The following is a 922746-nucleotide window of genomic DNA, read 5'->3' on the forward strand; positions in this document are numbered from 1 at the left end:
CACACGTTCGAATCGTGTCGCGATCACAAAAGCCAAAGCACTTACTAAAAATTAGTAAGTGCTTTTTATTTTATTAAGGTAATATAATGCTAAAAATAGTTGATGACTATTTTTGTACCACTCTATTTTTGTAATGAATTTATATTCCCATTGTTGAATCTGACTATTCTCTTTCTCTATCAAATGCTTTAATAATTTCTTTTACTAGTTTGTGTCGCACTACATCTTCTTCGGTTAATCGTAGTGTAGCAATACCATCTACATCTTTAAGAATTCGTATGGTCTTTTCTAAACCAGAATGCTGACTTTTAGGTAAGTCGATTTGTGTTAAATCGCCAGTAATAATACATTTTGCAGAAGGACCAATTCTCGTCAAAAACATTTTTAATTGTAGCAGTGTAGCATTTTGTGCTTCATCTAAAATCATAAAAGCGTTGTCTAAAGTTCTACCACGCATAAATGCTAATGGAGCTACTTCAATTACTCTATTGGTCATGTAGTAAGCTAATTTTTCTGGCGGAATCATATCATCTAAAGCATCGTATAGTGGTCGCAAATATGGATCTACCTTTTCTTTTAGATCGCCAGGCAAAAAACCCAAACTTTCACCAGCTTCTACTGCAGGTCTTGTTAAGATAATTTTTTTTACCCATTTGTTTTTTAAAGCACGAACAGCCAAAGCAACAGCAGTATAAGTTTTTCCAGTTCCAGCTGGTCCAGTTGCAAATAAAATATCATTGCTATTGCATAAATCAACCATAGTTTGCTGATTTTTGGTTTTCGCCTTTACCAACAAACCACTATTGCCATGTACCAATACATTATCTTTAAACTGTGGAAAATGTGTATCATATGGATTTAATCCTTGTAAAATTTCTGTAAGATGTTGCTCAGATACTTTACCATATTGCTCCAAATAATGAATTAAATTATTGACTTTTACATTAAATTCTTCCAGTTCTTCTGGATTACCACTCGCTACAATTTTATTGCCACGAGCCATTATATTAACTTTATTAAAAGTTCTTTTTATCGTTTTTAGATGATTATTATTGAACCCAAAAAATTCTATTGGATCAACAGTTTCTAATTTAATAGTAAGTTCGCTCAATTATTTATATTTTTGTTTCTGAGATTGAAAATAATAGTTTTTTTTAAATGGCAATAATTTCGTTATTAACAGACTTTGGTAATGAGGATTTCTATGTTCCGGCTTTTAAAGGTGCGTTGTACTCTGCTTGTCCATCTGCAAAAATTGTAGATGTAAGTCATACTATTAAACCATACGATATTGTCAACGCAGCATTTTTTGCTAAACATGTGTATCAAACATTTCCTAAAGGTACTATTCATATCATTCGAGTTTATGAACAAGGTTTAACCAAACAAAAACTATTGGCAGCTAAATATCAAAACTATTATTTTATTGCACCAGACAATGGTTTGTTAACGCTTATTTTTGATGACAAACCAGACTTATTAGTAGAAGTAGATACTAAACAAGTACAGTTTAAAAATACAGATGAATACTATTGCAGAGTAGTCAAAGAAATTGTGTTTAACAATAATATTGGAGAAATTGGTAAAGCTACTTCAGATTATAAAGTAAAAAACAGCATGATGTCTGTTATACAAGCAGATAAAATTATTGGAACAGTAGTGTATATTGATAATTTTGGAAATGCGATTACCAATATTCATCAAACCGATTTTGATAGATTTATTGCTACCAATTCTACTTGGAGAATAAATTATAGAAAATATGATTATATAGATGAAATTGTTGAAGATTATACAGATGTAAATAAATCATATAATTTAGCACGATTTAATAATCATGGATATTTAGAATTATGCATACACTGTGGCAGTGCTGCACAACTACTCGGTTTGCAAATTGGAGATTCCATACAAATAGTTAATGAATGATAGTTAGAATAGTAAAATTGACATTTAAACCAGAAGAAGTAGAAACATTTAAGCAATATTTTCCTACAGTAATGCATACTATAAGAAATAGCGAAGGTTGTAATTTGCTACAAGCTTGGCACGATATAAATGATGAAACCATATTTTTTACTTATAGTTTGTGGAACTCAGAAGATGATTTAAACAATTATAGACATTCTGACTTTTTTGCTGGATTTTGGAAAACTGTAAAACCATGGTTCGCAGACAAAGCTCAAGCATGGAGTTTTGATAAAATTTTAGACTTACCTTAGTTTTTTAAGATATAGGAAGTTAAAAACCACTTTTAACTAATTATTTGATATAATACAACAGGCAATTGGGATTATGTTCTCTAATAATACCTATTTTATCAGCAAGAAATCTTTTATTCTAAAGTTTCGTAATAAATTTCTAATGTGCAATTTGAAATTATACTATCACTTCTACTTATCTTTATACCATGATAAAACCTAACTGTTCTGCATTACAACGAAACGAATTAATCACTACACTAAAATCTACTAACTACGATTTACTGGTTATTGGTGGTGGCATTACTGGTGCTGGTATTGCTCTCGATGCAGCTTTGCGTGGACTAAAAGTTGCGCTTATCGAAAAAAATGATTTTGCTTGGGGTACAAGTTCTCGTTCTACTAAATTAATTCATGGTGGATTGCGATACTTAAAACAGTTAGAAGTTGGTATTGTAATGGAAGTAGGCAAGGAAAGAGCTATTGTTTACGGAAATGCACCACATATTGTCGTTCCAGAAAAAATGTTGTTGCCAATTATTAAAAATGGTTCTTTGGGTAAACGAAGTACTAGTTTAGGTTTAATGGTTTACGATAGATTGGCTGGCGTAAAAAAAACAGAACGCAGATACATGCTCAACAAACAACAAACTATTGGTGCAGAACCATTATTAAATGATACCATTTTAAAAGGTGGTGGCATGTACTACGAGTACAGAAGCGATGATGCACGACTAACCATCGAGATTATTAAAACTGCTGTTGAAGAAGGTGCTTTGTGTTTAAATTATATTAAATGTATTGATTACTTATATGAAAATGAAAAGATAGTTGCTTGTAAAGCCAAAGATGTTTTTACTGGCGAAGAATTTATCATCAATACTAAAAAAGTAATTAATGCAACAGGACCTTGGGTAGATACACTTAGAAAGAAAGATAATTCGTTAAAAGGCAAACATTTGCAACTTACAAAAGGAGTACATATTGTTGTACCAAAAGAAAAATTACCTATTCATCAGTCGGTGTATTTTGATGTACAAGACGGACGAATGATTTTTGCTATTCCACGACAAAATATTGTGTACATTGGTACTACAGATACAGTTTATAATCAAGATATTAACGAACCATTTGCTACGAAAGAAGATGTAGAGTATATTATTAAGGCAACTAATTATATGTTTCCTACTATAAAATTAGCCGTAGATGATGTTATTTCTTCGTGGTCTGGTTTACGACCTTTAATTTATGAAGAAGGTAAATCTGCTTCAGAGTTATCTCGAAAAGATGAAATTTTTATATCAGATTCTGGACTGATTTCTATTGCTGGTGGAAAATTGACTGGTTATAGAAAAATGGCTCAAAGAGTAGTCGATGTAGTGTGTAAAGATTTAGCTAAAGTAGAAAATAGAACATTCAAAGCATGTAGTACTAAAAATCAACAACTCAGTGGAGGCAATCTAAATGGCTTGTCAATAAAAGATTTTGCTACGCAGTTACACAAAGATTATAATCAATTTTCTACTGATGAAATAGAAACATTAATACATAAATATGGTTGTAATACAAATATTATTTTAGACCATGCTATAAAAAGTCAACAGGAATTATTATTGGCAGAAGCATGGTATTGTATTAATTATGAATTATCTTTTAATATTAATGATTTTTATATTAGAAGAACGGGACGACTTTATTTTGAGCGACCAACCATCGAAGAAAATTTAGAAAAAGTACACGAATACTTCACCAATACACTACAAACGAATCATACAATAGCAGAAAAAGCTAAAGAAGAATTCACGAAAGCATACAACTTAGTATTGGCTTTTAAGAATTAATTGTATTTTTAAACTATGATTTTGAAAGAACGCATCGCATCATTTCAACAAAATAATCAACTTATTCCTTTTGGTGTTTATGATGATTTAATTACTAATGTTGACACTAGTTTTTGGGACAAACAAGGTTTATTACTTAAAAAACGAAGAACAGAAAGAAAAGCGTGGACTTTTTTAGGTTATACATCCGAAGATTTATTTGCTGGCTTTGCTATAGCAGATGCAGGTTTAACAACTATTGCTTTTGCTTATTTCTATATTCCAAGCGAAAATTTGTTTGTAGAAGATAAAATCAACATTCCGTTTAGCTTTTCAGATGATTTCAATCCAACGCTAACAGATGATTGGAAAGTGAAAGATTATAGTATGCAAACACATCGTCAAATATTAACGGCTATTAGTAATAATAGTAAATTTAATATAGAATTTAAAATAAATTTAAATGATAATGGCGTTAGTGTAATGGCACCATCTAAAGACCGACCTTTTAATTTTACTTATAAAAATTTGGCTTTACCAACGCAAGTAAAAATCAATCATCAAGGAAAAGTATATCATAGTGAAGGCAATTTTGGTGGCATTGATTTTACCAAAGGATATCCACCACGAAGTACAAAATGGAATTGGCTGTCTATGATTGGTACTACCGAAAGTGGAAAATCAATTGCAGTAAATTTAGTCAATCACTTTAATGATAATTTAGAAAATATTATGTGGTTAAATGACGAACGCATTATTTTAAGCGATGCTTCCTTTCAAAATTCAAAACCATTAGACAAAAATCCTTGGCAAATTAAAACTGATGATGGCATTTTAGATATTTCATTTACACCATTTGGAGCAAGAAAAGAAGACATTAATTTCGTTATGATGAAGAGTTGGTTCATACAACCTTACGGAAAATTTTCAGGAACAATTCAATTTAACAACAATAAAGAAGCGTTTACGGCGTTTGGTGTAGTAGAAGATCATATAGCTTTGTGGTAATGAGTACAGAAAAAAATTATTTATCTCGATTAAAAGATATTACAACTTTTGTTTTAGATGTTGATGGTGTGTTGACTGATGGATCGTTGTTAGCTACAGAACAAGGAGAGTTGCTACGGACATTTAATGCTAAAGATGGTTTTGCTTTATTTACAGCACTGCAACAAAAATTTAATATTTGTATTATTACAGGAGGAAATTCTAAAGCTGTTTATGAAAGATTCAAACAATTAGGAATTAAACATATATACTATAAAATACACAACAAAAAAGAAGTATTAGAAAATTATATGTTAGAAACAAATACTACTGTAAATCAATTACTATATGTAGCAGATGATATTCCAGATATTCCAGCTATGAAAATGTGTGCAATAAAATGTTGTCCGAAAGATGCAGTTCCAGAAGTACAACAAATAGCAGATTATATTGCTACAAAAAATGGTGGTGATGGTTGCGTTCGAGAAATTATAGAAATGGTGTTAAAAGTTCAAGATAAATGGTTTAAATTCTAATCAATGATGTATTATTTAAAATTAGTCAGACCAATAAACTTACTCATGATTGTTATAATTATGGTATTGTTTTATATTTGTTTTATAGATGCTTCTATCTATAAGTTCTATTATTTTACACCAAATTTATCAGTAGTAGAATATAGTATTTTAACAGTAATTACGCTTCTCGTGGCAGCTGGTGGTTATATCATCAACGATTTATTTGATGTAGAAATAGACGAAATGAACAAACCAAATAAAGTAATTATCAATAAACAAATCAATGAAATAAGTGCTTATAATTTATACAAAGCATTGTCAATTTTAGCTGTACTATTAGTAATAGTATTATTAATATTAACTAAAAATATAAAATTAGCTACTATTCCAATTCTAATAATGGCAGCACTAAATTTCTATGCACAATACTTTAAAAAAATGGGTTTCTTAGGCAATATTGTCATAGCAATAAGTGCAGCAATGGTTATTTTATTGCCAGCTTTATACGAAGCAGATGTTACATTTTATTCTGATAATCAAAATGATATTACAGCAGGAATTTTTCTAGCAGGATTATTCTATGCATTATTTGCCTTTATTACTACAATCATTAGAGAAATTGTAAAAGATATAGAAGACGAAAAAGGCGATGCTTATTTTGAAGCAAAAACACTTCCAGTAAAGTTTGGTATTGTTAAAACTAAAATTATAATTAATATATTTATACTTATTTTACTGTTATTGTTACTAAGTTTTGCATTATTTTTTCCAGCGATACATGTAGATGGTATTCAGTTTTACATAATCATCTTTTTAATAGTGCCATTATTGCTGATTAATATATTGCTGTGGTTATTTAAAACTATTAAACAGTATAATATATTAAGCAACTTAATTAAATTATATATGTTAGGTGGTGTTTTAACTATGTTGTATTTTATTGGAGGAACTGGTCCAGTGTTGTTCATACAGTACATCAACTTTATGAAGCGAATATTATGACTTTAATTTACTTAGCTTCACAATCACCAAGAAGATTAAAAATATTACAAGAAGCGAACTTTATAGTAGAAGTAATTTCGGTTGATGTAGCAGAAATTTATCCAAGTAGTTTATCAGTGTATGAAGTCGCATCATATTTGGCTGAATTAAAAATGGATGCTGCATTAAAACAATATCCAAATCTAAAAAATCAAACTATTATTACAGCAGATACAGTTGTTATTTATAATAATACAATTCTTGGAAAACCTAAAGATTTAGAAGAAGCTAGGCAAATGTTAATGACATTAAATGGACAGCAACATGAAGTTATGACTGGTGTTGCTATTTATCATAATAATAAAGTTAATGTTTTAAAAGACATTACTAAAGTATATTTTAAACAATTATCTAACAATGAAATTGATGCTTACATTGCCAACTACGAAGTTTTAGACAAAGCAGGAAGTTATAACATAGAAGAATATCAAGCTATAGCGAAAATTGAAGGCAGTTATACCAATGTTGTAGGTTTGCCAATAGAAATTATTAAGAAGTTACTTAATGGTTAAGTTCATGTTTTTTATAAACTTTTTATATCAATGAGTTGTAGTATAACTATAAACAATATAAAATGTTATTTCATCAATATTTAGAGCTTACCGAGAATATAGTTAATAAAATAGTTACTACAGAACCTTACAACGATGAAGCTATTTATAATTATGTAAAGCTGAATGCATCTAGAATGAATCGTTGGTTAAAAACTTTTACACCTTCTGAGAATATTAAGAAAAAAATCGAATCTATTAATCAGCATCAAGAATGGATAATAATTACCGAACCTTGGTGTGGAGATGCTGCTCATATTGTTCCAATTATTTTCAAATTGAGTGAGTTGAATACAAATATTCACTTAAATATAAATCTTCGAGATGGAAACGACTCATTAATAGATAACTATTTGACGAATGGAAGCAAAGCAATGCCTAAATTAGTAATTAGAAATCAAACAGGAGAGGATTTAGCCGTTTGGGGACCAAGACCACAAGAAGCACAACAATTATTCTTAGATTTAAAAGCACAAGAAGTACCAGTAGAAGATGTAAAAATTGCTTTACAAAAATGGTATAATCAAGATAAAGCAATTAGTATTTGCAACGAAATAGTAGCACTTTTAAATCTATAAGTAATTTTATATATTTTTACCACAGATTCTTGACCTGTCTGCGATAGGCAGGTAAATTTCTTCGTTATATATATTACGAGATTTTCAAGTCTCACAAAACAATACACGAAAAATCTTACTACTAAAATAACTGTCATTCTGTCATTTTTAGTTTAATTATTGTATCTTTGCACTCTACTTTTACTAAGTTTATGGAAGATTTGAAAGAAATATTACAACAAAAAAAAATAGATGAAAATGCTCAAGGCACTGCTTTACAAATGAGTATGCCTATCAATCATCAAAATAACAATAAGTATTTCTATATAGAAAGCTATGGTTGTCAAATGAATTTCAGCGACAGCGAAATCGTAGCATCTATTTTATCTAAAGAAGGTTTTGGTTTAACCAACGATATTTTTCAAGCAGATATTATTTTTATCAATACTTGTTCCATTAGAGAAAAAGCAGAGCAAACAGTACGCAATCGACTCAAAAATTTCAACGATTTAAAAGAACAAAAACCTGATTTACTCATTGGTGTTTTAGGTTGTATGGCAGAACGATTGAAAAATAAATTTTTAGAAGAAGAACATTTGGTAGATATTGTAGTAGGTCCAGATGCTTATCGTAGTTTGCCAATTTTAGTAAAATCTGCCGAAGAAGGCAACAAAGCAGTTAATGTATTATTGAGTAGAGAAGAAACTTACGCCGATATTTCGCCAGTTCGTTTAGATAAAAATGGTGTCTCTGGATTTATTTCTATTATGCGTGGTTGCGATAATATGTGTTCGTTTTGTGTAGTTCCATTTACGCGTGGAAGAGAACGAAGCAGAAATCCACAAACCATTGTACAAGAAGCAAAAGATTTATTCAACAAAGGTTATAAAGAAGTTACTTTACTTGGACAAAATGTAGATTCTTATAAATGGAAAGGCGAAGATTTTATCGACGATAAAGATGCACCAACGCTTACTAATTTTGCTCAATTACTAGAAATGGTTGCTTTGGTAAATGAAGATTTAAGAGTTCGTTTTTCTACATCACATCCAAAAGATATTACAGATGAAGTTTTATATACGATGGCAAAATATGAGAACATCTGTAATTATATTCACTTGCCTGTGCAATCTGGAAATACTGAAGTGCTAGAAAGAATGAACAGAACTTATACGCGTGATTGGTATTTAGATAGAGTAAATGCTATAAAACGAATTATTCCGGATTGTGGTATTTCTTCTGATGTCATTGCTGGATTTTGTGGCGAAACCGAAGCACAACATCAAGATACGCTATCTATTATGGAAATAGTACAGTACGATATGAGTTATATGTTCTTTTATTCTGAACGACCAGGAACATTGGCTGCTAGAAAATACGAAGACGATGTTCCTTTAGACATCAAAAAAAGAAGACTAAGTGAAATTGTAGAGATACAAAATAAACTTTCGCTGTTAAAAAATGAACAAGACATAGGCAAAGTGTTTAAAGTATTGGTAGAAAAGACATCTAAGAAAAGTGAAGACGAATTGTGTGGAAGAAACTCACAAAATAAAATGATCGTTTTTCCAAAGGCAAATGCAAAAGTAGGCGACTATGTAAATGTGTTAGTAGAAACTTGCACCAAAGCAACACTCATTGGAAAAATAGTTTAAATTAAAAAATATAAATGGATTTACACTCAGTAAAACAACGATTTGGAATTATAGGCAACTCTGTACTACTCAATAGAGCTTTAGAAACAGCTATCAAAGTAGCACCAACCAATTTGTCAGTATTAATTACAGGCGAAAGTGGTGTTGGTAAAGAAGTCTTTTCGCAAATCATACATCAATTATCTGCTAGAAAACACAATAAATTTATAGCAGTAAACTGTGGTGCAATTCCAGAAGGTACTATCGACTCAGAGTTGTTTGGTCATGAAAAAGGGGCATTCACTGGTGCTACTGATAAACGAAAAGGTTATTTTGAAACGGTAAACGGCGGTACTATTTTCTTAGATGAAATAGGAGAGATGCCTATCGGAACACAAGCTCGTTTACTAAGATTATTAGAATCTGGCGAGTTCATTAAAGTAGGTTCATCAGTTCCACAAAAAACCGATGTTCGTGTGCTTGCAGCTACCAATGTCAATTTACCACAACTCATTGAGCAAGGAAAGTTTAGAGAAGACTTGTATTATCGACTTAATACAGTACCTATTCATGTTCCTGCATTAAGAGAAAGAAAAGAAGACATTCCATTACTCTTTAGAAAATTTACCATAGATTTCACCGAAAGATATAAAAGTCAGTCTATACAACTTACCGATGATGCTAAAGCCATGCTGATGAATTATCGATTTCCTGGAAACATTAGAGAATTAAAAAACATAGCAGAGCAAGTATCTGTTTTAGCAAAAGGCAAACTAGTAGATGCCAAAGAGCTAGAAAAGTTTTTGCCAAAGCAAAGCACTAGCAATTTACCAATGCTAGCGAAATCAAACGAAAGTAGTAATTTTTCAGATAGAGAAATATTATATAAAATGATATTTGAAATGAAAAATGATTTAAACGAACTTAAAAAGTTTGTTTGGGAAATGAGTCAAGGTAATGTTGAATTAGGTGATATTGATTTTTCTGATGTAGCTGATGGAAAACTGTTGAGTACTAATGAATCAAATACAGAGTACAAAACACCAATTGCAATAAAAGCTAACGGACATGCTGAAGTTGCAGAAAAAAATCCACGAATTATTTATAACGACGAACCGATTTATACTGAAGCATCTATTGCCGAAAACTTATCTATTGCAGATATGGAAAAACAACTCATTATCAAAGCATTAGAAAAACACAATGGTAAGCGAAAAGATGCTGCTTTAGATTTAGGTATCTCAGAAAGAACACTATATAGAAAAATTAAAGAATACGATTTAGAAATGTAATATGCTAATAAAACAATTTAAAATAGTAATTTTTCTACTAATGACACTAAGCATAATGTCATGTAAAATTTATCGTTTTACAGATGCAAGTGTCGACCCAAACTTAAAAACATTCAGTATTAATCCAACAGATAATATTGCTATGTTGCAAAATCCAAATGCAGCAGCCAACTTTACAGATAAACTCAAAGACAAATTTTCTAGAGAAACCAAATTAATATTAACTAATGATGCTAACTCAGATTTAGAATTTACTTGTACTATTATAGAGTACAATGTTAGTCCAATTGCAGTAACCAACACAGAGACACTAGCACAAAACCGACTGAATATTGGTGTTAAAGTAGTTTGCGTAAACAGAAAAGACGACAAAGGTTCGTATACGCAATCGTTTAGAGATGGCGAAAATTACGATGCCAATGCAGACTTATCATCAGTAGAGAACAATTTATCTAATATTATTTTTGATAGATTAGTACAACAAATTTTTAATAAATCTTTTTCTAATTGGTAATGGAGGATAAGCTACAACATATTATTCAACAACCAGAACTTTTACAAACTGTTCCACTACAACAATTAGAACAATGGATAGAAGCTTATCCAAGTATTGCTTGGTTTAAGATAGAAAAATACAGACGAAATCAGCAAGAAGAAGACTTAGCCAATACAGCAACTTATATCAACAAAAGACAGATTTTATATCAAATATTAAATGATAAAACTACTAGTAGTAATACTTTAAGTAAAAATGCAGAAAATATTGATTGTCAAATTAAAGAAACTGAAACTAACGAAGAAAGCGACCGTCATATTGAGCGAAGTATGAGCGAAATATCTCAAACAAGCAATGATGAATTAGAAACAAACAATGACACACTTCGTCATACTGAGCGAGACACGAGCGAAGTATCTCAAATTACTAATGATGAAATTGTTGAAGATAAAAAACAAGAAACACATCATAATATTGCAGACGATATTCTAGCAACCATAGCAAAACTTAAAAATCAAGAAGAAACAGAAAAAGACCAATCTCGTCATATTGAGCAAAGCGAAATATCTCAGATTATAACAGAAGAAGTTGAAACTAACGAAGAAAGCGACCGTCATATTGAGCGAAGTATGAGCGAAATATCTCAAACAAGCAATGATGAATTAGAAACAAACAATGACACACTTCGTCATACTGAGCGAGACACGAGCGAAGTATCTCAAATTACTAATGATGAAATTGTTGAAGATAAAAAACAAGAAAAACATCATAACATTGCAGACGATATTCTAGCGACCATAGCAAAACTCAAAAATCAAGAAGAAACAGAAGAAGACCAATCTCGTCATATTGAGCAAAGCGAAATATCTCAGATTATAACAGAAGAAGTTGAAACTAACGAAGAAAACAATCTTATTGAGCAAAGCGAAATATCTTACACAAACGATGACGAATTAGAAACCGAACAAAACGAAATAACACAAGCAACTACTAGTTTATTAATCGACGAAGTTTCTACTAGAACTATTCAAATACAACTAGACAACATCAACACACTACCAATAATTAAGTTCCAAGACACAGTAATTGCATCAATACAATCAATAGCGATCAACAATAATAGCGATAAAAAACCAGTAATAACCATAAACAGCATTGATGTAGAAGTATTGCCAACAATAGTGTTTAAAATGCACAAAATAAAATTGCCTAATCCAGTTCAAATTGGTGCTATTGACAATACTGAAGTAGATACTACGATTGAAGCAGATACACTATCAACAATTGAAGCAGATATAGCAACATTAGAAAACGCATTTACTGATGAATCTAACCATCATATTAAACAAAGTAGCAACAAAATATCCAATAATGGAGAATTAGAAACTATTAATGATGAAAATAATCAAAGCGAAATAGTTAAAGAAACAAGTGATACAGCAGAAATAATATTAGCAACAACCAATAATTTAGATGAAATAAAAATCACTGAAGAAGAAAATAATATAGCAGATGCTGACGATGTAATAGAAACTGATAATACAACTGAAGAAGAAGAGCAAGAAGCAGTAACAATTGACGACAATAATTTAACAGAGTTAGAATTTATAGAAGATAATGAAAAGACAGTTGCCATTAACGAACAAGAAGAACATAACTTTGTAGATTGGTTAGCTATTTTAGAAGGCGGAATACAAATTCAAACATTAAAAGAACAAGAACGCAGTTGGAGTATAGAACATCAGCATGTATTTGAAAACGAGTTTATGATTGAACACAAACAAGAAATTCAACAAACTGTTTTTGAAGAAGGCGAGTTCGACACTAAAGAAGAATTAGATGAGCAAGTAACACAACTAGCAGATAGTAGCATTAGTTTTAAACAAGAAATGATGACCGAAACTTTAGCGAAAATCTACGAAAAGCAAGGCAAGTATGAACAAGCAATAAATATTTATAACAATTTGTTATTGAAATTTCCAGAAAAAAGTAGTTACTTTGCATCTCAAATTGAAAAAATTCAAAATTTAAAATAACATGTTTACATTCATAAGTATATTAATAGTGTTGGTTTGCATCTTTATAGTATTTATTGTACTAATACAAGATCCAAAAAGTGGTGGAATGGGAAGTGCTTTTGGTGGAGGAAGTGCAGGCAACAGTATTATTGGAGCTCAAAAAGCAGGTGATATTTTAGAAAAATCTACTTGGGGAAGTGCCATTATATTATTTGTATTATGTATTGCAAGTGTTATTTTCTTACCAAAAGTAACCAACCAACAAGTAGAAAAAACACAAACAGAACAAGCAGCAGCAAGTGCACCAGTAGCAGCACCACAACAACCTGCAAGTCCAAGTGCAGCACCAACTACACCAGCAGCACCAGCACAGTAAGTTTTTTAGCATACTAAGTTTTATTAGATAAATATATCTAAAAGTGGTTTATTTGATTTATTTAAATATATTTTATGAGCAAATACTTTCCCAAAAGGCGAAATCGTCATCGCAATCAACATTGGATTCAAAGGAGACAAAAATGAGTCAGTACAAAAAATTTCCTTACATGAAATACAACACAAAACTTAGGCGTTTATTAATGGCAAACTTTTAGGTTGACAAGTTAAATCTTAGGATTTACATAATTTTATGTATTATTTTAAATAAAACGCTTGATTTAGGTATGTTATTTTATAAATATGAAATCTATAATAATTATAAAAAAAAATGCTTTTAATAAGTATTTTGTATATTTATGCAATAAAATATTTATAAACAATGAAGCATTTTTTTACTTTATTTTTGATATTAGTTAGTTCTGTGTTATTTGGTCAAACACTAGAATGTTATCCGAATATACTTCAAGAGAAACCTTATGATGTATTATATAAAGATATAGAAACAGGAATTTATATATCTAATTATGATGGTAATACACAAGTAAATGAATTGACTTATGATGGCTTAGGTGTGAGTAATGCAACTTTATCTATAGATGGAAATGGTGTTGTCCTAGTAAAATTTACAAGTTTGCCTAATTGGGACTTAATAGATTTTAATATTAATATTTGTATTATAGATGGGAGTAATGAAGAACAATGTTGTAATGAATCTATGCAATTATATTTAATTCCACCTTCCGTAATTGCTTCAGATGATAATATAAATTTTGGTAATATAGTATCTAACAATAGTTATTTTGTTGAAGTCAGTTTAAATGATAATTTCTTTTCGGAATATCCTGAAAATAGCATCATTAATGTGCCAACAAAATTTGGAAGTAGTGAAAAACAATGTCAATATTATTATGTTTTGCAAAGAGATGTAAATAACTATAATACTTTAGAAACAGAACATGCTAACATTTATATTTCAGATGATATTAATAATTCATTTGAATTAAGTAATAATATAAATTATATTCCTAAGAATATAAATACAAGTAGTTATACTGATACAATAACTTACTATGTTTGTCCTTGTAGCTATTATCATGGTAGTTATGATTTAACACATTGTGATAATTATAATAATTTAACTGATTTTCCAACCTTATGTGATTCCGCTAAAATATATATTAATGTATCGTCTATTACATCTGCACCAGTAATCACTTATGTAGGACCATACCAAACACCACCAGTACCACCTAATACTTCTACACCTTATTATTTAGGAGGTTATTTTGAATATGATGATACACTATATACTATCACTTCTGCAACTTCTAGTGTAGGTATGTTAGAGATAGATGCTGACGGTCACTCTATTTATGCCAATTTTATAGGTAGCACTTCACCATTTGGTAATTGGCAAGATGATATTGAAATTTGTTTGCAAAACAACCTTACTTCAGCAATAACTTGCGAAACCTTTGGTCCATTCTCTTGGTCAACTACTACGCCATATGTTGATGCTATTAATCCAATTTCTGTTTTTGGAGGCACTTTACAATCAGGACAAAGTTATTTTGTAAATTCATTTGATTATCCAATGCTCCATAATGTAGAAGATGATGAATTTACATATGATCATAAAATTAGATTTGAAAGAGTATATTCTATCAGTCAAAATCAACAAATTCAAAAAAGTATTAATTTAATAGAAATATTACCTTTGCCTTTATATACTAATAAGATTGAGTATAAGGTATATACGCCTATAGATATCTCCAACTACAAAGATACTTTAATTTATGTAGCTTGTCCTTGTACAAGAAATCCAGCTGATTATAATGATATTTTATGTTTAGATGAATTTGAACTACAAAACAATCCAGTTCGTCCTTTATGTGATAGCAGTATTATTGTAATACAATTTAATACAGTTTATGGTGTGCAAGCAGATACTATCAACCAAATTACTGGTCGTGTTTATTTTGATGTTAATACTAATAATCAACCAGACAATGGAGATGTATTCATTGATAATATAAAATTACAATTAGCTAAAAATAATACTACAAGTATTATTGCTACTTCAGACTCAGGCAAATTTCATTTTTATGCAGATACTGGAACTTATACACTACAACCTATTACTAACTTTAGTAATTTTAGTACTACACCAACTAATTATAACATTTCGTATAATAATTACGGAAATAGTGATACTTTCAATTTTAAAGTAAATCCAACCGCTTTAGTAAATGATGCATCTGTTACTTTAATTAATAATTTCAGAACACGACCTAATAATGCTAATAGTTATACTGCTATTGTTCAAAATGAAAGTGCTGCTTCGTATAATGGTGTGCTAAAAGTGTTATTGTCAGAAAATGTAGCATATCAATCTTCAAGTCCAAGTCCAACTAATATTATTAATGATACTTTGTTTTTTACTATTACGAACTTGCCAATGTATAATCAACAAAGAATTACCATTAATTTTATAGGAGATATTGCATTACAAAACGGACAGGTAATTAAGAGTATAGCCAATATCAATAATAATCAAACAGATGTTACGCCAAGCAATAATGAAACAAGTTTATTAGAAACTATTGCGACATCTTATGATCCAAACGAAAAAGTAGTCGATAATACTATTATTCATCCACAATTAATTGGCAATAGCGAATACAGTTTGTTATACACTATACATTTTCAAAACATAGGTAATGATACAGCTTTTAATATTGTAATTTATGATACATTAGATAATAATTTGAATTGGAATACTATTCAACCAATTACTGCTTCACACAATTATTCGTTTGAACAAAACAATGGTAAATATATACAATTTAAGTTTAATAATATATATATGGTAGATAGCAATACAAATGAAACACTTAGTCATGGTTTTGTGTCTTATACCATTCAACCAAAATCGTCGTTGCAAATAGCAGATTATATTCAAAACAAGGCATCAATAGTGTTTGATTATAATGCACCAATTATTACCAATACTACAATGAGTGTAGTCATGAACACTACAACCAATAACGATACTGCAATCTGTGAAGGACAATCACTAACACTTACAGCACAAGGAGCAAGTAATTATTTATGGAATAACAGTCAAACAGGAAGTAATATTACTGTTTCTCCAAGTACTACTACAAATTATATTGTAACAGGTTCGGTACAAGGCATTACACAAAACGATACCGTAAATGTTACTGTTAAACCATTACCCAATGCATCTTTTACAGAAAATGTAAATAATAATTCAGTTTCAGTTACAGCAAATAATGGCAACGATTTGTATAGTTGGAATTTTGGTGATGGTACAACTTCTACAGAGCAAAATCCAACACATCAATATACAGGAAACGGACAGTACACCATCACACTCAATACTTCATTAGATGGTTGTGAAAACACCAGCACTAAGCAAATCAATATTACAATAACTGCTATTAAAAATAATATATCATTTGTAGAAGATGCAAAAGTATTTGTCAATAATAATCAACAAATAGAATTGAATTTATTATCTAATAAGTATGCCGACTTTAATATTAGTCTATATGATATTAGTGGAAAAATATTAAATACTAGAAATTACAATAAAGTAAATAGTATTAACCAAAAGATAGATGTAGCAACTTTATCAAAAGGCATTTACTTTATGAATATACAATCTGGCAAAGAATTAATGTCGTATAAAATAGTATTAAATTGAAATATATATTATGAAATTTATTATCCTTTTTTTATTATTATATTTTGTGCAGTTTGCTTTCTCCAATGAACCTAATTGTCAACTAACTTTAAAAAAAGATACACTACAAATTAATTCAGCCGCTTACCAAAAATTAAAACTTAAAAGCAAACGACAATTGATAAGTGGTGGTGTTATTACAGGAACACTTTTACTAACTGGAGTAACTACTATGATTTATGGTGGAGTTTTAATAAATAAAAACAAAGAGGAAAATCCAATTGGTAGTATTGGTTTAGCTGGATTTTTTAGTATAGGAATGTTTGAATCTATTGCTGGTGTAACTGTTGGCATTCCATTAATTATCTCAGGAAAAGTAAAGCAAAATAAAATTGAAAAACAAGCTACTAAATACTAAATATTTTACTTATCATTGTACTATGATTAAAACAAACAAATTTTGGTGGTGGACAAGCTGAATCTTTTTCGGTACAGTATAAATCTATCATCAATATAGTATATTTGTCCCGATTTTTTGTCGGGACATTTTTTTTAATGCAAAACAAAGTAAAATGTACACTATAACTACGCAATATAAAAAAACAATAGCCGATATGCTTACACCAGTAAGTATTTATCTGCGATTAAGAGCCAAATTTAAAAATAGTATTTTATTAGAAAGTTCCGACTATCATGGTGATGAACACAATTATTCCTATATCTGTTTTCATCCAATTGCAGGATTTAAAGTAGAAAATAATAATCTTATTTCGTATATTAATAATCAGGAACAAATACAAAACATAACACCAAATAGCTTATCTAATCAAATCAACGACTATTTAAAACAATTTTTATATAATAATATAAATGAAAAATGTATTAGTAATGGATTGTTTGGTTATATGTCTTACGATGCTGTTCAATATTTTGAAGATATTCAATTCATTAATAAAAATCAACTTATACCAGATATGCAATATCATTTTTATCAATATATTATTGCATTCAACCATTTTAATCAAGAATTATTTATTATAAAAAATTCAATCGAAGGAATACAAAATCACTATGCTTCATTGGAAGAAATTGAAAGCATGATTAAGTACAGTCCATTACATCTCGATTATTTTAATGTAGATACTAATAAAACTTCTAATATTACTGATGAAGATTACCTAAACATGGTACAAAAAGGAAAGGAGAGTTGCTACAGAGGTGATGTCTTTCAAATTGTTTTATCTCGTCAGTTTCAATATCAATATCAAGGTGATGATTTTAATATATATCGTGCATTAAGAAGTATCAATCCATCGCCTTATTGTTTTTATTTTGATTACGATAATTTTCGATTAATGGGAGCTTCTCCAGAAGCACAACTTATCATTCAAAATAACAAAGTAACCATTCATCCAATTGCAGGAACTTTCAGAAGAACAGGAAATGATGTTCAAGATGCAGAGCTTGCTAAGAAACTAGCAGATGATCCAAAAGAAAATGCTGAACATATTATGTTGGTAGATTTAGCACGAAACGATTTATCTCGTAGCGGAAAAAATACAAGCGTAGAAGTTTATAAAGAAGTACAATATTATTCACATGTCATCCATTTAGTGTCTAAAGTTAGTAGCAATATTACAGAGCAAACCAATAAAATTAAAATGATTGGAGATACTTTTCCAGCAGGCACTTTGTCTGGTTCTCCAAAATATAAAGCCATGCAACTTATCGACCAATATGAAAATAGAGCAAGAACTTTTTATGGTGGAGCTATTGGTCATTTACAATTTAATGGTGATTTTAATCACGCGATTATGATTAGAACTTTGATGAGCAAAGACAATACATTGACACTACAAGCAGGTGCTGGTGTGGTAGCAGACTCAAAACCTGAGAGCGAATTACAAGAAGTAGAAAACAAATTAGCAGCACTTAACAAAGCTATCTTGTATGCAACAGAAATTTAATTGTTAGTGTTGTTGATATCTTGTACAAAATTTCAGAAACGAAATAGCATTATCTAAAATTCTTATTCTGAATAATAAATGTCTTTTGTCGAGAAATCATATTAAATAATGAATTCTATGAATATTGCTATTCTTCAATCTAAAACAACATGCCAGCTATGGCTGCGGTTAAGAAACAAGCTATAGAACCACCAATTAATGCTTTTACACCAAGCTCTGCTAAGTCGGCTCTTCTGTTTGGAGCCAAAGCACCAATACCACCAATTTGTATACCAATCGAAGCAATATTAGAAAATCCACATAACGCATAAGTCGCTATAATTACAGACTTTGGATTATTGAACAAACCTTCTGCTTTTAATGTTCCTAATGAAGAATATGCTACAAACTCGTTGATAATAGTTTTTTCGCCAAGTAATCTTCCTACGGTAACTATATCATGACTTGGCGTACCTAATACCCAAGCAATTGGAGCAAATAGTAATCCAAATATATATTCTAAACTCAATGATGGATACTTGCCAGCAGTTGCCATATTAATCATTTCATTTAATGAATAATATTTTTTAAGATGTAAGCTTCCAGCAAATCCTAAAAATACATTTACTAAATAGATGAATGCAATAAATACCAATAGCATAGCACCAACATTAACTGCTAGTCGTAAACCATCGCCAGTACCAATAGAAATTGCTTCTAGTGCATTAATGCCATTTTTTTGGTCAGAAATATGCAACTCTTGTTCCAATCTACCGTATTCAGTTTCTGGAAATAATATTTTAGATGCTACAATAGCAGCAGGTGCAGACATGATCGAAGCACTTAGCAAATGTGTAGCAAAGATTACTTGTTCAGCTTTGCTAGAACCACCTAAAAATCCAATGTAGGCAGCTAAAACACCACCAGCAATAGTTGCCATTCCACCAGTCATCAAACACAATAATTCCGATTTTGTCATATTGGCGATGTAAGGTTTTACTAATAGTGGCGATTCTGTTTGTCCCATAAAAATATTTCCAGCAGCAGACAGTGATTCTGGACCAGACAGTCGCATAGTTTTTTTCATCACCCAAGCAAAAGCATAGACTACTTTTTGTAAGATGCCTAAGTAGTACAATAAAGAAGATAAGGCAGAAAAGAATATAATTGTTGGTAATATTCTAAAAGCAAAATTAATAACAGGCGATTCAATTTGTCCGTTTACAAAAGAACGCAATAAGAAATCAGTTCCTGCATTGGTGCAATTAATGATTTGTGTAAAACCATTAGCAAAAAATTCAAAGAATACTCTTACATATTCTACTTTTATTACTAACAAACCAAATATAATTTGTAATGCAATACCAGTAGCTACTAATTTCCAGTCAATTGCTTTTCTGTTATTGCTAAATCCAACTAAAATAACTAGTAGAATAATAATGCCCAAAATACCTCTAAAAATGCTGTGTAAATCCATTCAATAATTTTAAAAGATGAAAAATAGTAAAATAATGTGTATTGATTTAGTTTATACAATTAAAGTATTCCACATTATTTTGGTGCTCTTATTAATAAGATAATTGCGACTATAGAAAAAATGATATTAGGAATCCATGCACCAATTAATGGATCGAGATTGCCTTTAGTAGCAAACACTGATGAAAATTGTTGTATAATGATATAAGCACCACTTATTAGTAAGCCAAGTACTAAATAAATGCCCATTCCATTTCGTACTTTGTGTGTAGTCATAGCAACACCAATTACAGTCAAAATGATAACACTAAAAGGAATTGCTGTTCTTCTATATTTTTCAAGTTCAAAAAAAGAAACATCTTCTGCACCTTTTTTAACTTGGTCGTCTATAAATTCAGAAAGTTTGTCGGTAGTCATTGTTTCTGTATCGTAGACTTCTAGTATAAAATCTTCTGCTTGAATAGGTAAGTACATCGTAGTATCTACACCAGTCGTTAAGCTGTCTTTTGGCGAATCGTATTTTCTAATTTTATAGTGTTTGATTTTCCATTTATTACTAATAGAATCGTATTGACAATTTTGTGCTTCTAACCGATATTTAACCGTATTGCTGTCAATTACTTCTAGTGTAATGTTACTTGCATTATTGGTATTTTCTGTATAGAATTGAGCATAAAAAAAAGTGTCATTGCTTAGTTGAAAATGATAATTCTGCCTATAAGTTTTATCATCTTTTTTGGTAGAATAGGTTTCTTCAAATTGAATTCTAGCTGCATTTTGTTTAGGTAAGATGTTGTGATTGTAGTATCCAAAGAAAAGAGCTAAAGCACAAGCAGTAAATAAATAAGGCAACAATAATCTATAAAAACTAATACCACCGTTTAGTATACATATGACTTCGGTATTGGCTGTTAATCGTGAAGTAAAATAAATAACAGAAATAAATACAAATAAAGGTGCAAGAAGCAATCCAATCCAAGGAATAAAATTAAAGTAATAATCAAAAATAACTGCTTTAAAAGGAGCTTGGTTGCTAATTAAGTTGTCTATTTTCTCAGTGATGTCTATTACAACTGCAATCAATGTCAATAAAAATATAGCAAAGAAAAAAGTTACTAAAAATTGTTTAATGATATATTTGTCTAATACTTTAAACATGTATTTAATAATTTTTTATCAATTTATAATTGATGCTAATAGAGTCATTAGGAAATTTAGTCACTAAATATCTTCTGATTGAACTTTCCATTTCTTTAGGAATCATATCGTCAGTAACAATAAATAGTGGAATATGAGTTTTTGATGCATCTACGAAATTCATATCAATAATACCAAATGCTTTAACTTTAGGTTCAATAGCATGAAGCTCAGTTAATATATCTTTTTCTTCTTGATTTTGATTATGAATAGCCGCTTGTAAATTCTGATAAGCCACTAAACTATCTTGTAGTGCAACAATTTTTTGTTGATCGGCAGTTTCCTTTTCAGAACTTTGGGCAATATATTCCTTAGCAGATTTGAATTTAATACTAGGATTTTTTAAACCATAAAACTCCGAATTTTCTATTATAATTTTTTGAACATTACTATCAATATCAGACAAAGTAAATACTTCAATTTCGTTTTTAGTATAAGAACTATTGTACTTTAGTACAGGAATGTTTTTATTTTCAATTTCATCTGCAACATAGTTTTTAGTGTTTTCGGTAAACTTGGTTTTTTGTACTAGTGTATATCCCATGTAAATACTTGGAATAATTGTAAGTAGTATTATTAAATAAAATATAGTATTAATTCTTTTTTTACTAATTCCTTCAGCATAAACAAAATTAGGTACTCTAAAAATAACTTTAGATACCATAAATGTAGCAAAGGCAATCATTACACAATTAATAATAAATAAGTAAGTAGCACCAGCAAAGCAAGAAAAATTAAAATTGGCAATTCCAAATCCAGCTACACAGAGTGGAGGCATTAATGCAGTAGCAATGGCAACACCTGGAATAATATTACTTTTTTCTTTTCTAGTAAAAGCAACAATACCTGCTACACCACCAAAAAAAGCAATTAAAACATCGTAAGCAGTTGGAAAAGTTCGACCAGTTATTTCACTTCCCATTTCTTTAAACGGACTTATCCAAAAATAAATGCTAGCAGTAACTACACTTATTATTACAAAAGTGAGGAAGTTTTTCGCTGCTTGTTTAAACATCTCTAGGTTGAAAGTTGCTAGTGCATAACCAATACCAATAATTGGTCCCATTAATGGCGAAATTAACATAGCACCAATAATTACAGCAGTAGAATTCATATTTAAACCAACAGAAGCAATTAAAATAGCGGCAATTAAAGCCCAAAGGTTAGTGCCTTTAAACTCGCTGGCTTGTTTAATATTACTAACAATAAGTGTTTCATTCAATTGGTCTATACGCAAATCGAAATACGATTTTAAGATAGATTTAATTGGATTTATGCTCATCTATAGATAAATTTTGTCTAAAAATAAGCTTTATTCTGAATAATTAATTTAATAAGATGGCATTATTGACCAAGATATAGTAATTTTGAACTATATATGATTAAACACATACCAAATTCGTTGACCATTTTTAATTTATTATGTGGTATTACTGCTATCATCTTTTGTTTATATGGAGATTATAATAAAGTACCAATTTTAATGGCTTTAGCATTATTAGCCGATTTTTTAGATGGTTTTGTTGCACGAGCATTAAAAGTAAAATCTGATATTGGAGCACAATTAGATTCATTAGCTGATATGGTAACCTTTGGTGTGTTACCAGCTATTATGATATATACTATGTTATCGTATAAATCTATTTTGCCACCAATGGAAACAACAGCCAATATATTACAGTATGAGTTGCCTTTAAATATTACAACACCATACGCTTTTATTGCTTTGGTTTATGCTATGGCTGCTTGTTGGCGATTGGCAAAGTTTAATATTGATACTAGACAAACAGAAAATTTTATTGGCGTAGCAACACCAGCAGCAGCAATATTTGTATTAGGACTGTATATGTCATTCAACACTGTTTATGTAAACCATTTAGATTGGTTTTATCATCACAAAGGTATGCTAGATGGATTTATTTATCATTTGCCATTAACAATCGTTTTTAAATCATCTGTGATAATTGTATATACATTACTGATTTCTTTTTTAATGGTGAGTGAAATTCCATTTTTTAGTTTAAAAGGAAATCCGTTTAAAAATAAGTGGTTTCTAGCAGTTATCGTATTGAGTTTACCAATGCCATTTTTATTAGGTTGGATGTCTTTATCAAAAATAATTGGTATTTATATTTTTATTAATATCATTAAATTTTTTGTAGACAGAAATAAAGTAAAAAAAGAAATATAGTTTAATGTCTAATTTAGTAATAAAAGTTTTTATATGAAATAGTGTACTTATTATAGTTCTGTTTTAATAATATTTTTCTAGTTTAATCTTTGTAATCATTTTATATAAAGAAACTCCAATATACACTTTTATAACTAACTAGAAATAGGTATATTCGTGCAAAATAAAACCTATGTCTAGAAAATTGTATTTACTCTTATGCTTATTTTTAATTGTTGGCATTGCTCAAGCAGAACAAAAATATTTGGTTTCGTACGAGTTGGTAAAACAACACACCAAATCTAGTATCGATTCTATTTGGAAGGCACATAAAATTCCAAAATTGGTATTGCCAATAAACAATGATGTAGATATTTATGAAGTCATTTATTTAGTTCCTTGGATTGATAGCACAATGAGAAAAGCTTCTGCTATAGTTTATGTTCCTAGAAATGTAAAAAAAACAAATTCATTTCCTATTATGATGTATGGTCATGGAACGGAAATTCATAAAGACAGAACCATTTCTGATGATAATGCACAGCAAGGTATTTGTTTAGGTTTTGCAACAGATGGTTACATTGCACTACATCCAGATTATTATGGATTGGGAAAAGGTGAAGGAAAACACTTGTATCAACATGCTTGGTCAGAAGCAATGTCATTTATATATTTATTATATGCATTTGATGAAATGAAAGATGTAATCAATATACAATACGATGGTCAGTTGTTTTTAACTGGATATTCGCAAGGTGGACATTCGTCTTTTGCAGCTCAAAAATATTTAGAAGCATTAAACGATCCAAGATTTCAGGTAACGGCAACTTCGCCAATGTCTGGTGCCTATAATATGGTAGGTGAGCAAGAAAAATATATGTTTCAAGAGTATCCAAGACCATTTTATTTGCCTTTTTTGTTGGTTTCGTACCAAGAAGCATACCATGTTTTAGATATAGATAATATATATGATATTTTTCGTTCTCCATTAGATACTTTGTTGCCAAAATTCTTTGAGAATAATAAAAATTTGTCCTATGGTGAGTTAGATAAAGCACTACCTAAAATTCCAAAAGATATTGTAAAACAAAAATATATAGATGAATATTTAAATAATCCGAATTTTGAATTTAAACAACGGCTTAAAGAAAATAGTTTAGACAAAAATTGGGTAGCGAAAGCACCAACGCAATTGTGTTTTTGCAAAGGCGATAGGGAAGTGCATTACACCAATTCTATCGATGTGTATAATGAAATGACAAAAAAAGGGAAGGAAGATATTGTACTTCAAAACTTAAGTGATCATTTAGACCATAATACTTGTGCGGCCTTTTCTGTTTTAGCTACAAAATATTATTTCGATAGATTTAAAGATAAAGGCAAAAATCCAAAGATGAAGTCATTGCCAAAGTTTAAGCAGTTTCTTATGAATTTTGTTAAGAAAAAAGAAGAAAAGAAATACTTAGAAGAAGGCAAAGATGATGCTAGGTTTTAAATCACAGGTACAAAATAAAGTAAAAAAACCTGAGTTATGGATTAAATTCTGCATAATTAACTGATAATCAATCGTCATTGCGAAATTTTGAGAGGAACGAACAAAATTGTGGCAATCTCAAACTATGAACTGCTATAAAGTAGATTACCTGTCTGCCGACAGGTAGACTTCGCTACTTTCATTCGCTCGTAAAGACGCTCTTTTTCTAATAATTGCTAGTTTATTCAAACTATTCTAATCCATAACTCAGGTTAAAAAATAGTCTTTTTGTAACGGTGTTCTTCGTCCTTCCGTAATTTTGAGAACGAAAAATATACAGAATCTATTCTTCTATTAAATATTTTTCTAGAATGACGCCCAAATGAACAATGAGTTTTAGTTAATAATTTCTTCTAGTAATTGCTTGGCAAAGTATGGTGCTAGTGAAACACCTTTAGTACCAAATCCGTTTAAAATATATAAATTTGGAATTGATTCGTGTTTGCCTACAAATGGTCGTCTGTCTTTTGTGGTAGGACGAATGCCTGCTTTTTCTTCTACAATAGTATATTCACATTGAATAAGTTTATGCAATTTTTGTAGCAATTCTGTTTTTCCATTTTCGGTCATACTTTCACTTAAATCATTCCAAACAAAAGTAGTGCCTACATTGTATAAATCATTTCCTAGTGGTACTATAAATATATTTTTATTAATTATTTTATTTAACTGTAATGCTGGTGCATAAATAGTAAAATATTCACCTTTTGCACTTGAAAATGGATAGTCTTTAAAAGCGTTAGTCATTTTTGCTTTATATCCTTGGCAGTTAATAATATATTTATATTTTATATCATTATAAACATAACAACTTTCATTGGCTAACCACTGTGCTTTATTTTCATCAAATGTAGCTTGACTTAATTTTTGTTGTGCTAATAATGTTTTTCTAAAATGTGCTGTGAGCTTTGCAACATCTATCCAAAATGATTGTTGAATAATGCCAGCACCAAATGGTGTTTTTATATTTTGATGCACTGTTTCCACCACATCACCCATGTAATTTTGATAATCAACATCTACTTTTCTTTGATGCCAAAGTTCAATATCATCACTAGAAGAAAATATTTTATAAATATCTTTTTGTTGAACGAAATCGAGTTGATATTTTGTAGCTATTGTTTGATATGTGTCAAAAGCAAATGGCAATAAGTCGTCTATCATCCAAGTTTTAACTAATTTTCTACCAGTAATTGGATTGACAATTCCTATTGCAATATTAGAAGATGCATTTGGATTGTACTCATCTATAATATGATAAGTTATATCGTTTTGTTCTGCATAATAGCTCAACATCGTTCCTGCTAAACCTTGTCCAATAATTAGTAAATCAGTCATGTTACAAAATTACGCATTCGCAATTTATTTTGAAGAATTTCCTACAGATAACACAGGTATTTGTAAAAAAGTAAGTGAAAATAGTGATTAATTGCTTATAATTTAAGATTATTCAACTTTCGTTACTCAAAATTTTGAATGACAATTTTATTATCAATTACTATTGAATAAATTAAATGATTTTAAAATAAATATTACTTTAACAAATCATCTATAGATTGATAGATGTGCTGCATTGGAAATTGCTTAAATGTTGTTTGCATGAGCAACTTTATTTCATCATTATACAAATTGCCTAAACTTCCTTCTAATGTATGATTTAGTTTTTTTGGTTTTTTATAAGAACCATTTTCTACTTGTTTTCCAACAGCAACATAAGCATCTCTAAAACTCATGCCTTCGTTTACCAATTCGTTCACACTATCTACCGTAAATAAAAATGTATACTTAGTATCTTTTAAAATGTTGTCTTCAATTTTTATGTGGTTGAGCATCACTTGTGTCATTTGTAAACACGATTTTAAAGTAGTAAAACTATATATAAAATCTTCTTTTATAATTTGTAAATCTCTATGATAGCCAGAAGGTAAATTGTTTAAAATCAATGTAAACTGATTAGGTAAACTTTGTAGTTTATTGCATTTAGCACGAATGAGTTCCCAAACATCTGGATTTTTTTTGTGTGGCATAATGCTAGAACCAGTAGTCAATTCATCAGGAAAATTAATAAATCCAAAATTCTGATTCATATACAAACAACAATCCATTGCCATTTTACTAAGTGTTGCAGCAATGTTTGACAAAGCAATAGCACAAGTTTTTTCTAGTTTTCCTCTGTTCATTTGTGCGTAAACTACATTATAATTTAAACTTTCAAATCCAAGCAATTCTGTAGTACGATTTCTATTTAGTGGAAACGAACTACCATAGCCAGCACCAGAACCTAATGGATTTTTATTGGCTACTTTAAATGCAGTGTATAACATTTGCATATCATCAACTAAGCTTTCTGCATAGGCAGCAAACCACAAGCCAAAACTTGATGGCATTGCTAATTGTAAATGCGTATAACCTGGCAACAATTTGTCTTTGTGTGTATTGCTCAACTCAATTAACTGATTGAATAAGCTATAACATTCCAAGCTTATTTCTAGTAATTCATTTCGTGCAAAGAGTTTTAAATCTAATAGTATTTGGTCATTTCTTGAACGACCACTATGAATTTTTTTACCAATCTCGCCCAATTGTTCTGTTAATCTAAATTCTACTTCGCTGTGTATATCTTCAATACCATCACCAATAGTAAAATTATCTTTTAGTGTTTGTTTATATATTTTTTTTAATGCTTCATGCAATGCTTCTTTTTCATCAGTAGTTAGTAAGCCAACTTCGCTCAACATTTGCGTATGAGCCAATGAACCTAAAACATCAAATGATGCTAATACTACATCTAACTCTTTGTCTTGTCCAACAGTAAATGCTTCTACCAAACTGCTTAGTGCATTTTCATCTTGATTGTCTTTTTGCCACAACTTACTCATATATTTATTTATAATGTTGGATATTTTAAATTTAGATTTTTAAGTGTTTCTAACACTTTTTTTGCAATTAAATATTCTTTGTACCAATTTTTATCAGCAGGAATAATATGCCAAGGAGCTGCTTCGCTACATTTTTCAAATACAGTTTCGTAAGCATCAATATACTGTGTTCTAAATTCTCGTTCTGTCCAATCACCATCATTGTGTTTCCACATTTTCTTTGGATTTTCCTTTCGCTCTGTCAGTCGCTCTAGCTGATTTTCGCTAGAAGTATGCAAGTAAAACTTTAGTACAGTGGTATTTGTATCTTCTAATAATTGTTCAAAATGATTAATATGTTTATATCTATTTTGAATCGTAGCATCATCTACCCAATGATGCACTTTTTGTATCAAAACATCTTCGTAATGCGAACGATTAAAAATACCGATTTTTCCTTTTGCAGGAACTTGCTGATGTACACGCCATAAAAAATCGTGTGCCATTTCTATTGGTGTTGGCTTTTTAAATCCAGCAATTTGCAAACCTAGTGGATTTAATTTTCCAAATACATTTTTACTTACACCATCTTTTCCAGAAGCATCTAATCCTTGTAAAATAACTAGAATGGCTTTGCTACTATCTGCAATTAAAATGTCTTGTAAGTCTTCAATTTCGTTGATGATATCTTTTGTGGTTGCTTGAGTTTGCGATTTATCAATAGAATCGTTTGGCGAAGTGGCTATATTTTGTAGTATAATTTTAGACATATTTTTTTAACTAATTTTTGTCATTCTGTAATTTTTAAGTATGAGAAATATACGGAATCTATTATAAAAAGATATTAGATTCCAAACAAATTTCTTCGTTCCGAAGTTTCGGAATACTGCCAATTTTTTTGGAATGACGAACAAACCTATAAATTATTTCATTGCATTTTTTAAGATACCTAATAAACCTCTTGTAAGTGTAGATGTTGCTGTTCTAAGTACTTGTCTGCCTGTGGTACTATTTAATACTTTACCAATGGTAGATTGCTCTGCTTTTTTACTAGTTGTTTTTCGTTCTTTTACTACTTCTTTTTTAGCTTCGTCTTTTTCAGCATCTAACATTTTTTTGCTTAGCATTTCATAAGCACTTTCTCTATCAATTACTTGATTATATTTATTATACAAATTTGAATTTTTAATGAGCGTATTTAGTTCGCTATCACTCAATACATCCATTCTAGATTGTGGTGGTGCCATTAATGTATGTACCAATGGTGTAGGAATACCTTTTTCGTTTAATACCGTAACTAGTGCTTCACCAATTCCCATTTCTGTAATAATGTTTTCTACTTCGTAATTTTCGGTATATGGATAATTTTCTGCTACGAGTTTAATTGCTTTTCTATCTTTTGCAGTAAATGCTCTTAGAGCATGTTGAATTTTCATACCTAACTGTCCTAATACATCGTTGGGAATATCATTAGGATTTTGTGTGCAGAAAAATACGCCTACGCCTTTAGAACGAATTAATTTTACAATGGTTTCTATCTGTTCGTTTAATGCTTTAGATGCTTCTTGAAAAACCAAATGAGCTTCATCAATAAAAATGACTAGATCTGGTTTTTCTTGGTCGCCTTTTTCAGGAAACTTCTCATAAATTTCTGCTAGTAAACTCAACATAAAAGTAGAGAACAATTTAGGTTTGTCTTGAATATCAGTTAATCGAATTACATTAATGTAACCATAACCATTGCTGTCTTTTCGTAGCAAATCATTTACATCAAAAGAAGTTTCGCCAAAGAAAATATTAGCACCTTGTTGTTCTAACTCTACTACTTTTCTAAGTATTGTTCCAAATGTAGCTGGACTAACAGCACCGTATTCTTTTTCTAATTCCTCTTTTCCTTCTGTAGATGCAAATTGTAGTACTTTTTTAAAGTCTTCTAAATCTAATAAAGGTAAATGTGCATCATCGCAATACTTAAACAATGTAGCAATAACGCCTTGTTGTGTGTCGTTCAAATCTAAAATTTTAGAAATTAGAATTGGACCAAATTCTGCAACAGTAGCTCTTAGTCGCACGCCATCTTGCTGCGAAATAGAAAAGACTTCCGTAGGATATTTAGTCGCTTTCCAATCGATACCAATGGCATTTTTTCTTTCTTCAATTTTTGGATTAGATGTACCTTCAGCAGCAATACCAGAAAAATCGCCTTTAATATCCATCATCAAAACCGAAATACCATTCTCTGATAATTTTTCAGAAAATAATTGCACCGATTTTGTTTTTCCAGTACCTGTAGCACCAGCAATAAGTCCGTGTCTATTTAACGATTTTAAAGGCACTTTAATTGGTGTATTGGCAACTGATTGCTTGTCTAACATAGCACCACCTAATACAAAACTATTTCCTTTAAAAGTATATCCTTGATTAATTTCTTCTTTAAATGAATCGATATTCGCCATCTTTTTTTTCGTAAAAATACAAAATTTACTTTTATGCGTTTTTCTATTTACATTTGAGATAATGAGAAATTTGATTTTTATAACTATTAGTATTTGTTTTGGAACTTTATTGGCTGGAAATGAAGAGCAAATTGGTTTAACTAAAGACTTTAATGCTTATTTTAATGTAATTGATAAGATTGAAAGTGTTGATGAGTATTTGTATCCAGAGTTGTTTAATGTGTTTCCTAAAGCTACGATACAAATGGCAATTAAAGATATTTACGATGATACGACTGTAAAAACAACATTTTTAGATAGTAAAATTACTAGTATTGAAAAAGTAATTTCGTATGATGGTGCAAAGTATGCTAAATTAAATTATAGTTATTTACTTAAACTTACTTTTTTAGAAGCTGACTTTGAAGATGAGAATGGAACGATTACCAATATTTATAAAAGTAAATATGGAAAAGAAAATGTAGTTTATGATGCAACTACAAAAACTTATTCTATTTTATTAAATAATACTATGGTTGCTATTTGGAAACCAGATTACAATCATTGGAAATTTGTAGAAGCGAAACCAGAAACAAAAGAAGTGTTTAAATTAATATTTCCTGAAAATATAATTAAAAAATTGAAGTTGTAAATGACTTAGATGAATTTATAAATCATAGTACTTTTATTTTGTTTTATTGTACTGAATATTATCAATAGTAAGTTTACTTATAATTTCTAACATAATTTCTGATGTGCCACCACCAATTGTTCCAAGCCGAGAATCTCTAAAAAATCGTGCTAGTGGATAATCTTCCATAAAACCATAACCACCAAATTTTTGCAAGCAATGATAGGCAATTTTATCACTCAATTCAGTTGCTAAATATTTTGCCATCGATGCTTCTTTAACGCAATATTTCTTTTCGTTATACTGTTTACAAACAAAATAAGTATAGGTTTTTACACTTTCTAATTCGCTCATTAGCTTCGCCATATCATGTCGTAGTACTTGAAACTTATTAATTGGTTTGCCAAATGCTTTTCGTTCGCTCATGTATTGTAGTGTTTGTTGAATAGCTAACTCAGAAGAAGCAATGGCACCCAAAGCTAACATGAGTCGCTCTAACTCAAATCGTTGCATAATATAATAAAAACCATGATTGAGTTTGCCTAACAAATTTTCTTTAGGTACTATAACTTGGTCAAATGCAATCTCTGCTGTGTCAGATGCTTTCCAACCTAACTTTTTTAATTGATTAGTACTAATTCCTTTAGTGTTTGTATCAACAACTAGCATAGAAATTCCGCCAGCACCAGCATCAATATTAGTTTTACAAGCAACAATGTAGTAGTCTGCACTAATACCATTGGTAATAAAACATTTAGAACCATTAATTTCAAAGTGCTCATCATTTTCTTTTGCAGTTGTTTTAATGTTAGCAACATCACTTCCAGCAAAAGGTTCGGTAATTGCTAAAGCACCATGTAAGTTTCCTGCAATACCTTCTTTCAAATATTTATTTTTGATATAATCACTTCCTTCATGTTTTAAATGTGATAGTGTTAAGTATGGATGTGCTGAAATACTAGCACCAAAACCACCAGAATTACATTTACTTACTTCTTCTATAAATATTACATCGTACCAGAAATCGAGATTAGAACCACCATAATTTTCTTCTTGAGTTAAACCAAAATAACCCATTTCACCAAATTCTTTCCAAATATATTCAGGTAGCATTCCATCGTTTTCCCATTGGTCGATATTAGGAACAACTGTTTTATCTAAAAAAGCTCTAAGTGTTTGACGAAATAATTTGTGTTCTTCATTAAAAAATAAATCAGTTATGTTGTTCATTGGTATTTTTTTCTAAAAATACGCATTTATTTATTGTGTTGTCTGGAGTTTCCTCTAGACAAGAAAAACTGTTGAAAAGAATTATAAAATGTCGGAAGGAAACTTCCAACATCACAAATTATTTTAATTTATTAGATATATATTCATCAATAGTACTAAAAACAAAATCAGGAAATAAGTCCATAAACTTTTTGTTTTTCAAACCACCTTGTAATGGTCTTTGTGCTGGTGGATTTAATTCATTTGTTGTCATAGGCAATAAATCGTATTGTGCAGTAGGAAAGTAGCTTAAAATGCGTAATGCCAACTGTACTCTGTTCATATAATCGGTACTTGAAATATTATAAATTCCATAATGTTTATTGTCTAATAACAAGTACATCGCTTTAGCAATATCGTGTGCATTAATTGGCGTAGCAAATTGGTCGGTTGGTAATTTTAAAGTCAATTTTTGTTGATTAATGGCTTGGTCAAAAATTCTGGCTACAAAATTTTTACCACGAATTTCATCACCATAAACATTAGTAATTCGTAGTACAATAGTATTAACAGTTGAATTTAAAACTAATTCTTCTGCTTCTAATTTATGACTACCATAAATACTAATTGGATTTGGTTTTGCTTGTTCATCGTAAGGTCCATCATGTCCATCAAAAATATAATCGGTAGAAATAAAAACTAAAGTTGCATTTAATTGCTCAGCTAAATCGACAATATTTTTTGTAGCAGTAACTGTTTTCTCATAGCTTTCAACTTCATTTTGTTCACAATAATCAACATGTGTTAATGCACCACAATGTATAATTACATCAGGTTTAAAATCGTATATATTAAAATTATTTTCATTATTGATATCAAGTGTATTGAAAGCGACAGTATAAGGTGTTTCATAACTAAAATGTGTTCCTATAACATTTTCCTTTTTTTCTTTAAAGTAATGATAGCAATTTCCACCAACTAATCCAGATGCTCCAATTATAAAAATATTCATTATATATTAAAATTTAACTGACTAAATAATTTCTTTTGTTTGATGTAATAATCTACTACGATACTACTATTATATATTCCATGTTTATTTGGTTGTGCTACTGCATTTTGTTGTTGTATTTTCTGAAATGCAATTTTCTTATTATTCAAATCATCAATCATATCATTATAATCTGCTAGTGCTTTTTTTATAGCTTTGCTTTCATCTTTATTGGTAAGCAAACTTTTTAACCAAGCAATTTTATCTAAACGATTTCGCATTTTATAGATTCCAGACAATTCTATTCCACTTAAATTTTTTCGTAGCAAAGCTCTATTGTTTCTAAAATTCAAATATGTTTTTTTAGGATTAGATTTGTGCAAAGTTCCACCTCCAACATGAAAAACAGTACTGTTAGCACAATAGCCAATTTTATAACCTAAATTTTTTAGTCGCCAACACAAATCAATTTCTTCCATGTGTGCAAAAAAATCGCCATCAAAACCACCTACCAAATGAAATGCATCTGCTTTAATAAACAAGCAAGCACCACTTGCCCAAAAAATTTCTGAATTTTGATTGTACTGTCCATTTTCGACTTCACAAGTATTAAAAATTCTTCCTCTACAAAACGGATAACCATATTTATCGATAAAACCACCAGCAGCACCAGCATATTCAAACTCTTTTTTATTGTGATACGCCAGTAATTTTGGTTGAGCAGCTACCATTAAATCATCTTGCTCTATATAATCAATTACTGGTGAAATCCAATTTGCAGTTACTTCAACATCGGAATTTAATAATATGTAATAATCACTTTTAATTTGTTGTAATGCACGATTATAACCTTCTGCAAATCCATAATTTTTATCTAAAACAATGAGTTCAATTTGATTAGCAAAATTTTCTTGTAAGTATTGAGTACTATCATCAGTAGAAGCATTATCTGCTACAATGATTTTGCAATTAGCTAACTTAGAGTGCTGTATTACAGAAGGCAAAAATTGTTGCAAGTGCTGTTTCCCATTATAATTTAAAATAACTATGGCAATATTTTTGTTCATTATTGGCTTGAAATTAGTGTATTTTTTTAATTTAACCTATAGTTATAATTGATTAACTTTTGTCTTGACACAAAAGTTACAAAAAGTCAAGACTACAATAAATTCTTAACGCTCGAACTACATAAAAAAGCTAAAAATCTTGAAACTCGCTCTGCTCAAACAGCAATATTTTCTTTACGCTTTTTTATTTGTTCTCTCTAAATTTATTGTAGGTCAAATTGTAAAATAGAATATTCTTAGTATTGAATGAGATTTTTAGCTTATTTTGTGTGAAGATATCATGAAAAAAATACTTTGGATAATGACTGCTACCATGTTGTTGAGTGCTTGTAACTCAGCACAAAAACGATTTAATTTGGCAAAGAAAAGTGCTAATGAGTTGCTACAAAACATGAATCAACCGAGTGCATTAAGTTACTTTGAAACGCCTTATTTTAATAAAGAGCAAATGCAAATTATTATAGGAACTATTATGCAGAACTGCGATTGGAATAATAGAGCAACACATAGTTATACTGAAAAATTAATTGAAGATAAAGAAGATGGCAATGTTGCTATATTTATATATCAATATTATATGGATTGTGATAGTATTCAAATTAATATGTCGTATAATTTATTGAACAAAACACCACAATTAATTAGTTTTGAAATTATTGATTTGAATAGCAATCACTAAAAATAGTTGATTTAATTTGTTGTTTTAAAACTACTTTTTAACAAAAATATGACTATGTATTCTTGTATTTATTTATATATTTGATAAATAGTAAAACAAATTTAAAATGGAATATAAGGTTATAGTAGCAATATCTATAATATTACTATTTGGTACTTCCTGTGTTAGAAGCCAATCCTCTGATTATATAGAAAACACTAAAGATTTATTAAGATTAGTAGATAGAAATAAATATAACATTGCATATAGTCTGTTTAGTGCCGAAAACAAAGAAGATAAAGAAAATTTATATAATGAATTTAATAATATAAGAAAAAGTATAAAAAAATATGGATATCCTAATGAATATGAGGTGATAGAGCAGGACATGTTTATTGTTATTGAGTCTTTTTTAAAGATGTCTGATGACTATGTATATAAATTGAATGTCTATTTTATAAATTCAAATTATGTTTCAGATGGAAAAATAAATTTTTTAACACTTGAGAAGCTAAAGAATGATAAAACGCAGATAAAAACAAAAACATTTCCAGCACAATAATGTTTTTATACAATGTATTAATATGTAAATAAATTATTGATTTGAATAACAATCACTAAAAATAGTTGATTTAATTTGTTGCCATTCATCTTTTAAAATACTATAATAGACTGTATTTCTTCTATAACCATCGTACATTAAAGTATGACTTCTTAAAGTGCCTTCTTCTGTTGCACCTAGTTTCAAAATAGCTTTTCTCGATTGCAGATTTCTTTCATCGGTTTTTAATTCTACTCTTTCAAATTGTAGTGTTTCAAAAGCAAAACACAACAATAGAAATTTTACATTTTTATTAATAGCAGTTCCTTGTGCTGTTTTTGCCAACCAAGTAAAACCAATTTCTAATCGCTTGTCTTTGTTAGATACATTACAAATACTAGTAGTTCCAACTACTTTATTATTTATTTTATCTAAAATAATAAATGGATATCGTATTGCTTTGTTATAATTTAAAAATGCATCAGATAAATAATTGTCTATAGAAGTTTCATCATTAAAAATAATAGGTGAGTACTTTGTAATATTGGGATTTTGTAAGGCAATTTCCTTTAATAAATTTTTATTGATTGCTGTTAATGGAAGTAGCTCTACTATATTATTATTAAAAGTATAAGTATTATTAAATTCAAAATTCATGTTTAATATTTAATTCCAGCTCTTTTCCATCGTCTATGACTCCATAACCAAAGCTGTGGTTTGTTAATAATATCGCTTTCTAAAAATCGTACGAATTGTTCTACAATGTCTTCTTTATTAGCTACTGGTTGATTTGGTATAGCAATTGTTTTTAAATCGACTTCGTAATATCCTTTGTCAATTTTATGAATAGACGCATACAATACAATAGCATTTTGCTTGTGAGCAATATTGGCATATGCTTGATGAAATGGTGTTTTGATGCCTAAAAAATTAGTCCAATAAGCTTTGTCTGTATCAACAGGAGTTTGATCAGCAAGTATGGCAATTAAATTATTTTGTTGACAAACCTCAATAATTTTTTTAATGTCTGAATTTAGAATAGTATGCAAACCTAGTCGCTCTCTAATTTTTTTCATTTCATTATCAAAAGTAATGTTATTGCTAGGAGCATATAGTGCATAAGCTTTTTTATTGGTAGCATTTGCTGCTAAATAACTTGCCCATTCCCAATTACCAAAATGACCTAACAATACAAATAAAGGTACTTGCTCATTCCTTAAATCAAATAACAATTGTTTGGCTTGATGAGTTAAACTAATTCTTTTATCAATACTGTTTTTGGATATACTTATATATTTTATTATTTCTACAACAATGCACGATAAATGATGGTAGTATTTTCTTCTAATTTTATTGACTTCTAATGATGATTTGTAAGGAAGTGCATAAGCCAAATTGGTATTGATGACCGTTTGTCTATAATGTAAAATGTGTTGTACAAAAAACTGGATTACGCTTGCCAAAATATACAAAATAGATAATGGCAAATAGGAGAGTAGTTTAAGCCATGTAAAAAGTATCTTGGTAATTATTTTTTTCACTGCTATAAAAATACAGATATTTTAGGTGTTGCAAGTATCAATAATATTAAATGTATTTAAATCAAACAAGTCTATTTTTCCTTACCAATTCATTATTAAAACATGAATAGTTGCTATTTAGATTCAATATCAATAACTTTGCACGCTTGAGGTAATCTTTTTGTACTTAATAAAGTTAATTAAATGAAATATTTTTCTAATTTATTGGTATTGGTAGTATTAATATCAATGATAGCTTGTAAAAGAAAAGCAAGTCAACCACCAGCTATGGTACCAAATTTACCTGCGGTTGCTGTAGATCAAAGAACCGTAGAAAGCTTTTATATTTATCCTGCTGATATTGAAGGAAAAAACAACAATGCAGTTAGAGCAAAAATATCAGGTTACATTAAAAAAGTTTTGGTAGATGAAGGCGATGTCGTTAAAAAAGGGCAGCTACTCTTTCAACTAGAAACCAATGTTCAAAATCAAAGTGCTAGTGCTGGCAAAGCTCAAATTGAAGCAGCTAATGCTAATATTAAAGCAGCAGAAGCTCAAGTTCAAGCAGCTCAGGTAGAAGTAGATAGACTAATTCCACTAGTACAAAAAAATATCATTAGCAATGTTCAGTTAGAAACAGCTAAAGCTAAGTTGGCTCAAGCACAAGGACAATTATCTCAAGCTAAGGCAGCGTACCAAGTAGCTCAAGCTAGTTATAAAGGTACTGTTGCCAATATCAACTTTGCCAATATCACTAGTCCAATTAATGGTATTGTAGGAAAAATTAATTTTAGAGAAGGTGCTTTGGTAAGTCCACAAGATCAAATGCCATTAACGAATATCTCTCAATCTGGCGATGTATATGCTTATTTTACTTTGAATGAAAAGCAATTCATTTACTTCTTTCAAAATTATCCAGGAAAAACTATTGATGATAAACTTAAAAATTTGGGTGATGTAAGCTTACAACTAGCAGACAATAGTATTTATCCAATTAAAGGAAAGATTGAAACATCTACAGGACAAATTGATCCTAATACAGGAACAATACAGTTTAGAGCAAGTTTTAAAAACAATGGCTTACTAAGCAATGGTAGTACTGCTAAAATTATGATTCCAAGAATATTTAAAGATGTTTTGGTTATTCCAGAATCAGCTACTTACGAACAACAAGGTTTTGTATATACTTATAAATTGCAAGGAGATAGTGTAGTCAATGTTATTGTAACGCTTTCAGATAGAGTAAACAACTTAGCAATTATTGAAAGTGGTTTATCTTTAAATGATACAGTGATAGCTTCTGGAGTGGCTAGCTTAAGAAATGGCATGAAAGTAAAACCTAATTTGGTAAATATAGATTCCATTACCAATATTAAAGTAGTAGAATAATGATTAAAACTTTTATCAATAGACCTGTACTTTCTTCCGTAATATCTATAGTAGTCGTGTTGCTAGGTATTATTGGAATTAATAGCTTACCAATTACACAATATCCTGATATTGCTCCGCCAACTATTATGATTAGTGCTAATTATAATGGTGCAGATGCTCAAACTGTATTAGAAAGTGTTATTATTCCAATAGAAGAACAAGTGAATGGTGTAGAAGGAATGACTTATATTACTTCTACAGCAGACAATAGTGGTGGTGCTAGTATTACAGTTTATTTTGAACAAGGTGTAGATCCAGATATTGCTGCGGTAAATGTGCAAAACAGAGTAGCAAGAGCAACACCTTTATTGCCAGCAGATGTTACGCGTTCTGGTGTAGTAACATCAAAACAACAAACGAGTGCGTTGATGTACATGTCGTTTTATTCTAAAAATAAAGCTTACGATGATGTTTTTATTCAAAACTATATCAATATTAATGTAATTCCAGGTATAAAAAGAATTAACGGTGTTGGTGGTGCTAGTGTTTTTGGTGCTAAAGATTATGCTATGCGTATTTGGTTAGATCCACAAAAACTGGCAGGATTCAATTTAGTACCGAATGATGTAATTAGAGCAATTAATGAACAAAGTGCACAAGTAGCACCAGGACAGCTTGGACAAAATAATGGAGAAGCATTTCAATATGTAATAAAATATAGTGGAAAATACAATGAAGTACAACAGTATAAAGATATCGTTATTAAAGCATCACAAGGTGGACAAATACTACGATTATCTGATGTGGCTGATATTGAGTTGTCTGCATTTTCTTATTCGTCAAAAGGTGAAACTAATGGTATGCCTACACTTTCATTAGGTGTTTTTCAAACAGCAGGTTCTAATGCACAAACCATTATCAAAAATATAGAAGCTTATTTGGCAGATGCTAAAAAATCTTTTCCTGATGGAATAGAATATACTATTAACTATAATACCAACGAGTTTTTATCTGCGTCTATGGAAAAAGTGTTAGAAACTTTATTCGAAGCATTTATACTTGTATTTATAGTCGTATTTATTTTCTTGCAAGATTTTCGTTCTACACTTATTCCTGCAATAGCTGTTCCAGTCTCTATCATAGGTACCTTTTTCTTTTTAAATGCCTTTGGTTTTTCTATCAACTTACTAACACTTTTCGCTATGATTTTAGCTATTGGTATTGTGGTAGATGATGCCATTGTAGTTGTAGAAGCAGTACATGCCAAAATGGAAACTACACACGAAAAAGACATAAAAAAAATTACTACAGATGCTATGAGTGGCATTACTACAGCTATTATTTCTATTACATTGGTAATGGCAGCAGTATTTATTCCTGTAACTTTTACACCAGGACCTTCTGGCGTTTTCTATAAGCAATTTGGTATCACATTGGCAGTATCTATTATTATTTCGGCAGTTAATGCATTAACGCTAAGTCCAATGTTATGTGCTTTATTTTTAAAACCACATAGCAACGAAGAAAAAAAGAAAAGTTTTGTACAACGATTTTATGATGCTTTTAATCGTTCTTTTAATAATATGACACAGCGATATGCTAAAGTTGTTGGCTTTATTATTGGTAGAAAATGGATTGCAGTACTTGTTTTAGTATTATCAGGCATAGGTATTTGGTATGCAAGTAATACCACGCCAACGGGTTTTGTACCAAACGAAGACAGAAAAATTATCTTTGCCAATATTGAACTACCTCCAGGAAGCTCTTTAGATAGAACTTTTGCAGTATTGAAATCGTTAAATGAAAAAATAAACACACTAGATGGTATAGAAAGAATGACTTATATTGCTGGTAGAAGTTTCTTTGGTGGAAATGGCAATAATGGCGGTTTAGCATTTATTAAATTAAAAGATTGGGAAGAAAGAACTGCTAAAGATTTATCTATAGAAGCCATTACAGGAAAAATGTTTGGCATAGCTGCTACCATTCCTGATGCCAAAATTGTATTTTTTGGTCCACCAAGTGTGCCAGGTTTTAGTATTAGTTCTGGATTTAACGCTGAACTACTAGATAAAACTGGTGGTAGCATTGCTAATTTAAACAATGTAAAAAATCAGTTTATTGGTGCTTTAATGCAAAGACCAGAAATACAATATGTTCAAAGTCCATTAAATACCAACTATCCACAATACGAGTTAGAAATTAATATGCCTTTAGCTAAATTAAAAGGTGTTTCTCCATCTGATATTTTTAGTGCATTAAACGGTTATATTGGTGGTCAGTATGTTGCCGATTTCATAAAATATGGTAAGCAATTTAGAGTAATGCTTCAAGCCAATGCCGAATCAAGAAATGATGAACAAAGTTTAAACGGAATTTCGGTTAGAAATGCACAAGGACAAATGATTCCTATTTCTCAATTTGTAGAGTTGAAGAAAGTATCTGGTCCTCAATCTATTTCTAGATTTAATTTATACAACTCAGCTTCCTTAAGTGGTGCACCAAACCAAGGATTTAGTTCTGGTGATGCCATTAAAGCTGTAGAAGAAGTAGCTGCTCAAACACTACCACAAGGTTTTGGCATCGACTATTCTGGTTTAACTAGAGAAGAAATGAGTGCTGGTTCTCAAACAACTATGATATTGTTAATCACTATTATTTTTGTGTTTTTGATTTTATCGGCTCAGTACGAAAGTTTTGTATTGCCATTTGCCATTATTTTCTCATTGCCATTAGGAATTATGGGAGCGTATATGTCGCAAAAAATTGCAGGATTAGAAATTAACATCTATTTCCAAATTGCATTAATTATGCTCATTGGTTTGCTTGCAAAAAATGCTATTCTAATTGTAGAGTTTGCTTTGCAAGAAAGACATAGAGGCAATTCTATTATAGATGCTGCTATATTAGGAGCTAAAGCAAGATTGCGACCAATATTAATGACCTCTTTTGCTTTTATTGTAGGATTAATGCCATTGGTCTTATCAAGCGGTGTTGGTGCTAATGGAAATCACTCGTTGGCAACTGGAGCAGCATTTGGTTTGCTCATAGGTACTATATTAGGTGTAATGATAATACCAGTATTGTTTGTCGTATTTCAATCCATACAAGAAAAAATTAAACCATTAACTATAGATAGTAAAAATTAAATTATGTCGAAAAAAATAGCATATATACTTATCCTATTATTACTGTCTTCTTGTAGCATCACTAAAAAATATTCAAGACCAAGTGTACCTACAATAGATAATTATAGAAATCATAGCACTCAAGATTCTGCTACTATTGCTAATATAAATTGGAGAACTTATTTTAATGATGCATTGCTAGTCAATCTTATAGATACTGCTTTTGCTAATAATTTTGATGTTCAAAGAGCAGAACAATCTTTAAAAATAGCCAATGCATTGTATAAACAAGCCAATGTACAGTTTTATCCAACAGTAAATTTAGGATTAAGTGGTAGTGTAAGCAAGCCATCGAATACTACTTTTCAAGGAAGAAATATTCCTGCAAGCCAAGCAGTTACAGATATTTCTATTGGACCATCATTCAATTGGGAATTAGATGTTTGGGGAAAATTGAGAAGTCAGAAAAAAGCAGCACAAGCAAGTTATAATCAAACCATATATCAACAACAATTTATACAGTCGGCAATGGTTAATGCTATTGCCAATTACTATTTTTTGCTACAATCGTTAGATGCTAAGATTGAAATATTAAACGCTACAATAAAAAATAGAGAAGAAGGAATTACTACTATCAAAGCATTGAAAGAAGCAGGTAGCGTAACAGAAGTTGCTGTAAAGCAAAATGAAGCATTGTTGTATAATGCACAAGCATTGCTAGAAGATGTAAAAAATCAAATTGCCATTACAGAAAACACACTAAGTGTTTTAATTGGAAAAGCACCAGAAGACATTAAAAGAAGTCCATTAAACACAGACATTATACCTAGTAAAGCGTGGCAAACAGGTTTCCCTACGCAATTACTAGCCAATAGAACAGATATTAATGCAGCAGAACAAATTCTAATCAATGCATTTGAAATGGTTAATTTTGCCAGAGCTAGTTTCTATCCAACTATTGGAATAAGTGGAAGTGGTGGATTAAACAGTATGAATTTTGCTAACTTATTTAATATTCATTCTTTATTTGCCAATATTGCAGGAAGCATTACCCAACCGCTATTTAATTTACGACGATTAAAAACGCAGAAAGAAGTGAATATTGCCAAACAAGAAATTGCTTTGATTGATTTTAAAGAGAAGATTATTACAGCATACTCAGAAGTAGCCAATGAAATCAGTACGCTAAACACCAATGCCAATAAATTAAAACTAAAAGAGCAGGAGAAAGAAGCATTATTCTTAGCTATAGACTATTCTGAGGAATTACAAAAACAAGGATTTGTAGATTATCTATCAGTACTAACAGCAAAAAATAATGAACTCAATGCAGAACTATCATTAATAGATATACAACTAGCCATACTTACAGCCAAAGCCAATTTATACAAAGCACTTGGTGGTGGTTGGCAATAAAAATAAATTGCTAATTTGGTATTTTTCGTATCAAAACAAACAAAGTAAAAATCATCATAGCAAGGAAGTATAACGCCGTCATATTGAGCGAAACGCAGTGTAGCGAAATATCTCCTTACAGGAAATTGCAACACTATATGAAGTTACTACAATGGTACTTGCAGGAGTCTACAACACTGTATGTAGATAACTACAGACTACCATGTAGCAACTGCAATACCATATGTAGATAACTACAGACCAACATGTAGCAACTGCAATACCATATGTAGATAACTACAGACCAACATGTAGCAACTACAACACTGTATGTAGATAACTACAGACCAACATGTAGCAACTACAATACCATATGTAGATGACTACAGACTACCATGTAGCAACTACAACACTATATGTAGATAACTACAGACCACCATGTAGCAGCTACAACACTATATGTAGATGACTACAGACTACCATGTAGCAGCTACAACACTATATGTAGATGACTACAGACTACCATGTAGCAGCTACAATACCATATGTAGATAACTACAGACTACCATGTAGCAGCTACAATACCATATGTAGATAACTACAGACCACCATGCAGCCACTACAATACTAAATGTAGCTAACTACAGATTATATTTTATTGCGTATTTTAAGTATTTTAATGAAAAATACGCAAATTATAAATTGCAAGGATATTCAGAATACGCAAAAACATATCTTTTATATAGTATTGAGAATAAAAACATTATAAACAAAAAATATTTTTAGCAAAAAAATATACGCAAGTTATTTTATTGCGTATATTTGAGTGATGTGCGAGATTATAAAACATGCTACTGTCAAAAACAAAGAAAGAAAATTGTATCTTTGGAAATTGAATTGTAACATTGAAATAAAATGAATCTAAATAATATTAAGAGTTTTACTGTTCTTGGTCTTTTTGGGACAAATGATGTAACAATACCATTTAAAGACGGTATCAAAATTTTAATTGGGGAAAATGGTCTTGGTAAAACTCAAGTATTAAATCTTTTTTATTACACACTTGAAAGAAATTTCTTTAGACTTGGAGAGTTTAATTTTGATAAAATACTCGTTGAATTAGAAAAGGAAACTATACAGATTTCAAAGAGTCAAATTGATGAATTGGTGAAGGAAGCATTTAGTGACCCATCCATTCAAGATTTTATTGAGGAATTTGGTTATTCGCATTTTGAATTTCTTAAAAATAAATATATTCAACTTAAGGGAAATCGATTTCAGTTTGAAAGAGAATTAGACACTAACTACAGTTATAGTAAGTATCGAAAGTATCCATTGCATAGAATTTTTAGGATATTTGATAAATTAGAATCAAACAATTCTAATATATTTAATCATCAAATAAAAAACTGTGAAAGCATAATTAATGATGCAATCAGAGGTTATGACATTATGTATTTCCCTACTTATAGAAGGGTTGAAGAAGATTTACATAGCTTAGGCTACGATGAAGATAATATTAACTTCGATGAAGACAAAACGTTAATCCAGTTTGGAATGGATGATGTTCAAAGACGATTTAATTTTATACAAAACACAATTGATAAGCAACTAAAGGAGGGATTAGCTCAGTTTACAAAAGACATTTTAAATGTTGTAATTGAAGATGAGCAACCTCGAAATAATCTATTTGACAAAATCAATGAAGAAGATATTGACATTATCCTTTCAAGGGTTGGAAATTTACTACCTCAAACTCAAAAAGACTCTGTGAAAAATATCATCATCAAAAAAGAGTATAAAAACCAATTACACGGCTATTTATTACAAAAATTGATTGACATATATGAAAAGCAAAAAGAATTAGATAACTCTGTAAAAGTATTTAGGGATGTTTGTAACAAGTATCTTATCAATAAAGAAGTCTTTTACGATGAAAGTGCTATTAAAATTTTTATAAAATCACATTTTACAGGAGATGAAATAAAACTTAGTAAACTATCCTCTGGTGAAAAGCAAATTGTTTCAATATTTTCCAAAGTATATCTCTCAGAAAAAGATAAGAGGTTTATAGTTTTATTTGATGAGCCCGAATTATCATTGAGTATGATTTGGCAAAAACAATTATTGCCTGATATTTTAGATTCTAAGAAATGTGACTTTTTGCTTGCTGTCACACATTCCCCTTTCATTTTCGATAATGAATTAGACCAATATGCTGTTGGATTAAGTGAATATGTTAGCGGCTCTGCTGAAACTTTTAAACACGGCGAATTAAACTAAGGTATTAAAGTAATGAGTTCATATATTCAACAATTAAGGCAGAGTAAGGATAAAGCTACAGTTGCATTCCAAGAATTTGCTCTTTCAACAAAAGCGTACAGTAACCATTTGTTTTGTTTCTTTGAAGGGAAAGATAATCCTTACTATGTTCCACGTATAAAAAGCTTTACAGAGACAATATTCCCTATTAATTGTGGTGGAAGAGATAAAGTCTTAAGAGTGTTTGAACTCATATCAAAGCAAGATGTGTACAACAAATACTCTAAAGCCTTCTTTATTGACAGAGATTTTAACAATCCTCTGCAAAACAATAGAGATATAATTTTTGAAACTCCTTGCTACTCTATAGAAAATTTGTATGTAAACATAAATGTATTCGAACAGATACTTATTCATGACTTTCAATTTTCAAGAAACGATACAAATTTTGAAGTATGCATTTCTTTGTTTAATGAAAGATTTAAAGAATTCAATTCTTCTGTAAGTCTTTTTAATTCATGGTATGCTTGTTTGATAGAAATTCGAAATCAATCAGGAAAACAAACTGGTGTTCAGCTAGATGAAAAATTACCTAAGGGATTAGTCAACATTTCATTACAGAATGTAGCTTCAAACTATGATTTCGCAAGCATTAAACAAATTTTTCCAGAATCTACAGATATTGACGAAGAAACTTTAAATAATAAAGTCAGAGAATTTAAAAACTGTGATTCAGAATTAATTTTCAGAGGGAAATATCAATTAGAATTTTTGATAGCACTGTTGCAGTTAATTATAAATGATTCAAAGTTCGAACAACATTATATAAAAAGTAAAATTAACTACTCATTTGATAGTGTACTTAATCACAAACGTGCATTAACTCTGTTTACAAACTACGCTTCAACACCCGAAAGTTTAAATAAATTTCTTCATGACATAACAACAAAAAACTAAAAAATAATCTCGCCCAACAAGGGTGACCGTTGCACAACTGGGTAAAAAATGCTAAAAACTATAAGTATACACTATTATATATACTTATTTATATAAATTATATTTTGGTTTTGGTATTTTTATGTGGTACTTTTAGTAGCTTACTGGTACACAAATGTTAAAAATTAAGCTTTTTATAGCATTTTTTAGCCCTTTTTTGGCTATTTCTATTGCTTTTATGGCTGTTTTTCTGGTTTGGCTTTTAAGAATAAATAAATTAAAAACAAAATAAACGATTTGGCTCTGAGCAAACTTGATACTTTATCTGTATCTTGTGTACCCTACTTGCCATATACTAATTGTTGACGGTCATGCCATCAGAACGCTCGAAACCAAAATTCAACTTGTGGGACAGACAAAAATTTTGTAAATTCATAGTGTGAAAAAACAAACTGAAATACAATTAGATTTTATTGTGGATAAGTTGACAAACTCTATCCAAAACACTATTTCGGGTGACAGTTTTTCAACCGAAATTTCAAGATTTACTATAAATGACTCTAAACAAACGACCAAAAAGAATGGTTGGAATTTTAATTGGAAATCTGAACTGAATAACGATATAAATGAAGTTTATAAATTGACAATTGTAGGAAATCCTGACATCATCCAAGGCGTTATGTGTATTCGCAAAGAAACCGATCATATTTTTATGAATTTGCTCGAAAATGCACCTTTTAATTTAGGACGAAATAAACTTTACGAGGGAGTAGCAGGAAATCTTGTAGCATATGCTTGTAAACTTTCATTCCAGTTTGGATTTGACGGGTTTGTTGGTTTTACGGCAAAAACAAAACTTATTCAACATTATGTTGATACATTGGGAGCATATCATTTTGGCGGACACAGAATGATAATTGAAACTCACGCTGCAAAATATTTAGTCGAAAAATATTTTAAAACTTAGAAATTATGGGGCATATAAAAGAACCAAAGGGCGTTGACTTTATTATCCAAAGCAAACCTTTAACAGACAAAGAAAGAGCAGAAATTAGCAAATATATTGCCGAGTATAAAGAGCGGAATAAAAAGAAATCGGCAACAAAAACGAGAACTAAACAACCTGCTTAACGAAAGGCACTAACCGCTAACATTGGTGACCGTTGCACAACTGGGTAAAAAATGCTAAAAACTATAAGTATACACTATTATATATACTTATTTATATAAATTATATTTTGGCTTTGGTATTTATGTGTGGTAATTTTAGTAGCTTACTGCTACACAAATGTTAAAGATTAAGCTTTTTATGGTGTTTTTTAGTGTATTTCCATTGCTTTTATGGCTGTTTTTCTAGTTTGGCTTTTAAAAATAAATAAATTAAAAACAAAATAAACGATTTGGCTCTGAGCAAACTTGGAAGATTATTGCTTTCTACTGCCTTACATGTCATACCCAAAGAGTTATCCATAATATTAACCAATCCTACCAAACAATTACAACTGTTGCTATACAACCACTAAATAGAGAAATCATTAAAACAGTTACATTACGGTTTTCAATACAAAAAGTCAATAAACATTATTATTACTTGTAGGAAAAACCTATTCACAGAATATTGTGTATATTGGAGGTAGCTTGTAATCTGAAAAAATGAAAATTAAGGAATTAGAAATATATTGCTTTAACTTATCAAAACAGATTGATTTTTACGCACAAAAACTAGGATTGGAATTGATAGAACAATCTAATTTACATGTAACATTTCAAGTTGGAAATTCAAGACTTAAATTTGTACAAAATGAAAAATTTCAGCCATATCATTTTGCCATAAATATTCCGTGCAATCAAGAAAATGAAGCTTTAAAATGGTTACAAGAGCGAGTAGAAATACTAAAAGATGGAAATAATGAAATTCAAGATTTCGACTTTTGGAATGCTAAAGCAATTTATTTTTACGATATCGACAAAAATATCGTAGAACTAATTGCTCGGAAAAATCTCCTTAATCAAAGCACCAAAATGTTTACTACAAATGCTTTATTGGAAATATCAGAAATTGGAGTTCCTGTAAATAACATAGAAAGTACTTATAACAATTTAAAAGAAATTGTTGGATTGAAAATATTTGATGGTGGATTTGAGAGGTTTTGTGCAATTGGCGATGAAAATGGTTTATTTATTGGTCTCAAAAATAGTTAAAACTATGCACTTTAGTGCATTTCGCTTTAGCTTCTAAAAATGTTTACTTTTGTAGTATGGAATACCAAAGAGTCAATGGTCATAGCGTATCACGGCTTACAGTACATATTGTATGGGCTACAAAATATAGATATGCAGTATTGGAAGGAGATATAAAAGTAAGGTGTAGAAGTCTTTTGATACAAATATGTGAAGCAGAAGATATTTTAATATTGAAAGGAGTGGTATCCAAAGATCATATTCATATGCATATAGAATATCGTCCATCACAATCAATAAGTAGCATGGTAAAATTATTGAAAGGACGCAGTTCACGAAAATTACAGATAGAGTTTCCAGAGTTAAAGAAGAGATATTGGGGGCGTCATTTTTGGGCAATAGGTTATGGTTGCTGGAGTACAGGTAATATAACAGATGAAATGGTAAATGAATACTTAGAACATCATAGGAATCCAAATACGAACTCAAATGATAATTTTATAATTGAATAGAGAAGTACTGTCCGAAATAGGACTTTCAGTCCGTAACAAAACTATGGACTTTTAGTCCATAGTGGTTTATTTGTATTAATAAACAGGTTAAAGATTGGTTTCCAACTAACGATAAAGCATATTCTTCAGAATTTACAATAGATTTTTCCGAAAAAGAGAAAAATTATAAAATCGAATTTAAAAATGGGAAATTAAATGACTGTACCAATTACTATGCATGATATAGCAATCAAAGAAGTACTAGTAAGGAGAGTGTACTATTTAATTAAATTAAAAAAATAATCATGCTAAAATGAATATTCCAAGAGTTAAAATTTGTTGTATCAGTAGTATAGAAGAAGCTAAAATGGCTATAGCTTGTGGTGCTGCTGCATTGGGTTTAGTTGGACATATGCCAAGTGGTCCAGGAGTAATAAAAGACGAGTTAATTGCCGAGATTGTTAAAATAGTTCCGCCACCTATTGCAACATTTTTATTAACAAGTGAAACAAATTCAAGAAACATTATCAATCATTATAAAAAAACAAATACTACTACCATTCAAATTGTAGATGAATTAGAAGAACGAGCATACGATTTGCTACGAAAAGAATTGCCTAATGTAAAACTGGTGCAAGTAATTCATGTTATTGATGAACATTCAGTAAAGGAAGCAATTGAAATATCTAAGTTTGTAGATGCCATATTATTAGATAGTGGCAATCCGAATTTATCGGTTAAAGAATTAGGAGGTACAGGCAGAACACACGACTGGGAACTCAGTACGCAAATTAGAAATTCAATTGCTATTCCAATTTTTCTTGCAGGCGGACTAAATAAAGACAATGTAAAAGAAGCCATTACAAAAGTACAACCATTTGGATTAGATTTGTGTAGTAGTGTACGCACCAATGGCAAACTCGACAATCAAAAGTTAACAGCATTCTTTAATGCAATCGAAGCAATAAAATAATTACTAATACTTTTACAACTGCTTTCAAATACTTGGAAAATAGTTTAATTGTCTCACTATTTTTAGTGATTTTTTAGTACTTCTTAACTATTTAGAAACATTTTAGCTCGTTTTTGCGTAGAAACCAATGAACTAAACTTTGTTATTTTATGAAACAACTTAAAATAAACACTAGAATTACATCTAGAGATAGCGTATCTGTAGATAAATATTTGAACGAAATTTCCAAACTTTCTTTACTTAATGAAGAGCAAGAAGTTGCTTTAGCAAAAAGAGTGAGGCAAGGTGATGCAAAAGCTTTAAATGATTTAATTAAAGCCAATTTGCGTTTTGTGGTTTCTGTTGCCAAACAATATCAAAGTCAAGGTTTGTCGTTAAACGATTTAATTAATGAAGGCAATATTGGGTTGATAAAAGCAGCCTCCAAATTTGATGAAACCAAAGGATTTAAATTTATTTCTTATGCTGTTTGGTGGATTCGTCAGTCAATTTTACAAGCATTAATAGAGCAACCAAGAGTAGTGCGTTTGCCAATGAACAAAGCTACTTTTTATAATAAAATTTTGGTAGCTTCTCAAGAGTTCGAGCAAAAAAACGAGCGAGAACCATCTAATATGGAATTAGCAGAAATTTTAAATGTAGATGCTACCGACTTAGCTTTCTTAAGAAGTACGCTAGCTTATCACTTGTCAATAGATTCGCCATTAGATAATAATAGTGATGAAGATAGTTCAACGACCAACTTAGATTTAATGCAAGATTATAATGTAGAAAATCCAGATGATGAATTAATGAAACAATCAATGCGTCATGAAATAGAAAATGCCTTGCATCAGCTTACAGATAGAGAAAGAGAAATTTTAGAACTCTATTTTGGTATCAACAATAACAAATTGGCATATAGCTTAGATGAAATTGGTAGCAAATTAAGCTTAACAAGAGAAAGAGTACGACAACTTAAAGACAAAGCACTTAGAAAAATTAAAAGACACGCTAAAAATAACAGCTTAAATGTTTATTTGTAGCAAAAGAAAACTTTTATAATCTAGTTGTGCATTTAGATACAAAAAAAAGTAAAAATCGTCATTCTCAACTTGATTGGGAATCTTTTTTACGATTTTTACGACAGATTCCAGATAAATTTCTCCGTTATACTACGAAATTTTCTGGAATGACGCCCAATGCACAACAGGTTTTTATACATACTGATTAAAAGCATCAATTAGTTTATCTGTCCAAGGAATAGATTGTTTGCCATTAGTAGCTACAATAATGCCTTCACCATGTGCTGCAATTTCATTATTTTTACTACAATTTTTTACCACATGATGTACTATTAAACTCGTATTACCTACTTTTTTTATAGCAACGCTTATTTCAATCTCATTAGGATATTTTACTTCTCTAACAAAATTGCATTCTAGTTTGGCTACTACAATTTTTATTTGCTCAGCAGCCAACAGTTTCCAAATACCGCTTTCATTAAAAAAGGTAATTCTGCCAGTTTCAAAATATCTAAAATATTGTACATTATTAATGTGATTAAAAGCATCCATTTCGCCCCAATAAACTTGCTGTTTTATAGGAAACGGAAATTGCAACTGGTCTAATTCTTGAATTTGCATGTGCGAAGATAAAAAAAATAGTCATTTGATTAATGATTACAAATACTCAAACAACTATTTTATAGAATCTAAAATTCTTCTTTATCCACATCTTTAGCTAAGTTTTCTATAGCTTCTTTATTGAGTAATATTTCTAGTGTGTCATCAGGCAAAGTATCGGTTGGCTCATTTATAATAGCTTTATCTTCTTTTTGATATTTTTTATATTTTCTTTCCTTATATTTTTCTTTGCGTTTTTCTAAGGCAGCTTTGCGTTTCGCTCTTTGCTCTGCTTGTTTTAACTTTTTCAACTCAAGCTGTGCTTCTAACTCTTTTTGTTTTTCTGCTCGTCTTAAAGCTTTGGCTTGTTTTTCTTCTTCGGTCATTGGTTCAACCATTTTCACTTGATGTGGTTTAACTTCAAATCTATCGTCAACAGGAACTTCAAATGTCCACCATAAAAATTGTATTAAACATGTACCAACACTACGCATTTGCACACTAAACGACAATAAATGATTGAGTGCTTGAAAAAAAGCAGAGATATTACTTAGATGAGTTGTAGTTTTAAAAATTTCGGTACTATTGCCTTTAATTTTTTTAGGATAATGGTAATTCATTCTTCCTATAACTAAATCAGAACTATTATATACATCAGTTTCTATAGATAAAATTTTTATAGGCAAAAAAAACGAATTAGTAATTCGTATATCTGTTTCAGTTTCAACTTGTGTTAAGCCAATTTTTTTAGTGCGTACTTCAATAATATCTACCATAGGTCTAGACTGTGCTTTTTTAATCACAATCTTGTGTATCCATCTTTTAATAAATCCAAACATATTGATTATCAATTATCTGTTAAAATAAAGCAAATTATTTTATAAATTCCTATGCATTAGTTAATTTCAAGATAAATTATAACTATGGAAACAATTATTGCAATTCCTGTTTTTGTATTATTACTTTTGTTGGAGTTTTTTTATATGCGAAAAAAACAGAAACATTATTATCGATTGAATGATGCCATTACTAATTTGAATATAGGTATTGGTCATGTTATTTCTAAAGTTGTAGTAGGTCTTTTGCTTATTGGCGTATATGATTTTGTGTATACACATCGAATAATTACCTTACCTAATAATATATTAACTATTTTATTTTGTTTAGTAGCTTACGATTTCTTTTTTTATTGGGCACACAGAATTGGTCATGAAATGAACTTTTTTTGGGGAGCTCATGGTGTACATCATCAAAGCGAAGATTATAATTTAAGCGTAGCATTAAGACAGTCTTGGTTACATGCATCTATTGCTTTTTTTATATTTTTGCCAATTCCATTTGTAGGTGTTTCGGCAGAAGTTTTTTTTCCAGTATTAGCAATTAATTCTTTTTATCAATTTTGGATACATACCGATGTTATTAATAGAATGCCAAAGTGGTTTGAAGCAATTTTTAATTCGCCTACGCATCACAGAGTGCATCATGGTAGAAATCCCAAATACATCGACAAAAATCATGCTGGTATGTTTATTATTTGGGATAAACTATTTGGAACATTTCAAGAAGAAGAAGAAAAACCAACTTATGGTATTACTAAACCTCTCAATTCTTGGAATCCGTTTTATGCAAATATAGAATACTATTTAAGTATGTTTAAAGCATCAAAACAAATGAAATGGAAAGATAAACTGAAATTTATTTTTGCAAAACCAGGTTGGCAACCAGATTATTTAGGTGGAGAAATTCCTGTGCCATCAATAGAAAATGAAACGATAAAGTATGATGTAAAACCAAGAACAAACGGAATAAACATATATGTTTTAGTGCAGTTTATTTTTATTATTATTGGATTGATGGCATATCTTTATTACTACGATACACTACCATTATTTCATAAAATATTTTGGTTTGCAATGGTTATGCTCTCTATTTTTTCAAGTAGTGCTATAATTGAACAAAAAAAATGGGCAAGGTATGTAGAGATTATTCGACTGATTATTATTGTTGTAGGATTAAATATCTTATATTTTTCTAATTATTATAATTGGGCAATAGTTACAGCTGTAATCTCTATTCCAATAACCATTTATTTCATAGTATGGTATCTATTAAATTTAAAAGACAAATACATTTTTGGATTTATGTCAAAACAAACAGCATAATGTGATTTTTTTGAAAAGATTCAGAATTTATTTTAAAATCTCTTTCTGAACTTGTTTCAGAATCTCTTTTTAAATTTATCATTGGAAAGATAGAATTGCTAAGTCTCTACAATAAATTCATACTATTTCATTTTCTGACACAACTCAATCAATACACCATTAGCACTTTTTGGATGTACAAAACAAACCAATTTATTCATTGCACCTTTATAAGGTTGTTCGCTTAGCAATTTAAAACCTTCTTCTTTTAAACGATGCATTTCCGCATAAATATCTTCCACTTCAAAACATACATGATGCATACCATCACCTTTTTGTAAAAACTTATGTATTGCACTCTTTTCAGATAAAGAACTAATTAATTCCACTTTGGTATCTTCTAATTCATAAAACAATACTTTTAAATGCTGTGCTTCCATGGTTTCTTCATGAAAAGGTTGTTTATTTAATAATTTATTATATAATTGTTCTGCAGTATTTAAATCATTCACAGCAATACCAATATGGTCTATTTTTTTCATTGTTGTAATCTATTTTTTACAAAGCTAAATATAATTACTAATTTTACTGATGATTTATCTAGATTATAACGCTACAACACCAGTCGACGAAAAGGTACTTCAAGCAATGTTACCTTATTTTACTACACATTTTGGCAATGCTGCTAGTGCAACTCATACATTTGGTTGGATTGCAAAAGATGTGGTAGAAACTGCACGCAACAATATTGCTCAACATTTAAATTGTAGCGAAAGCGAAATCATATTTACTTCTGGTGCTACCGAAAGTTTAAATTTAGCAATTAAAGGTATTTATGAAAGATATCAAACCAAAGGCAATCACATTATAACATGTAAAACAGAACACAATGCAGTACTCGATACTTGTAAATATTTAGAAACAAAAGGTGCTACTATTTCGTATTTATCTGTTGATGAAAATGGACTAATCAATCTTGATGAATTAGAAAAATGCATTACAGATAAAACAATATTAGTAGCTATAATGTTGGCAAATAACGAAACTGGAGTAATACAACCGATTCAAGACATTGCCAAAATTACACATCAAAAAAATACTATTTTATGTTGCGATGCTACACAAGCACTAGGTAAAATTCCAGTAGATGTACAACAACTAAATGTAGATGTAATGGCATTTTCTGGACATAAAATGTATGCACCAAAAGGCATTGGAGCTTTGTATATTAGAAGAAGAAATCCAAGAGTAACACTTACGCCTTTATTACATGGTGGAGGTCATGAAAAATCGTATCGTAGTGGTACGCTAAATGTTCCAGCAATTGTTGGCTTGTCAAAAGCAGTTGATATTATTTCGTTTGATAATCAGCTAGCTACAATGCGTAATGATTTAGAAAATAAGTTATTAGATAAATTTGGTGATAAAATAAAAATCAATGGAATTAATGCACCAAGACTTCCCAATACAAGCAATATATTGTTTCCAATAGATGCAGTAGATATCATCAAACAAATAAAAATGAAAGTAGCAGTATCAACTGGTTCTGCTTGTACATCAGCAGAAAACAAACCATCTCATGTATTAACTGCTATGCACTTAACAGAACAAGAAGCAAAAAAATGCATTCGATTTAGCTTTGGTAAATACAATACTATGGAAGATGTAGAACAAGTACTCACAATATTGAGCAATACAATCAATATTGATTAATAATTAAAATTATATATATTAATAAAAATATTTTACATTTCGAACATTCTCTAATTTTGAAGTATGAGAAATGTACCGAATCTATTTATTCGAAGAGAATACCTGAGGATCTGCCTCGGAGTGAAAGAGGAAAAGTATGAAAAACGGATGGTTTTTCATAACACTTTGAAAAAAGTGTAGCTTTGAGTTATGGATGACCACATTAAAAAACGGCATAACAAAACCTTACTTCTATATCATATTGTTTTCCCAGTGAAATATAGGAAATCTGTGATTACAAAAGAGTTTAGCAATGGCTTGAAGGAGATATGTCTTGATATATCGGAACGATATGAAATTAACTTTATAGAGATTGGCTATGAAGAGAACCATGTTCATTTTTAGTACAGAGAGTTCCTTTAATGTCGGTTAGCTAAATATGTATGAAGGTAAAAAGTATAACAGCAAAAGAAATATTCAGACGTTTACCTGAAGTAAAAACTAAATTGTGGGGAGGGAATTTTTGGACAAGTGGTTATTATACAAATACAGTTGGACAGTATGGAAATAAAGATGTTATAAAAAAGTATATTGAAAACAAAGGAAAAGAAAAGGAATACAAAAAAGTTTATGAAGATCAACTCACACTTTTTGGGACAGTATACCCAAACCAGAAAAACAGCCATAAAAGCAATAGAAATAAGCCAAAAAACACTAAAAAACACCATAAAAAGCTTAATCTTTAACATTTGTGTACCAGTAAGCTACTAAAAGTACCACACAAAAATATTATGCCTTATAAAATACTGTTTATCAAAAATTTAAATTTAAACGAATCTTAAAAGGTGATACAGCTACGCTGTATTTTATAAATTTTTCTATCCTTTCTATTAAGGTTGAAGTGCTACGCACTTATTAAGTTAATAAAATAATTTAATATAATAGATCCCGTATATTTTTCGTTTCTCAAAATTACAGAAAGACGAAAACACAGTTACTAAAAACCTACTTTTACTTTATCTTGTCCTTATAAATGCACAATAGATAGAATATAGTAAGCTTCTTATAAATTATTAAAGCAATGTGCCTTTTAGCAATAAAGTGGCTACTGTAAAATAGATGAGTAATCCTGTAACATCTACTATAGTTGCTACAAATGGAGCTGAACTTGTAGCTGGATCAAAACCAACTCTTTTTAGTACAAATGGCAACATTGAGCCAATAAATGTTCCAAGCAATACAATTCCTACTAATGTTATTCCTACTGTTAATCCAATTAAAACTGCATTATCACCATAAACTCCACTCATTTCATTCCATATAAAAACACGCATAAATCCTAATGCACCTAAAATTCCGCCTAACATTAAGCCCGACAAAAATTCTCGTTTCATTACATACCACCAATCTTCTAATTTAATTTCGGCAATGGCTAATGAACGAATAATTAGTGTTGCTGCTTGCGAACCAGAATTTCCTCCACTAGAAATAATTAAAGGAATAAAGGTAGCGAGAACGACTGCTTTTGCAATTTCATCTTCAAAAAAAGCCATTGCTGTTGCAGTTAATAATTCGCCCAAGAAAAGAATGACTAACCAACCTGCTCTTTTCTTTACCATTTCTAATAATGGTGTTTCTTCATAGGTTGTTTCTAAAGAATCCATACCACCAAATTTTTGCATGTCTTCGGTAGTTTCTTCTTCTTCAATATCCATGATATCATCGAATGTTATAATACCAACTAGCACTTGGTCGCCAGCTAAAACTGGTAGTGCTTGTCTATCATATTGTTTAAATGTTTGAACTACTTCTTCTATATCATCATTTACATTTACATATATGAATCGTTCGTCCATTAAATCTTTGACCATAGTATTTGGTTCAGCAAATAAAAAATGACCTATTCTAATATCATCAATTAGTCTGCCTTTGTTGTCTACCACATAAATCATGTTGACAGTTTCACTTTTCTTGCCAAATTTTCTAATATGGTCGAACACTTGTTGCACTGTCCAATCTTGTTTTACTGCAACATAGTAAGGAGTCATATATCTACCGACAGAATACTCTGGATAACCTAATAATTCGGTAGCAATTTTTCTTTCTTCATCCGACAATAAATTCATTGTCTTTCTTAAAACTTTGCTTGGCAACTCTTCTAGTAACTGAGTTCTGTCATCTGGCGACATTCGATTTAAGATGTCGGTCATTTTTGCCTGACCTAACAACTTTAACATTTCTACTTGCGTATTTAGATCGATGTCTTCGAAAGTTCTAGCAGCCATTTTTAATGGCAAGATTCTAAAAACGACTACTTGGTCTTCTACTTCTAGTGATTCGATAAATTCGGCAACTTCACTAGGATGCATAGCGGTTAGCTCTGTTCTAAGCTGAAACCATTGCTCCTCGTTTAGTAATTGCTCCAATTTATCAAACATGGTGCAAAGATAGGCAAATTTTGGTCTATTCGTTACTAGTCATGGCTAAAGAATCACTTCTTGTGTATTCAGTCGCTATAGTTTATCAGTGTTTCTATTACTAGTTTTATACTAGGATTTTATGTATCACATTATAATGCTGTAATGATACTCAAACTTAAGCTATTAATAGATACTAATCAATTGATATTTTAATATCTTTATTGAATGAAACAACAAGAATGGAAAAGTATTTATACCATGTATGAAACTTTAGAGGAATTGCCAGTGCATTTGCAAGCATTAATTTTAGCAGCACAAAAAGCACAGTTGGCAAGCTATGCACCTTATTCTAATTTTTATGTAGGTGCGGCAATTTTGTTAGACAACGGACAAATAATAGAAGGTAGCAATCAAGAAAATGCATCTTATCCAATTGGTTTGTGTGCAGAAAGAACAGTTTTAAGTGCAAAGGTTGCTGTAGCACCAAATCAAAAAATACAAACAATAGCTATTGTTGCTAAGTCAGATTTTATACAAGTAGAAAAGCCAGTTGCACCTTGTGGTATTTGCAGACAAACGCTTTTAGAAACAGAATTACAACAAGAACAAGCTATTCAAATAGTATTGTACGGAAATAATGGAACTTCTTTTGTATTTAATAGCGTAAAAGAAATTTTGCCATTACATTTCGACGCATCAGAAACATTTAAACTATAACAAATATGAAAAAAGTTACAGGAATTGGTGGCATTTTTTTTAAATGTAACGACTCAAAAGCAGTAAAAGATTGGTACAAAGAGCATTTAGGTTTTAATACAGACGACTATGGTGCTTCTTTTCAATTTATAGATGCAGATAAAAAGACCAAAGCAATTTTACAATGGAGCCCGTTTGCAAAAGATACTAAGTATTTCCAACCATCAGAAAAAGAATTTATGATTAACTACAGAGTAGAAAACATAGAAGCTTTAGTAGAAGAATTAAAAGCCAATGGCGTTACTGTTTTAGATGAAATTGCAAGCTATGACTATGGTAAATTTGTACATATCTTAGACTTAGAAAATAACAAAATAGAACTTTGGGAACCAATAGATGAAGTCTTATAATAAATGAGTTAAAATAATATACTATGAGAAATTTTTATTTACTACTAATAGTGATGTTTTTTATAACAGCATGTACACCTGATGATATTGCAACTCAAGTTGATAATAGAATTAAATCTTTAACTATAATTTCTGGTGTAGATTCAGTCAAATATGATTTTTTATACAATAACAACCAAGTAGTACAAGTATTAAAAAATAATAACTTATATGCAGATGTAAATTATGGAAATCTAAATGCTACAATTATTAAATACTATCCATATACCGACACATTTTTAGTAAGTTATACTATAAACAATTATATAAATACAATTATTGGCGAAAATAGAATAAAAAGCTTTTATAGAAACAATACAGAAGAACTTGATTCTATACGAAATATTGACAATAGTATTTCTTTATATCATAATAATATTTCATTAGAAAAAAATAATATTATATATTATAATCAATTATTACCGTACACTTGTGGTTTTTATAATACTTGTTATTCAGATTCAAGAGATACAATTTTGTATACAAACTATGCCATACAAACTAATCTTCCAGAGCAATTTATTAGTGTGCCAATAAGTGAAGGTATTAGTTTGTTTGAATTAAATCCTATTTATATTATGCAATTAAGTGGTATCTTATCGTATAAACCATGTAAGAACTTAAGAGCAGAATGGAAAACTCGATATTCTATTTTAATTACACAATCAACTCCAAACAGATTTCATTTTAAATATGAATACCTATATGATAATATTAATAGAGTAACTAAAATCAATATTTTTAATATTGCAAATAACGAAAATTATTTGTTTAAAACTTATTTGATTTCATATTTTTTATAAAAAGATAGGATTTCAGTTTTGATACATTATTTATACTGTTTAAAAATATTTTTCTCCATTTAGTAAACATTTTAGCTACTCTGTTGTTCTCTTTGTCGATGAAGCAATTATTTTTTCTAATAAGTCAATTTACTTTAATTAGTTTATTTGCACAAACAGGTGTTATTACTGGTACTATATACGATGAAATTAATAATGAACCATTAATTGGAGCTAATATTTTAATTCAAAATACCAATTATGGAGCCATTACAGATGTAGATGGAAACTATACCATCGAAAATTTACCTACTGGTTTGTATAATGTACAAGTAACTTATATAGGATATCAAACACAAACTCGTTTTGAAGTAGAAGTAACCAATGCAAAGCCAGTCATCATCAACTTTGCAATGGCAGAAGAAACTATGTTTTTAGATTCTATCGTAATTAAAGCTAATCCATTTGAAAAAAAATCAGAATCACCTTTGTCATTTGTAGAAATTGGTATTGATGAAATTCAAAGAAATCCAGGTGGAAATAGAGATATTTCTAGAGCCATACAAAACTTACCAGGCGTAGCAACTGGCGTAGGTTATAGAAACGATTTATTAGTAAGAGGTGGTGCTCCAAGCGAAAATAAATTTTTGTTAGATGATATAGAAATTCCTACAATAAATCACTTTGCAACTCAAGGAGCTTCTGGTGGCTCTAACGGAATTTTAAATGTAGATTTTATTAATAATGCAAGTTTTTATACTGGAGCATTTCCTGCCAATTATAGCAATGCCATGAGTTCTGTGCTTAAATTAACTCAAAAAGAAGGTAGAAAAGACAAGCTAGGCATGAACTTTACTTTAGGTGCTAGCGAAGCTGGAATTACACTAGAAGGTCCTTTAACCAAGAAAAAGAAAACTACTTTCTTACTAAATGGTCGCTATTCTTATTTACAAGGATTATTTAAGTTGATTGGTTTGCCATTTCTTCCATCTTATACTGATGTGCAAACTAAAGTAATGCATAAGTTCAACAATAAACACGACATTACATTTATAGGTGTTGGTGCTTTTGATAAATTGAGATTAAATAAAAACCTTACAGAAACAGCAGACCAACGATATTTACTTAGAACTTTACCACAACAAGAACAGTGGAATTATACTATTGGTGCTAGATATAGATACTATAAAGACAATAGCAATATGTTATTTGTTTTGAGCAGAAGTAGTTTTGGAAATCATATTTATAAATATAACAATAATATTGAAACTAATAATGAATTATATGATTTGAATGCTAAAGAAAGCGAAAATAAATTTAGATTTGAACATACTTATAGAGTCAATAGCTATAAAATTGCGTATGGATTAAATGCAGAATATAATTATTATAACACTACTACCAGTAATTTTGTATTAATAGATTCCAATTTAGTCGATATTAACTACAAGTCTAATTTAAACTTAGCAAAGTATGGTTTATTTGCTCAAGTAAGTAGAAGTTTTATAGATGATAAGTTGAGTTTATCTTTTGGCGTTCGTCTCGATGGATTATCGTACAATAAAAAAATGGCAAATCTGTTGAATCAAATTTCACCAAGATTTTCTTTAAGCTATGCTATATTACCACAACTCAGTTTTAATTTTAATACAGGAATTTATTATCAAACACCACAATACACAACACTTGGCTATAGAGATAACAACAATAATTTAGTCAATAAAAATCAATTAGAATATATTAGAAACTACCAAGTAGTAGCAGGTTTCTCTTCTTCCTTCACAAGTAATACCAAAGTATCTGTAGAAGCATTTTATAAGTATTATAATCAATATCCATACTTAATTGAAAAAGGCATTGCATTAGCTAATTTAGGTGGCAATTATGGTTGGGTAGGCGATGAGCCAACTACATCTACAGCAAAAGGAAAAACTTATGGTATAGAAGTTGCTGTTCAACAAAAACTGTGGAAAGGAATTTATGGTATTGCTTCTTACACTTGGTTTAGAAGTTTATTTACCGATAAAACACAAAGCTATCAGCCAAGTAGTTGGGACGCAAGACATGTTTTAAACATTACAACAGGTTATAAATTTAAACGCAATTGGGAAATTGGCATTAGATTTAATGTACAAGGTGCTTTGCCATACACACCATACGATACTACTAATTTGGCTTTAATAGATGTTTGGAATGCAAGTAATGGTTTGCCTTTTTATAATTATGATGAAATTAATGCTATGCGACTTAAAGTACAGCATTCATTAAATTTAAGAGTAGATAAAAAATGGTTCTTTCAAAAATGGAATTTTAATATATACTTAGATATACAAAATTTGTACGCTAGTAAATTTCCAAATCAACCAAATATAGATGTAGTACGAGATGCTAATGATACACCAATAGCCAATCCTAGCAATCCAAATAGTTATCAGTTGATATATTTAGAAAATAATAGTGGTAGTACTATTCCATCAATAGGATTAGTCATTGGATTTTAGTATATAGGTATATTCATATTTATTGGTCTCAAAAATAGTTAAAACTATGCACTTTAGTGCATTTCGCTTTAGCTTCTAAAAATGTTTACTTTTGTAGTATGGAATACCAAAGGGTCAATGGTCATAGCATATCACGGCTTACAGTACATATTGTTTGGGCTACAAAATATAGATATGCAGTATTGGAAGGAGATATAAAAGTAAGGTGTAGAAGTCTTTTGATGCAAATATGTGAAGCAGAAGATATTGTAATATTGAAAGGAGTAGTATCCAAAGATCATATTCATATGCATATAGAATATCGTCCATCACAATCAATAAGTAGCATGGTAAAATTATTGAAAGGACGCAGTTCACGAAAAATACAGATAGAGTTTCCAGAGTTAAAGAAGAGATATTGGGGTCGTCATTTTTGGGCAATAGGTTATGGTTGCTGGAGTACAGGTAATATAACAGATGAAATGGTAAATGAATATTTAGAACATCATAGGAATCCAAATACGAACTCAAATGATAATTTTATAATTGAATAGAGAAGTACTGTCCGAAATAGGACTTTCAGTCCGTAACAAAACTATGGACTTTTAGTCCATAGTGGTTTATTTGATTTTTATCATCAGTTAAAATCAATAAAATATTTATATTTGTACATGCAAAAACTGACTGTAGTAAAAATTGGTGGTAATGTAATAGATGACGAAACTCAATTACAACAGTTTTTACAAGTGTTTAGCACTATTCCAAATCCAAAAATACTAATTCATGGTGGAGGAAAGCTAGCTACTGCTATGGCAAAGCAACTCAATATTGCAAGTCAATTAGTAGATGGCAGAAGAATTACCGATGCAGCAACACTAAAAGTAGTAACTATGGTATATGCTGGATTAATCAATAAAAATATAGTAGCAACACTACAAGCACAACAAAATAATGCAATTGGATTAACTGGTGCTGATGCTAATCTAATACAAGCTCACAAAAGAGAAAATGCAAGTATTGATTATGGTTATGTTGGAGATATAGATATTGTTAATAGTAATTTTTTGAATGATTTATTGACTCAAAATATAGTTCCAGTAATTGCTCCAATTACGCATAATAAACAAGGACAGCTACTCAATACCAATGCAGATACCATTGCTTCTTCTATTGCAATTGCATTATCCAATCAATATCAAGTGAGTTTGTTTTATTGTTTTGAAAAAAAAGGATTGCTTTACGATGTAGCTAATGATGAAAGCATCATCTCAAATATTACTTTAAGTGAAATAGAGGAATTGATTGACAAACAGATTATTACAGATGGCATGATTCCCAAAGTAAAAAACATAGAAAAAGCTATCAACAATGGTGTGCAAAAAATTATTCTGTGTAATGCACACGATTTATTTTTAGTTAACGAGGATAATGCTATTTTTGGCACAACATTTTCAAAGGCATGAATGTAAACGAAGAACATATTATCAACCTACTCAAATCACTTATAGAAACACCTTCTTATAGTAAAGAAGAAAAAGTGGCTGCTAAAATCGTTAGAGACTTTCTAAAACAAAATAAAATTGCTTTTGAAACTTCTGAAAATAATACTTGGAGCAAAAACAAACACTTTGATGTATCTAAACCTACAATTCTACTAAACTCTCATATTGATACAGTAAAACCAGTAAGTACTTGGAAAAAAAATCCACATAAAGCGACTAGTACTAAAGAAAAATTGTATGGCTTAGGTAGTAATGATGCTGGTGCTGCTTTAGTTTGTTTGCTAGGTACATTTTTACATTTTTACGACAAAGAAGATTTAAAATACAATTTAATATTTGCAGCTACTGCCGAAGAAGAAATTTCTGGTGCTAATGGTGTTGCATTATTAGAAGAAGTAATAAAGTCGTGTAGCTTTGCCATAGTAGGTGAGCCAACAGAAATGAAAATGGCTGTAGCAGAAAAAGGTTTAATGGTAATTGATGCAGTAGTAAAAGGAAAATCTGGTCACGCTGCAAGAAATGAAGGCATTAATGCAATTTATAAAACAATGACTGATTTAGATTGGATTCAGAATTATCAATTTAAAAAGATAAATTCAGTATTAGGACCTATAAAAATGACGGTTACACAAATTAATGCAGGCACACAACACAATGTTATTCCAGATACTTGTAACTATGTAATTGATATTCGTTCAATTCCTGAGTATACACATGAGCAAATTTTAGAAATTTTAACTGGAAATTTAAAAGCAGAAATAAAACCTCGTTCTACTAGATTAAATCCATCAGCAATAGCAGAAGATCATCCAATTGCAGTTGCAGCAGATAAATTAGCCATAGAAAAATTTGGCTCTTCTACTTTGTCAGATCAAGCACTATTAAGTATTCCAAGTGTAAAAATTGGTCCAGGAAAATCAGAAAGATCACATACCGCTGATGAATATATTGAGTTTGCAGAAATCAAACAAGGATTAAAAATATACACTAAACTCTTAGAGCAATTACTTTAATTTTTTCCAACAATATATTGGATAATGATAGCCAATATCATCAATTACTTCAAATTGACTACCACAATTAGTGCAAGAAATGTAGTATTTGGTATAATATTCTTGCTCGTAAACTACTCTTTTGTCAATGGTAATTTTACCTTCGTTTTCTAAATTCGTAGGAAATCTATTTACGAAACCACCACCACTATCAAAGCTATCACAGTAACAACTCATGCTATTTACTTTCCACCAAACAAATTGCCAAAATTGCCAAATAAGTCTTTGGCTTTTTCTTGTAAATCGTTGAGGTCTATTTTTTGCATAATTTTCTGAAAATCGAAATTGCCATTTTCATCAGTTAATTCTTTTTGTAAATTATCAAATAAAGAATTTACCTGAAAGTCTTTTAGTTTGCTAGCAACATCTTCTGGCAATCCAACTTTAGTTTGTAAATCGTTAAATAAATTTTCTTTTAAATTATTTATTTTAGGATTATCTTTTATACTTTGAATGCCATTGCTAAGCAAATCGGTTACATTAGCAATGTTGCCTTTTAAAATATCATCTTTAAAGAAGTTTCTAAAATTATCAAACAAAACATTAACACTTTGCGTAGTTTGGTCGCTGTTCAATCCAAATTTATCTTGTACTTGCTGTTGTATAGTAGACTCTATATTCTTAAATAATTCCTCAATCATAAAAATCTTTTTAAATTCGTTATAAATTTAATACTTTAATTGCAATTAAAACAAGAATATGCAGATACAATTTTGTGGAGCAGCTAAAACAGTAACAGGTAGTTGTCATTTATTAACGCTAGATAATGGTAAAAAAATATTATTAGATTGTGGTTTATATCAAGGAAGTTCAATTGAAATGAGAGATTTTAATAGTATATGGTATTTTAATCCTGCGGAAATTGATACCATTATATTGTCTCATGCACACATCGATCATTCTGGCAGAATTCCAAAATTGGTAAAAGATGGTTTTAGAGGAAAAATTTACTGTACTTCTGCTACACGAGATTTATGTGCTATTATGTTGTTAGATAGTGCTTTTATTCAAGAAAGTGAAGCTAGACAGCAATCGAAAAGAGAACACAAAGAAATAAAACCATTGTATACAGAAGATGATGTGAAGCTAACCTTAAAACTATTTAGAACTGTAGAATATGATAAACATTTTTATATAGAAAATAATGTAAAAGTTTGTTTTAGAGATGCAGGTCATATTTTAGGAAGTGCTACAGTTACACTAGATATTGAAACTGAAAATAAAAATATAAGAATTGGTTTTACTGGAGATGTTGGACGATACGACAGACCTATTTTAAAAGATCCAACACCAATGCCAATTTGCGATTATCTTATTTCTGAGTCGACTTATGGTGGTGTAACACATGAAGAAAGTCCGGTAGAAAATGATAAGCTAGTAAAAATTATATATGAAACATGTATAGATAATAAAGGGAAATTAATTATTCCAGCTTTTAGTGTAGGAAGAACACAAGAAATTTTACATCGATTAGATCAATTAGAACACGATGGTATTTTGCCTAATATTCCAGTGTATGTAGATAGTCCGTTGGCAATAAATGCTACAGAAATTTTTAGAATACATCCAGAATGTATGGACGATGATATGCACAAATATATGTTGCACGATGATAATCCATTTGGTTGGAACAATATGAAATATGTAAAAAATAGCGAACGATCTAAAGCAATTAATCAGTCAGATGAAGCTTGTATTATCATAGCAGCATCAGGAATGGCAGAAGCTGGTAGAGTGAAGCATCATATATTTCATCAAATAGAGAATGCAAACAATACTATTTTAATAGTGGGTTATTGTGCCGAAAATACACTAGGAGCTAAGTTGGTGAAAAAGCCAGATGAAGTTAAAATTTTTGGTATATTAAAAAAGGTAAATGCTAGAATTGAAGTTTTAGGTAGTATGAGTGCACATGCAGATACACCAGAACTACTACGATTTTTTGAAAGTCAAAATAAAAGTAGCATGAAGCAATTTTTCTTAGTGCATGGCGAAGAAAAACGACAAGTACGATTGAAAAACATTTTAGAAGAACAAGGATATCACGATATTGTTATTCCAGAGCTAGGAGAGAGTTTTGTTATTGAGTAAATTACAGTCTTCCTTCTAAAAATCTATTAAATTATTTTTTATAGTATATTTTACTATATTTATGCCATGGTTCGTGTCTCACGAAACAAATATGAAGTAAAAATTTTCGTAATAAATTTCTAATGCTTAGGTATATTCAAGCAATTTTTCTTAGTGCATGGAGAAGAAAAAAGACAAGTACTTTCTTCTAAAAATCTATTAAATTATTTTTATAGCATATTTTACTATATTTATGCCATGGTTCGTGTCTCACGAAACAAATATGAAGTAAAAATTTTCGTAATAAATTTCTAATGCTTAGGTATATTCAAGCAATTTTCTTTATTACACGGCGAAGAAAAACAACAAGTACTTTCTTCTAAAAATCTATTAAATTATTTTTTATAGCATATTTTACTATATTTATGCCATGGTTCGTGTCTCACGAAACAAATATGAAGTAAAATTTTTCACAATAAGTTTCTAATACTTAGGTATATTCAAGCAATTTTCTTTATTACACGGAGAAGAAAAACAACAAGTACTTTCTTCTAAAAATCTATTAAATTATTCTTTATAGCATATTTTACTATATCCAGAGTTGTGCTAACACCTAGTTTATCAAAGATTTTGTATTTGTGAGTGTCTACTGTACTCGTAGATAGATTAAGCGTATTGGCAATTTCTTTGTACGACATACCTTCTGCAAACAGTCGTACTATTTCTAATTCTCTATCAGTAAGTATTTTGTCTTTATATAAATTCGGATTGATATCTTGTTCTGCTTTAATATTTTGTATTTGTGCTACAATATCACTAGAAAAATAAGATTGATGATTTAATACAGTTGCTATAGCAATCAGTAATTCATCGTTAGAAGAAGATTTGCTTACAAAACCATCGAAACCAATTTTAGTACATTGTGCAAGCGTATGATCATCAGTAGAAGAGGAGAGTCCTATAATTTTTATACTTAGATTGTCTTTTTTAATTTGTTTAGCAATATAAATACCAGAATCACCACCTAAACGAATATCTAATAATATAATATGTATTTCATTATTGTTTAATGCATCTTCTAAAGCCATCAAATCACTAACCATTGCTATAACTTTGTATTGGCTACCTAAAAGCAATGCTTTAATTCCTTGTGCTACAATTTTATGGTCTTCAACAATAATTACACTATACATATTACATATTGAAAATAATATAAAAATCGCTACCTTGTTTTATCTCACTGTTAAAACCAACATTAGCGTTCATTTTTTCTGCTAGCTCTTTACATAAAATCAAACCTAAACCAGTACCTTTTTCGCTAGAATTACCAACAGTGCTAGTATCTGCTTCTATATTAAAAATTTTTTGTTGGTCATTTTCACTAATACCAATTCCATTGTCTTTTACACCAACTTTAATTTTTTTATCATTTAAAATTTCAGAATATAATAAAATAGTACCATTGTTTGGTGTAAACTTTATAGCATTAGATATATAATTTCGTATAATAGTTTCAATTATATTATCATCTATATTGGCTTGTATGGTATTGTCAATAGTATTATTGATAGTAATGTTCTTTTCTGCTGCATTGTATTGAAGTGCATCAACTGCTTTTTGACTTATAGGTAAAATTGCTTGTTCTTGAAGATTAACTTTTATATTATTGGTTTGCGATAAAGACCATTTTAGCATATTTTGTAGTAGTTCAAATAGTTTGTTAGAGGAATCATTTATTGTAAGCAGAAATTCATTAATTTCTTCTTTAGATAAATTGAATATTTGTTTTTGTAATGCATTAGTGATATTTCTAAAAGCAGACAATGGATTTTTTAAATCGTGAGCTACTATAGAAAAGAGTTTGTCTTTTGTAGCATTAAGTGTTTTTAATTGTTGATTTTTTTCTTGTAGTATAGCATTGGTCTCTGTTTTAAATTGATTGCTTTTTCTAAGTACATTTACTAGATATAGAAGTAGTAAAGAAAGTAATGCAATAGCAATTAAAATAATCATATTGCGTTTTAACTTACTTTGTTTTAATAGGTTGTCTTTTTCTAATAAATTAATTTGTGTTTCTTTTTTTTCTGTTTCATAGTATTCATCTAAGTAATAAATGTCAGAAGCTAATGCAGCATTGGCAATAGAGTCTTCTATGGTTTTGTATCTTTTATAATACTCCAAACTTAATTTATAGTTTTCTTTGTCATTATTCAATAAATATAAATTGTATAGATTGTCTTTTAATCCATCATAATCTTCAAAAGCTTCTAATGCATTCTTACATTTTAATAAATATTGTTCAGCAGTAGAAAACTCTTTTTTAACTCTATAAATATTGCCTTTAATATCGTAGCAATAAGCTAAAGCAAAATCATCATTAATAGATCTAAAATAATTAATAGCCGAGTCAATATATTGATTCGCTAAATTTATTTGATTGGTTTCTGCTAAAAAGTTAGCATAACTAATATAAGTGTTATTTAATTTATAAGTAAAATCACTTTTTTTGTCTAAGGTCATACTTTTATCAAAGTATTTTTTTGCATTTGAATAATCTTTGCTTTCTAAATAATTTATAGACAAATTATTTAATAGACTACTTTTTATAGAAGGAATACTAGCAACAGCTAAACCTTTTTTAATATATTTATTAGAAGTTTCGTATTGTTTTAAATTAGCATAGTTAATACTTAAACTATTATAAAAATAAGGCAGCACTTCTGCATTTATACTGTCTTTATGTTGTTCGTAATATTTTATAGCATCTAATAAGTATTTGCTAGATAACTTATAGGCACTTAAATCAGAATAGGTTAAACCAAGATCACCTAAAATACTGGTAATTTTTAAATGGTCATTAATTGCATAAGCAATATCAAGTGCTCTATTAAAATATACTAAAGCAGAATCTTGTTTCTCTAACGATACAAAAGCGAGACCTTTAGTTCTAAGTGCTACACAATTTTGAAATGAATTTTGCTTTAATTTATTGATTTTAAAAATATTATTTATAATAATAATAGAAGAATCAGGATTATATTTCCAATACAGCTCTGCTAACTTTAATTGTGCATCAATTTTCTTATCTGTTGATTTACTTTGCCGAATAACTTTATTCAAGCTATCAATTGTAGTATTAGCATTTAATTGTGAACTAAATAAACAAAAAAGTAAAAACCATATGTAGTTTAACTTCAAAGATTTCAATATTCATAGTTTTGATATGATAAATTTACCTTTTTTTATTGAGTTAAAAAAATTATAGTGAAAAATCACTATGGTACAAAAAGAAGCATCATTATACCTTTACATTAACAAAAACAAAAACATTATGAAAACAATCACATTCATTTTAGTTAGCTTACTAGGTTTTGCTAGCTACGCACAAGACAACTTTGCTTTTTATCAAGCACAACACAACAACAGTTCGTATCAAAATCAAATGGTAACCATTTATGATATAGCTGATGCGTCGTTATTAAAATCTACTATTGATTTTAGTAATAAAGAACAATCGTACAAAAATTTTATCGCAAAGAATTACAACGAAACAAGTATTCAGTTTTATGTAAATACTTTAGACCAAAATGTAGGTATTGATATTAAAGGCAATCAACTAAACCATTACATTACTAAAATTATGGATGCTAATGGAGCTGTACTATCTCAATTACCAGCAACTGATAATTTAAATGCAAAGCTATGTACTAAAAATTGGGACAAAGGTACTTATCTCATTCAAATTGTAGATACTAACTATGAGGTACTAGCAACAGCAATGGTAGAAAAATAACAAGAGTTCTTTATGTATCAACCTTTTTTGAGAGGTATTATATAATGCCTCTCTTTTTTAAATTATATTATTTCTATAGATAAATTTTCATAGTTTTTGGTGAGTAGTCTTATTAATGTTCTAAAATATTTTTAGGACTGCTTTTTATAAAAATTAGCGAAAAAATACTATGGAATATTTATTTAAAAACAATCAACTTTAAATTATTAATCAATAAATAAAAACAAAAAAATCATGAAAAATATAATTAAAATTACGCTACTACTTTTTGCATGTACTTTACTACTAAATGCTTGTAAAAAAGAAAACATCATTTTTAAAAATGAGTTTATGCACACTTGGTATCTTCAAAAATATGAAGAAAATGGAGTAGACAAAACACAAGAGTTTGACTCAGTTTACCATAACTATACGCTAACATTTGATAATGTAAAAAACTATGCTACAGATGAATATGATGATATTTTTATAGAATCTTTTTATCATCACGGAACATTGTTCGTAGAATATTATGGCTTTTTTCAGTTCTTACGACCAGACAAACTAAAGCTACAATATAGTGGTAGTACATATAATACAAAAGCATTTACAATAGAATTTGTAAACAAAGGTAGCGACGAATTTATCATCAATGAGGTGAGTGGTATTACTACCAAACGCTATTCCTTTAGAAAATAAATATTCAAATATAAGATAATATAAAATATTTTTTACCGACATAAAGAAGCGTAAAAAGTAAAATTAGCGAAAAATTACTATGGTAAAGTCGTATAGCATTTATAAGCTTTATACTATTATAAATTTAAACAAAAAATTATGAAAACAATTTTAAAAACAAGTTTCTTTTTAGTGGTATTATTAATTACTACAACTATTGTAGCACAAACACCACAATCATTCTCTTATCAAACTGTAATAAGAGATAACACAGGTAATCCATTAGCTAATCAAAGTATAAGCTTAAAAATAAGTATACTAAAAGGAGAATCAAATGGAACTACTGTTTATTCAGAAACACATAATAAAACAACTAATGCTTTTGGGTTAGTCAATTTAAATATTGGAGATGGTAGTGTTGTAAGTGGCAACTTTGCTAACATTAATTGGGGAAACGACATCTATTTTGTTAAAACAGAATTAGATGCTACTGGTGGAAACAATTTTACAGTAATGGGCGTGCAACAGTTATTATCAGTTCCTTATGCATTACATGCCAAAACTGTAGCAATAGATAATGTAAACGATGCAGATGCCAATCCAACAAATGAATTACAAGATTTATCTTTCAATAATTCAACTGGAGTATTAAGTATTAGCAACGGAAATTCTGTTACATTACCAACAACTTCTGGTGGTGATAATTGGGGAACACAAACCGTACAACACAATACAACACTAAGTGGAAACGGAACAACAGCAAGTCCATTACAAGTGGTAGGCGATTTAACCGACGACCAAACACTTTCATTGAGTGGGAATAACTTATCTATTAGCGGAGGAAATTCAGTTAATTTAAATAGTATAGATAATCAAATACTTACATTAAGTGGCGATAATTTAACTATAAGTAATGGTAATACTGCAAATTTAAGTAGTATCGATAATCAAACGCTTTCGTATAATAGCGTATCTGGTCAGTTGAGTATTGTTAATGGAAATAGTGTTACCATTCCATCTTCTGCGGATAATTGGGGTAGTCAAACAGTACAACACAATACAACACTAAGTGGAAATGGAACAACAGCAAGTCCATTACAAGTGGTAGGCGATTTAACTGATGATCAAACACTTGCACTAAGTGGAAATACCTTAAGTATAAGTGACGGAAATAATGTAGATATGTCTGGTATATCATCTTTTATTTATAGACAAATAAATTTAGATCCAAGTTATCCTGAGTTAGATGATGTCAATCAAATTGTATACTTAAATGGTACTACAAGTACAGTAGCACTGCCTTCAGATCCAACAATAGGTAGAATTGTATATTTAACTTCCTCTGCTTCTGCAACTAAAATTTCATCGAACGGTAAAGCTTTACGAAAAGATGGAACTACTTATTTAGGAGATACTATTATTACTATGCAAAATTTAGCTAATGGAACTGGAATAATTGGTTTAATATATACAGGCAATCAATGGATGCTATTTTCTAATGAATCAAATGCTGGATTGAAAACTAAAGTTCAAGGTAAAGTAGATGCAACTGGTTTTGCAGGAGCATTCTATGTTTCTAAACCTGTTGTTGGTACTAAGGTCAGTACTGGCACTTATAGATTAAGTATAGATTCAGAAAATATGAATATATATAACTGCATGGTAACTACAAAAACAGAAGGAACAATTGCATCCGTTTCTAATAGTGCAGACTATATAACTATTTATATATATGATATATTTACAAATTTGAAAGTAGATTCTGAATTTAATTTTATCCTATATTAAACTAAAAAACATGAAAAATATACTATTTATAATCATATTTTTATTTACTATTAAAGCTTACACACAAGAAGTAATTGCTACAACTGGAAATCATTATAGCAATACCAATTATAGCATGAGTTTTACTATTGGCGAACCTATTATTACTACTTATACTACTAGTAATATTATAATGACACAAGGTTTTCATCAAACAAAATTGACAGATATTGCTAGTTTTATTAAAAACTTTTATAGTGATGCGACTATTAGTGTGTTTCCAAATCCAGCAGTAAACAGTGTACAAATTAATTTGAAGAGTGATAAACTAATTCAATACAAAACCAATGTATATGATATTAGTGGAAAATTAATTTACCAAACAGCATTATTAAATGCCACTCAACAACAAATAGAAGTTAGTCATTGGTCTGTTGGTACTTATATTATACAAGTAGTCGATGATAAAAACCAAGCACTAGCAACTGCAAAAATTATTAAACAATAAAATTATGAAAAATATATTTTTATTAGTTATGATTTTGTTGAGTACTCAATTTGTAATTCAAGCAGAAGAAAATCAAGTGTGCGAAAAACAAATGGCAACACTTTATAACGAACTGTCTGATATTGATGGCATAAGCAATATTTATGAAGAAAATAAAAGTGATTACGACTATTACGAGTTGCGAGATCAATACATTACTATTATAGATAATTGTAATTATGGCGACATATGTAAAAACGATAAACTTTTTGCCAGACACTTATTTTGGTCGCAACTCTATTTAGCTAATTTGGCATTAGAAGCAGAACGATTTGGTGAAGCTGAACAATTTATTACCAATACTTTAGATAATTATAGACTAATTAATAATGATATAGCATTAACTGAAGATGAAAAAAAAGAAATTTTTACTATACAAAATAATGCCATTGATTTACTTAAAATGTATAATACAAATGCAGATGTAAATTATATGATTAATACAATGTATATCAATGCAAAAAACTATACAGATAATAGCATTTTTACAGATGTTGGTTTGTCATGTGTCAATATGAAATTACCAACAAGCGTTCCTTTTTCTAAATTAATGAATATAAAATCAGTATTTAGTAATGATGATATGCTTTTATTAGATGATTATGCAATGTATATTATTAAAAATAAAATTTATGAATATACTTCTGTCGATTTATCTTATAAAGAAGTACTAGTATATACTTTGGTTTATAGTGCTTTTAATAAAATACAAAACAATTCATTAGATAGTGTTGCTCAATATATTCAACCATTAAACGAAATTTGTGTTGGTTTACCTTATATGTTTCCAGCAATCACTTCTGTTTACTTATTTCAAATCGAATATTATTTACAACAAAAAGATTATTTAAAAGCATATTCATTTTTAAGTCAAATTATATTGTATTTTAATTATTTCGATGCAGAAAAATACGAGTTAGATTTAATTAAAAACTACATTTTTAGCAATTACAATCTCTGTGTAGAAAAGCTCAACAGAAAGGATTTAATCACTAATAAATAAAATATTATGAAATACTTATGCTTACTATTTAGCTTGATTTGTATAAATACTTATGCAGAAGAAAATTCGTATAACGATTGCTTTGCAAAGATAGGTCTACTTCATGAAGAAGTGTTGTATAATTTAGCACACAACGATCCAGATTTTCCAGAATACTACAAAGGTGTTTATGCAAACCAAAATTATTTAAACTACGATTCACTATTAATACTTTACAATAAAACATATAAAACTTGCATATTTGTAGATGAAGTAAATTCAATTGCTGAATACAAAGATTATATGTTTCAACTACAAATAGATTTAGGAAATCTATCTATCATTAACAAAAACTATAAAAATGCATTATTAATTTTAGATAGAAATTTTGTTTTACTAGACCATTTAAATCAAGATGACCTATTTAATGAAGAAGCATTATTCGATTTTTTTGAATATTATATTAATTGTTTAACAGCAAAAGATACTAGTACTTATGTTGACCAATATGAAGTGCAAATACTTGAAAAACTAATACAGTATGTAGATAAAATTCAAATAGATAATAAAATAAAACTCAAAGCAGAAGTTTTAAATTTAATTTGTAGATATATATCACAAATAAAAACATTTAACCTTAATAAACTACATGATGTTAATAGTAATTATTCAAATTTTGAACTTACTTTTTTTAATAACTATGCACAATTTATTATAGATAATAATTTAATTGCTTACGATTACGACAATTATGACTACTACACAGCAATAGCTTTTCCATTCATTATAAATGCACAAAAAGCACTACAAAATAAAGATATAAAAACAGCAGAAAACTACATACACTATTTTGATAAATTGAGTATTGCAGGAAAATATTTAAGAATACCAATTAATTATATATATATTACTTATGCTGATTATTATATTCAACAACAAGATTATTTAAGTGCTTTTATTTATATAGGTACATTTGTAAAATATGCATATCTATTTAAAAATGCTGGAGATATTGCTACTTATAATTATCTAATAGACAATTATAATTTCTGTGCAGAAAAGCTCAACAGAAAAGATTTACTACTACAAAAATAGCGAAAAATCACTATGGTATATCCAATCAAAAACATTCAACTTTAAACTATTACAAAACAATTAAAACAAAAATTATGAAAACAATTATTAAAATCGCAATGTGTTTATCTTTCTTTCTTGTACTAAGCTGTACTAAAGATAACGAAGTAACACCAGAAGAAAACCAACCAATTCAACCAACAGAAACAACAACTTATACTATAAAACCATTTCAAAGTTTATGGACAGATAAACAAGAAATACAACAAGTTGCCAATATGCATGTTGCAGGTAGTTACGAAGCTGGTAATCTGTTGTACTTTACTACATCAGGTAAAATTACTCAATTAGGTGTTTTTGCTGGTGAAGCAGGTAAATTTAGAGTTACTCTTTGGGATGTAACTACGCAATCTGTTATTCGTTCTATACTTATAGATGCACCAACTGCTAACAATACTTATTATGCTAATATAGATGCAGTTGATGTTATAGCAAATAAACAGTATATTTTATCAACTAATAATAAAAACTTTGAAGATAATACTACAACTACACAACCTTACATTTATAAATTAGAAAACGGAGAACGAGTTTATGATCCAATCTATCCAATTACTTATGATAAAGTTACTTATATAAATGCAGTAGAAAAAGTTGGAGATGCTTTAAGTTATCCAACACCAAGTTCATTAGTTAATAATAAATTTATGGGTGTACCAGATTTAGTTTTTGTATATGAAGAATAACTAAGTAAACATTTTCCTCGCAGAGTCTCTCTTAGAGGACTCTGCGAAATCTGAAACAACTAAAAACAAAAAATCATGAAAACAATTAAAATACTAAGTTTGCTTTTTTCTACGATACTATTTGTACATCAAAGTTTTGCAGGAAACAAACTCAATGAAGACATCTTTCTAGGAACATTAAATCGTAATGAATTTAATAGCACTATTAATTTTATGATACTAGCCGATAGTAAATTAAATTTTGTAGTAGGAGATACTTTAGATTTATATCGCTTAAATATAACTTATAATGATAAATCAAGTCAAGAAGAAGTGGAAACCTGTTGGCAAAATAATATAGCTAATAAAAATCAAAGTAAAATAGCAAGAGTACGAATCACAGGTTTCAATCAAAATATAATTTTTATTACATTAATAAGAGATTATTTTTTAAATCTTAAGCCAACAAGCCATTATTTTAATTATCAAATACTATTTGAAAAACCTATTTTTTTCAATGCACAACAAGCAAAAGAAGTAAATCAAATGTATAATAATTTAAAAAAACCATTATTAAAAAAACCATAGAACTATGAAAAATACAATTTTAATCTTAGTAATTATTGCAACTATAGTAAGTTGCACAAAAGAAAACAATACAACAAACACTACACCATTACCAACACCACGCGATTTAAAAATTCGTTCTAACGATGTATTAGATACAGTCCGACAAATCTTTTACATTGATGTCCCAAACCAAATAGCAGAAACACAAGGTCTAATAGATGAATATGGTAGTTCTATGTTTTCTATGACAGCTATTTTTATAACAGCTCTACAACGCTATCAAACCAATAAAAGTATAGGCATTAAAGATGTAATAGCTTGTTGTCATACTACGCTACTCATTAATTCATCAAGTGCAGACAGCTACAATGGCTACGATTTAACTTCTGGCGGAAAAAGTACACTCAGCACACAAATTTCAAGCTATCCAAAAACACCATATATTTATATGAAAGGTGCAACACCAAGCAATAACTATACACCAACACTACCAATTACTATCGAAATGTATGCCGATCCAATAAATACAACAACTACATATGCTAAAATATTTATTTACACACAAGGAGCAGACTCACCACGACCATTACATTTAAAGAAAGAAAATGGCATTTGGAAAGTATCTAACTTTAGTAGCTTATTAACAGGTTATAGATAAATACATCATAGATAATATTGTCAAAGTTTTAAACTTTGACAATATTTTTATATGCTCTGTACATCAATGTTCTACAAAGTGGATATTGATGTTTCCCAACTAGAATAACACAAAAACTGCGTAGGTGTATGATTTTTCCTATAATTAAATAGTTTGTCTTTTAATGAATAATATTAAAAAATAATTATTGGCTAAAGAAGCGTAGGAAGAAAAAATGCGGCAGCTGAGCGTAGGCAATAAGCGTGGAGCGATCATTTTTTCTTGACTTTTTTGTTACTTTTTGTGTCAAGACAAAAAGTAAAATTAAAATCTATGCCTTGTTTCGTGTCTCACGAAACAATACTTTTGTGTCATGTCAAGTGTTTTCCACTTGACAACTTACTTAAATCAATATCTCACAAAGTGGATATTGATGTTAGCCAATACTAGAATAACACAAAAACTGCGTAGCAGTTTATAATTAATATTGAGTAATAGCATTGTAAACAAAGTCTAATATCTAATAATCTTGATTCTAGAAATCTTACAACAAAAAGTCTTATTACTCACTACTATTTACCTAAATACTACAAAAAAAACTGACCGTTTAATGATATCGGTCGGTGTCCTCACCGAAAGAAATATTATTTAACTATAGCCAAATCTATATAAAATATCATTCCTTCAAAAGAAGGAATCTATAAATTTATTCAATATTGGTTTTTTTATGTTATGACAAATTATTGAGATGCTACACCATATTTCGTGTCTCACGAAACAAATATTATAGTACTCTTGTATTAAATAAAATCTTAATATATTTATTTATTCGTTCTAAAATTGACCGTTCACTCAATATTTCGTCCGTTCACTCATTATTTTTGACTTTCTATATATAATCGTCTAAGTTGCAAAAGATATAAACGATTTATTATAATGAATCATTTTTAAATAATAGTGAATTTTCACTATGGTATAAAACGCTTCACTTATTGAACTTTATACCAAGCAAAATTATAAAACTATGAAAAACATTTTTACACTACTTTTTTTAATGGTAATGGCATATGTATTACCAAAAAATGCAAATGCACAAGCATTCATTACTACTTGGAAAACAGATAATGCAGGTTCGTCTTCTAGTACATCTATAACCATTCCAACTCTTGCTGGCGAAACATACAACTACGATGTAGACTGGAACAACGATGGTATTTTCGATGAATTTGGCTTAACAGGCGATGTTACACACGACTTTGGAGTTGCTGGTACTTACACCATTCGCATACAAGGTACTTTTCCACGCATCTATTTCAATAACACAGGAGATAGACAAAAAATACTAAGTATAGACCAATGGGGTAATATTGCTTGGACAAGCATGCATAGTGCTTTCCATGGTTGTACCAACCTAAATCTAACAGCCATTGATGCACCAGATTTGTCCAATGTAACTTCATTAGGTTATATGTTTAATAGTTGTACTAACTTTAATGCAAACATCAATCATTGGGATGTTAGTAACATAACAGATATGATAGCTATGTTTGATAGTGCTTATGTGTTCAATCAGCCATTAAATGATTGGAATGTAAGTAATGTTACCAATATGGCCGAAATGTTTTATTGGGCAGTATCGTTCAATCAGCCATTAAATAATTGGGATGTAAGTAATGTTACACAAATGGCAAAAATGTTTTATAATGCAAATAAATTTGATCAATCATTAAATAATTGGGATGTTAGTAGTGTAACGAATATGTCATATATGTTCTGTAATGCAAATAAATTTAATCAACCATTAAATAATTGGAATGTCAGTAATATAAAATATATGGCATATATGTTCGCATCTGCTTCAACTTTTAATCAACCGCTAAATAATTGGGATGTTTCTAATGTAGGCGTTATGGAAGGGATGTTTTATTATGCTATATCATTTAATCAACCATTAAATAATTGGGATGTGTCTAATGTAATACGAATGAATAGTATGTTTTCACATGCAACATCCTTTAATCAACCTTTATTTTTATGGAATGTAAGTAAAGTACAATATATAGACTATATGTTTTACTATGCATCTTCTTTTAACCAAAATTTAGGTAATTGGAATATTAAGAATACTATTTACAGTACTAATAAATTAAAATATATGCTATCTTACTCTGGTTTAGATTGTATCAATTATTCGGCAACTTTAATAGGTTGGAGTAACAATACTTCAACTCCAAATGGGCTACAACTTTCTGCTCAAAATCTACAATATGGTACAAATGCGCTTACTGCTAGGAATAAATTACTGGCAAAAGGTTGGACAATTATTGGAGACAGCCCAAGTGGCACAGGTTGTTCTTTACCATTCATTACTACATGGAAAACAGATAATACAGGTGTATCATCTAGTACTTCTATTACAATTCCAACCACAGGTACTGGCTACTACTATGATGTAGATTGGAACAATGATGGCATTTTTGACAATTTTGGTGTTACTGGTAGTATTACACACAATTATGGAGTAGCAGGTAGTTATCAAGTAGCTATTAGAGGAGATTTTCCTAGAATTTACTTTAACAATACAGGTGATAAGCAAAAAATACTAAGTATAGACCAATGGGGAGATATTCAATGGTCTTCTATGGAAAATGCTTTTTATGGTTGTAGAAATTTAAACTTTTCTTTAATACCAGCACCATATCTTGGTAATGTAACCTCATTAAAAAGTATGTTTTTTGCTTGTTTTAATCTTAATGCTAATCTTAATCATTGGAATACTAGTACTATTACAGATATGTCTAACTTATTTAATTTAGCCAATTCATTTAACCAACCATTAAACAATTGGAATGTCAGTAATGTAACCAATATGTCAAAAATGTTCGCGAGTATACCTTTGTTTAATCAACCACTAAATGATTGGGATGTAAGTAGCGTAACAGATATGTCTAGTATGTTTAATACAGTACAAGCATTCAACCAACCATTAAATAATTGGGATGTTAGTAATGTAACAAATATGAGATATATGTTTTTTAATGAAACTTCCTTTAACCAACCATTAGATAATTGGACAGTAAGTAGTGTAACAGATATGTATGGTATGTTTAATTCTGCATCATCATTCAACCAAAGCTTGGCTACTTGGTCATTAAATCCAATAGTAAATATGTCTATAATGCTTAATTATTCTGGCTTAGATGTTAGTAACTATGATGCTACGCTAATCGGTTGGGAAGCTCAAGGTATTTCAAACAGAACATTAGGTGCTACAAACTTAAATTATTGTAATGCAGCATTACAAAGAAGTAATTTAATTACTACTTATGGATGGACAATCACTGGAGATACTAAAATTTGTGGAGCATCTTTCATTACTACTTGGAAAACAGACAATGCAGGTTCGTCTTCTAGTACTTCAATAACTATTCCAACTTTTGTTGGCGAATCGTACAACTATGATGTAGACTGGAATAACGATGGTATTTTTGACGATTTTGGAGTTACTGGAGATATTACACACGACTATGGAGTGGCAGGTACTTATCAAGTAGCTATTAGAGGAGGCTTTCCAAGAATTTATTTTAATGCTACTGGCGATAGACTAAAAATATTAAGTGTAGACCAATGGGGAGATATTACTTGGTCTTCTATGGAAAGTGCTTTCAATAGTTGTAGCAATTTAAACATTACAGCTATAGATGCACCAGACTTAAGTGGAGCCACTTCGCTTAGAAGAATGTTTGCTGGTTGTTCTAGTCTAAATGCCAATATCAATCATTGGAATACTACTACTATTACAGATATGTCTTATCTATTTAATGGAGCCAATACATTTAATCAGCCATTAAATAATTGGAATGTTAGTAATGTAACTAATATGTATGCTATATTTTCTGGTGCAACCGCTTTTAATGGCAACATCACTTCTTGGGATGTAAGTAAAGTACAATTATTTACTTTAGCGTTTAATGCAGCTACAAACTTTAATCAAGATATTGCTGCTTGGAATACCGTAGCAGCAAATTCTTTTCAAAATATGTTTAGAAATGCAATAAATTTTAATCAAAATTTAGCCAATTGGACATTAAAACCAACAGTAAATATGTTACTAATGCTCGATAATGCTGGCTTAGATGTCAATAACTACGATGCTACACTTATTGGTTGGGAAGCTCAAGGCATTACTGGTAGAAATTTGGGTGCTTTAAACTTAAAATATTGTGCTGCAGCACTACAAAGAAATAATTTAATTACTACTTATGGTTGGACAATTACTGGAGATAGTAGAGATTGTGGTGATCCTTTTATTACTACTTGGAAAACAGACAATACAGGTATTTCTTCTAGTACTTCTATTACAATTCCAACTACAGGTACTGGCTACTACTACGATGTAGATTGGAACAACGATGGTATTTTCGATGAATTTGGTATTACTGGCGATGTTACGCACGATTTTGGTGTTGCTGGTACTTATACTATTCGCATACAAGGTGCTTTTCCTAGAATCTATTTCAACAATAGTGCTAGTTCAGATAAAGCAAAACTACTAGAAGTCAATCAATGGGGAGATGTTGTTTGGACAAGTATGAACGGTGCTTTCGCTGGCTGTACCAACTTAAGGGTTTTTGCTACAGATGCACCAGACTTATCTAGCGTTACAGATATGACTTCAATGTTTGCAAGATGTAGCTATATGAATGATAATATCAATCATTGGGATGTAAGCAATGTTACCAATATGACTTATTTATTCCTTTTTGCTTCACGATTTAACCAGCCATTAAATGATTGGAATGTAAGTAATGTAAATAATATGACAGGTGTTTTTCAATATGCATCAAAATTTAATCAAGACATAAGCGATTGGGAGGTAGATAATGTTATACGCTTTAGTTCTATGTTTAGGTATGCACCAGTGTTTAATCAACCACTAAATACATGGAATGTAAGTAATGGAATCTACTTTACAAATATGTTTAATGGAGCATATGCTTTTAATCAACCATTAAGTACATGGAATATAAGCAATACAACAAGTTTAAAAGAAATGTTTTACTATGCTACTAGCTTTAATCAAAATCTAAGTAATTGGAATATAGCAGGAGTTACAGATATGACAAATATGTTATCTTATTCAGCTTTAGATGTTGCTAATTACGATGTTACACTTATTGGTTGGGAAGCACAAACAGTTCAAAATAATGTTCCTTTAGGTGCTATTAATTTAAGATATTGTGCAGCAGAGATACAAAGAAGCAATTTAATCACTACAAATACATGGACAATTACTGGAGATGCTAGAGCTTGTGGTAATCCATTTGTCACTACATGGAAAACAGACAATGCAGGTACTTCATCTAGTACTTCTATTACAATTCCAACTACAGGAACAGGTTACTACTATGATGTAGATTGGAACAATGACGGTATTTTTGATGAATTTGGCTTAACTGGTGATGTAACTCATAATTTTGGTACAGCAGGTACTTACCAAATTGCTATCAGAGGTGATTTTCCTAGAATATATTTTAATAATGCTGGCGATAAAGATAAAATACTAAGTATAGACCAATGGGGAGACATTGAATGGACTTCAATGGAAAATGCTTTCCATGGTTGTACTAATTTAATATCTTCAGCTATAGATGCACCAGATTTAAGCATCTGTACCATTTTAGATGGAATGTTTGCTCGTTGTACTAATTTTAATGCTAGCATTAATCATTGGAATGTAATTACTATTACTGATATGTCGGCTATGTTTTATCTAGCATATGCTTTTAATCAACCATTAGATAATTGGAATGTAAGTAATGTAACAGATATGCATAGAATGTTTAGTGCCGCAATAGCATTTAATCAACCATTAAATAATTGGGATGTAAGTAATGTAATAGATATGTCATATATGTTTTACAATACAGATGTTTTTAATCAATCACTAAACAATTGGAATACAAGTAGCGTAATCAATATGTCATATATGTTTTCTTATTCTAATGTTTTTGATCAGCCACTAAATAATTGGAATACTAGTAGTGTAATAGATATGTCAGAGATGTTTCATAATGCAGATGCTTTTAATCAACTATTAAATAATTGGAATGTTAGTAGTGTTACTAATATGTCAGCTATGTTTTTTTCGGCAAACGCCTTTAATCAACCATTAAATACTTGGAATGTAAGTAGCGTAACTAATATGTCAGAGATGTTTATATACGCATCATCATTTAATCAACCATTAAATACTTGGAATGTAAGTAGCGTAACTAATATGTCATATATGTTTAATCATGCAACAGTATTCAATCAATCATTAGCTAACTGGAATATTACAGCTGTAACAGATATGACAGATATGTTGTCTTTCTCTGGTTTAGATGTGGATAATTACGATAATACACTAATTGCTTGGGAAGCTCAAACAGTACAAAACAATGTGCCTCTCGGTGCTACATATCTTAAATATTGTGCAGCAGATGTGCAAAGAAGCAACTTAATAAGCACTTATGGCTGGACAATTACTGGAGATAATAAAATTTGCGGTGAGCCATTCATCACTACATGGAAAACAGATAATGCAGGTGTTTCTTCTAGTACTTCTATTACCATACCTACAACAGGCACTGGTTACAATTACGATGTAGATTGGAACAACGATGGTATTTTTGATGAATTTAATATTACTGGCAATGTTACACACGACTTTGGCGTTGCTGGTACTTATACCATTCGCATACAAGGTGCTTTTCCTAGAATATATTTTCATGCTACTGGCGATAAAGACAAAATATTAAGCGTAAATAAATGGGGCGATATTCAATGGTCTTCTATGGAATATGCTTTTGGGGATTGTAGCAATTTAAATGTTATCGCAACAGATGCTCCAGATTTATCTAATGTAACTTCTCTTCATTCTATGTTTTCAAATTGCACTAATTTCGATGCTAATATTAATCATTGGGATGTTAGTAATGTAACCAATATGTCATATATGTTTTCAAGAGCAGATGCTTTTAATCAACCATTAAATAACTGGAATGTAAGTAGTGTAATTGATTTGTCAGGTATGTTTTATAATGCAATTGCATTTAATCAACCATTAAATAATTGGGATGTTAGTAGTGTAACAGATATGTCATATATATTTAATAATGCAACTCTATTTAATCAACCATTAAATAACTGGAATGTAAGTAATGTAACTAATATGTCATTTATGTTTAATAACGCGAGTGAATTCAATCAATCTTTAAATACATGGAATGTAAGTAATGTAACAGAGATGATTTGGATGTTAAATTATAGTGGCTTAGATATTCTCAATTACGATGCTACACTTATTGGCTGGGAAGCACAAACTGTACAAAATAATGTTTCATTAGGAGCTATTAATTTAAGATATTGTGCAGCAGATATACAAAGAAATAATTTAATTACTACAAATGGTTGGATAATTAATGGCGATGGCAAAGCTTGTGGGGAGCCATTTATTACCACTTGGAAAACAGATAATGCAGGTTCATCTTCTAATACATCTATTACAATTCCAGCTTCAAGTACTGGTTTCGGATACGATGTAGACTGGAACAATGATGGTGTTTTTGATGAATTGGGTATTGGAAGCAGTATTACTCATGATTTTGGTGTGGCTGGCACATATACTATTCGTATACGAGGTAACCTCTCAATGCTTTATTTTAATAATACGGATGATAAAGATAAAATTTTAAGTGTAGACCAATGGGGAGATATTGAGTGGACAAGTATGTATTTTGCATTTAATGGCTGTAGTAACTTAAATGTAACAGCAATAGATGCTCCAGATTTAAGTGGCGTAACTTCTTTAAGAGGTATGTTTTATAAATGTACAAGTTTAAATGCCAACATTAATCATTGGGATGTAAGTACTATTACTGATATGGCATCAATATTTTATGAAGCAACTGCATTTAACCAACCATTAAATAATTGGAATGTAAGCAATGTAACCGATATGTTAGCTATGTTTTATAATACAAGTTCCTTTAACCAAGATTTATCTTCGTGGAATGTAAGTAAGGTAACTAGTATGGCATATATGTTTAATGGAGCTAGTAGTCAGCAATTAAGAACTGCTAATAATAACACTTTACAGAATAATTTCTCAGCTTTAAATATAAGTTCGTGGGATGTAAGTAATGTTACAAACATGTTTGCTATGTTTAGAAATGCTACGGCTTTTAATGGAAATATTAGTACTTGGAATACGAGTAGCGTAACAGATATGGCTTTAATGTTTGAAAATGCAAGTTCATTTAACCAAAATTTAGGAACTTGGGATATCTCCAATGTTGCAGATATGACCAATATGTTAGACAACACCGCATTATCTTTAGCTAACTACGATAATATATTAATAGGATGGGAAGCACAAACAGTACAAAATAATGTTTCGCTTGGTGCTTTAAACTTAAATTATTGTGCTGGTGCTACTGCAAGACAAAATTTAATTGACAATAGCTCGTGGACAATTACCGGCGATAATTTAATGTGTGTGTTGCCAGTAGAGTTGCTTTCATTTACAGCAACAGAAAATAATAATGAAGTAATACTAAATTGGGAAACTGCTACAGAAATCAACAATAAAGGTTTTGAAATTGAGTACAGTACAGATGCTATTAATTGGATTACTATAGGTTTTGTAGAAGGACAAGGCAACGCTTCATTTAATACTTCTTATGATTTTACACATCAAACACCAGAAAATGGCAACAACTACTATCGCTTAAAACAAATAGATTTAGATGAAACATTTACTTATTCTGATATAGCAATAGTTAATATAGAAAACAATCATCATGTGGAGGAATTTAGTATTTATCCAAATCCAGTAATCAATATTTTAAATATTAAAGGAAAAGATAATTTTAATGCTACTATTATAAATGAAATTGGACAAATAATTAAGCAGTTTGCTAACATAAAACAAATAGATGTAAGCAATTTTGCCAAAGGCATGTATATTATTCAGTTTGATGATGCTAGTACAATTAAGTTTATTAAAAATTAATAACAATGAATAAAAAGTATTTAATAATAGCATTGTTTTTATTTCTTTTTGCTACTTTAAAAAGTCAAGAATTACCACAAATAAAATCAATTACAGTTTTGGCAGATAAAGCAATGTATCATACTCAAGGTTTTCAAGTGCAAATAATTTTTACTAAGTCATTAAGCACTTATATAACTGAATTCAATAATGCACCATTGCAAATAGAAGTATATCCAAAATATAGAAAAAAGAAAAATAAATTTGTGAGAATTGAAAATCCTAAATGGTTTGATGATTTACGAAACTCATTTAGTATCAGTAGAATTACTTCTGATACAGCAGTAATAGATTTCTCTTATATTAATTTTACACAATTTTCAAATAAAAATATAGACCTTCTATTTGATGTTGAACTCAAACAGTCTGATTATAAAAATCCATTAAATAATAAGTATTTTGTGTTAGATGCTAGTAATCAAATTGTAAACAGTGTGGCAATTCCAAAATTATATAATTTAAATTTATTAGTTAATGAATATAATGTTTCAAAAATTAATACCGATGTAAAAATTTTGGGTTATGGCAACAAAAAACCAGATTCCTATTTTATTATAAAATATCCTGCATTTCAAGAATTTAAATCAAAGGTTTTTAAAAATACACTTCAAGTAGAAAATACTGAATCTAGTAATGGTACACTTACATCAAACGATTCAATAAAAATTCTATTTTATGATAGAGATAAAATAACATTTGATGATTTTTTAGATAAATATGAGTTTTCTATAAATGAATTGCTGTTAAATAAATCTTCAGTTATAAATGTTAACTTAGATGCTATTAATAACTTGGAGATAACATACACTATAAAAGAAGCAACAAAAAAGTAAATGGAGAATAAAGTCGAAAAAAATAAGGTTTTAAAAGATACAGCAATACCATCATTATTTAGTATTGTTTTAGACTTAATATTTTTTGTACTAATACCGTTTATTGTAGTAGCAAGTATAGTGTTAATTATTAGTGGCTTTTATTTTACAGTAAAAGGCAATAATTATTTTAACGGTAAAAATCCAATTTTAGATTTTATATTCTTTTTACACATTATATTTTATTTGTTTATTTTAATTATATATCCAACCGTAAAAATTGCAGGCACTATAGATTACTATGGAGAAATTGATGAACAACCAACTACTCAAAAACTATTGTTTATTATTGGATTATTACTGCCTTTTGTAGCTGTTTTATTAATTAATTCCTTAGAAGAATTTAACTTTAAAATATTTGTTTTAGAAGTCTTTTTTATAGATGTAATAGGTTTAGTACTTGGAGCAGTAGCATCTTCTGTAATAAGTTATAAATCTTCAAATGCTAATGATGAAAGTAATTTTATTTTTTCTTATGGTTTGTTTTTTACAATTCCAACTATGATGATAGTATATATAAAAATAATATCATTAACTACATTTATGCCAAATATAGGTTTTATTTTATTAGCTATATTAGCCATTACAACTTATAATAATTATAAAATAATGAAAGTAGTATGTTTATGATGAAGATAAATATAATAATATTATTTAATATGCTTTTTTCTTTGTCGTGCAAGCAGAAAACTAGTATTCAAGATAAAGTTAAAACTAGTATTGTTGATACAATGCCAAACCAAACTAAAAAAAATGTATTAAAAGACACCAATGAAATTAAAAAATATTTTAAAATCTATGATGCAAATTTATTTCTTCTGCAAGATGTAAACTTCGATGGTATAAAAGATGCAATGACTATAGTTATAGATACTATTCTTAATGAAGATAACATAGTTACCAGTGTCGCCATTTTTGAAGGTAATAAAAACCAAACATTCAACCAACCAAAATTCTTTTATTCAGATGATGATAATCAAACCTTTTCAGTTAATAAAAAAGGTGTTATAGCAATAAGCTATCAAGCAATGCGTAACGATGTAACACTTAAAATAAGATATGATGCTAAGTACAATAACTACATGGTTATTGGAAAAGATATTTTATATTACCAAAGTGGAGATTGCGATTATAATAAGTATAGCATGAACTATTTAACAGGAAAAGCTATACATGAAGAAAGTTGTTGGGATGTTACAATTCAAAATCAAAAAGTAAATACAGATACAATAAATTTTAAACCAACGCTATATTCATTCGAAGATATTCCAAACTTTGACGACTTTTTATATGAAACACCTTTTTATAATTAAAAAATTAAATAAATTATGTATATATTCTTAGCAGTGTCTCTCGAAGAGGACGCTGCGTTTAATGATAACTATATTACACAAATATCAATTGTTTTCATTTGATGGAACTTTTAAAACAAATAAAAATGAAAAAAATACTATATATAACACTCATAATCTTAACTTCTTCTTGCACAGTACTCAATACGCTAAGTCAGAAAGAAGAAAAAATATTTTTGAAAGAAGCAGAACCAATTAAAATTTCTATAGACGAAGGCGAATTGCCAAACGAATATATGATAAGTTTTGATGATGGCTTAGCAGAAAACTTAAACGAATTTGTCTATACTGAAGAATTATACAAAGATGATGCTATTGCTATTGCTGCACTTTGGATGTTAGCAGTACGAGAGTATAATGTAGACAATAGTTGGTACTTATCATATTTTGCTACAATTTTAGATAATGATTTTTTTAACTATAACAAGGGTAGGAAAGGAGAATTAAAAGAAACAACTAAAACAAAACTCAATTCGTATTTAAAAAACACTAATTTTTCTAACTATAAACTATCATGTTGGCAAAAACAATACAGTTTAAATTTTTGTTTATGGATGGCAATAGTTGATGGAGTAAACACTGGCGAGTTTATTGTAAGAATACGAGACAAAAACTTCAAATACAAAACACTAGTACTCAACAATACAAAAAATGGATATAAAGTAATTGATTTTTTATAATATATAAATAACTACTAATCAATTGTCATTAACTTCTAACTAACTAAATCTTCTAAAAATGATTTGTCCATTTTTACAGTAGCTTTTAGTTGATATAAGATAGCGTACATACCAAAAAATGTTCGATGCAAATAAATAGCATCTCTATTACCACGAATGGCTTTTGGTTTTCTAAACTCTTTGTTCGTACTCAATTGTTCGCCTTCTCGATTCAGTTGATTGGTATATTCTTCTCGAGTTTGACACCTTTTCATAAAATATGACTGAGAACGCCTTATTTTATTGAGTTTTGTTTTTATTTTTTCAAATTTGTAGTGAGCCGATTTTTTTTTGGTTGCTTTTATAATTAGTTTATCCGCTCTATTTTTGCAGTATGTCATTTTTGCGGATAGAGAAAAAATCATCAGGCACGTATTTGCGTATCTTAGAAAGCTATCGAAATGATGAGGGCAAATCAAAGCACAAAATATTACACACACTTGGCAAAGTAGAAGATTATAAACCAGCCCAATTGCGAGCCATCGGTATCCAATTATTTGAGTTAGGTGGTGGCGAAGTAAAGGCATTGCTAACTGGCGATTTGTTAGAATTAGGCAGATACAATTATGGCTATCAATACCTCTACCAAAAAGTATTACAGCATTATGGTTTGCAAGATGTGTTTCGCAGAATAGCCTCAAAAAACAAACTACAATTTAATTTTTCGGATGCTGTTTTGTTGATGCTTTTAGAGCGATTACAAGATCCGTGTAGTAAACATCAAAATTATCTACATCAGTCGGAATATCTTAATTTGCCTACTGTTTCGCTACATCACTTGTATCGAACTTTAGATAAATTAGCCGACAATCAATCGCTCATTCAACAACAAATTTTCCAAACAGGCAGAGATTTATTTAATCAAAAATTGGATGTTGTATTTTATGATGTAACCACTTTGTATTTTGAAAGTGAAGTAGAACAACAAGGCAAACTTAGGCAAAAAGGATTTAGTAAAGATGGCAAAATAGGAAACACACAAATCTTGTTTTGTATGCTCATAGATACTGATAAAAATCCGATTGGTTATCAAATTTTTGAAGGCAATACCTACGAAGGACATACTTTTGAAAAAGCATTAATCGATTTAAAAAAACAATATCAAATAGAAAAAATAATTATGGTAGCAGATAGAGGTATGTTATCGAAACATAACATCGAAATTACCAAAAACAATGGCTACGAATTTATACTTGGCGAACGCATCAAAAGTTTACCTAAAACATTACAAACCGAGCTTACCGATTTAGCTTCTTTTACCAAACAATGGATATACCATGATACAACTGGCGAAGCCATTGTAATTACATATAAAACCGTAGAACACGATGGTAAAACAATCATCGTAACACACAGCCAAAAACGAGCAAAAAAAGACAAACAAGATAGAGAAGACAAAGAAGCTACAGCTAAAATACTATTAAAAAATACAGCTCTAATTACCAAAAAAGCAAGTAGGTTTTATATACAACAAAACCCAAAAGGCAGCTATGAACTGAATGAACAAAAACTAATAAACGATGCAAAGTACGATGGCATTTTGGCTATTAGCACCAACAACAAAACCCTTACAGCAACACAAGTATTAGAACAATACAAACAACTTTATAAAATAGAACACACCTTTAGAACCTTTAAAGCACACTTAGAAATAAGACCCATGTTTCATTGGACAGACAAACGAATTAAAGGACATATTTGTTTATGCTATATCGCTTATACACTATTAAACTACACACTACAAAGAACCAATAAAAGCGGACTAAAACTCACAGAGAATACGCTAAGAACTACGCTAAATAAAATGCAAGTAAGCTTGTTACAACACAATAAAGAGCAAATCTATGTACGTTCAAGACCAACAGAAAACGAAATTGCACTTCAAAGAGCAATAGGTTTAATGCCATTACAACCCATCATTCCAAAAGACAAACTAACACTATAAAATCCAATTTGTAGTGAGCCAATCCAATAACACTATTGTTGATAATCAATTAATTAACTCAATATCGTGTCAAACTTGAGAGTTGATGGAGTAAACACTGGCGAGTTTATTGTAAGAATACGAGACAAAAACTTCAAATACAAAACACTAGTACTCAACAATACAAAAAATGGATATAAAGTAATTGATTTTTTATAATATATAAATAACTACTAATCAATTGTCATTAACTTCTAACTAACTAAATCTTCTAAAAATGATTTGTCCATTTTTACAGTAGCTTTTAGTTGATATAAGATAGCGTACATACCAAAAAATGTTCGATGCAAATAAATAGCATCTCTATTACCACGAATGGCTTTTGGTTTTCTAAACTCTTTGTTCGTACTCAATTGTTCGCCTTCTCGATTCAGTTGATTGGTATATTCTTCATCACCAAAATAAAAAGTGTCATGTTTTAGTGGTTCAGTAATAATATTAATTAATTTTTTAGCTGTACTATAAAATAAATACATATCTTTGAGTTCTAAGAAAATAATAGATGTTATTTAATAGTTTTTCATTTGTTGGATTAGTATTAATCACAATGCTGATTTATTATATTCCTAAACTATCTAAATATCAAGTGAATATTCTTATTATATCAAGTTTGATTTTCTATTCATGGAATAATATTGCTCTTGTTACCTTATTGTTGTTTTCTGCAGGTATTAATATATTAAGTAGTTATTATATATTTTCAGAAAAAACTAAAAATAAAAAATTAGTTGCTTGGATTGGTGTTAGTTCAAATCTTCTTATTTTAGCTTTTTATAAGTATGCTGGATTAATATCTTTTACCTTTTTTAAGGATACCGATCTTAGTGATTTTCTTATTACAATTCCTTTGCCCATTGGCATTTCATTTTTTACATTTCAAGGAATTAGTTTAGTAGTAGATGTCTATAAAGGAATTAACTCTAATGAAGATAAGATTATTTCAGAATCATTATATCAGCATGCAAAGAATACACTTTTTTTTATTTCATTCTTTCCACAGTTAGTTGCTGGCCCGATAGTAAAAGCACATGAATTTTATCCTCAAATAAAAGAAAAGAAATTTAGTGCAATAAATTGGGAGAAGAGTTTTAAGGAAATAGTCTTGGGATATTTTCTTAAAGTCGTAGTAGCTGATAATTTAAAAGACTTTACTTTTTGGATTGAGTATCCTTATTTTCAAAATCAAGATAGCTATAGTTTAATAATGATGTTATTTGGATATTCTTGTCAAATTTATGCTGATTTTGCTGGATATTCGTTAATAGCTATAGGAATAGCAAGACTATTTGGTTATAACTTAAGTGACAACTTTAATTTTCCATATATTTCAACTTCTTTTAAAGAATTTTGGAAAAGGTGGCATATTTCTCTTTCTTCCTTTTTGCAAGAATATTTATATATTCCTTTAGGTGGAAATAAAAAAGGAAAAGCAAGGACATATATAAATCTAATGATGACAATGATTCTCGGAGGTCTTTGGCATGGTGCATCTTGGAGTTATGCTGTATGGGGGGCTTTTCATGGATTGGTTCTAGCAATTGAAAGGTTTTTCATGAAAGAAGAACAGATAGAAAGAAGCTTTATAGTAACTGGTATTAGAATGCTATTTGTATTTTTTATGGTATCACTTGCATGGTTACTATTTAAACTACCTGAATTTAGTCATGTAGTTGACTATATAAAATGTATATTTACAAATACATACAAAAGCCCTAATATTCAATTAATTTCTAATATATTTATTTTTTCATTGCCTGTTATTTTGCACCACTTGTTTTATTTGTATACTTTTTACTTTAATAGTAGATTAATTAAAAAATATCAATTTGTTTTTTACGGAATGTTATTGTTCCTAATAATAACAAATGCTGGAGTCCCTGGAAGTTTTATTTATTTTCAATTTTAATTGTATGATAAGAAAGACTATAATATTTACAATATTTCTTTTGCTCACTTGGAGTATCTTCCTTAGATATAATTCATTTAGTATATCTCAACATCAATGGCAAGCCAATATAGTGAATGCAGAAAAGTTTATTTACGATACAGACAGTTTTGATAATGTAATAGTTGGTTCTTCATTAGCTCAAAGACTTCAGATGGATAGCTTGCCTAACTTTTATAATCTTTCACTTAGCGGTCAATGTATATTTGATGGCTTAAATATTATAAAAAACAAAAACAAACTACCAAAAAATATTTACATAGAAATAAATGTCATCAATCGTGAAGAGAATAAAAACTTTAATGAGATAATATCTTCTCCTATACTAAATGTGCTTAAAAAGAATTTTTTGATTTTTAGAACTGACAAACATCCACTTTCTTATGTAGAAAATAGATTTTTCTATCCAGTCACAAATTTTATTTTAGATATATTACATTATGGTTTAAAAAATAGAATTAAATTATTTTTTGATTTAAAAAATAAAGAAAATATAGCTGATAACTCAGTTTTTTATAAAATGTTAAACCTACAAATAAATTATTATTCAGAAAAAACTGACACAATGAAGATGGATAAATTATTTAATAAGCTTAAAAATAATATTGAGTTTTTGGAATCCAAGGGTTCAAAAGTTATCTTTTTTGAAATGCCTGTAAATCCTAAACTAGTACAATTAACCAGAGCATGTTATTTGCGTAATAGAATAGCAAATGATTTTCCTAATAATTTATTTATTAAACTTCCAAGTAATATTAAACTTTATAAAACAAGCGATGGTGTACATTTAACACCTAATGAGGCAAAGATATATTCTGATTACTTAAAAGACAAGATAATTTCTTTATCTCTTGATAATTAAAAAAAAGAATATTTATATTTATCTAACTAAATCTTCTAAAAATGATTTGTCCATTTTTACAGTAGCTTTTAGTTGATATAAGATAGCGTACATACCAAAAAATGCTCGATGTAAATAAATAGCATCTCTATTACCACGAATAGCTTTTGGTTTTCTAAACTCTTTGTTAGTACTCAATTGTTCACCTTCTCGATTCAATTGATTGGTATATTCTTCATCACCAAAATAAAAAGTATCGTGCTTTAAAGGTTCAGTAATTATATCAATTAATTTCTTTGCTGTACTATAAAACAATTGCATATCTTCCTTGCTGTCATCAGCTCTAAGCATGTCTAATTTTATCAACTGTTCTTTAATTTTAGCTTCATCTTGTTGTAGATTTTCATCGGCTAAAGAAAAATAAGTTTTATAAAAATCTTCTGAAATACTTTTCATACAACCAAAATCAAGCACAACCAATTTGTAATCATTAGTTACTAAAAAATTTCCTGGATGTGGATCTGCATGAAATCGCTTTGCATGATGTATTTGTTGAAATACAAAATCTACCAAAGTTTGTCCAATTTTATTTTTAATAGCTTGACTAACATCAGAATTAATAAAATCTTGCAATGGCATTCCTTCAATCCAATCCATTGTCAATACTCTATCAGAAGATAATTCTTTATAGTAATTCGGAATCACTACATTGTCTAATGACTGACAAAGTGCAGCTACTTCCAAACCATTTTGCAACTCTAAATTGTAGTCGCACTCTTCTGTTAATCTTGCTTCAAACTCTTCTGCGTAATAATCTAAAAACGAAGTAGGCACACCAATTAGTCGAGCAGCCAAAGGTTTTACCATATTAATATCGTTGTGAATAGCATCAGCAACGCCAGGATATTGAATTTTTACAGCCAACTTTTTACCATCTTTATACGCTTCATGAACTTGACCAATAGAAGCAGCGTGTTTTGCAGTAGCATCAAATTCATCGTAAATAGCATTGGGTGCTTTGCCAAATTGCTTGATAAAAGTATTGGTAATTAATGGACCAGACAAAGCCATGGCATTGTTCTGTGCTTGTGCAAACTTTTCGGCATACTCTTTTGGTAACAAGCCAGTGTCCATGCTCATCATCTGAGCTACTTTTAAGGCACTTCCTTTTAGTTGATTGAGCAATTCAAAAATTTCGTCGGCATTTTTTTTGTCTAAATCTGCTTTATTGGTTTCTGAAACCATAGATTTTGCAGCATATTTTACATAGTTGCTACCAACTTTAACACCAGTTTTTAAAAATCTAGATGCTCTTTGCACTTTGGAAGTAGGAATTTTGTTTTGCTCTTTCATCTTTACTTATTGTTTAACTGAATCAAAAACTTTGCCAAATCAAAACCAGAGTCAAATGCATTTGGAGCAATAGAATCGTAAGCAAAATGTACTGCTTTTTCAATCATCACATCAGTATCTTCTTGTTGATTTGATGCATCTTTCGACCAAGTTTGTAGCACTACAATAAAACTCCACCATAACACTTCTATATACGATTTTTCTACGAAAGCTCTTTTTTGCACTTCGCCAGTGTGTAGTGCATCTTCTAATATTGGATGCATTACATCAACATAAGCCGTTTTTAATTGCTTTACATCATCATCTAAAAATATTAAAAATAAGTTTTTACTAAATATAGGTTTAAACTGTTCAGCATATTGATTGATTTGTTGAATAAAAGTAAAATAGAAAGCTAGTGTTTTTTCTCTAGAACTGTATTCAAAAAAAGCAACATCTTCGTGGCAAATAGCAATACTTTGTTCTGTTATTGTTTTAAAATTCATAGTGATTCAATTCGTTATCTAAAATTATTATAGAATATGCAATTATAGTTTACCAAAAGGTTTAATTTTGTTAGAAATAGTTAAGATGTTATTAATTGATGATTTGCGAAGCGTTTTTTTAGATTATTTACAAGCACAACAACTGCCTACAACACCAAATGAATTATATGAACCCAATACTTATTTTTTAAATATTGGTGGAAAAAGACTGCGACCGATTCTATTATTATTAGCCAATCAATTATACAAAGGAAATGTAAATGATGCATTACCAGCAGCTTTAGCCATAGAGTATTTTCATAATTTTACATTAATTCATGATGATGTAATGGATGATGCACCTTTGCGAAGAAATCAGCAAACAGTACATGAAAAATACAATATCAATACAGCAATTTTAAGTGGCGATGTTCTGTTGATTAAAGCTTACGAATTACTATCAAAAATAGATAATGAAAAATTAACTTTAGTATTTAAAATATTTAATCAAACAGCAATAGAAGTTTGTGAAGGTCAGCAATACGATATAAATTTTGAAACGCAAACTGTAGTAACTGAAGCAGATTATATTTATATGATTACATTAAAAACTTCAGTTTTAATTGCAGCAGCTATGCAAATTGGTGCTTTACTTGGAAATGCTACAACAGAAGATGCGAATTTATTATACGATTATGCATTGAACTTAGGTATTGCCTTTCAAATACAAGACGATATTTTAGATTGTTATGGTGATAATAAACAAGTTGGTAAACAAATTGGTGGCGACATCATTCAAAATAAAAAAACATTGTTAATGATTAAAGCATTAGCAGACAGTAGTATTAAAGATGATAGTGAATTATCTGATATTTTATTATCAAATACTATTAATAATGATGATAAAATAAATCAAGTATTGACTATTTTTGAATGCTACAACATCAAAGCGAAAGTAATAAAAACCAGAGACAGTTATATTGCAAAAGCCAAAACAAACTTAGCACAATTAAATTTAGACAATACTAACAAAGCTATTTTAGAAAGCTTAATCCATCATTTGGTATTGAGAGCGTATTGAAAAGTGCGTGCTGATAATTAACCTTTCTTAACACAGCTAATATTTTATTTATAATCACCTTTGTATATGGAAACTTTAAATAAAGTAGCTAAAATAACCTTGCTCTTTTGGTTAATGAAAATAGTAGCTACAACACTCGGAGAAACGCTTGGCGATTTTATTTCAATGACACTTAACTTAGGTTACGCCACTGGAATTGGTATAACACTTATATTTTTTATTATCGTATTAATAGCTCAATTAAATGTAAAAAAGTATATTCCATATATATATTGGTTAGTCATTATAGGTACAACTACACTTGGTACAGAAATATCAGATTTTATAGATCGAAGCTTACATTTAGGTTATGCTTATGGTAGTCTATTATTAACTATAGGTTTGGCTGTTACCTTATTACTGTGGTACAAAAAATTTAAAAATTTAGAAGTATATCCAATCATCAATAAACAAAAAGAAATATATTATTGGATAGCTATTTTGTTTTCTAATAGTTTAGGTACAGCTTTTGGTGATTTTTTAAGTGATAATATTGGATTGAGCTATCTTAATGGTGCAATAGTAACTGGAGTAATTATTCTTATCGTTATTTTATTACATTATTTTACCAAGCTAAATGAAATACTATTGTTTTGGATAGCATTTATTTTTACTAGACCATTTGGTGCAACTTTTGGCGATTTCCTAACAAAACCACACGCAAAAGGTGGACTAGACTTAGGTACATTAACAGCTTCATTAGTTGCTATTATTTTGATGGTAGTACTTATTTATTTTTCTAATAAAGAACATCAAAAGTCAATTAATAACACATAATTTTTAATTTAGATAAACATTATATCATAATAAATGAAAACATATCAGTTTTATGCAGTTATTTCCATGTTTTTTGCAGGAGTTACAGCTGTTATTGCTAAAGCTGGACTTAAAAATGTAAGTGCAGATACAGGTTTGGCTATTAGAACTTGTTTTGTGTTCTTATTTGTTTGGATAAATATTTTTGTATTCAATCCACTTAAAGATTTTTCCAACTTAACAACAAAAGATATTAGTTACTTAGGAATTTCTGCATTAACAACAACACTTTCTTGGATTTTTTACTACAGAGCAATAAAAATTGGAAATGTATCTGAAGTTGCTTTAATAGATAAAGCGAGTATTATTGTAACACTTATACTTTCTTTTTTATTTTTAAATGAACAGTTTACTTGGCGTATTGCATTAGGTGCTACATTAATGCTAAGTGGATTTTTAGTTTTAACAGTTAAATGATTAAGTTATTTTCAATTTTAACTAATTTATATTATAATAAAATTAGATTATTGATTCGTTGTGTAGCTCAAGTAATTTATTTAATAGATTTATAGAATAGTATCTATTTCTTTCTAGTAAAGTTTGAAAAATTGGTCTTAATTCTTTTATAATATTTTTGTCTTTAGCTGTTGATAGAATTCCTAAAGTACCTATGCATTATATATTAAAATTTTCTGCAATTTTTCTTGCTTTTTTATCATCAATGAGTAAAAAGTTAGCATTTAATTCTTTATATAGAATTATTGATTCAGATTCTCCATAGTCCATTATAAATGATAAATCATTAAATCCTTTAATTGAAACAATTCTCGATTCAAAAAAGAATTTTATTGTATTATAAAACTCAGTGCTTTTATCTAAAGTTATTTCTTCCCAAACTGCTTTTGAGATTTTTTTTCATCAAAAAGTTGATTTAATAAATCTAATTTATCAATTATTGCTAATGAAAAAATTGGTCCAGCATCTGCAATTAAAAGCCCATTTTTCATTATTTCAATTTTTCAATATCGTTTAAAACATCTTCTTCGTTTAAGTTTGAAATTGAAATTTTATTATTAGAAAGTTCTTTTTCAAACTCAAATCGAGACATTTCAGATAGTTGAGCAGCTTTTCCAATGGTTAACTTTTGCAAGTCATAAAGTTGTATTGCTAAAATTAGCTTAATGCGTTTTTTTAGTTCATTTTCAGACTCATTTAATGCTAAAAGAATATCATTTGGTAAGTCTAACGATATTTTTCGAGTTGTCATTTTGATATGCTTTTATCAAATTTAATACTTTTTCATGAAGTTTAGTTTGATTTATAATTTTCAATACAGTAAAATTAAACCTAATCAATCTACTTGTCTATAAAAATTCCAAATATCAATACATTCTTTTGCTGCTTTTACATCGTGAACTCTTAAAATAGAAGCACCATTTTGTAATGCCAACATATGTGCAGCAGTACTTGCATTTAATGCATCTTGTGGTTCAATAGCTAATAGTTTATACAACATACTTTTTCTAGAAATACCAACTAAAATCGGACAATTAAATACATTAAATTTAGTTATATGTTTTAGTAGTATATAATTTTGAGCTATCGTTTTGCCAAAACCAAATCCAACATCAAGTATAATATCTTTAATGCCTTTATTTCTTAACTCAATTATTTTGTTGTTAAAGAAATCCATAATATCCAACACTATATCATTATAATTAGGATTGTCTTGCATATTGCTTGGTGTATTTTGCATGTGCATAATAATATATGGTAATTTAGATTTTGCTACAACATCAATTAATTGTTCATCTATATTTCCAGCACTAATATCATTAATAATGTCAATACCTTCGTCAATTGCAACGCTTGCCACTTCGCTTCTATAAGTATCAATAGAAATAAAAATATTCGGAAATGCTTGTCTAATCTTTTTTAATGTAGGAATTACTCGATTAATTTCTGCTTCAACACTAATTTCTTGTGCATTCGGTCGAGAACTCATACCACCAATATCAATAATCGTAGCACCATCATTAACCATTTGTTCTACATGTTTTAAAATAATTGCATCATTATTATACTGTCCACCATCAAAAAAAGAATCTGGTGTAAGGTTTAAAATTCCCATAATAATTGGCGTTTCACTATACAATAACTTACCATTGGCGTTGATACAAATGTTGTTCATTAGAATATTTATCTTAAAATAAACTTATAAAAGTACAATTTCTTTATTTTTGTAGCAATGTCTAGCCAAATTGAAATAACAATTAAACAATACGATGCTGTTTTTGACGCTTGTAGAGCCGTGTTTATAAAAAAAACAAAAGATTATGGCACTTCGTGGCGAATGTTGAGAGCAAGGTCAATTACCGACCAATTATATATTAAAGCCAAACGCATTAGAACGATTGACGAAAAAGGTGAACAGAAAATTGGCGACAGTATGGAAGACGAGTTTTTAGCTTGTGTAAACTATGGTATTATTGCATTGATACAACTAGAAATTCAGAACGACAATAGCATTAGCTATGAATTAACAGAAACAGAAGCTTTAGTATATTACAATAAATACTATACAATTATAAAAGATTTAATGATTGCTAAAAATCACGATTATGGCGAAGCTTGGCGAGATATGCGTATTAGTTCCTTCACCGATTTAATTTTGAGTAAACTACATCGTATCAAACAGATAGAAGACAACCAAGGCAAAACCATAGCTTCCGAAGGAATTGATGCGAACTACATGGACATAGTCAACTACGCCATTTTTGCATTAATACAGATTGATAATTAGCTAATTACATAATTAATCAATTAGCTAATTAATAAATTCACTTATCTTTAGACTTAGTTTGCATATATGAAGAACCTTTTAAACATATTACAAGAAGAAAAAAATAGTAGATTAAAAGGTGGTATCTATCATCAAACACAAATTAAGTTGTCGTATAATACGAATAGAATTGAAGGAAGTCAGTTAACAGAAGAACAAACTAGATATATTTACGAAACGAATACTTTGTTTACAGAAGATGGCATTAACCATACTAATATAGATGACATATTAGAAACAGTTAATCACTTTGCTTGTTTCGATTATATGTTAGATATTGCTAGTGAACCATTATCAGAAGCACATATAAAACAATTTCATTTGTTGCTTAAAAATAACACTTCTGATGCTAAAAAAACTTGGTTTAATATTGGAGATTATAAAACAAAACCTAATATAGTTGGTGGAATTGAGACTTCAAAACCGAAAAATGTTGCTAATGATATGAAGCAGTTGCTAGAAACATATCATAATATTGAACCTATTAAGATAAATGATATTATAGATTTCCATTATCAATTCGAGAAAATCCATCCATTTCAAGACGGCAATGGCAGAGTTGGAAGATTGATACTATTTAAAGAATGTTTAACCAATGATATAGTACCATTTATTATAGAAGACGACCATAAGTTTTTCTATTATAGAGGATTAACAGAGTATCCAACAATAAAAGAATATTTAATAGATACTTGTCTTCCAGCACAAGATAATTATCAATTGATGATAGATTACTTTTTTTCTAAATAAGCTTAATTACTTTTTAATATGTATACCTTATAACCCTAAGTATTAAAATATTTTGTTATTTTGTTGCTGAAAAATAAACGATGATACAATTTATAATCAAAAAGTTTTTTTATGGCATCTTAGTTTTGCTAGGTGTCATCTTTGTCGTATTTGCCTTATTCAACATCTTACCTGTAGATCCTGCAAGACTAACACTTGGACAAAGAGCAGATGTTGAATCTGTAGAAGCTATTAATAAAGAGCTTGGTTTAGACAAACCATTTATGACTAAATTGGGTTTGTATTTAAACGACCTTTCGCCAATTTCTATCAATGAAAATACAGCAACAGCTAAAGAAAAATACCATTATACAAAATTGTTTGCTGTAGGAAAAGAGAATGCTTTAGTCATAAAAAAGCCATACTTAAGACGCTCTTATCAAAGTAAAGAACTAGTTAGTGAAAAAATAAAACGAGCATTACCTAAAACCATTTTGTTGGCTATTGCAGCAATGCTTATTGCTAGTTTAATTGGTGTTTTATTTGGTGTGTTAGCAGCTATCAAACAACATTCGTGGTTCGATACTATTGCTATGTCATTGTCTAATTTAGGTATTTCTGTACCGTCGTATTTCTCTGCTATAGTTTTAGGTTATATATTTGGAATTTTACTACATAATCTAACTGGTTTAGAACAAGTAGGCGATTTAACCACGATAGACGATTATGGAAATAATGTCATCGTACTAAAAAATTTAATCTTACCAGCTATTGCATTAGGTACTCGTCCAATAGGAATTATTTTTCAGTTAACGCGTTCTGCCATGCTCGATGTACTGTCGCAAGATTATATGCGTACTGCAAAAGCAAAAGGACTTTCTTTTAAAACCATTATGTTTAAACATGGATTACGCAATGCGATGAATCCAGTGGTAACTACTATTTCTGGTTGGTTTGCTTCTTTACTTGCAGGTGCATTTTTTGTAGAAGTTATTTTCGATATCAAAGGATTAGGATATACTGCAGTTAATTCTTTATTGAATTTTGATTTTCCAGTAACCATGGGTTGTGTATTATTTACAGCATTGGTATTTATTATTGTCAACTTTTTTGTAGATATTTTATACGGATTATTAGATCCTAGAATTAGAATTGGTAAAGCTTAAATTAATATAAATGCTTATTTTTTTAATAGGATTTATGGGCTGTGGTAAATCGTATATTGGTAGAAACATTGCTCCAATATTGAATTACAATAATATCGACATGGATAAAGCTATTGAAGCAGAAATGCAATTATCTATCAGTGAGATTTTTGCACAATATGGAGAACAATATTTTAGAACACTAGAACACAAATATATAGAATCGCTAGATATAAATGATAATTTAATTATTTCTACTGGTGGTGGTGCACCGTGTTTTAATAATAATATGGAATTGATGAATAGTAAAGGCATTACTGTTTACATTAATAGAAGTAAAGACAGAATTTTAGAACAATTGAAAAAAGGTATGCACAAACGACCTTTATTACAAGGTTTAACCGAAGCAGAGCTGTCTGATTTTTACGATAAGAAATTAGCCGAACGAATAGATTTTTACAACCAAGCACAAATATTTACTAGCGATGCATCAGTAGAAACCATAGCAGAACAACTGAAAAGCAAAATTGAAGAATACTTTAGATAGTAGTAGTAGTGTAGTTTAATTTTCTTCTAAATACTAAATACAATATTGATGCTATAAACAATCCGTAGCTAAAACCTACTAGAATATCGAATGGATAGTGTACGCCTACATAAATTTGTGCAAAGCCAACGAGTAATGCCCAATCTAAAATTAATGCTTTTATAAATATATTTTTACTAATATTCATATAGATTAATGCTGCTGATATTGCCATATGATTAGCAGCATGTGATGATGGAAAACTCCATTTTCCACCACAATGATTGAGTACTAAATTGACATATAACATTTCGTTATGACATGGTCGCAATCTATGAAAAAAAGGTTTTAATATATAATAATTTGTAAAGTCTGTTATAGCAAAACACAATGCTAAATAGGTAATAAAATAAATTGATTTTGATTTATGTTGTTTGATTAAACTGTAAAAAATAAAAAGATAAACAGGAACCCAAGTATATCTGTTTCTTATAATTGGCATTATTAAATCGAAGAAACTATTGCTACAACTACTGTTTATTAGTGTGAACAATTTTTTATCTAATAATTGCAATGTGTCTAGCATTACACCGCAATTTCAAATTCTAATCTATCAGTATACAATTGCCAAAATGCGTTGGCTATATTGGGTATATTCTCTTTATTGATATTGGTGATGTTGTTTACACACACAGTGCCTACAAATATATTTTTTTCTTTTAATGCATGATGTAAATTAATCACTATATTTCTAAGTGCCGCTTTACTTGCAGATAATGCACCATAATTTATATCAGGATTTAATGCTTCGCTTGCTCCAGTTACCAAAATAGTACCTTCGTTTAGTGCTTCAAAATCAGACATTACTTCGTGGTAAACTGTAAGCAAACCACTAGCATTTATTTTAAAATCTTTGGTTAAGCTGTCGTGTGTTTCGTCTAATATATTTACATTTTTTATTTTAGAAACATTATAGTGTAGTACACTAATGTCGCCTAATTTTTCATAAATGTCTTCAAAAGCATCTCTAACAGAAGCATCATCTGCAACATCGGCTAAAAATGGAAAAGCAATAATTTTATTTTTTTTCATATATTCTACCATAGCATCTAAATGTTTGTTGCTACGAGAAATGAGTGCAATTTTAAAACCTTTGCTACCAAATAATTCTGCAACTGCATAGCTTATCGCATCGCCTGCACCTAAAATTGCCATTACTTTATTATTATTAGTCATTGTTTAATTTTTTAGCAAGTAATATATATCTTGGTGATGTTTTAGCATTGAATTTGTTGAATTCATAGTCGCCAAATTCATCCACCAATGAAAAATGTGTATTGTTTAAAAACTGATGAAAATGATGTGGCATAAGTGCTTGTACTTCTTCTTTAAACAAATGTACTTCGTTTTCATCTTGTTCTATTTTAATGTGTTTAATGATTTTTCCGTCGTAAACTTCTCTACGAATAAAAAAATCAATACCATCAATTTTCTTTTCTTCTCTTTCTACTAAGTTGTTGATTACTAGTTCTGTATTCATGAAATCAATGAGAAAATAGCCACCTTCTTTTAATCCAAGATGAACACTTTCAAATACTTTTTCATTGTCTTTTAAGTTTTTAAAATATCCTAAGCTAGTAAATAAATTCAAGACATAGTCGTAATAATTTATTCTAAATGGCAAACGCATATCATGCACATAAAACTCTAAATTGTCTAGGTGATACATCTCGTTGGCAAAGTCAATACTATTTTCAGATAAATCAATTCCAGTAACATCAAATCCTTTTTCTGCCAAGTAGTGTGCATGCCTTCCTTTTCCACAAGCTAAATCTAAAATAGTACCATATTCTACATTGGCTTTTTGTATAAGATTATCAATAAATGCAGTTGCTTCACCTACATTTCTGTTTTTATATAAAATGTGATAAAATGGAGAATTAAACCAAACTTCGAACCAAGACTTTTGTTTTTCCATAAAACGATATTCAGCACTAAAATATAAAAATTAATCGTACGAAATGTATTTTTTCCAATGATTACTTCTTAAGTACCAAAGTGATAAAATAAATAGTCCGAACCAATAAATAATTTCGCTTAGCCAAGAAACTAGCATGCCACTTCTTTTGTAATAGATGAAATACAAACAAAAGCTGATGTAAAAAATAGACAATATAAATTCAAACAAAGCAGTAACCGTAGTTGCTCCTGTTCCAACAATACCTTGTGATAATACTAGTGTAAATGAAAAAATAAAAACACCTATGCTTAATACATATTTACTTTGATTGAATAAGTCAATTACAATTTGGTCGTTGGTAAAAAAATGTAAGTATTGATTGCTGAAAATTAAGAACATTAAATTGGCAACCATAGTTAATGATACGCTTAGTATAATTACTTTTTTAATACTGTTTAGAATATCGTTACTTTTTCCTTGACCTATTAAGTTGCTGACTACCGTACTTGCTGTTGCACCAAAACCCCAAACTGGAATTCCTATAAATATATAAATGCTTTTTAAAATACTAGAAGCAGCCAATTCATTTTGTCCGACTTTTTCTATACAAAGAAAAAATACTTGCCATGAACTAATGGCAATAATATTTTGTAGTACAATAGGCGAGGAGAGTTGTGTTATTCTTTTAAATAATTTTGTTTCTAATGCTTTAAATTGAAATGCTTCAAACTGCTTTTGGTATTTTTGATAGATGAAGTATAATATATAAATCATCATCATTACAAATTCTGCTACAATACTAGAAATTGCAGCACCTTTAATGCCTAATTTAGGAAACCCAAAATTTCCGAAAATAAATAAGTAACCAAAACCAATATTTACCAAAGCCATTATTACACTAGCATAAGTAATGATTTTTGTTTTAGCAATACCACTATAAAAAGCATTAAATCCGTAGCACATTAAAATAAAAGGAACACCAAATTTTCTAATTTGTAAGTAGTCTAATGATAAATCAACAATTTCAGTAGAATGCACTAGTTTTGGTATAATCCATTCTTCAGAAATATCTAATAAAATATAAATACTAAGTATGAGTAGTAAAGTTATTATTAGTAAATGGTCTATTGTTTTGCCAATTGCTTTTAAATTATTTTCGCCAGCTCTTTTAGCAATAATTACTTGGCAACCTCTAGTAAATCCAGTAGCTATAAAAGTAAGATTAAAGAAATATAATCCAGCTAAATTAGAAGCTCCTAAATTTGCAGTAGACACTCGTCCCATAAAAGCAGTATCAACCATTTGGTTAATGCTATGAGCAATGCTTCCTAGAATAATAGGATAGGCAATTTGCCAAATGGCTTTATACGAATTTTCTATCTGCATGAATTACATCTTCCACTGGTCGCCCCACAATCTGTTCGCACCATCAACATACAAAGTTTCGCCATTAATATAACTTGCCATTGGCGAAGATAAAAACAAAACTGCCCAAGCAACTTCTTGCATGGTTCCCATTCTTTTTTCAGGAATTACATTAGTAACACCAGCTAAAAATTGTGGTGGATATTGGTCTAATCCAGAGCTTTCAATAATTCCTGGTGCAACAGCATTTACTCTAAGATGAAATCTAGACCATTCTACTGCTAGTGTTTTAGTCAAATTATCAACGCCAGCTCTAGCAGCACCTGTATGTGCCATGCCTGGAAATCCTTTATAAATATTGGCAATAATGTTAACAATATTTCCAGATTGTTGTGGAATGAAAAATGTTTTAGCCATTACTTGTGTTACATTAAATGTACCTAATAAGTTGTTATTGACCACAGCTTTAAATCCGTTGAAAGAAATATTTTCGGCAGCAGATGGAAACTGTCCACCAGCATTATTGATTAAAATATCTAATTTATCAGTATGTGCTTTTATTTTATCTGCTAGTGCTTGTACTTGTTCAGGTTCTCTAATGTCTGCAATTAGTCCGTGAACATTACCAAGTTGACTCAACTCACTACATGCTTTATCTATTTTTTCTTGATTTCGAGAAGCAATGAAAACCGTAGCACCTAATTTTAAATATTCGGTTGCAATAGTATAGCCAATACCACTTCCGCCACCAGTAACTAAAATTGTTTTATCTTGGAATAGATTCTCTTGAAACATAATAGATTTTTTTCAAAAATAGGGAATTAAAATTTAGCGTTTAGCTTTTGATTTAATATTTGCTTTGCTGATGAGTAAAATGCCTAGAATTACTAAAATAGTTCCTAGTAATTGCTGTAGTGTAAATGGTTCTTTTAAAAAATAAGTTGCCATAAAAATAGTAAGTATTGGTCCTATACTTGCTATGATTGACATATTGTTTGAACCAATGATTTTAATACCTTCTGCCATTATAAATGTAGGTAATACGGTAGCAATAGTTGCTATAATAAAAGATAAAGCATATACTTGATATGGAAAATGAAATAAATCTAAACCATGAACAATACTGTAATGTATGATGACTATAATGCTAGAAAAAATTAAAGAGTAGGCAGTAAATGGAATGCTACCAATTTTTATAATGGTGTTTTCGCTTTTAGACAAGTAGAATGCATAAGAAATAGCTGCTAAAAAAACGAGTATTGCACCTTTTACAGTTGCTTGATTATCGGTATAGTATTTTAAGTCAGATTGAAAAGCAATGGCAACACCAATATAAGTAATAACTATTGCTACATATTGATAAGAGTAAGTTTTTCTTTTATATAATATTTTTCCGAATAATAAGACAATAGTTGGATAGATAAATAATATTAATCGTTCTAAGCTTGCTGAGATGAATTCTAAACCATAAAAATCTAAATAGCTAGCTAAGTAATAACCAAAGAAACCAGCAATTAAAATATCAGTATAGTCTTTTTTTGCAATACTGACTTTGTTTTTTCTGTTATACCAAAACAATATCACAATATAAAAAGGTAAAGAAAATAACATTCTTAAGCATAGAATTGTCAAGCCATCTACACCGTATGGAAAAATGAGTTTTGCAAAAATAGCTTTGGTAGAATATAGTGCAGCACCTAGTAATACTAGCACTATTCCTTTTAATTGTTGTTGCTCTTTTTGCATACAACAAAATTAGACTTCTGTACTATTTAATTAGCGATGTGTTTATTATTAAAACAAAAAATCCATCACTAAAAAATGATGGATTTCAATATATAATATAAGCAGTTTTGTGTCAATCGTTTTTTCTGCAAAAACAGAAATCTATTTCAAAGTAAACGATGATTTACCAATCATAACACCTTCTTGATATACTTCTGTAGCATATTTACCAGCAGAGAAATTATAATTTTGATTCCAGTATGAACAAACTTGTTTTGTATCGCCATCAAATTTTGGAGTAATTGAATAGGTATATGGAATAGATTTTCCTGTGTTTATATCTGTTAAAGTACCACTTCCTAAACTTGCAATTTGGATAGTAGAACCATCAGGACCCAAAAGTCTAACTTTTAATTCGGTAGCACCTTTTGGAGCAATTTTATTTTGTAATAAATCAAAACATACTTTTAATTTAGAAGCATCTTTCGCTTTTTTCACTTCTACTTCTTCACCTTTTTTATTGTTTTTTACTGGAGTTATAGAAAAATTAGCAGCAGTTAAAATTGATGCTTCATCAATTCTATTTTGCATTTGTTGTTTTAATTCTTCTATTTTAAGTTTTTCAGCAGAAATTTTATCTCTGTCTTCTTTAGTAGTCGTTAAATCATTATTTAAAGTAACATTATCGTCAAATAACTTTTGGTTTACTTGCATTAAAGAATCTAGTGTAGTTCTTAAATTTTCTTTTTCTTGCTGCAATTCTGCAATCAAAGCTTGAGCTTCTTTTAGTGCTTTACTGTCTTTATTTTTAGACATTGCAACTTGTGCTAATAAACTTTCAATTTTTTGTTTCTTAGCATACAATTCATTTTCTTTTACATTCAACAAGCTATCTAAGCCAGCATTTTCTGCTTTATAACTTTCAATATCAGCCAAAGCAGCATTAAATTTCATATCTAAATCATTCTTAGCAGCTTCAACTTCAGTTATTTTTTGTTCATTAACAACAATGGTATCATTAGATTTTTTTAACTTTAATACAGTGAAAATTAGTCCACCAAGTAATAGAGCTAGCAATAACAATAACAACTTGTTTATTCCACCTTTTTTTTCTTGTTCTTGAACTTGTTGTTCGTTATTATCCTGATAATCTGACATAATAAAAGAGTTTAATTAGTTGTACTACAAAAATATGACTTATATTGCGTTTTTTTGAAGAAATGAGGAGTATCTCATATTAATTTTTAATTTTATAAGAAAATTTTAACAGTAATGCTACAAGATATCAACATCAACAACTTATTAATCATAGATATTGAAACGGTGCCATTTGCAAAAAGCTTTGATGAATTGAATAATTACGAACAAGAACTATGGGAAGAAAAGAAAGGAAAGCATAGAAACGAAGATGAAAATAAGTCGGAATTTTATTTTAATAATGCAGGAATCCTAGCAGAGTTTGGAAAAATAGTTTGCATTTCTATTGCTACAATTACAAATGATGGTTTATTTAAACAAATTAAATGTAATTCATTTTATGGTGATGATGAAAAACAAGTACTCATTCAATTTCAAGCATATTTAGAAAAAGTGTTTGCACAAAATTCAAGAACTTTACTTTGTGGTCACAACATCAAAGAGTTTGATATACCATATATTTGCAGACGATTACTCATTAACGAAATGCAATTGAGCAGTCCTTTGTTAAACTTACAATCTAAAAAACCTTGGGAAGTTGCTTTAGTTGATACTATGGATCAGTGGAAATTTGGCGATTATAAAAATTACATTTCACTTAAATTGTTAGCTTACTTATTAAAAGTGCCATCGCCAAAAGACGATATTTCTGGTAAAGATGTAGGCAGAGTATATTGGCAGGAAAATGGTTTAGAACGCATTAAAAAATATTGCGAAAAAGATGTAGCTACAGTAGCACAAATTGTGTTAAAGTTAAAAGCCGACGACTTAATAGATGGAAATAATATTATTTTTTCCTAATTTGGCAGAATATAAGTCAACGATGAGTAAATTATTAGAAGTACAAAATTTAGTTACCGAGTTTAATACCGAAAATGGTAATGTTAAAGCAGTTAACGATGTTTCTTTTCATATCAATAAAAAGGAAGTAGTTGGTATAGTAGGTGAGTCAGGTTCTGGTAAATCAGTAACTTCTTTATCTATCATGCGATTGATTCCAAATCCACCAGGAAAAATTACAAACGGTTCTATCATTTATCACGAAGCTGATGATAAATCGGTTGATTTAACTAAAATTTCTGACGAAGAAATGCGTAAGTACAGAGGTAATGAAATATCTATGATTTTTCAAGAACCAATGACTTCTTTAAATCCAGTGTTTACTTGTGGCAATCAAGTGATGGAAGCCATTATACTACATCAAAAATGTTCAAAAAAAGAAGCAGAAGAAAAAACATTGCAACTATTTGAACAAGTAAAATTACCTAATCCAGCAAGAATTTTAAAAGCATATCCACATCAATTATCTGGTGGTCAAAAGCAAAGAGTAATGATTGCTATGGCAATGTCATGTCAACCAAAAATATTAATTGCAGATGAACCAACAACAGCTTTAGATGTTACCGTTCAAAAAACCATACTAGAATTAATTGGCGATTTGAGCGAAGAAACAGGCATGTCTACCATTTTTATTACACACGATTTAGGTGTAATTGCAGAAATAGCAGATAGAGTTATTGTAATGTACAAAGGTAAAATTGTAGAGCAAGGTTCGGTTTTAGAAATCTTTTCAAATCCACAACATCCATACACCAAAGGACTTTTAGCTTGTCGTCCACCATTAGGTAAAAGATTAAGAAAATTACCAGTTATTGCTGATTTCATGACAGTAGAACCAGATGGAACGCTAGTAGAAAAAGCAGCTAACATGGAAGAATTGATTGATGCTTTTGTAGTAACTGAAGCTCAAACCAAAGCACGATTGGAAGAATTACATCAAGGTAAAAAAATATTAGAAGTACAAAATTTGCAAACATGGTTTCCATCTAAAACGAATTTTTTTGGAAAAGCAACCGAGTATGTAAAAGCTGTAAATAATGTTTCTTTTGATGTTTACGAAGGTGAAACTTTAGGATTGGTTGGCGAATCTGGTTGTGGTAAAACAACTTTAGGTAGAACTATTTTGCGTTTGGTTGAACCAACAGCAGGAAAAGCTATTTTTGATGGTCAAGATATTTTTAATCTCGATAATAAATCGTTGAAAGCTTTACGCGAACACATGCAAATTATTTTTCAAGATCCATATTCTTCATTAAATCCAAGAATGACTATTGGCAATGCCATTATGGAACCAATGATTGTGCATAATAAATACAGCAACGACAAAGAACGAAAGGAAAAAGTAATAGAGTTACTAGAAAAAGTAAACTTACAAGCTGATCACTTTTTAAGATATCCTCACGAATTTTCTGGTGGTCAGCGACAAAGAATTTGTATAGCAAGAGCATTGGCATTAAATCCTAAATTTATTATTTGCGATGAGTCGGTTTCTGCATTAGATGTTTCCGTTCAAGCACAAGTATTAAATCTATTGATTGAGTTGAGAAAAGAGTTTAAATTTACTTATATATTTATTTCTCACGATTTATCTGTAGTGAAATTTATGAGCGATAGAATGGTAGTAATGAACAAAGGCGAAATTGAAGAAATGGGTGCAGCTGATGAAATCTATAACAATCCACAAAAAGAATACACTAAGAAACTAATTGCAGCCATTCCAAAAGGTAACTTAGCAGATATTAAAGCAAGATTTTCAACCATCTAATTTTTATCTAATGTATAGGTTAGTATAAAATTAAAAACTTTATTTTTATAAATTATGAAAGCAGATATTAAAAAAATATACGAAGCACATGTTGCTTTTGAATTAGCACAGTTTGAAGGAAAAACACTTCAAGAAAACATTAAAAATGAAGTAGAAGCTACTTGGTCTTGGTTTGAAAAAACAAAACTCAACGATATTTCTTCTGCTGATTATGTAATTAAATTTCTAGAAAGAAACTTAGAAGATAGAAAATTAACCAAACACCAAAAAGAATATTTGGTTGATTTAGGCATTGCTATTAGAGATTTAGCTGCGAAAAGTAAACATACTCTAAGTGATTTTATTGCAGAAGATACTTACCATGATATTGCAGATTTTATTATAGACCAAAAAGAAAGTAGAGATGAGATTATAAGTAGGATAGTGAAAAATCCTTTTTATGGAGAAATGTTAGCAGATAACCTATATGATGGGATTAAATCTTTTATGGAGCAAAGTAGTCCAACAAATGAAACTGTTGGTGGTTCTATTTTTAATTTAGGAAAAAGTTTAGTAGGTGCAGCACTTTCTGGTGTTTCAGATACTATCGATAAAAATATTAAAAAGTTTATTGCAACCAACTTGTCTAAATCAATTGCTCAAAGTGAAGAAAATTTAAAAGATAGATTGAGTGATGCAAAACTCAAATTATTAGCTAAAAATATATGGAATAAATTAGAAGACATCAAAGTAAAAGAATTAGCTAAAAAAGTAAAAGACAAACATGTAGAGAAAATTGTTGAAGGTGGCGAAAAAGTAGCTAAAGATTTAATTGCAGCAGAAGCAGTGAAAGAATTGACCGAGTTCATTATTAATCATTTCTTTGAATTTGATGGAGAAAAAACCATTGCTGATATTTTAAATGATAATGCTATTACTAAAAAAGTAATTTTAAAAGAAGCACAAGAGTCGGTTACGCCAATTGTAACACAAATGCAAAAAGATGGCTTTTTGAAAGAAAGAATTGAAGCAAGACTAAGCAAATTTTATACTACACTTTAATATGACAGCTTTTAAAAATAAAACAGTTTTTATTTCTGGAGGAACAAGAGGTATTGGTCATGCTATTGGATTGAAATTAGCACAAGCAGGAGCCAATATTGTAATTGCAGCTAAAACAGTTACACCACATCCAAAATTACCTGGTACTATTTTTACTGCTGCCGAAGATATGACACAAGCTGGTGGCAATGGTTTGGCAATTGAATGTGATATTAGAGACGAAGCAGCTGTTGATAGTGCTATTGCTAAAACAGTAGAAACTTTTGGTAGCATAGATATATTAATTAATAATGCATCTGCTATTAATTTATCGCCAACTACAGCACTAGATATGAAACGCTACGATTTAATGCAAGATATTAATACGCGTGGTACTTTTCTATGTTCTAAAAAGTGCATACCACATTTATTAAAATCAGAAAATCCACATATATTAATGCTATCACCACCATTAAGTAGTATTAATGAACGATGGTTTGCACCACATTTAGGTTATTCTATAGCCAAATTTGGTATGAGTTTATGTGTATTGGGATTAGCAGGTGAGTTTAAAAATAAAATTGCAGTTAATGCATTGTGGCCAAGAACAACAATTGCGACAGCAGCAGTACAAAATTTATTAGGTGGCGATACTATGGTAAAACATTCAAGAAAACCAGAAATATTAGCAGATGCTGCATATCATATATTACAAAAAGACAAAACTATTTCAGGTAACTTTTTTATTGATGACGAAGTTTTAGCCAATGAAGGTATTACCGACCTAAGCGAATACGCAGTAGACAATACAGTAGAACTCATGCCTGATTTTTTTGTGTAAAGATTTTGATGAGATTTGTAGTACTAGCACAGCAAACAGAAGAATACCATTAAAAATAAAAAGACAATGAATAAATTGTGTTCTTTAGTATATTTGTATCAACGTAATGTATCAGATATTACATTATCTCCACGTTGTGAATTGATTTAAAATTGTGTTCTTTAGTATATTTGTATCAACATAAATACTTTAAATGCAACAACTCCAGGTGTTGTGAATTGATTTAACACGAGCGAAGCGAACTGATGAACACTTATAAAAAATAAATAGACAATGAATAAATTGTGTTCTTTAGTATATTTGTATCAACAGCTCACCATATAGTATTAAATCAAAGTCAGTTGTGAATTGATTTAAAATTGTGTTCTTTAGTATATTTGTATCAACAAATAGTTTAAAATGATTAATTTATGAAATGTTGTGAATTGATTTAAAATTGTGTTCTTTAGTATATTTGTATCAACAAATAGTTTAAAATGATTAATTTATGAAATGTTGTGAATTGATTTAAAATTGTGTTCTTTAGTATATTTGTATCAACAAGTGCAAAACTCAGTGTTAGTGCCTTGATGTTGTGAATTGATTTAAAATTGTGTTCTTTAGTATATTTGTATCAACTCTGCTTCACCATTACCTCCAGTATAAGTTGTTGTGAATTGATTTAAAATTGTGTTCTTTAGTATATTTGTATCAACTAGATGACGGTGTGCTATACCAAGAAAACGGTTGTGAATTGATTTAAAATTGTGTTCTTTAGTATATTTGTATCAACTAGATGACGGTGTGCCATACCAAGAAAACGGTTGTGAATTGATTTAAAATTGTGTTCTTTAGTATATTTGTATCAACCGAAAGAGCAGGTTATAGCAATAGGCATATGTTGTGAATTGATTTAAAATTGTGTTCTTTAGTATATTTGTATCAACAAATTGCATTTGTTGCATTTGCTGTAATTGGTTGTGAATTGATTTAAAATTGTGTTCTTTAGTATATTTGTATCAACCTATTAGTAATTTCTATCATGGTGCCAATAGTTGTGAATTGATTTAAAATTGTGTTCTTTAGTATATTTGTATCAACACCTACCATGCGTTCAAATAAAGAGAAGTTGTTGTGAATTGATTTAAAATTGTGTTCTTTAGTATATTTGTATCAACCAGAAATAGTAGATATTTCACTATTAAAAGGTTGTGAATTGATTTAAAATTGTGTTCTTTAGTATATTTGTATCAACCTCCTCACATTCAACCAATTACTTATGTCTGTTGTGAATTGATTTAAAATTGTGTTCTTTAGTATATTTGTATCAACACTGTTGTTCTAATTGAATCCTTTGAAGTTGTTGTGAATTGATTTAAAATTGTGTTCTTTAGTATATTTGTATCAACAAGAAAATAGTGAATTTAAAACTGTAATGTGTTGTGAATTGATTTAAAATTGTGTTCTTTAGTATATTTGTATCAACTCCAAGTTTTAATTTGATGTATATTCATCTGTTGTGAATTGATTTAAAATTGTGTTCTTTAGTATATTTGTATCAACAACAAAAATTATTAGGTTCTTGGGAAGATGGTTGTGAATTGATTTAAAATTGTGTTCTTTAGTATATTTGTATCAACGAAAGAGTTTGAAGTACCAAAAGTTACTAAGTTGTGAATTGATTTAAAATTGTGTTCTTTAGTATATTTGTATCAACCTTTACATAAGATTTGGCATTGCCTTGAATGTTGTGAATTGATTTAAAATTGTGTTCTTTAGTATATTTGTATCAACAATCACGATGTCCTTGAATTTTCGCATTTGGTTGTGAATTGATTTAAAATTGTGTTCTTTAGTATATTTGTATCAACTGTAAAAATATCGCAATTTAACTCCTTTAGGTTGTGAATTGATTTAAAATTGTGTTCTTTAGTATATTTGTATCAACATTTTTTCAAAAACTTTCTTAGTAATGCTGGTTGTGAATTGATTTAAAATTGTGTTCTTTAGTATATTTGTATCAACATAACAATAAAAATTTTAACAATGGGAAATGTTGTGAATTGATTTAAAATTGTGTTCTTTAGTATATTTGTATCAACAACTTTTCTTAATTCTGCAACACTTGTAAGGTTGTGAATTGATTTAAAATTGTGTTCTTTAGTATATTTGTATCAACCCAGAACTTTTAAACACTTAAATTATGAGTGTTGTGAATTGATTTAAAATTGTGTTCTTTAGTATATTTGTATCAACAAAACTTTCCTCCAATATCATCGCCATATTGTTGTGAATTGATTTAAAATTGTGTTCTTTAGTATATTTGTATCAACATTTTAGCAGAATACCTAATAGAATGTATAGTTGTGAATTGATTTAAAATTGTGTTCTTTAGTATATTTGTATCAACATAATCAAAGAAATAAAAAATAAAAATCATGTTGTGAATTGATTTAAAATTGTGTTCTTTAGTATATTTGTATCAACAAGAAAAAAAGCTTTATAACGTCTTCTATGTTGTGAATTGATTTAAAATTGTGTTCTTTAGTATATTTGTATCAACATTATTGTATAATTAATTACAGTGGAAATGTTGTGAATTGATTTAAAATTGTGTTCTTTAGTATATTTGTATCAACGGTACTAAAGTTTTTAATTCAAGATTTTCAGTTGTGAATTGATTTAAAATTGTGTTCTTTAGTATATTTGTATCAACTATTTTGGGCAGATTATGAACTTGAAGGTAGTTGTGAATTGATTTAAAATTGTGTTCTTTAGTATATTTGTATCAACTAATGAAAACCCAAATACATAAAGCGACCAGTTGTGAATTGATTTAAAATTGTGTTCTTTAGTATATTTGTATCAACCGCCTTGTAAAACTCCCAAAGTGCTTTTTAGTTGTGAATTGATTTAAAATTGTGTTCTTTAGTATATTTGTATCAACGGTATTAGTGGGTTATCCGTTTCGCTCCCCGTTGTGAATTGATTTAAAATTGTGTTCTTTAGTATATTTGTATCAACACGACGGAGACCCTTACCTAATATCCGTTAGTTGTGAATTGATTTAAAATTGTGTTCTTTAGTATATTTGTATCAACGTAATTTTATACTCCACGAACTCGCAACGGGTTGTGAATTGATTTAAAATTGTGTTCTTTAGTATATTTGTATCAACACACGATAGAAAAGGGTTATTTATCGGGGGGTTGTGAATTGATTTAAAATTGTGTTCTTTAGTATATTTGTATCAACCAAGACGAAGCAGAATATATCTATCACGGTGTTGTGAATTGATTTAAAATTGTGTTCTTTAGTATATTTGTATCAACAATTATAGGTAGATATGCTTTTTATTCTTGGTTGTGAATTGATTTAAAATTGTGTTCTTTAGTATATTTGTATCAACAATGAGTTTTTAGACAAACAAGCATATTTAGTTGTGAATTGATTTAAAATTGTGTTCTTTAGTATATTTGTATCAACAAGTGGAGCAGGATCAGCGTATGTTTATGCGTTGTGAATTGATTTAAAATTGTGTTCTTTAGTATATTTGTATCAACTTGTTAGCCGTCCAGATAAATCAGATTTTAGTTGTGAATTGATTTAAAATTGTGTTCTTTAGTATATTTGTATCAACCATTTGAATATACTTCACCAATTGTTGACAGTTGTGAATTGATTTAAAATTGTGTTCTTTAGTATATTTGTATCAACGCAAATCGCTAAGATGCTTATATACATTGAGTTTTAACTGGTTGATACAACTAAAAAAATGCCACTTTACACTGCAAAATGTAGTAATAGGTGGCATTTTTTCTTTTCTAACACCTAAAATAACTCTAATTGCTGTGGTACTTTTGGCTTTTCTACTTCTTTTTTTCCGTAGTAAATTTCCATACTGCTAAACTGTTTGTCGGTAATGGTTAAAATACCAATATGTCCGTTTGGTGGCAAGTTCATCTTTACTCTATTAATATGCACTACTGCATTTTCTCTACTAGAACAATGTCGTATATAAGCAGAGAATTGAAACATACCAAAACCATCTGTTGTTAGTTGTTTTCTGAATTTGGTATATCTTTTTCTGTCCAACTTGGTTTCAGTTGGCAAGTCAAATAAAACGATTACCCACATAATTTGATAAGCATTATAATACATTAAACAATAATTTAATTGCAGTTTAAGTATAATTTCTTAAAATGTCAATAGGTATTATCTCTTGTTTTAGATTTTTTTAAAAAATAATAGTAATTGATAAAACTAAATTATACATTATACTAAGGTGATATCGAAAATAGACTAACATTATATATAGCTCCATTCTGAATTTATTCCGAATTTCGGAACAGAATCTACTAAAAACAGATTCCGAAACAAGTTTGGAAAATAGGTTTGCTTTATAAATTACTTTACCCAAGAAAAATCAAGAAAAAATGATCGCTCTATGCTACACGGCTACGCTTAGCCGCCGCATTTTTTCTTCCTACGCTTCTATAGCTAATGATGTTAAATTATTTATATATAATAGTATGTAACTATAATAAGTTTGGATAGATAATTTTTTTAGTACTTCCTTCAAAACATTGTGCTAATGATGCTGTGGTTCTTTGTAAACCAACCATGAGTGGACTTTTTTTATTGTCAATTATAATATCTAATGCTGGAATTTGTAGTAATTGTGCTTTCATTGAGGTAGTGAGTTCTTGTTCTTCTGGATATAAGTATAATAATTCTTTTACTAATTTATCTACAAAAGGTCGGTATGGTTCCATAATATCATCTGCTAAACAATAAGCATTGTATTTGTTGCTGTGAAATATTCCGAGTGTAGGTAATAAACCTGATGCTACCAAACCTCTTGCTACTGTTGCTCTTAAAATGGCATATCCATAGTTTAAAAAGTTGTTTGGATAGTCGCCAAATCGGTGTCTATAAAAGAATTCGTCTTCTTCGTTAAATAAATGCTTCCAATAATATTTGGCTGCTTTGGCTTCTTCGTTACTACTATCTCCACTTAGTACATTTTTGCTATACGCTATTAATTTTTGATTGGGAAGTTGATAAAGTGCTAATAGTGTAGCTTGATTTTTAATTTTTGCAATGACTGTTTGTTGCCACAATTGTTTTTTTAGTGGAATAGATGCTTCTATTTGATGATTGAATTTTTCGCTTTGTTGTGTGTGTCCATCTAAGTTGAGTTGTAAGCCAATTGGATGATGTTTGTCGTTACAAGTAATTAGTGCTACATTATTTTCTAGTAGCTTGTGTAGCACTGCATGAGTAATGGTGATTTGAAAGTTATCTAAAACTAAAACGCCTATATCTTCTATTGGAACTGAGTTTTCAGCATCGTCTTTTTTAATGATGAGTTGTTGCTCTTTTACACTAATGTAAGCTTTATTGCCTAGATATATGGTTCGTTTTATCATTTAGTTTTGTTTTTAAACTTTGTCAAAATTGGATGCTAGTATTCTCCAATTTGTATAATTTTTCCAAGATGATTTGTTCTTATTTTAATTATATTTTCTAATCCATTTAATCCACATCTAATCCATGTGATGTTTTTTAATGTATTATTATTTTCTACAGTTGTTTCTAAATGATGTCTGAAAAAATAATCCTTAATCGTAAATTTTTGCACTCTAAATAAGTGTTTACTTATTATTGCATTGTTTTTTTCGTCCATTAAATCAATTTCATGTGGATTAAAATCATCTGATGGAAATACAAACATTTCATTTTGTTTCATTGTAAATAAAAACTGCCAACCTATATCTTTGTTATATGTTTTATCTATAATTGGTAATTTTTGATTGGCTCTTTCTACAGCTTCAAAAAAAGAAATTACAGTTTCTTGTAAGTTTCCATCTGCATCTTTATAAATAGCTACATGATGGTTATTGCCTGTGCTTATAAAATCGTTTGGTATTGGTTGGTTATTATCATCAAGTAATAAATTTCCTTTATGATCTTTTTTATGATGTAAAGGCAATGCATTACTTATTCCTGAAATGGTTACTCTTTTAATTTGTATGTCTTTCTCTTTATTTAACCATATTGGATTATTTTCTAGATCTGCGAATGCTTTATCTGCTTTGCCATTAAACTCATCTAATCTTTTTTGTAGTATTTTTCTTATTTTTCCATCTACCACTTTTTCTATTTTTAAATCTTTGTTGATGTCTTTTCGTATAGTATAATTATCTTCTAAGTATTTTAGCTTTATAGTTTCTGGAAGCACTTTTTCTTTTTTATCATCAATGTAAATTGGATTTTTGCTCAGTGCATTTTTTCCTGTAAATGCTTTTTTGGCATCGTTATTATTTTCTTCTAATCTTTTTAATAATAAATTTTTGTATGTTTTATTACATGCTTTATTTATTTTATCTATATCAAAACTTGCATTTATTTTTTCTTCTTTTATAACTATTTTTTTACTTAATGCGTATACAGTTTCTTTATGTAACTGACCTCTTGGCGTTAATTGAGTTTTTTTATTAAATGCATACTTGCCTTTCTTTTTTGATTTGTTGATATTTCTTGTTACGACTTTGTTTTTTGCTTTAAATGATATTAATATACTTTCTATATGTTCTTTTGCTTCTTCTCTAAATTTTTCCATTGGTGGAATAAATAGTCGTTTATGGTTTCCGTTACTATCTATTAGTCTTTTTGTAATTTTATTTCTAATAGCAAATAATGGTTTGCTTTCTTCGTTAGCTGCATTTAAGTTGTTTATATATTGTATATGATTATGTGTTGTAAAGGCAACTGTTAGTGCATCCATTGCATGATGACGATGATCATTTCTTTTTGTCCAATCGGTAATCACTTCTTTTTGTTGATTGTCTTTGGTTTCAATAATATTAGTTAAGCCAACTGCTTTATATTTTGGTAAGTTTAATTCTTTCATTATATTAATTAAATCCCAATCTTCTCTTAATTTATCTGTAATTTTACCTGTAGTACTTACTACGGTTTTGCTTACTGTATTTAATAATTCTTTTGCTTTTTTTGCAATGTATTGTGTATCTCTTAAATCTCTATTTATAAAATCTGATGGAATTTCTGTTTCTGTCATTAATAGTTTATTATACTTTGCTTTAGAAATTACCTTTTTTTCTAAGAGCATTTTTAAAGTGTTTTTAAATTTTTCTACATTCTCTGGCAATACTCTAGTAATGTAATCGATAGCTGTTTGGTCTTTTTTATCTAAGTTGTTTTGTCTGAAAGCTAGTGTTTTGTTCGAAAAAGAATCGTCAAATAATTTTGCTTTTGGGATGATGTGTTCTATATCTATTTTTTTAGAAAATAAATCTTCTGCATTAATTTTAGTATCTGTATATAAATCTTTATAACCATTAGTTGCTAATTCTTCATATAATTTGTATCTTATTATATCATTTTTTGTAGGATTTTTTATATTGTATGGATTACTTTTTAGTATCTTTATTATTTCTTGATGTTTAATATTTGCTTCATTAATGTATGCTGTAAGTTCTTCTCTTTCTTTCGCAGAACTTTTTAGTTCTCGTGCTAATTCTATTCTAATTTCATCTGGATTTCCATAGTTTTCTATTACTTCATTTACCAAATTGATCATTTGGTTTAATATTTTTTCTACTACTGGATTTCTTAAACTGTTTTTCTTTAATAAGGGAATAGATGATTGAATTGCTTTGTTTTCAATATCCTCTTTTGTTTTTGAATTAGAATGATTATATCCAACTAATTCACATGCTTCAGAATATTCGTATCCTTCTTTTAATTTAGGTAAAATTTTATTAATAGCTTTATAAGATAAACTTCCATAATCATCTGAAAAATTAATGCTACAAAATAGATTAGTATATTGAATAGGAATGCCAAATTTAGTGTGAAGATTTTTCTTAAGTGCTACATCTGTATCTCCATAAATTAATTTATCTGCTGCTGAAATTTTATCATCATCTTGAGCTGAATACAATAAATGCCAGAATTGATAACTTGCTTGTTTGGTATCTGCTTCACTATCAAAAAATAAAATTTCTGGTTTAATACCTATGGTTGGCAAAATAGCTTTTAGTTCTTCATTTATTTCATCTGCTGATTTTTTATTCCAATCAAAACCATAACCTTCGTTTTCTACAATTACTTGAAAAACATTATAAAAAGATTTATTGGTGTTATTACCTTCTATTCCTTTTTTATAATTAGTTTCAAATTCTTTTGTATTAATATTTAAAAGTTTCAATACTTCTGCTTCGCTGAGTTTGCCTCGTAAATTTAATTCTTTAAATAATGTTTCTTTGTCTTCTTCACTCAATACATATTTTGTTTTTTCTGTTTTGTGTTTTATTATTACATTGTTTAGTATTTGCCATATTTTAAATTCTTGAAAAATAGGAGAGGACTTTGGAATTACTTTACTACCAACTATAATTTTTTTCTCTATGCCTTTATCTTTAATTGTAATTTCTTTTTGCTCAAACTCACACAAACTAATTAAACTTTTTTGTGATTTTAATTTTCGTTGGTAAAATATAATAATATCTCTTATGTCTTCTTTTAATTGATTAGTAAGTATTGAGTAATGTTTTGCTTGTGTTTCCCAAATCTGTTCAAACTCATCTAAGTAATCTTGTCTATAAAAAACTTTATTTTTTAATGATTGGTGTTTGTTTTTAGAGATACTATTATGTAAATACTGACCAACTGTTTGTTTGTTGAAGTATAATTCTTTACTTCTATCACTAATATTTCCTAAGTAACCACTGCTCGAACTAATTTCTTTATTAATTTCTTGCAATACTATAGCAATGATTTCTAAATCTAATTGAGTGCTTAATGCATCTGTTCTCCATTTATATTTTTCTAGTTTCTTTTGAGTTGCATTTCCTTTTTGTTGAATGCCTACTAAATTCCAATGTTCTTGTAATATTTTCCAAGTTTGTCCACTATTTTTATTTTTTAATTTTTCGTAAAGTTCATTAGTAAATAATTCTGTATAAAACTGCGATTGAAATTTCCAAATTTGATTAAATTCATGTATTAAATCTGAATTATAAAATGTTGGTATATATTTTTTTCCACTACTTAATAATTGATATACAAATTGACCAACAGTTAAGTTTTCATCGTACAGTTTTTTAGCAACAGCCATACCATCAATTAAACTTCCTTCATCTGTACTTTTTGCCTTTCTACTACTTTTATAACCTCTTTTTTTATTAATCATTAATAATACTCTTGCTAATTCATCCAATTCAATTTTTTCTGTAGCAGATTTTGCTCTTAATTTAAGTGTTTCATATGTAGTGTTTTTGCCATCTTCAATTAATACATCATCTTTATTAATTATTTTATTTTCTATTAATACCTTAATTAATTCTTGTCTTCTCAGTTTAAATCGTTGTAAATTTCTTCTTGCACTTCTTTTATTCGTTCTATCTGCATTTGTAGTAATAGATTTTCCTTTTTCAAAGTTAGTTTGTTCATCAATAGTTAAAGGAATAACTCGAACACCTAATTTTATAATGCTAGAAGTTTCATTGGCATTTTCTGCTTCTTTTACCAAAGCCCAGCCAATGCTATTGGTTCCCAAATCTAATCCTAATATAGTTTTCATGTTGTATTATTTTTAAGAAACTAATTTAAGAAACTATTTGCAAGTATTAAAATAATGTATTACATTTGTTATACAATTTTTAATCAATTCACAATAAGGATTATTCCGTTGTGAAAACATTTAAGGTGGGAAATTTTTCTCGCCTTTTTTATTTTAAGATTATCATTGTCAAAGTTCAAAATTTTGATATGGTTTACTTTTGTAGTAACGCAAACAAATAATGATCTATAAATTTACCATTCAACAATTCTCTTTGTCGTAGTGTACCTTCTAGTGTAAAACCAAGTCGTTTTGGTATGTTTTGACTCTTTGTATTTTCAGTAGCACAAGCAATTTCAATTCTGTTGAGTTGAAGTTCATTAAAACAGTAATTACACAATGCATCAACAGCTTTAGTCATAATGCCTTTGCCATGATATTCATTGTCTAACCAATAACCAATAGAAGTTAATTTATTTTGATGATCTATTTTATGCAAACCAATGAGTCCGACGATGCTATTATTATAATGAATGCATAAATCAAAACCATTGTTGTTCTCTAATCTATTAATACACGACAGAAAATAGTTTTGTACATCATCTATGGTGTTGGTGTGTTTTACCCAAGGCAACCATTCGCTAAGTGTAACTCTTGAGTTTTCAATAAGATTAAAAACAGCACTAGCATCTTGTAACTGGACACTTTTCAAAACTAAATTATCATTAATATGTATTTGAATATTGTTGATATATATTATTTGTTTTTAGTTAATATTTTTAAAAGTTTTTTAGGATCTTGTCTATTGTCCCAGAAAGCTGTAATAATAATCTTGTCATTATATACTTTATAATAAATGCTATAACTGCCTAATGAAGTTACTCTTAATTCATTATAATTTACAGATTTGTATAGAAAAGGTTTTTCTGCAATTAATTTTGTTCTATTAGCAACTAATTGAATTAGTTTTTTTGGATAAGTATTAGATTTATTTCTTTTCAACCAATATTCTAAAATGCCAACATATTGGATATCAGCTGTTTTAGTCCAAATTATAATGCGTTTAGCCATTCTAAGTTTCTTTTGTCCATGGCTTCTTGAGAAATAAGTTCATCATTTATAATATCTTGTTCACTCATTTCTAACATAGCTTTTTGAGCATCACTTAATTCAATAATTTCAGTTGTATTAGTATTTATAAGTTGATTAAGTGCTTCTAAAAAATCTTTATTATTAATTGTAAGAATTTTATCAATTAAATCGTTTTTTAAATTTTCGACAGAAGTCATTTTATCAGTTTTTATTATTTAAATATCGTAAATTTTACTTACTAAGTCAATAAAACTAAAGAAAATATACATCAATTTTCTTCTTTGGAAAGTATTTCTGCTTTAAAACTTTGCCATAAATCATCAAATGATTTGGTATCGTCACTTTGCCAATGCTTTAATAGTGTTTCAATTTTAGTTTTTCTTTCTGGTTGACTTTTTATAAATAACTCTTTTATTAATTCTATATCATGTTGGTTTGCTGTTTCGTTATAACTTTCTTTTAGGGTTAATTCTTTCTCTATATTTTGTTTAGATAGTTGAATTTCATATTGTTCTCTGTCATTTAATTTAGAATCGTAAACTGGTGATGATAAAAATAACTTACTGATGATTGGTATTAATTCAAATAAAGTTAATATAATAATTAATAAATAGTACTGTTGTCGCAATGCATTGGTTTTATCTTTTGCTAATAAAGATTGTAGTGCTTCGTGTCGTATTAAAAAGCCATTGGTGTTGATATTTTTTTCATAATCTGCAAATCGTTCGTTAATGTTGTTATTAATCTCTGCAAGCTCATTATTGATATTGTCTAACGCTGTTTTGTTAGATGATTTTAGTTGCTCTAATTCATTCGAAGCATCATTATAAGCTTGTTTTTTAGCTTTGGCAATGCCTGCAATTCCATAGTTTCCAGAACCACCAGTTCCGTCAATTTCTTTTAAGTATTCGCTGTTTTTACTTTCAACTTCTTCTGCTTTTGTACTGATTGAAGAATCGATACTGGCTTTGTTTTTTAGAATCTCTGCTTTTCTGGTTTCAAATAATTTTTCAATTTCTGTTTTCTTTTCCATTTTTTGTTGGTCTATCAACAATGGAATTTCTCTGTCAATATCACTACTATAAATGAGCATAACAATTGGTTGTGCTAAAAATGCACCTAAACAAATTGCCATTGCTATTCGTAAAATAATAGCTAAAATATTGTTTCGTACTTTATTAATAGAACTAATTAAAACTCGGTCGATAGCTAAGACAAATCCACCCATAAAAATCCCAAGCAATATATATAATATTGGATTATCTAAATTGGTACTCCAAAAGTATGTCCAAGCTAAAGTTGCGTACAGCCAAGTAAATGCAACTGCAACACCTATAATTTTGTACTTGTTACTGTCTGAAGTGCAATCTTTAATAATGTCTTTTACAGCAGTAGAAAACCACCACAAAATACTATCACTTTGATTTGATGTTGTATTTGTATTTTGATTGAGATTATTTGTTTTTTGTGTCATGTTATATAGATTTTTTGCGACTTCACTTTAATACTAAATGTGTTTTAGTATGAAGTGAAATTTATTTTATAATTTTTTATCTTTTATTAATTGAAAATATATAAACTATAATTTGATGGTTTATCGAAAGACTGAGAAGTGTATTTTTTAAAAGTTTATACATACTGTATATTGTACAATCAAAATTAATGCTAAGCTTTATATTGTGCTATAGATTATAGTTAATATTGTTTAAGAAGTAGTGTGGATTGCAATTTGAGTTACATTCCGAACTTGTTTCGGAATCTATTCGTTATTAAAAAGATTCTGAAATAAATTCAGAATGGAAAATGATGTACTAAAATTATAAAGTCGTACAATATTGTTATTGTATTCATTTATATTATCTAAGTATTCCATTTTCATGGATTGTGATTATTGATGAATAACAATTACCTTTCTTCTAATTGATTAATCTGACCATTGTTTTTTGGAATTAGTGAGCCACTGCTACTAGAATCTTTTGTAAATAACTCTTGTTTGTTTTCAAAGAGTTTTTCTTTGCTTTTTAATTCGTTCTTTTTAAACAACTCTTTTTTGGGTTGATTGAATGGATTGTCTTTTGGATTTTTTGGTATTAAATCCTTCTGACTTTCAAATAGTTTTTCTGATATAAAAATTTCTTGTCGTGTACTGTTGAGTTGTAAACCAGTAGTTGGATCATAAACACCATCTATACCTTTAAATGGTATATTATTAATGTCTTCTAAATTGAAATTAGCAATGGTATCGGTATAATTATTTGAATAATAAAAATATTTTTTAATAATATTTTTAACATAATTAAATGTTTCTGTTCCTCTACAGTAACCATATTGTACTACTGCATCGTTATAAAATTTAGGATTAGATTTATATAAAATGAAATATTCTACATTGCCATCCCATTTAGTTTCGTCAAAGCCATATTTTTTTGCTAGTCGTGCTGCATCTTTAACATGACCTGGACCAGCATTATAAGAAGCTAGAATAAATTTGATGCGTTGTGTAAAATCTGGAATATTTTGCCACATAGCTTTTAGTGTTTGCAAATATTTTGTTCCTGCTCTAATATTACTTTCTGCTTCATAGGCATTACCAGATAAACCCATAGATTGTGCTGTTTTTGGCATTAATTGCATTAGTCCTTTTGCTCCAGCCCATGATTTTGCATATGGATTAAATTTAGATTCTTGATAAATTAGTGCCGCCACTAAACGCCAATCCCATTGAATTGCATTAGCATACGCTTTTATAATGTCATCGTAAGCAGAAATTTGATTGGCTGCTAAATCTTTAGTATTTAAATATTCTAAATTATTTTTATTAGTATTGAAATATTTATTATAAATTTCTTTCTGTGTTGGACTATTCATAAATTTTGCTAGCCAATCGTTTACAGCAACTAATAATGCTGGCGATGATTTTCGTACTACAAAACTTAAGTCTTTGGCTTTTCCTAAAGTCAAGTCTATATTTAAATTATTATAGTAACTCTGATTGATAAGTGCTAGGTCTTTGTTAGCAATGGTAAATTCAATTTCGTTGTTGGCAACTGCACGAATTAAATCTTCGGTACTTCTATCATCAGTAATTAATCGTAAGTCTAATTGCAATCCTAAAGTATCTGCTATGCTTTTTATATTGTGATAATAGTCAGAATTATTTCTAATATAAATTATTTTATTGTTTAATTCTGTAATATTATCTATTTTTATGTGATTGCTAAATGAAGAGTCTGCTGAATTTATAATTTTAGCATCGTTGGTTTGTACAATAACTTGTTCTGTTTTTCTATACGGATTGGTTAGTAACAACTGTTTGTCCATAATTTCAGAAAAACCGTTTACTATAATATCACCTTTACCTTCAGCCAACATTTGTATTGCTTCATCATGATTTTTAGCAACTACCATTTGTAAATTAACACCAAGCTGTTTGGCTAATTGTTTCGCTAGTTCGTAATCGTAACCAATAAATTGACCTCTATAATCGAAATAAGAAATAGCATTAATTTCTGTAATGGCTTTTAAATAACCTCTTTCTTTTATTTGTTGTAAATCTATATTTTGTTGATAGTGAATAGTATTGGTATTCTTTTTTTGAAAGAAAATGAAAGCATACACTGCAACTAGTGCTATAAAAGAAATAGCACTTAGATATACTTTCTTTTTACTAAATTCTTCTAACATTTATTGTAGTTCAATAATATTTTCGTTGCTACAAACAATACTGTCGTTTTCATTTGGGAAAAGTGGACAAGTAGTAATTACTGATTTAAATTGATTGCCAATTAAACTTTTTTGGTTGCTTACATTTTTTATGTTTTTTTCAAATATATATTCTGATGTGAATGTTGAACCATTGAGCAAAGCACTAAAATCAAAAGGAATTGCTTGTAATTCTTCTGGTAGATTGTCTTTGCTTAACTGACCAACCACTTGGTCGCTAATTGAAGTTGGATAGTTTCTTTTAAAGATATTATTTTCAAGTGATACAAATGCAATTGGTTGTCCTTTTTCATTAAACAATAAATTTAAAGCATGATTTAAGTCTGAAATCTTATCAAACTGAAATTCAAATCCAAATAAATTATTAATAGAATCTACTACAGGTTTGATGTTGTGAATGCCTTGAATAGAATCTTCTAGTTGTTTAAATAACTGTTCTTGTTTTTCATCAATTACACTAAAGTTTTCATCAGATTTCATGTCAGCCATATCACCAAACATAGCAGTCATAGCATTAAACTCACTTAAATCTAACAAGAAACGATAAGTGCCAGAACCATCTTTGTTGACTTGAATTTGTTCTTTTAAATTCAAACAGGCACTAAACAAAAAGACACTTGCTATACCTAAACACCAAAATAATTTTTTCATAAGTATAATATTAACAAAATCATGCCAAAATAACACTAAAAGGAGAGAAGTAACGCTAAAAAGTACTAAAAAATATTATGAAGTATAGATAGTATTAGCATAAATTATGCATTATGCCAAATAGGTTTTCATTTTGTTTGTGAGGTTGCGTAGCTACGCAACACTTTACTGCTTAAAAGTTAGTACTAATAAAGTTGAAATACTACGCATTTCCTATTTAAAATTAGAAGTATGAAATACTTCAATCTGAGTAAATATGTGTGCAACTCATGGTATAAAAAGTAACTAATGTGTAATTGAGGATTAGTATAGGTAGGTTTAAAATCGTCAATTAATATAAAATGGTATTTCCTACTTATTTATTTACCTTTGTACTGATAAATTTTTTAAAGTGGATACTATTTACTTAGATAATGCTGCTACAACACCAATGCACGACGAAGTGTTACAGGCAATGTTACCTTATTTAAAACAAAATTTTGGAAATCCTTCTACTACATACAGTATTGGAAGAACAGCCAAAGCAGCTATAGAATCTGCTAGAAAAACACTCGCTCAGCTAATTAATGCACATCCATCAGAAATTATTTTTACTGCTGGTGGAACTGAAGCCAATAATTTAGCTATAAAAAGTGCAGTGGCACATTTAGGTATTGAAAGAATTATTACTTCTGTGATTGAACACAGTTGTGTTAAAAATACAGTACAGTATTTGCACGATTTTAATGGTATTGAGTTGATAAAATTACCTGTTGATGAGTTAGGAATTATCAATTTAGAAGCACTAGAAACTTTGCTACAAAACAGTTCTAAAAAAACATTAGTTACATTAATGCACGCTAATAATGAAATTGGTACTTTGTTGGATATAAAAAAAGTATCCGAATTATGTCAGCACTACCAAGCAGTTTTTCATTCAGATACGGTGCAAACATTTGGTCATTATCAGCTAGATGTACAAACTGTTCCTATAGATTTTTTGTCAGGTGCAGCACATAAGTTTCATGGACCTAAAGGTGTTGGTTTTTTATATAGAAAAAAAATAAATAAAATTGAACCACAAATTCATGGAGGCGGACAGGAGCGAGGCATGCGTTCTGGAACGGAAAATGTAAGTGGAATTGTTGGCTTAGCTAAAGCAGCAGAAATTGCCTATGCTCATTTAGAAAAAGAGATGCAACAAATTAAAGCATTGAAACAATATACCATTGAACAATTGAATGAAAAAATAAGTAATATTTCGTTTAATGGACCAACTGATGATAGAGCGTTGTATACTGTTTTGAATATTGCTTTGCCTAATAATGATAAAACAGCGATGATTATTTTTGCATTAGATATGGAAGGCATTTGTGTTTCTGGTGGAAGTGCTTGTAACAGTGGTGCTATAATGGGTTCGCCAGTAATTCAAGCATTAGGAAAACAAAATGATACGGTACCTATTCGTATCTCATTTTCAAAAAATACTACCAAAAAAGAAATAGATGTTTTTGTAGAAAAATTAGCAGCAATACTATAATAAATAGTACTTATTTATCTTTTATAAAAATTCGGTAAGTATCATTACCTAAGTTGTTGCTTTTATATTCTTTAAAGTTTAATGCACTAGGATTGTTTAAAAATGAATGCCAAGTAGAGTCATTTCTAAGTATTGGCTCTTGCTCCATTGTTTTAGAATAAATAATTAAATTATAAGGTTTATGAAATATATAGTCATAAAAATTATTATAATTATGATAATAATAAGAGTATTCTACAACTTTTGGTTCTTTGGCATTATCGATAAAAGCACTACTGTTTAATAAATCGGTAAACATAAAAATAGTGTCTTTTTCATTGGCAATATGTTGTAACTCTTTAATTAGTTTTACATTAATATTGTTTTTGCTTGAGTCAACTTGTACAAATGTATAGTCGCTAAGTTGTCTAAAAAAACTAATAATAATAATTGCAATTAATAAAATGTAGGAAGCATATTTGAATTTTAAAACAATGGCTTCAATCAATATGGCTGCAATAATAGTAATGAATAATAGTTGTAATACAATATAATGTTCTCTTGGCATCATTAACAAACAGGCAATTGTAGTAGGAATTAAAAATAAAATGATATATATAAGTTCTGTTTTGTTTTCCTGAAGAAATGATTTTATCCAAACTTTAAAATCTTTGTTTTTATAAATAGAAAAAACTATAGCAAGTATAACCAACACAGTACTGAGAATAAATTTCTTTCCCATTTTAATAAAAACAGGATTTATAATAGTGGCTAGTTTGCTAAGGAATTGTAAGGCATAAAAAGCAATGTTCACCAAGATATGTTTAAGCATTAATGGAAAATGGTGTGTAAATAATTTTAGTACACTTCCATTTGCATCTGCAAATGTTCTGTTGTAATAATAATCGTAAGCACTAAGAAAATTGAAATCATGTTGTATGCCTCGTAATTGTTCAGATAAATAATAATGTTGAACAATAGCCACATAACTTCTTTTTATAAGTACACCATTTGGCATCAATACATCTTCCGAAGGAAAACCGAGTGTAAGTAATACAAAACAAAAAAATATACTAGCAGAAATAAAGAGAAAACTATTTTGCTTTGACTTATTTTTTATTAAAAGATAAATACACCAAATAATTAATATATAGAATACAAGAAAAAATTCTGGTCGGCTATAAGCAATTATAAATGTACCAACTGTTAGTATAATTATTTTTTGAGTGGTGTTTTTTAAGTAAGTAGATGCAATTAAAAATAATAAAATTATAACTAATGTAAAATGAGAGATTTTTGGCCAGCATGTAATGTTAATTGCAGAGATAAGTAAACTAAGAGCTATAAATAAACTAGTTTGCCATGTGTATTTTAATCGTACTAAAAAAATGTACAAAAGAATGGGCAATAGAATGCTTAATACTTTAAAGTTTAAGTAGTAAATGAAAATCTTATCATTTGTAAAAAAAAGATATAATTTATAGTATAAAGCATATAGTGGACCAAAACTTAAATCTATTTTGTTAAAAAATTTGGTTGCAATGTCTAGATAAGTAGCTTCATCACCAAACAGAATATCCATATATTGTTCTAATGGTGCAATTAACTTAATTCCTAATAGGGTAATTAAAGCAATGCACAATAGGTGCAACCATTTGCTTTTAGTCCAATACATTTTGATGCTTTACTTTTAAGTCTATTTTGTCTCGCCAATCAATTACTTTGCTTTCAAAGAATTTATATAAGAGCGTAGCAAAGAAAAAAGTAAAAAACCAATAAGCAATGTAATGAAAGTATATTTCTAAAAATCTTGGTAATAATTTAGCTGCTACCGCCATGAATATTGGCAGAAATATCATCTGTACAAAATTTAAATTTAATAAATATATAGAATATGATATTATGCTTGTAAATGTAATAAATTTATAAAACCAGCCGTCTTTATGTTTAATGGTATACAAGTAAGGTATCATAAACATAGCCGCAATAGAAGATATAGACAAAGAAAGCACATCGGTATACCAACCAAAATGTAAGTTTAAGTATCCATTAGAACAACAGTATAAATAATAAGTATCGAAAGCAAATAGTAGAATAGCAATTATAAATAGTAATTTCTTCTTGTACTCCCAAATACTTTTTGCATAAAATTTAAAGTAAGCAATTAACACACCATACATGATACTATCTAATCTTGTAATTACTTGTTTTCTATAAGTTAAATCCCAACTTTCAAAATTATCAACTTGAGGAATATGACTATGTCTAATCCATCTAAATACTAATGATATTATTATTGTAGATATAGATAAAAATAAAATAGCCGTCTTAGGTTTTATTTTTTTAGTGGCTACCATTATAAATGATAAAAGAGGTATAAATAAATAAAACCATTCTTCTACTGGTAAACTCCATGAGTCTGGAAAAAACTTAGGATTTTCATACCATAAATTCTGACAGAAAAAATAATAGTTGATATACTTGAAAAAGTTTTCTTTAAATATTAATGTCCATAATATTAGCAAAAAGGTAAGTACTAAATAATAGTTTGGTAGTGTCCTCATCCACCGTCTAATCCAAAAATCTAAGATATTACGCCAACCAAGTTCTCCTTTTTCTAGCGTTTTAATTAAGATAGTGCCTACTAGAAATCCACTTAGAACAAAAAAAAGCGTTACGCCATCAAATGCAAAAAAAATGTATGCTTTATCATTGACAAAATTTTTTGCAATTAAAACACCATGTGCATAAATTAGATTTAGCATTGGTATACCACGCATTAAGTCTAAACCTAAAATTCTATTCTTATTGTACGAAATATTAAAAAATGGCATAAAACTAAAAGCAGTAAATATAATCAATTAATTAATTCTAAAAAGTATTCACTGCTTTTTTATCTATATGCTTCTGTGCCAAAGCAAAGTTTATATAGTTTATATTTTATGTTGCCAAGCTACTTATTTACGAAACTGGATAAATTAATAGCATAGTATTATCTGTTCTTTCTCTAAACATTACTCTAACAGCAATTCTATAAGTAACGCCTTTTAGTAGTCGCAGTTCTATCGTAGAACCATTTGGAGTACCACTATTGTCATCACCAGAAAGATATTCTACACCACTACCTACTTCTTGAAAAACTACCATTACGCTATCCATGTTGCCGTGTGTAGAAATTTGATATTTGGAACTATATTCTGGTTTGAAAATAAAGGTGCTTTGTTCGCCAGCTGGTGCTGTTACAAATGAAGGTTGGTATGCTTTAACATCTTGAAGTTCCTCTTCTTTTTTTCCTGGATAAGTTGCTTTCACCCATTCTTTATCATTTGTAGATAAATCCCAGTTAATTGCAATTCCTGTTCTATTTAATTCAGAAGGTTCTAAAATCAGTCCAGCATCAAAATGATAATGCATAATAGAGTATCTGTCCCAATTACTTCCTTTTACATTAGTAATTTTATTTAATATGTTTCTATCTACTTTATCTGTACTCCAACTATTTGTTGCTAAAAAGTAACTATATACTTTTTCTTTGTCCCAAACAATTCCTGCATTTGGATTTTGATGCTCGTGTTTTAACCCAAGCGTATGTCCAATTTCGTGAAGCGTAGCAGTATAAGCATAATCATCATTAAAATTACCACCAAGATTCATCGTTTTTTCATGAAAAGGTCGGTCTAAAATATCTCTACCTACAAACGACCACCAAGTTCCGTATGGATCATTAGCATCAAACGCAATTCTAATATGAGAAGTTTCTGCAATGTCAACTTCAGAAAAAGTTAAACCAATGCCTATATTTTTCCAGCGTTTAAAAGCTTTTCTTACAGTATCTTTTTGTAAGTCAGAACCGCCCATAAAGAAAAATTTCAAATCAGTTCCGTTTGCCCAATATTTATCATTGGCTAAAATAAATGAAGCTCTTTCTGCATTAACATCACTATCAAAAGTTCGTGGTTTGGTTTCTGGCATTCCACAATAGTTTACTTTTGTTATAGCATGTTGTTTTTTTGTTTTACTTGTTGCAGTTGATTTTTTAGTCGTTTTTTTGGTTTTTGTTGTTTTACTCATAATTTTTAGTTTTATTTAAATCAAATATAATAAAACTATTTTAAATATTCTACTTTTTAGCTAGTCCAATTATTTTTTGAGATATATGAGTATACAGTTTTTCATTATACATACCATTGCTGTTAAATAATATTGATTGATTGCTGTGAATATTAAATTCTTCTTGTAGTCGTTTTAAGTTATAGTCATGCTGAATTAACTCTGTTACTACTACATTGTCTTCAATTAAATTTGGTAAACTTATATATTTTACTTTTGCTAATCTTTTTCCGATTTGATAATGCCAAAAACCAGTTTTATACACTACAATATGATGAATACCAAATAAAGCCAACTCTAAGGAAACCGTTCCACTACAAGCAATAGCAAATTTACTTTGTTGCATTACTGTATAATTTTCATCAAAAATAATACTTACATTATTTGGTAATGTAGTTGGATATATATCTTTTAAACTACTTATTCCTGCTATAATAAATTGATATTGTTGATTCTGTGTAGCAAAATCTAACATAGTTGGCAATATGTAATGCAACTCTTGTTTTCTGCTTCCTGGAAAAAGTGCTATATATTTTTGTTGATTTTGATTCGTGTTTTGAGCTTTATATTGTGCTATAAAATAAGCACTTGGATTGCCATAATATTGAATTGCTAAATGCTTTGATTGAAAATAGTCTACCTCAAAAGGAAAAATACCAATATTTATAGCTACACATTGTTGTAGTATTTTAATTCTTTTTTCATTCCAAGACCATACTTTTGGTAAAATAAAATAAACTATTTTAATATTATTTTTTTTACACCATTTTGCTAATCGCAGATTAAATCCAGCATAATCAATCAATATTACTACATCTGCTTTTTGTTGTAGTATTGCTTGTTGTATAATTTTAAAATTTTGTTTGATGGTTTTCCAATGCTTGAATACTGCACCAAAGCCCATGAATGATAATTGATTTAGATTTCGTAGTGCTATAAAACCTTCGTTTTGCATTTTATCGCCACCAAAACCAAAACAGTAAGCGTTGCTATCTTGCTCTTGTATATATTTTATAATTTCAGCAGCATATGCATCAGCAGAAACTTCGCCAACTACAAAACAGTAATTCATATTATCCGAAAAATCGTACACCTAACATCAACAGACCATAGAGTATCGTTGCTATAAAAATTCCTATACAATAATTAAATCGTTTGGTAAAATTAAATATAAGAAATGTAGGCAAGTTAGCAAAAATACAAAACTTTATAATGGTTGGCATAAATGTTTTAGACATTGTACTATTTAAATAGGCATTCATGGTCATATCATCATACTTCATATAATATAAAGCAAAGTAGGCAATCAATGGTACAATTAATCCTATAAAAAATCCAAAAATAATTTCTTTATTCATTTAAATTCCATTTTTGATTTAAATAACTTATTCCTTGATGATTGGTTAAATCGTACTGCACAGGAACTATCGATACGAAATTGTTATCTAAAGCCCAAACATCTGTATCTTGTCCTTGGTCGTAATTAGAAAAAACACCAGTTAACCAAAAATACGATTTTCCACTTGGGTCTCTTCTTTCATCAAACGATTCTTCCCATTTTGCATTGGCTTGTCTACATACTTTCATGCCTTTAATTTCATCGACTGTTCCAATAGGAATATTTACATTTAATAAACAATTATTTGGTAAATCATTATTGAATACATTTCTAATTATTTTTTCTGCATATATTTTTGAAGCACTAAAATCAGCATCAAACGAGTAATCTAACAATGAAAAACCAATAGCAGGAATACCATCTATAGCTGCTTCCATAGCTGCTGACATTGTACCAGAATATATTACATTGATTGATGCATTAGATCCATGATTAATTCCTGAGATACATAAATCTGGTTTGCGATGCAATAATTTATCAATAGCTATTTTTACACAATCTACAGGAGTGCCAGAACATTGATAAGCAGGAATATCATCAAAAATATTTACTTTTTGTAATCGCAATGGGTCGTGAATCGTTATTGCGTGTCCCATTCCAGACTGCGGACTATCTGGTGCTACAACTAATACCTCTCCAAATTTTTGTGCTACTTCTACCAATGCTTTAATTCCTGGCGATATAATTCCATCATCATTGGTTACTAATATTATTGGCTTTTCCATTTGTATTAAGTTTTTTTGTAAAAAGAGCGTACTTCTTTTTTGTTCAATATTTTACTTTTGTCTTGATACAAAAGTAACAAAAAATCAAGACTGCAATAAATTCTTAACGCTCGAACTACATAAAAAAGCTAAAAATCTTGAAACTCACTTCGTTCAAACAACAATATTTTTTACGCTTTTTTATTGGTTCTTACTAAATTTATTGAAGGTCATTTACCATTAATATATTTACAGTGAAAAACATACGAGAAAAAAATACTATAAAATGGTTAATTTAGTGTGGTATGAACAAAATCTTAAAATATGTAATTGCTGTTGTGGTTGGTATTCTGTTGTATCAATCATTAAAAATATTTGATGGCAAAAAAGAACAAAGTCAAATTGATAGCACTATTGTAGTTGAAAAAATTGAGAAAGTTTTAAAAATGGTGACAATAGAAGGTAATTTTTCTGAGTTGCTAACTTATAGTGATTATGATTATATTGATTTTCCTGGATTTAGAAAAAAAGCAATTATAAAAGTAGATGCTAAAGTAATGGTAGGTTATGATTTAAATAATATAAAAATTACTACTGATGAAGCTACTAAAACTATAACGATTAGTAATTTACCAAAAGCACAAATTTTGTCTGTCGATCATAATTTATCTTACTACGATATGGACAATGGTTTGTTTAATAGCTTTGATGAAAAAGATTTAAGTGCATTGAACGCTAAAGCAAAAGCATTAATTGTAGAAAAAGCAAAGTCAAGCGATTTGTTACAACAAGCAGATGAACAAAGAAGAGAACTATTTAGTTTAATTTACTACTTAGCAAAAGATACTGGATATAAAGTAGTTGTAGAAGGCAAACCATTACAAGATTTATCTATCACCACAAAAACAGAATAAATGGAACCAGCAATATTAATTACAATTGGAATTATATTATTAATTATTGGATTAGTGAGTTGTGTATTGCCTCCATTGCCTGGACCACCAATTGCATATGGAGCTTTACTTATTGCTTATTTTGGCTTACACAAAGTAGAGGCAATTCCGCAATGGTTATTAATTACTTATGCTGTTTTAACTATTGTAATTGCCATATTAGACAATTTTATTCCAATTTGGGGAACACAAAAATTTGGTGGTACAAAAGCTGGTATCAGAGGAAGTTTTGTAGGTATATTAATAGGTATTTTCTTTGCTCCATTTGGTGGAATTTCTCTAATTATTTGTCCGTTTTTAGGTGCTATAATTGCCGAATTAATTGACGGACAAGATATGAATACTGCATTTAAATCTGGTGTTGGTTCTTTTATTGGATTTTTATTAACCAGTGGAATTAAAATAATATTAGTATTATTTATGTGTTTTCATTTTGTAAAAGCAGTCATATAATGAATTTTAATCAATTATTTATTGTTCGATTATGGAAAAGTTCTAAACTGCTTAGTATTCTAATTATTGTATTTTGTATTTTTCAATTGATATTTTCGTTGAAAAGAATACAAAGTTTTCCTTGGTTAACTTGGGATATGTATTCGAGAACACAACATATACCACAACAAATTACACAAAGAGAATTTTACATCAACGATAGTTTATTGAATATTGTAGCACTAAGTAATTGGCAAGAAGAAGTAGTGAAAAATTCGTATAGCTATTATAGTGCTATGAAGAAAAACAATTTCCAACCTATTTTCACAGAAGCATTTGATAGTAGAACTCGATTTTTGAATGACAAAACTAAATCTTGTGTTTATGAAAATTTATATAATATAAAAGCAGAAATAAAAGATTATCCAAATTGGCTCAAACGATATTTATCGAGTATCAAAAAAGAAAAGATACATACAATTACAGTTAAAGAACGAATATTTGTATTAGAAAATAATCATTATCAACCAAGCAATTTAACCACTACCATAGACGAATTTTAAAATGTCTTTTTTAAAAAACATAGCAATAAAAAACAAAAAACAGTACTTATATATATGGTGCGTATTTTTTCTTTTTATTTATGTGATAAGAATTTATCAAGGTAGATACATCACAGCACTATGTCAACCAGAAATAAAAGGCATTGGTTTGAGTTATACATTTTGGATAGCAAATTCATTTGGTATTTTAAAATTCATTATTAATCATAAAATATTATCATTACTTATAGATATAAGTATTCCGTTTTTAGCACTGTTTATATTAATCTATAGCAATAAGAAAATTTTTCCTATTATTTTATTTGTACTGTTTTTACTACAACATTTTTGTTTAGAAACTTATTCAGTTACACAAACTAAATCAACTGTTTTTATACTTTTAAGTTTATTTCCGCTAATAGTGAAAGAAAAAAACTTTCATCTAATGGTAGAGTTTGCTAAATACTTTTGTTGTTTTGTTTTGTGTATAGCTGCGTACTATAAAATTAAACACGGTGTCGCTTTTGACAGCAATCACTTTCAAAAAATATTGCAATTGCAACACATCGATTTAGCTTTATATCAAACATCAAGTATCAGATTATCGATAAGCAATTTCTTAGTAGAGTACAAAACAATTAGTTTTATATTGTTTTCACTATTAATTATTATTCAATATAGTTTTATAGTAGGATTTTTTACTAATAAATACAATAAACTATTATTTGTATTTTATTTACTATTTAATTTGTCTACTATAGTTTTAATGCGTATATACAATTTCGAAATGCTTATGTGTGCCACACTTTCTTTTTTATATCTACCACAAACAATTTTATCAAATAAATAACAAAATTTCATTTTTATAAGTTCTAGTATATCACTATATTTGGTGATATAAGAACTACACAAAAATAATGATATGCCAATTTTAGATTTTGAAAAATTTAAAGACAATTTCTCTATGTCTATTCATCGACCAAGAGTGTTTACACAACCTATTTTCATTGGATTACTTTTCTTCGGAATACTATTTGTATTCTATAAACTAAATCAATATATATCACCTTGGGAAAACTACAAACAAGCAGGTGGTAATGCAACCGATTTTTGTGAAATGAATCGTTTTGATCAACTTATTGTACAACCATCAAATACATGGTCTAATATTTTATTTATTATAGTTGCATTTATAATTATAAGCATTGCAAAAAACGATCACAAATATTTTGAACGCTCGTCCATCAATAATTTAGTAGCAAGATATCCTGGGTTTTCATTCTTATTAGGTTGCTCAACATTATATTTAGGTCTTGGTAGCTTTTTGTATCACGGAACACTAACGCATTTCTTTCAAAAAGTAGACCAAACAGGAATGTATTTTGTACTAATAAGTGCCATTGCGTATAATATGTTTAAAATCTTTCCAAAAATAAGATGGAAAAAAACACTACGAAGTTCTCATAAATTTATACTTGTCTGTGCTTTAGTATTAATGCTTGCATTTTATCTATATCTATGGAAAATGCCAATTAATATTGTATTTCCTATATTAGTATTATCTTATTTTGGTAGTAATTATTTTATATATAAAAAACTAAATCACTCAAAGCCAGTAACAGCATTTATCAAAGCATCTTTTTTTACATTACTACTCTCATTCTCACTATGGATATTAGACATCACTAGCGTTTTGTGTTCACCAACAAGCGTATTTCAAGGTCATGCACTTTGGCATATTTTAAATGCAATAGCCATATTTTTAATGTATTTATATGTACGCAGCGAAGAATATTTACCAGAAGAAGTTGCTACAGAGTAAACTTTGGCATAATTTTTAATATATTTGTAGTAGAAATTAACTTTTATGAAAAAGATTAGTATTTATTTGAGTACACTATTAATGGTGTTATTCTTTACCAACTGCGATTTAGCTAAAAAAATTGCTCAAGTTGATCAAAACTTAAAAAAAGCAACCAACCAATTACCAGCAAGAGCTTATCAAATAGATTATCCTAACAATCCAGATAGAATTAAGCCAACTAGTTATACTAATGCTCCTGCTTTAAAAGTAAACTATAATCCAAACGGCGTAAAATACAAAGATTTTGTCTTTCAAGATTTTAATATTACAACAGAGTACTATGCTAAAGATGTAATTACTCAGAAAGGTAAAAGCATGAACCTAATCATGGATATACTTACTCCTAAAGGAGATAATACAACCAATAGACCTTGTATTGTTTATCTTTTTGGTGGTGGATTCACCATGAAAGTAGATGATGGTATACAAGAAATGTGTAAAGGCATGGCACTAAAAGGTTATGTTGTCTGTGCTGTTGACTATAGAATTGGATTTAGTGGAGAATTGGATTTAATTCAATGTAAAACAACCAATACAGATGAATTTAATCTAGCTGTTTTAAGAGCAACACAAGATGCGAGAACTGCAATTAAATACATTAAGCAAAATGCAAGTCGTTTAGGTATTAATCCAAATTTAATTTTTGTTGGCGGACAAAGTGCTGGAGCTATTACAGCTTTAAATACTGCCTATTATGATGATTTTGAAGATAAAGATAATTTACTTAAAAATATAGGTGGTTCATTAAATGCAAATACAGGAGCAACAAATAAAACAGCAGCTAGTGTAAATACAGACATAGCAGGTGTTTTTACTTTAGCTGGATGCTTATTAAATCCTAATATAATTGATAATGCTAAAACACCATTGCTAATGATGTTTGGTAGTTGCGATGAATTACTACATGTTAATGTTGGAAAAGTGTACAAATGTGATAGTAAAGGAACTGGTGGATTAACGGGTTACGGACCTCAATATATATATAGTAAAATGGCAAGCAAAGTACCTACTTTTTGGATTAATATCAATAAAGGTGGTCATGGACCTGGTGGTTGGAACTATGATAATATGGTAGAGTGGACTTCTACTTTTACTTATGCTGTTATGAACAATCAATTTAAATCAGGTACAGCTACTGTTAACGCAGTAACTCCTGTTTGTAAATAAGTATAAAAAGATTTGCTTACATTTATAGTAAATGAAGCGAATTTGTTTACTATATTTCATATTGATATTTTGTCTAACAAAAAATACTTTTTCTCATAATTATAGTATTACTACCAAGAACAATAGGTCAATATACATTCCTTTTGAATTACATAATGGAATTATTGTAGTAAAACCTATAATTAATAATAAAACTTATAATTTTATATTTGATTCAGGAAGTAAGAATACTATTTTTGTTAAACCAAAATTAATAGACTCTACCGATTTAGTTTTTAAATCTAATTTATATATTTCTGGGCTAGGTGCTTATGATAGTATTCAAATGGTAAAAATTCATCAATGTAATTTGCAGCTAAATGGCTTGCAAAATGATAGCTTATCAGTATTGTCACTCACTGAAGATGTACTACAATTAGATGATTTTTTTGGTGTAGATATCGATGGTGTTTTTGGTGCAGAAATTTTTGCTAATTTTTATATGCACATCAACTATAAAAAAAAGTTGATAGAACTTCGCAATAAAAACTTTTCAGTGAATGAAAGCTATTACAAACAAAGTGTAGATATTAAAAATGATAAAGCTTATGTAGAAACTGTAATTATCAACGAAAACGGACAACCTTTTATTGTAAGATTATTATTAGATAGCGGAGCTAATATTCCTATTTTATTAAAAAATATATTTCCTAAAGATATTGGTATTAACTATAGTATTGATGCAGAGATTGGCGAAGGACTTTCTGGAGATATTTATGCTCAAATTGCTCGCTTGTCCTTATTACAGTTTGGCAACATACAATTTCATGATGTGGTGATTGGTTTTTATGAACACAATGCAACATACAATCCAAATATTATACATGGAAATATTGGCAATGATGTTTTATCTAGGTTAGATATTTACTACGCATATCCAGATAGTTGCATCTATTATAAAACGCATAAAGACACTTATAAACCATTTGATTTTTTCATAAATAATATATTTATAAATGAAAAAGACAACCGTTATTTTGTAAAAAGTATAGCCGAAGATTCTGCTCCATTTTTAGCAGGATTACAAAAAAATGATGAGATACTTAAAGTAAATAATATTCGTGTTGAAAATTTAAACAATATAGATGTATCTTCATTGCTCAACAGAAGTGTAGGAAAAAAAATAAAAGTAAAATACAAAAGAAACAATATTATTAATCAATGTAAATACATCATTAAACCTATAATATAAAATAATGCAAGCAATATATTTAGTAAAAAACGGAACACCAGAAAAAGCATTTGAGTTCAGAACTATAGAAAAGAAAGCACCAGCTAACGACGAAGTTGCTATTAGTGTAAAAGCATCTGGTATTAATTTTGCAGATGTAAGTGCAAGATTAGGTAACTATCAAGACTGTCCACCTTTGCCAACAATAATTGGTTACGAAGTAGTTGGTGTTGTAGATGCTGTAGGAAAAGATTGTACTCAGTTTAAAGTCGGCGATCATGTTTTGGCTTTCACAAGGTTTGGTGGTTATAGTCAGTATGTCTATCAAAAAGAAGAAGCTGTAGCAAAAATTTCTAGTACCATGGATATTGGAAAAGCACTTGCCTTAGCAACACAATATTCTACAGCTTATTTTTCTGCTTGTGTGGCTACTAATATTTTACCAAACGACAATGTTTTAATTCATGCAGGTGCTGGTGGCGTTGGTACTGCTTTAATTCAATTAGCAAAACTAAAACAAGCAAAGGTATTTGCTACTGCAGGAAGTGCTGCAAAATTGCAATATATGAAAGAACAAGGTGCAGATGTGGTTGTTAATTATAGAGAAGAAGATTTTAGCAAAGTCATTACAGAAAAAATGGACTTAGCTTTTGATAGTATAGGTGCTGAAAATTTTAGAAAGTCGTTCAAAATGCTCAATGCTGGTGGAAGACTAGTTGGCTATGGTGCAGCAGCTTTTACTGATGCAAAAAATGTAATTACCAAAGGAAAAATGGCATTAGAATTTGGTATTTATCATCCTGCCGAATTATTAATGGCTTGTAAATCTATTATTGGCGTGAATATGTTACGCATTGCCGACAATAAACCAACTACACTACAATATTGTATGCAGTCTGTTATTCAGTTGTTAGAAGAAGGAAAAATAAATCCACAAGTAGGAAAACTCTATGATGCAAAAGATATTTATCAAGCACATAGCGACATGGAAAACAGAAAAACTACAGGAAAAATTGGCATTGTTTGGTAATTTCTTTTATGATGGATACGAAATGACTTTTAGTAAAATTAGAGAGAATCGTCATTGCAAATTTTTTGAGGAACGAAAAAAATGTGGCAATCTCAGTATAAATAATTTTATTAACGCACCTAACAGGTGTTTTCACCTGTTAGCAATTAGAATATTTTAAATGAATAATAAATTTAAATATACTGAACTAATACAATCATATGCTACAGAACTTGGCTTTGATAGCGTAGGATTTGCTAAAGCAGATTTCTTAGAAACAGAAGCTCAACACTTAGAAACTTGGCTCAACAATAATTATCATGGAAAAATGTATTACATGGCTAATCACTTTGATAAACGATTAGATCCAAGATTATTACTAGACGATTGCAAAACAGTTGTAGTATTAACTTATAATTATTATCCAAATAAAATTCAAAATGAAAATACTTATCAAATAGCAAAATATGCTTATGGTGATGACTATCATAAAATAGTAAAAGATAAATTATATCTTATTTACGAAAGAATACAAGAGCAAATAGGAGCAGTAAATGCTAGAGTATTTGTAGACTCTGCACCAATTTTAGAAAGAGTTTGGGCAAATAAAAGTGGTTTAGGTTGGCAAGGCAAACACACTTTATTGATCAATAAAAAACGAGGTTCATTCTTTTTTATAGCTATTATGTTATTGGATATTGAGTTAAACTATAATGAAACTATTGCTACAAACCATTGTGGTACTTGTACAAAATGTATTGATGCTTGTCCAACAGAAGCTATTTTACCAAATAATATTTTAGATGCTAGTAAATGCATTTCCTATCTGACTATAGAATTAAAAGATGAAATAATACCTGTTGAATTTAAAAATAAAATGAATAATTATATTTTTGGTTGCGACATATGTCAAGATGTTTGTCCTTGGAACCGTTTTTCAAAATCACACCAAGAAATAGCATTTGAACCATTCGAAACTTGGCTTAACTTTACTAAAAATGACTGGAAAACACTTACTGAAGATGCTTTTAAACAGCTATTCAAACATTCACCAATTAAAAGAAGTAAGTATTTAGGTTTAAAACGAAACATTGATTTTCTTAAGTAATACTTATTCAATTCAAAATAAAAAAAAGTGAGCTTTTTAAGACTCACTTCCAGTTAATTAGTTAGTTGGTATAAAAACGAGTTATGCGTAAACCTTAGATTTTCTAAAATGTTTTACTAACAAATAATAAAAAGCAGGTCTTTTTTTCATTCTTTCAGATTTCATTTGCTCGCAAACTGCTGTTAAACCTTCTTCAGTTTTTGCAGTATCTGCAAGTTCTAATTTTTTAATTAAAAAGTTTTTCTTGATTCTTTCTAATTCAGTTGCTTGACCACAAGCTACCAATGCAGCATCTTGTTTGTACAAAGATGGACCTAATCCTTTTGCGATTTTTTCTAGCAGTGCTCTATCAACTTTAACACCTAATTTCTCAAGTTGTTTTTGACTAGCATCAACTGCTTCGATAAATTTACTCATAATAATTTCTTTAAAGTTTTAATTCTATATGTCTAAATTAGAAATAAATTACTAGATACACAAAAATAAATTGAATACTTATCTACAATGTGTTGATTATGTTTATAGTTTGCTTGTTGAATTCAAAAATATCTCCTATTTTTCTATTATATAATAATAATCCTAATGGAGATTTGCTCGAAATTATAAAATACTGCTCATCATTAAATTTTAATTTTCCAATACCAATACTAATATAAAATTTTCCAATATTAGTATGAATTAAACTTCCATCAATTACAATAGTATTGCTTTTATTATAGTCAATTCGATTTAATATATTTAACTGTTCTATTTTTTGTTGTAGTTGATTTTGTAGTTGTGCTTCTTCTATTTGTAGCAAAGCAGTTTCTGTTTCGTATTTATCACCAACAGAACTTTTAGTACTATTCGATTTACTTTCTTTAATACTATTAATATTAGTTTCTAGTAAGTGAATATCTGTAGTAATTTTTTCTACTAAAAATTGGTGCAGTAAAATCTTTTCGTTAAGCATTAATAATATTTTACTTTATCTTTCCAATCAGTATTTCTTATACCATTAATTTTATCTCCATTATAAATGCCAATATAAATAACACCAAGTATTTGATCTACATCATTTAAATCAAATATATTTTTCATTTCATCATGATAAGTCATACCACCAGTACTCCAAAATGTAGCAACACTATTATCTTCTGCAACCAACAACATATTTTGTATAGCACTACTTGTAGCAGCAATTTCTTCTAATTCAGGAATATTACTTTTATCACCTCGTTTATTGTAAGCAACAATTACATGTGAACACTTATCTGCTCGATGCAATAACTTATCATATTTCTTTTGCAAAAACTGATGTTCTGGTGTTAAGCGTTGGTATAAATCAGCGTGCATTTTACCAAATGTTTTCACTTTTTCAGGTGTAAAAATAATGAATCGCCATGGTTCAGTCAATCCATGTGTAGGTGCCCAATTAGTTGCAATTAACATTTGTTCTATAATAGATGATGCAACTACTTCACCAGAAAACAAATCTGGATCTATGGTTCTTCGGTTTTCAATGATTTGTAATATACTGCTCATAGTGCAAAGGTAGTTATATCCTGAATTTATTTCAGGATCTTTTATTTAGAGAATAACTTAAGAAAAATTACGATTAGTACAATAAAGTCAATTATTTATCTTTATACTTTTAGTGCAACTAAAGCCATACATATTAGTACTATTCTTTTTGAATCTTTTTTGGTGTTCAAAAGCTGCAGATTCTTTGTCTATTGAGCATTTAAATAACCTTAGAACTAGAACTATTTTTGTTGAAAATGATACTACAATTTCATTAGATTCATTATTAATCACTCCAAATACGCTTACTGTTTTTGTAGATAAAGTAAAACTATCACCAAGTGATTATGACTTTAATGCTACACTAAACACACTACGACTTAATAATATTAGTAATAAAAATGTATTAATATCATATAGAATAATTCCTGTTAAAATTAATGATCAATATTATCATAAAGATAAAAATATGATAATAGCTAAAGATTCTTTGTTCTTAAATCCATTTTATTATCAACCAAAACAAGTAGAACAAATTTCATTTTTAGATTTTGGTGGATTGCAATACAGTGGAAATTTTGCAAGAGGCGTACAGTTTGGTAGCAATCAAGATTTGTCATTAAACTCAAATTTAGATTTGCGATTGTCTGGTACTATTGCCAACGATATAGAAATTCTAGCAGCATTGTCCGATCAAAATATTCCATTGCAACCAGATGGAACTACACAACAAATTCAAGATTTTGATAAAATTTTTATTCAGATTACAAAACAACCACATCAAATTATTGCAGGCGATTTTAGTATCAATGCGTTTAATAATTATTTTTTAAAATTTAATAAACAACTACAAGGTGCTAGTTATAATGCACACTTTAATTTTAAAAATCAGATGAGTTTAAAAACGGCAACTGCTTTTGCTATTGCAAGAGGAAAGTTTGCACGAAACATATTTCTTGGTCAAGAAGGCAATCAAGGACCATATCGTTTAGTAGGCAATAACAACGAAGCTTTTATTGTGATTTTGGCTGGTTCTGAAAAAGTTTTTGTTGATGGCAATGAATTGACAAGAGGAGAGACGAACGATTATATTATGGATTATAATAGTGGTGAACTTACATTTATGCCACGATTTTTAATCACTAAAGATTCTAGAATTGTAGTAGAGTTTCAATACACCGACCAAAATTATTTTCGTTCTACTATTACCAATAGCGTAGAATTTAATATTAAAAATATTCAAGTATATACACAGTTGTATGCAGAGCAAGACGCAAAAAACAGACCTATTTTAAATGATTTAAACGATAGTGCTAAAATATATTTGTCTACTATTGGCAATAATATCAACGATGCTTATATCAATAGTATTAGAGAAGTTAGCTATGATCCAACTAGAGTGCAGTACAAAAAAATAGATACTACTGTAAATGGTATATTCTACGATTCTGTTTTTGTTTATGATACTAATCCAGATAGTGCTATTTATTTTTTAAACTTTTCATTTGTAGGCACGAACAAAGGAAATTATGTAGCTGTACAAAATGCCAATAATATTAGAGTGTATAAATGGGTTGCTCCGATTAACAATATTCCACAAGGAAATTACAATCCTGTTATTTTGTTAATTACACCAAAAGCACAGCAAGTGTTTACTGTTGGCACAAGATACAAGCATAAAAATATGCAAGTACAAGCAGAAGTTGCAGTGTCTAATAACGATGTGAATTTGTTTTCAGATATTGGTAAAAAACAAAATAAAGGATATGGTTTATTTTTAAATGTGAATAGAAATGATACTTTAAAAGAAAATAATAACTTACAAACTAAAGTCAGCTATGAATACAAGCAACACAATTTTGCTTCGGTACAACCTTATAGAAGTGTAGAGTTTGGTAGAGATTGGAATACGAATTTGAACAACAACAATACCATTAATTTAGACGAACATATTGCTCATTTTGAAGAACTATATCAGTTTTTACCACATCAATTGCAAACAGGAATTAAATTTTCTACTTATGTAAGACCTAATAATTATACTGGATTTGAATATAATATTCCATTATCTTACAATCATTATAATTTGCAAATAACAAGTAATGTTAGGCATCTTACATTTAATGATACTCTAAATAAAGGTTACTTTTTTAGACCAAATATGGACATTAAATATGCTATTGAAAAGGCAAAAGGTTTAACTGTTGGGTTTAATTATTTACAAGAAAATAGTTTATTGAAAAATAAATCAACAGATACGATTATTAATAATTCTTTTAGGTTTAATATTATTGGTGCTTCACTACAATTGCCAGATTCTAATAAATGGAGTTTTATTATAAATTATAAATATAGAAATGATTTTAATGGATATGACAATATAATGAAAGCTCAATCAGTAGCTCATTTATTGTCGATTAATGGTCAAGCCAATCAACTGAAAAATCAAAATTTAGCATGGAATTTTACTTATAGAGATTTACAAGTCAAAGATTCTGTATTAGCCAAAACACCATCAGAAAATACTTATTTAGGACGAATTGAATATGGCAACAGATTTTTTAAAGGAACTATTCGTTCTAATTTTATCTACGAATTAGGTGGTGGACAAGAACGCGTAAAACAGTTTACTTATATTGAAGTGCAAGCTGGTCAAGGTTTTTTTACTTGGATTGATGAAAACGGAAATGGCATTAAAGAACTCAACGAGTTTGTACCATCAGAGTTTCAAGATAGTGCTAACTATGTAAAATTGTACACCGATTTAAATCAATACATTAGAACTTACACTACGAGTTATACACAAGCAATCAGCTTCATACCAAAAGCAGTGTGGTTCAACCAAAAAGGAATTAAAAATGTTCTTTCAAAATTTCAAGTACAGTCGTATTTGCAAATCAATAGAAAATCATTAAAAATTAAAGGCGTACAACCATTCAATCCATTTATTTTTAAAGCCAATGATTCTACAGTTGTTGGATTAAATTATAATATAAGAAATGGTTTAATTTATAATTCTGGCAATCCAATTTATTCTATTTCGTACCAACATCAATTACTACAAGACAAAGTTTTATTGCTTAATGGTTTTGATACTAGAAAACGAAATGAACATTCTTTTGAATCATACTATAATATAAAACAATCATATACTATTAATTTAAACTACTTATTTGGTAAGCAATCTTATTTTTCAGAATTTTTTCCAGCCAATAATTTCGATTTACGCACACAAAACATAGCACCAAAATTTTCTTATAACTACAAAACAATGATTAGAACGAGCTTAGGATATAAACTTATCAATAAGAAAAACAAAGCTAATTTAGGTAATGAAAAAATGTTAGCGAATAAACTTACTACCGAATTTAGATATACCAAAGCAGGAAAAAATACACTCAATACTTCATTTTCTTTTGTATTAGTTAATTATAATGGTGAAAATGGTACTACAAAAAGTTATACTATTTTAGAAGGTTTGCAAAATGGCAAAAACTACTTGTGGAATTTTGAGTTTATAAGAATGCTAGGCAGTAACTTAGAACTGAGTTTAGCATACGAAGGCAGAAAAACAGGAACAGCAAAAGTAGTGAACACAGGCAGAGCACAACTACGAGCAATTTTTTAGTAGAGAAATCTTACGCTTCATTTGCAATATTTAGTACTTTAGAAATTAAATTTTTATCAAACCAATTTCCTTTATTTTCTAGTTCTAAAATTAATGATTTTACAGAGCTTATTAAACCTAAAGATTTTGCTTTTAAAAGAATACCTAGTGTTCCAGTTAAATTAAGTTCCATTAGTTTTGCATATCTTCTTCCAATAATTTCATCAATAATAACTAAGTCAGCATTAATTTCTTTCGATAAAATTAAAACTTCAGCTTCACCTTTGTCAAGATCAATAAAATAGTTCAATGAGTTTTTATCTTTTATTTTTTTGATATTAATCCATTCGATTTTTGATAAGTCTTTGTAGTAAATTTTCTCTTTACCAAACTCAATTTCTTCATAAACAGCATATGGAATAGTTAAAGATTGATATAAGTGTTTCAATAACTCAAGTTTATCTATTTTTAGTAGAGATAGTATTGGCGTGGTATTAGATACTACAATTTTAGGCATTGTTAAAATCAGAAATTAGTTCATCTTCGAGACCTTTATGATATTGAGATACATTATATTTTGCTAATAATTCTATAAATTCAATTCTACTTATATTTAATAAGTCAGAAGCAGTACCTGAAGAGATTTTACCTAATTCATAAAGTTTAATCAACGACATAGTTTTCATCTCATTCTGAAATTCTTTATTGTTCATCTTTAAAGAAAATGCCAAAGACTCAGGATAATTTATTGAAATTGTATCTACCATTATAAAACATTTGTAACAAATTTAATTAAATATATTGATAATGTAAAGCATATTTCTTCACCTATAATCTTCCAACATTAAATTACAACCACGAGTTGGTGCATCTTGTAATCGTCCATAAATAGTAAACGATTCGTCTTCAAAAACTGCACCAATATCATCAACAGCAATAAAACTACAACTGTGTATATTGGCTAAATCTATTACATTAAAAGCACCTTTTCCTTTGCTATAAACTTCAAATGGGTCAGTAATATTGCGTAGTAAAATTTTTAAAGTAGCACTTGTTTTAAAAATACCTTTTTCAAAACTATACGCTTGCGACAGCATTTCTGTCATACCATATTCAGAATAAATACGAGTAACATGAAATGCATTTTTTAAAATATGGTGTAGTGCTTCTTTTGTCATTTCTGGTCGCTTGCCTTTCATACCACCAGTTTCCATAATCGTACAAAAAGATAAATCTTGCGGAAACTGTTCTGCAAAATCCAATAAAGCAAAACTTACACCAAGCAACAATACTTTTTTGTTTGCTTTTTTTGCAGTTTGCAAAGCCGTATTTAAATCATCGTAATTGTATAAATAAAATCCAGAAATATTGTTTTTTGTTTGATTGATAAAATAATCAACCATAAATACCAAAGAACTATTTTCTCTTTCTAGATACGATGGAAGCAATGCCAAAACAATCCAATCATCTAATTTACCAAATTGCGTTTCAAATAATTGTTGACTAATTTGTTGATACCAATTTGTGTCTGCTACAAAATGTCGACTGTTATTTTGTTGTGTAGTACCACTGCTTTCAAATATAGTTGATACTTGTTGTGTAGTATCTATAATTTGTCGACTTTTAAAAAAAGTAATAGGCAGAAATGGAATTTGCTCAATCGTTTTAATCGAATAAATATTAATATTTAACAAATTTACAAACTGTTGATACACCAAATTATGTTGATACTGATAGTTAAAAAGTGATAATGCAACAGCATCAAACGAATTTCTGTCTATATTAATGATTTTTTGTTTTAAATTTGTACTATCAATCACATGACAAAGATACGCAACATAAAAATTTTAAGCATAGTATTGTTGATAGCAATATTGGCAACAGCATGCTTTAAACAACCAGTGTATGATGATGTTCCAGAAATTGCATTCAAAGCTTTCGATTACACAGGCAGTGAATATATTGTAGATGATAGTGGTTTCTTGTTGTTGACTTTTACAGATGGAGATGGAGATATCGGAAAAGATACTAATGATGATCCTACTTTAAATTTATTTATAGAAACGGTTTATTCATTTACTAATCCTTTGACAGAAGCATTTGTTTTGCCAAATGTTCCATATAATGGTACTACAGATGATATTTCTGGAGAGATAAAAATTAGACTTAATTCTATTTATGATGAATCTGAGTATGATTTAAGAGATCAGCTTGCACCAGGATTAATAAGAGATACCGTTACAATGAATATTAGAATTAAAGATAGAGCGGGTAATTATAGCAATACCATTACCACACCAAAATTGCCAAGATACTTTCCTTAAGCTATTAACATAGAGGTAATATATTCATAAAATGCTAAAACTTGACTTAACATTGAAAACTAATAAATTTGTTTTCAATGGAAACCTTAGATGTCATAGTTGTTGGTGGTGGTTATGCTGGACTAAGCTGTGCTTATTATTTACAGCAACAAGGTTATAATGTAAAGCTATTTGAAGCTTCGCCATTTATTGGTGGAAGGGCTAAAAGCGAAAAAATAAATGGTTTTATTTTAGATAGAGGAACACATTATTACCATCATTCTACTACAGAGCTTAAAAAGATTATTAATCTAAAAGACTTACAACTTAAAAACTTATATCCAGGATATTTATTGCGATATGAAGATAGTTTTTATGTGTATACGAATCCATTGTATAAAACAATAGATACTTTTTCAACAGCAATTGCTAAAAATGCTAACTTAAAAGATAAATTACGCATGTTTAGCTTATTTGTAAAACTAAAAGCAACACCGTATAATGTTTTAGTAAAAGAAAAAGATACTTCTACTTATGAGTTTTTAAAGAAAAGTGGATTTTCGCAACAAACCATAAATACACTTTTCCGACCAATGATGGCTGCAAATATCTTTGATTGGAATTTACAATCGTCGTCTAAAATTGCAAAGCTATATTTAAAATCTTTGTTTGCCGACCAAATTGCCTTGCCTAAAGATGGTATTGGTAGCATAGCAGAAGCAATTAGTAAGCAATTAAATCCAGCATCAATTCGTATAAAATCAAAAATTAAGCAAGTAACCGAAGATGGTGTTATTTTTGAAAATGGCAATTTCCTTAAAGCAAAAGCCGTAGTTATAGCTACTAATACATTAAGTGCTAATAAATTATATCCTACAAAATCATTAACTGTAGAAAGTACACATGTAAGTACTATTTATTTTGAAAGCAATCAAGCACCAATTTCTAAACCAATTGTATTATTGAATGGAGAGGGAAAAGGTATCGTCAATCACATATTTATACCTACATTATTACACAGCAATTATGCACCAAGTGGCAAGCATCTTATAGCAGTAAACATTGTAAAGCCACACGATTTTGATGATGATGAATTGGTAACTAAAGTACAAGTTGAATTAGCCAATTGGTTTGGTTTACAAGTACAAGATTGGAATCATATTAAGACTTATCATATAAAATATGCAATGCCATTTCAACCTATACTAGATAAAGTAGAATTTGTAAAACCATTAGCATATAATGTATTTTTTGCAGGAGATGGAATTGCAGTTGGAACTATGGAATCTGCACTAAGAAGTGGAAGAGAAACAGCACAACACATACATCAAAATGTATTATCTAAACAAAAAAGCAGAAGAGAAGAAGCTGTTTATTAGTAAACAAAAAATTAAATAGGAACAGAACTATTCTTTTTTCTTTCTCGCTCACCAAAAATAGTACTTCCAATACGAATCATATTGCTACCACAAGCAACAGCAATTTCGTAGTCACCACTCATTCCCATAGAAATAATTTTAAAATCATCATTAGTAAAATAATTAGCTTTCAATTCATCAAAAATATATTTTAAATGATTGAACTCATTTTTTATTAAAACTTTACTTTGAGTATAAGTAGCCATTCCCATCACACCAATAATATTAATATTTTTAAGTGCATCAAAAGCATTAATTTCTAAAAGAGCCATTAATTCTTCTTCACTAAAGCCAATTTTATTTGTTTCTGCTGCTATATGAACTTCCAATAAAACATCAATTACTCTGTTGTTTTTTTCAGCTTGTTTATTAATTTCTAATGCCAATTTTAAGCTATCTACAGAATGGATTAAATGCACAAATGGAGCAATATATTTTACTTTATTGCTTTGTAAATTGCCAATCATATGCCATTGAATATCTTTAGGCAATGCTTCATATTTGCTAACCAACTCTTGTACCTTATTTTCGCCAAAAGCTTTTTGTCCATGATTATACGCTGTTAGAATATCGCCAACCGATTTTGTTTTACTAACTGCAACCAAATCAACATTATTTTCAGTACAATATTTGGTTAATTCTGTTAATGCTTTTATGTTTGTCATAATGCTTCAATCTATAAAAAAATTAGTAATTATGCTAATGGCAATTCTACTATTGCCAAGCGTTATTGCATGTAAAAATAAAAAAGTTTCAGAAGAAAACATGGTTAAAGTTATGTTAGATGGTTTTTTAAGCTATGCCTATCTTCAACAATACAATACAGAACCACAACTAATTAAGCATAAATCGTTTATGAGAGATAGTATTTATCTAGATATTTTAAAACACTATGATATAGATACTACCTCATTTTATTACACGCTAAACTACTATGAGCAAAATCCAAGCGAGTATCAAAAACTATTAAAAATAGTGCAAGATTCTATTCATCAGATAGATAGTGTTTTATTGGCTACTGGAAAAACGCAGATACAAGATACGATACAAAAAATTGTAGAACCAATTACAAATGATAGTATCTTACAACAAAAATCACAAGAATACTTAGAACAATTCAAAGAAAGTAGAAGAAAAATAAACCACTATGGACTAAAAGTCCATAGTTTTGTTACGGACTGAAAGTCCTATTTCGGACAGTACTTCTCTATTCAATTATAAAATTATCATTTGAGTTCGTATTTGGATTCCTATGATGTTCTAAATATTCATTTACCATTTCATCTGTTATATTACCTGTACTCCAGCAACCATAACCTATTGCCCAAAAATGACGACCCCAATATCTCTTCTTTAACTCTGGAAACTCTATCTGTATTTTTCGTGAACTGCGTCCTTTCAATAATTTTACCATGCTACTTATTGATTGTGATGGACGATATTCTATATGCATATGAATATGATCTTTGGATACTACTCCTTTCAATATTACAATATCTTCTGCTTCACATATTTGCATCAAAAGACTTCTACACCTTACTTTTATATCTCCTTCCAATACTGCATATCTATATTTTGTAGCCCAAACAATATGTACTGTAAGCCGTGATATGCTATGACCATTGACCCTTTGGTATTCCATACTACAAAAGTAAACATTTTTAGAAGCTAAAGCGAAATGCACTAAAGTGCATAGTTTTAACTATTTTTGAGACCAATAAAAAGACCTAAAAATTAATTATACTTTTTATAGTGAAAATAAATCAACATCGTCTTTGCGAATTTTTGAGGAACGAAAAAATGTGGCAATCTCAAATTAAAAAATATAAAGTGAGTTTCAAGATTTTTAGCTTTTTTAAGCAGTTCGAGCGTTAAGAATTCCTGTCTACCAACAGGTAGATATTGCAGTCTTGATTTTTTGCTACTTTTGTATCAAGACAAAAGTAGGTGCTAATTAAATATTAAGCAGTATTGATTTTTGAATAAAAACTTCAAAATAAATTTCTTCCTAATGTTCGGAATGCTTATTTTGGCATTAATTACTTTAGAGATATGATAAATAACAGTTCAAACAATAATGTAGAATACATCAAGCAAGTGTATCATCAACCATTGATGCAATTAATACTACAAGCAGCTTCAGTTCATCAACAATATCATACAGTAGGAGAAGTGCAAGTGTGTACGCTTTTATCTGTGAAAACTGGTGGTTGTCCAGAAGATTGTGCTTATTGTCCACAAGCAGCAAGATATCAAACAGGTGTTGGTGTTCACAAATTGTTAGATGTAAATACAGTAATTGATAAAGCAAAAGAAGCAAAAGATAATGGTTCAACCAGATTTTGCATGGGTGCAGCGTGGAGAGAAGTTAGAGAGAATAGAGATTTTGACAAAGTGATTGAAATGGTAAAAGGCGTAAACGACTTAGGTTTAGAAGTCTGCTGTACGATGGGAATGCTTACGGAAAATCAAGCCGAGCGATTAAAAGAAGCTGGCTTATATGCATATAATCACAACTTAGATACAGATGAAGAAAACTACGATAAAATCATTACTACAAGAAACTATGAAGACCGATTAAATACCATTGGCAATGTTCGCAAAGCTGGTATTAGTGTTTGTAGTGGTGGAATTATTGGCTTAGGCGAAAACGATGATGCACGAATTAATATGATTCATACTTTAGCTAACTTAGAACAATATCCTGAATCTGTGCCAATTAACGCTTTGGTGGCTGTAAAAGGAACGCCATTAGAAGGAATGCAAAAAGTACCAGTTTGGGATATGCTTAGAATGATTGCTACTGTTCGTATTGTTATGCCAACTACACAAGTACGACTGTCTGCTGGACGAATGGATATGTCTATGGCAGAACAAGCATTGTGTTTTATGGCTGGTGCAAATTCAATTTTTGCAGGAGATAAGCTCTTAACTACACCAAATCCAGATTATAACGACGACCAACTTATGTTTGATATACTCGGACTACAACCAAGAGCATCATTTAAAGAAGAACCAGTAGTAGAAGAGGTGTAATTTTAATTAATAGAATGATACCAATCAATAAAAATACACTTAAAAACTATAAATTTATTGACCTATTTGCAGGTATCGGTGGATTTCATTTGGCTTTAGATGCTTTTGGTGCTACTTGCGTTTTTGCTTCGGAATGGGATAAATATGCAGCTAAAACCTATCAAGAAAATTTTAATTTTAAACCATTTGGAAATATTACTAAAATAGTAGAACAAGATATTCCAACACATGATATTTTATGTGCTGGGTTTCCATGTCAAGCATTTTCAATTTCTGGAAAACAAAAAGGTTTTGAAGATACACGAGGTACTCTATTTTTTGATATAGCAAGAATTGTAAATTATCACCAACCTAAAGTTTTATTTTTAGAAAATGTAAAAAATTTAGTCAAGCACAATTCAGGTAAAACATTAAAAACAATAAAAAATACACTAGAAAGTTTAGATTATAATGTATTTTTAAAAGTATTAAATACTAGTAATTTTGGACTTCCACAAAATAGAGAAAGGGTTTATATTGTAGGATTCCATAATTCAATTAATTCAAGCAACTTTAAATTCCCTATTCCACCAAATCTACAAGTTTGTTTAGAAGATATTTTAGAGGATAAACCAATAAATGCCAAAATAATTGAAAGAAACGATATTGAAATTTATAAAAAGTATGCAATAACAAACTCACTTTTTGAAGATAAAGCGTTAGTGAATAAACCTATTCAAATCGGAAAAGTAAATAAAGGTGGACAAGGCGAACGGATTTATCATACTTTGGGTCATGCTATTACGCTATCTGCTTATGGTGGAGGTATTGGTGCTAAAACTGGTTTGTATTTAATTGAAGACAAAATTAGAAAGTTATCACCAAGAGAATGTGCTAGGTTACAAGGATTTCCAGAAAATTTTATTATTAATTCTTCAAATACACAAGCATATAAACAATTTGGAAATAGTGTTTCTATAAATGTTTTACAGTATATTCTTGTAGAAATAAGCAAAATATTGAAAGCAGATGAAGTGCAGCCGAATATTAAAAAAGTAGAATATGCGTAAAGAACAACTAAAAGGTTCTAAAACAGCAAAAAATGGTTTTGCAAATGAAGATGATATTGTATTTAAGTTTAATAATTGGCAAAAGGATAAAGATGCTCAACAGTGGCTTTTAATAATGGAATATGTCTTAGAAGAGATAGAGTATGTAAAAGCAATTAAATTAAGCGGATATAAAACAGATGTACAAGTTCAAATTACGATTAAACTTAAAGAAGCAATTGATGTCCAAAATATACAAGTAAAGTTAGTAAGCAATCTCAATGGCTTTAATCAAATAGATAAAAGATGGGTAGATAAGTATATAGAAATGTGGAATATACCTATTGAAATAGCTAATTTACTAAAATTATATACTGGAGAAACTAAACCTAATATTTCATATCCAAAAGATAATCGAAGAATGTTTATTAATGAGTTTACTTCAGAAGAACAAGAAGATATACTCAATTGGTTAAATAGCAATAAATCTTTAATCGTATCTGATATTTTAAAAGGTAGAGGTCAATTTTCTGCAGAATGGATGCTAGTTGCTCAAAAAGTTAAAGAAAATCCAAGATGGATTTTAAGACCTATGAATTTTTGTTTAAATCATTTTGGCAACGGAAATATAGAAATTACAAAACAAGGAAATATCAAAATTGGTAGAATTACTATGCAAAGAAAAGGAGGAGACAATGGAAGAGCTACAGCAAATATGTTGCAGTTTAAAATAAATCCAGCAGAGTTATTTGATGACAAATAAACCAAGCAATGAACATCAACCAAAGTATATAATATTATTTAAAACAACGGAAAGAAAATCAATTATTTAGAAAGTTAACTTCAAGTAATGCTCTAGTAGATTTTTTATCAAACGACTATTTCACTTATCGGTTTTTGTCCTCACCAACCGAAATCTATAACAAATAAAAATCAAGCATAAAATCCAACAAAATCTAAGAAAAAGTTGCGTTTTATACCAAAACTTGGTATTTTTGGATTAAATGTAAAGTAATGGCTAAAAATACATCCATTTTATTAGGTGATTATTTTGACAATCTCATAAATGAACAAGTTAAAAGTGGAAAGTTTTCTTCTGCAAGCGAAGTTATACGAACTGCGCTAAGATTATTTGAGTTCGAAGAAACGAAAAAAACAGAATTAATAAACGAACTAAAAAAAGGAGAGCAGTCAGGTTTTGTAAAAGAATTTAATCGAGAAAATTTTCGTAAAGAGCTTCATCAAAAATATGTTGCTGAAAAATGAATTATAAAATAAGCAACGAAGCAAAGCAGGATATTGAAAATATTTGGCACTATACTTTTGAAAATTGGTCATTAGAACAAGCAGAACGATATCTTGATTTGATAATAGATGAAATAGAATATATTGCCAAGCAACCATATTACGGAAAAGATTGTAGTGATATAAGAAAAGGATATTTAAAGAGTCGAATAAAATCGCATTTTATCTTTTATAAAATCAATGAGAAGCAGAATGAAGTAGAAATTATTAGAATTTTACATCAAAGCATGGAGGTTGAAAATAGATTAGCTGATTAACGAAATTTTGGAAACAGCCATGTCAAGTGTTTTCAATTGACATTCGGTGTCTTCACCAACAGAAATAGCAAAAACCAAGCAATGAACATCAACCAAAGAATACAATATTATTTAGAACAACGGAAAGAAAATCAATTATTTAGAAAGTTAACTTCAAGTAATACGCTAGTAGATTTTTCTTCAAACGACTATCTAGGTTTTGCTAAATCAGCTTGGATAAAACAACAAATGGAGCAAGATGTAAAATTACTACAACAAATTGGTTCAACTGGTTCTCGTTTACTCAATGGCAATCATACAATTATAGAAGCATTAGAACAGCAAATTGCCAATTTTCATTATGCAGAAGCTGCCTTGTTTTTTAATTCTGGTTACAATGCCAATGTTGGGTTAATTAGCACAGTTGCAAGAAAAGAAGACATTATCATTTACGATGAAAAAGTGCATGCATCTATTCATGTTGGAATGCAATTGAGTAAAGCAACTTTAATTCCATTTAAACACAATAACTTAAATGATTTAAGTGAACAATTACTTCAAGTAAAAACCAATGGTGTTGTATTTGTTATAGTAGAAACAATGTATTCTATGGATGGCGATATTGCTGACTTAAAAACTATTGCTCAGCTTTGTAAACAATATCAAGCGAACTTAATTATTGATGAAGCACACAGCATAGGTTTATTTGGCGAAAAGGGCAGAGGTTTAGCAAATGAACAAGGTGTAGAGCAAGATTGCTTTGCTAGAGTATATACTTATGGAAAAGCATTAGGAAGTCATGGTGCAGCAGTAGCAGGAAGCCAAGATTTACAAGACTACTTAATCAATTTTGCAAAGCCATTTATCTATTCAACAGCACCTTTATTGCTAGATTTTTTGAGCGTGAAACATAGTTATAATTTTTTGCAACAAAATAAAAATCAATTGATTAAGTTGAATTGTTTAATTAATTACTTTAAAGAAAAAATCAAAACACAAAATGTAGTAAAAAACATAAAAGGCATTGGTCCAATTTTTCTATTCATGTTTAATTCTGTCGAAGCAACAAAAAAAACAGCTTCATTTTTACAAGCACAAGGTTTAGATTGTAGAGCCATTGTTTATCCAACAGTAGCACAAAACGAACCAAGAATTAGAATTGTACTACACAGTTATAACACTACACAAGAAATAGATCAATTGATTGAGTTAATTACTAGTCAGTTGCAATTACAATAAAAGCACTACTATCTTCGGAACAAATATTACAAGTGCAATAATTAATGCAGTAAAAGTGGCTAATACAACAGCCAATGCTGCAATGTCTTTAATGTATTTAATATCAGCATCGTAAGTAACCGAAATTTTATCACAGGTTTTTTCAATAGCAGTATTGAGTATTTCGGTAATCATTACTAGTGCAATACAAAAAAAGACCAAGCACCATTCAAAACCACTAATTCTAAATATTATCGAAAAAATGATAACCACTATCGCAGAAACAACTTGTATTCTAAAATTGTGTTCTGTCTTTATAATGCTTTTAAAACCATCAAAAGCATATTTAAAACTCTTAAACTGTTTCAGAATAGAAAACTGTTGTTCGTCTTTTTTATCAAGCATTTATACCTAAATATACACCAAAAAAGTGACTTAAACTACCTATAAAAACAAACACATGCCAAACTGCATGATGATATCTATAACCTTTCCATGCGTAAAAAATCACACCAAATAAGTATGAAAATCCACCGATAAAAATCAACCAAAGCGAAACATTAGGCACATAAGTAAACATATGCTTTGCTAAAAATAAGCCCATACATCCTAAAAAAATATACAAAAGCGTAGACAGCGTATCGTATTTTCCTGTTAAAAATATTTTTTTAATGATGCCAAGTGCTACAATCGACCACAATACAATTAAGAACGGAAAGGAAATGCGATTAGGAAAAAACAAAAACATAAAAGCAGAATAACTTCCTGCAATTAAAAAGTAAATGCTAATATGGTCAAAAATGCGTAAAATTCTTTTCGTCTTCACATGAAAAATAGCATGATAAAAAGTAGATGAAGTATAAACACTAAACAAACCAAATGCAAACAAACTAATACCAACCAATTTCCAATTGATGAATTGATGATTAACTGCTTTCACAATTAAAATCGGAATCATCACCAAAAAGGCAATCAACGGAATACCATGAGTAATCGTATTAGCAATTTCTTTTTTTGTTTCCAACTTCATCTTTATAAAGATAAGTAATATTATTTCAGAAATAGAACTTGCTCGTAAAACTAGTGTTATGATATTAAAAAATTATAGCATTTAATGTGTAATTTAATTGACTAAATTTATATTTTAGCATTATGTCTGAATACTTATTTACCTACGGCACACTTAGAGCAAAAAGAGATGATGGCATAGCGAAGTACTTAGCAGAAAATAGTACACTCGTTGATTTAGGAAAACTAGTTGGTGCTCAAATATATACGATTAATTGGTATCCTGGATTAATTAAAACCAACGATAAATCGCATGTAGTTTATGGCGATATTTTTATGATTCACAATCAAGATGAAGTATTTAAAAAACTAGATGAATACGAAGGAATTGATATTGGTTTGAAACCTTTTGAATACAAAAGAGAGTTAGTAGAGATAATATCTACTAAACAAAATGTAATGTGCTGGGCGTATTTTTATAATTGGGATTTACCTAAAAATGCAAAATTAATTAACTCGGGTGATTTTTTAAATCCATGATAAATGAAATATGTTGTTTTTATATTATTTTTAATAACTATTACTACTGTAGTAGCACAAAATAACTTAAATCAATATAGTTTATATTTAAATAGCGATAAAGATATTCTGCAACTAAAGCAATTTAAATCTAAATATTCGTCATTCCGTAATTTCGAGGAACGAGAAATATACGGAATCCGTAATTCTATAATAATATTAGATGCCTACTTTCCTAAGAAAGAAGATGCTTTATATAGCCATAATTTTCATGAAGCAATAAAAGAATATTCAATAGCTCAATATAATTTACTGTCTGAAAATTCCTTAGTGATAAAAAATGATACCATGTCATTTAAAGTTCCACAATTTAAACAAGGATTTTTTTGCAACTTTGAAGATAATATTCAGAAAAAGAAAATACCTTTAAACTTTCAATTAGGTAATCAAAAATACTAATAATGGCAGAAGATATATTAAATATGGATATCAATTTTGAAGATTACTTTAATCAAACAGCAATTGATATTATCAATAAAATAGAAGGAAACGAGCAAGCCGATTGGGGAATTATGACAGCACATCACATGATAGAACACTTACAATTAGTTTTTCAATTTGTATTACCAGAACACGAAATGCCAATTCTATTAAGTGGTGAAAAGTTAGAACGACAAAGGAATTTTTTATATAGCGAATTGCCTTTGATGAAAAATTTCAAACCACCTTTTTTACCAAAAGAAGAACTATTGCCATTAAAAACAAATACTATAGATGAAGCCAAAGAAGCATTAATCAGTACAATACATTTATTTTTATCGACCATACAAGCAACAGATTTTACAACAGCCAATCATCCTTTTTTCGGAAAACTAAATACCAAAGAATGGATGCTGTTTCAGTACAAACACACCATACATCATTTTAAACAATTTAATCTAATATAAGTATGTCTAAGTTAGTTCCAACTATTGAAGGAATAGAAGATGCAGCACTAAAATTAAATGGAATAATAGAACCAACGCCATTGCAATTTAATAAAAATCTATCAGAGTTATATGATGCTAATATATATGTAAAGAGAGAAGATTTACAAATAGTTCGTTCGTATAAAATTAGAGGTGCTTATAATTTTATTTGTAGATTAAATAAAGCACAAAAAAAGAATGGTGTTATTTGTGCTAGTGCAGGCAATCATGCACAAGGTTTTGCTTATTCGTGTTACTTACTAAAGATAAAAGGAACTGTAGTAATGCCAATGACTACGCCAAAACAAAAAGTAAGTGCTGTACAACGAATAGGAAAGGAGTTTATTACCGTAGAACTTTTTGGCGATACTTACGATGATGCTAAAAGTTTTGCAGATAAAATGGCTCAAAAAAATAATGCTACACTTGTGCCACCATTTAATCATGCTTTGATTATGGAAGGACAAGGAACTGTTGCTTTAGAAATGTTACAACAGTTAGGCAAAAAGAAAGTAGATGCTGTAGTAGTGCCAATTGGTGGTGGTGGTTTAGCCAGTGGTATGATGACTTATTTAGAAAAGTATGCACCAAATACAACTATTTATGGTGCAGAACCTTTAGGTGCACCAGCAATGTACGAATCAATTCAAAAAAATAAATTAATAAAATTAAAACATATAGATAAATTTGTTGATGGTGCAGCTGTAAAAGAAGTCGGTGACTTAAGTTTTAGTTTACTAAAAAATAAATTAAAAGAAGTAGTATTAGTTCCAGAAGGCAAAGTTTGTACTACTATTTTACAACTGTATAATAGAGATGCCATTATTGCAGAACCAGCAGGAGCATTGTCTGTTGCTGCACTCGATTTAATTAAAGACGAAATTAAAGGTAAAACCATAGTTTGTGTAATTAGTGGAGGCAATAACGATATTGAGAGAATGCCAGAAATTAAAGAGAAGTCTTTATTGTATGAAGGATTGAAGCACTATTTCATCATCAAATTTCCGCAACGCTCTGGAGCATTAAAACAGTTTGTAAATAAAGTACTAGGACCAAATGACGATATTACTTTGTTTGAATATACGAAGAAGAACACCAAAGAAAGTGGACCAGCATTGGTTGGTGTAGAATTGAAGAACAAAGAAGATTATAATGGTTTAGTTGACAGAATGAAAAAATACAATGTAGACTTTACTAACTTAAACGAAGACCCAATTCTATTTAACTTTTTGGTGTAGACGAAAGTAAATTTGATTTAATTGTTTATTCTAAATAAATAATAATAAACCGTCCATTGCGAAATTTTGAGAAGTAGGAACAAAATTGTGGCAATTTGTGCTGTCGGGAGTTTTCTCCCGACAATTTATAAATACTGTTAATAGAACATAGGAATCTGTTGGAAGGAAACTTCCAACAGCACAGAAAATAATTTCCATCAGAGTTACTCGATAGAGAACTCTGATGGGTGAGATGCTACCGTAAACTATACCAAGTACTACACAAAAATACCAAAGCCAAAATATGGTAATGTACTGAAAAATAGTTGGTGCATTTGACAAAAATAATGTTTAGCTTTCTCCAGTTAATCTGAAGAGGATAAAAGCACTGGTGGAGACCAACTTTTTAGCAATAGGATTAATGTATATACAAAAAATGGGTTGATAGATAACTATCAACCTTTTTCATTTTTTGGTATACTTGATGGCTAAAAAAACTCTATTTTTCATTAGATAAATACACATACCATTTGATGAAATTTATTCTATTTTTTAAAGTCAAACCTCTGTGCAAATCAAGATGATTTTTTAGATGGCTAAAATAACCTTCAATTCCATTTGTTGTTCTTGGTATTTTTGGATTTTCTAAATAGTGAAACATATTAGGCAATGCTCTTTTTATTGAGAAGTAGGATCTTCTTAGTAGTTTATGAGTATACCAATACCTTCTAGTTTCTAAGTTAATAGTCTTTTCATTAAGATAGTCTTTGTGTCTTTCATACCATAGCTTTAACTCTCTTGTCCACCATATTTTATCATTCTGTGTTTCTATTTTGAGTAATAGCAAAATATGTTTTCTAAGTTCTTGTCCTGCTATGTGTTTAGGGTATTTAGTAAGCCATAGTAAGCACATTCGTTGAATATGTACCAAGCATCTTTGTATAACTATATTACTGTCAGTATGTTTAATTGCTTTTAATATACTTTTAGCACCATCTGAGGTAATACTTTCTAATTTAATGCCTAAGTGTATTAAATTACTTAAATCTTCCTTAATCTCTTCAAAATGCTCTCCATCTGAAAAACGGATAAGTTGTGTATAGCCATCAAGATTATCTTGATAAGCTATTAAACAGAACTGTGCAAAATAAGTACCGTCCACTCTAAGATTAACTTGTTCTCTTTTTATGATTTTAACCGTGGGCGAACGCTCTAAAATTTTATAAAAGGTTCTTTGTAAGGTGTCTTTTGAATAACCACTATCTCTACATAATGTGTTGTAGGTTTGTCTTTCTATTATCCATTTCTTGAACCATATGAATCGGTTCTTTATTTTTTGTTCTGGTCTATTCCTTGTGAATAATATGCCACAGTTTTTACACTTAAATCTTTGCTTGTTTTGTTGTTTGCCCCAGCATATTACATCTAAACTACTACAGCTCCAACATCGCTTTTTTTTGCCATTTTTTAACAAAGAAAATATTTTATGAAATACATTTCATAAAATATCTAGTTTAACCTTTATTTATAGTACTCTTGATACAATACACCAACTATTTTTCAGTATTATGCCCAAAATATAATTTATATAAATAAGTATATGTAATGCTGTATACTAAGACCGTTGCAAGGCAGTGATAAAAAATAATATAGAATAATGCTAGTAGTTATACTATAATTTAGTATATTAGAGTTATGAAAATAAATAAGCCACTCACATTAGCAGACAGTATATGCGATACACGCGTAAAGAAAGTTAAACAAGTTTTCTTTACACAAATTAACCAGTTAATAGATTGGCAACAAATTAGTACAGTAATAGATAAGTATTACACCAAAGGCACAAGTGCAACAGGCAAGCCAAGTTATGATGGATTGTTATTATTCAAAATCTGTTTACTACAAACATGGTACGGACTAAGTGATTACGAAGTAGAAGACAGAATAAATGACAGCCTCTCCTTTAGTTCTTTCTTAGAATTAACCATAGACCAAACCTCACCAGACCATAGTACCATAAGCAGATTTAGAACAGCAATGACAGGAGCAGGAGCATATGATGAATTATTAAAAAGCATAAACAAACAATTAGAACAACATCAAATACTAGTAAAGACAGGAGCTATAGTAGATGCCAGTATAGTAGAAACACCATTAAAACCCAAAGGAAAAAGTAATTATGAGCTTGAAGCACAACAACAACAACAAGAGCAATCACAAGAAGTACCAACAAAGACGGTAGAAAAAAAATACAGTACAAGTGTAGACATAGAAGCAGCATGGATAAAGAGAGGCAAACAACTAAAATATGGCTATAAGAAACACTATGTAACAGACAACGAAGGATTAGTATTAGGCGTATTAACCACCAAAGCAAGTGTAAATGAAATTAGTAATCTAGAAACGGTATTAAAAACAGCAGACTTACCAAAAGACATAGCAGTAAAAGCAGACAAAGGTTATCAATCAGAGAAGAATAATGAATTGTTAAAGACATTAGGATTAAAAAATAACATATTAAAAAAAGCAACTAAAAATAAAGCATTAACACAAGCCCAAACAGATTATAACAAACTAATAAGCAAAACCAGATATAAAATAGAACGCACTTTTGGCAGTATAAAAAGATGGTTTAACGGCGGTATAGCAAGATACAGAGGCATAGCCAAGATGCACACACAAAACATAATGGAAGCCATAGCATATAATTTATACAGAAGTCCAGGGATACTTATGTCCAAAGCATAAAAAAGCGAAGAAAAGTAAAAAAAAAGAGTACTAAACAAACAAAAATCAATCAAAAAAGATAAAAAATAACAAAATAAGCCAATAAAACAAACAAATTAAAATATAACAAATATAAACTAATGAATATAATAAATAAAAAACAAAAATTTCACCTTTTGCAACGGTCTCATACTTATAATTTTTAGCATTTTTTACCCAGTTGTGCAACGGTCACCATTGTTGCCTGTAGTACTTTTATGTAAAATATTCAGTTAATAAATGGCTTGCGTGCTTGTTTACAAATTTATTCACGGCTTTACTTTCGTGTTTTTCCAATGCGTCATATTCAGCTCGGTTTTCTTTGAGAAAGTCTGTTAGAATATCCTTGTTGAACATTCCTAATATTCGTCCATAGTCTTTTTTTGGGTTCACTTCGCCAATTTTACTAATCACATTATTCAGTCGATTTGCAGAAATGTACTTGTAAGCCTCTTGGCAAAGATTTTCCGCCTCTTCGCTCAACTCTTCGTCATCGTGCAAAATCTGTCGCAATATATCTTTGTCGATATAGTTATTGTTTTCAGACCAATCCTCGTTTTTGTTCTTGATTAGTATTCTCGAACCACTATTAAAGAACAAAGGTCTTACAGGTCGAATAACAACACCTTCGCAAATGTTGCCGTCAATTTCTGGTAACCCAAATTTAGCAGGTAAAGTACTTTTAAATCTATTTGGATATTCCAAGCATTCGTTTAAACTGCCTTTAAAAAGAGTATCTGCGTAAATAAATCCAAATTTTTCAAAAAGTTCATTTGTCTTTTGTACATCAAGATATTCCTCGCCATTTATTAGTATGTCAAATGCGAAAAACTCATTTTCTGGGTTGTAATAAATTCCTCTCTGCACCAATTTAGCATCTTTGCTAATCGGCACATCTTTGTGAGGGTAACCACCACCAATTAATTCGCCAAAAACGGTCAGAGTATTTAATTCAAAACCTTTCGAAAGGTTTTGGAATAGTTCAATGACCTTGCTCTTATATATTTCTAGAACGGACTTCGAATTGTAGAAATTTTCGTCATCAGCTATCATTTCGGTTCGTTTTGCTGAAGTTACTTCTTTCCCGTTGGTAATAAAGCTCAAATTCGCACCATGAGTTTTTTCCTGAACAATGTAATCTATTTCGGCAAATCCTCCGTCAAAAATTGATTGTATAAACTCTTTTTGATATGAGTTTTCTATTGAATTGAACTTCTTAAATTCCATTTTATGCTATTATTCTCAATGTTGGTTTGTATTATGGGCAACGGCTAAAAATTTGTGTTGTGGTTGCGTGAGCAAGACGAACTTAACTTACAACAGAACTATTAATTTATAAAATTACGAATATTTTCCAAATCTACCAACCATAACACAAATTTTTTGTTACCACCAGTTTTTTAGTCTGCATATTTATTACTTCGTCCAATGTTACACTCATTGCATAATGTCCGCAAATTATTAAAAACTGTCAAGCCACCTTTTGAGTGAGGAGTAATGTGGTCGATATGTAATTTTATTCCGTCCTTGGGAGTTTTACCACATATTAAACAAGTAGATTTGTCCCGATGAAGGACTTTAAAACGTAATGAAAGAGGAATAGCTCTTTTTGCACGTTGGTCTTTAATTACACTTGGCAACTCTTTTGTCGTCTCAATATTAGTTTCTAATGATTTGAATTCTGAACTGATATTTTTGAAGGAGGGGAACAACTCAATTTCATATCCCTTATTAGCCATAAAATGTCCTTTTAAAATTGAGACAACTAAAAAATCATTGAGAAACTTTTCGGCTGAAGTAGTTAAAAACTCGTTAGTTTTCAAATCAAATATTCCAAATAAAATGTCATTGTTGTCAGTAATGTCGTAACCAAGATTATTGAGAATTTCGGCAAATAAATACTGTTTTAATTTACGATGTGAAATCGCAAGATCTTTATGTCCGTCCAGTTGCTGAGTAAATGTCAATTTGGAAGTTAGTGAAAGTTGACTTGACTCGTCTTTATGTCGTGATAAATTTATTGTAAAAATCATTCCTGTACCTGAATTAGATTCAACATAACTGGCAAGTCTGAAATGTTTATTACCAGAACTTGTTATGTTTTCATAAAGCTGAATATAAAACAAAAGTGTTTGTCCATTTATTACCACTTGAAATTGAAGCTTAAAGTCGAAAAGGTCTTTGCCAGAAAAGTTTGAAAACAGTCCTGACATTGTCCGCTTTGATTTTAATAGAAAGGAACCAACTTTAATAAAGTCGTTTTTTAATGTCACCGTCTTTACTTTATTGGCAAAGTCAGTCAGTTCTTTTTTGGTCAGGTCTGTCGTCATAAAAATTGGTGGTAACGTAGGGCGGATTTGCGAAGTCCTGAAGCGTGTAACGAAGTTACACAAAGCGAAAGGATTTTGCAAATCCGCTGATGTGTTGAAGGTCGTAGCGACAGCGAAGACCGTTCGACGCATCAGCGGATGTAATCCGCCCTACGATGTGCAAAAGACGCAGCGGTAGCGGAGACTTTTGCACATCACCCAAATATACGCAATAAAATAACTTGCGTATATTTTTTTGCTAAAAATATTTTTTGTTTATAATGTTTTTATTCTCAATACTATATAAAAGATATGTTTTTGCGTATTTTAAATATATTCCATTGCCTGTTTGCTACTTTATTAGTGGGAAATACTTAGAATACGCAATATGCTTTGGTAGAAATATAGCATGAAGATGACTTCATACTATACTGAAGATGGCTTCATACTATACTGAAGATGGCTTCATACTATACTGAAGATGACTTCATACTATACTGAAGATGCTTCATGCTATACTGAAGATGCTTCATACTATACTGAAGATGACTTCATACTATACTGAAGATGACTTCATACTATACTGAAGATGACTTCATACTATACTGAAGATGACTTCATACCATACTGAAGATAACTTCATACTATACTGAAGACAACTCAATCATTTTAGATTCCGTATATTTTTTGTTCCTCAAAATTACGGAAGGGTGGCAGTTTATTAAGTAAAGTGTTTTTTGATTTAGGAGATACTTTGTTCGTTTCCTCATTCAGTATAGGCAGTTGGTGGTAAAGAGTTGCTCTAAGTAAAATGTAATTTAATAAAACCGTCTATTGCAAGATTTTGTGAAGCATGAATAAAATTGTGGCAATCTCCAACTTCAGAATGCTAACAATAGATTTAAGTTAATAGCTATTCTTTTCTACAACCTTAATCTAAAAATACAGATAGTATTTTACTTATTTGTTCGCTTTCTATTAAAAATCCATCGTGTCCGTAAGGTGAGTCGATAACTACAAACTGACTGTGTGGTATAAGTGTTGCTAGTAATCTTTGTTCTTCTAGTGGAAATAAATAATCTGACTCAATACCTAATACTAGTGTTTTGCATTTTACGCGTTCTAATACTTCTAATGCTGTACCTCTACTTCTTGTAATGTTATGATTATCCATGGCTTTACTTAAATACCAATACGAATAAGCATTAAATCGCTTAGCTAATTTTTCGCCTTGATATCGTTGATAAGAACAAGCATTGAAATCTTCTAATTTGCTATTATCATCATCGGCCTGTGTTTTATTATAAGCCACATAGTTTCGATAGGAGATGAGTCCTACACTTCTGGCAGCTTTCATACCATTTAATCCACCATCTGGTCGATTGTCAAAAAACGAAGCATCTGCTTCTATTGCCATTCGCTGACTTTCATTAAAGGCAATTCCCCAAGGTGAGTGCTGAATGTTTGTAGCTCCTAATAAAATATGATCAAAGATATTCGGTTCTTCAATCACCCATTCCAATAATTGTTGTCCACCCATAGAAAATCCACAAGCAAAATGAATTTTATCAATACCAAGATGTGTTCGCAATTTCATTAAAGAATGTACCATATCTCTAACCGTTACAATAGGAAAATCTAAGTAATATGGTTCATTGGTATTTGGATTTATACTTAATGGTCCTGTAGAACCATAGCAAGAACCCAACATATTAGCACATACAATAAAATATTTTTCTGGATTTAAAAACAATCCATCGCCAACCATACCTGGCCACCATTCTGTTGGATTGGAATTAGCAGAAAAAGCATGACATATCCATACTACATTAGATTTATCTTCATTGAGTTTTCCAAAGGTATGATATGCCAATGCCAACTGCTTAAACTCGTAGCCAGATTCTGTAATCAGTGGCTCATTGATGGTTAAAATTTTTGGTTCCAATTAAATACTATTTAAAGCTTGTTCTATATCGTTTTTAATATCTTCAATATTTTCAATACCTACAGAAATTCTAATTGCAGATTTTTCTACACCACTGGTCAATTGTTCTTCATCGGTTAATTGTTGATGTGTAGTAGATGCTGAATGAATAGCGAGTGTTTTAGCATCGCCAACATTAGCTAAGTGACTAATTAATTGTAAATGATTGATGAATGATTTAGCAGCTTCATATCCACCTTTAATATTAAAAGTAAATACAGAACCAAAGCCATGTTGTAAGTATTTTTTAGCCAATTCGTGATAAGGACTATCTACTAAACCTGTGTAGTTTACTTTTTCTACTTTTGGATGATTGCTTAACCATTGAGCCAATGCTAATGCATTTTCATTGTGTCTATCTACTCTTAAAGATAGCGTTTCAACGCCTTGTAGTAATAAGAAAGAATTAAACGGACTAATAGCATTTCCAAAATCTCTAAGTCCTTCTACTCTTGCTCTAATGATAAATGCAATATTGCCAAAAGGACCATTGCTGCCAAATACTTCCCAAAAGTTTAACCCATGATAACCTTCAGATGGTTCAGAAAACTGTGGATATTTACCATTTCCCCAATTGTAATTACCACCATCAACAATAATTCCACCAATAGAAGTACCATGTCCACCAATCCATTTTGTAGCAGATTCTACTACAATATGAGCACCGTGTTTTAATGGTTGAAACATATATCCACCAGCACAAAAAGTATTATCTACAATAATAGGAATATCATATTTTTCAGACAATGCTTTGAATTTTTCCCAATTTGGAACATTACCTCTTGGATTGCCTAAGCTTTCTAAATAAAATGCTTTGGTGTTTTCATCAATCAAAGCTTCGAAAGCATCTGCATCATCGCCATTTGCAAATCTTGCTTCTACGCCTAATCGTTTAAAAGCTACTTTAAACTGATTGTAAGTACCACCATATAAGAAAGAAGTAGATACAAAGTTTTCGCCTGCTTGTAAAATATTGTTTAAAGCTAAAAACTGAGCCGATTGTCCAGAAGCTGTTGCTAAAGCAGCTACGCCACCTTCTAAAGCAGCAATTCTTTTTTCAAAGACATCGGTAGTTGGATTCATGATTCTAGTATAGATATTGCCAAATTCTTTTAATCCGAATAGATTAGCAGCATGGTCGGTATCATTAAACACATAAGAAGATGTTTGATAGATTGGCACTGCACGAGAACCAGTAGTTGGATCAGGAACTTGTCCTGCGTGTAATTGTAGTGTTTCAAATTTTAAGTTGCTCATATTTATTGTTTTTATTTTTATATAAAAAAACCTTCCGTTTTGTAGGAAGGTTATATCAAATCATTTTTTTGTATTTATACTTTATGATAAACCTTCTATAGTTTGGCTACAACAACAACACATTATTTGAAAATTTATCATGGTATAAAAGTATTTATTGGTGATGATATTTCCAAGAAAAAGTGAAAATTAATTTATTCTAGTATAAATGACTTTTTTTGAGTGATTGGGATTGGTAGGAATTTTTAATTAGTATTTACTTTTTTATGTAATAGATACGATTAGAAACAAAAATGCTTTCCGAAAAGGAAAGCATTTTGTATGATGTAATATAAATGATTACTATTTCACTTGATTTACGATTGCTTCGAAAGCAGCAGGATCATTTAAAGCAATATCAGCTAATGCTTTTCTATTTAATTCTACTCCAGCTACTTTTAGCTTGTTCATCAATACAGAATACGACATACCATGCAATCTTGCAGCAGCATTAATTCTGGTAATCCATAAACTTCTAAAATCTCTTTTTTTAAGTTTTCTGCCTGTATAAGCATAACCTAAACCTTTTTCAACAGCATTTTTGGCTACTGTCCATACATTTTTTCTTCTGCCAAAATACCCTTTGGCTTGTTTTAATACTTTTTTCTTTCTTGCTTTTGCAGCAACTGCATTGGTTGACCGTGGCATAACTTTCTATTTTTATTGTTTAACAATTTAATTCAACACCAATAATCTTTTGGCGTTGTCCATATCAGCCGTATGCACTAGGCCTGAATGGGTTAATCTTTTCTTTTGCTTTTTAGTCTTCTTCGTTAAGATATGTCTCTTATAAGCTTTATTTCTTTTTATTTTACCACTTCCGGTAACTTTAAATCTTTTCTTTGCACTAGAGTTTGTCTTTTTCTTTGGCATGACTTCTACTTTATTTATAATCAATAAGTTTTACCTACTTTCAGGTAAAGCGAGTGCAAAGATAGTATTTTATTTTATAAAACTATAATGCTCTAATGTAAATTCATCGTAAAATATTAAATTCTATTGATGCCTTAAAAATCTTTAATTGCATATCACCTCTACATGCTGAATTTATTTCAGCATCTTCTTTAAAAAGGTTAACTATGTAGATTCTGAGACAAGTTTAGAATATAACATCGTAAAATATTTAACGATTAAATGACAATTGCAATCCTTTTTGGCTTTCATCAAAAATACCATTATTATAAGCTAAGTGTCCACTTACAAAAGTATAATTTACTTTTCCTTTTATAGTCTGATTTTCAAAAGGCGACCAAGCACATTGGTATAAAATATTGTCTTTATTTACTTGCCACAATTGATTAATATCTACGATAGCAATATCTGCGAAATAACCTGCTCTTAAATAACCTCTATTGTTAATTTTAAAACATTGAGCAGGAGCATGGCTCATCTTTTCTACAATTTTTTCCAAACTTATTAATCCACGATGATAAAAATCTAACATAATATTTAAACTATGTTGTACCAAAGGAACACCAGATGGAGCTTGCCAATAGTACTGTTGTTTTTCTTCCCAAGTATGTGGAGCATGGTCAGTTGCTATAATATCTAATCGATTATCTAATAACGCTTTCAATAATGCATCTTGATTTTCTTTTGATTTTATGGCAGGATTACATTTAATGAGATTGCCATATTGTGCATAATCATTAGCATTAAAATACAAATGATGTACACATACTTCAGAAGTAATTTTTTTATCACTCAAAGAAAGTGCATTATCAAACAAAGCCAATTCTTTTTCAGTAGAAATATGCAAAATGTGCAGTCTTGTTTGATGTTTCTTGGCTAAATCAACAGCAAAAGAAGAAGATAAATAACACGCTTCATCATCTCTTATAATTGGATGAATTGCTGCTGTAGCACTATCACCTAATTTTTGTTGGTAATAAGCATTTCTTTCTTTTACTCTGTTTTCATTTTCGCAATGTGTAGCAATAAGCATTGGTGTATTAGCAAAAATTTTGCTTAGTGTGTGTTCATTATCTACCAACATATTACCAGTAGAAGAACCCATAAAAATTTTAATACCACAAACTTCTTTGGTCGAAGTACGCATCACTTCATCGTAATTGTCATTACTAACACCCATAAAAAATGAGTAATTAGCCAGTGATGTATTTTTGCCAATTTGGTACTTATCTTCTAGTAGTTGTTGAGTTAAAGCAGGAGGTTTAGTGTTTGGCATTTCCATAAAAGAAGTTGTGCCACCAGCTACTGCTGCTTTGGCTTCGTTATAAATATGTGCTTTATGAGTTAAACCAGGTTCTCTAAAATGCACTTGGTCGTCAATAATTCCAGGAATGACATATTGATTCTGAGCATCAATTATAGTAGCAGTATCGTGTGAAATATCACTATCAATTTTACTAATAATTTGGTCTTCAATTAATATATCTTGCTGTATAATTTTTCCTTCGTTTACTACTTGTCCGTTTTTTATTAAATATCTTTTCATGTTTTTTAGTTCTCAAATTATAGAATAGTCAAAAATAAGGTATAAAAATTTATCTTTACAAAAAATAAACCTATGCATTTAGCACTCATCGATTGGATTATCATTGCCAGTTCTTTTTTATTATATCTTTTCGTAGGATTAAAATATGCCAAACAAGCTGGAAAAAATACCGAAGAGTTTTTCTTAGGTGGTAGAAGCATGGGCTGGTTACTTGCTGGCGTGTCTATGGTAGCTACTACTTTCGCTGCAGATACACCTTTGGCAGTTGCTGAAATTGTAGGTAATAATGGTATTTCTGGCAACTGGATTTGGTGGAGTTTTCTTGCAGGTGGTATGCTAACAACTTTCTTTTTTGCTAATCTTTGGCGTAGAAGTGGCGTATTGACCGAAGTCGAACTAATCGAACTCAGATACCATGGAAAACCTGCTCAGTTATTACGAGGTTTCAAAGCCATTTATTTAGGTGTATTTATCAACTGTATTATTATTGCTTGGGTAAATGTTGCCATGTCTTCTATACTACAAGTATTTTTCGATTTATCACCAGAAAAAGCACTTTTTTATACTGCACTTGCTATGGCATTTGTAGCAGTTTATACTTCTGTTTCTGGTTTAATGGGCGTTGCCGTTACCGATGCTGTTCAGTTTGTTATTGCAATGACTGGCTGTATTATTTTAGCAGTTTTAGTCGTTACTTCTGAAAAAATTGGAGGCATTCACGGTTTAAAAGAGCAAGTCAATGCAGTTGCTCCTGGTGCTTTAAATTTCTTTCCATCAATTAGTTCTGGTAGTGGAGGTGCTAAAATTTTTGCTATTTCTGCTTTGTCATTTTTTGCTTATTTAGGTGTACAATGGTGGGCAAGTTGGTATCCTGGTGCAGAACCTGGTGGTGGTGGATATGTGGCTCAAAGAATGATGAGTACTAAATCTGAAAAAGATGCAGTTTATGCTACACTATTCTTTCAAATTGCTCATTACTGTATTCGTCCTTGGCCTTGGATTTTAGTCGGATTAGCTGCAATGGTTTTATATCCAAATTTAACAGGAGGTGATGTAAAATTAGGATATGTTTATGCAATGAAAGACTTTTTACCTACTGGTTTAAAAGGATTATTACTGGTAGCTTTTTTCGCAGCTTATATGAGTACAATTGCTACTCAATTAAATTGGGGAACAAGTTATGTAGTCAACGATTTTTATAAACGATTTATAGAACCTAAAGCAACAGAAAAACAATTGGTTGCTACAGCAAGAATTACTACCATTATTTTAATGATAATCGGATTGGCGGTTAGTACTAAAGTCAATTCTATTTCTGGAGCGTGGTCGTTTTTAATGGAGTGTGGTGCAGGCTTAGGTTTAGTTTTGATACTACGATGGTATTGGTGGCGAATTAATGCTTGGAGCGAAATTGCGGCTACAATTGCACCTTTTGTTATTTATACAATTATTTCTATCTTACGATTAAAATATCCAAACGCTACTTATTTACAATTTCCAGATAGTTTTTTAATTACAGTTGCTGGTACTACAATAATTTGGATTATAGTTACCTTTCTTACTAAACCAACAGCTACAACTACGCTACAAAATTTTTACGATAAGGTACAACCAGATGGAGCTTGGTCGCCATTTAGAAACAAGCAAAACTATAACAGTAGCAACCTAATCAATCTTTTTATTTGTTGGATTAGTGGCATCTGTTTTACTTATTCTACACTCTTTTTTATAGGAAAACTTATCTTAGCAGAATGGAAAAGTGCTGTAATATTTGGTGCAACTTTATTGGTCAGTTTGTTTATCTTTACAGCAGTAGTTAAAAAAACGACAATCTTTAAATAGTATGAATTTTTATAAATTTAGTTTCTTAAATATATTTTCATTATTAGTATGCTTTTCTTTTGCTCAAGGTGGAACTTATGTGCCATTAGGTAGTCAAACATATCATTATTTAGATAGATTAGAAATTAAGTCTGGTTTAGTAGATGGTTTTCATACTGCAAGCAAACCATACGACAGAGCTATGGTCATGAATTTTGTAGGAAGAATTGATACAGGCGACATAGAAATTGACTTAACAAAATTAGATGAAAAAAACCTATTGTATCTCTACAAAGACAATTTTGAATTTGATTATGATGAAAAGATAGATAGGAGAGATAGAGCTGTTTTAGGATTTATGTACAAACATCCTGCACATTTTATGAGTGTAGAAACGCCACATTTTAAAGCAGCAGTAAATCCAGCTGTTTATGTAAGAGGTGGACAAGATTTTGCAGAAAAAGATTTTAAATTTTTCAACTCAAAAGGCTTTGAAGCAAGAGGGCAGATTGATAAATGGGTTGGATTTTATGCTTTGTTTTTATCAGAACAAGGTCGATTTCCAAACTATGTCAATCAATATGTAAAACAACACAAAGTTGTGCCACATGCTGGTTACTGGAAAGAATATGGCAACGGTGGTTTCGATTATTTCTTAGCTAAAGGTTATGTAACTTTCTCACCATCAAAACACATTAACTTTCAATTTGGCTACGATAATAATTTTATTGGTGATGGTATTCGCTCTATGTTTTTATCAGATTTTAGTAACAATTATATGTTTTTTAAAATCAATACAAATGTCTGGAAAATCAATTATCAAAATATATTTGCCGAATTAACTAAATACTATGGTCATGGTGCAGATGGTTTGCTAGATAAAAAATATGTAGCCATGCATCACTTAAGTTTTAATATTACTAAGTGGTTAAACTTAGGCGTATTTGAATCGGTGGTGTTTAGCAGAGCAAATCATTTTGAGCTACAATATCTTAATCCATTAATATTTTATCGTTCTATAGAACAAGCTTTAGGTTCGCCAGACAATGCTTTTATTGGTTTCGATTTTAAGATGAATTTTGCCAAGCATCTTCAGTTTTATGGTCAACTATTATTAGATGAGTTGAATTTCTCGAAAGAGTTTAGCGTTCCAGGAAAAAGTAAATTCTATGGTTTAACACATCCAAACAAATGGTGGGCAAATAAATTTTCAGCACAGTTTGGTTTAAAGTATATCGATATGTTTGGTGTAGATCATTTAGATTTCCAGTTTGAAGCCAATGTATCTCGACCATACACATATAGTCATACAGATACTATTACTTCTTATACGCACTACAATCAACCATTGGCACATCCATTAGGAGCAAATTTTACCGAGTTAATAGCTGAAATCAAATATCAACCATTGCAGCAATTATTTATATCAAGTAGATTTATATATAATAAATACGGAGAAAATACAAGTACAGAAAATTGGGGAGCAGATCCACTACAACCATATGGTAATTTTGTAAATGAATTTGGCAATTATATTGGACAAGGTGTTCAAGCCAAACAGTTTTATGTTGATGTTTTAGCTACTTACGAACCATGGCACAACATATTTGTAGATTTAAATTATATCTATAGAAAGAAGAACAGTCAAAATGATGCATTGGATATGAAAACGCATTTTGTAAACTTAGGATTGCGTTGGTCAATTCCGTATAGACGATACGAGTTTTAAGAAGACTTACTATAAAGTAGAACTTTACAACTGTTGCTTCGCTTTAAAAGCAATGGCATAATTTTTCATTTGTTTTACCATACTTACTAAACCATTGGCTCTAGTAGGAGACAAGTGTTCTTTTAATCCAATTTGGTCTAAAAAATATAAATTGGTATTTAATATTTCATCTGCACTATGATTAGACAATACTTTTACCAATAAACCAACAATACCTTTGGTAATAATAGCATCGCTGTCGGCTTTAAAAATAATATGGTTGTTATTTTCTTCTGCTACCAACCATACTCTAGATTGACAACCTTTAATGAGATTCTCTTCGGTTTTATATTGTTCTTCTAATGTTTGTAATGACTTACCAAATTCAATTAAATATTCGTACTTGTCGTTCCAATCTTCAAACATAGCAAAATCATCTATAATGCTGTCTTGTATTTCGTTAATGGTGTTCATTGTTTTGATATTATATTTATAAATTCGTTAATAGTAATTATATTATGCTTTGGAAATGTAATATTTTTAATTATGTTAAAGTCTTTATCATTAGTGACTAAATAGTTGCTCTTACTTGTATAGTAAATGTCTAAGAATTTATTATCATCTTTATCTTTTAAAATATCACTTTTAAAAAGCGGTTCTATTTTTATTACATTTGGTAGAATAAGTAGTGAGGTAATAAAATTATTTGCAATTGTTTTATTAAAATTTTGCTGTAGCTTTTCTTCGTATTCTAATAAAATTTCATTAGAAATATAAAGTTCATACTTTCCTTCAAATAATTTTTGTATTATAGAATGTGCCTTTGATTTTATATATATGGAAGATAAAATAATATTTGTATCAACTACAACTCTTAACACTTATTCTCCTTTAATCCATTTCTCAATATCATCATCTGAATAATTTTTTTCCTTCCACACTTTCTCTAATTCTTCTTGGGTTTTTAAATAGAAATATTTTGCCCATAAAACTTTAAGTGCATTTACATCTTCTTCAGATAATCTTTGGCTTTTAGAAAGTTCTAAAAATGATAATTCTAAATCATTAAATAAAGGCGATTCAACCATAGTTTAAAATTAATTAAAATATTCTACTAACTCAACATTTTTTTTGCTTTCAAAATTCCTTCGTATAAACTATCAATTTCTTCTTTTGTGTTGTACATAGCAAATGATGCTCTGCAAGTTCCTGGAATGTTGTAAAAATCCATAATAGGTTGTGTACAATGGTGTCCTGTTCTAATTGCAATCCCTTGATTGTCTAAAATAACGCCAACATCGTAAGGATGAATACCATCTAGCAAAAAGGAAATAACACTCGATTTTTCTTTTGCAGTACCATAAATTGTTAAACCATTAATGCTTTGTAATTTTTCGGTAGCATAGTGTAGCAATTCATTTTCGTAGGCAGCAATATTGTCTAATCCAATTTGTTCTACAAACTCAATGGCATTTTTAAGTGCTATTGAACCAGCAATATTTGGTGTACCTGCTTCAAACTTAAAAGGCAAATCGTTATATATTGTTTTTTTAAAAGTAACCTCTTTAATCATATCACCACCACCAAAAAATGGAGGCATTTCGTTAAGCATATCTTCTTTGCCATATAAAATTCCAGTACCAGTTGGACCATAAATTTTATGTCCACTAAAAACTAAAAAATCGCAATCTAAATCTTGTACATCTATTTTAAAATGTTGTATAGATTGTGCTGCATCAATTAAAATTTTTGCCTTGTGTTGATGTGCAATATTTATAATTTCTTTAATTGGATTGATAGTGCCTAATGCATTAGAAATATGAGTGATACTCACCATTTTTGTTTTGTTAGTGATGGTATTTTGAATGTCTTCTATTTGAAGCGAACCATCTTGTTGCATTGGAATAATTTTGAGTACAGCTTTTCTTTCTTCACAAATCATTTGCCAAGGCACAATGTTAGAATGATGTTCCATTGCAGAAATAACAACTTCATCGCCTTCGTTTAAAAATTTTCTTCCAAAGCTATTGGCTACCAAATTGATACCTTCTGTTGTTCCTGATGTAAAAATAACTTCGTAATTATTCTTTGTATTTATATATTTTTGAATAGTATTTCTTGTTTGTTCATATAAGTCTGTACCAATCTGACTTAAATAATGCACACCACGATGTATGTTGGCGTAGTAGTGTTCGTAGTATTCTTTTTCTGCTTGAATAACCGTAATTGGCTTTTGCGTAGAAGCACCATTGTCTAAATAGACTAAAGGTTTATTTCTAATCGTTTCGTTTAGTATCGGAAATTGTTGTCGTATTTGTTGTATGTTGAGCATTTAAAAGTTTATTTTATAATTTATAATTTTTGTCAATACATTATTAACAATATTATCATTATTAACTAAATACTTAAAGCAAATAGTATCGAATTTGTATTCGTTTTCTTTTAAATAATCAATATTGTTATATCTAATTAATATTCCTTTCATTGTATCATTAATCTCAAAATGACCTTTATTCAATATCAAGTCAATTTTATCTCTTGCATTGTTTGCCTCAGATAAGTCAACCACAACATCAACTGAATAATAATTTGCGTGATTGAATTTTTGATTGTACAAACTTATAAAGTATGTAGTTAAAGAATAACAAGTGTTATTATTAATAATAGCATTACTAATAATAAACTTTAAAGAGTCATTAGAAATACTACAAGGTGCTTCATTATATTGAAAAAGATTATAAACCATATATTTACTTCTATAATTGCTATAGAATTTAATACTATCAATAAAGGAAATATTTTCATCTACAAATACATTTAATGAAGTATCAGAATAAATAAGACTGTCTTTATTGTATTTTATTTTTCTGTCAAAAAAAACATCTTTTGTTGCAATCGATTTTTTTTCTGCTATTTCATTACTTTTATTGGAATTGTTAAATGAATTACATCTGTATAATATTATACACAAAAAAATAAAAACAATATAATTAACTATAGTATTCACCTTATATTTCAACCATTTATTCAATATCTATATTTAATTTTTTGGCGATTTTTTTAATGAGTAACTCTCTTATGTTTTTATTACTAATGCTTTCTATTACTTCGAGAGCAAAGGCATACGATAAATAATTTTTAGCACTTTCTTTGTCTATTCCTCTACTTCGCAAATAAAATAATTCGCTGTCTTCAATTTGTGCAATGGTAGCACCGTGACTACACTTTACATCATCAGCATAAATTTCTAATTGTGGTTTGGTATATACATGTGCTTCATCACTAATTAAAATATTTTTGTTAGACTGAAAGGCATTGGTCTTTTGTGCATCTTTGTGGACTATAATTTTTCCGTTAAACACGCCAACTGCTTCACCACCAATAATGCCTTTGTACAATTCATTGCTATTACAATTAGCAACTTTGTGATCGACTTGTGTTCTATTATCTACATGTTCATTATTGTTTAATAAATATAATCCATACATATTACTTTCGGTATGCTCACCATTAGATGCAAAGTGTAAAACATTTCTTACAATATTGGCAGAAAGTGTAGTGGTAAATACACTACAAACACTTGTTTTGTCTTGGTTGATGTAGGTATTATCAGTAATGTTTAATTGATTTCCTGCATCTTGAATTTTATACCATTGTACAACTGCATTTTCTGCTACGCTTATTGTAGTATAGTTATTCATATACGATAAAAAATTATCATCATTAATATAATGTTCTATAAATTGTACTTGTGTATTTTTTCCTACTTTAATTTGGTTGTGGTGTTGAAGCATACTATTGGCATTGGTATTGATATACACTAATTCAATAGGATTTTCTAACAATAGATTATCTGCTAGTTCTATATGTAACGCATCTGTACTTAATGCTTGGTTAAGTTGGATTAAAAAATTATTGTCAGCAATAAAATTATCTGCTATGCCATTCCAAAATATAATTTTAGGATTTTGTTCTAAACTAGACAAAGCACTTTGAAACTGTCCGTTTACAAAAACCAAACGATTTGGTGAATAACAAATAGCATCTATATAGTCGTTATTGATGGAATTAGGAATAGTATTATTATTGGCTAATATATCAATATTTTTTATTATATTATTGAAATAAGTATATTTCCATTCTTCTTGTTTCATGCTAGGGAAACCTAAATCGACTGCTTTTAACAATGCTTCTTGTTGTTTTTTATCATTTAATTTAGATGATATTTCTTTTAGTGTATCTATTGTTATGTTCATTAATTGTTTAATTTTCTAATTATTTAATTTATTAATTATTTAATGATTTTTTTGATGTAGCTATAATTTTAGCTGTAATTTTTCTTATTTCTAATAATTTTTCTATTAATTTTGTACAATTTGGATAGTTTTCTGAATGTTCACATATCAATAACCAATATTCAGTTTCTTCAATTTCTTTTGCTGCGATTTTCACTTTATGTATAAAATCCTTTTTACTTTCTGCATTTTGTGCTTCTCTTAAATTTGCACCTATTGATGTGCCAGATTTTAATAATTGATTGGCAATTACATATTTTCTATCTTTCTCTAATAATTCTACATAACTTACAATCAGTAAAGCAAATTGAAATGTTTTTTGAATGATAATATTATTTTCTATCCTTTTCATTTTTAATGTAATAATTCAATAATTATTTAATTTATTAATGTTTTTTTAAGTATATTGAATTGTTAAATTAATACATTGACTAATTGATACATTATCAAATTAAATCAATTCAAATTCTTCGTAACCTTTTTCTTCTAATTCTAATGCTAAAGATTTATCACCACTTTTTACAATTTTTCCATCATACATTACATGAACAAAATCAGGAACGATATAATCTAATAATCTTTGGTAGTGTGTAATTAATAAAAAGGCATTGTTTTCATTACTTAATTTATTTACACCATTGGCAACAATTCGTAGTGCATCAATATCTAAACCTGAATCCGTTTCATCTAAAATAGCAAATTTAGGTTGTAGCATTGCCATTTGAAAAATTTCATTTCTTTTCTTTTCGCCACCGGAAAATCCAACATTTACAGCACGAGAAATAAAGTCTTTTTTCATTTCTACCAATTCCATTTTTTCGCGCATCATTTTTAAAAAATCGCTAGGAGACAAAGGCTCTAATCCTTGAGCTTTTCTAGTTTCGGCAACAGCAGTTTTTAAGAAATTGGCATTAGACACACCTGGAATTTCTATAGGATATTGAAAAGCTAAAAAGATACCTAGTCTAGCTCTTTCTTCTGGTTCGAGTTCTAGTATATTCTGACCTTCAAACAATACTTCGCCATCGGTAATTTCATAACCATCTTTTCCTGCAATAATATTACCTAAGGTAGATTTTCCAGTTCCGTTTGGTCCCATTATAGCATGAATTTCGCCTTTGTTTATAGTTAAGTTCAAACCTTTTAAGATTTGTTTGCCTTCAACACTTGCATGTAAATTTTTAATTTGTATCATATTTATATATTATATTTTATATTATTTAATTTAATAATTAGCGAATTTCATTTGATGTTAATAATGCTATAAATTCAGTTATATTGAGGATGTTTAGTACAGGAAATGAACTTTGTTTTAAAGCATTAAAATGTTTATCATTTGTAACTAAAATAGCATTGTTTTGTAAAGCACAATCTACAAACTTATTATCATCTATATCAGAATTTATTAATTGCCATTTATAATGTATAGTTGAAAATATTGTTGTTGGATTGATTAAAACTGCATTAATAAAAAAATCTGCTGTTTGAGCATTATATTTTTTTTTTAAGATTTCTTCATACTCTAATAAAATTTCATTAGAAATACATAAACAAAACGCATCATTAAAATAAGATTCAATAATAGCATGATAAGCAGATGTACTTGCTAATGAACTTACAATGATATTGGTATCTAAAACTATTTGCAACATTACTCTTTATTCAACCAGTTATCGAAATCAGTTGGCGTATAATTTTTTTCATTAGCAACTTTAGTAGCTTCGTTAACAGCTTTTTTTAAAAAGTATTTAGATAGTAATTGTTTTATTTCCAATAATTCTTCATCATTTACACCAGAAGCGTACAATTTAAGTAGCTCTAATTGTAAGTTACTTAAGTTTGATTGAATTGTTGAATTACTCATTTGATACTTTTAAAGTTAATAATTTTTTCCTTTATCTCATTCACTAATTAAAAAACTACCCAACACTACCTTCTAAACTTATGGCTAATAATTTTCTAGCTTCTACTGCAAACTCCATAGGTAAGTTGTCCATTACTTCTTTACAAAAACCATTCACTATCATTTCTACAGCTTGTTCTTCGTCAATGCCTCTCTGCTGAAAATAAAATAAAATATCTTCACCAATTTTAGAAGTCGTAGCTTCATGTTCTACCTTCGCACTTTTATTGCTTACTTCCAAATAAGGAAATGTATGCGCACCACTCGTATCAGTCATTAGTAAAGAGTCGCATTGCGAAAAGTTTCTAGCATTTTCAGCTTTTTTATGAATCTTTACCAAGCCTCTGTACGAATTATCACTATATCCAGCAGAAATACCTTTAGACACAATTCTACTTTTAGTATTTTTTCCAATGTGTATCATTTTGGTACCAGTATCGGCTTGTTGTTTGTTATTGGTAACAGCCACAGAATAAAATTCACCAATACTATTGTCGCCAGCCAAAATACAAGAAGGATATTTCCATGTAATAGCCGAACCCGTTTCTACTTGTGTCCACGATATTTTACTATTGTTGCCTTTGCAAATGCCTCTTTTAGTAACAAAATTATAAATACCACCTTTACCATTTTTATCGCCAGGATACCAATTTTGTACCGTAGAATATTTTATTTCGGCATTATCGTGTGCAATTAGTTCTACCACAGCAGCGTGCAACTGATTTTCATCTCGCATTGGTGCTGTACAACCTTCTAAGTACGACACATAACTGCCTTCGTCTGCAACTAAAAGCGTTCTTTCAAACTGACCACTTCCTGCAGAATTTATTCTAAAGTAAGTCGAAAGTTCCATAGGACAACGAACACCTTTTGGAATGTAACAAAACGAACCATCAGAAAAAACAGCACTATTTAAAGCAGCATAAAAATTATCGTTTTGAGGAACAACAGAACCAATATATTGTTTCACTAAATCTGGATGATGTTTAATGGCTTCGCTCATAGAGCAAAATATTATACCTAGTTCTTTTAATTTATCTTGAAAAGTAGTCTTTACCGAAACGGAATCAAAAACCACATCAATCGCTACGCCACTTAATCTTTTTTGTTCATCGAGAGATATGCCTAACTTTTCAAAAGTTTTTAATAACTCAGGATCTACTTCATCTAAACTACTCAATTCTTTCTTTGGTTTAGGAGCAGAGTAATAGATTATTTCTTGAAAATCAACTTCAGGAAAATCGACTTTAGCCCAGTGTGGTGCTTTCATCTTTTGCCATGTCTTAAAAGCTTTTAGTCGCCAATTTAACATCCATTCTGGTTCTTCCTTTTTGGCAGAAATAAACCGAATAATGTCTTCATTGATACCTTTAGGAGCTTGTTCTTGTTCTATTTCGGTTACAAAACCATATTTATATTCGGAAGAAGTAATCTCGTCTAATATTTCATCTTGTGTACTCATAACTTATTTAAACTGATTCTAAATAGACTGCAATATTACCCAATTTTTGGTAAAAAAGCAACCTTTTATATGTGATGATTATGTAAAAGGTAGTTTTTATAATAGTGTTTATTTAGAGCTAAATTTTAGGTAACAGCCACCAAGATAGCTGATGTTTTAATAAAACTAAGTGATGATAATACAAAGTAAAACCACTTTAAAGTTAAGCCAAGCTGCTAAAAAACTAAGCCAGTTAATTAAAAATGTAAACCGAGTCACTTCAAATCCAAACCAAGTTAGGATAAAACCTAAGCTGACTTATGTTTTAAGTAGGTAGGTGTACTTAAAACACTAATCAAGTTAAGGTAAAAAGTAAACCAAGTTTAGTTAAAACATTAAGCCAATTTATGTTTGAGGTGGTATATACCACTTGTATAAGTAGGTAAGTCTACTTAAAACCCAAACCAAGTTAGGGTAAAAGGTAAACTGAGTTAATGTTTTAAGTGGGGTGGAGTACTCAAAATCTAAGTGAAACTGACAAAATGGGTGGCTACCCCCCCTTCCGAAGTGGGGGTGGGTACTTCTGAAGTGGAGTAAATTGTTAATTTTATGCCAAAATGGCAGTTTTAGTGTGTTTTGTTTTAGTAAGGAAGAATGACGAAGCTATCTCTCTTTACCAACAGCGTAGCAATTTAACCTTTTTGTTATTAATAAAGAGATATTTTGTTCGTATCTCACCCAATATAAATGGAGATAAAAATATATTTTTCATTTTTAGTATAGTAAAATAATATAGATTAAAAATATTTATTACCTTGTTGAGGAATTAATTAATATTTATGAAACAGCTATTGAGTTTTTTATTGGTATTTATAATTGTTGGTACTGCCAACGCTCAAACCAATGAGATTATAAAAATAAATTGGGATAAAACTATTGGTGGTAATAGAAATGAAGGTGGTCTTACGAGTAAGACATTTATATTGTTGTTTGATAGCAGAGTTTATATGGGAGGAACTTCAAATTCTTTAGCAAATTCTATTAAATCAGAAAGTAGTACTAATGATGATTATTGGGCATATAAATTAGAACCTAATAGTGGTAATATAATATGGGAAAATACTATAAAAGGAAATAATTCAGATAAACTTACAAGTATTAATAGTTATGCTTTTGGTACAGCATTAGGTGGAATATCAAATTCTACGATAGGAAATGATAAAACAGAAAACTCAAGAGGTGGTAATGATTATTGGATTGTAGGTGTAGATGCAGATGGTGTTTTTAATTGGGATAAAACTTTTGGTACAAATCAAGATGATTCATTAGTAACAATAATACAATCAGCTTCTAATACTTCAATGTTACGAGCCAACCTAATAGCTGCTGGAAATACTACAGCTGGTATCTCTGGTGATAAAACTATTGCTAATAAAGGAGGAGCAGATGTTTGGTTAGTAGAGTTTGAAACTCAAAGAAGAATTTTTCCTTCTGGTTGGAACTTAACAAAAATAAGAGATATTTCTATAGGCAGTATAGGAAATGATTATCTAAAATCTATGCTAAAAACTGATGATAAAGGATATTTATTAGGAATACAAAGTAATTCTATTTTTGGTGATAGATTTACAGATTTTTATGGTGGTTATGATTATTGGTTAGTAAAACTAGATTCTAATCTTAATATAGAATGGCAAAAAAGCTATGGTGGCTCAAGTGATGATTATATCAATCAGATTTTAGATTTAGACAATGGCAACTTTTTATTAGTAGGAACTTCTTTTTCTGGCTTTTCTGGTAATAAAACAAATGGTCATTTTGGAAATGGCGATACTTGGGTAATTAAAATTAATAGTACTGGCAATATTTTATGGCAAAGAACACTAGGTTCTACAGCTACAGAAAGCGAAGCAACAAGTATAAGAATTTATAATAATGATGAAAGAAAAAATTATTATATAATAGCATCAACTGCTACAAGTACTGTTTCTGGCAATAAAACAGTAAGTGGTTATGGTGCTAAAGATATTTGGATTGTAAAATTAAATGAAACTGGTGAAATTGTTAGTCAAGGTATGTTAGGTGGAGAACAAGACGAATATAGCCCAACGCTTAGCAAAGGCGATTTAAGTGCGATTGGAGAACAAGATATAATTTTAGCTTGTGTTTCCAACTCAAATGCAAGTGGCTTAAAAACAGAAAATAATTATGGTGGTGGTGCTGTAAATAATGAAACAGATTTTTGGACAGTTAATTTTAATTTTGAAAAAACAAATCCAACAGCTCCTTTAACTGGTAAAGTATATAACGATTTTGCTAATGATTGTAATTATGTTTTTGGATTAGATCAACCAATTAGTGGATTTTTAGTAAGAGATAATACATCAGGTAATTACTGTGTTACTAATCAAAATGGAGAATATCAATTGCCAGTAGATTCTGGTAGTCACGAAATTGAACTATTAATTCCTCATCAATTTGAAAATATTTATACAACATACAATTGTCCAACAAATGGAAAATTAAGTATTAATATAAATAATATTGATAATATTCCTGTTAATAATAATTTTTTTATTGATAATAAAAGATGTGTCATATTAAACATAGATATATCGTCTGATAGAAGAAGAAGATGCTTAAAAAGTCTTACAGTTGTTAATTATTCTAATATAGGTAATGAAAATGCAAACAATGTTAAAGTTTATGTGCAGATGCCAGAATTTGTAAGAATATTAGCAGCTAATAAACCATATACTCAAATTAATGAAAATACATACGAATTCTTAATCGACAATATTGCTTATGGACAATCAGGAATAATTAGAATAGTAGATGAAACACTATGCGAAAGTGGTATTGCTGGTCTTACACAATGTACCAAAGCTTGGATTACACCTAAAAATGAATGCTTTAATAATTTAGATACTGCAGTTACTAGTTGGGATAAAAGCTCGATAGCAGTAAGTGGAAGTTGTACTTCCTACAGAGTACAGTTTGTTATTAAAAACAACGGAGAAGATATGCAAGATTCTTCCGAATATAGAATCTATCAAAATAGCCAATTAGGTCGTACTGCTAATTTTAAATTACTAGCAGGTGATAGTATTATTATTAATCTTCAAAACAATGGAGCAACTTATAGAATAGAAGCAGATCAATCGTATGGTCATCCAGGAAATTCTCATCCAACATATACTGTAGAAGCTTGTGCATTACCAGCTAATCGTGGTTACTACAACGATCTACCACAAGACGATGAAGATTATGAAGTAGCTGAAGAGTGTTTGCCAATTATAGACAGCTACGATCCAAATGACAAACAAGTGCAACCAAAAGGAAGTGGAGAAAATGGTCAGTTGTACAGAAATTCAACTTTACATTATACCATTCGTTTTCAAAACACAGGAACAGATACAGCATACAAAGTAGTAGTGATTGATACACTCGATGCCAATTTAGATATTACTACGCTCATGTTTGGAGCATCATCACATACTTACGATTTTGAGTTTGTAGGAAACACCAATTATATCGTTTTAAAATTTACATTTAATGATATCAACTTGCCAGATTCTACGACCAATGAGTTGGCAAGTAATGGTTTTTTAAGTTTTAGTATCAAACCACACGATACCATTTCAAATGGAATTACCATTCAAAACAATGCAGATATTTATTTTGATTTTAATGATCCAATTAAAACCAATACCACTTCAAATTTAATGGACGATAGATTTCCTACAACGAATAATTTATTGATTATAACAGCAATTAATAATGATAAAAATTCAGAGTTAGTACAAGTATATCCAAATCCATTTAGTAATGAAGTTACATTCTCGTTTAAACAAAATTCGCAAGCATATCAAATACAAATTATATCAATTGATGGAAAAGCTATAAAAGAAGAAATAATTAATTCAAATATAGTTTCCTTTGGTATAAATAATATTGCCAATGGAATGTACTATTACAAAATACTAGACAAAAAAGGAAATATCATTAATAACGGGAAATTAGTAAAACAGTAAAATTGGCAATGTATTAAACCCAAATTACGCATTAGGAAAAATAGGTTTTCATTTTGTTTATTTAGGTTGCGTAGCTACGCAACTATTTATTGCTTAAAAGCTAGAACTAATAAAGTTAAAATACTTCAGTTTGAGTAACCATGTGTGCAACTCATAGTATAAAAAATACTTTGTAATATATTATTTGTTTAAAGTTAATAACATATAATAGTCATTTATTCAAATGCATTTTCTGCTGTTAAATCCATACCAGTTATCAGTAAATGTACTTCGTGCGTACCTTCGTAAGTAATTACACTTTCTAAGTTCATAGCATGACGCATAAACGGAAAATTTCCAGTTATGCCCATAGCACCACAAATTTGTCTGCAAGTTCTAGCAATATCTAACGCCATGGCTACATTATTGCGTTTTGCCATTGAAATTTGTTGTGGACTCACCTTCTTTTCGTTAAAAAGTTGTCCTACTCTAAATGACAGCAATTGTGCTTGGGTAATGCTAGTTAATGATTCGGCTAATTTCTTTTGTGTCAACTGAAAAGCGGCTAATGGTTTATTAAACTGTTTTCTGTCTTTGCTATAACACAAAGCATGATGCAGACAATCAGAAGCAGCTCCAATAGCTCCCCAAGAAATTCCATATCTAGCAGAAGACAGGCAAGACAATGGTGCTTTCAGTCCTTTTGCCAATGGTAAAATATTTTCTTCTGGAATAATCACCTCATCAAAAATCATTTCGCCAGTAATAGAAGTTCTTAAACTCCATTTATTATGAATTTCTGGTGTAGTAAAACCTTTCATTGCTCGTTCTACAATACAACCAACAACTTTATTCTCTTCATTTTTTGCCCAAACAATCGCTAAATCGCAAATCGGACTATTAGTAATCCACATTTTAGCTCCATTTAAAATATATTGATTGCCTTTTTTAATGAGTGTACATTCCATACTTGCAGGATCACTACCATGATTAGGTTCTGTTAATCCAAAACTACCAATTAACTCACCTTTTGCCAATTTGGGTAAATATTTCATCTTTTGTGCTTCACTTCCATATAAATAGATAGGATACATTACCAAAGAACTTTGTACGCTAGCACAAGAACGAATGCCAGAATCACCTCGTTCTAACTCTTGCATGGCTAAACCATAGCTTATATAATCTAAACCACTTCCACCATATTGTTGTGGAATAGTAATGCCTAAAACACCAACTTCACCTAATTGTTGCATGAGTGATTTTGGAAAAACAGCACTCTGTGCAATAGCTTCAATAGTTGGTAATATATTTTGATTTACAAAAGTTCTGACAGTATCTCTAATTAACAGTTGTTCTGTAGTTAATAAATCGTCTAATAACAAGTAATCAAATCCTTTGTAACTATTTTGATAAGCATTTTGCATAATAATGATATATTTGTTTTACAAGTTATGGAAAATAATTTTACAATAGGATTGAATGGCATGCAATTTTACGCCTATCATGGATATTATGAAGAAGAACGGAAAATTGGTGGCTGGTACGAGGTAGATGTTACAGTTGTTGTACAACAACAGAATACAATTAATGATAAGCTAGAAAACACGATTAATTACGAGCAGATTTATACTATTGTAGAACAAGCGATGCAAGAATCTGCTTTATTAATAGAAACAGTGGCATCAAAAATTAAAGATGCTATTAAAGCATTAGGCGTACAACAAATTAAAGTTACTGTTAAGAAAAAGAATCCACCATTATCAGGAAATGTTGGGCATGCATTTTGTACAATAGAAGATAAATAAAAAATTTTGTAGAATAGAAAATTTAATTAATTTTGCAGTCCAATTATAAACTGGTCGGTTGGCCGAGAGGCTAGGCAAGGCTCTGCAAAAGCTTCCACGGCGGTTCGAATCCGCCACCGACCTCAAAAATAAAACGCAAGTAGTTATAATGAACTAGCTTGCGTTTTTTATTTTTAGAGATATTGCCCACCAGTTAGCCCACGAATTGAAAAAATCGATACATCAAAATATACTTTGTTTTGCTTGAATAGATTTATATTGTTAGCTTTATAGTAGTTGCTCAAAAATATATTATGCAAAAAATAATTTTACTGTTTTGTTTGTTTTTTTTATTAATAGAATCAAATGCACAACAAAATGAAAGTACAGTCAACAATACTACAACCAAAGATTTAAAAATATTGTCTTGGAACATATTTATGTTGCCACCATTTGTGCATAGAACAGGTAAAAGAACTAGAGTAAAGGCAATAGCCAACTATGTAAAAAAATCAGATTATGATGTGTTGGTGTTTCAAGAAATGTTTTTGCATGCAGCAAAACGCAAGCTGCGTAGAAGAATTAAAAAAGAATATCCATATCAAGTTGGACCAGCTTATAAAAGATTTATTTCTTTGCGAACAAGCAGTGGTATTTATATAGCATCAAAATATCCAATGCAAAAAATAGGTAAAACCAAGTTTAAACAAAAAGAAGGTGCCGATAATAAATTAGCCAGAAAAGGAGCTTTAATGGTTGAAGTAAATAAAAATGATAAGTTATATCATATTATTGGTACACATTTAAATGCTGGAGGAAGCGATGAAACTAAAATGAGTCAAGTTGACCAAATTGCAACACTAATAAAAAAAGAAGAAAAAGACAGTGTACCTATTTTTATTTGTGGCGATTTTAATATAGATAAAAAAGATGCTAAATTATATCCATATACACTCAATAAATTACAAGCAGAAGATGGTGAAATTATAGGTGATTGGAACAATACGATAGATAGTAAAAATAATGATATGTGTGGAGGCAATCAAGCTAAAGTAATAGATTTTATTTTTTATAAATCGAATGGCTTACAATACAAGAGCATAGAAAGAAGTATTCCTAGAATAGAATTGCAATGGTGTAAAGAACACAAAAGTTTATCCGACCATCAACCAGTAGAACTACATATTATATTTTAAGCATGTTGTTTTGTTGTATAATGCTATAATTGCCTTCTAAGTATCTAGCATGAGAATATTGTAGTTCTATACAAATACTAATCTCGTTTCGCACTCCAAACACCAGAAGTTACTCCATTTTTTATTGTGCCACTTAAACTATCATTGCTAATAAAAGATGCAACAATAATAGTGCTATTTTCTAGTGTTATGTTTAACTTTTCTTCTTGATATTGCCACGAACCAACTATAGTATCAACTAAACCAATATCACTACAACTAAAATCTGACGATAATCGCAAGTTGCTACTTGCATAAAAATTAAATCCATTGTATTGATAGTAAGTTGTCCAACTGCTATTTTTTAAGCTATCAAAGTGACTTTTTTCTTTTTTACAGGAGAAAAATAGAGGTGTAAATAGTAATGTAAGGAATAAATATTTCATACAATTATAAATTATTTAGAATTTCATCATTGTCTGCTCCCATTTCTGGTGGATAAGAAAATGTTTGCTTATCAAAAGCAGCAAATTTTATTGGTTGATTTATCATTTTTAATTTGCCTTTCTCAGGATGTTCTACTTCAATAAAATTATTTCTATCTATATGATATTGCTCTTTTTCTAATTCATTCAATTCTAAAATTGGTGTTAAGCACGCATCAAATTGTTTGGCAAGTGCTATCCATTCTGTACTATCTTTCGATAAAAATAAGGTTTCTACTTCAGCTTTTATTTCATTACTCAACAATTGATTAGACCATTCTGGTTTATTAACCATCATACAAAAATTCATCCAAAACTTTGGTTCTAAACTTCCTAGTGCCATCCACTTTTTATCTTTACATTGATAGATATTGTAATTAACTACACTACCAGCCAATGGATGTTCTTGTCTTTCATAATATTTGTTGGTATTCAAACCTTCGGTCATATAAAAAGACAACAAAGGCAATACGCAATCCGTCATGGCTACATCTACAAACTGACCTTCGCCTGTATTTTTTTTATGTATAACAGCAGCTAAACAAGCCATTACTGTAGGATAACTTCCACCACAAATATCAGCAAATTGCACACCAGGTTTTACAATTTTTTCTTTATCACCCAACATACTTAATACACCACTATAACCTAAATAGTTAATGTCGTGTCCAGCATTTTTATTATAAACACCATCTTGTCCATAACCAGTAACTGCTACATAAATAATACTATGATTGTATTGTTTAGCAGTTTCATAATCAATACCTAATTTTTTTAAAACACCAGGTCTAAATGAGTCAACTACAACATCAGCAGTTTTAACTAAATCAAAGAATTTTTGCTTGTCTTTATCATCACTAAAATCTAAAGTAATAGACTTTTTATTTCGGTTTAATGCTAAGAAACTTACACCAACACCATTATAATGTGGAGGCATAAATCGAGTATAATCAGGTGCTTTTTTATCTTCAATTTTAATCACCTCAGCACCCATGTCAGCCATCATTTGCGTAGCCAAAGGTCCTGGTAATAATCTCGACAAATCTAAAATTCTAATACCGTTCAGTGGTCCTTGAATCATATTAAATTGTGCTTAGTTATTTTTTTGAGCATCAGCAAAGCCAAATACTTTTTTCATTAAGCTAGTAACTCTTGCCAATGGATTTTCTCTGATTTTGTTTTCTTCTTTTTCAACCATTTTAAAAACACCATCTAATGCTTTTTCTGTAACAAAACCAGTTAAATCAGTATTTACACTTTGTACAAATGGAATTTGATTATAGATAGTCAATGCTTCTGACCATAATTTTGTAGCATTAACTTGGTTAAGTGAATTATCAATGATAGGTCTAAATTTTTCAGTTAATAAAGGAGTAGAAGTTTTTTTAAGATAAGCAGTAGCTGTACCATCACCACCTAATAAAATAGTCATGGCATCTTGTATGGTCATTTGTTTAATTGAGTTTACAAATACATCAATAGCAACACCAGATGCTTTTTCGGCAGCTCTGTTTAAAGACTTCGTTACATTATCAACTTTATCTTGCATGCCTAACTTAATCATGGCATTTTTTATTTTTTCTGCTTGATCTGGCCAAGGAATTTTAACTAAACTATTGCCATAGAATCCATCTTGTTTAGACAATAAACCCATGCCAATATTAATACCTTGAGTTAATGCTTCTTTTAAACCACCAGCAGCTTCAGATTCTGTTACACTGCCAGAACCACCACCTAAAATAGCACCAACTGTTTGTTGAATTTGTTGCGTTGAACAGCTAATTGTTAACACTGCAGATGCTAAAAGTATAAATATTTTTTTCATACTAAATTTGTTTTTATTATTTTAGAAAGGTAAAGTAAGCATAAAAATTTGAAAAATGAAAGCAATATTAATATCAATTGGCGATGAATTGTTAAATGGACAAACTATCAATACCAATGTGAGTTATATATCACAAGAAATGAATAAATTAGGTATTAGTGTTTTGAGGCATATAACCATTAGTGATGAAAAATTAGAAATTATTAACAATGCAGACACAGCTATTGCTTTAGCTGATATTGTTATTATAACAGGTGGACTTGGTCCTACTAGCGACGATATTACGAAACAAGTACTCTGCGAATATTTTGGTGGCGAATTGATTTTAAATGAATTGGCATTAAAAAATATTCAAGAAATTTTTATTCATAGAGGAAGAACGATAAACGATATGAGTAAACAAGTAGCTTATGTTCCTAATAATTGTACGGTTTTTCAAAATAGTATGGGAACTGCACCAGGAATGTTGTTTACTAAAAACAAAAGTATTATTGTGTCGATGCCAGGTGTGCCTTACGAAATGAAAGCCATGGTTGAAAAAAGTTTAATTCCATATATTAAAGAAGAGTATCAATTGCCAATTATTATTCATAAACATATTTTAACTGTAGGTGTTGGAGAAACAGCTATTGCAGAAAAAATAGAACCTATAATAGCAACATTTCCTACTAATTTAAGTCTAGCGTATTTGCCAAGTGTAGGAAAAGTAAAACTACGACTAACTGCAAAAGGCAATGATAAACAAGCATTACAAACATTAATTGATAAATATACTAAGCAAATTTCAGAAGTATTAGCTGTTAATATATATGGCTATGATGATGATGTTTTAGAAGCAGTAATAGGAAAAATACTACTACAACACAATTTACAATTAGGTTTAGCAGAAAGTTGTACAGGTGGTTACATTGCACATTTAATTACTTCTATTAGTGGTAGTTCTCAATATTTTAAAGGTGGAATTGTAAGCTATGCCAATACAGTAAAAGAAGAGCTACTTTGGGTACAACAAACTACTTTAGAAACATTTGGAGCAGTAAGCGAAGAAACTGTAACCGAAATGCTAAATGGTGCATTAAAACAACTACAAGTAAATGTAGCAGTTGCTATTAGTGGTGTAGCTGGACCAAATGGAGGAACTACCGAAAAACCTGTTGGTACAGTATATATTGGTGTGTCTAATGGTTTTCAAACAAAAGTAAAACGATTCAACTTAACGAAAGACCGAATGAAAAATATTGAGTTGAGTGCAGTTATTGCTTTAGAAATGTTAAGACGATTTTTGTGGAAAAATTATCCAATTTGATTAATATTGTAATCAGACAATCTTTATTATGGCAGATTACTATTTATTATTACCTAAAATGGGCGAAAGCGTATTTGAAGCAACCATTATTACATGGAACAAACAAGTTGGCGATACTATCAACGAAAATGAAACTATTGTTGAAGTTGCTACAGATAAAGTCGACTCAGAAGTGCCTTGTCCTGTTAGTGGAACGATAAAAGAACTCTTGCATCAAGATGGAGATGTGGTAGAAGTGGGTAAACCTTTGGCAATTATTGAAGTAGAAGGTAATATACCTCAAAATTTTATTCCAGAAGAAAAAGAAACCAAAGTAGAAAATATTTCAAGTGCCGAAACTCAAAATGAAATCGTAGAAGAAAAAATAATTACTACTAAAGAAGCAATTACAGAACCAGTAGTAGAAGAAAAAATCACCATAAAAGAAACTCCAAAAGAAAATATTACTACAGTTGCCAAAGAAAATATTATTGGAACTAATGATGGATTTTTTTCACCTTTAGTAATGAATATTGCTAGCACAGAAAAAGTGAGTATGCAAGAACTAAGTACTATAAAAGGCAGTGGTTTAAATGGTAGAATTACGAAAGAAGATATTTTAGCTTTTGTAGATTGGAAAAAAAATCAACCGAAAGAGAACATAGTAGAAAAAACAGAAGCAAAAGCCGAAATAGCGAAACCAAACGATGTATCAAAAGTTGTGGAAGAAAAAAAATCTACAATAACCAATGGCAATGAAATTATAGAAATGGACAGAATGCGTAAACTAATTGCTAAGCATATGGTCAATTCTAAACATACAGCACCACATGTATCTTCGTTTGTTGAATGCGATATGACCAATATTGTGAATTGGAGAAATAAACATAAAACTAATTTTGAAAAAAAATATAAAACTAAATTATCTTTTATGCCAATGATTGTAGAAGCAATTTGCAAAGCCATAAAAGATTTTCCTATGATTAATATTTCTGTAGAAGGCGATACTATTATCAAGAAAAAAACTATTAACATAGGAATTGCGACAGCACTACCAAGTGGAAATTTAATTGTACCAGTGATTAAAAATACAGATAAACTCAATTTGTTAGGTATTGCAGAAAATATTAATCAACTAATAGATAAAGCAAGGAAAAACCAATTGTCGCCAGATGATATACAAGACGGTACTTATACTATTTCTAATATTGGAACATTTGGCAATATTTTAGGAACACCAATCATCAATCAACCACAAGTAGCTATAATGGCAGTAGGAAGCATTGAAAAGAAACCTGCTGTTTTAGAAATTGACGGACAAGATGTTATTGCAATCAGACATAAAATGTATTTGTCGCATACTTACGACCATAGAGTTGTTGATGGTTCTTTAGGTGGCATGTTTGTAAAACGAGTAGCCGATTATTTAGAAAATTTTGATGTAGAGCAAGATATCTAAAGTTAGATACAAGTGTCAAAATTTATAGTTATTATATTTTCTCATCGTCCTTCAGAGCATAGTTAACGAAGCGAAGAATCTCCTAATTATAAAATGAAACCAACACCAGAACATAATGCTAAAATTGCAAAAATGACTTTTGCATCAGTTTTTCCACACTACATCAATAAAGTAGAACGCAAAGGAAGAACTAAAGCTGAATTATACCAAGTTATAGAATGGCTAACTGGTTTTAATGAAAAAGAGCTACAACGACTCATCGATGAAAAAGTTACATTTGAATCATTCTTTAAGCAAGCTACATTAAATCCAAATGCATCCTTAATCAAAGGAACAATTTGTGGTTATAAAATAGAAGCAATAGATAATGAATTGACCAAACAAGTACGCTACCTAGACAAACTAATAGACGAATTAGCCAAAGGAAAAACTATGGATAAAATTTTGAGACAGTCAAAATAAACCCAAATTATGCATTAGGAAAATAGGTTTTCTTTAAGGTGGAGTAGCTATGCAACGCTTTACTACTTAAAAGCTAATGCTAATAAAGTTGAAAATACTACGCACTTCCTAATTTGTATTAGAACTAGAAGTATGAAATACTTCAATTTAAGTAACCATGTGTACAACTCATGGTGTAAAAAGTACCTAATGCGTATTTGGGATAAATAATAGCTACTTTCAATTATAGATTTAATTTCAAAGAAAAAATAAAGCATACTACTAATTTGCAGTATATTTGCACAAAATAAAATTATGTTATTAGTAGATACATTTCCAAATTTGTTAGATGCAGCAGTCATTGTTTCTTTACTAACACTTACTTTTTTAGAAATAGTTTTAGGAATCGACAATATCATTTTTATATCTATTGTGTCGAATAAATTACCAGAAGAACAACAACCAAAAGCAAGATTAATTGGTTTGTTTTTAGCAATGTTATTTAGAATTGCACTATTATTTACTATAACTTGGATAATTCAATTAACCAATCCATTATTTCATATTCCATTTATAAAAGAACACAATGGAGAACCAATTGGTTTAAGTGTAAAAGACTTAATTTTATTATTTGGTGGATTATTTTTAATTGCAAAAAGTGTTTCAGAAATTAATCATAAATTAGAAATTGAAGAGGAAACACAAACAGGTGTTAAGAAAAAAGCAACTTCATTTGTTTCTGTAATTATACAAATTTTATTAATTGATGCTATCTTTTCTATAGATTCAATTTTAACTGCAGTTGGTCTAGTAGAAAATGTTTGGATAATGATTATGGCAGTTATCATTTCAATTACTATTATGATGATATTTGCTTCGCCAGTTTCAAAATTTATCAATAGAAATCCATCATTACAAATATTGGCATTGTCATTTTTAGTTGTAATTGGCGTTTTATTAATAGCAGAAGCATTTCATCAGCATATTAATAAAGGATATATTTATACAGCAATGGCATTTGGCTTGTCGGTAGAATTATTAAATATGAGATTGAGAAGAAATGCAGCTAAAGTAAAACTCAACGATTCAGAAATGAAAGATGAAAATCAAAATTAAGCTAAAGATTTTAGAACGCTACTAAGTTTAATGATGAGAATAAAGTTTACTGCTCTAAAAATGTTTGCATAGCATCATAAACTTCATTCGGATAGATATTTAAACAAAAATGTCCACCATTAATTGGTATAAAATCTTCATCTGGAGCTGCTACAATTCTATCTTTTTTATCGTGAATGCGTAATGGATTAGGTTTAGTACTTTCAATTGTTGAAGCAAAGTTCATTTCCGTCATTAGTGCTAATTGAAGATTAGTAAACGACTTAAAATTAGTCATTACTTTTTCTTGAATTGTTTTTATCTGTTCATCTTTTATTTTTTCTAGGAGATGGTCATTTACTTTCTCATGTTTTAATAGTCCACTAAAAGCCATTAATTGAGAAAATCTTGGAAAAGCAGGCATGTAATCAATTACTTTTTTAGGATTACTAAAAGCACCAATCATACAAATTTCATTATTTTGAATTTCCCGAATTTGAAACGCAAAATAACCACCCATAGAATGTCCAATAATTTTGTCTGATGCTTCAATATTATAATAGGAGATAAGCTGCTTACAAAATTTCACTCTGTCTATAAAAGGAAAAATAAATTTATTCAGTATAGGTCGGTAATCAACACTAATTAAATGATAATTCTTAAGACAAGGTCTTAGCTCATCAAAAATAAAAGCATCTTCTCCAAAACCAGGCAATAAAAAAATCCTTTGTTGTTTCATATTCTTTTAATTGAAGTACGATTCTATAGCAGTGTCATATATTTTTTGGTAGCTTTCTACTGTTCCAAAGTCTTCATTGTCAATGGTGATAGTATTACTTTTTACTGTTCCTAGTTTAGAAAAAACCGTTTGTCGTTCATTGAGATAATTTTCAAATTCTTGTGCTAACTCTGGTTGGCAACTTACTATAATTCTACTTTGTGCTTCGCCAAATAAAAATGCATCTTTTCTAATAGTAGTATCTGATTGAATTTCAAATCCAAGATTTCTTTTCATACTAGATTCTAGTAAACAAATAAAAAGACCACCTTCGCTAATATCATGTGCTGAAACAATTAAATTGTTTTTGATTAACTGACTTACTGTTTTTTGAATTGTGTATTCTGTTTCTAAATGAAAAAATGGAGCTGGAGATAATTTTATATCGTGAATATTATATACATATTCTGATGAATTAATATCGTTTTTATTTTCTCCAATTAAATAGATTAAATCGCCTTCATTTTTAAAATCTAAAGACATCACTTTTGTTATATCATCAATAATACCAAGCATACCAATAGTTGGTGTTGGATTTACAGCTTTAGTAGGTGATTGATTATAAAAGGAAACATTGCCACCTGTAACTGGTGTTTCAAATCGTTCGCAAGCTTCGCCCATGCCTTGTAAAGCATGTACAAAATTCCAATATACTTCTGGGTCGTATGGATTGCCAAAATTCAAACAATTGGTAATTGCAGAAGGTGTTCCTCCAGTACATACAATATTTCTGGCAGCTTCGGCAACGGCAATAGCACCACCAACTTTCGCATCAGCATATACATATCTAGAATTACAATCAACTGTAACTAGCAAACCTTTGTCGTTGTGTTTTAGACGAATTACAGCTGCATCAGTTTGATTATTGGTACTTACATTGTCGATTTGCACCATTGAATCGTATTGTTTATATATGAATCTTTTAGATGCAATATTAGGCAATGCTGTCATTTTTTTTGCAATGTCAACTAAGTCGTTTGGTTCTAATATCTGATTGATAGAAAATGCATCTCTAGTAATATGATAACTAGGTTCTTGAATGGCTCTGTCGTATACTGGAGCACCACCACCTAAAACTAAAGATTCAGCATCAACTTGTGCTACTAATTCATCATTGAAATAATAATATAAATTGTTTCCTTCTATAACTTCTCCAATAATAGCACAGTGTAAATCCCATTTTTCAAAAACTTGTTCTATGTCTTTTTCCATGCCTTTTTTTACTACTACTAGCATTCTTTCTTGAGATTCTGATAATAGAATTTCAAAAGGCAACATATTTTTTTGTCTAGTTGGCACTTTATCTAAATAAATTTTCATGCCATGTTTGCCTTTTGCACTCATTTCAGATGTAGAGCAAGTAATTCCAGCAGCTCCCATATCTTGCATACCAACAATGGCATTAGTTTGAATGGCTTCTAGTGATGCTTCGAGCAATAATTTTTCTTGAAATGGATCTCCAACTTGTACAGAAGGAATTTTATCTTCGGCATCTTCTCCCAAATCTTCAGAAGCAAAAGTAGCACCATGAATACCATCTTTTCCTGTTGCAGAACCAACAATATAAATAGGATTGCCAACACCTTCGGAAGTAGCGGAAACAGTCTCACCAACTTTTACAATTCCAACAGACATTGCATTGACTAATGGATTGTGATGATAGCATTCGTCAAAATAAACTTCGCCAGCTACAGTTGGTACACCAAAGCAGTTGCCATAATCGCCAATTCCTTTTACAACACCTTTCAATAAATGTTGTGTTCGTTTTTCATCTATTTTTCCGAATCGTAATGAATTTAAAGCCGCAATTGGTCGAGCACCCATAGTAAAAATATCTCTGTTGATACCACCAACACCAGTAGCTGCACCTTGATATGGCTCTACAGCACTTGGATGATTATGAGATTCTATTTTAAAGCAACAAGCATATCCATCACCAATATCTACCAAACCAGCATTTTCTTCGCCAGCTTCTACTAGTAAATGTTTGCCTTTTCTTGGTAGTTTTTTTAAATATTTGATAGAATTTTTATAGCTACAGTGTTCACTCCACATCACAGAATAAATGCTCAATTCAGTAAAATTGGGTACTCTGCCAAGTATTTCAATTATTTTATTATATTCTTCTTCTAATAGTCCTAATGATTTTGCTGTTTCAACATCGCTTAACTTAGTGGAAATATCGTTGCTCATAACTTGATTCTATGTTGGTGACAAAGTAAAGAAAAATTATGCAACCTTTTGAAGAAAAATATTATCTGATAATTAAATTAATTTCTATATTTGTTAACCAAAGTATGATAAAGGAACTAATCATCCCATCTATTTACCTAATAATAATATCTGTCTTTGTTATAAAGAGCAAGTATTTTAAAAGAGGAAACATCCACCCATTAGTCGTTTTTGGTGGTTTTGTATTGAAAATTGCAAGTGCTTTTTATTTTGGATACTTATTTAAGCACCATATTTTAAATGGTGGCGATACACTTACCTATTTTAATGATGGTAATATTGTTTTTAGTTCATTGAAAGATTCTGTGTTAACATACCTACACTTAGTTTTTGGTAATAATGATTACAAACCAGTTGAAGCTAATTTGTTGCCTTATACTACAGATATGAGTTTTTGGTACGATACGAGTAACTATTTTATCGTAAGAATTAATGCATTGATTAGATTGATTTCTTTTGGTTCGTATAATGTACATGCTATTTTCTTCTCTTTGTTGTCATTTATTGGTACTTATAATTTATATTTATTTTTTGAAGATAAAGTATATAATAAAAAGGTATTACAGTTTATTTTATTTGGAATTCCGTCTATCGTTTTTTGGACATCTGGTGTACATAAAGAAGCAATCATTATTTTTTCATTAGGTATTATTCTTTATAATGTAGATAAAATTGTTTCTGGAGTTTATACCAAGAAAAATTTATTAGTAACCGTATTAGGTTTAATATTGCTAGGTTGTATTAGAGTTTATCTATTAGCATTTTTATTACCATTAATTGCTTCTATTATGATTTATGTAAGATTAGATATGCGTAAATCGTCTATACATATATACTTGTTTACTATTTTGGCTTTCATTATGGTATTTACCGTAGTGAATCATTATTTCTTAAATATTCAGTTTATAGACGAGTTTTTAGTTAGAAGAAACCATTTTTTAAATCTTAATCCAGGTAATACTACTTTCGATGTAGTAACTAATCTAAATACAACAAATGGCTTTTTGTATTTAATTTCAGAAGCATTTATTAATCCATTTATTCGTCCATTACCAACAGAATCTAATTTTATATTAGTACTATTAGCTTCATTAGAAACATATGTTTTACTTTTTACTGTAATAGGTTTATTGTTTACTATTAATTTTAAATCACTATATAAAAATCCATATGCTGTGTTTTGTATATTGTATGCACTAAGCATTTTATTTTTAATTGGATTAATCGTCAATAATTCAGGAGCAATTGTTCGATATCGTTCTATTGCCATACCATTCTTATTAATTGGTTTATGTTTAAAGCAATATAATCAACCAGTTAAAGCAATTAAAACTAAACTTGTTAAATAATTTACATAGTTTAATTTCTTTTCATAAGTAATATTTTGCATCTTTGATATTAAAAAATGCACGATGTCAATTAAAAGATTTAATGCAATAAATGCCTTTTCATCTCGACCAAAAATTGAGGTGGAAATGCCAAAAGAAAAAATTTCTGACTTCTTTGCCAATGCTGTTTTTGGAGAAAAAGAACTTAGACAATATCTTTCTACAGATGCCTATAAAAAATTCAATGCTTTAAAACAACAAAATAAAAAAGTAGATAGAGAAACAGCCGATTTAGTCGCTGCTGCGATGAAAGCTTGGGCTGTTAATCAAGGAGCTACGCATTATACACATTGGTTTCAGCCATTAACAGGTGCTACTGCCGAAAAACATGATTCATTCTTTATTCCAGATTCAACTGGTGGAATAGAAGAATTTTCAGCAGATGCATTAGTACAACAAGAACCAGACGCATCTTCTTTTCCTTCTGGTGGCATTCGTGCTACTTTTGAAGCAAGAGGTTATACTGCTTGGGATCAAACTTCGCCTGCTTTTATCATGACAGTTGGTAATGGAAAAACACTTTGCATTCCTACGATTTTTGTTTCTTATACTGGCGAAACACTAGATTTTAAAGCACCTTTGCTAAAATCCATTCAAGCATTAAACAATGCAGCTACAGATGTTTGTAATTATTTTGATAGAAATGTTTCACAGGTTTTTACAACTTTAGGTTGGGAACAAGAGTATTTTTTGATTGATTATGCCATGTATTATGCACGACCAGATATTGTAATGAGTGGTCGTTCTTTGTTGGGTCGTCGTTCTGCAAAAGGTCAGCAATTAGACGATCATTATTTTGGAGCAATTCCAGAGCGAGTGTATTCTTTTATGCGTGATTTTGAGATTGAAGGACTAAAATTAGGTATTCCAATCAGAACAAGACATAATGAAGTAGCACCATCGCAGTACGAATGTGCACCAATGTACGAGGAAGCAAACTTAGCTGTAGATCATAATTTATTGTTGATGGATGTGATGGAAAGAGTAGCTAGTAAACACAAACTAAAAGTACTTTTTCACGAAAAACCATTTGCAGAAATCAACGGAAGTGGTAAACACAACAATTGGTCATTGCAAACAGATACAGGTGTTAATTTATTATCGCCAGGAAAAACACCAAGAACAAATTTACAGTTCTTAACTTTCTTTATTAATACTATTGCAGCAGTAAACAGACATGAAGATTTGTTGCGTGCAGCTGTTGCTTCTCATGGAAACGACCACAGATTAGGTGCTAATGAAGCACCACCAGCAATTATTTCTGTCTTTACTGGTTCTTATCTCAACAAGGTTTTAGAGATGATTGAAAAAAGAGTAGATGAAAACAATTTTGATGAACAAGACAATATCATTCTTAGAGTAGATATAGATAAAGCCATTCCAGATATTTTATTAGATAATACCGATAGGAACAGAACTTCGCCATTTGCTTTTACAGGAAATAAATTTGAATTTAGAGCTGTTGGTTCTTCTGCAAATTGTGCTTTGCCAATGACGATAATGAATACTATTGTAGCAGAACAATTACAAATTTTTAAGAAAGAAGTTGATAAATTCATCAAAGCTGGAGATTATAAAGATGTAGCCATTTTAAAAGTTTTACAGAAAACAATTAAAAGTAGCAAACGCATTTTGTTTGAAGGTGATAATTATTCTGATGCTTGGGAAAAAGAAGCAAAGAAAAGAGGATTGTCTAACAATAAAAATACACCAACTGCTTTAGATGCTTTAGTTTCTGAAAAAGCAATTAAATTATTTGAGGAACAGAAAGTATACACAAAAAGAGAAATCGAGGCAAGATATCATATAGCACTGCATAATTATTGTAATGCACTACAAATTGAATCGAGAGTTTTAGGCGAAATTGTAATGAATCAAATTATTCCAGTATGTATAGCTTATCAAAATAAATTATTAGAAAATATAAGTGGATTTAAAAATATTGGTTTAGATAAAAAACTATTTAAAACACAACAAAATTTACTAGAAGATGTTTCTAATAGTATAGAAAATTTAGTGACTATGCATGATGAAATGTTTAAGATTAGAGTAGAAGCAAACAATGAAAGCGATGCTAAAAAACAAGCACTAATTTATAGCGATAAAATTATTCCTTTAATGAATAACATCAGACAAATTGTAGATAAATTGGAAAATATTGTTGATGATGAGTTTTGGCCTTTACCTAAATATCGAGAGATGTTAATTACTAAATAATATTTAATGATAAAATATTTATATATAATATTAGTATTGTTTTTACTTAGTGCTTGTTCTTCTACAGCTAAGATTAAAGATGGAGCTACTGCATATAATTTAAAACACTATACTGTTGCTAGTAAATTACTACAAAAAGATTTTAGTAATGCAAAAAGCAATGCAGATAAAATTAAAATTGCACAACAAATTGCACAGAGTTTTGAATATCAACAAGCATACCAACAAGCTTTAGACTGGAATAAAAAAGCATTTGATATTGAACAAAATGAAAATACAGTTAAAAAATATATTAATTCGTTAAAAAGTAATTCCAACTATAACGAAGCACTTACAGTTTTAAATCAATATGTAGCAGACCATAAATCAGAAAAAGTTTTATTTCAAAAAGAGATAGATTTTTTAAGCAAAATTGTTGATAATAAAAGCGAACAAAATTTTGTAGTAAAACCATTAAATGAGTTAAATTCATCAGCAAGCGATTTTGCTTCATTTAAAAAAGACAACACACTTTATTTTTCTTCTACAAGAAATAATGATGAAGGTAAAGATGCATACAATGGAGAAGCGTACACCAAAATTTATCAAGCAACTATAGATAATGATACTACATTTTCTAATATTAAAATTGCTGATTATTTCAATGCACCATATCACAATGCTGAGTTAGTGGTTAGTAAAGATGGCAAAGAAGCGTACTTTACTAAATGTGGTTCTAAAGAAAAAGAAACCGATGATTATTGTCATATTTATCAGTCGTTTTTGAAAGAAAATGGTTCATGGTCAACACCACAAAGACTAACATTTTTTAATGAAAAGTCGAATGAAGGTCAGCCATACCTTTCACCAGACAATCAAATTTTATATTTTACTTCGGATGTAGAAAATCAAGGTTATGGTGGAAGAGATATTTATTTTTCTAAAAAAGATAATGAAGGCAACTTTACACAAGCAATTAATTTAGGACGAAATGTAAATACAAAAGGAGAGGAGTATTTTCCTACAATTGCTGATGATAATACTTTGTATTTTTCTAGTAATGGACATATAGGTTATGGTGGATTAGATATTTTTTCTGCTAAATTAAATGGAAAAATATACGATAGTATTCAAAATATAGGTGAACCATTTAATTCTAATGGCGACGATTTTTACATACAAAAATTACCTAATAAATCTAAAGATATTGCTATGACTGCTTATCTAACTTCTAATAGATTTGGTAATAAAGATGATATCTTGTTTGTAGAAAGCATTCAACCTAAACAAGAAGAAATTCCAGTAGTGTTGCCAAAACCAGTTATTGTTTGTAATATTTTGGTAGAAGAAAATCAATATCAAGAGCTCAATAATCCAAGCTCTACGGTTATAGGAAAACAAACGGTACAAAATGCTACGATTGCATATCAAAATAAAACAGTGCAAACAAATGAATTAGGTCAAACACAAATTATATTATCACCAAATCAAAATATTAACTTTTTAGTTTCAAAAGATAATTATTTGTCTAAAACAGATAATATTAATACGCAACAATATACCAATTTAAAAGATGGCGATACTATAATTATTACAAAAAATATACTATTACAAAAAATATTTAAAGATGTAGAAATTGTACTAGAAAATATATACTACGATTATAATAAAGCTAATATTCGTAAAGATGCAGAAGCAAGCTTAAATGAACTCATTACTATTCTAAAAGAAAATCCAAGTATAAAAATAGAATTGGCTTCAAATACAGATTGTAGAGGAACGGAAGCGTATAATCAAAAATTATCGCAACAAAGAGCAGAAAGTGTAGTCAATTATTTAGTGCAAAATGGCATTAGTGCAGACAGATTGGTTGCTAAAGGTTATGGAGAAAACAACCCAATTGAAAAATGTAATTGTACAGATTGTACAGAAGAACAACATCAGAAAAACAGAAGAACAAGCTTTAAAATATTAAACGATAAATAATGGCTAAATCTTTATTTGATACATCGACACAACAAGAAATTCAAGCACGATTAAATCAACTCAACGAAAATTCTACAAGAAAATGGGGAAAAATGTCAGTGTCTCAAATGTTAAAACACATGGACATTGCCTTTGCTGTTCCTATTAAAAAAATTACAGTAGAAAAAGACAAACTATTTGTTTTAGCAGCTAATCCAGTAACTCGTTTTTTTATAGTTACTTTAGCTAATAAATGGCCAAAAAATTTAATGACAGCTAAAGAATTTATTGTAGAAACAGATGAAAATTTTAATCAAGCCAAAACAGAATTTCTACAAACCTATAATGCCTTTTTAATAGCTACAGATTTCTCTGGCGTACATCCAATTTTTGGCGTAATGAAAAAAGAAATGTGGGGAACAGCTATGTACAAACACTTAAATCATCACTTAGAACAATTTGGTGTGTAATGAGTGAAAATCGATACGATATAAGAGGCGTTTCTGCTACCAAAGATGAAGTCCACAAGGCAATAAAAAATACCAATCAAGGTTTATTTCCACAAGCATTTTGCAAAATCTATCCAGATTTTTTAGCTAATGATGACAACTACGCTTACATCATGCATGCAGATGGAGCAGGAACTAAGTCGTCTTTGGCGTATATGTATTGGAGAGAAACTGGCGATTTATCAGTTTGGAAAGGCATTGCTCAAGATGCTATTGTTATGAATACAGACGATTTAATTTGCGTTGGTGCTACTACCAATTTTACGATGTCGTCTATTATTAATCGTAATAAACACTTGGTTTCTGGTGATGTTATTGAAGCAATAATTGATGGCACAAATGAAATTGTTGAAAATTTAGCACAACACGGAATTGTTATTCATGCAATGGGTGGCGAAACTGCAGATGTTGGTGATACAGTTAAAACAATAGTTGTTGATGCTGTAATGGCTGCAAGAATTAAAAAATCAGGAGTTATTGACAATGCCAATATTAAAGCAGGAAATGTTATTATTGGATTGGCTTCTTTTGGACAAGCATCGTACGAAAAAGAGTACAACGGTGGTATGGGAAGCAATGGTTTAACTTCTGCACGACATGATGTGTTTGATAAAATATATGCAGAAAAATATCCAGAGTGTTTTGATGAAAATACCGATTACGATTTTGTTTTTAGTGGATCAAAATCACTTATAGATAAAGTGGAAAATGTTCCTTTAGATATGGGAAAATTGGTGTTGTCGCCAACCAGAACATATGCACCAGTTGTAAAAAAAGTAATTGAAACTATTGGTGTAAATAATATTAATGGAATGATACATTGTAGTGGAGGTGCACAAACAAAAATACTACATTATATCGATCAATATCATATAATTAAAGATCGTTTGTTTGATATTCCACCTTTATTTCAAATTATACAAGCAGAAAGCAAAACCAATTGGAGTGAAATGTACCAAGTGTTTAACTGTGGACATCGTTTAGAATTTTATTGTGAGGAACAATTTGCGAATGAAATAATTAGTATTGCGAACAGTTTTAATATAGATGCAAAAATTATTGGTAGAGTAGAAGCATCACCTACAAAAAAGCTGACTATAAATTCTACCTACGGAACTTTTGAATATTGATTTTGCTTTTATCGGTCGGTGTCTTCACCGACCAGTTTTTTTTATATTGTGCAGCTAGATATTGTGTGCTGTTAGAAGTTTCCTTCTGACATTTTTTCGAGTGTATCACCAAACAAAATCATCTATTTTTTATTGAACTTATAAGGATTTTGAATACAAAATATATGCCTACGCTTTCACTAATCACTTATATTAATTGCAATGATATTCAACGCTGTTTTGATTTGCTTTTATCGGTCGGTGTCCTCACCGACCGAAATATTTTTCGTGCTGTCAGAAGTTTCCTTCTGACATTTTTTCGAGTGTATCACCAAACAAAATCATCTATTTTTTGTTGAACTTATAAGGATTTTGAATACAAAATATATGCCTACGCTTTCACTAATCACTTATATAGATTGCAATGATATTCAACGCTGTTTTGATTTGCTTTTATCGGTCGGTGTCTTCACCGACAGAAATATTATACCATAAATTACTCAGTTTAATGCACCATTTCATTTTAGATATGAACAAATTAAAGGTATCTTTAAATATATAATTCACGACCATTATTTTGAATTAAAAACAGATAAAGTAGTAATGATTGATAGATTTAATTATGAAGCACCATTAGGATTTCTTGGACGAGTTGCAGAAGTTCTTTTTCTAAATAAGTATATGACAAATTTACTACAATCAAGAAATCAGTACATCAAACAATATGCAGAAACGGATAAATGGAGAAGTATTTTAGACTAAGCAAAAAAGTGCATAGCACTTCAACCTTATTAGAAAAACTATAACCTTATAAATAAAATACAGTGCAACTGTATAACTTTCTTCTATTATACCAAGTGTTTTTAGTTTTACATTATTTTTTTGCTACACAATTATTCTTTACGCTTTATAATCTTCAAGAAAAGTACAAAGTTTCCATTTTTCTTGTATTGGGTTTTAACGCCCAAATGTACAGCAGGGTTAAAATATTTTTTTTGAAGTATTAACTTACTTTAATGCTTTCTAAAATTGCTGTTGCTACTTGTTTGCCAGTTGCTGCTGCTCCGTTCATAAATCCTTGAAATAGTTCGCTACAATGTTCGCCTGCAAATAAAAAGTTGCCAATTGGTTCTATTTCTAATCCAGCAATGGTTGACCATTGTCCGACTTTATAACAACTGTAACTTCCTTTAGCAAAAGGATAATCTATCCAGTTGACAAAAACATGTTTATCTAAGAATTTTTCTTTTGATTTAGGAAATACTGAGTTTAAATCGTCTACCATTTTATTTACTGTTTGTTCTGGTAATTCAGTTTTCCAAACATGTGTTGGTGGTGCCATTTTATTCTTGAAGGATTGTGCATTTAAGTTCTCTGAGAATTTTCCACCAAAAAAACAAATATATGCATTGTTTATATTATTTTCTGTTTTTGTATAACTTCCGTCCCAGCCATTTGAAATATCTTTATGAAATAAATAACCCATAGCATGATTTGGTTGTTCTCGCCAAGGTCGATCTTTATATCCTAGCACCAATTTTGTATTAGTACCATAACCTAATTCATCAATACATTTTCTTTTTTTAGAAGATATATTTTTTAAATCGAGTTTTATTTTTCTAAGAATAGTAAACGGAATAGTACAAACAATTGCCTTTGCTACAACAGTAGATTCGTCTGTGAATGTAATTAGGTAAGTACTATCTTTTTGTTCTTTAATAGCTTTTACTTCGTGATTGGTTTTTATTTTGTTTGAACCAATTTTTCCAACCAATGCTTCTATTACTTTAGAGTTGCCACCTTTAATTCTATAGCGTTCATCACTAGCACCAAATACTTTAAATCCATCGTTGGTATTGGTGTCAATCATATCTAAAAAATTTAGTGTAGATTGTTCACTACAATCTAATCCAAACTCTGCAATATAAGCTGCATCTAAAATATCTTTTAACCATTGCTTACAGTTTAATGATTTGAAATAATCGGATAATGGTGTATTGTCAAGTGCAATTGCTTTTTCTGTATCATAATTTTCGCCTAAAGCATCAATGTCTGCTACTAATTTTGGAGCGATATTTTTAAACTCTGCTATGATTTCTGTTTCACTAATACTTCTATTATCAAAATAATATATGTCTTTAATATAATTATTTACTTCTTGTTCTTCTACTAAATCAATTAATTCCAAATTAAATTCTTTTGCCAAATCAAGCATATCTTCATGGTCAGAATCAATAAAATCGCCACCAAATTCAGGAAAAATACCTAAGCCAAGCGAATCGTTATAGTGTGTCAAAATTCTACCACCTAATCGTTTACTTGCTTCAAATATTTGAAAAGATAAATTACTTGGTAATAGATGATTAGCACAATTTAAACCAGCCATTCCACCACCTAAAATGGCAACATCTAAAATGTTTTCATCAGATTTATTTTTACAAGCAGTCAGTAGATTAGGTAATGACAGTGCAATACCTGCACCTACACTTGCTTTTGCAGCATTGCTAATGAATTTTCTTCTGCTTTTTATAAATGGTTGGTGTCGACACCAACCATTAGCAATAATCTCTTGATTTAATAAACTTAATAAAGTACTAAGTGTTTTGTTTTTTGGTTTTCTCATAGTTTTAGTTTTTATAATTAGATTCCTAAAATCTTACTACGAAGTTTTTAGAAAAGACAAAAATATTCTACATAATTATGTAAATTTTAGTTTTTCTAACATCTCATCTGCAATATCATCAGAATAAATACTATATGCATTTATCATTATTCCTTTAATTTGATATTTGTTAGAACTAATTGCATATAAAATAGACTCACCGTCTGGACTTGAGTCATCTGCTTCAAATCTAAATGATTTATCTATTTCAAATTCATTGTGAAAAACTTTGTAGGAGCCATTGCTACACTCTAAACAATTTTGCTTTAAATTAAAATCTTCTGTATATCCTTGTTGTTTTAATGCATTAATTGCTTCTACGATGTTATTATATGCTTCCATAATTAATTTTGTGAGATACTTTGTTTGAATTCTTCAATAGTTTGATTTAAAGTTACTAAAAGTTCTGGATTTGTGAACGATTCACTAAATGTATCGAAGTTTTCGTAGAATTTTGGCAAAGAAAAGGTCGCTTTAATAGCTGCCCCAAACTGTGGAAGAAAAGTTTTTGCTGTATTTAAAACATTGCCACCACCAAAACCACCTGGCGATGTACTCATTAACAACATTGGTTTATTTTGAAATACTTTTACATTGATTCTTGAACTCCAATCGAATATATTTTTAAATGCAACAGTATACGACCTATTGTGTTCTGCTAAAGAACAAATAATAATATCGGCATCTTCTATATGCTTTAGAAATAAATGAGCTTCATTGGGAATACCATTTTTTTCTCTATCTATAGAAAAAATAGGCATTTCAAAATCGTTTAAATCAATTAGATTTATTTCGTGCTCTGGAAATTGTTTTAGCACAAATTGTACTAATGCTTTATTAATTGAGGTAGAAGAATTACTACCTGCAAATGCGAGTATTTTCATAAAATATTTGTTTTGAAATTATGTGTATAATAGACTTTGTTTTTTAAAAAATATGTCAATTAAAAAGAATTGACTTTAAATGCTAAATTTCGTCGTAAGCTCTAAAATGTTTATCAACTACTTTTTTCCATTCAGGATGTTTTTTAATATATGCCAATATAAAAGGACAGTATGGCAGAATTTTAATGTCGTTTTCATCTACATACTGAAGTGTTTTTTCTACTACAGCAGTAGCAGCACCAGTTCCTGCTAACTCTGGCTGTGTTTCGGTATGTATTAATGCTAATAAATTATTGATTACTCTATATTCTATAAAAGAGTAATGGTTGTTTATTTTAATTTCAAACCTAGATTCTTCTTCATTGTTAACCAATGGAATATTTATAAATTCTTCTTTCATATAATTTATTTTAAGTTTTATAAATGGCTGGTGTCTACACCAGCCATTAGTTAATAAACAATTTAAGTATTAATCTGCTAAATAGCCAAATTTGCCTAAGTTAAAATCATTAAATGCTTCAACTAATTCTTCTCTGGTATTCATTACAAATGGTCCATGAGCAGCAATAGGTTCTTTAATTGGTTCTCCACTTAAAATTAAAACAATTGCATTTTCATTAGCATGAATAGTAAATGTTTCGCCTTTATTTTCAAACAAAGCTAAATTATTGGTAGGTACTTTCTCAGTATCATTAATAGTGATATTTCCTTCAATTACTAATGCTACTGTATTATAATGTTCAGGAAAATTAAAGGTAGCACTTCCTCCTTTATTTAATTTAGCATTGAACATATTAATTGGAGTGAAAGTAAAAGCACTTCCTTTTGTACCTTGATATTCGCCTGCAATAACTTCAACTTGTCCACTATTATTATTTAGCATTACTTTTGCAATATCCTTGTTACTTAATGCTTGATATTTTGGTGTACTCATTTTGTCTTTAGCTGGTAAATTTACCCAAAGCTGTACCATTTGAAAATCGCCACCATTTTTGCTCCATTCTTTTTCGTGATATTCTTTGTGTAATACACCGCTTGCAGCAGTCATCCATTGTACATCGCCTTCTTCAATAACACCACCACCACCAGAAGAATCGTGATGTTCTACTTTGCCTTTGTAAGCAATGGTTACGGTTTCAAAACCACGATGTGGATGCACGCCAACACCTTTTGGTTGTTCGCTTGCTGGAAAATGATACAACGAATTATAATCTAACATGATAAATGGATCCATTCGATGCATATTTAATCTTGGATAGCTAGGTATAAAGTTATGAACTCTAAAGCCATCTCCTACGAAATGTGGTGCACTAGGTGTAGCCACCATTTCAACATTTTTTGTTTTCATAATAAACCTTTTTTATGCAAAGTTAGCTATGTAATTTTGGCTGTGCATTGATGTATGATAAGAACTGTGATTTGTTTTATTACAAATATTGTTTCCACCAACTATTATTGTCATTACTATACGCTGTAATGAGTTTGCCAATTTTTGGATATATAATTGGCAAATTTTGTTGATTGGCAGCTTCAATAAATCGTTCTATTGGTTCTGTCCAAGCGTGCAATGCTAAAGAAAATCCTGCCCAATGTACTGGCATTGCTTTTTTAGCATTTACATCAATAGCTGCTTGTACGGCTTCTTCTGGATACATATGTATTTTATGCCAATGTTCATTGTATTGTCCACATTCCATAAAAGCAAAATCGAAGTGTTTAAATGTTTCGCCTATGGTTTTAAAATGATTGCCATAACCACCATCTCCACTAAAATAAATATTTTCGGTTGGTGTTTGCAGTACCCAACCACCCCACAAAGTTTTTGCTCTGTCGCTTAAACCTCTGCCAGAAAAATGACGAGTAGGTGTAAATGATATATTAATATCAATAAATTGTTGTTGTTGCCACCAATCGAATGTAGTCATTTTTGCAGTATCAATTCCCCATCGTTCTAAATGTCGGTCTACACCTAATGCTACGAAATAGTGTTTTACTTTCGATTTTAGTTTAACGACACTTGCATAATCTAAATGATCATAGTGGTCGTGCGTAAATAACACTAAATCAATTTCTGGTAATTGATCAATGATATCAATACTATTATCGGAAAATCGTTTGGTAGTAATTGGAGCAATTGGCGAAGCGTTATCACCTAGCATTGGATCAATTAATATCGTTTTTCCATTTAAACGCAATAATACAACTGAATGTCCGTACCAAATAAATTTTAAATGTTGACTTGGTTCTAAGAATTCATCAATATTAAAAGGAATAATAGGAATTGGTGTAGTTGGTGTTTTAAACTTTCTATTGCTTAGTTGTTTTTTTAATAGTTTAGGTAAATTTTGAAAACTTACCTCTATAGCAGTTGGTTCTAGGTTGATGAACTGTTTGCCATCCCAATTTTTTGAGTTGGAATAAGTTGCTTTGTGTTGGTCGGTTATTTTTCCACCAAATTGTTTTAGATAATCCATAGGAATTTATATTTTTATTAGTAGGAGAGCGGTAATAATAAGAATAATATTATTTTGCTTCTATTGCTTTTTTAAGTGCTGTTGCATTAAATGCATTGTCTCCAGTGCCTTCAAAACTTTTTTGAATATTGCCATTCCACAAGTAAAAAACTCCAGGCGTATTGGCTGTTGGTCCCATTACTGTCCAAAATTCTGGAATATCTATAATTTTATAAGGAATTTTACAACCAGCTTCTGCAAAAAAATCTGGTGCATTTTCTGCTTCTTCATCCATAAATAAAATATATACTTCAGGAAAATTTGGATTGGCTTGTTTCATTTGACAGATTTCTTTGGCTGCATGTCTACAGTGTTCGCAACCAATAACAAACATGCATACTATTTTTTTACCTTGGTCTAGATTAACAGTTTTTCCATTAAAACTAGTGTATTTTGAAAATTTAGACTTCACTGGTTTTGGCTCATTCGACTTAGTTACTGTTGTTTTTACAGTAGTATTATCTTTTTTTTCTGTAGCAATTGCATTTTCTGCTATTTGCGTTTTTTCTAACTGTTTGCTTACTGCTTTTATTTCATTGTCATCATTAGTAGAAGTTGTTTGAGCTATTTCATCATCTAGTGTCTCATCATTGGCAATATCTGTTGGAATATCATTGAGTAATTCGTTAGATGGATTGTCTTCTAAAATCATGTCTACTTGCTCTGTTGATGTAGCTTTACCTTTGCCAAAACATGATTCGAAAGGAAATAGGGCAAACATTAAAAACAAAGCACTTGTATACATAAATAATAGTGGTAACAATTTATTTTGACCTTTTGGCTTTTCCTCTACTACTTTCCACAAATAAAGTAAAATAGCTATGGTGATAATATTTTTAATAAAAGCTTCTAATGGTGTCATTGGTATTAATTGACCAAAACAACCGCAGTTGCCATTCATTGCACCAAATTGAATCATTTGATAGATTAAGTGAATACAAAAAACTACTAGTAAGCCAATGGTTATTGGTATAACAATTCGTTTAATATAATTATTGAATAACATGGCAAAACCAATGGCTAATTCTAGTGCAATAATAAATCTTGCTAAATAATGTGCTTGACACCAATTACAGAATTTTAGGTCGACTAGTTGTTTTTCGAAAGCCCAAATTGGAAACGACTTTGCTACAGCAGACAGCACAAATAAACCAAATACTAAAATTCTAAAAAACCAAGGCAAATATTTTTTTGTAGCACTCATAATTCCATATTATTAAGCGACTAAATTAAGAAAAAGCAACAGTATTTAAATCATAAATAAAATTAAAAGTTGGTATATAGCACTCATTGTTGTTGTGGTTATTAAGTATACTCGATTGTTTTTTAGCTTGCTTAGTTAAGTAATTTAAAACACCTAAAGAAATTATAAGTATTTGATTTATATTGTATTAGTTGCATATTTTAGTAACTTAATAAGTGCGTAGTACTTTAACTTTATTAGAAATGATAGAAAATTTATAAAATACAGCGTAGCTGTATCACCTTTAATATCTGTTTAAATTTAGATTGTTGATAAACGGTATTTTATAATAGCTTTTAACTCGAACTCAGGTTAATATAAGCCGAGCCACTTAAAATCCAAACCAAGTTAAGTTAAGAACTAAGCTGGCTTATGTTTTTGCTAAATTGAGTAATAAAAATACTAAACTATGGTACTTTATAAGTGTACTCGGTCGCTTTTTAAACTCAGTCAGTTAAGTAATAATATAAGCCGAGCCACTTAAAAACCAAACCAAGTTAGGTTAATAACTAAGCTGGCTTATGTTTTTGCTAAATTGAGTAATAAAAATGCTAAGCTATGGTACTTTGTAAGTGTACTCGGTCGCTTTTTAACTCAGTTAGTTAAGTAATAATATAAGTCGAGCTACTTAAAAACCAAACCAAGTTAGGGTAATAACCAAGCTGGCTTATGTTTAAAGTGGCTATGGGTACTTATACAAGTGGAAGAAGGGGACTTAAAAGATAAACTTAGTTGAGTTAAAACATTAATGTAGTTTAGGTTTAAAGTGGTATCCTGTACTTCTATAAGTGGGTTGGTATACTTAAAACCTAAACCAAGTTAGGGTAAAAACTAACTCAGCTTATGTTTTAAGTGGGGTGAGCTACTTAAAAACTAAGTAAAACTGACAAAATAGGTGGCTACCCCCACTTCGGAAGGGGGTTAGCGTACTTCGGAAGTGGAGTAAGTGACTAAATTTGTGCCAATATGGCAGTTTTTTTTTATTTTTCGTTTTAGTAAGGAGATACTTCGTTTGTTCCTCACTTAGTATAGACGGTTGGTTAAAAATGGCTCTCGATACTATAAGTAAAATGTAATTGATAATTAGACCGTCTATTGCGAAATTTTGAGAGGAACGAACAAAATTGTGGCAATCTGAATCGTTAGACTGCTATAAAGTATATTGCTTCGCTACTTTCATCCGTTCGCAAAGACGAGGATTATTTTAGTTGTTGTGTTTTTGATTTAGGAGATACTTCGTTCGTTCCTCACTCAGTATAGACGGTTAGTTGATGGTGAGACAGAGTTCTCTATCGAGTAACTCTGATGGGTGAGAAGTTGTGCAACGGTCACCGATGTTAGGCACAGTCGTTTTTTTCGTTAAGTTTTACACAAGTTCTAATTCAATACTTTCAATTTGTTCTTTGGATGCTTGTCGCAATTCAAATGCTTTTTTCATTTTATTACTAATGTCCTCAATTGTTTTTTGTTCTGGCAAATGAATAATGATGTTTGCCAAGTCAATGTCTGAAACATTTGGAATGGCTGCACCTGTACGATACATAAACATTTGCTTCAAAAACATTTCCGATTTCAAATAATAAAGCAAATAATATTTGTCAATTTGAAAGTTACGCAAAACTCTAAAACCATTGGTACAAATACTTCCTGCAAACTCGTCTATTACAAAGGCTGTTGCGTGTTTTCGTGTTCCTACGGAATTTCCTGCAATCGCCGTAATGATGTCACCTTGTTCAATTTCATAACTTGCTCTACTTGGCAATTCGTGAACTTGGTGAGTTGTTGAATTGATAATTTCGTATGAATGAGTATTGATGTCCGAAAGTTCAACATATTCAACAGTCAAATTCGGGTCTTTTAGTTTTCTGCTTTTTATTTTCACGATTTCACAAATATCTCCCAAGCGAACTGTTTTTGTGTTATTCAAATTAGAAAACATTTTACGATTTTCGGGCGAATAAAAATCAAAGTCAAAACGTCCATTAAGTTCGTTGAATTGGATTGAAAATGCGTTGTCATTTTCCACATTTTTACCTTTTTGAAATGATTTGTATGCTTCAATAATTGTCGAAAAATCTTCGTCTAAAATTGGCTGTCCATTTTTGTCTTTTATGATTTGTCCGAATTTGTCTTTTTGGTAGAGTGGTGTTCCATTTTTGTTGCCTTGATAACCTAATTTAGTAACTCTACCAAAGAAAATAGGATATTGACGTTCTTCGTTTTTGCTGTCTTTTTCTAAAAATAACAACGAAGTTTTTACGCCTGTGCCGTATGGAATAAAAGTTTCTTGTGGTAAATTCACAATAGCCAAAACTTTTGCTTTTTGCTTGATATAATAACGCAAATATTCCAAAGACGGATTTTCAAAATTTCCGTTTGGCAAAACGATTGCCATTCTTCCGCCTTCTTTCAAAAGTTGTAAGCAACGTTCAATAAAGAGAATTTCGGCATTTTGATTGGCATAAACTGTTTTAGATTGATAAAATTCCTTTTCATGATTTCCCCACTTATGACCCAAGTCAAATTTTGACAAAACAGACGATTGTGTAATTTTTGCACCGAATGGCGGATTAGTTAAAATCAAATCAAAACCATTTTTTTGACCTAATGAAAGTTTAATACTGTCTAAATCTTCTAATGAATTAGTGCAAAGAATGTTTGTTTTTCCGTTAGCTTCCAAAAGCAATTTCATTTTGGCAATTCGGGCAATACTTCGATTGATGTCTAAGCCGAAAATGTTTTGTGAAACGGTTTTTGAAGTGTTCAAATTTTGATTGTTTATTTGTAGATATTTCAAAGCCGACATCAAAAAACCGCCACTTCCACAAGCTGGGTCAATAATTGTTTCGCTTGTTTTTGGTTGCATAATTGCAACGCAAAAATCAATGACAGGCTCTGGTGTAAAAAATTGTCCTCGTCCGTCTTTCTCGTGGTGCGATAAAAACTTTTGAAAAGCCAATCCTTTTGCGTCTTGCGATGAGTCAAGCAATGAAATTCCCTGCAATTTATTGACTGTAAAACCAAGAGCGTTTTGACTTAGTTTTATACGGTCGTCCGTATCAAAAATGTCTTTATATTCTTTTTGTGTTTTATCAAATAAAGCAGCTATTCGGTCGGAAAATGAAGAAACATTTTTACCCAATTTTATATCATTCCATTCTTCAGAAGAAACGGAAAACTGTTTTAGTTTTTCGTTTTCGTCAAAAATTTTGATGAACAAAATTTTTACAAACTCCTCCAAAGTTTGTTGCGGAGACAAGCCGTCATTGGCATAAATATAGTCGTGAATTTCCTCAAACCTTTTTAAAAGGTTATCTTCTTTGGAAAGTTCTATGTCAAATAAAGAATTCATATATTACACATTTGTGTCAAAAATAAAACACAAATGTGTAATACGCAAATTATCTTCCGTCTAATTGACTTTTATCTAGTTTTCTATACTTCGGTTTTGTTTCTTGAATACACAAATCAAGGTCGTCATACCAAGGTTTTAAAAGTTTGTGTCTTTGGAAATTGTCTTTTGCAGTCAAAATATCAATCGTATAATTTTGTTGCAAATGATTGGGAGACTTGGCTTGATGATTCAAGTCGGTACTATTTACAAAAACCAATTCGTGTTTTCCTGTTTTCAAAAACAAATCCACACATAAAATATTAAATTCAGAAACCAAAGGTCCTGTGCTTTTAATTTTTGTTTTTGTATCTATTCTTGTCGATGGCATATGCGTTTGCAATAAACGAATTGGTGCGGTCAAATCCCAATAAGCATTTTCGTTAAAATCTTCTTCTTTGAATGATTTTAACCATTTAGCAATGTCCTCTTTTGAGTTCCAAAGTCCTGTTAAATCAGGAACTCCTGCACCCGGATTTTCTTTACTCCAACGAAATTTCGGAAAGTTACCCGCATTTTTCTGTTCCCAATTGACTTTTGCTTTTTCGTAATTTCGACTGCCCGAATTGTAAATGCTTTCAATTTGCTTTTTTCTCTCAATTGAATGTTTATTGAGTAATGTCAAACAAGAAGAAATTTTTGTTAAACCGCTTCTTTTTTCGGAATTAGATTTTACTCCTTTACACTCCACTACTAACCATTCATCTTTAGTTGACCCAATTTTACGAATATAAAAATCCCCTCTTGCATCATCACTTTTTGCATTATTTCCTCCTTCGGGTTTTTCTTTTATTCTTAACGCTTCGTAACCAATAGAGTTAGCATATTCTTTAAAAAGTTCTTCTCCAAGATTTCCTAAAATGTAGCCTTCTGCTCCTGGACTTTTGATAAGTACTTCCAAAAATTTGTTTTCATCAATACCGAATTTGCGATTGATATAGTTTTTTAATAAATCCATTATTAGTCTTTAAATAGTTCTGTAATTGGAACATTTAAAGCAATGGCAAGTTTTTCTGCAATAACGATTGATACGTTCCTTTCGCCTTTTTCAATGCTTGGAATGTATGTCCTGTCGATTTCAGCAATTAATGCAAGTTTCTCTTGTGATAGACCTTTTTCTAATCGCAGACGTTTTAAGTTATTGCCAAATTTTTGCTTAATGTCCATAGCACAAAAGTCTCTATTTGTAGAAAACTGTACAACGGACAATCATCAACTTTTTTGCTTTGTTTGGATTTATTTTTGAAAAGATTGAATTTTATGCGGTTCGTTCATACGATTGTGCATAACGGAGGGCGGATTTGCGAAGTCCTGAAGCGTGTAACGAAGTTACACAAAGCGAAAGGATTTTGCAAATCCGCTGATGTGTTGAAGGTCGTAGCGACAGCGAAGACCGTTCGACGCATCAGCGGATGTAATCCGCCCTCCGATGTGCAAAAGACGCAGCGGTAGCGGAGACTTTTGCACATCGGTCTCGGGTATGAAACGTAGGGCATTTCGGAGCCGCGTACTTGTCCACCGAGACTAAGCTTGCTTAGAACCCGAAACTTGCGGAATCCACTGTCCGCCCTATGTTTTATACTGTATCGTCCTAAAAAAAGTTTACAGTTATTTAGTTAAATACTGATATAGGTTTACAGTTCAAATATAATCCTAAAATAGGTTTACAGTTTGTTTTCTTTGGTAATAATTTTTCCATTTTTTTTCTATTTTAATTGTTTGATTTTGATGTACTAAACTCGGTACTAAATTTCCTATACTCATATGTGGTCTATCTTCATTATATAGTTTTATTACTTGGTCTAATAATATCTTGGCTTCTGTTATATTTCTTAGATCATAATGGTCTAAATATTCTTCTTTCAAGATACCATTTACTCTCTCTGCTATTGCATTTTCTAATGGATCACCATTCTCTGTCATGCTAACATCTATGCTGTTTTGCTGTAGCAGATTTACATATTTATGACTGCAATATTGTACACCTCTATCGCTGTGATGTATAAGTGAGCTATTGAGCTTTGTATCTAATGGTAAAAGTGCCATTTTTAATGCTTTTAAACTACTGTCTGCATCAAGTGTTTCAGATAAATGATAACCTACTATTTTATGACTGTAAGCATCTGTAATTAAGCTAATATACACATATCCTATATTTATCTTCCAATATGTAATATCACTGACATACAATTGATTAGGTTTTGTTGGAGTTAAGTCTTTTATTAAGTTTGGATACTTCTTTAGCCAATGGTGCGACTGAGTTGTTTTAATATTGCTGCGTCTTTTTCGTATCAACAAATTATATTGTGATAGCAAGTTAAACAAAGCATCTCTACCCATTTTTATTTGGTGTGATAACATAAATGCTTCTAACATTATATACAATTTTCTAGTACCTATTCTTGGATGATATTGACGGATTTTTAATACCTCTTTTATTATTAATTCCTGTTGAAGTGCTGTGTTAACAGCTTGGTTGAAGTGCTGATAATATGCCTGTCGTGTAATACCAAACAATCGGCATAGCTTTGCGAATCCTATATATTGATGTCGTGCTTTCATTTCTTGGATTGTTTGGTGTTTGACTTTTTTCTAATACTAATTTTTAATTCTTTTTCAGCTACTTCTATCATGGTGTCTAATGCTGTGGCTCGTAATTCTGAGTTTAATAATGCTTTTTCTAATTGCTCAATTCGTTGTTTTAATTCAATGTTTTCTAGTGGTTCATTGCTCTTTATCATAAATATTTCTTTGTTTGGTAATTTACGCCATTTAGGTACCATATCATATCCTAATTGACGCATCCATTTGAGTAACGAACCATGTTCCTCTTTATGTCCTGTATATTTTTCCCATATATCTCTCTTCTTACAGCCTGTTCTAAGATATTCTTCTATAATATACTTCCGTTCCTCTATAGTAAAATCTCTTGGTGATTTTTGTCCTAAAATAATTTGTCTTTTTTTCATTTTTTTACACTCTTTTTGCTTATTAATTGTGTAAACCTATTTTAGGACAAGACATTTACGGAAGACCTGAAAAACTATTTTGTTCGGTAAAATGTAAAAGTTACTATCATTATCAATTAAGAAAGACAACTAATATTGAAGCTGAAAATATTGATAAAATATTACATAGAAATAGATCTATTTTGTTAGAGATTTTGGGTAAACGATTAACGCAGAAAAAAGTAAATAGATTGGTATTAGAAAATAAGAAGTTTAGGTTTAAATATTTAACTCACTTTCATATTAATAGACATGGTAAAATGTATCATTGTATTTATGATTTTGCTTGGATGGAGTTTTCGGATGATGCAGTTTTAATTGTAAAAAGATAAACTGTTTTTTATAGCACAATTTGCATAAGGGTATAGAACGGAAAGCCCACAGCGACGATAGGAGCGAGGACTTGTAGTGATAGCCCGACCGTAATGTAATGGAGGTTATGCCATGAACTTAGTTTTTAGTCATTTCTCAATAGTTATTTATATTTGCAATTATTACATATAAAAATAAGTGTATAACTAACGACTAATTAAAAAGCCACTCATGCGTTCTATTTTATGACTAATATCTAGTGCTATTTGCAAATTTTCATAGTAAATATCTAAACTATTATACCAAACCGATTTTTGCTTGGCATTCACTATAAAATGACTTAAATTCTCTACTAATTGCAATTGCTCATCTGCTTTATTTATAGCAATTGTCGATTTATTACCTTGACTAGTAATTTCAATTTTTCTTTTATTAAAATCAACTTTTATGGTATTCTCTTTTTGGAAAATAGTAATACTATATTCTTGATGCAATGCAATTTTACTTACGGTTAAGTTTGCAGTACAAGCATTGTTGTACTCTAATCTTGCATTGGCAATATCTGGATTTTTTTCTACTTTGGTCAAACCACCAACACTTACATTTTTTAAATCTGCTTGTATAATATGTTGTACAAAACTAATGTCGTGTTGCATTAAATTACAAATTAAAAAATCAGAGCTATTATGTAAATTATTAATTTCAATATATTTTGGAGATGTAATGTGTTGCTTCAATAACTTGTAAAAGTTATAATAGTAAGGTTGTGTACCAATATGCACATAACTCTGCGATTCAAAACTTAACTGCAACCAAAAATGAATGAGTTGTAAATCGTGAATATCAAAATGATGAATGTAAATGTGCTTAGACGATTTAATGCTTTGCTCAATAATATTATTGAAAAAACTATTATAGTTATGAATAAATAAAATATCAATATTATTAATAAAAGCTTCTGTGTCTAAAGTATACTTACTTAAATGCTCAACAGTAAAGTTGTTGTTTATATAATTTGTAAAAGAGGTATTTAAATCTTTTTCAACTATTCCTATTTTAGCAGATGTACTCATGCTTCAATTTGGAAATAAAAGTATGTTTTAAAATTGTCAACTTTTAACAGAGTAATCCACATTTGGTGCATATTGCTTAAATTTGCACTGGTGAATACACAAAAATCCATAGCGTTTCATACATTAGGTTGCAAATTAAATTTCTCCGAAACATCTACCATTGCTAGACAAATGCAAGCTAAAGGTTATGAGCAAGTCGACTTTAAAACTTCGGCAGATGTTTATGTTATAAACACTTGTTCTGTTACCGATGATGCTGATGCAAAATGTAGAAATATTGTAAGAAAATGCATGAAGCAAAATAAAGATGCTTTTATTGTGGTTATTGGATGCTACGCACAACTTAAACCAAAAGAAATTGCTAGTATTAAAGGTGTAGATTTAGTACTTGGTGCTGCCGAAAAATTTCAACTAGCAGATATTATAGACGATGCTACAAAAAATGCTTGTGGTCAGGTTTTAGCTACCGAAATTGAAAATGCTAACTTTTTTACAGCAGCGTATTCTTATGGAGATAGAACTCGGTCTTTTCTCAAAATTCAAGATGGTTGCGACTATAAATGTTCTTTTTGTACTATTCCGTTGGCTAGAGGAAAAAGTCGTAGTGATACACTAGACAACATCAAGAAAAATGCACAAGAATTAGCAACTAAAGGTATTAAAGAAGTGGTAATTACTGGTGTAAATACAGGCGATTATGGCAAAGGCATTGAAGAAAATTACTCATTACTAGATGTAATTAAAATGCTAGATAAAATTGATGGTATTGAACGATATAGAATTTCATCAATTGAACCAAATTTGTTGACTAACGAAATCATTGATTTTGTAGCACAAAGCAATAAATTTATGCCACACTTTCACATTCCGTTGCAAAGTGGAAGCAACAAAATTTTAGCACTCATGCAACGCAGATACAAACGAGAACTATATCAAGATAGAGTAGAGAAAATTAAATCAGTTATGCCAGATGCTTGTATTGGTGTAGATGTTATTGTAGGGTTTCCTAACGAAACACATGAAGATTTTTTAGAAACTTATAATTTTATAAATAATTTAGATATAAGTTATTTACATGTATTTACATATTCAGAAAGAGCCAATACCAAAGCAATAGATATTGATGGAGCAGTAGACATGAGCATACGAAAAGAAAGAAATTTACAACTACGCAATTTGTCCGATAAAAAACAACAATATTTTTATCAGCAATTTAAAGGCAATACTAGAACAGTTTTGTTTGAAGCCGAAGAAAAAGAACAGGAAATGTTTGGCTATACAGACAACTATATTAAAATAAGTACACCTTATAATAAAAACTGGATTAACACTTTACAAGCAGTAGAAATTAGTTAAGTGCAGTAATCAAAAACGACCTACAATAAATCTGCCAACCGCAGGCTGGTTTAGTGAGAATAAATAAAAAAGCGTGAAGAAAATCTTGCTGTTTGAACGAAGTGAGTTTCAAGATTTTTAGCTTTTTTAAGCAGTTCGAGCGTTAAGAATTTATTGCAGTCTTGATTTTTTGTTACTTTTGTATCAAGACAAAAGTAAGTGTGAAATAAATAAAAAGTAGCACTTTTTTGTTGTGTTTATCTAGTTCAATAGATAGAAATCTTTAATATTAAACTAAAATGTCAGACGAAAATAGATTATTAGCACCTTGGTATGCTCCGAATTTGAGTTACTGCAATCATATATTTAATAATGAGATTGTTTTTTGTGGAAAAATAAGACATCAAAAACGCAGTTATAGAAATAGAACAGAAATTTTAAACGCCAATGGTAGATTGCGATTAACCATACCAATAGAACACAGCAGAAAAGAAAATCAATGGTATAAAGATGTAAAAATCAGCTATGCAGAAGATTGGCAAAAAAATCATTGGAATGGAATCACGGCGTCTTATAGAAAGTCTGCTTTTTTTGAATACTACGAGCATAAACTATTCTCTTTTTATACAGAAAAAAAATATGTATTTTTATTCGATTATAATATTGCAATGTTGCAAACTATGCTAGAAATGCTACAAGTAGAAAAATCCTTTACTATAGATACGAGTAACGAATATCACATCAGAATTCATGCATTTAATCAAGAAAATAATACTAGTTATCTTCAAGTTTTTTCAGACCGATTTCCATTTGAACCAAATTTGTCAACACTAGATTTAATTTTTAATCTAGGTGGAAAAAAAGCCACACAATTTATAGTTGATTGTTCTTAAAATCAATGATTTTTATCAGCTTTTAGATATTTTATAATAATATCACTTATGTTTAATATTAGAGCATTTTTGTTAATATAAACTTAGCCAAAACTACATCTAAAATAATGGATAAACAACTCCGTTATTATTAATTTTGAACCATAATAAAACTCGGATTATGTTTTTACTAACTTATAATCATATAATAGATAAAAATGTCCGAAATTATAAAAGTAGTATTAACTTCTAAAATAAATTAAGAATGAAAACAATGAACTTTATTAAAATGACAATGGTAGCAATATTAGTAGCATTGCTATTTGTTGGATGTAGGCAAAACGGAAACGCTAAAAAGACAGATAATAAAAATGTCGATTTAGTAGCTAAAGGCGAAGCAACAGCCGAATTAACTTTGCCACCAAATGTTCCACCACCTGTTGGCAGTAGAGCTCCAAAAAAATTAAAAGTAGAAATGGAAATTATTGAAAAAGAAGGAGAGTTAGACAATGGTGTTAAGTATGTATTCTGGACATTTGGAGGTGCAGTTCCAGGTCGCTTTATTAGAGGTAGAGTAGGCGACGAAATTGAGTTCACACTTAAAAACCATCCAGATAACAAATTACCACATAATATAGATTTACACGCTGTTACAGGACAAGGTGGTGGTGCTGCTGCTTCTTTTGTTTCACCAGGACACCAAAAAACTTTTTCATTTAAATTAATTAATCCAGGGTTATATGTGTATCACTGTGCTACTGCACCAGTTGGTATGCATATTGCTAATGGCATGTACGGTCTAATTTTAGTTGAACCAGAAGGTGGTTTGCCTCCAGTGGATAGAGAATACTATGTAATGCAAGGTGATTTTTATACTGAAGGCAAGTATGGAGAAACTGGTTTACAGGCTTTTGATATGCAAAAAGCATTTGATGAACAACCTGAATATGTTGTATTCAATGGTAAAGTTGGTTCATTAGCTGGTGATAATGCATTACATGCTAAAGTTGGAGAAACCATTAGATTATTTGTAGGTAATGGTGGTCCTAACTTAGTATCAAGTTTTCATGTTATTGGTGAAATATTTGATAAAGTTTATGTAGAAGGCGGTTCTGTAATTAATCATAATGTACAAACAACTTTAATTCCTGCTGGTGGTGCTGCTATTGTAGAATTTAAAGCTGAAGTTCCTTCAAACTTAATTTTGGTTGACCACTCTATTTTTAGAGCATTTAATAAAGGTGCTTTAGGTATGATTAAAGTAGAAGGTAACGAAAACAAAAAAGTATTTAATGGAGAAGCTATAGAAGGTATTTACAAACCAGAAGGTGGAACTATTCAAAAAAGTCCTACTAACAACACTACAAATACACCTGTTAAAGAATTAACTAAAGATGAAAAAATTGCAGCTGGTAAACTCATCTTTAATAATGCTTGTTTTGCTTGTCATCAATCAAACGGACAAGGTGTGCCTAATGCTTTTCCTCCTTTAGCAAAATCAGATTATTTGAATAGCGATAAGAACAAAGCAATTATGGCTGTTATTCATGGCTTAAAAGGAGAAGTTACGGTTAATGGTAAAAAATACAATAGCCAAATGCCTGCACAATCATTATCTGATGCAGAAGTAGCAAGTGTACTTACTTATATCTATAGCCAATGGGGAAATAATGGAACTGAAGTTACTAGTGCTGATGTTAAAAAATTAAGATAATAAATAAAATAAATACAAATATTATGAAAAAAATATTAATTATTCCAATCCTAGCAATACTATTTACTATTGCTTGTAAAAGTCCATCTTCCGAAGATTTTTCTTCTAAAGACAATGCTGCTGAAGAAGCTACTACAGAAGAAACAGCTACAACATCATCTAAAGATGCAAAAATGTTAGCTGGTGTAGCGGTATATAAAAAAACTTGTTTTGCTTGTCATCAAGCAGAAGGTCAAGGTGTAGAAAATGCTTTTCCACCTTTAGCAAAATCAGATTATCTAAATGCAGATGTTGATAGAGCCATTAAAGGTATTATTCACGGACAAAGTGGTGAAATGGTGGTAAATGGTAAAACATATAATTCAGCTATGCCTCCACAAGATTTATCAGATGAAGAAATTGCTAATGTATTGACTTATGTTTTAAATAACTGGGAAAATTCTGGTGGAGACATTACTGCAGAACAAGTAAGTAAATTAAGATAGTATATAAATAATGAAAAAAATAATTTTAATATTGAGTATATTTTTACCATTTATTGCATTTACACAAATGAAATGGATAGACGGTGGTTCGTACAAACCAATGTATGGTGCCGATAGTGGTAAATTAGTAAAGGTAAACGGATTTTATATAGATGAAACACTAGTTACCAACAAAGAATATCTAAGCTTTGTAACTAAATATCCACAGTGGAAAAAAGGCAATACTAAAAAAATATTTGCAGATGAAAGTTATTTAAACAATTGGACATCAGATACCAAGTTTCCCAATACTTTATTAAATACGCCAGTAACATTTATCAGTTGGTTTGCGGCTAAAGCATATTGCGAGTGCCAAGGTAAAAGATTACCTACCAACGACGAATGGGAATTCGTTGCAATGGCAAATGCTAAATTAAAAGATGCAAGAAAAGACTCGCTCAATAATGCAAAAATTTTAGAGCAAATGCAAAAACGAAATACGCAGTTTATCAATGTAAAACAATCGGCACCAAATTTATATGGTGTGTACGATTTACATAATTTGGTTTGGGAATGGACTTATGATTTTAATGCAGTTATGATTGGTGGCGAAAACAGAAATAATAATAATAAAAATTTGTTTTGTGCTGCTGGCTCACTTAATGCTAATAATTTAATGGATTATGTAGGATTTATGAGATTTGCTTTTAGAGCAAGCGTTAAGGCAAATTATAATGTTGGGAATCTTGGTTTTAGATGTGTAAAATCAAAATAAAATGAAAAATAAAATATATTTATTAATAGTATTTTTAATGCTAATTGATATAGTACATGCTCAAGAAATAAACTTAGCTGTACAATTTAGACCAAGAGCCGAATTTAGAAATGGATATAGTTTGCCTATTGCAGAAAACCAAAAACCAGCTTTCTTTGTGCAACACAGAGGCAGAGTTACTATGGACTATAAAAGTGAACTCATTGATTTTAAAATTGCAGCACAAGATGTAAGAGTTTGGGGAAATACAGCTTTGCTAAGCACTGTAGATAATAATTTTGGCATTCACGAACTGTATACACAAATTAATTTAAAAAAGAATTTTGCTATTAAGTTAGGTCGTCAAGAAATTAAATACGATAACGAACGATTTTTTGGAGCAGTCGATTGGTCGCAAGCAGCATTGTCGCACGATGCACTCTTGGTTAAATACACTACCAATAAAGTAGATGCACAATTAGGCGTAGCGTATAATCAATCTGGAATTAGAACCAATGGCACTTACTATAATGTAGGTAAGAATTATAAAACTTTACAGTACTTGTGGGCAAGATATTCACCAAACGATGTATTTAAAATTAGTGGATTGTTTTTAAACAACGGAATGCAAGCCAGTAAAAATAATTCAACAGATACTACTAAAACTAATTTTTCTCAAACATTTGGAACATATATGTTATTAACTAAAGGAAAAATTAAAGCAGATTTAAGTGCTTATTATCAGTTTGGAAAAACACAAAGTTGGGACAATAACAAACTAAGTGCTTTTGAAGTGTCGGCTTCTATTAATTATCAACCAATAAAATTATTAAATATAGGTATTGGTTATGAATATTTATCTGGAAATAAATCAAATAGTACAAAAACAAATGCATTCACACCTTTTTACGGAACCAATCATAAGTTTAATGGTTGGATGGATTATTATTTCGTAGGCAATCATACCAATAGTGTTGGCTTACAAGACATCAATGCTCAAATTAATATAAAACATGACAAGTTTTCTACAAGTTTAATCTATCATCATTTTAATACAGCCGATGGAAGTAACTATAAATTAGGCAACTTAGGAGATGAGTTAGACTTTCAATTACAAGTACCAATCTATAAATTTATAAAATGTACTGTAGGATATTCGCATTACTTTACTACAGATGAATTGAATGCACTTAAAGGAATTACTACTCCAAAAAAATCGCAAGATTGGCTTTGGTTTGCTTTAGATATAAATACTACTATCTTTAACTGGAAGAAAAAAGATGACACTAATGAAACAAAATAAAATACTTTTAAGTTTACTATGTTTATTATTGATATTTCAATCGTGTAAACAAAAAGAAAAAGAAACCACAGTAGATGAACATACACTACCAAGTGCTGCTACTGAGGTATCAGATTTATCAATCTATAATTTAGAATCAACTTGGAAAACACAAGACAATAAATCAATTCAGTTTAAAGACTTAAATGGAAATGTTTTAGTTGTAGTAATGATTTATACTACTTGTAAATCTGCTTGTCCACGCTTGGTTGCTGATATGAAATCACTAGCAGCAAAAGTAGGTACAACCAATAAACCAATTCAATATATTTTAGTAAGTATTGATCCAAAAACAGATACACCAGAACGATTTAAACAGTTTGCCAAAGACAATGACATGACCGATAGCAAATGGTTATTTTTAACTGGCGATGATGCTTCTACAAGAGAGTTTGCCAATGTTGTAGCTATGAAATATGCTTCTATTTCTCCAATAGATTTTTCTCACAGTAATATTATTTCTGTATTTAATGCACAAGGAGAGTTAGAACATCAAATGGAAGGTTTAGCTGTAGACAATAGCGAAACAGTAGCAATCATTAAATCACTAGCAGAATAAATAAGTCGTAAATATTAGTTACGCTTTATCTTCTTTATTGGTATTGATACCTAACACAGTATACAACGGACAAAAGCTAATAAAATTAGTAAGCAACAAAACAGTAGCTACTATTAATAATACTATAGCTAAAGTACCTTTAATTACGCCAACAAAATATAAAACAGCAATTATTAAAGCAATTGCAGTTCTAATCATTTTGTCTGTTTTTCCCATATTGTGTTTCATAAAATAAATTTTTAATGTTGATATGCTATCTATCCAATAAACAAAAAATAAGCTCAATTGTTTAAAAGTAGTTACTGTATTACAAAATACCTCTGCGTTTTAATTCCCAAAAACATTTTGCAGTTGCACTAATATCTACAGCTGCATTGTGTGCTTCATCAAAACCAGTGTTAAACAATTTGTAGTGCAACTCAGACAATTTTGGCCACTTGTAACCATACAATCCATTAATTGCACAAAAGTTTACAGTTTGTTGCATTGTACAGATTTTCCTTTTCACATCAATACTATTAGGCATACTATTTCTTATCAACTCTGCACCAACAATTTTTTCATCGAATGCCATATTGTGTGCTACCAAATAATTAGCTTGAGAGATTAAAGCATTGAATTGTTGTAGTACATCAAGGAGTGGTTGACCTTCTTGAATTGCTTTTGCTGTAGAAATGCCATGAATTTTTGTAGCACTTGCAGGAATAATAAAACCACTAGGTTGAATAATAAAATCGCCACTAGCAACTAGCGTAGCATTATTGTCATAAAGTAAATAGGCGAGTTGCACTAATCTTGGCCAATTGTTAACATCAGTAACAGGTGCTTTGTAGTTTTTAGGAATTCCAGTAGTTTCAGTATCAAAAAATAAATACATTTTTTTTGTTTTTGTAGATAATAGATTATAGCACTAATATAGTGATTTTTTGCGATTGGATGATTGCACTCTATAAAACTCTTATGTGTAATAAAATATTTTAAATAGATTAATTTTATTTTGTTGGATAAGATACTGAAATCTACCTGTTTAGTAACATGTCTGCCAACAGCTAGAGACAGGTAAGTTCAGCAAAAAAGTCTATAATCTAACAATCTTGACTCTAACAATCTTACTACTATTTTAACACAGACCTATATGCTGCTAGTAATTTCTGATATGAAATATCAATACTGTATTGTTTGGCTTTTTCTAAGTAAGCTGTTCTCGCTTCTGTTAACGCTTCTTGATGTTCAAAGTAGTATTCAATCTTACGAACTAACTCTTCTTCGTCTTTAAATAAAAAATCGTTGTTTAAAGCAAATTGTTTCGTCGCACTTAAATCAGAATCTGCAATAAGCAAAGGCATACCACAAGCCATTGCTTCTGTAGCAGTCATACATTCAACTTCTACAGCAGCAGCGTGTATATATAAATCTGCTTGATTGTAATATTGCACCACTTCATTTTGAGAAACACTATTAAATTCAATATTTTTTAATTGAAGTTTTTTACTCAATGCTTCTAGTTTCGGTCTTCTTGGTCCATCGCCAATAATTTGTACATGAATTTGCTCTTTGTATTTAGAACGAGCCACAGCTCTTAAAATCATATCTTGTCTTTTTTCGTAAGCATTTCTTCCTACGCTTAAAATAGTAAACAAGTCAGATTTCTTAGGAATGTTTTTTAATACTTTATACTGATTGGTAACACCATTAGAAATAACTACTGTTGGTGTAGTACAACCTTGTCTTTTAATTTCATCTTCGGCAAATTTACTAGGACAAATTACCAAATCTGATTTGTTATAAATAAAACGAACAAATAATTTATATACAAATTTTACTACAAAAGCTTGTCTAAATCCAGCATTGTGAGCAATTTGTTCTGCTTGTACATGAAAAGTAGAGATTACTGGAATATTTGCTTTTCTTGCCCATTTAATGGTTTTATAACTCAACCAAAATGGCATATGGTTGTGTATTAAATCTAATTGAGGAAAAATAGCAGTTATTTTTTTCTTATTTGGCCAAGCAAAAGAAAATTTCATCTTTTGCATTACTTTTTTTACAATTGGAGCGTAGAATTCTTTTAATGCAATTTTTCCTGCTTCTTCTTTTCCAGAAGTAATTACGAAAACGGTATTGCCATCTTCACGAAGCATATTAGTAAAGCGTTGCGTAGAAATTACTGCACCATTTCTTGCATCGTCCCAAGTATCAATTACCATGGCAACACTAAGGTTTTTATCTTTCTGTTCGCTACTAGTCATTGCGTCGCAAAAATAACATACTTACATTGTAAGAAACGCAAGCACAGACAAATTAATTGTCAATATTGTGTAAATAAATTTATAATTCTTACAAATGAATTATTTGCTTTCTTTAGTGGTTTTGCTTTTTTGTTTTCTAGGTCTTACTTTACCAAAAGAACCCATGAAAATTTTACCTTTTTTTGATTTTTTATCTCCTTTTCCCATAAAATATTTTTTTGTGCAAATTTAAACATTAAATCTAAAATGTACTACATCTCCATCTTTAAAAACATATTCTTTACCTTCCATTCTCCACTTTCCGTTTTCTTTAGCAGCAACTTCCGAACCATATTTTACATAGTCTTCGTAAGCAATTACTTCTGCTTTAATAAATCCTTTTTCAAAATCGGTGTGAATAACGCCAGCTGCTTGTGGTGCTTTCCAGCCATCTTTAATCGTCCAAGCTCTTACTTCTTGTACGCCAGCAGTAAAATAAGTAATTAGATGTAACAGTTTGTATGCAGAACGAATCAATTTATCTAAACCAGGTTCTTCTAAACCATAGTCTTGTTGAAATAGCGTTCTGTCATCTGCGTCCATTTCAGAAAGTTGTGCTTCTACAGAGTTGTTCAGTACAATTACTTCTGCACCTTCTTGTTCTGCAATAGCTTTCAGTTGTTCAGAATATTTATTTCCAGTAAGAATAGATGCTTCGTCTACATTGGCAACAAATAAAACTGGTTTGTCCGATAGTAGTTGTAAATCTGCAATAGCTGTTTTATCTTCTTTGCTTAAGTCTAAACTTCTTATATTCTTACCTTCATTTAATGCAGTTAAACATTGTTGTAGAATTGCCAATTCTTTTTTTGCTGTAGCATCACCAGATTTTGCTTGTTTTTCTATTTTGGTGATTTTTTTCTCTACACTTTCTAGGTCTTTAAACTGTAGTTCAGTTTCTATAATTTCTTTATCGCCAATTGGATTAATTTCGCCTTCTTCTCTAAGTACATTATCATCTTCAAAACATCTTATTACATGTACAATCGCATCTACTTCTCTAATATTGGCTAAAAATTTATTGCCTAAACCTTCGCCTTTACTAGCACCTTTTACCAATCCAGCAATATCTACAAACTCTATAGTTGTAGGAATAACTTTGTTTGGTTGAACCAATTCTGCTAATTTTTGTAATCTGCTATCAGGAACATCTACTAAACCAACATTCGGATCAATAGTACAAAAACGATAATTACTTGCTTGTGCTTTTGCATTATTACTAACAGCATTAAATAGTGTTGATTTTCCTACATTAGGTAAACCTACAATTCCGCATTGCAAACCCATATTTTAATTATTTATAGAATGAGAAATTTTTGAATTTAGTCCCATTTTTCAGGTTCTTCAATCTCATTATCGTTATTAGAAGAATTAAATTCATCGTTATTTTGAACTACTTCGTCATTGCTTGTATTTTGCTCATCGTAATTATCATAATCATCATGATTGTGAGCATCAAAATCGTAGTCTGGCAATAACTCAGTTTTAATATGATCTACAGTTTCTTGTAAAGCATTAACAAATTTTACAAAGTCTTCCTTGTAAACAAACACTTTATGTCTGTCGTACGATTCTTCGTTAAATCTTTTTTTGCTTTCAGTAATCGTGATGTAATAATCGTTGTTTTTGGTAGTTCTTACATCAAAGAAGTAAGTTCTTCTTTTACCTGCTTTTACTCTTTTAGAGAAAACACCGTTGTCAAATTTTTTTTCGTTCTCCACTTTCAATCGCTTTAATGATGCAATGATAATTCAAAAAATCTATTTTTAAAAATTATTTTTATTGAAGAAACTAACATTTTGAAGAAATATCTTTATTTATGTTATAATATGAATAATAAAGTACTTCTTTTTTATGGAATTTTATCTAGTTTCTCGTCTTATGATTAATGGATAAATCTACTGAACAATTTTATACTTTAGCATTAAGTGCTACACATTTAATTGGAGCAAAATTAGCTAGGGATTTGATAGAGTTTTTTGGTTCTGCAAGCGAAGTATTCAATCAACCTAAAAAAATGTTGATAAAAGTAAAAGGCATCAACGAAAATATAGCTACGCACATTTTAAGTAAAGAAACATTATTACTAGCCGAAAAAGAAATACAGTTTATTAGTAATAATAATATACACATGTTGTTATTGAATGATGATGAGTTTCCTAGTAGATTAAAACATTGTTACGACACACCAACTTATTTGTTTACCAGAGGAAATGCTAATTTTAATGTAAATAAAATAGTAAGTGTAATTGGTACTAGAAATGCTACGAATTATGGTAAAGAATTAACGATTCAGTTAGTACAAAAACTAGCCACTTTAGGTGTTACCGTGGTAAGTGGTTTGGCGTATGGCATTGATATTGTAGCACATAAAGTAGCATTGGAAAGCAATATACCAACTATAGCAGTTTTGGCTCATGGCTTGGATATGATTTATCCGTATGAACACAAAAAATATATAAATACTATGCTAGAAAATGGAGCGATAGTATCTGAGTTTTTTTCTAATACACTGCCAGATAAACACAATTTTCCTAGAAGAAATAGAATAGTCGCAGGATTGTCAGATGCAACAATTGTTGTAGAATCTGCAATAAAAGGTGGTGCATTAATTACTGCTCGTTTAGCACATTCTTACAATAGAGAAGTAATGGCTTTTCCTGGAGATGTTAATAATAAATTCTCAAAAGGTTGTCATCATTTAATTCAAAAAAACATGGCAGCATTAGTAGAAAATGCAGATGATATTATACAATTACTCAATTGGAATCAGCCCAAAGAAAATAATAATCAAACTAAACTATTTGTAGAATTAAGTGCAGAAGAACAATTGGTTTACAACTGTTTGTCAAAAAATAAATCTCTACATATAGATAAACTAAGTAGAGCCGTAACGCTAAGCAATCATCAATTATCTCCAATATTATTTAATTTAGAATTGGCTGGTCTAATTCAAATGTTACCAGGAAGTACTTATTCGTGCATTTGAGAATTTTCTTTTATCACTATATTACTAAAACTTTAACAACTATTTTGCTTTGATAAATTCGCTATTTTTGTTAATCACTGAAAAATTGAAAATAATCTAAAATATGAGCGACAAGACCATCAAGGATTTAGCTGAAATTGGCATTCTTAAAACCAAGTTAAATTGGAATGTAACAAGAGATGAATTAATCAACAAAACACTAGAACTAAACTTAGGAACACTTAACGATACTGGTGCTCTGTGTATTAACACAGGAGAATTTACTGGGCGATCGCCGAAAGATAAATTTTGTGTAGAAGATAATTTAACAGCTAATTCTGTAGATTGGAACAATATCAATCAACCGTTTTCACCAGAAAATTTTGACAAGCTACAAGATAAAGTAACTGCTTATTTAGATAACTTACCAGAAATTTTCGTTAGAGATGTAGCTGCTTGTGCTGATAAAAATTATCAATTAAATATTAGAGTAATTACAGAAACACCTTGGGCTTCTTTATTTGCAGATAATATGTTTTTAAGATTGTCTGAAGAAGAGTTGAATAACTTTGAACCAGAGTGGCTAATTCTTTGTGCTCCAAGTTTTATGGCAGATCCAGCTGTAGACGGAACTAGACAACACAACTTTTCTATCATTAACTTTACAAAAAAAGTAATTTTAATTGGCGGAAGTGCTTATACTGGCGAAATTAAAAAAGGGATTTTTACTGTTTTGAACTATATTCTACCACATCAAAAAAATGTGTTGAGTATGCACTGTTCTGCTAATATTGGTAAAGATGGAGATACTGCATTGTTCTTTGGTTTATCTGGAACAGGAAAAACTACACTTAGTGCCGATCCAAATAGAAAATTAATTGGAGATGATGAACACGGCTGGAGCGATACTGGTGTATTTAATTTTGAAGGTGGTTGTTATGCAAAGTGTATTGATTTAACAGAAGAAAAAGAACCAGATATTTACCATGCTATTACTAAAGGTGCTATTTTAGAAAATATTGGTTTCTATGAAGATACGAACAAAGTTAACTACGAAGATGTAAGTATCACACAAAATACAAGAGTATCTTATCCAATATATCATATCAATAATATTGCAGTTCCATCTGTAGGTGGAATTCCAAAAAACATATTTTTCTTGTCATACGATGCATTTGGTGTATTGCCTCCAATTAGTAAATTAACAGAAGCACAAGCTATGTATTTATTCATTTCTGGATATACTTCTAAAGTAGCAGGAACAGAAGCTGGCGTAGAAGAACCACAAACTACATTTTCTGCTTGTTTTGGTGCTGCATTTTTACCATTGCATCCAACAGCTTATGCAGAAATGCTAGGTAAAAAGCTTAAAGCATGTGGTGCAAATGTATGGTTAATTAATACTGGATTAACTGGTGGTGTTTATGGTGTTGGACAAAGAATGAGCTTAAAATATACTAGAGCTTTAATTTCAGCTGCATTAAATGGTAAATTAAATGAAGTAGCTTATGATACTACACCAATCTTTAATTTACAAATTCCTACAAGTTGCGAAGGTGTACCAGCTGAAATATTAAATCCAAGAAGCACTTGGGCAGACAAAGCAGCATATGATGCAAAAGCTTTAGAGTTAGCTACTAAATTCAATGAGAATTTTAAAAAGTATGCTAGCGAAGCCAGTGAAGAAATATTAAACGCTGCACCAAAAGTGTAAACTTTATAATGTATATTTCTCTGAGCGTAGTAGTTTACGAAGCAAGCATCTTAAGTAACATTGTTTTACATTATTCTAGGTATTAGGAGATATAAATAATTATAATTTATAATAAAATATAATTATTTAAAATTTATCTACTACTAAGATTTTAATTTAGTACATTTTTAGTTGCCAATTTTAAATCCATATTCTTTTTGTAAATTTAGCTAATGAGATTAACTTACTCAAGGTTGAGATGTTTGGTTTTCTTACTGTGATGTTATAGAATACAAAATTATTGTATCTAAAAAATGAAAGATTATAAAAAATATAATGATATATTGTTCGCAAGATGGGCTCCAATTTATGATGGATTTGAATTACTTCTATCTGGTGTTAGAAAAGAAATGATGCAAGCAATAAACCCAACTGGTAAATCTGTATTAGATGTAGCCACTGGAACTGGAAGTTTAGCAATCTTCTTAAGTCAGCAAGCAAAAAAAGTGATAGGTATTGATTTATCATCAAAAATGCTTGCCGTTGCTAGAAAGAAAACTACAAAAGACAATCTAACTTTCCTACAAATGGATGCAAGTGAAATGAGTTTTCAAGATAATGAATTTGATATTGTTACAATAAGTTTAGGACTACATGATATGCCATTAGAAGTAAGAACATCTGTATTGAAAGAAATAAAAAGAGTCTTAAAAAAAGATGGAAAACTTTATGTTTTTGAATACGACTTACCTCAAAATAAATTCATTGCTTCGTGTACTTCGTATTTGATAAATATTTACGAAAGCAAATATTATCTCAATTTTATTCAATCTGATGTTGCTAAGTATCTCCAAACATTTGGCTTTAGACTTCAAGGAAAGACAAATTACTTATTTGAACACTTGCAATTGTTAACGTTAACTAATGAATATCCAACAGATAACGAAAGTTAAAATATCTATCAAATCTTTCTATTAGTTAACACAACAAACTGTCATTTTTGCTGTTTAATATTGTAGCATGATAATTGCATTTCCTACTATTTGAATGTATATTGTATATTATTGTCAAAATGACAACTTATGATGTTTAACGATTTAACTTTTAGCGATATGTTTGGAGAAGACCATATAGAAACTATACCTATTTTTTCTTTAGATGATGAAAATTCTGCTAGTCAAAATGAAGAAATACCTACAGAACTGCCAATTCTTCCATTAAGAAATAATGTATTATTACCTGGTGTAATTATTCCTATTTCCGTAGGACGAGAACGCTCTAGCAAAGCAGTACAATATGCCTATAAAAATAAAAAATTTATAGGCGTAGTTGCTCAAAAAAAAGACGATGTAGAAGAACCAGAATTAGAAGATATTCATAATATTGGTACGGTTGCAAAAATTATAAAACTCATTAAAATGCCAGAAGGAAACACCGTTATTCTTCAAGGTGTAAAAAAAATGCAGGTTAATGAAATTAAATCAACAGAGCCATATATTAATGCGTCAATTAGTTTGGTAAATGAAACACCTTTAGAAGACGAAACCGAAGCAAAGGCATTAATGGCAACTTTGAAAGAATTGTCGTTAAGAATCATAGACTTATCACCACAATTGCCTAATGAAGGAAAAATTGTAATTAATAATATCGACAGCTTAAAGTTTTTAACCTATTTTATTGCATCTAATTTAAGTGTAGATGCCAACGAAAAACAAGCTGTTTTAGAATTAGAAAAATTGTCAGATAAAGTACAGTTGGTGATTAAATATTTGCAACACGAAATGCAAGTACAAGAAATTAAAGCCAATATTCATACTAAAACAAAAACAGACATCGACCAACAACAAAAGCAATATTTTCTCAATCAACAACTCAAAGCTATTCAAGAAGAATTAGGCGGAGATATGTATCAAGAGGAAATAAACAGATTAAAGGAAAAAGCTAAAGAAAAAAAATGGTCTAAAACTGTTGGCGAACACTTCGACAAAGAAATTAATAAACTACAAAGAATTAATCCAGCAGCAGCAGAGTATTCTGTTATTCTAAACTATTTAGATTGGATGGTAGAGTTGCCTTGGAACGAATTTACAGATGACGACTTTAACCTAAATCAAGCAAAAAAATATTTAGACCAAGACCATTTTGGACTGGATAAAATTAAAGATAGAATTCTAGAATACTTGGCAGTACTCAAACTAAAAGGAGATATGAAATCGCCGATTTTGTGTTTCGTTGGTCCTCCAGGAGTTGGTAAAACTTCACTTGGAAAAAGTATTGCACGAGCAATCAATCGTAAATATATACGCATGGCTTTAGGTGGATTACATGATGAAAGCGAAATTCGTGGTCATAGAAAAACCTATATTGGAGCATTACCAGGTCGTATTATTCAGTCTTTGAAAAAAGTGCAGTCAGCCAATCCTGTTTTTATTTTAGATGAAGTAGACAAAGTTGGTAAAGACCATCGTGGCGATCCAAGTGCGGCTTTATTAGAAGTACTAGATCCAGAGCAAAACGCCTCTTTTTACGATAATTATTTAGAGCAAGAATTCGATTTATCTAAGGTGATGTTTATTGCTACAGCTAATAGTTTGGGTGATATTCCAATTGCTCTACGAGATAGAATGGAAATCATACAACTTAGTGGTTATGCCGTGGAAGAAAAAGTAGAAATTGCAAAAAAACATCTCATTGCTAAACAAAGAAGTGCACATGGCTTAAAAGCCAATCAAATTAATATTAGCAATAAAATATTAGAATATATTATTCAAAAATATACTTATGAAAGTGGTGTTAGAGAATTAGATCGAATTATTGCGTCTATAATGCGAAACATTGCCAAAAGTATTGCACTAGAAGAAGACTATGAAAAAAATATTACCATAGAGCAAGTAGATGCAATATTAGGTAAACCAAAATATAATAACGATTTATATACTAAAGATTTGCCAGTTGGTGTAGCTGTTGGTTTAGCATGGACACCAATGGGCGGCGATATTTTATTTTTAGAATCTGCTGTAACCAAAGGTAGTGCTGGCATTACGCTAACAGGAAATTTAGGTACGGTAATGAAAGAATCAGCTACTACGGCATTGACCTATTTAAAATCAAAAGCGAGCGACTTAAATATACCAGATAATGCATTTAAAGATTATCACTTACATATTCATGTTCCAGAAGGTGCTATAAAAAAAGATGGACCTTCTGCTGGAATTGCTTTGCTCTCTGCTTTGGCTTCTTTGTACACACAACGACCTTTAAAACCTTTTACAGCATTAACAGGCGAAATTACTTTGCGTGGAAAGGTGTTGCCAGTTGGAGGCATTAAAGAAAAAATACTAGCAGCTAAAAGAGCAAACATTAAAGAGATTGTATTGTGTGAGCAAAATCAAAAAGATGTAGAAGCAATTAACGAAAGTTATATAAAAGGCATGCAGTTTCATTTTGTAACAGACATGAACGAAGTACTCGACATTATGCTACAAAAAAATAAGGTTAAAGATGCATTAGATTTTTTAGATAAATAAATATTGATTTATTATTAATTAATAGATGTATTGTTGTAATTTTTCTAAAAAAGTAAAAAGTATGGCGTAGCTATACTAGCATAGCACTTAAATAGTAAAAAGAATACTCAAATTTATTTTTAACGCAGAAGTCAGTAAAAAAATGCAAAAAAATAAAGCTATTTTGAATGCTATTTAATCTGAGTTCATTTTTTTAAAATATTATAAGTACTTAAATTATATTATAGTAGTTGCATATTTTAGTAACTTAATAAGTGCGTAGCACTTCAACCTTATTAGAAATGATAGAAAATTTATAAAATACAGCGTAGCTGTATCTCCTTTAAGATCTGTTTAAATCTAAATTATTGATAAACAGTATTTGATAATAAATTTTAAACCGAACTCAGGTTAGTATTATCTATTATCAACGAAAAAACTAAAAAATATTAATTATATTTGTATAGAACTTAATTGCTTTGCAAATACCTAAATATATATTACTCATTATCCTTTGTTGCTTTGTTCAGTTTTCCTATGCACAAATTAATGCTGCATTTGTAACTACACCAAATGATACTGGTTGTGTTCCTTATAGAGTCGATTTTTTTAATACTTCAACAGGAAATCCAGACAACTGTTCTTGGAATTTTGGCAATGGTGCTACAAGTAGTATATGTACACCAACTTATACTTTTACACAAGCAGGAAATTATATAGTAACGCTTACTGTTACCAAAGGCAATCTAACTAGTACATTTAAAGATACCATTGTTGTCTATAATAAACCAACTGCTAATTTTACAGCAAATATAACCACTGGCTGTGAACCTTTAACTACTACAATTACCGATTTATCTACTGCAACTGGAAGCACTATTGTTGCTTGGCAATGGGATTTTGGCGATGGCAATACTTCAGAACAACAAAACAATACACATATTTATAATTTTGATGGATTTAAAAATGTTTTTCTAAAAGTAACCGATAATAGAGCTTGCGAAAGTACGATTCAAAAAACAGCTTATATTAATGTCTTAGATAAACCAGAAGCCAATTTTTCTTCACCAAATCATCAAAACTGTGTAATACCAACTAATGTAATTTTTCAAAATACTACTAGTGGAGGTAATGGTGTAGCAACTGCAAATTGGACATTCGGAGATAATACTTCAAGCAATCAAATAAATCCACAACATAATTATACTAATGGTGGAAGATATGATGTTGGTTTAATGGTTACTGGAAATAATGGATGTAAAGATACTGTAGTTAAAAACGAATTTGTTATTTTAGAAAGTATATTGGCAGATTTCTCTGTTTCACCACAAAAAATTTGTAAAGGGAATACTATACATTTTCAAGATAATTCTAATAATGTTTTAGCTAATTTAAGTTGGGATTTTGGTAACGGAGAAACAGCTAATAATGTAAAACAAGCCAATGTTGTGTATGATAATGTAGGAACATATACAGTTACACTTACTGCAACTTATAATAATTGCACACATACTATTAGTAAGCAAATTGTAGTAGAAGACAATCCAACTATAGATTTTACTATTGATAATAAAACAGTGAGTTGCAATAAAACATCTACGCTTACACCAACTTTTCCAGATAATAATTATAGTTATACATGGTATATTTTAAAAGATACTATTAGAATTGACACATTATACACTAGAACAATTAATTATAATTTTTATCAACAAACATCAAGCAGTGCTTCTTTTAGTGTTGTCTTAGAAGTTAAAAATAGTTTAGGTTGTGTAGCATCTTTATTAAAGGAAAATTTTGTTAATGTAGTGGTTACATCTGTAGATATTATACATATAAATGAACCAACTTGCTACTGGTTGCCAATAAGACCTTCTGTAGTCATCAATAGTGCTCATGCATTTGATAGTATTATTTGGAATTTTGGTGATGGCACGCCAAATGTTGTTGGGCAAGTAGCACCATTTCATACTTATAGTCAAGAAGGTACTTATAATTTAAGTGTAAGAGTAGTATATAATAATTGCGAAATTATTACCAAACAAGCACAAATTAGCGTTGGCTACAAAGTATCTAATTTCGTAGGCAATATTATTAATACTACTGTATGCGTACACGATACTGTTTTTTTAAAAGCAGCAAATTTATCTAATGTACCAATAGACTTTAAATGGCTAATGGGTGATGGATTTTTTGAAGTAGGCAATAATACATTTCATCGATATAATTTTCCAAGTCAACCAACTACTTATACAGTAAAATTAGTGGGCAGCTATTTAGGTTGTCCAGATACTATGAAAATAGACGATGTTATGGTTTTATATCCTAAAGCAAACTTCTTTACACAAACAGTTTGTAACAAAGACAGAACCATTAAAGTAGTAAATTCTGCTACAGGTGCAGACTCAGTTGTTTATGATATGGGTAATGGAGATAAACTAATTAATCCATCACTTGTTTTTGAATATACTTATGCTAGTAATAATATTGATAATTATAAAATAAAACAAATTGTATATAACAAAACTACAAATTGTACTGATTCATTAATAAGAAGTATTGTACTTGAATCTATTAATGTAGATCTTATAGCCACTAAAAATATTGGATGTGCTCCTTTTAAGACACAACTAAAGTCTAATTTATTAAATGCATTTTTTATTCAGTTACAAAATTTTTATTGGGTTATTGGCTCAGATACTTGTAAACGATGTTATGACTACGAATATCAAGTGCAACCAAATAAAATATATGATGTAAAATTAGTTTTAGTGTATAATGATTCTTGTAAAAAAGAAATTGTAAAAGATAGTTTTTTAATTGGCGATGGACTATCTACAATTGTAGAACCTAAAGTATTGAGTAATTGTAAACCATACTTAGTAGAATTTAAAGATACTGTAATTAGTTATTTTTCTAATTTAGATACAATATTATATAATTTTGGAGATGGAAATTCTATAGATACTTTACATCCAAGTCATGCTTACGCAGATACAGGTTTATATACATATACATTAAAAGTTACCAATACAGCTGGTTGTGCTGCATTTATAAAAGATACAGTTCGAGTCAATTCTTTCTATCCAGATTTTACTACAGATGTAGATACTACTTGTACTAATTTGCCTATACAATTTATAAGTTCGTATATTAATAATAATTATTCTTATTTATGGAATTTTGGTGATGGAACAACTGCTACGAATCATAATCCAAAACACAGTTATACCAATAGTGGAGATTATACAGTTACACTAACTATTACAGATAGTTTAGGTTGTAGTAAATCTATATCTAAAAATAATATACAAATACAAGATTTTATATTTGATTTTGTAGCAGATCAATTATTTGCACCTTGTCCAACACTAAAAGTCAACTTTCAATTGCTAGGAAATCAAACAGCCAATAACATACAACAATTACAATGGAGTTTTGGCAACAATAATTATAGTAACGATATCAATTTAAATCCATCTACAATTTATACACAAGGTGGAAAATATACAGTTAAATTATTCGTTAAAAATAAATATAATTGTAGTGATAGTGTAATTAAATCAAACTATATTGAAGTACTAGGACCAAGTGGTGTTTTACATTGTTCTCCAAATGCTGTCTGTATTGGTGATACTATTACTATGATTTTACAAAAAACAACTAGCATAAAAAATCATTGGGATTTTGGTGATGGCAGTTCTATTACTAATACATCTACTGCTTTATATGATACTATAAAACATGTCTATCAAACAGCAGGAACTTATTTGCCTAGTGTAGTTATTGAAGAAGCTAATGGTTGCCAAGCAATTATTATTTCGTCAGATACTGTTTTTGTGAATCAACTGCAAACCAATATTCAAGCATTAACATTGTCTTTATGTGATACTGGAACGATTAATTTTACACACCAAACCAATATTTTAGGAAATACTAATATTAAAAAAATAGAATGGTTTATCAATAATCAATTGGTGAGTACCAATGATGCGATGCAACATCATTTTGTAGCAACTCAAAATACAACAGTGTATACCATAAAGTTGGCTATTACAACCATGAGTAATTGTATAGCTTACGATGCTGTACAAATAAAAGTATTTGCTACACCAAAAATTACACTAGCAGATGAAATGAAAATTTGTAAAACAGAACAAGCTAAAATTAAAATTCAAGGTGCTAATCACTACCAATGGATACCAAATTTAAGTTTTCAGAATGGAGCTTATATTGCACAACCTAATACTGATTCATGGTATTTTGTAGAAGCACATAACGATAATGCACTTTGTTTTACTAAAGATTCTATTTTTATTAAAGTAATAGATACTATTCCTGCAAGTGTTTTATTTGATAATGCTACGCTATGTATCAACGATTCAATTCAATTGTTTGCTTTTGGTGATACAACAGACAATAATTTACCAAAATTTGTATGGTCGCCAACTAATGATATAAATAATATAAATATTAGTAACCCAATAGTTTATCCTAAGTCTAATCAATCGTATCAAGTAACAGTAAGTAATGGAAAATGTACTGCACAACAGTTTCCAATTAATATAGATGTTGTTTCATTACCAAATGTTCAAGCAACAACACCATATTATGCTATCAGTGGTTCGCCAGTACAACTCAGTGCAACTTCCGACTATATTGTTGATTTTCATTGGTTACCTACACAAAATTTATCTTGCAATCCATGTGCTAATCCTACATTAACTACAGACCAAACGACTACTTATACTGTTGTAGCCATAGATAGTAATAATTGTAAAGCACAAACAAATGTAGAAGTATTGGTCTATGATGAATGTAGCGATAAAGTAGTTTTTGTGCCGAATACTTTTACACCAAATTATAACGGACAAAATGATGAATTAAAGATTCTAGGTCATAGTATTGATTATATAACTATTTTTAGAATATTTGACCGTTGGGGAAAATTGCTATTTGAAACGAATGATATTAATAAAGGTTGGAATGGAATGTATAATGGAGAATTGTTGCCACCTGGAGTTTATGTGTATTATATAGAAGCTTATTGTATTAATGGAAAAAAGATTTTAAAAACTGGTGATGTTACTCTGTTGCGATAAAAAATATTATATAAGTATTTTATTGTTGATATTATGTTGTAATATCCAATCGCAAGATATTCACTTTTCGCAATTTAGATTATTGCCCAATGTAATTAATCCAGCTTTTACAGGAGTATTTGAAGAAGATATAAAAATTGGACTCACATATAGAAATCAATCGCCTACACTAAACAATGTTTTTAATACAGTTGGTTTTGGAATTGATGCTTCTTTGTTTAAACAAAAACGACCTACAAGTATTATGGGTTTAGGTGTGCATTTTTATAGTGATGTTGCAGGAAGTATTCGTTTTGCCAAGAATGTAATTATGTTGAATTATGCTTACTCGCAAGTATTAGATAAACAATACAAGTTTGTACTGTCTTTTGGTATTCAAAACAGCTTACAATTTTCTAGTATTGATTTTTCTAAAATTACTACAGAAGATGCCTTTAATGGATTTAATAATTTTGATTTTAATGAATTAACAGAATATAATTTAATTAATAAAAAATTTAATTATAATATTGGATCTGGTATATTATTTACAATGCAACCTACATCAAAAATTAATGCACATATTGGTTTTGGTGCATTTAATTTAGTATCCAATAATGTTTCTTGGAATAAAGACAACAACATTCCAATTCAAAAAAGATATACACTTCAACTGGGAGCTGCTTTAAAAACTAAAGGTAATATTTCAATTCTTCCAAATGTGCTAATTCAAAAACAAAAGCTATTTAGTGAGTATATATTTGGTTCATATGTACAATATTCTAAAAAAAGCAAGAATAATCAAGCCAATGAAAAATATGCAATTGCTATAGGTACGCATTATAGATGGAATGATGCTGTAATTATAGGAACACAGTTTTACTATAAAAAAATCAACATCAATATTGCTTACGATGTACAAACATCTAAATTAATAAGAGCCAATAAATCAGTTGGAGCTTTAGAAATATCATTGGTGTATGGCAACCAAGTATTTAAAGACAGAATTACACCTAAATTACCTATACCATGTCCAAAAACATTGTATTAAAGCAATGCAAGAGTTAACTGCTAAAGTCTTCAACTATTAAATTATTTTAATTCATTCCTTTCAGTTTGATAACTAGTTAGTTATGAAAATTAATAGCAATTTAATTTTTTTTTCTTTAAAATCATTTTGCCAAATCAAAAAAGATAGTATTTTTGCATTCCGTTCTTTTAAATCATGCGAATGTAGCTCAGTTGGTAGAGCATCACCTTGCCAAGGTGAGGGTCGCGGGTTCGAGTCTCGTCATTCGCTCTTAAGTTGCCCAGGTGGTGGAATCGGTAGACACGCAGGACTTAAAATCCTGTGCCTGTTGAGGGCGTGCGGGTTCAAGTCCCGCCCTGGGTACATAAAAAGCCATTCTATTTTTAGAATGGCTTTTTTATTATCTTATTATGCTTCTTCTTTAAATTATACTACAATAGTTTTGGTTAAAGTATAACCATCAGTAGTATTTCCAGTTAATGAATCAGCCATATTACCATCAACACTATCCGAAAATACATTATCATTATTATTTAAAGTATCTGCTGTTCCTTTGTAATTACTAGTAGCATAAACAGTATCACAGGTACTCTTTGGAAAAGCAATTTGTGTAACTCGTATAGAATTTTCATTACTATCTAAAATTTCTAAATGAATATGAGGTGCTCTTCCAGGATACCAACCAGGAAATATACTAATAAATGAAATTTGTCCATTGGCATCTGTAGTTTGTCTTCCTCTTAAAAAATCTTTATCTCTATAATCTGTAGTTTGCAATTCATTTCCTCCATATTCAGAATAATTGCCATCAGCATCACAATGCCATAAATCAACAAAAACACCAGCAAGTGGTTGGCAGTCGTTACTTTGATCTAAAATAGTTAAGTCTATAGTCATCGCAATACCATTTCTATCACTTTTAATATTTTGCAATACCAATTCAGATGGCGTTTTTATAGGAAAAGGTCCAGCCGTTTCGGAAGGAGATAAGCTGCAAGCACCATTATTTTCTTCTTTGTTACAAGCACTAATAATTGCAGGTACGGCAACCAAAGAACCTAGTCCTAATATGCCATTTCTTAAAAACTTTTTTCTGTCCATAATTGTTGAATTTAATATTTAATGTATTAGACTCAACTTTATTGCATAAGTTTAATTCAATAACAAAATTTAACAATTGTATTTATTAAATAAAAATTTTATTAAAATAAATCAAAGGCGTCATCATCATCGTCGTTATTGATATTTGGATTGTCGCTATTTAATTTTGAAGGAATGGTTTTATAACTGCCTAAGTCTTCTAATTCGTCAAACAAACCACCAGCATCTGTAAATCGACCAAAGTCTTTTTTAAATCTAAGTTTTACAGTTCCTGTTGGTCCATTTCTATGCTTTGCTATAATGACTTCCGAAATTCCAGCTAAAGATTGTCCACTTTCATCTGTCATTAAATTATAATATTCAGGACGATATAAAAACATAACCATATCTGCATCTTGCTCAATAGAACCAGATTCTCTTAAGTCTGATAATTGTGGTCTTTTATCACCAGATCGTGTTTCTACACTACGATTTAACTGTGATAAAGCAATTACTGGTATGTTTAATTCTTTTGCTAAGCTTTTCAATGAACGAGAAATATTTGAAATTTCCTGTTCTCTGTTCATGCCTTTTCCATCACCAATGCCACTCATCAATTGTAAATAATCGATGATGACCATTTGTATGCCTTTTGCATTTTGCAATCGTCTACATTGAGCTCTTAACTCGTAAATATTAATAGCAGGTTGGTCGTTAATATAAATTGGTGCTTGCGATAGTTTTTCAACTTTCTGACTCATCATTTTTAATTCTGCGTCAGTTAACTTGCCATTAGAAATACTTTGAGCGTTAATTTCGGTTTCCATAGCAATTAATCTTTTAGCTAATTGCACTGCACCCATTTCTAACGAAAATATAGCCACTGGTTTGTTAAAATCTACTGCTGCATTTCTTGCTAAATTCAATACAAAAGCCGTTTTACCCATTGCTGGTCTTGCTGCAATAATAATTAAGTCGGTAGCTTTCCAGCCAGAAGTTTCTTTATCTAAATCAATAAAACCAGAAGGTACAGAATCTTCCAAAATACCATCTTCTCGTTTAACTAAATCTTCAATTTGCATGATAGATTTTGATACGAGTTTACCTATATTTTGTGTAGAGTTTCTTAAGTTTTTATCTGTAATTTCATAGATTCTTTTTTCAGAAGTATCTAATAAATCAAATACATCGGTAGTATCTTCATAAGCATCTTTAATAATATCGTTAGAAATTCTGATTAATTCTCTTTGAATAAATTTCTGAATAATTATTCTCGCATGATATTCTACATTGGCAGAAGAAGCTACTTTATTGGTTAACTCACTCAAATAAAACGCACCACCAACATTTTCTAACTGACCTTTTTTTCTAAGTTCTTCGGTAACCGTTAGTAAATCGATAGGTTGTGTTTTACCAAATAAATCTTGAATGGCTTCATATATTTTAGCATGAGCATCAACATAAAAACTTTCTGGTTTTAATACATCAGAAACATAACTAATAGCATCTTTTTCAATTAAAATAGCACCAAGTACTGCTTCTTCTAAATCACGAGCTTGTGGTGGAATTTTTCCATATAATAAATGAGAAATATCGTCGGTTTTAGTTCTAGTAAGTCGTGTTTTTTTATTGGTAGTTTGTTCTGACATAGCTTTCAAAAGTAATAGTTTAATAGCCAAAAACTATAATTTTGTATGCACTTTTGTATGTGAATTAATATTAAATTTTAGGTTGAATATTGTATGATTTTGATTATCAGTTAATTAATGTGAGAATTAATATAAATTTGTGTACAAGTAGCCATTATTCGTTGATAAAGCTGTTCATATCAAACTAAAAACGGTAAATAAACTATTGATAACTAGTGGATAAGCTTATTCAAATGTATTTTTCCTTGCGAAATTTTATCTAGTGCAAAATAAATTGGAGTAACTTGTAATTCAAATTTTTTAGGCAAATGAAAATTGTTGTTTGGATTTACATTTCTAGAAAAAATATTTTGCTTATTCATCGTAAATGTATGTGGCGTTGGGTATAAATTTTCTACTGTAAAAGCATTTATTTGATTATTACAATGAGAACATCTTTGTAAATTTAATTGATGATCTAAAACTTTTTGCTTTAACTCTGGTTGAAGTGTAATATTAACAGATTGATAGTAATTTAGCTGTTGCTTAGTATTACAAGTAGGACACTTTTGTATAACTTTATTTTATAAGTTTATAAAAAAATAATTAGATATATTACTGCACATACGCATTATAATACGAACATGATTTAATGACTTCTTGGTAGTATTTAGTGTCTGAGTAGTTTTGTTTGAAAAGCTTATAATAGTAGCCACTTACAAAATCAATGTCTTTATTTTTGTTGGCAATAAACTTATCCGATTCGTAGTAGTCGTTCATCTCACACTTAGCCAACATCCAACAACATTTAGCTTTTAAATTTTTGTCAGTAGCTAAGTCCATTGCTTTTTTGTAGTACTTTTTGGCTAAATCGCAGTTGTATGGTATTTGATTCAAATCGGTTCTGTATTCTTCAAAAATTGGTTCATTATCTTGCCAATTAGTAATAAAGCTATAACTGCTATATCTAATACAATCACTTGCATAGTTATAAAACATTCTTGCATTACCAAAATGCGTGATGTTGTAGTAACCATTTCCCATTAAAAAATAATTAATAGCTGCTTCGGTTGGATTATTTTTTGCAGTAGTTTCCATTTTTTTCATGGTTTCTAAAAAAGACAATTTAGTATAAACTGTAGTTTGTTTTCTTTTAAAATCGCAGTCGTGACAATCGTTTACCCAAGCATTAAATGGATTGGCTAATAATTTGGTTTGTGCTTCGTTTGGAATTTCTTTGAACTTAGCAATGGCTTCATCTAATTTGCCTTCTTGAGCTAAACGAGTTGCCCATAAATCTGTTAAACAATTTACATCGCAACGATATTGCTCTATTAAAGTTTGATAAAATGGATTTTTATTTTGTTGCATAAACTGAGTCATTGCATCAATATTACTGATGCTATTTATAAAGTTATCATTGCTAAAACACAATTCTGCTTTTAAGTTTTCACCTTGTTTGGCATATAAATCGCTCAATATTTTCATACACGATTGATATACATAATGAGTTCTTACATTATTTGTTTTATTAATATTGTCGTAGTAATAATAGTAATTATTTCTATTATTATTTATAATGTATTTTAAGTTATCTAGAATACTATTTTCAAAAGAAGCATCTATATGTTCACAAGCATAGACTTTATTAATAAATTCAATCACTTTTACCTGACCAATTAAATCATCATTAGCATTATTTAAATTTACTTTTTGTACAGTCTGTTCAGACAAATGATAGTCTTCATCTAAAAAATACAAATAGGAGAGTGCTGTGTTCCAAAAATTGTTATTGCTTTTATCTAAATCAACAAAATTTTTAAAAGTATTTATAGCTTGTTTTAGTTGAGTTTTGTTATTTGAGCTGTACTTTTCAGTGTCTCTATAAGTGTCTGTATCAAATAAATTAACTTCTAATGTATTTATAAATCGTGTAGCTAATAATTTACTGTATTTAGAACTTGCATCAAGTTGTTGTATTGCTTCAATTGCTCGTAATGGATCTGCGTAATAGCCAAGCATTGTCCAAAGTTCAATTTCGGTATTTCCTTTTTTTGCTAATTCTAAACTTTCTTGCCAATCACTTTCTTCTTGTGGATGAAAGTACGCCATAGCTTCTTTTTGTAAAGGAGCATACTCTTTAAACAATACACTATACATATAATTGGCTGCAGCATACTTTTTTAGTCGATACAAAGCTCCACTAACATATTGAATACTTCTATAAAAAATATATCCATTGTTTTTATTGAGGTCTTTACAACTATTAAACCATTTTATTGTTTCTAAGAAATCAAAATTATAGAAATACATTCTTAAAATTTGATATGCATATCTTTGTTTTAAAAATGCATTGTTTTCGCTATCGTACTTTATTTTTAATTGATTAATTAAATTAGTAATATTTTTATTGTTCGGTGATTTATATTGTAAGTCCCAACTATATTCTCCAGTATATAAATAAGCATTTTTTTCGCATTGTAGAGCGTAGTACCAGTAGTTGTAAAAACTTTTAAATTCATTTTTAAATTTTAATTGATACTGACTTAAGATATTATTTTTGCTAGTAGATAAAAATTGTTGCGTTGCTTTAGCATCTGCTTTCATTAGTTCGCTTACTTGTTTTTCGGTAAGTTGATTATTGAAATATTGTTGCCATGCTTTTATATTATCATCTTGTAATTGATTGTGTTTCTCTTCATCAACTTCATATCTATCTATATTGCCATAATAGTAATCGTAGCTAAAAAAGTAAGGTGTAAAATTTGGCGTGTTGGCAATTTCTGGTGTAAACATTGAATAATAAATTTCGCTATAACCTCCATCTGCACAAGCGTCAGAATAATTAATAGGAAATAATACAAGTATAAAAAAGCTAATTAAACTGCTGAATAGTTGGTATGGTTTCATTCGATAATAGTTTTAATGATTGGCTGTCTAAGTGATATAAAACTATATCAAATTTTTTGTAATTACAATTCTTTTTCGTTAACAAATACAAATCTTTTAAGTCATTCTTGTTGATGTGTTCAAATCGTATAATATCATTTTTCATAAAATAAAAACCAGCTAAAAACTGACTTGTTTGCACTTGATAGAGTGTATTGTTGAGTGCTTTTAAGTCATTAGTTTTAAAATCACTTTTACGCAAATTGTTTTTTATAGCCATTAATTTATTATTTCTGAAAATAGCTGTCCACGAAAAAATAGGAAATGCATAATCTAATGGTATTGGATATTTTTTAGCGTAGGCAATATATTTTTTTGTAGTATTAATATTGAGAATAGAATTGTATTCATCGATGTTTTTTACATCGCCCATATTGTACAACATTAACACTGCTTTTTTTACAGGCGGAACACCAGTGGTATTTTTATATTTTATTTGATGTAATCTAATAGTAGCTGTTACTTTATAATTTTCTTGTAAAAGTGTAAGTAGTTTAAAGTATTTCGCTTTGGTACTCACCGTCCAATCGCAATCAATTTGTATTGTTTTTGCTTTGATATTATTCAGTTGATTGATTTTTTCAATTAGTTGAACCATGTTTTTACTCAATGACTCAATTTGCTCGAAAGATAAATTAGCAATGGCATCATTTTCAATATAGACAGTTGGAACAACAGCATAATTTACTTTTTCTTTAATTTCAACCTTATATTTTGGAACAGCTTTTCCGTTATGCCAAACCACATCAAAATAATGTAAGTAGATGGTTTTTGTGTTGAGTAAATGTAGTGTTTCTTGTTCTAGACTATCAATTTGATATTGTTGTTTCCAGTAATAAAAATCAATTTGACGATGATTGTTTTGACAGCTAATCAAACAAAATAAAAATAAATAAATAATATATTTAAAACCGTTTGTCATGCGAGAAAAAAATTCATAGAGAAATAAATTATTCCTACAAAAAAATAATTGAGGATAATTAGGTTCCGTATATTTTTCATATTTCAAAATTACGGAAAGACGCCAATCTATTCTAGAACAAACTACTTTTTCTCTTCTTCTTTCTTAACACTTACTTTATCACCTTCTTTTAATTCTTTAGTTAAAACATTGTAAGGACCAGTAACTACTTTGTCGTTTTGTTTTAAACCTTCCAAAATCTGAATGTAGTTTTCGTTTTGAATTCCACTTGTTACTACTTGTTGTTTTGCAATACCATCAACTACTTTAAAAACGAGTTCTTGAGTTTTCATACTACCGTTTATCATAGTATCTTTTGTAGTAACTGCTTGAATTGGAATAGCTAATGTATTTGGTTTTTTATCAGTAATAATATCAACCGTAGCAGACATTCCTGGTAAAAATGGCTTTGGATTATCGGTCAATAAATCAATATACGATTGTTTTAACAAAGTAACTTTTACTTCAAAATTAGTACTTTGATCGCTTGTTAAACCACTAATACCACTTGCACCTTTAGAAGTGTTGGCAATTTCAGTTACAATGGCTTTAAATTTTCTATCTAAGTAAGCATCAACTTCTACCAAAGCAGTATCGCCTTGTCTAATTTTAATAATTTCACTTTCGCTTACTTCTACTTTTACTTCCATTGCTTCAAAGTTGGCAATACGCATCATTTCTGTTCCAGCCATTTGCAAAGTACCTACTACTTTTTCGCCTTTTTTTACATTCAATAAAGAAATAACACCGTCCATTGGTGCGTAAATGGCAGTTTTGTTTAAGTTGTTTTTGGCATCTTTAATAGCGGCTTGTGCTGCTTTTACATTGTAATTAGCACCATCAATAGATTTTTGAGCCGCTTTGTATTCTGCTTTTGCTGATTGATAGGCTGCTTCTGCATTTTCTAAATCTGATTTTGAAATGATTTTTTTATCGTACAAACCTTTGCTGCGATTATAAGCACTTTCTGCATTCAACAACTGTGCTTCTACTTGCTGTAATCTTGCTTGAAGATTGGCAACTGTAGATTTAGAACTATTTAAATTGGCAGTAGATTGGTCTACAAATGCAACATAACTTTCTGCTTGGATTCGAGCCAACAACTGACCTTTTTTTACTATCTGACCTTCTGCTACATTCAATTCTATAATTTCACCAGAAACATCAGAGCTAATTTTAACTTCTTCCTGCGGATATATTTTTCCACTTGCTGTTACATACTGTGTAATGTCGTGCTTTGCAACCGTTTCCATTTCTACTTCAACACTACTGTTGGCTTTTTTCTTTTTACCAATTATCATTGCTATAATAATAACAATAACAGTAATTGTTCCTAAAATATATAATAATTTATTATTTTTCATTTCTTAAAATTGAATGGGTTTGTTTTGATAATAATCTAATACTTTAGCATTAAAAATATATTCGTACTTGCTTTGTATTAATCTTGATAAAGCATTGTTGACATTGTTTTTTGCTAAGTTAACTTCTAACTGACTTGCCAAACCTGCTTTCACTCTTTCAGCAGCAATGTCGTAAGATGCATTGGTGATATCGTAAGTTTTCTTAGCAGCTTTATAGTTTTCTTGTGCATTTAAAGCATTGATATATGCTTGCTGAATATTTTGTTGTAAATCTTGCTGTGCTTGTTGCGTTTGTAATTCGGTAAGTTCTACATTTAATTTTGCTTGATTTACTGCAAATTTCACTGCATTTTTATTATAAATAGGAATGTTTAAAGACAATCCGAGTGTGTAACTCAGCGTATTGTTTAATTGTTTAAAATAAGGAATTCTGCTTTGAGATGTTTGTGTTTCTGGAATCAAGACTTGTTGTAGTGTACCATCAACAAAACCTATAGGAATAAAATTGCCAGTTGTAGTTTGTGAAGTAGTCGTATTCTGACTACTAAAAAATGTTCCAATATTTCCAATAAAATTTAAAGTAGGATAATAGTTTGCTTTTGCTATATCGATATTTTTCCTAGCACTTTCAGTTTTTAAAGCCAAACTTTTTAACTCAGGTCTGTTGTCTAAAGCAGATGCATAAACAGCAGCAGCTTTTGGAAGCAATCCTAACTCATCTATATGGTCGAAATTTGGCGTTTTTACTTCAATAGTAGAATCTAAATTCATTTGAAGTACTGTTTTTAGGTTTAAATAAGCTAAGTTAATCTGACTATTAGCCAAGGTGATATTGGCATCTTCGGTAGCAATTTGAGCATCAATATCGTATAAATTACCTTCTGGCAAAGCACCAGCATTAACCATTTCTTGAGTTTGATTGCGTTGCTCTAAAGTGTTTTTGTGTTGTTCTGCTAATTGAGCTGCTTGTTCTTTACTACTTAATATATTTAAATATGCAGTAAGTATTTGTAGCTGAATATTATTCTTTAAAACTTCATTATCTAGTTTTAATGCTTCTAAATCAATAGTTGCTTTTTCAATTTGATGTTTGGTCGCAAATCCATCAAAAACAGGTTGATTAACATTTAAACCATAATCGTTATAGTGAACCACTTGCGTTTCGTACTGATTAGAAAAGTAGTTGTAGTTATTACCAATTCTCAATGAATAATTACTACTTGCATTGATATTTGGTGTATAGTTAAACTTGTTTTTCCTAACTTCTAAAGCCGCTAGGTCTTGGTTGATAACATTGATTTTTAACTGCAAATTATTTTCTTCAGCATAAGCTAAGCACTTATTCCAATCCCAAACTTGTTGAGCATTGGCAAAGCGAGCAATGAAAAATAATACAATACCAAATAGGACATTTTTATTAAACATATCTTATTAAATAGGATTTTGGACTGCAAAGCTAATAGATTTTTATGGTATTATAAAACTAATTTATGTTATGGTTTGAAGTAAACTTAATGTATAAATCTTCTTAATAATCCAACAGTTATTTTTTACTTAATAAAAGCATCAACAATTGTGTATGATTTGTTTGATTGATTTAATTTCTGACTGATTAGATTTGTTTAAAATATAAAAAATGAGACAAGTTTTAATACTAATTGTAGTGATGTTTTCAATGGTATCATGTGTTACACAGAAAAAATATAATGATTTATTTAATAAATATATGAATACTCAAGTTGATAATGCTTCACTCAACAAAAACATAGATAGTATTCAGCAAGCATTATTGCAAGAAAGAGCTAATTTAAGTCAGTCTATTGCTCAAATGAAAGCAGATTCTATGAATTTGGTAAATCTGCTAGATAATATGAAAAGCGAGATTGATGCTTTAAATAAAGCCAAACAAAATTTAGAAGCAGAAAGTGCAGAAAAACTAAATCAAGCTAATTTAGAAAATCAAAAAACTAATGCAGAGCTAATACAACTGCAAATGAGTTTAGAGCAACAAAAATTAATGCTAGACAAAAAAGAAAAAGAGTTAGCACTATTGGCTAGTAATTTGAGTAGTCAACAAGAAAAAATTGATTTGCTAGAGAAATTGTTGAACGAGCAAAAAACACAATCAGAGTTATTGAAAAATAATATATTAAAAGCAATGACAAATATTGATGCTGGTGATCTAGAAGTAACTACTAAAGATGGAAAAGTATATGTGATGTTGTCTAATAAGTTGATGTTTGCTTCTGGAAGCACTGTTGTAGAAAGCAAAGGCATAGAAGCTCTAGGTAAATTGGCTTCGGTGTTGCAAAAAAATCCAGATATTATGATTAATGTAGAAGGACATACAGATAATGTAAAATATTTGTCGGCTACTACTGGTTGTATTCAAGATAACTGGGATTTAAGCTTAATGCGTGCTAGTAGTGTATTGCATATTTTAACAGACAAGTATAAAGTAAATCCATCACAAATATTTGCAAGCGGAAAAGGAGAATACAGTCCAAAAGTACCAAACACAACAGCAGAAAACAAAGCACAAAACAGAAGAACAGAAATTATACTAACACCAAAAACAGATAAATTACTAGAATTGCTAGGAGAGTAGTTGGTACAAAATAAAGCTATTTTAAATGCTATTTAGTATAATATGTAGTGTATTGCTAATCTCTAAATTACTAATATCAATATTAGATTGAATTAATTTGTAATTATGAAATTCAATATTATTTCCTAAAGTAAATTACTTGTATCTTGTTCAAGTTTTAAGTATGTGATTTGTATTTAGTTATTAAATTTATATAGCTATAATAATTTATCTATCAATATCCTTGTAATTCATCAGATAAATGATAGTGTATACCTTGTGTATTTTGCTTAGCAATAGCAACCATAGCTTTTGCTACCTGACTTCCTTTTATACTTTTGTACTTTTTTAAACTTCCAAATAGCAAACCATCAAACAACGGCATTACTTTTTGTGCAATATTTTCACCCAATCTAAATTCAGTTCTATCGCCAATTAATAAAGAAGGTTGTAAAATGTCTAACTGATTAAATTGTAGTGCTTTTAAAGCTGTTTCTGTTTCGCCTTTTACTTTATTATAAAAAATACTCGAATTCTCATCGGCACCAAGTGCTGTAACAATCAGCATGTGTTGAGTACCATTTTGTTTACAAATTGTAGCAATCTCCACAGGATATTGATAGTCTACTTTTTTAAATTGCTCTTGTGAACCAGCAGTTTTAATAGTAGTACCTAAACAACAAAACAATACATCTGCTTTTAGCTCATCAGCATATTCGTTGATATGGTCAAAATCTACTACGATTTCTTTTAATTTATTGTTCAATTTTTGACTTGGCTTTCTCACCAAAGCAATTACTTGGTCGAAATAATTATCTGCTAGTAAAAAATCAACCACATTTTTACCAATTAAACCAGTACTTCCTATCACTAATGCTGTTTTCATTGCGTATTTTTTTGTTTATTTGTAGCAAATATCTGAAAAAATAATGATACTAGATGATGCATGAGTATTTGTTAGCAGATAATCAAGAACGACCCACAAGAAATTTAGAGAGAACAAGTAAAAAAGCGTAAAAAAATCTTGCTGTTTGAACGAAGCGAGTTTCAAGATTTTTAGTTTTTTTTATGTAGTTCGAGCGTTAAGAATTTATTGCAGTCTTGATTTTTTGCTACTTTTGTATCAAGACAAAAGTAGGACTTAATAAAATTAAAGAGCATCTATTTTTGTAATAAATTTCTAATGCTTAATTTGAGATAATGATACTATTTGCAGACAGTGGCTCTACAAAAACACATTGGGTTTTAGTCGATACAATTGCTAAAACACAACAAGCTTTTATTACAAAAGGCATTAATCCAATTATTCATTTTGAAGACGATATAAAAAATATAATTTTAGCTAATGAACAATTAGTTGAAAAACATAACTTTATTAAACACATATATTTTTTTGGTGCAGGTTGTTCTAGTAATGAGAGAAAAATATTAGTACAACAATCATTACAACAAATATTTCGTAGTACAAATTCTATTCAAGTAGATGAAGATATGGTAGGTAATGCATTGGCTGTATGTAGCGGACAACCAATTATTGCTTGTATTTTAGGTACAGGTTCTAATTCTATTTTGTTTGATGGAACTAATTTTCATACTTCCAACGCAGGTATTGGTTATATTTTAGGTGATGAAGCCAGTGGTGCTTACTTTGGAAAGTTATTGTGTAGAGATTTTATTTATCAAACAATGCCGAAGCATATCATGGAATATATGAAAGAAAAATATGATATTGATAGAAATGTATTGATGCAGAAGATATATAAAGATATTTCACCAAACAGATATTTAGCACAGTTTACACAAGTAATGAGCCATTTTAGAACTGATGATTATATTCAAACAATGCTCAAAAACGGCTTTCAATCATTTATAGATTATCATATAAAATATTTTAACGATTATAAAAATTATCCAATTGGATTTATTGGCTCTATTGCCGCAGTTTTTGAAACGGAATTAAAAACTGTTTTATTAGAAAATGAATTAAATTTAAAAGCAATTATCAAAGAACCGATAGATAATATTGTGGAATACTTTTTAATTAATCACTATGCATGATATAGAACCATACTGGAATTGGAGAGATAAATATCAAGCAGAACTTGATCCAAAATCGCCGTTTTATGGTAGAGAATACAATGAGTTTTCATTTACTGATAAAATATATAATTATTATATTCATCCACAGTGGGACAGCATTGGTAGCGAAACTTTATTTATAAAAATATTGTATGTCAATTATAAACAGCAGTCGTGTATTATTGAGTTAATAGGAGAGTGGAACGATAGTATTAATAACGATATTGCGTTTTTAAAACGAGATGTTATTGATGTATTACTACAAGAAGGCATTAATAAATTTGTATTGATTGGTGAGAATGTATTGAACTTTTTTGGCGATGATAACGACTACTACGAAGAATGGTACGAAGATATAAAAGATACAGATGGTTGGATAGTAGCTATAAATTTTAGAGAACATGTACTAGAAGATATGAAAACAGCTAATATTCATTATTTTATCAATATTAATGAAAGATATGCAAATATCAACTGGCGAAATTACAAACCAAGTAACCTTATTAAGTACATAGATGATTTACTAATACGATTAATTGCTTAAAGATATTTATAGTAAATTAATTCACGGTCTTCTTGTTTCCCAGAATTATCAGTTGGAATAAATACAGTAATTAAAACAATTGGTCTATTATTTATACTTGTAAAATAAATAGTTGGATTTGCAAAGTTTTGAGAGTTATGGTGTGTTTTAAATTGAATAGGAATTGCTTTGTCTATGTTTTCATTATAGAAGAAACAATTCCAAGTACCAAAATTATTCTTTGTGCCTTGTCCTTCTATAATTAAAAAGCTGTAATTATTATATATAAAATTATCTCTATCACCAATATTGCCTTTTAAGTTGTACTCTAACAAAGCATTGTCTATACATGATTCTATATTGCTTTGCCAATTATTAAAATCATATAACGAACCACTTGCTTGTCGGTCTACATTACCATGACACCAATAGTGAAAACCTAAGTTGACGATATTTTCATCTGCATAATAGATATTTGGTGTGCCTTCCGCATCAGAAGAAAGTGTATGACCAATATCTTTGCTTTTACTAAAATTATTATTTAATAAATCATTAAAATTATTATACCATACTACTTTAAGATGATTGTTTGGTTCTTGTTCCCAAGCTACTACAAAATTATTGTTGGCTGTTTTATAAATAGTTGGTTGTGATGCCTTTGTTGCTAATTGTTTTTTAAATTCCCAATGAATTAAATCAGTACTTAAAGCCAAGCTTACACAAAACTGATTGTTTATTGTACTATGATATACACCAATAAATGTATCATTTTGATGAGCAATTATTTTAATGCAATCTAAAGTATTACCTTTATTATCTTCACTTTGATATTGATAAACATCAGCAGTAGTAACATCAAAAATAAAGTTATTTAACTGCATAATTGTACTATCAATTATTGAATCATGTTGCACCATTTTATTACAAACAGTAATGCATGGTTTTTCTTTCTTACATGATAATATTGAAATTATTATAAAAGCATATAGTATATATTTCATTATTTATTATTATTCCAGGTTAAATACAATTCCACCTTCAATCCAACCTCTGCTACCAATATTGAATTGCAAATATGGTGAAACTACTGTTTTTAATTGTATACCAAATGGACAAAAATTAAGTGTTGGTAATAATTTACTGCTTCTGTCATTGCCATAGTCATAATTTGTTTCTGCTGTTTTAGACATTAACAATAGCAAACCAAAATCAGTACCTAAATAAAGGTCAATTAAATTGTGTTCTAAATAATGGAAATAAATGCATGGCATAAAAGCATAATATTGTTTAAAAGTTCTAAGAGCAAAAACCGAGTCTTTATATGGCGTAGTATATGTTCTTGTTTGAAATTCTGTAGTAAACGCAGCACCTACAGCCAATTTAGGTTTAACACGATGCTCAAATGCTAAGTTGATAGAACCTAGCTTAAATTGTTGCTCATTATCAATTTGTCTAAATGTTGGATTATTAGATGGAAGCAATACATCAGTGTTGGCTAATAATCGTTTGGCTAAGATATTATTGAAAGTATTATAAGCGTAACCAATTTTTATTTTATTTTTAGAAGTATATTTAGAAAAATAGTTAGTTCTAGAAAAACTAAAAGAAAAACTTAAGCCGAACAATAAAAATAATAAGCAATACTTCACCACAATAAATATAGTCAATTCTAAAATATATTTACGATAATTGCCAATAAATCTTATTTTGTTGACTTAGACTACTTCGCTACTTTCATTTGCTTGTAATGGAAATAGGTAATATAATAAAGTATATTAAGAAAAATTATTTTTTCTTTGGAGCAATATAGGCAATCATTTTTCTACCTTCTAAGTTTGGCATTGCTTCTAAAGCACCATATTCTGCTAAAGATTCAGCAAATTTTAAGAGTAATAATTCGCCTCTATCTTTAAAAACAATATTTCTACCTCTAAATTGTACATAGATTTTAACTTTCGAACCTTCGTTCAAAAATTTAATAGCATGTTTTAATTTAAAGTCTAAATCGTGGTCGTCTGTATTTGGTGTAAAACGAATCTCTTTAACTTCAGTCTTCTTTTGTTTAGCTTTAATTTCTTTCTCTTTTTTCTTTTTGTCGTAAAGAAATTTATTGTAATCTACAATTCTACATACAGGTGGTTTGGCATTTGGAGAGATTTCTACTAAATCCAACTCCAACTCTTTTGCCAATTTAAGTGCTTGGTCTGTTTTGTACACACCATTCTCAATGTTTTCGCCAACTACTCTAACTTCAGGTACTCTGATGTCTGTATTAATTCTGTGTTCTCTTTCCTTTTGCTTAAAAGGTCTTCTATTGTTTTTTCTTCTTGATATCAAGTTTAAAATTTTAGTCCTAAAAATAAGTATCTTTTAACTCTTTTTGTAATAAATCGATAAAATCTTTTACAGTTTCTGAGCCAATATCACCTTCTCCGTGTTTTCTGATAGAAATTGTATTGTTTTCTACCTCTTTTTCACCAATAATAATGCTATAAGGAATTTTTTTAAGAGCAGCATCTCTAATTTTTTTACCAATTTTTTCTGCTCTATCATCTACTTTAGTTCTAAAGCCATTTTCTTTTAATAATTTTTGAACTTCGTTAGCATATTCCATAAATTTATCACTAATAGGTAAAATAGCAATTTGTTGTGGTACTATCCAAAGTGGTAAATTTCCTGCATAGTGTTCTAGTAGAAATCCAATAAATCGTTCGTGTGTACTTAATGGAGCTCTATGGATAATAATTGGATATTCTTCTTCGTTATTTTGATTAATATATTTTAGATTAAATCGTTCGCCTTGTGCAAAATCAACTTGATTCGTAGCTAAGGTAAACTCACGACCAATGGCAGAAAAAATTTGAATATCAATTTTTGGTCCGTAAAATGCTGCTTCATCTTCAACTTCTACAAAAGGAATATTTAATTCTACTAATGCATTTCTAACCATAGTTTCTGTTTCTTGCCATAATTCTGGAGCATCAATATATTTCTGACCTAATTTTTTTGGATCGTGTTTACTTAAACGCATATGATATTTATCAATACCAAAAATTTTAAAGTATTTTAAATACATTTCGTTTACTGCTTTAAATTCAGTAGCAAATTGGTCTTTGGTACAATAAATATGAGCATCGTTCATTTGCATACTTCGTACTCGCATAATACCAAACAAAGCACCAGAATCTTCATAGCGATAACAAGTACCATATTCTGCTAAACGAATTGGTAAATCTTTGTACGACTTTGGCATCGCACTAAAAATTTTATGATGATGCGGACAGTTCATTGATTTTAAATAGTACTTCGTATTGTCTAAAACCATTGGTGGAAACATAGAATCTTCATAGTATGGAAGATGTCCACTTCTCAAATACAACTCTTCTTTAGCAATGTGTGGTGTCTTTACTCTAAAGTAACCAGCTTCTTCTTCAGTTTTTTTAGCCAACGACTCTAATTGTTCAATGATAAAAGCACCATTTGGCATCCAAAGTGGCAAACCTGGTCCAACTTCTTCATCAAAAGTATAGATTTCTAATTGCTGACCTAATTTTCTGTGGTCTCTTTTTTCTGCTTCTTCTAAGAATTTAATATAATCATCTAATTCTTGTTGATTAGGAAAAGTAATACCATAAATTCTAGTTAATTGTTTGTTGTTTGCATCCCCACGCCAATATGCACCAGCTAATTTAGTTAACTTAATGGCTTTGATAAAACCAGTATTCGGAATGTGTGGACCTCTACATAAATCTACAAAATTACCTTGCTGATAAAAGGTGATGTTTCCATCTTGTAAATCTTCTAATAATTCTAATTTATATTCGTCTCCTTTGTCTTTAAAATAGGCAATAGCATCTGCTTTGCTAATTTCTTTTCTAACATACTCATTTTTTTGAGCAGCTAATTCTTTCATCTTTTTTTCGATTTTTGGTAAATCGTCTAAAGAAATATTTGCAGAACCAGTATCAATATCGTAGTAAAAACCATTTTCAATTGGAGGACCAATCCCAAATTTAATTCCAGTATATAAAGCTTCAAGCGCTTCAGCCATTAAGTGAGCCGAAGAATGCCAAAAGGTAGATTTTGCGTTTGTGTCATTCCATGTCAATAAGTTAACGGTAGCATCATTGTTAATAGGTCGGGTTGCGTCCCAAACCTCGCCATTAACTTCTGCTGCTAATACTTTTTTCGCTAAACTGTTGCTTAGCTGATTAGCAATTTCTAAGGCAGTAACTCCTTTGTCATAAGATTTAACTGCACCATCTGGAAATGTAATTTTTACGCTCATTATTGCAAAGTTAAGGAGTTAAATGCGATTAGAGCAATATTTAATTAAAGATATTATTAAAATTATTGCTTATGAATTAAGTATGCTTTTATAAATGGCGTTAGATTTCCGTTTAAAACATCATCTGGATTATTGGATTTATAGTTTGTTCTTAAATCTTTTACCCATCTATCGTCTAAAACATAAGAACGAATTTGAGAACCCCATTCATTTTTCATTTTCTGAGCTTCTAGTGCATCTCTTGCTTCTAGTTGTTTTTGCAACTCTAATTCGTACAAGCGAGATTGTAACATTTTTAAAGCTGTTTCTCTATTTTGAATTTGCGAGCGTTGTTGTTGACATTCGCAAACAATACCAGTTGGAATGTGTTTAACACGAACAGCAGATTCTGTTTTATTGACATGCTGACCACCTGCACCTTGAGCTCTAAAAGTATCCCATTCTAAATCAGCTGGATTGATTTCAATTTCAATAGAATCATCAACTACTGGATGAACGAAAACAGAAGAGAAAGAAGTCATTCGTTTTCCTTGTGCATTAAATGGAGAAACTCTAACCAAACGATGTACTCCATTTTCGCCTTTTAGCATACCAAAAGCATAATCGCCAGAAAATTCTAGAGCTACAGATTTAATTCCTGCAACATCTCCATCTTGTAAATTGAGTTCTTTTACGGCGAATCCATTTTTTTCGCCCCACATAATATACATACGCATAAGCATAGACGACCAATCGCAAGCTTCTGTACCACCAGCACCAGCATTAATTTCTAAAATAGCACCTAAAACATCTTCTTCTTTTTTAAGTGTTGATTTGAATTCTGCTTCATCAAATGTAAGTAGTGTTTTTTCATATTGTGCCTCTACTTCTTCGTCAGTAGCTTCGCCCAACTCATTAAATTCTTTTAAAACAGTTAAGTCATCAAAGGTAGTTTGTAAATCATCATACATGGCTACCCAAAATTTATTTTGCTTAATTGATTTTAATAATGCTTGTGCTTCAATTTGGTTGTCCCAAAAATTTGGTGCTAAAGTTTTAGCTTCATCGTCTTTAATTTGTTCTCTCTTTGAAGCGATGTCAAAGATACCTCCCTAAAGTATGCAACTTTTCGTTTAGTGTTTTATGTTGTTCATTTGTCATAATGCGTGCAAAGATAGTTAATTGAAATATTATGTTGTATTAGTAATTGATTAAAAATAAAAAAGCACCACATAAGAGTGATGCTTTAAATATTTTTAAACTAAGTAAGTTTTATTTAGCTGCTTTCTTAGCTGCTTTTTTAGCTTTTCTTAATTCTTTTTTTGTTTGTGCTTTAACCACACCTTCTTCTTTTTCGATTTTAGCTTCAGTTTTTTCAACAACTTTAGTTGGCACTGGAGCTACTGCAGGAACTGGTTTTGGAGCAGGAGCAACTTTAGGTGCTTCTACTTGTGGAGCATCTACTGGTTGAAATTGTGGCACTTGAGGTGCTTCTTCAACAGCTGGAGCATTAACTGTTCCGTGAATTCTTAATGTTACTACTGGTGTAGTTGCAGAGTTTGTATTTACAGTAACTGTTTTAGAAAAAGGACCAACTCTATTTGTATCATATTTTACTTGGATTACAGATTTTGCACCTGGTAAAACTGGATCTTTAGAGTAAGATGGTACTGTACAACCACAAGAACCTCTTGCATTAGTTATTTGTAATGGCTCAGTCCCTGGATTTGTAAAAGTAAATTCTCTTACACCATTAGAACCTTTTTCGATTGAACCATAGTCTATTTCTGATACATCAAATTTAATGTCAGAATTTACTCCTGCTGGAGCATCTGTAGTTTGAGCCATTCCTACAAGCGTAAGAACTGTCAAACACATTAGAAAGTAAATCTTTTTCATACTAAACTTTTAATTTGTTTAATCAAATGTAGTGCCTTATTTGTAGTTTTCTAAATTTATTAAGGAAAATAATTATACATTAACATAGTTTCACATTTAAAATAATCTATTAAATTTGTCAATTATGCGTAAAACATTCCTATTCTTTTTTGTATTTAGCTGTTTTTTAGCGACTTATGCTCAAACCAATTTCTATTTAGGTGGAAAAGCTGGATTTAATATTGCACATATTAGAAAAATAGAAAATCCTACTGGATTTGATAATAAAATTAATTTAGGATCTAATGTTGGATTTATTTTTAGAGTAGATGTACACAAAAATATTGCTGTACAAGCAGGTTGGAATTTTTCTCAAAAAGGACAACGCTGGAAAAATAAAACGGATACTATACAATACTATCAAAAGTTTAGTTTGAATTATATGGAATTTCCTTTGCTTGGTGTTGCAAAATTTGGAAATGAAAAATTTAAAGCCTTAATTTATTTAGGTACTTATTTTGGATATTGGACAGGTGTTTCTATTCAATATAGTCAAACTTTAGATAAAAGAACAATATATAAATATAATGAAGATTATTCTTTAAGTAGCAACACTAAACGATTTGATATGGGCATTGCTTCTGGTATTGGTTTGAATATTAAAGCAGGTAATGGTTGGTTAGATATTGCTGTTCGACACAATGCAGGTATGATTAGTATTTTAAAAAATGATAAATTATATAATTGTAATATGAATATTTCTTTTGGTTATATTTATAATGTAGGAACACTTTATAAGAAAACTAAAACAGAACAAGAATAAAAGTAATAATTATAAGTATTATTTATTCTGAACTTGCTTCAGAATCTTTTTTATAAATTAATAAAAAACATTTAAAATCATATAAAATAAAAAGTCCTATGAAAAAATTATTTAAAACAATATTGATAGTAGCAGCTATATATTTATTGTTGTTATTTTTTGGACCAAAACATCTTCAAAATGGTTTAAAATATTGGTTCTCTAATGTAGATGATTATAAGAAATTCGAAAATAATACTATAGTAAAATCAACGCTACCAAGAGCTTGGAAACAAAGTAGTTTTTACAATAAAACACCATTAACTGAAGAAATGGAATCGTTTTTTAAAGAAAGACAAACTTGTGCTTTTTTAGTTATTCAAGATGGAAAAATTATCAACGAACACTACTACGAGGATTATAATAGAAATACAATTTCTGGTTCTTTTTCTATGGCAAAAACTGTAAATGCTATGCTTATTGGAAAACTAATTGAGCAAGGAAAAATTGCGTCTGTTAATGATGATGTAAAAAAATATGTACCACAACTTAAACAAATTCCTAATGGCGTATTGACATTAAAAGATGTTTTAACCATGAGTGCTTCTTTTGATTGGAAAGAATCTTATTGGAATATTTTTTCTATGACAGCCGAGTCATATTATGGTGAAGATTTAGATAAACTTTTAGCCAAAATAAAGATGAGAAAAGATGAAAAACCTGGAACTATTTGGGAATATCAGAGTATTTGTACGCAAACGCTAGGTTACATTATAAAAAATGTAAGTGGTATGTCAGTCGCAGATTTTGCTACACAACAATTGTGGCAACCTTTAGGCATGGAAAATGATGCTTTGTGGAGTATCGATAAAAAAGAAGGCATAGAAAAATCGTTCTGTTGTATTAATGCAACTGCTAGAGATTTTGCCAAATTAGGTCAGTTATTTCTAGACAAAGGAAAAGTTGATTCTACACAAATAATAAATGAAAATTGGTTGACTGAAATGACTAAACCAGCTTCGTATTTAAAAACTAAAGATGGTAGAACTTGCGATTGGTATGGCTATCAAATGTGGATGATTAATTACAATAAATTACAAATTCCATATTTTAGAGGTGTTCATGGTCAGTTTATTTTTGTAATTCCAGAAAAAAATGCAATTATCGTTCGCTTAGGTAAAAAAATAAAAAAGCAAAATGTAGATGCACATGAACAAAACGACGATATTAAAACTTATATAAAATTTGGATTGAGTTTATTAGATGAATAATAATGTTATCATTAAAATAGTCGATTTTCAATCTGATTTGCAACAAGCATCTGTTGATTTACGAACCAGAGTTTTACGAACACCATTAGGTTTATCATTTTCTAAAGATGAATTATTAGCAGAAAACAATCAAATACATATTGTAGCAATACTAGATACTATTGTAGTTGGAACTTTACTATTACAAGCAATAAATGCATCAACCGTTAAAATGCGACAAGTAGCTGTTGATGACCAATTTCAGAATAAAGGCATAGGAAAAATGCTAGTTCAATTTACAGAAAACTATACTCAACAAAATCAATACAAAATAATAGAGCTACACGCAAGATTGAATGCAGTACCATTCTACGAAAAATTAGCGTATCAAAAAATAGGAGATGAGTTTACAGAAGTCAATATTCCACACTATAAAATGATAAAAAATATAGGTTATTGATTATATATATTATAAATCGTCATTCTCAACTTGATTGGGAATCTTTTCTATGATTTTCACAACAGATTCCTGATAAATTTCTTCGTATACTACGAAATTTTCAGGAATGACGCTCTAATACACAATAGGTTTTATACTTTTAAATTACATCAATAATTTTTTGAGGATTAATAGCTAACATACACTTAAAATGTTTTTTCGGACAAGTACTTTTTCCATGTTTATGACAAGGTCGGCATTTTAAATTTGTGTTTTCAACTATACTATAATTCGATGCACTTTGATATGGCGAAAATCCTAAACGACTATCAGTACTACCAAAAATAGCAATGGTTCTTTTTTGAAATGCAGCAGCAATATGCATCATACCAGTGTCGCCAGTAATAACAAATTTAGCTTTCTTTATTATAGCTGCCGATTGATTCAAATTATACTTTCCACAAGCATTATATATTTTAAAATCATCTATAATAGACAGTTGAGTTCCTAAATAAGCATCTTCTTTTCCACCAATTAAAATAATTGGAATTTTAATATGTTTGCAAATGTATTCTAAATGTGCCTTAGGAATTGTCTTAGTAAAGTGCTTTGTTCCAACAACAATTACACAATATCCAGTAATGTGTGTAAAAGGCAATTGTCCAGCAGAAATCTCATCTTCACTCGGAATAAAATAGTCTAAACCTTGTCCATCATTAATAATATTCAAAGATTTAACAGCACTAAAATAACGGTCAACAATATGATTGCGTAGTAAATCTATTTTGAATGTAGTCAACAACCATCGTTTAAATCGTTGTTTATTGTATCGTAGTACTTTGCCATCTAACTGACTACAAATTTTTCTTGAACGAATATTATCATGCAAGTCTATAATATAATCATATTTATTTTTATTGATTATTTTTATATCATTATCTAAAGTATATACTGTATTGATATTCGGATTAGCACTTAGTAGTTTTGTATATTCTTTTTTGGTGATATAATCAATCTTGGCATCACGCATTTGTTTTTTGATGCATCTTACAATAGGAGAAGTGAGTATAATATCACCAATAGAACTTAATCTAATAATTAATATATTCATTTGTTTTTAAGATATTGTTCTGATAAATGTACATATTCATCAACACCTTCTTGTATCATTTTGTCAATTATTGTAATATCTAAGGTTTTAACAATTTTAGCAGGTGCACCTAAAACCATACTACCATCAGGAATTTGCATATTTTCTAACACCAAAGCATGAGCACCAATAATACAATGATTGCCAATTGTTGCTCCATTTAAAATGGTAGCACGCATACCAATTAAATTGTTATTGCCAATAGTTGCACCATGAATAATAGCACCATGTCCTACAATATTATTTTTGCCAATAGTAATTGGTTTTCCAAAATCTACATGCAACACACAATTTTCTTGAATGTTAGTATTTTCATCAATAATAATAGCGTCTAAATCTGCTCTTAAAACAGCACCATACCAAATAGAAACATTATTTGCCAAACTAACATTGCCTAAAACTCTAGCAGTATCAGCAATAAAAACACTATCTGTTTTTTTAACTTTGTTAGTTTCTTCTTGTTGATGTTTATTCATATATATGATGTTCTTCATTCCAGAAAATCTTGTAGTATTCCGAAACTTCGGAACGAAGAAATTTGTCTAGAATCTATTTTTTAAAAATATAATTGAGTTTAGTTAATACTTACACTATCTGAAACAACAGTTATGTTTTGTTGAATACCTTCCACCCAAGATTTTAAAACTTGTATTTTTGCATCATCTAACTTAGCATCAGTATGAATTAAAGTATAGGAAGAAAGTGGCATATTGTGTTCTTCAACTTCTTCAGCAATTTCGTCTAATTTTTTTTGTTGTCTTTTTGCATCGTATGTAGCAAACTCTGAAAAATTCAAATGTTTTTTTCCATTCTTTACATGTCGTGCTAAATACATTTTTACTGGTTGAAATTTAGCATAACTTGGTAATTCAGTATAATTAGAATGGCAATCGTTACAAGATGTTTTAAGAATTTCTTTCACATCATCAGGAACAGTATAAAGAGTACTAATATCATTTTTCATATCTGTACTTTGTACATTGATTTGTGTTGGAATAAATTGAATTACGACCAAAATGACAACTATTGCATAAATTATTTTTTTCATAAACTGTAAATTTAAAATTTTTATGATATAAATGTAGTAAAAAATTATCATCTTTAATGCATGTCAGAATTAAGATATAATCCACTGTTAGATACTTATGTTATGGTTGCGGCGAATAGACAAAACCGACCGAATTTACCAAAAGATTGGTGTCCGTTTTGTCCAGGACAAGATAAAAAAGTGCCTAATCATTATGATGTGTTTAATTATCCAAATGATTTTCCTGTTTTGTCAAACTTAGATGCACCAGCAATGTTTGATGTAGATAATGAGTCAGATTTATATCAAAAGAAAAATGCTATTGGTGGAAGTGAAGTCATTTTATATACTTCAAAACACGAAGAACAATTTTATAATTTATTAGATGAACATGTATTGAAGTTGATTGATTTATGGATAGAAAGATTTAATTTTTATAAAAAATATGATGAAGTAAAATATGTTTTTTTGTTTGAGAATAAAGGAGAAGCTGTTGGTGTTACGATGCATCATCCACACGGACAGTTGTATGCTTATCCGTTTATTCCTTTAAAAATTAAAACAGAATTGATTAATGCTAAAAAATATTATGAAAAACATCATGTTAATTTGTTTGATGAAATTTTGAATGAAGAGCTAAAAAACAATCAACGCATTATATTTGAGAATGATACATTTGTAATGTATTTGCCTTTTTTTACAGATTATCCATATGGTGTATTTATACAAAGTAAAAAAGATAAATTATATATATCAGATTTTAATAATAATGAACAAAAAGATTTAGTAGAAGTTTTGAAAAATACTACTGGAATGTTTGATAGTTTGTTTGATAAATCATTTCCATATATGATGTGTATGCATCAAGGTGCTATCAATGATGAAGAATTTACAGAAACACAACAAAGACAATTTTATCGTTTTCATATAGAGTTTTATCCACCACTTAGAAATGAAAATACGATTAAGTATTATGCGTCTTCAGAAATGGGAGCGTGGGCAGCTGCGAATACCAGAGCAGTAGAAGACACAGCAGTAGAATTAAAAAACGCATTGAATAAATATCAATTATCAAGCACCAAATAACTAATGTCAAATGACAATTGACTAATAACTATTGACCAATGACCAATACTCAAAAATTACTTCAAGATTTTGAACAACAGTACAACCAAACACCAAGTGCTGTTTATTTTGCACCAGGAAGAATCAATTTAATAGGAGAACATATTGATTATAATGGAGGTCGTGTTTTACCAGCAGCAATTTCTTTGGGAATTAGTGCAGCTGTTGCTTCCAACAACGATAATACTATTGCACTTTATGCCAATCAATATCAACAAGCATATAAAATTAGTATAGATGAAGTTGAAAATTACGAAATAAATAAAAATAATATTCAATGGTATGATTATGTAATTGCTTGTTTAAAAGTTTTAATCGACAAAAATATTCGCTTACAAGCAAAGTCTATTGTATTAGATAGCAATTTACCATTAGGTGCTGGTTTATCATCTTCAGCTGCTTTAGAATGTTTAATATTATATATTTTTAATCAAAATTATTACTCTGAAAATAGAATACAATTAGCATTAGATGCACAGTTGGCTGAAACAAAATATATAGGTGTACAATGTGGTATTATGGATCAATTTGCTGTGGCATTAGGTAAACAAAATCATAGCATTTATTTAGATTGTGCTACGCTAGATTATACTTATATTCCTACAGATTTTCAAGCGTATCAAATCGTAATCATCAATTCTAATCAAAGTAGAAGTTTAGCACATTCTGCTTATAATGAAAGACGACAATCATGCGAAATGGCTTTTAAAATTGTACAACAATTTGATCCAGCAGACAATTTAAGTCAAGTACATCCAATATCATTAAGTTATATAGATGATGATGAATTATATTTTAGAGCTAAACATGTAATAACAGAATCTGGTAGAGTAGAACAAGCAGTATTGGCTTTGCAAAAAAATGAGTTTGAAATATTTGGTCAATTGTTAACAGCATCGCATCAATCATTAGCAGATGATTATGAAGTAAGCAGTGAAGCACTAAATATTATAGTACACTATGCTACACATTTTAGTCATTGTTTAGGTGCAAGAATGATAGGAGCAGGTTTTGGTGGTTGTTGTATTGCATTGGTTGAAAAAGAATATACCAAACAGTTTATAAATTATGTTTCAAAAAAATATACTGAAAAAGCAAACCAATCTGCAGATTTTTACATTGCCAATATTGTAGATGGAGTGAAGCAGATAGTGTAAATAATATTATAAGTTAATTTCTATTTATTATTTTTGCTTTTAAAAATATTCATAAAAAATGGAATTAGGAATAATGAAAATCTAGCAATTATTGGACTTATAATTGATATTAATAATGATATAATAAAAATAGAAGGTAGTAATAATGACCGAATCTTAGCTGTTTTTAAAAAATCACCATCAGGAATGTGTTCTGCTATTTTATTTTTTGGATTGCCAATATAGGTCCAAATTAAAAAACAAATAAATCCAGTTAAACAAATATTGGCTACATAAACAGCATATGGTAACACTAATTGTATATTTTCTGGAGCTGAGTATTCACTATAAACTGCAGTTGAAAAAGGCATCAGTGCTATTGAAAATAAAAACAAAAGATTCAACCAAATTAGTTTACTGTTGTAATTAATTACATAACCAAACATTTTATGATGTATAGACCAATAAAGTCCTATTAGAAAGAAACTTAAAATAAATCCTAAAAACTGTGGTGAAAGTAATAAAAGCTGGTTGAAAAAGTTCTTTTCGGTGATGTCACTACCATGAAGTAAAGGAACTTTGATTTCTATAATTAATAATGTAATAGCAATTGCAAAAACGGCATCGCTAAAAAATATAATTCTTTCTACTTGAAACTCTTTTTTACTTGGATGATGTAAATTGTTCATAAATATGATTTTAATATTAATTTATTATATATTCAACTCTAATCTCAATAAGTGCGAACTAAAATTTTTTCCTAAGGTATCCATTCTCAAACTTCTTGATGCACCACCATCTAAAGCTTCATGACAAACAAAATTTAAACTTTCTAAATTGTCCCATTCAAAGCGTTCTACTTTTCCTTTTATCAATCCTTTAAAATGATTTTTTACTACATCTTCGGTTAAGTGTTTTTTTAATATTTGATAGTTTTCAATGCTATTTGCCATTACACCAATATTGCAAACATTATTTTTGTCGCCACTTCTTGCACTAGCAATATCTATTAATTTTATTGTTTTCATAGTTCAAAATATTCAATTTTTTGTTCAATTAAATCTCTAGGAATCAGCGTTGGCCATAAACTCAACATCGCTCTGTTTACATTTCCCCAACCTGGAACCGAAATTAATCCTGGTGGTCCGTTTAAACCTAAACACACAATACTTTGCATAGCCATTTTTCCACTTCTATCGTCTTTATGTTTAATAGCAATACGGACACCTAATTCACTTCTTTGATTTAATTCTTCAGCAGAAGGCAAATCAACAGCATCTTCGTGTAAACCATTTACACCTATAATATTAAATCGAGTTTCTTCTAATTTTATAGGTAACTTCGACCAAATTTCTTTTACAGCTTGAATGAATTTCTGTACTTTATCATAAGTATATGGATAGGAGAAAAAGAAAAATTGTTCGGTTACAAAACCTTCGTGCTGACCAATACACAATTTTAACATTTCTGGTTTTGGTTTTCCTTTAATGCCACTAATCGCTACTTCATTTTCGCTAATATCTTTTAATTCAATTTCCGTTAAATCAACAATAACATCTGGTGTGATATAATGTGCTGGATTATGAATTTCATAAACCAACTGCTCTCTTACTGTATTTCTAGAAACTTTACCACCTGTATTTTTTGCTTTAGTAATGATAGCCGTATCATTAGCTTTTACCTTTGCAATTGGATAGCCAAGATTAGACAAATTATAATCCATTGGCCATTCAGAGTAAGCGTTTCCACCAGAAGCTTGTCCACCACATTCTAAAATATGTCCAATTGTAATACCAAATGCCAAATGATTAAGTGATTCTTGCGTAGATGCGTCATCAATTTGCCAATTAAATTCATGAGCTAAGATTCCTAAGGCCAAACAAGGATCAGCTACTCTGCCAGCTAAAATTAAGTTGGCACCATTATCTAAAGCATCTTTTACTGCTTGAGCTCCAGTATAAACATTAGCATGTGTAACAGGATATTTTGCTTCGTAAACAGTATTGTCATCTAAATTTTCTAGTAGTAAACCTTTTGATTGAAATTCATCTAAACGATTAACGCAGTCATCGCCAGTAATTGTAGCAATTTTAATGCCTTTTATACCTTGTTTTTCTAAAATAGCTTTGACTTGTTGAGCTGCAGCATTAGGATTTAATCCTCCAGAATTGGTTACTATTTTAATGCCTTTACCAAAAGCAATTGGATAAATTGTTTTGGCATGAATTAAAATATCTTTAGCAAAACCAGCATTTGGGTCTTTTAATTTGTCTTTTTGTAAAATAGAAAGTGTTAATTCAGCTAAGGCATCATGCATTAAATAATCGGCTTCGTGTTGCATAGCAATTTGCATAGCAGCAAAAGGAGAGTCGCCATAAAAACCTTGAGCACCAGCTATTCTTACAGTTTTTTCAGTATCCATTAAATGTATTTATTGAACAACTAATATAGGATTATAAAGTAAAAGAATAAAATAAAATTATTTTTTACAGTTTATTCATTTTGTATAATAAAAAATCTGCTATATTTGCACTCTCAATCGGAGAGATGGCAGAGCGGTTGAATGCGGCGGTCTTGAAAACCGTTGACTGTAACAGGTCCGGGGGTTCGAATCCCTCTCTCTCCGCTACGCTTGTAACTATTTGATTATAAGCATATTATATTGTTGAGCTACTTGTACCCTTTGTTGAGCTTTTACTACCAAAGTTTTAAAAGCCATGTTAGTACAAGAAAAAAAATTTTTGTCTCTAAAATTACGCCCTACTGACCTCTCTATGGAGAAGGACTGGTACATCGAGGCGTATGTGCCAACCCACAACGGACTGGGCAAAAAACGCCTACAAATACGAGGAAAAATTAACAAAGGCAAAACCGTCAACGAACGCCTAAACATCGCTGAACTCATGATATCACAGCTTGAGCAGTGGCTTGTACCACAGCAAACTAAATCTATTCTAAAAGAAGCGTTAACGCTGGATAGTTGGCAATTAAAACCCAAAACAATTAGTGCTTATACTACTGTACTTAATCTATTTACGGAGTTTTTAAAAGGCAAAAGTGAAGAAACCGTAACTAAACAACAGTTGACTAATTTTTTTATTTTTTTACATGCCAAAGGAATTAATCCTAATACTATTGCGAAATACAGAAACACACTACACATTCTTTACAGCAAAGCGATTAAACATGATTTAATTAGCCGAAATCCAGTAGACAGAATACCACAGATGAAAAAAAATCCTAAATCGCTCATGTATTTTAACGATGCTCAAATCGCTAAGCTAAAAAGTGAAATTGAAAAAAACAATCCGCAATTGTGGTTAGCCGTCATGTTACTGTATTACTGCTTTATTCGACCGAATGAACAAAGGCATTTGCTTATTCGTGATATTAATTTAGACTTTGAGTTTATAGAGATTTTAGGCGAACACTCCAAAAACGGAAAAACGCAAAAAGTAGTAATACCAACAGTTTTAAAAGAAAAATTGCAGTTCTTAAAACAGTATCCTAGCGGCTATTTTGTGCTTGGAAAATACGGTACTCCAGGACCAGAAAAAATAGGGCATAAATGGCTGAACGACAACCACAAGCGATTTTTAGACAAACTGCAAATTGTTGGGCGTTACGCCTTTTATTCTTGGAAACATACAGGCGTTGTAAAATGCGTACAAGCTGGTTTAAATATTCGCGATATACAAAACCAGTTAAGACACCACAGCTTAGATATGCTACAGGAATATTTAAAAAATTTAGGAGTTTTACAAAGCGTTGATTTGCGTGATAAGTTTCCAGAACTATAAAATAAAAAAACGCTCCATTTTCGGAGCGTTTTTTATAGTAGTTTAATTTAAGCATATCGAATGAAAGTGCTGTGTGCCAATTTTGTTAACCGATATTTTAGGTTTCTCGTATCCTATCCTTTGAATAAATCTTCTTATTTCCGATGCTCGCAAAAACTTTGCTTCTTTTTTGCTTTTTGCTATAGCCATAAATATAACTTCCTCTATTTTTCTTTCTGGAGTTGTAACCACTATTTCGTATAGTATGTTTTTCATTACTTATAATTTTGTTGTTAAAAATCTATTTTACACAGTTTTTTTATAAAGGAAATTTTAAAATCGGTTGCTTTTTTCAAACCGAAACAGCGTTCATCTTCTGTTTCTGCTACTTTATAAAAGTCTTTATCATTTTTTAATTTTTCCAAAACCTTGCGTTCTGCTTCGTTGTGCGATGCAGCTCTTACATAAAGTGGTGTTGTAAATTGCGACCAATTGGTTTGATTGAAATTTCCTAGCGTTACACTAATTTCAAATATATGTTCTCTCATGGCTTATAGTTCTGGAAAGTTATACATAATGTTTAGTTTGCTCTGAAATTCTTCTAATAATTGTATTAGTTCTGGAATTTCGTCTTTGTGCATATAGATAGAGTTGCTACCATTTGGCACTTCGTTTAAAAACTGATGTTTAGTTTGGCGTGGTCCTCTTACTCTAATAAGCTCTACATTGGTAATGTGATCGCTTTCTTTTGGATGTGCTACATTAGCACAAATTACATAGTGGTAATTTTTTTGTTGTTCTGTGGCATTACTGATACCTTGTACTTTCATTGCCGTTTTCTTTTTTCCCGTATGCATAATAAATGTTTTAAAACACCACACGGCTGCATACGAGAATTCCATGACAGAATGTGTGAGTTTCCAAAACTCTCCGTGTGGCTTGATTTTAAATAAATTGTTTGATTTGTCATTAAATTCTCTTTTTGTATGCACAACAAATGTAACAAAAAGAATGCCAAAAACAAATTTTTTAGGGGAAAATTAGAATAAGTCTGCGTGTGTGCCTGTACGCGTAAGTGTAATTTGTTTTTCTTTATCATTTTGAAGCCAAATTAAGAGCCAATCTGGCTTTATATGACATTCCCAAAATCCTTTATAATTTCCTGTTAATTTGTGTGGTTTGTAGGTTGCTGGTAGTTTTCCTTTTTCTTCTAAGATTAAGATGGTTTGTAGTAACAATTCCATTTTATACCCTCGCTTTTTGCAAAGTTTTACATCTTTCTCAAATTGATTGGTAGAATTAATTTGATACATTAGCTGATGAGTTTTTCAAACCAAGATTTTGTATTGGTAACTTTTTTTACTGTGCCTTTTTTAGCTGCTTGCATAGCTCGCTTTGTAGTTGCATTTGGCTCTTTATACACCCGTACAACGCCTAATGTTTCTAAATAAGAAACTAATGCTTTACCATCTTTGGTTTTTGTATCTATAGAAACATAAACAGTGCTCATGATTAATGTTTTTACAAATTTAGCAAATATTATTCCAAAATGAAAGAAAAAAACTCCTACTAGTTGTAGGAGTGCGACTGAAAACTAACAATCTCTAATCGCTTTTATTTTTATGCTTATTTTTTAGCATTATTATAATTCTAATAATATTATAAATAAATACAGATATAGCAATCAGTACAGTTAGTATGGCTTCAGCTTCTTCTGCGTATCCTGCAATGGATACAAAAAAAGTGAATACAATTTTTACTATACCTACTAGGTATAGCATCGTTAAATTGATGATATTAAATTTGTCATCTAATAGCTGTAGTATGATATTCATAAAATATTAATTGAAAAAAGGAAGTGTTTCTTTAACCATTATTGTTTCTCCTTGCGATGCCTCCGTATTAGATATATAGATACCGTTTGCAATTGTCTTAAAAAAATTGTCATCATCAAAAATCGACGGAAAATTGTTTTGGAAATAGTTCAAACCTCTTAACTTTCCACCGTCAAAAGGCAACAAATAACGCTCGTTTAAAGAAACAGACATGCTTGTATTAAAACTAATGGCATCAGCTGTTATGGCTTTATGATACTTTGTATTATAAATCTTAGCTATTCCACCGTCTACACTTTGTAAAACGCCTAAAATTGGATAGCCAACATGTGGCGGACTTCCAGCTGAACCATATTGCTGCTGAAATGAATTTAAAATAACGCCATAACCACAAGAATTACTTATATTAAGATACCCATTTTCATTGCCCACTGAAGTTATATATATAGTATCATTTGAAGCGGTGGCAGTTATATGATAACTATACAAACTATCAATCAAATAAGCAATATCGACTGCAAGTTCTGCCGTGCTGTTTACAAAATAATAATTTCCAGAAATATCTACCTTAGCATTAGGTAAATGTGAATTTTTTATAAATGATTGGTAATAAATAGATGTATTATAATTGTTATTAGTGTAATTAAATATATCATAATACATACAGTTTTCTATTGTGTTTTGACCATACTGATAATGAAATCCATAAACCACCATAGAACCATTAAATGCAATTTGATTTACCGTATTTTCATAAGTAGAATATCCTGTGGCAAAAAACCAAACTGTATCACTATTTTGACGGTGTATTACTTCTAACTCTGAATATATAGTATTATTAATAGTGTTTGCTAAATTGTTAAGTGTTTCATTCAGACTTGCTCCTACTATTACATCAGTTCCATTGTTTTGAGTAGTAGTAAAATTAAATGTTTGATTGGCATTATAGCCCTCAATAAGCAAATAGTCCCCAACTGTTGGATTTGTATTTATAATTAAATAATAAATGTCCTGCGTTGGTATTGTATAAAGTTGGTCTATTTTAATTGCAAATTTAGAGGGTTGCCCCATACTTCTACAACATGTATCAGCCACAACCGCTTTACCGCCAACATTCATTACAAATAAATTGCTATCTGCACTAGTTAAACTTACATCTGCTGGAAAATCATAAGTAGAATTTATAGTTGTACTATTAGTATTTCCGTTACCGTTGCCATTTCCACTGGTAGCTATCCACTTTCCAAGTGAAAAGTTATACATAAGCATATCACCGCCATTAAGCGTATCAATAGATACATCTTTTAATCCTGCCAAGAAACCATTGCGTTTGGAAATAATTTTTTGTGTTTGTGCTTCACTTACAAAAATAAAGCTAAGTGATAATAATAGTAAAATAATTGTTTTTTTCATTTTTTTAATTTATATAATTACTGTAATTTCTATCTGTGTGTTTTGTTCTCCGATAAAAAAGAACATGTCTTCACGGAAAATATTTATTAAGCTTTTTTCTCCACGCTCTAGTATATTTTCATTTGGTTTGTATCCTGCTGAACTATAGAATAGTTTTTTGTTGCTGTCAATAAAAAATCCGTTGGCAACAGCATCTGTAGTAGTTGGTAAGAAACGAACAAACAAATACCTAAATTTATTCAAAAACAAAGAATAAGTTTCTTTGCCTGTTTGTTCACTGCATACATCTAAGTATGTTATTGGTTGGTTGGTAGGTTGCATCGCATTAACAATTTGCGTATGCTGTAAAAACGGTACAGCTGACACAGGCATATTTTGTATGCTAGATGCTATATTGGCACTACCACTGGTGTTTATTTGAAAGCCAGTACCAAATGAGCCAATACGGTAGAATCTATAAGCAATTCTTTTAGTCGCATTAAAATCAAACGCTACTGTAAAGTCGTGTGTAAAAGCACTGCCTAGTGTCGTTACTGTACTCTTATCAATTTGCAGTGTGGCTATAATATTTGTGCCACTCTTAACCACACTTACCAGTGTTAACGCTTGGTGTGTCCCATTTTGGTCTAAGTACGAATTATTACTTAGTGCTGTAACTGTAGCACTACTAAGCGTATATGTGCCAAACATTGTAAGTTCTAACAATGCCAATGGTATATTGACCGTAAAAGTTAAAATAGTTCCACTTGTTGACCAGTTAAGCGTTACGCCTCCTGTTTCCGTTTGTACGGAACTTTTATTTAGATTTCCATCTAGTCTGTAGGTTTCTGTTTTTACACCAAACGCTTGAAAATTGTAAGGGTTGGCTAACACACCCCAATATCTAGTTTCATCAAGTCCGTTACTCGCTGGAAATGGATTAATCAAGGTGAAATTATTTGCCGTTCCATCGCCAAAAATGGTATTAAATTTCTCCACAAAACGCCAAACGCCCTCAGCATCAATGTACCAGTCTTTGTTGTTGTTTTCAGCAGAAATAGTTTGAAGCCCTTGCAATAGTTTCTTTAGTTCTTCTACAGCTACACTATCACCGCCACCACTCATACTGTCTAGTTTTTTTCCTATCCAGTCTAACAAGTTTTCAGTAGTGCTATTGTATGGTACGCCCAATAAATTACTTTTGTAGTCGGTAGCTACTGGTTCATTTACATCTGGCGTTCCCTTTGGATCTATTCGCATTGCTAATTACTTTTTAAAAATTGGAAAAAGGTCATCAATAAAATCAATAGCATCTTGAACCTCTTCTTTGATGTGTGGTGTTTGAGCTAGAAAATCTATAATGATTTTCCATTTGGCTGGTATTTGAGCTACGAACGCAAAAAAGTTTTTGGCTCTTTGTTCCCTAGTAATTTTTAGCGTATGGTAAGCATTTTCTACACGCGTTTTGTCATTTTCCCAAATGCTTAAAATTTCGCTTATATCCTGCGATTTACCGCCCTTTTTCTTACCGCCTACTTGTACTACTAATCTATTGATGAAAATAAAATTTTCGGCAACTAATAAGCTTTCAAAAGCTACTCTTTCCATTTATCTGCGTTTTCTTCGTTTAGTACTTGTTTTTTTCTTAGCAGTAGTAGTAGATTTTGCTTTTACTATTCTACCGCCTTTTACATAGCGATAGCCCTTTTTTAAAGAGCCATCTCTTTTTAAACCTGTGTGCTGTTTGCACTTAATTTTTCTTGTTGACATAATTAAAGTTTTGATTTGTCTTTTTTAATAATATGTTTTTCTCCGTGCGTTGATTTGTTCGGAAACAAACTGTCTATTGCCTCTATTATTTTCAATATGATGTCCTTGTTTTTATTAGTAGGTATCATGTTTACTACAATCTTAGTGATTAGTAGTAGGTAGAAAATAATGCCTCCGATTTCTTCCCAGTGGTCTTGAATAAAGTGTAGTGCTTTCATGCTATATTACCTCCGTTGTTTTGATAATTAGAAATTAAACTTGCTAGTGTTTTTTCACCTTGACCATAACCTGCATTAGGCAGTGAAGCCCATTCTTTGCGACATTTATTAATAGCTTCTGAAATATTGCCATTAATAATATCATCTAAAGCACCTCGCTCTTTTATGAGCTGTACAGCTGCTAAATCTTGACTGTTTGGAGAAAAGTCTTTTAAACCAAGTTTAGTTTTTATTTTTTGCCAGGTTGGCTTTATAATTTGATATGCTCCAGATGCTGTAGATTTGCAAGGCGGTGTAATTCCTGCACCTTTACACATACTATCTGGTAGGCGTTTGCCAGTCCATTCACCAGTAATGGCTGGGTGGTCGGAAAAGTCTTTAATGGTATGCGAATATCCATAACATACAGCATATGCGTTGCTCTTACTAGCAGTGCCTTCAGAAAACTGAAGCATATCTAAAAATGCTCTGACATTTTTATTGTTAACCGCATCATGTATTTTATTTCTACTCATTTTAATATAAATTATAATTAATATAATAACTGTTACTATAACTAATAGATAGTTCGCTTTTATCCATTTAGTTACTTTTTCCATATTAACTTTATCACAAATGCTACTGCAATAACTGCAATAGCTACTTCAATTAATCCTTGCCTTTGTACCTTAACTTCAATCGGTGGTATGTCGCCGTTCAAAATATCTTCTACTAATTTTATATTTGCCATTTATTTTATTTTTTTTAATTCATAAATAATATATAAAAGTGCTGTTACAGCTCCTAAAACTTCTAAAACTAGTAGCACAATTGGTGTAAGTGTCGCTATCATGATGCAATTACTTTGTAAAGCATATAAAATATAAAAAACACAAATATTAGTACAATGAAGCCAATGACTAAAAAAATATTCGTAAGTCCTCCTAATAATAATCCCATACTATGATGCTTGTTTTGATATGATGTTTAACCATGAAACCATATCGGAACTAAAGTTTTTGGTACTTACCTTAGTGCCTAAATGTTCCTTAACTTCCTGTGCTACATTTGCATTATTATTTTTTCTATGAATTTTGAAATAATAATTAACGCACTGTAACGCCTTTAATGTTTTTATTCTATTTAATTGTGCAATCGTAATATCGTCATCATCGCCTATCCAATTCCACTGTATGCCAATGCCTAGCACATTCCACTGATACAAACTATCGTTTAGTTTATAAGCCACTTGGTTACAGTTTTGTGCATCTTTTTCAGATATTCCAAACTGTGTCCCAACGGTTTTAAATTCGCCCTCTTTTGCTTTGTCAGCTTCGTCTATTAAAAACTGCTGCTCACCTGTTTTTTCCTTGTTGCGTTTTTTGAATGGTAAAAGCATTAAATAAATAATAATACCTAAAAGTGCAAGTAACAATCCTATTTTAATGTATTTTTGATTTTGCTTTGTCATATTTATTTTTTAATAATGAATACTACAGCAACTAATGCCACCGCTCCAATAATTACATACATCATCATATTGTCTTTTTTCTTATCGGTTTGTTCCTTAGTAGGTGCTGGTGTTTCTATACTTCTAGGTTCGTATATTGGCTCATCATATATTGGCTCTTCATATGCCATACGAGAGTTGCTAAAAGGTGTATTTAACATTTGTGGTTGTGGCTGTGCGTTAATTACTCCTGTTTCGTCAAATGCTGTTTGGTTAAGCATTGCTTCATTTTGTGCGTCATACACTGGCGTAGCTGGTATGTCGTAAGATGGCTCAACTGGCATTGGTACGCCTGTTACAGCACCAACTGCTTGACCTATCAAACCTGTGATTGCACCGCCAATTGATGCAGCTCTAGTAGGCATTGCTATACCTTGGTCAGCTAGGACTAGTCGTGCTTCTGCTTCTGCATTTTTTTGATTGGCAGTTGCATGTTTTTTTTCTGCACGACCTTCTCGTTTCACTACACGAGCTTCGCGTTTTCTAATTTTCAAATCTACCTTAGCATCTTTCTTTTTTTGCTTTCTAGCTTTTTTTGCTTTTCTGCGTCCAGAGATGTGAGAAAATTCGTCGCCGTGTGTATTTAAATTTATCATTGCTTGCTCTTTTTTATCTTGTAATATGGCTCTTTCAAGTTGTGCCTTAACTCTCAATGCGTGTTCTGGATTGTTTCCTGTCAACACCTTACTAAGTGCAAAAACGGCTTCTTTTAATGAGTACCCTTTTTTAACATATTCATTAAACGCCCACTGGTCAACGGCTAATTCATCTTTGCTATTGAGTACATGATGTCCGTACTCGTGTAGCAATACAAAAAAGCGATGCTCTGGTTTTAGTTTTCTCCACTGTGGTAAATCAATATAAATATCTCCAGTTCTGCGATGCACAGAAGCCACAGAATTACGACCTGTACTTTCACAGTAATAGATATTCACCGCTTACCTTTTTTTTCTATTAAAGAACTTATAAATTAAAAAGACAACAACAACCAATGCTATAATTTTTAACCAGTCTTTTTGTTTTTTTTCTTTTTCTTTTTTATCAAAATATTTTTGTAAATCCACATCAATTGCTAATGCATCTGCTGAACCTGTTTTGTATATTCCTATTAATTTATTATTAGTTTTGTCAAATATTTGAAACGCAACAGTTTTTCCATCTTCAGTCGTAATTGAAATTTTTACTTTACTCGCCCACTTTGATAAAAATTCTTTTTCACTCATATTATTGTTTATTAAATGTCAAATAAGCAATTAATAATACAACGGCACCAATACCGACATACATAATTAGTTTGTCGTTTTTTTCTTTTTCGTCTTGGTCCTCTTTGTTGTTTGAATTAGGATTAATACCTGTTATTAGTTCTCCATCTTCATTAATATAGTAACCGCTATTGTCTTCTACTACATCTTGTGCTGTGCCTAATGCATTTGTTGCTGTGTCTGTTGCATAGCCAATTTTTTGCATGGCGTTACCGAACTTAGTGCCGTCTGTTAAAGCACCTAATGCGTTGGTGGCTACTGATGTCCAACCAAGTGCGTTATTTGCTTTGTCAAGTGCAGATAAAGTAGTTTTTATTCTCTCTTTTTGCGGTAGCTGTGCAAGTACTTGAGCAGCACTTGCATTGTCCAAATTAACTACACCAGCATTTTGTTGGTGGTAGAGTTTTTTAGCATCTTTTTTGCTGATGCCTTGAGCAGAAGCCATTGTTTTTATGTTTTGTCTGCCAGCTTTTTTTTCTTGTCTTTTAGCTTTAAACTTACCGCCAAAATTTTCCAATGCTACGATTTGATGTAGCATAGGTTGGATATGAAATTCGTCCAAATCTTGTAAGAACGGCATTTGCTTTTCGTAAATGACACTTCTTAAATTTGGCACATCTGGAAACACTGGAACACCATAAGTTTCTAAAATCTGTTTTAGATTATCATGGTTCATTTCGAGTGCATTAAGTATGGTATGATGAAATATCATTGCTTATTTTTTACTGTTTTATAAAAATGCCCCTCTCAAGATGAGAGAGGCACTTACTGTTATTCGTCAAAATACTAGTTTTAACCGCCAACCATTGCAATAGATGGTGTACCAATCAATCTTTGTGCTTTGTTATTCACTGCATAATACTGATTCAGTGCTGGTCTATCACTCAAGTTTCCGTGTGCCTTAGCTGCTTTTTTATGCATTGCTTTGGCTATGTTCATTACGCCACCAAAATACAAGCTTAATCTAAGTGTAGAGTTAGCTAATACTTTCATTGCAACTTGTGTTTGTGCATCAACTTGGAATGCTTCTACAATTGTAACCATACCATCACGATAAGTATTTTCGTTTTGGTAAGAAGCTGGATTGATTTGGAAAGTTTTCATTGACTTGTTGAAAGGCGATTGAACTTCCACATCAAATGGTTCTTCAATTTGAAGTGGTGTTGTAGATGACATTTTAATTGCTACGATTCTAGCTGGATTTTCAGCTAAAAATCTTCTTAATAATTCAAATGGAGTTGGCGAACAAGATACTGTTAAGATATTACCTGCAACTGAGTTATTAGCTCCAGTTTGGTAAATTAAACCATTAGGTACAGTTCCGTTTTCAACTCTGTTTTTTAAGCCACCAAACAAATAAAACTCTTCATCTGTAGTATTTGTGTTTTGTACTGTTAAATTGATAATTCTTGGTGAACGAATACTTCTTAATTCGGAAACAAAAGATTTCGCATCACCTTCAAAATCTAATAAGTCGTCGCCATCACCAGTATAATCATCATACTCTCCTAAATAGTCCACTAAATCGCCGTCGAAACGACTTAGGTTGTGAGCTTCTTTTTCCATTAGCTCTATTGCTTGTTGTGTATCTAAAAATTGTTTTTTCATTTAAACTAAATTTTAATGTGATTAATCTTTCTTACCTATGGCTAGTTTTCTTTTTACTTCACCATTTTCTGCAACTTCTTTAACTAGAAGTTGAGCTATAACACTCGCTACTAACACGATTACGAATGTGATTAAGATTTCTTTTGCATTTTTGCCCATGTCGTTTTTTTTATAAATTGAATTACAAATAAAATATAGGGTTACGACCTACTTTGTAATTGTCGTTAGGTGTTAGTAAATAAATAGAAATAATATGAAGTAAAGTTAATTGTTTGGTTCACCCAGTTTGTTAAATATCAATTCGACCTCTTTTGGCGTAAATACCCTAATGTTGTCATAGTCTTTTAATTCGTCGATAATTCCAGCTCTTTTTACCCAAGTATAAAAAGTAGTATATGTAGTTCCGTACATATCTATTAACTCTCGTTTTGAATAACTTTTTATTACTGGTTTATCTTCCATATTAAAGGTTTATTACAGTTTTGGCATGTGGTGATTTAGAACGCATTACTTTGGCGTGTGCATTTTCAATTTCTGTTTTATTATAGAATTTATTATAAGTACTTGATTTGAATGTATCCTTTGTTTTGAAAAGTACCAGTTTATCTGAAATACGATATAAGTCTGGTGGAATTTGCGACACCGCATGATACATGACTACTATATCAAAACCATGTTGTTTGCTCTCGTAAAATAAACGGATTTCGTTTTTACTCATGTTTTGAGATAGGTATCTATGTGCATCTTCTAAAATAAGGTTTGCGTCCCAAACTTTGTTGTTTATTTCTTCAAGTAAACTAAGTGGTTCACTTGATATTAAACGGTATATTCCAGTTTTCCAAGCAGCCAAATGCGTTGTAGGCATTATTGGTATGTGCCTGTAGCTTTGATGATCCAGCATATCTATTATAGCTGTTTTGCGTTTACTTTTAGATAGCAATTCTATTGCAAAGGTAGTTTTGCCTGTGCCTTTTGCACCACAAATTATAATTATATTAAACTGGTCATTAAGCATAATTAATCAGTAAATACATCAAGAACACGACCACCCATGACTTTTATTAACGACATTATAATTGCTGTATTGGGTCCTAGTTGGTACTGTGGCATATCTCTTAAAATAAGTATTAGTGATTGCTCTAATTCTGTAAATTCATCGTTGGTTAAAGGCAGTGCTTCTACCTTTTGTTTTACACGCTCCAGTATACGCACTTTGGCTTGGTCTGACAAGTCTAATGTACGAATATCTGCAATACCTTTTTCAACTTCTTTAAATGCTTGTTTGGCAAATTCGTAGTCATCTAAACTGTCAAATTTATTCTTTGTTTTCCAGTTGTGCAGTGCTGTTAAAACTGCCTGTTGCGTAAAGTCAAATGTACCTACAATAAGTGCTGCAGAAGTTTCTACACTTAGTAAATTTGATGTGTTTATTGGTTCTTCTGCTACATCTTCAATTTTATCTTTATCAAAGTCTTTGGCGTTTACTTTTACTTCTGGTTCGTTTACTGCTTCAAAATCATCACTATTAATGTCTTGTGCTGGTTCTTTAGACACCTTTGGTACTTCAAACTCTTTCATTAGCTCGTTTACAGAAGTATCGTTATCGTTTACGACTTCGACTTCTTCTATTTTGTCTTTATCTGTTGCCATATTTTTTGGTTTACGGATTTCTTTAATTAGGTTTAGTTTCTCCTGTCGTGATTTCTTTGCCATCGCTTGGAATTAAGTGTTTATACTTATCGTACAGTGGCAATAGTGCCTTTAAATGTGCTACATTTTGTGAAAGTTCACCGCTTGCTAATTTTCCCATGATTTGAGGTATTAGCCGTCCGATGTTTACTTCTGTGTCGCTGTTAAGTATTTGTATTAGTCCTAGTGATTGCAACACCTTGTATATTGCTTGAATAATAGTTTGTATATCTTGTTGGTACTGCTCGTTTTCCAATTTGGTTTGATTGAGCAAATCTAAAATGTCGTTATCTGTCATATACTGTTTATTTATTTATACGAAATAGTTTGTTGGATTTACGAGTATACCATTTTTATACAATTCAAAGTGAACATGATTTGTCATACTTGCACCGTACTTTTTACTAATATTATCAGCGTTTACAAGCAATTCACCTCTTTTTACTACTTTTCCTACGCTGTATAATGCTTTTATATACATGATTTTGGCTTTGTAAACGCCGTCTGTGCTTTCAATTTCTACGAGTTTGTATTTGCTGTCATCTGCATAAGGTTGTCCATAACGAATAATTTTACACTCGAAAGGTGCGTATATACTTTGGTTTTCGGTTGCTACAAAGTCAATGCCTTTGTGTGTGCGAGTGCCACCACTTCGTGAAGCTCCAAAGTGTCCGCAACCGAAAGCATCACATTCACGCAGTTTATTAGTGCTGTTTACTGCAAAAAATCTACTCATATCTGCTGTTTTTTTTGAACCGAACAAACGATAAAACAAGTATGCTAGTGCTGATACAATGACTATGTATTTAATTCTCAAATTCTTTATCATCGCTAGATTTATTAAGTATATTGGTTAGTTCTGCTTTTGTTGGCATAGCAAACTTAGCTGTTGCATATTGCTTTGTAACTGTGAAGTGCATCATTTGCCTAATCATTTCTGCCATTGAATTGGTATAACCTTGCTGTTTACGCCATTCTAACAAAGCATTCAAATATGCCTGCTCGTCTTCTGTAACATCGGTCGTGATGCGTTTACGCCTTGTTTTGTTTGCTAATAAATCTATCATACTAAATCTATGATTGGTTTATTACCGTTGTTTTTTCGTAAAAAGTAAACCAGTATAGCTAATACCACTAAACCTCCCAGTATATAATACAGTGTGTTGTTATTTTTCTTTGGCGTTACTCTTGGTGCTGTGATGACTACTTCTGCTAATTCATCATCTGCTTGCAATTCTACTTGAATTTCTCCAGTATTGCGGTTTCTTTTAGTGTTTACTAACTTTGGCTTATAACCAATCATAGTAAACGCCAAAATAAACTCGTTTTCTGGCATCGTAATTTCAAAGTCGCCGTCTTCATCGCTGGTCGTTCCTACTTGACCTACACCGCTCACCGTTTTAACTTCTAAGTTAGAACCGCTCTTAGGTATGAATATATTTACAAACGGTAGTGCTTCGCCTGTACCTGCTTCTACAACTTTTCCTATAATTTTTGTCATGCTGTTGTTTTTGGTAAAAGTCTAGGTATATTAGCACTCTTGCAATACCCTTGCAAAAACTACACTCCAAATATGAATCTGTAATAAGTCTATGTAAATGTATGCACACTGTGTAGTCCTTTAGGACTGTTTTTGTGTGGACTTTTGGACTGAGACTTATAATATACTGATATACAATAAGTTATGCAGTCCGAAAATGGTAAAATTAATTTGGACTAGTCCACTTTTGTTTTGGACTGATTTTTTACCCTGCAATTTTGCTTATTTTGCGTAAACCATTGTAAACTAATAAGATATTGTAAATATTGGCTACGCTATACCTATTTTGGACTAATGGACTGCTTTGGACTACTTTTGGACTGACAAATGGACTGGATAAGTAGTTGATTTACTGTGGTTTGTGTGTTTTAAGTCCAAAAGTCCAAAAAATATCTTATTAATTGCTTACTAAAGTAAGTAAAAAAAAGAGAGAGAGGTAATAGAACCGCCGAAAAAAACGGACGAAAAAACGGACATCGGACTTCTGAAAAAAAATAAAAACTCGCTCCAAAAAAAAAGAGCGAGTTAAAATAGGTGGCGACTATCGTCGCTATTTTCTTTTAATTAAGCATATTATAGAGCGTTGAACTCGTTTACTACTTGATTACGAGCTTGTGTTATCTCCTTTATTAAAGTAGGAATTAGCTTATCTTTTGGTTGTAGTTCTATGGTTTTTTCCCTATATACTCCAATGTCAATTCTAATAGCAATAGTTATTTTCATAGGTGTAGTTTCATTTTTATCTACAGCCCATTGAATATGCTCTAACATTTTGCTTAATTCTATTATTCTTTCGTTAAGCTCATTAGCTTTGTTTAAAGTTGTAATATCCATATTGTTTTATTTAAAAGTTCTTAGAATGGCGTATTTTTGTTTGTGTTGGTGATTGGTGCGAATAACGGAGTATAAACGCCATTAAAACGAGCGTTTATACTGGTGTTATAGTTTGGCTTCGTGGTTATCACATATCATGTATTTTAATACATGCGGTTTTTGTATTTTTTTTGTAGTATTAAAATTAATATCTTCTGTTTGATTATATGCAAACCTATAGTTGTGTAATGATTGTAAAAAACTACACTCACCTGTAGTTTTAGTTACTTTGTTAAAGTGAATACAGTTTAAACATTTATTAAATTTCATATTGTTTGTTTTTTATAGTAGACCTTTTTTTCTATAGTATTTTTTTATTTTATCTTTTTCGTCCTGTATTTTTATTTCTATTGGAATTATATATTTATTAATGTTAGTTTCCCTTTTTTCTTCAAGTTTTTTAATTTTATCTAAATAGATTTCTGGTAGTTTTCGTTTGCTCATTTTGTTGGTTGTTTTATATTAGTAAATATGTTATTTATTGCTTGTCTACCAGTCCGATTTTTTAAGAATGAATTTGTCTTTTGAATGGTAAAGTTTTAAGAATTCAAAAAAGAGTTGAGCATCTATATCCGTAAAAAATTCATTTTTTTTATAATTAAAAAAGCGTTGACCGTTACCACTATCCCACAATATAGCATTCCCTTGTATGGTTCTGTGATAACCAAAAATTTGGTTATCTTTTGTTTTTATGATTGAAAATGTTTCATTTATATCTCCTGTGTATTGTCTTGCATTTGCCAAATCTACGCTAGATATGACTAGTATATCGTATTTAAATTTTTCGGAATATCGCCTACTCCACTCTGTGTTATTAGCGATAAAATCATCTAAGCATAATACTATCTCGTCATAGATTTGGAAATCTAACTTTAGGATAGATATTTCGTACTCTCTTCTGCGTTGTAAGAACTCTTCAATTTTTTTTTTTTTTTATTGCTTCCATTGTTATTGTCGTTTTGTATTTTTTTTATCTGAATTATAAAGTCTTCAGCTTGTTGTTTATTTAAGAACAAATCTATTATTTCATCTGAATCATGGTCGGTATATGATAGCATCATATGTTTTCCTGTTTTTTTGCAACCGATACAATTGCTGTCATGTACCCTAATGCTTTTGACTTCTTTTTCTGTTTTTGAATACTTCATGTTGTTTGTTTTATGATTAATTAATGTGTAATGTTTTATTTCGTTAACCAATGCTAGTGAAGTACGAATTGGTAAAATTTTTAAAAATTGGATGTTGTACTTCCGATTTTGACTTAAAATATTTGGAAAGAAACTCCCAAACTGTATTTTCTTCTGTCAAGTAATGCAATGGAGTTTTGGTTCCTTTTGGACCTGGATTAAATTCTACTTTGTTAGGGTTTTCAGTGTCAAAAATGAAACCTTCTGGCATTTTTAAAATTTTCATACTATTGTTGTTTTATATTAGTAAAAGTATAATATTCTATTCCGTTGCGTTTGATGCGACCATCTGCACTGGTAGCGTGTGCATTAAGTTCTAAATCTGAGATTTGACAAAAGCTATCAATGCACTTCTTAAATGTGTTCGGCTTCCAGCGTTCTACATTTTTAAACTCCAAACCCATTTTTTGAAAAATCTCTTTTTTGTTATATTCATTATCTACTAATATATAATCTTGTAACCATTCTAAGACATCGCTTCCGTAGCTGTCTATAAATTTATTGGTTGCGTAGTTCTCTACAGGAAATGCTATTAATCCTAATTTTAAATAACTGTGTAAGCAATTTACCATATAGGAATAAAACTTATTCCACTCTTCTGTATCCCAGTCATCAAAAAACATTCTACCAAACTCTTTGTGTGGCGTATGGCTGTTGTTAAAGTAATTGGTAAACTCAACTATTTGTTGTCTGCCAATTACGCTATCACCATCGCCACGCAAAGAAAAGTTAGTAGAAATATAAAATTTTGGACTGTCTGCAAAAGGTAAAGTAACGCTATCACGACCTTTTTTTGCAAAAGTAAATTCTTCTGTAATCATTCCGAATAATCGCTCAAAATCGAAGTTTTTAAGCACATCGTTGAAGTTGACTACTTCTGTGTCAACATTACATTGTTGGAACGAAAATTCGTAATCGAACTTAAAGTTTTTACCATCAATAATAACACTATTGAGCATCTTACCTAATGCTTTTGATAATAAAGATTTTCCACTTCGTCCGTTTGGCTCGTAGCTATTTTTACGAATGGTTTTATCTACTGCTACAATGGCTTTTGTTAGTGCTGGATTTTTGTATCTATGCAACAAATAACCAATTGTTGTACTAATGCTTAAAACTTTTTTTGTTTCTGTTTCTATATAGTCTTCGCCAGTAGCATATCTATTAATACCAGTAATGGCGTACTCTAAAAATCTTGTAAAATCACAGTCGAAATCTTCTGTATAATTAAGATTAAAATCTATGATTTGTTTTTTCCAAATATATCCTTTCATTTCGCTATACTTTTTTACCTCAACACCATTTTTTGACACTTCTAAATAGTTGTCTTTAAAATACACAAATGCTGTATTTCTTGTATCTCTTCGCAGTGTAGGATTGAAGTAATGCAAAGAAAGGAATAGTGTATTTGAGATGTAAGTTCTAGCACCTCTCATATACATTTCATATACTTGTATTTTTTCATCATTAATATCAGTTTTTAAAAACTCAAGTAGATACTCCTTAATATATGTTTCAGAAATCATTTCAATTACATTGTCCTGTACATGTATTAGTTCATATTTATCACCAACCTTAAATTTGTAAAAACCTCTTTTTGTTAAAAACGCTATAGCATATCTATAAACAAAAGTGTATTGGTTGTATGTTTCTCCTGTTGATTTATTTGTTCTTGTAGACTGTTTCCAAAACTTATCACCAGTACCAACATCTAGATCGTTGTCTTTGTGTTTTCCCTTTTTATTTTTGGACGATTTTTTATTTTCGTATTTAGCGTGTTCTTCTGTGTGTTTGTAAGCACTCTTTACAGTACGAGTAATTTCGGTTTGCGGGCTGTCGTTAAAATTATTGAAACAATAATATAAACATTCATCTTGTGTTATGCCTTTGCGATTGCAGTTATTAGCGAACAAATGTATATACTCATTTCGGTTTCCATCGTAGTACTGTTTTTTCTTATCGGTGAAGTTGCGAACTTCATTTAACCTACTGTCTATGTCTTGCACTTCGTTAGCTGTTTGTGTAGGCATTTCTTGTGTAGTTATCCAAGATTTATTGATAGGTATTGCGTTAGGATTGATATATATCGTATCGTCATCACTTAGAAAACACAAACGAGAAACATCTTTACATGCTATATCAATTTCTACATCGTATAAGTCTTTGAACCAAAATTGCAACATTGGAAATATCGCCTCGTGTTCATCTGCTGTAGTTTCTGTAGGAATAAGAATTTTAAGTCCGTTTCCAGATGGTGAAATAAATACCGCTAACACTCTACTATTGTCTTGCAATTGTGTTTTTAAATCTAACAACCTTGGTATATCTAATTTGTCTATATCTACACAATAGATGTGTGAATAGGTAGTTAGTTTATCTTTGCTTCGTTTTTCAAAGCTACCACTAAATGTAACTGCTGGTAGTTCTTGTTTTAGCTTCCCTTTTTTATCCTTGTCTTTTTCGCCACGAATATTTTTTATTTGCAACTTGAGTAATGCAGCTGCTTGTTGTATTTGATTGAGTGCCTCTTGTACCGTTGTTTCTGTGCCAGTTTTATCAAATACATTTTTGTATAATGTAATTTTTTGTTGTAGGAATTTCATAAATCAAAATATTTTCCAGTTTGGATTAAGTCCATAATTACACGCATTGGTACTAAGTTGCAAAAGTCCTTTTCTATTTTTTCTGCTTGTTTAGTAAGTGCGTTTTTTTGGCGTAGAATAGCCGTTTTTTGTTTCTGTAAATGTTTAGGCATTGGAACGCCCAGTAGTTTATAATGTTCGTTGAGTGTACCAATAACCACCAACTTTTTATTAATTTCTGCTAACTCGTGTTTTATTTTTTGGTAGAGTTTCATTGTTTTATTTTTGTAAAAAGTATATTGCTCTTCGAGCATGATTTATACTTCTGTTAATCTGTCTTCTAAGCAAACCAAAACGAAAAATAGCATGTTCATTGAATTTTAAATGTTCACATTCTATTTGTACCTCAGCTATTTTTAATTCAATGAGTTTTAAATCTTTGATTATTTCTTCTACTTTATTTATTTGTGATTTTTCACTCATTATTTTATTTTTTGTATATGTTTTTCTAATAGCTAAGTTCATTAAAAAAACGCGTATATTTTCTATCGCAACATGAGCTTCTTCTTTCATTTGTTATTGTTTTTTATCGCTTCTACCCAATTAATTTTTCCTATAACTATATCACATAATGCAGTAGTTTCTCGTAGTTTTAAATTCAGTCTATCTAATTCGTGGACATATGCATTACCCTCTATGCTTTCGGTCGCTTCTACATATAAAAGCGTTATGCTTTCTAAGTGTTGTAAAAGTTCTAATTGCATTTCTCTTATCTTATTTACTTTTTCTACACTCATACTGTAGGATTTTCGAGTTCGGTAATGTCTTCAATTTTTAATGCCTGTGCAAACGCTTTGATGATGTCGTAGTTTACTCTGTAAGTATCATCGGCTTTGCAATAGATATGGCGTTTTATGGTAGCCATAGAGGTTTTGGTTTGGCGTTGCACAAAAGCCATGATAGCTTTCTTTTTTACCTGCGTTCTTTTAGACATTCTATAATGAATGTTAAATTTTAGGTCTAAAAGCCCGTCTTCTGCGTTTTTGGTATCATTTTTTAGTGTCATAATTGAGTTGATTGTATCGATTTTGATACAAATGTAATGAATTGCTTTCATAAAAACAAATAAAAAATTACAAAAATAACACTTTGCTTACAAACTCTTTATGCTCATGAAAGGAAACGCTTACTTTGAAAATATGGAAAATGAGGACAAAATAATCATGAATGTTCCAGAAGTATTAAGAAGTTTTTTGCTCAAAAAGGGCATTAAACAATCTGATGTAGCAGAAGAAATGCGTTATAAAAATTCTCAAAATCTAAGTATAAAACTAAACAGTAATAAGAAAAGAATTAGTACTGAAGTTATTGAAAAAATGAGTATAGCTACAAATATAAATATGTTTAAAGTATTAGCTATAGAGTTTGAAAATTTAACAGGCATTAGAGAACCTAAAACAAAAAATGCAAACAGTAGCCAACTAGAAAAGGCATTGATGGATTTTATAATAGAAAGATTTCCTAATGTAATAAATAGATAGTTATGGTAATTAGAATACAAGATCATGAAAAAGTGTACAAATTTGAATATTTCATAAGTGATTATGGCGTAACTATTACAGTCCTAAATAAACAAACAATGAAAGAAAAAGAGATATATAATGTAAATAAACTTCAAATTTTTCATACTAAAATGCAGATGTATAGGGTAATTGATGAAAAAACTTTGAAAATAAAGAAGAGTGGATTGAGCGAACATTGTATAAATTCTTTTTACAAAACTTTAAATGATAATAAAAAATATATTACAGAGTGTGTCGCAGACAAGTATGAAGACATAAAGCGAGATTCCAAAAGAAATAATAACGAAAAAAACAAAGAATAAAAAAGCTAAAAGTGCTTACGAAGCGAATCGTAAATTAAAACAATGAATGCAATAACTATCATCACCTTAGCACCAATACTTATATATGTTATAATATGGTTGGTAGTTGTGTTTGTTGTAAAAGCCAATATAACCCAAAAAGGAAAAAGAAAAGAGTATCGTAAACTTTTAATGAAAGATGTTAACGAAGCAATAGTGCCTTTGTTTTTTATATCGCAATTGGTATTATATGTATCGTCTGCTGATTTTAAGTTTGAAGGTTTTGGTGTCATACTTTTTGTATTAAAAATTTTAATATTTATAACTTATATTGTTTTAGCTGTATTGGCTGCTATAAATTTAAACAAAAACATCAAAAAAATGCTTAGTGAAAACGAAGCCAACGAAAATGATATAACATAATTAGATAACTAAAAAAACAAAGAATAAAAAAGCTCAACAAAGCAAGTATTTGAGCAACAATAGGATAGGAGTTAAATAATTATCCCTCTCTCTCCGCAAAATTTTTTCCTTAAATTTTTGTGTTTATTTTCTTTGCAAATTATGCTTATATTTAAGCTATGAAGCGATTTTTTAACTTATTTACAATTGCTATTATTTCTTTAATAATGTGGAGTTGTAGTAAAAATGATAATAGTAGTAAGGTGCCAATTACTCAAGATAGCTGTGAAGTATTGATTAACCAACGAAAAGCTAATCCAAGTATTGTTCAAAATCCGAATGGAAGATTCAGTTATACACATCGACAAGTTAAATTTAAAATAAAATCATATAAAGAAATAGAAAGTTTAGAGCAAAATGGCATTACTTTACTCGACCATAATTTTGATGCAGTTCCAGATAAAAATCTAAATTATACTACAACACATACTAATCAATATGGTGTGTTTTATGCTATAGTTCCTAGAGCTTTTAATTTAAGCAACTATAATTATGATGTTGTAGATTATAGAAATATTGCTACTACCAATAAAAGAGTTGCTAGTAAAGTCATTAACGGAAATATTGAATACTATGATCCAATTGCACAAGAAAATTTACCACTGCAAGGCGTTAAAGTTTTAGTTAAAGATCAAAATAATATCAATTCAAGTTTTGCAGATGCAGACGGAAACTTTTATATAGATGCTAGTTATTTTAATTCAGATACTATAGAAGTTTTAATTCAGTTTAACAATAACGAAATTGAAGTACGCACTTTTAATATCAATAATCTTGGAGCTGTGGTTAATCCAAATACTTTTTCATTAGGATTTAAAACTTCATGTGCGTTTACCAATATGCAAATAAGTATTGGTAGTAATTTTAAAAACTCAAAACTGCATTCAAGCATTGCCTCTTTTGTAAGTTATTATCAAATAAAACAAGTGGTTGCCAATAATCAATTGCAATTGCCTAATAAAAAACTAATATTTTGGTTAGATCAAGGAGAAACGCTAAGCGATGCATATTCTACACCAATGTTAAATGTTATTAGCAAAACCAATCCTGCTGCAATTAATTTATTTTTAGAAGATTTAATCAACTTATCACCAGAGTTAGCCAACTTAGTTGCTCCAATTGTAAAAGATATTTTACCAGATATTACAGTACCGTATATAGAACAACAAGCAACAGTAATAAAAATTAGTGCCATAGAAACCATACATCACGAATTTGGTCATGCTATTCACTATGCAAAAGCTGGTAATGATTTTTGGGTGCCTTATATTGTTTATATTTTTGCCAATGGAGGATATGGTTATCAGTCGTTGCCAAACTCAGGAATTATTGCATTGTCAGAAGGTTGGGCAGAAGATTTTTCATATTTAAGTTTGTACGAAACCTATCAAAAAGAAAACTATTTAATCAATGCAGAGAAAGAAAATACAACTAGTGGTTATTGGATAATTTATGGTTTGTATTACGATTTATTTGACAATGCTACTAATGAAACATTTGACAATGTAAGTAATATATCAATAAAACAAGTATATCAACTTTTATCTACAGATGTAAATACACCTGTTTTGTTGAAGAATAAACTTAAAACCAATTATCCAACGCAAGCAACAGCTATAGAACAATTATTCAATCATCATGGATATTGATTTGAAAAAATGTAGTTCTAATTAGTATTGTTCTTGTTGATAAATCTAGTTATTCTAGATTATTGATATATCTTTTTAAATTTGTTACATGACAGCAATTGTTGGTAAGAATAAGAAAAGGTACTTGTTTTATACAATAATAATAGTTGTTCTAATTTTACACAGTAGCTTAATTTACGGACAAACTGAAAAATTAGTAAATACTTCTAAAGTGTTTTCAAAGACAGAACAAGCAGATTCTTTCTTAAATTTAAGTATAAACTATTTAAACAAAGAGTATGATTTAAATTTGGCACAAGAATATGCTCAAAAGGTCTTAAGCTTAAGTACTGGAACAAAAAACAATCAACTACTTTCTAAGGCACATGGTATTATAGGTATAGTGTATATGTATAGAGGCATTCTTGATACAGCAGAAAATCATATTCTAATTTCATATAAGTATGCTAAAGCAAGTAACAATGATTCTTTAGTATGCATTGCTCAAATGCGAATTGGTGGTTTAAAAGCCAATATGTCAAAGTCTGATGAGGCAATGGCTTATTTTTTAAAAGCACTTCAAACAGCTAAACATATTAAAAATTATAGCTTAATTGTTGATGCACATTATAAATTAGCTGGCTTATATGCTTCACTAAATCAATTAAATAAAGTAAAAGAACACTTGTATTCAGCTTTAGAAATTATTGATGCTAATTCAATTACTATAGAAGATGATTTAAAGTTAAATGTATTAGTTTTTGCTAATGCTTATAACTTAAATATGAAAAAAATAGAGCCAAATAATAACGAGTATGATAAGGAATTTCTTCGTTTATCAAAACAGTCTTTGGACTTAGCACTTAAAATTAAAAATTACAATCAGGCATTTAGTACATTACTACAAATAAGCATTTACTATAAAGATATAAACAATTATACATTGTCAGATAAATACTTGAATAATGCAATGTCATATTTAAAATATAGTGATGTTAATAATGAAAATATGTTTAATGTATTGAAAATTGATATGTTAATACGGAATGATAAGAAAAAAGATGCTATAGCATTGATAGAACAATTTTCAGATACGACAAAAACATTACCATTGTCTCTAAAATATAATACGAACGAAATAGCTTACCTAAGATATAAAGAACTTTCGATGTATGAAAAAGCACTAGAAAAACTAGAAATTACTAATGAGTATAAAAATCGTATTCAAGAAGAAGAACAATTAAAGTTAATTAAAGAATTAGAAACACAATATGAAGTAGATAAAAAAGATGCTCAAATTAGAGAAGCAAAACTAAAACAAGCTTTAAACAAAAGGCGGACTATAATATTTGCATCTTTATTAGGACTCATAATATTGATATTAGCAATAGCTTATTTGTATAACAGAAGTCGATATTTAAAAACACAATTAAAAATGGCTCAATTGCAAAATGATTTACATCGTAGTCAATTAAATCCACATTTTATATATAACAGTATAAATGCTATACAACCATTTTTGTATAATCAGTCAGATCCAAACAAAGGTGCAGCTTATTTGTCTGATGTCTCTATAATGATTCGTAATATGTTAGATGCAACATTTGATGATTTTTGGACACTACAAAAAGAACTCGATTTTATTATACAATATTGTCAAGTACAAGAGCAAATTTTAGAATATAAGGTTGATTTAAAAATTACTTGTAATGAAAAAAATAAAGCACTATTATTACCATCTTTAATTTTGCAACCGTTTATAGAAAATTGTTTTGTACACGGATTTCAAAATACAGATGAAGAAAAAATTATAGACTTAAATATTAAAACAGAATATAATTATATATTGATAAATATTATTAATAATTCAAGTATAAGTAAAGAAAAGCAAGAACAAAAAATACATGTTTCTAGAGCTATGCAAATAACTTTAGGAAGATTACAAAGTGCTTATCCAAAATATAAAAATATAGAAAAATATATTGTGCTTCATCAACAAGACAATAAATTTATTGCTGAACTTAAAATTCCAATATCATGATTAAATTAATTATAATTGATGATAGCAAAGCTAATAGAAATGGACTTCGACTTATGGTCGAACACAACTTTCCAGAGGTATTCCAAATTGATGAAGCCAGTGGCGTTTTAGATGGTGCAAAACTTATTCGTCAAGAACAACCAGATATTGTTCTATTAGATATTCAAATGAAAGACGGAAGTGGTTTTGATTTACTAGATAGTTTATCTGATGATTTTTTTTATTTGATATTTGTTACAGCATATAAAGAGTTTGCTATCGAAGCAATAAAACAAAAAGCATACGATTATCTTTTAAAACCTGTTAATCCATTAGAATTAATAAAAGTATTAAACGAACTTATTACAAAAATTCAGACAAATAAAAAGTCTTCAGATGAAGAAATGCCATCAAAAATATTAGTAAAAAATCAAGAACAAACAATTTTATTAAATATAGAAGATATAGTTTATTGTGCTGCACAAGGAGCTTATACAGAAATAATAACTAAAGCAGGTCGTTATGTGTCTTCTAAGAATTTAAAACATTTTGAGAAAATATTAAAATCTCAAAGTTTTTTACGAGTACATCATTCCTATTTAGTAAATACTTATTTTATTAAATCAATAGAAAGAAATATACAAGATGGTTTAACAATGATTAACGATGATAAAGTTCCAATTGCAGCTCGAAGAAAACCAGCAGTCTTAAAATTTTTAAACGCTTTTAATTAAGTTTTTCTACTTAAGCATAGCTTTAAATTTTGCTTTATTTTCACTAGAACTTCCAACTAAAATATGCGGATAGCTAACTGCTACTAATTCAAGTAATTTATCGGCTTCAGCTTCATTATTTAATAAAGCACCATGCAATTTATCTTCATTGGTTTTAAAATGCACACCATAAAAAATAATACCTCTTCTTTGACTTCTTATTTTATACGCCCACAAAACCTTTTCAGGATGTTTTTTAAAAGCATCTAACAACTGTTCTGATTTTTTCTTTCCATAGTAAATACAACCAAAAGCAAATAGTGTAAATGCAAACGCTACTACACCTAAAATTCTCATAATTCGTGCATCTGCTTCAGATTTTGCTGGCTGCGTTACAAGCATTAACACTATAACTGCTACACCAAATAAAATAAATCCAGCAATAAAATTAAAAAGTAAACGATCTGATTTACTTGCCTTCGTCAAAAATTGGAATAATTCATTTTGCATAATCAATATTTTGTTCAAAAATACTTGTTTCACTGAACTCAATATTGCTAAGAACAAGTCAAATAATACCATTAAATATACACTTGTTGTAAAAAAGCAACACTTGTAAATTGATATAGATGATTGGTAAATTACTAATTAATCGCTTTTAATAATCAAATAACTTTACAATATAAAAATGTTATAACTTATGAAAATTAATTATATAAAACTACTAATAATCTTTTTTATTTTTATTAATATGAATAATTCAAATGCACAAATACTACCCAATAATCCAGCTTATAGCGAGTTAAAAGCACTTCAAAAGCAAGCTCGAAAGGTAGAAATGGAACTAGCAAAATCAGGAGAATGTACAACATGCTTATCTGATCTTACTGCAATTAAAAATCAACTTAACAGTCTACAAGAACAATATCCAAAGCTTAATTTTACTTCACTTTCAAATAAAATAGATCGGCTTACTAAAGATGCGAAAGGCGAAGAAATTATATTAGGTAATACTGAATTGGTAAATGATAAAACAAATGAGATTGAAAAAGACAATAATAATGCAACTGAAAAAACAGGCGATATTCGTAAAGATTACTTGAATAAAGTAGCATGGTCTAATAAAATGTTAGATGTAAATACAATGACAGAAGCAGACTTACAAACTACTTTTAAATATGGCGAACCTATTTTTGGAACCATATTCACCAATGATAAAATACGCACATTACAAAATTCTTTCTCAGCATTATTATTTGAACTATATGTAGATGGAGAGATTATGCCAATTTTCAAAAAACCATATATCTACATCACTACAGCAATGCAGGAAAACAACTATCTACAATTTGCATTAATACCAACTCAAGAATGGTTAGACAAAAACTATGCTCCATATATTAAAGAAGATAACCGAACAGCTTTTAACATTGCTAAGCATTTTACGAATGTACTAAAAGGTAAAGGTGATATTCATGAAGTAAAACTAAGAATGGCATTTCGTGCTAAACCTTATGAATTAATAGATGCTAACTTTAAAATTGATGCTTCTAATACTTCAGACTATTATGATAAGCTAGCCAACAACTTATTGGCATTACACACAGAAAGTGTAGAATTACCACAAGCAAAAATGACTGATGTTACATTAAGCAAAAAAATGGTAGATATTATGAATGCCAAAGGTTCTAATCAAACTTTTAGTAAAGCTATAATTGTTTCTAGTGGTTGGGAAATTGAAAAAGACAAATACACACATGCTATCATTCAAAGAACATTACAAGCAGCACTTGTATCTAAATATTCAGACGGAAGATGTTCTTTTCAATACTTTTTATTTGGACAAGATTATGCTGGTGGTGGAAAATATTCACCAACACTTAAGTATGTTGGAGCAGGAAAAGAAAAATTTATAAATTGTTCTAAATTATAAGTAGTAAGCTGTTGTGCATTTTGGCGTCATTCCAGAAAATTTCGTAGTATAACGAAGAAATTTATCAGGAATCTCCAACTATAAACTACAGAAATATAGATTTTATGCTACTTGTATTAAAAATTGGTATATTTATCTATATAATTGAAAAATTACTACTTAACAATGAAAACAATCTTTATTATACTTACAGTACTATACACTAGTGCATGTTCATATACATCTAAACAACAAGATAAAGTGCAAAGTGATTATAATTACAATAGAGTAAGTACAATAGATTATATTGATATTATCCAATATAAAGCAATAAATGAACAAGCAGTACTCATTGGTGAGGAAATTAAATTGCTCGATGAAAATTTAAATTTGGTTAGAAATATTTCAGCTTTAAATGGAAAAATAATTAGTCTTATAGGAATTTCTGATAGTCTTTTTAATACATCCAATGATATTTGTAATGCATTTTGGTACGCTAAAATTCAAATTAATGATACAATTGGAGTAGTTAATGGTAGACAAGTTTTTAGAATCGAACACTCAAGCCAAGATACTAATATTACAGTTAATGGTAATCTTATTCAAATACTAACAACCAATTTTTTAGGCATTGGAGTAGAGTATAATGGAGATTTAGTCGGATGTCCTGCATATCAACCTGTTTTAATTAAAGATAAAAAACATAATTATTTTGGACTTATTGATTTGATTCAGAGTGAATATTCAAAAGAAGTAACTAGAAATAGCCAATATCCATATTTTGAACTTTGGAATGATGATGGAGCTTATGATAAAATTGAAACAATTACTGTAGAAGATGATACTAATATCAGATTGTTAATACATCGAACTTTACAAGAAGGAGAGACTACTTACGAAGTACACTTAAAATATATAAATGACAAATACATTGCAAAATATCTTAACTTTGGGAGATAAAATAGCATGTATGAACAACGAACAAGATTTTGAATTAGCCATTCAAAGTTTTTCAGATGAAATAAAAAACATTGCACGAGCAACAAGACAACTAATTTATACCATTTTACCAGAAGTAGTAGAAGTAGTCTGGATACAACAAAAAAATACTGGATTTGGAACTGGACCAAAGAAAAAAACAGAGCATTTTTGTTGGTTGATGCCAGCAACTAAACATGTAAATCTAGGATTTAATTACGGAGCAGAACTTCCTGATGCTACAAATTTGCTAGAAGGAACAGGAAAGTTATTCAGACATATAAAAATAAAATCAGTTAACGATTTAAATAATCCAAATTTAATTGAACTTGTAAAATTTGCAACTACTTACAGAGTACCACGAATAAATTTACCTGCCTACCGCAGGTAGGTAAGGAAATCGTAAAAAAGATTTCCAATCAAGCATGTCTGTCGGCAGACAGGTTGAGAATAACGATTTTTCCTTTATTTTGTTTCTAAATGAAACAGATTAACCTTACTTAATTTTTTTAGGCATTCTAAAGTTGAATTGTGTAGTAATACCTACTTGGTAGTTGTTTGGATTGCCTTTCTTAAGTGAAAAATCTGCACTGGTTCTTGCTCCAATGGTAAAGTAAAAATTGCGTTTCATATACAAGTCAATATCAACGCCACCAGCAAAACCAACATTTGTTTTACTGTAGTTAATCATATCTAAATTGTTTTCTTTGCCATCAACTTCATATGATTTTCCTATTAAAAAACTAGCTTGTGGTCCAGCTAAGAAATTCAATACGATTGGTTTTGAATTATAGTTATTAATATAACTTATTTTATATTTAAACAGTAATGGTACTTTTAAATAATTTAAATTCACTTCTTTTTTAATTGGACTACCATTGCTATTGTCCATAAATGTTTTTCCAGCTTCGTTATACTGTATTTCTGTTTGAAAACCATATCTGCTAGAAAAATCATAGCCAATATTTACGCCAAACGCTTTGCCAAAGTCTATTTTATTATCAAAACTACTCACTTGTTGTTCTTCTGCAATTACATTTTTGTCCATAAAGTTGGTATGTAAACCCAACAATGCACCAAAATGAAATCCTTTATTAATATCGTAGCCAGCAAACTCGTTTAAATTTTGTAGCATGGCTTCTTTTTCAGCAGCTAATTCGTCAATTCCAGCAACTGTTTTATTGGTATTAATACTTGCTTTCTGACTAACTAAAGATGCTAGTACTTCTGTTGTGCTTAGTTTTTGAACTTCTATGTTGCTAACATCAATACTTGCTAATAATTGAGTGTTAGCTGTGTTTTCTTTTCTTCTTTCAATAGTACTAGTATATTGTTCATCGTAATTATTACTAGCATTATTTGCATCTGCTATTGAAGTATTATTGGTTGTTTTAGATGATGATTGCTTAGTATTTTTTGCTTGATTTTTAGTTTTGTTACTAGTAGAATTTTTATTGATACTACTAGTGTTCATATTATTTGCTTGATATTGATTTATACTATTATTACTTACTTTTTTGTACTGATTAATATTGTTTTGATGCTGTTGTACACTAGTTTTCTGTGTACTATTTATAGCAGTTAGCGTAGCAGATTTATTCGTGCTAGCATTGTTTTTAGTATTAGTATTATTAGCAGCAGTATTTTGATTTACTGTTTGATTATTGTTTGTATTTTTATCTATTTCAGTATTGTTAGAAACTGTATTTGTTTCATTATTATTTTTCTGTTTAATATTTGAATTATTATTAGTAGTAACTTGTTCTGATATAAAATTATTTGGTTGAGGTTTTATCCAATTTTCGTACACTAATACACTGCCTACCGAAGTAGATATTAAAAGGAGCAATAAGAGTAAGTATTTGTATTTGTCGTACCAAGGTGTAGTTGGTGGCAATTGTTGTTCAATTTTGTTCCACAAACTATCTGGCGGTTCTACACTGTACTCTTCGAGTCTTTGCTTCAATATTTGGTCTAATTTATTTTGCAACACTTTTCTGAATTTTAATTTGATTGGCTTTTTCTAACATTTCCATTAATAAATACCTTGCTCTAGCAAGTTGAGATTTTGATGTTCCTTCGCTAATACCTAGTTGTTCTGCTATTTCTTTATGCGAATATCCTTCTACAACATACATGTTAAACACCGTTCTATAACCTGGCGATAAATCTTGTATGAGTTTCATGATATCTTCTACTTCTAAATCAACATTTTCATCATCTGCAATACTTGCATCATAAACTTGCTCTACATTTACTATAGAGTACATTTTGTTGTTTTTTCTATAGTGTTCAATAGAAGTATTCACCATAATTCGTCTCACCCAACCTTCAAAAGAGCCATCGCCTCTAAATTTGTCTAAGTTGTTAAATACTTTTACAAATCCTTCTTGCAATATATCTTCTGCTTCGGTATTATCTTTAGCATATCTTAAGCAAACACCAAACATCTTAGCACTCAACAACTTATACAGTTTATACTGTGCATCTCTTTTGTTGCACATACAAGCTTCTATCAGCTCGTTAAACTGTTTATTGTAGTCCAAAGGTTCTTGCATATAAGCTTTTAATATGCCTTTTTTTAAAGACGATTTAAGAAATTAATTAGTTGCATCATTGCTTTGCCTCTATGACTAATTTTTGTTTTTTCATGTTTTGCTAACATTGCTAGTGTTCTTCCATCATCTAAAACAAAAATTGGGTCGTAACCAAAACCATTATTACCACTTGGCGTTGAAGCAATAGTGCCTTCTAGTTTTCCTTCAAAATTATATATTTTTCCATTCAAAATTAAGCTAATAATTGTTTTAAAGTGTGCTTTTCTGTTGGTTTCATTTTGCATTAAGTCCAATACTTTAGCCATATTATCACTATCACTTCTTTGTTCACCAGCATATCTTGCACTAAAAACACCAGGATCACCATTCAAAGCATCAATTAATAAGCCAGTATCTTCTGCAAAACAGTTGATGTTGTATTTATTAGCGACAAACTGTGCTTTTTCTATAGCATTTTCTTCTATGGTAAAATGTGTTTCTGGCAATTCTTCAAAACAGCCAATATCTTTTAAAGTGAGTAAGTCAATAGATTGGTCAATCACCGTTTTTACTTCGTTAATTTTATTTTGATTGTTTGTAGCAAATACTAATTGCATATGGTTTAGTTTGATTGTTTTTTATTTCCCGCAGAACTCGCTGATTTAGTTTATCATAGCTTGAACTACTTCCCAAAATTGTTTTTTGTACTTTGCTTGTTCCAACATGGTTTTAGCATCGTGAGTTTTGATGATACTCATATTGTTGAATTGTACTATTTTATTCAAAGGAGTATCTATTTGCAAACCAATAAATTTCGTGTCAACACCAAAAAGTACAATTTTTAACTTACTAGATTTAGGTAATTGTATTGTTTTTGATTGATTGTTAATAGCTAGAATAATGGTAGCATTTGTATTAATCTTAAAACCATTACTTAAAAGGTTGTGTATCATTTCTTTCTGCTGATTTTCTAGCGTTTCCTCACTATTTTGTGGATATAAGATGATGAAGCCATTAAAATTATCAGGAAAAACTAGTGCTTCTTTTTTCAAATTAAAATAAAAGTTATTCTGAGTCATTACACAAATTTAGCAAATTATTGCTTAGTTTTACAGTTGTAAATTTCTTTGTGATGAGTGATTATAAAATAAATATAAAAAAGATAGATAATAGTAAAATAAATCAAATAGATTTTAATAATATTCTATTTGGAAGAAACTTTTCCGATCATATGTTGGTCGCTGATTATTATGATGGCGATTGGCAAGAAGTGAATATTTTACCATATGGCAACTTGTCCTTGAGTCCAGCTTGTAATGTATTTCATTATGGACAAGCAATTTTTGAAGGCATGAAAGCATTTTATAAAGCAGATGGGAGTGGAGTTGTACTGTTTAGACCAGAGAAAAATTGGGAACGCATGAATCTTTCTGCTACTAGAATGTCAATGCCACAGATTCCAAAATCTGTATTTATGGATGGTTTAAAAACATTGATTGATTTAGATAGAGCTTTTGTACCTAATGTACCGAATTCTTCTTTGTATTTAAGACCAGTAATGTTTGCAACAGAACCATTTATTGGTGTAAAAACATCAGATCAATATAAGTTTGTTATTATAACTTGTCCTGTTGGTGCTTATTATGGCGAACCAATTTCTGTACTAGTATATGATGATTATATTAGAGCAACCAAAGGTGGTTATGGTTTTGCAAAAGCAGCAGGAAATTACGCAGGAACATTATATCCTGTTGAGTTAGCGAGAAAGCAAGGTTATAAAGATGTGTTGTGGTTAGATGGCGAACACAAGCAGTTTGTACAAGAAGTAGGTACTATGAATATCTTTTTTGTACTAGATGGAAAACTAGTTACACCAGCATTAGATTCTGCTATTTTAGATGGCGTTACTAGAAACAGTGTGATACAATTGGCTAAAGATTTTGGTATTACTGTAGAAGAAAGACCAATAGACATTAAAGAAATTGTAGATGGTTTTGAAAGTGGTAAACTGACAGAAATTTTTGGAACAGGAACAGCAGTAGTAATAAATCCAGTAGATAGATTTGGTTATCATGGAAAGGATTATCAATTAGATGCATCAAAATATGAGATAGCACCTAAGATAAAAAATGCTTTGATTGCAATACAAAAATGTACAGCACCAGACACACATGGTTGGGTAGTTGAGGTGTAATAAATTTTATATATCTGTTTTAAGTATTTATTTCCAAAGTCTAATTAGGTTGTCTAGTGAGTTATTTAATCCACTGTAATAATTGCCATTTTTGAATTCAGGAACTATAGTACTATCTATTACATTTTTGCATATTTCATCTGTTAATATGTTTTCTACATTTAAACCTGTACAAATTCTTATTTTTCTTAACTCTGGACTAAAAACAATTGTCAATCCATTATTTTCTTTTTTTCCTACGCCCCAATAATTTGATAAGTCTAATGCATATTGATTAAAATTTTCCTCAGTTAATTCAGATGAGTTTATTGAAATAACCGCAATTTGTTTGGTTGTATTTTTGTCTAAACTATCTAGTTTAGATTCTAATTTTAAAATGTCTAAACTGTCTAAAACATTAGCATAATCATTAATGTATCCAATAGGACTTGGAAATAATTGATTTACTTTTTCTTTTTTGTTTGTTTTCGTCTGACAAGAACTCAATATCAGTAATATATAAAGAGAAAGTATGCTTAAGTTTATAATACGCAGTTGCTTCATTGTCAATTTTATTACACCAATATCTTACCAATAGTGTTTTTATAGTCATCAAATTCGTGTATGTTAAAATGATTGGCTTGATTAATGACTACAAAATTATCATTGACTTTTAAATATTGCTGCAGTTGTTTGGTATAGTCTAATGGAATTAAATTATCGTGAGTGCCATGTAAAATAGTAATTGGTGTAGCATTATTATTAAGATGTATTTGATTGTCGAAATTATACCTAAATCGTTTAAATGGCTTTTCTCGTTTTAAATGCAATTTAAATAGTGAGTCCATGCTTACATAAGGCGTTACTAATATTAAGTGTTTACTATTATAATTACTACTAATATTAGAAGCAAATACAGTTCCTAATGATCTTCCTGCTAGCACTACTTCATTTTCGTTAAAGTATTGTAATACCAAATCTTGCATAATACAGTTTGCTAAGCTATGTAAATGAGTAGCAATTAATTTGCCTCTGCTTTTTCCATATTTCGGATAATCCCAAATAAAAACATCGTAATGCTTATCTAAAAAATCATAGCACTTTGGTAAGTGATATTGAATATGTTTTAAAGTACCATGCGAAAAAAATACAGCTCCTTTTGGTGCAATACTTTTCAAATGCAAAGCATGAATGGTATAATTGGCATTTTCAATGGTATAGTTTAGAAAAACTTCTTCATAATCGTAACGCGATTTAAACGAATATCTTTTAAGCAATCGCTTATTTCTAAAAATAATATGTTTACTAAATATCACTTATTCTAATTCTTTTTTCAAGGCATTAGTAAACTCAACATCGTTTACAGAAACTCTAGGAGAGAAGCTATACTTTACTTTACCGTTTTTTCCTATAATAAATTTTTGATAGTTCCAAGATACAGGAGCATCTAGTACGCCATTAATTTTTTCATCAGTTAAGTATTGATATAATGGATTAATCTCTTTTCCTTTTACATGTATTTTTTCAAACAATGGAAAGGTAACACCATAATTTTGACTACAAAATGTTTCTATCTCTGCACCATTCAATGGCTCTTGTCCTAGAAAATCATTCGAAGGAAAACCAAGTACTACAACACCTTTGTCTTTATATGCTTTATAGAGTGCTTCAATTTCGCCCAACTGATTAACCAAACCACATTTACTAGCAGTATTTACAATAACAACGACTTTTCCTTTATAATCAATTAAATTAACAGGATTGCCATATAAATCGTTCATTGTGTAATCGTAAATGGTAGTACCATTATTATTAGAAGCACTAACAGAAGCAGCTTTTGAACTGTTACTACAACTGTTCAATCCAACTAATAACGCAATAAAAAATGTGGCAATAATTAGCTTTTTCATAAGGTGTATTTTTATATTAAACAATATTACAAAAAATGTGTTTAAGTTTCATAAAAGAATTTTAAGTGAAATATTTGTGTTTTTTTGCTGAATAGCTACTCTTTTTTCTTATTTTCATGAATTAGCATTTAATTTTGATGCATAACATCACTAATGGAAAAGTTAAACAAAAATCAAAGTCCGTTTAAAATTTTAATGGTAGATAAAGATAAAGCTAGTGCAGAACACAATGTGGCTAGATTTAAAAACGCACCTTACGATTTTATCATCCAACACAAAGTAGAAGAAGTAATGGCTTTGGTGAAAAAAATTAAGTTCGATTTAATTATACTAGAAGTAGAACTAAACAAAGTAGATGGTATTGAATTATGCTACGAGATTAAAAACGATATTATTTTTAATAAAAATACACCAGTTATTTTTCTAGCCGAAAAACACGACGATTATACACAGTTGGCTGCTTTTGATGCTGGTTGCGACGATTTTATTCCGAAAGAGTATAAATCTAGGTTAATTATTGCTAAAGTAAAAGCATTTCTCAATAGATTGTATACGACTAGCAATGTAGAAATAGGTATTAAAAAATTTGGTCATCTAGAAATTGACGAAGAACAAGTAATGGTATACAAAAAAGGAGAACCATTAAAATTGTCGAAGAAAGAGTTTCAATTAATTATGTTGTTGACATCAAAACCTGGAAAAGTGTTTAGACGAAATTTTATTTTGGCAAAAATTTGGGGCGATGATATTATTGTCGGCGACAGAAATATAGATACGCACATTAAAAAGATTAGAAAAAAAATAGGTAAAGATAGAATAGAAACCGTAAGAGGAATTGGTTACAAATTTATAGAACCAAAACCAAAAGAAGCAGATATTGATAAGAAAGAAGCTACTTCAAAGCAATAGGTTCTACCGTATATCCTTTTGATTTTAATAGTGCAATTAAACCATTTTTTCCTGGTAAATGTCCAGCACCAACTGCAATAAAACTACTTTTATCACTAATAAGTGTAGTAATTTTATCTAGCCAGTTAGCATTTCTTTGGTCTATTAAAATGCTTTTGTAAGCAGCATTGTCATTGCCATATTCTAAATCAAACATTTTCAAAAGCTTATCTAGATTTTGTTCTTTATAAGCTTCCACTAAATCGTTGTATTGCTTCAATTGCTTATCGTAATGCACAATAGATTCAATAAAAGCATCATATTGTTCTTGTAATGGAATAGAATCAATCAAACCCAATTGTTCGTCAAGCGTTTCTAAACCAAGAATAGGTATGTGCTTGTCTTTTACAATATGCATTAGTTCATCTTCGTACATCATTTTATCATTGCCAATCATAGACATCATAACCATTTGTTCTAAGTAAAAAGGCTTCATTTTAGCATAAGCATTTTCAAAAGTATATTCATTTACACCTAGAGAGTCAACAGCAAATGTCAGTGCTTTATTATAGTTTTCTTGACTTACAAAATCAAAAATAGACACATCATTTGGCAATAAGCTCAACTGTGATAGCTTTGCTAAGTTCACTTTGTCTAAATCCATTTCTAAAACCAATTGGTCTACACTTTTAAGTTTTTTTTCTACATTTTTACCTAGAAAATAATCTTTTGCAGGAATAGCATGTATCGTTCCAAATAAATAGGATGGTTGACTTAAATTATTACCGCTTATTTGCCACATAATTGAATTATTTGTATTTAAAGGTTTGTCTAAAGTGTTGTCTGTCTTGGTTTTACTAGCTTGTTTTGATGTAGAGCAAGCTACCACTAAGAATTGTAGCAATACAACAACAGCCGTTTTAAATGATTTTAATAACATATTAAGATTATTTAAGCCAAAAATACAATTTTAGAAAAATAAATTTGGTCTTATTTTTGTTATTAAATATTATGATGAGATTTGTTTTATTGATATTAAGCTTTTTTGTTGGATTGACTTTTAGCAATGCACAAAATCACGAAAAATTTGAAACCTATATTATTTGGAAACCTAATGAAAAATTGGTTTGGAGTGATTTTAAAGCTAAGCCAAAACCAAATGGCTATGAGTCTGCATTAACAGCATCATCTATTGAGTTGGCATATGAGTCTTCTAGTGAAAAAAAAGGATTTGAAATTCAAGTGTTGTGTAAATTTTATCCATTGATGAGTTGGTCGGTAAAAAGCAAACAAAGCGATTATATATTAGCTCACGAACAATTACATTTTGATATAACAGAATTGTACGCTAGAAAATTGCGAAAAGCATTAAAAGAAAAAATAACCAAATCTAGTCAAACAGCACTAGCCAATAAAATTTGGCAAGACATTATGCGAGAATGGAACTTGGTGCAAAATCAGTACGATACAGAAACCCAACACAGCTTAAAAGAATTTAAACAACAGCAATGGGAAACTAAAATACAAGAAGAGCTTGCTACACTTTCAGATTACGCCTCATCATCTGTCTTCATTCCATAAAAATTGGTTATAGACTTATAGAATTCTCTTTAGAAATCTATATTATTATTATTATTATTATAGAAATAATGTGAAAGTACATTGTTTTTTTCATAATGATATCGATTGTTTTTTATTTAAAAATTAAATAATAAAATAAAAAATAATCCACATAAAAATTGATGTTATTCACAAAAATGTTAATTTTTATAATTTTAACATTTAGAAATATGTCACAAAAACAACCTATTTTTTAATTTAATAGATTGATTATTAATAAATTAAAAATTTTATAACTCATTTAAGCATGTCACAAAATGGGTAAAACTGTTTTTACAAAAAAAAAAAAAAAAATCTATCATTACACCATAATTATTTATTATTTTAATACAATAACCATTAATAAAACTTGAAAACATTAACTACTATAATATTATTGCTACTTGCCACGACTTTTGCTGAATCTATTTCAGCATCAGATTTATCTACTATAACAGGAAAAGTAATAGACGAAAACAATTTACCAGCAGAATTTACTAATGTAGTACTCTACCAAACAGCAAACGATAGCTTATACGATTTTGCATTGACAGATAGCAATGGTGTCTTTAGCTTCCAAAACATAGTCAATGGTAACTACTATTTAGTATATAGTTTTATGGCTTACCAAACCGATACTATAAAAAATATTGTAGTAGACAACCAAGACCTTAATTTACCACAACATCAATTAACACTACTAAGTAATATATTAGATGGTGTTACCATTATAGCGACAAAACCAATTATAGAACGCAAAGCCGACAGAATTATTTATAATGTAGAGAATAGTGTTTATGCACAAGGTAGCGATGCTTTACAAGCACTAAGCAAAGCACCAAGAGTACAAATACAAAACAATGAAATTAAAATGGCAGGAAAAGGTACTGTTGCGGTATTGATAAACGATAGAATACTGCATTTAAGTGGCGAAGAATTGGCACAGTATTTAAAAAATATACCAAGTGATGATATACAGAAAATAGAAGTAATACCAAATCCGCCGGCAAAATACGATGCACAAGGTAGTGCTTTGGTAAATATTGTATTAAAAAAGAACAAAAAAGATGGCTATAATGGAAGTGTAACAGGCAGTTTTATACAGGCACAATACCAAGGTGGAAGCTTAGGTGGAACATTTAACTATACTAAAAACAAAATAAGCATTAACACCAGTTTGTTTGATAAATACAACAAAGGATATAGAGAAGAAACGCATATACTAGAATATACCGACCAGACTTGGAAAGATACTACAATTAACCCTTCTAAAAACAATGCAATTTCTAGTAGATTGAATATCAATTATCAAATAAACAATAAACAACAATTAGGCATTAATTACAATGGTAATTGGAATAGAATGTTTTGGAATAAAGAAAAAATCAATACTTATGTTACCAATAATTATACCAAAGAAATACTACAATCAATAATTAATAATGCTAATAGTAAGCAAAGTTCGCATAACCATAATGCTGTACTCTACTACACTTGTAATATAGATACAACAGGTAAAAAACTAGATATTGGTTTTGATTATTTTAATAGTTACTCCAATAGAAATAGAAATTATACCAATGAAACTTATAATGATGAAGGTATATTAATAAGCAATCCTATTCCACAAGAAAACACATTAGGCATTCAAAAAAGCAATATTTATGTGTTTAATGCAGATATAGAGCATCCTACAAAATATGGTGCTTGGCAATATGGTATAAAGCTTACGCATTTTAGCACCAATAGTAATAATGAGCAAAGCATATTACAAGCAGACAATACTACTTATTTATTAGACACTACAAGAAGCAGTGTTTTTAACTATAAAGAATATACCGAAGCTATTTACGGAAGTTTTAACAAGAGCTTTGAAAAAGTAGAACTACAATTAGGTATGCGTTTAGAGTTTACCCAACTAAAAGGAACACTCATTAATACCAACGAGGTAAACAAACAACAATATGTAAGACCATTTCCTAGTGTAATGATACAATACAATATAAATGAAAACCATACTATAAACTATAGTATTACTTCTGGTATTGATAGACCTTCTTCTTGGCAGCTTAATCCTTTTAGATATTACATAAATAATTACACTTATGCAGAAGGAAACCCATTTATTCTACCAGACTATGGAATAAGTACTGCTTTAGATTATACGCTTAACGATAGTTATATGTTTTCGATTTACTATAATTATAATAATAATAGTATTGGTCAAGTAAGTTATGTTGATAGTATTACAAATATAAGTCATTATAGATGGGAAGCAGGAAGAAAAGTACACGATGTGGGTTTTTATAATGAATATAATTTTAGCATTAAGGACAGATGGTTACCAAGTATTAGTATAGATGCATATATAGATTTTTTAAAATCACCTTTCTTACATAATGCAACAGAGCGAAAATACTGGAGTTTAGATTTAAAAATTAGTAATGATTTTATTTTTGATACGAAGAATCGGTTTTCAGGCAACCTAAATTATTACTTTCGACCAAATGGAATTGGACAAGAAGAGCTGACAATGAGAGCAATACATAGTTTATCTTTTGGACTTAAAGCACAGTTATTAAAAGAAAAACAACTAATACTTTCAGTTAATGCTGAAAATGTATTGAGAAATAAACCAACTAATGGATACAAAAGAACACCAACTGGCGAATATTTCTCATTTACAAATTATTATGATGAACGGTTTTTTAGGTTTACTGCTACCTATAAGTTTGGTAATAATCAATTAAAAACTAAAACCAAACAAATAAATAACGAAGATATAAACAGAGTAAATTAAAAATACTATGTCGCGAATAGTAGTATGGTTGTTTTTGAATGCATGCTTAAATAACTGTACAAACACTTCGTTCTGTATAAGAAGTAAAACAACGCAGCGTTAACACTACTACGAGATGTAGCATTTTATTACAATTAAATTTTTTATAATGAAAAATCAACAATTAAAATCACTTTTCTTAAAAGCAAACAGCCTACAAGATGAAAAAGACGCATCCTTCTCAATTTTGCAAATAGAAGATGAAAAATCTTTAAAAGGAGGTGTTTATGACATTGACATCACTATTACTGCATGTAATTGTAAAAGACTGAAAACCTGTACTACAAAAGGTTAATAGGTTTAATTAAATTGTGCTACTCTAAATTAAGTTAGGGTAGCACAAAATTAAAACTTAACACATATGAAAAATAAAGTATCATACTATACTCTCGTTACAGAAATTCTGCCTGAAACTAATGAGCGAATAATATATTCAACAAGAAGCGGAGAGTCTTTCATAGTATCGAAAGATTTTTATAGCTGTTTTTTATCAGATATAACATCTATAGATAGAAATATTATACAAAAATTAATTAATGCTAAAATATTAGTTAATGAAGACGAAGACGAATTTGAAACAATAATCAGAGAAAACAAGAATGCTGAAGATAAAAAGATAGATACATTATATCATGTTATACAACCATCAGCTAATTGTCAGTTGGGCTGTTTTTATTGTGGGCAAACACATACAAAAGAAACAATTAACGGAGAGATACTTGAAGATATTTATAACAGAATAGCATCAAAAATACCTCAAAGACATTTTAAATCAATAGCAATTACTTGGTACGGAGGAGAACCCTTAATGGCTCTCAATCAGATAAAATCTTTTACTCCAAGGCTATTAACATTAGCAAAAGAAAACAACCTAACCTATACCTCAGACATGATAACAAATGGGTTAAGTCTTAAAAAAGAGGTTTTTTATTATTTAGTTGAACATTGTTCCCTTGATTCTTTTCAAATTACGATTGATGGACTAAAGGAAGAACATGATAAGAGAAGATATTTAAAGAACGGTGGTGGTACTTTTGATGTAATTTTAAAAAATATTTTGGATATCGTTGGTGATGACAGATATAATGAATTAAATAAGGCAATATCAATAAGAATAAATGTAGACAATAAAAACTATCAATCCGTAATCTCTTTCATTCAATTATTAGCATCATATAAATTACAAGATAAGCTATCGGTAAATATTGCTCCTATTCATGATTGGGGAGAGGTTAATGCTGCCAAAGATAGTCTTTCTAAGCAAGATTTTGCTGATTTAGAAATTGATTGCTATATTGAAATGATTAAACATGGATTTGAAATTGATATAATTCCTAAGAGAAAAGAGATTGTTTGTATGGTGGTAGATAAATATTCAGAAGTTTATGATGCCTATGGAAATATTTCTACATGCTGGGAAGTTCCTTATACTGATATTTATAAAGAAAGCAGTTATGTAATTGGTAATATAAAGGACAAAAACTTTAGTTTATTAGATAAGAACATTCCTATGCGTAATTGGACAAATGAAATTAAAGAAGATAATAGTAAATGGTGTCATTCTTGTAAATTCCTTCCTGTTTGTGGTGGGTCTTGTCCAAAACATTGGTATGACAATCAAATACCTTGTCCTCCTTTTAAGAAGAATATGGAAGATAGACTTGTATTAAACTATTTATCGAATAACTTAGAACTCAAAAAAATAATATCATGAAAAAATTAACAACAATTAGTTTAGTGCTACTATTAATTAGTACAATGGTAGCCAAACCAACAAAAAACAAAACAATGGGCAATCAAGAAACAACTTTAGTTACAAAAACGCAAAGTATAGCTAATGTAACAACTTTAGATGTAAGTAAATTTGCTGCTGTAGAAATAGAATACAGCAACGAAAATACCATTACTATTATTACCAATGAACACAATCAAAACGATGTTAAAGCTGAAACTTCTGGTAATCAACTAAAATTGTATGTAGTAAGTAGTAATACAACAGTTAGCAAAAAAACAAAGAAAGTAAATATAAATAATGCTAATATTAATACTACAAGAGCAATTATTAAAACCAATCAAATTAATACCATTAGCTTAGATAAAGTAGCGTCGTTTACAAGCAACAATGCTTATCAAAGTACCAATTTTAGCTTAACAACAACAGCAACAGCAAAGATTAATTTAAATATTAATTGTGATAATTTGAATATTAATACACAATCTACTTCAAATATAGATTTAACAGGAACAACTAAAAAATCAACTATAGATTGTCAAAGTACTAATAAATTAGATATGACTAGTTTAGAGTCAGAAACTGCCGAAGTTTATATTTCATCTTGTAATAAGCTTATTTTACATGCAAAAGAAGAACTCTCTGTACACGCATCAAGTGTAAATAAAATAATTTACAACGGAGATTTTAAAATAACCAACTCAAAACTTTCAGGTGTAGGTAGTGTTCAATATGAATAAATTCTTTCATCAACACGATTCTACCGATTGTGGTCCTACTTGTCTTCGTATTATAAGCAATTATTATGGCAAAGATTTTCCTTTAGAGTATCTAAGAGAAAAAAGTTTTATTGGTAAAGATGGTGTTAGTCTATTAAACACCAAAGTATTGGCAGAAGCTTTAGGTTTTGAAACAGTAAGCATCAAAGCAGATATAAATACACTAATCAACGAACAACCTTTGCCTTGTATTTTGCATTGGAATCAAAATCATTTTGTAGTATTATATAAAATAAAAAAGAATTATTTTAATAATAATTATTCATTTTATTTAGCAGATCCTGCACATGGAAAAGCCATTTTAAAACAACAAGAGTTTGAAAAAGCTTGGTTAAGTACAGACAATAAAGGTGTAGCATTGCTTATGCAACCAACTAATCAATTCTACGAAAACGAAGATTTAATAGTACAAAATAAAGGATTTTCTTTTTTGTGGAAATATCTGCATCCAAATAAATCGCAACTTTTTGCACTTTTATTATTTACTTTTTTGGCAGGAATTGTAGCACTAACCTTTCCATTCATTACACAGTTCATAATGGATAAAGGTATAAAACCAAAAAATATACCATTTATTACTTCATTGTTATTTGCACAGTTTGCATTACTAATAGGTCAGTCTATATTTAATTTAATAAGAAATTCACTAATATTAAAAATAAATACGAATATAAGTATTCAAATTATATCTGATTTTCTAACTAAACTTACCAAACTCTCTATACCTTTTTTCGATTCAAAATCGGTTGGAGATATTAACCAAAGAATTGTTGACCACGAACGAATAGAGTTTTTTCTAACACATAATTTAGTAAGCACTATTTTTGGCTTGTTTAATTTTGTTATATTTTCTGCAATATTAATATATTATAATGTTTCGTATTTTTTAATATTTTTATTAGGTTCTATATTTTCTGTAATTTGGATAATCTTATTCTTAAAAAAGAGAAAAGCAATAGACTATCAAAGATTTCAAGTACAACAACAAAACCAAGATGCTGTATTTGAAATTATTTCTGGCATGCAAGAAATAAAACTCAATAATGCGGAGCAATTAAAAGTAAGTGAATGGGAAAAAGTACAACAACATCTTTTTAAAATCAATTTAAAAGGATTAAACATAGAACAGCTACAAAACATTGGTTCGTTTACCATTACACAAATTAAAAATATTTTATTGTTGTATCTAGCAGCCAAACAAGTAGTATTTAATGAAATTACACTTGGTGTTATGATGAGTATATCTTATATTATTGGTCAGATGAATGCACCATTGGAGCAACTTATAGAGTTTTTTAAAGAAGGACAAGATGCTAGAATTTCATTAGACAGAATGAGTGAAGTACACAATCACTCTAATGAAACTGCAATTAATCAAGTAGCGCTATTACAAGAAAAAAGTACTATTACACTCAATAATGTTTCCTTTCAATACGAAGGAAAATATTCGCCATACATACTAAGAAATTTAAACTTACAAATTCCACAAGGAAAAGTAACAGCAATAGTTGGAGCAAGTGGAAGTGGAAAAACAACACTATTAAAACTACTACTAAAATTTTATAATGTAACAGAAGGCAATATATATGTTAATAATCAAGATTTAGAAGAAATAAATCCAAATAATTGGAGGAATTATTGTGGTACAGTAATGCAAGATGGATTTATATTTTCTGATACCATCGAAAGGAATATCAATTTGTCTGATGAAAACATAGATAAACAACGACTGTACAATGCTTGTAAAATTGCTAATATTTTAGATTTCATAGAATCATTGCCTTTAGGTTTTAATACAAAAATTGGTGGAACGGGATTAGGCGTTTCTATAGGTCAAAAACAACGCATTTTAATAGCACGAGCAGTATATAAAAATCCACAGTTTCTATTTTTTGATGAAGCTACTTCTGCATTAGATGCCAATAACGAAAAAGAAATTACCAATAATCTAGAAGCTTTTTTTAAAGACAAAACAGTAGTTATTGTAGCACATCGTTTAAGTACTGTAAAAAATGCCGACCAAATAATTGTACTAGACAACGGAACAGTTGTAGAACAAGGCACACATCAAGAATTAATTAGAAATAAATCGCATTATTATAATTTAATTAGCAATCAGCTAGAATTGGGAGTTTAGTCTTCATTCCATAAAAATTGGTTTGGTAAGTGGAGGAATAATACCTTTTTCCACGCCAACAGCATACATTTTTTGTATTGCTTGCTTACCTTTTTCTCCTAGAGTAATACTGTAATTATTGACATATAAATTAATGTGTTTCAATAAAATATCACTATCCATTTCTTGTGCATGATTAGTAACAAAAGCCGTTGTATGCGATTGATGTTTATAAGCATACTCAATACTTTGTTTAATTAAATCATCAATAGTTTTTTGTAGTTCAATGTCAATAGTTCGCTGAATAGCAATACCACCAAGCGGAATAGGCAGTTGGTATTCACTTTTCCAAAATTCTCCTAAGTCAATAATTTTTAACAATCCTTTTTGAGCATAAGTAAATCTGTTTTCATGTATAATTACACCAGCATTTACTTTCTTATTGATTATAGCATTTTCTATATCAGAAAAAAGCATAAACTGTTTTTGTTGTGCTGCTGGATATTTAATAGAAAATAAAAAATTAGCAGTAGTATATTTTCCTGGAATAGCAATAACACTTTCATTAACAGCAACATCATCAAGTAGAGTAGAAGCAATTAACAAAGGACCACAATTATTGCCTAATGCACTACCACTATTTAATAAACTATAATGTTCATTAGCATATGCATAAGCATGATAACTTAATTTGGTTATAGTAAATTGATTGTTAAAGGCAGCTTGGTTAAGTTGTTCTACATCAGCAAAATGAACTTTGAATGATAAACCTTTAGTGTCAATTTTTTGGTTAACCAATGCATCAAAAATAAAAGTGTCGTTCGGACAAGGAGAGATGGCAATATCTATTTCCATGCATCAAAAGTAGCTGATTTTTAGAGAATAAATTTATTTTTGTTATACAATAATGAAATTAAAGTCATCCAATTATATCATAGCCATTGTTTTAGCTGTCTTAATTACTGTTTTTTCAGTAGCCATACCTTTTTTTTGGGACACTATTCATACTTCTAATGTATTGATTGACTTACAACAAAATGGATTTGCTGGTTTGTTGCTACCAAGCAATTTAGATGCAGGTCATCCACCATTATTTTATGCTTATTTGTACGGTTTTGTTCAAGTTTTTGGTTTGAAACTTTGGGTAGTGCATTTGGCTATGTTTCCATTTGTTTTATTGTTGATGATTGGATTTCAGTACTTGTTGAACTATTTTCAAGTAAAATCAAAATGGAGTATAGTATATTTAGTAGCTATTCCAGCAGTAGCAACACAAGCAATATTAGTGAGTTACGATTTTGCAATGTTGGCTTTATACATTGCTGGATTATGTTTAATACTCAAAGACAGAAAAGTTGGACTCATAATCATTACAGCATTGCTTGCATTGTTTAGTTTAAGAGGCATTTTTCTAGTAGTTGCATTGTATTTAACTCAAGTTTTATTATCTAAAAAATATTCACTTAAATCATTGGTAATCAATTTTAAATACTATATAATTTCAATTATTACTCTAGTGGCTTGGTTGCTCTATCATCATCACGAAATGCACTATTGGATTTCTAATGCAAGTGGTTGGCAAGCACAAAGAACATTGGTAGATATTCATGGTTGCTTTAAAAATGTAATAGCTATTGCTAGAACTCAGTTTGATGTAGGCATTCTGCTACTGTTTTGTTTAAATGCGTATATCTTTTACAAACATAAATCACTCAGAAAGTTACAATTATTTGCAATTATTCCTTTTTTAGTATTGAGTTGTTCATTTGTGCTGTTTTCAAATCCAATAGGACACCGATATTATTTAGTAGTTTATGCACTAGAGTTATTGCCAATCTTAGTTTGGATACAAAATCAAGCGATACTTTTAAAAGCATTTTTGTTTATTGGACTCATCTTGGGAAATGCTCAAATTTATCCAAGTCCAATTTCAAATGCTTGGGATTGTTCTTTGGTACACTTATTATATCATCAACAGAAACAAGCAATTAATGCATTTATTGAAACTAATCATTTAAATAAATCAAGTATTGGTACTGTGTTTCCAATTTATGCATCAACATATCAAACACAATGGAAAGGAGATACTACAATGCTCAACAATGTTCATGGACAAACAATAGACAATCAGTCATTTATTATTTGGAGTAATGTTGGCAATGATTTTTCAGACAAACAACACTTAGAATTACAATCGTGGCATTGTATCTATCAATCGCAAGTTTTAATGGTGCAATTAAAATTATATCAAAATCCAAATAAAAAGTAATAATTTTGTGGAATGGATATTTCTGTAGTAATACCTGTTTTTAACGAAGCTGAGAATTTATCTAAGCTATCTGTAGAGTTAAATAGAGTATTGCAGTCGATGAATAAATCTTATGAACTCATTTTTGTTAATGATGGAAGTAAAGATAAATCGCTTTCAATAATAAAGTCATTAGCTGTTGAAAATAAAGCTGTTAAGTATGTTGACTTAAGTAAAAACTTTGGGCATCAAATTGCTGTTTTTGCTGGTTTAAACAAAGCAAGTGGTAATGCTATTGTAATTATAGATGCAGACTTACAAGATCCACCTAAATTAATTGCAGATTTATATACCAAATTACAAGAAGGTTTTGATGTTGTTTATGCTAAAAGAAAAGAAAGAAAAGGAGAGTCGTGGCATAAAAAACTGACTGCTAAGTATTTTTATAGAGCGATGAGTTATTTATCAGATGTAGAAATTCCATTAGATACTGGCGATTTTAGAATTATTTCTAAGCGAGTAAAAGACATCATTATTAGTTTACCAGAAACCAATAAATTTATTCGTGGTCAAATTGCATGGACAGGTTTCAATCAGACTTATATTGAGTATGAAAGACAAGAACGCTTTGCTGGAAAAACCAACTATTCTTATGCTAAAATGTTTCATTTTGCTTGGGACGGTATTACTTCTTTTTCAGTAACACCATTGCGTTTAGCAACTATATTAGGTTTTATAGTTTCTTTATTGGCTTTTTTTGTGATTTGCTATACATTGTATCAAAAATATATTAATGGCAATGTAGTACCAGGTTGGTCGTCTATAATGATAAGTATTTTGTTTTTAGGTGGAGTACAACTCATTTGCTTAGGCATAATAGGCGAGTACATCGGTAGAATTTTAGAAAATGTAAAAAACAGACCTAAATACATTATTCAAGATACCAATATAGATGACAAAGCGTAATATGGTTTGATTGTTAACCCAAACCAATTATTTGACTTTCTAAAATTCTGCTTTTTTATCAAGGATTTAGACTTATTACAATAAATGCACTTTTTTATTTAAAACATTTGATTTGCCTTAAATATAATAAATATATGCTTCTCAGCCATTTTCTGCAACCATTTTGTCCACTTCGCCTAAAATTTCTTTTCATATTAAATTTCTAATTCGTACTTTACAAGTTCAAACTAAATTTTAAATCATGTCATTACAAGAGCAATTTAATCAAGCACAAGCAGATGTAAAAACACTAACAAAAAGACCAAGCGACCAGCAGCTGTTGGATTTATACGCTTATTTTAAACAAGCTACCGATGGTGATAACGACACCAAAAAACCAGGTATGTTTGATATTAAAGGTCAATTTAAATGGAATGCTTGGAATGATAAAAAAGGCATGACTACCGATGCAGCTATGCAAGCTTATGTAGATTTAGTAACTGTTTTACTAGAATCACACAAAGATTAGTACCATTTTTTAACTATTTATGCACATTTTTATTTTTGATGTGCCAAATATGATTTATATCAGTAGATTTTAATTGGAAATGCTTAGATTTGCGGTGCATTTTTGAAAAAGAATTTTTTATGGCAAAAAGTTATTTATTAGATTCCTCTGTAGGAAAAAAAGTTATCGTAGGATTAACTGGCTTATTTTTAATTTCATTTTTAGTAGTTCATGTGGGCATCAACTCATTAATATTGGTAGATATTATCAATCCAGATGATAATGGTGATTTATTTAATAGTGCAGCACATTTTATGTCGCACTTTTGGTTAATCAGAATCATGGAAATTGGTTTACTATTAGGTTTAATTGCACATATAGCACTAACGCTAAAATTAACATTAGCCAATAGAGAAAACAGACCAGTTGGTTATGCTGTAAGTGCCGCCAATACCAATTCAAAATGGTACAGTCGTTCTATGGCTGTTTTAGGTTCATTATTATTGATGTTCTTAGTCGTACACATGAGCGATTTTTGGTTAGATACTAAAAAAGCATTGTATGTTACTGGCGAACCAGATAATCCATTTTTAAATGTAATACATGCATTAAGCAATCCAATTTTACTAGTAATTTATTTAGTAGGTATTGGTTCTTTAGCATTCCATTTAATGCACGGGTTTCCTAGTGCATTCCAATCATTAGGATTGAATCATAAAAAATATACACCAATTATTAAATGTTTAGGAACTGCATTCTCAATCATCGTTCCTGCTTTATTTGCAATCATTGCTTTAGCTGTTTTCTTGGGTTTAGTAAAACCATAAAAATTAATTATTAGAAATTTATAAATTATACATATGTCATTAGATAGTAAAATACCAAAAGGCCCATTAGAAAAAAAATGGGAAGATTATAAAGGACATGTAAAATTGGTAAATCCTGCCAATAAAAGACACATAGAAATTATTGTTATTGGTACTGGTTTAGCTGGTGCATCTGCTGCTGCTACGCTAGGCGAGTTAGGATATAAAGTAAAAGTTTTCTGTTTTCAAGATTCACCAAGAAGAGCTCACTCTATTGCAGCTCAAGGTGGTATCAATGCAGCAAAAAATTATCAAAACGATGGCGATTCTGTTTATCGTTTATTCTATGATACCGTTAAAGGTGGTGATTATAGAGCTAGAGAAGCTAATGTTTATCGTTTAGCTGAGGTTTCTGGTAATATTATTGACCAATGTGTAGCTCAAGGTGTTCCTTTTGCTAGAGAATATGGTGGTTTATTAAGCAATCGTTCTTTTGGTGGTGTTCAAGTACAAAGAACTTTTTATGCTGCTGGTCAAACTGGACAACAATTACTACTAGGAGCATATTCTGCATTAGAAAGACAAGTTTCTTTAGGTGTTGTAGAAATGTTTTCTAGACATGAAATGCTAGAAATTGTAAAAATTGATGGTAAAGCTAGAGGTATTATTGCTAGAAATTTAGTTACAGGTGAGTTAGAAAGACACTTTGGTCATGCTGTAGTTCTTTGTTCTGGTGGATATGGTAATGTATTTTACTTATCTACTAACGCTATGGGAAGCAATGTTACTGCTGCTTGGAAAGCACACAAAAAAGGTGCTTACTTTGGTAATCCTTGTTTTACGCAAATACATCCAACTTGTATTCCTGTTTCTGGAGATCATCAATCAAAATTGACATTAATGTCTGAATCTTTAAGAAATGATGGAAGAATTTGGGTACCTAAAAAACAAAATGATACTAGAAAAGCTAATGAAATTGCTGAAGACGAAAGAGATTATTATTTAGAAAGAAGATATCCTGCTTTTGGAAACTTAGTACCAAGAGATGTAGCTTCTCGTGCTGCTAAAGAAAGATGTGATGCTGGTTATGGCGTTGGTGCTTCTAAAATGGCAGTATATTTAGATTATGCTTCTGCAATTATGCGTTATGGTCATCAAGAAGCTACTAAATTGAGATTAGACAATCCAACCGACGAAAAAATAAGAGAGCTAGGAAAAGAAGTGGTTAAAGAGAAATACGGCAACTTGTTTGACATGTACGAAAAAATTACTGGCGAAAATCCTTACGAAGTTCCTATGAGAATTTATCCAGCAGTTCACTATACTATGGGTGGACTTTGGGTAGATTATGAGTTACAAACTACCGTTCAAGGTTTATATGCTTTAGGTGAGTGTAATTTCTCTGACCATGGTGCTAACCGTTTAGGTGCTTCTGCATTAATGCAAGGTTTAGCCGATGGTTACTTTGTAATTCCTTACACTATTGGTGCTTATTTAGCTGATGAAATTAGAACAAAAGCTATACCAACTTCTCATGAAGCATTTGTTGAAGCTGAGAAAGAAGTTCAAGATAGAATCAATAAATTGTTGAGTATAAAAGGAACTGAATCTGTAGAAAGTTTCCACAAAAGATTGGGAAAAATTATGTGGGAAAAATGTGGTATGGCAAGAAATGCAGTAGGTTTAAAAGAAGCTATTGAAGAAATTAAAGCATTGAGAAAAGAATTTTGGCAAAATGTAAGAGTAATGGGCGATGCCAATAGCTTTAATCCAGAGTTAGACAAAGCTGGTAGAGTAGCCGACTTTTTGGAATTAGGCGAATTAATGTGTTTAGATGCGTTGAATAGAAATGAAAGTTGTGGTGGACATTTTAGAGAAGAATACCAAACAGAAGAAGGCGAAGCAATGCGTGATGATGACAACTATACTTATGTAGCAGCTTGGGAATATAATGGCGATAGCAACTACAATCTACACAAAGAAGAGTTAGTGTACGAAAACATCAAACTAGTACAAAGAAGTTATAAGTAATCAATGCAAAATGAAAATTCAAATAATAAAACTTTGGCACCTTGGTACGATCCAAACAATCCTAATTTGTATAAAAAAATGACCGAAAAAGAAGTTTTTGAATGGTTATCTCAACACAATGCTTTTATTTGGGCTGCTATGACACCAGAACAAAGAGAACAACAAAAAGAACTTAAAATAAAATCACTTTATAAAAATAATTGATATGGAACACTATAACATGAATTTGACTTTAAAAGTATGGCGACAAAAAAATACTCAAGACAAAGGTAGCTTTGTAACTTATAAAGTAACAGATATTTCTTCTGAGATGTCTTTCTTGGAAATGTTTGATGTTTTGAATGAAAAATTAATTGAAGAAAACCAAGAACCTATTGCTTTCGACCACGATTGTAGAGAAGGTATTTGTGGTATGTGTTCTATGTATATCAATGGAAAACCACATGGTCCTTGGCATGCAACGACTACTTGTCAGTTACACATGCGTGCTTTTAAAGATGGAGATACTATAACAGTAGAACCTTGGAGAGCTAAAGCATTTCCTGTAATCAAAGACTTAGTTGTAGATAGAACAGCTTTTGATAGAATTATACAAGCTGGTGGTTATATTTCTGTAAACACAGGTAATGCACAAGACGCTAACTGTATTCCTATCAATAAAGAAGATGCCGACAATGCTTTTGCTGCTGCTGCTTGTATTGGTTGTGGTGCTTGTGTGGCTGCTTGTAAAAATGCATCTGCAATGTTGTTTTTATCTGCAAAAGTATCGCAATTGGCTTTGTTACCACAAGGACAAATTGAAAGAGAAAAAAGAGCATTGGATATGGTTACTCAAATGGATAAAGAAGGATTTGGTTCTTGTACCAATACAGGAGCTTGCGAAGCAGAATGTCCTAAAGAAATTTCATTAGAAAACATAGCACGATTAAACAGAGAGTTTACCAGTGCAGCTTTATCTAGTAATGAATAAAATAAAGTGATAAATTACACTTATACTAATAAAAATCCGACTCATTGCAGTCGGATTTTTTTGTATTAGTCAAAATAGCAAACTACGACATCTTGCTGTAAAGCAAATTAACAATAGTTCTATCAATTTTATTTTCTGTTACGCATAATTTGTTGAACTTGCTCTTCTGTGAGCCCAAATTTTTCTTGTAAGATTTGATACATCTCTGCTTCTGAAACTTTGTGTTCTATATGATTACTATCAACAATTGCCCAATCATTGGTATTATAATGTGTATTTTGCTCTTGAAGGTTTTTTCTTTCTACTTCTAATTTGTCTGTTTGAATACGCAATACCAAAACAGAAAAGGCAATAATGACTAATAATACTAAAGCTGTATAAGATAATATTTGTACTACTTCTTTCTTTGTATATTCATTATTGCTGGCTTTATATTTTACTTTTTGATATAATGGTGGTATTTCTTGTTGCGTAGTATTTTCGTTTTGTTGTTGTTTGGTTTGATTTTGTTGTTGTATTACTTTATATTGATAGATATATGCTTTTCTTGAAATACTATTTCCTATAACATCATAAGCTTCTTGAATTTCCATAAAAATGGTAGCAGCATATGAGCTACTATTTTTATCAGGATGATATTGTAACACCAATTGACGATATGCTTTTTTTATCTCAGCATCATTTGCCAACCACGAAACACCTAAAATTTTAAAATAATCTTTCAAATTAATACAATCATTTATTTCTCGCAGATTTCGCAGATTCTCGCAGAATAATAAATAAATTAAAACCTACTTTTATCATCATACCAGAAAATTTCGTAGTACAACAGAGAATCTTCCATTCAAAAGTCTTACTCTAAATATTCATTACTCACTACTAAAATCAATACAATAACGGAAATTTAGTTGGATTTGTTTCATACATCATTTTATTAATTAGTCGAAACACATCTTCTGCATTAGGTTTACTAAAATAATCGCCATCTGTACCAAACGCTGCTCTATGTTCTCTAGCAGACAGTGTTCTAGGAACAGCATCTAAGTAGCTAAAAATATTTTGTTTTTCTAGTACTTGTTCTAGCATGTAGGCAGTTCCTCCACCAGGAAAATCTTCATCCATAAAAACTACACGATTTGTTTTTCTGATAGAGTCTCCAATAATTCCATGAATATCAAAAGGTAGAAGCGTTTGTACATCTATTAATTCTACATCTATACCAAAATGATGCAACTTGCCTACTGCATCTTGTGCTATTCTTACACAAGAACCATAAGTTACTAGTGTAATGTCCTTTCCTTCTTTTAAAATTTCAGGAACACCTAATGGCACAGTAAAATCACCTGCATTACTAGGAATCTTTTCTTTTAATCGATATGCATTTAAACACTCAATCACCAAAGCTGGTTCATCGCCTCGTAGTAAAAGATTATAAAAACCAGCAGCTTGTGTCATATTTCTAGGAACACAAACATGCATACCACGCAAAGCACCTAAAATCATTTGCATAGGCGAACCAGTATGCCAAATACCTTCTAATCTGTGTCCACGAGTTCTAACAATTAAAGGAGCTTTTTGTCCACCTTTAGTTCTATAAGACAAACAAGCTAAATCGTCAGACAAAGGTTGTAAGCCGTATAATAAATAATCTAAGTACTGAATTTCTGCAATTGGTCTAAATCCACGCATGGCTAGTCCAATGCCTTCGCCCATGATGGTTGCTTCTCTAATACCTGTATCATAGATTCTATCTTTACCAAACTTTTCTTGTAAACCAGCAAACGCTTGGTTTACATCTCCAATTCTTCCAACATCTTCACCAAAAGCCAATAGCATTTTATCTCGTTCAAAATTAGCAGTAAAACAAGCATTAAGTACTTGATAGCCACTTAAAAATTTTGGTTTTTCTGGATAAGTTACAGTAACCATTGGCAACTTTAATGGAGAATAGCTAGAATTGGTATGCATATAGGAACTATATCGTTCTTTATTGACTAATTTTTGTGTCGCTCTCCATTGTTTTAGTTGTTTAATGTAATCGTGTGATTCATCTTTAGTAAGTACAAGTACTTCTATAATGGTTTCAAAAATATCTCTACGAACTGGTTCTATTATAGTCTTGGCTTTAGCAACAATATCCAATATACTTTCTTTATTTTTTGATATTGAAGCGACTAATTCAATAATATTTAATACTTCATTAAATTCTTCTAATATAATATCATGAAAATTAGACCACGCTGTTTTTTTTGCTAGTACTACTTCTGCTTTTACATTATCTTCTATTGTTTGTAATGTAGTTTCATCTGAAATATTATTATTTAATATCCAAGATTTAAATTGTGCAATACAATCGTATTCTTTTTCCCAATCTAATCGTTCTTGAGATTTATATCTTTCGTGTGAACCACTAGTTGAGTGTCCTTGTGGTTGTGTTACTTCTTCTACATGAATTAAAGCAGGTCGATGTGTTTTTCTAATTTTTTCGGTGGCTTGCATATAAGTAGCTACGAGTTTAGGATAATCCCAAGCTTTTACCTTATATATATCAAATCCATTATACTGTTCATCTGCCTGAAAACCTTTTAGTACTTCAGAGATACTTCCTTTTGTTGTTTGTAGAAGTTTAGGAACAGAAATACCATAACCATCGTCCCAAACTGAAACCAACAAAGGCACTTGCAAAACACCAGCTGCATTTATGGTTTCCCAAAACAATCCTTCGGAGGTACTCGCATCGCCAATAGTAGCAAAACAAATTTCGTTACCATTATTGCTAAAACTATTTTCTCCAATAAAATCTTTTAATGCTCTATACTTTTTAGATGCTAGTGCCAGTCCTAAAGCTCTTGGCATTTGCGATGCAGTTGGTGAATTATCTGCTGCTGTATTTTTCATGAGCTTAAGTGCTTTCCAATTACCATCTGGCAACAAACTTCTTGTAGCAAAATGATTGTTCATTTGTCTTCCGCCAGAATGTGGATCTTCTGCTAAAGATGGATTGGCATACAACTGAGCAAATAATTGTTCTAAACTCACCAATTTAGATGCGAGCATAAAGGTTTGGTCTCTATAGTAACCAGAACGGAAATCGCCATTTTTAAAAGCTTTAGCCATAGCAATTTGTGGCAACTCTTTTCCATCGCCAAAAATGCCAAACTTAGCTTTTCCTGTTAGCACTTCTTTTCTTCCCATTAAACTCATTTCTCTACTTATCAAACAAGTGTAGTAATCTTGTATTACTTCTTCTTTAAAAGCGAGAAAGGATTTTAAGTTGTTCGTGTCTATATTTTCTTGGTTTTGCAAAGACATGCATCACAAAATTAATTTTAATTAACAAGAATAGCATCTAAAATTTCAAAAAAAATACTAATATTGAATGATTGAATAACTATATCATTATAAATGAGTATAAGAATTAGTTTGGTATAGTTTTTGAAGTTTATCAATTAAAAGAAATATTATGAAAACGATTTTATACATTTTTGCTTCATTTTTGTTAGTAGGATTTGCTAATGCACAAGAAAATGGCACTTCTAATATTAAATTTGAGAAGTTAGAACACGATTTTGGAAGTCAACCTCAAGGTAAACCAGTTACTTATGAGTTTAAATTTACGAATGTAGGTAAAACAGCTATTGAATTAGAAAATGTAAAAGCTTCTTGTGGTTGTACTACACCAATTTGGACAAAAGATCCTGTTGCTCCAGGAGAAACTGGTGTTGTTAAAGCACAATATAATATGGCAAGATCTGGTAGTTTTAGAAAATCGATTACGGTTACAACTAAAGATGGTGAAAATATAGTATTGTATATTTCTGGTAATGCTGTTGAACAAACTAATGGTGTTGAAGAAAGTGAACCAAAGTTTCTGACCGATCCAAATAAATAAAATCATTAAAAAGATATAATACAACTCCATGTACAAAATACATGGAGTTTTTTATTTTTGCATCTTATGCCATCAATATCAAATAAAGGAAAAATGATGCCTTCTTCGCCAATTAGGAAGTTGGCTGTATATGCAGAAGAAGCTAAGAAAAAAGGAACTCATATTTATCACCTAAATATTGGTCAACCAGATATTGAAACGCCAACAGAACTTTGGCAAGCAGTACATAGTATGCAAAAGAAAATTTTAGAGTATAGTCCGTCTAATGGTTATGAATCACTTAGAATAAAATATGCTCAATATTTTCAAACAAGATGTAACCTACCTAATTTACAAGCAGATGATATTTTAATTACAACTGGTGCTTCTGAAGCTTTATTTTTTACTTTGCTTTCTATACTTGATGAAAATGATGAAGTCATTATTCCTGAGCCATTGTATGCTAATTATATTGGATTTTCGAGAAGTGGTAATATAAAAGTACGACCTATTGCTACGAGCTTTGAAAATGGTTTTGCTTTACCTAGCATTGATGAGTTTGAAGCTGTTATTAATGAAAACACCAAAGCTATTTTAATTTGCAATCCAAATAATCCTACTGGATATACTTATAGTTATGATGAATTAAATCGATTAAAAGCATTAGCATTAAAACACGATTTATTTATTATTAGCGACGAAGTGTATAGAGAATTTGTATATGCAGAACAAGAACATATTAGCTTATTTAGTTTTGAAGATTTAGCACAACATTTAATTTTAGTAGATTCTATTTCAAAACGATTTAGTGCGTGTGGTGCGAGAATTGGAATGGTTGCAACTAAAAATAAAGAAGTTTTAGAAACAGTGTTAAAGTTTGCACAGCAACGATTAAGTCCGCCAGGTTTAGCACAAGAAGCAGCCAAAGCTTTGTTTGATGTAGACAAAGATTATTTTGTTGCCATTAAAAAAGAATATCAACAAAGAAGAGATACCATAGTTGGTTTACTTAATAAAATTGATGGTGTTGCTTGTCATACACCCAATGGTGCATTTTATTGTATGGTACAATTACCTGTAGCAGATACTGATGATTTTTGTAAATGGTTATTGACTGATTTTAATTATAATGGTGCTACGGTGATGTTAGCACCAGGAAGTGGTTTTTATGCCACACATAACAAAGGCAAGAATGAAGTAAGAATTGCCTATGTTTTAAACAGTGCAGATTTAACACAAGCGGCTAAATGCCTAGAAGAAGCTTTGAAAGTTTATTGTTCAGAGAAATAGTTAAAATTATGCATTTTAGTATATTTCAGTTTCTAAAAATGTTATTTTTGTAAAGCAGAATATCAATAACTCAATCGACATACAGTAAGAAGATTAACAACTCATTTAGTTTGGGAACAAAGTATCAGTTTCTCATATTATGAAGAAGAAATAAAAAATCGTTGTCGTAGTATCCTTTGTCAATTATATGAAGCAGAAGATGGTCTAACATTGAAAGAAGTTGTATTAAAAATTATATTCATATAGAATATTGCCTGATACTAATTAGCGTTCAGAAGAACAAAATAAATTTTGAATATTTTGTTGTTAGAGTAGAGAGAATATAATAGATGAAATGATGTCCATCCCTAAATAGAGTTGACCGTTTTGGTTAAAAAAATATTGTTCATTTTGTTTAAATCCATCGGACAAATAGGAGCTTGCAGGTCTTTGTTGCTAAAAACGAAGTGTGGCTCAAAGCCACCTTCGTTTTTTAAACCTTCGGCATAAATAATCGCTTTTGGTCTTTGTTGCTTTGGTAAAGCTACTACTTCTTTTTCAAAAGCTATGGGTGTTTTTCTGCCTACTGCATTGTGTAGTCTTTTGTTGTTGTAATGTTTTACTGCTCTGTTTGTCATTGTTTTTAATGTTTGATAATTTTTAGGTTGCCAATAAGCTAAATATTCGTTTTTTATGGTTTGATTAATGCGTTCTGCATAGGCATTATCTAATGCTGTTTCTCCCATACTGATTAAAGTATTTTGAGATTTTAGCAGTTTAATATAATCCTTATAAATGTATTGACTACCTTTATCTGAATGATGTACCTGTGGTGCTTGGTTTTGTTTTAATGCCATTTTTAGTGCTTGTACATTAGCTTCGGCTCTTAAACTATCTGATACATGATATCCTACTATTTTCTTGGTATAAACATCTATAATAAATACAGCATAATAAAACTCGTTGTTTACTTTAATATAAGTAATGTCGCTTTGCCATACTTGGCTCGGACTGTGTAACAACATGCCTTGAATTAAGTTAGGATAATACAATTTAGAAGCAGTAGTTGTTCTATGATAGTTTTTCTTTCGTTTGATCCTAAAACCTAAATCCATAAATAAATCTACAAATTTGTCTCTGCCAATAAAATTTGGCTTTAGTGTGTAATACATCTTTTCAACTCCACAACCTGGATGTTCTTGTCGAAGCGTTTCTGCTTCTTTAAGTAATAACATTACTTGTTCATCAAACACGGCTTGCCTTTTAGCATACTGATTTACAGCTTGTTTGCTAATGCCTACCACTTTGTATAACTGATTTAAAGAATAACTCATTTTGTTTTTGTTTGATTTGAAGTGTTGGATTGTGGAGTGGAGTAGTTTTTTTTAATATCAATATCTAGTTCTTCTTTAGCAATGTCTATCATCTTTTCCAAGAAGTCTATCTTAATCTGTTTTTGACCAACTATGGCTTCTAACAATTTAATTTTGTCTTGTAATTCTTTTACTTTTTTTGTGCTGCTTTCTGTGTGTTCCACCATACGATATCCTTTTTCATTGTACTTTGAATACTTATAAATCCAGCTGTAAATTAGAGAATCTGATATGTCATGCAGTCGCTCAAGTTCAACTACACTATACCTACCAGTTTCAAACTCTTTTACTAGACTTAGCTTAAATGAGTCACTAAATTTACGATGTTTTCTAATCTTTTTTAAATTTGCTTTCATCTTGTTTTCCGTTTGTAAAACGGTCAACCTATTTCAGGGACGGACATGAATATTTGGAACATCACAGAAATTCAAAAGATGAGGATAAAAATAATTTTATTCTTGAATGAGAATGTACCAATAGTATTTTTAGTCCATCAACCAAATCTATAGACTGAAAGTCTATGTTGGTTTACCTCCTTTCCTCCAAAAATTTATCAAAACTTTTGCGGTCATCTGTATTTTCTTCAAAATCATCTGTTGTGTCATCAGTTTGATGAGTATTTCTAAATAGAATAGCCACTACAAAACCACATATAGCACCAAATAAATGAGCTTCCCAAGATACACTACTATCATATGGTACAATTCCCCAAACCAATCCACCATATAATAAAGCAACTATTAAAGAAACAGCAATAGATAACATATTGTTCCTATAAAATCCGGTAAAAAATAAATATGATGCCAAACCATATACCAAACCACTTGCACCAATATGATACGCAGGTCGAGCAAAAATCCAAACTAAAATATTAGTACTTAGGTAAATGAGTCCAAATATTAAAAAACTATATCGTTGATGCGTATATAAAAAAAGTAGCATCAAGATAATAAAAGGAAAAGTGTTAGAGATTAAATGTTCAAAACTACCATGAATAAAAGGTGAAGTAATTATTCCAAGTAACGAATTGATTGCTCTAGGATAAATTCCTAAAATACCTAAGTCTATTTTTAAGAAAAAACCAAGTAGATAAATCAACCACATCAGTAGTACAAATCCAATTACAAATCCAATTTTTCTTTTATTCATCTCTTTTTCAAATAAATTTATCACAAGTATAAAATAAATTCTGAGTTATAGGTAACTTTATATTAAAATACAGAATTCGTAAAAATTGTTAAAAAGTTTATTTTTGTAAAAATTTTTTTAGATGATAATTGCTGTTCCTAAAGAAACAAAGTTCAAAGAAAATAGAGTGGCTATTACGCCAACCGTAGCAAAAGAAATTATAAGCAAAGGTTTTCAAGTAATTATTGAAGCTGGAGCTGGTTTAAATTCTTATTATAATGATGACAATTATACTGCAGTAGGTTGTAAAATTGCAAGCAATAGCAACGAAGTTTACAGTCAGGCAGATGTTGTACTTAAAGTAAATGCACCACAAGCCGATGAAATCGCTCAGATGAAAAAAGGAGCGAAGCTAATTTCGTTTATGTGGGCTGCTACTAATCCAGAATTGGTAGATGCTTGTGCTAAAGCTGGTATTTCTGCATTTTCTATGGATGCTGTGCCAAGAATTTCTCGTGCTCAAAAAATGGATGCCTTATCGTCTCAAGCCAATTTAGCAGGTTATAAGTCAGTGTTGATGTGTGCTAATCAAATTGGTAAAATTTTACCAATGATGACTACTGCTGCTGGTACTATTCGTCCTTCTAAAGTAGTGATTTTTGGTGCCGGTGTAGCTGGATTACAAGCTATTGCTACTGCAAAAAGATTAGGTGCTATTGTAGAAGTAACCGACATTAGACCTGAAACGAAAGAGCAAGTAGAATCTTTAGGTGGAAAATTCATCGAAGTAAAAGGCGATGATTCTATTAAAATGGAAGGTGGATATGTAAAAGGTGTATCGGAAGAGTTTTTAAAGAAACAACAAGAGTTGGTAGCCAAACATGTTAAAGAAGCAGACATTGTAATTACTACGGCTTTAATTCCTGGAAGAAAAGCACCAGTTTTAGTAACTGATGATATGGTGAAAAGCATGAAATTTGGTTCTGTTATTTTAGATATGGCTGTAGAACAAGGTGGAAATGTGGTAGGAAGCAAACTCAATGAAACTATTGTTCTTAATGGCGTAACTATTATTGGAGAAGGCAATATACCATCTTTATTACCAATGAATGCGAGCGACTTATACGCTAAGAATATTCAAACGCTGTTATATCATTTAGCAGATAACGAAGGTTTTAAATGGGAAATGGACGAAGAAATTACCAAAGGTTGCTTAATTGTCCACGATGGCAATAAAGTACATCAATCAGTTTTAAATAATTAAAAATACTTTTAATAAAAATATATGGAAGCAATATTTCAATTTATTATAGAGAACAAAGAGATGATTTACTTCATCGTATTATCTGTCTTTGTTGGTGTTGAAGTAATAGGTGGTGTGCCAACAGTATTACATACACCTTTAATGTCTGGTGCAAACGCTATACATGGTGTAGTAATTATAGGTGCAATTATTGTTATGTTAGATACAGAACCTGATAATATTGCAGGTTTAGTACTCGGATTTTTAGCAGTAATTTTAGGAACACTAAATGTGGTTGGTGGTTTTGTAGTTACCGACAGAATGTTGGATATGTTTAAAAAGAAATAATATTTAATTTAATAGTATATTATGTTTGAAAATTTTAATATTGGCTTACTAGAGATTTGTTATCTTATTGGCTCTATCACTTTCATCGTTGGATTAAAGATGATGGGTAATCCTAAAACAGCAAGAAATGGAAACTTAATTGGTGCTTTTGGTATGACCATAGCTATTTTAGGAACTATATTTTTATATAATAACGCAGAAGGAACAGTACATCGTTCTGCTTTTAAATACGCTTTAATTTTTGGAGCTATTGCCATCGGAACTGTTTCTGGTTGGTTGGTTGCTAAAAGAGTACAAATGACCAAAATGCCAGAATTGGTTTCTATGTTTAATGGTATGGGTGGTGCATGTGCGGCTTTAATTGGTCTAACAGAATTTAATCACAACTTAGGTAATATTGGTGCATTAGGATTTATTATGGCTGGTTTGGTAATTGGTTCTATTTCATTTTCTGGTTCAGTAATTGCTTATTTAAAATTAGCTGGAACTTTGAAAAAGCCAATCAGAATTCCTGCTTATAACATCATCAACAATGTATTTTTTGTAGCAGTAGTTGCATTTGCAATCTATATTGTTGTTAGTGGTGCTTCTAGTCCAATTTTATTGTGGTCATTATTTGCAGCAGCTTTAATTTATGGTGTGTTGTTTGTATTTCCAATTGGTGGAGCAGATATGCCAGTAGTTATCTCATTGTTAAACTCATTTACAGGTTTAGCAGCTGCTTTTGGTGGTTTCTTATATGATAATAAAGTAATGTTAACTGGTGGTATTTTAGTTGGTTCTGCTGGTACATTATTAACTTTAGCAATGTGTAAAGCAATGAACAGACCATTATCTAATGTAATATTTGGTGCTTTTGGTGGCAATAGTGCTACAGCTAGTGGCGATGAAACGCAAGGTACTATTAAAGATATGTCTGCTACAGATGCTGCAGTTTTATTGAATTACTCTAAAAAAGTAGTCATTGTTCCAGGATATGGTTTAGCAGTTGCTCAAGCACAACATATTATACATGAGTTAGAACAATTATTAGAAGAAAGAGGCGTAGAAGTTAAATATGCCATTCATCCAGTGGCTGGTAGAATGCCAGGACATATGAATGTTCTTTTAGCAGAATCTGATGTAGATTACGATAAATTGGTAGAAATGGAAGATATCAATCCAGAATTCGACCAAACAGATGTAGTGTTAGTTGTTGGAGCAAACGATGTAGTAAATCCTGCGGCAAAAACAGATCCAAGTTCACCTATCTACGGAATGCCAATTCTAGAAGTCAACAGAGCTAAAAATATTATAGTGAATAAAAGATCAATGAATGCAGGTTATGCAGGAATTGACAACTTATTATTCTATGATGATAAAACTTCCATGTATTTTGGTGATGCTAAAAAAGCACTACAAGAATTAATTTCAGAAATTAAGCAGTTGTAATTTTTAGAATAGATAAGAATATTTTTAATCATATTAGAATATTATTCTAATTGCTTATCAAGAATGTTATTGTCTCTTCAATCAATTGTTTACTATGAGTAGGTAAAACTTCATCTTCAAAAGGATGTTTACCACCAAAAGTATGTGTAGCATTTTCAATAATATATATTTTACTGTTAGAATTTGATTCATGTAATTGTTTTGCATAGTCAACACTTACAGCTTCATCATTACTTCCATGAATAATTAACCAATTTTGCTCTATTTTTTCTGCTTGTTGTAGTATATTTAAATTTGATTTATTTTTTATATAATCTTCATATAATTGATAATATAAAGGCATATTTTGTTTAGTTCTACCATTATAGGTATATACTACACCATCATTTTCCCACTGTTGTATATCAATTGCATCAATAAAATAATCAAACGAAGCAACACTTGCCCAAGTAATTAATTTTTTTATTCGATGATCTTTAGCCGTCTGCAAAATACTAATACCACCACCACGACTATGACCAATCAAATTTATATTATTTTTATCACCATGATAATGAACAATATTGTCTTCCACAAAATCAACAACAGTATTCAAATCACCTAATTCAATTGACCAATTATTATTGCCAAATTTTTCTAAATCAACAAAATCAGTCATAAATTCAGGCGTAGTACCATTTCCAGAAAAATTAAATTTTACCACAACCATATTATTATCAACCAATTGTTGCATCAACAAACCAAAATGTCCCCAATCTTTAAAACCTTTAAAACCATGAGCAAAAATTACAACTGGATAATTTCCTTTTGCTTCAGGATACCACACATCTAAACTTATTGCTGTTTTATTTGTATTATGTATGATAAGTGGTGCTTTTTTCATAGCACTAATTTAAAGGTTTATTTAGGATAAGAATAATATAAAACATATTTTTGTAGTGCATGAGCAAAACCATAGACGAAATAAAATTACCAATTGACGAAGAATTGCAAATTTTTGAAGAAAAGTTCAAATCGGTAATGCGAAGTCAGGTTTCATTATTAGATAAAGTAAATTCATATATTTATAAAAGAAAAGGAAAGCAAGTGCGACCAATGTTTGTTTTCTTAATAGCTAAGATTTGTGGCGATTTTAATGAAAACACTTATACAGGAGCTTCTTTAATAGAATTACTACATACAGCCACTTTAGTACACGATGATGTAGTAGACGATGCTAACGAACGACGAGGTTTTTTTTCTATCAATGCACTTTGGAAAAATAAAATTGCTGTTTTAGTAGGCGATTATTTTTTAGCGAAAGGTTTATTACATGCTTTAGATACTAAAAATTATAATTTGTTGCACATTACTTCTAATGCGGTACAAAAAATGAGCGAAGGTGAGTTGCTACAAATGGAAAAGGCAAGACGATTAGATATTGAAGAAAGTGTGTACTACGAAATCATAAAGAATAAAACGGCTTCTTTAATTGCAGCAGCTTGCGAAGTAGGTGCAGCTTCTGTTACCAAAGATGAAACTGTAATAGAACAAATGCGATTGCTTGGCGAAAATATAGGAATGGCTTTTCAAATAAAAGATGATTTATTTGATTATGGCGAACACGATATTGGTAAACCAAGAGGCATTGATATTAAAGAAAGAAAAATGACATTGCCATTAATTTATGCATTGAATAATGCTGATAAAAAACAAAAGCAATGGATGATTAATGTTGTTAAAAACCATAACGAAGATAAAGTACAAGTTAATTTATTGATAGAAGCAGTACACAAAAGTGGTGGCATGGCTTATGCCGAACAAAAAATGATGGAGTATAGAGATATAGCACTACAACAACTGTCTATATTCAAAGATTCAGAAGCAAAAACAGCACTACAAACTTTAGTTAATTATATTATAGATAGAAATTATTAATATCAAATAATGTCTACTTTAATATAATCATAAAAATTACTACTAAATATTAATGAATTATCCTACCTTTTTTATAATAATATACAATTTGTTATAAGTTTCATTGAATAGGTGATAACTTAGAATATTGTGTAAATTTTATAAACAGAGATATGATGAGCAATTTTCAAGCCGATCATATTATAGTAGGTGCTGGCTTAGCAGGTATTGTTACAGCAATCGAACTATTAAATAACAATCAAAAAGTATTGCTGATAGATAGAGATGCAGAAAAAAACATGGGTGGCTTAGCTAAACTGTCATTCGGTGGTATGTTCTTTGTCGATTCACCTATTCAACGCAAAAGAGGCATTAAAGACAATCCAGATATTGCACTCAAAGATTGGCTGTCTGTTGCTGAATTTGAAGACAATGATAGCTTACCAAAGCAGTGGGCAAAACTTTTGGTCAATAATACTACCGAACAGGTTTATCATTTTCTTACACAAAGAAATATTAGTTTTTTTCCTGTTGTTCATTGGGTAGAAAGAGGTATGTTTAAACGAGGCAATACTTTTCCACGATTTCATATGGTTTGGGGAACTGGTTACGAACTGTCAGAACAATTGAAACACCACTTACTCAATCATCCAAAAGCCAATAGTTTATTAACGATGGTATTTAATACCAAAATAGATGAAATTTTAACTTCTGGCAATAAAGTAGTTGGAGTAAAAGGTACTAATGAACTTACAAACGAATCATTTACTGCAACTGGAGACAATACCATTGTGGCAACTGGTGGTTTAGGTGGAGATATTAATCAAGTGAAAAAAAATTGGAGCAGCGATTGGGGAACGCCACCAGAAAAAATATTAAATGGTGCTCATCCTTTTGCAGATGGAACAGTTCATTTTGCAGTCGAAAAAATCAATGGAAAACTAACACACTTAGATAAAACTTGGCCATATGCTGCTGGAGTGCACCATCCTCGTCCTACAAAAAATGATGATGGTTTGAGTTTAGTACCACCTCGTTCTGCTTTGTGGCTCAACTACGAAGGAGAAAGAATAGGTCCAGTTCCTTTAATTACTGCATTTGATACTCGTTTTTTGGTTGATGCAATTTGTAGGCAGAAAAAGAAATTTTCTTGGCAAGTAATGAATATGAAAATTTTAAATAAAGAGTTTGCCATTTCTGGAGCAGAATCAAACTTGGCATTTAAAAATAAAAGTTATATTCAAGTAGCTAAAACTTTGTTGTTTGGCAACAGAGCATTGGTAAAAGATATGTTAGACAACTGCAAAGATTTTGTAGTAGCAGATACGCTAGAAGAACTAGTACAAAAAATGAATGCACTAGAAGGCAATAACGATGTAAAGCTAAATTATGTAAAAGATGCCGTTAACGAATATGATGCTCAAATTGAAAGAGGTAAAAAGTTTTATAATGATGACCAATTAAGAAGATTACAAAATTTACGAAATTACATGGGCGATAGATTTAGAAATTGTAATTTTCAGAAAATAAACGATAGTAAACACATGCCATTTGTTGCAATTCGAGAATATATTTTATCAAGAAAAACACTAGGAGGCATTCAAACAAACTTAAATGGTAGCGTGTTAGATAATAGTGGAAATGTAATAGAAGGTTTATATGCTGTAGGTGAAGCTGCTGGTTATGGTGGTGGTGGTATTCACGGAAAAGGTGTTTTAGAAGGTACTTTTTTAACTACTTGTGTGCTTACTGGAAGAATTACAGCACATCATCTTTCAGGTAAACAATTAATTAAAACAATATAATATATGAAAAAGAACGGAGCTCAAATTGCTACTTATGCATTAGAACAAATTGGTGTTCAATTTACATTTGGTATTCCAGGTACACATACAACAGAAATCTACGATGCTATAGAAAAATCAGGTAAAATAAAACCAATTCTAGTAGCTCACGAAGGTGGTGCTTCTTTTATGGCAGATGCAATTTCTCGTACTACAAACGCTATTGGTTGTTTAACTATAGTTCCAGCTGCTGGTTTAACACATGCATTAAGTGGTATTGGCGAAGCTTATTTAGATGGAATTCCAATGGTAGTAATTGCTGGTGGTATAAGAAGAGATAGTGGTAAATATTATCAGTTACATCAATTAGATATGCAGCCAATTGCACAAGGCGTTACTAAGGCACAGTTGCTAATTAAAAGCCACGCCGATATTATTCCTACAATATATGAAGCTTATCAAATTGCAATAAGTGGCGAACCTGGACCTGTTTTTATTGAATTTCCTGTAGAAATAATGATGTTTAGTGAAGAAGTTAAAGAATTACCACCATATAATTTACCAACGATACAACCATCGGCAATAGAAAAAAATATAGATGAAGCTGTAAATATGCTACTATCAGCAAAACATCCAATGCTATATTTAGGTTGGGGAGCAAGAGCTGCTAGTGAATACACTATTAAAATAGCTGAAAAATTAAATGCTCCAGTAGCATTAACATTACAAGGCAAAAGTGTTTTTCCAAACAATCATCCATTATATACTAGTTGTTTTATTGGAGCAAGTGGAAAGCCAAGTAGTCAGTTTGCACTTAAACAACACGATGCAATGTTGGCAGTAGGTGTTCGCTTTTCCGAAATTTCTACAGGTAGCTACGGACTAGAAAATCCAAAAGGATTAATTCATATAGACATCAATAATGAGGTTTTTGATAAAAATTATAAATCTACTGTAAATATAGAAGGCGATGCTACAGCAGTACTAAAAGCTATTTGGAAAAAAATTAAAGATAAAGATATTAAAAATGATAATATAGATATTGCTCATAAAATTGCATCATTAAATAAAAAATATAACGACGAATGGTTGGTCGACAAACGAAAGGATATTGTTTCGCCAGGTTGGTTTTTTGATGTACTGAATAAAAAATTAAACGAAGAAGCATATGTAGCATTAGACGATGGCAAGCATACTTTTCTAGCAGCAGAACTTTTAACCAGCTACAAAGCCAATCACTTAATTTCGCCTACAGATTTTAACTGTATGGGTTATTGCATTCCTGCTACAATTGCTACTAAGTTGGCACATCCAGATAAAACAGTTATTGGAATAGTTGGAGATGGTGCAGCACAAATGACAGGTTTAGAATTAATTACAGCTAAGAACTATGAAATAGCACCAATACTTTTTGTTTTTAATGATGGAGAACTTGGACAGATTGCACAGTTTCAAAAAGTGCCTTTAAAAGATAAAACTTGTACAGTAATTGGTGGTTTTAATTTTGAAGGATTAGCAATAGCTACTGGTTGCGAATATTTTTTAATGCAAAATGATTTTGAAATAGAAACAATTATAGATAAAGCGTTGGCACTTGCTAATGGAAGCAAACCAGTTTTGGTAGATGTTCGTATAGATTATACTAAGAAAACAATGCTAACAAAAGGAGTTATAAAAACTAATTTATCAAGATTTCCTATTGGTGAAAAAATTCGTTTTATTACTAGAATGCTAAAGCGACATGTTTTAGGTTGATTTTATTAGACATTTCCGTGTTGTCGGAAGTTTCCTTCTGATATTTTTCACTTAGCTATTAAGCGAAAATTTTTGACAGCATAATATTCAGAACAAGTTAAGACGATTTTATTTTGGTTCTAAATGCACAACAGATTAACAATTATAACTCATAAGTAGTTTTAGCATAATGCAATTCTTTTCTCAGAGATTCAATTCTTTGCATTAAATTTAGTATTACATCAATGCCTTCAAAATTAATCGCTAAATCGTTGTGTAAGTGTAATATTTTTTCAAAGTTTTTTAAATGCTTACGATGTAAATATCTTTCGTTAGATACAATGTGAACTTCTAATAAATCATAAGTTTGTATATCATTAAAGAAAGAATTATTTAACTCATAATGCTTTTCTAACTCACTTATTAAAATTAATTTTTCAGTTTTCATTTGCTGTTCATTTTAGAAAGTTCTGTAAATAGTTCTTTTTCTTTCTCTGAAAGATTCTTTGGCATCATTACTTTTATGGTCAGTATTAAATCGCCAAACTGATTGTCTTTTTTATAAATAGGAAATCCTTTTCCTTTAAGTCTAACTTTAGTGTCGTTTTCAGTTTCTGGTTTTATTGTTAGTTTTACTTTACTATCAAACGAAGTAACGGTAACATCTCCACCTAAAATGGCAGTATACAAATCAATGTTTACTGTTTTGTGTAAATCATTGCCAACTCTATTAAAATCAGTATCATTAATAATATTAAATTCAATATATAAATCGCCATTTGGTCCACCATTTACACCAGCACCACCATATGCTTTTAATTTTATTTTCTGATGGTCTGCAATTCCAGCAGGAATGGTAATACGAATATCTTTTCCATTAAAATTAAATGTTTTCTTATGTGTAGTATACGCCTCTCGCAAGCTAATTTGCATGGTAGCATGAAAGTCTTCACCTCTAAATTTTGTTTGTCTGTTATTGCTACGACCAAAACCACCACGACTGCCACCAAACATTTGTTCAAAGAAATCAGAGTAATCTTCATTACCAAAATCGCCAGTATTAGAATAAGTATAGTTGTTTTGATAATTCCGTTGTTGTTGCTGTTGATTGGCTTTAGCTTGCTCGTAAGCTTCAGCATGTTGCCAATCTTTTCCGTATTGGTCGTACTTTTTTCTATTCTCAGGATTGCTTAAAACTTCATTGGCTTCATTAATTTGTTTAAATTTTTGTTCCGAATCTTTGTCATTCGGATTCAAATCTGGATGATATTTTCGAGCCAATTTCCGATATGCTTTTTTAATTTCATCTTGCGTAGCATTTTTAGCAATACCTAGCGTTTGATAATAGTCTATAAAATCCATTGTTTAAAAATAATAATTTAAGTTTTATACTATCGAAAATATAAAATTCTTGCATGAAATTCAACCAAAATGAAATTTAATAGTACTAATTAATGTAAATAAAGAGAGAACATTTGTTTTAAATTATATACAAAAGAAGTGCGTAGCACTTCAACCTTATTAGCTAATTCTTTTAATTGAAGAAGCAGCGTAACTGTTTAACCTTTAAAGCTTATTTGCTTATTCCATCAAACTACTAGCAAAATGCCAAATAACAATACCAGCACAAACCGATACATTTAAAGAGTGCTTTGTACCATATTGTGGAATTTCTATACAAGCAGTACAATTATTGATAAATTCATTAGAAACACCATCTACTTCATTACCTAATACCAATGCATATTTTTGATGCTTGTCAATCTCAAAATCATGCAATAAAACAGACGCATCAGATTGTTCTATGGCTAAAATTTGATAGTCGTTTGATTTTAATTCATCAATAACACTTCTTATATTTTCAAAATACTGCCAATCTACACTTTCAGTAGCACCCAATGCCGTTTTTAAAATTTCTCGGTTTGGTGGTTGAGCTGTAATGCCAACTAAATAAATGGCTTCAATTAAAAAAGCATCGCAAGTTCTAAAAATAGAACCAACATTCATAGCACTGCGTACATTGTCCACTACAACAATAATGGGTAATTTATTGGTTTGCTGATATTCCGTTGTGGATAATCTATTGAGTTCATCTAGTTTTAGTTTACGCATTGTTTGTATTTTAGCAATTCTTAAAACGAAAGCAAAAATAGACATTTTGGCAAAAACAAAATCAAAAGAAACGCCTTTAATGGGTCAATACAACAGGATTAAACAAAAATATCCTGATGCTATCTTGTTATTTCGTGTAGGTGATTTCTACGAAACTTTTGGAAGTGATGCCATCAAAGCTTCAGAAATTCTTGGAATTGTACTTACTAAAAGAGCCAATGGTTCTGCTTCAGAAATGGAGTTGGCTGGCTTTCCTCATCATTCTGTCGATACCTATTTGCCAAAATTGGTTAAAGCTGGTTATAGAGTTGCAATTTGCGAACAACTCGAAGATCCAAAACAAACTAAAACAATAGTAAAAAGAGGTGTTACCGAATTGATTACACCTGGCGTTGCTATCAGCGATAAAATTTTAGATCATAAATCTAATAATTTTTTATGCTCTTTATTTTTTGATAAACAAGATATTGGTATTGCATTTATTGATATTTCTACAGGCGAGTTTTTAGTATCACAAGGTAATAAAACACATATAGATAAATTACTACAAAGTTTTTTGCCTAACGAAATTATTTTTCCAAAGCAACAACAAAAGATATTTAATTCGTATTATCATAATCAATATTATACTTTTGCTGTAGATGATTGGGTGTATGATGGCGACTATTTAATTAAAAAGTTAGAACAACAATTTCAAGTACAAACGCTTAAAGGTTTTGGTATTCAAGATTTACCATTGGCAATTTTGGCTGCAGGTGCTTGTTTACAATATCTAACAGATGCCGTTCACAACCAAATTCAACACATCAATACTATTGCTAGAATTGAACACGATCAATATATTTGGCTAGATAGATTTACTGCTAGAAATTTAGAACTTATTAGAAGTACACACGAAAAAGGTGTGGCTTTAATTGATATTTTAGATTATAGTATAACTCCAATGGGAAGTCGTTTATTAAAACGATGGGTAGCTTTGCCATTAAAAAATAAAAATATAATTGAAGAACGATTAAGTACTGTAGAATACTTTATCAAAGAACCAGATTTAATGCAAAGTATTATACAACACATTAAAGCAATTGGCGATTTAGAACGACTGATTTCTAAAGTAGCAGTTGGAAAGATTAGTCCGAGAGAAGTTATTCAACTTAAAAAATCATTAATAGCAATTGAACCAATAAAAGAATTATGTATTAATAGCGATAATAGTACATTAAAAAAATATGCAGAACAAATTAATCTGTGTGTTTCTGTTAGAGAAAAAATTCAAAAAGAAATGAATGACGATGCTCCAGTTGCTGTACAAAAAGGTAATGTTGTTAAAAAAGGAGTAAACGATACACTCGATGAATTATTAGAAATTGCTACGAAAGGAAAAGATTATTTGGCTGCTCTACAAAATAAAGAAAGTGAAAGAACAGGTATCAACTCTTTAAAAATTGGTTTTAATAATGTATTTGGTTATTATTTAGAAGTAAGAAATACATATAAAGATAAAGTTCCAAACGAATGGATTAGAAAGCAGACTTTGGTAAGTGCAGAAAGATACATCACTCCAGAATTAAAAGAATATGAAGAAAAAATACTAGGAGCAGAAGATAAAATTGCAGCTTTAGAAGTTGAAATTTTTGATGCATTGATTACTTACATTACCGAGTTTATAAAACCAATTCAGCACAATAGCAATATCATAGCACAGTTAGATGTGTTGTTGTCGTTTGCACAAGTCAGCAAGAAAAACAATTATAGAAAACCAATAATTACCAACGATTTATCACTACAAATTGAAGCTGCACGACATCCAGTAATTGAACAACAATTGCCACTTGGCGAAGTTTATGTTCCTAATGATGTATATTTGAATCCAAATGACCAACAAATTATCATTATTACAGGTCCAAATATGAGTGGTAAATCTGCTATACTCAGACAAACAGCTTTAATTGTATTAATGGCTCAAATGGGTTGTTTTGTTCCTGCAAAATCTGCTACCATTGGCATTATAGATAAACTATTTACTAGAGTAGGAGCAAACGATAATTTGTCTTTAGGCGAATCTACTTTTATGGTAGAAATGATTGAAACAGCGAGTATTGTCAATAATATTTCAGAAAGAAGTTTGGTATTACTAGATGAAATTGGAAGAGGTACTAGTACTTATGATGGCATTTCTATTGCTTGGAGTTTGGTAGAATTTCTACATCAATTTCCAAATGCCAAACCTAAAACAATGTTTGCAACACATTATCACGAATTGAATGAATTAGCAGATAAGTTTCCTAGAATAAGTAATTACAATGTATCAGTAAAAGAAACAGCCAATAAAGTCATTTTTTTAAGAAAATTAGAAAAAGGAGGCAGTCAGCACAGCTTTGGAATTCATGTAGCAAAAATGGCAGGAATGCCGAATAGCATTATAAAACGAGCTAATGAAATTTTACAAGAACTAGAATCGCAACGCAGTTTAGCAGGAGACATACAACAGAGTTTAAAACAATTACCAGCAACAGATAATTTTCAATTGAATATGTTTGCTATGGACGATCCACGATTAATGAAACTCAAAGAAGTATTAGAAAAAGTAGATGTCAATACACTAACACCAGTAGAAGCACTAATGAAATTGGATGAATTAAGAAAGTTGTTGTAACTATAAATTAATATTTTTAAATAAAATATATGATATGTAAATTGTTTTTACTTTACATTCTTCCGATACTCCAAATTTTTCTTACTTTTGCATCAAAATCAAGTACTATTTTAACAAACATAAATAATACAGTTGCAATAAAACAAAAAAAATCTCAATATTTATTACTCAACCTGTCTGCCGAAAGGCAAGATACTCACTACTAAATTATTATGACATTATTAATTATATTCTTTCTATTATCTATTACAACTTCTTTCTTTTGTTCAATTTGGGAGGCAGTACTGCTAAGTATTACACCATCATTTGTAAAAAGAAAAGTACAAGAAGGGAGTATTACAGGAACTATTTTAGAGCAATTTAAAAAAGACATCGACAAACCTTTGTCTGCTATTCTTACGCTTAATACTATAGCTCATACAGTTGGTGCAATAGGTGTTGGAGCTCAAGCAGGAAAAGTTTTCGGAGCTAATTATTTTACCGTTTTTGGCTTTCATTTGTCCTACGAATCTATTATTGCAGCAGCAATGACCTTAGCTATTCTTATTCTGTCAGAAATCATTCCTAAAACTATCGGTGCTAACAATTGGCAATCATTAGCATCGTTTTCTGCAAGGAGCATACAAGTTATTGTATATATATTATTTCCATTTGTTTGGGTAAGCCAACTCATTACTAAAACACTTAAAAAGAACAAAGAACAAAGTGTGTTGAGTCGTAGCGATTTTGCAGTAATGGCTCAAGTAGTAGAAGAAAGTGGTGAACTACAAAAAGATGAATATCGCATCATTAAAAACTTACTGTCGTTCGAAGAATTAAAAGCCAAAGATGTAATGACACCAAGAACTGTAATTAGAATGGCAGAAGAAGATCAAACACTAATTAATTACTACGAAAAAATAGAGAAGCAAATTCCTTTTTCTAGAATACCATTGTATCATCAAAATAAAGATTTTGTAACAGGTTTATTGCTAAAAGACGATTTATTAAAAGCATTGGTAGAAGAAGAAGACAACAAAAAACTATCCGAAATAAAACGCTCTGTATTAATTGTTTCATACACATTGTCTTTGCCAAAATTGTTTGATAAGCTATTAGACAAAAAAGAACACTTAGCAATTGTAGTAGATGAATATGGTGGCGTAATGGGTTTAGTGACACTAGAAGATATAGTAGAGACTTTATTTGGAAAAGAAATCATGGACGAAAAAGACACGGTGTCCGACTTACAATCATATGCTAGAAATCGTTGGCAAGAACGAGCAAAAAAAATGGGTTTACTCGATGAGGAAGAGTAGATTGAATATGGTTTTAAAAGAATGCTAATTAACAGAATACTACAAAAGTTTAAAACTTTAATACCTATTGCAAATAGAGTATGCCTATAATACATAAATTTATATAAATCATTTTTGTTGCTTATCTTGCACATTATGCAAAGTGTTCAAAGTAAAGCAGTACAAACCATTATTAAAAGTTTTAGAAGCACCTTAGTCGTAGCTAAAAAATTAGACGATAAAACCAATAGAGCTAGTTTTGAACGACTGGCAACCATTACTAAATTTCCAAGAGGTGTGGAAAAAGAAGAAACAATTTATGCAGGAATTGAGGCAGCATGGTTTACGCCAATGCATTATAATCACGATACGGTATTATTATACTTGCCTGGTGGTGCTTACTGTTTTGGCTCATATAAAACACATAAAGCTTTAATTGCTAGAATTGCTAGAGCAGCACATTGCAAAGCCATAGGTGTTAACTATGCTAAAGCACCAGAAGAACCATTTCCTAAAGCAATTGAAGATGGAATTAAAGTATATCAACAATTAATAATAGATGGATATAAAAATATAATTATTGGTGGCGATTCTGCTGGTGGTGGTTTGGCTTTAGCATTAACACTAGAAATACTTAATCAACAATTACCATTGCCATCAAGTTTGGTGTTAATTGCACCATGGACAGACTTAACGATGAGTGGAGATAGCATTCAATCAAAAGCAGATATTGATCCTATGCTTCCAGCTGATATGTTGGGCTTCTTTGCAGAAAAATACTATACAACAAACGATCCAACCAATCCATTAATTTCGCCACTGTTCGCCAATTTTGATGGATTTCCACCTACACTCATTCAAGTTGGTACTAGTGAAGTTTTGTTAGATGATGCCATTCGTGTAGCCAATAAAATGAAATTAGCCAATGTAAATGTAGAGTTAGATATTTGGAATAACATGATGCATGTTTTTCATTATTTAGGTGGAATTATTCCAGAAGCCAATCAAGCAATCGAAAAAATTGGTAACTTTATAAAAAATAATATCAATCATGGTAACAATTAATATGGAAGACAATAAAGTAGTTTTTACAATTAATGGATTACATAAATTGTGGACTTTAAAATCAAAAATTGAAGTTGATAAATCAAATATAGTTAGCGTTTATCAAGATGAAAAAGAACTTAATGAATACAAAGGATTACGATTTCCAGGCACTGCTTTTCCATTTGTAATATATGCAGGAACTTTTATAAAAAAGAAACAACGCAATTTCTGGGATGTCTTATATGCACAAAGAGAAAATGCCATTATTGTAGAATTGAAAAATGAAAAATATAACAAACTCTATATTCAAGTTCAAAATCCAATAGAAGCCATTCACTTATTGCAGACAAATTAGTTCATTCGTCATTTCTGCGTATGCAGGAATCTATTAACCTAAATTCAGTTTAAGAATTAAAGTGCTGTCGAAATTATTTTATTCCAAGCAGTGTCTCTTGAAAAGGACGCTGCACTAATTATTTTTTTATCGTGTTCTCACAAACCGAAGTGCAAAACACTTTATCCATTTTACCAAACAATTTCTTTTAAAGTGTTGTCGAAAGTTTCCTTCCAACAGTTTTTAAATCCTTTGTCGTATCTTTAAGCACATGAAAAAATTATTTCTGTTCGATTCTTTTGCCATTATATTCAGAGCATATTTTGCAATGCAAAGAAATCCATTGATTAATAGCAAAAATCAAAATGTATCTGCAATTTCTGGTTTTGTAAGCACACTTTGGGAAATCATTCAAAAATACCAACCAACGCATTTAGCTTGTTGCTTCGATATGCCAGGCGATACCATCAGACACGAAGAGTTTGAAGCATATAAAGCAAACAGACAAGAAACACCAGAAGATATTATCTTTTCTGTGCCATACATCAAAGAAATTTTAAAAGGATTTAATATTCCAATTTTAGAAATGCAAGGTTACGAAGCCGATGATGTAATTGGAACTGTTGCTCAACTTGCAGCAAAACATGATTTTGAAACGCACATTGTAACCATGGATAAAGATTTAGGACAATTGGTTACTGATAAAATTTTTATTCATCGTCCACCATATATGGGAAATCCAGCACAAACCTATGGTGTTAAAGAAATTTGCGATAAATGGCAGATTGAAAATCCATTACAATTAATAGACATTTTAGGATTAATGGGCGATGCTGTAGATAATATTCCTGGAGTTTTAGGTGTAGGAGAGAAGACAGCAATAAAATTGATTAATCAATATAATTCAGTAGAAAACATATATAATCATATTGATGAAATAAAAGGAAAATTACAAGAAAAGTTAATCGAACAAAAAGATCAAGCACTTATGTCTAAGCAATTGGCAACAGTGTATACAGATGTTCCAGTAGAATTTAATGAAGCCAACTTAAAAATTGGTAATTTTAATACAACAGTCTTGACACAGCTTTTTTCTGAATTAGAATTTAGAACGCTAGGAAAAAGAATATTAGGCAAAGACTTCGACATTGTTCAAGCAGCAACAGTTACTACGAATAATAATACCAATAGCAATCAAATGAATTTGTTTGATACAGCAACTACCAATGTTCCAATAGTAAACGAAGCCAATAGTATAGAATCTATAAATAAAAAATATATTCATTTAAAAACTGAGGAAGAAATTAAAACAGCAGTCGACAGTTTAATGAAGCATAAAGTATTGTGTTTCGATACAGAAACAACTGGCTTAGATCCATTAAATTGTAAAATTGTAGCCATTACATTCTCTGTAGAATCTAATCAAGCATATTTTATAAGATTTCCTGAAGATGACGAAGCAACCAAGGCAATTTTGCAACTCATTCAACCACTTTTAGCCAACGAAAACAGCATTAAAATAGCACATAATATTAAATATGATGATTTAGTATTAAAGCAATATCAAATAGAAATTAAAGGAGTTTTTTGGGACACTATGATTGCACACTATCTAATGCAACCAGATGGAAAGCATGGAATGGATAGATTGGCTCAAGACTACTTAAACTATACACCAATTGCTATCGAATCCTTGATTGGAAAAAAAGGCAAAGCACAAGGCAATATGCAAGATGTTGATGATAAAGAACTCATCGATTATGCTTGTGAAGATGCAGACATAACTTTACAACTCTATCATATTTTTAATAAAAGTATAGAAGAAAAGCACTTGCATAAACTGTTTTACGATGTAGAATCACCGTTAATTGAAGTATTAGCAGATATGGAATACGAAGGCGTAAACATAGATGTTCCTTTCTTAAAAAAATATTCCGAAGAACTAGCACATGATATTGTTTCATTGCAAGACGAAATATATCAACTATCTAATAATCAATTTAATTTAGATTCACCAAAACAGCTAGGCGAAATTCTGTTCGATGTAATGAAAATTCCTTATCAAGGTAAAAAAACAAAAACAGGTCAATATTCTACAGATGAAGCAACACTAAGTAAGCTAGAAAATGAACATCCAATAATAGAACATATATTAAATTATAGAGAATTAACCAAGCTCAAATCTACTTATGTTGATGCATTGCCCAACTTAATCAATCCAAAAACACATAGAATTCATACTACATTCAATCAAGCAGTAGCAGCAACAGGTCGACTAAGTTCTAATAATCCAAACTTACAAAACATTCCAATTCGTACAGAAAAAGGAAGAATCATAAGACAAGCATTTGTTCCAAGAAATGAAAACTATACACTTTTGTCTGCCGATTATTCTCAAATCGAACTCAGAATCGTAGCATCAATTAGTGGCGATGAAAACATGATGAATGCATTTAACAATGGAATTGATGTACATACATCAACAGCTGCAAATGTATATGGTGTTGCTTTAAACGAAGTTACATCAGACATGCGTAGAAAAGCAAAAATGGTCAACTTCGGAATTATTTACGGAATTTCTGCGTTTGGTTTGGCTCAACGATTGGCAATTCCAAAATCAGAAGCTGCTGAACTAATTGAACAATATTTTGTTAAATATAATGGTATTAAACAATATATGGACGATGCTATTGCTTTTGCTAAAAAACACGAATACGCCGAAACTTTGTTAGGAAGAAGACGCTATTTGAGAGACATCAATGCTAAGAACTTTACCATTAGAAGTTTTGCCGAAAGAAATGCCATCAACGCACCAATTCAAGGAACAGCTGCAGATATGATAAAATTAGCAATGATTAATATTCAAAAGCAACTCAATCACTACAAATTACAATCTAAGCTAATATTACAGGTTCACGATGAGTTACTTTTAGATGTTTTACATTCAGAAAAAGATACTTTAACAGAAATTGTACACAAAGAAATGCAAAATGCACTACCTTTACGAGTGCCAATTGAAGTGACTAGTGGATTTGGTAATAATTGGTTAGAAGCACATTAAATAAAGTATATGAAGAATGCTATTACGCTATTTTTGATGATATTGTCCTTGCTTTCATTTGCAAAAAAATGGGACTATCTATACATCAATAAATTAATAGCTAACAAAGAATACGATAAAGTAATTAATCACTACAAGGAAGATTATTATAGCAGTTCTACAAATGCAGAAATGGCTTTTAAAATTGCTGAATTATATGTTAGAAAAAAAGACTACAATTCGGCTTTAGAGTGGTACGAAAAAGAAATTAATTTGCTAAAATCTTCTAATGCCAATTTATTGAAACTAGCAGATACTTATAAATTGACTGGCGATTATCAAAGAGCTTTAGACAACTACTTAATGTATGCCGCAGAAACTGGAAATGTAAATAAAGTTTATGATGATGCTTTATTGTGCGAAAAACTAATTCGTTCAACAGCTTATATAGATAATTATTTGATAGAAAAATATGCGTATAATACTAAAGAAGAAGAATTTAATTTATCTAGCTTAAGAGGAAACATGTTGTATGTACAGTCGCTTCCAGCAGATAAAAAAGCAGCCACTTATCAAAATACATTTTACCAAGCAGTAAGAAATTATGCCAATTGGGAAAAACCAGTAGTTATTTTAAATGAAAACGACCTTACCAGAGATATAAAAAATATAAGCTTTACTCAAAACGGAAATAATATTGTTTACTCTAAAGAGTATAGAGAAGTCATAAATCCTAAATCTAAATATATATCAAATAAAAAACCATTAGAAGAAATTTACTTCGCAGAATTTTTAGGTGGTGAAATCATTAAACCAATTCCTTTTCCATTTAATTCACCAAATTATACACTTACCGAACCTTGCTTTAATGATGATGGTACACAACTATTTTTTGTTTCTGATAGATTTGGTGGAAGTGGCAACTACGATATTTGGACTTCTAATTTAGAAAACGGAAAATGGACAACACCACAAAATTTAGGCAAGTTAGCCAACTCTAAGTACAACGAATCACATCCATTTTACGCAACTGTAGAAGGTAAACCAACGCTTTATTTTTCTTCAGATAGACCAGATGGCTTTGGTGGTTACGATATTTATAAAGTTGTTTACGAAAACGGAGAGTGGCAAGGCGTAGAGCTTTTAGATGCACCAATCAACTCTGCATATGATGAAACTTCTTTTGTATTTTTTCCGTTAGCCAATACAGCTTATGTAGCATCTAACAGAGATGGCAATTCAGATATTTATAGAATTCGTCCACAAAATGTAAATCTAGTAGTAGATGTTGTTGATTCTGCTACAAACGAAAAACTAGATTATGCCTATATCAACTTACTACAAAAAAACAACAAAGTAAACGAAACCATTACTAAAAGTGGTCATGCTGTTTTACCAGTAAGTATCAATAAAGATTATAATCTAATTATTACCAAAGAAGATTATCGACCAATTAATGTTCGATTTTCTACCAAAAATATGCATAGTGGAGATTCTGTTTATTATAGTTTAAAACTAAAGCAAGATGAAGATTTTAGTATAGAAAATTCTGTAATTAATGTGTCGCTACAAAATTTTATTGTTTTTACAGGAACAATTACCGACCAGTCTACAGGAAAAACCATTCAACCAGATATGCGAATGATAAATCTAAACTCTAATAAATTAAAAACTATAGAGATAAACGATTCTGGTACATTTGAAGTAAAACTGTTAACCAATAATAATTATAAAATTATATTTAATTATAATGGAAAGAAAATTACAGATGAAATTACTACTTACGGTTTAGAACACGGAAGTGTAAAAGTAAAAGACTATTTAATTACAGGTGTTAAATTTAAATCAGAAGAAAATAGAGTGTATACACCTAAAATAATTCCAGATAAATTTAAACACTATTTTGAAGAAGATAAAGAAAAGAAAATAGATGCTATTGTAGCACAAAAATTAAATCCAGTAGTAGAAAAACCATCTACCAATTTTAATTATTCTCAACCAACTCAAAAAACAGTAGTCGATAATCAAGCTATAGAAACAATTAACTTAGATAATAAAAAAGCAGAAACGACTAAAAATACTATTACCGAAACCAAAACAGCTATCAATAATAAAGTAGAAAAAGTAGAACCAATAGTAGAAAATACAAAACCAACAACTATTACTACTACTAATAATAATATAGAGAACAAAGTAGAAGTAGTTGAAAACAAAGTAGAAAATACAAAACCAATTACTACCACAAATAATACAGTAAATAATACGATAGAAAATAAGCAAGAAGCAATAATTAAAGAAAAAGAAACAATAGTAGAAAATAAAGTAGAAGAGAATAACATCGAAAAAGTTACTACACCAAAATATACTACTACAGCAAAAGAAGAAATAAAACAACCAGTACAGCAACAAATATCCAATAATACATTTACCGAATTAATGCTTCCTTTCGATATTGGTTCAGATATTCCATCAGAAGAAAAAAATGTAAATACCATTTATTATAAAATTAATATTGGTACTTATAAAACTCAATTTTTAGATGTTCAAAATCTAAAAGACTTAGGTGCTATAGAGATATACGAAACAACTGGAGGTTATATTTATCGTCTTGGAACTTACTATTCTAAAGACGAAGCATTAGGTGTTTTAAGTCAACTTAGAGACAATAATTATTATTTGGCATTTATTTTGCAGTACATCAATGGTAATGTTATAGGAATTTTAAAATAATTAAACAATATGAAATCAATTAAACTATTTAGTGTATTATTTTTTTTAGTCGTTGCATTTAGTATAAGCAATGCACAATCGCAATTTGTAGTAAACGAAATTAGACAAACCATGAGTAAAGGCACTCAAAACGGATTTGAAGTACCTTTAACAGGAACTAGTGTAGACGATGCAAAATCTGGTTTTGAAAAATGGGCAAAAGGATATAAAGCTAAAGTAACCAGCTCAAAAAAATCTTCAGAAATTTTTGTAGATAACGCTTTATTTAAAACAGTAAGTTCTAATACCGTAGATATGTATGCTACTGTTGTTCCAGATGGCAATGGCTCTAAAGTATTAGTATTTGTAGACTTAGGTGGTGCATTTATTTCTTCAGCAGCATATCCACAACAATATGCAGCAATGGAAGGCGAATTGAGAAAATTTGCTCAAGAACAAGCAGTTAATTTAATTGAAGATCAATTAAAAACAGAAGAAAAAAATCTTAAAACACTAGAAAGCGATTTATCTAAACTACAAAAAGATAAAGAAAATAGCATTAAAGATATTGAACAAGCAAAAGCTCTAATTATTCAAAGAGAGCAAGAAATTCAACAAAATGATGCTGACCAACTAGCAAAACAACAACAAATTAACCTACAACAACAAATTGTAGATACTATTAAAATGAAAAAAGCTCAATTAAAATAAGCTTTACAAAAATTATCACTATTTTTACGGCAGTTTGTTTAGGCAAACTGCTTTTTATTAAAATATCAAACTATGCAACAAAGATTAGTGCTTTGGGGAGAAATAGGAACAGACAGAGCAGCATTAATTACCATACAACTCGATGAGGAAAATGCTAAGATTCATTTGCACGCCTTTCCTAAAGATGAAGCTCCAAAAGAATTACAAGACCAACTCTTTGTAGATTGGAAAAACGGTGGAGATATTGCTTTTCCAGAAACTTCATTTTATTGGTTACTCGATGCCAACGAAGACAATATTTTACCAGAAAATATTAAAGTAGAACGACCAGACTTATTAATTCAAGCTCAAAATAAATGGAGCAGAAAATTAATGAGTGCTAAAATCAATCAGTTGCTACACCACGAAACCGATGCACTACAACAAAAAGTAGAAGCATTGAATGAATACGATAAAGAACTTTGGGAAGAAGCTAAAGAGCAGTGGAATAAAATTTCTGATTATCAGAAAAAAGGAGAGATTTCTTGGGAACAAACGACTGTACTCAAAGATAAAATCAATCATATTTTTGATGCACTAAAAGCAATGAACCGACTTTTCTCTGAAAAAGATGAAGAGCAAGAAAAAGTCATTATTAAAAGTGTAGAAGCAAAATTAGAGTTACTAGAAAAAGATTTAATTTATCAAGATAAATGGAATAAATCTTTTGATGAACTAAAAAAAGTACAAAAAGAAATTAATGACGCTCCAATAAAATGGAAAAGTAAAAAAACATTATATGATGTATTAAATAATTTGTTTGATACACTCAAAAAATATAGAAATGCCGAATATGCCAACAAGACTAAGAAAAGAGTAAAAGACTTAAATAGAATTTTAAAAGGCATAAAAGATTCTATGGCAAAAGACAAAGAAGCATTTGATAGTCAAGTAGAGAAAATGTTACACTATACTAAAGGCAATATGGCAAAAGCAGAAATTGAAAAAAGATTTAGCTACTTGTTAGATAGAGTGAAAGACAAAGAGAAAAAACTGAAAGACATACAAAAAACAATAGAACAACTTCAAGCCAAAATAGACAAAGAAAAAGAAGAGCAGAAGGCACAAAAACAAGCAGCAGAAAATAAAACAGCAGAAAAAGCTATTAGTAAAGCAACGCCAACTGTAGAAGAAAATAATACAGCAACAACTATTGTTTCAAATGAAGTTGTAACAGAAAACAAGACAGAGAAAAAAGCAGATACAGAACAACAATCGACTACAGAAGAGCAAGTAAACCAAGAAGAAACTAATGTTTCAAAAACAGTTGAAGCAACAGTAGAAGAAGTACCAAATACAGAAGAAGTTAAAGCAACAACCGAAGAAGAAACTACAATAAACAACTAATCACAACTTGCCATTCAAAAGCCATGTCAAGAGTTTTCACTTGGTATAGCCAAAAGTTTAAAGTTTATTTTACATAGCAGTGAATCTATATGTGTGAAAATCCTTGATAAATTTAATTGTTTTTTATATTGGAAATAAAATTTTTTGCTATATCAAGTGTTTTCACTTAACATAAAAAGATAAAAACAAACAAATGCTAAAACCATTTGAATCAAATAAAATTGTATGTGGCGTAGACGAAGCAGGAAGAGGTTGCTTAGCTGGTCCAGTTACAGCAGCAGCAGTAATACTACCAAAAGAATTTCATCATCAATTACTCAACGACTCAAAGCAAGTTAAAGCAACCAACAGAAATCAATTAAGAAAAATTATTGAAGCAGAAGCCATTGCTTACGCTGTCTGTAGTATAGATAATATAATTATAGATGAAATTAATATTTTACAAGCAACCTATAAAGCCATGCATGGAGCCATTGCACAACTAAAAGTAACACCAGAAATTTTACTTATAGATGGCAACCGATTTAAACCTTATGAAAAAATAGCACATCATTGTATCATTAAAGGCGATGCTACTTATATTGAAATAGCAGCAGCTTCTATTCTAGCCAAAACTTATAGAGATGAGCTAATGGAAACACTACATCAAGAATATCCAAATTATAATTGGCAAAACAACAAAGCATATCCAACACTAGAACACAGAAGAGCTATAAAACAATATGGTGCTACAAAATATCACCGACAATCATTTCAATTACTCAAAGCAGAACAACTCAAATTTGATTTTTAAATGGCAATTTATCTATTGTTATTACTGTCTTCAGATATATAATATTGATATAAGAAATAAGTAGCTAAAGCACAGAGCAAGTGCCAAAGTCCATGCCATTGAAATACAGAATACTTCCAACACCAACAATGGTCGTTTATGCCAAATTGCCAAATGGTAAAAGCAACACCAAAAGTTACTACACAGTAATAAATATATTTTATTTTTATTTTCGTTTTGTGTTTGTAGTGATGTAAAACTTCAAAAATGACACCTAATCCACAAATAAAACCAAATGCTAAATTACCTACAAAAAAATCAATAGGAAAAATGTCATTGCCATAAAAATTCATGATGTTACAAAAAATCATAGCCAAACAAAAAGTAAGTACAAAACCAATACTGCTTAAATTTTTATAGCGACTAAAACCATAAGCCAACATAAATGAAGCTAATAAATACATACTCAACATATCGCAGTAACCGCCCCAAAAAGTTTCGGTTGCGTGCATTAGCATAGAACATGGTCCAAGCACAATTAATACATTAGCAAAGAATAATGGATATAATATATTATTGTTGAATTTGTTTTTATTGTTATTTATTTTAAAAGATGACTGATAAGCAACCCATAATCCTGCTAGCATAAAACCAATATTAGAGTAAGTATTAATAGGTTGTTTAATAAAACCTTCTCTAGCAGCTTCGCAGAAATTACTACCAACGCCAGTGCCTTCGCCAAATAATTGAAAGACAATAATAAGAACAGTAATGATTAATGCTAGAACTGCATTAATACAGCTAATAAGAAAAATATTTTTTTGTTTGTGCATAGTAATTACTTTCTTATCCTTTTATATAAAGATTGATTTAAAGATTCTACATTCATATCTTCTCTAATTGTTTCATCTATTTGATTTGCTTGATTAATAAGCTTAGTTAACTGTATATCAAGTTTAGCTAATAATTCTTTATATTCTTTTTCTTTATCTATACTATCAGGAAGTTGACAATCATAAATATCTCCTATAAATAATTCAAGTTTATCGATAATGGTTTTGGGAATTAAAATAGAATTTGCAATAAATAATTCTTCAAAATCATACATTATTTCATCTATACTATCTGATAAATTATCTATTTCATCATCTAATAAGTCAATATATTCTTCAGAAAGGTTTTTAGCATTAATTTTACTTAGATACTGTTTGTATTTTAAAGGATAATCTTCAATACTTCTTAATAATTTACTAATTTCTTCTAAAATCTTGCTATAACAATCATATTTAGTTTCGTAAATAAAGTTTTCATTTTCAAATTTATGTTCTCTTTTGTATCTAAGATAAGAAATAACCAAAGCAACAAAAGAAATGAATAGTGATATTAAAGAAATTCCTGTGACTAAATTTAATGTCATTTTTTTTTATTAAGAAATCAACTAAATCACTCAAAAACTTGTGCTTTGCTTGCTTTTTCTTTAATGATATTTGGACAAGCAAATCGTTCACCATATTTACTAGCTAATTCATCTGCTCTTTTTGCAAAATTATCTAGTCCATAAGCATTAATGAATTGTAGTGTTCCACCATGAAAAGGTGCAAATCCCCAACCAAAAATTGAACCAATATTAGCATCTGCAAAGCTCGTTAATACACCTTCTTCAACACATCGTGCTGTTTCAATGGCTTGTATAAACAACATTCGGTCTATCATTTCTTGTTCATCCATTTGTTTTTGAAGTGGAAATAATTCGGTTAGTTTTTCCCACAAATATTTTTTTCCATTTGCAGGATATTCATAAAAGCCAGCACCAGCAGCTTTTCCTTTTCTATTGTTGGCTAATAAAATATCGCTTACTGCATTTGCAGGATGTTGTACTACCGTTTTTCCTTCTGCTTTAAAATCGGCTTCGGTTTGTTTTCTAATATGATCCATTAAAGACAAGCTCACTTCATCAGTCAATGCTAAAGGACCAACAGGCATACCTGCCTTTTGTCCAACATGTTCAATAATGTTTGGATTTTGACCTTCGCCTAACATAGCAATACCTTCTAATACATAAGTAGCAAACACTCTCGATGTATAAAATCCTCTACTGTCATTTACAACAATAGGTGTTTTTTTAATTTGTTTTACATAGTCAAAACCTTTAGCCAATGTTTCTTCGTTGGTTTTTTCGCCTTTAATAATTTCTACCAAAGGCATTTTATCAACAGGAGAAAAGAAGTGCAAACCAATAAACTGTTCTGGTCTTGATGAAGCCAAAGCCAATCCAGTAATTGGTAAAGTAGAAGTATTAGACGCAAATGTACCAGTACTTTCCATCATAGCTTCTGCTTCTTGTGTAACTTTTGCTTTTAAATTTCTATCTTCAAACACAGCTTCAATAATTAAATCGCAACCAGATAAATCATTAGCATTATCTGTAGCTTTAATTAATTGAAGTACGCCATCAGCTTGTTCTTTAGTCATAGCACCTTTACTTACTCTGCCTTTCAATAATTTTTCAGAGTACGATTTTCCTTTTTCAGCAGCTTCTACCGAAACATCTTTCAAAACAACTTCTATTCCAGCCATAGCAGAAACATAAGCAATACCACTTCCCATCATTCCAGCACCAAGCACACCTACTTTTTTAGTAGTATATTTTTCTATGTTTTTAGGACGAGATTCGCCTGCATTAATGGCATTTAGATTGTACCAAAATGCAGTAATCATATTTTTAGACACCTGACCAGTTGCCAAGCTCGTAAAATATCTCGATTCAATTCTGCAAGCCGTATCAAAATCAACGATTGAACCTTCTACAGCTGTTGCAATAATAGCTTCCACCGCAGGATAATTGCCTTTGGTTTTCTTTTTTGTCATAGCAGGAACAATAGGTAACATTTGAGCTACTTTTGGTGTTTGTGCATTTCCGCCAGGCATTTTAAAAGCTTTATCGTGCCAAGGATTCATAGCTTTTGGATTGGCTTTTATCCAAGCAATTGCTTTTTCAAACATGGCTTCTTTAGTATCAGCAATTTCGTTAATAATTCCAGCACTAAGCGCTTGTTTTACTTTTAGTCGTTTGCCTTCAGTTAAATATGGTAAAGCATTTTGTAAGCCAATCATTCTTGTTAAACGAATGATGCCACCACCACCAGGCAATAAACCTAAACCAACTTCCGGTAAGCCAAACTGTGCTTTTGGATTATTTAAAGCAATTCTATAATGACAAGCTAAAGCTAATTCTAAACCACCACCAAGTGCTGCACCATTTAAACAAGCAACCACAGGTTTTCCAAAAGTTTCTAATCTTAAGAACTGTGCTTTTAATCCTTCACACATTTCAAAAATAGCTTTAGCATCTGTTTGTTTATAGAGATTATCAATATCTGCACCAGCAAAAAAAGTAGATTTTGCAGAAGTTAAAATTACACCAGCAATATTGTCTTTATCTTGTTCTAGTTTAGCTAAAGATTCGGTAAACAGTTTGCCAAATGCTTCGTTGATGACATTGGCACTTCTGTTTTGCATATCCATAGTAATGGTTACAATATTATCTTGATTTTTTTCGTAGTGGAACATAATGCGATTTTTTTATAAATATAAAATTTTTTGTTGGTTTGAGATAGTGAATTCGAATGTTAAATAGCTTTCTTAGAATGTGCTACTAATTTGTTGAGTGTTTCAATTTCATTTGCAGTAAGATATCGCCATTTTCCATAAGCTAAATTATTGAGCGAAATATGCATAATTCTTACTCTAGTAAGTTGTAGTACTTCATAATTAAAGTGCTGACACATTCGTCTTATTTGTCGGTTTAGTCCTTGTGTAAGTATAATATTGAATGTAACATCATTTATTTTCTTGATGGTACAAGGTTTGGTTATAGTATCTAAAATAGGAACACCTTTAGCCATTTTTTCTAAAAAAGAATTGGTAATTATTTTATTTACTTTAACTATATATTCTTTTTCATGATTATTGGTAGAACGCAATACTTTATTTACAATATCACCATCATTAGTGAGTAAAATTAATCCTTGAGATGCTTTGTCTAATCTGCCAATAGGAAATAAGCGTTCTTTATGATTAATATAGTCGATTATATTATTCTTTTCTTTTTTATCTGTAGTAGAAACAATGCCTCTTGGTTTGTTTAATGCAATATAAATTGGTAGTGGATTACTTTTGAGTGGTTTATTGTCTAGTAAAACTATATCGTTTGGAAAAACACGATTGCCTTTTGAAGCGACTGTTCCATTAATTTTTACTCGATTGGCTAAAATCCATTCATCGGCAACTCTTCTAGAACATATTCCAGTATTACTTATAAATTTATTTAAACTAATAGAGTTATCGTTCATTTTAAATCAACTTAATTTTTCAATTCTTTGTGATAATGGTGGATGGGAATAGTTTAAGAAAACGAACCATTTATGTGGATTTAAGTGTGATAGGTTTTCAGAGGATAATTTTTTTAGTGCAGTAATTAAATGTTCGCCAGTGCCAATATTTTCTTTTGCATAAGCATCTGCTTCAAATTCATTTTTTCTAGAAAATACATTCATTAAAATGCCAGTGATAGTTGAAATTGGACTGTATAATAATCCAAAAACAATTAATCCGATATAAAAAATACTAGTAGTGCTGTCTATTCCAACTACTTTATTTGCAATTGGTGTATTTAAAAATAAAGAGAGTAGAAATAATGTAATTCCCATATTTACTAATGATATAATAATTGATTGATAAATATGTTTTTTCTTGTAATGTCCGATTTCATGTGCTAGTACACTTACTAATTCATCATCGGTTTGTTTTTCTATTAGTGTATCGTATAAAACAATTGTTTTTTGTTTGCCTAAACCAGAAAAATAGGCATTGGCTTTGGTACTTCTTTTAGAACCATCAATTACAAAAATGTTGGTTAAAGGAAACTGTACGCGTTGTGCAAATTGCTCTATTTTAGTTCGCAAATCGCCATCGTTTAATGGATTGAGTTTGTTGAAAATTGGAACGATGATAGAAGTATAAAACATAGCAAAGAAAATAGAAAATCCAGCGAAGAGTAACCATGCATAAACCCAAAATAATTTGCCTGCATATAAATAAAATGCAACGAATGCACTGATTAAAATTCCACCAATAATAGCACTTAGTATTAATCCTTTTATAAAATCTAGAATAAATAATTTAGGTGTTGTTTTGTTGAATCCATATTTTTCTTCGATTACAAATGTAGTGTAAATGCTAAATGGTAGACTTAATATAGTAGATGCTACACTTAAAATTCCGAAATAAAGTAGTGTTTGTAATATTGGTTGTGTTGTAATTTGAATTACTTGATAATACAACCAAGCAAATCCGTTGAATGCTAGAAATAGAACAATACTAGCAGTGCTAATTACACTAGAAATTAAATTGATTTTACCATGTGCTTTATGGTACGCTTGTGCTTTAGCATATTTGTCGTCGTCATAAATTCCTTTTAGATTTTCTGGAATTGGTAGCGACCAGTTTTTTGTATTGAGATAATCTAAAACTAAATCAATAATAAAGTCTATTAATATGATAGCTATAATAATGTATGTTAGCCAATACGAGTTTAATTGCATGTTGCAAAGATAAGTATAGGAATGTGAATTTTTACCAGTAGAAAGTTAAGCTTTATTCTAGTCTTATTTTCAATAATAAAAAAGCTCGCTTGTTACAGCGAGCTTCTGAAAAGTATTTATAAAGAAAAAATTATTCTAAAGGCATTAGTTGACCGTTATTCATTCTAAAAATATAATATTCGCCAACATGTTCGTAGTCGTCCTCGTCATTAATTTTTATATTGATGTCTTCTATTTTTTCCTCATTGTCTTGGTCGTTAGCTTTTACTACAACACCATTTTTTCCAACTTTTATCGATAGATTTTTTAAGCTATCTGTATCTTGTCCATTAATTTTAATATTAATGTTTTTATTAGGATTTCTTCCAATAGACGACCAATCGATAGGCAAATCACCTTCATCCATATAGTTTTCAACTGTCTCATTCCAAGCAATAATTTTACCTTGAGGAACATATACTTTTACAAGTACTTTTTGATTTCTAAACTTTTGTTTTTTGGTATCTATCTTAAAGTTTGGATCTATGACAATGGTATTTCCATTTTGGTTGATGCTATGTTGTATGGTTGTGGCATTATTTAATGCTTCTTTTTCGTTTTCGCCTTGAGCTGAAAACTCTCTAGTAATATGATATTCATTATCGGTACTTTCATATATTTCAATATCTACTGGAATATGAATTTCTTTATTTTTTCTTAAGTATTTTAAAAATGAACTAAAGCTATTAAAGTTTAATTCATTATAATTTTTTATTTTACTTTCATTAATTCTTAAATTAATAGAATCTCCAATTGCTGCTTGTTGTATTGGTGTAGATTGGTAGATTTCGTGGTTTTCTGCTAATAGTTTTTTTGCATTATTGGTACCGATTCCAGCTAAGATTAATCCTAGTAAAAAGAAGCCGATAATAGGTAAGTAAACTAATTTTTTATTCATTCTATCATAACTTCTACTAGAGATTAAGCGAATGGTTAGTACTATAAGTAAAACTAATGGCATACTTAATGTAAATAATAAACCTAAACCTAGCAACCAGCCAAAGATACCGTGATTGAAGAAATAGGCATTGGCAAGAGGAACTCCAGTAACAACAGATGCAAATGCTCCGACAGCTAAAGCAAAGAAGGTAATTATAAAAATTAATAATGTAAATAATATTATTCCTTTTATGAATATAATAATTATTTTACCTATTGCATCTACTACATCATTGATGGTACTATTTTTTTTTATATCACTACTTGTTTTATATATTTGATTTTTTATAGCATCGTGATTGATTGGTTCGCCCATCATTTCTAATTTTTGCGAAGGTGTTTCGGCTTTTGGCATTAGAATTAATAATATAAAATAGATGAGTAATGCTGTTCCAAATGTAATAAAAGGAGAGATGATAAAGAGTAATCGTATCCATAATGGATTTTGAATACCAAAGTAATGACTTAAACCAGAACAAACTCCACCTAAAATTCGGTCGTCCATATCTCTATAGAGTTTTTTATTGAACATGCCTTTAAAACCATCTTGTTGTTGAGAAGAGCTATAGCTTTGAGATTGGTCTGTTGTTTCATCGCTATCAAATTCTTCAGGATTTCCCATTTGCTGAATTACACTTTGAGCATCTTCTATGGTAATGATGTGATTTTTTCCTTTGCTGTAAAAAATTTCTGCAAATCTGCTTTCAATATCTTTAACAATCTCATCTTTGTTTTCGTCATTGGCGTAGTATTGTTTAATTTTTTGAAAGTAGTTAGACATCATTTCATAAGCATCTTCGTTGATGTTGAAAATTTGTCCTGCTAAATTAATATTATAAGTCTTTATCATGGTTTAATATTTTTAATTATTTGTATTATTGTTAAATGTTTTTGTTTTTTCTACAGCAAAAGCGAGTTCGTGCCAAGTGCCTTCTAAATCGGCAATGGCTTCGTTGCCATCATCTGTAATTACAAAGTATTTTCTTGGCGGACCAGAAGAACTTTCTTTCCATACATAATTGAGTAAACCTGCGTTTTTCAATCGTGTTAACAAAGGATATATAGTGCCTTCTACCACAATTAGATTGGCTTCTTTTAAAGCATCTAAAATATCAGAAGCATAGACTTCACCTTGTGCTATGATGTTGAGAATACAGTATTCTAGTATACCTTTTCTCATTTGCACTTTGGTATTTTCTATACTAAAGTTAGTATTACTTTTTGTCATAATTAATTATTTATATATTTTACATTAAAAACTTTGTTACTGAATTCATTACTGTACTGAATGCTTTCAATTTGGTTAACAATTTTTTCCATTTGGTTGATGTTACCGTTGTCGTAGATGTAAGTTACTTGTGGAAAACCATTCTGGTCTATTACAAATGTTACATCAGTTACATTACTAGTTTTTGATTTTACTAAATTTTTGGCACTTAAAATTCCTACGGTTAAGCTACCAACTAAGATTAATGAGATTGCAATTTTTTTCATGACTTTATTTTTTATTGAGTTAAACAATGAACTTTACAATGCAAATATATAGATAAAACAATGTAATATGCAATACAAAGTACTAAAAATTAACAAAATAATTTATAATTTATTGATAATCAATAATAGTAAAATTATAAAATTTAACAAATTGGCTTTAAAATTTGCGTTTTCTCTGAATTTATTTTAGAAAATTTTTATTGTTTACTAGACTTTTGAGAATAAAATCTAGTACAAATTTCAAATCTAAAGCAATAAATTGTATTACTTAATTAGAATATTTTAGCCAAATTCGTTCGTGGAAATAATATAAAATGACCTTAGTAATAAGTTCTGTAAAACCAATTTTAAATGCTACAGTTACATGTCCTGTTACAAAATAAGAGATAATAATTGTATCTAAAGTGCCGAAAAATCGCCAAGAAAAACCTTTTATTATACTTCTTTGATGTGTTTCTTTTAAATTTCCATCATCAGAAGGTAATTGTCCCCATTTTATAAATCTCAACCAAATTCTTTCGTGTACATAAAATAAAAAAATCTTAGTAAAGACTTCTATAAATCCTATTTTTAGTGCGTTGCCTATACTTTTGGTATAAATGTAGGAGAGTAGAATGGTATCGCCAGTAGCAACTATTCGCCAAGTAGCACCTTTTAATAAGCTTTTCCAATGTTTCATATGCTTAGTTTATATACTCTATGGGTTTAGTAGAGTAATAGCAAATTTAAAACAAAATTTACATATAGTGTATACTTATTTTTGGGTATATGGTATTTTTGATGAAAATTAATCTTCTATAGTAATTACTGAAGACGAAAGGTTTGCTTTTAAAGTATTCCAATCTTTGTTTGAGATGACTGTTTCATAATCTTGAGTGCCTTTTTCTTTAATTAAATCAATAATATAATTGGCTCTTTCTTCAGAAGCAGGATGTGTACTTAACCAAGTAAGATATTTTAAATTTCCGTCAGTTTCTATTGAAAGTTTATACATTAAATCGGCAAATGGTGCTGGATTTATTTTTGCATTTATAAGATAATTTACACTATTTATATCTGCTTCTTTTTCTAAATTTCTATCAAAAGCAGTAGAGCTAATTAACTTAGCTACTTCTTTTACGGTTTGATTGCCTGCATTTCCAGTAGTAACAGAAGTTAAAACAGTTAATCCCATTTCTTTAAGCAATTTTTTCATGATATGATTTAACTGTATATGAGCCAACTCATGTGCTAGAACACCACATAACTCTTCTGGTTTATCACATTTTTCAATTAAACCAGTATAAATAACAAGGTGTCCATCTGGTAAAGCAAATGCATTAACCTCATTACTATTGAGTAAGTGCAATTTTATATTACTAGTATCTATATCGTTTGATTGACAGATGATATTAACTAATGAGTCTAATGTTTTTGTAGCAAATGTATCATTGTTGTCTTCATTGTTTTCTTTAAAGTACTTCCAAAAGAAATTGCCTAATTGACTTTCTATATTTTCTTTCGCATCGTTTACTTTAAAAATTTTCATCCAATTAACTTGTTGAAATGTTACCCAAATAGCCAAGAATAATGCTACGGTTATAAGTCCTTGTATAATTACTTTTTTCATAATTAAGGTTTACAAATCAAATTAGTTAAGCCACCATAAAACCACCATTCTACATGAATGCCTTTTCTTGTTTGAATAGCTGTATAAATTGTAGCAATGAATTCGGTTATATTATATAAAAAAGCAGTGAATAAATAGGCAATATAAGCATTGCTTACATTTGTATCTTGTAATATTATATGAACAGTCCACCAAAAAGCAACACTATTTATTATTAATAATGAAAATTGAGAAAGTAATGCTTGTGTACAATGCCATCTTACAAAATAAGTGCCTTTTTTATTTCCAAGATAGAATATTAGTGTGGCAATTAAGTTAATGATAGGTAATGGAAGACCAGCTATAAGAGCAATTAATGACATTAAATAGCTATTAGATGCTTTTTCATCTTCGCTTTCTGTAGGTTTATAGTCGAATGATTTTATATGAATCATAGTTCTTTGTATATATTCCAAATCCAATTGATAATTGCTAATGAGATTAATACCAATGCTAAAGGTTTTGTTTGTTTGATTTTGTTTTCAACTTTAATAAAAGTTTGATAAAACGAATCTTGCTTTCTAAAAATATCATAGATTAACCAAAATGGCACAATCAGTAATATTAAAAGAGCAAAATAACCTAATGGATTAATTAGAAAAGCATTTATAAATTGTCCATTAAATATAGCATTGATTGCTCGTGTTGTTCCACAAGATGGACATGGTAATCCACTTATACGATGAAACAAACAAACTGAAGTTTGATAACTATCACTAAAAAATAGATTTAATGTCATCCAAATATATCCTAAGACACATAAAGATGACATTACAATATATAATCTTTTTTTAGTAGATAACATTAGCTATTGATAAAGTTTTGTAATGTTTGCATATTTTTATCTCTAGTTGCACCCATTATCATAAATAAATCAATAATTGCCCAAATACCTAAACCACCACAGGTTAATAATTTAGCAATTCCTATACCTGTATCACCAATCATAAATCTATCAATACCAAGTGTGCCAGCTAATAAAGAAACAATCAAAACGACTGTTGGGTCTTTAAATTGAATTGTAGATAGTAAACTTGCCTTAGAGTCGTCTAATTCTAGTAGTTGTTCTTTTACTGCATATAAATGATTACTATCAAAATACTTAGAGTTCATCATTAAAAACATGTCTGCCTTTTGTTGTTCCATAAATTTGGTTTAATATTATTTAAAATTTATTCTAGCACAAATATAAATAAACAAAATTATGTATTGTTGCCTACTGTTGATATTAAACTATGTATGTTGATAAAGAGATTAATAATTAAAATAATCTATTAAAATTTAAAAGTATTTTTTATTTTTTTAATAAGAACTTACTACTCAATACTCAATACTACTCAAATATCTCCCAATTGTGGTCGCATTATAATTTCTTCTACTACACTTTGTTTGCTCAACTGACTAATTGCATATACCATTTGTGCTACATCATCTGCTGGCATAAATCTATCTTCTGGCAAATCTACGCCTTCCCACGAACTAGTAAAAGTTGCTCCAGGCATAACGGCTGTAACTTTAATGCCTTTGGTTTTTAATTCTTCTCGCAGTGTTTTGGTAAAACCCAATAAGGCAAATTTAGAAATACCATAACTGCCACCATTCGGATATGCTTTAATACTTGCCACAGAACAGATATTAAAAATCTGTCCATTATTACTTTTTAGTAAAAGAGGTAATAATAATTTACTCAATAAATAAGCAGAAAAAACATTGGTATTCATTTGTTGAATATAGTTACTATCAGCTTCCTCTAAAATACTTCCAGGTAAAAAAACGCCAGTATTATTCACTAAAATATCTACTGTTTCAAAGTGTTGATGAATATATTTACTAAAAGCATTAATGTCTTCTTCTTTAGATAAGTCGCAAGTAAAAACATTTAACCGACCACTTTGTTTCGTATCAATAACTTCTTGAGTTTCAATTAGCGTTTTCTCATTTCTAGCACATATTATTACGCTATGTCCAGCATCAAAGAACTGTTTTGCTATAGATTTCCCTATTCCTTTACTTCCTCCAGTTACAACAACATTCATATAAAGTTTTTTTTGTCCTAAAAATAAATTATTTTAGCCAAAATTTTATAAGCAAGTACAAGAATGGCTGAATACCTAAATCAAAATGGCGGACCACTTTATCATATAGGACGATATGTACTCATGGTGAAAGACTGTTTTGCTAAACCTGAAAGAGCCAGTATGTACTGGAAAGAAACACTACGACAAATGTATAACATTGGTGTTGGCTCACTAGCAATTATATTTTTAATATCATTTTTTATAGGAGCAGTTTCTTCTTTTCAGTTTGCTTATAATTTATCACAATCTATGGTGCCAATGTATTATGTAGGATATGTTGTTAAAGAATCTATGATTTTAGAATTAGCACCAACTGTATCATGTTTAATCTTAGCAGGAAAAGTAGGTTCTAACTTAGCATCAGAGTTAGGTACTATGCGTTTAACAGAGCAAATAGATGCCTTAGAAATTATGGGTGTTAATACAGTTTCTTATTTAATAGGACCAAAATTAGCTGCTGCTGTTACTATGGTACCATTATTAGTAATAGTTGCTGCTTGCACAGGAATTTGGGGCGGAATGTTATCTGGTTCTTTATCTGGATATGTTTCTAGTACAGATTATATGCAAGGTGTTTTAATGGATTTTGAAGGCAAGAATATTATGGTAATGCTAGTAAAAGCTACTGTTTTTGGCTTTTTATTAACATCAATAGCTTGTTATCAAGGATATTATGCTTATGGTAGTGCTTTAGAAATTGGTAAAGCAAGTACAAGAGCAGTAGTATTAAGTTGTGTATTAGTACTTTTTGCAGATTTAATTTTAGCTTGGTTAATTTTATGATTGAAGTTAAAAATATTAAGAAATCATTTGGAGATCAGGAAGTACTAAAAGGTATATCTACTACTTTTTTGCCAGGTCAAACCAATCTAATTATTGGTCAATCAGGTTCTGGTAAAACGGTTTTCTTAAAATGTATTATTGGTTTATTAACGCCAACATCAGGTAATGTATATTACGATGGCGAAGATTATGTAGCCATGGATATCTATGAGAAAAATGAAATCAGAAAAAAATTAGGTATGCTGTTTCAAGGTGGTGCTTTGTTCGATTCATTGACCGTAGCAGAAAATGTTCGTTTTCCTTTAGATATGTTTACCAAAATGTCTAAATCAGAAAAAGAAGATAGAGTACACGAAGTCCTAAAGCGTGTAAATATGGAACATGCTAAATCCAAATTTCCATCACAAACATCTGGTGGTATGCAAAAAAGAACAGGTATTGCAAGAGCTATTGTTATGAATCCAAAATATTTATTTTGCGATGAACCAAACTCTGGCTTAGATCCACAAACTGCAATTGTAGTAGATGAATTGATTAAAGAAATTACAGAAGAATACAATATCACTACAGTCATTAATACACACGATATGAACTCGGTGGTTACACACGGACAAAAAATTATCTTCTTATATAAAGGTAGCTTACATTGGGAAGGCAATAAAGATACTTTGTTCGAATCTGACAATAAAGAATTAATTGATTTTATATTTGCTTCTGACTTCTTAAAAGAAGCAAGACAAGTACGATTAGATAAAATGAAAAAACAAAATATTATATGAGCATACTAGTAGATAAAAACTCAAGAGTAATAGTACAAGGATTTACTGGAAAAGAAGGTACATTTCATGCATCACAAATGATTGAATATGGAACCAATGTAGTAGGTGGTGTTACGCCAGGAAAAGAAGGCACTACGCATTTAGACCGTCCTGTTTTTAATACGGTAGAAAATGCAGTTAAAGCAACCAATGCTAATGTTACCATTATTTTTGTACCACCAGCTTTTGCTGCCGATGCTATTATGGAAGCAGCTGATGCTGGTATTGAATTAATTGTAGCGATTACAGAAGGTATTCCTACACAAGACATGATTAGTGCTAAAAAGTATATTACTGCTCGTGGAGTTAGAATGATAGGACCAAATTGTCCAGGAATTATTACGCCAGGCGAATGTAAATTAGGTATCATGCCAGGTTTTATTCACAATCCAGGAGCTATTGGTATTGTATCGAAGTCTGGAACACTTACTTACGAAGCAGTAGATCAAGTTACTAAAGCAGGAATGGGACAATCTACTTGCGTTGGTATTGGTGGTGATCCTATTATTGGTTCTACAATGTTAGACATCATTAAACTATTTATGGCAGATGATAAAACCGAAGGCATTATTATGATTGGCGAAATTGGTGGACAAATGGAAATTGAAGCTGCTGAATGGATTAAAGCCAATGGTACTAAACCAGTAGTTGGTTTTATTGCTGGACAAACTGCACCTAAAGGTAGAAGAATGGGACATGCTGGTGCTATTATTGGTGGAAAAAATGATACTGCTGATGCTAAAAAAGCAATTATGAAAGCATGTGGCATTCATGTAGTAGATTCTCCAGCTTTTATAGGCAAAACAATGGCAGAAGTCATGAAAAAGTAAGCTTTAACTAAATACAACACATTTTATTTTATAAATTGTAGTGATAAAGATATCTTTAGCTAAACAATAGATTTTACTTGAAAGCAAGTTTTATACTATCTTATCCTTGGTGGTTTATACTTTTTTGTATATGCTTTGCAATTATTGGTGCGTATATAATTTATGGCAAGAAAAAATATATTGTTTACGATGGAGAAAGTAAATGGCTGAAGTATATTTTATTTGCACTACGAAGTTTAGCACTTTTTCTTATTGCATTCTTATTGCTAACACCATTATTAAAATCTAAGCAAACCAAAAAAGAAAAACCGACTATCATTCTATTGCAAGACAATACATTATCATTAAAAAACAATATAAAAAACAAAGACCAATATTTTGATGATGTAGAACAACTAAAAAAAGCAATTCAAAAAGATTACGATTTATTGAGTTTCAATTTTGGTGATGTATTGCAATCAGATGCTGCTTTGAACTTTAATGAACAGCAAACCGATATTAATGCTGTAATAGATAATGTGTTTACGAGCTACGATAATAAAAATTTAGGTGCAGTAATTATTGCTAGCGATGGAATTTTTAATAAAGGCAGCAATCCACTATATAATAAAAATGCAAAGAAAATTCCTTTTTATACTATTGGATTGGGTGACACAACTATACAAAAAGATGCCTATATCAGTTTATTGCAATGTCCAGAAGTAGTCTATTTAGGCGATAAATTAAATCTACAAATAGAAATTGAAGCCAATAAATTAAATGGAAAAACTACAGTATTGCAAGTGATTAATCCAAGTGGAAAAGTGATTTATAATCAAACTATAAATATAAATTCAGATTATTTTCAGTTTGCTGCTAATGTAGTAGACGATGCCAATAAAGTTGGTGTAGTAGCATATACTGTTGTATTAAAACCTGTTGCTGGCGAAGTTTCTAAAGCTAATAATCAAGATAAAGCATATGTAGAAGTAATTGATGGTAGACAAAAAATTGCTTTAATTTACGATGCACCACATCCAGATATAAGTGCAATAAAATCAACAATAAAAAATAATAAAAATTATGATGTTGATGTATTTAATATTAATGAGTTTAATGATAATATTACACCTTACGATTTATTAATTCTACACGGTATTCCATCTTCAAACACTAGTAATAAAAATAATCAAATTAAAAATTGGCTCAATAATAATAAATCTGTATTGATAATAGTTTCTGCTAATACAAATTTGTCTCTATTAAATACTATTCAAGATAATCTAAAAATAAATGGTTCATCACTAAATGGAAATGATGTCTATCCAATTTATCAGAGCAGTTTTTCTAAGTTTATATTGACCGATGAAACCTTAAAAAGAATAAAAAACTTACCACCATTATTAGCTCCATTCGGAAAATATACTACAAGCAATAATGTAGCCGTTTTATTCAATCAACAAATAGGAAAAGTAGCGACTAATAATCCATTGTGGTGTTCTTTCGATGTGAATAATAAAAAAATAGGATTTATTTGTGCTGAAGGTATTTGGCGTTGGAAAATCAATGAGTTTGCACAATACAAAAACAACGATGCTACTAATGAATTATTGGATAAGACCATTCAGTTTTTAACTGTAAAATCAGATAAACGCAGATTTATAGTGCATACAGAAAAGAATATTTATAACTCTAATGAATCGATAGATTTAAATGCAGTGTTTTATAATGAAAGCTATATGTTGGTCAACGAATCAGATGTAAATGCAACTATTAAAAGTACCAAAGGAAAAACATATAATTTCTCTTTTGATAAAACAGCCAATAGTTATGTTTTAAATGCTGGCGTGTTACCAGTTGGCGATTATACTGTTGTTGCAGCAACTGATTATAAAGGAAAATCATACAAAGCAGCAACACAATTTTCAGTAAAACCAATTATTGTAGAGTTAATCAATACACAAGCCAATTATAATTTATTAAGAAGCTTAGCACTACAAAGTGGCGGACAGTTTTTTTATCCAAATCAATTGGCAAATATTCCAAAAGCATTAGAAAACAATAAAGCTATTCATACAGTATTATACGATTCTTTTAAAACCAGACCACTTATAGACTGGAAATTCTTGTTTGTACTAATCGTTTTATTACTAGGAGCAGAGTGGTTCATTAGAAAATACAATGGTGTGATATAATTTCTCATCTTAATTGCATATATTTAAGTATGAAAAAATTGTGCTATCTGTTTTTATTTTTTTTATGCTTAATTTTTGCTAATCATGCACATGCACAAATCAATAGTGTTTTAAATAAGATATCTACTGCAAAATCAAACAAAATAAAGGAAGAACGAAAAATCATCGACTCAACCAAAATGTCGTGGTATAGAATTATAGATAGTTTGCGTAGCGAGTTTTATGAAACACCATCTGATTGGGACACTATTCCTACAATGGATGAAGTAGACAATCCACCACAATATACTGGTGGCGATATTGCGTTAATAAAATATATAGAAAATAATAAACCAAAATCTACTGATAGCATTAATTACGAAGGACTTACCATTGTGAAATTTATGGTAACAGAAGATGCATTTGCTCGATTTCCTAAAATTGTATACTCTACTTGTAAAGCATGTGATAAGTATGTTGTCGATTTAATAGAAGATATGCCACGATGGGACAAAGCACCAAAACATTATGATTTGAAAGTAAATATGAATTATTATTTACCCATTACCTTTCCATTATTAAACAAAAAATAAAAAGATAAAAGAACACTATGGAAATATATTCATAATATACTTTTCCAAATTTTTCCTCAATTAAAATATATAAATTAACACCTAGATAGGTTAATATTGTAAATAATAATAATTCAAATATAAAAAACATGAAAATATAAAAATTATTTTACTTAATAATCTTTTTCACTACATACTCTATTTCTTTAGTTACTTTTAAAAGCAGATTATGAGATGGTGCAAGCTTAATCCAAAACTCTATTCAATTTAAAGTCAATTACATCTAGTGGATTTTTGACTGTGCCTTGTGTTGGTTTTGCTAATTCAGAATAATAAGTAGAGAAAACTAAACCACGCAATCCCATATTTAATTGTCGAAGTGTAGCCATAATTACGCCATCACTTGAATTGGTCATGGCATTAGTACATAAACCAACTATCCATTTGATAACAAACATTGGCATCAATGAAAATATGCTTAGTACCATACCTAAGTCGTTGATATCACTTTCAGGTGCATATTGTACTAAGTTGTCTAGCTGATTGGTAGCCGCTACAGTTTCGTATTTAGGAAATTCGCCATTAGCAGGACACAATACATTGCCTACTTTTACTAAACCTTTTACTGCTCTATTACTTAAATGATTTGCCATAATTTATTATTTTATTTTTATTAATTATGAACTATAATATCTATATTATTAAGTTCAATAAAATTAGCGTGTTTAAATTCTTCTAATATCTTACTTATATTTTTCTCGAAAATATCAAACAATACTTTATTGCTTATATTTCCTGTTGTTACTAATAATAATTTCTTGGGACTTTTTTTTATATAATATGAATCCAGAAAATCACTATCCTTGGTAACTACTATTCTATCTTCTGTATCTGCAATTTGTCTAATGAAAGTATCTGTAGTTCTTTCTTTATTTGGCAAATCATCAGTATGTATTGCATCTATATTATATGTTTTTAAAATATTAATTAGTTTATATGGCAGATGTGCATCCAACAACAGTTTCATTATTACGCTACTACTTTATGTATAGATTTAATTCTTGTTAAGTTAGATGCAAAAATCAAGCATGCCTTAATATCATCAATATCTAATGCAGGATAATCATCAATAATCTCATCAAAACTCATTCCTGATGATAATAAGTCTAATATTAGCTCTACTGTATAACGCGTATTTCTTATACTTGGTTTACCGTGTACAATTTCATTATTTACTGTTATTCTTTCCATTAAGTTTTCCATCTTGATAATTTTTATTCTACTAATTTATCATCTAAATTTATCATTGTCAATCTTAAAATTATTTTATCAACTCTTGAGCTAATTTGTGCGATAATGCTTTTATAGTTAAAGAAGGATTGATACCTGGTGCATTTGGATAAATACTAGAATCTGCTATGTACAAAGTTTTTTCTCCGTGTACTTTAAACTCAGGATCTACTACCGATTTACTAGCATCTGTTCCCATAACACAACCACCCATTAAATGCAATCCAAAATACAAAGGCGATTCATACACTTCTTTTGCACCTGCTGCTATTAATATATTTTTTATAGCATTCAATCCTTTATCTTTTCTTGTTTTATCTTGATTGGTTAATGGTTTATCTACGATGAGTTTGCCTTTGTTATCTACTTTAATTGTACCTGCATTTTCATCTCTAATTGCTACTTCAATACATTGCATGTATCTATAGTCTTTCATATATTTTTGATGATTTGCACCTATGGTATTAAACAACATAGCAATAGAAATTGGAGGACCAAATACATTTTCTAACTTAAAACCTTCTTTTCTAAAATTAGGATCTTTAGATGCTACAGATTGAAAATATCCTTTGTGAGCATCTACAGGTTCGTTTTGAAAACCGAACCACATAAACTGTGGATGCGATGAAAAGTTTTTGCCTAAAGCTGGTAATTTTTTATCAAAACCAGATTGATACATCATTTTGGTACTACCAAAAGCTCCACCACATAAAATTACTTTCTTAGCTTCAAAACTAATTGGATTGCCATTTTTTAGTCCGTGAATTTTACAAGTATCGTTGTTTGGTTCTACTTTATTAATTTCTGTTTCAGTAATAATATCCAATCCTTCTTTTTCTGCTTTCTGAACAAAAGCCACTAAAGAACTTTGCTTAGAATCTCTATGACAACCACCTAAACACGCAATACAATCGTTGCCTTTTTCAAAACCACAATCATCTTGACCTTTTCTTAGATTATGCCATTTATAACCTAGCTTATCACAAGCATTAATAAATAATTTAGCATTCTGGTTTCTTTCGTTTTCTGCAAAAGTGTGCAGTTTCATATCGGTTTCTATCTGCTGATAGTGTTTATCCATTGTAGCATTAGAAAACCAATCAACACCAGATTCGTCTTTCCAATCGTTAAAAGCCAAATCATCAAACCTATCCATTAAACATTGATATACGATAGAAGAACCACCAACTAAACGAGTTCTTAAAAAACCCATTCTGCCATCTTTAGAAAATTCTATTCCACCACCCCAATATAAATAAGCAGAAGTTTCAGCTTCAGTTCTAGGAAAGGTGTCTTTTCTATAAAATTTTCCAGCTTCAATTAACAATACTTTAGCACCAGATTGATTGAGATAATAAGCCAAAGCTCCACCACCAGAACCAGAACCAACTACAATAAAATCGTATATCATTTATTTTAATTTTTCTTTTTTACCAATTGTATCAATCAATAAACCATTTTTAGCAAACTTGAGCCATTTTTTTCTTTTGCTAAAATAGCTATCCATTAAATTTTTCAATAAGGAAGCTTTGCTTTCTGTATATGGATACCAATGTGGATCAATCATATCATTCATTTTATCTAAAATAACCGATTTATGATTGCAGAATGTTAAAATACCTTCATCGCCTTTGTAGCGACCAATACCACTATCTTTTACGCCACCAAATGGTAAATACGGATTGGCTTCGTTTATCATGTGGTTGTTTACACAAACATTACCACATTGAATAGCTCTTGCTACCCTATCGCCTTTTTCCATATCTTTTGTCCATACCGAAGCACCAAGTCCATAAGGAGAATTATTTGCTAACTCAATCGCTTCTGCTTCTGTTTTAAACTTGATGATAGCAATAGTAGGACCAAAAGTTTCTTCAGCTACAATTTTCATATCGTTGGTACAATTATCTAAAATGGTAGGTGGAATATGATGTGACCCTTTTTCTTGAATACCACCACACAATAAATTAGCACCTTTAGCTATAGCATCTTCAATATGATCTTCAATAATTTTTACTTGAAAAGGAGCTGTTATAGCACCAACATCACAATCGGTTGGCGATTTGGTATCTCTTGCTGGATTAGAATACCTTAATTTTTTAGTTTTATCAACCAATTCAGCTACAAATTTATCATAAATACCTTCTTGTACATATAATCTTTCTATACCCGTACAATTTTGTCCAGCATTAGTAAAAGCACCCCACATTACGCCATTTACAGTTCTATCAATATTAATATCATCAAAAACAATAGAAGGATCTTTTCCACCTAATTCTAAATCTACGGCAATTAATTTTTCAGCACAAGCAGCCATAATTTTTTTACCTGTATTTACAGAACCTGTAAAATGTACTTTGTCTGGTCTTTGTTCTATTAACTGTCTACCTGTATCTTTTCCACCAATAACTACTTGAATGGCATCTTGCATAAAACCACTGTGTTTAAAGAAGTGTTCCCACAAAGGTTTTAATGGCGTAACTTCAGATGGTTTTACGATAACTGCATTGCCTGCAATAAATCCTAATAAAGCTGGAACAATAACTTGATAAAAAGGAAAGTTCCAAGGTGTAATCACTAAGATAGTTCCTAGTGGTTCAAAATATTGTCGAGCTTTTTTTCCCATTAGAAAAATAGGAATTGGTACTTTTTTATCTTTTAATAATTTGGGTGCTAGTTTTTTATACACATCAATTACATCGCAGACTTCAAAAACTTCGGCAGCAAAAGCATCGGTTCTAGATTTGCCAGTTTCTGCAATAATGCTATCTAAAATTAGGTCTTGATATTCCATTACATAAGCTCTGATTTTATCGACTTCTTTAATTCTTTCATCGACAGACATTTTGCTTATTTTTTGTTGAACTGCTTTTGCTTTATTAAAGACATTTTGAATTTCGCTACTGCTTGGATTATCAATTTCGTAGAGTAAATTGCCATTAATTGGGTTGATAATGCCAACAGCATTGCTATTTATAACACTCATGTTTCAAATTTTTTACAATATACCAATAAATGGTGATATGCAAATAGTATTGAGAAAAAAATTATGCTACTAAAATGAAATAAAGTGGAAAAATAAAAAAGTATTTTAACTACTCTCTACTATACATTATTTTATAAAAAACACTTTCCTTCACCACGATAAGTTGGAACTTTGTTGATGATTTGTCCGTCTTTAATTAAATGTAGTTCATTAAATCGCTCGCAAAGTTCTCCAGCTTTGGCATGACGAAATAGAATGGTATCACCAATATTTAGTTTTTCGTTGCCTTTATAAATACATGGTGTTTGCACTTCGCCAGTTTCTTCATTATCAGTTAGTTGAATGCCTAAAGGCAAATAAGGAATTGGTCTTTTATCGGCACCAACTGGACCTGAAGCCACATAGCCACCACCTAAACAAGTATAATGATTTGGTGCTGGTTTTCTTACAATTTGTACCGCATAACCCGCAGCAGGCAAGTGCTTGAAATTTGAATAATAATCGAATAGAGCAGGAGTGTAGAAGCCAGAGCCAACAGTAACTTCTGTAACCCAAGGTTCTTGTATGCTAGATTCTATACTTCCTGTACCTCCAGCATTTACAATTTCTAAATTGTGGTTTTTACTTTTGATATAATTGACTACATCGCCTCTTCGTTTTGCAATTTCTTTGATAGATTTTTTCTTAAGCAATTTTATAACAGGATTTTTAATTCCATTGTGTGGTGAATTATCGCCAAGTCCAGCAATTTGAGCTTCGTAACCCATTAATCCGTTTAGCGAGATATTTTGAAACTTATCAAATGCATCTATCACTTGAATAGCTTTATCTACGGTATTTAAAGGAGAACGCATTACGCCAAAGTGTAAACCAGGAAAATCAGAAGACATATCTAAATCAATACACAAAGGTTGAATGGTATTTTCTGCTTTAGCAATTTGATTCACCAACTCTAAATGAACTATACTATCTACCATTAAGATGATTTTTTTGCCTTGTTTTGTTAGTTGACAGATAGTCTGGATTTCATCTTTGTTTACGGAAGGATATCCAAGCAATAAATTATCAAAACCTTGTTGACTTAACCAAATAGCTTCTTGTGTAGTAAAACACATAATGCCATTATAAATAGCATTTGATTCTAAAATATGTTTTAATATATGAGTGCATCTTAAAGATTTACTAGCAATTCTAATGTTGGTTTTATTTGCTCTCGTGGCGATATCATTAATGTTTTGGTTAAGCATATTCATATCGACATAAGCTAAAGGCAAATGCAAATCTTTAAATAATTGATTGTAGTATTGATATGTTGGTTGGTTCATAGTATAAAAATAAAAAATCCTCACCAAAAGTAGTGAGGATTTGTAATTATAAAATTGAAATGGTTTAGAATTGTAATAGATATTTATTTTTAGTATTACATTAAAGACTATTAAGTGCTTTAATTCCTGCTTGTATGTCTTTGTCTGTTTTTGATAGAACAATATAATATACATCATCATTAAATAAATATCTACCTAAAACAGCTTTTATGCGAATAGCTATAAAAGATTTTGATGTGTTCTTAAATAAGAGTTTATTTTTATTCATTCCATTTTTTATACAGTAGTCTACAAAGCTATTGTATAGCTCATCAGAAATAGTAAATTTGTTAATGTATTCTGTAGCCGTTTTATAAGTATTTAGCAGTGTTTTTTTATTACTAATACTATAGTTATTTGCAAATTCATTTAGGTAATTATTACTGTAAATTGCACTTATAAACGGATTGTAGTAACTGGTATCTAATGCAACAAAAATATCTGGTGTAATACCACCACCACCATAAACAGTTCGTCCTTTAATTTTTGTTTTGTATTCTAAATTTTTATTTTCTTTAATGCTGTCTTTGTTAAATAATTCACCATTAGGAGAGTAGCGTTGATAAACTTCGCTATAGTAATCTATATTGTTGTGGTTATAAGGTTTTTGAATACTTCTGCCAGAAGGTGTATAATATTTGGCAATAGTTAATCTTAAAGCAGAACCATCTTTAAAAGGAATTTCTTCTTGTACCAGTCCTTTTCCAAAAGAACGGCGTCCAATAATAGTAGCTCTGTCCCAATCTTGCAATGCACCACTTACAATTTCACTAGCAGAAGCTGAATTTTCATCAATCAAAACTACCAATGGTTGTTCTTCAAAGTTGCCAATCTTTCCTGCAAATTCTTCCATTTTTGGAATTGATTTTCCTTGCGAGTACACAATTAATTTCTTGCCATCTAAAAATTCGTCTGCAATTTTAGTCGCTTGATCCATATATCCACCACCATTTCCTCGTAAGTCTAAAATGAGTTTTTTCATGCCTTTAGCTTCAAGTGCATCTAATTTTTGAGCAAATTCGGTATAGGTACTAGCAGCAAACCTACTTATTTTAATATAACCAATATCTTTAGTAAGCATTATTCCTGCATCTACAGAGTAAATAGGAATTTTATCTCTAGTAATAGTATAGGTAATTTGTTTGCCACTATTTTTTAGCATGGTTACTTTTACTTTAGTGTTTTTAGGTCCTTTTAATTTTTTTAAAACCATTTCGTTAGTAACACCAATACCTGCAAAAACAGAATCGTCTACTTTTAAAATTTTATCTCCAGCACTTATACCTAATTTTTCAGACGGACCACCAGCAATTGCATTCACTACATTAACGGTATCTTTCAAAATCATAAATTCAATACCAATACCATCAAAATTACCTTCCATAATTTCTGCCTCTTGCTGACTTTCTACTGGTGGTAAATACACAGAGTGCGGATCTAAATTTTCTAATACAGAAGTGATAACACCATCATAAATAGAATCGATATTTACATCGTCTACATATTTGGCATTAATTAGTTGTAGTATATAATCTAATTTAGAATTGCCACTATTAAAAAGTACAGTATCTGCTTGTTTATTGTTAAGACCTTGTATCTTATAACCCAATAAAATACCTGCTGCTAAAATACCTGCAAATACTAAAGGATAAAATGCTTTATTCATGGCCTCAAAGATACAGAATGCTAAATTTTAAATCTGTTAACATTTTTTTAAAATAATTTGCTTTTTTCATTTCTTAATGCTAAATTTACATTAGTAAAAACCCTAATATGTATAAATTTTTAAATTTAGTATTGTATGCTTTACTATGTATAAGTGTACAACAAGTCAAGGCAATTGAGTTGCAGGACTTTCTTTTCTATCGGTTATTAGATGCAGATCAACTTAATGTTGCTTTAGAAGAAAAAGGTTGGTATATGTATGATTTTGCTGAATGGCGGAAAGATATGGTAGAATATAATTTTAGAATTTCTGGTGAACCTGAAGCGTGTAATGTTGAGTTTATTGATTTTATTTATAGACCAAATCATTATAAGAAAAACAGAATTTCGTTTCAGCTAAAAGATACTTGTAAGTATAATGATTACATTCAAGCTATATTAACAAATGGTTTCTCTTTTGTTAGAGATAAAGTTTATGACAGATACAATCATATTTTAGTTTATTCTGATGGAGAAACTACCATTGAAATTATACAATCGCAAAGTACTTATTTATACGATGCTAACAAATATTATAATTTTGCAATTTATAATACTTTAGAATACGAAATTGTTTTTGCAAAAGAGCATCAAGATGAAAATCAACAACAAAATGTTTCTGTTGATGAAGGAATAGGTATTAAATAGCTTATTTTCAATATATTTGTGTCTATAAGTAAAAATAAATATGGAATTTTTTGTAGACACAGCGAATTTAAGTCAGATTAAAGAAGCAAACGATTTAGGAATCTTAGATGGAGTTACTACAAATCCGTCTTTAATGGCAAAAGAAGGAATAACTGGTAGCGATAAAGTAAAACAACACTACATAGACATTTGCAATATTGTAGATGGTGATGTAAGTGCAGAAGTTATTGCTACAGACTTTGATGGTATTATTAAAGAAGGAGAGGAGTTGGTAGCACTTCACAAAAATATTGTAGTAAAAGTACCAATGATTAAAGATGGTATTAAAGCAATAAAATACTTTTCAGACAAAGGTATTAAAACAAATTGTACGCTAGTTTTTTCTCCAGGACAAGCCATTTTAGCTGCAAAAGCTGGAGCAACTTATGTAAGTCCGTTTATTGGCAGATTAGATGATATTAATTATGATGGATTAGATTTTATTGCACAAATAAGACTAATATATGATAATTATATGTATGATACTAAAATACTAGCAGCTTCTATAAGAACGCCATTACACATTATTAAGTGTGCAGAAATTGGAGCAGATGTAGTTACATGTCCGTTAAACTCAATTAATGGTTTATTTCATCATCCATTAACCGATAAAGGTTTGGCTCAGTTTTTGGCAGACCATGCTAAAGCAAATCAATAAAAAATATTAGCTATTAAAAAAAGTGCTTTAATCATATTAGGTTTTGTATTCGGATTTCTCATCTTTAAGTTGACTAGTCCAAAAGTAGATAAAAATAATAACTCAGTTGTTGTAGAAGATAATACGAATACAAGTGATAATCAATCATCTTCTATTGAATATAATGCAGATGTTCCAGATTATGTGATAACAACACTACAGTATGTAGAAGCCAATCATAAAGCACCAGATGGATATGTTGGTGGAAGAGTTTTTAATAACTATGAAAAGCTGTTGCCACAACGACATGCAGATGGAAGTAAAACGGCTTATCAAGAATGGGATGTTCATAAAAAAGTAAATGGACAAAACAGAGGTGCTGAACGATTGGTTACAGAATCAGAAGGCAGTGCTTATTATACTAAAGATCATTATAAATCTTTTATTCAAATAAAATAAATGACTATGCATATTTTTTCAGATTACTTGATTGTAGAAGACACTTATTTGGCATTTGTAGATGGAACAAAATCTACTACTAGAGATAAATTTTTTCAGCAAATTGCTGCTGCTATGCAATTTCCAGATTACTTTTCACATAACTTAGATTCTTTAGATGAGATTATGTCAGATTTATCTTGGATAGAACAAGAAAAAATAAATATTTTGATATTTGGATATGACCAATTGTTGATTAACGATAATTCTGCATTAGAAGCAGTGCATAATATTTTTGCACATGTAATAGCCAATTCAGATTCTTTTGAAAAAGACATTACTATTTACACACAATCTGTAGAAGATGAAGCGTAAAAATTGAGTATATATATACTATGCAGTGAAAATAATTAATAAAACAGTTCGCAACACATACATCGTACACTTCCACCACCAATAGTTTCTATTATTTCAATATCAAAATCTAGTAGTTGAGTATATTGTTTGATTTTTTCTACTTGCGAAATAGTCAGTGCATTTCTAGCTTGAGATGACATCAATAAAATATAATCACCATTAATATTAATTACTTGTAACATATTGCCTACAAAATGATATACTTGCTCTAGTGAAATATCAATAATCTCATAATTAGTTTTTTCTAATGATTGAATGACCAATGCTCGTTCTTTTTTATCAGTAATACTTTCTAAACAAACAATAGCGAAATTATTACCAAGTGCAAACATTACATTAGTATGATATATTAATTGTTGATGAACATCATAACTATGAAAATAGATTGGTGTATAATTTAATTGTTGACAGTGTTCTATAAATAAATCTTTATCTGTTCTAGGAGAAAGAGCTGCGTATGCAATTTTGTTTTTTCTATCGAAGATAATACTGCCAGTACTTTCCAAAAACTGCTTTCTTTTTTCGTAATCACTAATATCAAAGACTTCATTATAATTAAATTTCTCTCGAAGTAAATCAATGATATCTTGTCTGCGTTCTACACTTCTATTTTTACTATACATAGGATATAGAAAAATAGTTCGATTGCTATGTGTACTAATCCAATTATTAGGAAAAATGGCATCAGGTTTTATAGGTGTTATTGTATCATTAATTATGGTAATCGATATATTATTTTTTAATAATAATGAAGTCATTCTATCAAACTCAATAAGTGCTTCTTCTTGTATATTATTATTATTATTATTTGAAATATTATTTTGAAAATAATTATTTTGTGCAGTTTCTATATTATAACTAAAGTTCGCAGGTCTAATCATCATTAAATGATTGGTAAATCGTTCGTCCATAAATTAAAATTAGACATTAAAACAGAAATTTATATTTTTATGTTCAAATAATTGTCATGAGTTTTTCAACAGCAGATTTATACGACCAACATTTAGACCATGTAAAGGTTGCTTTACCAATGTTTCAATCGTACGGAAATAAAACACAGTTCAGCGGACAAATAGTTACAATAAAATGTCATGAAGACAATACGCTAGTAGGAGATACCTTGCGAAATGAAAATGGCAAAGGCAAAGTGCTAGTAGTAGATGGTGGTGGTTCTTTGCGTTGTGCTTTGGTTGGCGATTTAATAGCTGCTGCTGCTATAAAAAATGAGTGGGAAGGCATCATAGTATATGGTTGTATTAGAGATAGTGTAGCTATAAATGCTATGGAAATTGGAATTAGAGCATTAAATACCAATCCGCAGAAAACCGTAAAACGAAAAACTGGTTTGCTAAATGAAGTCATTAATTTTGCTAATGTTGATTTCGTACCTAATCAATATATTTATGTAGATGAAGATGGAATATTACTTAGTACAACTGCTTTGTTGTAGTGAAGTAATGGTATTCTTGATTATTCTTGATAATAAAAATAAATTATTTTAGTCTTACTATAAAAAAACAATAGATGATTAAAAAATGAATTTTTAAATCCAGTTAAAATTTATGCTTCATTTAATATTCTTTTTTTATTTTTACACCTTATGAATGTACTTATAGTAGGTGGTGGAAATATGGGAAAATCGTTTGCTGAAAGTTTTTTAAATGCAAAGATTTTACACTACAAGCAACTCACAATTATAGAAAAAGACCAAAATCAAATTTTTGATTTGAATAGATTGAAACTAGGACAAGTCTCTAATGATTTTGGTGATTTTATTGAAGAAAAAGACTTAATCATCTTAGCAATTAAACCACAAGATGCTTATTCTATTTATCCTCAGTTAAAAGAATATATAAAACCTAAGCATATTATTTTATCTATAATGGCTGGTGTATCTATATCCGAAATCAAACAAGAATTAGGTACAGACAGAATCATTCGTTGTATGCCAAACTTAGCTTGTCAAATTGGTTTAGGTGCAACTGGTTTTATGGTTGATGATAGTATTCCACCAAAAGAAATAGAATTTATCAGAAAACTATTAGAAACAACTGGAGTTTCTATTCAAATTTATGATGAAGACAGAATGAATAGCGTTACTGCAATTTCTGGAAGTGGACCTGCTTATGTTTTCTATTTTATGGATGCGATGATACAAAAAGCAATTGACTTAGGTTTTTCTTATACAGAAGCATCTAAACTAGTAGAACAAACATTTTTAGGTGCTGTGGAATTGTATAAAGTACACAACCTATCTTGTAAAGAATGGATTTCTAGAGTATCATCTAAAGGCGGAACTACAGAAGCTGCTTTTAAAATATTCAACGATACCAACCTTTATGATAATATTCAAAATGGAGTAGAAGCAGCTTATAAAAAGTCAAATGAATTAAGCAAAGCCAAAGCTGCTACAAAATAAGCAATTGTACTAGAACACAGCTTGCTAGTTATTAAAGCTAGATTTGTCTATTGAACAATGAGAAGAGATGCAGTCTTAATTTTTTGTACTTTTGCATCAAGACAAAAGTAGTTGCTAAATAAGTTGAGTAGAATTGTCTATAATAAATTTCTAATGTGTAATTTGCAATTATAAATGAAAACAATAACACTACAAGATTATACCATAGTATTTGACCAAAGTACTAACAGCTTAAGTAATTTCTTAAATGAAAATAAATACAGTCAGTATATTGTTTTAGTTGATGATATTACCAACCAATACTGCTTACCATTATTAAAACAAGTTATAAAAAATCCAATTATAATTGAAATACCAAGTGGTGAAGCATATAAAAACTTAGATACTTGTCAGAGTATTTGGCATCAATTAATACATCATCAAATAGATAGAAATGCATTGTTTATTAATCTTGGTGGTGGTGTTATTGGCGATATGGGCGGATTTGCTGCATCGTGCTACAAAAGAGGTATTGATTTTATACAAATTCCTACTACTATTTTATCACAAGTCGATTCATCTATTGGTGGTAAATTAGGTGTCGATTTTCAGTACGGAAAAAATTTAATTGGACTATTCAAAAATCCGAAACTAGTCTATATCAATATACAATTTTTAAAATCATTACCTAAAAAACAGCTCATTAATGGTTTTGCAGAAGTGTTTAAACATGCTTTAATTTACGATGCATCAGAGTGGAATAAATTAAAAGAATTAGATATTTTAAATGATGATATAGAAGAAACACTATACAAATCGTTATTGGTAAAAAGAGCTATTGTTACCGAAGATCCATTTGAAAAAACAGTAAGAAAAACATTGAATTTCGGACATACTATTGGTCATGCAATAGAAGCATGTTCTGTAGATGAAGACGATAATCCATTGCTACATGGCGAAGCAATTGCAATAGGTATGTTGTGCGAAGCATATATTGCCAATCAGTATTTTAATTTAAAAGAAAAAGACTTATTAGAAATACAGCAAGTCTTGTTAAAATATTATCCAAAAGTAAATATTTCGAAGTATAAGATTAATGATATTATGGATTATATGAAAATGGATAAAAAAAATACAGCTACCGAAATAAAAGCTGCTTTAATTTCAGAAATAGGTACATGTAACTACAACGATACTATCAATCAACAAATGATAGAAAAAAGCTTAGCATGGTATAAAAGTTTATAGTAGTTATCTACTCTACATTACCAAATTTTAACTCTTAAATTTTCTGGTCGGTACATTTTATTATTTGGTTGTACATTAAATGCTTCGTAAAATTCTGGCACATTTGAAAAAGGACCGTTTACTCTAAACTTAGCAGGAGAGTGGACATCAGTATACACTCTATTCGCTAAATCTTCATCTTTAATATGTCCCATCCAACCGTAAGCATAACCTAAAAAATATCTTTGCAATGGTGTATAACCTGCTATTTCTTTACCTTCTTTATATTGTTTTGTTTTCTTAAAAGCATCTAAACCAATTACAATACCACCTAAATCTGCAATATTTTCGCCAAGTGTTGCTTCGCCATTTAAATGAATATTATCTAATACCGTATAATTATTAAATTGTTCAACAGCTACCTTTGCTTTCTGATTGAATAAATTAGCATCATTTTCTGTCCACCATTCGGTTAAATTACCATCAGCATCAAATTGTCTGCCTTCATCATCAAATCCATGTGTAATTTCATGACCAATCGTAGATGCAGCAATATAACCATAGATGACTGCATCGTCAATTTCATCATCTTTATATCCAGGAAACTTAAAAATTGCAGCAGGCAAAACAATTTCATTATTAGAAGAACTATAATATGCATTATATGTTTGTGGTGTCATTTCCCATTTGGTTTTATCTACTGGTTTGTTTAAGTCACTTAAATTATCATTTGTCCAAAATATATTTGAATTAATAATGTTTTCTACTAGTGAGTGTTTGGTAATTTTTAATTCAGAGAAGTTTTTCCATTTATCTGGATAACCTACTTTTTTGTTGACTTTACTAAGCTTATACAATGCTTTTTGTTTAGTAGAGTCGGACATCCAATCTAGATTTTTGATTCTATTGGCAAAAGCATCAAAAACTTTGTCGCACAAGTCTTCGTATTTTTGTTTTAACTCTGGAGAAAAATTATCTCTTACATACAGTTGACCTAATATTTCGCCCATTACACTTTCTTCCCAATCAATAGCTTGTTTCCATCGTGGCAATTGTTCTTGTTTTCCTCTAATTACAGTACTGTAAAATCTAAAATCTTCATTTTTAACAGATTTATTCAAATAAGGTGCATAGGTACTTAATAAATTAAAATATAAATATTCTTTCCAAGTATTTAAATCTGTTTTAGTGATTTGATTATTAAGTGCTTTGAAAAATTGAGGTTGTTCTACTATAATCGTATCTGGATTAATATTGAGTTGTTTAAATATATTTGTCCAATTTATGTTTGGTGTTAGTTGATTTAATTCATCAACAGTCATAGGATTATAATTGGCATAAGGATCTCGCAACTCTTCTAATTTTTTAGAATTGCTAGCTAATATTTTTTCCAACTGATAAATTTTTAGACTACTAGCTTTAGTGTCTTTAATCATAGTATCATTACTAAGCATTGTAGGCAAATGTTTAGTTTTAAAATCACTTACAATGTCTAGCGTTCTTTTATCTGTATTGAAATAATAATCTCTATTAGGCAAACTTAAACCACCTTGCCAAATATATAAAATATTTTTATTGCTGTTCATCATATCAGCATAAACACCAAGATTAAAAGCAACACCAACACCAATATTTTGTAAATCGATAATGGTATTGATTAAATCAGTAGTATTTTTAATATTTTTAATTTTATTAATTTCTTTTTGTAATGGTTGTAACTTTATTTTTTCAATAGCATTGGTGTCCATTGCAGAAATATAGAAATCGCCAATTTTCTGCTCATTACTACCAGCAGTATGTTTGTTTTTGGCTGCGTCTTCACTAATTGTTTTTAGTTGTTCTTGTACTTCGTCTTCTACTAAATTCCAAATAGACCAACTAGAATACGCTGCTGGAATTGGATTTTCTGCTATCCATTTTCCGTTGGCAAAAGCAAAAAAATCGTCTGCTGGATTAACGGTAGTATCTATGTGTGCTGCAACTACATCTGGTTGTTGAACCACTTGTTTTTTTTGTTTACATGAAATAGTAAATAAAATAATAGGTAATAATATAAAGTATTTTGTCTTCATAAACCGATTTTGTTCAAATATAGTAGTTTTATTATTTAATTGCTTTTATAATTCTTGGTTTGTTGGCTAAATCATTAATAATTTCAGCTTTTTTAAAGTTTTGATGCTTAAATACTTGAATGGTATTGTTTGCATGAAACTCATTAATTTCTACATACACTATTCCATTTTCGTTGAGATGATGTTGTGCAAATTGAGCAATGGCTTCGTAAAAAATGAGTGGATTATCATCATCTACAAACAAAGCTAGTTTTGGTTCATGCATAATTGTAGAAGCACTCATTACAGTCTTTTCTTTATTTGGAATATAAGGTGGATTAGATATAATTATATCATATTTATTATAATTATTTTTGATGTTTAAAATATCATCATGTATAAAATCAATATTGGTTTCAAGGTGACTAGCGTTTTTTTCTGCAATAGTCAATGCTGCTGTACTAATATCAATAGCATCAACAGTCCAATTGAGTCGATGTTTTTTTAATGTAATAGGAATACAACCACTTCCAGTTCCAATGTCTATAATGTGTTTAGCATCATCATTATTTTCTTTTAATATAAGATGTACTAATTCTTCAGTTTCTGCTCTAGGAATTAAAACACTTTCATCAACATAAAATTTAAGTCCGTAAAAATCTGCACGATTAAAAATATACTGCATTGGATAATGATTACACACTTTTTGAATAATATAACTTAAATCTTCAATCTGGTCATCATTTAAAATAATTTGTTTAATTAAATTATAATTTTGTTGAAAATAATCTTCTATAATATATTTAAATAACTGTTCTGATTCTCGTTCACTAAATTCTTCAGCTAGAATATTTATCATCAATTTTTGGAAAGAATACAGTTGCAAAGCTTATTTTTGCAGAAAGTTACAAATTAATTGGAGAATTTAACACAACATATCTTATATATGCAACGATGTTTGACTTTAGCAAAAATCAATCAGAGTTTTGCTACACCAAATCCATCGGTTGGTGCTGTGTTGGTTTATAATTATCAAATAATTGGCGAAGGATTTACTAGTGCTTTTGGCGGAAATCATGCAGAAGTAAATTGTATTAATAGTGTTAGTGAAGCCAATAAACATCTAATTAAAAATGCTACGCTGTATGTGAGTTTAGAACCTTGCTCGCATCATGGAAAAACGCCACCATGTGTAGATTTGATAGTCGCTCATCAAATTCCAAAAGTGGTTATTGCTACGAGAGATACACATAGTTTGGTGAACGGAAAAGGCATTGCTCACTTACAAAAAAATGGTGTTGAAGTGATTGAAGGTATCTTAGAAAATGAAGCGAAACAACAAATGCAACATTTCTTTTATGCTCATCAACATAAAATGCCTTTTGTAGCTTTAAAATGGGCAGAAAGTAAAGATGGTTTTATTGCTAAACACAATGAACGCACTAAAATTACTAATGATGCTACTAAGTTTTGGACACATCAATTGCGAACAAAATTTCAAGGAATATTAATAGGAAACAATACCTTAAATATTGATAATCCAAAGCTAACAGTACGATTTGCTTATGGAAAATCACCATTGCGATTATTGATGACTAATGATATTGAATTAAATAAAAATAAATACTTTTTTAGTGATGATAATTATCGAGTAATTACAGAAAATGACTTAGACGAAAATATTTATTCAATAAAAGTAAATAATATATATGATATTTATGAAGTATTAAAAAGACTATATCAACATGATATTATTAGTGTTTTGATAGAAGGCGGAAGTGCTATTTTAAATGCATTTATTAAAGCAGATGCTTGGAATGAGATATATGTACTTCAAAATGAAAAACAATTAAACAATGGAATTGCAGCACCAAAAATAAATTTACAAAACGCTGTTGTAAGTAATATTAATCAAGATAAATTATATAAAATTACTAAATGATATATTTAATTTTAAGTATAATCTGTACTACATTGTTAGTACTTATTATGAGAATGTATAAACAATTCAATATTACAGCAAATTATGGTATAGTGTGGAACTACTTAGTTTGTGTATTAATTGGTTTATTATTTTTAGAAACACCAATGCAATCTATACAAGCTATGATACATTGGCAATACGCTTTAGTGCCATTTTTATTAGGTTGTTGCTTTTATATAATATTTAGTATGGTTGGTATTTCATCGCAAACACTTGGCGTAGTTACCACAGGAATTGCCTTTAAACTATCTTTTGTAATTCCAGTAATATTTGCTATTTTTTTATATAATGATGCTGTAACTATAATAAAGTTCATTGGTATATTGATGGCAATAATTGCTGTATTATTAATTTCATTCAACAAAGAAAAATCAACAGCAACACCTACTAAATTTGTATTGCTGTTGCCATTAATTATTTTTATTGGTGGTGGATTATGTGATGCAGTTTATAACTATATTCAGAATAAATTATTTATAGATGGTTGGGAACACATTACTAATACTACTGTCTTTTTTGGTGCATTTGCATTAAGTTTTGCAGCTAATTTTTATAAGAAAGATTTATATCAACTAAAAAATATTATTGCAGGAATTATATTAGGAATACCAAACTATGGTTCACTATTTTTTCTATTAAAAGCATTAGAGCAATCTAAAATGCAAGCAAGTGTAATATTTCCAATTAACAATATAAGTGTAGTAATGCTTACAACTATAAGCGGATTTATTCTATTTAAAGAACAATTAAACAAACAAAAAATTATTGGCATTGCATTAGCAATTCTGTCGATTGTTTTAATTGGATTTCTGTCATGAAATATCGTACAGTAGAAAATATTGAAGGTGTTATATACAAAGAGAAAGCAAGTAAATTTATTGGTTATGCTTATTTTGTTGACAATGAATTAGCTATAAAAGAATATATTAATTATGTAAAACAGATGCATAAAAAAGCGTCGCATCATTGTTTTGCATATCGATTAGGTTTTGATGATAACAATTTTAGAGCTTTTGATGATGGAGAACCAAGTGGCACTGCAGGAAAACCAATACTTCAACAAATAGATAGCTATAATGTAAAAAATGTGTTGCTCATTGTTGTTCGATATTTTGGAGGAACAAAATTAGGTACTTCTGGATTAATTAGTGCTTATAAAGCAAGTGCTAATGAAACACTTATGGCAACCAATATTATAGAAGTGTATCACTACGAACAGATAATTTTTCAGTGCAATTATGAACAATTAAATAGTGTATATAATATTTTAGTATCTCCAATAGAAATAATAAATAGTAATATAGATAATATATCTAAATTTATAGTAAATATTCCTAGCGATTTATTATCTGATACCATTTTAAAACTGCAAGAAATTGGAGTAGAAATACTAGAAAGTTAAATTGTAAATTTATAACAAATAGATTTTGCTTCATTAATATATACCTAAACTTATTAATATATTGTTTCTTGAAGATAAGTACACTTATCTAATATAGACAATAAATAAAATTTACCATTGCTAATTTATGCTCTTTAAACTGTAATATTTAGAAAATTTGGCGTATTATTGAGTATGATAAATGCATGGAAAGATAAAATGCAATTGCTTATCAACGATTTTGATACTACTGATATTTCTATGGAAAATATCACAGAACACAGTATTGCAATCGTAGAATTCTGTATAAAATTAATTCAAGAAAATCCATTTCAATTATCATCCAATGCCATTACAGCTTTGCAATATGAAACGGCATTTAAATTTAAAAAATTAGCTATACTATTAAGAGATATTAATTTTAGAGTTTATAAAGATGCCATTTCAGCTATTGAAGATAAAACAATAAGTACTAATATTACTATCAATCAGTCAGATACTAAAATATTATTGCAAAATATAAATTCTGAAATAATAGATGAATTAACTGTATTACAAACTGATACTATTTCACAAAAAAAACTAGATGCTTGGCAACACGAAACCAATCCAAGTACAATCATAGTAGAACAACTACAAAAGTTAATCGAACACATCAAAATAATTATACAATCCTATAAAAATTTAGAAGTTGTTAATGCAGATATTGTTGAGTATAAAGCTAAATTAATTGATAGTACAGCAGTTTTAAACGACCAAGCTAACTTTGCAATTAATCAAACCGAATCGTTTTTGCAAACCATTAAACAAGAATTTACAGAGTGGACAGCCAAAGATTTGGAAGCGTTGGAAAAGCTCATCAATAAACACTACAAAGCGATAGAAGTGCATAAAACAAAGTATTCTTTTACAGAATTAGACATCAATACTTTAGAACAATGTGATATTGCAAGTGGTGTAGCAGAAGGAGAGTTGTTGGTTAAAACCATAGATTTTAAAGAAGAAATTAGTGCTTGGCTCGAAGCAGAAATTTATCCAGTTTTTTACGATTTAAAGAATTTAAGTGAGCAAATTCACGACCGATGTTTGTTGTCTTTAATCAATGTAAACAATAGAGTTAAAGAAATTGTGCAACAAATAAAACTCAAAGAAAATTTGCCATACAATATGGAAACTGTGTTGCAACCGATTAGCAATATTCCTAAAAATGCCAATAAAATTCTAGTAGATTTAGTTGCTAAAAATGAAGATTTAGCTAAAACAATTAATGAAACTTTTAAAACTACTAATATATTTAATAATAATGATTACTTTATTTATAGAGTGAATCTTAATAGAGAAGCCAATGGCAAAATTGTTAAATATAAATTTGGATTTTGGGAAAGAAACTATCAAAAGTTTAAAAGAAGCTTGCGAAAATATTTCTATAAAGATGATGATACCGTTTTAAATTTATTAGATACTTTCGATTTTATACAACACAATACCATTCAACAACAAGACATTGCTACTACATCGTTGTTTCTTAAAAAAGGATATATTGGCAAGTCATTTTTAGTAGAACGAAACGATGTTTATCAGCTTACAAAAGTGGCAATTAAAGAATGGAATGCTGGAAATAAAGGTGCTTTGTTGGTTTATGGTGATGCACTAACTGGAAAAAGTACAATACTAGAATCTATTAATTTAGCAATTCCAAAATTACCAGTGGTTTATTTAAAACCACACACTACGATACATTATAAAGGTAGAAATTTTGAAGTAGAATACAATTTAGAAGAAGCATTAAAGTTTATTAATAAATATATTTATCAAGATAAAGTAATTTTAGCTATTGATGATTTAGAATTGTGGAGAGATAAACAGAATAGCTTGTATGACAATATCAATACTTTTATTTATAATATCAATAAATATAATAAAAATATATTCTTTATAGTTTCAACTAATGGTTGGATGAAACATCATCTAGATACTTATTTTAGATTTAACGACTATTTTATAGCAGAGTATTGTACCAATTTTACTTCTAATGATGATATTTTAAAAGCCATTGTACTACGATATATTGCGTCTATTAAAGAAGACAATCAGTCAGCATCTTGGGACGATGAAAATCAAAAAATAGAAAAATATATACAATATATTATACAGCATACACATAATAATATTGGTGCTTGTTTAAAACATTTTTATTTGTCTACCAGACAAAAGTATGAACATATATTAAGTACACCAGATTCTTTTGTCGATTTAATTGAAAGAAATAGATATTTATTAAAATATATTTTAAAGTTGAAAAAGACAGACGAATTTGAAATGCTTAAAAATATAGGAGCGAAGTCGAGTAGGAGTGGACAATTGCAAATTCAAAACTTGTTGAATTGCAAAGTTTTAGTACGCAATAACTTTGGAGAAATTAATGTAAACAAAGCAATTATAGATTATGTTGAACATATTTTGCACGATTTTGATTTAAAATTTAACTATGATTAATCCAAGCGAAATAGGACTTACATGGACTGGTTTTTTACTTATTACCTTTGTAATCATAGTATTGATGTTCTTGTATCATAATAAATTATCGAGTAGTATTTTTGAAAAAACCAATAATAAACCACTACAATATTTAGTAAATAGATTAATATTAATTATTGGAATAATTATAATAATGGTATGTTTTGTAAGTGTACATATACTTTGGAATAGTATTTTCTTACTGATAGTTATTGCATTGTTTTACAGAGTTATAAAATCATTTGTGTTAGGAACTTGGTTAATTTATGAACTCAATTTAAAAGAAGGCATTCGTTTTAGTGTGCTCAATTATAATGGAGTGATAGACAAGATTTTAAACACAGGCATTGTGTTATCTAACATAGAAAAAAAGCATTTTATACACTATCATCAACTGTATCACTTTATAACATCAACAGTAAATGTGCAAGAACCAATACATTTAGAATTTGAAATTACATTAAACGAAACTTCAGATGTACACAAAATCATCAATACAGTAAAACAAATTCTATTCGATTTTCCATTCTTACTAAACAATAACAAACCAATTATAATACCTAAAGAAAACACAATCTACATTAGTATAGTATTGATTAATCATAAATATATACATACAATATATGAATTGTTAAAGTCAGATGAATATCAATTAAAACTTAAAGAAAACTAAGTACTATGTATTCAGAAATATTATCATCATACAACTTAATTATTATATGTTCAATTATAATAATTATATCATTTTTCTTCGGAGAAATTTCAAAAAGAACAGGTGTGCCTTCTGTATTATTATTAATAGTATTAGGTATCTTACTACAATTTGTACTAGATTTTTTCAATATCTATAATCTCGACTTTTTTCCAGTACTAGAAATGTTAGGCATCGTTGGATTAATCATGATAGTACTAGAAGCTGCACTAGAACTCAAACTAGATAGAGATAAAATAAAACCAATTACCAGTGCATTTTTAGTAGCATTGATTGGTTTACTTGGCTCTGCTTTTCTTACGGTAAAAGTACTCATGCATTTTATACCAACACTTACTACCATGCAAGCGTGGATGTATGCAACACCATTATCTATTTTATCAAGTGCTATTATTATACCAAGTGTAAGTAATTTAAGAGCAGACAAAAAAGAATTTCATATATATGAAAGTACATTTTCTGATATTATGGGAATCATGCTTTTCTACTTTATTACAGCACAGCTTAAAAGTAAATCACTAGCAATTGCACATCACAAACAATATAGTTTTTCTTCTGGAGTTGTTGAATATTCTATAAATATATTTATAACAATACTACTATCTATTATATTTAGTTATATTATAGTATTAGTATTTCAAAAGTTACAAAGTCAAGTAAAACTGTTTTTACTAATAGCACTGTTGATGTTATTATATGCCATTGGAAAACAAATGCATTTATCGTCGTTGCTAATTATTTTAAGTTTTGGTTTGGTAATTGCCAACACCGAATTATTTTTTAGAGGCAAACTAAAACGATTGATAGATGTAAATAAAGTACACAGTATTTATCACAGTTTACACGATATTACCATGGAAACTTCATTTGTGGTACGAACTTTCTTTTTTGTGATTTTTGGTATTACGCTAACATTTGCATCACTAGCAAACATAGATGTAGTAGTAATTAGTTTGATTTTACTAGCCATTATATATATAGTTCGATTTATTCTGCTACGAATTTTTATAGGAAAAGATATTATTCCACAACTATTTATTGCACCAAGAGGTTTAATTACCATCTTATTATTTTATGCAATTCCAAAAGAACATCAAGCCGATGATTTTGACAATGGCATACTATTATTTATCATTATAGGTACTAGTATAATTATGACGATTTCTATGATTTTTAATAAGAAACGAGCTAGTAAAGCAATCAACAAAGCCAACAGCGTAGAAATTAAAACCGACTCATGGAACGCACCAGGTTTGGATTAAACTATAACTGTTGTAAACTTACCAATCTAAAATATTCGCCTTGTAATTGCATTAGTGTTTGATGATTGCCTTGCTCTACCAAATTGCCTTCTTTTAGCACTATAATATTGTCGCATTGTTGTATCGTAGATAAACGATGAGCTATAACAATAGCTGTTTTGTTTTGCCAATACTTAGCTAATGCTTGTTGAATCATTTGTTCATTACTACTATCTAAATGAGCAGTAGCTTCATCTAAAATTAAAATAGGTGCATCGTGATAAACAGCTCTTGCTAATGCCAAGCGTTGTTGTTCGCCACCACTTAATTTAATACCATTATCGCCAATAAATGTAGCCAAACCATGTTCTGCATGATTGATGATAGTCGTTAAATTACACAATTCAATTACACGATTGAGTTGCTGTTCATTATATTCATTATTTAAAATAATATTGTTTTTAATCGTATCATTAAATAAAACAGCATGCTGTGTTACGAACGAAAATTGATTTCTTAAGTCATTTAAGTTAATCTTTTTAATATCTGTTCCATCAATAGCAATATTGCCTTGTTGTACATCATAAAATCGTAGTAACAATTGTACCAATGTCGATTTACCACTTCCAGACAAACCAACTATGGCTACTTTTTGATTTTTAGGAATGCTAAACGAAATATTATTTAATACATTTTTATTTTTATATTTAAATGAAATATTATTTATTAAAATAGATTCCTTTAATGCACTAATTGGTATCGCATCTGCATTATTGTTGATAGTAATTTTTTCTTGAAGAAAGGCATTTACTCTATCCATAGATGCTAAACCTTTTTGAATAAAGTAATAAGCATTTGAAAAAGCTTTCGCTGGTTGTATGATTTGAGAAAATATAACGATAAAGGCAATGAATGCTTCTGCAGACAAACTTGATGTCTCATTCAAAACCAATCTTCCTCCAACAAATAATACAATTACTACTACACCAATTCCTAAAAACTCAGACAATGGCGATGACAAATCTCTTTTTCTAAGCATCTTAGTACTAATATTGTGATGTGCTTCGTTAGTATCAAAAAACAGTTTTCTAAAAAAACTACTCGCATTATATGCTTTAATTACTTTAATACCATTTATAGTTTCGTTGGTAATTTGGTTAATCTGCGATTGTAAATCTAAAACTATATGCGAACTTTGTTTTAAACTCTTTCCAATTTTTCCAATTACATAACCAGACAATGGCAAAATGATTAGCACAAACAAAGTCAATTGTGGACTCATAATCAACATGGTAATTAGCGTAATTAAAATAGTAATTGGTTCTTTAAAAATGATTTCTAAAAAATGCAACACTCCATATTCAATCTCTTGAACATCGTTCGTCATTTTAGTCATTATTTTACCATGTTGTTCTTCTGCAAAATAAGCAATATCTAATAATAATAATTTATCATATATTTTTTGTCTAATGTTTGATGCAATACCAGTTCGCATTGGAGCTAAAAAATGCAATGCCAAGTATCTAAAAATATTTTTTAAGAAGAATACTAAAAGCGTAATACAACAAACCCAAAGTAATGCATGCACTTTTCCATTGGTATTTATCCATGTTTGTATTTGATAAGTTACTAAATCGCTTATGTACGATTTTGTATTCACTGCTTGCTCAAATATTGGTTTTTGAACGACTGCATTTGCATCAGATTGAAAAATTAATTGCAAAAATGGAATCAACATCAACAAAGAAAATACTGAAAATACAGCAGTTAGCAAGTTAAATACTATGTTTAGTACTGTATTGAGCCAATATGGCTTTACATAATTTAAGTATATCTTTAGCTGTTTCACTTGTTATCGACAAAGATATTATATACTTTTGTCTTTATTGCATAAGATGGAATCTATTAAACAAAAACAAGTTAGCAAAATAATACAAATGGCTTTGGCTGATATTTTTTTGCAAGAAGCTAAAGAAATTTTAGACGGAGCAATGGTAAGTATTAGCAGCGTACATATAACACCAGATTTATTTACAGCCAGAGTGTATATTGGTATCTTTAATCATAAAAAACCTGATGAAATTTTATATTTTATTGAAGCTAATAATAAAGCCATTAGAAAATTACTAGGTAATAAAATCAAAAGTAAAGTAAGAAGAATTCCAGAGTTGGTATTTTTTAAAGATGATTCTTTAGACGAAGTGTTTAAGTTGGAAGCATTGTTTAAAGACATTAAAGACAAAGACGACTCAATACAACAACTTAGAGATACCAACAATGATGAAGCATGATAAAAAGTCTGCCATTTAAAATTGCTTTTAGATATTTATTTTCTAAAAAATCTACCAATGCTATAAATATTATTGCTAGTATTAGTGCTGCTGCAATTGGCGTTGGTGTAATGGCTTTAATTTTGGTTTTGTCTGTGTTTAATGGCTTAGAAGACTTGGTAAAATCACTCTACACTGTCTTTTATCCAGAAATTGCTATTACGGCAAAACATAGTAAAACTATTTATTTAGATGATAATATCAACAATATTTTAAAAGACAATAAAGATATTGCTCAATTTTCATACACACTCGAAGAAAATGCTTTATTAGAGTACAACGAAAATCAACATATTGCTACAATAAAAGGTGTTGATAGAAATTATTTTAATGTAGTTAGTGGTTTTGATTCTTTTATGATTGAAGGCAACAAACGACTACAATTAGCAGATCAGAATTATATTTTATTAGGCGTTGGTGTAGCCAATATTTTAGGTATTAATACTGAAAGAGCAACACGACCTGTTGGAATTTATATAGGAAAAAAGAATACCAAAAGTTTGTCGAATGTAGAAAATGCTTTTAATAAAAGTTACATTAATGGTGGTGGTGTTTTTGCAATTTCCGACGAATTTGATAGCAAGTATACCATAGTACCTTTAGATTATCTACAACAAATTAGCGAAAACTACACTCAAGTTTCTAAGATAGAAATTAAGTTGAAAGACAAAAAAGACGAAGCTAGCGTACTACAATATCTGCATTCAAAATTAGGCGATGATTACGACATCAAAAATAGATACCAACAAAACGAAGTATTGTACAAAGTGTTACAATCTGAAAAATGGATGGTATTTGCCATTTTATCTGGAATAATAATTATAGCAGCATTTAACATCATAGGTGTTTTGTCGATGTTGGTTTTAGAAAAACGGAAAGATATGGCAGCACTAACAGCACTTGGTTTTCAAAAAAAATCGGTAGTACATTTATTTTTGTACGAAGGCATTTTATTAGCTGCAATAGGAACTATTATTGGAACTATTATTGCAATTATTTTGTTACTACTACAACAACATGTAGGTTTAATAAAAATGCCAGGCGAATCATTCATCTTAAAATACTATCCAGTAAAAATGAAAATTTTAGATTTTATAATGGTGTATGCTATTGTAATTATTATTTGTTTGATTGCATCGTGGTTGCCATCTACAAGAGCAGCTAATAGAATAGAAAAAGAATATTTAAATTATTTATCATAAAATATGTCATTATTAAAAATAGATAAAGTATCAAAAACCTTTCAAGATAATTTGGCTTTAAACAATATTTCATTTGAAATTGAACAAGGCAAAATTTATGGTTTATTAGGTCCAAATGGTGCAGGAAAAACAACATTGATTAGACACATTACACAGATTTTTCTACCAGACGAAGGTCAGCTGTTCTACAATGGAGAAAAATTACAAGCCAAACACATCAACGAAATTGGATACATGCCAGAAGAAAGAGGTTTGTACAAAAAAATGAAAGTTGGTGAGCACTTACTTTATTTAGCACGATTAAGAGGTTTGGATAATGCTACTGCAAAACAAAAAATAGATTTTTATATTCATAAGTTTGATATTGAATCGTGGTGGAATAAAGAAGTAGGCGAACTATCTAAAGGTATGCAACAGAAAATTCAGTTTATTGCAACGGTTTTGCATCAACCTAAATTACTCATTTTAGATGAACCTTTTTCTGGATTAGATCCTGTGAATGCTCAAATTATTAAAGAAGAAATTTTCAACTTACACAATCAAGGAATGACGATTATTTTCTCTACACACCGAATGGAAAATGTAGAAGAAATTTGCGAAGAAATTATACTAATCAACAAAGGCAATATTTTAATTGATGGAAAAGTAAAAGACATCAAAGAAAAATATAAAGAAAATAAGTATAAATTAGAATTCTATGATAATGTGGTTATGCCAGAAAATATTTCACAACAATATCAATACACCAATAACAGCGAAACAGATTATGTTTTTACGCTACAAGAAAATCAACAACCAAACGAGTTGCTAAAATTAGTGTTACAAAACAATTTGCCTTTAAAAGCATTTCAAGAAATTTTGCCAAGCATCAATGAAATTTTTATAAAAACAGTCAATCAATAATATGCAAAAAGTACTCTATATCATTGCACGAGAATACATGACACGAGTTCGTAAAAAATCGTTCATTATTCTTACACTGTTAATGCCATTACTTATTGGTGCATTTTTAGTCGCTACTGTTTTAATTGCTACTAACGGAAAGCAAGAAACCAATATTCTAGTAAAAGACGATAGCAATTTATTTGCCGATAAATTTAGAGGTTTAGATGACGACAATATTCACTACGATTATTTGATGAACAATACTTCTTTAGATGCTTTAAAGAAAACATATAACGAAGATTATGATATATTATTATACATACCAAAAATAGATTTAGACAGACCGAATGGTATTACCATTTATGCAGAAAAAGAATTAGGTGGAAATATTGAAAATACGATTGAAGATGCTTTAACAGAACAAATAAAAAATATTGTACTACTAAGAGAAAATTATAATGTAGAGTTGATAGACAAACTCAATCAAACAGTTACTATAGAAAAAGTAATTAACGACAAACAACAATTTGGTAGGTCGTCTTTAGCTGGAGGAATTGGTTATATATGTGGTTTTTTAATTTATATATTTCTACTCGTTTATGGTTCTATGGTTTTAAAAGGTGTAACCGAAGAAAAAACAAATAGAATTATAGAAGTTTTAGTTACTTCTGTAAAACCATTTCAACTCATGATGGGAAAAATTATAGGTATTGGTGCAGTTGGATTAACACAATTTGTACTTTGGGGAATTTTGAGTTTTATTGTTCAGTTTGTTGTAGGTTTAATTTTTGCTGACCAAATGACTGCAATGCAAAGTATGCAACAATCGCAAGCCAGTAGTTCAGAAGTAGTAAGTATAATGAACGATTTAAGTTTAGCATTTAAAGATTTAGATATTTTTAGAATAATTTTTAGTTTTATATTTTATTTTATCTTTGGATATTTTTTCTACGCAGCACAATTCGCAGCTATTGGTGCAGCAGTAACAGACGACAGCGACGCACAATCGTTTACTTTTCCGCTAATGATTCCTATAATGATTTCTATCGTATTAATGTCAGTTACACTAGAACAACCATTTGGAGCCGCAGCAAAATGGGGAAGTATGTTACCATTTTCATCGCCAATAATAATGATGTCTCGTATTCCATTTAAAGTAGAATGGTGGCAACAAATTATTTCAATGTTAATATTAGTTGTTGCTTGTATTGCCATAACAGCACTAGCAGCAAGAATTTACAGAATAGGAATTTTAATACAAGGCAAAAAAGTGTCGTTTAAAGAAATAGGCAAATGGATTTTTATGAAAGTATAATATTGAATTATGCAGATAGAGTTTAAACTTATACACTACGATAAACCTATAAAAAATTTAGATTCTACAATATATTCTCAATTAATGGTTATAGCAATTTGTGTTCCTTTATTAATTGCTTCCATGCTTTTGCTTGATAAAAATAATTTTGGGTATATAATGCTCTCTTTATTTGCATTAGTATTTTTTCTTCATTTTATTTATGATAAATATATACGAACATTATTTTCAGATTGGGTTAAAAAAGAAGATATTATAGGAAAATTAGTTTGTAATAGTAATACAATTACAGTAAAAGAAAATCAAAAAAAGGAAGTAGTAATTCCTTTAACTTCAATAAAAGAAATGACACTCTATTACAATTATTATCAAGGTGCAAACTATTATAGACAACCAATATACAATGGTTTGGCTCAACTTGATATTTATTTAAATGATGACAATAAACAATCATACATATTTCTAATTAAAGATAAAGTAGTTTATAATAATTTTAAAACTTTACTGAATAGTTGGTATAGTATTACTTCTATGAAGGAATTCTTTGGCAATGAGAAAATTAGAACTATGCAACTTAACTTCAATCCAAAATATAGTGATTTTCAGAAAGTGAGAAATAAATGAAAGATATAACTGTTAATGCAAGTAAATTGGTTCTATTTCTATTGTTCCTTTGCCAAATACACTCTAATACTATCTATGCATTCATTAATAGTCATTGCGTTTTCAATAGCATAATTGCCAATGGCTGTTCTACGAAGTGATGCTAAATATGCTCCACTGTTCAATTTTTTACCAAAATCGTTGGCAATGCTTCTTATATAAGTGCCTTTACTGCATTCAATTTTAAATTCAACTAAAGGCATTGCAATATTGGTAATTTCAAAGTTGTAAATATTAATTTGTTTAGATTTTACTATAACAGTTTCGTCATTTCTAGCGTAATCGTATGCTCTTTTACCATCAATTTTTACAGCAGAATGTATTGGTGGTGTTTGTTCTTGTTTTCCAATAAAAGCTTGTGCTGTGTTATAAATTAATTCATCAGTAATGTGTGTTGTAGAAAATGTTTGGTCTACTGCTTGTTCTGTATCGAAACATGGTGTAGTAGCTCCAATAAAAAAACTACCAGTATATATTTTTCTTTCGTCTTGTATAAACTGAATTTGCTTCGTCATTTTTCCAGTGCATACAATTAATAGTCCAGTTGCTTTTGGATCGAGTGTGCCTGCATGACCAACTTTTAGTTTCTTATAGTGTTTTTTTAGTGCGTATTTAATTTTATTGACAATGTCAAATGATGTCCAATCTAATGGTTTGTCAATTAGTAAAACTTCGCCTTCTACAAACTGAAATTGTTTCATTTATTGGAGTACTAAAATGGCAATAATAATTAAGCCAATGATGATTCTATAATATCCAAAGAGTTTAAATCCGTTTTTTTGTAAGTAAGCAATAAAGAATTTGATAGCCAACATGGCAACTATAAAAGCTACAATATTGCCAATTGCTAAAATAATCCATTGTTGCTGTGTAATGGAAATTCCTGCTTGATAATAATCTAATGATTTTTTTGCGGTAGCTGCAAACATAGTTGGTACTGCTAAAAAGAAAGAATATTCTGCTGCTAGTGAACGACTTAATTTTTGTTGCATACCACCAACAATTGTAGCCGCACTTCTACTTACGCCAGGAATCATTGCTAGTACTTGAAAACAACCTATTACAAATGCATTTTTATACTGTATGTCTTTTTCTTCAATAATTTTTGCTTGATTAAATATTTTATCAACAAATAATAAAAAAACACCACCAATAAATAACATAATACCAACAGTTAATGGACTTTCTAACAGTGCATCAATTTGGTCGGAAAATAAAACACCACAAATAGCTGCTGGTATAAACGATACGAACAACTTAATGTAAAAACTGATTTCTTTAAAGTTGACAAATTTCTTCCAATATAAAACTACTACAGAAAGTATAGCACCAAGTTGAATACATATTTCAAAAAACTTAGTAAAACTATCTTCTTCAATTCCCATTATAGAAGAAGCAATAATCATGTGTCCTGTAGAAGAAATAGGTAAAAACTCGGTAATGCCTTCTACAATTGCTAAAATAATAGCATGCAAAATATCCATAAATATGTATTAAGCTTCAACAGTTTCTTGATGGGTAACTGTGTTTGGTTTTTTAAGAATACCAACAACAATGGTAATAAATCCTAAGATAATAGTAATTGGAGCTACGGTTATTCTTCTAGTAGAATAAATTTCTGCTTCATTAAATACTTTTGGGTCAGTATTGCCACCACTCATTAAAATAAATCCAATTAATACTAGTGCAAAACCAGCAATCATTAAAATATAGTTGGTCTTGTTAAAGAGTAAATCTTTATTTTGACTTTTTATACTGCTTGTTCTTCTTGAAATTGTAGCTTTTGGAGTGCTTACACTAGCAACTGTTTCAGTAGTTGGATGAATTTTTGATTGTTGATGTGCTCCTTTATGTTTATTGCCTTTTTTTGCCATGATTGATTGTTTAATATAAATCTTCTAATTTAACATGCAGATATTTTCTTACTGCAAAATAAGTACTTATTGTTGATATTATTATTCCTAATAGTAACAAAGTTAATGCAATTATTCCAAAAACAATATAATCTTGCTGTGTTGGTACATAGTTTAGTTTAATATTGGCAAGAAATAACAGTCCAAATAAACCAATATTGGCAATAATTGCTGATATAATTCCAGAGCCAACCGATTTTTTAAGAAATGGCTTAACAATAAACCATTCTGTAGCACCAATTAACTGCATGGTTCTAATAGAAAATCGTTGTGCATACATCATTAATCGAATAGTGGTATCTATAATGAAGAAAGCAATAAGTAGTAGTAAAATACTAATAACAGCAATGCCAATAGCAATTGGTTGTATGGTTTTGCCTAGCATTTCTACTATGTTTTGTTGATAAAAAACTTCTTCCACACCATCTACACTTAAAAATTTAGATTCTACATCTTTTAAAAAAGTTTCGTTGGTATAATCGGCTTTTAAGTTAACTACATAAGCATCGTACAAAGGATTAAAACCAAGAATCTCAACAAAATTTTGACCAATATCTTTAGCAAATTTTTCGGCTGCTACAGATTTATCAATGTATTTGTAGTGTGCAATAAATTCTTGCGATTTTAAAAATTCTTCAATCTTAACTTTTCCAATACTATCAACTTCTTTTTTTAAGACCAATTCTATTTCTACACTTTCTTTAATCTTGGTAAACGACTGTTGAGAAAAGTATATAATCAATGCTAATAATCCTACAATAAATAAATTAAGTGTAATACTAATAATAGCATAAACAAAATTTGGTTTTTGCTTTTTTATTGGCTTCACATTGTTTGATGTTGACATGAGTTCACGAAAATAAATAATTCTTTTTGTATACGATAATGCATTAATGTTTATTAGGAAAATATTTATCACGATATGTTAATATCCGAAGTTCAAAGAAATGATAAAGCAAGTAAGAAGCTGTATAAAGTACTGAATAGTATATTGTTATAGCAATTAATGCACTACTAATAGTACTTGGTACTTTCAACAGATATCTAAAAAGTAGAAAATAGATTGGAATATTTAGCAAATACATAGCATACGATATTTTTGCAGTAGTAGTAAAAAATAAATGAATAAATTTGTGTTTTGTAGTACTTAAATTTTCCATCAAAGGAAAAATACAAGCAATACCAATACCTAGAATACTTAGCCAAAATATATTACAATAATGGTAAACGATTGTGTTATGATGATAACCATAAAAATTATGCTGATATGCTAAATAGTAAAATCCAACAATACTTGAAGTAACAATAGCTATTCCAATAAAAAAGAGCAGCTTTTTATTTCGGTGCCAAAAATTAGAATAGTGTAATTGAACAAAATAACACAAAATACCAATAGCTAAATTGTCAAATCGTAGCAGTACAATTTTTCTAAAGTATTCATCGAAATTGTTATAGTGAAAATGAAAAGCGTAAAAAACTTTAACACTAAAGCTAATTGCAATTAAAACTAAACAAGTTATTAGCATAGCTCTTTTTAATGATTGATTAAGTTTTATTAATATAAATAATAATATTGGAAGTAGTATATAAAACCATTCTTCTATGGCTAAACTCCATGCTTCTTTAAAAAATACAGGATGTGGTTGCCAAATGTTTTGTAAGAAAAATAAGTAACGCCAATCAAAATTAAAGTATTTTAAAATAAATATAAATAAAATGATATTAATAATTAATAGCAAATAATAATTAGGAAGCGTTCTTAACCATCGTCTTATCCAAAAAGAAAAAATAGTATTGAACTTAAAATCTTTCCTTAAAAAATAATGATATATTATTTTACTAATTAAATATCCACTCAGTACAAAAAATAACTCCACGCCAACAAAAGCTAAAATTTGAGCAATGGCTAATAATTTTCCCATAAAAATTCTAAACACAGGAATTTTAATTAGTGGATTAAATATTGTGGCTGCATGACCAAAAACTACAAAGAGAATGGCTATACTTCTTACAATATCCAATCCAAATTTTCTATGTGTTTGATGTTTTTCCAAATTAAGTTTTCGTGATGACTAATTACTTACGACATAAATTTAAGGATATGCTGTAATTTAGTAAAATGAAAAATGCACCTTTTGGAATAGACATTTATTTACAACCTACTTATTTTGTAGATAGCGACCATCCAGATATTGTTAGATATACCAAAAATATAGTACAACAAGAACGAGATAAAACCAAACAAGCCATCTTAATTTACAATGCTGTGCGAGACCAATTTAGATACAATCCGTACAATATTTCCTTGCAACACAAAGCATTAAAGGCAAGTAATCTATTAAATAGAGAAAAGAAAGAAGGATATTGTATTGAAAAAGCATGTCTGCTAAATGCTTGTTTAAGAACTGTTGATATTCCATCTAGATTTAGATTTTTTAATGTACGCAACCATATTGGCGTAGAAAAATTTATAGATGTAATTAAAACAGATGTATTGGTTTTTCACGCTTGTTCTGAAATTTATTTGAATGAAAATTGGATAAAGGCAACACCAGCTTTTAATAAAGCATTGTGCGATAAATTAGGTGTTGCTCCACTAGAATTTAATGGTATTGACGACTCGATGTTTCAAGAATACAGCAACGATGGAAAAACTGAGTTCATGGAGTATCTAAAAGATTATGGCACTTTTCATGATGTACCACACGATATGTTTGTAATGAAACTACAAGAATATTATCCGCATTTCTTCAAAAAAGAAGATGACGATAAATGCATGATTAAATAAATGCTTATTAAAAACTGATAAAAATTATATTTTTTATTGATTGAATTTAATACTTTTGGAAAAAATATAAAAATGGAAAAGAAATATTTATCAGAATTACACAGTGAGCATCAAGTTTGGTTAAACGCATTAAAGTTTTACGAAGACGATATTAAAATCTTAAAAGACAGATTAGGAGAAGTATCTGTAAAAAATACAGCAAATGATATTAATGCAATTGTAGAAAGATTTCAAAATAAATTAATTATTCAAAAAGACGAGCTAGATAAATTAAAGCACGAAATAAATTTGCACGAGCAAGAAATTGAACAAAATGTAAAAGATAATCCAGTAGCAAGCGACCACAGAAAATTAGATGACCACAGTAATTTAAGAGATAGAATGGATACTTTTGAATTACTCATCAATAACCTAAGAAAAGACATGGTACTTTTCTTTGCTAAATGGATGTAAGATTTGTAGTAAGATTTTGTTTCTAATATTGCAAAAGTTGCATCTTATTAGTGCTTGATAATTTAGAAGCAAAATAAAAATCATCTTTTTTACATTTCTTAATGGTTCTTAGAATATTATACTGGTTGGTTTTTTAGCTAACCAGTTTTTTCTCGAGTTTGACACCTTTTCATAAAATATGACTGAGAACGCCTTATTTTATTGAGTTTTGTTTTTATTTTTTCAAATTTGTAGTGAGCCGATTTTTTTTTGGTTGCTTTTATAATTAGTTTATCCGCTCTATTTTTGCAGTATGTCATTTTTGCGGATAGAGAAAAAATCATCAGGCACGTATTTGCGTATCTTAGAAAGCTATCGAAATGATGAGGGCAAATCAAAGCACAAAATATTACACACACTTGGCAAAGTAGAAGATTATAAACCAGCCCAATTGCGAGCCATCGGTATCCAATTATTTGAGTTAGGTGGTGGCGAAGTAAAGGCATTGCTAACTAGCGATTTGTTAGAATTAGGCAGATACAATTATGGCTATCAATACCTCTACCAAAAAGTATTACAGCATTATGGTTTGCAAGATGTGTTTCGCAGAATAGCCTCAAAAAACAAACTACAATTTAATTTTTCGGATGCTGTTTTGTTGATGCTTTTAGAGCGATTACAAGATCCGTGTAGTAAACATCAAAATTATCTACATCAGTCGGAATATCTTAATTTGCCTACTGTTTCGCTACATCACTTGTATCGAACTTTAGATAAATTAGCCGACAATCAATCGCTCATTCAACAACAAATTTTCCAAACAGGCAGAGATTTATTTAATCAAAAATTGGATGTTGTATTTTATGATGTAACCACTTTGTATTTTGAAAGTGAAGTAGAACAACAAGGCAAACTTAGGCAAAAAGGATTTAGTAAAGATGGCAAAATAGGAAACACACAAATCTTGTTTTGTATGCTCATAGATACTGATAAAAATCCGATTGGTTATCAAATTTTTGAAGGCAATACCTACGAAGGACATACTTTTGAAAAAGCATTAATCGATTTAAAAAAACAATATCAAATAGAAAAAATAATTATGGTAGCAGATAGAGGTATGTTATCGAAACATAACATCGAAATTACCAAAAACAATGGCTACGAATTTATACTTGGCGAACGCATCAAAAGTTTACCTAAAACATTACAAACCGAGCTTACCGATTTAGCTTCTTTTACCAAACAATGGATATACCATGATACAACTGGCGAAGCCATTGTAATTACATATAAAACCGTAGAACACGATGGTAAAACAATCATCGTAACACACAGCCAAAAACGAGCAAAAAAAGACAAACAAGATAGAGAAGACAAAGAAGCTACAGCTAAAATACTATTAAAAAATACAGCTCTAATTACCAAAAAAGCAAGTAGGTTTTATATACAACAAAACCCAAAAGGCAGCTATGAACTGAATGAACAAAAACTAATAAACGATGCAAAGTACGATGGCATTTTGGCTATTAGCACCAACAACAAAACCCTTACAGCAACACAAGTATTAGAACAATACAAACAACTTTATAAAATAGAACACACCTTTAGAACCTTTAAAGCACACTTAGAAATAAGACCCATGTTTCATTGGACAGACAAACGAATTAAAGGACATATTTGTTTATGCTATATCGCTTATACACTATTAAACTACACACTACAAAGAACCAATAAAAGCGGACTAAAACTCACAGAGAATACGCTAAGAACTACGCTAAATAAAATGCAAGTAAGCTTGTTACAACACAATAAAGAGCAAATCTATGTACGTTCAAGACCAACAGAAAACGAAATTGCACTTCAAAGAGCAATAGGTTTAATGCCATTACAACCCATCATTCCAAAAGACAAACTAACACTATAAAATCCAATTTGTAGTGAGCCAATCCAATAACACTATTGTTGATAATCAATTAATTAACTCAATATCGTGTCAAACTTGAGAATGGATACTTTTGAATTACTCATCAATAACCTAAGAAAAGACATGGTACTTTTCTTTGCTAAATGGATGTAAGATTTGTAGTAAGATTTTGTTTCTAATATTGCAAAAGTTGCATCTTATTAGTGCTTGATAATTTAGAAGCAAAATAAAAATCATCTTTTTTACATTTCTTAATGGTTCTTAGAATATTATACTGGTTGGTTTTTTAGCTAACCAGTTTTTTTATATAAAGAGAGATAAGCTTTTTAGTTTTCACTCATATTAATATTTATTTTGCTAGCTTTAACCGCTTCTTTTCTAGCTCTTCTCGCAATATCTAATTTTTCTCTTTCAGTACCAATATATCGTACTCTTGTTCCCATTACATGATCCCATAAAGGAAAAGTTACACACCAATTTTGGTCTTGGTCTGGTGCCATATGATGATCATAATGCCATGGTAAATATTTATAACCCCATTCAGGATCTAAGTGCGATTTTTTGTGTACTCTATAATAGTTATACTGTGATAACCATAATGCAGAAACAAATCCTGGTGCTACTGGAAAAAATGGAGCAACAGCAACTGCTGCAACAGCTAGTGAAGCAACTTCTTTACTCTGTGGATTCCAAGCTGCAAATATATTTTGTTTATAATCAGAGTCTTCATAATTTTCTTTTAAAACAGTTCTATGATGTACTGCCCAATGAAATCTCCAAAAACTGGCTTTCTTTTTACCTTGTCCGTGTAAAACATACTTATGAAAATACCATTCAAAAGCATTTGCTGTAATTAATCCTGAAATAAACCCAAACATATTTTTATTTTTCAACATTAAATTATTAAAAAGAAAGCATATCACAAAACATTTTGCTTGAAAATTCATTTAGTATAATTAATTACTTTTGCCACCGTAGATGAAAATTAAGTTAAAGGGAAATATAGAAACCGTTTGTTATAAATCTATAGATGAAATTGATAAAGTAATTTGGAATCAGTTTGTAAGTAATGATGATTTTTATAAAAAATATGAATTTATTCAATTAATAGCATCAACACAAACACAAATTCAACATCGGTTTGTACAATTGTATCAAAATAATAGTACTATTGGATTCTTATACTTTCAACAAATTGCTTTAGATGGAAAAGATATTTTTGAATTTATTAATAACAATACTTCATCAATAAAAAGATTCTTACAGAAAAGATATGAAAAAAACGCTATTAATATTTTAAATTTAGGCAATGTTTTTTTTACTGGAGATAATGGTATAATATCTGCACAAGAAACAATAATTTATCCACTGCTCAACAAAATTTTTAAATGCGTTTGTAAAACATTCGACTGTAAAATACACAGCTTTGTAATTGGAGATACGCCAAGTGTTTTAACAGAAAATTCTTGTGGCTTTAGTTTTAAACAGTTTTATACAGAACCAGATATGCAGTTAACGCTACAAGCAAATTGGCTTTGTTTTGATGACTATTTACAAGCACTAACTTCTAAGTATAGAGTAAGAACTAAAAAAGTATTGAAAGGTAGCAGTCAAATTATATCAAAAGATTTTACTTATGAAGCAATTGTTGCCTATCAAAATGAAATTCAAGCATTGTATGATAATGTAATGCAACAAACTAATTTTAAATTAACGACTCTTAATACAGCAATGTATAGCGAGTTAAGTAAGTTGTACGAAAATAAATTGGTATTCAAAGCTTATTTCCTAGAAGACAAATTAGTTGGTTTTGCAGTTATTTTTCTATGTCTATCTAATACGATGCATATACATTATATAGGGTTGAATTATGAAGTCAATAACGATTATAAATTATATAATAGAATGTTATTAGATTTTGTACACTTAGCAATTGATAAAAGATATAGTAAAATTCATTTTGGTAGAACTGCTACAGAAATAAAATCTACGATAGGAGCAGAGCCAATTCCATTAAATGCATTTGTAAAATTAAATTCATGGTTTAATATTGTTTTAAAATATGCCTATCAACCTAATATGGAATCAAACTATACCATTCGTCATCCATTTAAAAATGAGATGTAAGGATAATTAGAGTTTTAAGTGTAGTAACAAAAAATCATACGATAACGAACATGATTTAGGAGTAAGACATACTATGATAGTGTATTTGTTGATAAACATAATGTCTTATTAAACTATTCTTCCTTAGAAATTTACTAATTTTAGTGCTTAAGAAATTTTATGAAAGTAGATGTAATTTTAGGTTTGCAATGGGGCGATGAAGGTAAAGGAAAAATTGTAGATTATTTAGCAGACCAATACGATATTATTGCAAGGTTTCAAGGTGGACCAAATGCTGGACACACTTTAGTAATTGATGGAAAAAAGTTTGTATTACACACCATTCCATCTGGAATTTTTAGAGCCGACAAACTCAACTATATTGGTAATGGCGTAGTGATTGACCCAATTACTATCATCAAAGAAATTCATGGACTAGAACAAAATGGTGTTAATGTTAAAGATAGATTGGTTATTTCTAAAAGAGCTAATTTAATTTTACCTACACATAGAGTGCTCGATGCAGCTTCAGAAGCAGCTAAAGGCACAGCTAAAATTGGTTCTACACTAAAAGGAATTGGACCAACTTACATGGATAAAACTGGTAGAAATGGTTTGCGAATAGGTGATATTTTATCCGATAATTTTCTAGAAAAATATAATCAGTTAAAAGAAAAACATATCCAATTAATAGATGTGTATAGTTTTGACTACGACATTACTGAAGATGAAAAACGATTTTTTGAAGCTGTTGAACTATTGAAAAACTATAAACAAGTGGAGTCGGTTTACTTTATTAATAATGCACTTCAACAAGGCAAAAGAATTTTAGCAGAAGGTGCTCAAGGTTCTATGCTAGATATAGATTTTGGTACTTATCCATTTGTAACTTCTTCAAATACGATTACTGCTGCAGTGTGTACAGGATTAGGTGTTGCTCCAAGTACTATTGGTTCAGTTATAGGTATTACAAAAGCGTATTGTACTCGAGTTGGTAGTGGTCCTTTTCCTACAGAGTTAAACGATGCAGTAGGAGAGCAGCTTAGAAAAATTGGTGGTGAATTTGGTGCTACTACTGGCAGACCAAGAAGATGTGGTTGGATTGATTTGCCTGCACTTAAATATACTTGCATAATTAATGGCGTTACCGATTTAGTGATTACCAAGGCAGATGTATTGAATAGTTTTAACGAATTTGGAGTGTGTACCAGTTATGAAATGAATGGAACAACTACCAATGAATTGCCTTTTTCATTAGAAGAACAAGGCATCAAACCAGTAGTACAAAATTTTGCTTCTTGGGGAAATATCAACAGAGAAGAACCAATTAACGAAGCATTAAAAACTTATGTCGAGTTTATAGAAAACTACTTGAATGTAAAAGTGAAATTTGTATCTAACGGACCAGAACGAGAAGCACTAATAGCGTTATAGTCCCAAGCAGCTTCACTCCATATTCAAATAATTATATTCACTAGGGATATCAACACCTTTAAATTTGTTGGTTTGTCCGTAAAAAATAAGTAGTGTTAAAATAATTCCAATAACAATAATTAATTTCGATTGATTTATTGGATGTACTCCTAGAATATTTTTTGTCATCTTTTTACTATGAATAGAAGCAATGTGTCCAAAAAAAGATAAAATAGCCAATGCATAATATGGAATAAAAAACAAATACAAAGGAAATATATTTAAACCAGCTGCACCAAAATAAAAATTAGTATCTAAGTGCATGATGTATCTTCCAGAAAGTATTGCACTTAAATGAATCATAAAAAATATAGCTAAATATAAACCAGTGTAAATTTGTAATTTATCAAAAAATGAAACTGCTGTTTTTCTATTCCGTTTAAAAAGTTTTATTCCTGTATAAATTTGAATAACTATAGTCATCAACAAGATACTTTCAATAATAAAGTTTCTATAGAACAACCTTAGTTGTTTCATTAAAGTAATACTATCATCAATACCAACAGTACTAAAAGCATGATTAAATAAATGTAATACAATAAACAGTGTAATGACAATTCCAGAAAAATAATGTACTTGTCTAATTTTCATATATTAAATATATTGCTGTATAAATTCATTAATTACTTGTTGTCCAATTTTATTTTTAGCAGATGTAGTAAAATGTTGTGGTACTGTTTCCCAATTTTCTGCTAATATTTTTTCAAATGCTTCTATGTTGTACTGAATTTTTCCTTTAGTATTTTTGTCAGATTTTGTAAAGATGATAATAAACGGAATGCCTTTTTCGCCTAAGTAATTAGCAAAGTCAATATCTATTTGTTGTGGTGGAATAGAACTATCAATCAATAAAAAAACACAGTATAATTTAGAACTATTTTCTATATAATCTTTAATCATTTTTTCTAAACTAGCTCTGTGCTTTTTTGACAATTTAGCATAGCCATAACCAGGTAAATCTACTAAGTGCCAATGTTTATTAATCTCAAAATAATTAATCATTTGTGTTTTTCCTGGCGTAGAAGAAACTTTTGCTAGGTCTTTTCGTTGCGTAATTAAATTAATTAAAGAAGACTTTCCTACATTACTTCTACCAATAAAAGCAAATTCTGGCAGTGTTTGAATCGACTTCTCTATTGATGGAAAAGAACCTATAAATTGTGCTTCTTGTATCATACCATTAATTTAAACTAATTTATTGCTACAAATTTAACATTAATCGTACTTTTGCAATGAAAATAATGGAAAAAGAAATTAAACCATATAATACTGCTGCTGGAAAAAAAGAAGAAGTTACTAATATGTTCAATAATGTAGCAGGAACTTACGATTTTTTGAATCATTTTCTATCATTAGGTATTGATAATTTATGGCGAAAAAAGCTAGTAAAACTAATGAAACAACAGCAACCTAAACAAATTTTAGATGTTGCTACAGGCACAGCCGATTTAGCTTTGGCAATGCTTAAACTTAATCCAGAAAAAATTACTGGTATCGATATTTCTGAAAATATGTTGGCTGTTGGAAAAAAGAAATTACAAGAAAAAAATATTAATAATATTGAACTTTTTCAAGCAGATAGCGAAAATTTACCATTCGATATCAATTCATTCGATGCTGTTTCTGTTAGTTTTGGCGTACGAAACTTTGAAAATCTTATTGTAGGTTTAGGCGAAATGAGAAGAGTACTAAAAGATGGTGGCAAAGCATATATACTAGAATTTTCTAAACCAAAGAACAGATTTATTAGAGCCATATACTTTTTTTACTTTTGTAGCGTTTTACCTTTTATAGGAAAAATTATTTCAAAAGATAAAAACGCATACTCATACTTACCAGAATCAGTTAAAAACTTTCCTGATGGCAAGAAATTTGTAGAGTTACTTCAATATTGTAATTATAAAAACATTCAATGCATACCATTAACATTTGGCATAAGCACCATATACATAGCAGAAAAGTAATTGTTTTTATAGCAATATTATTTCTGTCAGTTGCATCTTTTGCACAAAAGTATGCTTATGAAAATGACATGAAGTTTGCTAAAAAACCATATCACTTTGGTATTCATTTAGCTACAAATTATAGTGATTTCAGAATTCGTCATAGCGAAGCTTTTGCTACTAGCGATAGTGTTGCAGCTGTTGGCTCTGATTATAAAATTGGTTTTGAAATTGGTGCTTTATTTAGTTGGCATATCAATAAGTATGTAGAAGTAAGAACACTACCAACCTTTGTTTTTGCTGATAAAAACCTAAACTATCAATTTACAGACGAAACAAGAACAGATTTAAAAATATCTCAGATTTATTACGAAATGCCTTTTGAAATGAAATTCAAATCAGAAGCCATAAAAAACTTTAAAGTATACTTAGTTGGTGGATTGAAATATGGTTACGACTTGGGTGCTAATTTAAAGAATAGAAAGTTTATAGATTTACCAAAACAAAAAGCACACGATTTAGCAGCTAATTATGGTTTTGGATTCGAGTTCCATTTTCCATTCTTTATACTTAGTCCAGAATTTAAAGTATCTAACTCATTGTTAAATATGCACATCAATAACGATGCCTTAATTTATAGCAAAATGATTAACCGACTAGGCAATAGATCTTTCCAATTCTCCATTAATTTTGAAGGTTAAATATATACTTATTCGTCATCCTATGTTTGTATAAATAATTAAATTAGTAGAAATTATTAACAGGAAAAGTAAAGGGTAAAGAGTAAGATTTTAGTTTGTCATTAGTCAAAAAGACCGTTCGCAATGTTAATCCCTTTACCCATCCTATGTTTGTATAAATAATTAAATTAGTAGAAATTATTAACAGGAAAAGTAAAGGGTAAAGAGTAAGATTTTAGTTTGTCATTAGTCAAAAAGACCGTTCGCAATGTTAATCCCTTTACCCATCCTATGTTTGTATAAATAATTAAATTAGTAGAAATTATTAACAGGAAAAGTAAAGGGTAAAGAGTAAGATTTTAGTTTGTCATTAGTCAAAAAGACCGTTCGCAATGTTAATCCCTTTACCCATTACTACAAAAACTTGAACAGAACATTAAGCATAAAGCTTGTATTAAGGATAGATAAGTTAGTGTAGTATTACTTTTCACAAAAAACAATATTATGAGTAAAGTTATAGGAATTGACATTAGTAAACAAACATTTGATGTAGCATTATTAGACAGCAAAACTAGTAAATGGCAACATCATGTATTAGAAAACAACAAACTTGGATTTAAAAAGTTATGTAAGTTTATTTCAGAACAGAGTCATGTTGTAATGGAAGCAAGTGGCAGTTATTATCTACAATTAGCTTTGTATTTAGAAATGAATAATATAAAAGTAAGTGTAGTAAATCCTTTGGTTATAAGAAGATACAGTCAAATGAAACTTCAAAGAGCAAAGACAGATAAGAAAGACGCACAAACCATAGCAATGTATGGTATAGAACAAAATCCAGAGTTATGGCAATCTCAAGATAAAGAAGTAATGGAGTTAAAACAACTATATTCCACAATAGAGTTATTAAGTAAACAAGTAAGTCAGACACAACATCAGTTAGAAGCACATACGAGCAGTGGTATACTAAGTTCATCATTAAAGCAAGAACTAAATCAACATATAAAAACCCTAAAAAGAAGAAAAGAAAAATTAGAAACAAGATTTAGATTATTATCAGAACAAACATACGGAGACACTCTAGAGCGTTTAGCAACAATACCAGGTATAGGTAAAAAAACAGCCGTCATGTTAACTGTAATTACCAATAATTTTAAAAAATTTGATAATTATAGACAGTTAATTGCATATGTAGGACTAAGTCCGAGAAAGTATGAATCAGGAACAAGTGTGCGAGGCAGAGGACATATTTGTAAAATGGGACAATCGCAAATAAGGAAGTTATTGTATATGTGTAGTTGGTCAGCCAAGAAACTAAATAAAGCATGTATAGCAATGTATGAAAGATTAATTGCCAAAGGCAAAGCAGAAAGAGTAGTAAAAATAGCAATAGCTAATAAGTTATTAAAACAAGCCTTTGCAATAGCAAAAAATAAAGAAGTATATAATGAAAATTTTATGCAAAAAGTTTGTTTTTAAGCACAGAACATTGTGAATTTTTGAGGTTCCGTAGCTACGGAAGAAAAAAATGTGGCAATCTTAAACTACAATAGATTGCTTCGTAATATTTTTCCATACAACGACTACAAATTTCAATCCTTCTTCTGTTTAATCTTATGTAACTGCGGAATACCAATGCCAATAGCACTTCCAATAGCATAACCAACAATAACATCAGTAAAAAAATGTTTGCCAGCACCATATCTACACAAACCAGTTATTGCAGGAATAATGGCAGCTCCTGTCCACATTAAAGGTTTCCACTTCGAATCAGGATGATAATCGGCATAAACCTTTGCTACAAAAAAAGTACTCGCTGCACTTATACTGGTATGTCCAGAAAAAAATGAAGCAGTAGCATTACTACTTACTTTCTGCTCAATTGGTAAATCTGGATTATACACATAAGGTCGTTTTCGTTTTACAGTTAACTTAGTTAATGAAGTTAAAGTCGTTGTCAAAGCAAATGTCTCAATCCACATAGGTAAAATATATTTCCAATCTTGTCTTACCTTTTTATCTGCAAATAAAAGAGCAGGACTCACCATTGATGCGTACTGAAAAACATCACTACTAACTTCAGCTTTATGATTGTATCTATAAACAGCAGAACGATCAAATTTATTAATGTCTGAAATTTTTAAAGCATTAATTTCATCATAGCTCAATGGTTTTGCTTTTTTTTGTAAGATGAAAGACGGAATAGCAGTACCAATAGTCAATGTAGCAACAGGAATATCTACACCTAATTTAAATTTATAAACTTCCGATTCATGCTTTTGTGCAAAAGTAAAGTGTTGAAGCGTAATTAAGCTAAAGAGTAGTAGTATAAATTGTTTCATATTTCAAATGTAGCATAAATTTTGTAGTATTCTTTTTGATTTGAAATTTTTATTCTATAAATTAGATGATAGAAATATGAATAAAATCTTTACACTCTTCTTTTGTTTGATACTAACTTCTTTATCATTTGCAACAAGCAATATAATAAAAGGTTATATTAAAGATACAGATACAAAAAAAGCTATAGCTAATGTTACTATAGAACTTGATTTTAGTGGACAACAATATTTTGCACTTACAGATTCTAATGGTTTTTACCAAATAGAAACTACAGTTCAATATATAGACGACAATTATCCAATTAGAGTAAGTCATAAAGATTACTACGAATTAATTGGATTTATAAAAGTAGCTGCAGTTACCAATCGTAGTTTTTCATTAAAAAGTAAAACGGTAATTGAAGAAAAAATACTAGATACTATGCCTATTGCCATAGTAAAGGAAGAAGCGTTAGAAGGTTTTGCAGATAATAACTGGGTAATGCTACTCGATGTTTCTTCATCGATGAATGAAACCAACAAAATGCCGTTTTTAAAATCTGGTTTAAAAGATATTGTTAATCTATTTAGAAAAGAAGACAAAGTAGCCATACTTACATTCTCTACAGCTACTAAAGAAATATTGCCATCTACTACAGGAACAGAGAAAACTAAAATTCTAAATGCAATAGACAATATAAAAGTAGGCGGACAATCGCAAGGTGCTAGTGCTTTTGATAATGCATTTCAAACAGCCAAACAAAATTACATTAATGGTGGAAGTAACAGAATTATTATTTGTACTGATGGCATGTTTACTTCAGGAAAAAAAGAATATGCCAATATATTAAAAGTCATTAACAAATATTTACAAGACGATATACACTGTTCTATATTTTTATTTGGAGAACCAACACCATATGTGCAATCCAATATAGAACAATTAGCAATAGCAGGTGGTGGTAACTTTGCCATTATTAACTCAACCGAAACAGCTAAAACAGCATTCTTAAAAGAAGCCAAAGCAGTGAAAAAGTAATCTTACTGCTTAGCAGCTAATGCATTTGGATATAAATCTGGTTGCAAAGAATCTTCGTAGTAAAATTGGTGTGCATACATTCTATATTGTGCTACTGGACCATCGCCTTTGGCTAATAATGGTGGATCTATATATATCTTGTTTTGCCAAATTTTAAAATCCTGACTCACATCATGACAATAACCTTTAAAGGTATTTTTATGTATAATTTTTGTAACTAATGGCTTAGGTAAAAGAGATAATAGTGGCGTTATTTTACTTGGATGAGCTATATTTTTTATAGCAGCACCAATGCGTAATTTTATTTTTCCTGCTGCAGTTGGTGTAGACAAAACCAAATGTCTGGTTTCTATTTCAAAAGGAGACACCATTGTTTGCACAAAAGAATAACCTAAACCATGAACATGAACATTAAACTCAGTTCTAATATCTGTTTGTTTAAACAAGAAATCGCCAATTCTAGTCATACCATATTTTGCTTGTAAATAAGGACCATTATGACTCATTTCGCTAATAGTCGCTACATCTTTATAACCATGCACTATTCCAAAATGTCCAATATCAACACTATTTTCAGAAGTCTCTTGTGGATGAGAGTTTAAATCATATTCAGCAAACAAAAAATCTGTCCAACCATTCATAGCAATTGTTGGTGTTTCAAAACTTGGAGCATTGCCTTTTTCATCAAACCATGCTAAAATCAAATTATTTTTTTCATCAGATGGAAATATAGGCAATTTTAACTTAGAAGATGGTTTGCTATCATAACCAGTTTTAGTACAATTTCCTTCGTGATTAAAACAAAAATGATGAAACGGACATTTAATCGTTTCGCCTTCTACAGTTCCACCATAACCAAAATGTCCACCCATATGCGGACAATATGCTTCTGCAACAACAGCTTTTCCGCTTTCTGTTCTATAAATTACAATTTCTTTTCCTACAAATTGTCTAGTAATAATTTCACCTTGCTTTAATTCCTCGCTTAATGCTACCACATACCAACCATTCGGAAATGGTTTTAATGGTATTTTCTTATAAACAGCCATAGTTTTATTTTTTAGTTAATAGCTAGTTTTGCAAGTATATAAAATATTGGTCTAATAAATAAACAATCTATTTTACCAGTTTGTTATTTAGAACATTTTCTGCTAAATGATTTGAGTTGATATAATATACAAACTAACTATCAATCATTATGATATGGAAAGTTATGGATAATGCTATATGCTCTATATAGTTGTTCTAGAAAAATAACTCTTGCCAATTGGTGAGAAAAGGTCATATTCGATAAAGAAAGCAATGCATTAGCTTTTTGTTTTAAAGTGTCATCAAATCCAAAAGCACCACCAATAATAAAAACGAGTCTTTTTATACTGCCAATATTTTGTTTATTCACTATAAACTCAGCAAATTGTCTACTATTATATTGCTTGCCATGTTCATCTAATAACACAATATAATCATCTACTTTAATCTGATAAATAAATTGTTCTGCTTCCTTTTGTTTTAAAACTGTTGCATCTTTTACAGATTTTACATCATTAAATAATCGATGCTCTACTTTAGTAAAATAGTTTACTTTTTTCAAATAAGTTTGTACACCAGCTTCAATAAATTTCTCATTGTGCTTACCAATCCACCAAATTTCTACTTTCATAAATTATCAACAAAGTTAATTATTTTCAAAAAAAATAATATCTTGTAACAATTATCAAAAACTATGTCGCCATTACTTATTGTTATAGCTATTTTATTATTTGGAACACTTTTATTTATTGCAGAAGTTTTTTTGATGCCAAGTTTTATATTAGGAAAAATTGGTTTTGTAGTAACAATAGTAGGTTTGGCATTTGCTTTTTATGAATTAGGAATTTTATACGGAAGCATTTGTGTTATTGCAGCAATTGTTATAAATGGTGTGTTGCTATACATTGGTGCCGATAGAATTTCTGAAAGTAAGATGGCAGTACAGACTGTAGTAGATGGTAAGGTAAACGAGTTTGTTGATTTTGGATTGAAAGTAGGCGATATTGGAATAACGCTTACCGACTTAAGACCAGAAGGAAAAGCAATATTTGGAGACAATAGAGTAAGTGTATGGTCGTTTAATGAATTTATTAGTGCAGATAAAAATATAAATATAGTTCAAATAAAAGACAATAAAATTTTTGTAAAAGAAGCTTAAATTTTCATGTTATGGATAAAACAACAATTTGGGCAATAATTTTATTAGTATTAATAATTTTTTTAGTAAGGAAGTTAATGCCTTATATTAGTATATGGCTTTCTGCAAAATTATCTGAAGTTAATATTGACTTTTTGCAACTACTCTTTATGAGATTGAGAAATGTACCACCAAAGATAATAGTAGACAGTATGATTACAGCACACAAAGCTGGAATTCCTGTAAATAGAGATGAACTAGAAGCGCACTATTTAGCTGGTGGTAATGTTACAGATGTAGTAAGAGCTTTAATTTATGCAAAAAGAGCAAATATTCCTCTAGAGTTTAAAGAAGCTACTACGATAGATTTAAAAGATGGAGATATTTTAACTTATGTAGAAAAATTAATTTTAAGTAAAAAACAAATATAAATATTTAATTATGACAACTTTAATGACCGTTTTGGCAATTATTCTAGTGGTATTCGTAATTATTTTTGTAATGCTGTTTATGCGTTACATTAGTATGTGGATTTCCGCAAAACTTTCTAATGTAAATATTGGATTTTTTCAACTCTTCTTTATGCAGTTGAGAAATGTGCCACCAAGAATAATCGTAGACAGTATGATTACAGCACACAAAGCTGGAATTCCTGTAAATAGAGATGAACTAGAAGCGCACTACTTAGCTGGTGGTAGAGTAAGTAATGTAGTAAAAGCACTAATTTCTGCCGATAAAGCAAACATTCCACTCAACTTTAAAGAAGCTACCGCAATAGATTTAGCTGGTAGAGATGTGTTTGAAGCAGTGCAGTTATCTGTAAATCCAAAAGTAATTGAATCACCACCAGTAACTGCAGTAGCCAAAGATGGTATTCAGCTAATTGCAAAAGCAAGAGTAACAGTAAGAGCAAATATTCGTCAGCTAGTTGGTGGTGCAGGAGAGGAAACCATTTTAGCAAGAGTTGGTGAAGGTATTGTTACGAGTATTGGTAGCTCTGTAGACCATAAGCAAGTACTAGAAAATCCAGATTCTATTTCTAAAGTAGTACTTAATAAAGGTTTGGATAGTGGAACAGCTTTCGAAATCTTATCTATTGATATTGCAGATATTGATATAGGTAAGAATATTGGAGCTATCTTACAAATGGATCAAGCTAATGCAGATAAAAATGTATCACAAGCAAAAGCAGAAGAAAGAAGAGCAATGGCAATTGCACAAGAGCATGAAATGAAAGCGAAAGCACAAGAAGCAAGAGCCAAAGTAATTTTAGCAGAAGCAGATATTCCATTGGCTATTGCAGAAGCATTTAGAAGTGGTAATTTAGGGATAATGGATTATTACAAACTTCAGAATATACAAGCAGATACTAAAATGCGAGATAATATTGCAGGCGAAGACGACAAACCAGACAATACGAAGAAATAGTTAAATGACTCAAAAATTAAACAGCATCTTTTAGGTGCTGTTTTTTTATGATTAAGATAATCTTGTAAAAAAATATTTATATACCTTGATATATTAAAACCACCAAAATACATTTGCAAGTATAAAAAAATACAGTATATTTATACAGCAAAACTAATGCTTTGAAAAAATACCTTTTAATACTACTCTTCCTTTGGCAATTCACTTCTCTTGCAGATAATTGTATTCCAAGCTTCACTACCATTACTATAACCAGACAATCTGAATTAGATTCTTTTCCAATTAATTATCCAAATTGTACAAGAGTTGAAGGTACTTTGAATATTAGAGGAAGTGATATTGTCAACTTAAATGGATTGAATAACTTAACTTATATTTATGGATTAGGTATTACTAATGCAAGTATTCAGAACTTAACAGGTTTAGATAATATAGATACTTTAGTAAGTATAAAAATTAATGATTGTCAAAATTTTATCTCATTTTTAGGACTTGAAGGTCTATTAAATTCTTCAAGCATTAGTGTTTATAATTGTGATAAATTAATTCATTTCAATATTTTATTTAATAGTATTAAAAATTTGACAACATTAAAAGTGAGTGATTGCGATTTATTTGTGAATTTTAAAGGATTAGACTCATTGACCTCCGTTATATATTTAGATATAGGAGGTAACGAAGGTTTAATCAACTTTGAAGGATTAGAAAGTCTAATATGGGCAGATAATTTTAGTGTCAGATATAATAAGTCTTTGATTAGCTTTTATGGATTAAAACAATTTAAGAAAGTATCTACTTCATTTAGTATTGATGAAAATGATGCTTTAATGGATTTTATTGGCTTGGATAGTATAAATTATATATGGTCATTAAATATTAAAGGCAATGATAATATAGTTAATCTAAATGGACTTCAATCTCTAAGATATTTAAATAACTTACATGTAAATTATAATAAAAAAATAAAAAATTTTATAGGTTTGGATTCTATCACTAAATTATATCAATCTTGTTATATTGGATATAATGATAATTTACAAAACTTTATTGGCTTACATAATATTAAGAGTTTTCCTTTTCTAAATATTAATAATAATAATAAGCTGTCAAATCTTTTCGGACTTAGTAGTGTTGAGTATACTTATGGACTATCTATACATAATAATGATAACTTAGTTAGTTTAGTAGGGATAGAAAGTTTAAAAGAAGCATATTCTTTAGTTCAAATTACTCATAATGATAAATTAAAAATACTAAAAGGATTACAGAATTTAAAAAAAATTAATGATTTAAATATATCTAATAATAGTTGTTTAGCAACTATACAACACCTAAATAATTCCTTAAAAACAGATGGTGATTTATACATCCAAGGCAACCCAAACTTAAACTGTTGTAAAGTGGTAGATAATATACTACAAAACAATCCAAATATTACAGTCAATATTAGCAACAATGCACCAGATTGTAGTAGTTTAACAGCTATACAAAATGCACCTAATAATTGCGTACCAAATCTCAACTACTGTTGTTATAATCAATTCGTAACACAATACGATACTATTTGCAAAGGTGATACTTACATTTTACCAAGCGGAAAAGTGGTTAGAACTACAGGAACTTATCAAGATACTTTTCCTATTGGCAACTGCGATAGCTTTATTACTACTTATCTTACTGTAGTACAAGGTGCTTTAACACAAAAAACTATTTCATTATGCACTGGAGATGCATTTGTACTCAGCAACGGACAAGCTATTACTACTAATGGTATTTATAATGACACTATTTGGCATTTTAACAACTGTGATAGTATTGTACAGTATCAAATTTCGTTTGGCAATGCTATCAATCCCAATCCAATAAATATTTCTATTTGTCATGGAAGTGACTATACACTACACAATGGTCAAGTTGTTACTACAGCAGGAAATTATCAAGACACCATAAAAAATGGCAGTGTAAAAGGTTGCGATAGTATTTTTACTATTCAACTAAGCATACAACCAATTATTCAACAAACAGTTAATGCTACTATTTGTAGTGGAACTTCCTACAAATTACCAAACGGGAATACTACAAACATAGCAGGTATCTACTACGATACAGTCAAAACATTACTAGCATGCGATAGTTTAGTGATTACGAATCTAAGTGTGGTTGGCTTACAAACTAAATCGCAAAATATTAGTTTATGTCAAGGTCAAACACTTAAAATTAATAATAATATATATAACACTTCAGGTCAATATATCGATACAATAAAAAGTATCAATGCTTGTGATACTGTGCTAACAACAAATCTAACTATAAATGCATATCCAATAGTTAATTTGGGTGCAGACAAAACCATTTGTCAAGGCGATGTAATTACACTTAATGCAGGAAACAGTACATCTAACATTATTTGGAATACAGGAAGTACTAGTGCAACTATTCAAGTCAGTACTAAAGGAACTTACACTGTTAATGTTACGAGCAACAATTGTACTACAAAAGATACAATTAATATTGTGGTAGAAGATTTATTTTTTGTTGATTTAGGCAATGACCAAGGATTGTGTCCAGAAAAACCAATTGAGTTAATTGTAAACCATAGCAATGCACAATACATTTGGCAAGATGGAAGTACCAATCAAAATTATATAGTAAACGATACAGGAATTTATCATGTTACGGTTACTACTAACTGTAATTCAAGTTCAGATACAGTAAATATATATTCAACTATCTGCGATTGCGAATTTCAAATTCCAAATGCATTTACACCAAATAATGATGGCACTAACGATTTCTTTGGTGTAGTTAATGATTGTGGTAAAGTGAGCAACTTTCAATTACAAATTTTCAATAGGTGGGGAGAGTTGCTGTTTGTTTCAAATGATGAGAAAGTAAAATGGAATGGCGATTATAAAAATCAAACACAACCAGTGGACGACTATGTTTTTATTTTACAGTACATACAAAACAACAATAACTACTTTAAAAAAGGTACATTTTCTTTACTAAAATAACCATTCAACAAAGAAGTAATAACATGAGTTTGTTTTTAAAACACCCAAAAATATTATAAGTATTTGATTTATATTTTACTAGTTGCATACATTAGTAACTTAATAAGTGCGTAGCACTTCAACCTTATTAGAAATAATCCCAAATTACGCATTAGACTTTGTCATGAGAGAAAATTATACAAAATATTTACAAAGCACGGAATTTTTTTCACGGAAATGTAGTTTTAGCTACATTGAGTATAAAAAAATGAGTACTGAAGTAAATATAAAGTAGAATTTTTTCGGAATAAATTTCTAATGCGTAATTTGGGATAATAGGAAATTTATAAAATACAGCGTAGCTGTATCACCTTTAAGTTCTGTTTAAATAAAATTGTTGATAAACAGTATTTTATAATAACTCTTAAACCGAATTCAGGTTAATACCTAATAACAAATATCTATAGACAACTAATCATTCAAAGGCAATTCGTCGAGTTTGTCTTCTCCTAGTTTTATGAAATTCATACCTAGTTTAAACTCTCTGTCAAACAGCTTTTTTAGTTGTTCGTAAGCAAAAATATTGTGTTTCCAATCAATGTTATTAACATCAACAATAACAAATTTATTTTCTGGATTTTGTTTAAAATAATCAAAGTACATGCGTTCTATTCTATTCAAATACACTTTAGAAATATTTTGCTCGTAAGGTCTGCCTCGCTTTTTAATATTCTTTAATAAATTATCAGTGTTGCAGTGCAAATAGAAAATAATATCTGGTTGTGGAATTTTTTGATATATTAAATTAAAAAACTGATGATATAATTTATATTCTTGTTTACTTAAATTAACCTTTGCAAACAACAAACATTTTTTTAGCATATAATCAGTAATGGTAAATTGCGAAAAAATATTTGGCAAACTAAACAATTGTGTTAATTGCTGATAGCGTTCTATTAAAAACGACATTTCTAACTGCAAGGCATACTGACTTTGATTTTCGTAGAACTTACTTAAAAAAGGATTGTTGTCAAACGACTCTAAAATGAGTTGTCCGCCATACTCTTCCGACAACAAATGAGCAAGTGTTGTCTTTCCAGCACCAATATTTCCTTCAATCGTAATGTAGTTGTAAAGCATTATTGCTCAAAAATACTCACTTTCAATGTATCTTCACAATTAATCAGTATATCTTTAATCTTAACTTTTAGTATAGGATGTTCATAATCAGCCGCAATTTCATTTAAAGGAATTAAAGTAAATTGTCGCAAATGCATTCTTGGATGTGGAATTTGCAATTGTTTGGTCTGAAATACAATATCATTATATAATAAAATATCTATATCAATAACTCTGTTGGCTAATAAATTTTTGTGTTTTCTTCCTAATTGTTTTTCTATTTTTTTCAATCGATTTAATAATTGAAACGGACTCAAAAAAGTATCTATTACTACAACTTGATTTAAATATTTTGGCTGATGCAATTTTCCCCAAGCTGCTGTTTCATATATTGAAGATGCTTGTTGAATAGTACCACATCGTGCTTGTATCAACTGAATTGCTGCATTCAAATATAATTTTCTATTACCTAAATTGCTACCTAACAATAAAAATGCATGATTAATAATCATAATAATTCAATTATAACAACTATTTTTGTATCTATCACAAAATAAAAGATAAAGATGAAACAATTTTTCAAAATATTATTTGGTTCTTGCTTAGGAACAATTTTAGCATTAATAATAATCATATTATTTTTCATGTCTTTTGGAATTGGAAAAAGCAGTAAAAAAGCACCAAAAGTACAAGCCAACTCTATACTACATTTAAAAATTGAAGGCGAAGTTACTGACAGAACTTATGAGAATCCGTTTTCTAATTACAATGCTATGGGCTTATTTTCTGTAGGACCAAATACTACTGGTTTGTTTGATATTTTAAAAGCATTAGAAACAGCCAAAGCAGATAAAAACATCAAAGCTATTTTATTAGAAGTAGATGCAATGTCTATTGGTTTTAGTAGCTTAAATCAGTTGATGAAAGGAATTGAAGATTTCAAAAAGTCTAAAAAATTAGTGTATTTGTATAGCGACATGCCAACACAAAAAACTTTTTTACTAGCATCAGTTGCAGATAAAGCAGTAATTAATCCAGTTGCAAGTTGTGAGTTTGATGGTTTGGCTTTTGAGACGATGTACTATACTGGTTTGTTTGAAAAAGCAGGCATTGAACCTTTGATTTTTTATGCAGGCGAGTTTAAAAGTGCTACAGAATCATATCGTTTAAAACAAATGAGTGAACCAAATAGGTTACAATTAACAGAATTATTAAATGACTTATACGATAGTTACTTAACTAATTTATCTAACAAAAGAAAAATAGATAAAGCAACTTTAAAGCAGTTAGCAGATAATTTATCAGTTACATTAGCCGAAGATGCTTTAAAATATGGTTTGATTGATGCTTTGCAATACAGAGATGATTTTTATAACGACATCAAGAAAAAAATGGGTTATAAACCAAGCGAAAAAGTTAATTTAATTAGTTATAATCAATATCATAAAATAAATAAAGTGTTAGAAAGTCCAACTAGCGACCAACAAATTGCTGTAGTGTTTGCAGAAGGTACTATTTTAGATGGCGAGCAAGAACAAGGTAGTGTTGGTAGTATCACTTATTTAAATCTTTTAACAGATATTCAAGACAAAGTAAGAGATAAAAAAATTAAAGCACTAGTTTTACGTGTCAACTCACCAGGTGGAAGTGCTTTTGCGTCTGAACAAATTTGGCATAAGCTACTGGAAATTAAAAAAGATATACCAATTGTTGTTTCTTTTGGCGATTATGCAGCAAGTGGTGGTTATTATATTTCGTGTGCTAGCGACAAAATTTTTGCAGAAGAAAATACCATTACTGGTTCCATTGGTGCATACTCAATGTTGTTTAATGTAGAAGATTTACTCAATAAAAAATTAGGCATTACTACAGATGAAGTAAAAACAAATTCATATTCAGACTATATATCTTTCACTAGAGATTGGAGCGAAAAGGAAAAACAAACCATGCAAAGAAGCATTGATGTATTGTATACAAGATTTAAGAAAAGAGTAGCAGACTGCAGAAAATTAGACAGTACTACAGTAAGCAATATTGCAAAAGGTAGAGTGTACAGTGGTGTTGATGCTAAAGCAATTGGTTTGGTAGATGCTATTGGTACATTACAAGATGCAGTAAATGAAGCTAAAAAAATAGCAAAAATGGAAAATTATACTGTAAAATTTTATCCAGAAGACAAAGACCCAATGGATTTTATTTTAAGTTCTTTTATGAAAAATGAAGACAAAGAAGACAATATTATGATTAATAAACTAAGCAAAACATTTCCTAACATAAAAGAAGTTTATCAGCTAAAAGACTTAGAATCACCACAATACAGATTGCCATATAGTTTAAATATAAAATATTGAGATAAGCTAGATTGAGCCATTATAACATACTATAGAAATAATGCTAATAGAATTGTAGTAAAGTAATTTATGTACATTTGATTCTCATTCCAAAAAAATCGTACTATAATAAAGTAATATATTGGTAGTGTCCCAATTAGTATGTCTGTGTGATGAAGGTTTTTCCACTGTTAACTTTATCATATTAGACCTCTTGTATAATAGATTTTAGGTATACATTTTCTTGCTTTTTTTACTTCATAGCAGAAGTCTCTCGTAAGAGAACGCTGCAATAAGTTTAAATAGTCTTATTATTAACCTGAGTTCGGTTTTAAAAACACCCAAAATATTATAAGTAGTTGATTTATATTTTACTAGTTGCATACTTTAGTAACTTAATAAGTGCGTAGCACTTCAACCTTATTAGAAATGATATAAAATTTATAAAATACAGCGTAGCTGTATCACCTTTAAAATCTGCTTAAATCTATATTATTGATAAACACTATTTTTTCAACTCAAACTCAGGTTTATTATTGCAGTGTCTCTTTTAGAATGCACTACTTTAAAGTGTGCTAATTATAAAAGAGGTCTATTGTATTAAAAGTTGTTTCAAATTTTTAAATTTGTACTTATGGAAATAGACCTTTAAATTTATAGAAATAATATATTGTAAAATTATGCATAATATTATTTTATACAAACTATATATAAATAAAAAAGCACTTACTGTTTTAAGTAAGTGCTTTTTGGGTGTGGGCGTACACGGATTCGAACCGCGGACCCCCTGCTTGTAAGGCAGGTGCTCTGAACCAGCTGAGCTATACGCCCTTTTGCTAAAAGCGATTGCAAAGATAGAAATTAGTTTTAAAAAACAAAACGGTTAACATAAATTTTATTTAGTTTTTTATCTTTATCCTAATGAATTTTCAAAGTAAATATTTGAAATGGAAGCAATTGCTTTTGCTTTTTGCTTTATTAATTGTTTTGTTTTCTTTGTGGTATACTCAAAAATTAGCAAAACAAATTGCTAATCAAGAGATTGTAAATGCAGAAAACCTTGCCAATGCCTATAAAACCATTAATGATATGGAAGCATCTGAGCAAGAATTACAAATGGCCATTGAAGCTATTAAAGAGAATGATAAAATTCCTATTATTTGGATTAATCAAGAAAAAGAATTGCTAGGGTTTAAAAATATTGATAGTGCTAAGATTTTAGATTCTACTTATACCAATAAGTTATTAGGTAATTTATTTAAAAAACATCAATATATTCAAATAGATATAGAAGATTCTGAGCAACAATATTTATTGTATAAAGATTCTAAACTATTAAAACAAGTTAAACAGTATCCTTTTTATCAACTATTACTAGTGACTTTGTTTTTTATTATCAGCTTTACTGCTTTTGCAGCTTCTCGTAGAGCCGAACAAAATCAAGTGTGGGTTGGTTTGGCAAAAGAAACAGCACATCAATTAGGTACGCCTTTGTCTTCATTGGCTGCTTGGATTGAAATTTTAAAAGATAAACTAACGCATGAAGATGATGCTTTTATGATTGATGAGATGCAGAAAGATATTGATCGACTTGAATTAGTTGCTAAACGCTTTTCTAAAATAGGTTCGCCACCAGAATTACAAACTATTAATCTAATTGATATTGTTCAAGATACTGCAGCTTATATGCGATTGAGAGCAGCACATCAAATCCAAATTATAGTAAAGGATACTACAGAAGGTAGTGCCTATATTGAAGCGAATGAACAGTTGATGGCTTGGGTGTTTGAAAATCTACTAAAAAATAGCTTAGATGCCATGCGAAATAAAGGCAAAATTGAATTGCTAATTTATGATAAAGACAATTTTTGGTATGTTGATATTAGCGATACTGGAAAAGGAATAGATAAAGCTAATTTTAAGAAAGTTTTTAGTCCAGGTTTCTCTACAAAAAAAAGAGGTTGGGGCTTAGGTTTAACTCTAACTAAAAGAATTATTGAAGAGTATCATTATGGAAAAATATTTGTACAGTCATCAGTAATTAATAAAGGAACTAAGTTTAGAATTATACTTAAGAAGAAAAGTTAGTTTAAGTATTAGGATATACGAATTAAAAATGCTGATGATACCGAAATTAACAATTTATCACAATTTTTTTATAATATATACACTTGTTTTTCAGTTATTTATACTAACCAAACCAACCAAAAATGGAAAAAATAAGATTAACACAGTTAGTTGTTATTATAACAGCTATTACTATTATTATTGGATTTACTGCTTGCAAATCTAAAAGTGAAGAAGCAAAAGAAGTTTCTGTAGATATGTCTATTGCTGAAGCAGAAATGGTAGAAGAAGTTGTTTCTGATGCAGTTGAAGAAACAACTGTATTGAAAAATAAAAGTTCTACTATGGATGCAAAAGATGTTTCAACTGAAGGAGCAAGCAAGAATCAACATCAACAAAAAATTACAAGAAAGCTAATAAAAGAAGGGCATTTAACTTTTGAAACCAATAGCATTGAAAAAACCAATCAGTTTATTCAAGAGCAGACCAAAAAATTAAATGGTTATGTTGCTAGAGACAATCAAACTAAAGACGAGTATTCCATTACCAATTACATAGAAGTTAGATTGCCAACCAACCAGTTCGATGTATTTTTAAATAGTGTAGAAAAAAACTATAAAAGATTTGACGAGAAAAACATTCAAGTTCAAGATGTAACTGAAGAATATATCGATGTTCAGACTAGAATTAAAACTAAAAAAGAGTTAGAAAATCGTTATCTCGAAATTTTAAAGAAAGCCAATAAAGTAAGCGATTTACTAGAAGTAGAGCAAGAATTAAATATTGTACGAAACGATATTGAGTCAGCTGAAGGAAGATTAAAATACTTAAACGATAGAATAGAGTACTCAACATTCTATATACGCTTTTACGAAACCACAGCAGCACCAATTGGCTTTTTCGGCGAATTAGGTAAAAGCTTTGTAGAAGGTTGGAAAGGCATTTTATATTTTATCTTAGGTGTAGTAAGACTTTGGGCTTTTATATTGATTATTATTCTAGTAGCTTATTTATTTATTAGAAGAAGACGAAGAAATAATAAAATATAGTTAAGAAGCAAAATGAAGTAATCCTAATTAGCGTTCAGAAGAGCAAAAGAATAAACCAATTTTGAATGCTAATTAGTATAATGCACAATTTGGGGTAAAAATGGATAACAATCACTCAATGTTCAGTTTTCACAAATCGTGGAAAATATTTATTCGTAAAATAATGTTACTTTGTATAATCGTTTGTACATTTGCACTCTGTAAATGCTTAAGGTAACTATAGACGATATTACCATAGAAGTTCCTCAAGGAACTACCATTCTACAAGCAGCTAGAATGATTGATGAAAAGTACAATACCCATTGTGCTCCACCAACTATGTGTTATTACTCTAAATTAAAAACTACAGGTGGTTATTGTAGAACTTGTATTGTAAAAGTAGAAGCTGGCTCTGAAAAAGATCCAAGACCTATGCCAAAACCTGTGGCTTCTTGTAGAACAACAGTTATGGACGGTATGATTGTGCGTAACTTAACTTCTCCAGAAATTGTAGAAGCAAGAGATGGTGTGGTAGAGTTTTTGTTAATTAATCATCCATTAGATTGTCCAGTGTGCGATCAAGCTGGCGAATGTCATTTACAAGACTTAAGTTTCGATAATGGTGAAGAAAAAACGCGTTTTGATTTCAGAAAGCGAACTTTCGAACCACAAGATATCGGCGACAAAATCAAATTACACATGAATAGATGTATTCTTTGCTATAGATGTGTAAAAGTATGCGACCAATTGACCGATAAAAGAGTACATGGTGTAATTAATAGAGGAGACCATGCCGAAATCTCTACTTATATAGAGAATGTTATCGATAACGATTTTTCTGGAAATGTAATAGATGTTTGTCCTGTTGGGGCTTTAACCGATAAAACTTTTCGTTTTAAAAGCAGAGTATGGTTTACTAAACCATTAGATGCTCATAGAGATTGCGATAAATGTAGTGGCAAAGTGCGTTTGTGGATGAAAGGCGAAGATGTACTCAGAGTTACAGCTCGTAAAGATAGATGGGGAGAAGTGGAAGAATTTATTTGCAATTCGTGTCGTTTTGATAAAAAGAAAGTAAGCGATTGGACTATCGAAGGACCAAGTAAAATTGCTCATTATTCTGTAATTGCTCAAAACAATTATGAATACAATCAACAAGTTAAATTACATCAAACTAAAGTAAAAATGTTGGAAGGTCAAAAAGCCGATTTAGGCGAAGGGCCACTAAATCCAAATAATATAAAATAAAGCATGGAGATTTTTTTGTTGTATAAGCTGATTTTAGTGATTATTGTATTTGCAATAGCATTAGGTATTGCGGCTTATTCTACTTATGCAGAAAGAAAAATCGCTGCTTTTATGCAAGATAGAGTTGGACCTGATAGAGCTGGACCTTTTGGTTTAATGCAACCTTTAGCAGATGGACTCAAAATGTTCATGAAAGAAGAGATTATTCCTGCTATGTCCAACAAGTTTTTATTTATTCTTGGTCCTTGTTTAGCAATGCTTACTGCTTGTATGACTGGTGTGGTAATTCCATGGGGTGGTTCTTTAACAATTGCAGGGCACGAATTTCCACTACAAATTGCAGATATCAATATTGCTATATTATATGTATTTGCTGTAGTATCATTTGGTGTTTATGGAATTATGATTGGTGGTTGGGCGTCTAATAATAAATATTCTTTAATGGGAGCTTTAAGAGCATCATCACAAATGATTAGTTATGAGTTAGCTATGGGTTTAGCTTTGGTAGCTTTAATCATGACAACTGGCTCACTTTCATTGGGTGATATTGTTAAACAACAAAGTGGACTTTGGAACATCTTTTTACAACCTCTTGGTTTTTTAATCTTTTTAATTTGTGCTTTTGCAGAATTAAACAGAGCTCCTTTCGATTTACCTGAATGCGAAACGGAATTAGTTGGTGGTTATCATACTGAGTATTCTTCTATGAAATTAGGTTTCTATCTCTTTGCAGAATACATCAACATTTTCATTTCATCTGCTTTTATTGCTTCTTTATATTTTGGTGGATATAATCTTCCTTTTCAACAACATATACCTTTAGATGGAAATTGGCTAACAATAGTTCAAGTAATATTTTTCTTTGGTAAAGTATTTTTCTTTATCTTCTTCTTTATGTGGATAAGATGGACACTTCCAAGATTTAGATACGACCAACTGATGAATTTAGGTTGGAAAGTCTTATTGCCTTTAGCTATTGCCAATATATTAATTACAGGTTTAGTAATGATGCGTTCAGAATTGTTTCACTTTTTTAATCAATTATTCTAAATGGCATTAACATTAACCAATAGAAAAAAAGTAGTTGTAAAAAAAGAAATGTCTTTTGCAGAAAAGTTATATCTTCCTGCTATTACGCAAGGTATGACAATAACCTTAAAGCATTTCTTTAAGAAATCTGCTACTATAAAATATCCAGAGCAAAAAAGAGAATTGGCTAAAATATATCGTGGACAACATGTTTTAAAGCGAGATGAAATTGGTGCTGAAAGATGTACTGCTTGTGGTTTATGTGCAGTTGCTTGTCCAGCAGAAGCAATTACTATGGATGCTGCGGAAAGAAAAAAAGGTGAAGAAAGACTATATCGAGAAGAAAAATATGCAGCTACCTACGAAATTAATATGCTACGATGCATTTTCTGTGGTTTGTGTGAAGAAGCTTGTCCTAAAGAAGCTATTTTCTTAACCGATAGAATTGTGCCTGTAGATACAGATAGAAAAAGAATGGTTTATGGTAAAGATAAATTAGTTGAACCAATAGACGATAGAGTAGATGTAAGCCAAAGACAGTCTTTAGAAATGGAATTGTTTAAACAAAACAAATTTCACTATCACAACCAAACTGCTGATGACAAATTGATTAACAAAAAAAATGAAAATCATTAATGGGAATTACAGCAATGCTTTTTTGGTTTTTGTCTTTTGTTGCTATATTTTCTGCAATCTTAGTAGTTATTGAGAAAAATCCAATTCATAGTGTATTGTATTTAATAGTTACTTTTTTTGCAATTGCGGGTCATTATTTTCTATTAAATGCTCAATTTTTAGCAGCAGTACACATTATAGTATATGCAGGAGCTATTATGGTATTGTTTTTATATGTTATCATGATGTTGAATCTCAATAAACACCAACATTTTAGCAAACGAAATATTACTAAGTTTATAGGAGCATTATCTGCTGGTTTATTATTAATTTCATTAGTGTTGGCACTACAAGGCGTAGGCAATAATTTACAAGGCAGTTCGCAATTTACACAAGTAGGTTTAGTAGAAAACTTAGGTAAAATATTATATACAGATTACGCTTTGCCATTTGAAATTGCAGCAGTATTGTTTTTATCTGCTATGATTGGAGCAGTATTTTTAAGTAAAAAGAATTTATCATAATGAACGAAGTAATTACTGGCATATCTATTCAATATTACATCTACTTAAGCTTAATACTATTTGCTATTGGTGCTTTAGGTGTTATTGTAAGAAGAAATGCTATTATTATGTTCATGTGTATAGAAATGATGTTGAATGCAGTTAATTTATTAATGGTAGCATTTTCAAGATATTTAGGAGATGGTGGTGGACAAGTATTTGTATTTTTTATCATGGTAGTGGCTGCGGCAGAAGTTGCTGTTGGCTTGGCTATTCTAATGGTAATTTATAGAAATACAGGTTCGGTAGATAGTAGTAAATTAAATCAAATTAACGGATAATGGAGAAAATCATAGCAATCATACCTTTGTTGCCGTTACTGAGCTTCTTAATTATAGCTTTAGCTGGAAAAAAATTGCCAAAATCAATTACTACCTATTTAGCTCCAGGAAGCGTTGCTATTGCTTTTCTATTATCATTTTATTTATTAATACAGCAATTATCAAATCCAATTACTACAACGGTCAATCTTTTCGATTGGATAAATATTGAAAACTTATACATTCCTTTCGGCTTTTTAGTCGATAATTTAACAGTTACATTTTTAGTTATTATAACAGGAATTGGTTGTCTAATACACATCTATTCTACTGGATACATGCACGAAGAAAAAGACTATAACCGTTTCTTTGCTTATCTTAATTTATTCATTTTCTTTATGTTATTGCTGGTAATGGGCAATAATTTCTTAATTATGTTTATTGGTTGGGAAGGCGTTGGACTTTGTTCTTATTTGTTGATTGGATTTTGGTATCAAAACAAAGCATATAGTAGTGCTGCCAACAAAGCATTCATTATGAATAGAATTGGCGATTTAGGTTTCTTGTTAGGAATCATTCTATGCTTTGGTGTTTTTGGCTCTATTATTTTTACTGATATCTTTTCAAGCAACGATATTATTATTACAAATGGGCGATTAATTACTGCTATTACACTTTTACTTTTTGTAGGTGCAATGGGAAAATCGGCTCAAATTCCTTTATATACTTGGTTACCAGATGCAATGGCTGGTCCAACACCAGTTTCTGCTTTAATTCACGCAGCAACAATGGTAACAGCTGGTATTTATTTAGTAGCAAGATGTAGTGTGTTGTTTAATGCTGCACCAATTACATCAAATTTTATAGCTATTATAGGTGTTAGTACTTCATTATTGGCTGCAACAATTGCTATCTTTCAAAATGATATTAAAAAAGTATTGGCTTATTCTACAGTTAGCCAATTAGGATTAATATTCTTGTCATTAGGTGTTGGTGCTTATACTGCTGGTGTATTTCATGTGGTAACGCACGCATTTTTTAAAGCATTGTTGTTCTTAGGTGCTGGTAGTGTTATTCATGGTATGAGTGGTGAGCAAGATATTAGAAGTATGGGTGGTTTAAAATCTAAAATGCCAATTACACACAAAACATTTTTAATAGGTACTATTGCTATTTCTGGTATTCCACCTTTAGCTGGATTTTTCTCTAAAGATCAAATCTTGGCTTCAGTTTTTGAAGGGCATAAGGTATTATTTGTTTTAGGTTTACTGGCTTCTTTAATGACTGTTTTCTATATGTTCAGATTATACTTCTTAACTTTTCATGGAAAATTTAGAGGTACAAACGCACAAGAAATTCATGTACACGAATCACCAAAATCTATGACTATTCCTTTGTTGGTATTAGCTGTTTTATCTGTTGTAGGTGGATTTATTGGATTTCCACACGAATTAGGTAAACTACTCAACTTTAGTAATGGCATTGATCATTTCTTATTACATAATATCAGTCAACAAGAATTTCATATTGGACTGAATACGGAGTTAGCATTAATGGCAATAACTTTGGTTTTAATTGCAATAATGGTTTACATCGCTTGGCAATTATTTGTTAAGAAAGAAAGCATTCCATCAAAAGAAGAAACCGAAATGTCTTTAGGCAAACAAGTCATCTATCATAAATATTATATCGATGAATTGTATGATATTGTAATTGTAAAACCTATTGATAGCTTAGCACAACTGTTGTACCAATTCTTTGAGAAATTAGGTTTAGATGGTTTTATCAATACCATGGCTAAAAGTGTAAAAAGATTATCAGAGATATTTAAGCTAACACAAAACGGAAACTTAAGTTATTACTTAATTACTATTGTTATAGCCATTGTACTCATCATATCTGTAAAATATTTTCAACTGTTAGAACTCATCGCTAAATAATGCTTGCTTTAATATTAGTCATATTACCACTGTTGTTTGCTGCTTTATCACAATTAAGCTCAGAAAAAATAAGTAAGTATATTGCTTTAGTTGGTACAGTTGCTGAATTGTTAGTGGTAGGATATATTTATAAGCTATTTACAAATAATCCAACCAATCCATTATTCAATTGGAACTATGAATGGATTCCACAATTTGGTGCTGCTTTTCATTTGAATATTGATGGTATTAATTTAGTGTTGATTTTATTAACAGCTATTACACTACCTTTAATAATTTGGTCGAGTTTTAACAGAAGTATTTCCAATCACAAAGCGTTCTATACATTAGCATTAATCATGCAAAGTGCTTTAATAGGTGTCTTTTTAGCTAAAGATGCTTTGTTATTTTATGTTTTTTGGGAATTAGCTTTAATACCAATCTACTTTATATGTTTATTATATGGTGGAGATGGAAGGCAACAAATCACACTAAAATTCTTCTTATATACACTTTTTGGAAGTTTGTTTATGCTTGTTGCTTTAATTTTTATTGTGCTACACAGCAATACACCATCTTTCGATATGGATGCGATTTACTACACAGCATCTAAACTATCATTAAACAATCAGATTATTGTATTGGTATGTTTGTACCTAGCATTTGCTATAAAAATACCAATATTTCCACTACACACTTGGCAAGCAGATACTTATGTTAATGCACCAACACAAGGTACAATGTTGTTGTCTGGTATTATGCTAAAAATGGGTTTATTTGGAATGTTAAGATGGATGTTGCCTTTAGCACCATTGGCTTGGCAAAAATATAGTTTTGTATTGATATTGATTAGCGTTATTAGTGTAGTATATGCTGCATTAATGGCAATTGCACAGAAAAATTTCAAACGATTATTAGCATATACATCTATGTCGCATGTTGGCTTAATTGCTGCTGGTATTTTAGCATTTAACTTACATGCTATACAAGGAGCAATATTTCAAATGTTTTCACATGGTATAGTAGCAATTGGTTTATTCTTTATTGCAGATATTATCATCAATAGATTACAAACAGATGAAATGGAAAACATTGAAGGAATTAGAAATAAAGACAAATTATTTAGCGTTTTATTTTTAATCGTTTTATTGGCGAGTGTAGCTTTACCATTAACCAGTAGTTTTGTAGGAGAATTCTTGTTGCTATTTGGTATTTTCTCTTATAATGTAATTTTAGCATTTGTAGCAGGATTAACCATTATTTTTGGTGCAGTGTATATGTTGCGTGCCTATCATCAAATCATGAATGGAAAAGCAAACGACTTAGTTAGTCAGTTTAAAGCAATAAGCAAACAAGAAACAGCTATATTAGTCGTTATTAGTAGTTTGATTTTTATTTTGGGAATTTTTCCTGATATAATCTTAAAAATATCGCACGAAGAAGTAAAATGTTTAATTCAAATTGTACAAGCATCAATAAATTAAAGTAGAATAGTGAATGTATTATTGTTAATAGTAGGTTTGGGTATAGCAACAATGTTGCTAGAAGTAGTTCATTTAAGAAAACTAATATTACCAGTAGTAACTATTGGTCTGCTTGCTGTAATAGGAATTTCATTTTCAGAGATTTATGCTATCAAACATCAAGTGTTAAGTGAACAACAAACAGCAAATCCTAATGCATTTACCAAAATGCTTTTCTTTGATATTACTGCTTGGACAAACATCATCATACTTTCATTTGCTACTTTGTGTTGGATAATCATGCACATCAATTATTTAAATAAAGCACAACATCTATCTGATTTTATTGCTTTGTCTTTATTTGTGTTAGTTGGTGGAGTTGTTCTAGTAGCTCAAGTCAACTTTACCATGCTTTTTTTAGGTGTAGAAATAGTATCTATTCCAGTCTATATTATGGTAGGTTCTAATAAAAGAGATTTATGGTCAAACGAAGCAGCGTTCAAATACTTTATTATAGGTTCGTTTGCCAGTTGTTTTATGTTGTTAGGTATTGCTTTAATTTATGGAACAACAGGTACTTTCGAAACTAGATTTATTGGACTAATGGTTCAATTGTCCAACAGTATTAATATTCAATTACTCTACTTCGGATTGATTTTAATCTTTTTCACCTTTGCAGTAAAAGTAGCAGCAGTACCATTTCATTTTTGGTCACCAGATGCTTATGCAGGTGCTCCAACACCATTTACAGCATTCATGGCAGTAATTGTAAAAATTATTTTCTTAGCAGCAGCGTTTAGAGTTTTTGTTATTTTATTTGGAAGTCTAAATTTAATATATGTAAACATTGTATTGTTAGTTGCTGTATTATCTATCGTAGTAGGAAATATTATAGGTTTAACACAAACCAACATTAAAAAGCTCTTAGCATATTCTGGTATTAGTCACGCAGGATTCGTACTATTATCGTTCACCTATTTAAACTATAATGTTAATAGCGTTGCAGCATATTATTTTGCAGCTTATGCTTTATCTGGTTTATTAGCATTTTGGATAATGGCAAAAACCAACGAAAACAATATAGACGAAACGATAGATGGATATAAAGGTTTGGCTTTTAGAAATCCTTTATTGGCAATTGGTATGACAACGGCTTTACTGTCGATGGCAGGAATTCCACCTTTAGCAGGATTTTTTGCTAAATATTTTATTTTAAGTAATTTGATTTTATCAGGAAAACTGTGGGTAGCTGTTGTAGCAATTTTAGCTTCTGTAATTGCAGTAGTTTATTATTTAAGAGTAGTCATTACCATGTATCAAACTACAGATGAAGCAAGCAAAACACCAATTCAAATTAATTGGCTCAACAAAATTGGAATTATACTATTAATCGCATTAAATATTTTATTCGGAATTTATCCAAGTATTATATTGAATATTTTTAATTAAATAGACTAAAGATGAACTTTGAAAATTTACTATACGAAATCAATAATCATATTGCTACTATTACTATTAATCGTCCAGACAAACTCAATGCTTTAAATGGAGCAACAATTGTAGAAATTCAACAAGCATTTCAACAAGCTAAAAATGATGATACGGTTAGAGGCATTATCTTAACTGGAGCAGGAGAGAAGGCCTTTGTAGCTGGTGCAGATATTAGCGAGTTTCAAGGACTTTCTGTTGATGAAGCTAAAGCTTTAGCACAAAGAGGACATGATATTTTCTTTGAGATTGAACAAATGCCAAAACCAGTAATTGCTGTAGTAAATGGCTTTGCTCTTGGTGGTGGTTGCGAGTTGTCTATGGCATGTCATATGCGAATTGCTACAGCTAATGCAAAATTTGGTCAACCAGAAATTAATTTAGGTATTATTGCAGGTTATGGAGGTACACAACGCTTAATTCAATATATTGGAAAAGCTAAATCATTAGAGTTACATCTTACTACAGATATGATTGATGCTCAAACGGCACTACAATTAGGTTTGGTTAATTATGTAGAAGATAATAAAGCAGATGCATTAACAAAAGCTACCAATATTTTAGATAAAATTGCAACTAAAGCACCAATTGCCATTCAAAAAGTAATTGAATGTACTAATGCTTATTTCGATAATAGCAAAAATGGTTTTGATACTGAAGTAGATGCATTTGCTACTATTTTTACTACAGAAGATGTAAAAGAAGGTGTTCAAGCTTTCTTAGAAAAAAGAAAACCAGACTTTAAAGGAAAGTAATATGAAAAAATATATTGTTCTTTTTTCTATTGTTGGATTTTTGGTGAGTTGTAAACCGAATCAACCCGAAAAAAACGCAGAGAATGTAACAGAAGTGCCAGCAGATTCATCTACTACAACATTTGTTGAAACGACTAATGATGTTAAAAACGATGTTTATAGTCAGTTTAATAGATTACGATTGGCATTAGCATCACAAAATCCAAAATTAATTACTACTTTTTTTGATTTTCCATTAACAGACAATCAAGCGATTGGACTAGAAGAAGTGCTTAAATTTACGACTACAAGCAAAATTGTAGGAGATATTACACTACAAAAAGACTTTGAAAATAACATTGCTAATCTTTTTGATAAAAAAGTGATTAAAGCATTAGGTGAAATTTCAATAGAGGAATTAAAAGAAAAAAATGTAGCTCAATCTAAAATTTTTCATTTACCAAATGATAATGCAGACTATTCTGTCTATGTGTATACTGATGAAGCAGAAGGCAATTTAGATATTTCAGTCAATGCAACTTATCCACCAAGCGAAGACAACGAAGATGCATTAGAAAGTGCAGCAATCTATAATTTCAAAAAAGATAGTAATGACAAACTTAAATTTAAACAAGTTTTAATGGCTGGATAAAATATAATTAATAATATAAAATAATAGATAATGGAATTCAGAATTGAAAAAGACACAATGGGAAAAGTAGAAGTTCCTGCTAATGTTTATTGGGGAGCTCAAACGCAACGATCTATTCACAACTTTAAAATTGCTCAAGACATCAACAAAATGCCAAAAGAAATTATTGAGGCATTTGCTTATTTAAAAAAGGCAGCTGCTATTACTAATTTTGAAGCTGGTGTTTTAGATGAACACAAAGAAAAATTAATCATTCAGGTTTGTGATGAAATTTTAGCTGGAAAACTAAACGACCAATTTCCTTTGGTGGTTTGGCAAACTGGTTCTGGTACTCAATCTAATATGAATGTAAATGAAGTTATTGCATACAGAGCTCATGTTATTGATGGTGGACAATTAACGGATGAAAAGAAAGTAGTTCATCCAAATGATGATGTCAATAAATCACAATCATCTAATGATACATTTCCTACTGCAATGCATATTGCTGCTTATAAAATTTTGGTAGAAAAAACTATTCCAGGCATCGAAAAGCTAAGAGATACACTACTACAAAAATCAAAAGATTTTAAAGATGTCGTAAAAATTGGTCGTACACATTTTATGGATGCTACGCCATTAACGCTTGGTCAAGAATTTTCTGGTTATGCAGCACAGTTAACACATGGTATTAAAGCCATTAAAAATTCGTTTGAACATTTGTCTGAATTAGCTTTAGGTGGAACTGCTGTTGGAACTGGTATTAATACACCAAAAGGATATGCAGTAAATGTAGCAAAACACATTGCACAACTTACAGGTTTACCATTTGTAACAGCTCCAAATAAATTTGAATCACTAGCAGCACACGATGCCATTGTAGAAGCTCATGGTGCTTTGAAAACCGTAGCCGTTTCTTTAATGAAAATTGGTAATGATATTAGAATGTTGTCTTCTGGACCAAGATGTGGTATTGGAGAAATTCATATTCCAGATAATGAACCAGGCAGTTCTATTATGCCAGGAAAAGTAAATCCTACACAATGCGAAGCAATGACTATGGTGTCTGCTCAAGTTTTAGGTAATGATGTAGCTATAAATGTAGCAGGAAGTAATGGACATTTTGAATTGAATGTTTTTAAACCAGTAATGATTTATAACTTTTTGCACAGTGCTAGATTAATTGCTGATGTTTGCGTATCGTTTAACGACAATTGTGCTGTTGGTATTGAACCAATTAAAGAGAATATTCAAAGAAACTTGAACAACTCTTTAATGTTAGTTACTGCTTTAAATACTAAAATTGGTTATTATAAAGCAGCCGAAATAGCACAAACAGCACATAAAAACGGACAAACACTTAAGGAAACAGCAGTTGCTTTAGGTTATCTTACACCAGAAGAATTTGATGAATGGGTAAGACCAGAAGATATGATTGGCGAAAAATAGTCATTTAATCATTATGTGATTGTCATTCTGAGTGAAGCCAAGAAGCTCTATCTATTCTTTTAGTAAATTAATTCCTACTAAAAAATAAGCGTATCTTCGTTGTTGGTTATGACTAATAAAATTTTTGTAACAGGAATTCATACTAATATTGGAAAAACAGTTGCTTCGGCTTGCTTGGTAGAAGCTTTTAAAGCAGATTATTGGAAACCTATTCAAGCTGGCGATTTACACCAAACAGATAGCGATACTATTAAAAGCTTGGTTGATTTTGATGTACAAATTATTCCATCTACTTATGAATTACAAACTGCTGCTAGTCCACATTATGCAGCACAAATTGAAGATATAATTATTGATATTCAAAGTTTTACAATTGAAAATTCAAGTAATACTTTAATTATTGAAGGTGCTGGTGGACTTTGTTCTCCTATCAATAATGAGTATTTAAACATCGATTTAATTATTCAGCTTAAAGTACCAGTGGTGGTGGTAATTAATAATTATTTAGGCAGCATCAATCATAGTATTATGACGATTCAAACACTACAACAAGCCAATATTGATATTATAGGAATTATTTTTGTAGGAGATGAGGTGAAGTCTTCTGAAGCTTTTATCGTAGCACATACCAATGTCAAAAAAATAGGATACATTCCGTTTACCAAACAACTAGACAAGCAGTTTATCCAAACTCAAGCAGAACAATTTAAAACTATTTTATAATGGATTGGTGGACATTAGACCATAAGTATATTTGGCATCCGTTTACGCAACACGCTTTAGATACAGAGATTATTGCTATAAAAAAAGGAAAAGGTGCTTTGTTGTACGATGTTGATGGCAACGAATATATAGATGCTATTGCTTCGTGGTGGACAAATGCTTTCGGACACGCTAATCCAACGATAGCCAATGCAATTAAACAGCAAGTAGATGAATTGGAACATGTTATTTTTGCTGGATTTACACATCAACCAGCAGTAGTGCTAGCTGAAAACTTAGTGAATATATTGCCAAATCATCAAGCTAAAGTATTTTTTTCTGATAATGGTTCTACTGCTGTAGAAGTTGCACTAAAAATGGCTATTCAATATTGGTACAATCGAGGAAAGAAGAAAAACAAAATTCTGTGTTTTGAAAATGCTTATCATGGTGATACATTTGGTGCGATGTCTGTAGGTAAATCTACTTTTTTTACACCATTTTACGATAATTTATTTGAAGTAATACAGCTTCCATTACCTAATGAAAATAATTTAAGTGATATTTTAAGTAAAGTCAATCAATGTACTGAAAATGAAACTATTGCAGCTTTTATTTTTGAGCCATTAATTTTAGGTTCTGCTGGAATGAAAATGTATGAAGCCAAGTATTTAGATAAAATTATAGCTACTTGTAAAGTCAATAATATTTTGTGTATTGCAGATGAAGTGATGACTGGTTTTGGTAGAACTGGTAAGCATTTTGCTTGTGATTATCTAGAACATCAACCAGATATATTTTGTTTGTCGAAAGCAATTACTGGTGGATTTTTACCTTTGGGAATTACTTCGTGTACCATTAATATTTACAATGCATTTTTATCATCAGACAGAATGAAGACACTTTTTCATGGACATTCTTATACTGCAAATCCAATTGTTTGTGCAGCAGCCAATGCAAGTATAAAGTTGCTACAAGAAAATCAATCAACTATAAAAATGCTAGTAGATTGGCAAAGTGAGTTAAAAAATCAGCTAAAAGAATTTAGTATAGTTAGCAACTTAAGACAGTTAGGTACTATTGTTGCTTTTGAAATAGCACAAAATGATGATGGCTATTTTAGTACTGTAAAAGAACAGTTTTATAAAGAGAGTCTAAAAAGTGGTGTTTTATTGCGACCACTTGGTAATACCATCTACATATTTCCACCATATGTTATTAGCAAAAATCAATTGGAAAAAGTATATCGTACGATTATTAGTATTCTAGAAAAGATTTAAATTATTTTATATTAATGTAAAAATTAATATTCCAGCAATAATACTAATAATAGTTGTAGTTATACCAATAGCTTTTGATTTAATCCAACCAGACAAACTAATAACGGCAAGTAGTGCATAGATACCAATAATAAAAGACAGACCGCCAACCAATCTAGGATAATGTAGTAGTTCTAGTTTGCTTTGGTATGGCGAGTTTGGTGCTAATATTATTTGAATTTTATTCATACCAAACACTGCTACAATAAAAAATACTGCTGCTATTGATAATCCAATAACCATTGCTCTTACAATTTTATTATCTAATTGAAAGGCAATAAGTGTACCTAAAATAGTAGCAGAAACACCACCTAAAAAAGTACTAATAAATACCAATTGTTCTGCTAATGTTTTATAGTACGCTATATTTAGTTCTTTCATCAGTTAAATATACAATTTGTTGATGAGGTTTTAATAAACTTAAGTTTGTTCTTTTCTTACAGAAAGCATTGTTTTTGCAGAAAAAATAACTCCAAGTAGAATGAGTATATACATGCCATATTTAGAAATAAATTTACCACTATCTGTTGCTGCTAGTGCTGGATTGGTTGGATTGTAATTAACTGTAATTTCGTCGCCAATAGATTTTAGTGTTCCTATAAATGGAATACGAATTAGTTCTACCATGGTTTCGATTGGTTCATTGTTATTTGTAGTAAATGAAACTGTTGCATATGCTCTTGCTTTTCTTCCAGAGCGTTTTGTTTCAATGTTTTTAATCGTTGCTTTAGTGCTAATCCATTCTTCATTATTTTGTTGTGAGAATACACTGAACGACAAAAAAGACAATAGTATTAAAAATATATTTTTAGTATTCATAATTTAATCGTTTTCTTTACTAGGAATATTTCCCCAAACAAGTAAACCAATTAATACGAGATAGACTAATTTTCCACCAATTTTTTTCCAAAAGGAGAGTGGATTTTTTGATAATTCTACTTTTAGTTGTTCTTGTAAATAAGTTTTGTCTTCATCGGTTAGATCGTAATAAGTGTCTTGTGCTTCATTGGTTAATACATATCTTCCGTCTGAAATCCAAGCTGGAACAAAGACAATTCCATATTCTTTATAGAAATAACCCAAGTGTAAGTCTTTACCAAACTCATCTTTTACATTTTCTGATGTTGGAATGTCTTGTACTTTACTTATTTTTTCGCAAGGAATGCATACTGGAATTCTTGCCTTTGCTTCTGCATAGTTAATTGTTAAAAATAAAGCGAATACTAATGTGATTATTGATTTCATGAAATTTAAATTTATTTTAGTTGAATATTATTTTTACTAGCAAATTGTTCTTGCATTATTTTAATTTCTGTATCTAGTTTTTGAATTTTCTCCAGTTCGTCGTTGTATAATTCTACTACATTGTCATAATTAGCATCGTTAGTAATTATATCTGCTTTTGATTTATACAATTCTAGTGTTTTGGTATAGGTGTCATACATTTCTAATAATTTGTCTCTCATGCCTTCGTCTTCAATTGGTTTTAAATCTTCTATTGTTTTTTTGCTTTCTTGCATTTTTGCTAGAGATTCGTCTATAAATTTTACAAAAGCATCTTTTTGTTCTGGTTTTCCTAAATAGTTTTCAAAGTTGTTTGCAACATTTTGATTAATTTCTAATAGAGCAGTATGTGCAGTTACAATTTTATCGTTGTAAGTTGTTTTATCTACACCACAACTTGTAAAAATTAGAGTGATGATTGCTGTTGAAATAAAAATTATTTTTTTCATTATTTTGTATTTTTTGATAAAACGAACGAAGGTAAGCAAAAACTTTCTATTTGTATTGCTTACCTTCTGTAAAAAGGTTGTTTTAGGTTTATAGTTTTAATTAAAAATATTTATTGAATGGTTTTATTCTGTTATAACGATATAAATAATTCTTTTTATAATTATTTTCGGATAATACTTCGTATTAGCTATGAAAGTTTACTATATTTTTAAAGAATTCATCAGCTAATCTTATTGGTATTAGCTGACCTCTTACCACATCATCAACTGTTTGGTTAAGTCCCATTCCGCCAACTTTATTTTCAACATCAAATCCATCACCAACTTTAATTAAATCGTAAACAAAAAATTCGTATGTTTTATCGTTAGAAGTAAATGTAAGTTTGTACATATCACTATTATCTGTGCTATCACCACTTCTTCCACCACCTTCTAATTTAAAAGACATGCTTTGTTTTAAATTATCGGTTAGTTTTCCTTTTTCAAATTTTAAGTTAGAGATGCTGTTTTTATCAAACTCAAAATGTTCTGCCGATTTTTTTGTGTCATCATTGTATTCTATATAGTGCAATTTATTATCTTGAATTACTAGTAAATGATAATTTGTATTTTCTACAACAACACCAGTTGCCATTGTTTTAGCTGTATCACCTAAAGCACCAAAAAATCCTTGTGGTTTTTTACATTGTGTAATGTATTGAAAATCGCTGCCAATAATATCTATAATTGGTTTAAAAGTATTTGGATCTGCTTTAAATTTTGCAATATATTTATCGAAGTTGTCGTTTACTTCTTTTTCTGCATCTACATATACTTGTTGAAATGCACCTAATTTTCCAGATTTTTTTAAGTAAAACATATAGCCAAAAATACCTGCTATGATTACTAAAGGAATAAGATAAACCATTTTTATTATTTTAATTGTTATTTAATTTTTTTTATTGCATTGTCGTTTTCATCTACTTCGTAAGTACTATTAGGCATGAGTATTCCTATTATAAATAATATTACACTACCAATTAAAATAGGAATTATATAATTTAAATTTCTATCTACTATAAATAGTAAAACTGCTGCTAGTGCAAAACATAATGCTGCTCTGAAACTTAAATATTTTAATCTAGCTCTCATTTTTATACTATGAAGTATTTGATGTGATGGCTAAACTAAATAGATTGTGTGAGTAAGCAAATTTACTTTATTATTTGTTGGGTTTTATTTATTATTTGCTTGATTCTTCTTATTATTTTAATTGCTGAATTGCTTTTAAAACGGCATCTTTCTTTCTTGTAGAAACAGGAATTTGAGTTTTGTCTTTTAAAATAATGGTATCATCTTGATTTAACTTACTGATATTATTTATATTTACTAAATAACTTTGATGACATCTTACAAATAAATGACTAGGCAATATTTGTTCGTAGTTTTTTAATGGTTTTGAGATAACTATTTTTTGGTTTTTGTTTAGATAAAAGGTAGTGTATGGACCATCGCTTTGGCAGAAATTAATATCGTTGAAATTAATGATGTGAATGCCATCTGAATTTTTAAGTATTATTTTATGACTGTTATTATTTAAAGCATCATTAAAGTTATTTATTTGTTGTGTAGCTATAGTCTCGGTAGTATTTAATTTTTCTATAGCAATATGTAATTCGTCTGGATCTACAGGTTTTAACAAATAATCTATTGCTCCTAAACGAAGTGCTTTAATAGCAAATTCATCATAAGCTGTGGTGAAAATTATTTTAAAGTTTATATGCTCTAATTGATTTAATAAGCTAAATACATTGCCATCTTCTAAGTGAATATCTAAAAAAACTACTTCTGGATTACATGATGCAATTAAACTTTTTGCCGAAGCAATGCTTCCACACTCGCCAACTAAATTAATATTGGTATATGCTTTTAATAAACCTTTTAAATCGTTTCTTACACTTATTTCGTCTTCAACAATTATTGCTTTCATTTTTTTAGTCATTAGTATTCTAAATATATTTTTATAGTTACTCCTTCTTTGTTTTCTTTGCTATTGTCTATTATCTCAATTTTTGATTGATTCTTAAACTGTTTTGACCAATTTAGCAACCTTTTTTTAGATATTGATGTAGATAGGCTGTATTTTTTTAAGCTGCCTATATTAGAATTTTCTGAATTTAATAATCCTTTCCCGTTATCTATAATGCTAATGAATAGTATGTTTTCTTTAAAATTAGTAATATCTATTTGTAGTAAACCTTGATATGGCAATCCTTTTAAACCATGTTCTATTGCATTTTCTATAAATGGTTGTAGTAGCATTGGTGGAATATTTACTGCTTCTGTAAAAATATCGTCATCAATGTTAATAGTAAAATTAAAACTATTATTTAAACGCATTTGTTGTAAAGAAATATAATTTTTTAGTAGTTCTAATTCTTCTTGAAGTGTTATCGTTTTTTCTATGCTTTGTTCTAAAATGGCTCTGGTAAGTTTTGAAAACTGAGTTAGATATTTAACTGCTTTGTCGTTTTCATTGTTCAATATATTGCCTCGAATGCCTGCAATGGTATTAAATATAAAATGTGGATTCATTTGTGAACGAAATAGACTTTGTTCTAATTCTATTTTTTTTAAATTACTTTTTAGTTGTTTGCTTTTACTGATATAGTAAATAAATGATACTATGATTATAAATAGTAATAGCAAAATTAATAATGCAATATTTCTGAACTTTATTTTTTCTTTTTGCAATTGTTGTCCTATTTTAAGTGTTGCTATTTGTTGGTTTTTAAATTTTATTTCATAGTCTCGTTCTAGTTTTTTGTTTTCTTCTATAATGCTTTTTTTATAGTATGCTTTTCTGTAGTAATAAGCAGAATCTAAATATTCTACAGATTTTTTATAGTTGCCTGTTTTGTAATATAAATCTGATAAACCATAGTATGGACCAATTAATTTATCTTCTAAATTATTTTCTATATATAGTGTCTTGGCTTTTTTGTAGTATGCTTCTGCTCTGTCGTTTAAGTTATTGTCTAAGCAAATATCACCAAACATATCATAGATTTCTCCTGTAATATCTTTTTCATTTTTATTTTGATTGAAGAATAAATTCATATATTTTAAAGATGAATCTAATTGGTGATCTAGTAAATAGTAGTATGCAAAATTAGCTATTGCATTATTTGTTTTTGTTGTATTGTTGTATTGTTGTATTGATAGTAATTCTCTAAACTTAGTTTGTAGTATTTTTCTGTACTATCTAATTGATTGAACCGTTGATAGGTAATTGCTATATTATTATATAAGTTGGCTAAAAATAAGTTATCGGTGTTTTTTTGAGTTGCTAAATAATAATATTTTATTGCGTTATTATAATCTGAGTAATTTAAATAAGCATTGCCTAGCATATAATAAGAGTAGTTTGGTGATAGCTTATTGGTTTTGGCAATTTCTAAACCTTTAAGTGCATATTTTAGTGCTTTGCTGTTAGATTGTATGAAGTAAACTCTAGAAAGTGTGTTGTAATATTTTTCTTGAACTATTGGATTGATGTTGTTGTTTTCTAGTGTATTTATTGTTGATAATAGTAAATCTTCTGATTCGTAAATATTATTGCTATTAATAAGTTGTATTGATGATAATATTATTGTATATACCTTATTAGAACTATTTAATTTTGTAGTATCAATTGTTTTGTAAATATTATTGGTGTCTAAATCATCTTTTATAGTATAGTATAAGCTATCTATTATTTGGTAATAGCTTTTTTGTACTGCTTGATTTTCTGTTGCATTGTTTTTATAATTATTGGGTTTGTTGCACGAACTTACTGTATTAAGCAATATTATACTGAGTAGCAGTTTTGCATAAGCGATAGTAGTGAAAAGCCCACAGCGACGATAGGAGCGAGGACTTGTAACAGATAGCGCGACCGAAACGCAGTGTAGGTTATGCCATAAGTTTGTCATTGGTTATTAGTCAATAGTTGTTTGTGTTATTCGTCTAGTAAATTTAGATTGATGTAATCTAGTCCTGCTATGCCTTGTATGCTTCCTTGTATGGCATTTGAATTGATAAGTACTTTTTCTAATTGTTTTTCTCTGGCTTTCCAAAGTCGCTCCATAGCATCTCGTTCTTTTTGAATGCCAATTTTTAAATCCATAAAACCTTCGTGAATGGCTTTCCAGTTTTCACTAAATTCATTGCTAGTAAGATAGTCGTAGAGCAAATGCATTTTGTCGCCTTTGTTTTGTTGTGCCACGGCAGCATCGCTAATTTTTATAATGCTTTCTCTAAGTACCAAACAGAGTCCTTTAAATTCTTCGAGCGTACAAACCCAAATACCATCTTTAAGTGTCATTCTGTCGATGTCCTTTGGAAAAGCAGTGGTTACGAGTACAGCTATGTCTGCTTTGGCTTGTCTTGCATCTGCTTTTAGTTTTTCAATCCAATCGTTGCTCCAATTTACCGTTTGCTTACTTTCATATATAATACTTCCGCAGTTTTTCTTGGCATAAGTATTGATGATTTGTATGCAGTCGGCACCTCTTTTTCCTTTGCCAACTTCTTCAATATTGTCTAATGGAAAATGTTCTTTTAGGTAGTCTTCAATAAAATGTTCTTGTGCTTCGCCTTGTATTTGCATAGAACCTTGATTGGCTTTGCGTTGTGCATCGATTAGTTGTTTTTTTATTTGTTCTATTTGTTCGTCTTTTTGTTTGATTTGTAGTAGTGTCGTTTCTTCTACTTGCTTGGCTATTTTTTCTTCTAGTGCTTTTCGTTCCTCGTTGAGTTGTCGCTGAATATTTAATTCTATCTCTTGTTCTTTTTCTTTAAGTTGCTCTTCTTTTTTTAGAAAAGCTAATTCTTTCTGTTTAAGTTGCTGGTTTTCTTGCTTTCTTTGCTCTAACTCTGTTGCTAGTTCTTTGTTTTGTAAGCTATATTTTTCTTCTAGCTCTTGCTGTGTTTTAAGTTCTATTTTTTTACTTTCTTCTAGCACTTGTTTTTGTAATCGTTCTTGAAAAAGTTCATTTTCTTTGGCTTTTTTTTCTTCAAATGATTTCTTTTCTGCTAGTAGTGCTAATTCTTTTTCTTGAAAAGCTTTCTTATATTTTTCTTCTGCTTGATGACTTAATACGGCATCTATATCTATTTTTGTACCACAATTCGGGCAAGTAATTTTTTCACTCATGTTATATTATTTTGAATGTATATCAGTTGCAAATTAAACAAAATAGCTTAATATATAAACGGAATTAACTTTTTTACACTTTGTTGATATTGTTTGTACGCATCACCAAACTCAAGCAATAGTTTTTCTTCTTCTAAACTACTGCCATAATCTATATAGGCAATACTAATTATAACAAAAGCACTTACAGCTAGCGTTGGATAGAGTAACCAAATACCTATAATAAATATAATGAGTCCAGTATATAGTGGATGTCGAACATACTGATACAAACCTTTTATAATTAAAGTACTTGGCTTTTCTGGTGATTGTAGTTGCTCTAAACCAAAAAACTCTTTTAAATTAAATAGTTGAAAAGCTTTAAATAAAATGATTAATCCAATTATAATAAAAATACTTGCTACAACATAAGTAACTGTATTTGTTTGAAAAACAAATTGATGACATCCTAATACTGAAAAAGGGATTAAGCAACACAAACCTATAAAGGCAATAATATTGTACATTATTCTATAATATTTTTTACTGTTAGGGAATTTAGAGAAAACATACTGTTTAACTTTTTGATGAGCCAAAAAACTATGTATAAAGAAATACAAAACCCAAGCTAAAATTATCCAAATCATAGAATAAAAGTACAAATTTTAACAACTATAAAATGCGGAATACCTAAAAATAGGTATAAAAATATTTTTTATATTTAATTGTTTTGCATGGTTATAATTATTATTATTTTTGAGAAAAATAAATTTATGAAATATTTTCTATCAATGCTTTTTGTATTAGCTGGTATTGCTCTAAAAGCACAAGACAAACTAGTCGATTTTAATAGTAATACTACTTTAGTTAAAGTTATAGAAATTACTGATAATCAAATTGTTTATAAAAAATATGATAATCTAGATGGACCAACCTATAAAGAGAATAAATCTTTATATTCTACTATTATTTTTGAGAATGGTTCAGTAGAAGTTTTAAATAAAACACCTATTACTTATAAAAAAGACAAATCACATAGGCCAAGATTTACTTTAATTGATAGCTTTAGATACAATACACTGGAACTAGATTTCCTTTCATTTTATACTGCTGATGTTTTTGTACAATATACTAGATTTCTTAAAAAACAAAATATGGCAATTACTATTCCATTTCGTGCAGGTTGGATTAGCAATTACTACAATGGGATTTATATGAATAATAGTTATTATTATAATGACAGAAGAGCATCTGGCTACAAATTTTTAACAGGTGCAAATTTTAAATTCTTTTGGAGAGATAAATATAAAGTACGAGGTTATGCAGGTCCAGAACTTGTAGCAGGTTATTTTAACAGATCAATTAAGCAATATGTTAGTTATTATGATAATTATGGAAACTATCTTGGGTATAGTGAAAGTTATTTTAGATATAAAAACGGAGTGCTTGGTTTAATGGGAACTATAGGTTTGTTAGCTCAACCTAATAAATTAATATCTTTAAAATTAGAACTTGCTGGTGGTTTTGTTGGCTTCTTAGGTAAAAAAGACTTTACAATATCAGATGGTTATTATAACTACGATTATTACTATCCATATAATATTACAGGTATTGGTAGAATGACTTTTAGCTTAGGATTTAATTTCTAATCTTATATAGCTAACTAATTCTATACATATGAGAAGTATGACTCATATTAATACAAAAATTAATGCTAATTAAATCAAGTACACTATTTTTTCACAAACTCTTTCATATTACATAGTTTTTTAAACAATTTATTTGTACTATTGTATCTTTGCGTAAATGCTAGCTTAATTATGTCGCATCAAGATAAAATTGAACAACTAAAAAAATTACAACAAGAAGCATTATTAGGTGGTGGTCAAAAACGAATTGAACAACAACATGCTAAAGGTAAACTAACAGCAAGAGAACGAATTCAGCTATTGTTAGATGAAGGTTCTTTCGAAGAAATGGGAATGTTGGTTACACATCGTGCTACTGATTTTGGCATTGATAAAGAAAAGTATTTAGGCGATGGTGTTGTTACTGGTTATGGTTTAATCAATGGTCGCTTAGTCTATGTTTTCTCTCAAGATTTTACAGTTTTTGGTGGTTCACTTTCTGAAACACATGCCGAAAAAATCTGCAAAATAATGGATTTAGCAGCTAAAGTAGGTGCTCCAGTTATTGGTCTAAACGATTCTGGTGGTGCTAGAATTCAAGAGGGTGTGGTTTCATTGGGTGGTTATGCCGATATTTTTCATAGAAATGTACAGTTTTCTGGTGTTATACCGCAAATTTCTGCAATTATGGGACCATGTGCTGGTGGTGCAGTATATTCTCCTGCAATGACCGATTTTACTTTGATGGTAGAACAGACTTCTTATATGTTTGTAACAGGACCAAATGTTGTAAAAACGGTTACTCATGAAGAAGTAAGCTCAGAGGAATTGGGTGGAGCGATTACACATGCTACAAAATCTGGCGTTACACATTTTACAGCTAAAAACGAGTTAGAATGTATCAATCAACTAAAGACATTATTCTCCTATATTCCACAAAATAATAAAGAAACAACACCAACAGTTGCTTATCAACAAGAAGGAAATGAGCTAAGGCATGAATTGAATGATATTTTACCACAAAATGCCAATCAACCTTACGATATGCGTGCTGTTATTAATGGTACAGTCGACAAAGATTCTTTCTTTGAAGTACATCAAGCTTATGCAGAAAATATTGTAGTTGGTTTTGCTAGAATTGCTGGAAGAAGTGTAGGTATCGTTGCTAATCAACCTGCATATATGGCTGGTGTATTAGATATTAATGCATCGAAAAAAGGAGCAAGGTTTACACGATTCTGCGATTGCTTTAATATTCCTTTATTGGTTTTTGTTGATGTGCCTGGATTTTTACCAGGTACCGACCAAGAATGGAATGGCATTATTACCAATGGAGCTAAATTATTATTTGCATTGAGCGAAGCTACTGTTCCCAAAATCACAGTAATTACTAGAAAAGCATATGGTGGAGCTTATGATGTAATGAATTCAAAACACATTGGTGCCGATATGAATTTTGCTTGGCCAAGTGCAGAAATTGCAGTTATGGGACCAAAAGGTGCTGCTGAAATTATTTTTAAGAATGAAATTAAAGCTGCCGAAGATAAAGAAGCCAAACTTCAAGAAAAGGTAGATGAATATACTGAAACCTTTGCAAATCCTTATAAAGCTGCTGCTCGTGGCTTTGTTGATGAAGTGATTGAACCAGAAACAACAAGAATTAAATTAATCAAAGCATTTAAAATGCTGGAAGATAAAGATATTAAATTACCACTTAAGAAACATGGTAATATTCCATTGTAAATCAAATTTTTATGGCAAAAAAAAGTACAAAAGAAACAAAAGCAGTTAAAACCCAAAAAAAGATTTATGAAATAGATAAATCTGCTGAAGCGTTTTTATTCAAATATCTAAACAATACTTCGCCAACTGGCTTTGAAGTAGAAGGACAAAAAATATGGCTCGACTATATCAAACCGTATATAGATACACATGAAGTCGATTTTTATGGTACTACATATGGTGTTATTAATCCAGATGCTAAATTTAAAGTAGTGATTGAAGCTCATGCCGATGAAATTTCTTGGTTTGTAAGCTATATTGCTGATGATGGACAGATTTCTGTAATTAGAAATGGAGGAAGCGACCACATGATTGCTCCAGCAAAAAGAGTAAATATTCATACTAAAAAAGGTTTGGTGCAAGGTGTGTTTGGTTGGCCAGCTATTCATCTAAGAAATACGATGAAAGATACTGCTCCAAGTGTAAAAAATATTACTATTGATATTGGTGCAGAAAACAAAGAAGAAGTGGAAAAAATGGGCGTTCATGTTGGCTGTGTTGTTACTTTTCAAGATGAATTAATGACGCTCAACAACAAATACTATACAGGTAGAGCTTTAGACAATAGAGTAGGAGGTTTTATGATTGCAGAAGTAGCTAAGCTATTGCACAAAAACAAGAAAAAACTACCTTTTGCATTATATATCGTAAATGCAGTTCAAGAAGAAGTTGGATTAAGAGGTGCACAAATGGTTGTAGAACGCATTAAACCAAATATTGCAATAGTTACCGATGTTTGTCATGATACTACAACACCTATGATTGACAAAAAAACGAATGGTTTCTTTAAGTGTGGAAAAGGACCAGTAATTACTTACGGACCAGCAGTACATAACATTATTAGAGAATTAATTTTAGATACTGCCGAAGTCAATAAAATTGCTTTCCAAAGAGATGCAGCTAGTAGAATTACTGGCACAGATACCGATGCTTTTGCTTATGGAAATGCTGGAGTGCCAAGTGCATTAATTTCGTTGCCACTAAAATATATGCATACAACAGTTGAAACAGTAGCCAAATCAGATGTGGAAGATGTAATTGCCTTGATATACCAAACACTACTACAAATAAAACCAACTATGAAGTTGAAGTATTTTTAGTTCTAGAAAGAAATAATCTTAGTTAGTATATTATGAAGAATTTAAAAAATTACATTAATTTCCTAGCAGAGTCTCTCGTAGAGGACTCTGCGTTATTAAAAAGAATGCGAATCAGATAATTTTATTCAACAAAAATTAGACTATATACATAATTAATCTATTTTTAAATAAATAAATATTATGAGTATAATTTTCTGCGTAAATCTGTGAGTTCTGTGGGAAAAACATGAAAATAATAAAAACTAAAATATGACCAACAAACTCTTTCCATGCTTATGGTTTGATAATCAAGCCAAAGAAGCAGCATGTTTTTATTGTAAGGTGTTTAAACAGTCAAAAGTCATTTTTTCCTAGCAGAGTCTCTCGTAGAGGACTCTGCGTCATTAAAACTACAGAAATACGAACCTAAAAAATGCCAACTAGAAGAAACATACCATACTATTCAGGAGTTTATTACATTACTTTCACCAATTATAGCTGGTTACCTTTATTTGAGATCACTCAATCCTATGATTTAGTATATAAATGGTTCAATTATCTAAAAGAACGAGATAATTACATCGTAGGTTATGTTATTATGCCAAATCATCTTCATGTTATTATTGCGTTTAGAAAATCTAAGCAAACAATAAATACTATAATAGGAAATGGAAAACGGTTTCTTGCATATGGAATTATAGATAGGTTGAAACAGAATAACCAATCTGCAATTTTAGAAACATTACAGAAAGCTGTAAAATCGACAGATAAAAAAAGAGGGAAACTACATGAAGTATTTGAAGAATCATTTGATTGGAAAGAATGCGAATCAGATAATTTTATTCAACAAAAATTAGACTATATACACAACAATCCATGTACAGAAAAGTATAATTTGTGTAAAGATCCGTCAAGTTATAAACATAGTTCAGCTAAATTTTATATAAATGGAGTTGATGATAAATATGTAACAAGTTATATGGAATTACAGGATATTACTTTAGATTAGATTACGCAGAGTCCTTTTCAAGAGACTCTGCTAAGAAGTGAAGATAAAGTATCTTTGTATATTAATTTCCTAGCAGAGTCTCTCGTAGAGGACGCTGCGTCATAAAAAGAATGTGGATCAGATAATTTTATTCAACAAAAATTAGACTATATACACAACAATCCATGTACAGAAAAGTATAATTTGTGTAAAGATCCATCAAGTTATAAACATAGTTCAGCTAAATTTTATATAAATGGAGTTGATGATAAATATGTAACAAGTTATATGGAATTACAGGATATTACTTTAGATTAGATTACGCAGAGTCCTTTTCAAGAGACTCTGCTAAGAAGTGAAGATAAAGTATCTTTGTATATTAATTTCCTAGCAGAGTCTCTCGTAGAGGACGCTGCGTCATAAAAAGAATGCGAATCAGATAATTTTATTCAACAAAAATTAGACTATATACACAACAATCCATGTACAGAAAAGTATAATTTGTGTAAAGATCCGTCAAGTTATAAACATAGTTCAGCTAAATTTTATATAAATGGAGTTGATGATGAATATGTAACAAGTTATATGAAATTACAGGATATTACTTTAGATTAGATTACGCAGAGTCCTTTTCAAGAGACTCTGCTACGAAGTAGATAAATATTATGAGTAAATTGCAGTATAATTTTCTGCGTAAATCTGTGAGTTCTGCGGGAAAAACATGAAAATAATAAAAACTAAAATATGACCAACAAACTCTTTCCATGCTTATGGTTTGATAATCAAGCTAAAGTAGCGGCTAATTTTTATTGTTCAGTATTCAAAAGTTCAAAAATCATTTCAGAAAATCCAATGGTTGTCATTTTTGAATTAAATGAAACAAAGTTTATGTCAATGAATGGTGGACCAGAATACAAATTTTCTCCAGCAAATTCTTATGTTATTACTTGTGATACACAAGAAGAAATTGACCATTATTGGAATGAATTGGGCAATGGAGGAAAATACAACAAATGTGGTTGGCTAGAAGACCAGTTTGGTGTTTCATGGCAAATTGTGCCTTCTATTTTAGGCGAATTAATGAATAATCCAGCAACTGCACCAAAAGCCATGTATGCATTTATGCAAATGTCTAAGTTTAATATCCAAGAGTTAATCAATGCTACAAAATAATTTTTTGTGCCACTAATCACATTATTTCAAAAATTGTAACTAAAACAATGAAGTTTGGCTGTCGTCGTCCTTTAGATTGGTAATCTCAAAGTCGATTTCTTTAGTTGCTTTTTTTACTTCTGCTCGTTCGGCTTCGTTTAACAAGCTTACTTTTTTAATAGTGCCTGCTACAAGTTTATTACCAATAGCTTTCCAACCTTTTACTTCTATAAAATCTGCTAAGTTAATTGCTGCTTCTTCTGTTTTCTTTTTAGGCAAAGCAATAGTATAATTTACTTTTGGATTTGGATGTGTGGTTGCAAATAATAATGTTGCTCCTTTTTCTTCTGTAATGAAATTAAATTTTTGGTCGGTACTTAGTGTTTCTACATTAAATCGTTTTACTAAATAACATTTTTTACTTGGTTGATAATGGATTGCAGTAATTACTGTTTTTGGATTAAATTTCTCTACCAATACAATATCTTCCATATTATATCTATTCGTTAATTCGTAATTGGTAAGTAGGTACTCGCCAGATTTTAGTATGACTAATATTTTATCGTCATCAATAAAATTGCCTAAATATTTTCCTCTTTCTTCTGTGTTTAATCTACCAATATCATCATCTAACCAAATGTCAATTCCACCAATGGTAGATACTCCTTTTTCTTTCAGTGTAATTTTTTTAACTGGATATTTTGTTAGAATATTTCCTTGTGCACTTCTACCTTTAATATCAATAAATGAAAAATCGTAGTCTAAATTTTTAATTCTGGCTTTACAAGATTGTGTAAGCAAAATATTGATAATTTCAGCTTCGCCATTTGGATTTGCAGTAAAGTATAATAGTTTTGACTTAGGTGTGCCTTTGGTAATATGGTATTCCTTATCTCTAGTAATAGAAGTTACATTAAATCTTTTTATAAATGTTTTACCAGATTTTCCATCTAAATAAGCTACATTATAAGTTGTTCTTTCGTCGTTCTTTTTCCAAACAGCTACATGTATTATATTTTTACCTATAAATACTTTGTCTGCATTTCGAACTACTTTCATAATGCCATCTTGTGTAAAAGCAATAATATCATCAATATCAGAACACTCTGAAATAAATTCGTCTTTCTTTAAATCTTTACCAAAGCCAACAAAACCTTCTGCTCTGTTAACATATAGTTTTTCGTTATTAGCAGCTACTTGTTTTACTTCAACAGTATCAAACTTTATAATTTGCGTTTTTCGTTCTCTACCTTTTCCGTATTTGTTGAGTAACTCTTTAAAATAGTCAATAGCAAAAGTTACCAAATTCTCTAAATGATGTTTGGTTTGCTCCATTTCATCTTCCAAACTTTGAATAAGTTCGTCTGCTTTTTTCTTATCAAATTTAGATATTCGTTTAATTTTAATTTCTGTTAATCTTACAATATCATCTTCTGTAACTGGTCTACGCAAAAGCTTTTTAAACGGATTTAAACCTTTATCGATAGCACTGATAACGCCTTCCCAAGTTTCTTCTTCTTCAATATCTCGATAGATTTTATTTTCTATAAATATTTTTTCTAGCGATGAAAAATGCCATTTGTCTTCTAGTCCATTAAGTTTAATTTCTAGCTCTAACTTTAATAAACTAACAGTAGTATCGGTAGATATTTTTAAAGCATTAGTTACCGTAGTAAAGTGTGGTTTCTCGTCGATGATAACACAAGTGTTTGGCGAGATGGATACTTCGCAATCGGTAAAAGCATACAAGGCATCAATAGCAATATTAGAAGAAGTATTTGGATGTAACTCTACTAGAATCTCTACATCTTTAGCCGTGTTATCAATTACTTTTTTGATTTTAAACTTGCCTTTTTCATTCGCTTTTAAAATAGAATCGATTAAGCTATTAGTGCTAGTACTGTGTGGAATTTCGGTAATTCTAAGCGTCTTTTTATCGTCTACTTCTATTTTGGCTCTTAGTTTAATTTTTCCACCTCGTTCACCATCATTATACTCTTCGGCATCCATTAAACCACCAGTTTGAAAGTCTGGCAACAGCTTAAACTTTTTATTTTTAAGATAAGCAATAGACGCTTCAATCAACTCTACAAAATTATGTGGCATTACTTTGGTAGAAAGACCAACTGCAATACCTTCTGCACCTTGTGCTAACAATAAAGGAAATTTTACTGGTAGCAAAACTGGTTCTCTTTTTCTTCCATCGTAAGAAGATTGCCATTCGGTAGTTTTTTCGTTAAATACTACATCTAGTGCAAATTTAGATAGTCGTGCTTCAATATATCTTGGAGCAGCAGCACTATCACCAGTTCTAATATCGCCCCAGTTTCCTTGGCAATCAAGTAATAAATCTTTCTGACCTATGTTTACAATAGCATCGTTAATAGAAGCATCTCCATGTGGATGAAATTGCATGGTACTACCAATGATATTCGCTACTTTGTTAAATCTACCATCGTCCATTTCTTTCATGGCATGCATAATTCGGCGTTGCACTGGCTTTAAACCATCGTACAAAGCTGGCACTGCTCTTTCTAATATTACATAGGAAGCGTAATCTAGAAACCAATTTTTATATAAACCATCAATAGTGGTAACTTGCTCTTCATTTTCTAAAAAATCTGCCATAATAGCTTATTGAGTTCACAAGATAAAAAGCTGTTATAATATGTAGCGTCAAATTTTATTAACGAGTGTTATTATTATGTAGAGTAAGCTGTTTTTATAATGTAAAATAATCAGTCTAGTTTAGAAGTAAATATTTATATGTCTCTAATTGTATATTGAGTAGTAATAATGAATAATTGATTATCTTTCGCCTTGATGAAAAATCAAGTATCTGTTTCTATATTTCAAAAGATAGCTTTTGCAGCAGGACAAGCTGGTTGGAGTTTGGCTGTTTTTGGATTTACAGAGCTAATTTTCTTCTTTTATCTACCACCAGACAATGGAACACCTTTGTTTAAAGCTTTTGTGTATCAAGGTTCGGTTTTAAAGATATTCACTATTGTAGGATTGCTTTCGGCTGTTGGCTATATGATTAGTGCTTTTATGGAACCTATTGTAGGTATGATTAGCGATAATGCTTCGTTTAAGTTTGGTAAACGAAAAACACTGATGGCTTTTGCGGTGCTACCACTTGCAGTATTGTCGGCGTTGGTATTTTTTCCATTAAGAGATGGTGTAAGTGCTATTAATACTTATTGGTTAATTGTTACGGTACTTTTTGCTTTCATCATAAAGTGTTTTTATACTACGCCTTATAGTGCGTTGATTAATGAAATTGCTACAGATGCTAAAGAACGATTGCATATTGTAATGATGATTTCTATTGCTTATGCTGCCGGAATTGGAATTGGTCAGACCATCAATATTATTTTAAAAGTTTTTGAAAATCAATATACCAACGAACAGATATTTAAAGTAAGTATTATTTTCTATGCCTTGATTTCTTTTATTTTAATGCTAATGCCAATCTTATTTGTACCAGATAATTCTGGAAAACACTTAAATCATGAAGCTAAACAAAAACACCATTTTTATGATGTATTGAAAGATGTTTGGAATGATAAAAATTTTAGAGTATTGGTTATTGTAGAATTGATTTATTGGTTTCCTACAAAAATATTTACCATTGCAGTGCCATATATTGTTACTGCTTTATTGTGTTTAGATAATGTTTATACTTCTGTGGTGTTGTATGCAACTGGTATTGGTTCCTTACTTATGTATCCTATTATTGATAAATTAGTAGCAAAGCATGGCAAGAAAAAAATAATGAGCATTTCTATTTTAAGTTTGGTATTTGCTAATTTATTTACAGCTTCAATTGGCTTTTTTCATATATCTACTACTGTTGCAATAGCTATATATGTAATACTTAATGCTTTTCCTACAGCTGTTTTGGGTATTTTGCCTATGTCTATGACCAGCGATTGTGCTCAGAAAAATATGGATGAAACTGGCGTTGCTAGAAATGCCTCGTACTTTGCATTAAAAACATTTATGATGAAAATTGGTGTAGCCATAACCAGTTTAATTTTTCCTTCGTTGTTGTTATTAGGAAAAACACCAAGCAATCCATTGGGTGTTAGGTTGGTAGCAATAGCTTGTATTATCAGTTCACTTTTAGCTTATTGGATATTGAGAAAGTACAAAGATGTATAGTTTACAACTTAGTATCAGCCATTTTTAATATCTCTTCAAAATGTTGTGGACTTACTTCCTGAACTGAAAGTCTACTATTGTTAATCAATTGCATACCTGCTAATTTTTTGTTGGCTTTAACATCAGCAAGTGTTACAACTTTATTTACTTTTTTTACAGGAGATACACTTACACAAACCCATCGTTCGTCATCAGTAGTTGGATCTTGATGATATTCTTTAGCAATTTTCATAATACCTACAATGGCTTTTTCATTTACACTATGATAGAATAAAGCTAAATCGCCTTTTTTCATCAGCTTCATGTTATTTCTTGCTTGGTAATTTCGAACACCGTCCCATGGTTCTAATTTTACTTTTATTAAATCATCGTAAGAAAAAGTATTCGGCTCAGATTTCATCAACCAGTATTGCATAATTGTATTGTTTTAATACAAAGCTACAATTTTTTTAACTTATCTATTTTGTTGTTCCCACATTTGTTTGTACTTATCTCTAGTCGATTTAGCATCTATTTTTCTATCCATGAGTACTTTGTTGTCAACAATCAATTTTACAAAATAAGTGTCATCTGTATAAGTATTAAAATCAAAAGCATATTCAATTCTATTTTTTGTAGGTGGTACTTGTTTTTGATTAAATAATTCTCTTACTAAAATGCCATCAGTATTAAACATAGCTACTTGTATGTCTTTCGCAGATTTAAATCCAAAAGTAAAAGAACCACTTAACTTTTCTTTCGGCGGAATGTAAAAATTATATTGATAACTATCAGGAGACTGCTGTTTTTGCCAACCAGTAATAGATGCAATGTAGTCTATAAGATTATTAGCTTCAGTAGTATCAGCACCATATATATAGTACAACGGATTTTTTCTAACCACTGTCCAAATAGCTGCTTGAGCACAAGCCGTATAATATTGGTGTTTATTTACAAAATCAGCCATTTTATTCAACAAAGTATCAGTGTTATTTGTAAGTGTATAAGTCGATAATTCATTGCCAGATCTATCATTAGGTTCAATACACATGGCTTTAATTTGCTTATTGATTTTTTGTTTCGGAGCAAGACTTATCATTTGTTCTTCAGTAATAATAAGTGTTTGTTGAGCAGCATCACTTGGTTCTAGTAAAAAACCATTATCACAAATTATAGTATAATTACTATTGGTATTATTTTGAATAGATGCTACAACAGGTTCATAGTAATGTGTACTTTCTTCATTGCCTTTAAAATCTACGCTAATAATTTTCTGATTGATAGCATCATACAAATTAATTTTATTATTTGGCGTAGTTGCACCAAGCAGCAAAAACGATGCTAAAGCTAAAAGCACTAATTTATTCATTTGGTTTTTCTTTTTTCAACGAATTTAATTTATATTTATTGTGTAATTGTCTAGAAATGAAGAATTTATTTGTTTTAATTGCTTTTTTAGGATTTTTTTACAATTTTTCCTTTACTCAAGATGCTTGTAATATTCAGCATAAAAACAAAATTAGAATTTTAGGAGATAGCTGGGCACATTTTCCTTATTTGTATAAAGCATATGATTCTGCTTTTGTGAAATTTGGTTTACCAGAGTATCATGGTACTGGAAGAAATACAGCATTAATTAGTATGAACTCTGAAGCATTTTTGCATCCACTAGCAAAATTTGTTTGGCAACCTATGATGGAATTAGATGCTAGAGATGGTGTTGACTTAATGATTATGTCTATGCTAGGTAATGATATTGCGTTTAAAATTCACAAAGGCGATCCGCTAAGTGTGTTAGATGCTCCATTACATCAAGCAAGATTAAACTTAGATACCATTATAGATTTTATACATGAAAAAAATCCAAATGTACAAATTCTTTGGATGTGCTACGATTTTCCAAATTTTGTAGATCCAATTATAGATTTTCCTTGGAATCCATATAGAGATATATGGGAAGGAAGAGGTAGTCCAGAACCATTTGAACTCAATCCATTTATTAATTATATGGCACATCTACAAGATAGCATTCTTCAATTATGGAATAGACCTTATGTTCATTTCGTAAATAATGTTGGATTAATGCAATGGATGTTCGGACAAACAACTCCATTAAGAGCTTGGCCTTTTGGAACTTATCCACCAAAAACTGTTCCATTTCCTGGTGGCGATGAAAGATATCCTTCTCCATATCCAGCAATGGGATTAGGTGGTTTAGATACTTATCATCTTGGACCACAAGGATATACTTACTTAGCAGAATACCAAATGCGTAAGTTTTTTATACCACAACTTAAAAAAGAAGTAGATACTACAATTTATAGTGAAGGTGGTATTTTAGATGGTTGGGTTAGTGAAACTGGAATGACTGGTACTGGCGAAGTTAAAATTGGTCATCAAGGCAATGGCGTAAAATTAAAAGGAATATTTACATTTAATACAGCAGTATTAGATCCAAATAAAACTATTGAAAAAGTAGCATTTTATGTTAGAAGAAAATCAGGATCTTATAAATCATATAAATTTGAAACAAATTTCCCAACAAATTTTAGTGTAGATATTAAAAGTGGCACATTTGGTAATGTTGGAATAGAAGCGTCTGACTATAATGCTACTGCTTCGGCTACAGATGTGGCTTGTTTTGCAGGAAGACCAATTGATGTAGATTATAGTTTAAGAATGGATATTATTGCTGATTATTTATCTTATATAAATACAAATGGATACACTCAATTTAGATTAGAAGTCCTAGTAGATTCAGCAACTAGCGAAAGCATAATAAACTTTTTTAATGGTGATACCACCGAGTTTGAAGGACCGTATTTAGATGTTTATTATGGTGAAGATAATGTAGCAACAAGTATTGTAAATAAAAATACTATTGACTTTAATGTATTTCCAAATCCAACTTCAGATTTGTTATATGTATCATTTAGTAATTCATTCCAACCAATTACATATCAAATTATTCAGAGCAATGGTAGTGTAGTACAAAACAAAAATATAAACAATACAAAAGAACTTATTATTGATGTAAAACATTTGGCTACTGGTATTTATCAACTTCAATTAACTGATAAAAATAACGATATAAGTGTTAACTCCTTTGTGAAAGAATAATTATTCACATTCTACACTTATTGTTTGTTTTAATTTCACATGATTTTAATAACATTTGTTTACTTTTACATCCAAAATAAACACTTTAATTTTTTAGTATGAAATTTAAATTTTTACAAACCCTTTCATTGCTTGTTATTTCACTGATTGGCTTTTCACAAGAAAGTATTACTTCAATCAGTCAAGTGTATAACCAAAATTTTGATGGCTTAGCAAATACAGGAACAACTAATACCAATTTACCAGCAAATTGGCTAATTAGTACTATTGACTATAGAGCCGGAGTAGGAAATTCAAATACAGGAGATATATACAGTTTTGGTGCTGATGCTTCGACAGAAAGAGCTTTAGGATCTATTGCTTCCAATGGCACGGGTACTTTATATTATGGAATAATATTTACCAACAATACATCTGCAACTATTACCTCAATAACTGTAGGTTATACTGGCGAGATGTGGAGACTAGGAAGTACAAACCTTGATTCACTCGAATTTGCATATGCTATTGGTACAGGTAGTTTAACTGGTGGAACATATACAGATGTACCTCAACTTAATTTTATAACACCAAATTTAACTGGATTAATTTCACCTAATGATTCAGCGGCTAGAAATGGAAATGATGTGAATTATCAAACTAACTTAAGTTATACTATTACTGGTTTGTCTATTGCTGTTGGAGATACTTTCATAATAAGATTTCAAGATAATAACAATGCTGGTTCTGATGATGGTCTTGCTATTGATGATTTATCTGTTTCTTTTGCAGGAACTACTTTACCTACTTGTGTTACTCCAACAAATTTACCAACTTCATTAACATTAGATGCTACTAACACTAATATTTCAGGAACTTTTAGCAAAGGAACAGATGCAGATAAAACGATTGTCGTTTATAGTACATCTAGTACACTAAGTGCAACACCAAACAATACAACAACATATACAATTGGTCAGTCTTTTGGTGGAGGAACTGTTGCTTATATTGGTAATGGTGGTAGCTTTACTGTTGGTGGTTTAAATCCAGTAACTACTTATTATGTATTTGCTTTCTCTTTAAATGATAATTGTTCTGGTGGACCATTATATACTACAACAGCAACCACAGCAAATATTACAACAGATCCAAATCCAGTCATTACTACTTATTATGATGGAATAGATACTTCTCTATATTGTGCTGATTTAAAAACTGAATTAAAAGATTTATTAGCATCAACACATACACCAATTACTTATGCCGATGTTTTAACTGCTTTTAGACAAACAGATGTTAGCAGTAATGATACTATTATTGATAGATATTCAGTTTGTACATATACTTATACTACTTTGTCTTGTTCAGGAAATAGTGCTGAATGTCAATGTTACAATAGAGACCATGTAGTGCCTCAGTCTTGGTTTGGTAGTTGGGATAATTATCCAATGTATTCTGATATGCACCACCTTTTTCCTTCAGATGGATATGTTAATAGTGCTAAAAAAGCTAATTTACCTTTGGGTATTGTAAGTAGTGTAACTTATAATAATACAGTAATTAAAGTAGGAAGTTCTTCTGCTACCAATGGATATACTGGTGATGTTTTTGAACCAAGTAATGAATACAAGGGAGATTTTGCTCGTGCATACTTATATTTTGTTACAAGATACCAAGATAGTATTGCTGCTTTTGTTGCGAGAAATCCATCAACAGTAAATGCTTTAGATGATGCTTCATATACAGGTTTAGATCCTTGGATTTTACCAATACTAGTAAGTTGGCATCAACAAGATCCACCAAGTCAATTAGAAATAAATAGAAACGACTCAGTTTTCGTAGTACAAGGAAACAGAAATCCATATATTGATCATCCAGAATGGGTGGAAAGAGTATTTGGACCTAATGGTTCAGCTTGTTTACCACCATGTACAGAACCAGATTCAGTAGTAGGAATAGACACTGCTAATGTTTCAGAAACTGGTTTTACTATTACATTTAATGCTTCGCAAGATGCAGACGGTTATATTGCATTATATAGACCAACTAATCAATATTTAGCTAGTGTAGTTGATGATTCTACTTATACTGTAGGTCAGTTGATTGAACAAACAGTTGGTACATATACAGATACTTCGTATGTTGCTTATATTGGAACAGATACTACATTTAATATGACAAGCGTACTACCTAATACAGATTATTATGTAGTAGTAATGGCTTATAAAAATTGTCCAAATGGATCAAACTATACTATTCACTTTACTACAGGTGAAAATAAAATACTAGTTAATACTTCTACACCAAGTACATGTATTGAACCAGATTCTGTATTAAGTATAGCTTCTTCAAACATAACTTCAACAAGCTTTGATATTAGTTATGGAGCTTCTGCTAATGCAGATGGTTATGTAGTAGTATACAGACCAATTAATAGTCATGTCGCAGGTGTTTCAGATGATTCTACTTATACAGTGGGACAAATTATTGAGCAAACTTCAGGTTCATTTACAGATACAGCAATAGTTGCTTACATAGGAACAGACACTTCGGTATCATTAACAGGTTTAGATTCTAATGTTACTTATAATGTAGTTGTATTTCCTTATGTAAACTGTCCAAATGGACCAAACTACACTATTTATTTCCAAAATACTAAAAATAAAATAGCTGTTACAACTACTTCTACAGTAGCATGTGCTCAAGCAGATACTTTTGTTACAGATATAACTTTTACAAGTGTAACAAATAATAGTATTGCAGGAACTTTTGTAGGTACTACACCAGCAGCAGATGGTTATATTGTACTATATAGTACTACTTCTACAGTACCAAGAGCAAATGATGGCTTATCATTTAATGTAGGCGATTCTGTATATTTTAGTACATATGTTTCTGTAGTAGCTCAAATAGGTACTAGTACTTCTTTTAATATTACTGGACTAGAAGAAGGAACACAATATTATGTTTATATACAACCATATACTATATGCTCAGGTGTTCCAGATTATTCTTATAGAATTTCCACAGGAAACAATAAACTAGATACTACTACGCTAGGTGGTTGTCCAGAACCAAATTCTGTTACTGGCATTAATATTACTAATGTTTCTGCTACAAGTGTAACTATAAATTATAATGTTCCAGTTGGAGGTGCTGATGGATATGTTATTTTACAAGGAAGTGGCTTTTTACCAGCGGTTAAAGACTCAACTACCTATACAGTTGGACAAACAGTTATACAAGGAACAGATACAGGAATTGTTGCTTATGTTGGAACAGATACTTCTGTTACGATAAGTGGTTTAAATCCAAATACACACTATGAGTTTGTAGTTTTCGCTTATGATACTTGTTCATATGGTCCTAATTATAAAATCAATTTTACATTAGGTAGCAATAAAGACTCTATAACTACACCTTTAGCAACTGCTGCTTGTGTAGCACCAACTTCACAGCCAACAATACTTACATTTAGTAATTTAAACACTACAAGTTTTAGTGGTAGTTTTGTGGGCAATGGTGCAAGTGGATATGTTGTATTGTATAGTACTAGCTCAACGGCTCCAACACTAGTTGATGGCGTTTATTATACAACTGGTCAAGTAGGTGGAGCTACAGTAGTTTCTAGTGGTAATAATACTAGCTTTAATATAAGTGGGTTAACAGCAAATACCTTATATTATGTATTTGTTTATGCATATAATAATACATCATGTACTGGTGGACCAGCATATAATAATACTCCATTGACAAATGATACAACAACATTATCTACACCACCTGCGTGTGTAGCACCTAGTACTCAAGCAACAAATATTTCATATAGTAGTGTAACTGCAAATAGCATAAATGGTAGTTTCATAGGTAATGGCTCAAGTGGCTATGTTGTATTATATAGTACAAGCCCAACAGTTCCTACATTAATAGATGCTTCTACCTATACTATAGGTCAAACTGTAGGTACTGCAACTGTTGTTCAAAGTGGAACAAGTACAAGTTTTAATATAACTGGTCTAACTTCTGGTACTAGATATTATATTTTCCTTTATGCGTATAATAACACAGCATGTGTTGGTGGTCCAGCATATAATATGAATCCTACTATTGGAGATACAAGTACATTAGGAGTATGTATTGCTCCAAGTACACAACCTACTACGCTTACATTTAATAATATTATTTCAACAAGTTTTGGCGGTAGTTTTATTGGAAATGCTGCAAATGGTTATGTAGTATTATACAGTACAAGTTCTACAGCTCCTACCTTAACTAATGGTGTAACATATACCGTAGGTCAAACAGTTGGTAGTGCAACTGTTGTTCAAAGTGGAGCAAGTACAAGTTTTAATATTACAGGATTAACGGCTAGTACTACTTATTATGTTTATGTTTTTGCTTACAATAATACAGTATGCACTGGAGGTCCAGCATACAATATAGTAAGTCCTTTAAGTAATAATACAACAACATCAGCAACAACACCAGCTTGTGTAGCTCCAAGCACTCAACCAACTGCAATAGTTATTGATACAATAACCAATACAAATATTAGAGGTCATTTTACTGGTAATGGTTCAAGTGGTTATATTGTTTTATATAGTACAAGTGCAACTGCTCCAACATTGGCTAGTGGAACACCATATACCGTAGGTCAAACAGTTGGTACTGCAACAGTTGCTCAAAGTAATAGTTCTACTATGTTTGATATTACAGGATTAACAGCAGGGACAACTTACTATATATATGTGTTTGCTTATAATAATATAGCATGTGTTGGTGGACCAGCATATAATACAGTTAATCCTTTATCTGCTACTAGAACAACAATTACATCTACAGGAATAAAGTCTAGTAAGAATACTGCTTTTAGTGTGTATCCAAATCCTGTGAGTAATGGTATAGTAAATATCCAATTTAAAACTGCTTTAATTGATGATGCATCATTGACCGTAGTAGATGTTTTAGGCAGAGTGGTAACTGAGGTAGAAGTTCCTGCTAGTACTAAATCATATACTTTACCTGTAGAAAACTATAGCAAAGGAATGTATATTATTAATGTTAGATACAAAAACGAGAATAGTGCAGTTCCTTTTATAGTAGAATAAACAGAAACTAAATAATATATTTTGAAAACCTCATGATTATTCATGAGGTTTTTTATTTTTACATTATGAGTAAAACAAAAATTATTGCAGGTAATTGGAAAATGAACGCCAACTCCAATGATGCTATGCATTTAGTTAAAACAATTCAAAATCAAGTACTCAATTATCCAACCAACAACACAGTAATTGTGGCACCACCTTTTGTTTATCTTCCATTAGTATCAAACGAATTAAACAACAACTCTTCAGTAAAAATAGCAGCACAAAATTGTAGTCAGTTTAATGATGGAGCTTATACTGGAGAAGTGAGTGCTACAATGTTGCATGATTTAAATATTCCTTTTGTTATAATTGGTCATTCTGAAAGGCGACAATATTTTAACGAAGCAGATGAAATTTTACTTGAAAAAATCAATCAAGCATTAAATAATAATTTAAAAATTATTTTTTGTTGCGGTGAAAACTTAGCATTAAGAGAAAGCAATGAATATTTTTCGTTTATACAAAATCAACTAGAAAATACTATTTTTCAGTTAGATGAAAATCAAATAAAAAATATTATAATTGCTTATGAGCCAATTTGGGCAATTGGTACAGGAAAAACGGCAAGTCCAGAGCAAGCACAAGCAATTCATGCATTTATAAGAGCATTGCTAACCAAAGCTTATGGTACTGATATTGCTCAACAAATTCCTATTTTATATGGTGGAAGTGTAAAACCAAGCAACGCAAAAGCACTCTTGTCTTGTAATGATATTGATGGTGCTTTGGTTGGAGGTGCATCATTAAATGCATCTGATTTTATAGATATAATTTATGCAATATAAACAATGAATAATTATAAAAAACTAATCATCAATATAAAAGATACTGTTGATGTAGAAGATTTTTCTGGCAATTTTTTTGATTTAGATGTTGAAGGAATTGAAGTAAAAGAACAACATATTGAAGTTTATTTTCAAGAAAATGAATTAGCAACTTTGCTTGATTCTATAGAAGATTTATCAGAGGCAATAGAAAGCTATACGGTAGAAGAAGTAGAAAATAAGAATTGGAATCAAATTTGGGAAGAGCAATTTCAACCAATACAAATTGAAAATGACATTTTTATTAGAGCAAGTTTTCATCAAGCCAATCCAATATGTAAATACGACATATTAATAGAACCTAAGATGTCGTTTGGCACAGGTCATCATGCTACCACATATCAAGCAATGCAACATTTATTATTGCTAGATAATGCCAATAAAAAAGTGTTAGATTGTGGTTCTGGTACAGGAATTTTAGCAATCTTGTCTAGCTTATTAGGTGCATCTGAAGTTGTAGCGATTGATAATGACGAATGGTGCTTTATTAATGTACAAGAAAATATTGTACTAAATAATACACTCAATATCCAACCAGTTTTAGGCGAACTTTCTAATTTAGAAATGACTAGCTTTGATATTATCTTGGCGAATATTCACAAAAACTATCTACTTGAAAATCAACAATTATTAACTGAAAAATTAGTTAAAAACGGTAAAATTATATTAAGTGGTTTTTATATAGATGATGTAAACGCTATCTTAGATGCTTATCAAGCTGTAGGTATGCAGTTAGAAAAGCAAACAGATAAAGATAATTGGGCTTGTTTAACACTCAAAAAACTATAATATGAATAAGATTATATGCTATATAATTTGTTTATTGTTCTCATTAAATGCATTAGCACAATATCCAAAGGAATTTCCACAAGATGACGCAGGATTTTGGAGTGCTTATGTGGCGTTTTCTAATCAATGTAAAAGAGAAGACTGCGAAGCAATGGGAGAGTACTTAGCAAAAACATTTCCTACAACAACAGCTTATTCCTATTTAAGTAATATAAAAAGTTTATCTAATCAATTAATTCAAAAGAAAACACCAACATATCCAGTAATATATAACTATAATAATTATTTAAAATCTATTAATAATACTAAGTTAAGTCAAAGCATTATTAAACAAAATTTCGATTATCTAGAAAAGTTACTAGCACAGTGTAATCCTGGAAATTTAAAAATATTTACTACCTATTTAGATTATCTAACTAATTTATATGAAAAAAATACATTGTATTATTCTAAAACTAAGCAATGGTATTTTTCTAATGATTTTACTTTAAGCTACGAAAATGATGAACCAGTATTAAACTTTAATTCTGTAGATTTAACCGGTATCACAGACCATGATTCTTTGACAATTATTGGTGCAAGTGGTAAGTATTTTCCATTAAAAAACTTGTGGGAAGGTACTAAAGGTAAAGTAATGCTTACAAGAGCTGGATTTGATAATGCCAATAATTTTATAACATTTAATGAACACAAAATAGACTTTGCACTAGCAGAATACGAAATAAACGATGCCAATCTTACTTTTCAACCATATGTTCCTAAAGTTTTAAAAGGTGTTTATAAAGACAAATTATTACAAGCAAAAAGTCAAAGTAATAAGTATCCTTATTTTTTATCAGAGGATGAAAACATAGAGTTTAAAACAGAAGAAAAATCTTTGAAATTAGTTGGTGGTTTTAAACTAGAAGGCAATAGTATGTCGAGTTATGGTACTGATGAGAATAAAGCAAAACTATTGCTCTACGATAAAAAAGGCAAAGAACGACTAGAAGTACAAGCAATTAGTTTTGATTTAAAAGGATTTAAAGATATTAAAGTAGAAGATGCTTTAATGAAAGTAAATTTAGATAGCAATCAAATTATACATCCATTTATTAATTTTAGATATAACGCAGCAACTAAAGAAGTAAGTGCTTATCGTGGTACTAAACCCTTGTCTAATCAGCCATTTTCATCAGATTATCATCAGATGTTTATTTTTGCAGATAACTTTAAATGGAATTTAGATAGCAACATCATTAAATTTGGCATGATTTCTCTAGCAGATAATGTGCCAGCAATTTTTGAATCGTATAACTTCTATCAACCAAATTTAGAAAATAGATATAAAGGTGTTTACGAAGGTGGACCAATTGATTTAATTTATCAGTTCTACGAAAGTATGGGAAGTCCAAACCTAGATGCAGTTGGTGTTGCTGGTGCAATAAGTGCAACTGCTCCATACAAAGCTACCGAACAAGTTTTTTATGCTTTAATGAAAGATGGTTATATCAAATACAACTCTGCTGCAAAAATTATTATAGTACAAGAAAAACTTATTAATCAAGCTTTGGCTTCTAAAGATAAACAAGACTATGACTATATTCGTTTTGGCTCTTTTCATAAATATGTAAATGCAACACTAAACACAGACAATAATCGATTAGAAATTTATGGTGTAGATAAAATTAATTTAAGTAATAAATCGCAAGTAAAGTTTTTTCCAACTTCAGATACTATAGTGATAGATAAAAATAGAAATATGACCGTTGGTGGAAGAATTATTGCTGGAAAAGTGGACTTCTTTGCTAAAAAAATGGATTTCAACTACGACAACTATACTTTTAAAATGGATAAAGTCGATTCTTTAGTTGTTTATATTCCACAAGGAGAACCAAACGAAAAAGGAGAGGTGTTACTTGTTCCATCTTCAACACCAATAGAAAATGTTTCTGGTACTTTGTTTATAGCAGAAGCAGATAATAAATCTGGTACTAGAAACAACTTAAAGTATCCATATTTTTCAAGTGTAGATTCTTCTAATGTATACTACGATAAAGGTAAAAATGGCGATTTATACGACCGAGATAAATTTTACTATACAGCAGATGCTTTTGAATTAGACTCACTAACAGTTACACAAACAGAAAATATAGAACTTTCTGGAACGATTACTACTGGTGGAATTTTTGAACCAATCAAAAACAATCTTACTATTCAAAAAGATGGTTCGCTTGGTTCTTCACTCAATACATCAGACCAAGGTTTAAAAATGTATGGCAAAGACAATAAGTATTTTTCTGCATTAGAATTAACTAAAGATGGTTTAAGCGGAAAAGGTACTTTTGCTTTTGGTTCTGCTAAATTATTTGCAGATACAGCTTTCTTTTTCTTAGATAGTGTTTATTCTCAAATAGATAGTTTTCGTATAACTGAAAGTGCAAAATTTGGTTTGCCACAAGCAAGTGTAGAACAATCAATCATGACATGGAATGTAGATAAAGACTCAGCAGTTGTTGAACCTTTGAACGACCAAAAGTTTCAGCTCTATAATGGAAAAGTACAATTAGATGGTAATTTAATTTTTCAAAATGGTTTGCTTAAAGGTGTAGGCACTGTAGAATGGCAAAACACTAAAATTGTATCTACAGATATTACTTTTCAAGACAAACAATTCCATGTAAAAAATGGTCAACTCAACATGGCAAACGAAAGTGGCGAATCTCTACTACAATCTGATGATGTTGATGCACTATTTGATTTAGAGAAAAATGTAGCAGACATTACACTCAATAAAAATGATACCATTCCACTAGCATCGTTTAATTACGAAGCCAATCCAAAATATCTAAAAATAGATTTAGAGAATAATACAATGCAACTCAAAGCAAGTTCGCCAAGCAGTACTTTCTTTTTACTATCTACAGATATTACCAAAGAAGGTTTGAAATTTGAAACTAATTTGGCAGACTTAAATTTAAATGATAATACCATTAAGTTTGGTGGAATTAAAGAACTTTTACTAGCAGACTCTAAAGTGCTTCCAGATAAAAATGAAATATATATAGAAGCTGATGGTAGTGTAAGAACACTAAAAAATGCAGTCGTTATTTTTAATGCAGACAGTGCTTATCATCAAGTAACAAGTGCTACAGTACAAGTAAATTCTAAAAACGATTTTACAGCAAACGGAAACTATTCGTTTAAATCTTTAGATGGTTTGGTAGAAACAATAAAAATTCCAGAAATAGCTGTAGAAAATCCATTTAAAGGAAATCCAGAGTATTACCAAATGCAAAAAGATGCAGAAGAAGAAGAACAAGGTAAGAAAAAAGATAAAGTTAAAAAGAAAGATATAGATCCTAAAAAAATATATACTTATGCTAAATCAGAAATTGTAGAATCAGATAACTTTAAATTGAACGACAAAGTTTTTTATGTAGGTAGATTTGATTTCGATTCAAAACACAAAGACATTTTCTTAGATGGTCAAGTTAAAATTAAACTTATCAATACAGAAACAGATTGGATTACTATGCGTCAGCAATTAGATCCTAAAAAACCTGCGGTAAGTATGGATAGTGTAATTGAACAAGCTAAAAACTCTTTATTTACTGGCGTTATTTTCGATAAATATTCAACAGAATTTTACTCAACTATTTTACAAGACAAACGCTCGCCAAACGATGCTGAAATTTTTACAGTAAGAGGAAATATGATTTTTAGTAAAACAGAACCTGGCGTAATTTATTTTGGTGATGACGCAGCTTTCGACAATAACTTTGCTACAACTTCTGCTTTAAAATTCAATGAAAAAGACAACTCAATAAAAGCAACAGGTAAAATTGGTTTAGGTTTAAACTTGTATCCAACACAAGCAGCAGCAGTCGGCGATTTTGATTTTAATGCAAAAGACAATCAAAACTTTAGATTTACAGCAGATTTAGCAGTAGACTTTGACATGCCAAGTTATGTGCTACAAAATATACTCAATGCATTTTTACTAGCAGACGATAATTTGCTTATTACTAGCTATAGAAAAAATACTTTAGTAAGACGAACATTCGGTACATTGACCAAAGACTCAGCCGAATCTAAATACATTATGAGTGCTTTGTATGCATTAGATTCTCTAGCAAAACCACAGTCATTAAACTACAATATGGTAATAGATGGAACTGATTTTTGGTACGATAGTCAAGATGGTTCATTTAAATCAGTTACTGATGTTAGTTTGGCTTTAATGGGAAATGAGTTTGTACGAAGAAAATATAAAGCATTTGTTCAATTAGGTTATTCTGGTTATTCAGATTTTATTACAGTATACTTAGAAGCGAAAAACGGACAGTGGTTATTGATTAAATTCAAAAAAGGACAAACAGGTATTTGCTCATCAGTTCCAGAAATTCAAAATATACTATTGAATTTAAAAGATTCAGAAAGAGTAACTAGAGAAGGAAAAAATGTAGTTTACGAATTTTTACCAGCCGATGTTTATGTTAAAGAATCTTTTATTTATTTAATGCAAGATTTTCAAGAACGATTTAAATCTAAACTCACGCCACCAGCAAAAAATGAATAAACTACAAAAATGGCTCAGTTACTTTTTTGAAATTCCTATAGAAAAAGTGCAGAGTAATTATAGTGGAACAATAGAAGTATTGTATCATAAAAATGCATATAAACTAACAACTGAAAATACAATTTATTCTTTTGGAAACTACTATACTTCATTTAAAAAAGTATTTGATGAATATGAATTCAATACACTCAATTGTACAGAAGTTTTAGTATTAGGTATTGGCTTAGGAAGTGTCGTTAATCTACTAGAAAATAATACTACTATAAAAAATATTACAGCAGTAGATATTGATGCTACAATAATAGATTTGTGTAAAAAATATTTAAATACTAAACATAATATAAACTACATTCAACAAGATGCCTATGATTTTGTAGTAGATAATCAAAATAAATACGAATTAATACTAGTAGATTTATTTATTAATGCAACAACACCACAACAATTTTTAAGTATAGATTTTCTACAAGCACTAAAAAATAGTGTAAGCAACAAAGCATACATTGTATTGAGTAAGCTAGCATTAAATTCCAATCAGCAACAAGAAAATGAAGTTTTTGAACAAAATTTTAAACAAGTTTTTGCCAACTACCAAAAAATATTCACCGATGGCAATTTACTGTTTGTCGTAGCTTGTTAATGAAATTTGGTATGGTCTATTTATCACAAATTACGCATTAGGAAAACTCAGGTTTCAATTTGAGTATTCATGTGTGAAACTTATGGTATAAAAAAGTCGTTCTATGAAAGAACGACTTTAAGTATGTTGTTTTATTTTGAGTTGTTTTTAATCTAATGATTGAACTTTGTCTAGCATATTCATTCTAGCATAAATTTCTTTTAATGCAGTTTTTGCTCCAGCAAAGTTTTTGTCTTTTGCATATGCTTGCTCTAAGTAAGGTAATGCTTTTGCATACAATGCGTTTCTTTTAGCAGTCATTAAATCGTACTTGGTATTTTCGTTTAATTTATTTAGTTTTTCTGCTAGTGCTTTGGTATCATTCTTATAAGTAGATAAACTGTTAATCAATCCACCTAAATTACCAATATTTGGTGCGTTAGCAATATCTTCTAAGTTAACTAAGTCGTTGTTATTTAAAAACGAAAGAATTAAGCTATCGGTTTGAACTTTTTCTTCGCTATTAATTACTTTGTTAATCGCTATAGCTTCGTTAAAGTAAATAACACCAATATTAAATATAGCATCAGTATAAGTTGGATCAATGTCTGAAGCTTCTTTATAGTATTTAATAGCATCTTGTTTTTTGCCAGCTTCTTCGTAAAAGTTAGCCAATACTACTTTTAAATTGGCATTGGTTGGATCATCTTCAATTGATTTTTTGAGTTTAGCTATTGCTTCATCTGCTTTGCCATTTTCTACGGCATATTTTAAATCAAGTGATTTTAAATTTTGATTGTTTGGATATTTTTTCATAGCAGTAGCTAAGAAACTCGTCAATTTATCATCACTTTTATTGATATAAATATTGGCTAATGATTCATAAATTAATTCGTTATTATAATTCATCGCTACTAATTTTTCAAACAATGCTTGTGCTTCATCATCTTTTTTTGCATTATATGCAGCTAATGAAGTAGCATAAATATAACCTGTATCAATAGTAGTTGATAAGTTATTTTTGATTAAGTACTCATTATTCGCTTTTGCACCGTTGAATTTTTGATAAGCAGCTTCCCAATTTTGTCCTTCAAACAATTTTAAACCTTCGTTAAACATATAGTTGCCAATAGCTTGTAATGGTTCTGTATAATTGCCTTTCTTTTTAGAATTGTCTGTTTCGTTTGCTTTTCTATATGCTTCGTCTGCAATTTCTAATGCATTTGGATTTTGTGCATAGTAAATTTGCGATTCATAGATATTTCTATAAATATCACCTTTTAAAGACCATGCTTTGCTGTTAGCTTGTGTTTCTGCATCTTGTAAGGCAGTTTCAATCTCATTTTTAGCTTCTATTACTTTTCCTTCTTGCAATAAAAACTGTGCAGAGTTTACTTTCATTTTTTGTGCTTGTGCAACATAGCCAAACACCATTAACAACGCAATAGTTGCTACTTTAAAATAATTATGCTTCATCATTATTGATTTCATTTTCGTTATTGTTATTTTCTGTTTGATTTTCTATTGATTCATCTGTATTTTCTTCTTCCTCTTCATCTCTAATGGTTTTAGCAACTGCAGCAATTTCATCACCTTCTTTTACTTTAATTAAGCTTACACCTTGTGTTGCTCTTCCCATTGTTCTAATTTTATCCAATCCAATTCTTATGGTAATTCCAGATTTATTGATAATCATTAAATCGTTCTCGTCGTTTACAGCATTGATGGCAATTAAGTTACCTGTTTTTTCAGTAACGCTAATTGTTTTAACACCTTTTCCACCTCTAGAAGTTTTTCTATAATCTTCTAAAGCAGAGCGTTTGCCATAACCATTTTCAGATACTACCATAATATCTTCTTGATTGCTTGCATTAACATCAACACAAACCATGCCAATCACTTCATCAGTATCGCCACGCAATGTCATACCTTTAACACCAGCTCCAGTTCTACCAATTGCTCTAGCATCAGCTTCATCAAATCGTACAGCATAACCAGCTTTAGAACCTAAAATAATTTCAGACTGACCATTGGTTAATCGAGCAGTTAATAATTCATCGCCATCTTTAATAGTAATAGCGTTAACACCATTTACTCTTGGACGAGAATATTCTCTAGCACTTGTTTTTTTAACAATACCATTTTTAGTTGCCATAATGATATAGTGCGTATCTAAGAATTCGTCGTTCTTTAAATCTTCTATATTAATAAATGCTTTGATTTTGTCATCTTGTGGAATATTGATGATGTTTTGAACAGGACGACCTTTTGCTGTTTTATTGCCTTCTGGAATTTCATAAACTTTTAGCCAATAACATTTTCCTTGTTCTGTAAACAGCAACAAGTAATTGTGTGTAGAAGCAACAAAAAGATGTTCTATAAAATCTTCATCTCTTGTTTTTCCACCAACAGAACCTTTTCCACCTCTTTTTTGTTGTTTGTATTCATCTAAAGAAGTTCTTTTTAAATATCCTAGATGAGAAATAGTAACGACCATGTTTTCTTCTGGAATCATATCTTCATAGTTGATATCATCGCCATAAAAAACAATTTCAGAACGGCGTTCATCTCCATATTTCTTTTTGATGTCTGCTAGTTCTTCTTTAATAATATCGAAACGAATAGATTCAGTATTTAAAATCTCGTTGAGTTTATCAATTAATGCCATTACTTCTTTATGTTCTGCACGAATTTTATCCATTTCCATACCAGTTAATCGCTGTAAACGCAACTCTAATATGGCTTTAGCTTGAATTTCTGACAAACCAAAATTAGACATTAAGCCATTTTTAGCTTCTTCTGGATTAGCTGATTCTCTAATTAATTTAATTACTGCATCTAAGTTATCAAGAGCAATAATATAACCTTCTAAGATGTGTGCTCTTTTTTCTGCTTGTTCTAACTCGTATTGCGTTCTTCTTACCACTACTTCATGTCTAAAATCGACAAAATGTCTAATTAAGTCTTTTAGATTCAATTGTACAGGACGACCTTTAACTAATGCAATGTTATTAACACCAAAACTGGTTTGTAGTGGTGTGTATTTGTATAAATTATTGAGTACTACATTAGGTATAGCATCTCGTTTTAAATCAAACACTATACGCAAACCATCTTTATCCGATTCATCTCTAATTTCAGAAATGCCTTCGATTTTTTTATCGTTCACCAAATCAGATGCTCTAGTAATAATTGCATTTGGTTGCACTTGATAAGGCACTTCGGTAATAATAATTTGCGATCTTCCGTTGTCATTTTCTTCGATGGTCGCTTTACCTCTTACTCTAATTTTTCCTCTACCAGTGTGAAATGCTTCTTTTACACCTTCATAACCATAAATAATTCCACCAGTAGGAAAATCTGGTGCTTTTATAAATTGCATTAACTCATCAATAGTAACTTCTCTATTGTCAATGTAGTGAATAATACCATCAATTACTTCTGTAAGATTGTGAGGCAACATATTGGTAGCCATACCTACGGCAATACCAGAAGCACCGTTTACCAAAAGCTGTGGAACTCTTGTAGGCATTACCGTTGGTTCTTTTAAGGAATCATCGAAGTTGAGTTGAAAGTCGACTGTATTTTTGTCGATGTCTTCCAACATATCTTCTGCAATCTTTTTAAATCTTGCTTCAGTATAACGCATAGCAGCTGGTGGATCACCATCTTGTGAACCAAAGTTACCTTGTCCATCTACTAAAGGATATCTTAATGACCAATATTGAGCCATACGCACCATTGTATCATAAACAGAGCTGTCGCCATGTGGATGGTATTTACCCAACACTTCCCCAACAATTCTAGCTGATTTTTTATAAGGTTTATTGGACTGCAAACCTAAATCGAGCATACCATATAAAACTCTACGATGCACAGGTTTTAAACCATCTCTTACATCTGGTAATGCTCTTGAAACGATAACCGACATAGAATAATCTATATAGGCAGTTTTCATTTGGTCTTCGATATTTACATGAATGATTTTTTCTTCTTTACTTCCGTCTAATTCTTCTGACATACAAAAAATGATTTGTCACAAAAATACGAAATTAAGTACTAGAACTAAGGAAAATACAAGGTTAAATATCCACAAAATGGATAGAATTATTTTCTATCGGTCTGTAAGGACACAGACTGAAATCTACTTGATTTGATGCTGAATTTGTTTCGTGTGGACAGGAACCAAGGCGTAAGTTGTATTTTTTGATGTCTTTGTCAGCTAGTGCGAGCTTATGTACATAAGATTCTGTTATGTTAAATTAATAAGCACTAAGTTCCTAATAGTTTCTACTTGTATTTCTTCTTTGGGTTTCTTTTTTGATGGAATATTGCGACTATTAATATTCTTTCGTCTTCCACTATATAAATAATTACAAATGGATATTTCTTTAGTTTTGCTTCGTAATAGTTTTTATACTTTTTTGGATTTTGTTTTGGACTTTCTTTTATTGATTCTATCTTTTCTTTTATAGCTTCTTTAAAATTTTCTGCTACCTTTTTACTCTTTTCTCCATAAAACCTTAAACTATCTTCTAATTCTTCTAATGCTCTTGGTCTATAAACTATCTTATACATATTTAGTTTATTTATGATAATATTTTTTCAATTCTAATATTAGCTTCTTCTTCTGTTATTACTAAGCCATCTTTTTTGTATGCCTCATATCTATTATCTAATTCTGCTTTAAATTCATCTGTGTATAAATCTAGTTGACTTTCTTGCTTTAAATCTATGAATGATTTTATTACTTCTAATATTGTTTTCTTTTCTCTTTTGCCTAGTTTGGATAAGTATTCTACTATTTTTTTATCTAATGTTTGTGTACTCATTTTTTTTTTTTTTACTATTTACTAAGTTATGCATTTTATTCTTTTTTTGTGTTAATTTATCTTACTTTTAATGTTTGTTCATCTCTATTTCCATTCCAAACCGATAAGATTTTAATTTGTTGTTCATCATATTTATATTTATTTTATAGAACCACACTATTTTCAGCACAGTTAGATAGTATTTCTGTATATTCTTGATTAGACTGAATTAAATCTAAAAAACCAGAATTGTTTGTTACTACTAATATTTCTTTATCACTAAGTTTAGAGAATAAATTATCTAAAATACAATTACAATAATTCTCAAAATTAATTTTAACTCCTTGTTTTATTAAGTCTTTATAATGCTCAACTTTTATACATTCATCAAAATATTCTTTTTTAAAATTACTAACTATCCAAGTAGTAGCTATTTTGTGAAAATGATGAAAAACCAACCATTGAAAGTATATAAATAAATATTATTATATATAAATATATTTTAAATTTTAAGCAGAATTACTAGTAAAAAATACTAAGCAACACTATTTCAAAAATAAAAAAAATATTACTACAATTCTTTATACATTTAGAAAAAAGCCAAAGAAGATTTAATTGAAAATCAGAAACTTTTGATTGAAAAGCTACAACTACAAAATAAAAATTCATAACCTAGTAGAAAGCAAATAACAAGAGCATAGCAGAATTAAAAGAACAATTACACCTACCAAAAGTATAAGTAGAAATAAAGAAACCTAGAGTTCCATTAATACATCTTTTATAGAAGCATACATATTGCTATAATAGTCTTTTAATTTGGCTTTTGGTACCCAAACAGCTTGTTCTATATCTTCATCGGTTTGTGGTTTTAGCTTTTTAGTATCTGTAGTATGCATTAAAAACCAATAAGTAATCTTCATGTTTTTCTTACCATTCATAGAATAAGCATGATAAGTAGCAGAATTATGTGTCTTTTTAAAAATAATTGGCTTTACAATTTTTAAATTACCAACACCAGTTTCTTCTTGAATCTCTCTAATTGCTGCGTCTTGCACTGTTTCGCCATCATCAATTTTTCCTTTAGGTAAATCCCAGCTTCCTCTTCTAAAAATAAGTAAAACTTCCTCTTTCGGATTAATTACAACACCACCAGCAGCTTCTATCTTCTTGAAAAATTTCAGAAAATCTTTATATAATACTTGAAGTCGAATACTATGCAGTATTATAGTCGTATTGAAATTAGCATTATATATAACTGATTTAATAAACTGATGCAGTGCTTCTTTAGATTTATAGGATTTTACAATAACATCTTTTTTGCTTTTTAGCAATCGTTCCACACTATCTGCATGACTAGTGAGGTAAATCTCTTTGTTATTGACAAAAAGTTTATACATTTGACAAAAGTAAAGATAAAGTATTAAAATGCAATTTTAAAATTTAATGAATTATAGAAATATTTATGGAAAACTTAGCATTTAAACAACAGTTAGCAGAATATCTGTTAAAAATTCAGGCAGTAAAATTACAACCCAATGAACCATTTACTTGGGCAAGTGGTTGGCAATCGCCTATATATTGTGATAATAGAAAAATACTATCACATCAAGATGTTAGAACTTATGTAAAAAATGGCTTGTGTGATTTAATTAATGCCTATTTTTCTGATGTTGATTGTATTGCAGGTGTGGCAACTGCTGGAATTGCACATGCCGCTTTGGTTGCCGATGCTTTAAATTTACCTATGGTTTATGTGCGTTCGTCTGCAAAATCTCATGGATTGGCTAATCTAATTGAAGGCGAGTTAAGACACGGAAGTAGGGTAGTAGTGATAGAAGATACTATTTCTACTGGTGGTAGTAGCATGAAAGCCATTAAAGATTTAAGACATGCTGGTGCTGAAGTCATTGGTTTGATGGCAATTTTTAAATATGGATTTCAAGTAAGTAAAGATTTATTTCATAATGAAGGTGTTGTTGTTAAAACATTAACTAATTATGCTACATTGCTTGAAGTAGCTAAAAAACAAGCTTTGATTTCTGAAAATGATTTGGAAAGCTTAAATTTGTGGCAAGAATCTCCAAGTAGTTGGAATAACTAACAATTATGACAGGTTTTTATATCGATTTGCTTTCTTGGAAAACTTATGCCGTTCCGCTTATTGGTGGCTTTATTGGTTGGCTAACCAATTATATAGCAGTAAAAATGTTATTTCATCCAAGACAACCTAAAAAAGTACTTTTTTTAACTTTTCATGGTATTTTCCCAAAAAATAAACCAAGAATTGCTAATAAATTGGGAAATGTAGTACAGCGAGATTTAATTAATTTTAATGATATTAAAGAAAGACTGCAAGATCCAGAAGCATTAAACAATATCAAAGAAGAAATTGCTTTGAGAATTGACAATGTAATTAGAGACAAAGTTGAAAAAAATCCAGTGGCTAAAACTTTAGTACCAGAAGGTTTAATACAAAGTGTACATAAATCTATAGTTAAAGAAATAGAGAATAACTTACCACAAGTAATTGGAACTTCTTTAGATAAAATAGAGGAGAAGCTAGACATAAGAACACTAGTTAGAAATAAAGTAGAAGCATTCTCTGATGAAAAACTAGAGAATATGCTAATGGATATTACTGCTAGAGAATTTAAATTTATAGAATTAATAGGTGCAATCTTAGGATTTTTAATAGGCATTGTTCAATTAATCATTCAATCATTTTAATACTTATAAGATAAATATAAATAATGGAAGCATTTCATCTTATATCATTTTTAATTTTAATAACAGCAATACTAGCTTATATTAATCATAGATATATTAAGTTGCCCACTACTATTGGTTTAATGCTTTTGTCATTATTAATGTCATTACTAGTATTTCCAATAACACACTTTTTTCCAGGATTTTTAACAACAGCACAAAATATAGTTAACAGTTTTGAGTTCTCAGAATTAGTATTAGATGTATTTTTATGTTATCTATTATTTGCTGGAGCATACCATACTAATTACAGCGATTTAGCCAAAGAAAAACTAAGTGTAAGTGCATTTGCATTCATAGGTGTATTTGTATGTACTTTCTTAGTAGGTATTGGTATATATTATATTCTACAATGGATTGGTTATGATGCTAGTATTTGGTCGTGTTTGCTGTTTGGTTCTTTAATTTCGCCAACAGATCCAATTGCTGTGCTTGGAATATTAGCAGATTCTAAAATGCCAAATAGAATCAAAACTAATATAATAGGAGAATCTTTATTTAATGATGGTATTGGAGTAGTTATATTTATTTCTATAGCAACTATTCTAAGCAATGGAGTAGAACAAGCAAGTGTTATAGGTTTTTTAAAACTATTTGCATTAGAAGCTGGTGGAGGAGTAGCTTTGGGAATTGTAATAGGTTATATTGTATATAAATTATTAAAATCAATAGATCATTATCAAACGGAAATGTTCATAACATTGGCAGCAGTAACAACTGGTTATGTAGCAGCACAACAATTACACATTTCTGGTCCATTGGCAATGGTAGTTGCTGGTTTGTTTATCGGCAATAGAGCAAGAGGTGGAGTTGCTATGAGTGATGCTACTGAACAATATATCGACAAGTTTTGGCATATGTTAGATGAATTACTCAATGCATTACTCTTTGTTTTAATTGGTTTAGAAGTTCTAGTAGTAGAAATAAAAAGCTCGTACTGGATTATAGCAATACTCGGCTTAATTTTAATGTTAGTTGCAAGATATATTTCTGTGAGTATTCCTTATTTACTAGTTAATAAAAAATCAAAACTACCTAAAGAAACACCTTTTTTAATGACTTGGGGCGGATTAAGAGGTGGTTTGTCAATTGCTATGGCATTGTCTATTAGCAAATCATTACCAGAAAAAGATTTATGGGTTTTTGTTACCTATATTATCGTGTTGTTTGCTATAATTGTTCAAGCAACTACTTTGAAGAAAATTTTAAATAAATTATATAAATAATATGAGTAATCATTCAACAAAAAAATTAAACGAATTATCATCTACTGCAATTTGCGGAAACGATATTAGTTCTTCTTGTTTATATGTTTCAGCGTTAGCAATATTATATGCAGGTCAGTACGCATGGATTTCATTACTAATGGTTGCATTTGTATTATTTCTATTTAGAAAAATATATGGAGAAGTAGTAGGAGCATTGCCATTAAACGGTGGAGCATACAATGCATTATTGAATACTACAAGTAAGTCAACAGCATCGTTGGCAGCAACATTAACTATGTTATCGTATATGGCAACAGCTGTAATTTCTGCAAGCGAAGCCATACATTATTTTGCACATATAGTACCAAAATTAAATACTATAATAGAAATTAATTTTGGCATTTTTCAGATTGAATTAACTTATGTCATCTTATTAACTATTGTATTGTTGTCGCTATTTATGTTTTTGGCAATTATAGGAATAGGAGAGTCGGCAGCAGTGGCAACTGGTATTTTTATTTTTCATCTCACTTCGTTAGTATTATTATCTGGTGTATGTATTTTTTATTTATTTATGAATGGAATGGATGTCTTTTATCAAAATAATGCATTACCAGTAAAAGGTGGAATTCTAACGGCACTCTATTTTGGTTTTGCAGCTGCAATGCTAGGAATTTCTGGCTTTGAGAGTTCTGCTAACTTTGTAGAAGAACAAGAAAAAGGCGTTTTTCCTAAAACACTACGAAATATGTGGATAGTGGTTTCTGTGTTTAATCCATTAATGGCATTTTTAGCATTATCTATTATTCCAGTTGGTAATATCGATCAACACCAAGAGTCGCTATTATCTTATTTAGGTGAAGTTGCTGGCGGACATTGGTTGTCTGCTATTATTTCTATTGATGCATTACTAGTATTGAGTGGTGCTGTTTTAACATCATATGTTGGCGTTGGTGGTTTAATTGAAAGGATTACGCTAGATAGAGTAATGCCAAATTACTTTTTAAAGAAAAACAAAAGAGGTAGTTCTTATAGAATTGCCATTGCTTTCTTTTTGTTGTGTACTTCTATTTTATTAATTACTAAAGGAAAAGTAGCTGCTTTAGCTGGAGTTTACACCATAGCATTTTTAAGTGTAATGGCTTTATTTGGAATGGGAAATATATTATTAAAAGTAAAACGACAAAAGTTACCACGACCAATAAAATCTGGTTGGTTGTCTTTAGTAATAGCAATTTTAGCAGTGTTAATGGCTGTAATTGGAAATATTGAACTCAATCCAGAATATTTTGCAGTGTTCTTAAAATATTTTATTCCATCTATTTTGTTTGTGATGTTTATGTTGAATAGAACAACAATACTTAAAATAATATTTAATATAGTAGAATATGTTTTTGATAAGATTTCATCAGGAACACACCATATCAATAAAAAAATATTAAGAATGATTGCAGATGTAAGCTCTCAAGAATTTGTGTTTTTTACCAAAGGCGATGATGTTGCTACACTTAATAAGGTAATGCATTATATTAAGAAAAATGAACAAACCAAACGACTTAAAATTGTAACCGTATTACCAGAAGGCGAACATGTCAATCCTAAGTTGCTTACCGATGTAGAAGTACTAGACAGAGCTTATCCTGAAATAAAAATTAATTTTATAGAAATGGAAGGCAAGTTTGGTCCAGAGTTAATCAATGAGTTGTCAGAAAAATGGAAAATACCAAGCAACTTTATGTTTATAGGTTCGCCAGGAGATAGGTTTCCGTATAGAATTGAAGAACTTGGTGGCGTTAGATTGATTATATAGTGTATTTTATCTAAATAAGGTTATCTACAAATAGTTTTCCGAACTTGCCTGTCTCTAACTGTCGGTAGACATGGTGTCAACAAGATAGATTATAGAATTTGTTGTTATAAAAGCATACTTTTGAAGATAAGATTTAACAATGTCAACAGCAGTATTTTGGTTTAGAAGAGATTTATCATTAGACGATAATGTTGGTTTATATCATTGCTTAAAAAATCATGATGCAGTGATTCCAATTTTTGTTTTTGATGAAAATATTTTGAGTGATTTGCGAAATCAATCGCTACAATATACTTTAGACAAGCGACTCATTTTTATCTACGATGCTTTGATGAAAATGAATGATGAATTGAAAAAAAATGGCAGTGCAATACAATTGTATCATGGTACACCTTTAACTGTTTTTCAAAAAATCATACAAAATCATACAAAAATAGATGCTGTTTATACCAATCACGACTATGAACCTTATGCTATTCAAAGAGATAAACAAATTACGGAGTTGCTTAAAAGCAAAAATATAGCATTTTATAGCTATAAAAATCAAGTCATTTTTGAAAAAGGAGAGGTGTTGAAAGAAGATAACTCACTTTATAAAGTATTTACGCCATATAGTAACAAATGGAAAGCAACATTACTTCAAACAGACATCAAAATTTATGATATAAGCCAGTTTAAACACAAGTTCAATTCCTTGAGTAATAATTCAACTTTAGTATTACAAAATGTTGGCTTTCAGTATTTTAAAATAAATTTTTCATCAACATTAATAAATGATAACATACTTATAGATTATGTTAAACAGCGAGATTTTCCTGCAATAAATGGAACTTCTAATTTAAGCGTACATCTTAGATTTGGCACCATTTCTATACGCAAATTATTGAATCATGCACTAGAAATCAAAGCCAATACCTTTGTAAATGAATTAATTTGGCGTGAGTTTTTTATGATGATTTTATACCATTATCCAAATGTGGTCAATCAATCATTTAAGCCAGAATATGATAAAATTGTTTGGCGAAACAATGAAAACGAATTTGAAGCTTGGTGTAATGGTCAAACTGGTTATCCAATTGTAGATGCTGGAATGCGTGAGTTAAACGAAACTGGATTGATGCACAATCGTGTACGCATGATTACAGCAAGTTTTCTGTGTAAGCATTTATTAATTGATTGGCGACTTGGTGAAGCATATTTTGCAAAAAAATTGTTGGATTATGAATTATCGTCGAATAATGGCAATTGGCAATGGATTGCAGGAACTGGCGTTGATGCAGCTCCATATTTTAGAATTTTTAATCCAACAGCACAAACTAAAAAATTTGATGCGAATTTAAAGTATATCAATAAATGGATTCCTGAGTTAAATTCACTGACTTATCCAAAACCAATTGTAGAACATAATTTTGCACGACAAAGATGTATTAAAACTTACAAACGATATTTACACTAAAACTACTGTAAATCTTAATTGTTAGATAATCAAATATTTAGCTTATTTTAGATTCTATATTTTTGTCCTATAATTTATATTATGTTAAATAGAATTTTCTTTACAAATGCACTATACGCTTTCTTCATTTCTTTTAAATATTATGAAGCTAAATCAAAATAGACCTCTTCTATAATAGATTTTAGGTATAAATTTTCTTGCTTTTTTCTTTTACTTCGTATTTGAAGTGCATGAATTATGAAAGAGATTTAATACCATTAGCTAATACAAATTCGTCCAAAAACTATCTATAAATGGTATAATGTGTGAAGTGTGCCGATTTGGCGATTTCTAAAATTAATAAAATATAGTTATAGAAGATTCTTATTTACTTACAAAAATCCAATTACTTTTAGTGCAACATCTATATCGCCTTTTACTTTTAGTTTTCTAAAGGTATATGCCATAATTGGATTGAGTTGCTTGTTTCTAATTTTATCAAATGTTTTGGTATCTATAAAAATTGTACAGTTTTCATTAACTATATCGTTTTGGTGTATGTTATAGTGTCCACTTGTTCCATCTACAACTACTACACCTTCTGGAAATACAAATTTTAAAATAGTATCTATTACACCTTTTGTATTCGCTCTTTCTGTTAAATAGTTACTTATATCTGTTAGCGTTGTCATGGTAATAATTTTTAGTGAATTATCAATTATGCTAAAGCCAATTCTCTATTTGGTACAGAATGTTTGATTACTTTTTTAATTACCGTAAAATATTGTTTACTAAATGAAGCTGTATTGTACGGTATGTTATACTTTTTGCATATTTTTTGTACTTCTACTGCCATTGCTCTATATCTTGATGATGGAATATCTGGAAATAAATGATGTTCTACTTGACAACTTAAATGTCCGCTCATAACATGCATTAGTGTTCCTCCTTCAAAATTACAAGAACCTAAAATTTGTCTATAATACCACTGCCCTTTGCTTTCATTTTGACAGTCTTCTTCATTGAATGTATGTGAACCTTCTGGAAAATGTCCACAAAAAATTACTGCAGAAGCCCAAATATTTCTTACAAAATTAGCGGTTAAATTTCCTAGTAAAATTGGAATGGTAGCACCAGTAAATAATCCTAATGTTGGAAAAAATAAGTAGTCTTTAAAGAACTGCCTCGCTCCTTTCTTAGCAAATGCTTTTAAGAAACCTTTTTTCTCTTTTAACTCCACCTCTCCTTTTACAATTCTATCAGCTTCCATTTCGTGTAGTGCAACGCCCCATTGAAAAAATGAACTTAATAGTGCAAATTTGATGATATTGAAGTAGTCTTCAAATCTAAATTCTTGTTCTTCATCAATTCGTAGTACACCATAACCGTAGTCTCTGTCTTTACCTAATATATTAGTAAAAGTATGATGTTCAAAATTGTGTGTTTGTTTCCAAGAGTTGCCATCGCAAGCAGTGTCCCATTCAAAATTAGCAGAATGAATTTTTGGGTCGTTCATCCAATCGTATTGACCGTGCATTACATTGTGACCAATTTCCATATTGTCTAGTATTTTAGATACCGACAACATTGCTGTTCCTAGCAACCAAAATGGAGGAAATAATCCGCCCATTAGTGCTGTTCTTCCGCCAACTTCTAACCATCTTTGTATGCGAATAATTTTTTTGATATGCTTTTCATCATATTCACCTAAATCTGCTAAGGTTTTTAAACGCAATGTTTCTAACTCTTGCTCAAAACCTTTTAATTGTTCTTTAGTTGGAATACTTGTTGTCATAATATATTTTTTTATTTATTAAAATTCTATTTCTACCTCTCCTACTGGAATTGTAGTACAGATAGTAATTTTTTCTTCGTTTGTTTGTGAATATTTTTGATTTAATTTATCGTATACCATACCACTTTTTTTAGTGCATTGGCATTTTTTACAAATTCCCATTCGGCAACCATGCTTAGGAAATACACCATTTTGTTCTAGTGTTTCTAAGATATTGTTTTCTGAATTGACTTCGATATTATTTTTATTGAGTTTAAGTACTGAAACTGTTCCTTTAATATGTGCTAAATCTTGAGTAGGAAGTTGTATTGGTCTAAATCTTTCTATTATAATATTGCTTTCGTCAACACCAAGTTGAGCTAATACATTTTGTGCGGCAGTAATCATTGGTGCTGGTCCACAAATAAAAGTTTTTCTGTTGGCAAAATCACTACAATATTCTTTTATATGATTTTCGTTGATAAACCCTTTGTTATTTGAATCTATAAATATCACATTGATATTATCATTTTTAAATGCATTTAATTCGTCTTCAAATAAATGTTCATTCAAAGTATTACAATAATATAGTAGTGTAACATTCATCTCTTTTTCTAGTGCTTGGTATAACATACTTCTAAATGGTGTAATGCCAGAACCACCTGCTATAAATAGTACATCATGATTTGTTTCTGGTAAAGTAAAATCGCCCATAGCTTGAGAAATTTCTATGGTATCTCCTTTTTTTAGATTTTGATGAATCCATGAAGTGACTTTACCATCTTTTTGTTTTTGTATGGTTAGTACTATTATATTGTCTTGATTTAGTTGTTGCAATGAAGACGATATACTAAAAATTCTATTGTAATTAACTGCATTAATTTTTATAGTAGTTTCTACATACTGACCTGGAATAAATGCATTGAATTTTCTGTTTGGCTTCAACTCTATAGAAATAACATCATCTCTTTCTTGAATAATGTTAATTACTTTTGCTTTAATACAACCTAGTGAGTTGTTTGGAAAAAATGCATCTATTATTGGTGCAAAATAATTAGCTGCAGATGTATTAAATAAAGTTTTATTTATTTCTCTTGTAATTTTATTCTGTTCTGTGTAGCTCATAATCATTAAGTTATATGGTAAAGTTATTATAGATATTAGAGAATTACCTTATCTATTGATAACAAAACAATATTTACAAAATGGTAATATTAGTAGTATTTAGCAATAATTATTTATAATATTATATATAAATATTTTATTGTTGAATATAAGAAGAATCACTTAAGCTGAGTAAAAAGTTTTTAAGGTCTGTTTTTTCTTCATCAGTTAATTCTAATCCCCAATGTCCGTATTGTTGTAATCTTCTTTGTGCTTCTGTTTTTAAAATATTTGCTAAACTCGGAGATAACTCTGGTCCTTTGTTATAACTTTCTATTACTTCATCTAATGTGGCAAATCTTCCATCATGCATATAAGGTGCAGTGAATGCTAAGTTTCTAAGTGTAGGAATTTTAAACTTGCCATTGTCTAATGGATTGCCTGTAATTGCACCTAAACCTTTGTCTACAAAATCATCAGTAGTTTCGGCAAAGTCCATTCCGTTATTGGCAAAAGCTTCATCTGACTTTATAAATAATTCATTTGAGCTATGACAGTGAAAACAATCTCCTTTTTCTGTTGTAAAAATTTTATGTCCACGCAAAACAGATGCACTAATATCTTGTTCTCCTCTATTGTATTTTTCAAATGGTGTATTATAAGAAATTAATGTTTTTTCATATTGTGCAATCGCATTGGCAATGTCTTCTTTGGTGACTGTAAAATGTCCGAATGCATTATTAAACAATTTTTTGTAGCTGGTATCGTTTTGAATTCTTTGAACAGCAAACTTCCACTCTAAATTCATTTCGTTGTGTTGTGGTACAGGAATTAATGCTTGATTTTCTAAAGACAATGATTTTCCATCCCAAAAAAAAGCATCATACCATGCTAAGTTAACTAAAGTCATGGCATTACGAGTTCCAATTGCTCCATTTACGCCAGTACTAAATTTTGTATTTTCTGCAAATGACTTTTCTGGCAGATGACATGATGCACATGAAATGGTATAATCTAATGAAAGTTGTGTATCAAAAAATAGTTTTTTTCCTAATGCAACTCCTTCTACAGTAACTATATTATTTGGATTTTGAGGAATGGCACTAAATCCTTCTATATTTGGAAACTCATATGGTGTAGTAACATGATTATGATTATAAGTATTGTTTTCTTCTTTCTTACATTGAACAACAATCAATACAATAAATAAAAATAATGATATATATAATATTTTATTTTTCATTACTCTAGATTCACTGTAATTCCATTAACAAAGTTATCCATTAATAGAATAGCTTGTGGCATTTGTGCTGGTTCGCTATGGTTAGAAAAATTATATTTTAAATCGAGATTACCTGCATTACTTTGAAACATTTTCTCAAAATTAAATACAATATTAATTTGATTGTTTTTTGTAGGATTTGGAAAGTCGTATTCTACAGTATGATAAAGTATATTTCTACCTAAATGCAAACTAAATGCTCCATCGTAACTAGTTCCTGTGCCTAGTGTATCATAAGTACCTTCTGCTACTAAGAATCTATAATTTAGCATTGGCCAATACATGCCTTGTTTGCTACTTAAAGGATGTTCTTCTGGAAATGTTTCTGGTAGTGAACTGTTTTGTATACTATCTAATCCTATAGAAAAGATGAGTTTGGTATAAGTTTCATCACTATTATTAATATGTATTAAGTCATTATCTTCAGATAAATCATACAGTATATAATCACTTATAGTAACTGTATCATTATTGGTTGTTACTAATTTAATATTAGAAATATACATTTTAAATGTTTCTAATATTGTATTTCTTCCATTAACTGTTAGATTTCTATTGGTAGTATTCACTCCACTGACATCAAAATTAAACAATATAGCATCTTGTTCTTTTTTGCAAGAAACAATAGCAAGCATTGCCATTACTAGTAAAAAACCAAATTTTCTCATAATTATAAAACGATTATTGTACTAAAATAGTTGTATTTCTTTTAAAATTTTATTTTTTTATTGACTTTACTTAATTTTTAGCATAAGCACTAAACTGAGTGCTATTAAAAAAGTAATAAGTCATTTACTTTAGCTTCTATCGCTTCGTCTTTTTCTAAAATTGGTGCATGATGTGGTTTTACTCTTACATCTATAATTAAATTATCGCATTGCCAATGCTTATTGACTATCTGTTCGTTTACACCATACATATCGTGAGATGGATTGCTTCTGGTAAACGCTATCCATAAAAAATTATTAAAATTATCAGCAAGATATTGACTATCATCACATATAATAATTAATGGAATATTTTTAAGTGTTGCTATTTTATTTTTAGTGAAATATTCTAATCTTTTTATTTCAGTTTCGTAGTTTTCAAATGCATTAGTTTCAATTGCTAAAATGCCATCACTAATCATTCTAGGATTTTTAAATCCAATGGGTAAGTCAAAATCACTAGGAACTATTTTGTCTAAATTTCTAACAGCATTACCACAAGCAGCAATTACAACTTTACTTCCTGTGTTTAATCCATCGCCAGAATAGTCTAGTGTATCAATAGTAGTATTGGTATAAAAATGTATATCTCTTTGTAAATTAATTCGTTCTAATATATGTTTAAAGAATGCTTCTTCATTATGAGTCGTTAAATTTTCATCATCACTTTTATTTGCAATAAATAAAAACTTAGCCAATGACAACTGTCCAGTTCCTAAAATTCTATTGGCAATAGTCAGCAATTCTTGTGGTCTACTTTCTTTGTAGTAAGGCGTATATCTTTCGCTACCAATTGCCAATAACAAAGGATGTACTCCAGCTGCATCTACAGCGTGTACTTCGTGTACGCCAGGAATTTCTTTGCTAATAGCACTACCAGTCATTTGATGAATCATATTGCCAAAAGCAGTATCTTCTTGTGGTGGTCGTCCTACAACAGTAAAACTCCAAATAGCATTTTTTTTAGCATATACATTTTTTACACGCATTACAGGAAAATCGTGCTTTAAAGAATAATATCCTAAATGGTCGCCAAAAGGTCCTTCTGGTTTATTTTCATTTGAATAGACTTCGCCCGTAATTACAAAATCGGAATCGGTGCTTAGCATAAAACCATCTTCATCATATAAGTAACGAAATCTTCTACCAGCCAAAACTCCAGCAAAAGTTAACTCAGAAATGGTTTCTGGCAAAGGCATTACAGCAGCAAAGCTATGTGCTGGTGGTCCTCCAACAAAAATAGATACTTTCATTGGTTCATTTTTTTTATTCCATTTTGTTTGATGAATACCGATGCCTCTGTGTAGTTGATAATGCAATCCTATTTCTTTATTTAATATATAATTATTGCCACTTAGTTGTATTCTATACATACCTAAATTAGAATGCATAACTCCAGTTTGGTCGGCATCTTCAGAATAAACTATAGGCAATGTAATAAAAGCACCGCCATCTTTTTTCCAACATTGAATTTGTGGTACATCTTCGATTTTAATTTTTTCAAACTGATGTTTATGCACTTTTTTAGGTAGTGCTTTCATTGCAGCAAACAGTAATCTTAAACTTTTAAGTGGTTGCTTAAATGCTTGTATTGGATTGGTTTGCAATTGAATTAATGCTTTTACTTTTGGTAGCGTATCTCTAAAAATAAACTCGCTTCTTTCTGTAGTTCCAAATAGGTTAGATACTGCCTTGTATTTACAATCTTTGATATTTTCAAAAAGTATGGCTTTGCCTTTTGCTTCATGCACTCTAAGATGAATAGCTGCCATTTCTAAGTATGGATCAACTTCGTCTTTGATAACAAGTAAGTCGTTATGTTTTGCTAAATCATCAATACAATCTTGTAGCGAACGATAAGTCATTAGCAATATTTATTTATAAGTTTCAATAAAATCTATAGCATCAGACTGAAATTGTAAATAATCTTCTGCATGAGGTAAATGAGCAGCTTCTAAATATTTGTTAGGATTGTAGTGTATATATGGTGTACCAACAGCAATAGCATATTTTGAAGCTAAGTTATCTTTAGGTAATAAACCATCTTTTGCTCCCCAAATTAGTAACACTGGAATATCTATTTGAGATAGAAAAGGTGTTAAATCCATTTTAAAAATTGGTTCGTTATTATATTTCAATTTAATAGCAGATGCAATTTCATTTTTATACGCTTCGTCTAAATTTACATCTGGTATACTAGTATTTCTTCCTATTAATGTAAGTGGATTATAAATTACACCATTCGTATATCCCATATACTCTAAATGCTTTCTAAAATTTTCGTTAGTTATAGTTGGATTTAAAGCATAATAGTTTTTTAAATTTTCCCAGAAAATAGCATTTGTATTATTGGCAATCATGGAATCGGCAAAATTCAATATAAAATTTACTGATAGTGCCATTCCATTTTTAGTATCATATGCTGGTGCTTCAGCAATAAGTCCGTTTATTTTATTTTGATGTGTAGTATCTAAGCAATAGTAAGTAGCAAGACCTCCTCCCCAACTAACTCCGTGTACAAAAACAGATTTAGCTTGCAACTCTGATTTTGTAAAATCGACTACCACATCTAGATCCTCAGCAAATTTTTCTATGGTAAAGTCTTCATCTTTAGCATTGCCTTGTGAAGCACTTGCACCTCTTTGGTCGTAAAATACACACTTATAGTTTTTTTCCATGAGTTCCCAATACAAAAAATTCCTTTCTGTTTGAGCAGAGCCACCTGGTCCGCCATGTACAAAAACTATAGCAATATCACTATTTGGATTTCCTGTAACACGAACTGGAAGTGCTACATTATCAATACTTAAGAAATAATAATTGTCTAATGAGCCATTACTTTCTTTCTTACAAGAAATAAGTAGTAATATAGGTATAATGATGTATAGTAGTTTAGATTTCATTATTCATAATTTTTTCTAATGATAAATGCCAAGCCAATTTGAGCTGTAATGTGTCTAACCCAATTTTGATTTTCTGGATAGGTATAGAATACACCAAATCCTGCAAAAACATTTAATGGAATTTCTACTTTTTTACTAAAATCATAGCCACCATAAAATTTTCCACCTAGTAAGAATTTAGAAAAACCTTTGTGAATTTTTTCAAAAGATCCATCATCATTTTGTTTATAGGTTGGTGCATTTAATTTTGCATAATACATACCTACATCTAAGTTGAGTTCTGCGTAAAAACCTCTAGGAGCTGTATGTCGATATACAATAGAAGGAACAAACATTAAACCTGTGTGATATCTTTCTCTATAAATAAATCCAAACGATGGTTTGATGTATAAATCTCTTTCAGAATACACTATATCATACTTAGATTTTCTAGCAGTTTCTTTTGTTTTAGCCATAATTTTAAAGTAGCAGAAATAATTCATTCCTAGATTTACTGTTATTGGCTTGAATAATCCTACATCTGCAATAGCTTCTGTACCAAATATTGTTTTTCTATACTTATAGTTATCTGTATTTAACAAGCTATCGTAATAACTTGGATAATTTTGACTATAAACAACACTTATACAACTAATTAGTATAACTTGGAATAATATAGGTTTTAGTTTGAATAACATATGACTAAAATAGAAAGCCAAGTTAAAAAAAATATAGGAGATATTACTGATAATGTTGCATTAATCGTTCTACATATTTTCCAATAATATCGAACTCTATATTTACTATGCTGTTTTCTTGATAAGTGTGAAAAATAGTATATTCATATGTGTAAGGAATAATGGCTACTTTAAATGTGTTTTTCTTTGCTTTTACTACTGTTAAGCTTGTGCCATCGACACAAATAGAACCTTTGTTTACTAATTTAAACTTTGGCTTTTTTATTTTAAACAAAAACTCATGACTGCCTTCTTTTTCTTTTATTTTAATGAGTTTAGCTGTTTGATCTACATGACCTTGTACCATATGTCCATCTAATCTTGCACCACTAATCATTGCTCTTTCAAGATTTACAATATCTCCAATTTGTAGTTGACCGAGATTAGTAATGTCTAGTGTTTCTTTAATTGCAGTAACCGTATAAGTATTTCCTTTTTTAGCTACAACAGTTAGGCACACACCATTATGTGCTACGCTTTGGTCTATTTGTAGTTCATTAGTAAAATCTGCTTCTATAGTAAAATGAATATTGCTGTCATCTTTTTTAATGCCAACAACTGTGCCTATTGTTTCTATAATACCTGTAAACATTATTCTCTAAATAAATGTATGTAACCACTTAAAGGTGTACTCAATTTTTGTAATCCGTTTGATGTTTGATAGTATACATCGCATACATAATAGTAGACTGCTGTATTTAGTACACTACCATTTTTGCTATCTGTTCCATCCCAATTAATATTTGGATCATTGGTTTCAAAAACTAAATTTCCCCAACGATTAAATACTTTAAAATCTATTTTTGCAACACCACCATAAGGTAAAATTGGCGTAAATAAGTCGTTGCTTCCATCATTATTTGGAGTGAATGCATTTGGTAAATTATAAACTGGACAGTCATCTACACAAACAGTATTAGAAACATTTGTTTTACCACTTTTTCCAATAGTTTGTATGTAATAGCAACCTGCTACAGATAAATCTAAAATATGTGTATATGCTAAGATATCAATCTTACCAAATGAATCTAACAAAACAAAACTGCTAGTATTTGGTGCTTTGTAGTAAATTTTAGTTTGTACAATAACACTAGTATCGCAATCTGTATTATAATTCCAAACTAAATAATTAATATACTCGTTTTTAGTTAGATTATCATCATTGCAATAATTAGTAACAACAAGTGTTGGACTACAAGGTGTAATGGTATCAATAGGAATAACACAAGCTTCTTGCGAGAAATTAATAAGTGGTTCTTTTAATCCAGCTTGATTGTATTTTCCAATGGCTTCAATTTTGTAGCAGTACAAAGAGTCATTAATTAAACCAGTATCTTTAAATGAAGTTGTAGTAATTGTATCTATAATAACATAAGTAAGCGTACTTGGATCTTTTCTATATACTACAAAAGTATCATTTTGCCAAGGTACTTGATAACTCCAGCTTAAATCGGCAGATTTAAAATTTGGAGTAGTAGTAAGATATACACTAGATGCAGGATTAGTAAAACCAAGCGTATCTCCTCCTCTAACAATTAATTGTACATTGTAAGTATAAGCTAAATTTGTTGTATTTAAATTGGTATCTAAAAAAGAAGTATCATTAATATCAGAATAAGTATTAAAAGTATCTGATTTTATTAAGGTATAATTTGTACCGTTTATACCTTCTGCTCTATACAAGTTAATAATATATGGACCAGAATTGATGATAGTATCTAATTCTTCTGCAAAAGGTCTAGACCACTCAACATAAATAATTCCATTTGTAGCATCTGTACTACGCACATCTACATTGTATAGAATTGGAAAACTAATTGGATAGTTGATACACTCTTCTTCTGATGGTAAACTAGAAAATGCATTAATCGTAACACCAGCATTAGACACATCACCAAATTCTGCTCTTACAATATAACTGTAATCGTTGCCAGGAATTAAACCATTATCGTTATAATAGTAGTTATTAGTAGTAGCAATTTGCGTATATCCTAAACTTGCTAAATCTGTAGAACAAGAATCAATTATAGTACCACAACCTGTTTTTCTCCAAACAGTGAATTTTAAAAACTTACTATTATCAGCACAAGTATATAAACTATCCCAAGTTAATTGTACAGTGCCATTTGATGGATTAAAGACACTTTGTAATTGTGGTGCTGGTGGTAATACTTTAATGAATAAAGTTTTTATGTCGACTAATGGTGGCGAATTAAAGTTATCTTCTGCTTTAAATAGTACTTGATATTCATTTTTGTTGATGTGAGTACAATTTGTAGCCCAATAAAAATGACCACTAATTGGATTTCCTGCACTACCAACTGTAAATACAGAAGGAGAACTTGCTACGCTAAAAGAAGAACCATTGGCTATTAAAGTAACCAATTGTCCAATATCTGGATCAGTAGCAGAGACATTAAACTCTACAGTATCGCCAGCAACAATACAAATATCATCAGGTATGGTTAGTACTGGTGGTTTATTATTAGTTGCTTCTACAAAAATCTGCATATCTCTAATAACAGTTCCGAATAAAATACCATTTCTGTACTCTTCAACAATAAATGCAATATTATAGATGCCTTGTTGCTTAGGAACATCCCATCTTATTTCACCGTTCCTACTATCAATAGTAAAATTATTATCTGGTCCTGGTGAAATTTGATTTGGATATCGATAATTACCAACCGGATTTCCACGAGATTGTAGTGGCGGAATTAATCTAAATACCAAGCTATCACCATCAGCATCAAAAGCATTTGGATTATGAATAAATACTTGGTTGACATTGGCATAATCGATTGGTGGATTGTATAAAATTGGTGAGTTGTTATAGCCAATTATATTTGGGTCCAATATTTTTACTGAATCTTCTAGATAAAATAAAGTATTGACAGAGTTAGACATATTAATAATGTTTTCTACTCTATTTGGATCGCTTACTCCAACTACATAGGTAGCTGGTCCTGAATAGGTATGTAAACCTCTATAAATATTATGTTTTATATCTGGAGCAATTAATGTTTCAGTTAACCTTGGCAATGAGTCGAATGTACCATCTCCCCATATTATATATAATTTATCTCTATCCGCATCGCTACTAATTCCACTTATTTTAGTATAAGTGTTTATCGTAAACTCGTAAGTAAAGCCAGTAACATGTTTATATACAATTTCACCAGCTCTGTTGTGTGTAGCTAAAACAGTTTGACTGAATACTAATAATAGTATGAGTAATGATATAATTTTTTTTATATTATTCATCATAAGTAAGATGAGATAAAGATAGCTTAGGTTTTATCTAAAAAAAAATAAATTGCTATAAAAAATTAAGGTGCTGGATTAGGAAATTCTAAATGTATTTGTTCTATTGCTTTATAAGCATCATCAGATAATTGAATATTTATAGTGTTAATGTTTTCTTTTAGCTGTTCTACAGAAGTTGCTCCAATAATATTTGCTGTTAAAAAATCTCTGGTATTGATAAATGCTAAAGCCATTTGTGCTAAAGAAAGATTGATTTCTTTTGCTAAAGTTCCGTATTTTTCTACCGCTTTCATTGTATTTGGATGTGAATATCTAGTAAAGTAATTTGGAAACAGCGTATATCTAGTTCCATTTGGTTTGTTTCCTCCTAAATATTTGTTTGTTAATAATCCGCCTGCTAATGGAGAATAAGCTAATAAACCTACGCTTTCTCGAATAGCCATTTCAGATAAGCCAATTTCAAAAGTTCTGTTGATTAAATTATATGGATTTTGAATACTTACTATTTTTGGAAGATTGTACTTTTCTGCATAGTTTAAATACTGCATCATTCCCCAAGGTGTTTCATTAGACAAACCAATGTATCTTATTTTTCCTTCTTGAATAAAACCTTGTAGTGTTTCTAATGTTTCTTGAAAATTAGTTATAGCATCATCAGATTTGTGTCTATAACCTAAACTTCCAAAATAATTGGTAGGTCGCTCTGGCCAATGCAGTTGATATAAATCAATATAATCGGTTTGTAATCTTTTTAAACTATTGTGTAATGCTTCAGTAATATGTGCTTTGGTAAACGAAGGATTTTTTCTGATGTGCTGTACAAAAGCACCAGGTCCAGCTACTTTTGATGCAATGATTAAATCATCTCTTTTCTTTCTTTTATTGAGCCAAGTACCAATATATGTTTCTGTTCTTCCTTGAGTTTCGGCTTTTGCAGGCACAGCATACAATTCAGCAGTATCTATAAAGTTGATTTGGTTGTTGGTAGCATACTCTAATTGCTCGTGAGCTTCTTGTTCGGTGTTCTGCTCTCCCCAAGTCATTGTACCTAAACAAATTTTACTAACTTTTATATTGGTATTTCCTAAATTACTGTACTGCATTTTTTGTTTGATTTTTAATTGTTATTCTATGTACTTTTCTTCTAAACGAATGTTAAGTTCTTGCTTATAATTAAAACACTTTGGCATTTTAAATGCTCCACTTAAAGATTTGACTATTGGATTAATTTTTTTACTTTGATATTTCAAGTTTTCTCTTTTCAAAATATTTTTTAATTTGCTCAAAATCCATATCCTTTATATCTATAGAAATTTTATCGCGAACCTCTCGCATAAACTCAACTGCTTTAAAGTCTTTAATTACTTTACCTTTCTTATTCTTCATAATTTACAATATCTTTTGGTGAACGAATATCAATTTGTGCATATCCTAATTTTAAGTTCACTGCATTATATCCTCTTATTCTAAGAATATTTACAATATGTTTAAAATTCCAACTTACTAATACATCTGCTTTATTGATAGTTGCTAAAGCAATATGAAAACAGTCTTCTCTACTTGTTTTCCCTACAACATTTTCTGTAATATAAGTATCAGCAAGTTTTACAACTTCTTCTGTGAGTTCTACTCTTCTTTTTAAATTATTTGGTATTGTTTCTAATAAATCCCGAACTTGTTTTGGAGCATTTAATAATTCATCTTCTGTTACAGAAGAATACATTATATCATACCTTGAGTTAGCCAAATTGTCAAATAATGCTTGTGTCTCTTTAGCAAACTCTATATCAAAATAACCTCCAATTACAGAAGTATCAACATACAAGGTTATTCTTTTAAAATTCATAAAACAAAGTTATCAAATTTATTTTACACGAGTTTTAAATTACAAACCTATATTTTAGAAATTATTTAGAAGCTCTATTGCTTAGAAATTAAAATTAACTATTGGTGTAATTACAAATTTTCTAGTTAATCCGTCTGGTCTAACATCACGAGTAATTACTGGAGCACCACCTGTTACACCAATTTGAACCATGTCGTTAATATTGTATTTAAACAAACCTGTGATATTTAAAGTATGCCCTTTAGAACCATTTAATGCAAAGATATCTCCATTATCAAATTCTATTTCATCATTTTGAATGTGATAAATATACAATGCACCAGCACCAAACTCAAACTTTTTAATTTGGAATACTTTATCTAAACGAGCAGTAAAATCGCCTTTTCTATTAAAGCTATAAGCGTTATAATCTGCAATAGTTGGATGAGAGAAACTAGAGTTTCTATTGATATTAATTAATGGTTGTTGATAACCAACTGCTGCACTAAGCGTACCTAATTTACAGTGAAATTGATAATTAAATCCAACTAAAAAATCGAAAGTACCTAAAGAACTTTGAAAGTACATTGGTAAATCTTGATGAAAGTCTTTAAATGCACCTCTGTTTGTAGCAAATTTTCCACCTAAGTTTAAGAAAAACTCGTGTTTATCTGTTTTGTTGATGAAGTTAGTACTGTGTACAATATAAACATCGCCCATACCTATTTTAGAAACGGCACTATTTCTTGCAACATTAGCTGTAGCTTTAACACTTAAAACACTATGTGGTGTAGTTTGAATGCCAACTTCTACAAAAGGTGTAAAAATATAAGTTTTTTCTTCGCCTAAAGCTTGTGTTAAACCGATATTGACATATTTAAAACCTCTTTCTTTTTCAGTTGAAGTTGAGTCGTTGCTTGGTTTGTTGTAGTGTGTATTACTACCAGTAGTACAGATACCTGCATCGCTACAACCTTGACTAAATGAACTTTTAATGCTTATAAAAGCCACAGCATATAATAATAAATGCTTATACATAAGATATTTTTTGTGCAAAGGTAGCAACAAGTATTTAAAAAGCTAAAAATCGTATTATCGTAGGATTATGTTGATATTAATTTTGAATGATAATAGTTAGCTTTGTGTATGCATCTATATATAAAAGAAATTAAAGAGAAAGGCCGAGCTGTTTTTTGTGATGAAGCAATAGCCAAAGGAATGGAGATAGAAGTTTGTCCTGTGATAGTTTGTCCGAATGAAGATAGAGTACATATAGATAAAACTTACTTGTATAATTACTATTTTAATTGGAATGATGATCAGAAAGCTACTGCTATTGCTCTTGGTTTCGGCTCTTTATATAATCATGCTTATGAACCCAATGCTATTTATGAATGTTATTTTGAAGAACAAATAATTAAAATTATTGCCAACGAAGATATTCCTGCACATACAGAAATTACAATATCGTACAATTACGATATTGAAGATAAAACTAAGGTTTGGTTTGATAAATGAGGTAGATTTTAGATTGTTAGATACAAGATATTAGACTTTTAATGTAGCAATTTCACAATAATTGACAAATAATATTATGAAAGTATGATATCTTTAAGAAATGAAGTTTTTAAGATATATTTTATTGGTATTTATATTTTTTATTGCTGGATTTTTTATAGTAAAACAATTCGTTTTTGGAAATTATATTCACGCAGTAGCTCGACTTACCAAAGAAAGTTCGCTTCAAAATTTAAATGCCAATCAACAGAAAATAATGAAGAACTTAGATTATCAAGCACATCATACCAAATATTATGATCCTGCTTATGTTGCATTAGATTATCCAAATGGAGATATTGACATTAGTACTGGTGTTTGTGCTGATGTTGTAGTACGAGCTTTGCGAAGTATTGATGTTGATTTACAACAACGCATTCATGAAGACATGAAAAAAGATTTTAAAGCATATCCTAATTTGTGGAATTTAACCAAACCTGATAAAAATATTGACCATAGAAGAGTGCCTAATATTAATTGCTATTTAGAACGACAAGGTAAATTAATAAAGGATTTTATGAATCAATCAACTTATTTGCCTGGTGATATTGTAGCTTGGAAAATGGAAACAGGTTTACACCATATTGGAGTTGTTGTTAATACTAATGCAAATGATGGTACACCTTTAGTAGCACATAATATTGGTGCTGGAACAAAAATTCAGAATGTATTATTTAGTTGGACAATTATTGGACATTATAGATGGTAATAGATTAACTTATATTATTTCTAGCGACATAAATCCAAGCTTGGTTGCCAGAAGCAAATGTTTCTAAAACTCTTTTGTAGTCGGAAACTTCATATTGATCTGTTGCTGCTAATTCTGTTTCCGTAATTTCAAAAATAATACCTTCTATAAAATCATTTGGATGATTTGTTTTTACAGCTACTGGATGAATATTTTTTTCGCTTTTCTTAAGTACAATCTCATCAGTTATCAATAAATCTTCTATACGATAACCATAAAGTACATCTTTTTTGCCATTTAAAATTCTACCATAGTTTTCTAATTGTACTTTTTTTAACTGTAGTGTTCCGTATGAAAATAAATGGTGCATATTTTCTATTTTATTTCTTCTACAACAAATGTATCTGTAATTTTTCCGTTGGTTGGATTGACAAAGTATTTCACTTTTTTGTCTTTTGCTTTTTTTAGCTGAATCTCTGATGCTATAGCTCCAACAAAAAATCCACCAATAGCGGAACCTATAATAGCTCCACTAGCATTTACATTATCGTAAGCATAGAAATACAATTTATTGTTATCTATATGTAATTCAAAAAATTCATTTTGATATAAAACAAATACTTTATTATTTATTGCAATAGCACAAATATTTTTTAGTTTGACCTTACTCTCTTTATCTTCAAATTTTAAATTGAAATCGTAGGTATCGTTCCATAATTGATGCGTTCTTGGCAACGATTCTAATGTATATCCTGTAGTAATTGTAGGTTGATTATTCTTTAATGCTTCGTATGAAGTATAAATTCCATCTTTTATAGTTTCATTAAAAATGGCAAAATTGTATTGTATAGTATCTTTCGATTGTGCAATAGCTGCTATATTATCATATTTTGGAAACTGTTTAATATTAGCTACATCGATAGCAGAAAATTCATCGAAACATTGTTGAAAAGTAGTAGCAATAGTAGTTTCAAATAGTTTACTTGGCTTTTTACCTGTGGTACTATTTGTTTTGTTGGAATGTAATATCTTATAGATATCAAAACCATCTGTTATATAAAAATCTATATCTAAATTACAATTGGCCGTGGCTTCGTTATTTGAATTTTTACTTTCGTATATTTTAAATTCATTAACATACAATATAATATAAACACCTTTATTTGTTAAATTACTTTCTAAGAATGTTTTAATTTCTTGGTCGAATGGTTTAAGAAAATCTGCATTAACTTTTAGCGATTGTATAAAACCAATATTCTTTTTATTCGTTCTTGCATCTATAATATCAACAACTTTATAATTGTTATTTTTTAAATTGACAGTTTCTTTTTTTAGTGAGATATAAAAATCGTCATCAAAAGCAAAAGTACATGTACTTAATATCGCTAGTATAAAAAAAAGTATAGTTTTGTTCTTCATTTTAATTTCTTGCTATATTTCTACATTTATCTTTATCTTCTTTTAGTTCTTGAAGTTTCATTGGATTGTATGTGTCGTTTAAAAGTGGACAATAGATTCTAATTAATTCACGCTCAATATTAAAATCTCCTTTATATTCTACAATATTTATTTCAATATTATCTTCTAGCCATTTAATAATTTTAGATTTATCTTCTTGTGAAAATTTAAAATTTTTCTGATTAGATTTTCCTTTTAGGTGATGTTTGATAGGCAAATAACCTAGTACACAGCCAATACTTCTAAAAAATGTACCATGACCTCTCTGTTCTAATTCTTGCTTTAGACGCTTTCCTAATGTTTGCCCTTCTGCCTTTCCAATATAAATAAATTTATGTTTTCTTTGATCTAAAATACTTTGATATCTATTCGGAAGTTTTGATTCTTTTTTTAATCTAATACAATAAAGCCCTACCGAGTTTAAAATATTTTTATTCATATTTTTAATAGATGAAAAATAATTATTTGAAATTAAATCTTTTTCAATACTACTATTCTCAACCCAATTACCTAATCTTATTTTTTTTATATTTTCTTCTTCTTTGTTTTTTATTAATTTATTTTCAAATTGATTTCCATTAGTTATTTTGATTATTCCGTCTTTTATTAAGTTGTCTAAATCTTCGACAGTATATCCTTTCTTATTTGAAAAATCTGAAAAATAAAAACCAAGATTTCTAATTTTGTTTCTTATCTTTTTTTGTTCATCTTTTGTAGCAACTAGTTTTTGGGAAATCAATTGTCTAATTTCATTTACTTCAAACTTTGTAAATTCAATTTTCCCATTCATAAAACATATAATTAAATTATTAAATCTACACCAAAACTACAAAAACGCCATCATCTTCTTTAGCAATTTTTACTATATTATTAGTACTTAATTGTTTGATGGCTTTGTCCCATTTAGTGTTTGTTAATTCGCTTTTGGCTTTAATATCATTCAATAATTGCTTTTCTTCGCTTATAATTTTTAGTAACAGTTTGGCATCTTCGCTGAGTTCTACATTTGTAGTAGCTGTTTTTTCTGGTCGCATTTGCGGAAAAAATAAAACTTCTTGTATGGATGCATTATTGGTCAATAACATCGCTAATCTATCAATACCAAAACCAATTCCAGAACAAGGTGGCATTCCATATTCTAATGCTCTTAAAAAATCTTGATCGATAAACATGGCTTCATCATCGCCTCTTTCCATTAATTTGGCTTGCTCTTCAAATCGCTCTCTTTGGTCAATTGGGTCATTCAATTCAGAATAAGCATTGGCAATTTCTTTTCCATTAATCATCAACTCAAATCGTTCTACCAAACCAGCTTTGCTTCTGTGTTTTTTTGTTAATGGCGACATTTCTACTGGATAGTCTGTAATAAAAGTTGGTTGTATATAATGATGCTCACATTTTTCGCTAAAAATTTCGTCGATGAGTTTTCCTTTTCCCATGCTTTCATCTACTTCAATTTTAAGTTGTTTACAAGTAGTTCTCAACGCTGCTTCGTTCATTTCGCTTACATCAATTCCAGTATGTTCTTTTATCGCATCATAAATAGAAATTCTAGCGTAAGGCGCTTTCATATTAATTTGCTGTTCGCCAACAGTAATTTCAGTAGCACCATTTACAGCCAAACAAGTTTGCTCTAATAATTTTTCTGTAGTTTCCATCATCCAGAAATAATCTTTATAGGCAACATAAAATTCCAAAACGGTAAACTCTGGATTATGTGTTCTATCCATGCCTTCATTTCTAAAGTTACGACTGAACTCATACACCCATTCAAATCCACCAACAATTAATCTTTTTAAATATAATTCATTAGCAATTCTTAAATACAAAGGAATATCTAAAGCATTATGATGAGTAATGAATGGTTTAGCTGCTGCACCACCAGGAATACTCTGCAAAACTGGTGTATCTACTTCTAAAGCACCTTGTTGGTCTAAATAATTTCTGATAGCACTTATCATTTTAGTGCGTTTTACAAAAGTGTTTTTTACTTGTGGATTGACGATTAAATCGACATAGCGTTGTCTATAACGCAACTCTGGATCTGTAAAAGCATCATATACATTACCTTGCTCATCTGTTTTTACAATAGGAAGTGGTTTTAACGATTTTCCTAGTAGTGTTAACTCTTGAACATGCACCGATTTTTCGCCAACTTTCGTAGTAAACAAGTAACCTTTGATGCCAATAAAATCGCCTATGTCCATAAGTTTTTTATAGACTTCATTGTAAAGTGTTTTATCTTCTGTAGGACAGATTTCGTCTCTAGCAATATAAATTTGGATTTTACCTTCGCTGTCTTGTAGTTCAGCAAAAGCAGCTTTTCCCATAATTCTAATACTCATCATTCTTCCTGCCAAACAAACCACTTTGTTTTCTTCAAAATTTTCTTTGATTTGTTTTGTAGTTGTATCAACAGGAAACAATGGAGCTGGATATGGATCAATACCTAAAGCTCTTAATTTTTCTAATTTTTCTCTTCGTACAAGTTCTTGCTCACTTAATTGCATAGCTTCATTTTATTAAAGTGCAAAAATAAACATTTTTAGAGAAGAAATGCTATAGCCATACATTGTTAACGATTTCTGAAAATATCTTTTTAATACATTATATAATATAACAATCAATAAATTAAATAATAAAACAAAATGCATTTACATTAATAAAGCATTATAAATACTAGTAAAAATTGGAATTGTCATAAATATTATTAGTATGTAGTAAAATACTTATAATGTTGAAGACAGAAATTTACAATGCTGTAAACCGACCAACCATGATGGAAAAGAAAAAAGTAGTCAACTTTTTGTTTGAACATCTTGATGAATACGGCGATCCAAAAGAAGATATTAAAAAAGCAATAGAGTATGCTACTAAAGAAAGAAGTTCTTTCGGTGGATTTACTATGTTGCTTAAAGAAAACAATACTATTAAAGGTGCAGTTGTTATTAATCAGACTGGAATGGATGGATATATACCTGAAAATATTTTGGTATACATTGCTATTCATAAAGATGCTAGAGGTAAAGGTTTAGGGAAAATTCTATTAAAAGAATGTTTTAAACATACCAAAGGCGATATTGCTCTGCATGTAGAACCAGATAATCCAGCAAAATTTTTATATGAAAAATTAGGTTTTACCAATAAGTATTTAGAAATGAGATTAAAAATAAAATAATGAGTATTAATATTATTGATTTAATTATTTTTATAACTTATCTTTTGTCGATGCTAGCTGTTGGCTTGTATTTTCTAAATAAAAATAAAACTAAGGAAGATTATTTTGTAGGCGGAAGAAATATGTCGGCAGGACATATAGGACTTTCTGTAGTTGCCACTGATGTTGGTGGTGGTTTTTCTATTGGGTTAGGTGGATTAGGTTTTGCTATTGGTATTTCTGGTAGTTGGATGTTATTTACTGGTTTAATTGGTGCTTGGTTAAGTGCAGTTATATTAATTCCAAAAATATATCCTTTATCTAAAAAAGAAAAACTACTTACTTTTCCAGAAGCACTCTCCTACTACTACAATAAAAAAGTAGCTCTATTGGCTGGTATTATTTCTATCATAGGATATATTGGATTTACGAGTTCACAAATTTTAGCAGGTGCAAAACTAGCATCAGCAACATTTCCTAGTGTATCTATTCCAACGGCTGCAATTATCATGGGAATTATTGCACTTGTTTATACTGCTTTTGGTGGTATTAAAGCAGTGATTTATACAGATACTATTCAATGGATTATTTTAATGGTTGGACTTGTATTTATTGGCATTCCAATTGGATATATAAAAATTGGTGGTTGGCAAGCTATTACGCAATCGTTGCCAAGCAATATGTTGTCGCTGAGCAATATTTCTTTTATACAACTCTTTAATTGGTTCATTACTATAGTACCTATTTGGTTTATTGGCATGACACTTTATCAAAGAATATATGCTTGTAAAGATGAAAAGACTGCAAAGAAAGCGTGGTTTATTGCTGGAATTTTTGAATGGCCAATTATGGCATTTATGGGCGTAATATTAGGACTATTTGCTAAAGTTGCTTTTGAACAAGGTTTGTTTTCTGAATTAGGATTTGCTCCAAATAGTCACATCGATCCAGAATTAGGTTTGCCTTTATTATTGTCTAATATTTTACCTGTTGGATTAATGGGATTAATGATGTCTGCTTATTTCTCGGCAATTATGTCAACGGCAGATAGCTGTTTGATGGCTGCTTCTGGAAATTTAAGTACAGATATTATCAGTTATTTTAAGAAAGACAACAACAGTATTTCTATTAAACAAGCACAAATAATTACTTTTATCATTGGAATACTAGCCATTGCACTAGCAACTGTAATGCAGAGTGTGCTTAATTTAATGTTGTACTCTTATGCATTTATGGTCTCTGGATTACTCATACCAGTTATTGCTACTTTGGTCTACAAAAAACCATCGGCAAAAGCTGCCATTGGTGCAATGCTTGCTGGTGGAAGTACTACGCTTATTTTAATTATTTCAGCTATAAAACTTCCTCTAGGTATTGATGCTAACTTTTTTGGCATACTAATATCTGCCCTAACATTTACTACAATTCAATATTTACAAAAACAACAATAACATTATGGCTGAATTAATCATTCAAACAGAAAATATAAAAAACAACATCAAGTATTTAAGTCAATATTTTAAAGCACACAATATAGAATGGAGTTTAATTACTAAAGTTTTTTCTGGCGATAAAGCATTTCTAAAAAATATACTGACTGATGACATTATAGCAAACATTAGTTCAGTTGGCGACTCAAGACTTACGAGTTTAAAAAACTTAAGAGCTGTAAATCCAGATATGAGAACGATTTACATTAAACCACCTGCAAAAAAGTATGCAAAAGAAATTATTAAATATGTAGATATATCATTAAACAGTTCATTAGTAACTATAAAAGCACTCAACAAAGCTGCCAAAGCTGCTAACAAAATTCATAGTATAATTATCATGATTGAATTAGGCGAACTTAGAGAAGGTGTCAATATTTCTAATGTGCTAGATTTTTATGAAGTAGTATTTAATTTATCTCATATAAAAGTTTTAGGCATTGGTTCTAACTTAGGTTGTATGTATGGTGTAGAACCGAGTTACGAAAAGCTACAACAACTTTCCTCCTATAGAGATATTATTGCTTCGCGATTTAAGAAAGAGTTGCCATATATTTCTGGTGGAACTTCTATTACACTTCCTTTGATAGAAGAAGGAAAAGTACCATCTTCTATTAATCATTTTAGAATTGGAGAAGCAGCATTTTTTGGCATCAGTCCTTTAAACAATCAACCGTTTAAAGAACTATCGACAGAAACTTTTTTGTTTACTGCTAATATTATTGAGTTAGAACAAAAAAAACTTATTCCAGAAGGCACAATTGGTGACGCAAATATTGGAAGCACTGCTACTTTCGACGACAAAGATGCTAATGCGACTAGTACTAAAATTATTTTAGATTTTGGTTTGCTAGATGTTGATGTAGAAAACATTACACCTATAGATAAAGCATTAAATTTTGTTGGTGTTACTTCTGATATGTATGTAATGGACATTGGCAATAACAAAGAAAAAAATGGAAAAAAGAAATATAATATAGGTGATAAAATACAATTTAAACTCAACTATATGGCAGTAGCACGATTGCTAAACTCTAAATTTATAGATACTGTTTTTGTGTAAAATTATAATTATATATTTTTCGTGCTGTCGGAAGTTTCCTTCCAACACTTCCTAATATTTGTTAACTTCCAATATGGTCAAGAGAGAACTATCAACAATATAAGAAGCAGAATAAAATAGTCTACTATCTAATAATCTTGACTCTAACAATCTTACAATAATTTATTAGCATTGCTTGGAACTAAATTTTAATGAAATCTGTTACTTTTGGGATATGGAATTTATATTGCAAGATCATTCTTGGCAAGAAGCTTTATTAATAGTACTCAATCTAGTTTTAATAGAATCATTACTTTCTGTAGATAATGCTGCAGTACTAGCAACTATGGTAATGGATTTACCAAAAGAGCAAAGAGCAAAAGCACTTAAATATGGTATTTTTGGTGCTTATGTATTTAGAGGTTTGTGTTTAATTTTAGCAGCACAATTGATAAAAGTTTGGTGGTTAAAACCTTTAGGTGGTGTCTATTTAGTCTATTTATTGATTGATTATTCCTTGAAGAAACTTAATCCACCGAAAGAAGAACACGAAGATGTAAAGAAAGAAAATAGCAAGATTTATAAATACACCATTGGTTTATTAGGTCCATTTTGGGCTACTATTGTAGCTGTAGAAATAATGGACTTAGCTTTTTCTTTAGATAATGTTTTTGCAGCAGTTGCCTTTACAGACAATATCTATTTAATTTGTACTGGTGTTTTTATTGGTATATTGGCAATGCGTTTTGTAGCACAACGATTTGTAAAACTCATGGAAAAATATCCATTCTTAGAAACTGCTGCATTTTTAGTAATTGGCTTATTAGGTTTGAAATTATTACTAGCACTGCCAGCACATTTTTATGGACATTCTCCATTATTTCAGTTTATAGAATCAGAAAAGTTTGATTTAGTAGTTTCTATAATAACGGTATTGATATTTGTAGTACCAGTACTGACTGCCAAATTCTTTAACATTCCTAAAATAAGAGATTGAGTAAAAAAAAATGTGTAATTAAATTAATAAATCTCTTGTATTTCTTCAAGTTCTTTTACAATTAATTCTAATGTTTCTTGAGAAAAACCATAATCACTAGTTTCTAGACTAAGTACTTCTTTCTTTTTATTTCTAATAATTAACTTCCAATTATTTAACCTTTTTCTAGATGGCTTTTTATTAAAACTGTAAGTTAAATTTTCTAAAGGAATAGAAATAGCATTATTTTCTTTAAATATGGTAATGTACTGAAAAATAGTTGGTGCATTTGACAAAAATAATGTTTAGCTTTCTCCAGTTAATCTGAAGAGGATAAAAGCACTGGTGGAGACCAACTTTTTAGCAATAGGATTAATGTATATACAAAAAATGGGTTGATAGATAACTATCAACCTTTTTCATTTTTTGGTATACTTGATGGCTAAAAAAACTCTATTTTTCATTAGATAAATACACATACCATTTGATGAAATTTATTCTATTTTTTAAAGTCAAACCTCTGTGCAAATCAAGATGATTTTTTAGATGGCTAAAATAACCTTCAATTCCATTTGTTGTTCTTGGTATTTTTGGATTTTCTAAATAGTGAAACATATTAGGCAATGCTCTTTTTATTGAGAAGTAGGATCTTCTTAGTAGTTTATGAGTATACCAATACCTTCTAGTTTCTAAGTTAATAGTCTTTTCATTAAGATAGTCTTTGTGTCTTTCATACCATAGCTTTAACTCTCTTGTCCACCATATTTTATCATTCTGTGTTTCTATTTTGAGTAATAGCAAAATATGTTTTCTAAGTTCTTGTCCTGCTATGTGTTTAGGGTATTTAGTAAGCCATAGTAAGCACATTCGTTGAATATGTACCAAGCATCTTTGTATAACTATATTACTGTCAGTATGTTTAATTGCTTTTAATATACTTTTAGCACCATCTGAGGTAATACTTTCTAATTTAATGCCTAAGTGTATTAAATTACTTAAATCTTCCTTAATCTCTTCAAAATGCTCTCCATCTGAAAAACGGATAAGTTGTGTATAGCCATCAAGATTATCTTGATAAGCTATTAAACAGAACTGTGCAAAATAAGTACCGTCCACTCTAAGATTAACTTGTTCTCTTTTTATGATTTTAACCGTGGGCGAACGCTCTAAAATTTTATAAAAGGTTCTTTGTAAGGTGTCTTTTGAATAACCACTATCTCTACATAATGTGTTGTAGGTTTGTCTTTCTATTATCCATTTCTTGAACCATATGAATCGGTTCTTTATTTTTTGTTCTGGTCTATTCCTTGTGAATAATATGCCACAGTTTTTACACTTAAATCTTTGCTTGTTTTGTTGTTTGCCCCAGCATATTACATCTAAACTACTACAGCTCCAACATCGCTTTTTTTTGCCATTTTTTAACAAAGAAAATATTTTATGAAATACATTTCATAAAATATCTAGTTTAACCTTTATTTATAGTACTCTTGATACAATACACCAACTATTTTTCAGTATTATGCCTTAAATATAGTAAGATAATGAATTATAAATAATTTCTTATTTAAGTCAATCTGTATTTGTTTATATATTTTAGAAAAAATAATTATTACTATTCCAATAAAAAGAAAGATAACATCAAACAAGATTATAGCTTCATTCGAATAATTCTTATTTTTGCTACTATTTTTAAATAAAAAGCTACTTACAAAAATTATACCTACAAAGTATAGAATTCGAGGCAAAAAGTTATATCGACTAATGTCATTATCCGAGTAATAGGTCTTGTTGGTTATCATACAATAAAAATATAAAATCACTTTTTCAACAGCTTATTTATTTTTTTTACTAAGCTTGGTCCTTCATAAATTAAACCAGTATATACTTGTACTAAGTCTGCACCAAATTGCATTTTTTCTTTAGCATTTTTAGCACTCATAATGCCACCAACGCCAATAATAGGAATCTCGTGGTTTTTATTTCTAAGATGTTCTATAACAAATGTAGCACTATCTGTTAAAGGTTCACCACTTAAACCACCATTACCAATTTCATTTAACTCATCTTCATAAAGTGTAATACCATCTCTGCTAATTGTAGTATTCGTAGCAATAATACCAGATAGGTTTGTACTATCTACAATCTCTAAAATATCGTTGAGTTGTTCTTTACTTAAATCTGGTGCAATTTTCAGCAATATTGGTTTTGGTTTATCTTTATATTTATTCTGATTTTGCAAACTAAAGATAATGTCTTGCAATGGCTCTTTTTCTTGCAATGCTCTTAAATCTGGTGTGTTAGGCGAACTCACATTCACTACAAAATAATCTGCCATATCATACAAATGATTAAAGCATTGGATATAGTCTTCTTTTGCAATTTCGTTTGGTGTAACTTTATTTTTTCCAATATTTACACCAATAATTAAACTAGATTTTGGATGTTTGTTTCTATACTCTAAAATGTTGTTGCGTACCACTTCCATTCCAGCATTATTAAAACCCATTCTATTAATAATAGCTCTATCTTGCTTTACTCTAAATAATCTTGGCTTCGGATTACCTTCTTGTGGCAAAGGCGTAACAGTACCTACTTCAATAAAACCAAAACCTAAGCAAGATAATGCTTCAATGTATTCTGCATTTTTATCCAAACCAGCAGCTAAACCAACAGGATTTCTAAATTGAAGTCCAAAAAACTGTTTTTCTAGCTTCTTGTTCTTTACTGTATAAAATTGCTTGACCAACCAACCAAGAATAGGAATCTTTACTAAAATTTTTAAGCTTTTTAAAGTTGCATAGTGTGCTTCCTCTGGATCCATTAAAAACAGAAAAAACCTTAAAATCTTATACATGTTGGCAAATTTACAATTTTAACAGAATTTTTATTCCACAAACTTATAAACTACCTTAGAATAAAATGAACAATTTATCTGCAAATACTTTTTTAGAGTCCTAATATCTTTAATATTATTTCTGCGAATATCAGCGACATCTGCGGGAAATTATTTCAAAATAAATGTCTAATGTGTAATTTAAAAAATATTATCACTAATTTCAAGCATGCAAATTCCTTTAGCAGAAAGAGTACGACCAACCAACATCAATCAAGTAAAAGGACAAGACCATTTGTTGGCAAAAGGTAAGCCATTATTCAATATGGTAGCTAATAAACATTTGCAATCGATGATTTTTTGGGGACCACCTGGCGTTGGAAAAACTACGCTAGCATATTTACTAGCACAACAAGCCAATTTGCCTTACGAGCAGTTAAGTGCTATTGCTGCCGGCGTGAAAGATTTAAGACAAATTATAGACAAAGCACAACAAAATGGTACTATTGTTTTATTTATTGATGAAATTCATCGATTTAATAAATCGCAGCAAGATGCTTTATTAGGAGCTGTTGAAAAAGGGTTAATTATCTTAATTGGTGCTACTACAGAAAATCCATCTTTTGAAGTCAATAGTGCTTTATTATCAAGATGTTTGGTATTTACCTTGAAAGCTTTAGATAAAGCTGATTTAATTGATATTGTACAAAATGCATTGCAACAAGATGAGTTATTAAAATCAAAAAATATTACAATTGCTGAGTACGATGCTTTGTTGTATTTTAGTGGAGGCGATGCAAGAAAACTCTTAAATATACTTGATTTAGTACTTGAACAATCGATAGATAAAGATTTAATTACCAATGATATAGTAGAGGAAATTATACAGCAAAATATTGCACGATACGACAAAAGTGGTGAGCAACATTACGATATTATTTCGGCATTTATAAAATCGATGAGAGGTAGCGACCCAAATGCTGCGATATATTGGTTGGCAAGAATGATTGTTGGTGGTGAAGATCCAAAATTTATTGCTAGAAGAATGCTCATCTTTGCATCAGAAGATATTGGTAATGCCAATCCTAATGCTTTGTTATTAGCAGAAGCTTGTTTTAGTGCTGTAGAAAAAGTAGGTTATCCTGAGTGTAGAATTATTTTATCGCAGACAGTCATTTACTTAGCTACTTCTGTTAAAAGTAATGCTTCATATATTGCTATTAATGATGCTATTGATTTAGCAAAGAAAACACAACATTTAAGTGTGCCTTTAAGCATTAGAAATGCACCAACACAACTCATGAAAAATTTGAATTACGGAAAAGACTACAAGTATGCACATCAATTCGAAAACAATTTTGTAGATATGGAGTTTCTACCAGATGAAATTGTAGGAACTACACTATACCAACCAGGAAAAAATCCAAAAGAAATGGCATTACTAGAATTTTTAAAACAACGCTGGAAAAAATACAAGTACTAATGAACTATAATCAACTGAAAAATACACCTTTATTTTTAATTGCTGGACCATGTGTCATTGAGTCAGAAATGATAACCAATACCATTGCCGAAACATTAGTGAATATAACAGATGAATTAGAAATTCCTTTTATTTTTAAAGCATCATTTAAGAAAGCTAACAGAACAAATATTAGTAGTTTTACTTCAATTGGAATAACTGAATCTATTGATATTCTTCGTAATATCAAAAAAAAATACAATTGCAGCATTTTAACAGATGTACATAGTATAGAAGATATTGCTTTAGTTGCAGACTTTGTAGATATTATTCAAATTCCTGCTTTTTTATGCAGACAAACCGATTTAATTCTAGCAGCTGCCGCTACTAATAAAATAGTAAATATTAAAAAAGGTCAGTTTGCAGATATGGACATGATGGCAAAAGCAATTGCAAAAGTACAAAGTGTTGGTAATAATCAAGTAATGTTAACAGAAAGAGGTTCGTTTTTTGGTTATCATGATTTGGTAGTCGATTTTAGAAACATTGTAAAAATGACTGCTTTAGATTGTATTCCAATTATAGATGCAACACATAGCGTTCAACAACCTAATGCTAATTTAGGAAGCAGTGGTGGCAATCCAAAATACGTTGATATGATTGCTAAATGTGGAATTATTGCTGGAGCCAATGGTGTTTTTATAGAAACACATCCCAATCCAAGCGAAGCACTATCAGATGCTGGTTCTATGTTGCCACTCAATGAAATGAGCAATTTATTGATTGACTTAAAGCATGTGTCTGCTATTCAATAAAATACCAATTTCTATTTGACATAAATAAAAAGTCCTTTACAATTGTAAAGGACTTTTGTTGTAATGATTGATATTTTATATTACAGATTGTATTTTCCTGCGTCTAATATCTTTTTAGCAATTCTTCTTCTTGCTTCTTTTACATTAACCGTTTCGTACTTCGTAAATCGTTTTAAACCCATTAACATAATTCTTAACTCATCTCCTTCTGCAAATGACATTAAAGCATCTCGTCCTGCTTTATTAATTCTTTGCATTGCATCACTAAAATATGTTTTTAAAATATCTTTATAAATATCATCTTTCTTTTCTCCTTTTTCAAATATTTTTTGAACTCTCATTAATAAAGATTCTAGTACATAAACTTCAATCAACATATCAGCTGCATTCATAATGATTTCTTGCTCGTCTTTTAATTTTTGCATTAATTTTTGAGCTGCACCACCACCAACTAATAAGAATGCTTTCTTAGCATTTTCTAATGCTTTTACTTCTGCACCAAATTCGCTATCGGTATCATCATCAAAGTTTGGAACTGACATTAATTCTTTTTGTAAAGCCATTCCTGGTGTCATTAAATCTAATTTTCCAGAGAATGCTTTTTTAAATAACATATCTATAGATAACAAACGATTGATTTCATTCGTACCTTCATAAATTCTGGCAATTCTAGAATCTCTATAAGCTCTTGGAGCAGCAGTTTCTTCAGAATATCCCATTCCTCCATGAATTTGTACATTCTCATCAACAATATAGTCTAACACTTCAGAACCAAATACTTTAACAATAGCACATTCTATAGCAAATTCTTCAGCAGCACCCAATAAAGATTCATCAAATGTTTTACCTGCTTTTTTAAGAATGTCTTCAGTAATTTCGATGTCTTTAGCACATCTATAAGTAGATACTTCTAAAGCAAATATTTGAATTGCCATTTCTGCAATTTTATGTTGTATAGCTCCGAAATTAGCAATAGCAGTACCAAATTGTTGTCTTTCTAGAGCATATTGTACAGCCAAACTAAATGCTTGTCTAGCACCACCTAAAGCAGTAGCACCTAATTTATATCTACCAATATTTAAAATGTTGAAAGCAATTTTATGACCTTTGCCTCTTTCGCCCAACATATTTTCTACAGGAATTCTACAATTCTCAAAAAATACCTGTCTAGTAGAAGAACCTTTGATACCCATTTTATCTTCTTCAGCACCTAAACTTAAGCCAGGAGTACCTTTTTCTACTAAGAATCCAGTAAACTCTTTGCCATCAATTTTAGCAAAAACAGTAAATAAATCTGCAAAACCAGCATTGGTAATCCACATTTTACTACCATTTAAAATCCACTCTTTGCCATCTTCACTAAGTGTAGCCGTTGTTTTAGCACCTAATGCATCAGAACCAGCACTTGGTTCAGTTAGACAATAAGAGGCAGCCCACTCTCCAGAACCCAATTTTGGTAAGTATTTTTGTTTTTGTTCTTCCGTACCAAAGTAAAGCGTAGGCAAAGTACCAATACCAATGTGTGCAATAGTCGTAGTAGCAAAAGAACCTGTTCTTCCATATTCTTCAGCAATAATACAACCAGTAATTACATCTTGTTCCATACCACCGTAAGCTTCTGGAATTGCAGTACTTAATAAACCTAATTCACCAGCTTTTTCTAGCAAATTTTTAGATAAGCCTTCTTCTTGTTTTTCAATTTCTTTCCATTTCGGAAAAACTTCTTTTTCAACAAAATCGCTCGCCATTTGACGCACCATTAATTGCTCTTCTGTGTAATCTTCTGGTGTAAATACCATCTCTGGTGTAGAAGTTTTGATGATAAACTCGCCACCTTTTAAAACATTTTCACTCATTTTATTAATTTAAATATTTGTTTATTATTTTAAAATCTTTCAAAAATACCAGCAATACCTTGTCCTCCACCAATACAAGCTGATACCATTCCGTATTTTTGGTTTTGTCTTTTCATTTCGTTTAATAATTGAATAGACAATTTAGCACCAGAACAACCTAGTGGATGTCCTAATGCAATAGCACCACCATTTAAGTTGATGATGTTTGGATTTAATCCTGCTTCTTGAATTACTGCTAACGATTGTGCTGCAAATGCTTCGTTTAATTCAATTTGCTGAATATCATCTAATTTCAAATTGGCTTGCTTTAATGCTTGTGGAATAGCCACTACTGGTCCAATTCCCATAATGCTTGGTTCGCAACCAACAACAGCACTCGTTACTAATCTTGCTATTGGTTGAAGATTCAACTCTTTCACCATATCTTCAGACATTACCATAACAAAAGCTGCACCATCAGAAGTTTGTGATGAATTACCTGCTGTTACAGAACCACCATTAGCAAAAACTGGTCGCAATTTTCCTAGACCTTCTACAGAAGTATCTGCTCTTGGTCCTTCATCTGTTTCTACTGTGTATGATTTTTTCTTTCTTTTGTTATTGGCATCAACAAAAATTTCTTCTACTGTAACTGGCACAATTTCATCTTTAAATTTACCTTCAGCAATTGCTTTCATTGCTTTTTGATGAGAATTATAAGAAAATTCATCTTGAGCTAAACGAGAAATATTGTATTTCTGTGCAACTGCTTCTGCTGTTAATCCCATTGAAGAGTAATAATCTGGATTTGCATTGGCAATTTCATAATTCAATACGGTTCTCCAGCCTGTCATTGGTAATAACGACATTGATTCTACACCACCAGCAATAATACATTGAGCCATTCCAGCTCTAATTTTTGCTGTTGCCATAGCAATGGTTTCTAAACCAGATGCACAGTAACGATTGACGGTAACACCACCAACATTTTTAGGTAGTCCTGCACGAAGTACAATCATTCTACCAATTTGCATACCTTGTTCAGCTTCAGGTATGGCATTTCCACAAATTAAGTCATCTACACGAGATGCATCGAAATTTGGAATTGAGGCTACAAGATGTTTTACTACATCTGCAGCTAAATCATCAGGACGATAAAAGCGAAAGCCACCTTTTTTGGCTTTTCCAATTGCTGATCTGTATCCTGCTACTATATATGCTTCTTTCATTTTTTATTTAGATTTTAGATTTTTAGATTATAGAACCAAGACTTTTAGCTTTGTTCTATTGATATTATTCTTTTATTTTATTTTTAAAACCAATTATCATTTTTTGTAATTCAGATATTTTAGAATCAAGATTTTTAAATTGCTGATTATTTATCATATCTAATTCATATGATAATATAATCTGTGTTTCTAACTCAAAAGAAGAACCTAAAGCTATGTTTAAAAACTTATTAAGTTCTTTATCTGAATTTCTTCCAGTTCCTTCTGCAATATTAGATGGAATAGATAATGCACTTCTTCTCATTTGAGAAATAATTCCATAAGTTTCATTTTTTGGAAACTCATTAGTAAATGAATATATGGTTTTAGTTAACTCCATACTTTTTATCCAAATATCTAACTTTTTAAAATTGTGCATTGTCTAATAATCTAATATCTTGATTCTATCTATCTTAAAAATTAATTTCTTAGTGGTTTTCCTGTTTGTAACATGTGTTGGATTCTTTCTAGTGTTTTCTTTTCACCACATAATGATAAAAATGCTTCTCTTTCTAAATCCAATAAATATTGTTCAGATACTTTGCTTTCAGCAGATAAATCGCCACCACATAATACAAAGGCAATTTTCTTAGCAATTTTTGCATCGTGTTCTGAAATATATTTTCCAGCTACAAATGATTCTACACCAACATACAATGAACCTAATCCAGTTTTTCCTAAAACAGTAATATCATTTCTATGTGCTGGCTGAGTATAACCTTCTTCGTACATGCTTAAGACTTCTGCTTTAGCTTCTGCAATTACTCTTTTAATATTCACGACCATTCTATCTGTTCCTTTTCTTAAAATTCCCATATCCATTGCTTCTGTAGCAGATGTAGCTACTTTAGCCATAGCAATTTGTAAGAATTTTTCTTGTAGCGTAGGAATTTGAACATCACCAGCTGTAAAACTATCAGAAGCTCTTAAAGCAAATTCTTTTGTTCCACCACCACCAGGTAATAAACCAACACCAACTTCTACTAAACCAATATAAGTTTCGGCAGCAGCAACAGCAACATCGCTATGCATAGTTACTTCGCAACCACCACCTAATGTCATGCCATGAGGTGCAGCAACTACTGGAATACCAGAATATCTACAACGCATTGTAGTAGCTTGGAACTGACGAACAGCCATATCTAGTTCATCGAACTCTTGTTCCATAGCCATCATAGCAATCATCATTAAGTTAGCACCCACAGAAAAGTTTGTCGCATCGTTACCAATAACTAATCCTTTATAATCTTTTTCTGCTATGTCGATTGATTTATTGATAGCCGCTAAAACATCGCCACCTAATGAATTCATTTTAGAAGTAAATTCTAAACAAACCACACCATCGCCAATATCGTGTAAAGTACCACCAGAGTTTTTCCAAACTGGTGTATTGCCTCTTAAATTATCTAATATGATAAAGCTTCCAGCACCAGGAATAGCTTGATAAGATTTTGAATTTTGGTCGTAGTATTTATTTACGCCATTTTCTAATTTGTAAAAAGATGTATTTCCTGCAGCGACAAAATCTTTTACCCATTGAGCAATTGTTAATCCATCTGCTTCTGCTAACTCCATACCTTTTTCAATACCTACGATGTCCCAATATTGAAAAGGACCTATATCCCAAGCAAAACCAGCTCTTAAAGCATCATCAATAGAATATAAGTTGTCAGAAATTTCTGGAATTCTATTGGAAACATAAGCAAATAAACCTGCCAATGATTTTTTCACTAATTCAGCACCTTTATCATCACCTTTAATAAAAGCATTGATTTTATCTTTTAGACTTTCTGCTTTTTTAGCATTGTTTAAAGAAGCAAAATTAGGTTTAGTAACTGGTTCGTATTGTAAAGAATCTAAACGAAGTGCTAATAATTGAAATTTACCATTTTCATCAGTAGATTTTTCGTAATACCCTTTTTTAGATTTATTACCAAAAAATTTATTTTCTAGTAAGAAATCTACATATTTAGGAACTGCAAAAGCACTAGCTTGTTCATCATTTGGACAATTTTCTTTAATGCCCATCATTACTTTAGTACCAGTATCGTTTCCTACTAAATCAGATAATTTGAAAGTACCTGTTTTAGGACGACCAATAGCTGGACCTGTTAAAGCATCAACATCTTCAATTTTTAAACCTAACTCGGTTGTTAACTGAAAAATTTTAGCCATAGTATAAACCCCAACTCTATTTGCAATAAAAGCAGGTGTATCTTTACACAATACAGTTTCTTTTCCTAAGAATTTATCGCCATAAGCCATTAAGAAATCAACCACACTTTTATCTGTATTTGGAGTAGGAATTACTTCAAACAATCTTAAATATCTAGGTGGATTGAAGAAGTGTGTTCCACAGAAATTCTTTTTAAATACATCGCTTCTACCTTCTTCTAGTAAATGAATTGGAATACCAGAAGTATTAGAAGTTACCAAAGTACCTGGTGTATAGTTTTTTTCTATTTTTTCAAATACTTGTTGCTTGATGTCTAATCTCTCTACTACCACTTCAATAATCCAATCGCAGTCTTTAATTTTATGCATGTCATCATCAAAATTACCTGTAGTAACTCTACTAGCAACAGATGGAGCATAAGCTTGAGCTGGTTTAGATTTTAAAGCATTTTGTAGCATTGTATCTACAATTCTGTTTCTTGCTTTTGGGTTGTTTTTTTCGGCTTCCGTTAAATCAAAAGGAACGATGTCAAGCAACAACACTTCTACACCAATATTGGCAAAGTGTAGTGCAATTCCGGAACCCATGACACCAGAACCTAAGACCGCTACTTTTTTAATTAATCTTTGTTTTGTTTCCATACTAATAATACTTGTTTATATTTGTTTATTTGATTTAGATAATGATACTGCTGCAAATCGATTCATCAATCGTTCATAAGCATTGTGAATAAATTTAGCATCTTTATAAATTCTACTCATCATAACAGCACCTTCAAACTCTGCTACGGTTTGTTCTGCTAACAGTAACGCTGATTTCTTATCTGTTACTGCTTCAAAAATAAAAGCGACTGCATTCATCCAATCGGTGTAAAAATCTCTAATAAGATTGGCAAAATCTGGAATAACTCGTGCTGTTTCTACACCAATATTTCCCATAATATTACCTTCTGACAATAATATTCTTTCAGATTGTTGAAACATTTTTTCCATTCTTTCTTGTGGACTTAGTTGAGCGTCGTAAGCAATTGCAAATACTTTTACTTTAAAAATATTATGAGCATAGGCAATAACAGCACTCATTAATGCTTCTTTACTTGGAAAATAATGATACAAACTGCCTTTTAGCAAACCACATGCTTCTGCAATGTCAGCAACAGAAGTGTTGTGATAGCTCTTTTGGCGAAACAATCGTAGTGATTGTTTTAAGATTTCTTCTTCTGTAACCTTTTGCTTTGGCATTTATTAGTGAATAGGCAATAAATGTAAGGAATGTTGGTAGTTTAACAAACGGTTGTTTGGTAAAATAAAGTTAATTTAATAAAAGCAATGCTTGCATTGGAATTTGTGGTAGTGAGATGTTTAGTATTGAGTGGTGAGACTTTTAGAGTCAAGATTTTTAGATGTTAGACTTAGCTAATAAAATTCATGCTTATATTTTTCACCTATAGGTTTAGATTTAAATAATTCATATGCTGGGTATATTATTGCTTTATTTTTTTTGTTAATGTAATATAAAATAGTAATAGTATCTCCGATACTTAATTTTTCATAAAACCCATAACTCCCTCCTTTATTTTCCTTATCTCCGATTATATATGCATATATATATAGGTCTCCCTTTTGGTGTACTAGTTATATCTGTAATTATGCCCTTTGTATATACGCCATTCTGCACTACTCGCTTTTTTGTTATACTCGCTCTTATCTCCCAAAAAAAGAGCAAGAATAATATAAGTAATATGCCTATTGCAGAGCCAATATATTCATAAAATAGTATATATTAAAAAGTTAAAAGCACTACTCACTACCATATCTTTACTTTTTTTGAGTATATATAACCTTTGCTAGTTTTTACGCCTAATTTATTTACAACTACTACTAAACTCCATTGGTTCTATATGGTTTCATCGTTTTTTCAAACCCAAATTATTCATTTTTTCTTCTAAGTCTGTTTTACTTAAATTAAGTGCAGTAGCTGTTTTAGCTGTATTCCAATCATTTTGAGCTAATTTACTTTCAATAAAACTGCGTTCCATATAATCTAAAAACTGTTGTGTATCATTGAAGTTATCAAACTGTATTGTGTTTTTAGTTGCTTCACTCTTACTTACATTAGCATAATCAATTACATCTTGAACTTCTATTTGTTTATCAGACATAATAATCAGTCGTTCAATTACATTTCTCAACTCTCTGATGTTTCCTGTCCAGTTTTTTTCTTGCAAAGCAGCAACAGCTTTAGGTTCAATTTTCTTTTTGCTCATGCCATATTCTTTGCAAATATCTTCTAAGAAATAGTCTGCTAATTGCGGAATATCATCTTTTCTGTCGTTTAAACTTGGCACATGAATTAAAATCACACTCAATCTATGGTATAAGTCTAATCTAAATCTATTGCTATCTGCTTCTTTAATTAAATCTTTGTTGGTAGCAGCTACAATTCTTACATCAACAGTAATGTCTTTATCGCCACCAACTCTAGTAATTTTATTTTCTTGTAATGCTCTTAATACTTTAGCTTGAGCTTCTAAACTCATATCACCAATTTCATCAAGAAAAAGTGTGCCACCATTAGCTTGTTCAAACTTTCCAATTCTTTGTTTTACAGCAGAAGTGAAAGCTCCTTTTTCGTGTCCAAATAATTCGCTCTCTATTAATTCTGATGGAATAGCAGCACAATTGACCTCGATTAATGGTCCGTTTGCTCTATTGCTCTGTTCATGTATCCATCTGGCAACCAATTCTTTACCTACACCATTTTCACCAGTTACTAGCACTCTAGCTTCGGTTGGTGCAACTTTAGCAATGGTTTCTTTAATTTTTAAAATAGGCATTGAGTCACCTACAATATCTTTAGATTTAGCAATCCTCTTTCTAAGAATCTTAGTTTCAGAAACTAAGTTAGCTTTGTCCATTGCATTTCTAACGGTAATTAACAAACGGTTTAAGTCTGGTGGTTTTGGAATGTAATCGAAAGCACCTTTTTTTACTGCTTCTACAGCTGTTTCAATATTTCCATGTCCAGATAAAACAATCACAGGAATATCGATAGCTTGTTCTTGCATTGCTGAAAGTACTTCTATACCATCTTTTTTAGGCATTTTTACATCTAAGATAATTACATCGTATTTGTTTTTTACTATTTTTGCTAGACCATCTTCACCGTCGACAGCTTCTTCAATTTCAAATTTTTCGTATTCTAATATTTCTTTAAGCGTTCTTCTTATCGCTTTTTCGTCATCTACAATTAATATTTTTGCCATAGTTATTTATTCTTCCTCAAATTTTATTCCAAAAAAAGTAGGTTCATAAGCCGAGTTCTGTTTCTACACTATCATTTATCTTGGTTAATTATTACTAATTAACTCTAGCTATCTACCCCTCAACAAACAAAGCCGAGTAAGCTTTTGCTCTACGAGCTTGCTGATATACATGATATTTCAACGCTTGGAGTTTACCTTGTTTCACTACAGCATTACCTGTACTATTTTCTGTGGCACTGTTCTTTCTTTTTCAAGAAAATGGGCGTTACCCATCAAGCTACTCTGTGTTGCTCGGACTTTCCTTACTGTATTGCTACAGCACGATAGTGCGACCTACAACTGCAAAGATAATTGATTTTTAGCATTTTTATTAGTGATTTGTTAGAGTGTTATTTTTTACTATAACTTCTACAGAGTTTCAATCCATAGATTTGGCTGTTGATTGAAAGTCCACTATCTAAACATTATCACTAAAGGATAATTATCTTCATCTATTGGATTGTTGTGATGCTCTTAATATCAATTATTTTTTATCCATAAAATTTCTCTATATAAGCCATTGGTAATTTATGTACTCTTTTATTGAAATAGTCAAAATACACTACACCAGTTTTTAAAATAGCAAGTGTTTTATTTTCCTTTTTCTTGATGAAATGAAAAACAGCATCAAAACCATACGAAGTAAAATTACAAACACCTATTGCACAAGTAATTTCATCGTGTAAAAAACCTTCACTCTTATATACAATCTGATGATTAACAACGATAGTTCCAGTTTGTGCTATACTATCCATTTCTTCTAACTGTAAATGTTCAAAAAACTTAGGTCGAATAGTATTAGCATAAACCAATATCATTTCATTGCCCATGTGGTTCGCAAAATTAATGTCTTGCTTTGCTATGGTAAATGTATAAGTAAACAACACTTTTTCTGGTATATCAATTTGTATTCTTTCCATCTTTCTTTATTATATTTTGGGTGATATTGGAATAGTAATATCACAAAATTCGTTTTTTAAATATTTATAATATCCACAAATAGCAATCATAGCCGCATTATCTGTACAGTATTCAAATTTCGGAATATATACTTCAATATCATATTTATTCTTAATGTTATTTATTTCGTTTCTTAAGCAACTATTTGCAGCTACACCACCAGCAATGCCAACCTGTTTAACTTGATATTGCTCTATTGCTAGTTCTAATTTTCTTATCAACTCATTTACAATATGTTGTTGAATAGAAGCAGCTAAGTCGTTTAAATTCTCTTGTATAAAATGTTCATTTTTTTGAGTGGCTTTATTCAAAAAATACATCACTTGAGTTTTAAAACCACTAAAACTAAAATCTAAACTATCTACTTTACTTGGTGTAAACTTAAATGCATTCGGGTTTCCTTGCTGTGCTAATTGATCTAAAATTGGACCACCAGGATATTTTAATCCTAGCATTTTTGCAGTCTTATCAAAAGCTTCACCAGCAGCATCATCTATAGTGCTACCAATAATTTCCATTTGTAAATAATCTTTCACTAAAACCAATTGTGTATGTCCACCAGAAACAGTCAAACACAAAAAAGGAAATGTAGGTTGAGGTGCATCAATAAAATGTGCCATTACATGTGCTTCCATATGATGTACATCAATTAAAGGAACTGCTAGCGTTTGAGAAAGTGTTTTGGCAAAAACACCACCAACTAACAATGAACCAAGCAATCCAGGACCACGCGTAAATGCAATGGCGTTTATTGTTTTTTTGTTAATATTAGCTTGTTGAATCGCTGTATCAACAACAGGAATAATATTTTGAATATGAGCTCTACTCGCTAATTCTGGTACTACACCACCATATTGTTCGTGTATTTGTTGATTAGCAACTATATTTGAAATAATTTTTCCATCAATACAAACTGAGGCAGAAGTATCATCACATGAAGATTCTATTGCTAATATAACCGAGCTAGGCATAATAATTGTTATAAATACCGTAATTTTGTTGCAGTTGCAAAGGTAATATGAAAAAAGGACTTAAATACATTTCAATAGCACTAATAACATTGTTGTTTTTGCTCATAATTGTATTTTTTACTTCGGCATATTTAGTACAACAACCAAAAGTACAAACATGGTTGGTGGGTAAAGCAACAAAGTACCTGACAGAAAAAACAAAATCAGATGTTGATATTGAAAGTGTAGACATTAAGTTTTTTAAAACATTATCACTTAAAAATGTATATGTATCTGACAAATATAAAGATACATTGTTTTTTGCTAAGAATGTTGATGTAACACTTAATTTAGGTAAGACATTAAAAAGTCAAATTACTAGCATCAAAGACGGAAAGTACTATTTTAAAGATGTAGCAATAGATAGTCTGCTTGTAAATGCATATCGAACGGAAAATGATAGCTTATATAATTTTTCAAACATTATTGATGCCTTTACACCAAAAGAACCAAAACCTAAAAAAGACAAAAAGAAAACACCTATTGTAATTGATTTAAAGAATCTACAACTGTCTAATGTTCATCTTACTATGGATGATAAATATGCAGATAATAAATTCGAACTGCTATTAAGTGATTTAAATGTTGATGTAGAGAAATTAGACTTAGCCAATAAAATTATATATGTAGATGATGTAAATATAGTTAAGCCACAGTTTTATCTAACACTCTATAACTTAAAAGAGAAAGATAAAAACAAAGTACACAAACCATTTATGCCAGAAAATATTGGGCTCAATATTAAAGTAAAGCAATTAACAATGGAAGATGGTTTATATGCAATGAACATGAATGGCAAAAATCAAAAAGTTGGTAAATTGGATATTAGTAATATGCGTGTGCAACAAATTAATTTAGATGCAACAAATTATTCTTGGGATTCTACAGGAATGAAACTCAATATCAAAAATCTAAGTACTAATCTAAAAGACAATATTCAAGTAAAGCACATAGAAGGAAATGCGTATTTAGATAATGGAGCTATTCGACTAAATGATGCTAAAATTGCTTTGAATGAAAGTAAAGTAAACGGAGATTTTGCACTACAATTTAAATACGGTTGGGACAGTTTTAAAAACTTTGAAGATGCAGTAATGTTGTCTGCAAACCTAAACAATACAACAGTTTACAAAAAAGATATAACACAGTTTGTGCCAAGCATAGATAAATATTTACCAGAAAAAGTACAAACTAATATACAAGCAAAAGGTTATTTAAGCGATTTAAAAATAAGTCAGCTACAATTACAAACAGGTAATATTACTAAAATAGATATTAATGGAACTATAAAAGGGTTGCCAAAAATCAATCAAACTATTTTAGATTTAAATGTAAAACAGCTCAAAACTAGTACGCAAGACTTACAAAAAATACTACCATTTGTAAAGCTACCAGAACAAGTTGCCAATGCAGGAAATATTCAGTTCAGTGGAATTTTTAAAGGAAAAGTAGATGATTTTTATACTAAAGGAAGACTAATTACTGATAACTTAGGTACTCTTGATGCTGACATATATATGAAATTACCTAAAGGAAAACAACCACAGTACAAAGGAAATGTAACAGCTATTGGTTTAAACTTAGCAGAAATTACAGGCAATAGCAAGTTATTAGGTACAGTAGACTTAAATATTGATGCCAATGGTGCTGGATTTGATATAAAAAATCTAGAAACAGATATTAAAGGAACAATTAGAAATTTATATTTAAATGGCTTTGTCTTTGATAAAATAGATGTTGCTGGTCGACTAGAAAAGAAAAAGTTTACAGGTAAAGCATTCTTCGATGATGATTGTTTTTTAATTGATTTCAATGGTTTCGCAGACTTCAATCAAACGATACCAAAATATGCTTTTGAAACAAGTATTAAAAATGCAGATTTACATAAACTCAACTTGTCTAAAGACACTTTCTTAATTTCTTTAGATGGAAAAATACAAGGAGAAGGAATTAAGTTAGATGAAATAAATGCTAATGGTATATTTAAAAATATTATAGTACAAAATAATATCAATATGATTACGCTTTCTGATGTTACTGCAAACATAGAAAGTAAAGATAAATACAAGCACTATTCATTAAAATCTAACGAAGCAGTTGTAGATATAAAAGGCGAGTTCGATCCATTAACTATTGTTCCTTCTGCAAAAGTATATCTACAAAACTATTCTAAACTTATTAAACCAACAGTTAAAGATTATGCCAATAACAAAAATCAAGACATCAATTTAACTGCAAAACTCTACTCTAACTTTAGTGAAGTTTTTAAAGTATTTATACCTAAACTTTACCATGTTAGCGATTTAGATTTAACAGCTCAATTCAACAATCAAAAAAATGTACTTAATTTTGATGTGCTTTCAGATTCACTCAACTACGACGGAATAGCTTTCAAAAAAATATCATCTTATGGATACAATCAAGATGATGAACTCTTAACAACACTTTCATTAGATAATATTAAAAAAGATAAATTTTTATTTAATGATATTACTGTCGATATTAACAGTTCTACAAAACAATTACTTTCTTCAATTTATATTGAAAACGATACTGCAAAAAACTCAGTACACCTAGAATCACTCATTGATTTTAATAAAGATACTACACTTATCCAAATCACCGATTCTAAATTAAAACTAAACAACAAAATTTGGACTATACAAAAAAATAACTTTATTAAAATAATGGGAACCAATTTTATTACGCAAAATTTCTCATTTATTAATGACAATCAATCAATTTCTGTTGTTAATGGTAGCAACTCGTTGGCAGATTTAAATGTAGTAGTTAAAAATTTAAACCTAAGTGATATTGCTCAAATTGTAGATACTTCTGGCAACTTTAAAAGTGGCGAACTCAACGGAAATATTAATCTAAAAAATATATTAACTCAACTAGAAGCAACTGGTAATTTACAAATCAATAAATTTCAATATCAAGATTTTTATATAGATAAAATAATGGCAGATGCAATTTATGGTAGAGATGGCAAGAAAAGAATTGAACTTGGCGGAAATGTAATTGATACTAATTATAGCTTGGCTCTAAATGGATTTATTAGCTTAGAAGAAAAAGGTAAAGAATATATAGAACTATATACTGATATTGATAGATTAGATATGAGTTTTCTTAAATTATTCTTAGGAAAAGAACTCGATATAGAACATAGTTATGTTGGTGGTAGCGTAAAAGTTTCTGGCGATCTTAAAAATATTGTGCTAGAAGGTCAAGCAAAATTCTTACAAGATGCTCGACTAAAACTCAATTACTTAGGAACAATATTTAACATTCCAAAAAACGAAACTATTACACTCAATAAAAGTGGTTTTGATTTTGGACAAATTACTGTTTTTGATGATTACGGAAATTCAGCACTATTACAAGGAAAGCTATTACATCAAGGATTTAAAAACTTTGAAGTAAGTAAAGCCAATTTAGATGCAACGACTGGTTATAATTTTATGAATACTACTTACGAAGAAAATCAAGATTTCTACGGAAAAGTATTTGCAGAAGGTATAGTAGATATCAATGGTCCTTTTGAAAATTTATTTATAGATGTTACTGCAAGAACATTACCTAATACAGTCTTTAATCTTCCTGTAAGTAATAAAGCAATAGATGAAGGATATAGTTATATTAAATTTTTTGATCCAAATGATACCTTAAAAGTCATTGAAGATAAAATAAAAACTAATGGAATTAATATTGATATGGAACTAGAAGCAACACCAGATGCTCAAGTCAATATTATTTTAAATCCAAGCAATAACGACAAAATTGTTGGCTACGGAAGCGGCGACTTAACCATGCAATTAAAAAGAGGTGGCGAATTAACTTTAAACGGAACTTATGATATTTCTAAAGGAAGTTACGACTTCAAATTTCAAAGTATCATCTCTAAAAAGTTTATTGTACAACCAGGCGGTAAAATTATCTTTAGTGGAAATCCATTAGATGCAGTACTAGATTTAAATGCTCAGTATGTAGTACGAAATGCATCACTACGAAATATTGTAGATAGTACATCACCAATTGCTAATAAAAGTGTTGATGTAACTTTAAATATGTATATAACAAATACATTACAAAATACTGAAATAAACTTTGATATTACTCAAGGAAGTACAGGAATTTCATCACTATCTGATGAATTAAAACAAGCACTAGACATCATCAATAGCAATAAAAACGAAGTGTACAATCAAGCATTTGGTTTGTTATTATTCAACTCATTTTTACCAAGTGGTTTGCTCAATAATTCCAATCAACAATTTACAGGTTATACCAATTCACTCACCGAATTTGTCTCAGGTCAACTATCCAACTTGTTAACACAAGGAATAAGTAAAGTAGTAAAAGGAGCATCTCTAGATGTTTTATTGAAAGATTTAGAATCAGACTCAAGGCAATTTGGATTTAGCTACAAGCAAGAGTTGTTTAACAGTCGATTGATTTTTACCGTAGGAGGAAATGTTAACTTTGGAGCAGCAACTTCTACAGCAAGTATTAATAATTTAAATGCTGGTTCCAACTCTACTTTTACCAGCGATTTCGTGCTAGAATATCTAGTAACACCAGACGGAAGAATTCGTTTAAAAACCTTTGCAAAAACAGGCGATTTCGATATCGTTAATCAAGACAGATTACGAACTGGCGGTGCAATTAGTTTCCAAAAAGACTTTGATAAACTAAAAGAATTGTTTAAAACTAATAAGAAAAAGAAACCAACAGATGACACACTCACAACACCATTACCGTAAGTTATTTTAAGCAAATCTGTTGTAAATATAAACACAAGACTAAATTTTTAACATCATTATAAATATAAATTAATTGTATTAACCAAATGCACTTAAGTGGTATTAATGCTCTACATTCAAATAATTTTCTTCTTCTTAAACCATGCATAAATACATATAGAAATTACTAGCATACTTCCCATAGTAATATAATAACCATTCTTAGATTTTAACTCTGGCATATTATCGAAATTCATACCATAAATTCCAGCAATAAAAGTCAATGGTAAGAAAAAAGCAGAAAAAATAGTCAACAGTTTCATTACATCATTACTTTTTTGAGCATTAAACGATAAATAAGTATTGGTTAAGTTAATTGCATCATCTAAAACTTCGTCGTAAGTCAACGATAAACTAAACAAACTATCTTTTATATCTTGTAAAGCCGTTAGGTTCTCTCCTTTTACTTCTATGTGATTAATTACATTCTGACTAATCTGTAGCAATTTCTTAGTAATTCTCGATTGCGATTTGTAGAAATACAATTCTTCTAAAGACACTTTTTCAAAGTCTTTCAAAAAAATAGTTTGCTCCATTTTATCAACTTGTTCTGCTAAAAATTTAGATGGCTTATCAAAAGAGTCAATCATTTTATGAATAATATACAATAATAACTGTTCTGCACTTTTAAAATCGTAGTCTATATCTAATAAAAAATCAAACTTTTTAGTATGCACTGTAATAATTTGATTTTCATTATAAAAAAAAGCAATCTTATTAGATAACTCGTTGATTGTACTAATTCTATTACTTACATTGTTTGAAGAATAAGCTCTTAAAATGATAAAATTATAATTGGTTTGCTGTTCAAACTTAGGTAAGTGTCCAGTTTCCAAACTATCTTTTATCTGATAAATATCTAAACCATACTCTTTAGCTATTGATTTTAGTTTTACTTTTTCTGGTTGGCAAATATCTACCCAAGTAAAATTTTCAAATGTCTTTTTATTGATGTAATTCATATGATAAAAATAAAATTAAAACTACATAAAAAATTAAATACTTTTAATATAGTTAATCTACTACGAATTGTATAATACTAATTAGTATAAAGCTTAAATTTACAACTTGCCAAACAAAGATAATTTTTATAATTTAGTAGTGTGAGCAAACGAAGAAAAATAGAGCTTGGTTTTGAGGTTGACAAGCTAACAAATTCAATTGAAAATGTTAGGTCTGGAGATAGCTTTCCAACTGAAATTTCACTTTTAACTAAAACTGAAATTAGAAATATAACAAAAAAAAACGGTTGGCAATTTAATTGGACTTCAGAGTTTAAAAATCCATTAAGAGAAGTATATAAGCTAACAATTACAAATAATCCTAATATTATTCAAGGGTTAATAAGTTTAGAAGTAAAATCAGATCATGTTTATATGCACTTAATAGAAAGTGCACCTTTCAACATCGGAAAAAATAAATCATATTTAGGCGTTTCAGGAAATCTTGTTGCCTTTGCGTGCAAACTTTCCTTTCAACGAGGTGGAGAAGGTTATGTATCATTTTTATCTAAAACAAAACTCATAGAACATTATGAAAAAAGTTTAGGAGCAATACATTTTGGTGGTCATAAAATGATTATTACCACAGAAGCAGCTTTAAAATTAACTAATAAATATTTTTAAATTATGGAATTAATAAGAGAACCTCTTCATATAGATTTTGTAGTAGATTCAAGACCATTGACTAAGCAAGAAGAGCAAGCATTTAGCAACTTTATTCGTGCTGATAAAGAAAAACGAAAAATGCAGAAACTTAAAAAGAAAACAACTACAAATGTAAAAAAGAAACAACCTATCTAAATATATAATTTATAAAATAACAAATAGCATAAAATAATCTATATTCTATAAATTTAGCAACAGGATTTTCTATCACATTAAAGATAAAAACTTAGCTTTTGTATTTTTATCTCTTGTATTTTATAAATTCCTAAACATGAAATATGCAATTTGATTTTTCATTATTTTAATTATTTTTGTCTTAAATAAAACCTATGTACTTATACACCAATTGGGCTGCTACTATTCCTATGGCAAACGAAGAAGATAATTTTGAAGAGTTTAGCGATTTACTAACAAGAGTGCTCGATGTTATTGGTACAGGTAAAATCTATTTTGTGCTAGACAACGCTTCTAAAGACAATACACTACAAATGGCTAAAGATTTGGCTACTAAAGACAGTCGTTATGAAGTAATTTTTGCACCAGAAAATAAAAATGTGGTAGATGCGTATCTAAAAGGATTTCAAGTTGCTTACGATAATGGTCATGATATTATTATTGAAATGGATGCTGGATTGTCTCACGATCCAAGAGCTTTGCCAATGTACTTAAGAGTTTTAAACGAAGGCAATGAATGTGCTTTTGGTTCAAGATTTATAAAAGATGGCTCTATGGGCGATTCTCCTTGGAATCGTAGAATGTTATCTAAAACAGGAACTGTTTTGGCTAATATTTTACTAGGAACTCGTTTGTATGATATGACTTCTGGTTTTCAAGGATTTCATAGAGATATTATAGGTAAACTATTACAATATCCATTAAAATCTAGAGCTCATTTTTACCAAACAGAAATTAAATATTTGTGTAGAAAAAAACGAATTGCAGAAATACCCATTCACTATCAAGCACCATCTCCAAGAGTATCTCAATCTGCTATAAAAAATGCCTACGGAACACTTTTCTATTATTTTATAGAACGATTAAAAGGCAATAAACCAACCATTTAATTAGAATTAGATAAAAATTTGATAATCAATAAACTAAAATATGTCAGCTAAAGCTTTAATTATTACATCAATTGCAGATGATAAACATCCAGTATTGCAATCATATGCTAAAGATTGCGTAGAAAAAAACATACATTTCATCTGTATTGGAGATACTAAATCACCAGAAAATTTTACTATTGATGGTTGCGATTTTTGGTCTGTTGACAGACAGTTAGCAACCGAGTTTGAGTTCGCAAAGCTATGTCCAACTAAACACTATACCAGAAAAAATATTGGTTATTTGCTCGCAATGAAAAATGGCTATGAAGAAATTGTAGAAACCGATGACGACAATTTACCTAAAAGCGATTTTTGGAATGCTAAAACTAGAACAGTTACAGCTCATGATATTCAACATACTGATTGGGTAAATGTATATCGTTTTTTTAGCGATGCATTTATTTGGCCAAGAGGTTTGCCATTAGAAGAATTACAAAAAGCAACACCAGATTTAAGTCAATACGAACAAAAGCCAATTGATTGTCCAATTCAACAAGGACTAGCAGATGAAAATCCAGATGTAGATGCTGTTTATCGACTCACCTATCCTCTGCCTTTAAATTTTAATAAAGGATTGCAAGTTGCTCTTGGTAGAGATGCTTGGTGTCCTTTTAATAGTCAAAACACTTATTGGTACAAAGATGCTTTTCCTTTATTGTACTTGCCAGCTTATTGTAGTTTTAGAATGACCGATATTTGGAGAAGTTTTGTTGCACAAAGAATTGCTTGGGAAAATGGTTGGAGCATCTTGTTTCATGAAGCTACTGTTTGGCAAGAAAGAAATGAACATAATCTACTAAAAGATTTTGAAGACGAAATTCCAGGTTATTTAAACAATGCCAAAATTGCTAAAGAACTAGCAGCATTACCAATAAAAGGTGGAAAGGAGAATTTACTAGATGATTTAACACTGTGCTATCAAATGCTTACAGATAAAGGTTTTGTAGGCAAAGAAGAAATGGCTTTGGTAAATGCATGGTGTAATGATATTAGAAAAATGAGCTAAAAAACAAATTATATTGTATTTTTAGCTTATTGTGAATCTACAAAACACAAAATATGAATTACAAAATATCATTTCAGGAACGAGCAGCTCTAGCCATGATGCACTTATCCAAGCAATTGCCAACTACCTTAGCAATGGCAAAAGAACAAGTCCAATGGCTAAAGAAAAACACCAAAACAAAGCAAAAGAAACAAGTAAATTAATACAATTCGCTACCCTAAATAATTTGCTTTTCGAAACTATTGATACTCAAAAATTTATATCAAGTGGTGCTGAACAAAAAGTTTTTATTAAAGATGAATTTCATGTAATTAAACTTAATGATGCAATATATTATGCTTCTTGGCAAGATTATTTCTATAGCTTGTTACTCAATAATTATTTTTTTGCAGATACAGCATATCAACTATTAGGATTTTACTTAGAAGAAAATAATTGTTATGCTGTAGTAGAACAAGCATTTGTTAGAGCAGATAGCTTAACGGATTTAACTCAAGTCAAAACATTTTTAAATAATAATGGATTTATAAACACTAGAAATAATGATTATTATAATGCTGAACTTGGCATTATTTTAGAAGATTTACATGATGAAAATGTATTAACTAAAAACAATATTCTTTATTTTATAGATACTGTATTTTATATAAATCCAAGTGAGTTTTGGAAAGAAATTAATTAAATGAATTGGCAGCACTATATTAAAAATTTTGAAGCTTATTTAAAAGTAGAGAAGTCGCTTTCTGCAAATTCAATTGATGCATATTTACATGATGTTCAATTACTTAATACCTATAACTTAATTCAAAACTCTAGTAAGTTGCCAGAAGCTATTACACTCAATGATTTAGAACTGTTTTTAGCTTATTTGTATGATTTAGGTTTAAACGATCGTTCTCAAGCTAGAATTATTTCTGGTATCAAAGCATTTTTCAAGTACTTATTGCTTGATGATATGATTCAGCAAGATCCTGCTTATTTGCTAGAAGCTCCAAAACTCAGTAAAAAATTGCCAGATACTTTGAGTTTCTACGAAATTGAACAATTGATTGGTGCTTTAGATTTATCAATAGACAAAAATATTCGCAATAAAGCGATGCTAGAAACTTTGTATAGTTGTGGTTTGCGTGTAACTGAGTTAATCAATCTGCGATTATCGTATATTTATAGAGATGTTGAATTTATACGAGTAATTGGTAAAGGCGATAAAGAAAGACTTGTACCAATTGGTTATGATGCTTTAAAACACATAGATATTTATATTAATACAGTTAGAAACCAATTAAAAATTCCAGAAAAATACAATGATATATTATTTTTGAGTAGAAATGGAAAACCTATGAGTAGAGTGATGGTTTTTTATGTAATTAAGGAATTGGCTCAAAAAATTGGACTACAAAAAAATATCAGTCCGCATACTTTTAGACATTCTTTTGCTACACATTTAATTGAAGGTGGTGCAGACTTACGAGCTGTACAGCAAATGCTAGGACATTCTTCAATTACAACAACAGAAATATATACACATCTAGATCAACAATACCTAAAAGAATCATTGTCATTGCATCATCCACGATTTAGAAAGTAGCTACTACGCTCCTATTTTTGTCTGAAGAAAATATTGATAGGCACACCACTTAAATTAAAGTTGGCTCTTAGTCTATTTTCTAAGTAATTTTTATATGGTAGTTTTAAATATTTTGGATGATTACAGAAAAAAGCAAAACTTGGTGTTTTGGTTGGTAATTGTGTAATGTATTTTATTTTTATATACTCTCCACGATAAGCTGGTGGTGGATATTTTTCTATTTCTTTTAACATTACTTCGTTCAACTGACTCGTAGGAATTTTTATTGTTTTTGCTTTGTAAACAGCCATTACTTCATCGAGTAGTTTATGTATTCTTTGCTTTTCTAAAGCAGATATAAATACAATAGGTACATCTCTAAATGGAGCTAATCTATCTTTAATTTTTTCAGTGTACTCAATATGTGTATTGGTTTCTTTTTCAATAGCATCCCATTTATTTACAGCAATAACAATACCTTTTCTTTTATTCTGAATGAGTTTAAAAATCTTCAAATCTTGTGCTTCAATACCATCGTTAGCATCTATTACTAATACACAAACATCTGCTTCATCTATAGATTTAATGGCACGCATTACCGAATAAAATTCTAAATCTTCATGTACTTTATTTTTCTTGCGAATTCCTGCTGTGTCTATCAACAAAAACTCTTTTCCATATAAATTATAGTGTGTATGAATAGAATCTCTTGTTGTTCCTGCAATATCTGTTACTATGTTTCTTTCTTTTCCAATTAATGCATTGGTTAAAGTCGATTTTCCTACATTAGGTTGACCAAGAATTGCAATTTTAGGCAACTCATTTTCTTCGTCTTCTACAACAGCTTCTTCTTGTGGAATTTGTTCTGTAATAGCATCTAAAATCTCACCAGTTCCAGAACCACTTATAGATGACAACATAAACAGTTGTTCAAATCCAAGTGCATAAAACTCTGTTGCTAGTAATTGTCTGTCGTGATTATCTACCTTATTGACACATAGTAAAACTGGTTTATTGCTTTTTCTTAGCAATCGAGTTAATGCTTCATCTAAATCAGTAATTCCTGTAGTAACATCAACCATAAAAATTAGCAAATTAGCTTCTTCAATAGCAATTTTTACTTGTTCTTTAATGGCTTTTTCAAAAACATCATCAGAGTTTGGCACAAAACCACCTGTATCTATAATATTAAATGTTTTACCATTCCATTCGGTAACATCGTATAATCTATCTCTAGTAACACCACTTAAATCGTCGGTAATTGATTTTCTATATCCAACCAAACGATTAAACAAAGTAGACTTTCCTACATTTGGTCTACCAACTATTGCAACTGTATAACTCACGCTACAAAGATACGCTAATTTATTGCAAATTGAGTGATTGACTATTTCTTAATACCATGAATTGCACACATGGTTACTAATATTGAAGTATTTAATATTTCCTATACTAAAGAAGAATGTATTTTAGTATATTTAACTTTACATATTAATAATCGTTAATTATTTTATTAATAATCTTTAGGTTCTTGATGTGTGCTTCTTAATCTGATTATTCGAATATGATTTTTATAAATTCTAAAAACTATTCTATAATTATATAATTCATAATATCTGTAAGTCCCATCATTATTTTGTTTATATTTATCTTTAGCAAACCTTTCTGGATTTATTTCTAGTTGATTTGTAGATTGTACTATACCTTCTACTACTTTCTTTGCATTTTGTAATGAATCTTTTGCAATGTAATTGTATATGTTTCTTACTTGAGTTCTTGCAGTTTTATTCCAAACTACCACATATCTTTCTTCTACCATTTTTGAATTTCTTTTTCAAATACAGCTTGAGTTACATAATCTCCTTTTTCATATTCTTTTTCAGATGCTTCTATCTCCTTATTGTACTGTTCTATACTTATTCTTTCATCTCTATTTAAAAGTATATAAATAGCTTCTAGTATTTTTTCGTCATCTTCCATTGCAATTCTAGATTGTAATCTTTCTCTTAACTCTGCTGTACTCATAACTTTGCTTTTTACTAAGTTATACATTTTATTCTTTCTTTATTGTTAATTTATTTTATGAAGTTTTTAATAGTCGTATCTTATACTCTATCCCTGCATTTTTTACAATGAATTCAGCATAGAAAATATTCAAAATTTATTTTGCTCTTCTAAACGCTAATTAGTATTAAAAAATTACAATTAACTTTAACTAAATAGTATTATTGGTACTTTTGCCAAGCAAATGTCTAGACCTAGTTTTAAAAATTTACCAAAAAAAGAAGATATACTTAAAGCACTAAGCATATTTTCTTATATGAAACCTTATAAGTTTCTTTTTATCTTAGGAATTATTACACTGTTTCTCTCTAGTGTAACTGTAATGGCTTTTCCAAAGCTACTAGGTTCTATGATAGATGTCTCGGTTGGAAAATCTGATGATTTTATACAAAACAGAAATCAAGTAGTACTTATATTCTTATTGATTTTAGTAGCACAAGGTGTCTTTTCTTTTCTACGAGTATATATTTTTGCTAAAGTAAATGAGCCAGTTTTAGCTAATATTAGAAAAGATTTATATAATAAAATTATTTGTTTTCCAATGTCTTTTTTTGAAAAAACAAGAACTGGAGAATTACAAAGTCGGCTAACCAATGATGTAACTGCATTATCTGATATTCTATCTTTAACACTAGCTGAGTTTTTTAGACAATTTGCTATTTTAATTGTTGGAATAGGTTTATTGTTCTATACTTCTGTAAAGCTGACACTAATTATGCTGGCAACATTTCCTATAGTTATTGTACTAGGTATTTTGCTTAGTAGATTTATTAGAAATAATTCTAAAAATATTCAAGAAGCACTAGCTAAAGCCAATGTTGTTTTAGATGAAACACTTATGAGTATTCAGTCGGTAAAAGCATATACTAGAGAAGCTTATGAATCGCAAAGATATGCTACTGATATAGATGCCTCTAAACGATTAGGCATCATTAATGCTATTTTTAGAGGCGGATTTGTAACTTTTATTATTGTTGTTGTTTTTGGTGCAATTGTTTTTATTTTTTGGTCTGGAACTGGTATGGTAGAACAAAATCACATCGACCCAAATACTGGAATTACTCCTGGAAAATTGATTGAGTTTTTAATGTATACTATTTTTATTGGTGGATCTTTTGGTGGTTTAAGTGATTCTTTAGGACGAATTGTAAAAGCTATTGGTGCAACAGAACGCATTGTTGATATTTTAAATACACCAACAGAAACAGACATTAATAATTTTACGCCTTTAAAATTAGATGGCAATATTGTTTTTCAGAATGTAGCATTTGCATATCCAACAAGAAAAGACATTGACATTTTTAAAGATTTAAATCTTACCATAGAAAAAGGACAAAAAGTAGCTTTAGTTGGTCCTTCTGGTGCTGGAAAGTCGACTATTATACAGCTTATTTTAAAGTATTATGATGTAGACAGTGGCACAATAAGTATAGCTAATACTAATATTAATGATATTAATGTAAAACAACTACGAGATAATATGGCTATTGTACCGCAAGAAGTTTTATTATTTGGTGGAAGTATTAAAGAAAATATTTTATACGGAAAACTTGATGCTACAGATGAAGAAATTATTCAAGCTGCTAAACAAGCCAATGCACTAGAATTTATAGAACAATTTCCTGAAGGTTTGAACACTGTTGTTGGCGAAAGAGGTATAAAACTAAGTGGTGGTCAGCGACAAAGAATTGCCATTGCTAGAGCTATTTTAAAAAATCCGCCAATATTATTGCTTGATGAAGCTACTAGTAGTTTAGATGCAGAATCTGAACACTTGGTACAAGCTGCTTTAAATACTTTAATGGAAAATAGAACGACTATTATTATAGCACACCGATTATCTACTATTAGAAATGTAGATAAGATTTTAGTACTGAATCATGGTAAAATAGTAGAACAAGGTTCGCACGAAGAATTATCTACTCAAGATGGTTTGTATAGCAACTTATTAAAACTGCAATTTCAGTTGAATTAAAGTTATTTGAATATATCCTATACATAATGCATATATAGTATAAAGTTATCTTACTTTCTTAAATAGTTTTTATCTCTTTTGGCAGCAAGTTTCATTCTTATAACACCTAATGCAGCTTCTTTTACTATACTACCAGACATCTTTGAAACACCAACTTCTCTATCTTTAAAAGTTATAGGCACTTCAATAATATTTATTTTTTGTATCCAAACTGCAAACTTCATCTGTATTTGAAAAGCATATCCAACAAAATTAATTTGGTTTAAATCAATCTTGTTTAAAGTACCTTTAGTATAACACACAAAACCAGCAGTTGCATCTTTTACACGCATTCCTGTTACTATTCGTACATATTTAGAACCAAACAAAGAAATCAATAGTCGTTTAACTGGCCAGTTTACTACTGCACCATCTTTTATATATCTTGAACCAACAGCTAAACCAGCACCTTTATTTTCACAAGCATCAACTAATCTTAAAACATCATTTGGATTGTGCGAAAAATCAGCATCCATTTCTATAATATAATTATACTTTGCTTTGTCTAACGCCCATTTAAAACCAGTAATATATGCTGTACCTAAACCTAATTTTCCAGTTCTTTCAATAATGTGTACTCTATCAGGAAATTGTTGCATTAAACTTTTTACTACAGTTGCAGTACCATCTGGCGAACCATCTTCAATTACCAAAATTTCAAATCTATCAGATAAATTAAGAGTATAAGGAATAATATTGGCTATATTTTCCTTTTCATTATAAGTTGGTATGATGATGATACAATCTCTCAAAAAAAACATTTAAGCAATCAAAATTAAATAATATAATTCTGAATTCAATTAATACAGCATTGTATTTATGTTGCTATATCTTAAAATCACTAGCGGTTAGTCCACCAATATTGCCAGAACTCATTAATAATAAAACACTATTGAGTTCTATTTGTGCTAATATATTTTCTTTTAATGCTTTGGCATCATTCAATACAATAATGCTATCATCTCCAAAATTAGTTTGAATATATAGAGCATCAAAACCAGTTTTTCCTTTTATTTTTAATGCTGCTTCATCTAAAAATACCAATTTTATAGTAGCACTATCTAAACTGTTTTTATACTGATGAATAAAATTTTCTTGTAAAGAACTATAAGTATGCATTTCAAAAACAGCTATAATTTTTCTATTTGGATATTGTGTTTTTACTGCATCAACAGTAGCTTTTAATTTGCTTGGTGCATGAGCAAAATCTCTATAAACAGCATATTTTTTATCAATGTTTTCATACTGCAATTCTAATCGTTTAGCAGCACCTTTAAATGTACTAATTGCATTTAACGCATCATTTTCATCAATACCTAATAATTTTGCTACTTCAAAGGCAGCTTTTAAATTCATTAAATTGTGTTTGCCAAATACTTTTATAGCAATTTTCTGTTGATGATAATTGATAATGGTTTGTTCGTCTTCTACTACAAAATTAAACGCTTTATAAGGAATTAAATTACACGATGGATTACTATCAATGACCAATTGTTTTAAAACATCATCTTCTTCATTATAAATTAAATATCCATTTTTATCTATTGATAAAATAAACTGTTTAAAGGCATCTAAATAACTTTCAAAAGTTGGAAACACATTAATATGATCCCAAGCAATTCCAGAAATTATTGCAATATTTGGATGATAATGTAAAAACTTACTTTTTAAATCTAAAGGAGAAGTTAAATATTCATCTCCTTCTATAATAATATTTTTTGCAGTGTTCGATGTTTTAACCATATACTCAAAACCATCTAACTGTGCACCAACTAAATAATCAAAATCAATTTTTTGTTGAAGTAAAATATGCATAATCATAGCAGTAATAGTTGTCTTACCATGACTTCCTGCTACTACAACTCTGTTTTTGTCTTTACATGTTTCATAAATAAATGCAGGAAATGAATATATTGGAATATTTAATGCTTGTGCTTGTAACAACTCAGGATTATCTGCTTTAGCATGCATTCCTAAAATAACTGCATTTATATTGCTAGTAATCTTTTCAGGAAACCAACCCAATTCATTTGGTAAAATATTAGCTTTAGCTAAATTCGTTTTTGCAGGATCAAAAATAGCATCATCAGAACCTGTAACAATATTGCCTTGTGCCTTTAAGTGTAGTGCTAACTGATGCATTACTGCACCACCAATTGCTATAAAGTGATATTTTGCCATAATTTGTTAAAAAACAATTAAAGTATTAATAAGTATTCGTATTTAAAAATAAACACACAATATATTTTATAGTTTTGAGTTTTTAAACTAAAAAAGATGAAAAAAGTAAAAATATTTTTAGCAGTAGTAGCAGCAACAGCTTTATTAACTATGTCTTGTCATAGAAAAAGTGGTTGTCCTGGTTTTTCAAGCGATAAGAACAAAATAGAAAAACAAGAAAAATCTGTTTAATGCTTAATTGGTTGCCATTAACAACAGAACAAGAATTCCATAATTTATATGAGCAAGAAAGTCCATTTGCTGTATTTAAACATTCTACAAGATGTTCAATTAGCAGTATGGCAAAAAATCGTATAGAAAAAGAATGGAATTTAGATATTCCTATCTACTATTTAGATTTGATAGAATATCGCTCTGTTTCAAATGATATTGCAACTACATCTGGCATACATCACGAAAGTCCACAATTAATTGTTTTTAAAGATAAAACTGTAGCTTATCATGCAAGTCATAATTTTATTTTTGTTAACGATATTGTGATTTGATACTAATTTCTTTCTTATCTCTATAATTTAAACTATTTTAGTACTAAATTGTTTTAAATGTCGATGTATCGTTCATTAAAAAATATAATGCTATTACTTTTTGTAATAGTAAGTACTAGTATTATAGCACAAGATATTTATAGTTACGATACCAATAATGAAGAAACATATTATAGAAAATCGTGGAGAGTTGGTGGTTTTCTACAAAGCAATGGTATTGGCTTTGGTGCTACTTTAACCAATGGCAAGCAAAAAAGAAGTGCTTTATTATATCAATTTGATTGGGCTTATTTTTTTCATAGTAATGAGAAAAAAAGAAATTCAAGATACACACCAGGCGATTTAGTAAAAAAATACTACTACGGAAAAATAAATTCTTTAATGGCAATTCATGCAGCAGTTGGTCAAGAAATAATATTGGCTAATAAAGCAGAAAAAAACGGTGTAATGATTTCATTTAGTTATGCAGGTGGTTTTACGCTTGGCATTTTAAAACCATATGAACTTACTATTTGTACTGATATAACTAATAGCACTTGTACTGATTTTGCTTATATGTCTTATGATGAAGCTGGTGCCGATTTCTTAAATCCTGATTTAATTATTGGTTCTGCTGGCTTTGGAAAAGGTTGGCAACTAAAATTTAGACCTGGATTACATTTAAAAACTGGAATTTCTTTTGATTGGGGAAAAGCATCGAGTTTAATTAAAGTAATAGATGTAGGTGCTGCTTGCGATTTTTATTTTAAAGACTTACCCATCATGATTGATAATAACAAAGCATTTTATCCGAGTGTATATTTAGGATTCTCCTTAGGTAAACGAAAATAACATGGCAGATATTAATGAAATAAAAAGAACTCCTAAACCTAAATGGCTTAAGGTTAAATTGCCTATTGGTGAAAACTATAGAAATGTAAAAGCCATTGTTAACGATTATAAGTTACACACAATTTGTCAGAGTGGTAACTGTCCGAATATGGGAGAATGTTGGGGAGCTGGTACTGCAACATTTATGATTTTAGGAAATGTATGCACAAGATCTTGCTCTTTTTGTGCAGTAGCTACAGGTAGACCTTTTACTATTGATGAAGAGGAACCAAAACGAGTAGCAGAAGCAGTACGACTAATGAATTTAAAACACGCCGTGATTACTTCTGTAAACAGAGATGAATTAAAGGACAAAGGTGCTAGAATATGGTACGAAACAGTAAAAGAAATTAAAGCACAATCGCCACAAACTACTATAGAAACACTAATTCCAGATGTTAAAGCCAATTGGGATGCTTTAGAATTGATGATTAGTGCTGGACAAGAAATTGTGTCGCATAATATGGAAACAGTAGAACGGTTGTATAGAAAAGTACGACCACAAGCCAAATACGAAAGAAGTTTAGAACAAATAAAAAGAACCAAAGCATTTGGAAAAAGAACAAAATCTGGTATTATGGTTGGCTTAGGTGAAACCAAAGAAGAAGTATTTGCTATTATGGACGATTTAGTAGCAAATGGCTGTGATGTATTAACCATTGGTCAGTACTTACAACCAACAAAAATGCATTTAGCAGTAGATGAATTTATACATCCAGATATTTTTGAAGAATATAAAACCGTTGGTTTACAAAAAGGATTCAACTTTGTAGAAAGCGGTGCTTTAGTCCGTTCTTCTTACCATGCCGAAAGACATGTGTAGTATATTTAAATAAACTAAATTAGATTAAAAAAACATACTAATTTGTATTAGTTTTTATTAATATTTCTCAATATTCAAACTACCTTCTACTCTTGTGCAATTTGGATAATTAATAGGAAATGAATCTAATTCTGACTGTCTAGTTATGGTTATTACTGTATTATATGGAATACAATCATCTGCTAAAATATTAAACTGCCAAAGGAAGAGTAGTATTAAAAGGTATTTTTTCAAAGCATTAGTTTTGCTGTATAAATATACTGTATTTTTTTATACTTGCAAATGTATTTGGGTGGTTTTAATATATCATATAACAACAATTCTGCTATGTTTTAGCTAAACGAACTACTCACTATCAAGTCTTTACTGCCTTTTGTATGTACATAAAAACCTTCGCCTGTTTTTACACCTAATTTATTGGCAGTAACCATATTCACTAATAAAGGACATGGTGCATATTTTGGATTGCCAAATCCGTTGTGTAGTACTTGTAAAATGGCTAAGCAAACATCTAATCCAATAAAATCTGCTAATTGCAATGGTCCCATTGGATGTGCCATTCCTAATTTCATTACAGTATCAATTTCGGTAACGCCAGCAACACCTTCGTAAAGTGTATAGATAGCTTCATTTATCATTGGCATTAAAATTCTATTGGCAACAAATCCAGGATAATCGTTTACCTCTACAGGAATTTTTTGTAGCGTTTTTGACAATTCCATAACGGATTGTGTTGTTTCATTAGAAGTAGCATAACCACGAATAACTTCTACTAATTTCATCACAGGAACTGGATTCATAAAATGCATACCAATTACTTTGTCTGCTCTTTTTGTAGCAGCACCTATTTTAGTAATAGAGATAGAAGAAGTATTGCTTGCTAAAATGGTATTTTCATTACAAAGCGTATCTAGTGATTGAAATATTTTTTCTTTGATAGTAAAATTTTCAGAAGCAGCTTCTACCACTAAATCTACATCAATAACACCATCTTCTAATTGCGTAAAAACTCCAATATTATTGAGTGTATTAATCTTATCGTTTTCGCTAATAATAGATTTTGCTATTTGTCGATCTAAATTTTTATGAATGTTGGTAATGGCATTTTGTAGTGCTTGTTCACTCACATCAATTAGGTTTACTTGAAAATTTTGTTGTGCAAAAACATGAGCAATTCCGTTTCCCATAGTACCTGCACCTATAACTGCTACTTTTTTTATGTTCATTTTACTTATTTTTGAAGCAAATTACAAATTTTAAATGATAAAATAAATAGATAATTAAAATATAAATAACTTATACTTTTTGTAGAAGAATTATTCAGAAAATACTAGTAAAAAGTAAATGAATTATTTGACTACTTAATTAGAAAAATCCGTATAGTTTAGTTATATTTGTCCGTATAAACTTAAGTGTATGGATACCAAACTTACATTAAAATTAAACAAAAATATAATTGTTAGAGCAAAAAAATATGCATCTAACAAACAATTAAGTTTATCAAGATTAATTGAAAATTATCTCGATTCATTAACTAAAGAACAGCAAGATGAGTTTGAAATTTCGCCTTTTGTAAAAAGTATTTCAAACGGAAAAAGCATTCAAAACAATGATGAAAAAATACTAAAGAAAGATTATATAGAATACCTTGATAATAAATATCAGTAAAATGCAAAAAGTATTTTTAGATACCAATATTGTGCTTGATGTGCTTGGCGAAAGAGAAAACTACTATGAAGCAGCCGCAAAAATATTAACTTTAGTAGATAAAAAGAAAATAAAAGTATATACTTCTCCTATTACTATTTCAACTACTTATTATTTGCTTACAAAATATGAAAATGAAAAATCGGCACTCGAAAAAATACGAAAATTTAAGATGTTATGTGCTATTTCTATGATGAATGATGAAGTTATTGAGAAAGCAATAAATTCTAATTTTAAAGACATAGAAGATGCTATGCAATATTTTAGTGCTATTGCTTCAAACTGCGACATAATAATTACAAGAAATGAGAAAGATTTTAAAAATGCTTTAATTCCTGTAATGAATGCAGAAAGTTATCTTCAAACATATAAAAATATAGTTAATTAATTTTAATTTATTAAAAACAGATGATAATTAGAGAAAAGCCATGCAATTTAAAGATTTTACACTAGCATATAATGTACAAGGAATTTCTAAAGAATTTACCAGTACTGCATTTACTAAACACGAAACAGATGATTTTATTTTAGAGTTTCTAATTGATGGTGACGATGCATTAAAATATAGTGTAGTACTTCAAACAAAAAATATTTTAGCATTAAATACATTTGAAATTAACACCATTATAGATTATTCTGAAAGCAAAGGTTGTATGATTAATGGTTTTCAGAGTTGGACGAATAGTAAAGTATACTACACTGATGAAAAAATAAAACCTGCGAACAAATTGGTAAAAGGTGTTGCTTTTAATTATGGCGATTATAGTTTTTATGACTATCCACAAAAAAATGGTGTATTGCACAGCTATAGTTATTCTTATATCAAATATGATAAAAGAAAAATTGAATTATTAGCATCTTTAGATGAATCTATTGGTTATACTATTTTTGAACATCATACAAATGAAAATATATGTAAAATAAAGAAAGATATTAGTGGAAAAATTATTGAAAATAGTTGTACTCTACTTCATTTCATTAGAATAGATGATTTTGAAGAGTTAGCATTTGAAAAACTTTTTGCAGAAAATAACTATCGACCAAAAGTAGTACCAGCAATAGGTTGGACAAGTTGGTATTACTATTATACCAAGATAAGTGAAGTTATTATCTTGCAAAGCTTAGAGTCATTTAAAAAGAATAATATTAATATTAATATATTTCAAATTGATGATGGTTACCAACAAGCAGTTGGCGATTGGTTAAATATAAATAAGAAGTTTCCAAACGGAATGCAGTATTTGGCTCAAAAAATTCATGAGTTTGGTGCTAAAGCTGGAATTTGGTTAGCTCCTTTTGCTTGCGAACACAATTCTTTTATCGTAAAAGAAAAAAGCAATTGGATTTTAAAAGATGCTCAAGGCAAATTTGTTACCATTGGTTATAATCCGTTGTGGAGTGGAAAATTTTATGCACTTGATTTTTACAACGAAGAAGTTAAACAATATATAAAAAAAGTATTTAATATTATACTAAACGAATGGAACTACGATTTAGTTAAACTCGATTTCTTATATGGTGTTGCTTGTATTCCACAGCATGGAAAAAGTAGAGGTGAAATCATGCTCGAAGCCATGCAGTTTCTGCGAGATTGTGTTGGCAATAAAATGATTTTAGCATGTGGTGTACCATTGTCTGCTGCAAATCAAACCACAGATTATTGTAGAATTGGTCCAGATATTCACTTAACTTGGGATTTTAAACTTTTAAAATGGATCAATGCAAGAGAACGACCATCTACTTATCATGCTATTCACAATACCATTTCCAGAAGACATTTATCCAAACATTGGTTTTTAAACGATCCAGATGTCTTCATCTTACGAAAAAACAGAAACCGATTGTCATTCGATGAGCAATACAGTTTATTACTAGCAAATTTGTTGTTTGGCGATTTAATTTTTACTTCCGATAATATTGGTGAATATAACGAACAACAATTGTGGTGGTACAAATCTATCTTTCCTTTGCTAGAGAAAGAAGAGGTAAAAGTGCAGCAAGAAAAGGACTTTTACTTAATTCATTTCAAAATTCATCAGCAATATTACACAGCATTATTTAACCTTTCTAATCACGATAAATTGTATAAATTGCCAAATGGAATGTTTTTTGATAATGTTACAGAGAAATGGTTAAATGGCAATAAAAAAATTACGGTGAAAAAACATCAAAGCATGTGTTTGTTGAATGTTGGCTTTACGCCTTTTGCTTTAGCAGGAAGCAAAGGTCATTTTTTTGCTGGTGCAGAAGTAAAACATACCATGTTAAGTGGAAATGAATTGGAGTTTGTTTGGCAAGATGATATTTTAAATGCGATTACCATTTACTACAAAGTTCCAAAAGATTATAGCATAGAAAGTATTAATGGCGATAAAAACTTTGAAATAAAACAACATAAAAATTATGATATAATAATTTATAATAAAAAATGATTAAAAATATTTACTATATCGTTCTACTTATTTTTTGTCAGGTAGGAATGGCTCAACAAAAACATCAATTGTTAGAAATGGGCGATATCTATCTTAAACATAATAACTATGCAATGGCAACAAATATGTATCAACAGTATATTAAATTATTTCCAAACGATACAGGATACTATCATTTAGGTAATGTATTGCGATTACAAAAACAGTACGAAGAAGCGATTATCAATCTTGAAAAATCAATTCATTACAATAAAAATTTTCAACCAGCTTATAGTATTTTAGGAAAGTTATACAACGAACAATTTGACTATAATACAGCAATTATGTATTTAGATGCAGCTTTAAAAATCAATCCAAATGCAGATGATTATAACGAACGAGGCATGTCGTATTACAAATTGAACAATTTTGAACAAGCAATTGACAATTTTGATATGGCTTTAGGTATTGATTCTACATTAGCCATTTGTTACAACAACAGAGCTTCTGCAAAATACAACAATCAAAACATAGCAAAAGCAAGCAAAGCAGACTTACTCAATGCTTTGGAAGACTATAACAAAGCTATTGCTATCAATAATAAATTGGCATTGTCATATAGAAATAGAGCTTTTGTTTATTACTATTTAGACAGTTTAGAATTAGCTTTAAATAATATTGAACAATCTATTTATTTATATAATAAAGATGATATTGCTTTCTTTTGTTTAGGATTAATTTTATATAAAGAAAAAAAATATAGTAATGCACTCGAAGCGTATAATCAATCTATATTTTTAGCTAATTACATTGCAGATTCGTATTTAGAACGAGCCAAAACCTATTTGGCATTAAAAGATTTTGCTCATGCAACAACAGATTTAAATCAAGTGATTTTATTTAGCAACGAATTAAAAGGCGAAAGCTATTTGTATTTAGCAGCAGTTGCAGCTTGGCAGAAAGATAAAAACACAATGTTATATAATATCAAAAAAGCTAATAATCAATCATTATTTGATGATAGTAAATATATAAAATACTTACAAGAGTACGAAGCATTTGACACTTTTAAAAACGATGCTGATTTTAAAAAATTGCTCAACAAAATAAAATTTGGTAAAAAGTAATTTTATAGCTAATAATTAACAAGTTTATTTTTTTCTTAAGTAATATAAAAATTTATTGTACTCTTTAATCGTCCTTTTTCTTACATTGTAAATCTAAAGGACAAATGCTCTTTTGGTTATTGTGTTTTTATTTTCAAAAACCAACTCAGGTTAATAAAATCATATTTATCAATAATTTGTTAAAATAATTGGCAAGATATTTGATATTTACAAATCATTAAGTATTTTTAAACAAAATAATATAGATTAACGATGAAAAAAATTACCATTTTATTAAGTGCCTTCATTACATTATTTGCTGTGAACGCTCAAGCACAATCTGTAGAAAGCATTTTAACAAAATCACTAAGTGCCATGAAATCTGTTTCAACATGTACTTATGATTTCTATTCAAAAGAAAGATTTTCTAACGGAAAAGTTATCAGTTCTCATATTGAGTTCAAAGTACAAGAAAGTCCAAAAAAGATTTATGCTAACTCATTAGAACCACAAAAAGCTGAGTTGTGCTACATTCCATCTACTAGCAGTAAAGTAATGGTAAAAAAAGGGTTTTTAAAATTAAACCTAGAAAAAACCAATAACTTATTGATGAAAGAACAACATCAAACAATTGATAGAGCTGGTTTTAAAAGAATTGCTGACATTTTACAAACTAGTGTAAATCAAAGAAAAGGTCAGGATTTAAGTAAATTTGCTACTGTAAGCGGTACCGTTACTTATGATGGAAAATCTTGCTACAAAATTACAATTAACGAACCTGATTATAAAATTGTATACCATACTGTAAAATCTGGTCAGACAAATATTTGGAAACTAGGTGAAGCACTAGCTATTCCTGAGTATAAAGTTCAAGAATTAAATAATACAAAAAGCGATGACTTTACAGTTGGACAAAAAATAAAAGTACCTTCTGCTTATGCTAAAACAACCGTTATTTATGTAGATAAATCAACTTATTTACCATTATATATTAAAATGGATGATGATAAAGGTTTGTTTGAGCAATATGAATTTAAAAACTTAAAAACAGGTGTTTCATTTTCATCGTCAGACTTTCCTAACTTTAAGTAATAATATTTAGATATTTAGATTCAAGATATTTAGATAGAAAATCATAAACAGTATAAATGGTTGGTAAAAAATGCCAACCATTTTTATTTTAATAAATAAGAAAAGAAATAGTAATGGATACGATAGAGAAAGAAAAACTGCTTGAATCTCATCTGTTTTGGTACAAAAATAGATTTTACTTTAATATACTAATAGCAATTTCTGGGCTTTTAGGTTTATTAGTTGCAAATCCATTATCTCTTCTTATATCTAATTGGATTTTTGTTTTAATTGGCATCTTACTTTGGGCAATAGTAGCTAATGGATTATATTCTCTTGGTTTTGTAATTGAAAGTTTCATAATTCATAAAACTAAAGGTTTAGAAAACCTACCAATAAGTAGAGTATTATTACTTTTTATTGGTACGATTTCATATATAATTATATCTTTCTTATATCCTTTTTTGATATTCTTATAAAACATAAATTTTTCATTAAAAAACCAGTCATTTCTTTAATATTGATTACTAGTATACTACGAACTACAGCTTAGCATAGAGCAACCAATTTTATTTAAAGCCCAAGCTGGTCGTTTGGCAAACCATTTTTGCATGTTGGGTTGTTCATCATACGGATTTTGTAACAAACTATACAATTCATCAATTATAGTGTAGTCGCCTTTATCTGCAGCATCTATTGCTAACTGTGCCATGTAATTACGCAATACATATTTCGGATTGATTTTATTCATCTGCTCTATTCTATTCTCTATTGAATATTGAGCTAATAGTATAGCATAGTCTTGCAACCAATCTTTCCATACTTGATAATGCTTTGAAAAATCATCAGCATAACTACATTCTTCTACAATAGTTATAAAGTTATTTATATCATTAATATCTATAGATGATAAATATCTAAAAAATAATGTATAATCTATTGCTGACTGCTGCAAATTGGTTTTTAATTGCTCTATAAAAAAGTTTGCTTTTGGTGTTGTTTCTAATAAACCTAATTTTTGCAACATCATATTTTGATGTTTTATTTTGTATTCTTGATAGCTATTATCGATAATAGTTTGTAGTATATTTTTATCATTGATTAATGGAAATAATGCATTGGCTAATTGTACTAAATTCCAAATAGCAACCATACCTTGATTGCCATATCTATATCGTCTTCCTTGTGCATCTGTAGTATTTGGTGTCCAGTTTTCATCGTAATTTTCAAGCCAACCATAAGGTCCATAATCTATCGTTAAACCTAATATCGACATATTGTCTGTGTTCATTACTCCATGTACAAAACCAACCCTTTCCCATTGAATTATTAAATCGATTGTTGATATTGCAATTACTTCAAACCATTTTATATATTTTTTGTCATCATTTATATTAATGTTTGGATAAAAATGTTCTATTGTATAGTCTGCCAATAATTTTAAATTATCAATTTCATTTCTTGCAGTCAGAATTTCAAAATTGCCAAAGCGAATAAATGTTGGTGCTACTCTACAAACAATTGCTCCTTTTTCATAATCAGGATTTCCATCATACATAATATCTCGCAAAACCATATCGCCACTCAAAGCTAATGACAATGCTCTTGTTGTAGGAACACCTAAATGAAACATGACTTCGCTACACAAATATTCTCTAATAGAACTTCTAAGCACAGCCAAACCATCTGCATTTCTACTATATGGTGTTTTTCCTGCTCCTTTTAATTGTACTGCCCATTGTTTGTTTTGATGATTGATTTCAAATAGATTAATAGCTCTTCCATCTCCAAGCTGACCAGCCCAATGTCCAAATTGATGTCCACCATAACACATAGCATAAGGTTTGGTATTGGAATAAATTTTATTGCCTGTAAAAATTAATTTAAAATCATTTGTTTTAATTTCACTTTGGTTAATTCCTAATAAGTCTGCAACTGATGTAGCGTAGTGAATAATCTGCGGATTAGAACATGGTGTTGGATTTACAAATGAAAAGAATGCATTGCTCACTATTCTAATACTGTTTTCTGTATTGGTATCGGCTGGTAGTAGTTTATTAAATGTATCGTTAATGTTTAATTGCATGTTAAATCATAAATATAAATGAAACAAAGCAATGTTGTAATATGTTTAGTTAACTATAATTTTTATAGAATATTATATCTTTGCAGTCTGTGAGTAAGCAAAAAGAGCCAACCGCTATTGTAAACAAAAAAGCTTTGTTTAACTACGAAAAATTAGATTCGTACAATGCTGGTATTATACTTGGTGGTACAGAAGTAAAAGCTGTAAGAGAAGGAAAGGTAAATTTATCGGACAGTTATTGTTTTTTTAGAGCTGGTGAATTATGGATTAAGAATTTACATATTTCTGAATATAAGTTTGGTTCATATACCAATCATGAACCATTGCGATTGCGAAAGTTGTTGTTGCAAAAACGAGAGTTAAAAAGACTTCAAGCTAAAATAAAAGAAAAAGGTTTAACAATTATTCCATATAAATTATATTTTAATGAACGAAGCATTGTTAAAATTGAAATATTTTTAGCTAAAGGTAAAAAAGTATACGACAAGCGAGAATCGTTAAAAGCCAAAGACCAAAAACGAGACATAGAAAGAGTTAAAAAGAGATTCTCGTAAATTATTTTATTAATTTTTAAATAATGTTATTTTTTAATATTACTATAATAAACCAATATCATCTAATTCAAAATATTGTTTATATTTGAGCCGTTTAGGAAAAAATTGTTCCTATTTCTTTTATTGTTAATAATTAAAAATACAATTACAATTGAAAAAACTATTAATGATTCCTGGTCCGATAGAGTTTGAAAACGAAGTTTTACAATCTATGGCAAGACCTACATTAGGTCATACCGATCCTGATTTTATAACTATTTTTGCGAATAGTTTGAAACTATTTAAAGCAGTATGTCAAACCAATTTAGGACAGGCATTTATTATTGCTGGAACTGGAACATTTGCAATGGAAATGGCTATCGCTAATCTTATAGAAAAAGGAGATGAAGTTCTTGTAATTTCTACAGGTTATTTTGGTTTACGCTATGCTGAAATGCTTAAAAGATATGGTGCTAATGTAGATATTCTTGAAGCAGCAATGGGAAATATTGTACCAATGAAAGACATTGAAGCTCAATTAAAAACTAAAAACTATAAGCTCTTAACTTTTACACATGTTGATACCTCTACTGCGGTTCTAAACGATGCACAAGCTATTGGAGCTTTATGTAAAAAATATAATGTACTAAGTGTTCTTGATGGTGTTTGCTCTGTAGCTGGAGAAGAAATTAAGCAAGATGAATGGGAAATAGATGTTGTGCTCACTGCTTCTCAAAAAGCAATAGGCGTACCTCCAGGTCTTGCCTTGTTATCTGTTTCGCCTAAAGCTATAGAAGTGTTTAATCAGCGACAAAGTCTTGTACCAAACTACTACGCCGATTGGTCGAATTGGTTGCCTATTATGAAAGCATATGAAAATAAACAAGCGGCTTACTTTGCTACGCCTCCTGTGAACCTTATTTTTGCTTTAGAAGAGAGTTTGAATATAATATTGAAAGAAGGTTTAGATGTTCGTTTTAAAAGGCATAAAGAAAATGGAGCTGAAATGCGAGCAGCTCTTAGAAATCTTGGTTTAAAAATGATTCCAAAAAGTGAAGCCGTATCAGCGAATACACTTTCTGCTGTATTTTATCCAGATAATATAGATGCAAGTATATTAAAATTAATCAATGAAAAAGGTGTAGTATTGGCTGGCGGACTTTTACCTGATATTAAACAACAGTATTTTAGAATTGGACATATGGGCTCTACTAGTAATAATGAATTATCTATTACGATAAAAGCAATAACATCTGCGTTAGAAGAAAGTGGATTTAATAACTAAACAATTAGCATAGAATTAAAAAGAGATTTTAGTAGAAGGTTTTGTTATTATTCTTGTTCTTTTAGAATTTTATTATAAACTTTATTGAACAATATTAAATTAGTTTGATTAGGATATTCTGTTAAGTATTTTTCTGCTTTTGTTTTTATTTTTTGTTTATGTTCATCTGATAGTTTTGCAACAATATCTTTTAAACCATAGACATCTATTCCTTCAACTATAACATCAGGTTCTGAATCGTCTAAAAGAAAATAATTATAATACAAGTTTTCTTGTGCTGTACTAGTACCTTCATTTTCATTATTATAAAAAATATCTATTGCATTATCTAATATTTCAAAACAATACTCGCCTTTCTTTTTTTCACTATCTGATTGTCTGATTAGTTCATTCAAAAAATTATATTTACTAAACTTTAATGGCAATGCACCATTATATTTTGAGATGTTATTATCTATTACTGAAATGACATCTTCAACACCTAATGGTAATAAATCTTCATATTCATAACTAGCTTGAGATACATAATATAATGGATTGCTGTTTAAAAAATTGTCTAGTTTGCTTAAGCTAGTCCAAAATGTAGGTTTTATTTCATCATCATTTTCAATTTCTTCTTCTTCATAATATAAATCATCAGAAATAGCCGAATAAACAAAATAACCCAAGAGTGCAAATAAGTCTTTATCAGTAATTGCACTATAATTTGGATCATTTTTCATTTCTCTTATAATTACCTCTACTTTATTTTTCTCTATGTTTTCAGATTGCACAATAGCTGGTATTAAGTATTCAAACATTTTTTCTTTTGTTGTATGAATTGATATAAAACGCTTAAATGATGCAGAAAATTCAATTAGAATATCTACAGTTTCAAACATAAATGGAAGTTCAGAATATATAGATTTATCATCATAAATAAATATATAATATATTATACTCTTTAATAATATTTGCTCAACAGAATCTTTTTCTTGATTAATTATTGTAGTAAAATTATTTTCTAATTCATCAATTTTTTGTATCGAATAACTTTCATAATCATCACTTAATATATTATCAATTACATTAGCAATTAATGTTCTGTTAGACATATTTTTATTATTAGCACTACATATTTTTAAAGATGACTTAATTCCCTTAAATGGTTCGTAATCATAAGCATAATCTTGATTATATTCGTACGATTCAATATCATCAATTAATTTATTAGTATTTATCCATTTACACTGTGTCAATAAATCTGTTAAGGTTTTTTTAATTTGTTTTTCAGATTTTTCTTTTTCTGATAGCAAATCACACAAAGCAAGATTTAAATACACAGTACTTGAAGTATCATTATTAACTTGACTTTGTAGTGCATTAATGATTTTTTGTACTATTTCATTTCTTTTATTTTTGTCTTCTTTCAATTCATCATCATATTCACAATCATAAAGATATTTTCTAACTTCTAATCTTAGTGCAAAAAGCGAAGCTTCTTCAATTTTATTATAAGATTCATAGTTTTTACTCAAGTAGTAAATCCACTTTGTTACAGATGGTTCTAACTTTTTTTGTTCTAAATATTGTTTACCATATAAACTAACTTGAATAAAATGATACGCTATTTGATATTCTGGATCATTTTCGCTCCAATTTTCATCTAGTAAAATTTTATTCGCTTTATTTAAATCATTATAATAGTTACAATAATAAAGTACTTTTTCTAGGTTAGACTGTTTAAGATGACTTCCAATAAATAAATCTTCACCAAACTCATCTGAGCTGTATACATTTATACTAACACAAAAAAGTAAAAATATTATACTACATTTCATTCTTATTTCTATTTATCCTACAATATAATTATTATATCTATATTTTAGAAATAATATTCCTTGTTTCATTTTACTACACTCAGAATTTTACAGACAGTTGAAGTATCATTACTCATTACTAGCTATTCCTCCTACTAAGCAATAACTTCGTCTTTTTTCATTTCTGAAGTAAAGTGAAACTGAATTTTTGGATAATCTTGTTGTGTGAGTTTTAAAATCCAATCGCTACTAGCTAAGAATACTGCTTTTCCGTCTTTATCTTTTGCCATATAGTTTTGCTTGGTTCTTACAAAATCTGCTAGTGCTTGTTTATCATCTGATGAAATCCAACATGCTTTATAAAAATTAATTGGCTTAAATGTACAGCTTGCTCCATATTCGTGTAGCAATCTGTATTGAATCACTTCAAACTGCAACTCTCCTACTGTTCCTATAATTTTTGCATTGGTCATTTCTGTAGTAAACAACTGTGCCACACCTTCTTCCATAAGTTGTTGCACACCTTTTTCCAATTGCTTAGTTTTCATTGGATCTGTATTGACCAATTCTTTAAAAATTTCTGGAGAGAAACTCGGAATGCCTTTAAATTGTAAATTTTCACCTTCGGTAAGTGTGTCACCAATTTTAAAATTTCCAGTATCGTTTAATCCAATAACATCACCAGCAAAAGCATCTTCTACAATATTTTTATCAGAAGCCATAAAGGTAACTGGATTGCTAAATCGTAGTTTTTTATTTAATCGTGTATGTTGATAGAACTCATTGCGTTCAAATTTACCAGAACACACTCTTAAAAACGCAATTCTACTTCTATGGTTTGGATCGATATTAGCATGAATTTTAAATACAAATCCAGTAAATTTAGGTTCGTTTGGCATTACTACTCTAGTAGTGGTATTTCTTGGTCGTGGATATGGTGCTATTTTTATGAAAGATTCTAGTAACTCTCGTACACCAAAATTATTTACAGCAGAACCAAAAAACACTGGCGCTATTTGTCCTTCTAAATATTGTTGCACATCAAATACATCATACACACCATCAATTAATTCGATGTCTTCTTTTAGTTTGTCTGCATCTCTTCTATCTACAAAATTGTAGAGTTCAGCATCATTTAAATCATCAATTGCAATATATTCTTCTTCTACAACTGTTCCTGATGCTTTAAATAAATTCAATTTATTATCAAATATATTATAAACACCTTTAAAGAAACTACCTTTGTTAATTGGCCAAGACAATGGTCGTACGCTAATTTCTAATTTTTGTTCTAATTCGTCTAGTAAGTCAAAAGGATCTTTTCCGTCTCTATCCATTTTATTAACAAACACAATCACAGGCGTATTTCGCATTCTGCAAACTTCCATTAGTTTTTCGGTTTGCATCTCAACACCTTTCACGCAATCTACTACTAAAATTACACTATCAACAGCTGTTAGTGTTCTGTAAGTATCTTCGGCAAAATCTTTGTGACCTGGTGTATCTAACAAATTAATGTGTGTGCCTTCATAAACAAAAGACATTACAGAAGTAGCCACAGAAATACCTCTTTGCTTTTCAATTTCCATAAAATCTGAAGTAGCTGATTTTTTTATTTTGTTTGATTTAACAGCTCCAGCAGTCTGAATAGCACCACCATATAATAAAAACTTTTCGGTCAATGTAGTTTTTCCTGCATCTGGGTGACTGATAATAGCAAATGTCTTTCTTTTTTCTATTGCTTGTTCTATTGACATTTTGCAAAATTAAAGCTATTCTATTGTATCTGCTAATAGCTATAAGAAAATTGATTTAATTATAATACTGTCGTTGTTCATAAAATATTAAACAAATTAGACATATTCATTAGAAATTATTACGATATTCGTAGTAGAATGAATACCAAATGAAAAACTATCTATTTTATCTTTTACTTTTAATAATATGTACTATTGCACCTAATACAGCTAAAGCATCGCATATTGTTGGTGGTGTAATGAATTATAAGTATTTAGGCAATAACAATTACGAAATAACGCTCTATGTATATAGAGATTGCTATAGAGCCAATTCTGGTGCATATTTTGACGATCCTGCTTATATACAAATATTTAATGGCAATGGCACTTACTATGGTCAATCTTATGATTATTTAAATTATGAGGCAGTTGACACTTTACCTGTTTTTATAGACGATCCTTGTTTGGTAGAGATTCCTGATGAATGTGTAGATTGGTATAAATATACTTATAATATTAATTTACCATTCAACCCAAATGGTTATATTATTGCCTATAACAGATGCTGTAGAAACAGTAGCATATTAAATATTACTAATTATCAACCAGATCCTACACAATATATTTCTTGGGGAGCAACCTATACTATAAGAATTCCTGCAAATCCAACAGGCAATATACAAAATTCAAGTCCTGTTTTTAATAACTATCCACCAGTAGCTATTTGTGCTAACCGACCTTTAGTTTACGACCATTCTGCTTACGATGCAGATGGCGATTCTTTAGTGTATGAATTGTGTACACCTTATCATGGTGCTAGTGTAAATGATCCTACAAATGCCAATGTAACAGAATATCCGCCATTTGATACAGTAAGATGGAAATCGCCATATAATTTAAGTAATTTAATGGGTGGCAGTGATCCTATAAAAATTGATGCTCATACTGGAATCATTACAGGTACTCCAGTAACTCAAGGTCAGTTTGTTATTGGTGTTTGTGTTAAAGAATATAGAAATGGTGTTTTACTTACTCGTACCATTAGAGATTTTCAGTTTAATGTAGGCAATTGTACGCCTTTGGTAAATAGTAGCTTCTTCTCTCCTAATATATTGTGTAATGGTTTTACTGTCAATTTCACAAATCAGAGTAGTGGACAAATTACTACTAGAAAATGGTATTTTGGTGATGGTGATTCTTCTACAGCTTTAAATCCATCACATACTTATGCAGATACTGGTGTGTATAATGTAACTTTAGTTTTAAATGAAGGAACAGATTGTGGTAGTAGTTATACGAGACAAGTTTCTATTCAATATCAAACAATAGAGGCAGATTTTAATATTCAAAATAGTGCATGTTTACAAACTGGCGATACCATTCGTTTTATTGATTTAAGCTCTGACGAACTCAATGTTGTAAAATGGAATTGGAACTTTTCTACTGGAACTACCGATACTGTTCAAAATCCTTTTATTATTTATAATGGAAGCTATACCAGCATTAGTGCTACACTTACAGTTACTTCGCAAAATGGATGTACTTCTACTATAAATAAGTTATTTCAGTTAAAAACAAAACCTGCAGTTACGCTACAAGATTCTACAGCAATATGCCTTGGTGCTTCAACAACATTTCAAGTAAGCGTTACGCCTAATGATAATTATACTTACCAATGGACGCCAACTTCAACTTTAACAAATGCAAACACCAATGCTCCAACTGCTACACCTAGAAGCAACTCATGGTATTATGTTACTGTAGGATATCAAGATGCTGCTTATGCTAATTGTAAAGTAAACGATAGTATTCTTGTTAAAATTCAAGAACTTCACTTAAATCTTCTAAATGATTCTTTAAAAATTTGTACAGATACGACTACACTTTCTGTTAGTGGTAACTTTTATATTGTTGAATGGAGTGATGATAGAAACTTTAATAATATTTTAGGAAATGATTTTTCTTTGCACATTAATCAGACAGAAGCCATTAAAAAATACTTCGTATTTGTGAAAAATAATAACGAGTGCGAAAGTATAGATAGTATAGTTGTAGTAAGCAATAAAATATTTCCTACAATAGTTTTAGCAGATAGTTTATTTTTCTGCGGAACTTCAGTAAGCCTAAATGCAACAGTAAGCAATTATGATAATTTAATTTGGTCAACTAATCCAAGCTATAGTCCAATTATAGCTACAACTGAAGATTTTTCGGCCACGCAAACAAATATCAATCAAACATACTATATTAAAGCATATAAAAATGGTTGTAGCAAAGAAGACAATATTCCTATAAGAGTTCAACCACTTGTACCAGAAGTTTTATTAGGCGATACTTTATTTGTCTGTGCTGATTCTGTTAGAGTACAAAATCAAATATTCAATTACGATGAAATTAAATGGAGTTACGATAGAGAATTTACTACTATCTTTTCCACTAGTGCCAATTTTGTTTTATATCAAAACGAAACAGAAAAAATGTACTATCTATATGTAAGAAAAGGAGAATGTGAGCTATACGATTCACTTAGAGTATTAACTTCTACTATTGTACCAAGTATTCAAGTAACACAAAGTCCTATACACTTTTGTACCGATGCAGTAAATGGAAGTGCAACTATACAAGATTATACTAGTGTTGCTTGGTACACAGATACAAGTTTTAATAATTCAATTTCAAATAATAGCAGTTTTAATTACAATCAAACAGAAAGAGAAAAAACATATTATATAAAAGCAAAATATCGTTTTTGTGAAGCTATCGACTCTATTACTTTGCACAACAATAAGGTGCTAGTTAGCAAAAGAGATACTGCTGTTTGCATTGGAAATGAATTAACTACTACCATAACAGTTGATGCCAATAGCAATTATTTAATTCAATGGTCATCTAACGATGTTGATACCATTATTAACAATAGCAATAACAGTATTACATTTACGCCAAATGCCTCTCAATGGTTAAGCTATACCGTTATCAACGCCTACAATTGTAGAAATAATGATAGTTTATATATTACAGTAAATAGTTTACCAATAGTATTAGCTACAATAGACAAAGACACTATTTATGAAGGCGAAACAGTGCAACTAGAAGCCACTCAAGATAATTATTCGTATCAGTGGTTGCCAATAGATATTGTATCAAATAATAGTATTTATAATCCAACAGCAATGCCAAATGAAAATACTTCTTTCTTAGTTACTGTAGAAGATGCAAATGGTTGTATTAATAACGATAGTGTAGCAGTATATGTCAGAGCTTACAATTGTTCTAACGATTATATTTATATTCCTAATGCATTTACACCAAATGGCGATGGCAATAACGATGAATTTTATGTGCGTTCTGAAACTTTAACCGAATATCATTTAATGATTTTTAATCGTTGGGGCGATTTAATTTTCGAATCTCACGATCAAAATGATAAATGGGACGGAACTTATAAAGGAAAACTGGTTCAAGATGAAGCTTACGCCTATTATTTTGAAGGAAAATGCTTACTTGGAGAAACCATAAAATTAAAAGGTAATATTACCATATTAAAGTAACCATCAATTAATAAAAATAACTAATAAAACAATTATATTTGACCTTTAGAATGAATTATATGAAAAAAATCTTATTTGTATTTAGCTTGTTTCTATCAACAGTATATATCAAAGCTCAAGATCCACACTTTAGCCAAATTCAATACAATCCATTATATTTAAATCCAACTTTTGCTGGACAAGCAAAAAAAGACAATCGTTTTGTAGGTTTGTACAGAGACCAATGGAGAACACTACCAGTTCCCTACTCTACTACATTTGCTTCTTACGATAGAAAATTAAAAGAATGGGAAAGTGGCTGGAGAATTGGTGGTGGCATCAGTTTCTTATACGATAGAGCTGGCGATGGCTTATTGAGTTCTTTCAATCCAAATTTAACACTATCATTAGCTAAATATTTTAATAGTAGTAAACAAGCAGTTACACTAGGTATTACCTCTGGTATTACTATAAAATCACTAGATTATTCTAAACTATCATTCGATAATCAGTATGTCGTTGGTTCTGGTTACAATCCAAATTTACCAACTGGCGAATCTTTTTCTAACAATAATGTATCTTATCCAAACTTTACAGTTGGTTTAAACTTTTACACACAAATTGGAGAAAAATCAAGTTTAGATATTGGTGGTACTGCAAGCAATCTTCACGAACCCAATCAAAACTTTTTATACTTTACAGAAAGTACTTTACCAGCAAGATATGGTGCTTATGCTAAAGCCATTCTATTTGTAGGTCAACAAAAAAAATGGAATTTACAACCTGGTGTTTTTTATAACAGACAAAATAAATTTAATAATATACTAGCAAATGCTATTGCAGAAGTTAGCTTTAAAGAAAACGATAAAGGCAAAGCATTTGGTTTAGGTTTTGGTGCTGGTTATAGAGCTCAAAGCAATGATGCAGTAATTGGTTACTTAACTTTATTATATGATAATTTAAGAATTGGAGCAAGTTACGATGCTAATATTTCTAAATTAAAACCAGCTACAAATACATTTGGTGCTTTTGAATTGGCATTGAATTACGAATGGGGCGAATCTAAACCTAAAAAGAAAAAATGCGATACGATTAGAATTACTCAAATTGAAATTGTACATGATACTATTGAAATTACCAAAGTAGATACTGTAGAAGTTGAAAAAGAAAGTAGTGTTATCATTATAAATGATTCTACTATTATACCTTGCGATAAAGACATTCAAAAATGGAATGCTCAGTTATCTCAAATACTACCAGTTGCTGCCTACTTTGCCAACGATCAACCAAATCCAAAATCTACTGCTAAAACAACCTATGCTAATTACCAAGCTTTGTATATTGACTATTTACAACAAAGAAAAACTTACGAAGAACAATTAGGTAAATTAAATGCAACACAATTGTTTGAAGAAGTACAACAAGAATACAACAAAATTGGTGTATTGTACAATGTAATTAAAGAAGCATTAAAACAAGGCAGAACTGTTCGTTTGGACTTCCTTGGATTTACTTCGCCATTAGCTAATTCTGAGTACAACTTAAACTTATCTAAGCGAAGAATACAAAGTGTTAAAAACTACCTACTAACACTAGAAGATGGTTTCTTAAAACAGTATGTAGATAATGGTCATTTACATTTACAAGATTTACCATTTGGAGAAACCATTTCAGAAGGAACTGTAAGCGACAAACTTTCAGATCCTAAGCAATCTATTTTCAGTAAAGAAGCTTCTTTAGAAAGAAAAGTAGAGATAAAATATGTTATAATCCAATAAAGCATATAAAAAGTGTTGGTTTCTTGCCAACACTTTTTTATTTTTATTATCTTCACTTAAATTTCAACTTTTTTAGCTTCAACTATGGAAAATAACACTGACGAAAACTTATTTGAGATAGAAACAACCCGAGTTTATGAAGAGTACATCGAACGAAAACCAAAATCTATTATTATTCGGTTTATTGTTACTTCTAGACACTTAACAGGTTTGCTTTTAGGTGGTGGATTTGCTTACTTAAGACATAGAAAAGAACAAGGAAAAGGATTTAGTATACTCAATGATATTTTTCTACGATTATTTTTATGGTTGAATTGGCCTTTTCTAAAAAAGAAACTCATTAAAGAACCTTTTGGCGTTCAGCTTAGACGAAGGTTAGAAATGCTTGGTGCTACTTATATTAAACTCGGACAAATTATGAGTTTAAGAGAAGATATATTACCTAAAAATATCACTGACGAATTAAAACACTTACTAGATGAATTGCCTGCTTTAAAATATGAACGCGTAGCAGAAATTGTAGAAGAAAACATCAAGCAACCAATACATAGAGTATTTGCAGAAATTCAACCAATACCAATTGGCTCTGCATCTATTGCACAAGCTCATGTAGCAACGCTTAGAACTGGCGAAGAAGTAGTCATTAAAATGCTAAAACCAGGCACTAGAGAATTGATACAAACCGATAGTAAAATTATTAATTTTATGGGCGGTTTTCTAGAACTCTTCATTCCACAATTACAACCTAAAAATATGTTTCAAGAGTTTACCGACTATACCAATAAAGAAGTAAACTTTTTATTAGAAGCAGATAATGCAGAAATCTTTGCAGCTAACTTTATAAAATATCCAGATGTAGTTTTTCCTAAAATATATAGAGAATATACTACAACAGATATTATTACGATGGAATTCATTAAAGGAATGAAACCAGATGAGAAAGCGTATTTAAAATACAATGAAGAAGAAAGAGAAAAGATTGTAGATATTGGTGCTTATGCCATTATTCAAATGTTATATCACGATGGTTTTTTTCATGCCGACTTACATCCAGGAAATTTATTAATTGTAGATGGAGAAGACGGTCCTAAATGTGGTTTTATAGATTTAGGTATGGTTGGACGATTTGAAGAATCTACTAGAAAAACTATGTTGTACTATTTTAATAGTTTGGTATTAGGAGATCCAGCTGGTGCAGCAAGATATTTAACACTACTAGCTAAAACTACTAAAGATAGTGATGTAGATGGCTTTAGAAGAGAATTTGTAGCCATAGGAAACCGTTGGTTAAAATCGCCTAACTTTAAAGATTTTTCTCTAGCCATGTTAATCATGGAATCTGTTGTTTTAGGTGCAAAATATCGTTTATACTATCCATTAGAACTAGTATTAATGGTAAAAGCAATTATTACTTACGAAGGCGTTGGCAATGTAATTTTACCAGGATTTGACATACAGAAAGTATCTAAAAAACATATACGGAAAATGGTATTGAGCGAAGTCAATCCAAAAGACTTATTACTACAACAACTACAAAATGCACCAGAAATTTTAGATATTATTACCAGAACACCACAAGTAATTGCCGAAGCATTTAAGAAGTTTGAAGAAGGATTAGTAGAAAAGAAACCAAAGCGAGGTTCTGATGCTATTAAACAAATGATTTTTGGTGGCTGTTGTATTATTGGTGGTAGCATTTTAGCAGCTGCAGGTTTACCATGGTTTGGTTTTGCACCATTATTTATTATAGGAAGCATCATTGCTCTAAAGTCGTAAGTAGATATTTTTCAACATTCCTCTATACATAACTAGAAAAAAGGCACTTATATTTTATTCTAGTAATGTAAAAATCTACTACAATAAACCTCTGCCTGTTTTTTTAATGAGTTGATTTTCTTTCATTTCTCGCATTAGGTTATCCAGCACACCATTAATAAAGTTTTTGCTTTTGGGTGTAGAATATTCTTTAGCAATATCTAAGTATTCGTTGATAGTTACTTTTATTGGTATACTAGGAAAATACATAAACTCAGACAGTGCCATTCTTAAAAGAATAACATCTAAAGTAGCTAATCGTTCGGTGTCCCAATTTTTTAATTTTGGTTCTATTAGTTGCAAATGCGCTGCTTTATGTTCTATTGTTTTGGTAAAAAGTTCAGCTCCAAAATTGGCAATTTCTTCTAACTTTTCTTTTACTTTTTTATTGCCAAAATGCAGTTTTAAATGGTCATTGCTTTTTACAATAACTTCTTTAATCGCATCAACAACTAACAAAGCATCATCTGTCCAATTAATAAAATTTTCTTCTACTGCATGTATAAATTGCTCACTAGACAACAAAATATCTTCATATAAATAGTTGATAATTTTTTTGTCTTGCTCTAAATTAAATTCAGAAGCATCATTAACATAATCTTTATAAGCACTAGAAGCAACAAACTGATTATACATATCAAAAACTAAATCGTCATTAATATATCTATCAATATTGTATTTTTTAGATTGTTCTATAAAAACCTTATCGTTATTTAAATACTGAACAAGTATATTACTCAATATTTTAGTACTAAAGTTTTTATCTTCTTCTGATTTAATGTATTTAGCTGCTTTTTTCTTAGCAGCTTCTTCAGTATAATTGGCTATATACTTAATATAATTTAAAATAAACAAGTATTGTTCATAAACGATATAAGTGTTTTTTAGTAATTTTTCTCGGTATTGATTAATGTTTTGCTCGTCTAGCAATTCATAGCTATAAATTTGCTGCATACATTTTACTCTTACACTTCTCCTAGTTATCATTTTAAAAGAACATTTTTTAGTTAGTCGAACAAAGATAATCAATTCTAGTAATATGAATAAACAGTTTCAACAAATTTATGTAAACAAATACTAAACATTTTTGCGTAAAATTTATTTTAGATATTTTTAGGTCGTGAATTCGTTAAGCAAAGCCAATCGCTATTTTCTAAAATACAAATGGATGTTACTATTTGGTATTGTGTTTGTAATTGCTACAAATTTATTTGGTTTGTTTATTCCAGAGTTTATTGGTTATGCTATTGAAATTTTAATAGACAAAATTCAGTTTGCCAACTTATTACTGCATACCAACGCATTAGCATTTTGGTTGCCTGCCTTTAGTAATTTTTTATTAGCTGTTGCTATTTTAATTTTAGCTTGTGCTTTACTTAAAGGTGTATTTATGTTTTTAATGCGACAAACCATTATTGTAATGTCTAGAAAAGTAGAGTACGACCAAAAAAACGAAATCTATCATAAATATCAACAACTTAGTACTACATTTTACAAGCGAAATAATACTGGCGACTTAATGAGCAGAATTTCTGAAGATGTTTCTAGAGTGCGTATGTATTTTGGTCCTGCAATAATGTATTTAGTAAACATGGTTGCTATGTTTATATTGGTTATCTATACCATGTTTAAAGTCAATGCTTACTTATCGTTTCTAGTACTGTTGCCATTGCCAGTTTTAGCATATTCTATTTATAAAATCAGTTTCATCATCAATAGAAAAAGTGAAGCTATTTCAGTTGCCTTATCTGATTTAACTTCAAGAGCTCAAGAAGTTTATTCAGGAATAAGAGTAATTAAATCATTTGCACTAGAAGACCAAACCAGCGAAGAGTTTGCACTAGCAAGTGAACATTATAAAGAGCAAAATATTTCACTAGCAAAAACACAATCGTTCTTCTCTCCTTTAATGCTCTTATTAATTGGATTATGCAATATATTAGTTATTTATATTGGTGGACATGAAGTAGCTAAAGGAAGTTTTACCACTGGTAATATTGCAGAGTTTATTTACTATATTAATATGTTGACTTGGCCAGTGGCTTCATTAGGTTGGGCAGTTTCTTTAGTGCAAAGAGCAGAAGCATCTCAAAAAAGAATTAATGAGTTTTTAGACAATACAGAAATCATTGAAAACAAATCTGATGTTGATATAAAAACAATAGAAAATATTGCCTTTGATAAAGTAGATTTCACTTATCCTGATACTGGAATTCATGCTATCAAAAACATGAATTTTAATATACAACAAGGCGAAAGAGTTGCTTTTATTGGAAAAACAGGAAGTAGTAAATCAACCATTGCAGAACTTATTTTAAGAACCTATGATATTGATGAAGGAAATATTTTTATAAATAAAGAATCAATAAAAGAAATAAATATCAATACTTATAGAAATCATATTTCATACACACCACAAGATTTATTCTTATTTTCAGATACAGTTGCCAATAATATTAAATTTGGCAATAATAATGCAACGCTAGAAGAAATACAATACTTCGCTAAAATTGCTTGTGTTCATGATGATATTATGGAATTACCTAAACAATATGATACAGTTGTAGGTGAACGAGGTGTAATGCTTTCTGGTGGACAAAAACAAAGAATTTCTATTGCTCGTTGTTTGATTAAAAATCCAGAGTTAATTATTTTAGATGATACATTATCTGCTGTTGATGCTAAAACAGAACATACCATTATTAAAAACCTTAATGCCATTTTTGATACCAAAACTGTTATTTTTATTACACACAGAATTTTTGCCATCATGAATTTTGATAAAATATTTGTATTAGATGATGGACAAATTGTAGAACAAGGCACACATCAATCTTTATTAGAAATGAATGGCAGCTATGCAGAAATGTATCACAAGCAACAACAAGAACAAGCTCAAAAAGCAATTGTTTAATTAAGTTTTGTTATTTTACTTATTCTACTTCATTAGCTTTGTCAAAGCTCAAAACTTTGACAAAGCTGAATTAATTACTTAGCTATTTTAACAAAAAATTTTACCGTTCACTCATTATTTGGTCATTTCACTCATTAAAATTGCAATTGTACCTTTTTCATTTTAATATTGAACAATCAAAAATTATAATATGAAAAATGTAACAAGAATTTTATGCAGTCTGCTAGTAGTACTAGCAGTAGCATGTAGTAAAGAAGGACCAGTTGGTCCAGCAGGACAAGATGGAATAGATGGCGTTGATGGCAACGCAAATGTAATGTATTCCGATTGGTTTGCATCTGGAACATGGAGCGGTTCTTCTGGAAATTACTATTTTAATAAATCGGCTTCGGCTGTAACACAAGATATTTTAGACCAAGGAGTAGTTTTAGCTTTTGCGAAACTAAGTAGTGATGGAAGTAATATAAGACCTTTACCAGCAAATGCTTCTGGATATATATGGAACTATGTTCTTACTGTGGGTAATATACAATTTACTACTGATTTTAGTTTTGGTACTCCTCCATCAGTAAATAATCAATTCAGATATGTAATTATACCATCTACCACACATTTGCGTTTATCAAAACCATTAACCGAATATTCTTATCATGAAATTTGTACTATGTATAATATTCCTGAATAAAATAAATCTATACCATAAAACTAATTTAAGCATGTCTTTTTACAGACATGCTTTTTTATCTTTAGCTTTGTCAAAGCTCAAAACTTTGACAAAGCTGAATTAATTACTTAGCTATTTTAACAAAAAATTTTACCGTTCACTCAAAATTTGGTCATTTCACGCATTAAAATTGCAATTGTTACTTTATCATTTTAATATTGAACAATCAAAAATTATAATATGAAAAATCTAACAAAAATTTTATGCAGTTTGCTAGTAGTACTAGCAGTAGCATGTAGTAAAGAAGGACCAGTTGGTCCAGCAGGACAAGATGGAACAGATGGCGTTGACGGAAACGCCAATGTAACCGTTTATAACTTTAGTACTGACTTTAGTTTAGCTAGTGAAGAAGATTTACTACTTACTGGTATTTCACAAACTGATTTTGATAATAGTATTAAATTAGTCTATTACAAAGATAATAATTGTAGTAATTTTTGGTATGCTGCTCCTGGCATTGGCTGTAGTAGTTTATATCAAATTAGAATCTATACTTATAATACTCAAACAAAAATAATTTTTGGAATTAGAAATCCTGATGGTGGATCTTACACTGGTAGTACACGAACTATAACAGATGTAAAAGTATTTGTTATACCACCTTCTGCTACTATAAACCTTAGAACTAGTAAGCCACTACAAGAATTAAGCTATGAAGAAGCCTGTGCCATATTTAATATAGAGCCATAAAACACAATCAACCATAACACTAGTGAAGACTGTCTATAAAAGGCAGTCTTTTTAATTTGCAATTAATTATAGTGTATAGTAAAAGTCATTTTTCTCAACTTGTCTGCCGACAGACAAGCTTAATAAAAAATCTTTGCTTACAATTTTACAACAGATTCTTGACCTGCCTGCGGTAGACAAGTAAATTTCTTCATTATGCTACAAAATTTTCTAGAATAACAACCAATTATAAAATACCTATATTACTATTAATTTGTACTTTTGGCATTTTATTTGCAATAATTCTCTGTTGAAAAAAATTTACTACACCATATTACTAATTTTTATTGCTACTACAATTACTTATAGCAGCAATAATACCTTTCACATTAAAAACACTAGTTATAAAAGCGATAGCGTTACGGCCTACTTATTAGCTTTGTGTAATTATTATACCTATCCAGATTTATTACAAGTACAAGATTATAAAAGTAGCACTGAGTTAATCGACTCTTTAATGTTTAAATTTAAAGCTTACGGTGTTGATACTTGTTATTATTTAGAGAACAAATTGACCAGTACCAATATTGTTATTTTTGAAAGTGATAATAGCTTGATTATTTCTTTTAGAGGTTCTGAAAATAAAGGCGGACTAAAAAACTGGTATAAAGATTGGATGAAAACCGATTTAGATGCTACCATGACGGCTGTGGCAGATTGGGATTCTGTATACTTGCATCAAGGTTTTGTAAATGCCTTTTTTAGTATTAAAGATTCCTTGATTGAAATGCTCGATTCTATCAATCAATATCACAAAAAAATATATTTAACAGGACATAGCTTAGGTGGTGCTTTAGCTATTGTTGCAGCTACCGATTTTGCTATAAATCATATTGGATTTGAAGCTGTTTATACCTATGGATCACCAAGAGTTGGTGGAACTGCTTTTAAAGATTTTTACGATTGTTTAGCCATTCCTACATTTTGTTACATCAATGAAAATGACATGGTTACCAAACTACCACCTAATAAAAAATTTTGGACTAAAGAATATTGTCCATGTTACGATGTTTCGCATTGCGGTCAATATCAAAACATAGGCACACAATATGTTATTGATGAATACTATAAAATTGTAAGTGAACGACAACCCAACTTATTTGATGGTTTAAAGAAATATAAATTAGGCAGTATTCAACGACACAGCATTGCTGAATATTGTAGTAGAATTTTTTATATCTATTTTAAGCACGATAAATCATTGATAGAAAAACTGCCACAACCACCAGAAATTCCATAAACATAAAATCAAAGTTCTCCACAATTAACCAATTTTCATTAATGAAAAGCAGGCAAATCCGTATCTTTGCATAAATTTTTTCAAGCATGGCAAATCCACACGCATTTCAGCCAAGACATATTGGTACCACAGCAGAAGAAACCAAACACATGTTACAAACTATTGGCGTAGATGCTATTGAACAACTAATCGAAAAAACTATACCAAACAGCATTCGCTTACAAAACGACTTAGCTATTAGCGAGGCATTAGACGAACCAAGCTATTTACAACATATAGAAGCCATTGCTAACAAAAATAAAGTATTTAAAAATTTTATAGGTCAAGGATATTATGGTACACTTACTCCAACTGTTATTCTCAGAAACATTTTTGAAAATCCAGGTTGGTACACACAGTACACACCATACCAAGCCGAAATTGCTCAAGGCAGATTAGAAGCTTTGCTCAATTTCCAAACCATGATTGCCGATTTAACTGGTTTGCCTGTTGCCAACGCTTCTTTATTAGACGAAGCAACAGCTGTTGCCGAAGCCATGCATTTGCTCTACGAAGTAAGAAACAAAAACAAGCAATTACCTAGTGCTAACAAAATTTTTATTGATAAACAATGCTTTGCTCAAACGATAGAAGTAGTAAAAGGCAGAGCCATTCCTTTAGATATTGAATTGGTTGTAGATGATGTAGTGAATTTCGATTCAACACATGAATATTTTGCATTGGTGATACAATATCCAAGTGCAAATGGAAATATTGAACACTACGAAAGCATTATTCAAAAAGCAAAATCTTTTGATATTAATACCGTAATGGCTTGCGATATTATGAGCTTGGCTTTGTTGAAATCGCCAGCTGAATTAGGTGCTACTATTGCTGTTGGCAATACACAACGATTTGGTGTGCCAATGGGATTTGGTGGTCCACATGCTGCATTTTTTGCTTGTGTAGAAGATTTTGTCCGATTGCTTCCTGGTAGATTAATTGGTATTTCTAAAGATAAATTGGGCAATCAAGCATTGCGAATGGCTTTGCAAACCAGAGAACAACATATTAAACGAGATAAAGCAACTTCAAATATTTGTACTGCTCAAGCATTATTGGCTATTATGGCTAGTATGTATGCAGTGTATCATGGAGCAGATGGCATTAAACAAATTGCAACTGAAATTCACCAAAAAGCAAATACATTAACCAATGCTTTAGCACAATTAAACATCAAACAAAACAATACAATATATTTTGATAATATTAATTTCAATATTGATAATATCGATGCATTAAAACAATTAGCAGAAAAGCATCAATGTAATTTTTGGTATAACAACAATCAAGTTCAAATAGCTATTGATGAAACAACTTCGTATGATGACATTCAGTTAATCGTAAATATTATAGCAAAGCATATTCAACAAAATCCTCCACAAATTACTGTAGATAACAACATCAACATACCTAATGATTATTTAAGAACTGATGACATTTTAAAACATCAAGTGTTTAATAGCTATCATTCAGAACATGAAATGCTACGGTATATCAAACGCTTAGAAGCAAAAGATTTGTCTTTGTGTCATGCCATGATTCCATTAGGAAGCTGTACGATGAAACTTAATGCTACTACACAAATGATTCCTGTTTCTTGGAAAGCATTTGCCAATATGCATCCATTTGCACCAAGCAGTCAAACGCAAGGTTATCAAACCATCATACAAGAATTAGAACAGTTTTTAGCCAACATTACTGGATTTTATGCTACATCCTTACAACCTAATTCTGGTGCTCAAGGCGAATATGCTGGATTAATGGTCATTCGTGCATTTCATGAAAATAATGGCGATACACACCGAAACATTGCCTTAATTCCATCATCTGCACATGGCACTAATCCTGCAAGTGCTGCCATGGCTGGTATGAAAATTATTATTGTTAAATGCGACGAGAATGGCAATATTGATGTGGCTGATTTAAAACAAAAAGCAGCAACTAATGCAGCGAACTTGTCTTGTTTAATGGTAACTTATCCATCTACACATGGCGTATTTGAAGAAAGCATACAAGAAATCTGCGATATCATTCACCAAAATGGTGGCAAAGTATATATGGATGGTGCGAATATGAATGCACAAGTTGGATTAACCTCGCCTGCTAATATTGGTGCTGATGTTTGCCATCTTAACTTACATAAAACATTTGCTATTCCACATGGTGGTGGTGGTCCAGGTATGGGACCAATTTGTGTTACCGAAGCATTGGCTCCTTTCCTACCATCTAATCCATTTGTAGCAACTGGTGGCAAACAAGCCATACCTGCTATTGCAGCAGCTCCGTTTGGTAGTGCTTCTATCTTGTTGATTTCTTATGCTTATATCAAATTATTAGGACAACAAGGCGTTAAAACGGCTACACAGTATGCTATTTTAAATGCCAATTATATGAAAGCACGATTGGAAAAGCATTACGATATTTTATTTAAAGGCAAAAACAATACGGTAGCTCACGAGTTTATTATCGACTTACGACCTTTTAAAGCTAAGACAGGCATTGATGCGATTGATGTTGCCAAACGATTGATAGATTATGGATTTCATGCTCCAACAGTGGCTTTTCCTGTTGCAGGAACTTTAATGATAGAACCTACCGAAAGCGAAAGTTTAGTAGAATTAGACCGTTTTTGTGAGGCAATGATTGCCATTAAACAAGAAATTGATGCGATTGAAAATGGAACTTATACAAAAGAAGACAATCCAGTTATTAATGCACCACATATATTACAAGAAATAGTTGGTGATGAATGGACACATGCTTATTCTAGAAAGGTAGCATCTTATCCATTGCCGTATTTACAAGACCACAAGTTTTGGGCAAGTGTTGCTAAAATTGACAATACCTACGGCGACAGAAACCTAATGTGTACCTGTACACCTATTGAAGATTATGTGTAAAAATGTAGTTGATAAAGGCAAATAAATATTAACATATAACTAATTGGGTAGTTCAATATTATAGCTTTCCTCTAAGAAAATATCAATATCATTTTTATTAGTTTCATTAATTAAAAAATCAATATCATTTTGAGTAAAATTAGGAATTCCAAAATTTCTAATATACGCTCCATCTAATGAATAATAATTTGAGGAATAAGGCCTACTAGTTGATTTAATATAAAACCAAAATAAGCGCGATTCTAATATTACTTTAATTAATTGCATTTCTACATCTGAATGACCAATAATAGCTTGACCATTATAAAATAATAAATCTTCATCATTACTGATTAAATAACTTGGAATCCTATCCGAAAATTTAGGAAAGAATAGTTTATTACTAACCTTTTCTAATGATTGCGTTCTGCCAAAAGCAAACCACTTTTCGTATTTGCCTTTTCCTTTATCTCTTTCTGCTAAAATATTACGCTTATGTTGTAGATATTCAAATGCCCTTGGAAATTGTTCTCGTAAATATTCTTCTTCTAATGCCTTGGGTTTTATTTCAGCATTATAAGGAAATAATACTTTTTCTCTGACACCTTCAAAATCAATCTCTCTACTCAATTTATTTGAATTCAAAATATCTTTACAGATACCTTTTTCTATAGGAAATAAAGTACCATTCTGTAAATAATAAAATTCTTCATCTTCTTTTACTGGCTTAAAAATATAGATGTCATTTCTTAAAGTAGCTATACCATGTCTAGTTTTATACCTTTCACCAAAGGACTTCCCAACTGCTTCAATCTTAGCAACTAGTGTATTATTATTTAAATTCCACCCTTGTTTTGCATTTAGTTTTTTATAGTTTATCTTTCTATATTGCCCCCTATTAGTAGGTAATTCTTTTTTTTTGGATTTATAATATTCGATATAGTTTTGTTCTTCTTTTTCCAAAAAACAAATACAAGTATAAGTGCTTTTAGATTTGAAAATTTGATTTGTGCCAAAATCGATAATTCTAATACTTGTATTATTATCCTCAAAGTACTTTCTTAAAGCTCTACCATTTAAACTTTTAAAAAAAGTATTCATTGTAATAAAACCAAGTGTTCCATTCTCTGCAAGATTTTCATACCCAATTTGAAAGAATGGAATATATAAATCAGGATTTCCTGAATTACATACCGACCATTTCTTAAGATTTACTTTTACACTTTCTTCTAGATTCCTTATACGCACATACGGCGGATTTCCAATAATAATATCAAATCCTTCAAAATTCTGATATTCTTGTTCCCATTTAAAAAGCAAAGCATCACCTTGATGAATATTAAAATGGAATGTTCCAACATCTTCTCCTTCAGATAATGCTAATAAGCTTAGTAAAAGTTTACTTCGTGTAACTGAATAATCTTGAATATCTAAACCAAAAATTTGATTTTTAAAAATATATTGATAGCTGTTTTCTGTCTTTTTTTTCAGTTCTTTTGCAGCCGAATATAAAAATCCAGAACAACCACAGGCAATATCTGCTACAGTAACTTCATCCAAATTATTTCTGTGATTGTTGAATGTTTGCTTTACAATATATTCTCTAATTTCTGAAGGTGTATAGATTGCTCCATTTACAATTCTGTCTGAAGGGGAAATAACGAATTCGAACAGTTCTATAAGTTTTTCAATATTGAATATTTGTACTTCACTTTTTACAATTTCAATAAATTCAAGTAATTTTTTCCTTTTCTCTGACTTTCTTTTTGAGATTAAGTAGCTCTTAATAAATCTATTATTGATTACTTCTAAATTATTTATCTCAACAAATGCAGACACAATGAGCTTGTCCACTTCTTTTGGAAGTGGCGGATAGGATTTGAGATATTTGAAGATGTTGGTCATTTTAAAGTGTTGCTTTCAAATATTTTTTATAATCCATGTATTGAAATGCTATTGCGATAAATAACTCTTTTGCTTCTGCCTCGCCTGTATTTTCAATTAAAATTCTTAATTGTTTCATTTTCGATTCTAATTGCTCTAGCATCCAAATAATACTGTATCTTTTTAAATATAGCTTTAAACGGACATACATATATTTTGCAGAATCTGAATCCTCTCTAGGGAAAATGTTTCCAAGTTCATCTCTATAAAAATGTAAGTTGTAATCTACATCAACAGGATCTAAGTATTTTCCATTATCGTCCCCTTTGGCACGGTTCACATAAGAACATGAATACACTAAATTGGAATACTTTGTTTCCAAATCAGGATAAATTGATTTTGGCTTGAAATGGTCAATTTGAAAATTATTTTTACCTCCAAACCAAATCTGTTGGCAACAAGTATAACCACATCTTTCTTTAAAGTCCATTTCCAAAGAATCTTTATATCTTTTATAATCCTTTAATTCTTTGCCTGCGTAAGTTCTGGATGGAGGTTCAACTCTATATACTATTTGATTCATTTGTCTCCTCCAAGTTTTTTGGTTAAGTCATCAACTCTTTTCAAAAGCTCTGATAAATCAGATGCCTCTTTATCATCTCTCAAAATATTTGGAATTCGACTTTCCTTATCCAAGGATTTTTCAATTTTTGAATCCAATTCTGCTAGCTCATCAATTTCCGAAGCATCTAACTTTCTTTTCTTACTTTCAGAAATCAACTCTAACAATCTATTTTCGTCAACTTCTAATTTATGCTTGTATTTTTCAATCTGTGCTTTTACCCTTTGAAGAAAGGTTTCTCCTTGATCCATTTCTTTCTTTTCATAAATTATATTTACATCTTCTCCTTTTGAGATGGCATCATCTTCATAGGAAGTAAGAATAAATACAGGAAATCCTTCTCTTTTCTTAAGAAACAAGCTTACTAAATCAGTTCCATCGTAATGAACTGTTGAAAGTTGTTCTGCAAAATCAAAATCAGAAATTATTGCATCAACATGACTCTGTAAAATGTCATTGCAAGTTTCTTCTATTGAATCATTAGGAATGATAGGAACGACATCAAAATAATTATAAGAAAACCGTTGAAATCTTCTTGTATCAGCATCTGATTCGTCTATATATGCTATTTTATATTTTGCCATGACAATTAATTATGTGGTAATGTTATTTTAATTTTAAAATGTGGTCGGGCGTTTACGATTTCTATATCTCCGTTATACTCATCAATGGTAGATTTTACTATCCACATTCCTAATCCTGTTCCAATTTTTTCTCCGGTTTTATCGTCTCGTTTGGTGGTATAAAAAGGTTGAAAAATTTTATTAGCATCGGTTATTTCCTCTAATAAACCTGGTCCAAAATCTTCATAAATCACACTTATTCCATTTGAATCTAAAGGACTAAATGAAAAACTTAGTTTTATTTCCCGCACATCTCCAGCATCGCTACGCTTATAAGCATCAACAGAATTTGTAATTAAATTATTGAATATCCCATCTAAATCAATTTCATGCCCATTGAAGTTAACTTCTGAAAACTTCCATTTATCTATTGTCAATTTTATATTTCTCCTTGATAACAATGAACTCCATATTTTTTCTAATCCTTCAATATAAGTAACCATATTAATGATTCTCCTTGATCGTTTGTCTTTTCTTACGGACGAAATCGAGAAATCAAGCCATGATTTCAATCTCTCATCTTGTTTTCTCATATCGGAAAGCATAATATACGGATCAAAAAAATCGGGAAGTTGTTTTAGTTTTTCCATATCAATGATTTCTAATAAAACTTGTTTTAGTTCATCGGTACGAGGTAAAATGCTGTCTGTGTGATTTCTAAATTCATGTGCAAAGGAGGTAACAATCAATCCTGCACTCGCTAAAACTCTAAGAATTTTTTGCTCGTCTTGAAGTTCTTCTATATCTTCCTTATATGCCTCAATCGCACTTATTAAAGTGTTTTTTTCTGCACTTTCTTCTTCCGGTGTTGCTGATTTATTAGAATTTTTCTTGTTCTTTATTATGTTTTCTGCATCCTCTTGAGCTTTTCTTTTTTTGTTATTATCATCGTATATTTTTTTCAAGGACATCATTATTTGATTTCTGTCCTGTTCAAAAATCTCGATAATTGATTTTAGAATTTCTTTGAAAAGATTAAAAGCATCATTCTCTTGCAATCCCTCTCTGCTCGATTTGTCTTCAAAGTTGATATTGTCTATTCTTGAAATGTTTACAATACCATATACCTGTTGTGGTCTTACTCGATAACCCGGCCTTGTTACAGTTGGATTACTTAAAGCTCTTTTTCCTAAGTCTAACCAATCGAAGGAACTGCTTTTTGTTTCTCCATATGGTCTAACTCTAAAATTATCTCTAAAAATTTTTATTCCACCAAACTTATCTAACCAATTTGTTCTTTGACTATAATTGACAGATTTATATGGATATTTCGTTATATCCTCATCCCTTTCCTGCCCTCCACCTCTTTTCATAAAATAAAAAGAAAATGTAAACGCACCTATTTTATTTAGATTATCATTCTTGTCAATATCTTTATATCCGGGAATAAGATTTTCAAGTTTGGTTGCCATCTCGAAAACACCATCATCAAATGCTTTTAATTGATATTGCGTTTGATTCAACTTCGATTTATCAAAAAAACCGATTCTCTTTAGGTCACCGAGATTAAGTTCATTTCTATAAACTTCAACCTTCACATTTTGGCTTTCATCAACAGTTGCTGTCACTTTATAATCAAAGTCGTCACAAGAAGTCGGCTGGATTTTACCATATTTTTCAGGCTCTATTGTACTGAAAAGAAATACTTCAAAAATATTTGTTTCAAGAGGGGGAAGTAAAATTTCCAAATTGGAATACAAAGATTGTATGGCTTTTTCGTCCCAACTATCTCGTAGTTTATCTATAGAAATCAACGTTCCTTTTTCTTCTTTCCAATAATCAATAATTGACTGACTAAGACCTGAAAAATTTTGAACTTCAATAACTTCATCCAATAAATTACTATTCCCAACTTGCAATGTCGCTTTTATATCTGAGATAACTGCTCCTGTATTTTCAAACTGATTCCAATCTACATCCCAAACCAAGCTTTCAGAATCAATCGTTTTAGTAACCATAATGCTTGACCTTCCAAGTCGGTCAAGAGCAAACCTACCAATACCTTTAGCACCTGTTTTTATTCTTGATTTTGTCTTAAAGTTTACTTTTTTATCATCTGTCCCAATAGTCATCCAATGTGTCTTAATCCTTTCTACTGTCATGCCATCTCCATTATCCATGATGCGAATTGTATCATTTACTGGATCAATAATTATTACACAGATGGAAGCATCGGCATCATAACTATTTTTCACCAATTCAATAATAGCACCTTCAGCATTAGCAAAATTTTCCTGACCAATCAGTCGTGCTGTTCTTGCAGATACAGTAAAAGGTATATTAATTATATTATTAGTCATTTGTATGCTAAACTACCATTCTAATCGTTAATAAATATAGCAAATTTAAAATCTTTAAGTAATATTTTCAATATATGCCTGTTATTTTGGATTAACAGGTAAAATAATAACTTAAAATTATTCTTTTTTCAAATACTTACCTAAAGTTTTTTACAAGGCATTAAAGAGAGTTTCATACAGTAATGAAGTAGCTTCACAAAGTATTGTAGTTGCTACATGGTGGTCTATAGTTAGCTACACATAGTGTTGTAGTGGCTACATGGTAGTCTGTAGTTAGCTACACATAGTGTTGTAGTAGCTACATGGTGGACTGTAGTTAGCTACACATAGTGTTGTAGTGGCTACATGATGGTCTGTAGATAACTACGCATAGTATTGTACTAGCTACATGATGGTCTGTAGTTGGCTACATATAACATAAAAGCAACTACATGGGTACATGTAGTTAAAATATTCTAATAAATGCAAACAATAGATATAAAATACTGCTATTTAACTAAACGAATGTTAATATATATTATATGGTACAATAAATGAATTGTTTTGGCGTATATATTTTATTATTCATCACTAAAAAAAATTAATTATGGCTTCAAATTCAAATGGAGTTTTTCCAAGAACAAGCTCCGAAAAACAAGTATGGCTAAAAAACTTTGCCAACAAATTGAGCAAGTATGCAGCAAAGTACAATATTAGCACCGCCGAAGTAAACGAAGTTAAAGCATCAGACAATGCTTACTCGTACTACTTAAACTACAAAATACAACACAGCGAGTTTCAAAAGAAACTAAATGCTTATCTTAATGAAATTCAAGATGGAATTAATGCACAAGGCACTGCCAGCGTAGCACCGAGTCCGCCAACTTTGGGCAATGCACCTGCAGCTATTGTGCCTGGCATTTTTGTTAGGGTAAAATCGTTAACTAAAAGAATTAAAGGACATTTGGGTTATACCATTGCCGATGGTTTGGACTTAGGTATTGAAACACCAAGTACTAAAACAGTAAAACCTAGCTTAAGTACTATTAAACCTAGTATTGTATTACGATTAATGGAAGGTGGACAGCCAGAAGTTATTTGGAAAAGAAATGGCATGAATGCTTTAGAAATTTGGGTAGACCGTGGCAATGGTTTTGAATTTTGTGATATTGACACCAAACCAAATTATGTAGATGAGCATCCATTACCAAAAAATGCTGAGCTATGGAAATATAAAGCGATTTATAGAGTGGACGATAAGATTGTAGGTCATTGGAGCGATATTGTTAGTATTACGGTAGTAAAGCAGTTGTTATAATATAGATTGCTAGATATTAGATTATTAGATGTTAACCTGTTGTGCATTTGGCATTCTAGAAAATTTCGTAGTATAACGAAGAAATTTACCTGCCTACCGCAGGCAGGTCAGGAATCTGTCGTAAAAATCATAAAAAAGATTCCCAATCAAGCTGCCTGTCGGCAGACAAGTTAAGAATGACAATTTTTACTTTGTTTTGTTTCTAAATGCACACAGATTATTTTATAACCATTACATAAATTAAAGCCCAGAAATAAACTGTACTTTTGTACTCTCCAATTTGTTATTATTGAAATCAATAAAGACTATACTATTAAAAATAGAACAACACCAATATTTTATTGCACTACGAAATTATATAAAAAAACTATATGATAGTACAATAGAAACCAACTCAAAACTAAAAATTCAGTTCTTACAATTCTTTCCTTTTATTATTGCTTCTTTTTTAATAGGTATAATTGCATACGCTTATAGTGTTTTATTCAATTATGCTACAAAATTATCTTTTTCAATATACGATAAAAATCCACTCTTAATTTTTATCATAACGCCAATTGCCTTTCTAATTTCTTGGTGGTTGGTACAACAATTTGCACCCTATGCAAAAGGGAGTGGCATTCCACAAGTAATGACTACACTCGAATTGACATCACATTCTAAACAAAATAAAATATCATATTTATTAAGTGCCAAGATTGCTCTCATTAAAATTATATCAAGTGTAATAAAAGTTATTGGTGGTGGTGTTATTGGAAGAGAAGGACCAACCATTCACATTGCTAGTGCCATTTCTAATTTAGTCTATAAACTTTTACCAAAATGGTGGATTCACATCAATCAAAAAAATATGATAATTGCTGGTGCAGCTTCTGGTTTATCGGCTGCATTTAATACACCATTAGGCGGAATTATTTTTGCAATTGAAGAACTGTCTAAATACCATATGAAATACTATAAATCTACTTTGTTTATAGCAGTTATCATTGCTGGATTAACAGCTCAAGGTTTAGGTGGACCTTACTTATATTTAGGATATCCAAAAACTGCTTTCGACAATTACATGGTGTATATTGGTATTTTGATTGTTGCTATTTTAAGTGGATTTTTTGGTGCGAAAGTCTGCGATGCATTATTATCTTTTATTAAATATTTTAATTCTAATAAAGAAAATTGGCGGAAAATATTACTCATTATTGTATCTAGTTTAATAGTTGCTACAATGATATATTTTTATGGAACTAATGCAATGGGTTCTGGTAAAGAATATATGGAAAAAGCTTTATTCGATAGCAATAAAACTATTCCTTGGCAATTACCATTTATTAGAATGGCTGGAATGATAGCTTCTTTTGGTTCTGGTGGTGCAGGTGGTGTATTTGCTCCATCTCTTAGTTGTGGTGCTTCAATTGGTGCAATAGTCGCTGATTGGTTACAATTGACTCACGGAAATGCCAATTTAATAATTTTGGTTGGTATGGTTGGATTTTTGACTGCTGTTACAAGAGCTCCATTTACTGCAGCGATTATTGTATTTGAAATGACAGACAGACACAGTATTATTTTCTTTCTGCTATTAGGTGCAATGATTGCCAATTTCATTGCATATCTTAATAATAAGCACTCTTTTTACCATACACTGTATGTTCAATATTTAAGAGATGTAGAAAGCAAAGCTAAAAAACAGTAAGTTGTAATAAGCAAGATTGTATATATTTACAAGCATGTTAAAAATTATAAGTTCCATTTTAGTAGCACTAGTAGCTATAGAACATGTATATATTTTATGGATAGAAATGTTTGCTTGGGAAACCGTTGGCAAAAGAACATTTAAAAGCTTTTCTGCTGATTTATTTAAACCTACCAAAGCATTGGCTGCTAATCAAGGATTATACAATGGATTTCTAGCTGCTGGTTTAATTTGGAGTTTCTTTATAACAGATTGTCATTGGCAATTTAATATTAGACTTTTCTTTTTATTATGTGTGATTGTAGCAGGAATTTTTGGTGCTTTAACTGCTTCTAGAAAAATATTTTTTGTACAAGCAATACCAGCAATAATTGCATTGATTTTTACTATTTTAGCTAAGTAATCTTAAACTTTATTGTAGATTTAAAATTATTTAAAAAAATATATTATGGCAACAACAAACATTTATCTTACATTTAATGGCAACTGCGAAGCCGCTTTTAATTTTTATAAATCTGTTTTTGGTGGTGACTTTAACTACATCAGTAAATTTAGCGATATGCCACCAAGTGAAAATCAACAAGTAGCAGAAGCAGATAAAGACAAAATTATGCATGTGTCTTTACCAATTGGACAGTCTATTTTAATGGGAAGCGATGCTGGTGGAGAATGGTGTGCTAACAATTTTTTAGTTGGAACTAATTTCTCTATATCAATTACAGCAGATAGCAAAGCTGAAGCCGATACTATTTTTAATGCTTTAGCAGAAAGTGGAAAAATTACTATGCCAATGGCTGATACATTTTGGGGCGATTATTTTGGTATGTTGATAGATCAATTTGGCATCAGTTGGATGATGAGTTTTAATGAAAACTACAGTAAGTAAGCTGTTTTTCATTTGAACATTATTTCTGTAATTTCGTATTTGTAGTACTACAAAGAAATTCACCAATAATCTGCTATAAGTATTATAAAAAAATCCAAATTAAGCTCAAATTTGTTTTATCAGCAGACAGATTGAGAAGAATGATTTTAAATTTATATTGTTTCTAAATTTACAACGAGTTATCTCTAATAAACATCTACATCTATAATTACTTGTACTTGTTTAAATTTTTGATACTGATAAATGGTATTGATTGCTGTTCTAATATTTTGTTTTAGTACTTGTACTTGATTGGTTGTTCTAGGAATCTTAATCAATATATCTCTAATATAATAATTATTTATTTTTTGATATATTGGTCGATGTGGTGCTAAAACCATTCCTTTTAAAGGTGCTTGTAGTAATTTATATAAATATTGTGCTGCATTTTCTACTACATCTAACTTTTTATGTTTTAAACTTAACTGTATTAATCTACTAAATGGTGGATATTGGTATTGTTGTCTTTCTTTAATAATTAATTGATATATTGTATTGTAATTATAATCTACAACTGCATCTACAATTGGATGTTCTAAATCAGACATTTGTATAATCACTTTTCCAACACTGTCTCGTCTTCCAGCTCTTCCTGCTGCTTGTATCATTAATTGATAAGCTCTTTCTTCTGCTCTAAAATTTGGGAAATGCATCAGTGTATCAGCATCTAAAATTCCAACAAGTTGTACTTTATCAAAGTCTAAACCTTTGGTAACCATTTGCGTACCAATTAAAATATCAAACTCACCTTGTTGAAATTGATTGATAATCTTTTCATGTCCGTGTTTTCCTCGCACTGTGTCGTAGTCCATTCTACCTACACTATTTTTTGGAAACATAATTTGAACATCTTCTTCAATGCGTTCTGTGCCTAAACCAACTTGTTGCATTTCGGTACTCTTACACGCTTTGCACTCGTGTAAATTAGTTTGCGTAAATCCACAGTAATGACAACGCAAATCGTTGCTGTATTTATGATAAGTAAGTGTTACATCACAGTTTTTACATGTAGGCACCCAAGCACAATTATTGCAAATGATATAAGGAGCAAAACCTCGTCTGTTTTGAAATAATATAATTTGATTTTTACTATTTAAAGTATTTTGTACTTCATCTCGTAGCGTAAAAGTAAGTCCACTGGCAAATGCTTTTTGTTGCTTAGCTCTATTCAAATTAACAAATTCTATATTTGGAGGCAACACACCACCATATCGTTGTTGTAATTCTACCAAACCATATTTGTTTGCTTTGGCATTAAAATACGATTCTATTGATGGCGTTGCAGAACCTAACAACACTTTTGCATCTTGTAGTTTAGCTAACATGAGTGCTGCATCTCTTGCATGATATTTTGGATTAGGTTGCTGTTGTTTATAAGATGCATCGTGTTCTTCATCAATAATAATTAAAGCTAAATTTTGAAATGGCAAGAACAAAGCCGACCTCGCTCCTACTATAATTTTAATTTCGTTGTTTAAAACTTTTGTCCAAATTTCAATGCGTTCTGCATCATTAAGTTTAGAATGATAAACTGCAATATCTCCTAAATAATGTGATAATCGTTGAATGAGTTGTGCTGTTAAAGCAATTTCTGGTAATAAAAACAGACATTGTTTATTTTCTACAATTATTTTTTTAATTAATTCGATATAAATTAATGTTTTTCCACTTGATGTTATTCCATGCAATAAAACAGTAGCATTACTTTGCCAATGTGCTTCTATTTGTAGTAGTGCTTGATGTTGTAATTCGCTTAACTGAATTTGTTTGTCATCTTCTAACTGAGTAACATTAACTCTATCAATAGGTAAAATATGTTTTTGTAGTATTTTTTTATCTATTAATGATTTGATAGTGTTGGCTTTTGCATTTGCTTTTTCTAATACTTCTTTTTGTAGTACTGGTTCTTTTTTGTCAATTGACAACAATGCTAACAATACTTGTTCTTGTTTAGGTGCATTTTTTAAATCGTCGAATACCTTTTTTAATGAATTGCTATTGTTTTTTATACTATCATCTAATGAAATAAATACAGCTGTTTTTTGTGAATACTTATTTATCAACTGTTCTTTTATATAAATTAATTTATTATTTATTAGATATTGTATTAACTTGCCAATTGATTTTTTCTGAACAATGGTTTGAATATCTTTGTACGACAACTCTTCTTGATGTTCAAAAGCAGACATCACCAAATAAGCATCATCATTGTTTAGTGTTGTTTCATCAATTGTTGTATTTGAATTTTTCAAAAAAAATGTTTGCGAAGAAATTTTAAAATAAGCTGGTAGTGCTGCTTCCATGACTTCGCCAAGAGAACACATATAATATGATGCAATCCATTGCCAAAACTGTAAATGTTTTGCTTCTACAATTACATCATCATCTATAGTACCTAAAATTTCTTTTGGCACATAATCATTCGGTTGATTTTGATGAATATTAAATATAATTCCTGCATATAATTTACTTCTACCAAACTGTACTTCAACTCTTTGTCCAACACTAAGTTTATTCTCCAAATGATTAGGAATAGCAAAAGTATAAGTTTTTGGTAACGCTAAAGGCACGATTACTTCTGCGAAAAATTGGTATGAAAACAAAATATTCATTTACTTTGCAAATAAAATTATGCTTAGCCAAGATAAAAATAATATTCTGATTGCATTGAATGATGTACTAGATAAACTTGAAACACAAGTAAAAAACAATAGCGATGCTGTTTTGTTTAAAGACAAAGGTGAAAAGTGGAATAATGCACAAATAATTGATCATTTGGCAATTAGCTTTGGCATAACTGCCATTGGATTTGCTAGTCCGAAGTTTTTATTAAAAGCTATTGGTGGACAACTAGGTAGAAATAAACGAAATTACGATGAAGTTGTTTTTCAATATCAATTAAAACTTAATGAAGGAGCAAAAGCACCTTTGCCTTATTTGCCTAAAATTAGTCTGATTAAAAATAAAACTGTTCTAGACAATTTTTGGAATGCTAACAAAACTGCACTACTTAAAAGCATTGACACTTGGAATGATAAAGATTTAGATGTTTTCGTTTTACCACATCCTATTCTTGGAAAAACAACTCTGAGAGAAATGTTATATTTTACCATTTACCATTGTAAACATCATTTACAACAAATGGACAAGTGATTTTACAGTTAAACATAACTAAAATGATTATATTTACTTTTTTATGCCAACAATATTAAGAATTAATGGATATAGGTTTTTCTTTTATAGTAATGAACACTTACCTAAACATATTCATATTGAAAAAGACAGTAATACTGCAAAATTTAACATAGAAGTAGTTGAACTTGTAAAAAGGATTTTCTGCACATGAATTGAAAGAATTGCGTAATTTAGTAATTAGTAATGTTGAACTTTTCAAAAACAAATGGGATGAGTATTTTAACAATTAATAAATCAAAATTAGCAACGGATATTTCATTTAATGAATCAAAAATGATAATTCTATTTGAAGATGGAAGAGAATTATCCGTACCACTAGAGTGGTTTAATAAATTAAGGAATGCTTCAAAAAAACAATTAGAAAATTGGCGTTTTATAGGAAAAGGCGAAGGCATTCATTGGGAAGATTTAGATGAAGACATATCTATTGAAAATCTATTAGATTAAAATTACATTCTTGCAATTGGTAAAGTCATACAATGTGGTCCACCTCTTGCTCTTGATAGTTCAGCAGAAGATAAAGTAATAATTGTTTTTTCTATTTGATTAATATTAATTTTATTATTAACTACTGCTTCAACTGTAATAATGTTAAAGCCATTGTCTTGTAATGCTTGTAGTGTTTTAATATTTCTTTCGTAAGAGTATGCAACACCAGCTTTTACTGCTACAAAATTACAACCATCTGTCCATTGTTCTCTTTCTGCAAAAGGCGATTTTCCATTTCCACAAGGAATAAATTGCATTTTTGGATAGATTTCTTGTAGTAAATCTTTTATAGAATCGTGCAGTACAGCTCTCTTGTTTTCTTTTGAATAAGTTACAATATCCACTTTATCATTTTTATCGAAAACCAAAGGAGCAAAACCTACACAAGTATTTTCATCAATTATTGTTACAATAGTATCTAAGTGCATGCAATATCTATCTTTTGGCATATCTATTACAGATATATAATCTACTACATTATTTTCAAATAATATATTTTTTAACTCGAAAATAGCATTTAATGAAGTTCGTTCACTTTCTCCAATTAACAAATGTTTTGGATGCACCAACATAATATCACCACCTTCTATTGAAAAAGATTTCTTGGTTTTTCGTTCCATTAAATCTATAATTTTTCCTTCAAACGATTTAAAAATTGGATGATGTTTTACGATATAACTTGTTAATATATTTTCTCTTTGTCTTGCTTTTTTATTAGCTGTACATAAAATAATATGGTCGTTTACGACACAAGCAATATCTCTTGTAAACACTAAATTTGGTAACGGATTTAAAATAAACTCTGCTTTTCCTGGTAATATTCCTGCTACTAAAATTTCGCATAAATCTTCTGCTGTTTTTGATTTAAGCAATTCATATTTAGCTAAGTTTAAATATTTTATTTCAAATAAATAATCTAATAAATCATTTTTTATTGATTCATCTTCTAAAATATCAGTCAATAAGTCTTCAAATTCTAAAACATTATCATCACCTAAAAGTTGTTTTAAAGAGTTGGTAAAACTATTGTGCTCTTCAATCATTCTTGGTAAAAAAACAATATCATCGTAGAGCAACTCTTCTGCTAACTCTGGCGAAATTTGTTCTATACCATAATCTGGTTGATGTACTATGACTTTTTGTAATTGTTGAATTTCACTTTCAATTTTCATAAGGTTTCAATTTACACTTCATTTTAACTGGTTGATGATCTGAGAATGCAAAATCGTTTGGTAATCCTTCAACAGCAATGAGTTCTATATTTGGCGACAATAAATAAAAATCGATAATCGTAGTATAAGATTTATCTTTTACATATGGTTTATCTACCTTTCTATTCGTAGCATGATTGATATCAAAAGCCCAAGTCCAATTACTATCTACATATCCTTCTGGAATTGGCATTTCTTCGTAATTGCTATTCGCATCTTTTGGTGTATAACCTGGTGGAATTTGATTCCAATCGCCACCTACAATTACATAATTACCTAAATTATATTCATCAACAATATATTTTTTAAAATATTCCATTTCTTGTATTTTCAATTTTCCACCATCATAAGCCGAATTGTGTGTATTGATTACAATAAGTTGCTTGCCATTTTTTAAATTAAATCTATGTTTTACAAAACATCTATCTAAAAAAAACAATCCTTTAGGAAAAGAAAAATTACTAGGAAACTGTACTCTAATTGGTTCACTTGCTGTTTGATATGGAAACAAACTCACTATTCCACCTAATACTTTTCCCATAGGATTGGTAAATGGCAATGGCACATATTTTACATCGTAGTTAACACCAAGCACAGCATTGTAACCAGTTGTTTTTTGAATAGCATCTAATTCGTTTATTTTATAACTTCTTTTAGATTTCACATCAACTTCTTGTAACAAAATAAAATCGGCATCACTTGTCCACGATTTAACGGTTTGTAGAACACCATCTAAATTTTTCTGTGTCAAATCTTTTTTCGGTCGCACCATTTTTCCACCATCATAAAAGAAATCCGACTCTGCTCCTAATCCACAATAACCAATATTCCAATCATAAAAAACAAATTCGTCTTTATCAATAGCTCTATTTACGCTTCCTTTTATAACTTCAATTTCTTCTTCAGGTTCTGGCTGATAGTCTGTAAAATATGCATAAGCAATAGTGGCAGCAACATACAATCCAAACAAAATTGCTCCTAATAAAATGAGTTTTATAATAACCATAATCGTTTTTTTCATAGCAATTATTTACTTTTATGTTTACAATATAATGGTTTAAATTTTTAAACACAATAATTATGATGAAAACAAATCAACTAAAATGGAAAACCAATGATGGTGTTGATATTTTTGGTGTAAATTGGTATACAGATGAAAAGCCAAAAGCTGTTTTGTGTATTACACATGGTATGGGCGAACACATTCTGAGATATGAACCTATTGCTGTTTATTTTACGGCAAATGGTTATGCTGTAATGGGTTACGACCATAGAGGTCATGGTCAGAGTGGTGGACAAAGAGGTCATTATCCCAATTTTGATGAGTTTTTAAATGATTATGGTATTTTCTTGCAACAAGTAGAAGAACAGTACGGCGAAATACCTAAGATTTGTTACGGACATAGTATGGGTGGAAATGTCTTAGCCAATTATTTTATTAGGAGAAAAGCCGAAGCCAAAGCATTGATATTTTCTTCACCATATATTAAGTTGGCGTTTCAACCACCAAGCATAAAAGTTGGTTTAGGTAAGCTAATGAAAAATATTGTACCTACACTTTCTTTGCCAACTGGTTTAGAAGTAGAAGCTATTTCTAGAGATGAAGCTGTTGTGGAAGATTATAAAAAAGATAAACTCAACCATGATAAAGTTTCTTCTATTATGGGAATTGAAATGATGGAAACTGGACAGTATGCTCTAGACCATGCTAGTGAAATTAATTTGCCTACTTTAGTTTTTCATGGTTCGGCAGATAGATTAACTTCATTTGATGCAAGTAAAGCATTTGCTTCTAAAATTAAGAATGCAACTTTTATTCCTTACGAAGGTTTGTATCATGAAACGCACCATGAACCAGAAAAGGAAACCGTTTTAAAAAATATGTTAGATTGGTGTAATCAGCAGATATAAATGAATACAAATACATTAATGGCAGAATGGCAAGAACAAGATGCTATACTACTTGCCTTTCCTCATCAAAATAGCGATTGGAAAAACTATTGGACTGATATTATTCCTTGCTATATTAATATCATCAATACTATTGCACAATACCAAACAGTAATTGTTTTGTGTGATGATGCTTCAACCGTAAGTAATTACTTTGATACTAATATTCAAAAAAATTGCATTTTTGTACAATTAAAATACAATGATACTTGGGCAAGAGATTTTGGTGTATTAAGTATTGTTAATGATGATAAAATCATATTGAATAATTTTATTTTTAATGCTTGGGGAAATAAATTTGATGCTACACTCGATAATCAGATTAATAAAAAATTATACGATAATAATATATTTATTGATAGTATTGAATTTAATAATATTGATTTTATACTAGAAGGTGGTGCTGTAGAAAGCAATGGCAAAGGAACTATTTTAACTACTGCAAAATGTGTGTTCAATCAAAACAGAAATCCAACATTAACACAAGAAGAAATTATTCATGCATTAAAAAAATATTTGTCTGCTAATAAAATACTAGTCTTGTATCATGGCGATATACTTGGTGATGATACCGATGCACACATTGATACATTGGCAAGATATTGTAATGAAAATACCATTGCTTATGTCCAAACTGATGATACTACTGATGCACATTATTTAGAATTGTTATTGATGGAAAAAGAATTATTGCAGATAGCTAATGAAAAGCAATACAACTTAGTTCCATTACCAGTACCTAGTCCAATTTATGCACCTGATGACAACAGAAGACTTCCTGCTACTTATGCCAATTTTTTAATCTTAAATGATATTGTTTTAATGCCAACTTACAATGTAACAGAAGATGATTTGGCTATAACACAACTTCAAAAAGCATTTTCAAACAAAAAAGTTATTGGTATTGATGCTAGTGCTTTAATTTTGCAACATGGTTCTTTGCATTGTATTACGATGCAATTACCTAAAAATAGTATCAATAAAAACAATATAGGAAAAATAATTATTATATAATGAAAGTAGGATTAGTACAACAGTCGTGTAATAGAGATGCTGCAGCAAATATTCAAAAATCTATTGATGGAATTATTGCTTGTAAAAATCAAGGAGCAGAATTAGTTATTTTACAAGAGTTACATACCAATATTTATTTCTGTCAAGCAGAAGAAACCAATATGTTTGATTTGGCAGAATCTATTCCTGGTAATAGTACGGAAATCTTTAGCAAAGTAGCAAAAGATAATCAAGTAGTTTTAGTGACTTCATTATTTGAAAAAAGAGCTGCTGGTTTGTATCACAATACTGCTGTTGTTTTTGAAAAAGATGGAAGCATCGCTGGAAAATATAGAAAAATGCACATTCCAGATGATCCTGCATACTACGAAAAATTTTATTTTACGCCAGGCGATTTAGGTTTTCAACCAATTACAACTTCTATAGGAAAATTAGGCGTTTTGGTTTGTTGGGATCAATGGTATCCTGAAGCTGCTCGACTAATGGCTTTAGCTGGTGCAGAATTATTAATTTATCCTACGGCAATTGGCTGGGAAAGCACCGATAGCACTGAAGAAAAAGAAAGACAGTTTACTGCTTGGCAAACTGTACAAAGAGGTCATGCTGTTGCTAATGGTTTGCCTGTAATTGCTGTAAATAGAGTTGGCATAGAAGAAGATTGGACGAATGTTACCAATGGTATAGAATTTTGGGGACAAAGTTTTATTGCAGGACCACAAGGAGAAATTCTATATCATGCAAGTAGTAAACAAGAAGAAAATATAGTTTTTGATATAGACATGCAACGCAGTGAACATGTAAGAAGAATTTGGCCTTTTTTAAGAGATAGACGCATTGATGCTTATGCTGATTTAACTAAAAGATATATAGATTAGCATATTATGTCACTTATAGCAAACTTCTCTCCTTGCTTCATAGCAGTGTCTCCTGAAAGGGACACTGCGTAATTATAATTAAAAAAATATAATACAATAAATTTCACAATATGTCACTTATAGCAAACTTCTCTCCTTTTCCTTTTTTAGAAAGCGAACGATTATTGTTTAGAGCATTAATTCTTGAAGATGCACCATCTGTTTTTGAACTCAGAAATAATGAAGTTGCCAATGCTTTTATAGGAAGAACTAAGAACAGCACTATGGAAGAAAGTATAGAATACATCCATAAAATTCAAAATTATATAAAAGATAATGATAGTATATTTTGGACGATTATTCTAAAAGAAAACAATCAATTTATAGGTACTATTTGCTTGTGGAATTTAGACTATGAAAAAAATACAGTAGAAGTTGGCTACGAAATGCTACCACAATATGAAGGCAATGGTTATATGAGCGAAGCAATTCAAACCATTAACTACTATGGATTTAATACAATGAATGCTAGTACTATATTTGCTTGTCCATCTAAAGCAAATAGTAAATCGGTAAAGTTATTAGAACGCAATAACTTTATTTTCGATCCAATAGCAACTGCAAACTTACCAGAAGCAGAAAATCATTTAATTGCCTATCGAATAGACAAATAACTAGTACATACAAATATAACATAAATATATTAAACTGAATTAATAGAAATAGGCATCCTATCTATTCATCATTCTGCTTTTTAAGCGACTAAATGATACTGGTGTTATTCCTAGATAAGATGCGAGTTGATTTTGAGGTAATCTAGTTACTATGTTTTCATGAACTTGAATAAAATGTATGTAGCGTTCTTCTGGTAACATGGTAATAAATTCTTCTACTCTATCTATTAATTCTAATACCAATCCTTCTAGTACGGTCATTATGCTTTTAGCAATTTCAGGATCATCTTTTGCCATTTGCTTTAGCAAGTAATAATCAACAACGGCAACTACACTATCTTCTAATGCTTGATATGAAATACTAGATGGTTTATTTTGTAATATACTTCTATGCGAAGCAAAAACAGTATTTTCTTCTCTAAACCAAAAGGTGTGTTCTGTATCTTCTAGATGATAATATGCTCTAAATAATCCTGAGATAACAAATACTATTTTGCCATAATATACACCAGATTTAATTAAGTGTTCTTTTTTAGGAATGGTTACAAATTCAAACTCTGTCCAATGTTCTATAATTTTATTGAGATTGACATTAGGATAATTTTTTTTCAGTCCTTTTAAAAAATCGCCTTGAAATTGTTCATTAGTCATAGTATTAATTTAAGTTTTGATATTTTAAAAATCTTCCTGTTTTAAAAGATTTTCCATAACCTTCTACAAAATTATCTTGCTCAAATATAATTTTTCCGCCGACAATAACATAACTCATTAAGTTTTTATTTCTATTGACTAGTCTTTCGAAGTCATTAAATTCTTCTATAGGTGCAGTTTCAACTTCATCTTTTACATCTTTTAAATATTGTGGATTGATGATATTGATATCTGCTACTTTTCCTTCTGCAATATAACAAGCATCTACACCAAACCAATCGGCTTGTTCTTTACTTAAACGCCAAATACATTTTTCCATTGTCATAATTGGCTTGTTTTTATCTATTGAATCTTGTACTTGTTTTATCATTTGAATTGGAAAATCGTAGAATGCCATATTGGTTAAATGTGCTCCTGCATCAGAAAAACTTATTATATTATATTTATAATTATATAAATCTTTGTATTTTTCTGGTCTATCATTGCCAATTGTAGTTGTCCATCTTATTTTTTTATCGTATTCAATAATCATATCTAAGAAACAATCTACTGGATGTTGATTTTTAGCAACAGCAACTTCGTAGAAATTTTTGCCTACTAATGTTTTATCTGGGCATTCAAGTATAGTTGTTAAGCTTAAATCTTTATGCCATACTTTTGGTGCAAATTTATTTTTAATTTCTTTTTTAAAATTTTCTCTAAACGCTTTGTCGCTAATCAACTCATCTCTTTCGTGTAAATTTTTTGCTAAATCTCTAATGGCTTCTCCAGATGGAAATTCTTCAAACATAACAGAATCTACTCCATTATAATATACTGTAAATGGTACTGGTGGCGACTGCATTCTGAAGTTAGCATTGAAAACTGAATTAAATGTTGTAGCACCAAACTTTGTTAAAGGATATATATATCTATCACCAATTAAATCAACTAAAGCAATCATAGTCGTTTTAAGTGGTTTTCTAAATACACCAGAACTTTTCATCATGTATTGTACTGCGTTGTATCTGGTTACCAAATTTGGAGCTCCTTGTAAAATAGCATTTCTTTTTCGCAGCGTTTTTATCATGTTTTTTCGCTCTTTCCATGATGCATAAAACGATGGTGTTTTTCTAGACCAATATCTGTTGCCATCCATTTTATCCCAAGGATTATCCATTGTTGATAGACCTAAAAAACCTTCTTCTAAAGCTTCATTAAGCATAGTATTCATTTGCTCTTCTTCTGCTTTAGTGGCTTTTTCTTTGTGAGAAACGGAGCGTTCTAAACCCATTACTTTACTTCGCAAATCAGAGTGTCCAACAAACGAAGCAACATTAACGCCTAATGGTAAATTATTGATATAGTTTATCCATGTTTTTGGCGAATTCCATGTTTTTACTTTTTCTAGCAAAGGCAACATTACTTCTCTTGGAATGGCTTCTACTCTGGTAAAAGTATCTGAAGTATCTTCTGGATTATTATAAATTGCAGAAACAGAACAACTACCCATTATTACAGTAGTAACGCCATGTCTTGCAGATTCTTTTAAACCTGGTGATGCAATAATTTCTGCATCGTAATGCGTATGTGTATCTATAAAACTTGGTGTAATCCACTGATTGCTTGCATCTATAACTTGAGTACTTTCATCAACCGCAATTTCTTCTGATGATATTTTTTTTATGATATTTTTTTCTATTAATATATTTTTTATAACTGCTTTTTTATTTTCATCACCATCAAACAACAATCCGTTTTTAATTAAAATTTTAGCACTCATATTAAACTCCTATTTACTTAACTAATAAAGTTAAGGTTTTAAAAATTAAAAAACATTATCTTTAGATAAGAGATTGCAATAATATTATTTGATATTTATTCTAATATAAACTCTTCATTACAACTAAAGCAATAGTGTTTTTTTGATGGAAATAAAAATGGCAGTCCGAGTAAAAAAATACCTACCGCCATTGCCGATTTATTAAACTTCTGTTTTCTTGTATTAGTAGAACCACAATATATACATGGTTTACCTTCATAAATTGGAAAATCAGTTGCTTGTTCTTCATCTGATTTATAATCTAAATATTCTTCTATGCTTTCTTGTTCTAAAATTGTTTTGGCTATAGTTTCATCTTCTTTTCTAACATACAATTTTACACCACCATAAGCAATCGTTCTAAGCCAATCTTGTTGTACTATTTCTTCGTCTTTCAAATAACAGTAAATATTATTGGCATCTAGTTTTGACTTAGCAATTTGTGCTTGATAAGCATTTAAGTAAGTCTCAATTTTAACTAAATCATGGGACAACATCTAGTATATTTTCTGCACAACCTTTATATGTTTTTTCTTTATAGGTAAATGTTGAAGCATATTCAAATGTGTTATCACTCATGCCATCAGAACATGGTGTTTTTGATTTGCTTAATATCAATGTCACTTTTTGATTATCAGTAGATTTAAAGAAAATTTCAATCTTATCATTAGCAATAATAGCTGTATCTCTCTCTAGATATATGCTATCAATTTTTTCGTCAAGTTTGGTAAATAAGTTAATGCTATCATTTACATCAAGCATCCAAAATGGTTCGTTTCCAAATGCTCTATAATGACCAGCTTTCATGCCTTCTTCCAATTCTTGTTCTACATATTCTTCTGCATCAATTGGATTTAATGCATCGCTATTTGTCTTTCTTTTACAAGCAAAGAATAATATTACAACCAATAAAAATATACTATAATTTTTCATAACTATTCAAATAAAGTGCCTAAATTTTTAGGAAATGTTTTACCAATATGCTGATATGCTTTTTCTGTTGCTACTCTACCTCTCGAAGTTCGTTTAAGATAACCTTCTTGAATTAAAAATGGTTCGTACACTTCTTCAATTGTGCCTGCTTCTTCACCAACAGCTGTAGCAATTGTAGTTAATCCAACAGGACCACCATTAAATTTGTCTATAATTGCAGATAAAATTTTGTTATCCATTTCATCTAAACCATGTTCATCTACTAACAAAGCAGTTAATGCTACTTGAGCAATTGACTTATCAATAATGCCATTGCCTTTAATTTGAGCAAAGTCTCGTACTCTTCTTAATAAAGCATTGGCAATTCTTGGTGTGCCTCTACTTCTTTTAGCAATTTCTATAGCACCACTTTCTTCTATAATTGTGTTTAATATTTTTGAAGATCGTTTAATGATTTTCTCTAAAACATCAGCTGCATAATATTCTAATCGTAGTGTAATACCAAACCTAGAACGCAATGGAGCTGTAAGTAAACCAGAACGCGTAGTAGCTCCAACTAAAGTAAATGGTTCTAATTCTATTTGAATGGTTCTTGCATTCGGACCACTATCTAACATGATGTCTATTTTATAATCTTCCATTGCAGAATATAAATATTCTTCTACAGTAGTATTTAGTCGATGTATTTCATCAATAAATAAAACATCATTAGCTTTTAAATTAGTAAGCAAACCAGCTAAATCTCCTGGTTTTTCTAAAACTGGACCAGATGTAACTTTCATTTCAACGCCTAATTCATTAGCTATAATGTGCGAAAGCGTAGTCTTACCTAAACCTGGTGGTCCATGTAATAAAACATGGTCTAATGCTTCATCTCGTAATTTAGCAGCTTCAATAAAAATCATTAAATTTTCTACTATTTGTTTTTGACCAGCAAATTGTTCAATTGCTTGAGGTCGCAACACGCTTTCTAACTCTTTTTCTGTGTTAGAAAGAAACTCTCCGCTATCATCTAAATTTAGATTACGCATTTCTACAAAAGTACACTATTTTCGTTAACCTAAATTACACATTAGAAATTTATTCCGAAAAAAATCTATTTCATATTTACTTCGGTATCTATTTTTTTATTTTCTAATGTAGTTAATTTTATATCTGCGAGAAAAAACTTTAGTACGATGTAATTATTTTGTATAATTTCTTTTCAATACAAAGTCTAATGTGTAATTTGGATTTGTAGAAATGCATTAAATCCAACCAATGAAATCATTAATTTATTTTTTAATAATCTCTTTTTTTATAATTTCTTGTGAAAAAGAAAGCAATTACTCCAACTCAATTTCAGAAAATAAACTATTACATGCTACCAAAGGAAGTAATGCTGGAATTTATGATATAGATAATAATTATATTATTTTAAAAGGTGTAAATTATAATGTATTAGGCGATTATTGGTATGCTAATCCTAATATTCCTGCTACAAAAGTTTATGACAAAAAAGATTTTGAGTTAATGGCTCGCTATGGTTTTAATTGTGTTCGACTGTTATTTAGTTGGAGTAAGTTAGAGCCAGTGCAAGGTCAGTATAACATTGAATATGTACAAGAAATACAACAAGCTATTGAAGATGCAGCTGCATATGGCATTTATGTTTTGTTAGATATGCATCAAGATGCCTATGGAAAATACATTGCTACACCTATTAATGAAATTTGCGAAAAACCTAATAATGGCTGGGATGGTGCTCCACTTTGGGCAACTTTTACAGATAGTGCTTCTACTTGTAGAGTTGGTGGTAGAGAAACTGCTCCTGCTGTTGTTCATGCGTGGCAAAATTTTTGGGACAATACCAATCAAATTCAAGATGCTTGTATTAAAGCATGGCAGTTTTTAGTAGAACGAACTGCTCAATACAATAATGTTGTTGGCTACGATTTATTGAATGAACCAAGTTTAGGTTATAAACCATTGAATCAAGAGTTTGCAAAGTTGAGTAAATATTATGGCAATTTAGTAAAAGCAATAAGACAATCGGAACAAAATAGTGGTGGTTTGGAACACATTATCTTTTTTGAGATGACTGTTACTTGGAATGCACAAGAAATTCCATTTATACCAGACTTTAATTTTACTAGCGACCAAAATATCATATTTGCACCACATTTATATTTTGAAGCAATATCTAATTTATTAACCATAGAACAAGGTTTTGAGTTGGTACACACACTGAGCAAACTCTATAATACAAATATGTTTATAGGCGAATGGGGATTTTTTGGTGATACTGCCATTGATGTTGAAAAAATAAAACGATTCATGGTAAAAGAAGATGAATATTTTGTTGGCAGTACTTGGTGGCAATGGGCACAAGCACCAGGCGATCCACATGCAATTAGTTGGGATGGAAATAGCTATGCTAATAAGTCGTTGCATTTAATTGAGTTAGATGATCAAGGAAATTTTACTGGCAACTTAAATACCACTTACTTAAATGTATTAAGTAAAGCCAGACCTATTGCAATTGCTGGAAAACCAATTAAGCTTGTTAGTAATTCAGATGATGGCTCTTTATATTTTAAAGCTACGACCAATAGTATTGGTACAACTACACTTTGGATTCCTGAACGATTTGGTATGCCAGTAATTTCTGGTACAAATGCTACACTCAACAACTTAAAAACAGTAGATGGTGGTTACATTGCATCTGTTGATGTAAATAGCACTTATGAAATAAATATTAGCTATTGATTTTTATACTAAATTAATATCCTAAAATCTTAAGCATGCTTTCTGCACTTTGTTCTGGTGCAAATAATTGATAGGTAAACTTTCCGTTTTCGTCTTTATCTACAATTAAATGTTTTGGCGATGGTATTAAACAATGTTTAGTTCCTCCATAACCACTCAAAGAATCTTGATAAGCACCTGTATGAAAAAATCCAATATATAATTTTTGATCTCCAATTATTTTTGGCATATATACTTGATTAATATGTACTTCTGAATTATAATAATCAGATACATCACAACTTAAACCGCCAATTATTGTTCTTTGATATACTTGATTCCAATTATTAATTGGTAATAGAATAAATCGCTGATTTAATCCCCAAGCATCTGGAATAGTTGTCATTAATGATCCATTAATCATATACCATAACTCGCTATCATTTTGTTTTTTCTGACCAATGACTTCAAAAATATGACAACCACTTTCTCCTACTGTAAAATTGCCAAACTCAGTATAAATATTTGGATGTTCAATTTCTGCTTCGTCACAAAATTTCTTGATTTTAGTTACAATTTCTTCTATTAAATAAGCATATTCGTGTTTTGCACCAAGTGAATAACGAATTGGCATTCCGCCACCAATATTAATACTGTTCAACTCAGGACATACTTGTTTTAAATCGACATAAGTATTTAAACATTTATGTAATTCACTCCAATAATAGGCACTGTCTTTTATTCCAGAATCAATAAAGAAGTGTAACATTTTGAGTTGAATATTTTTATGCGGTTTAATTTTCTCTATATAGAAAGAAATTAAATCTCTTTGTCTAATTCCTAATCGAGAAGTATAAAACTGATAATTAGGTTCTTCTTCTGCAGCTAATCTTACACCAATATTTAATGCTTGTTCAAAATCTTTATAGGCATTAAACTCATCCATATTATCTAAAACAGGTGTTACATTTACAAAACCATCTCTAATTAAATTAAGCAATGCATCGGTATAGGCCTTTGGCTTAAAACCATTAGATACAATACGAATATTTTTATCTATTTTTTTCTTTTTATATAAAGATTTAATCAATTCAATGTCGTAAGCAGAAGAAGTTTCTAAGTGTGCTTTATTTTTTAAGACTTCGTCTAATACAAAAGCAAAATGGCTACTTTTTGTACAGTAAGTATAGTAGTAATGACCATTGTAGCCAATATTTTCAATTACTTCATTAAACCATCGTCTTGCCTTATTGATATTTTCTCCAATTTTTGGAACATATGATATTTTAATTGGAGCACCATACTCTTCTATAATTCTCTTAAGGTCTATTTTATTGAAAAACAACCAATTATCTTCAACATTAAAACCTTCTTGCGGAAAGTAATAGGTCTGTTCAATCAAATCAATATAGCGATCTCTCATGTTCTAAATTTCAAGTCGTTAAAAATAGGAATTGTAGTTCATTTATTTCACATAAACTATTAAAAATAATGTTGTAATAGCCATTTAAAAATAATTAAGCTTATCATTTTCACTTATAAATTTTATAATTCTTATTAGTTTTGTCCAATGGATATTTTATCACAAATTAAAGCTACTGTACAACAAGCAGTACAAAATTTATTTCAAGTAGATATAGCCGAAGAGCAAATAGTAATTAATGAAACTGATGCTAATTTTGAAGGCGATTTTACAATTGTTACATTTCCCTTGGTTAAAATTTTAAAACAAGCACCAGATAAAATTGCACAACAATTAGGCGATACTTTACTACAACTCAACAATAATTTTGTAGCATTTAATGTAGTAAAAGGTTTTTTAAATATTAGTATTGCACCACAATATTGGATTGATTTCATACAAAAGAATTTTGATAATCCTATTTATTTTGAAACAGCAAAACAGACGGAAAAAGTTTTAATTGAATATTCATCACCAAACACTAATAAACCTATACATTTAGGTCATATACGAAATAATGTATTAGGTTATGCATTAACTGGACTATATAAAGCAAGTGGTTATAATACACATTCGTGTAATTTAATTAACGACAGAGGCATACATATTTGTAAATCGATGTTGGCTTGGCAAAAATTTGCTAATGGAGAAACACCAGAATCTTCTGGTATGAAAGGCGACCATTTTGTAGGTAAATATTATGTGCTTTTTAATACTTACTATAAAGAAGAAATTGCAGTACTTATTAATAATGGCATGGATGAGAAAGAAGCTGAAAAAAAAGCTCCAATTTTATTAGAAGCACAAGCAATGTTACAACAGTGGGAAAATGGCAACGAAGCAATTATACAGCTTTGGAAAACCATGAATGATTGGGTGTATAGTGGTTTTAAAGTAACTTATGAAAACCTAGGCATTTCATTTGATAAATATTATTATGAATCTGATACTTATCTATTAGGTAAAGCAATTGTAGAAGAAGGTTTACAAAAAAATATTTTTTTCAAAAAAGAAAATAATAGTGTTTGGATAGATTTAACTGCAGATGGTTTAGATGAAAAATTGCTACTACGAAGTGATGGTACTTCTGTGTATATGACTCAAGATATAGGAACTGCCGATTTAAAATATCAGGATTTTAAAATGGATAAATCTATTTATGTTGTAGGCAATGAACAAGATTATCACTTTAAAGTGTTGAAACTGATATTAGAAAAATTAGGACGACCACATGCTGATGGATTAACGCATTTTTCATACGGAATGGTAGAATTACCAGATGGAAAACTAAAATCTAGAGAAGGTAATACCGTAGATGCAGATATGATAATGGCCGAAATGATTCAAACAGCCAAAGAACAAACTGAAGCATTAGGAAAAATTGATGATTTTACAGAAGCAGAAAAAACTGAACTTTACAAAACAATTGGTTTAGGTGCACTTAAGTTTTTTATGTTAAGAGTAGATCCTAAAAAACGCATTTTATTTAATCCAAAAGAAAGCATCGATTTACACGGATATACTGCTCCTTTTGTACAATACAGTTATGCAAGAGCAAAAAGTATTTTAAGAAATGCTACTAATGAAATTAATTTAGCTACTAGTATCAATACCATAGCAACAGCAGAATTAGATTTAATTAAACACTTGTATCAATACAAAACCATTTTAGTAGAAGCAACGCAAGAAATGCAACCATCTAAATGGATAGATTACATTTACGAAACAGCAAAATTGTTTAATAAGTTTTATAATGAATGTTCTATATTAAATGCTGATAACGAAGCAGAAAAACAATTTAGATTGGCACTAACACAACTTACAGCCAATTGCATTAAAAACGGTTTTGCTATAGTAGGCATACAAGTACCAGAAAAGATGTAAAAGTATAACACACTCTTACTCACAAATCCAATAAGAATAACTTGTTGCAGAGTCATTTACTAATGCTTGTTGCTCATTTTCATCACAGACTTCTCTTTTTTCTACCACAATATCTTCTACAAATGCACCATGATAATGTGTACAAGTTTTACATTTTTTGCAAGCATTTAATCCAAACAAAAGCATCAAAAATAGTATTAAAAAATAACGCATAAAAATAGTTTAATCAAATATAAATAAAAAAAGTGGTTGCCAAGAATTTGACAACCACCTGAATAAATATGAAGCGTTAAGAGAGATTAAGTTTGATATCTCTATAAGTTTGTTCCGTCTGCTGGTGTTACTAAGAAGTTTGGATACGCAGTTAAACCATGTTCTGCTAAGTCTAAACCTTCTACTTCTTCTTTTCTTGATACTCTTATACCTATTGTTTTCTTTAAAATAAACATTAACAGAAAAGCTACACTAAAAGATACAACTCCATAAGCTAATACACCTATTAATTGTGTAACAAAACTATGTTCTGCACTAAATATACCAACTGCTAGTGTTCCCCAAATACCACATACTAAGTGTACTGATGTAGCACCAACTGGATCATCTAATTTAAGTTTATCGAAAAACATAACTGAGAAAGGCAATATAAGACCAGCAACAACACCAATTATAAGTGATGCATTTAAAGAAACTACATCTGCACCTGCAGTAATACCTACTAATCCACCTAAGATACCATTGAAAGCCATAGATAAATCGTATTGTTTAAATACTATTTTTGATGCAACAACAGATGCAATTCCGCCTGCACAAGCTGCTAAAGTTGTAGTAACTAGTACATAAGATACTAATTCTGGATCTGCACTTAGTACTGAACCACCATTAAATCCGAACCATCCTAAGAATAACATAAATACACCTACAGCTGCCATTGGCATACTATGACCTGGAATTGGCTTAATACTACCATTTGCACCATATTTACCAAGTCTTGGTCCGAGTAGAATGATAGATGCTAAAGCTCCCCAACCACCAACTGAGTGTACTAATGTTGAGCCAGCAAAATCATAAAAACCCATATCATTTAACCAGCCACCGCCCCATTTCCAGCTTCCTAAAATTGGATACACTAAACCAACAAAAATTATCGAGAATATAATAAAAGAAGTTAGTTTAATTCTTTCAGCTACTGCACCAGAAACTATAGTAGCACAAGTTGCAGCGAACATTGCTTGAAATAAGAAATCTGTCCAGTAAGTATAATGACCATCTGCATAGGCAATTAATCCAGCATCTCCAGCAGGCATACTTAAACCAAAGCCAGCGAATCCTAGATATCCATTAAAATCGCCTGGATACATTAAATTAAATCCACAGATATAATAAGTAATAATACCTATTGGTAAAATCATTAAATTTTTGAAAAGGACATTCACCACATTTTTAGAACGAATAAAACCAATTTCTAAAGTAGAGAATCCTAAGTGCATTATAAAAACTAATGCTGTTGCAATCATCATCCAAAGGTTGTTTACCGTAAACATACTGTTGGCAACACCTTGGCTTAATTCATTTATTGTTGTTGTTTCCATTTTATATTAGTTTAATAGGTTAATAATTACAGTGCGTTATGATCAACTTCACCTGTTCTAATTCTGATAATTTTTTCTAAGTTGGATACAAATACTTTTCCATCACCTGCTTCTCCAGTTTTAGCAACGGCAGCAATGCAATCCATTACTTCATCAACCTTTTCGGTGTCAATAAGTATCTCAATCTTATACCTTGCGATATAACCCATGTCATAAACAGCACCTCTATATGAGATTGCTTGACCTTTTTCAATTCCAAAACCTCTTACTTCATAATAAGTAAAGAAGTTCACATTAATTTTTGATAAAGCTTCTTTTACTTCATCAAATTTAATGGCTCTGATAATAGCTTCAATTTTTTTCATAAACAAAATATTTTTACACAATTTTAAGATTTTTAATTCATTTTACCATAATAGTTTAATTATTTTTAATTTTTTAGTAACATTTATCTGTTTTAATTAAAAATTATCAATAAATTTTTCACATTTTTATTTTCTATAATATGTTTGAATTACTGTAATAAAATTCAACAAACACAATACATCTGTCTTATATTGTAATTATTATTAATGTATTATATTTTGATGTTACTATATTTTTATTAATGTAAAAACCGCAATTATTTAAACTATTTTTTAGTTTAATTTGCCTGTAATTAGTAAAATCTATTAAAAATTAAATATTATGGCGTTAAGAAAAAACTACATTGTACCTTTTATAATACTTATGTTAGTAGTTATTGCAGGTGCATTTAACCCAGGACAAATATTAACTGGTAATTCAGTAGGCAATATTGACCATGGTGATACTGCTTGGATGTTAGTAGCTTCTGCTTTTGTATTGATAATGACACCAGCTTTAGGATTTTTTTATGGAGGTATGGCCAATAGTAAGAATATTATATCTACAGTATTCCAAAGTTTTATTTGTTTAGGTTTATTAAGTATAATTTGGGTAGTATTTGGTTTTAGCTTATGTTTTGGAGAAGATGTTGGCGGAATTATTGGAAACCCTTTTACTTATGTAATGTTTAAAAATGTTTCTTTAACACCCAATGCTGAATTTTCTGCTTCTATACCATTTATAGTATTTGCTTTATTTCAATCGAAATTTGCAATTATAACACCTGCGTTAATTACTGGCTCATTTGCTCAACGCGTTAAATTTTCTAGCTACTTAATATTTATTATCTTATTTTTTATTTTCATCTATGCACCATTATGTCATATGACTTGGCATCCTGATGGAATTTTAAGAAAATTTGGTGTATTAGATTTTGCAGGCGGAACAGTAGTACACATGAGTGCAGGTTTAGCTGCTTTGGCTGGTGCTATCTTTTTAGGACCAAGAACTGCTAGTGAAAGAACTCATGAGTATTCTAATGTTACTTTTGTAATTATTGGAACTGGTTTATTGTGGTTTGGCTGGTTTGGTTTTAATGGTGGAAGTGCATTAGGTATAAATGCTACTGCTGCTAATGCTTTTGCTACTACTAATACTGCTGCTGCTGCTGCCATGATTAGTTGGATATTTTTAGATGCGGTAAGAGGTCACAAAGTATCATCGGTTGGTGCTTGTGTTGGTGCTGTAGTTGGTTTAGTTGCTATTACACCTGCCTGTGGTTTTGTTAATGTTGGTGAAAGTATTGCTATTGGTGCTATTTCTGCTATTATAAGTAATTTTGCAGTACATTATAAAAATAAATCTTCAATAGATGATACTTTAGATGTATTTCCATGTCATGGTGTTGGTGGAATTATGGGTATGATTTTTACTGGAATTTTTGCTGCTGATTATGGTACTGGTTTACCAACAGCAGATTGGGGATTAGCTTATGGCGTTTCAAAAACTTTTATTCATCATATGATTGCATTAGTTGGTGTTGCCGCATTTGCTTTTGTTGGTTCTTATATTTTATATTTTATTACAGATAAAATTGAGCCAATGCGAGTAACTAAAGAAGAAGAAGAATTGGGCTTAGACATTTCTCAACATGGAGAATCTATAATTAAGCAAAGTATAGATTTGTAGTGTATTAGTTAATATTATACTCAATATTAATACCGTATTCTTCTTGCATTTTTCTAATAGCAACTGTAAAATCAACATCTTCTTTTTGATAAGTCGTATGTGCATTCCACACATCGTATTTAAACTCATCTACTTCTTTCCTACCATATAAATATGAATAATATTGGTTTAAGTTTTTAATCATTTTGTCTTCTTGAATAGAATCGTTGAGATAGACATTACACATAATAATATCTAGCTGATTATTTTCATTAAAAAAATATTTTAAATCTAAATATTCTCCAAAAGGTGTTGAGTCTACTGGAAAGCTATAAGCATAAAATAGATTATTATCTGGTTCTTCAAAAAGTGTTGCTTTTTCATTACTCAACACATTTTTTTTAGTCATCATTAAATCAACTGCTCTAAATAAATGTTTTCCTTTGGTATCGTATAGCGATTCAAAATAAATACTTGGATTGTCTATTGTAACTTTATCTTTCTTTTTAATTTTAAAAACAATTAATACTACAATTATAGCTATTAATATTAGTAATACGAAATATTTTATATTAGATTTCATCATGTAATGTTTGTAAAAAGTTTCTAATTTCTTTTAATTTAGTCACTAAAGTTGCTTGTTTATCTGTTGCTACTACAACATTTCCTTCTTTTAGTTTATTTTTAGCACCTTCTAGTGTAAATCCTTTTTCTTTTACCAAATAGTAAATGAGTTTTAAATTCTCAATATCTTTTTGAGTAAACAATCGGTTTCCTTTAGCTGTTTTTCTTGGTTTGAGTGAAGGAAATTCTTTCTCCCAAAATCTAATTAATGAAGTATTTACATCTAGCATTTTAGCTACTTCACTAATAGAGTAATATAGTTTTTCAATATCTTTTTCTTTATATGGCATATCAATATATTAATCGAATGATTGATTGTTTTGATCAGACATTTCAATAATTTTGTCGTATTCTTCTGGCGACAAATCATTAAAATAAAAATTAATTGGATTTATCTTTGTTCCGTTTTTCCAAACTTCATAATGGCAATGTGGTCCTGTTGATTTTCCTGTACTACCAACCAAAGCAATAGTCTCTCCTCTTTTTACTTTCTGTCCTGCTTTAACCAATATTTTACTATTGTGAGCATATAAAGTATGATAACCAAAGCCATGATCTATTACAACTTTATTACCATAACCACCACCTTGATTAGATGCTATTTTTACTACGCCATCTCCTGTCGCATAAACTGGCGTTCCTGTTGGTGCCGTAAAATCCATTCCTGCATGAAATTTTCTAGTTTTATACACTGGATCAATTCTATAACCATAACCAGAAGCCATGCGTTTTAAATCTTTATTTGCTACTGGTTGTATTGCAGGAATACTGTGTAATAAATCTTCTTTCTTCTTAATCAATTCTATCAATTCTTTATATGATTTAGATTGAACATAGGTCTTTTTTTCTAATGCTTCTATTTTTTCTAGCGTTTCACTTATTATTTTTCCTTCAGATACATTCTTTAACTCTGCATATATTTTAGAGCGTTCTATTTTTAAATTTCTAATTTCATCTGGTAATGGATCTGCTTCAAAAATAACTCTATAGATATTATCATCTTTATTACTTAAATCTTGCAATACACCAGATAAAGCATCTATTCGTTTATTTAAGATTTCATATCTATCTAAAATTTCATTTATTTCTTGTTGATTTTTTTTCTCTTCAGGCGTTTCAAAAAAACTATATCCTAAAACCATAGCTAAAAATCCGAAGAAAAAAGCTGATGTAAAAAAACCTAACACTCTTACAAATCGTTGTTTAATACTCAACTTGTACTTTTCGTAGCGTAGCGTGTTAGGATTATAATAATATTTCTCTTTTGGCATCTTTTACAGCTAAAAAATTATAATTTTGTGTCAATTTTCATGCAAGATATTAAACTTTAATTGTATGCAAACTAAGTTCAAAGTTAAACTTTTTAAAAAATATTTTAATTAATTGATATACAATGAATTATTTATCCGCTTCCGAAATCAGAAATCACTTTTTAAACTTCTTTAAATCAAAAAAACATCATATAGTTCCATCTGCACCTATTGTTGTAAAAAATGATCCTACGCTAATGTTTACCAATGCTGGAATGAATCAATTTAAAGATTATTTTTTAGGCAATCAACAAGCACCGTATCCTAGAATTGCAGATACGCAAAAATGTTTAAGAGTTTCTGGTAAGCACAACGACTTAGAAGAAGTTGGTGTGGATACTTATCATCATACTATGTTTGAAATGTTAGGCAACTGGAGTTTTGGCGACTATTTTAAAGCTGAAGCTATTGCTTGGAGTTGGGAATTTCTAACCGAAGTTTTAAAGATTGATAAGAACCGTTTATTTGTTACTATTTTTGAAGGTGATGCAAATGAAAACCTACCAAAAGATGAAGAAGCATATAATGAATGGAAAAAACATATTGCAGAAGATAGAATTTTACTAGGCAATAAAAAAGACAATTTTTGGGAAATGGGTGATACTGGTCCTTGTGGTCCTTGTACCGAAATTCATATTGATTGTAGAACAGATGAGGAAAGAAATACGGTTGCTGGTGCTTCATTGGTAAATGCAGATCATCCACAAGTAATTGAAATTTGGAACAATGTATTCATTCAATTCAACAGAAAAAAAGATGGTAGCTTAGAAGAGTTACCTGCAAAACATGTAGATACTGGAATGGGTTTTGAAAGATTAGTGCGAGTAATTCAAAATAAAAATTCTAATTACGATACCGATGTTTTTAGTCCTATTATTGATTTAGTTACCGAAATCACTCAACAACAATACGATGGTTCTGACACCAAACAAGCCATTGCATTTAGAGTAATTGCCGACCATATTCGTGCAGTAAGTTTTACTATTACAGATGGACAATTGCCAAGCAATACTGGTGCTGGTTATGTGATTAGAAGAATTTTAAGACGAGCAGTACGATATTATTTTTCTTATCTCAACAGAAAAGAACCTTTATTACATTTATTAGTCGAGAAATTAGCCGAACAATTTCAAGAAGTATTTCCAGAATTATATCAACAAAAATCATTTGTACAAAAAGTAATTTTAGAAGAAGAAACTACCTTTTTGAAAACATTAGAAAAAGGATTAAAAAGGTTAGATGAGTATATGGAAGCGATTACAAATAAAAGGCTTGAAGATTTTCCAAATACATCATCTGAAATAGACTTTAAAGTAATAAATCCATTAGATAAGATAAGTGAAGTAGTTAATCAAAAAATAATATTTGATGGCACAATATGTTTCGAACTTTACGATACTTATGGTTTTCCTATTGACTTAACAAGATTAATAGTTGAAGAACATGGTTGGGTTATTGATGAAAAAGGTTTTGAAACTGAATTACAAGCTCAGAAAGAAAGAAGTAGAGCTGCTACAAAATTAGAAGTAGATGATTGGACAATCATAAATGATGGTAGTGTAGATTTTGTTGGTTATACTTCGTTAGAAACTCCAGCTAAAATCTTGAAATATAGAAAAATTGAAAGCAAGGAAAAAGAACAGTATCAAATTGTATTAGATAAAACACCATTTTATGCAGAAAGTGGTGGACAAGTTGGCGATAGAGGCATTTTGTCGTTCAGTAATGAAATTATTGAAGTAACAGATACCAAAAAAGAAAATGATTTAATTATTCATTTTACTGATGAGTTGCCAAAAAATATCAATGAATCGTTAGAAGCACATGTATTTGAAAATATTCGTCATTTAACTGCCAATCATCATACAGCTACTCACCTATTACACGCTGCACTTAGAACAGTTTTAGGAGAACATGTTGCACAAAAAGGTTCTTTGGTTAACAGCGACTATCTTAGATTCGATTTCTCGCATTTTGCTAAATGTACTGAGGAGGAATTGCAAGCAGTAGAACAACTAGTCAATGAAAAGATAAGAGCCAATATTCCAGTTATCATTAAAACTATGTCGAAAGATGAGGCATTACAATTAGGTGCAATGGCTTTGTTTGGCGAAAAATATGGCGATGAAGTTAGAGTTATTATTATTGATGAACATTATTCTATTGAACTATGTGGTGGTACGCATGTTGCTACGACTGGCGAATTAGGTTTGTTTAAAATTACTAGTGAAAGTGGTATTGCTGCTGGTGTTAGAAGAATTGAAGCTGTTTGTGCTAGTAAAGCAGAACACTATATCAACGAAAAGTTAGAAGAGTTAAGTGCTATTTATACTCAACTTAAAAACAGTAAAGATGCAATACATAGCATTACGCAATTACAAGAAGAAAATAATGCTTTAAAAAAGCAAATTGAACAACAAGCTTTAGTACAAGTAGCACATTTAAAAACAAATTTAAAAAATAAAATTAAATCAATAAACAATATAAATGTATTGATTACAAATATTGATAATATTTCTGCCGAAGCATTAAAGAAATTACAATTTGATTTAAAAAATGAAGTCGATAATTTATTTTTTTTAGCAACAACTGTCAATAACGACAAACCATTATTGTCTTTAATTATAGCTGATAATGTAGTTACAGAGAAGAATTTGCATGCAGGAAGCATCATCAAACAACTAGCTAAAAATATAAAAGGTGGTGGTGGTGGACAAGCTTTTTATGCGACAGCTGGTGGCAATGATGCTAGTGGAATTGATGCAGCGATACAAGAAGCAGAAGAAATAATAAAATAGTTATCTTTGAAGTAAGATAACTTAAATGAAACAACGATTTTATTTTGATACTTCCGTTTTTGGATGAGTTTTCGATGCAGAATTTGAAGAAGCAACACTTCAATTATTTGAGCGTGTAAAACTTGGAAAGATAATTTGCGTTTTTTCAAATCTTACAGAATCAGAATTAATTAAAGCTCCAGAAAATGTGCGTAATTTTTTTAAAAGCTTACCAACTAAAAATAAAGAGCGAGTAGAAATAAATGATGACGCCATAGAACTTGCTTCTAAATATATTGAAGAAAAAGTTGTAGGACAAACAAGCTTTGATGACTGTTTACATATTGCAACTGCAACGCTAAATAAAGTAGATATTTTAGTTAGCTGGAACTTTAAGCATATTGTTAATGTTTATAGAATAAGAGGTTATAACGCTATAAACTTAAGAATGAATTACATTTCATTAGAAATTAGATCACCAAGAGAAATTTTAGAATATGAAGACTAAAGAAAAGATTGTAAAAGAAAAAGATTTTGACACTGTTAAAACTTTTAGGAAAATAAAAGAGAAAATATCGGAAGATTTATTTGGCAAAACGAATGAACAAATTAAAGCATATTTAAAGAAAAATAGCTTAAAATTAAATGCTAAATAATCATAACAATAACTATTGAACCATATAATGCTAATTGGAAGTATCTATTTGATGCTGAAGCAAAACTACTTCAAAACAATTTAGCCAATTACAATACTACTATTGAACATATAGGAAGTACTGCTGTTGTTGGTTTGGGTGCAAAACCTATTATAGACATTATGCTTGGACTTCAAAACTTTAATTCCATTCATGAAATTATAAAAGTGCTAGAAGCATTAAACTACAATTACATTGCTGAGTATGACAAAATTATTCCAGAAAGAAGGTTTTTACGAAAAATACAAAACAATATAAGCACACATCATTTGCATATAGTAGAAACCGATAGTCCTTTTTGGAAAAGACATCTCTTTTTTAGAGATTACTTACGCAATAATGAAGCCACTAGAGATGCATACTACAAATTAAAAGTAGCATTATCTAAAAAAACATGGAAAGATGGTAACGAATACGCCAATGCAAAATCTGATTTTATTAGAAAGATAGAAAATATAAATAATAGTCTTTAATTAATAATAAGTAATTTCAAAGTAAGTATTATCAAAAAATACGGTAACTGTTGGTAAAAAATTAATAAAAAATAACCCAGAAAGTGGAAGTGCATTGGTTTTTATAATTCTGCCTAAATTATCATATTCATTAATAACCTTAAAACTAACCATATCTTGACAATAATAATCATTGTCTATATAAGGATCTATATAATTTTTCTCACAATATGTGTAGTTGATAGAATCTAAAACATTTTTACTAGAATTTCCAAAATAAGGCATACCAATATTTTCATTCGTTAAGCTACTGTTTTTTGTTAAATCATAATAATAGTTAAATGTATATCTATAAGAATGATTTCCTGTTCCATTATAACCAAAATCATGATGTTCATGATGTATCTGTTTATTTAAATTACTATTATCATAATAAAGAGAATCAATTTCATATACCTCATGATTACTTAAATGGTAATCATGTCTTTTTCTATAAGTTAAATTATTATTATTATATATAAAATAGGTAGTATCTGGAGCATTATCATATAACCACTCAAGAGAATAATTATCTACTAATCTTGTAACCAAACTGTTATTGATGACAGAGTTTATTAATATAGAGTCTATATAATGATACACAGAATCATTTTCAGTAAAATAATCTAATAAGCCATTTTCTTTATAATAAAACCTAAGAGTTCCTTCATCACCATATTCACTTAAAAAACTTATTGTTTTAATTTTTCCGTCAGTATTATTAGTTATAGGATTAACCGTTTCATTATTACAACTGGTTATTATAATGAATGTTACAAAAGAAAATAAATAAAAAACTTTTTTCATAATATAAATTTAAATAAAAAACTTAATAAAAAAATAGATTTTTTAAAAAAAATAGGAATAAAAAATTGAATAAATTTACATCATAAATATGCACTTACTTATGAATCTTCAAAAAGAACTCATTAATTTATTACAACTAGCTTACGCTGCTGAAAAAGCTGCGGCTTATGCTTATATAGGTCACGCTGGTGCAGTTAAAAGTCTAGAAGAAAAAACAGCGATTCAACAAATTGAACAAGACGAATGGGAACACAGAGCCGAAGTTTTAAAAATAATGCAACAGTATGATATCAACATTTCTAAGTGGTACGAAATAAAATATAGTATTATAGGAAGAATCATACAATACAGTTGCTACATTATTGGTTGGTTTATGCCTATGTATTTTGCAGGAAGATTAGAAAGTGGCAATGTAAACGAATATTTTAGAATGATAGAACTATTTCATCAATCAAATATTACAGAGCATGATGCCATTTTAAAAGAAATGGGTATTAAAGAAAAAGAACACGAAATTTACTTCTTAGAAAAAATTAAAACACACGCTTGGCTGCCTTTTTTTGAAAAAATATTTTCTTGGGGAAAAGATAAGAGCTTTAATGACATTGAGTTGTAAAAAAGCAATTTATAACAGTTTACTTTATTTTGCTTTTAGAGTTACAACAAGTTGATTTTTATATTACGATCTGCTATTAATTTCATCACGCAATTGAGCTGCTCTTTCAAACTCTTCATTTTCTATAGCTTCATCTATAAGTGCTTCTAACTCTTTAATAGAATAAGCACTTAACTCATTTTGTTTTTTCTTTTGCTCTAAGTATTCTTCTTCTGGTGTGCTTGGTGCTAATTTTTCTTCTTCAATTAAAACAATTCCTGCGTTATTTAAAATATTATCATATATAAAAATAGGACAATCAAATCGTAATGCAATAGCAATGGCATCAGAAGTTCTTGAATCTATTTCAACTGTATGTTCTTGATTACTAGCAATTAGTTTGGCATAAAAAACACCTTCCATTAAATTATCAATAACAACTTCTTTTATAGAAATATCAAATTGTTCGAGAGTTGTTTTGTATAAATCATGTGTTAAAGGTCGTGGTGATGTAAGTTTTTCTATTGCAATCATAATTGCTTGGGCTTCAAAAACACCAATAACAATAGGTAGTCGTTTATTACCATTTTTTTCGCCTAACACCACTGCATACGAACCTCTTTCAGTATAACCATGTGATACATCTAAGACTTCTAATAACACCTTTTTCATGAGTTGCAAAGTAAATACTTTTTATAAATAAAATAAAATGATAGTATCCACAATTTGAGATAGTTTAACCCATTAAAAAAATAAAAATAATAACTTGGTTAATTTTCTTTCACAACAAATATTTTATCTGTCTACAGAAATAGGTAAATTTTTTCTTTACAATTCTACTCTGCAAACCTAAAGGCAATTTAATACAATAATACTTTAATCTAGCAGACCTTTTTCTCGCATCCAGTCGTCATTAAAAAATTTGCCTACATATCTAGAACCATGATCGTGTACTATAATAATCACTAAATCATCTTTAGTTAAAGGAAACTGCTCATGCAATTGTAATAAACCTTGTACTGCTGCACCAGCAGAGTTGCCTACAAAAAGACCTTCTTCTTGTGCCATTCTGCGTTGCATTAAAGCAGCATCTTTGTCAGTTACTTTTTCAATAAAATCAATCAAAGAAAAATCGTAGTTCTTAGGAATGATATCTTCGCCAATGCCTTCTGTAATATAACTATGAATTTCATCTGGATTAAATGTTCCTGTTTCGTGATATTGTTTTAAGATAGAACCATAAGTATCTATTCCCCAAGATTTTACATTGGGATTCTGCTCTTTTAAATATTTACTAGTACCAGTAATTGTTCCACCAGTTCCAATTCCAACTACTAAGTGAGTAATTTTGCCATCGGTTTGTTGCCAAATTTCTGGACCAGTTTGCTCGTAATGTGCTTGTCTATTCGATAAGTTATCATACTGATTTAACCAAACTGAATTTGGAATTTCTTTAGCTAATTTAGCTGCTACAGAATAATAGGACTGTGGATCATCTGCTGCTACATTAGTTGGACAAACAATAACTTCTGCACCAAAAGCTCTAAGTATATCAAACTTTTCTTTAGATTGTTTATCGTTTGAAGTAAAAATACATTTATAACCTTTTACTACTGCCGCAATTGCCAAACCCATTCCAGTATTGCCACTAGTACACTCTATAATAGTACCACCAGCTTTTAAACGACCATCTTTTTCTGCATCTTCAATCATTTTTAAAGCCATTCGGTCTTTAATAGAATTTCCTGGATTGGTATATTCTAATTTTACGCAAACCGTAGCAGGAATATGATGCGTTATCTTATTTAACTTTACAATAGGAGTATTTCCAATAGTGTCTAATATATTGTTATAGATTTGCATGTTGCAAAAGTAGTTTTTTTTAGTGAGATTTTTAAGAGACTATATGAATCATGATTTTTAGATAATAACTTGTTTTGCATTTAGAAATAAAATAAAAATCGTCTTTCTCAACCTGTCTGCTGACAGGCAGACTTGATTGGGAATCTTTCTTCAATTTTTATGATAGATTCTTGAACTGCCTGCAGCATCAGATATATTGCTTCGTTGCACTACAAAATTTTCTAAAATAACTTTTAAACTTACACAGTTCGTGAGATGCTACTTTTTTATAGCCAAAGAATAAAGTAAAAATTATATTTCATTTATAAAAATAAATTAAATTTATAGCATCTATTATAAAGTTACTTCTTTATCGTACTAGTTTTTTTGAATAACAACCAAATGCACAACAAGTAATCGTACTATTGCAATAAAATTTTAGCATTTTCTATGGCTGCTTGATTTGGATTATCGCCACTCAACATAACTGCTAATTCGTGTATTCGTGTTTCATTATCTAGTACTTTTATATTGGTATAAGTAATAGACTTATCATGATTTTTATAAATAAAGAAATGCTGATGTGCTTTAGCTGCTACTTGTGGTAAATGCGTAATTGCTATAATTTGATGTTTTTTTCCAATTTCTTGTAACAACTTTCCTACTCTATTGGCAACTTCACCAGAAATACCTGTATCAATTTCATCAAAAATCATAGTTGGTAGAGCTTGGTGTTTGGCTTCTATAGATTTTATAGCCAACATTAATCGAGATTTTTCGCCACCAGAACCAACTTTATTGAGTGTATTTGGTGCAATACCTTTATTTGGAGAAAAATATAGTTCTGCTATATTATTTCCAATAGCATTTAATTCAGTAGTATTTAATTGTAATTGTACTACTGCAAATTCCATTCCTAACTCGTGTAAAAGTTGTGTCAACTCTTTTTCAAATCCGTTTATTTGTGCTTGTCTGTTTTTAGCAATACTTATGGCTTGTTTGTTGAGTGCATCAAATTGTTTTTTTGTTGATATTTCTAATTGTGCTAACTGTTCATTGTCTTCATCAATATTATTAAGTTGTGCTTGTAAGCTTTGTTGCACTTGTAATAATTCGTCTACTGTATTGACTTGATGTTTCAACATTAATTTATTAACTGACGAAACTTGTTCTTGCAATAACTCATATCTGTTTGGGTTGTATTCTACTACTGCAATATTTTGATTGATTTGTTTGACTATACTATTTAATTCTTCTTGAATATTAAATACATTTATATTTATTTCACTAAAAACATCATTATAGGAAGCAATACTACTCAATGCTTTGTTTACTGTTGATAATTGTTGTAAGACTGAAAAATCGCCTTCGTCTAAATGTTGTAAAGCTGTATTGAGTTGTTGTTGTATGCTTTCTGCATTTTGTAGTAGCAATAGTTCGCTGTTTACTTGGTCGTAATCTTCTAAACTAACACTCAACTGATTAAATTCTTCAATCTGAAATTGTAAAAAATCTTGTTCTTTTTGATTTTTTGCTTGTGTTGCTTTTAAGTGATTTAGTTGATTGAGTGCTTTTTTATATTGTTTATATGCTAATTGATATTCTTCTACTGTTTTTTGTTGATTAGCCAAACTATCTAATATATTACAAAAGAAAAAATCGTCTAATAACTTTTGGGTTTCGCCTTGTGCATGAATATTAATTAAATGATTGGTTACTTCTTGCAATTGTTGTAATGTACAAGGTGTATCATTAATAAAAGCTCTAGATTTTCCGTTGCTGTTTATTTCTCGTCTGATGATGGTAGTAGTATCAAAATCTACATCATTGATTTCAAAAATAGATTTATACTTATTGTCAATATTAAACCAAGCTTCTACTACACATTTATCATTTTCATTTCGTAGTACGCTAGTATCTGCTCTTTTGCCTAGCACCAAAGACAACGCTCCTAGCAAAATAGATTTTCCTGCACCAGTTTCGCCTGTAATAATATTAAAATGTTGATGAAAATTGATATTCATTTCATCAATAATTGCATAGTTTTTTATTTCTAGTTTTTGCAACATTTGGCTCAAAAATACAAACAAAAATTTAGATACTAGTAAGGATATATAAAATCTATATTGCGTTACAACGCAGTGTCCTTTTCAAGAGACACTGCTGAGAATTTAAAGTTCGGAAAGGTGTACTTACTGAATTTATTTTAGCATCTTTTGTACCATCAACTATTTTTATTATACTGATTGTATTGTTAAGAGTTTCCGCTCTACAATGTCAGAAGGAAACTTCTGACAGCACATAAATTAACAAAGTAATCTAACTAAAAAAACTACTTGCCTATTTTTTTGTAGGAAGCTGCATTGACTGGATCTAGTGTAGACAATAGTTGTACTACTGAATTTTTTTCTGCAATATCTGCTTTGGAATAAATATTGAGCAACTCTTCTTTTTTTCCTTCAAAGAAAACTCGCAATGGCATTAAATTCGGATTGTCTTTATTTACTTGCTGTAAAAAAGTCAACGCTGTTGTAATTACTGTTCTTGATTTACTAGCATCAGTATACATATTGTCTAGTCCATTAAAATGATAAAACAAAAATGCTTTCCGCATCATTTTATATCTTGGATTTAACCAGCCATCAACCAAAGCAAATCTGTTTCTAGTTCCATCTAATTTATTCCAACCTTTATATTGACTTTGAACTTGCGATGGTATGTTATTGATAATTGTTAATGCTTGTTGAAAATCATCTTCTCCACCATTTTCAGAAAACGATTCATTGTCATATCCTATAATCATATAAGCATAATAAGCTAATAATGATGTAAGATGCGATGAATAGGCATTGTTGTTATAGTCTAAAATTTGTAAGTCGGCATAGTCAAAATCAAAATCGTTGTCTTTATATGACAGTAAAACAGTATTATACATACTATTAAATACTGGTCGTTGCGACTGAACAATAGCATCTGCTTTATAAGTTCCTTCTGTTGGAATTTCTGTAATGTTGAGTGTAATAGAACATTTTATTTTTTCGTAAGGTTTATACGAATCGTTTGTCCATTTTCTACCATTTAAAAACTCTTGTATGGCAATTTCCATATTTTTAAATACTCTAGGATCTACACTTTGATTGTTTGGTGAAATGACACTTACTTTACAATTCAACTCTTGTGCTTGAGTGGCTAGTCCAATAATTATCAATATAAGTAATATATAATTTTTAAGCTTCATACATTTTTTCCAAGTAGTTTAAAATATCATTAGCAACTTCTGTTTTATCTTTTAACTCAAAATTAGTCAAATTATTGTATTTATCTAATATAGTAATTTTATTGGTATTGTGTTTAAAAGCTGCTCCTTTATCTTTCGGCGAATTTAATACTACAAAATCGAAGTTCTTTTTTTGCAGTTTTTCTTTAGCATATTGTTCTAAGTTTTGTGTTTCTAGTGCAAATCCAACACTTATTTGGTTGTTTTTCTTGATTTTGCCAAACTCCAAAGCAATATCTACATTTTTAGTGAGTGCAATTTCCAAATTATTAGACGACTTTTTTATTTTCTCATCGGCTACTTCTTGCACTTTATAATCGGCTACTGCTGCTGCAAAAATGCAAACATCTTGTGTAGCAAAATTATCAGAACATGCTTTATACATTTCTGCTGCTGTTTGAACGCTAATCAGATTAATCGTTGCATCATCAACAGCAATAGTACTTGGTCCTAGTACTAGAGTTACCTTCGCTCCTCTTGCACTCGCTTGTTTAGCTAGAGCAATTCCCATTTTTCCGCTAGAATGATTGCCAATAAATCGTACTGGATCAATTGGTTCATAAGTTGGTCCAGCTGTAATTAAAATTTTTTTATTGTTTAGAATAGAGATTGGCTTTGTAGTAAAGTTTTCAAAATATTGATTTAGAATAGCAACAATATTTTCTGGTTCTTCTAATCTTCCTTCGCCAATTAAACCACTTGCCAACTCGCCATGATTGACTTGTATGACTTCGTTTTGATAGCTTTTTAGCAAGCTAATATTATTTTGTGTTGATGGATGATGCCACATATCTACATCCATAGCTGGTGCAACAAATACTTTACACTTAGCAGATAAATATGTCGCTAACAGCAAGTTATCGCAAATACCATGAGCCATTTTAGCAATGGTATTGGCAGAAGCTGGAGCTATAAGCATTACATCTGCCCAAAGTGCTACATCTACATGATTGGTCCAATTGGTTTTGTTGGCATTGGTAAATTCTACCAAGCAATCGTTTTTGGAAAGCGTTGCTAAAGTTAAAGGTGCAATGAAATTGGTGGCATCTTTAGTTAAAATGCAACGCACTTCTGCTCCAGATTTAATTAATAATCTAACAATATAAGCAGCTTTGTATGCAGCAATACTACCACAAACTGCAAGTAAAACTTTTTTGCCTTTAATGGCTTGCATTATTTTTTATTGTTCTTCTGACAATACCGATTCCATTTCTTCTTTAAGTGGTAATTCTATATGCGTTTCGTTGTTTAAGAATTCACCTAAAGCTAAAATAGAAGGTTTTGGCATTTTTTCGTAATAACGAGAGATTTCAATTTGCTCTCTGTTTTCAAATATTTCTTCTAAATTATCTGTTGCAGAAGCAAACTCTTCTAATTTTCTGTGCAATTCTTCTTTTAATTTAGTATTAATTTGATTGGCTCTTTTAGAGATTGCATTGATTGACTGATAAACATTACCTGTTTGGTCTTTTATTTTTTTCAAATCTCTAGTTTCGATATACGCCGATTGGTTTTTTAATTCCTCTTTATTCATGATTTATCTTTTTTTGTATTTTTAATTTTATTTAATGCTTGTTGATTGAGTTTATTTAACTCGCCAATATACTCACTATTAGGAAATTTATTGACAAAATCTTGATAAGATGTAGCATATTCTTCGAATCGTTCTAGTTTTTTCTCTGAATAACTTTGCTCTGCATACTTAAAATTAGATTTTACGATAAGATAAGCAATCTCATCTGGTTTTTCGTACTCTGGATATTCTTCTATAAAGTTTGCCAAAGCAACAGATGCTGCATGATATTGTTCTATTTTATAGTACAGATACGCTGCTTCGTATGATTTCTTTCTTAGCTTGCCTCTTAATTTATCCATTTCTGCATTCACTTCCGTTTTATATTTAGAATCTGGATATCTTGTTAAAAAGCTATTGAAAACACTAATTGCCTTAATGGTATTGACTTGCTCTAAGGAATATCTTGGTGATACATCGGCATAACTCTTAGCTTCTAAAAAGCCAGCTTCTTCTGCATTTTTACTAGCAGGATAGGTTTGATAGAAACTTCTTAAATAATACCCTGCTAACTCATAACTTTGATTGTAGTATTGTGCTTTGGCATATTTAAAATAAATGTCTTCTACGCTTTTCTGACCTTTTAAAACGGTAAGCAACTGCTCGTATAATGGAATTGCTTTCTCATATTTTTCTTTTTCAAAATACTCGTTGGCTACCTTTTCTTTTTCATCTACATCATTAGATTTTAATGCTTGTTGATAGCTCTTGTTACAAGCAAATAGTGATAAAGACAATAATATGATAAAGATTTTCCTCATAAAATGTTGGCAAAGATATGGCTATTTATTAAGAATACAAAGCTAATAGCTTTAACAGAATATTATAGTTAAAGAAAGTAAAGAAGTGTAGATGTTTTAATTCCTGTTATTTCTTATTCAATTATCTTCATCTTCAATACTGTTTTTGTTGTTGTAGTGATTTTAAATCTATCGTCAATTCTATGACCTATTAACCAAACTAATTTTTCGTCTGAAAATAATATTGGTGTTTGTTCTTTGTCTATCTGCGAAAATTTTTGGTCTTTAAAATACTTAGACAGTTTCTTCTTTCCTACTTTATTTGGATTTTTTAGTTTAGACAATCCAAATGGATAAAAATAATCGGCTTGTTTCCAATAACGAATCAACAATGGCAATTGAATTTTGTCTGCATCTAAATATGCATAATTAACTGATTTTTTGATATTAATTTTATCTATCGGAACAATTTTACATTGTATTTTATAGTTGTTAAAAATAATTTGTTTTGGAATTTTATCGAACAATAAATAATGTGTTTTTTCTGATTTTAAATCAACTACAAACAATTGTTTTCTATCGACTATTAATCGACATGAGCTTGAAAAGTATTGTTTACCTGATTGTTGTTCATTGATGTTTTGTAATATGTTTTGAATTTGTTCTGCATTAAAATCGTACTTATTCAACAAGTGATACAAAATAGTTTTTACTGCTGGATGTTTTCTAAAATAGTTGAAATTAATTGCTACAACATCATTGTTTATAAAAACACATTTTTTGTTGATGTAGTCCATTAAATCTTGTTCTATTAATAGCGTATAATCAGACATATATTCTGAAAACTGTTGTATGTTTTGCAAAATATTCGGATTTATTTTTTCTAGCACAGGCACTACTTCATGTCGTAATAAATTGCGTTGATAATCGGTTGAAGCATTGCTACTGTCTTCTCTAAAAGCAATTTTATGTTGATGAGCAAAAGCTACAATTTCTTGTTTAGTAATAGCTAATAAAGGTCGTACTACAAAATTATTTTTTGGCAACATACCTTTTAATCCATTTAAACCAGTACCTTTTGTAAGATTGAGTAAAATAGTTTCGAGTTGATCGTTGGCATGATGTGCAGTAACAATGAAATCAATTGCATTTTCATTCCGAAGTTGTTCAAACCATTCGTAGCGTAATTTGCGTGCGATCATTTGAGTTGATTGTTTGCTTTGTTTTTTCTCTTGTATAGTATTAAACGACTTAGTAAAAAATGGAATATTGTTTTTAGTACAGAAGTCAATAATAAATTGTTCGTCTGCATTACTTTCTTCGCCACGCAAATTAAAATTGCAATGAGCTACTGTTATATCATATTCTAATATTTTTAATAAATATAGTAGCACCATTGAGTCAATGCCTCCACTACATGCTACAAGTAGTTTGTTGTTGCGTTCAAACAGTTGATATTGTGCTATATATTGTTTAATTTTATCTATCATTATTCGTAGTATTCGTAGGTGTAAGTGTAGTTAAATTCAATCCATTTATCATTGTAGTTTCTAATAAATGGTGGTTTTGAGTAATAATATTGTCTGTAATAATCTAAATAGTAATTACTCAATATTTTAGATTTAATAGTTATAGGTAAATAATTATTATCTAAATTAATTAGAACTTCATTTTTGTATTGAGTATCTAAATCAGTTATTATACTATTAGGATTATAAGAAACATTATAATAATATCTATAATTTATATTATGATCATCTATAATATATGTTGATCTGCTCAAAGTCGTTTGAAATCCTCTTATTGATATCAAATAAGATAGATGTTTCTTATCAATATCTATTTCTTTGTTTATATATATATGTTCAGCATCATTTATTCTAAAAATCATATAAACGCTATCATCTTGTAACTTATAATATTTTATTCTAAGTGATTCATCAATAAAATTAAAATAATAGCTTGAACTAGAATCATTGTTTTCAATACTATACAAACCCTTATTTCTATATTCTTTAATTAATGCTTTATTTTTCCAAAAAGATTTTATAAAGATTGTATCATTTGTTATTAATGAATATCTATTATAAATAGATTTTTCCTTTGGAATTAAATTTATATCTGTAATATGATAATAATTTATTATTCTAATATCTTCTAATTTATTAAATCTGTAAGCACTACATTCAACATGAGTTAAATTTCCATTTCTATCAAAATTAAATTTAGACCAAATTTCGTTATTATTAGATTCATGTTGTTTTATTGTAAATGATTTTATACTATTTTTATATGACTTTAAATTATGTAATAAATAATCATCTGATAAAATATTATATTTATTATATTTTTTAATTATATCTTTCGAAAAAACATTTAATCCAACAACAAAAATTAAAATCAATAAAAAAAAGTGTTTCATAGTACTTAGGTGTTTAGGTGAATAATTCATTCCATTTCTATTTCTAAATTCATTTTGGCTTGCTGTAATTCTTTCAATGCATGCATTGTTTTTTGTTTTGTAGCAATTTCAATGCCTTTATTATAAATATTTAACGCTTTATTAAAGTCGTTGTTTAATTCATATAGTTTTGCTAAATGATAATATGTTCCAATATAATTTTCATCTATAACTAATAGATTTTCAAACACTTGCATAGCATTTTCATACTTGCCTGCTTTTTCTAATTCTTTAGCATAGGCAAAGTTGATAAAGCTGTCATTCGGATTTTCTTCCAAAAGTTGTGCTAATTGTATCAATCTGTCATTTATCATTTTATAATTGCAAATTAAAGAATTATTTTAGCTAAAATCTTTAAATAAAAATATAATTTATGAAATTCTTAGTTTGTATAAGCTTAGTTCCGGATACCACTACTAAAATTTCTTTTGTTGAAAACGACACAAAATTCAACACAGATAAGGTACAGTGGATATTAAATCCGTACGACGAATGGTACGCTCTTGTTAGAGCATTAGAATTAAAAGAAGCTAACGGTGGTTCTGTAACTGTTATTAATGTTGGTGGTGCAGAAAACGACCAAGTAATTAGAAAAGCATTGGCTATTGGTGCTGATGATGCTATTAGAGTTGATGCAACTTCTGACCTAGATTCTTTTTCAATTGCAAGCGATATTGCTGCTGTTGCTAAAGATGGCAATTATGATGTAATTATGCTAGGTAAAGAAACCATCAATTATAATGGTTCTAATTTAGGTGGTATGCTGGCAGAAATGTTAGATTTACCATTTATCTCTTATGCATCTAAATTAGATATGAATGGCAATGTAGCTAGTATTGATAGAGAAATTGAAGGTGGTAAAGAATCATTAGAAGTAAGTACTCCATTTGTAATTAGTTGTGCTAAAGGTATGGCAGAAGCTAGAATTCCTAACATGAAAGGAATTATGATGGCTAAATCTAAACCATTAGCTGTAGTAACACCACAAGCAGTTGCTCCTCAAACTAGTACAGTTAAATACGAGTTACCTCCAGCAAAAGCTGCTTGTAAAATGATTGATCCAGACAACATGGACGAATTGGTATCTTTATTACATAACGAAGCAAAAGTAATTTAATCATGGCAATATTATTTATAGTAGATTTAGTAGATGGCAAAGTAAAAAAAGGCTCTTTTGAAGTAGCTTCTTATGCCTCAAAATTAGCAGCTAATACTGGTACGGAAGCAGTTGGTTTAGCATTAGGAACTGCTAACGATAGCGATTTAGCTGATTTAGGTAGCTATGGCACCACAAAAATATATCACGCAAGTAACAACGCATTTAATAGTTTTGATGCTGGTGTTTATGCACAAGCTGTAAAAGATGCAGCAGATAAAATTGGTGCTCATACAGTTATTTTTTCTATGGGATTAACAGGTAAAGCAGTTGCTCCTAGAGTAGCTGTTAAAATGAATGCTGGTATCGTTTCTGGTGCTGTTGCATTACCTGATACTTCAAACGGATTTGTAGTTAAAAAAGGTGCTTTTTCTGGTAAAGCCTTTGCTTTAGTAAGCATTAATACCGAAAATAAAGTAGTTTCTGTTACGCCAAATGCTTATGGTGCTACAAAAGGTAGTGGTACTGCAACTGTAGAAGCTATTGATTTAATTCCTGCAGCAAGTAGAATTACAGTTAAAGAAGTAAAAAGACAACAAGGTGATGTTGCTCCACTTCCAGAAGCTGAATTGGTTGTAAGTGCTGGTAGAGGTATGAAAGGTCCAGAAAATTGGGGAATAATCGAAGATTTAGCTGCAAGCTTAGGTGCTACTACAGCTTGTTCTCGTCCTGTTGCTGATGTTGGTTGGAGACCTCATCACGAACATGTTGGACAAACTGGTGTGGCTATTAGACCTAATTTATATATTGCAGTCGGAATTTCAGGTGCTATTCAACACTTGGCTGGTGTAAACCAAAGTAAAACAATAGTAGTAATTAATAAAGATCCAGAAGCTCCTTTCTTTAAAGCTGCAGATTATGGTGTTGTTGGCGATTTGTTTGAAGTAGTACCAAAATTAACAGAAGCAATTAAAAAATTTAAAGCTCAACAATAAATAAATTCGGTTTATTATAATAATGAAAAACTGCATCAAATTTGGTGCAGTTTTTTTTATTTAATCCAAATTATGCATTAGACTTTATAGTGAGAAAAACTTATACACAATATTTACTTCTTATTTTATTAACGCTTGTAAATCCTATTATCAATTAGTATTTTATAATTTTATTTCATGAAAACAATTTTGTTAAAGCAATTACCAACACCAATGAGTAGTTACGCCAAAGTAATTACTACACTTGGTAAAAAAGGAAACAAAAAACTACCTGCAATTACTATTGAGTGTAAAAATATTACTATCAATGAAAGTGATTTAAAAGCTTATAATAAAGTGTGTCAAATAGCAGACAGCGATTTCATTCCTGCTACTTATTTACATGCCAAATCGTTTGTAGTTCAAACCGAATTATTAACACAAAAAGAAGCACCTTATCCTTTATTAGGTTTGGTACACTTAGCCAATCAAATTAAACAGTTTGATAAAGTTTCAAAATATTCACCTTATGACATTCAATGTTCATTTGGCGATTTAATTGTTCATGAAAAAGGTCAAGCATTTGAAGTACTAGTAAAAGTATTTCAAAATAATGCATTGGTTTGGCAAGCAACAAGTGTTTATCTTTTCTTAGGAAAAACTGGAACTGGTAAAGAATTAAATTGGCAAATTGATGATGTTGGCGAACACGCAATTAAACAATCTTGGAATTTAGCAACGAATTTAGGGTATCAATATGCAAAAGTATCTGGCGATTTTAATCCAATCCATCTTACACCAATCAGTGCTAAACTATTCGGATTTAAACAACACATCATTCATGGAATGTATAGCAAAGCAAGAATTTTAGGTCAGTTAGAACCACAAATTCATAGCGACTCATTTAATATTACCGTTAGTTTTAAAACACCATTGTATTTACCCAATCAAGTTATTTTTAGATACGATAAAATCAATCCAACTCAAATCAATTTCGATTTAGTAGATAAAAAACAAGAGAAACCACATTTAAAAGGATTTATCGAAGTTATAAAATAAAGATGTTTTCTAATTTAAGTCGAGATAAAGATCCATTTGAAGCTTTAAAATATAGAGAATTTTCATGGTATGTTGCTTCTCGATTTTTAATTACTATGGCAATTTCATTCCAAGTAGTTTTAATTGGTTGGGAAATATATGTACTTACTGGTAGTAAATTAATGCTAGGATTTATTGGACTCACCGAAGCAATTCCTGCAATTACTATTGCATTATATGGTGGTCACATTGCTGATAAATCTGAAAAAAGAAATTTATTCCTTTATTGTATTATATTCTTTAGCTTACTAAGTGCTTTTCTAATACTAATCACACATCCTTGGTTTATAGCATCATTTGGAAAAAAAATGACTGTTCGTTTAATTTTTCTAGTTGTTTTTTTAACAGGTTTTGCTAGAGGATTTGCTGGTCCTGCTTCATTTTCATTATCTGCTTTTTTAATTCCAAAGAAAACATATCAAAATGGTGCTACATGGAGTAGTAGTGCATGGCAATTAGGTATGGTCATTGGTGCTGCATTGGCTGGCATTATTTATGGATTTATAGGAATTACTAAAACTTTTTCCATTCAATTAATACTTTTAATTATTGCCATTTTCTGTATCACTAGAATTCAACCAAAACACGAAGCTAAATTTAATGCAACAGAACCATTTTTAGAAAGCGTACAAAAAGGATTAAAATTTGTATTTCAAAATAAAATCATTCTTTCTTGTATTTCGTTAGATTTATTTGCAGTGTTGTTTGGTGGAGCAATTGCTTTATTGCCTGTTTTTGCTAGTGATATTTTACATGTTGGACCACAAGGACTAGGAATTCTTAGAGCAGCTCCAGCTATTGGTGCTATAATTACCTTATTAAGTATTGCATTTTTTCCAATAAAAAAGAATGCAGGCAAAATACTACTAATAAGTGTTGCTGGTTTTGGTGCATTTATAATTTTGTTTGGCATAAGTAAAAACTTTTATTTCTCTCTTTTTTGTTTAATGATGAGTGGTGCTTTAGATGGTGTTAGTGTTGCTATAAGACAAACTATTTTACAATTAGAAACACCACACGAAATGCGAGGAAAAGTATCGGCAGTAAACTCTATGTTTGTAGGTTCTTCTAACGAGATTGGCGAATTTGAAAGTGGCTTAACTGCAAGTTTAATGGGAACCGTAAGAGCAGTAGTATTTGGTGGAACAATGACAATTATTATTGTTATACTAACTGCGTTTTATTCTCCTTCTATTAGAAAGATGGAATTAAACAACAAAGAGGAACATTAATTCTATTTAATTTACATTATTTCAATACCTTTGCATAAAATTATAGATATGCAAAAATATATATGGATTTTTATCCTAAGTTTTTCAGTATTGAGTTGTTCTCAAAAATCTACAACACAAAAAACAGAAGAAGTTGCAGATGCTGTGGAAGAAACAGTTCAAAATGCCGTAGATGCTGTAAATGAAGAAGTAGAAGACGCTACTGATGTTGCAGAAGAAATTCCTAATGAAATTCAGGAAGCATTAAAAATGCCAATTCCATTAGATCCATCTGTAAGATATGGTACACTTCCTAATGGTATGAAGTACTACATCAAACAAAACAAGAAACCAGAAAACAGAGTAGAAATGCGTTTAGCTGTTAATGCTGGTTCTAATCAAGAAGATGAAAATCAGTTGGGCTTGGCTCACTTTGTAGAGCACATGGCATTTAATGGCAGTAAAAATTTTGCTAAAAACGATTTAGTTAATTTCTTAGAAGGTGCTGGTGTAAAATTTGGTGCTCACTTAAATGCTTATACTTCTTTCGACGAAACAGTATATATGCTACAATTGCCTACAGATAAAGCTGATGTTTTAGACAAAGGTTTATTGGTTTTTGAAGATTGGGCAAGTGGTTTAAGTTTTGATCCAACTGAAATTGACAAAGAAAGAGGTGTTGTTGTTTCTGAATGGAGAACTGGTCAAGGTCCTGATATGAGAATGACTTATAAATTTTTACCCGTTGCTTATAAAGATTCTAGATATGCTAAAAGATTACCTATTGGCGATACTGCTATTCTAAAAAATGCACCATATAATGTATTTACTAAATTTTATAAAGATTGGTATAGACCAGATTTAATGGCAATGTGTATTGTTGGTGATATTAATGTAGACTCAATGGAACAAGAAGTCATTAAAAGATTCTCTCCTATTAAAAATCCAACGAACGAACGACCAAAAGTAGAATATGAATTACCAGAACACAAAGAAACACTTGTTTCTATTAATACTGATGCTGAAGCAACTGGACAAAGAGTATATATCATGTACAAGCATCCTAAAACAGAAATAAATACACTACAAGGTTATGGTTCTTATGTTGCTAATCAGTTATTTAATACCATGTATAGCCAACGATTAGCAGAGATTACGCAAAAGCCAGATGCTCCTTTTGCTTATGCAAGTGGCTCTTATGATGAAGAAACTCGAAAAAATGATGCGTTTAATGCTTTTGCTGTTGTTAAAAAAGGACAAATAAAAGAGGCAATTAGTGTTTTATTAACCGAAAATGAAAGAATTAAACAACATGGTTTTACACAATCTGAGTTAGATAGAGCTAAAATAGATTTATTAAAATCTTTAGAAGATGCCTTAAAAGAAAAAGACAAAACAGAATCGAGAAGTCTGGTAATGGAATATGTCTATAATTATTTAAAAGGAATTCCTGCACCTGGAATTGATGTAGAATATCAATTGGCTAATGCTATAGTACCACAATTGCCTTTAGAAATTTTTCAAGAAATGGCAAAAGAATATATTTCTGATGAAAATGCTGTTATTATAGTAACTGCTCCAGAATCAGAAAAAGCAAATATTCCTAGTGAAGCAGCTATTCTTGCATTAGATAAATCTATCAAAGCAAGCAAAATTGATGCTTATGTTGATGTTGTTAGCAACGAGCCTTTAATGGAAAATATTCCTACTGCTGGAAAAGTGGTAAAAACAGAAAAAAACGACAAATACAATATTACAACTTGGACTTTATCTAATGGTGCTAAAGTTGTTGTTAAACCAACTGATTTTAAAAACGATGAAATTTTATTTGGAGCATACAGTCCAGGTGGAACTTCGCAATATAGTGATGACGATTTTATGTCTGCTGATTATTCTAACTTAATCATTTCAGAATCTGGAATTTCTAATTTTGATGCTATTACACTCAATAAAATGTTAATTGGCAAAACCGTAGAAGTTGGTCCTTTTGTTGGTGAATTGAGTGATGGCTTTGAAGGTTCAACTACACCAAAAGATGTAGAAACCATGTTGCAGTTAGTCAACCTATATTTTACAGCACCAAGAAAATCAAAAGACGATTTTAATACACTCATGCAAAAACAACATGCTATGTATGACAATCTTTTAGAAAATCCACAATATTATTTTTTAAACGAATATTATAATACAATATATAAAAATAGTATTAGAAGAAGTTTGCCAACAAAAGAAGCATTAGACAAAGTAGATTTTGAAAAAGCATTTAAATTTTATGGTGAAAGATTTAGCAATGCTGCCGACTTTACTTTTTATTTTGTAGGAAATATTGATGTAAATACACTACAACCTTTAGTAGAAACATATTTGGGTAGTATTCCATCATCAGATAAAAAAGAAACTTGGAAAAATCCAAATATCATTAAACCAAGTGGAACTGTTACTAAAAGTATTCAAAAAGGAAATACACCAAAAACAAATGTAGGTATTCATATTCATGGAGAAAACAATATTGAATGGACAGAAGCTAAAGCGTTTAAGTTTAATGCTATGGTAAAAGTATTGAGCATCTTACTAAGAGAAAATTTAAGAGAAGATAAAGGTGGTGTATATGGTGTTGGCGTAAATGGTGCTTTTGTACAAAGACCAATTAATGCTTATGGTATTAATATCAACTTTAATGCAGATCCTGAAAAAGCTGATGAATTAATAAAAGCAGTAAACGAAACAATAGACAATTTAATTAAAAATGGCACTAACGAAGTCAACTTAAACAAAGTAAAAGAAACTTATAAAAGAGAGTTAGAAACCAACTTAAAAGAAAACGACTATTGGTTAGATAAATTAGAATATGCTACCGAATATGCTTGGGACATCAACAAAATTGAAAATAGCGACTATATCGACCAATTAACATTGGCAGATATTCAACAAACAGCAAAACAATTCTTAGATACTCAAAATAAAATTCAAGTAGTTTTATCACCAAAAGAGTAAAAACTATAGGTTGGTGTCTTCACCGACCTATAAAATAGATTTCTGTTTGCACAGAAATGACGATAATAACCAAAAACGCTTACTATATTGGTAAGCGTTTTTTATTCTTATACTTGTATAATATTATAAATATAAAACACATATAAACAACTACCTTTTATACACCTTAGCGTACAACGGATTTTTCATGCGTAGTGATACTAGTGATTTTTTTTATAAACCTATCTAGCCGAACAGGCAGATTTAGTTTGAGTATCCATCTTAATTAAATTTTGTTATTTTTACTAATAAAACCTGAGTTATGGATTAGAACAGTTTGAATAAACTAGCAATTATTAGAAAAAGAGCGTCTTTACTAGCGGATGAAAGTAGCGAAGTCTACCTGTTCGGCACCATGTCTACCGACAGGTAGAGACAGGTAATCTACTTTATAGCAGTTCATAGTTTGAGATTGCCACAATTTTGTTCGTTCCTCTCAAAATTTCGCAATGACGATTGATTATCAGTTAATTATGCAGAATTTAATCCATAACTCAGGTTAATTAGTATAACAATTATTGTGGACACAAGCCGAAGGTAAACTAATCCAAAATAAAGCTAGAGAAAGGATAAAACCTTTTTTATAATAGACACACTTTTTGGAACAGATACTTTTAAGCCCTAACCAACTTATTTTGATAACTTTTTAACTATTAACGGTCTCTTTTATTCAATAAAAAAAGAGACTCGAAAATGAGTCTCTTTTTTTTTATTTTATTTATAATACTTTTTAATAGAAAGGTTCTGGTTCTTCTTTCTTGCTTTTTTTCTCTTTTGGTGTTTTTTCTTTTTTTACTTTCTCTTCTTTAGTTTTTGCTTCTTTGTTTGTTTTTTCTTTTGGCGCTTTTTTGGTACTACTTACAGTTCCGTTGTTTCTTTTTGCTTCTAGTTTTTCTGAACGCAAATCGAAGTCGAAACGGAAACCAGCATTAAAATATAGTGTTGACGCATTAAATCTTTGTCCTGGTTCTTCCATAGGTTTGTCTAAATCTACTGTTGGAATATTTGGATCTAATGGAATTAATTGTTTAGCACCATATCTTGCCGTGTTAGATTCTTCTGTTATTTCATCTACATATTTATGGTGAGTTAAAAAAACAGGTGCTTCATCTACACTATTTATATTTAAACTTAAACCATTGGTTAGTAGTTCTAAGACTTGAAAAATTGGTTCTGAAATAGAACTTGGTAAATCTATACCACCAATTCTTAAATCTGTTTTTAAACTAAATTCATCAAAAACAGTTTCTTTAAGCTTTATAGTATAAGCTTGTACTCTTGCTTCTGTAAAGAAAGTTACTTTTGGTGATACTTTAATATCAAAACCTATAGATGTACTTACACCAATAGTTGGTTTGTAAGATGTAGTAGCTGTTGCTTGTAGTGTTTGGTGTAAAATTGGTAATGGTAAAATTGGATAACCTGCAAGTGTTTCTATAATTCTTCCTGCTTTATCATCTATAAATGCTCTAGAAGTTGTTTTACCAAAAATAGGCATTACTAAACCTGCTTTACCTGTAATACCGAATCGTTTGCCATTATCCCAACGCATAATTAAATGTGGTGATATATATATGCCAAAAGTTCCTGTTTTTTGTGTTGCATAGTATTCTGCTGTACCAAGAATTGGTGTTAAGTCTAATTCTAATAAACCTAATAAGTTAATTCCAACATTAGATTTTGTATTAATTCTAGCATTTAATTTTTCTGGATGCCAAGCTAAGGTATTTAACACATCTATACCAATATATTTATTAAACATATGACCCCAACCCATATTTAATGCAAAACCACCACCATTGGTTCCAAAAATTGGTTTAACGCTTAGGTCGCCATTTTGTTGATACCAATCGCCTTGACCAATTTCTTTTAAAGGTGATCTTTTATTGGTTGCCAAAAAAGGCATACCATAGCCAGCACCAACAGTAATGTACCAATCTTTACCTAATGGTCTGAGTACATTATCTCTAATTCTTAACTTTAATGATGTCTTTTCTGAAGACGATGCATTGTCTGATGTCATTTCTTCTTGAGCGAATGATTGAACTCCTAGAAGTACTACAAATAGTAAAACGAATAATTGCTTCATATGTGTTTTTATTATTATTTAACTTAATTTCACACAAAGTAAATAAAAAAAACAGATTAATGAAACAATAAACCAATAAAAAATTTACATTTTTTAAAAATTAAATATTTATTTATCGTTAGATAAATTTAATAATGTTCAAGTTTATAAGTACACACCTTAAAAAACATTACAATTCAATATTTTAACTTCCTTAATATATTGCGTTTTAGCAATAAATATTTAAAAAAGCAAAACTTCTTTACTTCGTTATACTGTCTATGTAAAAAGGAGATTCTTCGCTTCGCTCAGAATAGACACACTACAATAAAATTTAAGCACCAATCATACTACCACCACAAACTCTAATTACTTGTCCATTTATTCCATCAGATAAAGGAGAAGATAAGAATGTAATTAGCTCTGCAACATCTTCTGGTAAGCCACCTTGTTTTAATGTAGATAGTCTTCTTCCGCCTTCTTTGACAAATAATGGTAAGCTTTCGGTCATTTTAGTTTCTATAAAACCTGGTGCTACTGCATTAGCATAAACCTTTTTAGTTTCAGACAATGCTTTAGCTAAAGCTATCATTCCTGCTTTAGATGCAGAATAATTGGTTTGTCCAACATTTCCTGCAATACCAGAAATTGAAGCCAATCCAACAATTTTTGGCATTTTAGAAAATCCTTTTGCTAAAAAAGTATTGGTTAATTGAATGCTCGCCTTTAAGTTAACTTGCATTACTTGATTCCATTGTTGTTCAGTCATCTTAGCCAAAGTTTTATCTCTAGTAATTCCTGCATTGTTTACTAAAATATCTAATTGTTTATAGTTTTTTATAATATACTCTTGTAGTGATTTTGCAGCTTCTTCTTTAGTAACATCTATTAAGTAAGTATCTGCATTAATTTCCATAGCTACTTTATTGGCATCATCTTCTGACTGTGGAATATCAACAATAATTACTTTAGCTCCTTCTCTTGCTAAAGCTTTAGCTGCTGCTGCACCAATACCTCTTGCTCCACCTGTAACAATAGCTGTTTTGTTTTTTAATGGTTGCTGGATATCAAAGTCGAACGATTCATTATTGCTATTAATAGTAACTACTTGTCCTGTTATAAATGAAGATTTATCTGACAAGAAATAAAAAATAGCACCTGCAATATTATTAGCATCGTTATTAGAAATAGTAAGATGGTTTACTGTAGTACCATTTTTACCTAATTCTTTAGATAATGCTCTTGAAAATCCTTCGAAAGATTTTTGTACTGCGTATGCTTCGTCTGAAGTTTCGTCAATTTGAGATAAAACGACCACTCTAGCATTTTTGTTTAACTTTTTTATTGCTTGTTGTGCTGTAGAAAAGAAATCGTACGAATCTTCTACTTTATTAATATCTAATGCTGATAAAACTACTGCATCTAATTTGTCTGCATAAATAGTAGTATCGTTACACAATGGTTTTAGTTGCTTAGTAATTGCTTTAAATAAATCATTATTAGTACCAACAAATGCTACTGCTTTATTTTGTATTTCTGAAGCACTGTATGCATTAAGGTTTCTTTTTAATTGTGCTGGAATTGGCAAAGGTAAATTTAAACTCTTTGCTAGTTGTTTTACCATTGGGTTTTGCAAAAAATCGCTCATTTTTTTATCATTTTTGATAAAATTAAAGATAAGTATGTTTCTTTGTTGTTAAATTGGAGAAAAAATTAATTTCTTAACTTAAGATATTTAGTAAAAATGGAATCAAATCTAAAAAAAACTAGGCAACTACTCATATTTATTGTAATGATAGTTGCTTTATTTACCGCTTGTAAAACGAAGAGTAATAACGAAGACAATACTGTGAATACAGACCATGCTATGGATTTAAAATCTGCTATTTTAAAAACAAAAACAGTAATTGAACCTTTAGGTACTACTATGCTAACTATGTATATTGATGATTATGGCAAGCTAAGTAAACAAGTAGTAGATATGCCAATGGAAATTGCTGGTCAGCATTTTGATGCACAACAAATAACCATTACAAAAGATGGTTATGTTTATTCTTGGGAAAATGGTTCGACTGTTGGACAAAAAACAAAACTAAAAAAAGGTGAGTTTGATTTAAAAAACAATTTTAGTTTTAAAAGCATGAGTGATGAAATGAAAAAGCAATACAAAGTAAAGGAACTTGGTACAGAAACTATTGATGGTAAAGTATGCAATGTTTATAGTATGGAGTTGAATCAGTTTGAAGGAACTTATTATATTTATAAAGATTTGCCTTTAAAATTTATCATGCAAACTAAAGAAGGCAATAAAGTAGAAAGTAATTTAGTTTCGTTTGAAGAAAATGTAGCAATACCAGATTCTGTATTTGCTATTCCTAATAATATTCAATTTACTGAGCGATAAAAAATGCTATGCCAAGTATAACGCACTTGACATAGCATAAACTGTTAATACATTTTTTGACGCAGTTATGGTAGCGTTTTTAAATTCTTTTTAGTTGCTTTAGAACTAGCTCTTTCTTCGCTTTTAAAGATATCTGGAAAGTTAATTCCAAAATACTTAAATGCAGATACAATGATAGCTACTGCTGCAGCTTCGTCTAAATTACCAATAACAGGAAAATTATCTGGAATAAATTCTATAAAGCCAGCTCCTGGATTAAATAAGTAGACAAATGCTATAAAAGCTGCTACTATAACTGTTAAATCTTTTAGTCTCATTTTGTTTATTTTTTGATTTAATAGTTATATAGCATAAAGCATGCCGAAATTTGAACTTTAGCAGCATTGTAGTGCTTTCAATATCTATTAAGTAGTGTGTTTAGATGTTCTACGGCTATTAGTCTGTCGTATCTTGCACCAAAAGGTGTGTAGTAAATAAGTATAGTGTAATCATTACTGGTTTCTGCATTAAATCCTTCGGTAATACTGTTGTCGGTAGTGCCATTACTATTTTTAATAAGGTATTCGTAATTATAAAAACCTTGTTTTAGTAATATATTTTTTACATATGCGTTTTCATCTTCCTGATAAACCATCATCGAATTATTATCGCATTGCCAATTGTTAAAATTACCTACAATGTATAAGTTGCTAGATTTGTCTAAAGGCATTGATGCATCATAATTAAATCTTGTCCAAACATAATCTGCTTCTAAATATGGATTTGGAAAATCATAGCTTTCAACATAATATTGTCCACTCAAATCATTGTATTGTAAATATGGTTGATTATTTCTAGGAAAATCGTAATGCAAATACACTTGATTGTAATCTTCATTACTTAAATCAAAAGCTCTTACATTTTGTCCTTTAAATCTTGTAGAACGAATATCTACTTGTCTGAATTCGTTGCCAGAAGGAAATACAATTTTATTATTGTACTGATAACTAATGCTATTATAGCCAACTAAATATGGTGGAATACCAATGTAAGCATTGTCCCATCTATAATTTTGTAGTACAGTAGCTTTAATTTCTAGATTTGGGTTATTGATAATCATTCCTTTGGTATTGATGTCAAACACGACTTCTTGATATCTGCTTCTATTATAGATGTTACTGGTATATGCAATTCCAGCATCAATAGTAACTTTAGGTTCTACAACCATAAATCGTTTTACTAATAAAGGTTCGTCCATGGTTTCAGTATAAACAATCAACACATAATTGCCAGATTTTGTAATATTCATATCCATATTTGGAATTTCTAAAGAATAATGAATATAATTTGTTTTTGTACTATATGAATAATCATAATTATAAAGTGTAGATTCTGTAAATCCGTCTATGTATTCAATCTGACTCATATTGCTTGGTGTCCAATCTGCTCTACATTGAATAATGGTGTAGTAATAAGAAGCAGAACTATTGTTTAAATCATCAAAATGAAATTCTAAAACTTCGTTGCCATTTAAATTGATAATTGGCATAGCCAAAATACTACCTTTTGGATATAGCTGAACTGTTTTTAGGTAATTAGTATTGTTCTGATTGTTATACACTTGCGAAAACGAAGTTGACATAATCAAAACACACACTATTAAATACAATATTCTTTTCATTACATTTATACTGTCAAAAATTATACCTAAATATACTACATGGAATTTAAAACAACGCTTACTAAGCCACAACAGCCATTTGAGTTGAATTATGGTCAACAAATACTGCTACTTGGTTCGTGTTTTGCAGAAAATATTGGTGCATTATTAGCCCAGCATTATTTTAATATTGAAGTAAATCCGTATGGAATTATTTACAATCCGATGAGTTTGGCTAGTAGTTTGCAAGAGATTATAGATAGAAAACAATACACAGAAGAAGATGTTTTTTTATATCAAGAACTCTTTGCTTCGTTCAATCATCATGGAAAATTTAAATCGACAAACAAAGAAGAATTATTAAATGAAATAAACAATACTATTATCTATTTTAATAATTATATAAATAATTTAGATGTTTTATTTATTACTTTTGGAACTGCATTTGTCTATGAACATATTGCTAACCAACAAGTAGTTGCTAACTGTCATAAGTTGCCATCTTCAACATTTAATAAAAGATTATTGAATAGTACTGAAATTGTTTCGACTTATTTGTTATTGATTAAACGATTACAAGCTGTTCGTCCGAATATAAAAATTGTGTTCACAGTATCACCAGTAAGACATATTAAAGATGGTTTAATTGAAAATAATAGAAGCAAAGCTGTATTGTTGACTGCTGTTCATGAATTGGTAGAACAGCTAGATGCTTGTTTTTATTTTCCTGCGTATGAGTTGTTAATAGACGATTTAAGAGATTATCGTTTTTTTGATAGCGATTTAGTGCATCCAAATCAACTAGCAATAAAATATATTTGGAGTTATTTAATTAATAATTATTTGGCTGATAAATCTATATTTGATTTGATAGAAAAATACAATAAATTAAAAGCACATAAATTATTGTTTGAAAATACGAATGCAGCAAAGAATCATACGACACAAGTTGCTACAATGAAAGCATTATTGCAGCAAGAATTTCCTTATTTGAAACTAAGAGATTAGTCTTCTGCTATAAGAATTGGAAACTCCATATTGATTTTATACGACCAAATATTTTGCATTACAACACTTATATTTCCGTGTAGAATATTTATAACATTTATAATATTCTTATAATATAAATTATTGTTATTAAAAGCATCTCCATTGTGTAGCCATTTGATTTGAGCTTTTTGTATACTAGGAAAAATAAATATTTTAAGTGTAATTTTACTAGCACTGCTTCCTTTGTAATAGCTTAAAATATCTACAAAAATATTGTAAATTAAATATTGTGATACTTCATTTAAGTTATTTGGAATATTATATTTAAAATCAATATTATTTTTATTTTCTGCAATTAAATCATTCAACGCAACTTCTAATCCAAATTTATAAAGTGCTGGTGGCATTAATTGGTGTGATAATTCTCTAACAGATTGAGCTAAAACATCTATGTCTTGTATGATTTGTTCTTGTTGTATCTTTTTTTCTTTGTCGTTAAATTTTTTACCAGAAATTTTCATTTTCATCAAAGCCATTAAAATACCAATGCCATCGTGTAACTCTTGTCCAATTCTTTTTCTTTCATTCATTTCTCCATTAATGATAGAAAAATTTTGGTTGGCTTTAAAAGAACTTAAATCGTTTTGAGCAATTTCGTTTTGCTTTATAATACTCAGTGCACGCCAAATGGTTGTACTGCTAATAATTATTGCAATAAAAAAGGCATTAGAATATGCTAAGAACTGACCAACATAAAATCCAGAAGTATATTTAGTAATACTTAATGTAGGAAAAAATATAAAAAACAGAAATGATAGTAAGTGAGTAATGCTTATAAATAATAAATTATTTAATTTAAGTTGCTTGTATAAAGTAATTAAATTGAGTGTAAATACGATACTGCTAATATAAATAAATATTATATCTATATTGATAAGTATAGTTTGAGTATTGCTAAATAGTATACCTATAATTGTAGAAGCTAAAATATTTAATACACCTATATATATAATAATATTGAATAATAATTCTTGAGGTTTAGAAATTATTCTTATAAAAATGTAGTTTTTTATAAATGTAAATGATGCAATTACAAAGGCATATAGAATAATAATTCTTAGAAAATCGTCTAAATTTGGATAGTTGGACCATAGTACTTCAAATGCTAAATTGTTTTTAATAAAAAGATACATTGCACCTAAAGTTAAATAGATAAAGAAGAATAGATAATTTTTTTGTTTGATTATTAAATATATAATTAAGCATATTATAATATATAAAATTAAAATACCATAAAAGATTCCTCTACTTAATTCTAGTGCTTGGTTTTTATAAATTCGTACTGATTTTTTCCAAACTATAGGATGTACTGTGTTTTTTAATAAGTTATTGTTTGCAGAAGTAAGAATAAATTTATTTTCTGAGTTGGCTACTAAGTCAAATTCGTAGATTAATTCTCTATCAAAATATTTTCTTTTAATAATAGGTTTTTTCTCGCTACAAATATTAGCAATTTCTACTTGATTTACTGTTTGGTAAATACACATTTGATTGACTTCTTGTATAGAAATTTCAATTAAAATAGTCGTGTTTTTATTTAATTTATTGTTGATGTTTAATTCAAAATAAGTATTGTTATCAATAACAGTAGGCGTTAAGTCATCAATAGTAATGAATTTAAATTGAGTAGTAAAATCAAGATTACTTGCTTTGCTTGTGAAAGTAATTGTTAATAATAATATGAATAATTTTAATCTCAATTCTTATTTTTTTATAGGAATTATAATTTGAATATTAAATCCATTTTTTCTATTAAATGATATTTTCCCATTCATCGATTTTACTCTTTGTTGTATGCTCAATAAACCCATTCCACTAGTATTTATTATGACTTTGCTACTACCATCATCATCAATTGAAATCTGTATTTTATTTCTTTTCTTTTCAATAATACAATTTACTTGTGTAGCATTTTTAGCGTGTTTTAATGTATTGTTGATGCACTCAGTTAAAATATATTTTAAATGATTTAGCTTAGTTTCATCAAGTAAATTATTTTTAATTTCACTTACAACTGTATATTTAAAAGATATTAAATTATTATATTCTTTTTGAATTTTAAATAGTAAAGTGTAAATCGTTTCAATTTCAGTATGTACTTGCCAAGCAGAAATAGCATCTATATCATATTCAATTTTTTCTAGTAGTTCATTAATGTCTGTTTTTCCTTTTGTTTCACCTTCATTATTATAAAGCGTATCAATATCTTCTTTTAAAAATTGTAATTGATTTAAAATATTTAGTTGCAATAGATTATTCACTTTAGTTCTAGCGTAATTTTCACCTTCGTAATAAGTTGTTAAATTATTTTGATATAATATATTTCTATTAATAATGGTTTTATTGTGTTCTTTTAGTAAGTTGATATAACTAATACAAATAAAAGTACTTATAGTAAGTAATTCAATAAATAAAAATAAAATATTTATATGTGATAAATATAAGTAAGAAGAAAATAACTTAATCTGATTGATTATAGTTAAGCTCTTACTTAATTCAATTAGATTATTATAAAATAAAAGCCAGCTAAAAAACTGAAATACTGCACCAATTAAAATCCAGAAAGTTTCTCTCTTTTTAGACTTAATATAAGCATAGATGGTTATAAGAATCAAGTAAATACTATATAAAATAAATAATATATAAATATAGTAATAGTCGAAAGCTATAGGTAAATATTGATAATTAGGAAAAATAAGCTTGACTAAAGTATATATAATTTGAGTGCAAAATCCAAAAAACAACATGTAAAAACCTATTCTTATAATTGCAGTTCTGTGTTTGATATTAAAGAAACTATAAATAAAAAAAGTATGCACAGCTAAATAACTACCAATTAAAATTAAAGGTAAATACTGTTTTAAAAACAAACTATTTTTCCAAATATACTGATGTCCAATTCCACTAAAATAAATACAAATCAATAAACTAATTAGTGACAATAATTCATATAATATAAAATATCTATTTTTACTATAAATATAAATAGCAGTAATTAAAATTAGAAACATAAAGAAAGTACCAAAAAAAGTACCTAATAGTAAATTATCATGATTGGTTTTTTGTAAAAAAGTATTCTGGCTACTTAAATATACATTTGTAGTCAAACCATCTGCTTGTAATTTTTCTATAATAGATAGCTTTATTTGCTGATGTTGTTTAATGCTAATACTCGTAATATTATTCGGTTCATGCAACTCATTATTACTAAATTCAACCATATCGCCAAGTAACTTGAGCGTATCATTATTAGATAGTATAATAATGCTATCAATTAATGGATTATTAAAAATCAAATATAAAGTTCTATTTTTATTACTTGTATTATGTACTAATAAATCAAAAACTTTATCACCATTATTAGCATTCATAGTGATATTTTTTGAATTACATAATAAAGTATCTTTAAAATTATCATTAATATTAATGATTTCTGAAGATGAAGCACTCAAGTAATTCCACCAAATAATACCGATTAAAATAAAAAATCTATACACTGCATTGCTAAACTATTAATATATTTTGTAATTTTCAATGCTATGAACTCGCATCAAGAAAAAATTAAGGCAATTGCTTATCAAATTTGTAATGCATACGACGAATTATTGGCTCAGTTTAATGAAATTACTGCTTGTGCCAAATCAAATTTTGAACAAAAAAAATATGCCGAAACTTTTGTAAAACAACAAGAACGCTATGTATTGTATAGAAATTATGCTAAAAACTGCATACAATACGCTCAAGAACAACTACAAGAAGCATGTACAAGCGAAGACATTTGGGCAAAAATAAAAACAGAATTTTCTAGATTAATAGCATCAAAACCATATCGACTAAATTCCGAGACTTTCTACAATTCTGTAGTAAGAAAAATATTTTTTGATAAATCTTTTAACGAACAAATAGAGTTTTTTGATTTTAACGATTATCGACCTCAACGAAATGAAGAAGCAGAAAAGAAAATAGTAACCACTATTTTAGCAATGCATTTTTCTAAAGTAACAATTAAGCAATTGTTGCAAACTTGTCATTTTTCAATTCCTTTTGAAGATATTGACAGAGACGCAGAAATGATTTTTAATGAAGTAGCACCAACAATTATTTATCAAAAATCAAATTTATATTTAACACATATTGAAATATTAAACTCTATATTTTATAGAAATAGAGGTGCATTTATTGTAGGTCGATTTGTTTATAACGATTGGTACATGCCTTTTGTAATTCCTATTTTAAATGACGAAGGTGGACTTTTCGTCGATTCTATCGTGTACACTCAAGCCGAAATTAGTGTCATCTTTAGTTTTACACGAGCTTCATTTATGGTCAACACTAAATATCCAGCACAACTTATCGACTATCTTAAAAAGCTTTTGCCATACAAAGCAGTCGGAGAATTGTACGATTCTATTGGATATTACAGACATGGTAAAACAATTTTGTATAGAGATTTAATGAACTATACACTCAATCATGAAGATAAATTTGTAATTGCACCAGGAATAAAAGGAATGGTAATGACTGTATTTACTTTAAAATATTATAATTTCGTATTTAAAATAATTAAAGATAAATTTGAAAATCCTAAAACCATTACTAGAAAAGAAGTGATAAAAAAATACGAAGAAGTAGAACTAAACGACAGAGTTGGTAGAATGGCTTATGCACATCTTTTTGAGAATTTAATTTTTCCTAGAAATTTATTTGCGTTCGAACTAATTCAAGAATTTAAAGAACACTGTAAAGAAACGGTTGAATTTATAGGAAATAATGTATTGATAAAACATGTATATTTAGAAAGAAAAATGACACCACTCAATATTTATTTGCAAGAAGCCAATCCAATAGACAAATGCAAAGCCATTTTAGATTATGGTTTTTGTGTAAAAGAGTTAGCAGCAGCTAATATTTTTCCAGGTGATTTACTCATGAAAAATTTTGGTGTTACTAGACATGGTAGAGTTATTTTTTATGATTACGATGAAATTCAACAACTAACAGAGCTACGATTTAGACGATTGCCACAACCAGATGATTACGACGATGATAGATTTAGTCAGATAGATATTTCAGCAGACCAAAATGATATATTTCCAGAAGAATTTAAATCTTTTATGGTACCAGACGGACCAATTGGCGAAGTATTTATGGCAGAACACGGTGATATTTTTACACCAAAACTATGGATTAACATTCAGAAAAAAGTAAGACAAGGAGAGTACTTGCGTTTTTATGCTTATGATAAATCACGCCGATTCAAAAACAAAACCGAAAACGACTTTTTAGATTATAAATAGAGTGGTAATACTAAATGAAAAATAATTTCATAGAACAATCTTACACTCTAACTACTACACCATTTTGTTGCAAATAGTTCTTTAGTTGTGGTATTGGAATTTCGCCAAAATGAAAAATACTAGCTGCTAATGCTGCATCTGCATTGGCTTCGTTAAATACTTCTAGAAAATGTTGCTCCTTTCCTGCTCCACCACTTGCAATTACAGGAATATGCAAATTCTCAGCTAAATATTTAGTAATATCTAAAGCAAAACCTTGTTTGGTTCCATCATGATTCATAGAAGTTAACAAAATTTCACCTGCTCCTCTGTTTTGAACTTCTGCTGCCCAATTTTTAGTTTGAATTGTTGTAGGTGTTCTTCCTCCATGAGTATAAACAATCCATTCATCATTAGTAAATTTAGTATCTATAGCTATTACTACAAACTGACTGCCAAATTGTTTTGCCATAGCATCAATTAAATCTGGATTTTTTACTGCAGATGAATTGATAGAGATTTTATCTGCACCTGCATTCAACAAAGCATCTACATCATCAATATGACTAATGCCACCACCAACTGTAAACGGAATATTTATTGCAGCAGCCACTTTTTTCACTAATTCTACTAGCGTTTTTCTTTTTTCAACAGTAGCTGTAATATCTAAGAAAACCAATTCGTCTGCTCCTTGTTCTACATAAGCTTGGGCTAATTCAACTGGATCGCCTGCATGAATTAAATCAACAAAATTAACACCTTTAACAGTTTGTCCGTCTTTAATATCTAAGCAAGGAATGATTCTTTTTGTCAGCATGTTAATTGAATGATTGAAGTTCGGTTAACGAAATTTTATTTTCATAAATGGCTTTTCCAACAATACAAGCATAGCAACCAATAGTTTTAGTAGTTTCAATATCGTTCATAGTAGCAACTCCACCACTTGCAATTAAATTAATTGTAGGAAATTGAGTAATTAACTGTTGATATAAATCTGTAGCAGTTCCTTGTAGCATTCCATCTTTGCTAACATCAGTACACATAAAATACTTAAAGTTATGATTTAAGTAAAATTGTATAAAATCTTCAATTCGTTCATTTGATGTTTCTTGCCAACCATGTATAGCAATATATTCATTCATTACATCAGCACCAATGATGATGTGATCTGTACTAATAGTGTTTGTCCATTCTAACAACAACGCTTTATTTTTAACAGCCAAAGAGCCAATCGTAATTTTTTCAGCACCAAAATCTAATGCTTTTTTAGCAGCATCTAATGATTTAATGCCGCCACTAAAATCAATTTTTAAGGAAGTATGCTTAGCAATGGTTTCTAAAACTTGCCAATTTTTAACTTCACCTGCCTTAGCACCATCTAAATCTACTAAATGTAAATGCGTAAAACCAGCAGCTTCAAATTCTTGTGCCATTTCTAATGGATTACTATTATAAACTTTCGTAGTAGAGTAATCGCCTTTCGTTAATCGCACACACTGTCCATTTATTAAATCTATAGCTGGAATAATTATCATGCGTATAAAAATAAAAAAGACTGCACAAGAAATGCAGTCTTTAAAGTTATAAAATTAAGATTTTATTGTATAATAATACTTTGAGTATTCACTCCATCTTTTCCAATTAATGAAATAAAATATACTCCTTTTTCTATAGTATTTAAGTTGATTAATTTTGAATTTTGTCCGATTATAATTTTTAAATCTTCTTGCAACAATATCTGTCCACTTATATTATATAATTTCAGTTTATATACAGTATTTATTGGAGATGAAATATTGATATTAAATACTCCATTATTTGGATTTGGGAATACATTTACACTAATATTCAATGTATTATTTTTAATCGCAGTTAGAGTAAATGCTAAATTGTTAGAAAAATCTGATTCACAATTATTATCAACGACTTTAACTGAATAATTTCCAGATGTAGTAGCCACTAAATATGGTAAACTTGTACTCGTTGCATAAACACCATCTAAATACCAATTATAATTAGTTCCTATAATACTACAAGTTAAAGTATCATTAGACTGCGTAATAACTGGTGTTATTGGCAATTGGTTAACATTAACATTTGCAACTGCGGAAGCACTACAACCATTAGTAGTTCCTGTTACGGTATACGATTGATTGCTAGTTAATATTGGTGTAGTTGGATTTGCTATAGATGACAAACCATCTGTCCATGTATAAGATGTAGCTCCTGTTGCATTTAATTGAGCAGACTCTCCACTACAAATAGTTGGTGAATTTACTTCAACTGTTGGATTTGGCTTAAGCATAATTGTTGATGATGCATTTCCAGTAGCAGAACAGCCAATGACTGAACCAATAACCGTTACTACTGTTGGATTAGTACTTGGAGTAAATGTTAAAGTATTATTTACTATTGTTCCTATTTGATTCCAACTATAATTATCTGCCCCACTAGCGGTTAATGTTATCTCTTGTCCTTCACATATACTAGTTGAAGATGGGTTCACAATTACTGTTGGAGCTGTTGTATTTACATTCACTGTTGCCACTGCACTTGAAGAACATCCGTTTGTTGTTCCTGTTACAGTATAATTTGTAGTAACTGTTGGTGAAACTGAAATCGATACACTTGTAGCTCCTGTACTCCACAAGTAAGTTGTAGCTCCTGTTGCAGTAAGAGTAGCTGTTCCTCCAGCACAAACACTAGTAGAATTTACATTGACTGTTGGTTTGGCATTTATAGTTATAACTTTCGTTACTGTTGTTGAACAGCCACCACTTGTTACTGTATAACTTATTGTAGCACTTCCTGCTCCAATTCCTGTTACTATGCCACTCGCATTGACTGTTGCTATTCCTGTTGCACTGCTTGACCATGAACCTCCTGCTGTTGTTGAACTGAATGTTGTATTCTCTCCTACACATACACTACTTGAACCTGTGATTGCACTAACTGTTGGTTTGGCATTTACAGTTATAACTTTTGTTACTGTCGTTGAACAGCCACCACTTGTTACTGTATAACTTATTGTAGCACTGCCTGCTCCAATTCCTGTTACTACGCCACTCGCATTGACTGTTGCTATTCCTGTTGCATTGCTTGACCATGAACCTCCTGCTGTTGTTGAACTGAATGTCGTTGTTTCTCCTACACATACTGTTGATGATGCTGTAATTGCTGCTACTGTTGGTTTGGCATTTACAGTTATAACTTTTGTTACTGTTGTTGAACAGCCACCACTGGTTACTGTATAATTGATTGTTGCACTACCTGCTGAGATTCCTGTTACTACACCATTTGCATTGACTGTTGCTATTCCTGTTGCACTGCTTGACCATGAACCTCCAGCTGTTGTTGAACTGAATGTTGTATTCTCTCCTACACATACGCTACTTAATCCTGTAATTGCTGCTACTGTTGGTTTGGCATTTACAGTTATAACTTTTGTTACTGTCGTTGAACAGTCACCACTGGTTACTGTATAACTTATTGTAGCACTACCTGCTGAGATTCCTGTTACTACACCATTTGCATTTACTGTTGCTATTCCTGTTGCACTACTTGACCATACGCCTCCGCTTGTTGTTGAACTGAATGTCGTTGTTTCTCCTACACATACACTACTTAATCCTGTAATTGCTGCTACTGTTGGTTTGGCATTTATAGTTATAACTTTTGTTACTGTCGTTGAACAGCCACCACTGGTTACTGTATAATTGATTGTAGCACTTCCTGCTCCAATTCCTGTTACTACACCACTTGCATTGACTGTTGCTATTCCTGTTGCACTGCTTGACCATGAACCTCCAGCTGTTGTTGAACTGAATGTTGTATTCTCTCCTACACATACGCTACTTAATCCTGTAATTGCTGCTACTGTTGGTTTGGCATTTACAGTTATAACTTTTGTTACTGTCGTTGAACAGCCACCACTGGTTACTGTATAACTTATTGTAGCACTGCCTGCTCCAATTCCTGTTACTACGCCACTCGCATTGACTGTTGCTATTCCTGTTGCATTGCTTGACCATGAACCTCCTGCTGTTGTTGAACTGAATGTTGTATTCTCTCCTACACATACTGTTGATGATCCTGTAATTGCTGCTACTGTTGGTTTGGCATTTACAGTTATAACTTTTGTTACTGTTGTTGAACAGCCACCACTGGTTACTGTATAATTGATTGTAGCACTACCTGCTGAGATTCCTGTTACTACACCATTTGCATTGACTGTTGCTATTCCTGTTGCACTGCTTGACCATGAACCTCCAGCTGTTGTTGAACTGAATGTTGTATTCTCTCCTACACATACGCTACTTAATCCTGTAATTGCTGCTACTGTTGGTTTGGCATTTACAGTTATAACTTTTGTTACTGTCGTTGAACAGTCACCACTGGTTACTGTATAACTTATTGTAGCACTACCTGCTGAGATTCCTGTTACTACACCATTTGCATTTACTGTTGCTATTCCTGTTGCACTACTTGACCATACGCCTCCGCTTGTTGTTGAACTGAATGTCGTTGTTTCTCCTACACATACACTACTTAATCCTGTAATTGCTGCTACTGTTGGTTTGGCATTTATAGTTATAACTTTTGTTACTGTCGTTGAACAGCCACCACTGGTTACTGTATAATTGATTGTAGCACTTCCTGCTCCAATTCCTGTTACTACACCACTTGCATTGACTGTTGCTATTCCTGTTGCACTGCTTGACCATGAACCTCCTGCTGTTGTTGAACTGAATGTTGTATTCTCTCCTACACATACACTACTTGAACCTGTAATTGCATTTACTGTTGGTTTGGCATTTACAGTTATAACTTTTGTTACTGTCGTTGAACAGCCACCACTTGTTACTGTATAATTGATTGTAGCACTTCCTGCTGAGATTCCTGTTACTACGCCACTCGCATTGACTGTTGCTATTCCTGTTGCATTGCTTGACCATGAACCTCCTGCTGTTGTTGAACTGAATGTTGTATTCTCTCCTACACATACACTACTTGAACCTGTAATTGCATTTACTGTTGGTTTGGCATTTACAGTTATAACTTTTGTTACTGTCGTTGAACAGCCACCACTTGTTACTGTATAATTGATTGTAGCACTTCCTGCTGAGATTCCTGTTACTACGCCACTCGCATTGACTGTTGCTATTCCTGTTGCATTGCTTGACCATGAACCTCCTGCTGTTGTTGAACTGAATGTTGTATTCTCTCCTACACATACACTACTTGAACCTGTAATTGCATTTACTGTTGGTTTGGCATTTACAGTTATAACTTTTGTTACTGTCGTTGAACAGCCACCACTTGTTACTGTATAATTGATTGTAGCACTTCCTGCTGAGATTCCTGTTACTACGCCACTCGCATTGACTGTTGCTATTCCTGTTGCATTGCTTGACCATGAACCTCCTGCTGTTGTTGAACTGAATGTTGTATTCTCTCCTACACATACACTACTTGAACCTGTAATTGCATTTACTGTTGGTTTGGCATTTACAGTTATAACTTTTGTTACTGTCGTTGAACAGCCACCACTTGTTACTGTATAACTTATTGTAGCACTGCCTGCTCCAATTCCTGTTACTACGCCACTCGCATTGACTGTTGCTATTCCTGTTGCATTGCTTGACCATGAACCTCCTGCTGTTGTTGAACTGAATGTCGTTGTTTCTCCTACACATACTGTTGATGATGCTGTAATTGCTGCTACTGTTGGTTTGGCATTTACAGTTATAACTTTTGTTACTGTTGTTGAACAGCCACCACTGGTTACTGTATAATTGATTGTTGCACTACCTGCTGAGATTCCTGTTACTACACCATTTGCATTGACTGTTGCTATTCCTGTTGCACTGCTTGACCATGAACCTCCAGCTGTTGTTGAACTGAATGTTGTATTCTCTCCTACACATACGCTACTTAATCCTGTAATTGCTGCTACTGTTGGTTTGGCATTTACAGTTATAACTTTTGTTACTGTCGTTGAACAGTCACCACTGGTTACTGTATAACTTATTGTAGCACTACCTGCTGAGATTCCTGTTACTACACCATTTGCATTTACTGTTGCTATTCCTGTTGCACTACTTGACCATACGCCTCCGCTTGTTGTTGAACTGAATGTCGTTGTTTCTCCTACACATACACTACTTAATCCTGTAATTGCTGCTACTGTTGGTTTGGCATTTACAGTTATAACTTTTGTTACTGTCGTTGAACAGCCACCACTTGTTACTGTATAACTTATTGTAGCACTGCCTGCTCCAATTCCTGTTACTACGCCACTCGCATTGACTGTTGCTATTCCTGTTGCATTGCTTGACCATGAACCTCCTGCTGTTGTTGAACTGAATGTCGTTGTTTCTCCTACACATACTGTTGATGATGCTGTAATTGCTGCTACTGTTGGTTTGGCATTTATAGTTATAACTTTTGTTACTGTCGTTGAACAGCCACCACTGGTTACTGTATAATTGATTGTTGCACTACCTGCTGAGATTCCTGTTACTACACCATTTGCATTGACTGTTGCTATTCCTGTTGCACTGCTTGACCATGAACCTCCAGCTGTTGTTGAACTGAATGTTGTATTCTCTCCTACACATACGCTACTTAATCCTGTAATTGCTGCTACTGTTGGTTTGGCATTTACAGTTATAACTTTTGTTACTGTCGTTGAACAGTCACCACTGGTTACTGTATAACTTATTGTAGCACTTCCTGCTGAGATTCCTGTTACTACGCCACTCGCATTGACTGTTGCTATTCCTGTTGCATTGCTTGACCATGAACCTCCTGCTGTTGTTGAACTGAATGTTGTATTCTCTCCTACACATACTGTTGATAAACCTGTGATTGCACTAACTGTTGGTTTGGCATTTACAGTTATAACTTTTGTTACTGTCGTTGAACAGCCACCACTGGTTACTGTATAACTTATTGTAGCACTTCCTGCTCCAATTCCTGTTACTACGCCACTCGCATTGACTGTTGCTATTCCTGTTGCACTGCTTGACCATGAACCTCCAGCTGTTGTTGAACTGAGTGTTGTATTCTCTCCTACACATACACTACTTGAACCTGTGATTGCATTGACTGTTGGTTTGGCGTTTACAGTTATAACTTTTGTTACTGTTGTTGAACATCCGCCACTAGTTACTGTATAACTTATTGTAGCACTACCTGCTGAGATTCCTGTTACTACACCATTTGCATTTACTGTTGCTATTCCTGTTGCACTGCTTGACCATGAACCTCCTGCTGTTGTTGAACTGAATGTTGTATTCTCTCCTACACATACTGTTGATGATCCTGTAATTGCTGCTACTGTTGGTTTGGCGTTTACTGTTATAACTTTCGTTACTGTTGTTGAACAGCCACCACTGGTTACTGTATAACTTATTGTAGCACTTCCTGCTGAGATTCCTGTTACTACACCATTTGCATTGACTGTTGCTATTCCTGTTGCACTGCTTGACCATGAACCTCCTGCTGTTGTTGAACTGAATGTTGTATTCTCTCCTACACATACGCTACTTAATCCTGTAATTGCATTTACTGTTGGTTTGGCGTTTATTGTAATTGATTGAGTTGCTGTATTAACAGTTCCACACTTATAAGCTTTTAATGTAATTGTATAGCTATTAGCAGTATTAAAAGTTGAAGTAACAAATGTACTTGAAGTTGAAGTATTAGGTGAACCTCCTGTGATTGTCCATCTAACAGAATCCAAAGAACCAGAAGAAGCAGTTGATGTATTGGTAAAAGTAATATTTTCACCAGCACAAATGCTTGTACTGGAACTAGTAAAACTAGCTGTTGGTGTACCAACACAACTTGCTACTCCATATAAATTTATATTATCTACATAAATATTATTACCCCAAGCACCATTATTTCTAAAAATAATTTTTACACTTTTATTTAGATATGCAGCTGGAATAAAAACAGAATCTATACGCCATTGTGAACTAGTTGGAATAAAATAACTAGTAGTATTTGATCTAGTAGCAAGATCACTACCACCCTTTTTATAGATAGAAGTTAATGTATTAGAACAAGCATCTTGAATAAATACTTCTAAAGAATCTTTTGAATTATTACTATATCTAGCATAAGCAACATCAAACTTTAATCTTGGATTTGTTGCTCCATTTAAATTAATTATTGGTGAATATATATAATCGCTTGCATCATTAGCATCATTATCAAAATTATTGAAAAGCATAGAAGCACTAGAAGTACCGAAGCCACCAGCATCTGTAGTTCGTTCCCAGTTATATCCTGAATTAGACAGTAAGCTCCAGCCACTAGGTGGAAATGTAGTAGCTTGAAATCCTTCAGAAAAAGGTAAAGCAACGCCACTTGGCGTACCTACAGTAATATAAGCAGTTTTAGTTTCTACATCAGCACCTTGAGCATTGGTAGCTGTTAATGTAACAGTATAAGTACCTGCTGTATTATATGTTACTGTTGGATTTTGTGCTGTAGAAGTACTAGGTGTACCTCCAGCAAAACTCCACGACCAAGAGGTAGGAATTCCTGTAGATAAATCTGTGAATGAAACAGAATTTCCAACACAAACTTCGGTACTATTAGCAACAAAATTTGCTACTGGTACTACTGGTGTTAATGGTGTACAGCCATTGGAAGTTACAAGAGAAGCACGAGTACCACCTGTACTAAATAATGCTTGCATTCTAGTAGCTTGACCAGCAGTAAACATAAACATACAAGCATCATCTGTATAGTCCATATAATTTTGGAATAAATCGCCGTTTGGTCCATTGCTACAAGAAATAGTAGGAAAAGTAGGGCAACCATAATTTTCATCTGCTTGATTTGGCGTATCACCAACTAAATCACTCCCAGAACAACTACTACCATCATCACCCCAAATGTGATATAAATTTAACCAGTGACCTACTTCATGCGTTAAAGTTCTTCCCATATCGTAAGGCGTAGATGTACCATTTGGTAAGCTAGAATACAATACAACAACTCCATCTGTAGCGGCAGCATCACCAGGAAATTGAGCATATCCTAATAAGCCACCACCTAAATTACATACCCAAATATTTAAATATTTATTTCTATCCCAAACATTAGAACCACCTTGAGCTGTATATTTTACAGCATCATCATCTGACCAAGAAGTAACCGTTGTCTGTTTCCTTACTATGCCTGTAGTAGCATTGCCATTTGGATCTCGAGTTGCCAAACAAAATTGTATTCCAGTATTTCCTGCTTTTATACTATTAAATACAGCTGGTAAATTGGCAATATCTGAATTTGTTCCACCATAATCTTCATTCAATCTATTTAATTGAGCCATTAATACTGCATCGCTAACATTCTCAGCAGCAGTTCTATAAACAACATGGAATACAACTGGTATAGTAACATTTACAGCACTTACACGGTTATTGGCATTATTTTGGTGTTGTAGTACATAATTATTAGTAAGAGATTCTATTTTATCTTGCTTTTCTTTTAAAGCAGGATTAGCTAATAATTTTTGTTGTAAGATTTCTGCTGAAGAACATCTTTTATATTGTTGTTGAGCTTTTATATTTCCTAATATTAAAATATTTACAAAGAAAAATAAAATAAAGTTATTGAAGTTTTGTTTCATATATGAGGTAAAATAAATTTTTAAAATACAGCATCCTAAAATAATAAATGAACCTTAAAAAAAGTTATTTTTTTTATTAAAAATAAAGATTTATTAATTAATGAATTTTTATAAAATTCTCTATGATTTGGCTACCAATTTTTTCGCTTTTTTCTGGATGAAACTGCACGGCATAGAAGTTATCTTTATGCATAGCTGAAGCATAAGGTAAAATATAATTGGTTGTAGCAATTGTATAATCACTTATTTCACAATAATAGCTGTGAACAAAATAGACATACGCACTATTATCAATATTTTGAAATAATAAAGATTTTAAATCAGTAATGGTATTCCAACCCATGTGTGGAATTTTTTGATGATTGGTTGTAGCTTGAAACTTTTTTACTTGAACTGGAAAGATATTTAAACAATCTACATTTCCTTCTTCTGAAAACTGACACATTAATTGCTGACCTAAGCAAATACCTAATACTGGCTGCTTTAAATTTTTGATTAGTACATCTAAATTTCTTTCTTTTAAATATTGCATGGTTGGCTGTGCATGACCTACACCTGGAAAAATTACTTTATCTGCTTGTAGTATAGTTTCGTGATTATCTGTAATGATTGGTTCTATATTTAATCGATGTAAAGCATGTACTACACTTTGAACATTACCTGCATTATATTTTATAATTGCTACATTCATAATATCTTAGCCAAATTACATATTAAAAACCTATAAAAAAACTTACTTAATACACTATTTAGTATCTACTTTTGTCTTGATACAAAAGTAGCAAAAAATCAAGACTGCAATAAATTCTTAACGCTCGAACTACATAAAAAAGCTAAAAATCTTAAAACTCGTTTCGAAATAAATATTCGAAACTCAAACAATAATATTTTTTACGCTTTTTTATTTGTTCTCTCTAAATTTATTGAGGTCATTCTTCTAATACAGATTGAATAAATTGTTGAATATCTTTTTCTATATTTTCTGAATTTTCTATTGCTTTAACAAAAGCACTTCCTATAATAGCTCCTTGTGCATACTTTGTAGCAAAATTAAACGATGCTTTGTCTTTAATGCCAAAACCAATTACAATAGGATTTTTTAATTGCATTTGTTGCAATCGATTGAAATATTGCTCTTGTTCTTGTTGAAAATCAACACTTCCACCAGTAATAGTGTGTGTAGAAACTGCATAAATAAATGCATCAGATAGAGTATCAATTTTTCTAATTCTATCTTCAGAAGTTTGTGGTGTTATCAAAAAGATATTCTGAATTTTGTACTGTTTGAATAAATCTTGATACTCTGTTTCATATTCATACATTGGTAAATCAGGAATAATAATACCATCTATACCACAATTAGCTGCAGCCTTTAAAAAATTTTCTATACCAAATTGCAACACAGGATTTAAGTATCCCATTAAAACTAAAGGCATATTTATAGTATTTCTGATATTTTCCAACTGCTCAAATAACAATTTGATAGTCATTCCATTATCTATTGCTACTTTATTTGATTCTTGAATAATTGGTCCATCTGCTGTTGGATCAGAAAAAGGCATTCCGATTTCTACAAAATCAACACCATTTTGTTGTAAACTACTTAAAATCAATGGCAAACTATCTTGATTTGGAAATCCAGCTGTACAAAAAATACTCAATCGCTTTTTGTCTTTATCTTGAAAAATGTTTTGTAATCTATTCATTATAAATTTAGTTCTCTGATGTAAGTATCCATATCTTTATCGCCTCTACCAGAAAGATTAACGACTACTACATCGCTTTGTTTAAAATTAATTTGTTTAAGAGCTGCTAAAGCATGAGCTGACTCTAAAGCTGGAATAATACCTTCTAGCTGTGTTAGCTGTAAAGCCGCTTGAACTGCTTCATTGTCTGTAGCTGAAAGGAACTTAGCTCTACCTGTAGCAAATAAATTAGCATGAATTGGACCAATTCCAGGATAATCTAATCCAGCAGAAATAGAATGAGGTTCAACCACCTGACCATCTTCCGTTTGCATAAACAGCGTTTTACTTGCGTGTAATACACCCATTCTGCCTAATTGTGTTGTAGCAGCACTTTTTCCAGAATGCACGCCTAATCCAGCAGCTTCTACCGCAACTAATTGTACTGCTTCATCATTTAAGTAATGATAAAATGCACCAGCAGCATTGCTTCCACCTCCAACACAAGCTATAATATAGTTAGGATTTTCGTTGCCAGTTTGTTTGAGCAATTGCGTCTTCATTTCCTTAGAAATCACAGATTGAAATCTTGCTACCATATCTGGAAATGGATGTGGTCCAACCACAGAACCAATAATATAATGCGTATCATTTGGATTAGCAATCCAATCTCTCATAGCTTCGTTAGTAGCATCTTTAAGTGTTTTACTTCCACTTGTAGCAGGACAAACTTCTGCTCCTAACATTTTCATTCTCTTAACATTAGGTGATTGTCTTTCAATATCTACTTCACCCATATATACAATACATTGCAAACCCATTAAAGCACAAACTGTAGCTGTAGCCACACCATGTTGACCAGCACCAGTTTCTGCAATAATTCGTTTTTTACCAATGCGTTGAGCTAATAATATCTGTCCGATTGTATTATTAATTTTATGAGCACCTGTATGACATAAATCTTCGCGTTTGAGATAAATATTGGTATTGAATGCTTTGCTAAGTCTCTTTGCAAGATATAAAGGTGTTGGTCTGCCTACATAATGCTCTAATAAATCGTTAAATTCCTTTTGAAATGCTTCTTCTTGAATGATATTTAAATAGACCTTTTGTAGCTCTTCTATATTTTTGTGCAACATTTCTGGAATAAATGCACCACCAAAATCGCCATAATAACCTCTATTGTCCACTAAATAATTCATTGCTTACATTTTATGTGTTAACTCTATAACTGTTTTACATTTTTCAATATCTTTTAAAGCTGGTTCTATTTCTAATTTGCTATTAAAGTCTAAAGCATAAATATTGGTATTTCCTAATAATTCTTCGATATAAGGAATATCAATTTGATCTAAACCTCCACTTAAAAAATATGGCTTTATTCCATTGTATTCCTTTAATTTATACCAAGAAAATTTTTCGCCAGTACCTCCATATTGTTGTGATTTATTATCAAACAAAACAAAATCTATAAATGGTAAATAATCATCAATAACAGTAAAATCAAAATTATCATCAATGCCAAATGCTTTAATAATTTTAATATCAAATAGCTTTAATTCTTCGCAATATTCAGGAGCTTCGTCGCCATGTAATTGAATATAGTCTAAGTTATTTTGAGTTGCTATTTTAATGATATTTTTAATATCTTCATTGACAAAAACGCCTACTTTTTTAATGTTTGAAGGTATTGTTACCGGAATTTCTGTAATATATCTTTTTGATTTAGGATAGAATATAAATCCCATAAAATCTGGTTGTAGTTTTACAACTGCTTCAATATTAGCTGCCTCTCTCATGCCACAAATTTTTACTTTCATCTTTTTATAGTCAAATGTGTACCTTAAAATATATTTTTGAAACTTCGAAAGAAAAAAATCTAGTTTAGTTTGTATTAACTTTTGTCTTGATACAAAAGTTACAAAAAATCAAGACTTCAATAAATTCTTCACGCTAAAACTAAATAAAAAAACTACAAATCTTGAAACTCGTTCCGAAATAAATATTCGGAACTCAAACAACAATATTTGTTAACGCTTTTTTGTCTGTTTTCGCTAAATTTATTGAAGGTCGCTAAATCAATTATTACGAAGTCTAACAAACAATTTATGGTAAAAATAAAAAAAAATGCAGTATACTTTTAAAGTTTTAAAAAAGTAGCAATTAGTTAATGTGTTTATATAAAACAAAAAAGGACGATAATTAATATCGTCCTTTTTGTTTAATTGCATAATATTTATAGCAAATTTAGTCTTTAATAAATTTCTGCTGATAAGTTTTTCCTTCTGAGTCAACTACCTTAATAATATAAGCACCTTTTGCAAACTGAGTTACATTATAATTTAAAGTATTTAAACCAGTATTTAATGCCTTAGTTTCAAAAATCATTTGTTTACCAAGTACATCAAATATTTGGAATGTTGCATCTTGGTTTACTTTAGAAGATACTACAATATTAATATTGTGTGTAGTTGGATTAGGATAAACATTAACTATACCTGTAGAAGAAGAAGCTGACAATGGAATATTAATAATATTACTGTACTTAAATGTAGCATCTAAATCTATAATTCTTAAACGATAATAGTTATTGCCTATAACTGGTAAGTTATCATATAATAAGTAATTATTTTCTTGATTACTATTTCCAACTGCATCAACCTCTCCGATGTCAAACCAATTAATACCATCTATACTTTTTTCTACAACAAATTTATCTGTATTAACCTCTGTTGCAGTAACCCAATCTAATCTATTTTTATCGCCAACATTTGTACCTGTAAATGAAATTAATTCCACAGGCAATGGTGCTAACCAAGTATACGGATGTATATAGAATGTTGAGAAAGTATTTATTCCACTAATTGTTGCTGTTACATAAGTTTTTAAATCAGTTCCTGTATATGTAGCAAATGCAGGATGATATACTTCTCCAGGTAAACCAGAAATAATACCAGGTTCTGTAAAATTAGGTGTAAAGTCAGAACCTCCAAATGGAAATTTAGAACAAATTAACTCATTCATTACCGCAAATTGGAATTTAGTACCTATAGCTCTATTGTATAAAGCATTATATTCATCAATAGTAAAATATAATGTTAAATCTATATCTGAACTATTTTCTGGATGTACTGTCCATCTTCTTGGTAAAAATGGCTGAATACCATCAGCAAGCGTCATCACGGTCGGCACATCTGCAACTGTTGGTGTACCATAATCTGTATAATACAAATCTACACCTACCTCCGTAGCTTGTAATTCATCTGTTGGTGTAGAATGGTCATAAATTTTTGCTAAAATTTTACCATTATTATCATAGTAATAATAAGTATTACCATTTCTTACAGCACAAGTAACAAAATTATCATGATCTGATGCCATATTTGTTGCTGTAATATTTGGTACCGTTACTGGTACATCTGCATATTGAGAACAAGCACCATTGGTAACAGTCCATCTAAATGTAGCAGAGCCACCTGCTGGAATACCAAGTACCGTTGGATTAGGACATGTTGTACAAGTTGTTGCAGCTGTAACAGCACCACTTAGCTTAGTCCAAACTCCAGAACCAACACTAGGATTGTTTGCTGTTAATTCTGTAGTTGTTGCAAATGGCAAGTCTCCACAAGTATATTGATTGAATACTGATGCTGTAGCCACAACATCTTCATCTGCAATCCAAGACACTTGAGTTGGTTCAGATGGATTACAATCTAATGTACCTGTACAATTATATCTTGCTCTAATAAGGTTTGTACCAACAACAGAAGCAAAATTTGGTATTGTTGTAGACCATGCATCTAATGTACCACTAGCATCTTTCCAAGTAATACCATTATCTGTAGAATATTGATATTCGTAAGCACATGAACCCGAACCACCTAATGAACCACTAGCAGAGCCAGATAAAGTTAACATACTTCCCTCACATACATTTGCAACATTTGGCGATTTAGGTAAAGTTGTAGGAGGTTGTGGATCTGGTTTTACCGTAACAAATTGATACTGCGGTATAGACCAACCACAACATTCATCTTTTGTTCGATAACGAATTTGATATACCTTATCTACTGTTGTTGTATTATCTAGTGTAATATCGCCTGGATCTTCTACTGTAGAAGTATATACTGGCGTTGGAGTAGTTAAACCAGTTATAGTTGCTGGAGAAGATTCTTGAATTGTCCATTCAAATTGTGTTGAACTATTAGGATTATTAGGTGTAGAGGTAAGATTTACAGTTCCTTCATTACAAATTTCTAGAGGAGTTACATTAATTACTGGATTATTTCTTGTATCTGTAATTTTAATAAACTTAACATATTCTGATGCCGAATTAAGTATAGTACTAAACCAACCTGTTGAAGTATAATAAACATATAAATCTTTTGCACCAGACCCATTAGTATTAGAAACTAAACTTGGTGTAACATTATTTATTAAAGTAGCACTCATTGTACCTAAATTAAATGCATTTCCACTTAGTTTTGCAATATTAACTTCTGAATTAGTACAACCTAAAGTATATTTTGCAATTTGATTATTAGCATCATTGCCTAAGAAAGCACCACTTTGAGTTATGGAAGCAGGTGTTACACCTTGAACATTAACAGACAAACCATAAGCACCGTCTTCACCTCTACCACCAGCGCCTCCATTTCCTCCTTTACTACCATTACCACCACGACCAACTTCACTAGTACAAGCTGAAGCACCAGCACCGCCATTTCCACCAGCACCACCAGCACCGCCATTTCCACCATTTCCACCATTTCCTCTTGCACCTGCATTAAAATCACAATTGGTTAAAGTACCAGAACCAGTACCTGCATGGTAAAGACCAAAGGAGCTACCACCACCAAAGCCACCAAGCCCTCCTGTTCCTCCTTGACCTCCTGTTCCTCCAGAACCACCGCCATTTCCACCGCCATCATTACAAACACACCAACAACAATTTTCACCTTGACCGCCACCGCCGCCGCCGCCGGCTCCACCGCCACCACCAGTACCAGCACCACCGTTAGCCGATCTATTTGCAGGAATCCAGAATGGACTTGTTGCTGTAGGTGCTGTTAAATAACCAGCAGGATGATTTGGACTTCCAGTGGTACCATTTTGCGTTGAACCATCTTTCGTCGTTGTAGCACCCGATGCACTGCCTCCATCTCCGCCATCACAACTTGAACGACCACCACCACCACCGGCAGTTGGATCTCCAGTACGACCACTACCACCATCTCCACCTGTAGATCCAGCTTGACCTGTAGTATAACCTTCAGCGCCACCATTTCCACCTTTTCCACCATTACCTCCTTTTCTTGCACCAGTGCCAGGACCAGTAACAGTCGCCCCACCTGCACCATTACTTCCATCACAAGAGCCATTTTTTCCTGCATTACCAACATAACCATCTGTACCTTTACTACCTGCAGTACCGTTTGCACCATTAGTAGCATTACCAACATTCATTTGACATCTTACAAACTCGTAACCTGTTGAATTATAGATATAAGCACCATATATAGTTTGCCCTTTATTTAAATAAGCTCCTGATACAGTACCTGAAGAACCACCGTTTTTAACATTAAATATAATATCTAATATTTTCCAATTATTTTTTGTATTAGATTCTATACCAATATAATGTCCTGAGTAATTAGATCCAGAAACTACTAAATTTTCTCTTGAAGAATTAATATTAACAGTTGTTGTAAGGTTATTATTTTTACGCCATTCGCCACCTACTTTTTCATAATCTCCATCTAAAATTACTCCATCTGAAGGTATAGTTAATTTTGATGTTAGATTGTAAGTACCAGCTGTGATCCTAATATGATTTAAAGATGATGTTACTTTTGTAAGTGCTGTTGCTATTGTCCTAACTGGATTTGCTGGTGTACCTGCATTGGCATCATTACCATTTACTCCATCTACATAAATATAGCCACAAGCATTTTCAACTACATTTACGGTGCATGTAGAAGTAGCAGAGCCAGAACAAGAAGGATTATTTACATTTAAAGATACTGTATAAGTACCTGGTGTATTGAAAGTAATATTTGTACTAGCTCCTGTTGTAGGTGAAATTGTAGCAGCAGGAGAAGTAGACCAAGTATAAGTGTAACCAGTATTTGGTCCTATAGCTGTAATGTCTGGAGCTGTTGGTGCAGAAAAAGGTATAGCTGTACCAGCAGAAATTGTAGACCCACAAGCAAAACTTTGTATTGGTGGTGCATACTCAAAATAAGTAATTCTAGTACATTCTGAAAAAGTAGAATCATATCTTTGACCAGAAGATGTTGTACTACCAGCACCACTTCTATTATAACCTGCAAGGCGATAAATTCTAGTACCAGGTGTTTGTGGTGGCGTAAAACACTCACAAACTTCGCCAGGAATATCTGTCCATTTTAAATTTGCACCACAAGCATCACCGGCAGGAGAAGTACCATCTGCTACTTGCCATTGGAAGTAAGTTACATTATTGTGTGAAGTTGGACATAAACTTGTAGTTGTACCAGTACATAATAATTGATCTCCAGCACCAGAAATTGTACCTAAGGAAGGAGCACCGATTGTCCATCTATATCTGAATTTTAACATCCAGCTTCTATAATCTGAAGTGCTTAAATTTGCTGGAATTTCAAAATAGTTATAGGTGTTTGGTGGACTATTACGCCAATTAATATCTAATTTCTCGCCAAAAGTTACAATATCATCTCCGTTAATACAGAAATAAGAAGATGGATCCCATATAGAAAAACCACTTCCGTCTGGTGTATCATCTGAACCACAATTGAATAAGCTCCAACTATCTTCTTCCCAAAGTAGATATTGAATATCAAAATCTTCCATATTAGTGTTGGCAGTAGTATAACTTTTAGAAAGTATGTTTACAGGAGACACATTATTCCATTTAGGTTTATTTTGACTTACTTTTATAGCAGTAGTAGGTAAAGGGGAATATGTACCTGTTAAATTATCTCTTGTTCTAAATTTCAATCTTAAATCCTCATCTCCAGCGAGTCCAGTACCACAACCAAGACCACCATCCCAGTCTATATCACTAAAAACGCCAACAAAATCTACAGTTAGATTGATTGGCCCATCTTGATATTTAGGAGAAGCACAAGTAGCTTTGACTGGTGTAACCCAATCCCATTGATAAGCAAATACAGCAGCATAACTATTTTCGTCTGCTGGATTTAAAATTACAGGTTGTGTATAGTTTACTTCGCCTTGTTCTCCTCCTCTAAAGGCGACTGAAGTCCAAGAGCCAAAAGCTCTAAAATCATCACTTTCTGCACCGAATAAACAGCAAGATTCGTAAGACCATAAAGAACCGCCACAAAGAGAATTAGGACAATCGCTCTCAAATGCTTCGCCTAATAATACTTGAAATTCAGAAGGTACAGAAGTCCCTGAATAAGTTCTATCGAACAAAATATAACCATTGCCTTGTAATGATGGTGCATTTTGTGTAGAGTTTAACTGATTAGAACCAGAGTATGTATTCCAATACCTATTATTTCCACCTCGGAAATTAACATTAAAACCAGCAGGTGAAGTAACAAAGTTTCCACCTGAACCATCATCTGCACGAACTCTAATATCTTTAATTACATAAGACTGACTGCCTAGTTCTCCACAGTTAGCATTTGACCATACTTTATGCAACCAAACTCTTAGCCGAATGCGACCATCATTATAGTTTTGTGCCTGCAATATGTTTGCAAAGAAAAGTAACGCTAGTAAAGTAGTTAATTTGTAAAATTTATTCATGCTTTCTCCTATTTATTAAAATAAAGTTAAGTAAATAATTTTAATTTGCAAATTTTTATAAATTAATTCTATAAACACCTTGATAACCAATACAATATATAGAATTTTTAATTGATATAAGTTGAGTTATTTGGTCTTGTATATAATTATAAGTATTGAACGAAGTAAATGATTTATTGGCTATAATTATAGAAGCATTATCTATATATCCTAAATCGTGTCTTAGATTATAGTTATTGCCGGCGAATATATAGGTTTGTGTATTTTCATTGAAAAGTACATCATTAAGTTGAGTAGTTTGCAACTCTTTGTATATATTATTATTTATTTTTGATTGTGTATTGTTAATTGTATAAACAACAGAAGTATCTATCATTTTTTCGTCATTAAATATTTTATTTATATTTAAATTAGCGTACTTTAGTGGTGAGTAGGCATTTTTCCTTGTATCTGGAAATTTTGTAGAAAAGTCTTTAAAGTTATATATTGGAAAATCTGAATTATTTATATTAGTGCAATAAATTAGATTATTTTTATTATTCCTATTAAAATTATTTATGTAGAGTTTTATCTCTTTTTCTGACTTTAGGTTGAATCTAAAATTCTCTCCAATATTTAGCTTGAATAAATACATAGAGTCGTTGGTATTATCTTTAATATATTTTATGTTATTCCAAAATCCTAAAGCAGAATCTATTATATAAATAGAATCGAACTGATTATTGGTATTAAGTATTGCGAATATTGGCAAATAAAATCCGGATATTACTATATCTTTCTTATTATCATTATTGACATCATAAAAGAATAGTTTTTTAATATTATGATTTAGTTTATATTTTGACAGTAAGTTTTTGCTTAAATCTTGTTCAATCCATTTTTTATTATATTTTGTGTACAATTGAATATTTTGCTTGTATGCTTTTGTTTCAAATGCTCCTTCTGCTATGAGTAATGTATCTAAGTTAGTATTTATTTCGAATGTTGTTAATGGGAAATTTATATGTGGCAAAAATGTAGTATCTAGATGTAAAGAGAAGGTATTATTCGTGTATAATATTTCATATGACCGCAAATAATTTAAGGAATCGCTATATTGATTATTCTCTAAGGTATTTAGTGATAGTATTATATATTTTTTATTATTTTGGATTGCTAATTTAAAATCAGAAATAAAATACTTTGGTGATAGATTTAAGCTAAATTCGAGTACTTTATTTAAAGTATCTCCTACATTTATTTTATAAAATGTTATTTTTTCTTTATTGCAAATAATAAGTTCTTCCGTTTTATCGTTATCAACATCATATTTATTGGCTAATGGTTGACTTATGTTGTCTGTTTGAAATAACATATTATTTCTCATTAGCTCGTAGTAATTTTGATTAACATAAGGAAATGTATCTAATTTAACAAAGTTTATTTTGGGTTTTACAGGTGTATTTTGAATATTTATATTGTTGCACTTGTTTAAATCTAATTTTATAATTTGATTAGGTTTTAAATTATAATAGCTATATTCAGTATTATTATAGTATATTTTTAGAGAGTCTATATTAACAATACTTGTATCTAAACCAAAGTGTAAAAAAGATTGAGAAGAAGACATAAAACCTCTTGATGTTAATAGGTTTGTATATATTTTTTTATCCTTATAAAATAAAAATGCGTAGCAACCAAATGCTATATTACTTTGATAGTATGGAGTAATTTCTAAATATTTTTTATTAAGTAATATATTTGAGTTGTTTCTATAAAACAGTGGATAATCGTCTAATTCGTTGGTTACAATATCAATATCTCCATCTAAATCAAAATCGGCATAAGCTGCACCTGTTGATTTAGAGGGTATTGAGTTAAGCCAAGTAGTATTACTTTTTTGAAAGTTTAATCCGTTTATATTTTTAAATAAATAGTTGTGCAGCTGAGCATCAGGTACTAATTCGAGTGTTTTTAAATTAGTAATGCCTTCCCAACCATTTTCTAGTGTGCTAGCTATTGAATCTAACTTATACATATAAATATCTTGATTTAAAACATCTTTTTTCTGTCCATTTGAAATGAAAATATCTTTGTAACCATCAAGATCAAAGTCTGCAATTAGTGGCGACCAGCTCCAGTCTGTGAAAGCAATTTTATCTAATTGTCCTATATCTGAAAATGTACCATCTGTATTTTGTAATTGTAGGCAATTGCGAATTTCTTGTTTGTTATAGTTGTTTTTTGTTTGCTCATATATATTAAAATCAAAACCACCAAAATCCATTTTATATTTTGAGAGTTCTTCTGGATTCATATCTAATGATAAAATATCTGGTAATAAATCGTTATTTACATCATTAATATCTACACCCATTGTAAACAAAGAAGTATGTATTGTTTTTTCTTTAATTTTATCAGTAAATGTTTTGTTTTTATTATTTATATATAAAAAATCATTTTCTGCAAAATCATTTCCTACATAAATATCTTGGAAACCATCTAAATTAATATCTGCACTTGTTACAGAAATTCCAAAGCCATTTTCTTTATGTATATTTACTTTGTTGGAAATATTAATAAAACCTTTATCTGTATTTTCTAAAAAAATATCATTTCCAAACTCTTTTGGATAGGTTAAGTTAAAATCAAAATTTAAACTATTTCCTGTTTTACTGTTATCAGGATATTTTGCAAGGTATAAGTCTAAATCGCCATCATTATCATAGTCTATAAATGTACCTGCAAGAAACCTATCATTTAGGTTTAATTTATATTTTTCTGATTCTTCTTTGAAGTATTTTCCATTATAATTTATAAACAATAAGTTTCCTCCAGTTAAAGGTGTATTATTTTGTGTTTTTAATACATAGATGTCTAACCATCCATCGTTATTTACATCTACCATATATGTACCAGTACACCAAGTAGTAGTATTGATATTGTATTGTTTTGAGACATCTTTAAATTTAAAATTCCCTAGATTTAAAAATAATTTAGACGAGTTTTGGTTGCCTGCAAAGAAAATATCTGGTAACATATCGTTATTAATATCTCCAACAGCTACACCTGCACCTGCATTGAAGTATAGTAATCCTTTTACAAAAATATTTTCATTTTCTGTTTCAGTTACTTTATTAATAAAATTTACACCAAGTTCATTCCCTTTTATTATATCAAATAGTTTTGTTTGTGCTTGACCTTTAGAATAAAAAAAAATTATATTAAATAATACTAGTAATGTAAGTTTTTGTATTTTTTCCATATAAATGTTCCTATTTTATTTCCTTGGACTCTGCCATCGTCAATTGCTTTTCGATAATGGATACCACCATATATTCTACTCTCTCCTGCTTGATATGCTGCTTCATTAAATGAATTAAAATATTGAACTGGCAGATTAAATCTAACCTGAGAATCATCTACAATATGCACATTTTCTCCTATATATTTAGTTAAAATAAATGAAATTGCTGTAGAAATTGTACTGTGACCGCTTGGATATTCTGGAAAATTTGGTGTTTGCAAGATGCAGCTCCAATTATTATCTATATATCTATTTATATATGTTATTGGTCTTATTGAATTATAATAATATTTATCTTTCCAACAAACTATAAAAGCATCTGCCATTGTTAACGAAACCAACATATACAATTCTGCAGTCTGTTCGTTAGTTAAATTAAAATTAGCAATATTACTATTAATAATTTCTATCCAATGAGAACCTGGTGTCATTCTGTATTTAAATTTCATTGCATGCCCATAAAGTTCAACTTGTACAGGATTACAATCCCAAAAAAGAGCAATATTTTTTATTGAATCATTTTGATTTAGTATGTTATACATTTGAAGATTTTCTTTATAGAATGAACTATTTTTGTCTGTAGAAAAATCTGAATCATAATCATATACTAAAGAATAATCATTAACATTATTGATGAAGAAAGGTCTTAGTGTACTCCAATAAGGTTCTATAGCTGATTTAAAGTAAGGAGGTGTTAACTGATAGCTTTTAGCTGAGTCAATCACTTTATATATAGGATATTCTAATCTTTTTTTAAAATTATCATTTGCAATATAGGCAACATACTCATTATAGTACAAATTAAATATCTTATTTAATTCTATAAGACGAGTAGCACTTATTTTTTTGCTTATTTCTGTTTTAAGTTTCTCTATTTCATTATCCCAAAAATTTACAGAATATGTAATTCGCTTAGCTGTCTCCAAAAATGCTAAACGAGCAATATAATTTTTATCTATGCTATTAAGATTTTGGGTATAATTTTGTATGCTCCAATTATCGATTAAATCTTTCAATATATTATTATTATTAGCATCTAAAAAATAAAAATAAATTAAATTACAATAGGCATAAATCCTAGAAACATTAGGTGGTGCAAATTGATCTTTTACTAATATTTGAGTTAACTTTCTATTTAAACTAACTTGTTCTAAATCTACACTCTGAATAATTTTATTTCTTTGAGTACTTCTATTACAAGATATTAATAAAAAAGATATGCATAGTATTAATACAATTGTAATAAAATAATTATTCTTTTTCATAATAATATTGTGCTAATAGTTTATAATTATCTTTTTTAATTGGAGTAAATATTAATACGATATTGTAATTTGTTAGTTTTGCATTTTTCATTAATGTTCCATATACAAAACTCACTTTCATATTATTGCATCTTTCTGTATTTTGTACATTATTTATGTATAGAGAATCAAAATTAGCATCTTTAATAAAGCTATATATTCCATTACGACAACTATCTATAAAATAAATATTATTCTTGGCAATTGGACATTCTGTTAGAGATACAGAATCAGTGCCATAAGTTTTCACAATATGTTGTGCTTCTTTTTGATTTAATAGTAACAAATTTTCATTTACACCTAATGACTTTTCGTTTATTGCTTTATTATATAAACTAACTTGACTTTGTATTGTATTTCTATTCTGAACAGAACATGATATTATAAAGAAAGGAAATAAAAACAGTAGTATTCTAGAAAATATCTGATCCAAAAACATTATTTGGGTCAAAAACACCTTTAATCTCTTTGTAGTTTTCATAAATCTTGCTATTTAAAAATTTAAGAATGTTTTCTTTATTTTTTCTAAAGGTAGCAACTTGAAAATAAAGTTGCAAATTGTTATCAAGTTTAATTTGAATTATTTTTGATTTCAAGTTTTCTACTTTCTCCTGTATATTCTCTTCATTTTTATTTATTAAGCATTTAAATCCTAATATAATAAATGGTCTATTTTCATAAATCAATGGTGGATTAAAGCTTTGAAATTTCACATAATTGCCTCCTGTATTTAACTTTATAATAGAATTTTGAAAACCACATTCAATTAATATACTATCTTTAATTTCATTGAAATAAGCATTTATAGAATCTATTCTTTCAACATCAAACATAAAAGGGAACCAATAGTAATAATATTTTTCTAATATTTTATTCTCTAATTTTGAAGATTTAAAAGAAATTTCATTACTTATTTTTTCTATTTTCACTTCAGCACCTACTATAATTCCAAATTCTCCCATTGACCCAAATATCCATTTGAAAGTAGAGTCTGTATTTGATATATTTATATTCTTACAATTACCATCAATAAGGTTTATACTTCTAATAGTCTCCCAAAAACCTACATCTCCATTTGCACCAATTCCACTAGCAGATATAAATCCTCCTAAAGTTGGCCCATTACCTCCTTCATTAACAACAATCATCTTGTATCCTAAATTATATAAATACTCTTGAGCCTCATGAAGTATAACTCCAGATTGAATAAAGGCAGTAGAATCATTAATAATTGCAATTTTATTTAAACTATCTGTCCTAAATAAAATTTCTTTCTTACTTGGAAATGTAGAGTTATTTGATGAATGCCCATTCCCTCTTATTTTAATTTTCAAATTATTAGCACTAGCATACCGAACAAGTTCTATTATTTCATCTACTTGATTACTATATACCTCATAATATTCCTTATCAGAATAATAAAAATATGATTTATCAGAAATTGGTTCAGTTTTTAGATTTTTAGTTAAATCTAAAAACTGAGCATTCATACTTAGAGTATAAAAAAATATAAAAAAGAAAATTGTTTTAAAGAAAAACACAATAAATTCTAAATTTATTTTTTAATAAAACGGTTCTGGTTCTGTTTTTTTACTTTTCTTTTCTTTTGGTGTTTTTTCTTTTTTTACTTTCTCTTCTTTAGTTTTTGCTGCTTTGCTTGTTTTTTCTTTTGGTGCTTTTTTAGTACTGCTTACTGTAGTATTACTTCTTTTAGCTTCTAATTTTTGAGAACGCAAATCGAAGTCGAAACGGAAACCAGCATTAAAATATAGTGTTGACGCATTAAATCTTTGTCCTGGTTCTTCCATAGGTTTGTCTAAATCTACTGTTGGAATATTTGGATCTAATGGAATTAATTGTTTAGCACCATATCTTGCCGTGTTAGATTCTTCTGTTATTTCATCTACATATTTATGGTGAGTTAAAAAAACAGGTGCTTCATCTACACTATTTATATTTAAACTTAAACCATTGGTTAGTAGTTCTAAGACTTGAAAAATTGGTTCTGAAATAGAACTTGGTAAATCTATACCACCAATTCTTAAATCTGTTTTTAAACTAAATTCATCAAAAACAGTTTCTTTAAGCTTTATAGTATAAGCTTGTACTCTTGCTTCTGTAAAGAAAGTTACTTTTGGTGATACTTTAATATCAAAACCTATAGATGTACTTACACCAATAGTTGGTTTGTAAGATGTAGTAGCTGTTGCTTGTAGTGTTTGGTGTAAAATTGGTAATGGTAAAATTGGATAACCTGCAAGTGTTTCTATAATTCTTCCTGCTTTATCATCTATAAATGCTCTAGAAGTTGTTTTACCAAAAATAGGCATTACTAAACCTGCTTTACCTGTAATACCGAATCGTTTGCCATTATCCCAACGCATAATTAAATGTGGTGATATATATATGCCAAAAGTTCCTGTTTTTTGTGTTGCATAGTATTCTGCTGTACCAAGAATTGGTGTTAAGTCTAATTCTAATAAACCTAATAAGTTAATTCCAACATTAGATTTTGTATTAATTCTAGCATTTAATTTTTCTGGATGCCAAGCTAAGGTATTTAACACATCTATACCAATATATTTATTAAACATATGACCCCAACCCATATTTAATGCAAAACCACCACCATTGGTTCCAAAAATTGGTTTAACGCTTAGGTCGCCATTTTGTTGATACCAATCGCCTTGACCAATTTCTTTTAAAGGTGATCTTTTATTGGTTGCCAAAAAAGGCATACCATAGCCAGCACCAACAGTAATGTACCAATCTTTACCTAATGGTCTGAGTACATTATCTCTAATTCTTAACTTTAATGATGTCTTTTCTGAAGACGATGCATTGTCTGATGTCATTTCTTCTTGAGCGAATGATTGAACTCCTAGAAGTACTACAAATAGTAAAACGAATAATTGCTTCATATGTGTTTTTATTATTATTTAACTTAATTTCACACAAAGTAAATAAAAAAAACAGATTAATGAAACAATAAACCAATAAAAAATTTACATTTTTTAGAGTTTAATTAAAGAAAAGTTATCTTATGTAAAGATAAGTATAACTCAGGTTATAAAAAATTAGACTAATCCGTTGTGCATTTGAGCGTTATTCTAGAAAATTTTGGAATATAACGAAGGAACTGGTTTGCCTGCCGCAAGCAGTTCAGGAATGTGTTGGAAAAATAATCAATTTGAAAATGATGATTTTTCCTTTATTTTGCTCCTAGCTTATCTATAATTGGATACATAAACAAAAAGCCAGTACCTGTTGCATACAATACTACCGAAGTATAAACTCCTGTATAAGTATGGTCTGTACAAGGAGGATAAGCCATAAATTTAATATTGCCAATACGCAAACGCCCACAACGAATATCATCGTCGTTCCAAAGATTTTCGATACCACAAGTATTGGGTGTACAATTGCTACCACAACCATCTTCTTCCCAACTTTGCATTTCCACATTTAAAGTTGTTGCATTACCCGTTAGCGTTGGCCCATTTATAGTACCAGGATTCCAACTATTACATCCCACACCATCTGTTCCGTAAGTATAATTTGTAGAACCACAATATAATCCTGGATTATTTATATACTGAGAAAAATTGGCGTCATTATATCCTACCCAAACTTTATATCGAGGATCTGGATAATTACCAATAATACAATTCCACGCAGCTCCATCATCACAACATTGCCAGTTATGGCGAAAACCATTTATTTTTGTTGTTATACTTACATTTTGAGCAAATGTAGCTAATGAAAATAAACCACTATGGACTAAAAGTCCATAGTTTTGTTACGGACTGAAAGTCCTATTTCGGACAGTACTTCTCTATTCAATTATAAAATTATCATTTGAGTTCGTATTTGGATTCCTATGATGTTCTAAGTATTCATTTACCATTTCATCTGTTATATTACCTGTACTCCAGCAACCATAACCTATTGCCCAAAAATGACGCCCCCAATATCTCTTCTTTAACTCTGGAAACTCTATCTGTAATTTTCGTGAACTGCGTCCTTTCAATAATTTTACCATGCTACTTATTGATTGTGATGGACGATATTCTATATGCATATGAATATGATCTTTGGATACCACTCCTTTCAATATTAAAATATCTTCTGCTTCACATATTTGTATCAAAAGACTTCTACACCTTACTTTTATATCTCCTTCCAATACTGCATATCTATATTTTGTAGCCCATACAATATGTACTGTAAGCCGTGATACGCTATGACCATTGACTCTTTGGTATTCCATACTACAAAAGTAAACATTTTTAGAAGCTAAAGCGAAATGCACTAAAGTGCATAGTTTTAACTATTTTTGAGACCAATAAAGTAAAAGCTAAAAAAGTGTATAATTGTTTCATAGACTAAAAGTTATCTTAAGATAAAGATAGAAAAAATTTAAAACGGTTGCAAGTATTTTTTAATAAAAATTAACAACCAGCAAAAATCGTTTTCTACAAATTAGGTTGAATACCAATAAAAGCCATTAAAAACAGTATTAATTTCAGTTAATACAGATTTGTTATGTTCAGTTAAATATTAAGCAGAACAGCCAGCATTAAAATGCTGGCTGCTAGTTTTGAATATCTTTTTATACTATTTTAGTATCTATAAGTTTCTGGTTTGTATGGTCCATCAACATCTAAACTTAAATATTTACATTGGTCATCAGTTAAAACATCTAACTCCACTCCTATTTTTTTCAAATGTAATCTCGCTACTTTTTCATCTAAGTGTTTAGGCAACACATATACTTTGTTTTCATACTGCGCTCTATTTAACCATAACTCTAATTGTGCTAGTGTTTGGTTAGTAAATGAATTAGACATCACAAATGATGGATGACCTGTAGCACAACCTAGGTTAACTAATCTTCCTTCTGCTAAAACAATAACATCACTTCCATTTATAGTGTATTTATCTACTTGTGGTTTGATTTCTACTTTGGTATCGCCATAGTTTTTGTTCAACCAAGCCATATCAATTTCATTATCAAAGTGACCAATATTACAAACTATTGCTTTGTCTTTCATGTTTTTGAAATGCTCGCCATTTATAATATCCTTGTTTCCAGTAGCCGTTACAATAATATCAGCTTCTTTAACAGCATCAGCCATTTTCTTAACTTCATAACCATCCATTGCAGCTTGTAATGCACAAATTGGATCAATTTCTGTTACAATTACTCTACAACCAGCACCTCTTAATGAAGCTGCAGAACCTTTACCAACATCACCATATCCACCAACAACAGCAACTTTTCCTGCCATCATCACATCAGTAGCTCTTCTAATTGCATCAACACAAGATTCTTTACAACCATATTTATTATCAAATTTAGATTTAGTAACTGAATCGTTGATATTGATAGCTGGCATTGGAAGTGTACCTGCTTTCATTCTATCGTATAATCTGTGAACACCTGTAGTCGTTTCTTCAGACAATCCTTTGATATATTGTACTAATTCTGGATATTCATCTAACACCATATTTGTTAGATCGCCACCATCATCTAAAATCATATTTAATGGCTTGTCTTCTGAACCAAAAAATAATGTTTGTTCAATACACCAATTGAATTCTTCTTCATTCATTCCTTTCCAAGCAAAAACTGGAACACCTGCAGCAGCAATAGCAGCAGCAGCATGATCTTGAGTAGAAAAAATATTACAAGATGACCAACGAACTTCTGCACCTAAATGTACTAGTGTTTCAATTAAAACCGCTGTTTGGATAGTCATGTGTAAACAACCAGCTATTCTTGCACCTGCTAGTGGTTTTGAATTGCCATATTCTTCTCTTAAAGCCATTAGCCCTGGCATTTCTGCTTCGGCTAATTCTATTTCTTTTCTTCCCCAATCAGCTAAATTGATATCTTTAACCTTGTATGGAAGTTGTAAGTCTATACTTGTACTTGTTGCCATAAATTATTTTTATGCAAAGATATTGCCTTTGATAGAAATAGAAATTGTCATATGACAAGAAATATTAGTAAAAGTTTTAAATCAACCCAAGCCACCAAAAACGAAAGCCCATTGTAAGAAACCTGCAATTCCACCTAGTGCTGCTCCTACTAAAATTAGCTTTAGCTCTTCTGATTCAAATGCTGGACGCAATACGCCTACAAAATCTTTTGGTGGCAATTCTTGTAATTTTTCTCTTAATGTTCCTTCTATATCAAAAGTAGCATCTGTAAAATCGTGTAGATATTTAAATTTATTAGGTAAACGAGCTACCATATTTTTTACTATCATTTCTCTTAAGTCGGAATATACTTTAGAACCTTCTAGCATAGTTAAAATTGGTTGTGGCACACTGCCTGTTGCTTGGTTTAAACTTTGGTTGACATGTTTTTCTATTAAATCGTACATCGCTTTTCCACCTTGTCGGTTTAACATGTGTTCCCAAAGATTTTCAGAATACAACACTCTATCTGCAATGATTTTACCATATTCGGCAGACACTTCATTTTGTCGTTTAATAAACAATCCAATAAAAGTAAAGCCAAATATTTTAATTGGTTTTAATGGATTAAAAATTAATTTAAGTGCCAGAAAATTAGTAAAATATCCTACAATAACACCTGCTGCTGGCAACATCCAATCTTCTGGATAAAAATGCCACAAAATCATTTGAGGAATACCAAATAAAAATCCGAAATACCAACCAGAGCGTTCTATAAATTTAAATTCTTGCTCGCCACAGTTTAAGAATATTTCATTGACTAATGTTTTATCTTTAATGAGTGCATCTTTACAAAGTGTTTCTAAATCCATGTAAGAATGAATATTAGTTTTTAAATCTTCCATCATGTCTCTAACAGCACCTGGAATATCTTTAGCTGCACTACTAAATATTTGATTTTTGAGTACTTGTGGTGTGTTTTTCCAAATAGCAGGTTGATATTTCATCATGGCTTCGCTAACCACTTCTTCTGCTAGTGCTTGTGTTTGTGGTGATATTTCTTTGGCAATATCATCTGGATCTAGTTTTTCAAAAATATCTTCTACAGAAATTAATTTTTCGGTCATTAATTTCACAGATATTTCTGCCATTTTAAGTCGGTTTGCTGGAATGATGCCTTGCCAACCTAAAGGAATTGGTCCAATTTTAATACCTTTAAAATCGAGTGGCTCAAAAGTCATTTTTATTGCTTGCCAATTGGTTAACCAACCAATAAATCCAGCTACAAAAGGAATAGATATTAGTTTTATCCAATATATATTCTCGTGAAAAAATTGTAATATTGTATCCATATTTAAAAAAGAAGCACTAATTTAATCAAATTAAATTTATAAACCATGGATAATTTAAAAGAGTATAATGAAAAAGACTGGAAACCGATTGCTATTAAGTTTGGCATCATTGGTTCGTTAGCATCTATATTGGTAACTATTGTTTTATTTTTTGCAGGCATGCAATTAGAAACTTGGGCAAAATGGTTATCTACTTTAGTAATGTTAATTGTTTTAGTTGTAGGAATTAAAACCGTGAGAGACAGCCAAAATGATACTAGTTTTAGTACGCTTTTTAAAAGTGGTATTTTAATGTCATTTATTATAGCATTAGTATCTGTTTTGTTTTTTTATATTTATGTAAATTTTATAGATGCTAATTTTATGCATGCTGTAATGGAAGTTTCTAGACAAAAAATGGAAGCTAAAGGTATGACCGAAGAACAGATAGAACAAGCAATGGAAATGAGTAGTTTTTTTATAAGTCCAACTTTTATGTTAATAATGAGTTTTATATCTACTATGATATTTGGTTTATTGATATCTATAGTTAGTTCGTTTGCTTTTAAGAAAGATTAGGAATTAGTTATTAGACATTGGTTGTTGGTCATTAGCTGTAGTATTTCATACTTCTAGTTCTAAATAGGAAGTGCGTAGTACTTCAACTTTATTGGCACTAGCTTATAAGCAGTAAAGCGTGACATAGCTACGCAACCTTAAAAACAAACAAAATCAAAACCTATTTTTTCCTAATGCGTAATTTGGGATAAATAGAGCATACCGAATTTCATTAACACACTACCACAAAAAGTAAATTGCCATCGGCGAATATTTTTTGGAAGTTAGTAAAGACTTATTTAAAATTTTTCGTGTTGTCGGAAGTTTCCTCCTAACATATTCCATGCTTTAATCATGTCATGAGAAAATATACTTGATAGCACCAAAAATAAAATATTTTAAAGTCGTTCTTTCATAGAACGACTTTTTTATTTGAAGAAATAAATGTATATTTGACATTCATATTATGAAAACAACATTAACTTTATTGAGTTTAATTATTGCTGTACTTGCAATTGTTTCTTGCAAGAAAGAAAAGAACAATACTGACGATTGTATTTATGGAACTTGGTATCTAAAGGAAGATAGTGTAATAAATTATGATATGATACTTAAGATTACTACTGATGATACACTTAGAATGGATATAGGTGAAGGATTATATTTCAATTTTCATTTTTATACAGAAGAAAATAAAATATATCAACAAATGGAAGATGGCAATTATCATGATTTTGCAAACTATTATTGTTCTGATAACGAATTAACAATTGATTTTGGCACTGAAATTGTTCCAATTATTACATACATAAGAGCAGAATAAAATAGTCTAATCTCTAATAATCAATCTTACAATAACCAAATTACTCAATTAGTAATAAATGATTTTGTAATGGTAAAATAATTTTATTACTAAAACCAATAGATCTTTGTTTGATATTATTTTCTAAGTATTTGTTGTTCTTTTTATCTAAGTCATCTAGTACATTAGTTGCTGTTGAATTATAAGCAGCATCACTCCAATCTACTTGTTGTATATTAATATCATTTTCGTTTAAAGACAAATTATAAATTTTACTATTTAAAATAACTGGAGCTCCTAAATTAGTTATTGTAGCTTGATGCATATCTTTGAACGAATTATCTCTAAACCAAGACACTGCTTCTACAAATTTAGGATTTTTTAAAGTACCTTTATTAATGCTAGTATGTCTGAAATCAAATTTTTCTAAAGCACCATCAGTATGTACATTATCTACTTTAAATGCATTGCTCAATAATAAAGAAGTTCCTACCACTTGTACTGGTGTATTACATGCTGCTCCTCTATTATTAGTAAAAACAGCATCTTTAGAAACAATATTGCCATTTTCATCATACACTAATAAATTAATGTTTTTATCATTATCTGTAATTGTAATATATGATTTATCATCTATAGTAAGTACAGTTGGTGCTGTTCCACTTCCAATATGCAATTGTCCTGGAATTTCATAAAAACAATTGTTGTACATTCTATTTTGTGGTTCTACATTCCAAACTGGTTCTATACTTTTACTTTTTTCATTGTATTTTAATTTAAATAACGCTAGATTGGTATTTACATACACATTATTTTCTGCGTCTGTAGCTACTGGCAAATTGGTTTTAAACAACAACTTGTCGTCATACGGATTCATTACGGTTAAGTATGGAATAACTACTGGTGTTTCACTTTCATAACTAATAGAGTCGTCTTCTACTTCATCAAAAGCAGATGCTACAAGTGTACTCATTTTTTCTTCCTCTTCTTCCGACAAATCTACTGGTCGTTCGGCTAGTGAAAAATTATTGATTTGTGCTTCTAATGCTCGCTTTCTTTCTGTTTGATATTCATAGATGTAATAATCTTTATTTTTATTAAACTCATAATTCACCCAACTTTCTATAGAAGACGATTCCTCTTCTGAAGCTATATTTAAATCATTATAAATAGTTTCTGCAAACTGTTTTTCTACCCAAGGTTGATAAATGGATTTTAAGTTTTTGTTGAAATCGTACACCAAAACATTTTCAGTATAATTTTTTTGTGGATTTGGAATTAAACCTATACTTCCTTCATAAAAAGAAAGCCAAATATCATTATCTTTACTTATATTAATACTATGAATATATAATTTTTCATTTTCTACATATAGTTTACTAATATTAGATTCATCAAAACTGTAAGTGTAATTATTTGGCATTGGTTTTATCGACCAAACACCAGCATTGTTTTTCTTTTTCTTACCAATATTTACTGGAACCAAAATTTCTTTAGTAGTAGGATTAACAGCAATGTTTTTTACTAAATAGTTTCCTAATTCGGCATTGGTTTTATCTACTGTCTTTTTAAGATATTTGGTATTGGTTGGAATTGCAATTTGATCTACAATTTTAAGTTCGTTATTACTAAAATCAAGACAAACTAATTGCATCATATTTTTATGATAACACAAACCAATTAATGTTTTTTCATCTAGTGCTTTTAATTGAACAACCGACTGACAAACCTGCTTCTTACCATCGGTAATTGTAATTAACTGAGTTTTTAAGTTATTAATGTCAAACGAAGTAGTAGCAGCTTGCATACTTTTGTTGTTGACGGTTAATACCAACTCTTTTTTGTTGTTTTTAAGCTTATAGGTTTTGTTGTTAACTAGACTGTATCTATCATTTTCTTGAGCAAAAACAACAGATGACAGTAGCAATAATACTACGACATTGAAAACTTTCATTCTTCTTTTTTTATGGAGCTTAAATATATGCCTTTTTTCGATAATATTTAAAAATCGGCACTTAATAATAAAGATAAATTGAAAAATTTTAAGTCGTACGATTTTGCAATAAACTCTTTAGTAATATTTCCTTTGTAGATATATACGCCATTTCTAAAGTGTTCATTGTGTTTTAGCATCAATTCAAATCCTCCACTGCTATACATTTCTTTTAAAATTGGTGTTAAAATATTACTTAAACTATACGATGCTGTTTTAGATACATTAGAGGCTACATTAGGTACACAGTAGTGAATTATCTCATTGACTAAGTATGTTGGCTCTTGATGATTGGTTGCTTTTGATGTTTCTGAACAGCCACCATGGTCAATACTAATATCGATAAACACACTATTTTTTTTCATGCTATGAATCATATGTTTGGTAACTACCACAGGCGTTTTTCCGTTGATAGGTCGCAATGCACCAATTACTACATCTGCTCTTGCCATATTTTTTGCCAAATTAATTGGATCTAATACAGAAGTATATATTTTTAAACTTAAATCGTTTTCTAATCTCGATAGTCGATAAATATCATCATCAAAAACTTGAACAGAAGCACCCATTGCAATTGCTGTTTTTGCTGCATGCTCTCCTACTGTTCCTGCACCAATTATTAAAACTCTAGTTGGTGGTTGTCCTGCAATTCCTCCTAACAAAATTCCTTTGCCATGTTCATTACTCAAGTATTTTGTAGCAATATATAAAGCATAGTTTCCTGCAATTTCGCTCATTGAACGCATAATTGGATATGTACCGTAATTGCATTGAATATACTCGTAAGCAATGGTATTTACCTTTTTTTCGGATAGCGTTTTGAGTGTAATTTTATTGAGTTTTGGCAAATATATTGGTGAAAATACTACTTGATTTTTATGTAGCATTGGCAATTCTACTTCTTGAATTGGTGCAACTTTTAATAATATATCTGATTGATATACTATTTCTTTATCTGATTCTATCATAGCACCAGCATTGATGTATTCTTCATCAGAAAAGTTATTTTGACCTGCACCTTGTTCTACTTTTATTTTATATCCGAAATGAATTAAAGCTGCTACAGAGTTTGGTGACAATGCAATTCTATTATCATTAAAGTTTTGTTCGTTTGGAATTCCAATGGTATTGTGTTGGTTGTCTTTACTGATTTCGGCTAAGACTTCTTTAGGAAATAAATCATAACCTTGTTTGACTTTCTCTAATATTGACTCCATTTTTACAGTTTTTCTTCAACTTCAATTTGTCTTGACTGTTGATTCAACTTACTAATATACACATTCAATCGCTTATTTGGCATTAAATCGGCAAAATCGTCACTCCATTCTACAAAACAAATATTATTATATAAATAATCTTCTAATCCAATTTCTTCTGCTTCTTCTACACTATTCAATCGAAATAAATCTAAATGTGCTATATCTCCTATTGAAGATTGATATAAATTGACCAATGCATAAGTTGGCGAACTTACTTGCTCTCTGATATTTAAAATTGTAGCAATAGTTTGTACTAAAGTAGTTTTGCCTGCACCCATTTCTCCAAATAAACAAACTGTAGAAAAGTCTTGTAATCTTTCTACAATATATCGTGCTACTGGTTCAAGTTCATCTACACTATTGGCTACAAATAATTTCATTGTGGTTTTGACTCAAAGATAGCAACTGGAACTATCATTTCTTCTAAAGAAATTCCACCATGTTGAAAAGTATTTTTATAAAAATTAGCGTAGTAATTATAATTGTTTGGATAGCAGAAAAAATAATCTTCTTTGGCAAAAATATAACTTGAACTTATATTTGATTTTGGCAAAAATGCTTCATCTGGATTTTTAACTTCCATTACTTCTTTTGGATTGAAGTTTAAGTTTCTACCTGTTTTATAGCGAAGATTGGTAGTCGTATTTTTATCACCAATTACTTTTGCTGGAGATTTTACTCTAATTGTTCCATGATCTGAAGAAATAATAATTCTAACTTTCTTATTTTTCAATTTTAGTAATGCATTATACAAAGGTGAATGTACAAACCACGATGCAGTTAATGAACGATAAGCTGCTTCATCATTTGCAATTTCTTTTAATACTTCCATCTCTGTTCTTGCATGCGATAACATATCTACAAAATTATATACAATTGCATTGAATTGATTATTCATTAAATTTAAAATATCATCTTCTAATTGCTTACCATTATTGTAGTTTGTAATTTTTGTATATGATATTTTATTATTAATTCCAAATCGTTTAAATTGTTCTTCCATAAAAAATGCTTCATGTAAGTTTTTACCTTCACTTTCATCATCATATGTCCACTTGTCTTCATATTTCTTTTGAATTTCAGATGGCATTAATCCAGAAAAAATAGCATTTCTACTATACTGTGTTGTAGTAGGTAAAATACTATACATAAAATCTTCTGATGTTTTTAAGAAATGCTCTTTTAGTATAGATTCAATCACAGAATAATGATCATATCTTAGATTATCTACCAAAATAAAAAAGGTAGTATAGTCATCACTTAATTGTGGAATGACTTTATTTTTAAATAGTGTATGTGAAAGCGTTGGCGTTTCTTCATTTGGCTTTTGTAACCAATTAATATAGTTTTTATTAATAAATTTAAAGAACTCTTTAGTGGCTTCGTTCTTTTGCATCTCAAAAACATCACGCATTTCTGCATTGTCAATTTTGTCTAATTGAATATCCCAATAAATTAATTTTTTATATAATTCTGTCCAATCAGTAGCATTCATATTGCCACCAATTTCCATCATAATTTTTTGAAACTCTTGTCTGTAACTCACTGAGTTTTTTTCAGACACCAAAGACTTTTTATCGATAATTTTCTTTATCGACAATAAAATTTGATTTGGTTTAACTGGTTTAATTAAATAGTCTGCAATTTGTCCACCAATAGCTTCGTCCATGATATTTTCTTCTTCATTCTTGGTAATCATTACAACAGGAACATCTTTGTTCATTGTTTTCATATTACTCAAAGTTTCCAATCCAGAAATTCCAGGCATGTGTTCATCTAAAAAAACCAAATCAAAATATTCTGCCGAAAATTTATCCAAAGCATCATGACCATTACTTACTGCTTCAACACTATAACCTCTTTGTTCTAAAAACATAATTTGTGGTTTTAGCAAATCAATCTCATCATCTGCCCAAAGTATTTTAGTTTTCTGCATGCTCAATAATTTGGGTTCAATATACAAGCGTTTTTTTATATCTTGTGTGATAAATAATTAAATATTGTTATCAAACAGAATCTAACGATTAAAAGCAATTTTGAACAAGAGAAAAATATTTAACGATCCAGTCTATGGTTTTATAACTATTCCTTATGATATAGTATATGATATTATTCAACATCCTTATTTTCAACGCTTAAGAAGAATACAACAATTGGGTTTGAGTAGTATGGTGTATCCTGGAGCAACGCATAGCCGTTTTCACCATTCTTTAGGTGCTATGCATTTGATGCAACAAGCATTAGAAGTGTTAAAATTAAAAGGTGTTAAAATTACTCAAAAAGAAAGCGAAGCAGCCACTGTTGCTATTTTACTACACGATATTGGTCATGCTCCATTTTCACATAGTTTAGAATACATATTAGTTAAAAATATTAGTCATGAAACTATTTCTAAGAAAATTATAGAAGAGTTAATTCCTATTTTTGGCGAAACATTAGCAATTGCACTACAAATATTCAATAATTCGTACAAAAAGAAATTTTTGCATCAACTAGTTTCTGGTCAGTTAGATATGGATAGAATGGACTATCTCAACAGAGATTCTTTTTATACTGGCGTTAGTGAAGGTGTAATTGGCTATGATCGTATTATTAATATGTTGAATGTAGTTGATGACAATATTGTAGTAGAAGAAAAAGGCATTTATTCGATAGAAAAGTTTTTAATTGCACGACGATTGATGTATTGGCAAGTATATTTACATAAAACATCGTTGGTTGCCGATTTAATGTTAAAAGCTACTGTAGAAAGAGCTATTGCCATAAAAGCAATTGATAATATATCAAAACCTTTGGCTAAGTTGATTGAAAATCCAAATAGAAAAAATTATTTAAAATATTATACTTTAATTGATGATATAGATATTATGTATGCATTAAAAATTTGGTCAACTAATAAAGATAAAATCTTAGCTCAATTGGCTGATGCTATTTTAAATAGAAAACTATTTCATTTAAGTTATGAATCTGAACAAGTAGCAGAACAACAATATTTAGCATTAAAACAACAATATTCTAAAGAATCATTTCCTTATTTAGTATATGCTGGTTCAACACAAAACAATGCTTATAATCCAAGTAAAGAAACCATAAAAATTTTAAAGAAAGATGGTAGTATTGTACCTATTTCAGAATATTCTAAAGAATGGAATTTACAATCTATTACACAAACCATTACCAAACACTATATTGCTTATCCTAAAAAATAATTATGCAGTTAAATCAGAAACCATATACTATAAATGAATTAGCTTTAATCGTTAATGGACAAATTATTGGTGATACCAATACGACCATTCACTTACCCAATAAAGTTGAAATTGCCACAAAAGAGGAAATCAGTTTTATTGGAAATAAAAAATATATTGATTATATACATACTTCTAATGCTGGAATTCTCATTTTAACAAAAGCATTGTTTAAAGCAGACTTTGAACGACCTATTATTTTAGTAGATGATGCTTATAATGCTTTCGCTCAAATATTAGATTTGTTTATACAAAAAGATATTCCTACAATTAGCGACAAAGCAATTATTGATACATCTGCAAGAATTGGTAATAATTGTTGTATTGGTGCAAATACTATTATTGGAAAAAATGTTCAAATTGGCAATGACTGTATTATTTATCCAAATGTAACTATTTACGATAATTGTATTATTGGTAATCATTGCATTATTCATAGTGGAACTGTTATTGGTAGCGATGGTTTTGGTTTTGCTCCAAACAAAGATGGTAGCTTTAAAAAAATTCCACAATTAGGCAATGTTATTATTAATGATGATGTAGAAATTGGTGCTAATTGTACTATTGATAGTGCTACTCTTGGTTCAACCATAATAGAAACAGGTTGTAAGTTGGATAATTTAATTCAAGTAGCACATAATGTAGTAATTGGTGCTCATACTGTTATTGCTGCACAAACAGGAATTGCTGGTAGTACTATTATTGGTCATCATTGTATGATTGGTGGACAAGTTGGATTTGTAGGTCACATTACTATTGCACCATATACAAAAATTAATGCACAAAGTGGTATTGCACAAAGTATAAAACAAGAAAATTTAGTTTTATCAGGTTCGCCAGCTTTTAATATGCGAGATTATTTTAAATCGTCGGTTTACTTTAAGCAACTTCCAGATATTATTAAACGACTAAGTACTTTAGAAGAAAAGAATAAAAATAAATAATTACTTATATTTGTTTACTTATGCTACAACAAAAAACCTTAATTAAACCTATACAATTCTCTGGTGTTGGCTTACATTCTGGACATCAAGCAACAGTTACACTTTTACCAGCAGCTGCAAATACTGGAATAAATTTTCATAGAACAGATGTCAATCAAAAAATACCTTGTTCTCCAAAATATATTACAAACACTAATAGAAGTACTACTATAACCTATAATAATATATCTATAATTACTATTGAACATTTACTATCTGCTTTGTATAGTTTAGAAGTTGATAATGTTATCATAGAAGTTGACAATGACGAAATACCAATTTTAGATGGAAGTACCAAACCAATTATCGATGCCATTAATCAAGTTGGTACTATAGAACTCAACGAAGCAAAAAAAGAGTTTGTTATTAAAAATTATATAGTATGGAAAGATGATGCTACTGATGCAGAGTACATGTTTATGCCACACAATGAATTTTCTGTTACTTGCTTAATTGATTATCCTTCAAAATTAATACACAATCAGTTTGCTGTTTTAAATAGCTTAGACGAATACTACACAGAAATTGCACCAGCCAAAACTTTTTGTTTCTTACACGAAATAGATTTTTTATACAACAACGGATTAATTAGAGGTGGAAGTATTAATAATGCATTAATTTATTCAGAAATTCCATTAAGCAAAAATAAAATTCAATGGATAGCAGATACTTTTAATCAACCTATCAATTCTATACCTGAAAAAGGTATACTCAATCCATTAAATCAAAGTTTTGATAACGAAGCAGCAAGACACAAAATTTTAGATGTTATAGGTGATTTAGCACTTACGCAAACCTATTGGCGAGGAAAACTCATTTGCTACAAACCAGGTCATGCTTCAAATGTTAGATTTTCAAATTTTCTCTATGAAGAAATATTACACAACAACTTAGCGTTTAGTCAATAATTTTTTTTATTAACTAAAATATTTTTAGTTTATATTTTAATTATCACTATATTTTATTTTAAATACACTTAGTTATTTTAAATATTGATTACAAAATCATCAATATTCAATAGTATAAATTCCAATACTTTTTTATATCTTTAATCGTATTAAATTATTACGATGAACGAAGTATATATCTACGATTGTATTAGAACTCCAAGAGGAAAAGGCAAAAAAAATGGCAGCTTATATGAAGTTACGCCAGTTACACTTTTAGCACAACAATTAAAAGCACTAGAAAAAAGAAATAATCTAGATACGGCTTTTGTAGAAGATGTAATTATTGGTTGCGTTACACCTATTGGCGACCAAGGTGGCAATATTGCTAAAACAGCAGTTTTGTACGCAGATTGGTCTCAGACAGTTCCAGGTTTTCAACTCAATCGCTTTTGTGCTTCTGGATTAGAAGCCGTTAATTTGGCTGCGATGAAAGTTCGGTCTGGTTGGCAAGATTTAATTGTTGCAGGTGGTGTTGAGTCAATGAGTAGAGTACCAATGGGAATGGATGGTGGTCCTTGGGTTTTAGATATGCAAGTCAACAATAAAACCGATTTTGTTCCTCAAGGAATTAGTGCCGACTTAATTGCAACTGTAGAAGGTTTTTCTAGAGAAGCTTGTGATAAGTATGCACTGCGTTCACAACAATTAGCAGCAATTGCTAAGCAAGAAGGTCGATTTAATAAATCTATTGTACCAATAGTAGATATTAATGGATTAACGATTCTAGCTGAAGACGAATTCAACAGACCAGATACTACATTGGAAGGTTTAGCTTCATTAAATCCATCTTTCCAAATGATGGGAGAAATGGGTTTCGATAGCGTAGCACTTCAAAAATATTCAGAATTAGAAAAAATAAATCATGTGCATACACCAGGAAATTCTTCTGGCATTGTAGATGGTGCTGCTTTAGTTTTAATTGGTTCTAAAGCCATTGGCGAAAAATTAGGTTTAAAACCTAGAGCCAAAATAGTATCGGTTGCAGTTACTTCTACCGAACCAACTATTATGCTTACTGGTCCTGGTCCTGCTTCTAAAATTGCACTACAAAAAGCTGGTATGACAATCAACGATATTGATTTGGTAGAAATGAACGAAGCATTTGCTTCTGCTGTTTTGAGATTACAAAGAGATATTGAAGTACCTGATGAAAAATTAAATGTAAATGGTGGAGCAATTGCATTAGGTCATCCACTTGGAGCAACAGGTGCAATGATATTAGGTACTCTAGTTGATGAACTAGAAAGAAGCAATAAGAGTACTGGTTTAGCTACACTTTGTGTTGGTGGTGGTATGGGCGTTACTACTATAATAGAAAGAGTATAGAAAAGTAATTTTTTTCAAACTAAATAATAGTAAATATTTATATATCTGGTTATTCCAGTATTTATCTATGGCTTGCAAGGCATTATCTTAAAGAAAAAAATGATTTATTTATTTTATCTTATTTCATCATTATTATTTGCATATTTTTCTTATATTGTAAATAATGAATTGTAAGTAGCAACCTCTGAAATCTCAAAACTATTAAAAGTTTGAAGTTCATACAATAAATATATAAGATGTACTACTTTTATAAACTATAATACACTAGAAAAATACTATGATTCGTCAGTTAAATAATCAAAATAATATTTTTCATAGTAAGTATAAAATAAGACATAGTTCCTATATTATCTTTTCTGTTTATGTTGTTTGTCTAGGTTATCTACTATATACTATTTTAGACGGAATTAATAAAGGTTATTTGCTTTCAGCTCTTATTGTATTAATTATGTTTATTGTATTGTTTTTAGGAATGCTTTATTTTATTATTTGGATATTATATAAATATTTTTTCATATGGTATCCTAAGTTTATTATAAAAGACAATACACTTTCAATTTTCTATATAAAAACCAAACACATTAATATAAAAAAAATTGAAAAGATAACTCATAATACTACAATTGAAATAAGTGGTCTATTTTATTCTCATGAAAATATTGGAAGCATAATAGAACTATACGACAAAAAAGTAATTCATTTGGTTGAATTAGCCTATGAAAATTTTGATGAATTTAAAACAATACTACCTTGTAATCCATCAGAAAATAGTGAAAACTCATAGCCAATGCTATATTACAATTTTAAAAACTAGTATAAATATATAATTTGTATTACTTTTAAACTATGGTACTACCAATAGAATAATAAAAATTATATTTTACAAACACAAACTATTAATATTTTTTCAATGAATTCAATATAACTATATATAAAAATACAAATAATAATAAAGAAGAAGAACAATATATTATTCCAAAAAATAAAAAATATAATTGTAAAGATTGGATATTAATTAAAATAGATAATATAAATAAAGAGTTTAATGTTAAAAAATATAATGAAGAACTTGTTTTAACAAAAGAATGGATTCCAAATGATGATTATACTTTTCCTTCCTCATTATTATCTCAATTCCTACGCAATAATTGAGTTGTATAATTTATTCAACAAGTCATAGGTCATGAAAAAAACTTCCAAAAAACAATTTATAGATTTATGTTATGTTTTAATTGATTATTTTTTTATAGGAATAGGTGTTTATTTGGTTTTGATTTTCCTTTTATTATTGTTATATTATTTGGGATTTGATTTATTAGACATAGAACAGTTTTGTATATTTAAAAACAAGGGCATTCTTTCCTTTATTTGTCAATATAAAAATGAACTTTGGATCAAAATTCTCATTATAATATTCTTTATATGTTCACTCTATCTGTATTTAAAACTATTTAAAATGTGGAACAGTATATTTTATAAAAAATGATATCTAAGAAATATCATAAATTCACAATAAGAATTAAAATACTAGTACATATATATCTAAGATATCTAAGAATCCGAACTAGCAAAACCAACACAAGGCACAGTCAAAAATCCACTAGATGTAATTGACTTTAAATTGAATAGAGTTTTGGATTAGATTTTCTGTTGCTGAATTAATTGCTCAAAATTATCGACCTTAAAAAATACTTTAGATTTTTTATTTGCATTCTTTTCTACTAAAAAACCTAGTTTTACTAACTCAGTTAAATCTGTTCTAGCAGTTTGATTAGAAATGCTAAACCTATTTTGAATCTCATTTACTGTTAAAATTAAGTTCGAGTTATCATATAGCCATTTTAAAATATACGCCTGTCTTTCATTAATATTCTCTATTTTCTGAAAATCGGCAAGTTTCTTTTTTTCCTTAATTTTCCGATTAATATAATTTTTCAATTCATCAAATGCAAGTTGCAATGTTTTTATCTTATAATTTATAAAATAAGTTAAATCATTATCATCTATTTCTGTATATAAATAAGCTAATGCATACTGTGTTTTACTTTTTACAATTAAACGAGAAATAGATAGATATTCAGTTAGCCAATATCCATTTTTTAATAAATACCAATAAAATAAAGCTCTTGCTGTTCTTCCATTTCCATCTACAAATGGATGTATAAATCCTATCATAAAATGTATTATAGAACCTTTAATTATAGGATGTATAAAGTTAGTTGAATTATTAGTGTTAAAAAACTCAAACAAATCATTCATTAAGTTGTCTATATACTCAAAAGAAGGTGGTGTATACATTATTTCACCATCAATTACATCAACTACATTTATTTCATTAGAATCTCTATAAGTTCCTTCATGCATTTCATTATCTAGTGTGTTATAAGTTATTAATTTATGAATCTCTAATATTCTTTGCTGAGTTATAGGTTTATCTTTAATTTCTAAAATATGCTTAATTGTATTATAGTTATTTAAAATCATTTGCTCAGATTTACTCTTAGGTTTCTTGTTTTTTCTGAGCATTTCTTTTGCTTTCTTTCTAGTGGTTACAGCTCCTTCAATTTGGCTAGAGGCAATCGCTTCTTCCATAATTGAGTTAATTAAATATCTTTTTTTATCATTTTCTGTAATAATGGCATCTGAACTCAAATTTCCACCAAAGTTTAAGTCAAACTCGTGTAATCCTTTTTGTATACTGTTAGTTATATTATATTCAAACGAATAATTTGCAAAATTTATTTTCTTAGAAAAAATTCTACTCATCTTTACTACAGACCAAAGAACTTCTGGATTAATTGAAATTGGTGCTTTTTTATATTTTACTTTATCCCAGTATAAATAATCATCGTTTATTTTTTGGACAAACTCATTAATTTCTGGACTTTTACTAAAATTATTTGCTTCAGAAAAAAGTTTATTTTCATACCAAATAGGTGCTTGTTCAATTTTTTTCATAAAAAACAATTATTTCCTAATTCTTGAGATTTTAGGAGATTTTAGTAAAAGTAATAAATTTAATGTCAAAATCTCCAAATTTTTGAAATTTTAGGAGATTTTAGTATAATTTCTATTTCTTTAGAAATGGAATAGTTTATTAACTATGCACCATCTCATAATTCCATTGCTTAAATGCAAACTGCCATCTTATATTAATTTCTTGAATTACATTTGCAGGCAGTGCTTTAAACTCATTCTTCTGATACTCACCTAACGATGCAATATAACTACTCATTGCTGTTTCAACCTTATCAAAATCGGCAATCGTTAGTTGCTCATAAACTTTTGCAATTGTTGGCATTGGTTGTTCTTCTAAATCAGTATAAGCAATTTCAATTAGCTGATGCTTAGGCAACTGCTTCGCATCATCAATATATTTTTGCATAATGGTTTCGTAGCTATATAAAATGCGTTCATGTATCTCTGCTTCACTCAGCTCTTGCAAAAATTGCGAGCCAATCATTTTTTTATAATGATGTTGCATAGAGCGATACACTTCATACGGATTTCTATGAATAAATATAAACTTGGCATCAGGAAAAATTTCTTTCAATTCTTTAACTCTACCAGTGTTGTGTGGATTTTTCAATAACAATGGCTTCTTTCCACTGTTTAAGTAAGCTATTGTTTTTAGCAAATGCGTATACTCTTTTACAAATCGTCGTTTTTCATATCGAGTTACACCTTTAAAAGTATGATACTTATCGTGGTAACTAATATTTCTAGGAAAATAAAACACTTGTCCACCAGTATGTATCGACAAACTCGTAAACGGTTGTTCTTCTTCCGATGGATAATCAGGATGCAATTGAATATTATCTTGTGGTCTTTTATCTGGCATTAAAGGCGTCAATAAAACTTTCAACCAAGTTCTACCAATCAAACTAATGTTCATTAACATTGCTTGATAATTGGTTAAAAAATCAAACTGCTTGTCTTTCGATAAAATATAGTGTAAATGTGTTGTTCCACTTCGCCAATGTCCAATAACAAATAATGGCGGATATTGTTTTAAATCTACTTTTTTAATTCGTCCATTAAATAACAATCGTTGTAGTAATTGAAACGGTTGAGCCAAAGTGCAAAACAACCAAATTTTAGCTGCCATTTTATATCTAGATTGAGCAATTTTGTTTCGCCAAAACAACTTAATCCAAACATGATAATACGCCATAAAGTAAGAATGTTCACTTACTTCGTACTCTTTTTCTTTGCTAGACATAGCACAAAACTACGCCAACAATATTAAAATTATCATTAATAGGTGAAAATCACCATTTATAAGTATAGCACTTAAATTACGCATTAGAAAAAATAGGTCTTCAATTTAAGATTGCGTAGCTACACCACGCTTTACTACTTAAAAGTTAGTGCTAATAAAGTTGAAGTACTATGCAATTCCTATTTAGAACTAGCAGCATGAAATGTAACTATGTGTACAACTCATGATATAAAAAGCACCTAATGCGTAATTTGAGAGCATAATAAGTTGTTTATTGATATAAGGTACTTTTTATCGTAGGTAAGTACCAATAAGAATTATATGTTTACTGAACTCTGTATTCTATAATCAATAAAATAAAAAAGTCGCCTTAAAAAAGACGACTTTTACTACTAACTATTATTGGATGAGATAAGGTTTAACATGGTAGTGCATTACAAATACCTGTTAGTATTGCAACGCCTAATTGTAATATTATTTGACACAACAAACCGCCTACTACTGGAATTGTTGTAACGCCTATTGCTGCACATATCGTTTGTCCTGCAAAAAGATTAGTAAGTGTAACTGCTAAATTGCAAATATCTCTTAAAGGACAAGCTTGTACTCTACCATTTATTAATGCTGGAGTACCTAATTCTTGTTGTAAAGACGGATTTTCTTTGATTGCAGTTGCAAATACATCTTGTAATTGTGTTTGATCCATTTTAGATAATTCTGGATACTTGTTTGCTAAACCTGCTAAACTTGTTCCAAAAACTTTTAATCTTGCTATAAAATCATCATAGCTCATACCTAGTAAGTCTGTTGCTTCTTGTATTTCTGCAGTACTTGCTGTTCCTGCATTCATTTTATCAATTATATTTTTAAGTCTTGCTATTGCTACATCGTTGTTTAATAACTCTTGATTCATATTAACATACAAATCTTTTGCTGCTACAATAGCTTCTACTAAAGCATCGTCATTAGCTAATTGAGAAGACAATTGAGTTTGTGTTTCTGTTGGAGCAATTGCTTCTACTTTTTTACAACTTGTGTTTAATGCAACAATACTTAAGGTCATAAATACGATTGCTAAAATTCTTTTTTTCATTGAATAATTTCTTTTGGTTAGCTAAAAATAGGTATATCATTTAATAAAACAAATATTTTTAGCTGTTTTTTTCTAATTCAACTAGTTTAAAACCAACGCCATGTACATTTTGTATCTCTACAGAAGTATCTTCTTTTAAATATTTTCTTAGTTTGGTGATGTATACATCCATACTTCTTCCTGCAAAATAACTATCGTCTCGCCATATTTTTTTAAGCATGGTTTCTCTTTTTATTGGTATGTTGATGTTTTTTGCCATTATTTCTAGTAATCCAGCTTCTTTTTTGGTGAGTTGTTTTTCTTCATCATTTAATGTAAGTGTAAGATTGGCTGCATCTAACACATAACTGCCTATATTAAAGACTTTTATTTCTGGTTCTTTATTTCTAGTTCTTTTTAAAATGGCTTCCATTCTAAATATAAGTTCTTGCATTTCGAATGGTTTGGTAATGTAATCATCGCCACCAGCAGCAAATCCTTTATAAATATCTTCTTTTAGCTCTTTGGCTGTAAGAAATATAATTGGTGTGTTGTCCTGTAAATCTCTAAGTTCTTTGGCTAGTGTAAATCCATCTTTTTTTGGCAACATTACATCAAGTAAATACATATCGAATTTATTTTTAAAGATGGTTCTTTCTGCATCTATTCCGTTGTTACAATGTTTTACGGTGTAACCATATTCTTCTAGCTGATCTTTTATTGTGAACGCTAAAGCTGGATCATCTTCTACTAATAATATGTTACTACTTTTATTGTTCTTATCTATTGTCATAACTCTTAATTGTATTAAACCATAATGAAAATGTAGAACCTTCATTTATATTGCTACTTACTTCTATTTTTCCATTGTGTCGTTTTACCATATTCTTTACATAAAATAAACCAATACCAAACCCTTTAACATCATGAATATTGCCACTACTTACTCTATAAAACTTTTCAAAAATCATGCCTTGAATTTCTTTAGGTATGCCTTTTCCGTTATCTGCTACTGAAATTTTTATTTGATGGTCTATATTTTGAGTATTGATCATTATACTTGGTTTTTTGTCGCAATACTTAATGGCATTGTCTAGCAAGTTAAAAATAATATTTTTAATGTGCATTTCATCTCCTTGTATAACGCAGTTTGTTGCATTTAATTGTAGCTGAAGTGTCCCTTCTAGTTCTGTAAGTCGTGGTTTAAAGTTTTTGCTAACAGTAGTAATGATTTCGTGTAGGTTAATGTTTGTTAAATCTAATTGTATTTGTTTTGATTCTAGCTGAGATACTTGTAAAACTGCTTCTACTTGTTTTTTTAGTCGTTTGTTTTCATCTCTAATAATGGTTGCATAATTTTTTAATCGTGTTGGATTGTTGATGATGTCGTCTTTCATTAAAACATTGCTAGATAACTCTATAGTTGCAATTGGTGTTTTAAATTCGTGTGTCATGTTGTTTACAAAATCGGTCTTAATTTCTGAGAGTTGTTTTTGTCTTAAAATGACATTGATGGTATAAGCAAAAAATCCGAGTACAATAATTAGTACTACAGAAAAGAATAGTAGTAAACGCAAATCTTCATCATAGTAAAATGATATTTTTTTGAGATATATGATTTCTATTTTATCTACAAAATAGTAGTCTACTTTTTTTAGCGAATTGTATTTTTTGTTGAGTTGTAGTGTTCTGTGTTCTATCTGTTTGTTTTTGCTATAAATATTATACTCTATTACACTACTTATTTTTTGTTGTTTATAATTAGCAAGCACAACATTTAAAAAGTCTATTATTTTAATTGGTTCACTAAATTCTATAGTTTTTGTATTTATTTGTGGTGATTCTATTCTAAAATAAACTTTATCATCATTGGTTTCTTTGATGATGTCTAATGCAATTCCGCGAAGTGCCATTAGTGAATTATTTTCAAACTCGTTTTCTTTTAAATCGAGCATTTGTTTTACCCAAAAAATTTGTGTGAAAATTATTCCTGTTAATGAAATAAATGCCAATATAATAATATTTCGTATTACTTTATTATTCATTATTTTTGGTCTAAATTTTCGAGCATGTTTACAATAAACATAAACACAAATGATACCATATAAATACTAAAATAAAAAAAGGAAACACTATAAAGCATAATCATTATTTCTTGAAAATGAGTTATTTTATTACCTGTAAGCAAATTGCCTACACTAATTATTGCTAGTATAATCAAAATAAAAATAACTACCGAAAACACTATATATACTGGTTTGCTATACTGTTGTTTATACATAAAAAACGGATTCATAATTACATAAATCAACAAACCAGTAAACATATAAGCATATGCTCTTTCGTCGTGAATTTGAAATAAGAATAGCATGGCAGCAATCAAACATTCAATTAAAGCAATAAACAATAATTGATGCCAAAGATTAAAATTTTTGATGCCGAATAGAACAAATCCTTTCATAATTGAACTCTAATTTAAACATTTGTGATAAGAGTAGTAGATTTGTGAAAAAAAATATGTCGGAATCTGCTATTGCTTTTGAAAGATTATTGGAAATTATGAACGATTTACGAGCAAAATGTCCTTGGGATATGAAGCAGACGACTCAATCGTTGCGAAAATTAACCATAGAAGAAACTTACGAACTTTCTGAAGCCATTTTAGAAAATGATAGTAAAGCAATTAAAGAAGAGCTAGGCGATTTATTTCTACATTTGGTTTTTTATAGTAAAATTGCTCAAGAACAAAATGAGTTTACAGTAGCAGAAGTTTTAAATGGTGTTTGCGAAAAACTAATTTTTAGGCATCCACATATTTATGGAGATGTTGAAGTTGCTGATGAAGAAGAAGTAAAACGAAATTGGGAACAGTTAAAACTAAAAGAAGGTAAAAAATCTATTTTAGAAGGCGTGCCAAATGGTTTGCCTGCAATGAATAAAGCACAAAGAGTACAAGAAAAAGTAAAGCAAGTTGGTTTTGATTGGGACAATAGCGAACAGGTTTTTGAGAAAATTCATGAAGAACTAAGCGAACTAAAAATTGCTTTACAAAACAATGATACTGATGAAATAGAAGACGAATTAGGCGATGTTTTATTCTCTATTATTAATTTGGCAAGATTTAAACACATAGATGCCGAAGCTGCTTTAGAAAAAACGAACAAAAAATTCATCAAAAGATTTCAGTGGATGGAAAACAACAGCAACAAAAATAATTTAAATTTACAAGATATGTCTATTGCTGAATTAGAAGCACTTTGGCAACAAGCAAAACAGTACGATTAAAATGAAAAAAGCGACTACAAAAAATCAATTCCTAATTATTGCAATAGCAGTGCTGTTGTTTTTAATTGGTACTATTGGTTTTGTAGATTATTTTTTTTCTAGTAAAGCCAACTTAAAAGGTGCTAAAACACAGCTCGAAAATATCATTAATAAAAAAGAATATAGAGCTTTAAAATTATTAGAAAGTAACACATTTATAAAAAACTCAAATAATTATCAATATTTATACGATATTGGTAACAGATATAACAAAGAGAATATAGCACTTTTTGTATTTAAAAATGATAATTTATGGTATTGGTCGAGTAATGAAATTAGTATAAAAAATGCATCGTACTACAAAGAAGAAAATTTGCAGTTCTTTAAAACAGGAAATGGTTATTATTTAAATATATTTAGAAATATTAATGATTCTATTGATGCATTAATGGCAATTCCTATTTACTACAACTATCCTATTGAAAATAAATATTTGCATTCTGGATATGCCTTTAAAAAAAATATATTTAAAAAAATTGGACTTACTTTTAAAAAAGACAAAGGCACACTACCCATTTATACTTCAAACAATACTTATTTATTTTCTATAGTAGCCGACAATACTTCTAAAGGTTATGTAAACACATTTTTACAAATATTAGAAATATTATTAATTATATTATTAATTATTTACTTAACGCAATGGATACGATTACTTTTTCGTGAAAGGCATACCAAACAAGCACTACTTATTTTATTTTTATCAGTAGTATTTATAGAGTGTTTGTTTAACCAGTTTCCAATATTTTCATTTACGCAAAACAGTACTTTATTTTCAGAAACACTGTATTCTTCAAAGTTTTACGGACATAGTTTAGGTACTTTACTAATACATTTACTGCTAATAGTTTGGTCGTTTTCTTTCATCAGAAATATAGAAGCCAATTGGATAAAAAAAACAAATAAAAACAATTTAATAATAATATTTCCAATAATATTATACTACATACAACTTTTAGTAATTAGTAATATTGTACACAACTCAACCATTAACTTTAATTTTTATCAGTACAACACGCTTGATGTATTTACTTATGTTGGATTATTTGTAATTGGCTTAACTTTTATCATTGTAATACAAATTTTAAATTGGATTTTTTCTATAGAAAGAAAACAAAACATTATTTACTACACCATATTATTTAATGTCATTATTTCCTTTATTTTTTACTATTTCAATGAGTTTTCATCGTTAAAATTTGCTGGATTTACTGTTTTGTGGAACATCACTTTTATTTTTATCTTTTATTTGAAAAATGAAATTTCAGAGAAGTATTATTTCATTTCGTCTTTAATAATGATTGCTTTTATTTCTGTATTCACTACGGTTTTAATTGTAAATAATTCTAATGAAAAAGAATTTAATATACGAAAACATCAACTAAGAGCATTAAACACAGAACGAGATTATGGCGAAGAATTTGAATTGGCAGAAATTGAACAAGAGTTGCTAAATGATAACTTTATTATAAAATACTTTCAAAATCCTTACATTTTCAACTTCGATTTAGAAAATAGAGTAGAACGATATTTTAAATCATTTTCAAAAATATATTTAATTAATGTTTATGCATTCGATATGCAGAACAATCCAATCAAAGGAGCAGTTATCAAATCAAATGAATATTTTAATAAATTAATTAACAACAAAAATACCGACACTATTTCTAGCAACATGTACTATGTTCCATTAAAAGAAACTGGAGAAAAATACATTGGCAAATACGAAATAATTGCAGATTCTACTTTAGTTGGAAATTTATTTGTAGAGTTTATACCTAGAATTTTAAATACTTATAGTGCATATCCAGAGTTATTAATGAACGATAAAAAGTACTACGATGAAGAGTTCGAAAATTTCTCCTACGCCATCTATAGTAAAAATAAACTCATCAAACAATCTGGTGATTATGAATACAGTTTAGTCTATAATTTCGAAGACAAGCATACAACAGAATACATCAGAGATATAAAAAACAATTATATTCATAGTATTAACTTTAATGACAATAAAGTAGTAGTCATTTCAGAACCAATAAAATCACTATGGATTACATTTGCAATTTTTTCATTTATTTTTCTATTTATTCTAATATTATTATTACTAATAGATTTCTTAGGTTTATCTTATCATCTTTGGATAGACACAGCAATCAAAGACTTCTTTATCAACAACACACTACAAAAGCAAATACAAAATGCAATGTTGTTTTTACTTATTTTAGCATTAATATTTATAGGAATAATTTCTTTCGTATATTTTAATAATCAATTTAAAAATCATTACAATCAAAAATTAACAGGCAATATTATAGTCGTTACTAAAAACTTCAAACAACTTTTTAATGAATATTATCCAACTTATGGCAACAATACTTACGATTGGGTACTCAACAATCGACTAAAACAGCGGTCTGATATTTTTGGAATCGACATCAATGCATACAATGCACAAGGCGATTTAATGGCAAGTTCTCAACCAGAAATTTTTAAAACCAAACTCTTGTCCAACAAAATAAATGAAGATGCTTTCTACAATCTCAACTACTTGTACAAATCAAGATATATACAAGATGAACACATTGCCAACTTAGACTATGTTAGTGCATACACAGCCATTTCCGTTGATGGGAAAACACTGGCTTATCTACAATTTCCGTACTACAGTAGAGATAAAAATTTTAGAGCAGAAATATCTTATTTCCTCGTATCATTAATAAATGTATTAGTTATATTACTAATAATATCATCAGTAGCAGCAGTATTTTTATCAAGAAGCATTACCAACTCACTATCTATTATTGCAGATAAATTACAGCAAGTACGACTCAACAAAAAGAATGTTCCTTTAGAATGGAACAGAGATGACGAAATTGGTTTATTGGTAAAACAGTACAATTTAATGTTGGCAGAATTAGAAAAAAGTGCAAAACTCTTATCTAGAACAGAACGAGAAGGTGCTTGGAGAGAAATGGCAAAACAAGTAGCACACGAAATAAAAAATCCGCTAACACCAATGAAACTAAGCATTCAGCACTTGCAAAGAGCTTTGTTAGATGATAGCGACGATGTAAAAGCACTCACCAAAAAAGTAAGTCAACGACTAATTGAACAAATAGACAACCTTACAGATATTGCTTCTGCCTTTTCCGATTTTGCTAAAATGCCAAAAGCAGAAAAAGAAAAAATCGACCTATTGCCTGCTATCATTTCTACTGCCGATTTGTTTAGCGAAACCGAAAACATAACAATCAATCTACAATTACCTACCAAACCATGCTATGCACTTGGCGATAATAATCAGTGGTTGAGAGTTTGTACCAACATTATAAAAAATGCCATACAAGCAATTCCTGAAAACGAAAACGGAATTATAACTATTACATTAATAGAAAAAGAAGATAATTATTTATTGAGTATTGAAGACAATGGAAAAGGCATTGAACAACATCAAGTAGAAAAAATATTTGAACCAAACTTTACTACAAAATCTTCAGGAACTGGATTAGGTTTAGCTATTTGTAAAAATATTATAGAACGAATGGACGGAAGAATTTGGTTTGAAACACAAGTCGATAATTATACTATATTTTATATATCTATACCAAAAATAAATGAATAATATGAATATTGAGAAATCTAAAATCTTATTTGAAAAAGCAAAAACATTAATGCCAGGTGGTGTAAATTCTCCTGTTAGAGCATTTAAATCTGTTGGCGGAACACCTATTTTTATAAAAAAAGGCGTTGGTTCAAAAATTTACGATGTAGATGATAATGAATATATAGATTATTGTTGTTCTTGGGGACCACTCATTCTTGGTCATGCCAACGATGCTATTGTAAAAACAATACAAACAACTGTTGCCAACGGAACTTCTTTTGGTACACCAACCGAACAAGAAAATGAATTAGCAGAATTTATAATCGAAAATAATTACTATGTAGAAAAAATTCGTTTTGTTAGTTCAGGTACAGAAGCCGTAATGTCTGCACTGCGTTTAGCAAGAGGATATACCAAGAAAAATAAAATCATCAAATTTGAAGGTTGTTATCATGGTCATTCTGATAGCTTATTGGTTAAAGCTGGTTCTGGCTTGGTAACTTTTGGCGAAAGCACCTCTGCTGGTGTTCCTGCTGCTTTTGCTGCCGAAACTATTGTTTTGCCTTTAAACGATAAAGATGCAGTTACCAATTGTATCAACGAGTTAAAAGATGATATTGCAGCAGTAATTATTGAACCAATTCCTGCAAACAATGGCTTGTTAATTCAAGGTGGTGAGTTTCTACGATTTTTAAGAGACATCACCTTAGAAAACAATATATTACTCATTTTCGATGAAGTTATTTCTGGATTTAGAGTGCATTTTGCTGGTGCTGCTGGTTTGTATAACATTCAACCAGATATTATTACTTACGGAAAAATTATTGGTGGTGGAATGCCCGTTGGTGCTTACGCTTCTTATCATCATATTATGAAACATATTTCGCCAGAAGGTGATGTTTACCAAGCAGGAACACTTAGTGGAAATCCTGTGGCAATGGCAGCTGGTTTAGCTCAGTTAAAGCAATGTTTTAAAGAAGGTTTTTATGATGAATTGAATAGAAAAACACAAATTTTAGTCGATGGAATTCAAAATCACATCAATAATAAAGCATACGAAGTAACCATATATCATGTTGGTTCAATATTTTGGTTTGCTTTTTCTGATATGGCACAGCTTACAAAAGCAGAACACATTAACGCAGGAAAAATGTCTTTGTTCAAGCAATTATACCATTACTTGTTAGACAATGGTATTTATATTGGTCCATCTGGCTATGAAGTTGGATTTGTATCTGCAGCACATACAGAAGCAGATATTCAAAAAACAATTACTATTTTTAATAGTGGATTAGATGAGCTATTTCAATCAAACAATAAATAATGCTATTACAAATTTTTGAGAACAATATAGATGACAGAAAACTAACGCAAGTAGTAGACTGCTTAAAAAAAGGTGGTCTAGTAATTTATCCAACAGATACAGTATATGCATTAGGTTGCGATATTTATAACAAATCTGCTATAGAAAAAATTTGTGCTATCAAAGGAATTAAACCCAATAAAATTAATTTTTCTATTATTTGTAATGACTTAAGTCACATCACTGATTTTACCGTAAATGTAGATACGCCAACTTACAAACGCATGAAACGATGTTTGCCAGGACCATTTACCTTTATTTTAAAAGCCAATAATCAAGTACCAAAATTATTTAAAAACAACAAACGCACTATAGGTATTCGTGTACCAGATAATAAAATTCCACTAGCAATAGTACAACAACTAGGCAATCCAATTGTAACAACATCAATTCATCACGAAGACGATATTATAGATTACATTACCGACCCAATGGCAATTTATGAACGCTACGAAAATGTAGTAGACATAGTAATAGACGGTGGCATTGGTGGATTAATTCCATCTACCATTGTAGATTGTACCGAAACCGAACCAATAATAGTACGACAAGGAGCAGGCGACATTGATTTGTTGTACTAATGATTTTTATATTAGTTGCCACATTTACATATTATAATAAAATATTATTGTTAAATTATAGACTAACTACAATAGTTAATAAAACAACATATAGCTTACCATACGGTTTAAATGTTCTAAAAAAAACTTGCGTATTTTAAGTATTTTAATGAAAAATACGCAAGTTATAAATTGCAAGGATATTTAAAATAAGCAAAAACATATCTTTTATATAGTATTGAGAATAAAAACATTATAAACAAAAAATATTTTTAGTAAAAAAGTATACGCAAGTTATTTTATTGCGTATATTTGGGTGATGTGCAAAAGTCTCCGCTACCGCTGCGTCTTTTGCACATCGGAGGGCGGATTACATCCGCTGATGCGTCGAACGGTCTTCGCTGTCGCTACGACCTTCAACACATCAGCGGATTTGCAAAATCCTTTCGCTTTGTGTAACTTCGTTACACGCTTCAGGACTTCGCAAATCCGCCCTCCGTTGTGTTCAATTAAAAATCTAGATAAAGTAAATGAAGGATTATTATTATTTACTTGGAATAAAGCCATCTGCTTCCAAAGAAGAAATAAAAAAAGCGTATCGAAAACTATCGATGAAATTTCATCCTGATAAAAATGAAATGGATGACTTTTTTAACGAACGGTTTAAGGATATTCAAGAGGCTTACGAAGTGCTTATAGACGATTCAAAGAGAAAAAACTATGACTTCGAATATAAAAACAACAATACATTTTCTCCTAAGCAAAATAGAGGAGTGAATTTTCATCCTGAAATTGAATACTTTAAGTCTAACTTAAGTGAATTCGAATATGACAAGGAAATTACCTTTAATTGGAAAACTATTAATGCAGATAAAGTTAATCTAAACCCCTTTGGAGAAGTAAATTCAATTGACAGCAAAACATACAAGATAAAAGATTTTCTTAATCCAGCTATGACCTTTGAATTAGTTGCTGAAAATTCAAACATAGGTCGGGTCGTTAAATCAACATTAACCTTATCAAATAAAACATACAACGAATTATATAAACACTTCAAATTCAAAATCCAACAAGAAGAATGGCGTTCTTCTCAATCGAATCAAAGTCAATATAGACAAGACACCCAATCCAGTAAAATACGGTATGAAAAGGAATTGGAACTATCTGATAACAGAATACTTCAAATTATTAAGGACTTAGGCTATTCAGGAAACACAGAGGTAAGGATAAGCCACAAAAATGTAGAGGATGGTTTCTACATACTCAAAGGTCGTGCGATTGCATACCAAATAGTTAGTAGCAAAATAAAGATGGAATACTACATCGAAAAGTACAATCAAAATAATGGACAATCGATTGAAGTTGGTGGAAATAGAATCAATGGGATTGGAAAAGGAAGTCCTGTTTGGCTTAATGGTAAATTAGCTCCCGATGGTGTCTATGAAAAGGGTTGGTTTTCTAAAATTAAAGTCATTAATGGACGAGTATATTAATAAAAGAGCACAACAACAGTGCCCGTTGCACAACTGGATAAAAAATGCTAAAAATTATAAGTATACACTATTACATATACTTATTTATGTAAAATGTATTTTGGGTTTAATATTTTTGTGTGGTGCTTTTAGTAGCTTACTGGTACAAAAATGTTAAAAAAATAAGCTTTTTATGTTGTTTTTTAGTGTTTTTTGACTTATTTCTATTGCTTTTATGGCTGTTTTTCTAGTTTGGGTAATAAACTTTAAGTACTTCTGTAAGTTGTAAGTCATGGCGGCTAGTAGTACATGTTTGTTGGCTAATGCTATGCCTCGTGTATTGACTCGCTTCATGTTTCTAAAGTTTATCAGCGTACCTAATACTGGTTCTACTGTGCTGCTTCGCTTGCGTATCATGCGTTTGGCATAGCTTGCATTTTGTGTAAGTCGTTCATGCATTCTGTCGTAGTAGGGTTTGTCTATGCTGTCTTCTATCTTTTTAAACTTGGTTACTTTGCCACAACAGTTTGCTCTTAATGGACAATCTTTACAATCGCTCTCACTGCTTCTATATTGTTTTTTTTCATATCCTTTGCTATCTGTTTTTATGCCTTTGTACTTTAGTATAGCTCTATTGCCTTGTTGGCATTCGTACTGGTTTTCTGTTGCATTATATCTAAAGCCAACTCTTTCTGCTTTGTATTGTCCAAAGTTAGGAATATATGCTGTTATGTTTTGTTGTTCTAAATATTTCAATGCTTTGCCACTGCTATATCCAGCATCGGCTATTACTTCTGCTATCGTAATATGGTTTTGTTGTAAATTTGTTTGTGTTTGATTAACTATTTGCTCTAAGCAATCACTATCTTTTTTGTTGGCATAATCTGCTAATGCTCCTGTTATTACATGATTTTTGTCGTCTACACTTACTTGTGCTAAGTAGTTTAATTGTCGTGGTTTGCCTGGTTTGGTTGATATTCTTGCAGCTGCATCTGTTTTGCTATAATGGGTGTGATTGCTCACAAATTTTGGGCGTATGGGTTTGCCATGTTCATCTAACTGCTTTGGATTAACCACATGACCTGGCATCTTTTTATACGCTTCTGCTTTCCATTTATGATGTCGCTCTACTAATTGTTTTACTTCCTTTTTTACTTTGAACTCACTATTTTCATCTAATTCATTGGCATATGTAGATACATCTTCTAACACTTCTTTTTCTACCAAGCTATCCATACTTGCATTGGCTTTTACAAAAGCACTATCTATACATTGGCGTTTACCTGCTACCATTTGTTTAGCAATACACAGCTGTAATACTTGTTGAAATATCTTGATAAATATATCTTCTCCATACAAAGCTCTAGTTCTTGATAAGGTTGAATGACATGGCAGAGTTTCATCTAAATCGTAACCTATAAACAAACGGATAGACAAGCTATCTGCACAGAAAGACAACAACTGTCTATCGGAGTTAATATTGTTGAGATAACCTACTATCATGATTTTAAAGAATACCACAGGATCTATACTTGGATTGCCTTCTGTACCATAGTATGGTGCTGTTGCTTTGTAGAGCCATTGTAAATCTAATGCACCATTAAGTTTACGATAGTAGTTACCAGTTGGTACTAGTTCTTGTAGTGAAGTGTATACCATTAATTTTGCTTCAAATTGTTTACGACCTTGCATGTACAATAATACAAATAGTATACAATATAAAATATTTTTACTATAAACATTTGTTTATATCAAAAACTACACTTATCTTAGTTGTGCAACAAACACCTTTTATGTTAGCTGTGATATTATGACGACACTTACGACAAGAAACGAAATAGTAAAAACGAAGAGAATTATTGGCTCTGAACTGACTAAAATGCAAAAAGCGTTTTACGATGAAGAAATGCTACAATACTATAAGGACGACAATGAAGAATATTTGTATTGGGAGCAATTTGACTGCATAAAGAATGAAGAAATAGACTATTCGACTTTTAATAAAATTATCGGTTTAAACTATTCAGACATTGACACATTTACAGACACATTAACAGAAAAGCTAACCGAGTTATTTAAGACTTTAAACATCAATGAATTCATAATAATTTCTCACTTAAAACTTGATTTCTTTGGTAACAGAGACAACAAGTTCAAGCCATTAAAAAAAGCGTACAAAACACTTGAAAAAATTGTTGGCAACAAGACATTTAATGAATCATTCGAAATTGACATTTACAGTTTGTCAGACTTTATTGATATTCTCTTTTGGACAACTCGTTGCGACCCAAGTGTAGCTGAATACATTTTCCTGTTTGACAAAGACGAACAAATTCAGTTTCATATATGCAAATACGGTAATCTTCATTTAACAGAATACAATAAAGAACAACTAACCGAAGATAAACTAAAAAAACTCGGTTGGACAATTATTGAAGGACAAGAATTTGACAATTTTACCACTGACGGAAAAATTGAAGGACGAAAAATTAAATTATGACAAGAAATACCACTGCCAACATCGGTGACCGTTGCACAACTGGGTAAAAAATGCTAAAAACTATAAGTATACACTATTATATATACTTATTTATGTAAATTACCTTTTAAATTATTATTAAACCGAATTCAGGTTATTAGGTATTTTTTATACCATTAATTGCACATATAGTTACTCCAATTGAAGTATTTCATACTTCTGGTTCTAAATAGGAAGTGCGTAGAACTTCAACTTTATTAGCACTAGCTTTTAAGTCGTAAAGCGTGGCGTAGCTATGCAATCTTAAAAAACAAACAAAATAAAAACCTACTTTTCCTAATGCGTAATTTGGGCTAGTCTACCTACGATTTCTTGGCTATAATGCCAAGTCTTTAAGAATAATGCTCAAATGCACAACAGGTTATATGCTAATTGGTATAATTACTATTGACAATAATATAACCTAAAATTTACAATGCATGCATTGCTTTTTTGTTATATTTGATACAAATGTTTTTATTATGAATAAAGTTGTTTTTATAGAAGGTACTAGAACTCCATTTTTGCGTTCTGGTACAGATTATATGGATTTAATGTCTTATCAATTAGGTCAGTTTGCCATTAAAGGTTTATTAGACAGAACTGGTATTGATGTAGATATGATTGATAGAGTAATATATGGTAATGTTATCTCTAATGTTAAAACAGAAAATGTAGCTAGAGAAGCTGCTGTTACTGCTGGAGTTCCTGTTAAAGCTCCTTGTAATACAGTTAAACAAGCATGTATTTCTGCTAATCAAGCTATTGCTAATGCAGTCGATTCTATTCAACTAGGTCGCTCTGAAGTAATTATTGCTGGTGGAACAGATTGTACTTCAGATACGCCAATTGGCTATTCTAAAGATATGCGTAAAAAGCTATTTCAAGCTCAAAAATTAAAAACGCCAATGGAGTATGCTAAATTTGCTACTACCTTGCGTCCAAATGATTTTCTTCCAGACAGACCAGCTGTTCAAGAGTTTATTACTGGTAGAACAATGGGACAAGATTGCGAAATCTTAGCTCAAAAATTTGGCGTTACAAGAGAAGAACAAGATGAATTAGCTGCAGCTTCTCATCAAAATGCTGCTAAAGCTTTTGAAAAAGGCTTGCTTTCTGATATTGTTGAAGTGCAATTACCTCCAAAATTTAAAGCTATTGATAGAGACAATGGTGTAAGAGGTGATTCTACTGTAGAAAAAATGGCTAAACTAAAGCCAGCTTTCGATAAATTCGTAGGAACAATTACTGCTGCTAATGCATCTTTCTTAACAGATGGTGCTTCTGCTGTCTTATTAACTTCAGAAGACAAAGCAAAAGAAATGGGTTTAACACCTAAAGCAGAAATAGTAGATTACGAATTCAGTGGTCAAGATTTATATGAAGAATTATTACTAGGTCCTGCTTATGCTATTGCTAGATTATTAAAAAAACACAATCTTACTATTGCTGATATTGATGTATTTGAAATTCACGAAGCATTTGCTGGTCAAGTTTTAGCTAATCTTAAAGCATTAGAGTCTGATGAATGGTGTCAAAAACACATTGGTTTAGATAAAGCTGTAGGTAAAGTACCTAAAAACAAATTAAATACTTGGGGTGGTTCTTTAGCTATTGGTCATCCATTTGGTGCTACTGGTGGTAGATTATTAACTATGGCTGCAAATCGTTTACAAGTAGATGGCGGAAAATATGCTATTTTAGCGGCTTGTGCTGCTGGTGCTCATGGTCATGCAATGTTGATTAAAAAATATGAAACAACAGAGCAAAAAGTTAAAAAGAGTGCTAAAAAAGCATTAGATACTATTGAAAATGCAATAGAAGATGTAAAAGAAAAGTTAGATTAAAATCCGTCGTGTATTTGGGCGTAGAATAAAGAGAAAATCGTCATTCTCAACTTGTTCCGTACTTCGGAAGGGAATCTTTTTTACGATTTTCACGACAGACTTAGATTAATTATCATAAAAATAAATAGAAATGGCTATTAATAGAGCAGATTACATTGAAATAGAAAAACACGATAATGGTGTTTGTACAATTTGGATGGATCAAAAAAAAGAAAAAATTAATAAAATTGGTCCAGATTTAATTGGCTTGTTTGAAGAAGTTTTTGGCGAATTAGATCAAGATGACAGCATTAAAGCATATGTTATTGCTAGTAAAAAGAAAGACTTTATTGCTGGTGCTGATATTGATGCTTTTGCTAAGGTAAAACAAAAAGGCGATTGGACTCCAATTGCTGAAAAAGGTCATGAAATTTTGTTTAAAATTGAGCAATCTAAAAAACCAATTGTAGCTGCTATTCATGGTAATTGTTTAGGTGCTGGTTTAGAAATAGCTTTGGCTTGTCATGCAAGAGTTTGCTCCGATGATAAATCAACTAAAATGGCGCTACCTGAAGTTAAATTAGGTTTATTGCCTGGTGGTGGTGGAACTCAAAGATTACCACGATTAGTTGGCTTACAAGCTGCTTTAGATATGATGCTGACTGGTAAAAATGTATTTGCAAAACCTGCGTTAAAAATGCAACTAGTCGATAGAGTAATCAATAAGTATGCATTGCACAAAGCTGCACAAAAAATGGCTTTAGATTTAGTGAGTAAACCAATTAAAAGAGAAAGAAATAAAATTGATACGAGTTTATTAAAAGCTGGCTTTCCAAAAATTCAGCAAACGCTAATGAATTTAACTTTGGAAGCTCCTTTAGTAAACAAAATTGTATTCGATCAAGCAAAAAAAATGGTCGATAAACAAACTCATGGCAATTATCCTGCTCCTTATAAAATTTTAGAATGTGTGGAAGTTGGTTGGAACAAAGGCGAAAAAGCGGGTTATGCCAAAGAAGTAGAAAATTTTGAAGCACTAATTCTTTCTCCAGAATCTCGTCAGTTGATTAATATTTTCTTTGCGATGACAGACAAGAAGAAAAATCCGTACGATGCCAAATTGATTAAAAAAGTAGAGCGATTAGGTATGATTGGTGCTGGATTTATGGGTGCTGGTATTGCAGAAGTTTCTATGAATGATGGTATTCATGTTTTATTGAAAGACATTAATCAAGATATGATTAACAGTGCTTTCCAAACTATTTATGACGATAACAACAAGCGAGTTAAGAAAAAAGCAATGACTGCTGTAGAATTAGAAGAAAAAATGGCATTGCTTTCTGGTAGTTTAAATTACGAAGATTTAGACAATCAAGATATTATTATAGAAGCAGTTTTCGAAGATTTAAAACTCAAGCAAAACATCTTAGCTGATGTAGAGAAAAACGCAAAAGCAAATACTATTTTTGCATCTAATACCTCTGCATTACCAATAAAACATATTGCAGCAAAAGCAAAAAATCCAGAATTAGTAATAGGTATGCACTACTTTTCGCCAGTGCCTAAAATGCCTTTGTTAGAAATTGTAAAAACAGACCAAACTGCCGATTGGGTTATTGCTTCTTGCTACGAAGTTGGTGTTCGCCAAGGCAAAACAGTTATTGTTGTTGGCGATGGTCCAGGATTTTATACTACAAGAATTCTTGCTCCATTAATGAATGAAGCACAGTTAATGTTAGATGAAGGTGGCGATATTTTACAAATAGATAAAGAAATGAATTTATTTGGATATCCAGTTGGACCAATTACTTTGGCTGATGAAGTTGGAATTGATGTTGGTGCTCATATTATGAGTGGCGAATTAATGGACGAGCTATTAGCTACTAGACCTAATTTTACGGTAAGTAAAACTTTGTTAGAAATTTCTAAAGCAGGATACAAAGGCAGAAAAAATAAAAAAGGATTTTACAAATACGATGAGAATGGCAGAAAAGTAAAAGGCGAAGTAGATGCTCAGATTTATAGCTTTTATGGTGGCAACAGTCGTAAAAAAATGGAGGCAACAGATATTCATTTACGATGTGCTTTTGCTATGGTAAATGAAGCAGCTTATTGTTTACAAGAAGGTATTATCCAAAATCCATTAGATGGTGATATTGGTGCAGTGTTTGGTTTAGGATTTCCACCATTTAGAGGTGGACCTTTTAGATATATTGATACTTTAGGAGCTCAAACTGCTGTTGATATTTTGGCAGATTTAGAACAAAGATTTGGTGCAAGATTTGAAGCAGCACAAATTTTAAAAGATTATGCTAAAACCAATAAAAAATTTTATTAAGTAATAAAAACATTGTCAAAGTTGAACAATAATCTACTGGTCGTGTGTCTTCACCGACAAGTTTTTTTTATATTGTGCAGCTAGATATTGTGTGCTGTTAGAAGTTTCCTTCCAACATTCTTGATAGAAAACTTCCAACAATACGAAAAGTATTTCACAAACCAATAATAAGAAGATAATGATTTTCAATAACTTAGTTTTAATATTTTAAGCAGTATAATTTTTGTGAATTTTCATAGCATTTTTCACATTAAATTCATTATTTTTAAGCTTTAAACTACTACTATTAATGAACGCTATACCAAATGAAAAAGAGTTATATATTACACCAAACACTAAGTACTTTAAAGAAAAAGAAGCATTCAATGCAGAAATAGCTAAAGATTTTATTAAATATGTAAATGAAGTAACTAAAAAAGGAAACAAATGTTTAGTCGGTTTAGCTCATGGTCAATCTCCTGCCGGCGCTTATGAATATATATTAAAAAATTATTCTTTAATAAAATATCCAGAAAGAGTGGTTTATACATTTACCAACTCTCGTTTGCGTTCTCAAAGAAATTTAGAAGGCGTTACAGATAGTAGACCTTTTATTATTTCTTTATTGAAAAAAGGATATATATCTAAAGAACAAATAATTGGTGGTGGATTTAAAAGAGATGAAGATATAGAGTCGTATACTATTGGTTACAATAAAAAACTGCAAAAATTCTTAGACGAAAACAATAAAGATGGCTACGATTTTGTTTTTATGGCATCTGATCCTATAGGAAGAGTTGCAGCAATCACCAGAAAATCTACTGCATTTACATCATCAGAAATAATGACAGTAGTAAACGACAGAACAGAAAAAGAAGTAACGGCTACACCTTATTTTATTCTTAAATCGAAAAAAATTGCTTTTTTAGCAACTAAAGCAGACAAAAGGCGAGCTTTGGCTTGGTTATACTCTAGAGTGGGAAAAGACAATGAAAGTCCGAGTTTTATTAGACATATTCCTGATATACAAGACAGATTAACTGTTTATATAGATGATAAAGCACTCACTTGGCCACAAGTAGAAATCGTAAGAAAATCAAAATATGGCGATAGTGTTATTCGCTTAGATGTTGCCAAACCTTATAATGAAAATGCAAAAAACAAATTGCCAGTAATTATTTTAATTCATGGTTTTTTAGGATTGAATTCTTTTGATGGTTTGCTAACTACAATTCCTACTTCAAAATATATAGCAGCAGCCATGCACTATGGTTCTATTCCAAACGATTTACCACCAGCAGAATACTCAGAACATGTTGCAGCAAACATAGATACTGTTGTAGGATATTTTGGTGCAAAAGGACATCCAGTGTATATTTTTGATCACTCTATGGGAAATACCTATTTCTTATTAATTGATAAATATTTACATCAATATAAAAATTATAAAAAATATGTTAAAGGAAGAATAGGTGCCAATCCTTTTTTTGGAGATGAAGCCAAACATGCACTTAAAGGTTTTTTAGATTATGTAATTCTACCATCATTAACAATCAGTAAAAACTTTGTAGAGTTGCCTTTCTTTGTTTTAACAAGAGAAACCATTCCTATTGATACTAAACATGGTGTAAGAAACAAAGGCATTTTTCTTACTAAACGACTCATTACCAATGATACTAAAGTAAGCGACAGAATTTGGACAGCCATAAAAAGAAGAATTTTAGATGTAATGTCTGGCATTGATTCATTTCCTGCATTAAATAGAATTCCAATAGAGAATGCATTAAATAAAATTCCTGCAAAAATATTTGCAATTCAAATATACTCATGTCTTATAAGTTCAAAACAGTTTGATAAACAACAAGGGTTAAATCAAACAGCAAAAGCAGGAATTCCTGTATTGATTATTAAAAGCAGGCATGATGGCATTGCTAAGTTTGTTCCAAGATTATATCAAAGTAAAAATGTTACAATAGTAGATGTAACAGACGAACATGAAGATGATTTTTTCAGAGAACATTTATATCATATGAAACAGCCAATGGCTACTACAAAAATGATAGAAGATTTTATTAAGCTTGTAGAAATGAACGAACAATAGTGTAATATAATTAATAATAATAAATAAATATTTAATTTATATTTTAATAACTTTAGTTGTTAATTGTTTTAAGTCAACAATTTGTACTTCATTGATGCTATGAATCGTCAAGTATTGGTTGTTAAATTGATTGCTAATAAAATTTACAGTAGATAGATATAAGCTAGGTAAATCAATTTTCTCTAGCGTATTGGTATTGATTAAAAAATGATGTGTTTCTTTTGGTATATAAATAAAAGGATAGTCATTGCTTTGTCCTTCATAAGCAGATAGATTAAAATTGATACACTGCCAATTGTCAAAATATTTTTGAGTAACATCAGTATTGTTTAAAGTGAGTGTTACTTCATATAACATTCTGCCATTGTTAGGTTCTACAATATGAGTACACCGTAGCAATAAAATACCTTGTGCTGTTTTAAATTGAAATTGTGGATGCATTTTATTACAAAATTAGTGATAACAATCCTAGCTATGGCAAGTACGGTATTTTGAAACCGAATCTTTGTCCGCTAGACCGAATTTTATTTAGTTGTAATATCTTCATTATTAAGCAGTCATCCCACATTTGCTATAGTCGATGTGTTTGTTGCACAACTAAGGTAGGATTAGTTTTTGATATGAACAAATGTTTATAGTAAAAATATTTTATATTGTATATTATTTGTATTCTTGTACATGCAAGGTCGTAAACAATTTCAAGCTAAACTATTTGTAAGTGCATCACTTCAAAGCTTAGTGCCAGAAAACAACTACTATTCCAGCTCAATAGTGCATTAGATTTACATTTAACTTATCGGTCGGTATCCTTATCGACAGAAATTAAGAAACAAGAGTTGTATATTTGAACTATAATGAGTAAAAAGAAATTAGTAGTATTAACTGGTGCTGGAATAAGTGCAGAGAGTGGTATTAAAACATTTAGAGATAGTGATGGTTTATGGGAAAATCATGCAATAGAAGAGGTAGCTACTTACGATGCTTGGCAACGCAATAAACAATTAGTACTTGATTTTTACAATGCAAGAAGACGACAATTACTAGAATGCAGACCAAATGATGCTCATTTAAATTTGGCTGATTTAGAACAATATTTTGAGGTAGAAATTATAACGCAAAATGTAGATGATTTACACGAAAGAGCAGGAAGTAAAAAGGTATTACACTTACATGGCGAATTATTAAAAGTAAGAAGCGAGTTTGATGATTCTTTAATTTACGAATGGAAAAAGGATTTATTGTTTACTGATAAATGTGAAAAAGGATATGCTCTGCGACCACATATTGTTTGGTTTGGTGAGCAAGTTCCTATGATAGAAACAGCAGCAACAATTTGTAGTAAAGCAGACATTTTTGTAGTAATTGGAACATCATTAGTCGTATATCCAGCTGCAGGTTTGGTTAATTATTGCGATTTTACCGTTCCAAAATTTGTTATTGATCCAAACAGACCTAGCATAGCAAAGTCAAACAATATTCACTTTATAGAAGACAAAGCAAGTGTAGGCACAGCAAAACTAAAAAAAATATTATTAAATGAATACTTGTAGAATTTTTTCTAGTGCTGTCGGAAGTTTCCTTCCGACATTTTTTTTAAAAAAATAAAAAATAGCTATGATTAATGAAAATATAAACCCATTTACAACTTTAGATACCACTACAATTTACGATAATAATTGGATAAGTGTTAAGCACAGCAATATTATTACACCAGCTAATACAAAAGGTATTTATGGCACAGTGCATTTTAAAAATTATGCCATAGGCATTGTGCCTATTGATGAAAATGGAAATACTTATTTGGTAGGTCAATATCGTTATGCATTGAATGAGTATAGTTGGGAAATTCCAGAAGGTGGTGGAAAACTCAATGATGATATATTAGTTTCTGCTCAAAGAGAATTGCAAGAAGAAGTTGGTTTGATTGCAAAAAATTGGAGAGAAATAGCACGATTAAATACATCTAACTCTGTTACAGATGAGTTGGGAATTATTTTTGTAGCAACTAATTTAACGCAAACAGAAGCTCAACCAGAAGATACCGAAGAATTACAAATCAAAAAAATACCATTAACAGCAGCATTTGAAATGGCAATGAACGGACAAATAAAAGATGCCATTACGCTTATTGCATTAATGAAACTTAAGCTATTAATAGATACTAATCAATTGATATTTTAAATAATTGACATATTGAGCGAAACACAGTGTAGCGAAATATCTCCTTGCAGGAGTCTGCAAGCCATTATGTAGCGACTACAACACTATATGCAGTATAGCTATAGGCAATATAAAGAGAGAAGACATAATTTATTATTTAGATTTTTTATACAATTATTTGTAAATAAAAAATGATTTCCTATCTTGTTATTGCAAAAACCTACTGCTATATGTGAAAATATTACAGTAAATTGATGAGGTAATATAGTAGTCACCGTCAATACTAAAAGACAACGACAGTGAACAAAATGAACGACAGAAATAAAATGCTAACCGCACATTTAGGCATATTTGATTGCCTAATACACAGGCGACAGTTCCGTAAGCAAAAAAATCTGAATTTTTGCCAACGCACAGAAAGTAATTTTATATGGTAAACATTTCTCAAATACTAAACATATTAAATATTTCTCCAAGTGTTGACTTGTTGCGTTTGCGAAACAAAGAAATAATTATTGAATTTCTTGTACAGGCGTTTTTAAACCAACAAGGAACTATATCAGAAGAAAAAATCATAACCCAACTTGCAGATTTCTTAGACTCCAGAAAAATTGAAAAGGACGAAGAAAGTGATATTGAGGTATTTGACTCTTACGAAATAAAAGCCAAAAAGTACATTCAACTTTGGACAAACAAAGGTTTCTTAACCAATTATCCTGATGAACAAGGCGAAGTGTTTTATGAACTATCTGCACATTCAAGCAAAGTAATAGATTGGTTAGCGAGTTTGAAAAAAGAAGAATTTGTTGGTACAGAATCAAAATTCAATAACATTTTAAATCAATTGAAAGAGTTAGTTGAATTTACCAACGAAGATACCGAGAAACGCATTCAGTTGTTGGAAGAAAAGAAATTGGAAATTGAACAACAAATTCAAAGAATAAAAATCGGAGAAGATGTGAAAGTGTTTGAAGAATATGAAATTGTACCACGTTTTAATCAACTCAATCAATCTGCCAAAGAATTATTATCCGACTTTAAAGAAGTTGAAGATAATTTCAAAGAGATAACCAAAAGTATTTATCAAAAACACGCTGACGGTAGTTTGACTAAAAGTGATATTTTGGAATTTACATTTGATGCTCTTGATGAATTGAAAGACAGTCAACAAGGAAAAAGTTTTTACGCTTTTTGGTTGTTTATTCTTAATCCTAATTTGCAAAATAAATGGGAAAGTCTTACCAAAGAATTGTATCAAACTTTGGAAGAAAAAGCTATTCCTGTAAACGATTCGTTTCTGAAAGGAATGAAAAACCACTTGTACAATTCGGGGCGAAAAGTTTATAAAGCCAACGATAAAATGGCTGAAAAATTAAGCCGTATCATTCGTGAAAGCGAGAGTTCTAAATCGGAAGCAACGAAAAAAATTATTCAAGAAATAAAGAAACAGCTTGTAGAAATTAGCAAGACACGGAAGAAGCCAGAAATTTCATTTGAGTTAGAAACAAAAATTGAAATCAATATTCCATTTGAACGAAAATTGACAACCGAACAAAGCGAAGAAGTTATTTACACCAACAAACCAAAAATTGCAGACGAAGACATTACTTCTTCCAATCATTTAGGAAAGTTATTTTCTCAATCCAACATTGACAAAGAATTATTGCGGAAAAGAATTAAAGATATTCTGAAAGAGAAATCTCAAACAACACTTTTAGATGTGGTTGAAAATTATGGCGGACTTGAAAAAGGGTTGCCCGAATTGTTTGGATATATTGGCGTTGTGAATGAATTTAAACACATTATCATTCCTGACAAAACACAGAATATCGTTTTTGATTCTGAAAATAGAAAGCAAATCAAAATTCCCGAAATTATTTTGACCAAATGAGTAGCTTGGAAAAAAATATAAAACCATACAGCAAAGCAATAGTAAGATTGCTTAAATCAACTGTAGAACGAAACTCAAATGTGTGGGAAGATGTAATCAATTATCAAAACGAAATTCAAGAATACATTAGTCAAATTGGCTTGGAATTAATCGTAAAGAAAGATGAAGGGTTTGCTTTTGTAAAACAATTTGAAGATAATGAAGGCAATACGCTTGGTTTGGTTCAAAGACGACAAATCGGTTTTGAAACCTCAATTGTATTGGTGGTTTTAAGACAAAGTTTAGAAGAATTTGACAGCAACCCTACACAATTAGCAACAGAAAAATTTATTACTGATTCTGAAATAAAAGATGAATTAGAATTGTTTTTGCCTGAAAAATTCAATAGAGTAAAGTTTATCAAAGACTTGAATAAATACATCTCTGATGCAGAAAAATTGGGCTATTTGAAAGAAATAAGCAAAAAAGACAACGAAACAAAATATCAGATACACCGCATTATCAAAGAAAAAATCACGCTGGATATATTACAGGATTTTCAAAATAAACTGAAAGAATATGTCAAATCAGTATAGCATTTATGCCACAAGTTCTGACAAAGCAGGTTTCAGACTTCAATATATGGAAGTTTACAACTGGGGAACTTTTGATGAGAAAGTTTTTAGAATAAATCCGAAAGGAAATAATTCTCTTTTAACTGGTGCAAACGCATCGGGAAAAAGCACCTACATTGATGCTTTGCTGACTTTGATTGTTCCTGCAAAGAAAGACCGTTTTTACAATCAATCATCAGGTGTTGAGAAAAAAGGTGATCGCACCGAAGAAACTTATGTGTTAGGGCATTACGGCAACATTCAAGAAGAAGGAAAAACATCTGCTTCTACTCAAAAGTTGCGTAATACAAATACTTATTCCGTAATCCTTGCCCATTTTGAAAATACAGATACTAAAAGAATTACACTATTTCAAGTTCGTTGGTTTTCAAACAACGAATTAAGGCGACAATTCGGAATTGCTTTCGTTCCATTAGAAATTGAAAAAGATTTCAGCCAGTTTGACGGAAAAGGAACTTGGAAAAAAAGATTGGACAAAACATACAATTCAAACGCAACTAAAAAGAAAATTGAATTTATAGACGGACCAACAGCTTATGCAGAACGAATGTCAAATCTATTCGGTATGCGTTCTATAAAGGCCTTGAGCTTATTCAACCAAGTTGTTGGCGTGAAAGTGCTGGAAGATTTAGACGAGTTTATCAGAACAAATATGTTGGAGGAGCAAGATGCAGAATTAGAATTTATCCAACTTAAAGAAAGTTTTTTGACTTTAATGGACGCTAAAACCAACATTGAAAAAGCCAAGGAGCAAATCAAACAATTAACACCAATCAATGAAATTGCGATAACACTAACCAACATCAAAGCAGATTTATACCGATTAGAAAAATCAAAAGAAACGGCTGTTTATTGGTTTGCAAAGAAAGGTGTTGAGTTAGGCGAAAAGGAATTGGAGAATTGTAAGCAAGAATTGAAACGATTGAATGATGAATTAGGCGGATTGCGAGATAAGGAAGAGAAACTAAAACAAGAGGAAAGAACGATTTCAATATCTATTGAAAAAGATGAAGTTGGAAGTAAAATCAATGAATTAGAAAAAGAAATCAAACAACTTGACAGAAGCAAGGAATTAAGAAGTAGCAAGCTTGACGAATACAACAAGGTTGCTCAAAACATTGAACTGAATACCCACCCAAGTGAAGAAACTTTTAGTGCCAATAGAGAAAAAGCAAAGCAGTTAAAACAAAGCACACAACAAAAAATTGATGATGAAAGTGAAAATCTTCGTGCTTTGAAGAATAATGCAGATGATTTGGAGAAATCGACCAACGAATTGGTAATAACCATTCAAACACTTCAAAAGAACAAAAACAATATTGCTGGGCGTGAAGCCGAAATCCGAGATGAAATTATTGCACACATTGGAGCAGGCCACGAAGAAATTCCTTTTATAGGCGAACTCATCAAAGTAAAAGAAGATGAATTGGCATGGGAATCTTCAATCGAAAAAGTATTGCACAATTTTGCTTTGCGATTGATTGTTCCGCCAAAGTATTATACACAAGTAAACCAATATGTGAACAGTAATAATTTGAGAGGCAGAATTCGTTATGATAAATATGAAGAGCAAGATTATCTTAAAAACCTACGACACAAGGAAATCAACGAAAAATCTTTAATCAATAAAATTGATATAAAACCAAAAACACAATACAACGAATGGATTGAAGACTATTTAGAAAATCAATTTGATTTTGTTTGCGTGGATAATCTTGCCGAATTTGAACGCCATTCTGAAATGGCACTTACCCAAAGTGGTTTAATAAAATTCAAAAGAGGAAAACACGAAAAAGACGACCGTCCACACATTACCAGAAAAGAAAACTATGTTTTAGGTTGGGACAACAAAGAGAAAATTGCGGTATTAAAGAAGGAATTGACCAATCTGCAAAACCAGCAAACTGAAAATAAAAAAGCAATAACAAGTAAAAATGATGAAATAAAAAAATTAGGAACATTCAAAGATGAATGCCATAACTTGTTTTCAAAATTTGAAAAATACGATGATATAAATTGGCAGACATATGCCCAAGAAATTCATGAAAAAGAAAAATTGAAAGCAGACTTAGAAAAAACCAATGACCGAGTAAAAATGTTGCAAGAGCAATTAGAAAAGGTTCAAAAAGATTTAAAACAGCTTTTGGAAGTTGATATTAAGAATAAAGACAGAGAATTTTTTCAAACCGAAGAAAGACAAAAAAGTATTGGCAAAACAATATCGGATAACAAATCAATTAGTGATCCTTTGGGAAATATTGATATTTCTGCATTTGAAACGCAAAATCCAAATTTGTTGAACATTAGATACTCAAATTTTGAAACAAGTCGTAAAAATTTCCAAGACGAAAATTCAAAGGAGACAAAAAAACTTGAAGAACAAAAAGGAGAAAACGAGAATGAAGTAAGAATTAAAATAAACGCTTTTAAACAGCCGTCAGAAGAAATTTTAGGCAAATTTAAAGATTGGCGTTCCGATGTTAATTCGCTTCCTGATTCAACACATTTGGAATTAATCAGTGAATATCAAAGCTTTTTGAACAAATTAAAACAAGACAATCTTCCGAAATTTGATAAAAAATTCAACGATTATCTTCAAGAAACCATTACCAACAAAGTTGGTGATTTTAGGATGTTCTTTGAAAACTGGTCGGATTCAATCAAAGAAAACATCAGACATTTGAATGATTCTTTGAAAGAAATAGATTTTAAAAGCAATCCTAAAACATACATTCAACTTGTTGCACCCAATAAAATTAATGATGAAGTAAAAGAGTTTAGAAAACTATTGGACGAAGCTGTTCCCAATGTTTATCAAATGGAAAAAACAATTGAAGGAAGAGAATATCACTTTAATAATCATATTCATCCATTTATAGAAAAGTTGGACAAAGAAGAATGGCGTAAAAAAGTAATGGATGTTCGTTTTTGGTTTAGCTACAAAGCCGAAGAGTTTTACAAAGAAACTAATAAAAAATTCAAGACCTACGAAGCAATGGGGCAACTTTCTGGTGGAGAAAAGGCACAACTTACCTATACGATTTTAGGTTCTGCAATCGCTTATCAGTTTGGTTTAACAAACGAAGGTTTACAAACGAACTCTTTCCGATTTATTGCCATTGACGAAGCCTTTAAAGCACAAGACGAAGACAAAGCACGCTACTTGATTACGCTTTGCAAACAACTTCATTTACAATTATTAGTAGTTACACCAAGTGATAATATTCACATTGTCGAGAATGATATTTCTTTTGTTCACTTTGTAGAACGCAAAGAGGAAAGACATTCTTGGCTGTACGATATGCCGATTGAGCAATTCAAAGAAGAAAAAGCGAATTATCTGAATAAATGATTACGCCAAAAGAAATAAAAGAGAAAACTGAAAGAAAGTATATTTCTTTTCTTCAATCATTGGTTAAGCAGAAATCTTTTGAAAAATTGGTTATTCGTGGCGATAAATCTTATACCAAATCATCATTACCCGAATTTGAAAAAGAAATTCAACAAATCATAAGTCAATCCAAAGAGAAAAAAGGTTTTGGCTACATTTTGGAATTTCAACAAGTAAAAACAAAATCATTAGGCACACAAGATTTGCCTATTGCAATTTACTTTGATGCTGAAATAGATTTTTTGAGATTTTTAGGTAAAGAAAAAGAAGTAGATTTATTCAAATCAAGCGTTGAGAAAATCACTAATGAATTTCCCGAATTAAAGGAATGGATAATCAAAAACCCGAAAAAGGTTATTGACAATGCAAATGAATGGGAAAACATTTTGAAAGTGTGTAAATACTTTAAACAAAATCCTAAACCAAACTTATACATAAGAGAATTACCAATAAAAGCTCACACAAAATTCGTTGAAAGAAATCAAAGCGTAATTAAAGATTTGCTTGACATTCTTATTTCAGAACACATCAATACAGATGAAAAGCAGTTTGAGAAAAGATTTAACTTAAAATACGCTGAACCTCAAATTAGGTTTAAAGTTCTTGACAAGGAAATCAGTCAAAAATTCTTTTCAGGACTTGATGATATTGCAATTACTATAAGCCAATTTGAAGAACTTAATTTGCCAATAAATAGAGCAATCGTTTTTGAGAATAAAACAACTTTTTATACAGCACTGACACTTCCTAAAATGAATAAGACTATTGCTATTTTTGGAAGTGGTTTTAGTGTTCACAATCTTAAAAATGTTCGTTGGTTTGACAATCTTGAATTGCTTTATTGGGGTGACATTGATGTACAAGGTTTTGAAATTTTGTCGCAATTCAGAAATTATTTTTTACAGACAAAAAGTGTTTTAATGGACAAACAAACCTTTGACAAGTTTTTTGAAGACGATAATGGAACACCTACAAATATTTCAACAAACCTTAATTTAACAGACAAAGAACAAGAGCTTTACGACATTTTGAAAACAAATAATTGGAGACTTGAACAAGAGAAAATTTCATTAGAATATGTAAATAAATACCTTGAAAATGAATAAGCCAACCCTTCACGATTAACATACATTGCCAAGCCGCTCAAGTCAATACGAAAACCAAAACTTATTTTACATTGATTGTTAGTTTTTTGCATTAAGTTATTTAACTTGAGTTATGGATTAGAATAGTTTGAATAAACTAGCAATTATTAGAAAAAGAGCGTATTTGCAAGCAGATGAAAGTAGCGAAGTAATCTACTTTATAGCAGTTCATGGTTTGAGATTGCCTGTCTCTACCTGTCGGCAGACATCGTACCGACAGGTAGACCACAATTTTGTTCCTACTTCTCAAAATTTCGCAATGAAGATAGGAGAACTTTTAATCTAATTCTCTTTTGGCTGAAATTAATCCTTTTAAATTATTGATGTTTTCTAATAACTTTTTAAGTTGGTCGTTATTGCGAACAAAAACTTCTATATATCCTTCAAACACGCCATCTTTAGATTCTAAAAATATAGACTTCATATTGAGTTTCATGTTTTGCGAAATAACTCGTGTTAGCTTTGCAATAACACCCATATTATCTAAACCTGTAACATTAATCTTTGTGAGAAATGGTGCTTCTTTTACTTTCCAACGCGTATTTACAATTCTGTTAGCATGACGAGATGCTAAGTTGATTAAGTTATTACAGCTTGTTCTGTGTACTTTTATAACACCATCTATTGTTAAGAAACCAGAAACATCATCACCTGGAATTGGATTGCAGCAATTGGCGTATTCAAACGGAATTCTTTGATTGTCGTTATCATAAATAACTAGCTCTAAGTTTTTTGCTTTGTCTTGCTGTTCTTTGTATTCGTCAACTTCGGCTCTTTGTAGTTTTTCTTTTCTTACTGATTTTGGTTTTGCGACTTCTAATACACCACCATTATTTGGAACATCTGAAATATTATTTAAAAATTTATCATCTGTTCCAACTAGATAATATAAATCTAATGGTGAGTGTACTTTATAAAATTGTACGAGTGCTTGTATATTCTCGTCAGTTTGGTTGATTTTTTGTTTCTTCAACTTACGATATAAAATTTCTTTTCCATCTTCTGCAATTCTTCGTTTCTCTTCTTTTAAAGCATCTTTAATTTTATTTTTTGCTTTAGAAGTTCCTACAAACTTCAACCAGTCTTCGTTGGCAATTGTTTTTTTGGAAGTAATAATTTCAACTTGGTCGCCATTATTCAACACATAACTAATTGGTACTAGTTTATTGTTGACTTTAGCTCCGATTGTAGTATTCCCAACATTAGTATGAATATCATAAGCAAAATCTAAAGCTGTAGCACCAATAGGTAGTAAACGCATCTCTCCTTTTGGTGTAAATACATAAATTTCTTTGTGATATAATTCTAATTTAAAATCATTTACAAAGTCTAAAGGATTTTCGTTGGAGTTTTTAATTAACTCTCTTACTTGTAGCAACCACTTTTCTGTTGCTTCTTCATACACATTGGTATTAACAACTGTAGTTTTTCCTTCTTTATAATTAAAGTGAGCAGCCAAACCTTTTTCAGCAACTTCGTCCATTCTTTCTGTACGAATTTGAATTTCCACCCAACGACCTTTTGGTCCCATTACCGTTGTATGCAAAGACTCATATCCATTGCTTTTTGGTTTTGATATGTTGTTACGAAATCGTTTGTCGTTGGCAGTATATTTATTAGTTACAATAGAAAATGCTTTAAAACTTTCACTTAATTCGTCTTCTTTATTAGGAACATCAAGGACAATTCTAATAGCAAATTTGTCGTATACATCATCAAAGTCTACTCCTTTTTTCTTCATTTTATTCCAAATAGAAGAAATGGATTTAGGTCGCCCAAAGACTCTCGCCTTCAATCCAGCTTTTTCTAATTCATCAGCAATTGGTTTAATAAAGTCGTTGATGTATTTGTTGCGTTCTCTTTTGGTATCTTCCAACAATTTAGCAATTTCTTTATATTTTTCTGGTTCAAGATATTTCATTGCTAAATCTTCTAACTCACCTTTAATATTATACAAACCCAAACGATGTGCTAATGGTGCGTACAAATAGAGTGTTTCAGATGCTGTTTTAATTTGATTTTTCTTTGAAACACCTTCTAGTGTTCGCATATTGTGTAATCTGTCAGCAATTTTTATAAGGATTACTCTAATATCATCAGAAAGTGTAATGAGTATTTTTCTATAATTTTCTGCTTGTGATGATAGTGTTTGATGCGAAATTTGGTCAATTTTAGTTAATCCATCTATAATTTTTGCAATGGTTTCGCCAAACTCTCTTTTAATTTGGTCTAGCGTTACATCAGTATCTTCAACAGTATCGTGTAGTAAAGCACAAATAACAGCATTGGTATCTAAGCCAATATCTTCTGCTACAATTTTAGCGACAGCAATTGGATGATGTATGTATGGTTCACCAGATTTTCTTCTTTGAGTTTTATGTGCTTCTACAGCCATTTCAAATGCATGACGAATGCGTTTATCATCGCCTTTTTGCATGCGAGGTCGTGCTAGTCGTAGCAACTGTCTATAATCTTTAATGATTTCTTTTCTTTCTTTTTCTTCGTCAATTACCAGCATACATTAAAGATAAAAAAAGCTACCCAAAAGGTAGCTTAAACAATATTAAGTTACTTTTTCTTTTTTTCGTACTGTTCGTTCATACCATTTATTATATCTTCTGTAATATCATAATTAGTATCTGTATACAATAAATTGGGCGATTCTTTAGTAAAAGGCAAAATATAAGCGTACTTATTATCTGCATTATATTCCTTTAAATAGTCAATAATACTTTGCATCAACTCTTTATTAAATGCATCTGTTTTTTTAACTAGTTTTTCTGTCAAATTTTGTGCTTTTTGTTCTAAAGCTTGTTGTTTTTTCATCATGGTTTCCTGAGCTTTATAATAATCTTCCTCAGTCATGGTGTTTAATTTCTGCTGATAAGAGTTTGCCAAACTTTCTAAGGATTTTTGTTCTTTTTCTATAGTATAGTTAATGGCATCTTGCTCTTTCTCAATTTCTTTCTTTTTCACTTGATAATAAGTATAATTCTCTTGAAAGCTGTCTATATCAAAGTAAGCAATTATTTGTCCAGTTTGATTATTATCTGACTTAACTGTCTTTACAGTTGTAGATTTTGTTGTACTAGCATTGTTTCCTTTAAAGTGTAAAAAGAATAAAACGCCTACTAATAAAAATAAAATTGCATTGAGTATTAAAGATAAATTTTTCATGGCACAAAATTAACCATTTATTTTTATTAATTATTTAAAAAGTATTATCTTTGCACACCTTCGCGGGTGTGGTGAAATTGGTAGACACGCTAGACTTAGGATCTAGTGCTTCACGGCATGGGGGTTCGAGTCCCTCCACCCGCACACAAATTAATGTTGTTGTTGAAGTAATTACTACAGAAACAGCAACATTATTTTTTTAAAAAAATAAAAGTAATATCGTGGAAATTAAAAAAAATCAGATTGACGACTTAAATGCTACTATTAGTATTGATTTAAAACAAGCAGATTATTTAGATGCAGTAAATGCGAGCATCAAATCTTATAAAAAACAAGCACAAATAAAAGGTTTTAGAAAAGGTCATGTACCTGATGGTGTTATTAGAAAAATGTATGGTAATGCTATTTTGTTTGAAGAAATCAATAAAACACTTTCTGATGCTTTGAACAAATATATAGAAGATGAGAAATTAGAATTACTAGGCAGACCACTTCCTCAAGAAAATCAACAATTAGATTTAGATATTAAAAATCCGCAAGATTTTGAATTTATTTATGATATAGCTTTGGCTCCAAGTTTTGAATTGCCAAGCTATAATACTATAAATATAGATAAAGAAGTAGTAGACATTGACGATAAAACTCTTGATGACGAAGTAGACAAAATTGCTCAAAGATATGGTGAGTTACTACAATTACCAGAAGATGCCACTGTGGAAGATAAAGATGTGTTGACTGTTCACTTTAAAGAATTAGACGATAAAAATATAAAAGAAGACGGAGTTCAACACACAGGCGTTTTTAATTTAGAGATGTTGAAAGACGACAAAGTAAAAAAACAGTTACTTAAAGCTAAGTTGAATGATACGCTGAACATCAATATTTTTGGTGCGTTTGATAGAAGTAAAGAAGAGGTTGCTAAACACTTTTTAGGATTAGAAGATAATATTCCTAAAAATTTGTCTGATGATTTTGAAATGACCATCGAAAAAATTTCAAGAACTAAAAAAGCAGAAATTAATCAAGCTTTGTTTGATAAAGTGTATGGTCCAGAAGTTTGTAAAACCGAAGAAGAGTTCAGAAATAAAATCAAACAAGAACTAGAAGGTTATGGCAAACAACTAAGCGAAAACAAAGTTAGAAGAGCCATTTTTGATAATTTGGTTGAAAAAACTAATATTCCATTACCAGATGATTTCTTAAAAAGATTCATCAAAGTATCTAACGAAAATCCAATCAGCGATGAACAAATAGAAAAAGAATATCCAGAATTTAGCAAAGGATTAAAATGGAATTTAATCACTTCTAAAATTGCTAAAGACAACGACCTAAAAACTGATTTTGAAGATGTAAAAGCATTTTCTAGAGAGCAAGTGCGTCAGCAAATGGAAATGTACAACACTTCTGGCAACACTATTGATGACAAAACTTTAGATTTGCTCAACGACAACATGATGCAAAGAGAAGACCATGTCAAAAAGTCATACGAATCTGCAATGGAACAAAAATTGTTTAATTTTTTAGAAAGTAAAGTAACGCTAAACGATAAAAAGATTAGCTTTGATGATTTACTGAAGAACAATTAAAATTAAACAATATGAATTTTGGACAAGAATTTAAAAAGTATGCCACCAAACACAAAGGCATCAACAGTGCGTATATAGATAAATTTATAGACGCCAATGTTACCAACCTAACACCAAATATTATCGAAGAAAGACCTATGAATGTTGCTGCATTAGATGTTTTTTCTCGTTTAATGATGGACAGAATTATTTTTATGGGAACTGCCATAGATGATTATGTGGCTAACATTATTATGGCACAGTTGCTTTTCTTAGAAAGTGCTGATAACACTAGAGATGTACAAATTTACATCAACTCGCCTGGTGGAAGTGTTTACGCTGGTTTAGGTATTTACGATACCATGCAGTATATTAATCCAGATGTAGCGACAATTTGTACAGGAATGGCTGCTTCTATGGCTGCTGTGTTATTAACTGCTGGTGCAAAAGGCAAAAGAAGTGCTTTAAAACACTCTAGAGTAATGATTCATCAACCAATGGGTGGTGTACAAGGACAACAAACTGATATTGAAATATCCTATAAAGAAATTACCAAGTTAAAAAGAGAGTTGTACGAAATTATAGCGAACCATAGTGGACAAGACTATGACAAAGTAGAAAAAGACAGTGATAGAGATTACTGGATGACAGCTCCTGAAGCTAAAGAATATGGTATGATAGACGAAGTATTATTGCGAAACGAGAAGTAAGACACAGAGCGTCATTCCAAAAAAATCAAAGTAAAACGGAGAAATTTATTTGGAATCTATTTTGATAGAAGTAAAAACTTTGATTTGAATTAAGAACAAAGATTTTATAAATAACAAATTTTAAAACTACTATGATGCATTTGCGTTGTAGTAGTTTTTTTTATTTTGAATGATATATTTAAAACAAATTATTATATTTACTGACATGAAAGTAATGCTTTATACTTGTATCATATTAATGACATTTTGTTCAATTGCAAAACCTCCTAAAAAAGTGAAGTTACCAATAACTAATTGTATTGAAGAAGCAAATTATGCACAAAGTGATGAATACAAAAACTATATCGACCAATTATGTAAAGAAAATTTCAAACAAATTGATACAAATACTATATCGGTTTATAATCAAAAAACTGAAGATATAATATCTCCATCATTTGGAAGTGCTGAAGATGGTAAAGAACAGTTAATTAAATTCTTCGTTCTTAATATGAATTATCCTTACAAAGCAAAAGAATGTGATACTCAAGGAAAAGTATATGTACAGTTTATTGTAGATATTGATGGCACAATAAAAAATGCAACTATTATAAAAGAATTATTAGGTTTTGGTTTAGAAGAAGAAGTAATTAACTTATTTAAAAAAATGCCAAATTGGAATCCAGCAAAATTAAATGGTAAGATAGTTCCATGTTATTACATTTTTCCAGTTACCTTTAAACTTGCTTAGTATAAAATAATTTCTTTTTCTGTCGGTGGAGACACGGACTTATATAAATTTAAATACAGAAAATTATTATTGCATATTAATATAATTATTATAAACAATATTTAACAATCACACTTCTATAGGACTTGCTTTTTCAATAGGATTTTGATTGAGTAGTACTTTTAACAATTCATATGCTTCTGGTAAGTGCTGTTGTAACTGTAATGGTCGCTCAAAAAATTGCTCTATACTACAAGCATATAATTCGTCTTTGTCTTTATAAGCATACCAAGGCAAATAATTCGTTTGGTTACAATCATACGAAGCAATTACTTTTTCAGCATACTTTTCCCAAGCCAATTGATGCAAGTCGTCAAAATACATTTTATCTACTATACCAGAAATATGAATGGCATGTGCAAACTCATGTAGTGCTACATTAAAACCATCGTTTCTATCTTCTATACTTTTTAAGTAAGCACTTTCACTTAAAGCAATAAATCCTCTACTTCCTGAAGTATAACCAGACAATCTAATATCCGAATTATACAAATAAAAACTTTCTTTATAAATTTCAATTCTAGCAAAGTGGTCAATGGTAAAATATTTTAAACCAAAGGTTATTTGTACTAATTCGGCAGCTATTAGCAATAGCATTTTCTCTTTGTTTCTATTAGAAGTTCTAGTGTAGTAAAAGTCTTTTTTAGCAAGTATCATTATTAAGCGCTGTTCAAACTTCTTTTTAAGTGTATCACTTAAGGCTGCATAATACTGTTGATTTTCTAATAGAAAAGCTTTATCATATTTATTAAATTTGATACTATTCTTTAATACCCAAAATATTTTTTTGTACTTAGATTTTGGTTTATCGTTTCTAAATACTAAATAAAACTGCACACCAATAATTGATATTACGACTATAACTTTTATCACTTATTTCCTACTATTAGTACAAATATAATACTATAAAAATAATTATCTTTTTAAATACAAAGTAAAGCTATTATTCATTCTACATTTAAGCATCATTCTTGAAAATTTCGTAGTATAATAAAGAAATGCAATCAATAACCTATTATATAAATTAAAACATATCAATATAATAGATTCCGTATATTTTTCGTTCCTCAAACTTACGGAAGGATGAGAGCACAGTTTGCAAAAAATGATTTTCCTTTATTTTGTTTCTAAATGCACAACAGGTTTAACTACTCTTTTTTTGTTTTAATCCATTTGGATACATTATTGTTAATAGTACAAAAATGAGTAAGAAATTAAATTCCATACCATTTCTTCCTCCACCAACAACAAACCAACCTTCTTTAAAATGTACTAAAACAATTCCTGCTATTAATACAAATATGGTAACTATACAAGCAATTTTTACATATTTATTAAATATCAAGCATAAAGCTGCTGCAATATGCGACAATTTAATTGCCCAAGCCAATGGTACACCAAATGGTGCAAAACCAATTTGATTTAGGAAAAAATTTCCAAAATCGTTGATACCATTATTAAACATTCCTGCTATTGCATGAACTAATAAAATAACAACAACTGCAAATCGTAGTAGTAGTGTATTACTATTCATAATTATATTTTGAACTAAATTTACAAATTTCTATGCTGAAACTAAATATAAAAAAGCATGAATTAAGTAATATAATTATACCATGTTACCATTCAAACGACAAGCCATTGTTCCATAAATAAGTGAGTTTTGTAGCACTTCCTATTGGTGGAACAGCATCATAAGTTAATCGGTAACTCATGTATAAGCTTAAAAAACTGTTGATAGAAAAGTGAATAGCATTATCTGTAGTAATTCTATAGTCTTTCATATTGCTAATTAATGGTTGATAATAAGTAGTGCTAGTTAGTTCTACTATATCATTAGGTTTTATAGTAAAACTTAAATAGGCATTTACTCTATGTTGCTTTAGTTTTTCAGTTTCTGCTTCATTGATTTCGTACTCGAACATATAGTGATAACCTAAATAAAATTTATATTTTTCTTTTTGCGATAATTTAAATCTAGGACCAGTGCCTATCAAATATCTTAATTTAAGTGCAGTTAATTCGTTGTGTTGAATTTGCGTAAAAGCTTCCCAACGCACCCAATTTCTTATTTTATAATTGTATCTAAAATGCAAAAAACCACCATTTAAAATTTTCTCAGATTTGCCTTTTATCATCTCATAGCTTCCTAATAATAAATATAAGTTTTTTTCATTTTTATATTGGACATGAGCATTGGCATAAAGTGTATAAAATGTATTTTGTTGTTTTCCAAACGAAAAACCAAAATCGCCACTACCAGCCCAACCTGTTGTATCGTTAACAAATCTTTCTTTTTCAATATTTACAATCTGCGATTTTGAGTATAAGCCAACCAACAAAGTTGCTATTAATAGTAATGGTTTCATAGTACTAATATATAAATAATTAGTCATATATTTTTGATAGTACAAACTAGCTGAATTCAAGTTATAAACACTTTTATTAGACCTCTTTCTTAATTTACACACTTTAAAGCAGTGCATTCTATAAGAAACGCTGCGAAAATATTTTATACTAATAACCTGAGTTTGGTTTAAAAGTTATTATAAATACTATTTATCAATAATTTAGATTTAAGCAGATTTTAAAGGTAATATAACTACGCTGTATTTTATAAATTTTATATCATTTCTAATAAGGTTGAAGTACTACGCACTTATTTAGTTACTAAAGTATATATGTAATAAAATAATTAATTAAATACTTATAATATTTTTAGTATTTTAAAATCAAACTCATATTAATAATAAAACTGTATAAACTTATCGCAGCGTCCTCTTACGAGAGACTTCTGCTATGAAGTAAAAGAAAAAAGCAAGAAAATTTATATCTAAAATCTATTAGGAATGAGGTCTATTGTTGATTAATATCAATAAAAAAGTCCGAATAAAATATATTCGGACTTTAAATATAATTTGAAAAAATTTCAGAACTTATTCTGCTACTACTTCAAAATCTATCTCTGTAGAAATTTCTTTATAAACGCTTACTACTGCTTTATAATCTCCAACAGATTTTACTTCTCCTTGAATTCTAATTTTCTTTCTGTCGATATCTACTTCTAATTGATTTTTGATTGCTTCTGCAATTTGAATATTGGTAACACTACCAAACAATTTACCAGAAGTACCAGCTTTAGCACCTACTTTTATTTTAGTTTCTGCTAATTTATTTGCTAGAGCAGTCATTTCTTCTGTAAGCTTAGCAATTTTAGCTGATCTTTGTCTTAAAACTTCTTCTAAATGTTTTTTATTTGATGTATTAGCTACTTTAGCCAATCCTTGAGGAATTAAAAAGTTTCTGCCATAACCTGGTTTAACAGAAACCAAGTCGTACTTAACTCCTAAATTATCTACATCTTGTAATAATATAACTTCCATGATTAAATTATTTTAAAAGGTCAGTAACATAAGGCAATAATGCTAAATGGCGTGCCTTTTTTATAGCTTGAGAAACTTTTCTTTGATATTTTAAAGAGTTTCCTGTAATTCTTCTTGGTAAAATTTTACCTTGTTCATTTACAAATCGTAGTAAAAAATCAGGATCTTTATAATCGATATACTTGATTCCCATTTTTTTAAAACGGCAGTATTTTTTCTCTTGCTTTCCAATTTTTGGAGCATTTAAGAATTTAATTTCGTCTCTTGTTGCCATGTTATACCTCCTCTTTTTTAGTTCCAGCTTTCTTTTCTCTTCGTTTTACACTGTAATCAGCAGCGTGTTTGTCAAACTTAGTAGTAAGAAAACGCATAATGTTTTGATCTCTTTTAAATTCGGTTTCTAGTTTTCTAATTAACTGAGTGTCTAGTTTAAACTCAATTAAAGTGTAAAAACCTGTAGTTTTCTTTTGAATAGGATAAGCCAATTGCTTAATTCCCCAATCTTCTTGATGTAATACTTCTCCACCGTTTTCCTTTAAGAAGTCTGTATACTTCTTAACAGTTCTTGTATACTCATCGTTACTGAGTATGGGCGTAGAAATAAAAACTGTTTCGTAATGATTCATAAATAAATAAATTTTGAGGTGCAAAGGTAGCAATTAAAATTAATATAAAGAAATACCGAGTTTAATTTATTATTAGTAAGCTACTCTCCTATTAACACAAGATTGCTATGTAGTACTTATACTATGACTTTAATAAACCCAAGTTACGCATTAGGTACTTTTTATACCATGAGTTGCACACATGGTTACTCAAATTGAAGTATTTCATACTTCTAGTTCTAATACTAAATAAGATGTGTTGTAGTCTTCAACTTTATTAGTTCTAGCGTTTATACTAATTAGCATAAAAACAAAAAAAGTCAAGTTATAAAAAACTTGACTTCAATTATTATCCTATATAAAAATATTAAGATGCTTTTGGCTCTAGTGCTTTTTTACTTAGTTTAAACTTACCCGTTTTCTTGTCAATTTCTACTAGTTTTACTTTAATTGCTTCTCCTTCTTTCAAAAAGTCTTCTACTTTCTCTACTCTTTGATGTGCAATTTCAGAAACATGTAATAGTCCTTGTTTTCCTGGTAAAAATTCTACAAATGCACCATATGGCATTATTGAGACTACTTTAGCATCATACACTTCACCTACTTCTGGAACTGCAATAATACCTTTAATCGTATCCATTGCTTTTTGCATTCCTTCTGCATTATTCGACATAATATATACTAAGCCAATACCTTTTTCTTTATCTTCTTCGATAGTTATTGTAGTATTTGTTTTGGCTTGTAATTCTTGAATTACTTTTCCTCCAGGACCAATAATTGCACCAATAAAGTCTTTATGCACTGTAATCATTTCAATTCTTGGCACATGCGTTTTGTACTCACTTCTTGGTGTATTAATACATTCGTCCATGATATTTAAGATGTGTAATCTACCTTGTTTTGCTTGCTCTAAAGCTTCAGTCAAAACCTCGTATGATAAACCATCTACTTTAATATCCATTTGACAAGCACAAATACCATTTTTAGTACCTGTAACTTTAAAGTCCATATCTCCTAAATGATCTTCATCTCCTAAAATATCAGATAATATAGCATATTTTTCTCCTTTAGAAATCATACCCATTGCAATACCAGAAACATGTCTTTTAACCTTAACGCCTGTATCCATTAAAGCCAATGACGCAGCACAAACAGTAGCCATTGATGAAGAACCATTAGATTCTAAAATATCAGATACTATTCTAATTGTATATGGATTGTTTTCTTTGCTTGGCAATATTTGCTTGATACTTCTCATTGCTAAGTTTCCATGTCCAACTTCTCTTCTAGAAGTACCTCTCATTGGTTTTACTTCTCCAGTAGAAAATGGTGGAAAGTTATAATGTAGCATAAAATCGCTAAATTCTAATGCTTGAGCTTTGTCTACCATTTGCTCATCTTGCTTAGAACCTAATGTTACTGTAGTTAGCGATTGTGTTTCGCCTCTAGTGAATAGTGCTGAACCGTGTGGTGATGGTAATACATCTATTTCTACGCTAATAGGTCGAATTTCGGTAGTTTGTCTTCCATCTAAACGCACTCTATCATTTAAAACCATATTTCTAATGGTTTCTTTTTCTAGTTTTGCAAAATATTCGCCAATTAAACTTTCTTGTTCTTCTAGTTCTTCTTCGGTAAATGTTGTTAGCAACTCTTCTTTGATTGCTTTTAAAGCTGCTTTTCTTTCGTGTTTTCCTGTTGGATTTTTAGCTACTTCATAGATTTTATTTTCTGCAAAATCAGCTATTTTTTGTTTTAATGCTTCATTTACTTCCACTTCTGCTACTTCCATTTTCTCTTTTCCACATAGACTTCTCAACTCTACTTGAGCTTTACAGTGTGCTTGAATAACTTGGTGTCCAGTTTTGATTGCATCAATTAAATCTTGTTCAGAACATTCATCAGCTTCTCCTTCTACCATTAAAATATTATCGTGCGTTCCTGCTAAAATGATATTTAATTTAGCTTCTACTTGTTGAGCTGGAGATGGATTAACGATATACTCTTCGCCTAATTTTATAATTCTTACTTCGGAAATAGCTTCTTGAAAAGGTATATCTGAAATGCTTAATGCTGTAGATGCTGCTAAACCTGCTAAACTATCTGGATCTACACTTTCATCATTAGAAATTAAATAGATTAATACTTGCGTATCATTCATATAATTATCTGGGAATAGTGGACGAATGGCTCTATCTACTAATCTTGAAATTAATATTTCATGCTCTGACAAACGACCTTCTCTTCTATGAAAACTTCCTGGAATTCTACCTGATGAAGCAAATTTTTCTTGATAATCTACCATTAAAGGAAAAAATGGAGCATCTGGTTTTGCTTCTGGTGAAGCACATACTGTTGCTAATATCATGCAATTACCACATTTTAAAAGCACACTTCCATTAGCTTGTCTTGCTAGTTTTCCTGTTTCAATGGTTACTTTGTGTTGTTGATTATATGGTAATTCTATTGAATGTGTATTGAATTTTATCATTATTATAGTTATTAAATTTGGAAAAAATAGAATGATGTAAAAACAAAAAAGCGAGGCAAGTGCCACGCTTTCTTAATATATTACTTTCTTAAGTTTAATTTCTCAATGAGAGTTCTGTATTGGTTAATATCTTTGTTAGCCAAATATTTTAATAATTTTTTTCTTTGACCAACTAACTTATATAATGAACGCGTAGAGGAAAAATCCTTTCTGTTTGTTTTTAAGTGGTTAGAGATGTGGTTAATTCTGTGTGTAATTAAAGCCACTTGTGATTCTACTGAACCTGTATTGGCAGCTGTTCCACCAAACTCTGTAAAAATTTCAATTTTCTTTTCTTTTGTTAAGCTCATCTTTGATTATTTATCATCTTAAATTAAAGTGCAAAGGTAGCATTATTTATGTTAAAACAAAATTATTTTAAGCTTAAAATGAGAAGAAATGTAATTTTACTTTTATAGACATTTATCATGGTCTTTTATATACAGTTAATTTTATTCTAACACTAAGAATTGTACAAAAGCTAATATCAAGACATTCTTTTCAATGTATAAAAAAATCCTCACCAAAAGTAGTGAGGATTTATATTTATAAAAGAAGAAATGTTTTAGAATTCCATTCTATATTGAATGGTAAAATTCATAGGTGTTTCTAGTTTACCAACTCTTAACCAATATTCTGTATTGGTAAGGTTTTTAACAATAACACCCAAAGTGTTTTTTTCCTTGAAAGTATAGAATACTCTAGCATTAGCCACCCAATTTCCTCTTGGATTTACAAAGTTTGATATATAATTTGGCACTCCAGGAATACCTACAAATACTATATCAAAATTTTCAAAACGACTATAATATCTTACATCAAATCCAATTAATAATTTATTATTATATTTATATTCGATATCAAAAGTAGCCAAATGTCTATTTCTATATTTTAAAAGTTGATAAGTATTTGCATCATCTATAGGTTTTACAAAATGTTTGAACATATTTTTTATAAAACCACCGATTGAACTATTATCAAACCCTACGCTTTGAGAATAAGCATTTAGTTCAATAGGAAAAGCATAAGTATACCCTAAATTTAAACTAAGTTTATTCTTATTGTTAATATCAAAGTTATTTTTTAAAGACATATCCCAACCTGCGATTCTAGCTTGAGAAATATTTTCTGCTTTTAATGCAATTAATGCATCTGTTACACTATCAGAGCCACTAAATTCTACCATATCATGATATTCTTGCCAGTAAAATGCAAAATCAAATAAGCCATAGTATAATTTGTTTTTAGTGCCAAATTTTTGCTGGATACCTAATTCAGAAGTCCAACCATACTCTGGTTTTAAACTTGGATTTGGCAAAATTCGTAAAAGAGGTCTACTTTGAGTTGTTGTAGTTTCTTTAATGTATGCCGTATCATTATTAACAGACCAAGTAGTATCTAAAATAGTAGTTGTTATGGTTTCATCTCCAACTTTTTCATTTACAAATCGTTCTGCAAAACTTGGAAAACGAAATGCTTGACCGACATTAAATCTTAAATTAGTATTTTTTCCTGCTTTCCAGTTAATACCAAATCTAGAATTTGGAGGAATTACACCTTTTTCAGTTGCATATTTATAAACTTCCCATCTAATACCACCCGATAATGTGACTTTATCACCAAATTTTTTATCTAATTGAGTAAATATAGCCCAAAGGTTTCCAAATTTTACATCATCTCCAACAAATGCTGGCACTCTTACAAAAAACATCTGATTATCTGTTCCAAGAATTAAGTTTAGACCAATTTTTTCAAAAGGTTTTGTGAAGTTATAATTTATATTTTCTAGTAGCGTAGTGGTGTTAAATGAGGGTTGATTGTAATAAGTTCTAGTTTTTAAATCGTGAATATTGCCTTTTTTATCAAATGCTTTTAAAAAAGGATCTACAGTAACTCTTATATTGTTAAAGTCATTATCTGCTCCAGCTTTATAGGCACCGTCATTTTCATTTTCCCAAAAGAAATATTCATATTCTCTATTATACAATAAACTACCATTTACACCATAAGAAAGTCTATCATTTTTTTTGCTTGTCCATTTTGTTTTATAATAAACTCTAGCCAAATATTCTTCGCCGCCCTCATAAGGTGTATTTTGTAAGAAAAATGAACCACCTACTAAGTATTCAAAATTATCTTTTAGCTTATGAGCTCTTACAAATGATGCACCAAAAGAAGGAATTGGAAAATCCCACCACTTAGTTACTTTTCTTTTTGGTGGTGCTATAAATGATTGAAAAGCTGTAAATTTTGTAATTGGTGTTTTAGTTGGTTTTAAAGTTTGAAGATGTATAGTACCGTTCATAGCAGAAGAACCATACAATACAGAAGAAGCACCTTTAAGTACTTCAATTTGTCCAACAGATTCAAGTGGTAATTGATTCCATTTTATATCACCTCTGTCTGGTGAAAGTATAGGTTGTCCATCTAAAATAAACATCACTCTAGAACCTACTCCATAAGCCCAACCACTACCAGCACGAATGTTAGCTTGACCATCAGATACATTTAAACCAGAAACTCTTCTTAAAGCTTCATCTATTCTTGTTGGATTTACATTAGCAATTAAATCTGGTTTTACTACTTCTATAGAAATAACTTCTTCACTAGCTTTTTTTTCAAATAGAGAACCAGTAATAACTACTTCATCTCCAAGTAGTATAGCTTCTTCTTCTAAATTAATATCTGCTGTATAATTAGATTGATTATTGTTAAAATTTTTAATGATGTCTTTATATCCTAAATAAGAATAAGTTACTTCGTACGCATCTTTTCCTTCTAAGATTAACTCATAATTACCTTCAAAATCGGTTACTGTTCCTTGCCCATCTTTTTCTACAATATTTACACCAATTAGTGGTTCGTTGGTTTTAGTATCTTTAATATTTCCTCTAATAGTAACTGTTTGAGCAAAACCAATTGTAGAAAATAATAGTAAACTGAAGAAAGCAATATATTTATTCTTGTTCATAAATAATGATTTGAATGTTTTTGCAAAAATAATAGTTTAGTAGTGAGTTTCTTTTTAAAATAAAAAAGCCATTACATTAATAAATCGTAATGGCTCACCAAATATAGGTATATTCTTTATTTAAAAGTAGCGTCGAATCTAAATCCATAGTTTCTTGGAGCTTCTACAAGAGCTGGACGCAAGGTATATTCGTTATTGGTAACATTTTTTACTAAAAAAGAAAATCTAAATTTATCGTTTTCGCCAAAGTTAACAGCAGCTCTTAAATCTAAAACCACTTCTCCTTTAGATTGTCTCTGTGGTTTTTTACTTGCCCAATTATTTCTGTATTGACTATATTTATAAGCATATAAGCTTGGTAGTACTTCCCCAAAAATGCCATCCCAGTTTTCCATAGCACTATAATACTGTAGTGTAGCACCAAAATCAAACAAACCAAAACTAATATCCCATTGTGCTTGTACTTGATGACGGAAACGATATTTCAATACATTATAATCTACAACATCACTATATTGTTCTGCCTCATTATAGTTTCTATATTGAGGCACTGTAAATGTATATCCTGTAACTAATGTAGTTGGAAATTTATTAAATAATTTGCCTTCGCCCATTAATGTAACTTCAGTACCATAAATTCTAGTGTTGCCAATGTTTTTGGCAAAGAAACCTAATGCTTCATTATTATAAACACCTAAATTAAATTCAATCATATCAGTATATTGTTGGTAAAAACCTGCAACATCTATATATGCATTAAAATCTCTACCTAATTTAATGCCTTGCTTAATACCCAATTCTGCTGTTAAACCAGTTTCTGAAGTTAAGTTTGGATTTGGATAGATACCAAAAGATTCACTTAAAGGTGTAGAGATAAATTTCTCTGCAATAGCAGGAAAACGATAGCCTTGTCCAAATGAAGCTCTTATAAATGTATATTTAGCAGCTTCTACATTGATACCAACTCTTGATACTGGTTTAGTTTCTATTTTATCATTGTCAATTCTGTTAGATTCAAATCTAAAACCATAGTCTATGCCCACTCTATCCCAAAACTTTTTACTTAATTGAAAAAATCCTGCTAAATTAAATCCAGTATGATTGGTATTTCCAAAAAGCTCTGAAACCGATTTTGTATAGCTACCTACAAAACCTGTAGTTAGTACAAAGTTTATTTTAGAAAAATTTCTTTGGTATTGATATTGGCCATAGTAGTAGTCAGAAGCATTATCTTGGTTGTTAGAATTATCAATATCTGTTCTGTAATATCTTGTTAAAATTTTGTGTGAATTACCTTTGCTATCAGCAAATTTAAAGTAAGGATCTATAGTAATTCTAAAAGATCTTGATTCTGTAGGAATTCCAGTTACGGCACCAGGAATATATTTGTCTATACCAGAACCTCCCCATAAAAAGAAAGTTTGACTTTTAGCACCTAAAATATTGGTATTTACACCAATTTGTATTTTTTCGTTAACATGATAATTGGTATTGATATTAAATCTACCTCTTGTTTCGTTAGCACCCCAATTGTGTTTTTGTTCTTTATATAATTGACCACTAAAAATAAAATCTAATTTTTTAGATTTAGTAATTTTTTCTCTATACGCCCAAGAAAAACCAAAAGAATAAGGTCTTCTTCTAAAGTCATTTTTTAATCTTATTTCAGGAACAGGAAATAAACCTGCAACCTCTGAACCTTGAAGTGTAATACTGTCTAATTCCCACCAGTTTTTGTTTACTTTGGTTTCAATTATTTCTCCTGTAAATTCGTGAGTTGTAGTATCAAAAACGCCAATTTTTTCTTTTTGATTTGGATTGTCTATAACGGAACCGAAAACTGAAAACTTAGCATATGGCTCTGATGTTGGATAAGCTGTTCTTAAATTGATAATTCCGTTCATAGCAGAAGAACCATATAATGCAGAAGCAGCTCCTTTAATAATTTCTATTTGACCAATATTTTCTACAGGTAATGATGACCAAGAAGGAAATCCTGCATCTGCTTGTAGTGCAGGTAAATCATCCATTAACAATAATACTCTTGTACCAGCACCATAAGAATAACCAGAACCACCTCTAATATTTGCTTGTCCGTCAACTACTGTTACACCTGGACTTCTTTTTAAGGCATCATCAACAGTGTTCATATTTTGTTTGGCTAATACTTCTGGTTTAATTACATCTATAGATACTGTTTCTTCGCCCACTCTTCTTTCAAATTTACTACTGGTAACTACTACTTCGTCTAATAAACTCAAACTTTCACTTAATTGAATGTCTTTTGTAATAGTTTGATTTTCTGTTACGGTAATGGCTTCTTCTTTATCAGTATAACCAACATAACTATAGATAATAGTATAACTACCAGCAGGAAGTTCTATTTCGTAATTACCCTCAATATCAGAAGTGGCACCTTCTAATGATCCTTTTACAGAAATATTGACGCCAATTAATTCTTCTCCAGATTTGGCATCAGTAATTTTACCTTTGATAATTCCATTTTGTGCATTTGAAATTAATGCTCCAAAAAAGAATAGCATTAAACTAAATAAGATTGATTTCATTAAGTTAATTTTTTATTGGCTAATATATAGAGAATTTTTAACTTAATGCTAAATTAAAATAAAAAACTCCAACTTAAAGTTGGAGTTTTACCAATAACCTATAGTCAGTGTTTATTTTTTGAATGTTCCTGTTAATTCTTCACCAGAAATAGATAAATTAGCTGAACCTAATGTAGCTGTTCCTTGAGAAACAGAAATTGTAGTAGTTAAATTACCTTTTGTTAAATTATAATCTGCTCTTAAATCTGCTACAACATTACTAACAGTAGCCGTACCTAATGGAGTTGAAATAGAGAATGTATTAACACTTGCATCATCTACAAAAATATCACAATTACTAATAATTCCTCTAAAGGTTTTATTTAATGTTTTTGATGTTATATCGATAGAATCAGTTCCAGAAACCGCAGATATTATTATAGTATCCTTAATTGGAACGGCAACAGAAGAAACTGTCAATGAATGTTGTCCGTAGTATGTACCCACATACTCATCTATGGAACATGCATACTTGTCTTCATCAGGACTGCATGAAGTAATAAATACAGTAGAGAATACTGCTAAAATTGCTAAAATAAATAAGTTCTTTTTCATATTAATTATATTTGTTTAAAATTTGTAATCAAAAATATTGCCAAAATTTGACTCTACCAAGCTTTTAACGATTTATTTTTCACTATAACTTAAAAAATATGTTAATTTATAGTTGTACACCACATTGTTTTTTAATTTGTTTTGTGTATATTTATAGTTTAAAAATTAACAATTATGGTTGCAGGACAAATACTTGATGTTAGACAATTAGTAGCCGCACAAAAAAGTTACTTTAAAAGTGGTGCTACAAAATCATATGATTTTAGACTAAATCAGCTTAAAAAATTAAGACAAGTTTTACTAGATAATGAACAAGCTATTGTAAAAGCATTGTATGATGATTTACACAAATCTTCGTTTGAAGCATACGGAACTGAATTTAGTTTTGTATTGAAAGATTTAGATCATACTATTTCGAGTTTGAAAGCTTGGATGAAACGAAAAAAAGTAACTACACCTTTGTTTCATCAATTAGGTAGTAGTTGGATACAAAGTGAACCATATGGTTTGGTTTATGTAATGGCACCTTGGAACTATCCTTTTCAGTTGTTAATGGCTCCAGTAATTGGTGCAATGGCTGCTGGCAATACTATTATTATGAAACCATCGCAATCTACTAATCATATATGTGCTGTAATTGAAAAAATGGTTAAAGACAATTTTAGTGCAGAATATATGGCAGTGGTTACTAGTCATACTGATAGTGATATTGTATTAGAAGAAAATGTAGATTATGTATTTTTTACTGGTGGAAAAAGAACAGGAATAGATGTTTATACCAAAGCTGCAAAAACATTAACGCCAGTTACGCTAGAGCTTGGTGGAAAAAGTCCATGTTTTATAGATGAAAGTGTAAACATGAATTGGGGAATTAAGCGAATTATTTGGGGAAAATTTACTAATGCTGGACAAACTTGTGTTGCACCTGATTATGTATTGATTGACAAAAAAGTAAAAGCTAAATTTTTAGAAGAAGCTAAGAAAGTAATCAAAGAATTTTATGGTGATAATCCGAAAGATAGTAAAGACTTTGGACGCATTGTAAAAAGTAGCAATAATAAAAACTTTAAGAAATTAGCAAGTTTATTAGAAGGAATGGATATTGTTTGTGGTGGTGAAATTGATGAAAGTGAAAACTATATTGCACCAACTATTTTAGACAATGTAAAACTAACAGATGCCATAATGCAAGATGAAATATTTGGTCCGATTTTACCAATAGTAGAATACAACACTTTAGATGAAGCTATACAAATTGTAAAAAATGGAGGAAAGCCATTAGCATTATATATTTTTAGTGAGAATAAAATGTACGCTGAAAAAATTCTTAGCGAAACATCTTCAGGAAATGCATCTATTAATGAATGTTTGATGCATGTTGGTCAGTTTAATTTGCCTTTTGGAGGTGTTGGTGATAGTGGTATTGGACAATATCATGGGAAATTGAGCTTTGATACTTTTTCGCATGCTAAAGGCGTATTGAAAAAATCAACTTTAAGTGATTTGAAATTAAGATTTCCTCCATATAAAGAAAGCAATGTTAATTTATTGAAGAAACTAATTGCTTGGTTAAACTAATTTATATTTCTTGAAGAAATCAAATCAGTGGAAACTAGGTTTACTAGTAGCAAATTTGTTTCCTTTAGTAGGTGTATTAGAACAGAATTGGTCACTATTCATTGTATTATATATTTATTGGTTTGAAACTTTAATACAGTCATTTTTTAATGCAGTCAAAATTATAAGTACACCAAACTATGTAGGTAAATGGAGCAAAGGCATTACTTACTTTATTGTTAGATTTGGTGTTTTTATTTTCTACTCTATTTTCTTAATAGTATTTATTGGATTTTTAGAACAGACTGATGAAGGAAGAATGCAAAATTTAATGGCAATTGCATTTAAAAATAAATTAGTAAATATAACCATACTTAATTTTATTATTTTTAATTTATTTGATTATATTTTCAACTACAAGCTATCGTTAAGTGCAGAAGAAAAACAAATGACTATAAAAAAATATACTGTTTTTTTTAATGCCAGAACTTTAGTAATGCATATTGTTATAATACTATGTGCTATAGTGTATAGTTTTCTTGCTAATAAAATAATACACAATAAAATTATAATAAATATTATTTTATTTTCAATATTTATAGGAATTAAATCATTGGCCGATTTGTTTTCTAATTCATACGCAGAAAATATAAAATAATTACTATAATTGTATTTATAATATATAATTTTTTCATTAATTTATTGCTAGAAAACTTTATTTTAAAATGACTATCCAATAACACCACTACCAATTAACTCGTCGTTGTGATACCAAGCTGCAAACTGACCTAAGGTAATACCTTTTTGTAGTGTTTCAAAGATTATATATAAACCATTTTCTTTTTTATACAAACAAGCTTTCTGTAATGGTTGTCTATATCTAATACGAACTAAATATTCAGCTTGTTCATTATTATTTAGTTGTAAATCTTGTCGCAACCAATGTATATCTTCATTCGGAATAAATAAAGCTGGTCGATTTAATGCATAGTGCTGCTCTCCTGCTCCAAGATAAATAATATTATCTGTGGTATTGGTTTGTACTACAAATAATGGTTCTTTGTAACCACCAATGCCTAAACCTTTTCGCTGTCCAATGGTATAATAATGTGCTCCATTGTGTGTACCAATAATTTTGCCATCTTGTACAATAAATTGCTGAATTGTAGTTAATGCGTTCAATTCTTCATCATTACAATTATTATACTTATAATTATATTTTATATTTTTATTATCAATAAGAATAACGCTACCTTGTTTTGGTTGCAATTGTTGTTGTAAAAAATCTGGTAACTTTACTTTACCAATAAAACACAAACCTTGCGAATCTTTTTTATTAGCAGTTACCAAATCTTGTTCGGTTGCAATAGCTCTCACTTCTGCTTTAGTTAAATCGCCTATTGGAAATAATGCTTTACTCAATTGCTCTTGGCTCACTTGACACAAAAAATAACTTTGGTCTTTATTATCATCTTTTCCTGCTAATAATTGATAAATGGTTTTTCCATCTTTTTCAAAACTTGCTTTTCTACAATAATGACCTGTTGCTACAAAATCAGCACCAAGTGTTAAAGCATGCTTCAAAAAAACATCAAACTTTATTTCTCTATTACACAATACATCAGGATTTGGTGTTCGTCCTGCTTCATATTCAGCAAACATATAATCTACAATGCGTTGCTTGTACTCAGAAGATAAATCAATGGTTTGAAATGGAATACCTAATTTTTGTGCTACCAACAAAGCATCATTACTGTCTTCTACCCAAGGACAATCGCCTGCAATAGTAACTTCGCCATCGTGCCAGTTTTTCATAAACAAAGCAATGACTTCATAACCTTGTTGTTGCAACAAATAAGCACTAACACTACTGTCAACACCACCAGATAAACCAACTACTACTCGTTTTTTCACACTACAAAATTAAAGATTAATAAGCAGATTGTTTAATTTTGCTTTTATGTTAGGATTAAAATTAGCGACTGATCCACGATGGGTGAATTTAGCAGAAAAATCTATTGAAGACATATTGACTGACCATGCTTATTGCGAACAAAAAGCTACATCAACTTGTATTGCCTTAATTCAATATTATCCTGATAAAACATTTATGGTTGATAAATTAGTTCCTGTTGTGAATGAAGAATGGACACATTTTAGATTGGTACTAGATGAATTGAAGAAACGAAACTTACAATTAGGCAAACAAAGAAAAGATGAATATGTTAATCAGTTGAATAAAATGATGACAAAGAGTGGTATTCAAGAAGATTTATTTTTAGATAGAATGTTACAAGCTGCTTTAATTGAAGCAAGAAGTTGTGAGCGATTTCGCTTATTGTCTTTAGATATTTCAGATGATAGCTTAAAGAAATTTTATCATAATTTAATGGTGGCAGAAGCAATGCATTATAGAATGTTCTTAGATATTGCTACGCATTACATTGACAAAGAAAAGGTAAAAAACCGTTGGCAAGAATGGCTTGACTACGAAACGGAAGTACTTAATCATTTAGATTTGCGAGGCGATAGAATGCATTAGCCATTCGTGAATGATATTTATCATTGGACAAAAATAAATCAACTATTAATATTACAAAAAACTTACAATGGCAACATTAAATGAAATAAAAACTTATTTAATTGACTTACAACAAAACATTTGTACTGCACTAGAAACTGTTGATGGCAAAGCAAAATTTATTAGCGATAAATGGACAAGAGCTGAAGGTGGTGGTGGAGATACAAGAGTAATTAGCAATGGAAATGTGTACGAAAAAGGTGGCGTAAACTTTTCACATGTATTTGGCAAATTGCCTGAAGTAATTAAAACAGAAACTACCAATGCTAATTTTTTTGATGCTACAGGCGTATCGATTGTAATACATACTCAAAATCCGTTTGTGCCAATTATACATATGAATGTGCGTTATTTTCAGATGAAAAAAGAGGAAAACAGTAACGAAATTGTAGATTGTTGGTTTGGTGGTGGAATTGACCTATCTCCTGCTTATCCAAATGAAGTTGATACAAAATATTTTCATGAACAATTAAAAGCAGTCTGCGATAAACATGATAGTTCATATTATGAAAAATTTAAACCATGGTGTGATGATTATTTCACTATACAACACAGAAATGAAATGCGTGGCGTAAGTGGTATTTTTTATGATCATTTACGACCAAATGAAACAACAAGTAAAAGTCAATTTTTTGAATTTATGCAAAGTGTAGGCAATGCATTTGCTCCAATTTACACAGAAATATCAAACAGAAATAAAGAAAAAACATATACTAAATTTAATAAAGAATGGCAAATGATTCGTAGAGGAAGATATGCTGAATTTAATTTGGTATATGACAGAGGCACTTCATTTGGTTTAAAAAGTAATGGCAGAGTTGAATCTATATTAATGAGTTTGCCACCACAAGCTATTTGGCAATACAATCAACAACCATTAGAAAATAGTGAAGAAGCAAAAGCACTAGCATTTTTTCAACCAAAAAATTGGATTAGTTAGCAATTTTACTATTTTGATGATATAAATAATATCCAATAGTAATGCCAACAATATTTGCTACAACATCATAAATGTCTGCACTTCGGTTGGCAATATAATTACCTTGTACAAACTCTATTAATAAACCAACACTAATACACCAAACAATTGCTATTAATTTTATATATTTATATTTTATATTACTAAATATTACCAATAATAACATAATACAATATATTGCTATATGTACTATTTTGTCGAAATAAATTTTATCTAGAAAATTATATTTGGGCAATTCGCTACCTGGTAAAAAACAAATATAGAAAGTAATGCCTGTCCAAATTAGTGCAGGTAAAATTCTAATATAACTGTGTTTAAAGATTTGATTAGTGTCCAACTAATTCTGCGTAAGCGGTGCTATCCATCAAATCGTCTAAATCAGCAATATTGGTCATTTTTACTTTAACCATCCAACCATCACCATAAGGTTGGTTATTAATTAATTCTGGTTGACTTGCCAATAGTTCATTTTGCTCTAAGATTTCTGCACTAACAGGTAAATACAAATCAGATACTGTTTTAACTGCTTCTACCGAACCAAAAATTTCATCTTTTTCTATTGTTTCACCTACTGTCTCAATATCTACAAAGATAATATCGCCTAGTTCGCTTTGAGCAAATTCAGTAATACCAATTAAAGCAGTATCATCGTCTAGCACTTTAATCCATTCGTGTTCTTTGCTGTATTTTAAATCGCTTGGAAAATTCATATTGTTTGTTTGATGTCAAAAATAGTAAAAAAATAAAGACCATTTTATTTTTAGATAAATTTTGATTAGTTTTTTATTCAATCATCAAGTGAAAACACTTGATATGATGTAAAAAGCCAAAGTTTAATAAACTTTGGCTTTTTTGTTTTGTAATCTAGCTAGATTACTTTTTGTAGTGTACTAATAAGGTTTAAAACTGTACGGCATATTTACAAAGCAAGCCACCCATTATTGCAAAACAGAAAAACCAATAGCCAAAATTGATAAAAATATACTTTACACTTTTTCTTTCAAATAGAGCATTGGTTGCTAAAACTGGTAAAATAGTAAATACTGCTACCATTCCACCATGTAAAAAACCATGTCTAAAATATCTAAAGTTATTGCCTACTTTCGCCATAACAGTATCGTAGAGTGTTTTCATATCTGGATTATCTAAAGTACCTTCAAAAGCACCAAAAATTCCAAATTGATGTATTGTTGCAAATTGCAAAGAGAATGCTAACATAATACTCAATAAAAAAGACACACCAAAAACGACCAACATATTGCCTTGTTTTAAGTCTTCTTCTGTTAAGTTACAAGCTTTCATCCAAGCACTGCCAAGTGTTTTTGGATTGTACCAAATAAATCCTAATACCATTGGTACAAATGCTATTAAAATAATAGCTACAAAATTCATTTCCATATAATTACATTTTGAAGTAAATATATAGCATTTTTATTATATCTGCTTTGAATTTGAAATTAGAGCTTTGTTGAAACTATTACTGCAAGTTACAAACTTGCTTTATTTATCATCGTAAGTTATGTTTTGCTAAACTTGCAACAGTGTAAATAGCGTAGATACTTTGCTTTGTTATACTTTGATTATAGATACTGAAACAAGTTCAGTATGATAACTCCAAAAAACTATGCTACTGCTTTGTTTACTAATTCGGCAGCTTCGCTTAATAGAATAGCAGATTCTACTTTTAGACCAGAATCGTCTATCATTTTTTTAGCAATATCAGCATTTGTTCCTTGTAGTCTAACTATAATTGGAATATTAATAGAACCAATATTTTTGTACGCATCAATTACACCTTGTGCTACTCTATCACAACGAACTATTCCACCAAAAATATTAATTAAAATCGCTTTTACATTTTTGTCTTTCAATATAATTCTAAAAGCTTTTTCTACTCTTTCTGCATCTGCTGTACCACCAACATCTAAGAAATTTGCAGGTTCGCCACCACTTAATTTAATAATATCCATAGTAGCCATTGCCAAACCAGCACCATTTACCATACAGCCAACATTGCCATCTAATTTTACATAGTTTAAGCCAACTGCATTTGCTTCTACTTCAGTTTCATCTTCTTCTAGTAAATCTCTTTGTGCTTCTAACTCTGGATGTCTATACAAAGCATTATCATCTAAATTTACTTTACAATCTACAGCTATAATTTGATCGTCAGAAGTTTTTAAAACTGGATTTATTTCAAACAAAGACGCATCATTATCAACATAAGCTTTGTATAAATTGGTAATGAATTTTACCATGTCTTTATAAGCATTGCCACTTAATCCTAAGTTAAATGCAATTCTTCTAGCTTGAAATGCTTGTAAGCCAACAGCAGGATCAATCCACTCTTTAAAAATTTTATCTGGAGTATGTTCTGCTACTTCTTCAATATCCATTCCACCTTCTGTAGAATAAATAATAGCATTGCACTCTTTCATTCTATCTAACAAAACAGATACATAAAACTCTTTTGTAGGCGAAGCACCTTCGTAGTAAACATCTTCTGCTATTAAAACTTTATGTACTACTTTTCCTTGTGGACCAGTTTGTGGTGTAACTAGCGTCATGCCTATAATTTTTTCGGCATTCTCTTTTAATTTGTCTAAATTAGGCGAAAACTTAACGCCACCACCTTTTCCTCTTCCACCAGCATGTATTTGTGCTTTTACAACGACACCTGCTCTTTTATTTTTTTCTTCAATAGCTTTTCCAGCTGCTACAGCTTCTTCAACTGTTGTTGCTACTGTGCCTTCTTGTATTTTTACGCCGTATTTTTGTAATAACGCTTTACCTTGATATTCGTGTAAATTCATGGTTCAAAAATAAAATACATTCTTCAATTAACCTAATGTATTTTGTTTCATTATTACAAATGCTAAATAAAAAGTAAATTTGTACAAAATTAATTGCCATTAATACACCTATTGAATATTTAAAGCGATTGGATAATGCTGTACTGCAAATTTATTTAAGTGAGCATGTTTGCATTGTTGCAATTGTTGATGCGTCTATTAATAAATTAGTAGAGATTAAGTACTTTTTTTATACTACAATGGGTGAAATAAGTGCTGCTTTAAGTAGTGTTTTGATGGTTGATTTTAAACAAGTAAAAGTTTGTTTTCAAACAGAACAATTTGTGTTGTTACCAAATGAAACTGCAAATGCCAAATATATTTTTAGTCAACTTGGTATAGATGTAGCAAATGATGCTTCGATTCTAAGTAATGAAATTAGTAACAAACATATTTATTATATTGTTCCGAATGATATTATTGCTTTTTTCGACAATCGATTTAAAGCAATACAATGGTTGTACGGACAAACTGGTTTGATTAATAGAAAAAATCAATCCATTAATAAAAAAATAGTAAATATTTATATTGAACAGTCGATATTAGGTATTGCAATTAAAGAACAATCAGATATTTTATTTTTTAATTTATATAATATTATTGAAAAGGAAGATGTATTGTATTATATACAATTAGTTTTTAAACAACTAGCGTTAGATAATGAAACGCAAGTAATTAATGTTTACGGATTTATAGAAGAGCAATCGCCAATTTATACTTTATTATATGATTATTTTAGACAAATTGAAATTGATAGAACTATAAAAAGAACAGCCAATTTATTATTTAACGATGATGAACAAACACTAAATTATTTTGTAAATTTACTATTTGTTTAATATGAGAATTGTATCTGGAAAACTGAAAGGCAAACATTTTTATCCTCCCAAAAATATACCAGCAAGACCAACCACCGATATTGCTAAAGAAGCATTATTTAATATTATATGGAATAATTTTGATTTTGAGGAAATAAAGTTTTTAGATTTATTTGCTGGAACTGGAAATATTGGTATGGAAATGTATTCGAGAGGTTGTACTCAAATTACTTCGGTCGATTTATCGCCTATTAGCATTGGTTTTATTCAAAAAATGAGTAAAGAAGTCAATATTCCTAATCATATTATTATTAAAGGTGATGCTGTTGCATTTGCTAAAAATGCTATGCAGACTTACGATTTAATTTTTGCAGGTCCACCATATAAATTAGAAGTCATTGATGACATTCCAAACATTATCCTAGAAAAAAACATATTGGATAAAGCTGGTTGGTTTATTTTAGAAACATCTGCTAATCACGATTTTTCTAATCATCCGAATTTGTTGCAAGTAAGAAATTACGGACAAACACATTTTTGGATTTTTACACACGAACAGTTTTCAGAATAACTTTCTATACTTAGATTTATTAGCAGACAGTATATGCGATACACGCGTAAAGAAAGTTAAACAAGTTTTCTTTACACAAATTAACCAGTTAATAGATTGGCAACAAATTAGTACAGTAATAGATAAGTATTACACCAAAGGCACAAGTGCAACAGGCAAGCCAAGTTATGATGGATTGTTATTATTCAAAATCTGTTTACTACAAACATGGTACGGACTAAGTGATTACGAAGTAGAAGACAGAATAAATGACAGCCTCTCCTTTAGTTCTTTCTTAGAATTAACCATAGACCAAACCTCACCAGACCATAGTACCATAAGCAGATTTAGAACAGCAATGACAGGAGCAGGAGCATATGATGAACTATTAAAACAGATAAACAAACAATTAGAAAGGCATCAAATACTAGTAAAGACAGGAGCTATAGTAGATGCCAGTATAGTAGAAACACCATTAAAACCCAAAGGAAAAAGTAATTATGAGCTTGAAGCACAACAACAACAACAAGAGCAATCACAAGAAGTACCAACAAAGACGGTAGAAAAAAAATACAGTACAAGTGTAGACATAGAAGCAGCATGGATAAAGAGAGGCAAACAACTAAAATATGGCTATAAGAAACACTATGTAACAGACAACGAAGGATTAGTATTAGGCGTATTAACCACCAAAGCAAGTGTAAATGAAATTAGTAATCTAGAAACGGTATTAAAAACAGCAGACTTACCAAAAGACATAGCAGTAAAAGCAGACAAAGGTTATCAATCAGAGAAGAATAATGAATTGTTAAAGACATTAGGATTAAAAAATAACATATTAAAAAAAGCAACTAAAAATAAAGCATTAACACAAGCCCAAACAGATTATAACAAACTAATAAGCAAAACCAGATATAAAATAGAACGCACTTTTGGCAGTATAAAAAGATGGTTTAACGGCGGTATAGCAAGATACAGAGGCATAGCCAAGATGCACACACAAAACATAATGGAAGCCATAGCATATAATTTATACAGAAGTCCAGGGATACTTATGTCCAAAGCATAAAAAAGCGAAGAAAAGTAAAAAAAAAGAGTACTAAACAAACAAAAATCAATCAAAAAAGATAAAAAATAACAAAATAAGCCAATAAAACAAACAAATTAAAATATAACAAATATAAACTAATGAATATAATAAATAAAAAACAAAAATTTCACCTTTTGCAACGGTCTCAAATAGTTTGTCGGTATAAATAATTATACTTAAGTTGTTTATTGGTAGCTTCTATTAAAGAATTAGAAAAAATAATATCTTTTTGAGCAATTAAATGGTTTATACCATCAATATTGGCTAGTAGTTTATTTTCACTTCCATCATCTGTTAGTAAGTTTGGTTTTCTATTTTAAAATAAATTAGTTTTTAAAATAATAATCTTACTACAAAAAAAGTCTAATGCAATATAATTAATTTCTTAGTAATATTGTTAGAACTATTACTGATATTTACAATATAGTTACCATTAATTAAATCAAATATAGCTATTTCTTCTTGTTGATGTTGCAATTGTTGTTGTTTAATCAACTGTCCAACTTCATTATAAATGCGTACGGTATATAAATCATTAGTAGTACTTAATCCATCAATATAAAAATAATTTACAGCAGGATTGGGATACACTTTTATAGCATCTAAATTACTATTGTGAATAGCAGACACACTTCCACAACTAGTATTATTAATAAAAGAACTTCTATAAGTATTCAAAACAGCATACATTCTTGTAACTTGTCCATTGGTAAACATATTCATACACGCATCATCAACATAATCCATATAATTCATAAACATTTCACCATTACTACCAGTTGCTCCACTACAACCATTTATATTAATTGGAAAAGTTGGACAATCATAGTTTTCAGCTTCTTGCTTTGGTGTATCATTTACAAAATCATTACCACAAAAAGAATCGCCCCAAATATGAAATAAATTTAACCAATGTCCTAGCTCATGTGTCGTTGTTCTACCTTTATTGTATGGATAACTTGCCTGTCCAATAGTTCCAAATGCTCTATAATCTACAACTAATCCATCATAAATTGCTGGAGTTTCATCAGGAAATGTACCATAACCTAAAGTACCATCATCAAATTTTACTATCCAAATATTCAAATACTTTGTTTTGTCCCAGCCATCTATACCACCATTTACACTTTTTTTGATTATAGTTTCGTCAGCTGCTTCAGCATCAAAACTATTCTGACTTACTTGTTTTCTTTCAATACCACTTGTTGCATTACCATTTGGGTCAGTGGTTGCCAAACAAAATGTAATATTTGCATTTCCTATACTAGAATAAAACGGATGAGTATTAGCCAATTTATCGCTATTCAAATTATTAAAATCTTGATTCAAAACATCAATTTGAGATTGAATTTGTGCATCACTAATATTTTGTGTACTATTATTATACAAAACATGTACTACTATAGGAATATTTACTGTCACTGCTCCAGTTCTAAAGCTAGATAGATCAATTTTATCATAGTTGGCATTGAACGAATCCATTTCAGCTTTCTTTTCAGGATATTGTTCAAAAAGCTGATTTAATTTAATTTGCGATGCACACTTTTCCACAGCTAAACTAATTTTAGTGAAGTAACATAAGCTTAACAGTAGTATAATCGAAGGTTTAATCATAGTATTTATAGCATTTCTTAGGTTTCAAAATTAAAACTTTTTATTCAAAAATACTTAAAATTATTAAATCTTTATATGTGGAGAACTTGTGGACTTTTGTTTGAGTAAACTATGCAAATTGTGTATTTTTGCGTCCGAATTAAATAATAGCAATAATGGCAAATATAGGTAAAATAGCACAGGTTATTGGTCCAGTTGTAGATGTTAGTTTCTCTGACGATGCTGCACTACCAAAAATTTTAAATGCACTTGAAGTTAAAACAGATGATGGTTCTAATTTAGTATTAGAAGTTCAACAACACTTAGGTCAAGATGTTGTTCGTTGTGTGTCTATGGATAGTACAGAAGGTTTAAGAAGAGGTATGCAAGTAGTAGATACTGGCGACCAAATTATTATGCCTGCTGGCGATGCTATTAAAGGTAGATTATTTAATGTTATTGGAAAAGCAGTTGATGGTATTGGTGAAGTAAGTAAAGAAGGCGGTTATTCTATTCACAGAAAACCACCTAGATATGAAGACTTAGCAACTTCAAAAGAAGTTTTATATACTGGTATTAAAGTTATTGACTTGATTGAGCCATATGCAAAAGGTGGTAAAATTGGTTTGTTTGGTGGTGCTGGTGTTGGTAAAACGGTACTTATCATGGAACTAGTAAACAATATTGCTAAAGGTCATGGTGGTTTATCGGTTTTTGCTGGTGTTGGTGAAAGAACAAGAGAAGGTAACGACTTATTAAGAGAGTTTTTAGAGTCTGATGTAATTAAATACGGAGAGAAATTTAAACACTCTATGGAAGAAGGCGATTGGGATTTAGCATCTGTAGATAAAGAAGCATTAAAAGATTCAAAAGCTACTTTAGTATTTGGTCAGATGAATGAGCCACCAGGAGCAAGAGCAAGAGTTGCTTTATCTGGTTTAACATTAGCAGAATACTTTAGAGATGGAGATAGCGAAGACGGAAAAGGTAAAGACATTCTTTTCTTCGTTGATAATATATTTAGATTTACACAAGCTGGTTCAGAAGTATCTGCACTATTAGGTCGTATGCCATCTGCGGTAGGTTATCAACCAACTTTGGCAACAGAAATGGGTTTAATGCAAGAAAGAATTACTTCAACTAAGAGTGGTTCAATTACTTCAGTACAAGCAGTTTATGTACCTGCAGATGACTTAACGGATCCAGCACCTGCTACAACTTTTGCTCACTTAGATGCTACAACAGTATTGAGTAGAAAAATTGCAGAGTTAGGTATTTATCCTGCAGTAGATCCATTAGATTCTACTTCAAGAATCTTAGATCCACAAGTAATTGGTACAAGACACTATGGTGTTGCTCAAAGAGTAAAAGAAATCTTACAAAGATATAAAGAACTACAAGATATTATTGCAATCTTAGGTATGGATGAGTTAAGTGAAGAAGATAAATTAGTAGTACACAGAGCAAGAAGAGTACAAAGATTCTTATCTCAACCATTCCATGTTGCAGAACAATTTACTGGTTTAAAAGGCGTTTTCGTTTCTATAGAAGATACTTTAAAAGGTTTTGAAATGATTATGGACGGAGAAGTAGATGAATATCCAGAAGCTGCCTTTAACTTAGTAGGTTCTATTGAAGATGCAATAGAAAAAGGTAAAAAATTATTGGCAGAAGCTAAAAACTAATAAACAATGAATTTAGTAATTCTTACACCAGAAATAACTGTATTTAGTGGCGAAGCTAAAAGCGTTTCTCTTCCAGGAGAAAGTGGTAGGTTTCAAGTATTAGAAAATCATGCTGCCTTAATTGCTGCTTTAAAAGAAGGTGAGGTAAAAGTAGAAACTGCTAATGATAAAAACACTTACACCATTAAAAGTGGTATAGTAGAAGTATTAAACAACAAAGTGTCTGTGCTTACAGAAGGCATTGTTGCATAAAATAAACAACCAACCAAATTAAAAATGAAGGAAGACTAGCAATAGTCTTCCTTTTTTTATTATTAGACCTCTTTATATAATAGATTTTATGTATAAATTTTCTTGCTTTGTTACTCTATTCGTAGCAGTAGTCTCTCAAAGAGGACTCTGCGAATAATGAATATTTAGAAAAGTTTAAACAAGTACATATAATACCAATTAATTCAATTGTAAGTATAAAAAAAGAGTCCAAAAGAAAAGTTATAATTGCTTATGATAATGAAGAGTCTATTAGGGTTTATGTAAGATTAATATTTAGCAATGTAGATGAATTTATAAACTGTTTCAATATCTATTCGTAGCAGTAGTCTCTCGAAGAGGACTCTGCGAATAATGGATATCTAGAAAAGTTTAAACAAATACATATAATACCAATTAATTCAATTGTAAGTATAAAAAAAGAGTCCAAAAGAAAAGTTATAATTGCTTATGATAATGAAGAGTCGATTAGGGTTTATGTAAGATTAATATTTAGCAATGTAGATGAATTTATAAACTGAGACCGTTGCAAAAGGTGAAATTTTTGTTTTTTATTTATTATATTTATTAGTTTATATTTGTTGTATTTTAATTTGTTTGTTTTATTGGCTTATTTTGTTATTTTTTATCTTTTTTGATTGATTTTTGTTTGTTTAGTACTCTTTTTTTTTACTTTTCTTCGCTTTTTTATGCTTTGGACATAAGTATCCCTGGACTTCTGTATAAATTATATGCTATGGCTTCCATTATGTTTTGTGTGTGCATCTTGGCTATGCCTCTGTATCTTGCTATACCGCCGTTAAACCATCTTTTTATACTGCCAAAAGTGCGTTCTATTTTATATCTGGTTTTGCTTATTAGTTTGTTATAATCTGTTTGGGCTTGTGTTAATGCTTTATTTTTAGTTGCTTTTTTTAATATGTTATTTTTTAATCCTAATGTCTTTAACAATTCATTATTCTTCTCTGATTGATAACCTTTGTCTGCTTTTACTGCTATGTCTTTTGGTAAGTCTGCTGTTTTTAATACCGTTTCTAGATTACTAATTTCATTTACACTTGCTTTGGTGGTTAATACGCCTAATACTAATCCTTCGTTGTCTGTTACATAGTGTTTCTTATAGCCATATTTTAGTTGTTTGCCTCTCTTTATCCATGCTGCTTCTATGTCTACACTTGTACTGTATTTTTTTTCTACCGTCTTTGTTGGTACTTCTTGTGATTGCTCTTGTTGTTGTTGTTGTGCTTCAAGCTCATAATTACTTTTTCCTTTGGGTTTTAATGGTGTTTCTACTATACTGGCATCTACTATAGCTCCTGTCTTTACTAGTATTTGATGCCTTTCTAATTGTTTGTTTATCTGTTTTAATAGTTCATCATATGCTCCTGCTCCTGTCATTGCTGTTCTAAACCTGCTTATGGTACTATGGTCTGGTGAGGTTTGGTCTATGGTTAATTCTAAGAAAGTACTAAAGGAGATACTGTCGTTTATTCTGTCTTCTACTTCGTAATCACTTAGTCCGTACCATGTTTGTAGTAAACAGATTTTGAATAATAACAATCCATCATAACTTGGCTTGCCTGTTGCACTTGTGCCTTTGGTGTAATACTTATCTATTACTGTACTAATTTGTTGCCAATCTATTAACTGGTTGATTTGTGTAAAGAAAACTTGTTTAACTTTCTTTACGCGTGTATCGCATATACTGTCTGCTAATGTGAGTGGCTTATTTATTTTCATAACTCTAATATACTAACTTATAGTATAATTACAAACATTATTCTATATTATTTTTTATCACTGCCTTGCAACGGTCTTAAACTGTTTCAATAGTACAGCTTATGAAATCACTTTAGTATAAATAGATAATGTTGCCAACAAAGTCTAACATCTAACAATCTTGGCTCTAACAATCTTCTACCCAATACCCAATACTATAAAGATACCTAAAATTTAGTAGTCAAATAATGTTTTTTGGTATTGTTTGATTCTAGTCGTACTACTATATTTGTACTCTATTTAAAATAAGTCTAAATAAAATTAAGAAATGAAATCAAATAAACTTTTAATTATTGTGCTATGTTTATTAGCAATTGCTTGTACTAAAGAAGAAGAAACTATCAACTTGCCTAGTTCGTATAGCTTCGAAAATGTTAACTTTAGTGGCCAAACTGAAAGATTAGCGATGCTAACAGAAATGATTACCGAAATGAAAAAAGGTAAAACTCAAAACTTAGATGCCAATGTATTATTAAATATGTATGCTAATGCAAACAGTCCATTTACCAATGCAACACTCAATGCTTCAACCAAGCAATTAAAAAACAAAACTTACGAAGCTGATATAGTATTGGTAGAGAATTTAATTAATTACTTAGCTTCTATTAGTACACATCACAATACAGCAGTAACTACTTCTGGTACAAACGGAGTAGCTACAAGTACAACTAACACTAGTCGTTCTTATTTAGTAGATAGTAATGGTATTGATTTAGTAGAATTGGTACAAAAAACAATTATGGGAGCTGTTTTCTATTATAGAATTGCTGAAGAATATACTACATACAATAAACTAGCAACTGCAGATAACAATACTGTTGTTGATGGCGAAGGTACTGCTATGCAACATTATTGGGACGAAGCTTTCGGATATATGGGAATTCCTACAAATGTTACAGTAGATAACTACGATGCTGAAGACGAAGCTGGTAATTTAATTTATTATGGTGAATATGTAAATTCAGGTAAACCAATTAATTTGTTATCTAGTACTTTACACAGTTTTATTCAAGGTAGAGATGCTATTAATCGTAGAGACTATACTGTAAGAGATGTTGCTGCGGCTAATGTTAGAAAAAATGTAGAATACATAAATGTTTGTGCTATGTTGCATTACTTAAATAGTGCTAGAACTAACTATGACGATTATGCTGTAAGATGTCATGTGTTGTCTGAAGCACTTGGATTTTTCTTAAACTTAAAGTATAACGCTAATAAAATTATTACAGATACAGACTACAATGCTATAAAAGATTACTTTTTAGTAAACGAAAATTGGTCGGTTGCTCATCTAAATACAACTCAATTAACTTATCTTAGAGATACCATTGCTGAAATTTATGGTTTAGAAGATTATAAAACATTATTTTAATGAAAAATACAATATATTTAATTTTACTTTCTTTGTGTATAGTATCTTGTACTGAAGACAAACCAAGCAGTTCTTGCGAAACAGTTGATAACAATGCTATACTACAAAACTTAGGCAATATTATTGTCGATAGATATAGTCAGCTCAACACACAAGCAACACTTACACAAACAGCTATTACTGCTTTTATAACAGCACCTACAACAGTTACACTTACGGCTGCTCAAAATGCTTTAAAACAATTGTATCTCGATTTTGAAACTGTTGAAATGCTACAATTTGGTCCAGCTGAATCGTATTTGCAAAGAACAGCTTTAAATAATTATCCAACAGATACAACTATAATTCAAACTGCAATTGCTAATGGTATAACTGATTTACAAAATATCAGTAACAGTGCAAAAGGAATTCATGCTTTAGATTACTTATTATTTGGTGTAGCAAACTCTAATACAGACATTGTCAATTGGTACAGTGCTACAAATAATAAAAACTATTTAACAGCAGTGATGACTCAAGTGAAAACTGTAATCAACAATGTTTATAATGAATGGAATCCAAACGATGGAAATTATTACAATACATTTATCAATGCAACTGGAGTTGATATTGCAAGTGCATTTGGTCAGCTAAGTAATGCCATCATTGCAGATTACGAAAAATATGCAAGAGATGGAAAAGTAGGCATTCCTTTAGGTATTAGAACGCTTGGCGTACCACAATTAAATAATGTAGAAGGATTGTATAGCAAGACTTCATTACAATTATTAGAAAATTATATAATAAACTATAAATCATTATTCAATGGAAATAATGGTTTAGGTTTAGATGATTATTTAAATAATGTTGGAAGAAGTGATTTAAGTACACAAATCAATAACGAACTACAAGCAATTTTAAATACTATCGATACTTTTAATCATGATTTGGCTTACGAAATTACCAATAATGAAGCTGCTGTTCAAACACTATATAGTCAATTACAAGCTTTATTACTGACTTTAAAAGTGGATATGGTGTCTGCAATGTGTCTGACGATTACCTACCAAGATGTTGACGGTGATTAATTCAATCAACAAAAAACAATCATTGTATCAATATTTTGTACGCAACAAAGTACACATTGCTCCATTAATTTCTTTTAGAATATTTTTTGGTTTAATGTTATTTGGCTCAACACTACGATTCATTCTGAATGACTGGATAGAACAATTATATATTTTACCAACTTATTTCTTTTCTTATTATGGATTTGAGTGGATAAAACCTTTATCACCTACATTATTATATGCTTTTTTTGGTGTGATGTTATTTGCAGCTCTAGCTGTAATGCTTGGTTTTTTATATCGCTTAAGTGCTATATTATTATTTATTACATTCTCGTATATCGAATTAATTGATAGAACCAATTACTTAAATCACTATTATTTTGTGAGCTTGGTATGCTTTATTATAATATTCTTGCCATTAGCAAAATCATTTTCATTAGATAATGTATTATTCAAACGAGAAAACTATACACAAGTTCCAGCTATAAGCGTCAATATTATAAAAGTCATGTTAGGTGTTGTCTATTTTTATGCTGGTTTTGCAAAAGTAAATCACGCTTGGTTAATCGATGCACAGCCACTAAAAATTTGGCTGTCTTCAAAACAGCACTTTCCAATTGTAGGCAATTTATTAACCAAAACATTTACAGCTTATTTATTTAGTTGGTTTGGTTGTATATTTGATTTAACTATATTTTTCTTCTTATCTTGGAAAAAATCTCGACCAATAGCATATTGCTTTGTTATAGTATTTCATGTTGCTACACGATTGCTATTTCCAATTGGTATGTTTCCTTTTATTATGATTGTATCAACTACCATATTTTTTAGTACTACAACTCACATCAAACTGCAACAAAAATTATTTCGATTCAATTGGGATAAAGTACAAACAAAAATATACGATTTTTTATTTCCTAAATTAATTGATATTGCTTTTATTTTATTCATCAGTTTTCAAATTGTATTTCCACTACGATACTTATTATACAAAGGCAATATATTTTGGACAGAAGAAGGCTATCGTTTCTCATGGCGTGTAATGTTAATGGAAAAAGCTGGTTTAGCTACATTTCTTATTACCAATCAAGATGGAAGTCAGAAAGTAATAGTACAGAACGACAAATATCTTACATCATATCAAATTAAAATGATGAGTACACAACCTGATATGATTTTAGAATATGCACATTTTCTTGGAGGTACTTATGCCAAAATGGGTTATCAAAATCCAAAAGTATTTGTAGATGCTTTTGTTAGCTTAAATGGCAGCAAGTCAAAAAGATTTATTGATAATACTGTCGATTTAATGAAAGAAAAAGATTCGTTTAAACATAAAACATGGATTTTAGATGAAAATTAATAATATACTTTTTATTTATTTTGCTTTGGTGATTAACCTATTGTTTGCTCAAGAAAAGCACACGATTAAAATAGTCAATCAACAACAACAAGCTATTGCAGATGCCAATGTGAGTTCTTTTGATGAGCAATTTCATACAGTAAGTAATAACGATGGAATAATTCAAATTCCAGTTAATAAATTGAATCAGCTATTCACAATATCTAAAATTGGTTTTCAAGAATTAATAATTACTATTAATATAAATGATAAACATATAATATTAGATAGTAGTACTACTATTTTAGATGAAGTACAAATAAATGACACTAAAAAAAATAACTTACTAGACAATCAATACCTTAAAAATGTAGAAGATATGTCGATTTTTGCTGCTAAGAAAACAGATTTAATTTTTCTTGAAAAACTCAATGTCAACTTAGCAAGAAATTCAGGACGACAAATTTTTGCTAAAATTGCAGGTTTAAATATTTGGGAAAGCGATGCTTCTGGTCTGCAATTAGATGTTGCTACAAGAGGTTTAGAACCAACACGAAGTTCTAATTTTAATATTCGTCAAAATGGTTACGATATTTCTGCTGATGCTTTAGGTTATCCTGATGCTTATTATTTACCACCAGCAGAAGCTGTAGAAAAAATAGAAATTGTTCGTGGTGCTTCTGGTTTGCAATATGGTACACAGTTTGGTGGTATGATTAATTTTAAACTTAAACAAGCTACTACAACAAAACCATATCACATCAATCTACAACAAACAGTAGGTAGCTATGGTTTCTCAAATACATTTGTTGGATTTGATGGTACGCATAAAAAATTAAGTTATTATTCTTTTTATCAATTTAGACGAGGCAATAGCTTCCGTCCTAATTCTTTATTCAAAGCACATAATTATTATACTCATCTCAAATATCAAATCAACGAAAAAGCAAGTATTGGTGCAGAATATAGTGGCATGAATTATTTAGCACAAATGCCTGGTGGTTTAACAGATGCTCAGTTTAATGACAATCCAAATCAATCCAATAGAACTAGAAATTGGTTTGCTATTAATTGGAATTTATTAAATATTGAATTTAGATATAAATTTAATAACAAGTTATCTTTATTGTCTAATACTTTTGCTTTGTTTGCAGGAAGAGATGCTATTGGCAACTTAAGTAATATTCAACAGAACGACCAACTCAATACGCCTAGAAATTTATTGAGCGACCAATACAAAAATATAGGCAACGAAACACGACTAATGTACAAGTACAATACAACGGCTACCAAAAGTTTTGTATTGCTGCTTGGTGCAAGAATTTATAGAGGACATACTTCTAAAAAACAAGATGATGCTAATGCAGGAAATGATGCTACATTCGAGTTTTTAAGTGATTCATTAATCAGTGGTTCCGATTTTAAATTTCCTAGTACCAATATTGCTTTGTTTGGCGAACAGCTGTTTACATTAAATCGCTTTTCTTTTACGCCAGGATTTAGATACGAGTACATTCAAACTACAGCTAAAGGTTTTTATAAAGACAGATATGTTTTTAATGATATTGTTTTGAGAGATTCAACAATTGATGAATCAAGAACTAAAGGTCGTCATATCTTTTTATTAGGATTAGGATTGTCGTATAAACTATTAACTACATTAGAAATGTATGCTAACCTTTCACAAAATTATAGAGCAATAAACTTTAATGATATCAGAGCCAATATTCCAGGATTAAGAGTCAATCCAAATTTAAAAGACGAAAAAGGATATAGTTTTGATTTTGGATTAAGAGGAACTTATAAAAATATACTAAACTATAATATTGGTACATTCTGCATGATTTATAATGACAGAATTAGTGAAATCAACAAAAAAGATACGCTTACATTAATCGCTTATCGTTATAGAACCAATGTAGCCAAATCAAGAGCATTAGGTGTAGATATAGCAGTAGAAATAGACTTCTTGAAATTTAAAAATCAAGAGAATAAATTTGGTTTAAAATGGTATAACAACTTTGCCTATTTGAATGCACAATACATCAAATCAGAAGAAACAGCAATAGTTGGCAATAGCGTAGAATATGCACCAGATTTTATTTATAGAACAGGACTTACATTTTCCTACGAATCATTTACAATTGGAGCTAATGTAGCTTATGTTAGTCAACAATTTACAGATGCTACTAATGCAACACAAGCAACGCCAAATGCCATAGCAGGTTTAGTACCAGCTTATTATAATATAGATATTAATACAAGCTATACATACAAATGGTTTACCTTTAAAGTAAGTGGCAATAATATAACTAACAATAAATATTTCACTAGGAGAGCAGCAGGTTATCCAGGACCAGGCATTATTCCAGCCGAAGCCATGTCGTGGTACGGAACACTAATTTTTAATTGGTAAAATTGTGGCAATCTATCACATCCTGAATTTATTTCATGATTTTTTTCAATTCTATAGAAAAAAGAAAGCAAACTAATCTTCCTTGCTAATTTCACCTAGCTTCATATCTTCAGAGTAGGCAACTTGAATATTGTTTTCACCTAACACTATTTTAATAGTTCTAGTTAAGTAATAATACACATCCCAATAATTTTCGGGTTTAGCAAAAGCATAAATACCAAAATTAATAAAGTGAGTATCAAATGTTTCTATACCTAATGTTGTTTCTGGTGTTTTTAAAATCTTGTCGTTTTTTGCAATTTCAGCCAAGATTAATCGCTCAATTTTACTAAATTTTTCACTGTAAGGAATGTGTCCAAAAACATCTACTCTAATAAAACCAACACTCGAATGATTGACTATTAAATCGCTAATAGCCAAACCATTAGGTATAATTACAGTCTCGTTTAAAACCGTTTGCATTACAGTATTAAAAATCTGAATTTCTACAACTTTTCCTTTCTTGTCTTTCAACTCAATAATATCACCAATTTTATAAGGTTTAAAAAGTAGAATTAATACACCAGCAGCAAAATTACTCAGACTTCCTTGTAATGCCATACCAACAGCAAAACCCGCAGCAGCCAATACAGCAACAAACGAACTCGTTTCAATACCAACAATTCCAGCAGCACTTATTACAATTAAAATTTTAAGTAACACAGCGCTAACTGTTATAATAAAAGGGCGTACATCTTCACTTATTTCTCTCTTTTTTAATGATTTAGCCAATACCTTTACTAGTTTATTGCTCAACCAAAATCCAAGAATAATAATAAGAAGAGCCAAAGCCAACTTCGGAGCATAAGCAATTGCTTGATTAATTATAGCATCTAATTTTGAATTAATATTTCCCATATTATCACAAAACTATAAAAATCATTAATTTAGAAATATAAACAAATTGTTAGCTAAGCTTTGTTTAGTTATTCGTCATTAAGTCATTAGTATTCTTTATCTCCGTCACGCTGAGTGAAGTACAACGAAACGAAGCGTCTCCTTTCCGAACTCGTTTCGGAATCTACTACTATAAATGGAGACCGTTACAAAAGGTAAAATTTTTGTTTTTCATTTATTATATTCATTAGTTTATATTTGTTATATTTTAATTTGTTTGTTTTATTGGCTTATTTTGTTATTTTTTATCTTTTTTGATTGATTTTTGTTTGTTTAGTACTCTTTTTTTTTTACTTTTCTTCGCTTTTTTATGCTTTGGACATAAGTATCCCTGGACTTCTGTATAAATTATATGCTATGGCTTCCATTATGTTTTGTGTGTGCATCTTGGCTATGCCTCTGTATCTTGCTATACCGCCGTTAAACCATCTTTTTATACTGCCAAAAGTGCGTTCTATTTTATATCTGGTTTTGCTTATTAGTTTGTTATAATCTGTTTGGGCTTGTGTTAATGCTTTATTTTTAGTTGCTTTTTTTAATATGTTATTTTTTAATCCTAATGTCTTTAACAATTCATTATTCTTCTCTGATTGATAACCTTTGTCTGCTTTTACTGCTATGTCTTTTGGTAAGTCTGCTGTTTTTAATACCGTTTCTAGATTACTAATTTCATTTACACTTGCTTTGGTGGTTAATACGCCTAATACTAATCCTTCGTTGTCTGTTACATAGTGTTTCTTATAGCCATATTTTAGTTGTTTGCCTCTCTTTATCCATGCTGCTTCTATGTCTACACTTGTACTGTATTTTTTTTCTACCGTCTTTGTTGGTACTTCTTGTGATTGCTCTTGTTGTTGTTGTTGTGCTTCAAGCTCATAATTACTTTTTCCTTTGGGTTTTAATGGTGTTTCTACTATACTGGCATCTACTATAGCTCCTGTCTTTACTAGTATTTGATGTTGTTCTAATTGTTTGTTTATGCTTTTTAATAATTCATCATATGCTCCTGCTCCTGTCATTGCTGTTCTAAATCTGCTTATGGTACTATGGTCTGGTGAGGTTTGGTCTATGGTTAATTCTAAGAAAGAACTAAAGGAGAGGCTGTCATTTATTCTGTCTTCTACTTCGTAATCACTTAGTCCGTACCATGTTTGTAGTAAACAGATTTTGAATAATAACAATCCATCATAACTTGGCTTGCCTGTTGCACTTGTGCCTTTGGTGTAATACTTATCTATTACTGTACTAATTTGTTGCCAATCTATTAACTGGTTAATTTGTGTAAAGAAAACTTGTTTAACTTTCTTTACGCGTGTATCGCATATACTGTCTGCTAATGTGAGTGGCTTATTTATTTTCATAACTCTAATATACTAAATTATAGTATAACTACTAGCATTATTCTATATTATTTTTTATCACTGCCTTGCAACGGTCTTACTTTTTGGGACAGTATGTTACAAACCGAACAAGCCAAAAGACAAAGAATAATTACAAACAAAAATAGCATTTGTTGTTTTTAAGTAAAAAACCAAGAAATAAATTTACTGGTTATTGATTTTTTCTTTTTAAAATTATATAGTTTTATATATTATAAATTATATTTTAAAATAGTTTTCACTAAATAAACTTTTTAAACCCATTTTTACTTATGGTTCGGAAATACGAACCTTTTATAGTAGATACTTCTTAGACATTGCTGTGCTACCTTTTATTGCCATTTTTTGATTTCTTGATTTCTTAGCTTCTTATCAAAATAACAGTTTGTTCCTTTCTTATTCTTTATCTTCTTAAAATTAAAATATCCGTCTATCTGACTATTAAATGGCTTCAATATATAATAACCTTTTTTTAGATGCATTGAATCATAAAATGTATTTTTTGATAACACAATATAAATACTATCAGTATTTATGTTTTCTATTTCAATTTTATATGTATTAAAATTCAATCTTATTGAATCATTATGTAAAATCCAAATATTATTATAAAATATGGAAGAATTATCATTTACTAATTCCCAATTAAAATTGTAAAAATTAAAATCCAATGTATAAAAACTACCATCTTTATCAAATCTATATATTGTATTGTTGTTAGGCGAAGGTTCATATATAACTCCGTTTCTAAAAACTCTCCAATACTTAAACTTTCCACCAGTTAAGGTATTATCCTTAGAGATACCTTTCTCAGTTCTCTTACAATAAAATAAGGAAGACACAATAGTTATGTAGATTAAAAATTTCAATCTTTAGTAAGTTTTTCATTGTACTCTACTTCACTTACCAAGTTATTGTCTTTATCTCTTATCTTAATAAAGTATTTAGTATCTACTATTTTATTCTTATCATCTTGTATATATTCTTGTTCATATGTCATACTATAACTAGCTTTATTATTTATATTAAACTTACTAATTAGTTCTGTACTGTTTGCTCCCTCTCTCTTTTTTGCACTCAATATATATTCAGCTGTCTTTTTAACTATTGCTTGTTTAAATGGTTCTGTTGTATTTTTAAAACTTTCATCTGAAGTTTGATCTATATATAATTCAGCATGTCCAGCAAAATTATCTTTATAGTCTCCCCCGCACTCGGCAGGTGTTATCACCTGCCGAAACATATAGTTATTCTTCTTCATTATTTATAAACTTCCATTTACTTTTATTAAGATAATAATAATCTGCACTCGAATATATATAATCTTCTGCTTTTTCGCAATATTTTGCCTTTATTGGATTATTATGTATATAGTCTAATTTTTGATTATAAACCTTTTCGGTATATAAATCTACACTCATAGAATTCGTTTGCCAAATCATATATTTTCTATCATTATGGTTTACTTTACATAATTCAATTATCTCTGAATTCTTGCGTTGTAGATAAAACTTAATTTGCTGTGCTGTATATTTTAAAAAATCTCTTTGTACATTTTTTTGCAAGTGAGGTGTTCTGATTTTCCAAATGATATGGATATGATTATCCATAATTACAAATGCATGAATAAACACTCTTTGATTTTGTGCTAAAAAAACCATGCTTTCTATTATTATATCTTTAACTTGACTTTCTTTTAAAAGTGGATACCATTTGTATATGGTTGCTGTAAAAAATTGAGGAAAATATGTTTGCATTTTTAAACCTGTAAATATATCAAATTTTATTATTATACATAGCAAATGATACTTTTATTAACTCCTACAAGGTTTTTGACAGGGTTTTTGACAGGTGAAAAACACCTGTCAAGTGCGAGAATAGAAAAAACAACATCACTAAAAAATTAATTATATTGCATTAGATTTTCAGACTATTAGAATCAAGATTTTTAGATGGTTTCTATAAACTATCTTCATTGTCTTTAATAATTTCATATAATCTTTTTTTTGCTCTATGAATTTGTACTTTGACTGTACCAATTGGTAAGTGTAGTGCTGCTGCAATTTCGTCGTAGCTTAATTCTTTTAAATATCGATACTCAATAACTGTTGCTAAAGATGTATCTAAGCTGTTAATGTACTGTCTGATTTTTTGTTTCTTCTGTGTATTAATTAATGTTGTTTCTGGATTTTCAGTATCGCTGTATAAAAAATTATCTTCAATATAATTAGCACTTGCATCTAATGAAATGGCTTCAATTCGTTTTTTTCTTAAAAAATCAATACAAGTATTAGAAGCAATTTTATACAACCAAGTACTAAACGCATAAGTTGCATCATACTGATTTAAATTATCAAATGCTTTAGCAAAACTTTCTATTAATAAGTCTTCTGCATCTAACTCATCTCCTACTATTTTTTTTATGGTGTGCAACAAACCATCTTTATACCTTTCCATAAGATAAGTATATGCTTTTTGGTCTCCTTTCAAAGCATCGTTAATTATATTGATTTCATTTTCTTTTATTTCCAAGATTTGCTTGGTTTAAAATAAGCTACCAATCCTATAAAGATAATACTAAAACAATAGATTATATCAAATACAAATGAAAATTTAAAAAACTGAAATAAGTTGTTCTTTTTATATAAATATCTACTAGTCAACAAAATAAGTTCCGAATATAATAATAGCAATACTAAATATTTAAAATTATATATACTAATCATAATTGATAACATATAAACTAATAACTTAGTTAACAGAAATAAACTCAATATTACTTTATGTTTTATTTGATAAGTAAAACCTGTACTTAAATGTCTTTGCTTTTGTTTGAACCAAGCATTCCATGTTGACTTTGCATCAAAATAAGTATACGCATTTGTATCTGTGCATGTAGTAACATTATTTTTTTTTGCTTGTGTTTGAATAAACAAATCGTCATCGCCAGAAAGCATATTCATTTCTTTATCTGTCCAATTTTTATCTAAAAAAACCTGTTTTTCAAACAACATATTTCTACCAACACCCATGTATGCACAATTTATATTTGCTAAACTAATGTATTGCAACGCTGTAATACTGGTTTCGTAGTCTTGCAACTTTTCAACCGTATTACCATTGATACAAAATGGCAAACTAATACCAAGTACTATTGCTTTGTCTTGTTTTGCTTGAACCATTTTTTGCAACCATTCTTTCGATATTGGATAACAATCAGCATCAGTTACTACAATAATATCGTGTTGTGCTTTTTGTACTCCTTGTTGTAATGCAAATTTTTTCCCTACACCAATTTTATCTTTCTCATCTACAAATAAATAATTTATATTTTTATATTCTTTTTTATAGTGTATAATAACATCAACAGTACTATCCGTAGAACCATCATCAACTAATAATAATTCAAAATTTGGATAATCTTGTTGCATGATGATAGGAATTAAGCGTTTTAGATTTTGAGCTTCATTTTTACAACAGACTACAATGGTTATTGGTAAATCATTATTTTTTATTTGATTTTTTTGATTAAATTTAAATAGAAAAAATATATAAAATAATAGTTGAATTATTATAACCGCAATATATCCATAAATTAGAATCATCATCAATAAAAATAAATTTTTCCAAATTACACATTAGAAATTTATTCTGGAACTTCAGAATAAAAAATATGCTTCATATTTTTTACTTATTCATCAATCTTCTAGAAAATTAACTTATATTTTCAATTAAAAACACCAACTTAACTTTCGTTCATTTTGTCTTGATATTTACCTGTTGGTAAACAGGCAAAACGAACCAAAACCTGCTTGCCAGCAGGCAAGAGTCAAGAAGCATTTAAGGCAATTTACTTTTCTCTGATTTTATTTTAGTGAAGTAAATCGATGATAAATTTGTCTCTCCATGCCTATTGCTCGTTCCTCGCAATGCAATTCCGAGACATTTACATCTATTGCTGAAAATGCTTCAACGCAAAACTGCTTTGGTCTATCTGTTAATAGTTTAGTTTTAGAAAATTACAAAGTATGATACATAATTTGGGATTATTAAAATAGTTTTCAGACTTTTGCAGTAAATTTTTACGGTGCAGTTTAAAATAATAAATACAGACCAATATTCTAATGCTCGACTTGGCGAAATTACCACCGACCATGGCACAATTACAACGCCAATCTTTATGCCTGTTGGTACACAAGCAACAGTAAAAGGCGTTCATTTTAGCGAACTGCACGATGAAATTAAAGCAGACATTATTCTTGGTAATACTTATCATTTGTATTTACGACCTGGTTTAGATATTCTAGAACAAGCTGGCGGTTTGCATCAGTTTAATTCTTGGCAAAAACCAATTTTAACAGATAGTGGTGGTTATCAAGTGTATTCTTTAAGCGATAGAAGAAAAATTACAGAACAAGGTGTTACTTTTCGTTCGCATATTGATGGTAGCAAACATTTATTTACACCAGAATATGTAATGGACATTCAACGCATTATTGGTGCAGATTTTATTATGGCTTTCGATGAATGTACACCTTATCCTTGTGATTATACATATGCGAAGAACTCTATGCATTTAACACATCGTTGGTTGAAAAGATGCATTGAACGCTTTGACAATACCGAAGCTAAATATGGTTATGAGCAAACGCTTTTGCCAATTGTACAAGGTAGTACTTATAAAGATTTGCGAACGGCTTCTGCTAATTTTATTGCAGAACAAAATCAAAAAGCAAATGCCATTGGTGGTTTGGCTGTTGGCGAACCTGCTGAAGAAATGTATGCCATGACTGATTTAGTGAATCAGATTTTACCTAAAGACAAGCCACGCTATTTAATGGGTGTTGGTACACCTGCTAATATTTTAGAATCGATTGCTCTTGGTGTTGATATGTTTGATTGCGTGATGCCTACTAGAAATGCTAGACATGGCTTACTGTTTACAAGTGAAGGTATTATTAATATTAAAAACAGTAAATGGAAAAATGATTTCTCTTGTATTGATGATAAAACTTGTAGTACGAGTAGAAAACACAGTAAAGCATATTTGCGACATTTAATTATTACCAACGAGTTGCTAGGTATGCAAATTGCTAGTTTACAAAATTTGAGTCTGTACCTTTGGTTAGTAAAACAAGCACAAGAACAAATTGCGAATAACACATTTGCTACTTGGAAAAATAAAATGATTCCTAAACTAATGCAGAGATTGTAGTTCTTTTCTTATAGTAAAATAATAAAAAAATGAACACAATTACCTTAAAATCTAAAATAATATATACAAAAATAATTATTTCAATTATTTTATTCTCATTCATTCTTGCAATTAGTTCTTATATGCTTATTAGTGCATTCTTTGCGGAAAATTTTAATCTAGTATTATTTTCAATATCTATTTTATTATTCATAATAAATATCATATTTTTTATTGAAATATATAATTCAGGCATAATTATAGTTTATAATGATTATATAGAATTCAGAAACATTTTTAATAAAATTAGAATAAAACTATTTTACACAGATATAATTAAATGGAAAGAAGAAGAAATTAAAGACAGAAGAGGAACTATTAGTTTTTTAGATCTTTCATTATATACTAGCTCTAATAAATTCCATATAGTTTCTAATCGATATAAAAATTATACCGAATTGAAAAATGAAATAACTTCAAAAATCACAGAAAATGAAGTTTTTCTAGATGAAGGTGGTATTTTATTTCAAACAAAAAAAAAGATTATAATATCAACTATAATATTGATTTATGGATTAGTTTTTTTTCTTATGGCAAGAAATGACCTAATAAAATCAGAAAAGTATTATGATTTGTATTGTAAAACTACGGAAATAGAAGGAATCATTGCCAATACAGTAAAAATAACTAAAGGACATAAAAGTAATAGGTATATTCACTTAAAATTAGAAGAATATCCAGATATAACATTTACTTTGGCTGGTAGTGAATATCAGAAAACAAACAAAAGTTTATTTATAAAAAATGTAAAAAAAGGTGACTCTATATACTTAAAAATAACAATTAATGATTATTTAAAAAAAATAGTAAAAAATAAGGAATTAGATTTCTTAGAGAAAAGTATCAACAATAAATTTATTAATATATATGGCATTTATGTTAAACCAAAAACTTATTTGCGAATTGATAATATAGAAATTTATCTAGTAGAACAATGTCAAAAAGATGCATTAGGTAGTATTATTTTGGGCTTTTTAATAATGGCATTAGTGTTAGGTCTTTCAAATAATATTAGGTAGCAAATCAATTACTACTCTTCTACCACAATTTTGTCAATCCAAAAATAATCGTTTAAGCTTGGGTCGGTATTGAATTGTTGTTTGGTTCTAATATTTATTAATTCATTATAATCGTGGTCTTTAAAAAACGGATTATTTATAAATTGGTGTATATTAATTCCTAGTATTTTTAATTGAGCTACTTTATGTGCTACTTTTATATCTTCTTGTAATTGATATTGTTCAATTAAATAGTTGGCTATAGAATTATACATTGCAGCATAACCAATACAATTGGCTTGTTTGGTGTTGTACAATTCGTTCGGATTATTACTTACTTGCTTTGTAGTAAACGACAGTGATTTTGTAGTAATTTCATTAGCTATTGTAGCTATTGTTTTTATATCAATTACTTTTTTATCTTTTGATTTTTCTTCAATAGCTTCTATTAATTGTTGATTAGTTATGACTATTGTCGTTCGAGTTCCAATGGCCTTATACTTAACCAATGTTCTAAAAATAGTACCACGAAATAAAATCACTAGAACTACTACAATTCCAACGATTTTTAAAAGTGTTCTCATTAGTTTAAAAGTAAACCAACCACTAGTCTGCTTTTTCAAAAATACCATTGTTGTAATGGTAATAATGTACAAAGCTATTATCGTAAAAGTCTATAGCGTTGTTTTCATTATATACTGGAACAAATTTAAAGTTAGATTGCAACTTTCTTGGATAAGCAAAATCTTGATAGTCTAATAAGTTGTTATTGTGTTCTATCATATTAAATAGAAACTGCATTATATCATAACCTAAATAACTTAGTGTAGTTGGCTTTTGTACATAATCTGTTATATAATCTTGTGCAAAAATCTTAACATCATCATTTTGTAAATCGTAAGGTGCTATAGTATATAATTGATGTGAAAATGTTTTATATACAATATCTTTATTTTTATTGATAGATGAATTGGTATAAAAGTATAATGATTTGTCTGTAATAGTACTAGCTTGTTTTAATATACTTTTTATATAGTTGACATCGTTAGAAAAGAAAAGAAAAATAGAATCGTTACTAGAAAAAGTATTTATTGGCAATACTGTTTTATTGCTAGGAATAATATTGTATTTTACTTTATTTCTCTTCAGCAGATTATCTATCAAATTGATATTTGCATTTTTAGTATCGGTACTGTCGTATAAAACAGTAATGTTTTTTGTAGGATGTTGTTGTTTAATATTTTCAATCAAAGCAACATATTCGCCATAAATAGTTGGTGTTGCACTATAATAATATGGATTGTTGCTAGTAGTATACATAGAACTATTGTTAGAAGAAAGTACTGGTATTTTGTTTTGCTTTCCATAGTCTGCCAACAATTTAATGTTTTCGACTTTGTAAGGAGCAATAATCATATCGATATTAGGAAATGGAGCCATTTTTAATTTTTGCTGTAGTATATCCGAACTGTTTTGGTCGTCCATAAAATACAAATTGACTTGTGGTTCAAAGCTGCTCAAACTTTCTTTGGCTAGCTTAGCACCAATATAAAAATCCATAGCATCTTTAGAAGCATTAGGCAATTGTTTAGTCGTGTCGTTAGCATATTTTCCTAGTGGAATAGTATTTATAAAAAATGGTAAAAACACTACTATTTTTGTTTTCTGACTTAAATAATCGGTTTCACTTTCATCTTCACCAACTAAAACTTCATCATCTTCTGCATCTATAGCATCATCAATATCAAATGGTTGCACATCTTTAGTTATAGAATCTATTGAAACATCGGCTACTTCGTCTGTCGATTTAATTTCATCTACTACATCATCTGTGTTATTCGTATTAATATCAACTATTTCTGTTGATTTATTATTGGTACTTACTTTTTTAGATGCACTGCATGAAGTAGTACTCAGTAAACTTAATATTACAATCAAGTATAATTTATTCCCACTCAATTGTTGCAGGAGGTTTTGAACTAATATCATATACTACTCTATTTATTCCTTTAATTTCATTAATAATTTTGTTAGATACTGTTGCCAAGAACTCGTATGGCAAATGACACCAATCTGCTGTCATTCCATCAACAGAAGTTACAGCTCTTAAAGCTACTACATTTTCATATGTTCTTTCATCGCCCATAACGCCAACAGATTGTATTGGCAAGAAAATAGTTCCTGCTTGCCAAACTTTATCATACAAATTGTGTGCCTTTAATTGTTCTATAAATATAAAATCTGCTTTTTGCAACAAATTTATCTTATTTTCTGTGATTTCACCAAGAATTCTTATCGCTAAACCTGGACCAGGAAATGGATGTCTATTTAAAATATTTTCTGGAAGAAATAAAGCTGCACCAACTCTTCTCACTTCATCTTTAAATAATCTTTTTAATGGCTCGATGATTTTTAAGTGCATTTTTTCTGGCAAACCACCTACATTATGATGTGATTTAATAGTAGCACTTGGTCCATGAACAGAAACCGATTCGATAATATCTGGATAAATAGTGCCTTGAGCCAACCATTGTACGCCATCAATTTTCGATGCTTCTGCTTGAAATACATCTATAAATGCTTTGCCAATTGCTTTTCTTTTAGCTTCTGGTTCTGATAATCCTTTTAATGCATCATAAAAAATCTGACTAGCATCAACACCAATAATATTTAAACCTAAAGATTGATAATTTTCTAGTACCGTTTCATACTCTTGATAACGCAACAAACCATTATTTACAAATATGCAAACCAATTGATTACCAATAGCTTTATTCAACAACAATGCAGCAACACTCGAATCAACACCACCAGACAATCCTAGTACTACTTTTTCATTGCCAACCGTTTCTTTTATTTCTTGAACCGTTTCCTCAATAAAACTATTAGGTGTCCAATCTGCAACACAAGCACAAATATCTATACAAAAGTTGCGAAGTAGTTGTTTGCCTTCTTGTGTGTGCGTTACTTCTGGATGAAATTGAATTCCGTACAAAGACAAATCGTTGTGCTTAAAAGCTGCTATTGGAATATGACTTGTTTTTGCTGTAATTGTAAAATTTAAAGGTAATTCGATAATAGAATCGCCATGAGACATCCAAACTTGTGTATGATTGTTTATATTTTTAAATAATATATCATTTTCATCAACAATATCTAACATTGCTCTACCATATTCTCTTTTGTTAGATTTTTCTACTGTGCCACCAAACTGATGTGCAAGTAGCTGAGCTCCGTAGCAAATGGTTAGTATTGGAATTTGGTGTTGTTCTATAAATGTTTTTATTGGAAATGGTAATGCTTCTGCTTGTAGTACAGAAAATGGACTTCCACTTAAAATAACACCTTTTACATTTGGTGTAATCTCTACAGTTGAATTATAAGGATAAATCTCACAATAGATATTGAGTTCTCTAATTCTTCGTGCAATCAGTTGCGTATATTGAGAACCAAAGTCGTAGATGAGAATTTTAGAATGCATACGCAAAAGTACAGATTTAATTAGGAATTGTTTTTACTAAACAATGAATTTTATATTTTTATACACATGAAAATATGGCATTCTGAAAATATTAGCTTAGCAGATTTACAAGCAAGAAGTAAAAATACTATTGTAGCGTACATAGACATTGTTTATACCGAAATTGGCGACGATTATATTAAAGCAACTATGCCTGTTGACCACAGAACACAGCAACCAATGGGTTTGTTGCATGGTGGTGCTTCGGTGGTTTTAGCAGAATCGTTAGGCAGTGTAGCTGCAAACTTGTGTTTAGACAATACCAAACAATATGCTGTTGGTTTAGATATTAACTCGAACCATTTAAAGAGTGCTACAAAAGGTTTGGTAGAAGGTATTGTAAAACCAATTCATATTGGTAGTAAGACAGCAGTTTGGGAAATTAAAATCTATGACGAAAGACAAAAAATCATCAACATCAGCAGATTAACAACCATAGTTTTGGATAGGAAGTAGAAAAATTTTAACAAACTGAATATATTATGACTATACTCAAAAATAATAAAATATGTTATATAGAAAAGAAGATATTAGTAATTTTAAAGAACAGCATTTTGCTTTTTTAATTGTAGAAGAAAATGACCATGTTTTAAGTATTACGCTAAACAGACCTGAAAAAAGAAATGCCTTTCATATGCCTTTAGCTAATGAATTGGCTTATGCTTTAGCTTATGCTCATTACAATAATGCTATTTGGTCGGTTATTATTAAAGCCAATGGCCCAACTTTTTGTGCTGGTGCAGATTTAAAAGCTTTTGCTGGTGATGCTATTGTCGAAAACAATTCTACTATTCCAATGCCAAAAGAAATGGTAAAATTAGGCGATGAATTTAATGGACTACATAAACCTTGTATTGCTCAAGTGCATGCTGATGTTTATGCTGGTGGTTTTTTAATGATTTGTGGTTGTACTCATGTTGTAGCAGCCAATACTGCAAAATTTGGTTTACCTGAAGTAAAACGAGGCATTTGGCCAATGCAAGTAATGGCAAGTCTAGCTCCATTAATGAGTGCTAGAGATTTACTAGATCTTTGTATGTGTGCAAAAACAATTGATGCAAACGAAGCAAAAAGATTAGGCATTGTTTCTATAGTTGTTGAAGCAAATGATTTAGAACAAACAGTTCAACACTTAGTCGATGAAATAAGGGAGCAATCGCCAACTGCAATACGATTAGGGTTACAAGCTTTTCAGGAAATGCAAAATTTAAAGCACGAAGCACAACACCCATATTTGCATAGTATGTTAATGAAAGTTTTGAGTAGTAAAGATGCTAAAGAAGGTTTATTAGCATTTAAAGAAAAACGAGCACCAAATTGGACTGGTGAATAGTGTTAAATAAAAAAGGTGCATTTTTCAATGCACCTTTCAAACAAATTAAGCTTAGCATAGTTTTTATACTAATCTATATATTTCCATTATATTGGAAAGTATTTTATCAAAGTTGATGTTTAAGTCTATTAATTTTCCTGTATGTATATCAAAAACCCAACCATGTACTTTTAAACCTCTTTCGTTATAAGCTTTTTGTACTTGTGCTGTTTTTATTACATTAATACACTGCTCTTCTACATTCAACTCTACTAGTCGTTTGTATCTAGCTTCTTCATCTACTATAGCATTCAATTCATCTTTGTGAATTCTATATACATCTCTAATATTTCTCAACCACGGATTTAAAATTCCTAAGTCGTTAGATTGCATTGCTGCTTTAACACCTCCACAAAAATAATGACCACATACTACAATATGATTTACTTTTAAATGTGCTACTGCATATTCTATCACCGACATTACATTCAAATCGGTATTAGGTACCATATTGGCAATATTTCTATGTACAAAAACTTCACCAGGTTGTACACCCATTAAGTCTTCTGCTGTAACTCTACTATCTGCACAACCAATATATAATATTTCTGGTTGCTGTCCTTTAGATAAGTCGCTAAAATAATTTGGTTCTACTGCTAATTTTTTAGCTATCCAAATTTCATTATTTTCAAATATTCTTTCTAATTTCATATTTTTTATTTTTATTTAATTATTTATTTTTAATTCTTCAGAATTTGTTGTATTATTTCTGAAGTTGGATTTTCAAATGTACCTTTTTCTGATACCAATTTAAATTTAATATTTTTATTTTCTGCTTGAATAATAAAGTTCTCTATTATTTCTATAATATCGAAATCTAAGTAAACTGTATTTCTTACATCTAAATCTAAGCTCGTATTTTCTGGTAAGCTAAACAACTCATTCTGAATAGCTGCTTTATTTAAAAATGTAATTTCTTCTGCTAGTTTCATAGTAACATGATGACCTGTATTATCATCACTTTCTGCTTTATGTAAAAAGTGCGAGTTTTGATAACTTTTAATAGCAATTACTACTAATCCTACAGCAAGTCCTAGACCAACACCAATGAGTAAATCGGTAAATACAATAGCTACAACCGTTACTATAAATGGTATAAATTGTTTCCAACCTAATTGATACATTTGTTTAAATAGTGCTGGTTTTGCTAGTTTATATCCTACAATTAATAAAACTGCTGCTAGTACAGATAATGGTATTTTATTTAATAATGTTGGAATTAATATTACAGAAAGTAATAATAAAAAACCATGTATAATAGCTGATAATTTTGTTTTTCCGCCAGATTGAATATTGGCAGAACTACGAACAATTACTTGTGTAATAGGTAAACCACCAATTAAACCAGAAATGACATTACCAGAACCTTGTGCTATTAGCTCACGGTTGGTTGGTGTGATATTTCTTTCTGGATCTAATTTATCTGTTGCTTCTACACATAATAGTGTTTCTATACTTGCTACAATAGCAATTGTAAAAGCAGTTACCCAAATTTTATAATTGGTAATGACTGCAAAATTAGGCATACTAAACTGACCAAAGAAATCGGATACACTATTTGGAATTGGCACACTTACTAAATGAGACGCACCAATAGCCAAAGTTTCGTTTCCTAGTGTAGCTAAGTAAAATACTATACCTAATACTACTACAACTAATGGTCCTTGTATAAGTTTAAAGATTTTTCCTTTTTTAGATAAAACAGTATCCCAAAAAATTAAGATAAGTAAACTAATAATACCAATTAATGTTGCACCAGGATGTACATGCTCTAGCGTATCAAATAACTCTGCAATCGTATTTCTACCATCATGTTCTATAAATTCTAAGTCCCAAGCAGATTCTTCATCGTAACCAAAAAAGTTAGGTATTTGTTTCATTATAATAATAATACCAATACCAGTAAGCATTCCTTTAATTACAGATGATGGAAAATAATAGCCGATAATACCTGCTCTTAAAATACCTAATATAATTTGAAAAACACCAGCAATAACTACTGCGAGTAAAAAGTTTTGATAACCACCTAAATCAGGAATGGCTGCAAAAACAATAGCTGCTAAACCTGCAGCTGGACCACTAACACCTAAATTAGAACCACTAATGGCTCCTACGACTACTCCACCAATTATACCTGCTATAATACCAGCGAACAATGGTGCACCACTGGCCAAAGCAATTCCTAAACATAATGGAAGTGCTACAAAAAATACGACGATACTTGCAGGAAAGTCTTGTTTAATATTTGAAAAAAGTTTCATTTAAATTTTTATTTGATTAAGATTTGATTCAATTAGAATCATTATTTAGTCTCCTTGTCATTCCGTCATTTTGGAAAAATAAAAACAAGCGGAATTTTTGTAGCAAACTACTAGACTTCTACTTTCGCAGAAAGACGATAATGTACTACAAATTATGCTAAATATTCTGGTGGTTCACCTATAAATAAAATGTAATTTTGGTTTTCAATGGCATCATCAGTTAAATGTGCCATACTTATTTTTTTATCGATAATTGAAGATAATACTGCTTTGTGTTGTTTGATATACTTAATTACAAAGTCTTTTACTTCTACTTTATGTGCATCTTCTTCTAAATCATTCAAATTATTAACATAGCTCGACAACTTACAATCTTTTATAAAATTGGATACATAGTTTTGGCATATCAACATTGACATGCTAACTATCATTAAAAAGATTACGGTATGTTTATATTTAGCTATAGGCATATATCTTACAATACGGTAACAAAAATAAGTAAAAAAAAGTTCCAGCTCTAGAAAATTAATTACGAAATCGTTACGGTTTCTACCACTTCGTCTTTTTCTATTCTTAAGTTATCAATGATAAATTCTTGTCGATCTTGTGTGTTTTTTCCCATATAGTATGCTAAAAGTTGATCGATGCTCTGTTTTTCTTTCAATATTACTGGTTCTAATTTAATGTCTTCATTAATGAAATTCTCAAACTCAGATGGTGAAATTTCTCCAAGCCCTTTAAATCTTGTAATTTCTGGTTTGCCTTTTAGTTCATTGATTGCTTCTTGTTTTTCTTTCTCAGAATAACAATAAATAGTTTTTTGCTTATTTCGAACTCTAAATAAAGGTGTTTCTAATATATAGAGATGTCCTTTTTTAACTAAATCAGGAAAAAATTGAAGGAAAAAAGTCATCAATAGTAAACGAATGTGCATACCATCAACATCTGCATCTGTAGCAATAACTACATGATTGTATCTTAGGTTATCTATGTCTTCTTCAATATTTAAAGCATGTTGTAGTAAATTAAATTCTTCGTTTTGATAAACTATTTTTTTAGATAAACCAAAACAGTTTAATGGTTTACCTCTTAAAGAAAAGACAGCTTGTGTTTCTGGACTTCTTGCCTTGGTAATAGAACCAGAAGCAGAATCACCTTCTGTGATGAATAACATAGTATCTAAATAGTTTTCTTTCTTTTCATCGGTGAAGTGTATTCTACAATCTCTTAATTTTTTATTGTGTAAGTTGGCAGATTTAGCTCTTTCATTAGCTAATTTTCTAATACCACTTAAATCTTTTCGTTCTCTTTCAGACTGTTGAATTCGCTTCAACATCTTTTCAGCAATATCTGGATTTCGATGTAAGTAATTATCTAATTGTGATTTTACAAAATCGTTTACAAACGATTTAAGACTTGGTCCTTCTGGAAACATAACTTGCGAACCTAATTTTGTTTTAGTCTGCGACTCAAAAACTGGTTCTTGTACTCTAATACTAATACTTCCTACAATAGCTTGACGAATATCTGCTGCTTCGAAGTTCTTTTTATAAAACTCTCTAATGGTTTTAACTATGGCTTCTTTAAAAGCTTGTAAATGCGTACCACCTTGTGTAGTGTATTGTCCATTTACAAACGAATAATACTCTTCACCATATTGATTAGCATGCGACAATGCAATTTCAATATCCTCTCCTTTTAAATGAATTATTGGATATTTTAAATCATCTTCATTAGTTTTTTTCTCTAATAAGTCTTTCAATCCATTTTGAGAAGCAAACTTTTTACTATTAAAATTTATAGTTAATCCTGCATTTAAATATGCATAGTTCCACAATTGTTCTTCTACAAAATCACTAACAAAATGAAATTTTTTAAAAATACTGTCATCTGCTTCAAATACAAACGAAGTCCCATCTTTTTCATCTGTTTTTGCAATTTTATGGTCATTAATTAAATTGCCTTGTTTAAATTCAGCTACTTTTTGTTGCCCATCTCTTACAGAGCTTACTTTAAAATAAGTAGATAATGCATTAACAGCTTTAGTACCAACACCATTTAATCCAACCGATTTTTGAAATGCTTTGGAATCGTATTTTCCTCCAGTATTAATTTTAGACACACAATCTATAACTGCACCTAAAGGAATTCCACGACCAAAATCTCTAACTGTAACGATTTTATCTTTAATAACAATATCAATTCGTTTACCAAAACCCATTACAAATTCATCTATAGAATTGTCTATTATTTCTTTCAGCAATACATAAATTCCATCATCAGGAGCAGAACCATCTCCTAATTTACCAATATACATACCAGGTCTTAAACGAATATGTTCTTTCCAATCTAATGAACGAATATTGTCTTCGGTATAATTCACTTGTTCAGTCGCCATGTTTCAAAAATAGATTTAATATGTTATTCAGTAAACACAAATTATCAACAAAAGTGTTTATTCTCTTTCTATTAAAAATAGTTAATATCAAACACCTAAGACAAATTTTATTTAATATTGAAGAAAATTAATTCACTATGAAAAACATATTATTAGTACTAACAATTTTATTTGTTGGTCTGTTTGCAAATGCAGAAGATTTTAATGCAACTATTCAAATGAAAAATGGAGATATTGTATCAGGAACTACTACATTTACTACATTTAATCTCAAGACTAAATACGGTACACTACAAATTCCTGCAAAAAATGTATACGAAATTACACTAGGTACTTTTACAGATTATAGTCAAGCATCTACTATAAACACACAACTAAAACAATTACAAATGGCTTCAGAAAATGAAGCAAAATCTATCTATAATCAATTATTATCTAAAGGCACTCCAATACTTGGAATTGTGAAAGATTTCACAAATTCAAATGATTATGCTTTTACAGAAAGCTTTACCTATACAGTAGATGATTTGTTAGAAGAATTATATAAAAAGGCAAATATGAATTATATGTCTAGTACTAATGACTTAATCTCTTTTGATGACAATAATACAATTGAAGGCACAATAGATATTAATACGATTCTTTTAAATACAGACTATGGAAAATTGACCATAGATAGAAGTAAGATTAGTAGTATTGATATCTCTTATATTGATAAGGCATTAGGTGAAAATACCTATAAATTATTTGCAAATAAAAATATTACAGGAAACTATGATGATGATAATGCTTGGGTTAAAACTGGTGTAACTGTTAAAACTGGTGATCAAATTATAATTTCTGCTACTGGAAAGGCTAAATTAGAAAGTTTATCGGGTGGCTTTTATGGACCTAATGGTTATGTTGGTGGTGAAGAAGATGAAGCGTACAACGAAGAAGATGACATTCCTTATGGTTCTTTAGTTTTTAAAATTGGCGAAGAAGGTGATGAAATTAAAGCAGGAAGCAATTATAAAGGGACAGCAGATAAAAGTGGCACGATTTTTATATCTATTTACGAAACAGTATTTGACAAAACAAATAGTGGTGGTTATACTGTGAAAGTTATTAAAAAATAATGCTATATTTAAACTTAACTAAAACAAACTACTAAATCATGAGAATTTTAATTTTATTATTTGGATTATTATTAACAACATTTACTAATGCAGAAACAATTTCTAAGTGTTTTAAAGATAAAAATAATAGCGATTTAAAACTTAAAATTACACTTGAAGGTGATGATTGGAATACTGCTTATGTAGAGTATAAATCTGGTAATGGAAAACTTAAACTCACTAAAAAGAGTTCTGAACCTGCTGCTTTTATTGCAGGTAGACCTACAGGTTTTAAATATGTTTGGAATGAATATGATAAAGGCATTTTAAATGGAACTTATTATTTTACATTAAAAACGAATCAAGATATTGAAGATTTTTCGTATGTACGAAAAAAAGACAATAAAACATTTTATTTTGTAGCAGACGATTGTGGTTGGAGTCAAGGTGATACAGATGTTGATGAAGATGATGATTATTCTTGGTTAGCAGATGCATTCTCTGATGAGGATGATGAGGATATTGAAAGTGATGTTGAAACTTATGACTTGTCTGATGTTATTACTAGTCCAAAACAAGATATAAAATTTGTAATACAAGGTAGTGGAGGAAGCAATGGTGTTGCAGTTACCTATCATCCAGATTATAAATTATATTATACAGCTTTTGCAGGAAATGCATCGTTTCCGTTAGAAGTATTTACAGAATCTGGTTATAGAAAACAAGCAACTACTACAAGTGCAGATTTAAGAGGTTTGTGGTACAACTACGATTTAGATTTAATGGAAGGCAATGAATATAGTACATACAATTTATTGTCTTTTACAATTGGTGACAATGGTTATTTTGATGGCGATCCATATACAGAATTAGAAGACTTAGACATCGTAGGAAGTCATACTGTATTAACTTATAATGCATACGATTATTTATATGCTGCCTATAATAGCGAAGATGGTGTTATTGACGAATTTGACATGGAAGATGGTTCTTTTTATTCTTCTAGCGATGAATTAGATTTTCCAACATCTAGTGCAAATATCAACACAACTTCTGTAATATATACCTTTATTGAAGACGCACCATATGGTTTATTAGATTATGTAAATAAAAAAGTATTTTTATTTGACTACGATGGTACTTATATGAAAACAATCAACTTACCAAGCAACGCACCAACAAGTAGTATATTCTGTTTCAGCTTTGCCAATAAGCATGTCTTTTTGTTTGATAAAGACGAAAGAATTTGGTATGGTTATAAGATAATTAAGTAATTAGCTAATTGTTTAATTTAATAATTAGCTAATTTACAGAAAAAAACAATATTAAATGATAATATGAAATATGTTATATTTTTATACTTTATTTTTTTATTGAATAGTATTCATGCAGAAAACAATTTATCTAGTACAACTACTGCATATAGTATAAATGATGTTATTTCGAATCCAACTAAAGATATAGAATTAGCATTTTCGCCAGATAATTTTACAGGTTCATATGCACAAGGTATTGCTTATAATCCAACCTTTCAATATTACTACGCTTATAGAAACATAGGCAGTAAAGGAAATAATTTTGAAGTATTTGATATTAATGGAAAGAGCGTACAATCAACCATATTTTCACAACAAGTAGATAATATTTGGTATAATAATTTTTTAAATAAAATTGAAGCTTATTACAGAAATGATAATGATGAGTTATTTATTGTTTCTTACAAGTTTGACAATAAAGGACTATTAATAAATGAAACACCTAAATTAGAACTCAGTAATATTTTAATAGCAGAACCAACAAGTACACTTGGCTATAATGCAATAGATAATATATATTACTACGCAAGCGTTAATAAAAATCCAGTTAAATTAGAAGAATTAAATGCCATTGATGCTACAGATTTTGGACACGCCAACTTACCATTACCATTATCTGTAAATACTAGCGATTTAAATCAGCCAACACTATTATATACAAACATTAAAAATGCAGAATATGCTTTATATAATAATAAAACATATAGTTTATACTTGTATGATTATGAAGGAAATTTACAAAAAACGATAACACTACCAAGTAGTGCTTCAACTTCTTCTTCAAAGTATAAAAATATTTGCATCGTTAATAAGCACTTTTTTGTGTTTGATGGTATTAAATGCAAATGGTATGGTTATAAAATTGTAAACTAGTAAATTATTATACAGATAATTTAATAAATATGTTTTAATAATAATAATATGAAAAAAGGATTGCTATTAGTAATTATACTATTCACTTATTCGTGTATAAATCTTTTGTTTTCTTTAGATGAAAACCCAAATAGAGTTAGACAAAATCAAAAAGAATATAATCCATTACTTGGTTCTCCATATGAAAAAATGTTTGCATACCGACAAGAAGAAATAAATAAAAAAACGGAAATAATAAATTTACCACAATTTGGACTTAGCTTTAATTTTATAAGCAATCCAACAATAGATACAGTTAAAGAAAATAATATATATCGTTTATCTTATTATAAAGAAATATTTGGAAAAGAAGGACTTATAGGTAGATATAATGTTGATGTTTTGCCTAATGCAATTCAACCAAACGATTCATTAGTATTTGATGAAATTATTAATAGCATAAAACAAGACAAAAACTTACCTCCAATAATAGAAATACTAAATAAACAACAAATAGTATATAATGGATTTTATAATTTATTTATAGTAAAATCAAAATATACTAATTCTGCTAAAAATTTAACTGTATTTCGGTGGGATTTTCTTTATAGAACTTGGCAAGGTGTAACTAGATTTAGCTTTATTCAAAATTCAACAGAAACCTATTTATATGAATCTCGTATAAATTTAATTGCAATGGATAATTTTAAATGGTATGATTATAATGTTGTCGATAATAATTTAAAGATAGAATTTACATCACCTAGAGGCGTTTTTCAATACTCAAGTGTACCTACTACAAATAGTATTGCTTTTCGATCATTTTTACCAAATTACAATTCAACAATAGACATATTTAAACTTAATACACAAACTACAACATTAAATGAGGTAGCCAATGAGCACTTTTCAAAAATTTTAGCTACCAATAAAACAATTACATTAAACGATTATTTACCTAAAGGAACTAAAAATAATTATATTTCTAAAAAATATTTGACTATTATAAATAATAATAATTACATAGTATATGAGTATGTTTTTAAAGTTAATAATGATTACTTTACAGCTACTGTAAAAAATAATTTAGATGATGTAGATGGTAGAGGTTCTCCTTTATTTTTAAAAGAAGTAGAAAAAATATTAGATTCTATTAAGCCAATAAACAACAATCAAACAGATAAAAAACCTAGTAATAATAACAATGAAGATGATATTTATGACTATTTTGGTTATTAAAAACCAACAACATTAAAGAATAATTAATCTAAATACTGCTTAGTCATTTCGGTAGATAAATTCCAAAAATCTTTTGCCAATTGTTCGTCTTGTGCAATTTTAGATACTGGTTTGGGTTGTTTTAAATCCCAATACTTTCCACTTAAATTATTGACACCATTATCATCAGCTAAATAAACGCTAGTCCACGCTCCTTCTGCTGTCGGAATTCCAAAAATACTATTGTAAGTATTCCAAGCAAAATGAACTAAACCACTACTAGTTTTAGCACCAATATCAGATTTCACATGTCCTGGTTGTACTGCATATGAACTAAAATTTCTATCAGCATAAATTTTGGCTAATTCAATAGTAAATAACACATTGGCTAGTTTAGAGCGTTCATAAGCTTTCATAATAAAATAATTCTTTTCAAAATGCAAATCATTAAAATCCATTGTTCCTTTAAAGTGAGAGTCAGAAGCAACAGTAATTACTTTTCCCCAATTGCTTTTTAAAATTGTTGGCATTAAATGGTGTGTTAAAACAAAAGGTGCTAAATGATTGCTAACCAATGTCATTTCATAACCATCAGCACTTAGTATTCGTTTATCATATACAGCACCAGCATTATTTATTAAAACATCTATATGTTCTGTATTACTAGCTATTTGCTTAGCTGTTTTTTGTACCGAAGCTAAATCTGTAAAATCTGCTATGTAATAATTAAAATTTCCATCTCTATTTCTAGATTGCAACTCATCAACAACTGCTTTGCATTTAAATTCATTTCTAGCAATAATACTTATATCATGACCTTTGTCTGCCAATTGTAGTGCAGTTTCTTTACCAATTCCAGAAGTAGCACCTGTTACAAAAATTTGTTTTTTACTCATTACAAACTAAAAATATAAAATAAAGGAGAAATATTGTTTAAATTTGCTAATAAATTATCATCATGAAACTATTTATTAATACAATTGTAATTAGTACTTGTTTTATATTATTGAATGCTTGTACATTTAACGACAAAAAACCTACTGAAGAAGAAATGAAAAAGTGTTTAATGCAAGAATTAGATAATAAAGCTAAAGTATTAAATTTTGAAACTCAAGATGGTTTAAATTCTACACCAGATGGTGTTAAAACCTACGATGCTATTTTTAATGCAGAAATTAAATTTATATCAGCATATAAAGATAAATTTAAACCTGGTGATTATTATAAAATTATAAATGGAAGTGTTAAATATATAAAGACAGAAAAAGGTTGGAAAGCAAAATCGTATGATTGGGACAATATGACATTAGAAAATTTAAATGACAAAACCAATAATAATAATGTTGTTGATAATGATTACGATGTTTATAATGACGAAATAACTGAAGCTACAAATGCTGTAGAAGAAGCTGCAACAGCAGTAGATGCACCATCTTACACTGCAACTATTGAAGCATTTTTAAATGCAGAAAGTACTAGAAACTTTAGCAAGTTCGAGAATTACTTTAGTCCAATTGTAGCAAGATATTGGAATGTAAAAAATATAGACCATGCAGAACTTAGAAAACAATACACCGATTCGTGGTCTAAAACAAACTATGGTATTAATGCATTAGAGTACATTAAATATATAAGCAGTAATACTTATGATGCATATATCACCTATGAGTATCAGTTAAAAAGTAATGGTACAATTAAAACAGTAGAAAGTATTATTCGTTTTGTTTTTGATGACAATGGCAAAATCAAAGAAGTATATGGAATTGAAAGTTGATTACTTATATATAGTTTATAAATACATTATAAAAGATGAATTCTTTAATTAAATTAACCAGTATATTATTTTATTTACTTCTTTCTTTTTCTATTTACGGACAAGACTCATTAGAGTCAAAAAATGAGAATTGGGATTTTATTGAAGAGCAATCATGTTTTGATGATGCTATTATTATTGTATTTAATATGCAAAAACTAGAAGCATATTTTAGAGAATATTCTTATGATAAAAATAATGACTTTATTATTTTACTTGATATTTATGAAAGCCAGCATAATGATTTATATGGAGAGTCAGTTGGGCTGCACTACTCGAGCTATACAAACCTGTGGAATTTTATTTATGAATATGAAGAATGTGATTCTTCTAATTGTTGGATTAAAAATTCATTTTCTCAGAACCAGGAGCAACAAAACTACCTAACAGTTATCTTTCCCATAAATTATTATTATAGTTATAATTATACTGATAATAATGTATTAACTAAAAAAACTAATTATAAAAATGTAACTGTAGAAAAATATAAGCCAATTTATAATAGCAAGTATAGTAATAATAATACTGTACTTGGTGGATACTTATATAGAACTATTGAAACTCAATTTCATGATGGCATAATGCATGGTTCTATAATTAAAGACCCTTTATATAAACTTTATTTAACCGGAATTCATACAGAAAGAATAATAGATCATAATTTTATTCATGATTTTGAAGGATATAGTAAGTATTCTTATCAATTAGGTAATATTAATTTCCATAACAACACTCAATGTCCAAGTACTTTCTTCTTACATTATAACAATGACAATATAAAATATAATATTAAACTCCCAATAATAGAACATCATATTACAAAAAAAATTATGGTATCAACAAATAATCCTATTATTGGTTCTTCTCAGCATGGTTCATTAGGATACTCTATTATAAATAATGATTTATCTATATATTTTGATTATGAAAATCGTAGTAATATGCCATGCAGTTTACAAATAAAAAATAGTTATGGCACTCTTCTATATAAAGATACTTTGTATAATAACTATTTAAATGAAAATGGGTACCCTAAAACACAGGTTATAAAGATAAATATTAAAGATTGGCAGGATGGAGTTTATATCATCACGGCATCTAATCTTAACACACACTTAGTCTCTTCTTTCATAAAAGGTATGATTCCTATGACTTTAGATTCTATTCAACCAAATATAAGCAGTTCAAATACTTACAATACTGAAAAACCAAAGAAAAATGTTAAAACAAAAAATAATACATATACAAGATACTCTACACAACAAATTGAAAGAACAAGTAAAAAATTATCTATATTGATTAACAACTTTAATAAAGCTGATTTTGAGCATAAATTCAATCAAATTCAATCAAACTATTTTAACCAAAATACTCCATGTCAAGATTATTTAGACATAATACTATATGCTTTGGTAAAATTTTGTAAAAAAAGAAAAAAGAAAAATTTTGATGAAAAAATATTAAAACTTTATGAATTATTTGACGATTATGACATACTCGCAAATACAAAAGAGAGCTATCTATATAATAATATTTTACAAAATGCTGAAGCATCACTTAATACTAGCTATTTATTCAAAACTACTGACAGGAACCCTTTTAGTGGTTATTTATCAACAGTTACATTCCCAACTAATAAGTATAATAAAAATACAGAAGTTTTTTGGACGCTAGATTTTCTTATAAATGAGAAAAACACATATAAAAAATATGATGGATATAATGGCTCTTACTTTTATTTTTTTAACTATTCAACAAAAGTTGATAGAGCAGTCTGGCTTAGTGACGGATATAAAAAACCAACAAATAATATAAAATATATTAAAATGGATAATGATTGTCTGATAATTGACTATCCAAAAATTTATCGAGAAAAATTATCAAAAAAGATTCTAGAATATATTCCTAATTTCAATAAATATAATAATCGATGCCAAGATTTAATATTACCTAAATTAGGACTAATGATTGATAATTATGAAAAATTATTTTTGATAAAACCAATCGAATTTTGAAAGGAAAAGAAGTAAAATCAATATTAAAAGATTTTGGACAAAGACTTATTGATAGTATAATTGGAGCTCTAATAGGAGCAACATTTACTTTTTTTTATTCATATTTGAATAAAGAGTATTCTTTTATTGAAAAATACTTGGACTTTAATTTTATACCTTTTTTTTCTCTATCTTTTATAATATACATATCACTATTTTTCCTATTAATGTATCTACTAAATAGTTATAAAATTAAAAAGTGGCTAACTATTTCCTTAGTAACTGTTTCTATTATTTTATCTATTCTATCTTTTATTTATTATAATAATCATTTAATAACATTAAAAGACCCAAATACAAATATAGAACAGAGAATTTTTGCTGGAAACAAATTAACTGAGTTAGGAAAAGCCATTATATTAAATAAAAATCTAAAAAAAAGAGGGAAGAAAAATAAAAAAGAATTACATGAAATTGCTATAGATTACAAGCCAAATGAAATTTGGAATGATATCCCTTCTACTTTCTTGCTATTGATGATACTTATTTCTTCTTCTATAATTACACTTGCCCTCTTAATTCAAGTATCCATTTCAAAAAATAAAATAAAAAATAAGTAATGCACTACTACTTCTCAGTACTCAATACCATTTTTAGTTTGTGCTTAGCTCCTATTTGCATAATGTTTACTAAGTCTTGCACACTCAACGATTTAGCTACTCTAAGTACAACTGTTGGATCACTATTATTTTGTACTGCATTTACAATAGCACTTTCTAATTCATCTGGATTAATTGGTGTATTGTTTAAGTAGTAAGTCAAATCTTCGGTAACCGTTAAACTTACAGGTTGCTTGGCTATTCGTTCTGAGTTTTCTGCTTTTGGCAATAACAACTTAATTATATTTTGATTAGCCATAGTAGAAATAATCAAAAAGAATAACATTAAAAAGAACATAATATCGTTCATTGCCGACATTGCGTCTTCGTCATGAAAAGCTCTTCTTCTTTTTAATTTCATAGCTTAAGCTTTAGCTGGTTTTTTAATCCCTTTAGTAAATTCAAATACTTCTTTTTGTAACCTTAAAGAGTAATTATCAATTCTAGTTAACAATAACTGATAACCCATAAATGCTAAAATACCAATTATCAAACCTGTTCCAGAAGTAATCATTTTCTCGTATAAACCACTAGAAATAGTACCTATAGAAATATCATCTGTTTGAGCAATATTATAAAATATTTTAATTACACCTAATATCGTTCCAACAAAACCTAATCTTGGTGCAACACCAGAAATCAAACTAATATAACCTAATCTTCTTTCCATGTCCATTAGTTCAATATTTGATTGTGTTTCTAATGCTTTTTCTATATGATCTATTGGTTTACCTAATTGCGAAATTCCTGCTTGCAACACATTTCCTAATGCAGAATTACTTTGTATACACAATGATTCTGCTCCTTGTACATTTCCACTATACAGTTTATCTAATACATTATTCACCAAGCCATTATCAATTTTTGCTCTCTTGTTAATGTACATTACTCTTTCAATAATAAAAGCAATGGCAAAGACTGATAATATCAATAAAGGAATCATTACAAAACCTCCTTTCATTAGCAATCCTAAAATAGACATGCTCTCTTGTGGTGCTGCTGGCGTTACTCCACTGGCTGCTTGTGCTGCCGAATCTGCAAATGTTACTGCTTGCAATAATATTCCCATAAAATTTTATTTGTTTAACGATTTTAAATTAAATCTATTTTACAACAAAACTATAAAAAATTATTCCAAATTTTATTACTACATTAGATGGTAATATTTTTTAATAATAAATACACTAAAAATGTTGAAAAATGCTAATTCTTGTTATTTTTTATTGTTAATTCTCTTTTTGTCTTCTAATACATTATTGGCACAGTATATTCCTGAGTTCGATTATAACAAAAATGAAGTAGGTGCTGTCTATCAATTTTCGTTTGTGCATATTACAGATGTTCATATTGGCGAAGGTCAAGGTGATTATGGTACATCTGGTTTTAAAAATGATACAATGCCAAATGGTGATGTTGGCTACTCGGCAGAGCGATTGCGAAAAGCAGTGAATTGGATTAATAACAATTATATTGATAAAAATTTAAAATTTATTATAGTTTCTGGCGATTTAACAGATAGTGGTGAAAAATCGGAGTTTGATAAGTTTAAAGAGATTATGAATGCGTCTCAAATTCCATTTGTACCTACAATTGGCAATCACGATGCTTGGCCTTATGTAAGATTTAAACAAGAATCTCATAAAGCAGATGGCGATAGCATCATCAATAGTATTTTTGAAGACACTTATAACAACTGTGCTACTTTTTTTGACAATTGGGATAATGGTACTAGATTAAATGCTTGGTTAAATCCAGAAACAAATGATAATTCTTATTTGTTTAATTTTTATTTTGAATATAATAATTTTAATTTTTATATGATTGATTTCAATCCAAGATATCATGTTAATAAAAATGAACCAGGCATTGGCCCAGAAGCTCAGCTATATGATTATGATGGCGGAACATTTCAATGGTTAAAAAGTCATTTGGCAAATAACCAACATTTAGCTTCGCATAATACTTTTATTATTTCTCATCAACCACCAAGCACTGATATTGTTATTATGCCTTTTTATACATTAGATGCTACTGAATATGATAAGATGATGAAAATACTATATCCTTATCAATCTAATTTAGCTGTTTGGTTAGCTGGACATATACACAGAGATAAACATTATATGGCATCTACATTAAATGGCTACAATGTAATGGAAGTTTTTGAAACAAGAGCCAATAAAGAATATGAAGATAGTTATTTTAGAATTTATAATGTGTATGGTGTTCCAAATGTTGTAAATGGTATTAAGAACAATCAAAATATAAATTTAAGTATTTATCCAAATCCAAGTATTGGCAGATTTGAAATAGATGCTACACATTTATCTTCAGATTATTTAATTAAAGTAGCAGACGCAAGTGGAAAAACAGTAATGAATAGCAGTTTAAAAGCAGTTCCTTTAACAAATGGCGTTTATCAATTCGATTTTAGTACACTCAACAAAGGTATTTATTTTATGACTTTATATAACGATGATAATATAGAAACTATTCGTTTGGTGGTGCAATAAACTGAATAATATCATCATATTGTAAACTCAACTCATCTTCTTTCTTTTTTACAATTCCGTCTTCTACAAACATAATCATAGGATAAGCTGGACCAACTACTTTTAACCATTTCTCTACACCTTTAAAATAGCAATAAGGTATATCTTCAATTTTAGCTTTCTTGAAAAATGCATCTTGTAATTCGTGTTTTCCATTCAATACCAAATAAAAAGGTATTGCTGGATTTTGTTCATGCATAATATTCACTTTTATAGCTGCTTCTTCGCAATGTGGACACGACAAACTAAAAAAACAAATTATATGCTTGCCTTTAGTTAAATCTATAGTTGGTGGAAATGCTTGGTCTTTGTATAATAAATCCCAATCTAATCGATAATCAACTTTATCATTAGCAAAATTAGAACTATAATTGGTTATTGGATATACTATAAAAGGCAATGCCATTAATATTACAGTAAATAATGGCACAATAAATTTAGCATAGTTATCTAAAAAATAAGTTTTTTTAATATTAAAATAAGAAAAAACTAATAATACAATACACACTATATTCTTAATTAACGCTTGTAATGGTGTCATTTGCACATAAACACCCATGCAACCACAATCGCCTTCATTGCCTTCTTTAATAATTGTAATAGTTAAATAAATAGAAAAAACAATAAGCATTAATAAAGTTGCTTTAATTGTAAATCGTTTTAAAAGTATATGAAAGACTAAAAATATTCCAAGCACTAATTCTAGTCCAATAAATATTCTAGAGATGTAAGAAACAGTATTCCAATTAGCTACTTTAATACTCACTAATTGATATTCAAATGGCTCTATAGGGAAAATTTTAAATGCACCAGATAAAATAAAAATGATACCGACTAGAATTACAATTATACTTACTACATATTTCATAAGAAAAGCAAAAATAAATAAAAAAGGCAACTCTAATAGAGTTGCCTTAGTAAATTAAATAATTAATTTTTAGTCTAATGAACAAGTAACTGTTTCATCAACTAATTTGTAAGTTGATTCAAGAGTATTACATGCATCTTCTTGATCACTTTTTTTCTCATCTCCCATTGAGAAAGCTTGTTCTCCATAAGTGTCTCCTGTACAAGTACAAGTTCTTTCTTTCTTACATGCAGTTGAACCGAATGCAAAAGTAGCTACCATAGCTAAAATCATTAATTTTTTCATAATTACATTTTTTTTTATGTTCCGCTAATATAGACACTATTATCTAATATAAAAATGGAATATTGCGAATAATAAACACTTAACAATTATTTAACAATTGACTTTACTAATAACAATATTGAAAAAATATTTTTTTATAACCTTATATTCCGTTAATTTTGTACAAAAAATAATCAATGAGCATACCACAGTTTAGTCAGTTAGAAGGAACAGAAAAAGCATTACTATTTAATACACCTGCAATAATTACATTATTAGTTGGTGGTGTTGATGACAATTTAGATGAAAAAGAAATTGCTGCTGCACACAAAACAATTATCATAAAAAGTAATGAGGGCGATATTATTCTTAATGAATACTTTGATTTTGTTGAAAACAACTTTGATGAAGTGCTAATTGCATTATTAAATCAATATAGTGGTTTACAAGCTGATGTTAGAACTGATGTTTTAGTAGAAATGTTAAGTAAATTAAATGATATTCTACCACAAATAGATGCACTATATGCTAAAGCATTACTTAAAGTTTGGAAAAGTATTGCTAAAGAAGTAGCTAATGCTTCTGGTGGTTTTTTAGGTATGATGAGTAGTACTTATGACGAAAAACATTTAGCAGAATTAGGTATGATTACATATAAAGTATAATGTCAAACGACATACAACATATTAATCAAGATAGTAGTAAAAAACTGCCAGTTCAACTACAACAGCTAGAAAAATTGGTTAATTTAATGGATAATGCCTTTACTATTCCAGGAACTAAATACAAAATAGGTTTAGATCCAATCATTAATCTAATTCCTGGATTAGGTTGGGTAGTCGATTTCTTTATTTCTTTTTATTTGTTTTTGGCGATGTATAAAAACGGTTCTGCTCAAAAGAATATCGTTTTTAAAATGTTTTCTAATATTATATTAGATAGCTTAGTTGGAGCAATTCCTATCATAGGTACAGTCTTCGATTTTGCATTTAAAGCCAATAGAAGAAATTACAAATTAGCCATAGAACATTTTGAAGATGGGAAACACAGTGGTAGTATTTGGATAATTCTAATACCAATGTTAGTATTTTTATTCCTTTTCTTTGCAGCTATGTTGTATTTTATATTTTATCTTTTTAAAACACTGAATCAAATAACGATATAGCAAGATATTTAAGCCATTTGCTTATATTTGCACAACATTATATGGTATGAGTGAAGTTAGTAACGGTATTCATTTTTCAGAACACATTGTATCACAAATAGATACCATCAAAAAAAGATATCCTGAAGGAAAACAAAAGTCTGCATTATTACCAGTTTTACACTTGGTACAAGCAGAATATGATGGCTGGTTAAGTGTTCCTTTAATGGATAAAGTTGCTGAAGCATTAAATATTCTACCAATAGAAGTATACGAAGTAGCATCATTCTATACCATGTTTAATTTAGAACCAGTTGGAAAATACTTAATAGAAGTTTGTCAAACTAGTTCTTGTTGGATGTGTGGTGCAGAAGACATTGTTGCTTATTTAGAAGAAAAACACGGCATTAAAGTAAATGAAATTACTGAAGATGGTCTATTTTCATTAAAACTAGTAGAATGTTTAGGTTCTTGTGGCACAGCACCAATGTTTCAAATAGGTGCAACTTACTACGAAAATCTAACTTTTGAAAAAATAGACCAGATAATTGCTAATTGCAGAGCTGAAAATAAAAGAAGTAGATACTTATAACATGAGTAAAAAGTTATTGCTAACATACGATCATATAGACAACCTACAACAAATTGAGGTCTATAAAAAGCATGAAGGATATTCAGTTCTAGAAAACACTTTAAAATGTAATTCTCCAGAAGATGTTGTAGTAGAAGTAAAGAAATCTGGATTGCGTGGTCGTGGTGGTGCAGGTTTTCCTACTGGCTTAAAATGGAGTTTCTTAGCAAAACCAGAAGGCGTGCCTAGACATTTGGTATGCAATGCAGATGAGTCTGAACCTGGTACTTTTAAAGATAGATATTTAATGGAACGAAATCCACACCTTTTAATAGAAGGCATGATTTTGTCGAGTTACGCTTTAGGTGCTAATACTTCTTATATCTATGTTCGTGGAGAATATTACTACATCATCAAAATATTAGAAACAGCTATTGAAGAAGCATATAAAGCTGGTTACTTAGGTAAAAATATTAACAATTCTGGCTACGATTTAGATTTATTTGTTCAACCTGGTGGTGGTGCATATATCTGTGGTGAAGAAACAGCTTTGTTAGAATCTTTAGAAGGAAAAAGAGGCAATCCTAGAATTAAACCACCTTTTCCTGCAGTTGCTGGAGCTTGGGGACGACCTACTGTGGTAAACAATGTAGAAACTATAGCTGCTGTTGTACCAATTATGAAAATTGGTGGCGATGCTTATGCAAATATTGGACTAGGAAAAAGTACTGGTACTAAATTAATTTCTGCATCTGGACATATAAATAAACCTGGTGTGTACGAAATTGAAATGGGAATTACTGTAGAAGAATTTATTTATAGTGATGCTTATTGTGGTGGCATTAGAAACGGAAAAAAACTAAAAGCTGTAGTTGCTGGTGGTTCTTCTGTACCTATTTTACCAGCACATTTAATACTAACAACAGCTAAAGGCGAAAAAAGACTAATGACTTATGAATCTTTGGCAGATGGTGGTTTTGAAAGCGGTACGATGTTAGGTTCTGGTGGATTTATTGTAATGGATGAAGATACTTCTGTAGTTAAAAACTTATTTACTTTTGCACGATTTTATCATCATGAGAGTTGTGGACAATGTTCTCCTTGTAGAGAAGGTACTGCTTGGATGGAAAAGATTTTACATCGTTTTATAAATGGAACAGCTGAATTAAAAGATATAGAATTATTGTGGGATATTCAGAAAAATATAGAAGGTAAAACTATATGTCCATTAGGTGATGCAGCAGCATGGCCAGTTGCAAGTGCTATTCGACATTTTAGGTCAGAATTTGAAGCATATGTCAACAATCCAGCATCAATCAATAAAGTAAAACATTATTATAGATTAAATAATTTGGTTTATTAAATATTCTTTTTAATACGCTCTTACATTTTTACCTTCCATGTAGTTGATAAATGCTTTGATTGCTACTTTATTGCCACCAGCTGTTGGATAATTTCCTGTAAAATACCAATCGCCAGTATGGTTTGGACATGCTTGATGTAAGTTTGATATTGATTGATAGATTACTTTTATATCTGAAAAAATATGATTTGGTTTTACTATGTCTGCTATCTTATCTGAAATTTGTTGTGGTGTGTATGGTTCGTAAATTTCTTTTACTATGTTTTTCATTTCATTGGTAGGCAATAGCAATTCTTCTTTACATCGTTGATAAATTGCTTTTAATTCTTGTTCTTTTCCTGCTGATTTCCATAGTTCAATTGCTGCATTAAATGCTACAAACGAGCCCATTTTACTCATATCAATTCCGTAGCAATCTGGATAACGAATTTGTGGTGCAGACGATACTACAATTATTTTTTTAGGTTGTAATCTATCGAGCATTGTTAAGATACTTTCTTTAAGTGTAGTACCTCTTACAATTGAATCATCAATAACAACTAATGTATCTATATTATTATTTACAATGCCATAGGTTACATCATATACATGATGTACTAAATCGTTTCTAGAAGTGTCATCAGTAATAAAAGTTCTAAGTTTAGCATCTTTCACTGCAATTTTATCAATTCTTGGTTGAATATTCAAATTGTTTTTCAATTCATCAATTGATATTTTTCCGTATTCGAATAATTCTAATTGATGTTGTTGATGCTGTCTGTTGACTGCTTCAATCATACCTAAAAAAGCTACTTCAGCTGTATTTGGTATATATGAAAAAACAGTATCTTTTATATTGTAATCTACTTCTTTTAAAATTTCAGGTACTAATAATTTACCTAATTTTTTTCTTTCTTGATAAATTTCGGCATCGCTTCCTCTAGAAAAATAAATGCGTTCAAAAGAGCACGATTTTTTTTCTTTTGGTGCTATGATTTCAACTTCGCCAACGCTACCATCTTTCTTAATAATTAAAGCATTGCCTGGTTGTAACTCTACTACTTTAGAACGATGCACATTAAATGCAGTTTGAATAGCTGGTTTTTCTGATGCAACGACTACAATTTCATCATCTTTATAATAATACGCAGGACGAATGCCATTTGGATCTCGTAGTACAAAAGCATCGCCATGACCTAACATTCCTGCCATTGCATAACCTCCATCAAAATCTTCGGCAGCATTTCTAAGAATCTTTTTAAGATTTAAGCGTTTAGAGATTTCTAGTGTAATAGCTTCGTTATCTAAATTTTCTTTTTTGAGTTGCTTAAATAATTTTTGATTGGCTGCATCTACAAAATGACCAATTTTTTCTAAGATAGTCATAGTATCTGATTGCTCTCTTGGAAACTGACCTAATTTCACCAATACTTCAAACAATTCATCTACATTGGTCAAATTAAAATTTCCTGCTACAATTAAAGTTCTAGTTTTCCAATTGTTGGCTCTAATTCTTGGATGACAATTGGATTTATCATTACCACCATGAGTTCCATAACGCAAATGACCTAGCAACAACTCGCCCATAAAACTAAAGTTGTTTTTTACATAGTCAAGGTCTTTTATTTTTTCCTTTTCTTGTGGTGATAAATCGTGGAATTGACTAAATATTTTATCGAATATAGATTGTATCGCTTGTTTTTCGGTGCTTCGTTCTCTATCGAAATATGCTTTTCCTGGAGCAGTATCAAATTTTATAGTAGCCAAACCAGCACCATCTTGTCCACGATTGTGCTGTTTTTCCATTAGCAGATACATTTTGCTCAATCCGTAGTGAATATCGCCGTACTTTTCTTTGTAAAAACTTAGTGGTTTTAATAATCTGATTAATGCAATTCCGCATTCATGTTTAATGAGTTCGCTCATTGATTTTAGCTATGCTCAAAGATACAAATCGTTATTAGAAATACAAGTTTAATTTTATGTCAAAAAAAGGTTGATTGGTGAGAGATCCATGAATAAGTGGAATTTACGCAGCGTCTCTTTCAGAAGATTCTGCTCTGAAGTGAATGCAAAAATATAATTTGTTACACAGAGTCCTGCTACGCTTTTTACTTACGCATAGAGACTCTGCTAGGAAAAAAATCGTTATTAGAAATACAAGTTTAATTTTATGTCAAAAAAAGGTTGATTGGTGAGACATCGATTAATAAGTGGAATTTACGCAGCGTCTCTTTCAGAAGATTCTGCTCTGAAGTGAATGCAAAAATATAATTTGTTACACAGAGTCCTGCTACGCTTTTTACTTACGCATAGAGACTCTGCTAGGAAAAAAATCGTTATTAGAAATACAAGTTTAATTTTATGTCAAAAAAAGGTTGATTGGTGAGACATCGATTAATAAGTGGAATTTACGCAGCGTCTCTTTCAGAAGACTCTGCTCTGAAAAAATAGTAATTGGTTATTAATCATTGGTTCCAAAACCTGTTTGTATTTTATAGCTGCTTAAGTTTTTTGTAGTTGTTTTTTTGCTTAATTCTAAAACAGTCATATTATAAGTGTCGCCAGTTTTGCTATCTTTTCCATCCATTTCTAAAACAGCTCCGCTAACATTACTTTTAATATTTTTACATTGCGATTGAAATGCTTTTCCTAATCCACTAAATATATTAAAGAAATTAATTGATGCATCGTTTGTAATCCAAATATTGCCTTCAAATTTGTCTTCTTTATCTGTAGACACTATATGATATTCTTCGCATTTGTAACCTGCAATCATTTTTGTATTTCCTGTTTTAGTAATTTTTACTTCTGGTTGTTCTGTTGTTTGTTGATTATTTGATTTTGATGCAAACTGTTGCATTAAATCGTCCATTGCTGTAGTACTTATTGCATATCCTTCTTTTTTAGCTTCATCAATAGTAATCATCGATTGATTTTTATTATCCATGATGATGTTCATATTTTCTGTACCTTTTTCTTGAGCTTTCATCATCGTAGCATTTTCTGCTGAATACAACTCCATAGTAGTAGTTGATGTTTTATTTTTATGTGTAGTAGTTGTTTTTATTTTAGTATATAAATTAAAAGAATAAGATTTATCATACTTTACATTTTGCTGACTTTGTTGCATTTGTTGTACCCAAGTACTATATTGATTCATGGTTTCGTCTTCTGTTTTATTTTCTGAATCATCATCATTTTGTTGCTGATTAGATTGACTTTTAGTCATTTTATCTTTTAGCTTTTGTCCAAAGTTTCCGAACTGTGCAGAAGCAATACTGCTTGTTAATACTAAAGTAATTAGTAATAGATTTAATTTTTTCATAGTTGTTGTTTTGTGTGTGAATATAATTGCATTTTATTTATTTGTCAAGCTGTTTAACATTGTTTTGATGTTTTCAATTTCTTGCTTTAAGCTTTCATTTTCGGTTTTAAGTGCTTCAAGTTGATTTTGTTGTTCTTGAATAGCTTTTACGGTATGTGGAATTAATCCTACATAATTAACAGCTTTAAATTTAATTTCTTCTTGTAATAATTTTGGTTCAACGCCTTCTTTTGGTTCAGTTGCTTCGTATTGAGCTGGTTGAACGGTGGTTTTTACTAACTCAGGAAAAAGTGTTTCCATTTCTTGAGCTATAAAACCAGTCTGTTTTCCTTTAGGTAATTTCATATATTTATAGTTTTGGTTTTTATATTCATATTGATGCACATTTAATGCCAGTAATTTATTGAGTGCATTATAGTTATTGTTGTCTCCCAGTGTTTTTAATTTATCATCTGAAGGTAAATAAGCACCAGTAGAATAAACATCTCCAGAGAAATAACCTGCATATTCTGTAGTTGGAGAACCAGCAGTTCTTGCATAAATACCATAGGCATTTGTTCCTGCTTCATTATAGGCATAAAAATAACCACCGTAACTACTGCCAGAAGTACCAGCGTATTTATAAGCACTACTACTAATACCATAACTATGACTAAGATTTGCTCCGGAATATGCATTAGAAGCTCCGGTTGCAATTCCATATACAGAAAATGAATTATTGGCAGTACTAGCCTTATATGCATTTGAATATAAACCATATAATGTACCACCAGTTGAATTAGCAGGTTTATCTATATCAATATATATACCATAATTAGTACTTGTTAAATTGGTATTATGATCAATATCTATGCTTCTAGTAAAATCATCATTTACAATATCTAAAGCATAGGTTGGTGTAGTATTTATACCAAGTCGATTATTTATTCGTAGTCTATCATTATCAAATTCGCCATAAATTAGAGCTTGTGTACTGTCTGCATCAGAATTTTCTATATATAGCTTATTAGAAGTTGTAGAAAATGTTCCAGCTTTAGAACCAATAAAAACACTATTAGAGCCAAGGTTATTAAAACCAGCACTATCACCAATAGCTATATTGTAATTTCCTATCTTATTTAAAAACAAGGCATAAGTACCTACAGCAGTATTATTATTAGAATTTTCGCTAAAATGTAATGCACCATTTCCAATAGCTGTATTATAATTTCCATTTTTAATATTTCTAAGAGTTGCACTACCAAAAGCACTATTGCCATTACCTTTTGTATTTCCATCTAAAGCAACATTGCCAACTGCAGTATTATTATTGCCTGTTGAGTTGTTACTTAAACTGAAAGATCCTAGTCCAACATTATTATCTCCGGTAGTATTACTAACTAAAACATTTTCTCCTATGGCAATATTTAAGTCTCCCAATGTATTACTATATAAAGTTTGTACACCGATAGCAATATTATCACTTCCTCCACTAGCTGAAGTCATTGCACCATAACCGAGTGCAATGTTATAGTATCCTGCTTCAATATTTTTTAAAGCACTGGCACCCATAGCAATATTATTACTTCCATTTATATTTTTTAAAAGTACATTATACCCCAAAGCAATATTGTGTATACCATTGTTGTTGGCATATAGTACATTGTTACCAAGAGCTATGTTTTGTTGTCCGTTGTTGTTGTTTACTAATGATTTATTTCCAATAGCTATATTATGTCTTCCGTTTACAGCATTAGTAGATATTGTTTTTGTACCAACACTATCACCAATAAAATAATTGCCAAGATTTTTGTCCCATTGTCCAGCCCATTGGTTGTCTATTTTAAAACGAATTGGCATATCATCTGTAGTGCCAATAAAATGTTTAGCTGTATCTGTACCAGCGTTTCCTTTGAGTAGCCAAACCATAGTATCTAATTTTTCATTATTGCCATCTACCCAAGAAAGTTGTCCATTGCCATCAGTTTCTAGTACTTGTCCGTTTGTGCCATCAGTTTCTGGAAAAGCGTAACCATCAATGGCTGGATTATGTATTTGAAATTCACTATTGGTTCGTAGAATATTATTATCAAATTCACCATAAATAAGTGCAGCATTGCTATCTACATCTGAATTTTCTATATAGAGTTTATTTGAAGTTGTAGAGTTGTAGCCTGCATATGCACCTAAAAAAACACTATTAGAACCAAGATTACTATATCCAGCATAAGTTCCTTGAGCTACATTATAATCACCAGCTATATTGTTATACAAACTTTTATATCCTGTAGCTACATTATATTTTCCTATAGTATTATTATATAAGTTTTGAAAACCAATTGCGGTATTATAATAACCAGTACTGTTGTTGTATAAGCTAGAAACTCCATAAGCTGTATTTCTATTACCTGTAGTATTACTAAATAAACTTCTATAACCGTATGCAACATTATATTCTCCTGTTTTATTATTGTATAAACTATTAAAACCAATAGCTATGTTATAATCACCAGTAGTATTAGAATCTAAACTAAATTGACCAATAGCTATATTATCATGTCCGTTAGTATTATGGTATAAACTGCTAAGACCTAAAGCTATATTGTTATGTCCACTTATATTGTTTTTAAGTGGATTATTACCGATGGCAATATTTAAGAACCCATCATAATTATCTGCCAATGCATTATAACCAAAACCAACATTTCCTATACCATAGAAAGAGCTTGTATTAGTTGTATGTCTTCCAGCATTTCCACCAATAAAATAATTGCTAGCATAACCTAATTGTCCTGCATATTGATTATTAATTTTAAAACGAATTGGCATATCATCTGTAGTACCTATAAAATTTATAGCTGTGTCTGTACCAGCATTTCCTGTAGTCAACCAAGCATTATCTTGTTGATTGGCAATTTTTATCCAAAGTGAGCCATTCCAATAGTAGAAACCAACGCCATCTGCACCTGTACCTGTTATACTTGCATTATTATTATATACTAATAAACTTATTGCTGGTAATGCTATTGTAGCAACATCTGTTGTAGATGTTAAACCAACTCTTGGAATGAGTAGTCCTTTGTTATTGAAATCAATATCTAAACCAGCAGATGCATTTGGTGTACTACCTGTACTATTAATACCTATGTTTTGTGCTTGTGTTAAAACACAGAATAAAATTAAAATAATAAAGTATATGTTTTTCATAGTTTAATATTTTATAAATTTAATTATTTGAAATAAAGTATTATCAACATCAATTCGTAGAATGTAATTGGCTTTGGCATAGTTACTTATATCTATTTGTTGTACTACATTTTCATCGTTGTTTAATGATTGTTGATGCATTACTTTACCTTCTGTATTATATATTATTAATTGTTTATTTCCTACAAGATGCTTAATATCTACTGTAATAAAGTTGGTAGCTGGAATTGGATATATATTAACAATTGGTATTTGATTGCTAGTACTACAATTTGTTTTTACAATAGAAGAATAAGTATAATTTCCGTTATTATCTACTTGTTTTAATCTATAGTATGTTATAGTTGATAATGGATTTTCATCTACAGTTTGATAATTTTGTATATTGTTAGCATTTCCATTTTGCGTTGGAATTGTAGCAATCGATTCAAAATCTTGTGCATTGGTAGAGCGTTCTATTTCAAAATGACTGTTGTTGATTTCCGAAGCTGTTTGCCAAGTAAGTTCAACACTATTCTCATTACATGTAGCATTAAATGCAGTAAGCTGAACTGGTAATGGTGATTCTTTTTCGACTAAAGTCCACCAAGAAAAAAAATCGCTACTTGAAACACTAGCAACTGTAACTTGGTTGGTTGTAGTATTAACAGTTCCTGAAGGTAAAAAATCGTACCAATCTTGAGTAACATCATTCCATCTTTGAGCACCAAGATTAGCTTCTGTGATAGTGTTTGAAGCTTGTGTATGTTCTACATCTCTATAAGAAAAAGTAAGATTGCTTAAGTTTGGTTTTGTAGTATAATTTATAGCATCAATCAACCAAAAACGATCGATAACATTTTCGGAATTGTCTATTCCGTTATAGTTGACATTAATTCCAGTTGGTTGAGTTGGTAAATATGTGGAATTTTGCCAATTGCCACTATTGGTAGAAAAATCAAAATATCCATTTGTACCACTAGCTCCACTAGTAGACAGTTGTAAAGGTAGATAGTCAGTAGTAGAGAATCCGAATGGAATAGTATAACTACCATTTGTTGTAGCAATATTCCAACGCACTTTATTGTATTCTCCTTCAGAAATAATGTATCCACTATTTCGAGTAATAGCATTTGAATTTGGATTATCTATAACTAAAAAAGCACTATCATTAATGTTTATATAAGCACCATTTAAAATAAATCTTGCTTGAGTAAATACATTAATACTAATAAAAGATGCTATAACTAGAAACAGTGTTTTTGTGTACATAAATTTAAATCATACTATAAATATGAATTAAATCTTTAATACTTGCGAAAAAAATGAGTGAAATGACCAAATTATGAGTGAACGGTCAGTTTTTGGGAAAATTATACTATTAAAAGAACTTATTTTCTATTTAGTAAAAATTATATACTACAAATACTTTTACATTATAATATATACTAAAAAAGATTTATTCTAGTTTTTAAAGTTATATTTAATAAAAAAAGGACTGCTTTCGCAATCCTTTCCGTAAAGTTCATTGTCTCTCGAGTTTGACACCTTTTCATAAAATATGACTGAGAACGCCTTATTTTATTGAGTTTTGTTTTTATTTTTTCAAATTTGTAGTGAGCCGATTTTTTTTTGGTTGCTTTTATAATTAGTTTATCCGCTCTATTTTTGCAGTATGTCATTTTTGCGGATAGAGAAAAAATCATCAGGCACGTATTTGCGTATCTTAGAAAGCTATCGAAATGATGAGGGCAAATCAAAGCACAAAATATTACACACACTTGGCAAAGTAGAAGATTATAAACCAGCCCAATTGCGAGCCATCGGTATCCAATTATTTGAGTTAGGTGGTGGCGAAGTAAAGGCATTGCTAACTGGCGATTTGTTAGAATTAGGCAGATACAATTATGGCTATCAATACCTCTACCAAAAAGTATTACAGCATTATGGTTTGCAAGATGTGTTTCGCAGAATAGCCTCAAAAAACAAACTACAATTTAATTTTTCGGATGCTGTTTTGTTGATGCTTTTAGAGCGATTACAAGATCCGTGTAGTAAACATCAAAATTATCTACATCAGTCGGAATATCTTAATTTGCCTACTGTTTCGCTACATCACTTGTATCGAACTTTAGATAAATTAGCCGACAATCAATCGCTCATTCAACAACAAATTTTCCAAACAGGCAGAGATTTATTTAATCAAAAATTGGATGTTGTATTTTATGATGTAACCACTTTGTATTTTGAAAGTGAAGTAGAACAACAAGGCAAACTTAGGCAAAAAGGATTTAGTAAAGATGGCAAAATAGGAAACACACAAATCTTGTTTTGTATGCTCATAGATACTGATAAAAATCCGATTGGTTATCAAATTTTTGAAGGCAATACCTACGAAGGACATACTTTTGAAAAAGCATTAATCGATTTAAAAAAACAATATCAAATAGAAAAAATAATTATGGTAGCAGATAGAGGTATGTTATCGAAACATAACATCGAAATTACCAAAAACAATGGCTACGAATTTATACTTGGCGAACGCATCAAAAGTTTACCTAAAACATTACAAACCGAGCTTACCGATTTAGCTTCTTTTACCAAACAATGGATATACCATGATACAACTGGCGAAGCCATTGTAATTACATATAAAACCGTAGAACACGATGGTAAAACAATCATCGTAACACACAGCCAAAAACGAGCAAAAAAAGACAAACAAGATAGAGAAGACAAAGAAGCTACAGCTAAAATACTATTAAAAAATACAGCTCTAATTACCAAAAAAGCAAGTAGGTTTTATATACAACAAAACCCAAAAGGCAGCTATGAACTGAATGAACAAAAACTAATAAACGATGCAAAGTACGATGGCATTTTGGCTATTAGCACCAACAACAAAACCCTTACAGCAACACAAGTATTAGAACAATACAAACAACTTTATAAAATAGAACACACCTTTAGAACCTTTAAAGCACACTTAGAAATAAGACCCATGTTTCATTGGACAGACAAACGAATTAAAGGACATATTTGTTTATGCTATATCGCTTATACACTATTAAACTACACACTACAAAGAACCAATAAAAGCGGACTAAAACTCACAGAGAATACGCTAAGAACTACGCTAAATAAAATGCAAGTAAGCTTGTTACAACACAATAAAGAGCAAATCTATGTACGTTCAAGACCAACAGAAAACGAAATTGCACTTCAAAGAGCAATAGGTTTAATGCCATTACAACCCATCATTCCAAAAGACAAACTAACACTATAAAATCCAATTTGTAGTGAGCCAATCCAATAACACTATTGTTGATAATCAATTAATTAACTCAATATCGTGTCAAACTTGAGAAAAAAGATTTATTCTAGTTTTTAAAGTTATATTTAATAAAAAAAGGACTGCTTTCGCAATCCTTTCCGTAAAGTTCATTGTCTAATCAACAATTACTCAGACACTCTCGTCCAAGTATCTTTTTTACCTAAAAATTTGGCACTACATAAAAATCCTTTTAAGTAAAGTGTACCATCTTCGTTAAGTGTTATCTTACCACAGTATGTTTTTCCATCTTTATATACTTTGCCATCTTCGTAATAACCTGTTTCTGGATTGTATTTAAAATTCCACAAAATTTTTAATCCTTTTACAGGAACATTTCTTTTTGCAGGATCTGGATTTACAATATCTGTTTTAGGTTTTCCATTAGCATCATTTGGTTCTTTTAACCAAACTACATGACCTTCCAACTCTCCTTTCGAGTTTTTAGTAACCTTAATTTTGTAATCTTTGTCGCCAACCAACCATGTTCCTAAAACATTAGGTTCAGCAGCTCTTACAGCTATGCTCATAGCAAAAACAGCAATAAATGCCAATATTCCTTTTTTCATTTTCTAAACTTTTTTTATTAAAAATAATATTTTACAATTACATACACAAATTATATGCCAAAGCTTTTCCTTTTTAATTTAAAAAAAGATTGCAACAAATCAGTACAGTGATTAATCATTTCTAAATTGTTTATCTGCACCAATGATTTTATAGCTTGATTTTTGCTATTGTCTTTTGTAGCATAAATTACTTTAGAAAGCTGTGCATGAATTATTGCACCACTACACATCATACATGGTTCTAGAGTAACATACATAGTACAATTAGTCAAATACTTACTTTGTAAATAGTTGCTGGCTGCTGTAATAGCTAAAATTTCTGCGTGTGCTGTAGCGTCTTGTAATAATTCTACTTGATTATATCCTTTTCCTATTATTTTTTGATTAGATACAACGACTGCTCCAATAGGAACTTCATTGTTTTCATAAGCTTGTTGAGCCAATTTAAACGCTTGTTGCATGCAATATTTATCGAAGTCTAGCATATTTTTAGTAAGTTAGTGGCATAATTATTGTTCATCACAACAAAAATAAGCATTATGAAATATTTGAAAAGCGTAGGATTATTATTTTTTATTTTAGCATTAAGCGTTTCTGGTTACTCACAAAAAATTGGCGATGTAATAGACACTTACAATGGTGTTGATGTATATTACAACGGTGTTGATTATTTAAAATCTCAAGGTAGACACTATGCAAAAGATGGCTATTATTATGGTCAGAAATGGCAATGTGTTGAATTTATTAAACGATATATGTATGATGCACATCAACATAAATTTCCAAATGGAATGGGTCATGCATACTCTTTTATCAGTTTATTATACAATCAAGGAGAATTGAATAAAGAAAGAGGCATGTATCAATATTATAATGATGATAATGTAAAACCAAAAGTAGATGATATTATGGTTTTTCCTTATTCTGAGTATGGTCATGTTTGTATTGTTACTAAAGTAACCGATAATAGTGTTGAAGTTATTCAACAAAATATTATTGAAGGAACAAGAGCCACCTATCCATTAACTTATAAAAATGGTAGATACTCTGTTGGCGATAATTTTAAACGACCAGCTGGTTGGTTACGCTTGCCAAAGTTTAACTGATATTAAAATACTGCTGAATAGTTTGTAACATTGCTTTATCTAGTAATGCATTAGATGCTATAATCGTTTTTCCAAAAAGATAGTTGTCTTTTCCATGAAAGTCTAGCACTTGTCCGTCTGCTTGTTGTACAATAAATGCACCAGCAGCAACATCCCAAGGTGCTAAACTGTATTCAAAAAAAGCATCAAATCTACCACAAGCAACATAAGCTAAGTCTACAGCTGCAGCACCTAATCGTCGCATGCCTCTAGTATTTTTCATAAAGTAATAGAGTGTATCCAAGTATGCTTTAGTATGTTGATAATCGTAATAAGGAAAACCTGTAGCAATTAAACTATCCTGTAGATTTTTAGTATTACTTACTTTTATTATTTGTTGATTACAGTAGGCGTTATCATCTGTTATAGCATAAAAACATTCATTTCTATTGACTTCTAACACAACACCCAATATCGTTTGATTACGATATTGCAATGCTACTGAAACAGCAAACACTGGAATAGCATGTATAAAATTAGTAGTTCCGTCTAAAGAATCAATAATCCATTTATACTCGCCTTGTTGCTCTGCAATGGTATTTTCTTCGGTAAGAAATGTAGAAGCAGGAATAATTTTTTGAAGTCCTTTAACTAAAATCTGTTCTGCTTGTTTATCAACAAAAGTAACCAAACTATTTAAACTCTTGGTTTCAACATCTGTAGCAGTAATATTACCAGTTTCCTGTCTAATAAACTGACCAGCATTTTGCACTACTGATAATACATCATATAATATATGTTTTAAATTTATCATTTTTTAGGTGTATAAAAAAGTACTACAAATTCTCCTTTAGGTTGATGTTCTTGAAAATGATTCCATACTTCGTCAATTGTTCCAGAGATATGTTCTTCAAACTTCTTAGTAATCTCTCGACTAATACTTACTTGCGTATTTTCGTATAAATACTGCGTAGCTTCTTCTAGTAATTTTATAATTCTATAAGGCGATTCGTACAATATAATTGTTCTACTCTCCTGTTGTAATTCTAGCCATTTTTTTTGTCTTCCTTTTTTATGAGGTAAAAATCCTTCAAATACAAAAGCATCACTAGGAAAACCAGATTGTACCAATGCAGGAACAAATGCTGTAGCACCAGGCAAACATTCTATTGCAATATTATTTTGTTTACAAGCACGAACCAACAAAAATCCAGGATCAGAAATACTTGGAGTTCCTGCATCACTAATTAATGCCATCGTTGTACCTTGCTGAAGTTGATGAATAATACTTTCTACTATTTTATGTTCATTGTCTTTATGATATGGTTTTAAGCTTGTAGTAATTAAATAGTGATTAAGTAACACCTTTGAGGTCCTTGTATCTTCTGCCAAAATTATATCTACAGATTTTAACACATTAATTGCTCTAAGCGTAATATCTTCGAGATTACCTATTGGCGTTGGTACAATATAAAGCATAGGATAAAGGTATAATTTTATTTTTTTCTAGTTGATAATATTTACTAGCAACACAAAAAAACATTATACAGTTAGTTATATTTAACAAAGTTAATGTTAATAAGTTTTTCATTTTTAATGTTGCACATATATAATAATATACTTATATTTAGTTATTAAATTAACTTCATTATGGAAAATAACATTTTTAGAACAGTAAGAAATGCAATTAAACACTGGTACTTATTCTTATTAATTGGATTAATATTTATAATAACAGGTGTTTATACTTTTACAAAACCTCTAGAAGCTTATATTACACTAAGCATAATCTTTAGTATCTCCTTTTTAGTATCTGGTATTTCAGAAATTGCCTTTGCTATTACCAACAAAAACGAAATTCACAATTGGGGTTGGTCACTAGTATTTGGTATACTTACATTTATTGTTGGTATTATGCTAATTATGAATCCAGCAATATCAATTACAACACTACCATTTTATGTTGGTTTTTTAGTAATGTTTAGAGCCATTAATGCTATTAGCTATGCTATCGACTTAAAATCTTATGGTGTTTTAGATTGGGGAAATTTACTAGTACTAGGAATATTAGGACTATTATTTGCCTTTATTTTACTTTGGAATCCATTATTTGCTGGATTATCAATAGTAGTTTGGACTGCCATAGCATTTATAACAATTGGAGTATATAATGTATATCTTTCCTTGAAAATGAAGAAGTTAAAGAACAACTAACAAAATTTACTTTAATAATACTAAATTATAATTACAGTGGTACTCAAAATTGAGTACCATTTTTATTATCTTAAGTTAACAAATTCAAATAAGATTCTTTCATTTATGATTTTTTTAAGCTTTGTACTTTACTAAACTCAACACAAAAGATTAAGTTTAGGTGAAATAAAAATGAAACTATAAGCTTATGAGAAAATATTTACTGTTAACTTTATTATTAACTACTCTTTTTAATAATATATTTGCACAATCTCCAGGTGGCATTTCAACTAATTTAGTATCATGGTATAAGGCAAATACAGGAGTTACAACTTCTGGAGCTACTGTAACACAATGGAATGACCAAATAGGTAGTTTTCATCTAGTTCGTAATGCAAGTAGTACGCCAACCTATATAACATCTGGTAGCCAACTATTAAATTATAATCCGTGTATAATGTTTGATAATACTGCAGCTATAAGTCAGTATTTGTATAATTTAAGTACATATTGGGCTGCTGCAACTAGCCCTTATACTATTATATCTGTAGCAAAAGATATGGAAACAACTAATTTAGGCAGAACTAGATCAAGTGTTAGTATGGGAACTGGTGTATGGACTGGTATAGTTCCAGATTTTTCTCTTGTAACAAATGGAACTAGTCCAACTGGTTGGAGTCCATATATTTGGAATTCAACACCAACTAATTATGCAGGAGATAGTGCCATTTTGTATAATGGAAATTTTGGGGGAAGCAATCAACAACCACAAATATTTGGTTTAAGTACCTCTAATGGAGGTAGCAATAATGTATATAGCTATGTTGATGGTTTTAATAAACAAACTAATTTAGATGCTAATAGTACCCAAGACCCATATTATAGACAAAAATTTTATGTTGGATGTGCTAATAATAATACTGAACTATGGAAAGGTGCAGTAAGTGAAGCAATTATATACAACAAAAAACTCACAGATGCCGAAATGCTAAAAGTAAATACTTATTTGGCACTTAAGTACGGTATTACTTTAGACCAAAGAAGAACAAATAACTATACCGCAAGTAGTGGAACAGTTATCTATAATGCCTCATCTTTTGGAGCTTACAATCATGATATAGCTGGTATTGGTAAGGACAATGGTTCTGGTTTATTACAATTAAAATCTACAAGTGTAAATGAAGATGCTAAAGTTACAATTGAGGCAAATACAGCCAATGTAACAGATTTAGAATTTCTTGTGTGGGCAAATAATGACTTAAATTACAGTCCAAGCGAAAGATTAGACATTCCTGCTAGTACTGGAATTACCAATCCAATACGACTAGGTAGAATTTGGCATGTACAAGAAACTGGAGATGTTGGCAATGTAACACTTGATTTCAATATCAAAGACATGGCATTTATAACAAGTGCTGGTTTTAAATTATTAGTTAGAAACGGTAGCGATGTAATGAGTGGTGCTACAATATCTAGCATTACGCCAACCATTATTGGTGATACTATTGTACGTTTTACTAATGTTCCTTTTGCTAACGATGATTATTTTACTTTATTAGGTTCTACTATTGTTGCACCAGGCGATGTTGCAAGCAATCTAAAATTATGGTACAAAGCCAATGATGGCATTTTATCTGGAGATGGTACAGCTGTAAGCCAATGGAATAATTCACTCAATGGTTCTACTTATCATGTTACTCAATCTACAGCTACAAACAGACCTTTGTTTTATAGTACATCAGCTAACCAGCAAATTAATTATAATCCTTCATTGCGTTTTGATGGTTCAAATGATTTTTTGGTAAATACATCAAGGTTCATGTCTTACAATGCAGAATATGCTTTTTTTATCGTAGCAATAGATAGTGCAGAAGATGAATACTATAGATCCTTTTTTAGTGCCCAATCAGTAGAAGATTATTTTTCGTTAAATAAAAATACAACCCTATCAAGTTTTAATTCAATTATTCCTTATGCCCTTTTAGGATATGCTAATTATTTTGGTTCTTTTGGAAAAGGGACAACTTATAGTCCTTATACAGGTGCTTATTGGAATGGCTCTAATTTTACAAGAGATGCCACAGTAAAAAAAGCTCAAGCTCAAGTTGTTGGTATGCGTTCTGTTAATAATATAGCAAGTGATAAATTGATTACCTATGTAGATGGCTATAAAGATGGTCCTAATTACGAACCTAATTGGACTTATATTAATAGAGATGCATCTTCTTCTAGCCGTTCCTATCATTTTGCTATGTTTAAAATAGGTGCTAATGGAGATGCCTCTGCAAATCACGAGTTTTGGCGTGGCAATTATGCAGAATTTATTGCTTATGATAGAAATATTACTGATGCAGAAGCTAATAAAATTCAATCTTATTTAGGAATTAAATATGGTATTACACTAGGACAAGGTAATGGTTATGTTGGTAGAAACGGAAATAATTTTAATTATGTAAATAGTAGCGGTACAACAATATGGAATGGAACAACTAATACAGCTTATGGCTATGATATTTTTGGTATTGGTAGAGATGACAATCAAGCACTCAATCAAAAACAATCAAAAAGTATAAATGGTGGTTTTCAACCTGCTATTAGTTTAAATAATGGTCTCGCTACTAATAATGTAAGTAATGCTAATACATTTTCAGCAGATGCAAGTTATTTAATTGCTGGTCATAATGGTTTAACTACTAATTACGATGTTTCATACACACCAATTACATTTAGCTCTGCTCCATGTATGTACATTATGAACAGAATTTGGAAAGTGCAAGAAACAGGTACGGTCGGAAATGTAACGGTTACTATTCCAATTATTACACCAGCGGCAGCAACTACAACATATATGGTAGTTAATAATAGTGCTTCCTTTGGTGCAGGTACTTCCGAAATTTTAATGACCGATGATGGAAATGGCAACCTTACGGCACAAGTAGATTTTACAAGCGGACAATATTTTACCTTTGTACAACCTGTAACAGCACCAGGTGGTGTTACAGCCAATTTAAAAGTATGGTACAAAACAAATGATGGTGTTCTGTCTGGAGATGGTTCTACTGTTACTACTTGGACAAATTCTGCTACGGGAAGTTCTTATAATGTAACTCAAGCTACTGCAGCTTATAAACCAAAATTTTATAATACAACATCAAGCAAATTAGTAAATAATTATCCTTCCATAGAATTTGATGGAACGGATGACCAACTAAATAATTCAACCAGATTATTTGCCACAACAGATCCTTTTGAAATGTTGGCAGTTGGTGTACAACAAAAAAATAATGGTACTCCAAGCGAAATATTAGGTATGGGAAATGATGGCAATTGCCCTGCTTTTGGTATGAATGCTTATACCACTTCTGGTTGGTATCCTTATGTATCAACAGGTATCCCAGTAGGATATACAGCATCTAATGCAATTTTATATAACGGATTTGCTGGTGGCAATAATCAACAAGCACAAATATATGGAATGTCAACTCCAAATGGTGGTACTGATAATGTCTTTTCAAATGTTGATGGGTACAGTGAATCTACTACTTTAGATGCAAATGGAAGTGCTTATATTGGTAATATGGTATGGGTTGGCAACACAGGTAGTGCAGAATTTTTCAAAGGTCTTGCGAATGAAATTATTATTTATAATAAAAAACTTACTGCTACAGAACAGTTAAAAGTCAATTCTTATCTCGCTATAAAATATGGTATTACATTAGATCAAAGAATGTCAAATGATTATATAGCAAGCGATGGTACCTCTATTTATGCTGCATCTACTTTTGGAAACTACAAATATGATATTGCTGGTATAGGTATGGACATTTGTTCCGGATTGCTACAACCAAAGTCTACCAGTGCTAATGAAGATGCGGTGGTTACTATGGAAGCAAATAAAGCAAACATTAGTAATTTGGAATTTTTAACTTGGGCAAATAATGATTTAGCTATAGCTCCTGATGAAAAAAATGACTATCCAAGTAGTGGATTACCTACCTATGATTGTCCAGGTAGAGTAAATCGTATTTGGCATATACAAAAGGTGGGCGATGTAGGCAATGTAACACTAAGTTTCAATGCTAAAAACATTCCAATTGTAAAAAGTACAGATGTTAGATTACTCGTAAGAAATGGAAGCGATGTAATGAGTGGAGCTACCATCTCATCAATTATTCCAACTATAATTGGTGATACCATTCGCTTTGCCAATGTACCTTTTTCTAATAACGATTATTTTACTATAGTCGGTGATGCTATTGAGGCACCTGGTGGTATTACTAATCATTTGGTAGCTTGGTATAAAGCAGATGATGCTACTTCAATTTCACTTTCTGGAAGTAGAGTTACACAATGGAACGATAAGGCAGGAAACAGAAATCTAACTACATTTACAAGTAGTGGTTCGCCTACTTATCCGAAGCGACAAACAGCTGCACCGTATTTATTAAACTATAATCCATCATTAGAATTTGATAATGATTTAGGTACTTATCAATTATTAAGTAATACCACAAGATATTTCTCAAATACAAAAGGATTTCATTTAATTACAATAGGTAAAGATTTGGAAACTGTTGATGTTTTAAGAGCAACGGCAGGAATGGGAGATAATGGAAACTATCCAGGTTTAGATTTAGAAGATGATGTTACCAATGGTTGGAATTTTGTAATGGATTTGTCATCGCCATGTTATTATTATGCTCAATGTGGTACTCAAACTGGCTATCCCTTATTATATAATGGATATACAGGTGGTACAAATCAACAAGCACAAATTTACTCCGTTGGTTCTACAAATACAGCAACAACAGTAGGAGCTGCAAATAATATATACACATACATAGATGGATATAAATGGTTAACAGATATGGATGCATATCAACAAACTTATATTGGAAATAATTTATATGTTGGTAGTAGTGGTGCAGATGCACTTTGGGATGGATTAATTGGTGAAATTTTAATTTATGATGGCTTATTGTCTGATGCAGAACTTTTAAAAGTAAATTCCTATTTAGCTATAAAATATGGTATTACACTTAATCAAGACCAAGCCAACGATTACATAGCTAGCGATGGTACTTCAATTTATGCTGCTTCTTCTTTTGGTGCTTACGACCATGATATTGCTGGTATTGGACAAGATATTTGTTCTGGCTTATTTCAACCAAAATCTACTTCTGTAAATGAAGATGCTGTGGTTACAATAAGTGCTAATCCTGCTAATATGCAAAACAAAGAATTTTTGGCTTGGGCAAATAACGACTTAGCATTAAACAGCATTAATGATATAGATATACCTATTGTTCCTTACGATTGTTCTGGTAGAGTAAACAGAATTTGGCATGTACAAAAAGCTGGAGATGTAGGTGTAGTAACTCTTGATTTTGACTTGAAAAAATTGCCATTCCAAGCTGAACTAAATAATTTTAAATTACTCATTAGAAATGGTAGCGATGTAATGAGTGGAGCCACAGTTTCATCTATTACACCAACTATAATTGGAGATTCTGTAGTGCGTTTCGAAAATGTACCTTTTGCTAATAACGATTATTTTACATTATTCGGAAATTCTATCACTCCAGGTGGTGTTAGCAATCATTTGGTTGCTTGGTATAAAGCAGATAATACAAGTGAAGTTGATTTATCAGGTACTACAGTTACCAAATGGAAAGATAATTATGGCAATAGAGATTTAACTAGAGATTATGCTTTAAGTACACCAACTTATCAAACAGCAGCACCTTATTTAATGAACTACAATAACAGTATTCAATTTAAGAATAATGGAGTTAGCTATTATCAAGATTTACATAATACAACAGAGTATTTTCCCAATACAAGTGGTTTTCATATGATTACTGTTGGTAAGGATTTGGAAACTGTTGATGTATTAAGAGCAACAGCAGGAATGGGTAGTAATGGTAATTATCCAGGTTTAGATTTGGAAGATGATGTTACCAATGGTTGGAATTTTGTAATGGCTAGTTCTTCTCCATGCTCTTATTATGCTCAATGTGGCACACAAACTGGCTATCCGTTATTATATAATGGATATACTGGTGGCACAAATCAACAGTCGCAAATATATTCAGTTGGTTCTACCAATACTGCTACTACTGTCGGAACTGCAAACAATATATATACATATATAGATGGTTATAAATGGTTAACTGATATGGATGCTTTTCAACAAACTCAAATTGGTAATCAACTCTATGTTGGTAGTAGTGGAGGCGATGCATTTTGGGACGGACTTGTAGGCGAAGTTTTAATTTATGATGGCTTATTGTCTGATGCAGAAGTGCTAAGAATAAATACTTATTTAGCAATTAAATATGGTATAACACTTAATCAAGATCAATATAATGATTATACTGCAAGTGATGGTACTATAATTTATGCAGCATCTACTTATGGTGCTTTCGAGCATGATATTGCTGGTATTGGATTAGATAGTTGTTCTGGTTTATTACAACCAAAATCTACCAGTGTAAATGCAGATGCTGTGGTAACTATTGAATCTCCTACAGGATTTGATAAAAACAGATCTTTCCTCGTTTGGGCAAATAATGATGAAGATATTGATAGCGATGGTATCATGGAAGATGGTGTTTACAGTGGAGATATTTGTACCAACTATATTTTAGATAAAGATTGGAAAGTACAACTAACTAACTTCAATAACAAACAAAAAGCAGTTACAGTTACTTTTGACAGATCTAAATTAACACTCACAGGTAATGACTTTGGTCTATTGATAGATACAACTGGAAATACAGATTATAATCATGCCTATATTATTCAACCAAGTTCTGTTACTGCTAGTACTATAACCTTTAACGGAATAACTCAGTTTACTAATGGTGCTGTATTTACATTGGCTACAGATATTACTGCATATACTGCTCAATTATCTACTTATGGTACTGATGTTACTGTAGAGAAATGTAGAAGTGGACAATGGATTTATCTTAAAAATCCATCTAATGTCAATAACTATTATGGTGCCATAAAAGACTCAAACTATGTTTTAGATATGTCTAAAATGACAATTAGAATAGATGCCAACTCAGCATATGCAGATTTAGGTGATGGCGATGGCATTCAAGCAGTGCGTTTAATGCGTAGAATGTTAGAAGTAGATTGTGCTAGTTGTTTTGATAGAATAATCTATCCTGCTCCACATTTTACTGTAAGAATGCTATACAATCCAGCAGAGTTACAAGCAGCCAAAGATGGTAGTGGTGGTTTTGGTGAAACAGAATATTTAGATGTTTTAACACCACTTGCAGGAACTCCAATTTTACAACATTGGTTTAAAGTTGATGGTTTAGTTAGTAATATTTTACCAGTTCCTGCAGAAGGTATTCATGCTGCAGGTCAAATTTGGACATTAGGCGATTTACCAACAGGAACGGTAAATAGTATCAATTATGTAGATTTCTTACCAATTGATAGTTTTTCTGTATTTGGATATGCTATTTCCAAAGCACAAATAGACAACTCACCTTTACCAATCGAACTATTGAGTTTTAATGGCATTAATGTAGGTACAGATAATTTATTATTCTGGACAACCACAGCAGAAATTAATAACTGGAAATTTATTATTGAACACAGTACAGATGGTGCTAATTTTACAGCTATTGGCGAAGTTTTAGGTGCAGGCAATAGTAGCGAAATGTTAGACTATCAGTTTACACATTATAATCCAATTGTTGGAAATAATTATTATAGATTAAAACAAGTTGATTATAATGGTGCTTATACATATAGTAATATTGTATTAATTAAAACAAATAGCAATACAAAACAAGAAGTTGCTGTATATCCAAATCCAGTAGCTAATGAATTAAATATAGTATTTTCTAATACTTTTAAAACTAATCCTACTGTAAATATATATAATACATTAGGTCAAACTATTTATACCAATACTATTGACATTAGCAATAACAAGATATTTAAGGTAGATGTTAGTCACTTAAGTAAAGCAACTTATTTACTAGTAATTGATGATTATTCAAACAATAAATTATATTACAAATTTATTAAAGAATAAAAATAAAATTCACTAATCAATGGTTATATGCAAATAACCATTGATTAGTGACTATCTATTGACATATTAAGCTGAGTTCGGTTTAAAAGTTATTATAAGATTGTGTTTAATATTGTCTTTATATAGAACCATAGAAATCGATTTAAAAGAAATGCTACAAGAAGACAATATTCCACCAGCAATAAATGCAAAAAAAGGTATTTTAATGTAAAAAATAAACCATTTAATTACTCTTTTTGTTTATTTTGTTGATATGTCTAACAACACAATTATAAATAAAGGCGATTTACTATTGGCAGAACCTTTTATGTACGACCAACATTTTAAGCGAACGGTTACGCTTATCTGCGAACACAATGAGCAAGGTAGTATTGGTTTAGTATTAAACCGACCTTCTATTTTTAAAATCAATCAGATGATTGAAAACTTTCCTAGTTTTAATGCTTTGATGTATTATGGTGGTCCTGTTGGTTTAGACCAAATGAATTATTTACATTGTTATGGCGATTTAATTCCCAACTCCACGCCTATTGCCGATAATATTTTTTGGAATGGTGATTATGAAGTTTTAAAACAATTAATAAAAAATAAACAAATACACCCACACAATATAAAATTTTTCATTGGCTATGCAGGTTGGGACAAAAATCAACTACAAGAAGAAATGAAAGAAGAAAGCTGGATAGTTTGCAAAGACTATCACCAAATATATAAAATGAGTGAATATATGTGGCAAGATGTATTAACACACATGGGCGGAAAATACAAACTAATGACCAACTTTCCAGAAAATCCACAATTGAATTAAACAGTAAGCATAAAGCTTAATTTAAGAAAAATTAACTTTTCATTTTTTTGCTTATATTTGATGTAAATCAATTTAATATGAGTTTAAAATCTACACTTATTGTATTTAGCATACTAATAATGCATCAGTTCATTTTTGCTTTTGATGATATGCATAAAGTTTGTGGTCAAGAGCAATTTGTAGAAGCAATGCGTCATATCAATCCAAATTATAATAACAATGTAAATGAAGATTTTAATTCATTTTATGATATTATAGACAGACAAAACTCTAGACTTGCTACAGATGATACTATTTACACGATACAAGTAGTAGTACATATTGTTCATATAGAAGATAATAATCAACAAAATATTCCTGATGATATTGTTTTTTCACAAATTAATCAACTTAATAAAGACTTTTCTGCTACCAATGAAGATGGTAGTAATCTTCGACCAATTTTTACTAGTATTAAAGGAAATCCTAAATTACAGTTTCAATTAGCTACTTTAGATCCTGATGGAAATCCTACAAATGGAATTACTAGAACATTTGCAAAACCACCATCACAAGTTTCTAATGATCCGTTAGAACAATTGCTTAGTACAATATCAGATTGGTTTAAAAAAGATACAGTAGTAAAAACAGTGAATGGTGTTCAAGATACCACTATAGGAAAAAGTCCTTGGGATACTAAAAGATATTTAAATATTTGGGTTACTAATTTAAATTATAATAGAGATTTAAGCGAAGGTGTACTTGGTGGTTTTGCTTTTGCTCCACCAGGATTACGCAATTGGCCATTTGGTGTTGGTTATCCTGCAGAAGATGTAGATGGTGTGTCTATTGATTATCGCTTTTTTGGTGTGAATAATTATTATGCACAAACAAGACCACCATATGTACAAGAATCTATTGGCAAAGGAAGAACTACTGTACATGAAGTTGGACACTACTTAGGTTTGCGACATATTTGGGGCGATTATGGAAATCTTTTTGGTGTAGATTGCAATATATTTACTGCCGATTTATTATTTACTGATGGTATAAAAGATACGCCACCACAAAAAGCTCCTGCATCTTCTACACTTGGCGAATATAGATGTGATACTACCATTAATACTTGTGATGCTCCAATTATTGCTAATAATAGAATTGTTGACTATCCAGATTTATTTGAAAATTATATGGATTATTCTGGAGATAATTGCTACAATATGTTTACCAAACAACAAGCAGATTTTATGCGTAATGTACTGAAAGGTAAACGACAAGGAATTATTATTGACAAAACTGTAGAGCAAGTACCTACAGCCATTAAAAACAATAAAAATGATGCTTATTTGGTTGATGTATATCCAAATCCGACAAGCAATACACTACAAATCAAACATCAGTTTGTCAATAGTAATATTAATGTGAATATTATAGACATGACTGGTAGACTAGTTTATCAAAATCAATATAATGCTAACAACAACAACTTTAGTATTGATGTAAGTAGTTTAGATAATGCTATGTATTTAATTCAGTTATCTACAGAAAAACACAATGCGACTATTAGTTTTATAAAGAATTAGTTTGCAATTTTTATCTTATAAAGCTTTTCTTTATTGAAATAGATTGCTTCATTTTTTGTTTATACTTCACAAAAATTAGCAATGACTGTATTTTTTAGAATAAGAAAAGATTCAACCTTAATGCATGATTTTATAAATCAATTCTTTTAAAAGAGCAGTAGTGTCTGTATTGCCTGTACTGTACAAACCTTTCGATTTTGCATCATACAAACACAAGTCGTTGATGATATTTTGCGTTTTCTCAAAACTGTAGTAATTTGCACCAACTTTATAATCGTTGATATAAAACAAGCCCAATTTCTTTAACTCAAATTCTGCTTTGTTTTTATGTTGATGATAGACCAATAATCTACTAAAATAAGTATATAAAAAAGCAATAATTGGTATAATGTTTCCAGCTTTCGGATTGCTATCAAAGTATAAAATAATTTTCAGTGCTTTTTTAAAATCATGATGTATTACTGCTTTATTCATTTCAGTAATGTTGTACTCTTTAGAAATGCCAATCCATTTTTCTACATCAGTAGCTGTTAATTCGCTATTTTCTGGCAAAATAGTCGCTACTTTATCTAACTCTAAAACAATGTGTGATAAGTCGTTGCCAATATTCTCTGCCAATAATTGAGCAATGCTATCTTTTACTTTTATCTTTTTTTGCTTTGCTGTTTCTATAATAAATTTAGGAACTTCTACATCGTTTAGCTTATTGCTTTCAAAAAAACAACTGTGTTTTTGTATGCTTTTAGATACTTTAGTTCGTTTGTCTATGGTTTTGTGCTTGTGTTCAAAAATTAAAATAGTAGAATCGGCTGCATTTAAAAAATATTTTTCTAGATATTCCCAATCTTTAGTTTTGTAGTGCTGTGCTTCTCTAACAATTACTACTCTCCTCTCTGCAAACGATGGATACTGTTGTGCTGCATTAATAATATTTTGTGGATCAGTATCTTTTGCATAGAAAACATCTAAATTAAAATCTTTCTCATGTTCTGCTAAACTATTTTGTAAGATTAATTTTTCAATTACATCAATAAAATATATTTCTTCTCCACATAAAAAATAAATCTTATCAAACGATTTATCTTTAATTTCTTGTGCTATTTGATCAAAAGAAAGCATGTTTTGCGAAAGTATAAAATTGTATTAGTTTAGCGTAATAAATGGCATTAAATAAAATCAACATAAAGAAAGAAAATGGGAAATCTTTTGTTTTTTGCTTGATAAGAAAAAAATGGTTGGTATTAACACCAGAAGAAAAAGTGAGACAGTTTACCATTTTACAATTGATAGAAAAATACCATTATACTGCTACACATATTTCTGTTGAAAAGCAATTTGTTTTTAATAATATAAAAAAAAGGTATGATATTATTGTATTTAATAAGCAAATGCAAATGCAAATTTTAATTGAATGCAAAGCCACACAAATTAATTTATCGGAACAAGATTTAAAGCAGTTGTTTACTTATAATTTAAGCTTACAAGTGCCTTTATTAATGCTTACCAATGGCAATAGCAGTTTTGTATATCAAATTGATGCTAATGAAGTAAAAGCACTGGCAGATTTGCCTAAAAATGAAAAAATAAATGTTTAATATTGTAGTATGACGATAACTTATGGCATTATAATAGTAACTGTAATTACCAGTTTAATGGCTTTTAATAATAGAGCGACTATGTCTAAATTAATTTTTAATCCGTATGTAATTCATACTAACAAAGATTATTCTAGATTTATTAGTTCTGGTTTTATTCATGCAGATTTTATGCATTTGTTCTTTAATATGTATGCATTGTATTTATTTGGTGGCATTGTAGAACAGTCGTTTAAAAGTCAATATATTTTTGGGAACAAAGGCAATTTAATGTATATCATATTATATATTAGTGGATTAATTATGAGTAGTGTATATAGCTATTTTAAGCATAAAAATAATCCAGCTTATAATGCATTAGGAGCTTCTGGTGCTGTTAGTGCTATTGTGTTTTGTAGCATTATTCTATATCCTACAAACAAGTTGATGATTTTTCCAATTCCATTTTTTATGCCTGCCTACATTTTAGGTGTTGGTTACTTACTCTATTCTTTTTTTATGGGAAGACGAGCCAATGATAATATTGGACATGATGCACATTTTTACGGAGCAGTTTGGGGAATTTTATTCATTGTGTTATTGTGGAAACCAGCACTAGGTAATTTTATAGCACAACTTGGATTTTAAGTAAGAATATTACTGTGTACAAACAAAACTAATAATATTAGCACCCATTTGTAGTGCTTGTTGTCTTTTACTTTCTGCATCTTTATGTACAGAAGCATCTTCCCAACCATCGCCTAAATCACTTTCATAATCGTAGAAACAAATTAATCTGCCTTCGTATATTAAACCAAAACCTTTTGCTGGTTTATTATCATGTTCATGTATTTTAGGCAAGCCATTATTAAAATTATATTTCTGATGATAGATAGGATGACTAGCTGGTAACTCTACAAAATCTAATTCTGGAAAAACCTTTTTCATTGCTTTTCTAATATAAGGATCAATTCCATAATTATCTGAAATATGTAAAAAACCACCTGCTATTAAATACAACCGTAGGTTTTCTGCTTCATCATCTGTAAAAAGAATATTGCCATGTCCAGTGATGTGTATATACGAATAATTAAATAGTGTACTACTTCCTGGTTCTACTTCATCTATATTGGTAGACAGTTGCATATTGAGATTTTTATTACAAAAACTCGCTAAATTTTTCAATGAAGTTGGATTAGCATACCAATCGCCACCACCTTTGTACTTGAGTAAACCAATTTTTACTGTAGTATTTTGTGCTAGCACAACACTAGAAAACATGACCAATAAAACAAATAATAAATTATATATTCTATATGTAGTCTTCATTCCAAAAAAGTTCGTAGTATAACGAAGAAATTTATTTGGAATCTGTTGTAAAAATCGAAAAATAGATTCCCAATCAAGTTGAGAATGACGATTTTTACCAAACTTTGATTCTAAGCATTCAATAGATAATAACTTATAAACTATTTTCATTATTAATGTTATTTACAGTAACACAAGCAACAATTCCTGCTGTTTCTACACGCAAGATAGTATTTCCTAAACTTACTGGAACAAAATTTTTGTTAAGAGCCAAGTTTATTTCTTCTTCAGTAAAATCGCCTTCTGGACCAATTAACAATAGTGCTTGCTTATTTTTTTGATATTGATGAGTCAATAACTGTTTTGTTGTTTCGTTACAATGTGCTATAAATAGTTGCTCGTAAGCTTTAATATGATGTGATGCCAATAATTCGTCGTAAGATTGTATAGTATGCATGATTGGCAAATACAACTGTTTGCTTTGTTTACAAGCACTTACTACTTTGTTGTAATATCTACTAATATTAGTTTTATTTCTTTCTGTTCTATGTGTTTCTATAAAATAAATATTATCAACACCTATTTCAGTTGCTTTTTCTAGAAAAAACTCAATTCTGTCTGAATTTTTAGTTGGAGCAATTGCTATACTTAGTTTATTTTGATTTTCGGTTTGATGTTCTAATAATTCTAAATCAACTAGTTGAGCTTCATTTTTGTGAACAGAAAATATTTTAGCACGAAATAATTTTCCACTACCATCAATAATCTCTACTAACTCACCTTCTTTGCATCGTAGTACTTTAAATGCATGATTAGCTTCAAATCCTGATAAAATTGGAATAGTATTAGAAAAAAATCTTTTCAAAATTAATACGGTGTAGTAATATAAATATCACCACAATTTGGAATTCCTTTAAATGGTAAAACGCCAAAAATTGAGTCGTGTGGTTGAATTACTTTCTGATTTAAGTCGTAATCAGCTACATTTTTTTTCATTTTATTGTTGGCTTTCTTAGCAATACCATAGTTTACAGCACCATAAATTAAACCTACAGGAATTGGAATATAAGTTTTTCCATTCTTAGTAAAACCCTTGTCTTCCTTTGGAACTTTAGTTTTTACTCCACCAATAACTACTTCGTCATAAGCAGGTTTTGGATACACAATACCAGCAGCACTCCACAACCAATGTAATGCAGCTTTCTGGTTTACTTTTTTCAAATAGCTTTCCATAGAAATTGGTGTAATTACAGTGCTTCCTCCACAAGAATAATTTAAATCTTTAATAGCAACTGGAATATCTGATTTATTGACAATTTTAAAAGCAACTAAGGTATATTGCTCGTCTTTTTTAATTTCGTTCTTAGCATATCTTGTATTGCTTGTATTGAACATCACTCCTTGTCGTGCTGTGTAATCAATTCTACTATTTTCTGTATTTAATTCCTTAAACGGAAAATTTTCGACTACAAATGGCTTGTATGTTGAAGCACAGCTACTTACTAGTAGCACTGTTACTAATACCAAAAAATATTTAAAATTAAACTTCATAATTTAGTCAGTGATACTAAGTTAGTGATTAATTGTGATACGACATCAAAAATTTAGAAAAATAAGATAATTTAAGTGGAATTTTCACATTATTTTCAAATATTGCTTTGGTGTCCACTTGATGATTGACTATCAAAGTATCAGCGGTTAACACTTCATTTTGTATTAATTGCTCTGCTTCGTTGAAATTAAAATCGCATAGTTGATTGTCTGCATTCCAATACAAAAACTGCATTCTATCAAAGAAATTAATATTATATTTTTCTCCTAGTGATTTAATAAATTGATGTAAGCTATCTTTAGAACATCCACCAACTGCATTAAAAGCATCATCTACAAAAAAAACAATTACTCTATTAAAATATATTTGAGCATAGTTTTTAACTGCTTTGGTATGCGATAACCATACTTCTGAAAACTGTTGAATGTCTTGATTTATAATTTCTGCTTCATCAGTAGAAAAATTTCTATTGGCTTGAAACATAAATACAAGTCCATCATTTGGTATGTCGTTATAAGCAGTTTTCATACACTATAAACCGTTGGCATTTGCAATCAATTCTGCAATGTCTAAAACTTTGATATCGTCTTGTTTGTCTTCGTTTTTAACACCATCGGTAATCATAGTATTACAAAACGGACAAGCAACTGCAATCATGTCTGGCATTACTTCTATTAATTGATCTGTTCTTTTAATATTGATTCTTTGATTGCCTGGTTCATCTTCTTTAAACATTTGCGAACCACCTGCACCACAACATAATCCATTTGTTCTACATTTATTTACTTCCACTAAATCTGCATCTAAAGCTTCAATAACAGTTCTTGGTGCTTCATAAACATCGTTTGCTCTACCTAAATAACAAGAATCGTGATAAGTAATTCTTTTGCCTTTATAAGCACCACCTTCTACTTTCAATTTTCCTTCGTTAATTAACTGCTGTAAAAATTGTGAATGATGTAATACTTCATAATTTCCGCCTAATGCTGGATATTCATTTTTTAAAGTATTGAAACAATGTGGACAAGTAGTTACTATTTTTTTAACGCCATAATTATTTAGCGTTGCTACATTTTGTTGTGCCAACATTTGAAACACAAATTCGTTTCCTGCTCTTCTTGCAGGATCACCAGTACAAGCTTCTTCAGTTCCTAGTACTGCAAAATTTGTATTCAATTGATTTAATATCTTAGTAAATGCTATAGTAACTCTTTGAGCTCTTTGGTCAAAACTTCCTGCACAACCAATCCAAAACACAACATCAGGTGTTTTGCCTGCTGCTACTAAATCTGACATTACTGGTACACTATTCATATTATTTAGATTTATTCGTTTTTATATAATTAACTTAATTCTTCGGTCCATTTTAATCTATCTGCTGGAGAAAACTGCCATGGTGCTTGATTATTTTCCAAGTTAGCAAAAATAGCATTCCATTCTGCTGGTGCATCTGCTTCTTCCATAATCATATTTCTTCTTAGTTCTAAGATGATACTTAACGGACTAATATTCACTGGACATTCTTCTACACAAGCATTACAAGTAGTACAAGCTCTTAATTCTTCTTTTGAGATATAATCGCCTAATAATTGTTTGCCATCGTTAAATGCTGCACCTTGTTCTTTATATGCTGGAGCAATTTCTGTCATTCTATCTCTAGTATCCATCATTATTTTTCTAGGAGATAGTTTTTTACCTGTTTGATTTGCAGGACAAGCGTCGGTACATCTACCACACTCTGTACAAGTATATGCATCTAATAAGCTTTTCCAACTCAAATCAAATACATCTTTAGCACCAAACTGCATTTCGCCTTCTACTTCTGGTGCTTTAAAGCTATCATCAAACATTGCTTTTACTTCATTCATAATGGTTGGCATATTGTGCATTTCTCCTTTTGGCTCAGGTCTCGTAAAGAAAGTATTAGGAAATGCCAACATAATATGTAAATGTTTAGAATAAGGTAAATAGTTTAAGAAAACTAATACCATGATATAGTGTCCCCACCAACCTACTCGTTCCATAAACACCAATAAACCACTTGGTAAATTAGCCATTGATGCACCTAAATATTTGCTAATAACAAATCCACCAGTATCTATATAATGATGATTGCCTTGTAATTGTAGTGCTCTGTCTGCTCCATTCATCATAAAAATAAAGCAAATTAACATTAACTCGAAAGCTAAGATTAACAAAGCATCTTTAGCTGGCCAACCTTTCATTTCTGGTTTATTAAATCGAGCTATTTTAAAAATTGTTCTTCTTAGAATAAAAATAATGGTAACAAAGAATGTCAGTAACGAAATAGCTTCGATAGAACCAATAGTAAATTTATAAATGAATTTTAAAGCAGGAATATTGTGTATTAAATGAAATATTCTTCTGTGTCCAGCAGTAAATCCATCAATAATGATTTCTAATAATTCTATTTGTGTAATTAAAAATGCTACATAAATAGCTAAGTGCAAAAAAGCTGGAAAGGTAATTTTAAACATCTTTTTCTGACCAAAAGCAACTAAGAGCATACTTTTTAATCGAAATCCAAGTGTTGAATTAATGTGTTCTGGTTTACCTAAGTTTACATTGTCGTAAATTTCTTTGAACTTTTTAAATGCAATATAAAATGAACCAATGGTTACTACAATAAACAAAATAGTTTGTACAATTAACATAATTTGTGTTTTATAAAATCTTCGCTAAAATAATCGTTTATTATTAATTTTTAACATGGATAGATAAATATAAAGTTATTTCTTTATAAATTAGTATAATGAGGTTCTTGTTATTTGCTATTATTGGTATGCATATTATTATATAGTAAAATGTAAATATTTTTTTAACACAAAAAAATGTTTCCCAATAAGGAAATTTTCTTAACTTTGATGAGACTGTGAATGAAGCCAAATTTTGATATAGAATTATTACCTGATGCAATTAATTTTTTAGGGAATCTTGACGACAAAACAAGAGAAAAAATATATTATAACATAAAGAAAGCTCAATTTGTAAATGATAGTGAACTGTTTAAAAAACTTAATGATTTTATTTGGGAGTTTAGAACATTGTACCATGGAAAAGCATACCGACTTTTTTCATTTTGGGATAAAACAAAGACCAACAATACTTTAGTTATAGCAACACACGGAATTTTGAAAAAATCACAAAAAACACCACCAAAAGAAATTAAAAAAGCAGAAGAAATAAGAAACTTATACATAGAAAATAAAACAAAAAATAAATAATAATGGCTACAAATAAATTTAAAACAATACCTCTTGACTCAATGATTGATAAACATATTGGTAAGCGTGGAACAGAAAGGCGTGAAGCATTTGAAAATGAACTTAGAATTGATTTATTAGGACAAGCAATTAAAGAAGCAAGGCAAGAACGCAAATTAACTCAAGAACAACTCGGAGAACTTGTTGGTGTTCAGAAAGCTCAAATATCTAAAATTGAGAATAGCGTTAAGAATGCAAGATTCGAAACTATTTTGAAAGTTTTTGAAGCTTTAGGTGCGAAAGTAAATTTCAATGTAGAACTTAACGACAGAAAAATAGCATATTAAAACCAAGTGCTTAATAATCAAGAAACGCAACACTTATGAAAATTCCATCAACTGCAAAAAAAATATTAGATAAAGCTGCTATCGATTTAAAATTAGAACGAATGGCTTATCAAATATTAGAAAATACTTATGGTGAAAAAGAACTGTGCTTAGTTGGTATTGCTGAAGGTGGTTTTGATTTGCTTCAAAATATTGTACAAATCATTCAAACAATAGACAACAAAATAAAAATTGAGATAACAGAACTCACTATCAATAAAAGAAATCCAACGGCAGATAAAATTACACTGAGTAAACAATTAGATTTTAACAACAAGACTGTTTGCTTTATAGACGATGTTGCTAATTCTGGAAAAACATTATACTATGCTCAACAAATTTTGGCAAATTATAGCATTAAAAGCAATTATATTGTAGTGTTGATTGATAGAACACACAAAAAATTTCCTATAAAAGCTGATATTGTTGGCATGCCAATTGCTACAACTTTAAATGAACATATTATTGTAGATTTTAAACAAAACACAGCTCAAGCAGCGTATTTATTTTAATGGATGAAAAAATTACTAATATATATTATCGTTTTAATCTGTTTTTCTTTTCAATTAGCAAATGCACAAGAAGTACTTACTGACAAAGAAAAAGTAATGGTAGCACGAATAGACTGCTTAAACAATATGAAGCAGTTTGCTGGAAATTTATATTGGAAAGATTTTGGAAAAAGCAATTTTGTAGGTACAATTGTTTACATAACAGATTCTGCAAGTTATTTCTTCAATCCAGAAGCATTAATTATGGAACGCATTCACAACTACGCTCCTATTGATGCTAGTGAAGACTATTCGCTATTAAAATTAGCTCCTTTTAAAACTCCAATTGCCATTATTGAAACGATGTTTGAACCAGAGTTTGGCGATGAATCTCAGATTTACTACAAGCTACCAGTATTATTTGCAAGTTCACCAGAACTGTATCAACGATTAAACATTAACGAATTTAATAATACAGATGAATGGTTAGTTAGTGCTTTTCACGAATATTATCATCAATATCAATACAAAAACATTGCCATTTTAGACTATATCACCAGTTTATTAAAACAAAAGAAATTACTAACAATGGATTCTTTAAGCAGTATTTATCACAACAATATTGCATTTAAAGATTCTTTAGATAAAGAAAATCAATTGTTATTAAAAGCAATTCAGAGTACCAATAAAGAAGTAGAAAAAAAATATTTTGCTGAGTTTTTAAAAGTCCGAAACGAAAGAAGAAAGCAATACATCAAACAAACAAAATTTCCAATTAACTTACCAGAAGATTTTTGGGAAAAACTAGAAGGTGCTACTTATTATCAAGAAGCTATTTTAAAACACAATTACAATGCATTTAAAGGTGATTCTACTTTATTAAAAATAGATAATAATTATACTGGTGGAACTTCTTTTAGTAGTTTCAATATGAATAGTGATCCAAAATATTCAGACACCAATGAAGCTTTTTATTATGTAGGAGCTATTGGTTTTAACTTAATTCGATTGCTAGAAAAAAATAAAGTCAATTACAAAGACAATCTGTACAAATTTGCATCACAACCATTGCATACACTTTTAAAATATCATTATAAAATAAAATGACAATAAAAAAACTATTATCTAATAAGTACACTTATATATTTATTGTATTATTTTCTGTTTTTATTTTATGGTTGATTATTTTTTCAAGTAATTTAGTCGAAAAAGCATCACAAAATAAATTGTATAATGATGTCAATAAAATTCCACACAACAGAGTTGGTTTATTGCTTGGTACATGCAAAACACTCGAAGACAAAGTAACTATTAATCCGTTTTGGCAAAAAAGAGTAGATGCAACTTATATACTTTGGAAAAACAAAAAAATAGATAGAATTCTTATTAGTGGCGATAATGGTTGGTATGGTTATAACGAACCACACGATTTTAGAGATACACTAATTGCAATGGGAATTCCAGATTCTGTAATCTATTGCGATTATGCTGGTTTTCGTACTTTCGATTCTATGGTACGATGCAAAAAAGTGTTTCAAGAAAACAAAGTAACCGTAATATCACAAGCATTTCATAATAAGCGAGCCATTTTTATTGCTGATGCTAATGATATGAATGTTATTGGATTTAATGCTAAAGATGTTGCCTTAAACGAATCTGTGTTTAACTTTTTTAGAGAAAAACTAGCTAGAGTTAAAATGGTTTTAGATATTTATGTACTCAAAACAGAACCACATTTTTTAGGAGAAACAATAGATATAAAGTAATTAATTATTCTTTTTCTTATAATATAAATAAAAAAATCATATTGTCGAGCGTTTCTTCTTTACACTTTTTATTAGCAATTTCTACTACTTGTACTAAAGTGATAGTATATCATATCAGGAAGAAATTCTAGACAGCACAGAAAACAAACTCAAGTTATGAGAATAATGATTTTTACTTTATTTTGTGTTGGAATGAATAATCATCTAACATGACAAAAAAATATATTTTAGCATTAGATCAAGGTACTACTAGTTCAAGAGCTATTTTATTTGATAAAAATGCACAAATAGTAGCTGTTGCACAAAAAGAATTCACACAATATTTTCCAAAACCAGGTTGGGTAGAACACGATCCAATGGAAATATTGCAAACTCAAATTGAAGTCGCTCGAGAAGCTATTGCTAAAGCCAACATTCATCCTGAAGAAATTGATAGTATTGGAATTACCAATCAAAGAGAAACGACTGTTGTTTGGGACAAAACCACAGGCAAACCAATTTACAATGCTATTGTTTGGCAAGACAGAAGAACGGCTTCGTTTTGCGATGAGTTGAAAAAAAGAAATTTAGATGATTATGTTCGAGAAAAAACTGGTTTAGTAATAGATGCTTATTTTTCTGGAACTAAAATCAACTGGATTTTAAATAATGTAAGTGATGCAAGAAAAAAAGCACACGAAGAAAAACTACTATTTGGCACTATTGATACTTGGTTGATTTGGAATCTAACCAAAGGAAAAGTACACGCTACAGATTACAGTAATGCTTCACGAACACTTTTATACAATATTAAAAATTTAAGTTGGGATGATAAATTGCTACATCAATTAGATGTTCCTACAAAAATATTACCACAAGTTTTAGACTCAAGTGGTGATTTTGGCACTACACACGCTGATATTTTGTTTGATATCGAAATTCCAATTACAGGTGTTGCTGGTGATCAACAAGCTGCTTTATTTGGTCAGACTTGCTTTAACGCTGGTGATGCTAAAAATACCTATGGTACAGGTTGTTTTATGTTGATGAGTACTGGCGATAAACTTGTGCCATCAAAATCTGGATTAATTACAACCATTGCTTGGAGTATTAATAATAAAGTAGAATATGCATTAGAAGGCAGTGTTTTTATTGCTGGTGCTGCTATACAATGGCTTAGAGATGGTTTGAAATTAATTGATTCTGCTCCAGACTCAGAATACTATGCGATGAAAGTTGAAGATACAGCTGGTGTCTATGTAGTTCCTGCATTTGCTGGATTAGGTGCACCATATTGGGACATGTATGCTCGTGGTGCTATTTTTGGATTGACTCGTGGTACAGAAAAATCACATTTAATTAGAGCTACACTAGAATCTTTAGCGTACCAAACACATGATGTATTGAATGCTATGCAAAATGATGCAGATATAGAGTTAAGAGGTTTAAAAGTAGATGGTGGAGCATCTGCCAATAATTTATTGATGCAATTTCAGTCGGATATAATACGAGTACCTGTAGACCGACCAGTAATTATAGAAACGACTGCATTAGGTGCTGCTTATTTAGCTGGTATAAAAACTGGTTTCTACGACAAAGATAAACTAGCTGCTAACTATAAAATAGATGCAAAATTCTCGCCCAAAATGCCAATAGACAAAGCCAATCAGCTTAAAAAAGGATGGAAAAAAGCAATTGAAAGATGTAAATCATGGGAATTAGAAGACGAATAATTAGTCTACACTAAAGTTCTTTAGTTTCATCATTTGTTTTATTATATACTTATTAGATGTTGGCATTAGTCGTGCTAGAATATCGTGTAACTCACCATCATCAATAAAAATTCTGTCTTTCTTTTGCTGAATACCTTTCATTATAATTTTAGCGGCATCTTTTGGAGAAGTTCCAGCTTGTAAATTTTCATGGAATCTTTGCGTACGATTGCTTTTATAATCTGCATTCAAAGTAATATTAGTAGCAACTCTACTAGGATGAACGGTATGAATACTAAGATTGGTGATGCCTCTTACTTCATTTTCAATTCGCAAAGCATCGGTAAAACCTCTTACAGCAAATTTTGTAGTACAGTAAGGCACAAGATATGGCAATGCTAAAATGCCTTGTGAACTTGATAAATTTACCAAAGCAGATTCTGGTCTTGCTATCAAACTTTGATAAAATAATTGTGTAGTATAAATTACTCCCCAATAATTTATATTGGTTATTTTTTCAAAGTCTTCTAAAGATACCTTATCGAAAGAAATATCGCCTAAAGCAATGCCTGCATTATTAATTAGTATATCTATATATCCGAACTTTTTCAATACATTATCTGCAAATTTTTTAATGGCTTTTTTATCTGCCATGTCTACTTTTTCGTAGTATTGTTGAACATCATACTGACTAATTGCTTTCTTAGTATCTTCAAAGCTAGCAATGTCACAAGTTGCAATATTAGCTCCAACTTTAGCAAAAGCTTTTACCAATTCGTGTCCTATACCAGTGCTTCCTCCAGTAATTACAACGACTTTATTGTTAAATGATTTCATAGAATCTTTTTTTATAAGACTTTAAATCAATTACTTTCTTAAATTCATGCCAAAGTATACCATTTAAAATATCTTGAGGTACAAAATTTGCTCCTAACCAAGTTTTTAAAGCACCATTACCATAAACAATTTTAGATTGTTTTCTTTTTATCGCTTTAATAAGAACACTAGCAATTGCTTCAGGTGGTGTTGATAGATATTTACTATCAAATTTTTGGTTCTCGCTATTATGAGTTATGTTGGTATTAATTCCACCTGGATGTACCAAATGAACTGTTATTGGACTTTTAAGTAGTTCTACCATTAATGATTCTGTAAATCCTCTGACTGCAAACTTGCTAGCACAATAATCGGCAAAATTAGGAACACCTACTAAACCAAAAATACTTGAAACATTAACAATTGCACCTTCATTATTATCAATTAATTGTGGTAAAAAAGCCAGCGTTCCATTAACTACACCATAGAAATTTACTTGCATAATTCTATCAATATTTTCTACAGATAATTCAAAAACTGGTTTACTATTACCTTCAATACCTGCATTATTTATAATAACATGAGCATTACCTAAGTTCTTTTTGACATTTTTTGCAAAAGCTTTCATTTTAGCATTATTCGAAACATCAAAATCGCTTGTATATATTTTAACATTATATTTACTATTAACAATTTCTTTGGTTTCTTCTAAATTATTTAAACTATAACTATTTAATGCTAAGTTAGCACCTTCTTTAGCAAAAGCTAATGCGTATGCTCTTCCCATGCCAGAACCTGCCCCAGTAATTACAACTACTTTATTCTTAAATGATTTCATAAATAAGTATAATTTATATTAAGATAATATATGATCTTTTGTTTTGAAATTTTTAGTCATATTTAAATAGGTAAAACTAAAACCAGGAAACATAGCAATAACTTTTCCGCTTTTACTTTTGTACCAACTATTGCATCCACCAGATTGCCAAACTGTTTTTTTCATTTCATCATGAATCATATTGGTATATTTTTCTTCAGCTTCTTCTTTTACTTCAATTATTGTTTTGTTTGAAGCTATGACTGTTTGAATACTTTTCATAATATAATTCATTTGTGCTTCAATTATAAAGATAGCAGAGGTATGTCCAATTCCAGTATTAGGTCCAGTAACTACAAATAAATTTGGGAAATTGGGTAGTGCTGTTCCTAAATATGCTCTTGGAAAATCATGCCAAAAATCTGCAATTGTAGTACCATCTTTTCCATACACTGGATAAGAAATTACATTGTCGGTAGCATCATAACCAGTAGCATATACAATTAAATCTAGTTCTACTTTAGTTCCATCTTGAGTAATAATACCATCTTCAACAATTTCTTTAATGCCATTTTCTTTTGAAAAGAGTGTTACATTATCTCTAGTAAATGCAGGATACAATGTACTAGATAAAATAATTCTTTTACAGCCAATGGTATAATCTGGCGTTACTTTTTCTTGTAGTGTTTTATCTTTTATTGACGCCTTGATGTATTTTCTAGCTACATCTTCTGCCACTTTTTTGAGCATAAAATCAGAATACTTAAAACCAATTACTCTAGTTTCTAATTGCCAGTAAATTAAATTTCTTACAATATTATAAATATTATTATTACCTAAGAAAAATTTTTCTATATTATTAAAATTTTTATCTGGTCTTGGTAAAACCCAATGTGGTGTTCTTTGAAATACAGCAAGGTGTTTTACATCTGGAGCAATTGCAGGAATGATTTGTGCAGCACTTGCACCACTTCCAATTACGGCTACTCTTTTTTTGCTATAATCGTAGTTATTGTCCCAATTATTACTATGAAAAGATTTTCCTTTAAAGCTATCTTTTCCTTTAAAGTTTGGAATTACTGGCGTACTTAAAGGACCAGATGCATTGATAATAAACTGAGCTAAATACTCACCATTATTAGTGTGAATTTTCCATTTTTGTAAGTCATTGCTCCATTCTAGTTTTTCTACATTAGTGTTGATTTTAGTTTCCTTTTCTAAATCGTATTTTTTGATGATGTGTTTAGTATATGCTTCTAACTCATCTCTTTCTGCAAACATCTGCGACCAATTATATGGTTCGAAAGAAAAAGAATACAAAGGCGATTGTACATCTACAGCTGCACCAGGATAATTATTTTGCATCCAAGTACCACCCATAAAATCTCTTCTTTCAAGAATACAAAAATCATTGATATTATTTTTTTGTAGATTAATAGCTGCACATTGTCCACCAAAACCACTACCTATTATTATTACTGTATAAGCATTTTTCATTATATTAAATTTCTAATATAAAGTTAGTAATAAACTATGCCAATATCTTTATCTCAAGATAAATTACAGCTTAAGCTAAAATTCTTAACAAATGTAAAGTATATTGCTAATATAAATATATTATTTTATATTATTTAATTGACTTGTTTTGTTTTGTAGTAAATGGTCTGTAATAACTAAAGCAGCCATTGCTTCTACAATTGGAACAGCTCTTGGTAAAACACAAGGATCGTGTCTGCCTTTTCCACTAACAGTAGTATCATTACCAAATTTATCTACAGAATGTTGTTCTTGCATAATAGTTGCCACAGGTTTAAAAGCAACATTAAAATAAATGTCCATACCATTGCTTAATCCACCTTGAATGCCACCAGAAAAATTAGTTTTGGTTTTTATAGTGCCATTATCGTTATAAAAAATATCGTTGTGTTCGCTGCCTTTTAAATTCAATCCACTAAAACCACTACCATATTCAAAACCTTTACATGCATTAATACTTAGCATAGCTTTACCTAAGTCTGCATGTAATTTATCAAAAACTGGTTCGCCTAAACCAACTGGAACATTTTTAATTACACCAGTAACAATTCCACCAATTGTATCGCCTTGTTTGCGTATTTCTTTGATATAGTCTATCATTTGATTTGCCATAGTTTCATCTGGACAGCGAACAATATTGCTATCAATTTTGGATAAGTCTAATTGAGTATAATCTTTGTCTAACTGCAAATGTCCAACTTTTGAAACATAGGCATAGGTTTGAATATTAAACTGTGCTAATAGTTGTTTGGCAATAGCAGCAGCAGCTACACGAGCAACGGTTTCTCTAGCAGAAGTTCTTCCACCACCTCTGTAATCTCTAAAACCGTATTTATTTTCATAAGTAAAATCGGCGTGAGATGGTCTAAAGCTATCTTTGATATGATTGTAATCTTTAGATTTTTGGTCTTCATTTCTAATTAAAATAGCAATTGGCGTACCTTGCGTTTTGCCTTCAAAAACACCTGATAGAATTTCAAATTCATCTGCTTCTTTTCTTTGTGTTACAATAGCAGACTGTCCTGGTTTTCTTCTGTCTAATTCATTTTGAATAAAACTATTATCAATAGTTAAACCAGCTGGACAACCATCAATAATTACACCTAAACCAACACCATGACTTTCGCCAAATGTGGTAATCTTAAATAATTTGCCAAACGAATTTCCAGCCATAGTGCAAATATAAAGAGAATGAGTTTAATTTAATCTTATATTGAGTATAGAAACTTTTAAAAGATTTCTAGAATCAAGATTTTTTTGAAGTAATAGCTTCCGAAATGAATTCGGAATGTTGGTTTGTGTAATAAAGTATTTAGCCCTATTTTAAATGAAATCATTCTATTTATAATCGTTGATGTGTAAATGGTGTTTACAGAATTCGTATTCTATTGGTTGATTGGAACTGATAATTAAAGTTTTATTATTGGTATATTTTTCTATCATATGATGATACCATTGAATTGAATTTTCATCGAGATTGGTAGTTGGTTCGTCTAGTAAAATAGCTTCAACATCAGATAATAAAATCAAACCTAATTTTACTCTTTGTTTCATTCCAGATGATAGTTGTTTAATACTTTTATTTTTAGCTTTTTCTAAATCTATAATTTGTAGAAATTCTTGTACATTGTTAACTGCCATAGTTTTAAATGAAGCATGAAATTCATACATTTCTGTAATGGTAAATTCGTTGATTAATTCTACATATGGAGCAGCATATCCTATAGCTTGATTAATGACATCATCACTACAATCATTTTTATTTTGAATATTGTATGCTATTTTTCCAAAGCTTGGCAACATACCATTGGCTATTATTTTAAGTAGTGTAGATTTACCACTTCCATTATTTCCTAGAATGGCATATTTCTCATTAGGTAAAAACTGATAATTTATTTTTTTAAATATCCATTCGTAGCCAAATCGCTTGCTTATATCTGTTAATTGAATAGTCATATTATTCCTTTTATAATACCTCTTGATGCTTCATTAACAAACTGAACAATTTCTGTTTTATAAATTGAACTAGGAATATCTTGTTCTATTTTTTCGAGTGCTTGAGATGTATTTAAACCACTTCCAAATAATAGTCTATAAATATCTTGTATTTGATGAATACTATTTACATCAAACTGTTGCCTTTTTAATCCAACTACATTAATGCCAGCATATTGTGCAGGATTTCTCATTACTGTAATATATGGTGGAACATCTTTACCAATCATACTTCCGCCAGAAATAAAAGCATGTTTTCCTATATGTGTAAATTGATGTGCTCCACTCATTCCACCAAAATAAGCATAATCATCTATAGTAACATGACCTGCTAAATTGGTTGAATTAGCTAAAATGCAATGTTTGCCAATCATACAATCGTGAGCAATATGTACATAAGCCATAATTAAACTATGGCTACCAACAACAGTTTTTCCACTAGCACTAGTTCCTCTATTTATAGTAGCACATTCTCTAATAGTTACATGGTCGTGAATTTCTACTGTAGAATATTCTCCGTTGAATTTTAAATCTTGAGGAACAGCTCCAATTACAGCATTTGGGAAAATAGTACAATTATTACCGATTCGAGTTCCAGCATAAATAGTTACATTATTAGCAATAGTACAATTATCGCCAATAATAACATCATCATCTATAAAAGAAAAGTAACCAATAGTAGTTTGATTGCCAATTTTAGCATTTTGATGTATGAAGTTTGTCAATACAATAGTTTGCTTGCAAAAATAACAAATTAGACTAAGAATAAAGCAAGTGTGTTAGAATAAAAGTATTGAATGGATATGTCTTATACCAATTAGCATTCAATAAGAATAATTATTATTTTATATATTTTAACTGATATAAATCTTTTCTACGGTCTTTTAGATTTTTTACACTACCAAACTGGTGTAATTCTCGTAGTAAATCTAAATCAACATCGGCAATTAAAATCATTTCACTATTTGGTGTAGCTTCTGCTTTTATTCCATTTGTTGGAAAAGGAAAATCACAAGGCGTAAATACCATAGACTGAGCAAACTGAATATCCATATTATGCACTTTTGGTAAATTGCCTACACTTCCTGCAATAGCAACATAGCATTCATTTTCTATAGCTCTAGCTTGAGCACAATGTCGCACTCTTGAATAACCATTTTGAGTATCTGTTAAAAAAGGAACAAATAAAATGTCCATGCCATCATCTGCTAGAATTCTACTCAATTCAGGAAATTCTGAATCGTAGCAAATTAGAATACCAATTTTACCACAATCAGTATCGAAAGTTTTTAGCGAATTACCACCTTGTAAGCCCCAAACTTTTGCTTCATCTGGTGTAACATGTAGTTTTTCGTAGCGTTCAATACTGCCATCTCTTTTACATAAATAACCTACATTGTACAATTTTCCATTAACCAACTCAGGCATACTTCCTGTAATAATATTGATATTATAAGATATAGATAATTCATTAAATTTTGCTACAATTTTACTAGTGTGTTTTGCTAAATTTCTAATGGCTTCTGGTTCTGACAAATGATTGTCGTCTGCCATTAATGGTGCATTAAAATATTCTGGAAACAGTGCAAAATCACTTCTATAGCTAGAAACAGCATCTACAAAAAACTCTACTTGTTGCATTAATTCGTCTAAGTTTTTATACAAACGCATTTGCCATTGTACTAAACCTAATCTTACAACAGATTTTGTATGAGTTAATTTTTTATTTTTCTTTTCGTAATAGATATTGTCCCACATAAGTAAAACAGCAAATTCATTTGAAGCTGTATCGCCTTCCAAATATCCTTTTAAAACTTTATATGGATGAAAGTCGTTAGACATTTGAAAATTTAAAACAGGATCGTGTATTTCTTTTCGTTTTACTTGCTCTATGTATTCTTTAGCAGAAATTTTATCAGCGTATTTGTGATAGTTAGGAATTCTTCCACCAAAAGCAATCCCTTTTAGATTAAGTTTTTCGCACAGTTCTTTTCTATAATCGTACAATCGTCTGCCTAATCGTAAACCTCTAAAATCTGGTTTAATAAAAACATCAATTCCATACAATACATCTCCATTGTTATTATGTGTATTAAATGAATAATTATCTGTTATTTCTTTATAAGTATGTTTATCTTCATACTTACTGTAATCAACAATAATAGACAAGGCACAACCAGCAATTTCTCCATTTACCTTAATAACAACTTGTCCTTTTGGAAATTTATCAATTAAAGCTTTAATGTGGTGTTTTTTCCAAAAAGCATCTGGCATGGTTTGATAAGACTGAATCATTGCCTCTTTCAGTTCATCATAGTCATTGATGTTTAATAGCTGTAATTCTATATTTTCTATTGCTTGGCTAGACATCTTAGCAATACTCATTAAAAGCAGCGACTAAATTATCAGCTATCATTTGAGCAGGTCTGCCTTCAATCATGTGTCGCTCTATAAAGTGTACTAATTTTCCATCTTTAAACACACCCATACTTGGCGATGATGGTGGAAACGGAAAAGTATATTCTCTTGCTTTATCAACTGCACTTTTATCAACACCAGCAAAAACGGTAATTAATTCTTGTGGTTTTTTATCGTTTTTAACAGATGCAATAGCCGCAGGTCTTGCATTGGCAGCAGCACAACCACAAACCGAGTTGATAACTAAGAATACAGTACCTTCTTTTTTGTCTAATATTTCTTGAACCTCATCGGCAGATTTTAATGCAGTAAAACCAGCATTGGTTAATTCAGCTTCCATTGGTTTGGTCATTTGTTCTGGATACATATTTTTGTTTTTTTGTTATTTATAAAAATCCAAGTTCTAATTTTGCTGTCTCGCTCATCATTTCTTGATCCCAAGGTGGATCGAAGACAATATCTACAGTAACATTTTTAACACCTTCAATTTCTTGTATTTTTTCCTGAACTTCTGCAGGTAAACTTTCTGCTGCTGGACAATTTGGTGCAGTCAATGTCATGGTTACTACTACATTATTATCAATATCAACATCTATACCATAAATCAATCCTAATTCATAAATATTGATAGGAATTTCTGGATCGTATATATTTTGAACAGCAATTATTGCCTCATCTTTAATTTCCATAAAGGTTTTTTCTGCTATCATTTAGCACAAAGATACGCAATCTTAATTAGAATGAATTTAAATAAGTTTAAATTTTTGTAACGGAAATTAAAACACATTGTAATAATGCGATAAAATAAACTTAATTAAAATACAACTGCCTAATAATTCTATATGGTGAAAAATAGGTCAACTTTGTAACAATTTTCAAAAGTATGTCTTCAGAACATCATGTTAATCACAAAAGACCAAGTGCATTAGGATTTTTGCTTTCACTAGGAATTATTTATGGCGATATTGGTACTTCACCACTCTATGTTTTTAATGCGATTATTGGCGATAGTATCATTACTAAAGAATTAGTCTATGGTGGTGTGTCTTGTGTATTTTGGACATTGACACTCTTAACAACAATAAAATATGTCATTCTAACGCTTAGAGCAGATAATAATGGCGAAGGTGGAATTTTGTCGTTGTATGCTTTAATTAGAAGATATAAAAAATGGGCAGTTTATTTAGCTATTATTGGTGCTGCAACTTTATTGGCAGATGGTATTATTACACCACCAATTTCTGTTTCTTCTGCAATTGAAGGTTTAAAAATGAACGAAGAAGCTACTATGACGATTGCTATAATTATTATAGCTGGATTATTTATTATACAACAATTTGGTACAAAATCTATAGGCAAGTTATTTGGTCCAATTATGTTAATTTGGTTTTTGACTTTAGCCATTTTTGGAATAATTTCTATTGTAAAACATCCTCAAATTTTTGAAGCATTAAATCCGTATTATGCCTTTAAACTATTATCTAATAATTTATTAAATGGTGGCATTTTTATTTTAGGTGCTGTATTTTTAAGTACTACTGGTGCAGAAGCATTGTACAGCGATTTAGGTCATGTTGGTAGAGCAAACATTAGAGCATCATGGATTTTTGTAAAAACATGTTTGATTTTAAATTACTTAGGTCAAGCTGTTTGGTTATTACAATACGAAGGTCAGCATTTAAATGGTAGAGTTTTCTTTGGTTTGTTTGATGAAAATGGTTTGCATTTCTACGCAGTTGCCATTGCTACTATTGCAGCTATTATTGCATCGCAAGCATTAATTTCTGGTTCATTTACTTTAATTTCTGAAGCTATTCGTTTGAAATTGTGGCCTAAAATGGCAATCAAATATCCTACAGAAATGAAAGGACAACTTTATATTCCAAGAATCAATTGGATGATGTTGGCTGGTTGTATTTTTATGGTTTTTCACTTTAGAAATTCATCGAATATGGAAGCTGCTTATGGTTTAAGTATTACTATTACTATGCTAATGACTTCTGTATTGCTGAGTATTTATATGTGGACACAGCGTATAAAGTTTACATGGATTATAGTATATCTCGTTGTATATTTAACAATAGAAATTGGCTTTTTGTCAGCCAATTTGAGAAAATTTCATGAAGGTGGTTACATTACAGTAATTGTTGCTGGTGCTTTAATTGTAGTGATGTATGTTTGGTATAGAAGCAGAATTATTAAAAACAGATATGTTGAGTTTGTACCTATTAAAGATTTTTTAGAAGCACTAGAAAATTTATCAGTAAATAAAGAAGTTCCTAAATACTCTGACCATTTAATTTATATGACTGGAGCAGAACACAAGTCTGATGTAGAACAAAAAATCATGTATTCTATTTTTAATAAGAAACCAAAACGAGCAGATTTTTATTGGTTTATACATGTCAACACAGTTGATAATCCATATGAAACTGATTATACCATTACTACAATCATTCCATCAAAAGTATATAGAATAGATTTATTTTTAGGATTTAGAGTAGAGCAAAGAATTCAAGCCATGTTTAGAAAAATTTTGATAGACATGAAAGATAGAGGAGAAATTGCTTATGACGAAGGTTATCAAAAAATATTACAGAAAAAAGCATTAGGCGATTATCAATTTATAGTAATGGAAAAATATTTGAATATTGATAATTTATTAAATTTCAAAGAAAAACTAACTATGCGACTGTATTTCTTTCTTAAAAAATTCTCATTAAGTGAAGAAAAACACTTTGGCTTAGAAAGTAATTATGTAAGTATAGAAAAACTGCCATTAATTGTAGCAACTCAAAATGAACCAGCTTTAAGAAGAATAGTTATTGATGAAAAATCACATAAAAAACACTACTTACGAAAAAACGAAATTTCCATTACTTATCTATTTGATAAATACAAAGAGTAGAATTTTAAGCTGTTTTTAAACAGTATGCTATTAGAAATCTTAATGCATCAAGCTATTTCACAAATTAGTTAGTGGTTCATCAACTAAAAAGTTCATAATTAAATAAATCTATAAGATTTTTTAATTTAATATTTAGACTTAATTTAGATGCTTCAATGAAAAATACTCTAGTTCTAATTATTTGTTTTTTACTAAGTGCAAGCTTACAAGCACAAGAGAAATTTACACTAAGTGGATATATCAAAGATACAGCCAATGGCGAAGCTTTAATTGGTGCCAATATTTATCTAGCTGATAGCAATTTAATAGGAACAACGACTAACTTATATGGTTTTTATTCTATTACGCTACCACAAGGAAATTACAAAGTAGCATACTCTTTTTTAGGATACAATACTATTACTAGACAAGTAAATCTAAATCAAGATGTTCGATTAAACTTAGAATTACAAGAAGAAGGCGAAGTAATGCAAGAAGTTGTGATTACTGGCGAAAGAAAAGACGAAAATGTTACTAGTACTGAAATGGGAACAATAGAGTTGTCTGCCGAACGCATTAAATCTATTCCAGCTTTACTAGGCGAAACAGATGTTATAAAAGCACTACAACTATTACCAGGTGTGCAAGCTGCTGGCGAAGGCAATTCAGGAATTTATGTGCGTGGTGGTGGTCCAGACCAAAATATTGTATTGTTAGATGATGCTATTGTGTACAACACTGGACACTTATTTGGTTTCTTTTCTGTTTTCAACAACGATGCAGTACAAAATACGACACTTATAAAAGGAACGATGCCACCAGAATATGGCGGTCGTTTGTCTTCTGTGATTGATGTTCAAATGAAAGAAGGTAATAATAAACGCTTTCAAATGGATGGAGGCATTGGTTTAATTAGTTCTCGATTAACACTACAAGCACCACTACAAAAAAATAAAAGTTCATTTCTTATTTCTGGTAGAAGAACTTATGCTTTTGACTTAGCACAACCTGCTTTAAAGAAAACAGATTTTGCTGGTACTAATTATTATTTTTATGATTTAAATATAAAAGCTAATTATAAATTTTCTGATAAAGATAGATTGTATGTCAGTGGATATTTTGGACGAGATGTTTTCAAATACAATTCTGTAGCCAATCAAACAAAAGTAAATATTCCTTGGGGAAATGCTACAGCTACAGTTCGATACAATCATTTATTTAGTGATAAATTATTTATGAATGTTTCTTTCATTTTTAATGATTATAAATTTGAATTTAAAGGAGAACAAACCGATTTTGCTTTTCAAGCGAATTCTGGCGTAAGAGATTATAATGCAAAAGTAGATTTAGATTATTTTCTATCACCAAAACACAAATTGAAGTTTGGTTATATTTATACGCATCATAGAATGACACCAACTTTAGCTTCTGCTCGTTCTGGCGAAACTACTTTTAATACAGATAAAGTAGGACGAAAGTATTCACACGAAATGGCTTGGTATATTCAAGACCAATGGGAAATTAATCCAAAACTACGATTTGATTTTGGTTTTCGCTTAAGCTACTTTCAATTTAAAGGACCATATCAAGATATTCAATCTACGGCGGTTTCTTCAGATACAATTACTTATAAAAAAGGAGAAGGTATTAAATCGTATGTTGGACCAGAACCACGAATTACCATGCGTTATTTAATTGATAAACAAAGTTCTTTTAAAGCAGGAATTGGTCTAAACTATCAATACATACACTTAGTGTCTTCGTCTAATAGTACGCTTCCTACAGATGTTTGGGTGCAAAGTACTAAGTTGGTTAAACCACAAATGGCATTACAATATTCGGTTGGCTACTTTAGAAATTTTAAAGACAATATGTTTGAAGCATCTGTAGAATTATATTTTAAACATTTATGGAATCAAATTGAATATGGTGAAACATATGTAGCAGAACTTAATCAAGACCAAGAGAAAGGATATGTTTTTGGAAAAGGAAAAGCATATGGTGCAGAATTTTTTATTAAGAAAAATAAAGGCAAACTCAATGGTTGGATTGGCTATACTTTATCTCGTAGTGATAGAAAGTTTGACGACTTAAATCAAGGAAAAATATTTCCTGCAAAATACGATAGAACGCATGATTTGTCTATCAACTTAGCTTACGATTTGAATAAAGAATGGACATTTGCTACAACTTTTGTTTATGCTACAGGAAATGCGTTTACGCTTCCAACCGAAAGATATTTTATAGAATTTGGCATTGTTACTGGTTATGGCGAAAGAAATAGTTATAGAGTACCAGCGTATCATAGAATGGATATTGGTTTGACTTATAATCCAATTCCTAAAAAACGACCAGACAGAAAATTTAGGTCGAGTTATAATATTTCTATTTATAATGTGTATAGTAGAAAAAATGTATATTTTATTTATTACAAAGTAAAAGGAAATTTAGTAAAAGGAAATTTAAGCACAGCACCAGTTAAAGTATCTATATTTCCTATAATACCATCATTTACTTGGAATTTTAAATTTTAATATGAATAATTATAAATCATATATTATATTTATAATGTCATTTTTTATGATATTATTTTATACCAATTGCGAAAAAGAAATTGATATTAATTTACCAGCACCAGAAAACGCAGTTGTAGTAGAAGGTCATATAGAAAATGATATGCCACCATATGTTCTATTGACTAAAAATTCAGCTTTTTTTGGCGGAATAAATCTCAATGATTTGGCAGCATATTTTATTAGTGGTGCTTCAGTTAAAGTCATTCATCAACAAGATACTATAACACTTAAAGAATACAATTATACTAATATTGATGAAATGTCTGATTCATTAAGAGAGAAAATAATTTTCTTAATGGGATTATCTGTTGTAGATACTAGTAGTAGTAATATTTTAGATGGATTTGCTTTAGCAACGATTTACACCATAGATGAAAGCGTAAATCCAAATTTTGTAGGAGCATTAGGTGGAACTTATCAACTATTAATAGAAGTTGATGGAGAAACGATTACTTCAACTACTACCATTCCAGCTTATACAGTTGGTTTCGATTCACTTTGGATTGAATCACATCCAAATGCAGATTATGCTGATGAGTATTTTCAACTATATGGTTTCTTAAATGATCCAAATACTACAGAATTTTACCGGTATTTTACCTTCAGTCAAAAAACTTCTTTGCTCATTTCTGATAATTCAGTTTTTGATGATGCCTTTTTCAATGGACAACGATTTGAAATTTTTATACCAAAAGGTAGAAGAATAGGCAATAATAGCAATGATGAAACTGGTTTTGATGAAACCAATGGATACTGGAATAATAATGATTCTATACTCAATGTAAAACTATGTATTATAGATAAACCACACTACGATTTTTGGCGAACATTAGAAAGTAGCAGAAATAGCCAAGGAAATCCATTCGGTTCATTTGTATATGTAAAATCTAATATTATTGGTGGTTTAGGAATTTGGGGTGGTTATGCTACTAGAACACAGTCGTATTATAGATATTAATTATTTTAATAGCAGAACTAATTATTTTTTACTAAACATAGTTGGCGAAGTATACCATTGTTTAATTTCATAATGTAATCTGCCTGATTTTACTGCTGGATCATTCAATACAATTTCTTCAGCAATTTCGTAAGTTGCTACATCAAGCACCATTAGACCTTTCCAAAAACCATCATCTGCAAATGGACCAGCTAATTTCAAAACGCCTGTTTCTGCCAAATGATTAATATTGGCTAAATGTTGTTTTTGAATTTCTGCTATAGTTGAGTCATCTTGCGTTCTATTTGGTCCTGTAGTTAACATTACAAAATAATACGGTTTTATCTGCTCTTCTAATTTTTTCTTTTTTGCAAAAATATTCATTGATATTAAAAATATTATTAATAAAAATATTATTTTAAAATTACTCATATTTGTTAATTTACAAAGCTGTTTAGTTTAGATACAAATCTAGAAAATTTTTAGTAAAATAAGCTACCTTATTAAGGCAGAGTTCAGAAGTATTAAATATCAAAAAGAATAAGTTATTATATTATGTCTCTTTATAATCATTCGCCTATCAAAAATATACTTTTAAAAATATGATAAAATATCATTCATTTTTTTTCACCTTTTGATTTAAAGTAGATTCTCAAGACATTTTTTCAAATAAGTATTTAATACTTTTTTATTTGTTAACCTAAATTATGCACTAGATACTTTTTATACCATGAGTTGCACACATGGTTGCTCAAATTAAAGTATTTAATACTTCTCTAAATAGAAAGTGCGTAGTACTTCAACTTTATTAGCACTAGCTTTTATGTGTAGTTACGCAACCTTAAAATCCTATTTTTGCTAATGCGTAATTTCGGTTTATTGATGGTCATTCAGTGATAGGTAGATATATCTTAAATTAGCGTTTCTAAATTTGTGAAATTTTTGTATAATTTTCTCTTATTACAAAGTCTAATCCATAATTTAGGTTAAATTTATGCAATGATTTCTAAGAAATTTATTTTTAGCTTCTTTCTTTGTATAGTACTTTTGTTGGTACTGTTTTATATTTTTCCACAATATTTAAAGCCAGCAGAAAGCTCTACAGCTAATTATATTTATGTAGATAATATTATTAATAAAGGCATTTTTACTTTTAATAGATTATCGGAACAAAGATATGATGATAGTAAAAACTTTTTGTTTGTAGCCAGTTTGTATTTTGTAGTTAAGACACTTCATTGTAGTACTTATTATGCATCGATAATAATAAGTGCTATTAGTTTATTTTTTAGTATATTCTTTTTATTTAGAATTGTAGATTCTAGATTTCAACGGGTTAATTTATTGATTGTAATCAGTTTGTTTTTAAGTACGCAACTTTGGTTGGGTCTTTTAGGTGATGAAGTTTTGTTTAATGGCTTAATTTTAATTTTGGCTATTCGCTCATTTTGGAAACATCGATATAGTTGGTTGTTAATTTGGACAGTTGTAAATGCGATGTGTAATTTTTATACGCTGCTGTATTTGTTGCCTTTAATTATAGTAAGTTATAGAGATGTTTTAGACTTAAAACGACGAAATAGAGCTAAATTTTTATTGGCACGATTACGAAAAACAATTATATGGTTTGTAATTCCTTTTGCTGCTTATTGTTTTTATAGAAAATTATATTTCGGACGAATATTACCTTATCATTGGCATGGCAATTCTTTTCTAAATCAAGATAAAGATTGGTTTTTTTATAAATCAGCAGTACAAACAGCAATACAATACTTAAGATTTTACTTACTACCATTAGTTATTGGTATTGTTTTTTACTTTATCAAAGAAAGAAAAAAAATAAATATAAGATATTACGCATTAATAGTTGGATTAATTATTATTCCCATAATACATCAATCAACAATAATACAAGATGAAGACTTTGGTTTTAAAAATTATTATCCTATTTATATTGCACTGATAACTATTACTATTTTATTTATAAGAGATTTTAGGTCTTTGTCGCAAGAAATTGCTTTGTATATTTTTATTTTATTTTTTGGATGGAAGACATTTAAGCAGAGTAGTATTGCTGCTGCTCAGTTTGGAAAAAGCAATTTGTATAGTTTGGCTACCGAAATAGATACTATAAAAAATGGTAAAATGTTGGTTTACTATGATAATTATTTTAGTTGGTTAGCTAAAGAATGGGAAGTTGAGTTCTTAAACAATAAACATACTACACTACCTATTAAAAAATATGAAGCATTAGATTATACAAGTGTAGATGCTGAGCTTATTTTTCCGTTGAAATTAATTGGCGATGATTATCAAGATAAATATCAATTATTTCAATTGCCTGTGAGTACTAGACAATACCAACAAGATACTACGACTACCGTTTTAGTAGATAAATTAATACATCAACTGATTAATAAAATGCCAACAAAAGAATTACCATATATTAATGTATTGGTTTGGAAGTATAGTGGCAATTATAAAGAAATGCAAACACTACTAATAAAATATGGTGCAAAAGAAATTGTGGAATAGTTTTTTTAGTAATGAGTATTTAGATTTTTGCAGCAAGGTTATTAGAGGCAAGATTGTTAGTATAGCATTTTTTGCTAAACTTGCCTGTCTCTATCTGTTGGCAGACATGGTATCGAACAGGTAGATTTCAGTATCTTTTATAATGTAATCATCTTCAACTGTACGAACTATTACTAAAAATCAGTGTATCTATTAAATAAATCGGTAGCAAAGCTTAAACCAAAATAAGTTTGTTGACTTTTAAATACATCGTTTTTGTGTTGCCTATAATTTATATTGGCTTGAATAGACATATTTAATTTTGGATTGATTAAATATCCACCTTTAACATTCAATGCAATTAAATTCGTTTTTATTCCTTGTAAAAAGTTATTGTTATACGCTGCATTTAAATCTGAGGCAATTAAATAATCGGTTACAAAAATATTGCTTCCATTGTGTTGATACAAAGCATCTAAACCTTGTTTGGCATATTGTAACTGAGCTGATGCAATCCAATGTTTGTTCCAATAGTTAATTTTTAAAATGGCTTCATAAAAATTGGCACCTAATGGATGTGTTAACGACTGATTGAAATTGGTATAGTTTTGTGCTGGTGTTTTATGTGCAAAAACGAAAGGTCGCACTACATTAAACTCTGTAATAACATCTAAATGTTTGACTTTAAAAATATCCAATGCTTTGTAACCAAACTGTGCTGCTACTTTAGTTCTGTAAAAACCTCGTCCTCTCCTTGCCTTAGCAACATCCATATCATCTAACACTACTTGTATGTACAAATTGTTTTTTGGATTTGGTCTAAAGTTGAAATTAAATCCTAAAATAACATTATCTGGCGAACCTAAACCAAACTCAATTGGACGAATAAACAGTAAAGGATTTAAGTAATTCCACTCTAAACCTCTTGTTCTATTACTATCTGCATGATACCATGTAACACCTTCAAAAAAGCCAAACTGCATCCACTTAGCAACATCTACACTTAAATAATGATAAGAACCATATTTAGTTTTAAAATTTGATGGATTATTATCTATATTAAATATATCTGCTTCGCCATAACGCATTACATTTAATAAATACACATATTTTATTCTCCAAAATTGTGTACTCATTCTAAAGTAAGGATAATTAGAAGCATTATCACTCAAGAAAAAAGAACGATAACCTTCACCCCAAAATTGTTTATCGTTTCCTACTTGTAGGTTAAAGTATTTATTTGGACTAAATGACAAGTAACCACTCATCATATTAGAATTAATACTATTACTGTTGATATTTGCTTTTCTATATCCAGTTAAAACACCATATTCTTGTGCATACTGTTTTATTCTACTGTAATAATCTTCATTAACACCTTGATATGTAAAAGACAAAGACACTTTTCGACCTAAGTCTGCATTTAATTGAGCACCATAGCCAACACTATACTGAAAATTTTTCTCTTTAATGTCATAACCAAACTGAGCATCTATAATTGGATTAACTGCAAAGTAAAATTGAGGTTTCTTTTTTGCTCTCAAACTTACTAAGTCACCTTTAGTTAAACCAAACTTAAAACCAGTACTATTGGTATCTGGTAGTGCTAGTTCATTTTGTACATCATCTAATGCTTGATACACTTCTTGCATATTGTACGGTTTTATAGCAGTATGAAAGTGTGCCTCTGGTTTTATAAATCGTTGTACTCTATTATTCCAATCGTAATTTAAAGGCAAATTTTGTTGCTGTGCAATACAGAAGATAGGTAATAGAACTAGTAAAAAGCTTTTTAATATTTTCATAAGGTGTTCAGACTGCTAATTTAATAGTTTATATTGTATTTTGAACGATGTAACTCATAAAATTTAGTAGATGATTAGTTCTTTAAGAAAACATATTTGGAAACTCAATTTTTATCCGCCATATATTGGAGCTGGCATTCGTTTACATTCGGTAAATGATGACTTTACTTGCATTGTAATGAAGATGAAATTTAAGTGGTGGAATAAAAACCTAGTAGGTACACAATTTGGTGGTTCTTTATATAGTATGACTGACCCATTTTATATGTTTATTTTGATGGAACATTTAGGTAAAGATTTTATAGTTTGGGACAAAGCTGCTCATATAAAATTTGTTAGTCCAGGAAAAAGTGAAGTATTTGCTAAGTTTGAAGTGGATAAAACCGAACTAGCTAACATTAAGCAAACCATGCAAAGCAATGAAAAAATGGATTTTCATTTTAAAACTACGATTACAGACATCAACGATAAAATAGTAGCACTTTTAGAAAAAACAGTTTATGTAAGAAGAAAGTAAAACAGTTTATTGCGAAATAATTTAAACTGATTGATGTTTTAACGCTTCTCTCCTACTTAAATTAGACATTGGTGTTGCTGCTACAAATTGATATACTTTTTGTTGATTGGTTTTAGCATATTCTCTTAGCGACCAACCAATAGCTTTTTGTATAAAAAATTCGTTGCTGGTACTCAATTGTTTACACAAATCAAACAATAATTGCTCATTGGTATGTTGCTTATATTTTAGTTGAAACAACAAACACGATCGTTGCAACCAAATATTATTACTTTTCATATAATTATCAATAACTACATCTATTTTATTAGGAAATTGTTTTAAATAATACGCTAAAATATTTGGAGCAATACCATCAACACTGTCCCACCAAGAATTTGTTGTAATCATCGTAGTAATATAATCGATGTCGTTACTAGCACTATATTTTTTCTGGCATTGAATAACCAAATCAATAGCACAATAATGCATTTCTCTTTTTTCATGTTGCATCATAGACAAAACAACAGCTTGATAGGTAGCTTCATTCGGCAATCCATTTGTTTTTAAAATAGTTTTAAAAATAGTTCTTCTGTTTGTAGAACGCACTCCAAAAAAAGCAAACTTATTTTTCATATAATTTTGCATTGGTATAATATCTGTTGTTACAGCAGCTTGTTGTAATGCTGTTGCTAAAGATTGTTGTAGTGTATTGTTGTTCATCATGTCCTTTAAAATATCAACAAATAAAACAAACAAAATAAACTAAAGCAATTAAATTTGTAGTATAATGAAACAAAAATTAAACATTATCAATTTTGTAATTAAACGAAAGTATGAAGTATTACTTGCTGCATTAATACTACATCTTTACATCAGTATGTTTTTTATAAATTTAGATTTTTACACCAGAATAATTTGGCCAATTAATATGCTTTTACTTGGCTTGGCTAGTATTGGAATTTTTAATGAAAAAGGAAAAAGAAGTAAAATATTAAAAAATATATTATTACTATTAGTCATTATACTACCAGTCAGTTTCCCAATTTTTAGGTCGCACTACTACTTCATGCCAATTTTAAGTATTATTTATTGTTTGTTTTTTAGCTATATTTTTTATGAGATTTTAAAATATCTAATTAAACCAAGTTATATTAATTCTGATATTATTTCTGCTGCTTCGTGTGGTGCTTTTTTACTAGTAGAAATTATGACTTTCTTACTACAAGCATTTTATTATTTAAACCATCATTCAATTAAAAACATAGATACTAGTAGTGCGGCACACACCTTTATCGATTTAGTTTATCTTAGTTCTATAACCATTACTACGATTGGTTTTGGCGACATTACACCCAACACACCTCATTTAAAATTAATTGTTTCACTATTTGGAGTGTTCGGTCAATTTTACACTGTCATATTAATTGGCATTTTAATTAGTAAATTTGTAACACAGCAAAGTCAAAAATAATTAAGCTATTATTGATTATTTTCACTAATACTATTGATATGCAGTTTAAAGATGCTATACAAAAAATTATATTCTTAAATACTACATCTGTAGATACTGTAGCCACTAAACTAATTGATGAATGGCAACAAAGCAACAACGACTTTATTCTACACTTTATGTATTACGCTAGTTTAGAGTTGTTTAGAAAAGAGGTCAACTATCAAAACAGTTTGTTTTTAGCTAATTATATTTTAGTAGATGGAATTGGTATGCAAAGCTATTTTAAGTTGTTGATGAATAAAAAAATGGCAAACTTAAATGGTACAGATTTGAGTCCACAATTGATAAACGCACTACTACAAAAAAATATTCCGATTGTATTTTATGGTACTACAAAAGAACAAATTAATCGCTGTAATGACAATCTAAATAAGCAATACAATAAACAAGTATTACACTATTTTCAAGATGGATTTTCTGACTTAAATTGGGAAAAAATTCCAAATCAAGCTGCTTTATTTATTGGAATGGGAACACCTTTGCAAGAAGCATTTGTTAAAGAAAACATCAACATCATAAAAGAAAAAAAATTAATGGTAATTACTGTTGGTGGTTTTTTTGATTTTTTAAGCGGATTTTATGTTAGAGCTCCAAAATGGATACGACAAATAAAATTAGAATGGTTGTGGCGAACCTTACATCATCCATTGCGACATTATAAAAAAAGATTGCGAGATACGACTATTGTTTTTAGACCTTTTTTAGATAAGTTGAATGGAATTGCTAAATTGATTATTATAAAAGAGTACTAATGTATAGTTTAGATGATATTGATTTACAGATTTTGTCCATCTTACAAAAAGATGCGAAAACTGCTTATACTGAAATTGCTAAAAAACTATTTATTTCTGCTGGAACAGTGCATGTTCGTATGAAAAAAATGGAAGAAATGGGCGTAGTTAAATCGTTTAACTTAGCAATAGATTACAAAAAATTGGGTTATGATGTTACTGCTTTCCTAGGCATTTATTTAGATAAAAGTGCTAATTATGCTACTGTTGCCAAAGCATTGTCTGACATTCCTGAAATTATAGATATGCATTATACTACTGGAAATTATGCAATGTTTATTAAATTGATTTGTAAAGACACCAATCATTTGCGACAGATACTTATGGAAAAGATTCAAACGATAGATGCAATTACTAGAACAGAAACTTTTATTTCCTTGCAAGAAGAAGCTTTAAATCGTGCTATTACAATTGATTTAAAAAGTGAGTGAGATTATCTTTTGAAATTAGTTTCGTACAACTCTATCCAATTTTGTGGTGTCATTTTGGTAGATAATGTTGCTATTAAATCGTAGGGAATTTGCTCTGGTTTTTTAAATCGAATACACGATTTTCCCATATCTAATTTTGTTTTACTGTGCTTTGGATATTCATTAATAAACCAATTATATAATTTTTCATCTGCATATATTCCCATATGATACAGTGCTACAAAGTTCTTTTGTGCTGCAATATTAATGAATGGCAAAGGCAACTCTGGTGTACAATGATAACCATTTGGATACAATGTTTTTGGTACTACAAATCCTATCATTCCGTAAGACAACTGCTCTACAAATCCTTCTGGTAAATTTTGTTTAACGGTGTTTCTAAGCTGTGCTACTGCTTCTTTTTTATCATCAGCAATATTGTTTAAATAATCTTCAACTGATGATGCTACAACTTTCATTCTTTATCTTTTTTAGTAAACTTCACCTTTGTAGGATCTATAATCAAAGAATCCATACTATTAACACGAAGCGATTTATCAAACTTAGCTGTAGTTTTTAAATCGGTGTTGAACGAAGTTTCTATATTGTCGTTGAGTGTTTCAACATCTGCAGTAAATGGTTTGGTTACTGGTGCTTTGATGAGTTTCTTTAATGGAATACTCACTGTTTGATTTACAGGAACTTGTAATTCACCTTCTATATGCACTTTTTGTTTGATTGGCACTTGCGCTTTCACAGGAATAGTTGTTTTAAACGGAATGGTATAATCTTGTGCATCTAGAACCAGTGTGTCTCTTACTTGTAATTGTTGATTGATTGGTATGTTTACTTTTACTGGAATTTCTGCCTTTACAGGAAGTGATATATTAAAAAATCGCTTAAAATTTGTTCTAATTTTTGTATCTAATGGAATAGAAAAATCGACAGCTAATGAGTCTTCTATTTTTAGTTTTTTGTTGAATGGAATAACCAAGTTGTTCAAGCCAATTTCGCTTTGGTCTAGTACAATATCAACTGGTAAATCAAACTGTAAATCTAATACTTCATCCATTAATATTTCTGTGTTTAATGGAACAGTCAAATTCATCACCAATGGTACATCTATAACTTCGTTTAAATAAATTGACAAAGGTTCGTCTACATTGATTCTAGTTTTTAAATCGCTCAATAACTTAATACCAATATTTTCATCTACACCAACACTTAGTGGCACATCATCTTTAATATTAATGTTCATTGGTTTATTGATATTCATTAAAACATCATTTTTAGAAATGAACAATACGCCTGCTAAAATGCCAATGCCTAAAATTAATAATGCAGCAATTGCTAGAACTCCCTTTTTCATCTTCATTTATTTATTGTTAACAATATAGAAATAATATTTTGATTATTATAAATATTAATGGTGCTATTTTAGAAGCATGCGTATAGGAAAGACCATTTATCATTTTGACCAAGTTGAATATGCTAAGCTTAGTGTTTACAGATTGAATAAGAATGTACAAACTGTATATAGTTTTATTGTTGATGATATTTTGATTGATACAGCACAACGACATAATAGAAAAAATATTTATAGTTGGATAAAAGATAAAAAAATAAATAAAATAATATTAACACATCACCATGAAGACCATAGTGGCAATGTGGCTTTTTTGATGAAAAAACTTGGTATTGATGCTTTTGCTCATGAAAAAGCAGTGTCTATTTTAGCCAAAGGATATACGATTTCGCCACTTGGAATTTTAATTAATGGAAAAGTAGAAAAGGCAAAGTTAAAACCAATATTTCCTAATCATATAATTGAAACTACAAATTATCAATTACAAGCTATTTATACGCCTGGACATTGTGATGACCATTTTTGTTTTTATGAAGCGAATAAAGGTTGGTTGTTTAGTGGTGATTTGTATGTAGCAGATACGATTAAATATTTTGCTAGTTACGAAAATATTTACCAACAAATGGACTCGTTGAGAAAATTGTGTGCTTTAGATTTTGAAGTATTGTTTTGCTCACACAATCCGAAAACGAGAAATGGTAAAGCTCGACTACAAAACAAATTGCACATTTTTGAAGATTTTATAGGCAAGGTAAAACAATTATATAGCGAAGGAAAAAACACTGACCAAATTTTAAAAACACTAGGACGAACAGAAAATATATTTTATAAGTATATTACTTTTGGAAACTTTACTGCTACTAATTTAGTAAAAAGTGTATTGGAAGATGCGTGAGTGTAAGCGAATATATTTCAAGTGAAAACAGTAGAGATGGTTTTAAAGATAAATAACAAAGCTTAATGCCTCTATTCTTTTCCTAAATCTAAAGTCATTCTTATAAATTCAGATAAACTTACACCTAAAATTGCCATTCCTGCATCATGTGGATTTTCTAATTTATATCGTCCTTTAGCAGAACCATTTAGAGCATAATCAAACCCATTTATAGTTATAATACACCAATATTTTTGTCTACATTCTATAATCACTTCTTCTACATAAAATGGCCAATTGTCAGCATAGTCTGATTTAAAAATCTTTTTTGACCTATAACTAGAATTAAACTTTCTGTTTATTTCATCAAATATTGTTCTTTTATGTACTCTTCTTGGTGTTTCTTTATATCTTGTAGTATAGTTTCTATAATCTTTCTTTCCATAATTATTTTGATAAAGTAGCCCAAAATCAAAAAATGTATATATTGTTAACTGATATCCTTCATCACCTAAACATTTAAAAATGAACTGTCTTGATAGTGCAGAAATAAATCTTTCAAAAACCACAATTATATATGATGATATTTTGTTATAAACTTCACTATATAAATTATAATCCATTAGTTTTTTATAATCATTTGAATCAAGAATCTTATTTTCAAATTTTTCCCAAAGATTCTTTGTATTAACACCAATTTTAACATTGTCTGTAATCAAATCAAAATTATAATATCTTGCTAATTTTCCAAATTCAGAAAGTATAAAAAGTAATTCTTTTAAATCTATATCAGAAGTAATAAATTTATAGTCAATTATAAATTGAGGCATTTTAAAATCATGGTAAAAATTTATTATAATTTCATTTAATAATTTTTTTAGATCGTGTCCTAAATCTTTAAGGTATTTAAAGCTAGGTAATTCTTGATATTTATTAAAGTAACCTAAACAAATATATGCTTTCATAAATCGTTCAAATCCTTGAGATAAAAGTTGAAAAGGAAGAAAATAAAAATTATTATTAAGATTAATATTTTGCAGTTCCCCAAAACCTAATTTTATTAATTTCTCAGATGTTTCAAACTCTTCTTGAAGTGCAAAATATTTTATATAATCTATTTTTAGCATCTTTCTTTAGTAACTATATAACAGTACATCAAATATAAAACCTTTACTTTAAATAATATGTGTTTTATAGGTTGAATGATGATTATATTAAAGACTATTTATCTACGCAGTGTCCTCTATGAGAGACACTGCTAGGAATTAATGAGTATTTGTAGTAAATATATGTTAAGGAAGCAATTGACATGGTTTTAGAATCAATCTCAGTCTTTAATTTTATATTTTACTTTTATTGTTCTTCCAAAAAAATAAGTACTATCTTCTTGTCTAATTATTTCAAAATTTGCAGGATATTCAATCATGGCTATCGAATCTGAAAGCCAGCTTAATACAATTTCAGAAGAATTACTAGTCTTAATATCAAATATTCCTGCACCTCCTGAAGTAAATTTACTACATACCCATGTTGCTACAACTGTAGTTTTGTTTTCAGTATTGTATACAGAGTAAATAGCTGCTCTACCATCTGGCGAAATTGAGTGATTTGTTTCAATTAACCAATTAGGCATTTGATGATTACACGATGTTAAAATCAATAACACTAAAAAAGTAAACAATATATATAATTTCATTTTAAGATATTTTGTATATTAATAAAAATACTCACTGTATTATCCAATTATTATACCTAGTTTCAATCAATGCTTTAAAATATTTATTTAATTTATATAATTTTTTCTCAGTAGAAGATTTAAAATAGTCAACTGGCAAACCATCTGTAATGTGAATATATTTTGTTATGCTATCTAAATTAATAAAAAATTGTTGACTGCCTATATCACAAATTGCAAAATTTTCTTCTTTATATTCTTGTTGTAGCGTATTAAAATCTGAAGCAAGTAAGTTTTCAATAAGCTCTAATATTCTTCCTTTAAGTATTCCTTTTTCAATATAACAATCTGAATTATTTTTTGTTATTTTTTGATGGTCAAATGCATTTAATTCTAAAACATAGTTATAATTGTAATTAACAAGAAAGTCGGCAGATAAACTACGGCGTGAAAATCCATCAGAAAAACAATAAGCAAATAAGTATTGTGCATCTAACAATATTGTATTATGTTCTTCGCTATATTTTCTAAATTGTTTCACTCAATTGTTTATAGTTCTATACAAGAGAATTATAAATGAAATAAAATCGAAATATAACCATTTACTTTAAATAATATGTATTTTTATTTAGATCTAATGTCTTCTGCAAGTCCTATGAGTATACCTTCTACACCTCTTATGTAACATAGTCGATAACTATTTTGATAATTGACTATCTCGCCAACCAACTCAGCACCATTTTGGGTTAATCGTGCTACCAATACATCAATATTTTCAACATTAAACATAATGCGTAAATAACCTAATGCATTAACTGGTGCATTTCTATGGTCGGCAATAACCGCTGGTTGTATAAATTTAGACAATTCAATTCTACTATGTCCATCTGGTGTAACCATCATGGCAATTTCTACTTGTTGTGATTCGAGTCCTGTAACTTTTCCAGACCACGCTCCTTCTACTATGGTTCTTCCTTCGAGTTGTAATCCTAATGCTGTAAAGAATGCAATAGCGTTATCTAACGATTCTACTACAATTCCTACATTGTGCATTTGCAATAATTGGCTTTTCATTGTTTTAATTATTCAAAAGTTAGATGTTGAAATAAATTCAGCAAGAGATGTATTCTGTTTAATCTTATTCTACAAGCAGATGCTGAAATCTACCTGTTTGGTACCATGTCTGCCGATAGTTAGAGACAGGCAAGTTCGGCAAGAGATGGCATAAGTAACAACTAAGCTAAATCAACACTAGTATCTAAATATACATCTTGTATAGCATTGAGTAGCTCTACACCTATTTTCATATCTTTTTGAAATGCTTTTCTACCAGAAATTAATCCCATTCCACCAGCTCTTTTATTAATGATTGCTGTTTCTACTGCTTCAGCTAAATCTGTAGCACCAGCACTTGCACCTCCACTATTAATTAAACCAGCTCTTCCCATATAACAATTAGCTACTTGATATCTTGTTAAATCAATAGGATGGTCGGTAGTTAAATCGCTGTATACTTTTTTATGTGTTTTACCAAAATTAATAGCCGTGTAACCACCATTGTTTGTAGGCAATTTTTGCTTAATAATATCTGCTTGAATAGTAACACCAAGATGATTGGCTTGTCCTGTTAAATCAGCAGCAGTATGATAATCAACACCATCTTTTGCAAAATTACTATTTCTTAAATAACACCACAATACCGTTGCCATACCTAACTCATGAGCATATTCAAAAGCTTTAGCCACTTCTACTATTTGTCTTTTAGATTCTTCTGAACCAAAATAAATAGTTGCACCAACAGCAGTAGCACCTAAATTCCAAGCATCTTTAATTGTACCAAACATAATTTGGTCGAATGAGTTTGGATAAGATATAAATTCGTTGTGATTTATTTTTACAATGAAAGGAATTTTATGAGCATATTTTCTAGCAACTGATGCTAATACACCATAAGTAGAAGCTACTGCGTTACAACCACCTTCAATTGCAAGTTTTACAATATTTTCAGAATCAAAATAAATTGGATTTGGAGCAAAACTAGCTCCTGCACTATGTTCAATGCCTTGGTCTACTGGTAAAATAGACAAGTAACCTGTTCCACCTAATCTGCCGTTATCTAATAATGCTTGAATACTTTTTAATGTTTGAACGCTTCTATTGCTTTGCATCCAAATTTTGTCAACAAAATCAGGAGATGGTGTATGTAAAACCGACTTATCTATTGTTTTACATTGGTGATTGAGCAGATATTGTGCTTTTTCTTCTCCTAGTAATGAACTGTAATTACTCATGATTTGTTTTTTTGCAAATATAAGCTTTGCTAGACAAAATCAATAATTGCTTAAAAGATTTTTAATGCAACATAGTAAGAAGCTGTTGATACTAGTGCCGCAAGTAGACTTCCCCAAAGTATATCTACTACTGTTACAATAAATGGCCACTGTTTTATAGTTGCCATATTGGTTAAATCGTAAGTTGCGTAGCATAAAAATCCCAAAAATGCACCATTTAAAAATACTTTTAATACTGATTGATGTGTTATACCTGGAAGAATAACAAAGTGCATTAATCCGACTATGTATACTACATAAAATAAAATAGCTACATAATAGTTAAAATAATTATTAAGTATAAAATATAATTTTGTTTTATAGAAGTTTTTTGCAATAACTCCTAGCCAAATTCCATCAAGTAATAAATAAATTACTAAAGTTGAGATAAACAATAACAAGTATTTCATAGTATAAATATACACCTAAAAACAGAATAGTTATTACGCAAAGTCCTGCTATACATTTTTACCTACGCTTAGAGACTCTCGAGGAAAAAATTTCAGAAGGAAACTTCTTACACCACAGCATATCACTACAATCAGCTTTTTTCGTGGCTTGCATTCTATTTTAGTTTTTCTTTTTAATGCCTCGGCTTAAATCAAACGATAATGCTCCATATACTTGTGCTCCAATTTCTGGTGAACCATAAGCGGTTTTATATTTATTGTTGTAAATATTGCTTCCTCCAACTTGTAGCGTTATAAATTTCTTAAACTCGTAATTGACTTGCATATCTAGTGTATGATAGCTTGGTACTTCGCCATCGCCAAAAGTGCTTTCCCAATAATACGATTGCACCCATTTAAAGTTGGCAGCAAAACCAAATCCTTTCCAAATTTTACTAGCACTCAATCCAATATTAAATTTATTATTTGGTGTGTTAAATCCAGGAATAATTGGATCTACTAAGTTTTTAGTGTTTAAATCGGCATAGGTATAATTGGCAGATACTACCAACGATTTGTAGAGATAATAATTAATACCTACTGAAAATCCCCAAGCATCTACTTTTTGTTGTGCGTTTACTGGTATTTGATACAATCGTCTGTAGATTGGTATTAACATAGCATCATTACCTTGCTCTGAACCAATGACAATATCATCATTCGTCGATCTATAAAATCTTATATCGCCTATAAAATTAAAATAACGATTGAAATAGGCATTCATATCAATATAAAAATTCTTAAACCAACTGCCTCTATAACCAACTTCTACAGAATTTACTTGCTCTGGTTTTAGTGGTTTCATCTGTATGGTTTTCAATCTGCTTGGATCTATCTCAAGTGTATTTTGGTAATTGTCGTAATAGTCGTTCACTGATTCAATGGTATAACCATCATTGCCATACAAATTGCCTTTTAGCGTAATGGCTCCAACATCTAAATAAATGTATTGATTTTGTAGTGTAGGACTTCTAAATGCTTGTTGATAAGACACTCTGAAAGTATTTTTCTTAAAATTGGCAACCGCAGAAATTCTTGGCGAAAATTGTAGTTTGAAATTTTCTGGTTTGTCTATTCTTGCAGAACCAATAAGTTTTAATTTGTCATTAAATAAATTAACCGTTAATTGAGTAAAAGCACCAACTTCCCAAGTGTTTAAGTTTTTATATTTTCCATCTGGCATTAAACTGTCTTCAAAAATAGTTCCATACGATTGTGGAATGTAATTTCTAAAAGAAGCACCACCAATAAGATTAACCGTTTTCTTAAAATCGTGAGTGTAAGATGCTTCTACATGTTGTAAAGAAGATTTGTCTTGAAATTTTGCTCCTGTTTTAAAATCGGCGTCATTTTTAATAATGCTATAAGCAGAATCAAAACTTGAAGTACCAGGAACTAAAAAAGAGTTTTCGTACGCATACGCAATAGCATCTGCTCTAGCTACAGCAATATCATCTAACTCAGGATCATCAGAAAATTCATTGGTGTAATTGCTCAATTCTTCAAAATAAGTTCTAATAAAATTGCCTACAAAATTGGTAAATCCAACTTTAGATAAATTAATAGCACCAAAAACTAAATCGTAGCTGTCTCCAGCATTTTCTAGCGTAGTGTATGCTTTAACATTTAAACCTTTCCATTGTGCTTCTATTTTGTGTTGTTGGAATAAAATATTTTTAACACTATATCTGTTAGAACCTTGATAAATAGCCGTGCCTCGTCCAAATTTATATAGATATTCTAAATCAACATCATCATTAGGTTTAGCATATAATCCAAAACTGGCTTTAATGCTATTGGTGTTATTGTCGCTCAATTCTTTTTCTCTATAACCTGGTGCATTAATTTCAACATAACCAGGCAATGCTTCTGGATAAAAATCTAAATAAGCATTTAAAGAAGTAAATTTTAAAGAATCTGCTCCATATTGCAATTGTCTCACTACTTGACTTACATTTACATTGGCAGTAACATCACCATAAGTATTGGCTTCAGCATCATCAGCAATCCAATCTTTAGCTCTAAAATATTCGCCAGTAATTTTAAATCCTATTTTGTCTTTTCCCCATTTTTTTTTACCAAATGCCTTGGCATATCTTAGTTGACCATTAAACATAGCATTAGAACCACCTTTAACTTTAAATTGTAAACAATCATAATCAAAAGGCGATTTTGTTTCCATAGCAATAATACCTTGAAAAGCATTGGCACCATACAAAGCCGAAGAAGCACCAGAAATAATTTCTACACTTTGTAAATCTAAATCAGATGCACCTACTAAATTACCAACAGGAAAATTTAAACCAGGTGCTTGGTTGTCCATTCCATCTATAAATTGTACAACACGAACTGGTGCTGTAGTATTAAATCCACGAGTATTGAACACTTGAAATCCCATACTAGAAGTAGTAATGTCTATTTCTTTTAAATTGCCCAAACTTTGATAGAAATCGCCACTAGCAGCAGCTTGTATCTGTTTGGCACTTAGTTTTTGAATAGAAGAAGGCGATTCGGTAATTTTCTCACTAATTCTAGAAGCAGAAATAACTACTTCATCACTAATTTTTAAAGCTTCATCAGTTAAAATAACATTTATAGATTGATTATTAGAACTAATATCAAAAGATTGAGTAGCATAACCTAAATAAGAAATTTCAATTTTAGCAGGAAGCGTAATATCTCCTTCTATTGTAAAATTTCCATCAATATCAGTTACTGTTCCAATGGTTGTACCTACAATTATAACATTGGCACCAATTAGTGTTTCATTTTCTTTGTCTTTTACATTTCCTTTAATGACTATGTTTTCTGCAAAAATGATGCTTGACAATATTAATGACAAACAAAAACTTATAATCAACTTCATTTCTAGCTATTTAAAATATTTGGAATGATTTTGTTATTCTCTCGTTACTATTATTATTACTAATAATTTCTATATAATACTGCCCACTACTTAAATGACTGATGTCAAAACTAGCTTGGTCGTTCATGTTTTTTGTTAAAACTTTCTGACCAATACTATTGTATATATTGGCTAAATATTCACCATTTTTATTAATCAATACACTAAACAAACCATCATTAGGATTTGGAAATAACTGCACTTCCCAATTGGCTTTGGTATTATTATGTTTGATTCCAGTAATTAAATTAGTACTTCCAAATACTGGTAATTCAATATGTGTTGGATAAACATTAGAGAAAGCAATTCTTTGTACCGAAGTTCTTGGAGCATACTCAATTCCTTTAAAAGTATAAGTTTGTCCGTCTGATGGTTGTCTTCTAAAAAATCCACCATCTTCAATAGGAACATTGGCATTAGATTGAAATCTTGGAAAATTACTACTACTAATGAGTATTTTAATTTTATGATCTTTAGCGAAAGTATAAGCAATTGGATACATTTGAAAATAGTATTCATACAATTCGCCTGCATTGATGTTAGAAAATGGAGCATCATCATTTTCTGCACCAATGGCAATAGATTTAGCAAACTCTCTAGCTCTTGCATTTACACCACCTTCTACAACAAATAACTCTTTTCCATCAGGATATACATCTACAACTCTTACATAAAAATCACAATCGGTTAAACCACCAACTGCATTACCAGGATTTGTTTTTGCCCAAAGTTTAAATTTAGGAAATCCAACTATAGACAATGAGTCGGTAAGAATTTCTGTTTCATATTTTAGAACACCTGCTCTGTCCATAGTGTAAGGAGCATATCTCGGATCAGCCAAATTCATTTGTCCTTGATTATCTCTGTCGCCTTGTGGTGTTTTTACAATCATGTTACCACCGCCAATAGTATAAACAGGATCATCTGGATCGTGAACATATAAACCAAAACCTTCATCAGTAGTTGGTGCAGTAAAATCTAAAGAACCATTATTGTGTAGATACATGTTTTTCCAAGTTACATTTGGAATAGGAAAAGTATCAGCGGATAACCAATAATTGCCAGCAACAGAATTGCTACCATCATCATCAGAAGCACCAACAACATACATTCTTACAGCAGGTACATCTTGAAATTCTTGATATGGAATGCCTGTAATTTCACTAGAACTACTAACACCTTCAATAATAGGTTTGTCTAGCTTTGGAATATCAATTTTTAAGTCGATTGGCAACAAGCCAAACAAACGAACTGTAATAGGAATTTGTTTTAAACCGTCTTTTGCTAGTAAAAAATTCAATAAATAAGTAAATGGAATTTTGTAATCATTAGCAGGAAATTTAGCATCAACAACATTTGGAATAATTTTTTGCCAAGTATTTGTTTTTGGAATTAAAATTTTTGGTTCGCCAACACTATTTTGTCCATGATAATTTAAATTGTATCTAAACCAGCTAATTAATTCAGACTGAACAATTCCACCTAAATCTAAATCAGTACCAAAGTTTGCAATGTCAATTTTTGTAATATCTTTTATGTTATCAGGATAAGTTTTATCGCCAGTAGTAGATGAAGTAATTGTTTGATGTGCCCAAGGTCCAATTACAATTTTTTGCATATCTCTTTTTTCGCTTAGATTGCCTCTTAATAAATTATGTGTTTCAATCGTTCCATCTACAAAAATATCCCACCAGCCAGCAACTTGAAAACTTGGCACTTCCATATTGGTATATCTAGAATAAGTACCAGTAGCACTACCTTCTCCATACATATCGACCATTGCTTTACTTCCATCCATATCTTTTCTTCCAATAGAATTTGGATAATAACCAGCAGGATAGCCTTCATATTGTACTGTTACAAAATGGTCGATAGCTTTGTTTGCTGCATAAAATTTATTTGGCATATTATAATCAACAGAAGAATGTAGTGTGTCATCAATTCCTTGGTCGTAAGGAATCATATCATCATCTATATCTTTAATCTGACCTCTTAACCAACCATTGACCAACATATGACGAAAACAACCATTATGAAATCCTGTACTTTTATAAAATTCTAGAGGTCCAACAATAGGAAATAAACATTTTAAACCAGGTTGTGTTGGATCTATTTTATGAGCTGCTGCTGCTTGAAACTGATTATAACCTAAAGCAGATGCACCAAAAGTTCCAATAGAACCATTAAACACCAAATCAGTATTATCATAAATACCATCTCTGTTTAAGTCATATTTTCTGGTAAGTTGGTTTTTAATAAATTCCACTGTATTATATCCATCTTCATGATTATTTCCATTTCTTGGATCAGTAATATCAGTAACATCTAAAACATGTGTATAATTATGATATGGTGTTTTTTTCCAACTATCAGAATATAAAGGCAAGTAAGCACCTTGCGAAGTATATCTACCACGCATATCTTGTACTCCAGCAGCATATCCTAATAAAGACATAGCTGAACCTATATCAACATCGCCACCATTTTTATTATATGGTGTTCTCTCCAAAATCATTGGTAATTGATATGGATTTGGATTAGGTTGACCATTTATGGAATCGTAGATTAAATATTGGAAACCTTTTTGTAATACAACCAACTTAACTGTTTGATTAATAATTGGAATTTCAAAATCAAAAGTTAAGCTGTCTTGTAATATTGGTAGATAAATATCTGTATATAATATTGTACCATCTGGCATTTTAAAAGGCACTTGATTTCTTTGAGCAAAATCGGTTAAATCATCTAGTGTTCCATTAACTTTTCTAGCAGGAATTACAGTAGTTCCTGGAATAGTAATAGATGATTGTTGAGCCCAATTTATATTAGGAAACATAACAATAACCGCTAAAATCTTAAACAAATGTTTCATATTATTTTAATTTATAATATCAGCATAAATTATCTTAGGTTAAGATAACTAATAATTAACAAATAATTTACATTAAATGTAAATTATTTTAAAGAAAAGTTAACTTTACAATAAGTTGTATAGATTGTTTTTCTATTATATGGACTATGTTACAAACAAAGTGTTCAGATTTTTCAATCGAAGTATTTATTGAATAACTATCTTTGCTACAAAGCAATTGAGATATGATTACACTTTTTCATGGAACACCAAGACCTAATAGTCAGTCGAGAAAAGTAGCCAATTATTACGATTATTTATTAGGCGAAAAAAATGTAAAGCATTTCTTCTTTACACTTGAAAATGTAGATAAAACTATTTTTACCGATTTTTACAATACTGTTCCAAAAAATCCACAATTAGTAAGTATAGAAGAAGGTATATTGCAACCAACTACAAAATATATTTTTATCATTCCAGAGTATAACGGCAGTTTTCCTGGAACACTAAAAGCATTTATAGATGCAACAGATGTAAAATCCTGCTTTCATGGTAAAAGAGCATGCATTACTGGTGTTGCTGCTGGTAGAGCTGGAAATTTAAGAGGCATTGATCAATTTTCTAATATTTTACATCATTTAAAAATGGAAGTGATGCATCTAAAACTACCATTATCTGCTATTGATGAAAATATAGATGCCAATGGAAATTTAATCAATGAAGAATACAAAAAAATGATTGATACACAGATTGATTTATTCCTAAAACACTAAGAGTTGATGAAAAAAATAATATATATAATTGCTGTACTCTTTATAGTATCGTGCAATTCAAATGGAAAGCAAAAAAGCGATGTATTTAAATTAAACATTAGTGCTGGTTTAACTTCTTTAGATCCTGCATTTGCAAAAGACCAAGCGACCATGTGGTGCGATAATCAAATTTATAACGGATTGGTACAAATAGATGAACAATTGAATGTACAACCATGTATTGCCAAATCGTGGACAATTACTGAAGATGGAAAAACATATACTTTTCATTTAAGAAATGATGTTTTTTTTCACGATAACGATTTATTTAAAGATGGTAAAGGACGAAAAGTAACTGCTTCGGATTTTGTATATTCTTTTAATAGAATAATTGATACTACAATTGCTTCAACAGGAGCTTGGTTGTTTAACGGAAAAGTAATCGACGAGAATCCTTTTGTAGCTATTGATGATACTACGCTTCAAATTCAGTTGCAACATGCTTTTAGACCTTTTCTTGGTTTGTTGACTTTACAATATTGTTCGGTTGTGCCAAAAGAAGTGGTAGACCATTTTGGTAAAGATTTTCGTGCAAATCCTTGTGGTACTGGACCTTTTAAAATGGTGCGTTGGGAAGAAAACAATGTATTGATTTTAACTAAAAATGATAACTATTTTGAACACGATGCAGCAGGAAAACCATTGCCTTATTTGAATGGTATTCGCATTAGTTTTATAGCAGATAAAGGAGCAGAGTTCAATCAGTTTGCACAAGGAAAACTCGATTTTATGACTGGTTTAGATGTTGCTTATAAAGACAAGTTATTATCGCCAACAGGTGAATTATTGCCAGAATGGAAAGATAAACTCAATTTTATTAAAATGCCATATATGAATACCGAATACTTAGGTATTTCTATGGGAAAACAACCTTGCGAAGCTCTCAAAAATCAGAAAGTTAGACAAGCATTAAACTATGCTATTGATAGAAAGAAAATGATTGAATATCTTAGAAATGGTATAGGTGTTCCTGCAATCAATGGAATTATTCCTGCTGGTATGGCAGATTTTGATGCAAACACTGTGAAAGGATATGATTTTGATATAGAAAAAGCAAAACAATTATTAGCAGAAGCAGGTTATCCAAATGGAAATGGTGTTGATGAGATTACGATATATTCTAATCCAACCTATCAAGATTTAATAACTTTTATTGCGAAAGAATTTAAGAATATTGGTATTAAAACAAAGATTGAAAATACACCAGCTGCTTTTTTAAGAGAAGCCATGCGTAAAAATGAAGTAGAAGTTTTTAGAGCATCTTGGATTGGCGATTATCCTGATGGTGAAAATTATTTGTCATTATTTTATAGTGGTTATGGTGCACCACCAAATTATACTTTTTATAAAAATACTAATTACGATAAATTATATGAACAAGCCATTTCAACGATAGATGATGCTAAAGCGAAACAATTATATCATCAATTAGAAAATATCATGATAAAAGACGCACCAATTATTCCTTTATACTACGATGAAATTACTCGCTTTGTACATAAAAATGTAAAAGGATTACCGAATAATGCAATGAATTTATTGGTATTAAAAACAGTAGCTTTAGATTAATGATTACAAACATCATAAAAGATAAAAGCACAAGATTATTTATTATTCTTGGTGGCATTTTTATTTGTAATGCATTGGTTGCAGAAGTAATTGGCATTAAAATATTTTCATTAGAAGCTACCTTAGGATTACAGCCAATTAATTTGAATATATTTAATAATAATTTCTCATTTAATTTAACAACAGGTGTATTATTGTGGCCTGTCGTTTTTGTTATGACTGATATTATTAATGAATACTATGGAACAAGAGGCGTTAAATTTTTATCGAACTTAACAGTTGGATTATTAGCTTATGCATTTCTAATTTTTTATTTAGCGATTAAATTGGTGCCAGCAGATTGGTGGATTACTTCTAAAGCAAGTGGAGGTGTACCTAATATGCAAAATGCTTTCCAACAAATATTTGGACAAGGTATTGCAATTATAGTTGGTTCATTAATTGCTTTTCTATTAGGACAATTAATAGATGTTGTAGTATTTCATAAAATAAAAAAACATACAGGCGAAAAATATATTTGGTTGCGTTCAACTGGATCAACATTAGTATCTCAATTAATAGATAGTTTTGTAGTATTATTTATTGCTTTCTATTTAATACCAAAGTATATAACAGGAAATCCTTGGGCATTTTCATTAGTGCTTACAATTTGTATAGGCAATTATATTTATAAGTTTATAGTAGCAGTTTTACTAACGCCAGTCATTTATATTATACATAATATCATAGAAAAATATTTGGGAGAAGAACTCGCCGATGACTTAAAAAAAGATGCTTTAATAAGTTGAGTCTAGATATTTATGAAGACTAAATTAAACCTTGTTGCTATCTTCACTAGGTAGAAATAATATTGCAACTCATTCTACACGCTCTACAATCCTGCTCCTTTTATAATTTCTTCTACTACACTTGGATCTAATAAAGTACTAGTATCACCTAAATTACTGATGTCTTTTTCAGCCACTTTTCGTAGAATACGGCGCATTATTTTACCACTTCTAGTTTTCGGCAATCCAGATACTACTTGTATTTTATCTGGTTTAGCAATTGCACCAATATATTTAGTTACTACATCTAAAACCGACTGATTAAAGTTTTCTGTTGTTTCATTACCATCTGTAATGACAAAAGCATAAATACCTTGTCCTTTTATATCATGCGGAAAACCTACAACAGCACTTTCAATAATATTAGGATGTTCGTTAATCGCATTTTCAACTTCTGCTGTTCCTAATCGGTGTCCGCTTACATTAATTACATCATCAACTCTACCTATAATTCTATAATAACCATCGTAATCTCTTCTACAACCATCTCCAGTAAAATATTTATTTTCAAAAGTACTGAAATAAGTCAGTTTACATCGTTCATGATCGCCATAAGTAGTTCTTAATATAGAAGGCCATGGAAACTGAATACACAACAATCCTTCTACATTATTTTCTAAAAGTTCATTGCCATCATTATCTACCAAACAAGGTTGAATGCCTGGCAAAGGCAAAGTAGCATAAGTTGGCTTAGTAGCAATTACATTTGGAATAGGTGAAATCATAATGCCACCAGTTTCTGTTTGCCACCAAGTGTCTACAATTGGACATTTTTTCTTTCCTATATATTCGTTATACCAATGCCACGCTTCTGCATTAATAGGTTCGCCAACAGAGCCAATTACTTTTAAGGAATCTAATTTGTAAGTATTTACATACTCTAAACCTTTTGCCATTAATGCACGAATAGCCGTTGGTGCAGTATAAAATTTAGTTACTTTCAATTTATCGCAGACTTGCCAAAATCTTCCTGCATCTGGAAATGTAGGTACACCTTCAAACATCACCGTGGTAGCTCCAGCTAATAAAGGTCCATAAACAATATACGAATGACCAGTTATCCAACCAATATCTGCGGTACACCAATAAATATCATTGGGCTCATACTGAAATACATTAATAAAGGTATAATAAGTATATACCATATAACCACCACAAGTGTGTACTACGCCTTTGGGTTTTCCTGTAGAACCAGAAGTATATAAAATAAACAATTCATCTTCACTTTCCATTGTCGTAGCTTCGCACTCGCTACTAGCATTTTGCATTGCATCTTGCCAATACACATCTCTGCTTTCATCAAAATGAATGGATTGATTGGTTCTTTGATATACAATAACCTTTTCTATACTATTACACGATAGCAGTGCTTCATCGCAAATATCTTTTAAAGGAACTGTTTTTTCGCCACGATACAAACCATCAGCAGTAACCAATATTTTACAAGAAGAATCATTAATTCTATCAGAAAGCGATTTAGCCGAAAATCCTGCAAATACTACAGAATGTATAGCACCAATTCTAGCACAAGCCAATACAGCAATGGCCAATTCTGGAATCATAGGCATGTACAAACAAACTCTATCACCTTTTATAACACCATAATTTTTTAAAACATTAGCAAATTTGCAAACTTCTTGATGCAGTTCTTTATATGTCAATCTTCTTTCAGCTTCATTCGGATCGTTTGGTTCCCAAATAATGGCAACTTTATCACCTTGCGTAGCCAAGTGTCTGTCTAAACAATTTTCGGTAATGTTGAGTTGTCCACCATCAAACCATTTTATGCTTGGTGTTTTAAATTCCCAATCTAAAACAGTATCCCATTTTTTTCTCCATGTAAAGCTTGAAGCAATATCGCTCCAAAAATCCTCAGGTTGTTCTACGCTCTTTTTATACGCTTCGTGATATTGTGCTAATGTTGTAATTTGATGTTGCATAGTATTTTATTCTTTCTAAATATAGTAAACCTATTTCTAAAATTTAAACACAAGTTGACTAAGACATTAAATTTCCCATCAGAGTTACTCGATAGAGAACGCTGATGAATGAAAATTTGAAGAACGAAAAATATACGGGATCTATTCTTTTGCAATTCTAAATTATACTGAATTTGGCTTAATTCCTTATCTTTGCTATGTAATGAATACTGCTACAGAAAAAATATATTTAGAAGCAAAACAAATATTTACCAATTATATTGAAAAAAATAAATTGCGTAAAACGCCAGAGCGATTCATTATACTAGAAACCATTTACAATAGAGATGACCATTTTGATGCAGAAGATTTATACATACAAATAAGAAATAATAATATTAATGTAAGTCGAGCTACCGTTTATAACACACTAGATGTATTGGTCAATTGTGATTTAGTCACCAAGCACCAGTTTGGAGAAAATCATGCCATGTATGAAAAAGCATATGGTAGCAGACAGCACGACCACTTAATTTGTATGGACTGTGGTAAAGTATTTGAGTTCTGCGATCCAAGATTACAGTTAGTAAAAAAATCAGCTTCCGAATTATTTCTTCAAGAAATTAAAACACATTCATTAACATTGTATGGCAACTGTAGCAAAACCAATTGTGATAATTTGAAGAAGTAAGCATCTGCTAATTCTAATATTCTATTGCCTTTTTGTCGTAAAAAATATAATTTAACAGACAAATTTTCCTATCGTATTATAAAAATACTAACATTTTGTCAGCGGTATATTTTTTGATGTATCTAAGCTAAAATAAAAAAATGAATCCAAATAATTATACCATAAAATCACAAGAAATAATAGCCAATGCTCAACAGTTGGCTTTTAATGATAAACACAGTACTATGGATACTTTGCATTTACTCAAAGCTATTCTTAATACAGACAAAGACATTACACCATATTTATTCAAAAAATTGGGTGTCAATACAAATAACATCAATACAGTTGTAGATACATTATTAAGCAAACAAGCAACTGTAACTAACGATAGTGTAAAATATCCATCTCAAAATTTAGCACAAGTTTTAATGAAAGCCAATTCCTATTTAAAAGAATTTGGCGATGAATTCGTTTCAGTAGAACATTTGTTGTTGGCATTGCTTTCTGTAAATGACGAAACTTCCAAAATTTTGAAAGACGCAGGCATTAATACTAAAAATTTAACCGAAGCAATTAAAGAATTACGAAAAGGATCAACAGTAAATAATCCAAGTGCCGATATGAATTTTAATGCATTAGAAAAATATGCTAAAAATCTAAATGAATTAGCAAAAGAAAACAAACTCGATCCTGTTATTGGTAGAGATGAAGAAATTCGTAGAGTATTACACATACTTTCTCGAAGAACCAAAAATAATCCAATCTTAGTTGGCGAACCTGGCGTTGGTAAAACTGCAATTGCAGAAGGTATTGCTCATAGAATTATATCTGGTGATGTTCCTGAAAACTTAAAATCTAAAATTATATTTTCTTTAGATATGGGTGCTTTAATTGCTGGTGCTAAATACAAAGGCGAGTTCGAAGAAAGATTAAAAGCTGTGATTAAAGATGTAGTTGATTCAAACGGACAAATTATTTTGTTTATAGATGAAATTCATACATTAGTTGGTGCTGGTGGTGGTGGCGATGGTGCTATGGATGCTGCCAATATTTTAAAACCTGCTTTGGCTCGTGGCGAATTACGGTCTATTGGTGCTACCACTTTAAATGAATATCAAAAGTATTTTGAGAAAGATAAAGCTCTCGAAAGAAGATTTCAAAAAGTTATGGTACAAGAACCAAGTGTAGAAGATGCAGTTTCTATTTTGCGTGGATTGAAAGAACGCTACGAAAATCATCATAAGGTAACTATTAAAGACGAAGCTATTATTGCTGCTGTTGAATTATCTAATAGATATATTACCAACAGATTTTTACCAGATAAAGCTATCGATTTAATTGATGAAGCTGCTGCAAAATTGCGTTTAGAAATGGATTCTGTTCCTGAAGAACTCGATGAATTAGATAGAAAAATTAGACAGCTTGAAATTGAAAGAGAAGCTTTAAAAAGAGAAAACAACACCAGTAAAGTCGAAGAATTGTCTAAAACACTAGCAGAACTTAACGATAAACGAAACGAATTAAAAGCTACTTGGCAAAGCGAAAAAGATATTGTTGACAAAATCCAATTAGAAAAACAAAATATAGAAAACTTTAAACTCCAAGCTGATGCTGAAGAAAGAAATGGCAACTACGGAAAAGTAGCAGAATTGCGTTATGGTAAAATAAAAGATGCTGAAGCAAACTTAGTAGTATTAGAAGAACAAATTCAAGCATTAAAAAGCGATAGTAGATTGATGAAGGAAGAAGTTGAAGCTAATGAAATTGCAGAAATTGTTTCTAAATGGACAGGCATTCCAATTACCAAAATGCTACAAACTGAAAAAGACAAACTGCTACATCTAGAAGATTATTTACACAACAGAGTGGTTGGTCAAGATGAAGCCATTGTTGCAGTTGCTGATGCTATTAGACGAAGCAGAGCTGGTTTACAAGATCCAAATAAACCAATTGGTTCTTTCTTGTTTGTAGGAACAACTGGTGTTGGTAAAACCGAATTAGCTAAAGCTTTAGCAGAATTGTTGTTTGATGATGAAAAAGCAATGATACGAATTGATATGAGCGAGTACATGGAAAAACACAGTGTTTCTCGTTTAATTGGTTCGCCTCCAGGTTATGTTGGCTACGATGAAGGTGGTCAGTTAACAGAAGCTGTTCGCAATAAACCTTATGCTGTTGTTTTGTTAGATGAAATTGAAAAAGCACATCCAGATGTATTTAATATTTTACTACAAGTGTTAGAAGATGGACGATTAACGGATAATAAAGGTAGAATAGTTGACTTTAAAAATACTATTATTATTATGACATCTAATATAGGTTCTCATTTAATACAACAAAATTTCGACGAAGTTAAAAATGAAGATGATGTATTTGCAGCTACCGAAACTTCTAAAGCTCAAATATTCGAAGCGTTAAAAAGAGTTTTAAAACCAGAATTTTTTAATAGAATTGATGAAGTGATTATGTTCAAACCATTATTGCCAATTGATTTAAAAGCAGTAGTAAAAATTCAGTTAGATAGTTTAGTAAAACAATTATCTAAAATGGATATACAATTAGAATATACAGGAGAATTAGTCGATTTCTTAGCAGACGAAGGTTATGATGCAACATTTGGAGCAAGACCATTAAAAAGATTAATCAACAAAGAAATCATTAATGAACTATCTAAAATGATATTGGCAGATAAAGTAGAAAAAGACAAAACTATTTTAGCAGACAGCATAGACGGACAAATCATTTTTAGAAACACGAATAACTAATATATTATTAATGTATTAAAAAAGTGCATACTACTTCTATTTTATTAGAAAAAACAATATTTATTAAATTATACTAGATGCTGAACTTCCTGTCTCTACCTGTCGGCTGACATGGTACCGAACAGGTAGATTTCAGCATCTTTTTAAAATAAACTTATTTAGAACTAGAAGTATTAAATACTTCAATTTGAGCAACCATGTGTGTGCAACTCATGGTATAAAAAGTATCTAATGCCTAATTTGGGTTTAATACCTTTTGATTTACTTCCATTATTTTTTATTGCCGTTGCATCTAATTTTAATTAAATAGTATAATAATTAAACCAACTGAAACTTATTAAAAAATAAATCACTATTTAGTTTTTTACACTGTTTATCTTATATTGAGTTGATGCCAAAAACATTTGCAGATAAAGTAATTGCGTTTAATGAAGCGTTATCGTTTACTGGTGCTTTGCCTAATGGTTTTAAGGTAATCAATCCGTTTGCAGATAACTCAGAAACAATGGTGGTAATGCAGCAATTTTATCATCAGTATTATAATGATATTAAGAAGCGTAAATTTATCATAGGCATTAATCCTAGCAGACATGGTGCTGGTGTTACTGGCATTCCATTTACTGATACCAAACGATTAGAACTGGTTTGTGGTATTCCAATGCAATCGGCACACACTCATGAATTATCTTCTGTTTTTATATATGATATGATTGAACAATTAGGTGGTGTAAAAAACTTTTATAGTAACTTTTATATCAACTCGCCTTTTCCTTTGGCTATAGTTCAACAATCAAAAAAAGGCAATTGGTTAAATGCCAATTACTACGATAATCGTTTACTTTTTGAAGCCGTAAAACCATTTATGATTGCCATGCTTCAAAAACAAATTACCATTGGATTAGATACTACTGAAGTCTTTATTTTAGGTAAGAAAAATGCTATATTTATAGACAAATTAAATCCACAAGCTAAATTGTTCGACCGACTTACAGTTCTAGAACATCCAAGATATATTCAACAATATCAATCGAAAGACAAACAGTTGTATATTGACAAGTATCTTCAAGCACTATTAGCAAACAATGAAAACTAATACCCAACATATTATTTATACCATTGGACATTCTACGCATAGCATAGATACCTTTTTAGCAATGCTACAATCTTATAAAATAAAAATGTTAGTAGATATTAGAAGTCTGCCAGGTTCTCGCAAGTTTCCGCAATTTGATAAAGAAAACTTACAGCAATTTTTACCAGAAAATGGCATTGAATATTTGCATATGCTGAGTTTAGGCGGAAGACGAAAGATAAATAAAAATTCTAAAAATACGCGTTGGCGTAATGCTTCTTTTAGAGCTTATGCTGATTATATGGAAACCGACAGCTTTAAAAATGCAATTGTTAATTTAGAACAGATTGCACTACAACAAACTACAGCGTATATGTGTGCCGAAGCACTTTGGTCGCGATGTCATCGGTCTATGGTTTCAGATTATTTGAAAGCCAAAGGTTGGACAGTACTACACATTATGGCAATTGGAAAAACAGAAGCACATCGTTATACTTCACCTGCAAGAATTATTAATGGCAATGTTTTTTATACCGAAGATAATTTATTTAATAATATAAGTTAGTCTTTAAACTAAACAAAATTATATAAATATTAAAACTATGTTTGAAATTAATAATCTCTATAGCCAAATTTGCGTAATTGCGAGTCTTTATTTCTCCAATTATCTGCTACTCTAACAAAGGTTTCTAAGTATACTTTCTTTTGAAAAAATTCTTCTAAATCTTTTCTTGCTTGTGTACCTACTTTTTTAAGCATACTTCCATTTTTTCCTATTAAAATTGGTTTCTGACTGTCTCTTGCTACATAAATATCTGCTGAAATTTTAATAATATCACCATCTTCCATAAAATAAGTACAAACTACTTCGCTTGAATAAGGAATTTCTTGCTTGTAGTTCAAAAAAATCTTTTCTCTAATAATTTCAGAAACGAAAAACCTTTCTGGTCTGTCTGTTAAAGCATCTTTATCAAAATATGGATCAGATTCTGGTAAATATTTCAATATTAAATCTATCAATTTATCAGGATTTACATGAAATTTTGCAGAAAATGGTAATACTGTAGCTTCTTTAAAATCGTTTTGCCAAAGTTCTAGTTGATGACTCACAATATCGTGTTCTGCTAAGTCTGCTTTATTCAGCAACAGAATAGTTGGCACATTTAATTGCTTTATTTTTTGATATTCTTCTGGTTGATTTTCTGGCTTATCACCTAATTCTACCATATAAATAAACACATCGGCATCTTCTAAAGACACTTTTACAAATTGCATCATTGATTCATGCATTTTGTACGCAGGTTTTATAATTCCAGGTAAATCAGAAAAAATAATTTGAAAATTTGCTCCATTAACAATACCTAAAATTCTATGTCTAGTAGTTTGTGCTTTAGAAGTAATAATAGACATCTTCTCTCCTACTAGAGCATTCATGAGTGTAGACTTTCCAACATTAGGTTTCCCTAAAATATTAACATAACCAGCTTGATGTTGCATTAAAATTAAAGATAACAACTTTTTATGATATGATAAAATGTTAAGGAAATTAAAATAGTAGTTGATATAACTATATCATAACAAGTAAATTTGTAATGCCATACATTTTGTTGTATATTTGCAGTCACATCGCGGGATGGAGCAGTAGGTAGCTCGTCGGGCTCATAACCCGAAGGTCACAGGTTCGAGTCCTGTTCCCGCTACTAGTAAGAGAATCTTAAAAGATTCTCTTTTTTTATTTTAATAACTTTATAAAATGCAAGAACCGTTAAATGATAAAGATATAGCACTTTTAAGACGACTTATTCAATATGAGAAATATTTGAGAAATAAAATATTCTTTGGCACTGCTGTATTGAACTTCTTCTTTATTCTTATCTACTTTATTATCTACAAGAGTTCATATATAATACCAATTAGTCTATGCACAATAGCTATATATATATATATATATATATATTATTTATTATAAAGATTATATTTATCTAAAAAAATATAAAAAATGGTTATAAATTAAATGAAACACTACAAATTTTATCCATGGAATCTAAACAAGATACCTATATATTAAATTTAGAAAACGATATTAAACTTTATGATTACGAATTAACTCAATCTAATATTGACCTCAAAAATTTAGCTATTGGCGACACACTACATATTACTTATACGCCTCTAAGTAAAATAATTATAAGTGTAGATATGAAATAAGCTGTTGTTTTTTTTGATTCTTAAAATATATGTCGTTGCACATCAATTACTGCACTAATAAACCGTCTTTTAGTATAATTTTTCTATCGGCTTTGTTGGCAAATTGTTCGTTGTGTGTTACGATGACAAAAGTTTGTTGAAAGGCATTTTTTAAATCAAAAAATAGTTGATGCAATTCTTCAGAGCGTTCTGAATCTAAATTTCCTGTTGGTTCATCTGCTAGTACTACTACTGGTTGATTCATTAAAGCTCGTGCTACAGAAACGCGTTGTTGTTCTCCACCAGACAATTCATTTGGTTTGTGTTGCATTCTGTCTTTCAATCCCATAAAATCCAATAATTCTTCTACTCTGCGTTTTACTTCGCTGTCTTTCTTTTTGGCAATCCAAGCTGGCATTGCTACATTTTCAAAAGCAGTAAACTCTGGTAATAAGTGATGAAACTGAAATACAAATCCAAGACTATTATTTCTAAAATTAGACAATGCATTATCATTTAAAGATGATACCAGTGTATTATTAATTGTCACAGAACCATTATCTGGCTTGTCTAATGTACCTAAAATATGTAACAGCGTAGATTTTCCTGCACCAGATGGACCAGTAATTGCTACGACATCTCCTTTATTAATTTCTAATGAAATACCTTTTAAAACTTGTAAACTGCCGTAAGCTTTTTGTATATCGGTACAAGTAATCAAAATATAAAATTAAATATTACATTTTACACAATAAATATAAGCTCTGCTATTTACAGCTGATTTAATTTCTTGTAAATATTGGTCTATATTATTGTGCGTTGTAGCAATTAACACTCTATACAAAGCTCCTTTGTGTTCAATTACCGTTTGATAGTTGGCATTGACTTCTTGTTGTAATTTTAACGCATTGGTTTCATCTAAGAAAGAGCCAATTAAAATATAGCTATCTGTTTTTTGTACAACTGGCGTAGTAACTTCTGGAGCTTTATTTTCTACCACTGTTGTAGCAACTGTTTCTGTATTTGTAGGTGCAGTAGTATTTTCTATAGTAGTAATTGCTTCGTTTTTCTCTTCAACAATAATATCTTCTACAGTTTCATCAGTAGTTGCTATATTATTTGTATTAGCAATCGTTTCATTATTATCTTCAATAATATTTGTATTATTATTAAAATAATCGAACATAGAAGCCCAAGCAACATTTTGCTGATTGATTTTATTGATACTTAAACTTGCAATAGTTGCTATTAATGCAAGTGCTAAGAATGCCGTAAACCAATATCCTTTTGATGAATTTGTTTTTTGTTCAACTGTATTTTCATTAACACTAACAGAACTTGTAGTTTCTTGTATAGTATTTTGCACTACAACACTTGGTGCTGCTAATCGTTTTATTGGATATAAAGGCAATGTAGGCAAGCCAAAAGTATCTAACAAATAATTGGTAGTAGTATCTGGTTCAAAAATCCAGTTTTGTTCGTGGTCTAAATAAAATCGTCCTATATTTTTAAATAAAAGTGATTGTTGTTTGCTTATTGTTTGCTTAGCTTCTTCCACAAACTGATTCACTTTAACTTGTGCTTCGGTATAACTACAATTTTCTTGCTCTTTTACATGATTAATTAATAATCCGTCGTTGCTATTCAATAATTTATTAAATGCAATAGATTTTTTTGGTGGTGCAATTTTGTTTTGATGTTTATCAATAACTGCTTTCTGATAGTTGGTGATAAAGGCACCAAAACCAGGAATTATTACGCAATCGTGTTGATACAACAACTCTTGAATATACTGAATCATTGGTGTAAAGTTAATAAGATATCTTTACACCACCAATAGCTTGGAAGCCATAAGTTGGATATTGGTAAAATCTTTGATATTTCTGAAAGCCAAAATTATTCAAATCTATAAAGAAACCAATGTGTTTGTTGATGAAATACGACGCACTAATATTCAAATCAATTACGCCATCAATTTTATTGATGTTGTACAAATTTGGTGTAGTAGTAGCTTCAACGCCATTCATTTTACCTAAATATTGCATACCTAAGTTTACGAATAATTTATCTTTCCAATTATAATAGAAAGATGCATTCAAATCTAAATTTGGCAAATAAGAAGTTGTAGTATCGTTATTGCTATAAATATAATAATCGAATGAAGTAGTAACACCAAATGTATTTTTATAATCGTAGCCAAGTGCAAAATGTGGATTCCATGATTTAACTGATTTTATATAATTCATTTGATATTGATAAATATTATCTGCATTTTCAAAACCTACAAATTGTTGTTGCCAATGATCTACGAGTTGACTAAATCTAACATCGGCAGAAAATCCTTTTACACCAACTTTAACACCAGCAAAAGTTCTTGTTTCTCTAATAGAATTTTTATATAAATCATCATTAATAAAAGGATTTATTCTAGATGTTGAATTTAAACCGTTTATTTTTAAAACAGAATTCCATTCATTATATATAGTTAAATAATCTTTATATACTTTTAAAGCACTTTGAATGTGTGGATATACATAAAACTTTTTATTCGTAATCATGATGTTTGCACCAGCAGACAAATCCCAGAATTTGAATTTAATTTTTGCAGCAGGAACTACGCCAATAGAAAAACGATTGGTATTTGATGTATCTGTTTTAAAGTTAATGTTGTTGGCCAAGAAATCAACACCAAAACCGTAGTGTTGTTTAAAGAAATACGAACCACCTAATTTTACATCTATATTGGTTTCTTTTTGGTTGAGTTTGTTAGAAGTGTTATTAAATCCAATGGTAGTATAATAATTAAAATTTGCAGTATCTATATTTTTTAGCTGAATAGCTGCACCAAATCGCTTGTATAAGTTTTTAAGCGAATCTTTGCTGTAGTCTAATGAATCTGGAAATCCATAGAAATGATAATTGTCTATACCAACACCAATATTTCCACCAATACTTACCTTTTCTTTTAAGAAGTACTCTCCTTTTCCTTGAATATTCAAATCGTAGTACGACTGATATTTTGGATTATTATTTTTAGAATATATAAAATCTGTATTTAAACTTGCTCTATATTTTTCTTGATTTGGATTGGTAATTCCAATTTGCAACAAAGGTGTTAGTTGAGTTCCGAATCCAGCTTTGGTATAAAAGAACGCTTGTTTGTCGTTTTCTTTAGGTAAAATTTTTACAGGACGAATATCTTCTGCTTGATAATTTACTTTAGCTACAATATCTGCGAAAGAATATTGTTGTGCATCTGGTTTATCTTTAACAAAATTAGGAACTGTTGGTTTTAAAGGCACTTTATTGGTACTTATTAAAATTGGTTCGTAAGTCTGCTTAATGTTGATTTCACCTAAATCAAACAAGGTATCGTTTTGAGCAAAGCCAATAAACGATATAAAAATTAATGAAAATATAAATATAATTGATTTCATTATCAACAAAATTTTAATGGTTATCAAATTGAAGCATGTCACTATTATTAGGCAATTTTAAATTAGAATTGCCTTTTTCTTTATCTATCACTGCTTGTAATTTAGCTTTGGCTTCTTGCATTACATCGTCCTCTTTAGAATAGTTTTCTACTACGCTTTCTAAAGTAGCTTTGGCTTGTAACAAGTTGCCTTGCACTACATATATATCAGACAATAAAATATAAGTTTTACCTAAATAATATTCGTAAGCTGGAAACTTAGCTGTATAATCTAAAGCTGCTTTCTCTGAATTTTTATAGTCTTTATTATCAAAATAAATTTTGGCTAAAATGTATTGCGATTCTGCTGCTTGTAAATTATCGTTGTTGTTGCTTACATTTTTCAAATCGGTAATTGCTGCTGTTTTGTTATTGGTATAATAGTTACTCATACCTTTGTAGTATGCAATTTCGCCACTATAATATTCTGGTAAATTAGGAATTGCTTTTACTTGCTCAATGTACTGTAAACACTCGCTATATTTTTTAAGATTGAACGAAGTACGCATTAAGCCAATTTTAGTTTCGTTTTTATTATCGTCAATTGTAGCAATACTTTCTAATTGTTTATATAATTGATATGCTTGTGTATTATCGTCTTGTTTGTAGTAAGCAATATAAGCAGCTCTTGCAGTAGCTCTTTCTAAGAATTTAATATCATTTTGATTGATTACATATTTATAATCACTGAATGCTTTATCAAAAACTTGTTGATTGTAAAAGCTTTCACCACGATAAAAATGAGCTGGCGTAGCAAAGAATCCGTTTGGATATTGTAGTAAATAATCGTTGAAACCATTAATCGCTCCTTGTGTATTTCCTTTTTGATATTGATTTTCGGCAGACAAATACAATATAGAATCTTGTTGCGACACTGTAATGTTTGCACCTGGATAATTCTTAGCAAATTTGATAAAACCATTTGGATCGCCTTGTGCAATATATATATCTTTAATCACCAACATGGCTTCGTTAGCTTCTGGCGATTTTGGATATTTTTGTACTACACTTTTGTACCAATTTAAAGCAGCATCTAAGTTGTTTTGATTATAGTTAATCAATCCAATTTGTAAATAAGCTTCTGGCACTTTATCTGAGTTTGGATATTTTTGAATTAAATTTTTATATGTTTTTTCTGCTTCTGATAAATTATTCATTGCAAACAAAGCATTTGCTGCTTGCATTAAAGCATCATCGGCGAAAGCAGAATTTGGAAATCGTGCTACTAAAGTATTCATTCCAGCAATTCTGTCGTTTAAGTTGCCTTGAATTCCATCTATAATTGCTTTTTGATACAAGGCATAATCTGCACCATTAAAATTATTTTTTATGACTTCATTATATGGTGTACTTGCATTGCTATATTCTTTCTGAATAAAATAACAATCTGCTAAACGCAACAATGCATCAGCATAAATATTTTGTTTGATGTCATTATCTGTAGTGTTTTTTAAATCGTTTACTGCTTTTTTGAAGAAAGGCACTGCATTGCTATAGTGTTTTTGTTTATATTCGTTATATGCTAAAATATAGTTAGCTGTTCCACTATTAATTTTAACTGCAGTTGTAGCATCAACACTATTTGCTAAAGACAAAAACTTGTTGATATTAGCATCTGATTTTTTATAATCTGCAACCTGATGAGCTAAATCGCCTTTCCAATAATAAGACAAAGCTTCTAAACTTTTGTTTGGTGTATATTTTAATGCTTTGTTGAACAAGTCATCTGCTACACTCGTTTGATTATCGTTATACGCGTTAACTGCTCTTGCATACGCCATTTGCTGATAACTTTTTTGTAGTGAAGGTGAAGTTTTTGGCAAACTTTCGATGATGGTCATTGCTTCTTCATAGTTTTTTGTAGTCAAGAAAATATCAGCTAAGATTTCGTTGGCTTCATCAAAATATTTAGAATTTGGATAATCGACAATAAATTTTTTGAGTGCAATTAACGCTTCATTGGTTCTTTCTAATTCGTAAGACAATTTAGCAAACTGAAAAGCTGATTCTTCTGTAATAGCTTTATTAAATGTCATACGAGATGCTTGTTGAAATGCTGTTCTTGCATCTTCTTTTTTATTGATTTTTACATAGCACTGACCTAATTGATACATTGCATTTTGTGCCAACTCATTATCTAATGGTGATAATTGTTTTAGATTATCTACTGCTTTGTTACAATCGCCTTCTTGTGCTTGCACAAAACCTAAAGTATAGTAATCTTCTGGTGTAACTTTAATTGCTTTAGTTCTATATAATTCTAAATAATATTTTGATTTATCATATTTTTTTAATTCAAAATAAGCATTTCCTAGTAAATGATAAATCTCTTCTTCGTAACGAATATTGTCTTTTAGTTTTGGTTCGGCATAATCCACCACACCTTGATAATCTTTATTGATAAATTTGATGGAAGTGATATAATAAGGAACAATTTTGCCATAAGTTTTAGAGTTTTCTAGCTTTACAAATGCTTTTTCTGCACTTTTATAGTCGTTGGTATAGTAAGAACACAAACCAGAATAGTAATTGGCTTGTTCTATATACGGCGAAGTTAAATCTTTGGCTACTTTTTCAAATTTTGGTCTTGCTTGAGTAAATTTTTTATTGGAAAACAACACAAATGCTTCTTTAAATGCAAATTCTTGTGCTTCTGCTTTTGGTAATAATTTTTCATCTACTTTGGCGAAATAGTCAATTGCTTCTTTATAGTCTGAATTTTCGAAAGCTAAATCTCCTAAATGAAAATAAGCTGTATTGATGTTAGCATTGCCTTTATAGTGTTCTACAAAATAGAGTAGATCTTTTTTTGCATCGGCAGCTTTGCTTTGTTTTTCGCTGACTGCTTTCATGAAAAAAGCATTTTCATACATTAATTTGTCTGTAAATTCCTTTTGATTGTCTTGTTCTTGCAGAAAATCATTCAACAAAGGCAGTGCTAAAGCAAATCGATTAAGTTGAAAATGTTCTTGTGCTTCGTAGTATTTTTTCAACGGATTGTTTTGTTTCAGTGTTGCTTGAGCCGACACCACTAAGGTAAGTCCAAACAAAACAAACAGTACTAACAGTTTTCGCATATGCATATTTTTAAATATAACGATGTTTATCAATAATTATTCCAAATGTAAAGATTGAAAATTTAAAGTTGAAAAAAATAAAATGTTTTACACCTATGTTAGATGTAAAGAAACATTAAAATTTATTAGAATACATGGAAATGGGTATGATGTAGTTTTAGCAGTATTTTAAGAATCATACCATCTTTCTCTGCAAACTCTTTTCATCTTTTTAAAATCTTTAAAATCTAAACTTTCCCAAATTAGTGAAAGTGGAAGAGGTTTTATAGCAAAAACAGAATCACTAATAATTTCTTTATAATTATAAAATATTGGTAATTTAGTAGTATAGCTTTTATTGTATTTCTTAACTATAAACTCCAAAATTCGTCCATATTCAAGATTATACTTTTTCATCAATGGAACTATTTCATTATTAATAAAGTCATTAAACTCTTCATCATAATAGCTAATATAGGAAACTGGTTTATATTTATCATAAACAATAAATATATAAGAACTCATTTCACTCAACAGAACAGTCTTCACTTTATTTATTTTAAATTCTTTGAATGAAAAATAAGATAGTATTACATTATTAGAAATTTGCATTGTATTTATTTATTTTTCTATTTATGCTGTAAAAGAATCTAAATATACTTTAAATATACTAATTAATTTTACGAAAGCTATCAAATGAAAACACTTGATGTGGTATGTGGAATGTAATGTGAATAGTGTGTTTTTATGTCCATTATAATCTCAGAGTTTTCTTCGAATAACTCTGAGTATATTTTGGAATTATTCACATTTATAATTTATAAAATAATACTAGTTTTCATCTCTAATTTTTTTAATTTTTTCTAATTCAATAATGTCAATTTTATCTTTTGGTCTATTGGTTGTTTTCTTGTTTTCAATTAATTGGTTAATATGCAAAAATGGAACCTTAACAGCTAAAATTTCTGCCACTGATGCCATTTGCAAACATTCCTCAAATGTATATTGCTCTAGACCTTTCATTTCTACTATAATATCAATATCAATATTATTACCAATATAAAAGTTTGTCCAACCAGGAATTAAATCAATAGTAGTCCAATCAATGTCAGTATAATTATATTGATTGAATACTTTACCAAGTGCTAATCTATTTTCGGTAGTGTTTTCAATCCAAATATCAATATCTGCTGTAGTTCTATTAAAACCATGTAAGTTTACAGCAAAACCACCAATCATAATATATTTTACTTTGTTATCGTTAAGATTTTTCCAAAATGCTAATATTGCTTCATCGAATATATCCATATTCTATTTCTTAATATATAGTTTGTGTTCTACTTTGGCATTTTTAAGCATAATACCAATTTTCATTAGTTGTGTAGTCATTAAAAACCTTTCTGTATCTGTTTTTTGTAAATTGGCTTTTAGTTTTTCTAAGTGTTGAGCTTCTATTTTGGTTTTATCAACTTCCATTTTAATTATTATTCCAAAGTAAAAATAAAAAATAAATGGTATAGTATTATGTTAGATGGAAAGAAACATTAAAATTTATTAGAATACATGGAAATGGTGAGATTATTTTTTGTGAGAATTGTTTTGTGTTGACACGAAGCAAAGTGTAGAATGCATAAAAATGGTGAAGTTTATTAAATGTCAGAAGGAAACTTCTGACAGCACGAAAACACTTAATGTGGCAGTAAAATGGAATTCTCAGAGTTTTCTTCGAATAACTCTGAGTGGAATGGTTACTTGTCACTAATGCCCAGTCGCTCAATAATTAAGTAAATAAATATTGTAAGTCTTCTTGCGTAAGATTTTTCACAAAATTTTCTTCTGCTGTTATTAAATTATCTGACATGATTTGTTTTTGAGATTGTATGGCTAGGATTTTTTCTTCGATGGTATCTTTGCATATCATTTTATAAGCAAACACATTTTTTGTTTGTCCAATTCTATGTGTTCTATCAATTGCTTGTTGTTGAATAGCTGTGTTCCACCAAGGATCTACAATAAAAACATAATCGGCTGCTGTTAAATTAATACCAGCATTTCCAGACTGTATAGTCATTAAAAATATATTTGTAGTATTACCTTCTGTTTGAAATGCATTAATCATTTCTTGTCTGTCTTTGATATCTACATCGCCATCAAAATGATAGTATGACAAATTATTTTTACTAAGCTGCTCTCCTATTAAATGTAGCATGCCTTTGAATTGAGAAAATATTAAAATTTTATTACTTGATAAATTATTTGTTATTTCATCAATTAACATATCTACTTTTACAGATTGCTTCACAGGAACATCTAGATCTTTTACTAATTGTGTAGCACTACATACTTGTCGTAGTTTTAAAATGCCTTGTAAGATACTTAGTTTAGATTTTCCTATTCCGTTTTCTTTAATATTTAAAAATATACTTTGTTTAATTTGATTTTTAATTTGGTCGTATACTGCTTTTTGTTCGTCGCCCATTTCGCACCAAAGTGTTAACTCTGTTTTTTCTGGTAAGTCTTTGGCTACTTGTTGTTTTGTTCTTCGTAAAATAAATGGTGCTGTTAGTTTTTGTAAGCTCAACATTTTTTCTTCGCTACGATGTCTGTCTATTGGTGTAGCAAATTCTTTCTTAAAGAATTCTTGTGTTCCTAAATAACTTGGCAATAAGAAATTGAGTTGTGCATATAAATCAAACGAATTATTAATAATTGGCGTACCACTCAATCCAATTCTATTTTTTGCTAAAATTTGGTAGGATGCTTTAGTAGTTTGTGTATATAAATTTTTAATATGATGACATTCATCTAAGACTACGGTATTCCAATACACCGATTTTATTAAATCTATATCGTTACGCATTGTTGCATAAGAAGTAATAAGCACTTGATTGTTGTTGGCAAAAAAGTTAGACAGATTTCTTTGACTGCCTTTATAAATAAACGATTTTGCACTTGGTAAGAATTTCTGCAATTCGGTTTCCCAATTGTAAATAAGTGAGTTTGGACAAACGATTAACATATTGGCTTTGGCATCTTGCTCTAATTGATGTGCTATAAAACAAATGGTTTGTAGTGTTTTACCTAAACCCATATCGTCTGCTAAACAAGCACCAGCACCAATTTCGCTCAGCAAAGAAAACCATTCAAAACCTTTGTATTGATAATCTCTTAGCGTTGCTTTTATAGTTGTAGGAATTTCATATAACTTATTATCAATATTTTGCCAATCGTTCCATTTATTCCACCATTGTTTATCAATAATAAATTTAAAATCGGTAGATTGACTTAATGACTCTGCTTGTAATAAAATCCACTTGGCAACTTTAATCGTATTTTTATTTATTGTAGCATGTTTAATTAAAACACCATACTTAGTCAGCCAATCGTCATCTAAAATACCAATAGAGTTATCTTTTAATAAAACAGATTTTTGATTATTATATAGGTTTTTCTGCAACTCTTTTAAGTCTACTTTTTCTTTACCAAACGACAAATACAAATCTGCTTCTACAAAACTATCTATGGTTTTTATATTTTTTATTTCGGTAGCTAATGGATATGATGAATATCTAAAATGCTTTAGCATATCCATTCCAACTAATTCTATATTTTTTTCTAATAATTGATGATAGAATTTATAGAACCAATTTTTCTTTTTGGCATCTGTAAACGATAAATAGTAATACGCATTTTTTTGTTTCTCGAAATTTGGATGTGCTTGCTGAATAAAATTCAACAGTTCATTTTCTTTAGCATCATCTCTAAGAATAGTATATACTTTTCCATCTATTGTAGTAGTATATTTTGCTTGAAAATTGCCTTCTACTACAATGTCATCATATTTAAATTGTGGTGTAATCATTAAGAAAGAACCGCTATTAATTTCACTTAAATAGATAGTCAACATTGGTTCTACATCTATAGTATTAGATTGATATATATTATTAGTTTCTACAGTATATTTATGTTCAATTTTCTTGATAATCTCTTTCATTATCAATGTTTCATCTGTAAGGTGTTTTTCTTTAAAAGCATTATATACGAATTGTATGTATTGATTATCTTCTAAAGACAATAAATAATAAATATTGTCTTTTTCTATTAAGAAGCTATTTTGCTTAAACTCATTGATATTGAATTTAGTGGCATCAATTTCAATCCAAGTAATAAAACTATACACTTCATTTTCCTTAATCAGTTCGAAGCTAAGTGTAGTTTTTTTATCTGAAATTTTGCAAGGTGCATTGAGTAAATTTCCTGTTTTTGGATTGGTTATTTTATGATACAAAGATACTTTATCTTGACATTTGACCAGCATTTGAAAGTTTTCATACAACTCTCTTGTAATTGCCTTTTGAATATATTTTTCTAAATTTCCACCAGATTTTTGTCTTCTAAAAAATTTGGTTTGCTCACTAATTCTAAATTTAATATGCTCTGGAGTAAAGTCTTCAAAAACGCTTCTAACTTCAACATCTACTAATTTTTTGTTATAGTCTAAGTTGTCTAAGAAAAATTCTAAAGGTGTAAATTTTAATGGTTGATTTTCTTTTTTTTCAACCAAGAGCATGGAAAAAAGATTGTAAAATCCTTCAATATTTTTAGGTTGAATACAGAATGCAATTTTAATTACTCTCTTAGCCATTTTGTAAAAATGCAATTTTGATTGTTGATTGAAAACTGAAAATTAAGACTTAACACATCGATAAAAAAAGAGGTTGCCGAAATTGACAACCTCTTTTAATTTATAATCGCTTAATAGATTCTCAATGTTGAGAAAATGACGATTTTTATTTAGTATGCTATTGGTGTAGCATTGTCTATTCTATTGCTGTTTTCTAACCAGTTTTTGCCTTGGTTATAAGTTAAACCAACATAGAAAGTTCTTCCAATTAATGGTCCACCAACATTCGTATAGTATTCTGGACCTGCAATATTTGTAGCACCAACTTTTAATTGTGTTTGAATTTTATCAAAGAAATAGTTGATGTTAGCATCTAAAACACCTCTTGAATCTACAGTTCCATTAGCAAAGCTAGAAGCCCAGTCGATTGAAGATTGCCATCTGTAATCAATAGCAAAACCAAGACCCTTCCATACTTTTTCGCCACTTAAACCAACAGTAACTTGATTTTCTGCTGTGTTAAATCCTAAATCTTGCTCAGTACTTCCACTAGTGTTAGCATCTTTTAGCTTATAGTCTGTCCAGTTATAACTAGCTCTTAAATATAATTTTTTAGGTAAAGCATACATAATACCAATACCAGCACCATAAGAATATACTTTATCTGCTAAGTTAGTATAAGGATACCATAACTCACCTGGTGCAATTACTTCACCTTTATGATAAGTTGTATCTTTATTTACTACAAAGGTTTGACCTATAAAATCATTATAAATATTGAAATAACCATTCACATCTATCATTAATTTTTTATTGGCTAATAATGCTTTATAACCTAACTCTACCACTTGTAATCTTTCTGGTTTTACATAACTTAAATCTGCTGTTTGTAATTTAGAAGTATCATTTCCACCAAGTACATAAGCTTGATATGAAGCATAAGTATATGCACCACCATTATAAATACCATATCTAGCAGCATTGGCTTCAGTACCACCTAATAAAATACTTGTTGTTGGAAAGTAAATATATTGTGCTTGTGTATCTGGATTACGGAAACCAGTTTGGTAAGACATTCTAATATTGTGATTTCTATCTTCACCTAAAGACAATACAGCTGCAACTCTTGGCGACCAAATGCCTTTAAAGTTTTGGTTTTTATCATATCTGATAGAAGCTTGTAAACGCAACATATCATCAAATAGTTTTCTTTGTACTTGTAAGAAAGCACCATATTCATTAATATTGATTCTTTCAAAAACACCATCACCATCTGGATCTTCGTTAAATACCGTTCCATTAGTAAACAAACTATACATTCTATGATTACCACCTACTTGAATATCAACATATTTACCTGTCCAACGAGAAAGGTCAACCATAGCTTCTGTATGGAATAATCTAGAATTATCAATAAAACTAGCACCACCTTGTTGGAAAAGACCACTTCTTACTTGTTCAATAATTGCTTGTTGTTCTTCTGGCGTCATAGATGTCCAAGAAGCATCTGCTACATTTCTTGCATTTTGTGCCAATTGATTAAACAAAGCACCATCATTAGCTAGTAAAGCTGCTGCTGGTGTATTTACAAGCGTTCCTACTAAAGTATTTGCTAATGTAGTTAAATAAGTTGGTGCCCAAACACTTGCAGTAGGAGAAGCCGTTTCATTAACATATGAACCTAAGGCAGTATTATTATATGAGTTTCCTGCATTGGTTTGCGACATGTAAGAACGAATAAAGAAATCTTGTCCTTTAATTTCTGCTTTATGGAATTGCTGTGTAAAGTTTCTTAAAGCATATCTTTCTGAACCTTGATACACTGAGTTACCATAACCAATTCTATAATTATAAGAGAACTCATAATTTTTATTTTGGAATGGTCTTAAATATACTCCAAAATCTCCTTTAATTGAAGTAGCATTATTATTATCTAATAATTTTTGCTCTTCAAGACCAGTTCTTCTTAAACCATTCGCTAAGAATTGGTCAAACAAAGGTTGAATAGAATCAAACGCTGCTGTTACATCCATATTCGCTGTATAATTGGGATCTGAAATTGGCACAGGAATATTAGCTGCTACTTGAGCTTGAACACCTGCATTAATAGTAGCTTGACCTGTTGGAGAAGCAACATAAGCATCTGCTTGAGTATTAGCAATTGCAGCTGCCTCTTCTGGAGTATATAATCCAGAACCTATTGCTGCTGCATAAGCTTGAGCATATGCACCTGCTCTAACAGCAGCTGTTACTTGTGCTTTAATATAGTTTATTCCACCTACAATAGAATTAGTACCACTTTCAGCTCCAGCTACAGCACTTGGTAATGCTAAAGGACTTAATTCAAAGATATTGGCTTCATCACCATAAAGATTCATACCATCGAAACCTTGTGTGCCTAATGCACCAGAATTGTTTCTTGCCGTAGTATAATCATTAGCATACCAATCTGTACCTTTAAATGCATTAAAGTTAAATTTAATTGCTACGAATTCTTTTTCTTTTCTTTTCCATACATGACCAACTCTCATACCTACACTTCCCATTGGTTTGTAACCATAGTTATTGCCAGCTTGAGAAAAACCACCTTTTACTTGTGCAGAAAATCCAGGATAATCGAATGGATTTTTAGAGTTCATTAATAAGATACCGTTAAATGCATTTGGACCATATAGTGCAGAAGCTGCACCTGGCACTAACTCTACATTTGAAATATCTAATTCACCAATACCTACTATATTACCTGTAGGAAAGTTTAATAATGGAGCAGCATTGTCCATACCATCCATTAATTGAACAAAACGCGTGTTAGAAATACCACCAAAACCTCTAGTATTTACAGATGTTAAAGTCATTGAACCTTGAATGACTTGTACGCCTTTTAGTTTTGATAAATCATCGTAGTAATCACTAGAAGAAGACAATTTAACTGCCTTTTGATCCATTTTTTCAATGGTTACTGGTGATTCTAAGATTTTTTCTTCTACTCTTGATGCAGAAACAACTACTGTGTTTAGTTCGTTAGATTCTTCACTCAATGTAAACACTAAGTCATTTGCATCTCCAGTAATTTCTTGTTCTTGCGACACCATACCAACCATAGAAATTACTAAGGTAAATGGTGTTTCTTGTTCGGTAGTTAATTCAAAATTACCGTCTAGGTCTGTTACAGTACCTTCGGTAGTGCCTTTAATACTAACATTGGCTCCAATTATAGGTTCATTTGCTTCATCGGTAACCCTACCTTGTACTAGAGTAGCCGCAAATGAAAATACAACAGATAACATTAGTAAAAAGCTTAAGCTGATTTTTTTCATATCTCTCATAAAGTCAAATTTATTTTCGGTGCAATATATGAAATGTTTAGTTAATAGGTAACACTAAGTTAATAAAAGTTGTGGATAATTTAAATTTACTTAAAAACAGTGAGAAGCTAAAGTTAAAATAGGAATTTGGTTACTAATACCAAAGTCGAGCATTAACTTTTTTAAGATACGCTAAGCCATTTTTATTCATTACTTTTCTTTGGCTTTGTTTTACTCTTCTATATAAACTTTTAATTGTTTGAAAATACAGTTTTACATTCAATTTAGTTTTATACATAAAAAATAGTTTCCACATAATAAAATGTGTCAACACATAAATCCAAGGTAGATGTTTGTAAGCAACCAGTATTTTATTTTCAAACATTCTTGCATAGGTTTTATCTTGAATTTCTCTACCACTTGGATTTTGTTTATGTATTACTTCAACAACATCTGTATATAAAATGGTATAACCTGCTTTAATAGTAGCGTATGCAATATCATATTCTTCCATGCCATAGAAAAAATCATCTTGATATAAACCTGTTTGTTGTAATATGTCTGCTTTGATTACATGCCCGTAGCCAAAGAAAGAATTATAAAAAATTTCATTATTCGTTTTTAATAGAGTCAAATCTTTTATAGGTCGTTCTACTTTATTGGTAAATGGATTAATTCCTTTAAATCCTACAATACCTAAATTATATTTTTTGTATTCATCATATACTTTAATAACATATTCTATTACACTAGGATAGTTAATTTCTGCATCATCATCCATAAATAAAAGATATTTACCTTTTGCTTTTTGAATGAGTAAATTTCGACCACCAGCTACACCTAAATTTTTATCTGAATAAATGTATTGAACTAATGATTTTTGTTCTGGCGAAAGTTGAGCTATATAATCTTCAAATATTTGATAGGAATCTGTAGAGGCATTATTTACTACAATAATTTCTTTAGAAAATCCATCAAAATTACTTAAAGACAATACATTTGCGACAGCATCTATAGTATCTTTTGGTCTGTTATAACTTATAATTAAAAATGAAAAAACATCATTCATTTATTACTTCTTTTTTTTTCTTCTTTCTAAAGAATAAAAACAAAGCAATACCAATAACTATATAAAATAATATATGCCCAATATTTATAATAGTGTTTGTTGTAGCATATAGTTTAGGTTTAAACTCAAATGATATTTCGTGACTGCCTGCTGGAATTGGCATTGCTCTTAAAATATAATCTGCTCTTATATGGTCGACTTGTTTTCCATCTATATAACTTATCCAATCTCTATTTGGATTATAGATAACTTCTGAGAATATTACCAACTCTGGTTTATCTGACTTAAATTGGTATTTTATACTCATTGGATCTTTTGAGTCAACTAATCGAACATATCTGTTTTCGTTATAAACTGAATCTGTATTAGGTGTAAAATTGTTTAAGTTATTTTTGAACTCGTCCATAATTACTGCTGTTGTAGCTGGATTGATATCTCGTACACCTAAAATTTCTTCTTCTGGTGTTTTTACCCAATTGATATGATTCACCATCCAAGCATTGCCTAATGCACTATTATTTACTATAACTGAGTTAGCATCAACTCCTTGTTTTAAATATTTATTATTGAGTATATTGATGTAATTTGCTTTTGTTAATCCTGCTTTTGCATTTTCTCCTAAATCATAAGAAATACCATATTCTATTATATCTTGATATCTTCTAAGTTTTGCAGGATTGTATCCACCAATAGTTCTATGATAATACGCAGGTGATGCACTATTGAATACATTTCCAGTTAAGTCAATCATTCTAGCACCATCTTTATTATTTTCTAGAATAAATTTATCGGCATCTGTTAATGGGAAATTATTTTGTGCTTCTAGAATTGGATCACTAAAGTCATTATCGTTTAGATATCGCTTATCAAAACTCCAATTATCTATTAATAACAATAAAGCTATTGAAGCAATAATTATATTTCTTTGTTTTAGATAACCTTTAGTATATATAAATAGTAGTGCTAAAACTAATAGTACATAAATGATAGAACGAATAGTATCTTTTTGCATAATTGCTTTTCTATCCTTTACAACTGCACTATAAATTTCATTGGCAAAAGCTTCATCTCCTACACTTTGTTTTAGTTGTGTTTTAAATTGTTCGTCTGAATTATTATCTCCAGCAGACTTAAATGAGAACATTGAAGTGCCTATTACTAGTACTAAAACTAAAACAGACAATACAGATATGGCTGTTTTTTTAAGCACACCAATTCTATCGGCTACAGAAAAATCTTTACTAAAGAATGCATTTAACCCTAGTACACCCAATAATGCCATTAATGCTTGTGCTATGACTAAAATCATAGTTGGAGCACGGAATTTATTAAATCCAGGAATTATATTATATAGTAGCTTATAGAAAAATGCTAAATTTTTACCAAAGGCAATTAGAAAACACAATACTATAGCTGCAATTATCCAATATTTTAATTTGTCTTTGTAGGCGAAACAACCAAAAACAAATAGTAATACGCATATTATTCCGAAGTACATTGGTCCTTGTACAAAAGGTTCTGTTCCCCAATACAAAGGAACACCTCTTATAAATTGAGCTGCTTGCATTGGTTGTACTCCTTTATTAACTAGTGCTTGATATGTTTTAGAACTTTCGCTTAAAGCACCGCCAGAAGAACCACCTGTAAAGTTTGGAATAATAATAGCTCCTAATTCTTCAAAACCATAGCTCCATTGTGTTGCATAATCAAAACCAACACCTTCTTCTTTTACAGTTTCTGTAGGTGAAGCTTTAGCCGCTTCTGGATCCATAATTGCTTTATGTAAAATATCACCTCCACGAGTAGTTTGTTTAGAGAAATCATAGACAAAATAGTTGCTAAAATTCATAAAAACTGAAACGGACAAACAGAGACCAAAAAGGACTGATGCTATACCTATTGTTTTGAAGTCTTTTTCTTTTAGAAGACTAACAATTGAGAATAATATATATGTTCCAATAATTATTAAACTATAGTATGCTATTTGAACATGTGCACCAGCAATAATTTCGAAAGAGAAAACCATAGTTAGTACAGTACCTAAGAAATACTTTTTATTATAAAGAAGATAAACTCCTGCAAGTAAAGGAATAAACATAGCTGTTGTAATTACCTTTGTAACATGACCTGCATCTAAATTAATAATATTAATACCTGCAAAACCTATAGCTAAAGCACCAAGCATAGCTAAGAGTGGTCGTTTTAACAAAACATAGAAACCAATAAAGCTACAAATGAGTAAGAAAATAATTTCCATAGCTGGATCTGGTAGTAATCTAAAAAACTGATGTATCCAGTTTAACGGAAAATATTTAGTAATCTTTCCAAAATCAATACCACCAATTAAAAAACCTGGCATTCCACCAAATAGTCTATCATTCCACAAAAGCGTTTTACCTGTTTCTGCTTTATAGTCAGCTATTTGTTTAGTCATTGCATTGTATTGACTACCATCATGAGAATTTAATCTTTGTCCATCTAAAATTGGTTTACAATACATTACTGTAAGTATTAAAAACAACAATAATATTGCAGGAACAAGTATTTTATTGGATATATTAAAAGAAGATTGATTAATATCTTTTTTTATAGACTTTGCTGTTTGACTTTGACTAGGTTGATGAGTTGTTTTTTTAATTGGTTTCTTTTTACTCATGACATTAAATTATTTTGCTAATTTACAATTTTATCCAAGATTGTGGTATAATATCTTTATCTTCTAATATATTGTTGGCAAACCATTTGTTTGGTGCTAGTACTATTTTTTCTTTTGATGAATTTAAATAAGCCGCCCACCAAGAAAAAGTGCTATTACAAATAATATTATGTTTGCACCTACTCATTAACTGCATATCTTTATAGCTATCTTTTCCTTTATTGTGATTAATAAACGATTTATTATGGTTGATAATTAAGTTTTCTTTAGCCCAATCAATATCATCAGAAAAAATAAAGCAATGAATATTAGATATTTTTTGAGCTAAAAAATTAATTGCATCATGGTAATAAGACAAAGGTGTTTGTTGAAACTTTTTAGCGTTTTGTGGTAATTTAATATAATCTCCTCTCCTAATATGAATACTTACTGAGTTGGTAGTATTAATTTGATTGGCTATTGATTGATTGATTTCATCTAATGGTTGAATAAATTGAAAGTGTTTTAAAATTTCGGATTGATGTTCTATAAAGTATTTTTCGGATTGGAAATTACCTATTATAAATGCATTATTTGGACATTGTAAATAAGATGAATTAAACTGATGTTGTGTTTCTTTAAGTAAATAGTGTTTGTTTTGGTTGAACTGTTTTTTTATAAAATATTCTAGCTTAGCTAATGGATAAGTTAGTTTAGAATTAGTTATTGTAGTAGTTTGTATTTCATCTTTAATATTAAAAATACCTAATTCGTACTGCATTGGTGTAGTATAGTTTCCGTAAGGTAGTTTTGTATTGATAAAAGAAGTATCTAGGATAAGTTTGGTTTGCTGTTTTAGTGCAATGTTTTTTGCAAATGCATACTGGAACATTTGATTACCTAAACCACCTTGTAATAATATTTTTATCAATTTTTAAATATATGAGAACCCAAACAATTTATAATTTAAAGCTCTAATGTATAATTTTATTTTAAACAGCCAAGCATGTACTTTGTATTTTATTCCAGCTGAAAAATTGTCTGCATTATCGCCACGCAAGAAATTGTGTCCGCCTAACAAAGACTTATCTCTTAATAATGTTTTTTTAGGAAAAGGCAAATACCAATCTTGTGGATAGCAATATCCTGGATGCAATATTCGTGGTGGAAAATCTACAAAATATCGATTGATATGAGATTCATCATGACAAATAGCCAAGACATTATTCTCAGTATCTTTATCTATATTATTTTTTAAAACTAAACACATATCTAAGAACTCTTTTGTTGCTCCACCAATTAACCCACCTGCTAAATAATATACTCCTTCATTTGGTGCAATATAAGCTGTAGAAATTGGGTTAGCTTCATATTTAAACTGTTTTCTTCTAAAGTGATATGCCACTGGATGATGTTGACCTATCAAGTTATTATTTTCTGCTAATGGTTTAATTTCATTATACTGTATTGGTGTGATGAATGCGTAATTTGCATTAAAGAAATAGACTGCATCAAAATTGAGTAATTCTGTTTTTATACTATCAAACAAATGAAAACGCATGAGTGTATCGTTTGGCCAACCCATTGGTGCTTGATAAATTTTATGAATATTATTTTCTGTTTTGATATTGTCACTATCTGTAAATACGAAGTAATGTTTTTCTACATTTGGACAAAGATATATTTCTGCTGTTTTATAGAATTGAGTCCAAAACACATCGTACCTACCTGTACAAATATAAAGAATAGCTATTTTCATTAATCATTATTTTTTTGAAGCATTTTCTTAATTACATTACGCCATAATATTAAGAGCAAAACTCCGTAGATTACTATTTTTAAAAATACATTAAGAATTATATTCAACTCTATATTATTGATAAAATAATTTAGTATAGTAACCGTAGCAATTATTAAAGCACCTTCTATGCCAATTGTCCATCTTGGTAAATTTTGCTTAATTACAAATTTAATAATTAAGTAAGTAAAAGATGCCATACATATGTATGATACTAATGTAGTATATGCTGCAACCTGATAACCATATTTAGGAATAAATATAATATTCAAAATAATATTTATTAAGGCAGCAACTCCTATACTCCAATAAAGGTACTGAACTTTTTTTTCGTAGTAGATATAAAACCCTAAAATGGTATTGATATCATTAAATATATAAGCAATAATTAAAACTGGTAATAAATGTAATGCTGCATAAAATTTATCATTTAGAGCTAATATTTGTCCGCCTGTTTCAGAAAAAAAGATAAAGAAACATGCTACTGCCGTAATAAGTTTAATTAAGCTTTTTATTTGGTTTTTAACTGCATCTTCATCTTTTTTATTAAATAATTCAAACATATTAGGACGATTGGCACTAATAAAAGCAGCCGTAAATCCACTATAAATAATTGCAATTTTATATGCATATGAATACAAACCTGCATCGTTACTATTTTCCATAGCATTAATAATAATGGTATCGAAATATCCAAGTATAAAGCCACTAAGAGCAATAGGAATTAATCCAAGAGAATATACATATAATTCTTTCTTACTATTTATACTACCTTTAATAAAGAAATACTTTCTAAAGTAAATAAATAGGATAAGTATTGTAATTAATGCCATACCTATCGTTTCGCCGAGAATGCGTCCGTAGTAATTTTTTGCTATCCATAAAATACAAACAATTGAAAAAGCAACTCTAAATATATTAAAGACTATATTCCATATAGAATAGGTTTTACTTTTTAATTGAACATTAGTATAGTTATTAAAGAAAAGCATTATGATATTGACATAAATTCCAATAATAATAAAAGGAAACAGATGTTTTGGTAAGTTTATAAAGTCTAATATAGAAGTACTGAATAATGCAAAAACAATTAATCCGATTGTTGAATACAGCAACATATTCTTTACACAATAAGCAACTAAACTCTTTTTATCATAGCTTTCATCAAAATAAAAACGATAAAAACCAGCTGATAGATTTAATGAAAAAATGATGCTTAATAGGCGAACTGTGTTATTGAATACTTCATAGATACCAAAATCTGTAGGTTGCAGTAATTTGGTAAAGATTGGTAGTGAAATTACTGATATTAGCTGTATGAAAATATAAGATGAGAAGTAGACAGAGCCATGCTTTAGTGTTTCATAAAAAGCTAGTGACTTAAGCCTAGAAGAAGTATTCATCCATAAAATCTTAATCATAGTATTTTTTTACCTACGAGACATCTAACAAAGATAATTAGTTCTTTAACAAAGTTATCCAATCTAAAATTAGGTTTTAATTGTTTTTTTAATGAGCGTAATATTTTAAACTGGTTTAAATTATAAGTAGGAATTCTTAAATAGTACTTTAAAATTCTAGAAAAAACTACATTGTTTAGTATTATTTCTGGAAAAAAATTACGGTCTTTATTAATAGTGATCAGCTTGTTTACATAGTCTGAAACTGTATTTGTATTATTAATTAAAGTAAAATCGACCAATTGTAAATGTTGATTATCGAAGCTATTATTTATATATTGATAGAAATAGTGATGGAAATGATTTAAAGTTACTTTGTTCCTATTTAGTTTCGACTGTTTATTCATTACAGTAGAAATATTTGAGTTATGAATTCTATATTTTACAAGAATTTGAGGAATGACTATGGCTTTACAATTAAGTAATAGTCTTTGCCATAAATCATAATCTTCGCAAGGTGGATATGCTTCTCTGAAGTTTAGATTGTGCAATATACTTTTTTTAAATAAAACTGTTGAAGTGATAATTGGATTAAAGTAAAGCATGGTAGCCAATATTTCGTCTTTATTTAAATTAAATATTTGTTTATTATTCAATTTGGAATTATTAGCATCTATATACTGAGAACTAGCAGCAACAAAATCATAGTTTTGATTTTCAATTAAGTGAATTTGGGTTTTAAATCTATCTTGATGAGCAATATCATCACTATCTAAAAAAGCAATATAGTTACCTTTTGATAGACTCAATAATTTATTTCTAGTATAAGTTAATCCTCTATTTTGTTCATTTTCAAAATACTTAATTCTATCATCTTTAAAAGACAAAATAATATCTTTTGTATTATCTGTAGAGCCATCATTTACAATAATGAGTTCAAAATTATCATATGATTGATTGAGCACACTTTCAATAGCACTATATATATATGTTTCTGAATTATATGCTGGCATTAATACACTTATCATAGTGTAAAGATAATTTATTAATTTAGCACGCAATGAAATATGTAATAAATAAAATTAAATACAAATTTGACATTTGGAATTACCATCAACTATTAATTGACCATCATAAAAAAATAATAATAACCTTATTTCCCAAATGCATGTGCGAAACAACAAGAAGATATATAGTAAGTCACTATTCTAATAATACTAATATTTGGGAAGCAGCAAAAGAATATACTATTTTATATCAAAAAATACATTTATATAAAGATTATACAAAAATTGCAATTATTAGAAATCCTATTAAAAGAATTGTTTCTGCGTATGTAAGTAAATTTATTTACCCCTACTCACATAATATTTTTATACCTCAAGCAAAGGAAATAATTAATCATTATACTAAAAATTTTAATGATGGCATAAGCTTTAACCAGTTTATAAATTATATTACAAGTTATAATGTAAATAAACTAAATCATCACTGGAAACCATATAGTTTAATGTTTAAAAAGAAACATTTTGATCGTTTTTTTACAGTATCGAACAATAAACAGTTAGAGCTTTTTTTACAACAACTAGGATATTTTAAAACTTTAAATGATGTAAAAAACAATAAATCCTTTATGAAGAAAATTGATATTGATTTTAAAGTTGATAATTTTACTTTTAAAGATTTTAAAAACCAGTTTGATGTATTTAATGAAACACCAAAATATAATTACTTTATAACTGATGAAAATAAGCAAAAAATAGAAGCACTCTATTCTAGTGATTTAGCTCTATTTAATCAAGTTGAAAAAATAAGATTATAAATTTTTCTATATTGTTTCAATAGCCTATATTTTAAAATATTTATTTTCACAACTATTGTTTTTTTACTATACAGTTGTTGATTTACCCAAAACTGATCTCCAGCTACATCATTAACTGTATCAATTACTTTAATAAAGTTGTTGTTTTCTAAAAACGCTTCTATATCTGTTTTTATTGGTTGATTTTTATACAACTCAACATTTTCTACTTCTAACCAAATAGCTTGAATTTTTTGTAACATTGATTTGGCACCTTCTAACACCATTAACTCTGCACCTTGTACATCCATATGTATAAAATCTATTGTAGTTATCTTTTTTTCGGCACAATAATTATCTATAGTTGATGTTTCTACTTCTATTTTATCTTTAAACTTTAACCAGTCATGTATTTCTAATGTTTTATTAGGTTCAAGTAAAGAACTGCTTTTATTGCCATAATCCCAATCTTCGTTATTATCTATATTATTAGGATTTCCAGATGATACAAAGAAATCTACTTTTCCAAGTTGATTGGATAAACATTTTTGAGTAACTATAAAGTTATTAACTTGGTATGTCTTTATATTATCTTCAATTAGTTTTACATTGTTTGGCAATGGTTCAAATAAATGAATTTGAGCATTTTTAAATTGTTGTTTATACCTAATAGAACTTTCACCTTCACATGCTCCAATATCAAAAATTATCAAATCATATTCTTTATTAAATAATTTATTTAATAATTTTTCATGTTTTTCTAATTTTTTGTTTTCTATATATTCTTTACGATTCATCTTTCTTATTTTCTCTTAGCCAATTTGCCCACCATGCAAATGTACTGTTTCCAAAGATAGCATATTTACAGTTACTCATTAATACTAAATCTTTATAAGATTCATCAGCAATATTGTGTGTAATGTAATGATAATTCTCTGCAATAAAATTTTGTTGTACCCAATTTATATCATCTGAAAAAAAATAGAATTGTAAAGAAATATCTTTTTCTTTCATAATTTGATTTATTGCTTGTTCATAATATATTTTATCATATACTTTATGATAACCATTTGATGTTAAAAAATCGCCTCTCCTAATATGAACAAACACACTATCTTCTTTTTTAAATTGATTTACCAAATTCTGATTGATCCTATCTAATGGTTTTGCCAAAGCGAAATCATGTACAAGAATTTCTTTAATGCTATTAAAATATTCTTCATGCTGAAAATAACCTTTATAATAAGTATTATTTCTTATTGGCATTTTTTTATAGTCTTTAAAATTATCTTCTTTAATCTTTTTATACTTACCTAAAGAAGAAACTGACAATATTAACCTATTAAATAAATCAAATTTATTATTAATAAATATTTTATTTATTTTGTGGTTAGCTATTTTAAAATGTGTATTAAAATAATCTAACTCTAAAGTTCTAATGGTATCAAAATTATTTAAGGAATTACTATTTATATATAATTCACATTGTAAATCTATACTCAATCTTCGTCCAAATGCATATTGGAACATTTGGTTACCAAGTCCACCCATTAGTTCAATTAATATCATTTTAAGTAGATTTGCATATAATAATATCATTTTCTACACTTATACTATAGTTATCATTATACATTAAAATACTTTCTTTAATTTCATCTAAACTAGGATAATCATTTTCGCCAACAAATAACCGAGCATCATCAATCAATATGATATGATTTTTAAATCTACTTTTATATATAGCACTTAATTCTTTAATTATTGGACAATTTAAATCTCCTTTTGCTGTATTACCACCAGAATAATGTCCATCCAACCAAAAAATAGCAGGTTCATCTAACTCATTAACAATCTTCTCCATTTCTTCACCACTATCTCCTTGATACAGCTTTACATGTTTATAATCCTTAAAAAAATTAGTAGCATTTTTATAAAACATATCACTCAACTCAATAGAGTATATTTTTTTAAAATTATCTTTTTGAGCATAAATCATATCTCCCAAATATGTTCCTGTCTCAATAAAAACATCAAAATTAAATTCTTGCTTAATTTTATTTATAGTTAACTGCTTAACATAATGAGGAACTGGTAATGAATTATTGCTATTATTAATCCATTGGTTATAATTATTTTTATATCGTCTATGTCTTATTTTAAACTGAGTTCTTTTAGGTAATTTTGAAACTAAAAAATTTATAATATCCATATGTTATTCTTTTACTATTAAAATAAACTCAAATTTTCCCATCACCAAAAACAGTTAGTATAAAACTAAATGCTTATCTTACATCAAAAATACAAAATGTTTTTAATTGGACTAAGCAAAACCGATATTACTGTATTTGAGAAAGGTGCTAGCATGCTCGGATATGGTCTTTTTAGTCATATTTCTTTAGATGTTGACACACCTTTATATGCTAGAGCTTTTATTTTAGAAGATAAAACTAGTGGCAATAAATTGTGTATTGTTAATTGCGAATTGTGTTTTATCACTCCTGCTCTAAAACAAGGTGTTGTAGCGATGTTGCAAAAAAATAATCCTGAAATAAATATTAACGATAACAACTTAATTTTATCTGCACAACATACACATTGCAGTCCTGCTGGTTATTCTTACCATGCTATTTATAATGTTTCCGTACCTGGATTTCATAAAAGAATTTACAATACTTTGGTAAAAGGCATTACTAAAGCTATTGTAGAAGCCGACCTAAATAAAACTGAAGGTGGTGTACACTACGGAAAATCTACATTTGCTCCAGATATTCCTGTAAGTTTTAATAGAACGGTTAATTCCTACAATCAAAATCCAGAGGTAACAAAATATAAATTTTCTGAACGACACCTTGCTGTGGATAGAGAAATGCGATTGATTGAATTTGTTTCTAAAGATGGCAATCCAATGGGTTCTATTAATTGGTTTGCAGTACACACTACCAATTTGCCTAATAATTTTACTAAGATTTCTTCTGACAACAAAGGATATGCTGCTAAATATTTAGAGCGAGAAAAAAGAAAAAGCTATAGCAATTATATAGCAGCTTTTGCTCAAGGTGCTTGTGGTGATGTTTCTGCTAGAGTGAAATATAATCCAAGACACAATTTTCAAAGAGGAAATTTTGAAGGTTTTTATCCTGATGATATAAAGAGCAGTAAGTTTAATGGTGGTTTACAATTTGAAAAAGCAGATGAAATTACAGAAAACTTAAATAACACTTTAATTAATGAACATATTGATATTGTTACAAATTATTTTGATTTTTCTAATTTAGATATTGATAAAAAATATACCAATGGAGAAGAAGGTTGTTGTACTTCTCCAAGTGTAATGGGTTTGTCATTTTTAGAAGGTTCTAAAATGGATGGTCCTGGTATGCCTCCAATTATTGCTGCCTTTGCAAAAATTATGGCTCAACGAGTAAAGCATAGAGATTTATTATCGACTAAAAAATTGAGCGAAGCCGAAGCAGATAAAATCAATAGAAAATATAAAGCACAAGGCAATAAAAATATTATTATTGAATCTGGCGATAAGCGACTTTTAGGTTTTACTGACCTAAGAAAATTGCCATTGCCTAAATTTTCTGATCCTACAATTAGAAATTTGAAAGACTTTGCTGAAAAAGGAATTTTTGACGATTATCCTTGGGCACCACAAATTTTACCGATACAAGTTGCTAGAATTGGCACTATTGCTATAGTAAGTCTTCCGTTTGAAATTACTACAGTTGCTAGTTGGCGATTAAGAAAAACTATAGAAGATTTATTATCTCCTCATGGAATTGAAACTGTAATTCTTTGTCCGTATGCCAATGCTTATAATGGATACATTACTACACCAGAAGAATACGATGTACAAGATTACGAAGGTGGACATTGTGTTTTTGGAAGATGGAGTTTAAATGCCTTACAACAAGTTTGTGTAGCAACTTGCGAAGAGTTATTAAAACCAAAAGCCGACAGAACACAACAGTCGGTGCATTTACCTAAATTTACTAATGAGTACTTAGAACAATTTGAATATCATAAGAGTGCTTATTACAAGCGAATTGAGAAAAAACTAGAACGAAAAGAAGGTAGATTAGACAAAAGACACAATAAATATACAGACAGACAAGATAATATGTAATTGATTAATGTGATAATTGATTAATTGCTTAATTGCACAATTTCAATTCTCCAGTTTTTATTAAAATTAAACCGATGATGTGCAGACAATAAACCAATAGCTGTAACTAATGGATATACACTAATTAAACCTGTATATCCTAATGTTTTAGCTCTAAAACCTACATCACTTCCATTCTTACCTGTTGCTAAATCAACAATTCCACCAGTAAGTATTAAGCCACCGCAAGTACTTGCTATAATTGTTCCTATTTTTCTTGCTTTGATATGTGAGCAAGTTATTTTGTTGATATTATATATTGAAAAAATAGTACTGCCAATACTTATAGTGCTATCATTAATTATTTGATATCTTCCTTTAACTGTAGTATCATTAGTTTGAACAGTTATTTTAAAATTTTCTTTTATAAGCACTTGCTTATTTTTTAAGCTATTTGTTACTTTCAAAACATTTTGACTAAAAGAATTAACAGTTAATAATAAAAGAAACAATATAGATATTAGTTTCATATTTTACTTATTTTTAAAATCTAAAAATAGCTAGTAAATACATAACTGGCATATTAAAAAAATAATTTAACACAATTATTCTTAAAATACCAATATATAGGTAGTAAGTTAATTCATCTATTTATCCATTAATAATCATTTAAGGAATAGAATCTGCTATTGCGTAATCTGCTTCGGTAAAGGTATAAGTATATCTAATTCCATTGCATTTTAATAGTTTAGAATTATAACTATTTTCACAATACGGAGAATGGATTATAGTATTGCAATTTTCATTTTTATAATATACTTTTTGTTTTGTATCATATAAAATAATTACAGAATCAATAAAATTGAATTTTTCTGTACTACCATATTGATACGATGTACTTATAATATTACCCATACTAATCTCTAGAGAATCTATTTTATGAATAGTATCATAACTTATATACATTTTCACTTTTATATCTGAGGATGTATTATTAATATATTTTGTTTCTACAATATTATCACATATCTTATTACAAGATAATAATATAATACAAATAATAAAACATATAACTAATTTGATTTTCAAGAAATACTATCTGCTGCTAAATAATCATTTTCATTCAATATGTAAGTATAATAAGTAGTACACTCTGTGAGCCATGGTGCATAGTTAGATTCACATGCTATATTTCTTGCAATTCTACAAGGATCTATAGCTGTGTAATAAGTTTTTTGTTTTACATTATCATAATTGATGTTTATTGAATCTGTATCATATAATATAGATATATTTATATAATCAAAATTATTTGCAACAATCGTAGTTGTATCATTATAATCTGATCTATAATATATCATAGTAACATTGTGACTTGTACGATTTTCTATTCCATACATAATTTCATCAACTTTATGGCATTTACCTCCGGTACAAGAGGTGATTATAAGAAGAGTAATAACAACAAATAAATAGCTTGTACATTTCATAATTTAACTATTTTCTAAAATCTAAAAATAGCTAGTAAATACATACCTAGCATATGAAAAACAATAATTTAACACAATTATTCTTAAAATACCAATATATAATTAGTCATTAGAAAATCATCTATTGATTTCGTAGAGTGCCATGGCTGTTGCTACAGACACATTATATGATTCTACTTCGTTATAAATAGGTAGCTTACATAGTACATCTAGTTGTTTTTCTATATCTTTTGATATGCCTTCGCCTTCTGCTCCTACTACTAATGCCAGTGGCTTTTCTATAGTTGCCTCTTTTAGTAGTGTATTGGTATGCGAAGATAATCCTACTAATTGTATGCCATTGTGTTTAATGTCTTTTACTGTTGCCAACATATTTTCGGTTTTACAAACTGGTATATGCAATAATGCACCACTCGAAACTTTTATAGCATCTTCGCTAATGCTTACACTATTTCGTTTTGGAATTACAATTGCATCTACTTTTAAACCATAGGCAGTTCTGGCAATAGCTCCAAAGTTTCTTACATCGGTAATGCCATCTAAAATTAAAAGCAATGGTAAGTTGCCTTTTTCTAGTACACTATCTATAATATCTTGAATGTTGTAGTACGGAACTATTTCAATATACGCAACAATTCCTTGATGATTGCCTTTGCTTAGCTTGTTGATTTTTATTTCTGGAACAAATTGTACTACTACGCCTTGTTCTTTTGCTAGTTGCGTGATGCGTTTTATAATATCGCCATTACTTGACTTGCTGATAAATATTTTTTCGAAAGCTAATTCGTTTTGTTCTAGTGCTTCTTTAACTGCATTTCTGCCAATTATTAGTTGTTGTTTCATGGTGTAAAATTACAAATATAGTAATGATATTGCTTTAGTTTTTTGTAAACACATTTTTGTAGCAGTTACCAAGCATTAGGGATAGTAGTGAAAAGCCCACAGCGATTTGAAAAAGAGCGAGGACTTGTAACGGATAGCCCGACCGTAGGAATGCCATAAAAAAGAAAGAGCAGCTCGTGATTGAACTGCTCATAAAAATAAAGAATTGATAAATATATTATTTTTTAAGTAAATCTCTTATTTCGGTTAATAGTGTTTCTTCTGCACTTGGTGGTGTTGGTGCAGCTTCTTCTACTTTTTTCGTTTTGTTGACTGCTTTTACTATCATAAACATTACAAATGCAACTATAATAAAACTAATTAAAGCACTAATAAATGCTCCATAAGTAATGGCTACTTCTGGAACTTCTGGTGTAGTTACTGTACCTGCGGCGTCTGTTACGGCAGCTACTGCATCTCTTAAAACAATTTTTCCTTCTAAGTTTCCGCCCCACAATAAACTTATTGGTGGCATTACTATTCCGTCTATAAAAGAACTTACTACTTTGCCAAAAGCACCACCCATTACAAAAGCAACTGCCATGTCAACCAAGTTGCCTTTCATTGCAAACTCCTTAAATTCTTTCATCATGCTCATAGTGAAAAAAGTTTTAACAAATTTACTGATTTATAGAGTTTGGTTTTATTACACTATACTATTAGTTATTAACAGGAAAAATAATTTGTTTAAAATTGTTATTAAGTATAGAGTGATGGTGTTTTATATTTATTACAATATAATAATAAATTATTATCACTACTCGTATCTTAATGCTTCTATTGGGTCTTGCTTGGCTGCTTTTATTGCTGGATATAGTCCTGAAATTAATCCTACGACTAAACAAAATATTACTGCAATAGTAATCCAGTTCCATGGAATGATAAAACTTCCGCCAATAGAAATAGAGACTAAGTTGCCAAATAAAATACCTAATACTATTCCTAATGCACCACCAATTTGACAAATAACCATCGCTTCTATTAAGAATTGTTGTATGATATTAGTTCTTGTTGCACCAATGGCTTTAAGTGTACCAATTTCTTTGGTTCTTTCGGTTACGCTTACTAGCATAATATTCATTAAACCAATAGCTGCTCCAAATAGTGTAATAATACCAATTATAAATCCTGCCATAGTTGCAAAACCCATTTTTTCTACGAACATTCCAGAAATACTATCGCTTTTAAGTATATCAAAATTATTTTGGTCTTTTGGATGTAAGTGTCTTACATTACGCATTAGAACAGTTGCTTTATCTATTACTTCAGACAAACTATCATTTGGATTGCCTTGAATACTAATAACATAAGATGCTGTAGCATAACTATAATATTGCTTTGCCTTTTTTATAGGAATGATAGCAATATCGTCTGTGGTAATTAAGCTAGACCCTTTTTCATTTAAAACACCTACTACTTTAAATTTTAAATCGTCGAGTTTTACAAAGGTATTGTCTAGTGTATATTTATTGCCAAATATTTTTTGTGCTACCGTATATCCAAGTATAATGGTATTGTCTCCTCTATCTAATTCTGAAGTAGTAAAATTTCTTCCTTTATACAACGAATAACCTTCATTATTGATATAGTTTTCATCTGTGCCAAGTACTGTAATGTTTGGATTTGTTTTTTTGTCTTTGTACTTTATAGTAGATGCTCCATTGGCTAAATACTGAACTGATGTAGCATACTCTTGATTGAATTTATTTTTAAAGTCTACTGCTTCGTTATAAGCAATAGGTTTAAATACTTTTGCAGCTTCTCTTTCTCCATCTAAATTAAAAGACAAACTGGTGTTTCTAATTTTAAAAGAGTTGGCTCCCATAGCACTAAAACTATTTGATAGATACATCTTTAAACCATCTACCGATGTAAGAATACAAACCAAAGCCATAATACCAATACCTATTATACAGCAAGTAATTACAGTTCTTACAATGTTGGTTTTTATTGCTTGTGTAGCTATTTTTATTGTATCTAGAAATTGCACGGTGCGAAGTTAAGTAAATTAACCGAATAGATAATATTGTGAAATGTTTTGTTATAGTATAACACTAATACTTTAAAAGCAATACTTATTACATCTGTACATGATTTTTTACTTCAAATGCTTTTGGTATTTCGTCTGTGCTTTCGCCTAGGTTTTCTCTTAAGTCTATTTCTATTCCTCTTGCAATTGCAGAAATTGGTACATCGTTTGCTGAACCTTCAAACGGATTCTCTCCTACTCTACCAATTCTGTTCATCGTATGAAATATCCACATAATTATCATAGAAAATGGAATTGATACCCAAGCAAACCAACATTCTACGCCTGGAAATTTTTCTGCTAATTTTAATCCTAGTTCTTGAAACTGACTAGCCAAAGCAATTGGAATGGCAAAAATAAATATCCAAGTAAAATGATGTAAGATAGAAGCAAACTGTCTTGGATATGGAAAGTTTTTTATTCGCTCTGATTTTCCTTGGTGTGTAAATAACTCTTCTAGTACATTTTCTAATTCTAAGAAAGAAAATTCCCAAATTAGTTTTTGTTCTTTTAATGCTTTTAAATGATGTGATTGCAAATACAAGATTGCTGTTTGTTTATTAGATTTATTTTTTATATAATTTAAATCTGATTCTGACAAATAAGGTTGCACTGCTTCTTCAAATGGAATATGAAATTCTGGAACATATATCATATTAGACCATTCTTTATTTGTTTTTTCTTGCATTACATATTCCCAAGGTTTTGCTTGTCGCATAGCATACCTAAGAGCAGTAAGCCAAGCAATATGTCTATAAGTAATTGTTTTTACTATCGATTTTAATTCAGCTTCACTTATTGGTTGTTGTGCATTATGGTCATTATTAATAAAGTCTTGCACCATCATTCCAAAAGTTCTAGATGAATTAACAATAGCTCCCCAAATTTGTCTAGCTTCCCAAATTCTTCCGTATGCAGAATTGCTCTGAAAACCTATTACAAATGCAACAGCTGTACCAACTAATGCCACTGGTGTAAATGGAATTTGTAGTGTTCTCATGCTTAGTTCAAACAACAACACTTCTATAATAGCTATAGCAAAAAACTGATAGAGTTCAAACCGTGTCCAAACCAACATATCTTTTGCTCCAAAAATCTTTTTAGTGTACATATTTTAAATATAAAAATAATTATAGAAAGTTATGCTTTTCTTACAAATTCAGATTTCAACGACATGAACCCAAATCCATCTATCTTACAATCAATATTATGGTCGCTATCTACTAGCTTAATATTTTTAACCTTAGTTCCTGCTTTAACTGGTTTTGGTGCACCTTTTACAGGCAAATCTTTTAGTACAATAACGCTATCACCATCTTGTAGCTCGTTTCCATTTGCATCTAATACTATAAATGCATCGTTGATTTCATCAGTTGTAGTCAACTCTGGATTCCATTCGTAGAAACAATCAGGACAGATTAATAACTCACCACTTGGATAAACGAAACTACCATTACACTTTGGACAATTCGGAAATTCAGACATATTTTTCTATTATTTTGACGAAAATACCAAAAAATAGTGGCAATATTTATTTAGAATATCCTAGTTTTACGATTTTAATTCAACTTAATTGATATTTGTATTTATAAATGGAAACTTTTGACAGTTTAGTTTTAGAAGAAGATGAACAACCAAAAGGCAGAAACAATGAGTACTTATTGGTATTTTTGTTAGCATTTATTTGCTATTTAGCATCGGTAGATGCTATGCTACTAATGCCTTTAATTAACGAAGTAATGGCTGCATTTAAAGTAGGCACAAAATCTGCTACTACGGTTGTTTCTATTTATTCGTTCTTTGCTTTTTTATCTGGCATATTATCTTCTGGTTGGGTAGATAGATTTGATAGAAAAAAAGCTTTACTCTTTTGTTTTGCAGGATTTACCATTGGCACTACTCTATGTGCATTTGCTACCAATTTTTATGCTATGATTGGTTGTAGAGCTATTACTGGAGTTTTTGGTGGTATTGTTGGTGGTGTTGCAACAGCTATGGTTAGCGATATTATTCCATACGAAAGAAGAGCTACTGCAATTAGCATTATTTCTTTATCGTTTGCTGTAGCAGCTATTACAGGAATTCCTTTTGCTTTTCATTTGGTAATTAAATATGATTTATTTATGCCTTTTAAAATTTTGGCTGCAGTAAGTGGTTTAACATTACTCGCTGTTCATGTGTGGTTACCTAATATGACTGACCATATACATCTAATAGATAAATCGGTAAAAAGACTAGCTTATATAGTAGATGTATTCAAAGATAAAAATCAAGTATTGGCATTATTCTTAGCATTTATTATCATATTTAGTCATCAAGTAGTTATTTTATTTATCATTCCTTATTTTGAAAATAATATTGGATTTGATGAAGATTGGGTACCAATTATGTATGCTATTGGTGGAATATGTACCGTTATAACTTCTCCATTTATAGGTAAATTTTCAGACAAAATAGGCAATAAACAATCTTTTCTAATTTTAATGTTATTGTCATTTATTCCTATATATATTACTACCAATATTACTAGTGCAAGTATTCCTGTAGCTATAGTTATTTGTGCTACCTTTTTTATTTTGGCAGCTGGAAGAATTATTCCTGCTTATACTATTATGACTGCTGCTACTACAAAAGATAAGAGAGGTGGATTTATGAGTTTGCGTTCTGCCTTTTTAGAATTGGGAACTGCAGTTGCTTCTGTAGTAAGTGGTTTTGTTGTAGGCATCAATACCACAGGAAAAGTAACTAATTTCAATAAACTAGGTTATATTTCTATAGCATGTGGTTTGTTAGCTATAGTTATTTCTAGATTTGTAAAAGTAGTTACTACCGACTAAAAGCGTTAAATCAACATTAATTTGCAAATTGTTTATTGTATTTGTTTTTATTTTTTGATTTAATGCTTACTTTTGAACAAAATCTATTTGATATGAATAAGATGACGCTCGTTTTTGGTGCTATTATGTGTTTCTTAGGAACAGTTTTATTGCTAGTAACTATATTTTTATACATGAACACTAGTGCATTTTTAAATTATAATGTAGCTAAACAACCTGGAATTGGACAAGTGAAATTATTTGTGCCATTATTAATTTCAGTTGCATTATTAACTTTTGGTGTATTATTTGCAAAAAACAAAGAATTAGATGGTCATCATTAATTATTGATTGCTAATTTATAAGATACAGAAAAGCTCAACTATTAAGTTGAGCTTTTTTATTTTGGAATATTATTCTAACCTGAGTTATGGATTAGAACAGTTTGAATAAACTAGCAATTATTAGAAAAAGAGCGTCTTTACGAGCGGATGAAAGTAGCGAAGTCTACCTGTTCGGCACCATGTCTACCGACAGGTAGAGACAGGTAATCTACTTTATAGCAGTTCATAGTTTGAGATTGCCACAATTTTGTTCGTATCTCTCAAAATTTCGCAATGACGATTGATTATCAGTTAATTATATAGAATTTAATCCATAACTCAGGTTATTCTACTAAACATTTACTTTTTAAGTGCACCTTCTACTGGTTTTCCTATACAACCATTTGGTTCTTGAATTTTTAAAATAGCACTTATTGTTGCAGCAATATCTGAAATATATCTTTGTGAATAATCTTTTCCTGCTGGAATATGATTGCCAAAAAATATCATAGGTATATGTGTATCGTAATTGTAAGCAGAACCATGTGTTGTTCCTTGAATATAGTCTGACATCCAAGCTGGTTGTAACTGAATGTATAAATCGCCAGAACGATTTTTGTTATAACTATTGGTAATCATCATTTTATATGGTGCTACTAGTGTTGCTTGTTCTACCGCAGACAAATCAATTACATCTGCAATTTCTTCAAACGATAATAAAAACTGAGTAGTTTTTTGTTTTACTTTTTCTAGTAATGCAGCATCTTTATCTAATACATCGTGATTAAAAAATACTTGTTGATTACTAATAGATTCTATATAATTTTTATTATTAAACTCTGCAATTAAAAAAGAATCCATCTTGGCTTTAAACACTTTAGATATTTCGTTTCCTGCTGGAATTCTATGCGATTGTAAAAACGAAGCATTGTTTGCTGCACCATGGTCTGCTGTTAGAAAAAACACATAGTTATCTCTACCTAATTGATTGTCTAAGAAAGCAATAAAACTAGCAATGTCTTTGTCTAATCGTAAGTACATATCTTCAATTTCTACTGCATTACAACCAAACTGATGTCCAATAATATCTGTAGAAGATAAACTAACGCACAGCAAATCTGTAAAATTACCTTTGCCTAAATTTTCATGCTGAATACATGCTTTTGCTAAATTAAGTGTCATTGTATTTCCATAAGGCAATGCTTTTAAAATATCGTGGTCATCTTCTAAAAGTGCTTCTACATCATGAGCAAAAACTGGTGCAGATTCGTTATCGTAGTTTGCTTCCCAAGAAACATTGTCTTCTGTACTTTCATGATAATCTTGTAATGCTAAAAGTGTTTCCCATTTCGTAGCATCAAATTTATCTTGTTGAATGATTTTATTTTGTGTTTCCACCCAATTAGGCAAAGACTTCATATAATAAGTTGAGCTAATCCATTTTCCAGTTTTTCCATCAAACCAATAAGCAGCATCGGCAGCATGACCAGCTGGTAAAATAGCACTTCTGTCTTTTATAGCAATTCCAATTACTTTAGATTTATTGGCATTTGAAATTTTTAGTTCGTCTCCTATTGTTGTCGTCAACATATTTTTTGGACTTGCATTTCCTGCATCAGTATTGCTTCCTACAGTATTAAAATTATCATCGGTAACACAGTATATACTTTTTTTACTAATCTTATCGTACCAACCATTACCAATAATTCCGTGAACTGCTGGTACTGTTCCTGTGTAAATACTAGTATGTCCTGGTGCTGTATAAGTTGGCACATAGTTGTAGTGAGCAAACTCGCAGTTATACCCTTTTTCTGTTAATAAGTTAAAGCCATTGCTAGTGTATTTATCATGAAAACGATAAAGGTAATCCCAACGCATTTGGTCAATAACCAAACCGATTACTAGCTTTGGCTGTTGCTGAGTTGCTGTTGGTTGATTTTTATTTTTCTTAGCAAACGAAACTATCGATATAAAAACAAGTGTGATAAAAAGTATTTTTTTCATTGCTCGACTTTGTACAAAGATAGGTTTTATTGATTAAGTTGACATTACGATTACTTGTATTTTGAGATAGGATTATTTACAAATATCATTATGTGCTTTCTATTTTAGATTATTCTTATTTTGTAAGATAGATTCATTTCGTAAAATAAGTGATATATTTACTCTGTTGTAATATAAACATTTAATAGAATATTTTATATGAAAAGCATTCACTATCCAAGTATTAATGGATTAAGAGCAATAAGTATTTTATTTGTAATATTAGGACATATTAAATTGGAATTATACAAAATTCCATATTTATCAACAATATTTAAAAAGTTTTATTTTCTTACAGATGGACAATTAGGTGTAAATATTTTCTTTGTAATATCTGGCTTTCTGATTACTATTCTATTAATTTCAGAGAAAGAAAAACACAAAAGCATTTCAATTAAAAATTTTTATATACGAAGAGTATTAAGAATATTCCCTGCATATTATTTCTTACTATTAATATATGCTTTACTGTGTATTCTACATATAATCTCAATTCCAATTCAATCATGGCTTACTGCTCTAACTTACACTAAATATCTCAATTGGCAATTAGATTGGTATACTGGTCATGCATGGTCATTAAGCATAGAAGAACAGTTTTATTTATTTTGGCCATTAACTTTTCTACTTAATAAGAGAAC

The 922746-nt window shown here is 29.9% G+C and carries 840 protein-coding genes, 7 tRNA genes, 1 other RNA gene, 4 pseudogenes and 1 CRISPR repeat array (1 of these 853 cut by a window edge); of the genes and pseudogenes, 402 read left to right on the top strand and 450 right to left on the bottom strand.

Translation table 11 applies throughout. The features are described 5' to 3' along the window. Positions 1 to 163: 163 nt before the first annotated feature. Positions 164 to 1111, bottom strand: coding sequence for a PhoH family protein (locus H6553_05295; protein MCB9033231.1), 948 nt, complete (start codon positions 1109 to 1111; stop codon positions 164 to 166). A gap of 47 nt (positions 1112 to 1158) precedes the next feature. Between H6553_05295 and H6553_05300 the strand changes: the two genes are divergently transcribed. The 16 genes from H6553_05300 (at position 1159) to H6553_05375 (ending at position 19169) form a co-directional block, all read left to right on the top strand. Then, positions 1159 to 1929, top strand: a complete 771-nt coding sequence (locus H6553_05300) for an SAM-dependent chlorinase/fluorinase (protein ID MCB9033232.1) — start codon at positions 1159 to 1161, stop codon at positions 1927 to 1929. Continuing rightward, the gene (locus H6553_05305; GenBank protein MCB9033233.1) at positions 1926 to 2222 is read left to right on the top strand and encodes an antibiotic biosynthesis monooxygenase; all 297 of its coding nucleotides are present in this window, start codon (positions 1926 to 1928) and stop codon (positions 2220 to 2222) included. The genes H6553_05300 and H6553_05305 overlap by 4 nt, the downstream gene beginning before the upstream one ends. Positions 2223 to 2410: 188 nt before the next feature. Then, positions 2411 to 4042, top strand: coding sequence for a glycerol-3-phosphate dehydrogenase/oxidase (locus H6553_05310; protein ID MCB9033234.1), 1632 nt, complete (start codon positions 2411 to 2413; stop codon positions 4040 to 4042). 15 nt (positions 4043 to 4057) lie between these two features. Next, positions 4058 to 5029 carry a DUF2804 family protein gene (locus H6553_05315; protein ID MCB9033235.1) on the top strand — a complete coding sequence of 324 codons (972 nt, stop codon included), beginning with the start codon at positions 4058 to 4060 and terminating at the stop codon, positions 5027 to 5029. Then, entirely contained in the window at positions 5029 to 5544 is a 516-nt protein-coding gene (locus H6553_05320) for an HAD hydrolase family protein (GenBank protein MCB9033236.1), read from the top strand. The genes H6553_05315 and H6553_05320 overlap by 1 nt, the downstream gene beginning before the upstream one ends. 3 nt (positions 5545 to 5547) lie before the next feature. After that, entirely contained in the window at positions 5548 to 6528 is a 981-nt protein-coding gene (locus H6553_05325) for a UbiA family prenyltransferase (GenBank protein MCB9033237.1), read from the top strand. Continuing rightward, positions 6525 to 7079 carry a septum formation protein Maf gene (gene maf, locus H6553_05330; GenBank protein MCB9033238.1) on the top strand — a complete coding sequence of 185 codons (555 nt, stop codon included), beginning with the start codon at positions 6525 to 6527 and terminating at the stop codon, positions 7077 to 7079. The genes H6553_05325 and maf overlap by 4 nt, the downstream gene beginning before the upstream one ends. 62 nt (positions 7080 to 7141) lie before the next feature. Beyond that, positions 7142 to 7696 (top strand): thioredoxin family protein, encoded by a 555-nt coding sequence (locus tag H6553_05335; protein MCB9033239.1) that lies wholly within the window; start codon positions 7142 to 7144, stop codon positions 7694 to 7696. 191 nt (positions 7697 to 7887) lie between these two features. Continuing rightward, entirely contained in the window at positions 7888 to 9330 is a 1443-nt protein-coding gene (miaB, locus tag H6553_05340) for a tRNA (N6-isopentenyl adenosine(37)-C2)-methylthiotransferase MiaB (GenBank protein ID MCB9033240.1), read from the top strand. Positions 9331 to 9344: 14 nt separating this feature from the next. Beyond that, on the top strand, positions 9345 to 10601 hold the full coding sequence (locus H6553_05345) for a sigma-54-dependent Fis family transcriptional regulator (protein ID MCB9033241.1): 1257 nt from the start codon (positions 9345 to 9347) through the stop codon (positions 10599 to 10601). A 55-nt stretch (positions 10602 to 10656) separates the two neighbouring features. Continuing rightward, positions 10657 to 11115 (top strand): hypothetical protein, encoded by a 459-nt coding sequence (locus H6553_05350; GenBank protein ID MCB9033242.1) that lies wholly within the window; start codon positions 10657 to 10659, stop codon positions 11113 to 11115. Next, complete coding sequence (locus H6553_05355; GenBank protein ID MCB9033243.1) at positions 11115 to 13133, top strand: hypothetical protein; 2019 nt, start codon at positions 11115 to 11117, stop codon at positions 13131 to 13133. The genes H6553_05350 and H6553_05355 overlap by 1 nt, the downstream gene beginning before the upstream one ends. Position 13134: 1 nt before the next feature. Then, positions 13135 to 13491, top strand: coding sequence for a preprotein translocase subunit SecG (gene secG / locus H6553_05360; GenBank protein MCB9033244.1), 357 nt, complete (start codon positions 13135 to 13137; stop codon positions 13489 to 13491). A gap of 381 nt (positions 13492 to 13872) precedes the next feature. Next, positions 13873 to 17223 carry a T9SS type A sorting domain-containing protein gene (locus H6553_05365; GenBank protein MCB9033245.1) on the top strand — a complete coding sequence of 1117 codons (3351 nt, stop codon included), beginning with the start codon at positions 13873 to 13875 and terminating at the stop codon, positions 17221 to 17223. Positions 17224 to 17233: 10 nt separating this feature from the next. Next, positions 17234 to 17620, top strand: a complete 387-nt coding sequence (locus H6553_05370) for a hypothetical protein (GenBank protein ID MCB9033246.1) — start codon at positions 17234 to 17236, stop codon at positions 17618 to 17620. Positions 17621 to 17774: 154 nt separating this feature from the next. Next, on the top strand, positions 17775 to 19169 hold the full coding sequence (locus tag H6553_05375) for an anthranilate synthase component I family protein (GenBank protein ID MCB9033247.1): 1395 nt from the start codon (positions 17775 to 17777) through the stop codon (positions 19167 to 19169). A gap of 139 nt (positions 19170 to 19308) precedes the next feature. On the opposite strand, the gene H6553_05380 is transcribed toward H6553_05375, so the two are convergent. From H6553_05380 to H6553_05390, 3 genes are all read right to left on the bottom strand, one after another. Next, the gene (locus tag H6553_05380; GenBank protein MCB9033248.1) at positions 19309 to 20625 is read right to left on the bottom strand and encodes a hypothetical protein; all 1317 of its coding nucleotides are present in this window, start codon (positions 20623 to 20625) and stop codon (positions 19309 to 19311) included. Between the two features lie 74 nt (positions 20626 to 20699). Then, positions 20700 to 21782: an LptF/LptG family permease gene (locus tag H6553_05385; GenBank protein MCB9033249.1), complete on the bottom strand. Its 1083-nt coding sequence runs from the start codon at positions 21780 to 21782 to the stop codon at positions 20700 to 20702. Between the two features lie 4 nt (positions 21783 to 21786). Continuing rightward, positions 21787 to 23103: a DUF389 domain-containing protein gene (locus H6553_05390; GenBank protein MCB9033250.1), complete on the bottom strand. Its 1317-nt coding sequence runs from the start codon at positions 23101 to 23103 to the stop codon at positions 21787 to 21789. Between the two features lie 96 nt (positions 23104 to 23199). On the opposite strand from H6553_05390, the gene H6553_05395 reads away from it, so the two are divergent. Together H6553_05395 and H6553_05400 are read left to right on the top strand one after the other, a co-directional pair. Then, entirely contained in the window at positions 23200 to 24012 is an 813-nt protein-coding gene (locus H6553_05395) for a CDP-alcohol phosphatidyltransferase family protein (GenBank protein MCB9033251.1), read from the top strand. Between the two features lie 172 nt (positions 24013 to 24184). Continuing rightward, positions 24185 to 25486, top strand: a complete 1302-nt coding sequence (locus H6553_05400; GenBank protein ID MCB9033252.1) for a hypothetical protein — start codon at positions 24185 to 24187, stop codon at positions 25484 to 25486. 375 nt (positions 25487 to 25861) lie between these two features. Here the strand turns inward: H6553_05400 and H6553_05405 are convergent, their stop codons facing one another. From H6553_05405 to H6553_05420, 4 genes are all read right to left on the bottom strand, one after another. Continuing rightward, complete coding sequence (locus tag H6553_05405) at positions 25862 to 26863, bottom strand: FAD-dependent oxidoreductase (protein ID MCB9033253.1); 1002 nt, start codon at positions 26861 to 26863, stop codon at positions 25862 to 25864. Positions 26864 to 27057: 194 nt separating this feature from the next. After that, entirely contained in the window at positions 27058 to 28404 is a 1347-nt protein-coding gene (gene argH / locus H6553_05410; protein MCB9033254.1) for an argininosuccinate lyase, read from the bottom strand. A gap of 8 nt (positions 28405 to 28412) precedes the next feature. Beyond that, a complete protein-coding gene (locus H6553_05415; protein MCB9033255.1) occupies positions 28413 to 29153 on the bottom strand; it encodes a deoxynucleoside kinase in 741 nt (246 codons plus the stop codon). 153 nt (positions 29154 to 29306) lie between these two features. Beyond that, on the bottom strand, positions 29307 to 30839 hold the full coding sequence (locus H6553_05420; GenBank protein MCB9033256.1) for a DUF853 family protein: 1533 nt from the start codon (positions 30837 to 30839) through the stop codon (positions 29307 to 29309). Positions 30840 to 30900: 61 nt separating this feature from the next. On the opposite strand from H6553_05420, the gene H6553_05425 reads away from it, so the two are divergent. Continuing rightward, positions 30901 to 31470, top strand: coding sequence for a hypothetical protein (locus H6553_05425; protein ID MCB9033257.1), 570 nt, complete (start codon positions 30901 to 30903; stop codon positions 31468 to 31470). Between the two features lie 33 nt (positions 31471 to 31503). On the opposite strand, the gene H6553_05430 is transcribed toward H6553_05425, so the two are convergent. The 3 genes from H6553_05430 to H6553_05440 form a co-directional block, all read right to left on the bottom strand. Beyond that, complete coding sequence (locus H6553_05430; protein ID MCB9033258.1) at positions 31504 to 32679, bottom strand: acyl-CoA dehydrogenase family protein; 1176 nt, start codon at positions 32677 to 32679, stop codon at positions 31504 to 31506. A gap of 118 nt (positions 32680 to 32797) precedes the next feature. Further along, positions 32798 to 33670 carry an SDR family oxidoreductase gene (locus tag H6553_05435; protein MCB9033259.1) on the bottom strand — a complete coding sequence of 291 codons (873 nt, stop codon included), beginning with the start codon at positions 33668 to 33670 and terminating at the stop codon, positions 32798 to 32800. Continuing rightward, a complete protein-coding gene (locus H6553_05440; GenBank protein ID MCB9033260.1) occupies positions 33670 to 34716 on the bottom strand; it encodes a glycosyltransferase family 2 protein in 1047 nt (348 codons plus the stop codon). The genes H6553_05435 and H6553_05440 overlap by 1 nt, the downstream gene beginning before the upstream one ends. A 280-nt stretch (positions 34717 to 34996) precedes the next feature. Here H6553_05440 and H6553_05445 point away from each other — a divergent pair, with 280 nt between their 5' ends. Then, positions 34997 to 35395, top strand: a complete 399-nt coding sequence (locus H6553_05445) for a hypothetical protein (GenBank protein MCB9033261.1) — start codon at positions 34997 to 34999, stop codon at positions 35393 to 35395. Positions 35396 to 35501: 106 nt separating this feature from the next. After that, the gene (locus H6553_05450; protein MCB9033262.1) at positions 35502 to 35936 is read left to right on the top strand and encodes a hypothetical protein; all 435 of its coding nucleotides are present in this window, start codon (positions 35502 to 35504) and stop codon (positions 35934 to 35936) included. A 33-nt stretch (positions 35937 to 35969) separates the two neighbouring features. Here H6553_05450 and H6553_05455 read toward each other — a convergent pair whose 3' ends face one another. Next, a complete protein-coding gene (locus tag H6553_05455; GenBank protein ID MCB9033263.1) occupies positions 35970 to 36572 on the bottom strand; it encodes a GNAT family N-acetyltransferase in 603 nt (200 codons plus the stop codon). A gap of 2 nt (positions 36573 to 36574) precedes the next feature. Beyond that, on the bottom strand, positions 36575 to 37456 hold the full coding sequence (locus tag H6553_05460) for a lysophospholipid acyltransferase family protein (protein MCB9033264.1): 882 nt from the start codon (positions 37454 to 37456) through the stop codon (positions 36575 to 36577). A 183-nt stretch (positions 37457 to 37639) separates the two neighbouring features. Between H6553_05460 and H6553_05465 the strand changes: the two genes are divergently transcribed. From H6553_05465 to H6553_05515, 11 genes are all read left to right on the top strand, one after another. Continuing rightward, positions 37640 to 38824, top strand: coding sequence for an efflux RND transporter periplasmic adaptor subunit (locus H6553_05465; GenBank protein ID MCB9033265.1), 1185 nt, complete (start codon positions 37640 to 37642; stop codon positions 38822 to 38824). Next, complete coding sequence (locus H6553_05470) at positions 38824 to 41955, top strand: efflux RND transporter permease subunit (GenBank protein MCB9033266.1); 3132 nt, start codon at positions 38824 to 38826, stop codon at positions 41953 to 41955. The genes H6553_05465 and H6553_05470 overlap by 1 nt, the downstream gene beginning before the upstream one ends. A gap of 3 nt (positions 41956 to 41958) precedes the next feature. Next, the gene (locus H6553_05475; protein MCB9033267.1) at positions 41959 to 43350 is read left to right on the top strand and encodes an efflux transporter outer membrane subunit; all 1392 of its coding nucleotides are present in this window, start codon (positions 41959 to 41961) and stop codon (positions 43348 to 43350) included. A gap of 894 nt (positions 43351 to 44244) precedes the next feature. Further along, positions 44245 to 45612 carry an AAA family ATPase gene (locus tag H6553_05480; GenBank protein ID MCB9033268.1) on the top strand — a complete coding sequence of 456 codons (1368 nt, stop codon included), beginning with the start codon at positions 44245 to 44247 and terminating at the stop codon, positions 45610 to 45612. Positions 45613 to 45624: 12 nt separating this feature from the next. Beyond that, the gene (locus H6553_05485; protein MCB9033269.1) at positions 45625 to 46548 is read left to right on the top strand and encodes a DUF4435 domain-containing protein; all 924 of its coding nucleotides are present in this window, start codon (positions 45625 to 45627) and stop codon (positions 46546 to 46548) included. Between the two features lie 418 nt (positions 46549 to 46966). After that, positions 46967 to 47494 carry a hypothetical protein gene (locus tag H6553_05490; protein MCB9033270.1) on the top strand — a complete coding sequence of 176 codons (528 nt, stop codon included), beginning with the start codon at positions 46967 to 46969 and terminating at the stop codon, positions 47492 to 47494. 5 nt (positions 47495 to 47499) lie between these two features. Further along, on the top strand, positions 47500 to 47658 hold the full coding sequence (locus H6553_05495) for a hypothetical protein (GenBank protein MCB9033271.1): 159 nt from the start codon (positions 47500 to 47502) through the stop codon (positions 47656 to 47658). A gap of 522 nt (positions 47659 to 48180) precedes the next feature. Next, on the top strand, positions 48181 to 48729 hold the full coding sequence (locus H6553_05500; protein ID MCB9033272.1) for a VOC family protein: 549 nt from the start codon (positions 48181 to 48183) through the stop codon (positions 48727 to 48729). Between the two features lie 56 nt (positions 48730 to 48785). Then, positions 48786 to 49220, top strand: a complete 435-nt coding sequence (tnpA, locus tag H6553_05505; protein MCB9033273.1) for an IS200/IS605 family transposase — start codon at positions 48786 to 48788, stop codon at positions 49218 to 49220. A 292-nt stretch (positions 49221 to 49512) separates the two neighbouring features. Beyond that, on the top strand, positions 49513 to 50172 hold the full coding sequence (locus H6553_05510; protein MCB9033274.1) for a phosphoribosylanthranilate isomerase: 660 nt from the start codon (positions 49513 to 49515) through the stop codon (positions 50170 to 50172). Positions 50173 to 50321: 149 nt separating this feature from the next. Next, positions 50322 to 51197: a sigma-70 family RNA polymerase sigma factor gene (locus H6553_05515; GenBank protein MCB9033275.1), complete on the top strand. Its 876-nt coding sequence runs from the start codon at positions 50322 to 50324 to the stop codon at positions 51195 to 51197. A gap of 171 nt (positions 51198 to 51368) precedes the next feature. Here the strand turns inward: H6553_05515 and H6553_05520 are convergent, their stop codons facing one another. Continuing rightward, entirely contained in the window at positions 51369 to 51797 is a 429-nt protein-coding gene (locus H6553_05520) for an acyl-CoA thioesterase (protein MCB9033276.1), read from the bottom strand. Between the two features lie 68 nt (positions 51798 to 51865). Next, the gene (locus H6553_05525) at positions 51866 to 52615 is read right to left on the bottom strand and encodes a hypothetical protein (protein MCB9033277.1); all 750 of its coding nucleotides are present in this window, start codon (positions 52613 to 52615) and stop codon (positions 51866 to 51868) included. Between the two features lie 84 nt (positions 52616 to 52699). Here H6553_05525 and H6553_05530 point away from each other — a divergent pair, with 84 nt between their 5' ends. Then, positions 52700 to 53938 carry a sterol desaturase family protein gene (locus H6553_05530; protein MCB9033278.1) on the top strand — a complete coding sequence of 413 codons (1239 nt, stop codon included), beginning with the start codon at positions 52700 to 52702 and terminating at the stop codon, positions 53936 to 53938. 122 nt (positions 53939 to 54060) lie between these two features. Here the strand turns inward: H6553_05530 and mce are convergent, their stop codons facing one another. Continuing rightward, the gene (gene mce / locus H6553_05535; protein ID MCB9033279.1) at positions 54061 to 54459 is read right to left on the bottom strand and encodes a methylmalonyl-CoA epimerase; all 399 of its coding nucleotides are present in this window, start codon (positions 54457 to 54459) and stop codon (positions 54061 to 54063) included. A 49-nt stretch (positions 54460 to 54508) separates the two neighbouring features. Between mce and H6553_05540 the strand changes: the two genes are divergently transcribed. Both H6553_05540 and tnpA (H6553_05545) read left to right on the top strand, forming a co-directional pair. Then, a complete protein-coding gene (locus H6553_05540; protein ID MCB9033280.1) occupies positions 54509 to 55630 on the top strand; it encodes a cysteine desulfurase in 1122 nt (373 codons plus the stop codon). 189 nt (positions 55631 to 55819) lie between these two features. After that, positions 55820 to 56262 (top strand): annotated as a pseudogene (gene tnpA, locus H6553_05545) (IS200/IS605 family transposase). Between the two features lie 420 nt (positions 56263 to 56682). Here the strand turns inward: tnpA (H6553_05545) and mgtE are convergent. Then, positions 56683 to 58047: a magnesium transporter gene (gene mgtE / locus H6553_05550; GenBank protein ID MCB9033281.1), complete on the bottom strand. Its 1365-nt coding sequence runs from the start codon at positions 58045 to 58047 to the stop codon at positions 56683 to 56685. A 207-nt stretch (positions 58048 to 58254) separates the two neighbouring features. On the opposite strand from mgtE, the gene cdd reads away from it, so the two are divergent. The 7 genes from cdd to H6553_05585 all read left to right on the top strand — a co-directional run bounded on the left by cdd (position 58255) and on the right by H6553_05585 (position 64951). Next, entirely contained in the window at positions 58255 to 58746 is a 492-nt protein-coding gene (cdd, locus tag H6553_05555) for a cytidine deaminase (protein MCB9033282.1), read from the top strand. A 5-nt stretch (positions 58747 to 58751) separates the two neighbouring features. Further along, positions 58752 to 59135: a VOC family protein gene (locus tag H6553_05560; GenBank protein ID MCB9033283.1), complete on the top strand. Its 384-nt coding sequence runs from the start codon at positions 58752 to 58754 to the stop codon at positions 59133 to 59135. Positions 59136 to 59158: 23 nt separating this feature from the next. Further along, positions 59159 to 59977, top strand: coding sequence for a hypothetical protein (locus H6553_05565; GenBank protein ID MCB9033284.1), 819 nt, complete (start codon positions 59159 to 59161; stop codon positions 59975 to 59977). Between the two features lie 98 nt (positions 59978 to 60075). Continuing rightward, positions 60076 to 62457, top strand: coding sequence for a TonB-dependent receptor (locus H6553_05570; protein MCB9033285.1), 2382 nt, complete (start codon positions 60076 to 60078; stop codon positions 62455 to 62457). Positions 62458 to 62555: 98 nt separating this feature from the next. Next, on the top strand, positions 62556 to 62990 hold the full coding sequence (gene tnpA, locus H6553_05575) for an IS200/IS605 family transposase (protein ID MCB9033286.1): 435 nt from the start codon (positions 62556 to 62558) through the stop codon (positions 62988 to 62990). Positions 62991 to 63107: 117 nt separating this feature from the next. Continuing rightward, complete coding sequence (argB, locus tag H6553_05580; GenBank protein ID MCB9033287.1) at positions 63108 to 63899, top strand: acetylglutamate kinase; 792 nt, start codon at positions 63108 to 63110, stop codon at positions 63897 to 63899. After that, positions 63896 to 64951, top strand: a complete 1056-nt coding sequence (locus H6553_05585) for a M20 family metallo-hydrolase (GenBank protein MCB9033288.1) — start codon at positions 63896 to 63898, stop codon at positions 64949 to 64951. The genes argB and H6553_05585 overlap by 4 nt, the downstream gene beginning before the upstream one ends. Here the strand turns inward: H6553_05585 and H6553_05590 are convergent. Both H6553_05590 and H6553_05595 read right to left on the bottom strand, forming a co-directional pair. After that, complete coding sequence (locus H6553_05590) at positions 64943 to 65167, bottom strand: hypothetical protein (protein ID MCB9033289.1); 225 nt, start codon at positions 65165 to 65167, stop codon at positions 64943 to 64945. The two genes, H6553_05585 and H6553_05590, sit on opposite strands and share 9 nt — an antisense overlap. A gap of 5 nt (positions 65168 to 65172) precedes the next feature. Then, positions 65173 to 65631 carry a hypothetical protein gene (locus H6553_05595; protein MCB9033290.1) on the bottom strand — a complete coding sequence of 153 codons (459 nt, stop codon included), beginning with the start codon at positions 65629 to 65631 and terminating at the stop codon, positions 65173 to 65175. A 58-nt stretch (positions 65632 to 65689) separates the two neighbouring features. Between H6553_05595 and H6553_05600 the strand changes: the two genes are divergently transcribed. Beyond that, complete coding sequence (locus H6553_05600) at positions 65690 to 67081, top strand: MBL fold metallo-hydrolase (protein ID MCB9033291.1); 1392 nt, start codon at positions 65690 to 65692, stop codon at positions 67079 to 67081. A 530-nt stretch (positions 67082 to 67611) separates the two neighbouring features. Here H6553_05600 and H6553_05605 read toward each other — a convergent pair. Together H6553_05605 and H6553_05610 are read right to left on the bottom strand one after the other, a co-directional pair. Then, positions 67612 to 68253: a response regulator transcription factor gene (locus tag H6553_05605; GenBank protein ID MCB9033292.1), complete on the bottom strand. Its 642-nt coding sequence runs from the start codon at positions 68251 to 68253 to the stop codon at positions 67612 to 67614. A gap of 1 nt (position 68254) precedes the next feature. Further along, complete coding sequence (locus H6553_05610; protein MCB9033293.1) at positions 68255 to 70180, bottom strand: HAMP domain-containing histidine kinase; 1926 nt, start codon at positions 70178 to 70180, stop codon at positions 68255 to 68257. A 211-nt stretch (positions 70181 to 70391) separates the two neighbouring features. Between H6553_05610 and H6553_05615 the strand changes: the two genes are divergently transcribed. From H6553_05615 to H6553_05680, 14 genes are all read left to right on the top strand, one after another. Further along, positions 70392 to 70853: a hypothetical protein gene (locus tag H6553_05615; protein MCB9033294.1), complete on the top strand. Its 462-nt coding sequence runs from the start codon at positions 70392 to 70394 to the stop codon at positions 70851 to 70853. Positions 70854 to 71087: 234 nt separating this feature from the next. Then, the gene (locus H6553_05620) at positions 71088 to 71531 is read left to right on the top strand and encodes a hypothetical protein (GenBank protein MCB9033295.1); all 444 of its coding nucleotides are present in this window, start codon (positions 71088 to 71090) and stop codon (positions 71529 to 71531) included. 138 nt (positions 71532 to 71669) lie between these two features. Then, positions 71670 to 73298 carry a hypothetical protein gene (locus H6553_05625; GenBank protein ID MCB9033296.1) on the top strand — a complete coding sequence of 543 codons (1629 nt, stop codon included), beginning with the start codon at positions 71670 to 71672 and terminating at the stop codon, positions 73296 to 73298. A gap of 10 nt (positions 73299 to 73308) precedes the next feature. Next, positions 73309 to 73785 carry a T9SS type A sorting domain-containing protein gene (locus tag H6553_05630; protein MCB9033297.1) on the top strand — a complete coding sequence of 159 codons (477 nt, stop codon included), beginning with the start codon at positions 73309 to 73311 and terminating at the stop codon, positions 73783 to 73785. Positions 73786 to 73789: 4 nt separating this feature from the next. Continuing rightward, entirely contained in the window at positions 73790 to 74827 is a 1038-nt protein-coding gene (locus tag H6553_05635) for a hypothetical protein (protein MCB9033298.1), read from the top strand. Positions 74828 to 74833: 6 nt separating this feature from the next. Further along, positions 74834 to 75901: a hypothetical protein gene (locus H6553_05640; protein MCB9033299.1), complete on the top strand. Its 1068-nt coding sequence runs from the start codon at positions 74834 to 74836 to the stop codon at positions 75899 to 75901. 74 nt (positions 75902 to 75975) lie between these two features. Next, positions 75976 to 76626, top strand: a complete 651-nt coding sequence (locus tag H6553_05645) for a hypothetical protein (GenBank protein MCB9033300.1) — start codon at positions 75976 to 75978, stop codon at positions 76624 to 76626. A 75-nt stretch (positions 76627 to 76701) separates the two neighbouring features. After that, complete coding sequence (locus H6553_05650; protein ID MCB9033301.1) at positions 76702 to 77193, top strand: hypothetical protein; 492 nt, start codon at positions 76702 to 76704, stop codon at positions 77191 to 77193. A gap of 4 nt (positions 77194 to 77197) precedes the next feature. Then, positions 77198 to 77833, top strand: coding sequence for a hypothetical protein (locus H6553_05655; protein MCB9033302.1), 636 nt, complete (start codon positions 77198 to 77200; stop codon positions 77831 to 77833). 1003 nt (positions 77834 to 78836) lie between these two features. Further along, complete coding sequence (locus tag H6553_05660; GenBank protein MCB9033303.1) at positions 78837 to 86870, top strand: BspA family leucine-rich repeat surface protein; 8034 nt, start codon at positions 78837 to 78839, stop codon at positions 86868 to 86870. A 5-nt stretch (positions 86871 to 86875) separates the two neighbouring features. Beyond that, positions 86876 to 87742, top strand: coding sequence for a hypothetical protein (locus tag H6553_05665; protein ID MCB9033304.1), 867 nt, complete (start codon positions 86876 to 86878; stop codon positions 87740 to 87742). Then, complete coding sequence (locus tag H6553_05670; protein ID MCB9033305.1) at positions 87743 to 88411, top strand: hypothetical protein; 669 nt, start codon at positions 87743 to 87745, stop codon at positions 88409 to 88411. Then, on the top strand, positions 88408 to 89094 hold the full coding sequence (locus H6553_05675) for a hypothetical protein (GenBank protein ID MCB9033306.1): 687 nt from the start codon (positions 88408 to 88410) through the stop codon (positions 89092 to 89094). The genes H6553_05670 and H6553_05675 overlap by 4 nt, the downstream gene beginning before the upstream one ends. A gap of 125 nt (positions 89095 to 89219) precedes the next feature. Continuing rightward, a complete protein-coding gene (locus H6553_05680) occupies positions 89220 to 89813 on the top strand; it encodes a hypothetical protein (GenBank protein MCB9033307.1) in 594 nt (197 codons plus the stop codon). A 35-nt stretch (positions 89814 to 89848) separates the two neighbouring features. Here the strand turns inward: H6553_05680 and H6553_05685 are convergent, their stop codons facing one another. After that, on the bottom strand, positions 89849 to 90067 hold the full coding sequence (locus tag H6553_05685) for a hypothetical protein (GenBank protein MCB9033308.1): 219 nt from the start codon (positions 90065 to 90067) through the stop codon (positions 89849 to 89851). Positions 90068 to 90186: 119 nt separating this feature from the next. On the opposite strand from H6553_05685, the gene H6553_05690 reads away from it, so the two are divergent. Further along, positions 90187 to 91797 carry an IS1634 family transposase gene (locus tag H6553_05690; GenBank protein ID MCB9033309.1) on the top strand — a complete coding sequence of 537 codons (1611 nt, stop codon included), beginning with the start codon at positions 90187 to 90189 and terminating at the stop codon, positions 91795 to 91797. A gap of 233 nt (positions 91798 to 92030) precedes the next feature. On the opposite strand, the gene H6553_05695 is transcribed toward H6553_05690, so the two are convergent. Then, the gene (locus tag H6553_05695) at positions 92031 to 92312 is read right to left on the bottom strand and encodes a hypothetical protein (protein ID MCB9033310.1); all 282 of its coding nucleotides are present in this window, start codon (positions 92310 to 92312) and stop codon (positions 92031 to 92033) included. A 26-nt stretch (positions 92313 to 92338) separates the two neighbouring features. Between H6553_05695 and H6553_05700 the strand changes: the two genes are divergently transcribed. Continuing rightward, complete coding sequence (locus tag H6553_05700; GenBank protein MCB9033311.1) at positions 92339 to 93742, top strand: MBOAT family protein; 1404 nt, start codon at positions 92339 to 92341, stop codon at positions 93740 to 93742. 4 nt (positions 93743 to 93746) lie between these two features. After that, a complete protein-coding gene (locus H6553_05705; protein ID MCB9033312.1) occupies positions 93747 to 94643 on the top strand; it encodes a hypothetical protein in 897 nt (298 codons plus the stop codon). Positions 94644 to 94661: 18 nt separating this feature from the next. Here the strand turns inward: H6553_05705 and H6553_05710 are convergent, their stop codons facing one another. Continuing rightward, a complete protein-coding gene (locus tag H6553_05710) occupies positions 94662 to 95975 on the bottom strand; it encodes an AarF/ABC1/UbiB kinase family protein (protein MCB9033313.1) in 1314 nt (437 codons plus the stop codon). A 2-nt stretch (positions 95976 to 95977) separates the two neighbouring features. Further along, positions 95978 to 96460, bottom strand: a complete 483-nt coding sequence (locus H6553_05715) for a hypothetical protein (protein ID MCB9033314.1) — start codon at positions 96458 to 96460, stop codon at positions 95978 to 95980. An 85-nt stretch (positions 96461 to 96545) separates the two neighbouring features. Between H6553_05715 and H6553_05720 the strand changes: the two genes are divergently transcribed. From H6553_05720 to H6553_05730, 3 genes are all read left to right on the top strand, one after another. Next, positions 96546 to 97520: a polyprenyl synthetase family protein gene (locus H6553_05720; protein MCB9033315.1), complete on the top strand. Its 975-nt coding sequence runs from the start codon at positions 96546 to 96548 to the stop codon at positions 97518 to 97520. 66 nt (positions 97521 to 97586) lie between these two features. Then, a complete protein-coding gene (locus H6553_05725; protein MCB9033316.1) occupies positions 97587 to 98336 on the top strand; it encodes a hypothetical protein in 750 nt (249 codons plus the stop codon). A gap of 33 nt (positions 98337 to 98369) precedes the next feature. Beyond that, positions 98370 to 98792, top strand: coding sequence for an EamA family transporter (locus tag H6553_05730; protein ID MCB9033317.1), 423 nt, complete (start codon positions 98370 to 98372; stop codon positions 98790 to 98792). Between the two features lie 42 nt (positions 98793 to 98834). On the opposite strand, the pseudogene H6553_05735 reads toward H6553_05730, so the two are convergent. The 3 genes and pseudogenes from H6553_05735 to folP all read right to left on the bottom strand — a co-directional run bounded on the left by H6553_05735 (position 98835) and on the right by folP (position 100446). After that, a pseudogene (locus H6553_05735) lies at positions 98835 to 99322 on the bottom strand (DUF3368 domain-containing protein). Continuing rightward, on the bottom strand, positions 99322 to 99582 hold the full coding sequence (locus tag H6553_05740; GenBank protein ID MCB9033318.1) for a UPF0175 family protein: 261 nt from the start codon (positions 99580 to 99582) through the stop codon (positions 99322 to 99324). Before H6553_05740 ends, H6553_05735 begins: the two are co-directional and overlap by 1 nt. A gap of 84 nt (positions 99583 to 99666) precedes the next feature. Continuing rightward, positions 99667 to 100446, bottom strand: a complete 780-nt coding sequence (gene folP, locus H6553_05745) for a dihydropteroate synthase (protein MCB9033319.1) — start codon at positions 100444 to 100446, stop codon at positions 99667 to 99669. A 117-nt stretch (positions 100447 to 100563) separates the two neighbouring features. Between folP and H6553_05750 the strand changes: the two genes are divergently transcribed. From H6553_05750 to H6553_05765, 4 genes are all read left to right on the top strand, one after another. Next, positions 100564 to 101118, top strand: coding sequence for a DUF1599 domain-containing protein (locus tag H6553_05750; GenBank protein MCB9033320.1), 555 nt, complete (start codon positions 100564 to 100566; stop codon positions 101116 to 101118). A gap of 66 nt (positions 101119 to 101184) precedes the next feature. After that, positions 101185 to 101907, top strand: a complete 723-nt coding sequence (locus H6553_05755; protein MCB9033321.1) for a Fic family protein — start codon at positions 101185 to 101187, stop codon at positions 101905 to 101907. Positions 101908 to 101987: 80 nt separating this feature from the next. Beyond that, positions 101988 to 103052, top strand: coding sequence for an ABC transporter permease (locus tag H6553_05760; GenBank protein ID MCB9033322.1), 1065 nt, complete (start codon positions 101988 to 101990; stop codon positions 103050 to 103052). 10 nt (positions 103053 to 103062) lie between these two features. Further along, complete coding sequence (locus tag H6553_05765; protein ID MCB9033323.1) at positions 103063 to 103578, top strand: shikimate kinase; 516 nt, start codon at positions 103063 to 103065, stop codon at positions 103576 to 103578. Here H6553_05765 and H6553_05770 read toward each other — a convergent pair. From H6553_05770 to H6553_05800, 7 genes are all read right to left on the bottom strand, one after another. Further along, entirely contained in the window at positions 103571 to 104143 is a 573-nt protein-coding gene (locus H6553_05770; GenBank protein MCB9033324.1) for a phosphatase PAP2 family protein, read from the bottom strand. The genes H6553_05765 and H6553_05770 overlap by 8 nt on opposite strands. Beyond that, complete coding sequence (locus tag H6553_05775) at positions 104143 to 104793, bottom strand: SDR family NAD(P)-dependent oxidoreductase (GenBank protein ID MCB9033325.1); 651 nt, start codon at positions 104791 to 104793, stop codon at positions 104143 to 104145. Before H6553_05775 ends, H6553_05770 begins: the two co-directional genes overlap by 1 nt. Further along, positions 104786 to 105535, bottom strand: coding sequence for a class I SAM-dependent methyltransferase (locus tag H6553_05780; protein MCB9033326.1), 750 nt, complete (start codon positions 105533 to 105535; stop codon positions 104786 to 104788). The genes H6553_05775 and H6553_05780 overlap by 8 nt, the downstream gene beginning before the upstream one ends. Positions 105536 to 105565: 30 nt before the next feature. Next, positions 105566 to 106903: an MATE family efflux transporter gene (locus H6553_05785; protein MCB9033327.1), complete on the bottom strand. Its 1338-nt coding sequence runs from the start codon at positions 106901 to 106903 to the stop codon at positions 105566 to 105568. Positions 106904 to 106906: 3 nt separating this feature from the next. Then, on the bottom strand, positions 106907 to 107677 hold the full coding sequence (locus H6553_05790) for an SDR family oxidoreductase (protein MCB9033328.1): 771 nt from the start codon (positions 107675 to 107677) through the stop codon (positions 106907 to 106909). Positions 107678 to 107710: 33 nt separating this feature from the next. Further along, positions 107711 to 108628, bottom strand: coding sequence for a DMT family transporter (locus H6553_05795; protein MCB9033329.1), 918 nt, complete (start codon positions 108626 to 108628; stop codon positions 107711 to 107713). A gap of 141 nt (positions 108629 to 108769) precedes the next feature. Then, positions 108770 to 109765, bottom strand: a complete 996-nt coding sequence (locus H6553_05800; protein ID MCB9033330.1) for a hypothetical protein — start codon at positions 109763 to 109765, stop codon at positions 108770 to 108772. A 114-nt stretch (positions 109766 to 109879) separates the two neighbouring features. Here H6553_05800 and H6553_05805 point away from each other — a divergent pair, with 114 nt between their 5' ends. Genes H6553_05805 through H6553_05820 form a run of 4 tightly spaced genes read left to right on the top strand, consistent with a single transcriptional unit; the run spans position 109880 to position 114270 of the window. Then, positions 109880 to 110605 carry a ribonuclease H-like domain-containing protein gene (locus tag H6553_05805; protein MCB9033331.1) on the top strand — a complete coding sequence of 242 codons (726 nt, stop codon included), beginning with the start codon at positions 109880 to 109882 and terminating at the stop codon, positions 110603 to 110605. A gap of 22 nt (positions 110606 to 110627) precedes the next feature. Next, complete coding sequence (locus H6553_05810; protein MCB9033332.1) at positions 110628 to 112409, top strand: ABC transporter ATP-binding protein; 1782 nt, start codon at positions 110628 to 110630, stop codon at positions 112407 to 112409. Between the two features lie 54 nt (positions 112410 to 112463). After that, positions 112464 to 113450 carry a hypothetical protein gene (locus tag H6553_05815; protein ID MCB9033333.1) on the top strand — a complete coding sequence of 329 codons (987 nt, stop codon included), beginning with the start codon at positions 112464 to 112466 and terminating at the stop codon, positions 113448 to 113450. A 1-nt stretch (position 113451) separates the two neighbouring features. After that, positions 113452 to 114270: an NAD(P)-dependent oxidoreductase gene (locus H6553_05820; protein MCB9033334.1), complete on the top strand. Its 819-nt coding sequence runs from the start codon at positions 113452 to 113454 to the stop codon at positions 114268 to 114270. Positions 114271 to 116689: 2419 nt separating this feature from the next. Beyond that, positions 116690 to 117966: a CRISPR direct-repeat array (repeat unit 47 nt; unit sequence GTTGTGAATTGATTTAAAATTGTGTTCTTTAGTATATTTGTATCAAC). A 114-nt stretch (positions 117967 to 118080) separates the two neighbouring features. Here H6553_05820 and cas2 read toward each other — a convergent pair. The 9 genes from cas2 to H6553_05865 form a co-directional block, all read right to left on the bottom strand. After that, positions 118081 to 118410 (bottom strand): CRISPR-associated endonuclease Cas2, encoded by a 330-nt coding sequence (gene cas2 / locus H6553_05825; GenBank protein ID MCB9033335.1) that lies wholly within the window; start codon positions 118408 to 118410, stop codon positions 118081 to 118083. Positions 118411 to 118787: 377 nt separating this feature from the next. Further along, positions 118788 to 119681: a type II CRISPR-associated endonuclease Cas1 gene (gene cas1, locus H6553_05830; GenBank protein MCB9033336.1), complete on the bottom strand. Its 894-nt coding sequence runs from the start codon at positions 119679 to 119681 to the stop codon at positions 118788 to 118790. A gap of 35 nt (positions 119682 to 119716) precedes the next feature. Further along, positions 119717 to 123859, bottom strand: coding sequence for a type II CRISPR RNA-guided endonuclease Cas9 (gene cas9, locus H6553_05835; GenBank protein ID MCB9033337.1), 4143 nt, complete (start codon positions 123857 to 123859; stop codon positions 119717 to 119719). 193 nt (positions 123860 to 124052) lie between these two features. Next, positions 124053 to 124580 carry a GNAT family N-acetyltransferase gene (locus H6553_05840; GenBank protein MCB9033338.1) on the bottom strand — a complete coding sequence of 176 codons (528 nt, stop codon included), beginning with the start codon at positions 124578 to 124580 and terminating at the stop codon, positions 124053 to 124055. 14 nt (positions 124581 to 124594) lie between these two features. After that, positions 124595 to 124909, bottom strand: a complete 315-nt coding sequence (locus tag H6553_05845; protein MCB9033339.1) for a type II toxin-antitoxin system RelE/ParE family toxin — start codon at positions 124907 to 124909, stop codon at positions 124595 to 124597. Further along, positions 124891 to 125127 carry a hypothetical protein gene (locus H6553_05850; GenBank protein MCB9033340.1) on the bottom strand — a complete coding sequence of 79 codons (237 nt, stop codon included), beginning with the start codon at positions 125125 to 125127 and terminating at the stop codon, positions 124891 to 124893. The genes H6553_05845 and H6553_05850 overlap by 19 nt, the downstream gene beginning before the upstream one ends. A gap of 71 nt (positions 125128 to 125198) precedes the next feature. Next, complete coding sequence (locus tag H6553_05855) at positions 125199 to 126404, bottom strand: DUF4407 domain-containing protein (GenBank protein ID MCB9033341.1); 1206 nt, start codon at positions 126402 to 126404, stop codon at positions 125199 to 125201. Positions 126405 to 126835: 431 nt separating this feature from the next. Further along, positions 126836 to 128614, bottom strand: coding sequence for a transporter substrate-binding domain-containing protein (locus H6553_05860; GenBank protein ID MCB9033342.1), 1779 nt, complete (start codon positions 128612 to 128614; stop codon positions 126836 to 126838). Beyond that, positions 128615 to 129304, bottom strand: coding sequence for a hypothetical protein (locus H6553_05865; protein ID MCB9033343.1), 690 nt, complete (start codon positions 129302 to 129304; stop codon positions 128615 to 128617). Positions 129305 to 129695: 391 nt separating this feature from the next. On the opposite strand from H6553_05865, the gene H6553_05870 reads away from it, so the two are divergent. Further along, entirely contained in the window at positions 129696 to 130823 is a 1128-nt protein-coding gene (locus H6553_05870; GenBank protein MCB9033344.1) for a cysteine desulfurase, read from the top strand. 10 nt (positions 130824 to 130833) lie between these two features. Here H6553_05870 and H6553_05875 read toward each other — a convergent pair whose 3' ends face one another. The 6 genes from H6553_05875 to surE all read right to left on the bottom strand — a co-directional run bounded on the left by H6553_05875 (position 130834) and on the right by surE (position 137036). Next, entirely contained in the window at positions 130834 to 132477 is a 1644-nt protein-coding gene (locus H6553_05875) for a hypothetical protein (GenBank protein ID MCB9033345.1), read from the bottom strand. Beyond that, the gene (locus H6553_05880; GenBank protein ID MCB9033346.1) at positions 132464 to 133636 is read right to left on the bottom strand and encodes an acyltransferase; all 1173 of its coding nucleotides are present in this window, start codon (positions 133634 to 133636) and stop codon (positions 132464 to 132466) included. The genes H6553_05875 and H6553_05880 overlap by 14 nt, the downstream gene beginning before the upstream one ends. 127 nt (positions 133637 to 133763) lie before the next feature. Beyond that, positions 133764 to 134873, bottom strand: a complete 1110-nt coding sequence (locus tag H6553_05885; GenBank protein ID MCB9033347.1) for a hypothetical protein — start codon at positions 134871 to 134873, stop codon at positions 133764 to 133766. Positions 134874 to 134922: 49 nt separating this feature from the next. Continuing rightward, the gene (gene lpxB, locus H6553_05890) at positions 134923 to 135984 is read right to left on the bottom strand and encodes a lipid-A-disaccharide synthase (GenBank protein ID MCB9033348.1); all 1062 of its coding nucleotides are present in this window, start codon (positions 135982 to 135984) and stop codon (positions 134923 to 134925) included. A gap of 1 nt (position 135985) precedes the next feature. Next, entirely contained in the window at positions 135986 to 136270 is a 285-nt protein-coding gene (locus H6553_05895; GenBank protein MCB9033349.1) for a hypothetical protein, read from the bottom strand. Further along, the gene (gene surE / locus H6553_05900) at positions 136263 to 137036 is read right to left on the bottom strand and encodes a 5'/3'-nucleotidase SurE (protein ID MCB9033350.1); all 774 of its coding nucleotides are present in this window, start codon (positions 137034 to 137036) and stop codon (positions 136263 to 136265) included. Before surE ends, H6553_05895 begins: the two co-directional genes overlap by 8 nt. Positions 137037 to 137320: 284 nt before the next feature. Between surE and H6553_05905 the strand changes: the two genes are divergently transcribed. From H6553_05905 to queG, 9 genes are all read left to right on the top strand, one after another. Continuing rightward, complete coding sequence (locus H6553_05905) at positions 137321 to 137929, top strand: DUF4230 domain-containing protein (GenBank protein MCB9033351.1); 609 nt, start codon at positions 137321 to 137323, stop codon at positions 137927 to 137929. Then, positions 137930 to 138421 carry a DUF456 domain-containing protein gene (locus tag H6553_05910; GenBank protein ID MCB9033352.1) on the top strand — a complete coding sequence of 164 codons (492 nt, stop codon included), beginning with the start codon at positions 137930 to 137932 and terminating at the stop codon, positions 138419 to 138421. It abuts the gene before it with no gap. Further along, complete coding sequence (locus H6553_05915; protein MCB9033353.1) at positions 138421 to 138963, top strand: hypothetical protein; 543 nt, start codon at positions 138421 to 138423, stop codon at positions 138961 to 138963. The genes H6553_05910 and H6553_05915 overlap by 1 nt, the downstream gene beginning before the upstream one ends. Positions 138964 to 139045: 82 nt before the next feature. Continuing rightward, positions 139046 to 139792: a hypothetical protein gene (locus tag H6553_05920; protein ID MCB9033354.1), complete on the top strand. Its 747-nt coding sequence runs from the start codon at positions 139046 to 139048 to the stop codon at positions 139790 to 139792. Positions 139793 to 139864: 72 nt separating this feature from the next. Then, positions 139865 to 140764 carry a ceramidase domain-containing protein gene (locus tag H6553_05925; protein ID MCB9033355.1) on the top strand — a complete coding sequence of 300 codons (900 nt, stop codon included), beginning with the start codon at positions 139865 to 139867 and terminating at the stop codon, positions 140762 to 140764. 45 nt (positions 140765 to 140809) lie between these two features. After that, positions 140810 to 141973, top strand: coding sequence for an alpha/beta hydrolase (locus H6553_05930; GenBank protein MCB9033356.1), 1164 nt, complete (start codon positions 140810 to 140812; stop codon positions 141971 to 141973). 31 nt (positions 141974 to 142004) lie between these two features. Continuing rightward, entirely contained in the window at positions 142005 to 143204 is a 1200-nt protein-coding gene (locus H6553_05935) for an aspartyl protease family protein (protein ID MCB9033357.1), read from the top strand. A 4-nt stretch (positions 143205 to 143208) separates the two neighbouring features. Beyond that, positions 143209 to 144213, top strand: a complete 1005-nt coding sequence (locus tag H6553_05940; protein ID MCB9033358.1) for a zinc-binding dehydrogenase — start codon at positions 143209 to 143211, stop codon at positions 144211 to 144213. A 160-nt stretch (positions 144214 to 144373) separates the two neighbouring features. After that, complete coding sequence (gene queG, locus H6553_05945; protein ID MCB9033359.1) at positions 144374 to 145300, top strand: tRNA epoxyqueuosine(34) reductase QueG; 927 nt, start codon at positions 144374 to 144376, stop codon at positions 145298 to 145300. An 81-nt stretch (positions 145301 to 145381) separates the two neighbouring features. Here queG and H6553_05950 read toward each other — a convergent pair whose 3' ends face one another. From H6553_05950 to H6553_05960, 3 genes are all read right to left on the bottom strand, one after another. Continuing rightward, complete coding sequence (locus H6553_05950; protein ID MCB9033360.1) at positions 145382 to 145717, bottom strand: DUF2853 family protein; 336 nt, start codon at positions 145715 to 145717, stop codon at positions 145382 to 145384. A gap of 82 nt (positions 145718 to 145799) precedes the next feature. Next, positions 145800 to 146252 (bottom strand): hypothetical protein, encoded by a 453-nt coding sequence (locus H6553_05955; GenBank protein MCB9033361.1) that lies wholly within the window; start codon positions 146250 to 146252, stop codon positions 145800 to 145802. Next, positions 146252 to 146824 (bottom strand): nitroreductase, encoded by a 573-nt coding sequence (locus tag H6553_05960; protein ID MCB9033362.1) that lies wholly within the window; start codon positions 146822 to 146824, stop codon positions 146252 to 146254. Before H6553_05960 ends, H6553_05955 begins: the two co-directional genes overlap by 1 nt. Before the next feature lie 148 nt (positions 146825 to 146972). Between H6553_05960 and H6553_05965 the strand changes: the two genes are divergently transcribed. Beyond that, positions 146973 to 150431: a hypothetical protein gene (locus H6553_05965; GenBank protein MCB9033363.1), complete on the top strand. Its 3459-nt coding sequence runs from the start codon at positions 146973 to 146975 to the stop codon at positions 150429 to 150431. A 10-nt stretch (positions 150432 to 150441) separates the two neighbouring features. On the opposite strand, the gene H6553_05970 is transcribed toward H6553_05965, so the two are convergent. From H6553_05970 to H6553_05980, 3 genes are read right to left on the bottom strand one after another with little or no spacing between them, the layout of a single operon-like run. Continuing rightward, positions 150442 to 150927 (bottom strand): DUF3368 domain-containing protein, encoded by a 486-nt coding sequence (locus H6553_05970; protein MCB9033364.1) that lies wholly within the window; start codon positions 150925 to 150927, stop codon positions 150442 to 150444. Continuing rightward, positions 150920 to 151177 carry a UPF0175 family protein gene (locus H6553_05975; protein ID MCB9033365.1) on the bottom strand — a complete coding sequence of 86 codons (258 nt, stop codon included), beginning with the start codon at positions 151175 to 151177 and terminating at the stop codon, positions 150920 to 150922. The genes H6553_05970 and H6553_05975 overlap by 8 nt, the downstream gene beginning before the upstream one ends. 57 nt (positions 151178 to 151234) lie before the next feature. After that, on the bottom strand, positions 151235 to 152200 hold the full coding sequence (locus H6553_05980; protein MCB9033366.1) for an acyl transferase: 966 nt from the start codon (positions 152198 to 152200) through the stop codon (positions 151235 to 151237). A 30-nt stretch (positions 152201 to 152230) separates the two neighbouring features. Here H6553_05980 and H6553_05985 point away from each other — a divergent pair, with 30 nt between their 5' ends. Further along, entirely contained in the window at positions 152231 to 152734 is a 504-nt protein-coding gene (locus tag H6553_05985; GenBank protein MCB9033367.1) for a hypothetical protein, read from the top strand. A gap of 77 nt (positions 152735 to 152811) precedes the next feature. Then, positions 152812 to 154092, top strand: a complete 1281-nt coding sequence (locus tag H6553_05990; protein ID MCB9033368.1) for an FAD-dependent oxidoreductase — start codon at positions 152812 to 152814, stop codon at positions 154090 to 154092. A gap of 11 nt (positions 154093 to 154103) precedes the next feature. On the opposite strand, the gene H6553_05995 is transcribed toward H6553_05990, so the two are convergent. Next, positions 154104 to 154796, bottom strand: a complete 693-nt coding sequence (locus H6553_05995) for a YggS family pyridoxal phosphate-dependent enzyme (GenBank protein ID MCB9033369.1) — start codon at positions 154794 to 154796, stop codon at positions 154104 to 154106. 37 nt (positions 154797 to 154833) lie between these two features. Here H6553_05995 and H6553_06000 point away from each other — a divergent pair, with 37 nt between their 5' ends. Next, the gene (locus H6553_06000) at positions 154834 to 155313 is read left to right on the top strand and encodes a DUF4296 domain-containing protein (protein ID MCB9033370.1); all 480 of its coding nucleotides are present in this window, start codon (positions 154834 to 154836) and stop codon (positions 155311 to 155313) included. A gap of 25 nt (positions 155314 to 155338) precedes the next feature. On the opposite strand, the gene tnpA (H6553_06005) is transcribed toward H6553_06000, so the two are convergent. Further along, positions 155339 to 155773 (bottom strand): IS200/IS605 family transposase, encoded by a 435-nt coding sequence (gene tnpA / locus H6553_06005; GenBank protein ID MCB9033371.1) that lies wholly within the window; start codon positions 155771 to 155773, stop codon positions 155339 to 155341. Positions 155774 to 156183: 410 nt separating this feature from the next. Here tnpA (H6553_06005) and bioB point away from each other — a divergent pair, with 410 nt between their 5' ends. From bioB to H6553_06035, 6 genes are all read left to right on the top strand, one after another. Continuing rightward, positions 156184 to 157167 (top strand): biotin synthase BioB, encoded by a 984-nt coding sequence (gene bioB / locus H6553_06010; GenBank protein MCB9033372.1) that lies wholly within the window; start codon positions 156184 to 156186, stop codon positions 157165 to 157167. Between the two features lie 14 nt (positions 157168 to 157181). Next, positions 157182 to 158216 carry a DNA (cytosine-5-)-methyltransferase gene (gene dcm, locus H6553_06015; protein MCB9033373.1) on the top strand — a complete coding sequence of 345 codons (1035 nt, stop codon included), beginning with the start codon at positions 157182 to 157184 and terminating at the stop codon, positions 158214 to 158216. Continuing rightward, a complete protein-coding gene (locus tag H6553_06020) occupies positions 158209 to 158958 on the top strand; it encodes a type II restriction endonuclease (GenBank protein MCB9033374.1) in 750 nt (249 codons plus the stop codon). Before dcm ends, H6553_06020 begins: the two co-directional genes overlap by 8 nt. A gap of 251 nt (positions 158959 to 159209) precedes the next feature. Continuing rightward, positions 159210 to 159461, top strand: a complete 252-nt coding sequence (locus H6553_06025; GenBank protein ID MCB9033375.1) for a type II toxin-antitoxin system ParD family antitoxin — start codon at positions 159210 to 159212, stop codon at positions 159459 to 159461. Next, the gene (locus H6553_06030) at positions 159458 to 159757 is read left to right on the top strand and encodes a type II toxin-antitoxin system RelE/ParE family toxin (GenBank protein ID MCB9033376.1); all 300 of its coding nucleotides are present in this window, start codon (positions 159458 to 159460) and stop codon (positions 159755 to 159757) included. Before H6553_06025 ends, H6553_06030 begins: the two co-directional genes overlap by 4 nt. A gap of 81 nt (positions 159758 to 159838) precedes the next feature. Further along, positions 159839 to 160975, top strand: a complete 1137-nt coding sequence (locus tag H6553_06035; protein ID MCB9033377.1) for a pyridoxal phosphate-dependent aminotransferase family protein — start codon at positions 159839 to 159841, stop codon at positions 160973 to 160975. Here the strand turns inward: H6553_06035 and H6553_06040 are convergent. Both H6553_06040 and H6553_06045 read right to left on the bottom strand, forming a co-directional pair. Then, entirely contained in the window at positions 160967 to 161359 is a 393-nt protein-coding gene (locus tag H6553_06040) for a diacylglycerol kinase family protein (GenBank protein MCB9033378.1), read from the bottom strand. The genes H6553_06035 and H6553_06040 overlap by 9 nt on opposite strands. Beyond that, on the bottom strand, positions 161352 to 161984 hold the full coding sequence (locus H6553_06045; GenBank protein ID MCB9033379.1) for a hemolysin III family protein: 633 nt from the start codon (positions 161982 to 161984) through the stop codon (positions 161352 to 161354). The genes H6553_06040 and H6553_06045 overlap by 8 nt, the downstream gene beginning before the upstream one ends. 122 nt (positions 161985 to 162106) lie before the next feature. Between H6553_06045 and H6553_06050 the strand changes: the two genes are divergently transcribed. Genes H6553_06050 through ilvA form a run of 4 tightly spaced genes read left to right on the top strand, consistent with a single transcriptional unit; the run spans position 162107 to position 164687 of the window. Further along, a complete protein-coding gene (locus H6553_06050; protein MCB9033380.1) occupies positions 162107 to 162502 on the top strand; it encodes a gamma-glutamylcyclotransferase in 396 nt (131 codons plus the stop codon). Positions 162503 to 162505: 3 nt separating this feature from the next. Next, the gene (locus tag H6553_06055) at positions 162506 to 162940 is read left to right on the top strand and encodes a hypothetical protein (protein ID MCB9033381.1); all 435 of its coding nucleotides are present in this window, start codon (positions 162506 to 162508) and stop codon (positions 162938 to 162940) included. A gap of 2 nt (positions 162941 to 162942) precedes the next feature. After that, positions 162943 to 163428, top strand: a complete 486-nt coding sequence (locus tag H6553_06060; GenBank protein ID MCB9033382.1) for a DUF1569 domain-containing protein — start codon at positions 162943 to 162945, stop codon at positions 163426 to 163428. A gap of 2 nt (positions 163429 to 163430) precedes the next feature. Next, a complete protein-coding gene (ilvA, locus tag H6553_06065) occupies positions 163431 to 164687 on the top strand; it encodes a threonine ammonia-lyase IlvA (GenBank protein MCB9033383.1) in 1257 nt (418 codons plus the stop codon). 478 nt (positions 164688 to 165165) lie between these two features. Here the strand turns inward: ilvA and H6553_06070 are convergent, their stop codons facing one another. Continuing rightward, on the bottom strand, positions 165166 to 166149 hold the full coding sequence (locus H6553_06070; GenBank protein MCB9033384.1) for a transposase: 984 nt from the start codon (positions 166147 to 166149) through the stop codon (positions 165166 to 165168). A 212-nt stretch (positions 166150 to 166361) separates the two neighbouring features. Between H6553_06070 and H6553_06075 the strand changes: the two genes are divergently transcribed. Continuing rightward, on the top strand, positions 166362 to 167414 hold the full coding sequence (locus tag H6553_06075; GenBank protein ID MCB9033385.1) for an IS5 family transposase: 1053 nt from the start codon (positions 166362 to 166364) through the stop codon (positions 167412 to 167414). Between the two features lie 234 nt (positions 167415 to 167648). On the opposite strand, the gene H6553_06080 is transcribed toward H6553_06075, so the two are convergent. From H6553_06080 to H6553_06110, 7 genes are all read right to left on the bottom strand, one after another. Next, the gene (locus H6553_06080; GenBank protein ID MCB9033386.1) at positions 167649 to 168659 is read right to left on the bottom strand and encodes a hypothetical protein; all 1011 of its coding nucleotides are present in this window, start codon (positions 168657 to 168659) and stop codon (positions 167649 to 167651) included. 173 nt (positions 168660 to 168832) lie between these two features. Beyond that, a complete protein-coding gene (locus H6553_06085; protein ID MCB9033387.1) occupies positions 168833 to 169465 on the bottom strand; it encodes an HNH endonuclease in 633 nt (210 codons plus the stop codon). Between the two features lie 1207 nt (positions 169466 to 170672). Then, positions 170673 to 171686, bottom strand: coding sequence for a homoserine O-acetyltransferase (gene metX, locus H6553_06090; protein ID MCB9033388.1), 1014 nt, complete (start codon positions 171684 to 171686; stop codon positions 170673 to 170675). After that, positions 171687 to 172982, bottom strand: coding sequence for an O-acetylhomoserine aminocarboxypropyltransferase/cysteine synthase (locus H6553_06095; protein ID MCB9033389.1), 1296 nt, complete (start codon positions 172980 to 172982; stop codon positions 171687 to 171689). It lies immediately after the preceding gene. 342 nt (positions 172983 to 173324) lie between these two features. Further along, the gene (gene rplT, locus H6553_06100; protein ID MCB9033390.1) at positions 173325 to 173669 is read right to left on the bottom strand and encodes a 50S ribosomal protein L20; all 345 of its coding nucleotides are present in this window, start codon (positions 173667 to 173669) and stop codon (positions 173325 to 173327) included. Positions 173670 to 173696: 27 nt separating this feature from the next. Then, positions 173697 to 173894: a 50S ribosomal protein L35 gene (gene rpmI / locus H6553_06105; protein ID MCB9033391.1), complete on the bottom strand. Its 198-nt coding sequence runs from the start codon at positions 173892 to 173894 to the stop codon at positions 173697 to 173699. Between the two features lie 250 nt (positions 173895 to 174144). Then, positions 174145 to 175479 carry a dihydroorotase gene (locus H6553_06110; protein ID MCB9033392.1) on the bottom strand — a complete coding sequence of 445 codons (1335 nt, stop codon included), beginning with the start codon at positions 175477 to 175479 and terminating at the stop codon, positions 174145 to 174147. A 72-nt stretch (positions 175480 to 175551) separates the two neighbouring features. Here H6553_06110 and H6553_06115 point away from each other — a divergent pair, with 72 nt between their 5' ends. Together H6553_06115 and H6553_06120 are read left to right on the top strand one after the other, a co-directional pair. Continuing rightward, positions 175552 to 177321, top strand: a complete 1770-nt coding sequence (locus H6553_06115; protein MCB9033393.1) for a Na+:solute symporter — start codon at positions 175552 to 175554, stop codon at positions 177319 to 177321. Position 177322: 1 nt separating this feature from the next. Further along, positions 177323 to 179029, top strand: a complete 1707-nt coding sequence (locus tag H6553_06120; protein MCB9033394.1) for a hypothetical protein — start codon at positions 177323 to 177325, stop codon at positions 179027 to 179029. A 24-nt stretch (positions 179030 to 179053) separates the two neighbouring features. On the opposite strand, the gene H6553_06125 is transcribed toward H6553_06120, so the two are convergent. The 11 genes from H6553_06125 to sufB all read right to left on the bottom strand — a co-directional run bounded on the left by H6553_06125 (position 179054) and on the right by sufB (position 186668). Next, positions 179054 to 179482 carry a SufE family protein gene (locus tag H6553_06125; GenBank protein ID MCB9033395.1) on the bottom strand — a complete coding sequence of 143 codons (429 nt, stop codon included), beginning with the start codon at positions 179480 to 179482 and terminating at the stop codon, positions 179054 to 179056. Next, positions 179479 to 179889, bottom strand: coding sequence for a putative toxin-antitoxin system toxin component, PIN family (locus tag H6553_06130; protein MCB9033396.1), 411 nt, complete (start codon positions 179887 to 179889; stop codon positions 179479 to 179481). Before H6553_06130 ends, H6553_06125 begins: the two co-directional genes overlap by 4 nt. After that, positions 179890 to 180096 (bottom strand): hypothetical protein, encoded by a 207-nt coding sequence (locus tag H6553_06135; GenBank protein MCB9033397.1) that lies wholly within the window; start codon positions 180094 to 180096, stop codon positions 179890 to 179892. 26 nt (positions 180097 to 180122) lie between these two features. Continuing rightward, positions 180123 to 181340: a cysteine desulfurase gene (locus H6553_06140; protein MCB9033398.1), complete on the bottom strand. Its 1218-nt coding sequence runs from the start codon at positions 181338 to 181340 to the stop codon at positions 180123 to 180125. After that, positions 181341 to 181979 carry a hypothetical protein gene (locus H6553_06145; protein ID MCB9033399.1) on the bottom strand — a complete coding sequence of 213 codons (639 nt, stop codon included), beginning with the start codon at positions 181977 to 181979 and terminating at the stop codon, positions 181341 to 181343. 52 nt (positions 181980 to 182031) lie between these two features. Beyond that, entirely contained in the window at positions 182032 to 183264 is a 1233-nt protein-coding gene (gene sufD / locus H6553_06150) for a Fe-S cluster assembly protein SufD (GenBank protein MCB9033400.1), read from the bottom strand. Positions 183265 to 183295: 31 nt separating this feature from the next. Then, complete coding sequence (locus H6553_06155) at positions 183296 to 183655, bottom strand: four helix bundle protein (GenBank protein ID MCB9033401.1); 360 nt, start codon at positions 183653 to 183655, stop codon at positions 183296 to 183298. Between the two features lie 99 nt (positions 183656 to 183754). Next, positions 183755 to 184498, bottom strand: a complete 744-nt coding sequence (gene sufC, locus H6553_06160; protein MCB9033402.1) for a Fe-S cluster assembly ATPase SufC — start codon at positions 184496 to 184498, stop codon at positions 183755 to 183757. A gap of 37 nt (positions 184499 to 184535) precedes the next feature. Beyond that, positions 184536 to 184955, bottom strand: coding sequence for a putative toxin-antitoxin system toxin component, PIN family (locus H6553_06165; protein MCB9033403.1), 420 nt, complete (start codon positions 184953 to 184955; stop codon positions 184536 to 184538). Beyond that, on the bottom strand, positions 184955 to 185167 hold the full coding sequence (locus H6553_06170; GenBank protein MCB9033404.1) for a hypothetical protein: 213 nt from the start codon (positions 185165 to 185167) through the stop codon (positions 184955 to 184957). Before H6553_06170 ends, H6553_06165 begins: the two co-directional genes overlap by 1 nt. A gap of 55 nt (positions 185168 to 185222) precedes the next feature. Beyond that, complete coding sequence (gene sufB / locus H6553_06175) at positions 185223 to 186668, bottom strand: Fe-S cluster assembly protein SufB (GenBank protein MCB9033405.1); 1446 nt, start codon at positions 186666 to 186668, stop codon at positions 185223 to 185225. 818 nt (positions 186669 to 187486) lie between these two features. Here sufB and H6553_06180 point away from each other — a divergent pair. After that, on the top strand, positions 187487 to 190681 hold the full coding sequence (locus H6553_06180) for a T9SS type A sorting domain-containing protein (protein ID MCB9033406.1): 3195 nt from the start codon (positions 187487 to 187489) through the stop codon (positions 190679 to 190681). Positions 190682 to 190896: 215 nt separating this feature from the next. Here the strand turns inward: H6553_06180 and H6553_06185 are convergent, their stop codons facing one another. Continuing rightward, positions 190897 to 192084, bottom strand: a complete 1188-nt coding sequence (locus H6553_06185) for an acyl-CoA dehydrogenase family protein (protein ID MCB9033407.1) — start codon at positions 192082 to 192084, stop codon at positions 190897 to 190899. Positions 192085 to 192111: 27 nt separating this feature from the next. On the opposite strand from H6553_06185, the gene folB reads away from it, so the two are divergent. The 3 genes from folB to H6553_06200 all read left to right on the top strand — a co-directional run bounded on the left by folB (position 192112) and on the right by H6553_06200 (position 193640). Then, positions 192112 to 192465, top strand: a complete 354-nt coding sequence (folB, locus tag H6553_06190; protein ID MCB9033408.1) for a dihydroneopterin aldolase — start codon at positions 192112 to 192114, stop codon at positions 192463 to 192465. Positions 192466 to 192517: 52 nt separating this feature from the next. Then, positions 192518 to 192588: transfer RNA gene (locus H6553_06195), tRNA-Cys, on the top strand. A 170-nt stretch (positions 192589 to 192758) separates the two neighbouring features. Then, positions 192759 to 193640 carry a sphingomyelin phosphodiesterase gene (locus tag H6553_06200; GenBank protein ID MCB9033409.1) on the top strand — a complete coding sequence of 294 codons (882 nt, stop codon included), beginning with the start codon at positions 192759 to 192761 and terminating at the stop codon, positions 193638 to 193640. Between the two features lie 77 nt (positions 193641 to 193717). On the opposite strand, the gene H6553_06205 is transcribed toward H6553_06200, so the two are convergent. The 3 genes from H6553_06205 to H6553_06215 are packed head-to-tail and all read right to left on the bottom strand — an operon-like array spanning position 193718 to position 195929. Beyond that, positions 193718 to 194065, bottom strand: coding sequence for a hypothetical protein (locus H6553_06205; GenBank protein MCB9033410.1), 348 nt, complete (start codon positions 194063 to 194065; stop codon positions 193718 to 193720). Positions 194066 to 194069: 4 nt separating this feature from the next. Beyond that, positions 194070 to 195185: a CoA transferase gene (locus tag H6553_06210; protein MCB9033411.1), complete on the bottom strand. Its 1116-nt coding sequence runs from the start codon at positions 195183 to 195185 to the stop codon at positions 194070 to 194072. A gap of 12 nt (positions 195186 to 195197) precedes the next feature. Then, positions 195198 to 195929, bottom strand: coding sequence for a DUF4197 domain-containing protein (locus H6553_06215; GenBank protein ID MCB9033412.1), 732 nt, complete (start codon positions 195927 to 195929; stop codon positions 195198 to 195200). A gap of 55 nt (positions 195930 to 195984) precedes the next feature. On the opposite strand from H6553_06215, the gene H6553_06220 reads away from it, so the two are divergent. The 4 genes from H6553_06220 to H6553_06235 all read left to right on the top strand — a co-directional run bounded on the left by H6553_06220 (position 195985) and on the right by H6553_06235 (position 200230). After that, positions 195985 to 197235, top strand: coding sequence for a competence/damage-inducible protein A (locus H6553_06220; protein ID MCB9033413.1), 1251 nt, complete (start codon positions 195985 to 195987; stop codon positions 197233 to 197235). 28 nt (positions 197236 to 197263) lie between these two features. Then, a complete protein-coding gene (locus H6553_06225) occupies positions 197264 to 198673 on the top strand; it encodes a 2-oxo acid dehydrogenase subunit E2 (protein MCB9033414.1) in 1410 nt (469 codons plus the stop codon). A gap of 93 nt (positions 198674 to 198766) precedes the next feature. Beyond that, positions 198767 to 199135, top strand: coding sequence for a DUF2200 domain-containing protein (locus H6553_06230; protein MCB9033415.1), 369 nt, complete (start codon positions 198767 to 198769; stop codon positions 199133 to 199135). A gap of 294 nt (positions 199136 to 199429) precedes the next feature. After that, positions 199430 to 200230 carry a TerC family protein gene (locus H6553_06235; protein MCB9033416.1) on the top strand — a complete coding sequence of 267 codons (801 nt, stop codon included), beginning with the start codon at positions 199430 to 199432 and terminating at the stop codon, positions 200228 to 200230. Positions 200231 to 200276: 46 nt separating this feature from the next. Here H6553_06235 and H6553_06240 read toward each other — a convergent pair whose 3' ends face one another. Together H6553_06240 and purL are read right to left on the bottom strand one after the other, a co-directional pair. Then, the gene (locus tag H6553_06240; protein ID MCB9033417.1) at positions 200277 to 200948 is read right to left on the bottom strand and encodes an alpha/beta hydrolase; all 672 of its coding nucleotides are present in this window, start codon (positions 200946 to 200948) and stop codon (positions 200277 to 200279) included. Positions 200949 to 200954: 6 nt separating this feature from the next. Continuing rightward, a complete protein-coding gene (gene purL, locus H6553_06245) occupies positions 200955 to 203180 on the bottom strand; it encodes a phosphoribosylformylglycinamidine synthase subunit PurL (protein ID MCB9033418.1) in 2226 nt (741 codons plus the stop codon). 104 nt (positions 203181 to 203284) lie between these two features. On the opposite strand from purL, the gene H6553_06250 reads away from it, so the two are divergent. The 6 genes from H6553_06250 (at position 203285) to H6553_06275 (ending at position 211148) form a co-directional block, all read left to right on the top strand. Beyond that, the gene (locus tag H6553_06250) at positions 203285 to 204568 is read left to right on the top strand and encodes a hypothetical protein (GenBank protein MCB9033419.1); all 1284 of its coding nucleotides are present in this window, start codon (positions 203285 to 203287) and stop codon (positions 204566 to 204568) included. 63 nt (positions 204569 to 204631) lie between these two features. Next, positions 204632 to 206824, top strand: coding sequence for a glutamine synthetase III (locus H6553_06255; GenBank protein ID MCB9033420.1), 2193 nt, complete (start codon positions 204632 to 204634; stop codon positions 206822 to 206824). A gap of 6 nt (positions 206825 to 206830) precedes the next feature. After that, positions 206831 to 208789 carry an OmpA family protein gene (locus H6553_06260; GenBank protein ID MCB9033421.1) on the top strand — a complete coding sequence of 653 codons (1959 nt, stop codon included), beginning with the start codon at positions 206831 to 206833 and terminating at the stop codon, positions 208787 to 208789. Beyond that, entirely contained in the window at positions 208789 to 209238 is a 450-nt protein-coding gene (locus tag H6553_06265) for a DUF1569 domain-containing protein (GenBank protein MCB9033422.1), read from the top strand. The genes H6553_06260 and H6553_06265 overlap by 1 nt, the downstream gene beginning before the upstream one ends. Then, entirely contained in the window at positions 209238 to 210407 is a 1170-nt protein-coding gene (locus H6553_06270; protein MCB9033423.1) for a phosphoribosylformylglycinamidine cyclo-ligase, read from the top strand. The genes H6553_06265 and H6553_06270 overlap by 1 nt, the downstream gene beginning before the upstream one ends. A 582-nt stretch (positions 210408 to 210989) precedes the next feature. Further along, positions 210990 to 211148 (top strand): hypothetical protein, encoded by a 159-nt coding sequence (locus H6553_06275; protein MCB9033424.1) that lies wholly within the window; start codon positions 210990 to 210992, stop codon positions 211146 to 211148. A gap of 241 nt (positions 211149 to 211389) precedes the next feature. Here the strand turns inward: H6553_06275 and H6553_06280 are convergent, their stop codons facing one another. From H6553_06280 to H6553_06335, 12 genes are all read right to left on the bottom strand, one after another. Next, on the bottom strand, positions 211390 to 213009 hold the full coding sequence (locus H6553_06280; protein MCB9033425.1) for an FAD-dependent oxidoreductase: 1620 nt from the start codon (positions 213007 to 213009) through the stop codon (positions 211390 to 211392). A 75-nt stretch (positions 213010 to 213084) separates the two neighbouring features. Further along, complete coding sequence (locus H6553_06285) at positions 213085 to 213390, bottom strand: phosphoribosylpyrophosphate synthetase (protein MCB9033426.1); 306 nt, start codon at positions 213388 to 213390, stop codon at positions 213085 to 213087. Between the two features lie 2 nt (positions 213391 to 213392). Next, positions 213393 to 213932, bottom strand: a complete 540-nt coding sequence (locus tag H6553_06290) for an NAD(P)H-dependent oxidoreductase (GenBank protein MCB9033427.1) — start codon at positions 213930 to 213932, stop codon at positions 213393 to 213395. An 82-nt stretch (positions 213933 to 214014) separates the two neighbouring features. Beyond that, positions 214015 to 214332, bottom strand: coding sequence for an N-acetyltransferase (locus H6553_06295; GenBank protein ID MCB9033428.1), 318 nt, complete (start codon positions 214330 to 214332; stop codon positions 214015 to 214017). A gap of 69 nt (positions 214333 to 214401) precedes the next feature. Then, positions 214402 to 215280: a pirin family protein gene (locus H6553_06300; protein ID MCB9033429.1), complete on the bottom strand. Its 879-nt coding sequence runs from the start codon at positions 215278 to 215280 to the stop codon at positions 214402 to 214404. 79 nt (positions 215281 to 215359) lie between these two features. Continuing rightward, positions 215360 to 216406, bottom strand: a complete 1047-nt coding sequence (locus H6553_06305; GenBank protein ID MCB9033430.1) for an MBL fold metallo-hydrolase — start codon at positions 216404 to 216406, stop codon at positions 215360 to 215362. Between the two features lie 49 nt (positions 216407 to 216455). Beyond that, positions 216456 to 217649: a protein tlpB gene (locus H6553_06310; protein ID MCB9033431.1), complete on the bottom strand. Its 1194-nt coding sequence runs from the start codon at positions 217647 to 217649 to the stop codon at positions 216456 to 216458. Positions 217650 to 219054: 1405 nt separating this feature from the next. Then, positions 219055 to 221040, bottom strand: coding sequence for an N-6 DNA methylase (locus tag H6553_06315; protein ID MCB9033432.1), 1986 nt, complete (start codon positions 221038 to 221040; stop codon positions 219055 to 219057). Positions 221041 to 221089: 49 nt separating this feature from the next. Next, positions 221090 to 222037 carry a hypothetical protein gene (locus H6553_06320; GenBank protein ID MCB9033433.1) on the bottom strand — a complete coding sequence of 316 codons (948 nt, stop codon included), beginning with the start codon at positions 222035 to 222037 and terminating at the stop codon, positions 221090 to 221092. Positions 222038 to 222039: 2 nt separating this feature from the next. Beyond that, on the bottom strand, positions 222040 to 222246 hold the full coding sequence (locus H6553_06325; GenBank protein MCB9033434.1) for a helix-turn-helix transcriptional regulator: 207 nt from the start codon (positions 222244 to 222246) through the stop codon (positions 222040 to 222042). Positions 222247 to 222732: 486 nt separating this feature from the next. Beyond that, on the bottom strand, positions 222733 to 223641 hold the full coding sequence (locus H6553_06330; GenBank protein ID MCB9033435.1) for an IS3 family transposase: 909 nt from the start codon (positions 223639 to 223641) through the stop codon (positions 222733 to 222735). Beyond that, on the bottom strand, positions 223638 to 224048 hold the full coding sequence (locus H6553_06335) for a hypothetical protein (GenBank protein MCB9033436.1): 411 nt from the start codon (positions 224046 to 224048) through the stop codon (positions 223638 to 223640). The genes H6553_06330 and H6553_06335 overlap by 4 nt, the downstream gene beginning before the upstream one ends. 26 nt (positions 224049 to 224074) lie before the next feature. Here H6553_06335 and H6553_06340 point away from each other — a divergent pair, with 26 nt between their 5' ends. After that, entirely contained in the window at positions 224075 to 224419 is a 345-nt protein-coding gene (locus H6553_06340) for a hypothetical protein (protein ID MCB9033437.1), read from the top strand. 186 nt (positions 224420 to 224605) lie between these two features. Here the strand turns inward: H6553_06340 and H6553_06345 are convergent, their stop codons facing one another. After that, positions 224606 to 225472 carry a hypothetical protein gene (locus tag H6553_06345; GenBank protein ID MCB9033438.1) on the bottom strand — a complete coding sequence of 289 codons (867 nt, stop codon included), beginning with the start codon at positions 225470 to 225472 and terminating at the stop codon, positions 224606 to 224608. A 90-nt stretch (positions 225473 to 225562) separates the two neighbouring features. On the opposite strand from H6553_06345, the gene mtaB reads away from it, so the two are divergent. From mtaB to H6553_06380, 7 genes are all read left to right on the top strand, one after another. Further along, entirely contained in the window at positions 225563 to 226828 is a 1266-nt protein-coding gene (gene mtaB / locus H6553_06350) for a tRNA (N(6)-L-threonylcarbamoyladenosine(37)-C(2))-methylthiotransferase MtaB (protein MCB9033439.1), read from the top strand. A gap of 278 nt (positions 226829 to 227106) precedes the next feature. Next, positions 227107 to 227700 carry a WbqC family protein gene (locus tag H6553_06355; GenBank protein ID MCB9033440.1) on the top strand — a complete coding sequence of 198 codons (594 nt, stop codon included), beginning with the start codon at positions 227107 to 227109 and terminating at the stop codon, positions 227698 to 227700. Between the two features lie 244 nt (positions 227701 to 227944). Further along, positions 227945 to 229393 (top strand): nitrite reductase, copper-containing, encoded by a 1449-nt coding sequence (nirK, locus tag H6553_06360; GenBank protein MCB9033441.1) that lies wholly within the window; start codon positions 227945 to 227947, stop codon positions 229391 to 229393. Positions 229394 to 229416: 23 nt separating this feature from the next. Beyond that, positions 229417 to 229878: a cytochrome c gene (locus H6553_06365; protein MCB9033442.1), complete on the top strand. Its 462-nt coding sequence runs from the start codon at positions 229417 to 229419 to the stop codon at positions 229876 to 229878. 10 nt (positions 229879 to 229888) lie between these two features. Beyond that, positions 229889 to 230632, top strand: a complete 744-nt coding sequence (locus H6553_06370; GenBank protein MCB9033443.1) for a formylglycine-generating enzyme family protein — start codon at positions 229889 to 229891, stop codon at positions 230630 to 230632. A gap of 1 nt (position 230633) precedes the next feature. Then, the gene (locus H6553_06375) at positions 230634 to 231914 is read left to right on the top strand and encodes an alginate export family protein (GenBank protein ID MCB9033444.1); all 1281 of its coding nucleotides are present in this window, start codon (positions 230634 to 230636) and stop codon (positions 231912 to 231914) included. After that, positions 231901 to 232512, top strand: a complete 612-nt coding sequence (locus tag H6553_06380) for an SCO family protein (protein MCB9033445.1) — start codon at positions 231901 to 231903, stop codon at positions 232510 to 232512. Before H6553_06375 ends, H6553_06380 begins: the two co-directional genes overlap by 14 nt. An 18-nt stretch (positions 232513 to 232530) precedes the next feature. Here the strand turns inward: H6553_06380 and H6553_06385 are convergent, their stop codons facing one another. The 6 genes from H6553_06385 to H6553_06410 form a co-directional block, all read right to left on the bottom strand. Continuing rightward, positions 232531 to 232740 carry a DUF2892 domain-containing protein gene (locus H6553_06385; protein ID MCB9033446.1) on the bottom strand — a complete coding sequence of 70 codons (210 nt, stop codon included), beginning with the start codon at positions 232738 to 232740 and terminating at the stop codon, positions 232531 to 232533. A gap of 79 nt (positions 232741 to 232819) precedes the next feature. Further along, complete coding sequence (locus H6553_06390) at positions 232820 to 233389, bottom strand: 3'-5' exonuclease (protein MCB9033447.1); 570 nt, start codon at positions 233387 to 233389, stop codon at positions 232820 to 232822. A 238-nt stretch (positions 233390 to 233627) separates the two neighbouring features. Then, a complete protein-coding gene (locus tag H6553_06395) occupies positions 233628 to 234761 on the bottom strand; it encodes a glycosyltransferase (GenBank protein MCB9033448.1) in 1134 nt (377 codons plus the stop codon). Positions 234762 to 234860: 99 nt separating this feature from the next. After that, positions 234861 to 234968 carry a 30S ribosomal protein THX gene (locus H6553_06400; GenBank protein ID MCB9033449.1) on the bottom strand — a complete coding sequence of 36 codons (108 nt, stop codon included), beginning with the start codon at positions 234966 to 234968 and terminating at the stop codon, positions 234861 to 234863. Positions 234969 to 234989: 21 nt separating this feature from the next. Then, positions 234990 to 236087, bottom strand: a complete 1098-nt coding sequence (gene ychF / locus H6553_06405; GenBank protein ID MCB9033450.1) for a redox-regulated ATPase YchF — start codon at positions 236085 to 236087, stop codon at positions 234990 to 234992. A 35-nt stretch (positions 236088 to 236122) separates the two neighbouring features. Then, on the bottom strand, positions 236123 to 236521 hold the full coding sequence (locus H6553_06410) for a DUF3276 family protein (GenBank protein MCB9033451.1): 399 nt from the start codon (positions 236519 to 236521) through the stop codon (positions 236123 to 236125). A gap of 167 nt (positions 236522 to 236688) precedes the next feature. Here H6553_06410 and dprA point away from each other — a divergent pair, with 167 nt between their 5' ends. The 8 genes from dprA to H6553_06450 all read left to right on the top strand — a co-directional run bounded on the left by dprA (position 236689) and on the right by H6553_06450 (position 249441). Next, positions 236689 to 237789, top strand: a complete 1101-nt coding sequence (gene dprA / locus H6553_06415; protein ID MCB9033452.1) for a DNA-protecting protein DprA — start codon at positions 236689 to 236691, stop codon at positions 237787 to 237789. 103 nt (positions 237790 to 237892) lie between these two features. Beyond that, entirely contained in the window at positions 237893 to 239482 is a 1590-nt protein-coding gene (gene pckA, locus H6553_06420; protein ID MCB9033453.1) for a phosphoenolpyruvate carboxykinase (ATP), read from the top strand. 293 nt (positions 239483 to 239775) lie between these two features. After that, positions 239776 to 240414 (top strand): methyltransferase domain-containing protein, encoded by a 639-nt coding sequence (locus H6553_06425; protein ID MCB9033454.1) that lies wholly within the window; start codon positions 239776 to 239778, stop codon positions 240412 to 240414. Positions 240415 to 240573: 159 nt separating this feature from the next. Beyond that, the gene (gene lon, locus H6553_06430) at positions 240574 to 242988 is read left to right on the top strand and encodes an endopeptidase La (protein MCB9033455.1); all 2415 of its coding nucleotides are present in this window, start codon (positions 240574 to 240576) and stop codon (positions 242986 to 242988) included. Between the two features lie 458 nt (positions 242989 to 243446). Then, positions 243447 to 248069, top strand: a complete 4623-nt coding sequence (locus tag H6553_06435; protein ID MCB9033456.1) for a PKD domain-containing protein — start codon at positions 243447 to 243449, stop codon at positions 248067 to 248069. Then, positions 248047 to 249099, top strand: coding sequence for a PorP/SprF family type IX secretion system membrane protein (locus H6553_06440; GenBank protein MCB9033457.1), 1053 nt, complete (start codon positions 248047 to 248049; stop codon positions 249097 to 249099). Before H6553_06435 ends, H6553_06440 begins: the two co-directional genes overlap by 23 nt. A 176-nt stretch (positions 249100 to 249275) precedes the next feature. Beyond that, positions 249276 to 249348, top strand: a tRNA-Gly gene (locus tag H6553_06445). An 8-nt stretch (positions 249349 to 249356) separates the two neighbouring features. Further along, positions 249357 to 249441, top strand: a tRNA-Leu gene (locus tag H6553_06450). Between the two features lie 63 nt (positions 249442 to 249504). On the opposite strand, the gene H6553_06455 is transcribed toward H6553_06450, so the two are convergent. The 7 genes from H6553_06455 to H6553_06485 all read right to left on the bottom strand — a co-directional run bounded on the left by H6553_06455 (position 249505) and on the right by H6553_06485 (position 258485). Continuing rightward, positions 249505 to 250179 (bottom strand): intradiol ring-cleavage dioxygenase, encoded by a 675-nt coding sequence (locus tag H6553_06455; GenBank protein MCB9033458.1) that lies wholly within the window; start codon positions 250177 to 250179, stop codon positions 249505 to 249507. A gap of 101 nt (positions 250180 to 250280) precedes the next feature. Next, positions 250281 to 251807: a replicative DNA helicase gene (gene dnaB / locus H6553_06460; GenBank protein MCB9033459.1), complete on the bottom strand. Its 1527-nt coding sequence runs from the start codon at positions 251805 to 251807 to the stop codon at positions 250281 to 250283. A gap of 212 nt (positions 251808 to 252019) precedes the next feature. After that, the gene (locus H6553_06465; GenBank protein ID MCB9033460.1) at positions 252020 to 252361 is read right to left on the bottom strand and encodes a hypothetical protein; all 342 of its coding nucleotides are present in this window, start codon (positions 252359 to 252361) and stop codon (positions 252020 to 252022) included. A 40-nt stretch (positions 252362 to 252401) separates the two neighbouring features. Then, positions 252402 to 254696 carry a hypothetical protein gene (locus H6553_06470; GenBank protein MCB9033461.1) on the bottom strand — a complete coding sequence of 765 codons (2295 nt, stop codon included), beginning with the start codon at positions 254694 to 254696 and terminating at the stop codon, positions 252402 to 252404. Continuing rightward, entirely contained in the window at positions 254662 to 255657 is a 996-nt protein-coding gene (locus H6553_06475) for a hypothetical protein (GenBank protein MCB9033462.1), read from the bottom strand. The genes H6553_06470 and H6553_06475 overlap by 35 nt, the downstream gene beginning before the upstream one ends. Before the next feature lie 122 nt (positions 255658 to 255779). Continuing rightward, on the bottom strand, positions 255780 to 257060 hold the full coding sequence (locus H6553_06480) for an efflux RND transporter periplasmic adaptor subunit (protein ID MCB9033463.1): 1281 nt from the start codon (positions 257058 to 257060) through the stop codon (positions 255780 to 255782). 3 nt (positions 257061 to 257063) lie between these two features. Continuing rightward, entirely contained in the window at positions 257064 to 258485 is a 1422-nt protein-coding gene (locus H6553_06485; GenBank protein ID MCB9033464.1) for a TolC family protein, read from the bottom strand. Positions 258486 to 258696: 211 nt separating this feature from the next. Here H6553_06485 and H6553_06490 point away from each other — a divergent pair, with 211 nt between their 5' ends. Further along, a complete protein-coding gene (locus H6553_06490; GenBank protein ID MCB9033465.1) occupies positions 258697 to 259668 on the top strand; it encodes an OmpA family protein in 972 nt (323 codons plus the stop codon). 214 nt (positions 259669 to 259882) lie between these two features. Here the strand turns inward: H6553_06490 and H6553_06495 are convergent, their stop codons facing one another. Continuing rightward, positions 259883 to 260533 carry an oxidoreductase gene (locus H6553_06495; protein MCB9033466.1) on the bottom strand — a complete coding sequence of 217 codons (651 nt, stop codon included), beginning with the start codon at positions 260531 to 260533 and terminating at the stop codon, positions 259883 to 259885. Positions 260534 to 260847: 314 nt separating this feature from the next. Between H6553_06495 and H6553_06500 the strand changes: the two genes are divergently transcribed. Together H6553_06500 and H6553_06505 are read left to right on the top strand one after the other, a co-directional pair. Next, complete coding sequence (locus H6553_06500) at positions 260848 to 261705, top strand: hypothetical protein (GenBank protein MCB9033467.1); 858 nt, start codon at positions 260848 to 260850, stop codon at positions 261703 to 261705. Further along, a complete protein-coding gene (locus tag H6553_06505) occupies positions 261698 to 262270 on the top strand; it encodes a hypothetical protein (protein MCB9033468.1) in 573 nt (190 codons plus the stop codon). The genes H6553_06500 and H6553_06505 overlap by 8 nt, the downstream gene beginning before the upstream one ends. Here the strand turns inward: H6553_06505 and H6553_06510 are convergent. From H6553_06510 to H6553_06535, 6 genes are all read right to left on the bottom strand, one after another. Further along, entirely contained in the window at positions 262267 to 263250 is a 984-nt protein-coding gene (locus H6553_06510; GenBank protein ID MCB9033469.1) for a hypothetical protein, read from the bottom strand. The genes H6553_06505 and H6553_06510 overlap by 4 nt on opposite strands. Before the next feature lie 9 nt (positions 263251 to 263259). After that, positions 263260 to 263916 (bottom strand): hypothetical protein, encoded by a 657-nt coding sequence (locus H6553_06515; GenBank protein ID MCB9033470.1) that lies wholly within the window; start codon positions 263914 to 263916, stop codon positions 263260 to 263262. A gap of 118 nt (positions 263917 to 264034) precedes the next feature. Beyond that, the gene (locus tag H6553_06520; GenBank protein ID MCB9033471.1) at positions 264035 to 264595 is read right to left on the bottom strand and encodes a translation initiation factor IF-3; all 561 of its coding nucleotides are present in this window, start codon (positions 264593 to 264595) and stop codon (positions 264035 to 264037) included. Positions 264596 to 264602: 7 nt separating this feature from the next. Continuing rightward, positions 264603 to 266537: a threonine--tRNA ligase gene (thrS, locus tag H6553_06525; GenBank protein MCB9033472.1), complete on the bottom strand. Its 1935-nt coding sequence runs from the start codon at positions 266535 to 266537 to the stop codon at positions 264603 to 264605. Positions 266538 to 266599: 62 nt separating this feature from the next. Continuing rightward, positions 266600 to 267677, bottom strand: a protein-coding gene (gene prfB, locus H6553_06530) for a peptide chain release factor 2 (GenBank protein MCB9033473.1) whose coding sequence is annotated in 2 segments (ribosomal slippage) — positions 266600 to 267616 and positions 267618 to 267677 — 1077 coding nt in all. Because the reading frame shifts where the segments join, the coding sequence is not laid out codon by codon here. A gap of 111 nt (positions 267678 to 267788) precedes the next feature. Then, positions 267789 to 268364 carry a DUF1573 domain-containing protein gene (locus H6553_06535; GenBank protein ID MCB9033474.1) on the bottom strand — a complete coding sequence of 192 codons (576 nt, stop codon included), beginning with the start codon at positions 268362 to 268364 and terminating at the stop codon, positions 267789 to 267791. 175 nt (positions 268365 to 268539) lie between these two features. Between H6553_06535 and H6553_06540 the strand changes: the two genes are divergently transcribed. From H6553_06540 to H6553_06550, 3 genes are all read left to right on the top strand, one after another. Further along, a complete protein-coding gene (locus tag H6553_06540; protein ID MCB9033475.1) occupies positions 268540 to 269217 on the top strand; it encodes a PorT family protein in 678 nt (225 codons plus the stop codon). Between the two features lie 98 nt (positions 269218 to 269315). Further along, the gene (locus H6553_06545) at positions 269316 to 270467 is read left to right on the top strand and encodes a serine hydrolase (protein ID MCB9033476.1); all 1152 of its coding nucleotides are present in this window, start codon (positions 269316 to 269318) and stop codon (positions 270465 to 270467) included. Beyond that, positions 270460 to 270906, top strand: a complete 447-nt coding sequence (locus H6553_06550; GenBank protein MCB9033477.1) for a GNAT family N-acetyltransferase — start codon at positions 270460 to 270462, stop codon at positions 270904 to 270906. The genes H6553_06545 and H6553_06550 overlap by 8 nt, the downstream gene beginning before the upstream one ends. A 139-nt stretch (positions 270907 to 271045) precedes the next feature. On the opposite strand, the gene H6553_06555 is transcribed toward H6553_06550, so the two are convergent. From H6553_06555 to H6553_06565, 3 genes are all read right to left on the bottom strand, one after another. Continuing rightward, complete coding sequence (locus H6553_06555) at positions 271046 to 271996, bottom strand: glycosyltransferase family 9 protein (protein MCB9033478.1); 951 nt, start codon at positions 271994 to 271996, stop codon at positions 271046 to 271048. Then, entirely contained in the window at positions 271993 to 272511 is a 519-nt protein-coding gene (locus H6553_06560; GenBank protein ID MCB9033479.1) for a gamma carbonic anhydrase family protein, read from the bottom strand. The genes H6553_06555 and H6553_06560 overlap by 4 nt, the downstream gene beginning before the upstream one ends. Positions 272512 to 272609: 98 nt before the next feature. After that, complete coding sequence (locus H6553_06565) at positions 272610 to 273083, bottom strand: heme-binding domain-containing protein (protein ID MCB9033480.1); 474 nt, start codon at positions 273081 to 273083, stop codon at positions 272610 to 272612. 60 nt (positions 273084 to 273143) lie between these two features. Between H6553_06565 and galT the strand changes: the two genes are divergently transcribed. Together galT and H6553_06575 are read left to right on the top strand one after the other, a co-directional pair. Next, a complete protein-coding gene (galT, locus tag H6553_06570) occupies positions 273144 to 274148 on the top strand; it encodes a galactose-1-phosphate uridylyltransferase (protein ID MCB9033481.1) in 1005 nt (334 codons plus the stop codon). 38 nt (positions 274149 to 274186) lie between these two features. Next, positions 274187 to 275344, top strand: a complete 1158-nt coding sequence (locus H6553_06575; protein MCB9033482.1) for a galactokinase — start codon at positions 274187 to 274189, stop codon at positions 275342 to 275344. Positions 275345 to 275364: 20 nt separating this feature from the next. Here the strand turns inward: H6553_06575 and H6553_06580 are convergent, their stop codons facing one another. From H6553_06580 to H6553_06590, 3 genes are read right to left on the bottom strand one after another with little or no spacing between them, the layout of a single operon-like run. Further along, on the bottom strand, positions 275365 to 276012 hold the full coding sequence (locus H6553_06580) for a DUF1211 domain-containing protein (GenBank protein MCB9033483.1): 648 nt from the start codon (positions 276010 to 276012) through the stop codon (positions 275365 to 275367). Positions 276013 to 276036: 24 nt separating this feature from the next. Next, entirely contained in the window at positions 276037 to 276351 is a 315-nt protein-coding gene (locus H6553_06585) for a hypothetical protein (GenBank protein MCB9033484.1), read from the bottom strand. Continuing rightward, the gene (locus H6553_06590; GenBank protein ID MCB9033485.1) at positions 276348 to 277745 is read right to left on the bottom strand and encodes a DUF1446 domain-containing protein; all 1398 of its coding nucleotides are present in this window, start codon (positions 277743 to 277745) and stop codon (positions 276348 to 276350) included. The genes H6553_06585 and H6553_06590 overlap by 4 nt, the downstream gene beginning before the upstream one ends. 119 nt (positions 277746 to 277864) lie before the next feature. On the opposite strand from H6553_06590, the gene H6553_06595 reads away from it, so the two are divergent. Beyond that, positions 277865 to 277949 (top strand) — tRNA-Ser (locus H6553_06595). 91 nt (positions 277950 to 278040) lie between these two features. Beyond that, complete coding sequence (locus tag H6553_06600; GenBank protein MCB9033486.1) at positions 278041 to 279123, top strand: site-specific integrase; 1083 nt, start codon at positions 278041 to 278043, stop codon at positions 279121 to 279123. Between the two features lie 272 nt (positions 279124 to 279395). Here H6553_06600 and H6553_06605 read toward each other — a convergent pair whose 3' ends face one another. The 35 genes from H6553_06605 to H6553_06775 form a co-directional block, all read right to left on the bottom strand. Further along, complete coding sequence (locus H6553_06605; protein ID MCB9033487.1) at positions 279396 to 279650, bottom strand: hypothetical protein; 255 nt, start codon at positions 279648 to 279650, stop codon at positions 279396 to 279398. Between the two features lie 3 nt (positions 279651 to 279653). Continuing rightward, positions 279654 to 279959, bottom strand: a complete 306-nt coding sequence (locus tag H6553_06610; protein MCB9033488.1) for a hypothetical protein — start codon at positions 279957 to 279959, stop codon at positions 279654 to 279656. 183 nt (positions 279960 to 280142) lie between these two features. Continuing rightward, positions 280143 to 280415: a type II toxin-antitoxin system YafQ family toxin gene (locus H6553_06615; protein MCB9033489.1), complete on the bottom strand. Its 273-nt coding sequence runs from the start codon at positions 280413 to 280415 to the stop codon at positions 280143 to 280145. Next, positions 280415 to 280612 carry a hypothetical protein gene (locus H6553_06620; GenBank protein MCB9033490.1) on the bottom strand — a complete coding sequence of 66 codons (198 nt, stop codon included), beginning with the start codon at positions 280610 to 280612 and terminating at the stop codon, positions 280415 to 280417. The genes H6553_06615 and H6553_06620 overlap by 1 nt, the downstream gene beginning before the upstream one ends. Positions 280613 to 280706: 94 nt before the next feature. After that, positions 280707 to 280937: a hypothetical protein gene (locus H6553_06625; GenBank protein MCB9033491.1), complete on the bottom strand. Its 231-nt coding sequence runs from the start codon at positions 280935 to 280937 to the stop codon at positions 280707 to 280709. Positions 280938 to 280943: 6 nt separating this feature from the next. Beyond that, entirely contained in the window at positions 280944 to 282350 is a 1407-nt protein-coding gene (locus H6553_06630; GenBank protein ID MCB9033492.1) for a hypothetical protein, read from the bottom strand. 9 nt (positions 282351 to 282359) lie between these two features. Then, on the bottom strand, positions 282360 to 283589 hold the full coding sequence (locus H6553_06635; GenBank protein MCB9033493.1) for a hypothetical protein: 1230 nt from the start codon (positions 283587 to 283589) through the stop codon (positions 282360 to 282362). 6 nt (positions 283590 to 283595) lie between these two features. Then, positions 283596 to 283937 carry a hypothetical protein gene (locus tag H6553_06640; GenBank protein ID MCB9033494.1) on the bottom strand — a complete coding sequence of 114 codons (342 nt, stop codon included), beginning with the start codon at positions 283935 to 283937 and terminating at the stop codon, positions 283596 to 283598. Further along, complete coding sequence (locus H6553_06645; protein ID MCB9033495.1) at positions 283938 to 284099, bottom strand: hypothetical protein; 162 nt, start codon at positions 284097 to 284099, stop codon at positions 283938 to 283940. It lies immediately after the preceding gene. A 2-nt stretch (positions 284100 to 284101) separates the two neighbouring features. After that, positions 284102 to 284317, bottom strand: coding sequence for a hypothetical protein (locus H6553_06650; GenBank protein ID MCB9033496.1), 216 nt, complete (start codon positions 284315 to 284317; stop codon positions 284102 to 284104). After that, a complete protein-coding gene (locus tag H6553_06655) occupies positions 284314 to 284832 on the bottom strand; it encodes a glycoside hydrolase family 104 protein (protein MCB9033497.1) in 519 nt (172 codons plus the stop codon). Before H6553_06655 ends, H6553_06650 begins: the two co-directional genes overlap by 4 nt. Before the next feature lie 71 nt (positions 284833 to 284903). Next, complete coding sequence (locus H6553_06660) at positions 284904 to 285047, bottom strand: hypothetical protein (protein MCB9033498.1); 144 nt, start codon at positions 285045 to 285047, stop codon at positions 284904 to 284906. Positions 285048 to 285257: 210 nt separating this feature from the next. Then, positions 285258 to 285767, bottom strand: coding sequence for a hypothetical protein (locus H6553_06665; GenBank protein MCB9033499.1), 510 nt, complete (start codon positions 285765 to 285767; stop codon positions 285258 to 285260). A 2-nt stretch (positions 285768 to 285769) separates the two neighbouring features. Then, positions 285770 to 286741 (bottom strand): hypothetical protein, encoded by a 972-nt coding sequence (locus H6553_06670; protein ID MCB9033500.1) that lies wholly within the window; start codon positions 286739 to 286741, stop codon positions 285770 to 285772. A 3-nt stretch (positions 286742 to 286744) separates the two neighbouring features. Then, complete coding sequence (locus H6553_06675; protein ID MCB9033501.1) at positions 286745 to 287029, bottom strand: hypothetical protein; 285 nt, start codon at positions 287027 to 287029, stop codon at positions 286745 to 286747. A 1-nt stretch (position 287030) separates the two neighbouring features. Next, on the bottom strand, positions 287031 to 287780 hold the full coding sequence (locus H6553_06680) for a hypothetical protein (protein ID MCB9033502.1): 750 nt from the start codon (positions 287778 to 287780) through the stop codon (positions 287031 to 287033). Positions 287781 to 287860: 80 nt separating this feature from the next. Continuing rightward, positions 287861 to 288676 carry a hypothetical protein gene (locus H6553_06685; protein MCB9033503.1) on the bottom strand — a complete coding sequence of 272 codons (816 nt, stop codon included), beginning with the start codon at positions 288674 to 288676 and terminating at the stop codon, positions 287861 to 287863. A 21-nt stretch (positions 288677 to 288697) separates the two neighbouring features. Then, the gene (locus H6553_06690) at positions 288698 to 288835 is read right to left on the bottom strand and encodes a hypothetical protein (GenBank protein MCB9033504.1); all 138 of its coding nucleotides are present in this window, start codon (positions 288833 to 288835) and stop codon (positions 288698 to 288700) included. A gap of 105 nt (positions 288836 to 288940) precedes the next feature. Further along, positions 288941 to 289138, bottom strand: a complete 198-nt coding sequence (locus H6553_06695) for a hypothetical protein (protein ID MCB9033505.1) — start codon at positions 289136 to 289138, stop codon at positions 288941 to 288943. A 1-nt stretch (position 289139) separates the two neighbouring features. Further along, entirely contained in the window at positions 289140 to 289691 is a 552-nt protein-coding gene (locus H6553_06700; protein MCB9033506.1) for a hypothetical protein, read from the bottom strand. A gap of 2 nt (positions 289692 to 289693) precedes the next feature. Beyond that, positions 289694 to 290389 (bottom strand): hypothetical protein, encoded by a 696-nt coding sequence (locus H6553_06705; GenBank protein MCB9033507.1) that lies wholly within the window; start codon positions 290387 to 290389, stop codon positions 289694 to 289696. Continuing rightward, positions 290349 to 290663 (bottom strand): hypothetical protein, encoded by a 315-nt coding sequence (locus H6553_06710; GenBank protein ID MCB9033508.1) that lies wholly within the window; start codon positions 290661 to 290663, stop codon positions 290349 to 290351. Before H6553_06710 ends, H6553_06705 begins: the two co-directional genes overlap by 41 nt. Positions 290664 to 290678: 15 nt before the next feature. After that, positions 290679 to 291194 (bottom strand): M23 family metallopeptidase, encoded by a 516-nt coding sequence (locus H6553_06715; GenBank protein MCB9033509.1) that lies wholly within the window; start codon positions 291192 to 291194, stop codon positions 290679 to 290681. Next, positions 291172 to 291432, bottom strand: a complete 261-nt coding sequence (locus tag H6553_06720) for a hypothetical protein (GenBank protein MCB9033510.1) — start codon at positions 291430 to 291432, stop codon at positions 291172 to 291174. Before H6553_06720 ends, H6553_06715 begins: the two co-directional genes overlap by 23 nt. Continuing rightward, positions 291429 to 291866, bottom strand: coding sequence for a carboxypeptidase-like regulatory domain-containing protein (locus H6553_06725; protein ID MCB9033511.1), 438 nt, complete (start codon positions 291864 to 291866; stop codon positions 291429 to 291431). Before H6553_06725 ends, H6553_06720 begins: the two co-directional genes overlap by 4 nt. Positions 291867 to 292478: 612 nt before the next feature. Further along, positions 292479 to 292739: a hypothetical protein gene (locus H6553_06730; GenBank protein ID MCB9033512.1), complete on the bottom strand. Its 261-nt coding sequence runs from the start codon at positions 292737 to 292739 to the stop codon at positions 292479 to 292481. 105 nt (positions 292740 to 292844) lie between these two features. After that, positions 292845 to 293048 (bottom strand): hypothetical protein, encoded by a 204-nt coding sequence (locus H6553_06735; protein MCB9033513.1) that lies wholly within the window; start codon positions 293046 to 293048, stop codon positions 292845 to 292847. Positions 293049 to 293267: 219 nt separating this feature from the next. Further along, positions 293268 to 293522 carry a hypothetical protein gene (locus H6553_06740; GenBank protein ID MCB9033514.1) on the bottom strand — a complete coding sequence of 85 codons (255 nt, stop codon included), beginning with the start codon at positions 293520 to 293522 and terminating at the stop codon, positions 293268 to 293270. A 128-nt stretch (positions 293523 to 293650) separates the two neighbouring features. Beyond that, positions 293651 to 293926, bottom strand: a complete 276-nt coding sequence (locus tag H6553_06745; GenBank protein MCB9033515.1) for a hypothetical protein — start codon at positions 293924 to 293926, stop codon at positions 293651 to 293653. Between the two features lie 43 nt (positions 293927 to 293969). Further along, positions 293970 to 294191: a hypothetical protein gene (locus H6553_06750; GenBank protein MCB9033516.1), complete on the bottom strand. Its 222-nt coding sequence runs from the start codon at positions 294189 to 294191 to the stop codon at positions 293970 to 293972. Between the two features lies 1 nt (position 294192). Further along, the gene (locus H6553_06755) at positions 294193 to 296568 is read right to left on the bottom strand and encodes a hypothetical protein (protein MCB9033517.1); all 2376 of its coding nucleotides are present in this window, start codon (positions 296566 to 296568) and stop codon (positions 294193 to 294195) included. Continuing rightward, positions 296565 to 296822 carry a hypothetical protein gene (locus H6553_06760; GenBank protein ID MCB9033518.1) on the bottom strand — a complete coding sequence of 86 codons (258 nt, stop codon included), beginning with the start codon at positions 296820 to 296822 and terminating at the stop codon, positions 296565 to 296567. Before H6553_06760 ends, H6553_06755 begins: the two co-directional genes overlap by 4 nt. Before the next feature lie 4 nt (positions 296823 to 296826). After that, the gene (locus H6553_06765; protein MCB9033519.1) at positions 296827 to 297120 is read right to left on the bottom strand and encodes a hypothetical protein; all 294 of its coding nucleotides are present in this window, start codon (positions 297118 to 297120) and stop codon (positions 296827 to 296829) included. Beyond that, complete coding sequence (locus H6553_06770; GenBank protein ID MCB9033520.1) at positions 297117 to 297344, bottom strand: hypothetical protein; 228 nt, start codon at positions 297342 to 297344, stop codon at positions 297117 to 297119. The genes H6553_06765 and H6553_06770 overlap by 4 nt, the downstream gene beginning before the upstream one ends. Beyond that, positions 297341 to 297664 carry a hypothetical protein gene (locus tag H6553_06775; protein MCB9033521.1) on the bottom strand — a complete coding sequence of 108 codons (324 nt, stop codon included), beginning with the start codon at positions 297662 to 297664 and terminating at the stop codon, positions 297341 to 297343. Before H6553_06775 ends, H6553_06770 begins: the two co-directional genes overlap by 4 nt. 82 nt (positions 297665 to 297746) lie before the next feature. On the opposite strand from H6553_06775, the gene H6553_06780 reads away from it, so the two are divergent. From H6553_06780 to H6553_06805, 6 genes are all read left to right on the top strand, one after another. After that, positions 297747 to 298088, top strand: a complete 342-nt coding sequence (locus tag H6553_06780; protein MCB9033522.1) for a hypothetical protein — start codon at positions 297747 to 297749, stop codon at positions 298086 to 298088. A 98-nt stretch (positions 298089 to 298186) separates the two neighbouring features. Further along, a complete protein-coding gene (locus tag H6553_06785; protein ID MCB9033523.1) occupies positions 298187 to 298432 on the top strand; it encodes a hypothetical protein in 246 nt (81 codons plus the stop codon). A gap of 42 nt (positions 298433 to 298474) precedes the next feature. Next, complete coding sequence (locus H6553_06790) at positions 298475 to 298834, top strand: hypothetical protein (protein MCB9033524.1); 360 nt, start codon at positions 298475 to 298477, stop codon at positions 298832 to 298834. A gap of 158 nt (positions 298835 to 298992) precedes the next feature. Beyond that, entirely contained in the window at positions 298993 to 300522 is a 1530-nt protein-coding gene (locus tag H6553_06795) for a hypothetical protein (GenBank protein ID MCB9033525.1), read from the top strand. 88 nt (positions 300523 to 300610) lie between these two features. Further along, positions 300611 to 302542, top strand: coding sequence for a histidine kinase (locus H6553_06800; protein ID MCB9033526.1), 1932 nt, complete (start codon positions 300611 to 300613; stop codon positions 302540 to 302542). After that, positions 302539 to 303255 carry a response regulator transcription factor gene (locus H6553_06805; protein MCB9033527.1) on the top strand — a complete coding sequence of 239 codons (717 nt, stop codon included), beginning with the start codon at positions 302539 to 302541 and terminating at the stop codon, positions 303253 to 303255. The genes H6553_06800 and H6553_06805 overlap by 4 nt, the downstream gene beginning before the upstream one ends. A gap of 6 nt (positions 303256 to 303261) precedes the next feature. On the opposite strand, the gene H6553_06810 is transcribed toward H6553_06805, so the two are convergent. Next, positions 303262 to 303777 (bottom strand): hypothetical protein, encoded by a 516-nt coding sequence (locus H6553_06810; protein MCB9033528.1) that lies wholly within the window; start codon positions 303775 to 303777, stop codon positions 303262 to 303264. A gap of 208 nt (positions 303778 to 303985) precedes the next feature. Here H6553_06810 and H6553_06815 point away from each other — a divergent pair, with 208 nt between their 5' ends. The 3 genes from H6553_06815 (at position 303986) to H6553_06825 (ending at position 306515) form a co-directional block, all read left to right on the top strand. After that, entirely contained in the window at positions 303986 to 305167 is a 1182-nt protein-coding gene (locus H6553_06815; protein ID MCB9033529.1) for a hypothetical protein, read from the top strand. A gap of 165 nt (positions 305168 to 305332) precedes the next feature. Next, positions 305333 to 306106, top strand: coding sequence for a hypothetical protein (locus tag H6553_06820; GenBank protein MCB9033530.1), 774 nt, complete (start codon positions 305333 to 305335; stop codon positions 306104 to 306106). A gap of 10 nt (positions 306107 to 306116) precedes the next feature. Next, positions 306117 to 306515 carry a DUF1801 domain-containing protein gene (locus tag H6553_06825; protein ID MCB9033531.1) on the top strand — a complete coding sequence of 133 codons (399 nt, stop codon included), beginning with the start codon at positions 306117 to 306119 and terminating at the stop codon, positions 306513 to 306515. Between the two features lie 105 nt (positions 306516 to 306620). Here H6553_06825 and H6553_06830 read toward each other — a convergent pair whose 3' ends face one another. The 4 genes from H6553_06830 to H6553_06845 are packed head-to-tail and all read right to left on the bottom strand — an operon-like array spanning position 306621 to position 309740. Then, positions 306621 to 308090: a PorT family protein gene (locus H6553_06830; GenBank protein MCB9033532.1), complete on the bottom strand. Its 1470-nt coding sequence runs from the start codon at positions 308088 to 308090 to the stop codon at positions 306621 to 306623. A gap of 13 nt (positions 308091 to 308103) precedes the next feature. Continuing rightward, positions 308104 to 308682, bottom strand: coding sequence for an RNA polymerase sigma factor (locus H6553_06835; GenBank protein ID MCB9033533.1), 579 nt, complete (start codon positions 308680 to 308682; stop codon positions 308104 to 308106). A gap of 23 nt (positions 308683 to 308705) precedes the next feature. After that, positions 308706 to 309278, bottom strand: a complete 573-nt coding sequence (gene rdgB / locus H6553_06840) for an RdgB/HAM1 family non-canonical purine NTP pyrophosphatase (GenBank protein ID MCB9033534.1) — start codon at positions 309276 to 309278, stop codon at positions 308706 to 308708. Between the two features lie 45 nt (positions 309279 to 309323). Continuing rightward, positions 309324 to 309740: a hypothetical protein gene (locus H6553_06845; GenBank protein MCB9033535.1), complete on the bottom strand. Its 417-nt coding sequence runs from the start codon at positions 309738 to 309740 to the stop codon at positions 309324 to 309326. Positions 309741 to 309793: 53 nt separating this feature from the next. Between H6553_06845 and H6553_06850 the strand changes: the two genes are divergently transcribed. After that, positions 309794 to 310855: a branched-chain amino acid aminotransferase gene (locus H6553_06850; GenBank protein MCB9033536.1), complete on the top strand. Its 1062-nt coding sequence runs from the start codon at positions 309794 to 309796 to the stop codon at positions 310853 to 310855. A gap of 27 nt (positions 310856 to 310882) precedes the next feature. Here H6553_06850 and H6553_06855 read toward each other — a convergent pair whose 3' ends face one another. From H6553_06855 to H6553_06865, 3 genes are read right to left on the bottom strand one after another with little or no spacing between them, the layout of a single operon-like run. Further along, positions 310883 to 311398 (bottom strand): TPM domain-containing protein, encoded by a 516-nt coding sequence (locus H6553_06855; GenBank protein ID MCB9033537.1) that lies wholly within the window; start codon positions 311396 to 311398, stop codon positions 310883 to 310885. 11 nt (positions 311399 to 311409) lie between these two features. Beyond that, positions 311410 to 312150: an alpha/beta hydrolase gene (locus H6553_06860; protein ID MCB9033538.1), complete on the bottom strand. Its 741-nt coding sequence runs from the start codon at positions 312148 to 312150 to the stop codon at positions 311410 to 311412. After that, positions 312151 to 312744: a glutathione peroxidase gene (locus H6553_06865; GenBank protein ID MCB9033539.1), complete on the bottom strand. Its 594-nt coding sequence runs from the start codon at positions 312742 to 312744 to the stop codon at positions 312151 to 312153. 153 nt (positions 312745 to 312897) lie between these two features. On the opposite strand from H6553_06865, the gene H6553_06870 reads away from it, so the two are divergent. Beyond that, positions 312898 to 313653, top strand: a complete 756-nt coding sequence (locus H6553_06870; protein MCB9033540.1) for a response regulator transcription factor — start codon at positions 312898 to 312900, stop codon at positions 313651 to 313653. On the opposite strand, the gene H6553_06875 is transcribed toward H6553_06870, so the two are convergent. Then, positions 313637 to 314572, bottom strand: a complete 936-nt coding sequence (locus tag H6553_06875; GenBank protein MCB9033541.1) for a TraB/GumN family protein — start codon at positions 314570 to 314572, stop codon at positions 313637 to 313639. The genes H6553_06870 and H6553_06875 overlap by 17 nt on opposite strands. 71 nt (positions 314573 to 314643) lie before the next feature. On the opposite strand from H6553_06875, the gene H6553_06880 reads away from it, so the two are divergent. The 6 genes from H6553_06880 (at position 314644) to H6553_06905 (ending at position 322718) form a co-directional block, all read left to right on the top strand. Beyond that, complete coding sequence (locus tag H6553_06880; protein MCB9033542.1) at positions 314644 to 315213, top strand: DUF922 domain-containing protein; 570 nt, start codon at positions 314644 to 314646, stop codon at positions 315211 to 315213. Between the two features lie 388 nt (positions 315214 to 315601). Beyond that, positions 315602 to 318031 (top strand): outer membrane beta-barrel protein, encoded by a 2430-nt coding sequence (locus H6553_06885; GenBank protein MCB9033543.1) that lies wholly within the window; start codon positions 315602 to 315604, stop codon positions 318029 to 318031. A 148-nt stretch (positions 318032 to 318179) separates the two neighbouring features. After that, positions 318180 to 318365 carry a hypothetical protein gene (locus H6553_06890; protein MCB9033544.1) on the top strand — a complete coding sequence of 62 codons (186 nt, stop codon included), beginning with the start codon at positions 318180 to 318182 and terminating at the stop codon, positions 318363 to 318365. Positions 318366 to 318431: 66 nt separating this feature from the next. After that, positions 318432 to 319784 carry an SPASM domain-containing protein gene (locus H6553_06895; GenBank protein MCB9033545.1) on the top strand — a complete coding sequence of 451 codons (1353 nt, stop codon included), beginning with the start codon at positions 318432 to 318434 and terminating at the stop codon, positions 319782 to 319784. Then, positions 319781 to 320542, top strand: coding sequence for a DUF2807 domain-containing protein (locus H6553_06900; GenBank protein MCB9033546.1), 762 nt, complete (start codon positions 319781 to 319783; stop codon positions 320540 to 320542). Before H6553_06895 ends, H6553_06900 begins: the two co-directional genes overlap by 4 nt. Further along, positions 320535 to 322718, top strand: a complete 2184-nt coding sequence (locus H6553_06905; GenBank protein MCB9033547.1) for a peptidase domain-containing ABC transporter — start codon at positions 320535 to 320537, stop codon at positions 322716 to 322718. Before H6553_06900 ends, H6553_06905 begins: the two co-directional genes overlap by 8 nt. A gap of 3 nt (positions 322719 to 322721) precedes the next feature. On the opposite strand, the gene H6553_06910 is transcribed toward H6553_06905, so the two are convergent. Continuing rightward, a complete protein-coding gene (locus tag H6553_06910) occupies positions 322722 to 323552 on the bottom strand; it encodes a 1,4-dihydroxy-6-naphthoate synthase (GenBank protein MCB9033548.1) in 831 nt (276 codons plus the stop codon). A gap of 52 nt (positions 323553 to 323604) precedes the next feature. On the opposite strand from H6553_06910, the gene H6553_06915 reads away from it, so the two are divergent. The 7 genes from H6553_06915 to H6553_06945 all read left to right on the top strand — a co-directional run bounded on the left by H6553_06915 (position 323605) and on the right by H6553_06945 (position 330205). Then, on the top strand, positions 323605 to 324966 hold the full coding sequence (locus H6553_06915; GenBank protein ID MCB9033549.1) for a hypothetical protein: 1362 nt from the start codon (positions 323605 to 323607) through the stop codon (positions 324964 to 324966). Positions 324967 to 324978: 12 nt separating this feature from the next. Further along, positions 324979 to 325911 (top strand): glycosyltransferase family 2 protein, encoded by a 933-nt coding sequence (locus H6553_06920; protein MCB9033550.1) that lies wholly within the window; start codon positions 324979 to 324981, stop codon positions 325909 to 325911. Between the two features lie 241 nt (positions 325912 to 326152). After that, a complete protein-coding gene (locus tag H6553_06925) occupies positions 326153 to 326419 on the top strand; it encodes an acyl-CoA-binding protein (protein MCB9033551.1) in 267 nt (88 codons plus the stop codon). 119 nt (positions 326420 to 326538) lie between these two features. Continuing rightward, positions 326539 to 327225, top strand: coding sequence for a succinate dehydrogenase cytochrome b subunit (locus H6553_06930; GenBank protein ID MCB9033552.1), 687 nt, complete (start codon positions 326539 to 326541; stop codon positions 327223 to 327225). A gap of 33 nt (positions 327226 to 327258) precedes the next feature. Beyond that, positions 327259 to 329235 carry a fumarate reductase/succinate dehydrogenase flavoprotein subunit gene (locus tag H6553_06935; GenBank protein MCB9033553.1) on the top strand — a complete coding sequence of 659 codons (1977 nt, stop codon included), beginning with the start codon at positions 327259 to 327261 and terminating at the stop codon, positions 329233 to 329235. Between the two features lie 3 nt (positions 329236 to 329238). Beyond that, positions 329239 to 329439: a hypothetical protein gene (locus H6553_06940; protein MCB9033554.1), complete on the top strand. Its 201-nt coding sequence runs from the start codon at positions 329239 to 329241 to the stop codon at positions 329437 to 329439. Between the two features lies 1 nt (position 329440). Then, positions 329441 to 330205, top strand: a complete 765-nt coding sequence (locus H6553_06945) for a succinate dehydrogenase/fumarate reductase iron-sulfur subunit (GenBank protein ID MCB9033555.1) — start codon at positions 329441 to 329443, stop codon at positions 330203 to 330205. A gap of 128 nt (positions 330206 to 330333) precedes the next feature. Here the strand turns inward: H6553_06945 and H6553_06950 are convergent, their stop codons facing one another. After that, complete coding sequence (locus H6553_06950; protein ID MCB9033556.1) at positions 330334 to 330930, bottom strand: DnaJ domain-containing protein; 597 nt, start codon at positions 330928 to 330930, stop codon at positions 330334 to 330336. A 160-nt stretch (positions 330931 to 331090) separates the two neighbouring features. After that, entirely contained in the window at positions 331091 to 333517 is a 2427-nt protein-coding gene (locus H6553_06955; protein MCB9033557.1) for a transketolase, read from the bottom strand. Positions 333518 to 333668: 151 nt separating this feature from the next. Between H6553_06955 and H6553_06960 the strand changes: the two genes are divergently transcribed. Both H6553_06960 and H6553_06965 read left to right on the top strand, forming a co-directional pair. After that, positions 333669 to 334097 (top strand): DUF1573 domain-containing protein, encoded by a 429-nt coding sequence (locus tag H6553_06960; protein ID MCB9033558.1) that lies wholly within the window; start codon positions 333669 to 333671, stop codon positions 334095 to 334097. 66 nt (positions 334098 to 334163) lie between these two features. After that, positions 334164 to 335366 (top strand): pyridoxal phosphate-dependent aminotransferase, encoded by a 1203-nt coding sequence (locus H6553_06965; protein ID MCB9033559.1) that lies wholly within the window; start codon positions 334164 to 334166, stop codon positions 335364 to 335366. A 347-nt stretch (positions 335367 to 335713) separates the two neighbouring features. Here the strand turns inward: H6553_06965 and H6553_06970 are convergent, their stop codons facing one another. The 3 genes from H6553_06970 to H6553_06980 all read right to left on the bottom strand — a co-directional run bounded on the left by H6553_06970 (position 335714) and on the right by H6553_06980 (position 337822). After that, positions 335714 to 336679 carry an IS3 family transposase gene (locus H6553_06970; protein MCB9033560.1) on the bottom strand — a complete coding sequence of 322 codons (966 nt, stop codon included), beginning with the start codon at positions 336677 to 336679 and terminating at the stop codon, positions 335714 to 335716. Continuing rightward, the gene (locus H6553_06975; GenBank protein ID MCB9033561.1) at positions 336676 to 337074 is read right to left on the bottom strand and encodes a transposase; all 399 of its coding nucleotides are present in this window, start codon (positions 337072 to 337074) and stop codon (positions 336676 to 336678) included. The genes H6553_06970 and H6553_06975 overlap by 4 nt, the downstream gene beginning before the upstream one ends. 172 nt (positions 337075 to 337246) lie before the next feature. Beyond that, positions 337247 to 337822 (bottom strand): rhomboid family intramembrane serine protease, encoded by a 576-nt coding sequence (locus H6553_06980; protein MCB9033562.1) that lies wholly within the window; start codon positions 337820 to 337822, stop codon positions 337247 to 337249. A 166-nt stretch (positions 337823 to 337988) separates the two neighbouring features. Here H6553_06980 and H6553_06985 point away from each other — a divergent pair, with 166 nt between their 5' ends. The 3 genes from H6553_06985 to H6553_06995 are packed head-to-tail and all read left to right on the top strand — an operon-like array spanning position 337989 to position 340868. Further along, positions 337989 to 339110 (top strand): Re/Si-specific NAD(P)(+) transhydrogenase subunit alpha, encoded by a 1122-nt coding sequence (locus H6553_06985; protein ID MCB9033563.1) that lies wholly within the window; start codon positions 337989 to 337991, stop codon positions 339108 to 339110. A 21-nt stretch (positions 339111 to 339131) separates the two neighbouring features. Next, positions 339132 to 339437, top strand: coding sequence for an NAD(P) transhydrogenase subunit alpha (locus H6553_06990; protein ID MCB9033564.1), 306 nt, complete (start codon positions 339132 to 339134; stop codon positions 339435 to 339437). Between the two features lie 21 nt (positions 339438 to 339458). Then, complete coding sequence (locus tag H6553_06995) at positions 339459 to 340868, top strand: NAD(P)(+) transhydrogenase (Re/Si-specific) subunit beta (protein ID MCB9033565.1); 1410 nt, start codon at positions 339459 to 339461, stop codon at positions 340866 to 340868. A 46-nt stretch (positions 340869 to 340914) separates the two neighbouring features. Here H6553_06995 and H6553_07000 read toward each other — a convergent pair whose 3' ends face one another. Continuing rightward, complete coding sequence (locus H6553_07000) at positions 340915 to 341751, bottom strand: alpha/beta fold hydrolase (GenBank protein MCB9033566.1); 837 nt, start codon at positions 341749 to 341751, stop codon at positions 340915 to 340917. A gap of 59 nt (positions 341752 to 341810) precedes the next feature. Between H6553_07000 and H6553_07005 the strand changes: the two genes are divergently transcribed. The 3 genes from H6553_07005 (at position 341811) to H6553_07015 (ending at position 346303) form a co-directional block, all read left to right on the top strand. Further along, positions 341811 to 342785 carry a polyprenyl synthetase family protein gene (locus tag H6553_07005; GenBank protein MCB9033567.1) on the top strand — a complete coding sequence of 325 codons (975 nt, stop codon included), beginning with the start codon at positions 341811 to 341813 and terminating at the stop codon, positions 342783 to 342785. Positions 342786 to 342937: 152 nt separating this feature from the next. Further along, positions 342938 to 344569, top strand: a complete 1632-nt coding sequence (locus H6553_07010) for an FAD-binding dehydrogenase (protein ID MCB9033568.1) — start codon at positions 342938 to 342940, stop codon at positions 344567 to 344569. 3 nt (positions 344570 to 344572) lie between these two features. Beyond that, on the top strand, positions 344573 to 346303 hold the full coding sequence (locus tag H6553_07015) for a thiamine pyrophosphate-binding protein (GenBank protein ID MCB9033569.1): 1731 nt from the start codon (positions 344573 to 344575) through the stop codon (positions 346301 to 346303). A gap of 142 nt (positions 346304 to 346445) precedes the next feature. On the opposite strand, the gene H6553_07020 is transcribed toward H6553_07015, so the two are convergent. From H6553_07020 to H6553_07030, 3 genes are all read right to left on the bottom strand, one after another. Continuing rightward, positions 346446 to 346730 carry a hypothetical protein gene (locus tag H6553_07020; protein ID MCB9033570.1) on the bottom strand — a complete coding sequence of 95 codons (285 nt, stop codon included), beginning with the start codon at positions 346728 to 346730 and terminating at the stop codon, positions 346446 to 346448. Beyond that, the gene (locus H6553_07025; protein ID MCB9033571.1) at positions 346727 to 347644 is read right to left on the bottom strand and encodes a J domain-containing protein; all 918 of its coding nucleotides are present in this window, start codon (positions 347642 to 347644) and stop codon (positions 346727 to 346729) included. Before H6553_07025 ends, H6553_07020 begins: the two co-directional genes overlap by 4 nt. A 219-nt stretch (positions 347645 to 347863) precedes the next feature. Continuing rightward, a complete protein-coding gene (locus H6553_07030) occupies positions 347864 to 348394 on the bottom strand; it encodes an RNA methyltransferase (GenBank protein MCB9033572.1) in 531 nt (176 codons plus the stop codon). 79 nt (positions 348395 to 348473) lie between these two features. Between H6553_07030 and mutS the strand changes: the two genes are divergently transcribed. The 9 genes from mutS (at position 348474) to H6553_07075 (ending at position 362344) form a co-directional block, all read left to right on the top strand. Beyond that, positions 348474 to 351047, top strand: coding sequence for a DNA mismatch repair protein MutS (gene mutS / locus H6553_07035; protein ID MCB9033573.1), 2574 nt, complete (start codon positions 348474 to 348476; stop codon positions 351045 to 351047). 212 nt (positions 351048 to 351259) lie between these two features. Then, complete coding sequence (locus H6553_07040; protein ID MCB9033574.1) at positions 351260 to 352345, top strand: HlyC/CorC family transporter; 1086 nt, start codon at positions 351260 to 351262, stop codon at positions 352343 to 352345. A 135-nt stretch (positions 352346 to 352480) separates the two neighbouring features. Further along, positions 352481 to 353389: an alpha/beta hydrolase gene (locus H6553_07045; GenBank protein MCB9033575.1), complete on the top strand. Its 909-nt coding sequence runs from the start codon at positions 352481 to 352483 to the stop codon at positions 353387 to 353389. Further along, positions 353376 to 353726: a hypothetical protein gene (locus tag H6553_07050; GenBank protein MCB9033576.1), complete on the top strand. Its 351-nt coding sequence runs from the start codon at positions 353376 to 353378 to the stop codon at positions 353724 to 353726. The genes H6553_07045 and H6553_07050 overlap by 14 nt, the downstream gene beginning before the upstream one ends. 250 nt (positions 353727 to 353976) lie before the next feature. Next, positions 353977 to 356766 (top strand): DNA polymerase I, encoded by a 2790-nt coding sequence (polA, locus tag H6553_07055; GenBank protein ID MCB9033577.1) that lies wholly within the window; start codon positions 353977 to 353979, stop codon positions 356764 to 356766. A gap of 9 nt (positions 356767 to 356775) precedes the next feature. Beyond that, the gene (locus H6553_07060; protein MCB9033578.1) at positions 356776 to 359475 is read left to right on the top strand and encodes a PD40 domain-containing protein; all 2700 of its coding nucleotides are present in this window, start codon (positions 356776 to 356778) and stop codon (positions 359473 to 359475) included. A 9-nt stretch (positions 359476 to 359484) separates the two neighbouring features. Continuing rightward, the gene (locus H6553_07065) at positions 359485 to 360165 is read left to right on the top strand and encodes a hypothetical protein (protein MCB9033579.1); all 681 of its coding nucleotides are present in this window, start codon (positions 359485 to 359487) and stop codon (positions 360163 to 360165) included. Positions 360166 to 360237: 72 nt separating this feature from the next. Then, a complete protein-coding gene (locus H6553_07070) occupies positions 360238 to 361551 on the top strand; it encodes a hypothetical protein (protein ID MCB9033580.1) in 1314 nt (437 codons plus the stop codon). A gap of 193 nt (positions 361552 to 361744) precedes the next feature. After that, entirely contained in the window at positions 361745 to 362344 is a 600-nt protein-coding gene (locus H6553_07075; GenBank protein ID MCB9033581.1) for a ribonuclease HII, read from the top strand. Between the two features lie 8 nt (positions 362345 to 362352). Here H6553_07075 and H6553_07080 read toward each other — a convergent pair whose 3' ends face one another. From H6553_07080 to H6553_07145, 14 genes are all read right to left on the bottom strand, one after another. Further along, a complete protein-coding gene (locus tag H6553_07080) occupies positions 362353 to 363156 on the bottom strand; it encodes a ceramidase domain-containing protein (GenBank protein ID MCB9033582.1) in 804 nt (267 codons plus the stop codon). A gap of 5 nt (positions 363157 to 363161) precedes the next feature. Next, complete coding sequence (locus tag H6553_07085) at positions 363162 to 363740, bottom strand: hypothetical protein (GenBank protein MCB9033583.1); 579 nt, start codon at positions 363738 to 363740, stop codon at positions 363162 to 363164. A gap of 26 nt (positions 363741 to 363766) precedes the next feature. Beyond that, on the bottom strand, positions 363767 to 365893 hold the full coding sequence (locus H6553_07090; protein MCB9033584.1) for an enoyl-CoA hydratase/isomerase family protein: 2127 nt from the start codon (positions 365891 to 365893) through the stop codon (positions 363767 to 363769). A 59-nt stretch (positions 365894 to 365952) separates the two neighbouring features. After that, positions 365953 to 366675, bottom strand: a complete 723-nt coding sequence (locus tag H6553_07095; GenBank protein ID MCB9033585.1) for a pseudouridine synthase — start codon at positions 366673 to 366675, stop codon at positions 365953 to 365955. A 6-nt stretch (positions 366676 to 366681) separates the two neighbouring features. Next, positions 366682 to 367926, bottom strand: coding sequence for a M48 family metallopeptidase (locus H6553_07100; protein MCB9033586.1), 1245 nt, complete (start codon positions 367924 to 367926; stop codon positions 366682 to 366684). Positions 367927 to 368056: 130 nt separating this feature from the next. Beyond that, positions 368057 to 369754: a PspC domain-containing protein gene (locus tag H6553_07105; protein MCB9033587.1), complete on the bottom strand. Its 1698-nt coding sequence runs from the start codon at positions 369752 to 369754 to the stop codon at positions 368057 to 368059. Positions 369755 to 369766: 12 nt separating this feature from the next. Next, positions 369767 to 370132, bottom strand: coding sequence for a PadR family transcriptional regulator (locus tag H6553_07110; GenBank protein MCB9033588.1), 366 nt, complete (start codon positions 370130 to 370132; stop codon positions 369767 to 369769). A gap of 2 nt (positions 370133 to 370134) precedes the next feature. Continuing rightward, complete coding sequence (locus H6553_07115) at positions 370135 to 370398, bottom strand: hypothetical protein (GenBank protein MCB9033589.1); 264 nt, start codon at positions 370396 to 370398, stop codon at positions 370135 to 370137. Between the two features lie 268 nt (positions 370399 to 370666). Further along, entirely contained in the window at positions 370667 to 371077 is a 411-nt protein-coding gene (locus tag H6553_07120; protein MCB9033590.1) for a DUF2061 domain-containing protein, read from the bottom strand. 108 nt (positions 371078 to 371185) lie between these two features. Beyond that, positions 371186 to 372007, bottom strand: a complete 822-nt coding sequence (locus tag H6553_07125; protein MCB9033591.1) for a M48 family metallopeptidase — start codon at positions 372005 to 372007, stop codon at positions 371186 to 371188. Between the two features lie 2 nt (positions 372008 to 372009). Then, on the bottom strand, positions 372010 to 372441 hold the full coding sequence (locus H6553_07130; protein MCB9033592.1) for a DUF4870 domain-containing protein: 432 nt from the start codon (positions 372439 to 372441) through the stop codon (positions 372010 to 372012). Continuing rightward, on the bottom strand, positions 372438 to 372818 hold the full coding sequence (locus tag H6553_07135; protein MCB9033593.1) for a DUF2752 domain-containing protein: 381 nt from the start codon (positions 372816 to 372818) through the stop codon (positions 372438 to 372440). Before H6553_07135 ends, H6553_07130 begins: the two co-directional genes overlap by 4 nt. A 32-nt stretch (positions 372819 to 372850) precedes the next feature. Further along, the gene (locus H6553_07140) at positions 372851 to 373192 is read right to left on the bottom strand and encodes a TM2 domain-containing protein (protein ID MCB9033594.1); all 342 of its coding nucleotides are present in this window, start codon (positions 373190 to 373192) and stop codon (positions 372851 to 372853) included. 191 nt (positions 373193 to 373383) lie between these two features. After that, positions 373384 to 374082: an SDR family oxidoreductase gene (locus H6553_07145; GenBank protein ID MCB9033595.1), complete on the bottom strand. Its 699-nt coding sequence runs from the start codon at positions 374080 to 374082 to the stop codon at positions 373384 to 373386. A 63-nt stretch (positions 374083 to 374145) separates the two neighbouring features. On the opposite strand from H6553_07145, the gene H6553_07150 reads away from it, so the two are divergent. The 5 genes from H6553_07150 to H6553_07170 all read left to right on the top strand — a co-directional run bounded on the left by H6553_07150 (position 374146) and on the right by H6553_07170 (position 379301). Then, positions 374146 to 374907, top strand: a complete 762-nt coding sequence (locus H6553_07150) for an ABC transporter permease (protein MCB9033596.1) — start codon at positions 374146 to 374148, stop codon at positions 374905 to 374907. Next, positions 374904 to 375686: an ATP-binding cassette domain-containing protein gene (locus H6553_07155; GenBank protein MCB9033597.1), complete on the top strand. Its 783-nt coding sequence runs from the start codon at positions 374904 to 374906 to the stop codon at positions 375684 to 375686. The genes H6553_07150 and H6553_07155 overlap by 4 nt, the downstream gene beginning before the upstream one ends. Further along, on the top strand, positions 375683 to 376555 hold the full coding sequence (gene sucD, locus H6553_07160) for a succinate--CoA ligase subunit alpha (protein ID MCB9033598.1): 873 nt from the start codon (positions 375683 to 375685) through the stop codon (positions 376553 to 376555). Before H6553_07155 ends, sucD begins: the two co-directional genes overlap by 4 nt. Before the next feature lie 77 nt (positions 376556 to 376632). After that, a complete protein-coding gene (locus tag H6553_07165; GenBank protein MCB9033599.1) occupies positions 376633 to 378729 on the top strand; it encodes a hypothetical protein in 2097 nt (698 codons plus the stop codon). Positions 378730 to 378758: 29 nt separating this feature from the next. Continuing rightward, positions 378759 to 379301, top strand: a complete 543-nt coding sequence (locus tag H6553_07170) for a hypothetical protein (GenBank protein ID MCB9033600.1) — start codon at positions 378759 to 378761, stop codon at positions 379299 to 379301. Positions 379302 to 379525: 224 nt separating this feature from the next. Here H6553_07170 and H6553_07175 read toward each other — a convergent pair whose 3' ends face one another. The 7 genes from H6553_07175 to H6553_07205 form a co-directional block, all read right to left on the bottom strand. After that, positions 379526 to 379933, bottom strand: coding sequence for a hypothetical protein (locus H6553_07175; GenBank protein MCB9033601.1), 408 nt, complete (start codon positions 379931 to 379933; stop codon positions 379526 to 379528). 20 nt (positions 379934 to 379953) lie between these two features. Then, entirely contained in the window at positions 379954 to 380307 is a 354-nt protein-coding gene (locus tag H6553_07180; GenBank protein MCB9033602.1) for a DUF5615 family PIN-like protein, read from the bottom strand. Positions 380308 to 380309: 2 nt separating this feature from the next. Continuing rightward, positions 380310 to 380543: a DUF433 domain-containing protein gene (locus H6553_07185; GenBank protein MCB9033603.1), complete on the bottom strand. Its 234-nt coding sequence runs from the start codon at positions 380541 to 380543 to the stop codon at positions 380310 to 380312. Between the two features lie 58 nt (positions 380544 to 380601). Continuing rightward, positions 380602 to 381981, bottom strand: a complete 1380-nt coding sequence (locus H6553_07190; GenBank protein ID MCB9033604.1) for a GMC family oxidoreductase — start codon at positions 381979 to 381981, stop codon at positions 380602 to 380604. Then, positions 381982 to 383556, bottom strand: coding sequence for an aldehyde dehydrogenase family protein (locus H6553_07195; GenBank protein MCB9033605.1), 1575 nt, complete (start codon positions 383554 to 383556; stop codon positions 381982 to 381984). It lies immediately after the preceding gene. A gap of 131 nt (positions 383557 to 383687) precedes the next feature. Further along, positions 383688 to 384881, bottom strand: coding sequence for an amino acid deaminase/aldolase (locus H6553_07200; protein ID MCB9033606.1), 1194 nt, complete (start codon positions 384879 to 384881; stop codon positions 383688 to 383690). Positions 384882 to 384981: 100 nt separating this feature from the next. After that, entirely contained in the window at positions 384982 to 386586 is a 1605-nt protein-coding gene (locus H6553_07205; protein ID MCB9033607.1) for a S41 family peptidase, read from the bottom strand. A gap of 107 nt (positions 386587 to 386693) precedes the next feature. Here H6553_07205 and H6553_07210 point away from each other — a divergent pair, with 107 nt between their 5' ends. From H6553_07210 to H6553_07225, 4 genes are read left to right on the top strand one after another with little or no spacing between them, the layout of a single operon-like run. Then, complete coding sequence (locus H6553_07210) at positions 386694 to 387272, top strand: hypothetical protein (GenBank protein ID MCB9033608.1); 579 nt, start codon at positions 386694 to 386696, stop codon at positions 387270 to 387272. A gap of 40 nt (positions 387273 to 387312) precedes the next feature. Continuing rightward, entirely contained in the window at positions 387313 to 387969 is a 657-nt protein-coding gene (fsa, locus tag H6553_07215; GenBank protein ID MCB9033609.1) for a fructose-6-phosphate aldolase, read from the top strand. Between the two features lie 30 nt (positions 387970 to 387999). Continuing rightward, on the top strand, positions 388000 to 388407 hold the full coding sequence (locus H6553_07220) for a ribonuclease (protein MCB9033610.1): 408 nt from the start codon (positions 388000 to 388002) through the stop codon (positions 388405 to 388407). A 6-nt stretch (positions 388408 to 388413) separates the two neighbouring features. Next, the gene (locus H6553_07225; protein MCB9033611.1) at positions 388414 to 388761 is read left to right on the top strand and encodes a barstar family protein; all 348 of its coding nucleotides are present in this window, start codon (positions 388414 to 388416) and stop codon (positions 388759 to 388761) included. 35 nt (positions 388762 to 388796) lie between these two features. Here H6553_07225 and H6553_07230 read toward each other — a convergent pair whose 3' ends face one another. Next, positions 388797 to 389714, bottom strand: coding sequence for an amidinotransferase (locus H6553_07230; GenBank protein ID MCB9033612.1), 918 nt, complete (start codon positions 389712 to 389714; stop codon positions 388797 to 388799). Between the two features lie 56 nt (positions 389715 to 389770). Between H6553_07230 and rraA the strand changes: the two genes are divergently transcribed. The 3 genes from rraA (at position 389771) to aroB (ending at position 392449) form a co-directional block, all read left to right on the top strand. Then, positions 389771 to 390253 (top strand): ribonuclease E activity regulator RraA, encoded by a 483-nt coding sequence (rraA, locus tag H6553_07235; protein MCB9033613.1) that lies wholly within the window; start codon positions 389771 to 389773, stop codon positions 390251 to 390253. Between the two features lie 150 nt (positions 390254 to 390403). Next, positions 390404 to 391222, top strand: coding sequence for a pyrroline-5-carboxylate reductase (gene proC / locus H6553_07240; protein ID MCB9033614.1), 819 nt, complete (start codon positions 390404 to 390406; stop codon positions 391220 to 391222). Between the two features lie 174 nt (positions 391223 to 391396). Continuing rightward, on the top strand, positions 391397 to 392449 hold the full coding sequence (gene aroB, locus H6553_07245) for a 3-dehydroquinate synthase (GenBank protein MCB9033615.1): 1053 nt from the start codon (positions 391397 to 391399) through the stop codon (positions 392447 to 392449). A gap of 17 nt (positions 392450 to 392466) precedes the next feature. On the opposite strand, the gene H6553_07250 is transcribed toward aroB, so the two are convergent. Beyond that, a complete protein-coding gene (locus H6553_07250) occupies positions 392467 to 394500 on the bottom strand; it encodes a M13 family metallopeptidase (protein MCB9033616.1) in 2034 nt (677 codons plus the stop codon). 31 nt (positions 394501 to 394531) lie between these two features. Further along, the gene (gene prmC, locus H6553_07255; protein MCB9033617.1) at positions 394532 to 395338 is read right to left on the bottom strand and encodes a peptide chain release factor N(5)-glutamine methyltransferase; all 807 of its coding nucleotides are present in this window, start codon (positions 395336 to 395338) and stop codon (positions 394532 to 394534) included. Positions 395339 to 395395: 57 nt separating this feature from the next. On the opposite strand from prmC, the gene ribD reads away from it, so the two are divergent. The 6 genes from ribD (at position 395396) to H6553_07285 (ending at position 402335) form a co-directional block, all read left to right on the top strand. Continuing rightward, complete coding sequence (gene ribD, locus H6553_07260) at positions 395396 to 396421, top strand: bifunctional diaminohydroxyphosphoribosylaminopyrimidine deaminase/5-amino-6-(5-phosphoribosylamino)uracil reductase RibD (protein ID MCB9033618.1); 1026 nt, start codon at positions 395396 to 395398, stop codon at positions 396419 to 396421. A gap of 53 nt (positions 396422 to 396474) precedes the next feature. Further along, positions 396475 to 397281 carry a DMT family transporter gene (locus H6553_07265; protein ID MCB9033619.1) on the top strand — a complete coding sequence of 269 codons (807 nt, stop codon included), beginning with the start codon at positions 396475 to 396477 and terminating at the stop codon, positions 397279 to 397281. Further along, on the top strand, positions 397278 to 397865 hold the full coding sequence (locus H6553_07270; GenBank protein MCB9033620.1) for a YigZ family protein: 588 nt from the start codon (positions 397278 to 397280) through the stop codon (positions 397863 to 397865). The genes H6553_07265 and H6553_07270 overlap by 4 nt, the downstream gene beginning before the upstream one ends. A gap of 174 nt (positions 397866 to 398039) precedes the next feature. Next, entirely contained in the window at positions 398040 to 400340 is a 2301-nt protein-coding gene (locus H6553_07275) for an ATP-binding protein (protein ID MCB9033621.1), read from the top strand. Continuing rightward, positions 400333 to 401034, top strand: coding sequence for a hypothetical protein (locus H6553_07280; GenBank protein MCB9033622.1), 702 nt, complete (start codon positions 400333 to 400335; stop codon positions 401032 to 401034). Before H6553_07275 ends, H6553_07280 begins: the two co-directional genes overlap by 8 nt. Positions 401035 to 401039: 5 nt before the next feature. Further along, a complete protein-coding gene (locus H6553_07285; GenBank protein MCB9033623.1) occupies positions 401040 to 402335 on the top strand; it encodes a cation:proton antiporter in 1296 nt (431 codons plus the stop codon). Between the two features lies 1 nt (position 402336). On the opposite strand, the gene H6553_07290 is transcribed toward H6553_07285, so the two are convergent. Then, entirely contained in the window at positions 402337 to 404163 is a 1827-nt protein-coding gene (locus H6553_07290) for an ABC transporter ATP-binding protein (GenBank protein ID MCB9033624.1), read from the bottom strand. 46 nt (positions 404164 to 404209) lie between these two features. Here H6553_07290 and rbfA point away from each other — a divergent pair, with 46 nt between their 5' ends. Genes rbfA through H6553_07315 form a run of 5 tightly spaced genes read left to right on the top strand, consistent with a single transcriptional unit; the run spans position 404210 to position 408670 of the window. Further along, a complete protein-coding gene (gene rbfA / locus H6553_07295) occupies positions 404210 to 404605 on the top strand; it encodes a 30S ribosome-binding factor RbfA (protein MCB9033625.1) in 396 nt (131 codons plus the stop codon). Then, positions 404602 to 405846: an ABC transporter permease gene (locus tag H6553_07300; protein ID MCB9033626.1), complete on the top strand. Its 1245-nt coding sequence runs from the start codon at positions 404602 to 404604 to the stop codon at positions 405844 to 405846. The genes rbfA and H6553_07300 overlap by 4 nt, the downstream gene beginning before the upstream one ends. Positions 405847 to 405849: 3 nt before the next feature. Continuing rightward, positions 405850 to 406749 (top strand): ABC transporter ATP-binding protein, encoded by a 900-nt coding sequence (locus tag H6553_07305; GenBank protein MCB9033627.1) that lies wholly within the window; start codon positions 405850 to 405852, stop codon positions 406747 to 406749. Position 406750: 1 nt separating this feature from the next. Continuing rightward, a complete protein-coding gene (locus tag H6553_07310) occupies positions 406751 to 408046 on the top strand; it encodes an ABC transporter permease (protein MCB9033628.1) in 1296 nt (431 codons plus the stop codon). Positions 408047 to 408055: 9 nt separating this feature from the next. Beyond that, positions 408056 to 408670, top strand: a complete 615-nt coding sequence (locus tag H6553_07315) for a hypothetical protein (protein ID MCB9033629.1) — start codon at positions 408056 to 408058, stop codon at positions 408668 to 408670. 38 nt (positions 408671 to 408708) lie between these two features. Here H6553_07315 and truB read toward each other — a convergent pair whose 3' ends face one another. From truB to H6553_07340, 5 genes are read right to left on the bottom strand one after another with little or no spacing between them, the layout of a single operon-like run. Further along, positions 408709 to 409410: a tRNA pseudouridine(55) synthase TruB gene (truB, locus tag H6553_07320; GenBank protein ID MCB9033630.1), complete on the bottom strand. Its 702-nt coding sequence runs from the start codon at positions 409408 to 409410 to the stop codon at positions 408709 to 408711. Then, positions 409411 to 410193, bottom strand: coding sequence for an undecaprenyl-diphosphate phosphatase (locus tag H6553_07325; protein MCB9033631.1), 783 nt, complete (start codon positions 410191 to 410193; stop codon positions 409411 to 409413). 9 nt (positions 410194 to 410202) lie between these two features. After that, complete coding sequence (locus H6553_07330; GenBank protein ID MCB9033632.1) at positions 410203 to 410583, bottom strand: DUF3098 domain-containing protein; 381 nt, start codon at positions 410581 to 410583, stop codon at positions 410203 to 410205. 10 nt (positions 410584 to 410593) lie between these two features. Then, positions 410594 to 411469 (bottom strand): hypothetical protein, encoded by an 876-nt coding sequence (locus tag H6553_07335; protein ID MCB9033633.1) that lies wholly within the window; start codon positions 411467 to 411469, stop codon positions 410594 to 410596. Between the two features lie 43 nt (positions 411470 to 411512). Continuing rightward, positions 411513 to 412676 (bottom strand): acyltransferase, encoded by a 1164-nt coding sequence (locus H6553_07340; GenBank protein MCB9033634.1) that lies wholly within the window; start codon positions 412674 to 412676, stop codon positions 411513 to 411515. A gap of 65 nt (positions 412677 to 412741) precedes the next feature. On the opposite strand from H6553_07340, the gene H6553_07345 reads away from it, so the two are divergent. The 3 genes from H6553_07345 (at position 412742) to H6553_07355 (ending at position 415766) form a co-directional block, all read left to right on the top strand. Continuing rightward, entirely contained in the window at positions 412742 to 413410 is a 669-nt protein-coding gene (locus H6553_07345) for a transglutaminase domain-containing protein (GenBank protein MCB9033635.1), read from the top strand. A gap of 72 nt (positions 413411 to 413482) precedes the next feature. Then, complete coding sequence (locus H6553_07350) at positions 413483 to 413863, top strand: hypothetical protein (protein MCB9033636.1); 381 nt, start codon at positions 413483 to 413485, stop codon at positions 413861 to 413863. A gap of 292 nt (positions 413864 to 414155) precedes the next feature. Next, positions 414156 to 415766 (top strand): IS1634 family transposase, encoded by a 1611-nt coding sequence (locus H6553_07355; GenBank protein MCB9033637.1) that lies wholly within the window; start codon positions 414156 to 414158, stop codon positions 415764 to 415766. A gap of 326 nt (positions 415767 to 416092) precedes the next feature. Here H6553_07355 and H6553_07360 read toward each other — a convergent pair whose 3' ends face one another. Further along, positions 416093 to 416644 carry a sterol desaturase family protein gene (locus tag H6553_07360; protein ID MCB9033638.1) on the bottom strand — a complete coding sequence of 184 codons (552 nt, stop codon included), beginning with the start codon at positions 416642 to 416644 and terminating at the stop codon, positions 416093 to 416095. 100 nt (positions 416645 to 416744) lie between these two features. On the opposite strand from H6553_07360, the gene H6553_07365 reads away from it, so the two are divergent. Together H6553_07365 and H6553_07370 are read left to right on the top strand one after the other, a co-directional pair. Then, positions 416745 to 417893, top strand: coding sequence for a hypothetical protein (locus H6553_07365; GenBank protein MCB9033639.1), 1149 nt, complete (start codon positions 416745 to 416747; stop codon positions 417891 to 417893). Between the two features lie 159 nt (positions 417894 to 418052). Continuing rightward, positions 418053 to 419306, top strand: a complete 1254-nt coding sequence (locus tag H6553_07370) for an adenylosuccinate synthase (protein MCB9033640.1) — start codon at positions 418053 to 418055, stop codon at positions 419304 to 419306. A gap of 12 nt (positions 419307 to 419318) precedes the next feature. On the opposite strand, the gene H6553_07375 is transcribed toward H6553_07370, so the two are convergent. Beyond that, positions 419319 to 419936 (bottom strand): hypothetical protein, encoded by a 618-nt coding sequence (locus H6553_07375; protein ID MCB9033641.1) that lies wholly within the window; start codon positions 419934 to 419936, stop codon positions 419319 to 419321. 3 nt (positions 419937 to 419939) lie between these two features. After that, a complete protein-coding gene (locus H6553_07380; protein ID MCB9033642.1) occupies positions 419940 to 420521 on the bottom strand; it encodes a YihA family ribosome biogenesis GTP-binding protein in 582 nt (193 codons plus the stop codon). Positions 420522 to 420586: 65 nt separating this feature from the next. On the opposite strand from H6553_07380, the gene ubiE reads away from it, so the two are divergent. From ubiE to H6553_07395, 3 genes are all read left to right on the top strand, one after another. After that, positions 420587 to 421309, top strand: a complete 723-nt coding sequence (gene ubiE / locus H6553_07385) for a bifunctional demethylmenaquinone methyltransferase/2-methoxy-6-polyprenyl-1,4-benzoquinol methylase UbiE (protein MCB9033643.1) — start codon at positions 420587 to 420589, stop codon at positions 421307 to 421309. After that, positions 421258 to 421989, top strand: coding sequence for an outer membrane beta-barrel protein (locus H6553_07390; protein ID MCB9033644.1), 732 nt, complete (start codon positions 421258 to 421260; stop codon positions 421987 to 421989). The genes ubiE and H6553_07390 overlap by 52 nt, the downstream gene beginning before the upstream one ends. Before the next feature lie 483 nt (positions 421990 to 422472). Beyond that, positions 422473 to 423447 carry an IS110 family transposase gene (locus tag H6553_07395; GenBank protein MCB9033645.1) on the top strand — a complete coding sequence of 325 codons (975 nt, stop codon included), beginning with the start codon at positions 422473 to 422475 and terminating at the stop codon, positions 423445 to 423447. 113 nt (positions 423448 to 423560) lie between these two features. Here H6553_07395 and H6553_07400 read toward each other — a convergent pair whose 3' ends face one another. Continuing rightward, on the bottom strand, positions 423561 to 424310 hold the full coding sequence (locus H6553_07400) for a phosphatase PAP2 family protein (GenBank protein ID MCB9033646.1): 750 nt from the start codon (positions 424308 to 424310) through the stop codon (positions 423561 to 423563). A gap of 76 nt (positions 424311 to 424386) precedes the next feature. Between H6553_07400 and H6553_07405 the strand changes: the two genes are divergently transcribed. Further along, the gene (locus H6553_07405; GenBank protein MCB9033647.1) at positions 424387 to 425328 is read left to right on the top strand and encodes a VWA domain-containing protein; all 942 of its coding nucleotides are present in this window, start codon (positions 424387 to 424389) and stop codon (positions 425326 to 425328) included. A 2-nt stretch (positions 425329 to 425330) separates the two neighbouring features. Here H6553_07405 and H6553_07410 read toward each other — a convergent pair whose 3' ends face one another. Then, positions 425331 to 426377: a Rieske (2Fe-2S) protein gene (locus tag H6553_07410; protein ID MCB9033648.1), complete on the bottom strand. Its 1047-nt coding sequence runs from the start codon at positions 426375 to 426377 to the stop codon at positions 425331 to 425333. Between the two features lie 140 nt (positions 426378 to 426517). After that, a complete protein-coding gene (locus H6553_07415; protein ID MCB9033649.1) occupies positions 426518 to 426988 on the bottom strand; it encodes a 23S rRNA (pseudouridine(1915)-N(3))-methyltransferase RlmH in 471 nt (156 codons plus the stop codon). 63 nt (positions 426989 to 427051) lie between these two features. Here H6553_07415 and H6553_07420 point away from each other — a divergent pair, with 63 nt between their 5' ends. The 4 genes from H6553_07420 (at position 427052) to H6553_07435 (ending at position 431937) form a co-directional block, all read left to right on the top strand. Continuing rightward, positions 427052 to 427516, top strand: a complete 465-nt coding sequence (locus H6553_07420) for a hypothetical protein (protein ID MCB9033650.1) — start codon at positions 427052 to 427054, stop codon at positions 427514 to 427516. An 11-nt stretch (positions 427517 to 427527) separates the two neighbouring features. Next, positions 427528 to 427926 carry a flotillin-like FloA family protein gene (locus H6553_07425; GenBank protein MCB9033651.1) on the top strand — a complete coding sequence of 133 codons (399 nt, stop codon included), beginning with the start codon at positions 427528 to 427530 and terminating at the stop codon, positions 427924 to 427926. A 10-nt stretch (positions 427927 to 427936) separates the two neighbouring features. Next, a complete protein-coding gene (gene floA, locus H6553_07430) occupies positions 427937 to 428923 on the top strand; it encodes a flotillin-like protein FloA (protein MCB9033652.1) in 987 nt (328 codons plus the stop codon). 161 nt (positions 428924 to 429084) lie between these two features. Continuing rightward, positions 429085 to 431937 carry a gliding motility-associated C-terminal domain-containing protein gene (locus H6553_07435; GenBank protein MCB9033653.1) on the top strand — a complete coding sequence of 951 codons (2853 nt, stop codon included), beginning with the start codon at positions 429085 to 429087 and terminating at the stop codon, positions 431935 to 431937. A gap of 450 nt (positions 431938 to 432387) precedes the next feature. Here H6553_07435 and H6553_07440 read toward each other — a convergent pair whose 3' ends face one another. Beyond that, positions 432388 to 433056, bottom strand: a complete 669-nt coding sequence (locus tag H6553_07440) for a deoxynucleoside kinase (protein ID MCB9033654.1) — start codon at positions 433054 to 433056, stop codon at positions 432388 to 432390. Beyond that, positions 433056 to 433541 carry a 2-amino-4-hydroxy-6-hydroxymethyldihydropteridine diphosphokinase gene (folK, locus tag H6553_07445; protein MCB9033655.1) on the bottom strand — a complete coding sequence of 162 codons (486 nt, stop codon included), beginning with the start codon at positions 433539 to 433541 and terminating at the stop codon, positions 433056 to 433058. The genes H6553_07440 and folK overlap by 1 nt, the downstream gene beginning before the upstream one ends. A gap of 60 nt (positions 433542 to 433601) precedes the next feature. Here folK and sppA point away from each other — a divergent pair, with 60 nt between their 5' ends. Further along, positions 433602 to 435386, top strand: a complete 1785-nt coding sequence (sppA, locus tag H6553_07450) for a signal peptide peptidase SppA (protein MCB9033656.1) — start codon at positions 433602 to 433604, stop codon at positions 435384 to 435386. A gap of 735 nt (positions 435387 to 436121) precedes the next feature. Here sppA and H6553_07455 read toward each other — a convergent pair. Beyond that, positions 436122 to 436196 (bottom strand) — tRNA-Val (locus tag H6553_07455). A 90-nt stretch (positions 436197 to 436286) separates the two neighbouring features. Here H6553_07455 and H6553_07460 point away from each other — a divergent pair. The 15 genes from H6553_07460 (at position 436287) to bioA (ending at position 451841) form a co-directional block, all read left to right on the top strand. Beyond that, positions 436287 to 437453, top strand: a complete 1167-nt coding sequence (locus H6553_07460) for a HAMP domain-containing histidine kinase (protein ID MCB9033657.1) — start codon at positions 436287 to 436289, stop codon at positions 437451 to 437453. 122 nt (positions 437454 to 437575) lie between these two features. Continuing rightward, entirely contained in the window at positions 437576 to 438481 is a 906-nt protein-coding gene (locus H6553_07465) for a DUF4349 domain-containing protein (GenBank protein ID MCB9033658.1), read from the top strand. Between the two features lie 204 nt (positions 438482 to 438685). Further along, positions 438686 to 439708, top strand: coding sequence for a (2Fe-2S)-binding protein (locus H6553_07470; protein MCB9033659.1), 1023 nt, complete (start codon positions 438686 to 438688; stop codon positions 439706 to 439708). 3 nt (positions 439709 to 439711) lie between these two features. Then, on the top strand, positions 439712 to 440758 hold the full coding sequence (gene nuoH, locus H6553_07475; GenBank protein ID MCB9033660.1) for an NADH-quinone oxidoreductase subunit NuoH: 1047 nt from the start codon (positions 439712 to 439714) through the stop codon (positions 440756 to 440758). Between the two features lie 48 nt (positions 440759 to 440806). Next, complete coding sequence (locus H6553_07480; GenBank protein ID MCB9033661.1) at positions 440807 to 441373, top strand: NADH-quinone oxidoreductase subunit I; 567 nt, start codon at positions 440807 to 440809, stop codon at positions 441371 to 441373. Then, the gene (locus tag H6553_07485; protein ID MCB9033662.1) at positions 441373 to 441876 is read left to right on the top strand and encodes an NADH-quinone oxidoreductase subunit J; all 504 of its coding nucleotides are present in this window, start codon (positions 441373 to 441375) and stop codon (positions 441874 to 441876) included. Before H6553_07480 ends, H6553_07485 begins: the two co-directional genes overlap by 1 nt. Beyond that, a complete protein-coding gene (gene nuoK, locus H6553_07490; GenBank protein ID MCB9033663.1) occupies positions 441876 to 442196 on the top strand; it encodes an NADH-quinone oxidoreductase subunit NuoK in 321 nt (106 codons plus the stop codon). Before H6553_07485 ends, nuoK begins: the two co-directional genes overlap by 1 nt. Next, positions 442196 to 444115: an NADH-quinone oxidoreductase subunit L gene (nuoL, locus tag H6553_07495; GenBank protein ID MCB9033664.1), complete on the top strand. Its 1920-nt coding sequence runs from the start codon at positions 442196 to 442198 to the stop codon at positions 444113 to 444115. The genes nuoK and nuoL overlap by 1 nt, the downstream gene beginning before the upstream one ends. Further along, positions 444115 to 445578 (top strand): NADH-quinone oxidoreductase subunit M, encoded by a 1464-nt coding sequence (locus H6553_07500; GenBank protein ID MCB9033665.1) that lies wholly within the window; start codon positions 444115 to 444117, stop codon positions 445576 to 445578. The genes nuoL and H6553_07500 overlap by 1 nt, the downstream gene beginning before the upstream one ends. A gap of 9 nt (positions 445579 to 445587) precedes the next feature. Then, a complete protein-coding gene (locus H6553_07505; GenBank protein MCB9033666.1) occupies positions 445588 to 447006 on the top strand; it encodes an NADH-quinone oxidoreductase subunit N in 1419 nt (472 codons plus the stop codon). Between the two features lie 11 nt (positions 447007 to 447017). Next, positions 447018 to 447800, top strand: a complete 783-nt coding sequence (locus H6553_07510) for an enoyl-CoA hydratase/isomerase family protein (protein ID MCB9033667.1) — start codon at positions 447018 to 447020, stop codon at positions 447798 to 447800. A gap of 1 nt (position 447801) precedes the next feature. Beyond that, positions 447802 to 448431, top strand: a complete 630-nt coding sequence (locus tag H6553_07515) for a hypothetical protein (protein ID MCB9033668.1) — start codon at positions 447802 to 447804, stop codon at positions 448429 to 448431. A gap of 30 nt (positions 448432 to 448461) precedes the next feature. Beyond that, complete coding sequence (fumC, locus tag H6553_07520) at positions 448462 to 449859, top strand: class II fumarate hydratase (GenBank protein MCB9033669.1); 1398 nt, start codon at positions 448462 to 448464, stop codon at positions 449857 to 449859. 108 nt (positions 449860 to 449967) lie between these two features. Further along, on the top strand, positions 449968 to 450582 hold the full coding sequence (gene bioD / locus H6553_07525; protein ID MCB9033670.1) for a dethiobiotin synthase: 615 nt from the start codon (positions 449968 to 449970) through the stop codon (positions 450580 to 450582). Continuing rightward, positions 450582 to 451841 carry an adenosylmethionine--8-amino-7-oxononanoate transaminase gene (gene bioA / locus H6553_07530; protein ID MCB9033671.1) on the top strand — a complete coding sequence of 420 codons (1260 nt, stop codon included), beginning with the start codon at positions 450582 to 450584 and terminating at the stop codon, positions 451839 to 451841. The genes bioD and bioA overlap by 1 nt, the downstream gene beginning before the upstream one ends. A 6-nt stretch (positions 451842 to 451847) precedes the next feature. Here the strand turns inward: bioA and H6553_07535 are convergent, their stop codons facing one another. From H6553_07535 to H6553_07585, 11 genes are all read right to left on the bottom strand, one after another. Next, positions 451848 to 452261 carry a hypothetical protein gene (locus tag H6553_07535; GenBank protein MCB9033672.1) on the bottom strand — a complete coding sequence of 138 codons (414 nt, stop codon included), beginning with the start codon at positions 452259 to 452261 and terminating at the stop codon, positions 451848 to 451850. A gap of 39 nt (positions 452262 to 452300) precedes the next feature. Continuing rightward, a complete protein-coding gene (locus tag H6553_07540; GenBank protein ID MCB9033673.1) occupies positions 452301 to 452699 on the bottom strand; it encodes a DUF3592 domain-containing protein in 399 nt (132 codons plus the stop codon). A 3-nt stretch (positions 452700 to 452702) separates the two neighbouring features. Continuing rightward, a complete protein-coding gene (locus H6553_07545) occupies positions 452703 to 453125 on the bottom strand; it encodes a hypothetical protein (GenBank protein MCB9033674.1) in 423 nt (140 codons plus the stop codon). Positions 453126 to 453136: 11 nt separating this feature from the next. Beyond that, entirely contained in the window at positions 453137 to 453613 is a 477-nt protein-coding gene (locus H6553_07550) for a hypothetical protein (protein MCB9033675.1), read from the bottom strand. A gap of 184 nt (positions 453614 to 453797) precedes the next feature. After that, entirely contained in the window at positions 453798 to 454520 is a 723-nt protein-coding gene (locus H6553_07555) for a hypothetical protein (GenBank protein MCB9033676.1), read from the bottom strand. Between the two features lie 17 nt (positions 454521 to 454537). Then, positions 454538 to 454744: a hypothetical protein gene (locus tag H6553_07560; protein MCB9033677.1), complete on the bottom strand. Its 207-nt coding sequence runs from the start codon at positions 454742 to 454744 to the stop codon at positions 454538 to 454540. Positions 454745 to 454856: 112 nt separating this feature from the next. After that, positions 454857 to 455582 (bottom strand): response regulator transcription factor, encoded by a 726-nt coding sequence (locus tag H6553_07565; GenBank protein ID MCB9033678.1) that lies wholly within the window; start codon positions 455580 to 455582, stop codon positions 454857 to 454859. 11 nt (positions 455583 to 455593) lie between these two features. Beyond that, positions 455594 to 456712 carry a histidine kinase gene (locus H6553_07570; protein ID MCB9033679.1) on the bottom strand — a complete coding sequence of 373 codons (1119 nt, stop codon included), beginning with the start codon at positions 456710 to 456712 and terminating at the stop codon, positions 455594 to 455596. A gap of 56 nt (positions 456713 to 456768) precedes the next feature. Continuing rightward, on the bottom strand, positions 456769 to 457440 hold the full coding sequence (locus tag H6553_07575) for a tetratricopeptide repeat protein (protein ID MCB9033680.1): 672 nt from the start codon (positions 457438 to 457440) through the stop codon (positions 456769 to 456771). 152 nt (positions 457441 to 457592) lie between these two features. Further along, the gene (locus tag H6553_07580) at positions 457593 to 458789 is read right to left on the bottom strand and encodes a DUF2130 domain-containing protein (GenBank protein MCB9033681.1); all 1197 of its coding nucleotides are present in this window, start codon (positions 458787 to 458789) and stop codon (positions 457593 to 457595) included. Positions 458790 to 458836: 47 nt separating this feature from the next. Next, the gene (locus H6553_07585) at positions 458837 to 459415 is read right to left on the bottom strand and encodes a DUF1295 domain-containing protein (GenBank protein MCB9033682.1); all 579 of its coding nucleotides are present in this window, start codon (positions 459413 to 459415) and stop codon (positions 458837 to 458839) included. A gap of 126 nt (positions 459416 to 459541) precedes the next feature. On the opposite strand from H6553_07585, the gene H6553_07590 reads away from it, so the two are divergent. The 6 genes from H6553_07590 to H6553_07615 all read left to right on the top strand — a co-directional run bounded on the left by H6553_07590 (position 459542) and on the right by H6553_07615 (position 465418). Beyond that, the gene (locus H6553_07590) at positions 459542 to 460417 is read left to right on the top strand and encodes a hypothetical protein (protein ID MCB9033683.1); all 876 of its coding nucleotides are present in this window, start codon (positions 459542 to 459544) and stop codon (positions 460415 to 460417) included. A 171-nt stretch (positions 460418 to 460588) separates the two neighbouring features. Continuing rightward, the gene (locus H6553_07595; GenBank protein ID MCB9033684.1) at positions 460589 to 462139 is read left to right on the top strand and encodes an acyl-CoA carboxylase subunit beta; all 1551 of its coding nucleotides are present in this window, start codon (positions 460589 to 460591) and stop codon (positions 462137 to 462139) included. Between the two features lie 11 nt (positions 462140 to 462150). Further along, a complete protein-coding gene (locus H6553_07600; protein ID MCB9033685.1) occupies positions 462151 to 463278 on the top strand; it encodes a M20/M25/M40 family metallo-hydrolase in 1128 nt (375 codons plus the stop codon). A 249-nt stretch (positions 463279 to 463527) separates the two neighbouring features. Next, positions 463528 to 463632 (top strand): VOC family protein, encoded by a 105-nt coding sequence (locus H6553_07605; GenBank protein ID MCB9033686.1) that lies wholly within the window; start codon positions 463528 to 463530, stop codon positions 463630 to 463632. A 58-nt stretch (positions 463633 to 463690) separates the two neighbouring features. Next, complete coding sequence (locus H6553_07610) at positions 463691 to 464266, top strand: hypothetical protein (GenBank protein ID MCB9033687.1); 576 nt, start codon at positions 463691 to 463693, stop codon at positions 464264 to 464266. Positions 464267 to 464989: 723 nt separating this feature from the next. Continuing rightward, the gene (locus H6553_07615; GenBank protein ID MCB9033688.1) at positions 464990 to 465418 is read left to right on the top strand and encodes a VOC family protein; all 429 of its coding nucleotides are present in this window, start codon (positions 464990 to 464992) and stop codon (positions 465416 to 465418) included. A gap of 39 nt (positions 465419 to 465457) precedes the next feature. Here H6553_07615 and H6553_07620 read toward each other — a convergent pair whose 3' ends face one another. Beyond that, the gene (locus H6553_07620) at positions 465458 to 468025 is read right to left on the bottom strand and encodes a DNA gyrase/topoisomerase IV subunit A (GenBank protein MCB9033689.1); all 2568 of its coding nucleotides are present in this window, start codon (positions 468023 to 468025) and stop codon (positions 465458 to 465460) included. A gap of 195 nt (positions 468026 to 468220) precedes the next feature. Between H6553_07620 and H6553_07625 the strand changes: the two genes are divergently transcribed. Next, positions 468221 to 469564, top strand: coding sequence for an MFS transporter (locus H6553_07625; protein MCB9033690.1), 1344 nt, complete (start codon positions 468221 to 468223; stop codon positions 469562 to 469564). 1 nt (position 469565) lies between these two features. On the opposite strand, the gene H6553_07630 is transcribed toward H6553_07625, so the two are convergent. Both H6553_07630 and H6553_07635 read right to left on the bottom strand, forming a co-directional pair. Next, on the bottom strand, positions 469566 to 469979 hold the full coding sequence (locus tag H6553_07630) for an EVE domain-containing protein (GenBank protein MCB9033691.1): 414 nt from the start codon (positions 469977 to 469979) through the stop codon (positions 469566 to 469568). A gap of 39 nt (positions 469980 to 470018) precedes the next feature. After that, positions 470019 to 470912, bottom strand: coding sequence for a hypothetical protein (locus tag H6553_07635; protein MCB9033692.1), 894 nt, complete (start codon positions 470910 to 470912; stop codon positions 470019 to 470021). A gap of 56 nt (positions 470913 to 470968) precedes the next feature. Here H6553_07635 and H6553_07640 point away from each other — a divergent pair, with 56 nt between their 5' ends. From H6553_07640 to H6553_07665, 6 genes are all read left to right on the top strand, one after another. Beyond that, on the top strand, positions 470969 to 472663 hold the full coding sequence (locus tag H6553_07640) for a T9SS type A sorting domain-containing protein (GenBank protein MCB9033693.1): 1695 nt from the start codon (positions 470969 to 470971) through the stop codon (positions 472661 to 472663). A 98-nt stretch (positions 472664 to 472761) separates the two neighbouring features. Beyond that, on the top strand, positions 472762 to 477750 hold the full coding sequence (locus H6553_07645) for an endonuclease (GenBank protein MCB9033694.1): 4989 nt from the start codon (positions 472762 to 472764) through the stop codon (positions 477748 to 477750). A gap of 65 nt (positions 477751 to 477815) precedes the next feature. Further along, positions 477816 to 478577 carry a triose-phosphate isomerase gene (locus H6553_07650; GenBank protein ID MCB9033695.1) on the top strand — a complete coding sequence of 254 codons (762 nt, stop codon included), beginning with the start codon at positions 477816 to 477818 and terminating at the stop codon, positions 478575 to 478577. A gap of 3 nt (positions 478578 to 478580) precedes the next feature. Beyond that, positions 478581 to 479405, top strand: coding sequence for a 50S ribosomal protein L11 methyltransferase (prmA, locus tag H6553_07655; GenBank protein MCB9033696.1), 825 nt, complete (start codon positions 478581 to 478583; stop codon positions 479403 to 479405). Position 479406: 1 nt separating this feature from the next. Next, complete coding sequence (locus H6553_07660; GenBank protein ID MCB9033697.1) at positions 479407 to 483966, top strand: hypothetical protein; 4560 nt, start codon at positions 479407 to 479409, stop codon at positions 483964 to 483966. Further along, the gene (locus H6553_07665) at positions 483959 to 484606 is read left to right on the top strand and encodes a methyltransferase domain-containing protein (protein ID MCB9033698.1); all 648 of its coding nucleotides are present in this window, start codon (positions 483959 to 483961) and stop codon (positions 484604 to 484606) included. The genes H6553_07660 and H6553_07665 overlap by 8 nt, the downstream gene beginning before the upstream one ends. 147 nt (positions 484607 to 484753) lie before the next feature. Here H6553_07665 and H6553_07670 read toward each other — a convergent pair whose 3' ends face one another. The 6 genes from H6553_07670 to H6553_07695 form a co-directional block, all read right to left on the bottom strand. Continuing rightward, positions 484754 to 486076, bottom strand: coding sequence for a tetratricopeptide repeat protein (locus H6553_07670; GenBank protein ID MCB9033699.1), 1323 nt, complete (start codon positions 486074 to 486076; stop codon positions 484754 to 484756). Beyond that, the gene (gene gyrA / locus H6553_07675; GenBank protein ID MCB9033700.1) at positions 486051 to 488606 is read right to left on the bottom strand and encodes a DNA gyrase subunit A; all 2556 of its coding nucleotides are present in this window, start codon (positions 488604 to 488606) and stop codon (positions 486051 to 486053) included. The genes H6553_07670 and gyrA overlap by 26 nt, the downstream gene beginning before the upstream one ends. A gap of 269 nt (positions 488607 to 488875) precedes the next feature. After that, positions 488876 to 489163, bottom strand: coding sequence for a type II toxin-antitoxin system RelE/ParE family toxin (locus H6553_07680; GenBank protein MCB9033701.1), 288 nt, complete (start codon positions 489161 to 489163; stop codon positions 488876 to 488878). 11 nt (positions 489164 to 489174) lie between these two features. Further along, positions 489175 to 489417 (bottom strand): hypothetical protein, encoded by a 243-nt coding sequence (locus H6553_07685; GenBank protein MCB9033702.1) that lies wholly within the window; start codon positions 489415 to 489417, stop codon positions 489175 to 489177. Positions 489418 to 489560: 143 nt separating this feature from the next. After that, positions 489561 to 489854 carry a hypothetical protein gene (locus H6553_07690; protein MCB9033703.1) on the bottom strand — a complete coding sequence of 98 codons (294 nt, stop codon included), beginning with the start codon at positions 489852 to 489854 and terminating at the stop codon, positions 489561 to 489563. Positions 489855 to 490151: 297 nt separating this feature from the next. Continuing rightward, positions 490152 to 490793 carry an NUDIX domain-containing protein gene (locus H6553_07695; protein MCB9033704.1) on the bottom strand — a complete coding sequence of 214 codons (642 nt, stop codon included), beginning with the start codon at positions 490791 to 490793 and terminating at the stop codon, positions 490152 to 490154. Positions 490794 to 490858: 65 nt separating this feature from the next. Here H6553_07695 and H6553_07700 point away from each other — a divergent pair, with 65 nt between their 5' ends. The 5 genes from H6553_07700 to H6553_07720 all read left to right on the top strand — a co-directional run bounded on the left by H6553_07700 (position 490859) and on the right by H6553_07720 (position 496636). Further along, positions 490859 to 491497 (top strand): orotate phosphoribosyltransferase, encoded by a 639-nt coding sequence (locus H6553_07700; protein ID MCB9033705.1) that lies wholly within the window; start codon positions 490859 to 490861, stop codon positions 491495 to 491497. Positions 491498 to 491502: 5 nt separating this feature from the next. Beyond that, positions 491503 to 492123, top strand: coding sequence for a DUF445 family protein (locus tag H6553_07705; protein ID MCB9033706.1), 621 nt, complete (start codon positions 491503 to 491505; stop codon positions 492121 to 492123). 23 nt (positions 492124 to 492146) lie between these two features. Further along, positions 492147 to 493388 carry a sodium:proton antiporter gene (locus H6553_07710; GenBank protein ID MCB9033707.1) on the top strand — a complete coding sequence of 414 codons (1242 nt, stop codon included), beginning with the start codon at positions 492147 to 492149 and terminating at the stop codon, positions 493386 to 493388. Position 493389: 1 nt separating this feature from the next. Further along, complete coding sequence (locus H6553_07715) at positions 493390 to 495180, top strand: APC family permease (protein ID MCB9033708.1); 1791 nt, start codon at positions 493390 to 493392, stop codon at positions 495178 to 495180. 139 nt (positions 495181 to 495319) lie between these two features. Further along, positions 495320 to 496636: a deoxyribodipyrimidine photo-lyase gene (locus tag H6553_07720; GenBank protein MCB9033709.1), complete on the top strand. Its 1317-nt coding sequence runs from the start codon at positions 495320 to 495322 to the stop codon at positions 496634 to 496636. A gap of 371 nt (positions 496637 to 497007) precedes the next feature. On the opposite strand, the gene H6553_07725 is transcribed toward H6553_07720, so the two are convergent. The 14 genes from H6553_07725 to H6553_07790 form a co-directional block, all read right to left on the bottom strand. Beyond that, on the bottom strand, positions 497008 to 497307 hold the full coding sequence (locus H6553_07725; protein MCB9033710.1) for an SCP2 sterol-binding domain-containing protein: 300 nt from the start codon (positions 497305 to 497307) through the stop codon (positions 497008 to 497010). A gap of 26 nt (positions 497308 to 497333) precedes the next feature. After that, the gene (locus tag H6553_07730) at positions 497334 to 498410 is read right to left on the bottom strand and encodes an acyl-CoA desaturase (GenBank protein ID MCB9033711.1); all 1077 of its coding nucleotides are present in this window, start codon (positions 498408 to 498410) and stop codon (positions 497334 to 497336) included. An 18-nt stretch (positions 498411 to 498428) separates the two neighbouring features. Further along, positions 498429 to 499520, bottom strand: a complete 1092-nt coding sequence (locus tag H6553_07735; protein MCB9033712.1) for an iron-sulfur cluster-binding domain-containing protein — start codon at positions 499518 to 499520, stop codon at positions 498429 to 498431. A gap of 130 nt (positions 499521 to 499650) precedes the next feature. Further along, complete coding sequence (locus tag H6553_07740; protein MCB9033713.1) at positions 499651 to 500736, bottom strand: cytochrome-c peroxidase; 1086 nt, start codon at positions 500734 to 500736, stop codon at positions 499651 to 499653. After that, positions 500736 to 501443, bottom strand: coding sequence for a hypothetical protein (locus tag H6553_07745; GenBank protein ID MCB9033714.1), 708 nt, complete (start codon positions 501441 to 501443; stop codon positions 500736 to 500738). Before H6553_07745 ends, H6553_07740 begins: the two co-directional genes overlap by 1 nt. A gap of 104 nt (positions 501444 to 501547) precedes the next feature. Continuing rightward, positions 501548 to 503347, bottom strand: a complete 1800-nt coding sequence (locus H6553_07750; protein ID MCB9033715.1) for a UbiD family decarboxylase — start codon at positions 503345 to 503347, stop codon at positions 501548 to 501550. Positions 503348 to 503356: 9 nt separating this feature from the next. Next, positions 503357 to 504385 (bottom strand): alpha/beta hydrolase, encoded by a 1029-nt coding sequence (locus tag H6553_07755; GenBank protein MCB9033716.1) that lies wholly within the window; start codon positions 504383 to 504385, stop codon positions 503357 to 503359. After that, positions 504385 to 505062 (bottom strand): hypothetical protein, encoded by a 678-nt coding sequence (locus H6553_07760; protein ID MCB9033717.1) that lies wholly within the window; start codon positions 505060 to 505062, stop codon positions 504385 to 504387. Before H6553_07760 ends, H6553_07755 begins: the two co-directional genes overlap by 1 nt. A 43-nt stretch (positions 505063 to 505105) precedes the next feature. Beyond that, positions 505106 to 505693, bottom strand: a complete 588-nt coding sequence (locus H6553_07765) for a riboflavin synthase (protein MCB9033718.1) — start codon at positions 505691 to 505693, stop codon at positions 505106 to 505108. Then, on the bottom strand, positions 505693 to 508368 hold the full coding sequence (locus H6553_07770) for a gliding motility-associated C-terminal domain-containing protein (protein MCB9033719.1): 2676 nt from the start codon (positions 508366 to 508368) through the stop codon (positions 505693 to 505695). Before H6553_07770 ends, H6553_07765 begins: the two co-directional genes overlap by 1 nt. Positions 508369 to 508430: 62 nt before the next feature. Beyond that, complete coding sequence (locus tag H6553_07775; GenBank protein ID MCB9033720.1) at positions 508431 to 509471, bottom strand: NADP(H)-dependent aldo-keto reductase; 1041 nt, start codon at positions 509469 to 509471, stop codon at positions 508431 to 508433. A 130-nt stretch (positions 509472 to 509601) separates the two neighbouring features. After that, a complete protein-coding gene (locus tag H6553_07780) occupies positions 509602 to 509754 on the bottom strand; it encodes a hypothetical protein (GenBank protein ID MCB9033721.1) in 153 nt (50 codons plus the stop codon). Next, a complete protein-coding gene (locus tag H6553_07785) occupies positions 509744 to 510214 on the bottom strand; it encodes a PIN domain protein (GenBank protein ID MCB9033722.1) in 471 nt (156 codons plus the stop codon). The genes H6553_07780 and H6553_07785 overlap by 11 nt, the downstream gene beginning before the upstream one ends. A gap of 81 nt (positions 510215 to 510295) precedes the next feature. Further along, positions 510296 to 511231: a hypothetical protein gene (locus tag H6553_07790; protein MCB9033723.1), complete on the bottom strand. Its 936-nt coding sequence runs from the start codon at positions 511229 to 511231 to the stop codon at positions 510296 to 510298. Between the two features lie 108 nt (positions 511232 to 511339). Between H6553_07790 and H6553_07795 the strand changes: the two genes are divergently transcribed. Both H6553_07795 and H6553_07800 read left to right on the top strand, forming a co-directional pair. Beyond that, positions 511340 to 511711: an SET domain-containing protein-lysine N-methyltransferase gene (locus H6553_07795; GenBank protein MCB9033724.1), complete on the top strand. Its 372-nt coding sequence runs from the start codon at positions 511340 to 511342 to the stop codon at positions 511709 to 511711. A gap of 100 nt (positions 511712 to 511811) precedes the next feature. Beyond that, complete coding sequence (locus H6553_07800) at positions 511812 to 512459, top strand: DUF1287 domain-containing protein (protein ID MCB9033725.1); 648 nt, start codon at positions 511812 to 511814, stop codon at positions 512457 to 512459. 4 nt (positions 512460 to 512463) lie between these two features. Here H6553_07800 and H6553_07805 read toward each other — a convergent pair whose 3' ends face one another. From H6553_07805 to lysS, 4 genes are read right to left on the bottom strand one after another with little or no spacing between them, the layout of a single operon-like run. After that, a complete protein-coding gene (locus H6553_07805) occupies positions 512464 to 512808 on the bottom strand; it encodes a gamma-glutamylcyclotransferase (protein MCB9033726.1) in 345 nt (114 codons plus the stop codon). A gap of 5 nt (positions 512809 to 512813) precedes the next feature. Continuing rightward, entirely contained in the window at positions 512814 to 513857 is a 1044-nt protein-coding gene (locus tag H6553_07810; GenBank protein MCB9033727.1) for a hypothetical protein, read from the bottom strand. A gap of 1 nt (position 513858) precedes the next feature. Beyond that, positions 513859 to 514686, bottom strand: a complete 828-nt coding sequence (locus H6553_07815) for a hypothetical protein (GenBank protein MCB9033728.1) — start codon at positions 514684 to 514686, stop codon at positions 513859 to 513861. A gap of 25 nt (positions 514687 to 514711) precedes the next feature. Beyond that, positions 514712 to 516406: a lysine--tRNA ligase gene (gene lysS, locus H6553_07820; protein ID MCB9033729.1), complete on the bottom strand. Its 1695-nt coding sequence runs from the start codon at positions 516404 to 516406 to the stop codon at positions 514712 to 514714. Between the two features lie 224 nt (positions 516407 to 516630). On the opposite strand from lysS, the gene H6553_07825 reads away from it, so the two are divergent. From H6553_07825 to H6553_07840, 4 genes are all read left to right on the top strand, one after another. Continuing rightward, positions 516631 to 517074 carry a GNAT family N-acetyltransferase gene (locus H6553_07825; GenBank protein MCB9033730.1) on the top strand — a complete coding sequence of 148 codons (444 nt, stop codon included), beginning with the start codon at positions 516631 to 516633 and terminating at the stop codon, positions 517072 to 517074. 5 nt (positions 517075 to 517079) lie between these two features. After that, the gene (locus H6553_07830) at positions 517080 to 518504 is read left to right on the top strand and encodes a sodium:solute symporter family protein (protein MCB9033731.1); all 1425 of its coding nucleotides are present in this window, start codon (positions 517080 to 517082) and stop codon (positions 518502 to 518504) included. A 4-nt stretch (positions 518505 to 518508) separates the two neighbouring features. After that, positions 518509 to 519606, top strand: coding sequence for an alanine racemase (locus H6553_07835; GenBank protein ID MCB9033732.1), 1098 nt, complete (start codon positions 518509 to 518511; stop codon positions 519604 to 519606). A 214-nt stretch (positions 519607 to 519820) separates the two neighbouring features. Then, positions 519821 to 520582, top strand: coding sequence for a DUF475 domain-containing protein (locus tag H6553_07840; GenBank protein ID MCB9033733.1), 762 nt, complete (start codon positions 519821 to 519823; stop codon positions 520580 to 520582). 23 nt (positions 520583 to 520605) lie between these two features. On the opposite strand, the gene H6553_07845 is transcribed toward H6553_07840, so the two are convergent. The 3 genes from H6553_07845 to H6553_07855 all read right to left on the bottom strand — a co-directional run bounded on the left by H6553_07845 (position 520606) and on the right by H6553_07855 (position 523418). Continuing rightward, positions 520606 to 520857, bottom strand: a complete 252-nt coding sequence (locus H6553_07845; protein MCB9033734.1) for a hypothetical protein — start codon at positions 520855 to 520857, stop codon at positions 520606 to 520608. A 157-nt stretch (positions 520858 to 521014) separates the two neighbouring features. Then, a complete protein-coding gene (locus H6553_07850) occupies positions 521015 to 521998 on the bottom strand; it encodes a transposase (protein ID MCB9033735.1) in 984 nt (327 codons plus the stop codon). A 382-nt stretch (positions 521999 to 522380) separates the two neighbouring features. Continuing rightward, positions 522381 to 523418 (bottom strand): quinone-dependent dihydroorotate dehydrogenase, encoded by a 1038-nt coding sequence (locus H6553_07855; protein ID MCB9033736.1) that lies wholly within the window; start codon positions 523416 to 523418, stop codon positions 522381 to 522383. 208 nt (positions 523419 to 523626) lie between these two features. Between H6553_07855 and H6553_07860 the strand changes: the two genes are divergently transcribed. Next, positions 523627 to 524880 carry a replication-associated recombination protein A gene (locus H6553_07860; protein MCB9033737.1) on the top strand — a complete coding sequence of 418 codons (1254 nt, stop codon included), beginning with the start codon at positions 523627 to 523629 and terminating at the stop codon, positions 524878 to 524880. Next, complete coding sequence (gene kdsA, locus H6553_07865; GenBank protein ID MCB9033738.1) at positions 524880 to 525674, top strand: 3-deoxy-8-phosphooctulonate synthase; 795 nt, start codon at positions 524880 to 524882, stop codon at positions 525672 to 525674. Before H6553_07860 ends, kdsA begins: the two co-directional genes overlap by 1 nt. A gap of 80 nt (positions 525675 to 525754) precedes the next feature. Here the strand turns inward: kdsA and H6553_07870 are convergent, their stop codons facing one another. The 9 genes from H6553_07870 to tsaD form a co-directional block, all read right to left on the bottom strand. Beyond that, positions 525755 to 527530 carry an acyl-CoA dehydrogenase family protein gene (locus tag H6553_07870; protein ID MCB9033739.1) on the bottom strand — a complete coding sequence of 592 codons (1776 nt, stop codon included), beginning with the start codon at positions 527528 to 527530 and terminating at the stop codon, positions 525755 to 525757. Positions 527531 to 527559: 29 nt separating this feature from the next. Beyond that, positions 527560 to 528738 (bottom strand): acetyl-CoA C-acyltransferase, encoded by a 1179-nt coding sequence (locus H6553_07875; GenBank protein ID MCB9033740.1) that lies wholly within the window; start codon positions 528736 to 528738, stop codon positions 527560 to 527562. 64 nt (positions 528739 to 528802) lie between these two features. Further along, a complete protein-coding gene (locus H6553_07880; protein MCB9033741.1) occupies positions 528803 to 529156 on the bottom strand; it encodes a four helix bundle protein in 354 nt (117 codons plus the stop codon). A 41-nt stretch (positions 529157 to 529197) separates the two neighbouring features. Beyond that, complete coding sequence (locus H6553_07885; GenBank protein ID MCB9033742.1) at positions 529198 to 531594, bottom strand: 3-hydroxyacyl-CoA dehydrogenase/enoyl-CoA hydratase family protein; 2397 nt, start codon at positions 531592 to 531594, stop codon at positions 529198 to 529200. Positions 531595 to 531609: 15 nt separating this feature from the next. Then, a complete protein-coding gene (locus H6553_07890; protein ID MCB9033743.1) occupies positions 531610 to 532194 on the bottom strand; it encodes a TetR/AcrR family transcriptional regulator in 585 nt (194 codons plus the stop codon). Between the two features lie 665 nt (positions 532195 to 532859). Continuing rightward, positions 532860 to 534218 (bottom strand): sigma-54-dependent Fis family transcriptional regulator, encoded by a 1359-nt coding sequence (locus H6553_07895; protein MCB9033744.1) that lies wholly within the window; start codon positions 534216 to 534218, stop codon positions 532860 to 532862. A gap of 30 nt (positions 534219 to 534248) precedes the next feature. Beyond that, positions 534249 to 534558: RNase P RNA component class A (gene rnpB, locus H6553_07900), an RNA gene on the bottom strand. A 190-nt stretch (positions 534559 to 534748) separates the two neighbouring features. Beyond that, positions 534749 to 535177 (bottom strand): thioesterase family protein, encoded by a 429-nt coding sequence (locus H6553_07905; GenBank protein MCB9033745.1) that lies wholly within the window; start codon positions 535175 to 535177, stop codon positions 534749 to 534751. Positions 535178 to 535186: 9 nt separating this feature from the next. Beyond that, positions 535187 to 536188, bottom strand: a complete 1002-nt coding sequence (gene tsaD, locus H6553_07910) for a tRNA (adenosine(37)-N6)-threonylcarbamoyltransferase complex transferase subunit TsaD (GenBank protein ID MCB9033746.1) — start codon at positions 536186 to 536188, stop codon at positions 535187 to 535189. A 47-nt stretch (positions 536189 to 536235) separates the two neighbouring features. Here tsaD and H6553_07915 point away from each other — a divergent pair, with 47 nt between their 5' ends. After that, positions 536236 to 540993: a hypothetical protein gene (locus H6553_07915; GenBank protein MCB9033747.1), complete on the top strand. Its 4758-nt coding sequence runs from the start codon at positions 536236 to 536238 to the stop codon at positions 540991 to 540993. 116 nt (positions 540994 to 541109) lie between these two features. Here H6553_07915 and H6553_07920 read toward each other — a convergent pair whose 3' ends face one another. Further along, positions 541110 to 541994, bottom strand: a complete 885-nt coding sequence (locus H6553_07920) for a hypothetical protein (GenBank protein MCB9033748.1) — start codon at positions 541992 to 541994, stop codon at positions 541110 to 541112. Between the two features lie 141 nt (positions 541995 to 542135). On the opposite strand from H6553_07920, the gene H6553_07925 reads away from it, so the two are divergent. From H6553_07925 to xerD, 6 genes are all read left to right on the top strand, one after another. Then, positions 542136 to 542657, top strand: coding sequence for a hypothetical protein (locus tag H6553_07925; GenBank protein MCB9033749.1), 522 nt, complete (start codon positions 542136 to 542138; stop codon positions 542655 to 542657). A 3-nt stretch (positions 542658 to 542660) separates the two neighbouring features. Next, entirely contained in the window at positions 542661 to 542834 is a 174-nt protein-coding gene (locus H6553_07930; GenBank protein ID MCB9033750.1) for a hypothetical protein, read from the top strand. A gap of 230 nt (positions 542835 to 543064) precedes the next feature. After that, entirely contained in the window at positions 543065 to 543763 is a 699-nt protein-coding gene (locus H6553_07935; protein ID MCB9033751.1) for a glycosyltransferase, read from the top strand. A gap of 40 nt (positions 543764 to 543803) precedes the next feature. After that, a complete protein-coding gene (locus H6553_07940) occupies positions 543804 to 544811 on the top strand; it encodes a DUF288 domain-containing protein (protein ID MCB9033752.1) in 1008 nt (335 codons plus the stop codon). A 31-nt stretch (positions 544812 to 544842) separates the two neighbouring features. After that, positions 544843 to 545493: a hypothetical protein gene (locus H6553_07945; protein MCB9033753.1), complete on the top strand. Its 651-nt coding sequence runs from the start codon at positions 544843 to 544845 to the stop codon at positions 545491 to 545493. Continuing rightward, the gene (gene xerD / locus H6553_07950) at positions 545494 to 546399 is read left to right on the top strand and encodes a site-specific tyrosine recombinase XerD (GenBank protein MCB9033754.1); all 906 of its coding nucleotides are present in this window, start codon (positions 545494 to 545496) and stop codon (positions 546397 to 546399) included. Between the two features lie 11 nt (positions 546400 to 546410). Here the strand turns inward: xerD and der are convergent, their stop codons facing one another. The 3 genes from der to H6553_07965 all read right to left on the bottom strand — a co-directional run bounded on the left by der (position 546411) and on the right by H6553_07965 (position 548403). After that, positions 546411 to 547724, bottom strand: a complete 1314-nt coding sequence (der, locus tag H6553_07955; protein MCB9033755.1) for a ribosome biogenesis GTPase Der — start codon at positions 547722 to 547724, stop codon at positions 546411 to 546413. A 167-nt stretch (positions 547725 to 547891) separates the two neighbouring features. After that, positions 547892 to 548197, bottom strand: a complete 306-nt coding sequence (locus H6553_07960) for a type II toxin-antitoxin system RelE/ParE family toxin (protein ID MCB9033756.1) — start codon at positions 548195 to 548197, stop codon at positions 547892 to 547894. After that, on the bottom strand, positions 548191 to 548403 hold the full coding sequence (locus H6553_07965) for a hypothetical protein (GenBank protein ID MCB9033757.1): 213 nt from the start codon (positions 548401 to 548403) through the stop codon (positions 548191 to 548193). The genes H6553_07960 and H6553_07965 overlap by 7 nt, the downstream gene beginning before the upstream one ends. 223 nt (positions 548404 to 548626) lie before the next feature. On the opposite strand from H6553_07965, the gene H6553_07970 reads away from it, so the two are divergent. After that, positions 548627 to 550417, top strand: a complete 1791-nt coding sequence (locus tag H6553_07970; protein MCB9033758.1) for an ATP-binding cassette domain-containing protein — start codon at positions 548627 to 548629, stop codon at positions 550415 to 550417. A 50-nt stretch (positions 550418 to 550467) separates the two neighbouring features. Here the strand turns inward: H6553_07970 and H6553_07975 are convergent, their stop codons facing one another. Next, positions 550468 to 551217, bottom strand: coding sequence for a polyprenol monophosphomannose synthase (locus H6553_07975; GenBank protein ID MCB9033759.1), 750 nt, complete (start codon positions 551215 to 551217; stop codon positions 550468 to 550470). 64 nt (positions 551218 to 551281) lie between these two features. After that, positions 551282 to 552637 carry a peptidoglycan synthetase gene (locus H6553_07980; protein MCB9033760.1) on the bottom strand — a complete coding sequence of 452 codons (1356 nt, stop codon included), beginning with the start codon at positions 552635 to 552637 and terminating at the stop codon, positions 551282 to 551284. 230 nt (positions 552638 to 552867) lie between these two features. Between H6553_07980 and ytxJ the strand changes: the two genes are divergently transcribed. The 3 genes from ytxJ (at position 552868) to lipA (ending at position 554875) form a co-directional block, all read left to right on the top strand. Continuing rightward, complete coding sequence (ytxJ, locus tag H6553_07985) at positions 552868 to 553182, top strand: bacillithiol system redox-active protein YtxJ (protein MCB9033761.1); 315 nt, start codon at positions 552868 to 552870, stop codon at positions 553180 to 553182. 87 nt (positions 553183 to 553269) lie between these two features. Beyond that, positions 553270 to 554013 carry a hypothetical protein gene (locus tag H6553_07990; GenBank protein ID MCB9033762.1) on the top strand — a complete coding sequence of 248 codons (744 nt, stop codon included), beginning with the start codon at positions 553270 to 553272 and terminating at the stop codon, positions 554011 to 554013. A 1-nt stretch (position 554014) separates the two neighbouring features. Beyond that, positions 554015 to 554875, top strand: coding sequence for a lipoyl synthase (lipA, locus tag H6553_07995; protein ID MCB9033763.1), 861 nt, complete (start codon positions 554015 to 554017; stop codon positions 554873 to 554875). Between the two features lie 57 nt (positions 554876 to 554932). Here lipA and H6553_08000 read toward each other — a convergent pair whose 3' ends face one another. Together H6553_08000 and H6553_08005 are read right to left on the bottom strand one after the other, a co-directional pair. After that, complete coding sequence (locus tag H6553_08000) at positions 554933 to 555109, bottom strand: hypothetical protein (protein MCB9033764.1); 177 nt, start codon at positions 555107 to 555109, stop codon at positions 554933 to 554935. 98 nt (positions 555110 to 555207) lie between these two features. After that, the gene (locus tag H6553_08005; GenBank protein ID MCB9033765.1) at positions 555208 to 556095 is read right to left on the bottom strand and encodes a 3-hydroxybutyryl-CoA dehydrogenase; all 888 of its coding nucleotides are present in this window, start codon (positions 556093 to 556095) and stop codon (positions 555208 to 555210) included. A gap of 196 nt (positions 556096 to 556291) precedes the next feature. Between H6553_08005 and H6553_08010 the strand changes: the two genes are divergently transcribed. From H6553_08010 to H6553_08030, 5 genes are all read left to right on the top strand, one after another. Beyond that, positions 556292 to 556543: a hypothetical protein gene (locus H6553_08010; GenBank protein ID MCB9033766.1), complete on the top strand. Its 252-nt coding sequence runs from the start codon at positions 556292 to 556294 to the stop codon at positions 556541 to 556543. Position 556544: 1 nt separating this feature from the next. Then, positions 556545 to 556970 (top strand): PIN domain-containing protein, encoded by a 426-nt coding sequence (locus H6553_08015; GenBank protein MCB9033767.1) that lies wholly within the window; start codon positions 556545 to 556547, stop codon positions 556968 to 556970. A 40-nt stretch (positions 556971 to 557010) separates the two neighbouring features. Next, on the top strand, positions 557011 to 559014 hold the full coding sequence (locus H6553_08020; protein ID MCB9033768.1) for an alpha-galactosidase: 2004 nt from the start codon (positions 557011 to 557013) through the stop codon (positions 559012 to 559014). Next, on the top strand, positions 559011 to 560120 hold the full coding sequence (locus tag H6553_08025; GenBank protein MCB9033769.1) for a tetratricopeptide repeat protein: 1110 nt from the start codon (positions 559011 to 559013) through the stop codon (positions 560118 to 560120). Before H6553_08020 ends, H6553_08025 begins: the two co-directional genes overlap by 4 nt. A 252-nt stretch (positions 560121 to 560372) precedes the next feature. Beyond that, positions 560373 to 561191, top strand: a complete 819-nt coding sequence (locus tag H6553_08030) for a DUF1571 domain-containing protein (protein MCB9033770.1) — start codon at positions 560373 to 560375, stop codon at positions 561189 to 561191. 175 nt (positions 561192 to 561366) lie between these two features. On the opposite strand, the gene H6553_08035 is transcribed toward H6553_08030, so the two are convergent. Then, positions 561367 to 561531, bottom strand: a complete 165-nt coding sequence (locus H6553_08035) for a hypothetical protein (GenBank protein ID MCB9033771.1) — start codon at positions 561529 to 561531, stop codon at positions 561367 to 561369. A 174-nt stretch (positions 561532 to 561705) separates the two neighbouring features. Continuing rightward, positions 561706 to 563256, bottom strand: coding sequence for a YdiU family protein (locus tag H6553_08040; protein ID MCB9033772.1), 1551 nt, complete (start codon positions 563254 to 563256; stop codon positions 561706 to 561708). Between the two features lie 89 nt (positions 563257 to 563345). On the opposite strand from H6553_08040, the gene smpB reads away from it, so the two are divergent. Further along, the gene (smpB, locus tag H6553_08045; protein MCB9033773.1) at positions 563346 to 563810 is read left to right on the top strand and encodes an SsrA-binding protein SmpB; all 465 of its coding nucleotides are present in this window, start codon (positions 563346 to 563348) and stop codon (positions 563808 to 563810) included. 166 nt (positions 563811 to 563976) lie between these two features. Then, positions 563977 to 565074, top strand: coding sequence for an alanine--glyoxylate aminotransferase family protein (locus H6553_08050; GenBank protein ID MCB9033774.1), 1098 nt, complete (start codon positions 563977 to 563979; stop codon positions 565072 to 565074). 47 nt (positions 565075 to 565121) lie between these two features. On the opposite strand, the gene H6553_08055 is transcribed toward H6553_08050, so the two are convergent. Then, on the bottom strand, positions 565122 to 566894 hold the full coding sequence (locus H6553_08055; GenBank protein ID MCB9033775.1) for a hypothetical protein: 1773 nt from the start codon (positions 566892 to 566894) through the stop codon (positions 565122 to 565124). Between the two features lie 134 nt (positions 566895 to 567028). Continuing rightward, on the bottom strand, positions 567029 to 568630 hold the full coding sequence (locus H6553_08060; GenBank protein MCB9033776.1) for a peptide chain release factor 3: 1602 nt from the start codon (positions 568628 to 568630) through the stop codon (positions 567029 to 567031). Between the two features lie 149 nt (positions 568631 to 568779). Between H6553_08060 and H6553_08065 the strand changes: the two genes are divergently transcribed. From H6553_08065 to H6553_08075, 3 genes are all read left to right on the top strand, one after another. Continuing rightward, on the top strand, positions 568780 to 572163 hold the full coding sequence (locus H6553_08065; GenBank protein ID MCB9033777.1) for a gliding motility-associated C-terminal domain-containing protein: 3384 nt from the start codon (positions 568780 to 568782) through the stop codon (positions 572161 to 572163). Positions 572164 to 572222: 59 nt separating this feature from the next. After that, positions 572223 to 573920, top strand: a complete 1698-nt coding sequence (locus H6553_08070) for a PorP/SprF family type IX secretion system membrane protein (protein ID MCB9033778.1) — start codon at positions 572223 to 572225, stop codon at positions 573918 to 573920. An 84-nt stretch (positions 573921 to 574004) separates the two neighbouring features. Continuing rightward, positions 574005 to 575696 (top strand): AarF/ABC1/UbiB kinase family protein, encoded by a 1692-nt coding sequence (locus H6553_08075; GenBank protein ID MCB9033779.1) that lies wholly within the window; start codon positions 574005 to 574007, stop codon positions 575694 to 575696. Between the two features lie 78 nt (positions 575697 to 575774). Here H6553_08075 and nusB read toward each other — a convergent pair whose 3' ends face one another. Next, entirely contained in the window at positions 575775 to 576722 is a 948-nt protein-coding gene (nusB, locus tag H6553_08080) for a transcription antitermination factor NusB (protein MCB9033780.1), read from the bottom strand. Between the two features lie 181 nt (positions 576723 to 576903). Here nusB and H6553_08085 point away from each other — a divergent pair, with 181 nt between their 5' ends. The 5 genes from H6553_08085 (at position 576904) to gcvP (ending at position 584284) form a co-directional block, all read left to right on the top strand. Then, a complete protein-coding gene (locus H6553_08085) occupies positions 576904 to 578649 on the top strand; it encodes an ABC transporter ATP-binding protein (protein MCB9033781.1) in 1746 nt (581 codons plus the stop codon). Between the two features lie 190 nt (positions 578650 to 578839). After that, positions 578840 to 579334 (top strand): hypothetical protein, encoded by a 495-nt coding sequence (locus H6553_08090; protein ID MCB9033782.1) that lies wholly within the window; start codon positions 578840 to 578842, stop codon positions 579332 to 579334. Between the two features lie 219 nt (positions 579335 to 579553). Beyond that, positions 579554 to 580063 carry a hypothetical protein gene (locus tag H6553_08095; protein ID MCB9033783.1) on the top strand — a complete coding sequence of 170 codons (510 nt, stop codon included), beginning with the start codon at positions 579554 to 579556 and terminating at the stop codon, positions 580061 to 580063. Positions 580064 to 580352: 289 nt separating this feature from the next. Next, complete coding sequence (locus tag H6553_08100; protein MCB9033784.1) at positions 580353 to 581342, top strand: lipase family protein; 990 nt, start codon at positions 580353 to 580355, stop codon at positions 581340 to 581342. A gap of 86 nt (positions 581343 to 581428) precedes the next feature. Continuing rightward, positions 581429 to 584284 carry an aminomethyl-transferring glycine dehydrogenase gene (gene gcvP, locus H6553_08105; GenBank protein ID MCB9033785.1) on the top strand — a complete coding sequence of 952 codons (2856 nt, stop codon included), beginning with the start codon at positions 581429 to 581431 and terminating at the stop codon, positions 584282 to 584284. A 39-nt stretch (positions 584285 to 584323) separates the two neighbouring features. Here gcvP and H6553_08110 read toward each other — a convergent pair whose 3' ends face one another. The 4 genes from H6553_08110 to H6553_08125 are packed head-to-tail and all read right to left on the bottom strand — an operon-like array spanning position 584324 to position 589692. Beyond that, on the bottom strand, positions 584324 to 586168 hold the full coding sequence (locus tag H6553_08110; GenBank protein ID MCB9033786.1) for an N-6 DNA methylase: 1845 nt from the start codon (positions 586166 to 586168) through the stop codon (positions 584324 to 584326). A gap of 1 nt (position 586169) precedes the next feature. Further along, complete coding sequence (locus H6553_08115; protein MCB9033787.1) at positions 586170 to 586730, bottom strand: hypothetical protein; 561 nt, start codon at positions 586728 to 586730, stop codon at positions 586170 to 586172. Then, positions 586727 to 587353, bottom strand: coding sequence for a hypothetical protein (locus tag H6553_08120; protein MCB9033788.1), 627 nt, complete (start codon positions 587351 to 587353; stop codon positions 586727 to 586729). Before H6553_08120 ends, H6553_08115 begins: the two co-directional genes overlap by 4 nt. A 5-nt stretch (positions 587354 to 587358) precedes the next feature. Further along, on the bottom strand, positions 587359 to 589692 hold the full coding sequence (locus tag H6553_08125) for a sensor histidine kinase (protein MCB9033789.1): 2334 nt from the start codon (positions 589690 to 589692) through the stop codon (positions 587359 to 587361). Positions 589693 to 590278: 586 nt separating this feature from the next. Between H6553_08125 and H6553_08130 the strand changes: the two genes are divergently transcribed. From H6553_08130 to H6553_08145, 4 genes are all read left to right on the top strand, one after another. Beyond that, positions 590279 to 590989, top strand: a complete 711-nt coding sequence (locus H6553_08130; GenBank protein MCB9033790.1) for a hypothetical protein — start codon at positions 590279 to 590281, stop codon at positions 590987 to 590989. Between the two features lie 340 nt (positions 590990 to 591329). After that, entirely contained in the window at positions 591330 to 592679 is a 1350-nt protein-coding gene (locus H6553_08135; protein ID MCB9033791.1) for a chloride channel protein, read from the top strand. Between the two features lie 34 nt (positions 592680 to 592713). Next, positions 592714 to 593082 (top strand): DUF1304 domain-containing protein, encoded by a 369-nt coding sequence (locus H6553_08140; protein ID MCB9033792.1) that lies wholly within the window; start codon positions 592714 to 592716, stop codon positions 593080 to 593082. 45 nt (positions 593083 to 593127) lie between these two features. Further along, complete coding sequence (locus tag H6553_08145) at positions 593128 to 593565, top strand: VOC family protein (protein MCB9033793.1); 438 nt, start codon at positions 593128 to 593130, stop codon at positions 593563 to 593565. Between the two features lie 185 nt (positions 593566 to 593750). Here H6553_08145 and priA read toward each other — a convergent pair whose 3' ends face one another. Further along, the gene (gene priA / locus H6553_08150; protein MCB9033794.1) at positions 593751 to 596216 is read right to left on the bottom strand and encodes a primosomal protein N'; all 2466 of its coding nucleotides are present in this window, start codon (positions 596214 to 596216) and stop codon (positions 593751 to 593753) included. A gap of 19 nt (positions 596217 to 596235) precedes the next feature. On the opposite strand from priA, the gene H6553_08155 reads away from it, so the two are divergent. The 3 genes and pseudogenes from H6553_08155 to H6553_08165 all read left to right on the top strand — a co-directional run bounded on the left by H6553_08155 (position 596236) and on the right by H6553_08165 (position 597246). Next, positions 596236 to 596757 (top strand): DinB family protein, encoded by a 522-nt coding sequence (locus H6553_08155; GenBank protein ID MCB9033795.1) that lies wholly within the window; start codon positions 596236 to 596238, stop codon positions 596755 to 596757. A gap of 43 nt (positions 596758 to 596800) precedes the next feature. Continuing rightward, a pseudogene (locus H6553_08160) lies at positions 596801 to 597029 on the top strand (DUF4160 domain-containing protein). Then, positions 597010 to 597246 carry a DUF2442 domain-containing protein gene (locus tag H6553_08165; GenBank protein MCB9033796.1) on the top strand — a complete coding sequence of 79 codons (237 nt, stop codon included), beginning with the start codon at positions 597010 to 597012 and terminating at the stop codon, positions 597244 to 597246. The pseudogene H6553_08160 and the gene H6553_08165 overlap by 20 nt, the downstream one beginning before the upstream one ends. A gap of 2 nt (positions 597247 to 597248) precedes the next feature. On the opposite strand, the gene H6553_08170 is transcribed toward H6553_08165, so the two are convergent. Together H6553_08170 and H6553_08175 are read right to left on the bottom strand one after the other, a co-directional pair. Then, positions 597249 to 598460 (bottom strand): arginine deiminase, encoded by a 1212-nt coding sequence (locus H6553_08170; protein MCB9033797.1) that lies wholly within the window; start codon positions 598458 to 598460, stop codon positions 597249 to 597251. Beyond that, the gene (locus H6553_08175; GenBank protein MCB9033798.1) at positions 598450 to 599520 is read right to left on the bottom strand and encodes an endonuclease/exonuclease/phosphatase family protein; all 1071 of its coding nucleotides are present in this window, start codon (positions 599518 to 599520) and stop codon (positions 598450 to 598452) included. Before H6553_08175 ends, H6553_08170 begins: the two co-directional genes overlap by 11 nt. 59 nt (positions 599521 to 599579) lie before the next feature. Between H6553_08175 and H6553_08180 the strand changes: the two genes are divergently transcribed. From H6553_08180 to H6553_08195, 4 genes are all read left to right on the top strand, one after another. Then, a complete protein-coding gene (locus H6553_08180; protein ID MCB9033799.1) occupies positions 599580 to 600410 on the top strand; it encodes a lysophospholipase in 831 nt (276 codons plus the stop codon). Next, the gene (locus tag H6553_08185; protein MCB9033800.1) at positions 600411 to 601463 is read left to right on the top strand and encodes an agmatine deiminase family protein; all 1053 of its coding nucleotides are present in this window, start codon (positions 600411 to 600413) and stop codon (positions 601461 to 601463) included. Next, on the top strand, positions 601463 to 602338 hold the full coding sequence (locus H6553_08190; protein MCB9033801.1) for a carbon-nitrogen hydrolase: 876 nt from the start codon (positions 601463 to 601465) through the stop codon (positions 602336 to 602338). Before H6553_08185 ends, H6553_08190 begins: the two co-directional genes overlap by 1 nt. Before the next feature lie 110 nt (positions 602339 to 602448). Next, complete coding sequence (locus tag H6553_08195; GenBank protein MCB9033802.1) at positions 602449 to 602991, top strand: GNAT family N-acetyltransferase; 543 nt, start codon at positions 602449 to 602451, stop codon at positions 602989 to 602991. Positions 602992 to 603048: 57 nt separating this feature from the next. Here H6553_08195 and H6553_08200 read toward each other — a convergent pair whose 3' ends face one another. From H6553_08200 to ruvB, 5 genes are all read right to left on the bottom strand, one after another. Beyond that, a complete protein-coding gene (locus H6553_08200) occupies positions 603049 to 603642 on the bottom strand; it encodes a Crp/Fnr family transcriptional regulator (protein ID MCB9033803.1) in 594 nt (197 codons plus the stop codon). 4 nt (positions 603643 to 603646) lie between these two features. Continuing rightward, positions 603647 to 605404 carry an amidohydrolase family protein gene (locus H6553_08205; protein ID MCB9033804.1) on the bottom strand — a complete coding sequence of 586 codons (1758 nt, stop codon included), beginning with the start codon at positions 605402 to 605404 and terminating at the stop codon, positions 603647 to 603649. Between the two features lie 95 nt (positions 605405 to 605499). After that, entirely contained in the window at positions 605500 to 605940 is a 441-nt protein-coding gene (locus tag H6553_08210; protein ID MCB9033805.1) for a hypothetical protein, read from the bottom strand. After that, positions 605927 to 606376 (bottom strand): hypothetical protein, encoded by a 450-nt coding sequence (locus H6553_08215; GenBank protein ID MCB9033806.1) that lies wholly within the window; start codon positions 606374 to 606376, stop codon positions 605927 to 605929. The genes H6553_08210 and H6553_08215 overlap by 14 nt, the downstream gene beginning before the upstream one ends. A gap of 2 nt (positions 606377 to 606378) precedes the next feature. Continuing rightward, positions 606379 to 607407: a Holliday junction branch migration DNA helicase RuvB gene (ruvB, locus tag H6553_08220; protein MCB9033807.1), complete on the bottom strand. Its 1029-nt coding sequence runs from the start codon at positions 607405 to 607407 to the stop codon at positions 606379 to 606381. Between the two features lie 229 nt (positions 607408 to 607636). Here ruvB and H6553_08225 point away from each other — a divergent pair, with 229 nt between their 5' ends. After that, positions 607637 to 609124 (top strand): cellulase family glycosylhydrolase, encoded by a 1488-nt coding sequence (locus H6553_08225; GenBank protein MCB9033808.1) that lies wholly within the window; start codon positions 607637 to 607639, stop codon positions 609122 to 609124. Positions 609125 to 609137: 13 nt separating this feature from the next. On the opposite strand, the gene H6553_08230 is transcribed toward H6553_08225, so the two are convergent. After that, a complete protein-coding gene (locus tag H6553_08230; protein ID MCB9033809.1) occupies positions 609138 to 610526 on the bottom strand; it encodes an arginine decarboxylase in 1389 nt (462 codons plus the stop codon). A gap of 147 nt (positions 610527 to 610673) precedes the next feature. On the opposite strand from H6553_08230, the gene H6553_08235 reads away from it, so the two are divergent. Beyond that, on the top strand, positions 610674 to 612449 hold the full coding sequence (locus tag H6553_08235; protein ID MCB9033810.1) for an arginine--tRNA ligase: 1776 nt from the start codon (positions 610674 to 610676) through the stop codon (positions 612447 to 612449). 15 nt (positions 612450 to 612464) lie between these two features. Here the strand turns inward: H6553_08235 and H6553_08240 are convergent, their stop codons facing one another. From H6553_08240 to H6553_08250, 3 genes are all read right to left on the bottom strand, one after another. Continuing rightward, a complete protein-coding gene (locus H6553_08240; protein MCB9033811.1) occupies positions 612465 to 612662 on the bottom strand; it encodes a hypothetical protein in 198 nt (65 codons plus the stop codon). Between the two features lie 101 nt (positions 612663 to 612763). Continuing rightward, positions 612764 to 614038 carry an ammonium transporter gene (gene amt, locus H6553_08245; protein ID MCB9033812.1) on the bottom strand — a complete coding sequence of 425 codons (1275 nt, stop codon included), beginning with the start codon at positions 614036 to 614038 and terminating at the stop codon, positions 612764 to 612766. 26 nt (positions 614039 to 614064) lie between these two features. Then, entirely contained in the window at positions 614065 to 614403 is a 339-nt protein-coding gene (locus H6553_08250; protein ID MCB9033813.1) for a P-II family nitrogen regulator, read from the bottom strand. A 322-nt stretch (positions 614404 to 614725) separates the two neighbouring features. On the opposite strand from H6553_08250, the gene H6553_08255 reads away from it, so the two are divergent. Then, the gene (locus tag H6553_08255) at positions 614726 to 616072 is read left to right on the top strand and encodes an ammonium transporter (protein MCB9033814.1); all 1347 of its coding nucleotides are present in this window, start codon (positions 614726 to 614728) and stop codon (positions 616070 to 616072) included. Positions 616073 to 616076: 4 nt separating this feature from the next. On the opposite strand, the gene H6553_08260 is transcribed toward H6553_08255, so the two are convergent. From H6553_08260 to H6553_08270, 3 genes are read right to left on the bottom strand one after another with little or no spacing between them, the layout of a single operon-like run. Next, positions 616077 to 616634, bottom strand: coding sequence for a hypothetical protein (locus tag H6553_08260; GenBank protein MCB9033815.1), 558 nt, complete (start codon positions 616632 to 616634; stop codon positions 616077 to 616079). Further along, positions 616624 to 616965 carry a MerR family transcriptional regulator gene (locus tag H6553_08265; GenBank protein MCB9033816.1) on the bottom strand — a complete coding sequence of 114 codons (342 nt, stop codon included), beginning with the start codon at positions 616963 to 616965 and terminating at the stop codon, positions 616624 to 616626. Before H6553_08265 ends, H6553_08260 begins: the two co-directional genes overlap by 11 nt. A gap of 9 nt (positions 616966 to 616974) precedes the next feature. Next, on the bottom strand, positions 616975 to 617946 hold the full coding sequence (locus H6553_08270; GenBank protein ID MCB9033817.1) for a M23 family metallopeptidase: 972 nt from the start codon (positions 617944 to 617946) through the stop codon (positions 616975 to 616977). A gap of 122 nt (positions 617947 to 618068) precedes the next feature. Between H6553_08270 and alaS the strand changes: the two genes are divergently transcribed. The 4 genes and pseudogenes from alaS (at position 618069) to H6553_08290 (ending at position 621930) form a co-directional block, all read left to right on the top strand. Further along, positions 618069 to 620783: an alanine--tRNA ligase gene (gene alaS / locus H6553_08275; protein ID MCB9033818.1), complete on the top strand. Its 2715-nt coding sequence runs from the start codon at positions 618069 to 618071 to the stop codon at positions 620781 to 620783. A gap of 25 nt (positions 620784 to 620808) precedes the next feature. After that, positions 620809 to 621270 (top strand): annotated as a pseudogene (locus H6553_08280) (PIN domain-containing protein). Next, on the top strand, positions 621260 to 621418 hold the full coding sequence (locus H6553_08285) for a hypothetical protein (protein MCB9033819.1): 159 nt from the start codon (positions 621260 to 621262) through the stop codon (positions 621416 to 621418). Before H6553_08280 ends, H6553_08285 begins: the two are co-directional and overlap by 11 nt. After that, entirely contained in the window at positions 621415 to 621930 is a 516-nt protein-coding gene (locus H6553_08290; protein MCB9033820.1) for a GrpB family protein, read from the top strand. The genes H6553_08285 and H6553_08290 overlap by 4 nt, the downstream gene beginning before the upstream one ends. Here H6553_08290 and H6553_08295 read toward each other — a convergent pair whose 3' ends face one another. Further along, positions 621931 to 622755: a hypothetical protein gene (locus tag H6553_08295; protein ID MCB9033821.1), complete on the bottom strand. Its 825-nt coding sequence runs from the start codon at positions 622753 to 622755 to the stop codon at positions 621931 to 621933. 100 nt (positions 622756 to 622855) lie between these two features. Between H6553_08295 and H6553_08300 the strand changes: the two genes are divergently transcribed. Further along, positions 622856 to 623371, top strand: a complete 516-nt coding sequence (locus tag H6553_08300) for a hypothetical protein (GenBank protein MCB9033822.1) — start codon at positions 622856 to 622858, stop codon at positions 623369 to 623371. Positions 623372 to 623434: 63 nt separating this feature from the next. On the opposite strand, the gene H6553_08305 is transcribed toward H6553_08300, so the two are convergent. From H6553_08305 to H6553_08350, 10 genes are all read right to left on the bottom strand, one after another. Continuing rightward, positions 623435 to 624022 (bottom strand): bifunctional nuclease family protein, encoded by a 588-nt coding sequence (locus H6553_08305; GenBank protein MCB9033823.1) that lies wholly within the window; start codon positions 624020 to 624022, stop codon positions 623435 to 623437. A 204-nt stretch (positions 624023 to 624226) separates the two neighbouring features. Continuing rightward, positions 624227 to 625213: a pyridoxal-phosphate dependent enzyme gene (locus H6553_08310; protein MCB9033824.1), complete on the bottom strand. Its 987-nt coding sequence runs from the start codon at positions 625211 to 625213 to the stop codon at positions 624227 to 624229. A 401-nt stretch (positions 625214 to 625614) separates the two neighbouring features. Next, on the bottom strand, positions 625615 to 627261 hold the full coding sequence (gene recN, locus H6553_08315) for a DNA repair protein RecN (protein MCB9033825.1): 1647 nt from the start codon (positions 627259 to 627261) through the stop codon (positions 625615 to 625617). Positions 627262 to 627524: 263 nt separating this feature from the next. After that, entirely contained in the window at positions 627525 to 628430 is a 906-nt protein-coding gene (locus H6553_08320; protein MCB9033826.1) for a DUF4835 family protein, read from the bottom strand. Further along, positions 628420 to 629643 (bottom strand): bifunctional phosphopantothenoylcysteine decarboxylase/phosphopantothenate--cysteine ligase CoaBC, encoded by a 1224-nt coding sequence (coaBC, locus tag H6553_08325; protein MCB9033827.1) that lies wholly within the window; start codon positions 629641 to 629643, stop codon positions 628420 to 628422. The genes H6553_08320 and coaBC overlap by 11 nt, the downstream gene beginning before the upstream one ends. 6 nt (positions 629644 to 629649) lie before the next feature. Continuing rightward, positions 629650 to 630003, bottom strand: coding sequence for a DNA-directed RNA polymerase subunit omega (locus H6553_08330; GenBank protein MCB9033828.1), 354 nt, complete (start codon positions 630001 to 630003; stop codon positions 629650 to 629652). Continuing rightward, positions 630000 to 630803, bottom strand: a complete 804-nt coding sequence (bamD, locus tag H6553_08335) for an outer membrane protein assembly factor BamD (GenBank protein ID MCB9033829.1) — start codon at positions 630801 to 630803, stop codon at positions 630000 to 630002. The genes H6553_08330 and bamD overlap by 4 nt, the downstream gene beginning before the upstream one ends. A 113-nt stretch (positions 630804 to 630916) precedes the next feature. After that, positions 630917 to 632272 carry a tRNA lysidine(34) synthetase TilS gene (gene tilS / locus H6553_08340; protein MCB9033830.1) on the bottom strand — a complete coding sequence of 452 codons (1356 nt, stop codon included), beginning with the start codon at positions 632270 to 632272 and terminating at the stop codon, positions 630917 to 630919. Next, entirely contained in the window at positions 632272 to 633204 is a 933-nt protein-coding gene (locus H6553_08345) for a hypothetical protein (GenBank protein MCB9033831.1), read from the bottom strand. Before H6553_08345 ends, tilS begins: the two co-directional genes overlap by 1 nt. A 26-nt stretch (positions 633205 to 633230) precedes the next feature. Then, positions 633231 to 633557 (bottom strand): tetratricopeptide repeat protein, encoded by a 327-nt coding sequence (locus H6553_08350; GenBank protein MCB9033832.1) that lies wholly within the window; start codon positions 633555 to 633557, stop codon positions 633231 to 633233. A gap of 59 nt (positions 633558 to 633616) precedes the next feature. On the opposite strand from H6553_08350, the gene H6553_08355 reads away from it, so the two are divergent. The 5 genes from H6553_08355 to H6553_08375 all read left to right on the top strand — a co-directional run bounded on the left by H6553_08355 (position 633617) and on the right by H6553_08375 (position 640616). Beyond that, positions 633617 to 634360: an electron transfer flavoprotein subunit beta/FixA family protein gene (locus H6553_08355; GenBank protein MCB9033833.1), complete on the top strand. Its 744-nt coding sequence runs from the start codon at positions 633617 to 633619 to the stop codon at positions 634358 to 634360. A gap of 2 nt (positions 634361 to 634362) precedes the next feature. Beyond that, the gene (locus H6553_08360) at positions 634363 to 635334 is read left to right on the top strand and encodes an electron transfer flavoprotein subunit alpha/FixB family protein (GenBank protein ID MCB9033834.1); all 972 of its coding nucleotides are present in this window, start codon (positions 634363 to 634365) and stop codon (positions 635332 to 635334) included. A gap of 177 nt (positions 635335 to 635511) precedes the next feature. Continuing rightward, on the top strand, positions 635512 to 636372 hold the full coding sequence (locus H6553_08365) for a hypothetical protein (protein ID MCB9033835.1): 861 nt from the start codon (positions 635512 to 635514) through the stop codon (positions 636370 to 636372). 2 nt (positions 636373 to 636374) lie between these two features. Next, positions 636375 to 637643: an MFS transporter gene (locus tag H6553_08370; GenBank protein MCB9033836.1), complete on the top strand. Its 1269-nt coding sequence runs from the start codon at positions 636375 to 636377 to the stop codon at positions 637641 to 637643. A 48-nt stretch (positions 637644 to 637691) separates the two neighbouring features. Then, a complete protein-coding gene (locus H6553_08375; GenBank protein MCB9033837.1) occupies positions 637692 to 640616 on the top strand; it encodes an insulinase family protein in 2925 nt (974 codons plus the stop codon). A 769-nt stretch (positions 640617 to 641385) separates the two neighbouring features. Here the strand turns inward: H6553_08375 and H6553_08380 are convergent. Both H6553_08380 and H6553_08385 read right to left on the bottom strand, forming a co-directional pair. Continuing rightward, positions 641386 to 642744, bottom strand: coding sequence for a hypothetical protein (locus H6553_08380; GenBank protein MCB9033838.1), 1359 nt, complete (start codon positions 642742 to 642744; stop codon positions 641386 to 641388). A 313-nt stretch (positions 642745 to 643057) separates the two neighbouring features. Continuing rightward, complete coding sequence (locus tag H6553_08385; protein ID MCB9033839.1) at positions 643058 to 644371, bottom strand: 3-oxoacyl-ACP reductase; 1314 nt, start codon at positions 644369 to 644371, stop codon at positions 643058 to 643060. A 96-nt stretch (positions 644372 to 644467) separates the two neighbouring features. Between H6553_08385 and H6553_08390 the strand changes: the two genes are divergently transcribed. Continuing rightward, positions 644468 to 645127 (top strand): hypothetical protein, encoded by a 660-nt coding sequence (locus H6553_08390; protein ID MCB9033840.1) that lies wholly within the window; start codon positions 644468 to 644470, stop codon positions 645125 to 645127. A 65-nt stretch (positions 645128 to 645192) separates the two neighbouring features. Here H6553_08390 and H6553_08395 read toward each other — a convergent pair whose 3' ends face one another. Together H6553_08395 and H6553_08400 are read right to left on the bottom strand one after the other, a co-directional pair. Beyond that, a complete protein-coding gene (locus H6553_08395; GenBank protein MCB9033841.1) occupies positions 645193 to 645444 on the bottom strand; it encodes a DUF1232 domain-containing protein in 252 nt (83 codons plus the stop codon). 77 nt (positions 645445 to 645521) lie between these two features. Next, positions 645522 to 646748: a DUF5103 domain-containing protein gene (locus tag H6553_08400; GenBank protein MCB9033842.1), complete on the bottom strand. Its 1227-nt coding sequence runs from the start codon at positions 646746 to 646748 to the stop codon at positions 645522 to 645524. A gap of 78 nt (positions 646749 to 646826) precedes the next feature. Here H6553_08400 and H6553_08405 point away from each other — a divergent pair, with 78 nt between their 5' ends. Then, entirely contained in the window at positions 646827 to 647774 is a 948-nt protein-coding gene (locus H6553_08405; GenBank protein ID MCB9033843.1) for a GSCFA domain-containing protein, read from the top strand. Here H6553_08405 and H6553_08410 read toward each other — a convergent pair. Continuing rightward, complete coding sequence (locus H6553_08410; protein MCB9033844.1) at positions 647771 to 649516, bottom strand: hypothetical protein; 1746 nt, start codon at positions 649514 to 649516, stop codon at positions 647771 to 647773. The two genes, H6553_08405 and H6553_08410, sit on opposite strands and share 4 nt — an antisense overlap. A 3-nt stretch (positions 649517 to 649519) precedes the next feature. Beyond that, on the bottom strand, positions 649520 to 651313 hold the full coding sequence (locus H6553_08415) for a hypothetical protein (protein ID MCB9033845.1): 1794 nt from the start codon (positions 651311 to 651313) through the stop codon (positions 649520 to 649522). 42 nt (positions 651314 to 651355) lie between these two features. On the opposite strand from H6553_08415, the gene aceK reads away from it, so the two are divergent. Then, the gene (gene aceK / locus H6553_08420) at positions 651356 to 653113 is read left to right on the top strand and encodes a bifunctional isocitrate dehydrogenase kinase/phosphatase (protein MCB9033846.1); all 1758 of its coding nucleotides are present in this window, start codon (positions 651356 to 651358) and stop codon (positions 653111 to 653113) included. Between the two features lie 40 nt (positions 653114 to 653153). Here aceK and hisF read toward each other — a convergent pair whose 3' ends face one another. From hisF to H6553_08505, 17 genes are all read right to left on the bottom strand, one after another. Further along, the gene (hisF, locus tag H6553_08425) at positions 653154 to 653909 is read right to left on the bottom strand and encodes an imidazole glycerol phosphate synthase subunit HisF (GenBank protein ID MCB9033847.1); all 756 of its coding nucleotides are present in this window, start codon (positions 653907 to 653909) and stop codon (positions 653154 to 653156) included. Between the two features lies 1 nt (position 653910). Beyond that, positions 653911 to 654627: a 1-(5-phosphoribosyl)-5-[(5-phosphoribosylamino)methylideneamino]imidazole-4-carboxamide isomerase gene (hisA, locus tag H6553_08430; protein MCB9033848.1), complete on the bottom strand. Its 717-nt coding sequence runs from the start codon at positions 654625 to 654627 to the stop codon at positions 653911 to 653913. Positions 654628 to 654689: 62 nt separating this feature from the next. Next, on the bottom strand, positions 654690 to 662741 hold the full coding sequence (locus H6553_08435) for an Ig-like domain-containing protein (GenBank protein MCB9033849.1): 8052 nt from the start codon (positions 662739 to 662741) through the stop codon (positions 654690 to 654692). Between the two features lie 97 nt (positions 662742 to 662838). After that, positions 662839 to 663432 (bottom strand): imidazole glycerol phosphate synthase subunit HisH, encoded by a 594-nt coding sequence (hisH, locus tag H6553_08440; GenBank protein ID MCB9033850.1) that lies wholly within the window; start codon positions 663430 to 663432, stop codon positions 662839 to 662841. A 238-nt stretch (positions 663433 to 663670) separates the two neighbouring features. After that, a complete protein-coding gene (locus H6553_08445) occupies positions 663671 to 664447 on the bottom strand; it encodes a tryptophan synthase subunit alpha (protein MCB9033851.1) in 777 nt (258 codons plus the stop codon). After that, entirely contained in the window at positions 664447 to 665628 is a 1182-nt protein-coding gene (gene trpB, locus H6553_08450; protein ID MCB9033852.1) for a tryptophan synthase subunit beta, read from the bottom strand. Before trpB ends, H6553_08445 begins: the two co-directional genes overlap by 1 nt. Before the next feature lie 3 nt (positions 665629 to 665631). Continuing rightward, a complete protein-coding gene (locus H6553_08455) occupies positions 665632 to 666246 on the bottom strand; it encodes a phosphoribosylanthranilate isomerase (protein MCB9033853.1) in 615 nt (204 codons plus the stop codon). 427 nt (positions 666247 to 666673) lie between these two features. Next, positions 666674 to 672205 (bottom strand): T9SS type A sorting domain-containing protein, encoded by a 5532-nt coding sequence (locus tag H6553_08460; GenBank protein MCB9033854.1) that lies wholly within the window; start codon positions 672203 to 672205, stop codon positions 666674 to 666676. Positions 672206 to 672260: 55 nt separating this feature from the next. Beyond that, complete coding sequence (locus H6553_08465) at positions 672261 to 675449, bottom strand: CRTAC1 family protein (GenBank protein MCB9033855.1); 3189 nt, start codon at positions 675447 to 675449, stop codon at positions 672261 to 672263. Beyond that, a complete protein-coding gene (locus tag H6553_08470) occupies positions 675419 to 676756 on the bottom strand; it encodes a phosphatase PAP2 family protein (protein ID MCB9033856.1) in 1338 nt (445 codons plus the stop codon). The genes H6553_08465 and H6553_08470 overlap by 31 nt, the downstream gene beginning before the upstream one ends. Next, entirely contained in the window at positions 676743 to 677228 is a 486-nt protein-coding gene (locus H6553_08475) for a hypothetical protein (protein ID MCB9033857.1), read from the bottom strand. The genes H6553_08470 and H6553_08475 overlap by 14 nt, the downstream gene beginning before the upstream one ends. Further along, positions 677209 to 678285, bottom strand: coding sequence for an FAD-binding oxidoreductase (locus tag H6553_08480; GenBank protein ID MCB9033858.1), 1077 nt, complete (start codon positions 678283 to 678285; stop codon positions 677209 to 677211). The genes H6553_08475 and H6553_08480 overlap by 20 nt, the downstream gene beginning before the upstream one ends. 72 nt (positions 678286 to 678357) lie before the next feature. Then, entirely contained in the window at positions 678358 to 679716 is a 1359-nt protein-coding gene (locus H6553_08485) for a hypothetical protein (GenBank protein ID MCB9033859.1), read from the bottom strand. Between the two features lie 290 nt (positions 679717 to 680006). Continuing rightward, positions 680007 to 680330: a hypothetical protein gene (locus H6553_08490; GenBank protein MCB9033860.1), complete on the bottom strand. Its 324-nt coding sequence runs from the start codon at positions 680328 to 680330 to the stop codon at positions 680007 to 680009. Between the two features lie 300 nt (positions 680331 to 680630). Beyond that, on the bottom strand, positions 680631 to 681065 hold the full coding sequence (gene tnpA / locus H6553_08495; GenBank protein ID MCB9033861.1) for an IS200/IS605 family transposase: 435 nt from the start codon (positions 681063 to 681065) through the stop codon (positions 680631 to 680633). A gap of 352 nt (positions 681066 to 681417) precedes the next feature. Next, on the bottom strand, positions 681418 to 682740 hold the full coding sequence (locus tag H6553_08500) for an adenosylhomocysteinase (protein ID MCB9033862.1): 1323 nt from the start codon (positions 682738 to 682740) through the stop codon (positions 681418 to 681420). Positions 682741 to 682821: 81 nt separating this feature from the next. Further along, positions 682822 to 684072, bottom strand: coding sequence for a DUF445 family protein (locus H6553_08505; protein ID MCB9033863.1), 1251 nt, complete (start codon positions 684070 to 684072; stop codon positions 682822 to 682824). A 45-nt stretch (positions 684073 to 684117) separates the two neighbouring features. Between H6553_08505 and H6553_08510 the strand changes: the two genes are divergently transcribed. Together H6553_08510 and H6553_08515 are read left to right on the top strand one after the other, a co-directional pair. Further along, complete coding sequence (locus tag H6553_08510; protein MCB9033864.1) at positions 684118 to 684630, top strand: DUF4199 domain-containing protein; 513 nt, start codon at positions 684118 to 684120, stop codon at positions 684628 to 684630. A gap of 445 nt (positions 684631 to 685075) precedes the next feature. Further along, on the top strand, positions 685076 to 685432 hold the full coding sequence (locus tag H6553_08515) for a hypothetical protein (protein MCB9033865.1): 357 nt from the start codon (positions 685076 to 685078) through the stop codon (positions 685430 to 685432). A gap of 40 nt (positions 685433 to 685472) precedes the next feature. Here the strand turns inward: H6553_08515 and H6553_08520 are convergent, their stop codons facing one another. From H6553_08520 to H6553_08535, 4 genes are read right to left on the bottom strand one after another with little or no spacing between them, the layout of a single operon-like run. After that, on the bottom strand, positions 685473 to 687365 hold the full coding sequence (locus H6553_08520; protein ID MCB9033866.1) for a hypothetical protein: 1893 nt from the start codon (positions 687363 to 687365) through the stop codon (positions 685473 to 685475). 47 nt (positions 687366 to 687412) lie between these two features. After that, positions 687413 to 688621: an alanine dehydrogenase gene (locus H6553_08525; protein MCB9033867.1), complete on the bottom strand. Its 1209-nt coding sequence runs from the start codon at positions 688619 to 688621 to the stop codon at positions 687413 to 687415. A gap of 2 nt (positions 688622 to 688623) precedes the next feature. After that, complete coding sequence (gene tsaE, locus H6553_08530; GenBank protein ID MCB9033868.1) at positions 688624 to 689043, bottom strand: tRNA (adenosine(37)-N6)-threonylcarbamoyltransferase complex ATPase subunit type 1 TsaE; 420 nt, start codon at positions 689041 to 689043, stop codon at positions 688624 to 688626. Beyond that, a complete protein-coding gene (locus tag H6553_08535; protein MCB9033869.1) occupies positions 689040 to 690599 on the bottom strand; it encodes a PglZ domain-containing protein in 1560 nt (519 codons plus the stop codon). The genes tsaE and H6553_08535 overlap by 4 nt, the downstream gene beginning before the upstream one ends. Before the next feature lie 97 nt (positions 690600 to 690696). Here H6553_08535 and H6553_08540 point away from each other — a divergent pair, with 97 nt between their 5' ends. From H6553_08540 to H6553_08560, 5 genes are all read left to right on the top strand, one after another. Then, the gene (locus tag H6553_08540; protein ID MCB9033870.1) at positions 690697 to 691872 is read left to right on the top strand and encodes an HD domain-containing protein; all 1176 of its coding nucleotides are present in this window, start codon (positions 690697 to 690699) and stop codon (positions 691870 to 691872) included. A 2-nt stretch (positions 691873 to 691874) separates the two neighbouring features. Beyond that, a complete protein-coding gene (gene lpxD, locus H6553_08545) occupies positions 691875 to 692855 on the top strand; it encodes a UDP-3-O-(3-hydroxymyristoyl)glucosamine N-acyltransferase (GenBank protein MCB9033871.1) in 981 nt (326 codons plus the stop codon). Positions 692856 to 692875: 20 nt separating this feature from the next. Further along, positions 692876 to 693802 (top strand): UDP-3-O-[3-hydroxymyristoyl] N-acetylglucosamine deacetylase, encoded by a 927-nt coding sequence (lpxC, locus tag H6553_08550; protein MCB9033872.1) that lies wholly within the window; start codon positions 692876 to 692878, stop codon positions 693800 to 693802. A 162-nt stretch (positions 693803 to 693964) separates the two neighbouring features. Continuing rightward, a complete protein-coding gene (locus tag H6553_08555) occupies positions 693965 to 695170 on the top strand; it encodes an acetyl-CoA C-acetyltransferase (GenBank protein MCB9033873.1) in 1206 nt (401 codons plus the stop codon). Between the two features lie 277 nt (positions 695171 to 695447). Then, positions 695448 to 695954, top strand: coding sequence for a hypothetical protein (locus H6553_08560; protein MCB9033874.1), 507 nt, complete (start codon positions 695448 to 695450; stop codon positions 695952 to 695954). Positions 695955 to 696808: 854 nt separating this feature from the next. Here H6553_08560 and H6553_08565 read toward each other — a convergent pair. The 6 genes from H6553_08565 to H6553_08590 all read right to left on the bottom strand — a co-directional run bounded on the left by H6553_08565 (position 696809) and on the right by H6553_08590 (position 702925). After that, positions 696809 to 698128 carry a Fic family protein gene (locus H6553_08565; GenBank protein ID MCB9033875.1) on the bottom strand — a complete coding sequence of 440 codons (1320 nt, stop codon included), beginning with the start codon at positions 698126 to 698128 and terminating at the stop codon, positions 696809 to 696811. Between the two features lie 139 nt (positions 698129 to 698267). After that, positions 698268 to 699392 carry a sulfotransferase gene (locus H6553_08570; GenBank protein MCB9033876.1) on the bottom strand — a complete coding sequence of 375 codons (1125 nt, stop codon included), beginning with the start codon at positions 699390 to 699392 and terminating at the stop codon, positions 698268 to 698270. A gap of 418 nt (positions 699393 to 699810) precedes the next feature. Beyond that, entirely contained in the window at positions 699811 to 700485 is a 675-nt protein-coding gene (locus H6553_08575; GenBank protein ID MCB9033877.1) for a hypothetical protein, read from the bottom strand. 58 nt (positions 700486 to 700543) lie between these two features. Next, on the bottom strand, positions 700544 to 701257 hold the full coding sequence (locus tag H6553_08580) for a response regulator transcription factor (protein MCB9033878.1): 714 nt from the start codon (positions 701255 to 701257) through the stop codon (positions 700544 to 700546). Beyond that, positions 701244 to 702509 (bottom strand): HAMP domain-containing histidine kinase, encoded by a 1266-nt coding sequence (locus H6553_08585; GenBank protein ID MCB9033879.1) that lies wholly within the window; start codon positions 702507 to 702509, stop codon positions 701244 to 701246. Before H6553_08585 ends, H6553_08580 begins: the two co-directional genes overlap by 14 nt. Further along, complete coding sequence (locus tag H6553_08590) at positions 702509 to 702925, bottom strand: hypothetical protein (GenBank protein ID MCB9033880.1); 417 nt, start codon at positions 702923 to 702925, stop codon at positions 702509 to 702511. The genes H6553_08585 and H6553_08590 overlap by 1 nt, the downstream gene beginning before the upstream one ends. A 56-nt stretch (positions 702926 to 702981) precedes the next feature. On the opposite strand from H6553_08590, the gene mazG reads away from it, so the two are divergent. The 5 genes from mazG to H6553_08615 all read left to right on the top strand — a co-directional run bounded on the left by mazG (position 702982) and on the right by H6553_08615 (position 710808). Further along, positions 702982 to 703749, top strand: a complete 768-nt coding sequence (gene mazG, locus H6553_08595; GenBank protein MCB9033881.1) for a nucleoside triphosphate pyrophosphohydrolase — start codon at positions 702982 to 702984, stop codon at positions 703747 to 703749. Between the two features lies 1 nt (position 703750). Further along, positions 703751 to 707410: a GHKL domain-containing protein gene (locus H6553_08600; GenBank protein ID MCB9033882.1), complete on the top strand. Its 3660-nt coding sequence runs from the start codon at positions 703751 to 703753 to the stop codon at positions 707408 to 707410. A gap of 1 nt (position 707411) precedes the next feature. Continuing rightward, positions 707412 to 708716, top strand: coding sequence for a glutamate-1-semialdehyde 2,1-aminomutase (hemL, locus tag H6553_08605; GenBank protein MCB9033883.1), 1305 nt, complete (start codon positions 707412 to 707414; stop codon positions 708714 to 708716). After that, the gene (locus H6553_08610) at positions 708716 to 709336 is read left to right on the top strand and encodes a threonylcarbamoyl-AMP synthase (protein ID MCB9033884.1); all 621 of its coding nucleotides are present in this window, start codon (positions 708716 to 708718) and stop codon (positions 709334 to 709336) included. Before hemL ends, H6553_08610 begins: the two co-directional genes overlap by 1 nt. A 509-nt stretch (positions 709337 to 709845) precedes the next feature. Further along, entirely contained in the window at positions 709846 to 710808 is a 963-nt protein-coding gene (locus H6553_08615) for a J domain-containing protein (GenBank protein MCB9033885.1), read from the top strand. Positions 710809 to 710961: 153 nt separating this feature from the next. Here the strand turns inward: H6553_08615 and H6553_08620 are convergent, their stop codons facing one another. After that, on the bottom strand, positions 710962 to 712479 hold the full coding sequence (locus H6553_08620) for an IS1182 family transposase (protein MCB9033886.1): 1518 nt from the start codon (positions 712477 to 712479) through the stop codon (positions 710962 to 710964). Positions 712480 to 712597: 118 nt separating this feature from the next. On the opposite strand from H6553_08620, the gene H6553_08625 reads away from it, so the two are divergent. The 4 genes from H6553_08625 (at position 712598) to H6553_08640 (ending at position 719549) form a co-directional block, all read left to right on the top strand. After that, positions 712598 to 713287: a hypothetical protein gene (locus H6553_08625; protein ID MCB9033887.1), complete on the top strand. Its 690-nt coding sequence runs from the start codon at positions 712598 to 712600 to the stop codon at positions 713285 to 713287. Positions 713288 to 713787: 500 nt separating this feature from the next. After that, positions 713788 to 715152 carry a thiolase family protein gene (locus H6553_08630; protein MCB9033888.1) on the top strand — a complete coding sequence of 455 codons (1365 nt, stop codon included), beginning with the start codon at positions 713788 to 713790 and terminating at the stop codon, positions 715150 to 715152. Positions 715153 to 715282: 130 nt separating this feature from the next. Further along, positions 715283 to 717469, top strand: a complete 2187-nt coding sequence (locus tag H6553_08635) for an enoyl-CoA hydratase/isomerase family protein (GenBank protein ID MCB9033889.1) — start codon at positions 715283 to 715285, stop codon at positions 717467 to 717469. Between the two features lie 289 nt (positions 717470 to 717758). Next, on the top strand, positions 717759 to 719549 hold the full coding sequence (locus H6553_08640; GenBank protein MCB9033890.1) for a 6-phosphogluconolactonase: 1791 nt from the start codon (positions 717759 to 717761) through the stop codon (positions 719547 to 719549). Between the two features lie 36 nt (positions 719550 to 719585). Here H6553_08640 and H6553_08645 read toward each other — a convergent pair whose 3' ends face one another. Continuing rightward, positions 719586 to 719990, bottom strand: a complete 405-nt coding sequence (locus H6553_08645) for a hypothetical protein (GenBank protein ID MCB9033891.1) — start codon at positions 719988 to 719990, stop codon at positions 719586 to 719588. A gap of 413 nt (positions 719991 to 720403) precedes the next feature. Between H6553_08645 and H6553_08650 the strand changes: the two genes are divergently transcribed. From H6553_08650 to H6553_08675, 6 genes are all read left to right on the top strand, one after another. Further along, the gene (locus tag H6553_08650; protein MCB9033892.1) at positions 720404 to 721099 is read left to right on the top strand and encodes an NAD-dependent deacylase; all 696 of its coding nucleotides are present in this window, start codon (positions 720404 to 720406) and stop codon (positions 721097 to 721099) included. Positions 721100 to 721163: 64 nt separating this feature from the next. Beyond that, the gene (locus H6553_08655) at positions 721164 to 721730 is read left to right on the top strand and encodes an NUDIX hydrolase (GenBank protein ID MCB9033893.1); all 567 of its coding nucleotides are present in this window, start codon (positions 721164 to 721166) and stop codon (positions 721728 to 721730) included. A 409-nt stretch (positions 721731 to 722139) separates the two neighbouring features. Next, positions 722140 to 723600 (top strand): DUF3375 domain-containing protein, encoded by a 1461-nt coding sequence (locus H6553_08660; GenBank protein ID MCB9033894.1) that lies wholly within the window; start codon positions 722140 to 722142, stop codon positions 723598 to 723600. Next, on the top strand, positions 723597 to 724175 hold the full coding sequence (locus H6553_08665) for a DUF4194 domain-containing protein (GenBank protein MCB9033895.1): 579 nt from the start codon (positions 723597 to 723599) through the stop codon (positions 724173 to 724175). Before H6553_08660 ends, H6553_08665 begins: the two co-directional genes overlap by 4 nt. Further along, on the top strand, positions 724159 to 727566 hold the full coding sequence (locus H6553_08670) for an AAA family ATPase (GenBank protein MCB9033896.1): 3408 nt from the start codon (positions 724159 to 724161) through the stop codon (positions 727564 to 727566). The genes H6553_08665 and H6553_08670 overlap by 17 nt, the downstream gene beginning before the upstream one ends. After that, on the top strand, positions 727563 to 728711 hold the full coding sequence (locus H6553_08675; protein ID MCB9033897.1) for a hypothetical protein: 1149 nt from the start codon (positions 727563 to 727565) through the stop codon (positions 728709 to 728711). The genes H6553_08670 and H6553_08675 overlap by 4 nt, the downstream gene beginning before the upstream one ends. A 316-nt stretch (positions 728712 to 729027) precedes the next feature. On the opposite strand, the gene H6553_08680 is transcribed toward H6553_08675, so the two are convergent. Together H6553_08680 and H6553_08685 are read right to left on the bottom strand one after the other, a co-directional pair. Then, entirely contained in the window at positions 729028 to 731268 is a 2241-nt protein-coding gene (locus H6553_08680; GenBank protein ID MCB9033898.1) for a bifunctional (p)ppGpp synthetase/guanosine-3',5'-bis(diphosphate) 3'-pyrophosphohydrolase, read from the bottom strand. 50 nt (positions 731269 to 731318) lie between these two features. Then, the gene (locus tag H6553_08685) at positions 731319 to 731927 is read right to left on the bottom strand and encodes an OmpH family outer membrane protein (protein ID MCB9033899.1); all 609 of its coding nucleotides are present in this window, start codon (positions 731925 to 731927) and stop codon (positions 731319 to 731321) included. Between the two features lie 62 nt (positions 731928 to 731989). On the opposite strand from H6553_08685, the gene H6553_08690 reads away from it, so the two are divergent. The 4 genes from H6553_08690 (at position 731990) to H6553_08705 (ending at position 734932) form a co-directional block, all read left to right on the top strand. Beyond that, positions 731990 to 732071, top strand: a tRNA-Leu gene (locus tag H6553_08690). 77 nt (positions 732072 to 732148) lie between these two features. Continuing rightward, the gene (gene tig / locus H6553_08695; protein ID MCB9033900.1) at positions 732149 to 733513 is read left to right on the top strand and encodes a trigger factor; all 1365 of its coding nucleotides are present in this window, start codon (positions 732149 to 732151) and stop codon (positions 733511 to 733513) included. 11 nt (positions 733514 to 733524) lie between these two features. Beyond that, entirely contained in the window at positions 733525 to 734202 is a 678-nt protein-coding gene (clpP, locus tag H6553_08700) for an ATP-dependent Clp endopeptidase proteolytic subunit ClpP (protein MCB9033901.1), read from the top strand. 169 nt (positions 734203 to 734371) lie between these two features. Beyond that, positions 734372 to 734932: an energy transducer TonB gene (locus H6553_08705; protein MCB9033902.1), complete on the top strand. Its 561-nt coding sequence runs from the start codon at positions 734372 to 734374 to the stop codon at positions 734930 to 734932. A 108-nt stretch (positions 734933 to 735040) separates the two neighbouring features. On the opposite strand, the gene H6553_08710 is transcribed toward H6553_08705, so the two are convergent. The 11 genes from H6553_08710 to H6553_08760 form a co-directional block, all read right to left on the bottom strand. Then, positions 735041 to 735844, bottom strand: coding sequence for a zinc-dependent peptidase (locus tag H6553_08710; protein ID MCB9033903.1), 804 nt, complete (start codon positions 735842 to 735844; stop codon positions 735041 to 735043). 271 nt (positions 735845 to 736115) lie between these two features. Then, positions 736116 to 736505, bottom strand: a complete 390-nt coding sequence (locus H6553_08715; GenBank protein MCB9033904.1) for a DoxX family protein — start codon at positions 736503 to 736505, stop codon at positions 736116 to 736118. Between the two features lie 85 nt (positions 736506 to 736590). Then, positions 736591 to 737340 (bottom strand): DUF481 domain-containing protein, encoded by a 750-nt coding sequence (locus H6553_08720; GenBank protein MCB9033905.1) that lies wholly within the window; start codon positions 737338 to 737340, stop codon positions 736591 to 736593. A 567-nt stretch (positions 737341 to 737907) separates the two neighbouring features. Next, entirely contained in the window at positions 737908 to 738354 is a 447-nt protein-coding gene (locus tag H6553_08725) for a 50S ribosomal protein L9 (GenBank protein ID MCB9033906.1), read from the bottom strand. Positions 738355 to 738361: 7 nt separating this feature from the next. Beyond that, on the bottom strand, positions 738362 to 738628 hold the full coding sequence (locus tag H6553_08730) for a 30S ribosomal protein S18 (GenBank protein ID MCB9033907.1): 267 nt from the start codon (positions 738626 to 738628) through the stop codon (positions 738362 to 738364). Between the two features lies 1 nt (position 738629). Beyond that, entirely contained in the window at positions 738630 to 738980 is a 351-nt protein-coding gene (locus H6553_08735; protein MCB9033908.1) for a 30S ribosomal protein S6, read from the bottom strand. Between the two features lie 346 nt (positions 738981 to 739326). After that, positions 739327 to 741450, bottom strand: coding sequence for a polyribonucleotide nucleotidyltransferase (gene pnp / locus H6553_08740; GenBank protein MCB9033909.1), 2124 nt, complete (start codon positions 741448 to 741450; stop codon positions 739327 to 739329). An 80-nt stretch (positions 741451 to 741530) separates the two neighbouring features. Continuing rightward, positions 741531 to 741800: a 30S ribosomal protein S15 gene (gene rpsO / locus H6553_08745; protein MCB9033910.1), complete on the bottom strand. Its 270-nt coding sequence runs from the start codon at positions 741798 to 741800 to the stop codon at positions 741531 to 741533. 254 nt (positions 741801 to 742054) lie between these two features. Beyond that, entirely contained in the window at positions 742055 to 744460 is a 2406-nt protein-coding gene (locus H6553_08750) for a TonB-dependent receptor (GenBank protein MCB9033911.1), read from the bottom strand. Positions 744461 to 744576: 116 nt separating this feature from the next. Next, a complete protein-coding gene (locus H6553_08755; GenBank protein MCB9033912.1) occupies positions 744577 to 747027 on the bottom strand; it encodes a TonB-dependent receptor in 2451 nt (816 codons plus the stop codon). 111 nt (positions 747028 to 747138) lie between these two features. Continuing rightward, positions 747139 to 747621, bottom strand: a complete 483-nt coding sequence (locus tag H6553_08760; GenBank protein MCB9033913.1) for a hypothetical protein — start codon at positions 747619 to 747621, stop codon at positions 747139 to 747141. Between the two features lie 174 nt (positions 747622 to 747795). On the opposite strand from H6553_08760, the gene H6553_08765 reads away from it, so the two are divergent. Beyond that, positions 747796 to 749199, top strand: a complete 1404-nt coding sequence (locus H6553_08765) for an aldehyde dehydrogenase (GenBank protein ID MCB9033914.1) — start codon at positions 747796 to 747798, stop codon at positions 749197 to 749199. A 10-nt stretch (positions 749200 to 749209) separates the two neighbouring features. Then, positions 749210 to 749836 (top strand): hypothetical protein, encoded by a 627-nt coding sequence (locus H6553_08770; protein MCB9033915.1) that lies wholly within the window; start codon positions 749210 to 749212, stop codon positions 749834 to 749836. A 71-nt stretch (positions 749837 to 749907) separates the two neighbouring features. Here H6553_08770 and mnmA read toward each other — a convergent pair whose 3' ends face one another. Continuing rightward, positions 749908 to 751092, bottom strand: a complete 1185-nt coding sequence (gene mnmA / locus H6553_08775) for a tRNA 2-thiouridine(34) synthase MnmA (GenBank protein ID MCB9033916.1) — start codon at positions 751090 to 751092, stop codon at positions 749908 to 749910. Between the two features lie 46 nt (positions 751093 to 751138). Here mnmA and H6553_08780 point away from each other — a divergent pair, with 46 nt between their 5' ends. Further along, positions 751139 to 751720, top strand: a complete 582-nt coding sequence (locus tag H6553_08780; protein MCB9033917.1) for a tRNA-(ms[2]io[6]A)-hydroxylase — start codon at positions 751139 to 751141, stop codon at positions 751718 to 751720. Between the two features lie 67 nt (positions 751721 to 751787). Continuing rightward, complete coding sequence (gene hemF / locus H6553_08785) at positions 751788 to 752699, top strand: oxygen-dependent coproporphyrinogen oxidase (protein ID MCB9033918.1); 912 nt, start codon at positions 751788 to 751790, stop codon at positions 752697 to 752699. Here the strand turns inward: hemF and vanZ are convergent. The 4 genes from vanZ to sucC all read right to left on the bottom strand — a co-directional run bounded on the left by vanZ (position 752692) and on the right by sucC (position 755551). Further along, a complete protein-coding gene (vanZ, locus tag H6553_08790) occupies positions 752692 to 753075 on the bottom strand; it encodes a VanZ family protein (GenBank protein ID MCB9033919.1) in 384 nt (127 codons plus the stop codon). The genes hemF and vanZ overlap by 8 nt on opposite strands. Continuing rightward, positions 753065 to 753448 (bottom strand): glycine cleavage system protein GcvH, encoded by a 384-nt coding sequence (gene gcvH / locus H6553_08795; protein ID MCB9033920.1) that lies wholly within the window; start codon positions 753446 to 753448, stop codon positions 753065 to 753067. Before gcvH ends, vanZ begins: the two co-directional genes overlap by 11 nt. A gap of 190 nt (positions 753449 to 753638) precedes the next feature. After that, positions 753639 to 754136 (bottom strand): DUF1761 domain-containing protein, encoded by a 498-nt coding sequence (locus H6553_08800; protein MCB9033921.1) that lies wholly within the window; start codon positions 754134 to 754136, stop codon positions 753639 to 753641. A gap of 224 nt (positions 754137 to 754360) precedes the next feature. After that, complete coding sequence (gene sucC, locus H6553_08805) at positions 754361 to 755551, bottom strand: ADP-forming succinate--CoA ligase subunit beta (GenBank protein MCB9033922.1); 1191 nt, start codon at positions 755549 to 755551, stop codon at positions 754361 to 754363. Positions 755552 to 755679: 128 nt separating this feature from the next. Here sucC and H6553_08810 point away from each other — a divergent pair, with 128 nt between their 5' ends. Genes H6553_08810 through H6553_08820 form a run of 3 tightly spaced genes read left to right on the top strand, consistent with a single transcriptional unit; the run spans position 755680 to position 758027 of the window. Continuing rightward, positions 755680 to 756429 carry a DUF3822 family protein gene (locus H6553_08810; GenBank protein ID MCB9033923.1) on the top strand — a complete coding sequence of 250 codons (750 nt, stop codon included), beginning with the start codon at positions 755680 to 755682 and terminating at the stop codon, positions 756427 to 756429. A gap of 1 nt (position 756430) precedes the next feature. Continuing rightward, positions 756431 to 756979: an RsmD family RNA methyltransferase gene (locus H6553_08815; protein MCB9033924.1), complete on the top strand. Its 549-nt coding sequence runs from the start codon at positions 756431 to 756433 to the stop codon at positions 756977 to 756979. A 31-nt stretch (positions 756980 to 757010) separates the two neighbouring features. After that, on the top strand, positions 757011 to 758027 hold the full coding sequence (locus H6553_08820; GenBank protein MCB9033925.1) for an IS5 family transposase: 1017 nt from the start codon (positions 757011 to 757013) through the stop codon (positions 758025 to 758027). A gap of 384 nt (positions 758028 to 758411) precedes the next feature. Here H6553_08820 and H6553_08825 read toward each other — a convergent pair whose 3' ends face one another. After that, a complete protein-coding gene (locus H6553_08825) occupies positions 758412 to 759599 on the bottom strand; it encodes a T9SS type A sorting domain-containing protein (protein MCB9033926.1) in 1188 nt (395 codons plus the stop codon). 218 nt (positions 759600 to 759817) lie between these two features. Between H6553_08825 and H6553_08830 the strand changes: the two genes are divergently transcribed. Both H6553_08830 and atpC read left to right on the top strand, forming a co-directional pair. After that, on the top strand, positions 759818 to 761326 hold the full coding sequence (locus H6553_08830; GenBank protein MCB9033927.1) for a F0F1 ATP synthase subunit beta: 1509 nt from the start codon (positions 759818 to 759820) through the stop codon (positions 761324 to 761326). A 6-nt stretch (positions 761327 to 761332) separates the two neighbouring features. Then, on the top strand, positions 761333 to 761578 hold the full coding sequence (atpC, locus tag H6553_08835; GenBank protein ID MCB9033928.1) for an ATP synthase F1 subunit epsilon: 246 nt from the start codon (positions 761333 to 761335) through the stop codon (positions 761576 to 761578). Between the two features lie 705 nt (positions 761579 to 762283). On the opposite strand, the gene H6553_08840 is transcribed toward atpC, so the two are convergent. Beyond that, the gene (locus H6553_08840; GenBank protein MCB9033929.1) at positions 762284 to 763336 is read right to left on the bottom strand and encodes an IS5 family transposase; all 1053 of its coding nucleotides are present in this window, start codon (positions 763334 to 763336) and stop codon (positions 762284 to 762286) included. Positions 763337 to 763643: 307 nt separating this feature from the next. On the opposite strand from H6553_08840, the gene H6553_08845 reads away from it, so the two are divergent. The 4 genes from H6553_08845 to H6553_08860 are packed head-to-tail and all read left to right on the top strand — an operon-like array spanning position 763644 to position 769554. After that, positions 763644 to 764747, top strand: a complete 1104-nt coding sequence (locus tag H6553_08845) for a DUF4856 domain-containing protein (GenBank protein MCB9033930.1) — start codon at positions 763644 to 763646, stop codon at positions 764745 to 764747. Beyond that, positions 764747 to 765814 (top strand): imelysin family protein, encoded by a 1068-nt coding sequence (locus H6553_08850; GenBank protein MCB9033931.1) that lies wholly within the window; start codon positions 764747 to 764749, stop codon positions 765812 to 765814. Before H6553_08845 ends, H6553_08850 begins: the two co-directional genes overlap by 1 nt. After that, positions 765798 to 767159 (top strand): HTTM domain-containing protein, encoded by a 1362-nt coding sequence (locus tag H6553_08855; GenBank protein ID MCB9033932.1) that lies wholly within the window; start codon positions 765798 to 765800, stop codon positions 767157 to 767159. The genes H6553_08850 and H6553_08855 overlap by 17 nt, the downstream gene beginning before the upstream one ends. Further along, complete coding sequence (locus H6553_08860; GenBank protein ID MCB9033933.1) at positions 767149 to 769554, top strand: TonB-dependent receptor; 2406 nt, start codon at positions 767149 to 767151, stop codon at positions 769552 to 769554. Before H6553_08855 ends, H6553_08860 begins: the two co-directional genes overlap by 11 nt. Before the next feature lie 72 nt (positions 769555 to 769626). On the opposite strand, the gene H6553_08865 is transcribed toward H6553_08860, so the two are convergent. The 7 genes from H6553_08865 to H6553_08895 form a co-directional block, all read right to left on the bottom strand. After that, on the bottom strand, positions 769627 to 770451 hold the full coding sequence (locus tag H6553_08865) for a mechanosensitive ion channel family protein (GenBank protein ID MCB9033934.1): 825 nt from the start codon (positions 770449 to 770451) through the stop codon (positions 769627 to 769629). 347 nt (positions 770452 to 770798) lie between these two features. Next, positions 770799 to 771851 carry an IS5 family transposase gene (locus H6553_08870; protein MCB9033935.1) on the bottom strand — a complete coding sequence of 351 codons (1053 nt, stop codon included), beginning with the start codon at positions 771849 to 771851 and terminating at the stop codon, positions 770799 to 770801. A 350-nt stretch (positions 771852 to 772201) separates the two neighbouring features. Then, the gene (locus H6553_08875) at positions 772202 to 772711 is read right to left on the bottom strand and encodes a hypothetical protein (GenBank protein MCB9033936.1); all 510 of its coding nucleotides are present in this window, start codon (positions 772709 to 772711) and stop codon (positions 772202 to 772204) included. Between the two features lie 23 nt (positions 772712 to 772734). After that, positions 772735 to 773130, bottom strand: a complete 396-nt coding sequence (locus tag H6553_08880) for a hypothetical protein (GenBank protein MCB9033937.1) — start codon at positions 773128 to 773130, stop codon at positions 772735 to 772737. Beyond that, positions 773117 to 773626, bottom strand: coding sequence for a transposase (locus H6553_08885; GenBank protein MCB9033938.1), 510 nt, complete (start codon positions 773624 to 773626; stop codon positions 773117 to 773119). Before H6553_08885 ends, H6553_08880 begins: the two co-directional genes overlap by 14 nt. A 202-nt stretch (positions 773627 to 773828) precedes the next feature. After that, positions 773829 to 774401: a sigma-70 family RNA polymerase sigma factor gene (locus H6553_08890; protein ID MCB9033939.1), complete on the bottom strand. Its 573-nt coding sequence runs from the start codon at positions 774399 to 774401 to the stop codon at positions 773829 to 773831. Continuing rightward, positions 774392 to 775477 (bottom strand): glycosyltransferase, encoded by a 1086-nt coding sequence (locus H6553_08895; GenBank protein MCB9033940.1) that lies wholly within the window; start codon positions 775475 to 775477, stop codon positions 774392 to 774394. The genes H6553_08890 and H6553_08895 overlap by 10 nt, the downstream gene beginning before the upstream one ends. 479 nt (positions 775478 to 775956) lie before the next feature. Between H6553_08895 and tgt the strand changes: the two genes are divergently transcribed. Beyond that, complete coding sequence (tgt, locus tag H6553_08900) at positions 775957 to 777084, top strand: tRNA guanosine(34) transglycosylase Tgt (protein ID MCB9033941.1); 1128 nt, start codon at positions 775957 to 775959, stop codon at positions 777082 to 777084. 29 nt (positions 777085 to 777113) lie between these two features. Then, positions 777114 to 778142, top strand: a complete 1029-nt coding sequence (locus tag H6553_08905; GenBank protein MCB9033942.1) for a hypothetical protein — start codon at positions 777114 to 777116, stop codon at positions 778140 to 778142. An 11-nt stretch (positions 778143 to 778153) separates the two neighbouring features. Here the strand turns inward: H6553_08905 and H6553_08910 are convergent, their stop codons facing one another. Genes H6553_08910 through guaA form a run of 3 tightly spaced genes read right to left on the bottom strand, consistent with a single transcriptional unit; the run spans position 778154 to position 781602 of the window. Next, complete coding sequence (locus H6553_08910; protein MCB9033943.1) at positions 778154 to 778705, bottom strand: hypothetical protein; 552 nt, start codon at positions 778703 to 778705, stop codon at positions 778154 to 778156. 22 nt (positions 778706 to 778727) lie between these two features. Next, the gene (locus H6553_08915) at positions 778728 to 780059 is read right to left on the bottom strand and encodes a hypothetical protein (protein MCB9033944.1); all 1332 of its coding nucleotides are present in this window, start codon (positions 780057 to 780059) and stop codon (positions 778728 to 778730) included. Between the two features lie 7 nt (positions 780060 to 780066). Next, a complete protein-coding gene (gene guaA, locus H6553_08920) occupies positions 780067 to 781602 on the bottom strand; it encodes a glutamine-hydrolyzing GMP synthase (GenBank protein MCB9033945.1) in 1536 nt (511 codons plus the stop codon). Between the two features lie 66 nt (positions 781603 to 781668). Between guaA and H6553_08925 the strand changes: the two genes are divergently transcribed. Together H6553_08925 and H6553_08930 are read left to right on the top strand one after the other, a co-directional pair. Beyond that, positions 781669 to 782097, top strand: coding sequence for a hotdog fold thioesterase (locus tag H6553_08925; GenBank protein ID MCB9033946.1), 429 nt, complete (start codon positions 781669 to 781671; stop codon positions 782095 to 782097). 52 nt (positions 782098 to 782149) lie between these two features. Further along, positions 782150 to 782974, top strand: coding sequence for an enoyl-CoA hydratase/isomerase family protein (locus tag H6553_08930; GenBank protein MCB9033947.1), 825 nt, complete (start codon positions 782150 to 782152; stop codon positions 782972 to 782974). A gap of 63 nt (positions 782975 to 783037) precedes the next feature. On the opposite strand, the gene H6553_08935 is transcribed toward H6553_08930, so the two are convergent. The 4 genes from H6553_08935 to H6553_08950 form a co-directional block, all read right to left on the bottom strand. Then, the gene (locus tag H6553_08935; protein ID MCB9033948.1) at positions 783038 to 783664 is read right to left on the bottom strand and encodes a carbonic anhydrase; all 627 of its coding nucleotides are present in this window, start codon (positions 783662 to 783664) and stop codon (positions 783038 to 783040) included. Between the two features lie 29 nt (positions 783665 to 783693). Continuing rightward, positions 783694 to 785274: a SulP family inorganic anion transporter gene (locus H6553_08940; protein MCB9033949.1), complete on the bottom strand. Its 1581-nt coding sequence runs from the start codon at positions 785272 to 785274 to the stop codon at positions 783694 to 783696. Positions 785275 to 785426: 152 nt separating this feature from the next. Continuing rightward, positions 785427 to 785693: a hypothetical protein gene (locus H6553_08945; protein ID MCB9033950.1), complete on the bottom strand. Its 267-nt coding sequence runs from the start codon at positions 785691 to 785693 to the stop codon at positions 785427 to 785429. Positions 785694 to 785803: 110 nt separating this feature from the next. Beyond that, a complete protein-coding gene (locus tag H6553_08950) occupies positions 785804 to 787672 on the bottom strand; it encodes a type IIA DNA topoisomerase subunit B (GenBank protein ID MCB9033951.1) in 1869 nt (622 codons plus the stop codon). 137 nt (positions 787673 to 787809) lie between these two features. Between H6553_08950 and H6553_08955 the strand changes: the two genes are divergently transcribed. From H6553_08955 to H6553_08970, 4 genes are all read left to right on the top strand, one after another. Then, a complete protein-coding gene (locus H6553_08955; protein ID MCB9033952.1) occupies positions 787810 to 788790 on the top strand; it encodes a hypothetical protein in 981 nt (326 codons plus the stop codon). 38 nt (positions 788791 to 788828) lie between these two features. Beyond that, positions 788829 to 790043, top strand: a complete 1215-nt coding sequence (locus H6553_08960) for a hypothetical protein (GenBank protein MCB9033953.1) — start codon at positions 788829 to 788831, stop codon at positions 790041 to 790043. A 63-nt stretch (positions 790044 to 790106) separates the two neighbouring features. Next, the gene (locus tag H6553_08965; protein ID MCB9033954.1) at positions 790107 to 790958 is read left to right on the top strand and encodes a hypothetical protein; all 852 of its coding nucleotides are present in this window, start codon (positions 790107 to 790109) and stop codon (positions 790956 to 790958) included. 48 nt (positions 790959 to 791006) lie between these two features. Continuing rightward, positions 791007 to 792176 (top strand): hypothetical protein, encoded by a 1170-nt coding sequence (locus H6553_08970; protein MCB9033955.1) that lies wholly within the window; start codon positions 791007 to 791009, stop codon positions 792174 to 792176. Between the two features lie 23 nt (positions 792177 to 792199). On the opposite strand, the gene H6553_08975 is transcribed toward H6553_08970, so the two are convergent. After that, positions 792200 to 793051 carry an SDR family NAD(P)-dependent oxidoreductase gene (locus H6553_08975; GenBank protein ID MCB9033956.1) on the bottom strand — a complete coding sequence of 284 codons (852 nt, stop codon included), beginning with the start codon at positions 793049 to 793051 and terminating at the stop codon, positions 792200 to 792202. Positions 793052 to 793113: 62 nt separating this feature from the next. Between H6553_08975 and H6553_08980 the strand changes: the two genes are divergently transcribed. From H6553_08980 to H6553_08990, 3 genes are read left to right on the top strand one after another with little or no spacing between them, the layout of a single operon-like run. After that, positions 793114 to 793929 (top strand): hypothetical protein, encoded by an 816-nt coding sequence (locus H6553_08980; GenBank protein ID MCB9033957.1) that lies wholly within the window; start codon positions 793114 to 793116, stop codon positions 793927 to 793929. A gap of 35 nt (positions 793930 to 793964) precedes the next feature. Then, positions 793965 to 795983, top strand: a complete 2019-nt coding sequence (locus H6553_08985; GenBank protein MCB9033958.1) for a hypothetical protein — start codon at positions 793965 to 793967, stop codon at positions 795981 to 795983. Then, positions 795980 to 796582 (top strand): hypothetical protein, encoded by a 603-nt coding sequence (locus H6553_08990; GenBank protein MCB9033959.1) that lies wholly within the window; start codon positions 795980 to 795982, stop codon positions 796580 to 796582. Before H6553_08985 ends, H6553_08990 begins: the two co-directional genes overlap by 4 nt. Before the next feature lie 7 nt (positions 796583 to 796589). Here the strand turns inward: H6553_08990 and H6553_08995 are convergent, their stop codons facing one another. Together H6553_08995 and H6553_09000 are read right to left on the bottom strand one after the other, a co-directional pair. Further along, on the bottom strand, positions 796590 to 796982 hold the full coding sequence (locus H6553_08995; protein ID MCB9033960.1) for a biopolymer transporter ExbD: 393 nt from the start codon (positions 796980 to 796982) through the stop codon (positions 796590 to 796592). A gap of 3 nt (positions 796983 to 796985) precedes the next feature. Then, a complete protein-coding gene (locus H6553_09000) occupies positions 796986 to 797690 on the bottom strand; it encodes a MotA/TolQ/ExbB proton channel family protein (GenBank protein MCB9033961.1) in 705 nt (234 codons plus the stop codon). A gap of 169 nt (positions 797691 to 797859) precedes the next feature. Between H6553_09000 and H6553_09005 the strand changes: the two genes are divergently transcribed. Next, positions 797860 to 799134: a metallophosphoesterase gene (locus H6553_09005; protein MCB9033962.1), complete on the top strand. Its 1275-nt coding sequence runs from the start codon at positions 797860 to 797862 to the stop codon at positions 799132 to 799134. On the opposite strand, the gene H6553_09010 is transcribed toward H6553_09005, so the two are convergent. Beyond that, positions 799112 to 800041, bottom strand: coding sequence for a hypothetical protein (locus tag H6553_09010; GenBank protein MCB9033963.1), 930 nt, complete (start codon positions 800039 to 800041; stop codon positions 799112 to 799114). The genes H6553_09005 and H6553_09010 overlap by 23 nt on opposite strands. A 69-nt stretch (positions 800042 to 800110) precedes the next feature. Continuing rightward, positions 800111 to 800326: a hypothetical protein gene (locus tag H6553_09015; protein MCB9033964.1), complete on the bottom strand. Its 216-nt coding sequence runs from the start codon at positions 800324 to 800326 to the stop codon at positions 800111 to 800113. A gap of 176 nt (positions 800327 to 800502) precedes the next feature. Here H6553_09015 and H6553_09020 point away from each other — a divergent pair, with 176 nt between their 5' ends. From H6553_09020 to nuoF, 4 genes are read left to right on the top strand one after another with little or no spacing between them, the layout of a single operon-like run. Continuing rightward, positions 800503 to 800970 (top strand): hypothetical protein, encoded by a 468-nt coding sequence (locus H6553_09020; GenBank protein MCB9033965.1) that lies wholly within the window; start codon positions 800503 to 800505, stop codon positions 800968 to 800970. Further along, positions 800970 to 801470: a DUF4112 domain-containing protein gene (locus tag H6553_09025; protein MCB9033966.1), complete on the top strand. Its 501-nt coding sequence runs from the start codon at positions 800970 to 800972 to the stop codon at positions 801468 to 801470. The genes H6553_09020 and H6553_09025 overlap by 1 nt, the downstream gene beginning before the upstream one ends. 46 nt (positions 801471 to 801516) lie before the next feature. Continuing rightward, on the top strand, positions 801517 to 802041 hold the full coding sequence (locus H6553_09030; protein MCB9033967.1) for an NAD(P)H-dependent oxidoreductase subunit E: 525 nt from the start codon (positions 801517 to 801519) through the stop codon (positions 802039 to 802041). A 1-nt stretch (position 802042) separates the two neighbouring features. Beyond that, positions 802043 to 803383 carry an NADH-quinone oxidoreductase subunit NuoF gene (gene nuoF / locus H6553_09035; protein ID MCB9033968.1) on the top strand — a complete coding sequence of 447 codons (1341 nt, stop codon included), beginning with the start codon at positions 802043 to 802045 and terminating at the stop codon, positions 803381 to 803383. Between the two features lie 9 nt (positions 803384 to 803392). Here nuoF and H6553_09040 read toward each other — a convergent pair whose 3' ends face one another. The 4 genes from H6553_09040 to H6553_09055 all read right to left on the bottom strand — a co-directional run bounded on the left by H6553_09040 (position 803393) and on the right by H6553_09055 (position 811127). Continuing rightward, on the bottom strand, positions 803393 to 805288 hold the full coding sequence (locus tag H6553_09040; GenBank protein ID MCB9033969.1) for an amidophosphoribosyltransferase: 1896 nt from the start codon (positions 805286 to 805288) through the stop codon (positions 803393 to 803395). A 538-nt stretch (positions 805289 to 805826) separates the two neighbouring features. Then, on the bottom strand, positions 805827 to 806690 hold the full coding sequence (locus H6553_09045) for a hypothetical protein (GenBank protein MCB9033970.1): 864 nt from the start codon (positions 806688 to 806690) through the stop codon (positions 805827 to 805829). A gap of 33 nt (positions 806691 to 806723) precedes the next feature. Beyond that, positions 806724 to 809876 (bottom strand): tail fiber domain-containing protein, encoded by a 3153-nt coding sequence (locus tag H6553_09050; GenBank protein MCB9033971.1) that lies wholly within the window; start codon positions 809874 to 809876, stop codon positions 806724 to 806726. Positions 809877 to 809879: 3 nt separating this feature from the next. Continuing rightward, complete coding sequence (locus H6553_09055; GenBank protein ID MCB9033972.1) at positions 809880 to 811127, bottom strand: T9SS type A sorting domain-containing protein; 1248 nt, start codon at positions 811125 to 811127, stop codon at positions 809880 to 809882. A gap of 403 nt (positions 811128 to 811530) precedes the next feature. Here H6553_09055 and H6553_09060 point away from each other — a divergent pair, with 403 nt between their 5' ends. Beyond that, a complete protein-coding gene (locus H6553_09060) occupies positions 811531 to 813141 on the top strand; it encodes an IS1634 family transposase (GenBank protein MCB9033973.1) in 1611 nt (536 codons plus the stop codon). 173 nt (positions 813142 to 813314) lie between these two features. On the opposite strand, the gene H6553_09065 is transcribed toward H6553_09060, so the two are convergent. Together H6553_09065 and H6553_09070 are read right to left on the bottom strand one after the other, a co-directional pair. After that, positions 813315 to 813755 (bottom strand): DUF2147 domain-containing protein, encoded by a 441-nt coding sequence (locus H6553_09065; protein MCB9033974.1) that lies wholly within the window; start codon positions 813753 to 813755, stop codon positions 813315 to 813317. Between the two features lie 50 nt (positions 813756 to 813805). Next, positions 813806 to 814240, bottom strand: a complete 435-nt coding sequence (locus H6553_09070; GenBank protein ID MCB9033975.1) for a nucleoside deaminase — start codon at positions 814238 to 814240, stop codon at positions 813806 to 813808. Positions 814241 to 814294: 54 nt separating this feature from the next. Here H6553_09070 and H6553_09075 point away from each other — a divergent pair, with 54 nt between their 5' ends. After that, complete coding sequence (locus H6553_09075; GenBank protein ID MCB9033976.1) at positions 814295 to 814861, top strand: CHAP domain-containing protein; 567 nt, start codon at positions 814295 to 814297, stop codon at positions 814859 to 814861. Here the strand turns inward: H6553_09075 and H6553_09080 are convergent. Further along, positions 814854 to 815654, bottom strand: coding sequence for an inositol monophosphatase (locus tag H6553_09080; protein MCB9033977.1), 801 nt, complete (start codon positions 815652 to 815654; stop codon positions 814854 to 814856). The two genes, H6553_09075 and H6553_09080, sit on opposite strands and share 8 nt — an antisense overlap. Continuing rightward, positions 815651 to 816319, bottom strand: a complete 669-nt coding sequence (rsmI, locus tag H6553_09085; GenBank protein MCB9033978.1) for a 16S rRNA (cytidine(1402)-2'-O)-methyltransferase — start codon at positions 816317 to 816319, stop codon at positions 815651 to 815653. The genes H6553_09080 and rsmI overlap by 4 nt, the downstream gene beginning before the upstream one ends. 171 nt (positions 816320 to 816490) lie before the next feature. On the opposite strand from rsmI, the gene H6553_09090 reads away from it, so the two are divergent. From H6553_09090 to H6553_09105, 4 genes are all read left to right on the top strand, one after another. Next, entirely contained in the window at positions 816491 to 817054 is a 564-nt protein-coding gene (locus H6553_09090) for a DUF308 domain-containing protein (protein ID MCB9033979.1), read from the top strand. Between the two features lie 187 nt (positions 817055 to 817241). Continuing rightward, a complete protein-coding gene (locus tag H6553_09095) occupies positions 817242 to 825098 on the top strand; it encodes a T9SS type A sorting domain-containing protein (GenBank protein MCB9033980.1) in 7857 nt (2618 codons plus the stop codon). 253 nt (positions 825099 to 825351) lie between these two features. Continuing rightward, positions 825352 to 825906 (top strand): YqgE/AlgH family protein, encoded by a 555-nt coding sequence (locus tag H6553_09100; protein MCB9033981.1) that lies wholly within the window; start codon positions 825352 to 825354, stop codon positions 825904 to 825906. A gap of 77 nt (positions 825907 to 825983) precedes the next feature. Continuing rightward, on the top strand, positions 825984 to 827468 hold the full coding sequence (locus H6553_09105; GenBank protein ID MCB9033982.1) for a T9SS type A sorting domain-containing protein: 1485 nt from the start codon (positions 825984 to 825986) through the stop codon (positions 827466 to 827468). A 117-nt stretch (positions 827469 to 827585) separates the two neighbouring features. Here H6553_09105 and holA read toward each other — a convergent pair whose 3' ends face one another. After that, the gene (gene holA / locus H6553_09110) at positions 827586 to 828587 is read right to left on the bottom strand and encodes a DNA polymerase III subunit delta (protein MCB9033983.1); all 1002 of its coding nucleotides are present in this window, start codon (positions 828585 to 828587) and stop codon (positions 827586 to 827588) included. 41 nt (positions 828588 to 828628) lie between these two features. Between holA and H6553_09115 the strand changes: the two genes are divergently transcribed. Further along, positions 828629 to 829063 carry a type I restriction enzyme HsdR N-terminal domain-containing protein gene (locus H6553_09115; protein MCB9033984.1) on the top strand — a complete coding sequence of 145 codons (435 nt, stop codon included), beginning with the start codon at positions 828629 to 828631 and terminating at the stop codon, positions 829061 to 829063. 9 nt (positions 829064 to 829072) lie between these two features. Then, entirely contained in the window at positions 829073 to 829690 is a 618-nt protein-coding gene (locus H6553_09120; GenBank protein ID MCB9033985.1) for a rhomboid family intramembrane serine protease, read from the top strand. A 9-nt stretch (positions 829691 to 829699) separates the two neighbouring features. Here H6553_09120 and H6553_09125 read toward each other — a convergent pair whose 3' ends face one another. From H6553_09125 to H6553_09150, 6 genes are all read right to left on the bottom strand, one after another. After that, positions 829700 to 830371 carry a DUF4159 domain-containing protein gene (locus tag H6553_09125; GenBank protein ID MCB9033986.1) on the bottom strand — a complete coding sequence of 224 codons (672 nt, stop codon included), beginning with the start codon at positions 830369 to 830371 and terminating at the stop codon, positions 829700 to 829702. Between the two features lie 133 nt (positions 830372 to 830504). Continuing rightward, positions 830505 to 831215, bottom strand: a complete 711-nt coding sequence (locus H6553_09130) for a 16S rRNA (uracil(1498)-N(3))-methyltransferase (GenBank protein MCB9033987.1) — start codon at positions 831213 to 831215, stop codon at positions 830505 to 830507. Positions 831216 to 831217: 2 nt separating this feature from the next. Next, positions 831218 to 831901 (bottom strand): hypothetical protein, encoded by a 684-nt coding sequence (locus H6553_09135; GenBank protein ID MCB9033988.1) that lies wholly within the window; start codon positions 831899 to 831901, stop codon positions 831218 to 831220. Between the two features lie 28 nt (positions 831902 to 831929). Next, on the bottom strand, positions 831930 to 832430 hold the full coding sequence (locus H6553_09140) for a hypothetical protein (protein MCB9033989.1): 501 nt from the start codon (positions 832428 to 832430) through the stop codon (positions 831930 to 831932). A 3-nt stretch (positions 832431 to 832433) separates the two neighbouring features. After that, positions 832434 to 833216 (bottom strand): (Fe-S)-binding protein, encoded by a 783-nt coding sequence (locus H6553_09145; protein ID MCB9033990.1) that lies wholly within the window; start codon positions 833214 to 833216, stop codon positions 832434 to 832436. 29 nt (positions 833217 to 833245) lie between these two features. After that, positions 833246 to 834577 carry a (Fe-S)-binding protein gene (locus tag H6553_09150; GenBank protein MCB9033991.1) on the bottom strand — a complete coding sequence of 444 codons (1332 nt, stop codon included), beginning with the start codon at positions 834575 to 834577 and terminating at the stop codon, positions 833246 to 833248. 222 nt (positions 834578 to 834799) lie between these two features. Here H6553_09150 and H6553_09155 point away from each other — a divergent pair, with 222 nt between their 5' ends. The 6 genes from H6553_09155 to glpK all read left to right on the top strand — a co-directional run bounded on the left by H6553_09155 (position 834800) and on the right by glpK (position 839481). Then, positions 834800 to 835147, top strand: a complete 348-nt coding sequence (locus H6553_09155) for a type II toxin-antitoxin system RelE/ParE family toxin (GenBank protein ID MCB9033992.1) — start codon at positions 834800 to 834802, stop codon at positions 835145 to 835147. Positions 835148 to 835149: 2 nt separating this feature from the next. Further along, positions 835150 to 835473 carry a helix-turn-helix transcriptional regulator gene (locus H6553_09160; GenBank protein MCB9033993.1) on the top strand — a complete coding sequence of 108 codons (324 nt, stop codon included), beginning with the start codon at positions 835150 to 835152 and terminating at the stop codon, positions 835471 to 835473. Positions 835474 to 835508: 35 nt separating this feature from the next. Further along, positions 835509 to 836024 carry a phosphoribosyltransferase gene (locus tag H6553_09165; protein ID MCB9033994.1) on the top strand — a complete coding sequence of 172 codons (516 nt, stop codon included), beginning with the start codon at positions 835509 to 835511 and terminating at the stop codon, positions 836022 to 836024. Between the two features lie 3 nt (positions 836025 to 836027). Further along, positions 836028 to 837110, top strand: a complete 1083-nt coding sequence (locus H6553_09170) for a hypothetical protein (GenBank protein ID MCB9033995.1) — start codon at positions 836028 to 836030, stop codon at positions 837108 to 837110. After that, positions 837107 to 837769, top strand: a complete 663-nt coding sequence (locus H6553_09175; protein ID MCB9033996.1) for a YdcF family protein — start codon at positions 837107 to 837109, stop codon at positions 837767 to 837769. Before H6553_09170 ends, H6553_09175 begins: the two co-directional genes overlap by 4 nt. Positions 837770 to 837978: 209 nt before the next feature. Next, entirely contained in the window at positions 837979 to 839481 is a 1503-nt protein-coding gene (glpK, locus tag H6553_09180) for a glycerol kinase GlpK (GenBank protein MCB9033997.1), read from the top strand. On the opposite strand, the gene H6553_09185 is transcribed toward glpK, so the two are convergent. The 9 genes from H6553_09185 to H6553_09225 form a co-directional block, all read right to left on the bottom strand. Continuing rightward, the gene (locus tag H6553_09185) at positions 839482 to 840297 is read right to left on the bottom strand and encodes an SDR family NAD(P)-dependent oxidoreductase (protein ID MCB9033998.1); all 816 of its coding nucleotides are present in this window, start codon (positions 840295 to 840297) and stop codon (positions 839482 to 839484) included. Further along, on the bottom strand, positions 840284 to 841114 hold the full coding sequence (locus H6553_09190) for an SDR family oxidoreductase (protein ID MCB9033999.1): 831 nt from the start codon (positions 841112 to 841114) through the stop codon (positions 840284 to 840286). Before H6553_09190 ends, H6553_09185 begins: the two co-directional genes overlap by 14 nt. An 18-nt stretch (positions 841115 to 841132) precedes the next feature. Beyond that, a complete protein-coding gene (locus H6553_09195; GenBank protein MCB9034000.1) occupies positions 841133 to 842590 on the bottom strand; it encodes an NAD(P)/FAD-dependent oxidoreductase in 1458 nt (485 codons plus the stop codon). 120 nt (positions 842591 to 842710) lie between these two features. After that, complete coding sequence (gene aroC / locus H6553_09200) at positions 842711 to 843802, bottom strand: chorismate synthase (GenBank protein MCB9034001.1); 1092 nt, start codon at positions 843800 to 843802, stop codon at positions 842711 to 842713. Positions 843803 to 843967: 165 nt separating this feature from the next. Beyond that, a complete protein-coding gene (locus H6553_09205) occupies positions 843968 to 844585 on the bottom strand; it encodes an ABC transporter ATP-binding protein (protein ID MCB9034002.1) in 618 nt (205 codons plus the stop codon). Continuing rightward, complete coding sequence (lpxA, locus tag H6553_09210) at positions 844582 to 845355, bottom strand: acyl-ACP--UDP-N-acetylglucosamine O-acyltransferase (protein MCB9034003.1); 774 nt, start codon at positions 845353 to 845355, stop codon at positions 844582 to 844584. Before lpxA ends, H6553_09205 begins: the two co-directional genes overlap by 4 nt. 109 nt (positions 845356 to 845464) lie before the next feature. Further along, positions 845465 to 846994: a bifunctional GNAT family N-acetyltransferase/carbon-nitrogen hydrolase family protein gene (locus tag H6553_09215; protein ID MCB9034004.1), complete on the bottom strand. Its 1530-nt coding sequence runs from the start codon at positions 846992 to 846994 to the stop codon at positions 845465 to 845467. A gap of 1 nt (position 846995) precedes the next feature. Continuing rightward, a complete protein-coding gene (locus H6553_09220; protein ID MCB9034005.1) occupies positions 846996 to 847409 on the bottom strand; it encodes a BrxA/BrxB family bacilliredoxin in 414 nt (137 codons plus the stop codon). A 19-nt stretch (positions 847410 to 847428) separates the two neighbouring features. Then, complete coding sequence (locus H6553_09225; protein ID MCB9034006.1) at positions 847429 to 847752, bottom strand: SUF system Fe-S cluster assembly protein; 324 nt, start codon at positions 847750 to 847752, stop codon at positions 847429 to 847431. 173 nt (positions 847753 to 847925) lie between these two features. On the opposite strand from H6553_09225, the gene H6553_09230 reads away from it, so the two are divergent. The 3 genes from H6553_09230 (at position 847926) to H6553_09240 (ending at position 853463) form a co-directional block, all read left to right on the top strand. Continuing rightward, complete coding sequence (locus H6553_09230; GenBank protein ID MCB9034007.1) at positions 847926 to 849950, top strand: KUP/HAK/KT family potassium transporter; 2025 nt, start codon at positions 847926 to 847928, stop codon at positions 849948 to 849950. Between the two features lie 155 nt (positions 849951 to 850105). Then, on the top strand, positions 850106 to 852463 hold the full coding sequence (locus tag H6553_09235; GenBank protein MCB9034008.1) for a TonB-dependent receptor: 2358 nt from the start codon (positions 850106 to 850108) through the stop codon (positions 852461 to 852463). A gap of 46 nt (positions 852464 to 852509) precedes the next feature. Beyond that, a complete protein-coding gene (locus tag H6553_09240; protein ID MCB9034009.1) occupies positions 852510 to 853463 on the top strand; it encodes a DUF4249 family protein in 954 nt (317 codons plus the stop codon). A 21-nt stretch (positions 853464 to 853484) separates the two neighbouring features. Here H6553_09240 and H6553_09245 read toward each other — a convergent pair whose 3' ends face one another. Continuing rightward, positions 853485 to 853826: a hypothetical protein gene (locus tag H6553_09245; GenBank protein MCB9034010.1), complete on the bottom strand. Its 342-nt coding sequence runs from the start codon at positions 853824 to 853826 to the stop codon at positions 853485 to 853487. 615 nt (positions 853827 to 854441) lie between these two features. On the opposite strand from H6553_09245, the gene H6553_09250 reads away from it, so the two are divergent. Further along, positions 854442 to 855977, top strand: coding sequence for a hypothetical protein (locus tag H6553_09250; protein MCB9034011.1), 1536 nt, complete (start codon positions 854442 to 854444; stop codon positions 855975 to 855977). 173 nt (positions 855978 to 856150) lie between these two features. Here the strand turns inward: H6553_09250 and H6553_09255 are convergent, their stop codons facing one another. Continuing rightward, positions 856151 to 857761, bottom strand: coding sequence for a hypothetical protein (locus H6553_09255; protein MCB9034012.1), 1611 nt, complete (start codon positions 857759 to 857761; stop codon positions 856151 to 856153). A gap of 70 nt (positions 857762 to 857831) precedes the next feature. Here H6553_09255 and H6553_09260 point away from each other — a divergent pair, with 70 nt between their 5' ends. Then, a complete protein-coding gene (locus H6553_09260) occupies positions 857832 to 858278 on the top strand; it encodes a YiiD C-terminal domain-containing protein (protein MCB9034013.1) in 447 nt (148 codons plus the stop codon). A 21-nt stretch (positions 858279 to 858299) separates the two neighbouring features. On the opposite strand, the gene H6553_09265 is transcribed toward H6553_09260, so the two are convergent. Next, a complete protein-coding gene (locus tag H6553_09265) occupies positions 858300 to 858983 on the bottom strand; it encodes a DNA alkylation repair protein (protein MCB9034014.1) in 684 nt (227 codons plus the stop codon). Between the two features lie 64 nt (positions 858984 to 859047). Here H6553_09265 and H6553_09270 point away from each other — a divergent pair, with 64 nt between their 5' ends. Genes H6553_09270 through H6553_09280 form a run of 3 tightly spaced genes read left to right on the top strand, consistent with a single transcriptional unit; the run spans position 859048 to position 860995 of the window. After that, positions 859048 to 859731 carry a two pore domain potassium channel family protein gene (locus H6553_09270; GenBank protein MCB9034015.1) on the top strand — a complete coding sequence of 228 codons (684 nt, stop codon included), beginning with the start codon at positions 859048 to 859050 and terminating at the stop codon, positions 859729 to 859731. Between the two features lie 38 nt (positions 859732 to 859769). Next, complete coding sequence (locus H6553_09275; protein ID MCB9034016.1) at positions 859770 to 860525, top strand: WecB/TagA/CpsF family glycosyltransferase; 756 nt, start codon at positions 859770 to 859772, stop codon at positions 860523 to 860525. After that, a complete protein-coding gene (locus H6553_09280) occupies positions 860525 to 860995 on the top strand; it encodes a winged helix-turn-helix transcriptional regulator (protein MCB9034017.1) in 471 nt (156 codons plus the stop codon). The genes H6553_09275 and H6553_09280 overlap by 1 nt, the downstream gene beginning before the upstream one ends. 2 nt (positions 860996 to 860997) lie before the next feature. Here the strand turns inward: H6553_09280 and H6553_09285 are convergent, their stop codons facing one another. Together H6553_09285 and H6553_09290 are read right to left on the bottom strand one after the other, a co-directional pair. Then, entirely contained in the window at positions 860998 to 861453 is a 456-nt protein-coding gene (locus H6553_09285) for a DUF1801 domain-containing protein (GenBank protein ID MCB9034018.1), read from the bottom strand. Continuing rightward, the gene (locus H6553_09290) at positions 861450 to 862343 is read right to left on the bottom strand and encodes a hypothetical protein (GenBank protein MCB9034019.1); all 894 of its coding nucleotides are present in this window, start codon (positions 862341 to 862343) and stop codon (positions 861450 to 861452) included. Before H6553_09290 ends, H6553_09285 begins: the two co-directional genes overlap by 4 nt. A 76-nt stretch (positions 862344 to 862419) precedes the next feature. Between H6553_09290 and H6553_09295 the strand changes: the two genes are divergently transcribed. Next, positions 862420 to 863235: an MBL fold metallo-hydrolase gene (locus tag H6553_09295; GenBank protein ID MCB9034020.1), complete on the top strand. Its 816-nt coding sequence runs from the start codon at positions 862420 to 862422 to the stop codon at positions 863233 to 863235. 71 nt (positions 863236 to 863306) lie between these two features. Here H6553_09295 and H6553_09300 read toward each other — a convergent pair whose 3' ends face one another. From H6553_09300 to H6553_09335, 8 genes are all read right to left on the bottom strand, one after another. Beyond that, positions 863307 to 864341, bottom strand: a complete 1035-nt coding sequence (locus H6553_09300; GenBank protein MCB9034021.1) for a hypothetical protein — start codon at positions 864339 to 864341, stop codon at positions 863307 to 863309. 200 nt (positions 864342 to 864541) lie between these two features. Further along, the gene (locus H6553_09305) at positions 864542 to 864910 is read right to left on the bottom strand and encodes a hypothetical protein (protein ID MCB9034022.1); all 369 of its coding nucleotides are present in this window, start codon (positions 864908 to 864910) and stop codon (positions 864542 to 864544) included. 31 nt (positions 864911 to 864941) lie between these two features. Next, positions 864942 to 865430: a hypothetical protein gene (locus H6553_09310; GenBank protein MCB9034023.1), complete on the bottom strand. Its 489-nt coding sequence runs from the start codon at positions 865428 to 865430 to the stop codon at positions 864942 to 864944. A gap of 83 nt (positions 865431 to 865513) precedes the next feature. Further along, positions 865514 to 865963: a VOC family protein gene (locus tag H6553_09315; protein MCB9034024.1), complete on the bottom strand. Its 450-nt coding sequence runs from the start codon at positions 865961 to 865963 to the stop codon at positions 865514 to 865516. Positions 865964 to 866124: 161 nt separating this feature from the next. Then, positions 866125 to 867180 (bottom strand): class I fructose-bisphosphate aldolase, encoded by a 1056-nt coding sequence (locus H6553_09320; GenBank protein MCB9034025.1) that lies wholly within the window; start codon positions 867178 to 867180, stop codon positions 866125 to 866127. Positions 867181 to 867230: 50 nt separating this feature from the next. Beyond that, on the bottom strand, positions 867231 to 867629 hold the full coding sequence (locus H6553_09325) for a DUF2177 family protein (protein ID MCB9034026.1): 399 nt from the start codon (positions 867627 to 867629) through the stop codon (positions 867231 to 867233). A gap of 160 nt (positions 867630 to 867789) precedes the next feature. After that, on the bottom strand, positions 867790 to 870534 hold the full coding sequence (locus tag H6553_09330) for a TonB-dependent receptor (protein MCB9034027.1): 2745 nt from the start codon (positions 870532 to 870534) through the stop codon (positions 867790 to 867792). A gap of 10 nt (positions 870535 to 870544) precedes the next feature. Further along, a complete protein-coding gene (locus H6553_09335) occupies positions 870545 to 873445 on the bottom strand; it encodes a CocE/NonD family hydrolase (protein ID MCB9034028.1) in 2901 nt (966 codons plus the stop codon). 224 nt (positions 873446 to 873669) lie between these two features. On the opposite strand from H6553_09335, the gene H6553_09340 reads away from it, so the two are divergent. Genes H6553_09340 through H6553_09350 form a run of 3 tightly spaced genes read left to right on the top strand, consistent with a single transcriptional unit; the run spans position 873670 to position 876593 of the window. Beyond that, positions 873670 to 874197, top strand: a complete 528-nt coding sequence (locus tag H6553_09340; GenBank protein MCB9034029.1) for an NAD(P)H-dependent oxidoreductase — start codon at positions 873670 to 873672, stop codon at positions 874195 to 874197. 6 nt (positions 874198 to 874203) lie between these two features. After that, positions 874204 to 875805: an ABC transporter substrate-binding protein gene (locus tag H6553_09345; GenBank protein MCB9034030.1), complete on the top strand. Its 1602-nt coding sequence runs from the start codon at positions 874204 to 874206 to the stop codon at positions 875803 to 875805. Next, complete coding sequence (locus H6553_09350; protein MCB9034031.1) at positions 875805 to 876593, top strand: queuosine precursor transporter; 789 nt, start codon at positions 875805 to 875807, stop codon at positions 876591 to 876593. The genes H6553_09345 and H6553_09350 overlap by 1 nt, the downstream gene beginning before the upstream one ends. Before the next feature lie 83 nt (positions 876594 to 876676). Here the strand turns inward: H6553_09350 and acs are convergent, their stop codons facing one another. Continuing rightward, a complete protein-coding gene (acs, locus tag H6553_09355; protein ID MCB9034032.1) occupies positions 876677 to 878572 on the bottom strand; it encodes an acetate--CoA ligase in 1896 nt (631 codons plus the stop codon). Positions 878573 to 878774: 202 nt separating this feature from the next. Between acs and H6553_09360 the strand changes: the two genes are divergently transcribed. The 4 genes from H6553_09360 to H6553_09375 all read left to right on the top strand — a co-directional run bounded on the left by H6553_09360 (position 878775) and on the right by H6553_09375 (position 883626). Next, entirely contained in the window at positions 878775 to 879242 is a 468-nt protein-coding gene (locus H6553_09360) for a transcriptional repressor (GenBank protein ID MCB9034033.1), read from the top strand. 140 nt (positions 879243 to 879382) lie between these two features. Continuing rightward, a complete protein-coding gene (clpB, locus tag H6553_09365; GenBank protein ID MCB9034034.1) occupies positions 879383 to 881989 on the top strand; it encodes an ATP-dependent chaperone ClpB in 2607 nt (868 codons plus the stop codon). Positions 881990 to 882380: 391 nt separating this feature from the next. Then, on the top strand, positions 882381 to 883082 hold the full coding sequence (locus tag H6553_09370) for an SMUG2 DNA glycosylase family protein (GenBank protein MCB9034035.1): 702 nt from the start codon (positions 882381 to 882383) through the stop codon (positions 883080 to 883082). Then, a complete protein-coding gene (locus H6553_09375) occupies positions 883072 to 883626 on the top strand; it encodes a DUF488 domain-containing protein (GenBank protein ID MCB9034036.1) in 555 nt (184 codons plus the stop codon). The genes H6553_09370 and H6553_09375 overlap by 11 nt, the downstream gene beginning before the upstream one ends. 47 nt (positions 883627 to 883673) lie before the next feature. On the opposite strand, the gene era is transcribed toward H6553_09375, so the two are convergent. Further along, positions 883674 to 884558, bottom strand: a complete 885-nt coding sequence (gene era / locus H6553_09380; GenBank protein ID MCB9034037.1) for a GTPase Era — start codon at positions 884556 to 884558, stop codon at positions 883674 to 883676. A gap of 130 nt (positions 884559 to 884688) precedes the next feature. Between era and H6553_09385 the strand changes: the two genes are divergently transcribed. Together H6553_09385 and H6553_09390 are read left to right on the top strand one after the other, a co-directional pair. Next, positions 884689 to 884761: transfer RNA gene (locus H6553_09385), tRNA-Met, on the top strand. Between the two features lie 337 nt (positions 884762 to 885098). Beyond that, a complete protein-coding gene (locus tag H6553_09390; GenBank protein MCB9034038.1) occupies positions 885099 to 885269 on the top strand; it encodes a hypothetical protein in 171 nt (56 codons plus the stop codon). A gap of 46 nt (positions 885270 to 885315) precedes the next feature. Here the strand turns inward: H6553_09390 and H6553_09395 are convergent, their stop codons facing one another. The 15 genes from H6553_09395 to H6553_09465 form a co-directional block, all read right to left on the bottom strand. Beyond that, positions 885316 to 885969: an ABC transporter ATP-binding protein gene (locus H6553_09395; GenBank protein ID MCB9034039.1), complete on the bottom strand. Its 654-nt coding sequence runs from the start codon at positions 885967 to 885969 to the stop codon at positions 885316 to 885318. A 9-nt stretch (positions 885970 to 885978) separates the two neighbouring features. Next, complete coding sequence (locus tag H6553_09400) at positions 885979 to 887049, bottom strand: hypothetical protein (protein MCB9034040.1); 1071 nt, start codon at positions 887047 to 887049, stop codon at positions 885979 to 885981. A gap of 10 nt (positions 887050 to 887059) precedes the next feature. Continuing rightward, a complete protein-coding gene (locus H6553_09405; GenBank protein MCB9034041.1) occupies positions 887060 to 888685 on the bottom strand; it encodes a hypothetical protein in 1626 nt (541 codons plus the stop codon). A gap of 13 nt (positions 888686 to 888698) precedes the next feature. Then, positions 888699 to 891800, bottom strand: coding sequence for a tetratricopeptide repeat protein (locus H6553_09410; GenBank protein ID MCB9034042.1), 3102 nt, complete (start codon positions 891798 to 891800; stop codon positions 888699 to 888701). A 168-nt stretch (positions 891801 to 891968) separates the two neighbouring features. Then, positions 891969 to 892304: a hypothetical protein gene (locus H6553_09415; protein MCB9034043.1), complete on the bottom strand. Its 336-nt coding sequence runs from the start codon at positions 892302 to 892304 to the stop codon at positions 891969 to 891971. 306 nt (positions 892305 to 892610) lie between these two features. Beyond that, on the bottom strand, positions 892611 to 893087 hold the full coding sequence (locus H6553_09420) for a nucleotidyltransferase (GenBank protein MCB9034044.1): 477 nt from the start codon (positions 893085 to 893087) through the stop codon (positions 892611 to 892613). Positions 893088 to 893090: 3 nt separating this feature from the next. Continuing rightward, positions 893091 to 893255, bottom strand: coding sequence for a hypothetical protein (locus H6553_09425; GenBank protein MCB9034045.1), 165 nt, complete (start codon positions 893253 to 893255; stop codon positions 893091 to 893093). A 304-nt stretch (positions 893256 to 893559) separates the two neighbouring features. Next, the gene (locus H6553_09430) at positions 893560 to 896424 is read right to left on the bottom strand and encodes a DEAD/DEAH box helicase (GenBank protein ID MCB9034046.1); all 2865 of its coding nucleotides are present in this window, start codon (positions 896422 to 896424) and stop codon (positions 893560 to 893562) included. Positions 896425 to 896573: 149 nt separating this feature from the next. After that, entirely contained in the window at positions 896574 to 899720 is a 3147-nt protein-coding gene (locus H6553_09435; protein MCB9034047.1) for a carboxypeptidase-like regulatory domain-containing protein, read from the bottom strand. Between the two features lie 142 nt (positions 899721 to 899862). After that, on the bottom strand, positions 899863 to 900777 hold the full coding sequence (locus H6553_09440; GenBank protein MCB9034048.1) for a glycosyltransferase: 915 nt from the start codon (positions 900775 to 900777) through the stop codon (positions 899863 to 899865). Further along, entirely contained in the window at positions 900770 to 903433 is a 2664-nt protein-coding gene (locus H6553_09445) for a hypothetical protein (GenBank protein MCB9034049.1), read from the bottom strand. Before H6553_09445 ends, H6553_09440 begins: the two co-directional genes overlap by 8 nt. 22 nt (positions 903434 to 903455) lie before the next feature. Next, positions 903456 to 904343 carry an alpha-1,2-fucosyltransferase gene (locus tag H6553_09450; protein ID MCB9034050.1) on the bottom strand — a complete coding sequence of 296 codons (888 nt, stop codon included), beginning with the start codon at positions 904341 to 904343 and terminating at the stop codon, positions 903456 to 903458. A gap of 3 nt (positions 904344 to 904346) precedes the next feature. Beyond that, positions 904347 to 905171: a glycosyl transferase family 6 gene (locus H6553_09455; protein MCB9034051.1), complete on the bottom strand. Its 825-nt coding sequence runs from the start codon at positions 905169 to 905171 to the stop codon at positions 904347 to 904349. Further along, positions 905171 to 906631 (bottom strand): oligosaccharide flippase family protein, encoded by a 1461-nt coding sequence (locus H6553_09460; GenBank protein MCB9034052.1) that lies wholly within the window; start codon positions 906629 to 906631, stop codon positions 905171 to 905173. Before H6553_09460 ends, H6553_09455 begins: the two co-directional genes overlap by 1 nt. Then, on the bottom strand, positions 906628 to 907638 hold the full coding sequence (locus H6553_09465) for a glycosyltransferase (GenBank protein MCB9034053.1): 1011 nt from the start codon (positions 907636 to 907638) through the stop codon (positions 906628 to 906630). The genes H6553_09460 and H6553_09465 overlap by 4 nt, the downstream gene beginning before the upstream one ends. 32 nt (positions 907639 to 907670) lie before the next feature. Here H6553_09465 and H6553_09470 point away from each other — a divergent pair, with 32 nt between their 5' ends. Next, positions 907671 to 908432, top strand: coding sequence for a sulfotransferase family 2 domain-containing protein (locus tag H6553_09470; GenBank protein ID MCB9034054.1), 762 nt, complete (start codon positions 907671 to 907673; stop codon positions 908430 to 908432). Here the strand turns inward: H6553_09470 and H6553_09475 are convergent. Genes H6553_09475 through H6553_09485 form a run of 3 tightly spaced genes read right to left on the bottom strand, consistent with a single transcriptional unit; the run spans position 908408 to position 910620 of the window. Further along, positions 908408 to 909208 carry an FkbM family methyltransferase gene (locus H6553_09475; GenBank protein ID MCB9034055.1) on the bottom strand — a complete coding sequence of 267 codons (801 nt, stop codon included), beginning with the start codon at positions 909206 to 909208 and terminating at the stop codon, positions 908408 to 908410. The two genes, H6553_09470 and H6553_09475, sit on opposite strands and share 25 nt — an antisense overlap. Then, complete coding sequence (locus tag H6553_09480) at positions 909198 to 909980, bottom strand: alpha-1,2-fucosyltransferase (GenBank protein ID MCB9034056.1); 783 nt, start codon at positions 909978 to 909980, stop codon at positions 909198 to 909200. Before H6553_09480 ends, H6553_09475 begins: the two co-directional genes overlap by 11 nt. Position 909981: 1 nt before the next feature. Further along, positions 909982 to 910620, bottom strand: a complete 639-nt coding sequence (locus H6553_09485) for a hypothetical protein (GenBank protein MCB9034057.1) — start codon at positions 910618 to 910620, stop codon at positions 909982 to 909984. A gap of 69 nt (positions 910621 to 910689) precedes the next feature. On the opposite strand from H6553_09485, the gene H6553_09490 reads away from it, so the two are divergent. Continuing rightward, entirely contained in the window at positions 910690 to 912543 is a 1854-nt protein-coding gene (locus tag H6553_09490; GenBank protein MCB9034058.1) for a neutral/alkaline non-lysosomal ceramidase N-terminal domain-containing protein, read from the top strand. 20 nt (positions 912544 to 912563) lie between these two features. Here H6553_09490 and H6553_09495 read toward each other — a convergent pair whose 3' ends face one another. The 8 genes from H6553_09495 to H6553_09530 all read right to left on the bottom strand — a co-directional run bounded on the left by H6553_09495 (position 912564) and on the right by H6553_09530 (position 918408). Continuing rightward, on the bottom strand, positions 912564 to 913052 hold the full coding sequence (locus H6553_09495; protein MCB9034059.1) for a hypothetical protein: 489 nt from the start codon (positions 913050 to 913052) through the stop codon (positions 912564 to 912566). Between the two features lie 139 nt (positions 913053 to 913191). After that, entirely contained in the window at positions 913192 to 913494 is a 303-nt protein-coding gene (locus tag H6553_09500) for a hypothetical protein (protein MCB9034060.1), read from the bottom strand. Positions 913495 to 913607: 113 nt separating this feature from the next. Beyond that, on the bottom strand, positions 913608 to 913883 hold the full coding sequence (locus H6553_09505; protein MCB9034061.1) for a hypothetical protein: 276 nt from the start codon (positions 913881 to 913883) through the stop codon (positions 913608 to 913610). Between the two features lie 246 nt (positions 913884 to 914129). Next, positions 914130 to 914855 carry a 23S rRNA (guanosine(2251)-2'-O)-methyltransferase RlmB gene (rlmB, locus tag H6553_09510; protein ID MCB9034062.1) on the bottom strand — a complete coding sequence of 242 codons (726 nt, stop codon included), beginning with the start codon at positions 914853 to 914855 and terminating at the stop codon, positions 914130 to 914132. A gap of 217 nt (positions 914856 to 915072) precedes the next feature. Beyond that, positions 915073 to 915492: a large-conductance mechanosensitive channel protein MscL gene (gene mscL / locus H6553_09515; protein ID MCB9034063.1), complete on the bottom strand. Its 420-nt coding sequence runs from the start codon at positions 915490 to 915492 to the stop codon at positions 915073 to 915075. A gap of 159 nt (positions 915493 to 915651) precedes the next feature. Then, a complete protein-coding gene (locus H6553_09520) occupies positions 915652 to 916884 on the bottom strand; it encodes an ABC transporter permease (GenBank protein MCB9034064.1) in 1233 nt (410 codons plus the stop codon). An 88-nt stretch (positions 916885 to 916972) separates the two neighbouring features. Then, positions 916973 to 918034, bottom strand: a complete 1062-nt coding sequence (locus tag H6553_09525) for a hypothetical protein (GenBank protein ID MCB9034065.1) — start codon at positions 918032 to 918034, stop codon at positions 916973 to 916975. Between the two features lie 29 nt (positions 918035 to 918063). Then, a complete protein-coding gene (locus H6553_09530) occupies positions 918064 to 918408 on the bottom strand; it encodes an alkylphosphonate utilization protein (protein MCB9034066.1) in 345 nt (114 codons plus the stop codon). 107 nt (positions 918409 to 918515) lie between these two features. Between H6553_09530 and H6553_09535 the strand changes: the two genes are divergently transcribed. Beyond that, on the top strand, positions 918516 to 919760 hold the full coding sequence (locus H6553_09535) for an MFS transporter (protein ID MCB9034067.1): 1245 nt from the start codon (positions 918516 to 918518) through the stop codon (positions 919758 to 919760). Between the two features lie 92 nt (positions 919761 to 919852). After that, positions 919853 to 920083 carry a hypothetical protein gene (locus H6553_09540; GenBank protein ID MCB9034068.1) on the top strand — a complete coding sequence of 77 codons (231 nt, stop codon included), beginning with the start codon at positions 919853 to 919855 and terminating at the stop codon, positions 920081 to 920083. Positions 920084 to 920422: 339 nt separating this feature from the next. Here H6553_09540 and H6553_09545 read toward each other — a convergent pair whose 3' ends face one another. Beyond that, positions 920423 to 922066: an alkaline phosphatase family protein gene (locus tag H6553_09545; GenBank protein MCB9034069.1), complete on the bottom strand. Its 1644-nt coding sequence runs from the start codon at positions 922064 to 922066 to the stop codon at positions 920423 to 920425. A 198-nt stretch (positions 922067 to 922264) separates the two neighbouring features. Here H6553_09545 and H6553_09550 point away from each other — a divergent pair, with 198 nt between their 5' ends. Next, on the top strand, positions 922265 to 922746 hold the 5' portion of the coding sequence (locus H6553_09550) for an acyltransferase (GenBank protein MCB9034070.1). It continues 574 nt past the right edge of the window; 482 of the gene's 1056 nt are visible here — the first part of the coding sequence; its start codon is at positions 922265 to 922267; its stop codon lies beyond the right edge, outside the window.

This window comes from Chitinophagales bacterium, from assembly GCA_020636535.1.
Taxonomy (GTDB): domain Bacteria; phylum Bacteroidota; class Bacteroidia; order Chitinophagales; family JADIYW01; genus JADJSS01.

What these genes read in the sequence shown, in the direction of transcription:
- H6553_08670 (MCB9033896.1), top strand. Translation starts at nt 724,159, where the DNA reads ATGTCAAATCAGTATAGCATTTATGCCACAAGTTCTGACAAAGCAGGT.
- mgtE (MCB9033281.1), bottom strand. Translation starts at nt 58,047, where the DNA reads ATGTTTGATAAATTGGAGCAATTACTAAACGAGGAGCAATGGTTTCAG.
- H6553_05750 (MCB9033320.1), top strand. Translation starts at nt 100,564, where the DNA reads ATGTCTAGCCAAATTGAAATAACAATTAAACAATACGATGCTGTTTTT.
- H6553_07935 (MCB9033751.1), top strand. Translation starts at nt 543,065, where the DNA reads ATGGCAAACGAAGAAGATAATTTTGAAGAGTTTAGCGATTTACTAACA.
- lon (MCB9033455.1), top strand. Translation starts at nt 240,574, where the DNA reads ATGTTTGGAGAAGACCATATAGAAACTATACCTATTTTTTCTTTAGAT.
- H6553_07975 (MCB9033759.1), bottom strand. Translation starts at nt 551,217, where the DNA reads ATGTTTTTTTTGAGAGATTGTATCATCATCATACCAACTTATAATGAA.
- H6553_08180 (MCB9033799.1), top strand. Translation starts at nt 599,580, where the DNA reads ATGATGAAAACAAATCAACTAAAATGGAAAACCAATGATGGTGTTGAT.
- miaB (MCB9033240.1), top strand. Translation starts at nt 7,888, where the DNA reads ATGGAAGATTTGAAAGAAATATTACAACAAAAAAAAATAGATGAAAAT.
- secG (MCB9033244.1), top strand. Translation starts at nt 13,135, where the DNA reads ATGTTTACATTCATAAGTATATTAATAGTGTTGGTTTGCATCTTTATA.
- H6553_05420 (MCB9033256.1), bottom strand. Translation starts at nt 30,839, where the DNA reads ATGGCGAATATCGATTCATTTAAAGAAGAAATTAATCAAGGATATACT.
- H6553_06000 (MCB9033370.1), top strand. Translation starts at nt 154,834, where the DNA reads ATGGCAATTCTACTATTGCCAAGCGTTATTGCATGTAAAAATAAAAAA.
- H6553_08350 (MCB9033832.1), bottom strand. Translation starts at nt 633,557, where the DNA reads ATGATAAATGACAGATTGATACAATTAGCACAACTTTTGGAAGAAAAT.
- H6553_08655 (MCB9033893.1), top strand. Translation starts at nt 721,164, where the DNA reads ATGATTAATGAAAATATAAACCCATTTACAACTTTAGATACCACTACA.
- H6553_06870 (MCB9033540.1), top strand. Translation starts at nt 312,898, where the DNA reads ATGGAAAAGTTAAACAAAAATCAAAGTCCGTTTAAAATTTTAATGGTA.
- H6553_07780 (MCB9033721.1), bottom strand. Translation starts at nt 509,754, where the DNA reads ATGAAGAATAAGAAAGGTAAAGTAATTAAAGACTTTAAAGCAGTTGAG.
- H6553_05390 (MCB9033250.1), bottom strand. Translation starts at nt 23,103, where the DNA reads ATGAGCATAAATCCAATTAAATCTATCTTAAAATCGTATTTCGATTTG.
- H6553_08555 (MCB9033873.1), top strand. Translation starts at nt 693,965, where the DNA reads ATGAACGAAGTATATATCTACGATTGTATTAGAACTCCAAGAGGAAAA.
- H6553_06980 (MCB9033562.1), bottom strand. Translation starts at nt 337,822, where the DNA reads ATGTGGTTGATTTATCTACTTGGTTTTTTCTTAAAAATAGACTTAGGT.
- H6553_05990 (MCB9033368.1), top strand. Translation starts at nt 152,812, where the DNA reads ATGGAAACCTTAGATGTCATAGTTGTTGGTGGTGGTTATGCTGGACTA.
- H6553_07860 (MCB9033737.1), top strand. Translation starts at nt 523,627, where the DNA reads ATGCAAATTCCTTTAGCAGAAAGAGTACGACCAACCAACATCAATCAA.
- H6553_06960 (MCB9033558.1), top strand. Translation starts at nt 333,669, where the DNA reads ATGAAAACGATTTTATACATTTTTGCTTCATTTTTGTTAGTAGGATTT.
- H6553_08300 (MCB9033822.1), top strand. Translation starts at nt 622,856, where the DNA reads ATGAATCTTCAAAAAGAACTCATTAATTTATTACAACTAGCTTACGCT.
- tsaE (MCB9033868.1), bottom strand. Translation starts at nt 689,043, where the DNA reads ATGAAATTATTTGTAGCCAATAGTGTAGATGAACTTGAACCAGTAGCA.
- H6553_06605 (MCB9033487.1), bottom strand. Translation starts at nt 279,650, where the DNA reads ATGAGAGAACATATATTTGAAATTAGTGTAACGCTAGGAAATTTCAAT.
- H6553_09025 (MCB9033966.1), top strand. Translation starts at nt 800,970, where the DNA reads ATGTCAAACGACATACAACATATTAATCAAGATAGTAGTAAAAAACTG.
- H6553_07610 (MCB9033687.1), top strand. Translation starts at nt 463,691, where the DNA reads ATGCCAACTAGAAGAAACATACCATACTATTCAGGAGTTTATTACATT.
- H6553_06815 (MCB9033529.1), top strand. Translation starts at nt 303,986, where the DNA reads ATGAATAATTCAAATGCACAAATACTACCCAATAATCCAGCTTATAGC.
- H6553_06295 (MCB9033428.1), bottom strand. Translation starts at nt 214,332, where the DNA reads ATGAAAGAAGAATTTATAAATATTCCATTGGTTAACAATGAAGAAGAA.
- H6553_05370 (MCB9033246.1), top strand. Translation starts at nt 17,234, where the DNA reads ATGAAATTTATTATCCTTTTTTTATTATTATATTTTGTGCAGTTTGCT.
- H6553_07175 (MCB9033601.1), bottom strand. Translation starts at nt 379,933, where the DNA reads ATGGCAAATCATTTAAGTAATAGAGCAGTAAAAGGTTTAGTAAAAGTA.
- H6553_06900 (MCB9033546.1), top strand. Translation starts at nt 319,781, where the DNA reads ATGAAAAAATTAACAACAATTAGTTTAGTGCTACTATTAATTAGTACA.
- H6553_08735 (MCB9033908.1), bottom strand. Translation starts at nt 738,980, where the DNA reads ATGAATCATTACGAAACAGTTTTTATTTCTACGCCCATACTCAGTAAC.
- H6553_09175 (MCB9033996.1), top strand. Translation starts at nt 837,107, where the DNA reads ATGACAATAAAAAAACTATTATCTAATAAGTACACTTATATATTTATT.
- gcvH (MCB9033920.1), bottom strand. Translation starts at nt 753,448, where the DNA reads ATGAATTTTCCAAGCGATTTAAAATACAGCAAAGAACACGAATGGATT.
- H6553_06095 (MCB9033389.1), bottom strand. Translation starts at nt 172,982, where the DNA reads ATGAGCAACTTAAAATTTGAAACACTACAATTACACGCAGGACAAGTT.
- H6553_07970 (MCB9033758.1), top strand. Translation starts at nt 548,627, where the DNA reads ATGTCTAGACCTAGTTTTAAAAATTTACCAAAAAAAGAAGATATACTT.
- nirK (MCB9033441.1), top strand. Translation starts at nt 227,945, where the DNA reads ATGAAAACAATGAACTTTATTAAAATGACAATGGTAGCAATATTAGTA.
- H6553_07840 (MCB9033733.1), top strand. Translation starts at nt 519,821, where the DNA reads ATGGAATTTATATTGCAAGATCATTCTTGGCAAGAAGCTTTATTAATA.
- H6553_07395 (MCB9033645.1), top strand. Translation starts at nt 422,473, where the DNA reads ATGAGTAAAGTTATAGGAATTGACATTAGTAAACAAACATTTGATGTA.
- H6553_08025 (MCB9033769.1), top strand. Translation starts at nt 559,011, where the DNA reads ATGATTAAAAATATTTACTATATCGTTCTACTTATTTTTTGTCAGGTA.
- H6553_06925 (MCB9033551.1), top strand. Translation starts at nt 326,153, where the DNA reads ATGTCATTACAAGAGCAATTTAATCAAGCACAAGCAGATGTAAAAACA.
- H6553_07275 (MCB9033621.1), top strand. Translation starts at nt 398,040, where the DNA reads ATGATAAATGCATGGAAAGATAAAATGCAATTGCTTATCAACGATTTT.
- lipA (MCB9033763.1), top strand. Translation starts at nt 554,015, where the DNA reads ATGGCAGATATTAATGAAATAAAAAGAACTCCTAAACCTAAATGGCTT.
- H6553_08985 (MCB9033958.1), top strand. Translation starts at nt 793,965, where the DNA reads ATGAATTCTTTAATTAAATTAACCAGTATATTATTTTATTTACTTCTT.
- H6553_07000 (MCB9033566.1), bottom strand. Translation starts at nt 341,751, where the DNA reads ATGAAAAAAGCACCACTTATCATACATAATACAAATAAAACAGCAATA.
- H6553_05640 (MCB9033299.1), top strand. Translation starts at nt 74,834, where the DNA reads ATGAAATACTTATGCTTACTATTTAGCTTGATTTGTATAAATACTTAT.
- H6553_06475 (MCB9033462.1), bottom strand. Translation starts at nt 255,657, where the DNA reads ATGACAAACGGTTTTAAATATATTATTTATTTATTTTTATTTTGTTTG.
- H6553_05970 (MCB9033364.1), bottom strand. Translation starts at nt 150,927, where the DNA reads ATGCCTAAAATTGTAGTATCTAATACCACGCCAATACTATCTCTACTA.
- H6553_06975 (MCB9033561.1), bottom strand. Translation starts at nt 337,074, where the DNA reads ATGAAAGCAAATTTAAAAAAGATTAGAAAACATCGTAAATTTAGTGAC.
- H6553_07705 (MCB9033706.1), top strand. Translation starts at nt 491,503, where the DNA reads ATGACAGGTTTTTATATCGATTTGCTTTCTTGGAAAACTTATGCCGTT.
- H6553_06540 (MCB9033475.1), top strand. Translation starts at nt 268,540, where the DNA reads ATGCGTAAAACATTCCTATTCTTTTTTGTATTTAGCTGTTTTTTAGCG.
- H6553_08910 (MCB9033943.1), bottom strand. Translation starts at nt 778,705, where the DNA reads ATGAGAACACTTTTAAAAATCGTTGGAATTGTAGTAGTTCTAGTGATT.
- folB (MCB9033408.1), top strand. Translation starts at nt 192,112, where the DNA reads ATGGAAAATAATTTTACAATAGGATTGAATGGCATGCAATTTTACGCC.
- H6553_09465 (MCB9034053.1), bottom strand. Translation starts at nt 907,638, where the DNA reads ATGATAAGTGTATTAATGCCAGCATATAATTCAGAAACATATATATAT.
- gcvP (MCB9033785.1), top strand. Translation starts at nt 581,429, where the DNA reads ATGGCAAATCCACACGCATTTCAGCCAAGACATATTGGTACCACAGCA.
- H6553_07625 (MCB9033690.1), top strand. Translation starts at nt 468,221, where the DNA reads ATGAAAAATCAAGTATCTGTTTCTATATTTCAAAAGATAGCTTTTGCA.
- H6553_05375 (MCB9033247.1), top strand. Translation starts at nt 17,775, where the DNA reads ATGTACACTATAACTACGCAATATAAAAAAACAATAGCCGATATGCTT.
- rpmI (MCB9033391.1), bottom strand. Translation starts at nt 173,894, where the DNA reads ATGCCAAAGAAAAAGACAAACTCTAGTGCAAAGAAAAGATTTAAAGTT.
- H6553_06825 (MCB9033531.1), top strand. Translation starts at nt 306,117, where the DNA reads ATGAACAACGAACAAGATTTTGAATTAGCCATTCAAAGTTTTTCAGAT.
- H6553_09020 (MCB9033965.1), top strand. Translation starts at nt 800,503, where the DNA reads ATGAGCATACCACAGTTTAGTCAGTTAGAAGGAACAGAAAAAGCATTA.
- sufD (MCB9033400.1), bottom strand. Translation starts at nt 183,264, where the DNA reads ATGAACATAACAATAGATACACTAAAAGAAATATCATCTAAATTAAAT.
- H6553_06855 (MCB9033537.1), bottom strand. Translation starts at nt 311,398, where the DNA reads ATGAAGCAACTGCGTATTATAAACTTAAGCATACTTTCTCTTTATATA.
- H6553_09545 (MCB9034069.1), bottom strand. Translation starts at nt 922,066, where the DNA reads ATGAAAAAAATACTTTTTATCACACTTGTTTTTATATCGATAGTTTCG.
- H6553_05315 (MCB9033235.1), top strand. Translation starts at nt 4,058, where the DNA reads ATGATTTTGAAAGAACGCATCGCATCATTTCAACAAAATAATCAACTT.
- H6553_07585 (MCB9033682.1), bottom strand. Translation starts at nt 459,415, where the DNA reads ATGATTTGGATAATTTTAGCTTGGGTTTTGTATTTCTTTATACATAGT.
- H6553_08175 (MCB9033798.1), bottom strand. Translation starts at nt 599,520, where the DNA reads ATGAAAAAAACGATTATGGTTATTATAAAACTCATTTTATTAGGAGCA.
- H6553_05435 (MCB9033259.1), bottom strand. Translation starts at nt 33,670, where the DNA reads ATGAATATTTTTATAATTGGAGCATCTGGATTAGTTGGTGGAAATTGC.
- H6553_07590 (MCB9033683.1), top strand. Translation starts at nt 459,542, where the DNA reads ATGAAATATTTTCTATCAATGCTTTTTGTATTAGCTGGTATTGCTCTA.
- H6553_09100 (MCB9033981.1), top strand. Translation starts at nt 825,352, where the DNA reads ATGTCTAACAACACAATTATAAATAAAGGCGATTTACTATTGGCAGAA.
- H6553_07665 (MCB9033698.1), top strand. Translation starts at nt 483,959, where the DNA reads ATGAATAAACTACAAAAATGGCTCAGTTACTTTTTTGAAATTCCTATA.
- H6553_05350 (MCB9033242.1), top strand. Translation starts at nt 10,657, where the DNA reads ATGTCATGTAAAATTTATCGTTTTACAGATGCAAGTGTCGACCCAAAC.
- H6553_08940 (MCB9033949.1), bottom strand. Translation starts at nt 785,274, where the DNA reads ATGAAACTTTTTTCAAATATTAAACAAGACTTTCCTGCAAGTATCGTC.
- H6553_06635 (MCB9033493.1), bottom strand. Translation starts at nt 283,589, where the DNA reads ATGCGAATAGATCCAAAGGGAACGCCAGATGTAAATGAACCAGTAGCT.
- maf (MCB9033238.1), top strand. Translation starts at nt 6,525, where the DNA reads ATGACTTTAATTTACTTAGCTTCACAATCACCAAGAAGATTAAAAATA.
- H6553_07570 (MCB9033679.1), bottom strand. Translation starts at nt 456,712, where the DNA reads ATGAATTTATTCTTCAATCAAAATAAAAATGAAAAAGATATTACAGGA.
- H6553_06500 (MCB9033467.1), top strand. Translation starts at nt 260,848, where the DNA reads ATGATACTATTTGCAGACAGTGGCTCTACAAAAACACATTGGGTTTTA.
- H6553_05695 (MCB9033310.1), bottom strand. Translation starts at nt 92,312, where the DNA reads ATGTATTTATTTTATAGTACAGCTAAAAAATTAATTAATATTATTACT.
- H6553_07060 (MCB9033578.1), top strand. Translation starts at nt 356,776, where the DNA reads ATGAAGAATGCTATTACGCTATTTTTGATGATATTGTCCTTGCTTTCA.
- H6553_08145 (MCB9033793.1), top strand. Translation starts at nt 593,128, where the DNA reads ATGGCAACAACAAACATTTATCTTACATTTAATGGCAACTGCGAAGCC.
- H6553_06805 (MCB9033527.1), top strand. Translation starts at nt 302,539, where the DNA reads ATGATTAAATTAATTATAATTGATGATAGCAAAGCTAATAGAAATGGA.
- H6553_09410 (MCB9034042.1), bottom strand. Translation starts at nt 891,800, where the DNA reads ATGCGAAAACTGTTAGTACTGTTTGTTTTGTTTGGACTTACCTTAGTG.
- truB (MCB9033630.1), bottom strand. Translation starts at nt 409,410, where the DNA reads ATGAAACAATTTCAGTTTGTAGAAGGCGAAGTTTTACTAATTGACAAA.
- H6553_06325 (MCB9033434.1), bottom strand. Translation starts at nt 222,246, where the DNA reads ATGGACATTAAGCAAAAATTTGGCAATAACTTAAAACGTCTGCGATTA.
- H6553_05660 (MCB9033303.1), top strand. Translation starts at nt 78,837, where the DNA reads ATGAAAAACATTTTTACACTACTTTTTTTAATGGTAATGGCATATGTA.
- aroC (MCB9034001.1), bottom strand. Translation starts at nt 843,802, where the DNA reads ATGGCTGGAAATTCGTTTGGCAAATTATTTAAGATTACCACATTTGGC.
- H6553_09125 (MCB9033986.1), bottom strand. Translation starts at nt 830,371, where the DNA reads ATGAAGACTACATATAGAATATATAATTTATTATTTGTTTTATTGGTC.
- H6553_09320 (MCB9034025.1), bottom strand. Translation starts at nt 867,180, where the DNA reads ATGAGTAATTACAGTTCATTACTAGGAGAAGAAAAAGCACAATATCTG.
- H6553_07025 (MCB9033571.1), bottom strand. Translation starts at nt 347,644, where the DNA reads ATGGATTTTATAGACTATTATCAAACGCTAGGTATTGCTAAAAATGCT.
- H6553_08210 (MCB9033805.1), bottom strand. Translation starts at nt 605,940, where the DNA reads ATGTTGTCCCATGATTTAGTTAAAATTGAGACTTACTTAAATGCTTAT.
- H6553_07115 (MCB9033589.1), bottom strand. Translation starts at nt 370,398, where the DNA reads ATGAAAAAAATTGCAATCTCATTAATCTTAGTTGGTAGCTTAACCGTA.
- H6553_06205 (MCB9033410.1), bottom strand. Translation starts at nt 194,065, where the DNA reads ATGAAATATTTATTCCTTACATTACTATTTACACCTCTATTTTTCTCC.
- bioD (MCB9033670.1), top strand. Translation starts at nt 449,968, where the DNA reads ATGACTAATAAAATTTTTGTAACAGGAATTCATACTAATATTGGAAAA.
- rraA (MCB9033613.1), top strand. Translation starts at nt 389,771, where the DNA reads ATGAGTTTTTCAACAGCAGATTTATACGACCAACATTTAGACCATGTA.
- H6553_06615 (MCB9033489.1), bottom strand. Translation starts at nt 280,415, where the DNA reads ATGTATCAAATTAATTCTACCAATCAATTTGAGAAAGATGTAAAACTT.
- polA (MCB9033577.1), top strand. Translation starts at nt 353,977, where the DNA reads ATGAAAAAATTATTTCTGTTCGATTCTTTTGCCATTATATTCAGAGCA.
- rbfA (MCB9033625.1), top strand. Translation starts at nt 404,210, where the DNA reads ATGGAATCTATTAAACAAAAACAAGTTAGCAAAATAATACAAATGGCT.
- mutS (MCB9033573.1), top strand. Translation starts at nt 348,474, where the DNA reads ATGGGTCAATACAACAGGATTAAACAAAAATATCCTGATGCTATCTTG.
- H6553_05935 (MCB9033357.1), top strand. Translation starts at nt 142,005, where the DNA reads ATGAAGCGAATTTGTTTACTATATTTCATATTGATATTTTGTCTAACA.
- H6553_08040 (MCB9033772.1), bottom strand. Translation starts at nt 563,256, where the DNA reads ATGCAATTAAACATTAACGATACATTTAATAAACTACTACCAGCCGAT.
- H6553_09405 (MCB9034041.1), bottom strand. Translation starts at nt 888,685, where the DNA reads ATGAAATCAATTATATTTATATTTTCATTAATTTTTATATCGTTTATT.
- H6553_06620 (MCB9033490.1), bottom strand. Translation starts at nt 280,612, where the DNA reads ATGAGCACTGTTTATGTTTCTATAGATACAAAAACCAAAGATGGTAAA.
- H6553_05400 (MCB9033252.1), top strand. Translation starts at nt 24,185, where the DNA reads ATGTCTAGAAAATTGTATTTACTCTTATGCTTATTTTTAATTGTTGGC.
- H6553_07835 (MCB9033732.1), top strand. Translation starts at nt 518,509, where the DNA reads ATGGCTGAATTAATCATTCAAACAGAAAATATAAAAAACAACATCAAG.
- H6553_07370 (MCB9033640.1), top strand. Translation starts at nt 418,053, where the DNA reads ATGAAAGTAGATGTAATTTTAGGTTTGCAATGGGGCGATGAAGGTAAA.
- H6553_05880 (MCB9033346.1), bottom strand. Translation starts at nt 133,636, where the DNA reads ATGCCATTTTTTAATATTTCGTACAATAAGAATAGAATTTTAGGTTTA.
- H6553_05650 (MCB9033301.1), top strand. Translation starts at nt 76,702, where the DNA reads ATGAAAACAATTAAAATACTAAGTTTGCTTTTTTCTACGATACTATTT.
- H6553_09250 (MCB9034011.1), top strand. Translation starts at nt 854,442, where the DNA reads ATGATTTCTAAGAAATTTATTTTTAGCTTCTTTCTTTGTATAGTACTT.
- nuoF (MCB9033968.1), top strand. Translation starts at nt 802,043, where the DNA reads ATGAGTAAAAAGTTATTGCTAACATACGATCATATAGACAACCTACAA.
- hisF (MCB9033847.1), bottom strand. Translation starts at nt 653,909, where the DNA reads ATGCTGACAAAAAGAATCATTCCTTGCTTAGATATTAAAGACGGACAA.
- H6553_05725 (MCB9033316.1), top strand. Translation starts at nt 97,587, where the DNA reads ATGGAAACTTTAAATAAAGTAGCTAAAATAACCTTGCTCTTTTGGTTA.
- H6553_08725 (MCB9033906.1), bottom strand. Translation starts at nt 738,354, where the DNA reads ATGGAAGTTATATTATTACAAGATGTAGATAATTTAGGAGTTAAGTAC.
- H6553_07305 (MCB9033627.1), top strand. Translation starts at nt 405,850, where the DNA reads ATGTCATTATTAAAAATAGATAAAGTATCAAAAACCTTTCAAGATAAT.
- H6553_08165 (MCB9033796.1), top strand. Translation starts at nt 597,010, where the DNA reads ATGAGTATTTTAACAATTAATAAATCAAAATTAGCAACGGATATTTCA.
- H6553_09300 (MCB9034021.1), bottom strand. Translation starts at nt 864,341, where the DNA reads ATGCTAAAAATAGATTATATAAAATATTTTGCACTTCAAGAAGAGTTT.
- H6553_08465 (MCB9033855.1), bottom strand. Translation starts at nt 675,449, where the DNA reads ATGGAAAAAATACAAAAACTTACATTACTAGTATTATTTAATATAATT.
- H6553_09090 (MCB9033979.1), top strand. Translation starts at nt 816,491, where the DNA reads ATGGAAAATAACATTTTTAGAACAGTAAGAAATGCAATTAAACACTGG.
- H6553_05595 (MCB9033290.1), bottom strand. Translation starts at nt 65,631, where the DNA reads ATGATTGAGGAATTATTTAAGAATATAGAGTCTACTATACAACAGCAA.
- H6553_06510 (MCB9033469.1), bottom strand. Translation starts at nt 263,250, where the DNA reads ATGAAATATATACTATATGCTTTTATAATAATTTCAATATTATCATGT.
- H6553_06910 (MCB9033548.1), bottom strand. Translation starts at nt 323,552, where the DNA reads ATGGAAATAGATATTGCCATCTCTCCTTGTCCGAACGACACTTTTATT.
- H6553_07190 (MCB9033604.1), bottom strand. Translation starts at nt 381,981, where the DNA reads ATGATATACGATTTTATTGTAGTTGGTTCTGGTTCTGGTGGTGGAGCT.
- H6553_06275 (MCB9033424.1), top strand. Translation starts at nt 210,990, where the DNA reads ATGATTGATAGATTTAATTATGAAGCACCATTAGGATTTCTTGGACGA.
- H6553_07045 (MCB9033575.1), top strand. Translation starts at nt 352,481, where the DNA reads ATGCAAAGTGTTCAAAGTAAAGCAGTACAAACCATTATTAAAAGTTTT.
- H6553_06060 (MCB9033382.1), top strand. Translation starts at nt 162,943, where the DNA reads ATGGCAGAAGATATATTAAATATGGATATCAATTTTGAAGATTACTTT.
- H6553_09430 (MCB9034046.1), bottom strand. Translation starts at nt 896,424, where the DNA reads ATGGCTAAGAGAGTAATTAAAATTGCATTCTGTATTCAACCTAAAAAT.
- H6553_05705 (MCB9033312.1), top strand. Translation starts at nt 93,747, where the DNA reads ATGATAAGAAAGACTATAATATTTACAATATTTCTTTTGCTCACTTGG.
- H6553_08400 (MCB9033842.1), bottom strand. Translation starts at nt 646,748, where the DNA reads ATGTCAACTTCGTTTTCGCAAGTGTATAACAATCAGAACAATACTAAT.
- H6553_06895 (MCB9033545.1), top strand. Translation starts at nt 318,432, where the DNA reads ATGAAAAATAAAGTATCATACTATACTCTCGTTACAGAAATTCTGCCT.
- H6553_07515 (MCB9033668.1), top strand. Translation starts at nt 447,802, where the DNA reads ATGAAAAAATATATTGTTCTTTTTTCTATTGTTGGATTTTTGGTGAGT.
- H6553_08365 (MCB9033835.1), top strand. Translation starts at nt 635,512, where the DNA reads ATGAAAACAATTTTGTTAAAGCAATTACCAACACCAATGAGTAGTTAC.
- H6553_08370 (MCB9033836.1), top strand. Translation starts at nt 636,375, where the DNA reads ATGTTTTCTAATTTAAGTCGAGATAAAGATCCATTTGAAGCTTTAAAA.
- clpP (MCB9033901.1), top strand. Translation starts at nt 733,525, where the DNA reads ATGAATTTTGGACAAGAATTTAAAAAGTATGCCACCAAACACAAAGGC.
- H6553_09490 (MCB9034058.1), top strand. Translation starts at nt 910,690, where the DNA reads ATGCTTATCTTACATCAAAAATACAAAATGTTTTTAATTGGACTAAGC.
- H6553_09415 (MCB9034043.1), bottom strand. Translation starts at nt 892,304, where the DNA reads ATGAGTTCTTATATATTTATTGTTTATGATAAATATAAACCAGTTTCC.
- H6553_06335 (MCB9033436.1), bottom strand. Translation starts at nt 224,048, where the DNA reads ATGAAAAAAAGACAAATTATTTTAGGACAAAAATCACCAAGAGATTTT.
- H6553_07440 (MCB9033654.1), bottom strand. Translation starts at nt 433,056, where the DNA reads ATGCTTTACAACTACATTACGATTGAAGGAAATATTGGTGCTGGAAAG.
- H6553_06775 (MCB9033521.1), bottom strand. Translation starts at nt 297,664, where the DNA reads ATGAAAGCAATTCATTACATTTGTATCAAAATCGATACAATCAACTCA.
- H6553_07795 (MCB9033724.1), top strand. Translation starts at nt 511,340, where the DNA reads ATGCATCTATATATAAAAGAAATTAAAGAGAAAGGCCGAGCTGTTTTT.
- H6553_06025 (MCB9033375.1), top strand. Translation starts at nt 159,210, where the DNA reads ATGGCTAAAAATACATCCATTTTATTAGGTGATTATTTTGACAATCTC.
- H6553_08575 (MCB9033877.1), bottom strand. Translation starts at nt 700,485, where the DNA reads ATGAAAAAAAGAATTTTAGCAATCGTATTTATGACCTTAAGTATTGTT.
- H6553_06390 (MCB9033447.1), bottom strand. Translation starts at nt 233,389, where the DNA reads ATGTATTTATTTTTTGATACTGAAACTACTGGAATTCCTAAAAACTAC.
- H6553_08960 (MCB9033953.1), top strand. Translation starts at nt 788,829, where the DNA reads ATGAGAATTTTAATTTTATTATTTGGATTATTATTAACAACATTTACT.
- H6553_09220 (MCB9034005.1), bottom strand. Translation starts at nt 847,409, where the DNA reads ATGTATCCAGAACAAATGACCAAACCAATGGAAGCTGAATTAACCAAT.
- H6553_06920 (MCB9033550.1), top strand. Translation starts at nt 324,979, where the DNA reads ATGGATATTTCTGTAGTAATACCTGTTTTTAACGAAGCTGAGAATTTA.
- H6553_09540 (MCB9034068.1), top strand. Translation starts at nt 919,853, where the DNA reads ATGAATAAGATGACGCTCGTTTTTGGTGCTATTATGTGTTTCTTAGGA.
- H6553_05775 (MCB9033325.1), bottom strand. Translation starts at nt 104,793, where the DNA reads ATGACTAATAATAATAAAGTAATGGCAATTTTAGGTGCAGGCGATGCG.
- H6553_07085 (MCB9033583.1), bottom strand. Translation starts at nt 363,740, where the DNA reads ATGACATTAAATTTAGTCACAGGAATTTCTTTAATATCACTATTCATT.
- H6553_05760 (MCB9033322.1), top strand. Translation starts at nt 101,988, where the DNA reads ATGATACAATTTATAATCAAAAAGTTTTTTTATGGCATCTTAGTTTTG.
- H6553_08185 (MCB9033800.1), top strand. Translation starts at nt 600,411, where the DNA reads ATGAATACAAATACATTAATGGCAGAATGGCAAGAACAAGATGCTATA.
- H6553_07670 (MCB9033699.1), bottom strand. Translation starts at nt 486,076, where the DNA reads ATGAAATCAATAATGATGAAGCATAATTATTTTAAAGTAGCAACTATT.
- H6553_05425 (MCB9033257.1), top strand. Translation starts at nt 30,901, where the DNA reads ATGAGAAATTTGATTTTTATAACTATTAGTATTTGTTTTGGAACTTTA.
- H6553_08590 (MCB9033880.1), bottom strand. Translation starts at nt 702,925, where the DNA reads ATGAAAGGATTTGTTCTATTCGGCATCAAAAATTTTAATCTTTGGCAT.
- H6553_07360 (MCB9033638.1), bottom strand. Translation starts at nt 416,644, where the DNA reads ATGTTTGGGTTTATTTCAGGATTAATTACAGCAAATGCTTTTGAATGG.
- H6553_08015 (MCB9033767.1), top strand. Translation starts at nt 556,545, where the DNA reads ATGCAAAAAGTATTTTTAGATACCAATATTGTGCTTGATGTGCTTGGC.
- tnpA (MCB9033371.1), bottom strand. Translation starts at nt 155,773, where the DNA reads ATGGAATACCAAAGGGTCAATGGTCATAGCATATCACGGCTTACAGTA.
- H6553_08480 (MCB9033858.1), bottom strand. Translation starts at nt 678,285, where the DNA reads ATGAATGCTCAGTTTTTAGATTTAACTAAAAATCTAAAAACTGAACCA.
- H6553_08395 (MCB9033841.1), bottom strand. Translation starts at nt 645,444, where the DNA reads ATGAGACTAAAAGATTTAACAGTTATAGTAGCAGCTTTTATAGCATTT.
- H6553_07095 (MCB9033585.1), bottom strand. Translation starts at nt 366,675, where the DNA reads ATGAACGATAACTCTATTAGTTTAAATAAATTTATAAGTAATACTGGA.
- lysS (MCB9033729.1), bottom strand. Translation starts at nt 516,406, where the DNA reads ATGCAATTAAGTGAGCAAGAACTTGTACGAAGAGAAAAATTAGAAAAA.
- H6553_05955 (MCB9033361.1), bottom strand. Translation starts at nt 146,252, where the DNA reads ATGCTTAACGAAAAGATTTTACTGCACCAATTTTTAGTAGAAAAAATT.
- H6553_08505 (MCB9033863.1), bottom strand. Translation starts at nt 684,072, where the DNA reads ATGGATACAATATTACAATTTTTTCACGAGAATATATATTGGATAAAA.
- H6553_07905 (MCB9033745.1), bottom strand. Translation starts at nt 535,177, where the DNA reads ATGGAAAGAATACAAATTGATATACCAGAAAAAGTGTTGTTTACTTAT.
- H6553_06610 (MCB9033488.1), bottom strand. Translation starts at nt 279,959, where the DNA reads ATGCATACGGGAAAAAAGAAAACGGCAATGAAAGTACAAGGTATCAGT.
- H6553_07480 (MCB9033661.1), top strand. Translation starts at nt 440,807, where the DNA reads ATGTCTTTTGCAGAAAAGTTATATCTTCCTGCTATTACGCAAGGTATG.
- H6553_06730 (MCB9033512.1), bottom strand. Translation starts at nt 292,739, where the DNA reads ATGGATATTACAACTTTAAACAAAGCTAATGAGCTTAACGAAAGAATA.
- hisA (MCB9033848.1), bottom strand. Translation starts at nt 654,627, where the DNA reads ATGATAATTATTCCAGCTATAGATTTAATAAATGGACAGTGTGTGCGA.
- H6553_07250 (MCB9033616.1), bottom strand. Translation starts at nt 394,500, where the DNA reads ATGAAGACAAAATACTTTATATTATTACCTATTATTTTATTTACTATT.
- H6553_06235 (MCB9033416.1), top strand. Translation starts at nt 199,430, where the DNA reads ATGTTATTAGTAGATACATTTCCAAATTTGTTAGATGCAGCAGTCATT.
- H6553_06710 (MCB9033508.1), bottom strand. Translation starts at nt 290,663, where the DNA reads ATGACAGATAACGACATTTTAGATTTGCTCAATCAAACCAAATTGGAA.
- H6553_05905 (MCB9033351.1), top strand. Translation starts at nt 137,321, where the DNA reads ATGAACAAAATCTTAAAATATGTAATTGCTGTTGTGGTTGGTATTCTG.
- H6553_07200 (MCB9033606.1), bottom strand. Translation starts at nt 384,881, where the DNA reads ATGAACCAACCAACATATCAATACTACAATCAATTATTTAAAGATTTG.
- H6553_05405 (MCB9033253.1), bottom strand. Translation starts at nt 26,863, where the DNA reads ATGACTGATTTACTAATTATTGGACAAGGTTTAGCAGGAACGATGTTG.
- H6553_05670 (MCB9033305.1), top strand. Translation starts at nt 87,743, where the DNA reads ATGGAGAATAAAGTCGAAAAAAATAAGGTTTTAAAAGATACAGCAATA.
- H6553_07770 (MCB9033719.1), bottom strand. Translation starts at nt 508,368, where the DNA reads ATGATGAATAATATAAAAAAAATTATATCATTACTCATACTATTATTA.
- H6553_06945 (MCB9033555.1), top strand. Translation starts at nt 329,441, where the DNA reads ATGGAACACTATAACATGAATTTGACTTTAAAAGTATGGCGACAAAAA.
- H6553_09030 (MCB9033967.1), top strand. Translation starts at nt 801,517, where the DNA reads ATGAGTGAAGTTAGTAACGGTATTCATTTTTCAGAACACATTGTATCA.
- H6553_06255 (MCB9033420.1), top strand. Translation starts at nt 204,632, where the DNA reads ATGTCAATTAAAAGATTTAATGCAATAAATGCCTTTTCATCTCGACCA.
- H6553_05365 (MCB9033245.1), top strand. Translation starts at nt 13,873, where the DNA reads ATGAAGCATTTTTTTACTTTATTTTTGATATTAGTTAGTTCTGTGTTA.
- H6553_08345 (MCB9033831.1), bottom strand. Translation starts at nt 633,204, where the DNA reads ATGAAACACTTTTTTTTATTGATTTTAATTTTTGTTGTTGGATTAAAT.
- H6553_05325 (MCB9033237.1), top strand. Translation starts at nt 5,548, where the DNA reads ATGATGTATTATTTAAAATTAGTCAGACCAATAAACTTACTCATGATT.
- H6553_07635 (MCB9033692.1), bottom strand. Translation starts at nt 470,912, where the DNA reads ATGAATAAATTAGTGCTTTTAGCTTTAGCATCGTTTTTGCTGCTTGGT.
- H6553_07350 (MCB9033636.1), top strand. Translation starts at nt 413,483, where the DNA reads ATGGAAAAGAAATATTTATCAGAATTACACAGTGAGCATCAAGTTTGG.
- lpxD (MCB9033871.1), top strand. Translation starts at nt 691,875, where the DNA reads ATGCAGTTAAATCAGAAACCATATACTATAAATGAATTAGCTTTAATC.
- H6553_06135 (MCB9033397.1), bottom strand. Translation starts at nt 180,096, where the DNA reads ATGGTTGAATCGCCTTTATTTAATGATTTAGAATTATCATTTTTAGAA.
- H6553_05995 (MCB9033369.1), bottom strand. Translation starts at nt 154,796, where the DNA reads ATGACAAACATAAAAGCATTAACAGAATTAACCAAATATTGTACTGAA.
- H6553_08930 (MCB9033947.1), top strand. Translation starts at nt 782,150, where the DNA reads ATGTTATATAGAAAAGAAGATATTAGTAATTTTAAAGAACAGCATTTT.
- fsa (MCB9033609.1), top strand. Translation starts at nt 387,313, where the DNA reads ATGGAATTTTTTGTAGACACAGCGAATTTAAGTCAGATTAAAGAAGCA.
- H6553_06305 (MCB9033430.1), bottom strand. Translation starts at nt 216,406, where the DNA reads ATGGATTATCTAAAACAATTTGGTGGAAAAATAACCGACCAACACAAA.
- H6553_06230 (MCB9033415.1), top strand. Translation starts at nt 198,767, where the DNA reads ATGAAACCAACACCAGAACATAATGCTAAAATTGCAAAAATGACTTTT.
- H6553_06915 (MCB9033549.1), top strand. Translation starts at nt 323,605, where the DNA reads ATGAAATTAAAGTCATCCAATTATATCATAGCCATTGTTTTAGCTGTC.
- H6553_06715 (MCB9033509.1), bottom strand. Translation starts at nt 291,194, where the DNA reads ATGATAAAGAATTTGAGAATTAAATACATAGTCATTGTATCAGCACTA.
- H6553_05515 (MCB9033275.1), top strand. Translation starts at nt 50,322, where the DNA reads ATGAAACAACTTAAAATAAACACTAGAATTACATCTAGAGATAGCGTA.
- H6553_06565 (MCB9033480.1), bottom strand. Translation starts at nt 273,083, where the DNA reads ATGAAAAAAATAATTTATGCAATAGTTGTCATTTTGGTCGTAATTCAA.
- H6553_08010 (MCB9033766.1), top strand. Translation starts at nt 556,292, where the DNA reads ATGGATACCAAACTTACATTAAAATTAAACAAAAATATAATTGTTAGA.
- H6553_05560 (MCB9033283.1), top strand. Translation starts at nt 58,752, where the DNA reads ATGAAAAAAGTTACAGGAATTGGTGGCATTTTTTTTAAATGTAACGAC.
- H6553_06935 (MCB9033553.1), top strand. Translation starts at nt 327,259, where the DNA reads ATGTCATTAGATAGTAAAATACCAAAAGGCCCATTAGAAAAAAAATGG.
- H6553_08060 (MCB9033776.1), bottom strand. Translation starts at nt 568,630, where the DNA reads ATGTCAATAGAACAAGCAATAGAAAAAAGAAAGACATTTGCTATTATC.
- H6553_05500 (MCB9033272.1), top strand. Translation starts at nt 48,181, where the DNA reads ATGAAAATTAAGGAATTAGAAATATATTGCTTTAACTTATCAAAACAG.
- H6553_08030 (MCB9033770.1), top strand. Translation starts at nt 560,373, where the DNA reads ATGAAAAAAATTACCATTTTATTAAGTGCCTTCATTACATTATTTGCT.
- kdsA (MCB9033738.1), top strand. Translation starts at nt 524,880, where the DNA reads ATGAACTATAATCAACTGAAAAATACACCTTTATTTTTAATTGCTGGA.
- H6553_06155 (MCB9033401.1), bottom strand. Translation starts at nt 183,655, where the DNA reads ATGAAAAGGATAGAAAATAATATTATCATTCAAAAAACATTTCAATTT.
- priA (MCB9033794.1), bottom strand. Translation starts at nt 596,216, where the DNA reads ATGAATATTTTGTTTTCATACCAATTTTTCGCAGAAGTAATCGTGCCT.
- H6553_05915 (MCB9033353.1), top strand. Translation starts at nt 138,421, where the DNA reads ATGAATTTTAATCAATTATTTATTGTTCGATTATGGAAAAGTTCTAAA.
- H6553_08615 (MCB9033885.1), top strand. Translation starts at nt 709,846, where the DNA reads ATGAAGGATTATTATTATTTACTTGGAATAAAGCCATCTGCTTCCAAA.
- H6553_08645 (MCB9033891.1), bottom strand. Translation starts at nt 719,990, where the DNA reads ATGCATCCACAATTTCAATTTAAAACAGCACAAGGTATTTTATTGCTA.
- H6553_07990 (MCB9033762.1), top strand. Translation starts at nt 553,270, where the DNA reads ATGCTATTACTTTTTGTAATAGTAAGTACTAGTATTATAGCACAAGAT.
- H6553_08230 (MCB9033809.1), bottom strand. Translation starts at nt 610,526, where the DNA reads ATGAGAGATCGCTATATTGATTTGATTGAACAGACCTATTACTTTCCG.
- H6553_05925 (MCB9033355.1), top strand. Translation starts at nt 139,865, where the DNA reads ATGCCAATTTTAGATTTTGAAAAATTTAAAGACAATTTCTCTATGTCT.
- H6553_06345 (MCB9033438.1), bottom strand. Translation starts at nt 225,472, where the DNA reads ATGAGTACATCTGCTAAAATAGGAATAGTTGAAAAAGATTTAAATACC.
- dprA (MCB9033452.1), top strand. Translation starts at nt 236,689, where the DNA reads ATGGATAAATCTACTGAACAATTTTATACTTTAGCATTAAGTGCTACA.
- purL (MCB9033418.1), bottom strand. Translation starts at nt 203,180, where the DNA reads ATGAGCAACGATATTTCCACTAAGTTAAGCGATGTTGAAACAGCAAAA.
- H6553_09530 (MCB9034066.1), bottom strand. Translation starts at nt 918,408, where the DNA reads ATGTCTGAATTTCCGAATTGTCCAAAGTGTAATGGTAGTTTCGTTTAT.
- H6553_07390 (MCB9033644.1), top strand. Translation starts at nt 421,258, where the DNA reads ATGCATACCATTAACATTTGGCATAAGCACCATATACATAGCAGAAAA.
- H6553_08500 (MCB9033862.1), bottom strand. Translation starts at nt 682,740, where the DNA reads ATGGCAACAAGTACAAGTATAGACTTACAACTTCCATACAAGGTTAAA.
- H6553_08950 (MCB9033951.1), bottom strand. Translation starts at nt 787,672, where the DNA reads ATGGCGACTGAACAAGTGAATTATACCGAAGACAATATTCGTTCATTA.
- H6553_06300 (MCB9033429.1), bottom strand. Translation starts at nt 215,280, where the DNA reads ATGAAAACAAAAAATGTTGAAATGGTGGCTACACCTAGTGCACCACAT.
- H6553_09165 (MCB9033994.1), top strand. Translation starts at nt 835,509, where the DNA reads ATGAAAATTCCATCAACTGCAAAAAAAATATTAGATAAAGCTGCTATC.
- mce (MCB9033279.1), bottom strand. Translation starts at nt 54,459, where the DNA reads ATGAAAAAAATAGACCATATTGGTATTGCTGTGAATGATTTAAATACT.
- galT (MCB9033481.1), top strand. Translation starts at nt 273,144, where the DNA reads ATGTCAGAATTAAGATATAATCCACTGTTAGATACTTATGTTATGGTT.
- H6553_08270 (MCB9033817.1), bottom strand. Translation starts at nt 617,946, where the DNA reads ATGCCAAAAGAGAAATATTATTATAATCCTAACACGCTACGCTACGAA.
- H6553_05755 (MCB9033321.1), top strand. Translation starts at nt 101,185, where the DNA reads ATGAAGAACCTTTTAAACATATTACAAGAAGAAAAAAATAGTAGATTA.
- H6553_07330 (MCB9033632.1), bottom strand. Translation starts at nt 410,583, where the DNA reads ATGGCAAAAAAAGGCAATAAACATAAAGGAGCACATCAACAATCAAAA.
- H6553_05700 (MCB9033311.1), top strand. Translation starts at nt 92,339, where the DNA reads ATGTTATTTAATAGTTTTTCATTTGTTGGATTAGTATTAATCACAATG.
- H6553_06795 (MCB9033525.1), top strand. Translation starts at nt 298,993, where the DNA reads ATGAAGCGATTTTTTAACTTATTTACAATTGCTATTATTTCTTTAATA.
- H6553_09170 (MCB9033995.1), top strand. Translation starts at nt 836,028, where the DNA reads ATGAAAAAATTACTAATATATATTATCGTTTTAATCTGTTTTTCTTTT.
- H6553_05710 (MCB9033313.1), bottom strand. Translation starts at nt 95,975, where the DNA reads ATGAAAGAGCAAAACAAAATTCCTACTTCCAAAGTGCAAAGAGCATCT.
- H6553_06495 (MCB9033466.1), bottom strand. Translation starts at nt 260,533, where the DNA reads ATGAAAACAGCATTAGTGATAGGAAGTACTGGTTTAATTGGTAAAAAT.
- H6553_06215 (MCB9033412.1), bottom strand. Translation starts at nt 195,929, where the DNA reads ATGAAAAAAATATTTATACTTTTAGCATCTGCAGTGTTAACAATTAGC.
- H6553_09295 (MCB9034020.1), top strand. Translation starts at nt 862,420, where the DNA reads ATGCGTATAGGAAAGACCATTTATCATTTTGACCAAGTTGAATATGCT.
- H6553_09330 (MCB9034027.1), bottom strand. Translation starts at nt 870,534, where the DNA reads ATGAAGTTGATTATAAGTTTTTGTTTGTCATTAATATTGTCAAGCATC.
- H6553_07710 (MCB9033707.1), top strand. Translation starts at nt 492,147, where the DNA reads ATGGAAGCATTTCATCTTATATCATTTTTAATTTTAATAACAGCAATA.
- H6553_06395 (MCB9033448.1), bottom strand. Translation starts at nt 234,761, where the DNA reads ATGACTAGTAGCGAACAGAAAGATAAAAACCTTAGTGTTGCCATGGTA.
- H6553_09435 (MCB9034047.1), bottom strand. Translation starts at nt 899,720, where the DNA reads ATGAAAAAAATCAGCTTAAGCTTTTTACTAATGTTATCTGTTGTATTT.
- H6553_06640 (MCB9033494.1), bottom strand. Translation starts at nt 283,937, where the DNA reads ATGGAAAGAGTAGCTTTTGAAAGCTTATTAGTTGCCGAAAATTTTATT.
- H6553_06055 (MCB9033381.1), top strand. Translation starts at nt 162,506, where the DNA reads ATGAAATATGTTGTTTTTATATTATTTTTAATAACTATTACTACTGTA.
- H6553_07810 (MCB9033727.1), bottom strand. Translation starts at nt 513,857, where the DNA reads ATGAAGAACAAAACTATACTTTTTTTTATACTAGCGATATTAAGTACA.
- sufB (MCB9033405.1), bottom strand. Translation starts at nt 186,668, where the DNA reads ATGAGTACACAAGATGAAATATTAGACGAGATTACTTCTTCCGAATAT.
- H6553_09400 (MCB9034040.1), bottom strand. Translation starts at nt 887,049, where the DNA reads ATGATTCAGTATATTCAAGAGTTGTTGTATCAACACGATTGCGTAATA.
- H6553_08295 (MCB9033821.1), bottom strand. Translation starts at nt 622,755, where the DNA reads ATGAAAAAAGTTTTTTATTTATTTTCTTTTGTAACATTCATTATAATA.
- H6553_08680 (MCB9033898.1), bottom strand. Translation starts at nt 731,268, where the DNA reads ATGCTGGTAATTGACGAAGAAAAAGAAAGAAAAGAAATCATTAAAGAT.
- H6553_07740 (MCB9033713.1), bottom strand. Translation starts at nt 500,736, where the DNA reads ATGAAAAATAAAATATTATATATATCATTATTTTTATTTATTGTATTG.
- H6553_06285 (MCB9033426.1), bottom strand. Translation starts at nt 213,390, where the DNA reads ATGGAAGCATATAATAACATCGTAGAAGCAATTAATGCATTAAAACAA.
- H6553_09505 (MCB9034061.1), bottom strand. Translation starts at nt 913,883, where the DNA reads ATGATATATTATAGATCAGATTATAATGATACAACTACGATTGTTGCA.
- H6553_05300 (MCB9033232.1), top strand. Translation starts at nt 1,159, where the DNA reads ATGGCAATAATTTCGTTATTAACAGACTTTGGTAATGAGGATTTCTAT.
- tnpA (MCB9033273.1), top strand. Translation starts at nt 48,786, where the DNA reads ATGGAATACCAAAGAGTCAATGGTCATAGCGTATCACGGCTTACAGTA.
- H6553_07660 (MCB9033697.1), top strand. Translation starts at nt 479,407, where the DNA reads ATGAATAAGATTATATGCTATATAATTTGTTTATTGTTCTCATTAAAT.
- surE (MCB9033350.1), bottom strand. Translation starts at nt 137,036, where the DNA reads ATGGAAAAGCCAATAATATTAGTAACCAATGATGATGGAATTATATCG.
- H6553_06650 (MCB9033496.1), bottom strand. Translation starts at nt 284,317, where the DNA reads ATGAAAGCACTACACTTTATTCAAGACCACTGGGAAGAAATCGGAGGC.
- tilS (MCB9033830.1), bottom strand. Translation starts at nt 632,272, where the DNA reads ATGATAGATAAAATTAAACAATATATAGCACAATATCAACTGTTTGAA.
- nuoL (MCB9033664.1), top strand. Translation starts at nt 442,196, where the DNA reads ATGGAGAAAATCATAGCAATCATACCTTTGTTGCCGTTACTGAGCTTC.
- H6553_08535 (MCB9033869.1), bottom strand. Translation starts at nt 690,599, where the DNA reads ATGCAGAAAACTAAAATACTTTGGGCAGATGATGAGATTGATTTGCTA.
- H6553_05850 (MCB9033340.1), bottom strand. Translation starts at nt 125,127, where the DNA reads ATGACTTCTGTCGAAAATTTAAAAAACGATTTAATTGATAAAATTCTT.
- H6553_08125 (MCB9033789.1), bottom strand. Translation starts at nt 589,692, where the DNA reads ATGACTAATAATATAATTAATATACCTTTTACTGTATCTGCAAGAACA.
- H6553_06030 (MCB9033376.1), top strand. Translation starts at nt 159,458, where the DNA reads ATGAATTATAAAATAAGCAACGAAGCAAAGCAGGATATTGAAAATATT.
- H6553_07890 (MCB9033743.1), bottom strand. Translation starts at nt 532,194, where the DNA reads ATGCCAAAGCAAAAGGTTACAGAAGAAGAAATCTTAAAACAATCACTA.
- H6553_08705 (MCB9033902.1), top strand. Translation starts at nt 734,372, where the DNA reads ATGATATATTTAAAACAAATTATTATATTTACTGACATGAAAGTAATG.
- xerD (MCB9033754.1), top strand. Translation starts at nt 545,494, where the DNA reads ATGAATTGGCAGCACTATATTAAAAATTTTGAAGCTTATTTAAAAGTA.
- H6553_06260 (MCB9033421.1), top strand. Translation starts at nt 206,831, where the DNA reads ATGATAAAATATTTATATATAATATTAGTATTGTTTTTACTTAGTGCT.
- H6553_08485 (MCB9033859.1), bottom strand. Translation starts at nt 679,716, where the DNA reads ATGAAGCAATTATTCGTTTTACTATTTGTAGTACTTCTAGGAGTTCAA.
- H6553_06115 (MCB9033393.1), top strand. Translation starts at nt 175,552, where the DNA reads ATGCATTTAGCACTCATCGATTGGATTATCATTGCCAGTTCTTTTTTA.
- H6553_06040 (MCB9033378.1), bottom strand. Translation starts at nt 161,359, where the DNA reads ATGCTTGATAAAAAAGACGAACAACAGTTTTCTATTCTGAAACAGTTT.
- H6553_09235 (MCB9034008.1), top strand. Translation starts at nt 850,106, where the DNA reads ATGAAAAATACTCTAGTTCTAATTATTTGTTTTTTACTAAGTGCAAGC.
- lpxB (MCB9033348.1), bottom strand. Translation starts at nt 135,984, where the DNA reads ATGAATTACTGTTTTGTAGTTGGCGAAGTTTCTGCTGATGCATATGCT.
- H6553_06330 (MCB9033435.1), bottom strand. Translation starts at nt 223,641, where the DNA reads ATGAAAGCACGACATCAATATATAGGATTCGCAAAGCTATGCCGATTG.
- H6553_07895 (MCB9033744.1), bottom strand. Translation starts at nt 534,218, where the DNA reads ATGGCAAAAATATTAATTGTAGATGACGAAAAAGCGATAAGAAGAACG.
- H6553_06955 (MCB9033557.1), bottom strand. Translation starts at nt 333,517, where the DNA reads ATGTCTTTGCAAAACCAAGAAAATATAGACACGAACAACTTAAAATCC.
- H6553_05465 (MCB9033265.1), top strand. Translation starts at nt 37,640, where the DNA reads ATGAAATATTTTTCTAATTTATTGGTATTGGTAGTATTAATATCAATG.
- prmA (MCB9033696.1), top strand. Translation starts at nt 478,581, where the DNA reads ATGAATAATTATAAAAAACTAATCATCAATATAAAAGATACTGTTGAT.
- H6553_09115 (MCB9033984.1), top strand. Translation starts at nt 828,629, where the DNA reads ATGGCATTAAATAAAATCAACATAAAGAAAGAAAATGGGAAATCTTTT.
- H6553_08560 (MCB9033874.1), top strand. Translation starts at nt 695,448, where the DNA reads ATGATTCGTCAGTTAAATAATCAAAATAATATTTTTCATAGTAAGTAT.
- H6553_09185 (MCB9033998.1), bottom strand. Translation starts at nt 840,297, where the DNA reads ATGAAATCATTTAACAATAAAGTCGTTGTAATTACTGGAGGAAGCACT.
- H6553_08675 (MCB9033897.1), top strand. Translation starts at nt 727,563, where the DNA reads ATGATTACGCCAAAAGAAATAAAAGAGAAAACTGAAAGAAAGTATATT.
- H6553_06505 (MCB9033468.1), top strand. Translation starts at nt 261,698, where the DNA reads ATGCATGATATAGAACCATACTGGAATTGGAGAGATAAATATCAAGCA.
- H6553_08625 (MCB9033887.1), top strand. Translation starts at nt 712,598, where the DNA reads ATGACGACACTTACGACAAGAAACGAAATAGTAAAAACGAAGAGAATT.
- H6553_09485 (MCB9034057.1), bottom strand. Translation starts at nt 910,620, where the DNA reads ATGGATATTATAAATTTTTTAGTTTCAAAATTACCTAAAAGAACTCAG.
- H6553_05715 (MCB9033314.1), bottom strand. Translation starts at nt 96,460, where the DNA reads ATGAATTTTAAAACAATAACAGAACAAAGTATTGCTATTTGCCACGAA.
- H6553_07960 (MCB9033756.1), bottom strand. Translation starts at nt 548,197, where the DNA reads ATGGTAGAAGAAAGATATGTGGTAGTTTGGAATAAAACTGCAAGAACT.
- H6553_05680 (MCB9033307.1), top strand. Translation starts at nt 89,220, where the DNA reads ATGAAAAAAATACTATATATAACACTCATAATCTTAACTTCTTCTTGC.
- H6553_07855 (MCB9033736.1), bottom strand. Translation starts at nt 523,418, where the DNA reads ATGTATAAGATTTTAAGGTTTTTTCTGTTTTTAATGGATCCAGAGGAA.
- bioB (MCB9033372.1), top strand. Translation starts at nt 156,184, where the DNA reads ATGATAAATAACAGTTCAAACAATAATGTAGAATACATCAAGCAAGTG.
- H6553_07920 (MCB9033748.1), bottom strand. Translation starts at nt 541,994, where the DNA reads ATGAATTACATCAATAAAAAGACATTTGAAAATTTTACTTGGGTAGAT.
- H6553_05790 (MCB9033328.1), bottom strand. Translation starts at nt 107,677, where the DNA reads ATGTTTCAAGAGAATCTATTCCAAGATAAAACAATTTTAGTTACTGGT.
- H6553_07105 (MCB9033587.1), bottom strand. Translation starts at nt 369,754, where the DNA reads ATGATAAAGACTTATAATATTAATTTAGCAGGACAAATTTTCAACATC.
- aceK (MCB9033846.1), top strand. Translation starts at nt 651,356, where the DNA reads ATGAACTCGCATCAAGAAAAAATTAAGGCAATTGCTTATCAAATTTGT.
- H6553_09390 (MCB9034038.1), top strand. Translation starts at nt 885,099, where the DNA reads ATGGAATCTAAACAAGATACCTATATATTAAATTTAGAAAACGATATT.
- H6553_06985 (MCB9033563.1), top strand. Translation starts at nt 337,989, where the DNA reads ATGATAATTGCTGTTCCTAAAGAAACAAAGTTCAAAGAAAATAGAGTG.
- H6553_09255 (MCB9034012.1), bottom strand. Translation starts at nt 857,761, where the DNA reads ATGAAAATATTAAAAAGCTTTTTACTAGTTCTATTACCTATCTTCTGT.
- H6553_05450 (MCB9033262.1), top strand. Translation starts at nt 35,502, where the DNA reads ATGGAATATAAGGTTATAGTAGCAATATCTATAATATTACTATTTGGT.
- H6553_06580 (MCB9033483.1), bottom strand. Translation starts at nt 276,012, where the DNA reads ATGAACAATTTACATCATCCAAGTAAAAAAGAGTTTCAAGTAGAAAGA.
- H6553_06575 (MCB9033482.1), top strand. Translation starts at nt 274,187, where the DNA reads ATGACCAATACTCAAAAATTACTTCAAGATTTTGAACAACAGTACAAC.
- H6553_07685 (MCB9033702.1), bottom strand. Translation starts at nt 489,417, where the DNA reads ATGAGTACACAAACATTAGATAAAAAAATAGTAGAATACTTATCCAAA.
- H6553_05665 (MCB9033304.1), top strand. Translation starts at nt 86,876, where the DNA reads ATGAATAAAAAGTATTTAATAATAGCATTGTTTTTATTTCTTTTTGCT.
- atpC (MCB9033928.1), top strand. Translation starts at nt 761,333, where the DNA reads ATGAATTTAGTAATTCTTACACCAGAAATAACTGTATTTAGTGGCGAA.
- H6553_07760 (MCB9033717.1), bottom strand. Translation starts at nt 505,062, where the DNA reads ATGTTATTCAAACTAAAACCTATATTATTCCAAGTTATACTAATTAGT.
- H6553_07185 (MCB9033603.1), bottom strand. Translation starts at nt 380,543, where the DNA reads ATGGAAAACTTAATGGAAAGAATAACAGTAAATAATGAAATTGTACAC.
- H6553_09315 (MCB9034024.1), bottom strand. Translation starts at nt 865,963, where the DNA reads ATGAAAAGCCAATTATTGCAAATGCACAATGTAGGAATTGTAGTAGAA.
- H6553_06045 (MCB9033379.1), bottom strand. Translation starts at nt 161,984, where the DNA reads ATGAAGTTGGAAACAAAAAAAGAAATTGCTAATACGATTACTCATGGT.
- H6553_05540 (MCB9033280.1), top strand. Translation starts at nt 54,509, where the DNA reads ATGATTTATCTAGATTATAACGCTACAACACCAGTCGACGAAAAGGTA.
- H6553_09265 (MCB9034014.1), bottom strand. Translation starts at nt 858,983, where the DNA reads ATGATGAACAACAATACACTACAACAATCTTTAGCAACAGCATTACAA.
- H6553_08235 (MCB9033810.1), top strand. Translation starts at nt 610,674, where the DNA reads ATGGATATTTTATCACAAATTAAAGCTACTGTACAACAAGCAGTACAA.
- H6553_07540 (MCB9033673.1), bottom strand. Translation starts at nt 452,699, where the DNA reads ATGAATACTAAAAATATATTTTTAATACTATTGTCTTTTTTGTCGTTC.
- fumC (MCB9033669.1), top strand. Translation starts at nt 448,462, where the DNA reads ATGGAATTCAGAATTGAAAAAGACACAATGGGAAAAGTAGAAGTTCCT.
- H6553_06400 (MCB9033449.1), bottom strand. Translation starts at nt 234,968, where the DNA reads ATGGGAAAAGGAGATAAAAAATCAAAAAAAGGTAAAATTTTCATGGGT.
- H6553_07550 (MCB9033675.1), bottom strand. Translation starts at nt 453,613, where the DNA reads ATGAAAAAAATAATTTTTATTTCAACAGCAATCATCACTCTAATTTTT.
- H6553_06995 (MCB9033565.1), top strand. Translation starts at nt 339,459, where the DNA reads ATGTTTGAAAATTTTAATATTGGCTTACTAGAGATTTGTTATCTTATT.
- H6553_06490 (MCB9033465.1), top strand. Translation starts at nt 258,697, where the DNA reads ATGAGACAAGTTTTAATACTAATTGTAGTGATGTTTTCAATGGTATCA.
- H6553_05455 (MCB9033263.1), bottom strand. Translation starts at nt 36,572, where the DNA reads ATGAATTTTGAATTTAATAATACTTATACTTTTAATAATAATATAGTA.
- H6553_08845 (MCB9033930.1), top strand. Translation starts at nt 763,644, where the DNA reads ATGAAATCAAATAAACTTTTAATTATTGTGCTATGTTTATTAGCAATT.
- H6553_05415 (MCB9033255.1), bottom strand. Translation starts at nt 29,153, where the DNA reads ATGTCTAAAATTATACTACAAAATATAGCCACTTCGCCAAACGATTCT.
- H6553_06820 (MCB9033530.1), top strand. Translation starts at nt 305,333, where the DNA reads ATGAAAACAATCTTTATTATACTTACAGTACTATACACTAGTGCATGT.
- H6553_09375 (MCB9034036.1), top strand. Translation starts at nt 883,072, where the DNA reads ATGAAAACTAATACCCAACATATTATTTATACCATTGGACATTCTACG.
- H6553_06370 (MCB9033443.1), top strand. Translation starts at nt 229,889, where the DNA reads ATGAAAAAAATAATTTTAATATTGAGTATATTTTTACCATTTATTGCA.
- H6553_07645 (MCB9033694.1), top strand. Translation starts at nt 472,762, where the DNA reads ATGAAATTTAAATTTTTACAAACCCTTTCATTGCTTGTTATTTCACTG.
- H6553_05645 (MCB9033300.1), top strand. Translation starts at nt 75,976, where the DNA reads ATGAAAACAATTATTAAAATCGCAATGTGTTTATCTTTCTTTCTTGTA.
- H6553_07800 (MCB9033725.1), top strand. Translation starts at nt 511,812, where the DNA reads ATGAAGTTTTTAAGATATATTTTATTGGTATTTATATTTTTTATTGCT.
- H6553_06990 (MCB9033564.1), top strand. Translation starts at nt 339,132, where the DNA reads ATGGAAGCAATATTTCAATTTATTATAGAGAACAAAGAGATGATTTAC.
- H6553_09340 (MCB9034029.1), top strand. Translation starts at nt 873,670, where the DNA reads ATGATTACACTTTTTCATGGAACACCAAGACCTAATAGTCAGTCGAGA.
- H6553_07735 (MCB9033712.1), bottom strand. Translation starts at nt 499,520, where the DNA reads ATGATTATGAGCTACACAGAACAGAATAAAATTACAAGAGAAATAAAT.
- H6553_07485 (MCB9033662.1), top strand. Translation starts at nt 441,373, where the DNA reads ATGGGAATTACAGCAATGCTTTTTTGGTTTTTGTCTTTTGTTGCTATA.
- tnpA (MCB9033861.1), bottom strand. Translation starts at nt 681,065, where the DNA reads ATGGAATACCAAAGAGTCAATGGTCATAGCGTATCACGGCTTACAGTA.
- H6553_09205 (MCB9034002.1), bottom strand. Translation starts at nt 844,585, where the DNA reads ATGACTATTCAATTAACAGATATAAGCAAGCGATTTGGCTACGAATGG.
- H6553_05605 (MCB9033292.1), bottom strand. Translation starts at nt 68,253, where the DNA reads ATGTATAGTGTAATTATTGTTGAAGACCATAAAATTGTAGCACAAGGA.
- H6553_08225 (MCB9033808.1), top strand. Translation starts at nt 607,637, where the DNA reads ATGAAATCATTAATTTATTTTTTAATAATCTCTTTTTTTATAATTTCT.
- H6553_07410 (MCB9033648.1), bottom strand. Translation starts at nt 426,377, where the DNA reads ATGGCTGTTTATAAGAAAATACCATTAAAACCATTTCCGAATGGTTGG.
- H6553_08685 (MCB9033899.1), bottom strand. Translation starts at nt 731,927, where the DNA reads ATGAAAAATTTATCTTTAATACTCAATGCAATTTTATTTTTATTAGTA.
- H6553_06560 (MCB9033479.1), bottom strand. Translation starts at nt 272,511, where the DNA reads ATGAATAAACATCAACAAGAAGAAACTAACAAAGTTAAAAAAACAGAT.
- H6553_08945 (MCB9033950.1), bottom strand. Translation starts at nt 785,693, where the DNA reads ATGTCAATGTTGATATGCCAAAACTATGTATCCAATTTTATAAAAGAT.
- H6553_06790 (MCB9033524.1), top strand. Translation starts at nt 298,475, where the DNA reads ATGAATGCAATAACTATCATCACCTTAGCACCAATACTTATATATGTT.
- H6553_06705 (MCB9033507.1), bottom strand. Translation starts at nt 290,389, where the DNA reads ATGGCAAAGAAATCACGACAGGAGAAACTAAACCTAATTAAAGAAATC.
- H6553_06125 (MCB9033395.1), bottom strand. Translation starts at nt 179,482, where the DNA reads ATGAACACCATTAACGAAATACAAGACAGCATTATAGATGATTTTGCT.
- H6553_08895 (MCB9033940.1), bottom strand. Translation starts at nt 775,477, where the DNA reads ATGATGATTCTAATTTATGGATATATTGCGGTTATAATAATTCAACTA.
- H6553_05865 (MCB9033343.1), bottom strand. Translation starts at nt 129,304, where the DNA reads ATGAAAAAATTATTTTGGTGTTTAGGTATAGCAAGTGTCTTTTTGTTT.
- H6553_05530 (MCB9033278.1), top strand. Translation starts at nt 52,700, where the DNA reads ATGGAAACAATTATTGCAATTCCTGTTTTTGTATTATTACTTTTGTTG.
- sppA (MCB9033656.1), top strand. Translation starts at nt 433,602, where the DNA reads ATGAAACAATTTTTCAAAATATTATTTGGTTCTTGCTTAGGAACAATT.
- recN (MCB9033825.1), bottom strand. Translation starts at nt 627,261, where the DNA reads ATGTTGCAAAAACTAGAAATAAAAAACTATGCAATTATTGATGAAATG.
- hemF (MCB9033918.1), top strand. Translation starts at nt 751,788, where the DNA reads ATGGCAACATTAAATGAAATAAAAACTTATTTAATTGACTTACAACAA.
- H6553_08565 (MCB9033875.1), bottom strand. Translation starts at nt 698,128, where the DNA reads ATGAAAAAAATTGAACAAGCACCTATTTGGTATGAAAATAAACTTTTT.
- H6553_07345 (MCB9033635.1), top strand. Translation starts at nt 412,742, where the DNA reads ATGAAAAATGCACCTTTTGGAATAGACATTTATTTACAACCTACTTAT.
- H6553_08995 (MCB9033960.1), bottom strand. Translation starts at nt 796,982, where the DNA reads ATGAAATTAAAAAGAAGAAGAGCTTTTCATGACGAAGACGCAATGTCG.
- H6553_08750 (MCB9033911.1), bottom strand. Translation starts at nt 744,460, where the DNA reads ATGAACAAGAATAAATATATTGCTTTCTTCAGTTTACTATTATTTTCT.
- H6553_09425 (MCB9034045.1), bottom strand. Translation starts at nt 893,255, where the DNA reads ATGGAAGTTGATAAAACCAAAATAGAAGCTCAACACTTAGAAAAACTA.
- H6553_07805 (MCB9033726.1), bottom strand. Translation starts at nt 512,808, where the DNA reads ATGCACCATTTATTTTCATACGGAACACTACAGTTAAAAAAAGTACAA.
- H6553_09010 (MCB9033963.1), bottom strand. Translation starts at nt 800,041, where the DNA reads ATGAAATATGTAGTAAGTATAATTGTAATTCTAGTCGGTATCATTTTT.
- bamD (MCB9033829.1), bottom strand. Translation starts at nt 630,803, where the DNA reads ATGAGGAAAATCTTTATCATATTATTGTCTTTATCACTATTTGCTTGT.
- H6553_05930 (MCB9033356.1), top strand. Translation starts at nt 140,810, where the DNA reads ATGAAAAAGATTAGTATTTATTTGAGTACACTATTAATGGTGTTATTC.
- H6553_05910 (MCB9033352.1), top strand. Translation starts at nt 137,930, where the DNA reads ATGGAACCAGCAATATTAATTACAATTGGAATTATATTATTAATTATT.
- H6553_06675 (MCB9033501.1), bottom strand. Translation starts at nt 287,029, where the DNA reads ATGAGTGAAAAAGAATTTTTATCAAAGTGGGCGAGTAAAGTAAAAATT.
- H6553_05860 (MCB9033342.1), bottom strand. Translation starts at nt 128,614, where the DNA reads ATGTTAGAAGAATTTAGTAAAAAGAAAGTATATCTAAGTGCTATTTCT.
- H6553_06875 (MCB9033541.1), bottom strand. Translation starts at nt 314,572, where the DNA reads ATGTTATTAAAATCATTTAAAACGGCTGTTGTTGTATTGCTACAATTC.
- H6553_09305 (MCB9034022.1), bottom strand. Translation starts at nt 864,910, where the DNA reads ATGAAATTATATATATTGTTTACTTTTTTAGTGTTATTGATTTTAACA.
- H6553_07695 (MCB9033704.1), bottom strand. Translation starts at nt 490,793, where the DNA reads ATGTATAAACTTTTTGTCAATAACAAAGAGATTTACCTCACTAGTCAT.
- H6553_05770 (MCB9033324.1), bottom strand. Translation starts at nt 104,143, where the DNA reads ATGCTAGACACATTGCAATTATTAGATAAAAAATTGTTCACACTAATA.
- H6553_07225 (MCB9033611.1), top strand. Translation starts at nt 388,414, where the DNA reads ATGCATATTTTTTCAGATTACTTGATTGTAGAAGACACTTATTTGGCA.
- H6553_05470 (MCB9033266.1), top strand. Translation starts at nt 38,824, where the DNA reads ATGATTAAAACTTTTATCAATAGACCTGTACTTTCTTCCGTAATATCT.
- H6553_09345 (MCB9034030.1), top strand. Translation starts at nt 874,204, where the DNA reads ATGAAAAAAATAATATATATAATTGCTGTACTCTTTATAGTATCGTGC.
- H6553_09280 (MCB9034017.1), top strand. Translation starts at nt 860,525, where the DNA reads ATGTATAGTTTAGATGATATTGATTTACAGATTTTGTCCATCTTACAA.
- H6553_09070 (MCB9033975.1), bottom strand. Translation starts at nt 814,240, where the DNA reads ATGCTAGACTTCGATAAATATTGCATGCAACAAGCGTTTAAATTGGCT.
- H6553_05785 (MCB9033327.1), bottom strand. Translation starts at nt 106,903, where the DNA reads ATGCAGATAGAAAATTCGTATAAAGCCATTTGGCAAATTGCCTATCCT.
- H6553_07400 (MCB9033646.1), bottom strand. Translation starts at nt 424,310, where the DNA reads ATGAAACAATTTATACTACTACTCTTTAGCTTAATTACGCTTCAACAC.
- H6553_07005 (MCB9033567.1), top strand. Translation starts at nt 341,811, where the DNA reads ATGAGCAAAACCATAGACGAAATAAAATTACCAATTGACGAAGAATTG.
- H6553_08780 (MCB9033917.1), top strand. Translation starts at nt 751,139, where the DNA reads ATGTTAGGATTAAAATTAGCGACTGATCCACGATGGGTGAATTTAGCA.
- H6553_08865 (MCB9033934.1), bottom strand. Translation starts at nt 770,451, where the DNA reads ATGGGAAATATTAATTCAAAATTAGATGCTATAATTAATCAAGCAATT.
- H6553_08870 (MCB9033935.1), bottom strand. Translation starts at nt 771,851, where the DNA reads ATGAAAATAAATAAGCCACTCACATTAGCAGACAGTATATGCGATACA.
- H6553_05355 (MCB9033243.1), top strand. Translation starts at nt 11,115, where the DNA reads ATGGAGGATAAGCTACAACATATTATTCAACAACCAGAACTTTTACAA.
- H6553_07120 (MCB9033590.1), bottom strand. Translation starts at nt 371,077, where the DNA reads ATGAAACATTGGAAAAGCTTATTAAAAGGTGCTACTTGGCGAATAGTT.
- H6553_07510 (MCB9033667.1), top strand. Translation starts at nt 447,018, where the DNA reads ATGAACTTTGAAAATTTACTATACGAAATCAATAATCATATTGCTACT.
- H6553_05740 (MCB9033318.1), bottom strand. Translation starts at nt 99,582, where the DNA reads ATGACAACTCGAAAAATATCGTTAGACTTACCAAATGATATTCTTTTA.
- nusB (MCB9033780.1), bottom strand. Translation starts at nt 576,722, where the DNA reads ATGATAACTAGGAGAAGTGTAAGAGTAAAATGTATGCAGCAAATTTAT.
- H6553_05630 (MCB9033297.1), top strand. Translation starts at nt 73,309, where the DNA reads ATGAAAAATATACTATTTATAATCATATTTTTATTTACTATTAAAGCT.
- H6553_07580 (MCB9033681.1), bottom strand. Translation starts at nt 458,789, where the DNA reads ATGAGTGAAAAAATTACTTGCCCGAATTGTGGTACAAAAATAGATATA.
- H6553_07050 (MCB9033576.1), top strand. Translation starts at nt 353,376, where the DNA reads ATGGTAACAATTAATATGGAAGACAATAAAGTAGTTTTTACAATTAAT.
- H6553_06765 (MCB9033519.1), bottom strand. Translation starts at nt 297,120, where the DNA reads ATGAAAGAAGAAGCTCATGTTGCGATAGAAAATATACGCGTTTTTTTA.
- H6553_08620 (MCB9033886.1), bottom strand. Translation starts at nt 712,479, where the DNA reads ATGCAAGGTCGTAAACAATTTGAAGCAAAATTAATGGTATACACTTCA.
- H6553_06320 (MCB9033433.1), bottom strand. Translation starts at nt 222,037, where the DNA reads ATGGATTTATTAAAAAACTATATCAATCGCAAATTCGGTATTGATGAA.
- H6553_07700 (MCB9033705.1), top strand. Translation starts at nt 490,859, where the DNA reads ATGGAAAACTTAGCATTTAAACAACAGTTAGCAGAATATCTGTTAAAA.
- H6553_05345 (MCB9033241.1), top strand. Translation starts at nt 9,345, where the DNA reads ATGGATTTACACTCAGTAAAACAACGATTTGGAATTATAGGCAACTCT.
- H6553_07280 (MCB9033622.1), top strand. Translation starts at nt 400,333, where the DNA reads ATGATTAATCCAAGCGAAATAGGACTTACATGGACTGGTTTTTTACTT.
- hemL (MCB9033883.1), top strand. Translation starts at nt 707,412, where the DNA reads ATGAATATTGAGAAATCTAAAATCTTATTTGAAAAAGCAAAAACATTA.
- H6553_08095 (MCB9033783.1), top strand. Translation starts at nt 579,554, where the DNA reads ATGAAAAATCTAACAAAAATTTTATGCAGTTTGCTAGTAGTACTAGCA.
- H6553_08760 (MCB9033913.1), bottom strand. Translation starts at nt 747,621, where the DNA reads ATGAAAAAGAACTTATTTATTTTAGCAATTTTAGCAGTATTCTCTACT.
- H6553_05620 (MCB9033295.1), top strand. Translation starts at nt 71,088, where the DNA reads ATGAAAAATATAATTAAAATTACGCTACTACTTTTTGCATGTACTTTA.
- H6553_06835 (MCB9033533.1), bottom strand. Translation starts at nt 308,682, where the DNA reads ATGCAAGAACCTTTGGACTACAATAAACAGTTTAACGAGCTGATAGAA.
- H6553_06035 (MCB9033377.1), top strand. Translation starts at nt 159,839, where the DNA reads ATGAACATCAACCAAAGAATACAATATTATTTAGAACAACGGAAAGAA.
- H6553_09190 (MCB9033999.1), bottom strand. Translation starts at nt 841,114, where the DNA reads ATGAAATCATTTAAGAATAAAGTAGTTGTAATTACTGGGGCAGGTTCT.
- H6553_06075 (MCB9033385.1), top strand. Translation starts at nt 166,362, where the DNA reads ATGAAAATAAATAAGCCACTCACATTAGCAGACAGTATATGCGATACA.
- H6553_06880 (MCB9033542.1), top strand. Translation starts at nt 314,644, where the DNA reads ATGATGAGATTTGTTTTATTGATATTAAGCTTTTTTGTTGGATTGACT.
- H6553_08085 (MCB9033781.1), top strand. Translation starts at nt 576,904, where the DNA reads ATGTTACTATTTGGTATTGTGTTTGTAATTGCTACAAATTTATTTGGT.
- tnpA (MCB9033286.1), top strand. Translation starts at nt 62,556, where the DNA reads ATGGAATACCAAAGGGTCAATGGTCATAGCATATCACGGCTTACAGTA.
- glpK (MCB9033997.1), top strand. Translation starts at nt 837,979, where the DNA reads ATGACAAAAAAATATATTTTAGCATTAGATCAAGGTACTACTAGTTCA.
- H6553_09455 (MCB9034051.1), bottom strand. Translation starts at nt 905,171, where the DNA reads ATGAAAATAGCTATTCTTTATATTTGTACAGGTAGGTACGATGTGTTT.
- H6553_07310 (MCB9033628.1), top strand. Translation starts at nt 406,751, where the DNA reads ATGCAAAAAGTACTCTATATCATTGCACGAGAATACATGACACGAGTT.
- H6553_09275 (MCB9034016.1), top strand. Translation starts at nt 859,770, where the DNA reads ATGCAGTTTAAAGATGCTATACAAAAAATTATATTCTTAAATACTACA.
- H6553_09480 (MCB9034056.1), bottom strand. Translation starts at nt 909,980, where the DNA reads ATGATATTAATTGAACTAATGGGTGGACTTGGTAACCAAATGTTCCAA.
- H6553_06480 (MCB9033463.1), bottom strand. Translation starts at nt 257,060, where the DNA reads ATGAAAAATAATAAATTATTATATATTTTAGGAACAATTACTGTTATT.
- guaA (MCB9033945.1), bottom strand. Translation starts at nt 781,602, where the DNA reads ATGCATTCTAAAATTCTCATCTACGACTTTGGTTCTCAATATACGCAA.
- cas1 (MCB9033336.1), bottom strand. Translation starts at nt 119,681, where the DNA reads ATGATAAAACGAACCATATATCTAGGCAATAAAGCTTACATTAGTGTA.
- H6553_06180 (MCB9033406.1), top strand. Translation starts at nt 187,487, where the DNA reads ATGAAACAGCTATTGAGTTTTTTATTGGTATTTATAATTGTTGGTACT.
- H6553_09075 (MCB9033976.1), top strand. Translation starts at nt 814,295, where the DNA reads ATGAAATATTTGAAAAGCGTAGGATTATTATTTTTTATTTTAGCATTA.
- H6553_09475 (MCB9034055.1), bottom strand. Translation starts at nt 909,208, where the DNA reads ATGAATCGTAAAGAATATATAGAAAACAAAAAATTAGAAAAACATGAA.
- H6553_07285 (MCB9033623.1), top strand. Translation starts at nt 401,040, where the DNA reads ATGTATTCAGAAATATTATCATCATACAACTTAATTATTATATGTTCA.
- H6553_06755 (MCB9033517.1), bottom strand. Translation starts at nt 296,568, where the DNA reads ATGAAATTCCTACAACAAAAAATTACATTATACAAAAATGTATTTGAT.
- H6553_08880 (MCB9033937.1), bottom strand. Translation starts at nt 773,130, where the DNA reads ATGAAGAAGAATAACTATATGTTTCGGCAGGTGATAACACCTGCCGAG.
- rsmI (MCB9033978.1), bottom strand. Translation starts at nt 816,319, where the DNA reads ATGCTTTATATTGTACCAACGCCAATAGGTAATCTCGAAGATATTACG.
- H6553_07300 (MCB9033626.1), top strand. Translation starts at nt 404,602, where the DNA reads ATGATAAAAAGTCTGCCATTTAAAATTGCTTTTAGATATTTATTTTCT.
- H6553_07020 (MCB9033570.1), bottom strand. Translation starts at nt 346,730, where the DNA reads ATGAAAACTGAAAAATTAATTTTAATAAGTGAGTTAGAAAAGCATTAT.
- H6553_05510 (MCB9033274.1), top strand. Translation starts at nt 49,513, where the DNA reads ATGAATATTCCAAGAGTTAAAATTTGTTGTATCAGTAGTATAGAAGAA.
- H6553_09470 (MCB9034054.1), top strand. Translation starts at nt 907,671, where the DNA reads ATGAAATATGTAATAAATAAAATTAAATACAAATTTGACATTTGGAAT.
- H6553_07125 (MCB9033591.1), bottom strand. Translation starts at nt 372,007, where the DNA reads ATGAAAAAAGTAATTATACAAGGACTTATAACCGTAGCATTATTCTTG.
- H6553_05380 (MCB9033248.1), bottom strand. Translation starts at nt 20,625, where the DNA reads ATGGATTTACACAGCATTTTTAGAGGTATTTTGGGCATTATTATTCTA.
- H6553_08840 (MCB9033929.1), bottom strand. Translation starts at nt 763,336, where the DNA reads ATGAAAATAAATAAGCCACTCACATTAGCAGACAGTATATGCGATACA.
- H6553_05730 (MCB9033317.1), top strand. Translation starts at nt 98,370, where the DNA reads ATGAAAACATATCAGTTTTATGCAGTTATTTCCATGTTTTTTGCAGGA.
- H6553_08610 (MCB9033884.1), top strand. Translation starts at nt 708,716, where the DNA reads ATGCTATTACAAATTTTTGAGAACAATATAGATGACAGAAAACTAACG.
- H6553_07150 (MCB9033596.1), top strand. Translation starts at nt 374,146, where the DNA reads ATGGCTGAATACCTAAATCAAAATGGCGGACCACTTTATCATATAGGA.
- clpB (MCB9034034.1), top strand. Translation starts at nt 879,383, where the DNA reads ATGAATCCAAATAATTATACCATAAAATCACAAGAAATAATAGCCAAT.
- H6553_05475 (MCB9033267.1), top strand. Translation starts at nt 41,959, where the DNA reads ATGTCGAAAAAAATAGCATATATACTTATCCTATTATTACTGTCTTCT.
- H6553_05960 (MCB9033362.1), bottom strand. Translation starts at nt 146,824, where the DNA reads ATGAGCAGTATATTACAAATCATTGAAAACCGAAGAACCATAGATCCA.
- H6553_09240 (MCB9034009.1), top strand. Translation starts at nt 852,510, where the DNA reads ATGATATTATTTTATACCAATTGCGAAAAAGAAATTGATATTAATTTA.
- H6553_07030 (MCB9033572.1), bottom strand. Translation starts at nt 348,394, where the DNA reads ATGCGTAAACTAAAACTAGATGAACTCAATAGATTATCCACAACGGAA.
- H6553_06745 (MCB9033515.1), bottom strand. Translation starts at nt 293,926, where the DNA reads ATGAAGTATTCAAAAACAGAAAAAGAAGTCAAAAGCATTAGGGTACAT.
- H6553_09080 (MCB9033977.1), bottom strand. Translation starts at nt 815,654, where the DNA reads ATGATAAATTTAAAACATATATTATATGATGTATTATCAGTAGTGCAA.
- H6553_07270 (MCB9033620.1), top strand. Translation starts at nt 397,278, where the DNA reads ATGAAATATCGTACAGTAGAAAATATTGAAGGTGTTATATACAAAGAG.
- ilvA (MCB9033383.1), top strand. Translation starts at nt 163,431, where the DNA reads ATGTCTAAGTTAGTTCCAACTATTGAAGGAATAGAAGATGCAGCACTA.
- H6553_06865 (MCB9033539.1), bottom strand. Translation starts at nt 312,744, where the DNA reads ATGAAAAAGCTAATTATTGCCACATTTTTTATTGCGTTATTAGTTGGA.
- H6553_09225 (MCB9034006.1), bottom strand. Translation starts at nt 847,752, where the DNA reads ATGATAGCAGAAAAAACCTTTATGGAAATTAAAGATGAGGCAATAATT.
- cas2 (MCB9033335.1), bottom strand. Translation starts at nt 118,410, where the DNA reads ATGTATTATAATGCTTATCAAATTATGTGGGTAATCGTTTTATTTGAC.
- H6553_07465 (MCB9033658.1), top strand. Translation starts at nt 437,576, where the DNA reads ATGGAAAAAATAAGATTAACACAGTTAGTTGTTATTATAACAGCTATT.
- H6553_06545 (MCB9033476.1), top strand. Translation starts at nt 269,316, where the DNA reads ATGAAAAAATTATTTAAAACAATATTGATAGTAGCAGCTATATATTTA.
- H6553_05655 (MCB9033302.1), top strand. Translation starts at nt 77,198, where the DNA reads ATGAAAAATACAATTTTAATCTTAGTAATTATTGCAACTATAGTAAGT.
- pnp (MCB9033909.1), bottom strand. Translation starts at nt 741,450, where the DNA reads ATGATAAAATTCAATACACATTCAATAGAATTACCATATAATCAACAA.
- rdgB (MCB9033534.1), bottom strand. Translation starts at nt 309,278, where the DNA reads ATGCAATTAGTATTTGCTACAAACAATCAAAATAAAATTAACGAAGTA.
- H6553_08215 (MCB9033806.1), bottom strand. Translation starts at nt 606,376, where the DNA reads ATGAAAAATTATAGTATATTTTTATTGGTTGTAATATTATTCTTTGCT.
- H6553_08190 (MCB9033801.1), top strand. Translation starts at nt 601,463, where the DNA reads ATGAAAGTAGGATTAGTACAACAGTCGTGTAATAGAGATGCTGCAGCA.
- H6553_06485 (MCB9033464.1), bottom strand. Translation starts at nt 258,485, where the DNA reads ATGTTTAATAAAAATGTCCTATTTGGTATTGTATTATTTTTCATTGCT.
- H6553_06270 (MCB9033423.1), top strand. Translation starts at nt 209,238, where the DNA reads ATGAGTGAAAATCGATACGATATAAGAGGCGTTTCTGCTACCAAAGAT.
- rlmB (MCB9034062.1), bottom strand. Translation starts at nt 914,855, where the DNA reads ATGAAACAACAACTAATAATTGGCAGAAATGCAGTTAAAGAAGCACTA.
- H6553_09285 (MCB9034018.1), bottom strand. Translation starts at nt 861,453, where the DNA reads ATGAAAGTTGTAGCATCATCAGTTGAAGATTATTTAAACAATATTGCT.
- H6553_06455 (MCB9033458.1), bottom strand. Translation starts at nt 250,179, where the DNA reads ATGGACAGAAAAAAGTTTTTAAGAAATGGCATATTAGGACTAGGTTCT.
- H6553_08980 (MCB9033957.1), top strand. Translation starts at nt 793,114, where the DNA reads ATGAAACTATTTATTAATACAATTGTAATTAGTACTTGTTTTATATTA.
- H6553_09045 (MCB9033970.1), bottom strand. Translation starts at nt 806,690, where the DNA reads ATGAAAAAATTAAATCTATTACTAATTACTTTAGTATTAACAAGCAGT.
- H6553_06355 (MCB9033440.1), top strand. Translation starts at nt 227,107, where the DNA reads ATGTCAGACGAAAATAGATTATTAGCACCTTGGTATGCTCCGAATTTG.
- H6553_05495 (MCB9033271.1), top strand. Translation starts at nt 47,500, where the DNA reads ATGGGGCATATAAAAGAACCAAAGGGCGTTGACTTTATTATCCAAAGC.
- H6553_05585 (MCB9033288.1), top strand. Translation starts at nt 63,896, where the DNA reads ATGAATGTAAACGAAGAACATATTATCAACCTACTCAAATCACTTATA.
- H6553_09360 (MCB9034033.1), top strand. Translation starts at nt 878,775, where the DNA reads ATGAATACTGCTACAGAAAAAATATATTTAGAAGCAAAACAAATATTT.
- H6553_08360 (MCB9033834.1), top strand. Translation starts at nt 634,363, where the DNA reads ATGGCAATATTATTTATAGTAGATTTAGTAGATGGCAAAGTAAAAAAA.
- H6553_05940 (MCB9033358.1), top strand. Translation starts at nt 143,209, where the DNA reads ATGCAAGCAATATATTTAGTAAAAAACGGAACACCAGAAAAAGCATTT.
- H6553_05875 (MCB9033345.1), bottom strand. Translation starts at nt 132,477, where the DNA reads ATGTATTGGACTAAAAGCAAATGGTTGCACCTATTGTGCATTGCTTTA.
- H6553_06970 (MCB9033560.1), bottom strand. Translation starts at nt 336,679, where the DNA reads ATGAGTTATTCTTTAAATCAGTTATACAAAGTGGTAGGCATTAGCAAA.
- H6553_07355 (MCB9033637.1), top strand. Translation starts at nt 414,156, where the DNA reads ATGTCATTTTTGCGGATAGAGAAAAAATCATCAGGCACGTATTTGCGT.
- H6553_08305 (MCB9033823.1), bottom strand. Translation starts at nt 624,022, where the DNA reads ATGAAAAAGGTGTTATTAGAAGTCTTAGATGTATCACATGGTTATACT.
- H6553_08115 (MCB9033787.1), bottom strand. Translation starts at nt 586,730, where the DNA reads ATGAATCAAATAGTATATAGAGTTGAACCTCCATCCAGAACTTACGCA.
- H6553_07940 (MCB9033752.1), top strand. Translation starts at nt 543,804, where the DNA reads ATGTCAGCTAAAGCTTTAATTATTACATCAATTGCAGATGATAAACAT.
- H6553_06210 (MCB9033411.1), bottom strand. Translation starts at nt 195,185, where the DNA reads ATGATTCAAGGACCACTGAACGGTATTAGAATTTTAGATTTGTCGAGA.
- H6553_06890 (MCB9033544.1), top strand. Translation starts at nt 318,180, where the DNA reads ATGAAAAATCAACAATTAAAATCACTTTTCTTAAAAGCAAACAGCCTA.
- H6553_06695 (MCB9033505.1), bottom strand. Translation starts at nt 289,138, where the DNA reads ATGGAAGATAAACCAGTAATAAAAAGTTATTCAAAACGAGAGTTAATA.
- H6553_08250 (MCB9033813.1), bottom strand. Translation starts at nt 614,403, where the DNA reads ATGAAAAAAATTGAAGCTATTATCAGAGCCATTAAATTTGATGAAGTA.
- H6553_07090 (MCB9033584.1), bottom strand. Translation starts at nt 365,893, where the DNA reads ATGTTCCACTACGAAAAAAATCAAGATAATATTGTAACCATTACTATG.
- H6553_08035 (MCB9033771.1), bottom strand. Translation starts at nt 561,531, where the DNA reads ATGAAACTTTCAATTACAAAACCAAGAGAATATAATCCATTAGCTACT.
- H6553_06930 (MCB9033552.1), top strand. Translation starts at nt 326,539, where the DNA reads ATGGCAAAAAGTTATTTATTAGATTCCTCTGTAGGAAAAAAAGTTATC.
- H6553_08965 (MCB9033954.1), top strand. Translation starts at nt 790,107, where the DNA reads ATGAAATATGTTATATTTTTATACTTTATTTTTTTATTGAATAGTATT.
- H6553_07100 (MCB9033586.1), bottom strand. Translation starts at nt 367,926, where the DNA reads ATGCAATTAAACTCGTATTGGCTAACATACATTATTATAGCTATCATA.
- H6553_07135 (MCB9033593.1), bottom strand. Translation starts at nt 372,818, where the DNA reads ATGTCATCTTTATGTGTCTTAGGATATATTTGGATGACATTAAATCTA.
- H6553_06550 (MCB9033477.1), top strand. Translation starts at nt 270,460, where the DNA reads ATGAATAATAATGTTATCATTAAAATAGTCGATTTTCAATCTGATTTG.
- proC (MCB9033614.1), top strand. Translation starts at nt 390,404, where the DNA reads ATGAATGTACTTATAGTAGGTGGTGGAAATATGGGAAAATCGTTTGCT.
- H6553_08310 (MCB9033824.1), bottom strand. Translation starts at nt 625,213, where the DNA reads ATGCAAATCTATAACAATATATTAGACACTATTGGAAATACTCCTATT.
- H6553_05335 (MCB9033239.1), top strand. Translation starts at nt 7,142, where the DNA reads ATGTTATTTCATCAATATTTAGAGCTTACCGAGAATATAGTTAATAAA.
- H6553_08720 (MCB9033905.1), bottom strand. Translation starts at nt 737,340, where the DNA reads ATGAAACCATTACTATTAATAGCAACTTTGTTGGTTGGCTTATACTCA.
- H6553_06645 (MCB9033495.1), bottom strand. Translation starts at nt 284,099, where the DNA reads ATGTCAACAAGAAAAATTAAGTGCAAACAGCACACAGGTTTAAAAAGA.
- H6553_05570 (MCB9033285.1), top strand. Translation starts at nt 60,076, where the DNA reads ATGAAGCAATTATTTTTTCTAATAAGTCAATTTACTTTAATTAGTTTA.
- H6553_07620 (MCB9033689.1), bottom strand. Translation starts at nt 468,025, where the DNA reads ATGGCAGATTTTTTAGAAAATGAAGAGCAAGTTACCACTATTGATGGT.
- H6553_06310 (MCB9033431.1), bottom strand. Translation starts at nt 217,649, where the DNA reads ATGAGTGCTACAAAAAAATATTTGCCTTGGTTTTTTAGAATTTTAGTA.
- H6553_08665 (MCB9033895.1), top strand. Translation starts at nt 723,597, where the DNA reads ATGAGTAGCTTGGAAAAAAATATAAAACCATACAGCAAAGCAATAGTA.
- H6553_06660 (MCB9033498.1), bottom strand. Translation starts at nt 285,047, where the DNA reads ATGGCAAATATAAAATTAGTAGAAGATATTTTGAACGGCGACATACCA.
- H6553_08195 (MCB9033802.1), top strand. Translation starts at nt 602,449, where the DNA reads ATGTCACTTATAGCAAACTTCTCTCCTTTTCCTTTTTTAGAAAGCGAA.
- H6553_09440 (MCB9034048.1), bottom strand. Translation starts at nt 900,777, where the DNA reads ATGAATGATGTTTTTTCATTTTTAATTATAAGTTATAACAGACCAAAA.
- H6553_06315 (MCB9033432.1), bottom strand. Translation starts at nt 221,040, where the DNA reads ATGAATTCTTTATTTGACATAGAACTTTCCAAAGAAGATAACCTTTTA.
- amt (MCB9033812.1), bottom strand. Translation starts at nt 614,038, where the DNA reads ATGGAAACAACAACAATAAATGAATTAAGCCAAGGTGTTGCCAACAGT.
- H6553_09155 (MCB9033992.1), top strand. Translation starts at nt 834,800, where the DNA reads ATGAAGCCAAATTTTGATATAGAATTATTACCTGATGCAATTAATTTT.
- H6553_07680 (MCB9033701.1), bottom strand. Translation starts at nt 489,163, where the DNA reads ATGTATAAGATAGTTTATAGACCAAGAGCATTAGAAGAATTAGAAGAT.
- H6553_08455 (MCB9033853.1), bottom strand. Translation starts at nt 666,246, where the DNA reads ATGAAAGTAAAAATTTGTGGCATGAGAGAGGCAGCTAATATTGAAGCA.
- H6553_06185 (MCB9033407.1), bottom strand. Translation starts at nt 192,084, where the DNA reads ATGCAAAATGCTTATCAAAATAGTTACAAAGGATTTGATTACTTGTTA.
- H6553_08405 (MCB9033843.1), top strand. Translation starts at nt 646,827, where the DNA reads ATGGAATTTAAAACAACGCTTACTAAGCCACAACAGCCATTTGAGTTG.
- H6553_09420 (MCB9034044.1), bottom strand. Translation starts at nt 893,087, where the DNA reads ATGGATATATTCGATGAAGCAATATTAGCATTTTGGAAAAATCTTAAC.
- H6553_08570 (MCB9033876.1), bottom strand. Translation starts at nt 699,392, where the DNA reads ATGTCTAGCAAAGAAAAAGAGTACGAAGTAAGTGAACATTCTTACTTT.
- H6553_08065 (MCB9033777.1), top strand. Translation starts at nt 568,780, where the DNA reads ATGAAAAACTATCTATTTTATCTTTTACTTTTAATAATATGTACTATT.
- H6553_08320 (MCB9033826.1), bottom strand. Translation starts at nt 628,430, where the DNA reads ATGAAGCTTAAAAATTATATATTACTTATATTGATAATTATTGGACTA.
- H6553_06700 (MCB9033506.1), bottom strand. Translation starts at nt 289,691, where the DNA reads ATGCTTAATGACCAGTTTAATATAATTATAATTTGTGGTGCAAAAGGC.
- H6553_07130 (MCB9033592.1), bottom strand. Translation starts at nt 372,441, where the DNA reads ATGATTCATATAAAATCATTCGACTATAAACCTACAGAAAGCGAAGAT.
- mscL (MCB9034063.1), bottom strand. Translation starts at nt 915,492, where the DNA reads ATGAGCATGATGAAAGAATTTAAGGAGTTTGCAATGAAAGGCAACTTG.
- H6553_09370 (MCB9034035.1), top strand. Translation starts at nt 882,381, where the DNA reads ATGCCAAAAACATTTGCAGATAAAGTAATTGCGTTTAATGAAGCGTTA.
- H6553_06220 (MCB9033413.1), top strand. Translation starts at nt 195,985, where the DNA reads ATGAAAGCAATATTAATATCAATTGGCGATGAATTGTTAAATGGACAA.
- H6553_09460 (MCB9034052.1), bottom strand. Translation starts at nt 906,631, where the DNA reads ATGATTAAGATTTTATGGATGAATACTTCTTCTAGGCTTAAGTCACTA.
- H6553_05440 (MCB9033260.1), bottom strand. Translation starts at nt 34,716, where the DNA reads ATGAACAAAAATATTGCCATAGTTATTTTAAATTATAATGGGAAACAG.
- H6553_07785 (MCB9033722.1), bottom strand. Translation starts at nt 510,214, where the DNA reads ATGAATTTTAAAAGAATAACCTTGTATGTTGATACTTCTGTAATTGGA.
- H6553_05810 (MCB9033332.1), top strand. Translation starts at nt 110,628, where the DNA reads ATGAGTAAATTATTAGAAGTACAAAATTTAGTTACCGAGTTTAATACC.
- H6553_07205 (MCB9033607.1), bottom strand. Translation starts at nt 386,586, where the DNA reads ATGAATAAAGCATTTTATCCTTTAGTATTTGCAGGTATTTTAGCAGCA.
- holA (MCB9033983.1), bottom strand. Translation starts at nt 828,587, where the DNA reads ATGCTTTCTTTTGATCAAATAGCACAAGAAATTAAAGATAAATCGTTT.
- H6553_05780 (MCB9033326.1), bottom strand. Translation starts at nt 105,535, where the DNA reads ATGGAAAAACAAAAGTCTTGGTTCGAAGTTTGGTTTAATTCTCCATTT.
- H6553_06720 (MCB9033510.1), bottom strand. Translation starts at nt 291,432, where the DNA reads ATGATAGATTTATTAGCAAACAAAACAAGGCGTAAACGCATCACGACC.
- H6553_06845 (MCB9033535.1), bottom strand. Translation starts at nt 309,740, where the DNA reads ATGACTCAGAATAACTTTTATTTTAATTTGAAAAAAGAAGCACTAGTT.
- H6553_09160 (MCB9033993.1), top strand. Translation starts at nt 835,150, where the DNA reads ATGGCTACAAATAAATTTAAAACAATACCTCTTGACTCAATGATTGAT.
- H6553_07720 (MCB9033709.1), top strand. Translation starts at nt 495,320, where the DNA reads ATGTCAACAGCAGTATTTTGGTTTAGAAGAGATTTATCATTAGACGAT.
- H6553_07870 (MCB9033739.1), bottom strand. Translation starts at nt 527,530, where the DNA reads ATGAGTGAAAATGTTTTAAAAGGTGGCGAGTTTATCATCAAAACTTCT.
- ychF (MCB9033450.1), bottom strand. Translation starts at nt 236,087, where the DNA reads ATGGGTTTGCAATGCGGAATTGTAGGTTTACCTAATGTAGGAAAATCA.
- H6553_08800 (MCB9033921.1), bottom strand. Translation starts at nt 754,136, where the DNA reads ATGGAAATGAATTTTGTAGCTATTATTTTAATAGCATTTGTACCAATG.
- H6553_06080 (MCB9033386.1), bottom strand. Translation starts at nt 168,659, where the DNA reads ATGGAATTTAAGAAGTTCAATTCAATAGAAAACTCATATCAAAAAGAG.
- H6553_08130 (MCB9033790.1), top strand. Translation starts at nt 590,279, where the DNA reads ATGGCTTCAAATTCAAATGGAGTTTTTCCAAGAACAAGCTCCGAAAAA.
- H6553_09215 (MCB9034004.1), bottom strand. Translation starts at nt 846,994, where the DNA reads ATGTCTAGCCAAGCAATAGAAAATATAGAATTACAGCTATTAAACATC.
- sufC (MCB9033402.1), bottom strand. Translation starts at nt 184,498, where the DNA reads ATGATACAAATTAAAAATTTACATGCAAGTGTTGAAGGCAAACAAATC.
- H6553_08715 (MCB9033904.1), bottom strand. Translation starts at nt 736,505, where the DNA reads ATGAATAGTAATACACTACTACTACGATTTGCAGTTGTTGTTATTTTA.
- H6553_09050 (MCB9033971.1), bottom strand. Translation starts at nt 809,876, where the DNA reads ATGAAAAACATATACTTTATTATTTTAATTTTATTCTGTGTTTTAACA.
- H6553_07145 (MCB9033595.1), bottom strand. Translation starts at nt 374,082, where the DNA reads ATGAATGTTGTTGTAACTGGAGGAAGTAAAGGAATAGGGAAATCTATA.
- H6553_05685 (MCB9033308.1), bottom strand. Translation starts at nt 90,067, where the DNA reads ATGAAAAGGTGTCAAACTCGAGAAGAATATACCAATCAACTGAATCGA.
- H6553_05805 (MCB9033331.1), top strand. Translation starts at nt 109,880, where the DNA reads ATGCTACAAGATATCAACATCAACAACTTATTAATCATAGATATTGAA.
- H6553_09195 (MCB9034000.1), bottom strand. Translation starts at nt 842,590, where the DNA reads ATGAAAAATGCTTATACAGTAATAATAATAGGTAGTGGTTTTGGTGGA.
- H6553_08905 (MCB9033942.1), top strand. Translation starts at nt 777,114, where the DNA reads ATGAACACAATTACCTTAAAATCTAAAATAATATATACAAAAATAATT.
- H6553_08510 (MCB9033864.1), top strand. Translation starts at nt 684,118, where the DNA reads ATGGATAATTTAAAAGAGTATAATGAAAAAGACTGGAAACCGATTGCT.
- H6553_07745 (MCB9033714.1), bottom strand. Translation starts at nt 501,443, where the DNA reads ATGAGAAAATTTGGTTTTTTACTAGTAATGGCAATGCTTGCTATTGTT.
- aroB (MCB9033615.1), top strand. Translation starts at nt 391,397, where the DNA reads ATGAAAACAATAACACTACAAGATTATACCATAGTATTTGACCAAAGT.
- H6553_06760 (MCB9033518.1), bottom strand. Translation starts at nt 296,822, where the DNA reads ATGAAACTCTACCAAAAAATAAAACACGAGTTAGCAGAAATTAATAAA.
- H6553_05485 (MCB9033269.1), top strand. Translation starts at nt 45,625, where the DNA reads ATGAGTTCATATATTCAACAATTAAGGCAGAGTAAGGATAAAGCTACA.
- H6553_09350 (MCB9034031.1), top strand. Translation starts at nt 875,805, where the DNA reads ATGATTACAAACATCATAAAAGATAAAAGCACAAGATTATTTATTATT.
- H6553_05635 (MCB9033298.1), top strand. Translation starts at nt 73,790, where the DNA reads ATGAAAAATATATTTTTATTAGTTATGATTTTGTTGAGTACTCAATTT.
- H6553_05625 (MCB9033296.1), top strand. Translation starts at nt 71,670, where the DNA reads ATGAAAACAATTTTAAAAACAAGTTTCTTTTTAGTGGTATTATTAATT.
- H6553_06625 (MCB9033491.1), bottom strand. Translation starts at nt 280,937, where the DNA reads ATGAATATCATACTACAGCTATTAGATGACAAATTTAATATCATCAAT.
- acs (MCB9034032.1), bottom strand. Translation starts at nt 878,572, where the DNA reads ATGCAACATCAAATTACAACATTAGCACAATATCACGAAGCGTATAAA.
- H6553_05385 (MCB9033249.1), bottom strand. Translation starts at nt 21,782, where the DNA reads ATGTTTAAAGTATTAGACAAATATATCATTAAACAATTTTTAGTAACT.
- H6553_08380 (MCB9033838.1), bottom strand. Translation starts at nt 642,744, where the DNA reads ATGAAGCAATTATTCGTTTTACTATTTGTAGTACTTCTAGGAGTTCAA.
- H6553_08390 (MCB9033840.1), top strand. Translation starts at nt 644,468, where the DNA reads ATGGAATCAAATCTAAAAAAAACTAGGCAACTACTCATATTTATTGTA.
- H6553_07080 (MCB9033582.1), bottom strand. Translation starts at nt 363,156, where the DNA reads ATGCACAAACAAAAAAATATTTTTCTTATTAGCTGTATTAATGCAGTT.
- H6553_06655 (MCB9033497.1), bottom strand. Translation starts at nt 284,832, where the DNA reads ATGAGTAGAAATAAAATACATGATGCGGTTAACAATAAAAATGTCAGA.
- H6553_09140 (MCB9033989.1), bottom strand. Translation starts at nt 832,430, where the DNA reads ATGAAAACTGCTTATAACGACATACCAAATGATGGACTTGTATTTATG.
- H6553_06085 (MCB9033387.1), bottom strand. Translation starts at nt 169,465, where the DNA reads ATGATTTTTACAATAAATTTATCACGACATAAAGACGAGTCAAGTCAA.
- H6553_07380 (MCB9033642.1), bottom strand. Translation starts at nt 420,521, where the DNA reads ATGATACAAGAAGCACAATTTATAGGTTCTTTTCCATCAATAGAGAAG.
- H6553_08385 (MCB9033839.1), bottom strand. Translation starts at nt 644,371, where the DNA reads ATGAGCGATTTTTTGCAAAACCCAATGGTAAAACAACTAGCAAAGAGT.
- H6553_06590 (MCB9033485.1), bottom strand. Translation starts at nt 277,745, where the DNA reads ATGGATACTGAAAAAACTGTAAGAATAGCTGGTGCTCAAGGTTTTTAT.
- H6553_07880 (MCB9033741.1), bottom strand. Translation starts at nt 529,156, where the DNA reads ATGCACAATTTTAAAAAGTTAGATATTTGGATAAAAAGTATGGAGTTA.
- argB (MCB9033287.1), top strand. Translation starts at nt 63,108, where the DNA reads ATGCAAAAACTGACTGTAGTAAAAATTGGTGGTAATGTAATAGATGAC.
- H6553_06555 (MCB9033478.1), bottom strand. Translation starts at nt 271,996, where the DNA reads ATGAATATATTAATTATTAGATTAAGTTCTATTGGTGATATTATACTC.
- H6553_06165 (MCB9033403.1), bottom strand. Translation starts at nt 184,955, where the DNA reads ATGTTGCAAATAGTTTTAGATACCAATATCATTGTAAGTTCATTAGCA.
- H6553_09065 (MCB9033974.1), bottom strand. Translation starts at nt 813,755, where the DNA reads ATGAAAAAAGGAATATTGGCATTTATTGCTGTTTTTGCTATGAGCATA.
- H6553_08205 (MCB9033804.1), bottom strand. Translation starts at nt 605,404, where the DNA reads ATGAGTGCTAAAATTTTAATTAAAAACGGATTGTTGTTTGATGGTGAT.
- H6553_07715 (MCB9033708.1), top strand. Translation starts at nt 493,390, where the DNA reads ATGAGTAATCATTCAACAAAAAAATTAAACGAATTATCATCTACTGCA.
- rpsO (MCB9033910.1), bottom strand. Translation starts at nt 741,800, where the DNA reads ATGAGCTTAACAAAAGAAAAGAAAATTGAAATTTTTACAGAGTTTGGT.
- H6553_07015 (MCB9033569.1), top strand. Translation starts at nt 344,573, where the DNA reads ATGAAAAAGAACGGAGCTCAAATTGCTACTTATGCATTAGAACAAATT.
- H6553_06170 (MCB9033404.1), bottom strand. Translation starts at nt 185,167, where the DNA reads ATGAGTAATTCAACAATTCAATCAAACTTAAGTAACTTACAATTAGAG.
- coaBC (MCB9033827.1), bottom strand. Translation starts at nt 629,643, where the DNA reads ATGCAAGCCATTAAAGGCAAAAAAGTTTTACTTGCAGTTTGTGGTAGT.
- H6553_06535 (MCB9033474.1), bottom strand. Translation starts at nt 268,364, where the DNA reads ATGGCTCAAACTACAGATGCTCCAGCAGGAGTAAATTCTGACATTAAA.
- gyrA (MCB9033700.1), bottom strand. Translation starts at nt 488,606, where the DNA reads ATGTCAGAAGAATTAGACGGAAGTAAAGAAGAAAAAATCATTCATGTA.
- H6553_06785 (MCB9033523.1), top strand. Translation starts at nt 298,187, where the DNA reads ATGAAAGAAAAAGAGATATATAATGTAAATAAACTTCAAATTTTTCAT.
- H6553_06685 (MCB9033503.1), bottom strand. Translation starts at nt 288,676, where the DNA reads ATGAAAAAACAATTTTTAGATACACAACAAGCAATAGAGCTAATGGAA.
- H6553_07555 (MCB9033676.1), bottom strand. Translation starts at nt 454,520, where the DNA reads ATGGTTTATCTTATTCCTTTAGTAATCATAGCAGGTATTTTTGGCTAT.
- H6553_05395 (MCB9033251.1), top strand. Translation starts at nt 23,200, where the DNA reads ATGATTAAACACATACCAAATTCGTTGACCATTTTTAATTTATTATGT.
- H6553_07040 (MCB9033574.1), top strand. Translation starts at nt 351,260, where the DNA reads ATGACATTATTAATTATATTCTTTCTATTATCTATTACAACTTCTTTC.
- H6553_05885 (MCB9033347.1), bottom strand. Translation starts at nt 134,873, where the DNA reads ATGAGTAAAACAACAAAAACCAAAAAAACGACTAAAAAATCAACTGCA.
- H6553_09015 (MCB9033964.1), bottom strand. Translation starts at nt 800,326, where the DNA reads ATGAAAAAATTAATGATTTTAGCTATGGTAGCTACTTTTGCATTCGGT.
- H6553_05675 (MCB9033306.1), top strand. Translation starts at nt 88,408, where the DNA reads ATGATGAAGATAAATATAATAATATTATTTAATATGCTTTTTTCTTTG.
- H6553_07110 (MCB9033588.1), bottom strand. Translation starts at nt 370,132, where the DNA reads ATGACAAAAAGTAATACTAACTTTAGTATAGAAAATACCAAAGTGCAA.
- H6553_05430 (MCB9033258.1), bottom strand. Translation starts at nt 32,679, where the DNA reads ATGAACAACATAACTGATTTATTTTTTAATGAAGAACACAAATTATTT.
- ubiE (MCB9033643.1), top strand. Translation starts at nt 420,587, where the DNA reads ATGGAAAAAGAAATTAAACCATATAATACTGCTGCTGGAAAAAAAGAA.
- H6553_05845 (MCB9033339.1), bottom strand. Translation starts at nt 124,909, where the DNA reads ATGGCTAAACGCATTATAATTTGGACTAAAACAGCTGATATCCAATAT.
- H6553_07755 (MCB9033716.1), bottom strand. Translation starts at nt 504,385, where the DNA reads ATGAAATCTAAACTACTATACATCATTATACCTATATTACTACTTATT.
- bioA (MCB9033671.1), top strand. Translation starts at nt 450,582, where the DNA reads ATGGATTGGTGGACATTAGACCATAAGTATATTTGGCATCCGTTTACG.
- H6553_06200 (MCB9033409.1), top strand. Translation starts at nt 192,759, where the DNA reads ATGCAAAAAATAATTTTACTGTTTTGTTTGTTTTTTTTATTAATAGAA.
- H6553_08765 (MCB9033914.1), top strand. Translation starts at nt 747,796, where the DNA reads ATGGTTGCAGGACAAATACTTGATGTTAGACAATTAGTAGCCGCACAA.
- H6553_07155 (MCB9033597.1), top strand. Translation starts at nt 374,904, where the DNA reads ATGATTGAAGTTAAAAATATTAAGAAATCATTTGGAGATCAGGAAGTA.
- H6553_05985 (MCB9033367.1), top strand. Translation starts at nt 152,231, where the DNA reads ATGACAAAGATACGCAACATAAAAATTTTAAGCATAGTATTGTTGATA.
- H6553_07750 (MCB9033715.1), bottom strand. Translation starts at nt 503,347, where the DNA reads ATGACTTATCGTTCGCTACAAGATTGTATTGATGATTTAGCAAAACAT.
- H6553_07265 (MCB9033619.1), top strand. Translation starts at nt 396,475, where the DNA reads ATGTATAAACAATTCAATATTACAGCAAATTATGGTATAGTGTGGAAC.
- H6553_07765 (MCB9033718.1), bottom strand. Translation starts at nt 505,693, where the DNA reads ATGTTTACAGGTATTATAGAAACAATAGGCACAGTTGTTGGCATTAAA.
- H6553_08520 (MCB9033866.1), bottom strand. Translation starts at nt 687,365, where the DNA reads ATGAAAGTTTTCAATGTCGTAGTATTATTGCTACTGTCATCTGTTGTT.
- H6553_07365 (MCB9033639.1), top strand. Translation starts at nt 416,745, where the DNA reads ATGAAAATTAAGTTAAAGGGAAATATAGAAACCGTTTGTTATAAATCT.
- H6553_08050 (MCB9033774.1), top strand. Translation starts at nt 563,977, where the DNA reads ATGATTCCTGGTCCGATAGAGTTTGAAAACGAAGTTTTACAATCTATG.
- H6553_08830 (MCB9033927.1), top strand. Translation starts at nt 759,818, where the DNA reads ATGGCAAATATAGGTAAAATAGCACAGGTTATTGGTCCAGTTGTAGAT.
- H6553_06585 (MCB9033484.1), bottom strand. Translation starts at nt 276,351, where the DNA reads ATGAAAACAATAAAATTAATAGATATTGCTAGTGCAAGAAGTGGCGAC.
- H6553_08850 (MCB9033931.1), top strand. Translation starts at nt 764,747, where the DNA reads ATGAAAAATACAATATATTTAATTTTACTTTCTTTGTGTATAGTATCT.
- H6553_09060 (MCB9033973.1), top strand. Translation starts at nt 811,531, where the DNA reads ATGTCATTTTTGCGGATAGAGAAAAAATCATCAGGCACGTATTTGCGT.
- H6553_08660 (MCB9033894.1), top strand. Translation starts at nt 722,140, where the DNA reads ATGGTAAACATTTCTCAAATACTAAACATATTAAATATTTCTCCAAGT.
- H6553_07775 (MCB9033720.1), bottom strand. Translation starts at nt 509,471, where the DNA reads ATGCAGTACAGTAATTTAGGAAATACCAATATAAAAGTTAGTAAAATT.
- H6553_07405 (MCB9033647.1), top strand. Translation starts at nt 424,387, where the DNA reads ATGAATAAAATCTTTACACTCTTCTTTTGTTTGATACTAACTTCTTTA.
- nuoH (MCB9033660.1), top strand. Translation starts at nt 439,712, where the DNA reads ATGGAGATTTTTTTGTTGTATAAGCTGATTTTAGTGATTATTGTATTT.
- thrS (MCB9033472.1), bottom strand. Translation starts at nt 266,537, where the DNA reads ATGAGCGTAAAAATTACATTTCCAGATGGTGCAGTTAAATCTTATGAC.
- H6553_07420 (MCB9033650.1), top strand. Translation starts at nt 427,052, where the DNA reads ATGTCGCCATTACTTATTGTTATAGCTATTTTATTATTTGGAACACTT.
- H6553_08525 (MCB9033867.1), bottom strand. Translation starts at nt 688,621, where the DNA reads ATGGAGTCAATATTAGAGAAAGTCAAACAAGGTTATGATTTATTTCCT.
- H6553_09135 (MCB9033988.1), bottom strand. Translation starts at nt 831,901, where the DNA reads ATGAAGTTTAATTTTAAATATTTTTTGGTATTAGTAACAGTGCTACTA.
- H6553_05820 (MCB9033334.1), top strand. Translation starts at nt 113,452, where the DNA reads ATGACAGCTTTTAAAAATAAAACAGTTTTTATTTCTGGAGGAACAAGA.
- H6553_05615 (MCB9033294.1), top strand. Translation starts at nt 70,392, where the DNA reads ATGAAAACAATCACATTCATTTTAGTTAGCTTACTAGGTTTTGCTAGC.
- H6553_08120 (MCB9033788.1), bottom strand. Translation starts at nt 587,353, where the DNA reads ATGGCAAAATATAAAATAGCATATATAGACGAATCAGATGCTGATACA.
- H6553_07315 (MCB9033629.1), top strand. Translation starts at nt 408,056, where the DNA reads ATGCAGATAGAGTTTAAACTTATACACTACGATAAACCTATAAAAAAT.
- H6553_06665 (MCB9033499.1), bottom strand. Translation starts at nt 285,767, where the DNA reads ATGACAAAGCAAAATCAAAAATACATTAAAATAGGATTGTTACTTGCA.
- H6553_08110 (MCB9033786.1), bottom strand. Translation starts at nt 586,168, where the DNA reads ATGACCAACATCTTCAAATATCTCAAATCCTATCCGCCACTTCCAAAA.
- H6553_08730 (MCB9033907.1), bottom strand. Translation starts at nt 738,628, where the DNA reads ATGGCAACAAGAGACGAAATTAAATTCTTAAATGCTCCAAAAATTGGA.
- H6553_06630 (MCB9033492.1), bottom strand. Translation starts at nt 282,350, where the DNA reads ATGAAAAAAACAATTATTTTACTATTATTATCACTTAGCTTTATTTTT.
- H6553_06425 (MCB9033454.1), top strand. Translation starts at nt 239,776, where the DNA reads ATGAAAGATTATAAAAAATATAATGATATATTGTTCGCAAGATGGGCT.
- H6553_08355 (MCB9033833.1), top strand. Translation starts at nt 633,617, where the DNA reads ATGAAATTCTTAGTTTGTATAAGCTTAGTTCCGGATACCACTACTAAA.
- prmC (MCB9033617.1), bottom strand. Translation starts at nt 395,338, where the DNA reads ATGATAAATATTCTAGCTGAAGAATTTAGTGAACGAGAATCAGAACAG.
- H6553_08055 (MCB9033775.1), bottom strand. Translation starts at nt 566,894, where the DNA reads ATGAAATGTAGTATAATATTTTTACTTTTTTGTGTTAGTATAAATGTA.
- H6553_05765 (MCB9033323.1), top strand. Translation starts at nt 103,063, where the DNA reads ATGCTTATTTTTTTAATAGGATTTATGGGCTGTGGTAAATCGTATATT.
- H6553_09000 (MCB9033961.1), bottom strand. Translation starts at nt 797,690, where the DNA reads ATGGGAATATTATTGCAAGCAGTAACATTTGCAGATTCGGCAGCACAA.
- argH (MCB9033254.1), bottom strand. Translation starts at nt 28,404, where the DNA reads ATGAGTAAGTTGTGGCAAAAAGACAATCAAGATGAAAATGCACTAAGC.
- H6553_07560 (MCB9033677.1), bottom strand. Translation starts at nt 454,744, where the DNA reads ATGAGAGCTAGATTAAAATATTTAAGTTTCAGAGCAGCATTATGTTTT.
- H6553_06365 (MCB9033442.1), top strand. Translation starts at nt 229,417, where the DNA reads ATGAAAAAAATATTAATTATTCCAATCCTAGCAATACTATTTACTATT.
- H6553_07600 (MCB9033685.1), top strand. Translation starts at nt 462,151, where the DNA reads ATGGCAAAAAAAAGTACAAAAGAAACAAAAGCAGTTAAAACCCAAAAA.
- H6553_09325 (MCB9034026.1), bottom strand. Translation starts at nt 867,629, where the DNA reads ATGAAATACTTGTTATTGTTTATCTCAACTTTAGTAATTTATTTATTA.
- sucC (MCB9033922.1), bottom strand. Translation starts at nt 755,551, where the DNA reads ATGAATTTACACGAATATCAAGGTAAAGCGTTATTACAAAAATACGGC.
- H6553_07790 (MCB9033723.1), bottom strand. Translation starts at nt 511,231, where the DNA reads ATGTATAAGCATTTATTATTATATGCTGTGGCTTTTATAAGCATTAAA.
- H6553_07335 (MCB9033633.1), bottom strand. Translation starts at nt 411,469, where the DNA reads ATGTCAACATCAAACAATGTGAAGCCAATAAAAAAGCAAAAACCAAAT.
- H6553_07460 (MCB9033657.1), top strand. Translation starts at nt 436,287, where the DNA reads ATGAATTTTCAAAGTAAATATTTGAAATGGAAGCAATTGCTTTTGCTT.
- H6553_06120 (MCB9033394.1), top strand. Translation starts at nt 177,323, where the DNA reads ATGAATTTTTATAAATTTAGTTTCTTAAATATATTTTCATTATTAGTA.
- dnaB (MCB9033459.1), bottom strand. Translation starts at nt 251,807, where the DNA reads ATGTCAGAACAAACTACCAATAAAAAAACACGACTTACTAGAACTAAA.
- H6553_07595 (MCB9033684.1), top strand. Translation starts at nt 460,589, where the DNA reads ATGTCGCATCAAGATAAAATTGAACAACTAAAAAAATTACAACAAGAA.
- H6553_07930 (MCB9033750.1), top strand. Translation starts at nt 542,661, where the DNA reads ATGGAATTAATAAGAGAACCTCTTCATATAGATTTTGTAGTAGATTCA.
- H6553_08885 (MCB9033938.1), bottom strand. Translation starts at nt 773,626, where the DNA reads ATGCAAACATATTTTCCTCAATTTTTTACAGCAACCATATACAAATGG.
- H6553_05690 (MCB9033309.1), top strand. Translation starts at nt 90,187, where the DNA reads ATGTCATTTTTGCGGATAGAGAAAAAATCATCAGGCACGTATTTGCGT.
- H6553_09535 (MCB9034067.1), top strand. Translation starts at nt 918,516, where the DNA reads ATGGAAACTTTTGACAGTTTAGTTTTAGAAGAAGATGAACAACCAAAA.
- H6553_07650 (MCB9033695.1), top strand. Translation starts at nt 477,816, where the DNA reads ATGAGTAAAACAAAAATTATTGCAGGTAATTGGAAAATGAACGCCAAC.
- tsaD (MCB9033746.1), bottom strand. Translation starts at nt 536,188, where the DNA reads ATGCCTAGCTCGGTTATATTAGCAATAGAATCTTCATGTGATGATACT.
- H6553_08855 (MCB9033932.1), top strand. Translation starts at nt 765,798, where the DNA reads ATGTTGACGGTGATTAATTCAATCAACAAAAAACAATCATTGTATCAA.
- H6553_05320 (MCB9033236.1), top strand. Translation starts at nt 5,029, where the DNA reads ATGAGTACAGAAAAAAATTATTTATCTCGATTAAAAGATATTACAACT.
- H6553_08445 (MCB9033851.1), bottom strand. Translation starts at nt 664,447, where the DNA reads ATGAATAGATTACAAAACATTTTTCAAGATAAAGACAAAAAGCGATTG.
- H6553_07915 (MCB9033747.1), top strand. Translation starts at nt 536,236, where the DNA reads ATGAAAAAAGGACTTAAATACATTTCAATAGCACTAATAACATTGTTG.
- H6553_06225 (MCB9033414.1), top strand. Translation starts at nt 197,264, where the DNA reads ATGGCAGATTACTATTTATTATTACCTAAAATGGGCGAAAGCGTATTT.
- H6553_09245 (MCB9034010.1), bottom strand. Translation starts at nt 853,826, where the DNA reads ATGAATATTTTTGCAAAAAAGAAAAAATTAGAAGAGCAGATAAAACCG.
- H6553_07010 (MCB9033568.1), top strand. Translation starts at nt 342,938, where the DNA reads ATGATGAGCAATTTTCAAGCCGATCATATTATAGTAGGTGCTGGCTTA.
- H6553_08200 (MCB9033803.1), bottom strand. Translation starts at nt 603,642, where the DNA reads ATGACTAATGAACAATTTCAAGGCGATTTTTTAAAAGGACTGAAAAAA.
- H6553_09145 (MCB9033990.1), bottom strand. Translation starts at nt 833,216, where the DNA reads ATGAATAGTGTACCAGTAATGTCAGATTTAGTAGCAGCAGGCAAAACA.
- ytxJ (MCB9033761.1), top strand. Translation starts at nt 552,868, where the DNA reads ATGCTTAATTGGTTGCCATTAACAACAGAACAAGAATTCCATAATTTA.
- H6553_05815 (MCB9033333.1), top strand. Translation starts at nt 112,464, where the DNA reads ATGAAAGCAGATATTAAAAAAATATACGAAGCACATGTTGCTTTTGAA.
- H6553_07545 (MCB9033674.1), bottom strand. Translation starts at nt 453,125, where the DNA reads ATGAAATCAATAATCACATTAGTATTCGCTTTATTTTTAACAATTAAC.
- lpxC (MCB9033872.1), top strand. Translation starts at nt 692,876, where the DNA reads ATGCTACAACAAAAAACCTTAATTAAACCTATACAATTCTCTGGTGTT.
- H6553_06690 (MCB9033504.1), bottom strand. Translation starts at nt 288,835, where the DNA reads ATGGGCAAAAATGCAAAAGAAATCTTAATCACATTCGTAATCGTGTTA.
- H6553_08070 (MCB9033778.1), top strand. Translation starts at nt 572,223, where the DNA reads ATGAAAAAAATCTTATTTGTATTTAGCTTGTTTCTATCAACAGTATAT.
- H6553_09150 (MCB9033991.1), bottom strand. Translation starts at nt 834,577, where the DNA reads ATGTTAATTGTACAAACTATTTTGTTTATTGTAGTAACCATTGGTTCA.
- ruvB (MCB9033807.1), bottom strand. Translation starts at nt 607,407, where the DNA reads ATGCGTAATCTAAATTTAGATGATAGCGGAGAGTTTCTTTCTAACACA.
- H6553_06050 (MCB9033380.1), top strand. Translation starts at nt 162,107, where the DNA reads ATGTCTGAATACTTATTTACCTACGGCACACTTAGAGCAAAAAGAGAT.
- H6553_08935 (MCB9033948.1), bottom strand. Translation starts at nt 783,664, where the DNA reads ATGAAATTAGAAAGAATATTTGAAAATAATGAAATTTGGATAGCTAAA.
- H6553_06250 (MCB9033419.1), top strand. Translation starts at nt 203,285, where the DNA reads ATGATAAAGGAACTAATCATCCCATCTATTTACCTAATAATAATATCT.
- H6553_07470 (MCB9033659.1), top strand. Translation starts at nt 438,686, where the DNA reads ATGCTTAAGGTAACTATAGACGATATTACCATAGAAGTTCCTCAAGGA.
- H6553_08650 (MCB9033892.1), top strand. Translation starts at nt 720,404, where the DNA reads ATGAGTAAAAAGAAATTAGTAGTATTAACTGGTGCTGGAATAAGTGCA.
- H6553_09095 (MCB9033980.1), top strand. Translation starts at nt 817,242, where the DNA reads ATGAGAAAATATTTACTGTTAACTTTATTATTAACTACTCTTTTTAAT.
- H6553_06380 (MCB9033445.1), top strand. Translation starts at nt 231,901, where the DNA reads ATGAAACAAAATAAAATACTTTTAAGTTTACTATGTTTATTATTGATA.
- H6553_07730 (MCB9033711.1), bottom strand. Translation starts at nt 498,410, where the DNA reads ATGACAACAAGTATTCCAACTAAAGAACAATTAAAAGGTTTTGAGCAA.
- H6553_08970 (MCB9033955.1), top strand. Translation starts at nt 791,007, where the DNA reads ATGAAAAAAGGATTGCTATTAGTAATTATACTATTCACTTATTCGTGT.
- H6553_06020 (MCB9033374.1), top strand. Translation starts at nt 158,209, where the DNA reads ATGCGTAAAGAACAACTAAAAGGTTCTAAAACAGCAAAAAATGGTTTT.
- H6553_08260 (MCB9033815.1), bottom strand. Translation starts at nt 616,634, where the DNA reads ATGAAATCTAATATAAAATATTTCGTATTACTAATATTAATAGCTATA.
- H6553_05590 (MCB9033289.1), bottom strand. Translation starts at nt 65,167, where the DNA reads ATGAGTTGTTACTGTGATAGCTTTGATAGTGGTGGTGGTTTCGTAAAT.
- H6553_08955 (MCB9033952.1), top strand. Translation starts at nt 787,810, where the DNA reads ATGAAAAACATATTATTAGTACTAACAATTTTATTTGTTGGTCTGTTT.
- H6553_08515 (MCB9033865.1), top strand. Translation starts at nt 685,076, where the DNA reads ATGAAAACAACATTAACTTTATTGAGTTTAATTATTGCTGTACTTGCA.
- H6553_08155 (MCB9033795.1), top strand. Translation starts at nt 596,236, where the DNA reads ATGCTTAGCCAAGATAAAAATAATATTCTGATTGCATTGAATGATGTA.
- H6553_07070 (MCB9033580.1), top strand. Translation starts at nt 360,238, where the DNA reads ATGCAACAAAGATTAGTGCTTTGGGGAGAAATAGGAACAGACAGAGCA.
- H6553_08975 (MCB9033956.1), bottom strand. Translation starts at nt 793,051, where the DNA reads ATGAGTAAAAAACAAATTTTTGTAACAGGTGCTACTTCTGGAATTGGT.
- H6553_08635 (MCB9033889.1), top strand. Translation starts at nt 715,283, where the DNA reads ATGGCTATTAATAGAGCAGATTACATTGAAATAGAAAAACACGATAAT.
- H6553_07195 (MCB9033605.1), bottom strand. Translation starts at nt 383,556, where the DNA reads ATGAGTGTTATAAATAGCAATGCTGTTGGCATTATCAACCCAATTAAT.
- H6553_07815 (MCB9033728.1), bottom strand. Translation starts at nt 514,686, where the DNA reads ATGAATGGGAAAATTGAATTTACAAAGTTTGAAGTAAATGAAATTAGA.
- H6553_08435 (MCB9033849.1), bottom strand. Translation starts at nt 662,741, where the DNA reads ATGAAACAAAACTTCAATAACTTTATTTTATTTTTCTTTGTAAATATT.
- H6553_07885 (MCB9033742.1), bottom strand. Translation starts at nt 531,594, where the DNA reads ATGGAAACAAAACAAAGATTAATTAAAAAAGTAGCGGTCTTAGGTTCT.
- H6553_06265 (MCB9033422.1), top strand. Translation starts at nt 208,789, where the DNA reads ATGGCTAAATCTTTATTTGATACATCGACACAACAAGAAATTCAAGCA.
- H6553_05855 (MCB9033341.1), bottom strand. Translation starts at nt 126,404, where the DNA reads ATGACACAAAAAACAAATAATCTCAATCAAAATACAAATACAACATCA.
- H6553_08375 (MCB9033837.1), top strand. Translation starts at nt 637,692, where the DNA reads ATGCAAAAATATATATGGATTTTTATCCTAAGTTTTTCAGTATTGAGT.
- H6553_08170 (MCB9033797.1), bottom strand. Translation starts at nt 598,460, where the DNA reads ATGAAAATTGAAAGTGAAATTCAACAATTACAAAAAGTCATAGTACAT.
- H6553_06680 (MCB9033502.1), bottom strand. Translation starts at nt 287,780, where the DNA reads ATGATATTTCATCATACCATACTTAATGCACTCGAAATGAACCATGAT.
- H6553_05565 (MCB9033284.1), top strand. Translation starts at nt 59,159, where the DNA reads ATGAGAAATTTTTATTTACTACTAATAGTGATGTTTTTTATAACAGCA.
- H6553_06750 (MCB9033516.1), bottom strand. Translation starts at nt 294,191, where the DNA reads ATGAAAATTTTAAAAATGCCAGAAGGTTTCATTTTTGACACTGAAAAC.
- H6553_06800 (MCB9033526.1), top strand. Translation starts at nt 300,611, where the DNA reads ATGACAGCAATTGTTGGTAAGAATAAGAAAAGGTACTTGTTTTATACA.
- H6553_06470 (MCB9033461.1), bottom strand. Translation starts at nt 254,696, where the DNA reads ATGAAACCATACCAACTATTCAGCAGTTTAATTAGCTTTTTTATACTT.
- dcm (MCB9033373.1), top strand. Translation starts at nt 157,182, where the DNA reads ATGATACCAATCAATAAAAATACACTTAAAAACTATAAATTTATTGAC.
- H6553_07075 (MCB9033581.1), top strand. Translation starts at nt 361,745, where the DNA reads ATGCTAAAACCATTTGAATCAAATAAAATTGTATGTGGCGTAGACGAA.
- H6553_08580 (MCB9033878.1), bottom strand. Translation starts at nt 701,257, where the DNA reads ATGACAATAGATAAGAACAATAAAAGTAGTAACATATTATTAGTAGAA.
- era (MCB9034037.1), bottom strand. Translation starts at nt 884,558, where the DNA reads ATGCAACATCAAGCTGGTTATGTTAATATTTTAGGGAAACCTAATGTT.
- H6553_07605 (MCB9033686.1), top strand. Translation starts at nt 463,528, where the DNA reads ATGACCAACAAACTCTTTCCATGCTTATGGTTTGATAATCAAGCCAAA.
- H6553_08815 (MCB9033924.1), top strand. Translation starts at nt 756,431, where the DNA reads ATGAGAATTGTATCTGGAAAACTGAAAGGCAAACATTTTTATCCTCCC.
- H6553_07210 (MCB9033608.1), top strand. Translation starts at nt 386,694, where the DNA reads ATGTATAAATTTTTAAATTTAGTATTGTATGCTTTACTATGTATAAGT.
- H6553_07980 (MCB9033760.1), bottom strand. Translation starts at nt 552,637, where the DNA reads ATGGCAAAATATCACTTTATAGCAATTGGTGGTGCAGTAATGCATCAG.
- H6553_05975 (MCB9033365.1), bottom strand. Translation starts at nt 151,177, where the DNA reads ATGGTAGATACAATTTCAATAAATTATCCTGAGTCTTTGGCATTTTCT.
- H6553_08140 (MCB9033792.1), top strand. Translation starts at nt 592,714, where the DNA reads ATGTTAAAAATTATAAGTTCCATTTTAGTAGCACTAGTAGCTATAGAA.
- H6553_07875 (MCB9033740.1), bottom strand. Translation starts at nt 528,738, where the DNA reads ATGAAAGAAGCATATATAGTAGCAGGATACAGATCAGCAATTGGAAAA.
- H6553_05525 (MCB9033277.1), bottom strand. Translation starts at nt 52,615, where the DNA reads ATGTTTGGATTTATTAAAAGATGGATACACAAGATTGTGATTAAAAAA.
- queG (MCB9033359.1), top strand. Translation starts at nt 144,374, where the DNA reads ATGAATAATAAATTTAAATATACTGAACTAATACAATCATATGCTACA.
- H6553_06850 (MCB9033536.1), top strand. Translation starts at nt 309,794, where the DNA reads ATGAGTGATTATAAAATAAATATAAAAAAGATAGATAATAGTAAAATA.
- H6553_07325 (MCB9033631.1), bottom strand. Translation starts at nt 410,193, where the DNA reads ATGGATATTTTGCATGCTATTATTTTAGCAATTGTAGAAGGCATTACC.
- H6553_08925 (MCB9033946.1), top strand. Translation starts at nt 781,669, where the DNA reads ATGAAAATATGGCATTCTGAAAATATTAGCTTAGCAGATTTACAAGCA.
- H6553_08240 (MCB9033811.1), bottom strand. Translation starts at nt 612,662, where the DNA reads ATGCGTTATTTTTTAATACTATTTTTGATGCTTTTGTTTGGATTAAAT.
- cas9 (MCB9033337.1), bottom strand. Translation starts at nt 123,859, where the DNA reads ATGAAAACTATATTAGGATTAGATTTGGGAACCAATAGCATTGGCTGG.
- H6553_07415 (MCB9033649.1), bottom strand. Translation starts at nt 426,988, where the DNA reads ATGAAAGTAGAAATTTGGTGGATTGGTAAGCACAATGAGAAATTTATT.
- H6553_08285 (MCB9033819.1), top strand. Translation starts at nt 621,260, where the DNA reads ATGAAGACTAAAGAAAAGATTGTAAAAGAAAAAGATTTTGACACTGTT.
- H6553_09105 (MCB9033982.1), top strand. Translation starts at nt 825,984, where the DNA reads ATGAGTTTAAAATCTACACTTATTGTATTTAGCATACTAATAATGCAT.
- H6553_08020 (MCB9033768.1), top strand. Translation starts at nt 557,011, where the DNA reads ATGCAATTTAAAGATTTTACACTAGCATATAATGTACAAGGAATTTCT.
- H6553_09290 (MCB9034019.1), bottom strand. Translation starts at nt 862,343, where the DNA reads ATGAAAAAGGGAGTTCTAGCAATTGCTGCATTATTAATTTTAGGCATT.
- H6553_07725 (MCB9033710.1), bottom strand. Translation starts at nt 497,307, where the DNA reads ATGACAACGCTAACAGATATAAGTAACTATTTAACAGAAAGAGCGAAT.
- rplT (MCB9033390.1), bottom strand. Translation starts at nt 173,669, where the DNA reads ATGCCACGGTCAACCAATGCAGTTGCTGCAAAAGCAAGAAAGAAAAAA.
- H6553_07615 (MCB9033688.1), top strand. Translation starts at nt 464,990, where the DNA reads ATGACCAACAAACTCTTTCCATGCTTATGGTTTGATAATCAAGCTAAA.
- H6553_07140 (MCB9033594.1), bottom strand. Translation starts at nt 373,192, where the DNA reads ATGGAACAACAAAAGGCAGACATGTTTTTAATGATGAACTCTAAGTAT.
- H6553_06240 (MCB9033417.1), bottom strand. Translation starts at nt 200,948, where the DNA reads ATGAAACAACAAAGGATTTTTTTATTGCCTGGTTTTGGAGAAGATGCT.
- H6553_08075 (MCB9033779.1), top strand. Translation starts at nt 574,005, where the DNA reads ATGGAAAATAACACTGACGAAAACTTATTTGAGATAGAAACAACCCGA.
- hisH (MCB9033850.1), bottom strand. Translation starts at nt 663,432, where the DNA reads ATGAATGTAGCAATTATAAAATATAATGCAGGTAATGTTCAAAGTGTA.
- H6553_05310 (MCB9033234.1), top strand. Translation starts at nt 2,411, where the DNA reads ATGATAAAACCTAACTGTTCTGCATTACAACGAAACGAATTAATCACT.
- H6553_09120 (MCB9033985.1), top strand. Translation starts at nt 829,073, where the DNA reads ATGACGATAACTTATGGCATTATAATAGTAACTGTAATTACCAGTTTA.
- H6553_05480 (MCB9033268.1), top strand. Translation starts at nt 44,245, where the DNA reads ATGAATCTAAATAATATTAAGAGTTTTACTGTTCTTGGTCTTTTTGGG.
- H6553_08640 (MCB9033890.1), top strand. Translation starts at nt 717,759, where the DNA reads ATGAACGCTATACCAAATGAAAAAGAGTTATATATTACACCAAACACT.
- H6553_07640 (MCB9033693.1), top strand. Translation starts at nt 470,969, where the DNA reads ATGAAGAATTTATTTGTTTTAATTGCTTTTTTAGGATTTTTTTACAAT.
- H6553_08585 (MCB9033879.1), bottom strand. Translation starts at nt 702,509, where the DNA reads ATGAATAATAAAGTAATACGAAATATTATTATATTGGCATTTATTTCA.
- H6553_05895 (MCB9033349.1), bottom strand. Translation starts at nt 136,270, where the DNA reads ATGAATAAAGAAATTATTTTTGGATTTTTTATAGGATTAATTGTACCA.
- H6553_07965 (MCB9033757.1), bottom strand. Translation starts at nt 548,403, where the DNA reads ATGAGTACAGCAGAGTTAAGAGAAAGATTACAATCTAGAATTGCAATG.
- pckA (MCB9033453.1), top strand. Translation starts at nt 237,893, where the DNA reads ATGAGCGACAAGACCATCAAGGATTTAGCTGAAATTGGCATTCTTAAA.
- H6553_05445 (MCB9033261.1), top strand. Translation starts at nt 34,997, where the DNA reads ATGAAAAAAATACTTTGGATAATGACTGCTACCATGTTGTTGAGTGCT.
- H6553_07500 (MCB9033665.1), top strand. Translation starts at nt 444,115, where the DNA reads ATGCTTGCTTTAATATTAGTCATATTACCACTGTTGTTTGCTGCTTTA.
- floA (MCB9033652.1), top strand. Translation starts at nt 427,937, where the DNA reads ATGACAACTTTAATGACCGTTTTGGCAATTATTCTAGTGGTATTCGTA.
- H6553_08330 (MCB9033828.1), bottom strand. Translation starts at nt 630,003, where the DNA reads ATGAATAAAGAGGAATTAAAAAACCAATCGGCGTATATCGAAACTAGA.
- H6553_07170 (MCB9033600.1), top strand. Translation starts at nt 378,759, where the DNA reads ATGAAAAAATTGTGCTATCTGTTTTTATTTTTTTTATGCTTAATTTTT.
- H6553_05305 (MCB9033233.1), top strand. Translation starts at nt 1,926, where the DNA reads ATGATAGTTAGAATAGTAAAATTGACATTTAAACCAGAAGAAGTAGAA.
- cdd (MCB9033282.1), top strand. Translation starts at nt 58,255, where the DNA reads ATGAAACAACAAGAATGGAAAAGTATTTATACCATGTATGAAACTTTA.
- H6553_05795 (MCB9033329.1), bottom strand. Translation starts at nt 108,628, where the DNA reads ATGCAAAAAGAGCAACAACAATTAAAAGGAATAGTGCTAGTATTACTA.
- H6553_05520 (MCB9033276.1), bottom strand. Translation starts at nt 51,797, where the DNA reads ATGCAAATTCAAGAATTAGACCAGTTGCAATTTCCGTTTCCTATAAAA.
- H6553_06780 (MCB9033522.1), top strand. Translation starts at nt 297,747, where the DNA reads ATGGAAAATGAGGACAAAATAATCATGAATGTTCCAGAAGTATTAAGA.
- H6553_07065 (MCB9033579.1), top strand. Translation starts at nt 359,485, where the DNA reads ATGAAATCAATTAAACTATTTAGTGTATTATTTTTTTTAGTCGTTGCA.
- H6553_06905 (MCB9033547.1), top strand. Translation starts at nt 320,535, where the DNA reads ATGAATAAATTCTTTCATCAACACGATTCTACCGATTGTGGTCCTACT.
- H6553_09260 (MCB9034013.1), top strand. Translation starts at nt 857,832, where the DNA reads ATGATTAGTTCTTTAAGAAAACATATTTGGAAACTCAATTTTTATCCG.
- H6553_07180 (MCB9033602.1), bottom strand. Translation starts at nt 380,307, where the DNA reads ATGAAACTGTTGTTGGATGCACATCTGCCATATAAACTAATTAATATT.
- H6553_09445 (MCB9034049.1), bottom strand. Translation starts at nt 903,433, where the DNA reads ATGAGTAAAAAGAAACCAATTAAAAAAACAACTCATCAACCTAGTCAA.
- H6553_08470 (MCB9033856.1), bottom strand. Translation starts at nt 676,756, where the DNA reads ATGAAAAAGAATAATTATTTTATTACAATTGTATTAATACTATGCATA.
- H6553_08860 (MCB9033933.1), top strand. Translation starts at nt 767,149, where the DNA reads ATGAAAATTAATAATATACTTTTTATTTATTTTGCTTTGGTGATTAAC.
- H6553_09270 (MCB9034015.1), top strand. Translation starts at nt 859,048, where the DNA reads ATGAAACAAAAATTAAACATTATCAATTTTGTAATTAAACGAAAGTAT.
- H6553_05720 (MCB9033315.1), top strand. Translation starts at nt 96,546, where the DNA reads ATGTTATTAATTGATGATTTGCGAAGCGTTTTTTTAGATTATTTACAA.
- H6553_07825 (MCB9033730.1), top strand. Translation starts at nt 516,631, where the DNA reads ATGTTGAAGACAGAAATTTACAATGCTGTAAACCGACCAACCATGATG.
- H6553_07230 (MCB9033612.1), bottom strand. Translation starts at nt 389,714, where the DNA reads ATGGACGAACGATTTACCAATCATTTAATGATGATTAGACCTGCGAAC.
- H6553_05800 (MCB9033330.1), bottom strand. Translation starts at nt 109,765, where the DNA reads ATGTCAGATTATCAGGATAATAACGAACAACAAGTTCAAGAACAAGAA.
- H6553_06375 (MCB9033444.1), top strand. Translation starts at nt 230,634, where the DNA reads ATGAAAAATAAAATATATTTATTAATAGTATTTTTAATGCTAATTGAT.
- H6553_09525 (MCB9034065.1), bottom strand. Translation starts at nt 918,034, where the DNA reads ATGTACACTAAAAAGATTTTTGGAGCAAAAGATATGTTGGTTTGGACA.
- H6553_06940 (MCB9033554.1), top strand. Translation starts at nt 329,239, where the DNA reads ATGCAAAATGAAAATTCAAATAATAAAACTTTGGCACCTTGGTACGAT.
- alaS (MCB9033818.1), top strand. Translation starts at nt 618,069, where the DNA reads ATGAATTATTTATCCGCTTCCGAAATCAGAAATCACTTTTTAAACTTC.
- H6553_07375 (MCB9033641.1), bottom strand. Translation starts at nt 419,936, where the DNA reads ATGAAAATTAGACAAGTACATTATTTTTCTGGAATTGTCATTACACTG.
- H6553_08255 (MCB9033814.1), top strand. Translation starts at nt 614,726, where the DNA reads ATGGCGTTAAGAAAAAACTACATTGTACCTTTTATAATACTTATGTTA.
- H6553_06770 (MCB9033520.1), bottom strand. Translation starts at nt 297,344, where the DNA reads ATGAGTGTAGAAAAAGTAAATAAGATAAGAGAAATGCAATTAGAACTT.
- H6553_09040 (MCB9033969.1), bottom strand. Translation starts at nt 805,288, where the DNA reads ATGAGCGAACTCATTAAACATGAATGCGGAATTGCATTAATCAGATTA.
- H6553_09495 (MCB9034059.1), bottom strand. Translation starts at nt 913,052, where the DNA reads ATGAAACTAATATCTATATTGTTTCTTTTATTATTAACTGTTAATTCT.
- sucD (MCB9033598.1), top strand. Translation starts at nt 375,683, where the DNA reads ATGAGCATACTAGTAGATAAAAACTCAAGAGTAATAGTACAAGGATTT.
- H6553_07535 (MCB9033672.1), bottom strand. Translation starts at nt 452,261, where the DNA reads ATGAAAGAACTAAATATAGCGTACTATAAAACATTAGCAGAACAATTG.
- H6553_06290 (MCB9033427.1), bottom strand. Translation starts at nt 213,932, where the DNA reads ATGAAAATACTCGCATTTGCAGGTAGTAATTCTTCTACCTCAATTAAT.
- H6553_08090 (MCB9033782.1), top strand. Translation starts at nt 578,840, where the DNA reads ATGAAAAATGTAACAAGAATTTTATGCAGTCTGCTAGTAGTACTAGCA.
- mazG (MCB9033881.1), top strand. Translation starts at nt 702,982, where the DNA reads ATGTCGGAATCTGCTATTGCTTTTGAAAGATTATTGGAAATTATGAAC.
- H6553_08460 (MCB9033854.1), bottom strand. Translation starts at nt 672,205, where the DNA reads ATGAATAAATTTTACAAATTAACTACTTTACTAGCGTTACTTTTCTTT.
- H6553_06140 (MCB9033398.1), bottom strand. Translation starts at nt 181,340, where the DNA reads ATGCTCAACATACAACAAATACGACAACAATTTCCGATACTAAACGAA.
- H6553_06110 (MCB9033392.1), bottom strand. Translation starts at nt 175,479, where the DNA reads ATGAAAAGATATTTAATAAAAAACGGACAAGTAGTAAACGAAGGAAAA.
- H6553_08630 (MCB9033888.1), top strand. Translation starts at nt 713,788, where the DNA reads ATGAATAAAGTTGTTTTTATAGAAGGTACTAGAACTCCATTTTTGCGT.
- H6553_08265 (MCB9033816.1), bottom strand. Translation starts at nt 616,965, where the DNA reads ATGCCATATAAAGAAAAAGATATTGAAAAACTATATTACTCTATTAGT.
- H6553_06725 (MCB9033511.1), bottom strand. Translation starts at nt 291,866, where the DNA reads ATGACAAAAATTATAGGAAAAGTTGTAGAAGCAGGTACAGGCGAAGCA.
- H6553_05600 (MCB9033291.1), top strand. Translation starts at nt 65,690, where the DNA reads ATGCAGATACAATTTTGTGGAGCAGCTAAAACAGTAACAGGTAGTTGT.
- H6553_09055 (MCB9033972.1), bottom strand. Translation starts at nt 811,127, where the DNA reads ATGTACACAAAAACACTGTTTCTAGTTATAGCATCTTTTATTAGTATT.
- H6553_08755 (MCB9033912.1), bottom strand. Translation starts at nt 747,027, where the DNA reads ATGAAATCAATCTTATTTAGTTTAATGCTATTCTTTTTTGGAGCATTA.
- H6553_07425 (MCB9033651.1), top strand. Translation starts at nt 427,528, where the DNA reads ATGGATAAAACAACAATTTGGGCAATAATTTTATTAGTATTAATAATT.
- folP (MCB9033319.1), bottom strand. Translation starts at nt 100,446, where the DNA reads ATGGGAATTTTAAACCTTACACCAGATTCTTTTTTTGATGGTGGACAG.
- H6553_05950 (MCB9033360.1), bottom strand. Translation starts at nt 145,717, where the DNA reads ATGAGTAAATTTATCGAAGCAGTTGATGCTAGTCAAAAACAACTTGAG.
- H6553_06735 (MCB9033513.1), bottom strand. Translation starts at nt 293,048, where the DNA reads ATGAAATTTAATAAATGTTTAAACTGTATTCACTTTAACAAAGTAACT.
- H6553_06385 (MCB9033446.1), bottom strand. Translation starts at nt 232,740, where the DNA reads ATGAAACACAATATGGGAAAAACAGACAAAATGATTAGAACTGCAATT.
- trpB (MCB9033852.1), bottom strand. Translation starts at nt 665,628, where the DNA reads ATGAATTATTTAGTGGACAATAGAGGTTATTATGGCGATTTTGGTGGT.
- H6553_08600 (MCB9033882.1), top strand. Translation starts at nt 703,751, where the DNA reads ATGAAAAAAGCGACTACAAAAAATCAATTCCTAATTATTGCAATAGCA.
- H6553_07630 (MCB9033691.1), bottom strand. Translation starts at nt 469,979, where the DNA reads ATGCAATACTGGTTGATGAAATCTGAGCCGAATACTTTTTCTTACGAT.
- H6553_06600 (MCB9033486.1), top strand. Translation starts at nt 278,041, where the DNA reads ATGTTAGTACAAGAAAAAAAATTTTTGTCTCTAAAATTACGCCCTACT.
- H6553_09335 (MCB9034028.1), bottom strand. Translation starts at nt 873,445, where the DNA reads ATGAAACATTTGTTTAAGATTTTAGCGGTTATTGTTATGTTTCCTAAT.
- nuoK (MCB9033663.1), top strand. Translation starts at nt 441,876, where the DNA reads ATGAACGAAGTAATTACTGGCATATCTATTCAATATTACATCTACTTA.
- H6553_06280 (MCB9033425.1), bottom strand. Translation starts at nt 213,009, where the DNA reads ATGAGAAAACCAAAAAACAAAACACTTAGTACTTTATTAAGTTTATTA.
- H6553_07565 (MCB9033678.1), bottom strand. Translation starts at nt 455,582, where the DNA reads ATGAAAGCAATAATTGTTGAAGACGAAATAAGTGTAAGAAACGATTTA.
- H6553_06965 (MCB9033559.1), top strand. Translation starts at nt 334,164, where the DNA reads ATGCCATCAATATCAAATAAAGGAAAAATGATGCCTTCTTCGCCAATT.
- H6553_09230 (MCB9034007.1), top strand. Translation starts at nt 847,926, where the DNA reads ATGTCTTCAGAACATCATGTTAATCACAAAAGACCAAGTGCATTAGGA.